We start from the raw sequence: 917,107 nt of genomic DNA, 5'->3' as shown, positions 1-917,107 counted from the left end.
CAAGACGGCCCTCAGTGCGTACCGGTTGCGCCTCGGCCTCGCGGTCGGCGGGCTCGTCGCGTTCGCGGCGATCGCTCTCTGGGTCCTGCTGACCCCGGGCATGACCTGGGCTGCATCGGTCCTCGGCGTGATCGCGGGTGCCATCGCCCTGCTCGCAGCGGTCGATGTCGTCATGATCCTCCGCGGCATGCGCCACGACCGCCCCGTACGCCCCCGCCACCGCAGCTGATTTCGCCCCCCGACACGCCGTGTCGCCGCCTCAAAACAGCCTCTGACCTGCGGCGGAAGAAATGTCAGTCCAAGTCGTGATGATGAGTTGCATGGGCTGGTGCTGCGGCGTACGGTTGCCACTACATCTAGTACTTACACGGATGTAGTTATCCACATCTAGTCCACACGGGACGTGGCGCAACCCACAGGAAACACCGGGTTCTCCACACGGCTTCCACAGCGAGACGCACAGGAGGAACGGATGCACTGCCCGTACTGCCGGCACACCGACACCCGAGTCCTCGACAGTCGCGTCGCCGACGACGGGGGAGCGATCCGCCGCCGTCGCAGTTGCACCGAGTGCAACAAGCGCTTCACGACGGTCGAGCAGATTCAGCTCACGGTCTGCAAGCGCTCCGGTGCCACGGAGCCGTTCTCGCGGGACAAGGCGGTCAGCGGAGTCCGCAAGGCGTGCAAGGGGCGCCCGGTGGACGAAGACGATCTCGCGCGTCTCGGCCAGCAGGTCGAGCACGCGCTGCGGGCGGCCGGGGGAGCAGAGGTGAGCTCGCACGAGGTGGGGCTCGCCGTGCTCGAGCCGCTGAAGGCGCTGGACCAGGTCGCATACCTGCGGTTTGCCAGCGTCTACAAGAACTTCACCGACGTGGCGGACTTCGCCGACGAGATCGCAGTGCTGATGGCGGCCGACGCCGACTGCGAGCTGGTCAAGGAGATCGACCGGTCGGACAGCAAGTAACACTGCACCACTCACATCACGGGGACACGGGGAGAAGGGGCACATCAGATGACGGAAACGGTCAGCGGACCGAGCGGGGCTGCGCGGGGGCGCAAGACGACGAAGCGCGCCGGCAAGGGCCTGACGATCGAGCGGGTCTACACCACCGAGGGTGTTCACCCGTACGACGACGTGACGTGGGAGCGTCGCGACGTCGTGCAGACGAACTGGAAGACCGGAGCGACGGTCTTCGAGCAGCGCGGGGTCGAGTTCCCCGACTTCTGGAGCGTCAACGCGTCGACCATCGTGACCACGAAATACTTCCGTGGCGCGGTCGGCACCGACCAGCGTGAGCAGTCGCTCAAGCAGCTCCTCGACCGTGTCGTCCTGACGTACGTGAAGGCCGGCAAGGACAACGGCTACTTCGCGACGGACGCCGATGCCGAGCTCTTCGAGCACGAGCTCACCTACATGCTTCTCCACCAGGTCTTCAGCTTCAACAGCCCGGTCTGGTTCAACGTCGGCACGTCGAGCCCGCAGCAGGTCTCGGCCTGTTTCATCCTCGCCGTCGACGACTCGATGGACTCGATCCTCAACTGGTACAAGGAAGAGGGTCTGATCTTCAAGGGCGGTTCCGGTGCCGGCCTCAACCTGTCGCGGATCCGCTCGAGCAAGGAGCTCCTGCACTCCTCGGGTGGTACGGCCTCGGGTCCCGTGTCGTTCATGCGCGGCGCCGACGCGTCCGCGGGGACGATCAAGTCGGGCGGCGCGACGCGTCGTGCGGCCAAGATGGTCGTGCTCGACGTCGACCACCCCGACATCGAGGAGTTCGTGCAGACGAAGGCGCGCGAGGAGGACAAGATCCGCGTCCTCCGTGACGCCGGATTCGACATGGACCTTGGCGGGCACGACATCTCGTCTGTCCAGTACCAGAACGCCAACAACTCGGTCCGCGTGAACGACGAGTTCATGCGTGCGGTCGAGGAGGGCGGCGAGTTCGGGCTGCGTGCTCGTACGACGGGCGAGGTCATCGAGACCATCGACGCCAAGAAGCTCTTCAAGGACATCGCGCAGGCTGCGTGGGAGTGTGCAGACCCGGGCATCCAGTACGACTCGACGATCAACGACTGGCACACCACGCCGGAGACCGGTCGCATCACGGCGTCCAACCCGTGCTCCGAATACATGCACCTCGACAACTCGTCGTGCAACCTGGCCAGCCTCAACCTGCTGAAGTTCCTGCAGGACGACGGCTCGTTCGACGTCGAGCGCTTCGTGAAGTCCGTCGAGCTGATCATCACCGCGATGGACATCTCGATCACCTTCGCCGACTTCCCGACCGAGGCGATCGGCGACACGACGCGCAAGTTCCGTCAGCTCGGCATCGGCTACGCCAACCTTGGCGCGCTCCTCATGGCGTCGGGCCTCGCGTACGACTCCGACGGCGGCCGCGCCTTCGCGTCGGCGATCACGTCGCTGATGACCGGCACGTCCTACCGTCGTTCGGCGGAGCTCGCCGGTGTCGTCGGCCCGTACGAGGGCTACGCCCAGAACGCCGAGCCGCACGCTCGCGTGATGCGCAAGCACCAGGCCGCCAACGACGCGGTCCGCACGATGCACGCGATGGACATCGCCGTGCACCGCGAGGCCACGAAGCAGTGGGCCAAGGGCATCGAGATCGGTACGAAGCAGGGCTGGCGCAACGCTCAGGCGTCGGTGCTGGCACCGACCGGCACGATCGGCTTCATGATGGACTGCGACACGACCGGCATCGAGCCGGACTTCTCGCTGGTCAAGTTCAAGAAGCTCGTCGGTGGCGGCTCGATGCAGATCGTCAACCAGACGATCCCGGTCGCCCTCAAGAAGCTCGGCTACACCAACGAGACAACCGAGGCGATCGTCGAATACATCGCCGAGCACGGTCACGTCATCGACGCACCGGGTCTGAAGACCGAGCACTACGAGGTCTTCGACTGCGCGATGGGGGAGCGGTCCATCAAGCCGATGGGTCACGTCCGGATGATGGCAGCGGCGCAGCCGTTCCTGTCGGGCGCGATCTCCAAGACGGTCAACATGCCGGAGGCGGCCACCGTCGAGGAGATCCAGGACATCTACTTCCAGGGCTGGAAGCTGGGCCTGAAGGCGCTTGCGGTCTACCGCGACAACTGCAAGGTCGGTCAGCCGCTCTCGTCCGGCAAGGGCGAGAACAAGGGTGTCGACTCGAACGCGAAGGCCGAGGTCGTCGAGACCGTCAAGACCGTCGTCGTCGAGAAGCCGATCCGCAAGCGTCTCCCCAAGACGCGCCCGTCGCTGACGACGTCGTTCACGGTCGGCGGTGCCGAGGGCTACATGACCTCGGGCTCCTACCCGGACGACGGACTCGGCGAGGTGTTCCTCAAGCTCGGCAAGCAGGGCTCGACCCTGGCCGGCGTGATGGACGCCTTCTCGATCGCGGTGTCGATCGGCCTCCAGTACGGCGTGCCGCTCGAGACCTACGTCCAGAAGTTCACGAACCTCAAGTTCGAGCCGGCCGGTCTGACCGACGACCCGGACGTGCGGATGGCGCAGTCGATCATGGACTACATCTTCCGCAGGCTCGCGTTGGACTACCTGCCGTTCGAGGTGCGGTCGCAGATGGGTATCCACTCGGCCGACGAGCGCCAGCGTCAGCTGGACACCGGTTCGTATGCGCCGGTCGAGGAGGAAGTCTCGGAGTCGGAGAGCCTCAAGAACACTCCGCCGGTCGAGGCGACGAAGTCGATCGAGACCCAGTCGGCCGAGACCACCGCCGAGCTTGAGCGTGAGTCCCAGGTCGACGCCGCTGATGCGGAGATCGTCGCCGGGGCCGCACGCCCGGCGCCGAAGCAGGCGCACACCAGCGCCGAGCTGCTCCAGGTGATCTCCGGGACTGAGGTCGACGCACCGCTGTGCTTCACCTGCGGGACGAAGATGCGGCCAGCGGGCTCCTGCCACGTGTGCGAGGGCTGCGGAGCGACGAGCGGCTGTAGCTGAGCGATGTGATGGTGATGTGGGGCCCGGTGTTGGACTATTATCGTGCCCCACATCGTCAATTTCGCTGGGGTGCTGATGGCGTCATATCAGGGGCGGAACGCCGAGATTCGGAGCATGGCATCGGAAGGCATCACGCAACGCGAGATTGGACGACGATTCGGGATCAGTGGTCCGCGAGTCAATCAGATACTTCGTCAGGAAGCTTCGTCATCCGGCCAGGTAGCCGTCGGGACCGCCAAGTACGAGAATCTGAGCATTGACGAGTTCCTTGCGCGGCATGGGAACACCATTTCGCTTCTCGGTCGCAACGGACACAAGGCGAGCGACATTAAGACTCGGTTCCGGCTACTTCTTCCTGAGATTGACCCTGCTGTCATTAACGAAGGTATTGAACGCAGCGACGAGCTCATCGACTCCTGGGAGAGCGCCCCTCACTTCTCTGAGGCCCTTGTACGAGCCGGGATCTGGCTCGTAGTTGCGCGTGTGAATGCCGTCAAAAGCGAGACTGGCATTGCGCTTACTACGCTCGATATCGACACGATTGAAAGCGTGCACAGAGTGATGACTGCCGACATGGGCGTTCCTAACGAGCGTGCCATTATGGCGCTGGACTCGATCGCGTCGGCGATTATCGCTTCTAGCCAAACACAGCTGTCGATATCCCTCGCTCGTTACGACGCTGAACGGCGTGTCGTCCTGGCTGAGTTTGGCTTGCCATCCGGACGGGGGCGGTTCGTTTGGCCGCCAACGTCCCAAACGGTACGGCGAAGGCTCGGTGATGGGCACTGGTCTGACGCGATTTCACGCCTCGGAATGACAGTATCCCCAGGCGGTAGGGAGCGGGGTGGCGTTCTCTTCGATGCGAGTGACTACGCAGAGGCTGTCGCGGACTTCTTAGTTGTGTGTGCTGCGAGCGGTTCCATCGACTCTCTTGACAACTTTTCCCGCTGGGTTGTCGCGGAGCTTCGGGCTGGACGTCGACGTCCTTCCGCGCCAGCCGTGCAGCGGCACTTTCGGTCATGGACTGAAGCGCGCCGGCACGCGGTATTGAACGGCGCAACCAGGCGCGGATTCGGGATCTCGCCGTCGGTTGCGGCACGGGCCCTGCACTCTGCTGTTGAGGAAAGGACCCATGCGATCGAGGTCATCCGTATCGCGTCGGCGCGTGCCTCCTCGCGTGAGGTCTCGGGCTATGTTCGGAGAGCAACGGAAGAGTTTGAAATTCAACGGAGGGAATGGATCTGGCGGGTTGCAGGTAGGGACTTCGAAGCAGCCCGTTCAAGGCAGCTCGCACGAAATGATCTTCCTCGACGGGAACGTGCGGTATGGGGGGCCGCGACGTCGGTACGCGAGGCGCTAACGGATCGCTACCTGGACAGGCTGCTAGTCACCGACCGGCCACTCAGCAACACAGATGGCTGGCTTACGGGCGAAGCGCAGGAGCAGATGAGTTCGATTAGTGAGCAGGATCATGCCGCCTTTGCTGTGCTACGTGCGGGTCGGAATGTCTTCACGCACCACTCCCGGGAGTCGATGGGTCGCTTCCGCCCAGCGGTGGACAAGCTCGCCGATCTGAATTCCGAATTCACGTTCGCCCGTCCAGTAAGCGAAATCACAATTGTGCAATGGTTGCTTGCCGACTCCGCTCTGCGCCTTGTCGGTATGTCAAACTCAATAATCGCGGCATGGCGCGCGATGCTAGCGGCAGAAGCGGTTTTGGATTCAGAAGTATTAACCTGAGGTCAGGCGCCATTCTGAATTCCGAGCGTTGAAGCGGGACGTTTAACCGGGCATAGCCGTGAGCGCATCCTCGGCAGAACGCCCGGATCCGCTGGAACGTCGGCCGTCAGCTAGAGATCAGCTCAGAAGTCGCTCACGTTCCGAAGCGACGATCTCCCGGGCGACCTTAGCGTCGGAGATGTCGAAGGCTTCAGGAGCACTGTCCGCCGTCTCCGAGACGCGCGCGAACTCGGCGAAGAGGCCGCTCTTGCGCGCCAAGATCTCCGTGATCCGCCGGTCGACACCGTCCTCCGACAGGAGCCGGTGCACCTGGACGGAATCGAGCTGGCCCATGCGCCGTGACCGTGCGATTGCTTGCCACTCTGTAGTCGGCTTGAGTTGGGGCTCACAGATGACGACGACAGAGGCGGCCTGGATGTTGAGACCGACACCGCCTGCGACGATCTGCGCGACCAGCACGGCGCCATGCGGTGCGCGGGAGAACTCATCGACCATCGCCTGACGCTTCGCGGCAGGGACTGATCCGGTCAGCGGCCCGAAGACCTTTCCGGGCAGAATCGAAGCGACGTCATCGAGTACGTCGCGGAAGTGGGAGAAGACGAGAACCCGCCGTTCGTTCTCCTCGGCCTCCTCGACGATGTCGAGGAGGCGTTGCATCTTCTCGGACCTGGCGCCTGAGCGCAGTGCCGCCTGGCGCATGGCCATGAAGTTTCCCTCCATCACAGCAGCCCGGTAGTGCTTCTCGTCCGAGGCGGACAGCGGCATCCACTCGTCAACCTCGACGAGTGCCGGAAGTTCCGTGAGGACGTCCTCCTGGTTCCGTCGCAGGTAGGCAGGTGCGACCTGCTTGCGGAACTGTCGTGGCGAGAACTCGGTCGCGCTGACAGTGAGGTCAGGGCGCAGGTAGCCGATGAGGTTTCGGAATTCCTCGATCCTGTTCTCGAGAGGCGTGCCGGTCAACAAGACAGCTCGGTCGCTGCGGCGGATCAGGCCGAGGGATCGCCGCGTGCGCTGGGCATCGGGGTTCTTGATGTAGTGCGCCTCATCGAGGATGAGGCACGCGGGTTTCGCCTTGTCGGGGACCTGGCCCTCCAGCCAGCCGAGGCTGTCGTACGTCGTGACCGCGACGCCGCCGTTGCGGATCCAGGAGGTGAGAGAACTGTCGCGCCGCGGCCCGTGGAGGCGGTGAGCGCGCAGGTCAGACTTGGTGCCCACCTCGCGCACCCAGTTGGTCACGACAGCCGCTGGGCAAACGACGAGGAAATGATGCGAGCCCTTGGTACGCAGGTGAGTGAGCACGGCAAGCGACTCAACAGTCTTCCCGAGTCCCATCTCGTCGCCGAGGATCACCTTGCGCTGGACGATTGCAAACCGCGCGCCGAACGACTGGTAGCCGCGCAGCGAAGCCTTGAGGTGCGCCGTCTCCAACTTGAGAGCGCGAACGGCTTCCACGATCTCGGCGGAGAGATCGCCACGGCTCTTATCCTCGTCGTCGGACAGGAAGCCAAGCTCGGAGAGCATCGCGTAGTAGTCAGCCGGCCGGGAAAGGAAGTCATCCCAAGGGTCGCCGTTCCCCAGATCGCCGCCGCCCCCGGAAAGGAGAGACGTGCCGCGGTCGAGGCCGGAGATGGCAGCGTAGAGATCTTCGACCGACCGAGTCCCAGGGATGACAACGACGTGGGACGTCTCGCGGTCCAATGAAGTCAACACGGGACGAAGTGACTCGGCTGCAGCGAGCACTGAAGTTCCACTCTTGATCGATCGGGCGGAGTCCCACGCACGTAGCGCTCTGAGTAGGTCAGTCGTAGCCGCCGAGCGATTCTTGATATCGATGCGGACGGGCATCTCGTCGATGGTCGTCTGCCAGATCGAGCGTGCCGCGCCGAGCATGCGGGTGCCGGTCGTCTCGCCGACGCCCGGCAGGGCCAGGATCCGTGCGCCCTGGTCAAGGACCTGCTGCACGTTCGAGAGGCCAGCGCTCGTGAGAGCGTTGATTCGCAGTTGCCCGTTGGTGGCTTCCCTGAGACGTTCAACGGGCATATCAGCGATGAGCTTGTGCGCTTCACCCTGCCGGACCGCCTTGGCCGCCAAGGTGACGGACGCCGGAAGTCGGTTTCACGTTGAAGAGCACGATCGATCGCCGTGATGCAGGCGATGGCGGAATCCAGGCTATCGCGTGCGATGATCTCGGCCTTGCCGCCGAGCTGAGCGCTGAACCCGACGTAGTCCTCTAGCACCGACGACACACCGATTAGAGCGAACCTCCCCTCATGCGACTTCTCGAGGTGCTGCAAATCAGCGAGGAATCTCGAGGTGCTGATCCGCGCATGAACGCGAGTCAGGAACTCGGCGGCATCGGCCGCGGCGCCTTTGCGGGCCTTACCTGCGAACACGCGTCGGGTGCCGAACAATGCCCTCGTGGCATGCAAGGCTCCCGTGATCGCCTCACCTGTCAGTTCGTCGATCGTTCGTTGGACATCGACGGTGGGCTTGGGGAGGGATCGGGCGCGGGCCATCGCGGTAACTGGGTCCCCGTCGGACGGGCTTAAGTTGAGTGTCCGCCACAGGACCTTGCCGTTCAGCCCAATCGGTGTGACGCGGCGAGTGAGTCCCGCAGATGCGTTCACGGCGTCGCCCGTGATGTGCTGGCGATCGCTGACCACTCGCGCGGCACGCTTTGCCCAGCCGTTGACATCGTCGGCTACACCCTTGAGGTGCTGACGCTCTGCTCGGTCCATGTCTCCCTGCTGAATCGGTTGGGTTGCTGAGAAGATTAATAGTCGGCCCCGACGAGTTCCGCGAGATGGGCAAACTTGTCCGGGCAGCGAAGTACGGTCGTGGGGCTGTCAACCAGGAGGTTCATTCGTGCGGCTTGAAGAGCTGAAGCCCGGTCTGCGGATCGACGGTCTCATCCCCGCCGAGGTAATCACCGTCATCGCCGCGCAGTGGCACGGCACGGATGCACTCGAACTGACCTACAAGAACGCCACCGGCGGGCTCGGTCAGCAGGTCGTGTTTCGCAAGGACCAGGACAACCTCACGATCGCCCGGAGCGGCAGCCGTGCCTTCGCCGCCGCCGCAAGTGACTTCAAACTCGTTGCCGAGGCCCAGCGCATCTCGCTCGCTGGTCTCTTCGACCCGATGTTGGCAGTGGCTACAAGTGATGTTCAGCCGCTCCCGCACCAGATCCGCGCGGTGTACGGCGAACTGCTGCCGCGCACTCCGCTCCGGTTCCTCCTCGCCGACGACCCAGGTGCCGGCAAGACGATCATGGCCGGCCTCTACGTCAAGGAGCTTCTTCTCCGCGATGACGTCAAGCAGTGCCTGATCATCGCCCCGGGAGGTTTGGTCGAGCAGTGGCAGGACGAGCTCTTCTTCAAGTTCGGGCTCCGCTTCGACCTGCTCACGAACCAGCTCATCGACGCCCAGGCGAACTTCAACGTCTTCGAGACCAACCCACTGCTCATCGCCCGCATGGACCAGCTCTCCCGCAACGAGCAACTGCAGGCGCAGCTCAAGGAGACCGAATGGGACCTGATCATCGTCGACGAGGCGCACCGCATGGGGGCGCACTACTTCGGCGGCGAGCTCCGCAAGACCAAGCGGTTCCTTCTCGGTGAGATCCTCGGCCAGATCACCCGCCACCTGCTCCTGATGACCGCGACTCCGCACTCGGGCAAGGAGGAGGACTTCCAGCTCTTCCTCACCCTGCTCGACCGCGACCGGTTCGAGGGCAGGCACAAGAAGAGCGCCGATGTCAGCGGCATCATGCGCCGCATGGTCAAGGAGGACCTCCTGACCTTCGAGGGCAAGAAGCTCTTCCCCGAGCGCATTGCCGAGACCGTCCCGTACGAGTTGACCGCGCTGGAATACGACCTCTACGAGGACGTCACCCACTACGTCCGCGAGGGGATGAACCGCGCCGAACGGATCGGCGGCAAGCGCAAGAACACCGTTGGGTTTGCGCTCACCGTCCTCCAGCGCCGGCTCGCGTCCAGCCCCGAGGCGATCTACAAGAGCCTCGTACGACGCTCCGAACGGTTGGAGCGAAAGAAGCTTGAGATCCAGAACGGCACCTACCGCGACGCTGAGCCGGGCATCGATCTGAGCGAGATCGATGAAGATGAGTTCAATGCCGAGGAGATCGAGTCGGCCGAGGAAGAGCTTCTTGACGCCGCCACCGCAGCGCAGACGGTCGAGGAACTCAACGCCGAACTCCTTGAGCTCGCGGACCTCATCGAGACCGCGCGACTCGTCCGCGAAGCCGGCACCGACCGCAAGTGGACTGAGCTGTCCAACATCCTTCAAGACAACGCGCTCGTCACCGACCAGAACGGCTGGCCGCGGAAGTTCATCATCTTCACCGAGCACCGCGACACCCTCGACTACCTCCAGGGCAAGATCGGCTCACTCATCGGCAAGCCCGACGCCGTCCGTGCGATCCACGGAGGCGTGCGGCGCACTGAGCGTCGCCAGATCACTGAGGAGTTCACCAAGAACCGCGACTGCCAGATCCTGCTGGCCACGGACGCTGCCGGTGAAGGGCTCAACCTCCAGGCCGCGCACCTGATGGTGAACTACGACCTTCCATGGAATCCCAACCGCATCGAGCAGCGATTCGGTCGCGTCCACCGCATCGGCCAGGAGGAGGTCTGCCGTCTCTGGAACCTCGTGGCATCCAACACTCGCGAGGGTGAGGTCTTCACCCGACTGCTGGAGAAACTCGACCAGATGCGCGAGACCTACGGCGGCAAGGTCTTCGACGTCCTAGGCGAAGCCTTCACCGACATTCCGCTGCGCAACCTGTTGTTGGAGGCGATCCAGTACGGCGAGCGCGAGGACGTGAAGGCGAAGATGCACGAGGTCATCGACGCCTCCGTCGGGGACGGACTCAAGGACCTCCTTGACGAGCGTGCCCTCGCCTCCGAGCACCTCGCAGATGCGGACCTCCACGCACTGCGTGCCGCCATGGACGAGGCACGAGCCCGCCGGCTCCAGCCGCACTACATCGAGCTCGCGTTCAAGGCCGCGTTCACCAAGCTGGGCGGTCGCATCGTCAAGCGAGAGCAGGGACGTTACGAGATCCCTAATGTTCCGCAGCACGTTCGCTCCGCCGGGAAGGGACCGATCGCCACCAAGTACGACCGGGTCACCTTTGATCTGGCCCACGTCCAGCCGGGCGATCTGAGTCGCGCGGACCTCCTCGCACCGGGCCATCCTCTCCACGACGCGGTCATGGGAGAGGCGATCCGCAACTTCGGCGGCGCACTCAACCAGGGCACCATCCTCGTCTCGTCGACAATTGAGGAGCCCCAGTTGCTGGTCGGAGTCGTCGAGGAGGTCGCCGACGCCACCGGCGATTCGGTCGCGCGACGCTTTGGCTACGCCTACGTCGACCACTTCGGCACCGTCAGCTCGGCTGGCCCGGCACCGTACCTCGACTGCGTAGCCGCACCCGCCGGTCCGGCAGTCGACGCTGCCCGCGGCCTGGCCTGGCTCGGCGACGCCGAGGACAAGGCGATGAGCTGGATCATCGCCAACCAGCTCCCTGAGTACCTCGCCGAGGTCCAGCCCCGGCGGCTCGCGGAACTCGAGAAGGCACGCGACCTCGTGACGAAGCGCCTCAGCTCCGAGAGTGAGCGGCTCCTGCTGGACGCAGCGGTGGCATCGGAGAAGGAGCAGAAGGGCGAGAAGCCCAAGGAGTCCTCCGACAGCCTCAACCGCAAGGCGGTCGAGCTCGACGTCCGTCTCCGCAAGCGCCTCGCGCTGCTGGACCAGCAGCAGCTCATGTCGACCAAGCCGCCGCACATCGTGACCGCGGCATTGGTGCTGCCGATCGGGATGCTCGAAGGCGAGATCCCGGCCACCGCACCTATCCACGCCAAGGAGACCAAAGAGGTCGAGCGCCGCGGCGTCGACCTTGTGCTGGCACGGGAGCGCGAGCTCGGTCGGAAGCCTGTCGAGCAGGCGTTCAACAACAAGGGATTCGACATCCTCTCGACCGACGCTAACGGCGACACGTACCGTATCGAGGTAAAGGCCCGTATCGAGGGCGCCAAGGACTTCTTCGTCACCCACAACGAGGTCATGACCGGCAAGAACGCCGTCCCGCGCTACCGCCTCGCGCTGGTCAGGGTCGATCAGCGCGGAGCGCATTACGACGAGGTCCGCTACCTAGACGACCCGTTCGCCACCACCGACCTCGGCGACTTCGAGGCCACCGGCATCCGCGGGGACTGGGCCAAGACGTGGGTGAAGGGCACGGCGCCGTTCTGATGCTCTCTGGGCCCCACCAATCACTCGCGTTCCATGCCGAACTGTCGGGCCCACCGGTAAGTTCATGCACACATCACGCGTCGCATCGGCGGCGAGGTTCGCCCGTCAACTCGGGCACGGAGGGGTCGGGGAACTAGTGCACAAGCGCAAGCTGATCGAGGTGGCTCTGCCGCTGGAGGCGATCAACCGAGAGTCTGCTCGGGAGAAGTCGATCCGGCACGGGCATCCGTCGACCCTGCACCTTTGGTGGGCGCGGCGCCCACTTGCGGCGGCTCGCGCAGTGCTGTTCGCGCAATTGGTCGATGACCCCTCCTCCCTCCCTGATGAGTTCCCCACCGAGGAACTGCAGCGCAACGAGCGCGAGCGACTGCATGCTCTGATCGAGCGATTGGTTGCGTGGGAAAACGTTCGGGACGTCAAGTTGCTCGCAGAAGCCCGCAAGGAAATCCTTAAGTCGACGGGCGGTGCGCCTCCCGCGATCCTTGACCCATTCGCTGGCGGCGGAACGATCCCACTCGAGGCTCAGCGCCTCGGTCTTGAGACGTTGGCGTCGGACCTCAACCCCGTTGCTGCGCTTATCAACAAAGCACTGATTGAGATCCCACCCAAGTTCCGCGACCAGCCACCAACCTTCCCGGGTCTAGCGGAAACGCAGATCACGGAGTGGGCAGGTGCCGCCGGCCTCGCCGCGGACATCCGCGCGTACGGCGCGTGGATGTGCGACGCGGCGCAGGATCGGCTCGGCGCCATGTACCCCAAGGCTCCCCTTCCCAGTGGAGGGACGGCAACGGTGATCGCCTGGGTATGGGCACGGACGGTCGCCTGCCCCAACCCCGCTTGCGGAATCGACATGCCGCTCGCGAGGTCCTGGTGGCTGAGCAAGAAGAAGGGCAAAGAGGCCTTCATCATCCCGACAGTGGTGGGTGACCCGACTCGTCCGTCCGGAATCCGGGTCAAGTTTGACGTTGGCCACGCCCTGACGCAGGCGCCCACGGATGAAGCGGATGGCACGGTGGGCCGAACGGGCGGGCGCTGCGTGGCATGCGAGACGGCAGTCCCGCTGAATTACATCCGCGCCGAGGGGCGTGCGCGTCGGATGGGTGCCGAGCTGATGGCGATCGTCGCTGAGGGGAATCGCCAACGCCTCTACTTGGGGCCTACTGAAGATCACATCGTTGCAGCCTCCGTCGAGCGGCCCGACGACGTTCCCGCTGGGGACCTTCCCAACAATCCCCGAGACTTCAAGACCCCGAACTACGGAATGACCAGTTGGGCCGATCTATTCACCAACCGTCAGCTGGTCGGATTGACGACGTTCAGTGATCTCGTCGCCGAGACCCGCAAGAAAGTCATGAGCGACGGCGGTTCGTCCGAATACGCGGACGCGGTGGCGACATACCTGGGGCTGGCCATCAGCCGGAATACCGACTACTCATCGGCCATCTGCAGTTGGCACTCCGGAAGGGACACGGCCCGCAACGTTTTCGCTCGGCAGGCCATCCCGATGGTGTGGGATTACGTCGAGTCGAACCTAGTGTCGGGGTTGTCAGGCAGTGTCGCGAGTCAATTGTCCTGGGTAGCCGGCGTGGTCGCCGCACTGGTGCCGGCAGCGCCCGGCACTGTTGAGCAGGCCGACGCATCGACTCGTTCTTACGACAACTTCGTGGTCTCAACCGATCCGCCGTACTACGACAACATCGGCTACTCCGATCTTTCGGACTATTTCTATGTGTGGCTGCGCCGGACGCTGCGTGATGTTCACCCGGACTTGCTCGCCACGCTGCTCGTCCCCAAGGCCGAGGAACTGGTCGCGAATCCTTACAGGCATGATGGGAAGGGCGGCGCGAAGTCATTCTTCGAGGATGGCTTCCGGAAGGTCTTCGCACGTGCTCGCGAAGCCGCCAGCGACGAGTACCCCATCACAGTCTGGTACGCGTTCAAGCAGAGCGACGCGGATGAGGGCGGTGAAGCGTCCACAGGCTGGGAGACCCTGCTTGAGGGGATGATCGGCGCCGGTTGGGAGATCACCTCCACGTGGCCTAATCGATCCGAGATGAGCAACCGGATGATCGCTAGCGGAAACAACGCGTTGGCCTCCTCCATCGTTCTCTCCCTTCGGCCCAGGCGGGAGAGCTCACCAACGACCGATCGCCGCGGCTTCATAGCCGCACTCGAAGCGGAGTTGCCCGACGCGCTTCGTCGCCTGCAGCAGGGCCGAATCGCGCCGGTTGATCTGCCGCAGGCGGCAATCGGCCCGGGGATGGCGGTCTTCAGTCGCTACTCGGCCGTACTGGAACCGGACGGTCGCAAGATGACCGTCCGATCGGCCCTCTCCCGGATCAACGAGATCCTCGATCGAGTGTTGAACGAGCAGGAGGGAGACTTCGATGCCGCGAGCCGCTTCGCCATCGCTTGGTACCGGCAGCACGGCTACGGGACGGGGAAGTTCGGCGACGCAGACAATCTGGCTCGCGCGCGCAACACGAGTGTCGACCTGATGGATCGAGACGGCATCCTGACGTCAAGAGCGGGGACCGTGCAACTGATCAAACCTGCGTCGCTCAGTTGGGATTACGACGTCGTCGCTGACGCCCATACGAGCAACTGGGAGGCGCTCCATCACTTGATCAAGGTTATGGAGCGCGATGGCATCCGTCCTGCGGGCGACTTTCTTCGCGCTGCGTTGAGCAGGCGAGATGGCGCGGTGGACCCTGACCTTGTCAAGGAACTCGCCCACCTTCTGTTCCGAATTGCGGAGAGCAACGGGTGGACGAAAGACGCCCTGAGCTTCAACAGCCTGGTCACCTCTTGGCCCGAGATTCTGGACGTGGCCAGAACCGTCACGAATGCCCCCGGAAGTTCGCAGGGCTCTTTCGAGTTCGATGAGGACGAGTGACCATGGTGCTCGGACCGATTCCGGCTTCTGACTCGCGATTCATGCGGCGAGTCCGGCTTCACCAAGCGTGGTACCGCACCGAGGTGCTAGGCGTCTCCGCCTACGGAACTCTCGCCGTGTCGGGTCAGCCTTGCGCTTCCGTGTTGCCAGACGCGGCGGCAGAACGGCACTTGAACTTCGTCGGGCAAGAAGCTATCGACCGGTATCTGGAACGCCGTCAGCAGGGGTGGGGCGTAGACCCGATCCGTTGCACGAAATACCTCACGTCCAGTCAGACCCTTACCTTCAACATGCTCGCTCAGGCGGTTGCGCGCTCGGAGGCGTGCGCGAAGCTGTTCAATCGGTTGCTGAACCGAAGTGACTTGGAGCTGTTGGAGTCTTCTGTTTTTGAGTTCGCTGCTCAAGGCACTCGCTATGGGCTCGGCGACAAGACACTCCTCGACATGCTTCTGCGATTTCGCACGCGCGACGGGTCCTTGCAGGTCGTCGCCTTGGAAACCAAGCTTGCCGACCGATTCTCGACTCGTAGAACAGCAGCAATAGGTGGGGCCAAGTACGTGGCGCTTGCTGGCAGGAGCGCCCTGTGGACTGATTTCGAGGCAGCCGTGAGGGACAATCGCACCAGGCAGTTGACGCGTTGCCACGCGCTGGCGCAGTCAGTTCAGGAACACGACGAGCCGTCAGACAGGCACGCGGTCCTTCTGGTTCTGATGCATCCCGAGGATCACGCCGGTGGCCGGTCCGTTTCTGACTACGCCGGGCACCTAGCCGCCGAAGCACTCGTTGTTCGCACCTGGGACGAGTACTTGTCGGCTGCTCGATCTGCGCAAGCCCTCGAAGGCCCACTGAGCGAGGAGCTCAACCGACGCTATGTCGATCTGACGTGGAGTGACCTTGCGTGGCGGGCCTTCGAAGAATCAAGTCTGAGCCCCTCCCGAAGGAGTGCCTGAAATGGCGTTGAGTAATCGCGACCGCATCGACCGGATGTTTCAGGTCCTGGCCCCGGCACTCGATGATTTCATCGCGACCGTCGTTGGCCAGAGAGATCCCTCGCTCGGTGCCGTCTGGACGAAGCTCGTCCAGGCCAAGGACAGCAAGAACGGGGCACCGTCGACGAAGTCGTACGACGCCCTCGACCCGCAGGTGCAGTTTCGGATTCTGACCGAAGGCAACATCACCGCCGGGTTCAAGCCGGGCTGGTACCCCTTCAACCAGGCAATCGGGCGCGCGGGGGAGACGTTTGCCAGCGAGCTTCGCGAGGTGCGCAATGAGTGGGCGCACAACAAGACCTTCACCGACGACGACGCCTACCGCGCCCTCGACACCGGTGAACGACTTCTCAAGCTGGTTGGCGCCGCCAAGGAAGCAGATGAGGTCCGAGGCATTCGGCTGAATCTCCGCCGCGTGACCGCCGACAAGGACGACAAGAAGGTTCTCAAGGCAGCCGTAGACAATCCCGAGGCAGCTGGCCTGCGCCCGTGGCGCGAGGTTCTCCAGCCCCATGACGATGTCGCCACCGGCAACTTCCACGCCTCAGAGTTCGCGGCAGACCTATACAAGGTGGCGACGGGCGGCGAGGTAGACGCTGATTACGCCGACCCGGTCGAGTTCTTCCGCCGTACCTACCTGACCGAGGGCCTGCGCGACCTCATCGGCCGAGCTGTCCGCCGCCTGGCGGGTGATGACAACGCCTCGCCGGTCATCAACCTGCAGACCAACTTCGGTGGCGGAAAGACCCACTCGATGCTCTCGCTGTGGCATGTCGCCGCCGGCCTTCCTGTCGGCAACTTCCCCCAGGAGACCCAGGAACTCCTGACGGCCAACGGCTACTCGGCCAGCAAGGTCAACCGGGTCGCCATCGTCGGCAACCACTTCAGTCCGTCCGGCGTGACCAAGGACGACGGCACCCAGGTCAACACCATCTGGGGCGAGCTCGCATGGCAGCTCGGTGGTCCCGAGGCCTACGCGGTCGTGGCGAAGTCCGATCGAGACCGGACGCACCCGGGCGACGCTCTCCACGAGCTGCTCGCGAAGTACGCGCCCGCCGTCATCCTCATCGACGAGTGGGTCGCCTACGCCCGTTCGCTCGTTGGTCGTGACGATCTGGCGGGAGGCACGTTCGACGACCAGTTCACCTTCGCCCAGTCGCTCACCGAGGCTGCCAAGGGCACCAAAGGTGTCCTGCTCGCGATCTCGATCCCGGCATCGGAGACTGGAGACGCGAACGACAAGATCGCCGTCGGCAACGCTGAGGAGGTCGGCGGCCAGAACGGTCTCGAAGCGCTCAAGCGCCTTCAGAACGTCGTCCGACGCGTCGCTGACCAGTGGCGTCCCGCGTCGTCTGACGAGGCGTATCACATCGTGAAGCAGCGGCTCTTCAAGCAGCCCGACGCGGCCGCTCTCGCCGCCATCGGCGCGACCGCCCGGGCGTACGTCGAGATGTATCGGAAGTTCTCCGACGACTTCCCTCGCGAAGCCCGAGACGGCGCGTACGAGGATCGGATCAAGAGGACGTACCCGATCCACCCGGAGCTCTTCGACACCCTTTACGAGGAGTGGTCGTCGCTCGAGCGCTTCCAACGGACCCGCGGCGTCCTACGCCTGATGAGCACCGTCATCCACGCGCTCTGGACCGGCGAGGACCAGTCGCCGATGATCATGCCCGGGTCAATTCCGCTCGCGACATCGAACGTCAACTCCGAGCTCACGCAGTACCTCCAGGACTCGTGGAAGGCGATCATCGACGCCGATGTCGACGGCTCGAACTCCGAGCCGGCGCGCATCGACAAGGAGAAGCCGCTCTTCGGCCAGCGGGCACTGACCAAACGCCTCGCACGCACTGTGTTCTTCGGTGCTGCGCCAACGATCGCGCCGGGATCGGTGCACAAGGGCATCGGCACCCAGCGGGTGTTCCTCGGAACCGCCATCCCCGGTGACGTCCCGGGCAACTTCCATTCCGCGCTGATGCAGCTCGGCGACCGTGCGACGTACTTCTACTCGGGCTCGGGCAAGTACTGGTATGACGTCCAGCCCAACATCACTCGCACCGCCAAGGACCAGGCCGAGCGCCTCCACAAGGAGGACGTCTGGGCCGAGATCGTCCGACGGCTGCAGGATCAGGGCCGCAAACGGGGCGACTTCGCCGGTGTCCACGTCTGCCCAGAGTCGAACGCGGACATCCCAGACACCGACGAGGCCCGCCTCGTTATCCTCCACCCGAAGGTTGCGCACAAGCGTGGAGCGGATTCGGCGGCCAAGGAGTTTGCACAGAAGGCGACTGAGCATCGCGGCAGCTCGAACCGAACTCACCGCAACGCGCTTGTCTACCTCGCAGCGGACGAGGCGCGACTCGAGGAGCTCAATAGCGCGACCCGGGACTACCTCGGTTGGACGCACGTTCTCGCCAATGAGGCCGACCTAGACCTGACTCAGAACCAGAGGAACCAGGCGTCCCAGCGGAAGGCTCAGGCTGACCAGACGGTCACTGCGCGTCTGCTCCAGAGCTTCACGTGGGCCTTGGTTCCTGCACAGCCTGACCCGGGCGCTCCATTCCTCATCAAGGAGACCAAGGTCGAGGGGCAGTCCGACGCCTTGGCCGACCGCGTCTCGCGGCGTCTCGGAAACGACGGGGACCTTTCGACGCGGCAGGCCGCGGCGACGATTCGTCTTGCGATCGGCAAGGTCCCGCAGATCTGGAAGGACGGCCACGTCTCACTCGGGTCGCTGTGGGGCCTGTACTCGCAATACCCGTACATGCCGCGCCTGCGCGACCGCTCCGTTCTCAACACGGGCATCCTCGATCTGCCGATGATCTGGCAGACGGACGCCTTCGCGCTCGCGGCTGGCTACGACGAGGCGGCCGGGCGCTACATCGGCCTGTGGACTCCGGAGGACAAGGAGAGCGCCCCGGTCCCAGCCGACTCGCTCCTTCTCGTCCGTCCCGACGTCGCGCAGAAGCAGCGGTCGGACGAGCCTGGCCCTGCACCGGCTCCCGGGCCCGAGGCCGGTTCGGGACCGTCGCCCACACCACAACTTAGCAGTGGCCCGTCGCCAAGGCCGAAGGTCGACATTGTCTGGCCGACCCGCTTTTACGGGGTCAAGACGCTCAATTCGGACAAGATCGCACTCGAGTTCAAGAACGTCGCCGACGAGGTGCTCGCGCACCTGCGCTCCGGCGAGAACACGAGCGTCACGGTTCGGATCGAGATCGAGGCCACCGACACCGAGGGTTTCAACGAGAGCCGTGTCCGCACGGTCTCCGAGAACGCCCGCACGCTCAAGTTCGACCAGTCAGGCTTCGAGGAAAGCTGATCGACGAATGGCGCGATTCGGAAGGGAGCCGGGAGACCGCGGAGCTCTGGATGTGCGCACGACTGGGCGAGGGGCGATTCAGGGGTTCTTCGTCCCCAAGGACACTCCGGGCCCTGGGACCGACGCAGCCGATCGGCTTGCCGCCGGCGTCAAGTTGTTCGAGGCGAATCCGGCCACGGGTCAGCTGACTATCTATCCCACTGACACGCGGTCGTGGAGTGACAACTTCCTCGCTCCGAAGTACGCCAAGATCACCACGATCATCATTCCTGCCGATGTCGACCCGGATTGGGACGTAGCCGACGGTCTTGAGGAGTTGCCGTCCGGGTTTACCAAGGACTACGAATACGGACTCGGTCTCGCGCAGGAGTGCGAGGTCATCATCGGCCTGATCGAAGAGAGCACCGACTGTGTGGCGATCGAGTTCGTCTCGTCGGGCGATACCGCAGTCGTCGGCGCGACCTTCCGCATCAGCTTCGCCCGATTCGATTCCTTGCGAGCGGACTTGGCGCGCATCAAGGATCGAGGCGACCTCGGAATTCGTCGCGTGAAGGAAACGCACGTCCACAACGAGCTTGCTGAGGTCCTCGGCTTGGAGCGACGGGCGCTCTCTCTCGGGCGCCTGCGTACCTCGAAGTGGATGACGAGAGTCGCCTCAGGCGAAGTGCCTCTCAACGAGGAGGAGCAGGACACCCTCATCGAGGCCACCACCGCGAGCGCTGCACAGATCGCGTCGAAGCTGCCAGCGAAGATGGCTCGTCTCCAACGCGACATCGAGGTCGTCAATCTCGAGCAGCTCATTGCCTCGTACGCGAAAGCGCTCGACGACGGCCACAACGAGGACTGGTGGCAAGAGTTCTTCGAGGAGAACGTCTTTGCTCTTCAGTTGCTGTTCGGTGGCCCGACGGTTTTCGTCGACGCCCAAGTGCCGATCGGCGTGGGCGACAACTCGATCAAAGGCAAGAAGATCGCCGACTACCTGCTCAGGAACGCGATGACGAACAATGCCTCGCTGGTGGAGATCAAGAGGCCCAGCACCAAGCTGATGAAGAAGCGGGCCTACCGCGAGGGCGTCTACGGCGTCCAGTCCGAGATCGGCGAGGCCGTGACCCAGGTTCTCGATCAGGCTCTTCAACTGACGCGCCACGAAGCAGACACGAAGGCGAGGATTGGCGATTCATCTTGGGTGAGCAACGCTCCCCGCTGCTTCGTCGTTGCAGGACGCCTCAGCGAACTTGACACCGACGACAAGAAGAAGTCTTTCGACCTTTACCGCGAGCACGTGTCGGGAGTCCGCCTCGTCACCTACGACGAAATCCTGGAACAGTTGAAGACGCTCCGTGACTTCCTCGTGGCCGAGGCTTCCACGTGATTGGGGGGACGTTGTGCCGACCATGACGTTCGCTGATCTGCCGGAACCGAACGAGGTCACTTACGCCGAGGGCCGACTCACGACACGGACATACGCGAGCCGCAGCTTCACCCTGGAGTTCGGACGGGACCGTGGTCAACCGGCGAGGTATGTCCATCGGGTCTTCGATGAGGTCGTGACCGAAGACGACGAGTGGGAATGGACTAACGACGTGGTGTACACAACTCCGGGTGGGCGCAAACAGCTTCAGTTGCAAGTGGCGCGCGAAGCGGGCGCTGTCAGGAAGCTCCGCATCCAGAAGGTTCCGACCTCGGGCGACCTCACTCGTCTGGAGACAGCACTGGAACTCAATCGGGAGCAGGCCGCCAGCCTGATCGACATGCTGCGGGCCATCGATGCAATCCCGATCGAGGGCGAGACCACGGTCCGGGTTGACGACCAACTGCTCCGCGACGTGTTCGCCGATCCCACGGCGATGGCGAACGTCTACGCCAACGACCCCGAGCCGTTCCGCGCTCTGATCGAGAGCGACGCCAATGCCAGCGACGTAATCGCGCTCCAGCACCGCCGCGAGGTCGCTGCGACCATGCGTCAGTGGCTGGATGACGACGACGCGTTCGCAGAGGCGAACGCCGCGGCCGGCGGCCCGGAGAGGGCCTGGCAGCAATTGCTTGAAGCCAACCCGTGGGTGCTCGGGATTGGCCTTGGTGGTCAGCTCTTGACCTCATGGGAGGAGGGAAAGCTGGAGCAGACTGTCGTTGGCCGAAGCATCAAGGGCGTCGGCAAGCGCGCTGACGCACTGCTCCGCACCGCGGGGATCGTTCGGTCTCTGGCCTTCGCGGAGATCAAGCACCACCAGTCCCCGCTGCTCGGACAGCTGTACCGATCGGGCGCATGGAGTCCGTCGAAGGAACTCGCTGGCGCGGTCGTCCAAGCCCAGCAGACCGTGCACCTCGCTAGCCTCGAACTCGGTGACTACATCCTTGACCAAGCTGAAGACGGGGAGCTGTTGGGCAGCGGAACGTTCATCCTCAAGCCTAGGTCGTACGTGATCGTCGGCTCCCTGAACGAGCTGACCGGCGACAGCGGTGGTCCCGTTCCGGACAAGTTCAGGAGTTTCGAGTTGTTCCGCAGGAACCTGCACGAACCTGAGGTCATAACATTTGACGAGTTGGTCGTGCGGGCCGAATGGCACATCGAGGCCTCCGCAGTGGACGCGGCCTCTGATGGTTACGAAGGGCAGGGGCCCGAGGGACTCCGGGGCGGGTGTGAACCCGTGGGACTCTGACGAGCCGCCGTTCTAGGCAGACGAGCCCCGACACGCCTCTGAAGTGAAACAGTGCCAATCGTGCGCATGCCTAAAGCGATCTGATACCTTGGGTGCAGTCTCCTGAAGAAAGGATGTGTTCCCGTGGACGAAGGTCGCCGCTGGGCTATCGAGACATTTGGTTCGCAGGGTGTCCACATCCGTGGGCGGGTTGCTGAGCTCGTCCGAGAGGAACACACCGCCTCCGCTGACGCGCAAGAGGCGTCTGGCCACCGGAGTCGCGGAGTGTACGGCGAGTTCTGGCGCGGCGTCTTGGAGCGCTTCGAAGAGTTCGGCAGTCTCCCGCACGCGACCCTCCTTCCGCCCGGACGCGCGCCCTACAAGATCCCGGTGGTCAACGGTGTCGCGCTGTTTCCGTGGCGGTACGGGCGCGACCGGGATGAAGACCTCGCGTCGACTCCGTTCGTCACTTCCGACGCCCGGGTGGCGGTGTTCGAGCTAGGTGGCTCTGTGGCTCAGGGGGAGCTCGACCTGGGCGTCCCTGGTCCTGGCCTCACTGTCGAAGAGCAGGAACTTGCGACAGCGGTGGAGGCCGCCATCAGCGATTGCGCGGTCACGGCCAACAGGGTCGTCGTGGTGGCCATTTCAAGTTCCCCGATGGGACTACACGCGATGAGCTGGGGTGGCGTTACCGTCACCAGCGACGGTTGCTTGGTATGGGGCTTCATCGAAAGCTTGATGGACGTCACGGTGTCCGGCCCGGCGTGGGGCGTGGACGGTGAGAAGACATTTACCGCGGGCGAGCCCCCGGCGAAGGTGATCCGTCTCCAATCCGAGCCTGGCGACGAGTCCGACGTTCCCGCATCTGACGATGAGTGACAAGACTCAAGGCGAACTGCAACTCTTCGGAGACCGTGGGAGCAGCCTCCGTGAGGTTGCACGCGCCTTCGACTCTGCCCGTCTCACCCAAGCCCGGGTACTCGCGGAGCTGACGAAGGGTGAGTTGGCCGACGAGCTCGATGTTTCGGCCGCGGCGGTTGGTCAGTACGAAGCAGGGGCCACCAAGCCGCGGCCCGAACTACTCCCAGAGTTGTCGCGCATCTTGAAGGTTCCGATTGAGTTCTTTGCAGCTGGCCGGCCGATCGGTCGACTCGATGCCGCCAACGCACACTTCCGCAGCCTTCGGTCAACGCGGGCAAAGGATCGGGCCAAGGCCGCCACGCATGCAGAACAACTGTGGGAACTGACGTACGCGCTCGAGAAGCGCATACGCCTACCCGAGGTGGACTTGCCCGTGGTGGGAGAGGGCACAACGCCTGCTCAGGCGGCGCGCCTGGTTCGTCAGGAATGGGGGATCGGGCGGGGTCCGCTGCCGCACCTGGTTGCGACGATGGAGTCGCGCGGCGTTGTGGTCAGTCTGATTCCAATGACCAATGAATCCGTGACCCGTGTCAGCGCGTATTCGACCGACGCGCTGGGCCGCCCACTGGTGATCATCACGCCCGAGCGGGCTCGTTCGATCTACCGGTACCGGTTTACCTGTGCACACGAGCTCGGGCACCTGCTCCTTCACACCAACCCACTGCCCGGCGATCGGCAACAGGAAAGGGAGGCAGACGAGTTCGCCGCCGAGCTCCTGACGCCGAAAGCAGAGATCGAGCCGCTGCTCCCGCGCGCCATGCGAATCGCGACACTCGAGAAGTTGAGTGGCGAGTGGGGTGTGTCGGTGGAGTCCCTGGTTCGCCGTATGGGTGAGCTTCGCGTTGTCTCCGACTTGTCGGTGCGTCGCGCCTATCAGCGACTCAGTGCGGCCGCGGAGTTCCGACGTGATGAGCCGATCTCGACCTACAAGGGTGAGGTGCCATCCCTCCTGCGAGAGGCGCTGGAGCTCGCCGAACGACATGGGCTCACCAGACGAGAATTGGCGATCGAACTTTGCTGGACCGCTTCTCATCTGAGTGAGGTGCTCGGCGAGGACGATCCCCGCCCGGTTCTCAGCGTCGTGCGATGACGGGCGGACGCTAGGCCCTGTCGGATTCGACCCACTACCGTGCGATGGCGGAGGCGCGGACGTACAGGTCGGCGGGCATGGGGCAGCGGAGGCGCCAGGTGATCGCCATCGGCCGTTCACCGGTGTGCTCTACGTAGTCGACCTGGCCGAGGCACGTGTACGGGGCGCCGGTGCCGAAGTCGTCCTCTTGAACGTCGCGTACGAACAGCACGACGTGACTCCCGCGCTCAGCGTGCTCGCGGTAGCGACGGCCGGTCGGCGGCAGTCGAGTTCTGCGACATCCAGCGAACTGGTCAGCGGACAGCGCGAAGTCTCGGTACATCGTGTTCGGCGAGAAGTGCACCTCCGTCTTGTGGAGCATCACGAAGAGCAGGTCCGCACGCGTCGCCTCGGCCCATGCGACACCGGTCATGTGCGAGCCAGGCCCGCGCTCAAGGGTCGCGTAGTCGAACCCTGCGAGGATCTCCTCCCGCCGATACCGCGCGTAGATCTCGAAGGTGAGCATCCAGTCTGCGCCGTAGGGGTCGACGGTGTAGGTGACGTCCCTCGTGATGCTGCCCGACCGGGGGAGCGTAAAGTTCGCGAGCGAGACTGACGAGAAGAGCGCGTACGCCGCGCGGACATCGGCACGCTCGTCGCGCGACAGGGGCTCGGTGTGCGAGCGGGCGAGAAGCGTGCTCGTGGCGTGCTTCAGCTCGTCGGACGAACTCTCGTCAGCAAAGGCCGGTGTGCTTCCCATCCCAGCGACGAGGGCGACGATGAGGCCGAGTGCCGCGATGACACTGATGACCCGAGGTCGGATCGATGGCGCGTTCCTGATGTGCTCCCGAGAGAGGTGCTTGATTGGTCGGAGGCATACTGCGCCGATCCCACTGACACTTCCGGGAATGTTGTGTCCTCCTGCTTGCTCGGTACGGCCGCGCACGCCAAGCTGCCACGGGTAGACTGAATTGTCTACACGACGGTACGGTTGAGCGCATGAGCGACACCACCACCATTCGGATCAGTCGCACCACACATGACGAGTTGCGACGTCAGGCGGAGCGCCGCCACCAGACGGTCGGCGAAACGGTCGCGAGGGCAGTGGGGCTTCTCCAGCAGGAATCCATCGGCCGAGATCTCGCCGGGCCGCTGAGCGACGACGAGTCCCAATGGCTCGATGCTGACGCCGGGTGACGTCGTCGACCTCGAGCTCGGCGCTCCTGCAGGCTCAGAAGCAGGGTTGCGACGGCCAGCGATCGTCGTTACCGCCGATCGGATTCTCCGGGGCGGGCCCAACGTCGTACAGGTCGTTCCCATCACGCGCACGATTCGGGACAGTGGCGCCGAGGTCGTGATCGAGCCCGATCAGCACAACGGACTCGCTGCGGCCTCGTCTGCTCAGTGCCAACACGTGCGATCCGTTGCGGTGGGCCGAGTTGAGTCCCGACGTGGCAATGTCGGCCCGATCGTGCTGAATCAGATCCGCGGCGTCCTTGGGGTCATCCTCGACATCTAACTGCCCTTGTGCGTCAGGCGGGGTGGGACCCCACTTCTGAGTTCCTTCAATCTGCGCGGGCGGAGAAGCGAGACATCCGCCCGTGCTCAACCCCGGGGAACGGCCGGAGAAGGTCTCGAGTCAGTGAGAATAGAGGATCTCGTGGCGCTGGATATCTCTTACGCTCTTCGGATCGGCGGCTACTGCGACGTTCGATCCCGAGCACAGCGATGTCGACTTCCTCGCTGAGTTCGACGACGACGCGGGGATGGACGACTACTTCTCACTCAGGCCGGAGTTGGAGGCACTGATGGGTCGTCCCGTGGATCTCGTGTCACCGAAAGTACCCTGTGAGGCCGCGCTCACCCCGCCGCGCCGAACCCTGCGAACCGTCGCGCGAGCCGGTCCCGATCCGGCTTCTCCGTACGCCGCTCAGGCAGCTGCAGCGGCGTACGATCCATCTCCTGCAAACCGTGCTTCAGCATCGGCCCGTCGCGCTCCTCGAGCAGGTCGCGGTCGATGTGGACGACGTAGTCGGGAGAGATGCCGAGCAGGTTGGCGTCGTACGCGGCGTGGTGGATCTTGCAGAGGCTCAGCCCGTTCGTGACGATCGGCAGTCCGGCGTCGTCACCGTCCTCGGTGATGTGGGCGGCGTCGAGGAGGCGGCCGTGCCTGAGGCGGCACACGGCGCACTGGGTTGCGTACGCCCGCACGATCCGGCCGCGGAACTCCGGCTGGTGAAGGCGCTGCTTGACGACGCGCTCGGCGTATCGCCGCTCGTCGGGTGACAGGTGCAGTGGGTCCTTGAGGAACCGCAGACTCTCATCGAGCGCGAGGACGAACTGCTTGCTGGCCTGGTCATCGGCGACGACGTACACCGGGAACACCGGTACGAACTGACCGGCCGCAATCTTCCGCAGCAAGATGATCGGCAGCTGGAGTTCGTGCGCCCGACGCAGCTTCGTGTTGTCGCCCTGGATGGACCCTGCGCGGTAGTCGTAACGGAACAGCGAGTCGCCGACGTGCTGGTCGTCGTACGGGCCGTCGGGGGAGGAGACCACCGACAGGGTGGCAGCCATGTCTCGCGGGTTCCAGATCCCGCGCGACTGGTCGATGAGCCGACGCGGTCTCCCGCCGACCTCGAGCGCAGACAGCTGTGCACGCGTGACGAAGCCGTTCTCCGCGGTCGCCTCCGCGAGTGCGTGCATGATCAGCTGCCGCAGCTGTTCCTCACCGACGCTGTCCACGGGAGAAGCTTGCCAGAGCGCGTGGCCCGCCGTTGAAGGGATCTGTTTCTGTGACACCGGATTTCCGACCAGTCGGCGAGAAGGTCGTCGGCAACATCCCACTCGATGGCATCACCGCCGACCAGCGCGGGCGGGCCTGAGCACCCACCCGCGCCGATGCGCAGTCACCGCCGGCGCTTGAACACCGACTTCGGGATGTAGCCCGTCACGACCTGCGTACGGTCGACGACCTCAGCGTTGTGGTAGTTCACGGCGATCGAGGCGAACGAGTATGCCTTCGGCGCCGTGAGCCCCTGCGTGGTGACGAGGAAGTCCACTGTCTTCTCGACGGCGATGCGCATCGCGCGATCAAGGTCCCAGTGGATGCCCATCATGATCCAGTGGTCGTCGTCCTCGGCCCAGGGAAGCTCGGTCTCGACCTTCTTGTGCAGCTTGATCCGGAACGTTCCCGCGAGCGAGTGCTCGACTGCCGTTCCGCTCACCTCGCCGTCTCCCTGGCAGCTGTGGGGGTCGCCGACGAAGATCTGCGCGCCCGGCTGGAAGACCGGGAGATACAGGGTCGTTCCGACGATCAGGTCACGGACGTCCATGTTGCCGCCGAACTTGCCCGGTGGCGTCGAGCTCTGGACTCCGGTCGCCGGTGGCGGGGCGTCCTCCGTGTTGCCGATGAACTCTCCCGTCGGGGGAGCGACCGCGATGATCCCCATGAACTTGTGCGTCGGGATGATGATGTCGTCGGAGAAGAACACGACTTCCTCGCCGCGATGCATCCCGGTCCGGTAGAGGTGCGTTCGGACGTCGGGCCAGACGCCGGCAGGGAGGCCAGGCGGGATCTCGGCCGGGATGTCGAGTCCCTGGTCACCTTCGCGCCAGCCCGGATAGAACGTGGCCATCACACCGCCAGTCGCCGCGGTGTTGTTGAACCCGAAGGGGACTCGAGTGTCGATGTCGAGGATGTCGATGGCAATCGTGTCACCCGGCTCTGCCCCCTCGACGTACATCGGCCCGGTGAGCACGTGCCCGCCGTAGCGACGTCCGGTCGCATCGCGCTCCGGAAGCGTCTCCCAGAACGCGACACCGTCATCGAGCACCTCCTTCGCCTTCACGCCGAACGCACCGAAGTAGTCGTGCGGATGGATGGAGGCGTTGGTGAAGCCCTGATGGGACACTGCATCGACGCGGACGGTCTGGCCGGAACGCATCGTAAGGCCCGGCTCCCAGTCGATCGGGAAGCCGCCGAGGTGGAGATTGTCGGGCGTGGATTTGAGGTGGTGGTCCCACTTCGCACGGCCGGGGCGGCCAGGCCGCCCCTTCTGGCCGGCCGAGACGGGGGAGGCGGCGGCGACGCTGGCGGTGAGGCCTGCAGCGACGCTCCCGGCGATCAGACTCCGTCGGCTGACGGAGCTCCAGTGCGTGTTCGACATGGCAGTCCTTCCGTTCAAGGGTGGATCCGTGGAGGAGTCGGGTGCGCGGTCGTGGCGCGCCGCTACCCCAACGTGAACTCCACGGTCGTCTCGTTGCCGAACACGTCGTAGACCTTGAGCGTGTTCTTCCCCGCCTTCGCGCCGAACACCCCCGGCTTGATGCCGTTCAGGTCGGACCACGTGTTGTCGATGAGGTCCTTCTCGACGTCGTTGATCGTGGCTCGCGCGATCTTGCCCGCGTCGAAGAGCTTGTACGACACCGTCGAATAGATGCCGTCCGCGCCTACCGAGCCCGGCTTTACGGTCACCGTCGGCGCGGTCGTGTCCGGGGGCGTTGTGGAGAGGTCGTTGACGGTACGACCGCCGTACGCCTTCGCGAAGTCGTACGCGTACCCGAGGAGCTCGGCCTCGCTCCACTTCTCGTCGATGAAGATGAGGTTGAACGGCTTGCCGCTGTCGTACGTGCCGTTCGGCACGACGACGCCGGGCAGCTGAGCGATGTTGATCTCGGAGACGGTGCTGGCCGAGACGCTTCCGCCGAACACCGGGCCGACCTCGCGGACCTGCTGCGGGAACATCAGCGCGTCGAGGTCGTTGTCCTCGAGCACCTTGTCGAAGATCTCGAGGTACGCGTCGCGGTTCTTGAGGAACGGCGTGAGGTCCGGCTCTTCGGTGGCCCCGTCCAGCATCGCGCCGATGTGCGGGTCGTCCTCGAACCCGTTGGCGTCGCCCCACGCCTTGAGCTCGGCGGCGGAGCTGACGGCCGCGCTCGTGCCGAGGCGCTTCAGGTACTGGTCGACGGCCCAGTTGTTGCCGCCGCCGGTCGCACCTCCGCCGGTCCGCAGCGCGGCGAAGCCGGATCCCGCGAACGGGTCCTCGACCACAGTCGCGCCCTGCTTCTCGAGCTTGCGTACGGCGTCGGCGTACAACTCGGCGGTCTCGGGGGACAGCTCGCTGTTGGAGCCGGTACGCCAGCCCGGGCCGTACAGGCCGATCCGCTTGCCCTTCAGCGCCTTCGTGGAGAGCTTCGAGGTGAAGCCTCCCTTCGGGATGACGGCGTCCTCGGTCTTCGGGTCGTCGGATGAGGAGCCGGAGAGGACATCCATCATGATCGCGGCGTCCTCGGGCGTCTTGGCGAGAGGGCCGAGGACGTCCCGCGTGACGCCCTGGAGGGGGAAGTTGCCGGTGTTGGGGATCAGGCCGAACGTCGGCTTGACCGCGTACAGGCTCTGAGCCGAGGCGGGGTTCTGGATCGAGCCACCGGTCTCCTCCGCCATGCCGGCGACGGCGAAGCCACCTGCGACCGAGGTCGCCGAGCCGGTCGAGGAACCGCCGGGCGCCCAGGCCTGGTTGAGCGCGTTGTACGTGGGGCCGTACGAGCTGGTGTTGGCGTTCGAGCCGCTCTTCGCCAGCGTCGGCAGGTTCGTCTTGCCGATGATGATGGCGCCAGCTTCGCGGAGGCGTTCGACCGCCGGAGCGTCGGTCTCCGGGACCAGCGAGATGCCGCCCGAGATGGGGGAGGTGAGAGACCACCCGGAGGTGGTGGGCATGCCTTTCACATCCATCGAGTCCTTGATGACGATCGGCACGCCCTCGAGCGCACGGACGCGAGGCTTCTTGCCCTTGCCCTTCGTACGGCGGGCGTCGGATGCGGCGGCGTCCGAGAGCGCGTCGGGGTTCATCTGCGTGAACGCGTTGTAGTACGGCTCGTAGGCCTCGATGCGGTCGAGGAATGCTTCGACGAGCTCGACCGAGCTGTACTTGCCGGTCTCGAGTCCCTTCAGGGTCTCCGCGATGGTGAGCGTCGACAGGTCGACGCGATCGAGGTGCTTGCTCTTGCCCTGTGAAGGGCGACGATCCGAGGCGTCCGGCGCAGCGGAGGCGGTCGGGGTGACCAGTGCCGTCGCGGTGACGAGGGTGACTGCGGCGCCGGCGAGGCTCAGCAGGCGGGTCCGTGGCGTGTTCTTCATGTACCGATCTCCGAACGTTTCCGTGGTTCAGCGGTCGGTGAAAAACTAGGGACGTGGTGTTTCCTCAGCGTTGCTGAGCAGTCAACTGTTGGAGTCGCTGCGATGAGTCACCCAAGCACCCCCGTGGGTCGGTATCGCTGGGCAACCACCCCCGACGGGAACTCGTGGCGATCCACGAGGTCGAGCTGGATGCGCTCGCGCAGACCGGCGAGCAGTGTCGGTCCGTGTCCGGCAAGAACCGGTTGTACGAGGAACTCGTACTCGTCGATCAGTCCCAGATCGGCCAACGCCAGGGGGAGCGTCACGCCACCCACCCACAGGCCCTCGCCTGGCTCCTGCTTGAGCTGCTGGACCGCCTGCCCGATGTCGCCTCGCAGCAGCTCAGCGTTCCAGTCGACCTCGCTCAGCGTGCTCGACACGACATACTTCCGCGTGCCGTCGATGGCCTCGGCGAACGGGATCTCCCATTCACGCATCCAGTCGGGCCACGTGCCGCTGGCCGGCCGCCGCCATGCCGCCTCCATCATCTCGTAGGTCACCCGGCCGAACAGCAGGGCATCGGCGCGTTCCATCTCAGCGGTCCAATAGCGCATCGACTCCTCGTCAGGCGCGAGCCCCGCCTCGTGATGGCAGCAGCCGTCCAGCGTGACGTTGATCGAGTAGCGAAGTGGTCTCATCTCGTTGCTCCCTTGATGCGCGCAGCGTGTCAGAAGTCGGCGATCACGAGCTTCTTCATCCCCAACATGTGCTCGAACGCGTTCGGGCGTTCCATCAGCTTGCCCAGCCCCACCGGAGTGATCTGCCAGCTCACGCCGTACCGGTCCTTGAGCCAGCCGCACTGCTCGGCTTCGGGCGCGTCAGAGAGGGCGTCCCACAGGCGGTCGATCTCGGCCTGGTCCTCGCACTGCACCTCGAGCGACACGCCCTCGGAGAAGCCGAAGTAGTGGTCGGCGCCGAAGTCCGATGCCATGAGCCACTGGTCACCGATCCGGAACTCACCGAAGGCGAGCCCCTCGGCGCTCGCCGGACCGGTCGGGGTGCCGTACGGGAAGCGGTTGCCGACCTCCGCCCCGCCGGGAGTGCTCTCGAACAGGGAGACGTAGAAGTCGGCGGCTTCGGCGGCCTTGTCCTGCGCCGCCCCACCGAACATGAGCGCCGGGATGACGAACGGACGCGGATCGCCGGACGGGTCGGTGAGCATCAGCTGCCAGTTCACGCCGTACCGGTCCTCGACCCAGCCGTAGCGCTTCGCGAACGGATACTCGCCGATCTCCATCCGCACGGTGCCACCGTCGGCCAGCGCCGTCCACGTCGCGTCGAGCGCGTCGCGGGCCGCCTGCTCGCCCTCGGGGGTGGCCCCGCCGAACCGCAGCGGGTCGAAGTTCAGCGTGAACGAGAGTGCGGGCGTCGGACGGAACTCGTCGCCGGCGTTGACCAGCGTGATCCGCGTGCCCGCGATCTCGACGGTGACGGTGAGCGGCTCGCCCGCGAACGCTTGCTGGAAGTCGAGCAAGCCCTCCGTGGGATATCGGGCCTCGACCTCGGTGCGGGTGTCGGGCAGCGCCTCCGCATAGAAGCGGCCGGCCTCCTCGGCGTTGCGGTTGCACCAGACGTTCGGAACGATCCTCTGCGGCAGGTCGGACATGTGCTCATGCTCCCCTCGTACGGATTGTGCGGCAGACGGGCTGCCACCTGCACGTACGACCTGGGCCGACGTACGAACTCATCGGGCGTGAGTCGCGCCATGAGGGGCTAGAGCGTGTGCCTCAGCTGCTCGCTCACGCCGGCGTACCGGAGACCGCCGTACGCGCGCAGTGCAGCGTCGAGGTCGCGGACGATCGGGATGTTCTCACCTGTCGTGAAGGTGGGAGCGACGACGCGGATGCGCGCAGGCGAGCGGCCGACCGTAGCCGTCGGCTGGAGCACGATCTCGATCGTCGCGCGCGTACGGAGAATCTTCGGTTCGAGCGTCGTGACGAACGCCTCGCGGCGCAGCGCGACGTCGATGGAGACGCGGTAGAGGTCGCCCCACACCCACGAGTCGGGCGAGAGTCGGTTGCTCGTGATCCCGTGAGGGCCGATCGCGATCTCCGCGCGGCCACCACGCAGGGTGCCCGCGATGGCCGCCAGCCCGAGCCCGCCGAGGAACACCACCAACACCACGAGCACGACGACGGCGAACCATTCCTCCACCAGCCTGTCGCGCTGGATGACCGCCATGGCCACGAGCACTACGGCCACGGTGAGCATCCCGCCGCCGACGGCCACTGCCGTACGAGGGCGGGGGGAGAGGTAGCGGTGCAGCGGACCGTGGGCCGGATTCCACGACCCCACCGGCGCGTCGTCGTGCATCCCCGATCAGCCCTCGTGAACGGCGACGAGCCGCTCGGTCGTGGCGCGCATCAGCTCCTGGAACGACTCTTCGGACGGCCCGCCGAGGCCTTCGGCGCTGACAGAGACCACGTCGTTGCCGATCCGCGCGAAGCCGAACGTGATCTCGACCGGAAGGCCAGACGGCGGCTGCGTACCGGTGAGGCGGACGTTGATCTGGGCGTCGACGTCGTTCGAGGCAGGCGTCGTGTCGGAGTCGAGCCGACCCGTGATGCCGGATCCGTTGTCGGCCTTCACCTCGAAGTCCGAGCACGACGCGAGCGCTTGGCTGGCCTCGTCGAAGTCCGCCGCGACGTCGTCGCTCGGGTACGACGTTGCCGTGCTGGTGATCGTGAGAACGTTGGCCCGGTTGAAGCTGGTCTCGGCCTTCGGCGCATCATCAGCATTCGTGAGGTCGAGCCCAGCGAGGCACGTCGCGTCGTTGAGGCTGGCGCGGGCGTCGCTCGCTGCGCCGGCGCCACTGCCCGAGATCGGCTCGAAACCGGCGGGCAGGTCGTCCAGTGTCACCAGCACCGACTCGAGCTCGGACTCCGTCAGCGTCGACGTCGCCTCCGACGTGCCTCCGCCACAGCCGGCGAGGAGGGCCGGCAGAACCATGAGAGGGACAAGAACGCGGGCCGTACCGCTGCGTCGCCAGTTCACCACGCGGCGAGACTAGCCGACCCTGCTCAGACCTCACGCCAGCGCCCGCCGCGCCTTCAGGAAACCGTCCACGATCTCCCACACGGTCACCAGGACGACGCCCGCGATGGTCCATTGCAGCACTGTGTCGACCGTTGAGGCGTTCCACTCGAGGTGCTCGACAAGGGCCGGGTTGAGGAAGTCGCCGTCGCTCAGCGCCGGTAGCGTGACCGCCGCGAAGGCGAGCGCGATCACCGCATTGATAGCCGCAGCCGCCCACGTCCATCCCTTCAGGTGCACCCAGACGGTGAAGCCGATCTCGAGCGCCAGCAGGACCAGCACGACCGGGATCCACCACGACCACAATGCAGGGTCCAGGACTGGGATGCTGTCGCCGTCGGCGTGGAACGGCGATCCCGTCTGCTGCCAGATAAGCAGGCCTGCCGTCACGGCGAGGAACACGACGCTCGCGATCGTGTCGGCGTACGACTGGCCCGGCTTGCTGGGGGAGGGCAGCTTGTCCACTGTCCAGGACTCGACGTCCTCGCCCTCGAGCGCACCCGTCCAGTCGAGAACGGCGAAGACCACGGTGACCCAGAACGCCACCTGGATCGCCGCTCCGAACGCCACCCCGAGCGACCCGATGAGGGTCGAGGCGATCGCGTCGCCGGAGGTGAGACCGCCGATGACGTGACCGGCGGCGGCGATGGGCGGGACGATCGCGAGCAGCAGCACGAGCAGGCGAAGCCACGGCATGAAGAGTCTCGGCCCGATCAGCCGCGGCTCGCGACCCGTGTAGTCGACCGCGACGAGCAAAGGATCGCCCATCTCCTCGAGAACCTGACGCTCGGCGTCGGCGGAGCTGCCGCGCGCGGCGAGCGTGTCCTCGATGCGCTCGCGCAGCTCGGCCTCGACCTCGCTCCGCGATCCGCCTGGCAGCCAGCGGGTGGCGGCGTGGACGTAGCGGTCGGTGAGCGTGGTGGTCATCGGGTCCCTCCGGAGGTGAATCGCGCGAGCGCGGTGTCGATGTCGTGCCATTCGGCGACGAGGGCCTCGGCGAGTCGACCGCCGTCGGCGCTGGTGCGGTAGAACTTGCGCGGCCGGGCCTCGTCGGTGTTCCACTCGCTGCTGAGCAGGCCCTGCTTCTCGAGGCGGCGCAGCAGGGGATAGAGCGTGTTCGCGTCCACCGCGATGCCAGACTCGTCGAGCGACTCGAGCAAGCCGTAGCCGTATCCGGGCTCACGGAGCGACAGGAGGCATGCGAGCACCACCGTGCCGCGGCGTAGCTCCTGCACGTGCTGTCTGACCAGGTCGTCGCTCATGTCCGACACGATACTGTGCAGCACACACTATAGGCAAGTCGCACATTAAAGGCTGCGAGGGTGGGCGGCCCCCACAGAGCGCTGTGCGGGCGCCGGTCTCCTCGCTCGACAATCGCGTGCGATCGGCGTCGCGACCTGTCATCGAGGGGTAGCGGCGTACGCCACGCTGCGATACAATCGAACACATGTTCGACCTCGACACCATGGACGCGCTGGAGGCGGCGCTGGACGCGTTCGCCGCCCAGGTGGTGCCGTTGGCCACGGACGCGCAGACGTGCGAGGTCCTGCGCCGCCTGCAGCTGGTCGCCGATCGCATCGGTGGCCTGCAGGCGACTTGGCTGGAGCAGATGCAGGACCAGTCCTCCTACGAGGCCGAGGGGGCGTCGTCGGTGGCGGCGTGGGCGCGTCGCGAGCTGCGGTGGGACGTCAAGCAGACCCGCCGGGCGCTGGCGGCGGGCCGGACGGCGCGGGTGCTGCCCGAGGTCGGTGCTGCGCACAGGCGTGGCGAGATCACCCAGGCCCACGTGGACGCGTTCACCCTCGCCCTGAAGAAGGCCGACCGGGTCGTGATCACCGACGCCGAGGAGGTGATGCTCGACGTCGCCCTGGTGTGTGAGCCGGCCGAGCTGTCCAAGCAGCTGAGGATGCTGACCCAGGCGGCGCATCCCGAGGGGTTGGAGGATGCCTGGCTCGCGGGGATGGACAAGCACGACCTGTCGGTGGCCGCCTGCGGGGACGGCTACCACGTCAGGGGGTTCCTCGACGCGGTCGCCGGGGCACGGTTCGAGACCTGGCTCAAGGCGGCCTGCGCGCCCCGCGGAGCCGACGACACCCGCAGTCCGGCGCAGCGGCGGGTCGACGCGGTCGGTGACTTCGCCGCCGCCGCGCTCGCGCACGGGATGCCGTCCGAGCGGGGGATGCGGCCCCAGGTCAACGTGATGGTCGACGCCGACTGGCTGGCAGGCCAGCCCGGGGCGCAACCGCCGGTGCTGGCCGGGTGGGGGCCGATCGGGGCCAAGCTGTTCGACTACCTGAGCTGCGACGCCGACCGCACCGACCTGCTCGTCGACGGTGCCACGACCGGACGCACTCCCCAGGCCGACATCCTCAACGTGGGCCGCACCCGACGCCTGGCCAACCGTGAGCAGCGTCGCGCGGTCCGGGCGCGCCAAGGCGGTGTCTGCGCGAATCCAGGCTGCGGCGGCACGGTTCTCGAGCTCCACCATGCCGCCTGGTGGCTGCGCGACGGCGGCCGCACCGACCTCGACGAGCTCGTCGGCCTGTGCCCTCGCTGCCACCAGCTGATCCACGCCGGCCGGCTGTGGGTCGAACCCGACGGCCAGGGCGGGTTCGTCTTCAGCCGCCGCGCCGGCACGCGGATCCTCGAGATCGAAGACGCCCAGCGCCGCCAACGCCACAACCTCTCCCAGTGGCTGCGCACCTTGCGCACCCTGCGCGACATCCCCGCGGTCGCCGAAGCACTCACCGCCGCGACCGCCGACGGTCCGGTGGGGAGCAGCATGGACCCCACGGCTGACGCGCCTCTCGGCAGCGACCTGGCCGAGATCCTTCTCGGCGACCCGCCGCCGTCAGGTGCCGTGCGCGTACGCAGCTACCGCTACGGCGACCTGGTCGACTCCCACCGACAGCTACGCGACACCCTCGCCAGTCCCCACCACGAACGACTCATCAGACTCCGCACATAGTCCTCTGCAAGGACGCGGCTGGCCGCGATCATCCCCCGCTGAACCCGCCGCCACACCGCGCCGGGTGCATCGGCAAGCCCAGCTGGCGTCTGATGGGACCAGGTTTTCCACAGCCGGCGTCGAGGTCTCCGCGGGGAGGTGCTCCGAAACCCCATGCTGTTCGTCATGCCTCAGTCACGCCGTCGCCGCAAGGCCTCCCGCCGCCCCGACCGTCATCGTCTACGCCGACGCGCGCGACATCAGAACCGTGTCACGACCCCGATCGCGTGTCCGTGTGGCTGCGGCACGCTGGAGCTGCGAGGGCCCGACGTCCTTGCTCAACTGGAGGCGATGCGGACGCCGGAGGATGACGCGGCGCTGCTCGAGTCGTACGAGGCAGAGCTTCGCGGCGACGCGGCCGCCGCGCTCGACGCGATGAGACGCACGTTCTACGTCGTCGGGAGCAGGCGGCCGGCGACGCTCGAATACCTCGCGCGGCTCGGCGACTCGGCGCCTGAGTGGCTGATTGCGCGGTGGCTCCGCGACCAGGCGTACGGCTGGATGATGTACGAGGGAGACCTACGTGTCGGGGTCGCCGCGAAGTACGCGACCCTCACCCACGGGGTCCCAGACCTGGCTGACGAACCGCTCGCCGCCTGGTTCGACGCGTACGCCCCGCGTGTTGCCGCTTCCGACACGTTGTGTCAGGCGTTCGCTCTGTACGACGGCGGTGGGTTGGCATCGTTCCTCGATCAGCGTGCGTCGCCGGCGCTGATCGATCGGGCCGGACGAGTTCGAGAGTGGTCCGACGCGCCGCTGCAGGTGTACGAGCTGAGTGGCACGGAGGGCGAGGTGCTCATCGTCCGCGACCACGCGAGCGGACGGGAGCACCGCACACTCCACGTCGGTGCCGCCGTCGGCAATGCCCCCGGCGACCTCGTCCTCGGGCGGTTGGTTCCGATCGAGACCGCACCGGGATTGATGTTCGAGCGCCGACCCATGTTGCTCGATCGGGTCACCGCCGACAGCTTGGTGGAGGTGCTCGATGAGGACGACCCGGTTCCCCTGTGCGCCGAGCTCCTCCGCGCTGCTGATGAGGGGCGCCTCCCGTACCGACCCGGGACGCGCGTTTCCACGATGCTGTGGTCGGACCTCCTCGACGATCCTTCGCGCGGTGCACACCAATCGCATGCCTCGTACGAGGATCCATACGACGACGACCCGCTGGGCGAGGTCGACGACTTCGAAGACGGCCCGATCCCGGGGCGGGTGCGGGACTACATGGATGCAGGGCTTCAACGCGACATCGCCGAGGCGCTCTGCACGTGTGAGATGGCCCTCGATATGCCGAAGGTGGTCCCGGGATCCATCGGCGTCCTCGCTCAGCACGCCATCTACAACCTTGCCAATCCGCTGGTGTACGAGGCCGCGCGCAGGCATCTCGTGCGGCCAGGCGACGCGGATGGCTGGGAGGCCATCGCACGGTGCGTCCCCGAACCATCCCGCAGCCAGTGCCTGGAGCTCGCCGAGCTCGCACGCGCGGCATGACGCGCGCGTCCGAGTGTCCCGCGACCGTCGCCCGAACCAATGTTCACCCAGCCTGGCCTGAAGGAGGCGATACGATATACGATCCTTCAATGGCTTACAGCACCATCACCAACCTCGACACCGCCGCTGCTCAGAAGCACAGCCACGAGCTGCGAGCGCGTTTGCTCTCGAGCTCGTCCGACCGCTACGTGACTGGCCCCTCAGGCGCCGGCAACGGCGAGCGAGTGCTGGTGCTCGGCGGCACCGGCTACATCGGTCGGGCGCTCGTTCCGGAGCTCGCCCGCCGCGGCTACCGACCCGCCGTCCTCGCCCGGGACGCCTCGGTCAAGGATGAAGTCGAGTTCGCCGACGCCGAGGTCGTCGCCGGTGACCCGACGCGAACGAAGGACGTCGAGCACTCGGTAGCGATGGCACCCACTGCCGTGGTCATCTCACTGCTCAGTGGTCGTCGTCCGAACGACGCCGAGGAGTGCCGGTCGGTCGACTACGACGCCGTGGTGAACGGCATCAAGGCCTCGGTCGCGAACGACGTGCAGCAGTTCATCCAGATCAGCGACTTCGGCGCCTACCGGCCCGAGCTGATCCCGCAGGTCTACAAGCTCCAGGTCGAGGGCGAGCTCATGGGCCAGCACCACGGCGCGCTCCCGTGGACGATCGTGCGGCCGACCGCGTACTACCCCTACCTGTCGATGACCTTCGGCGACGTCAAGAACGGCCTGCCGTACCGGATCTTCGACCACGGCGAGTACAACGTCGTCAACCCGATCGCGCGCGAGGACCTCGCCGAGTTCATCACCAACCAGGTGCTGGCGCCCGATGCGTACGGTCGCGTCCTGCCTGTCGGGGGGCCGTGGGCCGCCGACAACGTCGTCACCCTGAAGGACGCCGGACAGATGATGTTCGACATCACCGGACGTGAGGCTGAGTGGGACGTCGTCCCGATGTCCACCTGGGACAAGAAGATCGCGCGCCTCACCCGCATCGGCAAGATCAGCAAGAAGGTCGCGCCGGTCGCGTACTACCTCGAGGCGGCGAAGTACTGGTCCGTCGTCGACCACGTCGCGCCGGCGTACGGGACACGCACGCTGCGCGAGTTCATGGAGAAGCTCAAGGACCGTGAGTTCCCGACCGGCAGCTTCCGTGAGCGGATGAAGAACGGCACCGCCGTGATGCCGACCGACATCTGAGTCGGTCGGCGCCGCCCGGCACCAATACGACCGTGCCCCCGAGGATTCGCTCCACGGGGGCACGGTTTCCCATTCAGATCACGACACCCAAACCGCGCTCTTCGCGCTCAGCCGCAGCTTGCTGCCCGGCGCCTTGTCGAACGCGATGGCGACCGCGGAGTACTTGCTGCAGGTCTTGTACGAGCGAATCTCCGAGACGTAGCCACCCGACGAAGCGTGCGCATCGCGCTTGCCGCCAGTTCCGAAGATCTTCTTGACGCGCTTCTTCGTCATGCCCTTCTTCGCCTTCTTGTACTCCGCCTTCGTGACGCAGCCCGGCGTGCCATTGGCGGCAGATGCTGCCGGTGCGACGGCGAGCGTGCCGCCGAACAAGGCAACGGTGACGGCGCCGGCGGCGAGGATCTTCTTCACGTGGTTCTCCTGCGGTTGCGTGACTCGGATGTGAATGAGACGGACGGGTTGACGATTCATGACGCGGGTCACGCGATGCGCGTCACCTCCAACCACCCTTTCGCTCACCGTGATCACGACCCTCGCCCGCGCGCAGCGCCGTCGTTAGCCTCGAACGGCTTGCGACCATCACCGCTGCCCACGCGCGAAAGGCACTTCGTACCCTCATGCCCACGATCGAGGCACCAGAGCACGTCACCGAACCGTCCCGCCGCTCCGTTCTCCGCGGCATCGCCGCATCCGCCCTCACGCTCACGGTCGCGCCCAGCGCCATCGCCCGGGCCGATGCAACCGGCCGGCGCCGCCCCAACATCATCGTGGTCTCGATCGACGACCTCGGGTGGGACGAGCTCGGCTGCTACGGCAACACCTTCAACGAGACGCCGCACATCGACCGGCTTGCGAGCGAGGGCTTGCAGTTCGACACCGCGTACGCCGCTGCGCCGCTGTGCTCGCCGACCCGCGCCGCCCTCATCTCCGGGCTCTTTCCGGCGCGCACGGGCATCACCGACTTCCTCCGCGGCGAGCCCGCCCCGAGCGACAAGCGCCTCTCGACCGACATCCGCACCGTCCCCGACGTCCTCGGACCGTACGGCTACACCACGGGGTTGATCGGCAAGTGGCACCTGACCGAGCGCTACTCCGGCGACTACCGCAGCCGTCCCGGCAACCCGTACGCGCACGGGTTCGACGAGGTCATCGCGTCGGAGGAGAAGTACATCGGCGACGGTGACTACTTCCACCCGTACTTCTTCATGCCGGACCTCCCGGCGCGCGAGCCGGGGGAGTACCTCACCGACCGCCTCGCGCAGGAGACCGTCGACTTCCTCGGCCGCCACCGCGACGAGCCCTTCTTCCTCCACGTGTCGAACTACGCCGTCCACACGAAGCTTGACGCGAAGCCCGACCTCGTGGCCAAGTACTCCGCGAAACCGGGTGCGAAGGACTCGCCGAACCGCCCGCTGCTCGCCGCCATGCTCGAGAGCATCGACGACCAGGTCGGCCGGATCGCCGCGACCCTCGTCGAGTTCGGCATCGCCCGCGACACGTTGCTGTTCGTGACGTCGGACAACGGTGGCCCGTACAGGGATGCGAACGCACCGCTGCGCGGAGGCAAGGGCGAGCTGTACGAGGGCGGGATCCGCGTGCCGCTGATCGCGTCGTGGCCCGGCACGATCCAGCCCGGCCGCCACGACGCAACACCGACGAGCACGATCGACGTCCTCCCGACCGCGCTCGACCTCGCGGGTGGACGGCCGGGCCGCGAGTTCGACGGTGAGAGCATCGCGCCGATCCTCACCGGCCGGGGCCGCGTCCGACGCGACACGCTCTTCTGGGTCTACCCGCACTTCATCGGCAGCACCCACCCGCACGCCGCCGTACGCCGCGGCCGCTACAAGCTCGTCCAGTACCTCCGCGACGGACGTACCGAGCTGTACGATCTCGCTCGCGACCCGGGCGAGACGACCGACATCTCCGCGGACGAGGTCGTCACCGAGCGCATCCTGCGAGCACTGCTGCGTGCGCACCTCGCCGACGTCGACGTGCTTCCGCCGCCGCCGTCCCGCGGGGCGTACCCGCTCCGCGAGCTCGAGGAGACCTTCGACGGCGACCTCTCGCGCTGGGAGACGCTGCCGGTCGGAGCCGCGTTCGGCGAGGTCGCCGTACGGGACGGGCAGCTCGCCGTCACCGCCTCACGGATGTCGCACCTCGTCTTCCGTTCCGACGTGGCCCCGAGTTCCGACGAGGTCGCGATCGTCCTCGACACGGGCACGTTCGCCGAGTCCGGCACCCAGGACACGGTGTTCGTGGGCCTGGCGAAGGACGCCGACAACTACCTGCTGTTCCGCTATCACAACGGACTGCACCGGGTCGGCTGGGACCTGCGCATCGACGGCGCGCTGATCACCGCGGGTGGCGAGCCGCTCGGCAACCTCGACGGTTCCGTCGACCTCGCCGGACCCGCTGCCCGGTACGCGTTCGTGCTCCGCGGCACGACGGCGACCGCGTACGCGGACCAGGGGAGCGGCTGGCAGTTCCTCTACTCCGTCGACGTCGGTGGCGCGATCGACCTCGCCGACCCGGCCGTACGCGCGTCGTACCGGTACGCGGCGAGCGTCCGGCTCGACGACGGCACGATCACGCTCGACGGGATCACTGCCCACCGTGCAGCGCGTCGGCACCGCGGTCACCACTGATCAAGGGGTCAAAAGGAGATGCTTGCACCACATTAGAGAGATAAAGTGGTGTAACATCCCTTTATGAACCACGGAGACAGCGGTTTCGCCGTCGGGTGGGAGTCCCGTCCGTGGGGCCGCGAGCCTGATCGCGCCGCTTCTCGACGGCAGCGACTGTCCGCACGCGGCCCGTACGAGGCAGCAGTCCCGGCGCGGATAGCCGAGGTCTCCGTGCAGATCGGCGCCGATCTCCAGGCAGAGGCTGAGGACGCCATCCGCGAGATCACGCGCTTCGATGCGGAGGTCGGCGGCCTTGCCGGCCGACGCGCTGACGCCGCGGAGTCCGCTGCCGAGCTGGCGCCGCTGGCCTCCGTGCTGCTGCGGACCGAGTCCGCCTCGTCGTCGGAGATCGAGGGTGTCACGGCGGGAGCCCGCGCGTTGGCACTGGCCGCGATCGCTGCGAGGTCCGGCCCGAACGCCCAGCTCGTCACGGCGAACGTCGCCGCGATGCAGCGTGCGGTCGAGCTGGCCGACGACATCAGCGTCCGCTCGATCCTGGCGGCCCACGAGGCACTGCTGACCGGCCACGAGTACGCCGCTCCCGGCAGGCTCCGCGATCAGCAGGTGTGGATCGGCAGCAACGCCTTGAGCCCGCACACCGCGTCGTTCGTCCCGCCCCATCACTCGCGGGTGGCGGCAGACCTCGACGACCTGATCGCCTTCGTCAACCGGGCCGACCTGCCTGTCCTCGTGCAGGTCGCGATCGCCCATGCTCAGTTCGAGACGATCCACCCCTTCAACGACGGCAACGGCCGTGTCGGACGCACCCTCGTCCACGCGATGCTGCGCCACTCCGACGTCACGCGACGCCTGACGGTGCCCGTCTCCGCCGGCCTGCTCACCGACACGACCGCCTACTTCCGCGCGCTGACGGACTACCGTGCCGGCGACGTCGAGCCGATCATCCGGCAGTTCGCCAACGCGTCGTTCCGTGCGGTCAGCAACGGGAGGCAGCTGGTCGAGGACCTCGACCAGATCTACGACGGGTGGCTCGAGCGCCTGACGTCACGTCGAGGCTCGGCTGCCCGAAGGCTGCTGCCGTGCCTGCTCAATCAGCCGGCCGTCGACGTCGCCTACGTCGAGAGCACCCTGGGGATCGCGCTCTCTGCTGCCCAGCGCGCCGTCGAGCAGCTGGACGATGCCGGAGTCCTGTCGCGCTCGGGAGACAGCCGACGCAACAGGGTATGGCTGGCGACGGAGGTCATCGACGCCCTGGACCGGTTCGCCGAGCGCGTGGGGCGCCGCGCCTGGTGAGTGCCGCCGACCTGACAGCCGTCGGTCAGCCCTCCGCGAACCCGGGAACCCGGTCCTCCACCGTGAACCGCGCCCCGGTGTAGACGGGAGAGTCGGGCACGCTCACCTTGTCCACCACCCGCACCTCGAACTCCGCGCGTTCGGCGGTGACGTCGCAGATGTCGTACCCGCAGTGCAGGTCGGCCCAGCGCAGCGTCGGGTTCATGCGTCGGCGGACCTGGCGGGCCTCGTTCGCGACCGGGTTGAAGTCCTGCGCGCTGGTGATCGAGGGGCTGGTGATGTCGACACCGATCAGTGGTGAGCCCGGGTCGAGGCTGTCCGAGATCAGGTTGGAGACGTACGAGGTGTGGACGTCGCCGCCCAGCGAGCAGAAGTTGCGTACGCGACCGGAGTCGAGGCCGTCGGAGACGACGTCGAACATCCGCTGCTGGGACGCCTGGTAGCCGTCCCAGGTCCCCGCGCTGAACGTGGTTGGCGCACCTTCGGCCGCTGCGGTGTTGAGGCGTGCCATCAGGAGCTGTTGACCGACGAAGTTCCAGCGCACTGGGGTCATGCCGAAGCTGCCGGCGAACCAGCGCTCCTGCTCGCGCCCGAGCACCGTGCGTGTGGGGTTGCGTCGTTCGCCCACGTCCGGTGTCGTCGAGCCCCCTGCCATCGGGTCGCGGTACTGCCGCGTGTCGAGGATGTCGAACTGTGCCATCGAACCCCACGCGAGGCGACGATAGAGACGGGCGTCGGAGCCGCGTGGCCGGTGCGGTCGCCTGAGGGGCATGTTCTCCCAGTACGCCCGGTACGCCGCCGCTCGCCGCAGCAGGTCGTCGGGGGCGTCGGTCTCGTAGTCGTTGCTGACCTCGTGGTCGTCCCACGTGACGATCCACGGTGCCGCGTGGTGGGCGGCCTGCAGATCAGGGTCGAGCTTGTAGAGCGCGTATCGGAGCCGGTACTGGTCGAGCGTCGTCGTCATCGGCAGGACCTCGGCCGGCAGCGACGGGATCGTACGGCCGACCGGGAGCTGTTGGACCGGGTACTCGTAGAGGTAGTCGCCGAGGAACAGGATCAGATCCAGGTCGCGCTCGGCCATGTCGCGCATCGTCTGGAAATAGCCCGCCCGGTAGTTCATGCACGACGCGAAGGCGAACCGCAGATGTGGCGCCGCACGCGGACTCGGTGTCGTCTGCGTACGGCCGACGGTGCTGACGTGGCGGCCGGAGCGGAACCGGTACCAGTACGGCCGGCCGGGCTGCAGCCCACGGACGTCCACGTGCACCGAGAAGTTCTCCTCAGCCGTCGCCATCGCGACTCCGCGCGCGACCGTACGCCGGAACCGCTCGTCGGTCGCGACCTCCCACATCACCGGGTAGCGCCGGCGCGGATCCAGACCGGATCCGATGGCCACCGGCTCTGGGGCGAGCCGCGTCCACAGAAGGACGGAGGTGGGCGTCGGGTCGCCGGAAGCCACCCCGAGCGTGAACGGGTCACGCTCGACGCTGCCTTCTCCGGCGTGGGCAACGCCGGCGCTGCTGAGTGCGAAGGCGAGACCGGCAGCACTGCCACCAGCGACAGCGAGAGCGCGGCGCCGTGTGAGCGAGTCGGCCGTGGCGAACGACGGGAGCGAGGACTTGGACGAAGCTCGAGGAGGAGTCGAGGAGATCACTCGACCACTGTTGTGCCAGGTCTTGACTCTGTTCGACGCCGGCGAGGCGAACACCCGGTGAAATGTCGTCGGGGGCGAGCCGTCCGCGGCCCGCCCCCGACTCGTACGCCCGTGGCTCAGCTCGCGCTGTGCGCCACCGCGGTGCGCGACTTCTCGACGAGGGCCGACACCTCGGGCAGCACCGCCGTACGGACGTCGACCGCCTTCGGCAGGAGACCGTTCGCGAACAGCAGGTCCGCGGCGCGCTGCTGCTCGTCGAGGAACGTGTCGTCGACCGGCTTGATGCCGAACGGGCGGTGCGCGAGCGCGTACTCCCACGACTCGACGCTGGCGGGCTGCCCGTGCGCCTGCGCGTCGGCGACGAAGAACTCCGCCGCCTCACGCGGGTCGGCGACGATCCGCGCGTCGGACTCCTGCAGCGCGTCGATCACGGCGGCCAGCTCGTCGGTGCGCTCGACCGCGAAGTCGCGGCGCGTGAACCACAGCGACGGGTGGCTGAACAGACCCTCGGTCTCGATCAGCGTCGTCACCTCGGTCTCCTGCTCGACGCGCGAGAGCTCCGGGTACGCACCGGTCCAGGCGTCGATGGAACCGGCGAGGAAGAGGTCCGCGGCGTCAGCGCCCACGTCCACCGGCTCGACGTCGTCCCAGCCCAGACCGACCTGCTCGAGCGCGAACAGGAGCAGGGTCGTCTGCCACGAGCCGTGCCCGATGCCGACCTTCTTGCCGCGCAGGTCGGCGACGGTCGAGATGCCCGAGCTGGCCTTCGCCACCAGCCGGCCGTTCTCGACGCGTGGCTCCGAGATGCCGATGTAGACGAGGTCGTGGCCCTGGCCGAGGCCGGTGATCGGGGGAGTGAACCCCGTACCGATCACGTCGTAGCCCTCCTTGCTGAACAGGTGGTCGGCGTGCGCGGTCGGGAGCCCGTCGCGGACGCCGGGCTTCGGCCCCGACGGCAGCTCGCGCAGGTCGACCCAGGTCACGTCGTCGAGCGCCTGCTCGAGGAGGCCGCGGTGGCGCAGGACGAACAGCGAGTTGTTGTGCGGGAAGAATCCGACGCGGGTGGTCATGAGGCACTCCTGAGGGTTGAGGTGAGCGAGTTGGTGCGGTCGAAGGTGACGCGGGGGAGGACTTCGCTGCCGATCCGGTACGCCTCTTCGAGGTGCGGGACCGCGGCGAGGATGAAGGCGTCCGTGCCGAGCTCGACGAGCTCGTCGAGACGCTGGGCGACCTGGTCGTAGCTGCCCACGAGCCCGAAGACCGGCCCGCCGCGGAGCAGGTGGAACCCTGCCCACACGTTCGGCTCGACCTCCAGGTCGCGTGGCCCGGTGACCGGCTGCTTGATGAAGCCGCGTGCGCGGGCAGCGCCGACGGAGTCACCCGTCGCGTCGAACGACAGCTTCGCCTTGTCGATGGCCGGCCATGCGCGGTCGATCTCGGCCCACGCCTCCTCCTCGGTGGGGCGGGCGAGGATCTCGACGCGCAGCGCGAACCGCGGCGTACGACCGAAGGCGGCGCTCTCCTCGCGCACCTGGCGGAACTTGTCCGGCAGCGCGCTGAACGGCTCGAGCCAGGACAGGTAGTAGTCGGCGTGCTTGCCGGCCGTCTCGATCGCCGCCGGCGACGAGCCCGAGAAGTAGACCTCGGGCACGGGCTGCGCGGCCAGCTCCGGTGGGAGGTGCGCTCCCTGGACGTCGAAGAACCGCCCATCGAGGTCGTACGGCTCGGTGCCCCACGCGCCCTTGAGCGCGTCGAGGAACTCGGCCGTCCGGGCGTACCGGTCGTCGTGCGCCACCGTGTCTCCCCACCAGGTCTGCTGCGGGCCACCGCCGCCGGTGATCACGTTGTACGTGAGGCGTCCGCCGGTGGCGCGCTGCAGGCTCGCGGAGAGCCGCGCCGCGTGGACGGGATCGAGGAACCCCGGCTGGTACGCGACCATGAACCGGAACGTGCGGGTCTCCCGCGCGAGCAGGGCGGCGGTCGTGAACGGATCGTCGGTGAACGGGAAGCTCGGCAGCAGCCCGCCGACGAACCCTGCGGACTCGGCGGCCTTCGCGACGTCGGCCATGTGGTCGACGTACGTGTAGCCGTCGTCGCTCCCGCCGCGCCGACCAGGGGTGATGCTCCCCGGCTCGCTAGGGGCCCAGTCGCCGCGCGTCTGCGCGTGAGGCCTGCGGACCGAGGGCTGGTCGCCATGCGTGCCGATCCGCCAGTAGACGTCGACCATCAGCGGACTCCTGTCGTCTCGAGGTCGGATGTGGTGCTGCCTGCGGCAGGTCGTACGAGGGGAAGGAGGTGTTCACCGATCCGGTACGTCTCCTCCACGCGGGGACGGACGTCGAGGATGACCGTGTTGACGCCCTCGCTCGCGAGGCGCGCGAGCTCGTCGGCCACCTGCGCGTACGAACCGACGAGGCCGCCCGGCGAGGCGTGCCCGCGGGTCGCGAACCCGTCCCACCACGACGCACCGGAGGGGAGCGGTACGAGGTCGGGGCTCGCGCCGGACTCCGCGGACAGCTCGTACCGTGCTTCGTCGTCGGTCTCGCGCACCAGCACCGACAGCCGGACGCCGAGCTCGACCTCACGGCCGAGTGCGCGCGCCTGCTCCTGCAGCAGCGGGCCACGCTCGGCGACCTCGTGCGCGGTGGTGAAGACGTGGACGTCTCCGTGCTTGGCCGACAGCCACAGCGCGTCGTCGTCGCTGCCGGTGAGGTGGACGCGCGGGAACGGCAGGCCGGCGAGCGCCTCGCGGAAGCCGCCGCCCTTCACCTGGTAGTAGGTCCCCTCGAGATCGAACGTCGCGTTGTTCCACACACCGCGGGCGACGTTGAGGAACTCGTCAGCCCGCGCGTACCAGCTCGCAGCGTCCGTGCTCGACGGGCGCCGCTGCGACGGGGTCGCCGCCGTCACGAGCGGCGCCCAGTCGAGGCGGCCGGCGGTGAAGCGCTGGTACGAGGCAGCGATCTTCGCCGCGTACACCGGGTTGAACGCCGCGACGTGGAACTCGTGCAGCGCGTGCACCCAGCGGGTGTGACGCAGCGCGTCGCCGACGAGGACCGTCGACTCCTCGCCGCCGAGGTCGTACGGGGCGACGACGCCGTCGAGGCCGGCGATCTCCGCCGCCCGTACGGCGTGAGCGCGCTCCTCCGACGGCGGGAGATGTCCCCAGTCGCGTTCGTCGCGCGTCGCGAGCGTCGTCCAGACTCGGAGGCTCATCGGACCGACGCTCCGTCCTGCTGCTCGCCGACCAGGCGTGCCGCCTCGGCGAGGGGCTCGTACGCGGCCCACGACGCGACGTCGACGCGCGAGGCGAGGAACCCGTGGTCGTGGAGGAAGCGCTGCTGCTGGTCGAGTAGCGCGAGGCGCTCGCCGTCGAGGGTCGGCGTGAGCGAGAGGTGGACGTCCTCGCCGTACGCCGCGATGACGCCCTCAGCTCCGGACCCGACCTCGCGACCGAGGATGGCACGCAGCTCGTCGACGTGCGTCGCGGCCCAGGTCGACGCGCGGAGCGTCTCGACGAGGAACTGGACGACGATCTCGGGGCGCTCCGCGAGAAGCGCCTCGTGGACCGTGATCGGGCGGGGCGTGCCGTTGTTGACACGCGACGAGCGCTCCGTAGTGGCGTCGAGGTCGATCGCGACGACCGCCCCGAACTCGCGTGCCTGCTCCGCCGAACGAGCCCCCTTCACATAGACGGCGTCAACGAGGCCGTCGGCGAGATGCGTCAGCCCCGGCCACGGTGCCGCCGCCGACGGGTCGTTGCCCGGGGCGCGATCGACACGCGACTCGACCTCAACGCTGTGCCCGACTTCAACGACGTCGACGTCGTCCAGCGTGAGGTCGGCCAGCTTGAGCGCGTTGACGAATCCGTGCAGGGCCATCGCCCGCGGGAAGCTCGTCCCTCGTGAGCCGGCCCAGCCCGGGATCGCGACCCGGCGGCCGCGCAGGTCCGCGGGGCCAGAGATCCCGGAGTCCGGTCGCGTCAGGATCGACTGCCACTCGTCGATCCAGGTGAGACCGATGAGCCGAGTGGGAGCGCCTTCGGACCGGGCGACGAGCGCCGGGACGTTGCCGCCCTCGCGGAAGAGACCGACGAGCTGGTGGTCGAAGTGGTGCCGCGCGATCTCGGGCGGGGCGTCCTGCAGGACCCCGACGGAGAGGCCGGCGGGGCTGAACGCCTCGTCGAGCCAGCCCAGGTTGTAGGCGAGGCCGCTGGCGGTCGGGACGGGGCACCGCGTGTACCAGAGCTGGTTCACGTCGGTCCGTTCGGAGACGCTGGTCATGGGTTCTCCTTCGTGGGAGTCGATGAGGCAGAGGTTGGGGTGATCCCGAGCTCGCCGAGAAGGCGCTCGCGGAGGTCCACGACGCGCGGGTCGGTGATCGCGCGGGGGTGCTCGACGTCGATCCGGACGTCGATGGCTACCGATCCGGAGCGCAGCATCACGATCCGGTCGGCGAGCCGGATGGCTTCGTCGATGTCGTGGGTGACGAGCAGGATCGCCGGGCGGTGGCGCTCGCGGAGCCGGTCGAGGAGGTCGTGCATCCGGAGCCGTGTCAGGGCATCGAGCGCCGCGAACGGCTCGTCGAGGAGCAGCAGCTGCGGATCGCGTACGAGCGCCCGGGCCAGCGCCACCCGCTGGGCCTCGCCTCCGGAGAGCGTCGCCGGCCACGAGCCGGCGTGCCGTTCGAGACCGACCTCGGACAGCGCGGAGAGCGCCGCGCTCTTGTTCGCCTTCGTACGGCGCTGGCCGAGGAGGACGTTGCGCAGCACGCGGTGCGCCGGGACGAGTCGTGGCTCCTGGTAGACCGTGGTGACTCGTGGCGGGACCAGGATCTTGCCCGCGTCTGGCTTCTCGAAGCCGTTGAGCAGACGCAGCAGCGTCGTCTTGCCCGTGCCGCTGGGTCCGAGGACGGCCACGAACTCGCCGGGCGCGATCGTGAGATCGATGCCGTCGAGGACACGGTTGTCCCCGTACGCCTTGCTGACGGTGGTCAGTCGTGCGGCGGCTGGTGCGGTGGTGACGGACGACTTCGTACGGGTGGTGGTGGCCGTGCTCATCGTGCGGCCACCCCCGATCGCCACGGCATCGCGAACCGCTCGACGACGCGGATCCCGAGGTCGATGAGGACACCGATCACCGCATACAGGACGATGCAGAGCACCATGTAGTCGTTGCGGAAGTACTGCTGGGACAGCGACACCAGGTAACCGATGCCGGTCGTGGTGCCGATCTGCTCGGCGGCGATCAGGCCGGTGAGGCTGACCGAGAGGCAGATCCGCAACGCCATGAGGATGTTCGGGAGTGCCGAGGGCAGGATCACCTGCACGACCAGGCGTGCGCCCGACAAGCCGTAGCCGCGCGCGGCCTCCAGGACCTTGCGGTCGACCCCTCGGACACCGAGGTAGGTGTAGGCGTACATCGGAGCCACGGCGGACACCGCGATGAGGACGATCTTGAAGCCCTCGCCGACGCCGAACCACGAGAGCAGCAGAGGCACGAGCGCGAGGAACGGGACCGCGCGGTACATCTGCATCGTCGGGTCGATGAGGTCCTCACCGAGAGCGGAGATCCCGGACAGGACGCCGAGGATCAGACCGACCGTCACTCCGAGCGTCACGCCGATCGCGGCACGACGCCCCGATGCGGCGAGGAAGTCGGTGAGCTGGCCGCTCTCCCACAGCTCCTCGGCCGCCTGGACGACCGACCCGGGCGACGAGAGGATCTCGGGGTCGAGCCAGCCGGTGCTGCTCGCGATCTGCCAGAGGGCGAGGAGCCCGATCGGCACGGCGAAGCGGAGCGACACCGACAACGTCCGGCTGCGCTTGCGGCTGCCGAGGAACCGTGGGCGGGCGAGCGTCACGGCGCTGTCCGAGTCGGCCGGTGCGCCCGCAGCGGCCCGGTCGGCCCGAGGCGTCGCGTCGAGGGCCGCCGTCATGATCCGAGCTGCACTGCCGCGTCGGAGGACTTCACGGCCTTGCTGATGAACTGGTGCGCGAGGAAGTAGTCCGCGACGAGCTGGATCTTCTGCAGGTCCGCTTCCTCGACCGGGCGGAACGGCAGGCTGTAGCGCTCGACCTCGACGTCACGCTGGAGCGCGTCCCCGGAGGTGGCGGTCGGCCCGGAGTCGGTGAAGACGTTCTGGAACTTCTCCGGATCGGCGGTCGCCTCCTTCTGGAGCTCGGCGAGCGTGTCCGTGACGATCTTCAGCGCCTCCGGGTTCTCCTCGACCAGCTCCTGACGCGCCGCGAGGATCGTGAGGTCGTTGTCCTCAACGTCGTTGTTGGTCACGATCGTCTTGGCGCCCGCCGCGACAGCGGTGGGGTAGCCGCGCACGATCGCCCACCAGGCGTCGACCTTGCCGGACTGGAACGCACCCGCGGCCTGGACCGGGTTGAGGTAGACCTTCTCGACCTCGTCGTGACCGATGCCGGCCTTGTCGAGGGCGAGCCCGAGCAGGTACTCGCCGCGGCCGCCCTTGTTGACGGCGACCTTCTTCCCGACGAGCTGCTCGATCGAGGTGACCGAGCTGTCCTTGGGGACGACCAGGCCGTCGCCGACGGGGGCCTTCGGGTCCGTCGTACGGTCGGCGACCGCGAAGATCTTGAGGTCGTTGCTGGTCGAGAGGTAGCCGATGGCGGGGGAGATGGCGCCCTCGAGGAGGGTCACGTCGCCCGAGCGGACGGCGTCGATCGTTGCGGTGAACGAGCCGTACGAACCACCCCACTCGACACGAGCGTTCGCGGCTTCCAGGTTCTCGTCGAGGACGCCGGTCTTCTTGGCGTACGCGAGCAGACCGGCGTTGCCCGGGTCGACGAGCTTGATCACCGTCTCGTCCTCCGACCCGGCGTTCGCGTCGCCGCCGCAGGCCGTCATCGTCGCGGCGGTGGTGGCGAGAGCGACGGCGGCGGCGAGGCGTCGGAGGCGGAGGCGTGGCGGACGGAATGACATGGCTGCTCCTGGGTGGCTTTCGGTGGAGCCGGGTTTGACCCGGCAGAGATGAGTATGTCCATCAACTAGGTAGTCATTTACTCATGATCAATTACTGAGACGGGATGGCGAGGGTTCAGGTCCTGGTGAGTGGAAGGAGGGGGCGCGCGACGCGCGTCAGCTACGAGGGGTCGATGACCGGATGGCGCGCACCGGTGTTGGCGTCGAGTTGGAGCAGGAGGCGGCGCAGCGTACGAAGATCGTCGGCTCCGATGCCGTCCGCCAGGCGCTCCTCGACGGCGTTGACGGCGGCGTCCGCGGCGTCTCGTCGGTCGAGTCCCGCGTCCGTGATCGAGATCAGGCGGCGTCGCCCGTCGTCGGGGTCGCGAGTGCGTTCGACGAGACCGAGCGACTCGAGCTTCTTGACGACGAGCACGAGGTAGTTCGGGTCCATGTCGAGCAGCTCGCCCAGGCGTTGCTGGGCCAGCTCGCCGTGCTGACGCAGCACGAGGAGAGCGGCAGCCTCGCGGGGGAGCAGCTCGAGCGGCTCGAGTGCCTCGGTGATCCAGGTCTGGGCGACCCGGCCGATGTGCGAGAGCAGGAAGCCGGGACTGCTGAAGCGCGCCTCGGACGTCATGGTCGGACGGCGGTCGGTCCTGCTGACGGGCATGGTCACCTCGGGGACGGGATCGTCGGCGCGACAGGCGCCGGGATCGTCATGGTCCCATGACCATGTGCAACGGCCATACCGACGAAGGTTCGCTTCATCGGTATGGCCGGCTTCGTACTCATATTGCGGCTCAGCAGGATGACCGCCGGTGCTCGCATGACGCCAGTCGCGGTCCTCCAGCCGTTAGGGGCGCGTCGTCACCGAACGACCTCGCAGTCCTTGATCTCGACGCCGAGGTCACCGCCGTCGTCGAACTCACCGAGGACGGTGATCGTGCTGCCAGCCTCCACCTTCGCTGCCGCCTTGGCGGAGACATCGTTGCAGTTGACTGTCCAGATCGCCCACTCGTCACCGTCGGACAACTTGATCGTGTACTCGTCCTGGTCCCAGAACTCGGTGTCGACCTTGTCGACAACCCCGGTCACGGCGACTCGCTTGCCTTTGTACTTCTGGTCGGCGGCGGCTTCGTTCTGCTCGAACTCGGCCAGCATCTTTCCCGCCTTGACCTTGACTGCCTTTGGCGTCGGTGCCGGCTTCGGCTTCGGTGCAGGTGCCTTCGTGGTTTCAGCTACCGGCTCGGGGGCCTCGGTGGGCTCGGGAGTCGGGTCGGCCTTGGCCTTCTTGTCTTCCTTCGGGGCGGAGGTCGTCGGCTCGCTCGCCGCCTTGCTGTCAGGTGATGTATCTGCGGTCGCGCCGATCGCACCGAGTACGCCGATCACCAGGATGCCTCCACCGATGAGCGCCAGAGTGAGGCCCGTGTGGTTCTTTTTGGGGGCCTTGGGCGGCTGCGGGGCGGGCTGGTAGGGCTGCTGGTAGCTCATAAAGTCTCTCTCTGTGGCGCGCGACCGGGGGGCTGCGCGGACTGAAGCTCTTGGTGGACGTGCGACACAGCCGGCAACCTCGGAAGGAGTTATGCCTTGGTGCTGGACCAGCACTTCGCCAGACCAGGAGCACTCGGGACGATCGGCATCGGCCGGGTGACGCAAGACGAGCGATCGCGGCGCCAGCCCTCGTCGGACATCTTGACCGCGCCGGAGGGCGATATCAGCAGATTGACAATCTTTCGCGCCGCTGGGCTCAGCTGCGGACGCGGACCTTGACCGCCTTCGAGAGGGACGCGGTCTGCGTGCTCGAGGCGGGTGTGTACAGGCGGAAGGTCAGCGTGCCCTTCTCCTTCGCGCGGTAGCGGAACGACGCACGCCCGGCGTGGTCGGTGTACTGCGACGCCTTCACATTGCGCCACTTCCCGTGGACCTTCTGCTGCAGGCGTACGGGCGCGTACTCGAGCGCGTAGAAGCCGCGAGGACGCTCGACCTTGCTCGTCCCCTTTAGTCGTACGACGCGTCCGGTCCGAGTCTTCTTCGGGGTCGCGCGGACGGCCGATCGTGTCTGAGGCTGGCGCATCCGGAAGGTGCTCGTCGGGATCGCGCGCTTCGTCGCGTTGTAGTCCTCGTCGTACGAGGTGACGGTCCCGCGGATCTGGTAGGTGCCGGGGCGGTCCGAGCCGCCGCAGAAGAAGAACGACGAGGAGCCCGATGCCGGGTCGCCTCCCTTCCACAGCCAGTTGCTGTCGGCGGTGCGGCCGTCGGGACCGACGAGGGTGACGTCCAGCTCCCAGTCGTCGGCGCTGGCCGCAGCACTCCCCACCGTGTACGAGAAGCGGTGGTCGAAGCAGTCGTCCCAGAGCACACCCGAAGAGGCGCGGGCGCTCGCGGCCGTTGCGGCTTCTGCGGATGGCACCCCAACCAGGGCGGGGACGGCGAGTGCGACAGCGGTGACGGCGACGAAGCGCTTCATCAGGTTTCTCCTTGTGGGTTCGTGAAGGAGACGGCCGGAAGCTGCTTTCGTGACGCTCGCTGTGCGGGTGCGCCAGGTCACACGACCCTGAAAGTCCCTATCGCTCTTGCGCGGTCAGGCGACGTCCGCGATAGTTCTTGTCATGGCTGTGACCGACGCCACAGTGGCATCCGCTCCCGAGAGCGTGCTGACCCAGATGCGCCTGCTCCTTCCGGACCTGCCGTCGTCGATGCGTCTCACCGCTCAGCGGATCCTCGACGACCCGCGCTCCGCCGTCGCCGGCACGATCAACGACCTCGCCGTCAGTGCGGGCACCTCGACCGGCGCTGTGTCTCGCCTCTGCCGCACTCTCGGGCTCGACGGCTACCCGAGCCTGCGGGTGAGCGTCATCACCGAGGCAGCAGCGACAGCGTACGGGAGCTGGAACGTCGACATCAGCCGCGAGATCGGCCCGAGCCACTCGCTCGCCGACGTCGCGCGCACGCTCGAAGCCGTCCAAGCGCGTGCCGTCCACACCACGCTAGCCGGGCTCGACCTCGACGCCGTCGCGGCCGCCGCCGCGGCGATCAGTGGTGCGACACGCGTCCACATGTACGCCGTCAGCGGGAGTGGCGTGATGGCGCGCGAGCTCGAGCTCCGGCTGAGCCGCATCGGTGTCGCGTGCTGGACGTACGCCGACGTCCACGACGGTCTCGTCGCGGCGGCCCAGCTCGGCGACGGCGATGTCGCCATCGCGATCTCGCACTCCGGCGAGACCGACGAGACCCTCGACATGCTCGCCACCGCACGCGACCACGGCGCCCTCGCCGTCGCGATCACGGCCGGCCCACGCTCGCGGCTGGCCGCCTTGGCCGACCACGTCCTCGTCACCGTCGCCGAGGAGACCACCTTCCAGGACGGCCCGCTCGCCTCGCGCCACTCCGAGCTCGCCGTCGTCGAGATGCTCTACCTCGCCGTCGGTCAGCACGACTACGACCGCACGGTCCAGCTGCTCTCCGAGACCGAACGCGCCGTCAGGCCACGCCGGCCCGAACGACGCCGCAGCCACACCCGCCCCGATCCACGCTGACCCAGGAGGCTCCATGACCCCGAACGACGACCAGCCCAGCAACGGCATCAGCCGCAAGTCCTTCCTCCAGCTCGGCGGCGCCCTCGTCGCTGCAGGCGTGGCGTCACCGTTCGGAGCGGGGGCAGCCAGCGCGGCCACGGCCTCGACATCGAGCGCCGCGGCCACCGCAGCCGCTGCTGCGGCCGCCGTCGCCGCCGCCACCCCGACTGGCGGACCGATCATGAACGACGGACGCTTCCCGGTCGGTCTGTTCTGGCCGCCGCCGCCGACCGAGACCACGGTCGAGCGCTACCGCGAGATCGCCGAGGCCGGGTTCACGTACGTCCACGGCGGCAACTACTCGAACTCCGACGTCCAGATCACCACGCACATGCTGCGCGTCGCCGACGAGGCCGGCGTGCAGGTGCTCGTCGAGGACCCCGACATCAAGTGGATCCTCCGCAACATGAACGTCGGCGATCCCGCCCAGCCGAACACCATCAGCGAGGCCGAGCTGCGCCAGCGGATCACCGCGGCGGTCAACCGGTACGCGCCGTCGTGGCGAGCCGTCGGCGGCCGCCTTCACATCTCGAGCGGCAGCGGCGACGGGTCGATCGGCTGGGTCGCGGACGGCACGGCGTGGACCGACTACACGTTCGCCTTCGACACCCAGCCGCTGCGCACCGGCGCGGGCGGCTACGCGCAGGCCGGGTGGGCGTTCCGGATCAAGGATGAGCGCAACGCGTACGTCTGGCTGCTCTCGACGCAGGGCGCCGGCAACAAGGCGGTGCTCAAGAAGGCCGTGTTCGTCAACGGCGCTCCGACGGTCACGCAGGTCGCGCTGCCGTACCAGCTCGAGGAGGGCCGGAGCTACCACGTCGAGACGAAACTGAGCGGATCGACGATCACCACGAGCATCGACGGAGTCGTGGTCGACACGACGACCGACACGACGTACGCCGCGGGCTCGGCCGGGTTCCGCGAGGCGGGGTCTGAGTCGGCGTACTTCGACAACGTCGTCGTGACCGGCGCAGGGGGAGCGGAGCTGTTCCGCGACGGCTTCGACGAGGGGCTCGCGGCGTGGCGGCTCCCGGCGGGGTCGGGATACAGCTCGTTCGCCGGCATGCACCTCTACGACGAGCCGAGCGTCGGCCAGCTCCCGCTGATGGCGAAGGCCGTCACGATGGCCAATGACGCCTACCCGGACGCGCTGTCGTACGTGAACCTCCTGCCGGGCTTCGGCGCCGGCTACGAGCAGGCGGCCCGCGACCTGGACTCGGCCGTGCTGTCCTTCGACCGCTATCCGATCCTGGCCAACGGGGAGGACCTCGGCTACTTCGAGAACTGGGCGCAGGTCCGAGCCGCTGCTCTCAAGCACGGCCGCGACTCGTGGGTCTACATCCAGAGCGTCGGCTACGCGAACCACGCGATCCCGACGAAGGCAGACCTGCTGTGGCAGATCTCCATCAGCCTCGCGTACGGGTGCAAGGGCATCCAGTACTTCACCTACTGGACTCCCGACCCGGCTCGCGGCGAGGCGTTCACGACTGGCCTGATCACGGTCGAGGGCAAGCGGACGAGGCTCTACCGCTACACGAAGGAGGTCAACGCCGACTACCTCGCACCGCTCGGCAAGCAGATGCTCGACCTCACGTCGACAGCCGTGCAGGCCGCAGGCGTGGCGAGCGCTCCAGCGGGTCTCGAGCCCTTTGCGGGGGATGCCCTCGTCTCCGAGGTCAGTGGCGACCCGGTCGTCGTCGGCCGCTTCGTCGACGCGGACGACCGCCTGCACACGCTCGTCGCGAACTACTCCCGCCACGACCGCGCTCGCGTACGGCTGACGCTGCCCTCCGGCGCGGAGGCGTACGACCCGCGCCGTGATCGCTGGGAGCGCGAGGGCACCGGCACGCTGGCGCTGGCGGCAGGGGAGGCGCGCCTGCTGAGGGCTCGGTAGCAACTGGGTCGCGATCTGGTCGCGTGGCTACGAAACCTGTAGTCGCGCGACCAGGCGGCCGTCAGCTCTTGGGTGGCATCGTCATGGCGACGGCGACGCTGTTCACGACGGTCGCTGCGACCGTGCGGGCGACTGCTTCAGCGGCCGCTCCCGCTCCCCAGCTCCCGTTCTCGAGCTCCTTGGCGCGGGCGATGACGGGCGAGGTCCACGGGATCTCCCGGTCGAACTGCGGAAGCGTTCCGCTCGCGGAGATCAGCGCTGTGATCGCCGCGATCCGCGCGGACGGCACGTCGCCATCGACGAGAGCCTGTCGGACCGCCGCGAGCAGCTCCGCGCGGCGTCCTGTCCCACCGTCCTCGAGGACTGTGGTGGTGAAGAGACGGAGCCTCTTGCGGGGGCGGCGCTCGATCTCACCGCGGGCCAGGAGTCGGTCGAGGACCGGCTGGCGCAGGCTCGGACCGATCGCCGCGAGCGTTGTCTGGACCCCGCGGGGCTTGTCGGCGAGGTAGTCCCAGGTCGAGCGGAGTATGTCGTCCTCGGGCGGAGCATCACCCACCGCCTCGAGCCGGAGACCCCCGAGCTTCCCAGGCTCGGCGGACACGTGACCCCCGAGCGAGAGCTCGGCGAGGACTGCCCCGGCAAGCGGATAGAAGAGGGTGCCTTCACCGGCGATCGTGCCGGAGCCGGGTTGGAAAAGCAGCAGGAGGAGGTCTTCGGCCATGGTCGGAGGAGTGCGCTGTTTGTCGAGGCTCACCTCGCCAGTCTGCCCCGGGACGCTCGGCTCACAAGGCTCGCGACGGCGAGGCTGCGACCCGGCGCGCCTGCCTCCGCGGCGCTAGTGTCCCGTCATGAGCGCCGCAGCGAAGCAGCCCAAGCTCACCACCACGCTGTACGAGGCCGAGCTCACGCGTCTGCAGGTCGAGCTGGTGAAGCTCCAGGAGTGGGTGCGGCACAGCGGTGCCCGCATCGTGGTCCTGTTCGAGGGCCGCGACGCCGCTGGCAAGGGCGGCACGATCAAGCGTCTGACCGAGTCGCTCAACCCGCGCATCGCCCGCATCGCCGCGCTCCCCGCACCGACCGAGCGCGACAAGACACAGTGGTACTTCCAGCGCTACGTCACCCATCTCCCCGCCGCCGGGGAGATCGTGCTGTTCGACCGCTCCTGGTACAACCGCGCGGGTGTCGAGCACGTGATGGGCTACTGCACCAACGAGCAGTACGCGCTGTTCATGCGGCAGGCGCCCGCGTTCGAGCAGATGCTGATCGAGGACGGGATCCTGCTGCGCAAGTACTGGTTCTCCGTGTCGGACGAGGAGCAGCTGAAGCGGTTCCAGTCGCGGGCCGAGGACCCGATCCGGCGCTGGAAGCTGAGTCCGACCGATGTCGAGTCGGTGAACCGGTGGGAGGACTACTCACGGGCGAAGGACGAGATGATGGCCTACACGGACACGGTGACGAGCCCGTGGTTCGTGGTCGAGTCGGACAGCAAGAAGCGCGCGCGGCTCAACATGATTGCGCACCTCCTGTCGACCGTCCCGTACACCGACATCGAGCCTCCCCGCATCGAGATCCCGGATCGTCCGCCCGCGTCGGGATCGTACGAACGCCCGCCGCGAGACCGCGCGACGTACGTCCCGGACCACGTGGCCGACCTGCTCCGTCAGGCCCCGCCGTCCAGGCCGTCGGCGCGATAGACCGTGGTGAAGGCGGGAGTGCCGTCGGGCGCGGAGCCGGAGTGCTTCAGGATCCTGACCCTTCCCGTCCCTGCCCGGTAGAGCAGCAGGTGGTCGAGCTTGCCGGTGCTGGCACCGTCGAAGGCGACGATGTGATCGTCTGGCGAGGTCAGCTCGTAGCCGCCGATGCCTGATCCACCGACGGTCTGTTCGTAGACCGTCTTGAAGAGAATGTTCCCGTCGGCGTCCCAGCCGTCGTTCTCGACGATGAAGATGGCGCCCTTGTAAGCGGCGCTGGTGCCGGGCCGGTACAGGACCAGGTGGTCGGGATGGCCGGAGCCGTCGAGGTCGTACGCGATCACGCGATCCTGCGTCTCCGTCAGATCGAAGCCCCCGATCCCGGTGTTCTTGGAATAGATGGGAGTGAACTTCAGAGACCCTCCGTCGTCACCGTCGTACCTCAGGACGAAGGCGATCCCCTTCCCTGGTCGGTAGAGCAGCAGGTGATCGAGGTTGCCGGTCTTCTCGGCGTCGAAGGCGATGATGCGATCCTGGGGTTCGGTGAGATCGAAGCCGCCGATGCCAGAGCCACCCTGGGGTTGCTGGTAGACGGCCGTGAACGTGAACGGCTGCCCGCCTCCCTGGCTGTCACGTCTGACGATGTAGACGGCGCCCTTGCCGGGCCTGTACAGCACCAGGTGGTCGAGCTTGCCCGTCCCTTCGAGGTCGTACGCGATCACGCGATCCGACGTCGAAGTGAGATCGAAGCCGGCGATCCCGTTGGTCCCCGAGTAGACGGTGGAGTAGATGGGAGTGCCGTCGGGCTGGTCGCCGTCATGCTTCAGGATCTGTGCGATGCCGGTTCCCGGCCGATAGGCCAGCAGGTGGTCGAGCTTGCCGGTGCTGGCGCCGTCGAACGCGATCACGTGATCGTTCGACGAGATCAGGTCGAAGCCCGCGATGCCCGAGCCGCCCTGGGGTTGGTGGTAGGGCGCCGTGAACCGAGCATTCTTGTCCGGTCCTACGCCGTCACGCTTCGCGATGTAGAGGGCGCCCTTGCCAGGCCTGTACATCACCAGATGGTCGGCATTGCCGGTGCTGGCACCGTCGTAGGCGAACACGCGATCCGACGTCGAGGTGAGATCGAAGCCCGCCGCCCCGGTGAGGGCGAGCCGGACGTTCATCGTGTTCAGCACGCTCTGGATCGGATTGAGGGTCCCCCGGCCGCTGTCGCCGGCGAAGAGCAGCCCGATGACGCGTCCGAGCTCGTCGACGACCGTCGAGCCGGAGTCGCCCGGCCCCGCGAACGTGGGCGTGGTGTCGACCCCGGCAACGCTGATCTGGTCGGTGAACGTCACCGGTCCCACACCGTGGTCGTAGTTGATCGTGGTCGTCTTGTGGAGGCCGTCGACGATCCCGTAGGTCAAGGTCGTGGTGCGGCCCCTCTTGCGAACCTTCATCCCCTTCTTGGCCTCAGCGGTCCCGGTGAGGACGCCGACGTCCGTCACCTCGCCCACGTAGCCCGTGAAGAAGCCGCCGAGTTGGGCGACGGCCGCGTCGACGTTATGGCCGAGCGTGCCTCGCGAGATGTTGGCGATGAAGCGGGACGCGAACGGGTTGTCGATGAGACTCGGCTGGACGATCTGCCGGAACCGACCTGGCTCGTGCCATCCCTCGTTCACACAGAAGACGTGGTAGTTGCTCAGCGCCATCGCGGCCCCGGTGTCGTTGTCGATGACGATCGCGCCGAGAGTGCCCGCCCAGAAACCGTCGACGACCCGGTACGGCCCGACACTGATGCCGCCCTTCAGCGGGTTGTAGCTGCCCGCGTCGGCCAGTGGCTTGTCCTCGCCCTCGATGACGTCGGTGGGGATTCCCTCGATCGTGGGCGGGATCTGATCGTCTTCCGACACGTCCTTCTTCTCGGCGACGTAGACCCGGATCACGATCTCGTCGGTCCGCTCGCCGTCGACGTACTTGTAGCCGATGTCGACGCCGGTCACGCCTGGCCTGCTCAGGAGCTCGTCTTCGACGGCGCGCTTGACAGGCAGGATCTCTTGAACTCGGTCCATCACGGTGACTCCCATGGGTTCTGTACCGCTGGTTGTCCGAGATGTCCACATCGTGACAGAGGTGACGACGACCGGCACTTTGTGCCATGCAACGTTGGACGGTCGTTGTCAGCGCTTCGCCCTAGGCTCGATGTCCATGAGCATCGTGGTTCATCCGGCGACGTCGTACGACGACGTGGCGACCATGGTCGGACCGAAGCGCCCGGACGCCAACGTGTGCTGGTGCCTCAGCTATCGCCTGGCGACGTCCAAGGAGAACCGCGAGCTCGTCGGCACCGATCGCGGCAAGCGCGTGCGCAAGCTCGTACGCCAGGATCCGCCGCCCGGCGTCCTCGCGTACGCCGGCGACGAGGTCGTCGGCTGGGCGGCGGTGCACCCGCGGTCCGACACGAGCTTCGCGACCAACCGCAAGATCCCGCACGTCGACGACCTCGACGTGTGGTCGCTGTGGTGCGTGCGGGTGCGGCCGGGCCACCGCGGGCAGGGCATCGTCAACGCCCTCATCGAAGGCGCCGTCGAGTTCGCGCGAGAGCATGGTGCGCCCGCGATCGAGGCGTACCCGGTCGACAACCGTGGCGCGAAGGTCGACCTGACCATGGCGTACGTCGGCACGCTGGCGATGTTCGAGCGCGCCGGGTTCGTGAAGGCGGCGGACACCGACTCGGTCCTGAACCGCTTCCCGCGCGTCCTCGTACGCCGCGACCTGCGCAACTGAAAGGCTCCACCGATGACACGCATCGTCGCCGACATCTCGGTCTCCCTCGACGGGTTCGTCACCGGACCTGACCCGGGCCCAGACAACGGGCTGGGCACCGGAGGCGAGGCCCTGCACACCTGGGCGTTCTCGGACGACCCCGACGATCAACGGCTTCTGCGTGACGGAACGGCTCAAACGGGGGCCGTCGTACTCGGCCGCCGGCTCTTCGACATCGTCGACGGGCCGCACGGGTGGACCGACGAGACCGGCTATGGCGCCGGCGAGGTCGGCAAGCCCTCGTTCGTCGTCGTCACGAGCACTCAGCCGGACTCGGTGAGGCTCACCGATCTCGACTGGACGTTCGTCACCACGGGGCTGTCCGACGCCGTGAGCACCGCACGTGGGCGCGCAGAGTCGGCCTCGACCGACCGTGGCGAGGAGCTCGACGTCGTCCTCATGGGCGGCGGGGCCACCATCGGCTCGGCGCTCGCCGCCGGGCTGGTCGACACCCTGACGCTGCACCTCGCACCCGTCGTGCTGGGTGCCGGGACGCCGCTGTTCACGGGCGCGGCACCGCGCACGCTGGTGCAGCGGAGCGTGACGCCGACGTCGACGGTGACCCATCTGACGTACGACGTCGTCTGACCGCTCGCGGCGCCTCAGCGCCGCCGCCACGCGGCGACCGTCGTCGTCAGCCCGGCGAGGCCGGTGAGCACGAGGCTCGTCATCCCGAGCCAGAGCGGGACGATCGTGTCGTACGCCTCGCCGCCGAGCGTCGCCAACGACAGGTACGTGCCCGTGCCGAGCACGAAGAGCGTCGTCACGACCGGCCGTACGGCGCGGCCGCGTGCCGCCGCCCATGCGGCGACGAGCCAACCGACCGTGCCGAGCACGCCGACGCCGACGAGCGTCCAGATGATCGCGTTGCGGTCCGCGGCGACGTCCGACGTCGGCCAGTCCGGGTAGGCCGCGCGCACATGGTTCTCGACGGTGCCGAAGAACGCGAGGTCGAGCAGGGGCAGCGCCGTGACGACGAGCTGCAGGACGAGCCCGGCGTACGCGGCGGCGCGTGCCCGGGAGTTGCGAGTCGTCGACGCGCGGACGGTGTCGCGGGTAGACGTGGTCATGAGGTTCCCTCCTGATTCATACGGCGTAAGATTGTGTCACCCTAGTCATACACCGTAAGAACTTCAAGGAGGATCCAGTGGGCGCTCGGCGACGACAGGGAGAGCGGGCAGGCATCACCGCCGAGCGCGTGCTCGACGCGGCGGTGTCCCTCGCGGACCGCGACGGTGTCGAGAGGCTGTCGATGCGGCGTCTCGCCGCTGAGGTGGGCGTCGAGGCGATGACGATCTACCACTACGTGCCCAGCAAGCAGGCGCTGCTCGACGGGATCGTGGAGCGCGTCGTCCTCGAGGCAGTACGCGTGCCGCCGGACGCTGACACCTGGCAGACGACGCTGCGGACGTACGCGTACGACCTGCGGGCGTCGCTCCTCGCGCACCCGTCTGTGATTCCGCTCCTCGCCACCCGCCCCGCGGTGACGGTCGGCACCGCGACGGTGGTCGAAGGCATCCTCCAGTCGCTCGTCCGGGCCGGCCTCGACGCGGTGGACGGACTGCGTCTCGTGCACGCGACGACCGCCCTCGTGCTCGGGCAGCTGGCCACGCAGGCGGACGGCCCGAGATCCTCCACCGACCTCGCCGTCGACGCGGAGCAGTTCCCGTTGCTGAGCGAGGCGGTGGCCGGTGGTGCGGTCGATCCTGAGGCGCGGTTCGCGTTCGCCCTCGACGCGCTGATCGCCGGGGCAGATCCGACGTCGAGCATGTGAGGTCCCGAGCGGTTGCCCGAGCGTTCACCTGACCGCCGCCGAGTCGACACCGCACCTCCACCCACCACCGAGAGCCTCCTCGAGGGCCCGCGTCCGCGGGCCTCACAACTCGAGAGAGGTGTCCTTCGTGAGACACGACCGCACACTCGCGGTGCTGGTGGTCGCCGGAGCAGCGACAGCCGTGATCGCCGGCCTGACGCCCGCAGCGGCCGCCGTCAGCAGCAGCCCGACGCCGGCGCCGTACCCGACGGCTGAGCCCGCGATCGCGCCGGCCGCCGAGCCGGGTGATCCCAACACGTCGCCCATCCTCATCTCCGAGGTCACCAACGGCGGTGCTGGCCTGGACACCAACGCCGACCGGGTGAGCACGGACGACTTCATCGAGATCGGCAACTTCGGCACCGAGCCGGTCGACGTCTCCGACTGGCGCATCCTGCGCTGCGGTCAGACCGGCGACGGCTACGGTCCGCAGAAGGTCATCCCCAAGGGCACGGTGCTGCAGCCCGGTGACAAGTACACCGTCGGGAGTGCGAACAGCACCCACAAGGACGTCGTCAAGCGTGATGCCGACTACGACGCGACCGGGTCGACGCTGCACAGCTTCGGGTTCGGCGCCTACCTCGAGGACCCGGCGTACCACGTGATCGACCGTGTCGCGTTCTACGCCGACAGAGTCGACAGCGACTGCAACAACCCGACGGCCCTCCAGCGGCCGCTCGACCACCGGCTGAGCCAGAGCCACCAGCGCATCGCCAACACCGGCGACGTCGAGCAGGACTGGGCCGTCGCGACCCGCACGCCGGACGACGCGAACGCCACCGCGCCTCAGCCGACGCCGACCGCCGACACCCAGGTCCGCATCAGCGAGCTCGCCAACGGCGACGCGGTGAGCGACGCCAACCAGTACGTCGAGCTCACCAACTACGGCGACACCGACGTCGACGTGTCCGGCTGGAAGCTCTACCGCTGCGGCGAGAACAGCACCTCGTACGTCCAGCACCGTGGCCTGCCTGCCGGTACGACGATCCCGGCCGGTGCGAGCTTCCTCTTCGCGCACTCATCGGCGGCGCTCGGCGGCGTCACGCCGAACGCGACGTACACGACCGGCATGCACTGGCGAGACTTCGGCGCGATGGTCGTGCAGCCTGACGAGGCGATCGTCGACCGCGTCGGCGTGTACGCCGACCGCAACAGCATCTGCAACGCCGGCACGGGCATCAAGGTCAAGCCCAACAACCTGCAGAACCAGAGCCTCCACCGGGTCTCCGACACCGGAGACAACGCCGCGGACTTCTTCCTTGCCGCCGAGCGCACGCCCGGCAAGGCGTCCGCGCGGGCCGAGCTGAGCACCACGCCGGCGTTCGAGCGCACCGACCTCCGCTTCAGCGAGATCGTCGGCGCCGGGCCGGGCGGGAGCAGCGACGAGTTCGTCGAGCTCGCCAACTACGGCACGACCGACCGCGACCTCGCCGGCTACTCCCTGGTCCGTTGCGAGGGCACCGGCAAGGGCAACGCGGGGACGCAGGTCGCCGACCTCGGTGACGTCACGCTGAAGCCGGGCCAGACGTACGTCGCCGCCGCGGCGGCCGCACCCGCCGAGCTGCGCGCGAAGGCGAACGCCACGTACGCGACGGGACTCAACGAGACCGACGGCTACGGCATGTGGCTGCGCGCGCCGGACGGCACGATGGTCGACGCGGTCGGTGTCTACCACACCGTCACCTACAGCCCGTGCGTGATCGGCTCCGAGATCCGCAACGAGACGAAGAACGACAAGGGCGAGTCGTACCAGCGCGCCCGCACCACCGGCGACAACGAGGAGGACTTCGCCAAGACGGCCGACCGTACGCCCGGCGTCCTCGCCGACGTCGAGTGGGTCGACCCGGCGAAGCCGCTCCCCGGAGAGACCGATCCGGTGACGATCGAGACTCCGCACGCCCCGGGTACGCCGAAGGCCGAGGGAACGAAGAACCGCACCGGCTACCGCGCCACCGTCACCACCGAGGACGCCGACGGCGGCAAGCAGACCATCGATGTCCGGACGGCCACCACGCTCGAGACCGAGGGCACGCGCATCTTCGCCGGCTCCACGCAGCGCAAGCTCCCCAAGTCGCTCACGATCACCGGTGAGCGCCGCGTGGAGACGGCACCGGCGCTGGAGACCACGGCCACCCGCGACACGTACCCGTTCCAGCGGTACGCCGTCCCGGTCACCGAGGTGCCCGCCGGGGGAGTGGAGTTCACGTGGAGCGGTGCGACGCGTGACCGCAACGAGATCCAGATGTACGCGTGGAACGGCCAGGAGTGGACGCTGGTCGCAGCCGACAGCCCGTCCGCCGACGGTGACCTGACGCTGGTCGGCACGATCGCCGCGGACCGGGTGCTCGACGGCACCGCGAACGTGCTCGTCATCGACGGCCCGCGCACCGAGGGCGGCGCCGTCGACGCGATCGGCGTCACCGACCAGAAGTTCCTCGATCCCGAGGACTACGACCTCGCGTTCAACCACATGACGGACACGCAGTTCCTGTCCGAGGGGTTCCGCGGCGTCTTCCGGCGGATGGCGACCTGGGTGATCCAGAACGCGCAGGCGCGCAAGATCGGGTACTCGACCAACGGCGGCGACATCATCGAGAACTGGATCGGTGGCAACGCGGACCCGGTGCGCGCCGACAAGGAGTTCGCGTTCGCGAAGCAGGTGCACCAGCTGCTGAACGACGCCGACATCCCCAACGGTGTCCTGCCCGGCAACCACGACAACCTGTGGGGCCGCAACAACGACCGGTTCAACGAGTTCCTCGGCAGCGACATGTACGAGGACGAGAGCTGGTTCGGTGCGTCCTGGAAGAAGGGCGACAACAGCGCGCACTACGACTTCTTCGAGGCCAACGGCATCGACTTCGTCGCCCTGTCGCTGCCGTACCGGCCGAGCCAGGAGCAGATCGACTGGGCGCGCGAGGTCGCGGCGGCGTACCCGAGCCGCAACGTCGTGCTGATCACGCACAGCTACCTCGACACCGAGAAGAACATCGAGAACCGCGACGACCGCTACACCGCGCGCGGCGAGGACATCTGGCGCGACCTGGTGGCGCCGAGCGACAACGTCTTCCTCGTGCTCGGCGGTCACTACCACGGTGTGGCGACGAAGTACGGCGACCCGGTGACGGGGGAGCAGGTCGACGCCATCGACCTCGCCGCCGACACCGTGGCCGTGCGCAACGTCGGCGAGACCGGCCGTACGGTCGTGCAGATGCTCGCGGACTACCAGGGCTATCGCTCCACGCAGCCCGCCGGCCGCGCCGACACGCTCGACCGCGACACCGGCTTCCAGCGGCTGCTGCAGTTCGACGTCGACGCCGAGCTGATGGCCGTCAACGCGTACTCGCCGACGCTCGAGTCGTTCGAGGCCTACAAGTACGACGAGCCAGGCATGCGCGGCACACCGGAGAACGACTACCAGGACGGCCGCTACAAGGCGGTCGACGACGAGTTCGTCGCGAAGGTGGACCTGCTCGTCCGCAAGAAGCTCGACACTGCGCAGTGGGGTGTGACGACCGCGTCCGTCTCGGCCGGTACGGCGGAGGTCGCCGCGGGCGAGAAGGCGACGTTCGCGCTCGGCATGCCGCAGGCCGGCACGTTCTGGTACGCGACGGTCGCGGACAGCTCCGAGCGGACGGTCACGTCGACGCCGCTCGAGGTGGACTCCGCTGCTGAGCCGGGTGCGGCGCCCACCGTCGCGACGGTGAAGGCGTCGTCGACACGGCAGGTGTACGGCGCGGCGCCGGCGAAGCTCGGGGTCCTCACGGCGACCGTGCGGGACGAGGAGACGACGGACCCGGTCGCGGGTCGGGTCGTGTTCCGCAGCGGGTCGCGCGAGGTCGGACGTGCCGCACTGGCCGCCACCGGCCAAGCGACGCTCCGGCTCCCGGCGAACCTCGCGGTCGGGGTCCACGCGCTGACGGCGACGTACCTTCCGGCGGACGCGACGGCGTACGCGGGGTCGATGTCGACGCCGGTGCGCGTGACCGTCGTGAAGGCGACCGCCACGGCGCGGGCGCGGCTCGTCAAGTCGACCGTGACGCGGAAGCAGCGGGCGAAGGTCGCTGTCACGGTGCGGACCAACGGTCCGGTGGCATCGGGTCCGGTGCGCGTGACCGTACGACGTGCCGGGTGGACGAGGGTCGTCGACGCGACGGTCCGCAACGGTGCGGTGACGGTGCGTCTGCCGAAGCTGTCGAAGGGCCGCTACAAGGTCGCGGTCACCTACCGTGGCGCGGCTGGCATCGCGGCCGACGCGGCGCCGACCCGGACGCTGCGCGTGAGGTGATCGACTCGAGGTGATCACGAGCGCGGCCCGTCCTGGAGTGTTCCGGGGCGGGCTGCGGCGTATATGGTCGGTCTGACGAGAAATGCGAGGAGGTTCGATGGCCGACTACCCGCCCGTCTACGTCACCGTCGACGTCGTCGTGCTCACGATCCGCGACGACACGCTCCAGGCGCTCGCGATCCGACGCGGCGGGCCGCCGTACAAGGGCCGGTGGGCACTGCCCGGTGGGTTCGTCCAGCAGCGCGAGGACCTGCCCGATGCCGCGCGGCGGGAGCTCGCCGAGGAGACGGGCATCGAGGTCGAGCCAGCACACCTCGAGCAGCTCGGCTCGTACGGCGCACCGCGCCGCGATCCGCGCCCGGACCGCATCATCAGCGTCGCGTACCTCGCGGTGCTCCCGGACCTTCCCGACCCCGTCGGCGGCACCGACGCGGCCTCGGCGCACTGGGTCCCGATCGACGAGCTGACCGCACGGCCGCTGGCGTTCGACCACGCAGAGATCCTTGCCGACGGACTCGAGCGGGCGCGGGCGAAGCTCGAGTACTCGCCGCTCGCCACGGCGTTCTGCGGCGACCGGTTCACGATCGGTCAGCTCAGGCGCGTGTACGAGGTGGTGTGGTCGGCACGGCTCGACCCGTCGAACTTCCACCGCAAGGTCACCGGTGCGGAGGGGTTCGTCGTGCCGACGGGGGAGCGGGCGACCGGGGGACGGGGACGGCCGGCCGAGCTCTATCAGCGTGGCTCGGCAACCGTCCTGCACCCCGCGATCCTGCGCTGACGGCCAGTACGGACCGCGGGGCCAGGGCTTGTCTCAGCCGCGCTTGTACACCTTCGACACGCGCGGCTTGCCCTTCGACCACGCGAGCTTGCCGACGTACAAGTACTTCGGCCCCTCGCCGCGCACGCTCTTGGGCCGGTGCCCGTTCCAGAAGAAGTTCCAGGTGCCCTTCTTCAGGCCGACCACCGCCTGCGCGTTGCCGCGCCCCCAGGTCTGGGTGCCCTTCGGGAAGCCGAGGGTGCGCGTGGCCTTCGGCCAGCCCTTCCACAGCTGCTTGTTCTGCCGGTACCGCGTCCAGTACTGGTCACGCGTCCCGTACCAGCCCCACGACGTGAACAGGGTGAACCTGCCCGCTCGGTAGACGAGCGACGGGTTCTCCTCGATGTACTTGTGACGCACGCTCGTGAGCTGGACGCTGCCGCCGTTCTTGCGGACGGGGTTGGCGACGACCTTCGTCGGGTCGTTCGGGTTCAGGCGAAGCATGCGGATCGTCGTGTGCCACATCGTCCGGCCGCTCTGCTTGTAGGCGTGAGACGTCTTGTAGGTCAGCACCGTCTGGCCCTTGACGACGGCCGGGGTCGCGTCGATCAGGCTGGTGCTGCGCTCGTTCTTGATCGCGTCCTGGGGCTTGGTGCCGCTGCCCTTGTAGCAGGCGATCGGCCGCGCGTTCGGCACGAACGGGCCGAGGGGACTCTTGGACGTGCCGGTACCGATGCACCGGGAGGCGCTGGAGCTGCCGCGGACGAGGGCGGCGTAGTAGACGACCCACGTGCCGTTGCGGCCTCGGATCAGCGACGGCGCCCAGACGCTCCGGCTCTGCTTCGCGCCGGCCGGGGCCTTCGCCCACCGGGGCGCCTTCGTGAGCAGGGACCGGTCCTTGGCGATCTTCCAGGGCCCGTTGGGCTTCGACGCCGAAGCAGCAGCGCCCTTCGCGCTCCAGTCGGTGGTGTGCAGCATGACGTAGCCGCTGCCGGCCTTCGCGACACCAGGGTTCGCCCACTTCTTGAGGATCGGCGGATCCGGCGGCGCTGCGCTCGCAGCGGCGGGTACGACGAGGGTGGCGGCGGCAGCGAGGGCGACGGTCAACGCGCCCACCGATGTGATCCGAGCTCTGGTCCGTGACATCGCTGTCCCTTCGAGAGGCCTGAGTGCTGGCTTCGAGCAGCGTACGGGCGCGAAGGTTCAGCTGCCGATGGCCACTTCACGCGTCTTCGAACACGAACGGGTTCAGGATCTGCCGCTCCCACATGTACGCGCGCTCCTGCGCCGTGAGCGTCGCCGAGTCCGCAGCGTCGGACCAGTGCGAGCGGATCCCCTCGACCTGGGCGTCGATGATCTCGTCGGCCGCGCGACCGCTGAGCATGAAGATGTCGGCGGCGTTGCGGCACACCTGGAGCTTGCTCTCGCGCGAGCCGTCGCGGCCGATCGCCATCGCTTGCTGCGCGGTCCTCCCCGAGCGTGGTTGCGGGCACACGTCGTAAGCCGGGGTGAGCGACAGCGTGGAGCCGTCCCAGAAGGCGGCGTGATTGCGTGCATGGTCGTCGATGTTGCCGACGCACACGTTGAACACGATCCGTGAGAACAGCTCGTGCAGCGTGGGCACCGGGTTGTCGAACCGTGCGCGGACCACATCGGCAAGGTCGGCGTACGACGCGTACCTGGCAGTCATCTCCGTGAGCCCGAGGATGGTCAGAGCAGAGACGAGGGCGCGGCGTTCGCCGCGGATTGCTGTCCGGTCGAAACGTTCGACGAGAAGCACGTCGCGTCCGAGGGAGGTGACGACCTCCGATCCGGCGACGTCGAGCCCGACCCGCCGGGCGAGCTCCATCGCGACCGCCTCTGCCTTGACGACGGGATAGACGTCGGTGGTCGACGAGAACTTGGCGATGAGCCGGCGTTCGCCGTCCTCGATGAGCGCCTTCGGGCGCGCGCCCCCGACCGAGGTCCCGCGAAGCATCGCTACGTCCAGGGCAGCGGGCGGGGGTTCGCCGGACTCCACCAGCGCCGCCGCGCTCATGAGCTCCTCGAGACTGGCGGTAGCCGTGCCCCGGGGCTCGTACGAGGACGCGCTCGTCTGGAAGTCGAGCGCCCCGATGCGGTCGGAGTCGGAATCGAGCAGGTAGGTCAGCAGCCCGAGCTCTGCGGTGTCGCTGGTGGGGCCTCGGTGCCCATGGCGGGCAAGGATGACGCGCTGGCCCCAGGAGTCGGGGCCGGCGTCGCTGATGCATCCAGCGACGTCGAGAGCGCCGAGTGGTCTGATCGATCCTGGACGGAGTGGGAGCTCGGGCAGGTACAGGGCGACGGCATCGTCGCGCTCGAGGTACGAGCGTCCGTACGTGAACACGACAACATCGCCCGCCGCGTCCAGCCGGCCGGCCACCACCGGTTCCGTCGCGCCGGGGAGCCAGGTCCACACGAACGCCGTCTGCGCCTCAGAAGTCGTCATCGACGTCCACCGTCGTCTCCCGGACGCGCGCCGGGAGCAGCGCCAACCGGTCGCGGCCCAGCGCGACCAGAGCCGGGAGCTCGCTGGGCTCCGCGTCGTACAGACGCACACCGAGCAGCGTCGCCAGCTCGAACACGATCCCGATCGCGACCGTGGGCGTCCCCTGCTCGACCGCACGCAACGTGCTCACCGAGATCCCGACGCGGTCGGCGAGCTCCTGGAGGGTCCACCGTCGGCGTCTGCGAGCGCGCGCGATCTCGAGCCCGAGCACGCGGGTGGCGTCTCGGGTAGCAGCGGAGTACGTGTGTGTGCGGCGCAGCGCGACCACCTCATGCGTAGTTAAAAAGCATTTAAGCGTGTAAAAGAGCCTACAGCATCAGGAACGGCCGTCACGCGCGTCTTCCCGCGCAGAACGAGTCCACCCACTGGACGCTCCCTTGAACGAGCCGACATCGCGACGAACGGTGGGACGCACCTGTTCACGACGAAAGGAGAGCCCATGCTCACCCTGACCGAGAACGCCACCGATGTCGTCACGGCCCTGGTCGCCGACCGCATCGACACCGAAGACGCCGGACTGCGGATCAGCGGTCCGACCGACGGCAACTTCGCCGTCGCCGCCGTCCCCGTCGGAGAACCGGGGGACCAGCTCGTGGAGAGCGGCGACGCCAAGGTCTACATCGAGGGCGCCACGTCCGAGCTCTTGGACGACAAGGTGCTCGACGCCCAGGTGACCCCCGAGGGCGGGGTCCAGTTCGCGCTCGCCCAGCAGCCGGGCTAGCGGTCTCCGCCCAGTCCCGACGTCGTACGAGGCAGCGCCGCAGCCCGGCGCTGCCTCGTACGCGTCCGTGGCCGTAACCGGTCACCCCTGTTGTCCACGTCACATGCGGTGTGGTTACGTTCCCCTCGTTGAATCGTTCCAATTCGAGGAGAACCGTGACGCCTCCGTCGTCCGACCACCGCCCACGTGACCGTCGCCGCATCGTCGCGGCGCTCGGCGTGGTGCTAGCCCTGCTGTTCCCGGCGCTGAGCGCGGCCCCCGCGATCGGCACCACCTCCGCCTCACCGTCCAGCGGCGTGAAGCTCGCCGGCCTGGAGGTCGAGAAGAAGAGCGCCCCGATCGGCATCGACATCGCCGCGCCGCGGTTCAGCTGGGAGATCCGGACCGACCGTCGCGACGTCACGCAGACGTCGTACCGGCTCCGGCTCGCCACCTCGGAGAAGGCCCTCACCAACTCCAAGGCCTTCTGGGACAGCGGTGTCGTTCGCTCCGCCGAGTCGGCCAACGTCGCGTACGACGGACCGCCGCTCGACGCCGCGACGCAGTACCACTGGCGCGTCGACGTCGTCACGAGCGCGGGTCGGGCGAACGCGTCCAGCGAGTTCCGTACCGGTCTGCTCGACGAGGACGACTGGGCCGGAAGCGCCTGGATCGGCAACGCGCGCACGGACGACTCCAACACCCTCGACCTCTCCGGCGCGAGCTGGATCTGGACGTCTGACGCGAGTACGGGAGGCGCACCGGGGGAGCCGCGCGCGTTCCGCCAGACGTGGGAGGCACCCGCGGGCAGGAGCGCCGTGTCCGCCGAGATCCTGATCACCGCCGACGACTCGTTCCGGCTCTGGCTGAACGGCGACCTCCTCGGCGAGACCCAGGGCGCGGAGAACGAGTGGCAGCAGTCGCACCTCTACGACGCGGCGTTGGAGCCCGATCGCAACGTCGTCGCCGTCCGCACCACGAACGGCGCCGGCTCGCCTGGCGGGCTCCTCGCCAAGATCCGCACCACCTGGTCCGACGGCTCCACGACCGTCGCGACGACTGACAAGACCTGGAAGGTGAGCAAGCAGATCCCGGCTGGTTTCGAAGCCCCGGCGTTCGACGACACCTCGTGGGAGAGCGCCAAGGAGCTGGCGCCGTACGGCCAGGGCCAGTGGGGCAGCGGTGTCCGCCCGCCGAAGAGCGAGACGGCTCCCGCGCCGCTGCTCCGCAAGGAGTTCTCGGTCGGCAAGGACCTCGACGCGGCGACCCTGTACGTCGCGGCCGGCGGGTACGCCGACGTCAGCCTCAACGGCGCCCCCATCAGCAAGGACGTGCTGTCGCCCGGGTTCACCGACTACGACGACCGCGCCCAGTACGTCGGCACCGACCTCACCGATCAGCTCAAGGCCGGCAAGAACACGCTCGGCATGGAGCTCGGCCGCGGCTTCTACGGCATGACCGGCGGCAACGTCTGGCGCTGGGAGTCCCCGCCGTGGCACGACGAGCCCGTCGCCCGCGCCGTGCTGCACCTCGAGTACGCCGACGGCACCACCGAGGACGTCGTCACCGACGACTCGTGGACTCTCCACGACGGCCCGACCGTCTTCGACGACCTGTACGCCGGTGAGACGTACGACGCACGACTCGTGCAGGACGGCTTCGACGAGGTCGGGTTCGACGACACCACGTGGACGCCGGCCAGCGAGGTCGCGGGCCCGAAGGGTGAGCTGGTCAACCAGCGCCAGCAGCCGATCCGTGTCACGGAGTCGCTGCCGGCCGAGGAGATCACCGAGCCCGCCGACGGCGTGTACGTCGTGAAGTTCCCACGCGTCCTCGCAGGCTGGGTCGAGCTCACCGCGAAGGGTCCGGCAGGCACCACCATCAAGGCTCAGTACGGCGAGAAGCTGAAGGCCGACGGCCGACCGAACTTCTCCAACAACGGCGGCTTCGCGTCCGGCTTCCAGACCGACCGGTTCATCCTGGCCGGCACGGGGGAGAAGGAGTCGTGGGAGTCGAGGTTCTCGTACAAGGGCTTCCAGTACGTCGAGGTCACCGGCTGGCCCGGCGACGAGGCGCCACCGCTGAGCGCGTTCACGGCGAAGGCGGTTCACACCGACGCCGCCGAGACGGGCACCTTCGAGAGCTCCGAGCCGGTGATGAACGACGTCCACCGCGCCGTCGTCGACACGCTCAAGAACAACATCCACGGCATCCCGACCGACACCCCGATGTTCGAGAAGAACGGCTGGACCGGTGACGCGGCCGTCGGCGCCGAGATGTTCATGATGAACCTCGACGTCCACGAGCTGTTCGCCAAGTGGGTCACGGACATGAACGACACCCGTGACGCGGAGGGTGCGCCGCTCGTGATCGCACCGAGCTCCGGCAACTGGGGATCGTGGGGCGTCGCTCCGCCGTGGCACTCCGCGTACGTGATGATCCCGTGGTGGCTCTACCAGTACGGCGGCGACTCGCGCGCCCTGAGCCAGACGTACGACGGCATGAAGAAGTACATCGATCTCGAGTTCGGGCGCTCCGACAAGGGGCTCGTCACCAACCCGCGACTCGGCGACTGGGTGAGCCCCGAGGCGAGCCCGGCCGGCGGCAACGCTCCCGAGGACGTGCGCGTCTCCGGCACGGCGTACCTGTACGCGATGCTCACCTCGATGCAGCAGTCCGCCGAGTTCCTCGGCAAGGACGCCGACGCCGAGTCGTTCGCGCAGAACGCCGCCGTCGTCAAGAAGACGTTCAACGAGCGCTTCCTCGACGCCGGTGCCGGCTACTACCGGGGCAGCGGCGACCGCGGCTACCGCCAGACGCACAACGTGCTGGCGCTCGCGTTCGGGCTCACCCCGGACGAGAAGACCGCGGACGCGGTCGCGGCGAGCATCGTCGCCGACGTGAAGGCCAAGGGCATGCACCTCAACACCGGCGTGCTCGGCACCAAGTACCTGCTGCCGGTGCTCACCGACCACGGCTACGCCGACGTCGCGTTCCAGCTCGCCACCCAGACGTCGTACCCCAGCTGGGGCTACATGACGGAGAACGGCGGCACGAGCATGTGGGAGCACTGGGCCTTGGAGGCGCGCTCGCGCGGCCACTACTTCCTCGGCACGGTCGACGACTGGTTCTACCACGACGTCGCGGGCATCAGTCTGTCGCAGAAGACCGGCTACCGCAACGTCAGCATCGCCCCCGAGGTCACCGACAAGATGGAGTGGGCGAAGGCGTCGACGAAGACGCCGTACGGCCAGGTCTCCAGCAGCTGGCGCCGCAGCGGTGACCGGCTGACGCTGGACATCGACGTCCCGGTCGGGTCCACCGCGACCGTCCGCGTCCCCGCGGCGAACGTCTCTGCGGTCACGGAGAGCGGCCGACCGGTCGCAAGTGCCGACGGCGTGCACGAGGTCTCGTACGACGCGGGTGACGTGGTCGTCGAGGTCGGCTCCGGTGCGTACCGCTTCGTATCCGACCGCCAGGCTGGACTCGTGGGCACGGCGACCGAGCGCATCGACGCTCTCCGTGCAGCGATCGGCGACGTCGACGGCGGTCGTACCGCGGTCAAGGCGTTGATCCGGGTGGCCGCGGCGGGCGCCGACGTGGCGGCCGACCGTGCTCTCGACCACGCGCAGCAGGACCGCGACGCGAGGGCGACCGACGCGCTGGTGGCGGCGCAGCACGCGTTGCAGCCGATCGACGGGCTCGTCGCCGTCGCCGGACTGTCGGATGCCGACGAGGCGAAGGTCCTCGACGCGGCTGCGGCCGCCCGAGGTGCGGTCTCCGTCGCTGTCGCGGACCTTCTGGGGTTGTCGTTCACCGCAGACGCTCCGGCCGACGCCGTACGCCCAGGGGACGAGGTGCCCGTCGTCGTGACGGCGAAGAACGCCGGTGACCGGCAGGTCCGCGACGTCACCGCGGTCGCTGTCGAGCTGCCCGACGGCTGGACCGCCGGGCCGGCGACCTCCGTGGCGAAGACGCTCGACGCCGACCAGGAGAAGTCGAGCCGGATCACCGCCACCGTCGGCGACGATCAGCGACCCGGCTCGGTCACGGCGAAGGCGCAGGTGGCGTTCGTGCTCGCGGGGGCTCACTTCCAGGTGCAGCGGTCGTTCGACCTCGATGTCGCGTCGCCGGTGGCGATGGACCAGGTCGCGATCGCTCCGAGCGAGGTACGCCCGGGGGCGGAGGTCACCCTGTCTGCGCGCGTCCGCAACCTCGGTTCGACCGACGTCGAGGGCACGGTGCAGGTGGCCGTGCCGGAGGGGTGGACTGCGCCGGAGGACGTTCAGGTCGCTCTTGCCGGCGGCGCTGAGCGCGAGGTCGCGGTCACCGTCGCAGTTCCGCGCAGCACCGATCGCGCACGGGCCGTGCGGACGCTGCAGGCGCGGTTCGTCCGAGGCGAGGACACGCTGGCTCAGGCAGCCGGCGACGTCACCGTGGTGATCGATCCCTCGGTCGCCGACGCGCTCGACCACGTCGACCTCGGCGAGGCGACGTCGGAGCAGGCGCACAAGCTCACGGCCTCGAGCTCGTCCGGGACGAGCCGTGAGGCAGGGGTCACCCGTCGGTACGCCGGACACCTCACGCCGTTCTCGTACTTCGAGTTCGACCTCGCGGTGACGCCCGGTGAGGCCTTCGTGATCCGTGCCGTCGAGACGTACGACAAGGCGCAGACCAAGCGCTACAAGGTCTACGTCGACGGCAAGGAGGTGCTGCTCCGTACGCACGTGCGTACCGCCGGGGCGGGCACCGAGACGTACGAGCTCGTCGTGCCGGCCGAGCTGGCCGCTGCCGACGGCACCGTACGGGTGAAGTTCGAGAACCAGAACGACTCGGCGTACTACGACCCCTCGATCGCCGACGTCTGGACCCGCCCGCTCGGGTAGGGGTCTCGGGGCGGTTGCCCCAGCACGGTGTGCGCCGGTCGTCGGGCGATCCTCGACGGCCGGCGCACTCACGTGCCGCGGGCGATAGGTTCCGGCCATGGAGAGCGCCGGGCGTGTGGTCGCCGTCAACCACGTGGGTGTCAGCGTTGCCGACCTCGAGCGCGCACGGCGGTTCTGGGTCGACGGGCTGTCGGCCCTCGAGCACGGCGCCTTCGCGTGGCCGATCGGTACGGCACCGGCGGACGAGTCGCTGGCGACCGAGGGGACCGCGGCGGAGGTGATCCTGCTCCGTACGGATGCCGCGTTCATGGAGCTGTTCGCGTTCTCGTCGCCGGCACCGGAGCGACGGTCGGCCGGGGCTCCTGGCGTGACCCGGCTCGTGTGGGCCGCCGCCGACGCTGACGCGACGCACGACCGGGCGATCGAGGCCGGCGGCACGTCGCTGGGCGGGCACCAGGTGCGCTGTCCCGACGGCACGTCGGTCACCCTCGTCCCGGCGGACGGCGTATCAGGGCTGGTCGGAGTGGTCGTGCAGGTCCCTGATCGGGAGTCCCAAGCGCTGCCGCCGGTCCCTGGCCCCGTCGCCGTCGAGGTCGTGGGCGGCGCAGACACCCCGGCCGCGCGTCCCGTCGATCTCGGGGTGAACCACCTCTGCCTGGACGCCATCGGCATCGACGGCGTACGACGCAGCCTCGACGCGGTGTGGCACCACGACGTGACCGAGTCGAGCGGGGGCGTCGCCGCCGTCTGCTACGGGACGACGTACGACGGGGTGCTCGTCGAGCTCCTCGAGTCGCGCAGCCCCGACGCATTCCTGTCTCGTACGCGCCTCGCGCACCCCTGATCCTGTCAGGCCCTGGTGGCCGCGTCCGGTGCTGAGTCCTTCGTCTCGGCGGCCTTGTCGGCAGCGCCACCGAGGCGCGTGAGGATGCCGAGCAGCCACGGCTCCGAGAAGCCGCCGACGAACGCATACACGATGCGGCTCGTCGCCTGGCGCATCGCCTCGGGGGAGTCCGAGCCAGGCAGGACGATGACGGCCGACGCCAGCAGCGCGTAGACGAAGAGACCGACCGCGAACCCGACCGCGGGCTGCACCCACCACCACGTCTGGAAGAAGAGCGCGTCGCGGAGCTTGCGAGAGTCGCGGATGCTTCGTGCGCCTGCCAGCGTGCCGCCGATCGCGCCGGCGAGGCCGCACAGCATGACGACTCCGTCGTCGTCCCCGACGATCATGGCGACGACCGTGCCGACGACCACGAGGGTCGTGAGGGCGAAGCCGGCGTTGCGGAGGTACCGCGCGCGCAGCGAGTGCCGGGCGCGTGCGCGTCCTCGGCCGCGTTGGTGCTCGACGTGAGAGCCGAGGAGCCAGTCCCGCTTCGCGGTCTCCGCGAGCTGCTTCGGTGCTGGCGGCCCAGTCACCCGGCTGACCGCGTCGGCGATCGCGGCGGTGCTCGCCGTACAGATCCAGAGGGTCTGCAGCTCGTCGACGAGCGCCCACGACTGCTCCTCGGAGGGCCGGTCCTTCGGCGTCGCGGTGGACAGCCAGCCGTGCTCACGCCGGATCGCACCGATCCGTGCGTCGCGCGTGGCGGTGTCCGACCCGTCTCCCGAGATGCTCGACAGCGCGGTCATCCGATCGAGCGCGCGCTCCAAGACCTTGCGCACCTCCGGGTGCACACGTGACGTCCGCGCCCCAGGCTTGCGCTCGAGCAGTCCGATCACGGACCGCATCATGACCTCAAGGTCGCCGGCGGCCGGCGGCGCGCTCGGAAATGGCTGCTCGGTCACGTTCGGCCACCTCCTGCGCGGGGCTGGTCGCCCTGCGGACGACCAGCACACTCATGCTCCCGCAGGGACGGCCCACAGCCGGTGTCCTTGCAACGACGCGCCTACGCCTGCGCCTGCCAGCACCGTGCTGCGACGAGCTCCATCACGAGCGCCTCGCTGAGCAGCCGTACGTCGTCGTCCGTGTCGCCGCGGTAGCGCACGGTCGCCGCCGCGGTCGGCAGGTCCTCGCCGACGGACACGATCGTCGTATCCCGTGGGTCGGTCCACTCGCGGACGCCGTCGAGCCAGCGTGAACCGCCGAAGAGCACGAGGCGGTAGTCGGTGTTCTTCGTCAGGTACACGTCGACGTGCGCCCAGTCGCCGGTCTCGCACCCGACGGCGGCCAGACGCGGGCCTTCACGCAGCATCAGCGCCGACTGCTGGGCCGAGCTGAACCGTCTCGCCGGCGCGGCGAGATGTGTCCCGTCCGGTCCCAGCGCCGCCTCCGACACCGCAGGCAGCCAGTCGGGCTCGCGGTCGAGAAGGTCCGCCGACGCGTCGGCAGCGGCCCGGACCAGTGGCGCCGGCGACGGTGATCCGTCGAGCCGCGCCTCGAGCGCGAGGAGCATCGCGAGCGTGTGCTGGAACGACCGGCACGCGACCCCGCCGCGCTCCGGCCCGGCCAGCATCGGTACGACGACGTCCGCCCGCTCCGCCAGCGCCGAGCCGTCGACGTTCGTGAGCCCGACGACCGTGGCGCCGGTGTCACCGATCCGCTCCAGCGCGTCGAGGGTCTCGCGCGACCCACCCGACGCCGACACGGCGACGACCGTCGTCCCCGGACCCGTACGGGGCAGCAGGTCGCTGCTCGCGAGCTCGGCGACCGCGCGTACGCCACGTGATCGGAGCCGTGCAGCAGCGACGCTCGACGCGTAGTGCGACGACCCCATCCCGAGGAGGACGAGGTCCGCCGACTCGGCGCTCACGCCGAGCGGCGACCAGGGATCCTCGTGCTGCAGCACCGCGGCGAGCTCGGCGAGGCGCGACGGCTTCTCCTCGAGGTCAGCGGCGAACGCATCGGGGTTCATCACTCGGCACCTTCGTGGTCGGGGACGGGGAAGCGGTCTCGGACGGCGCGATCCGGGACGTAGCGCCAGTGCGGCAGGTGCCGACCGGCGTACACGTACTCGCGGCACACCTGCCGCAGCCGCAACGGTGGGACCAGCCGCTCGTCGAGCAGCGCCGTGCGGTCTGCGGCGGCGAGCCTGGCGCGGTACGCCGACAGGAACGCGTCGCCCACCGCCGTACGCCAGCGCTGCACCGCCTCGGCGTCGACGCCCGACGTGCGGTGCAGCACCACGTACGCCACGTGGTCGAGGCTCTGCGCCATGCCGGCGACGTCGACCGCGACCGGCTGCGGGGCGGTCCGCTCGTGGTGGGTGGCGACGGGGTTGCCATCGAAGTCGGTGATCCGGTACGACCCGTCCGACCCGCGGAGCACCTGGCCGACGTGGAGGTCGCCATGGACCGGGACGAGGGGAGTGCCGGTGGCGTCGGCCAGCGCGTTCAGCTCGTCGCGGATGGCTTCCGCGTGTCGCCCGAGCCGGACGAGCTCGGGGCCGTCCATGAGCGCGAGCGCGTCGTCGAGCCCGGCGATCGCCTCGTCACGCCACGCGGCCGCGCGGGCGACGTCAGCCACGGTCGGTGTCGCGTCGGCGAGCCCCAGATGCAGCTCGGCGACGATCCGCCCGAGGGTCGTGCCGGGTTCGACCGCGGTGACCTCCAGCGAGGCGCCACCGGCGGCGTACGCCCTCGCGTCCTCCACCGCCCACTCCCAGCCGTCGCGCGCTCCGGGCACCAGCTCGGTCACCATCGCGACCAGCGCGAACGGACCGCCCGGTTCGACCCGCCACTGAACCATGCCCCACGGTCTCGGCATCGCCTCGAACCCGGACTCGACGAGACGTGCGACCCGGATCGGCGCCGGATCGTCGCCGGCGCTGACCCGTACGACCCACTTGACCACGGCACCCACCGTGCCGTCGGCGTTCTCGACGATGACCGACTCGTTCGACTGGTCGACGTCGATCGCGCGCTCGGCGATGACGTCGGCGTGGTGCCAGGGGGTGAGGGAGAAGGGGGTGCGCGAAGGCTCGAGCTCGACCAGCGAGGGGTCGCGCAGCGCTGCGACGAGAGCGAGCGCGGCGCCGTCACCCGGCACCGCCCGTCGCACGCCCGTGCCGTCGCGCAGCAGCGGCGCGGCGTACCGGTCCCCGTCGGCGTCCTCGACCACCGCGAGCGTGATGTCGGGCGACAGCGCGGTCGCGGCCACGAGTCCGAGCGGACCGCGGACCCTGCCCGCCTCCGCGGCGTGGCGCGCGGGGAGGACGTCGGCGGGATCCGCGGCGCGGACGGCGTCGGCGAGTGCTTCGACGTCGGACGGCGGTGCGATGTCAGGCCTCCACGGCGGACGACTCGAGAGCGTCCGCGAGCGCGGGATCGTCGGCGCCGGCCGCGCGTGCGACGTGCTCCAGCCCGACCTTCTCGATCAGGTCGGCGCCTCGACGCAGACCGTCGCGCTCCCGCACCGCCTGCCCGACGGCGTCGACGCGCGCCCGGAGCTCCGCGTCGTCGAGCAGCGCCTCCACCGCTTCGACGAGCTCGGCGTCCGCGAACCCGTACGTGTCGAGCCGGATACCGAGCCCGAGCTCGTGCACGCGCTGCGCGTTGTCGTACTGGTCCCAGAACAGCGGCAGCACGATCATCGGCTTGCCGAAGTGCAGGGACTCGGTCGTGGTGTTGTTGCCGCCGTGGGTGATGACGAGGTCGACCTGGGGGATGACCTTGGTCTGGGGCACCATCTGCGCGCCGACCATCGTGTCGGGCAGCGTCAGCTCGTCGGCGCGCGGGCCCTTGCTCACGATGAACCGGTGGCGGGTCTTGCCGAGGACGTCGACCAGGCGCTGCATGAGGTCGAGGTCGGCACCGCCCAGCGAGCCCAGCGACAGGTAGATCAGTGCAGAGTCCTCGGGGCGCTCGGCCACCTCCGCCGGGACCACGTAGTCCTCGTCGGTCTCGCGGACGCTGGAGTCGATGCGCTCCCACGTCTCGTCGAGCGGCCGCACGTCGTGGTAGTCGGCCTCCTTCGGGAACACGTACAGGTTGAGCGTGTCCGAGGTGTGGATGAACTCCATCTCCGGCAGGGGAGGAGCGCCCTGCTCCTGGACCCAGCTGTTGAAGGCGTCCCACATCTCGCGGTGGGTCTCCTCGAAGCGCTCTCCGTACGCGTCCCAGCCGTCGCGGTCCGCGATGGGGTAGCCCGCGAACAGCGGCGGCAGGGCGTCGCTGCCGCGGACCTCGAGCGGGTTGCACGAGACGATGCGGACGAACGGGGCGTCCGGGGTCATCAGCGCGGGGAACGTGATGACGTTGTCCTCCACGATGACGTCGGGTCGGTGCTCGGCGATGATCTCGCGCAGTCGCGGCTCGCAGTAGACCGCGCCGTCGATCAGTGCCTGGTAGGTCGGCGCGACGAACGACTCGAGCTGGTCGATCGTCGGCTTGCGGAACTCCGGCGCGGTCTCGGCGATGAAGTCGGTCCAGAACTTGCCGGCATCCTCATCAGAGGCGTCCTCGGCCGGCTCGGCGAGGTCGACGAGCGCCTCGACGAACCCGAGCGGCTCAAGCTTGCCCTTCCACGACGACTCGGCCGCGAACACCACGGTGTGGCCGCGCTTGAGCAGGATGTCGCCCAGTCCGACGCACTGGTTGGTGGGTCCGTACGCCGACTCGGGCATGAAGAGGATCGTCAGGGGTCGGTCAGTCATCGGTCGGGTGTCCCTTCGTCGAGTGCGGCCTTGGTGATGAGCGGGTGGCCGGTGGCGAGCCGGGCGTAGTCGAGCAGCAGCTCGCACGCGACCTCGTGGTTGATCGTCGGGTGGCCGGCCATCATGCGATAGCCGTACGCGTCCTCGAGCGCGACGAGGTTGCGTCCGATGGTCAGCGACTCCTGGCGGAGGTCGAACGTGCCGCGAGCGGCGCCGGTCTCGAGGATCACCTGGTACATCGCGACCTGGCGGTCGTACAGCGAGGTGAGCAGCGTCCCGTAGATCGGGTGACGTCGCGCCGCGCCGCCCAGCTCGCAGAACAGGCGCACCGCGTCGTCGTCGGCGTCGGTCGGCAGGCCGGACCGGATCGTGCTGACGAGCTTCTCGGCGGGGTCCTCGATCTTCGCGATCATCTGCATGCGCTCGTCGTAGAAGCGCTCGGTGCCGGCCCGGTTCGCCTCGAGGATCAGCGACTGGACGTCGGGGTAGTGGTAGAGCACCGCGCCCGACGTGAGACCCGCCTGCTTGGCGATCTCGGTCAGCTTGACGTCGGCACCGTGTGCGATGACCGCCTTCTGCGTCGCACTGATCAGCGCAGCACGACGGTCCTTCTGACCCTGGGTCTTCGCCATCGGACCTCTTCTCTCGAACCGTTGGTCGTCATGGTGCCAGTGGTGATTGTCCGACAGCCTCCCACTGATCGCCCGAAATTTGAAGACTTCTTCAGTGACGAACGCATTTCGTTGATTTAACTTGTGTTTCAGGCCTTGTCAGATCCTCAACAAGGATGCAAATGTGGGTCCACCCGCACCAGGCGGGACTACCTCGCACACCTGGAGCCACCCATGAAGGCACTCGCGTTCCACGGCCGCCGCCCGCTGGTCGCAGCGGCGTCGCTCGTCCTCGCCGCCGCACTCGCCGCGTGCGGCGGGTCGGACGGTGACGACGCCGCGGCCGACCTCGATCCCGACGCGGACCTCAGCAAGCAGTCGATCGTCGTGTCCAACTGGGCCGACTACATGCCCGAGGACATCGCCGAGAAGTTCAAGGAGGCGACGGGTGCCTCGATGGAGGTCACCAACCACGCCACCAACGAAGAGATCATGGCCAAGCTGACGGCCGGGTCCGACTCGGGCATCGACGTCGCGTTCGTCTCCGGACAGTTCGCGCAGGCGCTGGCCGAGCAGGGCCTGGCCGAGCCGATCGACGCCGACCTGATCCCCAACCTCAAGAACCTCGCCGAGCCGGCGACCCAGCTCTCCTACGACGAGGGCAACAAGAACTCCGTCCCGTACACGTGGGGGACCACGGGCATCTGCTACCGCTCCGACCTCGTCGATGCTCCGACCAGCTGGAACGACATCCTGGAGCCGGCCGACGAGAACAAGGGCAAGGTCACGATGATGGCCACCGACCGCTGGCTGATGCTGCCGGCGCAGAAGGCCCTCGGTTTCTCGGCGAACACCACCGACGAGGACGAGATGGCGCAGGTCAAGGACAAGCTGGTCGCCGCCAAGAAGACGCTCCTCGCCTACGACGACACCACGTTCTACGAGCGGCTCATCTCCGGCGAGGCCGTGATGACGGAGGCCTGGGACGGGTGGTGCAACTACGGCACCGCCGAGAACAAGGACATCAAGTTCGTGGTCCCCGAGGAGGGCAGCGACCTTTGGGTCGACACGATGGTCGTCCTCAAGACCTCCAAGAACAAGGAGGCCGCGCACGCGTTCATCAACTACCTCCTCGAGCCGGAGAACGGTGCGTGGGCAGCGGAGAACATCCTCTACAACGTCCCGAACCAGGCGGCGATGGACATGCTCCCGGCCGAGCTCAAGGAGCAGTACCCGCCGCTGCAGGTCACTGCTGACGAGCTTCTCGAGGGCGAGTCGCTGACCGACCTCGGTGAGGCGGCCACGATGTACACGCAGCTCGTCACCGAGATCACCTCCAGCTAGTGACCGACCTGATCAGCAGCACGCCGACCGGGAGGGGCGCCACCGAGCGCTCCTCCCGGCGGGAGCGTGTCGCGCTCCTCGTCCCCGGGCTCGGATACGTCACGGCCTTCATGGCGGTGCCGGTCCTGCTGGTGCTCAGCTACGTGTTCTTCCAGCGCGGCCGCTTCGGCGGTGTCGTCTACGAGTTCACGTGGGACAACTTCTCGCGCGCGTTCACCCCGACGTACCGCGCCGTGCTCGTCGACTCGCTGGTCATCGCCGGCGCGGCGACGCTGCTGGCGCTCCTGATCGGCTACCCGGTCGCGTACGCGATCGCGATGCTGCCCGACCGCCTCCGCAACATCGCGCTCGTGCTCGTCGTGATCCCGTTCTGGACCAACTTCCTCGTACGCACCTACGCCTGGATCGTCCTGCTCAGCAACGAGGGCGTCGTCAACCGGTCGCTGGAGCGGTTCGGCGTCATCGAGGACCCGATCACGCTGCTCTACACCCGAGGCGCGGTCATCGTCGGCCTCGTCTACGCGTACCTGCCGCTGATGATCCTGCCGCTGTACGCGTCGATCTCGAGGCTCGACCCCGAGCTGCGGGAGGCGGCGACGAACCTCGGCGCGAGCCGGTTCACCGTGTTCCGCACGATCACCTGGAAGCTCTCGCTCCCGGGCGTGCTGACCGGCTGCATCTTCGTCTTCGTGCCGAGCCTCGGCAACTTCATCATCCCCGAGCTGCTCGGCGGCGGGAAGTTCGTGATGGTCGGCAACGTCGTACGCGACCAGTTCCTCAAGGCTCGCGACTGGCCGTTCGGCGCGACCCTCGCGCTGGTCCTCATCGTCGTGCTGGCGGTGCTGTTCTTCGTCCAGTCCCGGGTGAGCCGGCGGCTCTCGACAGGAGGGCCGTCATGAAGTCCCTCGGATGGCTGCGCCTGCCCCTCGCGCTGTGCATGCTCTTCCTCTACCTCCCGATCGCGGTCCTCGTCGTCATGTCGTTCAACGGCGGTCGCTCGGCGTTCACGATGGACGGCCTGAGCTTCCGCTGGTACGCCAAGCTCGCCGGCAACGGAGATCTGCTGACCGCGCTGGGCAACAGCCTCCTGGTCGCCACCGGGGCGACCGTGATCGCTGTGGTCCTCGGGACGACGCTCGCCGTAGGGCTCGCCCGCTACACGCGCTCGTCCACCCTCGACGCGTACGCGATGGCGCCGGCGATCATGCCCGACCTCGTCCTGGCGATCGGGCTGCTCGCGTTCTACTCGTTGATCTCGATGACGCTCGGACTGTTCTCCGTGATGCTGGCGCACGCCGTGTTCGGGATGGCGTTCGTCGTCGCGGTGGTCCGTGCCCGGCTCGTCCAGGCGGACCCCGCCCTCGAGGAGGCGTCGCGCGACCTCGGCGCTCCGGCGTTCACCACGTTCCGCCGGGTGACGCTGCCGACAATCGCTCCCGCCGTGATCGCCGGTGCGCTGCTGACCTTCACGCTGTCGCTCGACGAGTTCGTGATCGCGTTCTTCACGAACGGCCCGACGACACCCACCCTGCCGATCTCGATCTACTCGATGGTCCGCTTCGGCGTGACGCCCGAGATCAACGCTCTCGCCACCGTGCTGCTGCTCGTCAGCTTCACGGTCGTGATCGCGTCCGCCCGACTGAGCCGACGTACGGAGGCCCTCGATGAGTGACACCCACGTGACGACCCCTGACGTCGAGCAGACGACCCCGATCAGCAAGCCGCTCGTGGAGATCCGCCACGTGTCGCGCCGCTTCGGCAGCGTCACGGCCCTGGACGACGTCAGTCTCACCATCGCCGAGAACGAGTTCTTCGCACTGCTCGGCCCGTCGGGCTGCGGCAAGACCACGCTGCTGCGGGCGATCGCGGGGTTCGAGCGTCCCGACGAGGGCGCGCTGGTGCTCGGCGGTCAGGACCTGGTGTCGCTCCCGCCGCACAAGCGACCGCTCAACCTGATGTTCCAGTCGTACGCCCTGTTCCCGCACATGACGGTCGAGGGCAACGTCGCGTACGGCCTGGAGCAGGAGAAGCTGCCGAAGAACGAGATCCGGCGGCGCGTGGGCGAGGTGCTCGAGACGGTCGGCCTGACAGCGATGGCCAGGCGCCGCCCTCACCAGCTGTCGGGAGGTCAGCGCCAGCGCGTCGCGCTCGCCCGTGCCGTCGTGAAGCGGCCCAAGCTGCTGCTGCTGGACGAGCCGCTCTCGGCGCTCGACCGCAAGGTCCGTTCGCAGATGCAGCTGGAGCTGAAGCGCCTGCAGCAGGAGGTCGGCATCACGTTCGTCGTCGTCACCCACGACCAGGAGGAGGCGATGTCGATGGCCGACCGCCTCGCCGTCCTCGCGAACGGACGCGTGCAGCAGGTCGCGACGCCCGTCGAGACGTACCGACGCCCCGCCAACCTCTTCGTGGCCGACTTCATCGGCGACAGCAACCGGTTCGCGGGTCGTGTCGTCGACGGTGGTCTGCACGTCGAGGGCGTCGGCCTCCTGCCGGGCCACCCGGTCGGTGACGTCTCGGGTGACGCGCACCTCGTCGTCCGCCCCGAGGAGACCCGCCTCGGGCCGCCGGAGGCCGGGCGGATGGAGGGGCAGGTCGCGGAGATCCAGTTCTTCGGAGGCGTCTCCACCGTCGCCGTCGACGTGCCCGGCCACGCCGACCCGGTGCTGTGCGCGATCAGCGGGGTCTCGACCGTCGAGCGCGGCGCCACGGTGTCCCTCGACTGGACCGCTGATGCTGCGGTCGTCGTCGGGGGCGCCCTGTGAGCCGTGCCCGCGTGCGTCCCGGGCGCGGCACCTCGCCGTCCGACGCCAGCATCGACAAGCTCCTCGCCGACGCCAGACCGGTCCCGTACTGGTTCGACCGCACTCCACCCGCGGCCGACGGCGAGCCCCTCCAGCGCCCGGCACGGGCTGACCTCACCATCGTCGGCGGCGGCTTCACGGGCCTGTGGACGGCGATCCTGGCGAAGGAGGAGGACCCCTCGCGCGACGTGGTCGTCCTCGAGGGCGGCGAGGTGGGGTGCGGTGCGTCCGGCCGCAACGGCGGGTTCGTGTCGGACTCGCTGACCCACGGCCTCGCCCACGGCACGGCGATGTGGCCCGACGAGCTCGGTGACCTGGTCCGGCTCGGTCGCGAGAACGTCTCGGCGATCGCCGCGTTCCTCGAGGGCGAGGCGATCGACGCCGACCTGCGCCTGTGCGGCAAGACGGTCGTCGCGACACGGCCGCACGAGGTCGAGGCGCTCGCGGGGTCGTACGAGGTGCACCGCGAGCACGGTGAGGACGTGACGCTGCTGTCGGCGGACGACGTCCGCCGCGACGTCGACTCGCCGACCTACCTTGCTGGACTGCGTGTCCGCAGCGGAGGAGGCCTCGTCGACCCGGGCCGGCTGGTGAGCGGGCTCCTCGGTGCTGCCCGGCGCCGCGGCGTGCGCGTGCACGAGCGCACGCCCGTGCGCGGGGTCGAGCGCCGCGGTGACGCGATAGCGGTGGTGACCGAGCACGGCGATGTCGTCAGCCGCCAGGTGGTGATCGCGACGAACGCGTTCCCACCGCTGCTCAAGCGCATCCGCGCCTACACGATCCCGGTCTGGGACCACGTCATCGTCACCGAGCCGCTCTCGCCGGCGCAGCTGTCGGCGATCGGCTGGGCCGACAACCAGGGCCTCACCGACAGCGGCAACCAGTTCCACTACTACCGACGGACCCCCGACGACCGGATCCTGTTCGGCGGGTACGACGCGATCTACTACTACGGCGCCAGGACCGACGCGGCGCTGGAGCAGCGCGACTCGTCGCACCGGCTGCTGGTGAAGCACCTGTCCGCGACGTTCCCCGGCCTCGACGGCATCGGGATCAGCCACCGCTGGGCGGGGGTCATCGACACGTCGACGCGGTTCACGCCGGTGTTCGGGACGGCGTACGGCGGCCGGCTCGCGTACGCGGTCGGCTACACCGGCCTGGGTGTCGCATCGTCCCGCTTCGGAGCGCAGGTCGCGCTCGACCTGCTCGGCCGCCGTCGTACGAAGCGGACCCGGCTGGCGGCGATCACCGCGCGCCCGGTGCCCTTCCCGCCCGAGCCGCTGCGCTACCCGGTCGTCCAGATGACCAGGCGCCAGCTCGCCCGCGAGGACGCGACAGGTCGGCGTCCCGCGATGCTGCGGGCGCTCGACCGGTTCGGTGTGGGGTTCAACAGCTGATGGAGGAGACCATGGACCACGGAACGTTCATCGACGGCGCGCCCCGTGAAGGCACCGGCGACGAGATCACGCTGACCGATCCCGCGACGGGGGAAGCGACCGTACGCTTCCGGCAGGCGTCGGCAGCCGACGTCGACGAGGCCGTCGCGGCCGCGAGGGCTGCGTTCGGGAGCTGGTCACGCCGTACGGCGGGGGAGCGCGCGCGCATCCTGCTTCGCCTGGCCGACCTGCTGGATGACAACGCTGCTGCGCTGACCGAGCTCGAGGTCGCCGACTCCGGCAAGCCGACCGCGGTCTTCGCCGACGGAGAGCTGCCGTTCGCGACCGACAACCTGCGCTTCTTCGCGGGGTCGGCACGCTCGCTCGAGGGCAGCGGTGCAGGCGTGCTCAGCGACGGCTACACGTCGATGCTCATCCGGCGCCCGGTCGGCGTCGTCGGTGCCGTCGCACCGTGGAACTTCCCGCTCGTGATGGCGATCTGGAAGCTCGGTCCAGCCCTCGCCGCAGGCAACACGATGGTCCTCAAGCCGGCGCCGTCGACCCCGCGGAGCACGTTGCTCCTCGCACGTCTCGCCCTCGAGGCAGGACTCCCCGCCGGTGTGCTGAACGTCGTCACCGGCGGCGCGGAGGTCGGCGAGGCGATCGTCGACCATCCGGACGTCGCCATGGTGTCGATCACCGGCTCGAGCCGGGCGGGGCGGGCCGTGATGGGTGCCGCGGCGTCGCAGACCAAGCGCGTCCACCTCGAGCTCGGCGGCAAGGCGCCTGCTCTGGTGTTCGCCGACGCCGACGTGGCTGCCGTGGCGCAGGGACTCGCGATGGCGTCCACGTACAACTCCGGCCAGGACTGCACCGCCGCCACGCGCATGTACGTAGAGCGGTCGGCGTACGACGAGGTCGTCGCGGCGGTCGCGGACCGGATGCGAGCGATCCGGGTCGGTGACCCGAGGGCCGCCGACACCGACATCGGCCCGCTCGTCTCGCACGCGCACCGTGCCCGGGTGCACGGGTTCGTCGAACGTGCCGTCGAGGCGGGTGCCGAGGTCGTGTGCGGGGGAGTGCTCCCGGACGGCGCGGGCGCGCTCTACCCACCGACGCTCGTCACGGGCGCCGACCAGAAGTCCGAGATCGTCCAGGACGAGGTGTTCGGGCCGGTGCTCGTCGCGCTCCCGTTCGACACCGAGGAGGAGGCCGTCGCGCTGGCGAACGACAGCGCGTACGGGCTCGCGTCGTCGGTGTGGACCTCCGACGTGTCCCGCGCGCTCCGCGTCACGCACTCGCTCGAGGCCGGCGTCACCTGGGTCAACGACCACCTCCCGATCGCGTCCGAGGCACCTCACGGTGGGGTCAAGGGCAGCGGCTTCGGCAAGGACATGAGCCACGAGGCCGTGCTCGAGTACACGGTCACGCAGCACGTGATGGTCAAGCACGCGGTGGTCGAGGCGCACGACTCGTTCCGTCCGGCGTAGCGAGTCGGCCGAAAACCGTTCGACCCGCGCCTCGGACCGTGTGACGGTGGGTCTGAACCGACGACCAGAGAGAGGCACCACGAGCATGCGAGCAGCTACCACGCCCCGGACCGTCTTCCGTCCTGCCGTGGAGCTGACCCTTGAACTCGTCCTCACTCACCCTCGGAGTCGTCGCGCACGTTGATGCGGGCAAGACCAGCCTGACCGAACGACTCCTCTACGACGCCGGTGCCGTCGCCGCCCTCGGCAGCGTCGACGCCGGTACGACCCGCACGGACGCCTCGGATCTCGAGCGCCGTCGCGGCATCACGATCCGTGCGTCCGTCGCGACGCTCGCGCTCGGTGACCTCGCGGTCACGATCGTCGACACCCCCGGCCACCCCGACTTCGTGGCCGAGGTCGAGCGCTCGCTCTCCGTGCTCGACGCTGCGGTGCTCGTCATCTCCGCGGTCGAGGGCGTGCAGCCTCAGACCGTCGTGCTGTGGCGCGCGCTTCGTCGCCTCGGCGTCCCGACGCTGATGTTCGTCAACAAGGTCGATCGTTCCGGTGCCGACCTCGACCGTGCGGTGGCGCAGGTACGGCGTCGGCTGACGCCGGAGGTCACGGTGCTGTCGCAGGTGCATACGGGCGGCCGTCGCTCCGCCCAGGTTGTTCCGGTGTCGCTCGACGATCCGTCCGTCGTCGAGTCGCTCGCAGCCGTCGACGACGGACTGCTCGCGCGGTGGGCCGACAACGCGCCGATCGGTCGCGGCGAGCTGGGCGACGTCCTTCGGAGCAACCTCCGTCGAGGCGCGGTGTCACCCGTGCTTGCCGGCTCCGCGATCACCGGTGCCGGCATCTCACCGCTGCGCGACGCGATCAGCGCGCTGCTGGTCCCGTCGACGCCGTCGGAGAGGGATCCTTCGGGCACCGTCTTCGCGATCGACCGCGACGCTCGCGGACGACGTGCGTGGGTGCGGTGGTGGTCAGGCGCGGTGCGGGTCCGAGAGAAGGTCGCTCCGCCGGGGCGCCGCGCGACGCGCGTCACCGAGATCGCGGTGAGCCGACCGGGAGGCCTCCAGACCGCTCACGAGCTGCGGGCGGGCGAGATCGCTGCGGTCCGCGGTCTCGACGTGCGGATCGGCGACGTGATCGGACACGCGGCCGACCGACCGCCGTACCGGTTCCCACCGCCGACGCTGCAGGCGGTCGTCGAGCCGGACGACCCGACTCAGCGCACCGCGATGTACGCCGGGCTCACCGAGCTCGCCGACGAGGACCCGCTCATCGGCCTGCATCTGGACGCGGGGCAGGGCGAGGCCGTCGTCCGGCTCCATGGCGAGGTCCAGAAGGAGGTCGTTGCCGCACTCCTGGACGAGCGGTACGGCGTACGGGTCCGCTTCTCCGAGACCTCGACGGTCTGCCTCGAGCGCGTCATCGGGTCAGGAACGGCGTACGACGAGGTCGGGGCGGGAGAGAACCCGTACCTCGCGACGATCGGGCTCCGCGTCGATCCTGCGCCGCTCGGTCAGGGAGTCGCCTTCGACCCGGGCGTGGAGCGTGGCAACCTCCCGCCGGCGTTTCTCGCAGCGACGGAGGAGGGCGTACGCGCGGCGTTGAAGCAAGGACTCGCGGGGTGGGAGGTCGTCGACTGCACTGTCACGATGACCGCCTCCGGCTACTACCCACGGCAGAGCCACGCCCACCAGAGCTTCAACAAGGCGATGTCGAGCGTGGGTGCCGACTTCAGGGGTCTGGCGCCGGTCGTGCTCATGGCGGCGCTCGAGCGCGCCAGGACGCAGGTGTGCCGTCCGATCGACCGGTACGCGCTCGACCTCCCGGACGAGACCGTCAGTGCGGTCCTGTCGCTGCTCGGTCGTCTGGGTGGGCAGACGCTGACCTCGACGTCGGAGAACGGCTACACGCAGCTCGTCGGACACCTCGCCACCAGCGCGATGCCGGAGCTGGCGCGTCGGCTTCCCGACATCACGGGCGGCGAGGGCGTGCTGAGCAGCGGGCTCGACCACCACGCGCCGACCGGCGCGCCGGGACGTGTGCCGACGCGTCGGCGTACGGGGCCCGACCCGCGCGACCGGGAGGCGTGGTTCCGCGAAGTACGGCGGTGAGGGGGAGTTCGGTACGCAGCTTCGGCTTGCCGACCTCCCCGTCCCTCGGGATGATCACGAGCGACGCACGACTCCCCACCCCAGGAGGCCGACCGTGTTCCGATCACTGCGCCACATCGTGACGGCGTTCGCCGTACTTCTCTCGACGACCGTGCTCGGGGTGGTGGGGACAGCAGGCCCCGCCTCTGCCGACGCCTGCTTCACGTGGTCACGCAGCCTGTCGCAAGGAGCGACCGGTGCGGACGTCCGTCAGCTCCAGATCCGGGTGTCCGGCTACCCCGGGTACGGCGCCGTGCTGGCCCTCGACAGCAGCTACGGTCCGGCGACGAAGGCGGCGGTCACCCGGTTCCAGCAGGCGTACGGCCTGACTGCCGACGGAGTCGCCGGCCCGCAGACGTACGCGAAGCTCTATGCGCTCCAGGACGACGACTGCACGCCGGTCAACTTCACCTACGCCGAGCTCAACCGCTGCAACAGCACGTGGGCCGGCGGCGCCGTGTCCGCCGCGACGGCGAAGGCGAACGCGCTTGTCACGATGTGGAAGCTTCAGGCGCTCCGGCACGCGTTGGGAGACCGTCCGCTGGTCGTCAACAGCGGCTTCCGGAGCACCTCGTGCAACAGTGCTGTCGGCGGAGCGTCGAACAGCAGACACCTGTACGGAGACGCTGCCGACCTCGGTGCGGGGTCGCAGGGCTTCTGCACGATCGCGAAGCAGTCGCGCAGCCACGGCTTCAACCAGATCCTCGGCCCGGGCTATCCCGACCACAACGACCACATCCACGTCGCCGCTCCGGCGTCGCGGTTCTGGTCCGCTCCGAGCTGCGGCATCTGAGCTGATCGGCGGCGGTGAGAAGGCTCCGATCCCTTACGCCGCAGGGGATGCGCGGAAAGGGGGACCCCCCTGTTCAGGGCCGCGCAGGGGCGTGTAGTGTTCTTCTTGTTGCCGGGGACGGCGGCGGGCAAGGCCGAGAGGCCGGGCACGCGGCCCTGGCGATAACCACCCCCCAGATCGCCTGACGGGGTTCCACCTGTGTGGAGCCGGTCGCGGTCGCTGCGGGGTGCACACGGTGCCCGTTTGGGTGACGGTGGTGCGCCTGGTAGGTTGGGGGGTCGCGCCTTGGTCTGGGGTCTCCTTGTGTGGGGGGTTCTGGGTTTTGTGTGTCTGATGTTTGAGAACTCAACAGTGTGTTAAAAGTCGACGAGATAATCAGTATGACCTGTTTGGTCATTTTTCCGTGACAAATTATTTGTCAGCAAATAGTTAGTCCGGGTTTGAAGTTTTTGTTGTGCCCAGCTTTTGGTTGGGTTTCGACGGAGAGTTTGATCCTGGCTCAGGACGAACGCTGGCGGCGTGCTTAACACATGCAAGTCGAGCGGTAAGGCCTTTCGGGGTACACGAGCGGCGAACGGGTGAGTAACACGTGAGTAATCTGCCCTTCACTCTGGGATAACCTCTGGAAACGGTGGCTAATACCGGATATGACCTCGCACTGCATGGTGTGGGGTGGAAAGTTTTTTCGGTGGGGGATGAGCTCGCGGCCTATCAGCTTGTTGGTGGGGTGATGGCCTACCAAGGCGACGACGGGTAGCCGGCCTGAGAGGGTGACCGGCCACACTGGGACTGAGACACGGCCCAGACTCCTACGGGAGGCAGCAGTGGGGAATATTGGACAATGGGCGAAAGCCTGATCCAGCAACGCCGCGTGAGGGATGACGGCCTTCGGGTTGTAAACCTCTTTCAGTAGGGACGAAGCGCAAGTGACGGTACCTACAGAAGAAGGACCGGCCAACTACGTGCCAGCAGCCGCGGTAATACGTAGGGTCCGAGCGTTGTCCGGAATTATTGGGCGTAAAGGGCTCGTAGGCGGTTTGTCGCGTCGGGAGTGAAAACTTGGGGCTTAACCCCATTCGTGCTTCCGATACGGGCAGACTAGAGGCAGGCAGGGGAGAACGGAATTCCTGGTGTAGCGGTGGAATGCGCAGATATCAGGAGGAACACCGGTGGCGAAGGCGGTTCTCTGGGCCTGTTCTGACGCTGAGGAGCGAAAGCATGGGGAGCGAACAGGATTAGATACCCTGGTAGTCCATGCCGTAAACGTTGGGCGCTAGGTGTGGGATCCATTCCACGGGTTCCGTGCCGCAGCTAACGCATTAAGCGCCCCGCCTGGGGAGTACGGCCGCAAGGCTAAAACTCAAAGGAATTGACGGGGGCCCGCACAAGCGGCGGAGCATGCTGATTAATTCGATGCAACGCGAAGAACCTTACCTGGGTTTGACATACGCCAGAAGCCTGCAGAGATGTGGGTCTCTTTGGACACTGGTGTACAGGTGGTGCATGGCTGTCGTCAGCTCGTGTCGTGAGATGTTGGGTTAAGTCCCGCAACGAGCGCAACCCTTGTTCTATGTTGCCAGCACGTGATGGTGGGGACTCATAGGAGACTGCCGGGGTCAACTCGGAGGAAGGTGGGGATGACGTCAAGTCATCATGCCCCTTATGTCCAGGGCTTCAAGCATGCTACAATGGCCGGTACAAAGGGCTGCGAAACTGTAAGGTGGAGCGAATCCCAAAAGCCGGTCTCAGTTCGGATTGGGGTCTGCAACTCGACCCCATGAAGTCGGAGTCGCTAGTAATCGCAGATCAGCAACGCTGCGGTGAATACGTTCCCGGGCCTTGTACACACCGCCCGTCACGTCATGAAAGTCGGCAACACCCGAAGCCGGTGGCCTAACCCCTTGTGGGAGGGAGCTGTCGAAGGTGGGGCTGGCGATTGGGACGAAGTCGTAACAAGGTAGCCGTACCGGAAGGTGCGGCTGGATCACCTCCTTTCTAAGGAGCATTGCTCATCTGCTCGCATCCTGGTGGTGTGGGTGGGTGTGTTCTCGGCTTGATCACGCGGATGTCGTGGTGGTCGGGTGCTCAGATGGTGGAACGTCGATTATTCAGCCGGTCTTGTCCGGTCTGGGTCTAGTACTGCTTGCTCCTTTTTGGGGGGTGGGTGTGGAACGGTCTGGGCGGGGTGGGGTGTGGTTGGGCACACTGTTGGGTCCTGAGGCATCAGGCGCCTCCTGTGTCTCTTCTCTTGCCTTCGGGTGGGGGTTGGGGTGTGGGGGGTGTTGGTGTTTCTGTTCCGGTCATGTCGGCTGCAGGTTTTCTGTGGTGCGGGGTGGTTGCGGGTTGTGGTTTGAGAACTTCACAGTGGACGCGAGTGTCTTTGTAGTGTGTGTATTTTGCAAGCTACTAAGGGCACATGGTGGATGCCTTGGCATCGAGAGCCGATGAAGGACGTAGGAGTCTGCGATAAGCCCCGGGGAGTTGACAACCGAGCTGTGATCCGGGGGTGTCCGAATGGGGAAACCCGGCCAGAGTTATGTCTGGTCACCGGCGCCTGAACACATAGGGCGTGCGGAGGGAACGTGGGGAAGTGAAACATCTCAGTACCCACAGGAAGAGAAAACAACCGTGATTCCGTGAGTAGTGGCGAGCGAAAGCGGATGAGGCTAAACCGTGCAGATGTGAGAGACGGCAGTTGTTGTCTGTGCGGGGTCGTGGGAGCGCACTTGCTGGTTCTGCCGAGCTGGCGGGAAGTGATAAAGCATGAGTGAAGTCGAAGGGCCTGGAATGGTCTGGCGTAGAGGGTGAGACCCCTGTAGACGTAAGCTTGTGCCTTCCTTGTGTGTTTCCCGAGTAACGCGTGACTCCTGGAATTGCGCGTGAATTTGGCGGGACCACCCGTTAAGCCTAAATACTCCTCGATGACCGATAGCGGACTAGTACCGTGAGGGAAAGGTGAAAAGTACCCCGGGAGGGGAGTGAAATAGTACCTGAAACCATGTGCCTACAATCCGTCGGAGCCTTGATCCTTTGGGGTTGGGGTGACGGCGTGCCTTTTGAAGAATGAGCCTGCGAGTTAGTGGTACGTGGCGAGGTTAACCCGTTGGGGGGTAGCCGTAGCGAAAGCGAGTCCGAACAGGGCGTATGAGTCGCGTGCTCTAGACCCGAAGCGGAGTGATCTATCCATGGGCAGGTTGAAGCGCGGGTAAGACCGCGTGGAGGACCGAACCCACTTAGGTTAAAAACTGAGGGGATGACCTGTGGATAGGGGTGAAAGGCCAATCAAACTCCGTGATAGCTGGTTCTCCCCGAAATGCATTTAGGTGCAGCGTCGTTTGTTTCTTGCCGGAGGTAGAGCACTGGATGGTCTAGGGGGCCTACAAGCTTACCGAAATCAGCCAAACTCCGAATGCCGGCAAGTGAGAGAGCGGCAGTGAGACTGCGGGGGATAAGCTCCGTAGTCGAGAGGGAAACAGCCCAGACCATCAGCTAAGGCCCCTAAGCGGTTGCTAAGTGGAAAAGGATGTGGAGTCGCACAGACAACCAGGAGGTTGGCTTAGAAGCAGCCACCCTTGAAAGAGTGCGTAATAGCTCACTGGTCAAGTGATTCTGCGCCGACAATTTAGCGGGGCTCAAGCAATCCGCCGAAGCTATGGCATTCATACGTGTACTCGGCCCGCATCCAGGTGGTGTGGGTCCAGGTGTGTGGATGGGTAGGGGAGCGTCGTGTGGCGTGTGAAGCGGCGGGGTGACCCAGCCGTGGATGCCACACGAGTGAGAATGCAGGCATGAGTAGCGAATGAAGAGTGAGAAACTCTTCCGCCGAATGACCAAGGGTTCCAGGGTCAAGCTAATCTGCCCTGGGTAAGTCGGGACCTAAGGCGAGGCCGACAGGCGTAGTCGATGGACAACGGGTTGATATTCCCGTACCGGCGTTGGTGCGCCCATGCTGAATCAGTGATGCTAAGCACCCGAGCCGAGCTAGACCGCCCTTCGGGGTGGCGTGTCTTGGTGAGCGTGTGACCCGAGCTGGTAGTAGGCAAGTGATGGGGTGACGCAGGAAGGTAGCTCATCGCGGCGATGGTTGTCCGCGTGTAAGGACGTAGGGCGGCAGATAGGTAAATCCGTCTGCCATGTGCCTGAGATCTGATGCCGAGCCTTATTGGCGAAGTGAGTGATCCTATGCTGTCGAGAAAAGCCTCTAGCGAGTACCAGAGCCGCCCGTACCCCAAACCGACACAGGTGGTCAGGTAGAGAATACCAAGGCGATCGAGTGAATCGTGGTTAAGGAACTCGGCAAAATGCCCCCGTAACTTCGGGAGAAGGGGGGCCTGATTCGTGAACCCACTTGCTGGGGGAGCGTTGAGGGCCGCAGAGACCAGGCCCAAGCGACTGTTTACTAAAAACACAGGTCCGTGCGAAGAAGTAATTCGATGTATACGGACTGACTCCTGCCCGGTGCTGGAAGGTTAAGGGGACGTGTTAGCTGTAAGGCGAAGCACTGAACTTAAGCCCCAGTAAACGGCGGTGGTAACTATAACCATCCTAAGGTAGCGAAATTCCTTGTCGGGTAAGTTCCGACCTGCACGAATGGAGTAACGACTTGGGCGCTGTCTCAACCACGAGCTCGGCGAAATTGCACTACGAGTAAAGATGCTCGTTACGCGCGGCAGGACGGAAAGACCCCGGGACCTTCACTACAGCTTGGTATTGGTGTTTGGTTCGACTTGTGTAGGATAGGTGGGAGACTGTGAAGCGGCCACGCCAGTGGTTGTGGAGTCGCTGTTGAAATACCACTCTGGTCGTACTAGATATCTAACTTAGGTCCGTGATCCGGATCAGGGACAGTGCCTGGTGGGTAGTTTAACTGGGGCGGTTGCCTCCTAAAATGTAACGGAGGCGCCCAAAGGTTCCCTCAGCCTGGTTGGCAATCAGGTGTTGAGTGTAAGTGCACAAGGGAGCTTGACTGTGACACCGACGGGTGGAGCAGGGACGAAAGTCGGGACTAGTGACCCGGCGCTGGCATGTGGAAGCGGCGTCGCTCAACGGATAAAAGGTACCCCGGGGATAACAGGCTGATCTTCCCCAAGAGTCCATATCGACGGGATGGTTTGGCACCTCGATGTCGGCTCGTCGCATCCTGGGGCTGGAGCAGGTCCCAAGGGTTGGGCTGTTCGCCCATTAAAGCGGCACGCGAGCTGGGTTTAGAACGTCGTGAGACAGTTCGGTCCCTATCCGCCGCGCGCGTAGGAAACTTGAGAAAGGCTGTCCCTAGTACGAGAGGACCGGGATGGACGAACCTCTGGTGTGTCAGTTGTTCTGCCAAGAGCACTGCTGATTAGCTACGTTCGGGAGTGATAACCGCTGAAAGCATCTAAGCGGGAAGCACGTTTCAAGATGAGGTTTCCCACCCCATGTGGGTTAAGGCCCCCAGTAGACCACTGGGTTGATAGGCCGGAAGTAGAAGCGCAGCAATGCGTGTAGCTGACCGGTACTAATAGGCCGAGGGCTTGTCTACACACACTTCAACGACACTCAAATGCGTCCACTGTGAGGTTCTGGGACCACAACCCAGAACCAAAACAAAATAGCAACACCATGTTTTGGTCCAGTTGTAACCCCACAGGGTTACGGCGGCCATGGCGAAGGGGAAACACCCGGCAACATTCCGAACCCGGAAGTTAAGCCCTTCAGCGCCGATGGTACTGCACGGGAGACTGTGTGGGAGAGTAGGACGCCGCCGGACAACACTTCAGCTGAAGGCCGTCACCACCAGGTGACGGCCTTCAGCCATTTCTGCATTGCGGCGCTCCTGAGCGCAGAACATTCGCGTCACGAGCCTGTAGCGGCCGTGACCCGGATCACACTAGGGTGGCCGCCAACGGCGACGACGACGTCGCCTGAGGAGGCCCCGATGTCGAGCCGTGTCGTCCGTCGCGCAGCCGCAGCTGCCACCGCCCTGTCCGTCGCCGCCCTGGCTCTCGTCGCTGCGGAGTCGGCCAGCGCCGACGACCGTGGTCGCCACCACGGCAATCGGATCGAGATCTCCGTGCTGTCCGGTGAGCCGGACCAGGCGTCCGGCGGAGACGCTCTCGTCGAGATCTCGCTCCCGAAGAAGATCCGGCCCGGTGACGTGCGCGTGAAGGTCGACGGTGAGGACGTCACTGATGTCTTCGCGCCGTCGACCGGACGGACGCTCGTGGGCCTTGTCGAAGGGCTTGACGAGGGCAAGAACCGTCTCGTGGTCTCGGCCGGCGGCAAGGGCGGCCGGCACGCAGGACGGGGTACCACCGCGAAGCTGACGCTCGTGAACCACCCCTCCAGCGGGCCCATCTTCTCCGGCCCTCAACAGCAGCCGTTCGTCTGCACGACCGCACGGGCCCGGTTCGACGGGCAGCCGCTACTCGGGCAGCCGATCGTGGACAACCAGGACAGCTTCGGCATCCCGGTGGCGGCAGAGGGCTCCGACGGCTCGTACCCGCAGGACGACCGTGGTTACCCGACGGCGGACGCCGACATCGTCGGGTGGAGCGGAGACTGCGCGGCAGAGACCCGGTACGGCTACGTCTACCGCTCGACGACCGACAACCGCTTCCACTGGCTCGTGGACCCCGCGAACCCGCCGGCCGACACGGCGACGACCACCACGATGGACGGCGAGACTGTGCCGTTCATCGTCCGGTGGGAGCGCGGGACGATCAACCGGTTCATCTACAGCATCGCGATGCTCGCGCCTGTCGGTGAAGCTGATCCCACCGAGCCCGACGACTCCCTGTGGAACCGCCGCCTCGTGTTCAGCTTCCAGGGCGGCGTCGCGATCGGGCACACGCAGGGCACCACGAGCGACAGTGCGATGCTGCCGGCCGACCTGCTCAAGCTCGGCTACGGCGTGATGTGGTCCAGCGGGACGCGCACCAGCACGCACTACAACCTCCAGGTCGGCGGCGAGACCGCGCTGATGCTCAAGGAGCACGCGGTCGAGACGCACGGCGTGCCCGACTACACGGTCGCGGTCGGTGGCTCCGGAGGCGCGATCCAGCAGTACGTGTACGCGCAGAACCACCCGGGGCTCATCGACGCAGCGATCGCGCAGTACTCGTATCCGGACATGGTCACGCAGGTCATCCACGTCGGAGACTGCGAGCTGCTCGAGCACTACTTCGACGCGACGGACCGTGCGAACCCGAAGTGGAAGGACCCGGAGGTCCGCCAGGCGATCATCGGGCTCAACGGAACCAACTTCCCGAAGAACCTCTCGGCTGGGGACACCGCCCAGTGGAACCAGCTGTACGCCGCCTACGCCGCGCTCGGCTACCAGGTGATGGACCGCGACCCCGCCTCCCCGGCTCCGGCGCTGATGGAGTGCAAGCCCGGCTGGTTCGGCCTGACCCCGCTCGCGATGAACCCGACCTTCACCGACGTCGACGACCTCGACAAGCTCGCGCAGGGCGTCGAGGGCGTCGAGTGGACCCACTGGGGCGACACGGTGAACATCTACGGGGTCGACGACGACGGCTACGCCCGCGTCCCGTGGGACAACGTCGGGGTGCAGTACGGCCTCAAGGCCCTCACCGACGGGGTCATCACACCCCCCGAGTTCCTCGACCTGAACGCCCGGGTCGGCGGCTGGAAGGACTCGAAGGACATGGTCGAGGAGGGCTTCCCGTTCTCCGGGTCCTTCTCTCCGCAGAACTTCGACCCGTGGAGCTCGCGCAACATGAAGCTGAGCCCGGACGGCGGAGTCACTCCAGCGCCCCGGCGTGAGGGCGACCTCGACGCGATGCGAGCCGCGTACACGTCCGGCATGGAGTTCCAGGGCGACGTCGACATCCCGATCATCGACTGGCGGCACTACCTCGAGGACGACCTCGATATGCACAACACCCAGCAGTCGTTCGCCTCGCGCCAGCGGATGCTCAACGTCGACGGTGACGCGTCGAACCAGGTCATCTGGTTCACCGATGCGCGGCCGAGCGAGCAGTTCGACCAGACTCCGATGGCGTTCGCGGTGATGGACGAGTGGATGCGCAACATCGCGGACAACCCCAAGGGCGGCGTCGCGGACAACAAGCCGTCGCAGGCCGTCGACTCGTGCTTCGCGACGGACGGCTCGCTGATCGCTGCCGGCCGACGCGTCTGGGACGGCGTCCTGACGTCCCGGCCGGCAGGCGAGTGCACGCAGAAGTTCCCGATCTATTCGTCGTCGCGACGGGTTGCGGGCGGCCCGTACGAGGGCGGTGTCTGGAAGTGCGCGCTGCAGCCGGTCGACCGTGCGATCCGCAAGGGCGTGTACGGCGCGTGGCGGCCGACGGCTGCCGAGTCTCGGCGCCTGGCGGCGGTCTTCCCAGACGGCGTGTGTGACTTCAGCAAGCCGGACGTGGGCAAGCCGCGGCGGCGCTGACCGGACCGATCGGCCTCGACGGCACCACGGGGGCGTGCCGCCGAGGCTGATCCATGTCCCGGTCTGGTGCCGGGACAACCCGTGGGCGGTCGTCAGCCGACCGAGACCTCCCACGCCTCACGGCCGACTCCGAGGAACAGCAGTGACGTGGAGACGCGTGCGCCGGTCGCGGCGACGAGGCAGGCTTCGTACGCCGCCACCTGCGGCTGGTAGAACACGGTGCGAGCACGAAGCGCCTCACGCGGGACGTCGTCGGTCTTGTAGTCGATGATGCAGAGGGAGCCGTCGTCCTCGCGATAGATCAGGTCGACGAATCCCTCGATCACGGTGCCGTCCTCGGCGACCGTGCCGACGTACGACTCTCGCCAGTGCTCGCGTTCGGCGGCGCGCTTGACGAGCGGGGCTTCGAGAGCCGAGAGAGCAAGGGCGCGCACCTCCTCGTCGAACTCCATCACGCCCTCCGCCTGGCACTGGGCGGCCACCGCGTCGTCGAGGCCGCTGCCGGTCGCGAGGTCCACCCCTTGCAGGACACCGTGGACCGCGCGGCCGACGGCTGACCCGTACCTGCCTTTTCGCCAGGGTGGGAGCTCCACGTCGCGCCCGCCCTTGGCCTGACCGGCCGTCGTGGAGGGATCCTCGACCAGGACGACGTCAGGCTCCGTGCCCTCGAGTCCCGACGCACTCTGGACGGGCTTCAGCGCGGTCGCCGCACGGATGTCGGCCATGAACGCCTGCCACGTGTCGAGGTCGGGCGGCGGAGCTGTGACGGCGGGAGTCGTCGAGCGGTCTCGGTCCGATGCGGTCGCTCCGCCGGCTGGGGAAGCGCTCGACCAGCGGGGATCGCCTGCGGCGGCGCCTGCGAGGACCCGGGCATTCGTGTCGGGGCTTCCGCCAGGCGCGCGGTGCAACGAGACGACGAGGTGGTCTCGCGCTCGTGTGGCGGCGACGTACAGCAGCCGTCGCCGCTCCTGCGTGTCCATCTGCTCGTCGACCGGGGCGGCCTGCTCGAAGTCGTTGGTCTGGACCTGGCCGACGAGCTTCACCTCGTAGCCGCCGTCCGTCCACAAGAGCTGGACACCCCGCCGCCGCTGCGGCGCCGTGCTCATGCCCGACAGCACCACCATCGGGAACTCGAGCCCCTTGGCACCGTGGACCGTCATGATGCGCACAGCGTCGACGTCGGTCTCCGGCAGCACGGCCTCCGCCACGCGTGCGGTCTCGTCGGCCTGGCGGCCAGCCCACCCGAGGTATGCGCGGAGACCGCCGTGCTCGACCTCCGACCACGCGCGTGCCTGGTCGACGACGAACCGGAGGCGACGCCAGCGGTCGCGCGACCTCGGAGACGCGGCCGCGACCTCGGACATCACACGCTCGGTGACGATCGTCGCGAGCACCTCGCTCGGTGTCATCCAGCGGGCACGCCAGAGAAGGTCGCGCAACGCGTCGAGGGCAGCGGCGACAGGATGGGCCTCCGTGCCGAGCCGCTGGAGCGTCTCGGTCGTGGGAGCGAGGACGTGGAAGGACCCGCCGGCCTGCTTCCAGGTCCAGAGGTCGTCGTCGCCACACCCGAAGAGGGGAGAACGCAGCGCCAGGACGACGGCGAACTGGTCGCTCGGGTCGGCGATGGCCTGGGCCGTCGTCATCAGGTCGCGGATCTCTGCGGCTTGGTACACGAGCGAGCTGGACTCGGCGCGGTAGGCGATGCCCTCGCGATCGAGCGCGGTCTCCAGCGCGCCCAGGGAGAGGCGAGACGGGATGAGGATCGCGACATCGGCGAGCGCGATCGGCCGCCACTGGTGAGCGCCGTCGTCCCACACCGTCCAGGACTCGTCGACGGCACGCCGGATCGTCGCCGCCACGTCGTCGGCCTCGAGCGCCCGAAGCGGGTCTGCTCGGAGCTTGTCGGTGTGCTCGTCGCGGCCCAGCACGCTGACCGCGGGTCCGACGGGCGGGGCGTCGGTCCGGTGACTGTCGAGCGGGACGTACGACGGCTGTGTGCCCGGCTCGGCCTGGATCACCTCACCGAAGACCCCGTTGACCCACTGCAGAACCGGGTCGACCGTCCGGAAGTTGCTGGTGAGAGTGACGTGGTCGTCGGCACCGAACCAGTCCTGGGTGTCGAGATAGAGCGCGATGCTCGCTCGGCGGAAACGATAGATCGACTGCTTGGGGTCGCCCACGACGAAGAGCGACCCGGGCGGCACATGGACGTCGTGCCAGTCGTGCTCGCTCGCGCTGGACCCGCCGGCGATCCGGACAGCCAGCTCGATCTGGATCGGATCGGTGTCCTGGAACTCGTCGAGGAGAAGGCGCGGGTACTGCGCTTGGAGGGCGGCGCGAACCCCGGCATCACGCCGCAGCACCTCGCGCGCCACGACGAGCAGGTCGTGGAACTCGAGGCGTCCTTCGGCCGTCCGGCGTTGCGCGTCGGTGCGCACCATGCGGGCGATCCACGATGCGAGCGGTCGGATCGTCGCCTCGGTGACCTCTGCGGCAGCCGCCTTCGCACGACGCTGGAGCTCCTTGCACGCGTCCTTCACGCCTTCGAGGTCCGGCCAGTTCTGCTTGCGTCCGTACGAGACCTTGAGCTCCGCAGCGGCGAGCAGCGCGCCGTAACGCGCACGGTCGTCGACCGCGGTCCGCAAGGCCTCGCCCCATGCGCCGAAGCCGGCGAGGCGCTCGAGGAACTTGTCGGCATCGTCCGTGCACTCGGCCGCCCGCGCGGCCAGCAGGCTCGCATCCTCGACGAGTGCGCTGACGTCCGCGAGCACGACCGCGGGGACGGCTTCGGGCAGGTGGTCCGAGATGAGGTCCCAGTCGGCACTGAACGCGCGTGTCAGCGACCGGAGGTGGTCGAGCTTGACGCCGGCGGACAGGGCGAGGAGCACGGCGTCTCCGAGCGCGTCGTCGTCGAGCAGCCGCCGCTGCATCGCCGCCCAACGCTCCTCGAACGCCACCGACGAGGCGACCTCGTCGAGGACCTCGATGAGCGGAGGCAGACCCGCCTCGATCGGGTGCCGCGCCAGGATGCGTTGCGCGAACGCGTGCAGCGTGCCGATCGCCGCGGAGTCGAGGTCCTCGAGGGCCTCGGTCGCACGGGCTGCGCGACCCGGCGTCGTGGCGTCGCGCCGCGCCTTCTCGAAGTTCGCGCGGAGCCGGTCGCGCAGCTCCGCGCCGGCCTTCTCGGTGAACGTCACGGCCGCGATGTGGCGCAACGGGACGGGGTCGGCGCCGTCCAGCACGAGCGACGTGACACGGTCGACCAGCGCTCGGGTCTTGCCGGACCCGGCGCCCGCCTCCACGAAGAGGTTGCGGTGCGTCTCGGTCGTGATGCGGTGCCGTGCCTCGGCATCGGGCAGCGTCGTCTCGGTGGTCATGCGAGCGCCTCCGGGTCAACCAGTCGCACGAGCCGTTCGAGCGCGGCGTCGCCGCGCTTGTCCTCGTAGCGCTGACGCGCCTCCTTGTGGCCGAGCCCGCCCGGCGTGCAGAACTCGCACTCGACGAACCCGTACGCCGGCTGGGAGCTGGGGCGTCCGACGAACACCCCGGAGGCGATGCCGTCGACGAGCGTCTGGAGCGTCTGCGCGTACTGGATCTCGAGAGCCTCGTCCAGCGTGACCGGGATGCGCTCGCCGGCGTTGCGGCGGACGAACCAGTACATCGCTTCGACGCCGGTGCTGGGCTTGTCGACGACGCGGTCCCGGGCGGCGTACGCGTAGACGGGCAGCTGCAGCTTCGTGCCCGCGGCGACGGGGTCGTCGTTGAGCACGCGGAACGCGTCAGCCCTGCCGGTCTTCACGTCGGTGACCAGCAGGCGGCCGTCGCGGGTGCGGTCGACCTTGTCGGCGCTGCCGCGCATCAGCACGCGACCGTCGGGCAACGGGACCTCGACCGGGGGAGCGTCGCCCATGCCGAACTCGAGCTCGCTGCGCACCACCTCGGCGTCGCGCTCGGCACGGAACGAGTCGTCGTCGGCGAGCATCCGTGCGACCACGATGCGGAGCGCGTCGAGCTCCGCTTCCCAGAGCCGGCGGTGCCCGGTGAGGCCACGCTCCACCAGGTTCGTCGCGCGGACGGTGACCAGCTCCTGCATCCTCCGATGGTGCGCGGCGCTCCACGGCTCGGCGTACGACGGCAGGGTGCCGGCGTCGGCGGCCTCGGTGACGAGCTGGTCGAGGGCCCCGTGCACGAGCGTGCCGATCTCGGCCGCCGAGATCTGGATGATCTCCTCGGGCTGCTCGAGAGGGGTGACGCCGAGCAGTCGCTCGACGAAGTACGCGAACGGGCACCGCGCGTACGACTCGAGTGCGGTGGGGGACACGACCCGGTCGCCGTGCGCATAGTCCGGCAGCCCGCCGGCGCCGTCGAGGTTGCCGTCGTAACGAGTGAACTCCGCGCTCGCTCGCGCGTCGACGAGTGCCCTGGCCGCGGCCAGCAGGGCGGCCGGCTCGGGAGCCAGCGGCGTCTCTGTGGCCGCGGCCCGGATCTGCCACTCCTGCTCGCTCGCCGGGACCTCGCCGGTGAGCACGCCGTCGGCGTACGAACGGCTCCCGACGATCACCCCGTCGGTCGGAGCACGGTACTTGTCGGGCTGGTTCCACTCGGTCGCGGCGAGCGCCTTGTTGTCGGTCAGCGCGCGCAGGCTCGGCAGCAGGAACTGGCTGGGGAGCCGCTCGGTGCTCCGGCGCAGGTCTCCACGCGGGAACGACGCCGTCGCACGCGGGGCGGAGGCGAGCGCCGCGAGCAGGTGGCGCTGCAGGTCGTCGAGGCTCGCGCGCAGTGGGTCGAGCTCACCGGTCGCCGTCCGCAGCGTGTCGCTGAGCAGCGCGTCCTCGTGGAGCCGGCCGGGGAACGCGTCCTCGGCGAGGCCGAGCACGAAGACCTCGTCGAGGTCCAAGCCGATCGCCGCCGACACCGGCCCGACGAAGACGCCCTCGCCGTAGCGGCCGACACGGGGGAGGGACGACTCGAGCTCGAGGCTCAGGACCTCCGCGAGCGTCTCGACGTCCGCCGCGAGGTCGAACGCGTCCAAGGTTGCGAGGCTGTGCAGCGCGGACTCGAGGACCACGGCGGCGTACTGCTCCTCGGCAGGCAGCCGCGTCCACGTGTCGGACCTGCCGTACAGGTCGTGCAGGAGGTCGAGCGCCCAGGAGCGCATGGCGTCCCAGCGCGTGATGCGTGCGGCGTCGGAGAACCGTTGCTGGAGCCGCTCGACGAACCTGAGCAGCGCGGTCGCTGCGTCGATCTCGCGGTCGGATGCGGCGACGCGGGCGTCGCGCGGACTCTCTTGAGCCAGCTCCTCGTCCTTCGTGCGGATCTGGTCGGCGATGAACGTGGTGAGGCGGGCCGCCCAGTCACCCTGGCCGACGATGCCGGCTCGCCGGGAGACGCGCTCCCATCGCGCCACCGGGACCCGCTCGTCGGAGAACGCCAGCACCGGCGCCTCGGCGAGCGCGACGAACGTCTCGGCGCGGGGCAGGTCCGCGCGGCCGACCTCGAGCAGGGCGAGGAAGGCCCGCGCGATCGCGCGCTCCTGCACGGAGCGCGTCGCGGGGCCGTTCACGGTGAGGCCGCTGGCGGCGAGGTGCTCGTGCAGCTGGCGTGCGTACGGGACGCGAGACCCGTAGAGGACGGCGACCCGGTGGGCGGGAGTGGTCTCGAGCGCTGACACGACCTCCCGCACCACGCAACGCACCTCGTCGTCGGCGTCGGAGGCGTGCAGGACGCGACTGGCGACGGGGCGCGGGCCGGCGGGCTCGTCGTCGGGGATCGCGACACCCATCCGGTCCAGGCTCCGGCGGACGGCGGAGTCGGCTCGCCGCACCCCGGTCATGCCGGTGACGACGACGCAGTCGGCGCCCTGCGCGAGCGCGCGAGCGAAACCCGACTCGGCGTGGCTGAGGCGCTGGGGAAGGTAGACGACGACGGTGCCGTACGACGCTGACCCGTCGGGGTCCTCGTCCACGCGTCGCGTCGCCTCGAGCAGCAGGTCGGTCGGGTCGTAGTAGTCCGTGGCGGTGCGGGCGACGACGCGCTCGTGCAGGCGGAGCAGGTCGGCCGACAGGCCGGTGGAGTCATGAGCGCGCGCGCGACCGTCGATGGAGAGGTCGCGCAGCTCGCGGTGAGCGGAGGCCAACGCGCGGATGGTCGCGGGATGGTCCTTCACCGTCTCGAAGATGCCGGGGTCCTGGTCGAGCGCCTGTCGCCAGGCCGCTGCCACGACGGGCTGGGTCGCCGGGCGGCGCGGGTGCATCGTGGCGGCCGCGATCTGCTCGGCGAGCCGGGTGAGCGTGGTGACGGTGACCGCGGCGACTCCGGGCCCGCGTACGTCGAGGCCGCGCGCCAGGTGGCGGCGGGCGGCGATGCCCGCGACGTTGGTCGGCACCAGCACGGTGACCGGTGCCATGCGGTCGGCGGCCTTCGCCTCGGCGACGACGTCACGCAGCGTGTCGAGCGCAGCACGCCCGTACGGCGTGGTCAGGACCCGAGTCGACATCCGTCCCCCTCTCGTGGTGCTACCGACCGTATCGGGGGGCGCGGACGTTCGGCGACGTCAGCCGCAGGAGTCGCACACGCCGGTCGCCGGCAGCTGCATGAAGCAGCGCGGGCACACGACCACGGGGCGCTCCACCTTCCGTGCCGCCGGCTCCCGCCGCGCCGGCGGGACACGGCGCGCCTCGACCGTCCTCCGCGACGGCGAGGGCCGCCCTCCGTCGGCGGGGAGCGGTGCGCCGAACCGTTGGTAGCAGGCGAACCGCTGCTCGGCCGCGTGCCGTTCGGTGTCGGTGACGGGTGCGCCGGTCAGCCGGGAGAGAGCCGCCCCGTAGCCCTCCTCGACCGTCCCGTCCGGCCGCACGCACAGCGACGTGATGGCGGGCTCTCCGCGTCCGTGAGCGTCCGCCGCAACCTCCTCGAGCACGTCGGCCATCCACGTCGAGACGGCTGCGGTCGTCTTCACGCTCGTACGCCGCTGAACGGCGTCGGCGAGCTGGGCCGCGGTGATGTCGCCCCCGTACGTGCCCGCCGTCTCGCCCAGGACGTCGCGGGCGCTCTTGGCCCAGAGGTGCTTCGCGGTCTCGTACGCGACCGGCTGTCCATCGCCGATCCGGAAGGTGCTGACAGTCACGGAGCGATCGTACGTGGCGCGGGTGGACGCACCCGTCACGCGGCCGGGCTCGGGTCGACCACCGCCTGGCGTGCGCGTCGTGCGGCGGCCGCCGCGAGGGCTTCCAGCGGCCCGCGCCCGACGTAGCGGCGCCAGGGGATCGCTGTGGCCGCGGCGATGGCGACATGGATGAGCAGCGCGTCGTCGGTCTCCGGCGGGAGCAGCGTCGCGACCAGGACGACGTGCAGGGTGTAGAGCGTGAAGGTCATGCTCCCGATCGCTGCGACGGGCCACAGTGCCCGCCCGGTCACCCGCTCGAGCAGGAGCATCACTCCGAGCACCGCGAGCGCGCTGCCGAGGGTCTGCAGCAGGTCGGGAGGCGCGCCGGAGTGCGGCGATGCGATCCCGAGCCAGGACCACGTCGTGGTCGGTGTGGTGCCGTAGAAGGCGACGTGCAGGACGTCGGCGTCGATCGGCCCCGTCGTGAGGTGACCACCGGTGCCGGCCGCCTCCAGCTCGGCGAGCCCCCCACCGGTCAGCCATCGCGAGGACCCTGCGTACGCCGCCACGGCGAGCACGGTGCCACCGGCGGCGATCGCGGCCGCGACCGCCGTACGCCCGAGGGGCAGCCTCCCGATGCCCATCCCGACGAGCAGGTATGCGGTCCACGTCAGCACCGGGTAGTAGCCGGTGAGCACCACGCTCGATGCTGTTCCCACTGGGTCCGTCAGCAGCGTGACGAGATTCGGCACCGCGACGTCGAGCGACATCGGGTCGTCGTGGCGCAGCCACTGGCTCAGGACGGGCCCGAGAACCGTCCATGCCGCTCCGATCCCGAGGAGCCAGCCCGCCCGCAGCGGCAGCACCGGCAACGCGACCAGGAACAGCACCCCGTAGTAGCACAGGATCACGGCCAGCCCGGAGTCGAAGGCCGCGAGGAACAACCCGACCGCGAAGATCACGCCGGCGCGCGCCGCGGTCGCTGCTGCGGATCCGGCCCACCCGCGACCACGCGGCGGTGTCGTGCCTCCGCTGGCGAGCGCGATCCCGACACCAGCGAGCAGCGCGAAGAGCGCCGAGGCCCGCCCCGCGGCGAGCAGGTGAGCCGTGGACACCTCGCCGTCGCCGCCGATCTTCGGCTCGAGGTGCGTGGCCATCATCCCGATCAGCGCGATCGCGCGGGCCGCGTCCACCCCGAGAAGTCGTCGCGTCGAGGTGATCGTGGAGCGGCCTGTGCCGCGCGTGCCGGTCGCGGACGACACCGCCAGTCCTCGTCAGGCCGAGCCCGCGCGCGGGTGGTGCGTCATGCGCTCAGCGTACGGCGTGCGCGGCCGCCCGGCTGCCGGCGAAGCGAACCCGCCCGCTCAGGGCCAGGCCGCGAGGGACGTCGAAGACCACGCGTACGGGGTGGGTCGTGTACGGCTCGAGGACGACCGCCGCACTCACCGCGTCGAGCGGCAGTGCCGAGTGCTCGCTCCCGTCCGAGGCGACGAATACGGCCGGCAGCGAGCCGATCGTCACGTCATGGCCGCGGCTGCTGACAGCGACGTCGGCGACGACGAGGACGTGGCCGGGGCTCGGCTGACGGTCTCCTGCCGAACGACGGACGACGACGGCGGTGACCGTACGGTCGATGGTGCTCATGGTCGTCCCCCTCGTCGGTCGGGTGGGGGAACTCGATCGAGGCTACGTGGCACGAGGGTCACCGCTCTCGGATCTGTCATGTGGACAACGGGCGGGGACGCTGACCCTTCGCGGGCGGACAGTGGAAGGACGCTCAACGAGAGGGGTCGCCATGTTGACCCGAACGTCCATCGCCGTCGTGACCGTGTCCTGTGCCGCCGCACTGGCTCTGAGCTCGGCGCCGGCCTCCGCCGAGGAACGGTCGCGGACCGACCGTGCCGGAGACGCCCCGGCGCGGATCGACCTCACGCACGTGTCGTACCGGCACACCGAGGCGCGGGTGTCCGCCCGGATCCGGGTGCCGGACCTCGGAAGGCGGGGCCGCGCGTCGCTCGCCGTCAGCAGGTTCGGCATCTTCGAGGCCGGGTACGTCGCGGTGGTCCGCAAGAAGCCGGGCCGGCCTGCGACCACGCGGCTGCTGTTCTTCGACCACTTCGACACCACTCCTCGGCAGTGCGACGGGCTTCGCGGCTCGTGGAAGCGGGCGACCGGCACCGTCAGTATCTCGGTCCCACGCGCGTGCCTCGACGGCCACCGGACGCGGAAGGTCTACGTCGCGGCTCGGACGATGCGCGGGTCGTCGTTCGACGACGCGCGGCCCGTGCGACGGCTGGCCCGCGGCTGAACCGCCGCTACGAGGCGAGGTGGAGACGCTGCGGAGCCGGCTTCTCGTTGCGGGGGAAGCGGACGGCCCCGCTCGGAGCGAGCATCGCCGGCACCTCGAACAGGACGCGGACGTGGTGCCGCACGTGGGGGAGCAGGCGCATGCCGCGTGCCAGCCACTCCTCCGGAGCGACCGGCGGATGCTCGGTGCCGTCGGCGGCGACGAAGACCGCGGGGACCGCGGAGATGGTCACCGCCTCTTCGTCGAGGTTGGTCAGCTCGACGTCGGCCACGACGAACACCTGGCCGCGGTCGGCACGGCGTCCGTCGACCGTGCGGCGGACCGTCACCGCGGCGACCACGTAGTCGATGCCGAACATGCGTACTCCTCGTTCTCAGCCTCACAGCGACGTCCCGAGATGTCCGGTTCGTCGTCTCTGTCCAGTATGGAAGAGACGTGGTAATGCGCCCGGTATGACGGTCAGCAGTCTGTGAGGCTCGCCACTCCCGAGGCGCACCGCCACCTGGCCCGCGGGTCGCGGACCAGGTGGCGGCGGTCGAGTCGGGCCGCAGCGTTACCGCACCGTCGTCGACGAGCTCGCCGTGCCGGCGGTCCCACCATCGGGGTCGAACCCGAGGAGGACCGACGTCGGCGCTCCCGTCAGCGGGATGCGGACCTGCTGCCGCCCTGGCCGCAGCGACACCTCTGCCGACCCGACCTCCTGCACGTCGGCACCGGTCACCGCGAACAGGTGCGCGGTGCCACGCCTGTAGACGTCGACCGTCACCACGGCCGTGCTGCCGCGCACCGTCGCCCGCACCACGCGTGCGGTCGACCTCGGCGCGAGGGTGGGGAGTCCCGAAAGGCCGACGCCGGAGCGTACGGCCTGCTCGATCGACTGCGGCGACTCGAGGCTGTCGAGCGCCGGGAAGTCGAGCTTCGGCGGCGTGCTCTCCACCTCCGGAGGTGCGTCGCCGCCGAGCTCGACACGACCCCACCGGTACGGGTCGCCCTGGACGCCGCCCCAGGTGGACCAGCCGATGCGGGTCTGGCCGGCCTTGTCCTGCGTGTCGGAGTCGTAGACGAACATGTTGAACCCCATGCGCTCGGGATCGACCGTCGCCGGCAGCGCTGCCAGCGGGATCTTCATCTCGACGACGTAGCCGGTGTACGGCGTGGTGACCGAGGAGGCCATCGCGAACCCGGGCGCCACGTTGCCCGGGTCGAGCGTGGTCTCGTCCGAGCCACCCTCGCCCGTCATCGGGAACGCCCCGATCGGTCCCTGGGTGTGGTCGGCGTCGCGTGCGGCGCACGACTGACCCTCCGCCGTGAACGGGAGCGCTCCGATCTTGAAGGTCGTCGACGTGTTCTCCGACGTCCCGGCCGGGTCGATGGCGACCTCCACCGAGTCGACGCGCCAGTGACGCTTGCAGTCCGACGCCGCGAGCACAGCGCTCTGTACGTCGTCGGTCACCTCGGCGGCGACGTACAGGTCGTCACCGGACCGCGTGACGTGGCCCGTCGCGCTGCAGTCGGCCGGCGACGTGCACGCCTCGCCCTCCCACCGCCGCGACAGGTCGATCGTCGACGCGTACTCACCGTCGCCGACGGTGCCGTCCAGCGTCGGCGCAGCGGTCTCGCCGACCTGTGTCGTCGGCACCAGCTCGAGCGCAGCCGTCGCGGTGGACGACCCGGACGCGCTGGTCGTCGTGATCGTGTAGGCGTAGTCACCGCCGGCGCCGCCCTCGTTGGACGTGGGCAGGGTGTCGTCGGTGTTCGTCACCTCCAGGTCCAGGCGTCGCGTCTCGCCCGGCGCGAGGGCCTCGTACGCGACGGAGTCGTCCGCCGCCGTGAAGCCCTCGGGCAGGTCCACGGTGACCGTCCCGGACTGGGCGGTGTCGCTGTGGTTCGTGACATCGACACCGACCGTGCGGGTGCCACCGCTGGGCAGCGTCAGCACCGGCGCGACGAGGCCGCGCAGCTGCGGCAGGCCGACCGTCGGCGCCCACTCCTCGAACTCCGCGACCTGCGGCAGGAGCTGCTGGGTGCCGGAGACGTCCGGAGTCACCGACAGCTTCTGGTTGGTGTAGCCCGCGCGGGAGCCGGAACGTACGTCGAGGCCGACCAGCACGCGAGCGTTCGGTGTCGCGTCGCTCGGTGCTGTGACGCGGATGCTTCGCGTGACGGTCTTGCCGCGGCGGACGGTGCCGAACGCCACGGACCGTGTCCCTCGCCAGCCGTCCGGCAGCGTGACCGTGCCTGTCGCACGCACGAGGCGGGAGCGCTTCGGTGCAGTGAGCCGCGCCTTGAGTGTCACGGACTCTCCGGGAACGACGTCGACGGTCTCAGCAGTCAGCTCGAGGCCCGTGCCGAGCGGGAGCCCGTCGCGAGCCTGGAGCACGGCACCCTGGAGCATCGTCCCCGGAGACGCCGCGGCGGCGGACTGGTCCCCACGGGCGAACGGGACCCGCGACGCGACCTGCGTGAAGTAGTCGCAGGCGATCGCCTCGGGATCGGAGCTCGGGTCCGGGAATCCGGCCCAGCCCTGCGAGGCGTACTTGCGCTGCGCCTCACGCTCGACGAGCGCCCAGGTCTTGCCGCTGGCCGCCGAGCGCGCCCCGGCCCAGACGCCGTACACGTCGTCGGTGGGATCGGTCGGTGTGAAGGAACGGGGGCACGACGAGCCGGGCTGACCGCTGCCTCGGGCGGAGTTCAGGAACAGCTTCGCGGGGGCGTACGGCCGCAGGCCCTCCTTGGTGATCTGCGACCGGAAGCGGGACGGATCGCCGGCGACGGCGTACGCCTCCGCCGCCAGGCGGGCTGCCTCCTGGTGACCGCCGTGGTTGCCAGGAGTCGGGGCCGGGGTCATGGTGACGACGACGTCGGGCCGGGTCTCGCGCACGATCCGGACGAGCCGTTCGAGGGTGTCCTCCGCGTCCCACGCCTGCTGGTGCAGGGGTGCGCTCACGGAGTAGTAGAAGTCGACCTTGTCGAGGTTGAAGACGTCCCGTACGTCGGCGGTCCCGACCGCGGCGCGCTCCTCGCGCTCGCGGATCAGGCCCAGTGCGGGGCCCTCCTCGGGGCCGACGGCGTTCCCGCCGCCCTCGCCCCGGGTGATGGTGACGACACCGACGCGGCTGCCGTACTGCTCTCCCCACTGACCGAACGTGGAGAGCCGGCCCGACTCGTCGTCGGGGTGTGCCCCGACGAACAGGACGTCGAGGTCGGTCACCTCCGCCTTCTTGGACGCCGCGCGGGCGTCGTTGCCGCCCGACGACGGTGCGGCCGCTGCCGGGCCGGTGACGAGACCTGCGCCGACGAGAGCCGCTGCGGCCGAGGCCGTGGCGAGCGTGCGCCATCGTCGTGGCGGAGCGGCCCCGGTGGATTTCGTCGTGTGCTTCGTACGCTGGATCATGAGTCCCCCTTCTTTCACCAGTGGGTTGCGTCCGCGTCGGACGCGCATCACCCCTTCACTGCCCCCTCGGTCATGCCGCGGATGAAGTGACGTTGGGCGATCAGGTAGATGACGAGCATCGGGAGCGCGACGATCAGCGCGGCGGCCGCGAGCAGCGACGGCGACCCGGTGTACTGGCCGCTGAAGAAGGTGAGCCCGAGCGGCGCCGTACGCAGGTCCTCGTTGCTGGGGATCATCACCAGCGGCAGCAGGAACTCGTTCCAGGTCCACATCGAGAACAGCACGACCATCGTGATGATGGCCGGCCTGCCCATCGGGAGCAGGACCGACCAGAGCACGCGGAAGTGCCCCGCGCCGTCGAGGCGCGCGGCCTCCACGAGCTCGCGCGAGGTCCCCCGGAAGTAGGCCCGCATCCAGAACGTGCCGAAGGCCAGCGACTGGGCGACCTGCGGGAAGATCAGCGCCTGGTAGGTGTTGGTCTGGCCGAGCTCCTGGAGCTGGTAGTACAGCGGGACGACGATCGCCTCGTTGGGCACCATCAGCCCGAGCAGCAGGACGTAGAACAGCACCGACGAGCCGCGGAACCGCATCGTGCCGAACGCGTAGCCGAGCAGGCACGAGAGCGCCGTGGCCAGGATGACCACCGACACCGTGACGATCACGCTGGACCGCATGTAGGTCGAGAAGTGGCCCTGGTCCCACGCCGTCGCGAAGTTGGTCCAGACGATGCCGGACTCGTTGGGGTTGTCGGAGAGGAACGCCGACGCGATGATCATCGCGATCGGGAACAGCGCGGCCACCGTCCCCAGCGCCAGGACGACGATCGTGACGCTGCGCTCGATCCGGGACTCGTTCATCGCTCCTCACGCTCCGGGATCCGGTTCACCAGCACGGTGAGCAGCATGATGAACGCGGCCAGGATCAGGGCGATGGTGACGCCGGTGCCGACCTCGCCCTGACGCATCGACTTCATGTAGACCTCGTACGCCGGGACGGCCGTCGCCCCGCCGGGTCCGCCCGAGGTCATCAGGTAGACGAGGTCGAACGTCCGCAGCGCGGCGACCATCGTCAGCGTCAGGGCGACGGCGAGCTCGTTGCGCAGCGAGGGCAGGCTGATCACGAAGGTCTCGCGGAAGAACCCGACGCCGTCGAGACGAGCGGCGTCGTAGACGGAGCGCGGCATGCGGGAGAGCCCGGCGAGGAAGAGCACCGTGCAGAGCCCTGCGCCGAGCCAGGTGCCGACGATGCCGATCGCGACCAGAGCCGTGTCGGGATCACCGAGCCACCCTCGTGCGAGACCGTCGAGCCCGATCGCGCGCAGGACGTCGTTGAGCGGGCCGTCCGGGGCGAGGATCCGCTTCCAGGCCACCGCCACGACGGTGAGGGCGATCACCTGCGGGACGAACACGACCGCCTGGAAGATGCCGCGGCCGCGGACGGTGGACCGCATCAGCAGCGAGGCCGCGAGGAGTCCGAGGACGACGGGGATCAGCGAGAAGAACACGACCAGCACGAGGGCGTGCAGGAACGGCGCGCGCAGCGTCGGGTCGGTCAGGACGTCGACGTAGTTCTGCAGGCCCACCCACGTACCGGGGGAGAGGCCGTCCCACTCGAAGAGCGACAGCCACACCGCGTACGCCAGCGGCGCCAGCAGGAACAGCGTGAGGACGACGAACCCCGGCAGGATGTAGAGGTACGCGATCGCCCGCGGCTCGCCCGGCGGCCCGTGACGCCGCCGGGCGCCCGGCCGGGGTTGCGCCTCCTTCGGTGCACCCCCGGCCGCGACGCTCGCCGTGCTGTCGCTCGTCACTCGTTCTGGTCCGTGAATTCCGAGTAGTTCGTCTCCAGCGCGTCCAGGAACGTTGCCGTGTCGATCGAGCCGTCGCTCAGCTTCTGCAGCTCCTGGCCCATCAGGTCGCTCATGTCGGGCGTCGCCCAGTCGAGGTACGGGACGAGGGAGTCCTCCTCGCCGACCGTGTTCCACGCCGTGACGACCTCCTTGCCCACGCCCGCCGCGGTGGCAGCGTCTCCGTCCACGACGGGCAGGCCGCCGTTCTCCTGGATCACCTTCATCGCGTCCGCGTTGGTGAGGAAGTCGACGTACGCCGCGGCGGCGTCGGCATGCTCGCTCGCATCGGCGATGGCGAACGGGAGGCCCGTGCCGCCGGTGACGGCGGGCTCACCGACGGGGCCGACGGGCGGAAGGGCGAAGCCGAGGTTGTCGCCCATCGCCGCCTCGAGATCCGCCTGGTACCAGGTCCCGCCGATCATGAACACGCCCTGGCCCTTCGCGAAGTTGCGCCAGGACGTGTCGTTGGGAACGGCGTTGAACTCGGGCGTGAAGTAGCCGGCGTCCACCCAGGCCTTGAACAGGTCTGCGCCCTCGACGTTCTCGTCCGACGTCCATGACGCGCCCTCGCGGCCGTAGCCGAGTGCACGGGTGTCGTCACGCGGCACGAACTGGTTCATCGCGACGGCGTAGTCGTGGATCGCCGGCCAGGCCTCGGCGTTGCCGAGCTGCACCGGGAGCTCGCCCGCGGCCTTGGCCGCCTTCATCGCGCTCTCGAAGTCGTCGAGGGTCTTCGGCGGCTCGATGCCCAGATCGGTGAGCTTCGACTTGTTGTACCAGAGGCCGACCATCTCGCCGACCTGCGGCATCCCGAACAGGCTGCCCTCGCCGAACGTCTTGCCGTCCTTGCTGTACGACGCCGTGCTCCGCACCGACTCGGGGTAGCGCTCGTCCCAGCCGTACACCTCGGCGTACCCGTCGAGCGACTGGATCAGACCGGCCGACACGAACTGGCCCATGTCGGCGCGACCGTTGTTGACCTGCAGGACGTCCGGCGGGTCGTCGTTCGTGATCGCCAGGCGGACCGTCTTCTGAAGGTCGTCGAACGACTTCGACGTCCGCTTGATCGTGATGTTCGGGTACTTCTCCTGGAACGCGGCGTTGAGCGCCTCGATCTGCTTCGCCTGACCGCCGCGGACCTCCTGGTCCCAGACGTTGAGCGTGACGTCGCCCATCGCGGCGACGTCGGTCTGGATGTCGTCGGGCTTGGCGTCCTTGCTCTCCTGGTCACCCCCGTCCCCGCCGGGCGTGCAGGCGGACAACGCGAGCACGGCGCTCGTCGCGGCGACGGCGAGCACCGCCTTCCATGCGGGACGTTGGGTCATGGCGACTCCTGAGGTCATTCGCCGCGGCGGGCGATCCGGAAATCTCGGGTATGGGGTCGTGCGGGGTCGTGACGTGCATGGTCGTGGTGGCTCCCCACGAATCCGATCGTCGCGACCGCCCGGCCGTACGTCCGGTGCTCGACCGTGGGGAGGATGTCCTCGAGGAACGCGTAGTCGCGGGCCAGCCAGGACCCGGGCTCGACGGCTTCCCACCAGTCGCAGATCGCGGCCCAGCCCGGTGCGGCGAGTGCACCGCCGAAGTCGCGGACGGACAGGGCGGCGCACAGGTTGGCGAACCGGAGGCGCTGCAGGATCGGCCACTCGCGCAGGGTGCCCGCCAGGAGCGCCGCGAGGAAGACGTCGCCGGCGCCGGTCGGGTCGAGCGCGGGCACGGTCAGCGCGGGAGCCCACGCGGTTTCGCCGGTGGCGGCGTCAGCGGCGTACGAGCCGGAGCTGCCCGCCGTCACGACGGCGAGCGGGACCCAGTCGCGGATCCGCTCGAGCGCGGCGCCGGGGGAGTCCGTACCGGTGTAGGCCATCGCCTCGACGGCGTTGGGCACGAACGCGTGGCAGCCTTCGAGCCGGCTGCTCAGTGCGCCGGCGTCCCACGAGCCCGTGGGGTCCCATCCGACGTCGGCGAACACGAGGGTGCCGTTGGCGAGGGCGTCCTCGATCCAGTCGGGCCGGTCGTGCGCCAGGTCGGCGAACGCGGCTCGGGCCCGCGGGCGGGAAGGGTTCGGGCGCCCGGCGTCGATCTGCGGCGGGTTGTGGGCGTGGGTGATCATCGCGCGGTCCTGGTCGTACGCCAACGAGACCGTCACGGGGGAGTGCCAGCCGCTGCACCGGCGGGAGGTGGTGAGGTCGATCGACTCGTCGTCGGCGAGCGTGGACCACAGGTAGTCGCCGTACATGTCGTCGCCGAACGCCGCGCCGAGGGAGGTGCGAAGTCCCAGCCGGGAGGCGGCGACCGCGAGGGTGGCGACGCCTCCGGGACTCGATCCCATGCCGGACGTCATGACCTCGCGCCCGCCGACGGGCGCCTCCTGGAGGCCGGTGAAGATGATGTCGAGGAACACCGGGCCGGTCACGAAGAGATCGAACGCCTCGTCGTTGTCCTGCTCCGCGGAGTCGTCAGCCATCTCGTGAGTGTCGCTCAAATGCGCACAACCGCGCAAGTGGTGAGCGAGAATGACTGCACATGCGCAAAGTTGGCTGTTATGGTCGCCGTGTGCGCGCCAACCTTCGTCATGAACGGCTGCTCGACCTCCTCGAGACGAGCGGACCCGTCGATGTCGCCACGCTGGCCCGCGTCCTCGACGTGAGCGACGCGACCATCCGGCGCGACCTCTCGGCGCTGGAGCGCACCGGTCAGCTGCGGCGGCTCCACGGTGGCGCCGCTCCCGCGCTCGAGCGGGAGGCGCCCTTCGAGCGGGTCGCCACCCAGAACCCGCTCGAGAAGCGTGCGATCGCCGAGCACGCCGCGACACTCGTCCCCGATGGTGCCGTGGTCCTGCTCGACATCGGCACGACGACGAGCCTGGTCGCCCGCCTGCTCCGCGGGCGCAGCGTCACGGTCATCACGTCGAGCCTCGCCGTCTACGACGAGCTGCGCGACGACCCGGTCGTCGACCTGATGCTCCTCGGCGGACTGGTCCGGACCAACTACCACTCGATGGTCGGCTTCCTCACCGAGCAGGCGATCGCGCAGGTGCAGGCGGACATCCTGTTCCTCGGCACCAGCGGTGTCCGTCAGGACGGCTCGGTCTACGACACCACGGCCGTCGAGGTCCCCGTCAAGAAGGCCATGCTCCAGGTGGCCGACCGCGTCGTGCTCCTCGCCGACCACACGAAGCTCCCGGGCGGCGGATACGCGCGGGTGTGCGGCCCCGATCAGTACGACGTACTGGTCACCGACCGCGAGGTGGACGAGGAGTCCGCGCGCGTCCTCGGTGGTGCGGGCGTCGAGCTCCACGTCGCCGGCCCGCTCGCGGCGGGCGGCACCACGTCCGATGCTCCCGTCGCCGTCCAGGAGGTCCCGTGAGACTTACGATCGTCGGTGGCGGAGGCTTCCGCGTCCCGCTGGTCTACCGTGCCCTGGCCTCGGACGATCGAGCGGTCCGCGTCGACGAGCTCGTCCTGCACGACACGAGCGAGGCTCGGCTGCGCCGGGTCGCCGCCGTGCTCGCCGACCTCGCACCCTCGTACGCGCACGCACCGCGTGTCCGGCTCACGACCGACCTGACGGATGCCGTGTCGGGCGCCGACTTCGTCTTCTCCGCGATGCGCGTCGGCGGCCTCGCCGGTCGGGTGTGCGACGAGCGGTCCGCGCTCGACCTCGGCGTGCTCGGCCAGGAGACGACCGGCGCCGGCGGCGTCTGCTACGGCCTGCGGACGATCCCGGTCGCGCTCGAGCTCGCCGAGGCCGTACGCCGCACCGCGCCCGAGGCGTACGTCATCAACTTCACCAACCCGGCAGGCATGGTCACCGAGGCGATGTCGGCCGTCCTCGGCAGGCAGGTCATCGGGATCTGCGACTCTCCGGTAGGTCTGTTCAAACGCGTCGCGCGCGTGCTCGGCATCCCGCGCGACGAGATCACGTTCGACTACGCGGGCCTCAACCACCTCGGGTGGTTGCACCGCGCGCTCGTCGACGGAGAGGACCTGTTGCCGCGCGTGCTCGCCGACCCCGAGCGGTTGATGGAGATCGAGGAGGGGCGCCTCTTCGGGCCGCAGTGGTTGGCGTCGCTGGGGACGATGCCGAACGAGTACCTCTGGTACTGGTACTACACCGCCGACGCCGTCGCCTCGATCGCGAAGGCCGGCCAGACCCGTGGCGAGTACCTCCTCGACCAGCAGGAGCGCTTCTACGCCGGTGAGGGCGAGGCGTTCGCGGGGTGGGAGCGCACGCGGCTCGACCGCGAGGAGACGTACATGGCCGAGGGACGAGCCAGCACGGACGCGGGGGAGCGCGACCACGAGGACCTCGACGGCGGCGGGTACGACCGGGTGGCGCTGGCGCTGATGAGTGCGATCTCGGCGGACGAGGGCGCCGGACTGGTGCTCAACGTGCCCAACGACGGCACGCTCGACGCGCTCGACCGTGACGCGATCATCGAGGTCCCGTGCACGGTGGACGCCGGCGGCCCGAAGCCGGTCGCCGTCTCGCAGCTGCTCCCTCACGAGCGGGGACTCGTCAGCACCGTGAAGGACGTCGAGCGCGCCACGATCGAGGCGGCGACGTCCGGCTCACGCTCGGCGGCCCTCAAGGCGCTGGCGTTGCACCCGCTCGTCGACTCCGTGACCCACGCTCGGCAGATCCTTGACCGCGAGATCGAGTCCCTGCCCGATCTGCGGAGAGTGCTGACGCAGCCCTGAGGGCCGCCCAGATCCTTCCGCAACGGCGGTTGACCTCGTACGACCGCGCGCGTTCAGTGGAGAAGGGGCGGCAGCCTCGCCGCCTGCTCGGGCCCCACGACGAAGGGGCAGCTCATGGTCAGCAAAGCCGGTCCCGTCGCGGCCGCGGCGGTGATCTTCGTCTCCGGCGCTGCCGGGGTGACGATGGTGAAGGGGGACGCGGGTGCGTCCGGCAAGCGGACGGCGCTCACCGGGTACGAGGAGGTGCCCGCGCTGTCGACCGCCGCGGGCGGGACGTTCCGCTCCACGATCGCGCGTGATCGCAGCACGATCCGCTACCGCCTGACGTACGGCGGTCTCGAGACCTCGGTCACGCAGGCGCACATCCACTTCGGGCAGAAGGGCGTGAACGGCGGCGTCTCGGTGTTCCTCTGCACGAACCTCGGCAACGGGCCCGCGGGTACGCAGGCCTGTCCGCAGGCGGGCTCGGTGAGAGGGGTGATCGACGCAGCCGACGTCGTCGGACCCGCCGGTCAAGGCATCGCGGCGGGCGAGTTCGACGAGCTGATCCGGGCGATCAGGGCAGGTACGGCGTACGTGAACGTGCACTCACAGGCCTACCCGGGTGGCGAGATCCGGGCACAGCTCCCGGGGAAGAAGCACAAGCACGGGCACCATCACTAAGCCGGGCAGGTCGCTCGGCGCGAAGCGCTAACGCACCACCACCGGCACCCGCTGGACGTGGGTGTTGGCCATGCCCTGCCGGTTCCACCGCTGCTCGAGGGGCTGGGTGCGTCCCTCGGCGTCGGTCGCGCGTACGCACAGCTCGGTCGGCCCAGGCATGGCGTGCCAGGTGGATCGCCAGGCCTGCCACGCGTACGGAGCACTGCACGGCTCGATCTCGGCGTCCGACCACGTGGCCGCGCCGTCGCTGCTCACCTCGACGCGCTCGACGGGAGCGAACCCGGACCACGCGCGGCCCGTCAGGACGTGCCGACCTGCGTCGACGATCCGCCCACGGGTCTGGAAGTCCGGGAACCCGGGCGGGCGGATCAGCGCCCGCGGCTCGATCCGGGTGACCGGCTCACCGGGATCACCGGGATCGCGCTTGATGCGGTACGCCGTGGCGTTCTGGAAGCCGTCGAACGGACGGTCGAGGATCGTGATCCGGATCAGCCACTTCACGTGCGCCATGCCGTACCAGCCCGGTACGACGAGACGGACGGGGGCGCCGTGCTGCGGCGGGAGCGGTGCCCCGTTCATCGCGGTCGCGAGGAACACCTCGCCCCTCTCGACCTCGTCGATCGAGAGCGCGCGCTGGTAGTCCTGCTCGATCCCGCGCTCGATGCCGTGGTCCGCTCCGGTGAAGACGACCGACTCCGCCCCCGCCCGGACGCCGGCTCGTTCGAGCAGCGGCGCGAGAAGGACGCCGGACCAGTCGGCCGTGCCGACGGCCTCGTCGAGCCACGGCTGGCTGATCGGCCGTGGCGATGTCCGGGCGCGCCCGTTGCCCGCGCACTCGAGCGTCAGCCGCCGGGTGGTCGGATCGAGGTCGGCGAGGTCACCGAGGCCGAGCGTGAGCGGACGGTCGACGTGGCCGTCCACCACGAGCCGCCACGCCTCCCGGTCGAGGAGCGGGATGTCGTAGTGCACCAGCACGTAGTGCAGCCCCGGCGGCGTGACCTCCAGGTCGAGCATCTCCAGTGGCATCCCGTGGTTGCGGGTCGCCAGGCGCAGCTCGTCCAGCGAGAAGTCGCCGGTCTCCGCCAACCGCGCCGGCGGGCTGATCCAGTCGTCGATGGTCATGATGGCCCCCTGCCGTCGTACCACCGAGCAGACGCCTACGTCCACGGCCCCGCATCCGGAAATCGGTCGATCCACGGCACGGGTTCGGCTAGCGTCCGCCGCATGGTGCATGTCCGAGTGCTCGAGCCGGCCGACCTCGACGCCGTCGTCGGGTTGTCACTACGAGCCTGGGCACCGGTGTTCGCGTCGATGGGTTCGGTGCTGGGGCCGCGACTCGACGCGATGGTGAACCCGCAGTGGGAATCCGCCCAGGCGGCCGCCGTACGCGCAGTCTGCGAGGAGCGCTCGCCACACGTGTACGTCGCAGAGCTCGACGGCACGGCCGCCGGGTTCGCGGCGGTCGCGCTGCACGACGACGACGCGCCGGAGCCTGGCAGCGGCGAGATCGAGATGATCGCGGTCGACCCGGCTTACCAGCGTCGCGGAGTCGCGCGCGCCCTCATCGCCGCGTGCACCGAGGCGATGGAACGAGCCGGCTGCCGGTTCGCGGTGGTCGCGACTGGCGGAGATCCTGGACACGCACCAGCGCGCGCCGCGTACGACGCGGCAGGCTTCACCGGACTGCCGCTGGTGCGTAACTACCGGGCGCTCGGCCCGGATCCCGCCGGCTGAGCAGGCGCGCCGCCCAGCCGGCGAGGGGGGTCACATGTCGCGGTAGCGCTTCGCCTCGCCGATCTTCTCGCGGAGCTCGTCGGCGTTGAACGGCGCCACGTACGCCGCGGTGTCGCGCTGGACGCGCCAGCCTTCGGACAGCGGTCCGAGGTCGACGACGTCGAAGCCTGCGGCGTCGATGAACGACGCGACGGTCGCCTTCGCCTCGGCGTCGTCACCGGCGATCGCGAGCGCGCGGCGGTCGTCGGCGCCCGCCGGCTTGGCGTGCTCCGTGATGTGCATGAAGGCGATGTGGTTGAAAGCCTTGACGACCTTCGACGTCGGCAGCTGGCGCTGGAGCAGCTCGGAGACCGTCGTGGACTCGTTGTCGAGCTCGGCGATCTGCCCGTCGCGCTGGGGGTAGTAGTTGTTGGTGTCGATCACGATCTTGCCGGCGAGCGCGTCGACGGGGAGGGTCGGGATCGCGGCGAGCGGGGTGGTGACGACGGCGAGGTCCGCGGCCTCGGCTGCCTCCTGGGCGGTGCCGGCGCGTGCCTTCGAGCCGAGCTCGGCGACGAGGTCGGCGAGCGTCTCGGGGCCGCGCGAGTTGCTCAGTACGACGTCGTAGCCCTGGGCGATGGCGACACGGGCGAGCTGGGCGCCGATGTGGCCGGAACCGATGAGTCCGATGGTGGTCATGGTGGCGGCCAACTCGCCGGGGGCGGAGAGTATTCCGGCGGGAGCCGGAAGCCCGCGCAAGCGCCAGCCTCCCCGAACGACGAAGCCACCCCTGCTGGTACGAAGCAGCGCTTTCCGGCATGGCTTCGTACCAGCAGAGGTGGCTTCGTCGCGCCGTCCTACTTCGAGGCGACCTCGTACGAGTAGTAGGCGGTCCCGAGCTTCGGGCCCCACTCCACGGTCAGCGGCGCAGACGGTGGAGACGCGGCGTCACGCAGGGGGAAGCCACCATTGAGGACCGGGCCCCACTCGACGGTCAGGAACGGCTCGCTCATGACCAGGCCTCCTCACCGATCAGCGGGTCGTTCGACAGCTCCGGGGGCACGGACTCGACCTCGGGAGCGCCGCGGCGGGCCACCGGCGGCGTGACGACCGGGTCTGTCGGCGCCTTGCCGTGGTAGTCCGGGTGCGCGGCCTGGAAGTCGAGCGCCGCCTGGATGATCTCGGGCTCGCTGAACCGCGGTCCCCAGAACGCCGCGTTGATGGGCAGGCCGACCGTGCTGTCGTACCCGATCGGGAACGTGACCATCGGCCACGTCAGCGCGTTCGGCAGCTGGTAGAAGGTGCGGTAGTTGGTCAGCTGCTGACCGCCGAAACGCGGGCCGATCTGCGCGCCGATCGGCAGGACGAGCATGAAGTCGATCCCCGCGTCGTCGAGCGCCTTCTGGTAGTTGCCCTGCAGCGCGCGGCGCCGGCGCTCGCCCTCGTCGCGCACCGAGGCCGGGATCTTGCCCGCGTTCGCGGTGGCGGCGTCGAAGTCGCCGAACTGGCGGCGCAGCGCCGCGTCGTTTTCCGGGTACGCCGCGGCGAACTTCTTGACCGCCTCCCAGTAGCGGATCTCGTAGCGGTTCGGGCTCAGCACTGCCGTCGCCGGACTCACGACGGTGCCGTCGGGAAGCGGGAGCCGCTCGGAGGTCCGGAAGTAGGGGTCGTTCTCCGGCACCGTGACGTCGAGCCCGGCGAACTCGACGACCTTCGCGCCGAGCGAGCGGAGCTGGCTCTTGAAGCGCTCGAAGGCCGCCAGGTAGTCGGCGTCGTACGTCGTGGCCGGCGAGGTGCCCGTGCCGCCGCGCGACATCCAGTCGGTCTGCGGGACACCGATCGTGGTGCCCGCGAGCGGCTTGCGACCGCGGCGTGCCGAGATCGGGATGTCGGGGAACGGGATCGGTGCGGACAGGGTGAGCGGATCGTTCTCACCGTCCGGCCCCGCCATGACGGAGAAGATGAGCGCGGCGTCGCGGACGCTGCGGGCGATCGGCCCGAGCACGTCGTACCCCGGGGAGAGCGGCATGACGCCCGCGGTCGACGAGGCGCCGAGGGACGGCTTGATGCCGCTCGCGCCGTTGGCTGCCGACGGCATGATGATCGAGCCGCCGGTCTCCTCGCCGATCGCGGCGGCCGAGAGCCGGGCGACCGGAGCCACGCCGGAGCCCTGGCTGGAGCCTCCCGGGATGTAGTCCTTGTTCCACGCGTTGCCGGCGAACGTCCCGGAGATCGATCCCGAGAACGCCGAGGCGACGGTGTGGCCGAGGATCACCGCACCGGCCTCGCGCAGTCGGGCGACCACGGTGGAGTCCTTGCGTGCCACGTTGCCCGAGTAGGCGTGGGTGCCGTTCTTGGCCTCGAGCCCCTGAACGCCGACGGAGTCCTTGATGCCGAAGGGGATGCCCAGGAGCAGCGGAAGGTCGCGCGAGCGGGGCGTCGAGCGGAGCCTCTTGTCCGCTGCAGCGGCCTGAGCGAGGGCGCCGTCGCGGTCGACACGGACGAAGGCGTTGTAGCCGCCGTTGTCGCCGTACGTCTCGAACGGGCCGTTGAGGGCGTCGATGCGCGCGAGGTAGGCCTTGGTGATCTCCGTCGACGTGAGACGCCGTGCCCGCAGGAGGACGATCATCTCAGCGATCTCGTAGTCCACGACGCGCGAGCGCCTCGGGATGTCCGAGAGATGCGGGAGTCCGTCGTTGATGCGGTCGAGCACCGAGCTCGGGGGAGACGCCTCGGCAGCGGCGGTGCCGGCGACGGTGGCGACGGCGACGCCGCCCGCGACCACGGCGGAACGGCCGAGGAGCGAGCGGCGGCTGAAGCCGGCGACCTGCGGTGCCGACGAGGGTGATGCGGTGGGTGACAAGCGAGTGCTCCGATCCGAGAGACAGCGTGACGTCGTCACGCTGGCACCCGTCCGGAGCGCCTCGCTAGATCGTTGAACCCGAAATAATGGTGCGGCAACAAGAATTCATCGGGTGGTAACGAGCGTCCCCTGGCGGTCTTTCACCAGCACCCGGCTCACCACCGGCAGGTGGTCCGACGCCTCGGTCACCTCTGTGAGCACCCGCGTCCGCAGCGGCTTGGCCGAGCGGGTCGTGTACACGTAGTCGATCCGGCTCTTCGGCACGTCCGTCGGGTACGTCAGGCCCTCGCCACGACCGGAGACGGTCCACGCGTCGGTGAGCACGTCGTTGAGGGTCGCGATCTCCGGAGCGTCGGGGAGGGCGTTGAGATCACCGAAGAGCACGGTCGGCTGGCGTGGATCCACCGCCGCAGCGATCTGGGCGGTCTGGGCAAGCCTGTCGGGCTGCGAGCTCGCCGCGAGGTGGGTGTTCAGAACCGTCAGTCGCGTCCCGCGGACGTCGATCTCCGCCGTCAGGAGGCCCCGCTGCTCCTGGTTGCCGGTGCGCGCCAGCCAGGTGTTGGACCAGCCGACGATGGGGTGCTTCGACAGGATCGCCGTGCCGTACTGGATCCGCGGCTGGCCGGGCGCCGGCGGGTCCCGATCGATGTTCGCGCCGAACGCCACCTCGTACCCGAGCAGGTCGGCGAGCTCGGTCGCCTGGTCCGCCCAGCCGCTACGGGCCGAGAAGTGTCGGTCCACCTCCTGGAGGCCGACGACGTCGGCGCCGCTGTCGCGGATCACGTCGGCGATCCGCTCGAGGCTCACCAGATCGTCGGCACCGGCGCCGTGGTGGATGTTGAACGTCATGACGTCCACGACGCGTGCCGCGTTGCCGGTGCGGCCGTCGTCGCGAGCGGAGGACGTCGCTTCGGCGGCGCCGGTCATCTGGAGCACGGCCGCGAGCAGCAGCGCCGCCACAGCCACGACGCGGGTGAGCCAGCTTTCGAGAGGCACTGAGGTCTTCATGACGACGACCCTGCTGGACCCGGGCGACATCGGGGCGAGATAGGGGTGAACGACGGATGACGAACAAAACGACGTCCCTCCACCCCTGACGTGACGCAGTCTGGGGTCAGGCGCTGCGGGGGCGGCGCGAGACGAGGTGAGCGTCATGAACGAGGTCGAGCCCGAGATCGTGCCCGAGGGAGAGCTGGAGGAGACCGGCAACTACCCCGATCCGGAGGACGGCCCGCAGGACGACGTCGACCAGGCGAGCCTGCCGCAGTACGACGACGACCTGATCGGCGGAGCGACCCTCGAGGACGACCAGGTCGACCTCGACGAGGACTCCGACGTGGATGTCACGGACGAGGAGGAGTGATGGCCGCCGCGACCGCCAAGCAGCTTCTCGCCTGGGCCGCGGACCAGGTCCGCACCATGGAACGTCCGAAGGGGTCCAACAACAACAAGTACGCCCGCATGGCAGGCCACGCGAACGGTCAACCGTGGTGCGCGACGTTCATCGTGGCCGGCCTGAAGGAGAACGACGTCCCGCTCGTCGAGGGCACGAACAGCGCGTTCACCCCGACGATGCAGGGGGCCTTCAAGCGGGCGGGCCGGCTCCACGACCGGCCCCGTCCTGGAGACGCCGGTTTCGTGTTCTACCCGGATCTCGGCCGGATCGGCCACGTCTTCTTCGTCGAACGGGTGGACGGTGACTTCGTCCGGACGATCGAGGGCAACACCAATCTCGACGGCAGCAGGACGGGCATCGGTGTCTTCCGGCACCGACGCCGCTGGCGCGGGTCGAGCGCGATCCGCGGGTTCGGACGACCTCGGTACGCCGTCGGCGGGGGCGGCGACGCCGGCCGCGCGGGCACGTCGGGCGTGCCTGTCGTGCACGTGTCGGCGATGGAGTTCGCCGCCGCGCACAACGCTCCCGGCCCTGAGGGCTCGACCTCTCGGCCGAAGCAGGTCCGGATCGTCGAGGCCGGCCTGCTCGCAGAGGGTCTTCTCTCGGCCCGCTACGCGAAGGACGGCTCGTTCGGCACGACGACGATCGTCGCCTACCGACAGTGGCAGAAGCGGCTGGGATTCACGGGTGACGACGCCAACGGCATCCCAGGCATCGAGACGTTGCGCGAGCTGGGCCGTCGCCACGGGTTCAAGGCGCGTCCGTGATGGACGGGGACAGTCTCGACTGAGAGGTAGCCGCGGCGCCGGGGAGGCTGCCACGGCCGAGTGGCTCGCGGGCATAGCGTGGCGTCGTGGACCTCGTCAGCTACGCCGCGGTGCTCGCGCTGCTCACTGCCGTGACGGTGGCGGTGATGACGTGGGCAGGGGTTCGGCTCCGGCTCGACGCCGTGATCGCGACCATCCGCGCCGTCGTGCAGCTCAGCCTGATCTCGCTCGTGATCGCCTGGGCGTTCCGGCATCCGGCCGCGGCGGCGGCGCTGCTCGTCGTCATGCTTGCCGCGGCGGCGCTGACCTCGACGCGACGGATCGGGCTCGGCCGCGGCGTCTACCCGCTCGCGTTCGTCGCGATCCTCGCTGGCGCGTCGGTGACGGTCGGCCTGGTGATGGGGTTCGACGTCCTTCCCGGTGGCGCCGAGATGGTCGTCCCCTTCGCCGCCCAGGTGATCGGCGGCGCGATGGTGGCGGTGTCGCTGGCGGGGCAACGACTGCGCGACGACGTGACCGACCGCTGGGGCGAGGTCGAGGCAGGCCTCGCGATCGGCCTGACCCCGCGCCAGTCGGTCGCGGAGTTCGGCCCTCGCGCGGTCGCCCGCTCCCTGACTCCGGGTCTCGACCAGACCCGGGCTGCTGGGCTCGTCACGCTCCCGGGTGCCTACGTCGGACTCCTGCTCGGCGGAGCGTCCCCGTACGAGGCAGCGCTCGTGCAGACCCTCGTGCTCGTCGGTCTGCTCGCCGCCCAGAGCATCGCGGCGACCGCCGCGGTCGTCGGGCTGTCCCGGACGCTGGGGGAGCGACGACCCGAGCGCGTCGCCGCCTGAACGTCACGACGGGCGGAAGCACCGTTCGTACAGGGTCTCCATCTCACCGGCGAGCTCAGCGACCGGTCCTTCCACCGGGAGGAACGGGGCGACGGTCGTGATCGGGAGCGCGGCGACCGGAGACGGCCCGACACCCCACTGCTCGAGGAGCTCGGCGAGACGTGTGGAGGCGACGATAAAGACAATGCGACCGAGGCCCACCCACGCGTGCGCGGCCGAGCACATCGGACAGTGCTCGCCGGACGTGTAGACGGTGGCCTCCGCGCGCTGATCCGGCGTGAGGTTCGTCACCGCCCACATCGCGATCGCGAGCTCGGGATGGCGGGTGTGGTCGCCGTCCTTCTCGCGGTTGTGGTCCTCGAGGAGGACGGTGCCGTCGGCACTCACGAGGACGGATCCGAAGGGTTCATTGCCATCGGAGAGGCCCGTCGCAGCGAGCTCGACGCAGCGGCGGAGGTGGCGGAGGTCTTCGTCGGCGAAGGTCACTGGTCCAGTCTGACCTCTCGGATGGCGACGTGCCGAGATCGTCGACTGGAGAATTCCTGGCACGCTCGGCACACTGGACGCATGAAGACTTGGACGCTTGCCCAACTTGGTGCGGCGGTGGCTGCGGGCGGCGTGGCCGTCGCAGCACTCGCGGTCTCTCCGGCATCGGCTGCCACGGGCGTCAACCCGGTGCGGATCGACGACGCCGACCCGGCGAACAGCAGCTTCCTCGTCTTCGTCGAGCACGACGTCGTCCTCGCGGGCGGCGAGTCCGAGGGCACCGTCGCTCTCGGCGGCGACCTCGCGTACGGCAACGGCTACAACGTCATGCTCAAGCCGGGCAGTGGCGGCTTCCGCACGCCGACCGCGCCCGGCGACGCCAACCCCACCACGTTGTACGTCGGTGGCGAGGTCGACTGGTCCGCATCCGGCGACAGCGTGCTCCGCACCCTCGACGGCGGTTTCACGAAGATCGGTGGGTCGGGCTTCGCCGCGCTCGACACCGACCACAACGGTGCCTCGGTGAACACCCGGATCGTCCGCAAGGACGCCACGTACGAGTCGACTCCGCGGATCGAGGGCACCGCCCGCCAGGTGCCGGCGTCCGTCGGCACGCCCATGGGCGGTCTGATCGACGTCGCCGGTGCGTTCCCGAAGTACCGCGACCTCTCGACCGTCATGGGGCTGTGCGAGCCGTCGCTCCAGCCGACCGACGCGAACGGCCGCCTTCTGCCGACACCGATCCCGTCCGGCGCCCAGGCGTACCTGACGCTGGCCGAAGGACGGACGAACGTCCTCGACATCAGTGCCGACGAGCTCGCCGGACTGGGGGCGTTCACCATCCGCGGCGCGGCGCCCAGCAACGCGACGACGCTGCTGGTGAACGTCACGGGCGAGAGCTACACCGGCCCGATGCCGAACCAGGCGGGAGTCAGCGGCGCGAACGCGCCGTGGATCCTGTGGAACTTCCCGGAGGCGACCGAGGTCACCTTCTCCGGAGGCGACTCGGTCGAGGGCACGCTGTACGCGCCCCGGGCGGACCTCCGCTGGCGCGGCTCGCAGAACATCGAGGGCAACGTCATCGCGAAGCGCTTCGAGCACGGCTCCACGACGACGCGATCGGGTGGCGAGATCCACGACTTCCCGTTCCGCGGAACGATCGACTGCATCGATCAGCCGGTGCCGCCCACGACGCCGACCGAGCCGACCGAGCCCACGACGCCGACTGAGCCCACGACGCCGACTGAGCCCACGACGCCGACCGTGCCGACCGAGCCCACGACGCCGACTGAGCCCACGACGCCGACTGAGCCCACGACGCCGACTGAGCCCACGACGCCGACCGTGCCGACCGAGCCCACGACGCCGACCGCGAGCCCGTCCCTAGGCATCGGGGGCGACACGGAAGACCTCGGCGGACCGGGTGCGGGCACCGACGCGGCGCTCCCTGAGGCCGGCGGTGCGCAGGGCTGGTTGATGCTCGGCGGGGCCCTCGCCCTCGCGGCAGGCGCAGCCATCGTGGGTGCCGCAGCGCTCCGGCGACGTACCGACAACTGACTCGGAGCGGAGGGTCGGAGGGGCGTTCCGCGAGGTAATTGCCCGGAAACACTTCGACGCGATGGCGGAAACACGACGTACCTAGGTTCGGCGCATCACTTCAACAGAAGGAGCGTGCCTTGCCACAGACACGACGCGACTTCCTCAAGCAGGTCGGCATCGCCGGCGGCGCGGGAGTCATGCTGCACTCGATGGGGGCGCTCGGGCTGAGCCCGGCCGCTGCCGCTGAGACACCGCCGTTCACCCCACCGAAACCGTCCGACCTCGGCGGAAGGGGACGCAAGAGCGTCGTCATCCTCGGCGGAGGCATCGCTGGACTCACGACTGCGTACGAGCTCGGCAAGGCGGGCTACCGGTGCACGATCCTGGAGGCGCGCGAGCGCCCAGGCGGCCGCAACTGGACGGTACGCGGTGGCACCACCGAGACGGACCTCGCGGGCAACACCCAGCGTGCCGGCTTCTCCAACGGCCAGTACATGAACGCCGGACCGGGTCGGCTTCCGCAGCACCACGTCACGGTGGACTACTGCCGCGAGCTCGGTGTGGAGCTGGAGACGTTCGTCAACCAGAACGCCGACAGCTATCTCTACCGCGTCGGCAACCACAACCTGTCGGGTCAGCCCATCCGCCACCGCGCGGCCAAGGCCGACGTCTACGGCTACGTGTCCGAGCTGCTCGCGAAGGCCACGGACCAGGGTGCGCTCGACACGTACCTGACGCAGGCGGACAAGGACGCCCTCATCTCGTTCCTCCGGAGCTTCGGCTCCATCGGTGCGAAGGTGAACGGCGACCCTGCGGCGAGCTACAAGTACACCGGCGGCGGCCGGCGCGGCTATGCGATCGAGCCGGGCGTGACCGCGGGCGAGCCGCTGCCGCCGTACGCACTGTCTGACGTCCTCGCCTCCGGCATCGGCAACTACTTCTCGTTCGAGTTCGGCTTCGACCAGGCGATGCAGATGCTGCAGCCGGTCGGCGGCATGGACCGCATCCCGTACGCGTTCGAGAAGGCCATCGGGCGCGACAAGATCGAGTACGGCGCGGAGGTGCTGTCGTTCGGCAACACCGCGCGCGGTGTCGAGGTGGAGTACACGGCCGGGCGTCGCACGAAGAAGGTCTCGGCCGACTTCCTCGTCTGCACGATCCCGCCGCACATCGCCGCGAAGATGTCCAGCAACCTCCCCGCCGACGTCGTGGCCGCGCTTGCGTACGCCCGTCCCACGAACGCCGGAAAGATCGGGATCGAGTACGACCGCCGCTGGTGGGAGCTCGACCACAGGATCTACGGCGGCATCACCAACGCCAACAACGAGCTCGGCAACATGTGGTACCCGTCGTCGGGTTTCCACGGGAAGCGCGGAACGATGGTCGGCTACTACAACACCGGCGGGAGCGCGACGACGTACGGAGCGCTGTCGCCGAAGGACCGGCTCGCCAAGGCCCTGTCGCAGGGTGCCGAGATCCACGGCGACGTCTACAAGAAGGACGTGCGCTCGGCGTTCTCCGTCGACTGGGCGACCGCGAAGTACAACGAGGGCGCGTGGGTCGGGTGGCCGTCTCGGACCGACGGCAGCTACGACAAGCTCCTTGAGCCGACCGGCAACATCTACTTCGCCGGCGACCACATGTCGTACACGATCGCGTGGCAGCACGGCGCGATGGTCTCGGCCCGGTCCACGGTCGAGGCGCTTCACAACCGGGTGGTGGCGGCATGAGCGCCCGTCGTACGGCCATCGCCGTCGCGGCGACCGCCCTCGTCTGCATCCCGGCCTCGGCGATCGCGCACGGCTCGTTCGCGAAGCCTCCGCGACCGGGCACCGCCGTTTCGGTGCTGCCCGACGGACAGGACAACCCGATGATCTCCGAGGGGGTCGCGATCGGGGCGAACACGCCGGTCTACAAGTCGAGCGGTCTGGGTCCGTCCGGCCTGAACACGGCCGCGCCGGGTGGCACCGAGCAGCGCTACATCGACACGGCAGTGTTCCCCGGTGGTGCGCTGCCGGCCGGCGTCACGATCACGGAGGCGCAGGGCATCAACGTGCTGCGCCGGATCGGTGAGAACCTCGCCAAGCAGGGCCTCTCGTACGACGACGTGATCACGATGCGCGTGTTCCTGCAGAACCCTTCGGGGGCCGCGACCGCTGACTTCGCGGGCTGGAACCGTGCGTACCGCCAGTACTTCGCGAACACCAGTCTGTCGACCGGCAAGCCCGTCGCGGTCCCTTTGGGATCGGCCGCTCCGACGACGCCGATCGTCGTGAACCCGGCACGTCCGTCGCGGTTCGCCCTCGAGATCGAGAACCTCCCGGTCGGCGGTTGGCTCGTCGAGGTGGAGGTCGACGCGGTGTACCCGTCGAAGGGCGGCAAGCACTGACGGAGCGGTTTCGTACGGCGTCGGCGCCGCAGCACCCGTCCGGGAGCTGCGGCGTCGGCGCGTTCAGGCGACCGCCGCCATCAGGGCTGTGCTCACGACGAAGACGAGAACGGCAGCACCGGCGGCGAGGATCGGCACCGTCCAGGTCTGCAGCCCGCCGCGTGCTCGGACGACGATGCGCCACAGCGCGCCTCCCCACACGAGCGCGAACGCGCCGACCATCGTCCACGCGAGGAAGCGGGGACCGACCGGGGCCTCGGCGCAACGCCCGGACCGGTCGCCGAGGCACGGCGTCGTGCCGAGCCCGATCCACGCGGCGACTCCGCCGAGCATCACGACCAGCAGCGACAGCCCGACGAAGAGCACCGCCGTCGCTGTGAGGTCGGCCGCGCGGACCGCGGTGGAGGGCGAGGGCATGCGTCCACTCTGTCATGGCGCCCGCCCACGCCCGTTCCTCGCGTGGCCGGAACCGGTCACCGGCTGGCCCAGGATGTGCCGTACGTCATACGCTGCCCTGACCCGAAGGTGAAACGTTTCATTCCGAGTCCAGGAGCAGCCTCGTGACCGATCGACCCCGCCAGCCCTCCCTGAGTCGCCGCTCGTTCATCGCGGCATCGGCCGTCGCCGGCGCGGGTCTCGCGATGGGCCCCGGCGCGCTCTCACCCGCCGCTGCGACACAGGCAGCGCTCGGCGGACGCGGCGTCGAGCGGACCTTCGCGGACCCCGACAGCCGGTACGGCGCACGCTTCCGCTGGTGGTGGCCGCACGGCCTGGTCGACCCCCAGCAGATCCGGGCCGAGGTCCGCGACATCGCCCGGGCCGGATTCGGCGGCATGGAGGTCGCCGACGTCCACCACAGCGTGAGGCTGAAGGACGAGCTCGATCCCGAGGGCCACGGCTGGGGGACGCCCGCATGGGTCGCCGCGGTCAAGGCGGCGCTCGCGCAGGCCGACCGCGACGGCGTGACCATCGACCTCACCGCCGGGCCGTCCTGGCCCGCAGCGGTCCCCGGGCTGGTCCCCGACGACCACGCGGCCATCAAGGAGCTCGTCCACGGCCTCGCGACGGTGAACGCCGGCGGGACGTACGACGACGTCCTCCCCGCCCCGGTCGTCGCAGCCGAGGAGCACGTCGAGAAGACCACCCTGATCGCCGTCCACGCGGTCCGTCTCGTCACGCCGTCGACGCGGGAGAGCGTCCTCGAGCAGGCGTCGCTGGTGGATCTCACGTCGCAGGTCACGGACGGGCGCATCACCTGGACGGCGCCCGCCGAAGGCACGTGGCTGCTCTTCGCCTACTGGGAGCGCGGCTCCGGCCAGCTCCCCGAGGCCGGCCCGCACAGCTCGCCCGAGGCCTTCGTCGTCGACCACTTCAGCGCTGCCGGGACCAAGGCCGTCACGGACTTCTGGGAGGACCACATCCTGGACCGCGAGATGCGGCGTCTCATCAAGCGTGCCGGCAACACGTTCTTCGAGGACTCGCTCGAGATCGAGACCGACGCGACCATCTGGACGCCGGGCATGCTCGACGCGTTCCGGAAGCGCAACGGGTACGACCTCGCGCCGTTCCTGCCGGTCGTGCTCGAGGTCAAGGAGAAGTACCTCTGGACCTACGACGCGGACCTGACGACGCGTGTGCGCGACGACCTCGCGATGACGTTCAGCGACCTCTACCGCGACAACCACCTGATCCCGTTGCGCGACTGGTCGCACGACCTCGGACTCGAGCTGCGCATCCAGGCGTACGGGCTCGAGACCGACACGCTCGCCCACTCAGGCATCCTCGACCAGCCCGAGAGCGAGTCCCTGGGGTTCAAGAACCTCGACGACTACCGGGTGATGGCGGGCGGCCGCGACATCGCCGGCCGGACGATCCTGTCGTGCGAGGCGGCCGCGTACAACGGCGCCGCGTACAACGTCACCTGGGACCGCGTGCTCACCACGCTCAACAGCTTCTACGCCGCCGGCGTCAACCAGGCCGTCCTGCACGGCTATCCGTACGCGGAGGCGCCCGGCGCTGCGTGGCCGGGCTTCGCCGCCTTCTCGCCGTACAACGGCGCGACCGGCTACTCGGAGGCGTGGGGCCCGCGGCAGCCGTCGTGGCGTCACGTCCCGCGGATCGCGGACTACCTGCGCCGTACGCAGTGGGTGCTGCAGCAGGGACGGAACCGCAGCGACCTCGTCTTCTTCCGCCAGAAGGGATGGACGGCGACCGGGATCGGGGCGCAGTGGGCGACCAACGACGGGATCCCGCTCGGGTGGAGCCACCAGTTCGTCTCGTCCGCCGCGTTCGTCGACCGTGGGGTCACGCTGCGCGACGGTCGGCTCGTGCCCGAGGGGCCTGCCTACAAGGCGATGATCGTCGAGGGCGACGCCTTCCGCGGTCGTCGTACGACGCTCACCGTCGAGTCGGCGCGCAAGATCGCCGAGCTCGCGGAGCGCGGGTTCCCGTTCGTGTTCCTCGGTGACTGGAGCAAGCCGACGGCCGAGGGCAAGGCCGGCGCGACCGCCGACGTCGCGGTCGCCGAGGCGGTCCGGACGGCCCTCGCGCAGCCGAGCGTCCGGAACGTGTCCGTGGCGGCAGAGGTCCCGACTGCCCTGGCCGCCCTCGGGGTCGAGCCGCAGGTGCGGCACGAGCGCTCGACCGTGGTCCACCAGCACCGCCGGACCGGCGACGCGGACCTGTTCATGCTCGCGAACGGCCGCCACGCCGAGAACCGTCCGCTGGCCCTCGTCGAGCAGGAGGTCTCGCTGACCGCGACGCGCGGTGGCGACCTCGTGCCGTACGTGCTCGATGCGTGGACCGGCGAGGTACGGCGTGCGGCGGTCTACCGCCAGGACGGTCGCACATTCACGCTCCCGGTCCGCCTCACGCCCGGCTCGTCCACGGTCGTGGCGCTCGCCGCTCGCGGCTGGGCCGACAAGGGTGCTGCCCGTTCGGAGAACGTGGTCGACACCGATGCCGCCGACGCGCGCATCGACGGCAGGTCGCTGGTCGTACGCGCCTCGGCCGCCGGTTCGTACGCCGTGGCCGTCAGTGACGGCAAGACCCGTACCGTGGTGGTCGAGACGGTGCCCGAGGTGGTCGCCTTGAGCTCGTGGACGCTGGTCGTCGAGGACTGGCAGCCGGGACGCACTCCCACGTCGACCAGCACCGTGCGGTCGGTGCACCGTCTCGAGGCGTTGGCGCCGTGGAACGAGATCGCCGGCCTCGAGGACGCCTCGGGGGTCGGCCGCTACACGACGACGATCACGCTCCCGAAGGCGTGGGACCGGTCGGTCGGCGCCTACCTCGACCTCGGCTCGGTGCTCGGGTCGTACGCCGTCAAGGTCAACAACCGGACGGTCGAGCACGCATCGCCGACGGACACACGGCTCGACGTCGGCCATCTGCTCCGCGCCGGCGTGAACCACGTCGAGATCGAGGTCGCCACGACGCTGTTCAACCGGATGCGTACGGCGCAGCCTGACGTCTTCGGTGCGGCGAAGCGGGTGCGGAGCGGTCTCGTGGGGCCGGTTCGGCTCCTTCCGTACGGCGAGGCCGTGCTGAAGGCGTAGTCCTCGCCGCCCCGATTTGACGGGTTTCCCACCGCACTCCTCCCCGTGCAGGTGGGAAACCCGTCACATCGTTGGGCTCAGCCGCGCGCCCTGTACGCGCGTGGCAGGCGCATGCCGCGGTCGGCCATCAGCGCGCGGACGCGGTCGGGGTAGTCGGTGATGATCCCGTCCACGCCCATGTCCATCAGCGCGGCGACCGTCGGCATGTCGTCGCACGTCCACGGCACGACCTCGAGCCCGCGCCGGTGCGCTGAACGCACCATCTGCGGCGTGACGTAGAACCGGAAGCCGGGCTGGTCGATCGTCCCGCTCTGCGGCATCCCGTACACCGGCGAGAGCGTCGTGACGCCGTCGATCGAGGCGGCCGCCTTCACGAAGTCGCCGCCGAACTCGTCCGCGTCGATGCCGCCCAGCCAGGGGGAGGCGCCGGGCTGGCCGACCTGCAGGAAGTCGTGGTTCGTGAGCGCGACGAGGGGGAGACGCGGCGAGATCCGGTGCATCAGCATCAGCGCGCCCCAGTCGAACGACTGGACGGTGACCTGACGGCTGAGTCCCGAGCGTCGGATCTCCTCAGCGACCCGGCGGACGAAGAGCTCGCGCGGCGCGGTCTCGTGCGGCGCACCGGCCTCGACCTTCGTCTCGACGTTCAGCGTGACGCCCCAGGCACGCCGCTTCTTCACGAGCGCGAAGACGTCCTTCAGCTCGGCCATCGCGGCGCCGTGGACGACCTCTTGCTGCGGGAACCCCGGCCGTTGCTGGTAGCCGCAGTCCATCGTCTTGAGCTGAACGAGGGTCAGGTCCTTGACGTACTTCCCGACGTACGGGAACTGGGCGTCGTCCGGCACCACCGGCGAGGTGTCCTTGCAGATCGTGGCCGACACCTTGCGGTCGTGCGTGACGACGACCTTCGCGTCCTTCGTGACCTGGGTGTCCAGTTCGAGCGTCGTGACTCCGAGCGCAAGCGCCTTGGAGAAGCCGGCGATCGTGCTCTCGGTGGTCATGCCGACCCCGCCGCGGTGCGCCTGGAGGTCGAAGGCGTCGCGATGGTTGCCCTTCGTGTGGTCCGGGCGTGCGTGGCGGTCGGTGGCTTCGGCCGTCGCGGGCGCGGCGAGGACCAGGAGCGTGGTCGAAGCGAGGGTGAGGCAGGTCGTGACCAGTCTGCGCATGAGGCTTCCTTCGTGTCGTCGGCACTGGCGTGACGACGCTACGAAGGTGAGACCACCGAAGGGGTGACGCGACGGTGGCCGCTGCGCGAACAGTCCGCTTCGTCAGCCCTCGAGGCGGGAGACGAGATCGGCCTTCGACATGCTCGAGTAGCCCTTGACGCCCTTGGTGCGAGCAGCCTTGCGAAGCTCGACCACGGTCATCGAGGCGTACGACCCGCCGGGCGCGGCGGACGACGTGGAGGCCGATGCCTTCTTGGCGGAAGGCGCCGTCTTCCTTGCTGTCGACTTCTTTGCCGTGGCCTTCTTGGCGGTGGTCTTCTTCGTGGTGGTCTTCTTCGCCGGCTTCGGCTTCGGGACGTCGCGGGCCGCGACCTTCTTGAGCGTCGGGTTCGGCGTGGCGCCCGCCGTGGCCGCGGACGGGGGAGCGGAGACCGAGGGCTCGCTGTCGCCGCCCGCTGAGCCTGTGGCCGCGCCCGGACGCACGCGCCTGAGCTCGTCGCGCGCCGCGTCGACCGTCTCGGCGATCTTGCGCTGAGCCGACTTCGAGGCCTTGCGGATCGCCTTCTCGGCATCGACGCGAGACTTGTCCGCATCCTTGCGTGCCCGCTTCAGGCGACTGGTCACGTCGTCGAGCGCCTTCTCCAGCTCGGCGACACGCTTACGCAGCTCGATCTCGACCTTGCTGCTCTTCGTCTTCTTGGCCACGGATCCTCCTCGAGTCGTGCTCCCGGTGAACGTCAGGCACGGTCAGCGTAGGCGCGATCGACCGGCGACGCTTCCCACGGGCTCGGCGGTCACGCCGCCGAGCTGGCGGTCACGTCCTCGTCCGCCCGGATGGCGTGCGCGGCGAACTGGGTCCGGTAGAGGTCCTCGTACGTCCCGCCGGCGGCCAAGAGCTCGCTGTGGGTCCCGCTCTCGACGACCCGTCCCCCGGACAGGACGAGGATGAGGTCGGCGTTGCGGATCGTCGACAGCCGGTGCGCGATCACCAGCGACGTGCAGGTCGAGAGTGCCTCGTCGAGCGCCGCCTGGACGGCGGCTTCGGACTCGGAGTCGAGGTGCGCGGTCGCCTCGTCGAGCACCACGAACGCCGGCTGCTTGAGCAGCATCCTGGCGATCGCGAGCCGTTGGCGCTCCCCGCCGGACAAGCGGTAGCCGCGGTCGCCGACCACGGTGTCGATGCCGCTGGGAAGCGAGGCGACGAGGTCCCACACGTGCGCCCGACGGAGCGACGTCTCTAGCTCGGCGTCGGTGGCGTCGGGCTTGGCGTACCGGAGGTTCGCAGCGATGGTGTCGTGGAAGACGTGCGCCTCCTGCGTGACCACGCCGACCGCGTCGTGCAGCGACTGCTGGGTCACGTCGCGCAGGTCGGCGCCGGCGATCCGGACCGCGCCCGCGGTCGGGTCGTACATCCGGGTCGCCAGCTGGGAGATCGTCGTCTTGCCGGCGCCGGAGTGGCCGACCAGCGCGACGGTCGCGCCCGCGGGGACGGAGAAGCTCACGTCGCGGAGCGTGTCGGTGACGGGGTCGTTGCCGAGCGTGGCGACGTCCTCGAGCGAGGCGAGCGACACCTCAGAGGCGGACGGGTACCGGAACGCGACCCGGTCGAGCTCGAGCGTCGCGCCGTTGCGTCGCAGGTCGTCGGCGAGGTCGTGAGCGTCGGGTGCGTCGGCGACCATCGGTTCGAGGTCGAGCACCTCGAGGACCCGCTCGAAGCTGACGAGTGCCGTCATCACGTCCACCTGGACGTTCGACATGGCAGTGATCGGTCCGTAGAGGCGGCCGAGGTAGGCGGTGAGCGCCACCACCATGCCGACGGTGAGCGAGCCGCCGATCGCCATCAGGCCGCCGGCGCCGTAGACGATGGCGGTGCCGACCGCGGCGACCGTCGTGAGACCGGCTCGGAAGTAGGTCCCGAGGACCGCAGCCTGAACACCGGTGTCGCGGACTCGGCCGGCCTTCTGGGCGAAGCCGTCGGACTCGAGGGTCGGGCTGCCGTACACCTTCACGAGGTGCGCCCCGGCGACGTTGAACCGCTCGTTCATCATCTGCGCGACGTCGGCGTTGAGCCCGTAGCGCTCACGGGTCAGCGCGGCGAGCTTGCCTCCCACCCAACGAGCGGGCAGCACGAACGCGGGGAGCAGGACGAGCGAGACGAGGGTGAGCTGCCACGACATCGCGAGCATGGCGGCGAGCGTGAACACGATCGTGAGGGAGTTGCTGACGACGTTGGACAGCGTCGACGTGAACGCCTGCTGCGCGCCGAGGACGTCGCCGTTCAGTCGCTGCACCAGCGCCCCGGTGCGGGCGCGCGAGAAAAAGGCCAGCGGCATCCGTTGGACGTGGTCGAAGACGGCGGTCCGCAGGTCGAAGATCAACCGCTCGCCGATGCGGGAGGAGACCCACGTCTGCGCCACGGTGAGCGCGGCACCCACGATGGCGAGACCGGCGATGACGAAGGCGAGCTCGACGACACGACTGCGGTCGCCGGCAGCGATCCCGTGGTCGATGAGGTCGCGGATCACCAGCGGGGTGAGCGCGCCGGCGGCTGCGGCGATCGCGATGATGACGAGGAAGACCGCGAGCTGCCCGCGGTACGGCTTGGCGAACGCGAGGATGCGTCGCATCGTGTCGCGGTGGAGCGTGTGCTTCGCGACCGCGGAGTCCTGGGTGAAGGAGCGGCGGCCACCGCCGCGGGCTCCGGTGGGAGAGCTGAAAGCCATGTGAGACCTCCTGTTCCGTGCGGGTCTCTGAACCAGAGGTGAGTCTAGCTCACTATCTGCTACGTACAAAATCATTAATGCTCACGGTAGGGTGTGGGTCATGGCAACAGAAGGCCCGACCGGGGCGGAGTTCCTCACCGTCCTGCACGCGGCGATGCGTGCGGTGCGCTGCGAGGCTGACGTCCAGATGGGTGCCGAGGCGGTGGCGCCCGGTCAGATGCGGATGCTCCGGGCGCTCTCACGTGCAGGAGGGTCGGCGCGGCCGGGCGAGCTCGCGGAGCTGCTCGGCGTGAGCCCGCGCTCGGTCACGTCCAAGGTCGACGCCGCCGAGCGGGTGGGAGACGTCGTGCGCCGTCCCGACCCGAGCGACCGCCGTGCGACGCTGGTCGAGCTGACGGAGCGAGGGCGCGCCACCCTCGAGCGGCTCGGACGGCTGCGGGCCAGTGGTGCGGGCGGGTTGCTCGAGCACCTGTCGATCGACGAGCAGCGACAGCTCGTCGACCTGCTCCAGAAGGTCGTGGGAGACGACCGCCGCTGCTAAAGCGGTTGGCGGAGGACGACGACCGTTGTTAACCTCCCGGAGGCCGTACGAGATTCGAGGAGGTGGTCTGCGTGAACGTATCCACGTGGGTGCTCCTCGCTGGGGTCACGGTCGGGCGATAGGTCGTCCGGGGAGCGCCGCTCAACGAGCACTCCCGAAAGGCACGACCATGCACTTCATCTCCGAACGGCGCCTGGACGACGGCAGCCTCGAACGCGACTTCACCCTCGGCGAGATCCCCGGCACCCTGTGGACGCCTGCTTCGTCACCGTCGCCGCTGATCCTGCTCGGACATCCCGGCGGTCTGCGCGCGATGCATCCCCGGCTGGCGGGGCGAGCCCGGCAGGCCATGGCGAACGGATTCGCCGCCGCCACCATCGAGCTGCCCGGGGGCGGTGAACGTCGCCGATCGGCCGGCGCCGAGCAGGCGCGCGCCGATCTGCGCCAAGCGCTGGCCACCGGTGACCCCGTCGACGAGATCGTCGACCGTCTGGTCCTGCCGCTTGTCGAGAAGGCGGTCCCGGAGTGGCAGACCACCCTCGATGCGCTCCTCTCGCTGCCCGAGCTTCGCGGCCCGGTGGGCTTCTCGGGCGGGGTGATCGCCATCGGCATCCGGCTGGCCGTGGTCGAGCCACGCATCGCTGCCGCCGGACTCTTCGCCGGGAGCTTCGTGCCCCGCGCCATGTTCGACGAGGCGCGGCAGGTCGCGATCCCGCTGCACGTCCTCCTGCAGTGGGACGACGAGGGGAACGACCGGCAGCTGGCGCTGGACCTCTTCGACGCCTTCGGCTCCCGGGAGAAGACGCTGCACGCCAACATGGGCGGGCACACCGGCGTCCCGCAGTTCGCGGGGGAGGACGCGGCCAGGTTCTTCGTCCGGCACCTCACGTGAGGCGCCCGGGCGACCTGGGTCAGCTAGTCCAACCCGCGCTCGGCCGCAGCGACCTCCGCGCGGGCATCCGCGACGGCGTCCTGTGCCTGGCGTGCGACACGCTCGGCCGCCGCGACCGGATCGGTGCGTGAAGGCTCGAGCGACTCGGTCCCGCCGGCCGGCGGGGACGCCTCTACTGCGTCCTGTGCATTCGACGTCCCCTCTGCCTTCGACGTCCCCTCTGGCTGCGCGGTTCCTCCGAACGCCTCGGACACGGCCCGCACCGCCTGGGTCAGCTCGCCGGGGATGACCCAGAACGTGCTGTGCTCACCGCCGGCGAGGTGGGGGAGCATCTCGAGGTACTTGTACGCGAGGACCTTCGGGTCTGCGTCGTTGCGGTGCACCGCCTGGAACACGCGCTCCAGCGCGGTCGCCTCGCCGTCGGCGCGGAGGATCGCCGCCTGCCGGTCGCCCTGCGCGACAAGGATCTCCTGCTGGCGGGTGCCCTCGGCGGTGAGGATCTTGGCCTGCCGTTCACCCTCGGCATGGAGGATGAGCGCCCGCTTGTCCCGCTCCGCGCGCATCTGCTTCTCCATCGCCTCCTTGATCGTCGACGGCGGGTCGATCGCCTTGATCTCGACGCGGTTCACCCGGATGCCCCACTTGCCGGTGGCGTCGTCCAGGACGTTGCGCAGTCGGGCGTTGATCTCCTCGCGCGAGGTGAGGGTCTGCTCGAGGTCCATCGAGCCGATGACGTTGCGGAGCGTGGTGACGGTCAGCTGGTCGATGGCCTGCAGGTAGTGGGCGACCTCGTACGCTGCCGCGCGCGGGTCGGTGATCTGGTAGTAGAGCACCGTGTCGATGTTCACGACCAGGTTGTCCTCGGTGATCACCGGCTGCGGTCGCGACGACACGACCTGCTCACGGACGTCGAGCTTGGTGTTGATGCGGTCGACGAGCGGGATGATGAAGTTCAGCCCGGGCTGGAGGGTCGTGCGATAGCGACCGAACCGCTCCACGTTGTAGCGACGGGCCTGCGGCACCACCCGGACGGTGGAGAGCACGAGGAACGCAACCACCACCGCGAGCACGACGATCGGGACGATGAGCTCCATCAGACCCCCCAGAAGTGGACGACGGCGGTCGCACCGTCGATCTCGATCACGTCGACCCGCGTCCCCGCGGGGATGACCTCGCTCTCGTCGAACGCCCGGGCCGACCACTCCTCCCCGGACACCCGGACCAACCCGTGCAGGGCAGTGACCTCTTCGGTGACGACGGCGACGCGGCCGACGAGGGCGTCGCTGCCGTCGCGTACGACAGGAGGCTGCAGCAGGTGACGGCGAGCCACGGGTCGGACGACGAGGATCGTGGCGGCGCCGGTGACGGCGAACGCGAGCAGCTGGACCAGCAGCGACCCGCCCATGCCCGCCACGACGGCGGCGACCAGCGCGGCGACGGCGAGCAGGCCCAGGGCGAACGTCAGCGTGAGGGCCTCCGCCACGCCGAGCAGGACGGCGAGCACCAACCACACGATCCACGGCATCGCGCACCCCTCAGGTCGACCGGGGGGACGCGTCGATTCTACCCCCAGTCGCCGGCGCCGAAACGTCGTTCGGGTCGCGGTGAGCCGACCCCGGAAAGCGGTCGGGCCGCTCTCGCCGGGGGAGACGTGAGCGGCCCTTCCTGAGGTCACGGGATCGGGCAGGGGGTGTAGATCCCGACCCCGTGACATAGATGAAACGGACGACCATGTCCGAAATGACGCATGTTCTCGGGTGATCTAGGTCACCCGTCCAAGAAACGCGTCGGCAGGTCAGTCGGCGTACAGGTCGAGCACCTCGCCGAGGTGGTCGCGCTGGGCGCTGCGACGCCCGGAACCCTTCGCGCTCGCCGCGGTGAGCGAGGCGATGAGGCCGATCACGAGGCTCATGCTCGAGGGGGACTCGTCGAAGGACATTCCGGCCGGGGGGACGAGCACGACGTCGGCGCCCTCCATCGTCGCCAGCGGCGCATCGGGGGAGTCGGTGATCACGAGCAGGCGGCCACCGGCGTCCCGGAACGTGGTGGCGATGTCGATCGTGTACTTCCGGTAGCGGTGCAGCGAGAACGCGACCAGCACGTCCGAGCTCCGGACGTCGCTGAGGACGTCGATCGGGCGGATGATCGTGCCGTCCACGAGGTGCACGTTGGCGAGGCTTGCGCTGAGATCGAGCGCGAGAAGGGACGCGTACGCGAACGACTGGGTGGCGCCGATGATGAACCGCCGACGGGCCCCGACGATCTGGGCCGCCATCTCCTCGAGCGTCGTGTCCGTCAGGGCCCAGTCGAGCATGGCGTCGAGCTGTTTGCGCTGCTCGTCGACGAGGCGGCGCTTCAGCAGGGCCGCCGACCGCCGTTGCGGGCGTGCTGGTGTGTCGTCTGTCATCGCTGCTCCCGTGGGCGTGCGAGGGTGAGAGCGGGAGCCGACGCATCCAGGTCGGCCACGATGCCGAGCGGGATGCTCGGAGCTGCGGGTCCGTGTCCGAAGCCGAGCTCCCAGGCGACGGGGACGCCGAGCGGGCCGAGGCGATCGCTGCACACCTCGCGGACGGCGTCGAGGTCGCCGCACCCGTCCCAGCTGCCGAGGACGACGCCGGAGACGCCGTCGAACCAGCCCGACCGCAGCAGCGACGTCAGGAAGCCGTCGATGCGGTACGGCTCCTCGTTGACGTCCTCGATCAGGGCGAGGTGGGGTCCTGGCCGGCGCGGCGGACGGCTGTGCGCGCCGATGGTCATCGCGAGGACGGCAAGGTTCCCGCCGACGAGCGTCCCTGAGGCCCGCCCTGGAGTGATCGTCGCGGCACCGCTTCTCGCGTAGGTTCGCCCCTCCCAGGGTTCGAGCACCGCGCGGCGCAGCTCGGCCGTCGCGGCGTCGTCGTCGAGAAGGGCGAGGGTGGCGACCATCGGGGTGAACCAGGTCGGGACAGCGAGCATCTCGTGCCAGTACTCGTGGATCGCCGTGACGTCCGAGCTGCCGTAGAGCGGCTTCGGGGGCGCGGCCCGCAGCCCGTCGTCGTCGAGGTGGTCGAGCACGCGAGCGGAGCCGTAGCCGCCGCGGACGCAGAAGACGGCGTCGATCGACGGATCGCACCATGCGTCCGAGAGGTCGGCGGCGCGGTCGGCGTCCTCGCCGGCGAGGTAGTCGACCCGCGGGTGGCGGTCACGGACGTGCTTTCCCTCGACCGGCTCGAGGTCCCAGGACCCGAGCAGCGCGGCCGCGCGGTCGAGCTGTTCGGTCGGAACAGGCCCGGCGGGCGCGACCAGTGCAACACGGTCACCTGGCCGCAAGGGACCGAGAGGTGAGCGGGAAAGGGGCATGTAGGGCGCTCCATCGTTGGGTGATCTGGTCCGTATCCTTGCCGCCGATCGCCCGAGAGACAAGTTGCGCAAGACCTGGAGCCGACAGATACGGCGCATATCTGTGTGAACAGGCGAGCCAAGACCAGGCCTTGTGGAAACCACGTGCCTGCAGCCGGCATCTGTGGACGCGCGCCGCGCGAGGCCCGCCCGTCCTTCTACGGTCGTGGTTCGTTGACCCAGAGGAGGACCTGTGAAGACCGTACTCGTTCTGCACCGCCGCCGTGCTCGCCGCGCGGATGTCGCCGACGGCCGAGACTCCGAGCCGCAGGTGCGCGACCGCGCCTACTGGAGTCTGTGGCGGCACCGCCACTTCCCGTGGGCGCTCCTCGACGAGGGGGCGCCGGTCGTGCTCCTCGAGTCGTGGTCGAGCGGAGGACGACTGACCTGGCTCGTCGAGGCTCGCGACGTGGTCCGCTCGACGGTCGCGTCGCGCGACGAGGCGGTCGAACGGATCGCGCGCTGGTCCGGCGACCGGGTGGACGAGATAGAGGCGTCGGACTACCTGTCCGACCCGCGCCGCTTCGCTGACGAGGGTGCTGCCGCCGCCGAGCTCCTGCTGCTCGGCTTCAAGGCTCGGCCGACGAGGTGGCTCGGACTCGAGCGCCCGGCCGCCCTCCGCATCGACCGCAACGGCTGGGCGCTCGCGCGCGTGGACGACCTCGAGGCCTGGGGTGTCGACCTGGACGGTGCGGCGTGACGATGCGGTAGAAACGTCGCATGTCCTCCGCCACCTCGGCTCCGCTCGCACCCGCCGTCCGGCGCGGCTACGCCCTCGGCTCCGTCGCGACCGGCACCTTCGGCACCGTCCCCGGCCTGCTGCTGCTGCCCTATCTGACCGACACCCTCGGCATCGCGGCGGGACTCGCCGGCGCGATGGTGTTCCTGCCGAAGGCGTGGGACGTCGTCCTGAACCCCGTCGCCGGACGCATCAGCGACCGGTCGACACACCCGTTGGGCCGGAGGCGTCCGTTCCTGCTGCGAGCGGGGGTGCTGCTCGCGATCGCGTTCGCGCTGATCTTCGCCGGTCCCGAGGACCCGACATGGCTGGCCGGCTCCTGGGTCGTCGTCATGTTCGTGGCCTGCGCGAGTGCGTACGCGTTCTTCCAGGTCCCTTACGTCGCCATGCCGGCGGAGATGACTCTGGACTACGACGAGCGCACCCGCTTGATGACCTGGCGTGTGGTCGTCCTCGCTCTTGCGATCCTGCTCTCCGGCGCCACGGCGCCGCTCGTCGTCGACCTGGTCGGGGACGCCACCTCGGAGGCCACCGGCTACCGCGTGATGGGCGTCTACATCGGTGTGGTCCTGCTCCTCGGTGTCCTCGGCGCCTACGTCGGGACGAGGCGAGCCCCCGACTACGGCGTGGCGACGGCCGGGGGCACGATGCGCGACCAGCTGCGGCTGGTGGCCCAGGCCCCGGACTTTCGCAACCTGCTGATCACCTTCGTCTTCCAGGCGCTCGGCGTCGGCGCGATGCTGGCCGGCGTCGCCTACGCGTCGGACAACCTGCTCGACGGCGGCGGGGCCGCGACCTTCCTGTTCGTCGCCTTCGTCGGGCCGGCCCTGGTCGTGACGCCGCTGTGGGAGCGGCTCGCGGCTCGACGCGGCAAGCGCTACGGCTACGTGGTGGCGAGCGGGTTCCTGGTGCTCGGCATGCTCGGCCTCCTGGTGACGTTGTCCGCGACGCCGTCCTTGGCGTATGCGGCGGCTGCGGTCGTCGGCATCGGCTACGCCGGCGCGCAGGTCTTCCCGATGGCGATGATCCCGGACGTGGCCGCGGAGCACGCCGCGCGCACGGGCGAGAACCGGATCGGGGTCTTCACCGGCGTGTGGACGGCGGGGGAGACGTTGGGTCTGGCGATCGGGCCCGGACTCTATGCGCTCGTGCTCGCGCTCGGCGGCTACGTGTCGTCGCGTGGCGAGACGGACGTCGCCCAGCCCGACTCCGCGGTGACCGCGATCGCCCTCGGCATCTCGGTGGTGCCTGCGATCATCGTGGCACTCAGCCTGCTGTGGCTGCGCCGCTACACGCTCGACGACCGCCGGGCTGCGCTCGGCGAGCCCACCCCGACCACCCAGGAGCCGACACCATGACCGTCCCCCACGAGGATCCCGACGCCATCCGCGCACGGCTCGCCGCGCTGCGTGACGGCGATCTGCCGACCCACGGGGGCCGCACGCTCGCCTACGTGTACGACTCCGGCATCGCCGAGGCCGATGCGCTGGGCCGGGAGGCTCTGGCGTCCTACGGCGCGACCAACGGTCTCGATCCGACGGCGTTCCCGAGCCTGCTCGCCATGGAGCGCGATCTCGTGGCGTTCGCGAAGCCGTTGTTCCACGCGCCCGGCGGCGCGGTCGGCACGGTCACCTCTGGTGGGACGGAGTCGGTGCTCCTCGCCGTCCAGACCGCTCGTGACGCGCACCCCGAGATCGAGCGGCCGGCCATGGTCGTGCCGAGCTCGATCCACGCCGCGTTCCACAAGGCTGCCCACTACTTCGGCGTCGAACGCATCACCGTGCCCGTGGATGCGGGCACCTTGCGTGCCGACGCGGCTGCGATCGGAGACGCGCTCGCCGCTCACGCCGGTCGCGTGGTGCTCGTCGCGGCGAGCGCGCCGTCGTACGCGCACGGCGTCGTCGACCCGATCCCCGAGATCGCGGAGCTCGCGTCGCAGCACGGCGTCCGGTTCCACGTCGACGCGTGCATCGGCGGGTGGGTGCTCCCGTGGCTCGAGCGTGACGGGCTGGTCCAGCACCCGTGGGACTTCTCGGTCGAGGGCGTCACGAGCATCTCGGCCGACCTCCACAAGTACGCCTACACACCGAAGGGCGTCTCGCTCCTCCTGCACGGGAGCCCGGACCTGCGTCGTCCCCAGTTCTTCGCCAGCGCCGACTGGCCCGGCTACACGATGCTCAACGCCACGCTGCAGTCGACCAAGTCGGGCGGCCCGCTCGCCGCCGCGTGGGCGGTCGTCTCCTACTTCGGCGATGCCGGCTACCACGCACTCGCTCGCACCGCGTACGACGGCTCCCGGGCGCTGGTCGAAGGCATCGACCGCATCGAGCACCTCGCGCTCGCATCGCAGCCCGACACGACGCTCGTGGCGATCGCCACCGACGACACCTGCGACGTGTTCACGATCAGCGACGCCATGCTGGCGCGCGGGTGGTTCGTGCAACCCCAGATGGCGTACGCCGGAATCCCGGCGACCTTGCACCTGACCGTGTCCGCCGCGACGGCCCCCATCGTCGGAGACTTCCTTCGCGCACTGCAGGAGTCGGTCGACGAGGCCGTCGCTGCCGGTCCGATCGAGGTCGACCCGCAGCTGCGCGCGGCCGCTGCTGCCATCGATCCCGCGACGCTGGACGACGCGGCGTTCGACGGGCTGCTCTCCCTTGCCGGACTGGCCGGTGGGGACGCCGGTGCCGCGTCGTCCGTGACGCTCCCCGAGCAGATGGCGCCCGTCAACGCACTCCTCGACGCGGCGCCCTCCGGTCTGCGCGAGGCGATGCTCGTGGCGTTCCTCGATCGCCTCACGCGGTCGCAGTGAGCCGGCGCGGTCAGCGGCCAGTGGCTCAGTAGGCGCGGTGCCGCCCGGCGGAGGCCGCCGAGGACGTGTCCTGCGCAGCGGCCGCGAGCTCCTCGCGTGTCCGCACCACCAGGGGAGCGGACGAGCCGGGCAGCAGCTGCGCCGGGTCGTCGGGCAGCGCGGCATCCGCGCGGACGTGCTCACTGATCCGGTACGGCATCGCGCTCAGGACGCCGCCGAGCGTGCGTCTCAGTCGCGACATCTCTGCTCGGACCGTGACGGTCCGAGCGGCATCCGCGAACAGGTCGTCGGCCAGCTCGGAGGCGGAGCGACCCTTCGGGTGCAGAGCGAGCGAGAGCATGATCTCGGAGTGCCGTGGTGACAGCGTGTGGGACCACGACCCGCTCTGGCCCGTGATCGCGACGACCGCCGGCGACACCGTCAGGTCGAGCCGGACGACGGTCATCGGCTCCTCTTCGGAGCCGTCGTCCGCGAGCCTCAGCAGCCACCCGTCCGGGACGGGCTCGGCGATGACGGTGCCGATGCCCGGCAACCAGACGACGCCCGGCTTGATGTCCGACGGAAGGGTGAGCCGCGACGGCGCGTCGGTGCCGACGGCCGCGGCGCAGATGCCGTCTCGGGTGACGGCGATCGCTGGTCCGCCGAGCCGCGCGAGCATCGGGGCTGCGTGGGTCCGCAGGCGGTCGGCACTCTCGTGGTATCGCTGTCGCAGCTGCGCCTCGGCGAGCTGGGCCGCCATCACGACGTGGGGGAGCGCGAGCGGGTTGACGGTGGCTGTCCGGTAGCTGAGGTCGACCGCGCCGACCTGCTCGCCGGTGAGCGGATCGCGGATCGGCGCCGCGGCGCAGGACCACGGCAGGTGACCCTCGGCGAAGTGCTCGGCCTGGTGGATCCCGATCGGCTTGCCCTCGACGAGCGCCGTCCCGATCCCGTTCGTCCCGACGTTGCCCTCTGCCCAGGTCGCGCCGGGCACCATCCCGAGCTCGTCGGCGTACTTGCGCATCGGCGCCGGCCCGGCACGCCACAGGATCCGGGCGTCGGCCGAGGTGACTGCGAGGAGCATGCCCGCGGAGTCGACGGCACTGTGGAGGAGGGTGGCCAGCTGGTCGATCATCGGGCGCAAGGCGCTGGCAGCGCGCTCGGCCTCGACCTCGGAAGGTGTGACCGGCGGGGTCGGGGGGACGCCGTCCGGAGTGAGGCCGAGGGTGCGCGAGCGGTCCCAGGACGCGCGCACGATGGGACGCGGCTGCTGCTCGGGCGAGCGGCCGGCGAGGACATCGGAGCGGATTCGGTAGAGCGCACGCAGATCGGTCGGCGCGTCAGTCGTCGCCGACGTCCGTGGCAGCGCCATGCCGTACCCCCGTCGCCTCCGGCGGAATGTCCGTTGTAGGCCCTCACCGTAGAGCGTCGATGCCCGGCGCGACAGTAGTTGACACGTTTTTCCTGTGGTTGAAATCCCAACGGTTATAGTTGAGATGCGAACGAGCTTTGACTTTGACATTCCCGCTGCAATGGACCTGCAGCAACGCGAATTCAGTGCTGCAACCCCGCTGCAACCCTTGCGAGGGTGCCCGCGCGGGCGGTCAGATGGTGGCACGCCATCGCGAGACCTGGTCTCTGGTGGTTCTGGTCCGGAGGACTCCGGGCTTCTCGTCCACGTCTTGCGCGCTCCGCTGCGGGGGTACGGAGTACGCAAGACGTGGACGGACCGGATCGCTTCTGACGTCGATCCGCGACCCCGCCCTCGCGGCGGCTCAGGTCTCATCACCTCACGCGCTCGGGAGCTCCCGTCGTCGGCAACGCCGAGCACGATCTCTTGCACGGACGAACGAGGGCCCCGACACCGTTTCCGGTGTCGGGGCCCTCGTCAGAAGTCTCGGTAGGAGACGACTTCTCAGATGGCGCGAACGTTCTCCGCCTGGGGGCCCTTCTGGCCCTGGGTGACATCGAACTCCACGCGCTGGTTCTCGGCCAGCGTGCGGAAGCCGTTGCCGGAGATCGCGGTGTAGTGGACGAACACGTCGTCACCGCCACCGTCCTGCGCGATGAAGCCGAAGCCCTTCTCGTCGTTGAACCACTTCACGGTGCCTTGCGACATTTCTTGCTCTTTCGTCGAACTGTGGAGCCGGCCGTTGCCGACCCCCGTGCACATTGCTCCACCACCGCGAAAGGTCGCGATGGTGCGCCCGGCCCAGATAAGACAAACGCGCCAACGGTCGAACCGTTGGCGCGGACATCCACCTGCGCTGAACCGAACAACTACTTCCTGAACCCTAGCAGGTACTCGGTTGCTTCCGGCGGTCAGCGACACGCGGTTTCGGGTGGCGTCGGCGTCCCGTCGCGGGATGATCGGGGTGCGAAGGGGGGACCCATGACGATCAAACCACCAGAGCGACGGGACTCACGGCCGCGGCGTCGAGCGCCTCGGCAACGGCTGACCTCGTGGTCCGACGACGCACTCCGCGGACGGCTGACCCGACCACTCGGCGCAGGCCAGGAGCGGCCGATCGACAAGGTCGTGTTCGGCATCACGGCGGCGATCTCCATCGCCTTCGTGGCGTGGGGAGCGATCGGGACCGAGTCGTTGAGCAAGGCGGCCAGCGAGTCGCAGTCGTGGGTGATCACCAACGCAGGCTGGTTCTACGTCCTCGTGGCCAGCTACTTCGTGGTCTACGTGATCTGGATCGCGGCATCCCGGTACGGCAACATCCCGCTCGGGGCGGACGATGCCGTACCGGAGTTCAAGACCGTCTCCTGGATCGCGATGATGTTCAGCGCCGGCATGGGGATCGGTCTCATGTTCTTCGGCGTGGCCGAACCGTTGTCGCACTACGTCTCCCCGCCGCCCGGCACGGCGGAGCCGGAGACGGCCGAGGCGATGCGTGTGGCCATGGCGACGACGATGTTCCACTGGGGCCTGCACCCCTGGGCCATCTACGCGGTGGTCGGGCTGGCCATCGCGTACAGCACGTTCCGCCGGGGGCGGTCCCAGCTGGTGTCGTCGGTGTTCCGCCCGTTGCTCGGCCCCCGGACGGACGGGCCGGCGGGCAAGATCATCGACATCCTCGCGATCTTCGCGACGTTGTTCGGGTCGGCGGTGTCGCTCGGGCTCGGCGCGCTGCAGATCGGAGCCGGACTCGAGTTCCTCGACTGGACCGGACCGGTCGGCGAGCCGGCACTGGTGGCGATCATCACCATCCTCACCGCCGCGTTCATCGTGTCGGCCGTCTCCGGCATCGCGCGAGGGATCCAGTGGCTCGCGAACACCAACATGGTCCTCGCCGTCGCGCTCGCGGGCTTCGTGTTCGTCGTCGGCCCGACCCTCCTCATCCTCAACGTCATCCCGGAGACGATCGGCGCCTACCTGGGCGAGATGCCCGAGATGGCGTCGCGCACCGACGCCACGGGCGGGCCGGAGATGCAGGAGTGGCTCTCGCTCTGGACCGTCTTCTACTGGGCGTGGTGGATCTCGTGGACGCCGTTCGTCGGGATGTTCATCGCACGCATCAGCCGGGGGCGTACGATCCGGCAGTTCGTGACGGGCGTCCTTCTGGTGCCGACTCTGGTGAGCCTCGTCTGGTTCTCGATCTTCGGGACCTCCGCGATCCACGAGCAGGACGTCACGGGTGCGTTGACCGACGCCGAGGGAGCCGTCAACAGCGACTTCGCGCTGTTCCAGCTGCTCGAGCAGTATCCGATGGCGACCGTCACGTCGGTCCTGGTGATGGTCCTGGTCGCGATCTTCTTCGTCTCCGGTGCGGACGCGGCGTCGATCGTGATGGGCAGCCTCTCGCAGCACGGCGCGGTCGAGCCGAGCAAGGGCGTCGTCGTCTTCTGGGGTGCCGCGACCGGTGCCGTGGCGGCGATCATGCTGGTCCTCGGTGGTGACGACGCGCTCGCGGGCCTGCAGAGCATCACCGTCGTGACCTCGTTGCCGTTCGCGGTCATCATGGTCGGCATCACGTACGTGCTGTGGCTCGACCTGCGCACCGACGCCTTGATGGTACGCCGTGCGGTGGCGGTCGAGCTCGTCCGCGAGGCGGTCGAGGCCGGCATCGAGGAGCACGGCGAGGGGTTCTCGATCTCGACGGAACCCGTCGAGCGTGAGGAGGCGCTGCCGGTGGACGACGTCACCGCCGCCGCCGACGACGGGAGCGAGCCCCCGCGGGACGGCGCCTGAGGGCCGCCGCGCGGGAATGCTGCCGCGCCGGGCGACGTTCGTACGGGTATGACTGATCCCCTGAAGGTCGACGTGTGGTCCGACATCGCCTGCCCGTGGTGCTTCATCGGGAAGCGGCGGTTCGAAGCCGGCGTCGACGAGTACAGGGCAGCCGGGGGCGACCGCGAGATCGAGGTCGAGTACCACTCGTTCGAGCTGGCTCCCGACACGCCCGTCGACTTCGAGGGGTCGGAGGTGGAGTTCCTCGCCGGCCACAAGGGCCTCGACGAGGCACGCGTGCACCAGATGCTGACGCAAGTCACGGACATCGCGGCGAGCGTCGGTCTCGCGTACGACTTCGAGGCGCTCAAGCACACCAAGACGCTGAAGGCGCACCAGGTGCTGCACCTCGCCAAGGCGCGGGGCATCCAGCTCGATGTCGTCGAGCGGCTCTTCACGGCCTACTTCGAGGAGGGGCGCCACGTCGGGCACGACGACGAGCTCGCCGACCTCGCCGCAGAGGCCGGTCTCGATCGGGACGAGGTGCTCCAGGTCCTGGCGGACGAGTCGTACGCCGACGACGTCCGGGCCGACATCGCCCAGGCCCAGGCCTACGGCATCAACGGCGTGCCGTTCTTCGTGGTCGAGGGACGGTACGGAGTGTCGGGGGCCCAAGAGCCGCAGGCGTTCGCCCAGGTCCTCTCGACGGTCGCCGCCGAGGCGGTGGCCCGGTGACGGACCCGACGCCGTTCCAGATGGTCGGGGGAGATGCGCCGATGTGCGTGGACGGGGTGTGCGAACTGCCCGCCGCGGACGTCGAGAACTCCGTACGACCGGAGGAACCGGAGTCGGACCAGTCCGACCGCGTCACCACGAGCTGACCAGAGGTGGGCGGACCTCAGTCCTTGCCGCGGCTCCGGACGGTGACCGCCCGCGAGCTCGAGCGTGAGTGGTAGCGCGTACGGGTCGTCGTGACCCGGACCTTTCTGGGTGACTTCGCCCGCCAGCGGACCCGGAAGGTCGCGACGCCGTTCGCGTTGGTGTAGCGAACAGGGCCGATCCGCCGCCAGGCGCCCTGCCGGCGCACCGACGCGACGACGCGCACGCCGGCCTTCGGGAACCGACCGTACGGACGGGCGACCGTCACCGTCGCCCGCAGGCGGAGCTTGGCGCCGACGCGGGGCCGCCGCGGGCGGACGGAGATCTTGGTGGCGCTGGTCGGGCGGCGCAGGCTGAGCCTGCTGCTCGCGAGCGGGAGCGCGCTGCGCCCCGCCTCCGCCGGCCACGTCACGCGGGAGCGGACCGTGAACACACCCGGGCGGACCGAGCCGGCACAGACGCGGAACGCGCCCCGTCCGGAGGTGCCCTCGCCCGGGGTGACGACCGAACGGTCGACCACGCGACCGCTCGATGCGACGAGCTCGACCGTGAGACGCCAGCCCTCGCCCACGTCGGAGAGCGCGTACGAGAAGGGGTGCCCGAAGCAGTCCTCGTACAGCGTCGCGCTGCGGCTCACGACCTTGCCGGACCCGGCCGCGGCGGCGGGGCCGGGGACCAGACCGGCCGTGATCACGGTCGTCACCACCGTGGCGACGACGACCCGGAGAATGAGACCGACGTTCACCCGGCCGAGCCTAGACGACAGTCGGTCCGGGGCGCGCGACGATCCACGGCGGAGGACCCCCCGACGACGCTAGAGTTTGCGCATGCTGTCGCACGGTCAGGGCTTCGACCGATCCTCCCAGCCGTTGCGCGCCCACAACGCCATCCCCCGCGACCGCGTGCTCGACGCCGCCCGCGACCTCGTGGTCGAGGTGGGCCTGCGCGGTCTCACCATGGCCGATCTGGCGCGACGTGCCGACGTCTCGCGGGCGACGCTCTACCGGACCTGGCCGAACGTCAACGGCGTGGTCGCCGACCTGTTCACGCGCGAGTTCCACCGGATGCTGGAGGCGGTGATCCGGGGCATCTCCGGTGGCGACGCACGCACGATGCTCGTGGTGATCACCGTCGGCATGGTCCGCGAGACGCGCAGGCTCCCGCTGCTGCGACGCATCGTCGAGCTCGATCCCGGCTTCCTCGCGCCCTACATCCTGCATCGACGAGGACGCAGCACCCAGGAGCAGGCACGCCTCCTGGAGGACCTCATCCGCGACGGGCAGGCCGACGGGTCGATCCGGGACGGCGACACGTCGGTGCTGGCGTCGGCGGTCCTCCTGGACGCCTGGGCCTTCGTCCTCACGGCGCCCGTGTTCGTCGATGAAGGCGACCTCGACGCTCTCGACCAAGAGCTCACGACCATGCTCGACCGGTTCCTCCGCCCCTGAGCCGGCCGCCTGCTAGACGTGCTGGTCGATCTCGGACCAGAACGCCTCGCGCAGCTGCCAGCGCGTCTCGGTCTGGAGGATCCGGTACCGGTCGTCGCTGCGGGCGACGAGATCGGTGAGCAACGTCGAGTCGACGTCCCCGGGTATCGTCGGGCGGGTCGAGATCAGGGCACGGACGTCGGCCTGGGTGGCAGAGTCGAGCCAGTTGCGGACGACGGCCCTCACCACCTCCGGGATCTGCTCCCGCAGGTCGGCGTCAGGGTCGCCGCCGCGTCGACCGCCCTGTCCGGTGCTGCTGCTCCAGGCGAGGGCGACGGTGGGCTCGACCTGCTCGGCCGGTGGCGCGGGGGCCGGGTGCAGCCGGGCGACGTCCGACGGTGTGGGGATCCGAAGCGCCGGAGCCGCCTCGGGCTCGCGGACGGCCACGCCGGCAACCGCTGCGGCCTCGGCGACCGGGGCGAGCGGCTTCTCGAGCGGCCGGGGGGACGGCGTGATCACCGTGCGCAGGAGATCGATCGGGATCCGCAGGCGTTCGTCGACGACCCTCGCGAGGTTCATCGCCGTCGCGTGGACGCCGATCCGCGAAGTGTCGTTCGGGACGTTGAACAGCGTCACGCGGACCCCGTAGTCCTGTGCCATGTCCACGGCCTCGGTCAGGTCGTCGTCGCCCGACACGAGATAGATCTCGGCGACGGCACCCTGGAGGGCGAGGTTGACCAGGTCGAGGGCGATGCGGGTGTCCACGCCCTTCTGGGCGCCTTCGTTGTTGACGCGACCGAGGCGGAGCTTCACGTCCGGCAGCAGCGAGACGAGGTTGTGCTCCTCCGACAGCTGTCGCGTCGCCTGCGCGTTCGCGGCGTCGTACCAGAACACGCGCAGCAGATCGGTGTCCGTCGTCTCGGCGACGGACGTCTTGATGCCGGTGACGAGGCGTTCCCAGCTGACGGCGATCGCGCGGCGCAACGAGGTGCCGACGAGGACCTGCGCCGACGAGGCGAGCAGATAGCCCGCGTCGACGAGGATGGCGTGCCGATCAGATCGAGCGAGCCGAGTCATCTGGTCAGGCTAGTACGGCTACCAAGGTGCCGCCGGAGGCGAGATCAGCTGAGGTAGCCCTCGACCTCGTCGGCCGGCCGGACCTTCGCTGTCGCGGGGTCCTCGCCGAACTCCTCCTTCGCCCGCCGCTGGCGGAGCAGGTCCCAGCACTGGTCGAGCTGGGTCTCCACCTCGGCGAGCCGTGCCAGCTCGGTGTCCGCGTCGGTCTCACCGCGTTCGCGGCGGCTCCGCAGGTCCTTCTCCTCGGCCACGAGCGAGGAGATCGTGCCCAGGATGTCGTGCTCGGTCGTCATACGCGCCTCCTGACGTGTTGCCACCACCGTAGGCCGCCGGGCGGTCGACCGGCGACCGCTAGGGTGTGGGAAGCCATCACGAAGGAGCAGCTGTGACCGAAACCCCTCCCTCCGGACAGCCGGACCCCACGACGCCGGACGCCGGCGGGCCGGGCAGCAGCCAGCCCGATCCAGCACAGGCGCCGGACGGCGGATGGGGCTGGGCGCCGGACCCCGCCGGCGGTGGAGCGACCGGCCAGGAGGCGCCGTACGGTCAGCAGCCCGGCTACGATCCGCAGCAGCCCGGCTACGGCTACGGTCAGCAGCCGCCGTACGGTCAGCAGCCCTACGGCTACGGTCAGCAACCGCCGTACGGTCAGCAGCCCTACGGCTACGGTCAGCAGCCGCCGTACGGTGCTCCGTACGGCTACGTCGACCCCTACGCGAAGAGCAAGCTCGTGGCCGGGCTGCTCGGCATCTTCCTGGGCGGGTTCGGCATCCACCGGTTCTATCTCGGCTTCACCGGGATCGGCGTCGCCCAGATCATCGTCACGATCCTGACGTGCGGCATCGGCGCGATCTGGGGATTCATCGAAGGCATCCTCTATCTCGTCGGTGCCAACGGACTGACGACGGACGCCACCGGTCGTCCGCTCAAGGAATGACGGTGCGAGGGCTGAAGGCGCGAGGAGGTTCGCCGGTGGTGGGACGTCGGGTGGCGGTCGCGCTCGCCGGAGCGCTCGCGTGCGCTGCGCTGAGTGCCTGCGGTGGCGGGGGTGACGACGACTCGAGCGGGTGCCTCGGCACCGCCGACGGCGGCACCGTCCTCGTCCAGGGCACCAACACGCCGTTGATCGAGGGCGTGGGTGCAGGCGTCGGGTCGATCGACGTCGACCCGGAGAAGGCGACCGCCATCCTCACGCTGAGCACCGGAGACGACCCGGCCAACGTCCGATCGGTCCCCGTGACCGTCGGCACCGAGTTCGATGCAGCGGGCCAGAAGCTCGCGGTGGTCCAGATCTGCCGCGGCTCGGTGACGGTCGACGCCGTCGGCTGAGCCATCGTCGGCCACCTGCCGGCGGCCAACGACAACGCCCCGCCTTCGACCGAAGGCGGGGCGTTAGTCGTACGACGTGGTGCAGGCTGTCAGGCCTTGTCGCCGAACATGATCTCGTCCCACGACGGGACCCGGCGGCGCTCGCGACGCCGAGGGGCCCGCTTGCGCGGCTGCTCGTCGGCACCGTCCGGGGTGTCGTCCGCCGCGTCGTCGGACGACGGGACGTCCGCAGACTCTTCCGGCCCTCGCGCGGCGGGTACGTCGAACGGCGCGTCCGAGTGTGGCTCGTCGTTGGGCGCGGGAGGTGCCGTGGGCGCGGCGGCACGCGGTTCGTCGAGCTCGAGCGTCGGCTCGACGTCCTCGACGACACCAGGGATGTCGTGCAGGCTGAGCTGTTCGTCGGCGCGGTCGTTCGCGGCGGCGGCACGCCGTGCACGCGCCTGACGCAGCGACGTGACGCGGGGGTCGGACCCGAGCTCGACGACGTCCACCGGCCGCGAGACGGCGTCGGCGATCGCCATCTCGGCCGAGTCAGACGCCTCGGGGACGTCGCCCACGAGCTCGCGCGCGCCGTCGTCGTCGGCGAACGTGTAACGACCGGCGGGGTCGAACACGTACTCGGCCGACACCGCCCCGGCGCGCACGGTGACCGTCCACCGGGCGTCGTCACGGCGGTAGGAGTCCCATCCGGCGGAGGAGGGATCGATGCCGCGGCTGCGCAGCGTCGTGTCGACCGACTCGCCGAGGGTCAGCGCGTTCGACTGCGCGTGCTTGCGGCGCACGGTCGCGCCGCGCGCCCGCTCAGCCATGTGCTCGCGCTCGGCGAGGACGGGGTGGGCGTAACCCAAGATCCGTTCCACCGGGAGCTCCGCAGCGGCTGCCACCTCCTCCGGCGACTCTCCACGGCGGATCCGAGCCTGGATGTCTCGCGGACGCAGTGCACTGTCCATCGCTATCTCCAACTGGCCGAGTCGTGCCCGGTCGTTCCTGAGGGTGGCGCGCATCCGGTCGTCGACAGCGACGCGGAACAGCTCACCGACCGGGCCGCGCAGGACCAGGAACTGCTGGTCCTCGCTCAGCCCCACCACGGTGAGGTCTCGCATCTGTGCCTCCGCCCTCTACGCCTCGTACCAGCCCCAGTGTCGACTGCTTGCCGGGTCAATCCAAGCAAGCGCGCCGGACGACCGGTCGCCGGGTCCTCCCGTTCGTGCCCGCGACACCGTCCTCCAGCCGGGGCTGGGCCCGTCGGGTCACGCTACCGTCGTTCCGTGTCCACCGCGCTCGTCGTCCTCGACCTGGTCGGTATCGCCGCCTTCGCGTTGTCGGGAGCACTCGTCGCGGTGCGCAAGCCGCTCGACGTCTTCGGCGTGCTCGTCCTCGCGGGAGCGACGGGTCTCGGTGGCGGCTTCCTCCGCGACCTCCTCATCGGGGCGACACCGCCGGCAGCGCTGATGGACTGGCGCTACCTCCTGGTGCCGTTCGTCGCCGGGCTCGTCGCGTTCCGGTTCCATCCCGTGCTCGGGCGGCTCGAGCGCGAGATCTCGGTCTTCGACGCGGCGGGGATGGGCCTGTTCAGCGTGACCGGAGCGGTCAAGGCGCTCGAGTACGGCCTCGAGCCGCCGGCGGCAGCGCTGCTCGGCATGGTCACCGCGATCGGCGGCGGCGTGATCCGCGACCTGCTGGCAGGCCGGGTCCCGGTCGTCCTGCGCGAGGAGCTGTACGCGTTCCCCGCCCTGGTCGGCGCCTCGATCGCGGTCGCGGCCGTGGAGCTCGGCCTGCACGGTGTGTGGGTCCTCGTGCCGGGAGCCGTCATCGCGTTCGGCTACCGGATGATCGCCCTCCGTCGGGGGTGGCACGCGCCGCTCCCACCGGGGATGGACGGCTACTGACCGCTGCTGGTGGCGTGCGCGGGCTCGTCCCAGTCGGCGGGCTCGGTGCGCGGGACGCGGACCACCCAAGCCCCGGCCGCGGCGAGAACCCCGGCCACGAGGCACACCAGGTAGCCCCACGACGGAGCGGCGTTGTCGACGACCCAGCCCGACACGGCGGCGCCAGGGGCGACCCCGGTGGCCAGGCCGGTCGTGAACCACGAGATCCCTTCGGTGAGGCGCGCCTTCGGCACCCCGCGCTCGATCAGCTGCGTGGACGCGACCATGCTGGGGGCGATCGCGAACCCGGACACGAAGAGCGCGACAGCGACCAGCGGCAGCGCCGACGTGACCAGGAGCGGGACGATGCTCATGGTGAGGACTGCGGTCGTGATCCGCAGCTGGGTGAGAGGAGAGATCGGCAACGGGCGCGCGCCGACGAGGAAGCCGGCGATCAGGCTGCCCGCCGCCCAGATCGCGAGGAGCACGCCGGACAGCTCCTTGTGACCGGCGTGGTCGGCAACGGCCACCGTCACGACCTCGGCCGCACCGAAGAGCACACCGAACCCGACCCCCGCGCCGACGAGCGGGACCAGGAGCCCGTAGGGCAGACGCCCGCGGCTGCCTGACGCTGCATCGCTCGCCCGCCCCGACGGCGGCTCCGTACGCCGCTGGACCGCGAGCGCCACGGATCCGCTGACACCCGCGACCCCGGCGACGATCAGCCCCACGTACGGGCTGACGAGGGTCGCGAGGAACGTGACGACCACCGGGCCGACGATGAACACGACCTCGTCGAGGACCGCCTCGAGCGCGTAGGCGGTGGGGATCATCGACGGCGGGGCGTTGTGGGTCCACCGGGCACGCACCATCGAGCCCGCCTGCGGGAGCGCGAACCCGATGACCGCTGCGAGCAGGTGCGGCACGGGCGCTGGGACGTCCTCGTAGATCGCGAGCAGACCGAGCGCGAGGGAGAACCCGAACAGCGCGGCGGTCGCGGGAAGGACGCGGTGCTGCCCGAACCGGTCGGTGAGGCGCCCCTGGACGGGCGCGCCGACGGCGTTCGCGATCACCGCGGCAGCGGAGATCGTGCCCGCCTTCGCGTACGAGCCGGTCTGCTCCGAGACGAGGAGCACGAGTCCGAGCCCCAGCATGGAGATCGGCAGGCGGGCCACCAGCGCCGCGGCGCTGAAGGCCGGCGCACCGGGCACCGCGAGGATCCGGCGGTACGAGTCGAGCACGGCGTTCCTTCGAGACAAGCCGTCGCACGGACGGATGTGGCGGAGGAGACACCCTCCGGGCGGCCCGTCGGGGCTGCATCTGCAGGGTAGCCCGTGGGTTGACAGGATTGCCGCATGGATCCCGTGGCCCCCGACACCAGCCCGTACGACGCGTTCCTCCTGGTCTCGTTCGGTGGCCCGGAGCAACCCGACGACGTCGTCCCGTTCCTCGAGAACGTCACGCGCGGTCGCGGCATCCCGAAGGAGCGGCTCGTCGAGGTGGGGGAGCACTACTTCTCGTTCGGCGGGCGCTCGCCGATCAACGACCAGAACCGCGACCTCATCGCGGTGCTGCGCCTCGAGCTGGCGTCGCACGGCATCGATCTCCCGATCTACTGGGGCAACCGCAACTGGGACCCCTACCTCACGGACACCCTCGCCCAGATGCGTGAGGACGGAGTGGAGCGGGCGGTCTCCCTCTTCACCAGCGCCTACACCTCGTACTCCGGCTGTCGCCAGTACCGCGAGAACCTGTACGACGCCTCGACGGCGATCGGCGAGGGAGCTCCACGGCTGGACCGGGTGCGCCACTACTTCAACCACCCCGGCTTCGTCGCGCCGTTCGTGGACGGGGCAGTCGCGGCGCTCGAACAGCTCGGGCGCGACGGCCACGACAGCGACGCCGCCCGGCTCGTCTTCGTCACCCACTCCATCCCGGACGCGATGAACGCCGCGAGCGGCCGCCATGTCGTCGAGGGGGCCGAGGTCGGGGGAGAGGCGTACGTCCGGGAGCACCGCGACGTAGCCGACGTCATCGCCTCCCAGGTCGCGGAACGGACCGGCGTCGAACGGCCGTACGAGCTCGTCTACTGCTCCCGGTCCGGGCCCCCACAGGTCCCGTGGCTCGAGCCGGACGTCAACGACCACCTGGAGTCGGTCGCCGCCAGCGGCGTCGGGGCGGTCGTCCTGCTGCCGATCGGCTTCGTCTCGGACCACATGGAGGTCATCTACGACCTCGACACCGAGGCCAAGGCCACCGCGGAGCGCCTCGGGCTCGGGTTCGCGCGGGTTCCGACGCCGGGCGTCGACGCACGGTTCGTGGCGGCGATCCGCGAGCTGGTCGTGGAGCGTGCCGCTCTCGCGCGGGACGAGGCTCCGGACCAGCCCGCGGTCGGCGCGCTGCCGCCGGGCTGGAACGTCTGCCCGGTCGGGTGCTGCGCCAACCTGCGCGAGCCGGGACGCCCCGCGCTGCTGGGGTCGGACCGGTGAGCGGGCGGCCGAGCGGCGACGCGCTGCTGGACCTCGCACTGAGGACTGCGCGCGAGGCCGCCGCGTACGCACGGGACGTGCGACCGTCCGGCCGGGTCGAGGTCGCCGCCACGAAGTCGAGCGACACCGACCCCGTCACCGCGATCGACCGGGCCACTGAGCAGCTGGTCCGCGAGCGCATCACCGCGGAGCGACCCGGGGACGCCATCCTGGGGGAGGAAGGCGGAGAGAGCGGCCGGGCAGAGGCGACGAGCCAGGTCCGGTGGGTCGTCGACCCGATCGACGGCACGGTGAACTTCATCTACGGACTGGCGCACTCCGCCGTGGCGATCGCTGCCGAGGTCGACGGCGAGGTCGAGGTGGGCTGCGTCGTCGACATCACGACCGGCCACGAGTACACCGCGATCCGCGGCCAGGGCTCGTACCGGCGCGAGGGGCCGGCGGAACGCGCCGTCCGGCTGCGGTCGGTGGCACCTCCCGAGGCGGCGCACGCGCTCGTCGCGACCGGGTTCAACTACGTCCCGGACGTCCGGGCGCGTCAGGCGGTCGCGGTCGCCCGGCTCCTGCTCCATGTACGTGACATCCGTCGCACCGGATCGGCGGCACTCGACTTCTGCATGCTCGCCGCCGGCAGCTTCGACGCGTACGTCGAGCAAGGTCTCGCGCCGTGGGACATCGCCGCAGGTGGCCTCATCGCCCGCGAGGCCGGGGTTGTCGTCCAAGGACTGGACGGAATCCCCGACGAGCGTCTCGTCGTGGCGGCCCCAGAAGCGTTCGCGCAGGAATTTTTACGACTCGTTCGCGCTTGTGGCTTCTGAAGTTGGGTGAAGCGGATCTGTGTGGCACAATCTGCGCGCCTGAAGGTTACGAAATTAGGATGATCCCGGCCCGTCGAGGTCGGGCGATATACGCAGAGGAGGGTTCATGGCGACTGATTACGACGCTCCTCGGAAGACCGAAGAAGAGCAGTCGGAAGACAGCATCGAGGAGCTCAAGGCACGCCGTCACGAGAAGAACTCGGGCAAGGTGGACGAGGACGAGGTCGAGGCCGCGGAGTCGTTCGAGCTTCCTGGTGCCGATCTGTCGCACGAAGAGCTCTCGGTCCAGGTGCTTCCGAGACAGTCGGACGAGTTCACGTGCACCTCGTGCTTCCTGGTGCACCACCGCAGTCAGCTGGCCCGGGAGAAGGGCAACCAGCTGATCTGCGTCGACTGCGCCTGAGTCCAGGCCGCGTCGCGTCCGAGAGGCACGCACAACGCCCCCGCACCGCATCGGCGGTCGGGGGCGTCGTCGTGTCCGTGTGCGTCGTACTCGGGACGGCTCAGGACTCGGGGAGCTTGACCGTCGGCGGGAACTTGGTGGGCAGCAGTCCCGGCGGGAGCTCGCCGGTCGAACGCACCCAGTAGTTCACCAGCTGCCGGTTGAGGACGACCTTGATGACGCCCGCGCTGGCGCCGGCCAGCACCGCCCAGGTGACGGCCTCCCGGGTCGCGAGGTCGGGGTTGCGCGAGTCGGCGTCCGTCGGCGGCTTGCGTCCGGTCGCCGCGCGCCACACGAGCGACGCGCCCTGGGCCGCGAGGACGCCGGACGCGATCGTCGCGGTGCGGTCCATCAGCTTCCAGGTGGCCTTGCTCGGGGCCTTCCGCTTGCCGCCGTCGGCGTCGGACGCCTTCTTCTTGCTGCGCGCCACGCTCATCCTTCCCTTCGTCGTGGTCCGGTCGGACCCTCTCCGCGGAACGTTAGTCGCTCCGAGGCCGCCGCGGGCAGTGGCGGAGGGAAGCGGTCAGGCGCGCGCGTGGCCGTCGCTGATGGCGTCCGCGAGCTCGTACGGGCGCCGGGTGCCGATCAGCCAGTACGGCGTGGGGTCGCGCGGGTCGGCGACGTCGACCCGCACGGCGGTGGCGATGTAGGGCCGGACGAGGAAGAACGCGCGGGCGTCGGCCTGGGGGCCGTGCAGGGCGCGGGTCTGTGCGGCGTCGAGGACGGTCACGTCGCCGCAGTGCACCAGGGGGAGCCGGGCGGCCCCCGCCCGCAGATGGACGTTCGAGACCACGATCGCCGTGCTGCCGTACTGGGCGAGCCCGGCTCCGACGGCCACGGCAGCGACCACCGCGGCGCCGGCGGCGACCCACATCGGCGTCGCCAGCACGAAGATCCACCAGACGATCACGGTGAGCCCGGCGCACGCCAGCCACCACGAGACCGGGACGCTGAGGTTCTCGCGGTACGACGGCGCGTCAGCGTCTCGGGTCATGGGACAAGGTTCCCATGACGGTGAGGGTCGCCTGACCGGTAGGGTCGTCCACCATGGTCGAGGTGATGGTGACGCTGCTGGACCCGTCGATCCCGCTGCCGTCGTACGCCCACCCGGGCGATGCGGGCGCGGATCTGTGCACGACGGTGGACGTGACCCTGCAACCCGGCGAGCGGGCCGTGGTCCCCACCGGCATCGCGATCGCCCTGCCCGTCGGCTACGTCGCGCTGGTCCATCCGCGCAGCGGCCTGGCCGCGCGCGCGGGACTGTCGATCGTGAACGCGCCGGGGACCGTCGATGCCGGGTACCGTGGAGAGATCAAGGTGTGCCTCGTCAACCTCGACCCGCGCGAGCCGATCGTCCTCGCGCGAGGGGACCGGATCGCTCAGCTGGTCCTCCAGCGGGTCGAGCAGGCGTCCTTCACCGTCGTCGACGCCCTGCCGGAGTCCTCGCGAGGGGCCGGGGGGTACGGTTCGACGGGTGGGTTCGCCGTGACATCGGCCACCTGATGCACGAGCCCGGCCGCCCCGTGCCGGCCGCTGACAGCACGAGAGGAGCGCGGTGATGTTCGGTCGTCGCAAGAAGGACCAGGCCGACGCCGAGATCGAGGGAGCCGACGTCGTCGACGGTGCGGATACCTCCGACGAGGGAGCGGCCTCTGCCGACGAAGGCACCGGCTTCGATCGTTCCTCCGGACCCTGGGACGCCTCCGAGCGGGACGTGCCCGAGGACGACCCGACGTACGTCGATGCGGGCGCCATGATCGTCCGCGGCCGTGCGGGTCTCGACCTCCAGATCCCCACCGACCCTCAGACCGGAGTCGCGACCTCCGTGGTCGCCCTGGCCGAGGAGAGCGCCGTCGAGCTGCGCGCCTTCGCCGCGCCCCGCCACTCCGGGCTCTGGGACGACATCCGGCCGGAGATCATCGCCGAGGTGAAGCGGGTGGGGGGCACCGTCGAGGAGGTCGAGTCGTCGTTCGGGCTCGAGCTGCGCGTCGAGGTGCCCGTCCAGGCGCCCGACGGCCGCCAGGGCGTGCAGGCGAGCCGGATCATCGGCGTCGACGGCCCGCGCTGGCTGCTCCGCGCGACCTTCATGGGCAAGCTCGGCGCCTCCGCCGACCCCGACAGCGTCCTCGAGCAGGCCGTCCGCGACGTGGTCGTGGTCCGGGGCGATGCGCCGATGCCGCCACGCGAGCAGATCCCGATCGTCGTCCCGGCCGGCGCCGTCCGCGCCGACGCCGAGACGAAAGAGGCGTGAACGGGCGCCACGTCGGCCGTCCGCGACCTAGGCTGGAAGCATGAGCCCCACGAGCGGCACCACGAGCCTGTGGTCGCGCACGCGCGAACGCATGAGCGACCTCGCCGATCGGGAGGACGACGCCCAGCTCCGCGAGGAAGCGGTCGAGGCCGGTTGTCGTCCCGTGTGCGACCAGCGCATCGGTGAGGTCGTGACGGTCCACGGCGAGATCCGGGCGGTGACCTACCGGCCGCGCTCGGGCGCCCGTGCGCTCGAGGCGCTGCTGTACGACGGGTCCGGGGCGCTGACGCTGGTGTGGATCGGACGCACCCGCATCGCGGGCATCGAGGCCGGGCGCTCCCTCACGGCGACGGGCAGGCTCGGTGTGCGTGACGGCGGTCGTGTGCTCTACAACCCCCGTTACGAGCTGTGCCGATGACCTCCGCCCCCGACGGCGCCGCCGAGCCGAGCAGCACCGGGCCGACCGACGCCGCCGAACCGGCCGCGAAGGCGACGCCGACCACGGTCGAGCAGGTCGTCCGTGCCCAGCTGTCGAAGGCCCTCGGTGGTGCACGGGGCATGCTCGAGGCCGCGGTCCCGACGATCGGTTTCACCCTCACGTGGCTCACGACCCGCGAGCTCAAGCTCGCGCTCGGCGTCAGCCTCGGGCTGGCGGTGGTCCTCCTCCTTCTGCGGATCTTCCAGCGGAGCACCGTGCAGTTCGTCCTCAACTCGATGGTCGGGATCGGCATCGCCGCCGTTTTCGCCCTGCGGTCCGGGGAGGCACGCGACGCCTTCCTGCCGGGTCTCATCTACAACGGTGTGTACGCCGTCGGTCTGGTGTTCACCGTTCTCATCGGGTGGCCCCTGGTCGGATTCATCGTCGGCAGCGTGACCGGCGACGCGACCGCCTGGCACCGCGACCGCGCGCTCGTCCGCCTGTGCTCGGTCCTCACGCTGCTGCTGGCGCTCCCGTGCGCACTACGGGTCGCGGTCCAGTACCCGTTGTGGGCGGGCGACCACGTCGGCCTGCTCGCGACGGCGAAGATCGCGATGGGGTGGCCGCTCCAGCTGGCGACGCTCGCCGGGATGGTCTATCTGCTCGGCCGCAACCACACGCCGATCGAGGATCCGGAGAAGGCGGGCAAGCTGCTGTCGCAAGAGGCGCTCGAGATCCAGCCCAAGCTCCAACCCCGCGACTGACCCAGGCGTCAGTCGTCGGCGACGACGGACCGGCGCTCGGGCTTGCCCGAACCCTTGTGCTCGGTCGGAGCCAAGAGGTGCTCGAGCTCGGCCTCGGAGTCGGTCGGAGCGACGAAGAGGAGCTCGTCACCCGCCTCGAGGGAGCGGTCGCGCTCAGGTGCCTGGATGCCCTTGCTGCGCAGGATCGCGACGAGCACCACGTCCCGCGGCCACCGGATGTCGCCGACCCGCACCCCGACGTACGGCGAGTCGGCGGGCAGCGTCAGCTCGACCAGGTTGGAGTTCGAGCCGCGCAGGGTGAACAGCCGCACGAGGTCGCCGACCGTGACGGCCTCCTCGACGAGCGCCGACATGAGCCGAGGGGTCGAGACCGCGACGTCGACGCCCCAGGCGCCGCTGAACAGCCATTCGTTGTCGGGGTGGTTGACGCGCGCGACGGTGCGTGCCACCGCGAACTCGGTCTTGGCCAGCAGGGACACGACGAGGTTGGCCTTGTCGTCGCCGGTCGCGGCGATGACGACGTCGCACTGCTCGAGGTGCGCCGTCTCCAGAGCGGACAGCTCGCACGCGTCGGCGAGCAGCCACTCGGCCTCCGGGATGGAGTCGGAGCGGATCGCGCGTGGCTGCCGGTCGATGAGCAGCACCTCGTGGCCGTTCTCCAGCAGCTCGGCGGCGACCGAACGGCCGACCGCGCCGGCTCCGGCGATGGCGACCTTCATACGTCCTCCTCGCGGGGTCCGCGCTCCAGCGTCTCGAAGACGTCGGCGGAGTCGGCGATGGCGGTGAAGAGGTGGAGCACGTCGCCGTCCTGGATGAGCGTCTCGCGGTCGGGGAGCATCGCCTTGCCGAAGCGCGTGACGCACGCGACGCGGCCGCCGACCTCGCGCTCCAGCAGCTGGATCTCACGACCGACCCACGAGGTCTTGACCTTCACGAGGTCGGCGCGCACCTCGCCGCTCGGGTCGCGGTAGACGGGGTCGTGCCCGGACGGGAGGAGCTTGCGCAGCACGTGGTCGGCTGCCCACGTCACCGTGGGAACCGTGGGGACGCCGAGACGGTCGAACACCTCGGCTCGGCCGGGGTCGTAGATGCGTGCCACGACGTTGTCGACGCCGAACAGCTCGCGCGCGACACGTGCGGCGATGATGTTGGAGTTGTCTCCGGAGGAGACCGCCGCGAAGGCGTCGGCGCGCTCGATGCCGGCACGCCGCTGCACGTCGCGGTCGAAGCCGAGACCGGTGACGGTCAGGCCGGTGAACGTGGGGCCGAGGCGGCGGAACGCATCGGCGTCGCTGTCGATGACGGCGAGCGAATGACCGCGTCCCTCGAGCCGGCGCGCCAGGGTCGAGCCGACGCGGCCGCACCCCATGATCACGATGTGCACGCGACGACGCTACACCGCGAACGGCACGCGCGGCTGTGCGGACGGCCGGACGGGTCTACGATCCTCGCGTGGGAATGGCCGAGCTGGGCAAGCGCGTGTTCGTCGGACGGAAGCTGCGCAGCACGCAGCTCGAGGAGACACTCCTGCCCAAGAGGATCGCGTTGCCCGTGTTTGCGAGCGACGCGCTCTCGTCGGTGGCGTACGCGCCCGACGAGATCTTCCTCGTGCTCTCGATGGGCGGTTTGTCGGCCTACTCGTTCAACTGGAAGATCGGCATCGCCGTCGCGGTGGTGATGCTGGTGGTGGTCACGTCGTACCGGCAGAACGTGCGCGCCTACCCCAGCGGTGGCGGCGACTACGAGGTCGCGACCGTCAACCTCGGCCCCCGCGCCGGAGTCACGGTGGCGTCGGCGCTGATGGTCGACTACGTGCTCACCGTCGCAGTGTCGATCTCGTCGGGCGTGCAGAACGCGACGGCGGCGCTCCCGTTCCTCAAGGGCCACGAGGCCGTGGCCGCGTCGGTTCTCGTGCTGCTGCTCGTCGCCATCAACCTGCGCGGGCTGCGGGAGTCCGGGGTGGCGTTCGCCGTCCCCTCGTACCTCTTCATGATCGCGATCCTCGGCATGGCGGCGTGGGGGTTCGCGCGCTACGCGTTCGGTGACCTGCCGAAGGTCGCCAGCGCCGACCTCGAGATCGTCGCGGAGGAGCCGTACGTCGGGGCGGTGTCGACGATCGCGATGACGTTCCTGCTCGCGCGGGCGTTCTCGTCGGGGTGCGCGGCCCTGACCGGCGTCGAGGCGATCAGCAACGGTGTGCCGGCGTTCCGGCGCCCCAAGAGCAAGAACGCGGCCACGACGCTGGCGCTGCTCGGCGTCATCGCGGTCACGATGCTGCTCAGCATCATCTTCCTGGCCGACCTCATGCACCTGCGCTTCGCCGAGGACCCGGCGACACAGCTGATGCGCGACGGCGTCCCGGTGGGCGACTCGTACTCCCAGGACACCGTGATCGGCCAGCTCGCCGCGGCCGTGTACGACAACGCGATGCCGATGTTCTACTTCACGGTCGCCGTCACCGGCGTGATCCTGATCCTGGCCGCGAACACGGCGTTCAACGGGTTCCCGGTCCTCGGCTCGGTCCTCGCTCGTGACGGTCTGCTCCCGCGCCAGCTCGACACCCGTGGCGACCGGCTCGCGTTCAGCAACGGCATCGTCCTGCTCGGCCTCGCGGCCGTCGTGCTGATCCTCGCGTTCGACGCGGAGGTGACGCGCCTCATCCAGCTCTACATCGTCGGCGTGTTCGTGTCGTTCACGCTCAGCCAGCTCGGCATGCTCCGGCACTGGAACCGGCTACTCCCGAACGTCGTCGATCCGGTGGACCGTCGCCGGATGATGCGGTCACGGGCGGTGAACATGGTCGGTCTCGCCATGACCGGGACGGTCCTCGTGATCGTCCTGCTGACGAAGTTCCTCGCCGGTGCCTGGATCGCGATCACGGCCATGGTCGTGCTCTACGCCGTCATGCGGCGGATCCGGCGGCACTACGACGCGGTGGCCGAGGAGCTGGAGATCGAGGACTCCGACGTCACGTTGCCGTCGCGCGTCCACGCGATCGTGCTCGTCGGCCGCCTCCACAAGCCCGTCATGCGGGCGCTCGCGTACGCGCGGGTGTCCCGGCCCGACACCCTCGAGGCGCTCACGGTGGACCTCGACACCGAGTCGACGGCCCGGCTCACCGAGCGGTGGGACGAGCTCGACATCCCGGTGCCTCTGGTGGTGGTCGGGTCGCCGTACCGCGAGCTCGTGCGTCCGGTGATCAAGTACGTCAAGGAGGTCCGCCGGGCGAGCCCGCGGGACATCGTGATGGTGTACGTGCCGGAGTACGTCGTCGGACGCTGGTACGAGCAGCTGCTGCACAACCAGACCGCGCTGCGCCTGAAGGGACGCCTGCTGTTCACGCCGGGCGTCCTGGTCACCAGCGTCCCGTACCAGCTGCGGTCCGCGAAGCAGCGCGGGCCGGAGCGCGTACGCCCGGTGCCGGGCGAGGTCCGCCAGGGCCGGTCGTTCAACGAGCGCCGCCAGCTCTGACATTGCGGCCATGCGTCACTCTTGAGGGGTGAGCACACCCGTCGAAGACACCCAGGACCTGACCGGCACGCGCGTCGAGCTCGAGATCGGGCCCGTCGCGCACGGTGGGCACTGCGTCGCCCGGTGGGACGGGCGCGTCGTCTTCGTCCGGCACACCCTGCCTGGAGAGCGGGTCGTCGCCGAGATCACCGAGGGGGGTCCGGGCGACCGCTTCCTGCGCGCCGACGCGGTGGAGGTCCTCGACGCGGCGCCAGGTCGGGTGCCGTCGCGCTGTCCGGTCTCCGGCCCCGGCGGCTGTGGAGGCTGCGACTTCCAGCACGTCGACCTCGCCGTCCAGCGCGACCTGCTCGGGGCCGTCGTCGAGGAGCAGCTGTCCCGTCTTGCGCGCATCGACCGCACGGTCGTCGTACGCCCGCCGCTCGGTGCCGAGGACGGCGACGGGCTCGGCTGGCGTACGCGGGTGACCTTCGCCACCGGTGCCGACGGGTCGCTCGGGCTCCGCAAGCACCGCTCGCACGACGTCGTCCCGCTGGACGCCTGCCCGATCGCGTCGCCGGGGCTCCCCGACGTCCTGCCCCTGCCGTGGCCGGCCTCGCGCGTGATGGCGGTCGCGGGGTCGGACGGCGACCGGTTCGTCGGCGCGTACGACGTCACCGGCGACCTGCCTCCGGTCGAGGCCGACGGCGTGATGGCAGACGGACGGCGGGTCGACGGCCGCGGCTGGGTGCGCGAGCGCGTCCGAGATCGAGAGTTCCGGGTCGGTGGCACCGGGTTCTGGCAGGTGCACCCGAGATCAGCGGAGACGCTGGTCGATGCCGTGCTGCGTGCGGCGGACGTGCGCCCGGGCGAGCGTGTCGCAGACCTGTACGCCGGGGTGGGGCTCTTCACGGCCTTCCTCGCGCAGGCGGTCGGACCCGACGGCACCGTGATCAGCGTCGAGGGTGATTCCCGCGGATCGCGAGACGCGCGCCGCAACCTGCACGACCTCCCGCAGGCCTCGATCGTCCACGGCGACGTCGAGCAGATGCTGCGCCGCGGGGACGTCGGAGAGCGGTGCGACGTCGTGGTCCTCGACCCGCCGCGGACCGGCGCACGGGCCAAGGTGGTGCGTGCGATCACGGCGCTGCAGCCGCGCCGAGTCGTGTACGTGGCCTGCGACCCTGCCGCGCTCGCCCGCGATGTCGCGACCTTCGCGTCCGAGGGTTACGCGCTGGGCGAGGTGGAGGCGTACGCGCTCTTCCCGATGACGCACCACGTGGAGTGCGTCGCGGTGCTCGACCGGCAGCAGTGATCCGAGCGGCACGCGACGGACCGCCACGCCGGGTGCTCGTGCGCCGGTCGTGAGCCCTTCACGCGAGACACTTCGGGCGTGACCTACGCCGATCCTTCGCGCTGCCCCAGCTGCGGCACCCTGGCGACCGGCAGTGCCCGCTGCCCCCGCTGCGGCATCGAGCTGCGGGGAGCCCGTTCGCTGGAGCTGCTTCGGCTCCTGGGTGAGGCGGACTCCGTACTGGCCGACCTGCGGGCCGAGGCGTCCGTGTGGAGGACCCAGGCCCACGCTGTGGGAGCGGCTGCGTCGGTGGCGCCCGGTGCTCCTCCGGCTCCGCCATCCGGACCCGGACAGGCTCCGATCTGGCAGCCGGCCGCGCCGGTGTGGCAGCCAGCGGGTGGGAACGGCACGGCCTATCCGCGTCCCGGCGTCGACGCACCGGCGGCGTCCGGGCGCTGGACCGTCGGTGGCACCCTGCTCACGCTCGGCGCCTTGTGCCTGATCGTCGCCGCTTTCGTCTTCGTCGCCGTCACCTGGAGCCGGATCGGTCTGACGGGGAGGTCGCTGATCCTTCTCGCGGTGACGTCGGCGGCGTGCGCCGCCGCGGCGTGGCTGACGACGCGCCGGCTGCGCGCCTCCGCCGAGTCGATGTGGACCGTCACCGGCTTCCTCGCCGCACTCGACGCCGGCGCCGCGACCTCGGCCGGGCTGCTCGGCCTCGACGACGTGGACGGCGAGGTCGTCGTCCTCGTCTTCTCGACGGCACTGGCACTGGCCGGCTGGACGGTGGCCCTGTGGTCGCGCCGGTGGATGCCCACGCTCGTCTCCGCCCAGCTCGGTGTCGCGATCGGTGTCACCGGCGCCGCCATCGGTCTCGTTCTCGTGGTTCCGATCGACCTGCGGTGGACCCTGACGCCCGTCGCGGCGGTGGTCGTCGTGCTGGCCCTCGCGTGCTGGCGCGGTGCGCTGCTCGTGGCCGCATGGGCGACGGGGCTCGCGGGAGCGTCCATGCTCGGGCTCGCCGCCGTGTGGATCGTCACCGCCGCAGCGATCGCACCGTCGTTCGAGTCGCGCTGGTCGGGCGGAGAGGCTCCGGCGGCGCTCCTGCACGGCGTGCTCGTCGTGGTCATCGCCGCCGTCGCCGACCGGATGCTGGCCGGGCACGTGTCGCGCAGAGCCGTCGAGCTGATCCGCGGGGTCGCGGCGTTCGACCTGTCGATCTGCGTCGGCGTCGTCTTCCTCCTCCTCGGAGCACAGACGCCGGTCGAGCTGGCGGCGACGACGTGGGTCGCCGTACCCCTGGCTGCGGCGACCCTTGCCGTGGTGCGAGCACGTCCGGCCCACGGTTGGGTGACCGGGCTGCGCACCTCGGTCGCCGTCCTCGCGCTCCCGATGGTCGGCGGGATCGCCGTCGCGGGGGTGGTCTCCGTCGGCGGCGTCCTCACGACGTGGGCGCCCAGCTGGCAGCCGGAGATCGACCGACGGATCGCCACGGACGGTCCGATGCCGGCCGCGGTCGCCTTCGCGCTCGTCGTCGGCGGGGCTGCACTGCTCGCCGTCGTGTCGGCCTGGCCGGTCCCGTCGCGCACGCCGTCCCTGAGGCGGGCCCTCGTCGCAGCGTCCGCCGCGCTCGGCGCCGGCGCGGTCGGTGTGCTGCTGGTCTTCCTCGAGCTTCCCGTCCTCGTGCTTGCGCTCGGTCTCCTCGTCGCCGTGGCGACGGCCGCGGTGGTCTGGCTCGTCACAGGGGTCGGCACGCCGGCCTCGAACGCCGCGGCGTGTGTCGCCGTCGTGGGAGTCGTCCTGGCGGCTCTCGCCCCGATCGGGTCCGCTCCCGCCGCCGCGGCCACATGGTCGGTCGGAGCGCTCGTCGCTGGGCTCGTCGCAGCGACGGCACTGGTTCTCGTACGCACGGACGGTCCCGAGCGCCTCGGTGGCGCGGCGGTGGCCAGCGTGGCCACGACCGCCCTCGCCGTCGCCGCCGTCCTGGCGTGGAGCGACGTCGCCGGCGCAAGCACCCGCACCCTGTCGCTGATCGCCGCCGGCCTCGCCGTCGCGCTGCTCGCCGCCGTGTCGTGGCCGCAGTACCCGTCCGAGCTGCGTCAGGCGATCGAGGTGGTCGTCGGTGCGACCGCCGCCGTCAGCGTCGGCTTCGCGGCGGTGGTCGGGGTCGGAGCGACCAGCATGGTGCTGACGGTGCTGGGCGCGGGCGCCGTGATGGTCGGGCTGCTCCGGGCCGACCGGCGTCCCTACGCCGCCGTGGGTTCGGTCATGCTCGGACTGGCCTATGTGCTTCGGCTGATCGCGTCCGACGTGGACGTCGTCGAGGCGTACACGCTGCCGTTCGGTGTGCTCCTGCTGCTCGCGGGTCTCGTGGTGATGCGGCGCGAGCCCGAGAGGTCGAGCGACGTCCTCCTTCCCGGGCTCGCGCTGGCGCTCCTGCCCAGCGTCCCGCAGACCCTCGCCGAGCCGACCTCGCTGCGCGGGCTGCTCGTGGCGCTCGCGGCGGTGGTCGTCCTCGGCGTCGGCGTGGTGCTCCGCTGGCGCGTGCCGTTCCTGCTCGGCGCGGCGCTGACGACCCTGCTGGTGGTGCGGTGGGCGGGGCCGGTCGTCGGTGAGCTGCCACGGTGGATCCCGCTCGGGTGCGCTGGCATCCTGCTCGTCGTCGCGGGTGCGACCTGGGAGGCGCGCGTGCGCGACGCGCGCGCCGCCGTCGCGTACGTGCAGGGCCTGCGCTGAGGTTTGGTGCGGCTGTGACCGGGTACTGGTGCGGCGTCACCCCGACGCAGCCCGAGGTGGGTTGTCTCGGCTGCGTTGCTTGTGACCCTCGTCACGTGCTTGGATGACGGCTGTCTGGGTGAGTGGGGGAGTGAGCGAGGAGTGGCTATGGAGATCGTCGAGCTCACCCGTGAGCACGCCGATGACATCGTGACCTGGAGCTATCCCGAGCCGAACGGATGCTACGACCTCACAGGAATGGACCCCCGCCACTTCACCGATCTCTCGCGCGGCTTCTGGGCGCTCGTGGAGGACGGTCGCCTCATCGGCTACCGCTGCTACGGGAGGCAGGCGCGGGTGCCCGGCTTCGACTACGACGACTCGGCGCTCGACACGGGCGGCGGTCTGCGCCCCGAGCTCACCGGTCAGGGTCTCGGTCAGGATGCGATCACGACCGGGCTCGACTTCGCCCGCGAGCGGTTCGCACCATCCCGTTTTCGGGTGACCGTCGCCGAGTTCAACGTCCGAGCGCTCAAGGTGGTCGACGCGCTGGGGTTCGTGGCGATCGAGAAGTTCGAGTCGCCGAGCGACCTGACCACCTACGCCGTCCTGGTCCGCGACGCCTGAGGGGACGAGCCTCCCGACTGAGGCACGCCTTTCTCGCGGTCTCCGGCGAATGTTTGATAACGTGTATCTTGACATCGAGATAAATGCCGAGCGGCCCCCACTTAGGTGGACCTGACCGCGCACGTCGCACGCGACAGCGCGACGATAGAAGGCGGATGCCGCTCGAGGGCCCGGACTGCGATCGCGGGCACCGGCTGACGAACAAGGAGAGGCGATGGCCAGCGTCAACAGCTTCAACGCGAAGGAAACCCTGAACGTCGGGGACACCGCGTACGAGATCTTTCGGCTGGGGGCGGTGACGGGCGAGGGTCTGGACGTCGACTCGCTGCCGTTCAGCCTCAAGGTTCTCCTGGAGAACCTGCTCCGCACCGAGGACGGCGCGGACATCACGGCAGACGACATCAAGGCACTCGCGGGCTGGGACGCGTCGGCGCACCCCAGCAACGAGATCCAGTTCACGCCCGCCCGCGTGATCATGCAGGACTTCACCGGCGTCCCGTGCGTCGTCGACCTCGCCACCATGCGAGAGGCGATGGCCGACCTCGGCGGCGACCCGAGCAAGATCAACCCGCTCGCGCCCGCCGAGATGGTCATCGACCACTCGGTCATCGCCGACGTCTTCGGCACGCCGGACGCGTTCGAGCGCAACGTCGAGATCGAGTACGAGCGCAACCGTGAGCGCTACCAGTTCCTCCGCTGGGGCCAGACCGCGTTCGACGACTTCAAGGTCGTCCCGCCGGGCACCGGCATCGTGCACCAGGTCAACATCGAGCACCTTGCCCGCACGGTCTTCACGCGCGAGGTCGACGCCCCCGACGGTGGGAAGAGCCTCCAGGCGTACCCCGACACCTGCGTCGGCACCGACTCGCACACCACCATGGTCAACGGCCTCGGCGTGGTCGGCTGGGGCGTGGGCGGCATCGAGGCCGAGGCAGCGATGCTCGGCCAGCCCGTCTCGATGCTCATCCCGCGCGTCGTCGGCTTCAAGCTGTCCGGCGAGCTGCCCGAGGGCTCGACGGCGACCGACCTCGTCCTCACGATCACCGAGATGCTGCGCCAGCACGGCGTCGTCGGCAAGTTCGTCGAGTTCTACGGCTCCGGCGTCGGCGCCGTCCCGCTCGCGAACCGCGCCACGATCGGCAACATGAGCCCCGAGTACGGCTCGACGATCGCGGTCTTCCCGATCGACGACGAGACCACCAAGTACCTGCGTCTCACCGGCCGCTCCGAGGAGCAGATCGCGCTCGTCGAGGCGTACGCGAAGGCTCAGGGCCTGTGGCACGACGCCGACCGCGAGCCGCGCTACTCCGAGTACCTCGAGCTCGACCTGTCGACCATCGTGCCGTCGATCGCCGGCCCGAAGCGTCCGCAGGACCGCATCGTCGTCACCGAGGCCCAGGCGGCGTTCCGCTCCGTCCTCGCGAACTACGTCGAGGACGATCAGACCGGCGGTGACGACCGCAAGCCGGGCGTCCCGCAGCAGGAGCGCCCGTACGGCGTGACCCTGGGCGCCGACGAGGCGTCGGCGGAGTCGTTCCCCGCGAGCGACGCGCCTGCGACGAACGGGAGCGGCAACGGTCACGACACCGCGGCCGCGCCGGTCGACTGGCACTCCGCCGCACCCAAGGACGGTGGCCGGCCGAGCAACCCGCAGCGGGTGACGGCCGAGGACGGCACCGTCTACGAGGTCGACCACGGTGCGGTCACCATCGCAGCCATCACGTCGTGCACCAACACGTCCAACCCGTCGGTGATGATCGGCGCCGCCCTGCTCGCGCGGAACGCGGTCGAGAAGGGCCTCACCCGCAAGCCGTGGGTCAAGACCACACTCGCGCCCGGTTCGAAGGTCGTCTCCGACTACTACGACCGTTCGGGACTTACCCCGTACCTCGACAAGCTCGGCTTCAACCTCGTCGGCTATGGCTGCACCACCTGCATCGGCAACTCGGGACCGCTGATCCCCGAGGTGTCGCAGGCGGTCAACGACGGCGACCTCGCCGTCACCTCGGTGCTGTCGGGCAACCGCAACTTCGAGGGACGCATCAACCCCGACGTGAAGATGAACTACCTGGCGTCCCCGCCCCTGGTCGTCGCGTACGCGCTGGCCGGCACGATGGACACCGACCTGTTCAACGATCCGCTCGGCAAGGACAACGACGGCAACGACGTCTTCCTGAAGGACATCTGGCCCTCGCCGTCGGAGGTCGAGGAGGTCGTCGCCGGTGCCATGTCGGCCGAGACCTTCAAGAGCGAGTACGCCGACGTCTTCGCCGGTGACGAGCGCTGGCAGTCGCTGCCGACGCCCGAGGGCGACGTCTTCGAGTGGGACGAGGACTCGACGTACGTCCGCAAGGCGCCGTACTTCGACGGCATGCAGCACGAGCCGTCGCCGGTCACCGACATCGAGGGCGCGCGCGTGCTCCTCAAGCTCGGCGACTCGGTCACGACCGACCACATCTCGCCTGCCGGTGCGATCAAGAAGGACAGCCCGGCCGGCAAGTACCTCGCCGAGCACGGTGTGCAGCCGCGCGACTTCAACTCGTACGGCTCCCGCCGTGGCAACCACGAGGTGATGATCCGGGGCACGTTCGCGAACATCCGCCTCCGCAACCAGCTCGCACCGGGCACCGAGGGCGGCTTCACCCGTCAGCTCAACGAGGGTGGCGACGTCACCACGGTCTTCGAGGCGTCGGAGAAGTACGTCGCCGAGGGCATCCCGCTGGTCGTCCTGGCCGGCAAGGAGTACGGCTCGGGCAGCTCGCGCGACTGGGCCGCCAAGGGCACGGCGCTGCTGGGCGTCAAGGCCGTCATCGCCGAGTCGTACGAGCGCATCCACCGCTCGAACCTCATCGGCATGGGCGTCCTCCCGCTGCAGTACCCCGAGGGCCAGACCGCCGAGTCGCTGGGCCTCACCGGCGAGGAGACGTTCTCCTTCACCGGCGTGACGGACCTCAACGAGGGCCGTACGCCGGAGACCGTCAAGGTCACGGCTGCCGGCGCGGACGGGCAGAGCGTCGAGTTCGACGCGGTCGTCCGCATCGACACGCCGGGTGAGGCGAACTACTACCGCAACGGCGGCATCATGCCGTACGTGCTCAGGTCTCTCATCGGCTGAGTGCTCATCGCCTGAGTCCTGATCGTCTGAGTCGGCGCGTCAGCACGCCCGGGTCCCGATTTTGTTGCTTCAGTGACAAAATTGGGTCCGGGCGTGCTATTTTCGCCTCGCCCCGAGATCTCAGCGAGGAGGGCGCGTGCCACTTCAGCAGCAGCGACCGACCGGCAAGGGTGCCAACCAGGAGGCGGTCCGCCGTCACAACCTCGGCACCCTGCTCGGACACGTGCACCGTGACGGCGACGTGTCCCGTGCTGCGCTGACGACGCGCATGGACCTCAACCGCTCCACCATCGCCGCACTCGTCGCGGAGCTCGAGCGCCTCGGTGTCGTCGCGCAGGCGACGCCGCGCGGTGACCGGCAGGGGGCCGGACGCCCCTCGCTGCACGTCCGTCCGGGCGAGCGTGAGGTCTGCGTGATCGCCGTCGAGCTGCGGGTGGAGAGCATCGAGCTCGCGCGCATCGGCCTTGGCGGGGCCGTGCTCGGTCGCCGGTCCGCGCCGATCGGGCCGGGAGCCGACCCGGACGCCGCCGCGGACGAGGTCGTACGGACTGCGGCGGACCTCCTCACCGACGTCGCCGACGACGCCCTGCTGGTCGGCATCGGTGTCGGGATGCCGGGCATCGTCTCCACGGAGGACGGTCGCATCCACTACGCGCCGAACCTGGAGTGGTCCGACGTCGCGTTCAGCGACCTGCTCGAGCAACGGGTCGGGGGCGAGATCCCGGTCGTCATCGGCAACGACGCCAACCTGGGCGTCCTCGCCGAGCACGCGCGCGGCGTCGCCCGCGGCATGACCGACGTCGTCTATCTCTCCGGCGACGTGGGAGTCGGTGGCGGACTGATCACCCGCGGGCGCCACCTCCTCGGGACGGTCGGGTACGCCGGCGAGGTCGGCCACATGCGCATCTCCACCGACGGCCGCCGCTGCCGCTGCGGCAACCGTGGCTGCTGGGAGGCCGAGATCGGCGCCCTGGCGGTGGCGGACGCGCTCGAGAGCGCCTCCCACGAGACCGCGCACCTCGTCGACCTGCTCGAGCGCGTCGACGCGCCGTCGTCCTCGTTGCGCGAGGTCGGCTTCAAGCTCGGGGTCGGCATCACGAACCTCGTCAACATCTTCGACCCGCAGGCCGTCATCCTCGGCGGGCTGCTCAGTGCGCTCTATCCCGCCGTGCAGGACGACGTCGACGCCGAGATCCGGCGCGGCACGCTCGACTCGGAGGACCGCAGGACCGAGGTGCTGCTGCCGGGGCTCGGCCGGGACTCCGTGCTGGTCGGCGCCGGTGAGCTGGCGTTCGGGGCGATGATGGCCGACCCGCTCCTCGTCAGCGGTGCGGCCGAGGGCGCCGTCGCCCAGGTCCGGGCGTCCGTCTCCGTGTGACCCACCCGTGAGCCGCGTCCGTCACGCGCGCAGCTCGCGCTCCAGGGGTGTCGGGAAGCTGGCCACCACCGTCGCGCCGCCGAGCCGGCCCTGAAGCTGCGAGGCACGTTCCTCGACCGCCGCGCGTGCGTCGGCGCCGACGTCCTCGAGGAATCGGTGGACGACCTCGCCGTCGGGCCGCACCGCCCAGCCACCCACGACGCGTCCGTCCCACCACACGGTCGGCCCGATGTTGCCCATCCGGTCGAACAGGCGCTCACGGTGGGCGCCGAGGTACCAGGAGCGGTGCTTCCAGCCCATCGGCGTCGGGTCGAGGGCGGGGAGCAGCGCGGCGCCGGGCTCCGGCGGGTCGACGGGCTCCGTGCCGGGCAGCGCGATGCCGGGACCTGTCTCGAGGTCGACGTCGACGAGGTCGATGCCGGCGAGCGCCGCGCGCGTGTCGGTCTTGTTCCAGCCGGTCCACCACTGGACGTCGTCGACGGTGGCCGGTCCGAAGACCTCGAGCCAGCGCCGGGCGAGAAGGGTGCGCGCCGTCTTCTCGTCCAGCTCGGGGAGGCCACCCTCGAACCACGCCTCGATCGGTGCCCACGAGTGGTGACGCGACGTCCAGGAGCCACGTGGCTCCGTACGGACGATCCGGCCTTCGGCGGAGAGCAGCGCGAGGGTGGGGGAGGTGACCGTACGGCGGACGTCCCACGCCTTGTCGGTGGTGGGCAGGATCGCGGTGCGGAGACCGGGAACGGCGGTGCTCAGCTGGGCACCGGTCGCCGTCCCCGCGGCCCGCAGCGCAGCCTCGACCTCGGCCTCGACCTCGGCGAGCCACGCCTCCGGATCGGGGAGCGGCGGATCGGTCGGGACGGTGCGGAGCTCCTTGAGAAGTCGCGTGCGCAGCCGGCGCGCAACGCCGAGGCTGGCCCCGGAATGGATGATCGGGACGTCGTCGAGACCGGCCACGAAGAGGGTCCGGCGCATCGCGAGGATGCGGACGATCGAGCGGCGCCCGTACATCGTCTCGCGGACGTCGTCGAGCTTGAGCGCCTCCGAGCGGGCGAGCACCGACAGGTAGACCGTGGCCGGGTCGGTGGCGTGGAGCGCGAGGACACCGTCCACGATCTCCTCCACGGACGGAGGGGTCGCAGGCGGCGGAGCGCCGACCCGGTGATGGACGACCAGGCGGTGGCGGCGTTGCTCGTCGGTGAAGCGCACGTTCCCATCCTGGCGCACGGCACCGACGTTCTCGTACACGCCGACGGCAGCCCGGCTCGTACGCTGACGGGGTGACCATCCACTCCGAGCACCCGTTCCTCCCGCCCGAGGGCGAGCGCGACCCCCTGCGGCGGCTGCGCGGTCGGCTGGCGCAGGCCGTCACGCTCTGCACGGCGGGCGCCGGCGCGGCCCGCGTCGGACTGACGGTCTCGTCGCTCGTCGTGGCCGACGGTGATCCGGCCCACGTGCTGCTGCTCGTGGACGAGGACAGCGACCTCGCCGACGTCCTCGAGCCGGGGGAGACGTTCGTCGTCAACCTGCTCGGAGCGCGGGACCGGGCGCTGGCCGACCCCTTCGCAGGCACCGCGCCGGCCCCCGGCGGCCCTTTCACGCTCGGCACCTGGGACGAGACGCCGTACGGGCCAGTGCTGGCGTCGGCGACCGCCTGGCTGGGTGCGCGGGTGACGGAGGAGCCGCGCCAGATCGGGTGGCCGCTGCTCGTCGACGGCGTCGTCGAGCACGTCGAGATCGGGACGGACGCACCGGCCCTCGCCCATCTCCGCGGGCGCTACGTCGATCTGGGCTGACGCCCGCGCCCCACGATTTGACGCCTTCCCCACCTGATTGCGCGTCGAATCGGTGGGAAAGGCGTCAAATCGTGGGGCGCCGGGCGCCGAGGGCGGTGCGGATCCGGTCAGCGAACTCATCGGCCTCGCCCTCGGCGTACTTCGTCCGGGGCCAGAAGAACCCGCGCAGCCCGTCACCCTTCGTCCTCGGGACGACGTGGAAGTGGAGGTGCGGGACCGACTGCGACACGACGTTGTTCTCCGCGACGAACGTGCCCTGCGCCCCGAGCGCGTCGGGCAGCAGCCGCGCGACGTGCTGGACGACGGCGAAGTACGGCGCGAGGCGTTCCGCCGGCAGGTCGGGCAGTGTCACGACGTGCTTCCGCGGGACGATCAGGACGTGGCCCTTGAACACGGGACGATGGTCCAGGAAACCGATCGTGTCGGTGTCCTCGTACACGATGGGGGCGTCGAGCTCACCCGTCACGACGCGGCAGAACGTGCACGTGGCGTCGTACGACCCTGACATGGAGGCATCGAACCATGAGTGGACGCGTCGCACCGGACGACCTGGCGCTACGGACCCTCGCGCGGCAGTTCCCCGAGCCGTCCGGCACGAGCGTCTCCGACCTGGTCGCCCTGTACGACGCGCTCGGTCCGGTCCAGACGCAGGTGCCGAGGGCGGCGTTCCTGTTCGCGTCGTCACGTCTTCCCGGCATCACGCACCAGACGGTGGTGGACGCGTTCGAGTCGTACGCGCTGGTGAAGGGCACCACGCTGCGCGGCACCGTCCACAGCTCGACGGCGCGCCACCACGCGTGGTCGGCCGCGGTCGCCGGCCCGCGCCTGGACGTCGGCCTGCCCAAGGCGCTGCAGCTCGACCGGCTGACGGCGACCGACGTGCGCGCGGAGAGCTCCTCGTACGCCCGCGGCGACTGGCGCGATCGTGACGCGCTCGTCGCCCACGTGGCCGACTGGGTGGCCCAGCAGGAGTCCGACGGCCACGGCACGGTGCAGGACTCCCACGCCCGGAACCTCGTCTGGGGTTCGCCGCAGCTCGTCCGTCGCCCTCCTGATCGCCGCTGGCACACCCGTACGGACACGCTCCACCGGCTGGCGACCCAGGTGTACGACGTGGCGGCGGACGACCACGATCCCGACGTGGCTCGCCGCGAGCTGGTGCGTGTGCACCTGGGTGCGTACGGCCCCGCGACCCGTCGCGACGTCGCCTGGTGGCTCGGCGACAACCTCCGGCCGGTCGACGCCGCGATCGCTGCTCTGGGTGATGAGGTCGTTCAGCTGACCGGACCAGACGGGACGACCTACCTCGATCTCGCAGAGGCGCCCGACGGCAGCACGTACGACGGCGGCATGCGGCTGCTCCCGGAGTTCGACGGGCTGTTCTTCGGCTACGAGGGCACCGGTCCCGAGCGCGGCCGGTTCACCGCGATCGAGAACCTGTCCCGGATCTTCAACCGGATCAACGGCACGACCACCCCCGTCGTGCTCGACGGCACGCGGCTCGTCGCGCAGTGGCGGATCGTGCCGCGGGGGAGCAGGGTCGACATCGAGGTCCTTCCGCTGCCTGGCGAGCGCGCCCCCGACGAGTCCGCGGTGGGCGCTGCGCTCCCGGCGGTCGAAGCCGTGCTCGACACCGAGGTCGCCGACCTCAGAACCATCGTCGCCTGACGGCCCGCAGCGAAGGGTTGGACCGCCGGTCGCCAGGAGTTCACCGCCGGTTCGGGAGGCGTTGCCTGGCGCACGAGATCGTCGGGACGATATCCCCCCGAATGAGGAGCCCTCCTTGTCACGCACGCTCCGCCACGCCGCCGGAGGTCTGACCGCGGCTGCGCTGATCGCCGCCGTCGTCCCGGCCGCCGTCGCGTCGTCCACGCCGTCCGCCGCTGGTGCGCCAGCGGCCCAGACGACCGCGTTCCACCGCACGGCGACGTTCCCGGTCTACCGCAACCTGCCGGCCGACGTCCCGACCGGATCCGAGACCGTCGCCGAGATCTCCGACGTGTCGGCCGATGGCAAGACCCTCGTCTACACCGACGCGCTGGGCAAGCGCATCGGGTTCGTCGACATCAGCGACCCGTCCGACCCGCGGCCCGACGGCACGCTCTCGCTCGCCCAGCTCGGCGGCGTCGACGACCAGCCCACCTCTGTCGCGGTCGTGGGGCCGTACGTCCTCGTCGTCGTCGACACGAGCGCCTCGTTCACCGACCCGTCCGGCCGTCTCGACGTCGTGCGCCTCTCCAGCGGCAAGCGCATCCGCAGCATCGACCTGGAGGGCCAGCCCGACTCCATCGCGGTCAACGCCGACGAGAGCGTCGCCGCCGTTGCGATCGAGAACCAGCGCGACGAGGAGGCGACGCCACCGGGTGGCGACGAGGGTGACCTCCCGCAGCTTCCCGCGGGCTTCGTCCAGGTGCTCGACCTCGACGGAGCACCGGGCGACTGGACGACGGACCGCGTCGACCTGGTCAACCCGGACGGCAGCGCGCTGCCCGAGATGGTGGCAGCCGGCGTCACCGAGCCGACCGATCCCGAGCCCGAGTACGTGTCCATCAACCGTCGCGACGAGCTCGCCGTCACGCTCCAGGAGAACAACGCCGTTGCGCTGATCGACCTGGACAGCCGCGCACTCACCTCCGTGTTCTCCGCCGGCTCGGTGACGGTCGAGGGGGTCGACGCCACGAAGGACGGTGCGATCCGTCCGAGCGACACCATCACCGACGTGCCCCGCGAGCCCGACGCGATCGGCTGGATCGACGACGAGCACCTGGCGACCGCGAACGAAGGCGACTGGCTCGGCGGGTCCCGCGGCTGGACGATCTTCAGCACCGACGGCGACGTCGTCTGGGACGCCGGCAACACCTTCGAGCGCACCGCGATCCGCCACGGCCTCGCCAACGAGGACCGTGCCGCCAAGAAGGGCGCCGAGCCCGAAGGCCTCTCGGTCGCGACGTTCGACGGCACCCCGTACGCCTTCGTCGGGTCCGAGCGCAGCAACTTCGTCGCCGTGTACGACGTGTCCGACCCGGCGAAGCCGGTGCAGAGGCAGGTCCTCCCGACCACCAACGGTCCCGAGGGGCTGCTCCCGATCCCAGGCCGCGACCTGCTGGTGGTCTCCAGCGAGACCGATGCCTCGGCGGCGGGCGTCCGTGCTTCGGTGAGCCTGTTCGAGCTCGGCAAGGGCGCGGCGCGCTTCCCGTCGATCGTCTCCACCGACACGGCGGGCGCTCCCATCGGCTGGACCGCCCTCGGCGCGCTCTCCGCGGATCCGACGAACGCCGACCGGCTCTGGACGGCGTCCGACGCCGCCCTGAAGACCGCCTCGCTCTACGCGGTCGACGTGTCGGCGAGCCCCGCTCGGATCACCCGCGCGGTTCCGGTCACGGACGCCGGCGCTCCGGCGGCTCTCGACGTCGAAGGCCTCTTCGCCCGACCGCAGGGCGGGTTCTGGCTCGCGTCCGAGGGCGCGACCGGCCCGCAGAACGCGCTCGTCCGTACCGATTCCGCGGGCGCGGTGCAGGAGCGCGTGGCCCTGCCCGCCGACGTGTCCGCCCATGTCGGCAAGTGGGGCCTCGAGGGTGTCACCGCGACCAACGACAAGGCAGGAGAGCACGTGTGGGTCGCGCTCCAGCGGCCTCTGTGGACCGATCCGAGCAGCACCGAGTCGACCGTCGACGGTGACGACGTGGCCCGGATCGGACGCTACGACCTGGCCGACGCGTCCTGGCACTGGTACGCGTACCCGCTCGCGACGCCCCGTCGCGGCGGAGTCGACTGGATCGGTCTCTCGGAGATCACCGCGGTCGACGGCGACACCCTCGCCGTGATCGAGCGCGACAAGCTGAACGGTCCGGATGCGCGGGTCAAGCGTGTCTACACCGTCGACGTGCCTGCGAAGGCAGCCGCCGGCGGGCTCACCACGCTCGACAAGCGGCTCGCGTACGACGTCCTGCCCGACCTGCGCGCGACGAACGGGTGGACCCAGGAGAAGCTCGAGGGCCTCACGATCGGACGCGACGGCCAGGTCTACGCGGTCACCGACAACGACGGGCTCAAGGACGCCACCGGCGAGACCGTGTTCCTCAGGCTGGGGGCCGCGAACCAGGTGTTCGCACGCGAGCTCGCCACCCGTACGCGGCTCGCCAGCACGTCTCGCGCGTCGTACGGTTCCGTGGTGCGCGCGACGGTCACGGTCACCGGCGGCAGCGGCATCGCGCTCGACGGCCGGGTCACGCTCCGCGACGGCAACCGCGTCGTCGGCAGTGCCGCCCTCGCGTCCGGGACGGCGCGCATCGACGTGCGCGGGCTCCGGCCCGGCAGCCACCGCCTCGTCGCGACATACGGCGGCGGGACGCTCAGCGCGCCCAGCACGAGCGGCGTGGTCCCCGTCGTGGTCGCGAGGGCAGCGGCGAGGGCGACGCTCGCTGTCGGTCGCACCCAGCTCAAGCCCGGCAAGCGGGTGGCGGTGACCGTCAGGCTCGACCGTGCCGGTCAGGGTGCCGCCACGGTACGGATCCTCGACGGGCGACGCACGATCAAGACCGTCACCCTGCGAGGGTCGACCGCGCGGACGACGCTCCACCTCAAGGGGAGGGGCCAGCACCGACTGAAGGTCGTGTTCGCCGGATCGTCCTTCGACGCCCCGGCAACGTCCAGGACGGTGACCGTGCGCGTGCGTCGCTGAAGCGCCGCACGAACGACGACGGGCGGTGCGGCGGACGGCCGCACCGCCCGTCGTCGCGCCTACGGGCGGACGACGTCGTCCCACCAGGTGACGAGGTCGCTCGGCGCCATCGTCGAGGCGGAGGCGAACCCCAGCACCCCGTCGTCGTCGTCGGTCCAGACGACGTTCGCGCCGTCCTCGGTCGACACGCACATCAGGAGACCTTGCTCCAGGCCGTCCGTCCCCGTCCACGGCACCGAGCCGTCGATGCCGTTGCCGCAGTCGTTGTCGTACGACCCCGTGCCATAGCTCTGGAACTCCTCGTGCAGCTCCTCGGTCGACGAGAAGCCGACGTAGGTCAGGACCGGCTCCTCGCCCGACGTGCACTGGAACGACGCGACGGCACTGACGGCGTAGTCGGCCGGGTCCGTGCCCGAGCACCCAGCCTGCAGGGTCGCCGGCACGTACGCGAGCAGCGCGTCGGCAGGTGTGAACGTCGGTGTGGTCGGTGGAAGGGTCGTCACCGGCGGTGTCGTGGGCACCGCCTGCGGAGTCGTACCTTCGTCCAGCGTGTCCGCCAGCGCCACCGCCCCGACCAGCCCCGCGACCACGAGGCCCGCCGAGAGGGTGAACGCGACCGGGACGAGCCCGACGTGGTCCCTGCGCCGACTGTGGCGCGCGACCACCTGGTCGAGGTCGCTCGTGTGAGCGGCGAGCCCGTGGCGGAACTGTGCGTACGCACCCACCTGGTAGGCCTCCGCGAACCCGAGCAGCTCGAGGTAGCGGTTGGGCACGTGCGGAGCGCTGCGGAGCAGCTGGGCGAGCCGGAGGATCGGGTTGCGGCGTACGGAGATCGCCTGTCCCACCAGGCCTGTGGCGTGCAGGTCGGAGGCCACCGAGGATCCGACCAGCGACTGGTACGCGGCCTTGAGGCTCACGTCGAGGTCTCCCGTGCAGGCGTAGGCGAGGCGGTCCCCGGTGTAGACGGTCGCGCGGAGCCACGGAGTCACCAGCGGTGCGACGAGGACCGTGAGCTTGAGCGAGTGGAGGACCTCGAGGACGGCGCTCCACTGGCTGTGGCGGGCCTTGAGCGCCCCGATGATCGTCGCCATCAGAAAGGTGCAGCGTTGGCGGTCCTCGAGGTTGCGCAGGTCGCCGACGAGTCCTGCCTCGACGAGGACGACACGGACCCCGAAGTACGTCGTGGTCATGGTGGTGCGCGTCTCGCCCCGCACCACGCGGCCGATCTTGTCGACGACGAAGATGTCCACGCGGCGGTCGAAGCCCAGCCGTCCGCGTACGTCCTGGACGATCCGGTCGAGGTCCGGCAGTGTCGCCTCGTCGACCCTGATCGCATCCGCCAGGAGCCGTACCCGCCAGATCTGGAGGGTGATCCAGAACACGACGAGCAGGGCGACCAGCCCGACCACGTACGCCGCCTGCTCCGCGATGCTGAGTGCCCCGAGCACGACGACCAGCACGAGCGCCGTCCCGGTGGCCGTGGCGACCAGGGCGAGGGCGAAGCGCGAGGACTCGGTCGGGTGTCGCAGCACCCGGACGTCGAGCGGGCCGGCCGGCGGCGCCGACGGCCCCGGCGGCTGGTGGAAGGTCTGGCTCATGGCGCACCCCGCTGTCTGACCAGGGGGACATGCTCACGCTAGGGGTGCTGGGGCTCGCGGTACCGGGGTATTGCGCGTTGCGGCACACCGCCGTTCTGCGCCCGGTGGCGCTCCCGCACGTTCCGTGGCCGGGTGGGAGCGATGGCCTAAGATCGAATGACGCCCACCCACATCCGCGGAGGACCATGACCACGCTCGACCAGATCAGCCAGCCGAGTGATCTGCGGGACCTCACCGACGCCGAGCTCGATGCTCTCGCTGAGGAGATCCGCGAGCGCCTGATCGTCGCCGTCGCGACGCACGGCGGCCACCTCGGCCCGAACCTCGGGGTCGTCGAGCTGACCATGGCCATCCACCGTGTCTTCGACTCGCCGCGGGACCGGGTGGTCTTCGACACCGGCCACCAGGCGTACGTCCACAAGATGCTCACGGGCCGCGCGGCCGCGTTCGAGCAGCTGCGGACCGAGGGCGGACTGTCCGGCTACCCGAGCCAGGCCGAGTCGCCTCACGACGTCGTCGAGAACTCGCACGCGTCGACGAGCCTGTCGTACGCCGACGGGCTCGCCAAGGCCAACACAGTCCAGGGCCGTCCCGACCACGTCGTCGCGGTCATCGGCGACGGTGCGCTCACCGGGGGCATGGCCTGGGAGGCGCTCAACAACATCGCTGCCGGCGACGACAACCGGCTCGTCGTCGTGGTCAACGACAACGGACGCTCCTACCGGCCCACCGTCGGCGGCCTCGCCAACCACCTCGCCAAGCTCCGTACGAACCCGCGTTACGAGCCGACCCTCAGGGCCGTGCGTGACCGGCTCTCCAACACCAACGCGGTCGGCAACGCTGCCTACGAGGCGCTGCACGCGATCAAGAAGGGCCTCAAGGACGCGCTCTACCCGCAGGGCATGTTCGAGGACCTCGGCCTGAAGTACGTCGGCCCGATCGACGGGCACGACCGACCCGCCGTCGAGAAGGCACTCACCCAGGCGCGGACGTTCGGCGGATCGGTGATCGTGCACGTGATCACCACCAAGGGGCAGGGCTACGAGATCGCGGTCGCCAACGAAGAGGACCAGATGCACCAGGCGAAGGCGTTCGACCGCCTGACCGGTGAGTCCCTCGCCGTGGAGCCGACGTCGTGGACCTCGGTCTTCCGGGACGAGGTCGTACGCATCGGCGACGAGCGGTCCGACGTGGTCGCGATCACGGCGGCGATGCTGTCGCCGACCGGGCTCGACGCCTTCGCCGACAAGTTCCCGGACCGCACCTACGACGTCGGCATCGCCGAGCAGCATGCCGTGACGAGCGCTGCGGGGCTCGCGATGGGCGGGCTGCACCCGATCGTGGCGGTCTACGCGACGTTCCTGAACCGTGCGTTCGACCAGGTCCTGCTCGACGTCGCGCTCCACCGGTGCGGGGTGACGTTCGTGCTCGACCGCGCCGGTGTCACCGGTGACGACGGCCCGAGCCACAACGGCATGTGGGACATGTCGATCCTCCAGGTCGTGCCGACCCTCCAGCTGGCGGCCCCGCGCGACGGGTCCCGGCTGCGCGAGCTGCTGCGCGAGGCCGTCTCGGTCGACGACGCCCCCACGGTCGTCCGGTTCCCCAAGGGTGGAGTCTCCGCCGACATCGAGGCGGTCGACACGGTCGGACGCTGCGACGTCCTCCTGCGCGACGGCGCCGAGGACGTGCTGATCGTTGCTGCGGGCCCGATGACCCGCCAGGCGCTCGACGCCGCCGCGCTGCTCGCCGCCGGTGGCGTGGGCGTCACCGTCGTCGACCCCCGCTGGATCAAGCCGCTCGACCCGGCTCTCGTCGACCTCGCCGCCCGGCACCGCCTCCTCGTCACGATCGAGGACAGTGGCCGCGTCGGCGGCATGGGGTCGGTGCTCACCCAGATGCTTGCCGACGCCGACGTCCGTACCCCAGTCCGCGTCCACGGCGTCACTCAGGAGTTCTTCGACCACGCGAAGCGCGACGTCCTGCTTGCGCGGATGGGACTGACCGCGGACGCGATCGCGGCCGACACGCTCGCGCGGCTCTGACCTGCCGGAGCCGTCCTCAGTCGATCTGCCGCCTCCGGTGTCACGCGGCATAGTGGCCCCGAGAAGGGGGTCAGGATGGCCAAGAGCGAGCTCTTCCGCACCAAGTCCGTCGAGCAGTCGATCAAGGACACCGACGACCCGGAGACCCGGCTGAACCGCAACCTCGGTGCGATCGACCTGATCGTCTTCGGGGTCGGCGTGATCATCGGGGCCGGGATCTTCGTCCTCACCGGTCAGGCGGCCGCGACCACCGCCGGCCCGGCGATCGCCGTCTCGTTCCTCGTCGCGGCGCTGGCCTGCGGGCTCGCAGCGCTCTGCTACGCCGAGTTCGCCTCGACCGTCCCGGTCGCCGGCAGTGCGTACACGTTCTCGTACGCGACGTTCGGCGAGCTGATCGCCTGGACGATCGGCTGGGACCTGGTGCTCGAGTTCACGGTCGGTTCGGCGGCCCTCGCGTCCGGGTTCTCGTCGTACTGGAACAACCTGGTCGAAGGCACCTTCCTCGAGCTGCCCGAGCAGCTGCGCTCCGCGGCCGGGACCGGTGTGGTCGACATCCCGGCCATCGTGATCTCGCTGCTGGTCATGTGGGTGCTGATCATGGGCATCAAGTTCTCCAGCCGGATCAACCAGGTCGTCGTCGCCATCAAGCTCGCCGTGGTGATGCTCGTGATCATCGCCGGCATCAAGTACATCGACGCTCAGAACTGGTCGCCCTTCGTGCCGCCGGCGGAGCCTCCTGCGGCAGGCGAGGGGGGCTGGCTGAAGGTCCCGCTGATCCAGACCCTGCTCGGGCTCGAGCCGGCCGTCTACGGGGTTGCCGGCATCTTCGCGGGCGCCGCGATCGTCTTCTTCGCGTTCATCGGCTTCGACGTGGTCGCCACCACCGCCGAGGAGACGCACGACCCGCAGCGCAACGTCCCGATCGGGATCTTCGGGTCGCTCGCGATCGTCACGGTGCTCTACATGGCCGTCAGCCTCGTGATCACCGGCATGCAGAACTTCCGCGACATCGATCCCAACGACGGTGCGCCGCTCGCGACCGCCTTCGACTCAGTCGGGGTGACCTGGATGGGCGACGTCATCTCCGTCGGCGCCTGCATCGGCCTCGTCGTGGTCGTGATGATCCTCATGCTGGGGCAGACCCGCGTCGCCTTCGCGATGGCCCGCGACGGCCTGCTCCCGCGCTGGCTGGCCCGGACGCACCCGACCCACCGCACGCCGTACCGGATCACCGTCCTCACCGGCCTCGCCGTGGCCGCGATCTCCGGGTTCGTCGACCTGTCGACGCTGGCCGACCTCGTCAACATCGGCACCCTGTTCGCGTTCGTGCTGGTCAGCGTCGGAGTCGTGATCCTGCGCCGGACCCGTCCCGACCTGCCGCGCGGGTTCCGGGTCCCGGCGGCCACCCTGGTCGCGGTGCTCGCCGTGATCGCCTGCGTCTACCTGATGCTCAACCTGGTCGGTGAGACCTGGGTCCGGTTCCTGGTCTGGATGGCGCTCGGCTTCGTCGTCTACTTCCTCTATGGGCGACGTCACAGCCGTCTCAGGCGGGTCGGCGAGCCGACGGCCGCCGAAGGGGCGTCGACACCTCCGACGTAGGCTGGAGGGAGTGCCACCGGCCCCCCTTCACGGGCGCGCCCGGTCCCCGACAGGGGGAATACGGCACGTCCGGTCGACGTTGGGAGGTCTCGTGATGCGCAGGTTCTTTGCCCGGCTGAGGCCGGAGCGCAGCGAGTCCGGAGTGTTCGACGAGCTTCCTGAGGGCGTTCGCCCGTCGCTGCTCTTCGCGTTCGACGGGTTCCTCAACGCCGGGTCCGCCCCGCGGCTCGCGGTCGAGCACCTGCAGTCGCGCGACGAGGGCGAGGTCGTCCACGAGTTCGACCTCGACGACTACTACGACTACCGCGGCCGTCGTCCCCCGATGGTCTTCGACCGCGACCGCTACGCCGAGTACGACCGTCCTTCGCTGGAGCTGCGCGTCCACCACGACGACCACGGCGCCCCCTACCTCGTGCTGAGCGGCCCCGAGCCGGACTTCCGGTGGGAGCAGTTCGCCGAGGAGGTCCACGAGATCGTCGAGGAGTACGGCGTCGAGCTCGTGATCGGCCTGGGCGCGGTCCCGATGGGCGTCCCGCACACCCGGCCCTCGGTGATCACCAACCACGCGAGCCGTCGCGAGCTGCTCGACCGGAAGAACCTGTTCCGGGCTCAGGTCGTCATCCCGGCGAGCATCCACTCGGTCCTCGAGATCCGGCTGGGGGAGTGGGGCCACGACTCCGTCGGCTACGTCGCCCACGTCCCGCAGTACGTCGCCCAGGTCGAGTACCCGAGCGCCTCCGTCGCGCTGCTGGAGGCGGTCGCGGGCCGTACGGGTCTGCACTTCGACCTCGAGGAGCTGCGGCTCCAGCAGGCGGAGACCGTCGCCGACATCCACAAGCAGGTCGAGGAGCAGGACGGCGGAGACGTCCTCGCGAACCTCGAGCGTCAGTACGACCAGATGACCCGCTCCGCGGTCGAGCCGCCGCTGGTCGCGGACGAGTCGGACCTGCCGACGGGTGACGAGATCGGATCCCAGTTCGAGGAGTTCCTCGCGCAGCTCGACCGACGCGAGCCGGGCACGGGCGAGTAGCCCCGGTCACACTGCCGAGCGCTCGCGTGGTGTGCACGTGCGCGGCGTCCGGTGCGTGAGACGATGGCGACCGTGCCGGCAACGATCGAACAACTCGTAGACCTTCTCGACCTCGAGCAGCTCGAGGAGGACCTCTACCGCGGTACGCATCCCGAGGGCAGCACGCTGACGCGCGTGTTCGGGGGGCAGGTCGCCGCGCAGGCGCTGATGGCGGCCTCGCGGAGCGTCCCGGAGGAGCGGCCGGTCCACTCGCTGCACGTCTACTTCCTGCTGGGCGGCGACCCGAGCGTGCCGATCGTCTACGACGTCGAACGGATCCGTGACGGTCGGTCGTTCTCGACGCGGCGCGTCTCGGCCCGCCAGCACGGCAAGGTCATCTTCTACATGACGGCGTCGTTCCACCGGACCGAGGACGGCTACGAGCACCAGAACGCCATGCCCGACGTGCCACCGGTCGATGCGTCGCCAGCCCTGTCGGAGGTCCTCGGCTACGTGGACGAGCGCGCCGCTGCGCACTGGCGCAGCGAGTGGGCCGCGCTGGACGTCCGCTACGTCGGCGACAACAGGGAGGCGGACGATCCCGCGCGGACCCTCGTGCCGGCGATCCAGCGGCTGTGGCTTCGAGCGGGTGGCGAGCTCCCCGACGATCCGGTGCTCAACGCGTGCGTCCTCACCTACATCAGCGACCTGACCCTGCTCGGCAGCTCGCTCGTCCCGCACGGGCTCACGATCGGGTCCCCGCGGATCCAGCCGGCGTCGTTGGACCACGCGATGTGGTTCCACCGACCGGTCCGGGCCGACCACTGGATGCTGTACGACCAGACGTCGCCGTCGGCGATCGGCGCTCGCGGCTTCACCACGGCCAACATCTTCGCCGAGGACGGCGCGCTGGTCGCGTCGGTCGCCCAGGAGGGCCTGATCCGCCCGGTGAAGCCGCGCCCGCAGGCATAGGTGCCGCGACCGACGGGAGTCCTCGTGCAGCGATCGCAGACCGCGGTGGAGCCGTCCGAGGGCATCAGCGCCATCAGTTCCATAATGTGGGTCACCGAGACGTCCTCGGCCAGGACGCGGATAGTAGCCGCGCTTGTGCTCACAACTCCCAGGGCGCCTCGTCGACGGCGAGACGATCATGCAGGATCGGTGCTCAGATGCAGCACCGATCCTGCATGGTCAGGCGGAGGCCTGGGCAGGTTGCGCCCTGGTCTGTGCAGCCTGACGTCTCAGAGGGGTACGACGCGCCCGACGAGGTGCGTCGGCGCTGGTTGGTCGTCGCGGGCGCGCCCCGTCACGCCGAACAGGATTCGGTCGCCGTCGGCGTCCTGTCCGAAGCCGACCGTGGCGGGGAGCAGGATCGGGCGACGGAACTCGGCGTCGACCGTGTAGGCCGCGGGGAGTCGGTTCTCGATCGCCGCGAGGGCACGCGCCTTCGTCCACATGCCGTGCGCGATCTGGCGGGGGAACCCGAAGGCCTTCGCGGTCACCCGGGAGAGATGGATCGGGTTGCGATCGCCCGACACCGCGCCGTACCGACGTCCGAGTCCGGCGTCGAGCCTCCACGTGGCGGTCCGCGCGGGTGCCTCGACGCCGTCCAGCGGCGCGCGGCGCTCCTCGGCGCTCCCGCCACCGCCGCGCCGGAGCAGCGTCATCGTCTCCTCCCAGACCACCTCGTCGCCGACGCGTGCGGTGCTGACCAGGTCGATCAACCGGCCCTTCGGGTGGTCGCGCAGCCGGGTGGCGTAGACCGACACCGCGTACGACTCGGTGACCGCGATCGGTCGGTGCTGGGTGATGCTGTTGCGCAGGTGGACCAGACCCATCGGCGCGAACGGGAACGCCGTGTCGGTCATCAGGGTCATCTGGAGGCCGAACGCCGCCATGTGCGGGTACGTCACCGGGAGCGTGCCGCGCATGCCGAATCCGCACACCGACGCGTACGCTGCCAGGTCGTCGAGGTCGGTGGTGACCCTGGTGCGCTCGAGCGTCACGTCGGGCACCGCGCCGGCCACGTGGCGTACGCCGGGAAGCCTGCCGACCCCCGGGAGCGCGGGCAGGGCCGCGCGCAGGTAGAGCGGGAGGGTCGCCGGAGCGTGCTCGAACTGGCGGACCGTCACGTCAGGCTCCCAGCAGGCTCTGGCCGCACACGCGCACCACGTTGCCAGAGACGGCGGCCGAGCCCGGGTTCGCGTACCAGGCGACCGTCTCCGCGACGTCGATCGGCAGTCCGCCCTGCGAGAGCGAGTTCATCCGGCGTCCGGCCTCGCGGATGGTGAGCGGGATCGTCTTGACCATGTCGGTCTCGATGAAGCCCGGTGCGACGGCGTTGATCGTGATGCCGGCCGGTGCGAGGCGTGGAGCGAGCTCCTGGACCCAGCCGATCACGCCGGCCTTGGAGGCGGCGTAGTTGGTCTGTCCGTTGTTGCCGGCGATGCCGGCGATGGATGAGACGCCCAGGATCGTGCCGCCGGTGCGGACCAGCTTCTGGTCGAGCAGCTCTGCGGTGATCCGCTGGGGTGCGTCGACGTTGATCTCGACGACCTTGTGCCAGTTCTCGGTCTTCATGTTGCGCAGCCGCTTGTCGCGCGTGATGCCCGCGTTGTGGACGACGACGTCGACGCCGCCGTGGTGCTCGGACAGGTAGGCGGCGATCCGCTGCGGCGCGTCGGGCGCGGTGATGTCGAGGACGATGGTCTCGCCGCCGAGGGACGCCATCTCCCGCTGCAGGTCCTCGGCGAGCGGCGCGACGTCCAGCCCGACGACGGTGGCTCCGTCGCGGTGCAGCGTCTGGGCCATCGCCAGGCCGAGACCGCGCGACGCGCCGGTGACGAGGGCGACCTTGCCCGTCAGCGGTGCTGCGACCTCGAAGGTGGGGGCGTCGGTGATGCCGGCCGTGCCGATCCGGACGACCTGACCGCTGACGTACGCCGACTTGGGGGACAGGAGGAAGCCGAGGGTGGACGCGATCGCGTCCTCGGCGCCTCCGGAGACGTACACCGTCTGAGCGGTCGAGCCGTTGCCGAGCTCCTTGCCGAGCGACCGGGAGACGCCCTCGAGCGCCCGCTGGGCGATCGCGCGACCGGCGCTGCCGGCCTGCTCGGGCGGCGTCCCGACGAGGACGACCCGCGCACAGCGGGTGAGGCCGCGCAGGACGGGCGTGAGGAACTCCTGGACCCGGTCCAGTCCGGCGGCGGTGTCGAGTCCGGTCGCGTCGAAGACGATGCCCTTGACCTTCTCGCCGTCGGCGAGGCGAGCGGTCGTCGGGACGGAGAGGGCCGACAGCGCATCACCGAGCGCCGTGCCGAGGGTGCTCGCGGGTGCGGCGCCGACGAGAACCGTGCCGGACACCAGCGGGTCTCCGGCGTTGAAACGCTCGAGCCGCGGCGGGTTGGGCAGACCCAGGTTCTTCACCAAGAACTTCCCGACCGACGTGTGGACGAGGTCTTGGTAGCGGTCGCTCATCTCGTGTGTCCTGCCTCTCGAATACCCTTGGTATCTGGAATTGCGCTCTTACCGTAACCTAGAGTTACATCGTCGGACCAGGGGACGCGCCGTCCCTCTCCGAAGTGTGGCTCACGCAACGACGTCCTCCCGAGGAGACCCCATGGCACCCACCTCCAGCAAGCGCTCGGCATCGACGTCCGCGGCACGCGAGACCGCCCCGCGCCGGGTCGCGGTGATCGGCGGCAACCGCATCCCGTTCGCGCGGTCCAACACCGTCTACTCCCACGCCTCCAACCAGGACATGCTGACCGCTGCGCTCGACGGCCTGGTCGAGCGCTACGACCTGGTCGGAGAGCGGGTGGGGGAGTTCGCCGCCGGGGCGGTGCTCAAGCACAGCCGTGACTTCAACCTGGCACGCGAGACGGTGCTGGGGTCCAAGCTCGACCCGGCCACCCCCGCGTACGACGTCCAGCAGGCCTGCGACACCGGCATCCAGGCTGCGGTGCTCGTCGCCAACAAGATCGCGCTCGGCAAGATCGACGTCGGCATCGCCGGCGGGTCCGACACCACCTCCGACGCTCCGATCGCCGTCGGAGAGGGCCTGCGCAAGGCGCTCCTCGAGGCCAACCGCGCCAAGTCGCTGAAGGCGCGCGTCGCGGCGCTGGCCAAGATCCGCCCGTCCGACCTCGCGCCGTCGATCCCGCAGAACTCCGAGCCCCGCACCGGCCTCTCGATGGGGGAGAGCCAGGCGCTCACGACGGTCGAGTGGGGCATCACCCGCGAAGACCAGGACCAGCTCGCGGTGGAGTCGCACCACAAGCTCGCCGCCGCGTACGAGCGAGGGTTCCTCGACGACATGCTCACGCCGTTCCTCGGGCTGGAGCGTGACCAGAACCTGCGCGCCGACTCGTCGGTCGAGAAGCTCGCCACGCTCAAGCCGGTCTTCGGCAGGGGAGAGGGCGCCACGATGACCGCCGCCAACTCCACGCCGCTGACCGACGGCGCGTCGACCGTCCTCCTGGCGTCGGAGACGTACGCGAAGAAGAAGGGGTGGGAGCCCCTCGCGTACCTCACCGAGTACGAGACAGCCGCAGTCGACTACGTGAGCGGCCACGAAGGGCTGCTGATGGCGCCGGCGTACGCGATGCCACGGATGCTCGAACGCGCCGGGCTGACGCTCCAGGACTTCGACTTCTACGAGATCCACGAGGCGTTCGCCTCGCAGGTCCTGAGCACGCTCAAGGCGTGGGAGGACCCGATCTTCTGCAAGGAGCGCCTGGGCCTCGACGCGCCGCTCGGCTCGATCGACCGCAGCAAGCTCAACGTCGTCGGGTCCTCGCTCGCGGCCGGGCACCCGTTCGCCGCCACCGGCGGACGCATCGTCGCGACGCTCGCCAAGCTGCTGGCCGAGAAGGGATCGGGCCGCGGGGTCATCTCGATCTGTGCGGCGGGCGGTCAAGGCGTGACCGCGATCCTCGAGCGCTGACGACCGGCGGGGCGGTCGCGGGCGTCAGTCAGCGACCGCCATCGCGTGCGCCGCGCGGATCGTGTGGCGCTTGACGGCCTCCCACGGCACGCGCCGTACGGCGGGGACGCCGGGCGCCCCCTCGCTGACCAGCAGCTGGTTGCGTGCGAACTGGAGCGCGCCGAGCGACTGCGTGTAGAGCATGTTGGCGAGCATGAACGGGTCCTCGACGTGGAAGTCGCCCGACTTGTTGCCGGCCTCCAGCACGTGGGCGAGCGCGCCCAGCGGGCCGAGCATGCCGCGGCCCAACCGGATCATCGCCCCCTCGGACACGCTCTCGAACAGCTCCTCGGCCGACTTGCTCAGCAGGTCGAGGGCGCAGTCGACGAACGCTGGATACTCGTGGCCGCGGTCGAGAAAGGCCTCGGCGACGTTCTCGAGCCGCTCCGTCGGGGTGGCGTTCTCGTCGTCGGCCGCCCGCATGACCTCGGCGAGCTCGTCGAGGTATCCGATCAGCGTGACCGCGAACAACTCCTCCTTGCCGGAGAAGTGGCGGTAGATGATCGCGCGGTTGATGCCGACCGCCTGGGCGATGTCCTCGATCTGCGCATCCCGCAGGCCGACCGTGTCGAACAGCGTGCGCGTCGCGCGGATGATCTCGTCCTCGCGGGCGCGACGGCGGGCGGCGGTGGCCCTTGCTCCGCGGAGCGTCCGTGGTTCGGCTGCTTCGGCGTTCTCTTCTCCCACATCCGAAGTCTAGGGCTTCGGTGCGTTTTCCTGGGGAGCGACACCACCTCGGAGGCGACTTGGGGCGAGTACCGTAGGCACGCACGGCGGATTTCGTCGTCATCCAGCGACGGGAGGCCCGGATGCGCAGGTCGGCGATGATGGCCGCAGTGGCGGTCGCGGTGGGCGTGACCGCCGTTCCGGCCAGCGCGACGAGCTGCGCGCAGATCGATCCCGTGGCGCAGCTGGAGCGTGTCGACGCGGTCTTCGTCGGGACCCCGACCACCAGCGCGGCCGACGACGACACGGTCGTCGTCGCGGTCACCGACGTCTACAAGGGCGAGGTGCCGAGCACGACGCCCGTGGTCATGGAGCCGGACATGGGCGACGACCCGCCTGAGCTCGCGACGGACCAGCAGTACGTGTTCTTCGTCCAGGACGTCGACGGGGCGCTCGTGTCGGGCGTCTGCAGCGGCACGGCACCCGTCGATGACGCCGTGCTCGACGCGCTGGAGGCGGCCTCGAGCGACCGTTCGGCCTACCGTCCGGCGTCGCCGACCCCGACCGGGGCGTTCCCGACGCCGGTGGAGGAGTCGGAGGCCGCCGCCGACCCGGACGCCGCCGACGGTGCCGTGGTTGTCGACGGCGCGAGCGATGACGTGAACGCGATCTCCCCGGTCCTCGTCGGTGTCGTCATCGTCGCCCTCGTCGGCCTGGTCGTGCTCGCGCCGGGATACCTGCGCCGACGTGCACGCAAGGACTCTGTCGGACCCACGCCGTAGTCTCGGAGACATGCGTTCCGTCAAGGATCTCCAGCGTCAGGTCGCGCCGATGCACGTGGTCTCCGACTTCGAGCCGAGCGGCGACCAGCCGCAGGCCATCAAGGAGCTCACCGAGCGGGTGCAGCGCGGAGAGACCGACACGGTCCTGCTGGGTGCGACCGGCACGGGCAAGACGGCGACGGTGGCCTGGCTGGCCGAGCAGGTGCAGCGTCCGATCCTCGTGATGCAGCCCAACAAGACCCTCGCCGCGCAGTTCGCCAACGAGCTGCGGCACCTGTTCCCCGACAACGCCATCGAATACTTCGTCTCGTACTACGACTACTACCAGCCCGAGGCGTACGTCCCCCAGACCGACACCTACATCGAGAAGGACTCCTCCATCAACGAGGAGGTCGAGCGGCTGCGGCACTCCGCCACCTGGAACCTCCTCACCCGCCGCGACGTGATCGTGGTGGCGACCGTCTCGTGCATCTACGGCCTCGGTTCCGCCGAGGAGTACATGAACCGCATGATCCACCTCAGGGTCGGCTCCGAGATGGACCGCGACAAGCTGTTGCGCACCCTGGTCACGGCCCAGTACGCCCGCAACGACCTGGCCGCGACGCGCGGCACGTTCCGGGTCCGCGGCGACACGCTCGAGATCTTCCCCGTCTACCAGGAGCTCGCGGTGCGGGTGGAGTTCTTCGGCGACGAGATCGAGCGCCTGATGACGCTGCATCCGCTCACCGGCGAGGTGCTCAGCGACGAGCAGGAGCTGTACGTCGGCGCGGCCACGCACTACACCGTCGGTCCGGAGCGGCTCGAGACCGCCGTGCAGAGCATCGAGCGGGAGCTCGAGGAGCGGCTCGCCGAGCTGGAGCGCCAGGGCAAGCTCCTGGAGGCTCAGCGGCTGCGGATGCGCACCACGTACGACGTCGAGATGATCCGCCAGGTCGGCACCTGCTCCGGCATCGAGAACTACTCCCTCCACATGGACGGACGCCCGCCCGGCTCCGCTCCCAACTGCCTTCTCGACTACTTCCCCGAGGACTTCCTCCTCGTGGTCGACGAGTCGCACGTGACGATCCCGCAGATCGGCGGCATGTACGAGGGCGACATGTCCCGCAAGCGGACCCTCGTCGAGCACGGCTTCCGCCTCCCGAGCGCGATGGACAACCGCCCGTTGAAGTGGGAGGAGTTCCTCCAGCGCATCGGCCAGACCGTCTACCTCTCGGCGACGCCCGGCCCGTACGAGATGTCCAAGGTCGAGGACCCGAGCGACATCGTCGAGCAGATCATCCGCCCCACTGGGCTGGTCGACCCCGAGGTCATCGTGAAGCCGACGAAGGGCCAGATCGACGACCTGATCGACCTGATCCGTGGCCGGGTCGAGCGCAACGAGCGCGTCTTGGTCACCACGCTCACCAAGAAGATGGCCGAGGATCTCACCGACTACCTGCTGGAGGCGGGCCTCCGCACCCGATACCTCCACAGCGAGGTCGACACGCTGCGGCGGGTCGAGCTCCTCAGCGAGCTGCGGATGGGCGAGTACGACGTCCTCGTCGGCATCAACCTGCTCCGCGAGGGCCTCGACCTCCCCGAGGTGAGCCTGGTCGCGATCCTCGACGCCGACAAGGAGGGCTTCCTCCGGTCCGGCCGCTCGCTGATCCAGACCATCGGCCGCGCGGCGCGCAACGTGTCGGGCCAGGTCGTGATGTACGCGGACTCGGTGACCCCGTCGATGGAGCAGGCGATCGACGAGACCAACCGACGGCGTGCGATCCAAGTGGCATACAACACCGAGCACGGCATCAACCCGACGCCGCTGCGCAAGAAGATCGCCGACATCACCGACATGCTGGCCCGCGAGGACGCCGACCTGGAGCAGCTCGTGGGCTCCGGACGGGCGCAGTCGCGTGGCAAGTCCCCGGTGCCGCTGGTGGGCGCGTCGGGCGACGGCACCCACGTCGACACGTCGACGATGGCGGCCTCCGAGCTCGCTGCGCTGATCCAGGAGCTCAACACACAGATGCACGCCGCCGCCGAGGAGCTCCAGTTCGAGGTGGCCGCGCGGCTGCGCGACGAGATCGGTGAGCTCAAGAAGGAGCTGCGCCAGATGCAGGCGGCCGGGGCGGGATAGGCCGAGCGCCCGACTGCTCGGCCGGTGGAGGCGCGACCGGACCCGGCCAGGCGTCGGCGTCGACCGCGTACACCCAGCGCATCCACGGCCACTCCGTCACGCTCCAGAGCTGGCGTCGCTGCGGCCAGGCGGCGATGTCCTCGCACCCCGTGGGCAGGACGCGCTTGTGCCGCCGGAACGCCCCCGGCTCGCCGACCAGCAGATCGCCGGCGTTGCCGCGCCCTTGGCTCGTCGTCACGTACCAGGTGCCGTCGAGGACCGTCGCTCCCTGCATCCGCGGTGACTGGTCAGGATGCAGCTCGTCCGGAGTGGCGTGCCCGTCGGCGCCCCGCCGGGGGAGGTGCGTCTCGGGGTCCAACGCGTACCGCCACAGCCGTTGCGTCTTGCCGACACCGCCGTACTCGCCGGCGACCAGCGCGGGCGGCGAGTCGGTGTCGGGGAGCCCGTGCGCGAGCGAGAGGAACGAGTAGCGGACGCGGCTGCCGGCGTCGCGCCCACGCGACGTGAGGCGGTGGTGCACGGGTAGCACCATGTCGTACCCGAGCCGCCCAGCGACACCCTTACGGCGGCGCGGGGGCAGCTCGAGCAGGTCCTCCACGCGGAACACGTACACGCCTGCCCTCGTGGCCGCGACGTACAGGTACGGCCCGTACCAGGCGATGCCGCCGGCGTGGATCGGCACCGGCAGGATGCAGACCCCCCACGGCGTACGCCGTGCGCGGACGAGCAGGACGTGCCGGTAGTGGAGGGTGTCGAGATCGACGAACGTGAGGCGTGCGCCGTTGCGGAGCGCGCCCTCATGGGCGTACCAGCTGACGACCACGACGTTGCGGCCGCTCGTGCCTGCGGCCCCGCTGCCTGTGGCGTCCGCGGAAGTCGTGACGCCCTGCGGGTACCAGAGCTCGGTGCCCGAGTCGTGAGGCTCCCACGTGAATCCCGAGACGGCGGCGCGTCCGGGCACGTCGGTCTCCTGGGCGCGGAGCACCGCGTCGTCGAGCAGGGTCGCGACGTCGATGCGCTTGCCGCGTCTCAGCAGGGCGTCGCGCGCTGTCGCGCTTGCCGGCCTGTCGACCAGCCGGAGGTGCTTCACAACCACCCCGAGAGCATCTCGCGTGCCGGTGCCATGTGCACGCTCTGGCAGAATGGCGCGCGGAGGGGAGTATTCCTTTCGTCGACCTGTCGTCATCACGGCTGCCGCTGCGGCCCGGCGCGTCGAGTCGTGCCAGGTGCTGCATGCCTGCTCGGCGGAAGAGACCTCCGGCTCAGACACCCGATCCGACCGGAGGAACTACACCGTATGAACGTCACACCCCTCGAGTGGTGGATCACGATCGGCGTCACCGTCGCCGTGCTCCTCTTCGATGTCGTCGTGATCGCCCGCAGACCGCACGAGCCCTCCATGAAGGAGGCCGGCCTCGCCCTCTCGGTGTACGTCGGGCTGGCCATCGCCTTCGGTGTGTGGGTCTCGAGCTTCCACGGCGGCCAGTACGGTCTCGAGTTCTTCACCGGCTGGCTCACCGAGTACAGCCTCTCGGTGGACAACCTGTTCATCTTCATCATCATCATGGCGAGCTTCAAGGTGCCGAGGGTCTACCAGCAGGAAGCCCTGATGATCGGCATCATCCTCGCGCTGATCTTCCGTGCGATCTTCATCGGGCTCGGCGCTGCCGCGATCAACAACTTCAGCTGGGTCTTCTACATCTTCGGCCTGTTCCTCGTCTACACCGCGTACGGCCTGGTCAAGAGCTACCGCAACCACGACGACGAGGAAGCCGGCGACAACGCGGTCGTCCGGTTCGCCGAACGCCACTTCAGCGTCACCGACGAGTTCCACGGTATGAAGATGGCCATCCGCATCGACGGCAAGCGGTTCCTGACGCCGATGTTCCTGGTGATCCTGGCGCTCGGCAGCACGGACCTGCTGTTCGCGCTCGACTCGATCCCGGCGATCTACGGCATCACCAAGGAGCCGTACCTGGTCCTGACGGCGAACATCTTCGCCCTCATGGGTCTGCGTCAGCTCTACTTCCTGCTCGGCGGACTGCTGCAGCGCCTGGTCTACCTCTCGCTCGGCCTGTCCGTGATCCTCGCGTTCATCGGCATCAAGCTGACCCTGCACGCGCTCCACACCAACGAGCTGCCGTTCATCAACGGTGGCGAGCACGTGGACGTGCCGGAGATCCCGACGCTGATGAGCCTCGCGGTGATCATCGTGGTCCTCGGGTTCACGGCGGCCGCGAGCCTGTGGAAGACGCGCAACCAGCCGCCGCCGCAGCGCCCGGACGAGCGTGAGGACATCCCGCAGACCTGACGCGGGCTGCAGTCACGAGCGCTTGCACGATGCGGCGGTGAGCTGGGTCCCACCCGAAGTGGTTTCGGTGGGACCTGGCTCACCGCCGCCGTGCGTGCGCGCCCGGGACGGGAGCGATCAGGTCACGCCACCGCTGGCCGAACGACGGTGCTGGGCCGTCGTAGCCGCACGCGACCAGCTTCTGGTGCACGAGGATCACAAGAGCGCGCGGGTTCGCGAACCGGCCGTTGGTGACCTGGACGTACGTGACGCGGCGGTCGCGGAACCCTTCGTACCGACTGATGTCCACGTTGAACTGGTGGTCGTCCTCCGCGTGCTGTCGGCCCTCGTACTCGATGACGAGCATCCAGCGGCGGTAGAGGAGATCGACGCAACCGAGCATCCTGCCGTCGACCTCGAGCTCGACGTTCACCTCCGGCACGGGCAGTCCCGCGGCGACCAGGTAGGCGCGCAGCTTGGACTCCCGAGGTGACCGGGCGCGGGGATTCAGCTGAGGGGCGACCTCGAGGGCTCGTGCGGCGCCGGGCCGCCAGTCGTCGCGTGCCGCGAGCTCGACGATCGCGGCGATCGAGGTATGGCCGTGCCGGACGAGCCAGTCACCGGCGGCGATCAGGTCGATCAACCGCTCCTCGGCGCAGCACCCGATGAACGCGGCGGCGGGCGTCGCTCCGACGTCGTCGAGCGGCGGCATGGTCTTGGTCCGGTGGACGAGGACTCCGTCCAGCGCCACATGGTGGTCGTCCGGGACCACGAAGCAGATCGGACGCAGCGGAAGATCGTCGTAGCCGAGGGCTCGGAGCCGCGCGGCATCGGTGAGCTTCGCGTACGACGGTGCGGCGAGCGCCGCAGCGGTGATGAGGTCGAGGTCCGACATCGGGTGGTCGACGTGGACCCACACCCGCGGATGGACGCGCGTGAACCGCTTGCCGAGGAGGGCCTTCGACGGAAGGCCGGTGCGCTTCGCCTCTGCGCGGGTGAACGGGCCGTGGAGGAGCGAGTCGGGAATCGGCGTCGGCGCGGGCACCCCGCCATCACACGCGAGACGTCACGGAAGCCGCCGTGTCTCGTACTCCTGCTGTGGACGCCTACCTCGGCCGCGCGGGTGTGGACGAGCAGCTGGCGTGCGGGTGGCCTGCGGGCCTTGAGGTCCGGAGAGCGGTGAGCGTGGTCCCACCGCGGCACGTGCCGGTGGGACCAGGCTCACCGCGAGGCGTCGCCGGTGGGACCAGGCTCACCGCGAGGCGTCGCCGGTGGGACCAGGCTCACCGCGCCGGGAGCGAGCGCGGTCGAGGGGGCGCTATTTCACCCCAAGCGGCTTCTATCCCTTGATGTCTTGTTTGGGTGGGTTAGTCTGACTGGGATCTTGCTCGACGCCGAGTCCCGCCCACGAGCGAGATCTACCCCGGAAGGCCGGTCACGGGGCCGGCGAACCACGAGCATCGAACGGGCGGGAGTGGGGAACCCATATCCGGAGCCACGGCTCCTTGGGGTGAAGCCTCGTCGCGCACCACGCGGCAAGGCCGGGCACCTTCGGCCCGAACCCGACAGCTAACCCCTCAGGCGTTGTGAAGGAACATTCATGAACAACGTCTTGCGCGCCGCCAAGCGCGGCGTCGCCATCTCGCTCGCGCTCGCGGGGCTCGTCGCCGGTCTGCTGGTCTTCACCAGCTCACCGGCCAGCGCAGCCAAGGACAGGACCTGGGAGCGTCTCGCCAAGTGCGAGGCGGGCGGTCGGTGGCACATCAACACGGGCAACGGCTACCACGGCGGCCTCCAGTTCAATCCCGGCACGTGGCGCGCCTACGGGGGCAAGAAGTACGCGTCGGTGGCGTACAAGGCCAAGCGCCGCGAGCAGATCGCGGTCGCGGAGAAGGTCCTCAAGGGGCAGGGCTGGGGCGCATGGCCCGGCTGTACCCGCAAGCTCGGGCTCACGAGCAAGCACAAGCGCGAGAAGTGGCAGGGATTCGCCAGGAGCGAGCGCGTGGCCAAGGCGGGAGCGATCGGCTTCTTCCCGCGCTGGTGGCGCAAGCGCTTCTGGTGATCCGTCGCTGACGCAGCACCGGACGGACCCCGTCGACCTCACTCGAGGTCGGCGGGGTCCTTCACGTAGGTGCGCTCGCCGAAGAAGGCGCGGTTGATGACCCACGTGATCGCCCACAGGACGACGCCGATGCCCAGCATCAGCCCCGCGACCTCGTACTGCTCGGCATCGCGGCCGGACAGCGGCGTCACCAGGTAGAGCGAGGTGATGCCGGCGATCACCGGGATGATCGTCGGCGCGACGAAGTGGTTCGTGTCGACACGGTCGCGGCGCAGCACGAGCACCGCGATGTTGACGATCGTGAACACGCCGAGCAGCAGCAGCGCGGTCGTCCCCCCGAGCGCGGTGACGGCGTCGTCGCTGGCGTTGAACACGTACGTGATCAGGCCGAGCGCGAGCAGCGTGGTGAAGAGGATGGCGACCCAGGGGGTCTGGCTCCGGCGCCCGACGTGCGCGAGCGGCGCGGGGAGGACGTGCTGCTTCGCCATGCCGTACAGCAGGCGGCTCGCCATCAGCATGTTGATCAGCGCGGTGTTCGCGACCGCGAACATCGTGATGAACGGATAGATCTCGTCGATCGGCAGGTCGGGGGCGCCGATCTCCACGACGGTGAGCAACGGCGTCTCGCTCGCGGCGAGCTGGCCGACGGGTACCAGCGCGACCGCCGTGATGGAGACGAGCACGTAGATCAGGCCGGTGATCGACAGGCCGGTCAGCATGATGCGGGGGAACGTCGAGACCGGGTCCTTGGTCTCCTCCGCCATGTTGACGGAGTCCTCGAACCCCACCATCGCGAAGAACGCGAGCGAGGTCGCCGTCGTCACGGCGAGGAAGACGTTCTTGTCCTCCGGCGTGTCGAATGCGACCACGCGGGAGAAGTCGGCGTCGCCCTGCGACATCGCCCACAGGCCGACGAACAGGACGAGCAGGAGGCCGGTGAGCTCGACGAGGGTCAGGACGACGTTCGTCATGATGCCGTGCGCGACGCCCCGTAGGTTGACCGCCGCGAGCAGCAGCATGAAGAGCAGTGCCACGAGCAGGATGCCGTTCTCGCCCAGCCCCAGGTCGAACCCCTGGTCGAGGCTGCGTGAGAAGACGCGGGACGCTGTCGACGCCGACGTGATGCCTGAGGACAGAACCGCGAACGCGACGAGGAAAGTGAGGAAGTGGATCCCGAAAGCCTTGTGCGTGTAGAGCGCCGCGCCGGCCGCCTGCGGGTACTTCGTGACGAGCTCGAGGTAGGAGAAGGCGGTGAGCGTGGCGATGGCGAACGCCAGGAGGAACGGGAGCCACGCGGCGCCCCCGACCTCTGCGGCAACCTGACCCGTCAGGGCGTAGACGCCCGTGCCGAGGATGTCGCCGACGATGAACAGCAGGAGCAGCTTCGGCGTGAGGAAGCGCCGCAGCTCCGGCGGGCCGTCGGGGTCCGTTCTCGCGGTGTCGCTGCCGCTCTCGCTCATGGTGACCCTCTCGTCGGCGTTCACGTCCACTCTGGTGCCGTGCGATGCGCCCTGCAAGAGGAACCATGGCGTTGGTCGAACATGTGTTCGACTCGGGCGTATCCTTGCCCGCGTGGGCACGAACAGACGCTACGGCAACGACGAGCGCTCCGTCGCTCCGACAGGCGGGGGCAGTGGCGTCCGGCACGTGTGGGTCCAGCTGAGCCGGTACGAGACCGACGCCTATCCGGGACTCGTCATCGAGTGGCGGCGTGAGTCGCAGGGTTGGGTCGCGCGGGTCGCGTTCGTGCCCGGGACGGCGGGGGAGGGGACGCTGGTCGAGCAGTGGGTGTCTGCCGCGAAGCTGCGTCCGGCGAACCCCGACCGTCCGCTCTTCCGTCCAGGTCGGGCCACAGGGTCGGCCGGCGGCCACAGTGCGTCGAAGTAGAGGCGTACGCCGCGCTCAGAGCAGGTCGACCTGCGTGGCCGCGGCGAGGAGCGCGTCGAGGACCGTCGAGACCGCGGGTCCGGGCTCGCGGCGGCTCTGCCGGTGCCGCGCGACCACACGGCGCGACCCCAGGCCGGGGAGCGGCACGACTTCGACGCCCGACGGTACGCCTCGCTGCAGCGCCAGGGCCGGCACGAGCGCCACGCCCTCGCCGGCGGCCACGAGGGCGTACGCCGCCTCGAAGCTCATGACCTGGTGGACGGTGCGCAGTCTGCCCCCGAGCGTGGCCGCGAGGCGCTCCAGCGCACGCGCGGCCGCGGTGTGGCGCTCGGCTCCGAGCCAGGATGCCTCGGCGAGGTCGGCGGCCTGGGTCGGGGTCGGGAACGCAGTGGGGATGACGACGCGCCACGGCTCGTCGAGCAGGATGACGTCGTGAGTCCCGCGGGGCGTCGTGCCGGGGGCGTCCTCGTCCTGCTCGAGCAGGACGAGGTCGAGGTCACCGGCCCGCAGCAGGCGCAGCGCGTCGTCGGGCTCGTGCTCGGTGACGGCGACCTCGATCCCGGGGAAGTCCTCGCGCACCGAGCCGAGAGCCGGCCCGACGATCGCCTGGATCGACGTCTGGAACGCTCCGAGCGCGACCCGCCCGGACACGTCGTCACCCATCGTCGCGAGCGTCTTCCGGGCCTCGACGAGCTCGGCCTCGATCCGCTCCGCCGCCTCCGCCAGCACGCGTCCCTCCGGGGTGAGGGTGACCCCGCGTGGCCCGCGCACCAGGACGTCGAGGCCCTCCTCCGACTCGAGGCGGGCGATCTGCTGCGACACGGCAGACGGTGTGACCTTCAACTCATCCGCAGCGGCCAGGATGCCGCCCGTGCGGTAGACGGCGAGGAGGAACGCGAGCCTGCGGGGATCGATGGCAGCCATTCAGCAATGCTAAATGGCTGATCAAGAAAGGCTCGATTGTGCTTAAGGTGTTCGCCGCGCACACTGGGACATGTCGCCGCCGCTGGCCAGGCCCGGACGGAGACACCTTCCCCTCATCCACGTACGACCCCTTCGGAGCCGCACATGTTCTCGGTCGCCGACTTCGTCACCGCCCTCGGGTGGTTCGGCGCTGTCGCGGGCGCAGCCGCGTACCTTCTCGTCAGCCGCGGACGCTGGAACGCAGCCTCGGCGCGCTACCAGTCCGCCAACTTCCTCGGCGCCGGCTTGATGGGTGGCGTGGCGGCCTTCAACGGGATCTGGCCGTCGGCAGCGGCGAACCTCATCTGGGTGGTGATCGGCGGGCAGACCCTGTGGGTCATCCACGCCAAGAAGCGCGCCGACCGCGAGGCGGCCGCTGAGTCCGTCGCTGATCTCGAGCCATGCGAGGCGCTTGTCGTCTCGGCGCCGGCACCCGCTGCCCCGGCGTTCGAGGAGCACGTCCTCGACGAGGTGTGGGAGGAGCGCGACCCGACCCTGCGGATGACCACGGCCGAGCTGGCCGCTCTCTCCGACCGCGGCGTCGCTGTCGCAGCCTGAGCCTCGACGTCAGGCGTGCGGCCGGCCGCTCAGTAGTAGGGGTTGTACCAGACGCGGACGTAGCAGAGCGGCGCCGGATCGTTCTTGCCCTTCCGTGCGCAGACCTTGATGCGCAGGGCCTCGAACTTCATCGTCTTGCCCGTCTGCGTCATGCGGCGCTTGCTGATCTTGACCTTGCCGTTGCCGCACCCGTTGGTGTCGCTGCCCTGGCCGAACCAGCCGCCGACGACCTTCCAGCCGTTCTTCTTGGTCTTGACGAGGGCGTCCGGGTTTTCCATGTACACACCCCGGCCGTCTCCGCGGCCCTTGGAGTCGCAGACGTCCTTGACCCAGCCGCGCAGGGTCCACTCGAAGCCGGGCTTGAAGTCGACCGTGAGGCTCGCGCGCAGGCCGGACCCCGAGTAGGTCTGCGTCCTCTTGCCGGCGGCGTCGGCCGGAGCGGACAGGAGCGTCGGTGTCGCCAGCACGACAGCGAGCGCGGTGATGAGTGCGAGCACGGTGCGTCGAAGCACGGGCGGGTCTCCTTGACGTCGTCGGGGTTGCGGACCGCAACCAACCCTCGCCACGGTCAGTGGGCCTGTCAAGCGACGGGGCGCCTACCAGCCGCGCTCCCGCCACTCCGCAAGGTGCGGGCGCTCCGCCCCGAGCGTGGAGTCGTCGCCGTGACCCGGGTAGAACCACGTCTCGTCGGGCAGCCGGTCGAACACCTTGCGCTCCACGTCGTCGATGAGGCTGACGAAGTCGTCGTGCGACCACGTCTTGCCCACACCGCCTGGGAAGAGCGAGTCGCCCGTGAAGAGGTGCGGCATGCCGTCGGGGTCGTCGTACAGGAGAGCGATCGACCCTGGCGTGTGCCCGACGAGGTGGATGACCTCGAGCCGTGACCGTCCGACGGCGACCTCGTCGCCCGCCGTCAGCACCGCGTCGACGGGGGCGCCGATCGCCTCGGCGTCGTCGGCGCCGGCGAGGCTGCGGGCGCCCGTCGCCTCGACGACCGCCGCCAGGGCCTGCCAGTGGTCGCCGTGGCCGTGCGTGGTGACGACGGCGGCGAGCCCCGCGTCGCCGATCACGTCGATCAGCGTGCCCGCGTCGTTGGCGGCGTCGACCAGCACCTGCTCGTCGGTGTGACGGCAGCGCAGGACGTACGCGTTGTTGCTCATCGGTCCGACGGCGACCTTGGTGATGATGAGGTCGGCGAGCTCATGGACGTCCGGTGTCCCGCCGACGTTGACCTTGCCGGTGTACGACATCGTTCTTCCTCCTGTGGGTACGACGCTGGCTCAGCGCCACGGTCCGAGCTCGGGCAGGTCGCCCGCGGTGGTGAGGCTGGGGCCCACCCGGCCTCGGGTGACCCAGGCGAGCAGGTCCGCCTGTGTGCCCGAGACGGTACGCCCTCCGCCGTCGCCGACGCCGAACCCGGAGTCGATCGCCCGCAGTGCCAGCGGCTCGCCGGCCCGGTCGGTCAGCTCACGGGCAGCGTCGTGCAGGGCGAGGGAGACCCAGCCGCCCGGCCACTGGTCCGGCTCGTACCCGAGGTCGAGGTCGTAGTGGTGGAGGATGACCTCCCCGGCGCGCAGCATCGGGATCCACGACCCCGGGATCTCCCGGCCGGGCCGGTGGAGGACGACGCGGTCCCAGGCGAGCTCCGGGAGTCGGCGTGCGGTGACGATCCAACGCAAGGACGCTGCCGTGAGGTCGTCGAGCAGCGCGTCGGCGCTGCGGTGCGCACCTGCCTCGATGTCGGCGTCGCGCGCCTCGCGGGAGACGTACGCCGGCGTCTCCTCCCCGGTCTCGGCCCACCGGAACAGGTTGTCGAGCGCGTCGGCGTTGCGGGCGAGGTGCGTGACCACGTGGCCGCGCGTCCAACCGGGCAGCAGGCTCGGGGCGCGCATGTCCGCGTCTGCCAGGGAGTCGAGCACCAGCAGCAGCTCGCTCGTACGGGAGTCCACAAGGTCGATCACGTCGTTCGGCGTCGCCATGGGGCCACCCTGTCAGATTCGCCGGATCGGACTTGTCGGACCCCGACAGTACGATTGAGGAGGTGGGTCGAGTCCTGCCCTGGCCGCGAGCAGCGGCCCCCTCCTTCGACCGGCGAGACCCCCAGGAAGGCTGATCACGTGGCAGATCGACTGCTCATCCGCGGCGCCCGCGAGCACAATCTCAAGGACGTCTCCCTCGAGCTTCCGCGTGACGCGATGATCGTCTTCACGGGCCTCTCGGGCTCCGGCAAGTCGTCGCTGGCGTTCGACACCATCTTCGCCGAGGGCCAGCGCCGCTACGTCGAGAGCCTCTCGGCGTACGCCCGCCAGTTCCTCGGGCAGATGGACAAGCCCGACGTCGACTTCATCGAGGGCCTGTCGCCGGCGGTCTCGATCGACCAGAAGTCGACCTCGCGCAACCCGCGCTCGACGGTCGGCACCATCACCGAGGTCTACGACTACCTCCGTCTGCTCTACGCCCGCATCGGCCACCCGCACTGCCCGACCTGCGGCGAGCCGATCACCAAGCAGACGCCGCAGCAGATCGTCGACCGGATCATGGAGATGGAGGAGGGCACCCGCTTCCAGGTGCTCGCGCCGGTGATCCGCGGCCGCAAGGGCGAGTACCTCGATCTCTTCCGTCAGCTGCAGTCCCAGGGATACAGCCGCGCACGGGTCGACGGCGCCGTGCACAACCTCGCCGACGAGCCGCCCACCCTGGCTAAGCAGAAGAAGCACCACATCGAGGTCGTCGTCGACCGTCTGGCGGTCAAGCCCACCTCGCAGCAACGGATCACCGACTCCGTGGAGACCGCGCTCAACCTCGCCGACGGGCTCGTGCTCCTCGACTTCGTCGACCTTCCCGAGGACGATCCGGGTCGGGTGCGCCGGTTCTCCGAGAAGCTGGCCTGCCCCAACGAGCACCCGCTGGCCGTCGACGAGCTCGAGCCCCGGTCGTTCTCGTTCAACGCGCCGTTCGGTGCGTGCCCGGAGTGCAGCGGGCTCGGCACCCGGATGGAGGTCGACCCCGAGCTCGTCGTCCCCGACCCGTCGCTCTCCCTCGACGACGGGGCGATCGCGCCCTGGTCGGCGGCCCACGTCGCCGACTACTTCGGACGCCTGATCGACGCGCTGGCCGAGGAGCTCGGCTTCTCGACGTCGACCCCGTACGAAGACCTCCCGACGGCCGCACGCAAGGCCCTGCTGGAGGGTCACCCGACGCAGGTGCACGTCCACTACCGCAACCGCTACGGGCGCGAGCGCTCCTACTGGAGCTCCTTCGAGGGCGTCATCCCGTACGTCGTGCGTCGCCACGCCGAGGCGGAGTCCGACATGAGCCGGGAGCGGCTCGAGGGATACATGCGCGAGGTGCCGTGCCCCACCTGTGGCGGCACCCGCCTCAAGCCCGTGATCCTCGGCGTCACCACGCGCTCCGCCAGCCTCGGCGAGAAGAACATCGCCGAGGTCGCCGCGCTGTCGATCGACGAGGCCGCGCGCTACCTCTCCGACCTCGAGCTGTCCGAGCGCGAGCGCCACATCGGCGAGCGGGTGCTCAAGGAGATCCACGAGCGGCTCCGCTTCCTCCTCGACGTGGGCCTCGACTACCTGTCGCTCGAGCGCACCGCGGGTTCGCTGTCCGGCGGCGAGGCGCAGCGCATCCGTCTCGCCACCCAGATCGGTGCGGGCCTCGTGGGCGTGCTCTACGTGCTCGACGAGCCGTCGATCGGTCTGCACCAGCGCGACAACCACCGCCTGATCGAGACGCTGATCCGCCTCCGCGACCTCGGCAACACACTCATCGTGGTCGAGCACGACGAAGACACGATCCGCGCGTCGGACTGGGTCGTCGACATCGGTCCGGGAGCCGGCGAGCACGGTGGCCAGGTGCTCGTCTCGGGGCCGATCGACGAGCTCTACGCGTCCGAGGACTCGCTCACGGGCGCCTACCTCTCCGGCCGCAAGGAGATCGCCGTCCCCGCTGAGCGTCGTCCGCGGCGAGAGGGTCACGAGCTCGTGGTCCGCGGGGCCCGCGAGCACAACCTCAGGGGCATCGACGTCGCGTTCCCGCTCGGCCAGCTGGTCGCGGTGACCGGTGTGTCGGGGTCGGGCAAGTCGACCCTCGTCAACGACATCCTCTACACGTCGCTCGCCCGCACCCTCTACAACGCCCGTACGATCCCCGGCCGGCACAAGGACATCACCGGCGTCGAGCTGGTCGACAAGGTCATCCACGTCGACCAGTCGCCGATCGGCCGTACGCCCCGTTCGAACCCGGCAACCTACACCGGCGTCTGGGACCACGTCCGCAAGCTGTTCGCGGCGACGCCCGAGGCGAAGGTCCGCGGCTACCAGCAGGGCCGGTTCTCGTTCAACGTCAAGGGCGGCCGGTGCGAGGCGTGCTCCGGCGACGGCACCATCAAGATCGAGATGAACTTCCTGCCCGACGTCTACGTCCCGTGCGAGGTGTGCCACGGTGCGCGCTACAACCGCGAGACGCTCGAGGTCCACTACAAGGGCAAGACCGTCGCCGAGGTCCTCGACATGCCGATCGAGGAGGCGCTGAGCTTCTTCGAGGCGATCCCCGCGATCTCCCGCCATCTCAAGACGCTCGCCGAGGTCGGTCTCGGCTACGTCCGTCTGGGTCAGCCCGCACCGACGCTCTCAGGAGGCGAGGCCCAGCGCGTCAAGCTGGCCGCCGAGCTCCAGAAGCGCCAGACGGGCCGGACGCTCTACGTGCTCGACGAGCCGACCACCGGCCTGCACTTCGAGGACATCCGCAAGCTCCTCGGCGTCCTCGGGCAGCTCGTCGACCAGGGCAACTCGGTGATCGTCATCGAGCACAACCTCGACGTCATCAAGACCGCGGACTGGCTGGTCGACATGGGTCCCGAGGGCGGTTCCCGTGGTGGCACGCTGATCGCCGAGGGCACGCCCGAGGCGGTCGCCGCCAACCCGGACAGCTTCACGGGCCAGTTCCTCAAGCCGCTGCTCGACGGGCGCGGGGCCAAGCAGCCCGTCACGCAGCCGGCCCTCGACCTCGCTCCTGTCGGACGTACCCGCAAGGGGTCCGGTCGTACGGCGTCGGCGAAGGCCGCCCGTGCGTCGGCGCGCGAGGCCGCGAAGGCTGTCCCCGCGGCGAAGGCCGCGCCCGCCAAGAAGGCCGTCGCCGCGAAGAAGGCGTCGCCGGCGAAGAAGACCGTGGCGAAGAAGACCGTGGCGAAGCGAACAGCCAAGAAGTCGTCCTGAGCCCGCGCCCGTGAAGTTGCGGGCACCTCTCGGCTGTGGGGATCGTTGAACGTTCCACCGACTGCACCACCAACGAGAGGCGAGGCATGACCGACATCCGAAGCACCGTCAGCCCGATGAAGCGTCGCACCCTCATCCAGGGAGCCGGCGCCGTCGGCGGGACGGTCGTCGCCGGCGGCCTCCTCGCAGCCTGCGGGTCCGACGACGAGCCGTCGAGCAGCGACACGAGCGCGCCGCCCGCGAGCGAGACGACGGCCCCCGAGGGCGACCCCACGACCGAGGGTGGCGCAGCCCCGACCGGCACGGAGCTCGGACCGACGAGCGACGTCCCCGTCGGCAGCGGTCACTACTTCGAGTCCGAGAAGGTCATCGTGACGCAGCCGACCGAGGGCACGTTCGAGGGCTTCTCGTCGGTGTGCACCCACCAGGGCTGCGCGGTGAGCATGATCGAGGACGACGTGATGATCTGCCCGTGCCACGGGAGCGAGTTCTCGGCCAAGGACGGCTCGGTCGTCCAGGGTCCCGCCGAGCAGTCGCTGAAGGCGCGCGAGGTGCGTGTCGACGGCGACACGATCTTCCTGGTCTGACACGCTCCGCCGCCTGTCGGGGTGCCCTCGTAGGGTGGGCGTGTGGCAGATCCAGCGACGTACCGGCCCGCCCCGGGGTCCATCCCAGACGCGCCCGGTGTCTACCGCTTCCGTGACGAGCACCGCCAGGTGATCTACGTCGGCAAGGCCAAGTCGCTGCGCCCGCGCCTGTCCTCCTACTTCCAGGACATCGCAGGTCTCCACCCCCGCACCCAGCAGATGGTGACGACGGCCGCCAGCGTCGAGTGGACGGTGGTGTCCAACGAGGTCGAGGCCCTCCAGCTCGAGTACACGTGGATCAAGGAGTACGACCCGCGCTTCAACGTCAAGTACCGCGACGACAAGTCCTACCCGTGGCTGGCGGTGACGCTCAACGAGGAGTTCCCGCGGGTCACGGTCGGGCGCGGCGCGAAGCGCAAGGGCGTCCGCTACTTCGGTCCCTACAGCCACGCGTGGGCGATCCGCGAGACCGTCGACCTCCTGCTCCGGGTGTTCCCGATGCGCTCGTGCACCAACGGCGTCTTCAAGCGCTCCGCGCAGATCGGTCGGCCGTGCCTCCTCGGCTACATCGGCAAGTGCGCGGCCCCGTGCGTCGGACGCGTCACCCCGGAGGAGCACCGCGAGATCGTCGACGACTTCTGCTCGTTCCTGGCCGGCAACACCACCACCTACATCAAGCGGCTGGAGCGCGACATGAAGGCCGCGGCGGGGGAGCAGGAGTACGAGCGGGCGGCACGCCTGCGCGACGACATCGACGCGCTGCGCAAGGCCCTCGACAAGAACGCCGTGGTCCTCGGCGACGCCACCGACGCCGACGTCATCGGGCTGGCCGACGATCCGCTGGAGGTCGGCATCCAGATCTTCTCCGTCCGCGGCGGCCGGATCCGCGGCCAGCGGGGCTGGGTCGCCGACAAGACCGACGACGCCGGGCCGGGCGAGATGGTCGAGCGGGCCATGATGAAGCTGTACGACGGTGAGCACGCCGATGCGATTCCGCGGGAGGTGCTCGTCCCCGCCCTCCCCGACGACGTCGAGGCCGTCGCCGCATGGCTCAGCCAGCAGCGGGGGAGCCGCGTCGCGGTCCGGGTCCCGCAGCGGGGCGACAAGCGCGCGCTGATGGAGACGGTCGAGCGCAACGCCACCCAGTCGCTCGTGCTGCACAAGACGAAGCGCGCCAGCGACCTGACCACCCGCACTCGCGCCCTCGAGGAGCTCCAGGCGGCGCTCGAGCTGCCGGCCGCGCCGCTGCGGATCGAGTGCTACGACGTCTCCAACCTCCAGGGCACCGAGGTCGTCGCGTCGATGGTGGTGTTCGAGGACGGCCTGCCGCGCAAGTCCGAGTACCGACGCTTCGTCGTCCGCGGCGTCGAGGGCCAGAACGACGTCGCCTCCATGCACGAGGTGATCACGCGGCGCTTCCGGCGATACCTCGACGAGCGCGCGGCGCTGGCCGCGCCCGAGCTCGGTGCGGACGACGACGAGAGCGGTGCCGCGGGGCGTCCGAGCGACGGCCCGCAGCTCGTGGACCCCGACACCGGCAAGCCCCGCAAGTTCGCGTACGCCCCCGGCCTGGTCGTCGTGGACGGAGGCCCGCCGCAGGTCGCCGCCGCGCACGCCGCGATGCGCGAGCTGGGCGTCGACGACATCCCGCTGTGCGGCCTCGCCAAGCGGCTCGAAGAGGTGTGGCTGCCCGGCGAGGAGGACCCGGTGATCCTCCCGCGGAGCAGCGAGGGCCTCTACCTCCTCCAGCGGGTGCGTGACGAGGCCCACCGTTTCGCCATCACCCACCACCGCGGGCGCCGTTCGCGGACGATGGTGGAGAGCGCCCTCGACGACGTTCCAGGTCTCGGCGAGGTGCGTCGCAGGGCGCTCCTGCGCCGATTCGGCTCGCTCAAGAAGCTGCGGGCGGCCAGCGTCGACGAGATCGCGGAGGTGCCGGGCTTCGGCCCCCGCACCGCCGCCGCCGTCGTCGAGGCGCTCACCGCCGAGCGGGCCGCGCCGGCCGCGCCCGCGATCAACATGACGACCGGCGAGATCATCGAGGAGGGGCCGTGACAGTCTCGGGAGCCAGCACGTCCGGCGTGGACGAGATCGTCCTCGTCACCGGCATGACAGGGGCCGGCAAGAGCACGGTGGCGAAGGTCCTCGAGGACCTCGGCTACTTCGTGGTCGACAACCTGCCGCCACAGCTGCTCGGCGACACCATCGCGCTGTTCGGCCAGAACCACGTCGCCACCCGCATCGGCGTGGTCGTCGACGCCCGGTCGCGCCAGTTCTTCCCCGCGCTGGCCGGCGCGTTGGAGGACCTGCGCAGCCAGGGTCTGCGCACCACCGTGATCTACGTGGAGGCGGCCGACGAGGTCCTCGTACGCCGTCAGGAGGCAGCGCGCCGCCCGCACCCGCTCCGGACGGAGGGGCGGCTCGTGGACGGCTTCCGTGTGGAGCGCGAGCTGCTGCGCGACCTGCGGTCACGGGCGGACCTCGTGATCGACACCACCCGCCTCAACGTCCATCAGCTGTCGGCGCGCGTGTCGTCGGCGTTCGAGGACCCCGAGCAGCACCCGCTGCGGGCCACGATCGTGTCGTTCGGCTTCAAGTACGGCATCCCCGTGGACGCCGACATGGTGGCCGACATGCGGTTCCTCCCGAACCCCTTCTGGGTCGACGCCCTGCGACCGTTGAGCGGGCTCGACGCCCCGGTCAGCAAGTACGTCCTGGGCCAGCCCGACGCGATCCCGTTCCTCGACCAGTACGAGTCGCTCCTCGCCACCCTCACCGACGGGTTCGTCCGCGAGAACAAGCGTTTCCTGTCGCTCGCGATCGGCTGCACCGGTGGCCGTCACCGCAGCGTCGCGATGGCGGAGGCCCTCGCCGAGCGGCTGCGGGCGCACGACGTCCGGACCCTCGTCGTCCACCGAGACCTGGGGCGGGAGTGAGCACCCCCGGGCGCCGCGTGGTGCCGGCCGTCTCCGCGACCGCGCAGCGCAAGGTGGTCGCGATGGGCGGCGGCCACGGGCTCGCCGCGAGCCTGTCCGCACTCCGCTACCTCCCCGGCGAGATCACCGCCATCGTGACGGTCGCCGACAACGGGGGCAGCTCCGGCCGGCTCCGTGACGAGCTCGGGGTCCTCCCGCCCGGTGACCTCAGACAGGCGCTCGCGGCGCTCTGCGGCGACGACGAGTGGGGTCGCACCTGGGCGCAGGTGCTCCAGCACCGTTTCGACAGCACCGGAGAGCTCGGCGGGCACGCGGTCGGCAACCTGCTCATCGTCAGCCTGTGGGAGCTGCTGGGAGACCACGTCGACGGGCTCGACTGGATCGGCCGGCTCCTCGGCGCGCGCGGGCGTGTGCTCCCGATGAGCTCGATCCCGCTGGACATCGAGGCCACGGTGCGTCAGACCGACGGCAGCGTCGACGTGGTCCGCGGACAGGCCGAGGTCGCGACCACGGCGGGCGACGTGATGAGCGTCCGGCTCGACCCGACCGATCCGCCGGCCTCGCTCCCGGCGCTGCAAGCCGTCCGCGACGCCGACTGGGTCGTCGTCGGACCAGGGTCCTGGTTCACCAGCGTCATCCCGAACCTGCTCGTCCCTGACCTGTCGCGCGCGCTGCACGAGACCAGCGCGCGCCGGATGCTGGTCCTCAACCTCGAGGCGCAGACCGGCGAGACAGAAGGCTTCTCTCCCGAGCGCCACCTCGAGGTCATCGGCGCGCACGCGCCCGACCTGCACGTCGACGTCGTCCTGGCCGACCGTGACGCGGTCGACGACGCCACGAAGCTGAGTGCCGCCGCGAAGGACCTCGGCGCCGAGCTCGTGCTCGACGAGGTCGCACGCGGTGGGGGCTCCGCGCAGCACGATCCGCTGCGCCTCGCCGCCGCGTACGAACGCATCATGCGGCCGCCGGCCTGACCTGGCCGGAGCCGGCCGCACGCACCACGAGATCGTCGTGCAAGAGCACCTCCAGGGGGCCACGCCCGGACCACCTCCCGCGTACAGTTGCGCAGGAGGATCCACGTCAGGGGCCGACGAGGACAATCAGAGGAGTACGCGTATGGCGATGACCGCACAGGTGAAGTCCGAGCTGTCCAGCACGTCGGTCACGAAGGCGTGCTGCCGCAAGGCGGAGGTCTCGTCGTTGCTGAGGTTCGGCGGCGGACTGCACCTCGTCAGCGGTGCGATCGTCGTCGAGGCGGAGGTCGACACGGGTGCCGCCGCCCGCCGGCTGCGCAACGACATCGCCGACGTCTACGGGCACGCGAGCGAGGTCCAGGTCCTCCAGGGCACCGGGATCCGCAAGGGCACCCGGTGGGTCGTCCGGGTCGCCCGTGACGGCGCCGCACTCGCCCGCCAGACGGGCCTCGTCGACGGGGCGAACCGTCCGATCCGCGGTCTGCCGCCCCAGGTGGTGTCCGGGGCCACCTGTGACGCCGTGGCTGCGTGGCGCGGCGCGTTCCTCGCCCGCGGCTCGTTGACCGAGCCCGGTCGTTCGTCCGCGCTCGAGGTGACCTGCCCCGGCCCAGAGGCCGCGCTCGCGCTGGTCGGTGCCGCCCGCCGCCTCGGGATCCAGGGCAAGGCGCGCGAGGTCCGCGGGGTCGACCGTGTCGTGATCCGCGACGGCGAGGCCATCGGGGCGCTGCTGACGCGTCTCGGCGCTCACGAGTCGCTGCTGGCGTGGGAGGAGCGGCGGATGCGCCGCGAGGTGCGGGCGACCGCCAACCGCCTCGCCAACTTCGACGACGCCAACCTGCGCCGGTCCGCCCGTGCGGCGGTCGCCGCCGGAGCGCGTGTGCAGCGGGCGCTCGAGATCCTCGCGGACGACATCCCCGACCACCTGAAGACGGCAGGTCGGTTGCGCGTCGAGCACAAGCAGGCGAGCCTGGAGGAGCTGGGTCAGCTCCACGACCCCGCGCTCACGAAGGATGCGATCGCAGGTCGGATCCGGCGGCTGCTGGCCATGGCCGACAAGCGTGCTGCCGAGCTCGGGATCCCCGACACCGAGGCCAGCCTCACCGACGAGATGCTGGCCGACGAGGCCTGATCTCAGGCGCTGACGCCCTGTGCGTGGTCGTCTGACGACCGCGATAGGGTCGTATCGATCGTGAAAGTCGATCAAACAACCCTGATGAGTGATCCTCGAAGGAGAGCGTCGTGACCGTGCGCGTAGGAATCAACGGATTCGGCCGGATCGGCCGCAACTACTTCCGGGCCGCGCTGGCCTCGGGTGCGGACTTCGAGGTCGTCGCCGTCAACGACCTGACCGACAACAAGACCCTCGCGACCCTCCTGAAGTACGACTCGATCCTGGGCCGTCTCGCCGACGACGTCTCCTACGACGAGACCTCGATCACGGTCGGCGGCCGCAGCATCAAGGCGTTCGAGGAGCGCGACCCGTCGGCGCTGCCGTGGGGCGACCTCGGTGTCGACATCGTCATCGAGTCGACCGGCTTCTTCACCGACGCCACCAAGGCCAAGGCGCACATCGACGCCGGTGCCAAGAAGGTGCTGATCTCCGCGCCCGCCAAGAACGAGGACCTCACGGTCGTCATGGGCGTCAACGAGAACCTCTACGACCCGGCGTCGCACCACATCGTCTCCAACGCGTCGTGCACCACCAACTGCCTCGCTCCGATGGCGAAGGCGCTCAACGACGGTCTCGGCATCGAGCGTGGCCTGATGACCACGATCCACGCCTACACGCAGGACCAGAACCTCCAGGACGGCCCGCACTCCGACCTCCGTCGTGCCCGTGCCGCCGCGCTCAACATCGTCCCGACCTCGACGGGTGCCGCGAAGGCCGTGAGCCTCGTGCTCCCCGAGCTCAAGGGCAAGCTCGACGGCTACGCCCTCCGCGTGCCGGTGCCGACCGGCTCCGCCACCGACCTGACGTTCACCGCCCCGCGCGAGACGTCGGTCGAGGAGGTCAACGCGATCGTCAAGGCCGCCGCGGAGGGCCCGCTCAAGGGCTACCTCGTCTACACCGAGGACCCGATCGTCTCGACCGACATCGTCACCGACCCGGCGTCCTGCATCTTCGACTCCGGTCTGACGAAGGTCATCGGTGACCAGGTCAAGGTCGTCGGCTGGTACGACAACGAGTGGGGCTACTCCAACCGCCTGGTCGATCTGACCTCGTACGTCGGCTCGTCGCTCTGAGCGGCGCGTCGGCCAGGTTCGTCCGTCCGATCTCCTGGGGAGCCCTGTGAAGACCATCGACGACCTCGGTGACCTGCGCGGCAAGCGCGTTCTGGTCCGCAGCGACCTCAACGTCCCGCTCGACGGCGCCACCATCACCGACGACGGCCGCGTGCGCGCGAGCGTCCCGACGATCCGCCGCCTCGCCGACGCGGGTGCCAAGGTCGTCGTGATCGCCCACCTCGGTCGACCCAAGGGCGCGCCGGACCCGGCCTACTCGTTGGAGCCGGTGGCGGTCCGTCTCGCCGAGGTGCTCGAGCTCGACGTGGCCTTCGCGAGCGACACCGTGGGCGCGTCTGCTCACGAGGTCGTCGCCGGGCTCGCCGACGGTGAGATCGCCGTCCTCGAGAACGTCCGCTTCAACGCCGGTGAGACGAGCAAGGACGACGCCGTGCGCGGCGCGTTCGCCGACCAGCTCGCCGAGCTCGGTGACGCGTTCGTGTCCGACGGCTTCGGCGTGGTGCACCGCAAGCAGGCCAGCGTGTACGACATCGCCGAGCGGCTCCCCGCGGCCGCCGGCGGACTCGTCCTGGCCGAGGTCGACGTCCTGAAGCGGCTGACGGAGGACCCGGAGCGGCCCTACACGGTCGTGCTGGGTGGCTCGAAGGTCTCGGACAAGCTCGGGGTCATCGACAACCTGATCGACAAGGCCGACGCGCTGGCGATCGGCGGGGGCATGGTGTTCACCTTCCTCGCCGCCCAGGGCCACGGTGTCGGCACCTCGCTGCTCGAGTCGGACCAGGTCGAGACGGTCAAGGGCTACCTCGCCCGTGCCGCGGAGAAGGGCGTCGAGATCGTCCTCCCCACGGACATCGTCGTCGCGCCGGCGTTCGACGCCGACGCGCCTCCGACCACCGTCGCGGCCGATGCGATCCCGTCCGACCAGATGGGCCTCGACATCGGGCCCGACTCCGGTGAGGCGTTCGCGCGTCTCGTCGCGGGGTCGCGGACGGTCTTCTGGAACGGACCGATGGGCGTCTTCGAGTTTCCCGCGTTCGCCGCCGGCACGAAAGCGGTCGCCCAGGCGCTCACCGAGGTCGACGGTCTGTCGGTCGTCGGTGGCGGCGACTCGGCAGCCGCGGTGCGTCGGCTCGGGTTCGACGACGGCCAGTTCGGCCACATCTCGACCGGCGGCGGTGCCTCTCTCGAGTTCCTCGAGGGACGCGAGCTGCCCGGCCTGCAGATCCTGGAGGGATGACGACCATGGCGCAGCAGCGCGTCCCGCTCATCGCGGGCAACTGGAAGATGAACCAGAACCACCAGGAGGCGGTGGTCCTGGTCCAGAAGCTCTCCTGGGTCCTCCAGGACAAGAAGCACGACTACGAGCGGGTCGAGGTCACGGTCCTCCCGCCGTTCACCGACCTGCGCAGCGTGCAGACGATCGTCGACGGCGACCGGATGCGGCTCAGCTACGGCGCCCAGGACGTCTCCGTCCACGACTCCGGCGCCTACACGGGTGAGATCTCGGCGTCGATGCTCGCCAAGCTCGGGTGCACCTACGTCGTCGTCGGCCACTCCGAGCGTCGCGAGTACCACCACGAGGACGATGCGCTCGTCGCAGCGAAGGCGCTCAAGACCATCGACGCCGGCATGACCCCGATCGTGTGCGTCGGTGAGGGCCTCGAGGTCCGCAACGAGGCCGCCCACGTCGCGCACTGCACGCAGCAGGTGGAGGGTTCGCTGGCCGGGTTCAGCCCCGACCAGGTCGCCGAGGCGGTCATCGCGTACGAGCCGGTGTGGGCCATCGGGACCGGCGAGGTGGCGACCCCTGACGATGCTCAGGAGGTCTGTGAGGCCATCCGCACGCAGGTCGCCAAGACGTGGTCTTCGCAGGCGGCGGAGCGGGTGCGTATCCTGTACGGAGGATCGGTGAAGGCAGCGAACGCCGCCGCGATCATGGCCCAGCCCGACGTGGACGGCGCCCTGGTCGGAGGCGCGAGCCTCCAGGCGGAGGAGTTCGCCGCCATCTGCCGGTTCTACGACCTTCCTGATCTGTCGGGCGTGGCGTGAGCCACGCCTGACCGTACGACGCGACCAAAGGACGATCCCTCGTGATCCTCACCTTCTCGATCCTGCTCATCCTGTCGAGCCTCCTGCTCATCGTCCTCGTGCTGATGCACAAGGGCCGGGGCGGCGGTCTCTCCGACATGTTCGGCGGCGGGGTCTCGAGCAGCCTCGGAGGCTCCTCGGTCGCCGAGCGCAACCTCGACCGCATCACGGTCGGGACGGCCGTGATCTGGGCGATCAGCGTGGTCGCGCTCGGCCTTCTCTTCAAGTTCAACTGACACACATTTCTTCGTCGCGGCACCTCGACCCGAGGTGCCGCGTCGTTTTACACTTCTGATCGACCCGGCGCGCGCCGGTGGCGATGACTGTGACGAGGACGAGGAGTCCATAGGTGTCAGGCGGTGCCATTCGAGGAAGTCGGGTCGGTTCGGGCCCGATGGGGGAGGCCGAGCGCGGAGATGCCGCGCCGCGTCAGGCGATCTCCTTCTTCTGTTCCAACACGCACACCACGGTGCTGAGCTTCGCGATCGAGGCCGACGTGCCCGAGTCGTGGGACTGTCCCCGGTGCGGTCTTCCGGCGAGCCAGGATCACGAGAACCCGCCGACCGCACCCAAGATCGAGCCGTACAAGACGCACCTCGCTTACGTGAAGGAGCGTCGCAGCGACGTCGAGGCCGAGCAGATCCTCACGGAGGCGCTCGAGACGCTTCGGGCGCGACGTGCGCGCGGTGAGGTCATCTACTGATGTGAGCTGAGGCGTCGCGTCTCGACCATGGCGTCCCCGACGTCGGTCGAGACGCGACGCCTCATCGCATGTCTGGGGGCAGGCGCGACGCCGCGCCCTCGTCGAGCATCCACAACGTCTGCTCGGTGCCGCGTACGCCGGCTGCAGGTGTCGCCGTGACGTCACCGGTGCCGATGGCGCTGGCGACGGCGTCGGCCTTGCCCTCGCCGGAGACGAGGAGCCAGACCTCGCGCCCGCGGTTGAGCGCCGCGAACGTCAGGCTGATGCGTGACGGCGGCGGCTTGGGGGAGTCGGCCTCGGCGATCGTGTCGTGGTCGACCACGGTCAGCGACGGCTTCCCGGGGAACAGCGATGCGACATGTCCGTCCGGGCCGACGCCGAGCATGACGATGTCGAACCCCCGGTCGCGGACCTCGTCGGCGTACGCCGCAGCCGCCGTCTCGAGGGAGACGGTGCCGTCGTCCGCAGGCATCGGATGGACGCGCGAGGCATCCACGCCCACGTGGTCGAGCAGCGCCTCTCGCGCCTGGCGTTCGTTGCGCTCACCGCTGTCGGCAGGGACGAAGCGCTCGTCTCCCCAGAAGAGCTCGACCCGGGTCCAGTCGACACGATCGTCCGACCGCGCCGCGACCATCCGGTGCACCGACCCGGCGATCGTGCCGCCGGTGAGCACGATGCTCGGAACATGCCCCTGCGCCTGGAGGGCCGCGATCGACGAGACGAGCTGATCGGCCACCGCTGCAGCCAGGCTGTCGGCGTCGCGCTCGACGAGCAGCTCGATGTCGTCGTTCACCGTGCACCACCTCCGCCCTTCGCGCCGCCCTTCGACCCGGACCTGGCGGCAGCGGTCCTGGTCCCGGACTTGGCGGCGGCGGTCTTGGCGGCGGTCTTGGACGCTCCACCCTTCGCCGGTGCTGTCGTCTTCTTCGCCGCAACCTTCTTGGCCGGTCGCCCGTTGCTGGAGTCGCGCCGCAGCAGCCGCTCGATCGTCTCGCGATACACGTCGTCCTCGTCGAGCCGGCGGAGGTCCTCCGCAAGCAGCTCGGCCGTCGGGCGGCGCCGGAGCGCGACCGTGCGGTCGGCCTCGCCGGGCACGACGAACCGTCCGTTGCGACCGTCGTGGCGCACGACCGCGACATCACCGATGGTCGAGTGCAGCCTCACCTCGGTGATCCCTGGGCCGCGCGAGGAGTGCTGCTCCACGGGCACCTTGAGCCGCGCCTCGAGCCAGGCGGCGAGAAGGTCTGCGCTCGGGTTGCCTCGCTCGGCGACGACCGAGCCGCTCGTGACCTTGAGCTCGACCTGGTCGAGTGCGGCGGCGAGGAGCGCACGCCACGGGGTCAGCCGCGTCCAGGCGAGGTCGGTGTCACCCGGTTGGTACGCCCGGGCGACCCGGATCATCGCGGCGTGCCGGGTGCGAGACGAGGCGGCGGCATCGGTGATCCGGCGTGTAGCCAAGGACCCCAGCGGGTCCTGTGCGGGCGCCTTCGGGGCAGACCCCGGCCACCACGCGACGACGGGGGAGTCGGGGAGAAGGAGGGGAAGCACGACACCCTCAGCGTGCTGCGTGAGCTCGCCGCTCATCCGCAGGATCACCGACTCGCCGGCGCTGTCGTTGCCGATGCGCACCTGGGCGTCGAGGCTCGCCGGCCCGCGCTTCTCCCGCAGGATGACACCGAGAACCCGTGCGGGGTGCTCGCGCGAGATGACACGGGACGCCCGCATCGCGTCGTAGTAGCGGGCCTCGTCGGTGACGACGATGAGCGTGAGCACCATGCCCATCGCAGGGCTCCCAGCGGCGATGCGCGCCCTCACGAGGGCGGCTGCGACGGCGCTGGCGCTCGTGTCGTTCAGGTCGACCTTCATCGCTCTCCTCGGTCCTCGCTGCTGCTCACCGGCTGCGGCGGCGTACGCGGCGTCATGGTCGCCGCCACGCCCGCCCGTCGCGCTCCAGCATGGCGTCCGCGGCTGCCGGACCCCATCCGCCGGACGGGTACGGGTCCGGCAGGTCCTCGCCCTTCTCGGTCTGCTTCGCCCAGTACTCGATGATCGGGTCCAGGATCTTCCACGAGAGCTCGACCTCCTCCTGCTGCGGGAACAGGGGCGGATCTCCGAGGAGGACGTCGAGGATCAAGCGCTCGTACGCCTCCGGGCTCGACTCCACGAACGTGCCGCCGTAGGCGAAGTCCATGTTGACGTCGCGCAGCTCCATCGCGGTGCCCGGCACCTTCGAGCCGAACCGCACCGTGACGCCCTCGTCGGGCTGGATGCGCATGACGATCGCGTTCTGGGTCAGCTCGCTCGTGTCGTACTTGGCGAACGGCTGGTGCGGCGCACGCTTGAACACGACGGCGATCTCGGTGACGCGTCGGGCGAGCCGCTTGCCGGTGCGCAGGTAGAACGGCACCCCGGCCCACCGTCGTGTCTCGATGTCGAGCCGGATGGCGGCGTAGGTCTCCGTGCCGGAGGTCGCGGGGATGTCCTCCTCGTCGAGGTATCCGCGGACCTTGAGCCCGCCGGCCCAACCGGCGGTGTACTGGCCGCGTGCGGTGTGCAGGTCCATCCGCTCCGGCGGTCGGGCCTGGGCGAGGACCTTCTGCTTCTCGAGCCGCAGGCTGCGGGCGCTGAACGACACCGGGGGCTCCATCGCCACCAGCGCCATCAGCTGCAGGAGGTGGTTCTGGATGACGTCGCGTGCTGCGCCGATGCCGTCGTAGTAGCCAGCGCGGCCGCCGATGCCGACGTCCTCGGCCATCGTGATCTGGACGTGGTCGACGTAGTGCGCGTTCCAGACCGGTTCGAACAGCTCGTTGGCGAACCGGAAGGCGAGGATGTTCTGGACCGTCTCCTTGCCGAGGTAGTGGTCGATCCGGAAGACCGCCTCGGGCGGGAACACGTCCGACACGACGTCGTCGAGCTCGATCGCGCTCTCGAGGTCGTGCCCGAAGGGCTTCTCGATGACCACGCGGCGCCACGAGCCGGCGCGGGGCTCTGCAAGACCGTGCTTCTTGACCTGGTCGATGACCGTGGCGAAGAACCCGGGCGGGATCGAGAGGTAGAACGCGTAGTTGCCGCCCGTGCCGCGCTCGCGGTCGAGCTCGTCGACCGTCTGGACGAGGTGCTCGAAGGCCTCGTCGTCGTCGAACGAGCCGGAGACGAAGCGGAAGCCCTCGGCGAGCTGTCGCCAGACCTCCTCACGGAACTCCGTCCGCGCGTAGCGCTTGACCGACTCGTAGACGACCTCGGCGAAGTCCTGGTCCTCCCACTCGCGCCGGGCGAACCCCACGAGCGAGAAGCCCGGAGGCAGCAGACCGCGGTTGGCGAGGTCGTACACCGCCGGCATGAGCTTCTTGCGGGAGAGGTCGCCGGTCACGCCGAAGATCACCAAGCAGCTGGGTCCCGCGATCCGCGGGAGCCGCCGGTCCTCCGGCTGTCGGAGCGGGTTGGCGTACGGCGTGGGACCACCTCGTCCGGCCCGGCTCACGCCAACGCCTCCCGGAGCGTCTCGCGCGCCGCGTCCGTGCCGTCGAGGTGGAGCCGGAGCACGGGGCGGCCGTGGTCGGTGAGCACACCAGCGTCACCGACGGCCTGGGCCAGCAGGAACTCGCCGAACGTGAAGGGTCGCCCCGGGACTTCGAGGTCCCGGTCGGGGTCGCCGGTGATCTGGAGGTAGACGCCGGTCGCCGGGCCACCCTTGTGGTACTGGCCGGTCGAGTGCAGGAAGCGCGGGCCCCAGCCGAACGTGGTCGGTCGGCCGGTCCGTGTGGCGAGCGTGTCGCGGGAGTCGGCCAGCTCCTTCTGGCGGAACCGGTCGAGGTAGGCCTGGACGGCGATGTAGCCGTGCTCGGGATCCAGCTCGTCGAGGAGCGACGCGACAGCGGTGCGCACCGTGAGGGCGTCCTCGGGGAGCCAGCCGGTGTAGTCGTACACCGTGACCCCGCCGTCGGTGAACACCGCGACAGGTGCCTCGGACGAGCCTTCGAGCATCGCGCGTGCGGCCTGCTTCGCGCTCTCGACGTCGGGCTGGTCGAACGGGTTGATCCCGATCAGCCGGCCCGCGACCGCGGTCGCGTACTCCCAGAGGACGAACAGCGCTCCGAGCGGGGCGTCCACAGCGAACCCGTAGCCCGAGGCCGCCACCGGGTGGTCCTCCGACATCGGTCCTATCATGCCGACGACCTCGTCTGCGGTGCTCGCGTCGGCGTTCGGGGCGTCCGGTCCGTCGACCACGACGGGGAGGATGCCTCGCCCCTGCTTGCCCGTGGACTCGGCGACGAGCTGTTCGGCCCAGTCGCCGAAGCCGACGTTGGCGGACCCTGCGTCCGCGAGCACCAGCTTGTCGACGCCCTCCTTGTTCGCGAGGCCCAGCAGCGCCCCGAGCACCAGCGCGGGGTTGGTCTCGTCGTCGGCGGCGACGTCCTCGGCGATGTCGTCCGCCTGCTGGAGGAGGCCACCGACGTCTGCGCCCGCGAGCCCGCTCGGCACCAGCCCGAAGGCCGTGAGTGCGGAGTAGCGGCCGCCGATCTGCGGGTCGGCGTGGAAGACGCGGTAGCCCTTGCCGGTCGCCTCCTCGTCCAGCGGGGAACCCGGGTCGGTGACGACGACGATGCGAGAGGCCGGGTCGATGCCCGCCACCTCGAACGCGTGCTCGTACGCGCGTCGCTGGCTGTCCGTCTCCACGGTGCCGCCGGACTTGCTCGAGACCACGACGACGGTCCGCTCGAGACCCTCGGCGATCGCCTCGCGAACCATGTCCGGATCGGACGAGTCGAGCACGGTCAACGGCACGCCCGCCGTCGCGCAGATCACCTCCGGCGCGAGCGATGAGCCGCCCATCCCGCACAGGACGACACGGTCGAGACCCGCACCGCGGAGCTCGTCGCGCAGCGCCTCGACCTGGGCGACCAGCGGCACCGACGTGACATGGAGGTCGGTCCACCCGAGGCGCTTGCCCGCCTCCTCCTCGGCGTCGGGGCCCCAGAGGGTGGCGTCGTGCTCCGAGATCCGGCTGGCGACCCGGTCCTCGACCAGCTGGGCGACCACCGCGTCGAGCGCGTCCTCGTCCGGATAGGCGAGGCCGAGCTCGAAGCCGGCCGGGACGGATGTGTCGTCGGTCTCCACCGATTCCCCCTCGTCGTCAGCCGCGGCGTCCGCGCGCGGCCGTCAGCTGATCTTGAACCGTGCGGACCAGGTCGGCCCACGACGACTCGAACTTCTCGACGCCCTCGGACTCCAAGGTGTTCATGACGTCGTCGTAGTCGACGCCCACCTCGGTGAGCGAACGGATGGTCTGCTCGGCCTCGGCGGCGTTGCCCGAGAGCTTGTCGCCCTCGACCTCGCCGTGGTCGGCGAACGCCCGCATCGTCGCGCCCGGCATCGTGTTCACGGTGTTCGGGCCGACGAGCTCTGTGACGTAGAGCGTGTCGGGGTAGTCGGGGTTCTTCACACCCGTCGACGCCCACAGCGGCCGCTGCCGGCTCGCCCCTTGCGCCTCGAGCGCCTTCCAGCGGTCGGAGGCCGAGAACTCCTCGTACACGCCGTAGGCGAGGCGAGAGTTTGCGACGCCGGCCTTGCCCTTGAGCGCGAGCGCCTCCTCCGTGCCGATCGCGTCGAGGCGCTTGTCGACCTCGCTGTCGATACGGCTGACGAAGATCGACGCGACGGACTGCACGTCCGAGATGTCGACGCCTTCGGCGATCGCGTGCTCCAGCCCGGTCGCGTACGCGTCGAGCACACCGCGGTAGCGGTCCAGCGAGAACAGCAGCGTCACGTTGACGCTGATGCCGGCGCCGATGGTCGCGGCGATGGCCGGGAGACCCTCCTGGGTGGCCGGGATCTTGATGAAGACGTTGGGCTCACCCACCTTGTCCCACAGCTTGCGGGCGGAGGCGATGGTCTCGTCGGTGTCGTAGGCCAGGGTCGGGTCGACCTCGAGCGACACGCGTCCGTCCACGCCGTCGGTCGCGTCGTAGACCGGACGCAGGATGTGCGCGGCCTGGCGGACGTCGGTCGTCGTCAGCTCGAAGATCGCGTCGGCGACAGAGGTGTGCGGGTCCGCCGCCAGTCCCTCGTCGATCTGGGGCTCGTAGCGCTCGCCCTCCTTCATCGCCGAGGCGAAGATCGTCGGGTTGCTCGTGACCCCGACGACGTGGTCCTCGTCGACGAGCCGCTGCAGCTCGCCGGTCTCGGTCAGCTCACGCGACAGGTCGTCGAGCCAGATCGACACCCCTGCGTCGCTGAGGGCCTTCAGTCGGTCGCTCATGCTCTCCTCCGTCCGTGCGGGACGCCGTGCTGTGCGCCGGCGTCGGTCAGTGGTGGGTCTGCGGGAGAATCGTGCCCATCGGCCTGGCGAACACGCCTACGCCGCCGGTGTGGCCGGACGCCGCGATGCTCTCCTTGGCCGCGGTCACGACCGCCTCGGCGGTGATCCCGAACTCCTCGTACAAGGTCTCGTACGCCGCCGAGGCGCCGTAGTGCTCGATGCCGACGATGCGCCCGGCGTCGCCGACGACCTCGCGCCACCCCTGGGCGATGCCCGCCTCGACGCTCACCCGGGCGCGGACGTGCGGCGGGATGACGGAGTCGCGGTACGCCTCGGTCTGGCCGTCGAACCACTCGCGGCACGGCATCGACACGACCCGGGCGGAGATGCCCTCCGCGGCCAGCTGCTCGCGCGCCGCGACCGCCAGCTGGACCTCGGAGCCGGTGCCGATGAGCACCACGTCCGGGTCACCGTCGGTGTCGAGCAGGACGTAACCGCCCTTGGTCGTCTCCGAGGCCTCGGCGTACCCGTCGGTCCCGCGCGGGAAGACGGGCAGGTTCTGCCGGCTGAGCGCCAGGCCCGCGGGGTGCGTGGGCGACTCCATGACCTTCTTCCAGGCGACGATCGTCTCGTTGGCGTCAGCGGGCCGGATCACGTCCAGACCGGGGATCGCGCGGAGCGCGGCCAGGTGCTCGATCGGCTGGTGCGTGGGTCCGTCCTCGCCGAGGCCGATGGAGTCGTGGGTCCACACGTACGTCACGGGCAGCTGCATCAGCGACGCGAGTCGCACCGACGGGCGCATGTAGTCGGAGAAGACGAGGAACGTGCCGCCGTACGGACGCGTGGGGGAGTGCAGTGCGATGCCGTTGAGGACCGCCCCCATGCCGTGCTCGCGGATGCCGAAGTGCAGCACCCGGCCGTACCAGTCACCCGAGAACATCTTGGTGGCGTGCTCGGGCGGGAGGAACGACGGCTGACCCTTGGGAGTGGTGTTGTTGGAGCCGGCGAGGTCGGCGGAGCCGCCCCACAGCTCGGGGAGCGTCGGCGCTGCGGCGGTGAGGAACGCGCCCGAGGCGACGCGGGTGGCGACGCCCTTCGGGTCGGCGTCGTACGTCGGCAGGTCGGCGTCCCAGCCCTCGGGCAGCTCGCGGGCCTCGAGGCGGTCGTACAGCGCGGCGGTCTCAGGGTTGGCCTCCCGCCACGCGGCGTAGCGCTCGTCCCACGCGGCCTGGTGCTCCTCGCCGCGGGTGACGGCCGCGCGCGTGTGCTCGATGACCTCCGGCGCGACGTCGAACGTCTTGGCCGGGTCGAAGCCGAGGATCTCCTTGGTCTTCGCGACCTCCTCGTCACCGAGCGCGGATCCGTGCGAGGCGCCGGTGCCCTGCTTGTCGGGGGCCGGCCAGGCTATGATCGTCTTCAGCGCGATGAAGCTGGGCCGGTCGGTGACCGAGCGCGCCGTCTGGAGCGCCTCCCACAGCGCCTCGACGTTCTCCTCGTAGCCGGCGCCGTCGTTGGTCCAGTCGACGAGCTGCACGTGCCAGCCGTACGCCTCGTACCGCTTCACGACGTCCTCGTTGAACGCCACGGCGGTGTCGTCCTCGATGGAGATCCGGTTGTCGTCCCAGATGAGCGTCAGGTTGCCGAGCTGCTGGGTGCCGGCGAGGGAGCTGGCCTCGGAGGAGACGCCCTCCTGCATGTCGCCGTCGGAGGCGATCGCGTAGACGTGGTGGTCGAACACGCCCTCGCCCAGCGGCGCGTCGGGCTCGAGCAGGCCGTGGCGTCGACGCGAGGCCATCGCCATGCCGACCGCGTTGCCGACGCCCTGGCCGAGCGGGCCGGTCGTCACCTCGATGCCCGGCGTGTGGCGGAACTCGGGGTGGCCCGGCGTACGGCTGCCCCACGTGCGCAGCGCCTCCAGGTCGGTGAGCTCGAGGCCGTAGCCGGTGAGGTAGAGCTGGATGTACTGGGTGAGGCTCGAGTGGCCCGCCGACAGCACGAAACGGTCACGCGCAGCCCAGTGCGGGTCTGCCGGGTTGTGCCGCATCAGCTTGTTGAAGAGCAGGTACGCCGCCGGCGCGAGGCTCATCGCGGTCCCGGGGTGGCCGTTGCCCACCTTCTGGACGGCATCCATGGCGAGGACCCGGACGGTGTCGACCGCCTTGCGATCCAGGTCGGTCCACTCCAGCTTCGTACTCACGTCGGCGTGCTCCTCAGACGGTGGTGCAGGGGCTCCGGCGCGCGCAACGCACCTCGTGGGGGCGCGCGGCCGGATCACGGACAGGTCTCGTTGTCGAGCCTACTCGCGCGCCCAGGTTCGCGCGGATCGGCTCCCCACCATGGGACGGCGGGCTCTCGACGGTGTCGCAGGCCGGGGCCGAGCGTGGTCGCGGTCACGGTGGCGCCACCCTCCTCGCACCCGGACGTGCACCGCTCGAACCGGCCGATAGACTCGCGGACGTGACCGCAATCGACCCGGAGCTGAGTGCTGCGCACCAGCACCCATCGCACCCGTCGAGTGGTCGTCCCCGGGCTCTCGACGTCGTCAACGCGTACGTCGGGCTGATGAAGCCTCGCATCATCGAGCTGCTCCTGCTGACGACCGTGCCGGTGATGTTCCTCGCTGCCGAGGGCGTCCCGCCACTCTGGCCGGTGCTCGCCACGCTCGTCGGCGGCACCCTGTCGGCCGGCTCGGCGAACGCGCTCAACTGCGTCTTCGACGCCGACATCGACCAGCAGATGCGCCGGACGCGCCGCCGCCCGCTGCCGCGTCACGCGGTCACGACGAGGTCCGCGCTCGTGTTCGGGCTCGTGCTCGGCGTCGTCTCCACGCTCTGGCTCGGCTTCCTGGTCAACTGGCTGTCCGCCGGGCTCGCGCTCGCCGCGAACGTGTTCTACGTCGTCGGCTACACGATGCTCCTCAAGCGGCGCACCTCCCAGAACATCGTCTGGGGTGGCGCAGCCGGCTGCTTCCCGGCCCTCATCGGCTGGACCGCGGTCACCGACGAGCTCGCATGGCCACCGGTCGTGCTGTTCCTGGTCGTCTTCTTCTGGACCCCGCCGCACTTCTGGGCGCTGGCGATCCGCTACCGCGAGGACTACGCCGCGGCCGACGTGCCGATGCTTCCGTCGATCGCGCCGGCGACCGTCGTGGCGCGCAAGATCGTCGCCTACTCGTACGCGATGGTGGCGACGTCGCTCATCCTGTGGCCGATCACGCCCACCGGCTGGTTCTACCCGGTCGCGGCGGTCGTCCTCGGCGCGGCGTTCATCGTCGAGGCCCACCGCCTCCAGGCTCGTGCCCGGATCAGCTCGGAGCTGTCGGTGCTCAAGCCGATGCGCCTGTTCCACTGGTCCAACGCGTACCTCGCGCTCCTCTTCGTCGCCGCGGCGATCGATCCCTTCCTGCGCTGACGCCCTGACGAGCGCTTAGGCGTTCCGTATCCACGTTGTGTCGACACGGTGGTCGCGATGTCGATACACAACGTCTCAGTCTCCCCAGGGACGCGATCTGCGGCGTGAAGGTCCGGACGCCGGACCCAACTTGTGGAGCATGACCATCACACTCGGCTCCGAGCAGCGGGCCCTTCTCGAGGCCCAGCACCACGTCCTCACCTCCGCACAGGCACGCGCGGTCTTCGGCGACGCCTACGTCCGTTCCCAGGTCTACGGTGTGACGTCGCGCTCGTCGAGGTACGCGCTCCAATGAGGTGTGATGCCCTCCATCGACGGACGTCGAGCGCCGATCGGCAGGGCCAATCCTGCACGGTTCCCATCGCGGACACGACCGGCTCGGAGCGCGGTCGACTTCGCGAGCTGGTCGGACAACGAGCGTGACGCACGAGCGATCATCCTGGCCGCCGCGCAGCAGCGCCTCGTCGCGCCGGTGACACCGTCGGCCGGCAGGTGCGGGAGCTGCTGCTGCAGGCCGGGAGGCGTCCCGACTCGACCTGATGCGTTGCGTATCGACCTTGCGACGACGTGGTGGACACGATGTCGATACGCAAGGCCTAAGCGCTGGTCCGGCCGCGTGCCTCGATCGCCGCCCAGGTCGCGGCGGCGGCGAGGATGCCCGCACCGAGGAGGTGGAGCGCGACCAGCACCTCAGGCAGGTCGGTGAAGTACTGGACGAATCCGACGAGCCCCTGCCCCAGCTCGACGCCGACGAGCACGACCGCAGCGCGCACCGCGGACGCCGGGGCGCCGACTGCCCTGTACGCGAGGGCGAGCCCGATCGAGAGACCCAGCAGCAGGAAAACCGCGTCCGCGTGCAGCTGCGTCACCGACTCGGGGTCGAACCCGTTGCGTGCCGTGTCGGGGTCGCCGGCGTGGGGGCCCGCACCGGTCACCACGGTGCCGATCATCACCGTCACCCACATCACGGCGTACGTGGTCCAGCCGAGCACCCGCACAGGTGACGGCACCACGTCGGCTGGCTCGCCCGGGGGGAGGAACGTCTCGCGCACCAGCACGGTGGACAGGCTCACGAGCGCGACCGAGATCGCGAGGTGGATCGCGACCGACCACGAGTTCAGGTCCAGCCGTACGACGACACCGCCCACCACGGCCTGCAACGGGATGCCGAGGGCCATGAATGTCGCGACACGCACGGCGAACGGGCGTCGCGGCCTCCAGGCGCGGACCACGAACCACGTCACGATCGCGATCGCGACCAGGACGAACGTCAGCATCCGGTTGCCGAACTCGATGGCGCCGTGGAGCCCGAGCTCACCGTGCGGCACGTACGACGCGTCGGTGCAGCGGGGCCAGGTCGGGCATCCGAGCCCGGAGTCGGTCAGACGCACCGCGGCGCCGGTGACGATGATGCCGATGTTGGCGACCAGCGACGCCCACGCCCACGCACGGACGAATCCGACGGTCGGGCTGCGGAACCTGTCGATCACGCGATCACTCCCACTTGAACGTCCGGGCTGTCAGTGCTGCGGCGACGCCGGCCCAGACCAGGAGCACGACGATGCTCTCCGTCGGCGGCGCGGAGCCGTCGAACACCGTGCGGATCGCCTCCGACAGGGCACCCGAGGGCAGCAGGGAAAGGAAGGTCTGGGCAGCGTCCGGGTAGCGGCTGAGCGGCACCAGCACCGCACCGCCGACCACGAGCAGGACGTAGACGAGGTTCGCGACGGCGAGGGTCGCCTCGGCCCGGAGCGTGCCGGCGAGCAGCAGGGCGAGCGCGGCGAACGCAGCGGTGCCGAGCAGCGCGAGGACCACCAGCCAGCCGTACGACGCGGCACCGCCGTGAGGCTCCCAGCCCAGCCACAGCGCCACCAGCACCAGGATGACGAGCTGCGCCACCTGGACGACGAGGACCGAGCCGATCTTGCCGACGAGCAGGCCCCACCGGGGGAGCGGCGTGCTGCCGAGCCGCTTGATCACCCCGTAGCGGCGCTCGAACCCGGTGGCGATCGCCAGCGAGGTGAACGCGGACGAGACGATCGCGAGCGACAGAACGCCGGGCGTGATGATGTCGATCGGGCGCCCGGGGCCGAGGTCGACGACGCGGGTCGCCGACGTCCCGGCGACCAGCAGCAGGAGAGGGATGACCAGGGCGAGCCCGAGCTGCTCGCCGTTGCGCATCAGCAGGCGCGTCTCCATCACGGTCTGCGCGAGCACCATGCGGCGTACGGGGGCGGCTCCGGGCCGGGGTGCGAAGTCGAGGCTCACGAGCGCAGCTCCCGTCCTGTGAGGTCGAGGAAGACGTCCTCGAGCGTGCGTCGGCGTACGCCGATGCCGTCCAGGAGCACGCCCTCCGCGGCGAACCACCCGGTCACCGCGTGCAGCAGCGCCGCGTCGATCGCGCCCGAGACGAGGTACTGGCCGGGTGTCTGCTCCACGACCTGCGTCCCGGCGGGCAGCGCTGCGATCAGACCGGAGACGTCGATACCCGCCGGTCCGTCGACCCGGAGCGTGTTCTCGGCGCCGTCGCTGGTCAGTGACTTCGGGCTCCCGGACGCGATCAGGCGACCGTGGTCGAGCACGTGGACCCAGTCGGCGAGCCGCTCGACCTCGTCCATGAAGTGGGTGGTGAGCACGACCGTGACGCCGCTCGCGCGCAGCTCCTCGACGAGCTCCCAGGTGGCGCGTCGTGCCTGCGGGTCCAGCCCGGCGGTGGGCTCGTCGAGGAACACCAGCTCGGGTCGTCCCACGAGCGCCGTGGCGAGGGCGAGGCGCTGCTGCTGGCCACCGGACAGGCGACGGTACGGGGTGCGGCCGATCCCGCCGAGGCCGAGTCGGTCGATCAGGGCGTCGACGTCGAGCGGGTCGGCGTACAGGCGAGCGACGTAGCGCAGCATCTCGTGCGGGTACGACGCCGACCACGCCCCGCCGCTCTGGAGCATGACGCCCACCCGAGGACGGAGCTGCACCGCGTCGCGGACCGGATCGAGCCCGAGGACGCGCACCGTGCCGGTCTGCGGGCGGCGGTATCCCTCGCAGGTCTCGATCGTCGTGGTCTTGCCGGCGCCGTTGGGACCGAGGACAGCCGTCACGGTGCCCGGCTCCACCGCGAGGCTGAGACCGTCGACAGCGGTCGCCTCGCCGTAGCGCATGACGAGGCCGGCGACCTCCACGGCGAGGGAATTCACTGGCTCAGTCTAGAGATCTCGTGTTCGATAGGGTCTGCTGGGGCCACCGCTGGGGTGGCCCGGGGAGGGGTCAGGTGTTCGGCTCGTTGGGACGGTATGTCGTCCGTCATCCGTGGCAGGTCATTCTCGCGTGGATCGTGCTCGCGGTAGCAGTGGTCGCTCTGGCCCCACCGTTGCAGTCGACGTCGGACGAGGCCGACTTCCTGCCGCGCGACTACGAGTCGATCAAGGCGCTGGAGGCCCAGGCCGACGCGTTCCCTGAGCTGGCCGACACCGAGCCTGCAGCGATCGTGGTCATCGACCGTGAGGACGGCGAGCCGCTCACCGACGAGGACTCCGCTGCTGTCGAGGCGCTCGCCGAGGACCTGAGCGCCGCAGACATCGAGCACCTCGCCGACATCACGGCGAACCCGCCGTCGGAGAACGGTGTCGTCCAGACCATCACGGCTGGGCTCACGGAAGGCACGGACCCGTTCGACACGACCCTGACCGACAGCGCCAAGGAGCTGCGCGAGCAGGCCAAGGACGCAGTCGAGGGCACTGACCTGCGTGTCGGCGTGACAGGGTCGATCGCTCAGAACCTCGACGCCGAGGAGGCCGCGAGCGGCGCCGAGGCAGCCGTCGGCGTCGCGACGATCGGTCTGATCGTCGTCCTGCTCCTCATCATCTTCCGGAGCCCGATCGTCGCGCTGCTGCCGATCGTGGTGATCACGATCATCTCCCAGGTCGCGACCGGCCTGATCTCCATCGCCAACGAGGCCTTCGGGCTCCAGGCCGACTCTTCGATCACGGTGATCCTGATCGTCGTGCTGTTCGGCATCGGCACCGACTACATCCTGTTCCTGATGTTCCGCTACCGAGAGCGGCTGCGCGAGGGCGAGGAGCCCAAGGCAGCGATGGTGCACGCGATCGAGCGGGCGGGTGAGGCGATCGCCTCCGCCGGCGGTGCCGTGATCGTCGCGTTCCTGGCCCTGGTGCTGTCGTCGCTGAGCATCTTCCGGTCGATCGGGCCCGCGCTCGCGATCGCCGTCGCGGTGACGGTCGTCGCGGCGCTCACGCTGATCCCGGCTGTCGTCTCGCTGCTCGGCACGAAGGTCTTCTGGCCGTCGAAGGCGTGGAAGAAGGAGCCGAAGGGCGCACGCTTCGCGGCGGTGGGCGACTCGCTCGGACGCCACCCGGGTCGCTTCGCGCTCGCGTCGGGTCTCCTCCTCGCCGTGCTCGCGATCTTCGCCTTCGGCTTCAAGCCGTCGTTCGACTTCTCGCAGATGAGCCTTCCCGACGACGCGGAGTCGATGGTCGCGAGCGAGCGCATGCTCGAGGGCTACCCGGCCGGTGCGACCGCGCCGCAGACCGTCCTCCTGCGCAGCACCGACGGCGAGCCGATCGCCCAGGACGAGCTCGCCCCGTTCGGGTCTGCGCTCGGCGAGGCCGAGGGAGTGGCTCAGGTCGCCGACCCGATCCCCAGCGCCGACGGCACCGCCGCGCTGTTCATCGTGACGCTCGACGACGACCCGATGTCGGATGCGGCGATGGAGAACGTCGAGGGCCCGATCCGTACGACGGCGCACGACGGCGCTCCGGATGGCGCCGAGGCGTTGGTCGGTGGGACGACGTCGATCTTCGTCGATCTGCAAGACGCGATGGTCCGCGACTACTCCGTGGTGTTCCCGGTCGCCGCCCTGCTGATCATGGTGATCCTCGCCGTCCTGCTCCGCAGCCTGGTCGCGCCTCTCTACCTGATGGCGTCGGTCGGCCTCGGCTTCGGCGCGACCCTGGGTGCCACGGTGCTGGTGTTCCAGGTGTTCAAGGGCGAAGACGGCCTCATCTTCATGTTGCCGATCTACATCTACCTCTTCGTGGTCGCGCTCGGCACCGACTACAACATCTTGATGATCGCTCGCCTGAGAGAAGAGTCGCGGCAGGGCAAGAGTCCGCACGACGCCGCAGCCTGGGCCGTACGCCACGCGGGCCCGACCATCGCTGCTGCGGGCCTGATCCTGGCCGGATCGTTCGCTGCACTCATGCTGGGCGGCAACCCGCTGCTGGTGTCGATGGGCTTCGCGATCTCGTTCGGCATCCTCGTCGCCGCGTTCGTGATGTCGATGTTCTTCACCCCGTCGCTGACTGCGCTGCTCGGCCACACGGCCTGGTGGCCGGGACACGGTGACCAGGCGCGCCCGGATGAGACCGACGATCCGGTCGACCTCGCCCCCGAGGAACTGACCCAGAAGGAGTGACGCATGGAGCTCCCGGTGATGCCGCCGGTACGCCCGATGCTGGCCAAGTCGGTCAAGGGCGTGCCGGACCCGGCGAAGGTCGACGGCGGCCTGTCGTACGAACCCAAGTGGGACGGCTTCCGCTGCATCGTCTTCCGGGACGGCGACACCGTCGAGATGACGAGTCGCAACACCCGTGACCTGACGCGTTACTTCCCCGAGCTGGTCGCAGCGTTCCTGGAGAACCTCCCGGAACGCTGCGTCCTCGACGGGGAGATCATCGTGGCGATCGACGGGCGGCTCGAGTTCGAGGTGCTCCAGGAGCGGATCCACCCGGCCGCCTCACGGATCACGCGCCTCGCCGAGGAGACTCCTGCCTCGTACGTCGCCTTCGACCTGCTCGCGCTCGGCGACGACGACCTCAGGGAGGAGCCGTTCGAGCTGCGCCGCGCGCGCCTGGTGGAGGCGCTCGAGGACGCTCGCGACCCCGTCCACACCACCCGTACGACCCTGGACCCGGCGATCGCGGAGGACTGGTTCGGCCAGTTCGAGGGCGCCGGGCTCGACGGGGTCGTCGCGAAGCCGCTACGAGCGCCGTACGCCGAGAACGGCCGCACGATGCTCAAGGTGAAGCACGAGCGGACGGCCGACGTCGTGGTCGCCGGCTACCGCTTCCACAAGACGTCGACGCCGGAGGAGCCGCTCCTGGGCTCGATGCTGCTCGGGCTCTACAACGAGGCGGGCGACCTGCAGCACGTCGGGGTGTGCGCGGCGTTCACCGCGGCGCGGCGCGGTGAGCTCGTCGCCGAGCTCGACCGGCTGAAGGTGGACTTCGCCGACCATCCGTGGGGGCGCTGGGCCGAGGCCGAGGCGCACCAGTCCGACCGGCTGCCCGGCGCACAGAGCCGGTGGAGCGCCGGCAAGGACCTGTCCTTCGTGCCGATCCGGCCGGTGCTCGTGGCCGAGGTCGCCTACGAGCACATGGAAGGGACGCGGTTCCGTCACACCGCCCGCTTCCGCAGGTGGAGGACGGACCGCGACCCCGAGTCGTGCACGTACGAGCAGCTCGAGGAGGTTGCCTCGTACGACCTCGCCGCCATCCTGGCCTGACGGCCCGCTGGCCGGCTCAGCCGCAGGCCGCGCGGGAGCCGGTCTTCAGCGGGATCTCTCGGACGGTGCGGGCGACGAGATAGCCCAGTGCCGCGAGCACGGCCGCCGACACGAGCACCGCCACGAGGACGGGCAGCTGGTCGTCGCCGAAGATCCGACCCAGCGTCCCGCTCGTCAACCCTCCGCCGAGCGCCAGCTCACCAGCGACGACCAGTGCGATGGCTGCCGCCATCTGGAGTGTTCCGAGGATGCTGCCCCACCGGTAGTAGCCGAGCGAGATGGCCGCACCGGCGAGGGTGTACGCGATGCAGCTCAGCGTCCACGACAGCCAGATCAGGAGGAAGTCGCCGGACGAGTCGTACAAGCCCGGGGCGTCGACGGCGGTCGACCAGTCGAGCGCACTGAACACAAGACTCTCGACGAGCATCCCGACGGCTCCGGCGAACCCGAACGTCACCCCGAGCCCGATGGCTGCGGTGACGACTCCGCGGCCGAACGACCGCCTGGTGACTCCGCCGGCAAGGTGCAGCGGCAGGAGACCCAGCGGGACGATCACGCCCATGACGCTGAGGAAGATCGGCGCGGATCCGAGGATGCCGTCGGCGACGCTGCCGTCGATCTCGTCCCACGTGTTCAGCACGACGGTGAGGACCGCGCTGATCATGACGACGGCGATCCAGAAGTAGATGCTGATCTGCCAGGTCCCGACGAACATCGCGTACCCGCTGGTCCGGGTGCCGCGCTGGTCCTGGTCGCGTGCGGTGACGGGGGAGAGGGTCGCGGTCATCGCCGGTCCTCCTTCATGGGGTGGGTCTCCTGGGTGAGGTGGATGAACAGGTCCTGGATGGACACGCGGGCGATCTCGACGCCGAGGTCGCGCGCGCGGGCGACCTCGGCAGGGTCGAGGGCGCCCTGGACGGTGATCTGGGTGGAGCCGCCGAGGGTCCGCGTGGAGAGCGTGTGGCGCCCGTCGGCGAGCTTGGTCACCGCCGACGTCGGACCGACGACGCTGACGGCGCGGTCGCGCAGGACGTCGGCGGTCTCGGCGACGACGGCGCGGCCCTCGTGGAGCACGACGACGTCCTCGAACAGGCGCTCCACCTCCTCGATGAGGTGGCTCGAGACGATGATCGTGCGCGGGTGCTCGGTGTAGTCGTCGAGCAGCGCGTCGTAGAAGGCGTAGCGGCTCGGCGCGTCCATGCCGAGGTACGACTCGTCGAAGATCGTCAGCGGCGCGCGGGCGGCGAGCCCGATCGTGCAGCCGAGCGCGGACTGCTTGCCGCGAGACAGCTTGTTCGGGTCCTTGGAGGGGTCGATCCCGAACAGGTCGAGCAGTGCCGCGGCATAGTCGGCGTCCCAGTGCGGGCGCACCTCCGAGTAGTAGCCCAGAGTGTCGTTGATCGGCGAGTCGCGGACGACGTCGCCGGACTCGCGGACGAGCTGGACCCCAGCCATGACCACGGCGTTCTCGAACGGGTCCACGCCGTCGACGAGCACCGCGCCCGAGGTGGGTCGCCGCAACGACGCGAGCAGGGCAAGCGCCGTCGACTTGCCGGCGCCGTTGCGTCCGAGCAATCCGGTGACCGTACCGGGGCGGATCGTGAAGGACGCCTGGTCGAGGGCGGGCTCGCGCTTGCCGTACCTCAGAGTGACGTCGCGGAGCTCTGCTCCGTACGGGGTGGTCATCGCGTCTCGCTTTCTGCGATCGGAGCGGGGGATGCGGTCTGCGGGCCCTCGAGATAGGCGACGAGGCGCTCCCGAGGGATGCCGAGCAGGTCGGCCTGCTCGACGGCGGGGCGGAACACGCGCTCGAGGTACGCCGCGCGGTGCTCGTCGAGCAGTCGCTCGTGCGCGCCGGCGGCGACGAACATGCCGAGCCCGCGGCGCTTCTCGATCAGACCCTCGTCGACGAGGATGCCGAACGCCTTCGCGGCGGTAGCCGGGTTGATGCGGAACGTGGTCGCGTACTGCGTCGTGGACATCACCTGTGCCTCCTCGGGCAGGTCGCCGCTCAAGATCTGCGCGCGGATCTGGTCGGCGATCTGGATGTAGATCGGCTCTGGTCCGTCGAACACGACCCGCTCACCTCCTGTGGTTCATTACTGGACTAATGAACCACAGAACATGCCGGGATGCAAGGTCTCGATCGCTCCGCACCCCGCTGGTCGAGGCGCGGAGCGACATCCCGCTGGTCGAGGCGCGGAGCGACATCCCGCTGGTCGAGGCGCGGAGCGACATCCCGCTGGTCGAGGCGCGGAGCGACATCCCGCTGGTCGAGGCGCGGAGCGATCGAGACCTACTCCGGCGCCGCCATCTCGGCGGCAACCCCGACCAGGCGCACGGCGCGCGTGCGGTCGGTCCGTTCCAGCAGCGCTGCGGCGGCGTCGGCGATCGTGACCGCGTCGGAGGTCGGCTGGGGGAGCGTCATGCTGCGGGTGCGGGTCTCGAAAGGCACGTAACGGATCTTGAGCCGCACCCGGACGGCCGGGCGGCCGTCCTCGACGACGTCGTACGCCGCCTGCTCGGCGAGTCGGCGCACCTCCGCCTCCACTTCAGCGGGATCGGTGAGGTCGACCTGGAACGTGACCTCGTGACCGTGGGAGCGCGGCACCCACGGCGTCGGATCGACCGGCGAGGTGTCGACGCCGCGGGCGAGCCGCCTGTACCACGGGCCCATCGTCGGGCCGATCTCCTTCGCCAGCACCTCGTCGTCGGCCGCCCCGAGCTCGCGCACGGTCGTGATGCCCAGGCGTGCGAACCGTGCGGCCATCTTGCCGCCGATGCCCCACACGCCGTCGACCGGCCGATCGCCGACCACCGACCACCAGTTGTCACGGGTGAGCACGAAGGTGCCGCGAGGTTTGCCGAGGTCGGTGGCGTTCTTGGCTCGGATCTTGTTGTCGCCGATGCCGACGGAGCAGTGCAGCATGGTGCGCTCGAGCACTCGCGCCTGGATCGCCTTGGCGAAGGCGACCGCACCGTCTGCGTCGGCCACCTCGTCGGGCACCGCGACGAACGCCTCGTCCCAGCCGAGGATCTCGACGGCGGTCTCGAGGCTGCGCAACGCGTCCATCACGCCCTCGGAAGCAGCGTCGTACGTGGGCTTGTCGACCGGGAGGAACACCGCGTCGGGGCACTTCTTGGCCGCGGTGCGCAGCGGCATCCCCGACCGGACCCCGAACTCGCGCGCCTCGTACGAGGCGGTCGAGACCACCCCACGCTCGGTCGGGTCACCGCGGCCCCCGACGACGACGGGGAGGCCGGCCAGCTCAGGGCGGCGCAGCACCTCGACCGCGGCGATGAACTGGTCCAGGTCGACGTGAAGCACCCACATCGCAACAGCTCCACTCAGGTCGCGACGCGGTTGCCGTCGTCGTCCCAGTGCTCCGCGACCTTCTTGCTGGGCTGCACCCGCGGTGGCTCGCCCGGTTGCTTCGGGTAGTCGGGCGGCCAGTTCAGCTCTCCCCCCGGCAGCGATTCCCACAGGCTGAGCAGAGGGTCGAGCGAGTACGCAGTGGAGTCGATGTCCGCCCAGGGGTCGCCGTCGGCGAGATAGTCCGGGACAGTCGTCAGATTGAAGTCTCGTGGGTCCTTGACCGCAGAGAGCGCCGCCCACGACATGGGGGTGCTGACAGGCGCTCCGGGGCGTGCGCGCAGACTCCACGCGCTCGCGATCGTCCGGTCGCGCAGGTTCTGGTTGTAGTCCAGGAAGAGCCGAGAGCCTCGCTCCTCCTTCCACCACGCGGTGGTGACGCCACCGTCGCGACGCTCCAGCTCGCGCCCCAGGCCGATGGCCGCGTGACGCACGTCGTCGAAGGTCCACGTCGGCTGGATGCGTACGTAGATGTGGATGCCCCGGTTGCCGCTGGTCTTCGGATAGCCGCGCAGCCCGAGCTCCTCGAGCAGCTCTCTGGCAACCTCCGCGACGCGCTGCGCGTCGGCGAACGAGGTCCCTTCCTGCGGATCGAGGTCGATCCTCAGCTCGTCGGGATGATCGACGTCGGGTCGCCGAACCGGCCACGGATGGAAGGTGAGAGCGCCCATCTGGGCGGCCCACACCAGCGACGCCGCTTCGGTGGGACAGAGCTCGTCCGCTGTCCGTCCGCTAGGGAACGTGATCTTGACCGTCTCGACGAAGTCGGGCGCTCCCTTGGGCAGCCGCTTCTGATAGAAGCCGTCGGCACCGCGGTCCTGCGGACCGGTCGCCAGCCGCATCCCCTCACGCCAGCCGTCCGGCCATCGCTCCATCGCCGTCGGGCGTTCTGCGACCGAGGAGAGCAGCACCTCGCCGACGGTCGCGAAGTACTCGCAGACCTGGAGCTTGGTGATCGCCGGAGTCCGCTCGGTCGCCTCGTACACGATCCGGTCAGGGCTGGAGACGCGCACGGCACGGCCGCCGGCCTCCACCTCGGTCGCTGCTGCAGGCATGGGACCAACGTAGGGCCTGTCGGGGACACGACGCGCGCCCGTTCCCGGCGACCCGTAGTCTCGCGCCGTGGAACGTCAGGTCGATCTCGTCCCCGAGCCCGGACGCGCCGACGCCTTCACGCTCCGCGTCGGTGGGGCGGAGCAGTCCCACGTGGACCTCGCAGACCCCGCGCGCCTGGTGTTCGAGTACGTCCAGCGCATCGGCGACACGCTGGACCTCCTCCGCCCTCCGCCCGACCGGCTCTCCGTCGTGCACGTCGGAGGAGCCGGCCTGACGGTCGCGCGGTACGTCGCCGCGACCCGACCACGATCGGCGCAGGTCGTCCTCGAGCCCGACGCCGAGCTCACCGCGTACGTCCGTGAGCATCTTCCGTTGCCGGCCCGCAGCGGGATCAAGGTGAGGGCCGCGGACGGCCGCAGCGGCCTGGCTGCGATGCGCGACGACTACGCCGACGCCGTGGTCCTCGACGCGTTCGACGGCCCGATCGTCCCAGCGGACCTGACGACCGCCGAGGCGTTCGCGGACGTCGCGCGCGTCCTGCGTCCCGACGGCGTCCTGCTCGCGAACCTCGCCGACCAGGCCCCGTTCCCGTACCTGCGCCGAGCAGTCGCTGCAGCCCGTACGGCGTTCGCCGAGGTCGTCGTCAGCGCCGAGCCCGCCACGCTGCGGGGGCGGCGGCACGGCAACGTGCTGCTCGTCGCGAGCCGCACACCCTTGCCTGTCGAGGATCTGCGGCGCCGTGCAGCCTCGTCAGCCTTCCCGTACCGCGTCGTCGGCGGTGCCGACCTGCTGAGCGTCGTGGGAGGGGGCGCCCCGTTCACCGACGAGGACTCTGCGCCGTCTCCGGCACCGCCCGGCGGCGCGACGTACTTCGGATGACGGCCCCGCTGGTCGAGGCGCGAAGCGATCGAGACCAAGGCGTCCGGCAGGGGTGACCCGCGCCACTAAGGACAACCTTCGTTGAACGGGCCCGACCAATAAAGGCACACTGATGTTGTGAAAAACAATCGGGTCCTTCCTGACGAGTCGTCGACTCGTCAGCGCGTGGTGCGCAGCATCATGCTCGAGGGCCCGTCCACGGCGGCCCAGCTCGCGGAACGCCTCGACCTGACTCCGGCCGCCGTACGCCGCCATCTCGATGCTCTCTCCGAGGAGGGCCTCGTCGAGGTGGCTACCGAGCGGACCCGCGGGCAGCGCCGCGGCAGGGGGCGCCCCGCCAAGGCGTTCGCCCTCGCCGATGCTGGCCGCGAGGCGTTCGAGCAGGACTACGACGACCTGGCGGTGGGCGCGATGCGCTTCCTGTCGGAGACCGTCGGCGAGGAGGCCGTGATGGCCTTCGCGCGGCGCCGTGCCGCCGAGCTGGAGCGCCGATACCTGCCCGTCATCGAGGTCCCGTCCGAGCAGCGCGCCGACGCCCTCGCCGACGCCCTCGCCGAGGACGGGTTCGCCGCGAGCACGCGTCAGGCGCCGGGCGGCACCCAGCTGTGCCAGCACCACTGCCCGGTCGCGCACGTCGCGGCCGAGTTCCCCGAGCTCTGCGAAGCAGAAACAGAAGCGTTCGCCCGGATGTTGGGACATCACGTGCAGCGCCTCGCCACCATCGCCCACGGCGACGGCGTGTGCACCACGTACGTGCCCGACACCCCGGCACCCCTCACGACCGACGAGAGGACCACCCGATGACCACCACTCCGGACACCGGCACTGCACCGAATGCGGCTGGCAGCGCTGTCCCGAACGCCATCGAGCAGGCAAACCCGGAGCTCGAGGGCCTCGGCCGCTACGACTTCGGCTGGGCCGACCCGGACATCGCCGGAGCGAGCGCCAAGCGCGGTCTCAACGAGGACGTCGTCCGCGACATCTCGGGTCGCAAGAGCGAGCCCGACTGGATGCTCGACCTGCGCATGAAGGGTCTCAAGCTCTTCGGTCGCAAGCCGATGCCGTCGTGGGGCGCCGACCTCTCGGGCATCGACTTCGACAACATCAAGTACTTCGTCCGCTCCACCGAGAAGCAGGCGACCTCCTGGGAGGAGCTCCCGGAGGACATCAAGAACACGTACGACCGGCTCGGCATCCCGGAGGCTGAGAAGCAGCGCCTCGTCGCCGGTGTCGCCGCCCAGTACGAGTCCGAGGTCGTCTACCACCAGATCCGTGAGGACCTGGAGGAGCAGGGCGTCATCTTCCTCGACACCGACACGGCGCTCAAGGAGCACCCGGAGCTGTTCAAGGAGTACTTCGCGACCGTCATCCCGGTCGGCGACAACAAGTTCTCCGCGCTCAACTCGGCCGTCTGGTCGGGCGGGTCGTTCATCTACGTGCCCAAGGGCGTCCACGTGGACATCCCGCTGCAGGCCTACTTCCGGATCAACACCGAGAACATGGGCCAGTTCGAGCGGACGCTGATCATCGTCGACGAGGACGCGTACGTCCACTACGTCGAGGGCTGCACCGCGCCGATCTACAAGACCGACTCGCTGCACTCCGCGGTCGTCGAGATCGTCGTGAAGAAGGGCGGCCGCTGCCGCTACACGACCATCCAGAACTGGTCCAACAACGTCTACAACCTGGTCACCAAGCGCGCCACCTGCGAGGAGGGCGCGCAGATGGAGTGGGTCGACGGCAACATCGGCTCCAAGGTGACCATGAAGTACCCGGCGATCTACCTGCTCGGCGAGCACGCCCGCGGCGAGACCTTGTCGCTCGCGTTCGCCGGCGGGGGCCAGCACCAGGACTCCGGCGCCAAGATGGTCCACGCCGCGCCGCACACCTCGAGCTCGATCATCTCCAAGTCGGTCGCGCGCGGCGGTGGTCGTGCCTCGTACCGTGGCCTGCTCCAGGTCCAGGAGGGTGCTGAGCACTCCGCCAGCACGGTCAAGTGCGACGCGCTGCTCGTCGACGACATCAGCCGCTCCGACACGTACCCGTACGTCGACGTCCGCGAGGACGACGTGTCGCTCGGCCACGAGGCGACCGTCTCGAAGGTCAGCGACGACCAGCTCTTCTACCTGATGAGCCGCGGGATGGAGGAGGACGAGGCGATGGCGATGATCGTCCGTGGCTTCGTCGAGCCCATCGCGCGCGAGCTGCCGATGGAGTACGCGCTCGAGCTCAACCGCCTGATCGAACTGCAGATGGAAGGTGCCGTCGGGTGACTGCCCCCACCACTACCAACACCCCCTCTTCCGGTCCGCTCGCCGGCCCGGTCGAGACCCGTGTCGTCAGCCACCTCCACCCGGAGGGGTCGTTCGACCCGGCAGACCACGAGGTGCCGAAGGGCCTCGAGGAGATCTGGCGCTTCACCCCGCTGAAGCGTCTGCGTGACCTGCACAAGGACGCGCCGCTGGACGGTCACGACTACGAGGTCGACCTCGACGTCGCGCCCGAGGTCCAGGCCGGCTCGGTCGACATCGACGACCCGGCCCGCGGCACGTCGACGTACGTGCCGGTCGACCGCATCTCGGCCCGCGCCTGGGAGGCGTCGGACCGGCTCTTCAAGATCACCGTGCCCGCCGAGGCCGTCGCCTCGCAGCCCACCTGGGTGCGCTTCCGCGGCAACGGGGTCGAGAAGGCCGGTGCCGGTCACGTCGTGATCACGGCCGAGCCGTTCTCCAAGGCCACGGTCGTCATCGACTACGTCGGGTCCGCGACCTGGGCCGAGAACGTCGAGATCGTCCTCGGCGACGGCGCGCAGCTCACCGTGGTCGCCGTCCAGGACTGGGACGATGACACCGTCCACGTCTCGCACCACCACGCGCACGTCGGTCGCGACGCGAGCCTCAAGCACGTGCTCGTGAGCTTCGGTGGCGACGTCGTCCGCATCAACGCCTCGGTCGAGTACGCCGGCACCGGCGGCGACGTCGAGATGCTCGGTCTCTACTTCGCGGACGCCGGGCAGCACCTCGAGCACCGCCTGTTCGTCGACCACAACAACCCCAAGGGGCGCAGCAAGGTCGAGTACAAGGGCGCGCTGCAGGGCAAGGACGCCCACACCGTGTGGATCGGCGACGTGCTGATCCGCAAGGAGGGCGTCGGCATCGACACGTACGAGAGCAACGACAACCTCGTCCTCACCGACGGGGCACGTGCCGACTCGGTGCCCAACCTGGAGATCGAGACCGGCGAGATCGAGGGCGCGGGCCACGCGTCGACGACCGGCCGGTTCGACGACCAGCACCTGTTCTACCTGCAGAGCCGGGGCATCCCGGAGATCGAGGCACGCCGCCTCGTCGTCCACGGGTTCTTCAACGACGTCATCCGCCGCACCGGGGTCCCCGAGATCCAGGCGCGTCTGCTGGAGACCGTCGAGGCCGAGCTGGCCAAGCACGTCGGCGTCGCTGACGTGGTGGCGGAGGCCTGAGCCGATGAGCGGATTCGCGTACGCGGCGGACTTCGCCGACGTCCCGGACGGGGGAGTGCTCGCTGTCGAGGTCGAAGGCCTCGAGGTCGCCCTGGTCCGTTCCGGTGACGAGGTGTTCGCCGTACGCGACGAGTGCTCGCACGCGGCGGTCCCGCTGTCCGAGGGCGAGGTCGAGGACTGCACCCTCGAGTGCTGGCTCCACGGCTCGCGCTTCGACGCCCGGACCGGCGAGGTGCTCAACCTCCCCGCGACCGAACCCGTCCCTGTCTATCCCTGCAAGGTCACGGAGGACGCGACCGTCCTCGTCGACGTGACAAGCCCCAGCATCTGACCTCCAGAAGTCGTACCTTCTAAGTAGCAACGGAGTTACCACATGTCCACTCTCGAGATTCGCGACCTCCACGTCTCGGTCGCCACCGAGGACGGCCCGAAGGAGATCCTCAAGGGCGTCGACCTCACGGTGAAGTCGGGCGAGACGCACGCCATCATGGGCCCGAACGGCTCCGGCAAGTCGACCCTCGCGTACTCGATCGCCGGCCACCCGAAGTACGCCGTCACCTCCGGCACGGTCACCCTCGACGGCATCGACGTTCTCGAGATGTCGGTCGACGAGCGTGCTCGCGCGGGGATGTTCCTCGCCATGCAGTACCCGGTCGAGATCCCGGGCGTGTCGGTCGCCAACTTCCTGCGTGCCGCCAAGACGGCCATCGACGGGGAGGCGCCGCCCCTGCGCACCTGGGTCAAGGACGTCAACGGCGCGCTCGACCGCCTGACGCTCGACAAGACGTTCGCCCAGCGCTCGGTCAACGAGGGCTTCTCCGGTGGCGAGAAGAAGCGCCACGAGATCGCCCAGCTCGAGCTGCTCAACCCGAAGTTCGCGGTGCTCGACGAGACCGACTCCGGTCTCGACATCGACGCGCTGCGGATCGTCTCCGAGGGCGTCAACCGCTTCTCGGACCAGGGTGACCGAGGCGTCCTGCTGATCACGCACTACACGCGCATCCTCCGCTACATCAAGCCGGACTTCGTGCACGTGTTCGTCAACGGCCGTGTTGCCGAGGTCGGCGGCGCGGAGCTCGCCGAGGAGCTCGAGGCCAACGGCTACGACAAGTACACCAAGGCCGCCGTCTGATGAGCACCGCCGGCGGGTACGACGTCGAGAAGGTTCGGGAGGACTTCCCGATCCTCGGTCGCACCATGGCCGGGGGACGTCCGCTCGTCTATCTCGACAGCGCCAACACGTCGCAGAAGCCGACCGCGGTCGTCGACGCGATGGCTGAGCACTACCTGCAGCACAACGCCAACGTCGCACGTGCCATGCACCAGCTCGGCGCCGAGGCGACGGCGGCGTTCGAGGGGGCGCGCGACACGATCGCGACCTTCGTGAACGCGCCGTCGCGCGACGAGATCGTGTTCACCAAGAATGCGTCCGAGGCGCTGAACCTGGTCGCCAACACCTTCCGCAACGCCGAGGGCGACCTGGCGATCCGCCCCGGCGACGAGATCGTGACGACCGAGCTCGAGCACCACTCCAACATCGTCCCGTGGCAGCTGCTGGCGCAGCGCACGGGCGCGACGCTGCGGTGGTTCGGCCTGACCGACGAGGGCCGCCTCGACCTGTCGGCGATCGACGAGCTCATCAACGAGCGGACCCGGATCGTCACCGTCGCGTGGGTCTCCAACATGCTCGGCACGATCAACCCGCTCGACGTGATCATCGCCCGGGCCCACGCCGTCGGCGCGATCGTCGTCGTCGACGCCTCGCAGGCCGTCCCGCAGCTGCCGGTCGACCTGACCGCCCTCGGCGGCGATGTCGTGGTTTTCACCGGTCACAAGATGGTCGGTCCCACCGGCATCGGCGTGCTCTGGGGACGCCGGTCGCTGCTCGAGGAGCTGCCCCCGTTCCTCGGTGGCGGCGAGATGATCGAGACCGTCACGATGGAGCGCTCGACGTACGCACCGCCGCCGGCGAAGTTCGAGGCCGGCACGCCGCCGATCGTTCAGGCCATCGGCCTGGGCGCCGCCGCCGACTACCTCACCGCGCTCGGCATGGACGACGTCGCCGCGCACGAGCAGGAGATCACGGCGTACGCCTTGAAGCGGATGGGTGAGGTCGACGGACTCACGATCGTCGGCCCGTCGGAGATGATCGACCGCGGGGGAGCGGTGAGCTTCACCCTCGACGGGGTGCACCCGCACGACATCTCGCAGCTGCTCGACTCGTACGGCATCGCCGTCCGCGCCGGTCACCACTGCGCGCGTCCGGCGCACCAGCGGTTCGGGGTGCAGGCGACGACGCGGGCGTCGTTCTACCTCTACACGACGCACGCCGAGATCGATGCGCTCGTCGAGGGAATCGTGAACACCCAGAAGTACTTCAAGGTGGTGTGACGAGCATGAACGTGGACGCGCTTTACCAGGAGATCATCCTGGACCACTACAAGCACCCGCACGGCAGCGGGCTCCGCGACCCGTACGAGGCCGAGGTCCACCACGTGAACCCGACCTGCGGTGACGAGATCACCCTCCGGGTCCACGTGGACGGTGAGACCGTCTCGGACGTCTCGTACGACGCCGAGGGCTGCTCGATCAGCCAGGCCGCGGCGTCGGTCCTCAACGATCTCGTCGTGGGCAAGACCGTCGTCGAGGGCTTCGTGCTCCTCGACGAGTTCCAGGCCCTGATGCAGGGTCGTGGGCAGGTCGAGCCCGACGAGGACGTGCTCGAGGACGCGATCGCGTTCGCCGGAGTGGCACAGTTCCCCGCCCGCGTGAAGTGCGCGCTGCTGCCCTGGATGGCATGGAAGGACGCCACGGCCCAGGCCGTGGCGCACGAGACCGAGGAGGGTCGATGAGCGACACGCAGAGCCAGACCACGCAGAGCCAGACCGCTGGTGACGATCTGCCCGAGGTCGACCTGACCCCGGTCGGGAAGAGCGTCACCACTCCTGAGGACGTGAACGAGGCGATGAAGGACGTCGTCGATCCCGAGCTCGGCATCAACGTCGTCGATCTCGGCCTCGTGTACGACGTGGCGGTCGACCCGGCCAACAACGCCACGATCGACATGACTCTGACGTCGGCGGCGTGCCCGCTGACCGACGTGATCGAGGACCAGACGCGCCAGGCGCTCGAGGGCATCGTCAACGACTTCCGCATCAACTGGGTCTGGATGCCGCCGTGGGGTCCGGACAAGATCACCGAGGACGGTCGCGAGATGCTGCGCGCCCTCGGCTTCAACGTCTGACCCCCGTTGACGGAGCACCGTTCCGTCCTCGTGCCGTACGACCGGCTTCCCGGCTGGGTGGAGCGTTTCTCCGCCCGGCACGGGGAGCCGGTCGTCGTGCGTGACGGGTCGCGCCTCACCTTGACGTCGCCCGACGGCGCCGAAGCGTCGTACGCCGAGGCGCCACCGCCGAGCGACTTCGGGGTCGTGCTGGTGCGCCGGGGCGGCTACGCGGTCGGGTTCGTGACGGACGGCGCGCTGGTCGCTCACAAGGCCGGGACCCGCTACGTGCAGGGGCAGACCAAGGCCGGCGGCTGGAGCCAGCAGCGGTACGCCCGGCGGCGAGCCAACCAGGCGGACGCTCTCGTCGGTGCGTGCGCCGACGTCGTACGCCGGCTCGTCCCCGAGGGGGCCCTCGTCTTCGGCGGGGGAGACCGGCCGCTGTTCACCGCGGTCCTGGAGCACTCCCGTACGCCGCTGCTGCCGGCGCAGCGCTGGCTCGACGTCGGCGACCCCAAGCACGTCGCGCTCCAGAAGGCGGTCGTCGACGCCCGGGCGTACGAGGTCACCCTGAACGCTCTCGCCTGACGTCGTCACCCTCGCCCGGGCCTGTGGACGACCGGCTCGGCGGTGGCCGGAATCCCGTTAGCGTGACGGGCGTCGGACGAACGGCCGTAGGACGGCCAGGACGGAGCGAGCATGAGCACGACGATCAATCTCGACGAGGTCGGGCGGCTGACCCGGTCGGGGCGCGGATACCAGGCCACGGCGGAGGACAACGTCGCCACGGCACGCGACAACCTCGGCCGGATGGAAGGCGCTGAGACGGGCTTCAAGGGGGCCGCAGGGTCGGCCTTTCAGTCGGTGGCGCGGACGACTGCCGGCAACCACGGGCAGATCGCGCGTCAGATCGCCGAGCAGGCACGCCGGGCCGTGGAGGCTGAGCGGCTCGCTATCGGCGGCGACGACCAGGCCACCGAGGCGCAGGGTGCGTCCCGCTCGGCGGCAGAGGCGTTGACGTCCGTCGTGTCGCGACCGGTGAACGGCTGAGGGGCGGCCATGACGTACCAGCTGCGCGCCGACCTCGGTGTGATCGACCAGGCCGGGGCCGATCTCACACGGTACGCCGGGTCGCTCGAGGACTATCGCGAGTCACTGCGGGCGGAGGCGCAGAAGGCGCTGGCCACCTTCGGCGGTGGCGTCGGCAGCGAGGAGCACGCGTCGGCCATGCGGGTCGTCGACAGGCTGGTCGACGAGCACGTCGCGGTCGTGACCCGGCAGGCGTCGGGTGCCGCCGACGCGGGAGAGACGTTCCGGGCTGCCGGGTCGAGGATGCGCCGGGTCCTCGGCTCCGGCGGCTGACGGGGGACGACGGTGGTGTCAACGGCCACCTGGGAGATGCGCCCGGACGACCTGGCGGACGACGGACTCCACGTCGTGCGGACGGCGCCGGAGGCGGCTTCGGCTGGCGACCGGTTCTTGGCTGCGGTCACCGACGGAGGCGATGCGGTCCATCACCGGGTGCTGGCGGCCGCACTCGACCGCTATCACGGCACGCTCGTCCCGCTCACCGCGGCGCTCTCGGACTCCGCGACGGCGGGCGGCACGCGGCTGACCGCTGCCGCGGGGACAGGCACGGACGCCGATCGTGAGGCGCTGCGCGAGCTCGGTCCTACGGCCTCAGCAGCAGACCATGTCCGAGACAGGCTTCGCCGCGCCATCAACGTGCCGCGGCGCTGAGGCGGCTCAGCCCTGCGTCGCGTCCGGCGAGCACACGGTGACGAAGGAGCTGCCGTTCTCGGCGTCGACGTCGGCGCGATCCTTCCAGCCGAGATCGTCGAAGAGGAAGGTCGATCCAGGGTGCTCCGGCGAGCCGGCGACCACGTCGTCGACATCGACGACCGATCCCCAGGCGGGCTCCGCGGCGTCGATGACGAGGTTGACGGTGTCTGCGTCGCGCCAGTCGTACCCGGCCGGTAGTGCTTCCACCACCGTGAGCGCGGGGTCCGGGGCTGCGAGGTCGAGGTGCTCGACGGTGACGCCCGGCGCTGCGGCAGTGAGCACGAGCCGGGCGCGGTCGTTGCCGGGGCCTGCGAAGGTGAGTGCTACGCGGGTCACGCCCTGGCACGGCGTGCCGGTCCAGATCCGGAGCGCTCCGCCGTCATCGCGGTAGCCCGCTCCCGAGGGCAGCGGCGGGGCGAACTGTGCGTCGCCGTCGTCACAGCCGGACAGCAGGAGGAGCGCCGCAACGGCGGCCGTACACGCCGCGGAGGCGCGACGAATCACCGGTAGCCGCCGTCCTTGAGCCCGGCGTCCTCCTCCGTGTGATTGCCGCCGGTGGCCTGCTCCCACAGGTACGAGCTGAGGAAGCCTGCATAGCCCTCGTCGGCCCACTGCTGCGAGTGACGTTCCTCGTGGTGCAGCAGGCGGTCCATGTCGAGCTGCCCCTGGTAGACGTTGCCGTCGTCGTCGACGTAGGTCGCGCGACCAGACTCGACCGCGTCGCGGAGGACCTGTGCGGGGTCGTCGACGTCGTCGATGTTGAGCATGAAGATGTCGCCCCAGGTCGTCCCGCCCTTCTGGCTGTAGATGTCCTGGAGCCAGTTGCCGCCGAGCCCCATCACCATGCCGTTGGGCGTCGTGACCACGCGACCGTCGTTGCTGTGCACGAAGTCGATGTCCTGGTCGTAGCTCCAGTCGTTGTCGCCCTGGCGGTCGATGATGCGCTGGATCTCGTCGGCGGAGTAGGGCGTCTCCGGGAAGTCGTTGTCAGGGCTTGCGGACCCGTAGTCGGTCCCGGCGTTGAGGATGTAGGTCATCAGGGTGGCGAGGCGGGCGTCGTCGCTGCTGATGTCCTCCGGCAGGAGGAAGAACGACTTCTCGTCCGGATCCTTGATGCGCTCGAGGTCGTCGAGGACCTCGAAGTCGTCGGGTCGGATCTCGTGCTTGTCGGCGATCTCGACGATCGTCTCGACATCGACACCACGGCGGGCCGCGTTCTCGAGCCACTCGCGGTAGTAGCCGTCCGGCGAGGGACCGGTGAGCAGGCCCTCGTCACGCAGCGTGAGCTCCATGATCGAGACCGCGACCACAGGGTTGTCCTTGAGGTACTGGCGACGCTGGTCCGCGGTCATGGCCGCGAGGTCGTACGGCATGACGCGGAGCGGGACGCGGGTCAGGTCGACGAGGTTGGAGTACATCCCGGCAGCGATCGAGGGGAGTGCGCCCGCGGCGTACAGGGCCTTGATGTGATCAGGGTCGAGCGGGTCGGACAGCTGCTGCTTCGCCGTACGTGCTGCGCTCTCGAGCGCCTGGACTGCGTAGGCGTGCTGGTAGGCGAGCGCCGACTTCTTGGCCTGCTGGTCCTCCTTGGTCGGCTCGGCCCGGATCTGGCCGTTCAGGCTGTCGATCGTCTCGTTGAACGTCTGGACGGCGGTCGCGAAGAGCCGGATGGCACCCGCCGCGACGACGATGCCCTGCACGAGCGCGCGAGCCTTGTTCTTGGTGGCGGTGTCCGCTCCGCTCATGGCGTCGGCGAGCACCCCGGCCACGCCGTCCTTGGCCGTGTTGTGCTGGCTGGTGAGGTCGGCGTTGAAGTTCTCGACGTCACCGGCGGGTGCGAGGACCGCATCGGCCTGGTCGTTCAACGTGCTCGGCGCGACGTCGTGCCGAAGGAATCCGTCGATCAGCAGCGACGAGCCGCCTCCGTCGTCTGGACGCATCCCGATCCAGCCTTTCCTGTTGTCCGGTGGGACCGACCCTAGCGGGCGAAGGGGCTCACTGGTGGGCCTCGTCGTACGCCTCGACGTTGGTCTGGACATCCTGGACGAGGGTGACCGCGGTGTCGGTGAGATCACCCCGCTGCGCCGGGTCGGCGGCGCCGCCTTCGGGCAGGTAGTCGAGGTTGATCAGGCGTGCGCCGCCGTCGGGCCAGGCGAGGACCGTGAGCCGGTCGTCGGTCCAGCAGACGCTGCCGTTCCAGCTCTCCAGCGCCGCTGGCCGCTCACAGTCGGTGGAAGGCTCCGTCGAACGGTCTCGAGGCTGCGTCGTCGGATCATCGGTGACCTCGACGCGGACGACGGTCGCGTCGCTGCGGTCGTCGACGACGTCGCACTCCTGAGCACGCTGAGCGCGCTCGTCAGCCGGGCCGATGCCGTCGCCGAGGGTGTCGAGTTCGTCGTGCCCGACGACGGACTCGATCACGTCAGGCGTGAAGAATCCGCAGACCTTGCCGTCGACCAGGTCGGGCGTCGCCTGGGCGTCCGGATCGTCCTCGGTGTTGCAGCCCGTGAGGGCCACGGCGCCGACGACGGTCAGTGCAAGGCCGCCGACCAGGCGCCCGAGCGCACCGCGGTCGTGAAGCGTACGCATCATCCGCCCTTGTTCATCTCGGTGTCGAACGCCGATGTCAAGGTCTGCGTGAGGTCGGACAGGATCGCCTCCGGTTCGGAGTCCTGCCAGTCGTTCCATGCAGTGCGCTGCTCCTGGGTCCAGTCTTCGTCCGGCGCACGGTTGAAGAACAGGTCGGGGTCGAACACGCGACGCTGACCGTCGGTCCCGGGAACCACCTGAGTGATCTCGTCCGAAACTCCGGCGTAGGTCTCGTCTGGGCGCTCAGGGTTGCTCTGCTCGCCGAGCAGACCCTGCTGGAGCATCTCGTTGGCGAGGGCGTACCGGAGGGAGTCGTTGAGGTTCGTCCGGGAGTCCTGGACGTAGGCGTCGGCATTCGACGGCGGTGCTTCGGAGATCGCCGTCTGCATCCGACTGATGGCCTCGCCCTTGGCGAAGTCGAACGTCGTCTTGAGCGCCTCGTTGGCGGTCTCGCCGAGCACTCCGCCGGCTCCGGGGAGGAAGCTGGTGCCGAACTCGAACGCCTTGGAGACGTAGGCGCGGCGCACCTCGTCGGTCATCTCCTCGTCCCGCTGCACCGTGACCGACGCGTCGACGAGCTCGCCGAGCACGCCGCCCACATCGGGGAGGTCCAGCGTGGGGGCGCCGGGGTCCCGGTCGAGGTCGAAGAGGGACGGGTCGACCTTGCCGTCCTTCCATCCGTTGACGAGATCGCCGACCTCGTGGTTGATGCCCGCGTTGGCCACGCCGGCCAGCAGTGTCTCCACGCCGGTCTTGTCGGTGGTGTGACCGACCTCGCCGACGACGAGCTTCCACTGCTCCTCGGTGAGGTTCAGGCGGGTCGCTCCGTCCTCCTCGACACGGTCGGAGACGGTGAAGTAGATGTCGTCGGCGTAGCCGGCCCCGATCGCGCCGAGGCTGTCGGTCATGCCGGTCCAGACGTGCCAGCTCCCGTCGGCGTCACCGTCGGGCTTGCCGCCGGCCTTGTCGGTGCCCAGGTTGTCCATGTCCTCGGTGCCGCTGTTCTTGGCGATGAGGGTGAACAGGTCCTCCGCGAGCGCATCGGCCTTGTCGGAGCTCCAGGTGCCGTTCTTGCCGTCCTCGCCGCCGATCGTGGCCGCCTGGAGCGCCTCGCCGAGGCCGTCTCCCTCGTCGCTCTCCACACTGTCGGAGAAGGTGCGCTTCAGCATGAGGTAGTCGAGGCGATCGGCCTCCTCCTGGCTGTCGCCCTCCGTGAAGAACTGCTGGGCGCCCTCGGGGGAGCTGCCCATCGCACCCAGGAGGTTCGCGAGGCCGTCAGTGGCGAGACCGCCCTTGAAGGAGTACTGGGTCTCGTCCTCGTAGCCGTTGTTGACGGTCCACTCGTCGATCGTGACGCGGTCAGGATCGCGGATCCACTGCCCGTTGGCCTGGGCGAGCGGCCCCCACACGGATCCGTCCTGGTTGCGCTCCCAGTCGAGCACCTGGTTGGTCAGACCGGAGATGAAGTCGGGGTCGTACTCGCCGCCCGCCTCGCCGCCCTCACGCAGCAGGAGGGTGAGTGCCGCAGCGTTCGTGGGGTGCTCGTCGTCGGTGATCGCGCGGAACCAGTCGTCGGCGAGCTCGGCCGGGTCGGGCGCCGTCTTGCTGTAGGTCGCGAGCGTGACGCCGGCGGCGTTCATGAAGTCGTCGTAGAGCTTCAGCGCATCTTTTGCGCTGCCGGGGAAGACGTCGCCGTCGCGGTCGTCGCCGACCCCGAAGAGGTCCCAGTTGATGTGCGCGATCGCGTCGGACATCTCGTCGGGCGTGACGGTCGTGTAGAGCCGCTCGGCGAAATCGGGGTCGTTCTTGAGGTACGAGAGGGCATCGACGGTCGCGCGGTCGATCTCCTTGTCCTTGATGGCCTGAGCCACGTCCTCCGCGACCAAGGCCTTCACCGCGGGGCTGAAGAGCGCGATCAGGGCGACGTCGAGAGTGGCCGCGTTCAGCTTGATGTAGTCGGCCTGCTCGCGGTCCGTCATGTTGGCGAGGTCGACCGGGAGCGCCGTGAGCGGGACCGCCGTCAGGTCGGTGACGTTGCTGAACATCGCGGGAGCGAAGGAGGGAAGGGCGCCGGCGGCGTACAGGGCCTTGACGTGCTCCGGGTCGAGCGGATCGGAAAGCTGGCCCTTGGCGGTGCGTGCGGCGGACTGGAGGGTGTCGACGGCGCCGGCGTGCTGCCCCGACAGCGCTGACCTCTTCTCGATCTGCTCCTCGCGGGTCGGCTCGGACCGGATCTGGCTGTTGAGCCCGTCGATCGTGCTGTTGAACGTCTCCACCGCGGTGCCGAAGTGTCGGATCGCACCCGCGCCGACCGTGATGCCCTGGACCAGGGAGCGGGCCTGGTTCTTGGTCGGTGTGTCGGCGCCCTCCATCGCAGCGGAGATCACGCCGGCGACACCGTCGCGGGCCGTGTTGTGCCGAGTCGTGAGATCGGCGTTGAAGTTCTCGACGTCACCAGCCGGAGCCCCGACCGCATCGGCCTGGGCCGAGATCGTGCCTGGCGAGACGTCATGCCTCAAGAAGCCGTCGATCAGCAGGCTGGACCCGCCGCCACCATCCGGTCGCACCATCCCGAGCTGTCCTCACGTGTGGGAACCAAGGTCGGTGCCGACTGTACCGAGAGGTGGGGCCAGTGTGAATCCGGGTGACCAATAATGGGTACAAAGCAGACACGAATCGCCGAGGTCCTTGCGCCGATGGACCTTGTACCGCGTATCGTCGTCCTTGACTCGTCGTCTGAGGAGAGGTTTGTGCACCATGGGTGCTAGCTACTGGGGTAACGAAGAGCTCGGCTCGTTGACCAAGGCCGCCAAGAGCGGTCACGGCGCCGCAAGCGAGGACGCATCCTCGTCTGCGACCCGTCACCTGAGCCGTACGCAGGCCACCGAGGGACTCAACGTGGGCCCGACCGGCAACGCGCAGCGCACGGCGCACACGTCGCTCGCCGCCGCGAAGCAGCTCAACGCGAACAACGTCGCGACCGTCGGCACCAATGTGAACCGCGGTGAGCAGTCACAGGCGCAGACGACCGAGGAGTCGAGCTCGCTTCAGAAGGTGTCCGCTACCGACGGCGAGTCGACGGCTACGTCGCTGCGCCGCGACATCCAGGCCTGACGGCCGACTTCGTACGAAAGAGGAGCACGACGTGAAGATTCGCTACGACAAGTCCGCCAGCGAGGACATCAACGCCTCCGGCAAGGAGTTCGCGGGCGGTGCGCAGTCCGACCAGGACACCGTCGAGACGGCGGCGCGCCAGATCTCCGCGAACCTGTCCGGCGCCGGTGCCGACGAGGCCCACGCGGTTCACCGCACCGCCTACGAGCGTGCCGACGAGCTGCACCAGGCCTCGCTCAAGTCGAACCAGACCGATCAGAAGACGCAGGACATCAACGACTCCGCCATCCCGCGGATGCAGTCCTTCTTCGGCAACCGCGCCTGACGCAGCCGAGGAGAGACGATGGCTCCGTTCTACGAGATCGATGACACGACCGCGACCCACACGTCGGGTCGCCAGATCTCTGCCCTCTCGGGTGACGTCCAGACTGCCAAGAGCACGCTGGTGACGGCGCTCGAGGCCGTCACGCCCGGCTCCCGCCACGGCGTCGGTGACGTGACGACGGGCGTCGACAGCTTTCAGACCTGGGCTGTCGAGACCGCCAACGCGGTCGCCAACGGCGTCAGCAACCTGGGCACCAACACGTCCAACGGCGCGAGCACGGTGGTTCACACAACCAACGACACGACTGCTCTGCAGAACCAGCAGTCGGTCCTGAGCCGCGACGTCAACGCGGTGTCGGGGCGTGCGATCGCCGTCTGAGGCGCGCGACAGCAGACACGACGCCCCCTCCCGCCGCGGCGGGAGGGGGCGTCGTACGTCGTCGGCTGGGCCGCGCTGTCAGCCCGCGTCGTCCGGCACGAGGCCGGTCTGGACCTGGCCGACCAGTCCGTTGCGATTCACGTACAGCGCCCGCCCGGTGGGGAGCCGCGTGGGCGCCACCCCGCCGACGAGGCGGCCCTCCAGCCGGTCTCCGGAGAACATCAGCCCGGCCGTCGAGACGTCCGTGAGGCGCTGCAGCATCGGTTCGAACTGAGCCCGGGCGAGACCGTTCACGCGACGTGAGACCACCAGGTGGAACCCGAGGTCGTTGCCCTGCGGGAGGTACTCGACCAGCGGGTCGAGCGGGTTGCCCGAGGACGTGGCGACGAGGTCGTAGTCGTCGACCACGACGAGCAGCTCGAGCCCGTTCCACCACGAGCGCTCGCGCAGCTGCTCCGAGGTGACGTCCGGTCCGGGGAGCCGCTGATGCAGCGACCCGGCCAGCTCGCCGGCAACCTGGGCGGTCTGGTCGCGGTTCGTGCAGTAGGCGACGAGGTACTCGTCGGGGACGACGTCGAGGAGCGACCGACGGAAGTCCACGAGGACGATCCCGAGCTTCTCCGCCGGCATCAGCTGCGTGTAGCCGCGCAGCAGCATCTTGAGGAAGTTGGTCTTGCCGGTCTCCGGGTCGCCGTAGACGAGCAGGTGCGGGTTGGAACCGATGAGGTTCACCGAGACCGCGCGCAGGTTCCGGTCGAGGACACCCACTGGGACGCCCGGGTACGCCGGATCGACCGGCGGCAGCTCCTCGAGGTGCACCACGGGAGCGAGCGTCTGGACCTGCTCGACGGCGATGCCCTGCCAGCGCTCCGCGACGGCGGCGAAGAGCTCGCGCTGGGCCTCGAAGACGTCCTCGACCTCGCGCACGCCGTCGATGCGCGGCACCGCGGCCTGGAAGATCCGCTCACCCTCCATCGCGCCGCGCCCGGAGACGTCCTTCGGGATCTGCTCCATGACCTTGCGACCGAACTGCGAGTCGTACACGTCGTTGAGGCGCAGCTCCAGACGTCCGCCGAACGACGGCTGCATCCGCATCCGGATCTGCATGCTCTGCGTGACCGTGAGGACGACGTGCACGCCGTACGCACCACCGCGCGCCGCGATCTCGTCGACCGCGTAGTCGAGCGCGTCGTACTCCTCGCGGAACGTCGCCCACCCGTCGATGACGAGGAAGACGTCGCCAGGCGCCTCACGGGGGATCCGACCCTCCTCCCGGGCGCGTCGGTAGTCGTGCATGCTCTCGAGCCCGTAGCGGCGGAACAGCTCCTCGCGCTCGTCGAGGACGCCCATGACCTCCTGGACCGTGCGGTTGATGCGCTCGGGGTCGTTGCGCGTCGCGACAGCGGCCACGTGGGGCAGCGCCCGCAGCGCCTGCAGGGTGCCGCCGCCGTAGTCGATGCAGTAGAACGCCACCGTCCCCGGCGCGTAGCGCAGGGCGAGCGACGACACCATCGTGCGGAGCGTCGTGCTCTTGCCGGTCTGCGGCGCACCGGCGAGGACGAGGTTGCTGCCGGCGCCGGTGAAGTCCCACTCCAGCGCGTACTGAGCCTGCTTGGCGGGCTCGTCCACGAGACCCAGCACTGCCTTGACCGACGCCGGCGCGCCCGGTTCGTCGATCTGCTGGACCGCGTCGAGGGTGAGGACCGGAGGCAGCGGGTCGAGCCAGACAGGGCGTACGGCGGGTGCGCCGGCCGCGGTCATCTGCTCGCAGAGGACGTCGAGGACGGTCGGACCTCCCTTGCGCGCGGCCGCATCGGCGGCGGCGTCGTCCAGCGAGGCCTCGCGTTCGGCGGCGGCGCGATCCGCGATCCAGGCGCCGACACCGTTGACGGCCACGTACGGGACGACGGGAACGGAGGTCTTGGGGCCCTCGCTCGGCGGGACGTACGGGCTGGACACGAGCGCGGCCTTGAAGCGCTCGAACACGGTGGTGTCGACCTTGAGGTATCCCGAGCCGGGCTCCGGAGGGAGGTGGTACGCGTCGGGCACCCCGATCGCGTCGCGGCTCTCCGACTCCGAGAAGGTGCGCAGGCTGATCCGGTACGACAGGTGCGACTCGAGACCGCGGATCTTGCCCATCTCGAGCTTCTGCGTGGCCAGCAGCAGATGGACGCCGATGGAGCGGCCGATGCGCCCGATCGCGACGAACAGCTCCGCGAAGTCCGGCTTGGCGGTCAGGAGCTCGGAGAACTCGTCCACGATGACCAGGAGGTGGGGGAGCGGCTCCAGCCGCTCGCCGGCGTCGATCTTCTCCTGGTACGCGGTGACGTTGGGCAGGTTGCCCGCGGCCTTGAGGACCTCCTGGCGGCGCTGCATCTCGCCGTACAGGGCGTCCCGCATGCGGTCGACCAGCGTCAGGTCGTCCTGGAGGTTCGTGATCATCCCGGCGAGGTGGGGGATGTGCTCCATCGCGGCGAACGTCGCGCCGCCCTTGAAGTCGACGAGCATCAGGGCGAGCCGGTCAGGACCGTGTCCGACGAGGAGCGAGCTGACGAGCGTACGGAGCATCTCCGACTTGCCCGAGCCGGTGGCGCCGACGACGAGCCCGTGCGGACCCATCCCGCCGTGGGCGGACTCCTTGAGGTCCAGCAGCACCGGCGCGCCCTGCTCGGAGAGGCCGATCGGCACCCGAAGCAGGTCGCGCTGGGCCCGCGGCTGCCACGTACGACGGGTGTCGAGGCGGGCGGGGTCGCGGACGCCGAGGATCTCGGCGAGGCCCACCGACGCCTCCAGACCGCCCTCGCCGGAGTCCTCTGCGCTGAGCCGCAGGCCGGACAGCGTCCGGGCGAGAGTGTGTTCGACGCCCTCGGGGAGGAGGTCGGCACGGAACGGGTCCTGGTGGACCGAGGTCCGCAGCGACCCGTCGAGGCCGATCTCGACCCGTACGTCGAGCGGGCGGGGCTCCTGGCGGGCGGAGGGGAGGAGGGTGACCACGTGGACCCCGAGGGTCTGGAGCGGGATCGAAGGGTCCGGTGACTCGAGATGGGCGCCCGGTGACCCGTCGTGGTCGACGATCACCACCAGGTGCGGTCCGACGGCACCAGCCGTGCCCCGGCTGCGCTGGTAGCGGTCGAGCCGGTCGTCCAGCTCGGTGGTGAGCAGCTCGGTGAGGGCAGGGACGGAGGTGGCGACCCGCCGCGCCGGCACCTCGCCGTCGAGCGTGCGGCTGCTCTGCGTGTGCGGGAGCCACTTCACCCAGTCCCACGCTGCGCCGGCGCCCTCAGGGCGTACGACGGCGACCTCGAGGTCTCCGGGGCCGTGCAGCGTGACGAGCTGGGCGAGCATGGTGCGCGCGACGGCGCGGGCGGCGTCCGGGTGCCCGACCACGACGAGGTGGCCGAGCGCCCGCAGTGGAACGGTGATCGGCTGCTCCGACAGCGTCGCGTAGCGCTGCTGGAGCTCTTCGGCGGCGTTGAGGCACAACGGGTCGAACTCGTTGAGCGGACCGGTGTCGGCGTCGAGGCGCAGTCCGCTGACGAGCGGGACGGTGCCGGTGCCGAGGCGGACGGCGAGGAAGTCGCTGTGCGACGGTCGGCGCTCCCAGCGACGCGTGTCCTCGGTCGCGATCGGGACCAGCTGGTCCGGGCGCGGGAACCGCCACGCCTGCTCGCTGCGCTGCGTCGCGACGCGCTCGCGGACCGCCAGACGCATCTCCTCGAGGTAGTCGAGGTAGCGCTCGCGCGACTCCCGCATCTGCCGGCGAGCGCCGCCTCGCTGGCTCACGATCATGACGACGCCGATCGCGATCGACCCGATCAGGACGAGGAAGCCCGCCACGACGAGGATCGGCCGGTCCTTCTGCGTCAGTGCCATCGTCAGCGAGCCGGTGCCGCTCATGATCGGCATCATGAGCATCGTCATGCCGGCAGCGGGCGTCGGTGCCTGAGTGCGGTGCGGAGGCTCGTGGATGCTCAGCGGCGCGTCGTCGACCCGCGGCGGGGCCGTCCGCGGGGGCCGCTTCACCAAAGTGGTGCTCATCGCCGTCCTCATCCTCGGGGCTGCACAGTGTCGTGGCAGGCGTTGTCCCGGCAAACGATATGCTCCACGGCGTCCGGTCTGCGCGGTGGTCGGGCTACGGTTGCCGCGCAACGAGCCTCGCACGCACGGAGAGGGGTGCAGGTGCTCACCGCCTACAGCAGGGTCACAGTGGTGACCGACGAGCGACGCGTCGATCTCGCGCTCCCGAGCGCGCTGCCGCTCGCCGACGTCGTCGCCCAGGTGGTCCGCTACTGCGGACCCGGCGACGTGTCCCAGAACGGCGTCCAGCTCGCGCGGGTCGGCGGAGCCCCCCTCGGGCTCGGCCAGACGCTGGAGGAGGCCGGCGTGCTCGACGGCGACGTCCTCGAGCTCCGGCCGCGTTCGAGCAGCATCGAGCCGGCGTCGGTCGAGGACGTGCGCGATGCGGTCGAGGACGCCACCGAGTCCGCCGGCGGCGCATGGACTCCCACGACGACCCTCACCTTCTGGATCGTCACGACCGCCGTCGCGCTGGGCCTGCTGGCGCTGTGGTGCGCGGGCCTCCTGGAGTCGTTCGCGCCGGGCTGGGAGGTCCCTCCGGCGGGCACCCGGGCGGTCGCCGGCATCGCGACGGCTGCGGCCCTCGCCGGGCTGGCGCCCTGGGCGGCGCGCGCTGCCGCGTCCTGGTCGGTCCGGCCGGTGCTCGTGGTCGCGCTGGCATGGGCGTGGATCGGTGGCACCGCCCTCGGAGCGTGGGCGGAGTGGTCCTCGCAGGCGACCTCGGTCGCGGCGTTCACGCTGGTCGCCGCGACCGCCCTCGGCACGCGTGCGCTGACGCCTCGCGCCACCCCGTACGCCGCGTTCGGGGTCGTGCTGCTCGCGGTGGCCGGTGCCTTCGCGATCACGGCCGCACTCGACGTCGACGCCCTGCAGACGTTGCGCGTCGTCGTGGTCGTCGTCCTCCTCGTGGTCGGTGTCGCTCCTCGCGTCTCGCTGTCGGTCGGCGGCCTCGCCGGGGCCGACTACCGCGTCCGTCACGTCGGCACGATGTCGCGCGACGCGATCGCAGCCCGCTACCGCGAGAGCAACGGTCTCCTCGTCGGGTCGCTTGCGGCGATCGCGCTGGTCGTCGGCGTCGGAGGCGTCGTCCTCACGTTCACCGACAACCGCTGGGACCGCTGGCTCGCCCTCGTCGTGGGTCTTCTCGCGCTGTCGCGCTCGCGGGTGTTCTCGCGCGTCGCCCACATGGTCGGGCTCCGGTTCGCCGGCACGGTCGTCCTCGGCGCCCAGCTCGTGCGCGAGGTCGCCGACCTCGAGGCGACGGCGTGGCTGATCCTGATCGTCCTCGGCCTCGGCGCGCTCGCCGTGGCGCTGGCGTCCATGCCGGTCTCGTCGATCACACGCGCCCGCAACAAGCGTCTCCTGAACCTGGCCGAGCTCATCCTCGTCATCCAGGCGATCGTCCTCGCCTGCGGTGCTGTCGGCCTCTTCGACCGCCTGTCCGACATGGTGTGAGGAAGGACGTCCGATGACCGACGACCGCCGCCCACCGGGTGACGACAACCCGAACCGCCGCGACCCCGGGCGCCGCTCCGACGCCCAGGGGGCCGCGGCCGACCTCGCCAGGATGGGCATCGACCCACGCAGCCTGGGCCTCGACAGCCCGCCGGAGCCGGGGGCTGGCCGCCGTTGGGCCGCCGATCCCGAGGACGCACCGTGGGGGGCGGCGGACTCCGATCCCGGGACCGACGCGTCCCGCGGCGACAACGTCGTGGCGCTGCGGCCGGAATGGGCGGCGGCCCCCAGTCCCGCGCCCTCGCCCGCACGGCCGACCCCGCCCGCGTCGGCCACGCTCCCGGGCACCGTCCAGCGTCCGCCGTCGCTCGCTGAGCACGTCGTCGCCGGCACGGTCTCACCTGCGCCCGCCGGTCGTACGAGCGGCTCGTGGGTCCGCGGCGCCGCGCGCGGGATGGTGACGCTCGACAGTGCGTCGGCGGCCGACGCCGAGCGGACCTTGATCGGTGCCGTACGCCGCCGCCATGCCGGTCACCGGACGGTGGCGTTCCTCTCCGCCCAGGGCGGCGTCGGGACGACGACGGTCGCCAGCGGCGTCGGTGCGGTGCTCGCCGCGCTCCGCGACGACCGTACGGTGCTGGTCGACGTCCAGGCAGGGACGCCCGCGCTGAGCGCACTGCTCGGCGTCCAGGACCCGCACTCCGTACGCCGGTTGCTGGCCTCGTCGGACGCGGCGACGCCGCCGCTGACGCCCGGCGGCCTGGCGGTCGTCGACGGACCGTCGTGGGACGAGCCGCTCGGCCGCGCCGACCTCGGTGGGGTCGTCGACCGCCTGGCCGCCCAGCACGCCTTCCTGCTCCTCGACGCCGGCGACGACCCGACGGACGGCGCCTACACGACCGTGGCACGCGCGGACCGTGCGGTCGTGGTCACAGGCCCCGGTGAGATCGGCCTGCGCGGCCTCGAGGTGGCGCTGCGTCGCCTCGACCGCGTGAATCCTGCCGCGGCGCGCTCCGCCACGGTGGTCGTGGTCTGCCGGGACGACGCCGAGTCCGCCGACCAGGCGCGCCGATCGGTGGCTGCCGCGGGCGTCGCCGACGGCCAGGTGGTCGTGCTCGGCGCCGATCCGGCGCTGCGTGGCGGCCGCCCGTTCCGCGCCGACCAGGTCGGCGCACAGACGCGGCTGGCCCTGCTCCAGGTCGCCGCTCGCCTCGCCGAGACCCGATGAGCGCGGGGCACGCGAGATGGGCACGGACAGCCGATGAGTGACGTCGACCCCGGTCGTGGCGACGACCGAGGAGGGCAGCAGCGCGCGGTGCCGGCTCCGCCAGGGGCGCTCGCCAGGACGCCCAACGCCGAGAAGTACGTCCTCGAGGCCGACGCGCTGCGCCGCCGGCAGCTGCGTTCGGCGCTGCTGCACGGAACCCGCCGCACCTGGCGGGAGCACCGTTCCACCTGGCCGGCAGTGCTAGCCGGAGTGATCGTCGTCGCCGTTATCGTGGCAGGGATGGCGGTGACGAGCGCCTACCAGCGTCAGCAGGACATCCAGGACCGCCAGGAGCGCGAGCGCGAGCGCGCCATGACGCCGTCAGCGACGACGCCGTCGCCGAGCCCCGCCGCCTCACCGTCCCGTACGCCGAAGAACCCCGAGAAGTCAGGGGATTGACGGTGGTTAACCATATGACCTGTAGGTTGTCGCAGTGATGCTGACGCTCGGGCATTAGCTGGAGGATCCCACCATGTCAAAGTTGCCGACCACCGCAGAGACGCGCGCGTCTGTGCGCCTGCCGTCCACCCGCGAACGCCGTCCGGCGCTCGCGGCGCTGGCGGTGATCCTGATCGTCGGCGGTGCGCTGCTGTCGGGGTGGATCGCCATGAGCTCGGGTGACCGGGCCGACTTCCTCCAGGTCGAGGGCGAGGTCGCCCAGGGGCAGCGTCTGACCGACGGAGACCTCACGACCGTGTCGCTCCCCGAGGGGTTCGACGGCGGGGTCCCGGCCGACGACAAGGACGCCGTGGTCGGCCAGTACGCGACGGCGCGCCTGCTCGCCGGGACGGTCCTGTCGACCGAGATGGTGGCGGAGTCGACCGGCGTCGGCGAGGGCCAGGCCCAGTTCCCGATCCAGACCCCGGCGACCCGGTCGCTGAGCGAGCTGCGGGGCGGTGCGCCGGTCGGTCTGTACTTCTCGGGCGGTGACGGGCCCGAGCAGGGCATCGCCGCCACCGTCGTCCAGGTCGGCGAGGTCGACGACAGCGCCCTCGCGTCGAGCCAGGAGATCACGGTGCTCGTCAGTGTCGACGCCGGCTGCGGGCCCCGGTTGGCCAGCGCGCTCGCCGACGACTCGGTCTACCTCGCGACGGTCGGCGAGGGTGCTGACCTCGACGAGACCTGCGGCGGCTGACCATGGCGCTGATCGCCCTCGCGTCCGCCAAAGGAGCGCCAGGCGTCACCACGACCGCGCTGGTGCTCGGCGCGCTGTGGCCGCGTCCGGTCCTGGTCGCCGAGTGCGACCCGTCCGGCGCCGACATCGCCACCCGGATGCCGCGTGACGACGGCGGCTCGCTCGACCCTCAGACCGGCCTGCTGAGCCTTGCGGCAGCGGGGCGCCGGTCGCTGCACGCCGGGCTCGTCGACATGCACACCCAACGGGTCCTCGGCGGTCTCGAGGTGCTCGCGGGTCCGCAGTTCCCCGAGCAGGCAGGCGGTCTCGCGACGGCGTGGTCGCAGCTCGGCCCCGTGCTCTCGCGGATGCCGCAGCACGACGTCGTGGCCGACCTCGGGCGCATCGGGGCCCTCACCCCGCAGAACGCGCTCCTCGCGAGCGCCGACGCGGTCCTCCTGGTCGTCGACACGGCACCCAGCAGCGTCGTCCACGTACGCCACCGCCTCCGCCCGGTGACGGACACGGTCGGGGGAGCGTACGGCGCCCCCGTGCACGTCGCGGTCGTCGCTCCACCGAAGCGCACCCAGGTCGTCCGCGAGATCCGTGACGCGCTCGAGGCCACCGACGTGGAGCTCGCGGGCGTGCACCACGTCGCCTACGACGAGCGCGGTGCCCACCTGTTCCAGGGGCAGACGCACGCGCGTCCCGACAAGCTCGCGCTGATCCGCTCGGCCGGCCCGCTCGTCTCCGAGCTCGCTGCCGCGGTCGCCCACGTGTCGCCGGTGCCCGAGGGCTCGCCCTCTCCTGAGCACGGCCCTGCAGCGTCCCACGCCTCACAGCAGTCCGGTCCGGGCCTGTGGACGGAGGTTCAGCGATGATCGACCACGGACTCGTCCGTACGCTCCGCGGCCAGGTCGCCGACCGGCTCAACGAGCAGCGTCGCCGCGACCAGCTCGCGGGTCTCGCGGCGATGTCGACCGACGACGAGCGCGAGTACGCACGGTCGCTGATCGTGCAGGTCCTCGAGGACCACGCCCGCTACGAGATGGCCGAGGGCAGGACTCCGCTCCAGCCGGACGTCGAGGCCGAGCTCGCCGGTGCGATCCACTCGGCGCTGTTCGGCGTCGGCCGGCTCCAGCCCCTGCTCGACGACCCCGAGGTCGAGAACATCGACATCAACGGCTGCGACCAGGTCTTCGTGCAGTACGGCGACGGCAGCGAGGAGCGCCATCCTCCCGTCGCCGAGAACGACGAGGAGCTCGTCGAGCTCATCCAGGTCCTCGGCGCCCACTCGGGCCTGTCGAGCCGCCCGTTCGACTCTGCCAACCCGCAGCTCGACCTGCGGCTGCCCGACGGCTCGCGCCTGTCGGCCGTGATGAACGTGTGCGCGCGGCCGTCGGTCTCGATCCGCAAGGCCCGCATGCAGAAGGTCTTCCTCGACGACCTCGTCGGCAACGAGACGATGACGCCCGACGTCGCCGAGTTCCTGAAGGCCGCGGTGGCCGCCCGCAAGAACATCATGATCGCCGGCGCCACGAACTCCGGCAAGACGACGATGCTGCGGGCGCTCGCCAACGAGATCCCGCCGCACGAGCGCATCATCACCGTCGAGCGGGCCCTCGAGCTCGGCCTCGGCGAGACCGCCGACCTGCACCCGAACGTCGTCGGCTTCGAGGAACGTCTCCCGAACTCGGAGGGCCTCGGCGGCGTCACCATGGCCGAGCTCGTCCGCCGGTCGCTGCGCATGAACCCGTCGCGCGTGATCGTCGGCGAGGTCCTCGGCGACGAGATCGTCACGATGCTCAACGCGATGAGCCAGGGCAACGACGGGTCGCTGTCGACGATCCACGCGAACTCGTCCGTCGAGGTGTTCAACCGCATCGCCACGTACGCCCTCCAGGCCCGTGAGCGGCTCCCCGTCGAGGCGACCCACCTGCTCGTCGCGGGCGCTCTCGACTTCGTCGTGTTCATGCGCAAGCACAACGACGCCCACCTCGGTGGCACCCAGGCCCGTGTCGTGGAGAGCATCCGCGAGGTCGTCGGCTTCGACGCGCAGGTGCTGTCGTCCGAGGTGTTCGCTCCTGACGGCCAGGGGCGGGCGGTCGCCCACGCGCCGATCTCGTGCGCCGACGAGCTGGCCCAGCACGGCTACGACCCGGCCGTGCACGGAGGCGGCTGGTGATGGAAGAGCTGCGTGTGCCGCTGGCACTGACCGCGGGCGCCCTGGTGGGCGTCGGCGGTCTGATGCTGGTGCTCGCGCTGCGTCGTCGCCCTCCGCAGCCGACGATGCTGCGGCGCAAGTCGAGCGCGAAACGCTCCGAGCGCCAGAAGACCCTGACCATCGCCGGTGTCGTGGCGTTCGCCGTCACCCTCGTCGTCACGCGCTGGATCGTCCTCGCCGTGGTCGTGGGAGCGGTCGTCGTCCTCTGGGACCGGCTGCTCGGTGGTGGTCGGGCCGAACGTGAGGCGATCACCCGCGCTGAGGGCCTCGCCAACTGGATCGAGTCGTTGCGCGACACGATCGCCGGTGCGGTGGGCCTCGAGCAGGCGATCCCGGCGACGGCGAAGAACGCTGCGCCGTCCATCCGGCCCGCGCTCAACCTTCTCGTCGACCGACTGCGGGTGCGCGAGCCGCTGCCTGACGCGCTGATGCGCTTCGCGGACGACCTCGACGACCCGTCCGCCGACGTCGCAGTCGCGGCGCTCGTGCTCAACGCGCGCCTGCGCGGCCCCGGCCTCCGTGAGGTGCTGTCGGCGCTCGCCGAGTCCGCCCGCGCCGAGCTGGACGTACGCCGGCGCGTGGAGTCGAGCCGCCGCAGCACGCGCCGCAGCGTCCAGATCGTGGTCGGCGTGATCGTCGTCGTCGCCGGCGCTCTTGTCCTGTTCAACCCCGAGTACGTCGAGCCGTACGGCAGTTTCGTCGGTCAGCTGGTCCTCGCGGCGGTGCTGGCGATGTTCGGCGCGGCCGTGATGTGGATGCGCCGACTGTCCGGTGTCGATCAGCCCGAGCGGTTCCTCATCGCCGCTCAGCCGACCCGGGCGCGCGACGCCCGCCAGGCGGTGGGCGCATGACGCTCGCACTGCTCGCCGGCGCCGCCATCGGAGCGGGGATCCTGATCCTCGTCCGGATGAACGTCCGACCTGTCCCAGGGGTCGCGGCGACGCTCGCCCGTGTCGACGGCGCCAAGAGACGCGCACGGCCTCGGCCGTCCGACGGGTCCGGCAAGTCGGACCTGATCGACCGGTGGCGCGGAGCGGTGGGGGAGCGGTTCGAGGACGAGGTCGACGCTCGAGGCTGGTCGTTCACGCGAACCCGCGCCGACCTGGCCGTGGTCGACCGACCCTTCGCGCAGCACCTCGGCACCAAGCTGCTGCTCGCCCTCGCAGCGCTGGTGTGGTTCCCGATGGTGTTCACGCTGCTCGGCTACGACCCGCTCGGCATCCCTGCCGTCGTGTCGCTGCTGCTCGCCGCCGGTGCCTTCTTCCTCCCCGACCTCCAGCTCCATAGCGAGGCCGAGAAGCGCCGCCGCGACTTCCGTCACGTCACCGGCTCGTTCCTCGACCTGGTTGCGATGAACCTCGCCGGTGGCCGCGGTCTCCCCGAGGCCCTGATGGCCGCGTCGACCGTGGGTGACCACTGGGCGATGGTCCGGATCCGGGAGGCCATCACCAACGCGCGCCTGTCAGGACGCACCCCGTGGGAGGGCATCGCCGCGCTCGGGCAGCAGCTCGGCGTCGACGAGCTGCGCGACCTTGCGTCGACGTTGGGGCTGGCCGGTGACGAAGGCGCCCGCATCCGTGAGAGTCTTCTCGCGCGGGCTAACAGCATGCGGCGCCGCGAGCTGGCCGACATCGAGGGCGCTGCCGGTGAGAGCTCGCAGTCGATGCTGGTGGCGCAGCTGTTGATGTGCGTCGCATTCTTGGTATTCCTGGCCTATCCCGCGGTGTCGAAGCTCGGGTGACGTCGTGCAGCAAGGAGAGGAAACACATGTATTCACAGGTTCTGGCCGCCCAGATGCTGATCGGGCAGGTTCGCGCCGCGGCCGCTCGCGCACGTCGCGAGGGGCGCTCGGAGGCAGGGGCGTCGGCCGTCGAGTGGGCGATCATCTCGGCCATCGTGGTGGCGGCCGCACTCCTGATCGGAGCGGCGATCACCAACGTCGTGCAGGACAACATCAACGAGATCAACCAGGGCTGAGGGCGCTCCGCCGGCGGCGAGGCGAGCGGGGGGCGAGCGCGGTCGAGTTCGCGATCATCGCGCCAGTCCTCCTCCTGCTCGTCTTCGCGACGATCCAGGTCGGGCTCTACATGTACGCCCGCAACGTCGCCCAGACGGCCGCACGCGAGGGCGTCTCGTACCTCCGCCTGGCCGGCGACAACCCCAACGCCGACTCGTACCTCGGGCGTGCCGAGGAGCTCAGCGTCGGGTACGCCGCGAAGCTCGGGCGCCTCGACGGTGTGAACGCCGACGGCACGATCGACGAGACGACCGGCAGGGTGACGATGGTCGTGCAAGGTGAGGCGGTCCTGCCGCTCGGCGGGCGTGTCACCGTCGTGCAGTCCGCCGACGCGACGCTGGAGCAGTTCCGCGTCGATCCGCGGGGTGCACCTTGAGAGCGCGGCTGGGGGAGCGACGTGGTGAGGCGGGAGCGTCGAGCCTCGAGCTGGTGATCCTTGCGCCGTTCGTGATGATGCTGATGATGCTCATCGTCGCGTTCGCCCGGTACGCCCAGGCGGAGAACCTGGTCGACCAGGCCGCACGGGACGCGGCCCGTGCCGCGACGGCGCAGAACGACCGCACCGCCGTCGGCCAGATCGCGACGCAGACGGTCGCCTCGACGATGGACGATGCGCCCGAGAGCTGCCGAGACACCGCGAGCGCCGGCACGCCGATCCTCAACGGCAAGGCGTTCGTCGTGCCGGACCCCGACGACATCGACGAGGTCGCGTCGGTCACGGTGACCGTGTCCTGCACGCTGAGCACCGGCGACCTGAGCTTCTTCCCGTTCTGGGACATCGACGTGGAGCGTTCGTTCACGAGCCCGCTCGACCGCTACAGGGGGTACCGATGAGCCTCCGTACGCGTTGGCGCGCCCGACTCACCGCGGCGCGCGACGAGGCCGGGTCGGTGGCCCCTTTCGTCGTCATCGTCAGCGTGGGGCTGCTCCTGCTCGCCGGTCTCGTGATCGATGGTGGGCGCCAGCTCAACGCCAAGGGCATCGCGATCGCGTACGCCCAGGAGGCCGCCCGCGCCGGTGCCCAGGCCGTGAACGTCGCAGACCCGTCGCTCGACCTCGTCACCTCCGCGGCGCTCTCAGCCGCCCAGCAGTACTGCGAGCAGGCGCGGGCCAGCGACGCGACCTTGGTGCGCTGCAGCCCTGCCATCCGCGACGTCGTCATCAACGGCACGTCGCTGTATGCCGTCGAGGTCGAGACCGAGGTCTCTCGCTCGGCCATCGTCATCGGCATGATCGGCCGAGACTCCCTGACGGCGACAGGGGTCGCGCAGGCGCGCCCGGTGTCCGGCATCGACGCCCCCGACGACTCGAAGCTGAGCACCCTCGAGCCGCCGTCGGTCGCTCCGCCGGGGGGTGGCGAGGATGACGGAGGTGGGCTGCCGATCACCAAGTTCGACCCGCCTTCTCCGTCGCCGATCGAAGAGTGCGTGGAGGCCGACGAGGACGACGACAAGCCGGGCAAGCCGGACGATCCGAAGAATCCGGACGATCCGAAGAATCCGGAGGATCCGAAGAACCCCGACGATCCGAAGAACCCCGACGATCCGAAGAACCCCGACGATCCGAAGACTCCCGAGAACACTCTGCCTACCTGCCCGCCGGCCCAGGACGAGCAGCCATGAGACCTTCCAATATGCACAGGCCCAATCGATGGGGGTTTCACGGTGAGCCCAATAGCCGATATCGTGCGGATCGGTCACGCTTTTTCCAGAACGTACGCAGAAAGGTCTCGGGAGTGCAGCTGCGTTGGATCCTGACCGCGGCGGCGGCGACGCTTGCCCTCGCGGGCTGCAGCGACGGCAAGGACACGGCGAAGGCTGATCCGACGCCGTCCCCGACCACCGTGGCCACGAGCGAGACACCGTCGCCGACGCCCTCGCCGACCCCAACGACCACGGCTCCCGCCAACCCGTTCCCGGGCATCGCGATGACCTTCACCGGTGGCAACGCGAGCGACCCCCGTGTCGCTGCCATCAAAACCTTCGTCGCCGGAAGCGCTTACGCGTGGACTGCGCGCCAGACACCGGCCGAGCTGCGAGTGGCCCTCAATAAGGACCTGCAGCGCGTGATCGCCAGCGGCATCGCTAAGGCTAAGGCCAACAACTGGACCGTTTCGCCGCGACCGATCGTGCACCTCGAGTCGCTCGAAGGCTCGGGCAAGAAGGCGACCGCCCACCTTTGCCGGTGGAACCCGTCGGTGGACTGGCGACGCAAGTCCGACAATGTGAATGTCCAGAACACCGGTCGGCGCTGGCAGGATCTCAAGCTCACCCTGGTCAGCACAGGCCAAGGGTGGCAGGTTGCCTCGGCAGCGGATGACGGTACCTGCGCACGGAAGGCGCCGTGATGGCCACTCTGCGAATCCGCGCGCTGGTCGCGACGGCCCTCCTAGCCTCCCTGATGACAGCATCCGTGCCTGCGGCTGCCGACGAGTTCGGTGGAGGGGGAGGAGCTCCTGCCCCTAGTGGCACGACCGCGCCACCGTCGTCACCTCCGCAGCAGGCCCAGATCAGGGACTGCACCGTCTACGCGAGCGGCACCGGCATGGGGTCGTACTGCGCGAGTGGCGGCGGAAGCAACGAGACCCTCCGGGTGAGATTCGGCGGCGAAGAGTTCGTGCCGTGCCGGTACGAGAACCCCCCAGCATGGATCGAGGTCCCTCGGAACCCGAACCCTGACGAGGGACGGTTCCTGCAGAAGCGGTGCATCGAGAACGTCAACTGGGACACCTACGCCGGCGGCCGCCAGATGCATCTGACGATCTCGCTCGAGTGGGTCCCGAACGATGCGGACATCACACCGCCTGACAACCCGCTCATGACGTTCTTGTGGAACCGGGTGACCGGTGATGACACAGCGCTGCCCGTGCCGGTCATGCGCCCGAAGCCGTCGACCGTTCCTGTCGTGGGCTACCCGACGTTCTTCACGTTCGCCTGGGTCGATCCAGAGTCCGGCGACCCCGTGGCCGAGGGTGCCGGTGCCCCGCTCGGCGACCCGTACCGCGAGGTGACGCTGCCGGGACGCGGGCTCCGCATGGTCGCTGAGGCGACCGAGGTCGTCATCGATCCGCACCAGACCGACATGGAGCCGATCACCTGCACGCCCGACCAGCTCGTCTACGAGCCCGGCAAGTCCGTGGCCGACCAGCCGTCGGACTGCAAGATCACCTTCACCCGCTCGTCGGCGACGGCGGCCGCGTTCGCCGACGCGGATGCCCCCGCGATGCCGCAGGTCTACGTCTCCGCCTACCCCGTCACCGTCACCGTGCACTGGCGGATCACCTACGGGTTCGGCGACGCGATGCAGGAGCTCGGCAACGGCTTCGAGATGAGCGCGACGCAGCCGCTGCCGGTCCAAGAGGTCCAGGCCCCCAACGAGCCACCGATCGTGCTCTTCTGACCCCCACCCGATCCGTACGACACCCCGAAGGAGCGACGCGATGACCGCCACCCAGCGCAGCAGCCGCCTCCCTGTCACGCCCCAGGACGGCGGCCGCGGTGGTGACGTCGCCCGCGGGCTGATCGCTCTCGTCGCGACGCTCGCGCTGGTGGTCGGCGTCCCCGTCGCCCTCGCCTCGGCGTTCGGCGCGCCCTGGCCCTCGCAGGTTCCCGACGTCGGCTGGCTGACCCAGCCGTTGACGACCGACGTCCTCCTCCACGTGCTCGCAGCCGTCGTGTGGCTGGCGTGGCTCCACTTCGTGGTGTGCCTGCTCGCCGAGGCCGTCTCCGAGGTGGGCGCCCGCGGCCTCGCGCCGAGGATCCCCGGTGGAGGCATCGGCACCCAGGCCCTCGCACGCAAGCTGGTGACGACGATCGTGCTGCTGGTGGGCACCGCGTCGATCGCCGCTCCCGCCGCGAGCGCAGCCGTGCCGGCACCCGAGCACCGTCCCGTCGGGATCGAGCAGGTCGTCGGCAGCGAGCGCGCAGCCGGCTCTCAGAGCGCGGAGACGAAGCAGCGCGTCGCGAAGGCCGCCGACGCCGAGAGGCCCGCCACGAGCGAGCTGTCGCGTGCGACGAAGGCCGAGCAGCGCGGTGGCGAGCTGACGACGTACTACGACGTCAAGCCGCCGAACAACCGCAACTACGACACGCTGTGGGACATCGCCGAGCGGTACCTGGGAGACGGGTTCCGCTACAAGGAGATCTACGCGATGAACCGCAACGTCGTCCAGCCGGACGGTCGTACGCTCAGCAACCCCGACCTGATCCACCCGGGCTGGGTCATGAAGATGCCGAACGACGCCCGCGGTCCCGGCCTGAAGGTCGTCGAGGCGGCGCGCGACGACGTCGCCGCTCCCAGCTCTGCCCCGGGCTCGAGCACCGACGGCGCAGGCAAGGCGGGCGCTGCCGCGACCGACGCCGCGGCGACCGACGGAGCCGGTGGCGCGGTGGGCGGCGTGGTGGAGGCCAACAGCACCGCGACGGCGTCGCTCGGCAGCTGGGCCCCGATCTTCGGTGTCGCCGGTGGTCTGGCTCTGGCGGGCGCCCTTCTCGGCCTGCGTCGCCGCCGCGCGTCGAACCCCGGCGGCGGAGGCGACCGCCCACGCGGCTCGTCCGCCACCAGCTCGACGCAGGTCGACATCGCAGCCCGCGTCGAGGCAGGGCTGCGGAACGAGGCCGCGCCTGCGGACGCCCAGTGGGTCGCCGGCGCCGTACGCAGCCTGCACGCGAGTGCGCTGCCACCGCTGGCGCGAGCGGCGCTGTCGTCCGATGGTCTGGTCGTGTCGTTCCGCTCGGAGCCGGAGCAGGCGCTGCCGTCCGGCTGGACGAGCTCAGGCGACGCACGGACGTGGGTGCTCCCGCGAGAGACCGCTACGACCTCGCACGCACCCTCGCCCCTGCCGGCGCTCGTCTGTGCAGGCACCCGCGACGACGGGGCTGTCCTGCTGCTCGACCTGGAGTCGTACGACGGCGTCGTCTCGATCGGCGGAGATCCGGTCGTCGCGCGCGGCGTCGCGATGAGCCTCGCGGTCGAGACCGCGACCCACCCGTGGGCGGACACCCCCGTCGTCACCCTCGTGGGCTTCGCCGACGACGTCTCCGCGCTCGGCAACATCGATGCCGTCAGCGACATCGGCCGTGCGCTCGACGCGCTCGACAACGTGGCGCACGACCAGCGCGCCACCTGCCGGACGTACGGCGTGGAGTCCATCCAGGCAGCGCGCCGCATGAGCGACGAGCCCGGCCGTACGCGTCTCCAGCTCGTCGTCTGCTCCGGCGTCCCCGACCCGGCGGCTCTCGCCCGTCTGCACGCGTGGGCGGCCGACCCGATGGTCGCCGTCGCGGTCGTCGTGGTGGGCGACTGCCCGGACGGCGCTGCCCGCCTGACCGCGACGGACGACGGGCGCCTCGTCTGCGGCCCGCAGGCGATCGACGTCGTCGCGCAGGAGCTGTCCACGGAGACCTGCCGTGGCCTCGCGGCACTGTTCACGCTTCCCGCTGAGCCGGCAGCAGTCCCGATCGAGGAACTGGCCGAGGCGCTCGTCGTCGAGGAAGCCGTCCTCGCGACTGGTGACGACGAGCCCGTGGTGGTCTCCGTCGATCTCCTCGGCCCCGTGGTCGTGCGCGCACCCGGTCCGATCGACGAGGCGCGGCGTGAGCTGTTCACCGAGATCGCGGCCTACCTCGCGGTCCACCCGGACGGTGTCCACGTCAACGTCCTCACCGCCGCGATCTGGCCACGTGGGGTCGACGCCGAGACCCGTGACGCCACCCTGTCGGCGGTCGCGGAGTGGATCGGTACGTCCGCGGCCGGCGAGCCGGTGCTCAACACCGAGGCCGGGGTCTGGTCGCTGCGTCGGTCCGCCGTCGCCTGTGACTGGGACCGGTTCCGCGCCGCCCTCAACCGCGCGGTCAACAGCCGCGCGCGGGTGCCTGCGCTCCGTACGGCCATGTCGTTGGTCCGCGGCCCGGCGTTCACCGACGTCCCGCAGGGCCGTTACGCCTGGCTCGCCCACCTCGGCCTCGAGGAGGACATCGCACTCGCCGTCGAGATGACGTCGTCTGCCCTGGCGAGCGAGTGCACCGCGGTCGACGACGCCACCGGCGCCCGTGACGCACTCCTGGCGGGCCTGGCAGCGCTCCCGGCGAGCGAGACGCTGTGGTGCGCCGCGATGCGGCTCGCCGTCCGCTTCAGCGGGCGCGCCGACGCGACTGTCGTCGCCGACCAGATGTTCGCAGCCATCGCTGCATACGGGTCGCCCCTGGGCGCGACGTCCCGCACTCACGCTCTCGTCGAGGAGCTGCTCCCCGGCTACCGTCGCGGCGTCGCCTGACGGTTGCTCGAACCGTCCCGCTACGGTTCCGTCCGTCGGATCCACTGAAAGGAACTCCTGTGCGCCTGCGCATGCTCGCCCCTGTCGTCGCTCTCCTGTTCGTCGTGACCGCGTGCGGAGACGGCGGGTCTGACGGCGGGTCCGACGGCGGCTCTGACGGCGCTGCCGACGTCACCGCGCAGCAGGCGACGCTCAAGACGAGCATGGGCGACATCACGGTGGACCTCTACGCCGACGAGGCGCCGGAGACGGTCGCGAACTTCGTCGGTCTCGCGACCGGCGACAAGGAGTGGACCGACCCCGAGTCGGGAGAGAAGTCGTCGGACCCGTTGTACGACGGGACGGTCTTCCACCGGGTGATTCCCGACTTCATGATCCAGGGCGGAGACCCGCTCGGGACAGGGATGGGCGGCCCCGGCTACGAGTTCGGCGACGAGATCGATCCCGCGCTCACGTTCGACGAGCCGTACCAGCTCGCGATGGCCAACTCCGGCCCCGACACCAACGGCTCGCAGTTCTTCATCACATCCGTCCCGACGCCGCACCTGAACGGGGCCCACACGATCTTCGGCACCGTCGCCGACGACGCGAGCAAGGCAGTGGTCGACGAGATCTCGGCGGTGCCCACGGACGCGACCGACAAGCCCGTCGAGCCGGTCACCATCGAGTCCGTCGTCGTCAGCGACTGACACCCCTCCGTACACTGGACGAGGCGGCCGGGTCCCGGCCGTCCTCGGACGTCGTCACGTCCTCATCCCTCCACCCAGACCCGGGAGCCACTGCGTCATGATCAGCGTCAGCGACGTCGAGCTGCGCGTCGGCGCACGCGTCCTCATGTCGGGAGCGACCTTCCAGGTCGTCGACGGCGACAAGGTGGGGCTCGTCGGACGCAACGGTGCCGGCAAGACGACGCTGACCAAGATCCTCGCGGGCGAGGGCGAAGAGCCCGCAGGCGGGCAGATCCTGCGTCGCGGCACGATCGGCTACCTCCCGCAGGACCCGCGCAGCGGCGACCCGGAGATGCTGGCGCGCGACCGGATCCTCTCGGCCCGTGGGCTCGATGAGGTCTACCGCGCGCTCCGCCGCTCGGAGATCGAGATGGGCTCCGACGACGACGAGATCCGTGACCGCGCGATGAAGCGATACTCCCGCGCCGATGCCGAGCTCCACGCCGGAGGCGGGTACGCCGCCGCGTCCGAGGCGGCCACGATCGCCGCGAGCCTCGGGTTGCCGGACCGCGTCCTCGAGCAGCCGCTGAAGACGCTGTCGGGTGGCCAGCGCCGCCGGATCGAGCTCGCCCGGATCCTCTTCCTCGGCGCCGACACGCTGCTGCTCGACGAGCCGACCAACCACCTCGACCACGACTCGATCGTGTGGTTGCGCAACTTCCTGATGAGCTACCGCGGCGGCGTGATCGTGATCAGCCACGACGTGGCCCTGCTCGAGGACGTCGTCAACAAGGTCCTGCACCTCGACGCCAACCGCGCTGAGATCGACGTCTACAACATGGGCTGGCGCAAGTACCTGCAGCAGCGCGAGACCGACGAGCGACGTCGCAAGCGCGAGCGGGTCAACGCGGAGCGCAAGGCTTCCACGCTGATGGCCCAGGCGGACAAGATGCGCGCGAAGGCGACGAAGGCGACGGCCGCCCAGAACATGGCCCGTCGTGCCGAGAAGATGCTCGCCGGTCTCGAGGGCGAGCGCGCCTCCGACCGGGTCGCGAAGATCGACTTCCCGACCCCGGCGCCAGTGGGCAAGACGCCGCTGATGGCCGAGGGCCTCTCCAAGTCGTACGGCTCGCTGGAGATCTTCACCGACGTCGACCTCGCCATCGACCGGGGGAGCCGAGTCGTGATCCTCGGGCTCAACGGTGCCGGCAAGACGACGCTGCTGCGGATGCTCGCCGGCCTGGACCAGGCCGACACCGGCAAGATCCTCCCCGGCCACGGCCTCAAGCTGGGCTACTACGCCCAGGAGCACGAGACCCTCGACCTCGAACGCACCGTGCTGGAGAACATGCAGTCGGCGGCGCCGTCGCTCACCGACACCCAGGCGCGCAGCGTGCTCGGGGCGTTCCTCTTCAGCGGAGACGACGCTCACAAGCCGTCGCGGGTGCTCTCGGGCGGTGAGAAGACCCGGCTGGCTCTGGCGACGCTGATCGTCTCGGCGGCCAACGTGCTGCTGCTCGACGAGCCGACGAACAACCTGGACCCGGCCTCACGCGAGGAGGTGCTCGGTGCCATCCGTGCGTACGAGGGCGCGATCATCCTCGTCACCCACGACGAGGGCGCGGTGGAGGCGCTCCAGCCCGACCGCGTGCTGATCCTGCCCGACGGCATCGAGGATCTGTGGACCAAGGAGTACGAGGAGCTCATCAGCCTCGCGTGAGCGGTGGGCAGCGTGCCCGATAGCCTCGGGACATGAGCTATCCCTCCCCTGACGCGCTGGAAGCCGCCGGACTCGAGATCGCCGTCGACGGCGCGGTCCTGACCGTCACCCTGAACCGCCCGGACGTGCGCAACGCGCAGACGCCGGCGATGTGGCGAGGACTCGCGGCGATCGGCGCCGCAGTCGAGCCGGACGTACGCGTGGTCGTCCTCCGAGGGTGGGGCGCGTCCTTCTCGGCCGGACTCGACCGCGCGATGCTCTCCCCGGGCGGCATCGAGGGCGAGGCGTCGTTCCCGCAGATGGCGACGGCGCCGGAGGCGGACTTCGACGCGACGGTCGCCTCCTACCAGGAGGGGTTCACCTGGCTGCGCAACCCGCAGTTCGTCTCGATCGCCGTCGTCCAGGGCCATGCGGTCGGCGCTGGCTTCCAGCTCGCGCTCGCCTGCGACCTACGTGTCCTCGCGGACGACGCTCAGCTGTGCATGAAGGAGCCGGCGCTCGGCCTCGTCCCCGACCTCACTGGCACGAAGCCGCTGGTGGACGCCGTCGGCTACGCGCGAGCGCTGGAGATCTGCGCGACCGCGCGATGGGTGCCGGCCGAGGAGGCGTACGCCCTCGGCCTCGGCCAGGCGCTCATCGCCCACGACCAGCTCGACGTCCACGTCGCGGGTCTGGTCGCAGCGCTCACGGCCGCACCGCACGGCGCGGTCAGCGGCACGAAGGCGCTGCTCCAGTCGGCCGGCGACCTCGACCTCGCCGAGCAGGCGGCGGCGGAGCGTGTCGCGCAACGTGCTCGGTTCGTGGACCTGCTGGGGGCGCCGTGAGCACGCCGTACGACCTCGGTGGACGGACGTACGTCCTCACCGGGGCGAGCAGAGGGCTCGGTCTCGCCACCGCCGAGGCGCTCGTCGGTCTCGGAGCGAACGTCGTCGTGACGGGCCGCGACCGAGGCGCTCTGGACGCGGCCGTGGAGCGGCTCGGAGCCGCCCAGGCGGTCGGCGTGGAGGCGGACAACGCCGACCCGGGGGCGCCGCAGGAGATGGTCGCCGCTGCCCGCGGCCGCTTCGGGCGCATCGACGGGCTCTTGGTGAGCGTCGGCGGGCCCCCGGGAGGGCGCGTCGCCGACATCACGGACGAGCAGTGGCGGTCGGCCTTCGACGCGGTGTTCCTCGGGGCCGTCCGCATCGTGCGTGAGATCGCCCCTGAGCTGAGCGACGGCGGATCGATCGCTCTCGTGCTGTCCTCCTCGGTGCGCGCGCCGATCGGCGGACTCGCCATCAGCAACGGTCTGCGACCGGGCCTCGCCATGCTGGTGAAGGACCTCGCCGACGACCTCGGGCCGCGGGGAGTCCGGGTCAACGCCCTGCTGCCGGCGCGGATCGACACCGAGCGGGTGCGCTACCTCGACGGGCTGTCCGGCGACGCGGACCGCCAGCGTGCGGCGAACGAGAAGTCGATCCCGCTGGGGCGCTACGGACGTCCGGAGGAGTTCGGTGCAGCGGCGGCTTTCCTGCTGTCACCCGCCGCGTCGTACATCACCGGGACGATGCTCCCGGTCGACGGAGGAGCGATCCGCAGTCTGTGACGCCACGCGCTCGGCGGCAGCCCGCGCAGCCGGGACCGACCGCTGGCCAGGACGGGCATGGCCTGCCTTGCGTGGTCCGCGGGGGTGCGCCTCCGTCCAGGCGAACCACCCGAAGCCGACGAGCGCCAGCGCAGCGAAGAACCACCACTGGAGCCCGTAGAAGAAGTGTGGCCCCTGACCGAGCTCGGGGCCGTCCGGGATCACGAGGCCCGATGCGGCGGGCTGCTGCTCCTCGAGAGCGAGGTAGCCGCCCTCGTACAGCGGGTAGTCCAGCGTCGGCGCCATGCCCAGTGTCGAGATCGCGCGGACCTGGCCGTCGTCCGGCTGCGTCGCGTGCAGGGGCACGTGGTCGTTCGCCCGCCACGACCCGATGACCGTCACCTCGCCCGTCGGCGGCGCCGGGATGTCGAGGGTGGCGTCGGTCGTGTTGGCGGACGGCATCCAGCCGCGGTCCACGAGGACGGCCGTACCGTCTGCGGTGCGCAGTGGCGTGACGACCTCGACACCGGGGCCGGCCTCGCGGGTCTGGTACTTCACGACGACCTGACCCTCGGTGTCGTACGTCCCGGTGACCTCGACCTGGGTCCACTCGTTGCGCTCGGACTCGTCGCTGTCACGCGTGGCGACCTCGCTGACCGAGACCGGCGCCGAGGAGAGGTTCGCGCGGGCCACGTCGTTGCGTTCGAGCCGCTGGTCGAGGCGCCCGAACTGCCAGAAACCCAGCCAGATGCAGACGCCGGCCAGCAGCACGACGAACAACGCGAACGCGACCCAACGACGCGTCAGCAGGAACCGGTACACGACTCGACGGTAGCGAACCCCTCCACAGCCCTCGACCAGCAGGGCGCGCCACCTAGACTGGCGATATGACCGCCGACACCGTCGCGCCACTCGCGTCCGAGCACGGCTCGCGGCTCGTCGACCGCCACGGGCGGGCGGCGACCGACCTCCGTGTGTCGTTGACCGACCGCTGCAACCTGCGCTGCCAGTACTGCATGCCGGCCGAGGGGCTCGACTGGATGCCGACGGAGCAGACGCTGACCGACGACGAGGTCGTACGCCTCGTCACGATCGGCGTCGAGCGGCTCGGGATCACCGATGTGCGCTTCACCGGCGGCGAGCCGCTCCTGCGGCGCGGACTGGCGGGGATCGTCTCGGCCACCAAGGCTCTCAAGCCGTCGCCGACCGTCTCGCTCACCTCCAACGGCCTCGGCCTGAAGCACACCGCGCAGGCGCTTGCTGACGCAGGACTCGACCGCGTCAACATCAGCCTGGACACGATCCGGCCCGACACCTTCGAGCAGATCACCCGTCGTGACCGGCACGCGGACGTCGTCTCCGGGCTCGAAGCGGCCCAGGCGGCCGGCATCGCTCCGGTCAAGGTCAACGCCGTGCTGCTTCGCGGCATCAACGACGACCAGGCCCCCGAGCTGCTCGCCTGGTGCATCGAGCGGGGTTACCGGCTCCGGTTCATCGAGCAGATGCCGCTCGACGCCCAGCACGGGTGGGACCGCAGCTCGATGGTCACCGCCGACGAGATCTTCGAGAAGCTCGCCCCGCACGTCACGCTGACCCCGGCCGACCGTGCCCGGGGGTCGGCGCCGGCCGAGGAGTTCCTCGTCGACGGCGGCCCGGCCACCGTCGGCATCATCGCGTCGGTGACCCGCCCGTTCTGCGGCGACTGCGACCGGGTGCGGCTGACCGCCGACGGGCAGGTCCGCAACTGCCTGTTCGCCCGCGAGGAGTCCGATCTCCGGGCGGCACTGCGCGGGGGAGCGTCCGACGACGAGATCGCCGACCGCTGGCGTGCCGCGATGTGGACGAAGCTGCCCGGCCACGGCATCGACGACGTCGGCTTCCTTCAGCCCAGCCGGCCGATGTCAGCCATCGGCGGGTAGCGGCTGGGTCTCCTTCCAGAACCCGCGCGCCGACAAGAACTGGCGCAGGGTCGGCTCGTGCTCGTCGCACGCCAGCCAGGTCTTGCGACGGTCGGGCGTGTGGATCTTCGGGTTGTTCCACAGGAGGGCGTGCTGCGCGGGCGCGTCGCACCCCTTCGAGGAGCAGATCAGAGGGGCCTGGTCCGCGGGGTCACTCAGGGTCATCGGTTCCTGCCGGTGAGGGTTTCGGGGGGTCGGGCTGGACCGTCGGCCCTGGGCCGAGCTGGCCGATCGGCTCGGGGTGGACGACGTCGGCCTGGTTGGTGGGCTTGCGGCGCGCCGTGTTGGCGAAGACCACGGCGACGTACGGCAGGAAGATGGCTCCCGCGATGAAGACCCACCGCGCCGGGCCGGTCACGACGACCGCCAGGATGAAGCACACCGTACGGATCAGCATCGAGACCAGATATCGGTTCTGGCGATGCCGCAGCTCCTCGCTGCGACCGACCTGTGCGGTCGTGATCGCGACCGGGTCGTCGTGACGATCGTCCATCCCCCCACGGTACGCCTGCCGATCCAGCGGCATGATGGGCGCATGACGAACCGTACCTACCGCATCACCGAGATCGTCGGCACGTCCAGCGAGGGCGTCACGGACGCGATCACCAACGGCATCAGCCGGGCGTCGCAGACGCTGCGGCACCTCGACTGGTTCGAGGTCGAAGGCATCCGCGGTCACATCGAGGGCGACAGCGTGGAGCACTACCAGGTGACCCTCAAGATCGGGTTCCGGCTCGAGGACGACTAACCGGTGAAACAGCTCGTCGTCGTCCGGCACGCCAAGGCGGAGGCGTCCGCCCCGTCGGACTCCGCGCGCGCTCTGACGGCGCGTGGGCGGGACGACGCGCGTCGACGGGGCGAGCAGCTCGCCGTCTACGTGACGGGGACCGCCCAGGCGTTGGTGTCACCCGCCGTACGCACGCGCGAGACGTTCGACGAGCTCAACAGTGCGCTGGGGCTCGCGCCGAGCGTGGTCGCGTACCCCGGCCCGTTGTACGGCGCGACCGCGCACGGCGTCCTCCAGGAGGTCCGGACGGTCGAGGGCGAGCCCAGCACGGTGGTCGTCGTCGGCCACAACCCTGCGGTGGGCGACCTGGTCTGGATGCTGCACGACGGGACGCACAACGGCGCCTGGAAGGCGTACGGCGACCGCGGGTTCCCGACGTCGGCGGCGGCGGTGCTGACGTACGACGGCGACTGGTTCGACATCGATCCGAGGGCGATGCGCCTCGAGGACTTCCTGGCGCCGCCGCCACGCCACTCGTGACCGAGACGTCAGTCGGGAAGCGCGTCGGCCGCCTCGACCTCTTCGCGGGTGATCCCGAGGAGGAACACGATCGCATCGAGGTACGGAACGGACAGTGACGTGTCGGCCGCGTCCCGGACGGCCGGCTTGGCGTTGAACGCGACACCGAGCCCTGCGGCGTCCAGCATGTCGAGATCGTTGGCTCCGTCGCCGATGGCCACCGTGTTCGCCAGCGAGATGCCGGCCTCCGCGGCGAACCGCCGCAGTGCCGCAGCCTTGCCGGCACGGTCGACGACGGGGCCGGTGACGCGGCCGGTGAGATGGCCGTCGACCACCTCGAGGGTGTTGGCCGCCCAGTAGTCGATGCCCAGTTCACCCGCGAGCTTGTCGATGATCTGGGTGAAGCCGCCGGACACCAGCGCGAAGCGGTAGCCGAGCCGCTTCAGGGTCCGGATCATCGTCCGCGCACCGGGCGCGAGCTGGATGGACGCGTGCACGTCGTCGAGTGCCGACTCCGGAACGCCGGCGAGCAGCGCCACGCGCTCCTGCAGCGACTCGGCGAAGTCGAGCTCGCCGCGCATCGCTGCCCCCGTGACCTCGGCGACCTCCTTCTCGTACCCGGCGTGGGCAGCGATCATCTCGATCACCTCGCCCTGGATCAGCGTCGAGTCGACGTCCATCACGACCAGGCGCTGCGCGTGCTGGTGGATGCCGAGCGGCTGGACAGCCACGTCGACGCCCTGGTGGGCTGCCTCGAGCGCGAGCGTCCGGCGCAGGACGTCGGGGTCGGCGCCGGAGACGTCGAGGTCGATGGCGGTCACCGGGTAGCGCGCCATCCTGACGATCCGGTCGATGTTGCCGCCGGCCTCGGCGACCTTCGTGGCGACGGCCGCGAACTGCCGGGGGAGGAGCGGCGCCCCCAGGACGGTGACGTGGCTGCGTCCACGACGACGGCCGCGGTTGTCGCCGCTGCCGTACGCGACCTCCTGCTCCATGCCGAGCTCCTCGGCGACCGCGGCCACCGCCTTCTCGAACGCCGTACGGTCGCTCGGCGCCGTCAGCAGCACGGCCAGCACGAGGCGGCCCCGGAGCACGATCTGCTCGACGTCGATCACCTCGACGGCGTACGGCGTGAAGACCTCGAAGAGGCGCGCGGTGACGCCGGCGTGGTCGCGTCCGAGCAGCGTCACCGAGACGGTGGGTGCGTCGAGCGGAGCGGTCGGCGTCGGGACGGGCTCGTTCACGGTCCGAGATTAGGCCATGACCGCGCGACTCATCCCGGTCGACCCGCGCCCGCGGCGACCACCAGCGCGTGCCGTGCTGCGCGGGCGAGGGTACGCAGGTGAGCGGACCGCGTGTCGGACTCCCACGCCGTCACCGCGCCGGAGCCGGTGTCGTCGGCGAGCTCGGCGATCGCCAGGCATCGCAGCGCTGTGGCGGCGAGCTGCTCGGCGCGGGGGTCGTACCCCGGGGCGAGCAGTGGTTCGGTGGCGTCGCGGATCCCGGAGAGCACCTCACGAACCTCCGGCTGCCAGCGAGCGACATCGAGCGCCAGCAGGGCATCCGTGGTCGTCGCGAGCTCGGTGCGCAGCTCACGCGACGCCTCCGCGACGCCGATGGTGGGTGCAACGGGGCGTGCCTCGTACCGGTGCCAGAAGACGCCGCTCCCGATCACCTCCGGGACGAGTCCGATGCCGGCTCCCTCGACCACGACGGCCTCGCCCACGTCGGTCGCGGCGGCGGTGAACGCCGGCGGGCCTGCGAGCCCGTACGGATCACCCGGCTCGGGCAGAGCGAGGGTCGCGCCCGTCGCCCCGCCACGGCGCAGCGCACCCCACGAGAGGATCAACGACTCCGCGGAGCGGTCGCCGTCGAGCGAGACCAGGACGTGGTGCGCGGCGTCGTCACCGCGTACGACGTCGGTGGCGGTCTCGAGCGGCGCGGTGTCGGCGAGCCAGGCGTTGAACCACGCCACCCACCGCGCGGAGCGGGTCAGGGTGGGCACGACGACGAGCCTAGGACGTCTGTGCAGCGGCGTCAGGGGAGACCCGCATCAGGCGAGGGCACACACGGTGCCGTAGGTTTGTGACGCCCACCCCGAAAGCGCAGGAGTAGTGCATGGCGCCCGTGCTCGAGCTCGCCGACGTCACCGTACGACGAGGCAAGGCCACCTTGCTCGACGAGGTCAGCGTGACCGTGAACGAGGGGGAGCGCTGGGTGGTCCTCGGACCCAACGGCGCAGGCAAGACCACCATGCTCCAGATCGCCGCGACCCAGATGCATCCGACGTCGGGGGTGGCGACCGTGCTGGAGGAGATCCTCGGCGCGGTCGACGTGTTCGAGCTGCGGCACCGTATCGGCTACACGAGCGCGGCCGTCGCCGACCGCATCCCGCGCCGTGAGCGCGTCCTCGACGTGGTGCTGACCGCGTCGTACGGCGTCACCGGCCGCTGGCGCGAGGAGTACGAGGAGTTCGACGAGGCGCAGGCGCACCTGCTGCTGCGGCTGATGGGCGTCGACGACCTCACCGACCGCACCTTCGGCACCCTCAGCGAGGGGGAGCGCAAGCGGGTCCTCATCGCGCGTGCGCTGATGACCGACCCGGAGCTGCTGCTGCTCGACGAGCCCGCCGCCGGTCTCGACCTCGGTGGCCGCGAGGAGCTCGTCTCCAACCTCGGCAAGCTGGCGCGCGACCCCGACGCACCCGTCCTGATCCTCGTCTCGCACCACGTCGAGGAGATCCCGCCCGGCTTCACGCACGTCCTGATGCTCCGTGACGGTCGGATCACCGCGGCCGGGCCGATCGAGGACACGCTCACTGCCCAGAACCTCGCGATCACCTTCCACATGCCGCTGATCCTCGAGGTGCGTGACGGCCGGTACGCCGCCCGCCGGGCGCCACGCTGACGCCGTGACCCGGCAGACGGCCCGGCGGGTCTGCGGACGTACGGCGCCGTCTGGCCGTCCGGTCCCCTAGAGTCGCCGCTATGGGGTGGCTTTCGGACAACGCGTGGGCCGGATGGGTCGCTGCCGGTCTGCTGCTGGCGACCGCCGAGCTGGTGAGCCTCGACCTGGTGCTCCTGATGCTGGCCGTCGGCGCGTTCGCCGGTGCGGGCGCGTCAGCGGTCGGTGCGTCGTTCGCGGTCTCCGCGCTCGTGGCGAGCGTGGTCTCGCTCCTGATGCTGTTCCTGGCGCGGCCGTCGATGGTCAAGCGCCTGCACCGAGGCCCCGACCTCGTCTCGGGCACCACGGCGCTGATCGGCAGCTCGGCGGTCGCGCTCACCGCCGTCGACGCGAACGCCGGGCAGGTCAAGCTGGCCGGCGAGACCTGGTCGGCGCGCTCGTACGACCCCTCGATCACCATCGAGGCGGGCACCAAGGTCGCGGTGTTCGAGATCGACGGTGCGACCGCCGTCGTCTACCCGGAAGAGGGCTAGCCCGGCGAGGTCCAGGCGCGCATCCGGGGAGACTTGCGTGTGCGCTAGTCTCCGAGGCATCGCACCCGAGGATCGAGGTTCTCCATGGCAGCACTCATCATCCTGGCTCTGCTCGCGCTCGCCGTCGTCGTGGTCCTGGCGAAGTCGGTCCAGATCGTGCCGCAGGCTCGTGCCGGGATCGTCGAGCGCTTCGGCAAGTACCGCACGACGCTGTCCGCCGGGCTCAACATCATCACGCCGTTCGTCGACAAGGTCTCCTTCAAGATCGACCTTCGCGAGCAGGTCGTGTCGTTCCCGCCGCAGCCGGTCATCACCGAGGACAACCTGGTCGTCTCGATCGACACGGTCATCTACTTCCAGGTGACCAACCCGGTCGCCGCGACGTACGAGATCTCCAACTACATCCAGGCGATCGAGCAGCTCACGATGACGACGCTGCGCAACATCATCGGCGGGATGACCCTCGAGCAGACCCTGACCAGCCGCGACGAGATCAACTCGAAGCTGCGTGGCGTGCTCGACGAGGCGACCGGCAAGTGGGGCATCCGCGTGAACCGCGTCGAGCTCAAGGGCGTCGACCCGCCGCCGTCGATCAAGGACTCGATGGAGAAGCAGATGCGCGCCGACCGCGACAAGCGCGCCGCGATCCTGCAGGCCGAGGGCTCGCGCCAGGCCGCCATCCTCACCGCCGAGGGCGAGAAGCAGTCGCAGATCCTTCGTGCCGAGGGTGACCGCGAGGCGCAGATCCTCAGCGCGCAGGCCAAGCGTGAGTCGCAGATCCTCACCGCGCAGGGCGAGGCCCAGGCGATCGCGACGGTGTTCCAGGCGATCCACGACGGCCAGCCCGACCAGTCGCTGCTGGCCTACCAGTACCTCCAGATGCTGCCCGAGATCGCTCAGGGTGACGCCAACAAGCTCTGGATCATCCCGAGCGAGGTCGGCGACGCGCTCAAGGGTCTGGGCGCCGCCATCGGTCAGATCCCGGCCGCGGTCGACGGTCCGCGCGAGCGGATCTCCTACGACGCTCCTCCGATCGGCGGCGACGTCGCCGAGCCCGATCTCGCGGCGGCCCACCGGGCGGTCGACGAGGCGCTCGAGGCCGCCAAGGCGGCAGCCCGGCCCGACGCGGGGCGCGCAGCGTCGGCAGCAGCAGCCGGCATCCCTCCGGAGCTCGCAGGCCCGGCGGGTCCCGCCGGCGAGGGTTCCGACGACGGCCCCGTGGAGCGCTGGGAGGACGACACCACCCGACTCTGGACCGAGGGCCAGCCGCCGACATCTTGATCGGGCTCCACCAGTAGCGCCGACGCCGGATCCGTCGCACACTGAGAGGAAGGTCATAGCCCGACCCTCCCCAGGAGGCCGCCATGAGGTCCAGCAGCGTCCCCGAGCTCGTCCCGGTGCTCTCGCCCGGGAAGCATCGCAACCCCCGCAAGGGTGCGTGCTTCATGGAGTTCGCGTCGTATCTCGCCGGTGAGCGATGGAGCGACCAGCCCGCGTGCACGCATCCGCTCCTGGCGGGGCTCGCACGGTTGGTCAACGACAACGTCAGCGACGTGACGCGCCGGTCGATGGTCGAGCTGGTCCCGCGGGTCGTCGGTCTCAACAGTCCCGACCCGCGCATCCACGCCGCCATCTGCATCCGTGCAGCGACGATCGCGCTGCCCCTGTCGCCGCGGGCGCACCAGCGTGCCCTCGCCGTGGGGCTCCTTGCCGTCGAGCGCTACCTCGAGGACTACGAGACGTCGCTCCCGGAGGAGTTCGAGCCGCTGATCGGCGACGCCTTCGCGCAGGCGCCGGCCGCCGAGCAGTGGGCGCGTGGCTTCCGCCGCGGGCTCACGACGCACCCGAAGCACTTCGCGCGCCGAGCAGCGCCGCGGATCGTGCTCAACAGCGTCGACGGCGTCGTACGCTCCGTGTGCACCGACTCCGACACGGTGCTGCACCAGATGCTGGCCGACGCCATCGACGACTGCGAGCTGCTGATCAGTGCTGGTACGTCCCGAGAAGTGTCGCCCGCGCCAGCGTCTTGAACGCGAGGTTGAACGACACGACCGCCGGGCTCACGTCCGCGTCGACGCCGAGCGACTCCTCGCCGACGGCGTGCACCACGAAGTAGTAGCGGTGCGCCCTGTCGCCCTCCGGCGGGGCCGCCCCGCCGAAGTCGGGGGTGCCGAAGTCGCTGCGGACGTGGAACGCCTTGCCCGGCAGGTCTCGTCCTGATCCGACGCCAGTGTCGAGCGACGTCACGTCACCCGGCACGTCGACGAGGACCCAGTGCCAGAAGCCGGACGGGGTGGGGGCGTCGGGGTCGAAGCAGGTCACCACGAAGCTCTTCGTCTCGGGCGGGAAGCCCTCCCACGACAGCTGGGGCGAGGTGTTGCCCTTCGCCTGCACCTGGGCGTCGCCCAGCGGGTCGCCGTCGTTGACGTCGGTGCTCGTGACGGTGAACGCGGGGACGGGCGGCAGGTAGTCGTACGGGTTGGGGGCGATCGGTCGGTCGAGGGTCATCGAGGCTCCTTCGCGGGTGGACCGGCTGGGGACCGACGCTACCGCGCGGCGACGCTAGCATCGAGTCGTGAACCACGGACCCGGACTGTCGCACCCGCCGTACCCGTCCGGCCTCATCCTCGCCGGCCGACGTGTCGTGATCGTCGGTGGCGGCCGGGTCGCCGCACGGCGGCTGCAGGCCTTCCTGGACGCCGGAGCGGCGGTCACCGTGGTGTCGCCCGACGTCGACCCGGTCGTCCGCGAGGCAGCGAAGGCCGGCACCATCACGCTGATCGAGCGCGAGTACGCGCCGGGCGACCTGTCCGCCGCCTGGTACGCGATGGCGTCGACCGACCGCCCCGCGGTCAACGCGGCCGTACTCGAAGAAGCCACAGCGGCACGCATCTTCTGCGTCCGCGCCGACGACGCGCCGCTCGGCACGGCGTGGACCCCGGCGGTCGGTCACCACGAGGAGACGACGGTCGCCGTGCTCGCGAACCGTGATCCCGAGCGGTCCCGACGTACGCGCGACCGGCTGCTCGACGCGCTCCGGACCCCGCTCGATGGCTGAGATCGTCCCGATCGACGACGCATCCGACCCGCGCCTGCGCGACTACGTCGATCTGCGCGACGTCCAGCTCCGCAAGCTCCTCGAGGCGGAACGCGGCGTGTTCATCGCCGAGGGCGAGAAGGTCGTCCGCAGGGCGCTCGAGTCGGGCCACGAGGCGCGGTCCTTCCTGATGGCGCCGCGCTGGCTCGAGACGCTCGCCGACGTGCTGGCCGGGACTGACGCACCGGTCTTCGTGATGTCGGAGGCGGAGATCGAACGCGTCACCGGCTTCCACGTCCACCGCGGCGCCCTCGCGAGCCTCTACCGGGCACCGGTGCCGACGGTCGTCGAGGTGCTCGACCGCTCTCGTCGGATCGTCGTCGCCGAGGACCTCATGGACCACACCAACGTCGGAGCGGTCTTCCGGAGCGTCGCAGCCCTGGGATTCGACGCCGTCATCCTCTCGCCGCGCTGCGCCGACCCGCTCTACCGGCGGGCGATCAAGGTCTCGATGGGATCGGTGTTCTGGCTGCCGTACGCACGGGTCGACGACTGGTACGCGTTCCCTGAGCTGCTTCGCGGGCACGGGTGGACCAGCCTGGCGATGACGCTGTCGGACGACGCCCGCGACCTGCGCGAGCTGGCGAAGGGGTCCGAGATGGGGGAGAAGGTCGCCCTGATGGTCGGCGCCGAGGGGCACGGGTTGTCACCGCACTGGAGCCGCAGCGCCGACGTACGCGTCACGATCCCGATGGCGGCCGACATCGACTCCCTCAACGTGGCGGCGGCGACGGCCGTGGCGTGCTGGGCCCTCGACGCGGGCTGAGGGAGTCTGTCTCCGCTGGTGAGGTCTCGATCGCTTCGCGCCTCGACCAGCGAAGCAAGTCTGCTCGACCAGCGAAACAAGTCTGCTCGACCAGCGAAACAAGTCTGCTCGACCGGCGAACCGAGAGACGGGTCAGAGGTCGTGCGCGGAGGTGATGCGCGCGACGGCGGGCCAGTCGCCGGGGTAGTCGTCGGCGATCGCCTCGGCCTGCTTGTAGAGCTTCTTGCGAGCCCGCGCGGGGACACGGTCACCGAAGACCGTGCCCATCAGGTGGTCGGTCTCGTGCTGCAGGCAGCGTGCGAGCGTGCCGCCCTCGCCGATGTAGGTGACAGGTGCGCCGGTGTGGTCGGTGCCGTCGACGCGTGCCCAGTCGGGGCGCGCGCACCACGTGTAGGCGCCCGGCAGTGACAGGCAGCCCTCCTCGCTGTCGTCGAGGTTGCGGTCGCCGGTCGACGGGAGCGTCAGCTCGGGGTTGCAGACGACTCCGGCGACCCGCTTGTTGTCGCCGTCGGTGCAGTCGAACACGAACACCTGGAGGTCGACGCCGATCTGGTTGGCGGCGAGACCGGCTCCGTCGGCGGCGTACATGGTCGCGAACATGTCGGCGACCAGCGTCTCGAGGTCCGCGTCGTACTCCGTCACGGGGCGAAGCTTGCGATGCATGACCGGCTCACCCCAACGGGTGATCGGGCGTGCGGTTCCTCCGGAGGGCATGGAGACGGACAACAGGGGCTCCTTCGCGCGGTTTGTCGGCCGACGGTTCGCTGATCCGAAGGGTATCCGACACCGTTTTGGCGAGCCGGGTGCACAAGAGTGCAACTCCCAGTTACAGTAGGTGGAGGAAATGCCTCCACGACACGAGGAGACGCTGTGACAGCGCACTCTGCGCGGCGGGACCCGATGAGCAAGGGTCTCGCCGTCCTCAACCGGATCGCTTCGATGCCGGTTCTCGACCGACTCAACCTGCGGGGGCCTTCGGAGAGCGTGGCCTACCACGGCGCGCGGGTCGGCTTCCGTACGGCCGCCGCGGTGAGCCGGGGGTTCAAACGGATGCCGGGCCGCGGCACCGCCGTACGCCCGTCTCCCGTGTCGGCGACCGGGGTCTTCGACCTCACGCCGACCGAGGACCAGCAGATGATGGTCGACGTCGTGTCCGACTTCGCGGCGGACGTCATCCGTCCCGCCGTCGAGAAGGCGGAGGCCGTGCTGGAGACGCCCACGGAGCTGTTCGTCCAGGCGTACGAGCTCGGGCTGACGCTCACGGGCCTCCCCGAGGAGCTCGGTGGGTTGGCCGCGGAGCGTTCGGCGACGACGGGCGTCCTGGTGGCCGAGGCGCTCGGCCGCGGCGACATGGGGATCGCCGCGTCGCTGCTCGCCCCCGGGTCCGTGGCCACCGCGATCGCGCTGTGGGGCGACAGCGCCCAGCAGCAGACGTACGTCCCCGCCTTCACCGGCACCGACGTGCCGGCCGCTGCGCTCGCCGTCGCGGAGCCGCACGCGCTGTTCGACCCGTTCGCGCTGCGGACGACCGCGCGCAAGGTCCCCGGCGGCTACGTGCTCGACGGTGTGAAGTCCGGGGTCATCCGGGGCACGTCGGCCGAGCTCTTCGTCGTGGCCGCGCGCCTCGACGACGGCCGCCCCGGCCTCTTCGTCCTCGAGTCCAACACCGCCGGGATCGCGATCGAGGTCGACGCCTCGATGGGCCTCCGCTCGGCGGCGCTGTCGCGGCTCGTCCTCGAGGGCGTGACGGTGTCGCGGGAGGCTCTGCTCCCCGACAGCGTCGACGGCTACGCCGACAGCGTCCGCCTGGCGCGGATCGCCTGGAGCAGCCTCTCGCTGGGCGCGATGCGGGCGGTGCTCGACTACGTCACCCCGTACGTGAAGGAGCGCCGGGCGTTCGGAGAGCCGGTCGCCCATCGTCAGAGCGTCGCGTTCATGGTCGCCGACATGGCGATCGAGCTCGAGGGCGCACGCCTCGCGACCCTGCGCGCGTCCTCGCGTGCCGACCTCGGCAAGCCGTTCGCCCGCGAGTCCGCCCTGGCGCGCCGCCTGTGCTCGGAGTACGGCATGAAGGCCGGCACCGACGGGGTCCAGCTGCTCGGCGGGCACGGCTTCACCAAGGAGCACCCGGCCGAGCGGTGGTACCGAGACCTGCGTGCCGTCGGCGTCATGGAGGGCGGCCTCCTCGTCTGAGGAGCCGCCAGAGGAGAGGACCACAGATGATCAATCTCGAGACGCCGAAGAAGTTCAGGGCGTTCGTCGACCAGGCGAACCGCGTCGCGACCGAGTTCCTGCGCGCCAACTCCCGCAAGTACGACCTCGCCGAGCACGCGTACCCGAAGGAGCTCGACATGCTCGCCGCCGTCGTCGACGGCATGAGCGACTCCGGTGCCGGGCAGGGCGCCGGCGCCACGGGCGTACGCCGCTCGTCCGATGACGGTGACGGCGTGCGCAACGGCTCCAACATGTCGTCGGTGCTGTCGGTGATCGAGACCTGCTGGGGCGACGTGGGGCTCACCCTCTCGATGCCACGCCAGGGGCTCGGCAACTCCGCGATCGCGTCGGTCGCCACCGACGAGCAGCTGCAGCGATTCAAGGGCATGTGGGCCTCGATGGCGATCACCGAGCCCGACTGCGGGTCGGACTCCGCGGCGATCACGACCACCGCGGTCAAGGACGGTGACGAGTACGTCCTCAACGGCGAGAAGATCTTCGTCACGTCGGGCGACCGCAGCGACGCGGTCGTGGTGTGGGCGACGCTCGACAAGACGCTCGGACGCGCTGCGATCAAGTCGTTCGTCGTCCCGAAGTCGCTGCCGGGCATCCGTGTGGAGCGCCTGGAGCACAAGCTCGGCATCAAGGCGTCGGACACGGCGACGATCGTGCTCGACAGCTGCCGCGTGCCCGCCGAGAACCTCCTCGGCGACCCGGAGGTCCACGCCGACAAGGGTTTCGCCGGTGTGATGCAGACGTTCGACAACACGCGTCCGCTCGTCGCGGCCATGGCCGTCGGGTGTGCGCGCGCGGCTCTCGACCGGACCCGCGAGATCCTCGAGGACGCCGGCGTCGAGATCGACTACGACCGGCCGATCCTCTCGCAGTCGGCGGCTGCGGCCGCGTTCCTCCAGATGGAGGCCGACTGGGAGTCGGCGCAGCTGCTGACCCTCGAGGCGGCGTGGATGGCGGACAACCGCATGCCCAACTCGCTCGAGGCGTCGATGGCGAAGGCGAAGGCAGGCCGCGTCGGCAACCAGATCACGCTGCGGTGCGTCGAGCTCGCCGGCACCCTCGGGTACGGCGAGGACGAGCTCCTCGAGAAGTGGGCGCGAGACTCCAAGATCCTCGACATCTTCGAGGGTACCCAGCAGATCCAGCAGCTCATCGTGGCGCGCCGGGTGCTCGGCCTGACTTCCGCGGAGCTGCGCTGACGGCCCACGGACGCCACGCTCGCGTGGCACCGAACAGCCCCGGCCACCCCCGTCGGGGCTGTTCGCTGCACGGCGGGCGCGCCGCAGCGCCTCCCGTGGCTAGTCTTGGCATGACACGTACGACGCCCCGTCTTCCGACGAGGCGCCGACCGCAGCGAACCGGAGCTGGCCTGATGACGACGACTCCCAAGCAGCCGTCCCTCGACGTCGACCAGGACGTCGAGTACGAGATCACGCGGCTGCTGCGCCGTTCTCGCCTTCGAGGTCTCGGGACGATCTCCCACATCCACCCCGACCTCGACTTCGCCTCGTACCTCCTGCTCATCGCGATCGTCGACGCGCGACCTGCTCTCGGCGGCGGCATCCGCGGATCCGACCTCGCCGAGACCATCAGCGTCCACAAGTCGACCGTCAGCCGTGGAGTGGCGCAGCTCGAGCGGCTCGGCCTGGTGGAGCGCGATCCCGATCCGACCGACGGTCGAGCACGCTTGATCTCGCTGACGGAGACCGCGCGCGAGCGGCTGACCGAGGTCCGTACGATGCGGCGGGCCAAGCTCGCCCAGGCCGTCGAGGACTGGAACGAGGAAGACCTCGACACGCTCGCATCACTGCTGGGACGCCTCAACGCCGGGCTGGAGCGCCCGAGCATCGAGACGCGCACAGGCAAGGATCTGGGATGGTAGGAGCATGAGCAATCTCGAGAAGCCAGTCATCGAGTTCCCCGAGGGCGACGAGCCCGCGGACCTCGACATCCTCGACATCGTGGTGGGCACCGGCGAAGAGGCGAAGCCGGGCGACTACGTGACCGTCCACTACGTCGGCGTGAAGTTCCGCGACGGCGCCGAGTTCGACGCCTCCTGGAACCGCGGCGAGTCGATCCGCTTCCCCCTGCAGGGCCTGATCCAGGGCTGGCAGGAGGGCATCCCCGGCATGAAGGTCGGCGGCCGGCGCCAGCTCAGCATCGCCCCGCACAAGGCGTACGGCCCGGCCGGTGGCGGGCACCCGCTGTCGGGCGAGCCGTTGATCTTCGTCATCGACCTGCTGGGCGTCGGCTGACCGTCGTCCTCGGTGCTGGCCGGGTGCCTGCGCGGCGCCCGGTCAGGACCAGGGCGTGACGGGCCGCTCGACCCGCACGCCGTCGACGACGCGGTCGACGCGCTCGTCGAAGAACGCGACCAGGTCGCGCACCGGCAGGGCGTCGTGGCGGGGCTCGGCGTACGACCACGCGAGGTCCGCGTGCGTCTCACCGCCGACTCTCGCCGACCAGTAGGCAGCCGAGCCTTTATAGGCGCAGACCGACCGGCTGTCGGTCGGCGTCAGCAGGTCCCGCCGGACGTCCGCCCACGGCAGGTAGTACCTGACGGGCAGCCACGTCTCCAGCAGCATCACCGGCCGCCTGCTGTCGGCCAGCACGTGCCCGTCGATCTCGATCACGAGGTGCCGGGAGCTGCGCAGGCAGTCGATCCGCTTGAACGGGTCGCGCGGGTGCCCGACCATCTCCTCGTCCTCCTCGAACCACGCGTCGAACGCCGCCCAGTCGAGCACGACGTAGTCCTGCAGCGCGGGGTCCTCGGCGGCGAAGGCAGCACCCCGGAGGTCCCCGGCAGAGGTTCGGACGTCGAGGGCGACACCCGGCGTGCTGTGGGCACCGAAGCCCGTCCGCGGGTCGAGGACGAGCGGGTGGCCGGCGTCGATACGGACCTCGTGCTCCTGCGCGGGCTCGGCGGTCGACCGCACCAGGTCCGCTGCGACGTCGTGGACCGGTGCGGCGTACGAGGGGACGACGCGACGCGGCTCCCAGACGAGGATCGCCGACGTGGTGTCGACCACCGTCGCACCGCTGTGCGCCGCCCGGACCCGCTGCGGGACGGGATGGACCCGCAGGTCCGCCATGGTGGCTGCCTCGGCCTCGCGTATCCAGGTGGCCATGGGTTCCAGTATGCGTTCCGCGCAGCGGTGTCACGTGAGCCTTGCGGATCCCGCGGGTACGGTGGAGGTGATGAGCATCTTCTCGGGACGTTCTCCTCTCCGTGCTGCCCAGGCCGTGGGCGGTGCGGCGGTCGTGCTGCTCGCACTGACCGCCTGCTCGGACGACGGAGACGCGCCTGCGTCCGGGTCGGACGCACCGGCGGCGCCGTCCTTGAGCAGCCTCGGTGAGCTGTCGGGCCTGACGATGATCGACACGTCCTGGGAGGCGTTCCGTACGGCGAAGGTCACCGCGGTCACGGGTCGGCCCGACGCGCGCGCCGTGGACGTCGCGTACGAGGCGAGCGACGCCGAGTGCGAAGCCCTCGCCGGCTTCGCGACCCAGCGCGAGGACGACCAGGTGCGTGTGACGCTCGTGATCGGTCAGGACGAGACGTGCGAGCCGGGTTCGATCGTGCCTGCCACGACGTCCGTGCCGCTCGTCCGACCCCTGGGAACCGCCGAGCCGGTCGCCTCCACCTACTCGACCGGCTCGATCGAGATCGGCTGACGCGAGACGGGCGGGCGTCAGCTGATCGCGTCGATCAGCTTCGTCACGCGCTTGGGTGAGACGGGCACGGCCGTACGCAGCCGTTGCGCGAAGGTGCCGACGCGGAGCTCCTCGAGCGCCCAGCGCGCCGCGTCGACGGCGTCCGAGCGACGCTCGATGTCGGGGAGGGCCTCGACCGCCTCGTAGAACCTGGCTTCCAGGTCCTGGACGGTGTGGCGCTGCTCCGCCTCCGCCCGGTCGTCGCCGTGCTGGAGACGGTGCGCGGCAGCGCGGACGTACCGGGGGAGGTGCTTCAGCTGGTCGAGGCCCGTCTCGGAGACGAATCCGTCGTAGACGAGCCACGACATCTGCACCTCGATGTCGCGCACGATCTCCGGCTTGCTCCCGCGATAGCGGTCGAGGTCGCCGCGGAGGCTGCCGACGTCGGCGATCACGCGCTCGACCTCGCGGGCGACGGCGAGTGTCTGCGCGTACAGCTCGGCGCGGACCTTCTCGCGCAACTGCACGAACGTGTCCTCGTCGCGGACGACGGCGCGGCCGGTCACCGCGTCGATGCCGGCGAGGACGCTGTCCAGCATGAGCAGCGAGGTGCTCGCGTACGGCGCACCGGCGAGGACCAGCAGAGCGCGGGTGCCGAGGTCGCGCGACACCTGTGCGGCGGGTGAGGCGACGTTGAGCGCCAGCAGGCGGCGTACGCCCTCGCGCGAGGCGATCTCGGCGTGCAGGGGAGAAGCGAAGACGCGGAGATCGACGTGGGTGACACGGTCGACGAGCGCCGGGTACGCCGTGACCTCGTGGCCGCGGCTCATCGACGTGACCTGCGTCGGGATCGTGCCGAGGTCCCAGGTCATGATCCCGTCGCGCTCGATGCTGCTCGACGCGGCCGCGATCGTCTGCCGGAGGCGGGGGCGCAGCTCGGCGCGGAGACGGTCGAGGTCCTTGCCGCGGGACACCTCGGTGTCGCCGTCGAGCACGCGGAACGTCACGCGCAGATGCTTGGGCACGGTGCTGAGGTCGAAGGTCTCGGGCTTCACGACGTCACCGGTCAGTGTCCGAAGACCATCAGACATGGCCTCGGTGACCGGTTTGGCGGTGTTCAAGGGCAGGGCCATCAGACGACGCGCGACGTCGGGTGCGGGTACGAACTGGCGCCGTACCTGCTTGGGCAGGCCGCGCAGAAGCGCGGTCACCAGCTCCTGCCGGTAGCCCGGGACACCCCACAGGAAGGCAGTCTCGTCGAGGTCCGCGAGCCGTTCCAGAGGCACGTCGACCGTGACGCCGTCGACGTCGCTGTCGGGCTCGAACGCGTACGAGAGCGGGAGGTCGAGACCGGCGGACTCCCAGGTCGTCGGGTAGGCCTCCAGAGCGACGTCGCCTGCATCGTCGCGGACCAGATCCTCCGGCGTGAGGTCGAGCAGGTCGGGCTTGCGGTGGCGCGCCTTCTTCCACCAGGAGTCGAAGTGGCGCACGGAGACCACGTCGGGTCCGACGCGCTCGTCGTAGAACGCGAAGAGCACCTCGTCGTCCACGCGGATGTCGCGGCGCCTGACCTTGTCCTCGAGCCCTTCGATCTCGGCGATGACCTCGGCGTTGCGTCGCCAGAACGGGTGGTGGGTGCTCCACTCGCCCTGCACGAGCGCATGGCGGATGAAGAGCTCACGCGCCACCTCGACGTCGACCTTGCCGTAGGAGACGAGGCGGTCGGCGACGACGGGTACGCCGTACAGCGTGACGCGCTCGTGCGCCATCACCGCGCCACGGCGACGTGACCAGTGCGGCTCAGAGTAGGAGCGCTTGAGCAGGTGGGCCGCCTCCTGCTCGATCCACGCCGGCTCGACCTTCGCCGCGGTGCGCGCCCACAGACGCGAGGTCTCTACCAGCTCGGCGGCGACGACCCACTGCGGCGGTTTCTTGGCGAGGCCCGAGCCTGGAAAGATCGCGAACCGGGCGCCGCGCGCACCGAGGTAGTCACGCGTCTCGCCCTCGCGCAGTCCGATGTGGGACAGGAGCCCGGTCAGGGCGGCCGAGTGGATACGGTCGGGATCGGCGGGCGTGCTGTTGAGGTCCAGCTTCATGCCCTTGCACTGGTCGCGCAGCATCGCGTGGACGTCCTGCCACTCGCGGATCCGCAAGAAGTGCAGGTAGTCCTCGCGGACCGTCCTGCGAAAAGCGTTGCCGGACAGCTCACGGCGCTGCTCGCGGAGGTAGTTCCACAGGTTGAGATACGCGAGGAAGTCCGAGGTCGGGTCCGTGAAGCGGGCGTGCTTCGCGTCGGCCTGCTGCTGCGCCTCGAGCGGGCGCTCGCGGGGGTCCTGGATCGACAACGCCGAGACGATCACCAGCATCTCGCGCAGGACGCCGTAGGTGGACGCGGCGACGAGCATCCGGGCGAGGCGCGGGTCGAGGGGGAAGGCCGCCACCTGCCGCCCGACCTCGGTGAGCGAGCTCCGCATCCCCTTCGCGCCGGCGGTGAGCGCGCCGAGCTCCTCGAGAAGACCGACCCCGTCACGGACGGCCCGCTGGTCCGGTGGGTCGAGGAACGGGAAGTCTTCGACCGGGCCCAGGTCCAGAGACGCCATCTGGAGCATGACCGACGCGAGGTTCGTCCGCAGGATCTCCGGGTCGGTGAACTCCGGGCGGCCCTCGTAGTCGTCCTCGGCGTAGAGGCGGATGCAGATGCCGTCCGACGTACGACCCGACCGCCCGGCACGCTGGTTCGCACTCGCCTGCGAGATCGGCTCGATGGGGAGGCGCTGCACCTTCAGCCGCTGGCTGTAGCGCGAGATGCGTGCCGTGCCGGGGTCCACGACGTAACGGATGCCCGGCACGGTCAACGACGTCTCGGCGACGTTGGTGGCGAGGACGATCCGGCGACCGGTGTGCGCCTCGAAGACCTTGTGCTGCTCAGCCGCGGACAGCCGGCCGTACAGGGGGAGGATCTCGGTCCGGCGCATCTTGCGGTCGCGCAGCATGTCGGCGGTGTCGCGGATCTCGCGCTCGCCGGAGAGGAAGACCAGGACGTCCCCGTCCGACTCGCGGCCCAGCTCGTCCACGGCGTCGCCGATCGCGGCGAGGACGTCGCCGTCCTCGCGCTCCGCGAGGGGGCGGTAGCGGATCTCCACCGGGTACGTCCGCCCGCTGACCTCGATGATCGGGGCGGGGTTGCCGGCCGCGTCGGCGAAATGGGCGGCGAAGCGCTGCGGGTCGATGGTCGCCGACGTGATGACGACCTTCAGGTCGGGACGACGGGGGAGGAGCCGGCGGAGGTAGCCGAGCAGGAAGTCGATCGTCAGGGAGCGCTCGTGGGCCTCGTCGACGATCACGGTGTCGTAGCGCAGCAGCAGCGGGTCGTCGTGGATCTCGGCGAGCAGCACGCCGTCGGTCATCACGCGGACGAGCGTGTCCGGACCAGAGCGGTCGTCGAAGCGCACGGCGTAGCCGACCGTCTCGCCGAGCGTCGTCTTGGTCTCCTCGGCCACGCGGGCGGCGACGCTGCGGGCGGCGATGCGACGCGGCTGCGTGTGGGCGATCGTGCCGCGGACGCCGCGACCGAGGCCGAGCGCGATCTTCGGCAGCTGCGTCGTCTTGCCGGAGCCGGTCTCGCCGGCGACCACGATCACCTGGTGCTCGTCGAGCGCTGCAGCGATGTCGTCGCGTCGGTCCGAGACGGGCAGCTCCGGCGGGTACTCGAGCGCCGGCACCGCCGCCGTACGGGACGCGACCCGGCGCTCGGCGGCCGCGACCTGCTTCTCGACGTCGGCCAGCTGGTGGCTGCGGCGATCTGCGTCGCGCTGCGACGCCGCGCGGTCGAGGCTGCGGCGCAGGCGGCGCTCGTCGCGCAGCGTCACCTCGCGCAAGCGCGTACGCAGCTCACCGACCGTCATCCGAGAATCCCTAGGGCTGTGTGTGTCAAGGAAGGTTGAGGGCGTCCTTCAGGAGGGCGTACCCGACGAACGCGACGATGTCGAGGATCGCGTGGGCGATCACCAGCGGGACGATGCGCCCTGTCCGCTGATAGAAGTACCCGAACACGATACCCATCACCGCGTTGCCGATCGCCGGGCCGACCCCCTGGTAGAGGTGGTACGACCCGCGCAGCGCCGCGCTCGTCGCCAGAACCTGCCACCGGCCCCACCCGAGCTGCGTCAGCCGCCACATGAGGTAGCCGACGACGATGACCTCCTCGAGGACCGAGTTCATCAGCGCCGACGAGATCAGGACGGGGACACGCCACCAGTGGTCGTCGAGCGCGCTCGGCACGATCGTCGCCGTGATGCCGACCGCGCGCCCGATGAAGTAGAACGCCAGTCCGGGGAGCCCGATGAGGGCCGCGAGGCCGATGCCCCAGCCGGCGTCCCCGGCAGGAGACCCACGCCCGATGCCCATCACGCGGCGCGGTGCGTCGCCCGAGCGGACAAGGAGGTAGAGCACGAGAACCACCGGCATCAGCGCGAACCCGATGCCGAGGAGCTGGTAGGTGAGGTCCAGCCACGACCGGTCGCTGCGCGAGGCGTTGAGCGTCGCAGTCTGGTCCGACAAGGGGCCGCGCGTGAGCTTCGCGACCAGTGAGACCGTCGCGTAGATCGCCGACTGGAGCAGCGACAGCAGCAGGACGATCCACACCTCGACGCCGAGCAGGCGGCGCTGCGGGGCCGTGACCCGGTCCGGTGCGGGGACCAGCGGACCGGGGAACGTCACGGTCACGGTGTCAGAGCTGCCGGGCGGAAAGCGTGTCGCACGAGTTGAGGTTGCCCGACTCGTAGCCGGTCATGAACCAGCGCTGACGCTGCTCCGCCGAACCGTGAGTCCAGCTCTCCGGGTTCACGCGTCCGGTCGCCGACTCCTGGATGCGGTCGTCGCCGACGGCGGCCGCGGCCGACAGTGCGGACTCGATGTCGGACTCGGTGAGCGGCTGGATGAGTGTGGTGCCGTCAGCGTCCTCGGTGGTCGACGCGTGGTGCGCCCAGACGCCGGCGAGGCAGTCCGCCATCAGCTCGACCCGGACGGCGCCCGAGGTGGGGCCCTCACGGTCCTGCTGGGCGTACTGGAGGACGCCGAGGATGTTCTGGACGTGGTGCCCGTACTCGTGGGCGACGACGTACATCTGCGCCAGCGCGCCGCCGTCCGCGCCGTACCGGCTGGTCAGCTCGTCGAAGAACGAGGCGTCGATGTACACCTGCTCGTCGGTCGGGCAGTAGAAGGGGCCGACGGCGTTGCTCGCGGTGCCGCACGCCGACTGGGTCTGGCCGGAGTAGATGACCGTGTACGCGTCGCGGTACTGGCGGTTCGCGTCGGCCGGGAGCGCCTCGCGCCAGTAGTCCTGGACGCTGTTCACGGTGCCGATGACGCGGCACACGTCGTCGCGGTTGGCGTCGGCTCCGGTCTGGCACTGCGAGAAGTCCATCTCGGTCGAGCCGGCCTGCTGGACCTGCGAGGTGTCGAACGCGCCCGCGGATCCACCCTGCTCGAACGGGTTGACCCCCAGGAGGAGGCCGATGATCAGGAGGATGATGCCTCCTGCGCCGCCGCCGATGGCGACACCCGTCCGGCTCGAACCACCGCTGCGGACCTGGCTGGTGTCGAGGTCCGCACCCTCGTTGAAGGTCATGCTGGGAGTCTAGGGCGATCGGCCCGCCGCATCCCGTCGGTGGACTCCACGATCCCCGCTGGTCGAGCTCCCCGCCCCCGCTGGTCGACCCCCCGCCCCCGCTGGTCGAGGTGCGGGGTCCGACTGTCGGCGAACGGACCTGCCCGACCGGTCCGGCTAGGCTTCCCGCGTGAGTGAGTTGCGGACCATCGGCTTCACTGTTCCGGAGTCCCTGGGTGGTTCGGACGCCGAACGACGACGCGGGCTTCGGCAGATGCGCACCCTCGCGTCGGGCCTGCTGGTCCTCGCCGCGATCGTGTACGCGCTCACCTACGGCGAGGCGGGAGGCCTCGGCTACGTCAACGCGGGTGCGGAAGCCGCGATGGTGGGCGCCTTGGCTGACTGGTTCGCCGTGACCGCGATCTTCAAGCACCCGCTGGGCCTCCCGATCCCGCACACGGCGCTGATCCCGAAGCGCAAGGACGCGCTCGGTGTGAGCCTGCAGGAGTTCGTCACCGACAACTTCCTCAACGAGGCCGTCGTCCGGGAGCGGGTCGAGTCGGCCCGCATCAGCCTGCGGATCGGCAGCTGGATCGCCGATCCCACCCATGCGCGGAGGTTGGTCGACATCGGTTCCCGCATCCTGCGCGACGGTCTGTCGCGGATCAGCGACGACGACGTGGCGGCGATCGTCCGTGAGGTGATCGTTCCCCGCCTCAAGTCCGAGGAGCTCAGCCCGGCTGCCGGACAGGCGCTCGGGGAGATCGTGCGTGACGGCGCGCACCACGGCCTCGTCGACATCGGCGTCGAGGAGCTGCACCGCTGGCTCCTCGAGAACCAGGAGACGGTGGAGGGAATGGTCGCCGACCGCGCGCCCTGGTGGACTCCGCACTGGGTCGACGACAAGATCTCCACACGGCTCTACCGGGAGACGCTGTCGTGGGTCGACGACGTGCGCGCCGACCCGGAGCACCGCGTCCGGCAGTCCCTCGACGAGTTCCTGGTGCAGCTCTCCGACGACCTCCAGCACGACCCGGCGACCCAGGCGCGCGCCGAGGCGCTCAAGGAGCGGATCCTCTCGCAGCCCCAGGTCGTCGACGTCGCGGTCGCGCTGTGGAGCGGGTTGCGCCACGCCCTCCTCGACTCGCTCGACGAGTCCGCAGGCATGCTTCGCACGCGGCTCGTGGCGATCCTCTGCGAGACCGGCGAACGCATCGTGTCCGAGCCGGAGCTCCAGGCGCGTCTCGACCGGATGGCCAGCGACACCGCGGCCTTCGTGGTCACGAACTACGGCAGCGAGATCGCGACCGTGATCTCGGAGACGGTCAACCGGTGGGACGGCAAGGAGGCGTCGCGGCGCATCGAGCTGCACGTCGGACGCGACCTCCAGTTCATCCGGATCAACGGCACCGTGGTCGGCGCGCTCGCCGGGGTGACCATCCACGCGTTCTCGCACCTGCTCTGAGGCGGGCACGACGGCGGGCGGTGCCCGCGTAGGCTGACCGCGTGAGCGAACGCTTCTCCTCCGTCGAGGACGTCACCGAGCAGCTGGCCGTCTACGGCTACCTGGCCTCGCCGTCCGTCGCGACCACCGTCTTCCTCGCCGACAGGCTCGACAAGCCGCTGCTGGTCGAGGGCCCGGCCGGCGTCGGCAAGACCGAGCTCGCCCGCGCCGTGGCCCAGGCGACGGGCGCGGGCCTGGTCCGGCTGCAGTGCTACGAGGGTGTCGACGAGGCGCGGGCGCTGTACGAGTGGAACCACGCCAAGCAGCTCCTCCGCATCACCTCCGGCCGCGGGGAGACGTGGGACGCGACGCGCGACGACATCTTCACGGACGAGTTCCTCCTCGCGCGTCCGTTGCTCCAGGCGATCCGGTCCGAGCGGCCGAGCACCCTCCTCATCGACGAGGTCGACAAGGCCGACCTCGAGATCGAAGGGCTCCTGCTCGAGGTCCTGAGCGACTACGCCATCACGGTTCCCGAGCTCGGCACGATCACCGCCCGGCACGCACCGTTCACGGTGCTCACCTCGAACGCCACGCGCGAGCTGAGCGAGGCGCTCCGGCGGCGGTGCCTGTTCCTGCACATCGACTTCCCCGACGCGGAGCTCGAGGAGCGGATCGTACGCTCGCGCGTGCCGGGTGTGGACGACACTCTCGCGACGTCGTTGGTCAGGGTCGTCAACGCCCTGCGGCGGATCGACCTGCGCAAGGCGCCGTCGGTGTCGGAGAGCATCGACTGGGCGCGTACGCTCCTCGCGCTCGGAGCGGAGTCGCTCGACGAGTCGGTCGTCGACGAGACGTTGGGTGTGCTCCTCAAGCACACCGACGACGTCGCCCGCGCCCGCAAGCACCTGCAGCTCGACGACACCCCACGATTTGACGGGTTGTCCACCGAACGGCGGGGCTGACGGGTGGATAACGCGTCAAATCGTGGGGTGCCCGGTCGCCTGGTCGCGATGGTCGAGTCGCTGCGCGGTCACGGGCTGATCGTCGGCACGAGCGAGACCGTGGACGCGGCCCGGGTGATGGGCGTCCTGTCGCTCGCTGACCGCGACCTTCTCCGCGAGGGTCTCGCCGCCGCCCTGATCCGGCGTACGGGGCAGCGCCGCGTGTTCGACGCGGTGTTCGACGTCTACTTCCCGGCCGCGGTCGGGGCACGGGAGACCATCCGCGAGAAGGAGCCGGAGTCGACCGAGCAGCCGAGCACCGTCGCCGACCTCCGCGACGACCTCGTCGCGGCACTCGCCGACGGCGGCCGGGAGGCGCTCGAAGACGTCGCCGCAGCGGCGGTCGACGCGCTGGGTGCGGTTCAGGCCGGTTCAGGACCCGGGACGGCCGGCGCCGGATGGTCGGCCCGTCAGACGCTGGAGCAGCTGCGCCCACAGACCGCGATCGTGCGCGCCCTCGCACAGCGGGGGAGCACGACGGGCTTCGTCGAGCGACTCGACCGCGACGAGGTCCGCCGCGACGTCGAGCGCTTCCGCGAGCTCGTCCAGACCGAGGCGAGCCGTCGTTCGGCCGAGGTGCGCGGGCGCGACCGGGTCGCGAAGTACGCCGTCCGCCCGGACGCCAGCCAGGTCGAGTTCCTCGCCGCCAGCCGTGAGCAGGTGCTCGAGCTGCGGCGTACGGTCCAGCCGCTCGCACGACGGCTCGCCACCCGGCTGTCGGCCCGACGCCGTCGGCGAAACCGCGGTCAGGTCGACATCCGGCGGACCCTCCGCCGGTCGATGTCGTACGGCGGCGTGCCCTTGAACCCGGTGTTCGAGCACCGGCGCAAGGCGCGGCCCGAGCTGGTGCTGCTGTGCGACGTGTCGGGGTCGGTCGCCGGGTTCGCGGGATTCACGATGCTGCTCGTCCAGGCGTTGCACGAACAGTTCAGCAGGGTGCGGGTGTTCGCGTTCGTCAACCACACCGACGAGGTCACCGAGCTCGTCACCGGCGGCGAGGCGGATCCGGGCGCGCTCGCCGAGCGCATCGCGGCGAACGCGAACGTCGCCCCCTGGCACGCCTCGAGCGACTACGGCCGCGCGCTGCGGTCGTTCGTCAGTCGCTACGGCGCCGTGATCGGCCCTCGGACGAGCGTCCTGATCCTCGGCGACGCGCGCGCCAACCACCTCGACCCCGACCTCGACGCGCTGCGTGACATCGTCGGGCGAGCGAGGCGGACGTTCTGGCTGAACCCCGAGCACGAGGGTCGCTGGGGCTTGGGCGACTCGGTCGCTCCGGCGTACGCGCAGGTCGTCGACATGCACGAGTGCCGCACGGTCGACCAGCTCTCCCGTGTCGTCGGGCGCCTGCTGCCGGTCTAGGTCCCGGCGATGCCCGGGTCGATCGGCTGCGGGTCGTGGGGGTGCTCGGGATCGGCGGCGAACGCCCGCTCGTAGATCTCGTAGATCAGCGCCGACTTCGCTGCGTTGTAGGCCATGACGGTCCCGACCTCTCGGGTGGCGATCTCCTCCTTGAGACGCGCATACGCCGCCCGGTCCGCACCGTCGGTCAGCAGACGGTCCCGGAAGATGCGGTGGCGGTGCGGCTCCGCGGCGTCCGGACCGAAGACGTGGAGGTTCACCATCGGCTCGTCGAGGCGCAGCATCCGGTGCTCCTCCCACCACGGCTCGCGGATCCTGAGGACGAATCCGAGCCGCTCGAGCGCCGGGAGGTACGAAGCCTCGTCGGCGGGGGAGGCGACGACCAGGTCGATGTCGAGGACCGGCTTCGCCGACAGGCCGGGCACGGAGGTGGAACCGACGTGCTGGACGGCGACGACCAGATCGCCGAGTGCGCCGCTGATGCGATCGGCAACCTGCGCGTACGTGGCAGGCCAGGCGGAGTCGTACGGGACGACGTCGACGTGGCCGCCGGCCAGGCGGGGCTCGGTGCCGGTGACGAACGCGCGGTCGGTCTGCTCCTGGGTGGGCGTCTCGTACGGACGCCAGAGGGGATGGACGCTCACGCAGAGATCGTACGGAGTGCGTCGACCAGCAGGAGCGCCGCCAGGACGGCGTAGACGCAGGCGGCGACGACCGTGAGGGCGGTGCCGGCGCGACCGCCCGTGTCCAGCGAGCGCCCGAGCCGTCCGGCCGCGACGCCGATCGCGGCGTCGCACGCGAGGCCGATGAGCAGGAACGTGGACCCGAGGGTCAGCATCTGCAGTGCCGGTGGCCCGTGGCCTGCGACGACGAAGCCCGGGAGGAACGCGGCGAAGAAGAGGATGACCTTGGGATTGGTGAGGTTGGTGATCACCGCGCGCACGAGGACGTCGCGCGACCGAGGGCTGAGCGTCTGGGCGGCAGATCGACCGAGCTCGCGCACGGTGACGACGGCGAGCCATCCGAGGTAGCCCGCACCGGCGATCTGCACGGCGACGATGAGCGCAGGGTCGACGGCGAGCAGCGCGGCGAGCCCTGCGGTCGCCGCGAGCACGTGGACGACCATGCCGAGCGCCATCCCGAGAGCGGAGATCACGCCGGCGCGCGGCCCGTCACGCAGCGCGACGGCCGCGATGTAGGTGTTGTCAGGCCCAGGGGCGAGCGTCACCGCGAGCACTGCGGCGACGAACGCGGGAATGACCGACGGATCGACCATCGGTCCATCATAACGCCATACTGCGATGTTTACCGTTACACTGATGGCGTGCTGGTACTGGAGCCCGACGCCGTCGTGACCCTCGTGAACGAGTGGGGCACGGCGCCACGCGTCGAGGCAGGCGAGTCCGACAGCGCGTTTCCGCCGACGGAGCAAGTGGCGCCGGACGTTGCGTTCAGCGACCCCGACCTCGTGCGGGTCGCCGACCTGCTCCACCCGCTGTTCGCGGCGGAGTCGCCGGTCGAGCGCATCCGCATCGTCGACGAGCTGCTCGCCGGCGCAGGGACGACGGTCCGCGTCGCCCTGGTCGACGGCCATGTCCGGGACGGCTGGGTGCCGGCGAGCCCGCGCGACGCTCTCCTCGTCGCAGCGCTGCGCACGGTCCATGACATGCTCGTGGAACGCGGAGCCGACGCGATCGGCACCTGCGAGGGTGCGGCGTGCGTGGACGTGTGGATCGACCGACCGCGAGGCCGCCCGCGGCGCTACTGCTCCGACACGTGTGCGGGTCGCGCGCGCGTGACCGCTTTTCGCCGACGCCGACGAGAGGAAGACGTGTGAGTGCTCTCCCCGATCCTGTATGGCCCGTGGTCGTGCTGGCTGTGATCCAGCTCGCCGACGCCATCTTCTGTCTCAAGCCCCTCCCGTTCGTCCGCGACTGCCTTACCGACGTCCGGTTCCCGCGGCGGTGGTGGCCAGTCCTGACACCGCTCAAGCTCGCCGCCGCAGCAGGTCTCGTCGCCGGGATCTGGATCCCGTACCTCGGGCTGGTCACGACGCTCGCGCTCGTCGCCTACTTCCTCGCCGCGATCACCGCGCACGTGCGGGCACGCGACCTGGGACGCAACCTGTTCGTCAACGCGATCGGCATGCTGGTGATCTGCGTGGGCGTCGCCTGGTGGTCGTTCGCATGAGGTACGAGGTCGGGGTTGACGTCGACGCCCCGGTCGAGGTGGCGTGGACCGTCCTTGCCGATCCGGCAGAGTGGCCGTTGCTCACCGACAGCTTCATCAAGGTGCGGCCCAAGGACGGGAGCGGTCTCGTCGTCGGGCAGCGCTACGTCGTCCGTCAGCCGTCGATGCGGGCACTGACGTGGCTCGTGACCGACGTCGAACCCGGTGCGGGCTTCACGTGGCGTTCGTCGGTCCTCGGTGTCCGGACAGAGGCGTCGCACCGGTTCGTCCCCCGCGGGTCCGGCTCCCGGCTGGAGCTGCGCCTCGTGCAGAGCGGCCCGCTCGCGCGCATCACCGGCGCGATCGGGGGTACGCACTACCGCGCACTCGTCGACCGCGAGGCCGCCACCTTCGCCGGGGCAGCCGAGCACCGCGCCCGCTGACCACGGTGGTGGCGGGAGCGATCGGCTGGCGCGAACGCACCCGACTAGCGTGGACGGCATGCTGATGCGCTCGACGACGAGCAGCGACCCGCTCCTCGGGTCGCGGCTCCACATCGCCATCAAGGCAGCCGTCGCTGCCGCGCTTGCCTGGCAGCTCGGCAACCTGCTCCCGAGCCCGGTCGGGGACTACGCGTACTACGCGCCGATGGGTGCCGTCCTCGCCGTGCACCCCAGCGTTGCGGGTTCGGTGAGGGAGTCGGCGCAGATCTTCGGCGCTCTCGTGATCGGCGCGGCGGTCGGCGCGGTCTTCCACGTGCTGCCGCTGCCCGGATGGGCCGGCGTCGGCCTCCTGGTGCTCGTCGCGGTCGTGCTCGCTGGATGGGACCTGCTCGGCGACGGTCGGACCTGGGTGATCACGGCGGCGCTGTTCACCTACATCCTCGGCAACATCGACACCTCGGGCTTCGTCTCCGGCCTGGTCGGCCAGGTCGCGCTCGGTGCGGCGGTCGGGGTCGCGCTCACGCTGGCGCTCCCGCCGGTGCCCGCGCGGGTGGCGCGCCGACGGCTGGACGCCCTCGCTGCGGAGGTGGCCGACCAGCTCGACGAGATGGCCGAGGTGCTGCGTGGCGACAGCGACGACCCGAAGGCGACCTGGCAGGGCGTGACGCGTGAGGTCTTTCCCGACGCCCTGCGGCTCCGAGAGAGCTTCTCGACGCTCGACGAGTCGCTCCGCGGGAACATCCGAGCCGCCAGGTGGCGTGACCTGGTCCAGCGCCGGCGGGACGAGGCGGACGTCCTCGAGCGTGTCGCCGCGCTGGTGGAGAACCTCGCGTACATGCTCGGCGAGGTCCAGGGGTCAGAGCGCCCGTGGTTGCGCGCCGGGGGAGAGGGTGCGCCCGCCGTCGCCGACGTGCTCGAAGAGCTCGCCAACGTCGTACGCCGCCTGGTCGGCGACGATCCGCTGGGACCCGAGGACACGCGTCCGCTGGTCGACGGCGTGCAGCGCCTGGCGGACCTCGTCGTGGCCACGAGCGGACAGGGCGAGAGCCTGTTCCCCGGAGGTGCCGTCGTGGTGAGCCTCCGCCGCATCCTGGGGGTGCTGCCCGTACCGGCGCAGGACGAGGCAGCACCACCGCCGATCGCCCCGCTCGGTGGAGCTGCGTGGCCGCCGCGTCGTAGCCGTGGCCGGCGTCGGCGGAGGTAGAGCCCGGCGCGCGCCTCAGCGCTCGACGGCCGGTGGGCGTCGCCGCTTCGCCTGCTTGGCGAACTCGTCCATGAACACACGTCGGATGGTCGCGCTGTCCAGGGCACCGCCCACCGTCTGGAGGTCTCCCTGCGCGAGGCGCTCGCAGACGCGTGTCCAGGCGTGACCGACGGCGTACGTCAGGGTGCCGGCGACGGCGGCGTTGACGGTCCCGCCGACGACGGTGCCGGCCCCGGGGATGAGCTTGAGCAGGCTCGTCACGGCGGTCCGACCGGCGACGGTGGCGGCTGCCGTCGCTGCGAGGGACGCCGCGGTCGACCGCTCGAGACTCAACCCGTACGTGCTGGCGATCGAGGCCATCAACGTGATCTGGATCGGCACGAGCACGGCGGCGTCGGAGAAGGGGATGGGGCTTGCTCCGGCCGTCCCCGCGGCACTCGTCGCCAGCTTGATCGCGTCGCCCGCCCGCTTGCGCTTGCGCGCCAGGTCGATGCGCTGGGCAGCCGTGATCGCGTTGGCTACCCCTTCCGGGGCGCTGCGAAAGGTGGCATCGAGGACGTCCATCAGGCCGTGCGCCTCGAGACGGGCGAACGGGTCGGCGAGGGCCATCGTGAGGTACACGTGGTTGCGGTGGATCGGGAGCTCGCGCCGCTCGATCTCGGCAGCCAGTGCGAGGGCGTCGGGATGCACCTGTCCCTCGATGCGCGGCACCTGGGTCATCACGAGCAGCACAGGCACGCCCAGACGCGCGAGCTCCCGGACGAACTCGGCCTCCGTCTCCTCGAACCGGCGGTCACCGGCGCGGACGCAGAACCAGGCGACGTGCAGGTGCTCCTCCAGAGGGCGGTGCCGCATCCGGGCGACGTGCTCGCCGACCTCCGCGATGATCGCGGCGTTGTCGACGCCGACCTCGAGGCCGCGCGTGTCGAGGACGCCGAGCGTGCCGCTCTTGTGGAGATAGAGGTGCTCTTCGCGGGTGACCGGCTCGCCGATCCCGGTCGCTGCGATCTCGTCACCGAAGATCGCGTTCACCAGCGTGCTCTTACCGACGCCGGTCTTGCCGAAGATCGCGAGGTTGAAGCGTCCCAGTCGCCGCTGCTCGGTCTCCCACGCGTTGCGGAACGCGTCGCTGAACCAGCTCTCGGTCGGTGAGTCGGGCACGTGGCTAGGGTGCCAGAGAGGCGGTGACCATGCCGACGGCGGAGCGCCGACGTGTCGCGCGTCGGGCGAGTCCGAGGGCCAGACCCGCACCGACGACGGCGATGCCGATCCACACGTACGGCGAAGGCACGTCTCCGGTGACCACGATGCCGGCTCCGGCCGCCGCGACGGGTGCCACGCCGGTCAGGAGACCCGCGGAGGCGGCACCGACGCGAGCCACCGTGGCGTACCAGAGCACGAACGCGACAGCGGTCACCAGGGCGGCCAGGTAGGCGATGGCCACCCACTGGTCGGGTTGGATCCGCGTGACCGCCGTCGGGCCCTCTCCGACGAGGGCGAGGACGCCGAACATGAGCGTGCCGACCACCACCGAGTGGACCGAGACGCCCCACGCCCCGAGGCGCGGCAGGAGCGGAACTGCGAGGAGGGTGAACGCCGCCTCGCACGCGAGCGCGACGGCGGCCCAGAACACCCCGTACGCGTCGGTGCGCCCGAATCCCTGGACGAGCACGCTCCCGGCGGTGACCAGCGCCGCCGCGGCCAGCAGTCGCCGGGTCGGTGATCCGCCCTCGAGGAGCGGCCCGATCAGCCCCAGCACGATGGGGACGGACGCGACCGCCACGGCGATCACCGCAGGTTCTGCGTGCTCGGCACCACGGACGAGGGCGATGTTGAAGAGCACCAGACCGGATCCGGCCAGGAGCACCAGGAGGGCCCACTCGGAGCCTCGTGGCATCGGCACGGGACGCCCGAGGACGCGCGCACAGAGCACGAGCAGCACGGCTGCTGCGGCGTACCGGATGGTCTGCGCCGTCATCAGCGGGGCGTCCACGAGCACGTGGGACACCGCGACGCTGCCGCCGACGAGAGCCATGCCGATGGCGCCGGGCAGGTAGCCGGCGATGGAGGACTGTTGAGGTTCATGGTGCATGTCCTTCACGATGTCGGCAGAATGGCCCGGTGCACAGTGCCAATCAACACCCGATGGACGGGTCCAAACGTCGCGATGGCAGCGGGTCCGACTTCCTGGTTCTCCGACTGGGGGAGGTGCCGCAGGGCGAGCGCACGGCGTGGCTCACCGGCCGGATCCGCGAGTCCATCGGCGACGGGGTCCTGGGCACGGGCGACCGCCTGCCCGCCAGTCGGACCCTGGCCGCTGAGCTCGGCGTGTCGCGCGGCGTGGTCACCGAGGCCTACCAGCGACTCGTCGACGAGGGCCACGTGGTCGGTCGTGGGCGCGGCGGGACCGTCGTGGTCTCCCGTCCGGTGTCCGCGCCTGCGAGCGGACCCGTGCCGACACCTGACAGCGCGGCGGGCATCTTCGACGACCTCGGCGCCGACGACGTCGTCGACCGCCTCCGTGCCGTCCCGGCCCGCATCGACCTCTCGCCAGGTGTCCCGGACCTGACGGCCTTCCCTCGGGCGGCGTGGCTGCGGGCCGAGCGGGAGGTCCTCGGTGCGCGGTCCGCCTCCGACCTCGGCTACGGCGACCCGCGGGGTGCTCCCGCGCTGCGCCGCGCCGTCTCGCGGTGGGTCGCACGCAACCGCGGGATCAGCGTCGACCCTGACGACATTCTCGTCGTCGCAGGCGCCGCGCAGGCGTTCTTCCTGCTCGCCCACGTGCTCCGTGAGGGTGGGACGACGCGGGTCGGCATGGAGGAGCCGGGTTCCTTCGGTGCCCGACAGCAGCTCCGGCGGCTCGGGCTCGACCCGGTCCCCGTGCCGGTCGACGCGGACGGGCTGCGCGTCGACGATCTCCGGACCAGCGGCGTGCGCGCGGTGATGACCACACCGGCGCACCAGTTCCCGACCGGCGTCGTGCTCGGAGGGGCGCGCCGGCGCGAGCTCACCGCGTGGGTCGAGGAAGGCGGACTGGTGCTGGAGGACGACTACGACGCCGAGCACCGGTACGACCGCGCGCCGGTGCCTGCCCTCCGCGCCACGTTGGGGGACGGGGTCGCGTACGTCGGGAGCGTCTCCAAGCTGCTCGCTCCGGCGCTGCGGACCGGCTGGCTGGTCGCGCCCCGGAGCCTGCGGTCGTCGTTGGTCCGGCTCAAGCGTGACGTGGACCTCGGCAACCCGGTTCTCGCCCAGCTGGTCCTGGCACACCTCATGGAGTCGGGAGCGCTGGAACGTCAGCTGCGCGCGCTCCGGACCCGTCACCGCAACCGCCGGGATGCGATGGTCGCCGCACTCGGGGAGCGACTCCCGGACGCGACCGTGCGTGGCGCGGCCGCTGGGCTGCACCTCGTCGTCACGCTGCCGGACGGCATCGACGACACCCTGGTCGCACGTGCGGCGCTCGAACGCGGCGTCAAGCTGCACCCGCTGTCGCTGCACCGCCAGCTCCCGGGAGCGCCGGGACTCGTGATGGGCTACGCGGCCCACCCGCCGGGTGTCGTCACCGAGGGCATCGGCCTCGTGGCCGACTCCATCGAGGGGGTACTGGACAAAACATGAGGGGAACCTCGGATACTGGTGGGGTGCAGCCACCGGAGCAGACCACGATCGCCTTCCCGTCCGTCGACGGCCGCCGACCCTCGACGCCGACCGTGCAGGGCATCCTCGTCGACGCCGCCCGAGACGTCGACCCCGACCTCGCGGTGGACATCGAGGCCGCCGCCCAGTGGCGATCCGACTACGTGGCGCTCGTCGGACGGGTGACGGCCGCGTCCGCGGAGTCCCCGAAGGCTGCGCTCGGCCTCGCTGAGGGCGGTGTGACATCGATGCGTGCGCGCATGGTCGCTGCGACGCCGACCGAAGACGTCCCGCTGGACCGGTGGGTGCCGGAGGAGGGCGCCGACGGGTTCGGGACGGAGGTCGTGCAGGGCACGTCCGTCCCGGAACGTGAGCTCACCGTCCCGTACGGCGGCTCCACCCTTCGCGGCGAAGCCCTGCGTGACCAGCTGCACCGGTGGCAGGTGGAGGGGATCGTCGAGCAGTCGTTCGTCACCGCCGTCGAGGCCGTGATCGAGCATCCGGAGTGGCTCGCGGTGCCCGGTCGCACGGTCGTGCTGCTCGGCGCGGCCGCGGAGATGAGCCCGTTCGGCTCCCTCGCCTCGTGGGGTGCCGACGTCCTCGCCGTCGACGTGCCGTCGCCGCGGGTCTGGGACCGCATCCGCACCCTCGCCGAGAGCGGAGCCGGCACCACGACGTACCCGGTGTCACCGGACGGCACGCCCGGCGCCGACCTCGTCACCCGCACGGGCGACGTCATCCGCTGGGTCGGCGACGCTGCCGCGCACCAGGACCTCGTCGTCGGGATGTACGCGTACGCCGACGGCGGTGCCCACGTCCTGGTCACGGCCGCAGCGGACGTCATCGCCGATCGCCTCGCCTCGAGCGGCCGCGACACGGCGATCGCCTACCTCGCCACCCCGACCGACGCGTTCGTCGTGCCCGGGGACGTCGTGGAGGCGAGCCAGCGTGCGTACGGCGAGCGCGGCGCGGTCCGCCTCGTCCAGGCACCGCTGCGTGCCGTGAGTCGCGGCCGGCTGTTCGTCCCCAACTACGCGACCGTGCTGCCCGACGGGACCGGCGTCGCCGACATCCTCGTCCCGCAGCAGGGGCCCAACTACGCGATGGCCAAGCGGCTCCAGCGGTGGCGCGGCATCCTCGCCGAGGACCAGGGCCAACGGGTCTCGTTCAACGTGGCACCGGCGACATGGACCCACTCGGTGACCAAGAACCGGGTGCTCGCGGCCGCGTACGGCGGTGCGAAGTACTTCGGCATCGAGATCTTCGAGCCGGCGACCACGCGTGCGCTGATGGCCGCGCTCCTCGTGCACGACCTGCACCGTACGCCGCCGGTCCGCGACAACCCGGAGGAGCTGTTCGCCGAGGGCGCGGCGCACGGGGGCCTCTGGCGCGTCGGCTACGAGCCCCGCTCGGCGCTGGGCGTCGCTGCCGTCGGTGGCCTGCCGGCCCTCATGCGTTCGCGCTGACGCCACACCGCGTGTGACGTCCGTCGTGGCTGCGCGACACGTGCGCCTCCGGTCGCGTACCGTACGCCTGTGAGCGATCAGACGCCCGATCAGCCGTCCAACGACGATCCGCAGGACCCGCAGCCGCGCGAGGGCCAGCCGCCGCAGCAGCCTCAGCAGCCGCCGTACGCCCAGCAGCCGCCGCCGCAGCAGCCCTACGGCCAGCAGCCGCCGTATGCCCAGCAGCCGCCGCAGCAGGGTCAGCAGCCCCCGTACGGCCAGCAGCCGCCGCAGCAGGGCTATGGCCAGCAGCCGCCGTACGGCCAGCAGCCGCCGCAGCAGGGCTACGCCCAGCAGCCGCCGTACGGCCAGCAGCCGCCGCAGCAGGGCTACGCCCAGCAGCCGCCGTACGGCCAGCAGTACGGGCAGCAGCCGCAGTACCTGCCGCCGAACGCACCCGACGGCGGCAAGAAGGGTGGCGCGGGCAAGCTGATCGCGATCATCGGTGCAGCGCTCGTCGCACTCGTGGCCATCGTGCTCGCTGCCGTCTTCCTGTTCAACGGCAGCGGTGGCGGCGCCTCGTCGCCCGAGGACGCGACCCAGCAGTTCATCGACGCGATCCAGGACGGCGACTGCGACGCGCTCGTCGAGGTGACGACCGACGACTTCCGCAACGGCGAGGGTGCCGACAAGTGCAAGGAGTCGCTCGAGGGCGACGACGGCGACGCGGGCATGCTCAAGTCGCTGCGCGACGCGAAGTTCACCGTCAAGGACACCAAGGAGGACGGCGACGAGGCGACGGTCACCGTCTCGCTCGAGCTGATGGGCACCTCGGTCGACCAGGAGGTCGAGCTGGAGAAGCAGGGTGGTGGCTGGAAGGTCGACGACTTCGGTTCCGTCGACACACCCGACATCCCGGACCTCGACGACCTGCCGTCACCGACTCCCTGACCGGGGACCCCGGACGACACGGAGGCCCTGCGACCACATCGGTCGCAGGGCCTCCGTCGTGAAAGGGGTCTGCGAGCCGTCCGCGGTGCCGCCACACTGTGGGCATGACGAAGGCGAGGGCGGCCGGCGCCAGCGGGGTCGTCCTCCTGACGCTCGCCTCGGGCCAGTTCCTGATGACGCTCGACAGCTCCGTGATGAACGTGTCGATCGCACAGGTCGCCGCCGACCTCGGCACGACCGTCACCGGGATCCAGACCGCCATCACGCTCTACACGCTGGTGATGGCGGCGACGATGGTCACCGGCGGCAAGATCGGCAGCATGATCGGGCGCCGCCGTGCGTTCGCCATCGGGTGCGTGATCTACGGGGCCGGTTCGCTCACGACGGCCCTCGCCCCCAACCTCACCGTGCTCCTCATCGGCTGGTCGCTCCTCGAAGGGCTGGGCGCTGCGTTGATCATGCCGGCGATCGTGGCGTTGGTGGCGACCAACTTCGTGCCGGACCAGCGGCCGCGCGCCTACGGGCTGGTCGCCTCGGCCGGCGCGATCGCCGTCGCCGCCGGTCCGCTGATCGGCGGGGCAGTCACCACCTATCTCACCTGGCGCCTCGTCTTCGCCGGCGAGGTCGTCGTCGTGGTCGGGATCCTTCTGCTCGCTCGTCGGATGCACGACGAACGCCCCACGGGCACGACGTCGCTCGACGGGATCGGTGCCGTGCTGTCGGCGACCGGGCTCGCGCTGGTCGTGTTCGGCGTGCTCCGGTCGGGGGAGTGGGGCTGGGTCCGGCCCTCCGACGGCGGCCCATCGATCCTCGGCACGTCGCCCACGGTCTGGTGCATCCTCGGCGGCCTGGTGGTCCTCCGCGTGTTCGTGTCGTGGGAGGAGCACGTGACCGCTGCGGGGCGGGAGCCGCTGGTCGACATGACGATGCTGCGCAATAAGCGTCTCGTCGGCGGCCTCACGATGTTCTTCTTCCAGTTCCTGGTGCAGGCGGGGCTGTTCTTCACCATCCCGCTGTACCTGTCGGTGGCGCTCGGGCTGAGCGCCGTGGAGACGGGCGTCCGGCTCCTTCCGCTGTCCGTCACGCTGCTCGCGGCCGCCGTCGGCGTGCCTCGGCTGTGGCCGGACGCATCCCCGCGCAGGGTGGTCGCCTATGGACTCGGTGCCCTCCTCGCCGGCATCGTGTCGCTCGTCCTCGCGCTGGAGGCCGGCGCCGGACCGGAGGTCGTCACCGTGCCTCTGCTGCTCGCAGGCCTGGGTGTGGGCGCGTTGGCATCGCAGCTCGGCGCCGTCACGGTCTCGGCCCTGCCCGACGAGAAGAGCGCGGAGGTCGGCGGCCTCCAGAACACCGCGACCAACCTCGGTGCCTCCCTCGGCACGGCGCTCGCGGGCTCCGTGCTCATCGGAGCGCTGACGGTGTCCTTCCTCGCCGGCATCGAGGACAACCCGGCGGTCCCAGACGAGGTCGCGTCCACCGCCGGTGTGGAGCTCGCGGGCGGGATCCCGTTCGTGTCCGACGTCGATCTCGAGGACGCGCTCGCCGAGGCGGGCGTGCCGGAGGCGCAGGCGCAGGCCGCGATCGACGAGAACACCGAGGCGAGGGTCGCCGGTCTGCGTCTCAGTCTCCTCGTCCTGGCCCTCTTCGTCGTCCTCGCGCTGTACTTCACCCGACTGCTGCCCACACGCCCCGTCGCTGCAGCCGACCCCGCGCGCGCACCGCCCGGCGCGGTCTAGGCGACGGGCCGCTCGCGCGCCCTCGACGCCGCGACGTCGGCACCTTCTCGCCACACCCCACCGTGCCCGGGCAGCACCGTCCGAGCGCCGGTCGCCGCGATCGCGTCGAGGGATCGCACCGCACCGCCCGCGTCGTGCGTGCCTGCGCGGGCGACGATGCGAGGCCCGGTCCGCCCGGTGTACGGGTCAAGAGTCACGAGCGCGTCACCGGTCGCCACCGCGTCGCGGTCGGGAAGCAGGATGGCGACGTGGCCGTCCGTGTGGCCGGGGGTGGGGACGACCTTCACGAGATCGCCGAACGGGAGCTCCTCGTCGTACGTCCGAGGCGCCGACACACCCCGCACCCACAACGCGCCGGCGCCCACCATCGAGGCGAGGTGCGGCAACGAACGGGGATGACGGAAGGGGTACACGAGGCGTGGACGGCCGGGCTCGTACCGGTACGGGTGCTCCGCGATGTGTCGGTCGCCGCGGTGGACCCACACCTGTGCACCGGACTCCTCCAGCCGTCGTGCCAGCCCGAGATGGTCGAAGTGGCCGTGCGTCAGGAGGACGTGCCGCACGTCATCGGTCGTACGCCCGATGATGCGGAGGACGCGATCGAGGTCGGACGCGAAGGCGGGCAGACCGGCATCGACGAGGAGCAGGTGGTCGTCGGTCTCGACGAGGTAGCAGGCGGTGGAGGCGTGCGCGAGGCGGTGCACGCCGGGCGCGACGTCGAGGGTGTGCATCGCGGCGGCCTCTCCGAGAACGACGTTCGTTCCCTCGCACCCGGAGTACCCAGAAGTCCGTCCGTCCCTACGTGCTGCCGGTGACCGGTCGACGGTCGTACGCTGCCCAGATGATGGGCCGACGCCACCATCTCGTCGTCGATGCCCCGGACCCGCACGCGTGTGCGGAGTTCTGGTCGGCGTTGCTCGGCGAGCCGATCACCTACGACGACGGTGACTTCGTCGTCGTCTCCGCCGACCAGGAGACCTCGGGGATGGCGTTTCAGCGGGCGCCAGGGCTGTCACCGTCGACCTGGCCCGCGCCGCAGGTCCCGCAGCAGATGCACGTCGACGTGATGGTCGACGACGTGGCCGCCGTCGGGGCGGAGGTCGTACGGCTCGGTGCTGCTCCTCTGGGCGGAGACGTGTACGCGGATCCCGCCGGTCACCCGTTCTGCCTGATCCCGAGGCCGTCGTGGGCGCCGCCGCTCGGGGACGGCTGAGGCCGCCGGGTCACGGCGCGGTCGGGATGTGCGGGCTTCCGCGGAGGATGTCGAGGTACTGCTGGCCGCGGACCGGGTCCGTGAGCAGCCAGTCGCCGGTCGCGCTGGCAGGTCGGCTGTCGAAGTAGGACATGGCGATGCCGCCGTTCATGCTCAGGCCGTGGTACGTGTCGAGCAGCCAGTGCGGATCCTCGACGGCGGTCTGGTGGGTGTAGCCGGTCTCGGCGACGCCCCATGCGATCTTGCGAGCCTTCATCCAGCCACCGAGGGGCTTGAAGTACTGGGTGGTCAGGTCGGCGGGTGACGTGGTGCTGGATCCAGGGACGCCGTAGCGGTTGTAGACGTCGAAGCCGGCGACGTCGACGGTCGTCCTCGGCCAGATCTTGTCCAGGCCGTACGTCTCGGTCTCGCCGAAGACCTGGTGGAACCCGGTGAGGATCACGGAGTACCCGATGTTGGGTCCGGCGGCGCGCACGATCGGGCCGAAACGTTCCTGGATTGCGGTCCACTGGCGGATGTCGCCGTCTTTCTCCGGTTCGTGGTGGAAAGCCACCCAGACCGGTCCCTGCAGCCGCGCCAGCCGGGTCGCGAGGTCGCGTGCCCAGGCGTCACCTGCGCCGGCGGCCATCTCGGGCCAGGTGTGGGGCAGCTTGAAGCTGAGCCAAGGGATGCTGCGGTCGGCGACGTCCCTCGTCGCCATCGCGACCGCTCCGTCGACCTGGCTGCCCTGCCAGAACGTCCGGTGCACGCCGAGGGGTTGACCGGCCGACTCCTCGAAGTCTGTCGGCAGGTCGTTCGAGCCCACCGCCAGGCCGACGTAGGTGCCGCACGCCGGGATGCCGCGGGAGGAGTACGCGCACCCGTTCGTGAGCGTCTTCGTGGGTACGTCCGTGGTCGGGCTCGCTGTCGGGGTCGGGCGGACCGTCGGCGAGGGGACCGGAGGCTTGGTCGTGGGCGGGGGAGTGACCGCCCGCGGCAGGTGTCGGCGCAGGGAGACCTGGTCGACGGACAACGTGCGCCCCTTCTTCATCCGCCGGGCGACGACTCGCACGTCGAGCGCGGTGCCGGCTCTCACAGAGAAGTCGACCGCGACGCGTGACCAGCCGCGTCTGACGGCGACGGCCCGTCGAGTGGTGCGCGTGGTGACCTGCCGCCCTGTCGTGATCCGGTGCTGGACCACGAGTGTTCCCTTGACCCTCCGGGAGCCCTTCAGCAGGACCGACGCGCGGTAGGTCCCTGCCTGCGCGCGGCCGACGGTGGTCCCGACGTCGTCCAGGGTCACTCGTCCGCTCCGCTTCCCGACGAGCACGGCCGCCCTCTTGCTTCGAACGGTGGGGTTGGCCAGCTTGAGCCGCGCCCGACGGTCGGGCTTGACGCGCCATCCTCGGCGTCCGTCCTCGAACGACCCGTTGGTGACGAGCTCGCGGCCGAGCCTCGTCGAGGTCTGTCCGGAAGCAGCGTTCTCCGGGACCAGCGCGAAGGACGCGACGAGGGCGAGTATCCCGCTCACCATGCCGAGGAGTGTCGTCGGTGGTGCACCGCCGAACCGGTTGCGGGCTGTGCCCGTGGTCTCGAGTGTCATCGGATCGTCCTGCCGTCGTCCGGTCACGGCGACGCCCGCTCGTCCCGTGACCCGTCGTCTCACGCTAGGTGTCCACTCGGGATCGCACACCTGGAAGCCGCCAGCCCCGATTCCGAGCCGACACCGTTGCGAGAACGGACCTCGTCCACTGCAGGAAACGGCTCGCGTCGCATAGGCTCAGCGCTGGCTGCGCGTCCCGGGCGGCTGCGTGCTCGTCGTGGAGGAGCTGAGAAGATGTCGAAGGGCGTCCGTATCGGTGCCACCGAGCTCAGCCCGCTCGCACCGGGAGGCGACGAGCTGCTGTTCACCGTCGGCGGGATCGTCCTGGTCATCGCCGCCATAGCCGCCGTCGCTGCGTTCGTCGTCATGAGAGGCCGGCGGAGGGCATAGCGGCGCGGCAGCCTGGCGCTACGGGGTGCCCTGCCGCACCCGGAGCCAGCGGTGCGCGTAGCCGTCGAGCGCGAGCTCGACCGTTCCGTCCGTCCCGACCTCGAGCGCCTCATGGGCGATCAGGTCCTCGAGCCAGACCGGCTCGTCGGCGGCGAGGTCTCCCGGATCCATCGCCAGCTGGGTGCTCGCCGGCTGCGCCGACAGGTTGTGCACGGCGACGACTGAGCTGCCCTCCCAGTGGCACCGGTGGGCCAGCACCTCCCTGTGCGGCTGCGCGAGCACCGTGAACTCGCCCCAGCCGAGCTCGGGGCACTCGCGATAGGTCTGGACGAGCGTACGCATGAAGTTCCACAGCGAGTCGGGATCGCGCTTCTGGTCCGCCACGTTCACGTGCTCGGGCCCGTAGCCGTCGGGCACCATCCGCTGGATCAGCCGACGCGGCGGCGCCGTCGAGAACCCTCCGTTGCGGGTCGGCTCCCACTGCATCGGGGTTCGCACCGCCATCCGACCCTCGGCCTCGAGGTCCTCGCCCATCCCGATCTCCTCGCCGTAGTACAGCGTCGGGGTCCCGGGAAGGCTGAACAGCAGGCTGTAGATCATCCGCACCCGTCGAGGGTCGCCCCCCATCATGGGCGGGACCCGGCGCTTGAGGCCGCGACCGTACAGCTGCATCGAGGGCTCGGGACCGAACGCCGCGAAGACCTCCTGCCGCTCGGACTCCGAGAGCTTGTCGAGAGTGAGTTCGTCGTGGTTGCGCACGAACGTCGCCCACTGGCAGTCCGGATGGATCTTCGGTCGCGCCTTGAGCGCCTTCGCCAGCGGCCGGGCGTCCTCGCGAGCCAGCGACAGGTAGAGCGCCTCCATACCGATGAAGTCGAACATCATCGTGAGCTCGTCGCCGTCCGAGCCGCCGAAGTAGGCGCGCTGCTCCTTGTGCGGCAGGTTGACCTCACCGAGCAGGATCGCGTCGCCGCGACGCCGGCCGAGGAACGACCGCAGCGCCTTCAGGTACGCGTGGGGGTCACCGGGTACGTCGTCAGCAGCGGTGTCGACGTCGGCGATGAGGAACGGTACGGCGTCCACGCGGAAGCCGGCCAGCCCGAGCTGCAGCCAGAACCCGAGCGACTTCGCGATGTGCTCGCGTACGGCGGGGTTGGCGAAGTTCAGGTCCGGCTGGTGGGAGAAGAAGTGGTGCAGGTACCACTCGCCGGTGCGTTCGTCGTACGACCAGATGCCGTCCTCCTTGTCGGGGAAGACGACCTTGTCGGAGGTGTCCGGCGGGGGATCGGAGCGCCACACGTAGTAGTCGCGGTACGGGTTGTCCTTGCTGCGTCGTGCCGCCTTGAACCACGGGTGCTGCGCCGAGGTGTGGTTGACGACGAGGTCGGCGATCACCCGGATTCCCCGGTCGTCCGCCGCCCGGACGAGCTCGACGAGGTCGCCGTGGGTGCCCAGCCGGCTGTCGACTCCAAAGAGGTCGGTGACGTCGTAGCCGTCGTCGCGGTCAGGAGTCGGGTAGAACGGCATGAGCCACAGGCAGGTCACGCCGAGCTCGGCGAGGTAGTCGATGCGCTTGGTCAGCCCGACCAGGTCGCCGACCCCGTCCCCGTCGGAGTCGAAGTAGGTCTCGACGTCGACGCAGTAGATGACGGCGTTCTTCCACCAGAGGTCACCGGTGCTCACGCTCCGTGCCATGGTCAGGCTCCCTTCAGCTGGGGGATCACGTGCTCGCCGAACGCGTCGATGAAGCGCTCCTGCGACTGGCCCACGTGGTGCAGGTAGATCTCGTCGAAGCCCAGGTCGGCGTACGCGGCGAGCCGCTCGCGATGCCACCCGAGGTCCGCGGAGACGTCGACCACCGAGCGGACCTTCTCCACCGTCACGTCCGCCGACACGGTGTCGAAGGCCTCCGCAGTCTCGAGGTCCCACGACACGGGCGCACCGAAAACGTTGCTCCGCCACTGTTCGTGCGCGACCTGCTCCGCCTCGGACTCGGTCGGCGCCCACGACAGGTGCACCTGCAGGGCGAGCGGTCCCTTGCCCCCCGCCTCGCGGTGGGCCGCCACCATGCGTCGGAGCTGGTCGGTCGGCTGGTTCACGGTGACCATGCCCTCGCTCCACGCGGCGACCCGCGAGGCGCTGCCGAGCGAGACAGCGGGTCCGACCAGGCGGGGGCGCGGCTCCGGAACCTCCCAGAGCCGGGCGCGGTCCACGGTGACCAGCCCGTCATGACTGACCTCCTCGCCGTCGAGCAGCCGCCGGATGACGTCCACGCACTCCTCCAGGCGGCGGGTACGCACCTCCTTGCGCGGCCATCCGTCTCCGGTGATGTGCTCGTTGCTGGCCTCACCGCTGCCGAGCGCCACCCAGAAGCGGCCGGGGAACATCGAGCCGAGGGTGGCGACCGCCTGGGCGACCACGGCGGGGTGGTAGCGCTGGCCCGGCGCGTTGACGGCGCCGAACGTCAGGTCCGTGGTGGCGAGCGCGGCACCGAGCCACGACCAGGCGAAGGCCGAGTGCCCCTGCCGGCGGCTCCAGGGAGAGAAGTGGTCCGAGCACATCGCCATCTCGAAGCCCGCCTGCTCGGCGTGCTGGACGTCGGTGAGCAGCTGGCGCGGAGCGATCTGCTCGTGGCTGGCGTGGAAGCCGTATCGCGTCATGCGTCCCACACAACCGGATCACGCGCGCCCGCGCAGACCGCCGGTCGCGCCCGCGGTGCTGCCGGTATCCTCTGCGAGGATCTGATCGCCGAAGGCTGGAGAGAGTCTGATGTTCACGCGCACGTCTGTTGCCGCCACGGTCGGCGGCTTCGTCGCGGCGATCCTGCTGTCCGGCTGCGGCTCGGCCACGGACGCGACGACGCAGCCAGACGAGCGTCCAGACGATCCGTCAGCGTCGGCAACCGCTGAGAAGGTCGAAGGCGACGACTCGAGCGACGGCCTGTCCCGGTCGGAGGTCGACGCCTTCGCCGCGGCAGCACAGCGCCAGATCGATTCCCAGTTCGGCAGCTTCAACGGGATGTACTCCGAGATCCGCATCGAGCCGATCTACCCGAACGGTATCGAGTACGTCTACGTCTACTCGAAGCTTCTCGACGCGGACCGGGTCGAAGAGCAGCTCGACACGTCGGTGGCGGTCCTGCAGGCGTCGTTCGACACCCAGGTCGCTCCCGAGATGAAGCGTGCCGGGTTCACGAGTCCGACGGCGACGTGGACCTATCTCAACTCGGACGAATCGGTGATCTGGACCCGCACGTTCAGCGAGTCGTAGACGGCGGCGCCGGCCCTCAGGAGACACTGCCGGCTCAGCTGGGTCCCGCCCTCGGGACTCTGCTCGAGACCTCTTGGGTGCGCCAAGTCGCGCCGACCGGTCTATAACTGAGATGGATGGCGTTCCATACGATCGGTCCTCGGGAGGACAGACGCCGATGAGGAGACCAACGCCTGCGGTGCTGGGCTCGGCAGTCGCCTCGCTGGTCGTCGCCCTGCTGGTCGTCCTGACGCCGGCGCCCGCGTCAGGGGCGATCGAGTCCGACGGTCCCCTGACCGAGATCATCACCACCAGCGACCTCAACTGCAACGTCCAGCGCGACGGCTCCCGCCAGTGGTTCGCCGGCTACTCGTGCGGCACCTTCGCCGCACTGAACGGCACGCTGTTCGGCCCGGAGGACTTCGTCGGCGGCGGGGTCCCGATGACGAAGACTGGGTGGACGCCGGTCAGCCAGAGCGCCCCGCTCGGCAGCGGGACCGCGGCCGATCCGTACGTGGTCGTGACGGTGGTGAGGAACGGGGCAGGGGTCACCGTGACCCAGCGCGACTCGTACGTGGAGGGGCGCGAGGAGTATGAGACGACCGTGCGGATCACCAACGGGAGCGCCGGCGTCCAGCGGGGCCACGTCTACACCGCGGGCGACTGCCAGCTGGAGGGCTCGGCGCTGGGCTACGGCCGGGTCACCGGCGCCGCGGTCGCGTGCTCGACCTCGACGCTTCCCGGTGCGGGCGTCGAGCAGGTGACCCCGCGCACGGGCGGCAGCCAGTATCTCGAGGGGACGTACCAGGAGGTCTGGAACGCCGTCGACAGCCAGGACGCCCTGCCGAACAGGTGCCGGTGCAGCGAGTACGTCGACAACGCCATCGCGGTCAGCTGGCCGGTGAACCTCGGTGCCGGCGAGTCCGCGACCTACGCCTGGTCCACCCTCTTCTCGCCCTCCGGCGCGGCCCCGGTGAACATCACCGCCAGGGCGCACGATCCGGTCAGCGAGGCCGGCGCGGCGAACGGCTACACGCTCACCGCGTTCAACCCCACGTCCGAGCCGGTCACGCTGGACGCGATCACGGCGACCCTGCCGACCGGGTTCTCCTACCGTCCCGGGTCGACGACCGGCGCTACCACGGCCGACCCGACGCTCGCGGGCTCGGTGCTCACCTTCGCGGGCGCCATCGTGGTTCCGGCCGGGGGGCAGGTGTCCCTCAGCTACGGGGTCGACGTGCCCGAGACGAGCGGGCGCTTCACGATCGACGTTGGCGGGTCGGCGCCGCCGGGCACGTCCGTCGTCGGCCAGACGGGCACGGCGCCCATCTCCGTGCTCGTGGTCGCCGACCTCGTGATCGAGAAGTCCGCAGCGGCGGAGACGGTGCTGGCCGGGGGCGCGCCCATCGCCCTCACGGTCCGCGTCGGCAACCTCGGTCCCGACCGCGTGGCCGCGGCCGAGGTCACCGACACCGTCCCCGCCGGCCTGGAGTTCTCCGAGGACGAGTCCACTCCCGGGTGCACGGTCGCGGGCGCCACCGTGACCTGCTCCGTCCTCGGGCTCGAGTCGGGGGACGTGCGCGAGCTTTCCCTGGTCTACCGCGCGCTGCCCAACGCCACCGAAGGCAGCCGTACCAGCACCGCCGTCGTCACCGCGGGCATCGACGATCCCGTGCCGGGGAACAACCTGGCGAGCGTCGAGTTCAGTGTCGTGCGCCAGTCCGACGTGTCGGTGACCAAGTCGGCGGAGGTCTCCACCGTCCACGCGGGCGAGGAGTTCAAGTCCACACTGGTGGTCCGGAACTCCGGCCCCTCGGCCGCCGACGTGACGCTCACCGACGTGCTGCCCAGCGGAGTGCAGGCGGTCCGGACGGACGTCCCGTGCACCTTGGTGCCCTTGAGGTGTCAGCTCGTGGTGGGCGCCGGACAGTCCGTCACCGTCACGGTGACCGCCGCCGTGGACGCGTCGGTCGCGGCCGGGACGACCCTCACGAACCGCGCCACGGTCACCACGACGGGCGGGGAGGACACGAGCGGGGGCAACGACACCGCGTCGGTGGACGTCGACGTGACCCGGTCGGCCGACCTGGACCTGCTGAAGACCGTGGAGATCGAGCCCATCGCCGGACTGTACGTGAAGTACCTCCTGACCGTGACGAACGACGGGCCGTCGAACGCGTCAGGCGTCACGGTTACCGACGAGGTGCCGGCGGGCACGACCTTCAACCCGGACGAGTCGTCGCCCGAGTGTGCCGAGGCGGACGGGATCGTCACGTGCACGGCGGACGGCGAGCTTTCCGGCGAGCTGGGGCGGGCCAGCTTCCTCGCCGTCTTCGACGTCCCGGAGTCCCTCACCTCGATCACCAATCGGGCCCGGGTCTCGGGCAACGAGCCCGATCCGGACGAGTCCGACAACGCCTCCGAGAACAGCCGGGCGGTCTGGCGGTACGTGGACCTCGAGGTGAGCAAGGACGCCGGGGACGAGCCCGTGGTCGCCGGGGAGGACGTCACCTGGACCATCGACGTCTACAACTACGGCTTCACCAGGGCCCGGGACGTCGTGGTGACCGACCCCGCCGTGGACGGCGTCACGTGGACCTCGGCCGCCGTTACCGAGGGGCCCGAGGGCACCTGCGCGATCCTCGAGGGCGACATGGAGTGCGCGATCGACTCGCTGCCCGGCGATGAGACGTCCACGATCACGCTGACGGGTCGCGTCGACCCGGGGACGGCGCCCGGCACCGTGATCGAGAACCTGGTCAGCGCCGAGTCGGGCGATCCCGACGACTACGACGAGGACAACACCTACACCGACACCGTGGAGGTCGCTGCTACCACCGGCCTCCAGCTGACGAAGGACGACGCCGGGGTCACCGCGCCGGCCGGGGGGCGGCTGACCTACACGCTCGACGCGGTCAACCTCGGCCCCTCGACCGCCACGGGCGTGACCTTGACCGACACGCTGCCGGCGGGACTCAGCGACCCGGTCGTCGACGCTCCGGACGGCGTGACCTGCGAGGTCGCCGACGGCAGGGTGACGTGCCAGCTCGGCACGCTGCCTCCCGACCCCGACGCGTCCGACCAGGTGACCATCACGCTGACGGCCACGGTCGACCCGGCCGCCGCGCCCGGCGACGAGATCGTCAACACCGCGGTTCTGTCCGACGCCTCCGGCTCCTCCGTGGAGGCGCCCGAGACGACGCCGGTCAACCGCGCGTCCACGCTCACCGTGGAGAAGGAGCCCACGACCGACACGGTGACCGCCGGCGCCGACGCCTCGTGGGACGTCACCGTCACCAACGAAGGACCTTCGGGCGTCGAGGGCGTGGTGGTCCACGAGGAGCCCGCGTCCGGCTTCACCGTCACCTCCCTGTCCGCCCCGGGTGCCACGTGCGAGCTGGAGACCCTGAGCTGCACGCTCGGGTCGATCGACTCGGGAGACGACGTCGTGGTCCGAGTGACCGGGCGCGTCGCAGCGGGGCAGCCCGCCGGACCGCTCGTGAACGACGTGACCGTCGAGAACCCGCAGGGCGACCGCGTCAACGGCTCGGGCACCGTCGACGTCCGGCAGGTCAACGGTCTGAGCCTCGCCAAGGAGTCGGTCCCCGACGCCGTCGTCGCGGGCGACGCCTTCAGCTACGAGCTCCTGGCCGGGAATGACGGACCCTCGACCGCCACGGACGTCACCCTCGTCGACACGCTCCCGGCCGGGATCACGTTCGACGCGGACGGGAGCACCGACGGCTGCGCGGCTGCGGCGCAGGTGGTGACGTGCGACCTCGGCACGATGGAAGCCGGCGACGAGCGTCCGGTGACCATCGCCGTGACGTCGTCCGTGGACCTGGACGGCACGGTCGAGAACTCGGCCGTGCTCACCTCCGGGGTGGCAGGCGCGCGGGCGACCGCGAGCGCCGAGACCGTGATCTCGGCCGAGACCGACCTCGCCGTCACCAAGACCGCGTCGCCGACGGCTGCGGGCTCGCCGGTGTCGTGGACCATCACCGTCACGAACGAGGGACGGTCCGTGGCGAGGGCAGCGACGGTGGTGGACGAGGTGGTGGCGCCCCTGACGCTGCGATCGGCCACCCCGTCCGTCGGGAGCTGCGAGACCACGGCAACCACGGCCGACTGCGATCTCGGCGACATCGCGGCGGGCGACTCGGTGACGGTCACCGTCGTGACGCCGTCACCGGCGGACGCGGTGCCGGTCGGCGAACTCGGCGTGACGGTCTCGAACGTGGCCACGGTCGACTCCGCGACGGCGGACTCGGACACCTCGGACGACACCGTGCTCGGCCGGACGCTGCTCACCCCGTCGGCGAACCTCACCGTCACGAAGACCGGACCCGCCACCGTCGTCGCCGGTGAGTCGATGACCTACACGATCACGCTGGTCAACGAGGGGCCGTCGGTGGCCACGGGCGTGACCGCGCGCGACGTCCTGCCTCCGCTGACGTCGTTCGTGCCGGAGGACTCGGATGATCGATGCGCCCCGAGCGAGTCCGACCCGGCTGCGGTTGCGTGTGTCGTCGAGGGAGCCCTGGCGCCCGGCGACGGCACGTCCTTCGAGGTCAGCGCGCTCGTGCATCCGGGACTCGGTGACGGCTCCCAGGTGCACAACGTCGCCGGGGCCGAGTCGCAGCAGCCGGACCCCGAGCCCCAGGACCCCGAGTCCGTCACCACCGACGTGGAGGCGTCCGCCGACCTCTCGATCACCAAGACGCCGTCCGCGACGCGTGTCGTGGCCGGCTCGCAGCTGACCTACACCATGGTCCTGCGCAATGACGGGCCCTCGGCGGCCCACGACATCCTGATCGAGGACGAGGGGCCCGCCGTCGGCCTGACCGGTGGACTGGTGCGCGGGGGGCGGGGAACGCCCGACTGCGCCACCGGGGGCGTGAGGTTCCGCTGCCAGATCCCCCAGCTGATGCCGGGCAGCTCGCTGACCCTGGTGGTGCCGGTCGACAGCGACCCGGGCATCGCCGACGGCACCGTCGTCGAGAACACGATGCGGGTGACCTCGTCCACCGGCGACCCGGTGGCCGGGAACGACGCGGACACGGCTCGCGTGGTCTTCGTCAGGGAGGGGCAGCTCTCGATCGACAAGCGTGCGTCCGCTTCGCGGGTGGGCGTCGGGGACGACGTGAGGTGGACGCTCGACGTGCGCAACGCCGGACCGTCCGCGCTCGAGGACGTCGTCGTCTCGGACAGGCTGCCGCGTGGCCTCGAGCTCAGGGAGGCCGACGACCGGTGCGCCACGTCGGCAGGCGGCGACGGCACGACCGTCCGGTGTGTCATCGATACGCTGGCACCGTCGGCGCAGGACACCATCGTCGTCACCACACGGGTGACCGACGATGCCGGCGAGGAAGTGCGCAACGTCGCGTCCGCGGTCGCCGACGGAGCTGCTCTCGCCAGCGGTGACGACACGATTCAGGTGACGGCGCCGGAGCTGGACGACGCCGACGACGCCGACGACGCGGACGACGTCGGCGGTGGCGGCGATGGCAATGGCGGCGATGGCGACGGCTGGCTCCCATCGACCGGCGCTCCCGCGATCGCGTGGCTCGTCCTGCTCGCCCTCTCGGCGCTCGCGTGCGGCACCGCACTCCTGCGCCGGTCTCGGCGTGACCGTGTCACGGACTGAGTCTTCCCCCATCGAGCTCGAGAATCATGACCCCACAAGCAGCACTCGCTGCCTGACCGATCTGTCACCCGCTCGTGCAGCAGTCTGACCCTCATGAGCGTGTCATCGGTGCGCCCCGTAGGCCGCATGTGCTCCCTGGCCGCAAATGCAAAGTGGCCCCGACTGCGTTTCCGCAGATCAGAGGCCACTTCTCAGGTGTGTCCGAGGGGGGACTTGAACCCCCATGCCCTAATACGGGCACTAGCACCTCAAGCTAGCGCGTCTACCTATTCCGCCACCCGGACTGGGTGTCGGTGCCCGCCGCCGTCGTACGACCGCGTCGTTCACCGTGCGTCAGAACTTTAGCAAACCCCTGGTGGTGAACTCCAAACGGGGGTGCGCCTGTTCGCGACAACGCAGTCAGGGCGGGCAGGATGGGGGGATGACCGCCGCCGCCCAACCTCAGACCCTGCCCGTCGACCCTGCCGCAGAGGTCGTGGAGATCTGCCGGAACCTCATCCGGATCGACACGACGAACACCGGCGACGACCGTGGCCCGGGGGAGCGGAAGGCGGCCGAGTACGTCGCCGAGCTGCTGTCCGAGGTCGGGATCGCCTCGGAGGTCGTCGAGGTGACGCCCGGACGGACCAACGTGATCGCGCGCTGGGAGGGCACCGACCCCGCGCTGCCACCGCTGCTGGTCCACGGTCACCTCGACGTCGTCCCGGCGCAGGCCGCCGACTGGTCGTACGACCCCTTCGCCGGCGAGATCGTCGACGGCTACCTGTACGGCCGTGGTGCCGTCGACATGAAGGACTTCGACGCGATGGTCCTCTCGGTCGTGCGGGCTCGCCAGCGGGCTGCCATGCCCCCGCGGCGCACGATCGTGCTCGCCTTCACCGCCGACGAGGAGGCCGGCTCGGTCCACGGCGCGCACAAGATCGTCGACCACCACGCCGATCTCGTCGCCGACTGCACCGAGGCCGTCGGTGAGGTCGGCGGATTCTCCACGCATGTCGGCGGCCGCCGCCTGTACCTCCTCGAGTCCGGCGAGAAAGGGCTCGCCTGGATGCGGCTGTCCGCCCAGGGCACGGCGGGGCACGGGTCGATGGTGCGCGAAAACAACGCCGTCACCGCCATCGCGAAGGCCGTCGCGGCGATCGGCGAGCACGACTGGCCGTACGCGCCGGGGCCGTCGATGCAGAGCCTGCTCGCGAAGGTGCGCGACCTGACCGGCGCAACGGACGCGTCGGTCGAGGAGCTGCTCGCCGAGTTCGGACCGGCCGCGCGGATGATCAGCGCCGGCATGCGCAACATCAGCAACCCGACGATGCTCGACGCCGGCTACAAGGTCAACGTCATCCCGGGGGAGGCGACCGCGCACGTCGACGGCCGGTTCCTCCCGGGGCAGCAGGACACGTTCCTCGCCGAGGTGCGCGCGCTCGCCGGGGACGCGGTCAGGATCGACCCCATGACGCTCCAGCCGGCGCTGGAGTACCCGTTCAGCGGCGACCTGGTCGACGCGATGACGGTCGCCCTGCACGCCGAGGACCCCGAGGCGCACGTCGCGCCGTTCCTCATGTCGGGGGGCACCGACGCCAAGGCGTGGGACCGCCTCGGCATCCGGTCGTACGGGTTCACGCCGCTGCGGCTGCCTGCCGACCTCGACTTCACGGCGCTGTTCCACGGGGTGGACGAGCGTGTCCCGACGGATGCGCTGGAGTTCGGGGCACGCGTCTTCCACCGGCTGCTCGACCTGGCCTAGCCTGGCCGGCACTTTCCGTTGGGCCCCACGGAGAGTGCTACAGCGTGCTGCGGACGCGGATCACGCGGCGCCGCAGTGTCACCCGGCGGCGCCCGTCCGGGAACAGCCGGAGACGGTCGAGCTCCCAGCCGTGGTGCTCGGCGGCGTCGGTCAGCAGCCTGCGTACGGTCTGGCGCGACTCCGTGCGGGGCAACCAGAACCGCTGGAACTCGTACTCAGCCAACACAGCCTCCCGTCAGATCCACTCGACCGACACGTCGTCGAGCGCCTCGACGATCTCCACCGGCAACGTGACTTCCTCGACTGCCAGGGCCGCCTTCAATTGTGCCGCCGTACGGGGCCCGATGAGGGCGCTTGCGACACCAGGTCGGTCACGGACCCACGCGAGCGCGACCTCGAGCGGCGTGAGCTGCAACCCGTCCGCGGCGCGGCAGACCGCCTCGACGACCTGGCGAGCGGGTTCGTCGAGGTACGGCTCGACGAACCCGGCGAGGTGGTCGGACGCGGCGCGGGAGTCGGCAGGCATGCCGTACCGGTACTTGCCGGTGAGCACACCCCGGCCGAGCGCGGACCACGCCAGCACCCCGAACCCGAGGTCGGCAGCGGCGGGAAGCACCTCGCGCTCGGGCTGGCGGGCGAGCAGGGAGTACTCGACCTCGGCGGCGACGACCGGCGCCCCGAGGTCACGCATCGCCTGGCGCGTGTGGGCGTACGCGGTCTGCCAACCCGTGTAGTTCGACACACCGACATAGCGGGTACGTCCCGTGGTGACCGCGTGCTCCAGCGCGCCCAGGGTCTCGTCGACCGGGACACGTGGATCCCAGCCCTGGACGAGCCACACGTCGAGGTGGTCGGTCCCGAGCCGGGCGAGCGAGGCGTCGAGGGAGTCCAGCATCGCGGCTCGGGACGTCCCCGGCCGTCGTGCGCCGGCACCGGAGCCGGCCTTGGAGACCAGCACGACGTCGTCGCGTCGGACGTCGGCGACCAGCGAGCCGAGCAGGGACTCGCTGTCCCCGGCGGAGTACGACGCGGCGGTGTCGAGGAGGGTGCCGCCCGCGTCGACGAACAGCCGGAAGAGCTCGGCGGCCTCGTGCTGGTCGGTGTCGCGGCCCCACGACGCGGTGCCGAGCCCGATCCTCGACACAGCCAGCCCGCTGCGCCCGACGAAGCGTTCGTGCATCTCTCTCCTCTGGAGACAGCTCTCCTCGCGTGGCGGCCCGTCCGATGGCCCTGTCGGAAGGCTAGTCGAGGTCTGCACATGCGTGCCGCTAGGCTCGCCATGCCATCGAGAGGGGAGCGGGTCATGAAGCTGGGTATCAACGTCGGGTACGTCGCCGGACCGGACGTCGCGGAGCGGGTCGAGACCGCGGTCTACGCGGAGTCGTTGGGCTTCTCGTCGGCCTGGGCGGCGGAGGCGTACGGCTCTGACGTGCCGACCCTGCTGTCGTGGATCGGTGCGCGCACCACGACCCTCGAGCTCGGCACCGCGATCCTGCAGATCCCCGGCCGCACGCCCGCGATGACCGCGATGACGGCCGCCACGCTCGACCGCCTGTCGGAGGGCCGCGTACGCCTCGGGCTCGGCGTCTCCGGCCCGCAGGTCTCGGAGGGCTGGCACGGCGTCAAGTTCGACAAGCCGCTCGCCCGCACCCGGGAGTACGTCGAGATCGTGCGCACGATCCTCGCCCGCGAGGAGCCGCTCAACTACGCCGGTGAGCACTTCACGCTCCCGCTGCCCGACGGCCCGGGCAAGCCGCTCAAGATCATGCTCCACCCCTACCGCTCCGACATCCCGATCTATCTCGCGGCGGTCGGTCCGAAGAACCTCGAGCTGGCCGGCGAGGTCGCCGACGGCTGGCTCGCGATTTTCTTCAACCCCGAGCAGGCGGCGGTCTCCACCGACCACATCCGCGTCGGTCGCGAGAAGGCCGGCAAGTCGATGGACGGGTTCGACATCGTCCCCACGGTCCCGGTCGTCGTCGGAGACGACCTCGAGGAGTGCGCACAGGTGATCCGTGCGTACACCGCGCTGTACGTCGGTGGCATGGGCAGCCGCAAGCAGAACTTCTACAACGCGCTGGCTCGCCGGATGGGCTTCGAGGACGCCGCGCAGAAGATCCAAGACCTCTACCTCGACAAGAAGCAGGCTGAGGCTGCGGCAGCGGTCCCGTTCGAGCTGATCGACCAGACTGCGCTGATCGGCCCCAAGGAGCGCATCGCCGAGCGCCTGCAGGCGTACGCCGAGGTCGGCGTGACGACGCTCGCGGTGTCGACGTTCGGCGCGACCCACGACGAGCGCGCGCACGTCCTCCGCACGGTCGTCGACGCCTTCGACGCCTCGGGTGCCGGCGAGTGACCGACCTCCTCCAAGCGCTCGTCCTCGGTCTCATCCAGGGGCTCACCGAGTTCCTCCCGATCTCGTCGTCCGCCCACCTGGCGATCTTCCCGAAGTTCTTCGGGTGGGAGGACCCCGGCGCCGCGTTCACCGCGGTCATCCAGATCGGGACCGAGCTGGCTGTCGTCATCTACTTCTGGCGCGACATCTGGAACATCGCCGGAGGCTGGCTGCGCGGCCTGGTGAAGCCCGCAGCCCGCACGACGCTCGAGTGGCGCATGGGCTGGTTCGTGATCATCGGCTCGCTCCCGATCGTGGTCCTCGGCATCGCGCTCAAGGACGCCATCGAGAGCGACTTCCGCAACCTGTGGGTGATCGCGACGATGCTCATCGTGATGGGCGTGGTCCTCGGCATCTGCGACCGGCTGGGACGCCTCGACCGCAAGATCGAGGACCTCACCGTCAGGCACGCCGTACTGTTCGGTCTCGCGCAGGCGATGGCGCTGATCCCCGGGGTCTCGCGGTCCGGTGCCACGATCAGCATGGGACGCGCGCTCGGGTACGACCGCGCTGCGGCCACGCGCTATGCGTTCCTGCTGGCGATCCCGGCGGTCGTCGGGGCCGGCCTGTTCCAGCTGCCCGAGATCCCCGGGGGTGACAACGCGTACGGAGTCGGCGCGACGATCCTCGCGACCGTGGTGTCGTTCGTCGTCGGCATCTCGGTGATCCACTGGCTCCTGCAGTACGTCAGCAAGCACTCGTACACGCCGTTCGTGATCTACCGGATCGGCCTGGGGACGCTCGTCCTCGCGCTCCTCGCGACCGGCACGATCGCTGCCGGCACGACGGTCGGCTAGCTGCTGGTCACCCGACGTCGGCGCCGAGGCTCTGGGTGCCGACGACCTTGACGAGCTGCAGGAGCTCCGCGTCGCGCGATCCGGGCTCGGCGGAGTAGACGATCACGGTCTGGTCGGTCTCGGCGACCTCGAGCGCGTCGCAGTCGAGCGTGAGCGTGCCGACCGTGGGGTGCTCGATGGTCTTGCGATGGCTCCGCCAGACCTGCGACGGCGCCTCGACCCACAGCCGCTCGAACTCCGGGTTCCGCGCGCGGAGCTCGTCGACCAGGCGTCGCAGGTCCGGGTCGGCGGGATACTTCGCGGCCGCCGCGCGGAGCGAGGTGACGGACTGCGCTGCGGTGACGGCTGCCTCCTCCGCCGACACCGAGACACGGCTCGGCGCACCCAGGAAGCGCTGGCGCACGATGTTGCGCTGGGGCGGGGCGACCGCCGAGAAGTCGCCCAGGAGCGCTGCCGCGAGCGGGTTCCACGCGAGCACGTCACCCTTCGCGCTGAGCACGACGACCGGCTGGTCCTCCAGCCGGTCGAGGAGCCGAAGGATGCTGGCTCGGACCAGCATCGGGACGTGCCCGTCGCGCGGCGAGGCCGCGTCTGCGAGGTCGAACATCTCGCGGCGCTCGTCGTCCGTCATCCGCAGTGCACGCGCGAGCGCCGCGAGCACCGAGGGTGAGGGATGCGCACCGCGTCCCTGCTCGATGCGGGTGACGTAGTCGACGCTGATGCCCGCCAGCACGGCGAGCTCCTCTCGGCGCAGACCCTGCACCCGCCGACGCGGCCCCTCGGGGAGCCCGACCTCGGCCGGGGTGACCCGGCTGCGCGCACGGACGACCAGTCGGCCAAGCTCGCGGCGATCCACACCGCCACGATGGCACGTCGGCGCGGCGCCCACCACGCCGCAGCGTGGTACAGGCCGTACCAGGACGAACCGGTCCTGGAACGGCACGACGCCGGGGGCGACGCTCGATGCATGACGACAACGACGGCCCTGGTCACCGGGGCGAACAAGGGAATCGGCCTCGAGACGGTCCGCCGCCTCGCCGAACTCGGATGGACGGTCTGGCTCGGGTCACGCGACCCCGAGCTCGGGAAGAAGGCGGCCGAGACGGTTCAACAGGACGGTCTCGACGTCCGGCAGGTCACGATCGACGTGACGGACGACGCGTCGGTGGCGGCTGCGGTCGCGACCGTCGGGGAGGGCGGGACCGGGCTCGATGTCCTGGTCAACAACGCCGGGATCACCGGGCGGCGGGTGGAGCCCGAGGACACCGTGCCGGCGGACTTCATCCCGGTCTTCGGGGTGAACGTCCTCGGACCGGTCCGCGTCACGAACGCCTTCCTGTCGATGCTCCGTGCATCGGCGCATCCGCGGATCGTGAACGTCTCCAGCGGCATGGGCTCGTTCGGGGTGACGACCGACCCGAGCCGCCTCGAGTCCACTCTGGTGAGCCTCGTCTATCCGTCGTCGAAGTCGGCGCTCAACATGATGACGACGATGTACGCGAAGGCCCTGCCGGAGCTCCGCGTCAACGCCGTCGACCCCGGGTACACGGCGACCGACCTCAACGACCACCGTGGCACCCAGACCGTCGCCGAGGGGGCGGAGGCGAGCGTACGAGCGGCGACCGTCGCACCGGACGGGCCGACCGGAGCGTTCTACGGACGTGACGGCATCGTGCCGTGGTGAGACCTCGTCGGCCCCGACGCGCGGATGGGTCAGAGCCAGCCGGAGCGCTTGAACGCCCGCCACAGCACGAGGACGATCACGACCATCAGCAGGACCGCCAGCGGGTAGCCGAAGGTCCACCGCAGCTCGGGCATCTCGTCGAAGTTCATCCCGTAGACGCCGGCGACGAGCGTCGGACCCGCGATCATGGCGGCGTACGCGGCGAGCTTGCGCATGTCGTCGTTCTGCTGGACCGAGATCTGCGTCGCGCGGGCCTCCATCACGTTGTCCAGCAGGTGGTCGAGCGAGTCGATCGTGCCGCGGGCGTGTTCGAGGTGGTCGGCGATGTCCCGGAAGTACGGGCGCAACCCCTCCCTGACGGGCCACTTCGAGCGGTGGGAGAGCAGACCCGTGATCGGAGTGTGGATGGGAACGACGGCCTTGCGGAACGCGACCAGCTCACGCTTGAGCAGATAGACGCGCGCGGTGGAGTCGGGCGACGCCTGCGCGAACACGGCGTCCTCGACCTCCTCCACGTCCTCGGTCAACGCATCCGCGATCGCGAGGTAGGCGTCGACCACGGAGTCGACGACGTGGTACGCGGCGGCGACCGAGCCGAACTCGAGGAGGGCCGGCTGGGCTGCCGCGCGCTCGCGGATGTCGTCGAGGCGCGGCCAGGTGCCGTGGCGGACGGTGATCGCGTAGTGAGGGCCGACGAACATCGACACCTCGCCCACGCTGACCGTGCTGGTGTCGTCGTCGTACTCGAGAGTGCGCATCACGACGAACGCGGAGTCCTCGTAGACGTCGATCTTCGGACGCTGCTGCGCCGTGACCGCGTCCTCGACCGCGAGAGGATGGAGACCGAACGCGCTCTGGAGTGCAGTGAACTCGTCGTAGTCGGGATCCTGGAGCAGGACCCACACGAAGTCGTCCGGCCCGGTCTGCGCGTTCGCGAGCTCGCTCAGGTCGTGCATCGTCGCGTCGGTCTTGACGATGGTCCGGTCTCGGTAGGCCGCGCACTCGACGATCACGTTGCCATTCTGGACCGTGGCAGGCGCCTGGGCCGACTACGCTCGACGCGTGCCGACCCTGATCCTCGTGCGCCACGGGCGTACAGCAGCCAACGCCGACGGCATCCTCGCCGGGCGCACCCGCGGCATCGGCCTCGACCCGCTCGGTCAGGAGCAGGCCAAGAACGTCGGCCAGCGGCTCGCGGCGGTCCCGCTCGCGCTCGTCGTGAGCAGCCCGCTGCTGCGGACCACGCAGACCGCGCGCGAGGTCGTCGCCGCCCAGCGCAGTGACGTCGCCCTGCGCCGGGACTCGGGTTTCGTCGAGTGCGGCTACGGCCGCTGGACCGGTCGCAAGCTGAGCGAGCTCGCGAAGGAGCCGCTGTGGTCGATCGTCCAGCGACAGCCGACAGCCGCCATCTTTCCCGGGGGAGAGGGGTTGGCGGAGATGTCGGCGCGCGCGACCGACGCCGTACGCCGGTTCGACCGACAGGTCGCCCGCGCCCACGGGGCTCGCTCGGTCTGGGCTGCGGTGAGCCACGGTGATGTGATCAAGGCGATCATCGCCGACGCCCTCGGCCTTCATCTCGACCTGTTCCAGCGCATCTCGGTCGCGCCCGGGTCGGTGAGCATCGTGACGTACGGCATGCACCGGCCGACGGTGCACCACGTCAACGACCTGGGTTCGGACCTCTCGGGCTTCGTGCCTCAGGCCGACGCTGCGCCCGCCGACGGCGTCCCCAGCGGTGACGCTCCGGTGGGCGGGGGTGCGTGAGGTGCTGCGAGGACGGGGCAGGAGTCGCCGCGGGGTGTCGGCCTGTCTAGGCTCGGACCCATGCTGATCCACCGGTACGAGCGCCCGCGACGGTTCGTGGCAGGAACCGTCGGCGTGCCCGGTGAACGGACCTTCTTCCTGCAGGCCAGCGACGGCGCTCGGGTCACCTCCGTCGCGCTGGAGAAGGCGCAGGTGCAAGTGCTCGCCGAGCGGCTCGAGGCGCTCCTGGTCGAGGTCGGCAGCGACGCCGGCACGGGCCCGGCGCCCGGTCGGACGGTCGACCTGGAACCCCTCGACCAGCCGATCGAGGAGGAGTTCCGCGTCGGCGCCATGACGCTGGCGTGGGAGCCCGACGACGGCGAGGTCGTCGTCGAGGCCTTCGCGGTGACCGACGACGAGGACACCGAGGCCAGCGACGTGCTCGTCGTCACGTTGCGGCCGGAGGTCGCCCTCGAGTTCGCCGAACGTGCTCGCAGCGTCGTGGCTGCCGGGCGGCCGACGTGTCCGTTCTGCGGGGGCGTCGTCGAGCCGGAGGGGCACCTGTGCCCGCGCGCGAACGGTTTCCGCCGGGTTCCGCGTGACTGACCCGGGGCCCGAGCACACCTCGATGCTCGACCTGCTGACCGACGGCGACCTGGAGGTGACGGGGCGGCTCGTCCGAGCCTCGAACGGGACGTTCTTCGGCACCGTGAGCGCCGCGGGCGACGCCGTCGAGTGCGTCTACAAGCCCGTACGCGGTGAGCGCCCGCTGTGGGACTTCCCGGACGGGACGCTCGCGGCGCGCGAACGCGCGGCGTACCTCGTCTCCGAGGCCGCCGACTGGCACGTCGTACCGCCCACGGTGCTGCGTGACGGGCCGTTCGGGTTCGGGATGGTGCAGCGCTGGGTGGACGTCGACGTGAGCAAGCCGCAGGTGGACGTCGCGCCGGCAGCGGAGTCGTCACGGGCGGGGTGGTTCGCGGTGCTCGACGCATACGACGCCGAGGACCGGCCCGTGCAGCTGCTGCACCGCGCGTCGGCCTCGCTGCGGGCCATGGCGCTGTTCGACGCGGTGGTCAACAACGCCGACCGCAAGGGCAGCCACATCCTGCCGGAGAAGGGTCAGCCCGCAGACGGCCCCGTGGTGGGGTGCGACCACGGTCTGACGTTCCACTCCGAGCTCAAGCTCCGCACCGTCCTGTGGGGATGGTCCGGCGAGTCGCTCGAGAGCGACGAGCGAGCGCGGCTGACGACGCTGCTGGACGACATCGTCCGCGGACCGTTGCGCTCCGCGCTCGACCCGCTGCTGACGCCCACGGAGATCCTCGCGCTCGCGGAGCGGATCGACGACCTGCTGGCCGAGGGAGTCATGCCGGAGCCCGGCGACCGGTGGCCCACGATCCCGTGGCCGCCGCTGTAGGCGGCGCCTTATACCCTCGTGGCATGCGCGCCTGGACGTCTCCCGAAGTCCCCGACCTCACCGACCTGGGTCTCGGTCGGGGCTCCGCCGTCCGGGTGTTCGACACCTCCAGCGGTGCAGTGACGGAGGTCGACCCGCAGGACCACGCTCGCCTGTACGTCTGCGGGATCACCCCGTACGACGCCACCCACCTCGGCCACGCCGCCACCTATCTGACGTTCGACCTCGTGCAACGGGTCTGGCGCGATCGTGGCCTGGAGGTGACCTACACCCAGAACATCACCGACGTCGACGACCCGCTCCTCGAGCGCGCGAACGAGACCGGCATCGCGTGGACCGACCTGGCCGAGCGCGAGATCGAGCTGTTCCGCGAGGACATGGCGGCGCTGCGGATCCTGGCACCGGACCACTACGTGGGCGCTGTCGAGTCGATCCCGGTGGCGCTCGCGCTGATCGAGCGTCTCCGTGACGCCGGAGCGACGTACGAGATCGACGACGACGTCTACTTCTCTGTGCACGCCGACCGTGACTTCGGCGCGGTCTCCGGCTACGACGCCGACACGATGCTCCGCCTGTTCGCCGAGCGCGGCGGAGACCCCGACCGCGCCGGCAAGCGCGACCCGCTCGACTGTCTCCTGTGGCAGGCCGAGCGTCCGGGAGAGCCGTCCTGGGACAGCCCGTTCGGGCGCGGACGGCCCGGCTGGCACGTCGAGTGCGCGGCGATCGCGCTGGAGACGCTCGGGCACGACTTCGACGTCCAGGGCGGCGGCTCCGACCTGATCTTCCCGCACCACGAGATGTCGGCCTCCGAGGCGCAGGTCGCGACCGAGACACGCTTCGCGAAGGCGTACGTCCACCAGGCGATGGTGGCCTACGACGGCGAGAAGATGTCGAAGTCCCTCGGCAACCTGGTGCTCGTCTCCCGGTTGCGTGCGGACGGCCACGACCCGATGGCGATCCGGCTCGCGCTGCTGGCCCACCACTACCGCACGCCGTGGGAGTGGGCCGACTCCGACATCGTCGACGCCCACAAGCGGCTCGATCGCTGGCGTGAGGCGTTCGCGAGCGGTGGTCCCGCCGCCGCCGACGTCGTCTCCGAGCTGCGTCGAGCACTGACGAACGACCTCGACACGCCCGGCGCGATCACCGCCGTGGACGCCTGGGTCGACGCCGCCCTGGCAGGTTCCGGGGCGGCCGACGGTGGGCCGACGAGCGGCCAGGTCGTCCGCTCCGCGGTCGACGCCCTGCTCGGTGTGGTCTGACGCGTCATAGAGTGAAGGCGTGAGCGAGCAGAACGAGTTCCCCGCAGTCGTCGACCCGTGGCTGGTCGTCGCCTTCGAGGGCTGGAACGACGCAGCCGAAGCGGCCACGGACGTCGTCGACCACCTGATCGACTGGTGGGACGCGGAGCTTGTCGCCGAGCTCGATCCCGACGACTACTACGACTTCCAGGTCAACCGGCCCTACATCGGCCGCGACGACGAGACCGGCGAGCGCACGATCACCTGGCCCACCACGCGGGTGTTCGTCGCACGGCCCGTCGGCTCCGACCGTGACGTGCTCCTCGTCCGCGGCATCGAGCCCAACATGCGCTGGCTCGCGTACTGCGACGAGCTCCTCGCCCTCGCCGACCGCTTCGCCGTACGCGGCATCGTCACACTCGGCGCGCTCCTGGCGGACACACCCCACACGCGTCCGATCCCGGTCACCGGCACGACGAGCGACCCGGCCATGGCGGAGCGGCTGCACGTCGAGGAGTCCCAGTACGAGGGACCGACCGGCATCAACGGCGTGTTCGCCGTCGCGAGCGCGGACTCGGGCGTGCCCACGGTCTCACTCTGGGCGGCAGTGCCGCACTACGTGGCGCAGTCGCCGAGCCCCAAGGCCACCCTGGCGCTGCTCGGCTACCTCGAGGACGTCCTCGAGATCAGCCTCCCGCTCGGAGACCTGCGTGAGCTCTCGCGTGCGTGGGAGCGCGGCGTGGAGGAGCTCGCGAGCTCCGACGAGGAGATCGCCGCCTACGTCGAGTCCCTCGAGGAGGCCCGCGACACCTCGGACCTTCCCGAGGCGTCCGGTGACGCCATTGCCCGGGAGTTCGAGCGCTATCTGAAGCGCCGGTCCAACGACACCGACACCTAGACTCGTCCTGACCCAGGACCGGGTCTCACCCTCCCTCACCTACGAGCCGAGCAAGGACCATGAGCCTCGACACCCGTGTGCGTTCGACCCTGCCTGATGCTGTCCTCTGGGACCTCGACGGGACCATCGTCGACACGGAGCCCGTGTGGCTCGCAGCGGAGCTCGCCCTCGCGCGCCGCTTCGGCGGCGTGTGGACGGAAGAGGACGGCCTCGACCTCATCGGCAGCGACCTGCTCGAGGCCGCCGCCATCATGCGCGAGCGGATGGGCATCACACCGACGCCCGAGGAGATCGTGGTGGCGATGGTGAGCGCGGTCGCCGACCACATGCGTCACGCCGAGCTCGTCTGGCGGCCGGGGGCGGTCGAGATGATCGCACGCCTTGCCGACGCCGGCGTGCCTCAGGCTCTGGTCACGATGTCGTACGCCGAGATCGCCGAGGCGATGATCACCCGGATGCCGTCGAACCCGTTCGGGGCGGTCGTGACCGGCGACAGCGTCACGCGGGGCAAGCCCCACCCCGAGCCGTACCTCACCGCGGCGGAGGCGCTCGGCGTCGACCCGGCGCGGTGCGTCGCCATCGAGGACTCCGGCACCGGCACGCGCTCGGCCGCGGCTGCCGGGTGCCAGGTCCTCGTGGTGCCCAACCTCGTGCCGGTGGAGTCGGGGGAGCGGCGCACGTTCGCAGACTCTCTCGCCGACCTCGGCCCGGACGACCTCGGCGCCCTCGTCGGGCGACCTGACGCCACGTGATGACGGCCGCTACGGTCCTCACGCTGGTCGGTGCCGTCGGCACCGGCGTGATGGCGGGCGTCTACGTCGCGTTCTCGGTGATGGTGATGCCGGCGCTCGACCGGCGCCGGCCCGGTGAGTCGGTCGGCTTCATGCAGGAGACCAACCGCAACGCCGTGCGCCCGGCGTTCCAGCTGGCGTTCTCCGGGACGGCGATCGCCGCCGTGGCACTGCTGGTCGTCGCCTTCGCCGTCGAGGACGCCGAGGGCACGTGGTTGGTCGCCGGATCGGTCGCGTACCTGCTCACGATCGTGCTGACCGCGGCGTTCCACATCCCGCGCAACAACGCGATCGATGCGGTCGATGCCGAGGACGCCGCCGCGTCAGGGGTCGCGTGGACCGCGTACTCACGCCCTTGGACCCTCGGCAACCACGTCCGCGCGCTGCTCTGCGTGGTCGCTCTCCTCTCGTACGCCGCCGCTCTCCTCGCGACCTGAGCGGGCGTCCATCTCCTTCCACTCCGGCCGCAGACCGGTCAGCGTGGTCGTGAGGAAGTAGGCCACGCCGCAGACGAGGAGCACGGGGGAGAGACCCGCCGCAGTGACGGCCACCCCGGCGAGGAGGCCGCCCAGCGGCATCCCGGCCCATGCCACGGCATCGCCCAGCGCACCGACCCTGCCGTACAGGCGCCGCGGCACGCGCTCGAACAGGATCGCTCCGAGGATCGGGTTGAGGAACCCGGAGCCGAGACCAGCGACGGCGAAGACCGCGATGACCACCGGCGTGGGCACATCGACGAGCAGGACGAGGAACCGTGGGGCGCCCGCGACGAGGAATCCGAGGAAGAACACCGGCCGGCGGCGCATCCGAGGCGCGAGCGCCGCAGCGAGCAGGCTCCCGACGACGGCCGTGGCGCTCATCACCGTGAGGACGAGGCCCATGGCCGCTGCCCCGCTGCCGGAGTCGTGCGCCCAGACCGGGAGGAGCACCGCGGCATAGGCGACGTCGAGCAGGTTCGTGATCCCCACCATGACCACGATGGCGACGAGGAGCGCGTCCCGACGCAGGAAGGTGACACCCTCCGCGAGCCGGTGCAGATAGCCGTCGGTGCCGTCGACATCTGGGTCAGCGGCAGCGTCGTCGGCGCCGGGTTCGGTGGACGTGTGCGGTCCGCCCATGCCGCGCGGGAGCGCGAACGCGACGATGACCGACCCCAGCACGAAGCAGACCGCATTGACCGCGACGCCGGCGATCGGACCCACGACAGCGATGAGGACACCGCCCGCGGCCGGACCGACGGTCGAGGCGAGCCGCTCGACCGTGCCTGACAGGCCCGTCGCCCGCACGAGCGGGACACGTGCCCGGTCGGCGGCCTCCGGGACCATGACCTCCTTCGCGAGGTCGCCCGGCCCCCGAGCAGCGCCGACGATCGCCACGAGGGCGAGGAAGGCGACCAACGACAGGTTGTCGAGGAAGTACAGGAGCGGGATCGTGGCCGCGGCTGCTGCGCTCACGAGGTCGGTGCTCCACGACACGACCCGCCCACCGACCCGGTCGATCCACGGGCCGCTCAAGGCCTTCACGACGACGTACGGCGTGAGCTCGCAGAACGCGACCAGGCCCGTCTTGGTCGCGCTGCCCGTGGTGGCGAGAACGAACCAGGGGAAGGCGATGGCGGAGACCCGGGTGCCCGAGTGCGACACCGCCATCGCGACGAGCAGCCCGACCAACGGCCGAAGGGGGGCCCTCGTGGTCGCCTGCGCCCTCACGAGGGATCGTCCTCGGTCACGCCGTCCTCGAGCGCTCCCTGCGGCTGGGGAAGGATCTGGAGAACCACGGTCACGCGCTCGGCGTCCTCGGGCGCGCGGTTCTCCGGCACGTCGTACCGGAACTCGCGTACGACGGCGTGCAGGCGCACGGCCAGAGTCTTCGCCTCGTCGGGCGTGAGACGCAGCAGGTAGTCGCTGATGTCCATCGCGTCGCGCCAGTCAGGCGGCATGGTCGCGCGCTCGTTCACCGTCTGCTGCAGGACCAGGGTGTAGCTGGCGGCGACCGAGCGGAGGTACTCGTCGATGGCATCGGCATCGGCCGGGTCCATGTCCTCGCCACGCAGCTCCGTGACTCGGTGCGCCGCACGCCACCACCGGTCGCGGGCGTTGCCGCGGCTCACGTCGTCGGTGACGAGCCCGGCCTTCTCGAGCTGGCGCAGATGGTACGAAGCCGAGCCGGAGCTGATGCCGAGCCGCTGACCGAGCTGCGTCGCGGTCGCGGGGCCGAACCGGCGGAGTGCGCCGAGGAGCGAGACACGCAGCGGGTGGGCGAGCGCCTTGAGCGAGGACCCGTCGAGGACGACGGCGTTCGGTTCAGTGGTCACGTGTCCCAGCGTAGAACTGCAAAGACTTCTTTGCAAAGAATCCTTTGCAATTGCCGAAGAGGTTCTGACGCGCTCAGTCCACGGCGGCGGGGCTCTCCGACGGCGACTGGACCGCCGGCTCGATCGGCAGCGACTCCCGCTCGGGAAGGGGAGGCAGCGTGCCGCCCCACTCGGGGCAGAGCGCCTTGTGGTCGCACCAGCCGCAGAGGACCGACTTGTGGGGTCGCCACTCGCCGGTGGTCGAAGCGCGCTCGATCGCCGTCCACAGGGCGCGGAGCTTGCGCTCGGTGGCCAGCAGGTCCTGCTCGTCGGGGGAGTAGCGGAGGATCTCCTCGTTGCCGAGGTACATCAGCTGCAGGAGCGTAGGGACCGTGCCGGTGGTGCGCCACATCACCAGCGCGTAGAACTTCATCTGGAAGAGCGCCTTGGCCTCGAAGACCTCCCGAGGCGCCTTGCCCGTCTTGTAGTCGACGACGCGCACCTCGCCGGTCGGAGCGACGTCGACGCGATCGACATACCCACGCAGCAACAGCCCGCCGTCGAGCACCGTCTCGACGTACTTCTCGCGTTCGGCGGGCTCGAGTCGACGCGGGTCCTCGAGCGCGAAGTAGGAGGCGAGCAGTGCGCCGGCGCTCTCGAGCCACGCGGCGAGGTCGGCACCGTCCTCGAACAGCTCCGCGACCTGGGGCTCGCGCTCCGTCAACCGGGCCCACGCCGGCGCGACCATCGAGCGGGCGTGCTCGAGCGTGCGCGCGGCGGCCGGCGCGTCGAAGAGGTCCTCGAGCACCGCGTGGACCAGCGTGCCGCGGACGGCGTCGGCCGACGGCGCCTCGGGAAGCCGGTCGACCACGCGGAAGCGGTAGAGCAGGGGGCAGGTCATGAAGTCGCCCGCGCGGCTCGGGGACAACGACCCGATCACCGTGACGCCGTCCACCACCGTGTGCTCGACCGTCTGCGTCCTCATGCCTGTCAGCCTAGGCGAGCGGACCGACAGTCCGGGCGTGCCACGACCCGATACGGTGGATGGTGTGAACGGCTCGTCCACACCCCCCTCCCGACCCCGCCCGCCGGGGACCCTCCGCATCGGCGAGATCGGGGGCGTCGACGTGCTCGTCCGGTCGTCCTGGCTCGTGGTCGCCGTGCTCATCGCCGTCGTCCTCGCGCCGACCATCGAGGTGATCGCTCCCGGTCTCGGGGCGCTCACGTACGTCGCGGGCCTCGCCTTCGCCGTCCTGCTCTACCTCTCGGTGCTGCTGCACGAGGTCTCCCACGCCCTCGTCGCGAAGGCCTTCGGCTACGAGGTCCGTTCCGTCACCTTGAACTTCCTCGGTGGCGTCACCGAGATCGAGGGCGAGCCCGACACACCGGGCCGCGAGTTCTGGATCGCGGTCGTCGGCCCGCTGACGTCGCTGGCGGTGGCCGGTGTCGCCTGGGTCGCCGCGCTCCTCGGCCCCGACACGGGCCTGCTGCTCTTCGCGTTCCGTGCTCTCGCGCTCGCGAACCTCGTCGTGGGTGTGCTCAACCTGCTCCCGGGACTGCCGCTGGACGGCGGTCGCGTGTTCCGAGCGGCGGTGTGGAAGGTGTCCGGCAACCCCTACGCCGGCTCCGTGGCTGCCGCGTACGGCGGTCGGGCCGTCGCCGTGCTGGCGCTCGCGTTCCCGTTCGTCGGCCGTGAGCTGATCGGGCTGGACATCACGATCCTGGACTACCTCATCGCCTTCGTCGTCGCGATGTTCCTGTGGACCGGCGCGACCCAGGCGCTCGTCTCGGCGCGGATCCGGCGCGGACTGCCCGCCCTCACGGCGCGAGGGCTGGCCCGTCGCGCCGTCGACGTCGCGCGCTCCACGCCGGTGGGGCAGGCCGTCGACCAGGCGCGCGAGTCGGGGGCCGGAGCCATCGTGGTGCACGGCCCGACGGGTGCGATCGACGGCATCGTCGACGAGCGCGCCGTGCTGGCGACGCCGGAGACCCGACGCCCGTGGATCGAGGCCGGCACCCTGGCGCGTACGCTCTCCCCGGGGCTCACGCTGTCCGTCGATCTCGCCGGTGAGGCGCTGATCCGGGCGTTGCAGCGGACCCCGTCCAGCGAGTACCTCGTCATCGACGGCGACCGCCTGTACGGCGTCCTGGTGATGGCTGACGTCGACAAGGCGTTCGCCGAGCGCGTCAGGACCACCAAGCAGAGCCGGACCCGGAAGCAGAGCAGTGCAGGAAGGCAGACCCATGGATGAGCGTCTCTCAGGAGTGCACCGCGGACCGATGGCGGTCGGTCAGTGGGTCCGCCTGACGGACGCCAAGGGGCGACGCCACAACATCCAGCTCGAGGCCGGCAAGAAGTTCTTCACGAAGTTCGGCGAGATCCCGCACGACGCGCTGATCGACCAGCCCGAGGGCGTCGTGGTCGAGTCGTCGCTCGGCGGCCAGTACCTCGTGTTCCGTCCGCTCATGCACGAGTACACGACGTCGATGCCGCGGGGTGCCGCCGTCATCTACCCGAAGGACGCGACCCAGATCGTCACCTTCGCCGACATCTTCCCCGGCGCGCGCGTCCTCGAGGCGGGAGCAGGCTCGGGCGCACTGACGACGTTCCTGCTGCGGGCCGTCGGCGAGGGCGGCCTCGTGTCCTCGTACGAGCAGCGCGAGGACTTCGCCGAGATCGCGACCCGCAACGTCGAGCAGTTCTTCGGCGGACCGCACCCGGCGTGGCGCCTGACCGTCGGCGAGCTCGGGGAGAGTGTCGTCGACACCGAGGTCGACCGGATGATCCTCGACATGGTCGACCCCTGGGAGTACGTCGAGCTGGCGGGCCGTGTGCTCGCTCCCGGCGGCATCCTCTGCTGCTACGTCGCCACCACGACGCAGATGTCCCGGATCGTCGAGACGCTGCGCGCGCACGGCGAGTTCGCGGAGCCGGACGCCTGGGAGACGATGCAGCGCGGCTGGCACCTCGAAGGCCTCGCCGTCCGCCCTCAGCACGCGATGAACGGCCACACCGCCTTCCTCGTGACGGCGCGCCGGATGGCGCACGGGCAGCGCGCGCTGGCCAAGAAGCGGCGCCCCGCCCCGGGTGCGTACGGGCCGGACTACTCCGGACCCCGCCCGGCTGACCTTCCCGACTGACGCCCGCGAGACGCGCATCTCATTCTGATAACCGCGCGCGGACGTGAGCAGTTCGTCACCACGGGCGTATAGGGTCGTTGTACGAGGAGCCACAACGCCGCGCACACGGGTCGATCCCGGGCGTGTCCGGGGCTGACGGTGTCGCGGCCTTCGCGGGAGGTACGACATGAGCGAGTCCGACCACACCGACCGGCGTCCGCCTGCGACCGAGCAGACCGTGCTCCAGCAGCAGGCCGAGATCGACTACCTGCGCGCGGAGGTCGAGCACCTCCGTCGGCGCCTCGCGACCGGCCGTCCCGACAACGCCGTCGACGCCAGGCTCGCCGAGACCGAGGCCCGGCTCGCCGCCGTCACCGCCCAGAACGCGCGGCTCGGCGACACGCTGCGCGAGGCTCGTGACCAGATCCTCACCCTGAAGGAGGAGGTCGACCGGCTCGCACAGCCGCCGACCGGGTTCGGCACCTTCATCCAGCAGAACGACGACGACACCGTCGACGTGTTCACGGGGGGCCGCAAGCTGCGGGTCAACGTGAGCCCGACCGTCGAGACCGACCAGCTCCGGCGAGGCCAGGAGGTCATCCTCAACGAGGCCCTCAACGTGGTCGCCGCGCTCGACTTCGAGACCGTGGGCGAGGTCGTCATGCTCAAGGAGCTGATGGCCGACGGCGAGCGCGCCCTGGTCCTCGGCAACGCCGACGAGGAGCGGGTCGCCCGGATCGCCGACTCTCTCAAGGACACCAAGCTGCGCGCGGGCGACTCGCTGCTGCTCGACTCCCGTGCCGGTTACGTCTACGAGCGGGTTCCCAAGTCCGAGGTCGAGGAGCTCGTGCTGGAGGAGGTTCCCGACATCGACTACACGAGCATCGGCGGGCTCCAGAACCAGATCGAGTCGATCCGCGACGCCGTCGAGCTCCCGTACCTCTACCCCGAGATCTTCATCGAGCACGAGCTCAAGCCACCGAAGGGCGTCCTCCTCTACGGCCCGCCGGGCTGTGGCAAGACGCTGATCGCGAAGGCGGTCGCCAGCTCGCTCGCCAAGAAGGTCTCGGCCAAGACGGGGGAGGAGGGACGCTCCTACTTCCTCAACATCAAGGGTCCCGAGCTCCTCAACAAGTACGTCGGCGAGACCGAGCGACACATCCGCCTGGTGTTCCAGCGTGCTCGCGAGAAGGCCAGCGAGGGCACCCCGGTCATCGTGTTCTTCGACGAGATGGACTCGCTGTTCCGCACGCGCGGTTCAGGAGTCTCGTCCGACGTCGAGAACACGATCGTCCCGCAGCTGTTGAGCGAGATCGACGGCGTGGAGGGCCTCGAGAACGTCCTCGTGATCGGTGCGTCCAACCGCGAGGACATGATCGACCCGGCGATCCTGCGTCCCGGTCGCCTCGACGTGAAGATCAAGATCGAGCGGCCCGACGCCGAGTCGGCGCGTGACATCTTCTCCAAGTACCTCACCGCGCGACTCCCGCTGCACGACGACGACCTGGCGGAGTTCAGCGGTGATCGTGGAGCGTGCGTCAACGGCATGATCCAGCGCACCGTCGAGCGCATGTACGCCGAGACCGAGGAGAACCGCTTCCTCGAGGTCACGTACGCCAACGGCGACAAGGAGGTCCTCTACTTCAAGGACTTCAACTCGGGCGCGATGATCCAGAACATCGTCGACCGTGCCAAGAAGATGGCCATCAAGGACTTCCTCGAGCTCCAGCAGCGTGGACTGCGGGTCCAGCACCTCCTGCAGGCGTGCCTCGACGAGTTCAAGGAGAACGAGGACCTGCCCAACACCACCAACCCCGACGACTGGGCGCGGATCTCGGGCAAGAAGGGCGAGCGCATCGTGTTCATCCGTACCCTCATCTCCGGCAAGCAGGGCAGCGAGCCGGGTCGGTCGATCGACACGGTCGCCAACACCGGTCAGTACCTGTAGGGCCTCGTGCAAGCCGTACGCCGCGGTCACGGACAATGGAGCCGTGACCGCGCGTACGACGCTCCCGCTCGACATCCGCACCGTCGGCTACGACCATGCCGACGCCGCACGCCTCGTGGCCGAGGTCCAGGCCGAGTACGTCCGCCGCTACGGATCGCCCGACGAGGGCCCGACGGACGTCGACGAGTTCCACGGCTCGGGAGGACGGTTCGCGGTGGGGTACGACGCGGCTGGTGCCCCGGTCGCGACCGGCGGCTGGCGGCTGCACGACGACGGGCGCGTCGAGATCAAGCGCATGTACGTCCGCGACGCCGCTCGTGGACGTGGCTACGCCCGTCGCATGCTGGCGTGGCTGGAGCAGTCGGCGCGGGAGGCGGGGGCCGTGACAATCATCCTCGAGACCGGTCGGCTGCAGCCGGAGGCCATCGCGTTGTACCGGTCCTCGGGCTACACCGACGTCGAGCCTTTCGGCTACTACGCGGAGGACCCGCTGTCGGTCTACCTGGGCAAGACCCTGCACTGAGATCCGGGACCATTTTTCACATCGTGGACGTACCGTCCGGCACCCGGACGTGGACTACTCTCGTAGAAGGCGTGCGCCGCTCGTTGCGCACCAGACCCTCTCGCCCCGGAAGATTGGCGTTGACGCAGTGCAGGCTGTCCCGAACCTCCGCCCGGACGCAACCGACGAGCTGACCGAAGCCCTTCGGTCGCGCATCCTCGTGCTCGACGGCGCGATGGGCACCGCTATCCAGCGCGACCGTCCGGACGAGGCCGGCTATCGCGGTGAGCGGTTCCAGGACTGGCCCTCGGACGTCCAGGGCAACAACGACCTGCTGACGATCACCCAGCCGCAGATCATCGCCGACATCCACCGCGAGTACCTCGACGCGGGCGCCGACGTGATCGAGACCAACACCTTCAACGCCAATGCCGTCTCGCTGAGCGACTACGGCATGGAGGAGCTGTCGTACGAGCTCAACTACGAGTCGGCGCGGCTGGCCCGCGAGGTCGCCGACGAGGTGACCGCGCAGAGCGGACGCCCCCGCTACGTCGCCGGGGCGCTCGGCCCGACGACCCGTACGGCCTCGATCTCGCCCGACGTCAATGATCCCGGCGCGCGCAACGTCACGTACGACCAGCTGGTCGAGGCCTACACGACAGCCACCCGCGGCCTGCTCGACGGCGGCGCCGACATCGTCGTCATCGAGACGATCTTCGACACGCTGAACGCGAAGGCGGCGATCTTCGCCGTCGAGTCGGTGTTCGCCGACCACGGTCGGCGGTGGCCGGTCATCATCTCCGGCACCATCACCGACGCCTCGGGCCGCACGCTGTCGGGCCAGGTGACCGAGGCCTTCTGGCACTCCGTCCGCCACGCCCAGCCGCTGCTCGTGGGCCTCAACTGCGCGCTGGGGGCCAAGGAGATGCGGCCCTACATCGCCGAGATCGCGCGGATCGCCGACACGTTCGTCAGCTGCTACCCGAACGCCGGCCTTCCGAACGCCTTCGGCGAGTACGACGAGGCACCCGACGAGACCGCGGCGATCGTCGCAGAGTTCGCCGAGGCGGGCTTCGTCAACCTCGTGGGCGGCTGCTGCGGGACGACGCCGGCCCACATCGCGGCGATCGCCCGCGACGTCGCCGAAAAGGCGCCCCGTGTCCCGCCGGTGACCACGCCGGCGCTGCGGCTGGCCGGCCTCGAGCCGGTCACCGTCGTCGAGGACACCCTGTTCGTCAACGTCGGCGAGCGGACCAACATCACCGGTTCGGCGCGCTTCCGCAACCTCATCAAGGCCGGCGACTACGGGACGGCCCTCAACGTCGCACGCCAGCAGGTCGAGAACGGCGCCCAGGTGATCGACGTCAACATGGACGAGGGCATGATCGACGGCGTCGAGGCGATGGTGAGGTTCCTCAACCTCATCGCCTCCGAGCCCGACATCTGCCGCGTGCCTGTGATGGTCGACTCCTCCAAGTGGGAGGTCATCGAGGCCGGGCTCAAGTGCGTCCAGGGCAAGCCGATCGTCAACTCGATCTCCATGAAGGAGGGCGAGGAGGCGTTCGTCGAGCACGCGCGGCTGTGCCGACGCTACGGCGCCGCGATCGTCGTCATGGCGTTCGACGAGGACGGCCAGGCCGACAACCTCCAGCGCCGCAAGGAGATCTGCGAGCGCGCGTACCGACTCCTGGTCGACGAGGTGGGGTTCCCCGCCGAGGACATCATCTTCGACCCCAACGTCTTCGCTGTCGCGACGGGCATCGAGGAGCACGCCGAGTACGGCGTCGACTTCATCGAGGCCACCCGCTGGATCAAGCAGAACCTCCCGTACGCCCTGGTGTCCGGCGGCGTCTCCAACGTGTCCTTCTCGTTCCGCGGCAACAACCCCGTGCGCGAGGCCATCCATGCCGTGTTCCTGTACCACGCGATCTCCGCGGGCATGGACATGGGCATCGTCAACGCCGGGGCGCTCGAGGTCTACGCGGAGGTTCCCGAGCTGTTGCGCGAGCGCATCGAGGACGTCGTCCTCAACCGCCGTGCCGACGCGACCGAGCGGTTGCTCGAGATCGCGGCCGACTTCGCCGGCGACGGCGTGGCCAAGGAGGTCGCCACCGAGGAGTGGCGGTCGCTCCCCGTCGGAGAGCGGATCACCCACGCCCTCGTGAAGGGCATCGACGACTACGCCGAGTCCGACACCGAAGAGCTTCGCCAGGAGATCGCCGCGCGCGGAGGACGGCCGATCGAGGTGATCGAGGGCCCGCTCATGGCCGGCATGAACGTGGTCGGCGACCTGTTCGGCGAGGGCAAGATGTTCCTGCCGCAGGTGGTGAAGTCGGCACGCGTCATGAAGAAGGCCGTCGCCTACCTGATCCCGTTCATCGAGGCCGAGAAGCAGCCCGGCGACGCCGCGACCGCCAAGGGCAAGGTCGTGATGGCGACGGTCAAGGGCGATGTCCACGACATCGGCAAGAACATCGTCGGGGTGGTCCTCCAGTGCAACAACTACGACGTGGTCGACCTCGGGGTCATGGTGCCCGCCCAGAAGATCCTCGACGCCGCCCGCGCCGAGAACGCGGACGCCATCGGGCTCTCCGGGCTCATCACGCCGTCGCTCGACGAGATGGTCAACCTGGCCGGCGAGATGGAGCGTCAGGGGTTCGAGATCCCGTTGCTCATCGGCGGCGCGACGACGTCGCGGGCCCACACCGCGGTGAAGGTCGACCAGAAGTACCACGGGCCGGTGATCTGGGTGAAGGACGCGTCGCGCTCCGTCCCGGTCGTCGCCGCGCTGCTCTCGGACGAGCAGCGGCCCGCGCTGCTGGCCGACACCGACACCGAGTACGCGTCGCTGCGTGAACGCCACGCCGCCCGCCAGAGCAGCCGCGCCCTGCTCAAGCTCCAGGACGCGCGTGCCCAGGCGACGCCGATCGACTGGAGCGACTACCGCCCGCCGCGACCGCACATGCTGCTCCAGCAGGCCCGCGACGTGTGCTCGGGCCCCGGCTGCGACCACCCGCACGAGGGGCACATCCAGTTCGTCCGTACGCTGACCGACTACTCGCTCGAGGAGCTGCGCCGCTACATCGACTGGCAGCCGTTCTTCAACGCGTGGGAGATGCGCGGCCGGTTCCCCGACATCCTCCACAACCCGTCGACCGGTGAGGCCGCGCGCAAGCTGTACGACGACGCCCAGGTGATGCTCGACCAGATCATCGCGGGCAGGTGGCTGCGGGCCAACGGTGTGTTCGGCCTGTTCCCGGCCAGCCAGGTGCCCGGCGACGACATCGAGGTCTACACCGACGAGACGCGCACCGAGGTCCTGACGACGCTGCACCAGCTGCGCCAGCAGGGCGAGGGCCGCGAGGGCTCCGCGCGCAAGTCGCTGGCCGACTTCGTCGCGCCGAAGGACACCGGGCTGCGCGACTACGTCGGCGCCTTCGCGGTGACGGCGGGACTCGGCGGGGCCGACAAGATCGAGGAGTTCAAGAAGGATCTCGACGACTACAGCGCGATCCTCCTGGAGTCCCTCGCCGACCGGCTCGCCGAGGCGTTCGCCGAACGCCTCCACGAGCGCGTCCGCAAGGAGTTCTGGGGCTACGCACCCGACGAGTCCCTCACGAACGAGGCGCTGATCAAGGAGAGCTACAGCGGCATCCGGCCTGCCCCCGGCTACCCGGCCTGCCCGGAGCACACCGAGAAGCAGACGATCTGGCAGCTTCTCGACGTCGAGAAGAACACCGGGATCGAGCTGACCGACAGCATGGCGATGTGGCCGGGCGCGGCCGTCAGCGGCCTCTACTTCTCGCACCCGGACTCCCAGTACTTCCTCCTCGGCAGGATCGGGCGCGACCAGGTCGAGGACTACGCCGCGCGCAAGGGCTGGACGGTGGCCGAGGCAGAGCGGTGGCTGTCGCCCAACCTGGGCTACCGCACCGAGGACGACTGACGTCCACAGACTGTCACCGTCCCTTTACTCCCCGTTTGAGGTGCTCACACCTCAAGTTCTCTGGTGCACCTCATTTTTGAGGTGCATCAGAGGCGTTTCCGGTGTGAGCACCTCAAATGCGGGAGGGTGACGGGAGAGGCGAGGGGGCGCGCCGCCGCTCGGCCGCGGGCGTAGCGACGACCTACTCGACGACCTCGTGCGCCGCACGGGCGCGGAGCCACGGACCGGCGAGGGCCCGGGAGTCGGGCACCAGCGGCCAGTCCGGGTCGTTCAGGCGTACGACCAGGTCGGCGAGGTCGACCCAGTCACCCCACGCGACCTCCTCGGGCTGCCACCGGATCGGCCCGGTCCACGCTTCGACGACGTAGCCGAACGCGGTGTACGAGGTGTGTGCGTCGGCGTACCGTCCGGTGAAGATCGGCCCCAGCTCGACACCGGTGACACCGAGCTCCTCGGCCACCTCGCGGACCGCGCCGTCGTACGGGTCCTCGCCGGCCAGGAGGACGCCGCCTGCGCACACGTCGTAGATGCCGGGAAAGACGTCCTTCGTGTCCGTGCGACGGTGGACGTAGACCCGGTCGGCGGGATCGAGGACGACGACGGCAGTCGCCGCGTGGTGCAGGTTCTGCGCGCGGACCCGCGATCGGGGTGCCTCACCCACTGGCTGGCCGTCGTCCCCGTACAACGCCACGATCTCGTCCATGCGAGTCATCATCCCAGTGGCGTGGGCTGCAGTGACTAGGCTGAGTCCATGACGGTACGACGGGTGATGGGGTCCGAGGTCGAGTACGGCATCTCCGTCAAGGGGCAGCCGACGGCGAACCAGATGGTGGCCTCGACGCAGGTCGTGAACGCGTACGCGAGCGCTCACGGGCTGACGCGCCGCGCCCGTTGGGACTTCGAGGAGGAGAACCCGCTCCGCGACGCGCGCGGGTTCGACCTGAGCCGCGACCGTGCCGACCCGACGCAGCTCACCGACGAGGACCTCGGTCTCGCCAACGTCATCCTGACCAACGGTGCGCGTCTCTACGTCGACCACGCTCACCCCGAGTACTCCTCCCCGGAGTGCACGACCCCGCGCGACGTCGTCCTGTGGGAGAAGGCCGGCGAGCTCGTCATGCAGCGGGGCGCGGAGCTCGCGTCCCACCTGCCGGGTTCGCCGGGGCTCCTCGTCTACAAGAACAACGTCGACAACAAGGGCGCCTCGTACGGAGCCCACGAGAACTACCTCATGCGCCGTGACGTGCCGTTCGGGGCCATCGTGGAGCATCTGACGCCGTTCTTCGTGTCGCGCCAGGTCGTGTGCGGCGCAGGTCGTGTGGGGCGCCAGCAGGACGGCTCCGAGAGCGGCTTCCAGATCAGCCAGCGCGCCGACTACTTCGAGGTCGGGGTGGGTCTCGAGACGACCCTCAAGCGGCCGATCATCAACACGCGCGACGAGCCCCACGCCGACCCGTCGAAGTACCGGCGCCTGCACGTCATCATCGGTGACGCCAACCTCTCCGAGATCGCGGCCTACCTCAAGATGGGCACGACCTCGCTCGTCCTGGCGATGATCGAGGCAGGGTTCCTCAGCGGCGGTCTGGAGCTCGCGCAGCCGATCAAGGCACTGCACGCGATCTCGCACGACGCGTCCCTCCAGACGGCCGTGGACCTCGACGACGGCCGTACGATCACGGCCCTCGACCTCCAGTGGGCCTACCTCGAGAAGGCCGCCGCCTTCGTCCAGCAGGGCCACGACGGCGAGGACCCCGCCGCCGGTCAGACCAAGGACGTCCTCGACCGGTGGGAGTCCGTCCTCACGCGGCTCGGCGACGACCCGATGCAGCTGCGCGACGAGCTCGACTGGGTCGCCAAGCTGTCGCTGCTCGAGTCGTACCGTGAGCGCGACGGCCTCGACTGGGACCACGCCAAGCTGCACCTCGTCGACCTCCAGTACGCCGACATGCGTCCCGAGAAGGGCCTCTACCAACGCCTCGTACGCGCGGGCCGGATGAAGCGCCTGCTGTCGGACACCGAGATCGAGCGGGCCGTCACGGAGCCGCCGGAGGACACCCGCGCCTACTTCCGCGGCCAGTGCCTCACGCACTACCCGGAGGCCGTCGCCGCCGCCTCGTGGGACTCGGTGATCTTCGACCTTCCCGGACGCGACACGCTGCAGCGGATCCCGACGATGGAGCCCCTCCGGGGGACCCGCGAGCACGTCGGCGCGCTGTTCGACGCCCACGACACCGCTCAGGGCCTGTTCGACGCCATCACGCGACGCTGAGCGGTCTCCTTCGCCCGCCCGGAAGTCGCACCCGCTCGGTCACCCCTCCGGTATAGGGTCGAGTCCACGGCACAGACAGCCGACTCGAGGAGGTTGTGATGGCACGCGACGGTGGGCAGCAGCACAAGACCACACGCAAGAGCACCGACGAGCAGGACGACGTCCAGGTCGAGCCTTCGGAGGACGTCGCCGAGCGCAAGGAGAAGCTCGACGACGACATCGACTCCATCCTCGACGAGATCGACGACGTGCTCGAGGAGAACGCCGAGGAGTTCGTCCGCAGCTTCGTGCAGAAGGGCGGGCAGTGATGCTGCCAGAGGCGTTCCTGACAGCTGGTTCGTCCTCCTTCACCGAGTTCCTCGCACGACACCAGCCTGAGCTCCTCCCGGGCGCTCGGGTCACCGACGCGTCGGTCGCGCACCAGGTGGCGCACGCGACGACGATCGTCGCCGCCACGTTCCCCGGCGGGGTCGTGATGGCCGGCGACCGCCGCGCGACCATGGGCAACGTCATCGCCCAGCGAGACATCCAGAAGGTCTTCCCGGCCGACGAGTTCTCCGCGGTCGGCATCGCCGGCACCGCCGGGCTCGCGGTCGAGATGACGCGCCTGTTCCAGCTGGAGCTCGAGCACTACGAGAAGATCGAGGGCACCCCGCTGTCCACGGACGGCAAGGCCAACCGCCTCTCGACCCTCATCCGCAACAACCTCGGCATGGCCATGCAGGGGCTGGCCGTGGTGCCGTTGTTCGCGGCGTTCGACCTCGACGCGGGAGTCGGTCGCATCTTCGTCTTCGACGTCACCGGCAACCGCAACGAGGAGCGCTCGTTCCACTCCGTCGGGTCCGGCTCGATGTTCGCCCGCGGCGCCCTCAAGAAGCTCTACCGCCCCGACCTCGAGGAGTCCGAGGCGGTGACCGCCTGCATCCAGGCGCTGTACGACGCTGCAGACGACGACTCGGCCACCGGAGGCCCCGACCTCACCCGGCGCATCTTCCCGATGGTCGCGGTGATCACCGCCGACGGGTTCCGCGCGTACGGCGACGACGCCACCGCGGCGATCGCCGACCGCGTGATCGGCGGCCGGATGTCTCGTCCTGACGGCCCGTCCGCTCCGCTGGAGTGACGCCGCCCGCACCCGCCGTACCCGCTGACCAGAGAGGACGCACGTGAGCGCAGGGTTCTACGTCTCGCCCGAGCAGCTGATGAAGGACCGCGCGGACTTCGCGCGGAAGGGGATCGCGCGCGGCCGCAGCGTCGTGGTCGTCCAGTACGCCGACGGCGTGCTGTTCGTCGCCGAGAACCAGTCCAACGCCCTGCACAAGATCAGTGAGATCTACGACCGCATCGGGTTCGCCGCGGTGGGGCGCTACAACGAGTTCGAGAACCTCCGCATCGCCGGGGTCCGCCTCGCCGACCTGCGTGGCTACTCGTACGACCGCAGCGACGTCACCGGCCGTGGCCTCGCCAACGCGTACGCGCAGACGCTCGGCACGATCTTCTCGTCGGGCGGCGAGAAGCCGTACGAGGTGGAGCTGTTCGTGGCGGAGGTCGGTACGACACCCGACCTCGACCAGATCTATCGCCTCACGTACGACGGCTCGGTCGCCGACATCTCCGGTCACGCCGTGATGGGCGGGCAGGCGGAGGCCGTCGAGGGCTACCTCAAGGACCACTACAGCGCCGGGCTGGCGCTCGATGCCGCGATCGCCCTCGCCGCGAAGGCGCTCGGTCATGACGACACGGCGCCGCGCACGCTCACGGCCGACAACCTCGAGGTGGCGGTGCTCGACCGCACCAGGAGCCAGCCGCGCAAGTTCAAACGGCTGTCGAACACCCAGGTCGACGCCGCGCTTGCCTCGGCGCCCGACGAGAGCACCGACTGACGCAAGCGTCGCCGCCCGGACCCCCGACCGGGCGGCGACGAGTCAGCGCCTGCGGCTGTAGGCCCGCATGGTGAGCGGAGCGAAGATCGCCATGATGACGACCGACGCCACGAACGTCCACATGATCTCGTCGCCGACGGAGTCACCCGACATCAGGCCGCGGACGGCGTAGACGGCGTGCGAGATCGGATTGATCTCGACGAATGTCTGGAGCCAGTCCGGCATCGTCGACGGGTCGACGAAGACCGGGCTCAGGAACGCCAGCGGGAACAGCACCATCATGCTGATGCCCATCACGGACTGCGGGCTGCGTGCGAGCAGGCCCACCCAGGTCCAGATCCAGCTGAAGGCGAAGCTGAACGCCATCAGCACGGCGACTCCGGCAACGACGCCGACGAAGCCGCCGTCGGGCCGGTAGCCCAGGACGAGTCCGAGGGTGACGACGAAGACGGAGGCGAGCGTGTAGCGGACCGCGTCGCCGAGGAGCGCTCCGACGAGAGCCGACGGCCGCCAGATCGGCAGCGTGCGGATGCGGTCGAACACGCCCTTCTCGATGTCGGTGTTGAGAGCGACGCCCGTGTACATCGTGATCATGACCACGGTCTGCACGAGGATGCCCGGCAGGACGAACTGCAGGTACTCGCTGGTCGACCCGGCGATGGCGCCGCCGAACAGGTAGGTGAACAGCAGGACGGAGATCACCGGGAACAGCGTCACGTCGAAGAGCTGCTCGGGGACGTGCCTGATGCGCAGGAGCGCCCGCCAGCCGAACGCCAGCGACGTGGTGACAGCGCTCGCACGGGGCGGGCGTGGTCCTGTCGCGAGGACGGCGTCGAGCTTCTCGGCGGCTACGGGGGCTTCGGTGGTGGTCATGCCACGGCTCCTTCCGGATCGTTCTGCGCAGAGTCGCCGGCGGCGTCGGACTCCTCGGCGGTGTGGCCGGTCAGCGCGAGGAAGACCTCGTCCAGCGTCGGCTGGCCGTAGCTGAAGCCGGCGAGCTCGACACCGTCAGCCGCGAGGGTCGCCAGCGCCGCCGGCACCTTGGCGCGGTCGTCGACGCGGCCGGTGACGTCGGCGGGGTCGGAGCCCGGGAAGACCTCGTCACCGAAGGCACGCGAGAGGATGTCGATCGCACGGGGCCGGTCGCCCGGGTCGATGAGATGGACGTGCAGGGCGCCCGACCCGACCGAGGACTTGAGCTGGCTGCTCGTGCCCTCCGCGATGATGCGCCCGGTGTCGATGACGGCGATCCGCTCGGCCAGCTGGTCGGCCTCGTCGAGGTACTGGGTGGTCAGCAGGACCGTCGTGCCGCGGGCGGTGAGCGCCCGCACGATGTCCCAGACCTGGTTGCGGCTGCGCGGGTCGAGCCCGGTCGTCGGCTCGTCGAGGAACAGGAGGCGCGGTGTCACGACGATGCTCGCGGCGATGTCGAGTCGCCGTCGCATGCCGCCGGAGTAGCGCTTGACCTGCTTGCTCGCAGCATCGCTGAGTCCGAAGGCGTCGAGGAGGTCGTCGCAGCGCGTGCGGGCCTCGGCGCGGGAGTAGCCGAGCACGCGACCGAGTAGCTGGAGGTTCTCGCGGCCGGTCAGGTCCTCGTCGACCGAGGAGTACTGGCCGGTGAGGCTGACCATGCTCCGGACCTCGTCGGCCTCGCGGGCGACGTCGTGACCGAAGACGCTCGCCGAGCCGCCGTCGGGCTTCATGAGGGTGGCCAGGATCTGGATGGTCGTCGTCTTGCCCGCGCCGTTGGGGCCCAGGAACCCGTAGACCCCGCCCTCCGGCACCACCAGATCGACCGCGTCGACCGCCCGTTTGTCGCCGAACTTCTTGATGAGTCCGTGCGTCTCGATCGCGATCCCTGTCATGGTCGCCATCACTCCTTCGTCGCCGTTCGTTGCCGCGTATTCCTCTTAGGAAGAACAGAGGAACATCTTCTCACGCAGGTAGGACAGGATTCGACTCCTTAACTTGTCGGTCGGTGACCCGCGAGTCCGACGTGGCGCTTCGCTTTCAGGCATAGGGTGGAGCTGTGGAACGACGGATCTTCGGCATCGAGAACGAGTACGGCGTCACGTGCACGTTCCGGGGACAGCGGCGCCTGTCGCCGGACGAGGTGGCGCGCTACCTCTTCCGCCGCGTCGTCTCGTGGGGGCGCAGCAGCAACGTCTTCCTGCGCAACGGAGCACGGCTCTACCTGGACGTCGGGAGCCACCCCGAGTACGCGACGCCCGAGTGCGACGACGTGGTCGAGCTCGTCACGCACGACAAGGCGGGGGAGCGGGTGCTCGAAGGCCTCCTCCTCGACGCCCAGACGCGCCTGCGCGAGGACGGCATCCTCGGCGACATCTACCTCTTCAAGAACAACACCGACTCGGCAGGCAACTCGTACGGGTGCCACGAGAACTACCTGGTGTCCCGAGACGGCGAGTTCAGCCGCATCGCGGACATCCTGATCCCGTTCCTCGTCTCCCGCCAGATCATCTGCGGCGCCGGCAAGGTCCAGCAGACGCCCCGGGGAGCGATGTTCTCCGTCAGCCAGCGGGCCGAGCACATCTGGGAGGGCGTCTCGTCCGCCACGACGCGGTCGCGCCCGATCATCAACACCCGCGACGAGCCTCACGCGGATGCCGAGCGCTACCGCCGCCTGCACGTCATCGTCGGCGACTCCAACATGAGCGAGACGACGACGCTGCTGAAGGTCGCGACCACCCACCTCGTGCTCCAGATGATCGAGGCCGGGATCCCGATGCGTGACCTGACCCTCGACAACCCGATCCGCGCCATCCGCGAGATCTCGCACGACATGACCGGCCGCCGCAAGGTGGCGCTCGCCAACGGTCGTGAGCTGTCGGCCCTGGAGATCCAGGCCGAGTACCTCGGCAAGGCACGCGCCTTCGTCGACCGCCACAACCCCGACGACCCGGTCGCCGTACGCGCCCTGGAGCTGTGGGAGCGCACCCTCAAGGCCGTCGAGTCCGAGGACCTGTCCCTCGTCGAGCGCGAGATCGACTGGGTCATCAAGTACCGCCTCCTCGACCGCTACCGCGAGAAGAACAACCTCACGTGGAGCCACCCGCGGATCGCGCAGATGGACCTCGCGTACCACGACATCCTGCGGGACCGGGGCCTCTACTACCTGCTGGAGAGCAAGGGAGCGGTGGCTCGCGTCACCGACGACCTGTCGATCTTCGAGGCGAAGTCCAAGCCGCCGCAGACCACCCGGGCGAGGCTCCGGGGCGAGTTCATCAAGCGCGCCCAGGAGCGTCGACGGGACTTCACGGTCGACTGGGTCCACCTGAAGCTCAACGACCAGGCCCAGCGCACGGTGCTGTGCAAGGACCCGTTCCGGGCCCAGGACGAGCGCGTCCAGAAGCTCATCGACGGCATGTGACACCCGGCGTCACACCGTCCTCATAGAATTCTGAGGTTCGTCGGCTACGGTTGCAGTCGTTGCCCTGACCCCCAGTGATTGGTCCTCCCAACGTGCGTCGCCTCGCCGCTCTCGTGATCGTCCCGCTCCTCGTGCTCACCGCCGCCTGTGGCGAGGGAGGTGACGACGACTCCGACGCCGGCTCCTTCGACTCCGTCAAGGTCACCGGCAAGGTCGGTGAGAACCCGAAGGTCGACGGTGCGAAGGGCGTGTCGGTCGACGAGACCACGTCCCGCGTCGTGGTCGAGGGTGACGGCGCCAAGATCGCCGACGGCGACGACGTCGTCATGAAGTACGTGATCATCGCCGGCAAGGACGGCTCCGAGCTGGGCAACACCTTCGAGTCCGACGCCGGCGGCGCCACCACGATGAGCTCCGAGCAGGACAAGATCATCGCTCCCGCCGTGATCGGCGAGTCGTACGGCACCCGCGTCCTGATCGGTGCGACCGGCAAGGACCTCGGCGCCCAGGAGGGCACCGAGCAGGCCGACGAGACGATGCTCGTCGTGGCCGACGTGCTCTCCAAGTGGGAGGCTCCCAAGCCGACCGGCACCATCGACGACGTCTCCGTCAAGGGCGCCTGGGGCAAGCTCCCGACGGTGACCCTCGGCACGAAGCCCTTGGTGGTCGCGAAGACCGAGTCCAAGGTCGTCATCCCGGCCAAGGGCAAGAAGGCCGTGACGGTCAAGGAGAACGACTCCGTCACCGTCCGCTACGTCGGTGTCAACGGCCGCGACGGCAAGACCTTCGACAGCTCCTACAAGAGCGGTGACACGGTCGACTTCCAGCTCCAGCAGGGCGCGATGATCCCGGGCTTCATCACGGGTCTCGTCGGCCAGAAGATCGGCAGCCGCGTCCTCGTCACGATCCCCTACGCCGACGGCTACGGCACCGCCGGCAACCCGCAGGCAGGGATCAACGGCGGCGACTCGCTGGTGTTCGTCGTGGACCTCGTGAAGAAGGCCGATCCCGCGCCTGCGGCCACGCCGACCCCGTAGTCGATATCCGGCGCTCCGCGTCGGGTCCGACCCTGTACGTTGTTGGCTGACCTGCAGGTCTGACCCGACGAGGAGCGAGTGGTGGCACCCCGGACGACCGAGCGGCTGATGAACCTCCTCATCGCCCTCCTGGTGACTCCCACCTACCTGCCCAAGTCCCGGATCCGCGAGATCATCGAGCCGTACCGCGGCCAGAAGGACGCCGCGTTCGACCGGATGTTCGAGCGCGACAAGGAAGCCCTCCGGACCATCGGCATCACGATCGAGGTCCGTGACACGGAGTCGTACCACGGCAACGAGAGCGGCTACCGCATCCGTCGTGAGGAGTTCGAGCTCGCACCGATCGACCTCGAGCCCTCCGAGGCAGCCGTGATCGGTGTCGCGGCCCGCGTCTGGCAGAGCGCACGGCTGGGCGAGGCGACCGCCGTCGCGCTGCGCAAGCTCGTCGCAGCCGGCGTCCCGATCGATCCCGACGCCCTGTCCGGTGTCGAGCCTCGACTGGCGGCGAGCGAGCCCGCGTTCGAGCCGATCTGGGAGGCCGTCGTCACCCGCACGCCGGTCACCTTCCAGTACGAGCGCGCCGACGGCGCCCGCGCCCAACGTGTGGTCGAGCCGTGGCGGCTCGTGTCGTGGCACGGCCGCTGGTACCTCGTCGGCTACGACCGCGACCGCGCCGACCAGCGGCTCTTCCGGCTGAGCCGGGTCGTGGGCGACGTCGAGCCGGCGGGCGGACCCCACGAGTTCGACGTCCCCGACGACGCCGACGTCCGGGCGATGGCCGAGGCGTTGTTCCCTGCGCCGCCCACCGCGGACGCCGTGGTCCGAGTACGCCGTGGGCGTGGCCTGGGTTTGCGACGCCGGGCGACCTCCGAGCACCCCGACGACGACGGCTGGGACCTCATCGAGGTCCCGTACGGCTCCGCCAGCGAGCTGGCCTCCGAGATCGCCTCGTACGGCAGGGACGCGGTCGCGATCGCGCCCGGCGACCTCCGCGACGAGGTGCGCGCCCGGTTGGCGCGGGTCCTGGAGGCCGCCGGATGAGCACGTCCGCGAAGCAGATCGAGCGCATGCTCGCCCTCGTCCCGTACCTCCGCTCCAACGATGGTGTCCCCGTCGGAGAGGTCGCCGACCTCTTCGGCGTGACGAAGCGCCAGATCGTCCAGGACCTCAACGTGCTGTGGTTCTGCGGGCTGCCCGAGGCCGTCACGGGCGAGATGATCGACGTCGACATGGACGCCCTCACCAGCGACGGCGTGGTCTACATCGAGAACGCCGACTTCCTGACGCGTCCGCTGCGGCTCAACGGCTACGAGGCCGCGTCCCTCATCACAGCGTTGCGTGCGCTCCGTGAGACCGCCGGCGGTCACGACCAGCCCGCGATCGACTCGGCGCTCGCCAAGCTGCTCGCGGCGACGGGCGGTGCCCAGGGCGGCGTCGACGCGGCCGAGATACTCGTCGACGACGCCGAGTCGGCCGTGCACGAGCGACTCGCCGACGCCCTGTCGGCGGGCAGGCGTGTCCACCTGACCTATCTGGTCGAGTCCCGCGACGAGCTCACCGAGCGCGACGTCGACCCGCTGCGCCTCATCACGGCCGAGGGTCGCCTGTACGTCGAGGGCTGGTGCTACCGGGCCAAGGACGTCCGGCTCTTCCGGCTCGACCGCGTCGAGTCCGTCGAGATCCTCGAGACGCCCGTCGCCGAGCACGAGGGGGTCGAGCGGCGCGACTACGCGACGCGTCTCTTCGAGCCGCAGGCCGGCTCGTCCGAGGCCGTGATCGCGCTGCACCCGAACGCACTGTGGGTCCGCGAGTACGTCGACCACACCGAGCTCGGCACCGACGACGAGGGCTGGCTCCGGATCAAGGTCGTCACCGGCGACGAGGCGTGGCTGAAGCGTTTCGTGCTCAGGGCAGCCGGCAACATCCGCGTGGTCGAGCCCCCGAGGCTCGCCGAGCAGGTCGTCAGCGAGTCGCGGGCGGCGCTGGCGGCGTACGACTCCGTCTGAGGCCGTCGGGCTCGACCGTGGGTTTCCGCCCGGTGAACGCGGGATGTCGATCCTGGCCAGGATCGGCGGATGCGCGCGGGGTAGGAGACCTTTGGGTGGTCGGCAGCGTACGATGCGAGTGAAGGCGCAACGGAGCGTGTCCTGCGCAACGACGCACGGAGATCGTGAGGTCCCTATGTTCAAGCAGATCGGCCCGATGGAGATCGTTCTCATCCTGGCTGTCCTGGTCCTTCTGTTCGGCGCGAAGAAGCTCCCCGAGCTCGCCCGAGGATCCGGCCGAGCACTCCGGATCTTCAAGTCCGAGACCAAGGGACTGATGGACGACGACGACGAGAAGGTCGAGACCAAGCCGGTCGTCGACAGGCCTGCGGCGCTGCCGTCCGACGTCGTCCAGCCGGCCCGGCAGACCTCGTACGACAAGCACACCGACACGCCCTGATCTGATCAGTGGCTCTCATCTCGAGGGGGAAGCGGCCCAGACCGGCCGCAGCCCCTGATGGCTCGATGCCTCTTGCGGAGCACCTCCGCGAGCTCCGCGACCGTCTGCTTAAGGCGGTCCTCGCGATCGTCGTCGGCACGGTCGCGGCCGCGTTCTTCTACGACCAGCTGCTGGACTTCCTCACCGTCCCGTACTTCCAGGCGGTCGAGACGCTGGAGGAGAACGGCCAGGACATCAACGAGGCGCTCACCTTCTCGGGGATCGCCGACCCCTTCACGTTCGCGCTCAAGATCTCTCTGGTCGCGGGCCTCGTGGTGTCCAGCCCGTTCTGGCTCTACCAGATCTGGGCGTACATCGTCCCCGCGCTCCACCGCAACGAACGCCGCTGGACGATCCTCTTCTGTGCGATCGCAGGCCCGTTGTTCATCATCGGGTTCATCACCGGATACCTCGTGCTCCCGAAGGGCATCGAGCTCCTGATGGGGTTCACCCCCGACTTCGCGTCGAACTTCAACGCGCTGCCCGACTACCTCGCGTTCGTCCTACGCATCCTGCTGGTGTTCTCGGTCGCCTTCGAGATCCCGCTCTTCGTGGTGCTGCTGAACGCGATGGGCGCCGTCTCGGGGCGCCAGCTCGCGTCGTCACGCGCCTGGATCATCCTCGCGACATTCATCTTCGCCGCGATCGCGACGCCGTCGACCGATCCGCTCACGATGATCGTGCTCGCGCTGCCGATGACGCTGCTGTTCCTGATCGCCGAGGCCATCGCGCACCTGGTGGACCGACGGCGGGCGAAGCGAGAGGCCGCGGAGGGCCTCGCCGTCGCCGACGACGAGATGTCCGAGATCACGGTCGAGCACGACCTTGCCGACGACAGGCCGAGCGACCTGGACGAGCCCGACGATCCGAGGCCCGCCCCGTAGTCTGGAGGCATGACCTCTCCGGCGGAGCGCTACGCCCAGTTCCGGGCCGCGCAGGCCAAGCCCCTTCTCGCCGAGTTCGCCGATCTCTACGAGTTCGGGCTGGACCCGTTCCAGATCGAGTCGTGCGAGGCCCTGGAGAACGGGCACGGGGTGCTTGTCGCGGCCCCGACGGGGTCGGGCAAGACGCTCGTCGGTGAGTTCGCCGTCCACGTCGCGCTGAAGACCGGGCGCAAGTGCTTCTACACGACGCCGATCAAGGCGCTCTCGAACCAGAAGTTCCACGACCTCGTGCAGCGGTACGGCGCCGAGAACGTCGGGCTGCTCACCGGCGACAACACGATCAACGGCGAGGCTCCGATCGTCATCATGACGACCGAGGTGCTCCGCAACATGCTCTACGCCGGCTCACGGACCCTCGAGGGCCTGGCGTTCGTGGTGATGGACGAGGTGCACTACCTCGCCGACCGGTTCCGTGGTGCGGTCTGGGAGGAGGTCATCATCCACCTGCCCGAGTCCGTGCAGGTCGTGTCCCTCTCGGCGACGGTCTCCAACGCGGAGGAGTTCGGCGACTGGCTGTCGGAGGTCCGCGGCGACACGGTGACCGTCGTGTCGGAGCAGCGGCCGGTGCCGCTCTACCAGCACGTCCTGGTCGGGCGGCGCCTGTTCGACCTGTTCGAGGGCGACCCCACCGAGGGCGTCCGGGTCAACGAGGAGCTCGAGCGCATCGCCCGCGACGAGTGGCGGATGCGCCAGGTTGGCCGTGCCGGTGGAGGCCCGGGCCGACGCGGCAAGCGCGGCCAGTCGTACGGCGCCCACCGGCACCGTTCGCGCAACTACACCCCGAACCGTGTCGACGTCCTCGACCGGCTGGACGCGGCCGGCCTGCTGCCTGCGATCACCTTCATCTTCAGCCGGGTCGGCTGCCAGGCTGCTGTCGAGCAGTGCCTCGCGTCGCACCTGCGTCTCACGTCCCCGGCGGAGGAGCGTGAGATCCGCGCGTACGTCGAGGAGGCGACCTCGTCGCTGCCCGACGCCGACCTGGGTGTGCTCGGCTACGCCGACTTCGTCGAGGGCCTGGCGCGCGGCGTGGCGGCGCACCACGCGGGCATGCTGCCGACCTTCAAGGAGGTCGTCGAGCACCTCTTCAGCGTCGGGCTCGTCAAAGCGGTCTTCGCGACCGAGACCCTCGCGCTCGGCATCAACATGCCGGCGCGGTCGGTCGTCATCGAGAAGCTGACGAAGTGGAACGGTGAGACGCACGCCGAGATCACGCCGGGGGAGTACACGCAGCTCACCGGTCGTGCCGGACGGCGCGGCATCGACGTCGAGGGCCACGGTGTGGTGCTGTGGCAGCCCGGGCTCGACCCCAAGCACGTCGCCGGCCTCGCCTCGACCCGCACGTACCCGCTGCGGTCGTCGTTCCACCCCTCGTACAACATGGCCGTCAACCTCGTCCACCAGGTCGGGCGCTCGACCGCGCGGCAGATGCTCGAGCAGTCGTTCGCGCAGTTCCAGGCCGACCGCCAGGTCGTCGGGCTCGCGCGGCAGGTGCACAAGGCCGACGAGGCGCTGGCGGGCTACGCGGAGGCCGCCACGTGCTCGCGCGGTGACTTCATGGAGTACGCCGCGCTGCGACGGCGTATCAAGGACCTCGAGCAGGGAGCGTCGCGCAAGCGCAAGTCCGCGTACGCCGACGACGTGGCCGCGTCGCTGTCCAAGCTGCGACCCGGCGACGTCATCTCGGTTCCCGCGGGAAAGTGGGCCGGCTGGGCGGTCGTCCTCGACCCCGGCACGTCCCAGGACCGCAGCGCCCCGCGTCCGTACGTCCTCACGACGGACCGGCACGCACGCCGGCTCGGCCTGATCGACTTCCCGACGCCGATCGAGGCGTCGACCCGGATCCGGGTCCCCAGGACGTTCAACGCGCGCAACCCGCAGCAGCGCCGTGACCTCGCGTCGACGCTGCGCTACAAGACCCGCGACCTCGAGGTTCCGCGCACGCGCCGCACCAAGGGCGAGCCGATCCACGATCCGGAGATCGACGAGCTGCGCACGCAGATGAAGCAGCACCCGTGCCACCAGTGCCCGGACCGCGAGGAGCACGCGCGGTGGGCGGAGCGCTGGTCGCGGCTCGAGCGCGACACCGGCAACCAGCGACGCCGGATCGAGCAGCGCACCAACACCGTGGCACGACAGTTCGACCGGGTGTGCGAGGTGCTCGACGAGCTCGGCTACCTCGACGGCGACACCGTGACCCCGGACGGTCAGCGCCTCCAGCGGCTCTACTCCGAGCTCGACCTGCTCGCGGGGGAGTGCCTGCGTCGAGGGACCTGGGAGGGGCTCGACCCGGCCGAGTTCGCGTGCGTGATCAGCGGCCTGACCTACGTGTCGCGCAACCCCGAAGGCGACGGCCCGCCGCGGTTCCCCCGCGGCACCTCGGCCGTCGTCGCCGACGAGATGGGGCGGATCTGGGCCGAGCTCGAGCAGGTCGAGCGTACGCACCGGCTGTCGTTCCTGCGTCGCCCCGACTTCGGGTTCGGCTGGACCGCATGGCAGTGGGCGTCCGGCTACGACCTCGACGTCGTGCTGGAGGCCAACGGCATCGCCGCCGGCGACTTCGTCCGTGCGGTGAAGCAGCTTCTCGACGTGATCGAGCAGGTGGCGGCAGCCGCGACCGACAAGGGCCTGCGCAGCACGGCACGAGCGGCGGCCGACCAGCTGCGGCGCGGCGTGGTGTCGTACACCTCCGTCAGCGAGTAGCCGGCGGCTCACGCCGTACGGACCGAGAGGTCACTCGCCGAGCAGGTCGTCGATGCGCCGTACCTTCTCGGAGAGCTGCCCTGTACGCCCCGGGCGGACGTCGGCCTTGAGCACCAGCGAGACGCGCGGCGACACCGCGGCGACGGCTTCGACGGCGCGCTTGACGACGCCCATGACCTCGTCCCAGTCGCCCTCGACGTTCGTGAACATCGCGTTGGTCTCGTACGGCAGCCCGCTCGCGCGTACCACCGCGATCGCGCGCGCAACCGCTTCGGCTACGCCGCCGGTGTCGTCCGAGGTGCCGGGGCTGATGCTGAAGGCTGCGATCATCGCCTCAGCGTACGCGGTGACTCGCGGTCCGTACGCGATGACTGACGTGACGAGTACGGTGCGGGGTATGCCTGCGCAGAAGCTGCTCCTGCTCGACTCGGCCTCGCTCTACTTCCGTGCGTTCTTCGGCATGCCCGACAGCCTCCGGGCGCCCGACGGGACGCCGGTCAACGCGGTCCGCGGCATGCTCGACTTCGTGGCCACGCTGGTCGACACCTTGAAGCCGGACGCGATGGCGGCCTGCTGGGACAACGACTGGCGTCCCGCCTGGAGGGTCGACCTCATCCCCTCGTACAAGGGCCACCGGGTCGAGGTTCCGCGCGAGACCGGACCGGACGTCGAGGAGACTCCCGACCTGCTCGACGTCCAGGTGCCGGTGATCGCGCAGGCCCTCGAGATCCTCGGCGTCCCCGTGGTCGGAGCCGACGGCTACGAGGCGGACGACGTCATCGGGACGCTCGCGACGACGTGGGACGGGCCTGTCGACGTCGTGACCGGCGACCGTGACCTCTTCCAGCTGGTCGACGACGTCCGCGGCGTCCGGGTGCTCTACCCGGCGAAGGGCATGCGCAACCTCGAGTCGGTGGACGCCGCCTGGATCCGCCAGCGCTACGCGATCGAGCCGACGCAGTACGCCGACTTCGCCGTGCTCCGAGGTGACCCGTCCGACGGCCTGCCCGGTGTGGCGGGGATCGGTGAGAAGACGGCAGCCTCGATGCTCGCCGCGCACGGGGACCTCGCCGGGATCGTCGCCGCCGCCGGCGACCGTCACGTCAAGATGGCCCCGCGGGCACGCGCCAACCTCCTGGCGGCCTCCGACTACCTCGCGGTCGCGCCACGCGTGGTGGAGGTCGTCCGTGACCTCCCGCTCGACGTCGACCTGACCCTGCGTCCGCTGACGCCGCAGCAGGTCACCGCGATGGCCGAGCTGGCGCAGACCTGGGGGCTCGGGCGTACGGCCGAGCGCGCAGTGGCGGCCCTGTCAGCACCCTGAGGCCCCGTCCTTCGCCACGGGTAGTGTCGGTGGCATGACCGACATCTCCCTCCGGCTCGACGCCGCCCGCAAGGCCGCGGGTGCCGCCGACGTCGACGCGCTCCTGGTGACGCCGGGCGCAGACCTCCGCTACCTCACCGGCTTCGCGGCGATGCCGCTCGAGCGGCTGACGTGCCTCGTGCTGCCCACCGACGGCGAGGCCGTCCTGGTGCTCCCGCGGCTCGAGCTGCAGATGGCGGTGGAGGCCGGCGTGGAGGAGCACGGCATCCGGCTGGTCGGCTGGGACGAGACTGACGACCCGTACGCCGCGGCGACCGAGGTCGTCCTGGGGGCACGCCGCGTGGCGGTCGACGACCACATGTGGGCCGAGCGGGTGTTCGCGTTCGGTGCGGCGCTGATGGACGCCGACCAGGTGCTCGCCGGTCCGGTGCTTCGTGAGCTGCGGATGCGCAAGACCCCCGAGGAGGTCGCGGCCCTCCGGGACGCGGGTGCTGCCATCGACCGCGTGCACGACCGCATGGCCGAGTGGCTGCGACCCGGCCGGTCCGAGCGCGAGGTCGCGCGCGACATCGCCGAGGCGATCCTCGCCGAGGGTCACGAGACGGTCGAGTTCGTGATCGTCGGCTCGGGCCCCAACGGGGCCTCGCCGCACGCGGAGGTCAGCGACCGCGTCATCGGCGTCGGTGAGCCCGTCGTCGTCGACATCGGCGGCACTATGCCCTCCGGATACTGCTCCGACTCGACCCGCACGTACGTCGCCGGGGGCGAGGCTCCCGCCGACTTCGCCGCGTACTACGAGGTTCTGCTGGCCGCGCAGAAGGCGCAGTGCGAGTACGCACGGCCGGGCGTCACCGCCGAGTCCGTCGACGCGGTCGGTCGCGACGTCATCACCGCTGCCGGCTTCGGCGCAGAGTTCCTGCACCGCACGGGACACGGCATCGGCCTGGAGACCCACGAGGAGCCCTACATCGTGTCGGGCAACGGCCTCGTGCTCGAACCAGGCATGGCGTTCTCGGTCGAGCCGGGCATCTACCTCGAGGGCAGGCACGGAGCACGGATCGAGGACATCGTCGTCACCACCGACGACGGCCTCGAGCGGCTCAACCGCACGTCGCGCGACCTGGTCGTCCTCGGCTGAGCGCCGACGCGCTGTCTCGCTGTGCGCCTATTCGACCGCCAGATCGGGATCGATCGATATCCTGTCCAGCGTGGAGGAAACCGACGCGCAGATCATCCGGCTCCTGTCCGCTGATGGCCGGATGTCTTTCACCGACCTCGGCCGGGCCACCGGACTGTCCACGAGTGCCGTTCACCAGCGTGTCAGGCGGTTGGAGGCACGGGGTGTCGTCCGCGGCTACCAGGCGCAGCTCGACCACCAGGCGGTCGGCCTCGGGCTCACGGCGTTCATCTCGATCCGGGCGATCGACCCGAGCCAGCCGGACGACTCACCAGAGCGCCTGCGTCACCTGGACGCGATCGAGTCCTGCTACTCGGTCGCCGGTGAGGAGAGCTACCTGCTGAAGGTGCGGGTGCCGACCACCAGCGCCTTGGAGAGTCTGCTCGCCGAGATCCGGGCGGCGGCGAACGTCTCGACGCGGAGCACCATCGTCTTGTCCACCTATTACGAGAACCGCCCGATCGGAGGCTGACCCCGTATGGCCGAACAGGCCACCTTCACCGTCCGTCGCGTCACGGAGCCCGAGCCTGCACTGCTCGACTCCTTGCACGCCGTGATCACCCATCTGGTGGAGGAAGGGGCGGCGCTCGGCTGGGTGGAACCCCCGAGCCGTTCGGAGATCGGTGACCTCCTCGGTGATCTCGTGCACGAGAGCGACCTCGACGACGCCTGCCTCGCCGTCGCCGAGAGCTCAGCCGGCGCCGTCGTGGGCTTTGCCTACTGGTCGCGCCGCATCGGCGAGACCGAGCAGCCGCACGCCGACATCGGCCGCGTCGCGGTCTCGTCCTCGGCCCGGGGCGGAGGCCTCGGCCAGCGGCTGGTGACAGAGCTGATCGACTACGCCCGCCTCGCCGGCATCGAGATCCTCACGCTCGACGTGCGCGGCAACAACCACGCGGCGATGGCGTTGTACGAGCGTCTGGGTTTCCGCGAGTACGGCCGCATCCCCGACTTCGTCGCGATCGGCGACCAGCGCTGGGACAACGTCTACTTCTGGCTCGACCTGCGTCCCGACGAGCACGACCTCAGGCTGCACGGCGACGCCCCGACCGGCCCCGGGGCCTCCGAGGTGCGCTGATGGGGGAGGCGCCCGAGCGCGTGCTCTATCGCGGTGTGCGGTTCGTCGACCGCGACGGCGTCGGCGCTCTCGCCGTCGAGGGTGACCGCATCGCATGGGTCGGCGCCGACACCGACGCCGATCGGTGGGCAGATGGAGCTGCACACGTCCACGCGCTCCCCGGAGTACTGCTGACGCCAGGTTTCGTCGACGCCCACGTCCACCTCGGGATGACGGGTCAGGCCCTGCGGGGCCTCGACCTGTCGGGCGCACGCTCGCGCGTCGAGGCGCTGGAGCGTCTCGACAGCCATGTGGCGGCATCGGCGGACGCCGTGGTGCACGGGCAGGGCTGGGACGACACCGACTGGGCGGACGGATCGCTCACCGGGACCGACGTCGATCGCGCGGTCGGTGGACGCGCTGTGTACCTCGCGCGGGTCGACGGGCACTCGGGCGTCGTGTCAGCGACGCTGGTCGACCAGGTCGCGGGTCTGCGCGACGCCGACGGCTGGCTCGGTGACGGTCGTGTCGAGCGCCAGGCGCACCACCTCGTACGCCGTCACCTGGCGACGACGACAGGATCGGCGCACCGCGAGGTGACGATCGGCACCGCCCTGCGCTCCGCGGCGGCGGCCGGCATCGTCTCCGTCCACGAGAACGCCGCCCCCGACATCTCCCCTCTCGACGACGTCGAGATCGTGCGCGGGCTTCGCGAGGCCGAGGTGCTTCCGGAGGTCGTCACGTACTGGGGTGCTCGTGACGCCTACGACGAGGCACGAGCGTACGGCGTCGCCGGGCTCGCCGGCGACCTCAACATCGACGGCTCGCTCGGCTCGCGCACAGCGGCCCTGCACGCGCCGTACGACGACCGCACGTCGTCGACCGGTCACCTCTACCTCGACGCGGACGACGTCGCGGCCCACGTCGTCGGATGCACGCGTGCGGGCCTGCAGGCCGGCTTCCACGTGATCGGTGACAGGGCGAGCACCGTGTTCGTCGAGGGACTCCGCAGCGCTCGCGACGTCCTCGGCACGGACACGATCCGCGCCGCGCGTCACCGTGTCGAGCATCTCGAGATGCCGTCGGGAGCCGATCTGGAGCTGCTCGCCCAGCTCGGCGTCACGGCGAGCGTGCAGCCGGCCTTCGACGCGGCATGGGGTGGCCGAGAGGGCATGTACGCCACGCGAGTCGGCCGCGCGCGAGCACGGGGCATGAACCCGTTCGCCGCGATGAACACGATCGGGGTCCCGCTGGCGTTCGGGTCGGACGCACCCGTGACGGCGTTCTCGCCGTGGGGAGCGATCGAGGCGGCGATGCGTCCGCGCAGCGGCGGGACCGGGCTGTCGCTCGTGCAGGCGCTGCACGCGCACACGGTCGGTGGTTGGCGCGCGGCGCGGGTCGACGACGCTGGCATGCTCGAGCCTGGCGCGGCCGCCCACCTGGCGTTCTGGGACGTGCCCGAGGGGGGCGACGGCATCGGTGCGGCGGTCGGCGGACACGCGCGGTGCGTCCGTACGGTCGTCGGCGGCCGCACGGCCTTCGACACGACCTCGACCGATGCCTGACAGTTGACAGGAAGGGCTTGTATTCGGCACTGTCGTACGTGATCGCCTCTCGGATGCTGGCGAGTGTCACGGGGAGAGGCCCAACGCCAGAAGTTCCGACGCCCACTAGACAACAGCGCGAGCTGGTCCGAAGGGTGTCGGACTTCTGGCGGATCTCTGTCCGGGCCATCGCTGCGGGGGCGCACTTCTCCGCCGGGTAGCGTTGTCCCGTGCCACGCCCCTTCTCCTTCGCCGACCGGACCTGGTTCCGGCGGACCGCCGCCGCCGCGATCGCCGGACTCCTCGTCGCGGGCGGCTTCGCTCCGTTCTCTCAGCCGTGGCTCGTCTGGCCTGGTCTCGTCCTTCTCGTCGTGGCCCTTCGTGGTGCCAGCGTGCGGGTCGGTGCGTGGCTCGGCTGGCTGTTCGGCACGACGTTCCTCCTCGTCCTCCTCCGATGGGTGCTGGTGTTCGACGTGCCGGCTGCCTACGTCGCTCTGGCGGCGTTCGAGGGGTTGTTCTACGGCGCGTTCGGAGCGGTCTTCTCGATCATCGCCCGGCGTCGCGCCTGGCCACTGCTGGGAGCACTCGCATGGATGGCGATGGAGCTGGCCCGCAGCCTGTTTCCGTTCGGAGGGTTCGTGTGGGGAAGGATCGCGTTCGCGGCTGTCGACTCGCCGCTGGCGCCCATCGCGCGCTGGCTCGGTGTCGGTGCGCTGTCCGGCACGGTGTTCCTGACGGCGGCCCTGGTCGTCTGGGCGTTCGTCGGATGGCGTCAGGGTCGGGGTCGTGCCCGCCGGCTGGTCGTCGGCGCCACCGCGGTCCTCGCCGTGGTCGCGCTGGGGGCAGTCCTGCCGGTCGGCATCGCCGGCGCGGGACGCACGATGCAGGTGGCGGTCGTCCAGGGTGATGTCCCGGGCACGGGAGCCCAGTGGTTCGGCGAGCAGCGCGAGGTGCTGGAGAACCACATCCGCGAGACCGGCGCGTACGCCATGCGGGTGCGAGCGGGCGAGGTACCCCAACCTGACATCGTCCTGTGGCCGGAGAACGCCTCCGACATCGACCCGACCACCGACGCCGAGGCCGGTGAGGCGATCACCCGAGCCGCCGAGGACGTCGGCGCCCCGATCCTGGTCGGCGCGATCCTCGACGGGCCCACCGACGGCACCGCGTACAACGCCGGCCTCGTCTGGGACCCGGTCACCGGGCCCGGCGACGAGTACATCAAGCAGCACCTGGTCCCGTGGGGCGAGTACGTCCCGATGCGGGACTTCTCGGAGCGTCTCGTGCCGCTGCTGGCGGAAGAGGTCCCGCGCGACATGCTGGCCGGCGACCAGTCGGGGGCTCTGGAGATCGGCGACACCACCGTCGGCACGATGATGTGCTTCGACGTGCTGTTCGACGGGCTCGCGCGAAGCGCCGTGATGGACGGGGCGGAGCTGCTGGTCGTCCAGACGAACAACGCGACCTTCACCGGGACGGCACAGCGCGAGCAGCAGTGGCAGATCGCGCGGCTGCGTGCGATCGAGTCGGGTCGCTACGTCGCGGTGCCGTCGACGAACGGCATCTCAGGGATGATCGGGCCCGACGGTACGGAGCTCGAGCGTGCTCCCGAGGAGCAGCCGGCGTCCTTCGGGCACGAGGTCACCGCGGCGACCGAGACCACGTGGGGCACCCGCCTCGGTGTGTGGGTCGAGGGCGCTGCGATGCTGGTCGTCGCGTTCGTACTGCTGAGCAGCGTCCGGAGGAAGGTGCGTCGACGGTGAAGACCCTTGTGGTGATCCCGACCTACAACGAGGTCGAGAACATCGCCTCGATCGTCGGGCGCGTTCGCTCGGCCGAGCCGGAGGTCGACGTGCTCGTCGTCGACGACGGGTCGCCGGACGGCACGGGCGCGATCGCCGACCGCCTCGCCGCTGCCGACGACGCGGTCCACGTGATGCACCGTACGGCGAAGAACGGCCTCGGCGCCGCCTATCTCGCCGGCTTCGCCTGGGGCCTCGACCGCTCGTACGACGTGCTGGTCGAGATGGACGCCGACGGTTCGCACCAGCCCGAGCAGCTGCACCGGCTCCTGGCCGCGATCGACGCCGGGGCCGACCTGGTGCTCGGTGCCCGGTGGGTCGACGGCGGAGAGGTCGTCAACTGGCCGAAGCGGCGTGAGGTGCTCTCGCGCGGCGGCAACACCTACGCCCGGCTCGCCCTCGGCCTCTCGCTGCGGGACGCGACCGGCGGCTATCGCGCGTTCCGTGCCACGGTGCTGCGCGACATCCTCGACGCCGAGGTCGCGTCGCACGGCTACTGCTTCCAGGTCGACCTCGCGCGCCGCGCCGTGCGCGCCGGCTACGACGTCCGCGAGGTCCCGATCACCTTCGTCGAACGCGTCGCGGGGGAGTCCAAGATGGACGGCGCCATCGTGCGCGAGGCCCTCGTACGCGTCACCGGCTGGGCCGTGCAGGACCGGACGCGTTGGCTGCGCGGCGTATTCTCGGGGCAGGGGAGCTGACAGCCCCCCGCGACACCGGACACCCCAAGGAGAGGCCGATGCGTCGAGGATTCATGGCCGCCCTGCTGCTGCTCCCCGTGGTCGAGATCGCGATCGCTGTCGGCGTCGCCGGCCTGATCGGCGTGGGCCAGACCTTGCTGGCGCTGGTCGCGCTCTCCGTGATCGGGGTGCTCATCCTGCGCAGTGCCGGGCGTCGCAAGCTCCAGGTGCTGCGTGCCGCGGCCGCCGACGGCATCGTCCCGCCTGCGGACAGCGGTGGTCCGAGCGCCGTCGCGGGCGTCCTGCTCGCGGTCCCCGGCTTCCTGACGGCGCTCGTCGGGCTCGTCCTGATGATCCCGCCGGTCCGACGGATCGCCGCTCGGCGTACGCGGCGTTGGGCAGAGAGCAAGGGTTCGTGGATCGTCACGGACCGGTTCGGTCGGCCGGCAGCCCGCCCCGACGTCGCGAGCGGCCAGTCGACTTCCGGGGCGCCCGCCGGGCCCGCAGCGCGGACCGTCGTGCAGGGCGAGGTCGTCGACGAGCCCTGACCGGCTGAGGACCATCTTCGGGACGCCGGCCGCAGGCAGACAAAAGCCTGGGCCGCGCCACGGGGGAGGGCGCGACCCAGGTGTCTTGTTGGGGGAGGGCTCTACAGCGCCCGCGGACGTGGTCCGCGGGCGACGGTCCTGCTCAGCGCTTGCGCGCCTTGGCCTTGACCTTGGCCGGCCGGTGCAGGTGGGCCGGGCCGATCTCACCGGCACGCAGCAGCTCGAGACGCTCGGTCAGGATCTCCTCGAGCTCCGGGATCGAACGCCGCTCCAGGAGCATGTCCCAGTGCGTACGCGGGGCCTTGACTTCCTTCTGCTCGGGCGCCTCGCCGTCGACGCGGCGGCCGACCTTGCCGGTGCGCGGGTCCTCCCACTCGGCGGGAACCTCGGCGTCGTCGGCCATCGTGACGGTGAAGGACTTGCCGTCGGGGAGGACGTACTCGACCTCCTGACGCGGCGCCATCTCGACACCCCGCTCGTCCTCGAAGCTCTGGGTCCCGAGCCGTGCTCCTCGAAGTGAACGCTCAGCCATCACTGCCCTCCCGACATTGGTTCCACACGATCTGAACTGGACGAAACGTGTCCGTTTCCATCCACACTGTCCAACGTATCGGGGGCTTGTGAGATTCCCCTGAGAGCGAAGAGTGTCCTACGCCACCCCTCAGACCCTTGCGGGGACCGGGTTTCCGGCCTCGTGAATCGCACGTCGTGGGTCGAGCCGTACCAGGAGGACGAATCCGACCATGAAGAAGACGATCAAGGCGAAGATCGCCGGCCGGTAGGACCCGGTCACCTGGTGGACGAGACCGAACACCAGCGTACCGAGCCAGCTCGTGCCACGCTCGGCGGCCTGGTAGAGGCTGAAGTACTCGGCTTCGCGCCCCGGCGGGATCATCTGCGAGTACAACGAGCGCGACAACGCCTGGGTTCCGCCCATCACGATCCCGATCCCTGCTGCGAGCGCCAGGAAGGGCAACACCTCACCGGCAGGCATGACGTAGCCGCAGGAGACGATGACCATCCAGACGACCAGCCCGCCCATGATCGTGCGGCGGGCACCGATGCGTCCGGCGATCCGGCCGAAGGAGAGCGCTCCTGCGATCGCCACGAACTGGACCAGCAGGATCGTTGCGATCAGCACCTCCTGCGAGAAGCCCAGCTCCTTCTGGCCGTAGACCGACGACGAGTAGATGACCGTCTGGATGCCGTCGTTGTAGAACAGGTACGCGATCAGGAACAGCAGGGTCTGCGGATAGTTCCTGAGGTGGCGCAGGGTCGCCCAGAGCTGGCCGAAGCTGCGTCTGATCAGTCCGGACTCGAGCCGGGAGTCGTCCGGCGGGATGTCTGCTGGCGGGTGGTCGCGCAGTCCGCGGTAGGCCAGGACGGTGAACCCGCCCCACCACAGGCCCGCGGAGAGCAGGCTGATCCGGACCGCGGTGTCCGTGCCGACGAGCTCCCCGGCGCCGAGCACCATGCCGAGGTTGACCAGCAGCAGCACGCCGCCGCCGAGGTAGCCGAACGCCCATCCGCGCGAGGAGACCCGGTCGCGCTCCTCGGGCGCGGCGACGTCGATGAGGATCGCGTCGTAGACCGTGAGCGAGGCCCCCATGCAGAGATTGGCGAACACCAGGAGGACTGCGCCGAGCTGCCAGTTGCTGCCGGCGACGAGGAACATGCAGCACGCGGCGGCAGCGCCCGTCCAGGCGAGCCGGGCGAGCAGGGTCCGCTTGGACTGCACCCGGTCCGCGATGGCGCCCACGATCGGCAGGACCAGCGCCGAGAGAAGGGTGGCGAACGTGACGACGTAGAACACCAGGGAGCCGGCCGAGAGCCCGAGGCCGAGCAGGTCGACGTTGCCGTCGCAGGGGTTCGCCGCCGTGCCAACGCGCCCGCACGCGTCGCGCTCGGCGACCGACGTCAGGTATGGGCCGATGAGGACCGTGCCGACACTCGTGATGTAGGCGGAGTTGGCCCAGTCGTACCAGTACCAGGCGCGTTGCTCGCGACGGCGTGAGCCAGCCGTCGCTGTGGGGTCGGTGGTCGTCATCGGGGGTCCCCTCCGGTCCAGAGCCCGCGGGCAGTGAGGACGTCTCGAAGGACGTCGATGCGGTCGGTCATCAGTCCGTCGACACCGAGGTCGAGGAGTCGAGCCATCTCGGACGGATCGTCGATGGTCCACACGTGGACCTCCAGACCGAGGGTGTGCGCGGCGCGGACGAACTTCGGCGTCACGATCGACAACCACCCCCGCCGCGTCGGCACCTGGACGCACGACACCCCCGTCCTGCGCAGTGCGGGCAGGACCCGCCACGGGTGTGCCATCACCCGGGCGATCTCCGGTGGGGAGGCCGACGTCGTGACATGCGGCGCCAACGCCCTGACCTGCCCGAGCCGTCGGTGGGAGAACGACGCGATGCAGACCCGGTCCGTTGCGCCGGCCTCCTCGATCACCCGCAGCGTCGGCGCGACGGTCGCCGCGTCCTTCACGTCGATGTTGAAGCGTGCGTCCGGGAAGGCGTCGAGCAGCTCGCGCAGGAGCGGGATCGGCTCGCGCCCGCCGATGCGCGCCCGGTGCACCTCGGTCGCGTCCAGGCGAGCGAGCGTTCCGCGCCGGTCGGTCGTCCGGTCGAGGGTGGCGTCGTGGAAGGCGAACACCGTGCCGTCGGCCGACACCCGGGCGTCCGTCTCCAGGTAGCGGTAGCCCAGGCGTACGGCGTTGTCGAAGGCAGCGAGGGAGTTCTCGATGTCGCGGTTCGGCGCGTACGCGGCGCCACCGCGGTGCGCGAACGCCAACGGCTTCGGTGAGGCGAGGAAGGGCGGCGCCGGGGCTGTCACGGGCCTAGTATGCCGCCCCCGGGTTCACGATCCACCGTGTTCGCGAAGGTGCGTCAGACGAGGCGCCGGGCGCGCAGCACCGCGTCCCGCAGATCGACCTCGTGACCGTGCGGGTCGTGTGCCGTACGAGGCTGATCTGCGGCGATCTGCACCTCCCACTGATCCCGGTCGAGAACCGCGGCGGCCTGCGCGATGTCAACACCGTGGCCGGCGTGGTGAGTGGTGTCGTGCCCGACGACGAGCAGCGTCCCGCCCGGCGCGACCGCCCGCGCGAGCCGCTCGACCACGTCCTCGTACGGCGCTTCGACGTGCACGTAGTGGGACGTGACGAGGTCGAAGTGCTCGGACCCCGGCGTCCACACCGTCAGGTCGGCCACGCGCCAGTCGATGCGTGCGGAGACGTCGCCCCCGGCCTCTGCCGCACGCTCGCGCGCTCGGCGGACCGCCGAGGGCGCGACGTCGAGCGCGGTCACGGTCCAGCCCTGGGACGCGAGCCAGATCGCGTCGTTGCCGACGCCGCAGCCGGCGTCCAGCGCCGTACCCGGGGAGAGGTCGGTCGCCGCGTCGACCAGCGGCTGGTTCGCCGCGTTCGCGCTCGACGGCGTGTGGGCGCGATATCGCGCCTCCCAGAACTGTGGGTCGTACGTCTCGGGCATCTAGGAGGCCTCCCTCGTGGTGCTGCGGAAGGCGGCGACCGCCTGGCGGGTCTCCTCCTCGATCAGGTCCGCGTTGACGTGTGCCCCTGCGAGCGCGCCGGCAGCGGCTGCGGCGCCGACCTGAGCGCTCAGGTCGGTCGCGTTCCCCGCAACCCAGACGCCAGGCACCTCCGTACGTCCCGTGCCGTCGGCGACCAGGTGCTCTCCGGCTCCGCTGACGTGCTCCTGGGTCCGCAGGCCGAGGCCGGCCAGGAAGTCGGCGCGGGCGGTCATCCGCGCTCCGACAGCGAGAGCTTGACGGGCGACCACCCTGCCGTCGTCCATCCGTACGCCGGTCAACCGGTCGCCGGTGGACTCCAGGCCGCTGACGGTTCCGGTGACGACGTCGATGCCACGCGCGGCGAGCTGCTCGGCCTGCTCGACGCTCGGCGGGGCGGCCGTGTGGGTGAAGAGGACGACGTCGTCGCTCCACTGGCGGAACATGAGCGCCTGGTGCACGGCGAGGGGACCGGTCGCGAGGACGCCGATCGCCTGGCCGCGGATCTCCCAGCCGTGGCAGTACGGGCAGTGCACGACATCGCGGCCCCACCGCTCGCGCAGGCCGTCGACGTCGGGCAGCTCGTCCACGAGGCCGGTCGCGACCAGGATCCTGCGCGCGGCGAGCGTACGTCCGTCTCCGAGCTCCACCGTGAACCGGTCGACGTCGCGGCTGACGGCGGCGACGGTGCCGGGGACGACGTGACCGCCGTACTGGCGCACCTCGTCACGCCCTCGGGCAAGCAGCTCGGCCGGGGAGATCCCTTCCCGTCCGAGCAGACCGTGGACCGCGTGCGCAGGCGCGTTCCGGGGGGACCCCGCGTCGATGACGACGACCGACCGGCGGGCGCGGGCAAGCATCAGCGCGCCGTTGAGCCCGGCGGCGCCACCTCCAACCACCACGACGTCATAGCTGTGTTCGAGTTCTTCTCGCATCGTTTCTCCTCTCTCCCTCGAGGGTGGGGGAGAGGCGACGAGATGGCAAACATTGTTGCTGTAGTGGCAAACTGCTTAGCATGGACACCCTCGATGCGGTCGGACCGCGGCTCCGCAGCCTCCGCAAGCAGAACCAGACGACCCTCGCCGACCTGTCGAGCACGACGGGCATCTCCGTCAGCACCCTGTCGCGGCTCGAGTCGGGGAGCCGCAGACCCACCCTCGAGCTCCTGCTGCCGCTCGCCCGTGCGTACGGCGTCACGCTCGACGACCTCGTCGGCGCACCGCCGACCGGAGATCCGCGGATCCACATGCGGCCCGTCACCCGCAACGGCATGACGATGGTGCCGCTGACCCGACGCGCCGGAGGCATCCAGGCCTACAAGCTCGTCATCGCGCCCGAGAGCCGGACGACCCCGGACCTCAAGACGCACGACGGGTACGAGTGGGTGTACGTCCTCAACGGCCGGCTCCGCGTCCTTCTCGGCGACCAGGACTTCGTCCTCAGTCCCGGTGAGGCGGCCGAGTTCGACACGCGGGTGCCGCACTGGTTCGGCGCCATCGGCGACGAACCCGTCGAGTTCCTCAGCCTCTTCGGCCGCCAGGGGGAGCGGGCACACCTCCGCGCCCGCACGAAGGCGACCGACGGATGAGGAGAGGGCGACATCCTGCTGGGCTCGACTCCGCGGGATGCTCGTACCTCGCGTCCCACTCCACCTCACTCCTCAGATGTCGCTCTCTTCTTTCCGCGACATCCTGCGGGGCTCGACTCCGGCGGCGGGCTCGTTCCTCGCCCGACACCTCCGTCTCACTCCTCAGATGTCGCGGAACGTCTCGATGTCGGCCCCCAGCGCATTCAACCGGGTCGCCAGATCCTCGTAGCCGCGGTTGATGACGTACACGCTCCGGAGCACCGACGTGCCCTTCGCGGCAAGCATCGCGATGAGGATGACGACGGCCGGTCGCAGCGCCGGCGGGCACACCAGCTCGGTCGCACGCCAGCGCGTCGGGCCCTCGATCAGGACACGGTGCGGGTCGAGCAGCTTCACGTTCGCGCCGAGCTTGTTGAGCTCGGTGAGGTAGATCGCGCGGTTCTCGTACACCCAGTCGTGCAGGAGCGTGGTCCCCGACGCGTTGGCGGCGATGACGGCGAAGAACGGCAGGTTGTCGATGTTGAGACCGGGGAACGGCATCGGGTGGATCTTGTCGATCGGAGCGTGCAGGACCGACGGGTAGGTCGTGATGTCGACCAGCCGGGTCTCGCCGTTCTCGGCGAGGTACTCGTCGCTTCGGTCGTACGTGAAGCCCATCTCCTCGAGCAGTGCCAGCTCGATCTCCATGAACTCGATCGGCACCCGGCGCACGGTGATGTTGGACTCCGTGACGATCGCCGCGGTGATCAGGCTCATCGCCTCGATCGGGTCCTCGCTGGGGGCGTACTCGACGTCGACGTCGATGCGCGAACGCCCGGTCACCCGCAGCGTTGTCGTGCCGATGCCCTCGATCTGGACGCCGAGCTTCTCCAGGAAGAAGCACAGGTCCTGGACCATGTAGTTGGGGCTGGCGTTGCGGATGACCGTCGTGCCCTCGTGCCGCGCGGCGGCGAGGAGCGCGTTCTCGGTGACCGTGTCGCCGCGCTCGGTCAGGACGATCGGGCGGGTCGGCGCGACGGAGGGGTCGACGATCGCGTGGTAGCTGCCCTCGGTGGCCTTCACCTCGAGGCCGAACGGGCGCAGCGCGGTCATGTGCGGCTCGACGGTGCGCGTGCCGAGGTCGCAGCCGCCGGCGTACGGCAGGTCGAACGACTGCTCGCGGTGCATCAGCGGGCCGAGGAACATGATGATGCTGCGGGTCCGGCGGGCGGCCTCCTCGTCGATGCCGCTGAGGTCGAGCGTCGCCGGGGGCACGAGCTCGAGGTCGCCCTCGTCGCCGATCCAGGTGGTTTTGAAGCCGATCGACTCCAGCACCTCGAGGAGCCGGTTGACCTCCTCGATGCGGGCGACCTTGCGCAGGGTGGTGCGCCCCTCGTTGAGCAGAGCGGCGCACAGCAGCGCGACACCGGCGTTCTTCGAGGACTTCACGTCGATCGCGCCCGACAGCTTCGTCTCTCCGACGACCCGGAGGTGGCTCGGGCCGGAGGTGCCGAGCGCGACGAACTCCGAATCCAGCGCCGCACCCACGCGAGCGAGCATCTCGAGGGAGAGGTTCTGCTGCCCCTGCTCGATGCGGTTCACGGCGCTCTGGCTGGTCTTCAGGAGCTGAGCAAGCTCTGCTTGGGTCAGGCCACGGTGCTTGCGGGCATCGCGGATGAGGTTCCCGATCCGAGTCAGGTAGTCGTCAGTCATAGGCTCCACCGTATCTCACATATGAGATAAATCGTCGCGGTCAAGGTGTTCGGCGTGTCACGTGACGCCGCCGTGCCCCCGACCCGAGCAAGGGACCCTCACCACCGTACGGGGTGGTTCAATGGCGCGATGAGCAACCCCACCGTCGTGTCGCCGATGAACCGCGACCGCCCCGTGGACGTCTTCGTGCACGACCTTCCGAAGGCCGAGCTCCACGTCCACCTCCTGGGCGCGGCCTCGCCGGAGACCGTTCTCGGGCTCGCACGTCGGCACCCCGAGATCGGCGTGCCGACGGAGCTCGACGGACTCCGGGAGTTCTTCCGGTTCAGCGACTTCGCGCACTTCATCGAGGTCTACATCCAGACCAACCAGCTCGTCACGACGCCCGAGGACGTCGCCGATCTCGTCGCCGGGGTCGGGGCCGACCTCGCGGCCACCAACGTGCGCTACGCCGAGCTGACGGTGACGCCTGACAGCCAGCTGCTCATGGGGATCGCTCCCGACGAGCTGGCCGAGGCGCTCCTGACGGGCCGCGCCCGAGCCCGTGAGGTGGGGATCGAGCTGGCGTGGGTGTTCGACATCCCCGGCGAGCTCGGGCTGCCGTCGGGGGAGCGGACGATCGACTGGGTCGAGCGGTACGCCCCTGACGGATCCGTGGGTTTCGGGCTCGGCGGGCCCGAGGTCGGCGTGGAACGTCCGCAGTTCGCCGACGTCTTCGCGCGGGCACGAGCGCTCGGGCTCGCGAGCGTGCCGCACGCCGGGGAGACGACCGGTCCGCAGACGGTCCGCGACGCGATCGACGTCCTCGGTGCCGTCCGGATCGGCCACGGGATCCGTGCGGCCGACGACCCCGACCTCGTCGCCGAGCTGGCCGACCGCCGCATCCCGCTCGAGATCTCGCCGACCTCGAACCTGTGCACGGGGGCGGTCGCGTCCATCGACGAGCACCCGTTCAACGCGCTTCGGGAGGCAGGCGTGGTCGTGACGCTCAACAGCGACGATCCGGGGATGTTCGACACGACCCTCGAGCACGAGTACCAGCTCGCGCACGACGCCTTCGGCCTCACCTACGTCGATCTCGCCGACCTCGCCCGTACGGCGGTCGACGTCTCCTTCGCCCCCGACGGGCTCAAGCTCGACATCCGGGCAGAGATCGACGCCGTCGTCGCCGAGGGCCTGCTCGAGTCCTGATGGTCAGACCGACTGACGTCAGAGCGTGACGGAGCCGTCCTGGCCGAGCAGCAGTGCCTCGTCCGCGCCGCCGAGCTCGCTCACCCGTCCCCAGTAGATCGGGTAGCCCAGGTCGGAGATCGTGCGGTCGTGGATCGGCAGGACGACCCGCGGCGCCACGGCCCGGACGAAGTCGACGGTCTCGCTCACCTTCGCCCACGGAGCGCTCAGCGGCACCGCCAGGACGTCGACACCGTCCGGCACCGTCTCGTACGAGTCGCCGGGGTGGAACAGCCTCAGGCCACCGGCGTCGACGAGCACACCGACGTTGTCGATGCGCGGCATGTCCGGGTGGATGACAGCGTGGCGGGACCCGACACCCGTGAGGGAGATCGAGCCCAGCTCGACGGCGACGTCGGCGGCGGTCTTGGTCCAGTCCCCGACCTCGAGGGCGGCGGCGGTCTGCGGGTCGGCGAGGAGCCTGGCAGCGGGGTTGCCGTCGAGGAGCCCGCCGACGCGGTCGCGGTCGACGTGGTCCGCGTGCTGGTGGGTCACGACGATGGCGTCGAGACCCGTGAGGGAGAACGTCTCGTCACGGCTGAAGCCGCCCGGGTCGATGAGGACCCTCTGGTCGCCGTGCTCGACGAGAAGGGCGGCGTGACCGAATCGCGTGATCTGCATGCTGCCATTCAACTCCCGTCCCGCGCCGGTGCACAGGGAGGCCACGGTCGACGGCCGCGGCTACGCTCTGCCTATGGCGGAGCGGGAGATCCTCACCTGGGAGCTGTACGGGACGGCGAGCCGCGAGCTCGCCCAGGCGGTGGCCGACAGTGGTTACGAGCCGACCATCGTGCTCGGGATCGCGCGCGGCGGGCTGATCCCCGCGGGTTCCCTGGCGTACGCGCTGGACTGCAAGAACCTCTTCACGATGAGCGTCGAGTTCTACACCGGCGTCGACACCCGGCTCGACGTGCCGGTGATGCTGCCACCGTTCCTCGACCGAGCCGACCTGACCGGGGCCGACGTCCTGATCGTGGACGACGTCGCGGACACCGGCAAGACGCTCGAGCTGGTCCACGACTTCTGCGCCGACCACGTCCGTACGGCGCGTACGGCGGTCATCTACGAGAAGCCGCACTCGACCATGAAGCCCGACTTCGCGTGGCGGACGACGGATGCGTGGATCAACTTCCCGTGGTCGACGATGCCCCCGGTCGTCCGGCGCACGGGGGTGCTGGACGCCTGAGCCGGAGGCCGCCCTTCATGGTCGGCGTGCGACGACCTCGAGAACCCCCGTGGCCACGGCGCGTTCGCTGAGGCGCGTCCACCCTCGCAGCAGGAACACGTCGGCGGCGGGGATCCGTGCCGCGATGCAGCCGCCCGGACGCAGCGCGTCGGTGATCCGCGCCCACAGCTGCGGGGCACCAGCGGCGACGGTCGTCAGCCGGTCGAGCGCCCTCAGGTCGGCGGTGGCGCGGACGGCCTCGTGCGCGGCGGGGTTCTCGTCGACGTGCGCCGTCGGCCGACGGAGGCTCTGTCGTGTCGCACCCGCCGATGCTGGCACGCCCGCCGCACCCTGTCCCCGACCGCGGCGCTCCGAGAGCGCCAACCGTGTCCGAGTTGGAACAATGTCCAGATCCGTCACGTCCCGCGAGGAGCACCGATGTCCGTGATGCGCTCGATCGTCCTGTTCGCGGTGGCCGCGCTGTTCGAGATCGGTGGCGCCTGGCTCGTCTGGCAGGGCGTTCGCGAGCATCGTGGCTGGGCCTGGATCGGCGCTGGAGTGCTCGCCCTCGGCGCGTACGGGTTCGTGGCGACGATGCAGCCGGACGCCCACTTCGGACGGATCCTCGCTGCGTACGGCGGTGTCTTCGTCGCAGGCTCCTTGCTGTGGGGCATGGCGATGGACGGGTTCAGACCCGACCGGTGGGACGTTACCGGCGCTCTGATCTGTCTGGTCGGTGTTGCCCTGATCATGTACGCCCCGCGGGAGGCCTGACGTGCGGTGGCCTTGTACCCTTCGCTGGTGAAGAGCCCTCGTACGATGCCGGCGGAGACTGTCCGCCTGTTCGTGCTCGCCACCTGCTCGACCCTGGCGGTCGGGCTGCTCCAGGAGGAGCACAAGGCCTGCGCCCCGTTCCTGCTGCTGCTCGCGCTCGCGGCGCTCGGCGTGCGGTGGGCGCGCGTGATGTTCGCGATCTCCGCGGGGTTCTGGACCCTGATGGCAGGCATCGGATGGGTGTACCTGCTCTACCACGGCGGTGACGTCAGTGCCGCCGATGCTCGCGGCCTCGCGTGGATGACCATGTGCGCTGTCGCGCTGGTCTGCATCACCTCGCCTGCGGTGAAGAGCTGGGCCAGCGCTCAGACGTCACCAGCGGAGTCGTGCTCGATCTCGCAGTCCGCCCCCGGATAGACGAGGGCCTCGTGCCCGTCGTCGAACCGGACGACGTACGGCGGTTGGCCGTCCTCACCCTTCACCGTCACGATCTCACCGCTGTGGTCCGCCGAACCGACCGTACGGCCGTGGAAGCGGATGCGTTCTCCGACTGTCGCGTGCATGTCCACACCCCCTCCCGCCAGGCTACGGCGGGAGAGGGTGCGGCGTAAGGCCTGCGGGACTCTCAGGTCTGCGGCACGCGGTCCAGGAAGCCGACGACGTGGCTCATCCGGCCCTCGGCGGCGAGGACGGCGACGTCGGCGCCGACGATCAGGTCCTCGGCGCCCTCCGGGCCCAGGTTCCAGCCGAAGCGCAGCACGTCGTGGTGCCCGTCCACCAGCTCCGCGGGCGTGAACCGCATGCCCGGAAGCTGCTGGTGGACGGCGCCGACGAGGTCCGACAGGGCCGCGCGTCCCGACACCTCCGCCTGCGGGTCCACGTACGAGACGTCCGGTGTGAACGTGCGGTCGGCGATGGTCGCGCGCACCGCGGCGTCCGGCTCGTTCCAGAACGCCAGGTAGTCCGCGAGCAGGGTCTCGTACGCCGTCGTGGTCAGCTCGGTCATCGGTCGATCCTTCCGTCGGGAGCCGCTCCTGCGGCTCGGTCGTGGCTCCACCGTGACTGGGCAGAGGGAAGCGTGTCGATTACCTCGGAGGTCATGGCTGGACGTCGGCTGATGCGCCAGAGTGAGCACGTGACGACGACACAGACCGATGACACCTCGGTGGGCGACCTGCTGCGGGAGTGGCGGACGAGACGGCGCTACAGCCAGCTCGCGCTGTCCAGCGAGACGGGGATCTCGACCCGGCACATCAGCTTCGTGGAGACCGGCCGGGCTCGGCCGAGCAGCGAGATGATCCAGCGGTTCTCTGATGCGCTGTCGATCCCGCTGCGCGAGCAGAACCGGCTCCTGCTCCGTGGCGGCTTCGCGCCGGCGTACCCGGAGCGTCCGCTGGAGCACGACGAGCTCGCGTCCGCACGCCGGGCGGTGCGCGAAGTCCTCGTCGCTCACGAGCCCAACCCGGCGCTCGCAGTGGATCGTCTGTGGAACGTGGTCGACTCGAACGCGGGCGTCGCGCTCCTGACCTCCCTGGTCGCTCCCGAGCTGCTCGAGGGCACCATCAACGCGCTGCGCCTCACGCTGCATCCTGACGGTCTCGCGCCGCACCTCGACAATCTCGTCGAGTGGCGCGCCGCTGTGCTGTCCGCTCTCCTGCGCGGGGCGGAGGCTCGCGGCGACGACGAGATGTTCGCGCTGCACGACGAGCTCGCCGCCTACCCTGTCGCCCGGGCGAAGATCGGGCACGAGGACCCACGCCCGCGCGTCTACGTGCCGATGGTGCTTCGCGTCGACGATGCCGTGCTGTCGTTCTTGTCGGTGATCTCGACGTTCGGCACACCGCTCGACGTGACCGTGTCCGAGCTGGCGATCGAGACGTTCGTCCCTGCCGACGCGGCCACGGGGGAGTGGCTGCGTCGGCACGTCGGACGCGAGTGACAAGTCCCCTCGCATCTCGTCGCAACTGGCGCGACAGTGGGATGACACACGAGACGACGGAGGATCCGATGACAACCCGACTCAATCCGTACCTGTCATTCAAGAACGAGGCGCGGCAGGCGATGGAGTTCTACGCGTCCGTGCTCGGCGGTGACCTGAGGGTCAGCACGTTCGGCGAGTACGACGCGACGTCCGATCCCGATCGCAGCGACGGTGTCATGCACGCTCAGCTCGAGACGGCGAACGGGCTCGTCCTGATGGGTGCGGACACGCCGCCCGAGATGGGGGAGCCGTCCTCCAACGGGACCGTGTCGCTCAGCGGCGAGGACGAGTCGGAGCTGCGCGGCTACTGGGACGGGCTCGCTGACGGCGCGCAGATCAGTGTTCCCCTGGAGAAGGCCCCGTGGGGTGACTCCTTCGGCATGCTCGTCGACAAGTTCGGCGTCGCGTGGATGGTGAACATCTCCGGGCAGGGCTGACCGGACGCGTTCAGGCGGTGACGAGGACGACGTCGTCGTCCTGACCGGGCCACCGCCCGCGCAGGGCCGGCCGCTCGGACTCGGCATCGATGCCGTCCGTCAGCACGCGGCGGACGTCGATCGTGGTCCGTGCGACGTCGACGTCAGCGCCGGACCCGTGCGCGAACGTCGTCAGCTCGCGCGTGACCAGCCGTCCGTCGTCGGCTTCGACGACCTCGTCCGCCTGGTGGCCGCCCCTGACGATCGCAGCGACGACGGCCTGCACGTACACCGGGTCCGCCGTGCCGTCGTACGCCCACCTCTCGCCCAGCACGGAGTGGTGCATCGTGCCGACCAGCGCATCGTCGGCACCTTCGAGCGGTGCCGCACGGTAGGTCAACGGCACCTGCAGGACCGGGCCGCCGGGGTAGCGGACAAGGAGGGTCTCGATGCCCACCTCGCCGGCCGGGTCGTCGAAGCGGTAGGCACCTACCCGCTCCAGCTCGCCGTCAGCACCGCCAGGGAACCAGGCCTGCGAAGGCAGCCAGGTGCTGAGGATGTCAAGCTTGCCCGGTACGAGCTCTGCTCGGTGGATGAGCGCCATGGGCGCCATCACACCACGCGGGTCGTCGCGGACGCGACTCTCAGGACGGACGTGTCGCCAGGTGGGGGAGCAGCAGCGACTCCCACAGGTCGGCGCGCTCCTTGCGGAAGAACCCGTGATGACCGATCGAGGACAGGCCGTGGTCGCCCGGATCGACGCGGACGACCTCGACGACAGCGTTTGGGAGGCGCTCGGCGAGGTCGCGGAAGCTGCGCTCACCGAGCAGCTCGTCGTCGGTGAACGACAACGACACGGTCGGTGTGGAGACCTCCTCGTACGCCGTCGTCAGCTCGGGGAACTCCGTCCAGAGGTAGTCGCGGTTCATGCACCAGCGGCCCCACTGCCGCATCACCTGGGGAGGAAGGTCGCCGAGGACGCCGATCCGCTTGCCAGGGAAGTAACCGGCCACGGCGATGGCTGCAGGGGCGAGCGCCTTCCACAGGAACGGCGCCTGCCAGCGGACTCGGGGTGCGTTGAAGCGCCACGTGCCGGTGCCCGACGAGACGAGGACTGCGCCGGAGAACCGCTCGTGCGGGACGAGCCCGAGAGCCTGACCACCGAGGCTGTGGCCCACCCAGGTCGTCGGCAGTCCGTCGGCGCGCTCCAGCGCGTACGACGCGGCGTCGCGCGCATCGAGCATCCAGCGCATGGCGTCCGCGTCGACGTCGGAGAGCGAACCGGACGACGACCAGCCGTAGCCGGTGTAGTCGAACAGCAGCACCGCGATGCCTCGATCGCGTAGCCAGGCTGCCAGGTGGCGGTAGTAGGTCGCCTCGGTCGCCATCGCCGGGGCGAGGACGACGACGCCACGAGGCCGCCCCTCGGGTTCGAACCAGCACCCACCGAGCGTGCGTCCGTCCGACGTCGGGATCTCGAGCTCGTCTAGAACGATCGTCATAATCAGGGAGTCTGTTCTATGACAGTCGTTCTAGTCAAGGGGTAGGATCCGTCGCATGGGTGATGCACGTTCGACCATGGTCGCCGGCGCAGCGTCGATGATCGGCCAGCGCGGCGTCGGCGCGACGAGCGTCCGCGAGCTCGCCAAGCACACCGGAGCGCCGCTCGGGTCCACGTACCACTACTTTCCCGGCGGCAAGGAGCAGCTCGTCACGGAGGCGGTCGAGTGGACCTCCGGCCGGATCGAGACGCTGCTCACCCGAAGCACGAGTGCTCTCGATGCGTTCGACGCGTTCGTCGAGAGCTGGCGACGACTCCTGAAGTCGACGGACTTCCATGCGAGCTGCCCGGTTCTGGCCGTCGCGACCGAGGCGCCGGAGCTGGGGGAGTCGGGCGAGTCGGTGGCCAGTCAGGCGTTCGCGCGCTGGCACGGCCTGATCGCCGGCCGGCTCGAGGGAGACGGCGTCGACGCGGAGGAGTCGAGGGCGCTCGCCTGGACGATCATCGCGGGCGCCGAGGGGGCCGTCGTGGTCGCGCGGAGCCAGCGCTCGACCGAGCCGCTGGACGCGGTGGCCGAGCGGCTTCGGTCGGTGGTGGCAGACGCGGTCGACGGAGCGCAGTGATGCGACGGCGACCGCTCGACGTGAGCTGCTGGGCCGACCGCGACCTCTCGTACGCCGAGATCGGCGCGACGGCCGACGCCAGCCCCACCGCCAGGCTGACGCCGGGCTACCACCGGGTGGACGAGACGCGAGTGGTCGGCGTCGGGGCGACGCTGTTCGACGCGGCCGCCGGCCGGCTGATGGATCTCGCGATGCATCGGGGGACCGGCAACGAGGTCGTCGCGTCCGCCGTCCCGGTCGAGCTCGGGACGGTGATCGTCCAGCGTCTGCGGCTCGGCCCGTTGCGGTTCGTCGCGCCGTGCCGGGTCGTCGACCTGGTCGACGAACCCTCGCGGCGCGGCTTCGCCTACGGCACGCTCGAAGGCCATCCCGAGTCCGGTGAGGAGCGGTTCGAGGTGGCGATCGATGCGAACGGGCGCGTGACCCTGCGGATCGCCGCGTTCTCCAGGCAGGGCCGCTGGTTCACCAGGCTGGCCCCCGGGCTGGCGCGCGTGGTCCAGGGCTGGATGACCGACCGCTACTTCCGAGCGATGCAGGAGCTGTGACGCCGGACCGTCAGACGGCGGCGGCCGCATCCTCGGTGGGCTCGTCGGCCGGCGTCTCGGCGGCCTCGCGAAGCTCCTCGTCGCGCTCCTTGCGGTACTGGCCGACCGAGTAGGCGACCGCGGCGATCCAGAGCGCGGCGAGTGCGACGTACACGAGGGACCGCACGTCTCCGGAGGCACCGAGCCAGTCGCTCTTGAGCAGGGTGCGGACGTTCGTGATGATGATGAGACCACCGACGAGCGATCCGAGAACCCGCGGTGGGATGTGCCGGACGAGCCAGGCCGCGATCGGCGCAGCGATCATCCCGCCGATCAGGAGCGCGAGCGCCCAGGTGTAGTTCACGCCCTGCGAGCCGATGCCGACGAGGAAGCCGAGACTGGCGGCGACCGCGACCAGGAACTCGCTGGTGTCGATCGAGCCGATCGTCTTGCGAGGCTCGAGGCGGCCGCTCGCGAGGATGGCGGGTGTGCCGACCGGCCCCCACCCGCCGCCGCCGGTGGAGTCGACGAAGCCCGCGACCAGCCCGAGCGGCGCGAGGAACCTCTTGCGGAGCGGCTTGCCGAGGTTGCCCTTGGGCAGGCCGGAAGCGGTGAAGCGCACCAGGATGTAGATGCCGAGAGCCAGCAGGATCATCGACATCAGCGGTGCGGCGGCCTCGGTGGAGAGGCTGGAGAGGAACGTCGCACCCGCGAACGCGCCGATCGCTCCCGGGATGCCGATCTTCGCGACGACCTTCCAGTCGACGTTGCCGAACTTCCAGTGCGCGGCGCCGGAGACGAGCGTCGTCCCGATCTCGGCGAGGTGGACGGTCGCCGAGGCGGCCGCCGGGTTCGTGCCGATGGCGAGGAGGAGCGTCGTCGACGTGACGCCGTACGCCATGCCGAGGCTGCCGTCCACGAGCTGGGCGCCGAGTCCGACGATCGAGAGAAGTACCAGGCTTCGCATTGCGTCTCCACCAGATTACGTAAGTCAATAGGTTCGGTACACAATAACCAGGCTTTCGGTCACGGTGCAAGAAATTCACGAAGTCGGTCCGGATACCGTGTCCCGATGGATCGCGAGCAGCTGGTCGAGTACGTCCGCGCACGGCGCGACGGCGTCGTCACGAGCGTCGGCCCTGACGGTGCGCCGCAGGCGGCGTACGTCGAGCTCACGGCGACCGGCCGAGGGGAGATCGTCTTCGACGCTCGCGCCGCCTCGCGGAAGATCGCGAACCTCCGCGAGGACGCCCGCGTGGCGATCGTCATCGGCGGCTCCGACGGCACGACGCTGCAGTGCGAAGGCGAGGCCGACATCCCGGACGGACGCGACCGCGAGCGGTGCGCAGCGGCCTACGTCGCCGACCTGCCTCAGTACGAGGCGTCGTTGACCGAGCCCGGGATCGTCCTCGTCCGCGTCCGCCTGAGCTGGGTCCGGCTCGCCGACCACCGCTCGGAGGTCGCCGTCATCGACGAGCTCACGTTCGGCTCGCCCGAGATCGACCTCAGTGGCGCCAACGCGACACGCGGGTGACCCAGTACGGGGTGTCCGGCGTCGGGGGCGTCGTGAACCGGGCGTTCGGCAGGTAGAGCCAACGCCCGAACGACGCGACGGTCGTCGGCACGTCGAATCCCGGATCGGTGATGACGCCCACCAGGCGACCGGCACGGCCCTGCCGGTCGAGCTTCACGACGGCGATCTGGTTCAGGCGGTTCTGCACGACGTACAGAGTGCGCCCCTCGAGCAGCATCCCGTCACCGTTGGCGAGGGACGCGCCACCGAGGTCGACCGTACGCGCGACCCCGGTCCGAGGATCGACACGGTAGAGCTCTCCGAGCGTCGAGTGGACGACGAGCAGCGCCTTCCCGTCAGGCGTCTCGGTCAGGCCGTTCGCTCCGAACCCCGAGCCCTGGACCCAGTCGCCCGACAGCGGCAGGGTCGTCACCTGTGACGGGTCCGGGAGGCCGCCGTGGCGGCCGAGCGGCACGGCGTACAGCTGCGGCCGCGAGGAGTCGGTGAACCAGGCCGCGCGCTTGGTCAGGACGACGTCGTTGACGAAGGACGGCGCCGTCGTGAACGTGTACGAAGCCAGCACCTCACCCGTACGCGTGCTCACGACCCGACCGTCACCCGCTGGACCTCCGGCCACGAAGAGGCGACCTCGCCGGTCGGACTTCATGCCCACCGACGGCGTCCCGGGGCCCTGACTGATCACCTCGCCACGGCCCGTACGCAGGTCGACCTCGTAGATGTCGCCGTCGGCGCGGGACCCGAACCAGGCGGTGGGGCCGGGACCCAGCGCGATGCCCTCGGGCAGGAATCCGTCCGGCAGCTCCAGCCGGTCTGGGAACGCCTGCGCGGTGGCGGGCGGGGGCGCCAGCACAGCGGCGGCCAGCACCGTCGCGATGGCGACAACGAGCTTGCGTGGCTTCATCGGTGGTCACTCCTCGTCGGTCGGGAGGGGACGACCCGTCCACCGTAAGCACGGTCGTACGACCGTGCCAAGGTCTTGGCATCGAGGTCCGTGGCACGGACACGGTAGAACGGAGGGGTGACACCGTGGGACCTCGAGACGACCGGGGTCGTCGAGCTGCCGTCAGGCCGACGCGTCCGCGGTCGCAGCGCGCGGGCTCCACGCCGACCAGGGGAGGAGCCGACCCTCGCCGTGCACCTCGCCGGCAGACGCCCGCCTTCGGAGCCGTGGGACGTTCGCTGGATCCGGTGGCGCGACTTCTGGGTCCCGAGTCGACCGGACGAAGCGACGGCCACCCTCCGGGAGGCGTACGACCGGGCGACGTACGAGCGGGTCGAGGTCAGGTGCGGTGGCGGGATCGGGCGTACGGGCACCGCGCTGGCCGTGCTGTGCGTGCTCGACGGGGTCGAGCCGCACGACGCCGTCGCATGGGTGCGGACGCACTACCACCACCGGGCCGTCGAGACGCCGATGCAGCAGGGGTACGTGCGCAGGGTCAGACCAGGCTCGCGGTGAGTCCGCCGTCGAGCACGTAGCTGCTTCCGGTCACCCACGACGCACGGTCCGACGCGAGGAAGCACACCACCTCGGCGATGTCCTCAGGGGTGCCCAGACGCCCCTGCTTCGCGGCGACGAGATCACCGAAGGGCACCTGCGTGGCGGCCTCGAAGTCGGGCCGGAGACGGTCGACCATGCCGGTGTCGGCGAAGCCGGGACAGACCGCGTTCACACGGACGCCGGAGGTGCGCAGCTCGACCGCCGCGACGCGCGTCATCTGGATCAGCGCCGCCTTGGTCGCGCAGTACGACCCGAGCAGCGGGCTGCCCCCGAGCCCGGCGACCGACGAGATGTTGACGATGTTGCCGCCGGACTGGACGAGGTGGGGGACGGCCGCCTTGGTCGCCACGAAGGGTCCGCGGACGTTGACGGCGAAGATCTTGTCGAAGCTCTCCGTCGACTGCGTCACGAGAGGGCTGGAGATCTCGATGCCGGCGTTGTTGACGAGTACGTCGAGCCCTCCGAGGATGCCGACCGCCTCCTCGATCGCGGACTCGACCGCCGCCTCGTCGGTGACGTCGCAGCTCGCGGTGCCCGCGGCACCGATCTCGACACGGGTCGTCTCGGCCGCTTCGGCGTCCACGTCGCTGATGACCACCTGAGCACCTCGCTCGATCGCGAGGGCGGCGATGGCACGACCGATGCCCCTGGCCGATCCGGTGATGAAGATGCGCTTGCCGTCGAGCTCTGACATCAGGGCCTCCTGGAGGGGTCGGTGTGAGGAGGCTAGCCGAGGTGCATGGTCTCCTCCCGCGAGGATGCATCGACGTCCACGACGACCGGCGTCAGATGACCTCGTCCAGCTCAGAGCGGAGGTGGGTCGCCTCGACGTCGCGAGCGACCGCCTGGGCGAGGAGCATCCGCAGCACGTACACGAGGAGCGCCACGCCCCCGACCATGAGCCCGAACCCGCCGATGAGAAGGACGATGCCCGGGGCGACGCGCTCTCCGGGAGCCAGGGCCACGCCGAGCGCGAAGACCAGGAGCGATGCCAGCGCGACCGCACCGATGACGACGTCGACGTAGCGGAAGGCCGCGTGGGAGAACACGGTGCCCTGTCTCATCATCGTGAGGAGGCGCCACACGCACACCATCACGACCTGCGCGGCGACGATGCCGAGGAGCACGATGACGACGATCGGAGCCCGGACCGCGGCCGGGGCCTCCTTGAGGTCGATCGCCAGCAGCGGCACCATCACCGCCTGCACGAAGACGGAGCCGGCGATGCCGAGCACGAGCACGATCCTCAGCGCGAGAAGCACGAGCTGACCCATAGCAACCTCCCTGTCGACCCACGCTATAGAGATCAGTCCGCCGATGCACCGATCGCCTGCTCGAGGATGCCGATCGCCTTGGGACCGACGCCGTGGAGCTCACCGAGCCGGCGGATGCCGTAAGCCCGGACGTCGGCCAACGACGTCAACCCCGCCCCGGCGAGCGCCCGCGTCGCGGGACTGCCGATCGCCTTCGGGAGGTCTCCCACCTCGCCGACGCGCGCGGTCGCCGATGCGCGAGCATCCGCGGCCACGTCCTCGGGCGCGGCCGCGAGCCAGCCTCGCCGCACCCAGTGGTTCAGCTGCTGGCCGTTGAGGTCGGCGAGGGGGACGCGTACGCCGGGGAGGCGAGGGCCGGCGGCAACCCGCTCGGCTGTCGGATGCTCGGCGAGCACCGTGTCGACGTCGGCCTTCGGAAGGCGAAGCTGGACGACGCGGTCCTTCGAGACGTCGGCGAAGCCGTTGCCTGCGACGGTGAAGCGGATGAGTGCGCCCTGGGAGTCCTCCTCGACGCCCGGCATCGACAGGGCCGCCTTGCGCAGATGAGCGAGAGTCGTCATGCGCCCATCATGCCGAGCGCAGGGACGGTCCCACGTGGAAGTCCTTCACCGGACATGGCAGCATCGGTCACGTGACGAGCCGGGCCGACGACGAGCATCGCTTGCGTGATCTCGCGCGCCTGCGCAGGGTCAAGGACCGGATCGACCGCGAGTACGCCCGGCCGCTCGACGTCGAGGCGCTCGCTCGCGGCGCGAACATGTCGGCGGGCCACCTCAGCCGGCAGTTCAAGCAGGCCTACGGCGAGTCCCCCTACTCGTACCTCATGACGCGGCGCATCGAGCGCGCGATGGCGATGCTGCGGCGCGGCGACCTCAGCGTCACCGAGGTGTGCTTCGAGGTCGGGTGCTCGTCGCTCGGCACCTTCAGCACGCGGTTCACCGAGCTGGTCGGGGTGCCGCCGAGCGTCTACCGCGAGCGGAGCCGGCCGGAAGCCCCGGAGATACCGTCCTGCATGGCGAAGCAGGTGACCCGTCCGGTCAGGAATCGAGAAGCACGGGTCCCCGACGTGCCACTAGCGTGATGCGCATGGACATCAGCATTCACTACGCGTTCCTGCCGCAGACCGACCCCGAGGCGGCGCTCGGCTTCTATCGCGACTCGCTCGGGTTCGAGGTCCGCAACGACGTCGGCTACGAAGGCATGCGGTGGATCACGGTCGGTCCGCCGAACCAGCCGGAGACCTCGATCGTGCTGTACCCGCCTGCCGCCGAGCCCGGCATCACCGACGACGAGCGGCGTACGATCCTCGAGCTGATCGCGAAGGGCTCGTACGGCGCGGTGACCCTGGCGACAGACGACCTCGACAGCCTCTTCGCCACCCTGGTGGACAGCGGCGCCGAGGTCGTGGCAGAGCCGGCCGACCAGCCGTACGGCGTGCGGGACTGCGCCTTCCGCGACCCGACGGGCAACCTCCTCCGCATCAACCAGCGCTGACCCGGCACGAGCACAGCCGCTCCGAGCCGAGACGTACGACCGAGCACCGCGACGATGGAGAGACGATGAGCAAGGCCACCCCGGCGAGCACGAGGTCCGATCTGCCCGCTGCCGACACCCACGACCTGATCCGTGTCCAGGGGGCGCGCGAGAACAACCTCAAAGACGTGAGCATCGAGATCCCGAAGCGACGGCTCACGGTCTTCACGGGTGTGTCGGGGTCGGGCAAGAGCTCCTTGGTGTTCGGGACGATCGCCGCAGAGTCCCGTCGCCTGATCGACGAGACGTACTCCACCTTCGTCCAGGGATTCATGCCCAACCTTCCTCGCCCGGAGGTCGACGTCCTCGAGGGCCTCACGACCGCCATCCTGGTCGACCAGGAGCGGATGGGCGCGAACCCGCGCTCGACGCTCGGCACGGTCACGGACGCCAACGCGATGCTGCGGAGTCTCTTCAGCAGACTCGGCAAGCCTTACATCGGTGGGCCGACGGCCTTCTCCTTCAATATCCCCACCACCAAGGCGAGCGGGGTCATGACCGGGCCGAAGGGCGAGAAGAAGATCGTCAAGGACGCCGTCTACCTCGGCGGCATGTGCTCCGAGTGCGAAGGCCGCGGGACCATCTCCGACCTCGATCTGTCGGTCATCATCGACGAGTCCAAGTCGCTCCACGACGGCGCGATCCTCGTCCCGGGCTACACGGCCGACGGCTGGATGGTGGCGACCTACACCGAGTCGGGATTCGTCGATCCGGACAAGCCGATCAAGGACTACACGGAGAAGGAACGCCACGACCTGCTCTACAAGCAGACGACCAAGGTCAAGGCCAAGGGCATCAACGTCACCTATGACGGGTTGATCCCGAAGATCCGCAAGTCGATGTTCAGCAAGGACGTCGACGCGCTGCAGCCGCACATCCGGGCGTTCGTCGAACGGGCAGCGGTCTTCAAGACGTGCCCGGTGTGCGACGGCACCCGTCTCAACGAGTCTGCGCGGTCGTCGAAGATCCAGGGGATCGACATCGGCGAGGCATGCGCGATGCAGATCAGCGACCTGGCGGACTGGCTGCGCGGAGTCGACGATCCCAGTGTTGCCCCACTGGTCGGCGCTCTGCTGCGCCTGTGCGACTCGATGACCGAGATCGGCCTCGGCTACCTCTCGCTCGACCGTCCCTCCGGCACGCTCAGCGGGGGAGAGGCGCAGCGCACCAAGATGGTGCGACACCTCGGTTCGGCGCTGACCGACGTCACCTACGTGTTCGACGAGCCGACGATCGGACTGCACCCGCACGACATCGCGCGCATGAACAACCTCCTGGTCGAGCTGCGCGACAAGGGCAACACCGTGCTCGTGGTCGAGCACAAGCCCGAGACGATCGTGATCGCCGACCACGTCGTCGACATGGGGCCCGCCGCCGGTACGAGCGGCGGCGAGGTCGTGTTCGAGGGCACGGTCGACGGACTACGCGCGAGTGGCACCCGCACGGGCGAGCACCTCTCGTACCGCGCCTCCGTTAAGGACTCCGTGCGCGAGCGCAGCGGCGTGTTCGAGATCCGCGGTGCGAACACGCACAACCTCCAGGACGTCGACGTCGACATCCCTGCCGGCGTGCTGACAGTGGTGACGGGCGTTGCCGGCTCCGGCAAGAGCTCCCTGATCCACGGCTCCCTCGCGGATCGCGACGGCGTCGTGACGGTCGACCAGGGCGCGATCAAGGGTTCGCGGCGCAGCAACCCCGCGACGTACACCGGTCTGCTCGAGCCGATCCGGAAGGCATTCGCGAAGGCGAACGGCGTCAAGCCCGCGTTGTTCAGCGCCAACTCCGAGGGCGCGTGCCCGTCGTGCAAGGGCGCGGGGGTGATCATCACCGAGCTCGGATTCATGGAGACGGTGTCGACCCCCTGCGAAGACTGCGGTGGCAAGCGGTTCCAGGCTGCGGTGCTGGAGCTGACGTTGGGCGGCCTGAACATCGCCGAGGTCCTCGACCTCCCCGTCGCCGAGGCGCACGCCTTCTTCACCGAGGGCGAGGCCAAGACGCCGGCGGCGGCATCGGTCCTGTCGCGCCTCGAAGACGTCGGGCTCGGCTACCTGCGGCTCGGGCAGCCGCTCAACACGCTCTCGGGCGGCGAACGGCAGCGCGTCAAGCTGGCGATGCACATGAAGGAGAAGGGCGGCGTCTACGTCCTGGACGAGCCGACGACCGGTCTCCACCTCGCCGACGTCGAAAACCTGCTCCGCCTGCTCGACCGCCTCGTCGACTCGGGGAAGTCCGTCATCGTGATCGAGCACCACCAGGCCGTGATGGCGCACGCCGACTGGATCATCGACCTCGGGCCCGGAGCCGGCCACGACGGCGGCAAGATCGTGTTCGAGGGCACGCCGGCCGCCCTCGTGGCCGACCGGTCGACGCTCACCGGGCAGCACCTCGCGGAGTACGTCGGCGGCTGACCGCGGCGTCCTGCTGTCGGCCCCCATCCGGTCAGGAATCGAGAAGCACCGCAGGGCTCCCCAGCCCTAGCGTTGGACCCATGAGATCCATCGATTCCCTCACTCTGGAGGTGGCCGACACCGCGGCCGCCGAGCACTTCTACAAGGCCGCCTTCGGTCTGGACGGCCCACTGAGGTTCCGGGCGTCCGAGGAGCCGACCAGCGGCTTCCGCGGCTACTCGATGTCGGTCATCGTCGACCGGCCCGCGACGGCGAAAGCGTTCCTCGACGCCGCGCTCGCGGCCGGCGCGACCTCGATCAAGCCGGCCGCCAAGTCGCTCTGGGGGTACGGCGGAGTCGTGCAGGCGCCGGACGGCGCGATCTGGAAGGTCGTCACGCCCCACAAGAAGGAGGACGGCCCCGACACCGGCACGATCGACCAGCTCGTCCTCCTCCTCGGTGTCGCCGACGTCAAGGCCACCAAGCAGTTCTACGTCGACCGCGGATTCGAGGTCGAGCGGAGCTTCGGCCGCAAGTACGCCGAGTTCAAGGCGGGGCCGGACTCCATCACGCTCGGGCTCTACGGCAGGCGGGCGCTGGCCAAGGACGCCGGCGTCGACGGGGCGGGCACCGGTTCGCACCGGCTCGTGATCAACAGCGACGCCGGCTCGTTCACGGACCTCGACGGATTCAGCGGGGAGAGCTAGGGACTCACGGGGGAGGGGGAGCGCGAGCCCGAAGAGCTCGCGGCTCGCGCTCCTCGACGAGTCGACAGTCGACCTGAGGCACGCAGGCGGCCGTGTCGTGGCTAGCATCGACGGATGTCGCTCGCCCTCGTCACCGGTGCCGCCCGTGCCAACAGCATCGCCGCGGGGATCGCGCCCCGACTCGCTGCCGACGGCTGGGTCGTCGTCACGAGCGACCTCGAGAGCGGGGACTACCCGTGCGACCTCTCGACTCCGACGGCACCCACGTCACTGGTCGAGACCGTGAGCCGGGAGCACGGGCCGATCGGTGCGCTCGTCCTGAGCCATGCTCACGACGTCGAGTCCGGGAGCCTCGACACCACGGCGGAGAGCTTCGACGCGCACGTCGCGGTCAATGCCCGAGCGTCGTTGCTGCTGATCGCCGCCTTCGCCCGGCAGGTCCCCGCCGATGGTGGAGCGGTCGTCGCGATGACGAGCGACCACACCACCGGGAACCTTCCGTACGGCGCCTCGAAGGGTGCGCTCGACCGCATCGTCATCTCCGCCGCGCGTGAGCTGGGTCCGCGAGGCATCTCGGCCAACGTCGTCAACCCTGGACCGATCGACACGGGATGGATGGACGACGGACTTCGTGACTCGCTCGCCCAGCACCACCCCCTCGGTCGTCTCGGCACGCCGAAGGACATCGCCGCCTTCGTCTCGTTCCTCGTGTCGCCGGACGGCCGGTGGGTGTCGGGTCAGCTGCTGCACGCCGACGGGGCGTTCTCAGCGCAGTTCTGAGCCGATCCGGGCCGCTTGGCGAGTGAGGTGGTGGCGTTCGGCGAGGTTCGGGGCCACGCGGGCGGCCTCGGCGTACAGCCGCGCCGCGGTCGGGAGATCGCCCGCCTTCTCGTGGAGGTACGCGGAGGCGGCGGTGTGCCGAGGCGTGCCGGGATCCACGGTGGCCAGTGCCGCCAGCCCGGCCGCAGCGCCGTCAGCCTCGCCCACGGCAACGGCCCGGTTGAGCCGTACGACCGGGCTTTCGGTGAACCGGAGCAGCTCGTCGTACCAGCCCACGATCTGCACCCAGTCGGTCTCGTCGGCGCGCGCCGCGTCGGCGTGCAGCGCGGCGACCGCGGCCTGCGCCTGGAACTCGCCCAGGCGGTCGCGCCCCAGCGCCGCCTGAAGGACGACGACGCCCTCAGCGATGAGGGTGGTGTCCCAGAGCGAGCGGTCCTGCTCCGCCAGGGGGACCAGGGTGCCGTCGGCCCGGGTCCGCGCCGGGCGGCGCGCATGGTGCAGCAGCATCAGCGCCAGCAGCCCTGCCGTCTCGGTGTCGTCGGTCATCGACACCAGCTGCCGGGTCAGCCGGATCGCTTCGGCGGCCAGGTCGACCTCGCCGGTGTAGCCCTCGTTGAAGACGAGATAGAGCACCCGCTGCACCGTCGCCAGGTCGCCCGGCGCGCCGAGCTTCACGTCGCAGATCGTCCGTTTCGCCCGGCTGATCCGCTGCGCCATCGTCGGCTCCGGGACGAGGTACGCCTGGGCGATCTGCCGGGTGGTCAAGCCACCGACGGCGCGAAGCGTGAGCGCCACGGCCGAGGTCGGGGAGAGTGACGGATGGGCACACAGGAAGTAGAGCTGCAACGTGTCGTCCGCGGCCTCGGCCTCGCCGGGTGGCGGCTCGACTCCCACGCGCTGCTCTCGGTCGCGGCGCGAGGCCTCGGACCTGTAGCCGTCGAGGAACTTTCGCCAGGCGACCGTGACCAGCCAACCCTTCGGGTCGGCGGGTGGCTGGTCCGGCCAGGTCAGCGTGGCCTGGACGAGCGCCTCCTGCACGGCGTCCTCGGCTGTCGCGAAGTCGACTCCGCGGTGCAGGAGGACGCCGATCACCGACGGCGTCAGCTCCCTCAGCATCACGTCGTCCATCGGCTCAGCGTCCATCGGCTCAGCGTCCATCGGCTCAGCGTCCATCGGCTCAGCGTCCATCGGCTCAGCGTCCATTGCCTGCCCCGACCTGGCCGCTCCGGTCACTCCGAGACCGTCGGAAGCTCCGTCAGGAGCGGGCGCACCTCGAGCCACTCGTGGACCGGCTTGCCGCCCGCACCCGGTGCTGCCGAAAGCTCGCCGGCGAGCTCGACCGCACGGTCGTACGAGTCGACGTCGATGACCATCCAGCCGGCGATGAGGTCCTTCGTCTCGGCGAACGGCCCGTCGGTGACCGGCGGTCGGCCCTCTCCGTCGTAGCGGACGAACGTGCCCTCGGGCGAGAGGGCCTGGCCGTCCACGTACTCGCCCGTGCCCTCGAGCCGGGCAGCGAAGTGCGCCATGTACTGCATGTGGTCGTCGACCTCCTTCGGGGTCCACTGGTCCATGGGGACCGAGTTGACGGCCTCGGGAGCGCCTCGGTAGTGCTTGAGAAGCAGGTACTTCGCCATGGTGGTCTCCTTGCTGCGGTGCGGCCACGGTGGCCGCGTCTGCCCCTGGGACGGAGCCCGTGGGCCGTTCTCGACATCATTGCCGGACTCTCTCCGAGAATCTTCTCGGGCTGTGGTCACGGCAGCGTCAGGCGGACTCCCGCCTCCTCCGCGGTGTGGGCGTCGCGCAGGGCGTTCGTCCGTACGAGGTCGGCCTCCGCGCGCTCGCGGTCGGTGAAGTCGACGCGCGCCGTCCAACGACGGGCGAAGGCGAGCGCGGCCAGCAGACCGGGGTAGTTCTCGTTGTGGGTCGCACCGCGAAGGGCAGACAGGTAGTTCAGCCGGTAGACGGTCGGCACGACGATGCGGACCTCGCCCGCGCTCGCGAGCTCGGCGTTCATCATGATGCGGGCGATGCGGCCGTTGCCGTCGGCGAAGGGGTGGACCTCACTGACCACGAACATCATGTAGACCGCTCGTGCGAAGGGGCTGATCAGGCCGGCACCGATGTCGAACGCCTGCTTCAGGGTGCCTTCGACGAGCTCGGGAGCGACGAAGTAGGTCTCGCCGGCGCGGTTCGCCTGAGTCTTGAACGTGCCCGGCGACATCGCCGGCCGGCCGGCCATCAGGATCGCGTGCCGCCGGCGCAGGACCTCGACGAGCTCGTCGGCGCTCGTCGGCCGATCCCGCATGACCTCGTCCGACGACGTGAGCTCGTACGTCCCCAGGACGTCGTGGGCATCCTCGGGGCGCTGCGCCGGAACGACGTCGTCGAAGACGATCGCTGCCGCCTCCTCGAGGGTGAACTCGGTGCCCTCGATGTAGTTGGAGAAGTAGGCCTCGTAGAAGGGAAGCAGGGTGCGCCTCGGAGCGTCGACCGGGAGCGCGGGCACGCTGTCAGGCGCCCGCCCGTCGAGGTAGTCGGCGAGCCGGGCGAACGCGTCGGTCCGGCGCCGGTCGTACGGCCGACCCTGGGAGTGCGCGATGAGCTGCGGAGTCTGGAGGATGCCGGTCGGGTGGGTGTTCATCGATGCGCCGACGAGCTTGTCGAGGAGGTCGAGCTCCTGCTGACGTCCGAGGAACGGTGCCAGACCGCGGGCGTGGTCGCGGATCGCGTTGAGCGCGTCCTCGCCGCGACCGGAGAGGATCTCGTCGATCCAGAGCTCGACCTCGGTCCGCGTGAGGGTGCGCGCCGGACGGCCGCTCGCCGGCCTGGTCGGGACGAGGTTGTCGAGAAGGCCGCGAGCCGGACCGGCGAGCCACAGGCCGCCAGGCAGGGAGAAGTCTCCGGGCATCGCCGACGGACCCTGCCGGGGGACCACGGTGACGCCCGCCAACCTCAGGTCCGTACGGCGCGGGTGGATGACGAACAGGAACCCCTCGGAGGGCAACCCGTTCGTACGGGCGGACCTGTCGCCGATCACCGCACCGGGGAAGCGCCTTGCGACGATCGTCCACAGGTGCTCGCGGACGATCTGCTCGGGGGAGCGGTGAACGTCGGGGGAGTAGACCCCGGTGCCCAGCTGGGTCAGGCGCCCTGCCTTGTGGGCGCGCGAGATCCGGTCCTTGTCACCGTCGGCCGTGAAGACGACCGGGGGAAACTCGGCTGTCACGTTCGCGCCTGCTCTCCGCTGGAATGCCGCTTTGTTCGCACTCTAGCGCAGATTCGCGAGAAAAAATGTATTCCAGGGGCGAGAGTCGATCGCGAAAACCCTCGGCCGCGAAATTTCCTGGGTTTCAAGAATGGTCGCCGCCCGTGCGAGCGAGTGCGTGCATCAGCGGCTGGGGGGCACGTTCTGGCCCCAACGCGTCGACGAGGAGCGCAGCGTACCGTGCCTTGCGGCCGGCCTTGGAGCCCAGGAAGCGACGAAGGACCGCGACGCGCGGCCAGCCACGCTGTGCGGGCATCCCGGCCAGGAGACGCAAGGAGCGTGCTTCGCCTTCCGCGGCGATGACCGACTCGACGCCTTCGACGCCGAGCGCCCGGATCAGCTCGTCCTCGAGGTCCATCGAGCACGCGAAGAAGCCCAGGCCGTGCAGTCCGTCCCGCTCCGCGGACGCGTCGAGACCGGCAGCCACGAGTCCGCGCCGGAGCTTGGGTTCGTCGGCCGCGTCGTACAGCCCCGTCAGCGGAAGGCCGAGGCCGCGCGGACCGAAGTGGGACGCGAACGCGCGCGTGTTGGTGATCCCGCCCATCGACACGACTTCGACGCGCTCGGTGGCGAGGTCACGGCCGAGCCGGCCCGCCAGCGTGTGGAGAGCCGCCCGGTCGCTGTTGCCCTCGACCAGGACGATGGCGCGCGGTGTGCTCACGTCGCCATTGAAGGCTCAGGGACCGTGCTGGTCAACGGTTTAACGCGACGGGCGGGAGGTGTCGGCGTCGAGCGCGTCGAGGTCGCGCACCGCGTAGCGGTGGTGCTCGGCCTCTTCCTCCAGCACCACCTTGAGGCAGTGGCGCACGACGTAGTCCCGAGCAGGATAGAACTCCGCCGGCTTGCGGCGGCACACCCGATCGAGGTCGGCCTCGGTGAGCCCGTCGACGACCTGCCGCATCGTGGCCATGCGGGCGCGTCGCGGCGCGAGGACCTCGTCGAGCGTCGGGCTGGCTTCCAGGGTGAGGCCGAGCTTCGTGCTCTCGTCGGGCGGCGTTCCGCCGGCGGGGACACCCAACGGGTGGTACGCCGCTGCTTCCTCGAGGACGGCGTTGCTGAGCCAGGCATCGCTGGCGAAGAGCAGGTGCCGTTGGGTCTCGACGAACGACCACTCGCCGTCGACCCGTTCCTGGAGCGTGGCCTCGGGCAACCGCCGGGCGCGGACGAGCGTCGCGTCCCACAGCGTCTCCACGGCATCCCAAGCCGCCCGGTAGTCGTCCGGCGACGCAGCATCACGCGCCAGGACGCGTGCCGGATGCTGCCGGTCCAGCTCTGCCTGCACGTACGCGGTCACGTCGACGTCGTTGACGACGACACGCCCGAACTCGCCTCCGAGGTAGACGTCGCTCCCGTAGCAGTCGACGATCTTCAGGCCGCTGACCTCGCAGTCACGAACCTCGAGCCCAGCGAGCTCGCAGAGGTGGATGCGGGCACCACGGAACTGATCTGTCTGGGCGTACTCGGCAGCCATCGACGCAGTCTCGCGCACGGTCCCCGGATATGCCACCCGTCACCGCAGGTGTTCCTTGAACCAGCTCTCGATGTCCTCGAGGGCTGCCAGCGCCATCGGCGTCGGGTGCCCGGTGAAGCCGTGAGGCGCGTCAGGGTAGACGCGGAGGTCGACGTCGACGCCCGCCGCTGACAGACATGCAGTCATGGCGAGATTGTCCTGCAGCAAGATGTCGGCCTCCCCGACCATCATCAGGACCGGCGGCAGACCTTCGAGATCCGCATAGATCGGTGAGAGATCGGGGTGGCTCCGATCGGCAGCGTCCCCGGCGTAGGCCTCGAGGAAGTACTCGTCGCCGATCAGGCGTCCTGCTGGTGTCTGGGCGCTCAAGTCGTACGTTCCGAACTGCAGCACGGCGGTGTCGATGGCGCGAATCCCGCGATCCCGCAGCCGGAGAAGCGTGCCCATGGCCAACGTGGCGCCGGCGGAGAAGCCCATGATGCCGAGCTTGGTCGTGCCGAAACGATCAGCGACATGCTCGACAAGCCACAGTGCTGCCGTTTCACAGTCATCGGGTGCTGCTGGCCACGGCTGCTCAGGAGCGAGGCGGTAGTCAACGCTGACGATCGCGACACCTTGAGCGTCCGCAAGCTGCCGATTGCGGATGTCGCTGCGTGCGGCCGAGCCCATGTAGAAGCCACCACCGTGGATCTCCAGGACGACGCCCGTTGCCTGCTCACGCAGTGGCATGTGGATCCTCAGGGGGACGCTGCGGCCATGAACCTCGACGACTTCTTGGACTGCCGCTGGTTTTGAGGGTGCGGGCGCTGGCAAGCGGGCTCGGGCGGCGTGGAGCTCTTCCAGATCTCGCGGGCCCCTGCCTGCCGCACGGTTCTCGTAGAAGGTCTGCGACGGCTCGACGAGCGGAAGAAGGCGTGGATCGATCAACTCGGCGAGGCTCAACTTCACCGCCGCAACGATAGCGACACCCAAGGCAGTCGTGGCCGCCGTTTCGACGGAGGGTGGGGCGTCTCGCCGATGGTGACCTACGTTTCCGGTGCCCAGAGATGGCCGTACGTCGCTCCTGACTGGGCGCGAGAACAACGCGAAGTCATCATCGGCCGACTCATCGATGACGGAGAGCCGTTCCATGCGCCGATAAGCGACATTATGTCATTCTGAGCCCGTCACGCTCTAGTAGTGGCTGCGCTGGACCACGATGAGCTTCTCTCCCCCTGGCTGGTGGTCGGCCATCGCGGCACTGTGGATCGCCGGGTCGTCGTACGTGTTCCAGTAGTAGGTCGTCGTCGCTGAGGAGAAGAGACCGGTGTAGATGGTCTTCTCGAACTCGCCCGAGTCCATGGCAGCGCAGCCGTCCACCATCGCGACCTGCTGCAGGGTGTGGAACGCGCGGCTGACGTTCTCCTCCTCGCTCCTCTTGTCCGGATAGTGCGCGTTGACGTAGGCCGCGCGCACGAACCGGGACGGCGAGTAGTAGTCACCGGGGACCCCGCGCATGTGTGACCCCGAGCCGAACGGGACGAGATGCGCCCGCCTGAGGGTCGTCTCCCTGGGAAAGTCGGGCGACACGTTGAGGTAGTTGCGCAGATTCTCGTGGTGCCATGCGAATCCGGGCTGGTTCGTCAGGACGTCGACGTCGTCGTCGAAGACCTGCAGGCCGTCGCTCGTGCTCTCCACCACGATCGCGCGCGAGGCGTCACCGATGATCCAGTGCAGCATCGAGCTTGGATACTTCTCGTTGATCGGCTTGTCGACGATGACGACGTCACCGAGTGCGACCTCGACCTCGTCGACGGTGGCGAACTGGGAAGCCACCCAGAGGGGGAACTCGAACGCGGCGACGTTCGTCGCGCCCTCGGCTGGGCCGTCTGCATAGCTCGCGTATCCCGGAAAGTTGAGGCCCGCAACAGCCAGGCCTGCGTCGTTGCCGCAGTCGAAGTAGAGCGGCGTGTCGTCCTCCACGATGCCCATGCCGATGACGGCGTGCCGGATGCTCGGCACCGCACCGAACGGCGAACGCGTGGCGTACCCGGTGGGCGTCAGCACCACCCGCTCCCCGTAACCGCTCGTCCAGTCGAGATTGCGTGCGAGATAGAGACTGCTGCCGCCGTCCGAGAACCTGATGCCTGTGCACACGTCGATACCCCCTGCTGTGGACGGAAGAGATCCGCTCTCCGATCATCGCCCGAGGCGCCGTCATCGGCGCGCCACGCGCGCAGCGCGGAAGGGCGCGACGCCTTGCTGGTGGCCAGGCTTGGAGCCACTCCCCCATGAACCCCTTGACAGCTGGGCGTGAGTCCCGTTTCATTTAACACGTTGGTTAAATGACAGGGAGATCTCGTATGGCAGGCACCGATCAGCTGAGCGTCGTCTTCTCAGCGCTCGCAGACCCGACCCGTCGGGCGATCCTCGTCGAGCTGGCCGAGCACGACGCCACCGTCACCGACCTCACCGCTCCCCTCTCCATCTCGATGCCGGCGGTGTCGCGACACCTCAAGGTGCTCGAGCACGCCGCACTCATCTCGCGGACACGCTCGGGCAAGTGGCGCGGGAGCCGCCTCGAGGCAGCCCCGCTGCGTGAAGCGGCCGACTGGATCGATCGCTACCGACGCTTCTGGGACTCCTCGCTCACCCGCCTCGATGCCCACCTTGCCGCGGTTCAGGCCAACGACCCCGACGTCCCCGACAACCAGGAGCTCTGATGGAGACCGAAACTCGACACCTTGCGATCTCGCGCACGTTCGACGCACCCCGTCAGCTCGTCTACCGAGCCTTCACCGATCCAGATCACCTGGCGCAGTGGTGGGGCCCGACGGGCAACTCGCTGCCGAGCGAGGAGATCGACTTCGACGTGCGTCCGGGCGGACACCAGCGGTGGACGGAGATCTCTGCCGACGCGCCAGACCTTCGCGTGCATATCGACGTCGACCTCACAGCCGTCACAGACGGCGAGCTGCTCGAGGGCGTCATGCACGTATCCGGCCGGCTGCAGGAGGGCATCGAGCCGTTCGCCACAAGATTCCGGTTCGAGTTCCACGACGAGGGCGAGGGACGCACGCGACTCGAGATCCGCCAGTGGCTCGCGCCGCAGCTGGCGGACCCCACCGAGCAGGGCTGGCTCGAGGCGTTCACCAAGCTCGACGCCGCGCTGGCCAGCGCCCAGATCACGGCCGACCGGGACGGTGTCGTGGCATGACCAAGCTGATCTACGCGACCAACATGAGTGCGGACGGCTACATCGAGGACGAGCACGGCGACTTCGACTTCGGCCCGAGGGACGCCGAGCTGTTCGAGGCCCACACAGAGCTCCTGCAGTCCGCGGGCACGTTCCTCTACGGGCGACGCCTCTACGAGAGCATGGCCGTGTGGGAGGCCGACGCCACCCTCGCGGCGCAGTCCGACCTCCTGGCCGACTTCGCGACCGCGTGGCAGGCAGCGAGCAAGGTCGTCTACTCCACGACGCTGACCGCTGCGTCGACCGCCAACACCCGGATCCAACGCCATTTCGACCCCGACGCCGTGCGCGAGCTCCAGGCCGCCGCCAGCAGCGACATCACCGTAGGCGGCGCGAACCTCGCGGCTCAGGCATTGAAGGCCGGACTGGTCGACGAGTGCCAGCTGTACGTCTGGCCGACTGTCGTCGGTCGGGGAAAGCCGGCCTTGCCGATCGACGCGCGCGTCGACCTCGAGCTCATCGATGAACGCCGGTTCGCCAACGGTGTCGTACGCCTCTCGTACCGCCCTCAGGGACGGTGACCTGCTGTCACACAGAGGCAGAACGGGTGGCCAGCAGGATCCGCAAGCGCGTAGCCCACATCCGGCTCACCGTGCGGCCCTATGAACGCGGCACCGAGAGCAACGGCGCGGTCCTTCTGACGCTCGAGCTCCTCGACCGAGCCGACCGCGAAGTCGATGTGCATCTGCATCGGGACCTCGTGACTCGGCCAGGTCGTCCGAGGAAGCTCCGAGTCGACGCGCTGCACAGCGATCCTGCGGGTGCCGTCGGCGTCGACGAGCACGAGCCAGCCGTCGTCGTCCTCGGACTCGTCGGTCGGCGGCTCGTCACCCGGTCGATAGCTCAGGCCGAGCAGCGCCCGGTAGAACTCGGCGAGCCCGCGCGCGTCGTTCGCGTCGATCGCCGTGTGCATCAGCTGGGGGAACTCCGGCATCCGATCGTTCTACCACGGTTGCCAGGCGTCAGACCCGCACCTCGAACCCGAGGTCCACGTCGCAGGCTGCCTGCCCTCCTCGGATCCCCCAGTTCTCTGCGGCGGTCTCCCTCAGCAGGATCGTCACATGGTCACGAGGGATCCCCAGCGCCTCCAACCGTTCGACGATCTCGGTGTAGAGCCTCCTCTTCGCGTCCAGCGACCTGCCCGCGAAGCAGTCGATCGACACGAGCGTGGAGAGCTCGGGACTCGTACGAGCCGGCGAGCTTGCGAAGCGGTGGGGCGCATGGACGGTCAGGCGTACCGACCGGTCTTGCGGCGGGATGAGGAAAGCGGTCTCGAGCGCGCGCTGGACGGCGTCGATGATCGCCGTCTCCTCGGCCGCGGTGTACTCGCGTCGAACCTCGATGTGAGTGGCTGGCATGTGCCGCATTGCACCACGCCGCACCGCGCCTGGACGACCGATTATCTCGTGAACCGACCCGCCCAGGCCGGGCTGAGCCGTGCTCAGCCGTTGAAGGTCGCCGGGTTCGGCCCCGTACGGCCCCCGCGCTCCAGGCCGTCGATGCGCGCGACCTCGTCCGGTGTGAGCGAGAAGTCGGTGATCGCGAGGTTCTCGGAGATCCGCGACGGTGTGACCGACTTGGGGATCACCACGCGGCCCTGCTCGAGGTGCCACCGCAGGACGACCTGTGCCGGGGTCCGTCCGTGGGCCTCGGCGATCTCCGTGACGACCGGGTCGCCGAGGACGCCTGCCTGTGCCAGCGGGCTCCATGCCTCCGTCACGATCCCGTGCAACTGGTCGGCAGCCTGGATGTCGCGCTGCTGCAGCTCAGGGTGAACCTCGATCTGGTTGACGACCGGCACGGAGCCACCGAGCGCGATGATCTCCTCCAAGTGCTCGGGCAGGAAGTTCGAGACCCCGATCGAGCGCGTCAGTCCCGACGCGCGCAGCTCCTCGAAGGCCGTCCAGGTCTCGGCGAAGAGCCCGCGGCCGGGTGCAGGCCAGTGGATCAGGTAGAGGTCGACGTGGTCGAGCCCGAGCCTCGCCAGGCTCGCCACGAGCGCGGGACGAGCGCTGGCGCTCCCCTGGTCCGTGTTCCACAGCTTCGTCGTGACGAAGAGCTCGTCACGTGGGATGCCGGACTGTGCGAGCGCCCTGCCGACGCCTCGCTCGTTGCGGTAGACGGCCGCCGTGTCGATGCTGCGGTAGCCGGCTTCGAGCGCCGCAGTGACCGCTGCGGTGGTCTCGTCCTCGGGCACCTGGAAGACACCGAACCCGATCTGAGGCATGGTGACGCCGTCGTTCAGCGTGACGGTGGGGTACGACATGTGGTTCCTTCCGTTGTTCTCGATGGTGCGAGCGTTCGTACGAGCTGGCCTCAGGCGCCGAGCAGGGCGGGTTCTGCCTCGGCCTGGGCACTCCGCCGTGCAGAGCGCGCGGCGGCGACCATCACGACCAGTGCGAGCGAGGTGATCGCCGCGCCGGCCCAGATCGGAGACGTGTAGCCGAGCCCGGCGGTGATCGTGACGCCGCCGATCCAGGCGCCGAGCGCGTTGCCGAGGTTGAAGGCGGCGATGTTGGCTCCCGACGCGAGCGACGGCGCCTGCGATGCGTACCGCATGATCCTGGTCTGCAGACCGGGGACCGTGGCGAACCCGAAGCCGCCCATCAGGAACACGCTGAGCGCCGTCGCCGGACGGTTGCCGGCACTGAGGGCGAAGGCGAGCAGGACCACCACGAGTCCCGCCAGGATGACGAGCAGGGTCGTGTCGAGAGCGCGGTCGGCGAACCGCCCACCGACGTAGTTCCCGACGAGAAGTCCGAGTCCGAAGAGCACCAGCAACCACGGTACTGCGGTGGAGTCGAAGCCGGAGACCTCGGTGAGCGTGTACGCGATGTAGGTGAAGGCGCCGAACATCCCGCCGAACCCGAGCACCGTGACGACCAGGGAGAGCCAGACCTGGGAGCTCTGGAATGCGTGCACCTCGTCCCGGAGTCGTGACGGCACGTGCACTCGCCTGTCGTCGGGCACCAGCGTCAGCACGCCGGCGAACGCGATCACGCCGATCACCGTGATCGCCCAGAACGTCGATCGCCAACCGAGCTGCTGGCCCAGGAACGTCCCGAACGGGACACCGAAGACGTTCGCTGCCGTGAGACCCGTGAACATGATCGCGACCGCCCCCGCCTTCTTCGCCTCGGGCACGAAGCTCGCCGCGACGACAGCACCGATGCCGAAGAACGCCCCGTGGCACAGCGCCGCGACGATGCGGCCCGCCAGCAGCACCTCGTACGACGGAGCAACCGCCGAGATCAGGTTGCCGACGACGAACAGGACGAGAAGACCGAGGAGCACGCGCTTGCGCGGCAGCCTGGTCGTCGCGGCAGTGAGCACCAGGGCACCGACGACGACGCCCAGTGCGTAGCCCGTGATCAGCCACCCTGCGGCCGCCTCGCTGACCCCGTACTCCCCCGCCACCTCGGGCAACAGTCCCATGATGACGAATTCGGTGAGCCCGATGCCGAAGCCGCCCAGGGCGAGCGCGATGAGTCCTGCTGGCATGAAGATGGATCCTCGCTGGTCGGTGGTGCTGGTCGAGAGCCGGTTGACCGCGTACGCTGTCAGTTGCACACGCGCTCTATTGAGACTTGCACGCAGCAATACCCCGCGCAAGCAACTATCTCGGTGAGGTGGACCACATGGGGATCTCCGACGACGCCGTCGAAGTCCGCGCACAAGGATGGCGGACGCTGGCGTCGCTGCACGGCGTGATCGAGTCGGAGCTCGAGCGTCAGCTCAGCTCACGCGTCGGAGTCTCCGTCGTCGAGTACACGGTGATGGACGCACTCGGCCGCCAGGACGGCTGGCACATGCGCATGCAGCAGCTGGCTCGCGCGGCCGCCCTCTCCCCCTCTGCCACCACGCGCCTGGTCAACCGGCTCGAGGACCGCGGCATCCTGACGCGCATCCTGTGCGCCGACGACCGGCGCGGCATCTACACCGAGCTCACACCGCAGGGTCGTGCCCTGCTCGACGATGCTCGCCCGGTCCATGACGACGTCCTCGAACGCACGCTCGAGGAGGCGCGTTCCGTGCCCGAGCTGAAGACCCTCGTCGACGTCGTGAGCGGGCTCGTCTCCCCCGCCCACTGACCGGCCTCACCCGTCGATCTGCGTCCGGCGGGCCTCGACGATCCGTACGGCGAGATCGCTCGGGAGCGGCGCCTCCGGCTGGAACCGGATCGTGCCCTTCGCGGTGTCGAACCCGTCCAGCTCGGCCGTGAACTGCTCGACGATGTCGCCGCTGAACGGGAACAGCGACAGGTGCCTCTTCGTCGCCATCACGCTCACCAGCGGCTTGCCGCGGTAGACCAGCGCAGGCATGCCGTACCCCTTGCCCTGCTCGGCCTCCGGGACCGCTTCGGTCACCGCGGCGTACAACCTGCCCACGACCGACCGGCGCGGCTCGTCGAGCCCTGACACGTACTCGTCAACGGTCCCCATCGGGCCAGGGTAGGCGCCCAGACTGCTACTCGCCGGGTACGCGGGAGGCCGCCACCGGCCCGGCCCAGCCGTACACGTGCGAGAAGCGCACGGTGACGAGCAACCGCCGCTCGGCGACCATCGCCGTACGGAACTCGTCCCAGTCAGGGTGCTCGCCGCGCACGGCACGGTAGTGCGCCACGAGACCCTCGACCGCCGCATCACCGGGGTCGGCCGCGACCGCGCTGAGCTCCGCGTCCCCCTCCCCCACGGCGTACGCGGCGAGCGCGTCCGTCGTCGCGTAGAAGCTGGCCCGCGGGTCGCGCCGGAGGTTGCGGACCTTCGCCCGGTCCGCTGTCGTCGAGATCAAGACGGCGTCCGCCTCCGGGTCGTACAGGTGGCCGACGTTCGACATCTGCGGCCGGCCGTCGCGCTTCAGCGTCACCAGCACTCCGCGCCACGAACCGGCAAAGATCTCCCTCAGCTCTGTCACGCCGCGATCCTTCCACAGGCTCGGCGCGAGACCGAACGAATACCCGGTTGCGTGAGATGCGCCCGTACGGCGACGATACGGACGACATGCCCGACTCCCACAACGCCCCTCATCCGTCCGAGCACGACCGAGCCTCCGCGTTCGGCACCCAGCTCGTCGCCGTGCACGACGAGCTTCGCGACCATCTGGCCAGGCTCCTCGCCGCCTTCGACGCGCACGAGTCGGGCGACGAGCTGACCGCGTCGCTGCGCACGCACTGTCTGGCCTTCTGCACCGTCCTGACCCGCCACCACGCCAGCGAGGACGACGTGGCATTCCCCGCGCTGGCCTCGCAGGTGCCAGCACTCGCCCCGGTCCTCGACGAGCTCGCGCACGACCACGGGCTCATCGCCCATCTGGTCGGCGGGATCGAGCATCGGGTGGCGACCGCTGCGACGGAGGACGAGCCGGACGCCCGAGCGAGACTCCGCTCCGAGGTCGACGGCCTTGCGTCGGTGCTCGAGTCGCATCTGCACTGGGAGGAGCGGCGCATCGTCGAAGCGCTCGACGCGCTCGACACAGGCGTGTCGGTCGCGGCGATGTTCGGTTGGGAGCCGCGGGACTAGCGACTCCGCAGGGCTACGCTGGCGACGTGCCCGATCTCGTGACGCCAGCGCTGCCGCCGGGCACGCTCAGCAACAGACCGCAGCCCACCTTCACCGCCGACGGGCTCACCGTGCGACCGTGGCGCGCGTCCGACGTCGACGCGCTGGTCCGCGCGTACGAGGATCCAGAGATCCAGCGCTGGCATGTCCGCTCCATGACGTCGGCGGAGGCAGCAGCCTGGATCACGTCGGCCGAGGCGCGATGGTCTGTCGAGAGCGGGGCGCAGTGGGCGGTCGTCGACCGCGACGACGCTCTCCTCGGACGGGTCGGGATCAGGGATGTCGACCTCGCCGACGGTCTCACCGAGCTCGGCTACTGGACGGTCCCGGCCGCGCGCGGGCAGGGGGTCGCTCCCCGCGCCCTCACGACGGTGGTCCGCTGGATGCTCGACGACATCGGGTTCCACCGCATCGAGATCGAGCACTCGACGGAGAACCCCGCGTCCTGCCGCGTCGCCGAGAGGGTGGGCTTCGCGCTCGAGGCGACGCGGCGATCCTGCGCGCTGCACGCCGACGGTTGGCACGACATGCACGTGCACGCACGTGTCAGCGGGCGGGACCGCCGAAGAACACCTGCACCTCGGTGAGACGCCCGTCGACGACGGTGGTGAGCTCGGCGTTCCGGTACGACCCGCCGTCGCGGAGGTCGTACTCGTACACGATGAGCACGTCGTCGGACCCCACCTCGGCGACGTGGACCAGCTCCTGCCGGGTGAAGCGGTCCGCCGTCGGGAAGCAGCGCTCGAGATAGGCCGCACGGTCGATGTGGTCGTCCTGCGGGCTCGTGAAGACGAACCGTTCGGCGATCAGCTCCTCGGCCGTGGCGCGGTCCTGCCCTCGGTACGCGTCGAACATGCGGCGGACAGTCTCCGCTCGTGTCGCCATGGTTCCCTCCGTCGGGTCGAGACTCGGTCACTCCTCCTGACACCCTGCCCCGCAGGAAGTCATCGGTGCCCTTGCGGAGCGGCCGTCCGGCGGAGATCCTGAGCGCCAGGACCGCACGCCGCCGCCTCGCGATCGGAGACCCCGTGGTCAGCACCTCGACACCTCGTACGCTCGCCCGGTACGGCGTGGTCGCCCGTGTGCTCCACTGGCTGACCGTCCTCGCACTCCTCGCCCAGCTGCTCGTCGGCTACACGATGACCGGAGCGAGCAGCCCCCTCGAGGGCTGGGTCGAGTCGGCGTACGACGGTGACGAGGACCTTCTGCTGCCGGTCCACATCGCCTTGGGACTCGCCATCCTCGCCCTGGCCGTCGTGCGTCTCGCGTGGCGACTGGCGAGCACGCTGCCTCCGTGGCCGCCGACGGTCACGAAGGGCGAGCAGCGGTTCGCCCAGGTGGTGGAGCGCACGCTCTACGGGCTCCTGTTCGTCGTGCCGCTCACCGGGCTCGCGCTGGTCCTGGGCGCCGGCGAGGACTTCGAGACCAGCGACCGCGGCGAGTGGCAGGCGCCGTGGTCCTTCGCCGACGACGATCTGCTGGTCGCCCTGCACGTCGCGAGCCACCTGACCCTCTACGTCGTGGTGGCGCTCCACGTGGGGTTCGTGCTCAAGCACCAGCTCGTCGACCGGGACCGGTTCCTGCGGCGGATGCTCTGAGACGGCGGGTTCGATGCCGGCTCAGTCCGCGGTGCCGCCGTCACGGGCGCGCTGGCCGAACGTCCCCGTCGTGACTCGCGCGTACGACGCCGCGACGATCTTCTCCAGCACCGCGAGGTCGACGTCCTCCAGGTCCTTCACGTACAGGCACCCCACCCCGGTGGTGTGCGGACCGAGCCGAGCGAGCTCAGCCTCGTACGTCCCGATGCCGTCGGGCAGGTAGATCGTCGTCGCGGCCTTCCGAGGGGCGAACCCGGCGGCGGGCGCATCGCCCTCGCGGCCGCTCTCGTAGCGGTAGTGGTACGAGCCGAAGCCGACGATGGTGTGCCACATCGTGGGGTCCTCCCCCGTGATCCGCGACATCATCGCCAGCATCGTCGCCGCGTCGCGCTGGCGCTTCGCCGGCGTGACCGTGGCGAGGTGCTCCTCGACCGTGCGGTCCGTCATGCCCCGTCCACCGTCCTGCCGAGCTGCGCGGCGTACACGTCGGTGTCGACGTTGCCGCCGGTCACGACGACGCCGACGGTGCGGTCGGCATTGCGGGCTCGCTCCTGCACGGCAGCGGCGGTCGACGCGGCCGCAGCGCCCTCCGCGACGTTGTGGGTGCTCCGGAACAGCAGCCGCATCGCGGCCGACACCTCGTCGTCGGTGACGGTGACCAGCCGGGAGACGCCGTCGCGGATCAGGGCGAGCGCGTCGGCTCGCGGGGTCCGGCACGCCATCCCGTCGGCCAGTGTCGTGGTGACCGGGGTCGACACCAGCTCGCCGGCAGCGATCGAGTCCGCGTACGCCGTCGCGCCGGCGGACACGACCCCGACGACCTCGACGGGATGGGCGAGGGCCGCCTTGGCCGCGAGCATCCCACACACCCCGGAGCCCAGGCCGATCGGGACGTAGACGACCTCGAGGTCGGGCACCGCGGACAGGAGCTCCAGCGCGTACGTGCCGGCTCCCGCGATGATCCACGGGTGGAAGTTCGGCGCGAGCATGATGCCGCGCTCGTCGGCAAGACGGACGGCATGGTCCAACGACTCCTGGAAGTCGTCGCCGTGCTCGATCAGCTCCGCTCCCAGGGCTCGCATCGCGTCGTTCTTCTCACGACTGTTGCCGTGCGGGACGACGACGGTGGCCGGGATCCGGTGCCGGCCGGCCGCGTACGCCAGCGCCTGTCCGTGGTTGCCGCGGGTCGCCGACACGACACCTCGCGGCAGCGGACCGCTGCGCGCGAGACGGTCGAAGAACACCACGGCGCTGCGCGCCTTGAAGGCACCGAGCGGGGTGTGGTTCTCGTGCTTCACCCAGACCGTCGCGCCCAGGTCCTGGCCGAGCAGCGGCCACACCTGCTGCGGCGTGGCGGGGAACACCTCACGCACCGCGCGCGTGGCGTCCAGGAGGTCGGCGTGGTCGGGAAGCCCTGTCGCGGTCGGGACGGCGTACGTGTCGGTCATCTCCCGAGTGTGCCACCGCGCACCGATGAGTTCGCCCTTCCTGCGCCGTCCTCCCATGACGACACCAACCCGAGGAGGCCCCGTGCGTTCTGTGTACGCATTCCTGCTGACGTCCGTCGACGGCTACCACGCCGACGCGGACGGAAGCACCGAGTGGTTCACCGTCGACGAGGAGTTCGAGGAGTACTCGCGCTCGCAAGGAGACCACATCGACACGATCGTGATGGGACGCGTCACCTTCGAGCTGATGGCGTCCTACTGGCCGACCCCGGAGGCGTACGAGGCGGACCCGGTGGTGGCCGGGTTCATGAACGACCTCCCCAAGGTGGTGGCGTCCCGGACGATGACAGAGCACCCGTGGGGTCCGACGACGTTCGTGGCCGACGGTCTCGCCGACCACGTCCGCGAGCTCAAGACGGCCCCCGGCAAGGACATCGCGGTCTTCGGCAGCTCGTCGCTGGTCGCCGAGCTCCTCCCGACCGGCGTGATCGACGAGCTGCGGGTCATCGTCGACCCGGTCGCGCTCGGCAGCGGGACGCCCGTGCTGGCGGGGCTCGCCGGTCCGCTGCCGCTCCGGCGTACGGACGTCCGCAGCTTCGCGAACGGACATGTCCTGCTGACCTACGCGCCCACGCTCCCCTGACGCCTCAGAGCGAGATGCTCACCGGGAACGTCGCGATCCACGCGATCGAACCGAGCAGCACGACATAGCCGGCCATGATCATCACGGTCTGGAGCCGACGGTTGCCGATCTTGGTGCTCATCCCGGCGAAGAAGAGCGCGACCGCGTACAGGACGACCGTGAGCACGTAGTTGCCCGCCCGCTGGATGTCCTCCCGCACCTTCGCTGCCGACGCCTCCGCCTCGCGGTCCAGCTCGTCGGCCTTCGCGCTGGCAGCGAGGTCGTACTCCGGCATCGCGAACGGCGTCGGTGGCGCGGTCGCGTCGGTGAACGGGTTCGTCGCCTTCCATGCCTCGAACGCCGGCGTGAACTCACGCCGGAACCGCGCCTCGAAGAAGCCGGCGAGCTGCGGCTCTCCGCTGCGGTCGGCGTCCACCCACGCGATGAAGGTCGCGACGTCGATCTCCATCTGAGCCTCGGCCAGGCCCTGCTCCCGTGCGGCCTCGACCCGGATCGCGCTGGTGCGGCTCGCAGCCTCGGCCTGCTCGCCGTGCCAGCGCGTGGCCTGGTAGCTGCTCCACGACGTGGCGACGGCCGCCACGACCAGCAGCACCGTGACCGCCAGCTCGTGGAGCACACCCTCCTTCTCGGCGGGCGACTCAGCGCGCTCGGCCATCGCCGTCGCAGGGGATGGGCGGGTCGATGCCGGCGACTTCGATCGCGGAGTCCATCAGTCTCAGCGACCGCTCCATGGCGATCGGCTCCAGCCTCCCGAGGCCGTCACCGTGCGGGTTGTCGAAGAAGACGAGAAGCAGCAGGAGCAGCGTGATCACACACGTGACGCTGCCCATCAGCATCGCCTGGGTCCTCGCCCGCTCGGCGCGGTCGGCGAAGAACAGCATGTAGCCGAAGATCACTGCCGCGATCACGAACAGCCCTATCCAGATCGGCAGCGGCACGACGCCTTCGACGCCGTGGACCCGGTCGATCCGCGCCTGCTCCCGTGCACCGGTCTGGTCCATCCAGCGGTCGTACGCCGACTCCTCGGCTGCCGTGGCCGGCTGGTACGCCCGCATCGTCCGGAACATCTCGGCGCCCCAGGGGTTGAAGGCATCCCCGAGCGTCCCCTCGTCCATCGCCGGCCACTCCCTCCCGACGACCGACCGGGCGTAGCAGACCAGCATCCCGGTCAGCTCCTCCCCCGTCTCCGGCGGCAGGAACTGCGCCGTCTCCACCTGCTGGACCACCGCCAGCGCCTCAGCCTCCGCGCCGACGCGCGAGGCGTCGTACGACTCGAACGCGAGGAAGATGATGAAGCCGAGGATGACTGCGAACCCGGTCGCCAGCACCCCGAACACGCCCGACGCCCGGTCGCCGTCGGAGAAGTAGCTGCCCTCGGGGGCGCGGCGTCGGACCAGGAGCATCGCCGTCACCGTCGCGGCGGTGACGACCACGACGACGAGCACGCCGATGACCATGTTCACGCAGGACGTCCCTTCGTCGGAGTCCTCACATCCTGCGGTGTCGGCACGGACTCGGCATCACCCCCGCGGGATGAGTCGCGGGCTAGCCTGGAGGAGGAGGTGGTTCCATGACCGACCGTGACCGTGGCCCCGCCCGCCGCACCGAGCGGGACGTCTCGCCACCGCGCAGCCTGCACGCGTACGTCGACCCGGAGACGCTCGCCGTCCAGAAGGCGTCGTTCGTCGACCAGCAGATCAGGGCGGCGATGGCACGAGGCGAGTTCGACGACCTGCCACTCCACGGCAAGCCGATCCCGGGACTGGGCGACACGCACGACCCGGACTGGTGGGTGAAGCGCCTGATCGAGCGTGAGCAGATCAGCGGTGTCCTTCCCGAGGCGCTCCAGCTCCGCAAGGACGACGCCGGCCTCGATGCCGCGCTCGAGCGGCTCTCGTCCGAGAGCTCGGTCCGGTCCGCGCTGGAGGCCTTCAACGCCCGCATCGTCGAGGCGCGTCGTCAGCTGCGCGGTGGTCCCCCGGTGATCACGCCGACCCGTGACGTCGACCAGGAGGTCCGGCGTTGGGCGGAGCGCCGGCGGACGCGCGGGAGCGCCTGAGCGTTCGCTCAGGGAGGCTCGCTAGGCTGCACGCGTGAGTGACATCGGAGGGATCGCGGGCTTCGCAGCCGACCTGATGGACTGGCTCGGTGCCCCCGGGGCCGGCCTCGCCGTGGCCCTCGAGAACATCTTTCCTCCGATCCCCAGCGAGGTGATCCTCCCGCTCGCCGGCTTCACCGCCAGCGTCGGCGACATGAACCTCGCCGCCGCGCTGATCTGCACGACGATCGGATCGATCGTCGGCGCGCTCGCGCTGTACCTGATCGGCCAGTGGTTCGGGCGCGACCGTCTGTACGCCGTCGTGGCCAAGCTGCCCCTGGTGAAGGTCACCGACGTCGAGAAGACCGAGGAGTGGTTCGCCAAGCACGGGACGAAGGCCGTCTTCTTCGGGCGGTTCATCCCGATCTTCCGCAGTCTCATCTCGATCCCGGCCGGTCTCGAGCGCATGCCGCTGCGAGTGTTCCTGACGCTGACCGCGCTCGGCAGCGCGATCTGGAACACGTTGTTCATCATGCTCGGCTACGCGCTCGGCAACCGCTGGGAGACGGTCAGCGACGTCGTCGGGACGTACTCGAAGGTCGTCCTCGTCGTCGCCCTGGTCGCCGTCGCCGCGTTCCTGGCGCTCCGCATCGTCCAGGTGCGTCGTCGCCGCCAGGCGGGTCTGCCCGAAGAGCCCTGACCGGCGGCGGTGCGGTCAGCCGATGGACGCGATGTGCTCGATGAGCGCGGTGGTGGACACCGACGGCGTACGCGGGAAGTAGACGACCTCGCACAGCGACGAGAACTCGTCGAAGCGCCCCTTCCAGTCGTCTCCCATCGTGAGCACGGCGGCGTCGAACTTGCGGATGTAGTCGCCCTTGAGCTCGAGGCTCTCCTCGACGAAGACCTCGTCGACACAGCGCAGCGCCGACACGATCTCGATCCGCTCCTCCTGCGAGAAGACGGGCGCACGGCCCTTCTTGCGGACGTTGAGGGCGTCTGCGGAGACACCGACCACGAGCCGGTCGCCGAGCGACGCGGCGCGCTCGAGGATGCGGACGTGTCCGACGTGGAAGACGTCGAACGTGCCGAAGGTGATCACCGTGCGTTCACTCACGCGACGAGACTACCCGTCGGTCACGTGCTGGGTGAGCGCCGGTTGCGGGACCGCGTGCGCAGCACCCACCACATCCCGACGATCGGGAGGACGAGCGGCACGTAGCCGTACCCGGCGCCGAACTCGGACCACACCGTCGCGTCGGGGAAGAGCTCGGGATCGAGGACGGTGAGGGTGCCGATGACGAGGACACCGACGAGCTCGACGCCGATCGCGACCGTCGCCACCTTCGAGGAGGTCTCTCCACGCCGGGCGAGGGCGACGGTCGCCACGACGTAGACGGCTGCGGCGAACGCCGACAGGAGGTACGCGAGCGGGGCCTCGTCGAACTGAAGCACGAGCTGCACCAACGAGCGGGCGGTCGCGGAGATCGCGAACACGGCGTAGACGGCGACGAGCACGCGCCCGAATCCCGAGCCGGTCTGCGCGTCGTCGCGGGAGCGCTCGGTGGGGTGCTCAGGCATGTCCGCCCCAGATCTGGACCAGTCGGGCGACGAGCACGGCGACGGTCAGCATGCCCACGACGACCACGCCCGTCCCCCAGCGGGACTTCTCGGCGACGCCCCACACGACCGCGGCCGGCGGGATCACGGCGCACGTGAGCAGGTAGCCGACGAACGTGACGCCCTGGACGTCGCGCGACGTCGCGGCGAGAGCGACGCACCCGGCGACGAGCTGCGCGACCACGAGGACCTCGAGCGCGGACGCGAGGTAGAACAACGGGTTGTCGACCGGCCGGTCACGGACGAGGAGGTACGCGGCGTACGCGGCCACACCGACCGCACAGAGCGCGACGAACCAGGCGAACCACAAGGACACGGGTGGACCTCAGCCCTGCGGCGGACGGTAGGCGGGGATCCCGGTCAGGGCCTGGCCGATGATCAGGGTGTGCATCTCGGACGTCCCCTCGTACGTGAGGACGGACTCGAGGTTGTTCATGTGCCGGATCACCGGGTACTCCAGCGAGATGCCGTTGGCTCCCAGGACCGTCCGCGCCGTCCGGCAGATCTCGAGCGCCTCACGGACGTTGTTGAGCTTGCCGTAGCTGACCTGCTCCGGCCGCAGACCGACCCTGTCCTTGCGACGACCCAGGTGGAGCGCGAGCAGGATGCCCTTGTTCAGCTCCAGCGACATCGTCGCGAGCTTCTCCTGGGTCAGCTGAAAGGCGGCGATCGGCGCCCCGAACTGGGTACGGGTGGCCGCATAGTCACGCGCCGCCTCGTACGACGCCCGGGCGGCGCCCATCGCACCCCACACGATGCCGTAGCGCGCCTCGCTCAAGCACGACAGCGGTCCGCGCAGACCGCTCACCTCAGGAAGGACGGCGTCCGAAGGCAGGCGTACGCCGTCCAGCACGAGCTCGGACGTGACAGACGCCCGCAGCGACATCTTGTGCTTGATGGTGGTGGCGGTGAAGCCCGGTGTGTCGGTCGGGACGACGAACCCGCGGACCTGTGAGCCGCCGTCGGAACCTTCCGTCTGCGCCCACACCACGGCGACGTCGGCGAGCGAGCCGTTCGTGATCCACATCTTCGAGCCGTTGAGGAGCCAGTCGCCACCGCTGTCCTGACGCGCGTGCGTACGCATGCTCGCCGGGTCGGAACCCGCGTCGGGCTCGGTCAGTCCGAAGCACCCGACGGCCTCTCCGGTGGCCATCCGCGGCAGCCAGGTCTGCTTGTGGTCCTCGCTCCCGTACGCCCAGATCGCGTACATGGCGAGCGACCCCTGCACGGACACCATCGATCGGACGCCGGAGTCCGACGCCTCCAGCTCCAGGCAGGCGACACCGTAGGCGGTCGCGCTGGTGCCGGCGCACCCGTAGCCGTCGAGGTGCATGCCGAGCAGGCCGAGCTTGCCGAACGCCCGCATCAGGTCACGGGCCGGCAGGTCGCCCGACTCGAACCACTCGGCGACGTACGGCTCGACCTCGGCGTCGAGCATCGTGCGGACGCTCTGCCTGATCGCCACCTCCTCGGGATCCAGGAGGTCGTCGATCCCGAGCGGATCGGCCGGGTCGAGAGCGGGCGGCCGGTGCATCGTCATGATTCGATGCTAGACCTGGTGCCCCACCGGTCCGGACATAGGCTGGGAGCATGACCGCACCCACGTCGCGGCGCCGCGTCGTCGAATGGGTCGGCGGCGTCCCGCGAGCGCACGAGGACCGGCTGATCGCCGAGGAACCGCTGGAGATCCGCATCGCCGCGCCGGGATCGCCCGACCGCCGCCTCGGCGTGACGATGCGCACGCCGGGGAACGACTTCGACCTCGCGGCCGGTCTCGTCCTCGCTGAGGGCGTGATCGGGGGCCGCGACGACCTGGCGGGCATCGCGTACTGCACGGATGCCACGCTCACCGACGAGCAGCGGTTCAACGTGGTGACGGTGGCCCTCGCTCGTCCGGCGGCGCGCGGCTGGAAGGAGCGGTCCCTGCGTGCGACGTCGGCCTGCGGGGTCTGCGGCACGGACTCGTTGGACGAGGTCGAGGACCTCGTCCAACGGCTGCCGGAGCGCGGTGAGGAGACGCCTTCCTGGTCACCGGCTGATCTTGCCGCCTTGCCGGACGCCTTGCGACGCGATCAACGGCACTTCGCCCGGACCGGAGGCGCCCACGCCGCAGGGCTGTTCGCCTCCGACGGGGCCACGGTGGTGGTGCGCGAGGACGTGGGGCGCCACAACGCCGTCGACAAGGTGAACGGCCACGTGCTTCTCGAAGGGATCGCGACCGCCGGTCTCGCCCTGTGCACCAGCGGTCGGATCGGCTTCGAGATCGTCCAGAAGGCGGTCGTCGCCGGGGTCGGCGCGGTGGTCGGTGTCGGAGCACCGACGACGCTCGCGGCCAGGCTCTGCGACCGCACGGGGACGACGCTCGCCGGGTTCGCCCGCGACGGCCGCGTCGTCGTCTACGCGGACCGTGCCGGCGAGGTCGGCCGATGACGGCCGGGACGTTCCGCATCGGCGGCGATCTCGAGGTGGGGAGGCTGGGCTTCGGCGCCATGCGGCTGCCGACCGCACCGGCCGAGGCGCGAGCCGCCTCGGTCGCCGTGGCGCAGCGGGCGGTCGAGCTCGGCATCACCCTGATCGACACCGCCCACATGTACGGGTGGGGCGCGAACGAGGAGCTGCTCGCCGAGGCGCTCCACCCGTATCCCGACGATCTGCTCGTCGCCACGAAGGTCGGCATCGTCCGCTCCACCGAGACGACTGGTTGGACCCACGATGCCCGCCCCGAGGCGCTGCGAGATCACATGGCAGCGGCGCTCCGGCGGCTGCGCCTCGACCGGATCGAGCTGCTCCAGCTCCATCGCCTCGATCCCGCGACACCGTTGGCCGACCAGCTCGGCGCGCTGCGCTCGAGGCGTGCGAGGCGGCCGGGATCGCCTTCCTGCCCTGGCGTCCCGTTGCCGGAGCAACGACGGAGTCGGGGGTCGCCGTCGCCGCCGTGGCGGACGAGCTCGGCGCGACGCCCGCTCAGGTCGCCGTCGCGTGGCTGCTCGCCCGCTCTCCCGTCGTCCTTCCGATCCCGGGTACGACGCGGGTGGAGCACCTCGAGGAGAACGTCGCGGCAGCCGGCCTGGCGCTGGAACCCGACCACCTCCGTCGGCTCGACGCCCTCGCAGAGCCGTCTGACGCCACCGCGTCCTAGACTCCTCCTTCGTGCACACTGACCCGTCTTGCCCCCACGTCGTCATCGCGCCCGCGATGGGGGTCCACTCGGCCTACTACCGCGAGCTGGCCGCGGCGATCGAGGCGATCGGCTGGAGCTCCTGCACCCTCGCCGCCCGCGGCATCGACCGTGACACCGAGGCACCGACGCGGCACAACGACTGGGGCTACGCCCAGCTCGTGGCCGCCCTCGGCGAGCACATCGCACGGTTCCGCGCACAGCACCCCGACATCCCGGTCGTGGTGCTCGGCCACAGCCTGGGCGGGCAGGTGGCCCTCGGCTACGCACTCGACGGGGGCAGGGTCGACGGGCTCGTCCTCGCTGGCGCCTCCGAGCCGTACTACCGCCGCTACGGCAAGCGCTTCTGGGGCATCTGGGCGCTCGCCGCAGCCGTGCCGCCCGTGACGGCGCTGTACGGCTACTGGCCCGCGTGGGGGTTCGGCGGGCCGCAGCCGCGAACCCTCATGCGGCAGTGGTCGCGCCTGGTCCGCCGCAGGCGCTTCCCGTACCCCGAGGGGCGGCTCCCCCGCGAGGTCCTGGACACGCCCACCTTCGTCCTCCAGGTCGAGGGCGATGTCCTGTCCGTCCCACGAGCGGCACGCGCGCTCGTGCGGCCCGTGCAGGACGAGTCCGTCACCTGGTGGGACTACCGCCGCGACGCCGCGCCGGCCGGTGCTCGGATCGACCACCTCTCGTGGGCGAAGTCGCCGGGGCCGGCGGTCGACGCCGTCCAGCAGTGGTGGTCGCGTCGACGGTCGGACGCCACCACCGCCCTCTGACGCTCAGAGCGCTCGGGTCCCGAGCGAGCGAGCGGTCTCGGCGAAGGCGCGGATCTCGGGCGTCTCCCGATCGGCGAGCCAGATCAGGGCCCACTCGGTGTCCGGCACGTCCGTGATGGGCACGTACGTCACCCCCGGCATGGTGTAGTAGCGGCACACGTGCGCGTTCACCGGTGTCACGCCGTCGCCCGCGGCGACGCACGTCAGGACCTCGTGGAACGTGCGCACTCCACGGCCCCGGATGACCGGCCGACCGGCGGGTGTCCGGCGCGGCAGCATCGCCTGCTCCCAGTAGCCGGGTGCCTCCGCTCCGATGTCGAACACCGTCTCGTCGCCGAGTACCTCGATCGAGACCTCACCCTTCGTGGCGAGGGGATGGCTGCTCGCCACCGCGAGGACGCGGCCTTCGGTCAGCACGCGCGGTCCGACCCGCACGTCAGGCTCCGACACCGGCAGCCAGGTCACCTGGACGTCCACCTCACCGCGCCGCAGCCTGCCGAACGGGTCGCTGAAGTGGAACTCGCGAGGCTCGACGGAGCAGGTCGGATGTCGCGCGACGAACGCCTCGACCACGGGGCGCATGTCGTTGCCGACGGCTCCCATCGTGGCCAGCCTGAGCACCCCCTCAGGCGTACGGGCGGACCGGCTCGCGAGCGCCAGGCCCGACTGGATGAGCTCGTACCCCTGACGCAGGTCGTCACGCAACCGTGCCCCGACCGGCGTGAGGCTCACCTGCCGGCTCGTCCGCTCGAACAGCACGGTGCCCATCCGGCGCTCCTGCTTGGCGATCGCCTGGCTGACCCGTGCCTGGGACACGTTGAGGCGCTCGGCCGTACGCCCGAAATGGAGCTCGTCGGCCAGGGTCAGGAAGATCTCGATGTCCCGCAGCTCCACCGCCGTACGACCTCCGCTCCGATCACCAGTGCGTTATCGATCCTCCCAAAGAGCGGTGTTGGTCCCGACGCCGGCCCCGACGAGCCTGGAGACATGAGACGCCTCACCTACCTGGTCGCCCTCTCCATCGACGGCTTCATCGCCGGCCCTGACGACGAGGTCGACTTCTTTCCCTCGTCCGACGCGTACGCCGCCTGGATGCTCGAGGAGTACCCCGATGTCCTTCCGTCCCTGGGCAGGACCCAGCTCGGCCTGACCGACGCCCCCAATCGCCACTTCGACACGGTCGTGATGGGTCGGCGGACCTACGAACCCGGGCTCGCCCTCGGCATGACCAGCCCGTACCCGCACCTGCGCCAGTACGTCGTCTCCACGACGCAGGAGGAGCTCTCCGCCGACGTGACGATCGTGCGCGACGACCCGGTCGCCCTCGTACGCGGTCTCAAGGCCGAGGACTCGCTCCTCGACGTCTACCTCGCCGGCGGTGGCAGGCTGGCCACGGCGGTGCTTCCGGAGATCGACCGGATCATCGTCAAGCGCTACCCGGTGGTCGCCGGCGCGGGGATCTCCGCCTTCGGCGGCGCGCCGTTCGCGCCGGTCTCCTTCGACCTGACCGACCTCATGACATTCCCCGGGGGCAACGCCGTGCTCGTCTACGACAGGATCTGAGCTGTGTGTCGTGAAGCCCCAGCCGATCGGTCGACCGACCTCCACCCGGTCGGTGGATGCGGCAACCGCCGCGTTCGCGATGGGATGGGTGTATGACGACGACATCAGCGCCCGCCATCGAGGTCCGCGGGCTGCGCAAGACGTACGGACCCGTGGTGGCCGTGGACCACGTCGACCTGTCCGTCTCCGAGGGGGAGATCTTCGGCGTCCTCGGCCCGAACGGGTCCGGAAAGAGCACGACCGTCGAGTGCATCGCCGGGCTGCGACGCCCCGACGCGGGCACGGTTCGCATCCTGGGCCTCGACCCGGCCAAGGACCGCGACGCCGTCGAGCGCTCGGTCGGCGTCCAGCTCCAGCAGGCGGGGCTCCAGCCGAAGCTGCGGGTCCGCGAGGCGCTCGACCTGTTCGCGTCCTTCTACGACGACCCGCGTGACCCCGTCGAGCTGGCGGACAGGCTGGGTCTCGCCGAACGGATGGATCATCCGTGGCGCAAGCTCTCGGGAGGCCAGCAGCAGCGGCTCGCGATCGCCCTCGCACTCGTCGGCCGACCGAAGGTCGCTCTCCTCGACGAGCTGAGCACCGGTCTCGACCCCCACTCCCGTCGTGAGGTGTGGGAGCTCGTCGAGGAGATCCGCGCCGAGGGAACCACCGTCCTCCTCGTCACCCACCTGATGGAGGAGGCGCAGCACCTGTGCGACCGGATCGCCGTGGTCGAGCGCGGACGCGTCCTCGTGGTCGACACCCCGGAAGGGCTGATCGGTCGAACCGCGGCGCCGCTGGTCGTCTCCTTCGTCTCCGCCGGGCTGCCTGATCTCGACGACCTGCGGATCGTCACGGGCGTCTCCGACGTGATGGAGCGGTCGGGGCGTGTCCAGGTCGCGTGCGACGAGCCGGCTGTCCTGCTCGTCCTCGACTGGCTGCGCGACCGTGCGGTGCGTCCCGACCGCCTGCGCATCACCGAGTCCACCCTCGACGAGGCGTACCTCGACCTGGTCAGCGAACAGCCGACCGGCGCCGGCGACAAGGAGATCGTCCGATGACCACCACCGCCACGCGCTCCCCCGGCACGAGCATGCTGCGGACGGAGGCACGCCTCATGCTGCGCGAGCCTGCGGCGATGTTCTGGATCGTGCTCTTCCCGACCATCCTGCTCTGCATCCTGGGCGCGATCCCGTCGTTCCGCGAACCCAGCGACGATCTGGGCGGGCTGCCGGTGATCGCCCTCTACGTCCCGATCACCGTCCTGCTGTCGGCGATCATGGCATCGCTGCAGTCGATGCCTGCCGTGATCGCGGCCTACCGTGAGAACGACGTGCTGCGGCGGTACTCGACGACACCCGCCAAGCCGTCCCAGATCTTGATGGCCCAATGGGTGATCCACGGAGTCGGCATCCTCGCCGGGGCGCTCCTCGCGATCCTCGTCGGGCTGGTCGTCTTCGGCGTCGACCTTCCGAAGTCACCGCTCGTGTACACCGCGGTGTTCCTGCTCGCCGTGCTCGCGAACCTGGCCACCGGTGGGCTCATCTCGGGGCTGGCCCCATCGGCCAAGGCGTCCGCCGCGATCGGTACGGTGGTCTTCTTCCCGTCGATGTTCACCGCGGGCGTGTGGGTGCCCATCAGTGTCCTCCCCGACCTGCTCCAAGACATCGTGGCGCTGACGCCCAACGGTGCTGCCGTGCTGGCGCTCGACGCCGCCGCCGCTGGAGACGCGCCCGGTCTGGTGCACATCCTGGTGCTGCTGGCGTGGACGATCGGACTCGGCGGGGCCGCGGCGCGCTACTTCCGGTGGGAGTGACAGCCGACCGAGAGAGGACGGAGCAGGGACGATGAGCGAGCTGTCGGTGCGGGTCGAGCAGCGCTGGGCGGCGCTCCAGCGCTGGAGCCCGTACGGACTGCTGGCACTCGCCTGCCTCCTCGCCGTCGCCACCGCGCCGGCGATCGGCCGAGCCGCCGCGACGCCGTACGTGCTCGCACTCGCTGCGGTCGCAGGCCTGGGTCACTGGTGGTGCGTCGATCGGCGGTGGGGCGGCCGTCTCGACGACGGTCTGGGCCACGCGTACCTCGCAGGGCGCACGCTCATCGCCTTCGTCATGTCGTGGCTCAACCCGTTCTGCGCGGTGTTCGCGTTCGTGGCGTACTTCGACGCGGCGACCTACGTCCGCCGTCGCTGGGTGCCGGTCGTGCTCACCGTCACCGCGGTGACCATGGCCGGCTCGCAGTCGGGCGGCTTCCCACCGACCGACGTGCTCCAGGCGTTCATCTTCCTCGGACTCCTGGCCCTCAACCTCGTGCTCGTCCTGGTCTTCACCGCACTGGGCAGGCAGGAGGAGGCCCTCGCAGAGGAGCGCGTCGGCACGATCGCCGAGCTCGAGCAGACCAACGCCAGGCTCGAGGAGGCGCTGCGGGAGAACGCCGAGCTGCAGGACGCGCTGGTGGCACGTGCTCGCGAGGCGGGGATGCACGAGGAGCGCGAGCGGCTCGCGGCGGAGATCCACGACACCATCGCGCAGGGCCTTGCCGGCATCGTGACGCAGCTGCAGGCGGCAGACGACGCGTACGACCCCGCCGCCGCGGACGGCCACCGCAAGCGCGCTGCGGAGCTGGCCCGAGCCTCGCTCGACGAGGCACGCCGGTCCGTCGAGGCGCTCGGACCTGCCGCGCTCGACCATCTCGACCTGGTCGAGGCGGTACGGGCGCGCGCGGACACCTGGTCCGCAGAGCACGCGATCGCCGCCCAGGTCGTGGTGACCGGCGAACCCGAGCCGCTCTCCCCCGAGTTCGAGGCCGTCGTCCTGCGCGTCATGGAGGAGTCGCTCACCAACGCAGCGCGCCACTCTGCAGCGTCGCGTGTCGGTGTGACGCTGTCCTTCACCGACGACGAGGTCGTGCTCGACGTGCGTGACGACGGTCGGGGCTTCGACCCCTCGTCCTCGATCCGCAGCGACCGCAGCGGGTTCGGCATCGAGGGCATGCGCCGGCGGGCGGAGCGCGCGGGCGGCGAGCTCGTCGTCGAGTCGGAGCCCGGCGGCGGCACTGCTGTGTCGCTCCGCGTACCGTCGGTGTGCGATGACTGAGGCCCCGCTCCGCCTGCTCCTGGTCGACGACCATCCGGTGGTCCGCGACGGCCTCCGAGGCATGCTCGACTCCTCCCCGGAGTTCGAGGTCGTCGGCGAGGCCGCCGACGGACCGACGGCCGTCCGGCTGGCGCAGTCGCTGCAACCGGACGTCGTCCTCATGGACCTGCGGATGCCGGGTGGTGGCGGCGTCGAAGCCCTCGCCGAGCTGCGCCTGCGCGAGGTGTCCAGCCGTGTTCTGGTGCTGACCACCTACGACAACGACCGCGACATCATGGCCGCGCTCGACGCCGGCGCGACCGGCTACCTCCTCAAGGACGCCCGCCGCGACGATCTCTTCGCCGCCATCCGCGCGGCGGCCCGCGGAGAGTCCGTCCTCTCTCCGACGGTGGCCACCCGGGTGGTTTCGCGAGTGCGGTCACGCTCGCAGGAGCTCAGTGCACGGGAGACCGAGGTCCTCACCCTGGTCGCGCGGGGGCGGCCGAACCGTGAGATCGCGAGGACGCTCTTCGTCAGCGAGGCGACCGTCAAGACCCACCTCGGACACGTCTACGAGAAGCTCGGCGTCAAGGACCGCGCAGCCGCGGTCGCCGTCGCCTACGAGCGCGGACTCCTCGGCGGCTGACCTACCCCGAGCTCGCCTGCGCTCGGCCGAGTCAGGACGTCCGCGACCCGCGCCGCCATCGGGGGCTCCGACTCGTCGTCGCCCGTCGGCGTGGTCGAGAGGACGAGCCGCCGCCGTCCGTCCCGGGTGGAGAACGCCGCCGACTGGTACCCGTACGTCTCCCCCGTCTTGCCCCAGAACGTCACGTCGTTCACGGTGACGGTCTGGAGGCCGTTGCTGTAGCGCGCCGGTCCTCCGTCGGCGCCGCCGGGAGCCCACATCCGCACCGAGGCCGGCGGCAGCCGGAACAGCTCGGACTGGACCTCCCGCGGCAGGAGCCGACCTGCGAAGAGCGCCGCGAGGAAGTGATCGAGGTCGGCGCTGGTGGTGACGAGCTCGCCCTCGCCGTACGAGAAGGACTGGTCGAAGACCGTGACGTCGACCAGACGTCCTCCCGCCCGGAGGTAGCCATGGACGTGGCGCCCGTGGAGGCGCGGGTCGTGCCCCGGGATCACCGTGCTGTGCAGGCCGAGCGGCCGCAGGATCCGGTCGCCGACGGCCACACCGTAGGGCTGACCCGTCACCTGCTCGATCAGGATCGCCAGGAGGACGTAGTTCACCCCCCGGTACTCCTGTCGCGTCCCCGGCTCGAACGTCATCGGTCCGCGGGTCTGGGTGGCGACGAGCCGCCGGGGCGTCCACCGGTCGAACCGGGTCGCCAGGACCGCCTCCGGCGTGTCGAGCGCTGGGACACCAGGCCCGCTCATCGGCGGGAGCCCGCTGGTGTGGTTGAGCAGGTTGGCGACGGTGATCGGCGCGTACTGGTCCGGGATCAGGCCCGGAAGGAGGTCCTGGACGGGGGTGTCGAGCCGCAGCCGGTGCTCGGCGACCAGCTGGAGCACGACGGTGGCGACGAACATCTTCGTGATGCTGCCCGCGCGGAACCGGTCCCCAGGTCCGACCGCGCGTCGGCTCCGCCGGTCGGCGACCCCCGCGGAGCCGTACCAGCGGCCGGCCGTCCCGGACACCTTCAGCTGCGCGGACGTGCTCTCCGGCCGTATGAGATCGCCGATCGTCGCCTGCAGCGTTGCCGGGTCGAGCTGCGGCAACGGTGCGTCGACGCGCTGGTCGACCACTCCGTCGGCGGCCCCGTCCGTGGGCTGTGCTGACGCGGGCAACGGCACGAAGAAGAGCGACGTGGCGACGGCTGCTCCCAGGAGCGCTCGGGCGAGGCGATCAGTCATGCCTCCACCGTCGCCTCCTCACCGTCCCCGCAGATCGGTGATCACCCCGGTGGCTCCCCCGGTCGCTCCCCGAGAACGGTCAGCCGCGCTCGTCGCCGGCGCCGGGGATCGGCACCGTGGGGTCGTACGGGGTGCGGGTGTAGCAGAACGTCGCTGCGTCGAGGTGGCTGACCGACCCGTCGTCGCGGCGCACGACCCGCATCGTCTCCCCCAGCTGGTAGCCGGAGAGCCCCGTCCACGTGTCGCGCCCGGACGGCGCGAAGGCGAACGCCCGCCCACCGTCGGAGGCCAGCAGCAGCCGCTGTCCGTCGTACGACATCGTGTACGGCTGGTGCCCCCAGTGCCAGGTGCCGAGGAGCTCTCGGACGGCGTCGGGCACCTCGCGCGTCGGCGTCCACTCTGCCGCCACCACAGGCTCGTGGGCGAGGACCACCTCGATGAGCGTGCGCGGGAGGGTGCTGACGTCGAGTCCGTACGCGGTGTTCGCCAGGACGACCGCCCCGACGCCGCTCTCGCGGTCGACGTACGCCCCGGCGAGGAAGCCGGGCATCGAGCCGCCGTGCCCGACGAGCACGCGTTCGCCCGCGACGGCGAGCCGCAGGCCGAGCCCGTACGCGCCGGCGCCCTTCTCGTCAGGGTCCCCCGACTGCGGCGTCGTCATCGCCACCATCGCGTCGGCGCTGACGAGCGTCGGTCGCGCCAGCTCGGCCAGCCAGGCGCACAGGTCGGCCGGGGTGCTCCAGAGCTGGCCGGCCGGCGCCATCGCGCCCGTGTCCTGGTGCGGCTCGGCGACGAGCATCCCGGTCAGGGCTTCGACAGACCACCCGTCGGCGTGCGGCGGTGTCGCCTCGAACGTGGTGCGGTTCATGCCGAGCGGCAGGAGAACCCGGTCGTTCAGGACATCGCGCCACGGCGCTCCGCGGAGGACCTCGACGACGCGGCCGAGGATCGCGAACGACAGGTTGGAGTAGTGGTAGCGCTCGCCGGGGGCGAGGACCGGCGCAGCGTCGGCGTTCGCGCGGGCGAGGGCCTCGTACGAGGTGCCTCGACTGCGTTCCCACCACGGTCCGACAGGCTCGGCCGGGACACCGGCTGCGTGCGACAGCAGACCGCGGATCGTCGCTGCCGCGAACGGACCCTCGGGCACGAACGTGCCCGCGGTGTCGCCCAGGTCGAGGACGCCTTCGTCGACGAGCTGCATCACGAGCGCTGCGGTGAAGGTCTTGGTGATCGACCCGATGCGGTACTGCGTGTCTGCCGTCGGCCGTTCGGCCTCGCCGCCGCGCACGGCCGTGCCGCGGACTCCCTGCCACGCGACGGCCCCGTCGCGCACTACGGCGGCGCTCAACGACGGGACGCGGCAGGTCGCCTGGGCCGAGGCGACCGCCGCCTGAAGGTGGGCGGCGGTCGCGTCGAGGACGTACGGAGAGGGCTGCGAGGTCACTCCGCGAATGCTTCCGGAGGCGGGCACGCGCACGCAAGGTTGCGGTCGCCGTAGGCCTGGTCGATGCGTGCGACCGCGGGCCAGTACTTGTCGACGTGGCTACCCGTCGGGAAGGCGCCGGCGTCGCGGTCGTACGGCCGGTCCCAGTCCCCTGCGAGGGCCTTCAGCGTGTGCGGGGCACGACGCAACGCGCTCTCCTCGACCGCGACCTCACCCCGCTCGACCGCCTCGATCTCCGCGCGGATGGCGATCATCGCGTCGCAGAACCGGTCGATCTCGGTCAGCGACTCCGACTCCGTGGGCTCGACCATGAGGGTGCCGGCAACCGGGAAGCTCATCGTGGGTGCGTGGAACCCGTAGTCGATGAGGCGCTTGGCGACGTCGTCGACGCTGACGCCGCTCGCCTTCGTGAGCGGACGCACGTCGAGGATGCACTCGTGCGCCACCAGCCCGTGGTCGCCGGCGTAGAGCACCGGGAAGTGGCCACGGAGCCGCTGCGCGACGTAGTTGGCGTTGAGGACCGCCACGGACGTCGCGTCGGTCAGACCCTGCGCGCCCATGAGCGCGACGTACGCCCACGAGATCTGCAGGATGCCCGCGGACCCGTACGGGGCGGCGCTGATGGCACCGATGCCCTCCCGGTCGGCGGCCAGCGGCGCCATCGGGTGGCTCGGCAGGAACGGCACGAGGTGCTCGGCGACCGCCACCGGCCCGACGCCCGGTCCTCCCCCGCCGTGGGGGATGCAGAACGTCTTGTGCAGGTTGAGGTGGCTGACGTCACCACCGAACTCGCCCGGCTTCGCGTGGCCGAGCAGCGCGTTGAGGTTCGCCCCGTCGACGTAGACCTGACCACCGGCTGCGTGGATGACCTCGCACAGCTCGGTGATCCCGTGCTCGTAGACACCGTGAGTCGACGGGTAGGTGACCATGATCGCCGCGAGGTCGTCGGCGTGCGCGGCGCACTGCGCGCGAAGGTCGTCGAGGTCCACCTCGCCGTCGTCGGCCGCCTTCACGACCACCACCCGCATGCCTGCCATCACCGCGGACGCGGCGTTGGTGCCGTGCGCAGACGACGGGATCAGGCAGACGTCGCGGTGGACGTCGCCGCGGCTGCGGTGGTAGCCGCGGATCGCCAGCAGGCCGGCGAGCTCACCCTGGGAACCGGCGTTGGGCTGGATCGACACCGCGGCGTAGCCGGTCACCTCGGCGAGCCACGACTCCAGCTGCTTGACGAGCCGGAGCGTGCCCTGGGCGTCCTCCCCAGGGACGAAGGGGTGGAGGTCGGCGAACTCCGGCCAGCTCACCGGCTCCATCTCGGTGGTGGCGTTGAGCTTCATCGTGCACGAGCCGAGCGGGATCATGCCGCGGTCGAGGGCGTAGTCGCGGTCGCCGAGCTTCGTGACGTAGCGCAGCATCTCGGTCTCGGAGTGGTGGGTGTTGAAGACGTCGTGGGCGAGGTAGGGATCGGTGCGCTGCGGAGCGCCCCCGATCGGAACGCCCGCCGCATCGTCGATGGCCGGGAGATCCGCGCCGGTGATGCCGAAGGCCTCCCACACCGTCTCGACGTGGGCCGGGGTCGTGACCTCGGACGTGCTGATGCCGACGTGGTCGGCGTCGACGCGGCGCAGGTGGATCCCGTGCGAACGTGCGGCGAAGACGACCTCGTCGGCACGGCCGGGGACCGCGGCGAGGACGGTGTCGAAGAACGTGTCGTGCACGACCTCCACGCCGTGCGTCCGCAGGCCCTCGGCCAGCACCGCCGCCGAGCGGTGCACCCGGTACGCGATCTGCCGCAGGCCCTCCGGCCCGTGGTAGACCGCGTACATCGAGGCGACGACGGCCAGCAGCACCTGCGCCGTGCAGATGTTGGAGGTCGCGCGGTCCCGGCGGATGTGCTGCTCGCGGGTCTGCAGAGCGAGCCGGTACGCCGGGCGCCCCTCGGCGTCGACGCTCACGCCGACGAGCCGGCCCGGAAGGTGGCGCTCGAGGCCGTCCTTGACGGCGATGAAGCCGGCGTGAGGGCCGCCGTAGAACATCGGCACCCCGAACCGCTGGCTCGAGCCGACGACGACGTCCGCCCCGAGCGAGCCCGGCGAGGCCAGCAGGGTCAGCGCGAGCGGGTCCGACGTGACGACGGCAAGTCCGCCGCGCTCGTGGACGGCGGAGATCACGTCGGTGGGGTCGACGATCGCGCCGTCCTCACGCGGGTAGGCGATCAGGGCGCCGCACAGATCGCCGTCGGGAAGTCCCTGGGAGAGGTCGGCCTCGACGAGCGGGATGCCCATCGCCTCGGCGCGGGTCCGGACCACGGCGAGAGTCTGCGGGAGGCAGCCGGTGTCGACGACGAACGGCTTGTCGGCGTTGGCGCGGACGGCACGACGCGTCAGGGTCATCGCCTCGGCTGCCGCCGTACCCTCGTCCAGCAACGACGCGTTGGCCGTGGGGAGCCCGGCGAGGTCCGCGACCATCGTCTGGAAGTTGATCAGGGCCTCGAGCCGGCCTTGCGAGATCTCGGGCTGGTAGGGCGTGTACGCGGTGTACCAGCGGGGATCCTCGAGCACGTTCCTGCGGATCACCGGTGGCGTCACGGTGGGGTGGTAGCCGAGGCCGATCATGGCGACACCCGGGTTGTTCTGGGCGGCGAGCCCGCGGAGCGCTGCCGTGACCTGTGGCTCGGACAGCGCCGGGAGCAGCGACAGCGTCTCACCGAGACGGATGCCCTTGGGAACGGCCGCGGCCATCAGTTCGTCGAGGGTGTCGTACCCCAGGACGCCGAGCATCGTCGCCTGCTCGGCGGCGTCGGGGCCGATGTGGCGCGACGCGAACGGGGCGGCTCCGGCAAGCACGCTGAGTGGAAGGATCGGTTCGCTCGAACCGGAGTGGGTCACCGTGGTGGACTGGTCGCTCATCGCGAGGCTCCCGCAGGATCGGGTGGGTCGGTCGTCAACCCTCCCCCTCTGTCACGCGACGGTGCGCTCCAGAGTGCCTAGGTCACGCGGTCCTGGTGCCTGAGAGGTTCCGGGGAGGAATTGCCCCTTCGGCGCCGCGACGCTGCGCGGGCTCTCCCGCGTGACATGCTCGGCCCTTCGCGCTCAGGCTACCAGCCGGCCGAACGCCACAGCTCAGCTGACGCGGCGTGCCTTGCGTCGCGCAGCGAGCTCGTCGGACGGATCGTCGGACGCCGCGGCGCGCTCGCTCGGAAGGTCTGACAGCGTGCCCTCGATCTCACGCCACACGCCGCCGATCGCGATCCCGAAGACGCCCTGTCCGCCCTGGAGCAGGTCGATGACCTCGTCGGCCGACCTGCACTCGTAGACCGACACGCCGTCGCTCATCAGCGTGACCGTCGTGAGGTCGTCGGTGCCGCGCTCGCGCAGGTGCTGGATCGCCGTCCTGATCTGCTGGAGCGAGATCCCGGCATCGAGCAGGCGCTTGATGATCTTGAGCAGGAGCACGTCGCGGAACGAGTAGAGGCGTTGGGTGCCGGAGCCGCTGGCGTCGCGGATCGACGGCTCCACCAGCTCCGTACGGGCCCAGTAGTCGAGCTGGCGGTACGTGATGCCGGCGGCCTTGCACGCCGTCGGGCCACGGAAGCCCGAGTCTTCGGGGAGGGCCGCGACGTCGTCGTCGAACAGGAGGCCCTGGTCGCCTGCGATCTCGTGCGCGGCAGCGCCGGCACTGTCGTGCCGGTCCGTCGAGTGCTGCTTGCTGCCCACCGAAGCCTCCGTCTCACACCGTCTGTCTGCCCGTTCAAGGTAGGTCCGCTCCCCCAGGTGGTCAACGACATCCGGCGCGACTCGCCGGAACGACCCTCAACCTCAAGTCCAGGATGAACGTTGCGTCAGGACCCTCCCTGCTCGAAGTCCTCAGGAGTGATCTCGTCGAGGAACTCGCGGAACTTCTCGACCTCTTCCTCCTCCTCGTCGGGAACCCCCACCGACGACTCGGTGAGGACGTCCTCGGCACAGTAGATCGGGGTGCCGGTGCGCAGGGCGAGCGCGATCGAGTCGGACGGCCGCGCCTCGACCTCGGCACCGGAGGCGAACACCAGGACCGCGTAGAAGACGTGGTCCTTCACCTCGGTGATCCGCACCTCGGTGAGCTCGTCCCCGAGCGCCTCGATGACGTCCTTGAGGAGGTCGTGCGTCAGTGGGCGTGGCGGCACCACACCCTGCTGGGCGAAGGCGATCGCGGTGGCCTCGACCGCACCGATCCAGATCGGCAGGTAGCGCGGCCCCGCGACCTCGCGGAGCAGCACCAGAGGGTTGTTGGTGGGCATCTCCACCCGGACTCCCACCACATCGAGCTCGCGCACGAGTTCAGCCTACCCCCGGCGGTGGAGTCCGTTCTTGACGAGCATGGTGTGGAGCAGCACCGAGAGCGACGCCACGTGGTAGGCGGTCTCGTCCGCGCGGGCGGCCGAACCGGGATCACGGCGGCGCCTCAGGGGCTCGACGATCTGCTCGATCATCCCGACCTCGCGATCGGCAGCGGTGCGCATGCCGCGGAGGTGGCGGGGGCCCAGCCCGAACGACGCGAGCTCGGCCAGCGTCTTCGCGATCACCACGTCGGCCTCGGTGTAGGCGCCGGACACCGCAGCGACGAGCCCGAACTCCTCGGCCTCGTCGAGCAGGTCCTCGTCGATGCCCGAGGTCTGCACGAGCTCGCTCCGGCGGAACCGGATGTCCTTCGGCCGGCTCGCGAACGCCTCAGGACCGGGCAGACCGTCCGACGACAGGATCACGCGAGGCACCTGGAGGACTCCTTCGTCGTCCGGAGCGACCACACCGCGATCCAGGTCGTCCAGCTTCTGGCGGATGACCTTGAGCGGCCAGTAGGTGTCGCGCTGCACGCGCAGGACGAGGTGCAGGCGCTCCACGTCGGCACGCGAGAACTTGCGGTAGCCGGCGGGCGTGCGCTCCGGCTCGACCAGACCCTCGGTCTCCAGGAAGCGGATCTTGGAGATCGACACGTCCGGGAAGTCCGCACGCAGCTCGTCGAGCACCTCTCCGATGCTCAACCGAGCGACGTGCGACGCGGCCTGGGTCACGCTATGCCGTCTCAATCACGACGTGGCGCTCCTCGCGGAGCTCGGGTAGTAGACCAGACGGAACTTGCCGATCTGCACCTCGTCGCGACTGCTCAGGAGCACGTCGTCGATCCGGTCGCGGTTGACGTACGTGCCGTTGAGGCTGCCGACGTCGCTCACGGTGAACCCGGCGTCCGTCCGCCGGAAGACGGCGTGACGGCGCGAGACCGTCACGTCGTCCAGGAAGATGTCGCTGTCGGGGTGGCGGCCCGCCGAGACCTCGTCGGTGTCGAGGAGGAAGCGCGAACCCGCGCTCGGACCACGCTGGACGACCAGCAGGGCGGAACCCGGCGGCAGTGCGTCGAGCGCAGCGGCGTCGTCGGCGCTGAGCCCGCCTCCCGAACCGGGATCTGCGTCCGAGGTCGGCGGCAGAGAGATGGTCGACGTCGTCTCAGAAGGGCTCTCGGGGACGTCCGGCGTCGGATCGTCCTCGTTCGTGCGCGACATTGGCGGGGATCCCCTTCGATACTCTCAACCCGGGCTCGAGCTTGACGGCTGTTGGTGTGAAACCTACGTGCCTGCCGGGGGGTGGTCAACCGACACACGGGACCGGCAGCGCACGGGTTCAGGAGTCGATCGACGCCTGGTAGGCGGCGGCGCTCATGAGATCGTCCGCACCACCCGGATCGGGCACTCGGACAGTGATGAGCCACCCCTGACCGTACGGGTCGGAGTTGACGGTCTCGGGGTTCGACTCGAGCCCGTCGTTGACCGTCACGACCTCGCCGGTGACGGGTGCGAAGAGGTCGCTGACCGACTTCGTGGACTCGAGCTCACCGATCACGGCACCGGCTTCGACCGACTCGCCGACGGCCGGCAGCGAGAGGTAGACGATGTCGCCGAGCTGGTCCTGCGCGTAGTCGGTGATGCCGATCGTGGCGATGTCGCCGTCGAACCGGATCCACTCGTGGTCGGCGGTGTACTGGAGGTCTTCGGGGATCACGGTCACTCCTCGTCGTCAACGTGCGGGCCGAGCGTACTCGGCCTCGCGCTCCTCAGCCAGTGCGGTCACCTCGAGCGAGTCCACCTGCTCGACGTCGACCTCTCCTCCGAGCGCCGCCACCTGGTCGGCGAGCCCTCCTCGGAACATCACGGCCTGGTCCAGCGTATGGGAGTCGCCGATCGCCTCGATCACGTAGGGGCGCTTGATCTCGCGACCGTCGATGCGCACCGCACCGTTGGCGTCGTCGGTCACGTACGACTGGGCGACCACGCGGACGACTCCGTTGACCTGGATCGCCTCGGCCCCGGCGTCACGCAGCTCCTCGATCGCGTTGAGCATCGGCCCGGCGAGGACCGTGCCGTCAGGGTCCTCGATCGTGATGACGACACCCTGGCCCACGGCAGGCGCCGTGCCGGCGAGGATCGCCAGCGTGTCGGCGGCACGGCGGGTCTCCTCGATCGCGGCCTGGTTGCGCTCGGAGCTCTGCTGGAGGCGGCGCTGCGTCTCGGCGAGCTCGGCGCGCTGCTGCGTCAGCCGCTCGTCGGCGCTGTCCAGGGTCTCCAGCAGCGTCACCAACTCGTCGCGACGCATCCCCGCGAAGTCGTCGTCGTTCGTCGCCCGCACCTGCGTCACCGCGGCGAACCCGAGCACGAGGAAGAGCGCCGCCACGACCCACTGACCGCGCGACGGGCGGCCCGTCAGCGCGTGCCGGACCCGCGCCCACGCCTTCTTGGTGTCGGGTGCCTGTCCCTCAGCCATGACTCACCCTAGGCATGGAAGAGGTGCCTCCGGATCGCGGCGGCGTTGGAGAAGATGCGGATCCCGAGGACGACGATCACGCCGGTCGAGAGCTGCGCGCCGACCCCCAGCTGGTCTCCGACGAAGACGATGAGCGCGGCGATGAGGACGTTGGAGATGAACGACACCACGAAGACCTTGTCGTCGAACCGTCCGTCCAGGTAGGCACGGATCGCTCCGAACACGGCGTCGAGGGCGGCGACCACCGCGATGGGGAGGTAGGGCTGGAGGCCTGCGGGCACGCTCGGCTCGAAGATGAGGCCGAGCGCGACGCCGACGACGAGGCCGATGACGGCGATCACTGGTCGCTCACCTCCATCACCTGCGCGTGGCGGATCGTGGACGCGCGTCGGGGCGCAGCGGGCAGGTCAGCCGCGTTGCGTTCAGTGACGTCGAACCGCATGCCGAAATTCTCCTTCAGGCTGCTCCAGGTCTGAGCGGCGGCCGTCTCGACGAAGTTCCCGGGAAGCGTACGCGGATTCCCGATCGCCGTCACCACGTACGGGGTGGTCAACGAGCGATAGTTCACGGTGATGCCTTCGCCTGCGGCCCGGATCGACGACATCGACGTCAGGCGGTTGCCGTTGATCCCGATCGCCTCGGCGCCGGCGGCCCACAGGCCGTTCACGAGCACCTGGAGGTCCTTGTCGCGCACACGACCCGCCGGGTTGTCGTCGGCGTCGTCGGCGTTGTCGACGGTGACGCGCACCGCTGGACCGCTGACGGCGATCGTGCCGACGACGGCACGCTGCTCCTGCGCACGGGCCAGCGCCTCGGCGCCCGCCTGGACGCGCTGCAGCCGGGTGACCGAGCGACCGAGGTCGGCGACCTCCTGCCGACGGGCGTCGACGGAGGTCATCCGCTTCTCGAGCTGGGTGATGAGCACGGCGCGCTCGGTCTCCTCCTCCGGCTTGGCCGCCTGGGTCTGCAGCACCGCCAGGGTGATCATGAGGGCGAAGAAGGCGATGACGACGACAGCCGCCGTACGGCCTCGCCGCGACCGCTCGTGCGGCGCGTGCGTGTAGTAGTCGTCGTCGAGCGGGTGGTCGATGATGTTCTGCAGGAGCGTCATCGAGTTGCCGGTCACGTCTGCTGAGAACACGTCCCCCGATGCGGGCTCCGTGCTCGACCCCGTACGCCGCTCCGCCACGTCGCGCCCTACTGCGCCTTCAGCGGCGGAACGGTGGCCATGAGACGCCGCACCTGCCACACGTAGAGGATGCCCGCCCACCAGTAGAGGCCGACGCCCCAGATCGCGAACGCCCAGCCGAAGACGTTCGCGAGGCCCGCGACGGTGCCGGTGTCGTCGCCGAGGAGCAGCAGCGGGAACGCGTACAGGAGGCCGGCCGTCGCCGCCTTCCCGAGGAAGTGGACCGGCAGCGAGCTGTAGCCGCGAGTGCGCAGGAACGGCACCAGACCGAAGAGCATCACGTCACGGAGCGGCAGGATGATCGCCAGCCACCACGGGATGATGTCGCGCATGGCGAGGCCGAAGACGACCGCCAGGATGTACATCCGGTCGGCCACCGGGTCGAGGATCGCGCCGAGCTTGGAGGTCTGCCCGAGACGGCGCGCGAGGTAGCCGTCGAGGTAGTCGGTGAAGCCGGAGACCACGAGCACGACGAGGGCCAGGACGTCGGCCTCCGGCCCGAGGACGAGCCAGAGGAACAACGGCACTCCGAGGAGCCGCATGAAGCTCAGGAGGTTCGGAACCGTGAGGACTCGCTCGGCACTCGAGGCGTTCGGGGCGGCGGTCACGGGCATCCTTGTCTACGGTACGGCTTCACTCGGGCGCGTCGAGGACGCGGGTGTCACGGGCGTCCACAAGACTAACCGCTGCCACCAGCCACCTTGCGGATCACCTGGCGAACCCGGCGGTTGCAGTCGCGCCACGGCTGAGAGACTGTGAGGACAACTCAAGAGAATCGATGGAGGACACGTGGCTGACTACACCCTGCCCGATCTGCCGTACGACTACGGAGCTCTCGAGCCCCACATCTCCGGCAAGATCATGGAGCTTCACCACGACAAGCACCACCAGACGTACGTCAACGGCGCCAACCAGGCGCTGGAGCAGATGGCCGAGGCCCGCGACAAGGACGCGCTGTCGACGGTCAACCTCTTGGAGAAGAACCTCGCGTTCAACCTCGCGGGGCACGTGAACCACTCGGTGTTCTGGCCGAACATGTCGCCCGACGGCGGCGACAAGCCGGACGGCGAGCTCGGCGCGGCCCTCGACAACTTCTTCGGGTCGTTCGACAAGTTCCGCGCCCACTTCGAGGCCACCGCCCTCGGCATCCAGGGCTCGGGCTGGTCGATCCTCGCGTGGGAGACGCTCGCGCAGCGCCCGATCATCTGCCAGCTGTACGACCACCAGGGCAACCTGCCGGTCGGGCTGGTCCCGCTCCTCATGCTCGACATGTGGGAGCACGCGTTCTACCTGCAGTACCAGAACGTCAAGGCCGACTACGTCAAGGCCTGGTGGAACGTCGTCAACTGGGCCGACGTGCAGGCGCGCTTCGAGGCCGCCCGTACGAACACCACGACGCTCTACACCCCGTAGCCCGTCAGCTGTCGGAAGCCCGGTCGGTCCTCGTGGCCGACCGGGCTTCTGTCTGCCCGGGCTTCGACTCCGGTCGCCCGGCGAGCTGGGCGAGGTAGGCGTTGTAGGCGGCGAGGTCGGCGTCGTCGTTGCGCCCGGCCGCTCGGTCGTGCCGTTCGGCCTCTCGGGAGTCCGATCGGAACCACTGGACGAACAGGGCCGCCATCACGATCACGAGCGGGACCTCGCCCATCGCCCAGGCGATGCCACCGCCGAGGTACTGGTCGGCGAGGAGGTCCGTGGCGTACGGCCGGTCGAGCGAGGTGTAGAAGTCCTCGGCGACCACGGTCGTCATGGACATCATCGCGATCGAGAAGAACGCGTGGAACGGGATCGTCACCATCAGGATCACGAACCGCCAGAGCGGTGCGATCGTGCGTGGGGACGGATCGACCCCGACGATCACGTAGTAGAACAGCGAGCCTGCGGCGAGGAAGTGCAGCTCCATCAGTCCGTGACCGATGTGGCTCTCCATGGCGGTCTCGAACAGCGGCGTGAAGTAGAGCCCGTACAGGCTCCCGATGAAGACCAGCGCGACGACCAGCGGGAACGTGACGACCTTCGTGAACCGCGAGTGCAGGAACGACACCAGCATCTGCCGGGGCGACACGTCGCCCTTGCTGCGCGGCCCGGGCAGCGTCCGCAGTGCCAGCGTCACCGGGGCGCCAAGCACCAGGAAGATCGGCGCGACCATGCTGAGCATCATGTGCGAGACCATGTGCGCGCTGAAGAGCACGTGGGAGTAGACCCCGAGGCCACCGAACGTCGCCCAGCCGATGACGACGAGTCCCGTCATCCACGAGATCGTGCGGCCGACCGGCCAGGAGTCACCACGGCGCCGCATGACGCGGAGCCCGGCGACGTAGAACGCGAGCCCGAGCCCGACGACGGCGAGGCCGACGCCGTTGGGAGTGAAGCCCCACAGCAGACGCCAGAGCGTCGGCTCAGGCGGGAGCGCGCCGCCGAGGATCGCCTCGGCGGGCGACTGGTAGAGGTCGCTGGGCTTCGGGGTCGGCGTCCGCGACAGCGCGACGGCGACCGCGACCGTCATGCCCATCACGATCAGCTCGACCGCAGCGACCCGGAGGAAGAGCAGCCGGGCACGTCCGCGTGCCGGCCCGTCGTCGAGCCCGTCCGTCTGCTCGAGCTCGGCCACCGTTCGGCGACGGTGCACGAGCCCGAAGCTCGCGAGGACGACGAACGCGGCGACCTTCGCCCAGACGAGCATCGCGTACTGGGAGTCGAGGTCGCCGAGCCCCTGGATGCGGGTGGCCGCGTTGACCACGCCCGAGACACCGATGATGGCGACGCACCACAGCGCCAGCGTCGAGAACCGGGCCACGCCGGCCGGGAGCCGACGACTCCCCCGCAGCGCGATCCACGCGAGGCCGGCGAGGCCACCCACCCACAGCGCCGCCCCCACGAGGTGGAGCAGCAGGCTGACGACGGCGAGGTCGTGCGAACCGGATCCGGCGGAGTGGCCGGACAGCGCCTGCGGGACGAAGCCGCCGAGCGTGAGGCCGAGGAGGAGCGCGGCCGCACGCACGCTGAACGTCAGCCGGGTGAGCACGGCCACCAGCAGGGCGATCACCGCCTGCGCGACCAGCGCCCACCCCAGCTCGGTGCCGTCGAAGAACTGCGTGAGCACGCTCCACGACAGCTGGTCGACGGGGATGAGGAGGAGATCGGCCGCGTTCAGCGCGAAGAGGACAAGCGTGACGCCGGCCCACGCGAACGCCGCCGTCGACGCGCGGCGCATCGCTCGGGCCGAGAGGCCCTGGACGTCAGGACCGCTCGACGGCAGCAGGAACGCCGCGGTCACGAGGAACCCGGCAGTCACCAGGCCGGCGAGGTCGGCGACGACCTTCACCACCGGGATCGCCCAGCCCACGAACGAGCCGGGGTCGGAGATCCCCGCGGCCGGCTCCTCCGGCGCAGCGCCTCCGACCACCAGGGCCACGTACAGCGTCGCGAACGTCGCAAGGAACGCCCCGAGAGCCCAGCGTGCGGGCGCGGCCATCACTCCTCCTCCTTGTCCTCCCGGCGACGCGGCCACAGCAGGAGCGCCGCCGCAGCGACGACTCCGGCCGCGCCCCACAGGAAGTGCGCGCGGTGCTCGTGGACGAAGCTCGCGTCGTCGGCTCCCTGGTCGTCCCGGGTCTTCTCGACGGTACGCCCCTGGCTGACGGTGAAGTACACCGAGCCGGTGATCGGGTGCCCGTCGGCGGAGACCACCCGGTAGGAGGCTCGGTACTCCCCCGCGATGCCGGCGTCGTCGAGCGGCGCCCGGACCGCGGTGCCGTCGGTCCGAGCCTCACCGGAGGTGACCTTCGTGCCGTCCGGCGCCTCGACCACGACGTACGCCGGGGTGGTGACGTTCTCGTTGAACGTCATCACGACCTCGGCGGGAAGGGTCGCCACGGTGGAGCCGTCCGCGGGTGACGTCGAGACGAGGACGGCATGGCCGGTCGCCGTCGGGCTGCTGACCAGCAGCAGCCCGACGGCGACGATGCAGACGAGCGCGACGGAGCGCAGCCTGCGAACGGCGGTGCTCATCGGTTCCGAGGCCTCCGGCGGATCAGGCTCGCCCCGAGCGCGCCCAGTGCGAGGGCGAGAACCGCGACGCCGGCGACGAGCCAGCCGTCGACACCACCGGACGACGAATCTGCGTCGGCGGCCTCGGAGGACGTGTCGTCGGAGTCCGCGCCGTGCGCCCCGTGCCCGTCCTCGGACGCCTCTCCGAGCGTCACAACGGGTGCGGGCCGCTCGGGCTCCTCACCGCTCTCGGGCGTCGGCTGGTCCCACGCGACCGTGGTCCCGTCGGAGTACGTCTGGGTCGCGGGGAACTCCAGGGTGTCGGCGTCGGTCGGGAGCGGGCCGACGCGAAGGTCGAACACGTCGAACTCCCCCGGAGCGATCGCGTACCCCTTCTCGGCCGTCCAGGTGACGGACTCGCCGTCGGCCTTCGTCACGGTCCAGCCGGGCTTGGTGCGGGTGGCGACGTACTCGAAGTCGACGCCCTCGGGGAAGGCGACGGTGAGCTCGGTGGTGCTGGCGGTGTCGGACTCGGTCGGGACGCGGAAGGACAACGTGGACCAGCCGCCCTTGGTGGCGTCGGGCGCATCGACGCCGACGTGGGCGGAGGCGGGAGCGGACGGGAGGATCGCGAGTGCGACCGCTGCGCCGGAGAGCAGGGCGGAGCGCAGGACGAACGTCTTCATGACAGGTGCTTTCTGATCAGAGGATGAGCGTGACGGGGAGTCAGGCGCACACCGGCGGGCCGCGACGGGTCAACGTCGTGGCGAGCACGATCAGCAGGTGGGGACGCACCGGTCGGGTGCGTGCCGGGAGGTGGGAGTGCGTGGCGGGCGCCGCGACGCACGGACGGGACGCGTACGACAGCCGCCGGCTCGGACCGACCACGACCGCGTCCCCCAGCGCGAGCAGCGCGTGTTCACCGCGTCGGAGGAGTGCGACGGTCGCGACCGTCGCGAGGGCGTGCCCGAGCAGCATCGCGGCGTCGGGAGACGCGGCGGTCGGCTCGGCGACAGGACTCAGGGTGAGCGAGCACCAGAGGTGGACGGCGCCCTGGACTCCGAGCACGAGTCCGCCCAACGTGCGCACCGACCAGCGCCGATCCGACAACCGGTAGGCGAGCGCCGTCGCGAGCGCGCCCGCGACGAGGACGGCCGGCGTCCCCGGGACGGCACCGCCGCCGGCGAGGTGACCGGCCATCGCGACACCGAGCGCCATGGACGCCGCGGCACCGGCGCGCGCGGCACGCCAGCGGCGTACGCGTGCTGCGGGATCGGTCGCCGGGCTCACGAGCGCCAGCCTAGTTGACCGCGGCCACGGTCAGGCGGATGGTCCGAACGCCCCTGCCCGCGGCATGACCCGGCCCACAGGGCGCCCGACGTCACTCCTCGCGCGGAGCGCGTCCCGTCACGGCGCCGTCCGAGGCGACCAGCGTGACGACGTCGTCCGATCCCCGCTGAGAACCGCCCGAGATGTCGGCACCGGCGTCGGCCACCACCCCGACGAGACGGACTCCGGGACCGACACGGACGTCTTCGAGCAGCACGCTGTCGATGACCTCCGCACCCTCGGCGATCTCGCACCCGGCGCACACGACGCTGTGGCGGACGGTGCCGGCCACGCGGCTGCCCGGGGCGAGCAGAGCCTCGTGCACCTTCGCCGACGGCGCGAGGCGGGCCGGTAGCCGGACAGGTGCCGCGGTGCGGATGGGCCAACGCGCGTCCTCGAGGTCGACCCCAGTCCGGTCGAGCACGTCCATGTGGGCCCGCCAGTAGCCGTTCACGGTGCCGAGGTCACGCCAGTAGCCGTCGAGCCGGTGCTCGACCACACGACGGGTGCGTACGAGGTGCGGCACGAGCTCGTCGCCGTAGTCGTCCAGCCGGTCGTGGGTCTCGAGCAGCTCGCCGATCGCGTCGAGCAGCGCCGTCGTCCGGTACGCGAACACCTCGGTCGCGACGATCTCCGTGGCGGGGTCGTCGGGTTTGTAGGCGAACCCCGTGACGACGCCGTCGTCCCCGGTCTCCACGACGCCGTGCCGCGACGGGTCGGGCACGCCGGTCGTGGTGACGACGGTGAGGTCGGCGTCGGCGCCGACGTGGGTCGCCAGGACGTCGCGCAGGTCCAGCGTGCACAGGTGGTCGGCGCTCAGGACGAGGACGACGTCGGGAGCACGGTCGCGCAGCGCCTCGACCTGGCGGGCGAGCGCGTCGGCGTTGCCCTGCGCGAAACCGCTCCCCTCGGTCCCCTCGAAAGGCGGCAGCACCCGCAACCCGCCCCACGACCGGTCCAGGTCCCACGGCCGCCCGTGCGCGAGGTGGTCGTTGAGCGAGCCCGGCAGGTACTGCTCGACCATCCAGACATCGCTGATCTGGCTGTGGACGAGGTTGGACAGCGCCAGGTCGATCAGTCGGTAGGTGCCGGCAACCGGCAGGGCGGGTTTCGCGCGGCGTTCGGTCAGCTCACCCAGCCGACCGCCCTGCCCGCCGGCGAGGATGACGGCGACGACGTCGAGGCGATCCATCCAGGAACTCTAGGCGGGCGTCACGTCGTACGCCGGTCGCCGATCACCGGAGCCGGCGACGAGTGGACATGAGACCCCTCTCACCGAGGGCTCACACGCGTCTCACCACCGCCGATCAGGGTCAGGGGTGTCAGCAACCGATCTCGCCGGCCACGCCGGACGACGACAAGGAGAACACCATGAGCAGCACTCTGATCCGCACGGGCGTCGCCGCCCTCGGCCTCTCGTTCGCCCTCGGAGGCGTCGTCTGGGGTGCCTCGTCGGTGGCCAGCGCCAGCCCGGACGGCGGCACCGAGCCCGCCGTGACCAAGCGGGTCGACAACGACGACGCGGTGGTCGCGGTCGACGACGACGATGACGACGACCGCCCGGACGACCTGACGGCCGTCGGTGCACAGGCCACCCGCACGGCCGCAACGGGCGCCACGGCAGCGACCCGGGCGACGCTGACGCGCGCCACCGGCGCCACGCAGGCCACCGCAGTCACCCAGGCCACCGCAGTCACCCAGGACGACCCCCGTACCCGAGCCACGCAGAACACGCGGGCCACCCGCACCTCCGGCGACTGACGGCGTCGTCAGGAGAGCTCGCGCGCCAGGGCGACGGCGTCGTACGGGGCACGGCCGTCGGCGTCGTTGTCGAAGAAGACCCAGGTGGGCGCGTCCCATGAGCGGATGCGCTCCGCCCAGGTGCGCAGGCGCTGTGCCGAGTAGCCGCCGTGGTAGAGCCTGGAGTGCCCGTGGAGCCGGACGTACGCGAACGACGCGGTCCGGCGGTCGACCATCGGCCACGTCCCGGCACCGTCGGAGACCACGAGGGCCACGCGGTGGCGACGAAGGATCTCGACGACCTCGTCGAGCCGCTCGGCCGTACGCACCTCGACCGCGTGCGCGATACGGCGCCCCGACCCGCGGTCGGTGTCGGGGAGCCAGACGCGGTCACCGCTGATCCGCGTGCCGTGCTCGCTGGCCAACGCCGCAGCCTGCCCGTAGGTGCGCGGCAGCATGGCGCAGAACGCGTCGAGAGCCTCCGGCGTCGGCGCTCCCCGGGCTGGGAGCTGCCAGAGCATCGGTCCGAGCTTCTCGCGCAGCGCGAGGACGCCGGAGGCGAGGAACGTGGCCAGCGGGTCGGCGGGATCGCGCAGCCGGAGCAGGTGCGTGAGCAGGCGGCTCCCCTTCACCGTGAAGCGGAAGCCGCGCGGCGTCGTGTCGTACCAGCGTGCGTACGTCGTGGGTCGCTGCAGCCGGTAGAAGCTGGCGTTGACCTCCACCGCCGGCATCCGCGCAGCGACGTACGCCAGCTCGTCGGCCCGGCGCACGCCCCGAGGATAGAAGTCGCCCCGCCACGACGCATAGCTCCAGCCGGAGATCCCGACCCGCACCTGTGGCCCTGCCATCGCTCCACGCTAGCCGCGCGCCGGACCGGCAGCCGGACGCCGGAGCTGCCCACGCCGAGATGGGCGGCCCATCACGCGAATCGATGACATGCGCACGGGTCAACCGTGACCTGCATGCGCCCAGACTCGGTCGGGTCCAAGAACCTTCGACCGAGGAGACCGGGTACTCCGATGCAGAACCACACACCAGCGCGAGCGACGCCGGATCGCGGTGACCACGTGCCAACGGTCCGAGCCACCGGGTGGCGATCCCTCGCGAGCCACTGGCCGGTCCTTCTGGGGCTGGTCGCCGCGGGATTCCAGATCGTGACAGGGGTGGCCACCGACGCGGTCGCCACCACCGTCGCCGCGGCGGCCAGCTGCTACCTCGCCGCCGCTGCCTTCAGCCGCCCTTGGGTCGCGTGGGCGGGCATCCTGTCGGCGTCCGTCGTGGTCACCGTCAGCGAGATCGCCGGTGTGGCGTGGTGGGCCGGCCTGTCCGCGTACGCCGCCGCGCTCGTGCTGGCCGGCATCTGTCGCGGTGCTCCCGCTCGGGCTCTCGCCGAGCAGGCTGCTGCCATGCTCGTGTTCGGCGGCCTGGCAGTGGTCGCCGTCACCATCTCCCCGAGGCTCGGCCTGGCCCTTGCCGGCCTCGCACTGGCGAGTCATGCGCTGTGGGACTACCGGCACCTGCGACGCGCTGACGTGGTGCCGAGCTCGCTCGCGACGTTCTGCATCCTGCTGGACGTCCCGTTCGGGCTCGCGGCCCTCACGTTGGCCGCTCTCGGCTAGATCCAGCCGTGGTCCCGTGCTGTCCGGTAGGCCTCGGCGCGTGAGCCGGCTTCCAGCTTCTGGGTGATGGCCGCCAGGTAGTTGCGGACCGTCCCTGGTGACAGGAAGAGAGCGCGGGCCACGTCGCGGATCGGCTGATCCTCGCGTGCGGCCGTCAGCACCTCTCGCTCGCGCGGCGTCAACGGGGACGGCGGCTCGGTGAGCGCGTCTGCGGCCAGCACGGGGTCCACGTACCGCTGACCCGCGTTCACCCGGCGGACGACGTCGGCGAGAGCCGTTCCGGGCGCACCCTTGGCCAGGAAGCCGCGCGCACCCGACGCGAGCGCCGTGCGCAGGACATGAGGACGTCCGTGGCCGGTCAGGATCACCCCCGCGCACGCGGGCAGCAGCCTGGCCAGCTCGGTGACGACGCCGATCCCGTCCGGGGCCGGCATCTGGAGGTCGACGACCACGACGTCGGGTCGGTGGGCGAGCGCACGGTCGAGCGCCTGTCGGCCGTCCGCCGCGGTCGCTACGACCTCGATGTCGGGCTCGCGGTCCAGCAACCCGACCAGTGCGGTCCGGATCAGCTCCTCGTCCTCGGCGAGGAGGACACGGATCGTGCCCGTCACGGCGCGCTGGTGCCGTCTGGACGCAGCTCGACTCGCAGCTCGAAACCGCCCTCGGGCGTGGGGCCGGAGCGCAGCCGGGCGCGCGATGCCGCGCACCGTGCAGCGAGAGACGCGAGTCCGGTGCCCGAGGACGCGGCCGCGCCGTTGCCGCCGGGCCGTGGAGGTCCGCCGCCGTCGTTCACGATCACCAGTGTGGGGCACGATCCCGCCGGGTGGAACGCGAAGCTCACGGTGCGGGCGTCGCTGTGGCGAAGGATGTTCGTCACCGCCTCGCGGACCACCGAGGCAAGCAACCGCGACTGAGCCGCGGGGACCTGTGCGGTGTCGACGTCGACCGAGGTCTCGATCCCGGCGGAGGCGAGGACCAGCGTGGCGGACTCCAGCTGGGCCGGCAGGTCGGCGACGGTCTCGCCGTGAACCGCCCTCCGGGCCTCGACGAGGGTCGCCGCCGCGATCGCACGGATCTCCGAGCTCTCTGCCGCGGCCCGTTGCGGGTCGGTCGCTGCAAGGTCCGCCGCCAGCTCGGCCTTGAGCGCGATGATCCCCAGCCGGTGGCCGAGGACGTCGTGCAGCTCCCTGCTCAGGCGGAGTCGCTCCTGCGCAAGGACCAGGCCGGCCTCCGCGTCTCGGCCGGCTTCGGCCGCCCACAGCAGGTCGAGCAGCCACACCAGCACCACACCCATCAGCCACAACGCGGCAGCGCAGCCGATCGTGACTGCCACGTACTCCACCACCGAGCCGCCGAAGACACCCGCGCCGATCGCAGACGCTGCCACCAGCGCGACCCCGGACGTCAGGCCGGCCCGAACGTCGGCCAGGACGCTCGCCCCGATCGCGAAGCCCGCGATCCAGACCCAGGCCGCCTGCCCCGGCTCGGCCCAGGCGAAGCCAGGTGGCCACAGGCCGAGGGTCACCACGGCGAGAGTCCCGACGAGGAGCGCCCGGGTGGCGCGCGACTGGTAGGGGCTGACCGAGGCGCGGAGCACCATGGCCAGCGCCACCGCGTAGCAGGCCAGCCCGATGACGTACACGACCGCGAGAACGGTCGACGGCGGATCGCTCAGACGCAGCGGAAACACCAGCGCCCACGCGTACGCCATCACCAGCACGCCCAGCACCACCAGCCGAGGGCTGATCGCGAGGCGACGATGTCGGAGCGGAGTGCGCGGGCTCATCGGGTCTGAGTTTCCCACAGGCGCGTGCACGGTCGAGTCGTGACAATCGCACCTGTCGACCGATCGCGCGGGCTCCTAGCGTCGAAGCATGACCAGCACGACGGACTCGTCACTCGGTGCCGGCTCAGCTGACGCTGGACGGCGCCGGCACACCGCGTGGCGTCGGCTTCGTCCGTGGCGGGGCCGCGCCACCCGTGTCGACCACGCATTGATCGGCGCCATCCTCGCGGCGATCGCCCTCGGACTGATCGTGCGGCCCATGACGCCCTTCCTGCTCGCCTCGCACCCGGTGCTGCTCGAGCTGCTCACCGGCGACCTCACCGCGGTCGGTGCCGCCGCGGCGTTCGCGCGGACCGGCGACGCGTCGCTGTGGCCGGTCGTGCTGGCCGGCGCGGTCGGGATGGCCAAGCTCGACTGGCTGACGTGGTTGACCGGACGACGGTGGGGACTCGGGATCATCCGGATGTTCACCACCAGCGAGCGCGCCCTTCGGATCGCATCCCGGGCGAGCGACGTGAACCCGTGGATCCTGCGGCTCGCCGTCACCATCGCGGTGCTCCCTGGCATCCCCACCGCCGTGGTCTACGCGATGGCGGGCTGGGCCGGGATGCGTCTGACCACGTTCCTCGCCCTCGACCTGCTGGGAACGCTGGGACTGACAGGTCTCGTTGCAGGCCTCGGCTACGCCCTCGGCCCGGACGCGGTCATGGTCGTCCTGCTGGTCGACAGGTACGCCGCGGTGGTGAGCCTGACCATGGTCGCGACGGTCGCGGTCCTCCCGCTGCTCAGACGGCGGACACCTCCCGCCCGCGAGCGAGCCTCGGACTTCCTGGTCCGCACGTGGAGGCGCTGACGTAGCATCGTCTGGCTCCGGGCGTCGCCTCGAGCTCATCCCCAGGAGGACCCGGTGCGCACCCCCAAGGCCGTCGGCGGCATCGTCGGAGCGCTGTTCTTCGTCGAGCTCGTCAGCGGCATGCTCCAGGGCTACTACACGCCGCTGATGACCGACATCGCGCGGAACCTCGACATCCACGACGCCGACGTGAACTGGTTCGAGGCCGCACAGCTGCTGGTGTCCGCGATGCTCGTCCCGGTGCTGTCCAAGCTCGGCGACCTGTTCGGCCACCGCCGGCTGCTGGTCATCGCCGCGGTCGTCACCGCCGTCGCGACCTGGGGCGTCGCGTTCGCTCCCGGGTTCACCAGCTACCTCGTGTTCTGGGCCGCGCAGGGCATCTTCACGGTGTGGCTCCCGCTCGAGGTCGCCCTGATCCACATCCGCTCGGCGCGGGAGGCCGACCCGGCGGCGACGACCCGGCGTGCGACCGGCATCATCGTCGCGGCGCTCCAGGCAGGTGCGATCCTCGGAGCGCTCAGCGCCGGGCTCTTCTCGTCGGTGTTCGACGGCAACCTCGTCCTGGTGCTCTCCGTTCCCGCCGTCGCGACGACCGCGGTCGTCGTCGTGATCCTGCGCTGGGTGCCCGACGTGCACGAGCGACGCAGCCACGGCTCGGTCGACCTCGCGGGCGCCGCCCTGCTGAGCACGAGCCTGCTCCTCGTGGTCGGCGGCCTCATGCTGATCCGCGTCGACGGCCTCGCGTCGCCGTGGCCGTGGCTGAGCTTCCTCGTCGGACTGACGCTGCTCGTGCCGTTCGCGCGCCAGGAGCGCCGTCACGCCGACCCGCTCATCGACCTCGCCGTGATGCGACAGGCCTCGATGTGGCCGGTGCAGCTGACCGCCCTGCTGTTCGGCGTGAGCATCCTCGGGGCCCAGATCCCGCTCTCGACCTACGCCCGCACCGACCCCGACGAGTACGGCTACGGTCTCGGCCTGTCGGCGGGCGGCGTCGCGCCGGTGATCGGGTTGTACGTGCTGTCGCTGCTGGTCGGCGCCGCCCTCTTCGCGCGCGTGTCGACGGCCCTCACGCCGCGCCGTACGCTGATCGGCGCCGCGGCACTCGTCGGGATCGGCTACCTCGGGCTCCTGCTGCTGCACGACTCCCTGCCGGAGGTCGTCGTCTGCATGGCGACGGCGGGCCTGGGCTCCGGTGCCCTGGTCGCCGCCATTCCCGCGGCGGCCGCGTCCGCCGCACCGCCGGGCGGGACCGCCGTCGCGACGGGGCTCACGAACACCACCAAGACGCTCGGCGGGGCCTTCGCGTCCAGCATCTTCGCCCTCGCGCTCGCGTCCGGTGTGGCGGCCGACTCGAGCGACACGGCGGCACCCCTGCGCGGCTACCTGACCGTGTGGGCCATCTGTGGAGGCACCGCGCTGGTCGCGGCGCTCTGCCTCGTCTTCGTCCCGCGGGGAGCCTTCTCCCACCCCGTCGAACCCGCCGTCGTCACGCCCGAGGAGCACGTGTGAGCACCGCCGCCGACAACCTGTCCGCCCTCATCACCTGCCGGACCGTCTCCTCGAGGGACTCCGACACGATCGACCACGCGGAGTTCGAGCGGTTCCGTACGCTCTTCGCGCAGCGCTACCCGCGTCTGCACGCGCAGACCATGCTGACCCGCTTCGGCGGAGGGCTGCTGTTCCGCTGGCGCGGCGCCACGGCGGACCGGCCCGTCGTGCTGATGGCGCACTACGACGTCGTCCCGGTCGTCGCCGAGGACTGGGACCGCGACCCGTTCAGCGGAGAGATCGTCGACGGCGCCGTGCACGGGCGAGGAGCGCTCGACGACAAGGGCCATCTCGTCGCGGTCGCCGAAGCGGTCGAGTCCCTGCTCGGTGACGGCTTCGTCCCCGCGCACGACGTGTACCTCTGCTTCGGCGACACCGAGGAGATCTCGGGCGAGACCGCCGAGGACATCGCGAACCACCTCGCCGAGCAGGGCGTCGTCCCGTGGCTCGTCAGCGACGAGGGCGGCGCCGTCGTCCAGGGTGCGTTCCCCGGGGTGAAGGTCCCGACCGCCATGGTCGGTGTCAGCGAGAAGGGCATCGTCGACGTCCTGCTCGAGACGACCGCACCCGGCGGGCACGCGTCGACGCCCGCACGCCGCGGCGCGACCGCGCGCCTCGCCCGCGCGATCGTGCGGATCGACGACCACCCGTTCCCGGCGCGCCTGTCGGCCCCGGTCGTGCAGATGCTCGAGGCGATCGCCCCGCACACGCCCCCGCCGCTGCGTCAGGTCCTCGCCAACGCCGAGCGTCTCAACAGGCCCGTCGCCCAGATCCTCGCGAAGGTCGGCGTCGAGACGGCCGCCGTCGTACGGACCACGACGACCACCACCCAGCTGTCAGGCAGCCCTGGTGCGAACGTCATCGCGTCGCGCGCCTGGGCCAACGTGAACATCCGCATCGCGGTCGGCGAGACCGTGACGTCGGTGCTGGAGCGCATCCGAACCCTCGTCGCCGACCCGTCCGTGTCCATCACCGCCCGCGAGGGCATGGACCCGTCTCCGGTCTCGCGGATCGACAACGACGCCTTCGCCCTGCTCAGCGCGACGATCACGGCGACGTACCCGGACGCGGCCGTCGTGCCGTACGTGCAGAACGGCGCGACCGACAGCCGACACTTCGCGGTCCACTCCGACGCGGTCTACCGCTTCTCCCCGTTCATGATGTCGCGGGAGCAGCGTGACAGCATCCACACCGCGAACGAGTACCTGCTCATCGAGGACCTCGAGCGCGGTGTGGCGTTCTTCCGAACACTGCTGCGCAACCACGTCTGAGCGGACGGCTCAGGCCTCCTTCGCGAACCGCAGGAGCTGCGGCACGTCGAACGACCCGTCGTCGCGCGCCATCGGGGCCATCGGCTTCCAGTTGGGCTCGACCGAGAGGTACGACAGCGGGTCGGCGGCAAGGATCCCCAGGAGGACCTCCGCCACGATCCGGCCTCCGACCGGTCCGAGCGTCTTGCCGTCGGCGACGACCTCGGCCTCCTTGAGGATGTAGAACCACAGCGGCGGGTGCAGCCGGACGTCCTCGCTGAGGTCGCCGATGCCGAGCTGGTCGTCGGTGAGCGGCTCGACGCCCATCGCCCGGGCGACGGTGTTGCCCGCCGGCAGGCCCAGGGCGACTCCCCGCTGCAGGTTGCGCTCGGCGAGCGCGTGCGGCGGGTGCGCCGCGACCGACAGCGGCAGGTCCGCGAGCGGGCGGGCCAGCTGGGTGTCGATCGGCAGCGACGCCTGGGGCGTCGTGTCAGCACCGGGCATGTCGAACAGGAACTTCCACTCGACGGCCCACTGGGGAGGCAGCCGGCGGAAGCCGTTGAGGTTCGACAGCTCGTCCGGCGGCAGCTCGGCGCCGAAGATCGGGATCGGTCCCTGGTCTCCGCGCGCACCCTTGACGAAGTCGTTGATGTGGTAGCGCCCGCGGATCATCGAGTGCCCGAACCGGTACGCCGCCACAGCGAACTCCACCGGGATGTAGGCGTCGTTGGCCGGCTTGTAGAACTGGAACGTCGGCCGCACCAGCGCGATCGTGGAGCCCTGCGCGTCGGACACGTACGTCTCCGTACGAAGGATGTCGTCGACCACGGCCCCGCCGACGATCCGCCGCAGGAAGTCGTTCACCACGACCCACTGGTAGTGCCACCGCACGATGCGCTGCGTCTCCTTGAACGCGTCGTCGCCGGTCAGCGGTGTCGTCGCCCCGACCACGTCGGCGACGCGGTTGTGGAACTGGAGCATGGTGAGGTGCAGCTGCGAGACCAGGAGGTTCTCGTCGTTGCGTGGGTCACCGATCAGGGCACGACCGAAGAAGATCTCCTCGCCGTCGCGCTGACGGGGCTCGTTGCGGGGAAGGTCGGGCCCGGCACCACTGGTCTGCCCGGGTACGACGCCGACGTCCTCGCCGAGGCGGAGCTTCGTCACCGGTCCGGAGTCGTCGTACATGTACGGCTGGTCGGCCGGGCCGCGTCCGTACAACGAGTCGAGGTCGAAGCGCGGTGTCCGGAAGTTGTGCAGGGCATCGGGATCGTTCTGACGCCGCAGGCTCGAGACCGGGTCGAACGTGACGTCGTGGTCGACGAACTGACCGAAGTAGGTGTAGCCCGAAGGGATGTCCGGGTTCTCGGCCGGCGGGCCGGCGGGATCGAGCATCCTCGCGGCGAGCGCGGCCATGTCCTCGGCCGAGTGCTCGAACACCGGCAGGTGTCGGAACATGCGCCCGAACCGGCCGGTCTTGAAGGACGACGACGGGATCACGTCGACTCCGCGCTGCGGCGTCCCGTGATGGACGGGTTTGGTGGGTGTGGTGGGTTCAGGAGCGGGTGTGGGTGGCGGTTCCTCCGCGGCGGAGGTCTCGTGCCCGACGGTCGTAGCCATGGTTGTCTCCTCGCACGACAGATCTGTCCCGAGATCCGACGCGATCGCGCCGGTGCGGCGGCGGTCTGCGCCTGCCACCCGTCGAGCGTCTCTCCGGGTCGGGGTCATGCCCAGGGGTATTGCAAACGGACTAAACGGACCAATAGGTCGTACGGATGTCAACGATCGCCGTCAGGCCGGCCGCCGCGACTCGCCCACGAGGTCCTCGGCGAGCCACCGGGTGAGCGTCGCGTAGGTCAGGTCGCAGCCGAGCAGGAAGTGCATCTTCGTGTACGCCGCCTCGACCGTGATCGCCCCACAGCTCACGGCGCCGCCGTCGACCAGCGTCCGTCCGGCCCCGTAACGGCCGAGATCGACGAACGCCGCAGGGGTCTGGCTGACTGCGAGCACCGGGACCTGTGCCTCACGCAGCGCACGCAGTCGCGCGGCGGCACGGCGGTCGTACGGCACGGTGCCGCCGCCGAAGACGCGGAGGACGACTCCCGCCGGGTCGCGTGACCAGGTGAGCTGGTCGTGCCAGTGCTCGAGCGTGACGGTCGCCAGTGCGACGAACCGGTCGGGGTCGTACCCGTGGAACTGTCCGGCCGGGACGTTGCGGGAGCGCCGCGCGCTGACGCCCTCCTCCCCCGCGAACCCGTCGAGATCGGTGGTCGAACGCTTCCACGCCGTGGCCGCAGCGAGCACCCGCCCCGCAAACGCGACGCACACCCCGGCGCGTCCGGAGACCGCCGTGTCCAGAGCGTGCCGCAGATTGCCCAGGGCATCGCTGCCCCGCTCGTAGGGCCCGCGTTGCGCTCCGGTCACGACGATCGGGCATGGAGCGTCAGCGAGCGCGAAGGCGAGCGCGCCCGCGGTGTAGGCGAGGCTGTCGGTGCCGTGGACCAGCACCACGCCTGCCACCGACGGCAGCGCAGCGCGGATCCGACGCTGCCAACGGGTCCAGTCCGCCGGCCCCATCTCCGCGCTGTCACGCATCGGCAGGTCGAGGACGAAGTCAGCGGGAACGCGTCGCGCCGCCGCCCAGGCGTCCACGGTGCTGCGCAGTGCGTCGACGCCCGCGGTGCTGACCTCCAGACCGGACGGACCCTCGGCCATCGTCGCCGTGCCGCCCGTCACGATCACGAGGACGCCGCGGACTCCCCCGAGCCCCGGCGCGGGCGTCTCGTGACGCGACTGACGTGGGCCCGGCGCGTCGCTCATGGGGCCGAGGCTACGTCGCCGTCCGCTCGGGCACCGCCGTGGAGGACCCCGGTGCGCACGTCGAGGACGGGTCGGTAGCGGTCGTACAGGGTCACGATGAGCACCAGCAGGAAGACGAAGAAGAACCCGGCCGACAGGAAGAACTGCGTCTCGTTCGGCGCGATCGTGCTGACCAGGAGAACGAGGCCGACGTTGACCAGCGAGAGGACCACGAACGTGGCGAAGACGGAGTCCCAACCACCCCCTCGTCGTGCGCTCCACAGCCCCACGAACGAGTTCACGACGATGAGGACTGCACAGCTCACGGCGATGCCGAGCGGGGACGAGTCCACGCTCGGCACGATGTTCGCGATGATCATGCTAAGGAGGGCGACGAGCGCGATCTTCTCGAGCAACCAGCTGTCGAAGACCTTGCCGCGGGCCACCCGGTCGGCGGCACGCTCGCGTGCCTCGTCCATGGAGGCGGGAACGGGGGGCGCGAGGATCTGCCAGGCGTGGTCCGGCGGGTCGAGGCGCGGGCGGACCGCGAACCAGAAGACGAGCAGGAGCGCGACGACCGCGGCGACCAGGGCGGGCGTGAACCACGGCACGTCGCGCATCGTGTCAGTGAGGTCGAGCTTGAACACGTGGATCCAGGCCTCTTGCGGAAGCTTGATGAAGATCCAGATGATCGCGGCCGCGACGATCCACCAGCGCATCGAGAACCGCTTCGGGTCCCACCGCAGCCGCACGATCTCGTAGAAGATGAAGAAGTACTCGAACGTGTTCGGGAAGATCAGCAGCAGCCACCGTTCCGTCCCGCCGGAGAGCTCGAAGATCGCCGTGCCGATCAGGCGGTAGAAGAGCAGGAACCGCGCCACCTCGAACGCCGGGCGGCTCGTCCAGTTGCGCATCGTCGACACGTAGGCGAGCGACAGGTAGTAGACGTCCAGCGCCTTGTCGTAGCTCTGGTAGTACGTCAGGTCGAGGTCGGTGAACGTCTGGAAGATCGTCTGGTCGACACCGTCGAGCAGCATGCACGCGATGATCGCGGGCAGCGGGAACCGGAAGATGAGCAGCGGCAGCAGCAGGCGCGCCGACACCACGGCCCAGAAGACGATCATGTCCGTCGTGTCGCCCACGGGTGCTCCCCTAGCCGCGCCGGTGCACCTGCTCCGGCGGGATCCGTTGTGATGATGCGGTCGAGAGCCTAGTGGTCCACAGGCACTTCGAGCACCCGACACACGGCATCGGTCAGGCTCTTCGCCCGCTCGGAGTCCAGGAAGGCGAGCCGAGCGGTCTTGTCCGGCATCGTGATCTCGGGTCCGAGCTCGAACCCGAGCCCCTCGAGCATCGCGGCGGCGCGCTCGTTGCCCACGTCCGGCTCCACGACGATCCGCCGTGCGGCCGGAGCACCGAGGACGAAGGCGACGAGCGTGCGCACCAGGACCGCCCACTGCACCTCCCTCGTGCCGACCCGCTCGCCGAGGAAGAAGTGGAGCCCGACGTCGCCGGGTCGGGGGTCGTAGCACTCCCCCACCGGGTCGTGCTCCGGCGCGTAGGTCTGCAGCAGCGCGAACGGGACGTCGTCGCGGCACACGAGGAACGCATGGTGGGTCTCCAGGCCGTCGACGTACGCATAGAGGTCCCGCAGCTCGCCGGCTGGCAGCTGCGCGAGGCCCCAGAACCGCGCCCGCGGTTGCGACACCCATCGGTGGACCGTCTCCAGGTCACCGTCCGGGTCGAGGACCCGGACCGTGACGGTCCCGAACCCGGGGATCTCCTCGTGCTGGAGCACCGTCCCCGGTGGTCCGGTGCGCAGGCGGTCCTGAAGGCTCGCGGTCATGGCAGCGTGTCCTCGGTGAGGTCGTCCCAGGCGGTGACGACGGGTACGGTCGCGGCCTGCAACCAGGCCGCGTGCTGGTCGGTCGCGTGCGGGCTGGCGGGATCGCCCGCGGCACCGAAGGGGACGCCCCAGCGGCTCCGGTCGCGCTCCGACAGGTCCCAGATCCAGCGCGCGACGGAGCCTCGCCAGCAGAGGTCGGTCACGCCGGGCGTGGTGGCGGTCGACCGCACGGTGTCGCTGTCTCCGGAGAGGCCAGCACGTGGGAGGGCGGCGAAGGCGGCACCGGGGACGCCGGCCAGCACCCGTACCGGGTCCAGCGTGTGGCGCTCCCCCCACCGCGGCGCGCGCTCCGTACCTACGCCCTCCGTCGCCGCCACCTCCTCGAGCGCGTCCAGGGCCACGGACCGCACGTCGATCCCCAGCCCGCGGGCCGGGCCGTCGGTGGCGAGCAGGGTGAGGATGCCGTCGCCGACCCGCGCGCGGACGTCGCACCACGGTTCGTACACCGCACCCATCCCGTGCGGCGCGTGAAGCGGCGCGAGGGACGGGTGGGCGGCGAGCCGGTCGACCATCGCGGCACGCCACGCGGCGAAGAGCGCGGCCTCGGTGCTGTCGGCGTCCATGCGTCGGTTCCACGCCCGTAGGCGTGCCGCGAACGCGTGCGCCGCGTCCGTGGGGCGCTCTTCCGCGGGGCCGGGAAGGTGCTGCAGCAGCGCGTCAGCACCCAGTGACAGCGTGTCGCCGTGGACGCCCGCCATGTCGGCGACGTCGAGGGTGCTCCGCTCGTCGAGCAGCTCGCCGAGCAGGGTCCGGATGCGCGAGGCTCGGTACGGCGCAGCGTAGGCGTCGCCGAAGGCGACGGCCGCCTCCCCCGGTCGCTCGTTCGCGTCGACGCGGCGATCTCGGACGTCACGCGCGGGCGGCATCGACTGCCAGGCGGAAGTCTCGGGCTCCGCCGTCCAGGCGTCGCGAGGGAGCCGGCGTGCAGCCCCGCCGCTCGCGGGCACCCGGCCGACGGTCCGGCTCAGCACGACCCCGTCGCGGTCCGCCACGAGCAGCCGGTTGACCGGGTCGACCCATCCGTCGAAAGCCGCGATCACGTCCTCGGCGGCCCGCACACGGAGCAGCGAGCGCAGCGACGCGATGCCGACGTCGGAGCAGACCCGTGCGGGCAACCGCGCCGCGTACGCGATCGTCTCGGTGCCGGGTGCCGGCAGGTCCTCGAGTCCCGCGACGACGACACCTCGTACGGTCTCCACCCAGGCGGTGCCGACGGCGGTTCCGCCGCGGACCAGGATCTGCTCGCGGCCGGCCGTCGCCACCTCCCAGCCGGACGGGCCGTACGCCTCGACCTCGCCGTCGTCCGTCCCGCGCAGGCGCTCGCGGAACACGTCGACGTGGTGCGCCATCGCATTCGTGATCCCCCAGGCGACGGAGCCGGCGTGACCGAAGTGCGCGATGCCCGGCACGCCGGGGAACGCCAGCCCGAGGACGTCGCCGTCCGGTCCGGCGAGCCGTACCTGCTGGTAGACGCCGGGGATCTCGATGACGCGGTGCGGATCACCGGCGAGCAACGGACTGCCGGTGCGGGTGCGGCTTCCGTGCAGCGCCCACGCGTTGCTCCCGGATCCGCCGGAGTCGTGGTGGAAGAGGTCGATGGCCGCGTCGCCGAGCACCGGACCGAGCGTCCGGTGGACGTGCTCGCGCCACAGCAGCGTCGGCAGGTCGGAGAACAGGACGTGTGCGACGTGCAGGATGCCGAGCGGCGCCCAGTCCGGCCAGTCGACTCTGGGCAGGACCGCGTTCACTCCGGCGACGTACGCGCCGACCCACTGCCGGTCGTCGTCGCCGAGCGCGTCGAACGCCTGCCGTGCGGTGTCGGCGAGCCTGGCGGCGCGGGCGAACCGGTCCCACGGGACCCCGTCCGAGCCGATGTGCTCGGCCAACCGACCCTCGGTCCTCCAGTGCTCGACCTGGATCTGGCTCCCGCGATCGAGCGCTGTCACCCTGCCCTGCGCCTCCGCGACCTCAAGCCAGGTGTCGGCACGCACGTGGGGCACGCCGTACGCGTCGCGGAAGAGGTGTGCCGTCATGGTCGCACCGGGGACGCGGCGGGTTGGAACGTGCTTGGCCCGATCACGCCGGGTTCGGTCATGGTGGGCGCGATCGCGGTGCGCGCGATCGCGGTGCGCGCGATCGGGTTGGCGAGCGTCCCGGCGTAGATGAGGGAGCTCGACTGGCTCGAGAGATCGACCATCTGGAGAGTGTTGCGCAGCTGGAGCCGGTTGAGGCACGAGTGGGCGAAGCGGTCTGCCCGCAGGTCGACCTGCGGGTCGAGGTCGGGATGGTCCGCGGCGTGGCGGTCGACGCACGCGGCGACCGCGGTCCAGAACTCCCCCTCACCCAGCACGCCGTCGACGTGCAGGATCCCGGCGAGGTGCCGCAGGACCCCGTCGAACACGTCGGTGAACACGGCGAGCGCCTTCTCGGTGTCGTCGACCGGCTGGACGATCCGCCCGACGCCGTCGGGCAGCGTCCTGTCGCGCAGCAGGACGACCTCCTCCCCGATGTCCTTCATGACCGCCCGGCGCGGCACGTGGTCCCCGAGGACGAGGATGACGTTCTCGCCGTGCGGCATGAACGCCAGGTCGTGAGCGAGGAGGCAGTGCACGACGGGCCGCAGGTAGGCGTCGAGGTAGGCGGCGAGCCACTCCTGCGGGGACAGTCCCGAGGCTCGGACGAGAGCGCTCGCGTACGCCCGCCCCTCGGCGTCGCGGTGCAGCAGGGACGCCATCGTGGCGAGCCGCTCCCCTGGGCCGACACGTCCCACGGGGCTCTCGCGCCAGAGCGCGGCGACCATCTTGCGGTGCGCCGACGCTGTCGGGGTCCGGTGGTAGACGTCGCCGGTGTACCCGATGGAGGCGCGCTCCCTCAGCACCGAGAAGCGGCACTCGGTCAGAGTCGGATCCAGACCGACGAGGTCCGCGACCCAGTCGTTGATCGCCGGCGTGGCACGCATGTAGGCGGGCGACAGGCCGCGCAGGAAGCCCATGTTCTGGATCGCGAGAGCGGTCTTCACGTAGTGGCGGTCCGGTCGCGACCGGTTGAACATCGTCCGGATGGACTGCTGCGCCTGGTACGCGTCGGCACCGGGCCCGAGCGGCACGAGGTCGCGCCGTGCGACGTCCGGGGCGAACGTGACGGAGATCCGGGTGTCCCACTGCCACGGGTGGACGGGCAGCAGGCGGTACGCCGCGGGGTCGAGGCCGAGGTCGAGCAGCCGGTCGGTGAAGCGGACGCGTTCGCTCGCGTCGAGCTCTCCCTCGTACAGGCTGTCCTCGTCGAGGCCGTCGCCGAGCGACAGGTGCGCGACCTCCTTGCGCGCTGCCAGCCAGAGGAGCGAGAACGGCCTTCCGGCCTCGGGGGCGTACCGGCGATAGGCGTCGAGGCCGAATCCGATCCGCCCGTTGTTGGCGACGAACCCGGGGTGCCCCTCGGTCATGGCCGCTTCGACGGTCTGGAACCCGGCCCCCAGGAGCGTGGACGCGCTGGGCCCACGCTGGTGCTGCTTGTAGGCGCCGGCGGCGAGCGTCGCGGCGATCTCCTCGAGGTAGGTGGCCAGGAGGTCGTCCGCGATGTCGAGCAACGGCTGGAGCTCGAGGATCAGCTCGGCGGCGTCGAGCATCCTGGGCTCGTCGTCGACCGTCCGGGCGAGCGTGGCTTCGTCGATCACCCAGTGCTCCAGCGCGAGGCGTTCGGCTCGGAACCGGTAGACGACCCCGCCGTCCGCGAGGCGGACCTCGTACCCGTCGCCCGCAGCGACAGGAGCGAGCAGGCGCTCGTGGGCGAACTCGGCGAGGGCCTTCGCGACGAGGTGGCGCTGGGCCCTCTCCATCGCGCGAGGGTTGAGGTGCGGGGCGTCCTGGTTCATCGTCGTCCTCCGAGCGTGCTGCGGGCGAAGTCGGCAGGGGTGCAGACCGAGAGGCGTGCCACCTTGTCGCCCAGCCGGACGTCGCGGAGGACCCGGAACCCGGCGTCGGCGTTCTTGCGCGCGATCGGGGCGTTGCGGACGTCGGGCTCGACGATCACCCGGGCGGCTCCGAGCTGCTCGAAGCAGAGCCGCATCACCGACGCCATCACCGCGCCTGTCAGACCGCGGCGAGGACGCCCGACCGGCGACGACACGAGCAGGTGCATCCCGAGGTCACCGGGGAGGGCGTCGTGGACGTCGGTCAGGAGGACGTGCGCCGGGTCGTACGTCTCGACCAGGAAGGTCGGTCGACCGTCGACGCTCCCCAACCAGGCGTCCTGGTGCGGGTCGGCGGTGACCCCGTCCAAGTACTCCTCCACCGCACTGACGTCGAGGTCGCCCAGCTGCCAGAACGCGGCATGCGGGTCGCTGAACCAGCGGTGGACCACCGCCGTGTCGCGCGATGCCTCCACCGGCTCGATCACGATGTGGACGGCGTCCGTGAACGCCGCGTGACGTGCGGTCGTACGCCCGCTCATCGCAGACCCACCCCTTCTCGCGAGCGTGCGGGGAGCGTCGAGGCGCCGGCCGGAACACCGAACTCCTGGAACGCGATCCGGCGCTCGACCGGGTAGACCTCGCGGCCGGTGACCGCTGCCAGGATCGTCGAGCTGCGCCACGCCCCGAACCCGAGGTCGGGCGCCGTCAGGCCGTGCGTGTGCTCCTCGCCGTTCTGGACGAAGACCCGCCTCCGGTCACCGTCGACGGCGTAGTCCCGTCCCACCGCGAACCGCCCCAGCTCGTCGAACGCGAGCAGGTGCCGGACCGGATCGAGGCACTGCGGCACAGCGGCGGCGTACCCGGTAGCCAGGACCAGCCGCTCCGTCCGCCGCTCGTACTCCTCGCCGAGCTGGTCGTGGCGCAGCCGCAGCACGAACTCGCTGCCGTCCCAGCGTGCGTCGACGAGCGCGGTGTCGGTCAGCAGCGTCGTCGGGACCGGAGCGGTCGCGCTCTTGCGGTAGAGCGTGTCGTAGATGTCGTCGACCAGGTCGCCGCTGATCCCCTTGTAGAGGCCCCGCTGCTCGCGGCCGAGCAGCTGGCGCAGCTCGAGCGGCAGGGCGTGGAAGTGGTCGGTGTACTCCGGCGACGTCATCTCGAGCGTCAGCTTCGTGTACTCCATGGGGAAGAACCGCGGCGACCGCGTGACCCAGTCGAGCCGGTACGCGTGGTCGTGGACGCCCTCGAGCAGGTCCCGGTAGATCTCCGCGGCGGACTGCCCGCTGCCGACGATCGTGACCGACTCCGCGCGGCACAGAGCGTCGCGGTGCGTGAGGTAGTCGGCGCTGTGCAGCCACGGTCCGTCGAGACCGCGCGCCGCGTCCGGGAGGGTCGGCCGTGTGCCGGTGCCGAGGACGACGTGCCTCGTACGGTACGTCTCGATGGACCCGTCATCGGTGCGCGCACGCACGACGTACGAGTCGTCGGCCTCGTGGTGCTCGACCGCGACGACACGCCGGCCCCAGCGCAACGATCCGAGCTGGTCGGCCGCCCAGCGGCAGTAGGCGTCGTACTCCGCGCGCAGCGGGTAGAAGCTCTCCCGGATGTAGAACGGGTAGAGCCGGCCCGTCTGCTTCAGGAAGCTGAGGAACGAGAACCGTGACGTCGGGTCCGCCAGCGTGACGAGGTCGGCGAGGAACGGCACCTGGATCGTCGCGCCCTCGAGCATCATCCCGGGATGCCACCGGAACTCGGGCGACTCGTCGAGGAAGAGCGCGTCCACGTCGTCGAGCGGATCCGCAAGGCAGGCGAGGCCGAGGTTGAACGGACCGATGCCGATCCCGATGAGGTCGTACGTCACCGCGTCACCACCGTCGTCGCGAGGGCGTGCCCCGGTCGTGCGTGCGTCGCTCCTGTGGTCTTCGCGATCGCGAGGACGCCGCGCACGTCGTGGACGGTGGTGTCCGGGTTCAGGAGGGTCAGCTTGAGGCACGGCCGACCGCGGACGACCGTCTTGGCGAGCAGGGCGCGGCCCGACGCGAGCATGGCGGCACGGATGACAGGCACCAGCCGATCCGCCTCCGCGTCGGCCATGTCGTCGGGCTGGTAGCGGAAGAGGACGGTGCTGAGGTCCGTCCTGGCAAGCAGGTGCAGGTCAGGATCCTCCTCGACGATCCGGTGGACGGCGGCGGTGAGATCGAGGACGCGGTCGAACATCGCTCCGACCCGGTCGGCTCCGAGCGCCCGCAGCGTCGTCCAGAGCTTGAGCGCGTCGAACCGACGGGTGGTCTGCAGCGACGTGTCGACCTGGTTCGGCTCGTCCGCGTCGTCGGGGTTGAGGTAGTCGGCGTGCCAGCCCGTACGCGCGAGGTCGGCGGGGTTGCGGACGATGATCGCGCTGGACGAGACGGGCTGGAAGAAGCTCTTGTGGAAGTCGATCGTGACGGAGGCCGCGCGCTCGATGCCGTCCAGGAGGTGGCGGCGGGTCGGTGAGACGAGCAGTCCTCCCCCGTACGCGGCGTCGACGTGCAGCCACGTCACCGATCGCTCGCAGGCGTCGGCAACCGCTCCGAGTGGGTCGATGCACCCCCGGTCCGTCGTGCCCGCGGTGGCGACGACGGCCATCGGGATCCGGCCGGTCCGCTCGATCACGTCCAGCGTCAGCCGAAGACCGCTCGGGTCCATCCGCCCGTCGCTGTCGGTGGGCACGCAGATGACAGCGTCCTCACCGAGCCCGAGCAGGAGCGCCGACTTCTGGACGCTGAAGTGGCTGTGCTCCGTCGCGAGGACGAGCATCCGTTCCTGGAGCGAGCTGCGCTCGGCGCCGGCGAGGATCCCGGATCCGTGCACGGCGAGCGCGTGCTCGCGGGCGAGGAAGAGCGCATGGAGGTTGGACTGCGTCCCCCCGGACGTGAACACGCCCGCTCCCCCGTCGAACCCGATCCGGCCGGCAGTCCACCTGATGAGGTGGCGCTCCATGTAGGTGCCGACCGTCGACTGGTCGTACGTGTCGACGGAGGTGTTCACCGCGGCCAGCACGGCCTCCGCCGCGACAGCCGGGATGGCGACCGGGCAGTTGAGGTGCGCGGCGTACGCCGGGTGGTGGAACCAGACGGCGTCCTCGACGAACATCGTGTCGATCTCCACGAGCGCAGCGTCGGTGCCGAGTGGTGCACCGTCGAGGTCGACCGACGCCACCCGCCGCTCGAGCAGGTCCCGCGACTCCCCCGAGAACGGTGCCGCACACGAACGGACCTGGGCGGCGAGCCGGTCCACCACGGCGTGGACGGTTCGCGCGTAGTCGTCCGCGGTGCTGTTGGTCAGCAGGGGCGATAGGTTCATGCGGGCTCCTGGAGCAGGTTCGTACGACGACGGTTTGCCGCGCGAGTTGGCATTTACTTAGGCTTGGCTTGCCTAAGTTAACGTACCTGCCGCCGGCGTCAACCGTGTCGCGCATCACATCGCTACGGTGATGGTGTGAGCCATCCAGAGACGCCGCGCGGCGTGCAGGACAACACCCGGGCGGTCGAAGACGGCGTCGTCACCGACTTCCACGACCGGATGAGCTACGGCGGATACCTCGATCTGGACACCCTGCTCTCGGCGCAGCGGCCGATCAGCCGCCCCGAGCATCACGACGAGCTGCTGTTCATCGTCCAGCACCAGACGACGGAGCTGTGGCTCAAGCTCGTCCTGCACGAGCTCGAGAGCGCGTGCCGGCACCTACGCGCCGACGAGCTCGGCCCCGCTCTCAAGCGCATCGCGCGGGTCAAGCACGTGCAGCGGACCCTGGCCGAGCAGTGGTCGGTCCTCGCCACGCTGACGCCGACCGAGTACGCACAGTTCCGCGGCGTGCTCGGCAGCGCGAGCGGCTTCCAGTCGTACCAGTACCGTGCGGTCGAGTTCGTCCTCGGCAACAAGAACGCCGCGATCCTCAAGGTCTTCGACGCCGAGCCTGCACACCGCGAGATCCTGCGCGAGGTCCTCGAGGCGCCGAGCCTGTACGACGAGTTCCTCCGCTACCTCGCACGCGCCGGCTACCCCGTACCCCCCGACGTCGTCGAACGCGACGTCACCCGGGCCTGGACCTTCCGCGAGGACCTCGTGCCGGTCCTCACCGCCATCTACGCCGACGCCGAGGCGAACTGGGAGGCGTACGAGACGTGCGAGGAGCTCGTCGACCTGGAGGACAACTTCCAGCTCTGGCGTTTCCGACACCTCAAGACGGTCTCGCGCATCATCGGCACCAAGCGAGGCACCGGCGGGTCGAGCGGTGTGCCGTTCCTCCAGCGGGCCCTCGACCTGACGTTCTTCCCCGAGCTCTTCGCCGTCCGGACCGAGATCGGCGCGTAGCGTGCCGACCTGGCTGCCTCCGTTCGTCGACCACCACGTCCATCTCCAGCTCATCGACGAGGCGCGCCTCCGCGGCGGCGGGCTGGCGGGGGTCGTCGACCTGGGTGGCAATCCGACGAGCATCGCGAGGGCGGCGCGCGGGGCCGACCGAGACGCCCCGTACGTCCGGTTCGCGGGAGCGTTCCTCGCGGCACCTGACGGGTACCCGCTCGGGCGCGCGTGGTGCCCCGAGGGTGCGGTGCGCGAGCTTCGATCCCCCGCCGACGCGGGCGAGGCGGTGGCCGAGCAGGTCGCGATCGGCGCATCCGCCATCAAGGTGACGCTCAACTCAGACGCCGGACCAGTACCCGACAGAGCGGCGCTCGCCGCCGTCGTGGACGCCGCACGCGAGCACGACGTTCCCGTCGTCGCGCACGTCGAAGGCACCGGCGCTGCTGCCGTCGCGACCGACGCCGGAGTCGACGTCCTCGCCCACACGCCGTGGACCGAACGGCTCGACGACGCCCTCGTCCACGAGGCGGCCGCGCTCGGTCAGCGCTGGATCACCACCCTGGACATCCACCGGCACGAAGCCTCCCAAGAGGTCGCCATCGACAACCTGGCTCGCTACCACGCAGCCGGCGGCCGCGCGCTGTACGGCACCGACCTCGGCAACGGCGATCTCCCGCTCGGCGTCAACTCTCGAGAGATCGCCGCGATGGTGCGCGCCGGTCTCGATCGGGACGCCATCGTCTCCGCGCTCGCGGATCCCTGGCCCGCCACCCTGCACCCGGACGGGATCGCCACCCGGCTCACCGCTCCGCCGCCGGAGACTGAGGAGGGCCTCCCCGCCTGGCTCGCGGCGGCCGAGGTCGGGCGCAGGCGCTGACGTGCGGGCTCAGCGCCGATCGGCGACCGCGAGGGCTGCGTCGACGGCGGTCAGTCCGACCGGGAGGCGCGGGCTGTGGCGTAGGCCGGCTCCCGGAGGCGACGGACCCACGCGTAGTTCTCGAGGCCGGGCAGGGGGTGAAGGACCGGGTCGAACGTCATGGCCGGGTCAGGCCCCTCCGTCGAGGAGAGCTCGAGCACCGCGAACGGCTGCCAGGGACCGAGGCGGGTCGCCCACGACAACCGGAGTCGCGTACCTCGATCCATGGTCTCGGCACCGATCAGCAGAGGACCGCTGCTGCTCCGGTACGGCAGCAAGGTCGTCATGGGTCGACTCGTCGACCTGCGGCTCGCGGTCAGGACGAACCTGCTGAGACCTCGCCATCCGGTCGAGGCGAGCAGGACGTCGGCGTACGCGTCCCCGTCCATCGGCACACGCAGGGCGAGCCCATGGACGTCCGGCCACGCCGAAGGGAGTCCGACCGCACGAGACATGCGGACGAGCACCTGGTCGCGTCCGGGCTCGTCGATCCACTCGACCCCGCTGCTGGGGTGACCGCTCTGCACCCCGTGGCGTGTCAGCGTCGCTTCGACGACGACTCCTCGCGGGTGCAGGGGCTTGGTGCCGAACCGGCGGAGCGCGGCTGCCAGACCGAACGCGGCACCGGCGAGCCCAGCGCCCGCCACGCTCGCGGGGACCGAGAGGGCGGAGGGGAACGTCTTCACTCCCCGTGGGTACCCCACGCCAGCGGAGTGACACGGCGGGTACGCCTCGGAGCGGCCACCGCGCATCTGTAAGACTCGGCGAGTCCCACCCACATTGCCGAGGAGAGCCGATGAGCATCACCGTCCCCGCCCTGGTCACCGCATCCGCAGGCGCCGCCTTCGAGCGCGCGACGATCGAGCGCCGTGACCTCGGAGCCCACGACGTCCTGATCGACATCGCCTTCGCCGGGATCTGCCACTCGGACATCCACCAGGCGCGCGAGGAGTGGGGCACCGCGATCTTCCCGATGGTGCCGGGGCACGAGATCGCCGGCGTGGTCAGCGCGGTCGGCGGCGACGTCAGCCGGTACGCGGTCGGAGACCGGGTCGGAGTCGGGTGCTTCGTCGACTCGTGCCGCGAGTGCGCGAACTGCCGGGCCGGCGAGGAGCAGTTCTGCGAGCGCGGCAACGTGGCGACGTACAACGGCCGGTACGCCGACGACACTCCGACGTACGGCGGATACTCGACCCAGATCGTCGTCGACGAGAACTACGTCCTCGGCATCCCCGAAGGCATCCCGCTCGACATCGCTGCGCCGCTGCTGTGCGCCGGCATCACGACCTACTCGCCGCTCAAGCACTGGGGAGCGGGCCCCGGCAAGAAGGTGGCCGTCGTGGGCATGGGCGGCCTCGGCCACCTGGGCGTGAAGATCGCAAACGCTCTCGGCGCCGAGGTGACGGTCATCAGCCACACGCTCTCGAAGAAGGACGACGGGCTCCGCTTCGGTGCCGCCCACTACGAGACCGGTGACCGCGACACCCTGCGCCGCCTGCGCGGATCGTTCGACCTCATCATCAACACCGTCTCCGCCGACCTGCCGGTCGATGCGTACCTCCGCACCCTGAAGCTCGACGGCACGATGGTCTTCGTCGGAGCCCCAGAGAACAAGCAGTCGTTCGCCGTCTTCTCGCTGATCGGTGGCCGTCGCAGCCTCGCCGGTTCGAACATCGGCGGCATCCGCGAGACCCAGGAGATGCTCGACTTCTGCGCCGCGCACGGGATCGGTGCCGAGATCGAGACGATCACCGCCGACGACGTCGACAAGGCGTACGAGCGGGTCGTCGCGTCGGACGTCCGCTACCGGTTCGTCATCGACACGGCAACGATTCCGGGCTGAGGCCGTCTCGACCCACGGCTGAGGCCGTCGCGATCCCCGCCTGAGCCACCGCGACCCGGCCGGAGTCCTGCCGGAGGAGGATCATGCAGACATGACCGTCCTCGCTGTCGTCTTCGCGGCGCTCGCCTCCGCCCTGCACGTGTGGATCTTCGTGATGGAGTCGATCCGGTGGGAGCAGCCGAGCACCCGCCGTACGTTCCAGATGAGCGCCGAGGAGGCTGCTGCGACCCGGGAGATGGCGTACAACCAGGGCTTCTACAACCTGTTCCTGGCGATCGTCACCGTCATCGGGCTCGTGCTCATCGGGGCCGACCAGACAGCAGCCGGAAGGGCGCTCGTGTTCGCCGGGTGCGGATCGATGCTTGCGGCCGCAGTCGTCCTGGTCGTGCGTTCACCGGGACGGCTGCGTGCGGGGATCGCTCAGGGCACGGCGCCCCTGCTGGCCGTGGTGTTCCTGGCACTCTCGATCCCCTCGTGAGCCTGGAGGCCCGTCGGGCGAGTCACGTCCGGGGCGAGGTCGTGTGCCGGTCGCGGTGGCGTTCGAGCGTGCCCGTCGGCGCACCGTAACCCACCGAGTGCGGGCCGACGACCATCGCAGCTGCGGGTCGCTCCACGACACCGACACGCACGGCACCGTCGCGCGCCGCGCTCAGGCCTCGCAGGTAGTCGCGGAGACGCCGACGCTGACGCCGCTCGCGGTCCTCGATCACGCGCCGCGACGACCCCAGCGTCCGACGGAACACGAAGCCGCCGCGTCCATCGGGCTCGACGTGCAGCCGACCCGCGTGAACGGCCATGTGGCACGCCCGGCAGAGGCCGGCGAGGTTGTCGAGATCGGTGCGTCCGCCGTCCCGCTTCCACCACGCGACGTGGTGCAGCTCGACGTGCGTGTTGCGGCATCCGGGATTGGCGCAGAACCCGCCTTGCCGCACCCGAACGGCGGTCCGTTGCGTGCGGGTGGCCAGCCGCCGTGTCCGTCCGACGCTGAGCACTGCGGCATACGGCGTCGGTCCGTCGGTGGTGCCCCCGGTGAGGATGGCGGTGTGGTCACCGCCGCAGGCGAGGAACGCGTACAGATCGGGTCCGATCGGTCCGAAGCCCGAGAGCGTCGGCGGCGCTGCGCCGGGCTGTCGTGCGAGCCACTCGGCGTCGACCGTCACGTGCAGCTGCGGACGAAAACCCTTGTCGCCGCGGAGCCCGTCGGCGATGACAGCGTCCATGAGGTCGTGGAGCGCATCGGTGCGGCGCTGCGACGGGGAGCGCTCGTCCCTTCGTGCGGCACCGTGACGATCGCCGTCTCCGCCACCCGCCCCGACGTCAGGGCCGTCGCCCTCACCCTCGCACCCGGACGGCCCGCGAGGCGCGGAGGCTGCCACCAAGAACGCCTTCAGCTTCGCACCGAGCACGACGTCGACGAATCCAGCCAGGTGGTAGCCGTCGCCGGCGCGGCTGACCTGGACGTCGCGCTTGTCCATGCCTCGCTTCCACGCCTCGTCGAGCTTCTCGGGGTGCGTCACCTCGTCGAGGCGATCGATCGCCTGGGCGAGATCGCTCGGTGCGGCCTGCTTCGCCAGTGGCAGCAGGATGTGCTCGGTCGCGTCGGCGAAGACGGCCGGGTCGATGCGTCGCAAGCCGCTGGTCAGGTGGGCGACGTGCTCCAACCGGATCTCCCCGGCGAGCATGGCGTCGCCGACTCCCGGCAGCGTGCGCATCGTGTGCCCGGCCGCACGAAGCCGCTTGGTGGTCGCGTCGCTCAGCCGCAGCTCGCGCCGAGCCCACGAGAGCGTCGACGACGCACCCTCGTCCGCGAAGGCGCCGCTCGCGTCCATGTGGTCCAGGAGGCTCGCGCGGAGGCCCTCGACCCGGTCGGAGATCGACTGCAGGTCGCGCAGCGCAGCGCGCGTCTGCGCGCTGTCAGCGAGCCCCACGGGCATCGCCGCTACGGCGTCGAACGCCTCGCCCAGCGCGGCGTACCGGCCTGAATCGAACATGTGTCCATGGTCTCGTGGGCGACGGACAGCGCGGAGAAGACGTGCCACGGCCCTGTGGACGTCGCCTGGAACCACAGTCTGTGGACGAACTCCGTCAGGAGTCGGCGCCGACCGCCATCCGCTCGACGATCTCCGACAGGATCGCCCTCGACGTCGCCACCGTGAGCCGCACGTGACCCGCTCCCCCGGCGCCGAACGGAAGCCCCGAACCGACGGCCACCCTGCCGCGCTCCAGGAACGGCCGCGCCGGATCGTCACCGAGATCCAGCCCCCGACAGTCGAGCCACGCGAGATAGGTCGCCTCGGGGCGCTGCAGGCGTACGGCCGGGAGGCGGCGATCGAGCTCCGCCGCGAGGTGGTCGCGGTTCGCAGCAAGCCCTGCAAGGACGGCGTCGAGCCACTCGTCGCCCTCCCGCAGGGCAGCGCTGTGGCCGACGACGCCGAGCTGGCTCACGCCGTGGAGCACGGTCTGCGGCATCCGAGCCAGGTCCTTCGCCGCGTCCCGGCCCGCGAGCACCACGGCGGCCTTCATGCCGGCAAGGTTCCACGCCTTCGAGGCCGACATCACCGCGAACGCGTCTGCGCTCCCGCTCACGGACAGGTACGGGGTGAACGTCGCCCCGTCGAGCACGACGGGCGCGTGGATCTCGTCGACGACCACTCGGACACCGTGCTCGGTCGCCAGGCGTGCGACCGACGCGAGCTCGTCCGCCGTGTGGGCGACTCCCGTGGGGTTCTGCGGGTTGCAGAGCAGGAGAGCCACCGGCTTGCCCGTCGCAGCCGCGCGCTCGAACGCCGCGCCGAGCTGCTCCGTGTCGAGCCGCCCGTCGTCCCCCAGCGGTGCCTCGACGACCTGCCTGCCGGTCTTGCGGACGAACGCGTAGAACGGCGGGTAGACGGGAGGGTTCACGACGACCACCGAACCCGGCTCGGTCACCAGCGTGATCACCTCGGACAGGCCGGTCATCACGTCGGCAGCCATCGTCGACCGGCCGACGTCGACACCGTCCCAGCCCCACCTCCGAGAGGCGAAGCCGGCCAGCGCCTCGGCGTACGCCGTGCCGCTCGGATAGCCGGTGTCTCCGCGCCGGACCGCGTCGGTGAGCGCGCGGACGACCGGTTCCGCGAGCGCGACGTCCATCTCGGCGACGAAGGTGGGGAGGACGTCGGGCGGGTACGCGCGCCACTTCTCGCTGCTGCGGGTGCGCAGCTCGTCGAGGGTCAGCTGCTCGAGGGGATTCTTGATGCTCATCGCCGACCATCTTCGTACGGACGCCCGACGACGCGCTCGACGACCAGCCGCGGCGTCGGCGGCACTGCCCCGTCCTGCTCCGCCGGGCTCGCCCGGCCCGGGAAGTCGAAGACGCCCAGGATCAGCTGCATCGGGTAGTCAGGCGCCTGCGACACCTGCCGGACCACCGCCCCGTCCAGGAGGAAGTCGACCGCTCCGGGCCGCCAGTCGACCCCGTACGTGTGGTCCACCGTGACGTCGAGCGTCACCGGATCCGTCCCGAACTCCTCCACCAGACCGGGATCCCGGAACGCGTGGATCCCTGACCCGTACGCGACCACCGGACGCCCGTCCGCAGCCTCGGTCACCACGTCGCCGAAGACCTCGACGAGGCAGATCTCGCCGCAGCGCTCGGGCTCGTGCTCGATCCCCACCAGCCACGCCGAGAACATCGACCGGGTGCCGATCTCTGCCCGGCAGGTGACCTCGGCGCGGCCGTACGTCGGAGTGAACCCCGCGAGCACCGGCTGCTCCTCCCGCACGACGAGCCCCTCTCGGAACGGCTGCTGTCCCCGCGTGCTCCCGACCGGTCCCGACCAGCTGCCCGACTGCACCGCCGACACGCGGAGCGGCTCGTCGTGCAGGTCAGGGCACCACAGCGGATGCTGCGGCGGGATCTCGAGCGTCAGGGCGCCGTCGGCCACCTCGTACGTCGCCGCCGACGCCGCCCGCGAGCTCCACGCCGGCAGGTAGCTGGCGACCCAGACCGCCGGGTCGAGGTCGGTCCCACCGAAGTCCTCGAGGAAGTCGCGTCGATGCCCGCGTCCTGCGTCGTGCCCCATGGCGTTCAGCATCGACCGATTCCGCACACGGCGCAGAGCACGTGAGGGTGAGCGCCTCCCCTCTGCCACCGCGCGCGCTCGCCATCGGCGCGCGCGGTGCTGCTCTGAGAAGGTCGGAAAATGTCGTCCCCTGACCTCACTTCGACCGAGACCCGACTCGATCGCCGGATCACCGGACCCCTTCTCTTCGCCTTCATCCTCGGTGACGTCCTCGGCGCCGGGATCTACGCGCTGATCGGCGAGCTCGCCGCCGACGTCGGCGGCGTCGTGTGGCTGCCCCTGCTCGTCGCGCTCCTGCTCGCGCTGCTGACGGCCGGTTCGTACGCCGAGCTCGTCACCAAGTACCCCCGCGCCGGCGGTGCCGCGATCTACGCGGAGCGCGCGTTCGGGTCGCCGCTGCTCGCCTTCCTCGTCGGATTCTGCATGCTGGCCGCGGGCGTGACGAGCGCAGCCGGGCTCGCGCTCGCGTTCTCCGGCGACTACCTCGGGACCTTCGTCGACGTCCCGACCACCGTCGCCGCCATCGTCTTCCTCGCCGCGGTGGGCGCCCTGAACGCGCGCGGGATCCGCGAGTCCATGGGCACCAACCTCGTGATGACCGTGATCGAGGTGAGCGGCCTCGTGCTGGTGGTGGTCGCCGTCGCGATCATGGTCGGCGACGGACGCGGTGACGTCGGGCGGGTGACCGAGTTCCCGGACGGCGCGACCCCGGCAACGGCAACCCTGAGTGCCGCGATTATCGCCTACTACTCGTTCGTCGGGTTCGAGACCTCGGCGAACATCGCCGAGGAGATCCGTGACCCGTCACGGGTCTATCCCCGCGCGCTCTTCGGTGCCCTGGTGGTGGCGGGCCTCGTCTACGTCGCCGTCGGGCTGGCGAGCGCGATCGCCCTCCCGCCTTCGGAGCTGGTGGCGTCGACCGGGCCCTTGACCGCTGTCGTCGACGCGACCGACCTCGGCATCCCCGACGAGCTCTTCAGCGCGATCGCGCTGGTGGCCGTCGCCAACGGGGCGCTGCTGACGATGATCATGGCCAGCCGTCTGACGTACGGCATGGCGGAGCGCGGCCTGCTGCCGTCGCCGCTCGGGGCGGTCCTCCCGAACCGACGCACCCCGTGGGCGGCGATCCTGGCCACCACGCTCGTCGCGATGGCGCTCACCCTGGTCGGCGACCTCGGCACGCTCGCCGAGACCGTCGTCCTGCTCCTCCTGCTCGTCTTCATCAGCACCAACGTCGCCGTGCTCGTCCTGCGTCGCGACGCCGTGGAGCACGACCACTTCCGGGTGTGGACGTTCGTCCCGGTCCTGGGTGTCCTGTCCTGCGTCCTCCTGCTCTCGCAGCAGTCGTGGCAGGTGTGGTTGTACGGCGCTGGACTGCTCATCGTCGGCGTCGGCCTGCACCTGGTGGCGCGGTCGACGGGCGCGTCGCCCTCGGAGGACGACCGCTGACGGGCCTACCGCGCGACGGACAACCTCAGGATGCGACGGGGGTTGAACGCCGACCGGTACGACCCGCGTGCGGGCCGAACCTCGACGTGCAGGTGCGGCCCGTCCGGTGCTCCGCGCGCGCCGCTGCGTCCGACCAGGTCGCCCCTGCGGACCCGCTGGCCGTGCTTGACCGCTCGTGAACGCAGGTGTCCGAGCAGGATGTCGCGGCCACGCGAACGGATGATCACCGCACGGCTGCCGTAGGCCGTCCCGATCCTGCGCGTCACGATGCGGCCGGCCACACCGGCGTACACGGGTGTCCCCTTCGCCATGTCGAGGTCGAGGCCGTGGTGGAACCCCCGCCCCCCGGTGCAGCGGGACGACGGCGCGTACCAAGGCGCGCGGGTACAGCCGTACGGGATCATCCGCCGGTGCGCGCCCGCGAACCACCGCGACGTGTAGCAGCGCTTGTCCTTCGTCCAGAAGCGCTTGACGCCGGACGCGGTCCGACGCGGCCCCACCTCGCAGGCCGGCGCGGCACGCCCTGCTCGGCCCGCCTGCCACGGGCCGACGCGGACCGTCGTCCCGTTGCCGATGTCGAGCGACTCGGCCGTGCGGACCACCACCGGCCGCTGGCCGCGTGCCAGCTGGAGCGCGAGCGCGGTGATGCGCTCGGTCTCCGCCCCGGCCAGCTGACCGGCCCACTCCACGTTCGCGTACGCCTCCGCCGCGGGCCGCAGGGTGACGACGGCGGCTGCGGCGTCCTCCCCCGTCCGCTGACGTTGCTCGGCCGCGAGGTCGAGCGGGTCGCCGCTCTGACCCTGGCCGCCGAAGCCGGGGTATCCGTCGAGGGTGCAGGCGGCCTGAGACACGTTGCGCACCGATGCGCGCGAGTAGCGGTGACCGAGGGCAGGCTCGATCGGGGTGAGCGCGACCGTGACGTCCTGCGGACCGCACGAACGGTCGGTCGCGCGCTCGGTCGCCCGGAGAGCGAGCACGCCGGCGCCGACCGCGGTCGGCGCGGCCTCGACAGTCGGCGTCGCGCTGGTCCGAGCGGGCACCGGAGGCGATGGGGACCCGCTCGTGGGCCGCGAGTCCGAGGGCGGCGCGCCGTCGTCCTGCGCGGGAGCCGCGCAGGCTGAGAGCACCAGGATCGCGCTCGCGAGGAGCGGCACGGACGCACGTCGCATCCCAGCAACCTACGCCACGGCGGCGTCACGGCCACCGGACGACCGGCCACCCGCAGACGGACCGCCTCAGACCCGCGGCGTCCCGACGTGCACGACCTTCGTGGTCGTCATCTCGTCGAGGAGCTCGGGCCCGTACCCGAAGCCCGACCCGCTCGCGCCCCTCGGCTGTGCAGCCCCGCCCGGCGCGCCCCCGAAGGCGGCGTTGATCTTCACCGTCCCCACCGGGAGCTCGCGCCAGGCGCGCTGGGCGTGTGCCATGTCGGCGGTGAGCACGACCGCGGCCAGCCCGTACGGACCCGCCGCCGCGGCCGTCAGAGCCGTGGCGAAGTCCGGGACGACGCGTACCGGCGCCACCGGCCCGAAGGTCTCCTCACGCATCACGGTCATCGCATCCGTGCAGTCGGTCAGCACGGTCGCCGGGTAGAACGTCCCCGGGCCCTCGGGCACCGCACCGCCGGCGAGCAGGCGTGCCCCGTCGGCCACGGCGCCCTCGACCTGCTCGTGCACGGTCCGCCGCATGCGCTCGTCCACCAGCGGCCCGAGGTCGGTGCTCGGCTCCGTCCCTGGACCGACGGTGAGCCCCTCGGCCCGCTCGACGAGCGCGTCGAGGAAAGCGTCGGCGACCGCCTCGACCACGTACACCCGCTCGACCGACGTGCAGATCTGCCCAGCGTTCGCGAACGCACCGAGGGCCGCCTGCTCCGCGGCCCACACCGGATCGACTCCGGCGTCGACGATCAGGGGGTCGTTGCCGCCGTTCTCGAGGATCACCTTCGCCCCGGTCCGTGCTGCCGCCTCCGCGATCGCCCGACCGGTCGCGGTCGACCCGACGTGCGCGACGAGGTCCACCTGCGGAGACGCGGCGAGCGCGGCCCCGGTACGACCGTCGCCGACGAGCACCTGCAGCACGCCCGCGGGCAGGACCTCCGCCATCAGCCTCGCCAGCTCGACCCCGGTGTGCGGCGTCCGCTCGGACGGCTTGAAGACCACGGTGCTGCCCGTGACGAGCGCTGCTCCGAGCAGCCCGCACGGCACGGCCACCGGATCGTTCCACGGCGTGATCGCCGCGACGACGCCGCGGGGCTGCGGAACCATCAGGTCGGTCGCGTCCCACCCGCCCTGCAGGGACCTGCCACGGTGCAGCGGCCCGAGCTCGGCGTACTGGCGCAGGGTCCCGACGCCCGCGTCGACCCCGCCGCGGGCGTCGTCCAGCGGCTTGCCCATCTCCCGCGTCGTGAGAAGGGCCAGGTCCGCTGCGGCGACCTCGATCCGGGCCGCCGCGTCGGCGACGCGCGCGGCACGCTCGCCCGGCGCCGTACGCGCCCAGTCGACGGCGGCCTTCGCGGCCGTCTCCACGGCCGTCTCGACCTCCGCGGTGGAAGCGCAGTCAAGCCGCCCCACGACCGACCCGTCAGCCGGGTCGAGGACGGTCAGGACGTCGGGGTCGTACGCGTCGGGCTCGGGCACAGCGGCCTCCGGCGGTCGAGGACAGGTCGTGAGACCCGTACCCGGTCCGACGGCTCGGCAATCGTCAGGCCGGGGTCTGGGCGACCCTCACCACGACCTTGCCGCGAGTGTGCCCGGTCTCGACCGCACGGTGGGCGTCCGCGGCGTGCTCGAGGTCGAACACCTCGGCGACCTCCACCGAGATCACACCCTGGTCGATCAGCCGCGCGAGCTCTGCGAGGTCGTCGGAGTCCGGACGTACCCAGACGTACTGGCCACCGAGCTCGTCACGGGCGCGCGCGTCGGTGATCGACGCGACGCTCCCTCCGTCCTTCAGGAGCGCGGGTGCGGTGTCCAGCGCCTCGCCCCCGACGTAGTCGAGGATCACGTCGAATCCGTCCGGCGCCAGCCCGCGCGCACGGTCGACAAGTCCGTCGCCGTACGCCACGGGCTCGGCGCCGAGCGAGCGCACGTAGTCGTGGTTGCGCTCCGACGCGGTGCCGATGACGCGGGCGCCGGCATGCACGGCGAGCTGCACGGCGAAGGAGCCGACACCACCGGCTGCGGCGTGCACCAGGACCGTCTGTCCTGCCGAGACACCGGCGCGGCGCACGGTCTGGAGTGCGGTCAGACCCGCCAGCGGGACACCGGCAGCCGCCTCGAACCCGAGCGACGCCGGCTTCTTCGCGAGGGTCCGGACGGGCACCGCGACGTACTCGGCGAGCGTGCCGCCGGACACGACGTCCTTGCGGGCGTACGCGTACACCTCGTCGCCGACCTCCACCTCCGGCGTGTCGAGCCCGACCTTCTCGACGATGCCGGCGACGTCCCAGCCCGGCACCGCGGGGAGGTCGACGTCGATCAGGCCCTGGAGGTATCCCTCGCGGATCTTGAAGTCGACCGGGTTCACGCCTGCGGCGACCACCTTCACGAGGACGGTGTCGGGCCCGATGTGGGGGTCCGGTAGCTCGCGGAGGGACAGGACGTCGGCACTTCCGAACTCTTCGTACGCAATGGCTCTCATACCCGGACGAACCGGTCGGTTCCCTGGGTCATTCCTTGGTGTGGGCGGCGCCACTCCCCGCGTACGCCCTGGGTCAGCGATCCCTGCCGGCCGGGCGCTCGCCGTACGTCGCCGCCAGCTCCGCACCGATACGTGCGAGCTCGGCACGCACCGCATCGCCCTCGACCACCTTCAGCCGCGCACCCCACCCCGCGAGCTGCTCGGCGACCGAGACCGCCGTGTGCGCCGCCACCCGCACCCGGACCCGGCCGTCGGCGTCGGGCGGCTCGGGCGTGCAGTGCCTCCCGAAGTGGTTGCGCAGGACGGGGACGTCGCGCTCGGCGGCGACGACGACCGCTGAGACGAGTGAGCGTCGGTGCTCCATCGTGGTGACGACCTCGGCCCACGCCTCCTCGAGGGCGAGGTCATCGGGGCGTTCGGCCGGGTCCTCGGTGACCTCGGCCGTACGGATGCGGTCGACGCGGAAGGTCCGTCGTCCGTGGTCCGTGCCAGCGATCAGGTACCAGCGGTCGTCCTTGTCGACGAGCCCCCACGGGTCGACGAGGCGCTCGGACACGCCGCCCCTCCCCTCGTACGCGAGTCGGACCCGCCGCCGGCGCACGACGGCCTCCTGCAGCTGGTCGACGAGTGGTGGCCGAGTTCGATCGGCGCCGCCCCACGGCGTCGCGTCGACGAGGACGGCCTCGGCCGCGGCCTCGGCGTCGGCGCGGAAGGTCTGAGGCAGCGCTCGCACCAGCTTGCGGAGCGCCGACCGCACCTCGGGCGTGCCTGAGGCGGCAGGCCCTGCCATCAGGAACAGCGCCCGGGCCTCCGACGACGTCAACCCGGTCAGGTCGGTCCTGGAGCCGCCGACGAGCGACCAGCCGCCGTTGCGCCCGGGCTGCGGGTAGACCGGGACGCCCGCGGACGAGAGCGCCTCGAGGTCACGGCGCGCCGTCGCGACAGAGACCTCGAGCTCCTCGGCCAGCTGTGCCGCGGTCACGCGACCCCGTGACTGCAGGAGCAGGAGGGTGGCGACGAGGCGGTCTGCACGCATGGGTCGATCCTCGCAGGAAACGTGCTCAGAAGGTGATCACTTTAGGTGGCAGGATCGTACTCACACCACGAGAGAGGACCACCCCATGCTTCGCGGAATCGCCACCATCTCCTTCTACGCCGACGACCTTCTCGCCGCGCGCGACTGGTATGCCGAGGTCCTCGGCATCGACGCCTACTACGCCTACCCCGCCGAGGGCACCCCCGGCTACGTCGAGTTCCGCATCGGCGACTACGAGCACGAGCTCGGCATCATCGACGCCCGGTACGCCCCGGCCGACCGTCCCACGGAGCCGTCCGGCGCCGTCGTGTACTGGCACGTCGACGACCTCCAGGGCTCCCTCGACCGCCTTCTCGCCCTCGGCGCCACGCCGCACCTCCCCATCACCGAGCAGGGAGACGGCAGCGGCTTCATCACCGCGTCGGTCGTCGACCCGTTCGGCAACGTCCTCGGCATCATGACCAACCCTCACTACCTCACGATGCTCGAGGCAACGCCGAAGGCGACGGCCGCCGACCCGGCCTAGATTGCGAGGCATGTCCTTCGACGTCGCCTCCGCCTCGTACCAGCGCTTCATGGGTCGGTTCTCTGAGCCGCTCGCCGACGCGTTCGCCCGGCTCGCCGATCTCGAGCGGGGACGACGGGCCCTCGACGTCGGGTGCGGGCCGGGGGCGCTCACGGCGCGACTCGCGACGATCGTCGGGGAGGACGCGGTCGCCGCCGTCGACCCGTCGGAGTCGTTCGTCCGCGCTCTGCGCGCACGGCTCCCCCGGGTCGACGTGCAGCGGGCCGCGGCGGAGGACCTGCCGTTCACCGACGACTCCTTCGACGCGGTGCTCGCCCAGCTCGTCGTCCACTTCATGGCCGACCCGGTCGCCGGGCTGCGCGAGATGCGGCGCGTCGCTGCCCCGGGCGGCCTGGTGGCCGCGTGCGTCTGGGACCACGAAGGCGGCACCGGTCCGCTCGAGGCCTTCTGGCGCGCCGTCCACGACGTCGACCCGCGCGCACCGGACGAGTCCGGGCTCGCAGGAACGCGCGAGGGCCACCTGGCGGAGCTCTTCGTGCAGGCCGGACTTCCCGCGGTCGAGTCCTCCGCACTGACCGTCACGGTGGCGTTCGCGACCTTCGACGACTGGTGGGAGCCGTTCACGCTCGGCGTGGGACCCGCAGGATCGTACGTCGCAGGCCTTGGGTCCGGCGCGGTCGCCGCGGTCCGCGAGTCGTGCCGCACGCGGCTCCCTGCCGCGCCGTTCTCCCTCGACGCGACCGCATGGTGCGCCGTCGCCCGGGCGTGATCGCGCCGCGACCGAGCGCGGGATTCGCCAGCGGTCCCCCGGGTACCTCCCACCTATGACGAACTCATCGAACGAACCCTCCGACCGCGGCGACGACCAGGGTGCGAAGGACCGGAACGCCGACGACGCGGCCCCCGAGGTCGACCAAGCGCGGTCCTCGGCCCAGCAGGACCTGCGCGGCACCGGTGACACCTCGGACCGCGGCGCGGTCGTGGACCACGAGGACCAGGACTCCGAGCCGTCCGGCAACGCGCCCGCGGGCCAGGCCCCGAACGATCCATCGGGATCGTGACCGCCGACGCCGCTCAGCGCAACGGCCGGTAGAACTCCCGCACGTCCTGCACCAGCAGGTCCGGCACCTCCATCGCGGGGAAGTGCCCACCACGGTCGAACGTGGACCAGTGCCCGATCTGCCCCTGCGGATCGGCGATCGAGCGGATCGTCGTGTCGGCCGCGAACACCGCGTACCCGGTCGGCGGACCGGCGGGCGCCTCGTCGTCACTGTCGCCCCAGGAGTGGTCGCCCGAGTCCTGCGCGGCGAGCATCTGCTTCCACGCCTGCATCCCCTCGTACGTCGCGTGCGCCGACGACGACCCCGCCTGCCTGAACCACGCGAGGCTCACGTTCGTCAGGAGCTGGTCGCGGTCGACGGCGTCCTCGGGGAGCTCGGCGCTCGGGTCGGTCCACTCCTTGAACTTCTCGACGATCCACGCGAGCTGCGCCACCGGTGAGTCGGTCAGCGCGTAGGACAGTGTCTGCGGCCGCGTCGCCTGCAGGTGGAGGTAGCCGATGCCCTCCTGCTGGTACGCGTTGTAGCGCTCCGCGCGTTCGCGGTCGTCACCCTCGAGCGAGTCCACGTCCACCGGCGGGCCGAACGGCATCCCCGCCGTGGTCCCTGTGAGGTGGACGCCGACGACCCGCGTCGGGTCGATCATCGCCAGCATCCCTGCGACACCCGCGCCGGCGTCCGTCGCCTGCACGGCGTACCGCTCGTAGCCGAGCCGCGTCACGAGCTCCGACCAGGCCTGCGCAACCCGGAACAGGTTGCCCCAGCCCGGCTCGCCCACCGGCGCCGAGAGACCGTACCCCGGCAGCGACGGAAGGACGAGCTCGAACGCGTCGGCGGGGTCGCCGCCGTGCGCCGACGGGTCGGTCAGCGGCCCGATCACCTCGAGGAACTCCAGCGAGGAGCTCGGCCACCCGTGCGTCATCACCAGCGGCATCGCACCAGGCTCGGGCGAGCGTACGTGAAAGAAGTGGACGTCCTGCCCGTCGATCGTCGTGGTGAACTGCGGGATCTCGTTCAGCCGCGCCTCCTGCGCACGCCAGTCGAAGCCGTTCGCCCAGTAGTCCGCGAGGCCGCGGAGGTAGCCGGCAGGGACTCCCCGGCTCCAGTCGGAGCCTGCCGGGTAGTCGGGCCACCGCGTACGGCCGAGCCGCTCGTGGAGGTCGTCGATGTCGCTCTGTGGGATGTCGATCCGGTACGACCGGAGTGCTGCGTTCTCGTTCATCCCCTCACGCTACGAACGCTTGCGGAAGACTCTCTTCCGCGATCGGAGGCACGATGGGAGCGTGATCTCGACGTCGGCCCGACTTCTGCGGCTGCTCTCGATGCTCCAGTCGCAGCGCGACTGGAGCGGTGCGCACCTCGCCGAACGGCTCGGGGTGAGCACGCGCACGGTCCGCACCGACATCGAGCGCCTGCGCGGCCTCGGCTATCCCGTCGAGGCGACGTCCGGCGTCGGCGGAGGCTACCGGCTCGGCTCCGCGGCGGACGTCCCGCCGCTGCTGCTCGACGACGAGGAGGCCCTCGCGGTCGCGATCGGCCTGCGGACCGCCGCGGGTGGTGTCACCGGCTTCGAGGAGACGGCCCTGCGCGCGCTCGCCAAGCTGGAGCAGACGCTGCCTCGCCGACTCCAGCACCGCCTCGACGACCTCCTCGACGTCACTGTGACGGTGCCCGGACCCACGACCACCGTTCCGGTCGACGTCCTCACCACCATCGCCGACGCCGTACGCCGGCGCGAGGGCCTGCGGTTCGACTACACGGGCTCGGACGGGGCAGAGGGACGCCGGACCGCCGAGCCGTACCGCCTGGTCCACGCCCGCGAACGCTGGTACCTCGCGGCGTGGGACGTCGACCGGCGGGACTGGCGGACGTTCCGCGTCGATCGGATGCGGCTGCGGGTGCCGAACGCGCGCCGCTTCCAGCCCCGCGAGGAGCCCGACGGCGACCTGGTCGGGTTCGTCGAACGCTCGATCGGGTCGGCGACCTGGCGCGTCCGTGCACGCGCACACGTCAAGGCGCCCGCGGCAGCGATCATCGCGCGCGTCCCGCCGGCGGTCATCGTCGAGGAGGTCGACGCCGAGACGTGCATCGCGCACGTCGGGTCGGACTCGTCGGCCCAGCTCGCTCTGTGGCTCGGGCTCCTGGACGCCGACTTCACCGTCGACGGTCCGGACGACCTCGCACCGGCGCTTCAGCGCGTCAGCGACCGGTACGCCCGTGCGGCCGGGGCTGCTGGCACGCTGGAGACATGAGGGACGACAGCTGGTTCGAGTGGCGCGGGCGTCAGATCGCGTGGAGCAGGCGCGGGTCGGGCCCCGCGGTGGTCCTGTGCCACGGGACCCCATGGTCGTCGGCGCTCTGGCGGCCGTACGCCGAGGCCCTCGCGGACGACTTCACCGTCTACCTGTGGGACATGCCGGGATACGGCAGGTCCTCCCAGGACCCGGGCCACGACGTCGACCTGGGCGTCCAGAGCGAGGCATTCGTCGCGCTCCTGGAGCACTGGGGTGAGGAGCGGCCGCACGTGGTCGCGCACGACTACGGCGGCGCGGTCTCGCTGCGGGCGCACCTCCTGCACCACGTCCCGTACGCCTCGCTCTGCCTCGTCGACGTCGTCGCCCTGCGCCCGTGGGGGTCGCCGTTCTTCCGGCTCGTGAAGGAGAACGCCGACGTCTTCGCCCAGCTGCCCCCGGAGATCCATCGGGGCCTGGTCGAGGCGTACGTCGGGACGGCGAGCCATCGAGGGTTGTCCGCGACGGACCTCGCGATGCTCGTCGACCCCTGGCTCGGGGTCGACGGACAGGCGGCGTTCTACCGTCAGATCGCGCAGGCCGACGAGCGGTTCACCGCCGAGATCGAGGACCTGCTCGGCTCCGTCGACACGCCCACGCACGTCGTGTGGGGTGCTGACGACACCTGGATCCCGGTCGACCGCGCGGCGCGGATCCACGCCGCCGTCCCGGGGAGCACGCTCACCCTCGTCCCTCGCGCCGGGCACCTCGTCCCGCTCGACGCCCCCGTCGCCCTGGCCGCCGAGCTTCGTCGTTGGCTCGGCGTCGTGGCGTCGTGAAACCGGCGACGGGCTCCGACATACTCCGGGGATGAACGAGAGCGATTCCTCGCGCCAAGGCACCGACTGGCGCGAGCTGGTCACCGTCATCCTGCTCTCCGTGACGGCCATCCTGACGGCGTGGACCGGCTTCCAGGCGAGCAAGTGGAGCGGTGCGATGTCGATCTCCTTCAGCCAGGCGTCGACCGCCCGGATCGAGGGCGCTCGCCTGGATGCGGACGCCAACCGACGTCTGACCGTGCAGGTCGGGCTCTTCAGCCAGTGGCTCGCCGCCTACCAGGACGACGACACGCAGCTCGCCGCCTTCCTCGAGGACCGCTTCCCCGAGCCGCTCGCGACGGCCTTCCCCGTCTGGATCGCCAGCCGCCCTCTGCAGAATCCGGCCGCGGCCGACTCGCCCTTCGACCTTCCCGAGTACGTCGTGCCCGAGCTCGTCGAGGCCGAGGCAGCAGATGCCCGCGCCGATGCGAAGTTCGCGGAGGCCCTGCGCAACAACCAGCGCAGCGACAACTACACCGTCCTGACGATCGCGTTCGCGGCCGTCCTCTTCTTCGGCGCCCTCGCCGGGCGCATGAGCGACCGCCGCAGCCAGTGGGCGCTGCTGGCGCTCGGCATCGGCGGGTGCATCGTGCTCGCGGGCATCCTGCTGGCGTTCCCGAAGCTGGTCTGACCGCGGGCTTTCCGCAGCGGCCGATCGTATATTCTCGCGTGCATGGGACGCACGCTGAGCGAGAAGCTCTGGGACGAGCACGTCGTACGCCGGGCCGACGGCGAGCCCGACCTCCTCTACGTCGACCTCCACCTCCTGCACGAGGTCACGAGCCCGCAGGCGTTCGACGGCCTCCGGATCACCGGCCGTCCAGTACGCCGGCCGGACCTCACGCTCGCCACGGAGGACCACAACGTTCCGACCACCGACCTGGACAAGCCCATCGCCGACCTGCTGTCGAGGACGCAGGTGGACGCGCTCCGCCGCAACTGCGCGGAGTTCGGTGTGCGCCTGCACTCGCTCGGCGACGTCGAGCAGGGCATCGTGCACGTCGTCGGACCGCAGCTCGGGCTCACCCAGCCCGGGATGACCGTGGTCTGCGGCGACTCCCACACCTCCACGCACGGAGCGTTCGGGGCGCTCGCCTTCGGCATCGGGTCGAGCGAGGTCGAGCACGTGCTCGCGACGCAGACGGTCTGGCAGGCGCGGCCTCGCACGATGGCCGTGACCGTGAACGGATCGTTCCCCGACGGCGTCACTGCAAAGGACCTGGCGCTCTCGCTCATCGCCCGGACCGGCACCGGCGGCGGTCAGGGCTACGTCGTCGAGTACCGCGGCGAGGCCGTCCGTGCGCTCTCGATGGAAGCACGCATGACGTTGTGCAACATGACGATCGAGTGGGGCGCGAAGGCCGGGATGGTCGCGCCCGACGACACGACGTTCGACTACCTCCGTGGACGCCCTGAGGCGCCGACGGGGTCGGACTGGGACGCGGCCGTCGCGCACTGGGGCACCCTCGTCACCGACGAGGACGCCACGTTCGACGAGGAGATCGTTGTCGACGCCGCAGGTCTCTCACCCTTCGTCACCTGGGGCACCAACCCGGCGCACGGCGTGCCCCTCGACGCCGTCGTCCCCTCCCCCGACGACTTCGGCGACGACCGCGAGCGTACGGCGGCCGCGCGGGCGCTCGACTACATGGCGCTGGAGCCCGGCACCCCCATGCGGGACATCGCGATCGACACCGTCTTCCTCGGTTCCTGCACCAACGGTCGCATCGAGGACCTGCGCGCAGCGGCCGCCGTCCTCGAGGGCCGCACGGTCGCGGCGAGCACACGGCTCCTGGTCGTCCCGGGGTCGGTCCGCGTACGCCTCCAGGCGGAGGCAGAAGGCCTCGACGCGGTCTTCACGAAGGCCGGCGCAGAGTGGCGCGGCGCCGGCTGCTCGATGTGCCAGGGGATGAACGCCGACCGTCTCAGTCCCGGCGAACGCAGCGCGTCGACGTCGAACCGCAACTTCGAGGGCCGTCAGGGAGTCGGGGGCCGCACACACCTCGTGTCACCGATCGTGGCGGCAGCCACCGCCGTCACCGGTCGTCTCAGCTCCCCGGCGGACCTGCCCGCGGACTGACTCACCCGAGCGGCAGCCGTACGCGCGCCACGGTCTCCTCACCTTCACGGGCGAGGGCGATCGCGCCGCGGTGGCGCTCCGCCACGACCCGGCGCGCGATGTCGAGACCGAGCCCGGTGCCCTTGCCGACGTCCTTGGTCGTGTAGAACGCGTCGAACGCGCGGGCGAGCACCGCGTCCGCGACCGCGGGGCCGGAGTCGGCGAACGTCACTTCGATGCCGTCCTCGACCTCGCGGGTGCTGATCCGCAGGGTGCCACGCCCGTCCATCGCGTCGACGGCGTTGTCGACGAGGTTGGTCCACACCTGGTTGAGCTCGCCGGCGTTCGCGTCGATGGACGGAAGGCCGTCGGCGAAGTCCCGCGTCACGACGATCCCGCCGCGAAGCTTGTGCCCGAGCACCAGGAGGCTGCTCTCGATGCCCTCGGTGACGTCGACCTGCTGGTGCTCGCCGCGGTTCACCTGAGAGTACGACCGGACCGCCGTGACGAGCGCGGACACGCGGTTCGTGGCGACCTTCACCTCGTCGAGCAGCTGCGCGGTCTCCGCGGTCGACGCCATCCAGGCGATGCCAGGGCCGAGGGACGCAGGCGCGACCGCGTCGGCGACCTCGTCGCACCACGAGACGTCGGCGCCGGCGGCGGCGAGCGTGGCCGCAAGACGCCACGCGCGTTCGATCCGATGGTCCTCCAACCAGTCCGTCAGGCGTTCCTCCAGGTCGGCCCGGTCCAGCGGGTCGACCCCCACGGCGCTCGGCTCCAGCTCCCGCCAGTGCCGGTCGAACGTGGCGACGTCCTCCGCGGACACCTGTGCCGCGGCAAGCCCCTGAACCGCGGTGAGCACGTTCGCCGCGGCCGTGTCCAAGGACTCCACGGCGCGGACCGCCGCGGCTGCCGGGTTGTTGATCTCGTGCGCGAGGCCCGCCGCGAGCGTCCCCAGGGTGACCAGCGACTCCCGGTGTCGGGCGGTGGACTCGATGCTGCGGGCCGTGCTGTAGAGGCCCTCGATGAGGTGGACCGCGAACGGGAACCAGGTGAGCGACAGCTCGCGCAGCGCCGGTGCCTGCACCTGGAGCATCCGGCCGGGTCGGGCACCACGACCGGTCGCGAGGTAGCGGCCGCCGTCGTCCCACGCGCGGAACCCGCCGGCCCACTGCCCCGGCAGATCCATCCGGCGTACGACGGTGTCCTCCCCGCCGACGTTGCGGACGAGGTCGACCGCACCATCGAGCAGGAGCCACCAGGCGTCGGCGTCGCCGCCCTCGTGGAAGAGCTCCGCCCCAGGCTCGATCGCGATCTCCGTGCCGTGCGCGACGAGCTCCGCGAGCTGGTCGTCCCCGACCCCGTCGAAGAGCGACAGCGGACGGAGCTCGTCGACCGTGATCACGTCGCCGCCAGGTAGCGGTGGACGAGTGCGACGGCCATCGCTCCCTCTCCTACGGCCGACGCGACGCGCTTCATCGACTCGTTGCGCAGGTCGCCCGCCGCGAAGACGCCGGGGATGCTCGTCTCGAGTGCGAACGGCGTCCGCGCGAGAGGCCACGAGCTGGCCCCGTCGGAGTGCCGGAGCGACCGCCCGGTGACGACGTACCCGTCGTCGTCGCGCACGACGTCGTCCCCCAGCCACGCGGTGTGCGGTGTCGCTCCGATGAACACGAAGAGCCAGTCGGTCGCGACCGTCTCCTGCCTCCCGGTGCCGCGCTCGGTGAGCACGACCGACTCGACGTGGCCGTCCCCCGAAACCGCGGCGACCTCGGTCGCGTAACGGACCTCGATGTTCTCCGCCGCCTCGATCCTCTCGACGAGGTAGCGCGACATCGAGTCGTCGAGAGACGTCCCGCGGGCCAGCACGACGACCCGCTTCGCATACTGGGCGAGGTTCAGCACGGCCTGCCCCGCGGAGTTGGCCGCACCGACGACGTGGACGACGTCGCCCTCGCACTGCGAGGCCTCTCCAGCGCCGACGCCGTAGTAGAGGCCGCGGCCGGTCATCTCCTCGACACCAGCCGCGGGCAGCAGCCGGTACGACATCCCGGTCGCGACCACCACGGCGCGCGCCTCGATGCACGTACCTCCCTCGAGCGACAGCATGCGCACGGGTCCGCGGCTCTCGAGCCCGACGACGTCGCGGGCCAGGACCATCTCCGCTCCGAACCGCTGCGCCTGGGCGAGAGCCCGCTGAGCGAGGTCGGCGCCCGTGAGCCCACGAGGAAATCCGAGGTAGTTCTCGATCGCCGCACTCTGGCCGGCCTGTCCCCCGGGCGCCTCGCGCTCGACGACGACGGTGCTCAACCCTTCCGACGCCGCGTAGACCGCTGCGGCCAGGCCGGCGGGTCCGGCGCCGACGATCGCGAGGTCGTAGAGCGGCTGCTCCGCCTGCGTCCGCAGCCCGAGGGCGGTGGCGACGTCGAGCGTGGTCGGCGCGCGCAACGTGTCGCCGGACGGCGTGAGCACGACCGGCGTGTCGTCGGCCGTGGCGCCCGCGAGACCGAGCAGCCGCTCGGCGTCGGCGTCCAGCTCGACGTCGTACCACTGGTACGCGATGTGGTTGCGCGCCAGGAAGGTCTTGAGGTCGTGCGTCCGGTCGGACCAGCGGTGGCCGATCACACGGACGTCGCTGTGGTCGGGGTTCGCGCGCGACCAGTCGTCGAGCAGGTCGTCGACCGCGGGATAGAGCCGGTCCGCCGGCGGATCCCACGGCTTCATCAGGAACTGGTCGAGCCCGATCTCGTTGATCCCGGCGATCGCGACCTCCATGTCCGCGTACGCCGTCAGGAGCAGCAGCTTGGCGGTGGGCGCGAGGTCGCGGACCTGCGCGAGCATCTGGGTTCCCGTCATGCCCGGCATGCGCTCGTCGGCTGCCACGAGCGCGACCGGCTGACCGCGCAGCGCGAGACGGCGGAGCACCTCGAGGCCGTCGGCCCCGGAGGTTGCTCTGACCACCCGGTAGTCGTCGCCGTAGCGGTCGCGCAGGTCGCGGGCGATCGCGTGCGACACGCTCTCGTCGTCGTCGACGGTCACGATCGTGGGCTTGGCCATCGACACCTCATCACGAGCAGGCGGCCCCGCGACGATGCGCGGGCTCTCCCGCATCGTAGAGGCGGTGGCCGGTGCCACGGGGGCGAATTCATCAGCTGGAGCGGCGCCCCTGCCGCGGTCGGTCCGCGCCCTGGCCGACGACAACACCGGACCGCTCCGTTAGCGTGTGCGCATGACAGACGTCGCCGAGGTCCGGCACCCCGTCCCTGTGCTCGTGCGGCGTCTCGACATCGCAGCCAAGGTTCTGCTCGTCCTGATGCTCGGCACCGCGCTGGCCTTCCCGGAGCTCGGCAACCTCGAGGAGAAGGGCGCCGTCGCGCGCGCGATCGCGTACCCGGCTCTCGCGTTCACCGTCCCGGTCGTCTGGCACGTGTGGTGGCGCGAGCGGGCGTCGTTCCCCTGGCTGGCCGACCTCCTCATCACCATCACGTGCTTCACGGACATCCTCGGCAACAGGATCGACCTGTACGACCAGGTCGTCTGGTTCGACGACTGGATGCACTTCATGAACACCGGCATGCTCGCGGCGGCGGCGATCCTGCTGACGCTCCCGCGCAGCGCAAGCTTCGGCGCGACCATCGAGCGGGCGCTGGCGTTCGGTGCGACTGCCGCGATCGGCTGGGAGCTCGCCGAGTACTTCGCCTTCATCAGCAGGTCCGCGGAGCGCCACAGCGCGTACACGGACACGCTCGGCGACCTCACGCTCGGACTGCTCGGCTGCGTCGTCGCGGCGGTTGCCATCCACGCCGCGTGGCGTCGCGGAAGGCTGCGCACCGCTGCGCCGCAGCTCGAGACCTCGCCGGTCGAGCAGCCGATCCCCCTGGTCGAGTAGGGCGGCGCGCCACTAGCGTGGCGGGGTACGCCTCCGACCTCGAAGGAGACCTCGTGTCGAGACCGCCGCTGCCCGACGATGCCGTCGCCCTGCTCCGTCGACCGAACCCTGCTGTCATCGCCACCGTGCGGCAGGACGGGTCACCGGTGACGACGGCCACCTGGTACCTGTGGGAGGACGGCCGCGTCCTCGTCAACATGGACGAGGGCCGTGCCCGTCTGAAGCACCTCCGCCGCGATCCTCGGGTCAGCCTCACCGTCCTGGCCGAGGACGGCTGGATCACCCACGTCACCCTCATGGGCCGGGTCGTCGAGATGTACGACGACGAGGGACTGACCGACATCGACCGGCTGTCGACCCACTACGGCGGTCAGGCCTACCCCGTACGCGACCGAGCGCGGGTCAGCGCCTGGATCGAGGTCGACCGCTGGCACGGTTGGGGTGCGATGAAGGACTCCGACCAGGCTGGAGGCTGACCCCGGCGGCTTCGCGGATCGCCCCCGCGACGGCCGCCACCGCTGGCGTACGGCTCTGTCGGGTGAGCATGAACACCGTCCTTCCGACGGTTCCTTCGGCAGGCAGGCGAACGGCGACCCCAGGCGCGCCTCGACTCAGCACGAGGTCAGGCAGGAGTGCCGCTGCACCCACCGTCTGGACGAGCTCCAGCAGGATCAGGAAGTCGTCCGAGCTGTAGCGCACGTCGGGCTCGAACCCGCCGAGGTCCCGGCAGACCCGCACCTGCATCTCGCGGTGCCCGGTGCCGGGCTGGCAGGCCGCCCATGCGATGTCGGCCAGCTGCGCGACCGGCACCTTCTCGAGGTGCGCCGCAGGATGGCTCTCTGGCAGGACCAGGCGGATGTGCTCCCGCAGGAGGTCCTCGCGCTGCAGATCGGCATGGACGGCTCGTGGCTGTCCCTCGTACTCGTCCCCCACCACGACGTCGAGCTGGTGAAGCCGTAGCGCAGGCGCCGCTTGCTCGACCTCGGCCTCGACGGCCTCGACGCGCACGTCGGGGTGAGTGTCTGCGAGCGTACGCACAGCTGGCGCGACGATGCTCAAGAACGCGGACTGGAACGACGCGACACGGACCACACCGGCCGCGCGACCCGCAGCGACCGTCGCCACCTCCGCCTCGGCCGCCTCCATGCCGTCGAGTAGACGGGTCGCGTGCGTCACGAGCACCTGGCCCGCCTCGGTCAGCCGCACGTTGCGGCCGATCCGCTCGAGCAGCGGCGTGCCCGCCTCCCGCTCGAGGACGGCGAGCTGCTGCGAGACGGCGCTCGGCGTGTATCCGAGGGCCTCTGCGGCGGCGTGCACGGTGCGGCGGCTGTGCACCTCGCGCAGGAGTCGCAGGCGATGGAGATCGAGCATCCGTTCAGCATAGCTTCACGGTTCTGTGCAGGAAGCCGTGATAGACGTGAATGGTTCGCGGCGCGACGATGGAGACGTGGGACGCCTCTACTGCATGACCTCCGCCGCCGCCTTCGGGGCGATGGCCGTCTTCGGAAAGCTCGCGTACGAGTCGGGCGTCGGTGTCGACGCCGTTCTCCTCGTGCGCTTCGGGCTCGCCGGCGCCGTCCTGGTTCTCCTCGCCCTCGCGCGTGGGGCGTTCCGGGGGCTCTCGGCGCGAGCGGTGCTGATTGGTCTGGGCATGGGCGTCTTCGGGTACGCGCTCCAGTCGAGCCTGTACTTCTCCGCGCTCACCCGCATCGACGCGGCGCTCGTCGCGCTGCTTCTCTACATCTATCCCGTGCTCGTGATGGTGGTGGCCGTGGCGCTGGGCCGTGAGCGGGCCCCCGGACGGCGGATCGGTGCGCTGGTCGTCGCCCTGGTCGGCATCGGCCTCGTGCTCGGCGGTGCGGCGTCCGGCCGGCTCGATGCGGTCGGCGTGCTGCTGGGCCTGGGCGCCGGGGTCACGTACACCGCATACATCCTCGTCGGGGACCGCGTCACCGGAGACGTCCCGCCACTCGCCCTGGCGGCGCTGGTGTGCACCGGCGCGACGGCGACGTTCGTGCTCCTGGGGGCCGTACGGGGCGGCACGGACCTGACGTTCGAGCCGTCCGGCTGGCTGTGGTTGGCGGCGATCGCCCTGATCAGCACCGTCGGCGGGATCCTGCTCTTCTTCGCCGGCATGGCGCGGGTCGGCCCGTCGATGGCGGCGATCCTGTCCATCCTCGAGCCGGTGGTGACCGTCGTGGCAGCCGCCCTGGTCTTCGGCGAGATGCTCAGCGCAGTCCAGTGGTTCGGCGGCCTGCTGGTGCTCGCGGCTGTCGTCGCGGTCCAGTGGCCGCCGCGGACGACGCCGGCACCCCCGCCGGTCGATTCTCCTGCCGACGACGTCGCACTCAGTCCGACACCTTCACGAGCCTGCGCCGCTTGACCGTGTAGCCCGGCGGCAGCGTGCCGTCCTTCATCATGCGGATCGGGCACCGCTTGCAGCGGGAGTCGGAGACGCAGCACTTCGCCTTCGGCCTCTTGGCCTTCTTGGCCGGCTTCCCGCGTTTGCGGTCGCCCTTCCTCTTGGACACCACCGCCGCCCTTCGTCCCCCGGAGTCGTGTCATCGAGGGTAGTGCTCGATCGCAATCTCACCCTCGAAGGATGACCCACCGCCGGGGAGATCCTCCCTAACGTGAAAACACGTTCGCTGCGTTGCCAAGGGGTGATGAGAGTGCCTATGTCTCGAATCCAGCACACCGACATCGGCTGGTCGACATGAGCGCCGCGGACGCGACCGCGGGAGCAGCCGCACGGGCCAAGGTACCGGCCACCGCGTGGATCTCCTGGGTGGCCCTGGCGATGATGACCACCAGCTCGGTCGCCAGCCTGCGCGCGGCGCCGACGATGGCGGTCTACGGCCTGGCTTGCGTCTTCTTGTACCTCCTCCCTGCCGTCGTGTTCCTCCTGCCGACCTCCCTGGTCTCCGCCGAGCTGGCGTCGGGGTGGGAGGGCGGCATCTACAAGTGGGTATCGGAGGGCATCTCGAAGCCGATGGGCTTCCTGGCCGTGTGGTGCCAGTTCGCGATGACGATCTTCTACTATCCGAGTCTTCTCGGGTTCGTGGCGAGCACCCTCGCGTACGTGTTCAATCCGGAGCTGGCCAGCAGCGGAGTCTGGACCGCGGCGGTCATCATCGTCGTGTACTGGTCCGGTGTCTGGATCTCCTCGCGTGGCACGAAGGGCGTGGCCGGACTGGCCAGCGGTGGCCTGATCATCGGAACCCTGATCCCCGGCGTCGTCCTGGTGCTTCTCGGCATGGTCTTCCTCGGGCAGGGCAACCCGTCCGCGGCGCCGATGACCGCCGAGAACATCTTCCCGGTGTGGGCCGGACTCTCGAGCCTCGTGCTCATCGTCAACAACTTTCTCTCCTACTCCGGCATGGAGATGAACGCAGTGCACGTCTCCTCACTGAAGAACCCGGGCAAGGAGTTTCCGAAGTCGATGTTCCTGGCGATGGGACTGGTCCTGGCGATCTTCATCCTGCCTGCGCTGGCGATCAGCTGGATCGTGCCCGCAGAGGAGCTGTCGCTCACTGCCGGCGTCATGCAGGCCTTCGACGCGGTCTTTGCGAACTTCGGCTGGCAGTGGTTGACGCCGATCGTCGGCATCATGCTGGTCACCGCCTCGCTGGGCGGAATGCTGACGTGGCTGGCCGGGCCCTCGAAGGGCCTGCTGCTGATCTCGCGACAGGAAGGCTATCTGCCTCCCTTCCTGCAGCGCCTCAACAAGAACGGCGTCCAGCAGAACATCCTGGTCGTCCAGGGCCTGGTAACCACAGTGATCGGGCTGGCCTACGCGCTGATCCCGGACGTCTCCAGTGCGTACTGGATCTTCTCGGTGATCACGACCCAGGTCTACCTGATCATGTACCTCTTGATGTTCGTGGCCGCGATCCAGCTGCGCCGCAAGCATCCCGACCACCCGCGCGGCTACCGCGCACCCATGCTGGTCGGCATGTGCGGCGTCGGCTTCGCAGCCTCGCTGGCCGCGCTGCTCGTCGGGTTCATCCCGCCGTCGCAGTTCGCGAGCGGCAACTCAGGCGTCTACTTCCTGATCGTCGGCGGCGGCGCGCTCGGTCTCGGGCTCCTCGTGCCGTTCCTGTTCTACAGGTTCCGCAAACCCTCATGGCGTCAACCCGAGCCTCAGGAGGTGACCTCGTCATGAGCACCCACGTCGAGACACAGAGCAAGCGTGAACGCACCTGGATCTATCTCGCGGTGTGCGTCGTCCTCGGCGCCATCGTCATCGCAGGGTTGGTCGCCTTCAGCTCCGCACGGGAGTCCCGCGAGGCGGAGGAGAAGGCCGACCAGCTGATCGCGGCGATCGAGGACGCCGGAGCGACGGCCCCCTCGCAAGACCAGGTCGTGCGCGTCCTCGGCGACGACGGTGGGGCCACCTGCGAGAACCCGAACGACGCGCTGAGTCGGGCCGCCCTGCTCGCGCAGCTTGCGAACGGGGCGAGCGGCCCCGGCGCAAGGCCGGTCATCGCCGACAGCCGCGTCTTCAAGGGCCAGCTGCTGATCATCGAGATCTACTGTCCCGACGAGCTGGACGACTTCAACGAGTTCGTCGAAGACCTCAAGACCGACGACGTGGCGGGGTGATCGACTCATGGATCTGAGGGCCCGTATCGCCGGCCTGATGCCGCAGGCGCGCGAAGAGCTGGCGGACCTCGTGGCCATCAGGTCGGTCGCCGATCCGCGTCAGTTCCCGCCCGAGGAGTGCCAGCGCGCCGCACAGTGGGTGCTCGACCGCTTCGCGGCGCTCGGGTTCACCGATGCCCGGCTGGCGAAGACGGCGGACGGCAGCAACGCTGTCCTCGGCTCCCGTCCGTGCGCCCAGGCCGATGCACCCACGGTGCTGCTCTACGCCCACTACGACGTGCAACCGCCCCTTGACGACGCTGCGTGGGAGACGCCGCCGTTCGAGCTGACCGAGAAGGACGGCCGCTGGTACGGGCGCGGAACAGCCGACTGCAAGGGCAACATCCTCATGCACCTGACCGCACTTCGTGCGCTGGGTGAGGACGTGCCAGTTCACCTGAAGCTGGTGGTGGAGGGTTCCGAGGAGCAAGGCACCGGGGGCCTCGAGGCCTTCGTGGTCGACAACGCCGACCTGCTCCGCGCGGACACGATCCTGGTCTGCGACACCGGGAACGCAGCCGTCGGCCAACCCGCCGCTACCGTCAGCCTGCGGGGCATGGTGAACGTAGTCGTCACGATCGAGGCGTTGGCCTCGGAACTGCACTCCGGCATGTTCGGCGGTGCAGCCCCGGATGCCCTCGCAGCCCTGGTCGCGGTGCTGGCGAGCCTGCGAGACACCGCCGGCAACACCACCATCGAGGGGCTCGACAACACGCGGCACTGGGACGGCCAGCCGTACCCTCCCGAGCAGTTCCGAGGAGACGCCGGGCTGCTGGACGGGGTGCAGCTGCTCGGAGACGGCACGGTGTCGGACATGCTGTGGGCGCGGCCGTCGATCACCGTGCTCGGCATCGACTGCCCACCCGTGATCGGCTCGTCGGCGTCGATCGTTCCCAAGGCCGCAGCGCGGCTCAACCTTCGCATCCCTCCCGGGCTCGCACCTGCTGCGGCCGAGGACGCGCTCGTCGCGCACCTCAAGGACCACGCACCGTGGGGTGTCCACGTCACCGTCGACGTGGAAGCCACCGGGTCACCGTTCCAGGCGACGATCGACGGGCCGGCGTACCAGGCGATGGGCGCGGCGATGCGGGAGGCCTACGGCAAGTCGATGGCGACGTTGGGGCAGGGTGGCTCGATCCCGCTGTGCAACGTGTTCGCCGACACCTATCCCGACGCCGAGATCATCTTGATGGGCGTCGAGGAACCCTTGGCCTTGATCCATGCTCCGAACGAGAGTGTGGACCCCCGCGAGATCTCCGCGATGGCACTGACCGAGGCGTTGTTCCTGCAGCGCTACGCCGCTGTGGCGACCTGAGCGAGCTCGGTTCGACGGATGTCAGCCCCTGACCCGCGCGACATCTACAGCACCCTCGACCTCGCACTCCGGATCGGCGATCTCATGCTCTCTTCCGGGGCGGGAGCCGCAGATGTCGCGGCCACCATGCTCGCGGTGACTCACGCCTGCGGACTGCAACGGATCGACGCCGACGTCACCTTCACCGAGCTCTCCCTCCAGCACCAGCCGAACCTCGAGGAGCCGGCCTCGATCCTGATTCGGCGGGTCCGACGCCGGCCTGCGGACTACGCAGAGCTGATCGAGGTGAACCGGCTCGTGCAGGACCTGATCGACGGAATGGCCACTCGGGACGGGGCGCGGGAGCGGATCGCGGCCATCGACTCCGCCGATCACCCCCGCGCTCGATGGCTCATCACAGTCGGCTGGGGTGCCGTGGGAGGATCTCTCGCGGTCACGCTCGGAGGCGGGCTGGTGGTGAGCGGCCTCGCATTCGTGGCGGCGTGCGGCATCGACCTTGTCGGACGCGCCACTCGGAGTCGGGTTCCGCTGTTCTACCAGCAGACCGCGGGCGGGTTGCTGGCCACGCTCGTCGCGGTCGGTGCCGCTGCAACGCAGATCGACGCGGACCCCTCTCTGATCGTCACCGCGAGCATCATCATCCTGCTCGCCGGCATCGGACTCATGGGCGCCATGGCCGACGCCCTGACCGGGTATCCCCTCACGGCGAATGCCCGCCTGCTCGACGCCCTGCTCGCCACCGTGGGCGTGATCGCCGGCGTGGCCGCCGGTCTGACCGTCGCCGAGCTCGCAGGGGCCGACATGGGCCACGTCGAGCCCGGAGCCACGGGTCTGGCCCAAGGATCGGTCATGACCATCGGTGCCGGGCTGGCCGCCGCCGCGTACGGCCTGGCATGCTATGCGCCGTTACGCGCGTCGACCGCGGCCGCTTGCGTGGCCGTCTGCGGCCAGGCGATCTTCTTGGCGGTCGACGGGTTCTCGCTCGGGCAGACCTGGGCGGCAGCCACCGCCGCCATAGTGATCGGCACGATCAGCCACGGAATCGCCGGCCGAGTACGCGTGCCGCCCCTCGTCCTGATCGTGCCCGCCATCGTGCCACTGCTGCCGGGGGTCTCCATCTACCGAGGGCTGGCCCTGCTCGCCGAGGGTGAGGACGGTGTGCTGGATCTGGCTGCCGCCGGTGCTACGGCGATCGCGCTGGCCGCCGGAGTCATACTCGGACAGTATCTGGCTCAGCCCATCAGGCGGGAGGGCTCGCGACTGGAGAGCCGCCTGGCTGGTCCCCGACTCGCCGGGCCGCTGCTCAAGCGGGTCGGCCGTCGAGGCAGGCCGCCGATCGGCCCGAATGACGCCTAGCCGCTCGACAGACGTCACAACCAGAACCGGCCCTGGCTCAGCGCTTCCGCTGGCCAGAGCCGGTTGTCTGGTCGGGCTGACAGGATTTGAACCTGCGACCCCTTGACCCCCAGTCAAGTGCGCTACCAAGCTGCGCCACAGCCCGATCAGGCCGGAACGTGGTCCCGGACCCGAGAAGCAACAGTAGCAGCCGCGGTCCAGCATCCCGACACCGCCGTCGGCGGTGCGATGTGGTCGGATGAACGGGTGAACGACGCAGTCCTCCGACGGACGCTCGGCGTCCGGGACGCGGTCGGCATCGGCCTCGCCTCGATGGTCGGGGCAGGCATCTTCGCCTCGCTCGCGCCCGCAGCCGAGGCGGCCGGATCGGCTCTCCTCGTCTCCCTCGTCCTGGCTGCAGCGGTGGCCTACGCGAACGCGACGTCGTCCGCGCGGCTGGCGATGCGGTACCCCGAGTCGGGAGGCACCTACGTCTACGGACGGGAGCGGTTGGGACCGTTCTGGGGCTATCTCGCCGGCTGGGGTTCGTCGTCGGCAAGACCGCGTCCTGCGCGGCGATGGCGCTCACCGTCGGCGTCTACGCCTGGCCGGAGCACGCACGCGAGATCGCCGTCGTCGCGGTCGTCCTCGTCACCGCGCTGGACTACCTCGGTGTCCAGCGGTCCTCCGCCGTCGCTCAGTCGGTCGTCGCGGCAGTCCTCGCCGTCCTCGTGATCGTGGTCGTCGTCTGCCTGCACGGGGCCGGGTCGACAGCTCCGGTGCTGGGCACGGGCGAGGGACCCGACGGTGTGCTGCGCGGGGCAGGGCTGCTGTTCTTCGCCTTCGCGGGCTACGCGCGCATCGCAACGCTCGGCGAGGAGGTCCGCGACCCGGTCCGGACCCTGTCCCGTGCGGTGCCTCTCGCGCTCGGGATCGCGGTGGTGGTCTACGGCGCCGTGGCGTACGCCGTGCTCTCCGTGCTCGGGCCGACGGGCGTCGCCGCAGCGTCCGACCCGCTCGCTGTCGCCGTCGACGCCGCGGGCGCACCCGCGCTCGTGCCGGTGGTACGCATCACGGCCGCCGTCGCCGCGGGCGGCGCCCTGCTTGCCCTCGTCCTCGGCATCTCGCGCACCGTTCTCGCGATGTCCCGCGATCGCCATCTCCCTCGCGCGCTGGCCGCGGTCGAGCCAGGGTCGGGCGTCCCGCGTGCCGCCACCCTTGCCGTGGGCGCCGTCGTCGCGGCCCTCGCCGCGACGACGGACCTGCGCGGGGCGATCGGATTCTCGTCGTTCGGCGTCCTCGTGTACTACGCGATCGCCAACGCCTCGGCGCTGACGCTGTCGCGCGCCGAACGCCGGCCACCGCGCCCGCTCGCGGCCTTCGGCCTGGTCGGCTGTCTCGTTCTTGCCTGCACCCTGCCCGTGCCGTCGGTCGTCGCCGGCGTTGTCGTGCTGGCGGTCGGCGCGCTCGTCTTCCTCCTACGGCGCCGCTGACGAGCCGCGATGATCCGCCACGAGCGGAACCGCGACGCCGACGGTTCCACTCTCGAACGCGCCGACGTACGGTCGGGCCATGCCCGTCCCCGTGGTCCTGCTCCCGGCGCTCGGCGAGACGCGTGCGAGCTGGGACGGCGTCACGCCGGTTCTCGCCCGCGATCGTGCAGTCCACGCGGTCGATCTGCGTGGACATGGCGAGGCATCCTGGGAACCGCCGTACACCATCGCGGGGATGCGTGACGACGTCGTCGCACTCCTGGACCAGCGTGGCCTGGACGTCGTCGACCTCGTCGGACACTCGCTCGGCGGTGCGGTCGCGTGCCGCGTCGCCGCCTCGCACCCCGATCGCGTACGCCGCCTCGTGCTCGAGGACGTCGGCGCTCTCCGGCCTCGTACGCCGAGCGTCCCGGACCGCCCTGACGGACCGTTGTTCTTCGACTGGGACATGGTCTTGTCCGTGCGACGCCAGATCGACTCGCCCGACCCGGCCTGGCGCGACGAGCTCGCCCGCATCGCAGCACCCACGCTCGTCCTCGCAGGCGGTCCGACGAGTCATGTCCCGGACGAGACCATCGACGAGCTCGTGAGCCGTGTCCAGGACGCCAGGCGCGTCACGATCCCTGTCGGCCACCTCATCCATGACGCCGCACCCCGCGCGTGGCTCGGCGCGGTCCTCCCGTTCCTCGACGCCTAGCCGCCCTTGCCGGCGCGGCAGGCTGGACGGCTCCGTGAGGTGGCCGCATCCGGACATATCTCTTCCAGGTGATGCAGGTCACTTGTACGGTGAGGCGCGAATGAAACGTTTCATCCGGACGAAGTCGCCCATCCCACGACCGGAAGGCACCATGCATCCGACATCCCAGTCCCCTCGCTCGCGTCCTCGCACCCGTACGAAGCTGGCAGCGGCAGCGCTGACGGTCTCAGCGCTCGGGCTGTGTCTGAGCTCGCCCGCGATCTCCGCACCCGACCACGACGGCGACCGGCCGACGGCAGCCGACCCGTGGGAGAAGTACATCCTCGCCCCGGAGTCGCGCACGGTCCGAGCAGACGGCGTGTACGCGTCGACCGGCGCGGTCGCGAACCCTGAGGGTGCGTTCGGCGACGGAGCCGTGACGCTCGGCCAGGGAGGACAGGTCACGCTCGACTTCGGCGTCAACATCGCCGGTCTCCTCAACCTCGAGTTCGGCGACGTCACCGGCTCGCCCGCCCGCGTCGGCATCGCGTTCTCCGAGACCACCAAGTACGTCGGTCGCGAGTCCGAGGCCTCCACCGGTGGTCCGCGCGGTCGTGACGGCACTGTCTGGGTCGAGGCCGAGGCCGACGGCTCGTGGTCGGCGCCCAAGGAGCTGCTCCGTGGTGCCTTCCGCTACGTCACGCTGTTCGTCGACGACGCGGCATCGGTCCAGATCGACGACGTCGTCGTCGACTACACGGCAGCGCCGCTGATGGAGGACCTGCGCGCCTACCAGAACCACTTCTACTCGTCGTCAGACCTGCTCAACCGACTCTGGTACGCCGGCGCGTACACGACCCAGATCAACACCATCGACCCGACCACCGGTCGCAGCTGGCCTGCGCCGTCCGCGCTGTGGGACAACAGCGCGACCACCGGGGTCGGATCGTCGATCCTGGTCGACGGCGCCAAGCGCGACCGTACGGTGTGGCCCGGTGACCTCGGGATCTCACAGGGCACCGCCTTCGTGTCGACCGGCGACACGACGTCGGTCCGCAACTCCATCATGACGGCGTACGAGAACCAGAAGGCCACCGGAGAGCTCCCGTACGCGGGCCCCGAGCTGAGCTTCTACCGCTCGGACACGTACCACATGTGGACCCTGCTGGCGACGGCGGAGAACTACGAGAACACCGCCGACGTCGCCTGGGTGCGGAGCGTGTGGCCGGAGTACACCGCCGGCCTCGACTACATCCGGGCCAAGAAGAGCGACCGCGGCCTGCTGCTCATCGACGAGACCAACGACACCACGCACGAGTCCCGCATCCCCGACGGCGAGGAGTCGATGGCCAACGTCATGTACTGGCGACTGCTCGGGACCGGCGCCACGCTCGCCGAGCGCGTCGGTGACGACGCGCTCGCGGCAGAGCTCCGCGCGGAGGCCAAGACGGTCGCCGCGGCGATCGACACCTACCTGTGGGACGAGGAGGCCGGGGCGCTCTCCTGGTATCCGGACCGCCGCGACGTCCACCCGCAGAGCGCGAACTCCCTCGCCGTCTGGTGGGGCCTGCTCGACGAGGCGCGCGCCGACCGCGCGATGGAGCACCTGCGTACCACCAACTGGGTCGAGCGCGGTGCCCGGACGCCCGAGCGCGACGACGACCTGCAGCTCCTCTTCGGCTCGTTCGAGCTGCAGGCGCAGCTCGCGGCGGGCGACCCGGAGGCGCAGGAGGCCGCCGTCGATCTCATGGAGCGGCAGTGGGGCTGGATGCTCGACAGCCCGCAGGGACCGCAGAGCACCTTCTGGGAGTCGCTGCGCGAGTCCGGTGAGGTCGTGAGCTCGTACCAGTCGTACGCCCACGGCTGGTCGACAGGACCGACCCGCGCCCTCACGGAGCAGGTCCTCGGCATCCAGGCCGAGGAAGGCGGGTCGCGGTGGGAGGTCGACCCGCACACGGCGGGCCTGCGTCACGCCGAGGGGCGCCTCGTCACCGCGCAGGGACCGATCGACGCGTCGTGGACCGATGAGGGCAAAGACCTCACGATCGACTTCACGACACCGCGCGGCACCGAGGGCTCGATCGGCGTCCCCGTCGACGGCGAGCACGTCCTCGTGAAGCTCGACGGACGCGTGGTCTGGAACAGCAGCAACGGCAAGGCGTACGGCCACCCCGTGCGCCACACCGGCGAGCGGGTCTACATCGACGGGATCGACGGCGGGCACCACACGGTGGTCGTCCGCACCACCCGCTGACCCACCACCCGACGAGAGGACCCGACGTTCCTGCCCGGATCCGGGCAGGAACGTCGGGTCCTGATGGCGGGTCCGCGGTCAGCGGCGCTTGCGCTTCTCCCGCACGCGCTGGGTCAGGTGGATCGGCGAGCCCTCGAAGCCGAACTCCTCGCGCAGCCGGCGCTCGACGAACCGCAGGTACTGGTCCTCGAGCTTGCCCGACGTGAACAGAACGAAGGTCGGCGGAGCGACGCTCGCCTGCGTCCCGAACATGATCTTCGGCTGCTTGCCGCTGCGGACCGGGTGCGGGTGCTCCGCGACGAGACGGCCGAGGAACGAGTTGAGGAGACCGGTCGGCACCCGGGTGTACCACCCGTCGAGCGCGGTGTTGAGCGCCCGGACGATCCGGTCGACGTGCCAGCCGGTGAGCGCGGTGATGTTGACCCGCGGCGCCCACTGCACCTGGACCAGCTCGCGGGTGATCTCCCGGTCGAGGTAGTAGCGACGCTCGTCGTCGACGAGGTCCCACTTGTTGAACGCGACGACCAGCGCACGTCCGGCCTCCTCGACCTGGCGGATGATGCGCAGGTCCTGCTCGGAGATCGGCTCGCTGGAGTCGAGGACGACGACGGCGACCTCGGCCCGCTCGATCGCGGAGGCCGTACGCAGGCTCGCGTAGTACTCGTGACCCGACGCCTCCTTCACCCGGCGGCGGATGCCGGCGGTGTCGATGAGCCGCCAGACGTCTCCCCCGAGCTCGACGAGCTCGTCGACCGGATCCACGGTCGTGCCCGCGACGCTGTCGACGACGACGCGCTCGGAGCCGGCCAGCTTGTTGAGCAGGCTCGACTTGCCGGCGTTGGGCTTGCCGACCAGGGCGATGCGGTGCGGGCCCTCGTCCTCGTCGTCGGTCTGCTGGGGAGCCTCCGGCAGGACGTCGAGGATGATGTCGAGCAGGTCGCCGGCACCACGGCCGTGCAACGCGGACACCGGGAACGGCTCGCCGAGCCCGAGGTTCCACAACGAGGCTGCCTCGAGCTCACCCCGCTCGTCGTCCACCTTGTTCGCGACCAGGATGACCGGGTTGCCTGAGCGCCGCAGGACCTTCACGACCTCCTCGTCGGCGTCGGTGATGCCCACCGTCGCGTCGACCACGAACAGCACCGCGTCGGCGGCGGCGACGGCGACCTCCGCCTGGGCGGCGATCCGCTCGGCCAGCCCCTTGGCGTCGGGGTCCCAGCCGCCGGTGTCGACCACGGTGAACTCGCGGCCGTTCCACTCCGCCTCGTACGAGACACGGTCACGTGTCACCCCGGGGACGTCCTGCACGACAGCCTCGCGGCGTCCGAGGATGCGGTTGACGAGCGTCGACTTGCCGACGTTGGGGCGTCCGACGACGGCGAGGACCGGGAGGCGTACGCTCCCCGGCTCGGTGACGGGTTCGGTCATGATGCGGGTCCTCCGAGATCGGGTACGGCCTTGACGGCGAGGCGTACGACCTCGTCGACCACCTCGTCGAGCGTGAGGTGGGTGGTGTCGAGCTCGATCGCGTCGTCTGCCTTGGCCAGCGGGGACGTCGTACGAGTGGAGTCGATGGCGTCGCGGCGCTGGAGCGAGGCGGCGGTCGCCTCGACGTGGGCGGCGACCTCCGCCTGCCCCTCCTCCGCGGCGCGACGTGCTGCCCGGGCAGCCGTGTCGGCGACCAGGTAGAGCTTGAGCGGTGCGTCCGGCGCGACGACGGTGCCGATGTCACGGCCCTCCAGCACGATGCCGTCCGAGGAGGCGATCGTCTGGCGCTGGAGCGCGACCAGGCGCTCGCGCACGGCGGGGACCCGACTGACCTGGCTGACGGCGTCGGTCACCGCCTGCTCGCGGATCGGGCCGGCGACGTCGACGCCGTCGGCGATGATGGTCGGCGCCTGCGGATCGGTGCCTGACTCGATCACGATCTCCGCAGCGGCCTCGGCCACGGCCTCCGCGTCCTCGACGTCGACATCGCGCTCCAGCACCGCCCAGGTCATGGCGCGGTACATCGCCCCGGTGTCGAGGTAGGCCAGTCCGAGGCGGGTCGCCACCTTGCGGGCCGTGCTCGACTTGCCGGACCCGGACGGTCCGTCGAGAGCGATGACGACAGGGGGCACGGAGCCAACCTTTCTCACGGAGTTCGAAACCTTCTTCACTGGTACGGCGTTGTCATGGTGCAGCGTCATTCGTCGGGCGGCGTCACAGGTACGCGGTCCAGCCGCGGTCGGTCAGCGCAGAGGTCAGGTCCTCCGCGCGCTCGGAGCGCACCGCGATCTCGGCGATGCCCACAGGGCGGCCGAGGTCGTGGTCGATACGCAGATCCTCGATGTTCACACCCGATTCTCCCGTATCGCGAAAAAGACGGCCCAGCTCGCCCGGCTGGTCGGGCACCTGGACGAACACGGTGGCCAGCAGAGGCGCGGCCTCCTCTCCGTGCTTGCCCGGGATCAGCCGTGTCCCGGAGACACCACGACCGAGGACGTCCTCGATGACCTGGCTGCGCTCCATGCCGTCGAGGAGCTCGTCGAGATCGTCCCGGACGCCCCTCAGGAGCTCGACGAGCGGGAGACGGTTCGCGTGCAGGATCTGACGCCACAGGCCGGGGTCGCTCGCCGCGATGCGTGTCACGTCCCGCAGTCCCTGGCCGGCGAGCGCGAGGTGGTCGGAAGGACCGCCGTGCAGCCGTGCCGCGGTCAGCACCGACATCACCTGGGGCAGGTGCGACACGCGTGCGACGGCGAAGTCGTGCTCGTCGGTCGGCATCTCGACGACGGTCGCCCCCGTCGTACGACCGAGCTCACGGACGAGCTCCACCGCGTCCGGAGCCGCCGCGGCGTGCGGAGTGACCGCCCACGCGCGACCCTCGAACAGCGTCTCGGACGCAGCCGTCGGGCCCGAGCGCTCGCTGCCGGCCATCGGGTGGCTGCCGACGTACCGTTCGAGCCCAGGCGTGTCGGCGTCGGCCAACGACTGCAACGGTGGGTGCTTCACGCTGGCGACGTCGGTCACGACGGCATCGGCCCACTCGCCGAGGGCGTCCGCGACGACCTCGGCGACGTAGTCAGGCGGAACCGCCACGACGACCAGCGCCACTGTCTCCGGCTCCGCCAGGGTGCCGGCGCCGAGCATCTCGGCGGTCCGTGCGTTCTGCGGCAGGACGTCGCGGAGGTGGACGGCCACCCCCGCCCGGGTGAGGGCGAGGGCGATCGAGGTGCCGACGAGCCCGCAGCCGATGACGAGGACGGGGCCGGGAATCTCAGCGGCTCGGGGGGCGGAGCTCACAGCTCCACGCTATCCAACAGCGCCCCGAGCTCGTCGGGCGTGAGGTCGCGCAGGTCACCGGGCTTCATGCCGCCGAGGTGCACCACGCCGAACGCGGTCCGGGTGAGGCGTACGACCGGGTGGCCGACGGCGTCGAGCATCCGGCGCACGATCCGGTTGCGACCGACGTGGATGTCGAGCTCGACGATGCTCCGGTCCGCCGCGGTCTGCTTGACCGCGAAGCGGTCGACGCGCACCGCTCCGTCGTCGAGCTCGATCCCCTCGCGCAGCTGGCGTCCGAGGCCACGGGCGACCTGACCCTCCACCTCGGCGACGTAGGTCTTGATGATCTCGAACGACGGGTGGGCCATCCGGTTGGCGAACTCCCCGTCGTTGGTGAGCAGCAGCAGCCCGCTGGTGTCGGTGTCGAGGCGTCCGACGTGGAAGAGGCGCTCGGGTCGGTCCGCGACGTAGGCCGAGAGGTCGGTGCGGCCGCGCTCGTCGCTCATCGACGACACGACTCCGCGCGGCTTGTTGAGGACGAGGTACGCATGGTCCGACGCGGGCGGGATGCGCTTACCGTCGACGTGGATGACGGCCGTCTCCGGGTGGACGCGCAACCCCATCTGCGTGACGACCTCGCCGTCGACGGTGACGCGACCGCGCTCCATCAGCTCCTCGCAGGCGCGGCGGGAGCCCAGACCGGCCTGCGCGAGCACCTTCTGCAGTCGGATGCCGTCCGGGTGCTCGCTCATGGTCGTTCCTCGTCCTCTGCTGCTGCGGGTGGCGCGGATTCGCCCGGCTCGTCGTCGACGCCGGCGCCGTCGGTCGGTTGCGGCACAGTGGGCTCTGGGCCGGCCACCACCTCAGGATCCTCCACGTCGTCCATGTCGGGCAGGAAGGGTGCCAGGTCGGGAAGCTCGTCGAGGCTCGACAGCCCCATCCGCTCGAGGAAGTAGGGCGTGGTCGCGTACAGGAGGGCACCCGTCTCGACGTCGGTCCCTGCCTCGGCGACGAGGCCGCGGGTCACGAGGGTGCGCATCACGCCGTCGACGTTCACGCCCCGGATCGCCGAGACCCGCGCCCGCGAGATCGGCTGCCGGTAGGCGACGACCGCCATCGTCTCCAACGCCGCTTGCGTCAACCTGGCCTGCTGACCCTCGAGCACGAACCGCTCGACTGCGCCTGCGTACTCGGCGCGTGTGTAGAAGCGCCACCCGCCGGCGACCTGCCGCAGCTCGAAGCCGCGGTCCTCGTCGTCGTACGAGCGTGCGAGCTCGACCAGCGCGACCTCGACCTCTGCCGGCGGATGTCCCACGGCGGTGGCGAGCAGCAGGTGGTCCAACGGCTGGTCGGCGACCATGAGGATGGCCTCGAGCGCCGGGCGGAGCGGGTACGAGGCGAGGCTCTCCGCGTCGGTCGGCGACGACTCCGCAACCGCCTCGGGCACGTCATTGCTGTCCATCTGCATCCTCGTCCTCGTCGTCGCTGGGCTGATCCTCGTAGCCGAGCTGACCCTCATCACCCAGTTGATCCTCGTCGCCGAGCTGATCCTCGTCGCCGACCTGATCCTCATCGCCGAGCTGATCCTCATCGAACTCGGCGCTGACCTCGACGTCCTCGTCCTCGCCGCCCGTCCACCGGATCGTCAGCTCGGCCAACGGGGCGGCCTGGTCGAACGCGACCACGCTCTCGCGGAACAGCTCGAGCAGCGCGAGGAACCGCGCGACCTTCGTCAACGTGTCCGGCGCGTCCGCGACCAGCGCGCGGAACGTCATCGACGATCCGCGGCGCAGTCGCTCGACCACCACGACGGCCTGCTCGCGCACGCTCACCTGAGGTGCGTGGAGATGTGTCAACGAGAGGATCTGGGGCATCTTCGGCTCCATCGCCTTCGCGGCGAGCAGGGCCAGCTCCTCGGGCCCGACGGCGATCAGCACCTCCGGCAGCAACGTCGCGAAGCGCTGCTCGAGCGCGACCGCCCGCGGGAACCGGTTCGCCTCGTCGGCGAGCCGCTCCTTCATCCGGCCAGCGACCAGCTTGAACGCGCGGTACTGGAGGAGCCGCGCGAACAGAAGGTCGCGCGCCTCGAGCAGCGCCAGGTCGTCCTCGTCCTCGACGTCGGCTTGCGGGAGCAGCCGCGCTGCCTTGAGGTCGAGCAGCGTCGACGCGACCAGGAGGAACTCCGTGGTCTGCTCGAGGTCGCCCTCGGGCCCCATCGCCTTGAGGTGCGCGATGAACTCGTCGGTGACCTTCGACAGCGCGATCTCGGTGATGTCCAGCTTGTGCTTGGCGATCAGCTGGAGGAGCAGGTCGAAGGGCCCCTCGTACGCGTCGAGGTGCACGACGAAGCCCGTCGACGCCCCGGGCGCGTCGGTGTCCGGCTCGGTCACGATGCTCCGAGCCGCCGCGCGAGCTCGCCGTCGGCGCCGTTCTCGGCGTACTCCGCCAGCGCCATCGCGACGGCCTCACGGATCAGTCGCCCACGGTCGAGGCTCTGCCCCAGGTCGCGCCGCAGCTCCAGCCTCGCGTGCTCGAGGTCGAGCAGCTCGTCGGAGGTCATGTAGACCGTGACCTTGCTGTCGTGCTTGACGCGACCGCTGGGCTTGGCGTCGACCGCGTCCTCGCTCTCCGACGCCGCAGGCGCGTTGCCGGGAGCGTCGGGGATGGTGGTCGGTCGGAACAGCTCGTCAGCGCCAGGCAGTCTCACACGCCGGGGCACCGGACGAGCACCTCCCGGGCGAGCTGGCGATAGGCGTCGGCACCCTTGGAGTCCGGGGCGAAGTCGGTGATCGGCTCTCCCGCCACCGTCGCGTCGGAGAACTTGACCGTACGCCGGATCACGGTGTGGAAGACCTTCGGTCCCCAGCCGTCGACGAGGGTCTGGAGCACCTCGCGGCTGTGCAGCGTCCGGCTGTCGTACATCGTCCCGAGCAGGCCGATGATCTCCAGGTCGAAGTTGGTCCGCTGACGGACCTTCTCGATGGTCTCCTTGAGGAGGGCGACTCCGCGCAGGGCGAAGTACTCGCACTCCAGCGGGATCAGCACGCCGTCGCACGCCGTCAGCGCGTTGACCGCCAGCAGGCCGAGGGACGGCTGGCAGTCGATGAGGATGACGTCGTAGTCGTTGAGCACGGGACGTAGCATCCGGGCGAGCGTCTGCTCGCGGCCGACCTCGTGGACGAGGTGCATCTCTGCACCCGACAGGTCGATGCTCGCGGGGAGCAGGTGCAGGTTCGCGGTGCGCGTCTTGAGGAGGACGTCGGAGACCTCGACGTCGTCGTGCATCAGCAGGTGGTAGACCGTGGCGTCGAGGTCGTGCGCGGGGAACCCGAGACCGACCGTCATCGACGCCTGCGGATCGAAGTCGACGAGCAGCACACGTCGCCCCAGCTCTGCGAGCGCGGCACCGAGGTTGATCGTGGTCGTCGTCTTGCCGACGCCGCCCTTCTGGTTGCACAGGGCGATGACGTACGCGGGGCCTCCGCTGGGAGGTCGCGGCGGCGGAAACTCCGGCATGGGGCGGCCGGTCGGGCCGATCTCGGCGCCGGCCGACGGTCCGAGCTCGCCGAGCAGATCGCTGTGGTGGTTCATGCGCTCTCGATCCCGTGGCTGTTCTTTCCCGTGCTGGGGCTGCTTGGACTGTACCAAGTCGACAAGTCTCCACCTCGACGCCGCGCGGCATGTCGCCGGGGCTGCCCAACGTCCCGTCGCGCCCCACGATTTGACGGGTTCTCCACCTTCTTGACCCGAGCTTCGGTGGACAAGCGGTCAAATCGTGGGGCGCGGCGCGCGCTACGCCAGGGCGCGGGGGTGGGCGGTCGCGTACACCTCGCGGAGCTTGTCGATCGTCACCAGCGTGTAGACCTGGGTCGTGGTCACCGACGCGTGCCCGAGAAGCTCCTGCACCACGCGGACGTCGGCGCCACCGTCGAGCAGGTGGGTCGCGTACGAGTGCCTCAGGGTGTGCGGGGACACGTCGACCGTAATTCCGGCGCGCCGAGCCGCCTTCGCGAGCACCGCCCACGCGCTCTGCCGTGACAGCCGGCCGCCGCGGGAGTTCAGGAACACCGCTCCCCCGGTCGTACGGACGCTGGTCAGCGCCGGGCGTACGGACTCCAGGTACGTTCGCAGCGCGTCCTGGGCGTACCGTCCGACCGGCACGACCCGCTGCTTGCCGCCCTTGCCCCGCAGCAGGACCTCGCCGATCTCGAGGTCGAGGTCGTCGACGTCCAGACCGACCGTCTCGGAGATGCGCGCGCCCGTCCCGTAGAGCACCTCGAGCAGTGCACGGTCCCGGACCGCCAGCGGCGTCCCGGCCGAGCCCGCGGCGTCGAGCAGAGCCTCGACCTGGTCGACCGCGAGCGCCTTCGGCAGCCGCCGTGGCGGCGTCGGGGGCTTCACCTCCGCGGCGACGTCGTGGTCGACGACGCCCTCGCGCAGCGCGAACCGGTGCAGCCCGCGAGCCGAGACGATCGTCCGCGCGGCGCTGGGTGCCGACAGCGGCGGATGGTCGGCGTCCCCCTCGCGCAGCGCCGCGAGGAAGTCGGCGACGTCCGCCTCCGTGACGTCCCCGAGCGTCTCGATCCCCCGCTGGTGGAGGTAGGCCGCGTAGCGGCGCAGGTCCCGGCGGTACGAGGTCAGCGTGTTCGCCGCGAGACCCCGCTCGACGCCGAGGTGGCTGAGGTAGTCGTCGACGAGCCGGCCGACCGCGCCGCGGCCCGCCCCGCTCACGTCAGCCCCACGACCTCGCCCGGTGAGACGTACGACATCGCGTGCGCCTCGGCGACGCCCTCGTTGGTGACGGCGCCGTCGTGCACGTTGAGACCGGCACGCAGCGCCGGGTCGAGCCGCAGCGCCTCCACCCAGCCGTGCTCGGCCAGCGCGAGGACGTACGGCAAGGTGACGTTGGTCAACGCGTACGTCGAGGTGTGCGGGACCGCGCCAGGCATGTTGGCGACGCAGTAGAAGACCGACTGCTCGACGACGAACGTCGGGTCGTCGTGGGTGGTGGGCCGCGAGTCCTCGAAGCAGCCGCCCTGGTCGATCGCGATGTCGACCAGCACGCTCCCGGGGCGCATCGATGCGACCATCTCGTGGCTGACCAGGTGAGGCGCCTTGGCACCGGGGACCAGGACGGCGCCGATCACGAGATCGGCCTGGGCGACCGCGCCCTCGATCTGGTAGCGGTTCGACGCGACCGTCTGCAGCCGACCGCCGAACTCCGCGTCGAGCTGGCGCAGCCGTCCGACGTTGATGTCGAGGAGCGACACGCGGGCGCCCATGCCGAGGGCGATCACCGCTGCGTTGCGGCCCGACACTCCGCCGCCGAGCACGACGACGTGGGCTCCGTGGACACCCGGGACGCCGCCCATCAGGACGCCTCGACCCTCGGGCGCGAGCAGGTGGTAGGCGCCGACCTGCGAGGCGAGGCGTCCGGCGACCTCGCTCATCGGCGCGAGCAGCGGCAGGGCGTGGTCGGCGGTCTGCACGGTCTCGTAGGCGATCGCGGTGGTCCCCGACCCGACCAGCGCGTCCGTGCACTCGCGTGACGCGGCAAGGTGCAGGTACGTGAAGAGGACCTGGCCGCGGCGCAGGCGCGCGTACTCCTCCGGGATCGGCTCCTTGACCTTCAGCAGGAGGTCGGCGCTCGCCCAGACCTGGTCAGCGCCAGGAAGGATGTCAGCGCCCGCCCGGACGAACTCGTCGTCGGAGATCGAGGAGCCCGCGCCCGCGCCGGTCTCGACGACCACCTCGTGGCCGGCGTCGCGGAGCTCCCGCACGCCTGCCGGGGTGATCGCCACGCGGTACTCATGGACCTTGATCTCGCGCGGGATGCCGACCAACACGTGTCGATCCTAGGCCGAGGACCCCTGGTTCGCGCGGATATGACACGCAAGGAGCCCGGCGACAGCGAGCGAGTTGGTGATCCGCCCGTCCAGGACGGCGGCTACGGCGTCCTCCAGCGGGACCCAGACCGCGGCCATGTCAGCCTCCTCGTCGACACGATCGGTCCGTGCGTCGTCGGCGACGGCGCTCAGGCCCCGCGCGAGGAACACCTCGACGCGCTCGTCGGTGAATCCCGGCGAGGACCGCAGCGTCACCAGCGGCTCCCACCGGGAGGCGACGAGGTCGGCCTCCTCGGCCAGCTCGCGGGCAGCGGCGTCCTGCGCCGGCTCTCCGTCGATGTCGAGGAGACCGGCGGGGAGCTCGACCAGCCGCGCACCGACCGGGTGGCGGTACTGCTCGAGCAGCAGGACACGGCCGTCGTCGTCGAGCACCACCACGCCGACCGCGGCGTCGTGCCGCACCGTCGTCCGGTGCATCGCGCCACCTTGCGGCGTCTCGACCTCGTCCAGCACGACGTCGATGAAGGGCGACGCGTACGCCGTGGTGCTGCTGCGGACGTGCCACACCTCCGGCCGGTCCGTCACCCGTGCACCGTCGGCGACGACCATCCCCGGCAGCGTCGGATGCGGCACGCGTTCGGGGAGGCGGTGCTCCGCGCTGCTCACGCGGTCGTGTCGACCGTGTGACGCCGCAGACCGGACTCGTCCACGGGCAGCCGCATCTCGCGCTGACGCGCGAGCGCGGCGCTGACCAGGCCGGCGAACAGCGGGTGCGGACGTGTCGGACGCGAGCGCAGCTCCGGGTGCGCCTGTGTGCCGACGTAGTAGGGGTGGACCTCGCGCGGGAGCTCGACGAACTCGACCAGGTGGTTGTCCGGCGAGACGCCGGAGAACACCATGCCGGCCTTCTCGAGCGCGTCACGGTAGCCGTTGTTCACCTCGTAGCGGTGGCGGTGGCGTTCCTCGACCTCGGTCGCGCCGTACGCCTCCGCGGCGATGGAGCCCGCCGTCAACCGTGCCGTGTAGAGACCGAGGCGCATCGTGCCACCGAGGTCTCCGGCACCCTCGACGTACGCCTCCTGCTCCGCCATGGTCGCGATCACGGGGTGCTCGGTCGCGGGGTCGAACTCCGTCGAGCTCGCGTCGGGGATGTCGCCGAGCACGCGTGCGTACTCGATGACCATGCACTGCAGCCCCAGGCACAGGCCGAGCGTCGGCACCTGGTGCTCACGCGTCCAGGTCAGCGCACCGAGCTTGCCCTCGATGCCGCGGATGCCGAACCCACCCGGGACGCAGACCGCGTCGACGTCGCCGAGCCACTGCTGAGCGCCTGCAGGGGTGCTGCACTCGTCGGACGGGACCCACTTCACGTGCACCTTTGAGTCGTTGGCGAAGCCGCCGGCGCGCAGCGCCTCCACGACCGACAGGTACGCGTCGGGGAGGTCGACGTACTTGCCGACGAGTGCGACCGTGACCTCCTCCTCCGGCTCGTGGGCGCGTCGCAGGAGCTGGTCCCACTGCTTCCAGTCGACGTCACGGAACGGCAGGTCGAGACGACGGACGACGTACGCGTCGAGGCCCTCCGAGTGCAGGACCTTGGGGATGTCGTAGATCGAGGGCGCGTCGGCCGCCGTGACCACGGCCTCGGCATCGACGTCGCACATGAGCGAGATCTTGCGCTTGACGCCGGCCGGGATCTCGCGGTCAGAGCGGCACACGATCGCGTCCGGCTGGATGCCGATCGAGCGCAACGCGGCCACCGAGTGCTGGGTCGGCTTGGTCTTGAGCTCACCCGACGGCCCGATGTACGGGACGAGCGAGACGTGGAGGAAGAAGCAGTTGCCGCGTCCGATCTCGTGGCGGACCTGTCGCGCGGACTCGAGGAACGGCTGCGACTCGATGTCGCCGACGGTGCCGCCGATCTCATGGATCACGACGTCGATGTTCGGACCGCCCATGGAGAGCATCCGGTCCTTGATCTCGTTGGTGATGTGCGGGATGACCTGCACGGTGTCACCGAGGTAGTCGCCGCGTCGCTCACGCGCGATCACGTCGGAGTAGACCTGGCCGGTCGTGACGTTGGCGCGCCCGACGAGGTCCTCGTCCAGGAAGCGCTCGTAGTGGCCGATGTCGAGGTCGGTCTCCGCGCCGTCGTTGGTGACGAACACCTCGCCGTGCTGGAACGGGTTCATGGTGCCCGGGTCGACGTTGAGGTAGGGGTCCAGCTTCTGCATCGTGACCCGCAGACCGCGGGACTTCAGGAGACGGCCCAGGCTCGACGCCGTGAGCCCCTTGCCGAGGGAGGAAGCCACCCCACCGGTGACGAAGACGTGCTTGGTGGGCACCGAGTTTGCCAAGAGAACTCCCGTGATCGTGTCGGTCGGCGTGCCGTCGGGCTCGATCGGTGCGCCGGTGGAACACAGGCGGGAGAGCCGCACATGTTCACGGGATTTCACCCTATCAAGGCCTGGCAACTGCGCGACCCGCCACGCGGGCGAAACCGGTGCGACCTGTGCCACCACCTACCGGCGTTCGAGAGGCCGGCCGCCCTATTCGGCCGAGGGCCAGGCGCCGTCGGCAGCCCCCGCCGTACCGAAGTGACCTGCCGTGCCGGCGCGTTCCTTCTGGAGCGCCGACAGGAGGACGAGGTCACCGAACGGGACGCCGACGACGTCGACGGTGGAGACCGTCTTCGCCGCGTCCGAGGCGCGGACGGCCTCCACCGCGCCGTCCGTGGTCCCTGAACCCACCGGCCCAGCGACGATCGTGCCGACACCCGCCGCGTCGATGCCTGCGGCCAGGGTCGCGACGAGCTCGCCCCGTCCTCCGGAGTAGTCCTTCTCCGCGCCGGTCACCAGCACGGTGAGCTGCGCACGCGACGTCGGTGACGCGTCGGTGGTGGCGAGCTTCGCCTCGGTGAGCGCCGAGACGATGGTCTGACCGGCGGCGTCCGTCGGGACCGTCGTCTTGGCGGCGATCGCGCGGCCCAGCGCCGCGCCGACGACCTCGTAGTTAGAGAGGTCGTCGGTCGGCGTGTCCTTGACCTCCTCGAGCGTCTGCTCGGCGACGCCGACGACGAACTGGCGGTCGGCAGGGTCGACCATCCGCTCGGTGAGGGCGACCGTGCCGACGACGGTGGCACCCGAGGCTCTCAGTGTCGCGGTGACGCTGTCGATGATCGTCGCGTCCGCGCCGGGCAGCGTCACCACAGCGACCGACGCGCCGTCGAGCCTGCCGGCGAGAGGTGCCTCGCCCAGGTCCGCGCGGTACGCGTCGGCGACCGCGCGCGCCGCCGAGTCCTCGGGCGTCTCCTCGGGTACGACCCGCGCGGCCGAGGCGGGCTCGGGCTCCGCGCCGTCGAGGACCCCGGCCCCGAGGGCGATCCCACCGGCGAGAGTCACCACCAGCGCACCTGCGACGACGAAGGCGGAACGTGCGGGCATCAACCTCGGATCCCCCGGATCGTCGTGGAGACCCAGTCACCCGCGGCCTCGAACCAGTCGGACCCGACCGGCGTCGCGGCGACGGCGGCTCCGACGGCGACGAGGGCCAGCAGGAGGACGAACAGCACCTGGAGCCAGGTGAACCGCGGCCGGTGCAGCCCCGTCATCGCCTTGGCGTCGACCAGCTTCGCGCCGAGGCGGAGCCGTGTCAGGTAGCGCGTCGCACCGCCGGAGCGGGCCGAGTCGAGGAACTCCTCGAGCGTGCCGAAACCTCCGACCGTGACGACGACCCGAGCACCGCGCGCGTCGGCGAGCAGGAGGGCAGCCTCTTCGGCGCCGGCGGCGCCGGGGAACTCGACCGACGTCCGCTGCAGGCGCTCGAGGCGTTCCTCGGACTCGACGTGCCGTCGCGAGCTCGTGACGACGATCTCGTCGACCGCGCGGAGGGTCCGGTCGCTCATCTGCCCGATGTCGCCCACCACGATCGTCGGCTCGTACCCCTCGACCATCAGGGCGTCTGCGCCGGCATCGACACCGATCAGCACCGGCTTGCGCTCCTTGAGGTAGCGCCTCATCCCCTTCAGCTCGCTGCGAGCGTCCGCACCGGGGAGGACGACGACGACCTCGCGGCCCTCGAGCCTCGTGGCGATCTCGGGGATGCCCACGCCCTCGAGGAGGAGCGCGTGCTCGCGCCGCAGGTACTCGCCGCTGTTGGCGGTCAGCGTCTCGAGCTGCACGGACATGCCGGTGCGGCCGCGGAGGAGCATCTCCTCGACACGGTTCTCGTCGATCACGACGCCTTCGGCGAGCGTCGTCTCGCCACGGACGAGCGCCGTACCGTCCAGCCCGACCTTGTCGCCGTCCTTCAGCGTGGCGAGAACGTCGGTGCCGACCCCGTCGAGCAGGGGGATGCCGGCCCGGACCAGCACCTGCGGGCCCAGGTTGGGATAACGCCCGGTGCTCGACGCCGCAACATTGACGACGGCGACGACACGTCGTTCGCAGATCTGCTCGGCGGTCGCTCGGTCGAGGTCCGGGAGATCCACGACGGCGACGTCGCCGGCCCGGACTCGTCTCACGTCGTGCGGGTTGCGGACGACGCGTGCAGGCCCCGCGACATCGAGGTCGGTGTCGCGCGGGGTACGGCGCAGGTTCAGCAGGCTCACCGTCGTCATGCTGCCACCCGTCCCGGGGCGATCCGCGCACCCGCGACACCCCGGCGTGTCAGCGCAGCGCCCGGTCCTCCGCGGCCAGTGCGACCAGCTCGCGCGCGTGGGCCTCCGCCGTCGCGGAGCCTTCCAGCCCGGCGAGCATCCGAGAGAGCTCGGCCACCCGGGCGTCGTCGTCGAGCAGCGCGACGCCGCTCGTCGTCACCGTGCCGTCGTCGGACTTCAGCACGTGGTAGTGGCGGTCGCCGAACGCCGCCACCTGCGGCAGGTGCGTCACCACGAGCACCTGAGCACCCGACGCGAGCCGGGCGAGACGACGGCCCACCTCGATCGCGGCCCGGCCACCGATGCCTGCGTCGACCTCGTCGAACACGAACGTCGGGACGCTCGCCTTGTCGGCGAGGACGACCTCGAGCGCCAGCATCACCCGCGAGAGCTCACCGCCGCTCGCACCCTTGGCGAGCGGGCGCGGTGCCGCGCCGGCGTTGGCTGCCAGCAGGAGCTCGACCACGTCGGTGCCGTCCGGGCCGAGGTCGGAGGGCTCGGGCGTCTCGGGAGCGCGGACGGCCACCTCGATGCGCGCGTGCGGCATCGCCAACGCCTCCAGCTCCGCGCCGACCTCGGCGGCGAGGCGTACGGCCGACTCCTGGCGGAGCGCGGTGATCTCCGCTGCCTGGGCGAGCAGATCGCGCTCGAGCTGCGCGATCTCCTCGGTCAGCTCGGCGATCCGGCCGTCGTCGCCTTGAAGTGCCGCCGCCCGTGCCCGTGCGTCGTCGGACCAGGCCAGGACGTCGGACAGCGCCGGCCCGTACTTGCGGGTCAGTCCGGCCAGCGCCGCACGGCGTTCGGACACCGCAGCCAGCCGAGCAGGGTCGACCTCGACGCCGTCGGCGTACGACGCGAGCTCACCGGCCACGTCGCTGACGGTGAACCGGACCTCGTCAAGGCGCCGTGCCTGCGCGTCGAGCGCCGGATCGTGCTCGCGGACACCGTCGAGGAGGCTGCTCGCCCGGCCGAGGAGGTCGAGCACGTCCGCCGCGTCGTCGGTGTCGGAGAGCAGGCCGTGCGCCTCGGCCGCCGCGAGGACCAGCGACTCGGCATGGGCGAGGCGGCTCTCCTCGATCCGGAGCGCGTCGTCCTCACCCTCCTCAGGGGCCACCTGGGCGATCTCGTCGAGGCCGAACACGAGGACGTCCAGCTCACGGGCCCGCTCCTGGCTCGCCGACGTGAGCTCCTCGAGCTCGCGCCGGCTCTCGACCAGGCGCGTGTACGCCGGCCGGTACGAGGCAAGCGCCTTGCCCACGTCACCGAAGCGGTCGAGCGCGTCTCGCTGGGCTCCCGCCTGGAGGAGCCGGTGCTGGTCGGACTGCCCGTGGACCGCCACCAGCTGCTCGCTGAGCCGTGCAAGCATGCCGGCCGGGACCGACGCGCCGCCGAGGTACGCGCGGGAGCGACCGTCCTTGCCGATCGTGCGGGCGAGCACCAGGTCGTCGCCGTCGGTCTCTGCCGGCGTCTCGTCGAGGAGGTCCCTGACGGCAGGGAGGCCCCCGACGTCCACGGTGGCCTCGACCCGGAGACGGTCGGCACCGTGGCGTACCAGCCCCGCGTCGGCACGTGCTCCGCGGAGCAGCCCCAGGGCCGTCACGACCATCGTCTTGCCGGCGCCGGTCTCGCCGGTGAGGACGGTCAGGCCCGCGCCGAGCTCGAGCTCGGCGTCCGCGATCACGCCCAGCGACGACAGCCGGATCTCGTGCCACACGTCGATCAGCCCTCCTCGGGGTCGGGACGTCGCTCGAGGGCATCCCGCTCGCTCCTGCGCTGCGCCGCCGCTCCGCGCCACCCGGTGACCGGCAGGTCGAACTTGCGGACCAGACGGTCGGTGAACGGCGCCTGGTGGAGGCGGGCGAGGCGGATGTGCTTCTCGCCCTGCCTCACCTCGACGCGCGCGCCCGGCGGGAGGTCGTACGTCCGGCGACCGTCGCACCACAGCACCCCGGAGGCAGGAGCCTCGGGGATGACCTGGATCGCGAGCAGCGACGTCGGCGAGACGACCATCGGCCGCGCGAACAGGGCGTGCGCGCTGATCGGCACCATGAGCAGCGCCTGCACCTCGGGCCACACCACCGGTCCGCCGGCGCTGAAGTTGTAGGCGGTGGACCCGGTCGGGGTCGCGCAGACGATGCCGTCGCAGCCCCAGCGCGAGACCGGCCGGTCGTCGATCGCCACGACGACCTCGAGCATCCGCTCGCGCGACGCCTTCTCGACCGCGGCCTCGTTGAGAGCCCAGCTGCGCGCGACCTCCTGGTCGTCGACGAAGACCCGCGCATCGACGGTCATCCGCTCCTCGACCGTGTACTCGCGGTCGACGACCCGGCGGACCGTGTGGTCGAGGTCGTCGACGTCGGCCTCGGCGAGGAAGCCGACGTGCCCGAGGTTCACGCCGACGAGCGGCGTGCCGCACTCACGGACCAGCTCGGCCGCCCGCAGCAAGGTGCCGTCGCCACCGAACACCACCGCCAGCTCGCAGCCGGCACCGGCCTCGGGATCGACGGGGACGACCTCCGCCTCCGGCAGGCCCCAGCGTTCGAGGGCCGGCGCGTCCTCGACGACGACACGCACGATGATGCCCTCGGCCACGATCGCCCGCGCGAACTCGGCCGCGATCTTGCTGGCCTCGTCGCGTCCGGTGTGGGCGAGGATCAGCACGCGTCGTTCGGTGCTCACTGGTGCTCCCGTCCGTTCGGTGATCCCAACGGCCCCTGGGCCACCGCCGCGCGGACCGCGTCCTCGGCGACCGGCGGGGCGTCCTGCCGGAACCACCCAAAGTACTCGACGTTGCCGGTGGGTCCGGGCAACGGGCTCGCGGCGACCGCACGAGTGCCCCAACCCGCCTGCTCGGCGGCGTGGCAGACGCCGAGGACGGCCTCCACGTGAAGCTCCGGGTCGCGTACGACACCCTTCCTGCCGACCCGGTCCTTGCCGACCTCGAACTGCGGCTTGACCATCAGGACCATGTCGCCGTCGGCGGCGCAGACCCGGGCGAGCGCCGGCATCACGAGGGTGAGCGAGATGAACGACAGGTCCGACACCACGAGGTCGACCGGCCCGCCGATGGTGTCGGGGTCGAGCTCGCGCACGTTCGTACGGTCGTGGACGGCCACTCGGGGATCCTGCTGCAGCGCCCAGACCAGCTGGCCGTACCCGACGTCGACGGCGACCACCTCACGCACGCCGCGTCGCAGCAGCACATCGGTGAACCCACCGGTCGACGCACCGGCGTCGAGGCAGCGCCGCCCCTCGACGGCCAGTCCCTGCGGCTCGAACGCCTCGAGCGCTCCGAGCAGCTTGTAGGCGCCACGCGATGCATAGCCCGGATCGTTCTCCGCGTCCCGTACGACGACCGCCTGGTCGGTCGTGATCTGCGTCGCCGCCTTGGCAGCCGTGGCGCCGTCGACGGTGACACGGCCTGCAGCGATCAGGTCGCTGGCCTGCTCGCGCGACCGCGCGAGCCCACGGCGTACGAGCTCGGCGTCCAGGCGGATCCGACGGCTCACGAGGCGCTCGGGCGGTCCTGGCCGGCCGACTGCAGCACGTCGCGGAGCTTCGCGTGAACCTGCTCGTACACGGCGAGGTGCTCCGACACGGGAAGCTCGGCGAGCTTCTCGAGGTCGGCCAGCACGGCTTCGACCCTCGGGTCGGCGGCGGGAGGCTCGCCCGCTCCGGCGTCAGGCGCTGCGGGCGCGGGAGGGGCCGTCGGGGGCCGCGGGCGAGGCGGGCCGGGGACGGGAGGCCTCGGTGCGGCCGGGTTCTCGGGTCCGTCGTCGGTCATCTCGCGCTCCTTCGTTCCACCGGCTCGATCATCGCACTCCCCAGGGCTCCAGCGCGGAGCGGATCGCGGCGAGGTCGAGGCGTCGCGACGACTCCCCCGCGATCTCGTCGCGCCGGTGCCAGGCCAGCGCCACGGCGGCGCGCAGCAGCTCGACTGCTGCTTCGTGGTCGTCGGCGGCCAGCCCTGCCCCGTCCACTAGCAGCGCCCCGTCGGCGACGAGGACGGCATGGCTGCCGCACCGTGCTGCCTCTGCCTCGACGTCGACCGGCGGGTGCGGGAGCGCGAGCGCCCGCAGGTCGGGGGCCACGTAGGTCGGGCGTGACGGCGGCGGAGCCGTCATCAGCGCGTCGAGGTCCGTGACACCTGTGAGGACGAGCAGGCTGTCGGCGCCCACGTTGTTGGCACCCTCGATGTCGGTGTCCAGCCGGTCGCCGACCACCAGCGGACGCGACCCGCCGACGCGGAGGACGGTCTCGTCGAAGAGCGGAGCGTACGGCTTGCCGGCGACCTGCGGGACACCGCCCGTGGCCGTCGCGATCGCGGCGACCAGGGTGCCGTTGCCCGGAGCGAGACCACGCGCGGTCGGGATGGAGCCGTCCGTGTTGCTGGCGACCCACGGGATGCCCCGTGCCACCGCGTACGCGCCCTCCGCCAGCTGCGCCCAGCGGAGGTCTGGCGAGAAGCCCTGCACCACCGCGTCGGGACCGTCGTCGGCGGACGCGACCGGGACGAGACCGTGCTCCTCGACCGCCTTCTGGAGCCCTTCGCCACCGACGACCAGCACGCGGGAACGGGGTTCGACGAGCCCGGCAACCAGGCGACCAGCGGCCTGCGCCGAGGTGACGACCGCGTCGTCCTCCGTCGGCATCCCGAGTCCGCGCAGCTTCGCGACGACCGCGTCGGGCGTGCGAGCGGCGTTGTTGGTGACGTACGCGAGCCGGACACCCGCCGCCCGGGCGGCCTCGAGGCTCTCCGACACGTGATCGATCGCGTCGTCCCCGCGGTAGACCACACCGTCGAGATCGAGCATGGCCACGTCGTATCCGTCACGGAGCGGGCCGCTGCGGTCGTGCAGGCGCTCGACCGCCCGACGGCGGTCGTCGGGCGACGAGGGGGCGTGATCATGGGGTCGAGTCGCGTTGTCGGGCATCGCGACCAGCGTAGGGGCAGGAGACCTGGCCTACGATGCACCGGTGGACAACGGCGCGATCGTGCCCTTCCGGGCTGTGGGTTTCGACGGTGGTGCGCCGGCGGTCTCCGCCCGCACGTACGTCCCGTCGGTCGGCTGGGCCGACCTTCCGTCGACCCTTCCCGAGCACCACGTCCTGCGCCTGCTCGAGCCCGCCTTTCGCGACGACGCGCCGGCGCGCGCGGCCGAGACCGCTCGCACCTGGTTCACCGACGGTGTCCTCACCACCGACGAAGAGCCTGCGTTCTACGCGTACCGGCTCACCCACGACGGCCATCAGGCACTCGGTGTCGTCGTCCTCGTCGACCTGGACGCCGGACGCCTCCGCCCGCACGAGGACGTGATCGCCGCGTACGCGATCCGGCAGGCCCGCCTGGCGGAGGCGACGCAGGCGCAGTGGGAGCCGATCACCGCCTACACGACGGGTGAGCCGGTCGCGCCGCTCCTCGAGGGCGTGCTCGACCGGCCCCCGGACCGCATCGCCGAGGACGGAGGACGAACGGACGAGGTGTGGGCCATCACCGAGTCGCAGGCGATCGAGCGCATCGCGGCACGCCTCGACAGCCAGCCGCTCGTCATCGCCGACGGACACCACCGGTACGCCGCCTGGCGCACGGCCTACGAGCGGGCGGGACGGCTCGCACTGACCCTGGTCGTCGATCCCCCGGCCCTCACAGTGGGTCCGATACACCGCGTGGTGTCGTCCATCGACCTCGACGAAGCCGTGAAGGGCCTTCCGCTCCCAGTCGTCGACCTCGCCGGTGAGCCCGATGCCACGCGCTTCGTCGCCGAGGGCGAGTCGCGTTGCGTCCTCACGGACGGCCGCCGGTTCCTCGGCGTCGACCCGTACGAGTGCTCCCCGTGCTGGGTTGAGGACGTCTTCACCCCCCATCACGGCCTCGAGTCGGAGGCGGTGGCGTACGAGCCGGACCTCGAGACGGCTGCACGGGCCGTCGCATCGGGAGGCGGCGTGGCCCTGCTTCTCTCGACCCCGACCCTCGCGACCGTCACCCGCGCGGCGACGACGGGTCGACTGCTGCCGCACAAGTCGTCGTGGTTCAGGCCGAAGCCGAGGGTCGGCATGGTCATGCGGTCCTGGGCATGAATGAATGCAGAAATGGCTGAAGGCCGTCACCTGGTGGTGACGGCCTTCAGCTGAAGTGTTGTCCGGCGGCGTCCTACTCTCCCACACAGTCTCCCGTGCAGTACCATCGGCGCTGAAGGGCTTAACTTCCGGGTTCGGAATGTTGCCGGGTGTTTCCCCTTCGCCATGGCCGCCGTAACCCTGTGGGGTTACAACTGGACCAAAACATGGTGTTGCTATTTTGTTTTGGTTCTGGGTTGTGGTCCCAGAACCTCACAGTGGACGCATTTGAGTGTCGTTGAAGTGTGTGTAGACAAGCCCTCGGCCTATTAGTACCGGTCAGCTACACGCATTGCTGCGCTTCTACTTCCGGCCTATCAACCCAGTGGTCTACTGGGGGCCTTAACCCACATGGGGTGGGAAACCTCATCTTGAAACGTGCTTCCCGCTTAGATGCTTTCAGCGGTTATCACTCCCGAACGTAGCTAATCAGCAGTGCTCTTGGCAGAACAACTGACACACCAGAGGTTCGTCCATCCCGGTCCTCTCGTACTAGGGACAGCCTTTCTCAAGTTTCCTACGCGCGCGGCGGATAGGGACCGAACTGTCTCACGACGTTCTAAACCCAGCTCGCGTGCCGCTTTAATGGGCGAACAGCCCAACCCTTGGGACCTGCTCCAGCCCCAGGATGCGACGAGCCGACATCGAGGTGCCAAACCATCCCGTCGATATGGACTCTTGGGGAAGATCAGCCTGTTATCCCCGGGGTACCTTTTATCCGTTGAGCGACGCCGCTTCCACATGCCAGCGCCGGGTCACTAGTCCCGACTTTCGTCCCTGCTCCACCCGTCGGTGTCACAGTCAAGCTCCCTTGTGCACTTACACTCAACACCTGATTGCCAACCAGGCTGAGGGAACCTTTGGGCGCCTCCGTTACATTTTAGGAGGCAACCGCCCCAGTTAAACTACCCACCAGGCACTGTCCCTGATCCGGATCACGGACCTAAGTTAGATATCTAGTACGACCAGAGTGGTATTTCAACAGCGACTCCACAACCACTGGCGTGGCCGCTTCACAGTCTCCCACCTATCCTACACAAGTCGAACCAAACACCAATACCAAGCTGTAGTGAAGGTCCCGGGGTCTTTCCGTCCTGCCGCGCGTAACGAGCATCTTTACTCGTAGTGCAATTTCGCCGAGCTCGTGGTTGAGACAGCGCCCAAGTCGTTACTCCATTCGTGCAGGTCGGAACTTACCCGACAAGGAATTTCGCTACCTTAGGATGGTTATAGTTACCACCGCCGTTTACTGGGGCTTAAGTTCAGTGCTTCGCCTTACAGCTAACACGTCCCCTTAACCTTCCAGCACCGGGCAGGAGTCAGTCCGTATACATCGAATTACTTCTTCGCACGGACCTGTGTTTTTAGTAAACAGTCGCTTGGGCCTGGTCTCTGCGGCCCTCAACGCTCCCCCAGCAAGTGGGTTCACGAATCAGGCCCCCCTTCTCCCGAAGTTACGGGGGCATTTTGCCGAGTTCCTTAACCACGATTCACTCGATCGCCTTGGTATTCTCTACCTGACCACCTGTGTCGGTTTGGGGTACGGGCGGCTCTGGTACTCGCTAGAGGCTTTTCTCGACAGCATAGGATCACTCACTTCGCCAATAAGGCTCGGCATCAGATCTCAGGCACATGGCAGACGGATTTACCTATCTGCCGCCCTACGTCCTTACACGCGGACAACCATCGCCGCGATGAGCTACCTTCCTGCGTCACCCCATCACTTGCCTACTACCAGCTCGGGTCACACGCTCACCAAGACACGCCACCCCGAAGGGCGGTCTAGCTCGGCTCGGGTGCTTAGCATCACTGATTCAGCATGGGCGCACCAACGCCGGTACGGGAATATCAACCCGTTGTCCATCGACTACGCCTGTCGGCCTCGCCTTAGGTCCCGACTTACCCAGGGCAGATTAGCTTGACCCTGGAACCCTTGGTCATTCGGCGGAAGAGTTTCTCACTCTTCATTCGCTACTCATGCCTGCATTCTCACTCGTGTGGCATCCACGGCTGGGTCACCCCGCCGCTTCACACGCCACACGACGCTCCCCTACCCATCCACACACCTGGACCCACACCACTTGGATGCGGGCCGAGTACACGTATGAATGCCATAGCTTCGGCGGATTGCTTGAGCCCCGCTAAATTGTCGGCGCAGAATCACTTGACCAGTGAGCTATTACGCACTCTTTCAAGGGTGGCTGCTTCTAAGCCAACCTCCTGGTTGTCTGTGCGACTCCACATCCTTTTCCACTTAGCAACCGCTTAGGGGCCTTAGCTGATGGTCTGGGCTGTTTCCCTCTCGACTACGGAGCTTATCCCCCGCAGTCTCACTGCCGCTCTCTCACTTGCCGGCATTCGGAGTTTGGCTGATTTCGGTAAGCTTGTAGGCCCCCTAGACCATCCAGTGCTCTACCTCCGGCAAGAAACAAACGACGCTGCACCTAAATGCATTTCGGGGAGAACCAGCTATCACGGAGTTTGATTGGCCTTTCACCCCTATCCACAGGTCATCCCCTCAGTTTTTAACCTAAGTGGGTTCGGTCCTCCACGCGGTCTTACCCGCGCTTCAACCTGCCCATGGATAGATCACTCCGCTTCGGGTCTAGAGCACGCGACTCATACGCCCTGTTCGGACTCGCTTTCGCTACGGCTACCCCCCAACGGGTTAACCTCGCCACGTACCACTAACTCGCAGGCTCATTCTTCAAAAGGCACGCCGTCACCCCAACCCCAAAGGATCAAGGCTCCGACGGATTGTAGGCACATGGTTTCAGGTACTATTTCACTCCCCTCCCGGGGTACTTTTCACCTTTCCCTCACGGTACTAGTCCGCTATCGGTCATCGAGGAGTATTTAGGCTTAACGGGTGGTCCCGCCAAATTCACGCGCAATTCCAGGAGTCACGCGTTACTCGGGAAACACACAAGGAAGGCACAAGCTTACGTCTACAGGGGTCTCACCCTCTACGCCAGACCATTCCAGGCCCTTCGACTTCACTCATGCTTTATCACTTCCCGCCAGCTCGGCAGAACCAGCAAGTGCGCTCCCACGACCCCGCACAGACAACAACTGCCGTCTCTCACATCTGCACGGTTTAGCCTCATCCGCTTTCGCTCGCCACTACTCACGGAATCACGGTTGTTTTCTCTTCCTGTGGGTACTGAGATGTTTCACTTCCCCACGTTCCCTCCGCACGCCCTATGTGTTCAGGCGCCGGTGACCAGACATAACTCTGGCCGGGTTTCCCCATTCGGACACCCCCGGATCACAGCTCGGTTGTCAACTCCCCGGGGCTTATCGCAGACTCCTACGTCCTTCATCGGCTCTCGATGCCAAGGCATCCACCATGTGCCCTTAGTAGCTTGCAAAATACACACACTACAAAGACACTCGCGTCCACTGTGAAGTTCTCAAACCACAACCCGCAACCACCCCGCACCACAGAAAACCTGCAGCCGACATGACCGGAACAGAAACACCAACACCCCCACACCCCAACCCCCACCCGAAGGCAAGAGAAGAGACACAGGAGGCGCCTGATGCCTCAGGACCCAACAGTGTGCCCAACCACACCCCACCCCGCCCAGACCGTTCCACACCCACCCCCCAAAAAGGAGCAAGCAGTACTAGACCCAGACCGGACAAGACCGGCTGAATAATCGACGTTCCACCATCTGAGCACCCGACCACCACGACATCCGCGTGATCAAGCCGAGAACACACCCACCCACACCACCAGGATGCGAGCAGATGAGCAATGCTCCTTAGAAAGGAGGTGATCCAGCCGCACCTTCCGGTACGGCTACCTTGTTACGACTTCGTCCCAATCGCCAGCCCCACCTTCGACAGCTCCCTCCCACAAGGGGTTAGGCCACCGGCTTCGGGTGTTGCCGACTTTCATGACGTGACGGGCGGTGTGTACAAGGCCCGGGAACGTATTCACCGCAGCGTTGCTGATCTGCGATTACTAGCGACTCCGACTTCATGGGGTCGAGTTGCAGACCCCAATCCGAACTGAGACCGGCTTTTTGGGATTCGCTCCACCTTACAGTTTCGCAGCCCTTTGTACCGGCCATTGTAGCATGCTTGAAGCCCTGGACATAAGGGGCATGATGACTTGACGTCATCCCCACCTTCCTCCGAGTTGACCCCGGCAGTCTCCTATGAGTCCCCACCATCACGTGCTGGCAACATAGAACAAGGGTTGCGCTCGTTGCGGGACTTAACCCAACATCTCACGACACGAGCTGACGACAGCCATGCACCACCTGTACACCAGTGTCCAAAGAGACCCACATCTCTGCAGGCTTCTGGCGTATGTCAAACCCAGGTAAGGTTCTTCGCGTTGCATCGAATTAATCAGCATGCTCCGCCGCTTGTGCGGGCCCCCGTCAATTCCTTTGAGTTTTAGCCTTGCGGCCGTACTCCCCAGGCGGGGCGCTTAATGCGTTAGCTGCGGCACGGAACCCGTGGAATGGATCCCACACCTAGCGCCCAACGTTTACGGCATGGACTACCAGGGTATCTAATCCTGTTCGCTCCCCATGCTTTCGCTCCTCAGCGTCAGAACAGGCCCAGAGAACCGCCTTCGCCACCGGTGTTCCTCCTGATATCTGCGCATTCCACCGCTACACCAGGAATTCCGTTCTCCCCTGCCTGCCTCTAGTCTGCCCGTATCGGAAGCACGAATGGGGTTAAGCCCCAAGTTTTCACTCCCGACGCGACAAACCGCCTACGAGCCCTTTACGCCCAATAATTCCGGACAACGCTCGGACCCTACGTATTACCGCGGCTGCTGGCACGTAGTTGGCCGGTCCTTCTTCTGTAGGTACCGTCACTTGCGCTTCGTCCCTACTGAAAGAGGTTTACAACCCGAAGGCCGTCATCCCTCACGCGGCGTTGCTGGATCAGGCTTTCGCCCATTGTCCAATATTCCCCACTGCTGCCTCCCGTAGGAGTCTGGGCCGTGTCTCAGTCCCAGTGTGGCCGGTCACCCTCTCAGGCCGGCTACCCGTCGTCGCCTTGGTAGGCCATCACCCCACCAACAAGCTGATAGGCCGCGAGCTCATCCCCCACCGAAAAAACTTTCCACCCCACACCATGCAGTGCGAGGTCATATCCGGTATTAGCCACCGTTTCCAGAGGTTATCCCAGAGTGAAGGGCAGATTACTCACGTGTTACTCACCCGTTCGCCGCTCGTGTACCCCGAAAGGCCTTACCGCTCGACTTGCATGTGTTAAGCACGCCGCCAGCGTTCGTCCTGAGCCAGGATCAAACTCTCCGTCGAAACCCAACCAAAAGCTGGGCACAACAAAAACTTCAAACCCGGACTAACTATTTGCTGACAAATAATTTGTCACGGAAAAATGACCAAACAGGTCATACTGATTATCTCGTCGACTTTTAACACACTGTTGAGTTCTCAAACATCAGACACACAAAACCCAGAACCCCCCACACAAGGAGACCCCAGACCAAGGCGCGACCCCCCAACCTACCAGAACAACCACAACACCCCAAACAGGGCGGTGACTCCGAAAGAGAAGGAAGATAAGTCAACCAGGACCGCGAACCCGACCCACAAGGCCTTGCCCACCGCCGTCCCCGGCAACAAGAAGAACACTACGCGGAGGTAAACAGGCGGTCAAATCGAGGCGATGTGCCCTGGGTCACAAGTGCCGTTTCTGCAGGTCAGATGGCGTTTTGGGGCCGAAGACGTGGGACCCGCCGGCGCAACGCGACGACGGGCCCCACGGACGTCTCGGACATGTCTGGACAGACCGGTCACGCGCTCGCCAGCTCGGCCCCCGCGACGGACTTCTTGCCCTTGCGGAGGACCACCAGCCCGCCCTGGAGGGCGTGCTGCCCGTCGAGCGTCGTGTCCGGGTCCTCGACACGGACGTTGTTGACGTAGGCACCGCCCTCGTTGACCGCGCGGCGCGCGGCGGACTTGCTGTCGACGAGGCCCGCGGCCACGAAGGCGTCCACCAGGGGCGTACCGCTCTCGACCGTCACCAAGCCGGCCTCCGTGAGGGCGGCCCGCAGGGTCGACTCCGGCAGATCGACGAGCTCCGCCCTGCCGAACAGCGCTGCGGACGCCTGCTCGGCAGCGGTCACCTCGTCCTGCCCGTGCACCAGCGCAGTCACCTCCGCCGCGAGTCGGCGCTGGGCGATGCGGAGCCCGGGGCGCTCGGCGGACTCGGCGGCGATCTCCTCGATCTCGTCGAGACCGAGGAAGGTGAACTGGCGTAGGTACTCGACGACCTTCGAGTCCTCGGCCTGGATCCAGGTCTGGTAGAAGGCGTACGGCGACAGCATCTCCGGGTCGAGCCACAGCGCTCCCCCCGTCGACTTCCCGAACTTGGTCCCGTCCGCCTTCGTGATCAGCGGCGTGGACAGCGCGTGGACCTTGGCACCCTCGGCGCGCCGGATCAGCTCGACGCCTGCGGTGATGTTGCCCCACTGGTCGCTGCCTCCGGTCTGCAACGAGGTGCCGTACCGGCGGTAGAGCTCCAGGTAGTCCATCGACTGGAGCAGGACGTAGCTGAACTCGGTGTAGCTGATGCCCGTCTCGAGGCGGCTCGCGACCACCTGGCGGTCGAGCATCCGGTTGACCGGGAAGTGCTTCCCGACGTCACGGAGGAAGTCGATGACGTTGACGTCCTTCGTCCAGTCGAGGTTGTTGACGACCCGCGCGGCGTTGTCGCCCTCGAACGACACGTACTGCTCGACCTGCGACCGGATCCGGTCGACCCAGTCGGCGACGGTCTCGCGGCTGTTCATCGTCCGCTCCCCCACGTCCCGCGGGTCGCCGATCAGGCCGGTGGACCCACCGACGAGAATCAGCGGCCGGTGACCCGCGAGCTGCAGCCGCCGGGCGGTGAGCAGCTGGAGAAGGTTGCCCATGTGGAGGCTGGGGGCCGTCGGGTCGAAGCCCACGTAGAACGTGACCGGCCCCGCGGACAGATCGGCGCGCAGGGCGTCACGGTCTGTCGAGTGCGCGACGAGTCCGCGCGCCTCGAGGTCGTCCAGGACGTGGGTGGTCACGGTGGTCTCCTCACAGCTGAGTGCCCGGTCGGTGATCGACCGGGTCCAGCTGCAAGTCTGCCGCACCCCTGCGCGTCCCTGGCACGGGACGGGGCCGTCGGTCTTCCCCCGGTTGGCCGACGACCCCGCGCCGCGGTCTCAGGAGAGGCCGACGGCTGCGCGGTACACGCCCGTCGGGTCGTGCTCCGCAATCACGTCGGCGAGCCGCTCGCGGTCGGCGTACGAGGTGCTGCGGTCGAGCGTGTCCCACGCGGACACCAAGGTCGATCCGACGGCGCCGGCGCTCCAGGGCCGCAGTGCCGCGGCGACCTCCGCGAAGGCGTCGCGGACCATCGGCTCGAGTCCCGGGTCGGGCAGCAGCGAGAGCGCGACGGCAATGTACTCGGACGGAACCTCGGTCATGAGGCCCGAGCGACGTGCGGTTCGCGACGGCCCCAGGTGACGTACCTGCACCTGGAGGATCGCGCCGGGCCTGCCGGCCACCGCCAGCAGCGCATCGATCGCGGTCGGCGTCAGCTCACCGAGCGCCATCCCGTGGTGGGCCACAGGCATGGGGTCGATGGGCTCCTCGCAGATGTCGCCGACCTCCGACGCGGTCCGCTCGCGCACCGTGTCGTACACGAGCACGCCGGCGGCACGGATCGGCGCGAGCGCCCGCTCGAGCCCGGTGAGTCCCTCCGCCGTGCAGGACTCCACCACGACGAACGACTGGCCGCGCACCTCTTCCGGCATGAAGTCGAGGTTCGGGACGTGGACGATCGAGGCCCACAGCGAGATCGCGTCACCAGCGGCGGCAGTCGCCTGCGCGAACGCGTTCAGGACGCTGCGCGCGTCGGCGATCGGGAACAGCATGCGACCGCCGGCGATGGCCGGGGCCAGGTGGAGGTCGATCTCCACCGACGCCACGTAGGCGACGTTGCCGCCACCACCGCGAAGTGCCCACATGAGCCCGGGGTCGGTGTCGTCGTCGACGTGTCGTACGACGCCGTCCGCATCGACGATCTCGGCCGAGCGCAGGGAGTCCGCACCCATCCCGAAGGGGCGGGTGAACCACGAGTAGCCGCCCTGCAGGGTGTATCCGACCACCGAGACGTCGGGGTTCGAGCCGATCATGCCGGTCAGCCCGGTGCCGTCGAGCGCTGCCTGAAGCGCCCCCCAGCGCACGCCGGCGCCAACTCGCGCGGTGCGTGCGATCACGTCGACGTCGATCACGTCGAGGCCGGTCCCGCGGACCACGATGCTGCCGGCGAGCCTGGCAGAGGCCCCGTGACCGCTGGCCTGCGGCGCGACGGCGATGTCGAACGCACGGCCGAACCGTACGGCGGCTGCCACGTCGTCGGCGCTCTCGGCCAGGACGACCGCGCAGGGCGACTGGTCGACGGCGAGGTTCCAGGCGAGGCTGACCTCGTTCCACCCGGGGTCACCGGGGCGGACGAGACGGGTGCCGATCTGCGCCCGAAGAGCGTCGAAGTCGACGTCGGCGGGCTCGTCATGACGACTCGGTCGGGTCGCGATCGTGTCGGTCAGTGTGGTCATGGTGCTTCCTTGCTTCCGTGGCCGACCTCTCTGTCGGCGCGTCGATGAACGAGAACCACCGTGCGCCTGCCCACTTGGGGAGTCCTTGGGATCGGCTTGGGGACGGCATGGGCATGGCTCGCGAGCACGGAGGGACCGCCTCTCGGCGCGGTGAAAAGCAACGTCCGGAACCTCCGTCCGACCTATGCTCTGAGCCATGTGGCTCGCAGTCCTCGGCCCGGTCGAGGCGTACCGCGAGCAGGCATCGCCGCCGGTCGCGCTCGGGACGCGCAAGCACCGCGTCCTGCTCGCTGCGCTCGCTCTCGGGGTCGGCAACGTCCAGAGCGTCGACACGTTGATCGACTACCTGTGGGGTGACACCCCACCCGACGGCGCCCTCGGCACCCTCCAGTCGTACGTCTCGGGCCTGCGTCGAGCGCTCGGCACCGCGCTCGGGCCGGGCGAGGCGCTGCCACTGAGGACGACCGGGGGCGGGTACGTCCTCGACGCGAGCAGCGTGACGGTCGACGCGGCCGCGACGATCGCGCTCCTTCAGTCCGCACACCGAGCGCTCGGTCCGCTCGCGCGGGACGCGATCCCTGGGGCGGGCGTGCTCGACGACGAGGTGCTCGAGCAGATCAGGCACGACCTCGAGACGGCGACCGCGACCTGGCGCGGGCGCGCGTACGACGAGCTGGCCGACCATCCTCAGGCGATGGCCGAGCGTGGCCGGCTCGACGAGCTGCGGCTCGTCGGGCTGGAGGACCTCGCGGTCGTCCGGCTCGCCCAGGGTGAGCACGCGACGGTCGCGGCAGAGCTGGAGTCGCTCTCGTCCCAGCACCCGCTCCGCGAACGCCTGTGGACGCTGCGCGCGGTCGCGCTCGCCCGAACCGGCCGACAGGCCGACGCGTTGGACGTCGTCCGGCGACTGACCGAGACGCTCGACGAGGAGCTGGGCCTCCAGCCGACAGCGCTGGTGCGTGACACGCAGACCGCGATCCTGCGCCAGGATCCGCTGGTCGCCTGGGCGGAACAGCGTGTCACCGCCACGGTGGCCGCGGCGGCGCCCCCGTCGGCGACGCCAACCGCGCCCGAGCCCGCCGATCCACCGCTCCCCCGGTCGGAGCACCGGCTTCCGACGCTCCCTCCTTGGCCGATGGTGGGCCGCGACGACGAGCTCGACGAGCTGCTCGACAGGCTGGACGTGGCCGACGCCGGCGAGCCGCAGTTCGCGTCCGTCGTGGGCGAGCCCGGGATCGGCAAGTCGCGGCTCGTCGCCGAGCTGATGGCCCGGGCTCGGGCGCGCGGGGCGCACGTTCTCGTCGGCCGGTGCTCCTCCGACCGCGGCGCGCCGCCGCTGTGGCCGTGGGAGTCGGTGCTGACCGGCATCGGCAGCGTCGTGAGGGAAGCCGGCCCGGACGCCGCGGATCCCGACGGAGGCCGTTTCGCGGCCTGGGACCACATCTGCCGGCAGCTGCTCTCGGCCGCCGCCGACCAGACGGTCGTGGTCGCGCTGGACGACCTCCAGTGGGCCGACCCGTCATCGCTGCGCGTCCTCCGGCACCTGTGCACGATCGCCGACCGGGCGCGGCTCCTCGTCCTCGTCACCATGCGAGCGCACCCCGAGCCGACCGGCCAGCTCGCGGAGACCATGGAGACCCTCGCGCGACGCCACGCGGCGACCGTACGGCTCCAGGGCCTGACCGTCGCCGACACCGCGCGGGTGCTGGAAGCGATGGCGGACCACCCGGTCGCGGAAGCCACGGCCGCCACCATGCGTGACCGCACCGAGGGCAACCCGTTCTTCGTGGTCGAGTACGCGCGACTGCTCGGAGACGAGGGCAGCCTCGACGCCGAGCCGCCGACCGCCGTGACCGACGTCGTACGCCGCCGGCTCAGCGCCGTTCCCGAGCCGACCCTCGACGTCCTCCGGCACGCCGCCGTCGTCGGTCGCCGCTTCGACCTGGCGACCGTGATGGCGAGCACCGGACTGACCGATCTCGACGTCCTCGACCACCTCGAGCCGGCCACCGCGGCGGGGATGCTGCGCGACGAGGGCGACGACCGCTTCCGGTTCTCCCACGCGCTCGTGCGCGACGCCGTCTACGCGTCCTTGTCGCCGTCGCGTCGCCAGCGCGTGCATGCGCGGATCGCCGGGACGCTCGCGGACGGTCGCCACGCGTCCGCGCGGGTGGCCGAGATCGCACGGCACTGGGCCGAGGCGGGCGCCGACCACGCGGCACAGGCCTGGACCTCGGCGTACCGGGCGGCGCTCGCGGCGCAGCAGCGGCACGGCTACGACGAGGCGGCGGACCTGCTCCATCTCGCGCTGACCCGGATCGACATGGATCCCGACGCGTCCCCGGGCGACCGGTACGAGCTGCTCCTCGCACTCGCCGACGCCGCACGGTGGGCGGCCCGGTGGGACGAGCTCACCGACGCCGTCGAGGAGGCGATCGGGGTCGCCGACGCGCTGGGCGACACCGCCCTGCTCGCCCGGGCGGCGGTCGCGACGACGCGGGGTGCGCTGTGGCAGACACGGTCGTTCGGCGAGACCAGCGACACGATCGTCGGCGCCCAGCGCCGCGCGCTCGAGGCGCTCCCGGTCGAGGACTCACCGGTCCGGTGCACGCTGCTGATCAGCCTCGCGAACGAGCTGTACTACACGGCCAGCGAGGAGGAGTGCCAGCAGCTGGTCACGGACGGGCTCGACATGGCGCGGCGCCTGGGTGACGACGCCCTCCTGATGGACATGTGCACGGCGGCGTTCATCGCGATCTGGCACCCGTGGACGGCACGCCAGCGGCTGACGCTCGCCGACGAGGCACTCTCGCTCGCCGGACGGGTCGGAGACCGCCGGGTCGAGGCGATCGCCCTCGCCCAGCGGGCCACCGCTCGCAGCGACCTCGGTCTCGTCGCCGAGATGGAGCAGGACCTCGAGCGAGGACGCCGGATCGCGCGCGAGCTCCAACTGCCGTACACGCTGTGGTTCCTCGACTGCATGCGCATCCCGTGGCTCGCGATGCGCGGCGACCTCGACGCCGCCCGTGACTCCCTCGACGAGCTGCTGCGGGTGGTCGACACGATCGCCGTCCCGCACAAGTACGACGCGCTCAGCGGTCTCATGCTCGTGCTGGCGATCTGGCGCGGCGCGGACCAGGACGACGACGGCGACCGCGCCGACAGCGCGCTCGACGCGCTCGTGCGGACGGCCGTCGTCCCGATCCACATGGCGGCGACCGGGTTCCTCGTCCGCCGCGGCAGGATCGACGAGGCGCGCGCGCTGTACCAGCGGACCTCGCCGACGATCGACGACGACAGCTGGATCGCGCCCATGATCTGGGGTTTCGGCGCCGAGGTCGCGCTCGCGCTCGACCTGCCCGACGTCGCCGCGACGTCCTACACCCGGCTCGCGCCGCTGGCCGGGGGCGTGCTCAGTGCGGGATCGACGATGGCGCTCGGACCCGTGGACGCCTATCTGGCCCTCGCCTCCGCTGCGACGGGAGACCTCGAGCGCGCCGCGCACCACGCCGACGACGCTCTCGCCCTGATCGAGGCATGGAACATCCCGCTGGTGGAGGGATGGTTCCTCCACCAGCGGGACGCGTACGGGTTCTGACGCAGGTCAGCCGCGTACGGGCTGGCCCTCGCCGAGCTCGTCGACCTCGCTCGCCTCGTCCGGCTCGTCCTGCTGATCGGCCTGGCCGGACGACGGCTCGGCGACCGGCACGTCGGCCGGCTCCATCCGGACGTGCGGCAGCATGCGGTCCAACCACGCCGGCAGCCACCAGTTCCAGCGGCCCAGCATCGTCATCGTCGCCGGCACGAGGACGAGGCGCACGAGCGTGGCGTCGAGCGCGACGGCGGCCGCCATCGCGACACCCAGCATCTTCACGGTCACCGCCGACTCGGTCGCGAACCCGATGAACACCGCGACCATGATCGCCGCAGCGCTCGAGATGACGCGCGCGCTGCTCGCGAGACCCGCCACGACGGATCCTCGGGCGTCACCGGTACGCAGCCAGCTCTCGCGGATCCGCGACAGGAGGAACACCTCGTAGTCCATCGAGAGCCCGAACAGGATCGCGAACGTGAGGATCGGCACCCAGCTCGACACGGGCACGGTGTGGTCCATCCCGAGCAGGGACAGCCCCCAGCCGTGCTGGAAGACGAGCGTCACCACGCCGTACGCGGCGCCGATCGACAGCAGGTTCATCGCGGCGGCCTTCAGCGGGACGACGACCGACCGGAACATCACCGCGAGCAGGATCATCGAAAGCAGCACCACGAACCCGACCACGACCCAGATCCGCTCGGAGAGCATCACCGAGATGTCCGTGAGGATCGCCGTCGTCCCCGTCAGTGCCACACCGGCGGGCAGGACGTCCGCACGCATCGACGTGATGAGGTCGGTCGTGCGCTCGTCCTGGGGACCGAACGCCGGCTGTGCGTCGAACACCGCGATCGCTCCGTCCGCGGAGGTCACCGGCTCCCCCACCGCGACGATCCGTGGGTCGTCGGCGAGCGTCGCCCGCAGCTGGTCGAGGTCTCTGTCGTCCACGGTGTCCAGATCGGCGACGAAGGTCAACGGGCCGTTCGCCCCCGGACCGAACTCGTCAGCCACCACGTCGTACGACTGACGCGTCGTGAAGCTCGTCGGCTCGGCGCTGGCGTCCTGCGGGAACGTCCGCATCCCGAGCGCGGGAGCAGCGAGCGCGACCATGACCACGAGCGCCGCCAGCGCCCACGGCAGGGGCCGGGCGCCGACACGTGCGGCCCACCGGGCGGTCAAGGTCGTACGGTCCGGGTCGCTGACCGCGCCCCGGCGGGCCTTGCGCGACACCAGGCGGTGGCCCGCGAGCCCGCACAGCGCCGGCACGAGCGTGAGGGCAGCCGCCATCACCGCAAGAACCGTGATGCCGGTCGCCATGCCGAACGCCGAGTACGTCGGCAGTCCGGCAAGTCCGAGCCCCATCAGCGAGACGAGGACCGTCAGCCCCGCGAAGAGCACGGCTCGGCCCGCCGTCGCGGTGGCATGCCCGGCGGCAGCGGCCCGGCCGTGCCCCGCCCGCAGGAACTCCACGAACCGGGTCACGAGCAGGAGCGCGTAGTCGATGCCGACACCGAGGCCGACCATCGTGGCGACGGTCGGAGCGTCGTTGCTGACGTTCGTGGTCGCGGCGAGCAGGGTGACGCCGGCCGACCCGAGCGCCAGACCGAAGAGCGCGACGGCGATCGGGAGCCCCGCGGCCACCACCGAGCCGAAGGTCAGCACCAGCAGCACGAGAGCGACGCCGACCCCGATCAGCTCACCGCGCCCGTTCATCTCCATCGCCGTCCCGGGGACCTCTCCCCCGAAGTCGACCTTCACGTCCCCCAGCGCCGCCTCGTCGACGGCGTCCTCGAGCGGCGCCAGCTCTCCCATCACGTCGGCGTGGGTGACAGGAACGTCGTACCGGACCGACATCAAGGCGGTGTCGCCGTCCTCAGACAGCCGCGGTGCGGAGACGCCGATCACGTGCGGGACGTCGCCGACCCGCTCGGCGAGGCGATCCAGGTCGCTGGCGGGGATCCGGTCGCCCTCGGCGTCGTGGACGCTGATCAGTGCGTTCGCACCACCGGCGTCGGGCATGTGGGCGCGCAGCTGGTCGAGGCCGGTCTGGCCCTCGGCTCCGGGTACGTCCCAGTCGTCCTGGAAGGTGCCGCCGACGCTCGCGGCGAGGGCGAGGACACCGACGAGGACGACGACCCAGGCGCAGATCGTGCGCCACGGGTGAGCCGCGGTCGTGTGGCCGAGGCGGTAAAGCAGGCTGGACATCTGTGCTCCTCAATCGTCTGTCTGACGGAGAGGAGCCTCGCGGTGACCACTTGGGGAACGCTTGGGAACGGCTTGGGGCGCCTCCGGACGAGGTCCGGAGGCGCCCCGAGCGCTGTGCTGCTGGTCGTGCGCCGTACGGCAGCTAGGCGGTGCCGCTGCTCCGCCGCGCCCGGCGCGACAGCGAGTCGATCGTCACGGCGAGCAGCAGGACCGCACCGGTGACGATGTAGCGGACCTCGGCCTCGACACCGATCAGGTTCAGGCCGCTCGTGATCGACTGGAGCACGAGCATGCCGAACAGCGCCGCGTACGCCGAGCCGCGCCCACCGAACAGGCTCGTCCCGCCGATGACCGCGGCCGCGATCGCCATCAGGTTGGTGTCGGTGCCGCCGCTGGACTGCGCGACCGACTGCAGACGGCCGGCGGCGAGGATGCCGCCGAGCACCGCGAAGGTCGAGCATGCCGCGAACACGGTGATGTAGACCTTGTTCACCGCGACGCCTGCGCGACGCGAGGCCTCCTCGTTGCCGCCGACCGCGAAGACCGAGCGTCCGAAGCGCGTCTTGCGCAGGATCAGGTCGACCGCCACGATCATCGCCACCCAGAACAGCGGCATGTAGCCGACGCCACGGTCCTGGTTGAGGTACCACGCGCCGAACAGCAGCGCGGCGACCATGAGCGCCGTACGGATCAAGGCGCCCTGGAAGGACGGCGCCGACAGGTTCGCCGCACGACGTCGCTGGATCGTGCGCAGCCGCGTCACGAGGTAGACGGCACCGATCGCGACCGCCAGCACGTACGACGCCAGCGGAGACAGGAACTTGAAGTTCGCGAACTCGATGAGCCACGAGTCGACCGGCAGGTTCACCGTGCCGCGGCTGCCGAGCACCCACAGCTGGACGCCGAGGAACGCGAGCAGGCCGGCCAGGGTGATGACGAAGCTGGGCACCCCGAACTGCGTGAACAGCAGCCCGTAGAACAAGCCGATCGCCACGCCGACCGCCAGCGCCATCAGGATGGCCGCGAGCAGCGGCCACCCTTGGTAGACCAGCAGGACGGCCATGACGGAGCCGCCCACACCGCTCACCGAGCCGACGGACAGGTCGATCTCGCCGAGGAGCAGCACGAGGACGATGCCGAGCGAGATCATCCCGATGGTCGCCGAGTCGAGGCTCAGGTTGACGAGGTTGCGCGACGACAGGAAGCGGTCGTTCTGGAAGAAGAAGACCAGCCAGATCGCGACGAGGCCGATGATGACCGGGGCCATGCCGAGGTCGCCGGACCGGATCCGTCGTCCGAACGCGCCCAGCGCGGCGCGTGGCGTCCCCGCCTCGACGAGACGCTCGTCGCTCTGGTCGTACGCGGTGCTCATGCGTTGCGCTCCTCGTCCGAGTCGGGAGTCGTGCCGGTGCCGGGAGCGTGGTGGCCGTCCGGCAGCACGGCGTCGGGATCGATGTCTTCGGGAGCGATCGACGCTCCCGACTGGTCGCGCGCCGCACGCTCGGCGACCACGTTGTCGGACGCCCCCGTGATCGCGGCCACGAGCTGAACCGTGGTGACCTCGCCGATCGCGAACTCCGCGCCGTTGCGCCCGAGGCGCAGCACGTAGATCCGGTCGGCGACGGCCTGCACGTCGGCCATGTTGTGGCTGATGAGCACGACGCCGAGACCGCGGCTGCGGAGCCGCTCGACGAGGTTCAGGACCTCGGCGGTCTGCGCGACACCGAGGGCCGCGGTCGGCTCGTCGAGCATGACCACCTTGGGCTCGCCGACGAGGCTGCGGGCGATCGCGACGGTCTGCCGCTGTCCGCCGGACAGCGAGGCGATCGGGATGCGGACGGACGGGATCTTGGCGGAGAGCTGACGGAGCAGCTCCCACGAGTGGCGCTCCATCTCGACCTCGTCGAGGACACCCGCGGAGGTGCGCTCGTGACCGAGGAACAGGTTGGCGACCACGTCCAGGTTGTCGCACAGGGCGAGGTCCTGGAAGACCGTCGCGATGCCGAGCTCCTGCGAAGCCTTGGGACCGGGGATCGAGACCTTCTTGCCGTCGAAGACGATGTCGCCGCCGTCGGGCTGGTAGACGCCGGACATGATCTTGACGAGGGTCGACTTGCCGGCGCCGTTGTCGCCGACGAGGGCGACCACTTCACCGGGGTGCACGTCGATGGAGACGTCACTGAGGGCTTGCACGGCGCCGAAGCGCTTGTCGATGCCGCGCAGCGAGAGGATCGGCTGGCTGCCGTCGTTCATGGTGTCCTTCGCTGGTCGTGGGGACGGGAACGGTCCGGGCGGTCACGACGACGCGTGACCACCCGGACCCGGGGACTGCGGATCAGCTGAGGCCTGCGGCTGCACAGGCGTCCGCGTACTCCGGCGTGCAGATGTCCTCCACCGAGTAGAACCCATCAGCCACGACGGAGTCCTTGATGTTGTCTGTCGTGACGACGACCGGGTCGAAGATGAACGACTTGACGCCCTGGAAGTCGGTCGTGTCGCCCACGTCGTCGCCGTTGACGATGGCGACCGCGACCTCGGCGGCCTTCTCGGCCTCGGTCTTGATCGACTTGTAGATCGTCATGAACTGGTCGCCGGTGACGATCCGCTGGATCGCAGCGAGCTCGGCGTCCTGACCGGTGACCGGCGGGAACTTCGTCATGCCGTCGGCACGGAGGGCGGCGATCACGCCGCCTGCCTGGCCGTCGTTGGCGGCGTAGACGCCGGCGAGCGAGGCGCCGTCGACGTTGTTGAGCTGCGACGTGACGAACTTCTGCGCGTTGTCGGGGCTCCAGTCCGGGTTGTCGAACTCGGCCACGACGTTGAGGCCGCTGGCGTCGATCGCCTTGTGCGCACCCGCCTTGAACTGGGCCGCGTTCGGATCGGTCGGCGCGCCGTTGAGCATGAGGATGTCGCCGGTGCCGCCGGTGGCGTCCACCAGGGCCTGGCCCTGGAGCTCGCCGACACGCTCGTTGTCGAACGACATGTAGTAGTCGGCGCCCTCGATGAAGCGGTCGTAGGCGATGACCGGGACCTCGGAGGACTGGGCCGACTTCACGATGCCGACAGCGGCCTCGCTGTCGACCGGGTCGAGCACCAGGACAGCCGCACCGTCGGTGATCGCCGACTCTGCCTGCTGCTGCTGCTTGGAGGCGTCCTGGTCGGCGTTGAGGTACTTGACCTCGCAGTCGTCACAGAGCTCCTGGACCTTCGCCTCGAAGAGCGGCTTGTCGAACGCCTCGTAGCGGGTGGTCTTGGTCTCGGGGAGCAGCAGCGCGATCGTCTTGCTGTCGCTGCCACCGTCGCCTCCGTCGTCGTCGCCTCCACAGGCGCCCAGTGCGGCCGCGAGCACCACGACCGACGCCGCCCCTACAGCGGTGCGGGCAAACTTCTTCACGTTTCCTCCCCAGGAAGATGTGACGCAGGAAACTCCGCGTCTGTCGCCCACAGTCTTGGCATCTTCGGAGAAATCGTCAAGTTGTGAACATAAGAGCGTTGCAAAACCGAAACATTCGCGTGAAACCTTCACCCCTTGACGATTTGTCGAATCCGACTAGGTTGAGGCAATGCGACCCACCGGATCGACGTCAGCGCTGCGCTCAGCGAACCTGGCGCGCGTCGTGTCGGTGCTGCGCACGGACAGCGAGCTGAGCCAGGCGGAGATCGCCCGACGGACCGAGCTCGCGCCCGCCACGGTGTCCAACATCGTCCGGCAGCTCGTCGCCACAGGCCTGGTCGAGACGGCCGGCAGCGGCGGGCGCGCGGGCCTCACGGTGAGCATCGCGCGCGGTGCCGGGCTGGTCGCCGGCATCGACTTCGGCCACTCCCACCTCGAGGTCGCGCTCGGAGACCTCGCCGCCCGTCCCCTGATCACGACGCGACGCCAGCTCGACAACGACCACGCGTACGGCGACGGGCTCGCGCTCGCCGACGAGCTCCTCGACTCGCTGCTCGCCGAGCTCGGTGAGCACCGCTCGAACGTCCACGCCGCCGGGCTCGGCCTGCCGGCTCCCATCACCAAGGACGGCCGGATCACCGCCGGCTCGATCCTCCCGGGCTGGGTCGGAGTCGCCGCGCCGGACGTCGCGTCGAAGGCGCTCGACCTGCCCACGCTGGTGGACAACGACGCCAACCTGGGGGCGCTCGCCGAGCACAGCGACCACCCGGAGGTCAGCACCCTCGCCTACCTCAAGGTGTCGTCGGGCATCGGCTGCGGTCTCGTGCTCGACGGCAACCTCTACCGGGGCGGCCTCGGCACCGCCGGCGAGCTCGGCCACATCACGCTCGACGAGACCGGCCCCCTCTGTCGGTGCGGGAGTCGCGGTTGCCTCGAGGCGTACGCCGGTGGCACGGGCCTCGTCGACCAGCTCCACAGCCGCATCCCCGGCCTGGCCGTGCACGACCTCGTCGACCTCGCCGACTCCGGGGACGCCGGAGCCCGGCGCCTGCTGGAGGATGCCGGCCGCGCCCTCGGCCAGGGCTCGGCGATCCTCGCCAACCTCCTCAGCCCCGAGCTGATCGTCGTCGGGGGTGATCTCGCGTGCAGCATCGTCGTCGACGGGATCCGCGACGGCCTCCGTCGCCATGCCGTGGACGGGCTCGGCGGCGAGATCTCGGTTCGGGTGTCCGAACGCGGTGACCAGGCGTCGGTCGTCGGTGCGCTCGTGACGGCGCTCGACGCCGTGGCGCTCCCGCTCTGACCTCTCAGACGGTCGCCGCGCCGAACATCGCCCTCAGCTCAGCCGTGGTCGGGATCTGATCGAGCGGGCGCCCGTCGACGACCACCGCCGGCGTACCCGAGATCTCCTCGACACCGCGCTCGGTCAGCACACGCACGAGCTCCTGATGCTCCTCGTCGCGGATGCACCGCTCGCTCCGGGCGCCGGCGATGTCGGCGGCGAGCGCGACGAGGTCGTCGTCCGAGAGCCCGTCCGGCTGCTGGTTCTCGAGCAGGGCGCCGACGAACGCCTCGTACGCGACCGGGCCTCCCGCGGCCGACACGCACAGCGCTGCGTTGACGCTGCGGGCCGAGGCGCGGTCGGTGCTGCCGGTGTCGAGGAACGAGACCAGCCGGTACTCGAGGGTGATCGCCCCCGAGGCGAGCCGGTCTGCGAGCAGGCGCCCCTGGTCCGCGGCGAACGCGCCGCAGTGGGGGCACAGCGGCTCGACGTACACCGCCACCGCGACCGGGTCGTCCGGGTAGCTGCCGGTCGGATCGAGGTCGTGCGCCGTGACGACGACGCCGCCGTCGTCGGTCAGGGGCAGGCCTGCTGCCTCCGGCCCCCAGGTCTCGCCGCCCGACTCCCCCGCGATCTGTGCGGCGCTGCCGCACGAGACGAGCAGCAGGGACGCGAGCGCGGCGGCGATCCCGCGCAGGGGCCGGGTGCGAGTCATGCGCTCATCCTCACAGAGCGCCTGCGGCACCGGCGCGGGGACTGCGGCGGTAGGCGGAGACGGTGGGGTCTCCGGTCAACCAGAACCGCCAGGGGACGTCCGCCGCCTGCGAGACGCCGACCCGCGGACCGCTGCTGACCTCGGCCGCCGGGACGGCGGCGCGCCGCAGCACGACCTCCGGCCCGCCGAGCGCGACGCCGTTGTGCGACAGCGTGAGGCCGAGGGCCTGGGTCAGGTTCGCCGGTCCACGAGCCAGCCGGACGTCGGTCACGCCCGGCCCACGGCGTACGCGTGCCGTCTCGACGCCGCGGACGACCTCCCCGGCGCGGAGGAGCACGGCCGAGGCGTCGCCGTCGCTCCCGACGACCACGTTGGCGCAGTGGTGCATCCCGTACGACAGGTAGACGTACAGCACGTCCGGCGGCCCGAACATGATCGCGCTGCGCGGTGTCGGCCCCCGGAAGGCGTGCGACGCCGGGTCGGCGGTGCCGCCGTACGCCTCGACCTCCGTGATCCGGACGGTCACGCCGGCATGGCTCAGCGTCGCGTCCAGCAGCGCCCGTGCCTCGGTCTCCAGATCGCTCGTCACACCGCCGAGTCTGCACGCCCGTCGTGCTTGACGGCGAGGACGGGTACCGGGGAGTCGAGCAGAAGGCGTTGGGCGACGCTCCCGGTGATCGCCTTGCCGACCGGCGAGCGGTGGCGGATCCCGATGACGAGCTCGTCGGCGCCGACCTCCGCGACGACCGCGAGCACGGCGCCCGCGATGTCGGGGTCGATCGGCTGCCGGACGTCGGCGTCGACGCCGAGCCTCGCCAGCTCGTCGCGGAGGTGGTCGGCGGCGCTTCCCGCGGCGAAACGCCGGTCGACGTACGCGTCGCCGCGGGTCGCGTTGACCACGACCAGGTCGCTGCCCCGCAGCGTCGCCTCCGCCACTCCGTAGGAGAGCGCGGCGCGCCCCTGGTCGTCCTCGCTGTACGCCACTACGACGGTCACGGGCGGACCTCCTTCTCCAGGTCGTCGAGCTCCTTGTCCAACCGGTCGTTCCCACCACCGCGCAGCCGGGCGAGCAGCGGGACGACGAGGATGAGCGCGACCACGACGTACGCGACGACCGCGACGGGCTCGGAGAGCAGGGTCGTCCAGTCGCCCTCCGACAGCTGCAGGGCCTGACCGAGCTGGTACTCCAGCTGGGGGCCGAGGATGACGCCGATGATGAGCGGCAGCACCGGCAGCGCGAACCGTCGCATCGCGAGTCCGAGCATCCCGAACGCCAGCAGCACGAGCAGGTCGAACCACTGGAAGTTCACGCTGTACGCACCGAGCGACGCGAAGAACAGGATCCCTGCGTACAGGTACGGCCGCGGTGTGCGCAGCAGCTTGGCCCACACCGGCGCGAGCGGCAGGTTGAGGACCAGCAGCAGCGTGTTGGCGACGAAGAGGCTCGCGAGGAGGCCCCAGACGAGCTCGGGCTCGTTGTCGAACAGGCCGGGGCCCGGCTGGATCCCGTAGCTCTGCATCGAGGCCAGGATGACGGCCGCGGTCGCCGTCGTCGGCAGCCCCAGCGCCAGCAGCGGCACCATCGTCCCCGCGGCCGAGGCGTTGTTGGCCGCCTCGGGACCCGCTACGCCTTCGATCGCGCCGTGGCCGAACTCCTCCGGGTGCTTCGCGAGCCGGCGCTCGGTGATGTACGAGAGGAACGTCGGCATCTCCGCACCGCCGGCCGGCAGCGCCCCGAAGGGGAACCCGTACGCGGTCCCGCGCAGCCACGGCTTCCACGAGCGCGCCCAGTCGCTGCGTCCCATCCAGGGGCGGCCGACCGGGATGATCTCGAGCGGCCTGCGCCGCAGGTGCGCCGCCACCCACAGCGCCTCGCCGATCGCGAAGATCGCGACCGCGACGACCACGATGTCGATCCCGTCGGCGAGCAGCGGGTTGCCGAAGGTCAGCCGCGGCTGACCCGTCGACGTCCCGACGAGGCCGATCGCCAGACCGAGCGCGAGGGAGATGAAGCCCCGGAGCCTGGAGTCGCCCAGCACCGCGGTGACGGCCACGAGGGCGAGCACCATGATGGCGAAGTACGACGGTGCGCCCAGGTTGACGACCCAACCGGCAACGCTCGGCGCGAGCGCGACCAGGAGGATCGTGCCGATCGTCCCGGCGACGAACGATCCGATCGCGGCGGTCGCCAGCGCCTGCGCAGCACGGCCGGCCTTGGCCATCTTGTTGCCCTCGATCGCGGTGACCACCGAGGAGGACTCACCCGGGGTGTTCAGCAGGATCGAGGTCGTGGACCCGCCGTACATGCCGCCGTAGTAGATGCCGGCGAACATGATGAGGGCGCCGTCGGGGGCGACGTTGTAGGTCACGGGGAGCAGGAGGGCGACGGTCATCGCCGGACCGATACCGGGAAGGACGCCCACCGAGGTCCCGAGCAGCACTCCGATGCAGGCATACAGCAGGTTGACGGGGGTCAGCGCGGTCGCGAACCCGTCGAGGAGCATCTCCATCAGAGCACCCCGTCCAGGATGCCGGCCGGGATGGGGATGCCCAGGCCGACGTAGAAGCCGTACCAGGTGCCGACCGAGAGCACCGCGCCGATCGCGAGGTCGCGCACGTGCGTACGGCTGCCGAGGACCCAGGTGCAGCCGGCGAACAGCAGTGCACCGGTGATCGCCCAGCTCAGCAGGTCGATGAGGGCGATGCTCACGACGAACACCGCCACGAGCTTCGCGACGGTGGCCCAGTCGGCGCCGCCGGTCAGGTCGACGTCCTCACCGGCCTCCGCCTGCGGGCGGTCACCACGTGCGGTGACGACCGCGAGCAGCACCGCGAGGACGATCAGCGCCGACCCGATCACGTACGGGAACACCGCGGGCGACAGCGCCTGGTCGGAGAAGCCCGCGCTGAGGGTCGCGGCGTCGTACAGCACGTAGGCGCCCACCACGACGAGGAACGCCGCGAGGCCGTACTGCGCCCGGTCGACCGCTGCTCCCCCGGACTTCAGCTCCTGTGTCTCGCTCATACCAGCCCCAGCTCCTTCAACGTGTCCTCGACCCGCTCGTCCTGCGAGACGAGGAAGTCCTCGAACTCGGTCCCGGTCTGGAACGCGTCGATCCACCCGTTGCGCTCCAGCTCGTCGCGCCAGGCCTTCGTGTCGTGCATCTCCTCGAGGAGGCGGACGAGGGCGTCGCGCTCCTCGTCGCTGATCCCGGGCGGGGCGAGGATCCCGCGCCAGTTGCTGAACGAGAAGTCGATGCCCGACTCCTTCAGCGTGGGCGCGTCCACGTTCTCCAGCGGCTCCTCGCCCGACACCGCGAGCACCCGTAGGGTGCCCTCCTCGAGCTGGCCCTCGAACTCGCCGAGCCCCGAGGTGCCGACGTCGATCTTGGAGCCGAGCAAGGCGGTCGTCAGCGGGCCACCACCGTCGTACGGCACGTAGTTGACGTCGCGCGCGTCGACCCCGACGGCCTGGGCGAGCTGCATCGGGAAGAGGTGGTCAGGACCGCCCGGTGACGATCCGCCGCCGATCGAGACGCTGCCCGGGTCGGCCTTCCACGCCTCCACGAAGTCGTCGACCGTCTTGAACGGCGAGTCTGCCGGAACCAGCAGGCCCTCGGACTCCTCGACCAGGCGCGCGAGCGGCGTGGCGTTGTCGACGGTCGCGTCGGACCGGTTGGTGTAGACCGCCCCGACCACGCCGAGGCCCATCGTGAGCATCAGGTCGTCGGCCCCCCGCTCGTTGAGCAGCCGCTGCATCGCGACCGTGCCGCTGGCGCCGATCACGTTGGTGATCTCGAAACGGCCGGTGAGGCCCTCCTCCTCCATCACGCGCGCCGCCGCGCGCCCGGTGAGGTCGTACCCGCCGCCCGGGCTGTTCGGGATCATCATGCGGAGCCGGCGGTTGTCCGCGTCGTCGGCGCCACGAGTGACGCCGCAGGCCGAGACGAGCGCGGTCAGCGCCGTCGCGAGCACCACGGCCACCACGGCGCGCACACGGTGCGCGCGGCGTTCTCTCGCGTTGGTGGCCATCGCTCTCTCTCCCTCGGTGCGCGCAGGTCCGCATGCGCGTCACCTGCGAGGATGGTCGGTGGACGTGGTCCACGTCACCCTTGCGGAACCAAAGGAGGTTGTGGTCGTTGTGGTCGTTGCGCCGCCCCCGGGCCACCCTCGCCGGACAGTTCCTGGTGCTGCAGCTCTGTGTCGTGGCGGTCGTGCTCGCGGTCGTCGCGATCATCTCCGTACGCCAGTCGACGACCGACTTCCGCGAGCTGAGGGGCAGCCGGCTGCAGGCGGCCGCGGAGTACGTCGCCAACCCCCCCGTCGTCCGGTCCGAGGCGAGCACGCCCGGGGCACCGCGACGGCTCGCCCCGGCGATCCAGCAGGCCGCCAACCTGTCCGGCTCGGACACGGTCAGCCTCGTCGCTCCTGACGGCGACGTCCTGGCGTCGACCGACCCGCGTCTCGTCGGCACGACCGAGTCGGCCGCCACCCCCGCTTTCGACGGGCGCGCGTGGACCGGCGACGTCGACGACCCCGACGGGACGCGGATCGTCGGTCAGGCTCCGGTCATCTCCGACGACGGTCGCCTCGTCGCCGTCGTGACCGCGGAGGACACGTACCCGTCGGTGTGGCGGCGGCTCTCGTCGGCCGCTCCCGACCTGGTGCTCTACCTCGGGGTCGGCGCGCTCCTCGGCATCGCCGGGTCCTGGCTGCTCTCGCGACTGATCCGGCGCCGGACCCACGGGCTGGAGCCGGCCGAGATCGCGACCCTCGCCGACCATCGTGAGGCGCTGCTGCACAGCATCCGCGACGGCGTGGTCGCGGTCGGCACTGACGGCAGGATCACCGTGCTGAACGACAGCGCGTGCGCGCTGCTCGGGCTCGAACCACGCGACGTCGGCCGCCCCGTCGACGACGTCGGTCTCCCGCCCGACGTCGCCCGGGTCCTCGCTGGGGCAGCGGTCGACCGCACGGACACCGCGCTCGTCCTCGGCGACCGGGTCCTCGTGGTCAACCAGCGCCACGCGGCGAGCGGCGGTGAGGGCATCGGGACCGTCAGCACCCTGCGCGACCGTACCGACGTCGTCGCCCTGCAGAGCCAGCTCGGCACCGCGCTCTCGTTGACCGACACGCTGCGGGCCCAGACCCACGAGTTCTCCAACCAGCTCCACACGATCTCGGGTCTCGTCCAGCTCGGCGAGTACGCCGAGGTCGACCGGTTCATCGGCACGGTCTCCGAACGCCGCACGGAGGTGGCCGACACCGTGACCGCGCACGTCGACGACCCCGCCGTCGCCGCGCTCCTCATCGGCAAGACGAGCCGGGCCGCGGAGGTCGGCGTGACGCTCCGCATCGTGCCCGGGTCGGTGCTCCCCGTCCTGGAGCCCCGGTCGTCGGCCGACCTCGTCACGATCCTCGGCAACCTCGTCGACAACGCCACGGATGCGGCCCGCGGGACACCGGCGGCCACGGTCGCGGTCACGCTCACCACGACGGGTGACCGCCTGCACGTCGAGGTGCGGGACAACGGCCCCGGGGTCCCGGACGCCCTCCACGACGCGATCTTCGTGCGCGGCTTCTCGACGAAGCCGGCCGAGCTCGGCGGGCGAGGCATCGGTCTGCCGCTCGTGCGCCTGATCTGCTCCGAGCGGGGTGGCGAGGTGCGGGTGGAGGACCAGGACGGTGCCGTGTTCGTCGTCGACCTGCCGGTGCGGGAGGCTGTCGGCCATGGTGCTTGACGTGCTCGTGGTCGACGACGACTTCATGGTCGCGCGGATCCACGCCGCCTTCGTGGAGCGGACGGAGGGCTTCGCCGTCGCCGGCACCGCGCACTCCGCGAAGGACGCGCTCGAGGCGGTCGAGCGCCTCGACCCCGACGTGGTGCTCCTCGACGTCCACCTCCCCGACGGCGACGGGCTCAGCCTCCTGCGCGAGATCCGCGCCGGCGGCCACGACCCGGCCGTCCTCGTCATCACGGCGGAGCGCAGCGCGGAGGCGGTGAAGGCGGCGCTGCACGGCGGCGCCATGCACTACCTCGTGAAGCCCTTCGCGTACGAGGACCTGCGAGCGCGGCTCGAGCACGTCCGTCAGGCCGCCGAGGCGCTCGCCGAGGGTCCCCGTCCCCCGGACCAGGCAGAGATCGATCTCGCGTTCGGAACGGGAGCGTCGCCCGCCGCGCCGAGCCGCCCCCCGCTGCCGAAGGGGCTCAGCCGCGAGACGGCCGCGCTCGTCGCGAACGCGCTCAGCGAGCACGACGAGCTGTCCGCGACCGAGTGCGGCGCGGCCGTGGGGATCTCGCGCGTGAGCGCCCGGCGCTACCTCGAGCACTTCGTCGACGCGGGAACGGCCGAGGTGCGGCTCCGGTACGGCGACGCCGGCCGACCCGAGCGCCGCTACCGCGCCCGCTGACTCGCCGTACGGCTGCGTTGGCTCGCGGTCAGGTGAGGCGGGCGCGGAGCTCGGTGAGCTGCTCGGCGACGCGAGCCGGCGCCGTACCCCCTCGGGAGTCCCGCGACCCGATCGATCCCTCGACGCTCAGCACGTCGCGTACGGCCGGGGTGAGGTGAGGCGACACCTCGGCGAGCTCCGCGTCGGTGAGGTCCCACAGCTCCTTGTCCTGCGCCTCGGCGACCCGGACGCACGCCCCGGACAGCTCGTGCGCGACGCGGAACGGCACACCCTCGCGCACCAGCCACTCGGCGATGTCGGTCGCCAGCGCGAAACCCTGCGGCGCCAACGACTCGAGCCGCTCGGTGTGGAACGTGAGCGTGGCGACCATGCCCGTGAACGCCGGCAGCAGGACCTCGAGCGTGTCGACCGAGTCGAAGACCGGCTCCTTGTCCTCCTGCAGGTCGCGGTTGTACGCGAGCGGAAGGCCCTTGAGCGTCGCCATCAGCCCGGTCAGGTTGCCGATCACGCGCCCTGCCTTGCCGCGCGCCAGCTCGGCGATGTCGGGGTTCTTCTTCTGCGGCATGATGCTCGAGCCGGTGGAGTAGCCGTCGTGCAGCGTGACGAAACCGAACTCCTTCGTGTTCCAGACGATGATCTCCTCCGCGAGGCGCGAGACGTCGACGCCGATCATCGCCGTCACGAACGCGAACTCCGCCACGGAGTCGCGCGCTGCCGTCCCGTCGATGGAGTTCGGGGCCGAGCCTGTGAAACCCAGGTCGGCCGCGACCTGCTCCGGGTCGAGCCCGAGCGACGAGCCGGCGAGGGCACCGGACCCGTACGGCGAGCCGGCCGCGACGCGCGCGTCCCAGTCCGCGAGGCGGTCGAGGTCGCGCACCAGCGGCCACGCGTGCGCGAGCAGGTGGTGGCTCAGCAGGACGGGCTGGGCGTGCTGGAGGTGGGTCCGCCCCGGCATCGCCACGCCGAGGTGCTTCTCGGCCTGGTCCGCGAGCGCCGCGACGAGCTCGCGCACGAGCCGGCTGATCTCACGGCCGTGGTCGCGCAGGTACAGCAGGCCGAGCGTGGCGATCTGGTCGTTGCGCGACCGACCGGCGCGCAGCCGCCCACCGAGCTCGGCTCCGAGCCTGTCGACCAGTCCGCGCTCGAGCGCGGTGTGCACGTCCTCGTCCCCCGGGTCGGCCGTGAAGGCGCCGGAGGCCACGTCGTCCTCCAGCGCGTCGATGCCGGCGAGCAGCGCCGTGAGGTCGTCGTCGGTGAGCAGGCCCGCCCGCTGGAGGACCCGCGCGTGCGCACGCGACCCCGCCAGGTCGTACGGAGCCAACCGCCAGTCGAAGTGCGTGGAGCGCGAGAGCGCCTCCAGCTCCGGCGACGGTCCTGACGCGAAACGCCCGCCCCACAGCGCGGACCGCTCCCCTGGGACCTCCTCGGGCTGCCCGCCGGTCACGGTCACTCCCCCACCAGCGCCTGGTCGCGCTTGTTCGCCAACGTGCTCGACATGCCGAAGATCTCGATGAAGCCCTTCGCCATGCTCTGGTCGAACGTGTCGCCCTCGTCGTACGTCGCGAGGTTGAAGTCGTACAGGCTGGTGGCCGAGCGACGTCCGGTCACGGTGGCCTTGCCGGCGTGCAGCGTCATCCGGACCTCGCCGGTGACGGCCTCCTGCGACTTGTTCACGAACGCGTCCAGGGTCTGCTTGAGCGGCGAGAACCACAGGCCGTCGTAGGCCAGCTCGCCCCAGCGCTGGTCGACGCCGCGCTTGAAGCGGGCCAGCTCGCGCTCGACGGTGACGTTCTCGAGCTCCATGTGCGCGGCGATCAGCGCCATCGCACCGGGCGCCTCGTAGATCTCGCGGCTCTTGATGCCGACGAGGCGGTCCTCGACCATGTCGATGCGGCCGATGCCCTGGGCGCCGGCGCGCTCGTTGAGCTGCTGGATCGCCTGGAGCATCGTCACCGGCTTGCCGTCGATCGCGACGGGGGCGCCCGACTCGAACCCGATGACTACCTCGTCGGCGTCGCGCTGCTGCGCCGGGTCGGAGGTGTAGGAGTACAGGTCCTCGATCGGGCCGTTCCAGATGTCCTCGAGGAAACCCGTCTCGACGGCGCGGCCCCACACGTTCTGGTCGATCGAGTACGGCGACTTCTTGGTGACGTCGATCGGCAGGTCGTGCTCCTCGGCGTACGCGATCGCCTTCTCGCGGGTCCATGCGTAGTCCCGCACCGGCGCGATCACCGTGAGGTGCGGCGCGAGCGACTTCGTCCCGACCTCGAAGCGGACCTGATCGTTGCCCTTGCCGGTGCAGCCGTGGGACACGACGTTGGCGCCGTGGTACGTCGCCGCCTCGACGAGGTGCTTGACGATCAGCGGGCGCGAGAGCGCGGAGACCAGCGGGTAGCGGTCCTGGTAGAGCGCGTTCGCCCGGACCGCCGGCAGGCAGTAGTCCTCCGCGAACTCGTCCTTGGCGTCGACGACGATCGACTCGACCGCACCGCAGGCGAGCGCCCGCTCACGGACCACGTCCATGTCCTCGCCGCCCTGGCCGACGTCGACCGCGACCGCGATGACCTCGGCGCCGGTCTCCTGGCCGAGCCAGCCGATGGCCACCGAGGTGTCCAGGCCGCCCGAGTACGCGAGTACGACCCGATCACTCATGATGTCTCCTTGTTGTCCTTGCCCAGGCGCGTGCTCGGGCCTGGGATGGTGCTGTCGGTGTTCGTGACCACCGGGACGGGGCTCGCCATCGCACGGAACTCGTCCGCGACCGACGGCCCCCCGACGGGGTCCTTGCAGATGACGAGCACGGTGTCGTCGCCCGCGATGGTGCCGAGAAGGTTGCCCGGTGCTGCGTGGTCGATCGCCGCGGCGAAGAACTGTGCTGCACCGGGCGGTGTTCGCAGGACGACCAGGTTCGCGGACCCCTCGGCCGAGACCAGCAGCTCGTTGCACAGCCGTGCGAGCCTCGCCTGGGCCGAGACCGACTCGACCGCGGGGCGAGGAGTCCGGTCACCGCCCTCGGCGGGCACGGCGTAGACGAGGCCTCCGCTGGAGTGACGAACGCGTACGGCGTCGAGCTCGACCAGGTCGCGCGACAGCGTCGAGGGTGTGACGTTCAGGCCGTCGGCGGAGAGCAGGTCGGCGAGGTCGTTCTGCGACCGCACGACGTGGGTGCGCAGGAGGTCGACGATGCGCTGCTGACGGGCGGCCTTGGTGCCTGGGATGGTGCTCACGGCGTGCGTCCCGACCGCTCGAGCAGCCACACCAGGAGGGCCTTCTGGGCGTGGAGGCGGTTCTCGGCCTCGTCCCAGACGACGCTCAGCGGACCGTCCATGACGTCACCGGCGATCTCGAGCCCGCGGTACGCCGGCAGGCAGTGCAGGACGATCGCGTCGTCGGCGGCAGCGGCGAGCAGGGCGCTCGAGATGCCGTACGCCCCGAAGGTCGCGATGCGCTCCGCCTTCTCGTCCTCCTGGCCCATGGAGACCCAGGTGTCGGTGGCGAGCACGTCCGCACCTGCTGCCGCGTCGAGCGCCTCGGTCGTCACGGCCACCGACCCGCCGGTCTTCGCGGCGATCTTCTCGGCGTCGGCGACCACGTCGGCACGTGGTGCGTACGCCGCGGGCGCCCCGATCCGGACATGCATGCCGGCGGTCGCTCCCGCGAGGAGGTAGGAGTGCGCCATGTTGTTGGCGCCGTCACCGACGTAGGTCAGCGTGAGACCGGCCAGCGTGCCCTTGTGCTCGCGCACGGTCTGCAGGTCGGCGAGCAGCTGGCACGGGTGGAAGTCGTCGCTCAGCGCGTTGACGACCGGGACGCGGCTGACCGACGCCATCTCCTCGAGGCCGGACTGGGCGAAAGTCCGCCAGACGATCGCCGCGACCATCCGCTCGAGGACCCGCGTCGTGTCGGCGACCGACTCGCCGCGTCCCATCTGGCTGCTGCCGGCGTCGATCACGAGCGGGTTGCCGCCGAGGTCGGCGACGCCGACCGCGAAGGAGATCCGGGTGCGCGTGGACGCCTTGTCGAAGATGACGGCGACCGTCTGCGGGCCCGCGAGCGGACGAGCGGCGTACCGGTCGGCCTTGAGCCTGTCGGCGAGGTCCAGCACCTCGGCCTGCTCGGCCGGTGTCAGGTCGTCGTCACGGAGGAAGTGCCTCATGCGGGAGGCTCCTCGGTCGTGACGGGCGTCGACGCCAGGGCGTGGGTGTCGAGCACGGCGCGGATCACCGCGACTGCCTCGTCGGCCTGCTCGGCGGTCAGGACGAGCGGCGGGACCAGCCGGAGCCGGTCGGGCGCCGCGGCGTTGATGACGACGCCACGCGCGAGGACCTCGGCCTGCACCTGCGCGGCGACCGGCTGCCGAAGGCCGATGCCCACCAGCAGGCCCGCGCCGGAGGTGTCGGCGACCATCGGGTGGTCGCCCAGCCCGCCGCGCAACCGTTCCCCTGTGACGGTCGCGTGCTCGAGCAGGTCGTCGGACTCGATGGTGTCGAGAACGGCGTGGGCGGCAGCCGCGGCGACGGGGTTGCCGCCGAACGTCGTGCCGTGGTTGCCGGGCTGGAGCAGATCGGCGGCCGCTCCGACCGCGATGCAGGCGCCGATCGGGATCCCTCCGCCGAGGCCCTTGGCGACCGTCACCACGTCGGGCACGATCCCCTCGGCCGTGTGCGCGAACCAGGCACCGGTACGACCGATGCCGGTCTGGATCTCGTCGATCCACAGCAGCGTGCCGTGCGCTGCCGTGATCTCCCGGGCAGCCGCGAGGTATCCCGCTCCCGGATCGATCGCACCGGCCTCGCCCTGCAGCGGCTCCAGCACGACGGCCGCCACGGTCTCGTCCACCGCGTCGCGCAGCGCGTCGAGGTCGCCGTACGGGACGAACGTGACGTCTCCCGGGAGCGGCTCGAACGGAGCCCGGTAGGCCTCCTTGCTGGTGAGCGCGAGCGCTCCCATCGTGCGGCCGTGGAAGCTGCCGGTCGCCGACACGAGACGGGTCCGTCCGGTCCGGCGGGAGAGCTTGAAGGCCGCCTCGTTCGCCTCGGTCCCCGAGTTGGCGAAGAAGACCTTGCCGTCCGTGCCCAACAGCGCCAGCAGGCGCTCGGCGAGCGTGACCTGCGGCTCGGAGGCGAAGAAGTTGGAGATGTGGCCGAGCGTGCCGACCTGCTCGGAGACGGCCTTGACGACGGCCGGGTGCGCATGACCGAGCACGTTCACGGCGATGCCGGCCAGGAGGTCGAGGTAGCGGTTGCCGTCGGCGTCCCACACGTACGAGCCCTCGCCGCGCACGAGGACGCGCTGCGGCGGACCGAACGTGTTCATCATCGACTCGGAGTAGCGCTCCAGCCACTCCTGCTGCGTCGTCGGGTTGCTCACGCCTGCCTCCTCAGCGCCGTACGGATCAAGGTCTCGGCCTCGGGAAGGACCTGGGTCCCGACGCCCTCGTCGGTGAAGATCTCCAGCAGCACGGCGTGCGGCTCGCGCCCGTCGACGACCGTCGCGCGAGACACGCCCTCGCGGACCGCCTTGAGGCAGGCCCCCATCTTGGGGACCATGCCCGACGCGAGGCTCGGCATGAGCTGCTCGAGCGCGTCGACGCCGATCTCGCCGATGACGTCGTCGCTCTCCGGCCAGTCCCGGTAGAGGCCCTCCACGTCGGTGAGGACGAGGAGCTTCTCCGCTCCGAGCGCGACGGCGAGCGCCGCAGCGGCGGTGTCGGCGTTGACGTTGTGGACCTGCCCGGAGACGTCCGGCGCGACCGAGGACACCACGGGCACGCGACCGGCCTCGATGAGGTCGAGCACCGCCTCGGGGCGTACCTCGCTGACCTCGCCCACCAGGCCCAGGTCGACCTCCTCACCGTCGACGACGACTCCGGTCGGCACCGCCGTGAACAGGCCGCCGTCCTCGCCGGACAGTCCGACCGCGACCGGGCCGTGCGCGTTGAGGAGGCCGACGAGCTCGCGACCGACCTGGCCCACCAGCACCATGCGGACGACGTCCATCGCCTCCGGCGTGGTGACGCGAAGGCCTCCGCGGAACTCCGAGGCGATGCCGAGCCGGTCGAGCATCGACGAGATCTGGGGGCCGCCGCCGTGCACGACGACGGGCTTGAAGCCCGCGTACCGCAGGAACATGATGTCCTCGGCGAAGGCCCGCTTGAGCTCGTCGTCGACCATCGCGTTGCCGCCGTACTTCACGACGATGACCTTGCCGTGGTACTTCATCAGCCACGGGAGCGCGTCGGCGAGGATCGCGGCCTTCTCGGTCTTGCGCTTCCAGTGGGCGGGGATCCCCGCACCGGCGTCGACGCCCGTCATGACGAGTACGCCGAGTTCTCGTGGACGTACGCCTGCGTGAGGTCGTTCGTCCAGATCGTCGCCTTCTCCGGGCCCGCCTTCAGGTCGATCTGGACGGTGACCGCCCGCGGCTCGAGGTCGACCAGGTCCCGTGACTCACCGGGGCCGCTGTTGCGGCAGACCCAGACGCCGTTGATCGCGACGTCGAGGTCGGCGGGGTCGAACGCGGCCGCAGTGGTGCCCACCGAGGCGAGGATCCGGCCCCAGTTGGCGTCGCGCCCGAAGATCGCGGTCTTGAACAGGGCGCTGCGGGAGACCGCCCGTCCGACCTCGAGGGCGTCGGCCTCCGTCGCCGCGTTCACGACCTCGATCGCGATGTCGTGGTCGGCGCCTTCGGCGTCGGACAGCAGCTGCAGCGCGAGGTCGCGGCACAGGTCGGCGAGCTCGACGGCGAGGTCGTCGACGGACGGCTCGACGCCGGACGCGCCGCTCGCCATCAGGAGGACCGTGTCGTTGGTGGACTGGCAGCCGTCGGAGTCGAGCCGGTCGAAGCTGAGCGCCGTCGCGTGGCGGAGCACCTTGTCGCACTCCGCGGGAGTCAGCACCGCGTCGGTGGTGAGGACCACGAGCATCGTCGCCAACGACGGTGCGAGCATGCCCGCCCCCTTGGCCATCCCGCCGATCGTGTAGCCGGCGCCCTCGTGCACGACCTGCTTCGGCCGGGTGTCGGTGGTCATGATCGCCTGGGCGGCGTCCGGCCCGCCGTCGGCACCGAGGGAGCCCACCGCCGTACGGACCCCGGCCAGCAGCGCGTCCCGGTCGTTGAGGAGCCCGATCAGGCCCGTCGAGGCGACCTGGACGTCGACCGGCGCGATGCCGAGCAGCTCGGCGGCGACCTCGGCCGTACGGTGCGTGGTCGCGAAGCCTTCGGGGCCGGTGTAGCAGTTGGCGCCACCGGAGTTCAGGACGATCGCCCGAGCGCTCCCGGTGCGGATCGCCTGCTCGCTCCAGAGCACGGGGTTGGCCTTGCAGCGGTTGGAGGTGAAGACGGCGGCTGCGCTCGACGTCGGTCCGTCGTTGACGACGACCGCGACGTCGGGAGCGCCCGTCGACTTCAGGCCGGCGGCCACGCCGGCGGCACGGAAGCCCTGGGGTGCGGTGACGCTCACGGGGCCACCCCCACCAGCGGGAGGCCGAGTGTCTCGGGGAGCCCGAGCGCGAGGTTCATCGACTGGATCGCCGTGCCCGCGGTGCCCTTGGTGAGGTTGTCGATCGCACCGACGGCGACGACGCGCCCGACCCGGGTGTCGACGGCGACCTGGACGTGGACGCAGTTCGAGCCGAGCACCGCCTTGGTCTGCGGCCACTGGCCCTCGGGCAGCAGGTGGACGAACGGCTCGTCGGCGTAGGCCTTCTCGTACGCCGCGCGCACGGCGTCGACGTCCGCTCCCGCGGCGAGCGGGGCGCTGACGGTGGCGAGGATCCCCCGCGACATCGGCGCGAGGACGGGCGTGAACGACACCCGAGCCTTCTGGGCACCGGCGAGACGGAGGTTCTGCTCGATCTCGGGGGTGTGACGGTGGACGCCTCCCACGCCGTACACCGACGCCTGCCCCATCACCTCGGACCCGAGCAGGTGCGGCTTGAGCGACCTGCCGGCGCCTGAGGTGCCCGTGGCGGCGACCACGACGACGTCGGGCTCCACCAGCCCCTCGGCGACGGCCGGCAGGATGCTCAGCGTCGAAACCGTGGGGAAGCAGCCGGGCGCTGCGATCCGCCGGGCCCCCACCAGGCGGTCACGCTGGCCGGGGAGCTCCGGCAGTCCGTACGGCCAGGTGCCCGCGTGCTCGCCGCCGTAGAACGCGGTCCAGTCGGCGGGGTCGCTCAGCCTGAAGTCGGCGCCGCAGTCGACGACGAGGACGTCGTCGCCGAGGTCGGCTGCGACCGCGGCCGAGGCGCCGTGCGGAAGCCCGAGGAACACCACGTCGTGGCAGGCGAGGACCTCGCGCGTGGTGTCGGACAGGGTCCGGCCGGCGAGCGGCGTCAGATGGGGGTGGTGCGCACCGAGGGCGGAGCCTGCGTTCGAACCGGCCGTGAGGGCACCGATCTCCACCTCCGGGTGCGCGAGCAGCAGCCGGAGGACCTCGCCACCGGCGTAACCGCTCGCGCCTGCGACGGCGATCGTGAGGGAAGCCATGTGCACATACTTGCAGACCCCTGCAAGAACGTGCAATCCGGGGTGCCCACCACGAGTCCCCTCCGAAGTCAGGCGCGCTGCACGGCTCCCGTGGCCTCGGCGGCACGAGCGACCGCGGCCTCGCGTACGGCGGTGGCCTCCGCCTCGGTCAGCGTCCGGTCGTCAGCACGCATCCGCAGTGCGAACGCGAGCGACTTGTGGCCCGCAGGCACCTGCTCGCCGGTGTAGACGTCGAAGAGACGGACCGACTCGAGCAGCTCGCCACCGCCCTCGACCAGCGCGTTGAGGACGTCCTGGCTCGCCACGTCGTCGGCGACGACGAGCGACACGTCCTCCTTCGCGACCGGGTACGCCGAGAACGACGGACGCCTGCCCAGGTCCGGGGCCGCCGAGAGGATGGCGTCCAGGTCGATCTCTGCGGCGACGGTGCGCGCCGGCACGCCGTAGTCCCGGCACACGCGCGGGTGGAGCTCGCCGGCGAACCCGATGGTGCGTCCTGCGACGACCAGCTCTGCCGTACGGCCCGGGTGCCACGGTGCGGGGATGGAACCGGCCCGCACCTCGACCGGGACGTGCACGGAGTCAGCGACCCGACGGACCGCCTCGACGGCGTCGCCCCACTGGACGCGCCGACCCTTGCCCCACCAGCCGGCCGGCTCACGGTGACCCGTGGCAGCCAGCACCAGGTGCAGCGGCTGCTCAGGCAGGGCCTCGTCGAAGGCCGCGTACTCGTCGTCGCTCGGAGCCCGGTCGACCCCGTAGATCGGCGCCTCGGCCGACTCGTCCTTGGGCAGGAACACGCGACCGGTCTCGAAGATCGCGACGTCGTCGTGCCCACGACCCACGTTGAGCGACAGCGCCTTCAGGGCGCCCGTCATCAAGGTCGTCGTGAGACCCGGCTCCTCCGCGGAGAGCGGGTTCTCGAGGAGCACCTGGTCACGCCGCACGTCGTCCGCCGGGAGGTGCAGACGGTCGAAGTCGGCCGGTCCCGCGAACGGGAACGTCTTGACCTCCACGTAGCCGGCACCGGCCATCACCAGCCCGATGCGACGACGCAGACGCTGGGGCTTGGTCAGCCCACGACCGGCCGGCGCGTGCGGCAGCACGGACGGCACCTGGTCGTACCCGACGTGACGCAGCACCTCTTCGACCATGTCGTACGGGTCGGTAAGGTCAGGGCGCCAGGACGGCGGGACGACGGCGAGCGTGCCGCCGTCGTGCTCGACGGCGCACCCGTTGGCGACCAGTGCGGCCACGGCCGTCTCGGGCGTGACTGCCACACCTGAGATCCGGGCGGGCAGGTCGTCGGCGAGCGAGACCTGCGGCCGTGCGGGCGGACGCCCGACGAGCGTGACGCCCGGCTCGATGGTGCCCCCGCCGAGCTCGACGAGGAGGTCGGCGACGCGCTGTGCCGCGTACGGCGGCAGCTCGGGGTCGACACCGCGCTCGAAGCGACGGGACGCCTCCGTCGACAGCTTCTGCAGACGTGAGGTGTGGGCGATCGTCGTCGGGTCCCAGTAGGCCGCCTCGATGACGATGTCGGTAGTCGTCGCCGCCAGCTCGGTCGACGCCCCGCCCATCACGCCGGCGAGGCCGATCGGGCCGGAGTCGTCAGCGATCACGAGGTCGTCCGGGGTCACGTCACGCACGACGTCGTCGAGCGTGACGACCTTCTCCCCCGCCCGCGCACGTCGTACGACGATCGGGCCCCGCAGGGCCGCGCGGTCGTAGCCGTGGATCGGCTGACCGAGCTCAAGCATCACGTAGTTGGTCACGTCGACGCCGAGCGAGATCGAGCGCACGCCCATCAGCTCGAGGCGGCGCGACATCCACCGCGGCGTCGGGGCAGACGGGTCGAACCCGGTGACCGTGCGCGCCGCGAAGACGGGACACCCGATCGAGTCCTCGACGACGACCTCGTACGCCTCGGTCCCGTCGTCGCCGGTCAGCGGGATCGCCGCGGGGTCGCGGAAGGCGACGTCGTAACCGATGGCGGCGTCACGGGCGACACCTCGCATCGAGAGGGCGTACGCCCGGTCAGGGTTGACCTCGAGATCGAGGACGTCGTCGCGCAGGCCGAGCAGCGCGACCGCGTCGTCACCCACCTCGGCGGACCCCTCCGGAAGGACGATGATGCCGTCGGGGTCGCCGCTCGTGCCGAGCTCGGCCCCCGAGCAGATCATGCCGTCGGAGACGTGGCCGTACGTCTTGCGGGAGCTGATCGCGACGGGACCGGGGAGCACCGAGCCCGGCAGCGCGACGACGACCAGGTCGCCGGGCCCGAAGTTGTGGGCGCCGCAGACGATGCCGCGCGGCTCGTTGCCCTCGGCGTTGTGCTCGGGCCCGACGTCGACCGAGCACCAGTTGATCGTCTTGCCGTTCTTCTGCGGCTCGGGCTCGACCGACAGCACGCGGCCGACGACGATCGGGCCACGGAGTTCGGACCCGACGGCGTCGATCTCCTCGAGCTTGAGGTCGAGCATGGTCAGACGGTCGGCGAGTGCGCCCGTCGTGAGGTCGGAAGGCAGGTCGACGTAGTCGCGCAGCCACGAGACGGGGACGCGCATCAGATCTCAACTCCGAACGGCTCGGTGAAACGGATGTCTCCGTCGAAGAGGTCGCGCAGGTCGGCGATGTCGTACCGGCCGGTGATCGTCCGGTCGAGGCCGATGCCGAAGGCGAAGCCCGAGTAGCGCTCGGGGTCGACACCGTTCGCGACCAGGACGCGCGGGTTGACGACACCGCAGCCGCCCCACTCGACCCAGCCCTCGCCACGGCACGTCCGGCAGTCGGCGACCGACGCGGGATCGTTGTGGCACACGTAGCAGAGCAGGTCCATCTCGGCGCTGGGCTCGGTGAACGGGAAGTAGGACGGGCGGAACCGCGTGGTCATGCCCTCGCCGTAGATCGCCTGCGCGAAGTGGTCCAGGGTGCCCTTGAGGTGGGCCATCGAGAGGCCCTCGTCGATCGCCAGGCCCTCGACCTGGTGGAAGACCGGCGAGTGGGTGGCGTCGAGCTCGTCGGTCCGGAAGACCCGGCCGGGCGCGATCACGTAGATCGGCGGCTTGCGGGTGAGCATCGTGCGCGACTGCACCGGCGACGTGTGCGTGCGCAGGACCATCGCGGCCTTCTCGGGGCTGACCCAGAAGGTGTCCTGCATGGTGCGCGCCGGGTGGTCCGGACCCAGGTTCAGCGCGTCGAAGTTGAGCCACTCGGCCTCGACCTCAGGCCCCTCGGCGACCTCCCAGCCCATCGCGACGAAGATGTCGGCGACGCGCTCCTGGATGGTCGTGAGGGGGTGGCGGGCCCCGACCGGGGTGCGGTCGGTCGGCAGCGTCACGTCGACGGTCTCGTCGGCGAGCATCCGCGCCTCGGCCTCGACCTCGAGCACGGCGGTGCGATCGGCGATCGCCTCGGAGACGGCGCGGCGTGCCTGTCCGACCCGCATCCCTGCGTCCTTGCGGGCCTGCGGAGGAAGTGCGCCGATCTCGCGGTTGGCGAGCCCCAGCGGCGACCGGTCGCCGGCGTGGTCGATGCGTACCTGCTTCAGCGCCGCGAGCGAGTCGGCGGCCGCGACTGCGGCGAGCGCGGCGTCGCGCATGGACGCGACCTCTTCCGCGTGCAGCGGCGACACCTCGACAGGGTCGTAGTCGCTGTTGGGTCCGGACATGGTCACCCTTCTTCATCATGCACAGTCTTCGGCACCGGGCATCGACGTCGTGTGCTCGTCGCCGCGGATGTCGGCGGACCCGGGCGTCGTCCCGTCTGATCCAGTCTAGGGAGGTCGTCGAACGAGTTACGGGCGTGGGCTCTCGCGGAGGACCTCGGGGACGTTCTCGGGGAACCACACGCCGACGCAGGCTCCCCCGCGATCGCCGTCGCAGACCTCGATCTCGCCGCCGTGCGCGTCGACCACGCCCTTGACGATGTAGAGGCCGAGGCCGGTCCCTCCACGGTCGCCGGACCTCCAGAACCGCGTGAAGACCCGCGTGCGGATCTCCTCGGGGATGCCGGGGCCGAAGTCGAACACCTCCAGCGCCACCCCGTCGGGGAAGCGCGAGGGGCGTCGCACGACGACCTCCCGCACCCCGAGTCCGTGGCGCTGCGCGTTCTCGAGGAGGTTGGTGAGGACCTGGGAGTAGCGGTCGGGGTCCACCCACACGCGGGGAAGGTCTGGCTCCGCGGTCACCTCGAGCTTGAGGCCGCTGCCGGCGGCGACGTTGGCGAGGATGCGTCGCGTCGCCTCGACGAGGTCGACCGGCTCGGGTCGCAGCACGAGCCGGCCCGAGTCGATCCGCGCCGCGTCGAGCAGGTCGGTGATCAGCCGCGACAGCCGGTCGGCGTCGGAGTCGACCGTCTCCAGCATCAGCTGACGCTGCTGGTCGGAGAAGCGGTCCCAGTTGTTGAGCAGCGTGGCCGTGAAGCCCTTGACCCCGGTGAGCGGCGACCGGAGCTCGTGCGCGACCGTCGCGACGAGGTCCGAGCGGGCCCGGTCGCGCCGGGCGCGGGACTTCGCGGTGCGCATCGACACGACGAGCTGGCGTACGGGGCCTCGGCGCTCGTCGCGCACCAGGTTCGCCGTGACCAGCAGCTCGACGCCCTCGTGCGTGTGCCAGCTCGACTCCGACAGCCGGGTCCGTGTCGACAGGCCGGAGTAGGGGCGCATGCAGGCGAACCACGTGTTGCCGGCGAGGTCGTCGAGCGGGAGGGCGTCGGAGATGTGCATCCCCACGAGCTCGTCGGCGGCACGGTCCAGCATCCGCGCGGCCGCGGCGTTGACCCGGACCACGACGCCGTCGGCATCGGCGAGCACCACGCCGTCGGGCAGCAGGTCGACGTCGATCACGGCGGCCTCCGTCAGTCCCTCGCCGGGTGTGCTGTACGCGCGGAAGCGTACAGGCACACGGCCGCGGCGGTTGCGAGGTTCAGGCTCTCTGCCCGTCCGAAGATCGGCACGGAGACCACGGTGTCGGCCAGGGCACGGGTCGTCTCGGGGAGACCCCACGCCTCGTTGCCGAACAGCCACGCGGTCGGCCCGTCGAGGAGCCCGCCACGCTCGGCGGCGAACAGGTCGACGTCGGCGACGCCGTCGGCCGCCAGCACGCGGAGGCCGGCGGCGCGCACGGCCTCGATGGCCGCTGCCGTGTCGCGCTCCACGACGACGTCGAGGTGGAAAATGCTCCCGACGCTCGCACGGACGGCCTTCGGGTTGTAGGGGTCGACCGAGTCGCCCAGCAGCAGCACGGCATCTGCGCCGGCGGCGTCGGCGCAGCGGATGACGGCGCCGGCGTTGCCGGGGTCGCGCACCTCGGCGCAGACGGCGAGGAGGCGAGGGGCTCTGTCGAGGACGTCGGCCAGAGGCCGGTCGAGGTAGTCGCAGACGGCGACGACGCCCTGCGGCGTCACGGTCTCGCTGACCGCGGCCACGACCTCGTCGTCGACGACGTGCCACCGGTCGCCCGCGACCGCGGCGAGATCGGGGTAGCGCTGGGTGACGGCGGCGGTGGCGTACACGTCGTGCACCAGACCGGGCCGACGCGACGCGAGGTCGAGCGCCTCACGGACGGCCTGCGGGCCCTCCGCCAGGAAAGCGCGGTCCTTCTCCCGGAAACGCCGCGTGGCGAGCCGCCGAGCAGCCTTCACCCGCCCGGTACGGGGGGTGAGGACGTGCTCAGGACTCGCCACGTGCGTCGTGTGCGGAAGCAGCCGGGTCAGGCGGCGTCCGCGGCCTTCGGCTTGTTGACGTCGGCCGGGAGGCTCGCCTTCGCGGTCTCCACCAGCGCAGCGAAGGTGTTCGGGTCGTTGACGGCGAGATCGGCGAGGATCTTGCGGTCGACCTCGACACCGGCCAGGCGCAGGCCCTGGATGAAGCGGTTGTAGGTCATCCCGTGCGCGCGGACACCGGCGTTGATGCGGGTGATCCAGAGGCGACGGAAGTCGCCCTTCTTGGCGCGGCGGTCACGGTAGCTGTAGACCAGCGAGTGGGTGACCTGCTCCTTGGCCTTGCGGTAGAGGCGTGAGCGCTGTCCGCGGTAGCCGGATGCGCGCTCGAGCGTCTCGCGACGCTTCTTCGCTGCGTTGACGGAACGCTTGACGCGTGCCATGGGTTACTCCTCGTTCGGTATGTCTCGGGTACGGCCGACTGCTCGACGGCCCAGTGCTTGACGGCTCAGAGCTGGACGGCTCAGAGACCGAGCATCCGCTTGACGCGGGGGACGTCAGCCTTCGCGATCGGCTGGTCGCCGTTCTCGAGGCGGGTGCGCGCCGTGTTCGACTTCTGCATCATGTGGGTACGGCGACGGCCGTGCTTGTGCACGAGCTTGCCGGTGCCGGTCACCTTGACGCGCTTCTTCATGCCCGAGTTGCGCTTCATCTTCGGCATCTCATGCCTCCATGTCTGGGTCGATGTTCTCCGAGCGCTTGCGGGGCTTCTTGGCAGAAACCGGCTGCTCGCTCGCCTCGCGCTGCGCCTTGTCGTACGCAGCGTCGGCGTCACGCTCGGCAGCCCGCTCGGCCATTTGGCGATCCTTCGCCTCCTTGGCCTCCACACGGGCTTCGGACTTCTTCTTGTGGGGTGCGACCACCATCGTCATGTTGCGGCCGTCCTGGCGCGGCGAGGCCTCGATGAAGCCGAGCTCCTCGATGTCAGCGGCGAGGCGCTGGAGGAGCCGGAAACCGAGCTCGGGGCGGCTCTGCTCACGACCGCGGAACATGATCGTGATCTTGACCTTGTCGCCCTGCTTGAGGAACCGCTCGACGTGACCCTTCTTGGTGTCGTAGTCGTGCTGGTCGATCTTGGGGCGGAGCTTCATCTCTTTGATGATGGTGTGGGTCTGGTTGCGCCGGGACTCGCGTGCCTTCTGGGCGGCCTCGTACTTGAACTTGCCGTAGTCCATCAGGCGGCACACCGGCGGACGGGCCGTCGGGGCGACCTCGACGAGGTCGAGGTCGGACTCCTGGGCCAGGCGAAGCGCATCGTCGAGTCGGACGATGCCGACCTGCTCGCCGTTGGGACCGACGAGGCGTACCTCGTTGGCGCGAATGCGGTCGTTGACGCGCAGCTCTGTGGTGATGGGTCCTCCTGGGTTCGTACCGGTCAGTCGTCGTGCGACGACCACCAGAGACGAAAAATGGCCTTCGCTTCGAAGCGAAGGCCACTGGAACCGCGCACGAGGTGCACGCTGCTTCGTCGACCTCCCCGGGCGGGGCGCGTCTTCAAAGCAGGAACCCGACGACCGATGATCGCCCAGGTGGGAGTGGACTCCACTTCGACGGCCAACGGTAGCAGACGCCCCGGCAGGACCGAAATCCGGCGGCAACCCAGGCGATCCCGCGCGTTAACGGACGCGCGTGAGCATGAGTCCATGCTCTATCGCGTGCGTACGACCATCAAGGACAGGCCCGGCGTCCTCGCGTCCCTGGCGCGGTCGTGCGGCGACGCCGGCATCAACATCCTCAGCCTCCAGCTGTTCCCCACCCACGACGGGGTCACCGACGAGCTCGTCGTGAGCGTCGGCCCGACCTGGTCGGAGGTGCGGGTCCACAATCTCGTCGTGGCCGCCGGCGGTGAGCAGGTGAGCGTGACGCGGTGCACGGCGCGCTCGCTGCACGATGCTCCGACCAGCTACCTCCAGGCGGCCACCCGCGTCGCGACCGGTCGGACCCGGCTGGCCGACGAGCTCACGCGCCTGCTCGAGACCGATCCGCCCGACGTCGCCGACTACGCCGGGCACGACGTGATCGCGCTGGCGGGCGACCGCGCCATCGCACGAGCCGTGCCGTTCACGCCGGCCGAGCGTGCCCGGGCCGAGGCGCTCGGCGACCTCGTCGGCGTCGTCGCGGCGGCGGCGACCCGCAGGCGGACGCCGGTCACGGCCGTCGGGACGCCGAACCGGCCTGCGCGGACCGGATCCGGCTCGGACGCGGCACTGCCCGCGTACGAGGATCCGCACGTCCGCGTCGCGGTGCCGGAGGACACGCCCGCACTGGTGGAGCTCCACTCTCGGTGCAGCGAGGAGACGCTCTACCGGCGCTACCAGGCGCCGATGACCGGAGTGATCCACCGCCGGATGGCCCGGCGGCTGGCCACCCCGGTCGACGGCGCGGCCCTCGTCGCCGAGGTCGGTGCCGAGCTGGTCGCGCACGCGGTCGCCGCACCGCTCGACGAGGAGACGCCCCGCACCTGGGAGGTGGGCGTGATCGTCGAGGACGCCTGGCAGCGGCGCGGGATCGGCACCGCGCTCGTCCGGGGCGCTGCGCGGCTCGCACGCGAGGGCGGAGCGGACGAGATCGTCGTGGTCAGCCAGCCCGGCAACGACGCGATCCTCCGGACGATCGGCCGGGCGGGCTTCGTCGCGCGCATCGCACGCGCGGACAACACGGTGCGGATCACCGTCGACGTACGCCTTTGCTAGGCTGCCGCGGGTCCCGCCCCCCACGGGTCGCAGACCGAGGAGCAGCTGTGAGGATCCCCGTTCGTGCCCTGGCCGTGTGCTGTGCCGCGGTGCCCCTGCTCGCCGCGTGCGGAAGCGACCCGATCGACTCCGCCCGCCTCGAGCAGCGCATCAAGGTCGGCTACGAGCGTCAGGTCGACGGCACGCGGGTCGAGTCCGTCACGTGCCCGACCTCGATCGAGCGCGAGCCGGGCGTGACCGCCACGTGCCGGTTGACGCTCTCGACAGGCGTGTCGGGCACGATCGAGATCACGGTGCGCGACGACAAGAAGATCGAGTGGGAGGTCTCCGGCGGGGTCGGCTGAGGTTGCGCCGACCGACGTCACGGCCGCTTCGACCACGCCCACGAAGACCCGACCCCGACGAGGTCGTCGCCATCGGCCAGGTGCTGGAGGTCATCGGTCTCGACCACGGCGCGGACCGGGCCGACGAGGTCGACCAGCATCGCCGTCGCCCCCTCGGCGAGCGCCGCACGGGCGGCCTCGCGGGCCCAGACCGGCACCGGCCGCGCGTCGGCGCGCCATGCTCCGAGGGTGTCGAGCGAGCTGAAGGCCAGCAGGGCCTGGCGACCGTCGGCTCCGGTGAGCATCACAGTCGCCATGTCGGCCTCCTTGTCGCTGCCCGGCTCGGCGTTCTCGCCGAGCACGGCGACCACGGGGACGAGCACGCGTGCCGCGCTGAGAGCGGCCAGGACTGGGCCGAGGTCGCCGTCGCTGTCGTACGCCGTGAGCGCCGTCGCGAGGGTCGGGTCGGCTGATCCGTCGTCACCCGGGAACGCGGGCTCTGCCAGTGATGCCACGCCTCCACGCTAGCCGGTGGCTCGACCGCTCCCTGGTTCGAGGTCCGTGAGGCAGACTGGAGGCATGAACGACCTCGTCCTTCTGCCCTGGGCCGCCCTCCTGTCCGCGCTGGCGCTGTTCTTCGCGTGGCGCGCGAACCGCGCGGGTGACCGGGCGGCAGTCGTGCGCCGGCTCGGCTGGGCGCTCGTCCCGTGGGCGCTGTGGCTGATCGGCGCACTGCGTCTGGTGATCAGGATCGCCGACGCGGTGGCCGACTGGGCCGCCGGCTTCGTGTTCCGCCCGAGCGTGTGGCTCGGGCTGGTGGTCGCCGTGGTCGCCGTCGTGATGATCGTCGCCGGCACCCGGGCCAAGGGCCGGTCCAAGTCCCGCAGCGCGACGACCGACGTCTCCGGGGCGGGTGGGCAGGCCGTGACGAGCAAGCGCCGCACTCAGCGCAGCGCCGAGGCGCCGAAGAGGTCTGCGGCGAAGGGCGACGACGACATGGCGGAGATCGAGGACATCCTGCGCCGGCACGGCATCCAGTAGCGCGACCGGACTCCGCCCGGCTGCGCGATGCGGCTCAGGCGCCCGACTCGAGGATCCGCTCGCGCAGGTACCAGACGGCGTCGCGCACGCGGGGGCCGTCCGAGGCAGGGATGCCGACCATCATGATCCGACGGTCGTCACGGGTCTCCAGCGTGGGCCACGGCGCACCGTCGGTGTAGGCGACGTCCAGGACGTCCGTCCACGCCACGTGGTGGGTGCGGTAGCCGTTGCGCACGTGGATCCCGGCGTCGTCGGCGACGACCCGGCTACGGACGATGCCCCACAGCACCACGTCGACGAACACCAGGAACAGCACCAGGGTGCCGGTCTGGAGCACCGTGAACTGCGTGCGCACCTCCTCCGGGAGCGTCAGGGCGATCGCGAAGAACAGGACCCACAGGCAGGCGCCGGCCACGACGGACACCACCGCCGGGCCGACCGGCCGGAAGACGCGGCGACCGTCCGGCCGCGGATCGGCGCCGGAGCTCGAGCTCACAGCCGGCACGCCAGGATGTCGGTGACGAGCGTGCCGCGAGCGCCGAGCGACCACAGCTGGTCCATGACCTTCTGGGCGGCGTCGCGCGGCACCATCGACCGGACCGCGACCCACCCTTCGCGATGCAGCGGCGAGACCGTCGGCGACTCGATGCCCGGCGTGAGGGCGACCGCCGCCTCGACCTGCTCGACCCGGATGTCGTAGTCCATCATCACGTAGGTCCGCGCCACGAGGACGCTCTGGAGCCGTCGCTCGAAAACTGCGAAGCCGTCCGGCGCGGGACGGTCCTTCGGACGGATCACGACCGCCTCCGACGCGAGGATCGGCTCACCGACGATCTCGAGCCCGGCCTGGCGCAGCGTCGAGCCGGTCTCCACGACGTCGGCGATCAGGTCGGCGACACCCAGGCGTACGGAGGACTCCACGGCGCCGTCCAGACGGACGACCTTCGCGTCGATCCCCCGCTCGGCCAGCCAGGCTCGCACCACGCCGGGGTACGACGTCGCGATCGTGCGGCCCTCGAGCTCGGAGAGCTTCGCGAGCGACCCGACCGGCGCGGCGAAGTGGAAGCTGGAGGCGCCGAAGCCGAGCGAGAGGATCTCGTCGGCGGCGGCACCGGAGTCGAGCAGGAGGTCGCGGCCCGTGATCCCGAGGTCGAGGGTGCCGTCCCCGACGTAGATCGCGATGTCTCGCGGCCTCAGGTAGAAGAACTCGACGTCGTTGTCGGCGTCGAGCGTGACGAGGTCACGGCTGCTGCGACGCTGGCGGTAGCCCGCGTCGACGAGCATCTGTGCAGCGGACTCGGACAGCGAGCCCTTGTTGGGTACGGCGACTTTCAGCATGGCGGTCTTCCCGGTTCGGATCTGGTGCTCGCCGGGCAACCGTGCCCGGCGGACGTGCTGTGCGGCGGAGGCACGGGCAAGCAGGACAGGGCGGCTTGCCCGTCACAGATGCGCGTAGACGTCGTCCAGCGTGAGTCCCTTGGCCAGCATCATCACCTGCACGTGGTAGAGCAGCTGGCTGAGCTCCTCGGCCGCCCGCTCGGGCGACTCGTGCTCAGCCGCCATCCAGGACTCGGCAGCCTCCTCGACCAGCTTCTTGCCGATCGTGTGGACGCCGCCGTCGAGCTCTGCGACGGTGCGCGAGCCCTCGGGGCGGTGGGCCGCCTTGTCGCTGAGCTCGGAAAAGAGCGCGTCGAAGGTCTTCATCGAGGCCTAGCGTACCGATCGGAGTACGCGGGCCGTCGCCACGGCTGCCTGGGCGGCCTCGCGACCCTTGTCCTCCTTGCTGTCCTCCAGCCCCGCACGGTCGAGCGCCTGGCTCTCGTCGTCGCACGTGAGCAGGCCGAACCCGATCGGCACGCCGGTGTCGAGCGCGACCTGCGCGAGGCCGTCCGTGGCCGCCGCGCACACGTACTCGAAGTGCGGCGTGCCGCCGCGGATCACGACGCCGAGCGCGACGACCGCGTCGTACCCGGCACGCGCGTACGCCTGCACGACCGGCGGCAGCTCGAACGACCCCGGCACGCGTACGAGCGTCGGAGGCGGGCAGCCCATCTCACCGAGGGCGGTCGTCGCCCCGGCGACCAGCCCGTCCATGACGACGGTGTGCCACGACGAGGCGACGATCGCCACGCGCAGCCCGCTCCCGTCGGTGCTCGCCAGGTCGGGGGAACCGTGTCCGCTCATCGTGTGCTCTCCTTCGTGTCGACCGTCGTCTCCTCGATCTCGACCAGGTCGGGCAGGTGGTGTCCCATCCGCTCGGCCTTGGTCTGCAGGTACCGCAGGTTGTCGTCGGTGGGGCTGATCGCCAGGGGCACGCGCTCGGTGACGGTCAGGCCGTATCGCTCGAGCGCCTCCACCTTGTCCGGGTTGTTGGTGAGCAGCCGGACCGACGAGACGCCGAGGTCCCGCAGGATCTGCGCGCCGTCGGCGTAGTGGCGCGCGTCGATCGGCAGTCCGAGGGCGAGGTTGGCGTCGACGGTGTCCTGCCCGGTGTCCTGCAGCGCGTACGCCTGGAGCTTGGCGAGCAGCCCGATCCCCCGCCCCTCGTGGCCGCGGAGATAGACGATCACCCCCGACCCGTGCTCGATCACGGCGGCCATCGACGCCTGCAGCTGCGGGCCGCAGTCGCACCGCTGCGAGCCGAGGACGTCTCCGGTGAGGCACTCGGAGTGGACCCGCACCAGCACGTCCGCGCCGTCGCCGAGGTCGCCGTACACGAGACCCACCTGCTCGTTGCCATCGACGGAGTTGCGGTAGCCGTACGCGGTGAACGTGCCGAACTCCGTCGGCAGCCGCGTCTCGACCGCGCGCTCCATCTGAGACTCGTGGCGGCGCCGGTAGGTGATCAGATCCTCGATGGAGATCATCGCGAGGCCGTGCTCGTCGGCGAACTCGCGCAGCCGCGGTGCGCGCATGAGGCTGCCGTCGTCGTTGATCAGCTCGCCGATGACGCCGGCAGGGGTGAGCCCGGCGAGGCGCGCGAGGTCCACCGCCGCTTCCGTGTGCCCCGGCCGGGCCAGGACGCCGCCGGGCTTGGCGCGCAGCGGGAGGATGTGCCCGGGCTGGATCAGCTCGAACGGTTCCGTCGCGGAGTCCGCGAGCACGCGGACGGTGTGTGCCCGGTCGGCCGCCGAGATCCCCGTGGTGACGCCGTCACGGGCGTCGACGGAGATCGTGTACGCCGTCTTGAGGCGGTCACGGTTGTGCGGCGTCATCAAGGCGATGCCGAGACGGTCCAGGATCTCGCCGGTCACCGGGGCGCAGACGTACCCGCTGGAGTAGCGGACCATCAACCCCATCAGCGCCGGCGTCGCCTTGCTCGCCGCGAAGATCAGGTCGCCCTCGTTCTCGCGACCGGGGTCGTCGACGACCACGACGGCGCGACCCGCTGCCATGTCGGCGATCGCCCGCTCGACGGTGTCGAGCTGCACTGCGTCGAGGCCCTCGCGCTCCTCGTACGGGTCGATGCTCTGCTGTGCGCTCATGTGCCCACCACCTCCGTTGATCGGTCGTGCTTCGGCGCTTCGGCGCGCGCCACGCGCAGCCACACCACGAAGCCCCAGACGACGAAGCCTGCGTAGACCGCGTACAGCACCGCCGAGGGGTAGTAGTGGAAGTACAGGAGCTCGGGGACGCCGACCAGGTCGACGGCGAGCCAGACGAGCCAGAAGTCGACCCACCCGCGCGCCATGGCGAACGTGGCAAGGATCGAGCCGACGAAGATCCAGGCGTCGGCGACGTAGTACCAGTCGGGTGCCGGCCAGCCCGCGCCGATCTGCGTGAACAGCCACGCGCAGAAGACCACGCCGACAGCGGCTGCCAGCAGGTACGCGACGCGCTCGCGCGGCGTCGCCCAGCGGGGCACGACGGCCGGCGCGTCAGGGGCTCGCCGGGTGCTGCGCCAGCGCTGCCAGCCGTAGATGGACACCGCCACGAAGAACACCTGCCGCGCGGCCTGCCCGTACAACGGCGCACCGTGACCGCCGAGCGCGGTGCCGAGGAAGACCGTGAACAGCAAGACGTTGCCGACGATGCCGACCGGCCAGGCCCACACCCTGCGACGCATGCCGCCGATCGCGGAGGCGAGACCGAACGCGTTGCCGACGATCTCGCGCCACGCGATCGCGTGCCCGCCGATCGTCAGGTGCGCGTCGTAGAGGTCGGTGAGGAGGCTCATCGGCGCATCACACCTCTCCACCCGACGCGAGCATCCGCTGGACGTACTTCGCCAGCACGTCCACCTCCAGGTTCACCGGCGCGCCCGGCTGCTTGGTGCCCAGCGTGGTCGCGTCGAGCGTCGTCGGGATCAACGACACGGTGAACGAGTCGGGGCCGACGTCGACGACCGTCAGCGAGGTGCCGTCGACGGTGATCGATCCCTTGGGGACGAGGTAGCGGCCGAGATCGGCCGGGAAGGCGATCTCGACGACCTCCCAGTGCTCGCTCGGTGTCCTCGCACGCACTTCGCCGGTGCCGTCGACATGACCCTGCACGATGTGACCGCCGAACCGGCCGTCGGCGCGCATGGCCCGCTCCAGGTTCACCGGGTCGCCGACCGCCAGCGCACCCAGCGACGTCTTGTCGAGCGACTCCTTCATCACGTCGACGGTGAACGACTCCGTGTCGTGGTCGGTCACCGTGAGGCAGCACCCGTTCACGGCGATCGAGTCACCGTGGGCAGCGTCGGACACGACCAGCGGACCGCGGACCGTCAGACGGATCGCATCGTCCTGCTCCTCGATCCCGGCGACGCTGCCGAGCTCTTCGACGATTCCGGTGAACATCAGGATCGGTCCTCATCTGTGAGTGCCGCCGTACGCGGGCGGGCGGTGAGCCGCAGGTCGGGTCCGACCCGGGCGACGTCGGTCACGTCGAGACGGACCTGGTCGGCGATGGTGTCGATGCCGGTGCCGCTCAAAGCTGTCGCACCGGCGCCCAGCAGCGCAGGCGCCAGGTAGGCGACGACCTCGTCCACGGCGCCGGCCGCGATGAACGCTCCGGCGAGGCGTGGCCCGCCCTCGAGCCACACGTGACGGATCTCCTGCGCAGCCAGCGCCGCGAGCGCCGTGCCGACGTCGCGGGTCTCGAGGTGCAGGAACGGTGCCTCGTCGTCGCGGACCCGCGCCTCGGCCGGGACGACGCTCTCCCCCATCACGACCCGGGTCGGCTGGACGGCGTACGGAAGAGGTGCGTCCTCGTCGTCGCGCAGCGTCAGGCGCGGGTCGTCGACGCGCACCGTGCCCGTGCCGACAAGGATGGCGTCGCACGCGGCACGCAGGCGCTGGACGTCGAGACGGGCATCGGGTCCGGAGATCCATCTGCTCGTCCCGTCGGCGGCTGCGCTGCGCCCGTCGAGGGTCGCCGCGAACTTCCAGGTCACGAACGGCCGCCCGGTGCGTACGGCGTGGGTCCAGGCGACGTTGAGCCGCTCCGCCTCGGCGGCGAGCAGGCCGCCCTCGACCTCGACCCCGGCCCCGCGGAGGCGGTCGGCACCCCCCGCCGCGACGGGGTTCGGGTCTTCTGCGCCGTACACGACGCGCGTGACGCCGGCGGCGATCAAGGCCTCCGAGCACGGGCCCGTGCGTCCCGTGTGGTTGCAGGGCTCCAGCGTGACGACGGCGGTGGTGCCGCGCGCGCGATCGCCGGCCCGAGCGAGGGCGTCGGCCTCGGCGTGGGACGTACCGGCTCCGCGGTGAGCGCCCACCGCCACGACCTGCCCGTGGGCGTCGAGGAGGACGCAGCCGACACGGGGGTTCGGGAGCGCCTTCTCGACGGCTTCGCGGGCAGCCTCGAGTGCGCGGCGCATCGCCGCCTGCTCGTGGTGATCGGCCACCGGAGCGCCCTTCCGTCGTCGTGACGCGGGCTCCGGGGATGACGAGACTGACCGCCCCGCCCCGACAGGTCGACTGATCAACACCAACCGATCAACGACCTGGCAGCACGAGGTGTTTGCGCGTTCCTCCCATCCGGACTTTCACCGTCGGTCCTGGAGTTGCACCAGGTCAACCAGTCACCCGAAGGCTCGTGGCTCGCGGACTGTCACCGCCGGCTCGGAATTGCACCGACCCCGGAGCACGCAATGCTCTTGGACCCAGTGTACGAGGGGGCGGGACCACGCACGCACCGGTCCGGCCGTTGAGACTCAGGCGTGGCGGTGCGTCGCCTCGGCCGCGGCGTCGCGCAGCTGGTCGACCATCGTCGCGGGGTCGTCGGCCCCGAACACCGCGGAGCCGGCGACGAACGTGTCCGCGCCCGCCTCGGCGCAGCGCTCGATCGTGCTCGCGGAGACCCCACCGTCGACCTGGAGCCAGATGTCGCCGCCGTGCTTGTCGAGGAGCGCCCGCGTCCGGCGGATCTTCGGAAGCATGATGTCGAGGAACGCCTGTCCGCCGAAGCCGGGCTCGACCGTCATCAGCAGCACCATGTCGAGCTCTGGGAGCAGGTCTTCGTACGGCTCGATCGGTGTCGCGGGCTTGAGACCCATCGAGGCCCGCGCTCCCTGCGCGCGCAGCTCCCGAGCGAGGCGTACGGGGGCCGCCGCGGCCTCGACGTGGAAGGTCACGCTCTGCGCGCCCGCCTCGGCGTACGCGGGTGCCCAGCGGTCCGGGTCGGCGATCATCAGGTGCGCGTCGACCGGGACGGCGGTCACCTTGCTGATCGCCTCGAGCACCGGGAGGCCCAGCGTCAGGTTGGGGACGAAGTGGTTGTCCATGACGTCGACGTGGACCCAGTCCGCGTTGGCGATCCGGGTGACGTCGCGCTCGAGGTTGGCGAAGTCGGCGGAGAGGATGCTCGGCGAGATGCGCAGGCCCATGGGCGACAGGCTAGCCGGGACCGCCGATACGCTGCGCAGGTGACTACCGCGGGTGTCGTCGTCGTGACAGGGGCCTCGCGTGGCCTGGGTGCGTTCATCGCGCGACGGCTGGCGGCCGACGGCTGGTCGGTGGCGGTCAACTACCGTCGCGGCCGCGAGGCCGCGGACGGTGTCGTCGAGGACATCCGCGCCGCTGGAGGTGTGGCAGAGGCGTTCGCTGCCGACGTCGTCGACGAGGGCGAGGTTGCGCGCCTGTTCGGCGAGGTCGCCGACCGGCTCGGGCCCGTGACCGCCGTCGTCGCCAACGCGACCGGCCCGCAGCCGTCCGCCGGGGTGGAGGAGCTCACCTGGCGCTCCCACCTGGACCAGCTCGAGTTCTTCGTGAAGAGCCCGACGCTGCTCGTCCAGGCGGCGCTCCCGTCGATGCGGGAGGCAGGCGGAGGCCGGGTCGTGATGATCGGGTCCGACATGACGACGCGTGCGCTGCCGCGCGCCTCGGCGTACGTCGCGGCGAAGACCGCGCAGATCGGTCTGACGAAGGTCTGGGCCAAGGAGCTCGGCCCGGCAGGCATCACGGTGAACCTCGTGGAGCCCGGCTGGATCCCGGTCGAGCGCCACTCCGGCGCAGACACCACCGCGTACGCGGCCGAGGTGCCGATGGGCAGGATGGGCACACCCGACGACGTCGCCGCCATGGTGGCCCACCTCGTCTCCGACGCCGGCGGTTTCGTCACCGGGCAGCAGATCACCGTCAACGGCGGCCACGTCCTCTGACGTTCGCGAGCGAACACACCGAGAGTGGCTCGCGAAGCTAGTCGATGCGCCGCAGGACGGCGACGAACATCGCATCCGTCCCGTGCAGGTGTGGCCACAGCTGGACGTACGGGGCGCTGCGGTCGAGGTGCGGCACGTCCGGGAGCACGGTGGCAGCGTCGACGAGCTCGACGTCGTCGCGCGCGGCCAGGGTCGCCTCGACGATGCCACGCGTCTCGCGCAGGTGTGGCGAGCAGGTCGCGTACGTCACCAGGCCCCCGACGCGCGTCAGGTCGATCGCGTGGTCGAGCAGGTCACGCTGCAGCGCGGTCAGCGACTCGAGGTCCGACGGCTGTCGGCGCCACCGTGCCTCGGGACGCCGGCGTAGCGCTCCGAGGCCCGTGCACGGCGCATCGACGACGACCCGGTCGAACGGCGCAGCAGCCTCCAGCGTCCTGCCGTCGTCGACCGACACGTCCGTGTTGTCGAGCAGGCGCACGGCCGACCGGACGAGCTCCGCGCGGTGCGGCGTGATCTCGTTCGCGACCAGGCTGCCTCCGCGTCCGGCAGCGATCGCGCCGAGCAGCGCCGCCTTGCCGCCGGGCCCCGCACAGAGGTCGAGCCAGCGGTCGTCCGCGCCGTCGACCGGCGCAGACGCGCCGACGATCGCCACCAGCTGCGAGCCTTCGTCCTGGACGCCGATCCGGCCGTCGCGCACGCCGGGAATGCTGCCGGGGTCTCCGCCGGCGATCCGGAACGCGTACGGCGACCACTCCCCCGGCTCACCGTCGAGACCGGCGATGTCGTCCGGTTCCGCGAGGCCAGGGCGCACCACGAGCGTGACCTGCGGAGCCGCGTTGTCCGCCGCGAGCAGCGCCGGCAGCTCGTCGGCCGCCTCGCCCAGCGCGTCGCGGAACGCCTCGACCACCCAGCGCGGGTGCGCATGGACCACCGCGAGGTGGCCGACCGGGTCCTCGCCGTACGGCGGTGCGACCCGCTCCAGCCAGGTCTCCAGGTCGGCTGCCGCCACCCGCCGCAGGACCGCGTTCACGAAGGAGGCGGGCCGATGACCGATCACCGCGCGCGTGAGGTCCACGCTCGTCGAGACGGCGGCATGGCTGGGTACGCGCATCGCGAGCAGCTGGTGGGTGCCGAGCCGGAGCACGTCACGCACGGGTGCGTCGATCCCCTTCGGCGCAAGCGTGTCGAGCACGGCGTCGTACGTCCTCGAGCGGCGGATGGTGCCATGGGTCAGCTCGGTGGTGAACGCGGCGTCGCGGCCGGTGATGCCGTGATCGCGCAGCAGACCGGGAAGCAGGAGGTTGACGTACGCGTCCTGCTCCTCGACCGCGCGCAGCACCTCCCACGCCACCTTGCGGGTGGGATCGACGCGCTGACGCGTCTGGGGGCGGTCACGACGCTCAGCCAAGGCGGGCTCCCGGGTCAGGGCGTACGCCGCGCGCCCAGTCGGCGGCGGCCATCGGCTTCTTGCCGTGCGGCTGGACCTCTCCGAGGCGCACGTCGGTGGTCCCGGTCCCGACCCGCACCTCCGACTTCGAGACGCCGACCTCACCGGGCGACAGGTCGGCCTCGTCGAGCACGGTGACAGGGCCGACCTTCAGCCGCTCCCCCGCGTACGTCGTCCATGCTCCCGGAGCGGGCGTGCAGCCGCGGATCCGCCGGTCGACGCCGAGCGCGGGGACCGCCCAGTCGATCGCCGCGTCCTCGGTGGTCAGCTTCGGTGCGTACGAGAGGCCGTCCTCGGGCTGCGTGCGCGCCTCGATGTCGCCCGCCTCGAGATGGTCGATGACGTCCACGAGCAGGCCTGAGCCCACGTCCGCAAGGCGTGCGAGCAGCGTGCCTGCGGTGTCCTCGGGTCGGATGCGCTCCGTCAGGAGCCCGAACACCGGCCCCGCGTCGAGCTCAGGCACCAACGAGAACACCGACGCCCCCGTCACCTCGTCGCCCGCGATGAGTGCGTGCTGGACCGGGGCGGCACCGCGCCACGCCGGAAGCACCGAGAAGTGCAGGTTGACCCAGCCGAGCTTCGGGATCGTGAGCACGTCGGCGGGGATCAGCCCGCCGTAGGCGACGACGGGCGCGCAGTCGGGCGCGATCTCGCGCAGACGCGCCACGAAGTCGGGGTCGCTCGGACGCGGTGGCCGGAGCACCTCGATGCCGAGGTCCAGCGCCCGCTCGGCCACGGGCGACGGGCGGAGCGTACGACCGCGGCCGGCGCGCGCGTCGGGACGGGTGACGACCGCCACGACCTCGTGGGCGCTGGCGACGAGGGCATCCAGGGCAGGCAGCGCGACCGCGGGGGTCCCGGCGAAGACGAGTCTCACGCCCACAGCCTAGGGGGCGGCCCGCGGCGAAACCCGGTCGCTCCCGGACCGCTGCGGTGGTGGAGTAGCGGTATGGACGCGCCGATGCACCCGCTCATCCGTCCCCCGAAGGCCCGCCCGGGTGACCGCGTCGCCGTGCTCTCTCCGTCGTGGGCGGCGCCGGCGCACTTCCCCGCCGTGCACGAGCAGGCCGTGCGCCGGTTGCGTGAGCTCACCGGTCTGGAGCCGGTCGAGTACCCGACCACCCGCGCCGACTCCTCGCCCGAGGCGCGGGCGCACGACGTCAACGCCGCCTTTGCCGACCCCGAGATCCGCGCCGTCGTCGCCACGATCGGCGGTGACGACCAGATCACCGTCGTACGGCACCTGGATCCGGCACTCGTCCGGGCCGACCCGAAGCCGTTCCTGGGCTACAGCGACAACACGAACCTGCTCAACTGGCTGTGGGTGAACGGCGTGGCCGGCTTCTACGGCGGGTCGACGCAGGTCCACCTCGGTCCTGGTCCGGGCGTCGACGCGGTGCACGCCGCGTCGCTGCGGGCAGCCCTCTTCTCGGGCGGCACGCTCGAGCTGACCGACCCGGGCGAGTCCGAGGACCTCGGACGGCCGTGGACGGATCCGGCCTCGCTGACCTCGTACGGCGAACGCGAGGCCACCGAGCCGTGGACCTGGCACGGCCCCGAGCGGGTCGTCACCGGTCGCACGTGGGGAGGCTGCCTCGAGATCCTCGAGTGGATCCTCACGGCGGACCGCTTCCCGTTGCCGGCCACGGTGCTCGACGGCGGCGTCCTGCTCGTCGAGACGTCGGAGGAGCTCCCGACCGCTCAGGTCGTCGGCCGGATCCTCCGGTCGATCGGAGAGCGCGGGATCCTGTCGGCCGTGGACGCCGTCCTCGTCGGCAGGCCGCCGACCTCGGACCTCGAGCACCGCCCGCCTGCCGAGGAGCGTCGCCGCCTCCGCGACGCCCAGCGCGACGTGGCGGTCGCGACGGTCGCTGCGTACAACCCGGACGCTGTGGTCGTCGTCGGCATCCCGTTCGGCCACACCCGCCCGCAGTGGATCCTCCCGTACGGGGGCACGGTCACCGTCGACGGCGTACGACGGCGCGTCGTGGCCGACTACGGCTGAGCCCGCTGCAAGTGCGGCGCCGCCGGACGCTCAACCGAGGGACTGCGGGTCGATGGTGATCCGGTACGGCCTGAGCTTGCGGACGGAGCGCTCGGCCTGCGCGACCTGGAGGCGCCGCGCGAGGCCTGCGCCCTCCGCCCGCGGGACGGCCACGATGAGCCGGCCCCAGGGGTGCTCCTCCTCGGGGTCGGGCGCTCGCAGCTCGACCGGTCCGAGGACCTGGGCCGGCTGCGGCCACGGACCGTGGACCAGGTCGCGCAGCGCGGGCAGCTCGCCCTCGACCGCGGCGAGGCGTACGGCCGGAGGAAGCCGGGCCTCGAGGCGCGCGGCGAGCTCGCGCTCGGCGTGGCCGACCGGGTCGGCGCGGACGAGCGCCTGAAGCACCGGCAGCGACGGCTCTCCGACCGCCACGACCTGCCCGCCGGCGCTCGAGGGACGGACCAGGGCCGCGGCGTTCAGCCACCTGCGCAGCGACTCCTCGTGCGTGCGCAGGTCGGGTCGTGCCAGCGCGGCGCCGGTGTCGAGGAGGAGCGCTGCGGCGTACCCGCCGTCGGCGTGCGGCTCGGCCCCGGGAGTGGCCACCACGATCGCGGACTCCGCCGGGACCTCCGACAGGACCGCGTCTCCGACCGAGCTGCGCACCCGGACTCCGGGGAAGGCACGACCGAGCTCTTCGGCGGTGCGACGCTCCCCCGTCACCGGAGCCCGCAATCGGCGTCCGCCGCAAGCCGCGCACGACCAGTCGACGGCTGCGGTCCCGCACCAGCGGCACCGCGGCACGTCGCCGGCACCCGTCTGCGCGAGCGGACCGGTGCAGTGCGCGCACCGGGCCGGTGTGCGGCAGTCCTGGCACGCGAGCGCCGCACGGTACCCGGCACGAGGCACCTGGACGAGGACGGGCCCCGACGCCAGGCCCGAACGCACGGCGGCGAACGCAGCGCCGGGGACGCGGGCCGCCTGCAGGGCCCCGGCGCCCGCGTCGACGGAGATCCGCGGCCAGCTGGTCCGTCGCTGGGCCATCGGCGCAGTGAGCGAACGGCACCAGCCGGAGGCGACCAGCTGCTGCGCCTCGGCCGTCCGCGCGTAGCCGCCGACCAGCACGGCGCAACCCGAGTCCCAGGCTCGGGTCAGGAGGACCTCCCGGGCGTGCGGGTACGGGGCGCGGGGCTCGGCGAGCAGGTCGTCGCCGTCGTCCCAGACCGCGACGAGACCCAGGTCGTGGACCGGCGCGAACGCGGCCGCCCGGGTCCCGACGACCGCGCGCACCTGCCCCCGCGCGAGGGCCAGGAACGCGGCGTACCGCGCCGACGGGCCGAGGTCGGCGGTCAGCACCACGTGCCGCCCCGGGCCGAGGACCTCCCGGAACACCGCGTCGGCGCGCGCGACGTCGGCCACGTCGGGGACGCACACCACCACGCCGCGGCCGGAACGCAGCGTCGCGTCGACCGCCTGCGCGAGAGCCCGCTCCGGCGGTTCCGGGGGCAGCGCACTCCAGACTGCGCGCGGCGACTCGCCGGCAGCCAGCGCGTCGACGAAGCCGTGGCCACCCTCGTACGACGCCCACGCGTCGGCGGTGGGAGCTCCGAGCGGGTCGGGCGCGACGTCAGGCCCGGGCTTCTTCTCGGCCCGCGCATGCCGCGGGGGAACGGCGAGACGCACCACGTCGGCGAACACCCCGGCGTACCGGTCGGCGACCTCCCGGCACAGGCGTACGACGTCGGGCCGCAGCACGACCTCGCTCGACAGCACCCGCGAGATGCGTCCGAGCCTGCCCGTGTGCTCGGTCGACGCGGCGCGTTCGAGGACGAAACCCCCCACCTGCTTGCCGGCGAACCGCACGACCACCCGGCAGCCCGGAACAGCGGCCTCGTCCAGATCAGCGGGCACGAGGTAGTCGAACGGCCGGTCGAGGTGCGCCAGGCTCACGTCGGCCACGACCCGCGCGATGGGCAGCTCTGCGGCTGCGCCCGCGAAACGCGGATCCGATGCAGACGGCGCCGGCGCAGGAGCGACCTCCTGCACCAGCGCCGGCTGTGCGTCCTGCTTCTCTGTCACCAGGGGGTCGGATCAGGCCCCTGCAGCCGCACGAAGCACGTCGGCGCGGTCGGTGGCCTCCCAGGTGAACTCCGGGAGCTCGCGACCGAAGTGACCGTACGCGGCAGTCTTCGCGTAGATCGGGCGCTTGAGATCGAGGTCTCGCACGATCGCGGCGGGGCGGAGGTCGAAGACCTCGAGCACGGCCTTGCGGATCTGCTCGACGGGAACCGTCTCGGTGCCGAAGGTGTCGAGGTAGAACCCGACCGGGTGGGCCTTGCCGATCGCGTAGGCGACCTGGACCTCGACCTTGCGGGCGAGGCCTGCGGCGACGATGTTCTTGGCGACCCACCGCATCGCGTACGCGGCGGAGCGGTCGACCTTGCTCGGGTCCTTGCCGGAGAACGCGCCGCCGCCGTGGCGGGCGTAGCCGCCGTAGGTGTCGACGATGATCTTGCGACCGGTCAGGCCGGCGTCGCCCATCGGGCCGCCGATCTCGAACTTGCCGGTCGGGTTGACCAGCAGCCGGTAGTCGGAGTGGTCGATCGCGAAGCCGTCGAGGACCGTGTCGACGACGTGCTTCTTGATGTCGGGAGCGAGCATCGCCTCGAGGTCGATGTCGGCGGCGTGCTGGGTGGACACCACGACGGTGTCGATGCGGACCGGCACGTCGTTGTCGTCGTACTCGATGGTGACCTGGGTCTTGCCGTCGGGGCGCAGGTAGGGGACGGTGCCGTCCTTGCGCACCGCCGTGAGGCGCTCGGCGAGGCGGTGCGCGACCGTGATCGGCAGCGGCATCAGCTCGGGCGTCTCGTCGCACGCGAAGCCGAACATCAGGCCCTGGTCGCCGGCACCCTGGCCGTCGAGCGGGTCACCGGAACCCTCGGCACGCTCCTCGTAGGCGGCGTCCACGCCCTGCGCGATGTCGGGCGACTGCTGACCGATGGTCACCTGCACGCCGCACGACTCGCCGTCGAACCCCTTGGTCGACGAGTCGTAGCCGATCTCGAGGATCCGGTCACGGGCGATGCGTGCGATGGGAGCGTAGGTCTTCGTGGTCACCTCGCCGCCGACGAGAACGAGTCCCGTCGTCACGAAGGTCTCGCAGGCCACGCGGGACTGCGGGTCCTCGGCGAGGAGCGCGTCGAGCACGCTGTCGCTGATCTGGTCGGCGATCTTGTCCGGGTGACCTTCGGTCACGGACTCGGAGGTGAACAGGCGGCTCACTGGGTGTCCTTTCAGCTGCCGAAAGAGTTGACGCCCCAGGCTATACCCGAGGGGCTACGGATCAGGCCTTGTCCACACGCTGAGCGATCGAATCCCAGATCGCGTGCGCGATGGTGAGCTTGGCGCCGAGCGGGACGTGGGTCGCCGTCCCGTCGTCACCAAGGACGACGACCTCGTTCTCGGGCCGGTCGAACGCCTTGCCGCCGCTGACGTCGTTGACCACGAGGAGGTCGCAGCCCTTGCGCGCGAGCTTGGCTCGCGCGTGGTCCAGGACGCTCGCGGTGTCGTCGCCGGTCTCGGCCGCGAACCCGACGATCAGCGGCGAACGGCGGTCCTGACGTTCGTCGACCAGCGCCCGGAGGATGTCCGGGTTCTGGACGAGCGTGATGTCCGGAACGGTCCCGGCGTCGTCCTTCTTGATCTTCGCGGTCGCCACCGTCGCCGGCCGGAAGTCGGCGGGAGCGGCGGCCATGACCACGGCGTCGGAGGCACCGCTGCGCTCGAGCATGGCGTCGTACAGCTCGGCGGTGGTCTCCACACGCACGACGTCCACTCCTGCAGGGACGGGTACGGCGATGTTGGCGGCGACGAGCGTCACCTTGGCGCCACGGGACGCGGCGGCCTGCGCGATCGCGACACCCTGGCGTCCGGACGAGCGGTTGCCGAGGTAGCGGACCGGGTCGAGGTACTCACGGGTGCCGCCTGCGCTGACGAGGACCCGCAGGCCCGATAGATCGGCGGTGCGGGCCTCACCGCGCTCGAGGACGGTGAGCGCGGCCTCGACGATGTCGGCCGGCTCAGGGAGGCGTCCCTTGCCCGTGTCCTTGCCGGTCAGCCGGCCGACAGCCGGCTCGAGTACGACGACACCCCGCGACCGCAACGTCGCGACGTTGGCCTGGGTCGCAGGGTGCTCCCACATCTCGGTGTGCATCGCCGGTGCCATCACGACGGGACAGCGAGCGGTGAGCAGCGTGTTGGTGAGCAGGTCGTCGGCGAGGCCGTGAGCCGCCTTCGCCAGGAGGTCGGCGGTGGCCGGGGCGACGACGACGAGGTCGGCGCTCTGCCCGATCGCGACGTGCGGCACCTCCGGCACCGCTGTGAACACGTCCGTGCTGACCGGCTGGCCGGACAGCGCCTCCCACGTCGGCGCGCCGACGAACTTGAGCGCCGCCGCGGTCGGGACCACGCGCACGCGGTGGCCGGACTCGCTGAAGCGGCGCAGGACCTCCGCGGCCTTGTAGGCGGCGATGCCTCCGCCTACGCCCAGGACGACCGTGCTCATCGGCTGCAGACTGTCGTCAGGTCAGGCCTGCTCGGTGTCCTGGCCCTCGGTGGCGGGCTCGGCCTCGGTCTGGAGCAGACCGCCGTCGATCTCGCGGAGAGCGATCGAGAGGGGCTTCTCCTGGACGTGGGTGTCGAGGAGAGGACCGACGTACTCGAGCAGGCCCTCGCCGAGCTGGGCGTAGTACGCGTTGATCTGGCGGGCGCGCTTGGCGCTCACCAGGACGAGCTCGTACTTCGAGCCGACCTTGCTGAGCAGGTCGTCGATGGGCGGGTAGGTGATGCCTTCAGGGGCAGCCTGGGTGCCGGACACGTGGTGGCCTCACAAGAGAGTGGTGGGTGTGCCCCGGACGACGTCCGGGGGATTCTCGATCAATGCTACCAACTCGTGACACGCCTGACGGACCTCGGCGTTCACGATGGTGACGTCGAACTCGTCCTCGGCCGCCAGCTCGACCTCCGCGGTGGCGAGCCGGCGGGCACGCTCGGCCTCGTCCTCCGTCCCGCGACCGACCAGCCGGCTGACGAGCTCGTCCCACGACGGCGGCTTCAGGAAGACGAACAGGGCCTCGGGCATCGCCTCCCGCACCTGGCGGGCGCCCTGGAGGTCGATCTCCAGGAGGGCGGGGATGCCGGCGTTCAGGTGGTCGACGACGGGCTGCCGCGGCGTCCCGTAGCGGTTGCTGCCGTGCACGACCGCCCACTCGAGCATCTGCCCCTCGGCGACCAGCCGGTCGAACTCCTCCGGCGACACGAAGTGGTAGTGGACGCCGTCCACCTCTCCCGGACGCGGCGGGCGTGTCGTCGCCGACACCGAGATCCAGATGTCGGGGTGCTCGGCCCGCACTCCTGCGGCGACCGTGCCCTTGCCGACCGCGGTCGGGCCGGCGAGGACGACGAGCCGGCGTGGCGCCGGACCGTCCGCGGGTGTCATGGCGTCAGCCACGGTTGGCGAACTCGTGCTCCAACGCCGCGATCTGCTTGACCCCGAGGCCGCGGACGCGCCGCGACTCGGCGATGCCGATGCGCTCCATCAGCTGGCGGGCGCGGATCTTGCCGAGCCCCGGCATCGCCTGGAGGAGGTCGTAGACCTTCATCTTGCCGACGACGTCATTGGTCTGGCCCTCCTCGAGAACCTCCGACAGGGAAGCACCGGAGCGCTTCAGGCGGTTCTTGATCTCAGCGCGCTCCCGGCGCGCGGCCGCAGCCTTCTCCAGCGCGGCCTGGCGCTGTTCAGGGGTGAGCGGAGGAAGAGCCAACGTGGGTCACCTCGTACGGGTCGGTTCGATGCAGTGAACTTAGCGAGGGCGTCCGCACGGCGGCAACCAGAGGTCGCCGCGGCGTTCGCGAGCCGCCGACAGCCTAGTCGGCGAGCGCGGGATCAGCGCGCAGAGGGTCGGAGGACCGACGCCGACCGACGGTCTTCCCGGGAGACCCGGGAGGACCGCCGGCCGCGGTCTCGGTCGAGCGTGGCTCAGTTGAGCTCTTCGAGGTCGATGTCGCAGGTGTCCTTGACCTGCTTGACGATCTGGTCGCTGGCCTCGCGGATCTTGTCCTGGTCGAGGTCCTCGGCGGCGCTCGTGTCGCCGCCCTGGAGGGTCTCGATCGAGCTGACCAGGGTGTCCCAGTTCTCCTTGGTCTCGCCCGACGCCTCGTCGCGAACCTTCTTGAGGCTGTCGATGGCATCGCCGAGGTCGTCGGCGGCGGCGACGTCGTTCAGCTTCTTGCCGGCTGCGTCGACGGCGTCGCAGTAGGCCTCGTCGCTGTCGCCGCCTCCGCAGGCGGCGAGCGTGGCGACGGCGAGCGTGGCGCTCGCCAGGGCGAACGTGAATCGGCGCATGGGTGGTGCTCCTTGGTGTGCGGCCGCGGGGCGGCCAGGTGTGGTCGTCGGAGTCCGCGTCCGCGGAGACCAGCACAGCGACCGGGTCAAGGGACGTCGCCGCACGGCGGTTGCCACCCTAGCGGGGTGCCGGCTCAACGAGCCACGGGTGTCCGTCAGCCGAGCTCGTCGCGCACCGCGCGGACGGCCTTGCGCAGCGCTGAGACGTCCGGCCCAGCGGACAGGATGCCCCGGGAGCTGGCCGGCAGGACGTGGTCCCAGACCGGTCCGAAGAGACGGCGCAGGTCGGCGACCGTACCGCCCTGGGCGCCGAGTCCCGGGATCAGCAACGGCCCGTTGATCGCGACGTCCTCGGTCAGCTCCCCCACCGTGGCCCCGACGACGGCGCCGTACGACCCCTGCGGCGTCGCGCCCGCGTTCCGCTCGCGCAGGTGGTCGAGCATGGCGCCCGCGACCGTCCGCTCGCCGATCCGGGCGTGCTGGACCTCCGGGCCCTCGGGGTTGGAGGTGAGGGCGAGGACGAAGACCCCTCCCCCGTTGCGCTCGGCCGCGGTCAGGAACGGGTCGAGGGAGCCGAAGCCGAGGTAGGGGCTGACGGTCACCGCGTCGACCTGCATCGGCGAGGCCGCGTCGAGGTAGGCGTCGGCGTACGCGGCCGCGGTCGAGCCGATGTCGCCGCGCTTGACGTCGAGCAGCACCAGCAGCCCCGCGGCGCGCGCGTCCTGGATCGTGCGCTCGAGGACCGCGACGCCGGCGGCGCCGTGGCGCTCGAAGAACGCCGACTGCGGCTTGACCACGGCGACCTCACCGGCGAGCGCCTCGATGACGGTCGACGCGAAGGTCGCGAGACCCGCGGCGTCGTCGGTCAGGCCCCAGTCCGCCAGCAGCGAGGCGTGCGGGTCGATGCCGGCGCACAGCGGGCCGTAGGTGCTGACCGCCGCGCTGAGGCGTTCTCCGAATGGTGCCACGTGTGCTCCTTCAGCCATGTGCTGCGTTCCTGACGGCGTCGAGCGACCGGATGCCGCGTACGGCGAGCTCGTCGCAGAGCTCGCGAACGACGCGCATCGGCGCGCCCGGGTCGTTGAAGATGACGGTCCCGACCTGCACGGCGTCCGCGCCGGCCAGGATGAACTCGAGCGCGTCGAAGCCCGTCCGGATGCCGCCGACGCCGAGGATCGGCAGGTCCGGCATCGCCTTGCGGATCTGCCAGACCGCGCGGACGGCGACCGGCCGCACCGCCGGGCCGCTGAGGCCACCGGTGACGCCGCCGAGACGGGGGCGCAGGGTGTCGGGGTCCATGGCGAGCCCGAGGAGCGTGTTGATGACGGTCACGCCATCGGCGCCGGCGTCGGAGACCGCACCGGCGATCGCGGCGATGTCGGTGACGTCGGGCGTCAGCTTCGCGAAGACCGGGATGCCGTCGGGGATGTGCGGGCGGCACTCCTCGATCACGCGGTACGACGACTCGGGGTCGCAGGCGAACACCAGGCCGCGGTTCTCGACGTTCGGGCACGAGATGTTGACCTCGATCGCCGCGACCCCGGGCGCTTGACCGACGCGGCGGGCCAGCTCGACGTAGTCGGCCGGCTTGTCCCCCGCGATGGAGACGACCGCACGGGCACCGCGCTGCACGAGCCACGGGAGGTCCCGCGCGAGGAACGCGTCGATGCCGGGCCCCTGGAGGCCGATCGAGTTGAGCATCCCGGAGGGGGTCTCCGCCATGCGCGGGGTCGGCCGCCCCGAGCGGGGGTTGAGCATGATCGATTTCGTGACGATCGCGCCGAGCTCGGCGACGTCGAAGAACTGGTCGAGCTCGCGCCCGGCGGCCGCGCACCCCGACGCTGTCATCACCGGGTTGGGGAGGGTGACGCCGCACAGGTCGACGGACAGGTCGACCTCGGCAGGTGAGATCGGGCCTCCGAAGTCGGCGGCTGCAGTGCTCATCGCGGGCCTCCCAGCGTGCCGGGCGGGATGGTGCCGACGGCGTCCCACCGCACGCGGTCACCGCGGAACACCGGGCCGTCGACACAGCTGCGCACCATCCGGACGATCCCGTCCTCTCCTTCGACCGGCAGGACGCAGGTCATGCAGACCCCGATCCCGCAGGCCATCGACTCCTCGACCGCGCACTGGCTCCAGGCGCCGTTGTCCTCGGCGACGTCGGCCACGGCGCGCAGCATGCCCATCGGGCCGCAGGCGTAGACGACCGCGGCGTCGGTGGTGTCGACGAGGTCGCCGAGCACGTCGGTGACGCGACCTCGCGTGCCCGTCGATCCGTCCTCGGTGGTCACGTGGACGCTGGACCCGACCTTGTTCGCGTCGAGCAGCCCGAACAGCCGCGGTGTGGTGGCGGCCCCCAGCACGAGGTGGGCGGCGCACCCGCGGTCACGCAGGGCGGTCGCCAGCGAGAACATCGGGGCCGAGCCGTAGCCACCGCCGACGAGCACGCAGGAGACGGGTTCCTTCGGCAGCGCGAACGGACGTCCGACAGGACCGACCACGTCGATCGGGTCGCCCGGCGCGAGGTCGGCCATCCAGCGGGTGCCCTTGCCGTGCGCGGCGAACACGATCTCGACCGTCTCGCCGTGCCGCCCGGTGGTGGACGTGCGGTAGATGGAGAACGCCCGGCGCAGCAGCATGCCGCTGTCCACGCCGCCGATCGCCAGCGCCACGAAGTGGCCGGGTCGCGTGTGGGTGGCGATGCCCTCGGCGGCGATCACCAGGTGGTGGTAGTCGCCGACCGGCGTACGCGAGACGACCGTCCCGGGTGCCTGCGTCGCGCTCACGCGCCGCCTCCCATCCGTACGTCGGCGGCCCACTCCTGGAGCGAGCGGACGCCAACGCCGCCCTCGCGGGCCGCCTCGATCCCTTGAACCGCTGCGGCGAGGCCTTGCACGGTGGTGATGCACGGGACCCCGGCGCTGATCGCGGCCGTACGGATCTCGTACCCGTCGACGCGCGGGCTGCCGCCGGAGGTGGATCCGTGCGGCGTGTTGACGACCAGCCGCACCTCGCCGGTCGAGATCATCTCGATCAGCTCGCGACCGCCGGCCGCCGACTCGCTGAGCTTGCGCACCACCGTCGCCGTCACGCCGTTGCGGCGCAGCACCTCGGCGGTGCCGGACGTCGCGACGATCTCGAACCCGAGGTCGGCCAGACGCTTGATCGGGAAGATCATGTGGCGCTTGTCCCGGTTGGCGACCGACACGAACACCTTGCCCGACGTCGGCAGGCCCTCCTGGGCGCCGGCCTGCGCCTTCGCGAACGCGGTGCCGAACAGGGCGTCGATGCCCATGACCTCACCGGTCGAGCGCATCTCGGGGCCGAGCAGCGTGTCGACCGTCTTGCCCTCGAGGGTCCGGAACCGGTTGAACGGCATCACGGCCTCCTTGACGGCGCTCGGCGCGTCCGGGCCCAGGTCGGCCCCGTCACCCTCCGCGGGGAGGACGCCGGCGGCGCGCAGCTCGGCGATCGACTCGCCGAGCATCAGGCGTGCGGCGGCCTTGGCGAGCGGGACACCCGTCGCCTTGGACACGAACGGGACCGTCCGCGACGCACGCGGGTTGGCCTCGAGGACGTAGAGCACGTCCGAGCTCAGCGCGAACTGGATGTTGATCAGCCCGCGGACCCCGACCCCCTCGGCGATGGCCCGCGTCGAGACGCGGATCTTCGCGAGGTCCTCGGCGCCGAGCGTGATCGGCGGAAGCGCGCACGAGGAGTCGCCGGAGTGGATCCCCGCCTCCTCGATGTGCTCCATGACGCCACCGAGATAGAGGTCGGTGCCGTCGAACAGCGCGTCGACGTCGATCTCCACCGCGTCGTCGAGGAACCGGTCGACCAGCACCGGGTGCTCGGGCGAGATCTCGGTCGCCCGCTCGATGTAGTCGGCCAAGGCTCCCTCGTCGTACACGATCTCCATGCCGCGCCCGCCCAGGACGTACGAGGGACGCACCAGGACGGGGTAGCCGATCTCGTCGGCGACCTTCTTGGCGCCCGGGAACGACGTGGCCGTGCCGTGCTTGGGCGCGGGGAGGTTCGCGTCGGCGAGCACCCGTCCGAAGGCGCCCCGGTGCTCGGCGAGGTCGATCGCGGCGGGCGACGTGCCGACGATGGGCACGCCTTCGCGCTCCAGCGCCGCGGCGAGGCCGAGCGGCGTCTGGCCGCCGAGCTGGACGACGACCCCCACCACGGGGCCGGCCTGCCGTTCGGCGTGGATGACCTCGAGCACGTCCTCGAGCGTCAGCGGCTCGAAGTAGAGGCGGTCGGAGGTGTCGTAGTCGGTCGAGACGGTCTCGGGGTTGCAGTTGACCATCACGGTCTCGTAGCCGGCCTCGGACAGTGCGAGCGAGGCGTGCACGCACGAGTAGTCGAACTCGATGCCCTGTCCGATCCGGTTCGGACCGGAGCCGAGGATCAGCACCGCCGGGCGCTCGCGCGGCTCGACCTCGGTCTCCTCGTCGTACGAGGAGTAGTGGTACGGGGTGCGCGCCGCGAACTCCGCCGCGCAGGTGTCGACCGTCTTGTAGACGGGGCGGATGCCGAGGGCGTGGCGGACGCCGCGGACGACGTCGGCGCTCATCCCCCGGATCTTGCCGAGCTGCTCGTCCGAGAAGCCGTGACGCTTCGCCTTGCGCAGCAGCCCCGGCGTGAGCTCGTCGGCGGCGGTGACCTCGGCGGCGATCTCGTTGATCAGCGCGAGCTGGTCGAGGAACCACGGGTCGATCTTGGTCGCGTCGAACAGCTCCTCGAGGCTCGCCCCGGCGCGCATCGCGTCCATGACCTTCTTGAGGCGTCCGTCGTGCGGGACGGCGATCTCGGCCAGGAGGGCGTCCTTGTCGAGGTCGACCCACTCGCGGTGCCAGTCGAAGGCGGCGTTGGGTCGCTCGAGCGAGCGCAGCGCCTTCTGGAGGGCCTCGGTGAAGTTGCGGCCGATCGCCATCGCCTCGCCGACCGACTTCATGTGCGTGGTCAGGCGCTGGTCGGCGGACGGGAACTTCTCGAACGCGAAGCGCGGGACCTTCACCACGACGTAGTCGAGCGTCGGCTCGAAGCTCGCCGGCGTCTCCCGGGTGATGTCGTTGGGGATCTCGTCGAGCGTGTAGCCGATCGCGAGCTTCGCGGCGATCTTGGCGATCGGGAAGCCCGTCGCCTTCGAGGCGAGGGCGCTCGAGCGCGACACCCGCGGGTTCATCTCGATCACGATGATGCGGCCGTCGGTCGGATCGACCGCGAACTGGATGTTGCACCCGCCGGTGTCGACGCCGACCTCACGGATCACGCCGATCGCGATGTCGCGCAGGCGCTGGTACTCGCGGTCGGTGAGGGTCATCGCCGGTGCGACCGTGATCGAGTCGCCGGTGTGGACGCCCATGGGGTCGAGGTTCTCGATCGAGCAGACGATGACGACGTTGTCGGCCTTGTCGCGCATCACCTCCAGCTCGTACTCCTTCCAGCCGAGGATCGACTCCTCCAGGAGCACCTCGGTGGTCGGGCTGGCGGCGAGGCCGGCGCCGGCGATGCGGTGGAGCTCGGTCTCGTCGCGGGCGATGCCGGAGCCGACGCCGCCCATCGTGTACGAGGGACGAACCACGACCGGGTAGCCGAGGTCGCCGACGGCCTCGAGGCAGTCGCGCATCGAGTGGCAGATGGCCGAGCGCGCGACCTCCGCGCCCCACTCCTCGGGGAGCTTCTCGACGATCGCCTTGAACGACTCGCGGTTCTCGCCCTTCTCGATCGCCTCGACCGACGCGCCGATCAGCTCGACGCCGTACTTCTCGAGCACGCCCGCGGCGTCGAGCGCCATCGCGGTGTTCAGGGCGGTCTGGCCGCCGAGCGTGGCGAGCAGCGCGTCGGGCCGCTCCCGCGCGATCACGCGCTCGACGAACTCGGGCGTGATCGGCTCGACGTACGTGGCGTCGGCGAACTCCGGGTCGGTCATGATCGTGGCCGGGTTGGAGTTCACCAGCACCACCCGCAGGCCCTCGTCGCGCAGGACGCGGCACGCCTGGGTGCCCGAGTAGTCGAACTCGCAGGCCTGGCCGATCACGATCGGGCCGGACCCGATGACCAGCACGGAGGAGATGTCGTCGCGGCGGGCCATCAGAGCGCCGTCCCTTCTGCGTCGGAGCCAGGGTTCCGTCTCGCGTGCATGAGATCGGCGAAGCGGTCGAAGAGGTACTCGGCGTCGTGCGGGCCGGCGGCCGCCTCGGGGTGGTACTGGACGCTGAACGCGAGCAGCTCGCCGTCGGCGTCACGCACCTCGAGCCCCTCGACCACGTCGTCGTTGAGGCAGACGTGGCTGACCGAGGCCTTCCCGTACGGCGTGGCGACCGAGGTGTCGAGGTCCGTGGGCCACTCGACGGCGAAACCGTGGTTGTGCGCGGTGACCTCGACCTTGCCGGTCGTGCGGTCCATCACGGGCTGGTTGATGCCCCGGTGGCCGTACTTGAGCTTGAAGGTCTGCAGCCCGAGCGCTCGCCCGAGCATCTGGTTGCCGAAGCAGATCCCGAAGAACGGCGTACGGTCGCGCAGCACCTCCTGCAGCAGTCCCACCGCGTCGGTGGTCGCCGCCGGGTCGCCCGGTCCGTTGGAGAAGAACACGCCGTCGGCACCGGTCGCGTGGACCTGCTCGAGCGTGGCGTCGGCCGGGAGCACGTGCACCTCGATGCCCCGCTCGGCCATCCGCTGCGGGGTCATCGACTTGATGCCGAGGTCGACCGCGGCGACCGTCAGCTGCTTGTCGCCGATCGCCGGCACGACGTACGGCTCGGCCGTGGTGACCTCGCCCGCGAGGTCGGCACCGCTCATCTGCGGAGCCGCCTGGACGGTGGCGAGCAGGGTCTCGGCGTCCTCGGACACCGAGCTGATGCCGACGCGCATCGCTCCCCGCTCACGCAGGTGGCGGGTCAGCGCCCGGGTGTCGATGCCACTGATGCCGACGACGCCCTGCTCGGAGAGCTCCTCCTCGAGGGTGCGGGTGGCCCGCCAGCTGCTCGCGACCCGGGCCGGGTCACGGACGACGTAGCCGGCGACCCAGATCCGGCCGGACTCGGGGTCCTCGGTGTTCACGCCGGTGTTGCCGACGTGCGGCGCGGTCATCACGACGACCTGGCGACGGTACGAGGGGTCGGTCAGCGTCTCCTGGTAGCCGGTCATGCCGGTGGAGAACACCGCCTCGCCGACGGTCTCGCCGAGGGCGCCGTACGACTCCCCGCGGAACGTGCGCCCGTCCTCGAGGACGAGGATCGCGGGCGTGCGGGACGGGCGGGTGCTCGGGACCGCGCTCATGCGGCCACCTCCTCGACGACGGTGCCGTCCAGGACGGTCGCGCGACCCCGCAGGAAGGTCGCGACGACGCGGCCGGGCAGCTCGATCCCCCGGTACGGGGTGTTGCGGGAGCGCGACACGGCGTCCTCGGGACGGATGACGCGGCGTGCGGCGGGGTCGTACAGGACGAGGTTCGCCGGCTCGCCGATCGCGAGCGGGCGCCCGTGCGCGGCGACCCGCCCGATAGCGGCGGGGCGTGCCGACATCCGGTCGGCCACGCCGGCCCAGTCCAGCAGGCCGGTATCGACCATCGTGTGCTGGACGACCGAGAGCGCCGTCTCGAGGCCGATCATGCCGAAAGCGGCCGCGGCCCACTCGCAGTCCTTGTCCTCGCTGGGGTGCGGGGCGTGGTCGGTCGCGACGATGTCGATGACGCCCTCGGCGAGCGCCTCGCGCAGCGCGGCGACGTCGTCGGCCGTCCGCAGCGGCGGGTTGACCTTGTAGATCGGGTCGTACGTCGTGGCGAGCTCGTCGGTCAGCAGCAGGTGGTGCGGAGTGACCTCGGCGGTGACGTCGATGCCGCGGGACTTCGCCCACCGCACGATCTCGACGGAACCACGCGTCGACAGGTGGCAGACGTGCAGCCGCGAGCCGACGTGCTCGGCGAGCAGGACGTCGCGGGCGATGATCGCCTCCTCGGCGACGGCAGGCCAGCCGGTCAGGCCGAGGACGCCGGAGAGCTCGCCCTCGTTCATCTGGGCGCCCTCGGTGAGGCGCGGCTCCTGGGCGTGCTGGGCGATCACGCCGTCGAACGCCTTCACGTACTCGAGGGCGCGCCTCATCAGCACCGCGTCCGAGACGCACTTGCCGTCGTCGGAGAACACCCGGACGCGGGCGGCGGAGTCGGCCATCGCACCGAGCTCGGCCAGCTTGTCGCCGGACAGGCCGACGGTCACCGCGCCGACGGGGGCCACGTCGCAGAAGCCGTGCTCGCGGCCGAGCCGCCAGACCTGCTCGACGACCCCGGCGGTGTCCGCGACCGGATCGGTGTTGGCCATGGCGTGGACCAGGGTGAAGCCGCCGGCGGCCGCCGACCGGGTGCCGGACTCGACCGTCTCGGCGTCCTCGCGGCCGGGCTCACGCAGGTGGGTGTGGAGGTCGACGAGGCCGGGCAGGGCGATCAGGCCGTCGGCGTCGATCACGTCGGCGTCGGACACGTCAAGGTCGGCGCCGATCTCGGCGATCACTCCGTCGACGATGCGCACGTCCGCGACGTCGGCTCCCAGGAGAGAGGCGTTGCGGATCACTGTGGCGGTCATGCCAGTCCTTCTGTCAGGTCGTGGGTAGCGGCTGTCTCGGGGGTGCGGGCGCCGCTCAGCAGCAGGTAGAGCGCGGCCATGCGTACGGCGACGCCGTTCGTGACCTGCTCGACGATCACCGAGCGCACCGAGTCGGCGACGTCGGCGGTGATCTCCATGCCGCGGTTCATCGGGCCCGGGTGCATGACGATCGCGTGGTCCGGGAGCTTCGCCATGCGCTTGGTGTCGAGACCGTAGCGGCGGCTGTACTCACGGGCACTGGGGAAGAACGCGGCGTTCATCCGCTCGGTCTGGACGCGCAGCATCATGACGGCGTCGGACTTCGCGAGGACGGAGTCGAGGTCGTACGAGGTCTCGACCGGCCACGACCCCACGCCGTACGGCATCAGGGTCGGCGGGGCGACGAGGGTGACCTCGGCGCCTAGGGTCGCCAGCAGCAGTGCGTTGGAGCGCGCGACGCGGCTGTGCAGGACGTCGCCGACGATCGCGACGCGGCGGCCCTCGAGGCTCCGGTCGCCGCTGGGAGCGAGGTGGCGACGCATCGTGAACGCGTCGAGGAGCGCCTGGGTGGGGTGCTCGTGCGAGCCGTCACCGGCGTTGAGGATGGCCGAGTCGATCCAGCCGGCGCGCGCGAGACGGGCCGGTGCACCGGAGGCGCCGTGGCGGATGACTACGGCGTCGGCGCCCATCGCCTGCAGCGTGAGCGCGGTGTCCTTGAGGCTCTCGCCCTTGGACACGCTGGAGCCCTTCGCGGCGAAGTTGATCACGTCGGCGCTCAACCGCTTGGCGGCTGCCTCGAACGAGATGCGGGTGCGGGTCGAGTCCTCGAAGAAGAGGTTGACGACCGTCTGCCCGCGCAGCGTCGGGAGCTTCTTGATCGGGCGCTGCGCGACGCTGAGCATCTCCTCGGCGGTGTCGAGGAGGAGGACGGCGTCGTCGCGGCTCAGGTCACCGGTGGAGAGGAGGTGTCGCATCAGGCGATCTCCCCTGGTCCGACCTTCGGGGCCGACACGATCCGGACCTCGTCGCGCTCGTCGTGACCGCTGACGGTGACCTTCACCTGCTCGGCGAGGGACGTCGGGAGGTTCTTGCCGACGAAGTCCGCCCGGATCGGCAGCTGGCGGTGCCCTCGGTCCACCAGGACGGCGAGCTGGACGGCGCGAGGCCGCCCGAGGTCGTTGAGCGCGTCCAGCGCGGCACGGATCGTCCGTCCGGAGAAGAGCACGTCGTCGACGAGGACGACGATGCGGTCGTCGAGGTCGACGGGGATGTCCGTCCGCTCGAGGGCGCGGGCCGGCTTGAGCCGCAGGTCGTCGCGGTACATCGTGATGTCGAGGGACCCGTACGGCACGGGGTGGCCGTCGACCTCGCTCATGCGCTCGGCGACCCGGCGGCCCAGCTCGACGCCGCGGGTGGGGATGCCGAGGACCACGACCTGCGAGGCACCGCGGTTCTTCTCGATGATCTCGTGGGTGATCCGCGTCAGCGCGCGGGAGATGTCGGCTGCGTCGAGCACGACGGTCGAAGCTGTGCCGGTCGATCCGGGGCCCGACGGGCCGGAACCGGACAAGGGCAGGGAATCAGAGGCGTTCGAAGACACCGACTGACCTCCTTCTCCGCCTCACGGGACGGTGGTTAAAGGATGCCTGTACGAGTCCGACCCTACACGTGTGATCCAGGTCTCCGCGGGTCCGGGGGCGCGGGTCGTCAGTCGACGAGACCCTGCTCGCGCAGCCAGTCGCGAGCGACGAGTGCGGGCTCTCCCCCGTCGACGTCGACCTTCGCGTTCAGCTCGAGCAGCACCTCGTTGGTGAGGAGGGGCTGGAGCTGCGCGAACACGTCGGCGACCTCGGGATGGTCCTCGACGAGGTCGGTCTGGATCACCGGTGCCAGGTTGTAGAGGGGGAAGAAGCCCTTGTCGTCCTCGAGGACGGTGAGGTCGAGGGCGAGGATGCGGCCGTCGGTCGTGAAGACCTCGCCGAAGTTGCACTCGCCGCGCGCCGTCGCGTCGTACACGACGCCGGTGTCCATCCGCAGCACGTTGCCGGCGGGCACGTCCTTGCCGTACTCGAGGCCGTACGTCGTCAGCATCGGCTGGAAGCCGTCCTCGCGGCTGAAGAACTCGTCCTCGACACAGAAGGTGCGCTCCGCGACCGGCAGGTCCTTGATCTCCGAGAGGCTCGTGATGCCGAGCCTCTCGGACGCATCAGGCCCCATCGCGAACGCGTACGTGTTGTTGACCGGGCTGAACGGCAGCCAGGTCAGCCCGTTGGCCAGGTCCTCGTCGTGGACCGCCTGCCACTGCTCCTGCTCGCCCTTGATCGGCTTGTCGTGACCGAGATAGCTGATCCACCCCGTGCCGGTGTACTCGGGCGACACGTCGACCGAGCCGTTGAGCAGGGCGTTGCGGACGCCGACGCTTCCCGCGATGTTGCTGCGGTTGGTGACCGTGGCGCCTGCCGTCTGCAGGATCGTCGCGTACATGTTGCCGAGGACCAGCTGCTCGGTGAAGTCCTTCGACCCGACGGTGATCTCGACGCCCTCGAGCGAGTCCTGGTGCTCGATGGCGGCGGGCTCGGCGGGAGCGATGTAGCCGTTGGCGTTCTCGAGACCGCAGCCGGCGACCAGGGCCGTGACGGTGAGTGCGGCGATGCCGACGAGGGTACGGCGCAGCGGCGGGCGGCGAGGAACGGTGTGGCGGGTGGTGCGGGTGTTGCGGGTGCGCATCAGCGTCAGAGTCCCTTCGGCGTCGCCGCCTGCTCGATCACGCGGGCGAGCCAGTCGATGAACAGGGCGAGGGCCGCGATGGCCAGGGCGCCCACGATCAGAACGTTGTCGAGGCCGAGCTTGATGCCGGTGTTGACCAGCGTCCCGAGCCCGCCGGCGTTGACGAACCCCCCGAGGGCGGCCGTGCCGGTCATGAGGACGAGGGCGGTGCGGACACCCGTCATGATCACCGGGATCGCGAGCGGCAGCTCGACCCGGACGAGGGTGCTGAACGCCGACATGCCCATCCCTCGGGCGGCTTCGACGAGTCGCGGGTCGACGCCGTCGATGCCGGTGACGACGTTGGCGAGGACCGGCAGGATCCCGTACACCGCGAGGGCGCAGATGAAGGGGAACCTCCCCGTGCCGAAGTAGAGGGCGGCGATCACGATCAGGCCGATCGCCGGCGCGGCCTGGCCGAAGCCGGCCACGGCGGTGATCGGCGTCGAGAACCGCCGCATCGGGCCGCGGGTCAGCAGGATGCCCAGCGGGATCGCCAGCACGATGACGAGGACCGCGGCGGCCATGGCCAGCAGGAAGTGCTGCCAGGAGAGGGTCAGCAGCCGCTCGGTGCTCAGGTTGCGCGCCTCGACCGACGACAGGTCGGCGACCGAGACGTACACGAGCAGCGCCGCGAACACCGCCACGCACGCGACGAGCTGGCCGACCGCACGACCCCGCCGCATCGTCCCGGCTCCGTCGGTCGCCGTGGTCGTGATCGCCCCTGCGACCGCCTCCTCGGTGGCCGGCTCGGTGACGGTGCTCACCGGGTGACCTTCCCGGCCTCGTGGGCCGAGGACTGGAGACCTTGCATGGCCTCCATGACGGTCTCGATCCGGACGACTCCCTCGTACCGGCCCCGGCGCCCGGTCACCACGACGACACCGTGCGACGACGTCAGCATCTCGTCCAGCGCGTCGTTGAGGGTCGAGGCGAGGCTCACGGACTCGAGGTTCTCGTCGCGGGCGACCGTGCTGAGCGCGTTCGGGCGGCGAAGGTCGCGCAGCGACAGCCAGCGCAGCGGGCGTCCGGCTGCGTCGAGGACGATCACGTGCTCACGACCCAGCTGCTCGGCGGCACCGATGGCGGCGGACGGGTCCTCCCCGACGCGGGCGACGGCCGCCTCGTGCAGGTCCACGTCGCGGACCCGCGTGAGGGTCAGCTGCTTGAGCGCCGCCCCGTGGCCGATGAAGCCCTCGACGAACTCGTTGGCCGGGTTGGCGAGGATCGCGTCCGGGGTGTCGTACTGAGCGATCTCGGACCCGACCTGGAGGATCGCGATCCGGTCGCCGAGCTTGACCGCCTCGTCGAAGTCGTGCGTGACGAACACGATCGTCTTGCGCAGCTCCTCCTGCAGGCGCAGCAGCTCGTCCTGGAGCCGCTGCCGCGTGATCGGGTCGACCGCGCCGAACGGCTCGTCCATGAGCAGCACCGGCGGGTCGGCGGCGAGTGCGCGTGCGACACCCACCCGCTGCTGCTGACCTCCGGAGAGCTCGCGCGGGTAGCGCCCGGCGTACTGCTCGGGGTCGAGGTTGACCAGCTCGAGCATCTCGGTGACGCGCGCGTCGGTGCGGGACCTGTCCCACCCGAGCAGCTTCGGGACCAGCGCGATGTTCTTGGCGACGGTGAGGTGCGGGAAGAGGCCGGCGCCCTGGATCACGTAGCCGACGTGGCGGCGGAGCTCGTCCGGGTCCTTGCGCGTGACGTCCTCGTCGCCGATGAGGATGCGTCCCTCCGACGGCTCGATCAGCCGGTTGATCATCTTCAACGTCGTCGTCTTGCCGCACCCGGACGGCCCGACGAGCATGACGATCTCGCCGGCCGGGATCTCGAGCGTGATGTCGTCGACGGCGGGGGCCTTCTGACCCGGGTAGCGCTTCGTCACCCCGTCGAGAAGGATCCGCTGGCCGTGGACCTGCGTCTCCTGGCCGTCGGCGGACGGCATGTCGGCGGTGTTCACGTCGGTCTCAGACACGGATACCCCTCGAGGTGGTCAGGCGTCCCAGCACGTTGAGGACGAGGTCGAGCAGGACCGCCAGGACCACGATGGCCAGCGTCCCCGCCCAGGCGGAGTTGGTCGCGTTGGCGCCGCCGATGCGCGACAGCCCGGAGAAGATGAACGAGCCCAGGCCCGGCCCCGACGCGTACGCGGCGATGGCGGCGATGCCCATGAGCATCTGGGCCGAGATCCGGATGCCGGTGACGATCACCGGCCAGGCCAGCGGGATCTCGAGCCGCAGCAGCGTCGCCGTACGGCTCATGCCCATGCCTCGCGCCGACTCGACGAGGCCCGGGTCCACCCGGGCGAGGCCGACGACCGCGTTGCGCAGGATCGGGAGCGTCCCGTAGAACGCCAGCGCGACGACCGACACGGTGACGCCGTTCGGGATGAACGCGATCAGCAGGCCGAAGAGGGCGAAGGACGGGAAGGTCAGCCCGACCGAGCTGGCGGAGAGCGCCACGGAGGTGACGCGGGAAGAGCGGTACGCCACGCAGGCCAGCACCAGCGCGAGGAGCGTGGCGACGACCAGCGACTGGATGACGAGGCTCACGTGCTGGTAGCCCTGGAACCACAGAAGCGACCAGCGGTCCTGAACGAACTGCCACAGACTCACTGACGCTCCTTGCGCTATCACCCAGTACCGGAACCCATCACCCTGTCGGTGACTCCGGGAACGCCGGAGTCACCGGCTGTGACGTTAACGCATCACTCGATGACTTGCATTTCGGCCTTGCCTTATATAAGCACTTGCTACAGGATGGCCGGGTGGGAGCATTCGACGTCCTCGGGGACCCCGTCCGACGACGCATCATCGAGCACCTCGCCGCAGGCGAACGCTCTGCCGGCGAGGTGGCGGCGCTGGTCGCCGACGAGTTCTCGATCAGCCAGCCGGCGGTCTCCCAGCACCTCCGGGTGCTCCGCGAGAACGGCTTCGCGACCGTACGCGTCGACGGCGCGCGCCGCATGTACGCGCTCGACCCGCGGCCGCTCGGCGACGTCGAGGACTGGGCCACGCGCCTGCGGCTGCTCTGGGAGCAACCGCTCGACGCCCTGGCCACCGAGCTCGCCCGCGGCGCGCGCGAGCGACGTCGCGCACGGGCCGCCGAGGCCGAAGGCGCCGACACCGACACCGAGACGAGGAGAACGCCATGAAGGACCTGATCGCGGAGCTGGAAGCCGTACGCCGCAGCGTCGGTGACGCGACGCTGCCTGCGGGAGACGCGAAGGTCGTCGCGCTGTCGCGGACCTACCCCGCGCCGATCGACGACGTGTGGGACGCAGTGACCAACCCCGAGCGCATCCCCCGTTGGTTCTTGCCGATCACCGGAGACCTCCGGCTCGGCGGGACCTACCAGCTCGAGGGCAATGCCGGCGGTGAGATCAGGGTCTGCGAGGCGCCGAAGCGGCTGCTGGTCACGTGGGTGATGGGCGACGCCGGCCCCGAGGACTCGTCACTCGTCGAGGTGCGCCTGGAACCGGAGGGAGACGAGGTCACCCGGCTCGTGCTCGAGCACACCGCCGTCATGCCCCCCGAGATGTGGGACCAGTTCGGACCTGGCGCGACCGGCGTCGGCTGGGACCTCGGCCTCGTCGGTCTGTGGGCCCACCTCACCGGGGTCGAGACGGGCTCGCCGGAGGAGATGGACCGGGACCCCGCCGTACGGGCAGCGATGAGCCACAGCAGCGACGAGTGGGGCGCTGCGCTGGCCGTGGCGGGAGGCGATCCGGACGACGTCGCCGCCAAGGTCGCGGCCACCACGGCGTTCTACGTACCGCCGCTCGAGACCCTGTAGCCGGCCGGCGGCTCGCCGCCGGCCGCACCGCTCGGGACGGTCAGGCCGACAGCGTCGGCTTGACCTCCACGATGCGGCTCAGCAGACCGCTGACGAAGCCCGGCGAGTCGTCGGTCGACAGCTCCGAGGCCAGGTTGACGGCCTCGGTCACGGCGACGGCGTCCGGCACGTCGTCACGGAACAGCACCTCGTACACGCCGATGCGCAGAAGGTTGCGGTCGACGGCCGGCATCCGCTCGAGCGACCAGCCCTGCGCGTACTCCGTCAGGAGCTCGTCGATGCGGGCGCCGTGCTCACGGACACCCTCGACGAGCTCGATCGTGTAGGGGTTGACCGGAGGATCGCCGGCGGCGACGCGACCGTCGAGGGTCGCGCCGACCGCGCGGCTCTGCATCTCGCTCTCGAAGAGGACGTCGAGCGCTCGCTTGCGGGCCTTCGTGCGTGAACCGGCCATCAGGAGCTGACGCGACCCAGGTAGGAGCCGTCGCGGGTGTCGACCTTGACCTTCTCGCCGGTCGTGATGAACAGCGGGACCTGGATCTCACGACCCGTCTCGAGCTTGGCCGGCTTCGTGCCGCCCGACGAGCGGTCGCCCTGCAGGCCCGGCTCGGTGTACTCGATGGTCAGCTCGACGGAGGCCGGCAGCTCGATGTAGAGCGGGTTGCCGTCGTTCATCGCGACGACGGCGTCCTGGTTCTCGAGCATGAAGCCGGTGGCGTCACCGACCGTCGCCTCCGAGAGCTCGTACTGGTCGAACGTCGCCGAGTCCATGAAGACGTACGAGGTGCCGTCGTGGTACAGGTACTGCATGTTGCGCTTGTCGACGTTGGCCACGTCGACCTTGACGTCGGCGTTGAAGGTGCGGTCGACGACCTTGCCCGACAGGACGCTCTTGAGCTTGGTGCGGACCACGGCACCGCCCTTGCCGGGCTTGTGGTGCTGGAACCACACGACGGACCACAGCTGCCCGTCGAGGTTGAGCACCATGCCGTTCTTCAGGTCGTTCGTCGTTGCCATCAGGCGAGCTCCAGGAGATCTTTGGTCGCGACCGTGAGCAGCTCGGCTGCACCGTCGGTCACGACGAGGGTGTCTTCGATGCGCACGCCCCCGCGGCCCGGCACGTAGACACCGGGCTCCACGGTCAGGGGGGTGCGGCGTTCCAGTCTAGCGGGCACCGTCGGGCGCAGGAACGGGTCCTCGTGGATCTGCAGTCCGACGCCGTGACCCAGCCCGGTCGTGAAGTGCTCGAGCCAGCCGGCGTCGTCGAGGACCTGACGCACCCGTGCGTCGACGTCGGACCCGAGCACACCCTCGCGTACGGCGTCCACGCCGGCCTGCTGCGCGGCCTGCACCACCGCGTACGCCTCGCGCTGCCAGGCGTCGGCGTGGCCGACCACGACCGTACGGGTGCAGTCGGCGTGGTAGCCGTCGACGCGGGCGCCGAAGTCGATCTTGAGGAAGTCGTCGCGGGCGACACGACGGTCGGTCGGGTCGTGGTGCGGGATCGCGCTGTGCTCCCCTGCCGCCACGATCGTCTCGAACCCGATCGCCTCCGCGCCCCGCGCGTACATCGCCCACTCGAGGTCGCGTGCGATCTCGCGCTCGGTACGGCCGACCAGCGGACCCGCCAGGACCTCGTCGAGGGCCTGGACCGAGATGTCGCACGCCCGGCGCAGGGCGCCGAGCTCGGCCTCGTCCTTGACGACCCGGAGCGCCTCCACGGCGCGGTCCAGGGAGACGAGCTCCACCGCGCCGAAGGCTTCACGCGCGCGGACATGGTCGTCGACCGTCAGGTCGTGCGTCTCGATCCCCACCCGGGCCGCATCGACGGTGCCGGTCGCGAGGGCACCGACGAGGTCGCGGTCCACGGTCACGGCGACGTCGGGCGCCTCCTCGGCCGCCTGGTCGCGGTAGCGTCCATCGGTCACGAGCTCCGCCGATCCGTCCTCGGCGACGCGGACGGCACCGTTCGAACCGGTGAATCCGGTCAGGTAGCGGACGTTGACGAGGTTGGTCACGATCGCCGCGGCGAGGCCGCGCTCGCGAAGGATCGAGGCCAGGCGCTCACGGCGGGCACGGTGCTCAGCGGGCATGCCGTCAGACTACGGGGCGAGCCGTCAGCCGGAGATCTCCGCGTACGCCGCCGTCAGCAGCCCCTCGTCCGGGCCCGGGAAGATCACCGGCTGCGCCACGCCGTCGAGCACGACGAACCGCAGCTGCGCACCTCGCGACTTCTTGTCCAGCCGCATCCCCGCGAGCAGCTCGTCCCACACGCCGGGGCGGTAGCCGGTGGGCAGGCCGAGGGACGCCAGCACAGCGCGGTGCCGGTGGACGAGGTCGGCGTCGATCCGGCCGGCGAGGCGGGCCAGCTCTGCCGCGTACACCATGCCGATCGAGATCGCGGCGCCGTGGCGGAAGGAGTAGGCCTCGTACCGCTCGATCGCGTGGCCGAGGGTGTGGCCGTAGTTGAGGGCCTCGCGCCCGATGGTGCCGTCGGCGCCGGTCTCCTCGAGGTCCCCCGCGACGACGCGCGCCTTGACCTGGATGCCGCGCTCCACGATCTCGCGGAGCACGTCGCTGTGGACGTCCAGGACGGCGTTGGGGTCTGCCTCGACACGGTCGAGGATCACCGGGTCGGCGATGAAGCCGCACTTGACGACCTCGGCGAGCCCGGAACGCACCTCGTTGAGCGGCAGCGTCCCGAGCAGCGACAGGTCGCAGATGACGCCGATCGGCTCGTGGAACGCGCCGACGAGGTTCTTGCCCTCCGCCGTGTCGATCGCCGTCTTGCCGCCGACCGCCGCGTCGACCATGCCGAGGACGGTGGTCGGGATCAGCACGTGGGAGACGCCGCGCAGCCAGGTCGCCGCGATGAACCCGGCGAGGTCGGTCGCCGCTCCCCCGCCGACGCCGATCACCACGTCGGAGCGGGTGAAACCGGTGCGGCCGAGGACCGACCAGCAGAACGCCGCCACCTCCGACGTCTTGGCGGCCTCGCCGTCGGGGATCTCGATCGCGTGCGCCTCGCGCCCCTCCGAACCGAGACGGGCACGGATCGCCTCACCGAGCCCGCGCATCGACGCCGGGTGGATCACCGCGACGCGCGTCGCGGACTCCGGGACCAGGGCGGGCAGCTCGGCGCTCAGTCCGGATCCGACCACCACGTCGTACGGAGCATCGGTGGCGACGTTGATGCGGGTCGGTTCTGACACGACGGGCTCCTCGGTGAGCGGGCCGACGCGAGTCGGCGGGCGTACGGGTGGGGGGTCACCCCAGCAGGGTCAGGCCAGCAGGATCAGGACAGCCTCGGCGACCTCGCTCGGCGTACGACCGTCGGTGGAGACCACGTGCGTCGCCACCGCCTCGTACGTCGGGCGTCGGGAGTCGAGCAGGCCCTTCATCTGCGAGCGTACGTTGCCCAGCAGCAGCGGGCGTGAGCTCGAGAGGCCGACCCGGGACGCAGCCTCCGCGAGACCGACGTCGAGGAACACGACCGTGTGGCCGCGGAGCGCCTCCTGGGTGGCGGGCCTCATGACCGCGCCACCGCCGAGGGCGAGCACGCCGCGGTGCTCGGCGAGCGCCGTGGCGACGGCCTCGGCCTCAAGGGCGCGGAAGCGGTCCTCGCCATAGGTGACGAACAGGTCGGCGATCGCCGTGCCCGTCGCGGCCTCGACGTCGGAGTCGGTGTCGCGCACCTCGAGTCCGAGCGCCTCACCGAGGAGAGCGGCGACGGTCGACTTGCCTGCGCCGGGCGGCCCCACCAGGACCACCACGGGCCGAGCGCCGGCGGTCACGCCGGAGTCATCGCGGCGCGGTACGACGCGACGTTGCGGGCCGTCTCGGTGACGGAGTCGCCACCGAACTTCTCGAGCATCACGTCGGCGAGCGTCAACGCCACCATCGCCTCGGCGACGATGCCCGCGGCGGGCACCGCAGCGACGTCCGAACGCTGGTGGTGCGCCTGCGCCGGGGCGCCGGTGGTGACGTCCACGGTCCTGAGTGCGCGGGGAACGGTGGCGATCGGCTTCATCGCGGCCCGGACGCGCAGGACCTCGCCCGTCGACATCCCGCCCTCGGTGCCGCCCGAGCGGCCGGACGTGCGGCGGATCCCGTCCTCGGTGCCGACGATCTCGTCGTGCGCCAGAGACCCTCGCGTCCTGGCGAGCTCGAATCCGTCGCCGAGCTCCACGCCCTTGATCGCCTGGATCCCCATCAGGGCCGAGGCGAGGCGAGCGTCGAGGCGCCGGTCCCAGTGGACGTGGCTGCCGAGACCCGGCGGCAGGCCGTGGACGACGACCTCGACGATGCCGCCGAGCGTGTCGCCGTCCTTGCGCGCGGCATCGACCTCCGCGACCATCGCTGCCGACGTGTCGGGGTCGAGCGTGCGCACCGGGTCCGCGTCGAGCCGCTCCACGTCGTCGATGGTCGGGACGAGACCCGCCGGTGCCTTGACGGAGCCGAACTCGACGACGTGGCTGACGACCGTGGCCCCGCACGCCTGGCGCAGGAACGCCGTCGCCACCGAGCCGAGCGCGACCCGTGCTGCCGTCTCGCGGGCGCTCGCGCGCTCGAGGATCGGCCGCGCCTCGTCGAAGCCGTACTTCTGCATGCCGACCAGGTCGGCGTGGCCCGGCCGTGGACGGGTCAGGGGTGCGTTGCGGGCGATGCCCTGGAGCTCCTCAGGATCGACGGGGTCGGCCGACATGACCTTGTCCCACTTGGGCCACTCGCTGTTGCCGATGCGCAGCGCGATCGGGCTGCCGAGCGTGAGTCCGTGCCGGATGCCACCGATGATCTCGAGCTCGTCGGCCTCGAAGTTCATCCGCGCGCCGCGACCGTAACCGAGCCTGCGACGCGCCAAGGCGTCGGAGATCGTCTCGCTCGTGACGGAGACGCCCGCGGGCATCCCTTCGACGACAGCGACCAGTGCGGGACCGTGGGACTCCCCGGCCGTGATCCAACGAAGCATGGGGCAAGTCTGTCATGCACGAGGAGAACGTCTCCCCCGGTCTCGCGCCACGGATCACCCCCAGCCGCCGAGCAGCGCACTCCCCCAGATCGCGCCGACCCATGCGCCGAGCACCATGAACGGGCCGAACGGGAAGGATCTGCGCTCGGCGAGGCGCATCGCGACGAGGACGATGCCCCCGACAGCGCCGAGGACGAACCCGCCGTAGGTGCCGACGAGCAGCTCGGCCCACCCCAGCGTCGCGAGGGCGATCGCGACGATCCCCGAGAATCGGACGTCGCCGTAGCCGATGCCGCGTGGCGACACGATCCAGAGCAGCGCGTACACGCCCGATACCGCGGCCCAGCCGATCGCCACGCGCACGAGCACGTCGTTGCCGTCGCCGAGCGCCGCGGCGAGGCCTGCGAGCGCCAGGAGTGCAGGGTAGGCCGGCAGGACGACGCGTTTCGGGAGCAGCCGGGTGTGCCAGTCGACGAAGGAGAGGACGACACCGAGGACGGCGAACGCGACCCAGAGCGGGAGGGCGGGGTCGAGCCCGAGGCGCCACCCGACCGAGCCGGCGAAGAGCGCGGCGGCAAGTGCCAGGACTGCGGAGAGGTGCGGTCGCGCCGCCAGGTCGGCGTACGGGATCTTGGGCGGCGCCGGCACGGTGGTGTCGATCGTGTCGCGCTCCCCCGCCTCGTGTGCGGGAGCATCGGCGGGGAGCTCGTCGGGCGGCGCCGGCTCGGGATCGGGCTCCGGGAGCCACCCGATCAGACGTGGTGACAGCAGCCCGCCGAGCGCCGCGACGGCGGCCGCGAGCGTCGCGGCGATCAGGGACTCGGGCACGGACGGAACGATAGCCGGGTGGCCAGCTGCGCAGGATGCGTTCGTCCCCAGGGGCGGTTGCATCCGGCGGGGTGTGGACGAACGTCACGTCTCGGCGACGGTGTCACCGACGGGCACTAAAGTCGAACACATGTTCGATGCTTCGGTCGCTCCTCAGCCACCACCGCCAGACACGGTCTCACCGTCCACTCCGCCGACTCCGCCGACTCCGACTCCTCCGTATGATCTCGCTTCTCTCGACCGCCTCGCGCGAGCACTGCTCGCTCGTGTCGAGGCAGCGGTCGAGGTGGCGCGCTCCAGCATGGCAGCGTCGCCTCCCGGCGGGCTGGAGCTCGGGGCCGGCGAGATCGACCTGGTCACCGCGTGCGAGGAGGTCGTCCGGATCGCCCAGGGCATCCAGCTCGACGCCGTCCAGCTGCTCGACGCGCACCGCCGCGCGACCCCAGACCTCGTCCGCGACGAGTCGACCTTCACGCGGTCGATGTTCGTCGAGATCGCTCTCGCAAGGCGTGTGTCGAGCCCGGCCGGCGAGACGACGTACGCCTTGGCGCGGGCGCTGGAGGTGCTCCCCCGGACGCACGACCTCCTGCGGGAGGGTTCCATCTCGGCGGGCGTCGCGGCCGCTGTCGCTCGCGAGACCACCTTCCTCGACATCGACGACCGCCGTCGCGTCGACACCGAGATCGCCCCAGCTCTCGCTGAGCTGTCACCGCGCCGCGCCGCAGCCGAGGCTCGACGGCTCGTCCTCGCTGTCGATCCGCATGCCGCCTACGCCCGCACGGTCCGGGCGCGCGAGGAGCGAGCCGTCACCTTCAAGGGCGAGCTCGACGCGATGGCGTCGCTGACGGTCTATGCGCCGGCCGACCAGCTCGTCGCGGCGTTCGAGCACCTCGACCGTCAGGCGTCGGCACGCCGGAGCGACGGTGACCGCCGGTCGATCCGCCAGCTCACCGCGGATCTGGCGGTCGAGGCGATGACGGGCGCACGTGTCGCGGCCGACGGCACGCACACGATCGGCGTCGAAGTGGGCGTCGTCATGAGCCCCGAGACGTTGTTCGGCGAGGATCCACTGCCGGCGACGCTCGCCGGCTACGGGCCGATCCCGGCCGAGCTGGCCCGGCGCCTCGCCACCTCCGAGCACGGCTGGGTCCGTCGGTTCTTCACCGGCCCGGACGGGAAGAGCATCACGGACGCGGATCCACGCGCCCGCCGGTTCAGCCGAGCGGTCCGTCGCATCGTGCGCGTCGTCGACGTGCAGTGCCGCAGGCCGTGGTGCGACTGCCGCATCCGGGACATCGACCACGTCACGGCCTACGCACGGGGTGGGCTCAGTGTCCTCGGCAACGCACAAGGAGGCTGCCGCACCGACAACCTCGCGAAGGAGGCGCCCGGGTGGAAGGTCACCGCAGTGCAGCCACCCACCGCTGGCCTCCCCGACGAAGTCCATTGGCACACGCCGACCGGCCACGTCCACGTGTCCCGCAGAACGACTTCCGGAGATCCGACTGCCTCAGCCGTTCGTTCGACATCCGCCGCGCCGACCGCCTCGGACGTTCTGTCGACATCCGCCGAGCTTTTGAGATCCGCCGCGTCCGAGTCCCTTCTCGAGGAGGCGCTCGCGAGCCTGATCGCCGCCTGACCCCTGACGTGATGCGGGCGATCAACCGCAGGGGCAGCCGTCCGCCCGCGGTCAGTGCGCCTGGAGCGCCCCGATCGCTGCATCGCGCAGCACCCCGGCCGCCACCTCGCGCCCGGTCATCAGGCGGACCTGTTCGACAGCCTGGTGCGCGAGGAGGTCGAGCCCGGAGACGACCGGGACGGACTCGGCGTGCGCTGCTCGCGCCAACGGCGTCGGCCACGGGTCGTAGATCACGTCGAACACCGCGTCGCACCGCGTCACGAGCATCTGCGCGAACGGAGCGACCGCCTCCGACGGGACGGTCGACACGACGATCTGCGCCGAGCGGGCCAGATCCGGTCCGAAGCCGGTGACGTCCACCGCGAGGTTGTCCTCGCCGCCGGCCGCCTCGACGATCCGCTTCGCCAAGTGCTCACCCTTGTCCAGGGAGCGGACCGCGATCGTCACACGCCGCAGCCCGAGCCGCCGCAGCGACGCGACCATCGACTCCGAGGTTGCACCGGCGCCGATCACGAGGGCGTCCTCGACCTCGTCGATCCCCCGCTCCTGCAGCGCCGCGACGCCTCCTGGGACGTCCGTGTTGAACCCGTGCCGGCCCTCGACGTCGACGATCACCGTGTTTGCTCCGCCGACCTCGCGAACCGCTTCGTCGACCGAGTCCAGGTACGGCAGGACAGCACGCTTCAGCGGCATCGTCAACGACAGACCCCGCCACCGGTCGTCGAGGTTGGCGAGGAACGGTCCGATGCCGTCCTCGTCGACCTCGTACCGGTCGTACGACCAGTCCTCCAGGCCCAGCTCGGCGTAAGCGGCCCTGTGGATCACCGGCGACATCGAGTGCTCGATCGGGCTCCCGAGCACCGCACAGCGGGGCATCAGCAACCGCCCTGGTCACGGCAGTTCTGGCGCAGCTCCTCCACGTTCTGCTGGTGCTCGGAGTAGCTCTCGGCGAACTTCGTCTCACCGGTCTCCGCATCCACCAGTGTGAAGTACAGCCAGTCACCGTCCGCCGGGTTGAGCGCGGCCTTCAGAGCCTTCTCGCCCGGGTTGCCGATGGGGCTCGGCGGCAGCCCGGTGTACATGTAGGTGTTGTACGGCGAGTCGATGTCGCGCGCCTCGGCGCTGGTCCAGATGCTGCCGTCCTTGCCGCTGACGTAGTGGATGGTCGAGTCCATCTGGAGCGCCATCCCCTCGTCGAGACGGTTGTAGATGACGCGGGCGACCTTGGCGTAGTCCGCCGTGCCGGCCTCGGCCTGGACGATGCTGGCAACCACCCGAGCATCGTGCGGCGAGATGCCGAGCGTGTCCGCGTTCCCGACGAGGTCGAGATCCTGGTCGAGCTGGACCGACTTCTTGACCATCTCCTGGAACAGCGAGAGCGGCGTCGTGTCAGGGCCCACGGTGTACGTCGCCGGATACAGGTAACCCTCCGGGTTGCCCTCCGCCGCGGGCGGAAGCCCGAGCTCCGGACTCTCGAGCGCGGCGTTGACCTGCTTCTTGGAGAACTCGGTGTTCTTGACGATCGACTCGACGACCTGGTCGACGCGCGCTCCCTCGGGCACCCCGACCGTCGAGTCCACGCGGCTGCTCGGGTCGATGAGCGTCCTGACGGCGTCGTCCGCAGCCATCTTGGTCTTCAGCTGGTAGAAGCCCGGCTGCACCTGGTTGATCTCAGGGGCGCCCGAGGCGGCGGACAGGAACGCGTCGACGCTCGCGACCACATCCTGCGCCTTCAGCTCGCGGCCGATCCCGGCGACGGTGTCGCCCTTGCTGACCTCGATGACGACGCTGCCCGTGCCTGGTCCGGGATAGTCCTCCGGTCCGCCGAAGAAGTCGTTGGCGACACCGACGACCTTCGAGAGGCCGAGATAGCCGGCCACGCAGACCGCGGCGACGATCAGCAGGATGAAGAAGCAACCCGGTCCGCGGCGCTTCTTCTCGCGGCGAGCCGCCCGGTGCCCGGAGGGACGCCGCTCGCGCTCCGGCATCAGGCCGAGGTCGCTCATGCGACCACCTCGACCAGCTCGCCGGGGACTCGACCACTCGTACGCTCGGTGTCGAGGGCGGTCTGGAGGATCACGACGGCGGCCGCCTGGTCCACGACGGAACGCTGCTGCTTCGCCTTGCGCCCAGCCTGACGAAGGCTCTGCTGTGCGGTCACGGTCGACATCCTCTCGTCCACGAGTCTGACGGGGGTGGGAGCGGACCTTGCCGCCAGCTCTTCGGCGTACGCACGCACCTTGCGCGCCGCCGGCCCCATGTCCCCCGAGAGCGACCGTGGCAAGCCAACCACAATTTCGATCGCTTGACGATCATTCGCGATGTCCAGGATGTCTCGGATCGACGTGTCACCGGCAGCGACGGTCTCGACCGGTGTCGCGAGGATGCCCGAAGGATCGCTCGCGCTCACACCGATGCGGACATCACCGACGTCGACGCCGATCCGGGTGCCCTGACGCACGTCAGACCGCGTCCTGGATGGCACGACGGACGGCGTCGATCGCCCCCGGAGCAGCCGCGACGTCGGTGCCGCCACCTTGCGCGACGTCGGCCTTGCCGCCTCCGCGACCGCCGAGGACTGCCATGGCCGGCTTGATGAGGTCACCCGCACCGAGCCCGGTCGCGCGTCCGGCCTCGTTGACCGCCACGACGCAGGCGGCCTTGCCGTCCGCCGTCCCGATCATCGTCACGACCGACGGCCGCGAGGGATCGAGGCGTCCGCGCACGTCGAGCACCAGCGTGCGGACGTCCTTCGCGGCGAGCCCGTCGGCGACGTGCCCGACGTAGGCGACACCGTCGACGTCCTCCGCCGCCCCGGCGAGGTCGGCGACAGACGACAGCAGCTGCGCCGAACGAAGCTTCTCGACCTCCTTCTCGACCGCCCGCAGGCGACCGACGAGGTCGGCGACACGGCCGGGGACGTCGGCATGCTGCACCTTGAGCAGGTCACCGACCTGGGCGACGAGGTCGCGCTCGCGCGCCAGGTACGAGAAGCCCTCGAGGCCGACGACCGCCTCGACACGACGGTTGCCGGCGCCCACGGAGGAGTCCGACGTGACGACGACGGTGCCGATCTGCGACGACCGCGCCACGTGCGTACCGCCACAGAGCTCACGCGACCAGGGGCCGCCGATCTCGACCACCCGCACGTCCTCGCCGTAGGTCTCGCCGAAGAGCGCCAGCGCGCCGACCTCCTTGGCCTTCTCGAGCGACATGATGGCTGCGCTGACCGGCAGGTCCTCGCGGAGCGCGACGTTCGCCGCCTGCTCGACGTCGTGCAGCTGCTGCGGCGACAGCGGGCTCGACCACCCGAAGTCCAGCCGCAGGTAGCCCGGGCGGTTGTAGGAGCCGCTCTGAAGCGCGGTGGGGCCGAGCACCTCACGCAGCGCCGCGTGGACGACGTGCGTGCCGGAGTGCGCCTGGCAGGCGCCGACGCGCCACTGCGCGTCGACCTCGGCCTGCAGCGACGTGCCCTCGGTCAGCTCGCCCTCGAGCACCCGCACCTGGTGCACGACCAGACCGCGCACCGGGCGCTGGACGTCGAGCACCTCCGCACGACCGCCGTCCCAGACGAGGATGCCTGCGTCGGCGTTCTGGCCGCCCGACTCCGCGTAGAACGGGGTGCGGTCCAGGACGACCTCGCCGATCTGCGACTCCCCCATCGTCCGCGTGCGTCCGGTCTCCTGGATCAGCGACCGCACCGACGACTCCGTGGTCAACGTCTCGTACGCGAGCCACTCGGTCGGCCCGTTGGAGTCGAGCGCCTCGCGGTAGATCGTGGTGTCGGCGTGCTGGCCCTTCTTGGACTTCGCGTCCGCCTTCGCCCGCGCACGCTGCTCCGACATCAGCGCACGGAAGCCCGACTCGTCGACGCTCAGGCCCTGCTCGGACGCCATCTCCAACGTGAGGTCGATCGGGAAGCCGTACGTGTCGTGGAGCTGGAACGCCTTGTCGCCGGTGAGGACACTGGCCCCCTCGGCCTTCGCGCTGTCCGCCGCGAGGTCGAAGATCTGGGTCCCCTTGGCGAGGGTCTGGCGGAACGTCTCCTCCTCGGCGTACGCGACCTGCGCGATGCGCGCGAAGTCGGTGCCCAGCTCGGGGTAGGAACGCACCATCTCGTCTCGGCTGACCGGGAGCAGCTGTGGGAGCGCCGGGTCGTCGTAGCCGAGAAGGCGCATCGAGCGCACGGCGCGGCGCAGCAGGCGACGGAGCACGTAGCCGCGTCCCTCGTTGCCCGGCGTGACACCGTCGCCGATCAGCATCAGGCCGCTGCGGACGTGGTCCGCGATCACGCGGAAACGGACGTCGTCGACCTGGTCGGCGCCGTAGCGGCGACCTGACAGCGCCGACGCCCGCTCGATCACCGGGAAGACCTGATCGATCTCGTACATGTTCTGCTTGCCCTGCAGGAGGTACGCGACCCGCTCGAGGCCCATGCCTGTGTCGATGTTCTTGGCGGGGAGCGGGCCGAGCACGTCGAAGTCCGCCTTGCTGCGGACCGCGCTCAGCTCCTCCTGCATGAACACGAGGTTCCAGATCTCCAGGAAGCGGTCCTCGTCGACGACCGGGCCACCGTCCGGGCCGTACTCGGGGCCGCGGTCGATGTAGATCTCGGAGCACGGGCCGCCGGGACCGGGCACACCCATGTTCCAGTAGTTGTCCTCCAGGCCGCGGTCCTGGATGCGCTCGTCGGGAAGGCCCGCGATCCGCTTCCAGGCCTCGCGCGCCTCGGTGTCGCTCGGCAGGACGGTGACCCAGACCTTGTCCGGGTCGAAGCCCAGCCCGCCGTCGGCGACCGCACCGGTGATCAGCGACCAGGCGAGCTCGATCGCGCCTTCCTTGAAGTAGTCGCCGAACGAGAAGTTGCCGTTCATCTGGAAGAACGTGCCGTGGCGGGTGGTCTTGCCGACCTCCTCGATGTCCTGGGTGCGGACGCACTTCTGGACGCTCGTGGCGCGATCGTACGGCGGCGTCTCCTGGCCGAGGAAGTACGGCTTGAACGGCACCATGCCCGCGTTGACGAACAGCAGGTTCGGGTCGTCGAGGATCAGCGATGCCGAAGGCACCACCGTGTGCCCGTTCCTCTCGAAGTGATCGAGGAACCGGCGGCGGATCTCGGCTGTGTCCATGAAGAGTTGCTGTCCTTACTCGTCGTACGGAGTGCGCGTGCGGGTGCTGAGCGGAAGGGAGGCGTGCGGGGCTGCGGAGTGCGGGACCGTCCGCAAGGCGTCGAGGCTACGCGGGCCGGCGTCCACACCGGAGGGCAGCCCGAGCTGCTCGGCGATCTCGGCCTCGCGCTCGGCCATCCCGGCACGGACCTCCTCGGCGAAGGTGCGTGCTCCGACCTGCCAGGCGGCGACCTGGTCGGCGAGGCCGCTCGGCGTCAACCGGTACGCGAGGCGGCGGGCGCGAAAGGTCCCGTACACGCCGGCAGTGGTGCCCGCGACGAACCACAGAACGCGGCCCTTCATCGTGTGCCCTCCTGCTCGGTCGTCGGGGTGCTGTCCGCCAGCCACGACGCAGCGTCGTCGCGACCGACCGGGGCCGAACGCGCAGCCGCCCGTGCGGCACGCCGCCGGATCTTGCGGCGGCGGCGGAACTCGCGTCGGACAATCCCTCGGATCCGGTCTCGGCTCTCGGGCCGCAGCGCATGCATCAGCCCGTGGCTCAGCACGGCGCCGCGGACCAGCGGACGTCCCATGGTAGCCGCCACCACCTGCTGCTCCGACGGAAGCACGATGACGGTGCCCTCCTGGGTCACGACCGCCCGTTCGGTCGGCAGGACCTGCCGCGGCCTCCCGTCGGCGCTCTCCAGAGGAGTCGGAGCGTAGACGACCTCCACCTCGTTGCCGGCCGAGGCGAGTCCGCTGCCGGGCGAGGACGCCCGCAGGGGCAGCCCGCTCTCATCCGAGCCTTCGCTCGGCGAGTGCGTCGCGAGACCGCCGGCCAGCCCGCGGACCTCGGCGCGCAGGCTCCGCAGCGCACGCACCGCCAGCAGCGCCGCGACCAGCGCGAGGATCGCGACACCGCAGGCGAGGACGGTGATCCAGGACTCCAACGGCATGACGTCGACCCTACCGAGCAACCGCGATCTCAGTCACCGGACCGTGCCGAGGGATCCCGCAGGATCTCTCGCAGGCGGGCGACGCGCTCGGCGTAGGCAGCCTCCTGCCCGCGGCCGAGGGGCTGGTAGTAGTTGGCACCGTCGATCTCGTCCGGCGCGTACTGCTGGGCCGACACCCCACGGGGATCGTCGTGGGCGTACTTGTAGTCGTGGCCGTGCCCGAGCTTCTTCGCACCGGCGTAGTGGGCGTCGCGCAGCGCCGGAGGGACGGCGCCCGCCTTGCCTGCGCGTACGTCTGCGGTGGCGGCGGCGATCGCCTTGTACGCGGCGTTCGACTTCGGGGCCAGAGCCAAGGTGATCACGACCTGGGACAACGTCAGGGCAGCCTCCGGGAACCCGATCATCTGGACCGCCTGGGCGCCGGCGACGGCCGTCTGCAGCGCGGTCGGGTCGGCGAGGCCGATGTCTTCGCTCGCCAGGATCATCAGCCGGCGCGCAAGGAACCGCGGGTCCTCCCCCGCCTCGACCATGCGGGCGAGGTAGTGCAGCGACGCGTCGACGTCGGACCCTCGGATCGATTTGATCAGGGCGCTCGTCACGTCGTAGTGCTGGTCTCCCTGCCGGTCGTAGCGCACCGCCGCACGGTCCACGGCCGACGCGGCGTCCTCGACGCTGATCCGGTCGCGGTCCTGGGCGACCGCCGCCCCCGCGGCCGCCTCCAGGTACGTGAGCGCCCGCCGAGCGTCGCCACCGGCGAGGCGTACGAGGTGGTCGCGCGCCGCCTCCTCGAGCACGACGTCGCCGCCGAGGCCGCGTTCGTCGACGACCGCGCGGTCGACCAGCGTGGCGACGTCCTCGTCGGTCAGCGGCTCGAGGGTCAGCAGGAGCGAGCGTGACAGCAGCGGCGAGATGACGGAGAAGTGCGGGTTCTCGGTCGTCGCGGCGATCAGCGAGACCCACCGGTTCTCGACGCCCGGCAGGAGTGCATCCTGCTGGGCCTTGGAGAACCGGTGCACCTCGTCGACGAACAGGACCGTCTCCCGACCGCCCTGCGCGAGCATCCGCCGAGCCGAGCCCAGGGTCTCGCGGACCTCCTTGACCCCCGCGGACACGGCGGACACCTCGACGAACCGTCGGTTGGTCTGCTGGCTGACGAGCGACGCGAGCGTGGTCTTGCCCGTGCCGGGAGGCCCCCACAGGATCAGCGACATCGACTGGTCGCCGTGGATCATGCGCCGCAGCGGCGAGCCAGGGCCGAGCAGCGACTCCTGCCCCACCAGCTCGTCGAGCGTGCGCGGGCGCATCCGGACCGCGAGGGGGGCAGCGCGGTGGGCCGCGTCGCTCAGGCTGCCGCCGCCCGACGGCGCAGGGGCGACCTCGGGAACGTCGAAGAGCCCGTCAGAGGAAGGGCCGTCGGAGTCCACCGGGTCAGCCTACGCGGGCCGTCAGGTGCCCTGGTCGACGAACATGTCGGCGAACAGCGGCATGCCCTGCATCTCGTTGACCCCCATGCCTCCGACGCGGCTGCCGTGGGCCAGCACGACACCTTGGTGCCCGAGCACGACCGCCGGGTAGTACTCGGTGCCGATCCGCCGGTCGAGCGCGCCCCACGCCTTTGCGGCGGCCTTGCCCGACAGGGTGTCGAGGATGCGGTCGATCTCGTCCTGGACGTCCGGCGCGGCCAGCATGGACGGGTTGGGACGGCCCGGATCGTCGACGTGGTCCGCCGACCACTGGGCCGGGAACCACGACGAGCCGGTCGGCCAGTCCGAGCACCAGCCGGAGTCGACGACGTCGTGCGGGCCGTCGGGGTCGAACTGCATGCGCCGGATCTGTTTCGCCGTCGTCGCGATCGGCATCGGGTCGAACCCCGCCCGGGTCAGCGCAGCGACGACGGCGTCCTTGACCGCGACCTTCTCGGGGATGTCGCTGGCGTAGTACCACTGCACCGGGAACCCGAGGGCGTCCGCCTTGGTGAGGAGCTTGCGCGCACGCACGGCGTCCGTCCGGCGGCCGCCGTTGCCCAGCGGGTCGTACGCCACCTGCCCGGTCACTCCCGGCGGCATGAGTGTCGTCCCCGGGACGCGCGTGGTGCCGACGATCTCGCGACCCGCCTGCCACGCGGCCTCGTACGGGTACGCCCAACCGAGGGCGTGGCGCACCCGCCGGTCACTGATCTTGCGGGTGTCGAGGTACCACAGGTAGGTGCACGGGGTGCCGGCGGTGACCACCCGTGACGGCGCCTCGTCGAGGAGCCGCGTGGCGGTGTCCGGGCTGAGCGAGTCGTAGCTGAGCGCGTACTGCGCCTCGCCCGCGTCGTCGAGGAGCAACCCCTCGATCTGGTCGGTGTCCTGTCCCCACAGGAACGTCCAGCCGTCGGCGTACTGGTGGCGGCCGGGATCGGTCGCCGGGTCCCAGCTGTCGTTGCGCCGAAGGACCAGGGTCGTCTGGTCGCGGAAGACGTCGACCGCGTACGGACCGGTGGCGACCGGGTGCCTGCCGTACGCCGCCGGGTCGCTGTCGGCCGCCCGCGGTACGGGCGAGAACTGCGGGAACGACGCGAGGTAGGGCATGTCGGCGAACGGGCGGCTCAGACGGAACGTGATCGTGCGGCCGGACACCTCGATCCCGCGGAAGGAGTCGCCGGCGTACCAGCCGCGCCGGTAGCCGGGACGCGCGCGGACCTCGGCGGCGGTGGCGTACGGACCTTGGTAGAGCTGGCCGTCGAGGAAGAAGGTCCTCAGGTAGGCCGGAGCCCCGGGCAGGACGTCGTCGGCGAACGCGCGCTTGACGCCGTACGCGACGTCCTCGGCGGTGACCGGGGTGCCGTCCTCGAAGTCGACGCCGGACCGCAGGGTGAAGCTCCACGAGGTGCCGGCCGCATCGACCCGTCCGAGATCGGTCGCCAAGTCGGGGACGAGCTCCATCTCACCGGTGACCGGGTCGCGCCGGAACTGCGTGAGGGAACGCGTCACCAGGCTCGACAGGACGCTGCGGGTGTCGACGAAGGAGGCCTGCGCCGGGTCGAGCGAGTCGGGGACGGAGGCGCTGAGCACCCGGAGCTGGCCGCCGCGCGTGGCACCCGGCACCTCGGCCGCCGGTGCCTGCGCGTCGGGGTCCTTGGCACTCCCCGCACGGCCGGCCGCGCGGTGGTCGGGAGTCGCGCCGCTCGTCGAGGCGTCGTCAGGCGCATCGGCCGACGTGCACGCGGCGATCAGCACGAGGCTGCTGCAGAGGAGGGCGAGCACACGCCCGAGACGGCGACCCACCCGTCCTCCTTTGCTCCGCCCCGCGCTTCGGGACATGCCCTCAGGAGACTAGGCGAGGGCACCGACACTGCGCGACCACGCCCAGGTAACGATCTCCGGACTCCTGAGATCGTCATCATTCGAGTGACGACCGCGGCTACGCTCCGGTACCCGGAGGCGGCGCGTCGATGCCCGCCTCCTTGCGCTGCTGCGGGGTGATCGGAGCCGGGGCGCCGGTCAGCGGGTCGGCGCCCGACGCGGTCTTCGGGAACGCGATGACGTCACGGATGGTGTCGGCCCCGGTGAGCAGGGACACGACCCGGTCGATGCCCAGGGCGATGCCGCCGTGCGGCGGCGGACCGTACTGGAACGCCTCGAGCAGGAAACCGAACTGGCCCTGCGCCTGCTCCTCGGTGAGGCCCAGGACGTCGAAGACCCGCTTCTGCATCTCCGAGCGGTGGATACGGATCGACCCCCCGCCGAGCTCGTTGCCGTTGAGCGTGATGTCGTACGCCTGGCTCAGCGCAGCGCCCGGATCGTTCTGGAACGTGTCGGCGAACTCGGGCGCGGGAGCCGTGAAGGGGTGGTGGATCGACGTCCACGCGTCCTTGCCGTCCGTCCCGACGTACTCGAACATCGGGGCGTCGTTGACCCAGACGAACTCCCAGCGGTCGTGGTCGATCAGGCCGCAGCGCTCGCCGATCTCGACGCGGACCGCTGCCAGGAGCGCCTTGGCGTCGGCGTACTGGTCGGCGGCGAAGAAGATGCAGTCGCCCGGCTTCGCACCGGCGTGCTCGACGAGCCCGTCGCGCTCCGCGTCCGAGAGGTTCTTGGCGACCGGCCCGCCGAGCGTGCCGTCCTCCTGGACCAGCACGTACGCGAGACCCTTGGCGCCTCGCGCCTTGGCGAACTCCTGCCAGGCGTCGAGCGTCCGGCGCGGCTGGTCGGCCCCGCCGGGCATGACGGCGGCGCCGACGTGCCAGTGCCGGCCCTTCGGGGCGAACACACGGAACGGGGTCTCGGCGAAGTAGTCGGTGAAGTCGACCAGCTCGCAGCCGAACCGCAGGTCGGGGCGGTCGATGCCGTAGCGGGTGACGGCCTCGGCGAACGACATCCGCGGGATCGGCGTGCTGATCTCGTAGCCGACGACCTCGCTCCAGATGCGGACGAGGATCTCCTCGGTCAGCGCGTAGACGTCCTCCTCGTCGAGGAAGCTCATCTCGATGTCGAGCTGGGTGAACTCCGGCTGGCGGTCGGCGCGGCTGTCCTCGTCGCGGAAGCAGCGCGCGATCTGGTAGTAGCGCTCCATGCCGGCCACCATGAGCAGCTGCTTGAACAGCTGCGGCGACTGGGGCAGCGCGTACCAGGTGCCGGGACGGGTCCGGGCCGGTACGAGGAAGTCGCGGGCGCCCTCGGGCGTGGACGCGGTGAGGTTCGGGGTCTCGAACTCCATGAAGCCCCGCTCGGCCATCACGTCACGGATGATCCGGGTGACGGTGGCGCGCGTACGGAGGTTCTTGGCCATCTCGGCACGACGCAGGTCGAGGTAGCGGTACTTGAGGCGCACCTCCTCGCTGACCGAGCTCGCATGGAACTCCTCGACGGGGAAGGGCAGCGGGGCCGACTCGCTCAGCACCTCGACCTCGTCGGCGATGATCTCGATCTCGCCGGACGGGATGTTGGGGTTCGCGTTGCCCTCGGGGCGGACCGACACCTCGCCGACGATCTTCAGGCAGAACTCGCTGCGCAGCGGGCGCGCGACCTCCTCCTCGCGGATCACGACCTGGGCGACACCGGACCCGTCGCGCAGGTCGATGAACGCCACGCCACCGTGGTCTCGACGCCGTGCCACCCAACCGGCCAGGGTGACGCGGGTGCCGGCGTCGGTGGCGCGGAGGCTTCCGGCCTCGTGGGTGCGGATCACGATGTTGCTCCTGAGGTGTCGAGGGTGGTGACGGCGGGGCGGAGGTCGGCCTCCGGAGGATTCCAGAGGTCGGCGTCGGCGTCGGACTGCTCGCCGGTGCGGATGTCCTTCACCTGGTCGGCGCCGGCCTGGTCGTCGCCGGCCTGGTCGTCGCCGGCCGCAGAGGCGCGGTCCGCAGGGAACCAGACGTACGGGATGCCGCGCCGCTCGGCGTACCGGATCTGCTTGCCGAACTTCTGCGGCGCTGCGGCGACCTCCGTGGGGATGCCCCGGGCGCGGAGCCGACCGGCGATGGCGTTGCTGGCGGGTCGCGACTCCTCGTCGACCAGGGCGACAAGGACCGCGGACGGCACCGAGCGCGAGGCCGTGAGGTGCCCTCGCGAGATCAGCGGGACCAGCAGGCGGGTGACGCCGAGAGAGATGCCGACACCCGGGTAGACGTTGCGGCCGTCGTCGGCCAGCTTCTCGTACCGTCCGCCCGAGCAGATCGACCCGAGGCTCTCGAAACCCTCGAGCTCCGTCTCGAAGACGGTGCCCGTGTAGTAGTCGAGCCCGCGAGCGATCCGCAGGTCGGCTGTCACAGTGACGCCATCGAGCTGGACCGCGCCCAGCGCGGTCACGAGCTGGGCGAGCTCGTCGATGCCCTCGTCCAGCAGCGGGTCGGACACGCCGAGCTGACGGACCTGCTCCGCGAACGAGGCGTCGGGGCTCCGGATCGCGGCGAGCGCGAGGCACTTGTCGGCCTGCGCTGCGTCGAGGTCCTCCTTGGCGAGCAGCTCGCGGATCGCCTCGGCGGAGAGCTTGTCGATCTTGTCCATCACGCGCATGATCACGGCCGGGTCGGATGCGCCGAGCCCGCGGTAGAAGCCCTCGAGCAGCTTGCGGTTGTTGACCTGGATCCGAAGTGGCGGCACGGGGAGACCCGACAGCGCCTCGGCCATGACGGTCGCGATCTCCACGTCGAAGTGGAACGGCAGCTCGTCCTTGGCGACCACGTCGATGTCCGCCTGCACGAACTCGCGGAAGCGGCCCTCCTGGGGCCGCTCGCCTCGCCAGACCTTCTGGATCTGGTAGCGGCGGAACGGGAACTCGAGCTTGCCGGCGTGCTCGAGGACGTACCGGGCGAACGGCACCGTCAGGTCGAAGTGCAGACCGATCCCGGCGTCGCCCTCGCCCTCGGCCGCCTGGAGGCGACGCAGGACGTAGACCTCCTTGTCGATCTCACCCTTGCGCAGCAGCTGGTCCATCGGCTCGACCGCACGCGTCTCGACCGAGGCGAAACCGTGCAGCTCGAACGTACGGCGGAGGTGGTCCAGGACGTGCTGCTCCGCGAAACGGTCGGCAGGCAGCAGCTCGGGGAACCCCGACAGCGGGGTGGGTCGTGCCATCGTCAGGCGTCCTCTCCGGCGGCCGCGAACTGCGCCACGAACGGGTTCGTCGCACGCTCGCGGGCGATCGACGTCTGCCCGCCGTGTCCGGGGAGCACGGCCACGTCGTCGGGAAGCCGCATGAAGCGACGCACGCTGTCGGCCATCTCGTCCATGTCGCCTCCGACGAGGTCGGTCCGACCGATGGAGCCGGCGAAGAGGAAGTCACCGGTGAACGCGACCTGCGAGATGGGCTCGTCCCCGGTGTGCTCGACGCGGTAGACGACCGTGCCCGGCGTGTGCCCGGGGACGTGGTCGACGCTGAAGCGCAGCCCCGCCGCCTCGATGACGGCGCCGTCGGAAGCGTCGCGTACGTCGGCGGGCTCGCGGAACTCCGGGACGTCCTCCAGGCCGAACTGTGTCCGGAGCATCGCCGCGGACTCCCCCGAGATCGCCGCCATCGGGTCGGCGAGGAGGTGCCGGTCGGCCGGGTGGATGTAGACGGGGATGCCGTACTCGTCGGCGACGTCGGCCGCCTGCCACATGTGGTCGAAGTGGCCGTGGGTGACGAGCACCGCGGCCGGGACGAGGTTCTGCTCGGAGACGATCGTGCGGATGCCGGTGAGCGAGTCCATGCCCGGGTCGACGATCACGCACTCGGTGCCGGGTCCACGACCCACGAAGTAGCAGTTGGCGGCCAGCGGACCGGCAGGAAAGGCGGCAATCAGCACACGGAACAGGGTACGCGAGCGCCGCAGAGCGCGGCGACTCGCCGCCGGGTGCCGCGACGGCCACGCCCAACGACCGGACTGCCCCACCAAGTAGCCCTCGTCCTTCTAGACTGTGCCCGACACAAGCGACAAGGTGGATACGTGAGCGAGAATCTCTCGAACCCCGAGGCCTGGGGCCGGATCGACGATCAGGGGACGGTCTACGTCCGCACGCGCGAAGGCGAACGCGTCGTGGGGCAGTGGCCGGACGGTGATCCGGCCGAGGCGATGGCCCTGTTCACCCGCCGCTACGAAGGGCTGGCCGTCGAGGTCGAGCTCCTCGAGAAGCGGATCGCGTCGGACAGCCTCTCCCCCGAGGACGCCAAGCGAGCGGTCGACCAGGTCCGCGAGGCCGTCGACGGTGCCGCCGCGGTCGGCGACCTCGACACGCTGAAGGACCGCCTCGAGGCGCTCGGCCCCAAGATCGACACCCAGCGCGAGCGCCGCAAGGCCGCACGCGCCGAGCGTGCCGCCGAGGCGCACGAGCGCAAGGTCGAGATCGCCACCACCGCCGAGCAGATCGCGGCGAGCGACGACTGGCGCCGCGGCGCCGACCGCCTCCGCGAGATGCTGGAGCAGTGGAAGTCGCTGCCGCGTCTCGACAAGAACGTCGACGACGAGCTGTGGCACCGCTTCTCCACCGCGCGCACCGCGTACACGCGCCGCCGCAAGGCTCACTTCGCCGAGCAGAACGAGCGCCGCGGTCAGGCGCAGCAGATCAAGGAACGCCTGGTCGGCGAGGCCGAGGCCCTCTCCAGCTCGACCGAGTGGGGCCCGACCGCCGGCCAGTTCCGCGACCTGATGGCGCAGTGGAAGGCCGCCGGGCCCGCGCCGCGCGGCATCGACGACCGGCTCTGGAAGCGGTTCCGCGCCGCCCAGGACACGTTCTTCGGCGCACGCGACGAGGCCAACGCCCAGCTCGACGCCGAGTACGCCGCCAACGCCGAGGTCAAGCTCCAGATCCTCACCGAGGCCGAGGCCCTGCTCCCGATCGAGGACCTCGACGCGGCGCGTGCCGCGTGGCGCGACATCGCCGACCGTTGGGAGGCGGCCGGCAAGGTTCCCCGTGGCCAGATCAAGGAGCTCGAAGGCCGGCTGCGCGCCGTCGAGAAGGCGATCTCGACGGCAGCCGACGACGAGTGGCGCCGCAGCAACCCGGAGACCCGGGCCCGCGTCGACGACACCGTGAGCAAGCTCGAGAAGGCGGTCTCCGACCTCGAGGCACAGCTGGAGGCCGCCAAGGCGTCCGGCAACGAGCGCAAGACGCGCGAGCTCCAGGAGTCGCTCGAGGCCCGTCAGGCGTGGCTCGACCAGGCGCGCAAGTCGGCCGAGGACCTCACCTAGCACCTAGCCCTCAAGGCGTTCGCGAGCCACTTCCCGTCGTCGTACGCGAGGTGGCTCGCGAGGCTACTGGTTGACGCGGTAGACGTCGAAGACGCCTTCGACGGTGCGTACGGCCTTGAGGACGTGGCCGAGGTGCGTCGGGTCGCCCATCTCGAACGTGAACGTCGACTTCGCGACCCGGTCGCGACCCGTCGACACGGCCGCCGACAGGATGTTGACGTGCTGGTCCGAGAGCACCCGCGTCAGGTCCGACAGGAGCCGGGAACGGTCCAAGGCCTCGACCTGGATGGCGACGAGGAACATGCTCGACGCGCTCGGCGCCCACTCGACGTCGACGAGCCGCTCCTCCTCCTTGAGGAGGTTCTCGGCGTTGGTGCAGGCACGACGGTGGACGGAGACGCCCTGCGTGCGGGTGACGAATCCGATGATGTCGTCGCCAGGAACCGGCGTGCAGCAGCGCGCGAGCTTGATGGCGAGGGAGCCCTCGGTGCCCTTGACCACGACACCGGAGTCGCCCCGGCGGAGACGGCGCCTGCGCGTCGACTGGTCGGGGACGAGGACCGCCTCGGCAAGGTCCTCGCTCGCCCCCTCCTCACCGCCGAGCAGCGCCAGCACCCGCTCGACGACGTTCTGCGGGCTGACGCGCCCCTCGCCGACGGCCGCGTACAGCGACGAGACGTCCGAGAGGTGGAGGTCTTTGGCGACGGTCGCGAGCGTGTCGTGCTTCAGGAGGCGCTGCAGCGGCAGGCCCTCCTTGCGCATCTGACGTGTGAGGGCGTCCTTGCCCTGCTCGATCGCCTCGTCGCGGCGCTCCTTGGTGAACCACTGCTTGATCTTGTTGCGTGCTCGCGGGCTCTTGACGAAGTCGAGCCAGTCCCGGCTCGGGCCCGCGCCGGGCGCCTTCGAGGTGAAGACCTCGACGACGTCGCCGTTCTCCAGCCGGGACTCGAGCGACACCAGCCGACCGTTGACCCGAGCGCCGATCGTCGCGTGGCCGACCTCCGTGTGGACCGAGTACGCGAAGTCGATCGGGGTGGAGCCGGCCGGCAGCCCGATGACGTCACCCCGCGGCGTGTAGACGTAGACCTGGTCGGACAGGTCGAAGCGGAGGCTCTCGAGGAAGTCCTGGGACTCCTCGTTCTCCTGCTGCCACTCGAGCAGCTGGCCGATCCAGGCCAGGTCGTCGCTGCCCCCGGCGCCGCTCGGACCGGCGGTGCCCTTGGAGCCGTCCTCCTTGTACTTCCAGTGCGCGGCGACGCCGTACTCGGCGCGACGGTGCATCTGCTTGGTCCGGATCTGGAGCTCGACCGCCTTGCCCTCCGGCCCGATCACCGTGGTGTGCAGCGACTGGTACATGTTGAACTTCGGCATCGCGATGTAGTCCTTGAACCGCCCCGGCACCGGGTTCCACCGGGCGTGGACGACCCCGAGGACGGCGTAGCAGTCGGTCAACGAGTCGACGAGCACCCGGATGCCCACCAGGTCGTAGATGTCGGCGAAGTCGCGGCCGCGGACGATCATCTTCTGGTAGATCGAGTAGTAGTGCTTGGGGCGGCCGGTCACCTTGGCCTTGATCTTGGAGCTCTTGAGGTCCTCGTTGACCTGGGTGATGACCTGGGACATGAAGTCCTCGCGCGAGGGCGCACGATCGGCGACCAGGCGCACGATCTCGTCGTACACCTTGGGGTGCAGCGTCGCGAACGACAGGTCCTCGAGCTCCCACTTGATCGTGTTCATGCCGAGGCGGTGCGCCAGCGGTGCGTAGATCTCGATCGTCTCGCGTGCCTTGCGCTCCTGCTTGTCCTGCCGCAGGTAGCGCAGCGTCCGCATGTTGTGGAGCCGGTCGGCGAGCTTGATGATGAGGACCCGGATGTCGCGGCTCATCGCGACGATCATCTTGCGGATGGTCTCGGCCTCGGCGTTCTCGCCGTAGCGGACCTTGTCGAGCTTGGTGACCCCGTCGACCAGCCGGGCGACCTCGTCGCCGAAGTCGCGCGTGAGCTGGTCGAGCGTGTAGGGGGTGTCCTCGACCGTGTCGTGCAGCAGCGCCGCGACGATGGTCGGCGGCGTCATGCCGAGCTCGGCGAGGATCGTCGAGACCGCGAGCGGGTGCGTGATGTAGTCGTCGCCGCTCTTGCGCTTCTGGCCGCGGTGCATCTTGGCGGCGATCTTGTAGGCGCGCACGATGACCGTCGTGTCGGCCTTGGGGTGGTTGGTGCGGACGATGCGGACCAACGGGTCGAGCACGACCGGGCTGTCCGACGACGAACGCCCGCCGCCGAGGCGCGCAAGTCGTGAACGCACGCGCGCAGGCGTCGGAACGGACTCCTTGCGCGAGTCGGACTCGGTTCGTGCGCGATCAGCCACAGGCACCTCCCCCATCATCGTAGGCCGCCATCCTAGGGGGCGAAGACCAAGGCGGGTGGGCGTTCAGGCTGCAGCCTGGGGATCATCCGAGGATGACGCTGAACAGCGTCGCTCCTAGGGCCAGGACGAGCGCGATGACGATGACGACGGCGACCAGGCGAGTGCTCTCGGGGCTCACGTCACGAATGGTAGCGGGGGCCGGTCGGGCCGGGCTCAGTCAGGCTGTGAGGACTCAGTACGTGCGCAAGGTCCCGAACCGGTCGGGGTCCAGCCGCGCTCGCCCGCCGAGCGCACCGATCTCGAGCACGACGACGTTGGCCGCGGACTTGGCGCCGGCGCGTTCGATCAGCTCGTCGACGGCAGCGAGGGTGCCGCCGGTCGCCAGCACGTCGTCGACGACGAGCACGCGGTCACCCGGCTCGATCGCATCCCGGTGGATCTCGATCGTCGCGGAGCCGTACTCGAGGTCGTAGTCGACGCCGAATGTCTCCGCCGGCAGCTTGCCCGCCTTGCGCGCGGGGACGAAGCCCGCTCCGAGCGCGACGGCGACAGGGGTCCCGAAGATGAATCCTCGCGCCTCGATGCCCACGACCTTGTCGATGTCGCTGCCGGCGATCTCGCGCCCGAGCGACGCGAGCCCCTCGACGGTGAGCCGCAGACCCTCAGGATCGGCCAGCAACGGCGTCACGTCACGGAAGGTGACCCCGGGCGACGGCCAGTCGGGGATGCTCCGGACCAGCGACTCGAGCGCCTCGTCGAGGTCGCGTGGCATCAGGCCTTGCCGTCCTCGTCCAGCGGACGCTGGTCGGCCTCGCGGACCGGGGCGTCGTCCACCGGGGCGTCGTCGGTGATCGCGGCAGGCTCGACGATCTTGGCGACCACGTTGCGGTGGGCCTCGATCTCGACGCCGGGCGCGATCTCGAGGGTCAGCGTCTCGTCGTTGAGGGCGTTCACCGTGCCGAAGATGCCGCTGGTGAGCATGACGCGCGAACCGACCGTCGTCTTGCCCTGCATGTCGAGGAACTCGCGGCGACGCTTGCCCTGCGGCCGGATGATGAAGAGGTAGAACACGAGGACGAGCAGGATGATCGGCAGCAGCTGAGCGATGTTCACGGTGGCTCCAGGCAGTCGAGGTTCGGGGGCTTCGGCGTGCGCGCCCGAGTCTATCGGTGCCGCGGTTGGTCTCGGGACTGCCGGTGCAGGGACTTCCGCGCAGGATCGGGCAGGGCTACTCCAGCGGCAGAGCGGGGTCGCCCTGCGGAGCGGGCGGCCGCAGCCCGAGGTGCTCCCACGCCTTCGCCGTCGCGACGCGCCCGCGCGGTGTGCGGGCGAGGAACCCCTGGCGTACGAGGAAGGGCTCGGCGACCTCCTCGACGGTCTCGCGCTCCTCACCGACGGCGACGGCGAGCGTGGAGACGCCGACGGGGCCGCCCCCGAAGCTCTTGCAGAGCGCCTCGAGCACTCCCCTGTCGAGCCGGTCCAGCCCGATGCGGTCCACTTCGTACAGGTCGAGCGCCCGGTGCGCGACCTCGACGTCGACGACTCCGTTGCCCCGGACCTCGGCGTAGTCACGGACACGACGCAGCAGCCGGTTCGCGATGCGGGGTGTCCCCCGCGACCGTGAGGCGATCTCGAGACCGCCGTTGGGCGTCGTCTCGACCCCGAGCAGGGCGGCAGAGCGCTCGACGATGCGGTGGAGCTCGGTCGCCTCGTAGTACTCCAGCTGGGCGGTGAACCCGAACCGGTCGCGCAACGGGCCTGGCAGGAGCCCCGCCCGGGTCGTCGCCCCGACCAGGGTGAACTGCGGGATCTGGAGCGGGATCGCCGTCGCGCCAGGGCCCTTGCCGATGACGACGTCGACGCGGAAGTCCTCCATCGCCATGTAGAGGAGCTCCTCGGCCGGACGCGCCATCCGGTGGATCTCGTCGACGAACAGGACGTCGCCCTCGTTGATGCCGGACAGGATGGCGGCCAGGTCACCCGCGTGCTGGATCGCCGGCCCGCTGGTGAGCCGCAGCGACGTCCCCAGCTCGGCGGCGATGATCATGGCGAGCGTGGTCTTGCCGAGGCCGGGAGGTCCGGACAGGAGGACGTGGTCGGGGGTGCGACCTCGGGCGCGCGCCGCGGTCAGCACCAAAGCGAGCTGCTCACGGACCCGTTCCTGACCGATCAGCTCGTCGAGCGAGCGGGGGCGCAATGCGGCCTCGTACGCCTGTTCGTCGGACGTGATGTCGGGTTGGACCAGCCGCGATTCGAGCTCGGCCTGCTCGGCGGCGTCGAGGTGGCTGGTGCGGTGGTCGTGGTTGCTCATGACGGGCCTCCCCTACGCCTTGGAGAGCGACCGCAGCGCGGCGCGCAGCAGGTCGCCCACGTCGACGCCGTCGGCGGACCCGGCCTGCTCGGCGGCGAGCGGAGCCACGGCGTCGACCGCCGTCTCCGCCTCGCGAGCGCTCCAGCCCAGCCCGACGAGCGCTTCGTGCACCGCAGGACGCCAGTCGTCCGCGGCCGGAGACGCCGTGGAGGCGGTGGCGGTCGGCCGCGTCGCGAGACCCGCTGCGCCGATCCGGTCCTTGAGCTCGAGCACGATCCGCTGGGCACCCTTGCGACCGATGCCGGGGACCTTCGTGAGCGCTGCGAGGTCCTCGTTGGCGACGGCGCGCCGCAGACCCTCGGCACCGAGCACGGCGATGATCGCCTGCGCGACCTTCGGGCCCACGCCGCTCGCCGTCTGCGCCAGCTCGAACGTGTCGCGGTCGTCGTCGTCGGCGAACCCGTACAGCGTCATCGAGTCCTCGCGGACGACCAGGCTCGTGGCGACCTGGGCCTGCTCGCCGTGGCGCAGCTCGGCGAGGGTGCCGGGGGTGCACTGGACGAGCATGCCGACGCCTCCCACGTCGAGGACCGCCGAGTCGAGGGCGGTGGACGCGACTGTGCCGCGGACGAACGCGATCATCGTGGCTTCCCTTCAGGGTTGGGGCGGGCCGGCCTCGGGCGCGCCGAGGGAGGTCGTGCGGGGCTCGACCCGGGCGGGAGGTGCGCCGGAGCGCTGGGGATGCGGGACCTGATCGGCTCGGCCGCCGTCCGGACGGGTGCGGACCCACGGCGAGCCGCCGCGACAGCGGCGTCGAGGCGACTGACGGACGTGCCGCGCCAGACGTGGCAGATGGCGAGGGCGAGGGCGTCAGCCGCGTCGGCGGGCTTCGGAGCCTCGTCGAGGCCGAGCAGTCTCGTGACCATCGCCGTCACCTGCGCCTTGTCGGCGCGACCGTTGCCCGTGACTGCTGCCTTCACCTCGCTCGGCGTGTGGAGGACGACCGGGATGCCGTGACGAGCAGCGACGACCATCGCCACGCCACTGGCCTGGGCCGTCCCCATCACGGTCGAGACGTTGTTCTGGGAGAACACACGCTCCACGGCGACCACGTCCGGCTGGTGCGAGGCGATCGCGTCGGCCAGCGCACGCTCGATCGCGAGGAGCCGATGGGCCACGTCGTCGGTCGCCGGTGTCCGGATGACGTCGACCGAGACAGCGCGGAGGGTCCGGCCGACCCGGCCGTCGACGACGCCGACGCCGCAGCGGGTCAGGCCCGGGTCCACGCCCAGGACGCGGAGGGTGCCGGTGCTCACAGCAGCTCGTACAGCGGCGGGGACGAACACATGTTCGACACCCTAGCGGGGCGGGACCGGTTTCGGCGGAGCGACGCGCCGACGGTGAAGGGCCCCTCCGCGGCGTACGCGAAGGGGCCCTGCACGTGCGAGGGACGCCTACTTCTTGAAGGCGTCCTTCACGTTCTCGCCGGCCTTCTTGACGTCGGCCTTGCTCTGATCCGCCTTGCCCTCGGCCTCCTGGCTCTCATCGCCACGGGCCTTGCCCGAGGCCTCCTTGGCCTTGCCTTGGAGGTCCTCAGTCGCGTTCTTGATCTTGTCGTCGAGACCCATGCGTGTCATCTCCTCGAGATCGGGTTCACCCTCTGACCGTACGACGGGTACCCGCCGGTGTCAGATCGATGCGCATCGCCGACCGTGGAGCTAGAGCGCGAAGAACCACGCGTCGACCGAGCCGGCCTGGCCGGGGGTGCGCCAGCCAGCGGCACCACCCTGGCCCGGTCGGTACGGCGCGTGCGGCGGGTCGTCGACGGTGCTCGCGGCCCACGGGAGGGCGTACAGGGCGGCGGCGATCTCCTTGATGCGGCGGTCGGTCTCACGGCGTCGCGGCGCCGGCTCGACGTGCATGACGATGCCGTCGCACGTCACGACGATCGGGCGCATGCCGAGGTCGGAGTCCGAGGGCGGCACGGCCGAGGCCCCGGCGAACTCGGGCATCCACGGGACCGGCTCGCCGAAGTCGGCGTGCTGCCGACGAGCGATGCGCCAGAGAGTTCCACCCGGTCGCAGGATGTCCACGAGGTCATCGTCGCACCGGAGGCGCTCAGTTGGAATGGCTCTTGTGCCTCGCGTCAGGAGGCGGACAACCCGTTGTCGGTCCAGCCGCCACCCTGACCCGGCACGCCCCAGCCACCCGTGGTGCCCGGCCCTGGACCCGGTCGGTACGGCTCGTGCGACGGGTGATTCTTAGTCGGGAGGGCGTACAGCGCGGCGGCGATCTCCTGGATGCGGCGGTCCGTCCCACGACGACCTGGCGCCGGCTCGACGTGGACGACGACGCCGTCGCACGTCACGACGATCGGCCGCCGACCGAGATCGGACCGTGCCGGCGGGCCGGTTGCCGCTCCGGCGAGCTCCGCCATCCAAGGGAGGGGTTCACCGAAGTCGGAGCGCCGACGCGGTGCGATCCGCCAGAAGGTCCCGCCCGGGCGAAGGATGTCCATGAGCGGCATCGTCGCACCGGACGGGAGTCAGGCGGAAGGGCTCCCGGGCTGCTGCTGCCAGTCGCTGCCGAGCTGGTACGGGTCGCCGGTGGTGTCCACGAGCGTCGTTGCGGGTCGGGTCCGGATCTCTTCGCCGATGGCGCGGATCCTGGCACCCGACGCACGCCAGCCCTTCACCCGTTCCGTCCCGACCACGGTGCCACCACGGCGTACGACGAGGGTCCAGCCGACGAAGAGCGCGCGTGCGAGCACGACCACCGGCAGCAGCATGAGCAGGATCGCCAGCTCCAGCCCGACCAGGACGAAGAGGATCGCGCCGGCGACGACCACGGGCAGGACGAAGAGGAGCCAGATCGTCAGCAGGATCGGGTCGTCGGGGACGAACCCGCCCGAGCCTCCACCGCCGGGGAGGTAGTCGAGCAGGTTCTTGGAGCGCATGCGCCACGGCAACCACCGTCGGCGTACGCGCCAGATCACGCCGTCGGCATCACGGACCTTCATGGGGGATCTCCGTACGTCGTCGTTCAGCCGGGTGCTGGGGGTCAGCCGAGCTGCGCCATGACCTCGTCGGACGCGTCGAAGTTCGCGAAGACGTTCTGGACGTCGTCGCTGTCCTCGAGCGCGTCGATGAGGCGCAGCACCTTGCCGGCCGCGTCGGCGTCGACCTCGACCGTCATCGACGGCACGAACGACGACTCGGCCGAGTCGTAGTCGATGCCGGCGTCCTGCAGCGCCGTACGGACGGCGACCACGTCACCGGACTCGCTGATGACCTCGAACGACCCGTCGAGATCGTTCACGTCCTCGGCGCCGGCGTCGAGGACCACCTCGAGGAGGTCGTCCTCGGTGATCGTCCGCTCGCCCTGCTCGGCGGGGACGAGGACGACACCCTTGCGGGAGAACATGTAGGCGACCGAGCCCGGGTCGGCCATGTTGCCGCCGTTGCGGGTCATCGCCGTGCGGACCTCCATGGCAGCACGGTTCTTGTTGTCGGTGAGGCACTCGACGAGGAGCGCCACGCCACCGGGAGCGTACCCCTCGTACATGATCGTCGTGTAGTCGACACCGGCACCGTCGAGCCCACCGCCACGCTTGACGGCGCGGTCGATGTTGTCGTTCGGGACGGACGACTTCTTGGCCTTCTGAATCGCGTCGTAGAGCGTGGGGTTGCCCGTGGGATCGGGGCCGCCGGTGCGAGCGGCGACCTCGATGTTCTTGATCAGCTTGGCGAACATCTTGCCGCGCTTGGCGTCGATGACCGCCTTCTTGTGCTTGGTGGTCGCCCACTTGGAGTGGCCGGACACGGCACTCACCTTCCCTCGCTGTACGACTGCGCTGTGCTTGCTGCCTGTGGGCCGCGGCTCGCGACCGTCATCGATCCTAGCGGCTGCCCGGCCTGCGCCGGTCGGGCCTGAGCCATGTCCGTCCGGACGCGGGGATCAGGCCCGCGCTCGCACGTCGTCGACGAACATCTGGTGCAGCCGGTGGTCGGTGCCCAGCTCGGGGTGGAACGAGGCTGCGAGCAGCGGGCCGTGACGCACCACGACCGGATGCACTCCCGCCTCGCCGCGGTCGACCGTCGCGAGGACCTCGACGCCGGCCCCGCAGCTCTCGACCCAGGGGCCGCGGATGAACACGGCGTGCAGCGGCTCGTCGAGGCCGTCGACCTCGAGGTCGGTCTCGAACGAGTCGATCTGACGCCCGAACGCGTTGCGACGGACCGTCATGTCGATCCCGCCGAACGTCTGTTGTCCGGCGATACCGCCGACGATGCGGTCGGCCAGCATGATCATGCCGGCGCAGGTGCCCAGGACCGGCATGCCCTCGGTGATGCGCTGGCGGATCGGGTCGCGCAGGTCGAACGCGCGCGAGAGCTTGTCGATCGTGGTCGACTCGCCGCCCGGCACGACCAGCGCGTCGACGGACTCGAGCTCACCGACGCGGCGCACGGTGATGGCCGTGGCGCCGCTCTCCTCGAGCATGCGCAGGTGCTCGCGGACATCGCCCTGGAGCGAGAGGACGCCGACCCGCACAGCGCTCACGCGCCGCCCGCCTCGACACCGGAGACGGGCTCCGGGTCGGTGAGGCGCCGGTGCCAGAACGCCCGCACCTCGATGCGCCCCTCGTCGAAGTGCGCAGCGAGGCCATGGGTGTCGAGCGCAGCCAGCACCTCGGTGCACAGGGGGTCGCCGTCAGCGACGTTGGCGGAGTCGGGGTGCCAGGTGTTCAGCTCGAGCATGCCGTGGTCGACCGCGTGCCAGACGTCGGCCGGGGTGAACCAGACGACGCCTCGCAGGCTGCCCGGCTCGGCCGCCCGCAGCACCGCCGTCGCACCCCAGTGGTCGTCGACTCCCTGCAGCACCGCCAACCCGGCGTCGCGAAGCACCGCCAGGGCGTCCTGGAGCGCGTCGTAGTCGGTGCGAGCCGGCCACCGCGCTTGATCGGCCCACAGGGCCTCGCGCTCACGGCGGACGAGCCGGCGGGCCTCCTCCTCGGCGTCGGGCAGCCCCGCGTCCTCACGCGCGGCCACCGCCACCTCCGCCACGCACGCCGCGTCGTCGGTCAGCCCGGAGCGTACGAGCACGCGGGCGTAGCCGCGCAGCGCCTCGGCGTCGGTCAGCTTCGGTGCCGAGAAGAACGGCACCGGGTCACCAGCCTCGCTCGGCCAGCCGGTGGGGCTCGGGGACGTCCGCGACGTTGATGCCGACCATCGCCTCGCCGAGACCACGGGAGACCTTGGCGATCACGTCCGGGTCGTCGAAGAAGGTGGTCGCCTTCACGATGGCCCGCGCACGCTCGGCGGGGTTGCCCGACTTGAAGATGCCGGAGCCGACGAACACGCCCTCGGCGCCCAGCTGCATCATCATCGCGGCGTCCGACGGCGTCGCGATGCCACCGGCGGTGAACAGGACGACCGGGAGCTTGCCCTTCTCGGCGACCTCGCGGACCAGGTCGTACGGCGCCTGGAGCTCCTTGGCGGCGACGTACAGCTCGTCGGTCGGCAGGGTCTGGAGACGGCGGATCTCGTCGCGCAGCGCCCTCATGTGGGTGGTCGCGTTGGAGACGTCGCCCGTGCCGGCCTCGCCCTTGGAGCGGATCATCGCCGCGCCCTCAGTGATGCGGCGCAGCGCCTCGCCGAGGTTCGTCGCACCGCACACGAACGGCACGGTGAAGGCCCACTTGTCGATGTGGTGCGCGTAGTCGGCGGGGGTGAGCACCTCCGACTCGTCGATGTAGTCGACACCGAGGGACTGGAGCACCTGCGCCTCGACGAAGTGGCCGATGCGGGCCTTGGCCATCACCGGGATCGAGACGGCCTCGACGATGCCGTCGATCAGGTCGGGGTCGCTCATGCGGGCGACGCCACCCTGGGCGCGGATGTCGGCGGGGACGCGCTCGAGCGCCATCACGGCGACCGCGCCTGCGTCCTCGGCGATCTTGGCCTGCTCGGCGTTGACGACGTCCATGATGACGCCGCCCTTGAGCATCTCCGCCATGCCGCGCTTGACCCGCGCGGTGCCCGTCCCCTGCTCTCGAGGGGCGTCGGGGTGGACGGGCGCGGTCTGGTTGTCGGACATAGTCACCTCTGGTGTAGGGCGCGGGGCGTCCCGTGAACGGATGGCCACATCGTACGACCGGCCTCCGAAGATGCTGCCCTCCCCTGGTCGATCGGGCGGCGACGGCTCCGTGCGGTCAGGCCGCGCGCTCCACCCCGGGACCGATCGGCGGGCGGTCCCGGGCGACGAGGTGCGGCGGCGGGACGTCGTCGAACTCGATCCGGTGTGGCCAAGGCGCGTGCCCGGCCAGACGCGCCCAGCGCACGACGGACTTGCGCCGCATCCGCTCCGTCCGCGCGACGAGGTCGTCGTGGAAGCGGTGCGCCAGCTGAACCCGCTCGCAGGCGTCGCCCAGGTCCGCGATGAGGCCGGCCCGCGTCTCGTCGGCGTTCGCCCACAGTGCGTCGACGTCGTCGGCCGTCCCGAAGACCGTCCGCATCACCTCGCTCAGCTCTGTCTCGCGCTCGGCCTGCTCCGCCTTCCCGATGGCGGCCCGTGCCGCGTCGGCGGCGTCGACCGCCGCCAGGGCGCTCGCCGGGTCGAGCACTCCCCCGGTCGCGACGTTGCGCAGACAGGTCGAGCGGTCCAGGAGCTGCCGGTCGAGCGAGGCCTGAGCTGTGGCGAGCCGGATGTGCAGACGGTCGAGTCGACCCGCCGTGGTGGACAGCGCAACCGTGATCGCCGCAAGGACCGCGCCGACCACCAGGACCCATTCGAGCGTGCTCATGTGCCGCTGCCACCTCCGAGCACCGTCTCGTACACGCGAACCACCTGGGGTGCTACCACACTCCAGTCGTACCTCGTGACCTCGCGACGCGCCAGGGCTGCGCGCGACTCGCGGCCGGGATCGGCGAGGACGGAGACCAGCGTGTCGGCCAGCGATCCGGCGTCCTCGTTGGCGAAGAGGGCACCCAGGCGTCCGTCGTCGAGGACGTCGGCGAACGCCCGGATGTCGCTCGCCACCACCGGGGCGCCGGCGGCCATCGCCTCGATGAGCACGATGCCGAAGCTCTCTCCTCCGGTGTTGGGGGCGATGTAGACGTCCGCCCTCGACAGCAGCCGAGCCCGCTCGGAGTCGGACACGCGCCCGAGGACCTCGACGTGTCCGCGCAGCGCCGACGGGACCATCGCCTCGCCGGCCCTCGGGTCACCGGCTCCGGCGACGACGAGCCGGGTGTCCGGGAATCGCTCCACCACGCGCGGCAGTGCGTCCAGCAGCACGGGAAGCCCCTTGCGTGGCTCCTCGAAGCGCCCGAGGAAGAGCAGCTCACGGTGTTCTCCGTCCTCGGCCTGGCGCTCGACGCCCGTGAAGTCGTCGACGTACAGGCCGTTGGGGATGATCACCGAGTCGCCGCCCTGGTACTGCGCGACGACGCGCTGCGCCTCGCGCGACACCGTGATCCGGGCACTCAGCTTCTCCATCGCCGGGCGCAGCAGCGGCTCCGTGGCTGCGAGCGCGCGCGACCGGCCGATCGACGTGTGGATCGTCGCGACCGACACGCCGGACGCGAGGCTCAGCGCCATCAGCGACACGCTGGGCGTCGCCGGATCGTGCACGTGGAGGACGTCGAAGGCACCGTCGCGCAGCCACCGGCGGGTCCTCGCCATCGCCACCGGCCCGAACGACACCCGCGCGACCGCCCCGTTGTAGCGGAGCGGGAGCGCCCTGCCCGCCGGGTGGACGTACGCCGGAAGGTCCTCGTCGTCTGCGGCAGGAGCGAGCACGGAGACGTCCACGCCCATCTCCATCAGCGTGCGGCTGAGGTCGAGGACGTGGTTCTGGACGCCGCCCGGCACGTCGAACGAGTACGGGCACACCATGCCGACCCTCACGGCCCGCCTCCGTCCGGCCGGCGGTCCACCTCGAAGACGCGCTGCAGCATGTGCCAGTCGGCGGGGCTGCGCCGGATCTCCGCCGTGAAGACGTCGGCGAGGTCCTGCGTCATCGCCGTCAGGCCGTCCTCGCCTGCTCGGGTCTCGACCGGCTCGTGGACCGTCATCCGCAGCCGGTCTCCGTCGTAGCGCGACGTCGCCGGGAACAGGATCGCGCCCGTCTGCTGCGCCAGCAGCGCCGGTCCGACCGGCATCCGCGCCGCCTCCCCGAGCAGCTCGACACCGATGCCGCTGCGCGACATGTCGCGATCGGCGAGCAGGCACACGAACCCGCCCGCCCGCAGGTGCTCCGCGAGCCGGGGCATCGTCGGCTCCCCACCCCGCAGCGGGAGCACCGTCATCCCGATGTGCTCGCGGAACGCGACGAACTCGTCGTACAGGCGCTCGGGCTTCAGCCGTTCCATCACGGTCATCAGCGGCAGCCCGTTGCTGCACGCCCAGGCGCCCATGAGATCCCAGTTGCCCATGTGAGGGAGCGCCGCGATCATCCCGCGACCCGACGCGTACATGTCGAAAGCACGCTCGGGGTGGTCGACGACGATCACCTCGTCCACGGCAGCGGCGTCCCCGGTGTAGCGGGGAAGGCGGAACACCTCGCCCCAGTAGCGCAGGTACGACCGCATCGCGTCCCGTGTCACCGCGTCGAGCGCAGCGTCGTCCGCCTCGGGGACGGCACGCGCCAGGTTGGAGCGCAGCCTCGCGATGCCCACGCCACCTCGCCCGTACAGCTGGTCCGCCGTCGTCCGCAGCACGGAGTCGACGACCCTCTGCGGGACATGGACGGCAAGGCTCCAACCGGCGCGGTACGCCGCAGCCTCGACCTGGGCACGGGCCGCGGCCAGCGCCCCTCGATCGGGACGCCTCATGCTCCGGCCAACGATTGCCTCCGCACCATCAGGATCCGCTGCACGACCGTGATCGCGCTCGCCACGGCAAGCACCCACAAGACGATCGTCATCAGGATCGGCAGGTCGAACAACCCCGAGAGACCCGTCATCACGAGCACCGCCACGAGGCGGTCGGAGCGCTCCGCGATGCCGCCCTTCGCCTCCATGCCGAGTGCCTCCGCACGGGCACGGGCGTACGACGTCAGCTGGCCGCCGACGAGGCAGCACAGGGCCACCACCATGAGGACCGGGTCGTCGCCTTCGCCGCCGTACCAGAGGACGATGCCGCCGAAGACCGCCGCGTCGCCGATCCGGTCGAGCGTCGAGTCCAGGAACGCGCCCCACGCGCTCGAGCGGCCGGACTTGCGGGCCATGATGCCGTCGACCATGTCGGAGAACACGAACAGCGTGACCACCAGGACGCCGACGAAGAACTCGCCTCGCGGGAAGAACCACAGCGCGCCAGCCGACACGCCGATCGTGCCGACGAACGTCACCGCGTCCGGGCTGACGCCCAGCCTCAGCAGCAGGTCTGCGATCGGGGTCATGATCTTCGCCCACGTCTCGCGGAACCGTTCCAGCATCAGGACTCCTCCACCGGCCGGGCCGACTGCGGCCCGACATCGCTCCAGGCCTTCGCGAGCAGGTCGCGCGTCTCGGCGAGCAGCTGCGGGACCACCTTCGTACTGCCCGTCACGGTGATGTAGTTCGAGTCGCCCAGCCAGCGGGGTACGAGGTGCTGGTGCAGGTGGTCCGACAGCGAGCCTCCGGCCACCGCACCGAGGTTGAGCCCGACGTTGAACGCCGCCGGCCCGCTGACGTGCTTGAGCACGCGCACGGCCTGCTGCGTCATCGCGGTCAGCTCGTGGGCCTCGTCGTCGGTCAGGTCCTCGAACGCACCGACGTGGCGGTTGGTGACCACCATGAGGTGCCCCGGGTTGTACGGGTGGAGGTTGAGGACGGCGTACACGTGCTCGCCGCGTGCGACGATCAGCGTGTCCTCGTCGGACCGTCCCTGCATCACGCAGAAGGGGCAGCCTTCGTCCCGGGGACCCGCATCCGTGATGTACGCCATGCGGTGCGGGGTCCAGAGTCGGTCGAAGGTCTCGAAGCCCGTCTCACGACGCCCCCAGGGTCCGCCCGATCCTGCCGGGACGTCCGGACCGCCCTCGGCTGGGGTCATACCTGGACCCGGTCCGCGACGGCCGCGATGATCCGCTCGACCGCGTCGTCGACGGCGACGCCGTTGTCCTGCTTGCCGCTGCGGTAGCGGAACGACACCGCGCCGGCCTCGACGTCGTCGTCGCCCGCGATCAGCATGAACGGGATCTTCTGGGTCTGCGCGTTGCGGATCTTCTTCTGCATCCGGTCGTCGGCCTCGTCGACCTCGACGCGGATCCCGTGCGTCCTGAGCTTCGCTGCCACCTCGTACAGGTAGTCCACGTGACGCTCGGCGACCGGGATCGCGACGACCTGCACGGGTGCGAGCCAGGGGGGAAACGCGCCTGCGTAGTGCTCGACGAGCAGGCCCATGAACCGCTCGATCGACCCGAACTTCGCGGAGTGGATCATCACCGGCTGCTTGCGCGACCCGTCGGCGGCGGCGTACTGCAGCTCGAAGCCCGCCGGCTGGTTGAAGTCGTACTGGATCGTTCCCAGCTGCCAGGTCCGGCCGATCGCGTCCTTGGCCTGGATCGAGATCTTCGGACCGTAGAAGGCGGCGCCGCCCGGGTCGGGGACCAGCTCGAGCCCGCTCTCGGTCGCGGCGGCGCGCAGGACCTCGGTCGCGGTCTCCCACTCCTCGTCGGACCCGATGAACTTGTCCGACTGCGGGTCACGGGTCGACAGCTCGAGATAGAAGTCGTCGAGGCCGAAGTCGCGGAGCAGGCCGAGGATGAACGAGAGGAGGTGCTGGACCTCCGCCGGCGCCTGCTCCTCGGTGACGTACGAGTGGGAGTCGTCCTGGGTGAGGCCGCGGACACGCGTCAGTCCGTGCACGACACCCGACTTCTCGTAGCGGTAGACCGTCCCGAACTCGAAGAACCGCAGCGGCAGCTCACGGTAGGACCGCCCGCGCGACCTGAAGATCAGGTTGTGCATCGGGCAGTTCATCGCCTTGAGGTAGTACTGGGAGTTCTCCAGGTCCATCGGCGGGAACATCGTGTCGGCGTAGTACGGGAGGTGACCGGACAGCTCGAAGACGTGGGCCTTCGTGATGTGGGGGGTGCCGACGTAGTCGAAGCCCTCCTCGATGTGCCGCCGACGGACGTAGTCCTCCATCTCGCGCTTGATCACGCCACCCTTGGGGTGGAACACGGGGAGGCCGGAGCCGATCTCGTCCGGGAAGCTGTAGAGGTCGAGCTCGTTGCCGAGCCGCCGGTGGTCGCGCCGCTGCGCCTCCTCGAGGCGGTGGAGGTACTCGTCGAGGGCCTCCTTGGTCTCCCAGGCGGTGCCGTAGAGACGCTGGAGCTGCTTGTTCTTCTCGTTGCCGCGCCAGTACGCGGCGGCGCTGCGCATGAGCTTGAACGCCGGGATGCGCTTGGTGGTCGGCAGGTGCGGACCACGGCACAGGTCGGTCCAGGCGGTCTCGCCCTTGCGGTTGATGTTGTCGTACATGGTGAGCCCGCCGGAGCCGACCTCGACGCTCGCACCCTCCGCAGCGCCCTCGAGGTCGCCCGCGGAGGACTTGAGGCCGATCAGCTCGAGCTTGTACGGCTCGTCCGCGAGCTCGACGCGCGCCTCGTCGTCGTCGATCGGACGACGGGCGAACCGCTGGTTCTCCTTGACGATCTTGCGCATCCGGGACTCGATCTTGTCGAGGTCCTCGGGAGTGAACGGGACCTCGACGTCGAAGTCGTAGTAGAAGCCGTCGGTGACCGGCGGACCGATGCCGAGCTTGGCGTCCGGGAACAGGTCCTGGACGGCCTGCGCCATCACGTGCGCGGTCGAGTGCCGCAGGATGTCACGCCCGTCCGCAGAGGCGATCGCGACCGGCTCGATGCGGTCGCCGCCGACCAGCTCGTACGACAGGTCCTTGAGGTCACCGTTGACGCGGGCTGCGATCACGTCGGCGTCGTCGCTGAAGAGCTCCCATGCCTTCGTGCCAGGCGTCACCGTGCGTTCGGCCTGGGAGTCAGGGCCTACGACGACGACTTCGAGCTCGGACACAGGTGCTCCTCGGGATGGTGCGGACAGTCGCCTCGATGCTATCCGCATCGACCTGCGCGTCGCGCACCCGTTTGGCCCGAGGCCGACCACGGCGGCGCGGGCGTTCCGCATGCGGGGCGGGCGACGGGGTACCCCGAGGGCACACCACGACGAAGGGAGAGCCATGACGGACGAGCAGCAGAAGCTCCTCGACCTGATCGACGACCTCAAGATCGCCATGTTCACCACGGTGGACATCGACGGGACCCTGACCAGCAGGCCGATGGCCCGCCAGGAGATCGAGCCGAGCGCCGAGCTGTGGTTCATCACCGCCCGCGACTCGCGCCAGGTCGCCCACATCGCAGCGCGCCCGCACGTCGGCATCACGTTCTCCTCCGCCGACACCTGGGTCTCCCTCAACGGGACCGCGCGCGTCGTCGACGACCCCGCCAAGCTCGACGAGCTCTGGAACACGTTCGCCGAGGCGTGGATGCCGGAGGGTCCGGACGACCCGAACGTCGTCCTGATCCACGTCGACCTCGAGGGGGGCGAGTACTGGGACACGCCAGGAGGACGCGTCGCGTCGCTGCTCAGCTTCGCGAAGGCGAAGGTCACCGGCAAGCCGTACGAAGGTGCGGAGAACGAGCGCGTCGACCTCTAGCGACGAAGGTCGCTGAACGACGAGGGTCGGTGCCATCGACGGCACCGGCCCTCGTCGCCTGTGTCAGCCCCGCACCGGGGTGCGTTCCCTCGCGTCGGCCCGAGTCGGCGGCGCGGTCCTTCGCATCCGGCGTACGACGTGGCGAGCGTCGCGGTCGAGACCTTGGATCGTGCCCGACGCGACCGCGAACTGGAACTCCAGCCCGAGGAAGTACAGGCCTTCCACCGGCGACACCCCGCGCACGTGGACGGGTTCACCGTCGGAGCCGAACGCCTCCGGCAGGTCGAGGAACGCGTGGTCCGGACGTGAGCCTGTGCACCACACGACCGTGGAGACCTCGGGTGCCACGCCGTCGGTCGACATCGGACGACCGTCTTGCACCGCCTCGATCCTCCCGATGCGGACGACACCCGCTCGGTCGAGGTCGGCAAGCCGGTTGCGTACGAGCATCACGCCGTGGCCGTCAGAGCTCGCGATGAATCGCCGTCCCATGGGCGTCCGGCGCGTGAGCACGTGACGGAAGGCGAACATCACGACCGGGATCACCGCGCGGCTCGACGGGGCGTCGAGATCGAACGGCACCTGCCCCGGGTGTCGGCCGGCGAGCCACGTCGGATGCCCTGCCGCGACCGCATCGAGAGCGACGTCCGTGCCGGAGTTCGCTGCGCCCACCACCAGGACTCCCCCGTCGGCGAGCTGTTCGGGTCCCCGGTAGTCCAGCGAGTGGATCTGGCGGATCCCTGGATCGAGGTCGGCCGCCAGCTCTGGGACGACCGGACGGACGTGTGCGCCCGTGGTCACCACGACGCGACCCGCGAAGTACGTGCCCGCACCGGTCTCGACCACGAACCCGTCGCTGACGCGAGCGATGCGATGGACCGCCGTACCCGTGCGGACAGGGAGGGCGAATCGGCTCGCGTACGCCTCGAGGTAGTCGGCCATCTCGTCGCGGGTCGGGAATCCCCGCACCGGGATCGGCCACCCGGGGAGGCTCGCATACCTGGGCGGGCTGAACAGACGCAGCGAGTCGTAGCGACGGCGCCAGGAGTCACCGACCCGCGGCGCAGCCTCGAGGATCACGAAGTCCTCGCCGGCCCGCTGGAGATGATGCCCCATCACCAACCCTGCCTGACCTGCACCGATCACGGCCGTACCGACCTGCTGTGGAATCTCGTCCTGTGCGCTCATGGCTCCCCCTCGTCGTCCTCTCGACGCTAGGGGTGCGACTCACGACGCCGCTTCGGGCAGACGACCCAGAGGATGCTGCGCCGATGGGTATTTCTGCGCACTCGACGCATCGCGCGTCAGACGAGGTGGTGCTCGAAGGCGTACGCCGTGGCGGCGGCGCGGTTGGGCAGCGAGAGCTTGCCGAAGATGTTGCTGACGTGACGCGCGACGGTCTTCTCGGAGAGGAAGAGCTGCGCCGCGATCCCCCGGTTCGTCGCGCCCGTCGCGATCAGCCTCAGAACCTCCAGCTCGCGCGGCGAGAGCGGTCCGTCCTGCGCGGCGTCCCGCGCCAGCCCGACGGGATCGGTCACGGCGCCGAGCTGATCGAGCGCCGCGCGGGCTGCGTCGGACTCCATGACGGCTGCGTCGTTGTCTCCGAGAGCCTCACAGGCGCGGGCCACGAGGACGCGGGCCCGCGCCGCCTCGTACGGAGCGCCCACGTCCCGCCACAACGACCACGCCCGTCTCAGCCGCGGAAGCGCCGCCCGCGGGTCACCGCGCGCAAGGAGGACCGCTCCGGCGCAGTGCTCGCCGATCGCCTGCAAGAACGGCGGCGCATCGTCGGCACCGAGGGACTCCAGCTCGGCCGCGGTCTCCTCCGCGGCCGCGACCTCCCCGGTCGCGAGGCAGATCTCCACCCGCGCCGCGAGCTGGAGCGGGCGTGCCCTCGGATCACCGCTCGGCTCCCCGAGCCCGCGGTCCAGACCCGCGAGCGCAGCGCCCGGCCTGCCCTGCGCCAGCCTGAGCAGCGCGAGCCCCGGCTGGACCTCGAGCCCCAGGACGGAAGCGCGCTGGTACGACTCCTCCGCCTCCTCGAGCCGGCCACGAAGGCGCGCGAGCTCGCCCAACCGGTAGTGCGCGGCAGCGACGGCAGGTTCGGGACGTGCGTCGAGCACCACGCACGCCTGGCCCGCCTGCTCGGCGGCCTCCACCCAGGCTCCTCGCAGCTGGAGGATCTCCGCGCGGTGGACCAGGCATGTGCCGCGGTACGCGACGGCACCGCGCTGCTCCTCCAGCCAGGTCGTCAGCGCCTTCGTCCACTCCTGAGCCCGCGCGAGGTCGAAGCAGCCCATGCACATGTCGATGACCGCGCAGTACAGGAGGCCGGCAACCTGGGGCTGGACGCGACCTGCGGAGACGTAGGTCATGGCCTCGTCCATCACGAGGGCGCACTCGTCGTCGTGGCCGAGCATCTGCAGGCATCGCGCACGCCCGAGCAGCGCGAGGACGAGCAGGTCGGTGTCGGCGTCCGCCGCGGCGATCTCGACCGCGCGCTCGAACCCGGGAAGGGCCTCGCCGGCTTCACCCGCCCACATCCGTGCGACCGCTGCCTGCTGCGCCAGCATGCCTCGCAGCCGCAGGTCGTCGTCGTCCGCCAGCCGCCGCAGCCGTGCCGCCCACCCCTGAGCCTGCGATGCCTCGCCGAGCATCATCAGGTGCCAACCGATCCAGAAGCCGCACTGGACGGCGTCCGCACGGCGGCCGGTCGCCACGTAGTCGTGGACGGCTCGCTCACGCAGAGGCACCACCTCGTCGTCGCGCCCGAGCATGAACGCGGCGACGGCCAGACGCTCGAGGTCCTCGGCCGGCAGGTCGTGCCCCCGGTCGGCGTCGCGCAACGTCTCGTACTCAGCGGGCCAGTCCGGCACACCGACAGCCTACGACCGCCGGCGGTCACGGTAGTGACGGTTTCGGCTTGCGTCCCCACCCGATGTTGACCGGAGCGGTCAGAACGGCACTCTCGGCCGCGCCTGCACGGTCGCGAACCATCCCGTCGAGAACGGCGCGCATGGTGGCCTGATCCGCCTCCGCCACGTCGGCCAGGATCGCGCCCACGATCGGGTTGCCATTGGTGACCCAGTTCCAGCACTCTTCACCGGACCGGAGGTCGACTCGTTCCTCGTGCGCGGTGTCCACGCGCACCTCGCGCAGCCCGGCCTTCGTGAGCCTGTCGCGCAGGACGTCCGGGTCAGAGACCTGGAACTCCAGCGGCGGAGGATCGGGCAGACCGTCGAAGTCGGGGTCGACGGACCGGAGCGCGGCGATGAAGAACTGCAGTGCCTCGTACTCGGCGGGCGATCCGTAGGCGACCACGAGCACCCGTCCGCCAGGTCTCGTCACCCGGACCATCTCGCTCAGCGCCTGCGGCTGATCCGGGACGAGCATCACCCCGAACTGCGAGCCGACCACGTCGAACCGGTCGTCGTCGAGATCCAGCGCGTGCGCGTCCATGACCCGGGTCACCACGTCGGTCAGGCCCTCGGCGTGGATCCGCGCCTCGAGATGTGCAAGCATCGCCGGCGCCCAGTCGGTCGCCACGACCCTCGCGCCCAGCTTGGCCGCTGCCGGGGTGAGCCCGCCCGGACCGGCGGCGACGTCGAGGAACAGCTCGCCGGGCGCAAGCTCGACCAGGGAGAGCGCGGCGGTCGACAGCGGCTCCTCCCCCGGCGCGACGAAGGTGGCGTACCCGGCTGCGATCGCGTCCCACGCCTCCGGCGGTGCGATCTCGTCGTGGGGCGGATCGGACACCCCTTGCTGGTGAGCCATGGCTGGTCTCCTTCGTTGAGTGGTCTGCCCAGCCAAGCGCGGCCAGGGCGGGCGTCGCATCAGGAGAACAGCCCGATTGACCGACCCATGTATCAGGAGAACTACCGAGTGCGCCTACAGCAGGTGGTGCTGATGGGCGTACGCCGTCGCCGCGGCACGCGACTCGAGGCCGAGCTTCCGCAAGATGTTGCTGACGTGCGATGCGGCGGTCTTCTCACTGATGAACAGGGCGGATGCGACTGCCCGGTTCGTCTTCCCCGTCGCCAGCTCGCGCAGCACCTCATGCTCACGCGGTGTCAGGCCGTCAAGGCGCGGACCGTCACGCCGTCGCTCGACGTCGCTCAGGGCGCCGAGACCGGCCAGCTCCGTCCGAGCGGCGCTCAGCTCCCGTCCGGCGCTGTCCTGGTCGCCCAGCAGCCCGCACGCCCGCGCGACCAGGATGCGTGTGCGAGCGGCTTCGTACGGCGCCTCCAGCTCGACCCAGCCTGCCCGAGCACCGCGTAGCAGCGGGAGCGCCTCGCCTGCCTCTCCTTCGGCGAGAAGCACCGACCCGCGTGCGTACGCCGAGGTGGCGTCGAGGTACGGGCTGTGCGAGGCCGAGGCGATGCCGGCCAGCTCCTCCGCGCTCTCGCGCGCCGACGCGACGTCACCCGTGGCGAGGGCCACCTCGACGTAGGGACCCAGCAGTCGCGCTCTCGTCAGAGGGTCGGAACGCGCCTCCTCGAGTCCTCGGACGAGCGCCGACGCCGCCTCCGCGGTGCGCCCCTGGGCGAGCCGCAGGAGCGCGAGACCGGGCTGCGGCTCGCGGCCCGCCGCGTGCGCCCGCCGGTACCCCGACTCCGCCTCGGTCTGCTCCCCGCGCATCCGATGGAGCTCTGCCCGGACGTAGTACGCGGCACCGAGGGCGGGCTGGCTCCGCGGACGCGCGAGCCGTTCGCACGCCCGCTCCGCCTCGACGCGGGCCTGCGGCCACAGCCCACCCAGCAGCATGAGCTCGGCACGGTGGACCAGGCACTGACCTCGGTACAGGACCAGGTCGGGCTGCGCGTCGCACCAGCGGCTCAACGCCGCCGTCCACTCCTGGGCGCGTCGGACGTCGAACACCTCCCGGCACCCGTCGATGACCGTGCAGTAGAGGTCTCCCACCGCGACCGGGGAGACCGCGCCCAGGAGAACGGTCGACATCGCCTCGTCGAGGAGCGCCATTCCGGCGGCGACCTCGCCCGTACGGATCAGGCAGCGACCGCGGCCCACCTGTGCCAGCGCCACCAGCTCGTCGTTCCCGAACCTCTCCCCGGCCGCAGCAGCAGCACCGAAGTCTGGCGCCGCTCCTGCCGGGTCTCCGTCGAAGACGCAGCGCAGGGCCGCGCAGTACGCGACGTACCCACGCTCGACGCAGTCGACCGGGTTCCTGTCCAGCAACCGTTGCGCCCGGTGGACCCAGGCGGCGCCACGGGCGAGCTCGCCGTCGTTGAGGAGCACGAACGCCAGCCAGAAGGCGGCCCGGGTCGCCGGCGTCACGTCGGGCTCGTCGCGGCAGACCTGATACACCCGTTCCCAGCAGGCGACGCCGTCGTCGAACCGGCCGACCAGATACGCGGCCATGGCCAGCAGCTCGAGGTCGTCCGGTGCGAGAGGTGCCTCGCGGTCAGCCATCGACAGTGCGGCGAACGCCCCGGCCCACGCGCGCCGGTCGAACATCACACGGCCGTCGATGACGTGATCCGTCATGACGACATTGTCGCCCCACGGCGGGACAACGGCGAAGGCCGATGCCCATGGGGCACCGGCCTTCGTAGCGGTGGGCGATACTGGGTTCGAACCAGTGACCTCTTCGGTGTGAACGAAGCGCGCTACCACTGCGCCAATCGCCCGCTCGGTCGTCCCGCTAGCAGGACGACACAGAGACTAGCGTACGCGGCAGCCTCCGCCGAAACCCGGGTCTGGCGCTCCGGCGTCGTCCTCGGTCACGGGTCGACCTGCTCCGCAGCCCGTCGCGCGAAGATCTTCGCCGCCAGCTCCGTGACCGGTCCCGGGGCAGGCAGATCGCGGTCGTCGACGCGGTGGATCCCCTGCACGTCACGCGTCGTGCCGGCGAGGAACGCCTCGCTGGCGTCCTGCAGCACCTCGATCGGAGCATCGCGCTCGACGACGTCGATCTCGTCGCGGCACCACTCGAGCACGAGAGCGCGCGTGACGCCCGCGAGGCAGCCCGACTCGAGCGTCGGTGTCACGAGCTGACCGTCCAGCACGTAGAAGATGCAGGACCCCGTCCCCTCGCAGAGGAGGCCCGCGGTGTTCGCCATCACGGCCTCGGACGCACCGTGGCGGATCGCGTGCTCGACCATGAGCGCATTCTCCGCGTACGAGGTCGTCTTGAGGCCGCTCAGCGCTCCGCGCTCGTTGCGAGCCCAGGGCACGGTCGCGATCGCGGTCGTCGGGTCCGGGCGTACGGCGGGCTCCGTGACGACCACAAGTGTCTGGCCCTGGTGTCCGCGGGGAGACCCGAGCGGACCGCGCCCGGAGGTCACCGTGATGCGGATCCGGCCGAAGGGAAGGTCCTGGCCGTCGATCGTCGCCGCCACCCCCGCACGTACGAGATCGAGGTCCGGCTCACCGATCCCGAGGCCTGACGCGGAGCGTGCGAGGCGCTCCAGATGACGAGTGAGAGCGAACGGGACACCGTCGGTGATCTTCACCGTCTCGAAGACGCCGTCGCCCACCACGAGGCCGTGATCGAGGACGCCGAGGGCGGGTTCGTCCGGGGAATCGAGGGTTCTGCCGTTGATCCATGCGCGCATACCGTCACGTTAACGCGCCGGAGGACCCCCAGTTTGGACCCCTCCGACCCATCCGCTAATGTTTCTCTCGCAGCCGGGGAAGCCCGGCAGCGCGCGGACGTGGCTCAGTGGTAGAGCATCACCTTGCCAAGGTGAGGGTCGCGGGTTCGAATCCCGTCGTCCGCTCGGAGTGGGTCTCCGGGCCCCTTCTCAGACATCGTGAGATGTCCGGTGGAGTGGCCGAGAGGCGAGGCAACGGACTGCAAATCCGTGTACACGGGTTCAAATCCCGTCTCCACCTCGATGGGGGCCCACGGCTCCAGGTCCGCAAGGACCACGGGCGATTGGCGCAGCGGTAGCGCGCTTCCCTGACACGGAAGAGGTCACTGGTTCAAACCCAGTATCGCCCACCAGCACGACAGCAGGCTCCCGGCATCGCGCCGGGAGCCTTCTTCGTTGAGGTGACAGTGTGAGCCCTCAGCCGATCGCTCCGACCTTCGTGGCCGTCAACGCCGCCATCTTGACCCGCGCCGGGTTCCACACGCGACTGCAACGGAGCACGAGCGGGCCACCTGCGTGCTCGACGGTCGAGTCCAGCGACAGCGACTCGGGCTCGCTGACGTAGGTGCCGTTCGGCGACAGGTAGAACGATGACGTCTCGTAGCCGGGGATGGCGCACGAGACGACGGAGATCCCGCCCATGTAGCCGGTCGGAACCCCGAAGTTCTCGATGTCCACGCTCGCCGAGACGACGTACGAGCCCGCCGGGAGCGTGAGGCTGCTGATGGCGACGTCGTAGCCGTCCACCGGCACGTACGAGGCGGGCGGTGCCGACCAGGCACGTACCGAGGCTGCGGTGCCCGCCGGACCGCGTACGCCCGGGGCGCCGCGCAAGCCGGCCGGACCGCGTACGGCGATCGCCCGCTTCTTGGTCGCCTTCGGGCACTTCCCCCTCGCGTCCGCCGCGCGGACGACGCCGGACTTCGTGACACAGACCTTGACGGCCTTGGCGGAGGACACGGCGACCGCGGTGGCGGTTCCGCCGGCAACGAGACCGAGCACGACGCCTCCGGCGACGAGCGCGGCAGTGCGGGTGAGCTTCATGCGGTCAGCCTGCGCCTGCCCCGGGGTCACCCGGACCGGGGTTGCGGGATGACGTCGACCTCAAACCTTACGAGTTGCACACACGCGTTCCAGTCTTGTAATGTGGCCGCGTGCTCGCCACCGTTCGCCCTGTCTCATCGCGCTCCGCCGTGTTGAGCCTCCTCCTGGGCTCGCACCCCCCAGCACTCCCGGTGCGGGACCTCGTCTCGGCGATGGAGTCGCTGGGGATCTCCGAGGCCACCACGCGCGTGGCGGTCTCCCGCATGGTCACCGCGGGCGACCTCGTACGGACCGGCCGCACGTACGCGCTGCCCGAGCGGTTGCTGGAGCGTCAGCGCAGGCAGGACTCCGCCGTGGAGCCGGTCACGGTCGACTGGGACGGTTCCTGGGAGCTGGCCGTCGTGACGGCGGTCCGTCGGCAGCCCGCCGATCGCGCAGCGCTCAGGACCGAGCTGACCACCCTCCGACTGGCCGAGCTGCGCGAGGGCCTGTGGATGCGCCCCGCCAACCTGGACCGCCCCTGGCCGTCGCATCTCGCCGCAACCACCCGACGGTTCCTCGCCCGACCGGACGACGATCCGTCTGAGCTCGCCGGTGACCTGTGGGACCTCTCGGCCTGGTCGGAGCAGGGAAAGGATCTGCTCACTCTGATCGCGAGCGCCGTGGAGCCTGCCGTCCGCTTCGCGACGATGGCCGCCGTCGTGCGTCATCTGCTCTCCGATCCCGTCCTGCCCCCAGCGCTGCAACCCGCCGACTGGCCGGGCGACGCGCTGCGCAGGACCTACTCCGACTATCGCGCGGAGCTGTCCGCGCTCATCCCGACCGCCGCCCGTACGACCCTTGAGGAGCCGTCATGACCGCTACGCACGAGGTGACCAACCAGGTCCCGCCGCTCATCGACACCGACCTGGCGGCGTACCCGCCGCTGCTCGAGGGCCTGGAGCGCGAAGGTGCAGCATGGGCGGAGCCGGAGCTGCGCGAGGTCGGACGGCTGGCCGGCAGCGCGCAGGTCCAGGACTGGGGCCGGCTCGTCGAGGAGCACCCGCCGGTGCTGAGGACCCATGACCGTTACGGCCACCGGATCGACGAGGTCGAGTTCCTCCCGCAGTACCACGACCTCATGCGCACGGCCGTCGAGCACGGCCTCCACGCTGCGCCGTGGGCAGATCCCGCCGAGGGCGCCCACGTCGCCCGTGCGGCCAAGTTCTTCACGTGGAGCCTCACGGATCCCGGCCACACCTGCCCCGTCTCGATGACGTACGCCGTCGTCCCCGCGCTGCGCGCGAACGCCGAGCTGGCCGCAACCTACGAGCCGCTGCTCACCTCGCGCGACTACGACTTCGGCCTGCGTGAGCCGAGCACCAAGCGCGGTCTCGTCGCCGGCATGTCGATGACGGAGAAGCAGGGCGGCTCCGACGTTCGCGCCAACGCGACTACGGCCACGGCGCTCGCCGACGGCAGCTACGAGATCGTCGGGCACAAGTGGTTCACCTCCGCCCCGATGTCGGACCTCTTCCTCGTGCTCGCCCAAGCTCCGGGTGGTCTGTCGTGCTTCTTCGTCCCGCGCGTGCTCCCCGACGGTTCCCGCAACCCCCTGCGGCTGCAGCGGCTGAAGTCCAAGCTCGGCAACCGCTCGAACGCCTCGGCTGAGGTGGAGTACGACCACGCCCGCGGCTGGCTCGTCGGAGAGGAGGGCCGTGGCGTCCCGACGATCATCGAGATGGTCAACATGACTCGGCTCGACTGCACGATCGGCTCGGCTGCGCTGATGCGGCACGCGACGCTTCAGGCCGTCCACCACGCGCGCCACCGTCGCGCCTTCGGTGCCCTGCTCGTCGACCAGCCGGCGATGGCCAACGTCCTCTCCGACCTCGCTGTCGAGACCGAGGCCGCCACTGCCGTCAGCATGCGGCTCGCGGGTGCGACGGACCGTGCCGTGCGCGGCGACTCGGCCGAGGCCGGGTTCCGACGCATCGCGCTCGCCGTGTCGAAGTACTGGACCTGCAAGCGCGCCCCCGTCCTCGCGGCGGAGGCACTGGAGTGCCTCGGCGGCAACGGGTACGTCGAGGAGTCCGGGATGCCGCGGATCTACCGCGAGGCGCCGCTCTCCTCGATCTGGGAGGGCTCCGGCAACGTCGCCGCCCTCGACACGCTGCGGGCAATGGCACGCCAGCCGGAGTCCGTGGAGGCGTTCTTCGCCGAGGTCGGGCTCGCCGCGGGAGCGGACGCCCGCCTCGATGATGCCGTCGCCCGGGTCCAGAAGGAGCTCGCCGACCTCGACGCCATCGAGTACCGCGCGCGCCACGTCGTCGAGCAGCTCGCCCTCGTGCTCCAGGGTTCGCTCCTCGTGCGGCACGCCCCGACCGCCGTCGCAGACGCGTTCTGCGCCTCTCGCCTCGGCGGCGACTGGGGCGTCGCCTTCGGGACGCTCCCGGTCGGCGTGGACACGGCCACGCTCATCGACCGCGCGGGCGCTTCCTGAACCTGCACGACCACCTCCCTGGCCCTGAACGAAAGAAGCACCACGGATGAAGAAGCTCCTCACCAGCAGCATCGCGATCGTCGCCGTCCTCGCTCCGGCGGCAGCAGCGGCTCCCGTCCAGGCGGCGGGCGACGCGCCCGCTGCGCCGTCGGCATCGGCGAGCAAGTCAGTCCTCGACGTCTTGCGCGAGGCGTTCTACCACCCCCCGAAGCAGCTGGTGCCTGGCCCGCACGGCAGCGTGATCTGGGCACGGCCGCTGTCGGGCGACGCCGCCTTCCAGGGCGCCCGCAACTCGCTCGTCGTCTACCGCTCGCGAACGCCTGAGGGCAAGCAGGTGGCCGTGTCCGGGACCGTATCGGTCCCGCGAGGCAGCGCTCCGAAGGGCGGATGGCCGGTCATCTCGTGGTTGCACGGCACGACCGGCACGGCCGACGTGTGCGCGCCTTCGCGCGACTCAGCCACAAATCCCGCCCACGACTACCTCCAGGTCATGCACACGAACCTGCAGCGGTGGATCGACCGGGGCTACGCCGTGGTGGCGACGGACTACCAGGGGTTGGGGACCGACGGCGTCCACAGCTATCTGATCGGCGAGGCCGAGGGCCGTGCGAGCGTCGACATGGTCCGGGCAGCCCGCCGGCTGTCGCCGGCGCTGGGCCGGAAGTGGCTGGCGTACGGACACTCCCAGGGTGGCCACGCCGCCCTCTTCGCTACCGACGTCGCCGACCGTTGGGCGCCCGAGCTCGACCTCGTCGGCGCGGTGGGCCTCGCACCCGGCTCGCAGCTGAGCACCTTCGTGCCCCAGATCCGCAACCTGCCGGTCGAGAACATCGCATCGTTCCTGCCGCTCATCATCCGCGGCGTGGAGACGGCGGGCGTCTCGACCGACGGCCTCCTGACACCGCGCGCTCAGGCGCTCATGGCCGACGCCGACGACCGCTGCATCGCGCAGCTTCGCGACGCCGCCTCGTGGGGCACGCTCAAGACCAATGAGGTCTTCCAGCCCGGAGCCGACTTCTCCGCGTTCGACACGGTGATGGCCGCCAACGAGCCGGGCACGCTCTCCCCCTCGGTCCCGGTCTTCCTCGCGCAGGGCGACAGCGACACGACCGTCCTCCCGGGATGGACGAAGACGCTCGCGTCCCAGCTCAGCAGCAAGGGCGTCTCGCTCACGTCGACGACCTACGCCGGCGTCGACCACCGCGGTGTCATCGACGCCTCGTACGCGGACGTGGTCCCGTGGGTGGACGCACTGTTCGGCCGGGTCTGACGCCCGACGTCCAGTCACTCCCCTGCCAGCACCTGCGCCAGGCCGTGCACGCCGACGGCGTGCAGGTGAGGCACGTCGTCGGAGGTCGTCGTGAGCAGCACCGAGAAGACCACGGCCCAAGCGTGGGCACGGTCCCACATCGCGCCGTCGGCGACGCCGGCCCGCGAGACGAGCTCACGGAACTCGCCACGCCCCTCGGCGTCGAAGGTCAACCACGCCGTCGCGAGGTCGCTCGCCGGGTCGCCCGAGGTGATGTCGCCGAAGTCGATGACGGCCGACAGGCCGAGGCGGCCGGCGTTCTCGGGCGCAGCCAGCAGGTTGGCGGGGTGCAGGTCGCCGTGCACCCAGAGCGCGGGACCGTCCCACACCGGCGTCGAGATCAGCCGCTCCCAGAGGTCGAGGAGTGCGTCCTGCTCCGGCAACGGGTGCGCCGCCAGCCTCTCGCGGAAATCCGCGTCGCGCGCCGCCAGCGGCACCCCGCGGTAAGGATTCACGGGCGCGTCAGGCGGCGCCGTACGGTGCAGAGCGGTCACGAACTGTGCGAGCGGACGCGCCAGCGTACGGCGTTCGGCGACGGGGGTCCGAGCGACCATCTGGCCGTCGAACCACGGCACGATGCTCCACCACCAGGGGTACGCCGGCCCGCGCGTGCCGTCGCTCGGCGAACCCACGCGCACCGGGACAGGTGTCCGCACCGGAAGCTGCGGCGCCAGCGCCGGAAGCCACTCCTGCTCGTGGCGCACCAGCCGCGCGCCGAGCTCGCGCCTCGGCATCCGAAGGGCCAGGTCGTCTCCCAGCCGGAGCACCTCGTTGTCCCAACCGTGGGCGACGACCTCGAGAGGCAGCTCCGCCAGGTCAGGGTGCTGGGACGCCAGCAGGCCGCGTACGAGGTCGGCCGTGACGTCGATCTCGGCAGGAGGGATCGGGCTCACCGGTCGATGCTAGGGCGTTGCAAGATCCGGCAGGTCGGGGGCGGCCCTCTGTCACGATGACCGGGTGGACCGGTCACCACCGTCCCTCAACGCCGCCGCGATCGTCGGTCGTGAACGCGAGCGCGGACTCCTCGAGGCGCTCCTCGAGGCTGCGGGATCGGGCCGGGCGAGCACGGTGATCGTGCACGGCGCAGCCGGCATCGGCAAGACAGCCCTCGCTCGCGCCGCCACGGCGGGCCGCTCCGACGGAGTCACGCTGTACGGAGCCGCTCTCCCCCTGTCGAGCATGACGGTGCCGCTGCTCGCGATCAGGTCCCTCGTCCGGGCGCGCCCGTCGGGTGTTCCCCCACTCGATCTCCCGACCGGTCATGACGCCACCGATGCGCCGGTCGTCTTCGACACCTGGCTGGACGCGGTGACGGAGGCCGGCCCGGTCGCGCTCGTCCTGGACGACCTCCAGTGGGCGGACCAGACCTCCCTGGACATCCTCCAGTACGTCGTCGCAGGCCCGGAGGACCGCCGACTGACCATCGTCGCGACGGTGCGCTCCACAGAAGTCGGCGACGGTCACCCGCTCACACGCTGGCTCGCCGACGTACGGCGCCTGCCGCGCGTGCAGGAGATCACGCTCGGGCCGCTCGACAGGGAGGCGACCTACGACCAGCTCGCGAACCTCCTCGGGACGACGCCGCACCTGTCGCTCGTCGAGGACGTGTACGCACGGACAGGGGGCAACCCCTACTTCACCCGACTCGTCGTCGAGGGTGTGCCCGGCGACGCCCGCAAGGTGCCCACGACGATGCCGGGCTCGCTCCGAAACGCGCTCCTCCGCACCTGGTCCACGCTGTCGGAGCCGACGCGGCGCGGGACCCAGGTGCTCGCCGTCGGCGGTCACCCGGCGACGTACGACGAGCTCGATGAGGTCGCTCCGGACCACGAGTGGACGACCCTCCTCCCCGAGGCCGTCGCCGCAGGTGTCGTCGACGTCCTGCCTGGCGGCGTGTTCTGGTTCCACCACCCTTTGATCGGCGAGATCCTCGAGGCCGCGACGCCGGCACGCGAGCGTCGTGCGCGACACCACGGATTTGCGCAGTGGTGGGAGACGCGGCGGCCCTCGGCGGAGGCAGCCGCCGAAGCGGCACGGGCGGCTCGGGTGGCAGACCACTACTTCCATGCCGAGCACGCCGAAGCGCGACCGTCGGCGGTACGCGCAGCCGATGCGGCCGCACAAGCCGGCTCGTGGGCAGAGGCGCTACGACTCCTCAGGCGCGAGCTCGCACGCGAGCCGACGCCGACGCCGACGCCCGATCCTGAGCGGGTGGACCTTCTCCATCGCGCGCGACGCGCCGCCGAGATGTCGGGCGACATCGAGGCCGAGCTCGAGCTCGTCGAGGAGCTGCTGACGCGGGCCGATCCCGACGAGGATCCGCTGGCGGTGGCGGATCTCCTCGTCCGACGCGCGTACGTCCGCTACCTGACCGGCCGCGAGTTCGACGGCGCCGACGGTCTCGATCAGGCCGAGGCGCTCGCTCGCACCCGACCGCCGTCGGCGACCCTCGTGCGGACGTTGGCGTGGAGCGCGATGAACGGACGCTCGGACACGGAGAAGAGCATCAAGCTGTGCGAGGAGGCGCTCGTGATCGCGCGCGACATCGACGACGCGTTGGGCATCGCGCTCACGGCGAAGTCGGTGGTCGCGTTCGTCGACGACGATGCTGCGGCCTCCATCGACTGCGCTGCCGAGGCGCTGGCCGCGAGCGTTCGTGAGGGCGACTGGCAGTCCGCGGCGAGGAGCGCCGAGTACCGGACCTGTGCCGGCGACAGCGCGTGGTCCCCGTGGTTCGCCGCGCAGATCGCGCGCGACCGTGACCGCCTCGTGGCGGCCGGGGCACCTCAGCACGAGATCGCGTTCTTCGACATCCTCGAGGCCGACGCCCGCCTCTTCATGGGCGAGTGGGAGAGGTGCGAGGCGATTCTCCGGTCGTGCATGACGACCCGGCTGCAACCGATGTGGGACGCCGGTGCACGGCTCACGCTCGCGCACCTCGCCGTCATGCAGGGTCGCCTGGAAGAGGCAGCCGCTCACCTCGACCGAGCCGAGGAGGTCGTCATCGACTCGTCGAACTTCGCGGAGTTCGAGTTCGACGCCATCCACGCGCTCGTCTCCCTCTTGGCCGGAGATCCCGAGGCTGCGTACTCGCACGCCGTCAACGGGATGACCTGGGACACCATCCCTCCGACGATGGTGGACTACCTGCTCCCGCTCGCGGTCCGCGCTCTCGCCGACCAGATCGAGCAGCGCCGGGCGGCCGGGCTCGACACCGGCGAGCTGCTGCGGAAGGTCGCCGAGCTCGTCACGACCCATCGGCACATCCTTCTCGACATCGGAGAGATGCAGCCGTGGATGGTGGCCGAGATCGAGTCGATCCAGGTCCTCTACCGCGCGGAGCTGGCCCGAGCGACGTCCAGCCCTGAGGCACCCCTGCTCTGGCGCGTCGCGACGATCCGCGCACGTCGCGCCTGCCTGGCGTGGGACGAGGCCTACGCGGGCTGGCGGTGGGCCGAGGCTCTGCTGCGCTCCGGTGAGAACGGACGTGAGGTCGCCACCGCGCTGCGCGACACCTACCGACTGGCGCAGCGCCTCGCTGCCGATCCCGTGATCGACGCCGTCGAGCGGCTCGCGGCGAGCGCGCACATCTCCCTCGCCGAGGTCGCGAGCGGACCTGAAGGCGCGCCCGACGACGAGGTGCTCCCGGGGTTGACCCCTCGTGAGAACGAGATCGTGGCTCATCTCGTCGCGGGCCGCACGTACGCTGAGATCGCGGAGGCGCTCGTCGTCAGCGAGAAGACGGTCAGCTCGCACGTCTCCAACGTCCTCCGCAAGACCGGGACGAAGAACCGCGTCGAGCTGGCGATCATGGCCCAGCACCGGGCGAGCGTGTGACCTCAGGGACGGGCGCCCTGCTGCGGGACCCAGCGGGGCGCGGCCGTGGCACCGGTCGGGTGGTCGCAACGCACGAGGCGGTTGCCGACGCGCTCGATCTTGCAGAGCGTGTCGTTCAGGGACGGTGAGGCGGTGTGCGCCGGCGTGCCGGCAAAAGGACCGTCGTCCGGTGTCGGCCTCGCCTGCGCGGTCGGCGCACCGGCGAAGGTGATGACGAGGACGGCCGTGGCGGCGACGATGCTGCGGCGGTGAGTGTTCACGATTTCCCCCTGTTGGTTCATGGATCCACCGTCGAACCCGGCGCCGTGCGCCGGCATCGGGCACGACCCCTCAGATGTGCCGTGCCGACCCCTCAGATCCGCGTGAGCGGCCAGCCGTGGAACATCGCTGGACCCGCGAACCTCCGGCACGCCATCCTTGACCCCATGAGCACCGACCCCGCGAGCGCGACCACGGGCGGGGTCACGTACGGCAAGCGCGCGGCGCACCTCCCTCCGCGCCCCGCGGGTCCCGCCTGGCCGTACCCGACCTGCGTACGCTTCTGCGCCATGCCGCACGAGACCGGCGCGCCGTGCCGCTCGTTCGGCGAGGAGGCGTTCCTCAGCCTCCGGCGCGTCGATCCCGACACCGGCGAGCCCACGTTCGCGCTGATCTTCCCCGCCGAGCCGGACTCCCCCGCCGTCACGCTGACCGCCTACCAGGCGTCCGTGCTCGCGGCCGAGCTCTCCCCCGAGAACCTCCGCTAGCCCGACGGCTCAGTGGATGTGGTCGTGCTCGACGGGCACGCCCGGCGACGAGGACCCGCCGACGCCGTACGAGAGGGCGAACGAGAGGAGTCCCAGGCCGACCACGACGAGCGCGCCCTCCACCCGCGGGACGGTCCCGCCGCGTCGTCGCTCGACCACCCCGAGCACCGTCGCGGCGGCCATGGCGATGAGTCCGTGCCCGATCATCACCGCGGTCATCACGACCCAGCAGGTCGCGACACACCGCCTCGCAGTCGCCACGCCGTAGAGGACGCAGTCGCGATCGGCCTTCCAGCCGCGGGGTGCGAGCGGCACCGTCATCGCGCACTGGCGGACCAGACGCCGACGCGCCGGCAACAGGTACGCGGACACCGCGACGGCGAAGCCGGCCACGATCGCCGGCCGCCAGCCGATCGCCGAGACGAGCAGACCGCCGAGGACGATCGAGGCGGTCGCGACGAGCGTCCAGACCACGAGGTAGCCGACGAGGTAGCCGAGCGCCGCCCTGTAGCGCCGCGACCAGAAGCTGGACTGCGCCACGTGGGCCACCTGCGGCAGGACGAACGGCACCATCATCGCCGCAGCCATCACTGCCGCGTGCGCCCCGGCGTGCAGGGGTGGGTGGACCTCGGCCGAGCCGAGCAGCCGCCCCGGCTCCCCCGCTGCAACCACGAGCAGCCCTGCCCATGCCGCCGCGGAGATCACGACGGCGCACCACTCGGGGTGGTACCAGTGGGTTCGTACGACGAAGGTCGCGGTGCTCATGCGTAGAAGAGGCTGATCCGCCCCACCGCGACGTCACCCTCGGGCACCTTCCCGGTGGCGTCGGGGATCGGGGTGAAGGCGACGTTCAGCTTCTTGGGGTCCCACTGGCCCGAGGCGGACAGCGCCTTGACCATCGCGGTGATGTCGAAGGTGGCGTTGACGCCGCTGCCGCTGTGCGTGTCGGACTTCCGCGACGCCTCGAGCACGCCGAACATCGGAAGCACGCCCGCCTGTCGTGCCGGGAAGTCCGCCGGCCTTGCCCCCGCGGGCACGTTCACGTGGACCAGGACCGACCCGGCGCCGAGCCGCGTCGCCTTGATGTTCTCCAGCCGGAGGAAGACGCGAGAGCCCGGCGGGACCGTGCCCGACTCGTTGATCAGACGCGCGACCGGGCCGACGGGCGCGCTGATCGGCACCGGCGACGACGTCGGCCGCGAGCCGAGCGGGACTGGTCCGCTCGACGCACCGACGAGCTCGGGCGGCCGCTCCTCCTGCTCGAGCTCCGGTTCGAGCTGCTCGTCGAACCGTTCCGCGAACGCCTCTGGAGTCGGCGTCGGTGGCATGTCGGAGTACCGGTATCCCAGCGGCGGCCGCCTGGGGTCGACGACCTGTCCCGTGGTCAGCACGGTCGTCGTCGCGCCGGAGCCGAACGTCCAGCGGGCGTCGCGCCAGTCCGCCCTGTCAGGGTTGTTGTGGTTGCGCCCCCGCAGCCACGCCTCCCACAGGCGGTCGATGTTGGCGTGGTGCAGCCAGAAGATCGGGTCGCGCCCCGCCGTGTCGAAGCCGGTCATGAGCCCGTCCGGGTTCGTCCCCCCGACCTGGACGTGGACGTTGCCGTGCGGAGTGAGCTCCAGCGCACCCCGGTCGGTGCCGTTGTGCGTGCCTGGACTGGCTGCCCGTCCGCCGAACGCACCGGAGAACGGGCCCGTGAACCGGGCCTCGGCCATCGTGCTCGTCACCGCGACCGCCGGCGCGGGCATCGCCGTCCCGGTGTTGATCCCCGGGGCGCGCTGGGACACGAACAGCGGGTTCGGCTGGTTGTCGGGCATGCGCTGGTCCCGGAAGGCCGGAGGGATGCTGCGCACCTCGGGGCGACTGGTGTCGCTGTAGTTCCAGAACGGGAGTGCCCAGTCGTTCGGCCCACCGAGCCGGACGACCTCGTCACGCACGATCCGTTCGAAGTGGTGGAGGTAGACGCGGTGCCACGGCAGGAAGTGCCAGCTCCCGTGCTCGCAGGTGTCCCACCGCGCACCGGCCGGCCACTGAGCCCGCGGGAGGGATGCCCCGTGGGTCTCGGCGAGGTGGCGCCAGCTCCGCGGGTCGGCGAAGCTCGCCCCGTCCCTGGCCTGGAGAGCCGTGATCGCGCGGGCGTACCAGAGGATCGTCGGGTGCCACCGGTTCGCGGTGCTGAGGGTCCAGACGTCCTCGCGGACGCGTACGGCCGGTGCGGGGGTCGGCGTCGGAGTGGGGGTCGGTGTCGGAGTCGGCGTGGGGGTGGGGGTCGGCGTCGGTCCGGGGAGCGGCGTCACCGCGAGCTTCTCCAGCTCCGGCCACGTCTTCGGTCCGATCACACCGTCGCGGACCAGCCCGCGGCACGCCTGGAACATCTTCGTCGCCAGCTCCGTCCCCTGGCCGAACCGGCAGTCGACGACGAGCGGGTCCTGCCCGATCGCCCTGAGCTGCGGCTGGAGCGCGGAGATGTACTGCCGCGTCGCCTGGCTGGTGTCCGAGCACGCCGACGTGCCGGAGCGCCACGAGGCGAGGAACCGGTTGAGAAGGTGCTGGGCGTAGCCCACCGCAGGGTTGCGCGCCTTCGACGCCGACGTGCTGCGGTGGATCAGCGGCCGCGGTCCGACCGGGGCTGTCGGTGGACCTTCACCGGGCGCGCACTGGTGCGGCCCCCACGTCTCCCCCTCGGTGGCCGGGACGGTCTCCGTCCAGGCCCCCTCGGTCTCCGTCCAGGCCCCCTCGGTCTCCGTCCAGGCCCCCTCGGTCTCCGTCCACTCGGTCTCGGGGGCGGGTTGCGTCTCGGTCCGGAACGGGCTCTCGTCGAACCACTCCCGCGTGCCGGGATCCACTTCGGTCGTCTGCCACGGTGCCTCGTCCTCGAGCATGGTCCACCTCCGTCATCGCTTGGTCAGCGGGCGCGGAGCCGGGACGACCTGGATCGGCGTCGGCCGCTCCTTGAGGTTGCGTCCGGACGCCGCGGCCCACTCGGTGATCACGCGTCGCACCTCGGTGCCGAGCGGCGCCGTGCCGGGCGGAAGCGGGGGGAGGGCCGGCGGCACGGTGCTCTGGTAGAGCAGCCACGCGCTCCCGCTGTCGGTGACCCACCCCGCCTCGAGGGCACGCAGGACCAGGGACAGCTCCTGCGCCATGGCGAAGAAGGAGTTCGCCCTCGAGTGCGGCGGCAGGCCGACCCGCTCGCCGATCACCCGGAGCCGGTCCGCCGCGCTCGTCGCCTGCGCCCGCAGGTCCACCACGACCGGCGTGTTCGAGCCCAGCGTCAGCTCCACCCAGCCCATCGCCGTCGTCGCCGCGAGCTCCTCACGGCTCAGCAGCGCGTTCTGCCGCCGCGAGCGCAGCATGAAGCCGATCTGCTCGGCGAGCCGATAGATCCGATCGTCGTCGGTGGTGTTGCCGGCGACGAGGTTGCGTACGTTCTCGATCGCGCGCCACAGCTCGTACAGGAGCTCCTCGAGCAGCGCGACGAACGTCCGGTTGGAGGCCTCGGCCTTCTCGTACGGGTAGGGCCCGTTCGTGTCCGTGCCGTGCGCAAGGTCCATCCCGAACATCCGGTAGTACGCGTTGCGGCGTACGGCCTCGGCGTCGGGACGCACCGCGCTGGTCGACAGCCACGCGGACACCGGGTTCTGCGCGCCGAAGAGCAGCGTCTCCGTCGCGTCGAGCCACCGCTGCGTCGCGACCGACGGGATGCCGAGCCCTTCACCGCCGCGGAAGGCGCGGACGACGCGTGCGAGGATCTGCGCCGCGCGGGTGTTCTCGATCGCGTACGCGTAGACGAGGTGGTCCCACGCGGGCTGCGACGGCATCGGGACGGCGCTGAACGCCCCGGCGTTGAACAGCGCCACCCGCGCCGGACCGGCCGGTGGCGGGTTCGGCGCCCACGGGTTGGCCGCGTCGAGCACCTGCTCCATCCGCCAGACCAGGTCCAGAGGGTCGGCCGTGATGACCTGTGCCTCGGCGACCGGGCCGCCGCCGAGCTGTTGGACGAGCTGCGTGATCATGCCACCTGCTCCTCGTAGTACGGGCCGGCGACGACCGGCCGAGCCTGGCCGATGAAGGAGACCGGCTGCTCGTAGTCCGTCGCCAGCTGCTGGAAGTTGGAGTCACGGTCGCCACCCAGCGCGTCCCTGATCAGGGCGAGCGCCTCCGGGACGCCCGGGTCGAGCTCGAGCGCGGTGGACGGGGGGACGATGCTGCGCAGCGGCCCCATCACCTCCGCGATCTCCGCGAGCCCGATCGCGAGCCCGTCCAGCCCGGCGATGCCGCCGAGCGTCGTCCACACCTTCGCGAACTCCTCGGACGAGCTCTGCTGCATCGCCTCGACGGCACCCAGGAGGTCTTCCGTACGATCCTCGATCGTCGCCATCGACGATGCCAGCGACCTGGTCGTCGGGTTCCCGCTCGTCGTCTTCTTCGCCACGTCTGCCACCTCCACTAGCCGCCGCTCATGCGGCGATGCTCCGTTGACCGGTCATCCACGTCCTGGCCCGCGAGATCCACTCGCCGGCCCGCTCGGGGTTCTCCGCCTCTCGCAGCCCGGCGAGCGCGATGAGGCGGATCCCTTCCGTCTGGCGCCAGTGCGGCGACGTCCACAGCGCTGGTCCTGCCGCCCGTTCCAGCTCGGCGAGAGCCGCCGGAGAGACCTTCCGCGGGTCGGCCAGCGCACCGATCGGCCGTCCGCGGAACCCAGGGACCTTCGTGTCGAGGCAGGTCGCGGCGATCGCGTCGAGCCGTCGGTGCGACCGCAGGAGGAGGGGAACGGTCGCCGCCTCCGCACGGCTCGGCGGGTACGCCGTCATGACCGCCCGCTCCAGCCGGTCCCACGGCCCGGCGCCGTAGACGTGCCGGCACATCGCACAGCCCAGCAGCGTGCGGAGCCATCCGATCGGGTGCGGGTCGCCGAGCGGCCACCGGAAGAGGGTGCGCTCGTCGCCGACCACGTCGTGGAGAGCGGCGACCGACGCGAAGCCGGTGAGAACGAAGGCGTACACGTCGGCGGCGATCTCGCTGCTCCACGGCTGCCACATCGCCCGCAGCGCCGGGTCGTCGGCGAGGGTCTCCCCGAGGGCGTCGGAGAGGGTGTCGTTCCAGCCGGCGAGGTGCGCGACCTGGTGGCCGGACTCGTGGAAGAGGGAGGTGGGTCGGTACAGGTTGTGACGCACGATCTTGATCGCGGCGACAGGGTTCACGGAGCCGGGAGCCCACAGCCGGATCCCGACCCGGAGGATGCTGGCGCCCAGCCCCTCCCCCAGGTAGGTCAGCACGGGAGGGACGGGGAGGCCCAACGGCCGCAGCACCTGCTCGATGCTCTGGTAGGCGACGGAGTCGAGGAACTGCAGCGCCGTACGGAGGTGGAGGCTGGTGCGGGTGTTGACGGCCTGTCCGAAGAAGTCCAGCGTCGTCTCGACCTGGACGTAACGGCGCCGGAACTGCTGCACTGCCGCGTGCGCCGACTCGACGGCATCGGGGTCGAGGCGGCTCGCGCGTACGGCGGCGGCGGTCGTACGCCCGTTCTCGAGGAGCTGGTCGACGGTCCGCGCGAGCTGGGTGCGCACAGGCACGCCGATCGAGCGTTCGAGCGACTCCCACGCGCTCCGCGACGCGAACTCCTCTGCGTCGACGAAGCACTGCGCGGCACCGACCCAGTGCCCGAGCTGGCGCTCGAGCTCGTCGGCGATCAGGCGGTGCTCGTTCACGGCTTGGCCCTCCCCGCGACGACGGTGACCGTCGCCGGTGCTGCTGGTGGGGTGGGCACGACCGCCGGCAGCGGCGTGGTGGGTACGGCGGTGGTGGCCGCCGGCGCGCCTGAGGGCCCGGCCACCGAGGCGGTCGCCGGTGCGGTCGTGGTGGCTGTCGCCGGCGCTCCAGCGGCCGCGGCGTCGGCCGCGTCGTCGGCCGCCTCGGCAGCGGGTCCGGCAACACCGCGGAGGTGCACCTGAACCGTGACGCCGTTGGCCGGGTCCTGAGCTGCGCGGACGAACTCGTGACCGCGCGTACGGACGAACTCCGCCAGTGCCTTCGCGAGGCCGGAGCGGATCCGCCGCTGTCCGCGTGACGGCCCGCGGCCCCGTCCCCGTGCACCGGCGCGACCACGACCGCGGCCGGCGGGCGCTCGGCGGCGTGCCGGGCGGGGTCCTTGTGTCGCGGCGAACGCGGCACGCAGCAGGGCGCGCAGCAGGGTCGTGCCGCCACGCCCCGACGACACGGCCGCCGCAAGCCGTTGCGCGTCGGCCTCGGAGAAGTAGAGCGACAGGCGCAGGACGCCCCGCGCCTCGTCTGTGCGGACTCTGCCGTCGCTCGGTCGGGCGGCTTCCCCTGCCGCAGCGCCGACGGTCGCGGCGGGGGTCTCCACCTGGCCGATCGGCTCGAGGCGGAAGAAGCGCTGACCCACCGAGATGCGGTGACGTGAGGCGAGGAACCGGCCGGGCACGTCGACGCCGAGCCGCGGTTCGCGCAGCAGCAGTCCGGCGGTGGAGGCGGTCAGCGGGTGCAGCTGGCTGTGCGCGCCGCGCGGGAACGCGGCACCACCGGTCCGCTCCAGCCGGGCGAGCCGGACGAGGGTCGTCCCCGGGCACGACTCGTACACGTGGACCCGGAACCGTCCCGGCAGGGTGATCCCGGCGGCGCGCAACGCAGCGTCAAGAGTGGCGCCGCCGAACGTCCGCACCGTGGTGGCCACGGCTGCGGTCACCTCGATCTCGGGCACTCGGGAGAACTTCTTGTACGCGTAGGCGGTGCGGGCGTGGCGCACGACGAACGATCCTCCGAGCGACGGGGCGATCTGCAGGTCGGGCCGGACGAGCTGGGTCGGGAAGTTCGCGGCGACGGCTTCCTCGAACGCCTCCGCGAGCGCGACCTGGAGCAGGTCCTCGTCCTCGAAGAACTCCGCGGGCTGCTCCGAGAGGCGGCGTACGGTGTCCTCCACGGTCGCGGCGAGCGCGGCAGGCGCGGCCTCCTGCTCGAGCTGGCCGGGGCGGCCCTGCTCGAGGCCGATGACCCGCAGGCCCACGTCGACGATGGCCGACGACAGGGGCCCCGAGAGCTTGGGCCCGACCCACTGACCGATGAGCTTGGAGAGGAAGCCGGACAGGAAGCCGACGACCTTGGGGCGCCCGACCAGGCGAACGCCGAGCCGGAGCGCGGGCAGGATGGCGGGGACGAACTGGTCGATCGCCGGGGTCAGGTCTTCACCCTCCTGTGCGGACGACACCCGGTCGATGAACGCGCTGCGCGCCTCTGCCAGGGCCTCGAGCTCGTCGGTCGCGACAGGCGCGGCGCCTCGTTCCTGGTCGTGCCCGAAGCTCTCCCCCTGCTCGAGCGCCTCGCCACCGAGGACGGACTCGGCCAGTGCGGCGTCGAACGCCTCGGCGAGCGACTCGGGATCGCCCGCGGCCACGGGTGTCGGAGCGAACGACGCGACCATGAACTCCTCCTCCGCCTCGGCCTCGAGGAGGTCCTCCGCCTCCTTCTGACCGAGGCCGAACCGCTTCGCGAGGGCGCGCGCCGGCTCGTGCAGGGCCGCGGGGAGCTTGTTGATCGCGATCGCCAGGACGCGCTGCAGCAGCGGGCGTACGAGCGCCTTCAGCTTGTTGAGGATCGGACCGAGGATCGGGAGCGCCGCCTTGGCGATCTTGCCGGCGGTCTTGACCACCGTCTTCACGACGCTCTTGGCCTTCTTGATCAGGCCACCGATGAACTCCTCCCCCGCAGGAGAGACACCGAGCCCACCGACCTCGAAGCGGTCGAGGAGCTCGTCGAGCTGGTCCGGTGCCATCCCCTCGAGATCCAGGTTCTGGACGTGGTCGGCGAAGCGCTGGACGCAACGCTCGGCCTCGGAGCCGATCGGCGACAGGTGAGCGTCGGCCACCTGGCGCCGCAGCTCGGTGAGCTGCTGGGGCTGCTCTCCGGCGAGGCCGGTCTCGGCGGCCTCGGCCGTCTCGGCGATCAGCTCCGCGAGCGCTTCGTCGAACTGCTCGTCGCGGATGCTCTCGAACGCCTCCGCGATGATCTCCCCGACTTCGCCGTCGCCTTCCAGCTCGCCGGTGAACATCTCGGCGAACGGGGTCGTCACCTCGGTCCACGGCAGGAAGCCCAGCGTCGAGGGCGGTGTCTCCGTGCTGACGGCGTGCTCGGAGAAGGGGGTCTCGACCTCGAACGGGCCCCCAGCGGTTTCGTCGATCACGGTCATCGTGCCCTCCCGGCGCTCGTCGTCACACGACGCACACCAGCCTGCGGGCCCCCCGTGCACCCGCCGGTCCCGTCGACGCCCCCGTGGCGGCACCGCCGCGTACCGAGGCCCGACCGCCCTTCGTCCGCGTCGCGTCCCACTGGCGTACCCGCTGTCGTCCGACCGTGGCCGACCACGCGACAACGCCGGGGGGCGCGACCTCGGAGGCGCCTATGCTCGTGAGGTCGAAGACATGTCGCGCACACCCGTCTGCGCTCGTCTCAATCGTCGCGTGTCCCCCTGACGCCTCGTCCGGACGTGCCGCGGACCCCAGGAGCACACGGTGGCCAGCTCGTACGGATCGCGTCGCGTCGGCGTCCTCGGTGGGCTCGGGACACGGCCCAACGAGCGGTTGTCGGGCGCAGGGCGACGCCTGCTCGCGTACCTCGCGGTGAAGGGGCCCCGGGCGAACCGGCTCCTCACAGGCACCGACCTGTGGCCGGAGGTCTCGGAGACACGGGCCCGAGCCAACCTCCGCCGCGCACTCTGGCAGCTTCCCCACCGCTGGGTGCGACCCGACGGCCCAGAGCTGCAGCTCGACGCATCGGTGGACCTCGTCGACGCTCGGCGCGTGGCGGACCGGGCGCTCGCCGACACGCTGGTGGGTGCGGAGGCGGTGGAGATGCTGAAGCACGACCTCCTGCCCGGCTGGTACGAGCCGTGGGTCCTGGACGAGCAGGACCAGTTCCACCTGCACCGGATCCAGGCTCTGGAGGCGGTGTGCCGGACCGCCTCGCACGCGGGGGCGTACCCGCTCGCCACCGGAGCAGGGCTCGCTGCCGTGTGCGCGGAGCCTCTCCGCGAGTCGGCGGTGACGGTGCTGGTCGACGCGCTCGTCCGCGAGGGCAACCGGGTGGAGGCTGCGCGGCGATACCGCGCGTACGCGCAGCGGCTCCGGCGCGAGATCGGCGCCGCGCCCGGCGACGACCTCGTCGCGCTCGTACGGCCATACCTGCGCCGCCGGTCCTGACGGCTCGACGGATCCGCCCGCCGGGGTGAGACTGAGGCGATGAGGCACACCGTCGTCGCCACCGCCCTCCTCGCCAGCGCCGCACTGTTCCTGCCCGAGGCGGGAGCGGGTGCGGCGACCGACACCGCTTCGCCCAGGGCCAGCGCCGTTGCTGCCTCCGCAGCCCCCGCGGCGTTGCGCGTCGCTCCAGTGCGCTCCGCCACCGTCCTCACCGGCCTGGACCACCCGTGGGACATCGCGTTCATCTCGTCGTCCCAGTTCCTCTTCACCCAGCGCGACCGCCGTACGATCTCGCTCGGGACCGTCAACGGCGGCAAGCGCGTCGTCGGCAGGTCGGGCACCATCTGGGCCAGCGGTGAGACCGGTCTCATGGCGCTCGAGCTCGCCCCTGACTTCGCCCGTACGCGAGCGTTCTACACGTGCCACGGCTACTCGTCCGGCTCGACCAGGGACGTCCGCGTCGTCCGCTGGCGCCTCAACAAGGCGCGTACGAGTGCGCGCATCGTCAAGACGATCGTGCGGGGTCTGCCGGCGACGAGCGGGCGGCACGGAGGGTGTGCGCTCGCATTCAGCCGTGGTGGAGCGCTCCTCATCGGGACCGGAGACGCCGCCGTCGGCCGCAACCCGCAGCGCCTGCGCTCCGGTGGCGGGAAGGTGCTCCGTGTGGACGCGCGCACCGGCCGCGGTGTGAAGACCAACCCGTACGCGCGGTCCCGCTACGCGATGAAGCGGCGGGTCTACACGTACGGCCACCGCAACGTGCAGGATCTCGCCCGTCGCGGGCGACAGGTGTGGTCGGTCGAGCAGGGCTCGTACCGCGACGACGAGGTGAACCGTCTGCGCCGCAAGGGCAACTACGGCTGGAACCCGGTGCCCGGCTACAACGAGTCGGTGCCGATGACCGACCACGGCCTGCCCGGCAAGCAGCGCGCGGCCCGCTGGCGCTCGGGCGGGTCCACCCTGGCGACGACCGCCGCGGCGTGGCTCCGCGGGTCGGTCTGGGGCAACCGCTCCGGCAAGGTGCTCGCCGTGACGGCGCTGAAGGGAGAGCAGGTCCGCCTGCTGCGCTTCAGCAGGAAGGGACGGCTGACCGGACAGTCGGTGGCGCTCCAGGGCCAGTACGGCCGGCTGCGCGCGGTCACGGTCGCACCCGGAGGGGCCCTGTACGTGTCGACGTCCAACGGTGGCGGCACGGACCGCATCATCCGGGTGCTGCCGGGCTAGCAGCTAGCCCTCGGAGACGTCGACCGCTCGCCGGAGGTCGGGCTCCAGGTAGATCACCCGCGCGATCGGGACGGCAGCCCGGATCCGGGCCTCCGCTCCGTCGATCGCCGCGGCGATCTCGGCTGCGCTCTCCGTCGCGTCCACTTCGATCTTCGCGGCAACCAGCAGCTCCTCGGGGCCGAGGTGCAGCGTGCGGAGGTGGATGACGGAGGGCACGCCGTCCCCGATGACGGCTGCCCTGATGGCGTCGACGTCGGCACGGGTCGCCGACTCCCCGAGCAGCAGGGACTTCGTCTCGACCGCCAGGACGACGGCGATCGAGACCAGGAGCAGCCCGATGCCGGCCGTTCCCGCGGCGTCCCACCGGCCGTCGTCGGTCGCGAGGGTCATGCTCACCCCGAACAGCGCCAGCACCAGGCCGATGAGAGCGCCGAAGTCCTCGAGCAGGACCACGGGCAGCTCCGGCGACTTCGCGTTCCGGACGAACGACACCCACGACTGCGTCCCTCGCAGCCGGTTGGACTCGACGATCGCGGTCCGGAACGAGTAGCCCTCCATCGCCATGGCGACCAGCAGCACCGCGATCGGCACCCACTGCCAGGCGTCGATCGGCTCCGGGTGCTCCCACTTGTGCCATGCCTCGTACAGGGCGAACAGCCCACCCACGCTGAAGAGCACGATCGAGACGATGAACGCGTAGATGTAGCGCTCACGCCCGTACCCGAACGGGTGCCTCTCGTCGGCCTCCCGCTTGGCGCGCTTCCCCCCGAGCAGCAGCAGCGCCTGGTTGCCGGAGTCGGCGACCGAGTGCACCGCCTCTGCGAGCATCGAGGAGGCACCGGTGAGCAGGAACGCGAGGAACTTGGTGACCGCGATGCCGAGGTTCGCCGAGAGTGCGGCGATGATCGCACGGTTGCCGCCGTGTGCGGACACGATCTGCCTCCTCCCGTCGCGCATCGTCACGTCGCACGTACCCGGATCGACCGGCGCAACTCGCTGTTACGCTCCGGGATGACCCCGGACTCACGCACGCCCAGGAGCAACCGTGTCGCACTCTGCCCGCGTCCACGCCTTCCGTGACGACATTCTCGGTGACCTCGACGCTACCGGCATCGCGGAGCTGGTCGCCGCTGGTCAGGTCAAGCCCCGCGAGGTGACCGAGGCGGCGCTCGCACGCGTGGAGGACGTCGCGTCGCTCGACGCCGTCGAGCACCTGGACCCTGGCCGCGCCCTCGACGCCGCAGACCGTGACGCGACGGGTGTCTTCGCCGGCGTGCCGACGTTCGTCAAGGACAACGTGGACGTCGCCGGCTGGCCGACCGGCAACGGGTCCGAGGCGTACGCCGCGCCGCTGGCCCGCACCGACAGCGACTTCGTCCGTGCGTGGGCCGAGCAGGGACTGACGTTCCTCGGCAAGTCGCGGCTCCCGGAGTTCGGGTTCAGCGCCACCACCGAGTTCATGACCCGCCCACCGGTCCGCAACCCGTGGAACCCCGCCTACTCGTCGGGCGCGTCCTCCGGCGGCTCGGCGGCCCTCGTCGCCGCCGGTGCGGTGCCCCTCGCCCACGCCAACGACGGTGGCGGCTCGATCCGCATCCCGGCCGCAGCCTGCGGCCTCGTGGGGCTCAAGCCGACCCGCGGCCGCATCACGCCCGACAGGCTCGACCTCACGATGCCGGTGAAGATCGTCGCGCAGGGCGTCGTCACCCGGTCCGTGCGCGACACCGCCCGGTTCTTCGCCGCCGCCGAGAGGACGTACCGCAACCCCAAGCTCCCGCCGGTCCGGCTGGTTGAGCGTGCGGGGTCGACGCGGCTGCGCGTCGGCGTCCTGTACGACTCCGTCATCGCCGAGTCCGACCGCGACACGCGCCTCGCCACGACAGCGACGGCCGAGCTGCTGGCCGACCTCGGCCACCACGTCGAAGAGATCCCGCTGCCGATCACGCAGCAGTTCGCCGACGACTTCTCCCTCTACTGGGGCTTCCTCGCGTGGTACCTCTCGACCACCGGCAGGCGCACTCTCGCTCCCGACTTCGACGCGACGCGCACCGACAACCTCACGCGCGGGCTCGCCGACGCGTTCCGCCGTGGCATGCGGCGGTTCCCCGCGGCGATCTACCGCCTGCGGCGCACGGAGCGCACCTACCGAGCGATGTTCACCACGTACGACGTCGTGCTCTCCCCCGTGCTCACGCACACCACCCCGAAGCTCGGATACCTCTCACCCACCCTCGACTACGACCGGCTGTTCGCTCGTCTGCAGGCGTACGTCGGGTTCACCCCGCTCAACAACGTGACCGGCGGACCGGCGATCTCGCTGCCGCTCGGGCAGACGCGGGCGGGGCTGCCGCTCGCGTCCCACTTCTCCGCCGACCACGGCGACGAACGCACCCTGCTCGAGCTCGCGTACGAGCTGGAGGAGGCCCGTCCGTTCGCGCGGATCCAGGACGCGTGAGTCGCTGCCGCGACGCCGGGGCCGACTGGGCCTAGGTTGGGAGGGTGACCCCTGGCCGCGTGCTCCTCACCCTCCTCGGGACCCTCTTGGTCGGCACCCTGATGGCGCCGACTGCTGCCTCCGCAGCTCCGCCCGATCTCACGGTGAACGCTCCGGCCCGTGTGTACGCCGGCACGGTCGCGATCGTCACCGGCACCACGTCCGCACCCACCGACGCGGTCTCGCTCGACTACCGTGGCCGCGGCGGCGTCTGGTCCGTCGTCACGACGGCGCTGCCCGCGGCCGACGGGTCGTACGCCCTGCGCATCGGGCTGGATCCGGGCACGCACCGTCTCCGGGTCGTCCAGGCGACCGGTGGCGGCACCGCGGTGCGGGAGCTCACGATCGTCGCCGGGGCCGCGCCCTCCCGTGCCTCGCTCTCGGGCGCCACCAGGGTCGCCGACGGCAAGACGGCGACGTTGCAGGTCCGCTGGGTCACCACCGACGGCCGCCCGGTGACGGGATCCGCCCAGCTGTGGGGTCGCCGGCGGAGCTCGACCACGTGGGAGCGGCGCGGGACCTTCGCCGTCCGCTCCGGCGTCGCCGCCGTCCGGGTCCGCCCACGGGTCGACGTGTCGTACCAGGTGCGCACCCCCTCCACGCCGTACGTCCGTGCGACCGCGTCAGGCCTCTGGACGGTGGACAACGTCCCGCCGGGCTACGTGTTCCGTCGCCCGTCCGGTGCCCCCGCCCCCCGCATCAAGCTGCCCGCCCAGCCACGCGCCAAGAAAGCCGGTGCTGACGTGACGATCAACAAGATCTCGGCACGGGTCTGGCGCTCCATGAAGCGACGTAGCTGGCACCGCGGCTGCCCGGTCGGCAGGTCTTCGCTGCGTCTCGTCCGGACGAACTACTTCGCGTACGACGGCTACCGCCGCCGCGGCGAGATCGTGGTGAACAAGAGCGTCGCCAAGGCCACCCGGCGGGTCTTCCGCGACCTGTACGCCGCGAAGGCGCCGATCCGGTCGTTGTACCGCGTCGACCGCTTCGGATGGTCGCGTCGGCTCCGCGGCGGCGACGACATGAAGTCCATGGCCGCCGGCAACTCGTCCGGCTTCAACTGCCGGGGCGTCGTGGGACGCCCGCGCACCCGGAGCCCGCACAGCACCGGCCGGAGCATCGACATCAACACCTGGGAGAACCCGTACCGGTCGGGCTGGGGCATCGTCCCCAACCGGGAGTGGGACAGGAGGCGAAGCCCGGCCCGGGTCGTCTACCGCAGCAGCAGCCACCTCGTGGTGCGCATCATGGCGCGGCACGGGTTCTGGTGGATGGGCAGCTCCGACTGGCAGCACTTCCAGTACCGAGGCCGCGGCGCGCGGACGCTGCCGCCGCCGGCGACCTTCCTCGACTGATCGAGGTCAGTGGCCGCGTGCGCGGCGGAAGCGTCGCTGCTCCCGCGTCGTACGCCGGACCTGCCGGTTCTGCTCGGCAGCGAGCCGGGAGTCGGTGCGTCGCTCCAACCACAGCGCCTCGCGCTGCAGCGTCCGCCAGCTCTCGTACCGGCGCAGCGTGAGGGACCCGGAGTCGAGCGCCGCACGGACCGCGCAGCCGGGCTCGACCTCGTGCGTGCAGTCGGCGAACCGGCACGACCGCGCGAGCGACTCGACGTCGGCGAAGGCCGAGGCCAGCCCGTCGGAGGCGGTGACCCCGACGCCGCGCAGGCCCGGCGTGTCGATGATCCATCCCCCGCCAGGCAGTGCGACGAGCTCCCGACGGACTGTCGTGTGGCGACCACGCCCGTCCGAGCGGATCGCCGAGGTCGCCACGACCTCGTCCCCGACGATGGCGTTCATCAGCGACGACTTGCCGGCGCCCGACGATCCGACGAGCGCCAGGGTCGCGCCATCGGCAGCAAGCGCCGCGACCTCCGGGATCCCCTCCCCCGTCGTCGCACTGCACACGATCACCGCCGCACCCAGCTGCCCCGTGATGTCGTCGGCCACGTCGGCGGCGTCCGACGCGAGATCCGCCTTGGTGAGCACGACGTGCACCGCCGCTCCACTGGACCATGCAACGACGAGGAGACGCTCGACCTTCTCGAGCGACGGCATCTGGTCGAGCCCCACGACGACGGCGACCACGTCGACGTTCGCAGCGAGCGGCTGGTGGCGCGACGACCCGCCGGGCTCGGCGCGCTCCAGGAGCGTACGACGCGGCAGCACCGCGACGACCGCCACGTCGTCCCCGGTCTGCACCACCGACACCCAGTCACCGACGCAGGGCGCGTCCAGCGGGTCGGACACCGCCACGGCGACCCGGGCGGTCGTCACACCCCCGTCGCCATCGACGACCCGGACGCTCCCCCGGTCACCGCGCACGACACGCCCCGTCCAGGCGGTCGTCGTCTCGCTGCTCGTGCTCACGCGCCGACCGTACGTACGCAGGTCCGTCGGGCGCGACCGAATTTGGCCACGGACCGTGTCCTGGCTCACTGAGCGACCGCTTAACCTGAGGGCATGGACCCGTTGCAGCGCTCTCCCCACAACCAGCCAGCACCGCTGGTCGGCTACGACGCCGTGGAGTCCGACGCCGCGCTCGTCGATGCCGTCCGCGCTCTCGCCGGCGACGACGCCGACGACGTCCTGAAGTCCCTCACGCCCGTCGGGCGGCTCGCCGGCTCCGCCGAGGCGCGCGAGCACGGGATGCTGGCCAACCAGAACGAGCCCGTCCTGCGTCCGGTCGACCGGTACGGCAACCGGGTCGACGAGATCGAGTTCCACCCGTCGTGGCACTGGATGATGGAGAAGGGCACGCAGTTCGGCCTGCACGCGACGCCCTGGATCAGCGAGGAGCCGAAGCCGCACCTGCGCCGCGCCGCCGCGTACATCGCCTGGACCCACAACGAGCCCGGGCACGGGTGCCCGTTGACGATGACGTACGCGGCGGTGCCGGCGCTGCGTGCCGACGACGCCCAGTCGAAGCAGTGGACCCCGCTGCTGGCCTCGACCGAGTACGACTTCGGCCTGCGCAACCCCGCCGAGAAGCGCGGCATCCTCGCCGGCATGGGCATGACGGAGAAGCAGGGCGGCTCCGACGTCCGTACCAACGTGACCACGGCCACGCCGACCGACGTCGACGGCGAGTACGTCCTGCACGGCCACAAGTGGTTCACCAGCGCCCCGATGAACGACCTGTTCCTGGTGCTCGCGCAGGCCCCCGGCGGTGTGACCTGCTTCGTGGTGCCGCGGGTGCTCCCCGACGGCACTCGCAACCCGCTGCAGGTGGTCCGCCTCAAGGAGAAGCTCGGCAACCGCTCCAACGCGTCCAGCGAGCTGGAGTTCGCAGGGACCTGGGCCGTACGCCTCGGTGACGAGGGCCGCGGTGTCCGCACCATCATCGAGATGGTCGCCTCGACGCGGCTCGACTGCGTCCTCGGCTCGTCCGCCCTGATGCGGCGCTCGGTGGCCGAGGCGACCTGGCACGCCTCCCAGCGCAGCGCGTTCGGCGGGCTGCTGTCGGAGAAGCCGGCGATGCAGAACGTCCTCGCTGACCTCGCGGTGGAGTCCGACGCCGCCACCCTGCTCGCGCTGCGGATGGCCTCCAGCGTGGAGCGGCCCGACGACGAGCACGAGAAGGCGCTGCGCCGGATCGCGCTGCCCATCGCGAAGTTCTGGGTCTGCAAGCGCACCCCCTTCCACGTCGCGGAGGCGCTGGAGGTGCTCGGCGGCAACGGCTACGTCGAGGAGTCCGGCATGCCGCTGCTGTTCCGCGAGTCGCCGCTCAACTCGATCTGGGAGGGCAGCGGCAACGTCAACGCGCTCGACGTCCTCCGCGCCCTTCAGCGGGAGCCGGAGGCGCTCGAGGCCTGGCTCAACGAGGTCGGCACGGTCCGCGGGCGGTACGCGAGCCTCGACGCCGCGGTCAACGACGTCCTCAACGAGCTCAGCGACCTCACCGAGCTCGAGTTCCGCGCTCGTCGCATCGCGGGCCGGATGGCCGCCATCCTGCAGGCGTCGCTGCTGATCCGCTACGGAGACGACGCCGTCGCGGACGCGTTCGTGGCCTCGCGCATCGCGGGAGACTGGGCGGGCACGTTCGGGACGCTGCCCCGCGGTGTCGACGCTGCACGGATCGCGGAGCGCGCGACACCGGTCATCGCCTGACGTCGGCGGGCGCAGTCGCGGCCCTCAGAGGTCGGCGAGCGTCGCCTGCATCTGCCGGACCGTCTTGTCCGCGAGCCGCTCCAGCGGGATGCGCAGCACGGCGTCGGGGATCTTGCCGACGAGTCCGTGGAAGCCGAAGTCGGCGGTGTAGCTGACTTGCGTCCCCGCGCCGACCGCCGCGAACGTCATGTGGTCCCTCGTGGTCACGGTGTCGTTCTTGCCGACGACCTCGAAGACCGCGTCGGGCTCGAGCCGGGTGGTCTCGTACGTCAGCTCCACCGACTTCCCGAGGAACCGCGAGACGTTGCGGTAGCGCGTACCGACTCCTCCGTCGCCCGAGACGCGGGTGGTCTCCACCGTCCCTGGGTCCCACTGCTCGGTGCTCGTGAAGTCGCTGAGGTAGGAGAAGACATCGCTCAGGGGCGTGTCGACGGTGAACGTGCGCGAGACTGCGACCATGCGCAAACGCTAGGCCGACCGGACGAACGCGTCCGATCGACGTCCGGACGGGTTTCATTCACCGGTGCTGATTGCGTACCGGGCTTTGTGGCTGCGGTCACACCGACCCCCCCAGATCCCCGGAACGGCGGGATCTGCGAAACGAGCCGTCTCACGATGTGGCGTGATGTCTCACATCGCAAGACTTGCCATTGCCCTCGAGCGCCTGTGCGGCACAGACTTACGACCATGCTCACAGCGCAGACCACACACCTGGCGGCCCGTCGCCACGTGGACTTCGGTCGTATGCGCAGCATGATGTGTCGTTGCGCCTGATCTTGCCTCCCGGCCTCTGAGTGCCGGCACGACCGTCAGCTTCCCTCTTCTCGAGCATTCTTCGACAGGACGCCCCATGACTGCGACCACCGACGCCCCCGTACGCGCTGCGCGCCCCCGACGTAAGAAGGGCGAGGGCCAGTGGGCCCTCGGGTACCGCGAGCCCCTCAACGCCAACGAGCAGTCCAAGAAGGACGACAACCCGCTCAACGTGCGTGCACGGATCGAGAACATCTACGCTCACGGCGGCTTCGACTCGATCGACAAGGCCGACCTCCGGGGCCGCTTCCGCTGGTGGGGTCTCTACACCCAGCGCAAGCCCGGCATCGACGGCGGCAAGACCGCGACGCTGGAGCCGGAGGAGCTCGAGGACTCCTACTTCATGCTTCGTGTCCGCATCGACGGCGGCCAGCTCGACCTCGAGCAGCTGCGGACGGTCGCCGGCATCTCGACGGAGTTCGGACGCGACACGGCCGACCTCACCGACCGCCAGAACGTCCAGTACCACTGGATCCGCGTCGAGGACATGCCGGAGATCTGGGACCGGCTGGAGTCGGTCGGCCTCTCGACGCAGGAGGCCTGCGGCGACTGCCCGCGCGTCATCCTCGGCTCCCCCGTCGCCGGCATCGCCGCCGACGAGATCATCGACGGCACCTGGGCGGTCGACGAGATCGAGCGCCGCTACATCGGTGACCCGGAGCTCTCCAACCTGCCGCGCAAGTTCAAGACGGCCATCAGCGGCCATCCGAGCCACGACACCGTGCCGCAGATCAACGACGTCGCGTTCACGGGCGTCGTCCACCCCGACCACGGACCCGGCTTCGACCTCCTCGTCGGCGGCGGCCTGTCGACCAACCCGATGCTCGCGCAGCGTCTCGGCGCGTGGGTCCCGCTCGAGGAGATCCCCGAGGTCTGGCACGGCATCGTCTCGGTCTTCCGTGACTACGGCTACCGCCGTCTCCGCACCCGCGCACGCATCAAGTTCCTGATCGCCGACTGGGGTCCGGAGAAGTTCCGGGACGTCCTCGAGAACGAGTACCTCAAGCGCAAGCTGGTCGACGGTCCCGAGGCTCCCGCACCGCAGACGCCCGGCGACCACGTCGGCGTCCACCAGCAGAAGGACGGCAACTTCTACGTCGGCGTCGCCCCGAAGGTCGGACGCGTCACCGGCACCGTCCTCTCCCAGCTCGCCGACGTCGTCGAGGCGCACGGCAGCAACCGGGTCCGTACGACCGCGCAGCAGAAGCTCCTCGTCCTCGACGTCGCCCCGGACAAGGTCGACTCGCTGGTCGCGGCGCTCGACGCGATCGGCCTCGAGGCCAACCCGTCGCCGTGGCGCCGCAACACGATGGCCTGCACCGGCATCGAGTTCTGCAAGCTCGCGATCGTCGACACCAAGCAGCGCGCCGACCTGCTGATCGAGGAGATGCAGCAGCGGATCCCCGAGCTCGACGAGCCGATCACGATCAACGTCAACGGCTGCCCCAACTCGTGCGCCCGGATCCAGACCGCCGACATCGGCCTCAAGGGCCAGCTCGTCCTCGACGAGGGACAGCAGGTCGAGGGATTCCAGGTCCACCTCGGTGGCGCGCTCGGCCTCACCCCCGGGTTCGGCCGCAAGCTACGTGCTCACAAGGTCACGGCGGCCGGGCTCCCCGACTACGTCGAGAGCGTCGTCCGCGGCTACCTCGACCAGCGCGCGGACGGCGAGTCGTTCGCGCAGTGGGTCGCCCGTGCCGAGGAAGACGCCCTGCGATGAGCAACCGCGCGGCTCCGTTCCACTGCCCGTACTGCGGCGACGAGGACCTCCGTCCTCACGGCACGCAGCACGGCGCGTGGGAGTGCCGCGCCTGCCTCCGTGCCTTCTCCCTCTCGTTCATCGGACTGATCAAACCTGGAGGTGACAACGCATGACCACGACAGCAGTACGCGACGGCATCCCCGCCCGCTCCGCCGAGGAGCTGGAGGAGCTCGCCAGCATCGCGGGCCCCGAGCTCGAGCTCGCACCGGCCGAGCTCATCGTGGAGTGGGCGGTCCAGCAGTTCGGTGAGCGGTTCTGTGTGACGTCCTCGATGGGCGACGCCGTGCTGGCCGACATCGCCGGCAAGGTCGCGCCCGGGATCGACGTGGTGTTCCTGGACACCGGCTACCACTTCCCGGAGACGATCGGCACGCGCGACGCGGTCGAGGCGACGCTGCCCGTCAACCTCCTCACGATCACCCCCGTCCAGAGCGTCGCCGAGCAGGATGCCACGCACGGCAAGGACCTGTTCCGTACGAACCCCGACCTCTGCTGCGCGCTCCGCAAGGTGAAGCCGCTGCAGGACGCCCTCGCCGGCTACGACGCGTGGGCGACCGGGCTCCGCCGCGACGAGACGCACAGCCGCGTCATCGCGCCCGTGGTGGGCTGGGACGACAGCAAGCGCAAGGTCAAGGTCTCGCCGCTGGCCCGCTGGACCGCTGACGACGTCGACCGCTACATCGCCGAGAACGGCGTCCTGGTCAACCCCCTCCAGTACGACGGATACCCGTCGATCGGCTGCTGGCCCTGCACGCAGCGCGTCGCACCGGGCGAGGACGCCCGCAGCGGCCGCTGGGCCGGCACCGCCAAGAACGAGTGCGGCATCCACCTCTAGACAACCCCACCGCTGGTCGAGGCGCGAAGCGATCGAGACCACCCGACACCCTCCCGGAAGGAGGAATGCACCATGACCGCCCCGGCACTCATCACGCTCGCTCACGGAAGCCGTGATCCTCGCTCGGCCGCAACCATCGCATCACTGACGGAGTTGGTCCGGTGCATGCGTCCGGACCTGCGCGTCGAGGAGTCCTTCCTCGAGCTCGCCGACCCGTCGCCGCTGACGGTCGCAGACCGGCTCGTGGCCGAGGGCTTCGACGAGATCGTCGTCGTGCCGCTGCTGCTCACGCAGGCGTACCACGCGAACGTCGACGTGCCGCAGGTCCTCGAGGCGATCCGCCAGCGCCACCCGCACGTCCGCGTCATCGCGACCGACGTGCTCGGCGTCCACAAGAGCTTCCTCGGCGTGCTCGACCTGCGCCTGCGGGCCGCGCTGCGCGAAGCGCGCGCCACCGAGCTCGACGCGCTCGTCCTGGCGTCCGCCGGGTCGTCCGACACGCTGGCGAACGCCCATGTCGCGCGTGTCGCCCGCGCGTGGGGCGCGCGCCACAAGCTGCCGGTGCTCGCCGCGTTCGCGTCGGCGGCTCCGCCGGCGACCGGCGAGGCGGTGCGGCAGCTGCGCAACGACGGCAAGCGTCACATCGCCGTCGGGTCGCTGTTCCTCGCACCGGGATTCCTCCCTGACCGGGCTGGCGAGCTCGCGCTCGAGGCCGGAGCCGTCGCGGTCTCCGACCCGCTCGGCGCATCACCCGAGCTGGCTCACGTGATCCTCGCCCGCTACGCGGTCGGTGCGGTCGACCTGGTTCCCATCCCGGCCTGACCTGATCCGGCCTGAGGTGATCCGCAGTCTGGCCTGAGCGTCAGTGGCCGACGTCCGCCGTGGCGTCGAGCCGCTGGCGCTCGACCTCGACGTCGAAGTCCGCCTTCGGCCACTCCGGCGCGACGTCGCCGAGGTGCTCGGCGAGCAGCTGCGCGACGGCCCAGTTGCGGTACCACTTGCGTCCGCTCGGGACGACGTACCAGGGTGCGGCGTCGGTGGCGCACAGCTCGAGGACCGTCTCGTACGCCTCCTGGTAGCGGGGCCACAGCAGCCTCTCGTCGACGTCGGCGGCGTTGTACTTCCAGTGCTTCGTCGGGTCGTCGAGCCGGGCGCGCAGCCGTTCGAGCTGGTCGTCCGGCGAGATGTGGAGGAAGCACTTGATGATCGTGCAGCCGGAGTCCACCAGGCTCTGCTCGAACGCGTTGATCGCGTCGTAGCGCCGCTCGATCTCGGCGGGATCGGCCAGCTCCCGCACGCGACCGATGAGGACGTCCTCGTAGTGCGAGCGGTCGAAGATCCCGACCTCGCCCGCCTGGGGCAGCGCGCGCTCGACCCGCCAGAGGAAGTCGTGCGCGAGCTCGTCGGCCGTCGGCGCCTTGAAGGACGTGACGGTGACGCCTTGCGGGTCCAGCAGGCCGACAGCGTTCCGGACGGTGCCGCCCTTGCCGGACGTGTCCATCCCCTGCAGCACCACGAGGACCCGGCGGTCGGACGTCCCGGCGACCGCGCCGGCGTACAGCCGTTCCTGGTTGTCGGACAGCGGGCCGGCCAGCGACTCGAGGGCCTTCGGCTGGTCGCGCTTCGTCCCCCCGAAGCCGGGAGTCGAGCGCGAGTCGTACGCGGAGAGGTCCACCTTCCCGCGGCCGATCCGGAGCGCGTCGGTCAACCTCGTCGTCGTCATGCGACGCAGTATGCCGCGTGCTCCGACGGGGGGCAGCGGGCGGTAGTCTGAGGCCAGAGGACGCGAGTCGGCGACCTCGTCACGAAAGGCAGCAGCGATGACTGAGCCCACCCCCGACACGCGCACCCCGTACGACGTGGCTGTGCTGTTCGAGCAGGAGCTCTCCGCGCTCGATGCGCAACAGCTCGTCGCCCTGCACGACGGCCTCGACGATCCGGTCGTCTACCACCTCCTGCTCCCCGTCGAGGACGCGGCGGCAACGATGGCGACGTCCCTCGGCGTGCTCGGTGGCGCCGACCTCGCGATGCCGGACGCGCGCTCGATCAGCGAGATCGACCAGGCCGTCACCGAGGAGGGCGACGCGAGCCTCCGCCGCTCGGTGGAGCTCGTGGTCGCCGCCGGCAGGGCCGACACGACCGCCCGCGGCACGATCACCCGCGACGATCCGGTGAACGCCCTGGCCGAGCTCGTCACGTCGGTCGGCGCCGAGGAGGCGATCATCCTCACGACGTCGCACGTGTTCTCGTCGTTCTTCCACGTCGACTGGGCCTCGCGGGCGGAGCGCAAGCTCGACGTGCCGACGTTGCACCTCATCGAGCACGAGTCGTTCGACGCGCAGTCCTCCGGCGCCGGCGAGGGCGCGTCCCTCATCTGACCGCGAGTCACCGCGTGTGTCTGTCCGTACGATGGAGACATGGCGTACGACGTGCAGAAGACCGATGACGAGTGGCGTGTCGAGCTCACGCCCCAGGAGTTCCACGTGCTTCGCGAGGCGGGCACCGAGCGCGCTTTCAGCAGCCCTTACGAGACCGACGAGACACCCGGCGTGTACGAGTGCCGGGCCTGCGGTGCCGAGCTGTTCCGCAGCGACACCAAGTTCGACGCGCACTGCGGCTGGCCGGCATTCTTCTCGCCGCTGGCAGGCGACCGCGTCGAGCTGATCGAGGACAACACGCTGGGGATGCGGCGCGTCGAGGTGCGCTGCGCCCGTTGCGGGTCCCACCTCGGGCACGTCTTCGAGGGCGAGGGCTTCCCGACCCCGACGGACCAGCGCTACTGCATCAACGGAGTGAGTCTGCGCCTCGTCCCCGACGCCTCCTGACTCGCGAACCGCCGGCGGTGACTCGCGAACGGGGTCAGGGCAGGGTGTCGACGATCTCTGCGACGGTACGCAGGCGCCCGGTGTAGAACGGGATCTCCTCGCGCACGTGCAGGCGAGCCTTCGACGCCCGCAGGTCGCGCATGAGGTCGACGATGCGGTGCAGCTCGTCGGCCTCGAAGGCGAGCAGCCACTCGTAGTCGCCGAGCGCGAACGCCGACACCGTGTTGGCGCGCACGTCCTCGTACCCAGCGGCGAGCATCCCGTGCTCGCGCAGCATCTCGCGGCGGTCCGCGTCCGGCAGCACGTACCAGTCGTACGAGCGGACGAACGGGTAGACGCACAGGTACGCCTTGCCGCCCGGCTCGGAGAGGAACGCCGGGGTGTGCGACCGGTTGAACTCCGCCGGGCGGTGCAGCCCCATCTGGGACCAGACCGGCGCGAGCCGCTCGCCCAGCGCCGTACGACGGAAGGCGTGGTAGGCGTCCTGCAGCGCATCAGCGGTCGCGGCGTGCCACCAGATCATGATGTCGGCGTCCGCGCGCAGCGCCGACACGTCGTACAGACCCCGCACGACCAGGTCCGAGTCCGCCAGCTCGGCGAACAGCTCCTCGACCTCGGCGATGACCTTCGTCCGGTCCGCCACGTCGCCGAAGGCGGTCTCGAGCCGGAACACCGACCAGGCCGTGTAGCGGATCGTGGCGTTCAGGGCCTCGTGGTCAACCTCGTGCGTGGTCATGTGCTCATTCTGCCTCTCGCTGATCGGCGCTCTCGAGGTGGTCCGCGATGGTCTGGGCCGCAGCCCGACCCGATGCGATGACCGCAGGGATACCCACTCCGCCGTACGCGGCGCCGCAGACGGCGAGCCCGGGCGCACCCGCCATGGCCTCGCCGATCTGCTCGACGCGACGGAGATGACCGACCGTGTACTGCGGCAACCCCCCACCCCAGCGCTGGACGTGCGCGTCGGCGAGCGGTCCGTGCAGGCCGATCGCGTCGCGCAGGTCGGCGACCGCGGTGGCGACGAGCTCGGCGTCGTCGCGCTGGAGGACGTGCTCCTCCCCCGCGCGACCCAGTGACGCCCGCATGATCACGAGGTCGCCGGCGCGCTCGCCGAGCCATCCCCACTTCGTCGACGAGAACGTGGCGGCCTTGATCGCACGGCCTTCGACCGGGGGGACGAGGAACCCGGATCCGCCGGTCCCCGACGCGACCTGGTCGCGTCGGACCGCCAGGGTGACGATCGCCATCGACGCGTAGTCGATCTCCCTCAGGAGCCGCGCTGCGACCGGGACGGCTGGCGCCAGAAGTCGCGCGGTGGGTGCAGCCGGGGTGGCGAGGACGACCGCGTCCGCCTCGAGCCGCTCAGCGGCGTTCGCGGGCCCGACGACGAGGCTCCACCGACCCTCGGGCAGCGGGGCGATCTCGCGGACCGTCGACAACGTCCGGACGACGATGCTCGGGTGGTCGACGACCGCGCGCGGCAGCTGCCACAGTCCGCCGTCGAGCCCCGCGAACACAGGCGGAAGGTCGCGTGGCGCTGAGGCCGACTGCTCTGCAGCGGCGTGGGCGATCCTGCTCCCGCGCCGGTGAAGTGCCCAGATCGCAGGAGCAGCGGCCTGCACCGAGAGCTCTGCGGCGTGCCCCGCGTAGACCCCGCCGAGGAGCGGCTCGACCAGGACGTCCACGACCTCGCGTCCGAGGCGCCGCCCCACGTACGAGGCGACCGACACGTCGTCGGAGGGCGTCGGCACCGGCAGGTCGGTCCGCGCCCGCACGAAGCCCGTACGACTCAGCACACGGCTCTCGGCGAGCGCCGACATGCTGCTGGGCACACCCATCACCGACGGTGGCAGCGACCGGAGGGCGCCGCGCGTCCAGAGTGCAGCGGTGACCGGCTCCGGATGGACGAGGCGCTCCCCCAGCCCGACGTCGGTCGCGAGCGCGACCGCCTCGGGCCTTCGGTTGAGCATCGACTCGGCGCCGACGTCGACCACGACGCCGCCGACCTCGGTGCCGGCGAGCTTGCCGCCCACGTGGTCGGTGGACTCGTACACGGTCACGACCGCATCGGGCAGCCGGGCGACCAGCTCTCGTGCTGCGGTGGCACCGGCCAGACCTCCGCCGACGACCGCGACGTGTACGGAAGAGCTCATCCGACGTCCCTCATCCGGTGTCCTCAGCGAACCTCGTACGCGTGGACGTGGTCGACCAGGCGCTTCAGCGCGTCGGGGTCGGTCGCGGGGAGGACTCCGTGACCGAGGTTGAAGACATGGCCCCGTGCCTTGCGTCCCGCCTTCATCACGGCGTCGGCCTTCGCCTTCATGATGTCGTCCGGCGCGAAGAGAGCCGTCGGGTCGAGGTTGCCCTGGACGGCCCGCTTGGCGCCGACCCGCTTGATCCCGTCCGCGAGATCGACGCGCCAGTCGACGCCGACCACGTCGGCCCCGGCGTCGGCCATCTCCCCGAGCAGCTCGCCCGTACCGACACCGAAGTGGATCCGAGGCACGTCTAGGTCGGCGACGGCGTCGAGCACCGTCTTGGCGTAGGGCTTGACGTAGCGGACGTAGTCGTCGCGCGACAGCGAGCCGGCCCACGAGTCGAACAGCTGGACCGCCTGGGCGCCGGCCTCGACCTGCACCCGGAGGAAGGCGGCAGCGATCTTCGCGAGCCTGCCCAGGAGCGCGTCCCACGTGTCGGGGTCGCGGTACATCAGCTCCTTGGTGAGCCGGTGGTCGCGTGAGGGGCCGCCCTCGATGAGGTAGGACGCGAGCGTGAACGGTGCACCGGAGAAGCCGATGAGCGGGGTGTCGCCGAGCTCGCCGACCAGTCCTCGCACGGCCTCGGAGACGTACGAGACGTCGCCTGGCTCGAGGTCACGGAGCTGCTTCTCCACGTCCTTGACCGAGCGGATCGGGTGCTCGACGACAGGCCCCGTGCCGGGAACGATGTCGAGGTCGACCCCGATCGCCTTCAGCGGGACCACGATGTCGGAGTAGAAGATCGCCGCATCGACGCCGTACCGGCGGACCGGCTGCATCGTGATCTCCACGACCATCTCGGGGCGTGTGCACGACTCGAGCATCGGGACGCCCTCGCGGACCTTCCGGTACTCCGGGAGCGAACGCCCCGCCTGGCGCATGAACCAGACTGGGACGTGGCTCGGCTTCTCGCCGCGGCAGGCCGCGAGGAAAGCACTGGTGGACTTGGCCTCGGGCGCTGCCGCTGCGCCGGACTTCGGCTTCTTCGCCTCACCGGCCTTCGGCTTCTTCGCCTCACCGGCCTTCGGCTTCTCGACCGAGGCGGCCTTCGCGGGTGTCGGCTCAGCGGACCTGTCGTCCTTCTGCGGGGCAGTCACACGACGATCCTCGCAGGTCGCACGGCGCGTCGCTGCCCCAGGTCTGAGGCGGCGCGATCTAGGGTGGGGGTATGGCAGCACGGAGCGAGCTCGACGGTCAGCCGTCCGAGTTCATCGATGCTGTCGCCGCACTGCGCGACGCCGAGCTACGACCAGAGGTGGTGTGCGAGGAGCTTCCGGCTCCCCGACGGATCGCCCCGTACTCGTACGCGCAGAGCGGCGACGTCCACGCTGGCGGCGACGAGATCGGCACCGGTCGCCTCGTCCTGCTCCACGACCCGGGCGGCAACGACGCCTGGCAGGGGACGTTCCGCCTGGTGACGTTCACCCGGGCGGACGTCGACGCCGACATGGCCGCCGACCCCGTCCTTCCCGAGGTCGGGTGGAGCTGGCTGGTCGAGGCGCTCTACGCCAAGAACGCCGCGTACGTCGCCCCCAGCGGCAGCGTGACGACGGTCCGCACCGAGGGGTTCGGCGGCATGGAGGAGGACGGCTCCCGTGCGCAGCTGGAGATCCGCGCCTCGTGGACCCCGTTGTTCGGCTCGGGCGACGACCTCGCGCGCCACGCCTCCGCCTGGAGCGAGCTGCTGTGCAACGTCGCCGGGCTGCCTCCGCTCGCTCCCGGCGTCCTGACCCTCCCCCGACGTGGCCGTGAGGGGCGGCCGCGGCGGTGACGGACACCATCGAGCCGCCGGCCGAAGATCCGGCGGAGGAGCCGTCCGAGGTTCCCGAGCCGGTCGTGCTGCCGCCGCTCGAGCTGCGCGATCCGCTTCCGAGTGTCGTCGACGACCCTGCCACGCTCGCCGCGGTCCTCGAGTCGCTCCAGGCAGGCACGGGCCCGGTCGCCATCGACGCCGAGCGAGCGTCCGGATACCGCTACTCACAGCGTGCCTACCTCATCCAGCTGCGCCGCGAAGGGGCCGGCACCGCGCTGATCGACCCCGTCGCGTTCGACGACCTGGGTGCACTCAACGAAGTCCTCGCGTCGACCGAGTGGATCCTCCACGCGGCCACGCAGGACCTGCCGTCCCTCGCCGAGGTGGGGCTGCGCCCGCGCACGCTCTTCGACACCGAGCTGGCAGGACGCCTCCTCAACCTCCCCCGAGTCGGCCTCGCCGCGCTCGTCCAGGAGGTCTTCGGCATGAGCCTCGCCAAGGAGCACTCGGCCGCCGACTGGTCCACCAGGCCGCTGCCGGAGCCGTGGCTGCTGTACGCCGCGCTGGACGTGGAGCCCCTCGTCGGGCTCCGCGACGAGCTGGAGCGTCGCCTCGACGCGGCCGGCAAGCTCGAGTGGGCGCAGGAGGAGTTCTCCGCACTGCTCTCGTTCACCGGCCCCGCCGCACGATCCGAGCCTTGGCGGCGTACGTCCGGCATCCACAAGGTCCGCGGCGCACGCCGCCTTGCCACCGTGCGCTCGCTGTGGGAGGCCCGCGACGTGATCGCCCGCGAGCGGGACGTCACCCCCGGCAGGGTGCTCAACGACGCGGTGATCGTCGCGATCGCCCGGGCGAACCCCGCCAGCCGCCAGGAGCTGCGCGACCTCGACGTGATGCGCAGCCGCGGTGCCCGCCGCTACCTCGACACCTGGGACGCCGCGGTGAGCCAAGCCCGTGAGGTCGCGGAGCGCGATCTGCCGTCCGCCGCCGCGAGCGACGCCGACGGGCCACCGCCACCTCGTTCGTGGCCCGACCGCAATCCCGAGGCCGCAGCGCGCCTCACGGCGTACCGGACGGCGCTCACCGCGATCGCGGAGCGCCACGACCTCCCGTCCGAGAACCTCCTCACGCCGGAGACGGTGCGACGGCTGGCGTGGGACGACCCTGCCGGCGGCGACCAGGACGCGGTCGCGGAGTTCCTCACGGCTCGCGGCGCACGGCCGTGGCAGGTCGCGCTGACGGCGAGCGCTCTCGCCACCGCGCGCAGGAGCCTCTGAGTCGCGCTACAGCGCGATCATCCGCCAGCAGCCGTCCCTCGCCGCGGCGAGATCGTCATCGGTGAGGACGAGGTATCCCTGGCGCTCGGCCTTGAACAGGTTGACGAAGGCGCCCCAGATCATCGCCATGACGACCTCGTGGCGGAGGTCGTCACGCAGCGAACCGGACCGCTGAAGCCGCGAGACACCCGCCCCCATCGGCTCGAGGAGCTCCCGCTCGACCCGCCGGCTCTCATCGTCGAGGTACGAGAGGTGGTCCTGCAGCTCCAGGAACCGATAGGCCGCAGGGTCTTCGCGGACGAAGGCGACGAGCGCCGCCCAGAACTGCGCGAACTGCTGCTGCGGCGGGTCGCTCGGCCGTCGGAACGCCGCGTCCAGTCGCGCGCCGAGTGCCCTCTTGTGCTCGCGGAACAGCTCGTTGACCAGCACGTCCTTGCTCGCGAAGTAACGGTAGATCGTCCCCGTCCCGACCGACGCACGCGCCGCGATCTCGGGTACGGCGACGCCGCGGACGCCGCGCTCCGCGAACACCTCGAGCGCGGCGGCGAGGATGGCGTCTCGCTTCGGGGACGGGGCGCGATCAGGCACGGAACGACTGGTGGGGTTGGAAGATGCAGATGTTGGTGTCGCCCATCGCGTTGCTGTCGGTGATCTCGGTGAAGTACACGTACGGAGTATCCCGCGTCAGCGGGTTGGTGACGGTGACATGGTCTCGGTTGCGTCCTGCCGTCGGGTCGGTCCGCCGCTCGAGGAAGATGTTGTCCCACCAGTGCAGGTTCTGCGTGTCGAACTCGAGACCGTTGGTGCCCTCGCTCAACCGGAGGATGTAGTAGGCATCCCGGCCGACGAGCTCCTCCAGCGAGGTCCACCTGATGGTGACGGACTCTCGCGACGCGTCGGCGGGGAGCACGTCGCCCTGACCGGGGGTGAACGAGTCGTAGATCGCTCGACGGCTCGCCGTGTACGCGTCGACGAGCGCCTCGGTCGGCCCGTCCTTCTGGACTCGCGACATCGTGGACGTCGAACCGTCGTGCCCCACGACCTCGACCGTGTACTCGCCGGGCTCCATGAAGCCCGTGGCCAGGTTGAGCATGTACCAGTGGGCACCGGTGGTGCGGTCGTAGATGTGGCCGTTCTTGTTCGCCGCCGTGAACGGCTGGTTCGCGATCTCGACCTCGTAGCCACCGGGACCGCGTGCGGTGATCGACTTGATCAGCTCAGGCGCGGGGGCGCCACCGGTCGGGTAGAGCGCGACCAAGAACTTGTGCTGCTGCTTGTCCGTGCCGGGCGTCCCGAAGTCCCAGTACACGTTGCACGCCATGAGGTCGAAGATCTGGAGGTTGTCGGCCACGGTTCGCTCCTGCGTCGTCCGGAATGAATGTTCATTCCGGACCTTAGCCAGTGTCCTGCGCCACAGGCAAGAGGTGCGCGTACCCACCGCACTAGGCTGAGCCGGTGGCCGAGTTCAAGAAGCCGCTCGTCGCGGGTCCAGATCTGTTCGCGTCGCGTCCTGGCGACGACGACCCGCTCTCGCGCGCCGAGGCAGGGGCAAGGGTCGCGCACCTGCTGGTACGCGGAGCCCGAGACGCCTCCGACCAGGAGACCACCGAACGCGTGCTGGCCCTTGCCGACGAGCACGGGCTCGACCTCCTCGCCGAGCTGTGGGCGGCGGCTCCTGCCGACTCTCTCGCGGGTGCACTCTGGCGCCTCTACGTGCTGCGGACCTGGGTGCGACGCGACCCGTCACGGGCGGCACGCGAGTTCGACGCCGGCAAGCGACACGCCCCGGTCGACGAGGTCGTCGCCGGCGTCGTCGACCCGCCTGGTCCGCAGGAGGTCGTCGCACTCGTCGACGCGGTCGTCCGGGGCGTCGTCACCAACGATCTCGCGGACACGCTGGACCGCGCCGCGGCCTTCGCACGAATCGTCGGGATCGGGCGCGCTTCGCTGGGCGACGACGACCACGACGACGCCCTCAGCGCGCTCCGGCTCGTGGAGACCGCCGCCGCCCTGCAGCGAGCCGCTGCCCATGAACGGCGTGGAGAGCTGGGTTAGGCTGGGAACCGCGCCGGGCTGCGGTAGCCCCGGGTCCCACATTTAGCCGCTGCGAGCGGCCATGCGCCGTGAGGCGCTTCCCAGCCCGGCGCCTCACCTCACGTCTCGCACCGCCGCGCCTCGCCCCTCTTCTGCGCGAAGCCGACACGTAGGACATGCTCGCGTCATGGATCATGCACAGCCCGAGACTGTCGACGTCGTCGTGATCGGAACGGGTCCCGGTGGAGAGGCCGCCGCCGGTGAGCTGGCCCGCGCCGGACTCTCCGTGGTGGCGATCGAGGCCGCCCTGGTCGGTGGCGAGTGCCCGTACTACGGGTGCATCCCGTCGAAGACGCTCATCCGGTCGGCCGACCTCCTCGCCGATGCCCGATCAGCCGACGGCGTCGCCGGAGACGTCACGGTGACGCCCGACTTCAGCGATGCGTACGCGCGGGTGGCGGCTGTCACGGCCGACTGGGACGACACCGCCGCCGTGGAGCGCCTCGAGAACGCCGGTGCGCGGCTCGTCCGGGGGACGGCGACCATCACCGGCCCGGGCACCGTCAGCGTCGGCGACCGCTCGTGGACGGCCCAGCACGGCATCCTCCTCGACGTGGGTACGCGCCCCACCGTCCCGCCGATCGACGGACTGGCCGACACGCCGTACTGGACGAACCGGGACCTGCTCCGCAGCGCCGAGGCTCCGACGTCCCTGCTGGTGCTCGGCGGTGGCGCGATCGGGCTCGAGCTGGCTCAGGCGTACGCGCGGTACGGCGTGGCGGTGACCGTCGTCGAGGCAGCTCCGCGGCTCCTCGCGCACGAGGAGCCCGAGTCCAGCGAGCTCGTCACCCGAGCGCTCGAGGCCGACGACGTCGACATCCGGACGTCCAGCAAGGTCGTCGAGGTGGCCCACGACGGTGAGCGCTTCAGCGTCGCCCTCGCGGACGGGACGACCCTGGGGGCCCAGCGTCTCCTGGTGTCCTCAGGGCGCACGCCCAACACCGATCGGCTCGGTCTCGAGTCGGTCGGGGTCAAGACCAGCCACGGCTACATCGCCACCGACGCACACCAGCGCGTGCTGGTCGACGCCGAGCGAGGCGACGAGCAGGTCGTCGACGGCCTGTGGGCCATCGGCGACGTCACCGGTCAGGGCGGGTTCACCCACGTCTCGATGTACCAGTCGGACATCGCCGTGGCCACGATCCTCGAGCGCGGTGGTGCCGGCGCGTCCTACCGTGCCCTCCCCCGCGTCACCTTCACCGATCCCGAGATCGGCGCTGTCGGTCTCACGGAGGCCCAGGCCCGGGACAAGGGTCTCTCCGTGCTCACGGGCACCACCGACCTCGCCGCGTCCTCACGTGGCGCCACGTACGGTCCGGGCGCTGCCGGGGTCGTGAAGGTGGTTGCCGACGCCGACCGGCAGGTTCTCGTCGGTGCGACGTCCGCCGGCCCCGCTGGCGGCGAGATCCTGGGCGCGCTGACGGTGGCCATCCAGGCGGAGGTGCCGATCGAGGAGCTGCGCCGGACGATCTGGGCGTACCCGACGTTCCACCGGGCCATCGGTTCCGCCATCGCGGACCTTTCAGCCCCGGAGTGACCGAGATCACCGCGGCCTCCGGGCCCCCATCAGCGTCCGGCTAGACTGCTGCGGTGTTCAGGAACGTGTCCCGTCTGGCTGCCGCGATGCTCGCGGCTGCCCTCTCGGCACTCCTGTTCACCGTCGGCGGCGCCGCCGCCTCCGCCTCGGTGATCGAGCACGCTCCTCGCGGCGCCGAGACGCACCCGGCGCACGACCGCATCGGCCCCCAGACCAAGGGCACGCTGCACAAGGTCGACGTCGGTGCTCGCACGCAGGCCGAGCAGCACGCGCTCGGACCCGACCTCGGCACGGTGCCGCCCCGCGCCGACACGCGCGGGCTGATGCTGGTCACGGACGCCGTGTCGGCCGACCACGCGCCTGCTGGCGGGCGGGCCCCGCCGGCGGACCGCACCCGGGCCCCGCCTCGCTGACGGGTCCACCTCGTCAGCCCTCCGCACACCGTGCGGTCACCCATCGTCAGAAGCCCGGAGCCTTCCGTGTCAGGTCCCAAGTCCCGCGCGCCATTGTGGCGCGCCGTGGCGGCACTCGCCGTCCTCGTACTCTCGGCGATCATCGCCCTGAACTTCTCTCCTCGTCTCGGCCTCGATCTCAAGGGCGGGACGCAGATCGTCCTCGAGACGAAGTCCACCGACCGCGTCACCGCCGACAGCGAGTCGACCGACCGTGCGCTCGAGGTGATCCGAGGCCGCGTCGACTCCCTCGGTGTCTCGGAGCCGACGCTCGCACGCGCCGGTGACACCCGCATCATCGTCGAGCTCCCCGGCGTCCAGGACCCCCGCGAAGCGGCGAAGGTCATCGGCCAGACGGCTCAGCTGTCGTTCCACAACGTGGTGGGCCCTGCCGATGAGACCACCAAGCCCGCCGAGGGCCAGCAGATCGTCGAGGACGAGGACGGCAACCCGATCGTCGTCGGCCCCGTCGCGTTGGACGGCAACGGCGTCAGCAGCGCCGACGCCGAGCAGGAGTCGCAGTCGCTCCAGTGGGTCGTGAACGTCAAGTTCAACGGTGAGGGCGCCCCCGGGTGGCAGTCGCTCGTCGCAGAGGCCTGCGAGAACACCGCCGGCGGTCAGCGGATCGCGATCATGCTCGACGACCGCGTGATCTCCTCTCCGCAGGTGCAGCCCAGCCTCTGCACCGGCGCCGGGTCGACGACCAGCATCACCGGCAACTTCACTGCCGACTCCTCCAAGGACCTCGCCGTCCTGATCGAGGGCGGCGCACTGCCCCTCCCCGTCGAGGTCATCGAGCAGCGCACGGTCGGCGCCACCCTGGGCGATGCCGCGATCGAGGCTTCCGTCGAGGCCGCTCTGTTCGGCGTCGCGCTCACCGCCGTCTTCATCATCATCGTCTACCGCCTGATGGGCTTCCTCGCCAGCATCGCGCTCGGCACGTACGCCCTGCTCTCGTACGCGATGCTCGTCTGGCTCGGCGCGACCCTGACGTTGCCCGGCCTCGCCGGCTTCGTGCTCGCCATCGGCCTGGCGATCGATGCCAACGTGCTCGTCTTCGAACGAGCGCGAGAGGAATACCTGAGGCGGACCGGTGAAGGGCTCTCACGCGCTCTGGACACCGGATACAGCAAGGCGTGGACGGCGATCCTGGACTCCAACGTCACGACGATCATCGCCGCCGGTCTGCTGTTCATCTTCGCGAGCGGGCCCGTCAAGGGCTTCGGTGTCACGCTGACCATCGGAACGATCGCCTCGATGGTCTCCGCGCTGGTCATCGCGCGCGTGCTCACGGACTGGGCGGTCCGCCGCTCCTTCGTCAAGAAGCGTCCGGCGATCACTGGCCTCACCGGGACGGGGAAGTTCCGCGACTGGCTGGTCACGAAGGGCCCCTTCGTGATGGGGCGTGCCGGCACCCTCATCATCGGCACGGTCGTCGCGATCGTGATCGCGATCACCGGGGTCGTGACGCAGGGCCTCAACCTCGGTGTCGAGTTCACCGGTGGCCGCGTCCTCGACTACAAGGTCGGTCAGACGATCTCGGCCGACGAGGCGCGCGAGGTGGTCGCTGACGCCGGCTTCCCGAACGCGGTCGTTCAGGAGTCCAGCGGTGAGTCCGGCGACCAGAACAACATCACGGTCCGCACCGACCAGATCAGCGACGACGAGGCCGCCACCATCGAGCAGGCGCTCGACGAGGCTGCGGGCCCGGTGACGAAGGAGCGCGACGAGCTGATCGGCCCGAGCCTCGGCGACGAGCTGCGCAACAAGGCGATCATCGCGTTCATCATCGCGCTCGGTGCACAGATGATCTATCTGGCGATCCGGTTCCGGTGGACATTCGCCGGAGCCGCCGTCCTTGCGCTCGCCGTGACCGTCACTCTGGTCGTCGGCATCTTCGCGTGGCTCGGCGAACCCGTGGACGGGGTCTTCCTGGCCGCAGTCCTGTCGATCATCGGCCTCGACGTCAACGACACCGTCGTCGTGTTCGACCGCATCCGAGAGAACCTGCGAGAACGCAGGGAGGGCAAGAGTCTGCGACGGGTCTTCAACGACGCGATCATGCAGACGATCCCCCGTACGATCAACACCGGCCTGGGTGCGATCTTCATCCTCGCCGCGCTGGCGATCTTCGGTGGCTCGTCGCTGCAGCCGTTCGCGATCGCTCTGCTGCTCGGTCTGGTCCTCGGCACCCTCGGCACGGTGATCGTGGCGTCGCCGATCGCGTTGCTGCTCGAGGAGAAGTTCCCGAAGCAGACGAAGGAGGACCGCGTCGCGGCGGCCGACCCGTACGCGACGGTTCCGGCGAGCGGTCGCGAGGCCGGCACGCTCTGACAGGTACGCGACAGACGTCACCCGGCCGAGGTCTCACCGACCTCGACCGGGTGACGTCGTCTCAGGCCCCGTCTGGCGCCTTCGGCGCTCAGAACGTGCCGGTGCGTTCGCGTGACAGCGTGAATCCACGGCCCGTGTCGGTGTCGACGCAGGTCACGCCGGTGCGCTGGCTCGTGCATCCGTAGGCTCCGATGACCGTCGAGCGGCCGTACGCGAGCTCCGGCGAGTTGCCGCTCATCGCGGGCACCGCGCAGGCGAAGTAGCCGCCGAACTCATCGAGGACCAGCGCGCCTCCCCAGCCGCCCTCGCACCCCTCGGGCCGCTGCGGAGGTTTGTAGGCGTAGTCCTTGATCTGGCAGCGCGCCCCGTCGGTGTCGAGGCGGCAGACGATGTTGCCCGTCGGACTGCGGAACGCGGGCATCTCGTCGCCCGCCTTGGGGAGGTCCGTGTCGACGTCGTCCAGGGGCAGCGTCGCCGTCCGCGAGGGAGTGGTCGGGGTGGGCGCGTCCGTGGAGCCGGCGTCCGCACTGGCGAGGTCGGATGCGGAGCCGCATCCGGCGAGCGTCAGAGCGATCAGCGCGACTCCGGCGAGAGTCGAGCGTGAGTGTCTGCGGTGCACGGTGGTCCTTCCGTCGTGGAGCGGCCTCGCTGGCCCACTCTAGGTCGACCGTCCGGCTAGGAGGACGTGAGGTGGTCGGTCAGGCCGGCCTGGCCTCGTCGCATCATGGCGCGATGGTTGAGCCGGAACACCGGGGCGAGCAGGTGCCCGGCGGCGTTCATCCAGGGCTCGGTGGTGACGACCTCCTGGGAGTAGCGGAGCGTCGTGGTGCCGTCGGCCGCTGCCGTCAGGCGCCAGCTCGCCCAGCCCTCGAGGTCGCCCGCGATCTCGGCGAGCAGGTGCCCGGCATCGCCATCGACGCGGGTCCGGTGGAGGGTGAGGTGCAGGGTGTAGGGCAGTGTCGAGCGGATCGCCACCCGCGCGGTGTCGTCGTCGATGCCGACCACGTGTCGGACGTCGGGCCACCAGGTGGCGTAGCGCTCGAGGTCGGCGACCGTCTCGAAGGCCCGCGCGACGGGCGCGGCCACGTGCCAGATGCTCGCGAACGAGTAGTGCCGGGGAGTCACGCGGTCACGAGCCGGGCCGTGCGGGCGCTGCCGACGCTGTCGAAGCGGGACGGCTGGCAGGTGAGAAGAACGACCTGCGCCGACCGGCCCACGTCGTTGAGGACGACGGCGAGCTGTTGGAGTCGCTCCGGGTCGGCGAAGCCCATCGTGTCGTCGAGGATCACTGGGGCGCCCCCGTCTCCAGCGACGAGCTGGGCACAGGCCAGGCGTCCGAGGACGCCGAGCTGTTCGCGAGCGCCGCCGGACAGCGAGCCGAACGGCACCGTGCGGCCTGCCAGGGTGCGGGACTCGATCGAGAGGTCGGTGCCGATCGAGACCTGGAAGTCGGGTCCGAACACCACCTGACCCATGCGATCGATGCGCTCCCTGAAGGGGGCGACGTACTGACGCTGCGCCTCGTCGCGGTGACGCCTCAGCGTCGACCGCAGGAGGTGCACCGCCTGCGCGGAGCGGTGCACGCGCAGGTGGGTCGACCGCGCTCGGTCGAGGGCCGCCTCGACGTCGGCCAACCGGTCGTGGATGCCCTCTGCGGCTCGGTCGTCCAGCAGGGTCTTGAGCTCGACGCGGCGGGAGGCTGCGCGATCCAGCTCAGCATCGACGCGCACGACGAGGTCGCGGACGTTGTCGAGCTCCATCGCGAGAGTCGCCGGGGACGCCGCCTCGAACGCTGCCCGCGCGGCGTCGCGCGCCGCCGTCACGGTCGCCCGTGCGCCGTCGGCCTCGGCCACTGCTCGCTCGAGGCCCGCGTCGGGCCGGCCGTCGCGGGCGGCCGCAAGGCGGGTCGTCGCGCGGTCGAGCTCGTCGTGTGCGCTCTCGAGCTCCTGTCGCGCACGGACCGCGGCCTCACCGGTCGCCGCCAGCAGGTCGCGTGCGGTGTCGTGAGCGACGCGGGCCGCCTCCGCAGCGGCTTCGGCCTCGTCGGCGGCCTCGCGGGCGGCGTCGTAGGCGCTCTCGAGGGCGTCTCGCGACGAGCCCTCGCTGTCGCTCAGCTCGTCGCCGCTCGACGCGGTGCCGTCGGACTCGGCGGCGGCGAGCCGCTGCTCGAGCGTGGCGAGACGCACCTCCAGCTCGTCGAGCGTGGTGCTGTCGAGGGCTTCGGTGAGCGTGGTCTGCGCCGCGTCGTGCCGCGCCTGCGCCGCCCGCCGCCTCTCATGGGAGGCTCGCGCCGTCGCGAGGGAGTCGACGCCCGCATCGCGCAGCGCCGCCTCGAAGGCCTCGCGGGCCTCGGCGACGCGTCCGTCGAGGTCGGCCGGTGGGGTGCCCGGGCTGATCACGACGTCGACCACGCCGTCGATCGTGACCCGGACCTCGTCGAGGACCGTCGCCTCGTACGGGTCGTCGCCGACGAGATCGTCGCCGACGCTGACGGGGTGCGCACCGTGTGCGCGGATGCGCAGACGCGTGGCGGCGGCGTCGCGTGCACCCTCGGCGACCTGACAGGTGGTCGCCAGGTCGGTCAGCTCCGCCAGCACGAGGTCGTCGACCAGGATCGACGCGCTCTCCGCGCGGGCAGCCGTCTGGGCGGCGCTCGCGTCGCGTGCACGGCGGACCCGCTGGGCGAGGACGCGTCGCTCGGCGCCGTCACGGTGTCGTGAGAGAGCGTCGGCCACGGCGTCCTTCGTCCGGCGAGCCGACGTCGACCGCTCTGTCGCCGCCGCGGCGAGCACCCGTGCGTCGTCGGCGGCCGCGCCGGACTCGGCCAGAGCCCTCACGGCGGTGTCGACGCGCATCTGGACGTCCTCCACCGCGTCAGCGCGCGTCCTGAGGTCGTCGACCAGCGAACGACGCGCAGCCAGGTCGCGCACAGCCTGGGCGTGGCCGCTCTCGGCGACGCGAACGGCGTCCTCGGCGCGGGTGAGCTCCTCGCGGAGCGTGTGCAGGGCACGCACGGACTTCTCCGCCTGGGCGAGCCGCGCCTGCGTCTCGACCTCGAGCGTCGAGAGCCGGGCGAACTCACGCTCGTTGACGTTGTGCTCGGCGACGTAGCGGTCCATCTCGGCGCTCCGCGCGTGCAGCGCGGCAGCCTGCTCCTCGAGGGCGGCGATCTTCGTCGCGGACTCCGCGTAGTCGCCGCGCTGCTTGCCGCCAGGGGTGAAGTAGCGCGCGTACTCGTCGTCGACCGCGGTCATGAGCGCATCGTGGTCGCCGGTCGCTCCGGCGGAGTCGTCGAGCGCTTGCTGGAGTGCGGAGATGTGGGCGAGCGACGGCTGGTCGAGCGCCTGGCCCTGGATGACCTCGAGCGCGTTCCAGAGGTCGACGTCGACGGTCTCGGCGAGGATCGCGTCGAACCGCTGGTGTGCCTCGTCGCCGCTGAGCTGCACCGGGACGGGCGCGCGGACCTCGAGCTCCGTCATCGGCCGGCTCAACCACCGCTTGCGATAGACGAGCGCGTACGGACCGGTCTCGAGCTCGATCTCTGCCTCGGGGCCGACGTCGCGTCCGACCGGCTGGAGGTTGCGGACGGCCTGGCTCTTGGCACTGGACTTGGTCGTCCGCAGCAGCCGGATCGCCTCCGCGATGGACGACTTGCCCGACTCGTTGGGGCCGACGACCACCGTGACGCCCGGGGCGAACGTCACCGTGCCTTCCTCGACGCCGCGGAAGTTGCGCAGCGTCACCCGAACGAGCCTCACCGGCCTGCACCCGCGAGCCGATAGAGGAGGCCGAGCGCATCCTGCGCGACAGTGTCGGCGGAGCTGTGCGCCGACTCGGGCCGTGAGAGCTCGGCCAGCTCGTCGAGCGCGTCCTGCGCGAACCCGCTCAGCCCGAGATCGGCGAAGTCGTGGTCATCGGGCAGCACCGCCAGGTCGGTGTGTCGAGCCCAGACGTCGAGATGGGCGAAGAGGTCGCCGGCCTCGTCCAGGACGGCGTCGAGCCTGGCCTTCGACGACGTGGAAAGGGTGCCGGCCAGGGCGAGCCAGACCGCTCGACACTCCTTGTCGGGGATCGCGCTCAGCAGATCGGCGAGCCGCTCGACGTCCTCGAGGGACTCGAGCCGCTCCTCGAGCACGTCGAAGCTCCATCGCCCGACCCGCCGAGGAGCCACGGTCACCTCGTGCGTGCCGGGATCGACGTCGATCACCAGCACGTTGCCCGGATCGTCCTCGACCCTCGCCGTCACCTCCGGAGCCCCGGCGTACCAGATGCGGGGCTCCACCTCGGTGGTCGAGTGGCGGTCGCCCAGCACGGCGACGTGGGCGCAGCCGCCGTCGAGGACCTTGGTCAGCGTCGGGACGTCGATCGCCGCGAGCGCGTCGCGGTCGGGGTTGAGCGTGCTCGTGACACCGTGGCCGGCGACCACCCGCACCAGGCCTTCAGCCATCGGCTGGAGCCCTGAGCACGCGTCGGCGACCAGGTCGCGGGTCGGATGCTTGCCGAACCAGGGTGCCCCCACGATCTCGACCCCGTCGACGACGGTGAACGGAGCGGCGTCACGGAGCACGTGGACGTGGTCGGGGCGTCGATCGCGGAAGACCGGCGCGTCGTAGATCGAGGCGGCGTCGAGCGGATCGTGGTTGCCCGGGAGCAGCACGACCGGCACGGAGAACGCGCGCAACGCCTCGAACGTCTTGGCCACGATCGCGCGGTCGAGCTGGTTGGACTCGAAGACGTCACCGCAGACCACGACGAACGACGCCTCGGTCTCCGTCGCGAGCTCACCGATCCGACGGACCGCGTCGAGCCGCGCCTGGTGGAACCGCGTGCGCGCCTGGTCGCTGAGGAACCGGGCGGTCATGCCGAGCTGCCAGTCAGCGGTCGCGATGAAGCGCATGCCACACCTCCGGGGTCGAGCGAGCCTCCGAGCAGGCTCGTTCCGACCCTAATGAGCGCGAGGGACACAATGCGGGACCCGCGCCGAGGCTGGGGACGACCAATGGCTGGGGACGGCCTCCCGCGGCCGCACACCCTGTCAGCCCGTCGGTTGCGCACCCGTCCACTGCGTCGCAGCGGCTCCGGCGTCGACCGCCGCAGCGAGCGCGGCTCCCCGGTCGAGCCCCCGTGCGAGCCCGGCAGCGAGCGCGCCGGCGAAGGCGTCACCCGCACCCGTGGTGTCGAGCGGCTCGACCCGTCGAGGCTCGGCCGAATCCTCGCCCCAGCGCGCTCCGCGCCCACCGAGCGTGACGCAGACGGACGCCGCCTCACCGGAGAGCTCCTCGTACGCCTTCGCCTCGTGCTCGTTGACCAGCAGCGGGTCGGCGAGGTCGACCAGCCACGCAGGGAGCGGCCGTACGGGTGAGGCGTTGAGCACCAGACGCGTGCCCGCCGAGCGGGCGATCGCCGCCGCAGCCTCCACGGCGTCCTCCCCGACCTCCAGCTGGACCAGCAGCACGTCCGCCGCTTCGATCACGGCGGCCGCAGCACGGATGTCGGCCGCCTCGAGCCGGGAGTTGGCTCCCACCGCGACCACGATCGTGTTCTCGCCGTCGGCGTCGACGACGATGAGCGCCGTCCCCGTCGGCGCGCCGGGCGTCGTCAACAGGTGGGAGACGTCGATCCCGGCCGCGGAGAGGTGGTCCCGGTACGCCCGCCCGTCCTCGTCGTCTCCGACCCTGCCCACCATCGTGACGTCCGCGCCGCACCGTGCGGCGGACATCGCCTGGTTGGCACCCTTGCCGCCGCGGAGCCGTACGAGATCGTCCCCGAGCACCGTCTCCCCCGGCGCAGGGTGCCGGTGGACCCCGGTGACGAGGTCGACGTTCAGGGAACCGACGACCGCCACGCGCCCGGTGCCGTCGCCACGTGGCGCTGTCACCGCTGGACCGCGCGCGCCGTGTCGTCGGTGTGGGACGCCTGCGGCCGCGCGCCGATCGTCGTGAGGAACAGGTCGCGGGTCGCCTCGACGTCGACGTCGAGAGCCACGTCGACCAGGTGCCCCAACGAGTCGACGCCATGGACGCTGTCCTCGCCGAGGACGTACCGGCGGTCCACGACCGTCTGCCCCCGCGTCAGTCCCGGCGCGAGCGAGACGTGGACCGGCCACCGGTGCGTCGTCAGGAGCTCGGGTCGCGCGACGGCGCACACCGCGCCCGCGTCCCCGATCAGCCCGCCGTGGCCGACGCGAGGGTCGGAGCGGATGACGGCGTGCGAGTGGGCGAGCAGCCTGCCCGCCAGCGCGACCGCGGGGTCCGGGTCGTCGCTCAGTGCCTCGTACGTGTCGGGCTCGACCACCACCCGAGAGAAGACGTCGAGCCCGTACATCGTGACCGGCACCCCGGCCCCGAGGACGATCGCAGCGGCCTCCGGGTCGTGCCACACGTTGAACTCCGCCACGGCCGTCGCGTTTCCACCTGCCACCGCGCCGCCCATCGCGACGATCCCGGCGAGGTTCTCCTTGACCTCCGGGTAGGCCCGCAGCAGCAGCGCGATGTTCGTCATCGGGGCGAGCGGCACCAGCGTGACCGGTTCGGGCGAGTCCAGGATCGCCAGCCGCATCAGCTCGAGAGCGCCACCGCCGTACGGGGTACGCGACGACGCCGGCAGGTCCTGGTTGCCGAGTCCGTCCGACCCGTGGACGTGGCGTGCGTCGCGTGCCAGCTCGAGGAGGGGATGCTCGGATCCGCGGCCGACGGGGATGTCCGGGGCATCGAGGACGTCGAGGACCGCCAGCGTGTTGGCGACCACCTGGTCCACGTCGGCGTTGCCGGCGACGCAGCTGATCCCCCGGACGTCGAGCGCCGGGTGCCGGACCGCGAACATCACGGCCAGCGCGTCGTCGACACCGGTGTCGACGTCGAGCACGACCGGGTGCGGTTGCGTGGTGGCTGGTTCGAGCGGAGCGTTGCTCATGGGGTCACCGTAGTCGGGCAAGGCGTGTGCCCGACCTCACTTGGGCCGCGCGGCCGACTTGGCTACCGTCGAAGGTTGGCGTGATCCACCCGGAGCACGCCGTCCGACTCCTCGGCGACGAGGCCTGCACGACGCGAGCAACCGCGGGAAGGGACGCATGGCGGCCAACCAGACCGACTCCGACGACGACACCGGTGTCCTCTCGGGCATCTCGACGAGCCAGGTCGCGGGCAGTGCTCTCGCCGCCGTGACGGCTGCTGTCGCGGGCTCGTGGCTCGGCGTCGCCGGGACGCTCATCGGTGCCGCCGTCGGTTCCGTCGTCGCCACGCTCGCCGGCACCATCTACACGAACTCGATCCGCAAGAGCCACCGCATCGCGGAGGCCGCCCGCCTCGCGAGCCTCGCCACCCTCGCGAAGCGCGCCCCGACCGGTCCCGGGGGCACCGGCGTCCTTCCCGTCCCCGAGGCGCTCGACGCCACCGGCCAGCCGGGCGACGGCGGCGTCGAGGACGTCGTCGACGCCGAGACGACCGCCGACGAGATCGCGGCGGAGGCCGTCGAGGCGGCTGAGGACGAGTCGAGCACCCTGGTCACGTGGCGCGGCGTCCTCGCGGCAGCCGTGGTCAGCCTCGTCCTCGCGCTCGGCGGGATCTGGGCGTACGAGACGATCGTCGGCCATCCCCTCGGGGAGAGCGGCGGGTCCGGCACGACCTTCAGCAACGTCGGCAGCACCACCGACAACGACGACGACCGCCGGGACCGGCGCAACGACGAGAGCCCCGAGGACCCCGCGCCCACCGGCGTACCCGACGGAGTCGACCCGACCGAGCCGCCGAGCAGCGATGCCACGGAGGAGACCGAGGCACCTCCGACCACACCGGAGTCGTCCACCCCGACGACGCCGACGCCCACGCCGACAACACCGTCACAGACGCCGGACACCTCCGGCGGCGACGAGGGCGACCCCTCGCTCGGCCAGCCCACGCCGCTCCCTGAGGACGGGGCGGCAACGCCGTCGTCGGTCGACGGCTGACGCGCTGGTTTGATGGACCGGTGACGTTCTCCTTCTCCGTCGGCGACCGCCTCGCCGACTCCGTCGACGGCGCCCAGGGGCGTACCGGCGTGATCTCGACCCCGCACGGCGACATCGCGACGCCCGCCTTCGTGCCCGTGGGCACGAAGGCGACGGTCAAGGCCGTGCTGCCCGAGACGATGAGCGACCTCGGGTCGCAGGCGCTGCTCGCGAACGCCTACCACCTCTACCTGCAGCCCGGATCCGACATCGTCGACGAAGCGGGTGGTCTCGGGGCGTTCATGAACTGGCCGGGGCCGACCTTCACCGACTCGGGCGGATTCCAGGTGCTGTCGCTCGGCGCCGGGTTCCGCAAGGTGCTGGCGATGGACACCACCGGACGCAAGTCCGACGACGTCATCGCCGAGGGCAAGGAGCGCCTCGCGCACATCGACGACGAGGGCGTGACGTTCAAGAGCCACCTCGACGGCTCCAAGCACCGCTTCACGCCCGAGGTGTCGATGCGGATCCAGCACCAGCTCGGCGCGGACATCATCTTCGCGTTCGACGAGTGCACGACGTTGATGAACACCCGCGACTACCAGGAGCGGTCGGTCGACCGCACCCAGGCGTGGGCCGCACGCTGCGTCGCCGAGCACGAGCTGCTCACCGCCGCGCGGGCGGACAAGCCGTACCAGGCGCTGTTCGGCGTCGTCCAGGGCGCGCAGTACGAGGACCTAAGGCGGCAGTCGGCGCGCGGGCTCGTGGAGCTGGGGTTCGACGGGTTCGGCATCGGCGGGGCGCTCGACAAGGAGCTGCTCGGCACGATCGTCGGCTGGGTGTGCGAGGAGCTCCCCGAGGACAAGCCGCGCCACCTGCTCGGCATCGGCGAGCCGGACGACCTGTTCGCCGGGGTGGAGAGCGGCGCCGACACGTTCGACTGCGTGAGCCCGTCCCGGGTGGCGCGGTCGTCGCGCGTCTACACCTACGACGGGCAGCGCAACCTGGCGGTGGCGGCGTCCCGTCGCAGCTTCGCGCCGATCGACGAGGAGTGCGACTGCTACACGTGCACGCACTACACCGAGGCGTACCTGCACCACCTGTTCAAGGCCAAGGAGTACAACGCGGGCACCCTGGTGACGATCCACAACGAGCGGTTCATCGTGCGGCTCGTGGACCGGATCCGCGCCTCGATCTCCGACGGGACCTACGCGGAGCTCAAGGCAGAGTTCCTCGGGCGCTACTACGCGTCGCGGGCGTGACGACCGCCCTTCTCACTCCTCAGGCCGTGTCTCCTCAGTACGTGGGTTCGCGGGACTTCAGCCAGCGGATCACGAGCATCGTCAACGGCATCACCACGAGCTCGACGCCGACCTTGTAGACGAAGCCGACGATCGCGTAGTTCCAGAACTGCCCCATCGTCGTGATCCCGATGACGGAGGCGGCGATCGCGCAGAAGATGAGCGTGTCCGCGAGCTCCCCGACGCCGGTCGACGTGATGAGCCGCGCGAAGAGGCCGCGCTCGGCCGTACGCGCCTTCATCCGCACCAGCACGACACTGTTGAGCAGCTGTCCGACGACGTAGCCGGCGAGGCTCGCCAGCACGATCTGCGGCACGAAGCCCAGCACCGCCTCGTACGCCGCCTGGTTCTCGTAGAACGACGCCCCGGGCGCCTGCTGGACGACCCAGAACGTCACCGCCGCGAGCAACGCCATCGCGAAGCCGGTCACGATCGCACGGCGCGCGGCCCGGAAGCCGTACACCTCGGAGATCACGTCGCCCAGGATGTAGGCCAGCGGAAACAGGAGCGCACCGCCGTCGGTGATGACCGGCCACACCTGCAGGCTGCCGATCGACCAGCTGCCCGACCCGAGCTCGATGCCCTTCGTGGCGACGATGTTGGAGACGACCAGCACGACGCAGAAGGCCGCGAGGATGACGTCGAAGTGCGTCGATCCGCGGGAGGCGTAGCGGACCTTCGTCTCCGTCACGACCTCTCCGGTCGCGCCGCTCATGCGAACGGCCTGCGCTGGTCGAGTCGCAGCGACATCCGGCCGGCCCAGCGCCACAGACGGGCGACAGCGTCACGGTCCTCGTCGGTCACCAGGTTGCCCATCAGGCGCAGTGCGACCGTCATGAGCGCGTACGAGCGCATGCCGACGGGTCCGCCGTACGTCACGACGCCCGGCACGGTCAGCAGCCCGGCGAGCCGGCGCGCGATGGAGAACGCCTCGCCGTAGTGCTCGCGGAGGACCGCGGGCCAGGCGGTGCCGAGAACGGCACCGGAGGCGAGCTCCTCGGCGACGAGCCGGCCGGTCTCGAGACCGTAGTCGATGCCCTCGCCGTTCAGCGGGTTCACGCAGCCTGCCGCGTCGCCGATCAGCGCCCAGTTGGGGCCGGCGACGCCCGACACTGCCCCACCCATCGGCAGCAGCGCCGACGTGGGGGCGCGCAGCTCGTCGGCGAGCTCCCACTCCGTACGGCGCAGGCTGGCGTAGTGCTCCATCAACGGGCGCAGCTGCACGTTCGCGGGGCGCTTCGAGGTGGCGAGCGTGCCCACGCCGAGGTTCACCTCGCCGTCGGCCAGCGGAAAGATCCAGCCGTACCCGCTCAGCAGGGCGTCCTGCTCGTCGCGCAGCTCGAGGTGGCTGGAGATCCAGGGGTCGTCGCTGCGGGCGGACTTGACGTACGACCGGCCCGCCACGCCGTAGGCCGTGTCCCGGTGCCACTCGCGACCGAGCACGCGCCCCAGGGGTGAACGCACGCCGTCGGCGACGACGAGGCGGTCGCATGCCACGTGGTGCAGGCCCTGAGCGGTCTTGAACACGACCTCGGTCACCCGCTCGCCGTCCCGGACGACGTCGACGGCTCGCGCCGCGTCGAGAGGCGTCGCGCCGGCGTCGAGGGAGGCCGTACGGATGTGGGCGTCGAGCTCCGTGCGTGGCACCGCAGAACCGTGGTCGGGCAGCGAGCCACCGGGCCACGGGAGGAGGAGGGTCTGGCCGAACCCTGCCGCGCGCAGACCGCGGTTGGTGCCGTGACGACGCACCCACGGGCCGAGACCGAGCCGGTCGAGCTCGGTGATCGCGCGGGGCGTCAGGCCGTCGCCGCACGTCTTGTCGCGGGGAAACCGGGCCGCGTCGGCGATGACGACGTCGAGCCCGTGGCGGGCGGCCCACGCAGCGGCGGCGGAGCCCGCAGGACCGGCACCGACGACGAGGACGTCGGTGCGGGTGGGCAGGCTCGTCGTGGGGTCGGGGCTCACGTGCTCGATTCTGTCATCCCGGGGAAGCGCGATCGTCCCCCGACCGGCGCGTCGGCGGTGAGTGTGGTCCCACGACGAGCGCCGCCCGTGGGACCAGGCTCACCGCTTCTCGCGTGGGTCGCCGGCCGCTGCCCGCACGCGCCGCGGCGTCGGCCTGCCCGTGTCAGTGCGGCGCAGCAGAATGGGTTCCGTGCTCCTCGCCGACGTCGTCGCCACCTCGCGGACCGTTGCCGGCACGCGATCGCGCCTGGCCAAACGATCCGCGATCGCAGGCCTGCTGCGCCGTACGGACCTGGGCGACCTGGAGGTCGTGATCACCTATCTCGCCGGCGAGCTTCGCCAGCGCCGTACGGGCCTGGGGTGGGCGTCGTTGCGCGACATGCCGTCACCAGGTTCTGAGCCGAGCCTGACCGTGGGCGAGGTCGATGCCACCTTCGCGTCGATGGCGGCGATGTCGGGCCCCGGGTCTCAGGGCGAGCGGGCGGCCGCGGCGACCGCGTTGTTCGGCGCGGCGACGGCCGACGAGCAGCGGTTCCTCGCCGGCCTGGTCTCCGGCGACGTGCGCCAGGGTGCCCTCGACTCGATCGTCCTCGACGCGCTCGCCGAAGCCTCCGACGTCCCCGCGGCCGAGGTGCGTCGCGCGGCGATGCTCCAGGGTGCGACTCCCCCGGTGGCGCTCGCCGCGATGACGGGCGGTCGCGACGCCGTCGCTGTGATCGCGGTGCTCTCCCCAGGACGCGCCGTACGCCCGATGCTGGCGTCGTCGGCGCCCGACCTCGCCGCGGCGCTCGACAAGATCGGCCCCGGCACGACCGCGTCGGTCGACACCAAGCTCGACGGCATCCGCATCCAGGTCCACCGCGTCGGTGACGACGTCCGGGTCTTCACCCGCAGCCTCGACGACATCACCGAACGCGTCCCCCAGATCGTCGCGACCGTCCGAGAGCTCGCTGTCGACCCGGTCGTCCTCGACGGCGAGGCGCTGGTGATCGAGCGCGACGGGCGTCCGGCTCCGTTCCAGGACATCGCCTCGCTCGGTGCGACCCACCCGCGCGACACGGCGCCCGACCTGCGGTCGGGGGACGACGTACGAGTCCTGTCGCCGGTGTTCTTCGACGTCCTCCACGCGGACGGCGACGACCTCCTCGACCGCCCGCTGCGTGAGCGCCTCGAGGTCCTCGGCCGCATCGCGCCGAGCCTCGGCGTCCCTCGCCTGCGGACCGCCGATCCCGAGGAGGCACAGCGGTTCTTCGCCGACGCCGTCTCGTCCGGATACGAGGGCGTGGTCGTGAAGTCCCTCGACGCCCCGTACGACGCGGGCCGGCGCGGAGCGGCCTGGGTGAAGGTCAAGCCCCGGCACACCCTCGACCTGGTGGTGCTTGCCGTGGAGTGGGGGTCGGGGCGCCGCAAGGGGTGGCTGAGCAACATCCACCTGGGTGCACGTGACCCCGAGGGTGGGTTCGTGATGCTCGGCAAGACGTTCAAGGGCATGACCGACGAGATGCTCGCGTGGCAGACGGAGCGGTTCCGCGAGCTCGCCAGCGGACCGGCAGACGGTCACGTCGTCCCCCTTCGACCCGAGCAGGTCGTCGAGATCGCGTTCGACGGGGTGCAGCGGTCGCCGCGCTACCCGGGCGGTGTGGCCCTGCGGTTCGCGCGCGTGCTGCGCTACCGCGACGACAAGACGCCGGCCGAGGCCGACACGATCGACGCGGTCCGCGCACTTCGCTAGCCGCGGGTGAGCGCGCAGACACGATCCGGCAACAAGGTGCCCTATATCGTGTACGCAGCCGCGTCCCGGCGCCTACAGTGCATCCGTCCCGTCCCCGCCCTCGGAGTGAGCCATGGTCATGCAGCCCCACAACTGGGCACTGCTCGCCTACACGTTGGCGTCGGTGGCGATCGCCGTCGTGCTCGTCGTGGTGATCCGGCGAGGCCGCTCGGTCGGCGTCCTGGTCGGCGTGCTGCCGCTTCTCGTCACGGTCGGGCTGACCTACGACAACCTCATGCTGACGTTCGGCAGCTCGTGGGGCGAGAGTCGCAGCCTCGAGCTCGCCTCCTACCCCCGGTACCTTCTCCACGCACTCTTCACCCCGCTGCTTGTGGTGTTCGCGGCGCGCGTCGCCCACCGGTGGGACGTCCCCGGCTTCCGTGGACGAGCCAGTCTGTGGTTCTGGTCGGTGGTCACCGTCGCGATCATCGCCCTGGCGCTGTCCGGCGAGGTCGCGATGCACCTGACGCCTGTGACGAAGGACGGTGTCCTCAGCTACAAGCACCTGGACGGGGCGCCGCCGTTCCCCGAGATCGCCACGATCGTCGCGCTCCTCGTCATCGGCGTCCTGATGGCCCGGCACGCCCGGTGGCCGTGGGTGCTCGCCGGTGCTGCGCAGATGTTCGTCGTCGCGGCCGCCGCCGCCTCGAACGCGATCATCACGAACCTCGGCGAGGTCCTGCTGCTCGCGACCATGGCGGCCACCGCGTACGAGGCGGTCCGCCGCGCGAAACTTGCCGAAGTGACTCGCCTGTCCGACGACACCGCGTCGACCGACGCCGTACGCTCCGCGGGCTGAGGAACCGGCGAACAGGCGCGAGGAGGCCCAGATGGCACGGTCGCGGAAGGCACGCGAGTCCGACATCGACGAGATCGCGCTCGCCCTGCCTCGTACGGTCAAGGTCCCCGGCTGGGGCGGCCTGCCGTCGTACCAGGTGAGCAAGAAGTTCTTCGTCGGCTACCGCTCCCCACGCCCCGACGCGGTCGATGCCGAGACCGGCCAGCGGCTCACCGACGTCCTCGTCTTCCGGGTGCCCGACGAAGGCGACAAGCTCGCCCTCGTCCAGGGTGACGGCCCGTGGTTCACGACCCCGCACTTCGACGGCTACAACGCGGTCCTGCTGCGCCTCGCCCACCTCGGCACCCTGACCCGCGGGGAGCTCGCCGAGGTGATCGAGGACGCCTGGCGATCGCAGGCTCCGAAGACGGTCGTCAAGAAGTGGGAGGCCGAGCGTGGAGGCCACTGACGCTGCGATCCGCGGCGCGCTTCGGACCCGTCTGGCAGGCATCGCCACGGCTGTCCTGGTGTCCGCGGGTGCCGCAGCTGTCGCCGCCGCCGTGTCCATGGTCAACCCATATGGTGGCGCGCACACCCTCGCGCGCGCCAGCGACGTCGTGAGCTCGCAGCCCCACGTCGAAGCAGTGGTCGTCGACCCCGAGGAACTACCGGAGTCGATCGACGTCTGGGGCGATGTCGTGGCCCAACTGCCCGACGGGTCGTACGCCCGGGTGTGGAGACTCGACGCGGGATTCCTCTCGATCTTCTTCGGAGGCCCGGACGCGGGAGAGCGCCTCGAAGTCGCGGTCGACCCGGACGAGCCGACGTGGGCGGCCAGCGTCGACGACGCCCAGGCTTCGCTTCTCGATCGCGCTCGCTATGTCTTGTTCGAGCTCGGTCCGCTCGCAGTCCTCCCCATTCTCCTTCTGCGTATCCTCCTCGGGCTGGGCGCCCCGATCCCCCTGCGCGCCTACCGCACCCTGCGTCGCCCTCGCGACCGTGCCGAGGCCGAAGTGGTGACGCTCATGCGCAGCCGCAAGGGCAGCGACCAGCGCGTCACCCTCCGCATCCGAGTGGGCGACAGCGAGTACAGCTGGGATGCCACCCTTCCGAACGACTGCGTCCCGTACGTCGGCGGCACGCTCGACCTGCGCGGGGAGATCCGAGACGGTGGCTGGGTTATGGCGGTCGACCCTCAGCACGGGACGGCGTATCCCCGCGCGCGTCTCCGGAAGTGGGGATCCGAGCCGCCCGTGACGACGTGGCACCCCTCGCCCGGATCGAACGCCCTGACCAGCTAAGCGCCGCTCACCGAACGCGCCTTCACTGCCGCCTCCGTACGGCTCGCCACTCCGAGCTTCCGCAGGATCGCCGACACGTGCACGGATGCGGTCTTGGGGCTGATGAAGAGTCGCTCGGCGATCTGCCCGTTGGTGAGGCCGTCCGCCACCAGCTCGAGGACCTGGCGCTCGCGGTCGGTGAGCTCGTCGCCGTCGCCCCGTCGCGGTGCCCGAAGGCCGACCGACGACAGCGTCGCCTCGGCCTGGTCGGCGACGAGCCCGCAGCCGATGGCGCGTGCCGCCTCGACCGCTTCCGCGAGCCGATCGCGCGCCGCCGCACGGTCACCGTCAGCGAGGAGCGCCTCTCCGTCGCGCAGCAACGCGTAAGGGCGGACGTGCGCCGGGCCCCCGTCGAGATCGACGACCACCGACCAGGGTGCCTCGCCCAGTTCCGCGGCGAACACTGCCGCCCAGAGCTCGAACCTGCTCGTGTGCGTGCACTTGGCGAGGAGGGCACGGTACGGGGAGATGTCCGGCCCCTCCGCTCCCGGGGAACGGCGGAGCATCGCCACAGCCCGCGCCGCGACCGCGAGCATCGACGGGTCGTACGCGGAGTCGCGCGGGCGATCGGGTGCGAGGACCACGTCGGTGATGAGCTGCAGTGCTAGCTCCGGGTCGTCGCGCAGCAGCGCGAGATGGGCCATCGTCTCTGCGACGCGGGTCCGGACCTGCGCCTCGAGCCGACCGACGCGAGCCCACTCGGCCTCGCTCGACCGCACGAGCGTCTCGGCCGCGTCGACGTCGCCGCGCCACATCAGCAGCCACGCCCACCGCTCCCGCAGGTAGACGGCGAAGGCACTCGACGACACGAGCGGGACGGACTGCTCGTACCAGGCCTGCGCCCGGTCCCACTGGCCGAGCGCGATCATGCACTCCGCCATGTTGCCCTCGAGCATCGCGGCGCTGCTCCACCCGGCGCCGAGCGCGTGCGACCGGCGCGCGCCCTCCTCGGCCAGCGCGAACGCGCGCGCGTACTGGCCCCGGACCAGGTAGGCGTGAGAGGTGTTGGTGAAGTAGCGCCCGAGCGGCATCCAGACGTCTCCGGCAAGCTGGCGAGCGAGCTCGAGGTCGTCGAAGCCGCCTTCGTCGCCCTTGTCCACGACCCGGCTCACCCCACGCATGTTGAGAGCGAGCGACGCCTGGGGCATCGCGCCGACGGCGATCGCCGTGTCATAGCACTCGGTGGCGTATGCGACGGACTCGGAGGCACGTCCGTCGAGCATCGCGTCGCGCGCCTTGGAGACCAGGAGCGCCACCCGTACGTCGTCACGCGTGCCTGGTGGCACGAGCGCCAGCCCTCGCTCGAGCAGGACGCGCCCCTCCTCGCTGCCGGACTGCGCCATGATCACCGCCGCGTCGTCGAGCGCGAGGGCGAGGCCGTACCGGTCGTCTTCAGGCCACTCGTCGAGCGCCTGCCGGCTGAGCGCCACCGCACGGTCGAGCCGGGTGGTCGCCGCCACCGCGTCGGCGACGCGGATCAGCAGACCGTGGTGAGAGAGCCCTGCGACGTCCGAGGCGTCGGGCACCATCTCCCAGAGCTCCAGGGCGCGCTCGCCCAAGGAAGCCGCCGTCGTCCGTGATCCGGCGGCGTCCGCCGCTCCGAACGCCGTGACGGCGGTCGCCAGCGCCCGGTCGAGCACCCGGGCCTTCCACCAGTGGTCGGCGATCTCCGACAGCCGCGACACCGTCGACGGCAAGGTCGCGAGCGCCGCCGCGTAGTCGGAGTGCAGCCGCCGCCGCTCCCCGGGCAGCAGCTCGGTGTAGACCGCCTCCTGGACCAGCGCGTGCCTGAACGCGTACGCGTCGCCGTCACCGACGAGCACCGCCGCCTCCACGGCCTCGCGGGCAGCGGCTTCGGTGTCGGTGAGGGTGTCGGCGCCGAGGGCGTCGGCCAGCAGGTCGTACGGCGCGCGCAGCCCTGCGGCGGCCACCCACCGGCAGAACTCCTGCGCGGTCGGCGACAGACGCCGGTAGCGGAGCAGCAACAGGTCGCGCAGCGACTCGGGCAGCGACGAGCCCAAGGACCCCAGCAGCTCCTCGACGTAGAAGGGAACCCCGTCGCTGCGCTCGATCAGGTCGGCGAGGCCCGGCCCCAGCTCGTCGGTGTCGAGCAGCGCGGAGGCGAGCTGCGCCACCTCGGCGCGGTCGAGCCGTCGGAGGTCGATCCGGGTGACCACCCTCGACCGCTCCAGCTCGGCGATCACGCCCCGCAACGGGTGGCCACGGCCGACGTCGTCGCTGCGGTAGGTGACGACGAGGAGCATCGACGTGTCGCCGGCGACACGGGCAAGTCGGTCGACCGTGGCCCGGGTGGTGTCGTCCGACCAGTGCAGGTCCTCGACGACCACGACGAGCGGGCGGCTCCGCGCGACCTCGACGAGGAGCCCGGCGACGACCTCCGGCAGGCGCCCGGGCATGACGTCCGGGCGCACGTCGATGAGGCGTGGCGCGATCAGCCCGAGCGCGTCGGCTCCCGGCCCGGCGGCAGCGAGCGTCTCGTCGACCCCCAGGGCACCCACGACGTCGCGGAGCACGCCCTCGAGCGCCGCGTACGGGATCGGACCCGAGCTGGAGCCCGCGCACGTGCCCCTGACCACGAGGGTGGCGCCGTCGTCGCGAACCGACAGCGTGAGCTCGTCGACGAGGCGGCTCTTGCCGATGCCCGCCTCGCCGGCCACGACGAACGTCCGCGACGCACCCGCGCGCACCTCGGCGAGCGCCGCCTCGAGCGCCCCGAGCTCGGCTGCGCGGCCTACGAGGGGTGCTCGGACTCGAGACATGGCTCCATCGTGCCCCACCGCTCAGACAGACTCCACGCCGGTCGCGACCGGCCGATCGGGGTCGCTCACCCACTCGCTCCACGAGCCGGCGTACAGCGCCGCGTCCACACCGGCGCGGCGCAGTGCCAGCACCTCGTGGGCCGCCGTCACCCCGGAGCCGCAGTACGCGGCCACCTCGACACCGGCGACGGCGCCGAGCCCGGCGAAGCGGTCGGCGAGCTCGCCGCCCGCCCGCCAGCGGCCGTCGGCGTCGACGTTGGCGAAGGTCGGCGCGCTCACCGCACCCGGGACGTGCCCGGCGACCGGGTCGATCGGCTCCACCTCCCCGCGATAGCGCTCGGCGACCCGCGCGTCGAGCAGCACGCCCTCCCGTGCCACCCGTGCCGCACCCGCAGCATCGACCAGCGGCAGGTGCCCGGGCTCCGCGACGAAGTCCCCCGGCTCGGGGGACGGCGGGTCGGACGACGTCGGCTCCCCCGCGGCGACCCAGGCCGCGTACCCACCGTCGAGCAGCCGTACGTCGGGGTGGCCGTGGTACGTCAGCAGCCACCACGCCCGGGCGGCCGACGTCCCGTCCGCGGCGTCGTACACGACCACTGGAGTCCCACCCCGTACGCCGTGGACTCGCATCGCCGCCGCGAACCGCGCCGGATCGGGCAGCGGGTGCCGACCCCGGGTGCCGTCGCCAGGCGGGTCAGCCAGCTCGGTGTCCATGTCCACGTACGCCGCTCCCGGCACGTGGCCGGCGTCGTACTCCTCGCGTCCGGGCGCGCCACCCAGGGCGTACCGGACGTCGAGGACGACCACGTCCTGCGCCGCGAGCATGAGCGCCAAGTCTCCGACCGTCACCACGGGATCCGCCGCCATGCCGACACGGTAGCCTCATGCCTCGTGGCGAGCCTGCTCTTCTTCACCGGGACCATGGACAGCGGCAAGTCGACGCTGGCCCTCCAGACGAACCACAACCACGCCGCGCGCGGGCGTGTCGGGCGAATCTTCACGAGCCGCGACCGGGCCGGCGACGGACGCCTCTCCAGCCGTCTCGGCCTCTCCACCGAGGCGATCGAGGTCGACCCGGCGTTCGACTTCTGGGAGTACGTCGTCAGCTCGCTCACCGCCGGCGGGCGGATCGACTACGTGATCGCCGACGAGGCCCAGTTCTACACCAAGGAACAGGTCGAGGCGCTGGCCCGGATCGCCGACGAGCTGCAGATCGACGTCTTCGCGTTCGGGATCCTCACCGACTTCCGCACGCGGTTGTTCGAGGGGTCTGCCCGCCTCGTCGAGCTCGCCGACCGCATCCAGCCGCTCCAGGTCGAGGCGCTGTGCTGGTGCGGCAAGCGCGCGACCCACAACGCCCGCACCGAGAACGGCGTCATGGTCACGGAGGGCGACCAGATCGTCGTCGGAGACGTGGACGAGCCCGGGTTCCCGACGCCGAACGTCGGGTACGAGGTGCTCTGCCGCCAGCACCACCGCCGCCGGATGACGACAGCCCGCGCCCGTGCAGTGACGACCCTGAACGACCCGCTGCCCTTCGGCGGCTAGCGCGGCGCGGCGTCGAGGCCGACGATCCGGAACACCTCGACGGGCTGCGCCTTGCCCTTCAGCTCGAGGAACCCGAGCGGCTCCGACTGCGCGTCCGGCAGCAGCGCCAAGGTCGCCGCACTGACGGCGACCCCGCCCGCCGGCGCCTTTCCCTCGATCCGGCTGGCGGTGTTGACGGTGTCGCCGATGACCGTGTGGGTCCGCCCGCCCGCGGTGCCGAGCACGCTCACCGACACCGGACCGGAGCTGATCCCGACCCTGAACCGGGGCCAGTCCGGGTGCTCCTCGAGCACGGACGCGGTCGCCTCCTGGAGCGCGAGACCGGCGAGGGCCGCCCGACGCGCGTGGTCCGGCTGGTCACCTCGGCGGTTGAAGGTGACCATGAGCGCGTCGCCGATGATCCGGTCCACGTCGCCGCCGTACCGTCCCGCCACCGCCGGCACGGCGACCTCGAAGAACACGTTGAGCATCTGCGTGACCTCGCGCGGCTCGTGCGCCTCCGAGAACGTGGTGAAGCCCTGGAGGTCCGCGAACAGGATGCTCATGTCGCGCTCCCCCTCCGTCGTGTCGTCCAGGTAGAGGCCCGCGAAGCGTTCCTCGTGCCACTGCGCGCGGGCGGTGACGGCGACGAGCACGACGGCGGCCAGCATCAGGAGGTGCCACTCCCACCACGACAGGTGCCAGCTGCGCGAGAAGGCGACCGCGACCGAGGCCTCGGCGAGCAGCACGAACGCCGACGCGACAGCGAGCGGCAGCGCAGAGCGGCGCTCTCGCCAGATGCCGAGGTAGCGCCAAGCTGCTACCGCGTACCCGACGATCGCCGCACCGGCGAACGCCGTCAGCAGGCCGTCGACCTGCTCGGGCACCGCACCGGTGTCGAACGGCCAGATCTGGGCGAGCGACAGGACGGCCCACCCGAGCGCCAGGGCCACGATCACGCCGCGCAGCAGCGGCGCACGGCGTACGACCGCGACGTCGCGCTCCCCGCTCAGGTTGCTCCCGGACCACACCGCGAAGACCGCGCCCAGAGCCAGGCCGGCCGGCGTCGCGAGGACGAAACCGGCGTTGGGTGTGTCCAGCAGCACCTTCGGCGTCGCCAGCGCGTGCAGCCCGAGGAACGCAGCGGTCACGAGGAACGCGTACGCGGCGAGCAGGACGCGAGCGTCGCCGCGACGCTGGGCCGCCGTCCCCATCACGGATGCGAGGACGGCGCTGGTCGCGGCCGCGGCGAGGACGATCCAGAAATGAGCGGGATGGTCCTCCCAGACGATGTCGATCTCCGGGCGCCACAGCAGCAGGCCGAGCCCGAGCAGCGGCAGCGCGAGACACACCGTGACCGCGGCGAGGCCGGCACGCTGGGACGACGGCGTGCCGCCGTGGACCGCCCGGCGCTCAGACATCGCCCTCGGCCAGGCACTCGTGGACCTGCGAGACGACGACCGACCCCTCGCCGACCGCCGAGGCGACGCGCTTGACCGAGCCAGCCCGCAGGTCACCGACCGCGAACACGCCCGGCAGGGTCGTCTCGTACGGCCGCGGCGGACGCGCGCGCGACCAGGTGCCGACGATCGCGGCATCGGCCCCGGCGAGCACGAAGCCCCGCGGGTCCCGCACCACCGCGTCCGGGAGCCAGTCGGTCCTCGGCTGGGCGCCGATCATCGCGAAGAGCCCGTCGGCCCGCTCGACGTCCTCGAGACCGGTGGTCCGGTCCCGGACGACGACGTTCTCGAGCCAGCCCTCACCACCGCCGCCGACCACCTCGGTCCCGGTCCGCACGGTGATGTTGTCGGTCGCGGCGATGGCGTCGACGAGGTACTTCGACATGCCGGCCTCGATCGTTTCCGAGCGGATCGACAGCGTGACGTGGGCGCAGTAGCGAGCCAGGTGGAGGACTGCCTGGCCCGCGGAGTTGCCGCCTCCGACGACGACAGCGCGTCGCCCGGTCATCGCGTGCGCCTCCGAGACGCTGGCACCGTAGAACACACCCGACCCGCTGAAGGCCTCCAGGGCGGGGACGCCCATCCTGCGGTACGAGACGCCGGACGCGAGGACGACGGCACGGGCCGTCACGGTGCCCACGCCGCTGACCTCGACCTCGAAGCCGCCCGTGTCCCGGCGTCGCAGGGCGACGACCTCCCGCATGAACAGCACGTGGGCCCCGAACACCCACGCCTGCTGGTAGGCGCGCTGAGCGAGCTCCGCCCCGCTGATGCCTCGCGAGAAGCCCAGGTAGTTGCGGATCAGCGAGCTGGACCCCGCCTGGCCGCCGATCGCCTCCCGCTCGACGACGAGGGTGCGCAGTCCTTCGGACGACCCGTACACCGCTGCCGCCAGGCCCCCCGGACCGGCGCCGACGACCACGAGGTCGAAGTCCCGGTCACCCTCGAGCGTCGTCCGTACGCCCCACGCCTCGGCGATCTCCACGTCGCTCGGGTCCAGGAGGACCGTGCCCCCGATCGCGGGCATCCACACGAGGACGTCGACGCCGTCCAGATCGTGGCCGCCGTCGCGGACGACTCCCTCGACGCCGTCGGCCAGCGCGGTGCCGCGTTCGCGGAACGCGTGGGGCACGCCGTTGCGCAGCAGCATGCTGCGCACCTGGGCGGCTCGCGCCGAGCTGCGGCCCGCCACCACGACGACCTCGCGCATCGTGCTCGCGTCGTTTCGCGACCACTCCTGCACGAACTCGGCGACCGTACGGTGGAACAGCTCGTCGCGGCTCGTCCACGGCTTCAGCACGTAGTAGCTGACGTCACCGACAGCGACCGCCGACAGGATGCTCCGAGCCACCGAGCGGCTCGCCCAGGAACCCCACTCGACGAGCATCGCGCGGCGAGCGTCCGGGTGGAGGGTGCGCGCGGTCGAGAGGACGTCGACGCGGTCCTCGGGGTCGAGGCCGTGGTCGACGAGCACCACGGCGACCGGGGCCGAACGGTCGTGCGCCTGCTCCAGGACGCGTACGGCGTCGGCCGAGGTCAGCTCGCCACGGACCCGGTAGTCCGAGCCGAAGGCACGACCCAGCTCCTCCTCGATGCGCTCGAGGGAGTCGGGATCCCGGTCGACCGCGAGGAGCAGAGGTCGGGCAGTGTCGCCATGACGCGCCATATCGGCACGCTAGACGAGCCCGCGGCTCCGGTGCGCCTACATTGTCCGCCGCGTCACAGGTCGACGAGGAGCGGCACCCGCATCTCGGCCGGGGTGACCGAACCGTGGAACCCTGCCATCTGGAGCTCGATCGCGAAGTGCCGCGACGAGAAGACCCCGAAGTCACCGAGCGCGGCCACGACGACGTCGCCGATCCGAGGGCGTACGCGGTCGTCGATCGGACCGAACCAGCCAGCCGCCTCCGCCTCGTCGCGTGTCAGCACCAGGGCCTGGTCGGCAACCCTGTCGCGCCAGCGCGCGGCGACCTCCTCCTCCGCACCCGAGCGGGTGTAGAGGTGACGGAACCGCGCCTCGCCTGCGAAGACGGTGACGTCGGTGAGCAGGCCGGGCTCGGCCTCCACGTCGAAGCGACCCGCCCGCGGCAGGTCGAGCATGCCGTGGTCTGCGGTGACGACAAGAGCCGTCCCCGGACCGAGCGCGTCGCGCAGGTCGGCCAGGTCGTGGTCGATGCCACGCAGGCGGTCACGCCACTCGGGCGAGGTGGAGCCCTTCTCGTGACCGGTGTGGTCCAGCGTCGACTCGTACGTGTAGACGAGCGACCGGGGCGTCGCCTCGGACGCCTCGACGACCACGTCGAGGCGCTCGTAGACGGAGACGAACGGGTGGAACGGCACGCCGCTCTGGCTGCAGACGGTCAGGCCCGTCCCCTCGAACTCCGCCTTGTTGACCGTGGACGTGGGGATGCCGGCGGCGTCGATCCGCTCGAACATCGTCGGGTGAGGCTGCCACTGGGCGGGGTCGACCTCGGGATCCCAGCGGAGCGAGTTCATGACCCGGTCGGTGCCCGGGATCCGGCTCGTGTAGCCGACGATGCCGTGGCGACCGGGAGGCAGACCGGTGCCGAGGGAGGTGAGGCTCGTGGCCGTGGTCGACGGCAGCCCGGAGCGCAGCGGCTCGCGGTGCAGCAGCGAGGCGAGGTAGGGCGCGGCGTCGGCGTGCTCGGCGAGCAGGTCGTGCCCGAGACCGTCGACGAGCACCACGACGTAGCGGTCGGCAGGCGGCAGACCCAGCACGTCGGTCCAGCTCGGCACGCCCATGGCCGCGGCGATGCTCGGGAGCAGAGACGTGAGGCTGCGTCCGTGGTAGTCGACCGTCGACTGCGCGATGTCGGCCGCGGTCACCGCGGACGGCTCGTCACAGCAGAGAGCTCACGGGCGAACCCCAGCAGCCGCTGCACCGCACCGCCGCCGTCGGCGGCGGCGCTGACCCGCAGCGAGAAGTCGTCGGCGGTCGCCGAGCCGGTGTATCCGTGGTCGGCCTCGCAGTTCGGGTCGGAGCACGCCGCGGGCTCCAGGTCGAGCCTGCGCACTGCGCCCCAGCCGATCGTCAGCAGCGCCTCGGCGGCGTCCTCCGAGGTCACCTCACCGACCGCGGTCGCCGCAGGGACCGTGCGCGTGACGACGACCGAGTCGACGGTCCGCAGCGGAACAGCCTCGGTCGTCGTGGACGTGTACGGCTCGGGCAGCACGTCGTCGGCCGGGTGCTCGTCGGTGTGCGCGAGGACGAGGCGCGTCGGCGTGAGGGTCAGCACCGTCATGTGGCGGCGCACCTCGTCACGGTCGAACGTCGGCTCGTGGTGGAGGACGTAGGCGAGAACCGGCTCGTCGGCCAGTGCGTCGGCGAGCCCCGCCGCGACGACCTGCGGGTAGTAGCCCGTGGTCTCGATGTCGGCGCTGAGCTCCGACGTACGGTCGCGCGCCTGGTCGGGGGTCTCCGCGCGCTGGGGCGACGGGTGTCGGTTGGCCATGCCTCCCAGTCTCCCACTCCCCGCATAGTCCTGGGCGGTCGTCCCCAGGTGCGGTCCCTTCGACCGAGAAGAGGGCCACCTCATGCGTCGGCCATCGTGTCGCCGAGACCGACCGGCGAGCTCAACCGGCGCACGTACCAGTCCCGACGGTTGTCGATCGGCTGGGCGACGCGTGCGCGGGCCTTGAGGACGCGGTGTCCGTCGTGCCCGGCGAGCACCGGCTCGAGGTTGAGCTCCGAGACCTCGGGCAGGTCGTCCTTCAGCGCCGCCACCCGCTGGAGCAGGTCTTCGACGGCTGCGAGATCGGCGCGCGGGCCGCCCCGGTATCCGAACAGCAGCGGCGCCGACTTCAGCTCGCGGACCATCGCCGCGGCGTCGACGTCCGTGACGGGAGGGATCCGGTACGCGCGGTCCTCCAGGAGATCGCTCGCGGCACCCGACAGCGCGAACGACAGGAGCGGGCCGAACAACGGGTCCTCGACGGTGCGGATGGAGATCGGAACCCCGGGTGGGGCCATCTTCTGGACCACGAACATCGCGCGCTCCGCGGGGCCGATGTAGTCGGTCATCGCCGCCCACGCCTCTGCCATGTCGTCCGCGTCGGAGATGTTGCGCCAGACGTGGGTCAGGTCGGGGCGTGCGCGAACGGTGTCGGCGGTCGCCTTGAGGACGACGTTCCAGCCGAACCGCTCACCGGCGGCGACCGCCGCCTCGAGGCTCGGAGCCGGCTCCCAGTCCCACAGGTCGATGCCGTAGAGCCGCAGCAGCTCGTGCACCTCGGCATCGGTCAGCCAGCTGCCGTCAGGGGTCCGCGACAGCGCGGTGCGCACCAGGCTGCTCGCCGCCTCGCGGTCGATGTCGTCGAAGTGCGCGATCTCGCCCTGCTCGCTGCCGGCCCACTCGGCGTAGCTGACGACGCGCGCCAGAGCGCGTACGGCCGACTCCGGCGCCGAGTACGAGGGGACCGAGCCGCGACCGGCGGCGCCCTCCACGTCCGGCACCCTCAGCAGCTCGGGGACGCCCTCGGACCCGAGGAACGTCGACACGATCGGCTTGTCGGACTGCTCCCCCACCGCCGCGAGCACGTTGGCGACGTCGGCGCCCTTGGTGTTCACCGGCGGGATGAAGACGGCCACGATCGCGTCCACGTCGGGATTGTCGATCGCCGCGTCGAGGGCCTTCTCGAAGTCGTCCGCGCTCGCGTTCGCGCCCAACGCGATCGGGTCGGCGACCTTGAGACCCGAGGCGGTCGCGGCGTCGGCGACCAGCAGCGCCAGCGCGTCGGAGTTGCCGACGACCGCGACCCGCGGACCGCGCGGCAGCGGCTGGTGGGCGAGCAGCTGCGCGACGTCGAACATCTCATCGAGCGTGTCGACCTGGATCACGCCGGCCTGGTGGAACATCGCGTCGACCGCCGACTGCGGGGCGGTGGTCTTGCGGACGGCGTGACCGACCGGCACGCCCTGGGTGGACCGGCCGGACTTCACCGCGACAACAGGCTTCTTGCGCCCGACCCGGCGGGCGATCCGCGAGAACTTGCGCGGGTTGCCGATGGACTCGAGGTAGAGGAGCACGACCTCGGTCGCGTCGTCCTCCTCCCAGTACTGGAGGAGGTCGTTGCCGGACACGTCGGCACGGTTGCCGGCCGAGACGAAGGTCGACAGGCCGAGGCCGCGCCTGTCCACGTTCTCCAGGATCGCGAGCCCGAGCGCACCGGACTGGCAGAAGAACCCGACGCGGCCGCGCGGCGGGATCAGCGGGGACAGCGACGCGTTGAGACGCACCTGCGACGACGTGTTGATGACGCCGAGGCAGTTCGGGCCGACCAGGCGCAGCCCGTACGACCGGGCGAGCCCGACCAGGCGACGCTGACGGCGACGCCCCTCGTCGCCGATCTCGGCGAAGCCCGAGGAGATGACGATCAGGCCGTGGACGCCCTTGGCGGCGCAGTCGAGCACGACCTCGGGGACCGACTCGGCCGGCACGGCGATCACCGCGAGGTCGACGTCGCCGGGGATGTCCTGGACCGTCTTGTACGCCGGGAGCCCGGAGACCGCCTCCGCCTGCGGGTTCACCGCGTACACCGCGCCGGCGAAGTCACCCAGCACCAGGTTGCGGATCATGCCCTGGCCGATGGTGTCCTGACGGCGGCTGGCGCCGACCACGGCGACGCTGCGGGCGTTGAAGAAGCGCTCGATCGAGGCTGCCTCGGCTCGGTGCTCGCGGGACTGCATGACCCCGATCGCGGTCTCGGTCGGGTCGATCGGGAAGACGAGACGCATCACGCCGTCCTCGACGCTGCGCTCGACCTGGTAGCCCTGGTCACGGAAGACCTGGATCATCCGCACGTTCTCGGGGAGCACGTCGGCGACGAAGCGGTGGATGCCCATCTCGCGACCGGCCTGCGCCAGGTGCTCGAGGAGCAGCTGGGCGAGCCCCCGGCCCTGCTGGTCGTCCTCCACGAGGAACGCGACCTCCGCCTCGCCGGGCGCGACCGCGTCGTAGCGTCCGACGGCCAGGATGCTCGAGCCGATCGTCACCACGAAGGCGACCCTGCGCTGGTAGTCCACCTCCGTGAAGCGCTTGACGTCACGGCTGGACAGCGTCGGGTACGGCGCGAAGAACCGGTAGTACTTCGACTGCTCCGAGACGCGGGAGTAGAAGGCCACGAGCTCTTCGGCGTCGTCGGGGATGATCGGGCGCAGGTGCGCGGCTCCGCCGTCGCGGAGAACCACGTCCGCCTCCCAGTGCTCGGGATAGCGCTCGTCGGGCTGGTGCTCGGTGGATGGGCGCTCATCGGTCTGGTGATCATCGGTCTGGGCGGGTTCGTCGGCCACACCCAGAATCTACCGTCTGCCACCACCCGTCGTGGCGTCGCAGCCGAAGGGCGTCGGTGTGATGGCCTAATGTTCTGAACGACCCGATCCTGCCCCGAAAGCCTCAGTCCCTGAAAGCCTCAGTCCCCGAAAGGACGTGCATGGCCCGCCGTACGCCGAGCGCCCCGCCGCCAGACGACATCGAGGAGCACATCCTCGACGTGGACGTGCGTGAGGAGATGCGGTCGAGCTTCCTGGAGTACGCCTACTCGGTCATCTACTCGCGGGCCCTGCCCGATGCTCGCGACGGACTGAAGCCGGTCCAGCGACGCATCCTCTACACGATGGACGAGATGAACCTGCGTCCCGACCGCGGTCACGTCAAGAGCGCCCGCGTCGTGGGCGAGGTGATGGGTCGTCTCCACCCGCACGGCGACGGCGCGATCTACGACGCGCTGGTCCGCATGGTCCAGTCGTGGTCGCTGCGGCTCCCGTTCATCGACGGTCACGGCAACTTCGGCTCGCCCGACGACGGCCCGGCGGCCATGCGCTACACCGAGTGCCGCATGGACCACTCCGCGCTCGCGATGACGCAGTCGATCGACGAGAACACCGTCGACTTCCGTCCCAACTACGACGGACGCGAGCAGGAGCCGGTCGTGCTCCCCGCGGCGATCCCCAACCTCCTCGTCAACGGCGCCTCGGGCATCGCCGTCGGCATGGCCACCAACATGGCGCCGCACAACCTCGTCGAGGTCGTCCAGGCGCTGAAGCACCTCATCAAGCGGCCGGACGCCTCCCTCGAAGACCTGATGCGCTTCATCCCGGGTCCCGACCTGCCCACCGGCGGCAAGATCGTCGGGCTCGACGGCATCCGCGAGGCGTACGCGACGGGTCGCGGCAAGTTCATGATGCGTGCCGCAGCCCGTGTCCAGGACATCACGACCCGACGCAAGGGCATCGTGATCACCGAGCTGCCCTACAACGTGGGTCCCGAGAAGGTCATCGAGCGCATCAAGACGCTGGTGCAGTCCAAGAAGCTCACGGGCATCTCGGACCTCAAGAACCTCTCCGAGGCCGACATCAACCTCGTCATCGAGGTCAAGAACGGCTTCAACCCCGACGCGGTGCTCGCCCAGCTCTACAAGATGACGCCGCTGGAGGAGTCCTTCGGCATCAACAACGTGGCCCTCGTGGACGGCCAGCCCCGCACCCTCGGCCTCAAGGAGCTTCTCGAGGTCTTCCTCGGCCATCGCATCGACGTCGTCCGGCGCCGCACCCAGTTCCGGCGCGACAAGGCGATGGACCGCCTCCACATCGTCGAGGGGCGCCTGGTCGCGATCCTCGACATCGACGAGGTCATCCAGCTCATCCGTGCCAGCGAGAACCGCTCCGAGGCTCACGACCGCCTGATCGAGGTGTTCGACCTCTCCGAGGTGCAGGCCGAGGACATCCTCCGCATCCCGCTCGGCAGCCTCACCCGCATGTCACGCATCGAGCTCGAGCGCGAGGCCGACGAGCTCCGCGCGACGATCGAGCAGCTCGAGGCGATCCTCGGCGACGAGCTCCTGCTGCGCGGGCTGGTCTCCGACGAGCTGGGCGAGGTCGCCAAGCAGTTCGGCACCCCCCGCCGTACGGTGCTGCTCGAGAGCGCCGGCCAGACGGTCGCGACCGCCGCCGTGCCGCTCGAGGTGGCCGACGATCCCTGCTACGTCCTGCTGTCCGCCACCGGCCTCCTGGCGCGGACCGCCGACGACACGGTTCCCGAGATCGAGTCCGGACGACACCCGCACGACGTGGTGGCCTCTGCCGTGCGGGCGACCGCGCGCGGCGAGGTCGGCCTCCTCACGTCGGCCGGTCGCGTCGTCAAGCTCGACGTGCTCGACCTCCCCGGCCTGCCGCCGACGGCGGCCTCCCCGTCGCTCCAGGGTGGCGTGCCGTTGGTGGAGGTGGTGAGCCTCGAGGTCGGCGAGCACCCGCTCGCGCTCACGACCTTCGACCCCGACTCCCCCGGTCTCGCACTCGGCACCCGTCAGGGCGTCGTCAAGCGGGTGAAGCCCGAATACCTCCCGAGCAAGGACGCCTGGGACGTCGTGGCGCTGGCCGACGGCGACGAGGTCGTGGGCATCCGCGAGCTCAGGACCGGTGACGAGGAGCTCTGCTTCATCACCACCGACGCCCAGCTCCTGCGCTTCTCGGCGAGCGGCGTGCGACCCCAGGGTCGTACGGGCGGCGGCATGGCCGGCATCAAGCTCGCTGCTGGTGCGTCGGTCCGGTTCTTCGGCGCGTTCGAGGCCGCGGACGATGCCGAGGTCGTGACGGTCGCCGGGTCCGCGGGCGCGCTGCCTGGCAACGAGGCGGGCACGGCCAAGGTCACGCCGTTCTCCGCCTATCCGGCGAAGGGACGAGCAACAGGCGGCGTCCGGTGCCACCGGCTGCTCAAGGGCGAGGACGGTCTCCTGCTCGCGTGGGCGGGCCGTGGTCCCGCGATGGCGTCCGGCTCGGGAGGGGTCGCCGCACCACTGCCCGAGATCGACGAGCGTCGAGACGGCTCCGGCACGCCGGCCCCGCAGCCGCTGCTGTCGGTGGGCAGCCCGGTCGCGACGCAGATCGGCTGACGGTCAGGTCAGCCTTCAGCGCTCCGGTGGTGTGCTTCCTGGACCGCCCAGGAGTTCCCGTCCGGGTCGTCGAAGAAGACGTACGACCAGAAGTCCCGGTGCTGCGGATCCGCACCCGGCACCATCTGGCCGTCCGCGAAGTGGACGATCCCGTCGTTCGGGACTCCGGCTGCCTCGAGGTGCGCGTGGGCGGCCTCGATGTCGTCGACGACGAGGTGCAGTCCCTTCGTCGCTCCGGGCTCCGCGCCGTTCACGCCGATGCCGAACGTGATGGAGCAGCCAGATCCAGGAGGCGTCAGCTGCACGACGCGGAACGTGTCGCTCGGCTGGTGGTCGACGTCGAGATGGAACCCCAGGCCTTCGTAGAACTGCTTGGCGCGATCGATGTCGGTGACGCCGAGGACGACGTTCTCAAGCTTCCAGTCCATCGGATCAGTCCTTTCGTCAGGGGGCACCGGGCGTGCCCCCTATGCTGACGCCATGTCGAAGCGTGCCACCCTTGCGGTCCTTCTGCCCACCCTTGCGCTCTCCGTCATGGGGTGCTCGGGAGAGGACGGCGGCAAGGACGACGGTGGCGGTGCGGACCCCGCCGAGCGGCTGAGCGCAGCCCGCACGGTGCTCGACGACGCGGCGAGCATCGAGCTCGACCTCGCGACGAAGGCGCTGCCGAGCGGCATCACCGGCCTCCTCGACGCCAAGGGCACCGGCACCCACGCTCCAGCCTTCGACGGCGCGGTCACCGTCTCGCTCAAGGGTGTCCCGGTGAAGGCCGACGTCATCTCGGTCGACGGCACCGTCTACGCGAAGACCGGTTTCGCACCCGACTTCCTCCCGCTCGACCCCGCCTCGATCGGCGCCCCCGACCCGGCGGCACTGATGACGGCCGACGGCGGCATCTCCGCGCTGCTCGAGGAGACCGACGATCTCAAGGACGACGGCGAGAGCCGGGACGGTCGCGACGTCCTCACGACCATCACCGGCACGATCTCGGGCGAGGACGTCCGTGCTCTGATCCCGACGGCCCAGGCCGATGCGACCTTCGACGCGACGTACCGTCTCACCGACGACGACGTGCTGCGCGACGTGACGCTCGACGGGCTGTTCTACGACTCCGACGAGGCCGTCGTCTACACGATCGCCGTGACCGCGTCGGACGACGACGTGGAGATCACCGCACCGTGACGCAGGCTTCTCCCTCCCCCGGTTCGACGTCGGTGGACCGGTCCGCGCGCGTCCTCCTCACCCTTGCCGCCGTGGCTGTGGCGTTCGCGGCAGCGGACACGTACGTCGTCGTGCTCGCGCTGCCCGACATGATGACGGCCGCGGGGCTCGGGCTCGACGAGCTCCAGCGGGCGGCGCCGATCGTCTCCGGGTTCCTCCTGGGCTACGTGGCGGTGCTGCCGCTGGTCGGTCGGATCGCCGACCTGCGGGGACGCCGGCCGGTCCTGGTCGGCTCGCTGGTCCTCTTCGCGGTCGGGTCGGTGGTCACGGCTGCGGCCGACGGCCTCGCGCCCATGGTCGTCGGACGCTTCCTGCAAGGCGTGGGAGGCGGCGGGCTCGTTCCCGCCACTCTCGCCCTGGTCGCCGACCTCTGGCCGCCACGTCGCCGAGGAGTGCCGCTCGGCGTCGTCGGGGCGGTTCAGGAGCTGGGCAGCGTCGTCGGCCCCCTGTACGGCGCAGTAGTGCTCGCGGTCGCCGACTGGCGGGCGATCTTCTGGCTCAACTGCGCGGCCGGCCTGGTCCTCGCTGCCGCCATCGCCGTATCCGGCCGCCGCTCCCGCTCGTCGACGCCGCCGCCTTCCCGCTCGTCGGCGCCATCCCTTCCCGACCTCCTCGGCGCCCTCCTGGCAGTGCTCGCCGTCTCAGCGCTCGCGCTGGCGATCGCGCAACCCGCGGCCCTGCGGGACGACGTCGAGATCGGCACGCTCTTCCTCCCGACGCTCGGCGAGTCGCGGTGGACGACCCCGATCGCGCTGATCACCTACGCGCTGATCGCGGCCTTCGTCGTCCGCGAGGCCACCGCTCGGCGTCCCCTGGTCGCCGTACGTACCTGGCCGGCGACGGCCAGGGCGGTCGACCTGCTCGGCGCACTGCTGCTCGCGGTGGTGCTCGGCTGCGTGATCGTCGCGTTCGCGTCGGCCGATCCGGAGCGCAGCGTGGTGTCGCCTGCTGCGCCGTGGCTGCTGGTGATCGCAGCGGGTTCCGCCGTGGCCTTCGTCGTCCGCCAACGCACGGCCAAGGCTCCACTCATCCCGAGCGGCACGTTGCGCGCGCGGCCGGCGTGGGGTGCCCTCGTCGTGTCGCTGTTCGTCGGCGCGGCGTTGATCGCCGCACTCGTCGACGTGCCGTTCTTCGCGCGGCTCACCGAGCACCGCGACTCGCAGCTCGCGGCGGCGCTGGTCCTGGTGGAGTTCCTGATCGCGATCCCGATCGGCGCCGTCATCGGTGGCTACGCGACTCGGCGCGTCCAGCCGGGCTGGATCGCGGCGAGCGGCATGGCGCTCGCCTGCGGCTGCTTCGTCGTGATGGCTGGATGGGAGCGCGACGCTCTCACCCATCCCTCGTCGGTCGTGGTGCTTGCGCTCGCCGGCTTGGGCTTCGGCCTCGCGGTCGCACCGGTCAACGCCGCCCTCCTGGATGCCACGCCGGCACCGACCCACGGGATCGCGTCGGCGCTGGTGGTCGTCGCCCGCATGGTCGGGATGCTCGTCGGCATCTCGGCACTGACCTCGTGGGGACTCAGCGCGTACCACTCGGCTGTCGAGGACATCCCGTCGTTGTCCGAGCTCTGCCCAGGGTCCGACACGACCTGCAAGGCCTACAACGGAGCCTTGATCGATGCCGGGATCGTCCAGCTCAGCACCGTGTTCACCGGCGCGGCGATCTGCGCCGGGATCGCCGCCGTCGCCTCCCTCGTGCTCCTCTCGGGAGGTCGCGCCGACCGCCGAGGCGAGGCGTCGTAGGCTCCCCTCATGACTCCAGGCCCTGACACGCCAGGCTCCGCTACGCACGGCTCGGACAAGGACGGGTTCGCGGATCTGCTCGCCGCGAACCGTGCCTACTCCGACAGCTTCGACCTCGCCGGTTTCGACGGCGTCGCGCGTGCCGGTGTCGCGATCGTGACCTGCATGGACTCCCGGATCGACCCTCTCCGGATGGTGGGTCTCGAACCCGGTGACGCCAAGATCCTGCGCAACCCCGGCGGGCGGGTGACGGAGCAGGTGCTCGTCGCGCTCGTCCTGGGCGCCAACCTGCTGAAGGTCGACCGCGTGATGGTCGTCGAGCACACGCGTTGCGCGATGGCCAGCGCGTCGGAGTCGGCGCTGCAGGCCCGGATCGGCGAGGCGACGGGCACCGACGCGACGTGGATGTTCCTGGGCGCGATCAACGACCAGCGCGCCGAGCTCGCCGAGTCGGTGCACAAGATCAACTCGCACCCGTTGATCCCGCCGCACGTCAAGGCGGGCGGGTTCCTCTACGACGTCGACTCGGGGCTGCTCGAGCACGTCGTGTGAGGGCTGACGCCCAGCGACGTACGCGTCGCAGGACGACTACGCGTCGATGCGGTCGGCATCCAGCTCGTACGCGCCCTGGACGATGAACTCCTTGCGCGGCGCGACCTCGTTGCCCATCAAGAGCTCGAAGACCTCGCTCGCCTCCTCCGCGTCATCGACGGTGAGCCGGCGCAACGTCCGATGCCGAGGATCCATCGTGGTCTCCTTGAGCTGGCTCGCGTCCATCTCGCCGAGGCCCTTGTAGCGCTGGATCGGGTCCTTCCAGCGCATGCCCTTCTTCGTCAGCTCGGCGAGCTTCCGCTGGAGCTCGGGGTCGGAGTACGTGTAGACGTACTTGTCCATCCCCTTCTTCGGGTTCGTCAGCTCGATGCGGTGCAGCGGGGGCACCGCGGAGAAGACACGGCCCGCCTCGACGAACGGCCGCATGTAGCGGAAGAACAGCGTCGCCAGCAGGCAGCGGATGTGGGCGCCGTCGGCATCGGCGTCGGCCATGAAGATGATGCGCCCGTACCGAGCCTGCTCGACGTCGAACGTCCGCCCGGACCCCGCGCCGACGACCTGGATGATCGACGAGCACTCGGTGTTCTTGAGCATGTCGGCGACCGACGACTTCTGGACGTTGAGGATCTTGCCGCGGATGGGGAGCAGCGCCTGGTACTCGGCAGACCGCGCCGCCTTCGCCGTACCGAGCGCAGAGTCACCCTCCACGATGAACAGCTCGCTGCGCTCGTTGTCGTTGCTCCGGCAGTCGGCCAGCTTGGCGGGCAGCGTGCTCGACTCGAGCGCGTTCTTGCGTCGCTGCGTCTCCCGCTGCTGCCGAGCCATCTCGCGGGTCCGGGCCGCCGCGACGACCTTCTCCATGACAGCCCGGGCCTTCGCCTTGTGGGCGGTCTTGTTCGAGGTGAGGAACTCCTTGAGCTGGTCGGACACGACCTTCGTGACGATGCGCGTGACCGGTGGGGTGCCGAGCACCTCCTTGGTCTGCCCCTCGAACTGAGGCTCCGCCAGCCGGACGGTCACGACGGCGGTCAGGCCCTCGAGGATGTCGTCCTTGATGACGTCCTTGTCACCCGCCTTGAGCTGCCGGTTGGCGCGCAGCACGTCGTTGAACGTCTTGGTGAGGGCGCGGTCGAAGCCCGTGATGTGGGTGCCGCCCTTCGGCGTCGCGATGATGTTGACGTACGACCGGGTCACGGTCTCGTAGCCGGTCCCCCACCGCAGTGCCACGTCGACCCCGAGGTCGCGCTCGACGTCCTGCGGCGTCATGTGGCCATGGTCGTCGAGCAGCGGCACGGTCTCGGTGAAGTGGCCGTTGCCCGAGAGGCGCAGGACGTCGGAGACCGCAGGGTCGGGAGCGAGGAACTCGCAGAACTCGGTGATGCCGCCCTCGTGCTTGAACGACTCCTTCTGGGGGACGTCGCCTCGCTCGTCGCTGAGGACGATCTCGAGACCGGGCACCAGGAACGACGTCTGGCGGGCGCGCGCGACGAGGTCGTCGTACGAGAACTCGGCGCCCTTGATGAAGATCTGGTGGTCGGCCCAGTAGCGGACCCGCGTGCCGGTGGTCGTCTTCTTGATCCGACCGAGCTTGCGCAGGCCGCTCTCGGGCGTGAACGTCGCGTCGGGGCCGTCGCCGGCGAACGAGCCGGGAGCGCCACGACGGAACGACATCTCCCAGCGCCCGCCATCCTTGGCGACCTCGACGTCGAGCCGCTCGGACAACGCGTTGACCACCGAGGCGCCGACGCCGTGCAGGCCACCGGTCGCGACGTACGATCCACCGCCGAACTTGCCACCCGCGTGCAGCTTGGTGAAGACGACCTCGACGCCACTCAGGCCCGTCTTGGTCTCGGTGTCGACCGGGATGCCGCGCCCGTTGTCCTGGACCTCGACCGAACCGTCCGGGTGCAGGACGACCTCGATCCGGTCGCAGAAGCCGCCCAGGGCCTCGTCGACCGCGTTGTCGATGATCTCCCACAGGCAGTGCATGAGACCACGGGTGTCGGTGGAGCCGATGTACATGCCGGGCCGCTTGCGGACGGCCTCCAGGCCTTCGAGGACGAGCAGGTTGCGGGCGTTGTACTCGGTGTCGATGACTGTCTCCTTGTCCACGTGCCCCGGGACCGTCCGGCGCGACGGTGCCAATCTACCGACGCCGTCCGACGGACCTGCCTCACGCCGCCCCGGACGGCTTCGGCGTGTCGTGCGCCACACCGCTCTCGGTGACGTGGATGGGTTGCGGACTCCGGGTACGTTCGAGGTGTCGGCACAGCTGCATCGAAGCCGATGTCGGAACGACTCGCCCGACTCACCGGCGGGGGAACACCGACTCGTGGTTGGATGTTGCACCAGGTGGAGGCGAGAGCCCCCACCCAAGCTGGAACCGTTGCTCAAGAACTCGATTGCTCAAGAGAAGAGGTCAGACGTGACAACTACTGTCGCCCCCACCGCTGCCCTCAGCGCCGCTGATCGTTGCGACCGTTGTGGAGCCCAGGCCTACGTACGAGCCGAGCTCGCCAGCGGCTTCGAGCTCTTGTTCTGCGCCCACCACGCCCGTGCGCACGACGAGAAGCTTCGTGAGGTCGCCGCGACCATCCACGACGAGAGCGACCGCCTCACGACCACCACCCCGGCGACGGCGCCGGCCGAGGAGCACTGACCTCGAGCACGACCTGACCCAGCATGACCTCGTACGAGGGCCCCGCACCGATGGTGCGGGGCCCTCGTCGTTCGTGGTTCAAGGACATCCCGTACGGCCGAAGCTCACCGTGGACCCGTCGGCGTCCGGCGTGAAGCGGTAGCAGACGTACTCGGTCTCGGGAGGCTCGAACACCTTCTCGACCCTGCGCTCGTAGCGCACCACGACCTCGATCTCGTCGCCGTCGCGCGAGCCGGCGGTGCCGACGACCTCCCCCTCGCGGACCCAGGTGCTGAGCCTCTCCCCCGTCTCAGCCCCGCGGAGCCACAGCCGGCGAGGGCGAGGAGAAGGGCGGTCACGAGGGCCAGGACGACGCGTCGGATCACCGATTCAGCATGAACCTCCGACGAGACCCCCGGCCAGTGCGGGACTACTCAACTCGGAGGTGCGTCCTCAGGGCGAGCCGCGCCAGGCTAGCTACCCTGACTCCGAGCTCACCGCCACGCCTGGCACGCCTGAGAACGACGCGGATGTCGGAACCACCTTCGACACCTCCGAGAGAGGCGACCGAGCGAGGAGCCATGCGGATGGCCGAGCCACCGAAGTACCGCTTGCCGCGCACCCGCTTCATCGCGCCCGTCCGCCTCAGCGCGCGATCGTCGTACGGTCGTCGTCCTCGCTCGACGAGGCAGGCGCGCCTCCACCGATGCTGATCGTCAGCGCCGCTGCGATCGCCGCCACGGCTGCACTGCGGACAGGTCTTTCCACGCGACTCCTTCAGTGACGACGCGCAGGAGCGCGACATCCGAACTGCTTTGTACCGGACGACGTATCCCATCGGAAGTCCCTCCCAGGTCTCGATCTGGCACCCTTCCCCCATGGGAACCCTCGGCACCGTCCTCGTCGGCCTCGCGATCGTCGTGGGGCTGGCGGGCATCATCGTGCCGATCCTGCCCGGCTCACTGCTCATCTTGGTCGCGATCGGAGTGTGGGCGATCGGTGTCGGCGAGCCGACCGGCTGGGTCGTGCTCGGGCTGGCAACGCTCGTGTACGCCGTCGCGCTGGTCGTGCAGTACGCGATCCCCGGCAAGCGCCTGAACCGTGCCGGTGTGCCGGGTCTCGCCATGCTCGTCGGCGGACTCTGCGGCATCGTCGGCTTCTTCGTGATCCCGTTCGTGGGGCTGTTCGTGGGCTTCGTCCTGGGCGTGTATCTCTTCGAGGTCGGCCGCAACCGCACCCACACCGCCGCATGGGAGTCGACGAAGCACGCGATGAAGGCCGCTGGTCTCTCGATCCTCATCGAGCTCGCGGGGGGGCTCGTGTCTGCGACCCTCTGGGTCGTCGGCGTCGTCCTGGTCTGAGCTGGCCGACCCGTACGCCGCCGCGTCTGCCGGCGTGATGTGCACGGGGTTCGCGGGGTGTCAGCGGCCGCCTCTACTGTCGAACGCATGATCGAACAGGGCGTGTCATCGGCGCGGCCGGAGGGTGATCCCCCACCCGACGGCGGCTTCGCCGACGCGGTCCTCGACGCACTGCTCGAGCGCGTGGGCGAGGTCGTCGCCCACGCGCTCGCTGTCGTCGCCGACGCCCACGAGTCGCACCTCGCGGCAGGCGCCGCCGAGGTCGAGGTCATCGCGGCGTGCGAGTCCGTGGTCCGGATCGCCCAGGGCATCCAGCACGATGCCGTGTCGGCGCTCGAGCACCGGCGTGCAAGCACCGAGGCCGAGCCGGGCCCGGTGAGCGACCGCAACCGTGCTCGCTCGCTTCGCGCCGAGGTCGGCATGGCCCGCGGTGTCGGCAACGGTGCCGGACAGCACGCCCTCGATGTCGCGGTCGCGCTCCGCGAGCATCCGATGACCCACGCTCTCCTCCGCGACGGAGCGATCAGCGCCGCCGTTGCCGCTGCTGTCTGCGCGGAGACGGCGTCCCTCGATCGCCGCCTGCGTCGACGCGTCGACGAGCTCCTCGCGGCGAGCCTCGTCGGCATGTCCGTGCGCGAAGCCTCAGCAGCCGCGCGGCGCCACGTGCTCGCCCTGGACGCGGAGGGCGGTGCCGCTAGGGCTCAGGCCGCTCGGGCGACCCGGCACGTCCGTCTGCGCCGACTTCCCGACGCGATGGCGGAGCTGACGGTCAGGGCGCCTGCTGAGCACGCGATCAGCGCGTGGCGCCGCCTCCACCGCGACGCCGTCAGCAGCCCTGGGTCCCGGCTCGACCGGACGACGCGTCAGATCGCCGCCGACCTCGCGGTCGAGGCGCTCATCGGCGTCTCAGTGGGTGATCCCGACGGCTCCTCGCCCGTGCTCCCGGCCGAGGTCGGGCTCCTGATGCGGCCCGAGACGCTGTTCGGCAGCGAGGACACACCTGGCGTGCTGGACGGCTACGGGCCGATCCCCGCTGCCCTGTGTCGTCGCCTCGCCGGCAGGGAGGCGAGCTGGGTGCGCCGTCTGTTCACCGACGACCACGGTGATCCGCGCGATGCCGACGACCGTCGACGCCGCTTTCCCGCGCGCCTCGCGCGCCTTATCAGGACGACGGACGGCCAGTGCCTCCGCCCGTACTGCGACTGCGACATCACCGACATCGATCACGTCCACCGACACAGCAGCGGCGGACCGACAGCCGTCGTCAACGGCCAAGGTGCCTGCAGCCACGACAACCTGGTGAAGGAGACGCGCGGGTGGGCGGTGCGCACCTCCGCGAGCGGCCGCGACGACGCTGGCGACGGCGATCGCGCCGCTGCCGGCGCTGGGCTGCCCGACACGGTGACCTGGACGACGCCTACCGGCCACCACTACACGGCGCGGCGCCCCCACCGCGCCGGCCACGGTCCGACGCTGGTCGCCTATCGCGACCTCCACGACCGCAGCCCGATGGAGAGCCACCTTCACGACCTCGTCCGCGCCTACCGCCCCGAGCGGCAGTGAGCACCGTCCGATCCTTCCGCCCGAACGGCAGTGAGCACCAGGAGCGTGCCGGATCAGCGACGAGCGCAGCTGATCAGTACGCCGACGTCCTGCGCTGCGCTCGTCGTTCACGATTGTCGCGACGTCCGAGCCACCACGCCATCAAGACGCCGGCCACGGCGCCCATCAGATGTCCCTCCCACGAGATGCCGGCTTGCCCGGGGAGGACGCCTCCGACGATCCCGCCGTACATCACCGCCACGACGACCGCCACGAGGACAGAGATGATCCGACGCGTGACTATCCCCCAGAAGACGAGGAAGGCCGCGTAGCCGTAGACAAGGCCGCTCGCTCCGATGTGGATCGTGTACGGCGCCCCGATCAGCCAGGTGCCGAGCCCGCCGATGAGGACGATGCCGAGCGTGGCGGGCCAGAACCGTGACGGCGCGGTGTACGACAGAAGGATCCCGAGAACAAGGAACGCCGTGGTGTTGGCGATCAGGTGGTCGAACCCGCCGTGCAGGAACGGCGCGGCCGCGATCCCGTACAAGCCGTCAGCGTCTCGCGGTCGGATGCCGTGCTGGTCGAGCACCACCCCCGGGAGCGCGTCGACGATCTCGAGCAGCCACATGGCACCGAGCATGACGAGCACGGGAATCGTGGGCCCCAGGTACGACCGACGTGCGGGCGTGCTCGTCGTGGACATGCCCACAGCGTATCGGCGTCCCGCAACCACCGGCGCTCACGAACCACCCCCACCCGCGACGCCGCTACGCTGCGACCCTCACGGCACCTCACCTCCGACACGTCACGTGGACGCCGCCCGCCGTCCATGACGAGGACACCGTCAGGTCGCCCTGCCGCACGACTGTGGTTCCGCTCATGCACCCGAACCCAGGAGCTCTCGTGGCCCGTCCGCTACCTCGCAACCGACCGCTGCCTCAGAACCATCCGTTCCCCCACGCCCGTCCTCGCGCAGCGGTCCTGGCCACTGCCGCCGTCGTCGGTGCACTCGGCCTGGCAGCCACGCTCCCTGCCGCGGCGACCACCGACCGCTCGCCAAAGTCGCGGCCGGTGACCGCGACCGTCGAGACACGATCAGTCTTCGACGACGACGCAGGCGGCAACGCCGACGCCGACGACCCGGCCATCTGGGTTGCACCTCGTGACCGTTCCAAGAGCCTCGTTCTCGGCACCCTCAAGAACGGCGGCCTCGACGCCTACGACCTGCGCGGCCGACTCGTCGAGCACGTCGACGCACCGGTCGCGCCTGGCGACGATCTGGAGTCCAGCCGGTTCAACAACGTCGACATCGCGACCGGCGTCCGCATCAGCGGGGAGCGGAAGGACATCGCTGTCGTCACGGACCGCGGCCGCGACCGCCTGCGCTTCTACACCATCGACGGATCGGGCATCCGCCGGGGCGACGTCCTCCGAGACATCACCGCCTCCGGGGCACCCCGCCTGTTCTCACCCGACGAGGCCTCCGTCGAGGAGCAGGCCACCGGGTACGGGCTCACCGTGCGCCCGGATCCACGCGGCGGCCTCCCGTACGTGGTCGTCAGCCAGCGCCATCGCACCACCGTGGGTCTGTTCCGCGTAGTCGTGACGTCGAGCGGCACGATCACGTACCGGGCCGTCGACGACGTCGTGCTCCCCACGACGTTCCCGCTTGCGGGGGGTGGGTCGTGGACCCCGTGCGGTGAGCCCGGCGAAGCACCGCAGGTCGAAGGCATGGTCGTGGATATCAAGTCCGACGTTCTGTACGCCGCTCAGGAGGACGTCGGCGTCTGGCGCGTCCCGATGGGCCGTGACGGACTGGGCAAGCCCGACCTCGTCGAGCGGGTCCGGGAGTTCGGTGCACCAGCGGCGTACGACCCCGAGACCGAGGAGTGCACGACCACCGGCACGTCGCCGGCCAGCGGCGAGCACCTGACCGCCGACGCCGAGGGCCTCACCATCGCGTACGGCCGCAACGGTGAGCGGACGTTGATCGCCTCGAGCCAGGGCGACAGCACGTTCTCGCGCTTCCGGATCGAGCGAGGCTGGCGCTACGTCGACACCTTCGCGGTCGTCGACTCCGCAGCATCCGACGGGGTCCAGCACAGTGATGGTGCTGCCGTCGTCACGACGCCGCTCGGCCGCGAGTATCCCCGAGGCCTACTGGTCACCCACGACGGCGAGAACGCGCCCGACATCACTGGCACCGACGGCGAGGTGCGAGTGAGCACGAACTTCAAGCTCGTCGACCTCGGCAAGGTCGGCCGGTTCTGACGGACGTCACGCACGAGCGCCGCGTACGGAGTCCCGTACGCGGCGCTCGTCGCGTTCGTGGCGCAGGCTCAGTCGAGGTAGTCGCGCAGGCTCAGTCGAGGTAGTCGCGCAGGACCTGCGAGCGCGACGGGTGACGCAGCTTGCTCATCGTCTTCGACTCGATCTGGCGGATCCGCTCACGGGTCACGCCGTAGACCTTGCCGATCTCGTCGAGCGTCTTGGGCTGGCCGTCGGTCAGACCGAAGCGCATCGACACCACGCCCGCCTCGCGCTCGGAGAGCGTGTCGAGGACCGCGTGGAGCTGCTCCTGCAGGAGCGTGAAGGAGACGGCGTCAGCCGGGACGATCGCTTCGGAGTCCTCGATGAGGTCGCCGAACTCGGAGTCGCCGTCCTCGCCGAGCGGCGTGTGGAGGCTGATCGGCTCGCGACCGTACTTCTGGACCTCGACGACCTTCTCCGGGGTCATGTCGAGCTCCTCCGGAGTGGGCTCGCGACCCAGGTCCTGCAGCATCTGACGCTGGACCCGAGCGAGCTTGTTGATGACCTCGACCATGTGGACCGGGATGCGGATGGTGCGGGCCTGGTCGGCCATGGCGCGGGTGATCGCCTGACGGATCCACCACGTCGCGTAGGTCGAGAACTTGAAGCCCTTGGTGTAGTCGAACTTCTCGACCGCACGGATCAGACCGAGGTTGCCTTCCTGGATGAGGTCCAGGAACAGCATCCCGCGGCCGGTGTAGCGCTTGGCCAGCGACACGACGAGTCGCAGGTTGGCCTCGAGCAGGTGGTTCTTGGCGCGGCGGCCGTCCTCGACGATCCACTCGAGCTCTTCGCGCATCGACTCCGAGAGCCGCTTGGCGGTGGCGAGCTGCTCCTCGGCGAAGAGACCGGCTTCGATCCGCTTCGCGAGCTCGACCTCCTGGCCGGCGTTGAGCAGCGAGACCTTGCCGATCTGCTTGAGGTAGTCCTTGACCGGGTCGGCGGTCGCACCGGCGACGGTGACCTGCTGCGCCGGCTCGTCGGTCTCGTCGGCCGCGGAGATCGTGAAGCCGGTGGCCTCGTCCTCCTTGAGCGTCGGATCAGTCTTGAGATCCTTCTCGAAGACCTCGTCGGAGATGTCCGGAAGAACCTTCTTGCCGTTCTCGTCGACGATGATCGCGCCGGCGGTGACGTCGACCTCGGCGGTCGTGCCAGCGGCCTTCTTGGCGGCCGTCTTCTTGGCCGCGGCCTTCTTGGCGGGCGCGGCCGCCTTCTTCGCAGGTGCCGCTGCCTTCTTGGCAGGAGCGGCCTTGGCGGTGGCCTTCTTCGCCGCGCCCTGGGCGGTCGAGGCCTTCACCGTGGTTCGGGGGGCTGCTGCCTCCGCGAGGACCGTCTTACGTGCTCCACTGTCGGGCGCTGAAACCACGAGGTGACTCCCTTGGGGTGCTTGGACCAGAAGGTCGCTGCAGGCGTTCGAGGGCGCGATCAACCGGCCTCCCGTCAACCGCGGCACCGTCCAGTGTGCCACGCGCTCGGGACGAACCACGAACCACCCGGCCATCGAATTCGGACCGTGACCGAAACGCGACCTTTGTCCTTCGTCAGCCCAACGTTACGCCCCTGCGAGGTCGTCAGCTCGTCGCCTTGACCGCGAGCACCGGGCACGTCGCGTCCAGCAGGACCCGCTGCGCGTTGCTGCCCAGGATGAGCTTGCCGACGGGCGACCTGCGACGGAGACCGATCACGATGAACTCGGCCCCCACCTCGTCGGCGACCTTGATCAGGTCGTCAGCGGGATCCATGCCTCGCACGAGCTGGCGTACCTCGGACTCGACACCCGAGTCCGCGAGCCGGCCGCGGACCTCAGCGAGCTGCTCCTCGGTCTTGACGGCATCCTCGTCGTCGAAGTCGCGTCCACCGCGGTGGGAGTTCACCACGACGAGCTGTGCTCCCCTGAGCTTCGCCTCCTCCACGGCACGCGCCAGCGCAGCGTGACCCTCGGGCTTGGGGACGTAACCCACGACGATCGTGCCCATCCTCGACCTCCAGCTTCTCGATGATCTCGACGGATCCGACAGTATCCCTGTTCGAGCGTCCTCGATACCCGGCACCCACACCGGTCCGACATCGCGGTGTGCGCTGTGGAAGCCACAGCGGTGGACGGTCTCCGGGGACCACTGTGGAGTCATGACGCGACGAGACAACTCTCTGCCGCCACGGCTGACCCTGGAACCCTCTGTTCGGCCTCCCTCTGCGAGCGTGCGTGCGCTCGCCGATGCGCTGGTCGAACGCTGGATCGCCCGCGGCGCCGGTCCGGGCGTCGACCCGTGGCTGTCGCTCTGGTCGTACGACTTCGCGTCTGCACGGCTGCTGGGCGACTGGTCAGGTCCCGCTCGCTCGGCACACCGTCTCGACGCCTGGGCCCGCACGGAGGTGCTGCGACGCCTCGCCCGCACCTCGGGCCCCCTCTCTGCGCCCGGTGGAGCGATCGGAACAGTGCTCGCGTGGGGCCGGACCGGCCGCCCGGAGATCAGGTCGGACGACCTCGCCTGGTTCGCCGCAGTGCGCGCGACGGCGACCGGTCAGGACGCGGAGCACGCGGAGCACGCGGAGCAGACAGAGCACGCGGAGCACGCGGAGCAGGCAGACGACGTCCGGCGCGAGTCACCGACCGTGCTGGTCGTGTCCCGTGGCGGCTGGGTCAGCGTCCCGGACGGCATCGTCGGGCGTTCACGCAGCACCCGAGCGAGCACGCGAGCGGGTTCGCGCAGAAACTGACCCCTCGCGAACACCTGACCGCCGCTCGCGACGATCAGTCCCAGGTGTGGACCGGCTCGTTGCTGTGCATGCGCTCGCGGTAGTCGAGCGTCATCGCACGCAGGGCCTCGGCGCGGTCGGTGCCGGCATGCTCGTACAGCGCTCGGAACCGGTCGATCTGCCACGTCGCACCGTTGCGGCCGGTCAGGCAACGCTGCTCGATGATCCCGAGGTACTTGTCGCGGTCGGTGCTGTCGACACCGAGCGAGTGGAGCCCGTCGGCCGCCATCGGCAGGAGCTTGCGGAGCACGAGCTCGGAGACACCGACCGTGCCGATCCCCGGCCAGTAGATCGAGGCTCCGATGCCGTCCTTGGCAGCCGCCGTGAAGTTCTCCTCGGCAGCGCTGAAGGACATCTGCGTCCACAACGGGCGGTCGGCGTCCACCAGCGCCTTGACCAGGCCGAAGTAGTACGCGGCGTTGGCGACCGTGTCGATCACCGTGGGGCCGGCCGGGAGGACCCGGTTCTCGACGCGGACGTGCGGCCGATCACCGACGACGTCGTAGATCGGCCGGTTCCACCGGTAGATCGTGCCGTTGTGCAGCCGCAGCTCGGCCAACGACGGCGTGTCACCGGCTGCGAGCACCACCTCGGGGTCCTCGTCCTCGAGCACCGGGAGCAGCGCCGGGAAGTAGCGGACGTTCTCCTCGAAGAGGTCGAAGATCGACGTGATCCATCGCTCGCCGAACCACACTCGCGGACGCACACCCTGCGCCTTCAGCTCGTCGGACCGGGTGTCGGTCGCCTGCTCGAACAACGGGATGCGGGTCTCGTGCCACAGCTGCTTGCCCATGAGGAACGGCGAGTTGGCGCCGATCGCCAGCTGGGTCGACGCGATGGTCTGGGATGCGTTCCAGTAGGCGGCGAACTCCGAAGGACTAACCTGCAGGTGGAGCTGCACGCTCGTGCAGGCAGCCTCGGGCATGATCGACTCGGACGTCGTCGACAGGCGCTCGGCACCGGAGATGTTGATCGCGATGTCCTCGCCGCGTGCGGCCAGCACCTGCTCCGACAGCAACGCGTAGCGGGGGTTCGCCGAGATCGTCGATGCCGTCATGTGCCCCGCCTTCAGGGTCGGCAGGATCCCGATCATCAGGAGGTTCACGCCGACGGAGCGCGCGCTCGCGTCCGCGTGGTTGAGGTCGTCGCGGATCGTCTTCTCGTACCGGCTCAGCCCCTCGCCGTCGAGGGCTCGTGGATCGATGTTGATCTCGATGTTGAACTGCCCGAGCTCGGTCTGGAAGTCGTCGTCGGCGATCGCCTCGAGGACCACCTCGTTGCGGAGCGCGGGCATGCCCTCGTCGTCGATCAGGTTGAGCTCGATCTCGACCCCGGTCATCGGCCGCGCAGCGTCGAACGTGGCGTCGCGAAGCATCCGGGAGAAGACGTCGAGGCTCTGGCGTATCTTCGCCCGGAACGCCGTGCGGTCCTCGCGGGTGAATACCTGCGGATCGACCTCTTGCCCCATCGTGTGCCCCTCTCGCCTGCGCCGCTCCGGCCCGGGCGACTCCAGACTAGGAGAGTCCGGGCACTGTCCGCAGGACGTCGTCCTCGCCGATCCCCTGCCACGCTCGCGGATCGAGGCAACCCGTCAGTGTCGTCTGGACCAGGCCGGCCATCGAATAGCCGGGTGCCACCTCCGCGACCCGGTCGAGCGCGCACTGTGCCTGTGCCCCGTCCCCCGACAACCATGCAGAGAACGCCGCCAGCGTCAGCGGGGCGGCCTGGAACGGTGCGACGGCGCTCACGCCCACCTCCCGCCAGGTCGCGAGGCTCACTGCAGCGTTGCTGTGCGTGATGCGCGACCAGAGCACGTCGCGGACCACGATCAGCGACGTCCACACCGCCAGGGCGGCCTTGTCGGGGATCGACAGCACCACCCCGTCGGCGACCGCGAGTCCGTCGAGCCGCTCGACGATCGGACGCACGCGATCGAGGCCCCGCCGCAGGAGGTCGGGGTCGCGCTGAGCCGGCAGGCAGGAGCGCCTGCGGCCGAGCGCTGCGGCCTCGCGCGCCGTCGCCCGCTCGGCCTCACGACGCGCCGGGCCGGTGACGGCGGCGTACCGGCGGACGAGGTCGTCCCGGCTCGGGAGCACCTCGAGCCCGCGGTAGACGGCCTCGGCGAGCATCGGCGACGACGCCACGTCGCACGGGACACCTTCAGGTGCACAGCACTCCGGGTCGGTGCACGAGTAGGAGAAGTAGTGCGTGCCGTCGTAGCGGACGGCCTCGACCACCCGCACACCCTCAGCGGTGAGCCCTTCGGTCATGGCGTCGACGACGGCACGGGCCTCGTGGTCTCGACCCTCCTCGGCGAAGGCGATCAGGACGACCGCCTCGGGCTCCTGGGCGACGAGGTAGCCCACGAGCGAGCGGGCAGCCGCCTCGGCCTCGACGACGGGCGGCAGGTCGGTGCGGAGCCGAAACCCGGCACGCCCGGACGGTCCGTCGAGGCAGAGTGCGACCAGCGAGTCGTGGGGATGGAACCCGAAGAGGGCGGGGACCACCCCGATCAGGTCGGACAGTGTGCGTGCGCGCAGGAGATCGGTCATGAGGACAAGGTGGGTCCTGGCCGTGGGCCGTGACGGTCGCCGAGACGTCCCTGGGGACGAGCAGGTCTGTGGACGAAGTCAGAATGGACTCATGCGCCGCCAGGCCACCGTCCTCCATCTCGACCTCGACGCGTTCTTCGCCGCCGTCGAGCAGCGCGACAAGCCGTCGCTGCGGGGCAAGCCGGTGGTCGTCGGCGGGCTCGGCGCCCGCGGTGTCGTGTCGACCGCCTCGTACGAAGCACGGGAGTACGGCGTCCGTTCCGCCATGCGTACGGCCGAGGCGCGGGCACGCTGCCCCCACGCGGCGTACCTGTCCGGGCGCTTCGACGCCTACCGTGCAGCAAGCCGCGTCGTCATGGGCCGACTGCGTGAGATCTCCCCGCTGGTCGAACCGCTGTCGTTGGACGAGGCGTTCGTCGACCTCGCAGCCGGCGAGACCACCCGCGACCTCGACCTGGAACGCATCCGCCTGCTGGCGGAGCAGGTCCGCGGCGACGTCGCCGAGCGCACCGGCGGGTTGACCGCATCCGTCGGCATCGCGTCGTCGAAGTTCCTCGCCAAGATCGCGAGCGAGCTCGCCAAGCCGGACGGCGTGCACGTCGTGACCCCTGGCACCGAGCTGGAGGTCCTCGCACCGCTCTCGGTGCGCGCGATCCCCGGTGTCGGACCCGTCACCGCGGAGCGGCTCCGTCGCCTGGGGGTCCACACCGTGGCTGATCTCCGCGGACTCGACCTGCCCGACCTGACCTCTCTGCTCGGGTCCGCGTACGGCACCTCGCTGCACGCGCTCGCCCGAGGCGAGGACCACCGGGCGGTCGTCGCCGAGCGCGAGACGAAGTCCCTCAGCGTCGAGGACACCTTCGAGACCGACATCACCGACCGCCGGATCCTCGCCGACGTCGCCACGATGATGAGCCGCCGCGTCTCCGAGCGACTCCGAGGCAACGGCATGTCCGGGCGTACGGTCACCCTCAAGATCCGGCACCACGACTTCGAGACCCACACACGGTCCGCGACCCTGGCCGGACCCACCGACGACGCACGAGTCATCGCGCGCACCGCGACCGGGCTCCTCGCCGAGATCGACACGTCGTCGGGCATCCGGCTGCTGGGCGTCGGCATGTCGGGCATGGCCGACTGGGTGCAGGACGACCTGTTCGCCCCGGACGACGACGACCCGGCCGACGATGCCCCGGCCGACGACCACGCCGACCCGCGCGAGGCTGCCGGCGCGGACGACCGCCCCCCGAGCGGCGCCACGACGGCTGCGGGGGTCGACGCCGCCGCAGGCACGGGCGGGTCGACCCCTCGTACCCTCCGGGCCCGCCCGCGCTGGTCGCCGGGTGCCGACGTCGTCCACGCCGAGCACGGCCCCGGCTGGGTGTGGGGATCCGGCATCGGGCGCGTCACCGTGCGCTTCGAGACCCGCCACACCGGACCCGGACCGGTACGCACCTTCGACGCGGACGACCCGTCGTTGCGACCCGGTACGGTCGAGCCATGAGCACGTCTTCCGCTTCGCGGCCACCGGTCGCGCCGCGCCATCCGCAGGTCCGGACCCACCACGGTGACGATTTCGTCGACGACTACGAGTGGCTGCGGGACAAGGAGTCACCGGAGACCGTCGCCTATCTCGAGGCCGAGAACGCGTACGCCGCCGAGCGCACCGACCACCTCGCCTCGCTCCGCGACCGCCTCTTCGACGAGATCAAGTCGCGTGTGCTCGAGACGGACCTTTCCGTCCCCGTCCGCCGCGGTTCCTGGTGGTACTACGCGCGGACGTTCGAGGGCCGCGAGTACGCCGTCCACTGCCGGTGCCCGATCGCCGGCCCTGACGACTGGACGCCTCCTGAGCTCGACTCGGCCGTCGCGGTCGCCGGTGAGGAGGTCCTCCTCGACGGCAACGTGGAGGCCGACGGTCACGACTACTTCTCGCTGGGTGCCCTGAGCGTGAGCCGCGACGGGGCGCTCCTCGCCTACTCGGTCGACACCGCCGGTGACGAGCGCTTCACCCTGCGCGTCAAGGACCTCACGACCGGCGAGCTGCTCGACGACGAGGTCACCGACGTCTCGTACGGCGCCACCTGGTCGTTCGACGCCGGGCACCTCTACTACTCGACGGTCGACGACGCGTGGCGCCCCGACAAGGTCTGGCGCCACACGATCGGCACGCCGGCCGCGGACGACGAGCTCGTCTTCCACGAGACCGACGAGCGCTACTTCACCGGCATCGGCGCCACCCGCAGCGACCGCTACCTCGTGATCGCGTCCGGCTCGAAGATCACCACCGAGATCCGGGTGCTGGACGCGACCGATCCGACCGGCGAGTTCCGGGTGGTCGCGCCGCGCCGCGAAGGCATCGAGTACTCGGTGGACCACGTCGTGGTCGGCGGCGAGGACCGCTTCCTGATCCTCCACAACGACGGCGCCGTCAACTTCGAGCTGGCCAGCGCGCCCGTCGCCACGCCCGGGCCCGAGCACTGGCGTCCCGAGATCGCCCACCGTCCCGACACGCGTCTGGAGGATGTCGACGCGTTCGCCGGCTTCGTCGCCGTGAGCCTCCGTCGCGACGCCCTCAGCCAGGTCGCCGTCGTGCGCCTCGACCCCGCCGCGTCGCCTGGTGACCCGCTGGGCCGTCCCGAGCCCGTCGCCTTCGACGAGCCGCTCTACACCAGCGGCGTCGGCGCCAACCCGGAGTGGGAGCAACCTCTCGTTCGCCTCGGCTACACGTCGTTCGTGACGCCGGAGACGGTCTACGACTACGTCGTGGCGACGGGCGAGCTGCTGATGCGCAAGCAGCAGCCGGTCCTCGGAGGCTACGACCCGTCGGCGTACGAGCAGCACCGCCTGTGGGCGACCGCTCGTGACGGGGTCCGCGTGCCGGTCTCCGTCGTCGCACGCAAGGGCGTCTCCCTCGACGGCACCTCCCCTGCGCTGCTCTACGGCTACGGCGCGTACGAGGCGAGCATGGACCCGAGCTTCCGGGTGACGCGACTGCCGCTGCTCGACCGAGGCATCGTCTTCGCCGTCGCGCACGTCCGCGGCGGGGGCGAGATGGGGAGGGGCTGGTACGAGGACGGCCGCATGCTCCACAAGAAGAACACGTTCACCGACTTCGTCGACTGCGGCCGCCACCTGGTCGCCGAGGGCTGGACGTCCCACGACCGTCTCGTCGCCGAGGGCGGCTCGGCTGGGGGCCTGCTGATGGGTGCCGTCGCCAACGACGCTCCTCAGGACTACACCGGCGTCCTGGCGGTCGTCCCGTTCGTCGACGCGCTGACCTCGATCCTCGACCCGTCGTTGCCGCTGACCGTGATCGAGTGGGACGAGTGGGGTGACCCTCTGCACGACCCCGAGGTCTACGCCTACATGAAGTCCTACTCGCCGTACGAGAACGTCTCCGCCCAGGCCTACCCCAAGATCCTGGCGATCACGAGCATCAACGACACCCGCGTCCTCTACGTCGAGCCCGCCAAGTGGGTGGCGCGTCTGCGGGCGGTGGCCGACGCCGACGTGGTGCTCAAGACCGAGATGAGCGCCGGGCACGGTGGCGTCAGCGGACGGTACGAGGCCTGGAAGGAGCGCGCGTACGAGCTCGCGTGGGTCATCGACACGTCCGGCGCTCCTCACGACCTCGTCGGCGACTGAGACCGCGACTGTCAGTCTCCTGCGCGACGATGGCGACATGACACGCACGATCTACTACACGGCATCCAGTCTCGACGGATTCCTCGCCACCGAGGACCACTCGCTCGCGTGGTTGCTCTCGCAACCGGTGTCCGACGACCTGCAGGGCGAGATGGAGGAGCTGGGGACCCGCTTCGGAGCCCAGCTGATGGGATCGAGCACCTATCAGTGGCTGCTCGACCACGAAGCCCTGCTGGACCATCCTGAGAAGTGGGCCTACCCGGCCCCGACCTGGGTGATGACGCACCGTGAGCTGCCGGCGGTTCCCGGAGCCGACATCCGGTTCGCTCAAGGTCCCGTCAAGGACGTCCACACCGAGATGGTCGCCGCTGCTGGCGACAAGGACGTGTGGGTCGTCGGCGGCGGCGACCTGGCGGGTCAGCTCGCCGACGAGGGCCTCCTCGACGTCGTCGAGCTGTCGTACGCACCCGTGACGTTGGGCTCAGGAGCGCCCCTGCTACCCCGTCGTCTCGATCTCGACCTGCGTGAGGTGCGTCACGACGATCCGTTCGTGACAGCCCGATTCGAGGTCCGGAAGCCGTGATTTCCCGGGATTCGTGTGATCTGAGTTAAGAAAAACCTGAGACCGGCACCTTTAGCACGCTCCGTTCGTCTTTTCCAGTGCAGGACGGAATCGACCGGCGGCTGACCTTGTTGTACAGGTCGAGCCGAACACGAAGTAAGGAGCTGGTCTGCGTGACGACAGCAACCCAGGTGCGAGAGCGCGTCGATGGCCGAGACAGCGTCGGGATGTACCTCGACGAGATCTCGCGCACTCCGCTGCTCGACGCCGCCCGCGAGGTCGAGCTGAGCAAGACCATCGAAGCCGGTCTTCTCGCGAAGAACCTCCTCGCGGAGGGCCGCGTGGGTCGCAAGAAGGGCGGCGCCCCCAAGTCCGCCACCCAGGAGGAGCTCGAGTGGATGGCGGCCGAGGCCGACCGTGCCATCGACGAGTTCATCACCGCGAACCTCCGCCTGGTCGTCTCGATCGCCCGCAAGTACGGGCGCTCGCAGATGCCGCTGCTCGACCTCGTGCAGGAGGGCAACACCGGCCTCATCCGCGCGGTCGAGAAGTTCGACTACCTCAAGGGCTTCAAGTTCTCGACGTACGCCACGTGGTGGGTCCGCCAGGCCATCACCCGCGGCATCGCGCAGCAGGGTCGCGTCGTACGCCTTCCCGTCCACGTCGTCGAGGAGCTCAACCAGGTCGGTGCCGCACGGCGCAACCTGGAGCGCAAGCTCGGCTACGAGCCCGATCCCGCCGAGATCGCCGAGGAGCTCGGCATGGAGGTCGACCGTGTGCTCGACCTGATCTCGTGGGGCCGCGACCACGTCAGCCTCGACTCCCCCGTGGACGAGGACGGCGACACGTCGCTCGGTGACCTGGTCGCCCGCGAGACCCAGCCGGGCCCGGACCACGCGGTGCTCGACACCGAGTCGCGCGACCGCCTCTCGGGCCTCGTGGAGCACCTCGGCGAGCGCGAGGCCGACATCATCCGATGCCGGTACGGCCTCCTCGACGGCCGACAGCACAAGCTCGCCGACATCGGCAAGCGCCACGGCATCTCTGCGGAGCGGGTCCGTCAGCTCGAGCGGGAGTCGATCCAGCGCCTCCGCAAGATCGCTGACCCGGATCTGGCTGCCTGACGGAGCAGGTCCCGCACGACGAAGCACGTCCAGCAAGACCGACGGGCCGGTGCCCTTCGACCGACGAGGTCGAGGGCGCCGGCCCGTCGTCGTCCCTGGCGCAGCAGGGCTACGGCGGCGCGCGGTCTACCAGGGCGGGTCGTCGCCCATTTTCTCGTAGTAGCGCGCGACATGCGCCTTCACCCGATCGACCTCGTCTGAGGGGATGTCGACACCACTACGGGCGCCTTCCAGCACGCCCGCAGCGGCCATGAGGCCTCGGGGCACGGCGCGCATGTGCCCGTCCACCACGTCGGCGACCAGCATCTTGTAGGACGTGAAATTGTCCGGCGAGTCCCCGTCGTACCAGAGATGAGCGTCGCGGTACTTGTCGTTGGGCCCGTCCTCGGCGTCGGCCCAGGCGCGGACCCTCTTCTCGGCTGCTGCTCCGTCCCACTCGCGGTCACGGTCGGCCAGCGGCAGGTCCTGGAATCGTGTGACGGTCATTCCTCCACGCAACTACGGTCCGCCCCGACACGCCACCCGAGCCGGGCGCCGTCCCCCGCCGGCCCGCTCAGGTCGGCTGCGGGGCGAGCGCCGGGCGGAGCTCGTCGTACGCCCACGCCGCGAGCGTCGTGGGAGTCGTCGTCAGCGCGTCCCGCGTCTGTTCGGGCACGTAACCGTCGCGGAGTCCCGCAGACATTCCCACCACACCGCGCGCGGCACCCTCGGGGATCCCCACCGAGGTGAGCGCAGCCGCCAGCTCGTCGTCGCCGATCTGCTGGGCCGCCACCGGGTGCCCCGTGACCTCGGTGACCGTCCGGGCGACGTCGGCGAAGGAGAGGTCCTGAGGCCCGTGGACCCCCTGGACGCGCAGCCCCAACCAGGCTCCGCTGAGGAGATTTGCCGCCACCACGTCACCGACGTCGTGCGGGGCCACCCACGGGAGCGGCCGGTCCGGCGTCATCGCTGTTGTCAGGACACCCGCGCGCAGCGAGTCGAGGTCGTCGAGGAGGTTGGTGAAGAAGTATCCGCACCGCAGAGCGAGCAGGTCAGCGTCGGTCGCCCCGAGGATCTCCTCCGCCGCACCGAGTCCGTCGATCAGGCCGGCGCCCCGGCGGAGCTCCGCGCCGGCGCTGCTCTGGAGCACGACCCGCGAGATCGCGTGCCGGCTCACCGCAGCAGCGGCGTTCTCGGCGAGGGCGCGCGTCGAGGCGTTGGGGTCGTCGACGCTCAGGTCGGTGGGATCGACCCAGAACAGTGCGTCAACGCCTTCGGTCGCAGCAACGACGTAGTCCGGATCGTGGAGGTCACCCTCGCGAGGATCCACGTGCGGCAGCAGATCGGGGTCGAGGCGACCGGCGTCGCGGAGGAGGACGATCGGGCGTACGCCGGCCTGGACGAGGAGGCGCACCACCCGCGAACCCACGTGCCCGGTGGGTGTCGTGACAGCGATGGTGGTCATCCGGCAACGCTAACGCCGGCGGCTGACATCCTCGCCGCTCGACAACGAGGACCACAGGCTGTCGACAGCGTGCTCGAGGTCGTCGAGCGAGCCTGTGTTGTCGATCACCACGTCTGCGGCCTCCAGGCGCTGGTCGCGGGAAGCCTGCGCCGCGATCCTGCCCTCGGCCTCATCCCGAGACATGCCGCGCTTTGTGACCAGACGGTCGATCTGGGTCTCGACCGGCGCATCGACGACGACCACCACGTCGTACGCCGCGGCCTGGCCGGTCTCGACGAGCAGCGGGACGTCATGGACGACGACCGCGCCGTCGCCGGCTGCGGCCTCGAGCTCGGCTGCCCGAACCCGCACCTGTGGGTGGATGATCGCCTCGAGATCGCGCCGGGCCGAGGCGTCGGCGAAGACCAGCGCGCCGAGAGCGGGCCGGTCGAGCCGACCCTCCGCGTCGAGGACCTCGGCTCCGAACCGGTCGACGACCGCAGCCAGACCAGGCGTGCCCGGCTCGACGACCTCGCGTGCCAGCACGTCCGCATCGACCACGACGGCTCCGCGGGCTCGAAGCAGCGACGTCACCGCGCTCTTGCCGGCACCGATACCGCCGGTCAGTCCGACTCGTGTCATGCGGGCCGTCGGACCTCGCCCTCACGACCCACACGGTGGTCGGCCTGAAGACTCTCCGCTCGACCCCTCGTCGCGTCGTCGAGCGTGTCGATCTCGACGTCGGTCATCCGGGCGTAGTGCCGCATCAGGGTGCTGGCGACGTCGTCGACCTGGACGCCCGGGACCTCCTCAGCGACCGAGCCGACGGACTGCCGCCGGAACGGCAGCTCGAGCCGGTTGTGAATCACGGGAAGCGCCGACCGGAGCGTGGGCCCGTCACCGACGACGACGACGGCGCTGAAGAGCCAGGCTCCTCGCACGACCCGCTGCGCGGTCCCGACCAGCTTGGTGAGCCCGCCCGCGTTGATGCTGTATTCACCCGGGCAGTACTCACCGGGAACGGCGCCCACGCGTGCGTCCACTCCGAGCTCGGCGAGAACCGCCGTGATCAGCGCACCGTAGTCGCGAAAGCGGTCGCGCATGCCCGTGCCGGGGTCTGAGTCGGGGCTGACATGGTCGATGACGAGTGTCTTCTCGGTGTAGGCGGCGACACGACCACCGGCACCACGGACGATCGGCGCGAAGGCGAGAGCACGACATGCCTCCGCCGCCGAGGCGAACCCCGGGCGGCGGACGTCGGAGCGCCCGAAGGCCGCTGTCGGCGAACCGGGGACACTGATGCGCACCGTCGGACCGATCTTGCCCTCGCCCGCCTGGCGTAGCAGCGCATGCGCGATGGCCACGTCGGTGACCGGCTCGGAGTCCACCGGTTTGGGGTCGAGGATGAAGCGCACGAGGCAAGGCTACCGACCGTCCGCGACAGACGACGAGGCCCCCGCCCGAGTGGGCAGGGGCCTCGTGCAGCGCGTCAGCGGGAGCGGGTGATCACTCGCCGCCGGTGAGCTTGTCGCGCAGCGCCTGAAGCGCCTCGTCCGACGCGAGCGCGCCACCCGTGGAGCGGGTTGCGTCCTGCGACGTGGTCGACGACGACGTGGTCGTCGCGGCGCCGCCGCCGGACGAGTACGACCCGCCGGTGGCCTCGCCGGCCTCGCGTGCCGAGACCTCGGCGTCGGCGATCTGCTTCTTGTGGGCCTCCCAGCGGGCGTGGGCCTCGGCGTACTGCCGCTCCCAGGTCTCCCGCTGCTCGTCGAACCCCTCGCGCCACTCGCCGGTCTCCGGGTCGAAGCCCTCGGGGTAGATGTAGTTCCCCTGGGCGTCGTACGACGAAGCCATGCCGTAGAGCGTCGGATCGAAGTCGTCGGCGTCCTGCGCGACCTCGGTCTCGTTGGCCTGCTTCAGCGACAGCGAGATGCGGCGACGCTCGAGGTCGATGTCGATGATCTTGACCATCACCGCATCGCCGACCTGCTCGGGGATCTCGACGTGACGCTCGGCGAGCTCCGAGATGTGCACCAGGCCCTCGATGCCCTCCTCGACGCGAACGAACGCACCGAACGGGACGAGCTTGGTGACCTTGCCCGGGACGATCTGGCCGATCTGGTGGGTCCGGGCGAAGTGCTGCCACGGATCCTCCTGGGTCGCCTTCAGCGACAGCGACACACGCTCGCGGTCCATGTCGACGTCGAGCACCTCGACGGTGACCTCGTCGCCGACCGCGACGACCTCGCTCGGGTGGTCGATGTGCTTCCAGGACAGCTCCGAGACGTGCACGAGGCCGTCCACGCCGCCGAGATCGACGAATGCGCCGAAGTTGACGATCGAGGACACGACACCCTTGCGGATCTGGCCCTTCTGCAGCTGCGTGAGGAAGTTCTGGCGGACCTCGGACTGGGTCTGCTCGAGCCACGCGCGGCGCGACAGGACCACGTTGTTGCGGTTCTTGTCGAGCTCGATGATCTTCGCCTCGAGCTTCTGGCCGACGTACGGGGCCAGGTCACGGACGCGACGCATCTCGACGAGCGAGGCGGGCAGGAAGCCGCGGAGGCCGATGTCGAGGATCAGGCCGCCCTTGACGACCTCGATGACGGTGCCCTCGACGACGCCGTCCTCTTCCTTGATCTTCTCGATGTCGCCCCAGGCGCGCTCGTACTGCGCCCGCTTCTTCGAGAGGATCAGACGCCCCTCCTTGTCCTCCTTCTGGAGGACGAGGGCCTCGACGGCGTCGCCGACGGAGACGACCTCGTGGGGGTCCACGTCGTGCTTGATGGACAGCTCCCGCGAGGGGATGACACCTTCGGTCTTGTAGCCGATGTCGAGGAGAACCTCGTCACGATCGACCTTCACGATGATGCCGTCGACGATGTCACCGTCGTTGAAGTACTTGATGGTCTTGTCGACCGCTGCGAGGAAGTCCTCCTCGCTGCCGATGTCGTTGATCGCGACCTGCGGCGCGGGTGCTGCCTGGATGCTGCTCGTCATATGGGATTGAGTCCTGGGTGGATAGAAGTCGTGCCGAGACGTCGTGAACTCTGGTCGCGTGCATGCCACGAGCACGAACCCGCTCGGTCTGGGGCCGTACGAGTCCACAGCGCACGTCTAGGGTACGGGGTCGCTCACAGCACGGTCAACGCGGGATACCACACCCTGCGGACCCGCTCATCCGACGGGGGCGAGGAACGCGGTCAGCGCGTCGGCGTACATGCCGGGGTCGGCTGCACCCATGAGCTCGCGCGCGGAGTGCATCGCCAGCTGCGGTGCGCCGACGTCCACCGTCGTGATGCCCGTCCTGGCGGCCGTCATCGGGCCGACCGTCGACCCGCACGGCAGGTCGGCGCGGTGCTCGTAGCGCTGCAGCGGGACACCGGCCTGCTCGCACGCGAGCGCCATCTCGGCCGTGCCGGCGGCGTCGGTGGCGTAACGCAGGTTGGGGTGGACCTTGAGCACCGGGCCGCCGTTCGGGGTGATGCGGTGATAGGGCTCGTGCCGCTCGGCGTAGTTCGGGTGGGTCGCGTGCGCCATGTCGCCCGACGCGACCACCGAGGCGGCGACCGCGCGGTGGTAGTCGTCGCGGGTCCCGCCCGCTGCCAGGACGATCCGCTCGAGCACGGTGATCAGCAGCTCGGACTCCGCGCCCCGGTCCGACGTCGAACCGACCTCCTCGTGGTCGAACAGCACGAGCAGCGGGATCACGGCGTCTGCGGGCTCCTCGACGGCCGCCAGCAGGGCCGTCGTCCCCGCCCAGCAGGTGGTCTGGTTGTCGAGGCGAGGCGCAGCGAGGAGGTCGTCCTGCCGCCCGAAGACCCGGCTGGGGGCCAGGTCGTGGGTCATCAGCTCCCACCCGAGAAGGGCGTCCGGCTCCACCTCGAGCCGGGCCGCGACGTCCGCGAGCAGATCGGCCCCCTCCCCCACGCCGTAGACCCCGTCGAGGTGGCGCTGCGGGTCGAGCGCGACGCCCTTGCGGTCCTCGGAGAGATGGATCGCCAGCTGCGCGACGGTGAGCACGGGTTCATCGATCCGCAGGAGCATCGGAACCGCGCGACCGTCGCGTCGGACGGTGACCCGGCCCGAGAGTCCGAGCTCACGGTTGAGCCACGAGTTCAGGAGGGGCCCGCCGTACGGCTGGAGCGCGACCGTCTCCCAGCCCGCGCTCGTACGGTCGGGGTGCTGCTTGACGCGGAGGTTCGGGGAGTCCGTGTGCCCGCCGACGACGCGGAAGGCCGTGTGCGGGCCGGTGGCCGCCTCCGTGCTCCAGGCGACGACGGATCCGCCGCGTACGACGAAGTAGCGACCCGGCTCGGACGGCCACGGATCGACCTCGGCCACGGGGACGAAGCCGGCCGCGCCGAGGCGTCGGGCGACCTCCTCGCACAGGTGGAAGGGACTCGGCGAGACGTCGACGAGCGCGCACAGATCCTGTGCGCGCTCGTCACGTGGGCTGGTGGTCGTGCTCTGCTTCGACATCGACGCCATCGTAGTCAGCCCGACCGACGACGGCGCCCGGCGATCATGCCTTGATGTGGGCCGCCTTCGCGGGCGAACCCTCGCCCGAGGGCTCGGTCTGCGCCTCGTCGCCACCCGCGCCACCCTTGCGGGAGCGGAGCAGCAGGACGGCGCCACCGAGGACCAGCAGCCCACCGAGGATGCCGCCGACGAGCGGGACCGTCGTGCGGACCAGACCCAGCGCCGTCGCCTTGCCCTTGTACTCGTCGACGGTCGCCTTCACCGTCTCGTCGTCGTAGCCGAGCGTGGCCTCCGTGATCGTCGCCTTGGGCTCGCCCTCGACGTCGAGCGTCGCCAGCTGCTCCTCCTGGCCCTTGATGATCACGCCGGTCTCCGGCTCGACCCACAGGGTGCGGGTGTTGGCGTACATGCGGTCAGCGACGACCGTGGACTCTTCGGGCATGCCGACGAGCGTGCCCGGCACGGGCTGCTCGGCGATCTTGGTCGGCTCGATCGTCTGGACGAACTTGTAGACCTCGAGGCCCTCGATCTCCTCGGTGCTCTCGTACTCGGCGGGCATCGCCTTCTTGAGAGAACCGTCCCAGAAGTCCACGGAGTCCTTCTGGGTGTTGAACGGGAACTTGAAGTAGTTGCCGTAGAAGCTGAACGGCGAGATGACGATCTCGTTGCTCTCGGTCTCGGCGCCCTGCCAGCGGACCGTCTCGCCCGTGGTGCGCTCGAACGGGACCACGTCACGCGTGCCGCTGAGCGCCTCCTCGGCGGGTGTCCCCGGCGGTGCGGTGTAGGAGAAGGTCTCCCAGACGGCGAGGTTCTCGTCGAGCTCGTCGCTGGCGTCCTTGCTCGCCTCGACCTGGCCGACGACCTTGCGTCGCGACTCGAGGGGGCCGGTCTCGATCGCGGGACCACCGGCCGCCGCGACGTTGAGATAGGTGGCGTCTTCACCCGGCATGGTCTTCGAGACCGTCGTCGTGTCCTGATCGAGCGGAACGACGGCCAGCTCGTCGTACGCGTACGTCTTGGCCAGGACGGCCAGCACCAAGAGGAACGCGCCGATGATGACGGCGGCGAACCCTGTCTTCTTGCCCACGTGAACTCCCTCACAGTCGTTTGAGACGCGGGAGAGACTACCAGTGAGTAGCCCTGAGACGGCATCTCCCTCTACAACGATTCGGCATAGGTCGCCACTCGGGTCCGCGGAGGGGGTTGGTGCGCCTAGGGTTCCGGCATGAAGCCCGCTCTTCCGGTCGCCCTCGTGGTCGCCGTTCTGCTGGTCGCCGGCCTCGTCGTCGCCCAGCCCGCCACGCGCGCCGATGCTGCCGCGGCACCGACCCACACGCTCACGGTGGCGGGCCCTGGAGCGGCGATGTACCCGCGCTTCGACCCGGCCATCGAGCGGTACGCGATCACCTCACCGAGCGGAGCGCCGACGGTGACCGTCAAGGCAGCGAGCAGCGAGCCGGGCAGCGTCGTCCGCATCAACGGCGCGCCCGCCCCAGGAGGGACGCGTACGCTGACCGGCCTCGAGCCCGGTGACGAGATCTCGGTCCTCATCACCGACAGCACCGGCACGGCCGTGCACTCCCTCTTCGTCACGCCGGCGGGGTTCCCGACGCTGGAGCGGCAGGACGACGGCAGCGCCACCACGGCGGTCCCCCCAGGGCACATCCTGCTCACGCTGAGCACCTGGACGGGCGGCGCACCGTTCTACGAGACCGCGGTCGACGCCAACGGGGTCCCGGTGCTCGCGCGCCGAACCAGCAGCTCCATGGACTTCAAGCGGCAACCCGACGGCACGCTGACGGTGTCGCGGGGTACGACGACGCCGGGGCGCACCGGCAGCGACCTCGCCCTCCTCGACGAGCGGCTCGCGGAGGTGGGTCGACGGGAGACGGCCGGCCTCGTCGACACCGACGGGCACGACTCGATCCTCCTGGACGACGGCAGCGTCTATCTCCTCGCGTACGAGCCGAACCCAGCCACCGGGCTGACGGACTCGGTGATCCAGCACCTGTCCGCGACCGGTGACCTGCTCTGGGAGTGGAGCACGGCCGACCACGTCGATCCGTCGACGGAGACCGTGATCGACATCGCGAGCAACCCGGACTACGCCCACATCAACTCGATCGAGATCATGCCCGACGGCGATGTGCTGGCGTCGTTCCGGCACTTCAGCTCGGTCTTCAAGATCGCGCGGCACTCGCACGACGGCCACGCGCGGGGAGATGTCGTCTGGAGGCTCGGCGGACGCCACAGCGACTTCACGTTCGTGGACGAGAACGGCGAACCCGTCCCCGGCGACGGCGGCCCGTGTGCGCAGCACACCGCGTCGGTCGTCTCCGGAGGCCGCATCCTGCTGTTCGACAACGGCTCGTGGGACTACAACGACAGTGAGCTGTGCGTCGACCCCGCCGACCCGTCCGGTCCGCTCCTGGCGAGGCCGCAGACGCGGGTCACCGAGTACGCGCTCGACGTGGACGCGGGCACGGCGACCACCGCGTGGAGCTACGAGGAGCCGGGGCGCTTCGCCCTGTTCGCGGGGTCGTCCGAGCGCCTGAGCAACGGCAACACCCTCATCGGATGGGCCTCGTCACGGCTTGCCGTCGCGACCGAGGTGGATGCGACGGGTACGAAGGTCTGGGAGCTGATCGACGCCACCACCGCCGACCCGAACGCCCGGCAGTTCACCTACCGTGCAGCGCGCGCGACCGTGGACGACGCCCTCCGCCCGGAGATCGCGGTGAGCGGGTTCACGAGCGGTGCCTCGTACGCCGAGGGAGCCCGGCTCACGCCGACCTACTCGTGCACGGACCGTGGAGGATCGAGCCTGCGTTCCTGCACGGTCGCCGGACTCGACGGCACGCGGCTGGACACGCGGACGCCCGGCACGCGCCAGGTCCGCGTCACCGCGACCGACGGTGCCGGGAACTCGACGACGGTCGCGCGCTCGTACGTCGTCCGGCCGACCGCCGCCGCGGTCCCCCAGGTCCGCCGACCCGACGTCGCCGTGCGGGCGGCCGGAACCGCGACCTACCGCGGGGTCGGCACGATCGGTTCCGCACGGGCCCAGACCGTGGCGGGGACGATCCGGCGCCGCGGAGCCAGCCGCACGTTCGTCGTGCGGATCACCAACCGGGGCAACCGAGCGGAGCGGTTCACGGTCGAGGGGACGAAGGGGACGAAGCGCTTCCCGGCGAAGTACCGCGTCGCCGGCGCCAACCGCACCACGAAGATCGTCCGTGGTGCGTACCGCACCCCGGTCCTGCTCCCGGGCCGGTCGATCACGCTCAAGATCGTCGTCCGCCGCAGCGCCTCCACACCGGCGGGAGCACGGCGTACGTTCAAGATCCGCGCCACGTCGACCGCGCAGGCGTCTGCGCGGGACACGGTGGCGGCGGTCGTCCGGGCGAAGGCCCGGCGGGCGCCGAACCCCGCCCGGCTAGAATCCGCCGGGTGAACACCCTTGCCGCGGACACGACGCGGGCGGTCCGTGGCTGGGTCCCCGCCGACATGACGCGTGCCCAGATGGTCACCGCAGCGGCGCTCTCCCTGATCGCCGCACAGCTGGCGCTGCGCGCATGGGTGACCCAGGGCAGCTGGTTCTTCGAGGACGACTTCCAGTTCCTGTCCGACATCGCACTGGGGCGCGACGACCTCGACTGGTACCTCCGGCCGCACAACGTCCACTTCATGCCGCTGAGCTTCGTCCTGGTCAAGATCGTCACCCTGGGCGGCCCGTTCGCGTGGTGGCTCGCCGTGGTCGAGACGCTGCTGCTGCAGCTGGCGGCGAGCGTCTCGTGCTGGTGGATGCTCCGCAAGCTCTTCGGCGACCGGCCGGCGATCCTGGCCCCGCTCACCGTGTACCTGTTCTCGATCTTCAGTGTGCCGACGCTCACCTGGTACGCGGCGATGATCAACCAGCTTCCGCTGCACACCTGCATCTTCCTCGGCGTGCTGGCCCACGTGACCTACCTGCGGACCCGGCACTACCGCTGGGCGCTGGTCGCCGCCCTGGTCACGGCGGTCGGGCTGCTCTTCTACGTCAAGGCGATCGCGCTGCTGATGGTGTTCGGCCTCCTCGCGCTGCTCTACTTCGGCCGCGGTCCGTTCGTCCGGCGCTTCCTGGGGGTCGTACGCCGCTACCTGTGGGGCTGGTTGACGTACGCCGCTCTCGGTGCCGCGTACCTCGTCATGTACTGGATCCACATGCCGCGCGAGCCCGCCGAGGGCGGCACCGACTACCTCGGGCTCGCCCGGTCGATGCTCTTCGACACGCTGGGCACGGGCCTCACGGGCCTCTCGTGGAGCTGGGACCTCCTGAACGGCGGTCCCCGCTCGGTCACCGATCCGTCGACGTTCCTGGTCGCCGTCTCATGGGTGGTCGTGACGGCGGTGTGGTTCTACCTGTACGCGACACGCGTGCGCGTCCTGCGGTCCCTCGTCCTCCTGGTCCCCTACCTCCTCCTCGGCTACGGGATCATCGCCGTGGGACGCTCCAGCTCCTTCGGCGCGGTGAGCGGCAACGAGGCCCGTTACCTCTCCGACACCTCCGCGATCCTCGCGCTCGTCCTCGCGCTGGCGACGATGCACCTCAAGGGTGCGTGGGAGTCCTCCGCGCGACGCCCTGAGCCGCTCCTGACCGTCCGGCTGTCGCACCGGTCGATCGTCGCCGGGCTGGTCGTCTACGTCGCAGCATCGACGTTCTCGACCGTCATGTACGCCCGGCCTTGGCACGACGGCAACGTGACCAAGGACTACGGCCTCCGTGCGATCGAGTCGATCGAGGACGCCGAACGCCCCGAGCTCGCTGACGTCCCAGTGCCCGACGACGTGATGTGGAACGCCAACGCCCCGTACAACCTCACCTCGGTCTTCTTCGCGCCGCTCGGCGACCGGTTCACGACGCCCGCCGTGTCCAACGACCTCCAGGTGCTCGATGACGACGGCGACGTCACGCAGGCGGTCGTGGTCCCCGGGATGACGAGCGTCCCGGGCACGGTCGCCGGTTGCGGCCACCTGGTCCAAGAGCTGCCGGAGACTGTCGCCCTGCAGGCGGAGACCTTCGACTTCCCGTTCTGGATGACGATCGGCTATCTCGCCGGCAGCGACGGCGAGATGGCGGTGTCTGCCGGAGACGTGTCCGAGACGGTCCCTGTGAGGGCGGGGCTCCACACCTTGTTCCTCCGCACCGAGGGCGCCTTCGACACCGTGCGTCTGCGCGCCACCGACGGCGCGACCATCTGCGTCGACCAGATCACGGTCGGGACGCTGGAGGCGACAGGGTGAAGGACAGACCCGATGAGCGGGAGCACCGGCGCATCTACCCGGGGCTCGACACGATGCGCGCGATCGCCTCGATCGCGGTCGTGGCGACCCACGTGGCGTTCTGGGCAGGCACGTACTCCGACGGGATCCCCGGTGCGCTGCTGGCCCGGATGGACTTCGGCGTCGCCATCTTCTTCGTGCTGTCGGGCTTCCTCCTCAGCCAGCCGTACCTGGGCGCGATGGCCGGTCGTCGCGACACGCCTCGCGCCGGCCGCTACTTCTGGCACCGTGCTCTCCGGATCCTGCCGGTCTACTGGGTGACCGTCGTCGCGGCGATGACGCTCCTCCCGGAGAACGAGTCGGCAGGCCCACGCATCTGGCTCGAGAACCTCCTGCTGGTGCGTCTGTACAACGACCCGGAGCTGACCCCCGGCCTGACCCAGATGTGGAGCCTCTCGACCGAGGTCGCGTTCTACGTGTCGCTCCCCGTACTGATGTGGCTCCTCGCCCGTACGGTGTGCCGTGCGCGGTGGCGCCCCGTCGCCTTGCTCGTCTTCCTGGGCGTCGCGTCGGTCGCGAGCTGGGTGTGGGTCGGGCTCGCCGCCAGCCCGGTGCTCGGCGACCTCCCCTCGCCCGGCCAGTGGCTCCCCGCCTACCTCAGCTGGTTCGCCGTGGGGATCGCGTTCGCCATCGCCGAGCGGGAACGGACGCCGGCGCTGCGCCGGCTCGCCGAGGCGCCCTGGACGGCATGGCTCGCCGGCGGAGCACTGCTCCTGGTCGTCGCCACGCCACTCGGAGGCCCCCTCATGCTCGAGGCCTCGACGCCGGCCGAGGCAGTCACGAAGAACGTCGTGTACGCCGCGGCGGCCGCGCTCCTGGTGCTGCCGGCGATCTTCAGCGACCCGGCGACCGTGTTCCAGCGGGCGCTCTCGGTGCCGTTCTTCCGGCATCTCGGCCATATCTCGTACGGACTGTTCTGCTGCCACCTGGTGGTGCTCCACCTGGTGTTCGAGTGGCGTGGCTACACGCTGTTCGACGCGCCCTTCTTCCTGCTGCTGGCCCTGACGCTCGGCGCCAGCCTCCTCGTCTCCGAGGTCCTCTACCGCGTGGTGGAGCTGCCCTCGATGCGCCTGCGCAACCTCGGCCGGAGACGAACCCCGCCGACCACCGACGCGGCGAGCATCCCGAGCGAGAGCGCCAGCACCAGCTGAGCCCACGCGAGGTCACCCGCCCAGCCGTCGTCTGAGCCCCACGGCAGGACCGCGTACGCACCAGCGGCGACCACCACCGGGACGGCGGTGAGCCAGGCGGCGGCCTCGGCCGAGAACCGTCGTACGACGAGGCCGGTCACCCATCCGAGGGCCGCGATGCCCAGACCGACGGTGCCTGCCAGGAGGCCCGACACCGCGAAGGTGAGTCCCAGCACCAGCAACGACCCACGGAACTCGCGCTCGCGCTCGGCCGGCTGGCGGACGCGGCGCCGCAGCAAGGTCATCCCGAGAAGCGCGACGAACGCGAGCGCACCGACCAGCAGTGCCCAGCGATAACGTGCGGCCGGTGCGAACTCCAGCCTCAGCTCGTCCGCCGCAGCAGGCACGACGTAGCCCTGCTGCCAGCCGTTGACCTGCACCGACGTGCTGCCCGCCACGTCACGCCAACCCGCGTTGCCGTTCTCGGCAACGGTGACGAGCCGGTCCCCCGACTGCGCGCCGTCGAGATCGACCGTCCGCTCCGTCTTGCCCCACCGGGGAGTCGTCGCCACTGTGGGCGCGTCCACCGCCTCGGGCTCCGGTGCACCGAGCACGAAGGACACCGGTCGGTACACGTCGTTGCCGACGACCTGGATCCTGTGGGTCCCCTCGTCGAGCGTCACCTCGGGGAGACCGCAGATCTGGGCCTGGACCTGCTCGGCCGCGAGCAGGCTCTGCTCCGACGCGGTCACCCGCGTCCGGTAGCGGCGCCCGTCGATCTCCACCGCCGGTCCGTCCCCGCACCGGCCCCGGACGGCCGCGTCGCTCGGAGGCTGCGGGAACAGACGCCGGGGACCTCGCACGTCGATCTCGCTGACCCCCACGGGCAGAGGCGAGGTGGTCCCGAACGCGTCGATCCCCGAGCGGGTCTCGTCGGAGTCGAGGTGGACCTCGACGGAGGAGGCTCGCACTGGCGCGAAGCGGGCGACACCGTCCTCGAGCTCGACCTCACGCACTGTGCCGTCGTCGAACCGCAGGGTCGCCGACGTCGGGGGCGAGGCGCCCAGGTCCTCGTCGGTCTCGACGCTCAGGGACCGGATCTGACGATCACCGAGCCACGCCAGCGTGAGCGTGGGGTCGGCGTCGTCGTCGGCGGCGATCCAGCCGGTCGACGGGTCGCCGTCGATCGCGCGTACCGCGCTGTCACGCGGGTCCTCCACCAGGTACGAGCTCGCGGCGACGGCGGCCAGTCGGCCGACCTGGACCGCCGCGTCCAGCGCGGCGCCGCCGATCGGAGCGACCGCGAGCGACGGGGTGTAGGTCGCAGAGGACGACATCGTCAGCTCGCGGTCGATCGTGCGGCCGTCCTCGCCCCACTGCTCCTGCCCTGCGACGCACCGGAGGGTGCCCGCTACGTCGAGGCAGCCCGACCGGTAGCCCTGGTCGACGGTCATGACGATGTCGTCGGGGGCACCCCAGGACGACGGCAGCTGCGGCATCACCAGCGGCCGCGACAGGTCAAGGCCGGGGACGACGACGTCGGTGATGGTGATCGGGTCGAACGCCGAGGCCGCGGCGCTGATCCGGATGCTGTCCGTGGCGCCGGGCGGGAGGTCGACCGTGGTCGGGAGCCCGGGCTGCGCGACCGCCTCGACGCTGCCTGCGTCGGTCGTCACCGTGAGCGTCCGGGTGCGCTCCATCGTCGGCGCGAGGGTGATCGTGATCTCGTCCACCTCGGTCGGGCCGCCGAGCCGCAGCTCGATCCAGGAGGTGTCCACGTCGGCGCCGCCGGCCTTCCACTGCGTCCGCGGATCTCCGTCGAAGGCAGACCAGGGCTGCGCACCGGGCACGGCAGGTCCTGGCGAACCAGCGTCCGACTGCGAGGACGAGGCCTCGATCCCGGCAGCGCCCACCATCTGCGGCGAGGACTGGAAGTCTGAGGTCGGGCTCACCCGGTAGTCGTGGACCGGTCGATCGAGGGAGTACGGCTCGTCGTCGGCCAAGGAACCCGACCGGTTCTGCTCGGCTCGGCCGAACGCCGCTTCCCTCCGCCGGTCGCCGTCGGTGAGCACGACCCGTCCGGGACGCTCGTCGCGGTCGACGACGTCGTCGGCGAGGATCGCCGCACCCGGTGCCACGCCGAGCTCGTCCAGGGCCAGCAAGGAGTCCGGTCCGCCCGCCACGACCGGCGTCTCGTCGAGGTCTTGGACGCTCACCGGGCCTCGCCCCGACGAGCCGACCGCGAAGACCTCGACAGCCGGGCGGATCGCCTGCCATCCACCCTTGACGAGCACGCGCTCGCCGTCCTCGTCGGTGAGGACAGGATCGCTGCCGAGACCGGGACCGAACTGCGCGACCGACGTGACGCCCGGCGTCTCGGCGAGAGTCGCGTACACGCGTTCAGGATCGGTGTGCTCGCTGGTGGCGGCGAGGTCGTTGCGGACGACCAGGTAGCGGACGCCGGAGCCCTCGAGGTAGTCGGCGAACCCTGCCGATCCATGGCCGGAGGCGAGACGGCGCTCGATCACGTCGAGGGTCAGGATGTTGCCGCCCGGTGCCAGCGGGATGGCGTTGCGGGTGGCCCACGGGGAGTCGGCGAGCGGCTGGATCACGTCGTCGCCCGTCCGTCCCCACAGGTAGTCGCCGAACGACGCCGCTGGGACGAGGAGCGCGCGTTGGCCGGAATCGTGCTGCGCCAGCCAGTCTGCCGTCTCCTGCCAGTAGCCGGGGACGCTCTCGAACGCACCGCGGCTGGCGAGAGCGCCCGTCCATGCTGGGACGGTCGCTCCCAGGAGCGCACTCACGCCGAGCACAGCGACTCCCCTGCGCAGGAGTCGTTCGGAGTCGGTCTCCCGCACCGCGGACCCGAGTCGCGAGATGGTGTGCGCGAACCCGAGGACGAGCGGGATGCGGATCACGAGGTCGAACTTGTGCGTGTTGCGCAGCGGTGCCAGGACGCCGTCGAGCGCCTGCTGGACGGACTCCGCGCCCCAGCCGTGCACGGTGCCGGTGTGACCGAGGGTGACCAGCAGGAGGCCCATCAGCAAGCCGCCGAGCAGGAAACGCCGCTGTGGTGTGCCGCGGCGAGCGATGCCGACGATGCCGAGGGCGACGACGACGGCGCCGTTGACGATCAGTCCGATCGAGCGAAGCAGGTCGTTGCCGGCGACGGAGTTGGCGTCGACGTACGGGACCCAGTTCGTCGTCCCGCGCAGCGCGTCGAACAGCGTCGCGGCGAACGTGGTGGTGGAAGCGCTCTCGATGTAGTCGAGGAACGGTGGACTGTACGCGCCCAGCATGAGGAGCGGGACCAGCCACCAGAGGGTGCCGAGCAGGACGAAGAGCGGCCACCAGACCATCAGCGAGCGCCGCCTGGGCGACGCGGGCTGAAGGAGCAGCCAGAGTCCGCCGAGCGGGATGACCGCGAACGTGGCGACCGCGTTGACGCCCCCTACGCATGCGACGGCGAGCGCGCTGAGCGCCGCCATCCACCGCGGGTCGTGACGTCGCATGCCGATCACGAGCGGCACCAGGACCCACGGGGCGAGCGCCATCGGCCAGACCTCGATCGAGCTCGGCCCGATCACGGTGAGCATGCGGGGCGAGAGGGCGTACGCGAGGCCGGCGACGATCCGCGCCCAGGGGGCACCGATGCCCATCGCGCCCGACAGCTTGACGATGCCCAGGAACGCCGTCACCAGCAGCAAGGACCACCACAGCCGTTGGATCACCCACGGCTCGATCGCCGCGAGCTTGCCCAGGAGGAAGAACGGGCCCATCGGGAAGAGGTAGCCGTACGCCTGGTTCTGGACCTGCCCGAAGGCGCCGACCGGGTCCCACATGGTGAGGGCACGTCCGAGGAACCCGCCCGGGTCGATCACGAGGTCGAGCTTGGTGTCGGCGACGATCCTCCCGGGCGCCTGGACGAACGCGACGGCGACGAGGGCCAGGCTGACGGCGGCGAGCCGGAAGCGCCAGGTCAGCGAGCTCAGCGTTTGCGAAGGACGATCGCGAGGTTCCACGTCGTCACCTCCCGCAGCACCGGCACGCGCAGCGTCCACCACGCCCAGCGTGGGTGGTAGCGGGGCATCGTCTCGAGCACGTCCGCTCCGGTCTGCGAGCTCGCCCACCGCAGGCCGGCACCGGCCGTGACCGCGAAGAGCGAGCTGCCGAAGTCGTTCTTGGGACGCTTGCCGTGAGTGCGGGCGTAGCGATCGGCAGCGCGGTGTCCGCCGAGGTAGTGCCACGGGGCGGTCTCGTGGCCACCCCACGGCCCCCACCACAACGTGTACGACAGGAACACCAGGCCGCCCGGACGGGTGACCCGGATCATCTCGTCCGCCATCGTCCACGGCTCGGGCACGTGCTCGAGGACGTTGGACGAGTAGGTGACATCGAAGGCGTCGTCGCGGAACGGCAGTGACATGCCGCTGCCGATCACGGTGCCCTTCTCGGGATCGCCCAGGCCGGACAGCTCACCGAGGTCGGAGTCGAGCGGCGTGTACGAGGCGCCCGCCGCGCGGAAGGCGTTGGCGAAGTAGCCGGGACCTCCACCGACGTCGAGCACCCGGGAGCCCCGCAGGTCCGCGTACTGCGACAGCTGACCGACCGAGTCGGCGGCGAGCATGCCGTAGAAGAGGTCCGGATCCGTCTGCTCCACGCGGTGCGCCCGGAAGAGCCGGAAGGAACGACCGAGCGTCGGACGTGAGGTAGGCGTGGCGTAGGACGGATCGGTCACGCGCCCGACGATATCCGACCGTACCGAGCCGTTCGTGACGTGCCTAACTCGCTGGTAACCTAGCGAACTTGGGAGGGAGACCAACTTTTATGTCGCTGCGTTCGACTAGCCCGCGCCATGTGCTGATCTGCAACTGGCGCGACACCCGCAATCCTGAGGGGGGCGGCTCCGAGAAGTTCGTCGAGGAGGTCGCGCTCGGTCTCGTCGAACGCGGATACCGGGTGACGGCGTTCTGCGCGGCCCACGACCACGCACCCCGCAACGAGGTGCGTGACGGCATCCGCTTCGTGCGCCGCGGCGACAAGATGGCGGTCTACGCGTTCGCGTTCCTCGGTCTGCTGCTCCGCCGGTTCGGCCGGGTCGACGTGGTGGTCGACGTCCAGAACGGCCTCCCGTTCTTCACTCGGCTCGCGACCCGCAAGCCGGTCGTCGTCCTCGTCCACCACGTGCACCGCGAGCAGTGGCCGGTCGTCTATCCCGGGCTCGTCGGGCGCATCGGGTGGTGGGTCGAGTCCTGGCTCGCCCCACGGCTCTACCGTCGGTCCCGCTACGTCGCTGTGTCGACCGCGACCCGCGACGAGCTCGTCGCGCTGGGCGTGGAGGCCGACCGGATCTCGATCGTCCACAACGGCACCGAGCCGAGTCCGGTCACGCACGTGACACGGACCCCGCACCCCTCGGTGTGCGTCGTCGGCCGCCTGGTCCCCCACAAGCAGGTCGAGCACGCGATCGACGCCGTCGCAGAGCTGCCTGAGTTCCCCGAGCTGACCCTCACCGTCGTCGGCGACGGCTGGTGGGAGGACGAGCTCCGTGCGTACGCCGCACGGCTCGGGGTCGCCGACCGGGTCGACTTCACCGGGTTCGTGGACGAGCGCACCAAGCACGACATCTACGCGAGCAGCTGGGTGATGGCGCTCCCCTCGCTCAAGGAGGGCTGGGGTCTGGTCGTCGGCGAGGCCGGCTCGCACGGCACGCCGACGATCGCCTACCGCTCGGCCGGCGGCACCCGCGAGTCGATCGACGACGGTGCATCTGGCGTGCTGGTCGACGAGCACGCCGAGTTCGTGGCCGCGATCCGTTCCGTGCTCACCGACGACGAGGACCGTCGCCGCCTCGGCAAGGGCGCCTTCGAGAAGTCTCAGATGTTCACCTGGGCACAGACACGAGAGGGCTTCGCCAGTGTCCTGGCGAAGCCCTCTCGGTAAGTCTGCCCTGCGTCAGAGCGTGCCGTGATCGCTCAGTTGGAGCCGTAGTCGACGACCTGCGACGTCGGCTGCGTCGGGCTGTTGTCAGCGGCCTGCGTCTGGACGACGCCGACCACCGTGGCAGCGCCAAGGCCCGCACCAACAACGATGGCGGCAATGCCGCCAAGGAAACCACCCACGAGATTCTTCCCTCCTGAAGTCCGAGCCGCCAGGTTACCAGCCGGTTAGGCCGAATGACCAACATCCCGAGGCCGAAGACCGTACCGATATCATCACGAGGCACTTCGAGGCCCCCATCACCTAGGCTTGGCGGACGATGAGATCCCTGACACGCCGGTCCCCGGTCACGAGCCTCGTCGTCTCGATGCGGCCACGCCAGTGGCTGAAGAACCTCATCGTGGCGACCGCTCCCCTCGCCGCCGGTGTCCTGACCGATCCACCGGTCCTCTTCCGGGTTCTCGTGGCGATCGCGACGTTCATCCTGGTCTCAGCTGCGGTCTACCTCGTCAACGACGTCTGCGACGCCGAGGAGGACCGACGGCACCCGCTCAAGTCCTTGCGTCCCATCGCCGCGGGAGATGTCGCACCGTCCACGGCGCTGCTCACAGCAGCGCTCCTCGCGGCGGTCGGGATCGCAGCGGGTTCGGTCCTCGACTGGCAGCTCGGCGTCACGCTCGCCGTCTACGCCGGCCTCCAGGTCTCGTACGCCCTGTGGCTGAAGCACCTGGCCGTCATCGACCTCGCGGTCGTCGCCTCCGGCTTCGTCCTTCGTGCAGTCGGGGGCGGTGTCGCGGCCGGGGTGGTCCTGTCGCAGTGGTTCCTTCTCGTGGCTGCGTTCGGATCTCTGTTCATGGTGGCCGGCAAGCGGTACTCCGAGTTCAAGGCGCTCGGCAGCGCAGCGGGCACGCGCCGCTCGCTCGAGCTGTACTCGGAGTCCTATCTCCGCTTCGTCTGGGGACTCGCCGCCGGCGTCACGATCACGGCCTACAGCCTGTGGGCGTTCGAGATCTCCCCCGATTCCGGCACGCCGTGGCAGGCGATCTCGATCGCGCCGTTCGTGCTCGGAGTCCTGCGCTACTCGGTCGACGTCGACCGCGGGCTCGCCGGTGAGCCGGAGGACATCGTGCTGCGCGACCGGGTGCTCCAGACGATCGCCGTCGCCTGGCTGGTCACGTTCGCGCTCGGCGTGTGGGCCTGAGCGCGGCGCCCAGCACCGCCCGAGGCTCGAGCCGTCAGTCGGGCACCGCGTAGACGGCCAGGTCGTCACCGGTGTACACCGGGTCCAGGTCCTCCAGGAGCTCGCCGAGGTCGTCGGCTCCGGGCGCGTCGAGCTCCACGACGACGAGGCCGATGCCCTCGTCCCGCAGGCCACTCGCGGGATCGCTGGACCCGAGCGCCTCCCCGACCGCCTCGGCGCGCTCGTCCTCGCCCGCGATCGCCTCGCCCGACACGACGAGGTCGTCGTTGACGACGGTCTCGCGCGAGAAGTAGCGGCCGGCCGGGTCGAGCACCACGCGACCGTGGTTCCACCCGGGCGCCCTGAACGCGCTGAAGGGCAGGGCGACGATGTCGCCGTCGACGTCGGACTCGGCGATCGCGGTCCGCGCCTGGGCCCACTCGTCGGGGTACGAGACCGGTTGGAGCCGGCCGGCCGCACCCCACGCCAGGTCCGGCATGGCGAGGACCGGGAGCAGGATCGCCACCGCGAGGAGGCTCCACCGCGCGGACCGCTGACGGACACGTTCGGCGAGGGCGCCGACACCGGCGGCCACCAGGACCGCCTGGAGCGGCGCGACCAGAGCGAGGTACCGGGCGCCGTCGCGCAGCAGGCCGCCACCGGGCAGGGTGCCGACGATCCACTCGAGGAGATCGGGCACGAACGCTCCAAGCAGTGCGATCGTGAGGCCCACCCCCGCAGCGGGCGCGAGCGCGAGCAGCAGCGTACGGCGACGCGGGCGCCGCCACGCGGCCACCGCGCCGAGCCCCATCACCGCCCACAGGATCAGGCAGAACACGGTCGCCGTCACGAGGTCGCGGGAGGCTGGCACCACCTCGACGTTCCAGATGCCGCCCAGGCTGAGCGCCGCCCCGAGCCGCCCGAGACCCGCCTCCGGCTGCAGTGCGAACGCCCCCACACCGGCAGGGTCGCTCCGCCCGACAGCCGGGTGTGCGAACCCCGCCACGATCCAGGGCAGGTTGAGAACGAGCCCGACGAACAGGACGCGGCCGCAGCGGCGCCACCCGCACACGGAGAGCGCGAGCACCACGCCGATCACGCCTGAGGCGGGCGTCAGCGCCGTGGCGGCCAGCGGCAGCACCCACCGCCACCAACGGACCGGCTCCCCTCCCCTGACCCGCAGGCACGCGACCACCACCCACGGCATCGCGGCGTACGCCACCAGCAGCGGCCAGTGGCCGATCACGAGACGCTCGGCGACGTACGGGTTCCAGACGAACCAGGTCGTCCCGGCGAGCTGCGCGCCGGGGCCGAAGCGTTCGAGCATCCGCATCGCGCCAGCACCGGCCACCACGAAGACGCCGACCAGCACGAGCTTCTGCAGCAGCCAGCCCGGGACGACCAGGTTGAGGACAGCCACCACGGCATCTGACGGGACCGCCCGCGGCATGGCCGATCCGAGCCCCCAGACGTCCGGACGCGTGACATCCAGGCGCGGGACGAAGACCATGTCGTACGAGAGGACGTAGCCCCACGCGAGCATCGGGGCGCACACCAGCAACGCCATGACCCACGGCCAGGCGCGCCCCAAGCGACGTATGTCCATCACGCATGGTTATATCGGGTCCGTGCCGACGCCCCCCGCCGAACCGACGCGCGCACCCGCCGCTGTGAGTGCCGGGGGCCGCATCGCGGTGGCCATGACGCTCCAGAACGTCGGTGCCTACGCCTTCACGCTGCTCGCCGCACGCCTGCTGATCCCGGCGTCTTTCGGCGCGCTGACCGCGCTGCTGGGAGTGCTCCTCGTCGCCAACGTCGCCTCGCTGGCCGTGCAGACGACGACGGCCCGCCGCATCGCTGTCGCGCCCGAGCATGCCGACCGCATCGCCGCGACGGCGACCGCCGTGTCGGTCTCGCTCGGCACGGTGGTCGGTCTCGCCCTCGTCGTGCTCAGCCCCGTGCTCGCGCCGCTCCTCCAGCTCGACTCGGTCTGGCCGCTCGTGCTGTGCGGAGCCACCGTGGTGCCGCTCACGCTGATGGGTGCGCTCGCCGGCATCACTCAGGGCCAGCACCGGTGGACCGTCCTCTCGGTGCTCTACGTCGCCAACGGAGTCGGCCGTGTCGTGTTCGGCACGGCTGCCATGCTCGTGAGCGCCACGCCGACCGCGGCGATCGCCGGTGTGATGGTCGGGGCATGGCTCCCCGTCCTGCTCGGGCTCCGCTACCTGCGCCCCGGTGGTCTCGGCGGCTCGCGGGCGTACGTCTGGGAGCTGCTCGCCGGTTCGCACGCCATGCTCGCCTACCTCGTGCTGAGCAACCTCGACGCTCTGCTGGCGCGCGTCGCGCTCACGCCCCACGACAGCGGCCTCTACGCGGCCGGTCTCATCCTCACGAAGTCAGCGTTGTTCCTCCCCCAGTTCGTCAGCATCGTCGCGTTCCCGCGTCTCGCCCGGGCCCGTGCCGAACGCGCCCGTCGCCTCGCGGTCGGCACGGTGGCGCTCGTCGGCCTGGCCGCCACGGTGGCGACCGCTCTGCTGCCGGGGATCGCGCTGATCCTCGTCGGCGGCGACCAGTACGCCGAGGTGAAGCCGCTGCTCTGGCTGTTCACGCTCGAGGGCGCGATGCTCGCCGTCGTCCAGCTGCTCGTCTTCGACGCGCTCGCCCGGCGTTCGCACGGCATCGTGCCGCTGCTGTGGGGCGCCGCCGCCGTCGCCGGCGGCATCATCCTGATCGCACCGCTGCACGTCGCGGGCGTCGTCATCACGATGACGGTGACCGCGTCGGTGGTCGCCGCGACGGCCTGGTGGCTGTCCAGCCGGACACCGGAGACCACGGCCTACTGACGCGCCATCGCGACCCGCAGACGCTCCTCGGGATCGATGTAGTGGTCGTGGTCGTCGCTCCCCGCGTCGAGCTGGACCCAGTGGATCGTCCCCGTGAAGCGGCTCTGACGTGACGTGTAGTCGGAAGTCACGGTCGTCCCCGACTCGTAACCGACGTCGGTGGTCTCGTCGGCGGAGAAGACCATCGGCTGCGTCGCTTCGACCCGCCCGGCGCCGACGACCGTGCCGTCGTAGTACAACGTGACGTCGCCGCCCTTCGCGAGCCCGCCACCGTCGTACGCGAACTCCATCCTGATCTGGTGGCGCCCCGCCGGGATCGGGGTGTCCGCCACAGCAGCGAACTGCTGGATGCCGAGGACGTTGTAGGCGAACTTCGCGCGCCCGTCCTTCGCGTAGACGGCCCAGCCGCCGAAGCGACCGCCCTGGGCGATGATCACGCCCTCCGCGCCGTTCTCGGGAACGTCCACCTCCGCGGTGACGGCGTACGACCTGTTCTTGATGCTCACGACGCTGTTCTCTGACAGGCGCCCCATCCCCGGGAACAACAGCTGCGAGTCGCCGCGGATCAGCGTCGGCCGGCCGGCCATCGTCGGCTCGAGGCGCTCCGACGTCCGGTCGTCGAGCGGGATCACGTCGTACTTCGTGGCCTCGATCAACCACAGACGCTGCAACGTGGCGAGCTTCTCCGGATTCTCCGCCGCCAGGTCGTGTGCCTGGCTGAAGTCGGTACGGCCGTCGTACAGCTCCCACACGTCGTCGTCGAACGCAGGGAGGTCTCCGCCGACCATGACCCATGGGGTCCGGTGCTTCGTGACCGCGCTCCACCCCCGGTGGTAGATGCCGCGGTTCGCGAACATCTCGAAGTACTGGAGGTCGTGACGCTCGTCGGCGTCGGCGTCGGTGAACGTGTACGCCATGCTGGTCCCCTCCATCGGGGACTGCATCACGCCGTTGACCATGGTCGGCTCGGGCAGCCCTGCCGCCTCGAGGATGGTCGGCGCCACGTCGATGACGTGCGTGAACTGGGACCGCAGGCCGCCGTGGTCCGTGATGCCCTCGGGCCAGTGGACGATCGTCCCGTTGCGGGTCCCGCCCCAGTGGGAGGCGATCTGCTTCGTCCACTGGAACGGCGTGTTCATCGCCCAGGCCCAGCCGACGGAGTAGTGGTTGTACGAGTCGGGTGTGCCGAGGTCGTCCATCTTGCTGACCATGAACTCCGGCGTCTCGATCGCCGCCATCCCGTTGAAGTTGGCCATCTCGTTGAAGGCACCGTTCATCGTGCCCTCGGCCGACGCTCCGTTGTCGCCGATGATGTAGTAGACGAGCGTGTCGCCGAGGATGTCGAGCTCCTCGAGGGTGTCGATCAGCCGGCCGACCTGGTGGTCCGTGTGCTCGAGGAAGCCGGCGTACACCTCCATCTGACGCGCCAGCACGGGCTTGAGCTCGTCCGGCATGTCGTCCCAGGCGGTGATCTCGTCGTGGCGCGCCGTCAGGTCGGCGTCGGCGGGGACGACGCCGAGCTCCTGCTGACGGGCGTACGTGCGTTCGCGCTGGACGTCCCAGCCGTCGTCGAACTTCCCCGCGTACTTGTCGGCCCACTCCTTCGGCACGTGGTGCGGGGCGTGGGTCGCCCCGGGCGCGAAGTAGACGAAGAACGGCTTGTCCGGCATCAGGGCCTTCTGCTGGCGGATCCAGCTGGTCGCATGGTCGGCCAGGTCCTCGGTGAGGTGGTAGCCCTCCTCGGCGGTCTTCGGTGGTTCGATCGCGGTCGTCCCGTCGTACAGGGCAGGGTCCCACTGGTTGTTCTCACCGCCGATGAAGCCGTAGAACGTCTCAAACCCGCCGCCCCCCGAGGGCCAGGCGTCGAACGGGCCCATCGGCGACGCCTGCCACACCGGGACCTCGTGGCACTTGCCGAACTGCGCCGTCGAGTAGCCGTTGAGCTTGAGCGTCGTCGCCAGCGGAGCCTTGGTGTTCGGTCGCAGCGAGCTGTTGCCCGGTGCGGACGTCGCCGTCTCGGTGATGCTGCCCATGCCGACCGAGTGGTGGTTGCGTCCGGTGAGCAGCGCCTGGCGCGTCGGGGCGCAGAGCGCGGTGGTGTGGAACCGGTTGTAGCGCAACCCGCCGGTGGCCAGCCGTTCGGCGGTCGGCGTCTCGCACGGGCCGCCGAACACGCTCGCGGCGCCGAACCCGACGTCGTCGAGCAGCACGACGAGGACGTTCGGCGCTCCGTCCGGCGGAAGGAGGGGCTCGATCGGCGGGTACGCCGTGTCGGGGTCCTTCGCGTCGTACGTCGTCAGCCCGGGCGCCCGCCGGTCCGGGATCGGGAGCATCGTGCGGGCATGGCGGTCAGGGCTCATCGTCGCTTCCGTTCGTCGCCGATGCTCCACCTTGCGCACGAACGACTCCGACCGCCGTCACCCCTTGGGGGTGAGACCCGGCAAGAGGCTAGTGGCCGGCCTCGTGCCAGGAACGACCGATGCCGACCGAGACGTCGAGCGGCACGGCGAGCGACGCGGCGGATGCCATCTCGGCGCGGACCAGCGCCTCGACGGCATCGCGCTCGCCCGATGCGACCTCGAGGACGAGCTCGTCGTGCACCTGGAGCAGCAGCCGTGACGTCAGGCCGGACTCGCGCAGCGCACGACGCACCCCGAGCATCGCCACCTTGATGATGTCGGCCGCCGAGCCCTGGATCGGCGCGTTCAGAGCCATCCGCTCGGCCATCTCGCGACGCTGCCGGTTGTCGCTGGTGAGGTCTGGGAGGTAGCGCCGCCGGCCCATGATCGTCTCGGTGAACCCGGTGCGGCGGGCTTCGTCGACCACCCCCCGCAGGTAGTCGCGGACGCCCCCGAACTGCGCGAAGTACTCGTCCATCAGACCTTGCGCCTCGCGGGTCTCGATGCCGAGCTGCTGGCTCAGGCCGTACGAGGAGAGGCCGTACGCGAGCCCGTAGTTCATCGCCTTGATCCGGGACCGCATGCCGACGTCGATCGACTCCGGCTCGACCTGGAAGACCCTCGACGCCGTGATCGTGTGGAAGTCCGCACCGGAGTTGAAGGCGTCGATGATGCCCCGGTCCTCGGAGAGGTCGGCCATGATGCGCATCTCGATCTGGCTGTAGTCGGCCGTGAGCAGCGTCTCGAAGCCCTCACCGACCACGAAGGCCTCTCGGATCCGGCGGCCGGCCGCGGTGCGGATCGGGATGTTCTGGAGGTTGGGGTCGGCCGAGCTGAGGCGGCCCGTCGCGGCGATCGTCTGGTTGTAGGTCGTGTGGATGCGGCCGTCCGGGGCGACCGTCTTGCGGAGCCCCTCGACCGTCACGCGCAGCCGGGTGGCGTCGCGGTGCTCGAGCATGTGCAGCAGGAACGGGTGCTCGGTCTTGACGTAGAGCTGCTGCAGCGCGTCGGCGTCCGTCGTGTAGCCGGTCTTGGTGCGCTTGGTCTTGGGCATGCCGAGCTCGTCGAACAGCACCACCTGGAGCTGCTTGGGCGAGCCGAGGTTGATCTCCTTGCCGATCACCGCGTACGCCTCGTCGGCCGCCGTGCGGACACGCGTCGCGAACTCGTCCTCCAGCCGCTCGAGCGCGTCGCCGTCGACGGCGATGCCGATCTCCTCCATGTCGGCGAGAACCTGCACCAGGGGCAGCTCCACGGTGTCGAGGAGGGCGCGGCCGCCGAGCTGGTCGAGCTCGGCGTCGAGCGCCGACCCGAGCTCGACCACCGCTGCTGCGGCGAGCATGGCGTCCTGGGCCACGGCGTCGTCGGCGACGTCGAGGGTCAGCTGGTCGCCGTGGTCCTCGACGCGCAGCTCGCGCTTGAGGTAGCGCAGCGCGAGGTCCTCGAGGTCGTACGAGCGCTGGTCGGGGCGGGCGAGGTAGGCGGCGAGCGCCGTGTCGCTGGCGAGCCCGTCGACCGACCACCCCTGGGCGCGGAGCGCCAGGACCGGCCCCTTCGCGTCGTGCAGGACCTTGGGCCGTCCGGGATCGGCGAGCCAGGCGGCGACAGCGGCCTCGTCGTCGGCCGCGAGCGTCGCGACGTCCCACCACGCGGCGGCCTCGCCGTCGGCGGTGGCCACGGCGATCGCGTCGACGCGGCCCGTGCCCCGCCCCCACGACCCCACGACCTGCACGCCGACGCGCACCCCGGCCGGAGCGTGGGCGGCGAGCCAGGGCGCCACCTCGCCCTCACCGAGAACCGCACCGTCGACCTCGAAGCCCTCCTCGGCCTCCGGCTCCTCGGTCGATAGCGTCTCGAACAGCCGGTCGCGCAGGACCCGGAACTCCAGCCCGTCGAAGACCTGGTGCACCGCGTCGCGGTCCCACGGCTGCATGGCGAGATCGGCCGTCGTCACCGGCAGGTCGAGGTCACGGACGAGCGCGTTGATGCGGCGGTTGCGCACGACGTCGCCGAGGTGGTCGCGGAAGGACTGCCCCGCCTTGCCGGGGACCTTGTCGGCATCGCGGACGAGCGCCTCGAGCCCGTCGAACTGGGCGAGCCACTTCGCTGCGGTCTTGGGGCCGACGCCCGGGACACCCGGGAGGTTGTCGCTCGTCTCGCCGACCAGCGCCGCGACGTCGGGGTATCTCTCCGGGGCGACGCCGTACTTCTCCTCGACCGCCTGCGGCGTCATGCGTGCGAGGTCGGAGACGCCCTTGCGCGGGTAGAGCACCGTGGTGCGGTCGGTCACGAGCTGGAGCGCGTCGCGGTCGCCCGTGCAGATGAGGACGTCGAAGCCGTCCTGCTCGGCGCGGGTCGCAAGGGTGCCGATGATGTCGTCGGCCTCGAAGCCCTCCAGCTCCAGGTAGGTCACGTGGAGCGCGTCGAGGACCTCCTTGACCAGCGCCACCTGCCCGGAGAACTCCTCGGGCGACTTGGACCGGTTGGCCTTGTACTCGGCGTACTCGGCGCTGCGGAACGTCTGGCGCGACACGTCGAACGCCACCGCGAGGTGCGTCGGCTTCTCGTCCCGCAGGACGTTGATCAGCATCGAGGTGAAGCCGTAGACCGCGTTCGTGTGCTGACCGGTCGTCGTGGAGAAGTTCTCGACGGGCAGCGCGAAGAAGGCGCGGTAGGCGACGGAGTGGCCGTCGATGAGGAGGAGCCGACCGGAGTCGGCGGGAGCGGTGTCAGCGAGGCTGGGCGAGTCCACGAACCGACTCTAACGGGCGCAGCCGACACCCTTGCGAGGGCTGACCTCGCTCAGTCGGTGGCACCCGCCGCGGCCGCCTCCTCGTGCGTACGACGCAGGGAGCGACGGACGGCGATCAGCCGCCCGGTGCCGCGACCCGAGGCGGTGCGACCCGCCAGCCGCGCCTGCAGCACCCGCACCCTCGCCGCGCGGACGGTGGCGAAGTGGCCGAAGCCGATCCGGGTGAGGAACCGGTGCGCGTCGCGCGAGGGCGCCGGCGCCCAGGCGTACACGACCGACGACCCGACCTGGTCGGCCCACTCGGCAGCGATGCTCATCAGCGACCAGGCGACTCCGCGGCGCCGGTGGCGGGGATGGACGTGGAGCTCGCTCACGACGACGACCGAGCGGAGGTGAAGCGGGGTGGCCGCCGACAGGTCGGCCTTCATCACGCCGACGATCTGCGGACCGCTCAGCGCCACGCAGAGTCGCTGGGACGGCGCGCGAGAGATCTCGGCGAGGGCGTGCCGGGACTCCTCCTCGGTGGGGACGTCCCAGCCGACGCTGAGAGGATCGGTCTCGTCGTTCAACCCCTCGGCGACGCACAGCGACCAGAGAGCGATCAGCTCACCGGCGTCGTCAGGACGGGCATCGCGGATCTCCAGCGGCAGACGTGCCACCACCCCTCCTCCCAGAGCCGCGCGACCGGGCGCTCGGCTCGGGGTGAAACACTACGCCGTGGCAGCCTCGGCTGTCAGCGGCTCGGGCACTCGGATTCGGGCTCGGTCAGGATCAGGGCGGGACGAAGGTCCCGGTCGGAGGAGGCGCATGTTCGTCGGAGCTGGGACGGTCGTGAACGTCGCCGCGGTCGTCGCGGGGTCGGGCATCGGCCTGCTCGTCGGCAACCGCCTCCCCGCGCGCACCCGGGCGGTCGTGACGGACGGGCTCGGCCTCGTCACGCTCCTCATCGCCGGCCTCTCGGTCGTCGCCGTCACCGACCGCGTCCTCTCCGACGCCGTCGGGGCGAGCGCGCCGGTGCTGATCGTGCTGGGAGCGGTCGTCGTCGGCGGGGTGATCGGCTCGCTGCTGCGGATCGAGCACCGGCTCGAGCACTCAGGGGCCTGGCTCCAGTCGCACCTGGGCGGCAGCGGCGACGCAGGAGCGCGCGCCCAGTTCGTCGAAGGCTTCGTGACGGCATCGCTCGTCTTCTGCGTCGGCCCCCTCGCCATCCTCGGCTCGATCACCGACGGGCTCGGCGGAGGCGCCGAGCAGCTCCTCCTCAAGTCGGCGCTGGACGGGTTCGCCGCGATCGCCTTCGCCGCGTCGCTCGGGGTGGGCGTGATGGCCTCGGCGATCGCGGTCGCCGTCATCCAGGGCAGCCTGACCGTGCTCGGGGCCGTCATGGGGTCGTTCGTCCCCGAACCTCACGTCGTCGCGCTCACGGCGACGGGCGGTGTCCTCCTGATCGGTGTCGCGCTGAGGCTGCTCAACATCCGGCCCGTCGCCGTCGGCGACATGCTCCCGGCGCTGCTGATCGCACCGGTCCTCGTCCAGACGGTGGTGTGGCTGCGCTGAGCGCAGCCTCGGCTCAGCTGCCGGGCTCGGCGTCGGACTGGCCCGCGCCACCCAGTGCCGGACCGTGCTCCACGACGCCCTCGGCCACCGCGCGCATCGAGAGCCGCAGGTCCATCGCCGTCTTCTGGATCCACCGGAACGCCTGCGGCTCGGTGATGCCGAGCGCCTCCTGGAGGAGTCCCTTGGCCCGCTCGACGGCACGCCGAGTCTCCAGCCGGTCCTCGAGGGTGGCGACCTCCGCCTCGAGCGTCGCGATCTCGGCGAACCGGCTCACCGCCATCTCGATCGCCGGCACCAGGTCGGCCTTGCTGAACGGCTTCACGAGGTACGCCATCGCGCCGGCGTCCCGCGCACGCTCGACCAGCTCCCGCTGGCTGAACGCGGTGAGCATGACGACGGGGGCGATGCGCTGCGACGCGATCCGCTCCGCGGCCGAGATGCCGTCGAGCTTCGGCATCTTCACGTCCATCACGACGAGGTCCGGCCGCAGCTCCTCGGCGAGCGCCACGGCCTGCTCGCCGTCGGCTGCCTGACCGACGACCTCGACGCCCTCCTCGGCGAGCATCTCGGCGAGGTCGAGGCGGATCAGTGCCTCGTCCTCCGCGATGACGACACGACGGACGGGCGGCAGCGTACCGGGGGTGCTCTCAGGAGAAGTCACGTGAGAAGGTTATCCCGCGCCCGCCGGCGACCGACGGGCCAGCCGGGTTGGCGGAATGGTAGACGCGGTGGTCTCAAACACCACTGTCCGAAAGGATGTGCGGGTTCGAGTCCCGCACCCGGCACATCTCACCTGATCGACGGCAGGTCAGGAAATCTTCGCGGAACATCTGTCGCCTACGATGACGGGCGCACAGAGGCCTCTCAGGCGGCTTTCGGAGGGTTGACCGGATTTCACCATTTCATAACGGCTTGGATTCATCGACGTTCGAGCCGCTCTCCCTGTGTTAGAACGTTGCAGTTACTTGCATGGGACGCAATGTCCGCCCCGCCCCGCTCGGGGGCCGGCCCCAACGAATCGGAGGACACCACCGTGTCTCGTTCCACGAAGGCACTCGCGACCGCCGCAGTGCTGGCGCTCACGCTTGCGGCGTGTGCCAACACCGACGACGGCGACAGCGGAGACGAGGACAGCTCGTCACCCGAGCTCACCGTCCAGACTGCGATCGACGCACCCGACGACGCCGTCAGCCCCGCGGGCGACGGCAAGGCGGAATGCCCCGCGACCACCACCCTTGCTTACATCGGCGCCGAGACCGGCCCCAACGCCCAGCTCGGCATCAACATCGTCAACGGTGTGCAGCTGGCCATCGACGAGCACAACGAGAACAACCCCGACTGCCAGGTGAAGCTGACCAACTTCGACACGGAGGGCGACCCCAACAAGTCGACCGGCCCCGTGACCCAGGCGACCAACGACACCAACATCATCGGTGTCGTCGGCCTTCCGTTCTCGGGTGAGTCGAAGGCGACCGGCGCGATCTTCGAGCAGGCCGGCCTCGTCCACATCACGCCGTCGGCCACCGGCCCGGCGCTGACGCAGAACGGCTGGACGACCTTCTTCCGCGCGCTCGGCAACGACAACGTGCAGGGCCCGGCCGTGCCGAAGCTCACCGAGAAGCTCGGTGCCGAGACGGTCTACGTCGTGCAGGACGACTCCGAGTACGGCGTCGGCCTCGCCGGCACCGCCACCGAGGCGCTCGGCGACAACGTCGTCGGCTCCGACAAGGTGACGACCGGCCAGAAGGACTTCTCGGCCACGATCTCCAAGATCCTCGCCGAGAAGCCGGACGCCGTCTTCTACTCGGGCTACTACGCCGAGGGCGCGCCGCTGAACCAGCAGCTCGTCGCGAAGGGCTTCGACGGCATCTTCATCGGGCCGGACGGCGTGAAGGACCAGGAGTTCATCAACCAGGCCGGTGACGCCTCGAGCAACGCCTACTTCACCTGCCCGTGCATCCCGGGCGAGCTGATCACCAGCTTCAGCGACGCCTACAAGAAGGTCTCCGGCGGCGACGCTCCGGGCACCTACTCGGTCGAGGGCTACGACGCGGCGACCGTCCTGCTCGCAGGCATCGACGCCGGCAACCAGGACCGCGCGAAGCTGAAGGAATGGGTCACGAGCTACGACGCCCAGGGTCTCAGCAAGAAGTTCCAGTGGGACGAGACCGGTGAGCTCACCGAGCTCGCTGTCTACGGCTACAAGGTGCAGGATGGCCAGATCGTCTCGGTCGGCGTCCTCTAAGAGAGACACCTCTCAGTAGCAACAGCTCGTCAACGGAGGGGGTCCGTCTGATCCAGACGGACCCCCTCCTCTGCACATCCCACTCCTCAAGGAGCCCAAGTGGACCAGTGGATCAGTCTCGACTGGGATGCGCTGGGCGCGAACTTCTGGAGCGCCACCGTCGATGGACTCACGTTCGGCGGCATCTACGCGCTCGTCGCGCTCGGCTACACCCTCGTGTACGGCGTCCTCAACCTCATCAACTTCGCGCACTCCGAGGTCTTCATCGTCGGCGCCTACGCCGTCGTCTTCACCTTGAGCTCGCTCGGCTTCGGGCCGTCCGTCCCGAACCTCGCCTGGTACGCGATCGCGGCCAACCTCTTGTTGGCGCTGGTGTTCGGCATGCTCGCCGCAGCGATAACGGCGTTCATCGTCGAACGCGTGGCCTACAAACCGCTGAGAGCGAAGGGGGCGCCACGCCTCGTCTTCCTGATCTCGGCGATCGGCATGTCGTTCGTCATCCAGTACCTGATCTTCCTGTGGCGCGGGCCCAACCCGGAGCCGACGGTCATCATGTTCGAGAACAAGGCGATCTTCGACGTCGGCGGGACGCTCATCTACTTCGACTCGATCCTGATCGTGTCGGCCGCGGTCATCATGATGATCGTCGTCGACCAGTTCATCCGGCGGTCGAAGCTCGGCCGCGGCATCCGCGCCGTCGCCCAGGACCCGGACACGGCGACCCTGATGGGCGTCAACCGTGAGCGCATCATCGTCAGCACGTTCATCATCGGCGGTCTGCTCGCGGGCGTCGCGGCGCTGTTCTACGTGATGAAGGTGCCGTCCGGAGTCTTGTACCTCGGCGGCTTCCTGCTCGGCGTCAAGGCATTCACCGCCGCGGTGCTCGGCGGCATCGGCAACGTCCGCGGCGCTCTGGTCGGCGGGCTCCTGCTGGGCCTGATCGGCAACTACGGCCAGATCCTCCTCGGCAGTGCACAGTGGAACGACGTCGTCTGCTTCGTCGTCCTGATCGCCGTGCTCATGGTCCGTCCGGAGGGCATCCTCGGCAGCAACCTCGGGAAGGTGAGGGCATGAGTACCGGAACCCCGATGGGCGGGGCTGGAGAGTCCCAGGCCCGCGCCGACGAGCTGCTCGAAGAGGTCACCAAGCCGTCGCGCCTCCACGGCCTGTCGGAGTGGTGGAACCACTTCCCGCGGCTCGGTCAGTGGGCCTTCCTGCTGATCGCCGTCGCGGCAGCGTTCGCGCTCCCGCTGGTCAACATCCCGCTCCTGACGACCGAGCCGGGCAACGACTGGCCGCTCGCCTGCGCCGAGATGGCTCGCTACGCGCTGGTCGCGGTCGGCCTGAACGTCGTGGTCGGTCAGGCGGGCCTGCTCGACCTGGGCTACGTCGGCTTCTTCGCCGTCGGCGCATACGTGGCAGCGCTGTGGACGTCGCCGGACTCGAACCTCGTCCACATCCCGTACCTCCTGACGCTGCCGCTGGCCGCGATGGTCACGGTCGTGTTCGGTGTCCTGCTCGGCATCCCGACGTTGCGGCTACGAGGCGACTACCTCGCGATCGTGACGCTCGGGTTCGGTGAGATCATCCGCCTGCTCGCGACGATCATCCCCGCGCTGCGCGGCCAGCAGGGCTTCCAGGAGGTCGGACACCCGCCGGGCACGAACGCCGAGGGCAACCCGATCTTCTCCAACAGCGCCGGCGCTCCGTGGTACTGGCTGACGATCACGGTGATCATCCTCGTGATGATCGCGCTCGGCAACCTCGAGCGCAGCCGGGTCGGCCGCAACTGGATCGCACTGCGCGAGGACGAGGACGCCGCCGAGATCATGGGCGTGCCGACGTTCCGCTTCAAGCTGTGGGCGTTCGGCATCGGCGCCGCGCTCGGCGGCTCCGCCGGCGCGATCGCCGCCGGTCAGATCGGGTTCGTCAACAACCAACGGTTCGACGTGCAGATGTCCGTGCTGTTCCTGGTGGCCGTCGTCCTCGGCGGTCAGGGCAACAAGTTCGGAGCCATCCTGGGCGGCGCGATCGTCGCCTACATCCCGCTGCGGTTCACCGCGATCGCCGAGTACAAGTACCTCATCTTCGGTGCTGTCCTCGTGATCCTGATGATCTTCCGACCGCAGGGTCTGTTCGGCAAGCGTCCGCACCTGCTGACGTTCGAGCGGCGAGCGCACAAACGCATCGCCAACCTCGCCGACGCGCCCTCCCCCGCTGCGAAGGAGACCGGACAGTGACCGATCACTCCACTCCCCTGCCGGCGACCCCGAAGCCCGACGCACCGCCGCCGCTCGACTCCGAGGTCGCGCAGCTGGCGGCCGCCGAGCGCGAGATCGCGGTCGAGGTCGGTGACAAGCTCGTCGAGATCAGCAACCTCACCATGCGGTTCGGAGGCCTGACGGCGCTCGACGACGTCAGCTTCGACATCAAGCGCGGCGAGATCCTCGGGCTCATCGGCCCGAACGGTGCCGGCAAGACCACCTGCTTCAACGCGATGACCGGTGTCTACCGGCCGACCGAGGGACAGGTCCTGCTCGAGGGCGAGGCGATCGGGCGGCGCAAGCAGCACAAGATCACCCGTCTCGGCATCGCCCGGACGTTCCAGAACGTCCGGCTCTTCGGCGAGATGACCGCGCTGGAGAACGTCGTGGTCGGACTGGACGCCCGGCACAAGACCGGCGTCTGGGGATCGCTCTTCCGGACCCCGCGGCTCTATCGCGAGGAGAAGGAGGCCATCGAGCGCGGCATGGCTCTGCTGGAGTTCGTGGGCATCGCCGACAAGGCGATGGCTCAGGCCAGCGCGCTGCCGTACGGCTACCAGCGCCGGCTCGAGATCGCCCGCGCCCTCGCCACGGACCCCAAGCTTCTCTGCCTGGACGAGCCGGCTGCCGGCTTCAACCCGGCGGAGAAGGAAGAGCTGATGGCTCTCATCCGGACCATCCGCGACGACGGCTACACCGTGCTGCTCATCGAGCACGACATGCGGCTCGTGATGGGCGTGACCGACCGGATCGTCGTGCTGGAGTTCGGCAAGAAGATCGCCGACGGTCTTCCCGCCGAGATCCGCAACAACCCGACGGTCATCGCCGCCTACCTCGGAGAGGAGGACTGACGTGGCGCTCCTCGAGATCAACGACATCTCGGTCCACTACGGGCGCATCCAGGCGCTCCACAACATCTCGATCTCCGTCGAGGAGGGCGAGATCGTCACGCTGATCGGCGCGAACGGCGCCGGCAAGACGACCACGATGCGTGCGCTCGCCGGCCTGCTCAGCCTGTCGTCGGGCAGCGTCACGTTCGAGGGCGAGGACATCTCGAAGCTCGCAGGCCACAAGCGGGTCGTCCGCGGCATCTCGCTCACGCCGGAGGGCCGCGGCATCTTCTCGGCCATGACGGTGCGCGAGAACCTCGAGATGGGCACGTACGCCCTCAAGGACCGGGCGACGGTCGACGAGAGCTTCGACCGCGTCTTCGACCTGTTCCCGAGGCTCAAGGAGCGGGAGGCGCAGGCGGGCGGCACGCTCTCCGGTGGTGAGCAGCAGATGCTCGCCATCGGGCGTGCCCTCATGGGTCGACCCAAGGTCCTGCTGCTGGACGAGCCGTCCATGGGGCTCGCACCCCAGTTCATCAAGCAGATCTTCTCGATCATCTCGCAGGTGAACGAGCAGGGGATGACGGTTCTCCTCGTCGAGCAGAACGCCAACCAGGCGCTCAGCCGAGCCGACCGGGCGTACGTGCTGGAGACCGGCCGCATCACGCGGACCGGCACCGGCCCGGAGCTCCTGGCCGATCCGGCCGTCAAGGAGGCCTACCTCGGCGTCGCCTGACGGGTGTCGTACGACGAAGCCGGCCTGTCCCGCGAGGGACAGGCCGGCTTTTGTCGTGCAGCAGGGCTGCAGGGCTACTCGCGGACGAGCGGCGTCGTGTAGGCCGGCGAGATCCCCTTGATCGCGTCACCCATGCGGTGGATGCGCAGCGCGTTGGTCGACCCGGCGATGCCCGGCGGGCTCCCGGCCACGATCACGACCTCGTCGCCCTCGGAGCACTGGCCGATCTCGAGCAGCGCACGGTCGACCTGCAGCACCATCATGTCGGTGTGCTCGACCTCGGGGACGAGGAAGGTCTGGACGCCCCACGACAGCGCGAGCTGGTTGCGGACGACCGGGTCCGGCGTGAAGGCCAGCACCGGCACGGTCGACCGGTATCGCGTCATGCGGCGGGCGCTGTCGCCGGAGGTCGTGAACGCGCACAGGTACTTCGCGCCGACGCTCTGCGCCACACCGGCCGCGGCACGCCCGATGACGCCGCTGCGGGTCTTCGGGTCCCAGTGGTAGGCCGCCATCCGCGGGAGCCCGTGCTCCTCCGTGCTCTCGACGATGCGGGCCATCGTGCGGACCGTCTCCATGGGGAACTCCCCCACGCTGGTCTCGCCCGACAGCATCACGGCGTCCGCGCCGTCCAGCACGGCGTTGGCGACGTCGGAGGCCTCGGCGCGCGTGGGGCGGGGCGCGGAGATCATCGACTCGAGCATCTGTGTCGCGACGATGACCGGCTTCGCGTTGCGGCGGGCCTTCTCGACGATCAGCTTCTGGACGACGGGGACGTCCTCCAGCGGCAGCTCCACGCCGAGGTCGCCTCGCGCCACCATGACGCCGTCGAAGGCGTCCATGATGTCGTCGAGGTTCTCGACCGCCTGCGGCTTCTCGATCTTGGCGATCACCGGTCGGCGTACGCCTTCCTCGTCCATGATCCCGCGCACGTCGTCGGCGTCCTCGCCACGCTGCACGAACGAGAGCGCGATGAGGTCCACGCCGGCGCGGAGGGCCCAGCGGAGGTCCTCACGATCCTTCTCGGACAGCGCAGGGACGCTCACGACCACGCCGGGAAGGTTGATGCCCTTGTTGTTGCTCAGGGCGCCGGGGACCTCGCACACCGTGGTGACCTCGGTGTCGGTGACCTCGGTGGCACGCAGCCGCACCTTGCCGTCGTCGATGAGGATGGTGTCGCCGACGGTGACGTCGCCGGGGAGTCCGGCGTACGTCGTCGAGCACCGCTTGTCGTCACCGAGGACGTCGTCGGTGGTGATGGTGAAGGTGTCCCCCACGGCGAGGGGCACAGGGCCCGCTGCGAATCTGCCGAGACGGATCTTGGGGCCTTGGAGGTCTGCCAGGATCGCGATCGGCTGCCCCGTGACCTCGGCCGCGTTGCGGGTCCACGCGAAGGACTTCTCGTGGGTCGCGTGGTCTCCGTGGCTGAGGTTGAGGCGGGCGACGTTCATGCCTGCTCTGGCCAGCTCGAGGATCTTCTCCTCGGACCAGACGGCGGGACCGATGGTGCAGACGATCTTTGCTCTACGCACTCCTCAACCCTAGTTCCGTGGTCGGGGGCTGCGCGACCCGACCCCCGATATTTGTTGTTTCGCAGGCAAAATCTCTCGAAGGGTGAGACGCCGAAGGGCCAGACTTCGCGGCGAGCGCGATGTCTGGCCCAACGTCGGGGACCGGTGCCGGTCAGACGACCAGTGGACGCTCCGTCGGCAGGATGGGCGACGGGAGCGTCGTGGAGCCGTTGAGGTAGGCGTCGACGCCGGCGGCGCACGAACGTCCCTCGGCCAGCGCCCACACGATCAGCGACTGCCCACGGCCGGCGTCACCGGCCACGAAGACACCCGGGACGTCGGTCATGTACGCGTTGTCGCGCGCCACGTTGCCCCGATCGTCGAGCGCCACACCGAGCTGCGAGACGACGCCGTCGGTCTCCGGACCGGTGAAGCCCATCGCGAGCAGCACCAGCTGCGTCGGGATCTCGCGCGCCGAGCCCTCGACCTCCTGGAAGCGGCCGTCGACCATCTCGACCTCGACCAGGCGCAGCGCACGGACGTTGCCGTCCTCGTCGCCGAGGAACTCCTGGGTCGAGACCGCGTAGACGCGGTCGCCACCCTCCTCGTGCGCGGAGGCCACCCGGTAGAGCATCGGGTACGTCGGCCACGGCTGGTGACCCGGCCGCTCCTCGCTCGGGCGCGGCATGATCTCGAGCTGGGTGATGGAGCGCGCCTCCTGACGGATCGCCGTGCCGAGACAGTCGGCACCGGTGTCACCGCCGCCGATGATGACGACGTCCTTGGCGGTGGCCAGGATCTGGCCCTCGACCGTCTCGCCGCGCGCCACGCGGTTCGCCTGCGGGAGGAAGTCCATCGCCTGGTGGATCCCGCCGAGCTCGCGTCCGGTGGTCGGCAGGTCGCGGCGCACGGTGGCGCCGGTCGCGAGCACGACGGCGTCGTAGCGGTCGCGCAGGTCGTCGCCGGTCAGGTCGGTGCCGATCGCAACGCCGTTGCGGAAGACCGTGCCCTCGGCCCTCATCTGCTCGATGCGGCGGTCGAGGACTGACTTCTCCATCTTGAACTCGGGGATGCCGTACCGGAGCAGGCCGCCCGGGCGGTCGTCACGCTCGTAGACGGCGACGGTGTGGCCGGCACGCGTCAGCTGCTGCGCGACGGCGAGCCCCGCCGGGCCGGAGCCGATCACGGCGACGGTCTTGCCCGTGAGCCACTCCGGAGGCTCCGGGACGACGCGCCCGTCGTCCCAGGCACGGTCGATGATCGAGACCTCGACGTTCTTGATGGTCACCGCGTCGCGGTTGATGCCGACGACGCAGGCCGTCTCGCACGGCGCGGGACAGAGGCGACCGGTGAACTCCGGGAAGTTGTTCGTCGCGTGCAGACGCGCCATCGCCTCCTCCCAGTCGTCACGCCAGACCAGGTCGTTCCACTCCGGGATGAGGTTGCCCAAGGGGCAGCCCGAGTGGCAGAACGGGATGCCGCAGTCCATGCACCGACCAGCCTGCTCGGTGATGATCGGCAGGAGCGCACGACCGGGCGTACCGGGGTACACCTCGTTCCAGTCGTGGATGCGCTCGCCCACGGGGCGGCGCTGCGCCACCTGGCGCGGCGTCTTCATGAAACCCTTCGGATCAGCCACGGATCGCTGCCTCCATCATCGCTGCGGTGGTCTCGTCCTCGCCGAGACCGGCCTCCTCGGCTGCGGCACGTGCCTTCAGGACCCTGCGGTAGTCGACCGGCATGATCTCGGAGAACCGCGTCACCGACGTCTCCCAGTCGGCCAGGAGCTTCGCGGCGACCTCCGAGCCCGTCTCCTCGGCGTGGCGGGTGACGAGGTCCTTGAGCTCGTCCGCCGCACCGATCTCGTGCACCTCGACCATCTCGCGGTTGACGAGGTCGGTGTCGAGGTCGAGCACGTACGCGACCCCGCCGCTCATGCCCGCCGCGACGTTGCGGCCGGTGGAGCCGAGGATCACGACGCGGCCTCCGGTCATGTACTCGAGGGCGTGGTCGCCGACGCCCTCGACGACCGCGGTGGCGCCCGAGTTGCGGACGCAGAAGCGCTCGCCGGCGCGTCCCCGGACGAAGATCTCGCCGCTGGTCGCGCCGTACCCGATGACGTTGCCGGCGATGATCTGGTCCTCGGCGACGAACGACGCGTCGCGCGGCGGTCGGATCACGAGCCGCCCACCGGACAGCCCCTTGCCGACGTAGTCGTTGCCGTCACCCTCCAGCCGCAGCGTGATGCCGCGCGGGACGAAGGCGCCGAACGACTGACCCGCCGACCCGGTGAAGGTGATGTCGATCGTGTCGTCGGGCAGCCCCGCACCGCGGTAGCGCTTGGTCACCTCGTGACCGAGCATCGTGCCGACGGTCCGGTTGACGTTGCGGATCTCCAGCTGCGCGCGCACCGGCTCGCCGCGGTCCAGCGCATCGGACGACAACGCGATCAGCTCGTTGTCGAGCGCGCGGTCGAGACCGTGGTTCTGCGTCGTGGTGTTGCGCAGCGCCGCACCCTCGGGAAGCTCGGGCACGTGCAGGATCGGCGTCAGGTCGAGCCCGCTCGCCTTCCAGTGCGCGATCGCCTCACGGGAGTCGAGGACCTCGGCGTGCCCCACGGCCTCGTCGATCGAGCGGAACCCGAGCGCGGCGAGGTACTCGCGGACCTCCTCGGCGACGTACTCGAAGAAGTTCACGACGTACTCGGCCTTGCCCGAGAACTTCTTGCGCAGCTCGCGGTTCTGCGTCGCCACACCCACCGGGCAGGTGTCGAGGTGGCACACGCGCATCATGATGCAGCCGGACACGACCAGCGGGGCCGTCGCGAAACCGAACTCCTCGGCGCCGAGCAGCGCCGCGACGACCACGTCGCGCCCCGTCTTCAGCTGGCCGTCGGCCTGCACGACGATGCGGTCGCGCAGCCCGTTGAGGAGGAGCGTCTGCTGGGTCTCGGCGAGACCCAGCTCCCAGGGGCCGCCCGCGTGCTTGAGCGACGTCAGCGGCGACGCGCCGGTGCCGCCGTCGTTCCCGGAGATCAGCACGACGTCGGCGTGCGCCTTGGAGACGCCCGCGGCGACCGTCCCGACACCGACCTCGGCGACCAGCTTCACGTGAACCCGTGCGGACGGGTTCGCGTTCTTCAGGTCGTGGATCAGCTGCTTGAGGTCTTCGATCGAGTAGATGTCGTGGTGCGGCGGCGGCGAGATCAGGCCGACACCCGGCGTCGAGTGCCGCGTGCGCGCCACCCACGGGTAGACCTTCGGCCCCGGCAGCTGTCCGCCCTCGCCGGGCTTCGCACCCTGCGCCATCTTGATCTGGATGTCGTCGGAGTTCGTGAGGTACTCCGAGGTGACCCCGAACCGACCCGACGCGACCTGCTTGATCGCGCTGCGGCGCTCGGGGTCGTACAGACGCTCGGGGTCCTCACCGCCCTCGCCGGTGTTGGACTTGCCACCGAGGCGGTTCATCGCGATGGCGAGGGTCTCGTGCGCCTCCTGGCTGATCGAGCCGTACGACATGGCACCGGTCGAGAAGCGCTTGACGATCGCCGAGACGGGCTCGACCTCCTCGATCGGGACGGCCGGACGCACGCCCTCCTTGAGCTTGAGGAGGCCGCGCAACGTCATCAGGCGCTCGGACTGGTCGTCGACGCGCTGGGTGTACTGCTTGAAGACGTCGTAGCGCCCGGCCCGTGTCGAGTGCTGGAGCCGGAAGACGGTCTCGGGGTCGAACAGGTGCTCGGCACCGTCACGCCGCCACTGGTACTCGCCGCCCGAGTCGAGCTGGCGGCGCGAGGCAGAGATGCCGGCGGTCGGGTACGCCTTGGCGTGCCGGATCCGGACCTCCTCGGCGACGACGTCGAGGTCGATCCCGCCGAGGCGCGAGGTCGTGCCGGTGAAGTAGCGCGAGACGAGCTCCGGCGCCAGGCCGACGGCCTCGAAGATCTGCGCGCCCGTGTACGAGGCGACGGTGGAGACGCCCATCTTGGACATCACCTTGAGGACGCCCTTGCCGAGGGCGTAGCGCAGGTTGGCGACGGCCTTCTCGGGTGCGACGCCGTCCACGTAGACGGCTTCACGGGCGAGGTCCTCGGCGGTCTCCAGCGCGAGGTACGGGTTGACGGCGGACGCACCGTAGCCGAGCAGCAGCGCGACGTGGTGAACCTCGCGGACGTCACCCGTCTCGACGAGCAGCCCCACACGGGTGCGGGTCTTCTCGCGCACCAGGTGGTGGTGCAGGGCGCCCGTCATCAGCAGGGACGGGATCGGAGCCAGCTCGTGGTTGGAGTGGCGGTCCGAGAGCACGATGATGCGGGCACCGTCGGCGATCGCCGCCGAGACCTCGGTGCACATCTCGTCGAGGCGCTTGCGCAGGGCCTCGGCGCCGCCGGCCACGTCGTACAGACCACGGACGACGTACGTCGAGAGTCCCGGCATGTTGCCGTGGCGGTTGACGTGCCGGATCTTGGCCAGCTCGTCGTTCGTGATGACGGGGAACGACATCTGCAGCTGACGGCACGACGCGGGCGTCGCCTCGAGGAGGTTGCCCTCCGCGCCGACCGTGCTGAGCAGCGACGTGACGAGCTCCTCGCGGATGGCGTCCAGCGGCGGGTTGGTGACCTGCGCGAACAGCTGGTTGAAGTAGTCGAACAGCAGCCGCGACCGGTTCGACAGCACCGCGATCGGCGTGTCGGTGCCCATGGAGCCGATCGGCTCGGCCCCCGTGCGTGCCATCGGCGCGACGAGGATGCGGAGCTCCTCCTCGGTGTAGCCGAAGACCTGCTGCCGACGGGTCACGGAGGCGTGCGTGTGCACGACGTGCTCGATCTCGGGAAGGTCGGAGAAGCGCACGAGACCGGAGTAGAGCCACTCCTCGTACGGGTGGGCGCCGGCGAGCTCGGACTTGATCTCCTCGTTGGGGATCACCCGGTGCTCGTCGAGGTCGAGCAGGAACATCTGTCCCGGCTCGAGACGGCCCTTGCGCACGATCGTCGCCGGGTCGAGGTCGAGGACGCCCGCCTCGGAGGCGAGCACGACGAGGCCGTCCTCGGTCTGCCAGAAGCGCCCGGGACGCAGGCCGTTGCGGTCGAGCACGGCGCCGACCTGCGTGCCGTCGGTGAAGACGACGCAGGCCGGGCCGTCCCAGGGCTCCATCATCGTGGAGTGGAACTCGTAGAAGGCCCGCAGCTTCGGGTCCATCACGGGGTTGTTCTCCCACGCCTCGGGGATCATCATCATCACGGCGTGCGGGAGGCTGCGGCCGCCGAGGTGCAGCAGCTCGAGCGCCTCGTCGAAGGACGCGGAGTCGGAGTCCTCCGGGTCGACGATCGGGAAGAGACGGCTCAGGTCGCCCGGGATCTGGTCGGACTCGAGCAGGGCCTCGCGGGCCCGCATCCAGTTGCGGTTGCCGCGCGCCGTGTTGATCTCACCGTTGTGCGCGATGAAGCGGAACGGGTGCGCGAGCGGCCAGCTCGGGAACGTGTTGGTGGAGAACCGGCTGTGGACGACGGCCATCGCCGAGGCGATCCGGGCGTCGGTCAGGTCCGGGTAGAAGTGGTCGAGCTGGTCGGTCGTCAGCATGCCCTTGTAGCCGAGGGTGCGAGCCGACAGCGACGGGAAGTACACGTCCAGCTCGTGCTCGGCGCGCTTGCGCAGCGCGAACGTCACGCGGTCGAGGTCGATGCCGGAGCGGCTGCCCTCGCAGTCGGCGACGAACAGCTGCACGAACGACGGCATCGCGCCGCGGGCCATCGAGCCCAGCACGCCGGGGTTGGTGGGGACGTCACGCCAGCCCAGGACCGCGAGGCCCTCCTGGGCCGCGAGCTCCTCGATCGCCGTACGAGCCGTTGCGGCGGCCGCGTGGTCCACGGGCAAGAAGGCCGTGCCGACGGCGTACCGGCCTTGCTCAGGAAGATCGAAGTCGACCACGTCGCGCAGGAACGCGTCCGGCACCTGGATGAGGATGCCGGCGCCGTCGCCGGAGTCGGCCTCGGCACCGACGGCACCGCGGTGGTCGAGGTTGCGCAGGGCGGTCAGGCCCTGCGCGACGATCTCGTGGCTGGCCTGGCCCGTGAGCGTCGCGACGAACGCGACGCCGCAGGCGTCGTGCTCGTGCTCACCGGAGTACAGGCCTTGAGCTGGGGGAAACCCGCGCATGCCGCTCTTCTCCCGTCGTCTTCGCTATGGCGCTGCGAACAGGGGGAACTCGCTCAGAGACGAGGTGCCGGTCCGTCAGCGGGGTACAACCACACCGAAGGGACGACCTTGGCCCTCACATGGCTTCCTCAGGTTACACGATTGTTGCGGGCACCGACCCCGCGGTACGCCTGCAGATGCGGGGTCAGCCCGTGACCCCGCCGACGAGTCCACCGATCCCGAAGGTGAGCGCCGCGGCGGCGCCACCGAGGACCAGCTGGCGCAGACCGCCGAACCACCACGGACGGTCGGTGATCGCCGTGACGAGGGCTCCGGTCGCGAAGAGCGCGACGAGCGACGCCCCCACGGTCGGGGCCAACGAGGTGAACCCGATCATCAGCGGGAGGAGCGGGATCAGCGCTCCGATCGCGAACGACAGGAAGGACGAGACCGCGGCGAGCATCGGCGACGGGAGGTCGGTGATGTCGACGCCGAACTCCTCGCGCGCATGGACGCGTACGGCGTTGTCGGGGTCGGAGTGGATCTGCTCGGCGACCTCGCGTGCGACGTCCTCCTCGACGCCCTTCGCGACGAACAACGACGCCAGCTCGGCCTGCTCCTGCCGGTCGTCGCGCAGGATCTGGCGTCGCTCCCGCTTGACCTCGGCCCGAGCGAGCTCCGACTGGCTGGCGACCGACGTGTACTCGCCGACGGCCATCGAGAACGCCCCGGCGGCGAGACCGGCGACGCCGGCGACGATCACCGGGGTCGGGTCGCTCGTCCCTCCGGCCATCCCCATGATCAGCGCGAAGTTGGAGACCAGACCGTCGGAGGCGCCGAACACCGCGGGGCGGAGCCACCCGCCGGTGACGTCCTGGTGCTCGTCGCCGATCGTCGCCGGGTCAGGCAGCGGGTACGGCGCAGCACCGGCTGCGTCCTCTGGGGTGGATGGCTCGGTCACCCCTCGAATCTACGACCGTGGCGCGTCGCCGTCACCCGAGGAGGTCGTGTCGTCCGCGACGGTCTCGTCGGCTGCCGTGGCCTCCGTGACGTCGCGGTCGACCGCAGGCTCCGTCGCGTCGCCCGCTGCCGGGTCCGGCTCGACCGCGCCCGCGGCGGGCTCGGCTTCGGCGTCGGAGTCGTCCTTGTCGACCTGGACGACGTCCTCGCGCTCGCCTCGGCCCGTCCTGGTGAGCCAGACGAACAGGCCGATCGCGGCGACGAACAGGACGATGGAGGTCCACTGGTTCAGTCGGAGGCCGAGGAGCTCGTGGGCCGTGTCGATGCGGAGGCCCTCGATCCAGAACCGCCCGAGCGTGTAGATCGCCACGTACAGCGCGACGACCCGGCCACCGCCGAGCCGGAACCGGCGGTCGAGCCAGATCAGGAGGAAGAAGCCGGCGAGGTTCCAGAGCGACTCGTAGAGGAAGGTCGCGTGGAACGTCTCGTACTGCTCGTAGCCGGCGGGACGGTGCGCGGCGTCGATCTCCAGTCCCCACGGAAGATCGGTCGGGCTGCCGAAGAGCTCCTGGTTGAACCAGTTGCCGAACCGCCCGATCGCCTGCGCGAGCAGGATGCCGGGTGCGAGAGCGTCCGCCAGCGGCGCGAAGCGGATGCCGTACCGACGGCAGGCGATGTACGCACCGAGGGCACCGAGCGAGATGGCGCCCCAGATGCCGAGTCCGCCCTCCCAGATGTAGAGGGCGCGGACCGGGTCACGGCCCTCGGCGAAGTAGAGCTCGGGGTTCGTGACCACGTGGTAGAGGCGGGCACCGACGAGCCCGAACGGGATTGCCCAGATCGCGACGTCCGCCACGGCGCCGGGCTTGCCGCCGCGGGCCTGGAAGCGCTTGTCGCCGACCCAGATCGCCGCGACGACACCGGCGATGATGCAGAGGGCGTACGCCCGGATCGGGAAGGGACCGAGGTTCCAGACGGACTCCGACGGGCTCGGGATCGAGGCCAGGATCACGCGAGGGCTCCCTTGTCTGCGGTGGTCGGTACGGAGGGTGCCGTGCGGGCTCGCTCGACACCTGCGCGAAGGTCCTCGGCGAGGGCGCGGACGGCGGCGATGCCCGTCGCGGTGTCCGAGCCCGCATCGAGCAGCCGTGCCACGAGTGCCGAACCGACGATCACGGCATCGGCGAACGCGCCGACCTCGGCCGCCTGATCACCGTTGCTCACACCCAGGCCGACGCCGACCGGGATGTCGCTCACCTTCTTGACACGCTCGACGAGGGTCGGGGCCGCCGTGCTCGTCGCGGTCCGCGTGCCTGTCACCCCCATGACCGAGGTGGCGTACAGGAACCCGCTCGACGCCTGCGCCGTCATCGCGAGCCGGGCGTCGGTCGACGACGGTGCCACCAGGAAGACCCGGTCGAGGCCGTGCGTGGTGGAGGACTCGATCCACTCCGCCGCCTCGTCGGGGATCAGGTCAGGGGTGATGAGGCCCGCTCCCCCGGCCGCCGCCAGCCGCGACGCGAACGCCTCGACGCCGACGCGCTCGACCGGGTTCCAGTAGGTCATCACCAGAGTCGGCGCGCCGGTGGCCGCCACAGCCTCGACCGTGTCGAACACGTCGGCCACCCGCATCCCCGCCCTCAGCGCTGCCTCGGCGGCACGCTGGATCGTGGGTCCGTCCATCACGGGGTCGGAGTAGGGGAGGCCGATCTCGACGATGTCGACGCCGCCCTCGACCATCGCGACCATCGCATCGATCGCGGTCTGCTTGTCGGGGAAGCCCGCCGGCAGGTATCCGACCAGCGCCGGACGTCCCTCGGCGCGGATCCGTGCCAGGGTGTCGGCCAGCGCGCTCATGCGTCCTCCTCGGAGAGCAGCCCGAAGTACTCGGCCGCCGTGTGAGCGTCCTTGTCGCCGCGTCCGGAGAGGTTCACCAGGATCGTCGGCGTGCGACCGAGCTCGCTCGTCAGCTGAGGGACGATCCGCAGAGCCCCTGCGACGGCGTGGGCGGACTCGATCGCGGGGATGATGCCCTCGGTCTTGCAGAGCAGGTCGAAGGCCGCCATCGCCTCGTCGTCGGTGACCGGCTCGTACGTGACGCGCCCGGTCTCGGCGAGGTAGGCGTGCTCGGGGCCGACGCCCGGGTAGTCGAGGCCGGCCGAGATGGAGTGCGACTCGATCGTCTGGCCGTCCTCGTCCTGGAGGAGGAACGAGCGCGTGCCATGGAGCACGCCGACGTCGCCCGCGGTGATCGTCGCCGCGTGGCGACCGGTCTCGAAACCGTCGCCGCCGGCCTCGAAACCGTACAGGCGTACGTCGGAGTCGGCGAGGAACCCGGCGAACAGGCCGATCGCGTTGGAGCCGCCGCCGACGCAGGCCGCGGCCGCGTCGGGCAGGCTGCCGATCCGCTCGAGCACCTGGGCGCGGGACTCGTCGCCGATGCCACGGGTGAGGTCTCGCACGATCTCGGGGAACGGGTGCGCGCCGGCCGCCGTACCGAGCAGGTAGTGCGTGTCGTCGACGGTGCTGACCCAGTCGCGCAGCGCCTCGTTGATGGCGTCCTTGAGGGTGCGGCTGCCGGTGGTCACCGGGACCACCGTGGCGCCGAGCATGTTCATGCGGGCGACGTTCAGTGCCTGACGCTCGGTGTCGACCTCGCCCATGTAGACGACGCACTCGAGGTCGAGGTACGCGCAGGCGGTGGCCGTGGCGACGCCGTGCTGGCCCGCCCCCGTCTCGGCGATCACGCGCCGCTTGCCCATCCGGCGGGTGAGCAGGGCCTGACCCAGCACGTTGCGGATCTTGTGCGCGCCCGTGTGGTTCAGGTCCTCGCGCTTGAGGAGGATCCGAGCCCCCGCGCGCTCGGACAGGCGCGACGCCTCGTACAGCGGGCTGGGAAGGTTCGCGTACTCGCGGAACATGCGGTCCAGCTCGTCGACGAACGTCGGGTCTTGCTTGGCCTCGCGCCACGCGCGTTCGAGCTCGTCGAGAGGAGCGATCAGCGCCTCGGGCATGAACCGGCCGCCGAAACGGCCGAAGTGGCCGTGCTCGTCGGGCAGCGTCGTGGGTTGCGGGTCGGCCGAGGAGGCAGAGCTGAACATGGATCGATCCTTGCAGGTGGCGTCAACACGGAGTGCGACGGGAGATGGCGGCCGGAGCGGGTCCGGTCACCATCGGTGCTGCAGAGCGGGGTGCGACCCGGCGGCGACAAGGTCAGCGACGGTCGAGCGCGGGTTGCCGCCCGTCACGAGCGTCTCCCCCACCAGGACGACCTGGGCGCCGGAGCGGGCGTACTCGATGACGTCCTTGGTGTCGCGCACACCGGACTCGGCGACCTTGACGACCGTGTCGGGGATGAGCGGGGCCAGCCTGGCGAAGGTCGTACGGTCGATCTCGAGGGTCTTGAGGTTGCGCGCGTTGACACCGACGAGCCGTGCGTCGGCGGCGATCGCTCGCTCGACCTCCTCCTCGTCGTGCACCTCGACCAGCGGGGTCAGCCCGATGGAGCGTGCGCGCTCGATCAGCGACTCGAGGGCCGACTGGTCGAGAGCCGCGACGATGAGGAGCGCCATGTCGGCACCGGCGGCGCGGGCCTCCCACAGCTGGTAGGAGGTCGTGATGAAGTCCTTGCGGAGGACCGGGCAGGCGACCTGGGCGCGGACGGCGCGGAGGTCGTCGAGGCTGCCGGAGAAGCGCCGCTGCTCGGTGAGCACGGAGATCGCCGCAGCACCACCGGCCGCATAGTCGACGGCCAGCGCCGCAGGGTCCTTGATCGCCGCGAGCGAACCCTTGGAGGGACTCGCACGCTTCACCTCGGCGATGACCGAGACGCCGTCGGCTCGGAACGTCGGCATGGGGTCGAGCGCGGGATCCTGTCGGCCTGCGCGCTCCTTGAGATCGGCCAAGGGCACAGTCGCCATGCGAGTCTCGAGGTCCTCGAGGACTCCCGCGATGATGTCGTCGAGAACGGACATCGCCGGACCTACCTTCCCACCCGTGGTCGCCGGAGCATGCTCCCCGAGGTAACCGACCCTTTCACAACAGAGTAGCCAGCCCGCTGTGCGCCAGGTCACCGCCCCCTGGAGGGCGCGCGCAGGCGCTGGACCATCTGACTTCGTCGGCACCTTCGTACGGCAGAATGCGAACCTCCCCAGCCCCTTGATGAAGGAGCACCATGAGCTATCCCCCACCCGGTGGCCCCACACCACCGGGCAACGAGCCGCCCAGCTACAACCCGCCTCCTGGCGGATACGGAGGTCCGCCGCCGGGCGGATACGGAGGTCCGCCGCCCGGCGGTGATCCGTACGGCGAGCCGCCGAAGAACTCGACCAAGGCCACGTGGGCCCTGGTGACCGGCATCCTCGGCCTGTGCTGCGGACCGCTCGGCGTCGTCGGCATCGTTCTCGGCCGCCAGGCCAAGGACGAGATCGCCGCATCGAACGGCCGGCTCACCGGCGCCGGTCTGGCCCAGGCCGGATTCATCATCGGCATCATCGCCGTGGTGCTCTGGGCGCTCGGCCTCGTCGCCCGGCTGTCCGGCGCCGTCTGACCTACGGCACGAAGGGCCTCTCACCGCGTGCGGTGAGAGGCCCTTCGGCGTCGGGGAGGTCACGGAGCGAGCCACGACCCCCACGGGGTGTTGCGCACGACGGTGAAGACGAAGCCGATCGCGATCAGCACGACGCCGGTACGCGACGAGATCGCGATCATCGACGAACGAGGATCGGCGAGCCGACGCGGGATCCAGGCGATGAACGCGACAGCGAGCGCCACCACCAGTGCGACGGCGAGAACGTTGCTCGACAGGGCCACACCCACCTGGAGGTCGGTGAGTGCGTGCACCGCCCGCAGCCCGCCGCAGCCCGGGCAGTCCCAGCCGGTCAGCACCTCGAACGGGCAGAACCCATAGCTGCCGGCGGTGTTCGGGTCGCGGAAGTGAAGGATCGCCGCGAGGCCAGCCCCCGCCGCACCCACCGCGAGCGGTGCGCGAAGAGCGCGCCACGTCGAGGTGGCGGGGCGGGGACCGGCCTCGGTGGTCACGCCTTCACGACCACCGAGGAGACGATCATGTCGTGCCACGTCTGGTGCTTCTTGTCCCAGAGCGGCCACAGGAGGTCGAGGAAGCAGAGGCTCGCCAGGACGTAGTAGAGCAGCCAGCGGAGCGCACCCTTGCCGGCCCCCTGGGGCTGGCCGGTGCTCATCTCGATGACGGTGATCCCGAGGAACTGCTTGCCGAGGCTCTGACCACCCTTGCCCTGCCGGATGCCCTGGTTCCAGATCTGGAACAGGAAGGCGACCAGGAAGCCGACGATCAGCAGGATGATGCCGAGCGCGAACAGCCCCTCGTTCGTCACCTCGCTCTCGGAGGTGTTGCCGTACGGGTCCGACTGGACCTCGACGGAGGTGGAGAGCAGCACCGCCCCGATGATGATCGGGATCGCTGAGGCGAGCGTGCCGATCAGACCGTCGATGATCAGCGCGGCGACGCGCGACCACCAGCCCGCGTACGGCGACGGCGGCTGGTAGTCGGCGAGCGGCGAGTAGCCGCCTCCGCCGTACTGGCCGTACTGCGGGGGCTGCTGACCGTACGGCGAGGGTTGCTGGCCGTAGCCGGGCGGGGGCTGCTGCCCGTAACCGGGAGGCGGTTGCTGTCCGTATCCCGGCGGAGGCTGCTGGCCGTACGGCGGCTGCTGCGGCTCCTGCGGCGGGTACGGCGGCTGGTCGGACATCGTGGGCTCCCTTCGTCACCGACGCCGGAGCGCGGTGCGTTCAACGCGTACGAGCGCAGTCTCGCGGATTCAGTGCGCCTTGGCGCCGAGACCCGCCGCGCCCATGACCTTGGCGACGATCGCCGAGCCGAGGACGAGCGCGACACCGATCCAGAACATCACCCAGGCAGGGCCCATCAGCAGCGCGACACCGCCGACGGTGAAACCGATCAGGCAGATGACGACTGCCGTCCAAGCGGCCGGGGAGGAACCATGCATCGTGCAAACCTCTCTAGACGTGACGTGCTCGCGGACGAGCGGAAGGGGTGGGCCCAGCCTAGACGGTCGGGTCCTCGCCGCGGTCGAGCGCCTTCCACGGATCGTCGTCGTTGCGGGCGGCCTTCTGCTGGCCGACCGAGTCGTAGCGCCGGCCCATCGAGGGCCACGTACGTCCCCAGCGGACGACCGCCAGCCCCGCGAGCGCCGGGAGGACGAGCGCGACCAGCGCGACCCATCGCCACGCCGTCGCAGCAGCCTCGTCCGCGAGAGACTCCTGGAGCGCCGCGTTGCCGGCCATCGCCGGTGAGTCCGCCAGCGACAGCGCGAGGGCGTCGTGCAGGGCGCCGCCCCCTGTGACGACGGCGACCATCGCGCCGATCGAGGCGAGCGTCACGACCGCACCGACCGCGACACGGATCCGGCCCGCGGTCGCGAGGACCGCGACGCACCCGGCGAGCGCGACCAGCGCGAGGCCGCCGACCACCGGGATGGCGTCGTTGCCGCTGATCGACACGGCGTCGCGCGCGAGGCCTTCGGTCTCGACCGTGATGCGTGCCCACGGCCGCGAGGCGGCGAAGAAGGCCACAGCCGCTCCGACCACGCCGAGCAGGACTGTCGTGCCGTAACCGCGGGAGCTCACTGGTCAGGCTCGAGGAGGACGTCGGCGTCGAAGCACGTACGCGCCCCGGTGTGGCAGGCCGGACCGGTCTGCGAGACCTTGACTAGAAGGGTGTCGCCGTCGCAGTCGAGGCGGACCTCGCGGACGTGCTGGACGTTGCCGGAGGTCATCCCCTTGACCCAGTACTCGTGGCGGCTCCGGCTCCAGAACGTCGAGCGCCCGGTGGTCAGCGTGCGACGCAGCGCCTCGTCGTCCATCCAGCCGACCATCAGCACCTCGTGCGTGTCGACCTCCTGGACGACGGCAGGCACGAGGCCGTCCGCGTCTCGCTTGAGCCGAGCCGCGATCGCGGGATCCAGTCGCACGGAGTCAGTCACGTCGTTCATTCTCCCAGGCCGCGCCAGCCGCGTCGTCGATGCCGTCGACCGCCAAGGAGGGATCGATCCCGAGGTGGGCCTGCGCGATCCAGGAGGCGTGCAGGCGTGCGTACGTGCCCCCGCGCGCCACGAGCTCGTCGTGGGGCCCGTCCTCGACGAGCCTGCCCACGTCGAAGACGAGGACGCGGTCGGCCGCCTCCGCCGTGGAGAGCCGGTGCGCGATGACGACGGAGGTACGTCCGGCGAGGAGGTGCTCGAGCGCCCGGGACGCCCGCATCTCCGTCTGCGGGTCGACGGCACTCGTCGCCTCGTCGAGCACCAGCAGGTCCGGGTCGGCGAGGTAGGCGCGGACCAGCGAGACGAGCTGTCGCTCCCCCGCCGACAGCGACTCGCCCCGCTGTCCGACCTCGGTGTCGAGGCCGTCGGGAAGGGTCGCGTACCAGTCGTCGATGCCGAGCGCGGTGAACGCCTCCCGCATCTGCTCGCGCGAGGCGTGGAGGTCGCCGTAGCGGAGGTTCTCCGCCAGCGACGCGTCGAAGAGGAAGCCCTCCTGCGGCACCATCACGACGCGTGAGCGGAGGTCGGCGAACCCGATCTCGCGCAGGTCGACCCCGTCGAGGCACACGGTGCCCGCGCTCGGGTCGGACAGTCGAGTGAGGAGCTTGGCGAAGGTGCTCTTGCCCGATCCCGTCTCACCCACGACCGCCACCCGCTGGCGGGCCGGGACGACGACGTCGACGTCGTGCAGCACGTCGGGGCCCTCGGGATAGGCGAACCGGACGTGCTCGAAGGCGACCTCCAGCGCGCCCTTCGGCAACGGGACCGCACGGTCACCGGGGTCGCGGACGTCGGCCGGCGTGTCGAGGATCTCGATCACGCGCCGCCACGACGAGATCGCGTTCTGGGCATCGGTGAGGACCTGCGTCGCCGACTGCACCGGACCCACGAACAACGACACGAGGAAGGCGAACGCGACGACCCCGCCGAGGGTGAGGTCGCCGGCGACCCCGAGCATCACGCCCACGACGATCACCGCGGCGTTGGCGAGGCCGCTGGCGATGCCCGCCGAGGCGAACGTGCCGGCGACGATGCGCTGGGCCCGCACGTTGGCACGGAGGTTGACGTCGATCGCCTCGTCGATGCGACGCTGCGTGCGCTGCTCCACCGCGTACGACCGCACCACCGAGGCGCCGACCACGGGCTCGGCGATCACGCCGAGCATGCCTCCGACCGTCGCCCGCACCTTGTCGTACGCGCGCGACATGTGACCCTGCAGGACGATCAGCGTGACCACGAGCGGCAGGAAGCACACCCACACGACGGCCGTGAGCTGCCAGCTGTAGAACAGCATGACGACGGTCGCGACCAGCACCTGACCGATGCTGGTGACGAACGTGATCCCGTTGAACTGCAGGAACAACGACACCTGGTCGATGTCGGACGTCACGCGCGAGACGAGCGCGCCGCGGCGCTCACGGTTCTGGGTGAGCACGGAGAGGTCGTGCACGTGCCGGAAGGCCTTCACCCGCAGCTCGGCGAGCCCCCGCTCGCTGGCGGTGAACAGCCGGACCTTCATGACGGAGGCACAGAAGCCCGTGATCACGACGATCGCGGCGGCGAGGGCACTCCACCGCAGCACGACGCCCTCGTCCGGGCCGCCCTCGGCGCTGAGCCCCTGGTCGATCGCGACCTGGACGACGATCGGCACCACGGCACCACCGACCGTGCTGAGGGCTGCCAGCAGGAGCGTCAACGGCAGGCCGCGCGACAGCGCCGGCGACAGCGCGAAGCCACGCCGCAGCACGGCCAGCCCACCCTCCCGCGGTGTCTCCAGACCGGGGACGGGAAGCGGCACGGGGCCTGATCGCGACCCGATGCTCATGACGCCTCCCTCGTCCGGTCGTAGGCCTGCACGATGTCGGCGTACTCGGGCGACCGCTCGACGAGCTCGGCGTGCGTCCCGCGGTCGACGATGCAACCGTGGCGCAGGAACAGCACCTCGTCGGCGAGCGCGATGGTGGCCTTGCGGTAGGCGACGACGAACACCGTCGGCCCGTCGCCAGAGGCGGTCGAGCTTGCCAGCGCGGTGAGGATGCGGCGTTCGACGTCGGGGTCCAGGGCGCTCGTGGCGTCGTCGAGGATCAGCAGCCGCGGGTCGCGCACCAGCGCGCGGGCCAGCGCGAGACGCTGCCGCTGGCCCCCGGAGAGCGTGGTGCCCCGCTCTCCCAGCTGCGTGGCTGTGCCGTCGGGGAGCGCATCGACGAACTCGCTCGCCTGGGTCAGGTCGAGCACCGCACGGAGGCGGTCGTCGTCGACGTCCGCGCCGAGGGTGATGTTGTCGCGCACGGTGTCGTCGAAGATGAAGGTGTGCTGCGGCACGAGGGCGACCGCGTCGGCGAGCGCCTCGTGGGTGAGGGAGGCGATGTCGACGCCGTCGAGGCAGATCGTGCCGGTGTCGGGGTCGACGAGCCGGTCCAGCAGCGAGGCGAGCGTGCTCTTGCCGGACCCGGTGAGCCCGACCACCGCAGTCACCGTGCCAGGACGGAGCGTCACGTCGACACCGTCGAGGACCGGCCTTCCTGGGACGTACGCGTATGCGACCCCGTCGAGGTCGACGCGGACGGCGCCCGTGCCGGGCAGGCGGTCGCGTCCGTACGGCATGTCGCCGGTCGCAGTCAGCACGGCCTGGATACGGTCCCAGCCGACGACCGTGCGCGGCAGCTCGCCCAGGACCCAGCCGAAGGCGCGGACGGGGAAGCCCACCACCGTGAAGAGGTAGGCGACCTGGACGACTGCACCGGCGTCGATGTCACCCGCGAGGGCTCGCTCGACTCCCAGCACGACCACCACCAGCACGCCGAGGTTGGGGAGCATCTCGATCACGGGGTCGAACACGGACCTCACACGGCCCGCGGCGACGTTGGCGTCGCGCAGCTCCTCGGCCATCGCGGTGAAGCGCGTCGTCTCCTCCGCCTCGCGCCCGAGCGTCTTGACGACCAGCGCGCCGTCGAAGGACTCGTGCGCGACCGCGCTGACGCGTCCGCGCAGCTCCTGGGCGTGGGTCACCCGGGGCGAGAGGATCCGCTGGTAGCCGACGTTGATGGCGAACAGCAGCGGGAAGACCACGAGGCCGACCACGGTGAGGACGACGTCCGCGGTGAGCATCGCGATCACCGCGGTGACCAGCATCGCGAGGACGCCGACGGCCATCGGCAGGGGCATCATCACCGACCAGGTGGCCTCGACGTCGGCGTTCGCGTTGGACAGCAGCTGCCCCGTCGGGTGCGTGGAGTGCCACCGCATCGGCAGGGCGAGGTAGCGGCGCGTGACCTGGCGCCGGTACGACGCCACGAGCCGGTAGTAGACGATGCCACCGACCAGGCGCCGTACGATCACGCCCCAGGCACGCAGCAGCGCGACCGACATGAAGAGCAGGAAGGCGACGACCGCGGCGCCGGTGGCGATCTCGCCGTCCCGGAACGACGGGATGACGACGTGGTCGGTGGCCCAGCCGAGGACCCATGCGTCGGCCACGGTCATCGCGCCGTAGACGATCGAGCCCACGACGGCGATCGAGAAGCGGCGCTTCTCCTGTGCGACACCGGTCCCGATGATGCCGAAGCCACGGCGGGTGATGCTGCGGGTCGGACGGACCGCGCTCACCGCGCGCTGCTAGTTCTCACGACGTGCCCTGCCGCGCGCAGCGCGTCCTTGACCTCACCGACCGTGAGGACGCCGAAGTGGAAGACGCTGGCAGCGAGGAGTGCGTCGGCGCCGGCGTCGACGGCTTCGCAGAAGTGCTGCGGCGTGCCCGCTCCGCCGCTCGCGATCAGCGGGACGTGGGTGACGGCACGGGCCGCCCGGATCATCGCGAGGTCGAAGCCGTCTCGGGTGCCGTCGGCGTCCATCGAGTTGAGCAGCACCTCGCCGATGCCGAGCTCCGTCGCCGTGCGGACCCAGGCGATCGCGTCGCGGCCTGCTGACCGGCGGCCGCCGTGCGTCGTGACCTCGAATCCGGACGGCTGGTCGTCGGCGCGGCGCGCGTCGACGCTCAGCACGAGGACCTGGTTGCCGAAGCGCTCGGCGATCTCGGCGATCAGCTCGGGTCGCTGGAGGGCGGCCGTGTTGACGCCCACCTTGTCGGCACCCGCACGCAGCAGGCGGTCGACGTCCTCCACAGCGCGGACGCCGCCGCCGACGGTCAACGGGATGAAGACCTGCTCGGCGGTCGTCGACACGACCTCGTACGTGGTGGCGCGGGCGTCGGATGATGCGGTGATGTCGAGGAACGTCAGCTCGTCGGCGCCCTCGGCGTCGTAGACACGGGCCATCTCGACCGGGTCTCCGGCGTCGCGGAGGTCGACGAAGTTGACGCCCTTGACGACCCGACCGGCGTCGACGTCGAGGCACGGGATGACCCGGACTGCCAGGGTCACGAGGCGTTGCCCCGCGGCACCTCGGCGACGGCTGCGAGGGCCTCCGGCAGCGTGAAGTTGCCGGCGTACAGCGCGGTGCCGATGATCGCACCCTCGACGCCGAGGTCGACGAGCCCGGCGATGGCCCGAAGGTCGTCGAGGGTCGTCACTCCACCGGAGGCCACGACAGGCCGGTCGGTCGCGGCGCACACCTCGCGCAACAGGTCGAGGTTGGGACCTTGGAGCATGCCGTCCTTGTTGACGTCGGTGACGACGTAGCGCGCACAGCCCTCGGCGTCGAGGCGCGCCAGCACCTCGTACAGGTCGCCTCCCTCGCGGGTCCAGCCGCGCGCAGCGAGGGTTCGGCCGCGGACGTCGAGGCCGACTGCGACCCGGTCGCCGTACGTGGCGATGGCCTTCGCGCACCACTCGGGGTTCTCGAGGGCGGCCGTGCCGATGTTGACGCGACGGCAGCCGGTCGCCATCGCGCGGTCGAGCGTCTCGTCGTCGCGGATGCCGCCCGACATCTCGACCGACATGTCCACGGACGCCACGATCTGCGCGAGCAGCTCCGCGTTGGAACCCCGCCCGAACGCGGCGTCGAGGTCGACGAGATGCAGCCACTCGGAGCCGCCCTCCTGCCAGCGGAGCGCCGCCTCGAGCGGGTCGCCGAACGTCTTCTCGGAGCCGGCCACCCCCTGCACGAGCTGGACGGCCCGTCCCTCGATGACGTCGACAGCGGGAAGGAGCTCGAGCGTGGTGGTCACGTCCTCGATCGTACTGACCCCCACTGACGGCGTTCGTCGGGACCAGCCTTCGGGATGCTGCGGCTCAGGCCACGGCGACCGGGTGCCGGACGACCGCGGAGAAGAAGTAGCCGCCGTCGTTGAAGGGCACACGGTCCGGCTGCGTGCGACCCGCGGCGTCGGTCGCACGGGCGAGGAGGACGTGCTCGCCGGTGCTCCGCGGCCGCCACGGAAGCGACCACTGCGTCCACCCGCTGCCGTGCGTGCGCCGGGTCCGGGCGCGGCTCCACGACTCGCCGCCGTCGGTGCTGACGTCGACGCGTACGACCGGTGCGGCACCGGACCACGAGCGCCCGGTGAGGACCGTACGGCGCCGCGCGCGCAGCTCGGCGCCCGGTGCGAGCTCGAAGGCGGACTTCACCGGGGTCACCGTCAGCGGCGGCGAGTCCACCGGGTAGTCGGGGCCGGTCATCCGGTACCACTTCGTGTTCCACGGCGAGGACAACGGCTCCCGGGACACCTCGAGCTCGCCGAGCCACTTGACGTTCGCGATCCCGACCCAACCCGGCAGGAGCAGGCGTACGGGGAAGCCGTGGTCGGGCGGGAGCGGTCGTCCGTTCAGCGCGTACACGAGCAGCGCGTCGTCCAACGCCTTCGCGAGCGGGAACGGACGGCGTACGCGTCCGTAGTCGACTCCCCCGGTCACGTACGGCGCATCCAGCCCGACGGCCTGCACGTCGACCGCGTCGCTGCGCAGCTCGAGCCGGCGCAGCACCAGCGACAGCGGCACGCCGGTCCAGCGCGACGTGCCGACCGCGCCCAGCTGCCAGGGGGTGCCGCTGGCGGGCGTACCCTGCTGGGTCGCGAAGAGGCTCCGCCCGTTGCCGGTGCACTCGAGCACCGTGGTGACGGTGCGGGCGGGCAACCGGAGAAGGTCTCGGTACGTCAGCACGTGCGCGCGGTCGTGGGTCCGAGGGTCGGCGAGTCCGTCGCCGTGAACCCGCAGCTCCCACGTCCGCGGGTCGATCGCCGGCGTGCTCGTGTGGTTGCGGACGAAGAGACGGTCCGCGGAGGTCAGGTAGCGGCGAGGGTCGACGGAGTCCCAGCGCATCTCCGCGTTGGTGCCGTACGGGACGAACCACTCGGGCGGCAGCGGCTTGACGATCGGGCCGGCCGAGGCAGGGGCGATGGACGGCGCCGCGGCGGGTACGGCGCCGGCGGGTGCGTGGCCCAGAGCCCGGGCGGCGACCACCGCGGCGGCCGCCCCTGCTCCGAGCCGCAGCACGTCTCGGCGGGCGAAAGGCGTCTGGCTCGGATCCGGCGACATGCCCGCGACGATAGGGACGCGTCGTGCGACCGACCAGGGTTTCGCGCGCCCCGATCACATCGCGAGAGACTCGCGGTCAGGAGAGGGAGCCCACCCAGTTGCGCAGCAGCGCGGCACCGGCGTCGCCGGACTTCTCGGGGTGGAACTGCGTCGCCGACAGCGGGCCGTTCTCGACCGCAGCCACGAAGCGGTCACCGCCGTACGAAGCCCACGTGACCCGAGCCGGCATCGCCGGGTGGGCCTCCTCGAGCTCCCAGCGGCGTACGCCGTACGAGTGGACGAAGTAGAACCGCTCGTCCGCGATCCCGTCGAACAGCACCGAACCGTCCGGCACCTCGACGGTGTTCCAGCCCATGTGCGGCACGATGTCGGCCTCGATCCGCTCGACCGTCCCCGGCCACTCGCCGCAGCCCGCAGTGGTGACCCCGTGCTCGATGCCGGTCTCGAAGAGGATCTGCATCCCGACGCAGATCCCGAGGACGGGACGCCCACCGGCGAGCCGACGTCCGATCACCTGCTCACCGCGGACAGAGCGCAGGCCGGTCATGCACGCCGCATAGGCGCCGACCCCGGGCACGACGAGCCCGTCGGCCTCCAGGGCGGTGTCGAAGTCCGACGTCAGTGTCACGTCGGCGCCGGCTCGCTCGAGCGCACGCACGGCCGAGCGGAGGTTGCCGGACCCGTAGTCGAGGACTGCGACTCCCGCCGCCACCTAGAGCGCTCCCTTGGTGCTCGGCACGCCCGTCTCCCGCGGGTCGATCGCGACCGCCTGGCGCAGGGCGCGGGCGACCGCCTTGTACTGGGCCTCCGCGATGTGGTGCGGATCGCGTCCCGACAGCAGCGTGACGTGCATGGTGAGCCCCGCGTGGTGCGCCAGGGACTCGAGCACGTGCTGGGTGAGCGAGCCGCTGTACTGGCCGCCGATGACGACCGTCACCTGCGAGTCGGGCTCGCCGGTGTGGACGAAGTACGGGCGGCCGGAGACATCGACGACCGCTTGGGCGAGGGCCTCGTCGAGCGGAACCAGCGCGTCGCCGTACCGACGGATGCCTGCCTTGTCGCCGAGCGCCGTCCGGATCGCCTCGCCGATGCAGATCGCGGTGTCCTCGACCGTGTGGTGCGCATCGATGTGCAGGTCGCCCTCGGCCCGGACGGTGAGGTCGATCAGCGAGTGCCGCGACAGCGCCGTCAGCATGTGGTCGTAGAAGCCGACTCCGGTGGAGATGTCGTGCGCTCCCGTGCCGTCGAGATCGACCTCCACGCGCACGTGCGACTCCGACGTCTTCCGCTCGACGCGCGCGCGACGCGGGCCGGTGCTCTCGATCGTCGTCATGCCTGCTCCTCCTCGTCGCGCAGGGCCGCTCCCTGCTCGCGCACCGCGAGGAACGCCTCGCGGAACGCCGTCATCTCCTCGGGCGTGCCCACGCTCACGCGCAGCCAGCCGTCGGGCCCCGTCTCCCGGATCAGGACACCGTGGTCGAGCAGGTCCTGCCACACCGCGTGGCGGTCGGCGAACGTGCCGAACAGGACGAAGTTCGCGTCGGAGTCCACCACCGCGAGTCCCTGCTCGCGCAGCCACTGCGCGGTCTCGTCGCGGGTCTCGCGCAGATCGGCGACCCGCGCCAGCATCTCGTCGGCGTGGCGCAGCGCGGCGAGCGCGACGGTCTGCGTGACGGTCGAGACGTGGTACGGGAGGCGCACGATCCGCAGCGCGTCCACGATCGCCGGGTCGGCCGCAAGGTAGCCGAGGCGCCCGCCCGCGAAGGCGAACGCCTTGCTCATCGTCCGCGTCACGATCAGCCGCGGGTAGTCCGCCAGCACCGACAGCGCGGTCGGGGTGCCGGGACGACGGAACTCCGCGTACGCCTCGTCCAGTACGACGATGCCCGGGGCGGCGTCGCAGACGGCACGGACCGCGTCGAGCGACAGCGACTCACCCGTCGGGTTGTTCGGCGACGCCAGCAGCACCACGTCGGGCTGCTCGCGAGCGATCAGCTCGAGCGCCGCGTCGGCGTCGAACGTGAAGTCGCCGGCACGCCGGCCGGTGATCCAGCGGCTGTGGGTGTTGCGGGCGTACTCGGGGTACATCGAGTACGTCGGCGTGAACGACGCCGCCGTCCGTCCGGGACCGCCGAAGGCCTGCAGGATCTGCTGCATGACCTCGTTGGAGCCGTTCGCCACCCACACCGCGTCGGGGCCGAGACCGTGGCCCAGGTAGGTGGCCAGCGCCGTCCGCAGCGCCCACGCCTCCCGGTCGGGGTAACGGTTGAGGTCGGTCGCCGCGACCCGGAGTGACTCGGCGATGTCGTCCGCGGTGGCCTTCGACGGGCCGTACGGGTTCTCGTTGACGTTCAGCTGCACCGGCACGTCGAGCTGCGGCGCGCCGTACGGCTCGTAGGGGCGCAGGTCGTCGCGGATCGGCACCCACTCAGGCAGGGTCACGAGAGGCTCCCCTCGGGCGTCTCCAGGCGCACCGAGACAGCCGTGCCGTGCGACGGGAGGTCCTCGGCCTCGGCGAGCACCACGACCTTAGGGCCCGCCTCACGCAGCGCCGCCTCGTCGTACGAGACCACCTGCATGCTCTTGCAGAACGAGCGCACCGACAGTCCCGACGAGTGGCAGGCGCATCCTGCGGTCGGGAGGACGTGGTTGGACCCCGCCGTGTAGTCGCCCAGCGAGACCGGCGCCCAGCTGCCGACGAACACGGCACCCGCGTTCTCGACCCGGGCGGCCACGGCGGGAGCGTCCGCGGTCTGGATCTCGAGGTGCTCCGCGGCGTAGGCGTTGACGACGTCCAGCCCTTGGTCGACGTCGCGGACGAGCACCGTCGACGACTGCTGGGAGGTCAGGGCGATGCCGATCCGTTCGTTGTGCTTGGCGGCGGGCACCTGACGGGCCAGCTCGGCGTCGACCGCGTCGGCGAGCGCCGGGCTGGGCGTGACGAGCACGGCGGCGGCGAGCGGGTCGTGCTCGGCCTGGCTGATCAGGTCGGCGGCGACGAAGCCTGCGTCAGCCGTGTCGTCGGCGAGGATCGCGATCTCGGTGGGACCGGCCTCGGAGTCGATGCCGGTCACGCTCTGGACGAGGCGCTTCGCCGCGACCACGTAGATGTTGCCCGGACCGGTCACGAGGTCGACCGGCTCACACGGTCCGGCGCCGTAGGCGAACATCGCGATCGCCTGAGCGCCGCCCACGGCGTACACCTCCTCGACGCCGAGCAGCGCGCACGCCGCGAGCACGGTCGGGTGGGGTGCGCCGCCGAACTCGCGCTGCGGCGGTGTCGCCAGGGCCAGCGAGCGAACCCCGGCGACCTGGGCCGGGACCGTGTTCATGACGACGCTCGACACCAGCGGCGCGAGACCTCCGGGGACGTACAGGCCGACCCGGCCGACCGGGACGATCCGCCGCTCGACACGGGCCCCGGGCGCGACCTCGGTCACGATGTCGCGCTCCAGCTCCGCCTCGCAGGTCGTACGCAGCCGCGCGATCGACTCCTCCAGCGCCTCGCGCACGTCGGGCGCGAGCGACTCGAGGGCGGCATCGATCTCCTCGGCCGGCACCGCGATGGTCTCGCGGCGCACGTGGTCGAGGCGCTCGGTCGCGTCCAGCACCGCATCCGCGCCACGGTGTCGTACGTCCTCGACGATCGGACGGACGACCGCGACGGCCGCCTCGACGTCGAACGGTGCGCGCGGGAGCAGCGCACGGTACTGGGCACGACTGGTCCCCGCGGGGGTGTCCCGCAGGTCGGTGCGACGGATCATGGGGCCAAGTCTACGGAGAGCAGCGATCCGACACGCACCCGATGGTCGGCGACCGCCGCGGGTCGAGACGACCCGCGGCTAGGCTGGCGCCGTGGCACGCGAGATTCCGTTGTTCCCGCTCGGAAGCGTCGTCCTCCCGGGACAGACGGTGTCGTTGCACGTGTTCGAGGACCGCTACCGCGAGCTCGTCTCCTACCTCCTCGGCCTGCCGGAGACCGAGCGCCGGTTCGGCATCGTCTCGATCCGCGAGGGGTACGAGGTGGGGGACAGCGGCGTCCAGTCGATCCACCGGGTCGGGGTGGAGGTCGCCCTGACCGACGTGACCGACTACGAGGACGGTCAGTACGACGTCACGGTCGACGCGATCGGCCGGATCCGGCTCGACGCAAGTGTCACCGGTGACAGCTTCATGTGGGGCCACGTCGAGGATCTCGACGAGCCGGTCGGCGACGGTGCGGCGGTCGCTGCGGACAAGGCGCACGCGGTGTTCGACGTCTACCGGACCGAGCTCAACCGCTTCCGGCTGGACGCGAGCGTCGACGACCTCCCGGGCGACCCTGTCGACCTCTCCTACCTGCTCGCCTCCAGCGCCGTCCTCACGCTCCCCGACCGCCAGGACCTCCTCGAGGCGGACGACGCAGCCGAGCGTCTGCGCCGCTACCACCACCTGATGATCGAGGAGATCGCGGCGATGCGAGCCGTTCCGAGCCTCCCCGCGGTGGACGTCGCACGCACGTCGTGGTCGCCCAACTGACATGGGCAAGAAGCAGTCCGCCGGCACGCCCGCGACCCAGGCGCTCGACAGGGCTGGGGTCGCGTGGTCCGCGCACCCGTACGACCACGACCCCCGTGCGGCCTCGTACGGCCTGGAGGCTGCAGCAGCCCTGGGCGTCGACCCGGAGCAGGTCTTCAAGACGCTGCTCGCCGACTGCGACGGCACACTGACCGTCGGCGTCGTTCCCGTCGACGCCCAGCTCGACCTGAAGGCGCTCGCGAAGGCCGTCGGCGCCAAGAAGGCGACGATGGCCGATCCCGCGCAGGCCGAGCGGGTCACCGGGTACGTCGTCGGCGGCATCTCGCCGCTGGGTCAGAAGCGCGCGCTCCCGACCGTCGTCGACGAGAGCGTGCACGCCTGGGACACCGTGTACGTCTCGGGTGGCCGCCGCGGCTTCGACGTGGGCCTGTCTCCCGCGGACCTCGTGGCGCTGGCACGCGCGACCGCCGCCGCGATCGCCCGGCGCTAGGTCACCCGTAGGCCGGGTCGGCGACCGGTGGACTCTCGCCCGATCACGCCGCGTCGCTGATAGAGTCCGCGCCGTGTCGGACGCGGCGGAGGCGGGGATCGCGATCCATCGGCCGCGCCGATGGGTCCTGAGGCATGTCGAGCGGGTCGGATGGTTCACGACCCAGCTGCGGTGGGACCTCCAGGACGGCACGTCCGCCCGCTGGGACTCGCGTACGGCCCGCCGCCGCGGTCTGCTGCACCTCCACGACGCGGAGGGGACACCGGTGGGTTCGATCGAGGCCGAGCCCGAGGTCGCGCGCCGGCTCACCCACCTGAATCTCACCGCCGCGACCTCCTTCGTCCTCGGCGGATCTCTGTTCGCCCTGGGTGCCTATCTCGCGCAGGTCGGCATCGGCACGATCCGAGCGATCGACGTCGTCTACCTCGTCGGAGGGTTCTTCTTCAGCCTCGGCGGGTACGTCTCGGTGCTGCAGGCGAACAACGCCCCCACCGAGATCGACTCGCACGGATCGCTCGGCTCCCCGGGCTGGACGTGGTGGCGGCTCCGTGGCCGTGACATCGGGTGGACGAGCGCCGCGGTGCTGTTCGTCGGCACCCTGCTGTTCGGCGTCTCGCTGATCGCTGCCTTCGCCGAGGGACTGACGCCGCGCCAGTCCGACACCTGGATCTGGCTCCCCGACATCCTCGGGTGCGTCTGCTTCCTCGTCTCCGGACACCTCGCGATGCTGGAGATCGGCCACGGCAGCGTCCGTCTGCGCCCCCGCGAGCTGGGCTGGTGGATCGTCGCCGTGAACCAGGCCGGATCGGTTCTCTTCTTCCTCGCGGGCCTCGCCGCGTTCGTCCGCCCAGCGACGTCGACCGAGATCAACGCCGGACTGGTCAACTGGGGCACCTGTGCCGGCGCGGTCGGCTTCGTCATCGGCGGTGTGCTGCAGATGTTCGAGAGGCCGGCCGCGCCGTCGAAAGGCTGAGGCGAGTGCCTGTCAGCCGGGCTCGACGAGGCCTGACGGCTTCGCCGGGTCCCAGCGCAGCAGCGCTCCGATCCCGTCGGTCAGCTCGGCCGCGTCGCCGTACACGATCGTGATGCCGGCATCCTGCTGAGCGGCCGCCGTACCGAGTGCGAGGTCTCCGCGTCGTGCGCGGGCGTCACCCGACGACAGCTGACGGATCTCGTCCCGGTGCATCGACAGCTCCAGCGGCTTGTCACCCACCCACACCTTGGTCTCCGCGAGCGAGCTCACCGGACCCGCGACGGCGTCGCTGATCAGCAGCTCCTCGACCTGCGACATGCGGAGAGCCTCGAGGACGCGGTTCAGCCCCGTGACGGCCATCCCTCCGCGGCCGTGCTCCTGCTGGAAGCGTTCGATCGCGACAGAGCGGCGCTTCACCCTGAACGCCTCGACGGCGTCGTCGACCCTGGCGTCGAAGGATCCGTTGACTCCGTTGTTGCGCGCCCCGCCGGAGACGTGCTCGGTGATCTCCTTGGCGGGCACTCCGAGCGCACCCTGGACCAGAGCCACGGCCCGCAGGTCGCCCGTGATGACCACGAGGTCCGGTCGGCGCTCGCCCACGATCCGGTCGAGCTCGCCCGCGACCGTCTCCGCGTTGCGCTCCCACGAGTCCTCGACGCGGCTCTCGATGCGCTTGTGGGACAGACCGCCGCCGCGGATCTTGTTGAGGACGTCGTGGTCGCCCTCGACGCTCTCGCGGTGGGGCTGACCGCCGACCGCGCCGGACGTGGAGTCGTACAGCGTGATGTCGCAACCTGTACGGTCGACGACGGCCAGCAGGTAGCGGACCGTGTCGTCGGCCTCCCGCGCCAGCGCGAACACGTCCGGCCCCACCGACAGGACGGCCTCGTCCTTGCGCGGCGGGAAGAGCAGCAGACGGTCCATCAGGATGCCCTGGGACCCTGCGACGATCAGACGGCCGTGCGGGCCAGAACCGCGCGTCGGCTGCAGCGCCTGTTCCTCGAGGACCGCGGCCATGTCACGTGTGATGCCCTGACGGTCGAGCGATCGTCGCAGCTCGGACCATCGGGCCCCGACGGCGCGGTCGCCGGCCTCCGTGTCGCGACTCGCGTCCATCACGACGGTCGCCAGCATCTCGTCAGCCGGAAGCTGCGCGGTCAACCACTGGAAGTGCATCCGTACCCCTCTCGACGGTGGGTTTCCGGGCTCCCTGGGACGAGCGTCGACCGCTGTACGTCCACGCGGGAGGTCCCCGGCATGCCTCCACCCTGCCCCAGCCGGACCAACCCGACAACCGCGATGCAGTCCGGCGCCCGTCAAGGGCGCTGCGGAGCCTTCAGGCGTCGGGCGCGTCGCCTGTAGCGGTGTCGTCGGCGGCGACGAGATCGTCGCCGGACTCGCGGGGCAGGACGACCCAGCAGACCAGCAGAAGACCGATCAAGGCGGCCACGGGCCAGACGAAGAGCACTCCGTAGGCGTCGATCCCGAGCTGCGCCTGCACCGTCGCTCCGGCTGCCCGGTCGCCGACAACAGGCTCCGGAGGGCCTGCGACGACTCCGACACCCCACGAGACGAAGGCGCCCAGGACAGCGCCGACCGTCGTCAGCGCGATCGCGGCGGTGCCGCCGTCGCGTCCCCAGCGCCAGGTCGCGAACGCTCCCCACAGGGCAGCGAAGGCCGCCCCGATCCACGTGTAGGTGACGAGCACCCCGAACTGGGCGGTGGAAGCCGCCTCGCCGGCACTCAGCCCTGACTGGTCGCCGACCCGGATGACCGTGTACTGGATGGGATCGGCGAGCCACGCCCAGGTGAGTCCCGCGAGCACGCCGGCGACGAGGAAGCCGACGATGACAGCGAGCCGGCCCCGGCGGGGGCCGGTGGCGTCGCCCGGTGCGGGCACGGCACGTGATGGGGGCAAGCGTTCCTCCTGCGGACCTGCCGCCCCGACGGACGGCGGCGCTCCATCCTCCCCCACCGTCTCTGGCGCGGGCTCAGCGGTCACGACGCGAGGCACCCAGGGCCCAGCAAGGCCTTGAGGTCGGCGATCAGCGACGACGACGGACTGACCCTCAGTCGCGGGTCCAGCCGCATCAGCTTGGTGCTCTGACTGCCCACGAGCCGCAGGTGCACCTCGGTGGCGCCGGGGTGGCTCGACAGGACGTCACGGAGCTGGTCGAGCGTCGGCGGGGTGCACCGCGCGGTCGGGATCGAGATCACCACAGGACCGTCGTCCCCCACCGACAGGTCGGCGGCAGTGAGCTCCATCGCCGAGATCTCGGGGGTGTCCTCCTTGCGCTTGAGGCGTCCCTTGACCACCACGACCGCATCCTCGACGAGCAGGTGCCCTGACAGCGTGTAGACCGAGGGGAACAGCATCACGTTGACCGCACCCTCGAGGTCCTCGACGGTGACGATCGCCCAGGGGTCACCCTTCTTGGTCAGCTTGCGTTGGATCGACGTCACCAGGCCGGCCACCGTGATCGGCGACCCGTCCGGCCGCTCCTCGTCGGCGATCACGTCGCCGATCGTGCAGTCGCTGGCGGCGCGGAGGACGTGCTCGAGGCCGAAGAGCGGGTGGTCGGAGACGTAGAGACCGAGCATCTCCCGCTCGTGGGCGAGCAGCGTCGTCTTGTCCCACTCGTCGAGGTCCGGGACGACGACGGCCGTGCCGGCGAAGCCCGCCTCACCGTCGTCGAGCCCGGCGAAGAGGGAGTCCTGGCCGATGGCCTCGTTGCGCTTGAGATCGACGTACTGGTCGACCGCGTCCTCGTGGACGGTGACCAGCGCACGCCGGTGGTGCTTGAGCGAGTCGAACGCCCCCGACTTGATGAGGGACTCGATCACGCGCTTGTTGCAGACGACTGGTGGGACCTTCTCCATGAAGTCGGCGAAGTCGGTGAAGGGCTCCTTCTGCGTGCGGGCCTCGACGATCGCGTCGACCACGTTGTGTCCGACGTTGCGCACGGCCGAGAGACCGAAGCGGATGTCGGGACCGACCGCCGTGAAGTTGGCCTCGGAGTCGTTGACGTCCGGCGGCAGGACCTTGATGCCCATGCGCCGGCACTCGTTGAGGTAGATCGCCGACTTGTCCTTGTCGCCCCGGACGCTGGTCAGCAGGGCTGCCATGTACTCGGCGGGATAGTGAGCCTTCAGGTAGGCGGTCCAGTAGGACACCACGCCGTACGCCGCGGAGTGCGCCTTGTTGAACGCGTAGTCGGAGAACGGCAGAAGGATGTCCCACAACGTCTTGACCGCCGCCGCGGAGAATCCCCGCTCCCGCATGCCGGCCGAGAAGTTCTCGAACTGCTTGTCCAGCTCGGACTTCTTCTTCTTGCCCATCGCGCGACGGAGCAGGTCGGCCTGTCCGAGCGTGTAGCCGGCGAGCTGCTGGGCGATCGCCATGACCTGCTCTTGATAGACGATCAGGCCGTACGTCTCGCCGAGGATGTCCTCGAGTGCGTCGGCGAGGTCGGGGTGGATCGCCTCGACCTTCTCGCGGCCGTTCTTGCGGCGGGCGTACTTGTTGTGGGAGTCGGCGCCCATCGGGCCCGGACGGTAGAGCGCGCCGACGGCCGAGATGTCCTCGAAGCTGTCGGGTCGCATGCTGCGGAGCAGAGCCCGCATCGGGCCGCCGTCGAGCTGGAAGACGCCCAGCGTGTCGCCGCGCGACAGCAGCGCGAACGTCTCGTCGTCGTACAGCTCGAGGTCCTCGAGGACGACCGTCTCGTCGCGGTTGTTCTTGATGTTGTCGAGGGCGTCGTCGAGGACCGTGAGGTTGCGGAGCCCCAGGAAGTCCATCTTGATCAGCCCGAGCGACTCGCACGTCGGGTAGTCGAACTGCGTGATGATCGCGCCGTCCTGCTCGCGCTTCATCACGGGGATGATGTCGAGCAGCGGCTCGCTCGACATGATGACGCCGGCGGCGTGGACGCCCCACTGCCGCTTCAGGCCCTCCAGCCCGACCGCCGTATCGACGACCTTCTTGGCGTCGGGGTCGGTGTCGTAGAGGGAGCGGAACTCGCCGCCCTCGTTGTAACGGGAGTGCTCGGCGTTGAAGATCTCCTTGAGCGGGACGTCCTTGCCCATCACCAGCGGCGGCATGGCCTTGGTGATCCGCTCCCCCATCGAGAACGGGTAGCCGAGGACGCGGGAGGCGTCCTTGACCGCCTGCTTGGACTTGATCGTGCCGTAGGTGACGATCTGCGAGACCCGGTCGTCGCCGTACTTGTCGGTGACGTAGCGGATGACCTCGCCACGCCGGCGCTCGTCGAAGTCGACGTCGAAGTCGGGCATCGACACTCGGTCGGGGTTGAGGAACCGCTCGAAGATCAGTCCGTGCACGATCGGGTCGAGATCGGTGATCCGCATCGCGTACGCCACCATCGAGCCGGCGCCGGAGCCACGGCCGGGGCCGACGCGGATGCCGTTCTCCTTGGCCCAGTTGATGAAGTCGGCGACGACCAGGAAGTAGCCGGCGAACCCCATCTTGAGGATCACGTCGACCTCGAAGTCGGCCCGCTTGCGGACGTCCTCGGTGATGCCGTCCGGGTAGCGCTCGGCGAGGCCGCGGTCGACCTCCTTGAGCAGCCAGGTCTCCTCGGACTCGCCGTCGGGGACCGGGAACCGAGGCATGAACGTGCCGTTGCCCTCGGTGAACTCGACCTCGCAGCGCTCGGCGATCAGCAGCGTGGTGTCGCAGGCCTCGGCGAGCCCGGCGTCCTGCTCCCAGATCTTGCGCATCTCCGCCGGCGACTTGATGTAGTAGCCGTTGCCGTCGAACTTGAAGCGCGTCGGGTCGGCCAGCGTCTTGCCGGACTGGACGCACAGCAGCGCCTCGTGGGCAGTGCTGTCGTCGGGGTGCGTGTAGTGGGAGTCGTTGGTCGCGACGAGTCGGAGGTCGAGGTCCTTGGCGAGCCGCAGGAGGTCGTCGCGGACCCGGGTCTCGATCGACAGCCCGTGGTCCATCAGCTCCACGAAGAAGTTGTCGCGGCCGAAGATGTCCATGAACTCCGCGGCCGACTGCCGCGCCTTGGCGTAGTCGCCGATCCGCAACCAGGTCTGGACCTCCCCGGAGGGGCAGCCGGTCGTCGCGATCATGCCCTGCGCGTACTCGGAGAGGAGCTCGCGGTCGGCGCGCGGCTTGTAGAAGAAGCCTTCGAGCGACGACCGTGACGACAACCGGAACAGGTTGTGCATGCCGGCCGTGCTCTCGGCCAGCAGAGTCATGTGGGTGAACGCGCCACCACCCGAGACGTCGTCGCCGCCGCCCTTGTTCCACTGGACGCGCTTGCGCTCGGTGCGGTGGGTGTCGGGGGTGAGGTAGGCCTCCATGCCGATGATCGGCTTGACGCCCGCGGCCTTCGCCTTGCGGTAGAAGTCGTACGCGCCGAACACGTTGCCGTGGTCGGTCATGGCGATGGCGTCCATCCCCAGCTCCGCCGTACGGGCGAACATCTCCGTCAGTCTCGCCGCGCCGTCGAGCATGGAGTACTCGGTGTGGACGTGGAGGTGCACGAACGAGTCGGCGCTCGACATCGGGGTGGGGTCTCCTAGGGCGCGGATGGAGGGAAGAACTCACACATTAGACGACCGCCCGGACACGTCGCGGCAGGCACGCTGACGGTCTCAGTCCGCGGCCCGAATGACGTCCAGCGCGTGCTGGAGATCATCGGGGTACGCGGACTCGAAGGTCACCCAGTCGCGCGAGCGAGGGTGCTCGAAACCGAGCCGGTGGGCGTGGAGCCACTGCCGCTCGAGGCCGATGCGCTTGGTCAGCGTGGGGTCTGAGCCGTACAGCGGGTCACCGACGCACGGGTGCTTGAGCGCGGCCATGTGCACCCGGATCTGATGGGTTCGCCCCGTCTCCAGCTTGATCTCGAGGAGGCTGGCGAACCGGTGCGCCTCGAGCGTCTCGTAGTGGGTCACGCTCGCGCGGCCGTCCGCCATCACGGCGAACTTCCAGTCGTGCTTGGGGTGACGCCCGATCGGGGCGTCCACCGTGCCCTCCAGCGGGTCAGGGTGGCCCTGCACGAGTGCGTGGTAGGTCTTGTCCACCTCACGGTTGCGGAACGCCCGCTTGAGGACGGTGTAGGCGTGCTCCGACTTCGCGACCACCATCAGACCGCTGGTGCCCACGTCGAGCCGCTGGACGATGCCCTGACGCTCGGGTGCACCCGACGTGCTGATCCGGAAGCCCGCGCCTGCGAGGTGGCCCACCACGGTCGGGCCCGTCCAGCCCACGCTCGGGTGCGCTGCGACGCCCGCAGGCTTGTCGACCACGACGATCTCGTCGTCGTCGTGCACGATGCGCAGGTCCTCGATGATCTCGGGCACGACCACGGCCGCGTCACGCTGCCGCGGGATCGTCACCTCGAGGAACGCGCCGGCCTCGACACGGTCCGACTTCGCGGCCGGACGGTGGTCGACGGTGACGTGGCCCTCGGCGACGAGGTCGGCCACGCGGCTGCGGGACAGCCCGAGCAACCTCGCCAGGGCGGCATCGACGCGCTCACCCGCCAGTCCGTCGGGCACGAAGTAGGTCCGGTGCTCCGCGTCCGCGGGGGTGGCGGTCATGCCGTGTCCGGGTCGGGGTCCGACTTCTTGTCGGCCTTCGTCCCGTCGAGTCCGACGCCGCGGACCGTCTGGACCACGATGATGACGGCGGCGACGTTGATCATGATGTCGGCGACGTTGAAGACCGGCCAGTTCGGCGGCCAGTCCGGGAACTGGAGGAAGTCGACGACGTGCCCCTGCAGCACCGACGGCTCCCGGAAGATCCGGTCGGTCAGGTTGCCGAGCGCTCCCGCCAGCAGCATGCCGAGCCCGACGGCCCACACGGGGTCACGGAGCTGGCGTGCCATCCGGATGACGACGACGCAGACCGTGACCGCGACCACGGTCAGCACGATCGTGAAGCCCGTCGCCATCCCGAACGCGGCACCGGCGTTGCGGACGAACGTCAGGTGGAGCACGTGCGGGATGACGACGACCGGATCGGCGTCCTCGAGACGCGCCACGGCCAGGATCTTGGTGATGAGGTCGGTGAGATAACCGACAACGGCCACAGCGGCGAACAGCACGATCCGTCGGGATCGTGCCGTAGGCGGGTTGGTGTCGTCGTCGGGGGTCAGCGACGTTCCTCGCGTTGCTTGCATGTCATGCACAGTGTCGCACGCGGGAACGCCATCAGCCGCATCTTCCCGATCGGCTCACCGCAGTTCTCGCAGTTGCCGTAGGTGCCCGCGTCGATCCGGGAGAGCGCCTTCTCGACCTGGAGAAGAAGGTCGCGGTGGTTGGCGACCAGCGACATCTCGGCGTCGCGCTCGAGCGAGTTGGACCCCACGTCGGCCTGGTCGTTGCCGGCACCGTCGACACCGCCGCTGAGCAGGTCGGCGAGGCCACGCTCGGCGATCCCGATCTCGTCGAGCAGCCGGGTGCGGTCGGCCGTGAGCTCTGCACGGACCTCGTCGATCTCCGCGGTGGTCCAGGCGTCCTCGTCGGGCTTGACGGCCAGCGTGTCGACCGTCGTCGTGGGATTTGTCACAGTTCTCTTCGCTCCTGTCGTCCGGGACTTCTTCGCCGCCGTCTTCTTGGCGGGCGGGCTCTTCTTCGCCGCTGTCTTCTTGACTGCGGTCTTCTTGGCCGGCGCTGCTGTCTTCTTCGCCGCGGTCTTCTTCGCGGGCGTCGCCTTCTTCGCCACGGTCTTCTTCGCGGGCGTCGCCTTCTTCGCGGCCGTCTTCTTGGCCGGCGTCGCCTTCTTGGCCGGCGAGGCCTTCTTCGCCACGGTCTTCTTCGCCGCGGTCTTCTTCGCCGCGGTCTTCTTCGCGGCCGTCTTCTTAGCCGGCGAGGCCTTCTTCGCCGCGGTCTTCTTCGCGGGCGTCGCCTTCTTCGGGGGCGTCGCCCGCTTCGCGGCCGTCTTCTTCGCCGGCGTCGCCTTCTTCGCGGCCGCCTTCTTGGCCGGCGTCGCCTTCTTGGCCGTGCTGCCGACCTTGCGGGCCGCGACCTTGATGGCCGCAGCGCCACGCGTGACAGCGCTCGCCTTGCGTGTCTTCGTCGTGCCCGCCATCTCTGAGCCCCCTCGATGTGCGCGAGATGCCACGGGACGAGGCGATCACCCTGGATCGCCCCGTTGTGGCATCGTGCCCGAACTGTAGGCGCGCTCCGAGACCTTCACAAGCCGATTTGTTGCGTGTCGCGACACAGCGAGGTTCCTGCTGGCTCGGAGCCGTCGCGTCAGCCGCGTCATGCCGCCTGCACTAGACTTCAGTGAGCCGCAGGCGTCGATGGGGACGCGCGGCGTTGCGACATCCTGTGCGTGAGCGATCCGGGGACGGTGTGAGCCCGGAGCACGGCGCGGCGCCGTATCACCCCGGAGCTGCCGGAAGAACGTCGCTCACCAGCGACCACTAGACCCGCGCGCGGCGGACAAGAGTGGGTGGACGATGCGTCCGCCAAGAAGGGTGGTACCGCGGGGCACGACGCCTCGTCCCTTCGTCAAGCCGAGCTTCGTGACTTGTCGGAGGATGACCGTGACCGCCTCGTACCACCCCGTTCCTGCCCACGTGGACCTGCCCGCGACGGAACGTGACGTGATCGCGCTCTGGGAGAGCCAGGGCACGTTCGACAAGTCCCTCGAGCAGCGCGAAGGCGCTCCACGCTGGACCTTCTACGAGGGCCCGCCGACCGCGAACGGCACCCCCGGCGTGCACCACGTCGAAGCCCGCGTCTTCAAGGACGTCTTCCCGCGCTTCCGCACGATGCAGGGCTACCTCGTCGAGCGCAAGGGCGGGTGGGACTGCCACGGGCTCCCGGTCGAGATCGCCGTCGAGAAGGAGCTCGGCTTCAACGGCAAGCCCGACATCGAGGCGTACGGCATCGCCGAGTTCAACGCGAAGTGCCGTGAGGCGGTGCTGCGCAACGTCGGTCTCTTCGAGGAGATGACCGAGCGGATGGGCTACTGGGTCGACACCGACGACCCGTACCGCACGATGGACACCTCGTACGTCGAGAGCGTGTGGTGGGCGCTCCAGCAGATCTTCGAGAAGGGTCTGCTCAGCGAGGACTACCGCGTCGCCCCGTACTGTCCGCGGTGCGGCACCGGGCTCTCCGACCACGAGGTCGCCCAGGGCTACGAGACCGTCGTCGACCCGTCGGTCTTCGTCCGGTTCCCGCTGACGTCCGGTCCGCTGGCCGGTGAGGCCTCCCTGCTCGTGTGGACGACGACGCCGTGGACGCTGGTCTCCAACGCCCTCGTCGCCGCCAAGGCGGACGTCACGTACGTCGCCGCGAGCAACGGCACGGAGACCCTGGTCGTCGCCGAGCCGCTGGTCGACAAGGCGCTCGGCGAGGGGTGGACGATCGACGCCAGGTTCGAGGGCTCCGCCCTCGCGGGCTGGACGTACGAGCGTCCTTTCGGGCTGGTGACCTGGCCCGACGAGAACGCGCACTACGTCGTCACCGAGGACTACGTCACCACCGACGACGGCTCGGGCCTCGTCCACCAGGCGCCCGCCTTCGGTGCCGACGACTTCCTGTCCGGTCGCCGCAACGGCGTGGCGATGGTCAACCCGATCGACACCACCGGCCACTTCGAGGGCGATCTCGATCTCGTGGGCGGCGCGTTCTTCAAGAAGGCCGACGCCACCCTCGTCGCCGACCTCGACGAGCGTGGGCTGCTCTTCCGCCACGTGCCGTACGAGCACGCCTACCCGCACTGCTGGCGGTGCCACACGGCGCTGATGTACTACGCCTCCCCCGCCTGGTACGTCCGGACGACGGCCGCGAAGGACGCACTCCTGCGCGAGAACGAGCAGACCGGCTGGTACCCCGAGACGATCCAGTGGGGCCGCTACGGCGACTGGCTGCGCAACAACGTCGACTGGGCGCTGTCGCGCAACCGCTTCTGGGGCACTCCCCTGCCGATCTGGCGCAACGACGCCGACCCGAGCAAGGTCGTGTGCATCGGCTCGCTGGCGGAGCTGTCCGAGCTGGTCGGCCATGACCTGTCCGGCCTCGATCCGCACCGCCCGTACATCGACGACGTCACCTTCACGCGCGACGGTGAGGACGGCACCTACCGGCGCGTCCCCGAGGTCATCGACGCCTGGTTCGACTCGGGCTCGATGCCGTTCGCGCAGTGGGGCTACCCGCACGTGGAGGGCTCAGCGGAGAAGTTCGAGCGGGCGTTCCCGGCGCAGTACATCTGCGAGGCGATCGACCAGACCCGCGGATGGTTCTACTCGCTAATGGCGGTCTCGACGCTGGTCTTCGACAAGAGCTCGTACGAGAACGTCGTCTGCCTCGGCCACATCCTCGCCGAGGACGGACGCAAGATGTCCAAGCACCTCGGCAACATCCTGCTGCCGGTGCCCCTGATGGACGAGCACGGCGCCGATGCCGTGCGCTGGTTCATGGCGTGCTCGGGCTCACCGTGGCAGGCACGGCGCGTCGGTCACCAGGCCCTCCAGGAGATCGTCCGGAAGGTGCTGCTCACGTACTGGAACACGGTGGCCTTCCACGTCCTGTACGCCCGTACCGCGGGCTGGTCGCCCGCTGACGGTGCGCCGCCGGTGGCCGAACGCCCGGTGCTGGACCGCTGGCTCGCGTCCCGGACGCAGGAGCTCGTGGCGGACGTGACGGCCTGCCTCGAGAAGTTCGACACGCAGCGCGCCGGTGCCCTGCTCGCGCAGTTCGTCGACGACCTCTCCAACTGGTACGTCCGCCGCTCGCGGCGTCGGTTCTGGAACGGCGATCCCGCTGCGCTCGCGACCCTGCACGACACGTTGGACGCAGTCACCCGCCTGATGGCCCCGCTGACCCCGTTCATCACCGAGCGGGTCTGGCAGGACGTGGTCCGACCGACTGTTCCCGACGCCGCCGAGTCCGTGCACCTGGCCTCGTGGCCCGTCGCCGACGAGACCCTGGTCGTCGAGGGTCTCGACGACCAGGTCGCGCTCGCGCGGCGGATCACCGAGCTGGGCCGAGCCGCACGTGCCGAGGCGAAGGTCCGTACGCGCCAGCCGCTGCGTCGCGCCCTCGTGCCCTCCCGCGCCTGGGAGCGGCTGGGCGACGAGCTCCGCGCCGAGGTCGCCGACGAGCTGAACGTGGGCACGCTCGAGTCTCTCGCCGGCGCGTCCGGCGACCTCGTCGAGCACTCCGCGAAGGGCAACTTCCGCAGTCTCGGCAAGCGGTTCGGCAAGCAGACCCCGAAGGTCGCTGCCGCCGTCGCGGAGGCCGACGCCGCAGCGCTGGCCGCGGCTGTCGCCGACGGCGGCTCGTACGCCGTGACCGTCGAGGGCGAGACCGTCGAGGTGGGTGCGGACGACGTCATCGTGTCCGAGCGACCGCGCGAAGGCTGGGCCGTCGTCAACGACCAGGGCGAGACGGTTGCCCTCGACCTCGACCTGGACGAGGCGCTGGTCCAGGCCGGCATCGCCCGCGAGGTCGTCCGCATGCTCCAGGAGGCCCGGAAGAACGCCGGACTGCAGGTGACCGACCGGATCCGCGTGACCTGGTCGGCCGCGGGGCAGGCCGCCGACGCCGTCCGCGCCCACGCGTCGACGATCGCCGACGAGGTGCTCGCGGTAGAGATCGGCGAGGCCCCGGCGCTGCCGGACGCCCACCAGGCCAGCGACGACGACCTGGGCGTCGCCGTCTCGCTCGTGAAGGCCTGAGGCGGCAGTGGAGATCCGTCCTGAGGCGGACCACGACACCGGTCCCGTGGCCGAGGTGGTCCTGGCCGCCTTCGGCGCCGACGAGAAGGTCGTCGTCGACCTCGTCGAGGCGCTGCGGGCGTCGTCGGCCTACCGGGGTGACCTCGCGCTCGTCGCCGTCGACCGCGGCGAGGTGGTCGGGCACGTCATGGTGACCCGCGGCTGGATCGACGCCCCGGACCGGCTCGTCGAGGTGGGGGTGCTGTCCCCGCTCTCGGTCCGACCGGACCACCAGGGTGCGGGCCTCGGCACGGCGCTCCTGGAGCGGGCGGTCACCGAGGCGCGCCGGGTGCGCTGGCCGCTGGTCGTGGTGGAGGGCTCACCGCGCTACTACGGGGCGCGCGGGTTCGAGCGTGCCGACCTGCTCGGCCTTCAGCGGCCCTCGGCGCGGATCCCCGCACCGGCCTTCCAGGTCGCCCGGCTACCCGCCTACGACGAGTCGATCTCCGGCACCGTCGTCTACCCGGACCCCTTCTGGGCACTCGACTGCGTCGGGCTGCGCGATCCTGAGCTGGTCGCTCGCATCGAGGCCGACGGCTGAGCTGCGCGCTGTCTCACCGCCGCTGGAAATGGCCGAAGGCCCCTTCTCCGACCATGGTCGGAAGGGGCCTTCGAACGAGGGGGCGACCCGGTGGATCAGGAGCGCACGTCGTCGTCGCCGAACAGCGACTTGAGGCGGCGCGGGGCGTGCTCGGGAGCCGAGGTGTGCACCGCAGCGGGAGCCGGCGACGAGGTCGGCAGCGTGGCCGCGACCGACTGCTCGCCCTCGAGGTGCGAGAGCTGCGCCTGGAAGTAGTTCTTGAGGCGGCTTCGGTACTCGCGCTCGAAGGTGCGCAGACGCTCGACCTCGCGGTTGAGGTCGTCGCGCTCCTTCTCGATCGTGCCGAAGGCCTGCTGGCGGCGCTCGGCGGTCTCGGCATCGAGCTTCTGGGCGCGCATCCGCGCCTCGCTCTCGAGGCGCTCGGCCTTGCCGCGCGCCTCGTTCTCGACACGGTCGGCCTTCGTACGGGCCTCACCGAGGATGCGGTCGGCCTCGTTCTTCGCCGCGTCGACGAGCTCGTCGGCGTTGTGCGTCGCGATCTCGAGCAGTCGCGCAGCGGCGCTCGAGGCGTCGCCCACGGACGACGTCACGGGAGCCGGGGCGGCCGGCACGGGAGGCGCCGGGGGCGCCTGCTGCTGCACGATCGGCGGGGGCGCCGGAGCGCGGAACGTGTCGAACGACGAGGTCGACGAGCCGGACGACGACGCTGCGGAAAGCTTGCTGCGCAGGTCCTCGTTCTCCAGGGTCAGACGCTCGAGCTCGGCTTCGACCTCGTCGAGGAACTGGTCGACCTCACCCATGTCGTAGCCCTCGCGAAGGCGGACCGGGGTAAATCGCTTGTTCCGCACGTCCTCTGGCGTCAACGGCATGCTCTCACCTCGGGGTCATGTTTCTCGGACATTCCTGACAACGGTACTCGGTCGGAGAAACCCCGCACGAGGCACCCCGCCACTGCTCACCCTAGTGGGCGTCACGAGCAGGCTGAAGAGTTACAACGATCTGAAAAAGATCTGCTGGTTCACGATCTGAAGGAGGTAGAGACCGATCAGCAGAACCATCGGAGACAGGTCGAGCGCCATCCCCCCGAAGCGCACCGGCGGGATGACCCGGCGCACCGCCCGGAGCGGCGGGTCGGTCACCGAGTAGATGGCCTCGCAGATCACGAGGATGAACCCCTTCGGCTGCCACGAGCGCGACAGCACCTGGACCCAGTCGATGACGAACCGCGCGATCAGAAGCAGGATGCACACCCACAGGACGAAACTGATGATTTCACCGGCGAGGACCATGAACGTCAGTGTGTCCTAGTCAGCTCTGGTTGAAGAACCCGCCCTGGGCAAGACGCTGACGGTCCTCCGCAGTGACGGTGACGTTCGGAGGCGACAGCAGGAACACCTTGTTGGTGATCCTCTCGATCGACCCGTACACGGCGAAGATGAGCCCGGCGGCGAAGTCGACGAGACGCTTCGCGTCGTTGTCGTCCATCTCGGTGAGGTTCATGATGACCGGCGTGCCCTCGCGGAAGTGCTCGCCGATCGTGCGGGCCTCGTTGTAGGTCCGTGGATGGAGCGTCGTGATCCGGGTGAGCTCGGTCGCCGGCACCGCGGCGACGGTCGGCGTCGTCGACGGACGACGTCGGTCGTCGATGCGCGCGACGGGGCGCGGCTCGGCCTCACGCACGGCGGGTCTTGCGGGGCGACGGGCAGCCTCCGGCTCGGACTCGTAGTCGTCGTAGTCGTCGAACTCACCCGACTGCTCGACGAGGCCGAGGTACTCACCCATCTTGCGCATCGCGCCAGCCATCGCCTGACCTCCCTGAACCACGGTGCATCTTCGAACGGTGGACGGCGGGCTCGCCGTCGCACTCAACCTACCCGAGCGGAGGGCGCTCTCCGAGCACCGAACGCCCAATCCGTACGTGTGTCGCGCCGTGCTTGACGGCTGCTTCCAGGTCGCCGCTCATCCCAGCCGAGATCGCCGTGGCGCCGGGGTGGGCGGCGGCGACGCTGGCCGCGATCTCGGCGAGCCGGGCGAAGGCGTCGTCGGGGTCCACCGCCAGTGGCGCGACGGCCATGACTCCCCTCAGCGTCAGCGCGCCCGTGGCAGCGATGCGGTCGGCGAGCGCGAGCACGTCGGCCGGCGACGCGCCGGCCCTCCCGCCGGGATCGTCGTCGTGCCCCTCGAGGTTGACCTGGACGAGCACCTCGAGCCGGCGCCCCGCCGCTTGCGCACCGCGGTCGAGGGCGTCGACCAGGCGCGGCCGGTCGACCGAGTGGACGACGTCCGCGTAGCGAGCGACGGCCGCCGCCTTGTTGGTCTGGAGCCCGCCGACGAAGTGCCACGTGAGAACGGCCGCAGGGGCACCGGCCTCTTCGCGCTTGCGCGCCGCCTCGGGGTGCCGGTTCTCGCCGACGTCGGTGACTCCGAGCTCGGCCAGCGCCACGACGTCCGACGCCGGGTACGTCTTGGTGACGACGACGAGGCGGACGTCCTCCGGAGCGCGGTCGGCGGCGCCGGCGGCGTCCGCGATGCGGCGGCGGACCTCGGCGAGGTTGTGCGCGAGCTCGTCGTGTCGCGCGCTGGTGGTCTCCACGGGCTCAGCCTCGCACGTGCACGAGGGCCCCGAGACGACCGGACCGCTCCCCTTGACGCCGATAGGAGAAGTAGTCGTCCTCGCCCTCGATCGTGCAGACGTGCAGGTCGTCCGCGAGATCGTGGACCAGCACGCCCGAGGCCTCGAGCTGGCTGGCGACGCCGGCCGCGAGGTCGAGCGCTGGCGTGTCCCAGGAGGTGGTCGACCAGGTGGGCGGCACCTCCTGCGCCACCGCGGCGCGCATGTCCTCGGGCACCTCGTAGCAGCGTTCGCACGCCCGGGGCCCGATCCAGCCTCGGACGTCGCCGGCACCGAGGGACCGCATCGCGTCGACGGCGGCCGTGGCGACGTCGGCGACGACGCCCAGGCGGCCCGCGTGGACGACGCCGACGACGCCGGCCCGGTCGTCGGCGAGCACGATCGGGACGCAGTCGGCGACCCGGACGACCAGGACCGCTCCTGGCTCCGCCGTCACCATCGCGTCCGCCTCGGGCGGCGGGACCGCAGGAGCGGCGTCGCCGTTCACCACGTGGACGTCGCGACCGTGGACCTGGCGGGCGAGATGCGTACGCCGGGGGTCACCGCCGAGCGCCTGCACGGCGAGGTGCAGGTTGCGCTCGACGGTGTCCGGGTCGTCGCCGTTGCCGGCGGCGAGGTTGAGCGCGGACCACGGTCCGGTGCTCTCCCCGCCGTGGCGGTCGGTGAAGGCGAGGTCGACGCGTGCCAGCGACTCGTGGAACGCGAACACCTACTTGAGGAAGTCCGGGATGTCGAGGTCGTCCTCGAAGGGGTCGGGCTGACGCTTCGGGACCGACGGGCGGCCGCCGTTCCCGCTGCCGTTGCCGCTCCCGTTCGTCGGACCGGAGCCGTTCGAGGTCGCACCGGCGCCGCCGTCGCGGCCGGCGTCGGAGGCGCTCGTACGGGCGCCGACCGGGACGCGTCCCTCGGACTCCGTCCCGCGTGCGGCCGGGGTCTCCGGCGCGTCCTTGGTGACCGGGCGAGCCGGGACGGTGTCACGCCGCAGCGCCGGACGCGACGAGTCGCGGCGCTTGGGCGTCCCTCCGTCGAAGCCGGCCGCGATCACCGTCACCCGTACCTCGTCGCCGAGGGCGTCGTCGATCACGGCGCCGAAGATGATGTTGGCCTCGGCGTGCGCCGCCTCGCTGACCAGCGCTGCGGCCTCGTTGATCTCGAACAGTCCGAGGTCGGAGCCGCCCGCGATGGACAGCAGCACGCCGTGCGCTCCGTCGATCGAGGCCTCGAGCAGCGGGCTCGAGACCGCCATCTCGGCGGCCGCGACCGCTCGGTCGTCGCCACGTGCCGAACCGATGCCCATGAGCGCGGAGCCGGCGTCGGACATGACCGACTTCACGTCGGCGAAGTCGAGGTTGATCAGACCCGGCGTGGTGATCAGGTCGGTGATGCCCGAGACGCCCTGGAGGAGCACCTGGTCGGCCTGCTTGAAGGCGTCGATCATCGTGACGTTGCGGTCGCTGATCGACAGCAGCCGGTCGTTGGGGATGACGATCAGCGTGTCGACCTCCTCCCGCAGTCCTTCGATGCCGTCGTCGGCCTGGTTCGCGCGGCGGCGTCCCTCGAAGGAGAAGGGGCGCGTCACGACGCCGATCGTCAACGCACCCAGCGAGCGGGCGATGCGTGCGACGACAGGCGCACCGCCGGTGCCCGTGCCGCCGCCCTCACCTGCCGTGACGAACACCATGTCGGCGCCCTTGAGCACCTCTTCGATGTCGTCGGCGTGGTCGTCGGCCGCCTGACGCCCGGTGTCGGGGTTGGCGCCGGCCCCGAGGCCGCGGGTGAGCTCCCGGCCGATGTCGAGCTTGACGTCGGCGTCGCTCATCAGCAGCGCCTGCGCATCGGTGTTGATCGCGATGAACTCGACTCCCTTGAGGCCGGCCTCGATCATCCGGTTGACGGCGTTGACGCCGCCTCCTCCGATGCCGACCACCTTGATCACGGCCAGGTAGTTCTGAGCTGCCACGGTGGTGCCCCTCACGTGCTTGGTGTGTTCTCCGGGTTGTCCCCCGGCGCCGAAGTCGGGCTGCCGGCGCCTCAGGGTCCAGGCGGTGGCCCGAACCCTAACCCTCAAGTTCAGGGTTATAGTTATGTCAACCTCGTGCTTGGAGACGAACTTACGTGGTGCACCTCGGCGCACGGCGCCGACACGCCGCCGAGCCATCGACGCTGTGGGCTCGGTCAGCCGGCGACAGGCGGCCGCGTCGCCGGAGTGGTCCGGAGCACCCACCCCAGCACGAGGTTCCCGGCTCCGAGGACGACGGAGACCGCCACCACCCCGGGCATCCGCTCGTCGGCGACCAGGTCGAGGAACGACGTGACCGTGACCCACGCGAGCGGCAGCGCCGGCAACCACGCGAGGCCGAGGACGGTGAATCCCGCGGCTCTCCCCCGCCACAGCATGAGGGTGGCGACGCAGGCGAGGACGAGGACCGCCATCCCTCCGACGAGCGACCAGAACACCATCCCGACGCCGGTCAGCGGCTCGGTCGAGGTGACGAGCGCCTCGCTGACCTCCAGGAACGACCAGGTCACCACGGCGAGCGAGCCGAGCACCAGCACGAGGCACTGAGCGATGCCGACCGCTGCAGCACCGCCGGTGGTCCGAGCCCGGGCCTTCGTGCTCATGGACGGGACGCTACTGCCGGACCCGCCGGCCCGCGACTCGTACGGGAGGGGCTCGCGTCGCCGCCTCAGGGACGGATGGTGGGCCGCTCGGGGACGCTGACGTCGTACGCGCTCGCCTTGCGCTGCAGCAGGGCGGCCAGGACCTCGGCCTTCAGCTCCGCCTGCTCCGCACTCCCCCACGCGACGTCGGCGCCGTCGCGCAGCTCGAGCGTGATCCCGTCGCGGCTCGTCACCTTGACCACGCGTACGCGCCGGGCGAGGTCGGCGTCCATCGCACCGACCGCGTCGGCGACCTCTCCGAGCGCGGCCGCGCGTGGCCCGGAGCCGGACGCGAGGACCACCTCCGGCAGTCGACGCGGCGGCTTACCGGCCGGCGGGTAGACGACGCCCTCGGCGTCGATCAGCCGGACCTCGTCGGACCCTCCGAGCCGGGCGACCGGGGTCCGCTCCACCACCTCGACGACGACCGTGCGCGGCCACTGCCGGCGTACGTCGACCGACTCGACCTGAGCGATCGTCGCGACCTGCTCCTCGATCGCGTCGAGATCGAGCCGTGCCAGCGGCGTGCCCTCCACGACGCCGGCCTCCGCCCGCACGACGGCAGGGGCGACGGTGCTGACGCCGCGGACGTCGACCGTGCGGGCGCCCAGCGCCGACGTCTCGAGGACGACCCACGTACCCACCGCGACGAGCAGGACCGCCGCGGCTCCCAGCAGGTACGGACGCAGCCGCTGCAGCCGCGCGTGCCAGCGCCGCCGTACGAACCGGTCCGTGGCTGTCACGATCCTGGTGCCCGCTTCTCGAGCCGTGCGACGAGGCGTGGCCCGACGGTGGTGATGTCACCGGCGCCGAGCAGGAGCACGAGATCGCCGGGGCGTGCCAGGTCGGCGAGCTGCTCGTCGAGGACGGCGAGCGGAGCGCCCGCGTGGACGGCCTCGGGCGGCAGGCGTACGGCGTCCAGCACCCGGGCCGCCGTGACGTCCGGGTCGGCGTCCTCGCGGGCGAGGTAGATGTCGGTCACCACGACGGCGTCAGCCGCACCGAGCGCCTCGCCCATCGCCGCGCCGAAGATGCGGGTCCGGCTGACCAGGTGGGGCTGGAACGCGACGACGACCCGCCCCTGGCCGGCGAGCGCACGGGCGGCCTGGAGGTCACCGGCGATCTCGACGGGGTGGTGCGCGTACGAGTCGTAGACGCGAACACGGTGCGCCTCGCCGATCCGCTCCATCCGGCGGCTCGCACCGCCGTACGCGGCGAGCCCGGACGCGGCGTCGGCGAAGGACGTGCCGCACTCGAGGGCGGCGGCCAGTGCTCCGAGAGCGTCGATCACGTAGTGGTCCCCGGGGACCTGGAGGCTCACGCGACCGAGGGTCTCGCCGTCGCGCACCACGGTGAAGGACGTGCCGCCGCCCTCGGTGGTCAGCTCGGTGCCCCGGAGGTCGGCCTGCGGCCCGAGTCCTGCGCGGACCACCCGGATACCGCGGGCGGCCGCCGGCTCGGCGAGCGCTGCGGCACCGGCGTCGTCGACGCAGAGCACGAGGAACCCGCGCGGGTCCACGCGGTCGACGAAGCGCACGAACGCCTGCTCGTACGCCTCCGGCGTACCCCACACGTCGAGGTGGTCGGCGTCGACGTTGGTGACCACGGCCCCGTACGGCTCGTAGACCAGGAAGGCACCGTCGCTCTCGTCGGCCTCCGCGACGAACCACCGACCTGATCCCGCGTGGGCGTTGGTCCCGAGCGACGCCACGGGCGCACCGATCGCGTACGACGGGTCGACGCCCGCGTGCACGAGCGCGGTCGTGAGCATCGACGTCGTGGTGGTCTTGCCGTGCGTGCCGGCCACCGCGACGACGTCGCGTCCGATCATCACCGACTGGAGCCCGGCCGAGCGCGGGTACAGGCGGAGCCCGCGCTCCTGCGCCGCGAGGATCTCCGGGTTGTCCTCGCGGACCGCGGTGGTCGCGACGACGGTGTCGGCGTCACCGAGGTTCTCGGCGGCCTGCCCGATCGTGACCTGGGCGCCGTCGGCCTCGAGCGCTCGCAGGAGGGCGGAGTCGGCGGCGTCGCTGCCCTGGACGGGGATGCCACGCTCCAGCATGATGCGGGCGATCGCCGACAGACCGGCTCCGCCGATGCCGACAAGGTGGACTCGGCCGAGATCCTCTGCCGCCTCGATCCGGTCAGGGACGTCGATCCTCATGCGCCGTCCGCCCCGGCCCCAGCCGCGTCGAGGACGATCTGCGCCAGGACGTCGTCGGCGTCACGCGGCATGAGGTCCGACGCCGCCGCAGACATCCGCGTCAGGCGGTCCTCGTCGCGCAGCAGCGAGACCACCGCAGTCGCCACCCACTCGGGGGTGAGCGCGGCGTCCTCCACGAGGATCCCGCCGCCCGCTCCGACCACCGGGTGCGCGTTGAGCGCCTGCTCGCCGTTGCCGATCGGCAGCGGGACGAACACCGCCGGCAGCCCGACGGCCGCGACCTCGGCGACGGTGTTGGCGCCCGATCGGCAGACGATCGCGTCCGCGGCGGCGTACGCGAGGTCGATGCGGTCGATGAAGGGCAGCGTCACGTACGGCGCCTGCCCCGGCGAGCGCTCCACCTCGGCCTCCTCGACGCGTCCGGCCGCGTGGAGCACCTGGACACCGGCCGCGGCGAGCGCCTCGGCAGCGCCCGACACCGCCTGGTTGATCCGGCGTGCCCCTTGGGAGCCTCCCGTGACGAGCAGGGTCGGCAGGTCCGGGTCGAGCCCGAACGTCTCACGGGCCTCCGCCCGCATGCCGGCGCGGTCGAGACGGGCGATCTGCTCACGCATCGGCAGCCCGATGTAGCGGGCGTGCGGCAGCGGCGTCTCGGGGAAGCTGGTGAAGACGTGCGTCGTGAAGCGGGCGCCGAGCTTGTTGGCGATGCCAGGCAGCGCGTTCTGCTCGTGCACGACGATCGGGATCTTGCGCTTGCGCGCGACCAGGTAGGCCGGCACGGACACGTATCCGCCGAACCCGACGACCACGTCCGGCTGCACGCGGTCGAAGACCTCACCCGTCGCCCTGACGGTGCCCGCCAGCCGCCCGGGGACGCGCAGCAGCTCGGTGCTCACGCTGCGCGGCAGCGGCACGGCCGGCACGAGCTCGAGCGGGTACCCCGCCTGCGGGACCAGCGTCACCTCCAACCCCTTCGGAGTGCCGAGCGCCGTGATCTCGGCCTCGGGCTCGATCCTGCGGACCGCTGCCGCGGTCGCCAGCAGGGGTGAGGTATGGCCGGCGGTGCCTCCGCCGGCCAGCAGGACGCGTGGCGTCACCGATCATCCTTCCTCGCGGACAGGACGTCCGACGGGTCGTGGAGCAGAGCGGGTGGTGGAGTCGTTGCGCCGCGACGTCGTGGTCGGCGGCACCGTACCCTGCGGCACCGTACCGCCCGCCGTCCGGCGGCGTGCCCGGCGGGACCGGTGCGCGCGCAGCGCGGCCTGTGCCCCCGGCTCAGTGCGAGCGAAGTTCGCGAGGAGACCGAGCGCGACGACGGTCGGGACGAGCGCGGAGCCGCCGTAGGAGATCAACGGCAGCGGGATGCCGATCACCGGCAGCATGCCGAGGACCATGCCGATGTTCACCAGCGTCTGGACCATCAGCCAGACCGTGATCCCGGCCGCGGCGAACCGGGCGAACGGGTCCCGCGCGCGCCGGGCGATCCGGAAGCCGACGTACGCGAGCAGGCCGAAGAGCACGAGGACGCTCAGCGTGCCGATCAGCCCGAGCTCCTCGCCGATCACCGCGAAGACGAAGTCGGTGTGGGCGCCTGGGAGCGTCCCCCACTTCTGGACGCCCGCGCCCAGGCCGCTGCCCGACAGCTCGCCGGTCGAGAGTCCCATCAGGCCGTGCGCCGCCTGGTAGCCGGAGTTGCTGACGTCGGCGAACGGGTCGGTGTACGAGAGGATGCGGCCGACCCGCTCACCGCTGGCGCTCGCGGCGCTGGCGGCGACCGCGGCGACGGCGAAGAAGATGACGAGGAAGGTTCTGGCCGAGAGGCCCGCCACGAACAGCATCCCGAGGATGATCGCGAACAGCACCAGAGCCGTACCGAGGTCGTGCTGGAGCACCACGAGCGCCGCGACGGCACCCGTCACCGGAAGCATCGGGATCACGATGTGACGGTCCAGGTGGAGCAGCCGCCGCTTGCGGGCGTACAGGTCCGCGGCCCAGAGGATGATCGTGAGCTTCGCGATCTCCGAGGGCTGGATCAGGATCGGGAGACCGACGTCGAGCCAGTTCCGGTTGCCGTTCACTTCCTGTCCGAGCGGGGTGAAGGTCAGCCCGAGCAGCGTCACCGCCACCAGCAGCAGCGGATAGACGAGCACGCGCAGCGCGTTCAGCGGCATCCGCCACGCGAACAGCCCGACCACGAGCGCGACGAGCAGGAAGCCGGCCTGGCGCAGCGCGATCGTGTAGGGGCTGCCCAGCTCCTCGTACGACGTCACCGAGCTGGCACTGAGCACCATCACCATGCCGAAGCCGATGAGCAGACCGGACACGGCGAGGACGAGGTAGTACGAGGTCAGCGGCTTCGCGAGGGTCTCGCGGACCGACGCCGTCCACGCCTGCCTCCCGGTCCGTGCCACCGTGCGCCTCCCCGCTCGTCCTTCACCGGGCGGCGAGGGGGTCACCCTCGCGACGCGGCGTGCCTGGCCACTGCTGCGGCGAAGGAGTCGCCCCGCTCGGCGTAGCTCGTGAACTGGTCCAAGGACGCGCACCCCGGGGCGAGCAGCACGGTGTCGCCCGCTCGGGCGAACCCTGCTGCCGCGTCCACGACGCGGTCCATGAGCACATCCTTGCCCGCATCGACCTCGACGACGGGCACCTCGGGCGCGTGTCGCCGCAACGCATCGCGGATCACAGCGCGGTCGGCACCGATCAGGACGACCGCACGGAGCCGGTCACGGGTGCGCTCGACGAGGTCGTCGAAGGTGGTCCCCTTCGCGAGCCCGCCGGCGACCCAGACGACCGACGGGTACGCCTGGAGCGAGCCCGTCGCCGCGTGGGGGTTGGTCGCCTTGGAGTCGTCGACGTACGTCACTCCGTCGACCTCGTCCAGCTGCTGGATCCGGTGAGCGCCCGGCTGGTGGGAGCGCAACCCGTCGCGGACGGCCACGGGGGCGACGCCGTGGGCACGGGCGAGCGCGGCGGCGGCGAGCGCGTTGGCGACCACATGCGGCGCCGGCGGCTCGCCCGACGGCCCCGCGAGGTCGCCGAGCGTCGCCAGCTCGGCCGCGCTCGTCGCCCGCTCGGGTACGAAGGCGCGGTCCGCGAGGACGTCGTCGACCACGCCGACCATGCCGACCGACGGGACGCCGAGCGTGAACCCGATTGCCCGAGCGCCCTCGGCCACGTCGGCCTCGCGCACGAGTCTCTCGGTCTCCGGGTCGGAGACGTTGTAGACGCAGGCCCGCTCGACGTGCTCGTAGATGCGTCCCTTGTCCGCGGCGTAGCCCGCTGAACCGCCGTGCCAGTCGAGATGGTCCGCGGCGACGTTCAGGACGGCCGACGCCTCGCAGGCGATGCGGTCGGCGAAGTGCAGCTGGAAGCTCGACAGCTCGACGGCGAGGACGTCGTAGCCCGTCGGGTCCATGACGGCCTCGGTGACCGGGACCCCGATGTTGCCGACAGCCGGTGCGCGCAGCCCCGCCGCGCGCAGGATGGACGCCAGCATCTCGACGGTCGTCGTCTTGCCGTTGGTGCCGGTCACGCCGACCCACGGGGCCGCACCGGGCCCTCTTAGCCGCCACGCGAGCTCGGGCTCGGACCACACGGCCACGTCGCGCGCCAGCGCCTGGGCCACGATCGGGGTGGCCGGCGGAAGACCGGGGAACGGGACGAGAAGTGTCGCGTCGTCGGGAAGCGCGGCGGTCGACCCCGGCCCCGTCCGCACGTCGGCACCGAGCACCTCGAGGATCTCGGCCCGCTCACGGAGCCGGTCACCGTCACCGTCGTCGAGGATCGTCAGTCGTGCGCCGACCTGCATCAGCGCGTCGGCGGCGGCGTAGCCGCTCCCGCCGAGCCCTGCGACGACGGCGTGCACGCCCTCCCACGAGTCGGCCCGCCCGAGGCCGTCGAGATCGGGCCCGCTCACAGGCCGCTGACCCACTCGGAGTAGAAGATGCCCAGACCGAGGGCGACGAACAGACCGCTGATGATCCAGAAGCGGACCACGATCGTGATCTCGGCCCATCCCATCAGCTCGAAGTGGTGCTGCAGTGGCGCCATCCGGAACAGACGTTTGCCGCCCGACATCTTGAACCAGCCGACCTGGAGGATGACCGACAGCGTGATGATGACGAAGAGCCCGCCGAGGACCAGGAGCAGCACCTCGGTGCGGGTCATGATCGCGAAGCCGGCCATCGCCCCGCCGAGCGAGAGCGAGCCGGTGTCACCCATGAAGATCTTCGCCGGGGACGCGTTCCACCAGAGGAACCCGAAGCAGGCACCGGTCAGGGCGGCCGCGACGACGGCGAGGTCGAGCGGGTCGCGCACGTCGTAGCACTTCGCCCCGGGGTTGATCGCGCACGACTGGTTGTTCTGCCACAGGTTGATGAGCATGTAGGCGCCGAACACCATCACCGAGGCGCCGGTCGCGAGACCGTCGAGCCCGTCGGTGAGGTTGACGGCGTTGCTCGTGCCCCAGATCATCACGAGCACCCACACGACGATCACCGCCGCCGGGAGCGTCCACCCGGGGATGTCACGGATGAACGAGATGCCTTCGGAGATCGGCGTACGGCCGTCGCCGTCGGGGAACCGCAGCGCCAGCAGCGCGAAGCTGAGGGCCACGAGCGCCTGCCCGGCGAGCTTGGCCTTCGAGCGCAGCCCGAGGCTCCGCTGCTTGATCACCTTGATGTAGTCGTCGAGGAAGCCGACGAGGCCGAGGCCGACGAAGAGGTAGAGCAGCAGCAGCGCCGACGCCGACGGAGCGCTCCCGGTGATGAGCTTGGCGAGGGCGTACGCGACCACGACCGAGACGATGATCACGAGGCCGCCCATCGTGGGCGTCCCGCGCTTCGTGTGGTGCGAGGTCGGGCCGTCGTCGCGGATCAGCTGCCCGTAGCCCTTGCGGACGAGCAGGCGGATCGCCAGCGGCGTACCGAGCAGCGTGCCGATCAGACCGAAACCACCGGCGATCAGAATGGCCCTCATCGACCGTCGTTCCCTTCGTCGTCGCGTCCGTCGCCGCCCTCGGTCAGCAGCGCAGCCGCCACTCGCTCCAGGCCGCTCGCTCGAGATGCCTTCACCAGCACGATGTCACCCTCGCGCACGTACCGCTGCAGCCACGCCACGGCAGCCGCTACGTCGTCGACGTGGACGGAAGCCGTGCCTGCGGCGGTTGCGGCGTCGTGGACCGGACGCGAGCCCGACCCGACGGCCACCACCTGAGTGACACCGAGGTCCGCGGCGAGAGTACCAACGTCGGCGTGCGCGCGTCGCGCCGCACCGCCGAGCTCGAGCATCTCTCCGAGGACCGCGACGACGCGTCCGTCCTCTCGCATCGCGGTCACCGCACGGAGCGCGGCTCCGACCGACTCGGGATTGGCGTTGTAGGCGTCGTTGACCACGACCAGACCGTCGGCGCGGACGTGGCGCTCCATCCGCCACGCCGAGCGCGTGACGACCGACCCGAGCGCGTCGGCGATCGTCTCGACCTCCAACCCGACCGCGAGGGCGATCGCGGCGGCCGCGGCGGCGTTGGAGGCCTGGTGCGCCCCCAGCAGCGGCACGTGGACCTCTGCGGAGTCGCTCCCGGCCACCAGCGTGAACGTCGGCTCACCGTCGCGCCCGACCACGAGGTCACGGATCTGGACGTCGGCGTCCTCCGCCGCGCCGTACGTGGTCACGCGCGCCGTGGTGCGGCTGCGCATGGCCGCGGTGCGCGGGTCGTCGGCGTTGAGAACGGCGACGCCGTCGGGTCCGAGGGCCTCGACCAGCTCGCCCTTCGTACGCTCGATCGTCTCGACGGAGCCGAACTCGCCCAGGTGTGCCGTGCCGACGTTGAGCACCGCACCGACGTGCGGTCCGGCGATGGCGCAGAGCTCGGCGATGTTGCCCAGGGCACGTGCACCCATCTCGACGACGAGGAAACGTGTGTCGGCGTCGGCGCGCAGGACCGTCAGCGGGACGCCGAGCTCGTTGTTGTAGTTGCCCGCGGTCGCGACCGTCGCGCCACCGCGGAGCAGGACCTGGGCAGCCAGGTCCTTGACGCTCGTCTTGCCCTGGGAGCCGGTGATGCCGACGACCGTGCAGCCGGTGAGCCGTGAGCGTACGTCGGTGGCCAGGCGCGCGAGTGCCAGCGCGACGTCGTCGACGACCACGCACGGCGCATCCACCCGGCGTTCGGCGAGCACGGCGACGGCGCCGCCGCGGACCGCCCCGTCGACGTAGTCGTGCCCGTCGACGTGCTCACCGCGGACGGCCACGAACAGGCCGCCGGACGAGACCGCACGCGAGTCGAGCGTCGCAGGGCCCGTGACGACCACGTCCGCCGCGTCGTAGGCGGTGCCTCCGACGATCTCGGCGACCCGGGTCAGGGGCGTCGCGATCACGACCCGGCCCCCCGGGCGGCGGTCACCAGCTCGACCAGCACCTCGCGGTCGTCGAACGGGTGCACGACGTCGCCCACGACCTGGCCCCGCTCGTGCCCCTTGCCGGCGACGACCACGACGTCGCCGTGGCCCGCTGTGCCGATCGCGTGCGCGATGGCTGCGCGGCGGTCGCCGATCTCGACGAGCTCCGCGGTGGCGCCGCCGGCCATCGCGGACTGCGCGCCGGCGAGGATCTCGGCGCGAACCAGGGCCGGGTCCTCCGTGCGCGGGTTGTCGTCGGTGACGACGACCACGTCGGCGAGCTCGGCTGCCGCCGCGCCCATCAGCGGGCGTTTGCCGGGGTCCCGGTCTCCGCCGGCGCCGATGACGACCACGAGACGCCCGGACGAGAGGCCCCGCAGCGACGCCAGAACGGCCCGGAGCGCATCCGGCTTGTGGGCGTAGTCGACGATCGCCGTGAAGTCCTGCCCGGCGTCGACCTGCTCCATCCGGCCCGGCACCGACGTGCAGGCGGCGATGCCCGCGAGGGCGTCCTCGGCCGCGCGGCCCGTCGCGGTCACGGCCGCGAGGACGGCGAGCGCGTTGGCCACGTTGAAACGCCCCGGCAGCCCGACGACCAGGGTGTGCTCCGTATCGTCCGGGCCGACCACGCGCGCGGTCGAGCCCGACGCGGTCGAGTCGACGGCGACGACGCGCCAGTCGGCCTCCTCGCGTCCCTCGAGCGAGACGGTCGTCACCGGGATCGTCACCGACGACGCGAGCCGACGGCCGTACGGGTCGTCGATGTCGACCACGGCCCGGGTCGACCGCTCAGGGGTGAACAGCGACGCCTTCGCGGCGAAGTAGTCCTCGACGTCGGCGTGGAAGTCGAGGTGGTCACGGCCGAGGTTGAGGAACACCGCCACGTCGTACACAACACCGTCGACCCGGTGCAGCGTGAGGGCGTGGCTGGAGACCTCCATCACGACGGCGTCGGCGCGGTGGTCGCGCATCACGCCGAACAGCGCGTGCAGCGCCGGTGCCTCCGGCGTCGTCAGCGCCGAGGTGAGCGGCTGCCCGTCGAGGAACGCCCCGGTCGTGCCGATCGCCCCCACCCGGTCGCCGCAGGCGCGCAGCGCCGCCGCCGCGAGGTAGGAGCTGGTCGTCTTGCCCTGGGTGCCGGTGATGCCGATCGTCGTGAGCCCGGCCGCGGGCGCGGCGTACACCTGGGAGGCCAGCTGACCGAGGACGGCACGGGGATCGGCGACGACCAGCACGGGAAGGTGCGTCCGTGCTGCGGCGGCGAGGTCGGCGCCGGCTGCGTCCGTGAGGACCGCGACCGCGCCCCGTTGCGCGGCGTCGGCCACGAAGCGTGCGCCGTGGGTGCGCGTCCCCGGCAGCGCCGCGTACAGGTCGCCGGCGCGTACGTCGGACGACGAGAGCGTGACCCCGGTCACCGCCGCCGGCTCGTCAGGACCGACGACGGCGGCGTCGACAGCAGAGGCGAGCGCGGCGAGGTCGACGGGGACGACCGACGAGGGCCGGGTGTCGAGGGGGTGGAGCGGGTCAGCAGACATCGCAGCCGAGCGTATCGACACTCACCACTCGAGCGGGGTCCTGGGCGCACGCGACCCGCTCGGCGCGATGCCGTAGCGCTGCAGCGACTGCTGCATGATGTCGCGGAACACCGGCCCCGCCGTCCCGCTGCCCGAGCCGCCGCCACGGGGGTTGTCCAGCACCACGTACGTCAGGAACCGCGGCTTGTCGGCAGGGGCGAACCCGATGAACGAGACGGTGTTCTCGCCGCGCACGTAGCGTCCGGTGTCGGGGTTGACCCGCCAGGCGGTCCCCGTCTTGCCGGCGATGCGGTAGCCGGGGATCTCGACCGCTGCCGCCGACCCTTCGCCGCTCGTCACCGCCTCCATCGTCGTGGTGACCATGCTCGCCGCTTCGCGGGAGACGACCTCACGGGACGCGGCCGGCTCGATCTGCTTCGTGGTGCCGTCGGCCTCACGCACCTCCGTGACCAGGCGCGGAGCCTCGTAGCGGCCACCGTTCGCGATCGCGGCGACGGCGGCGACCTCCTGCATCGCGGTGACCGAGATGCCCTGCCCGAAGGAGATCGTCGCCTTCTGAGCGGCCGACCAGCGGTCCGCCGGGCTGAGGATGCCTCGCGACTCCGACGACAGGCCGACCCCGGTCTGCTGACCGAACCCGAACTTCGACAGGTAGTCGTGGAAGGTGTCGTCGTCCATCTGCTGGGCCAGAGCGATCGTGCCGAGGTTCGACGACTTGGCGATGACGCCGGCGGCCGTCAGCCGGAGCCGGCCGTGGTCCCACCAGTCGCTGATCGTGAAGCCGTCGAGCGTCAGCTCCTTCGGCACCTTCACCCGGGTGCTCGGCGTCGCCAGACCCGCGTCGGCGAGCGCCGCCATCGTCACGACCTTCTGGACCGACCCCGGCTCGTACACGTTCTGCACGGCACGGTTGTTCATGGCGGCCGCGGTGACCGTCGAGCGGTCCTCGGCGTCGAAGGTCGGCAGCTGCGACAGCTGGAGGACCTGCATCGTCTGGAGGTCGACCGTCACCGCGATCCCCCAGTCGGACCGGCTCTTGCGGACCGCTGCGGCCAGCCGCTTGTCGGCGTACCACTGGAGGTCCCGGTCGATCGTCGTGACGACGTCGGCGCCGGGGACGGGCTCCTTGGTCGTCTGGCGCGCGAGCGGGATCCGTACCCCCTTGCTCGTCGCCCCGTAGGACGCCTCGCCGTCGACGCCGGTGAGCTCGTCGTCGAACGCGCCCTCGAGCCCGCTGGTGCCCTTGCCGGTCTCGCCCGAGACAAGACCGATCAGCGTCGCGCCGAGCGTGCCGCCCGGGTAGGTGCGGACGACGTCGCGCTCGGTGGACACGCCGGTGCTGATGCCGGCGTCGGAGAGCTTCGCCAGCACCCGGTCGGCCTGGTACGACGGCACCTGCCGCGCGACGTAGACGAACTGCGTGTCCTCGCGGCGCAGCTTCTCGACCGCGTCGAAGTAGTCGACGTCGAGGTCGGCGGCGAGGACCCGGGCGATGGCCGGGGCGTCGTCCGCCGTCTGCACGGGGTTGGCGATGATCGCGCGGGCGTCCATGGACGTGGCCAACGGCTCACCGTCGCGGTCGAGGATCTGGCCGCGGTCGGCGTGCAGCACCGCCATCTCGGTCGACGCCGCGCGCGCCTTCGCCGCGTACGCGTTGGGGTCGACACCCTGGATCTGGATCAGCCGGCCGGCGAAGACCAGCAGGAGCGTCGCGACCACGACGAAGCAGAACCTCGCCCGGTTGCGGTGCGCGCTCACTGGCGGTCTCCCACGGTGACCGGCGACGGTCCGTCGACTCCCGACACCGCCTCGCTGGCGCGGCTGGCGGGCTCGGGGTCGCCGACGATCTTGCCGTCGGGCAGCTGCAGGAACGCCGGGTTCGTGTTCGGCACCATCCCGAGAGCGGCTGCCTTCTCGGCGACCGACTCAGGAGTGGAACGCTGCTCGACCTCGAGCGTGAGCTCGGCGTGACGGCTCTGGAGCTCCTCGGCCCTCTTCTCCAGCTCGGCGAGCTGGAACGCGCCGTTCTGCATCGAGGTGTTGAGGAGGAGGAGGCCGATGAGGCCGCTGGCCAGGAGGGCGACGACGAGCAGGACGAAGGGCGCCCGCGGCGTCTGCGGACGGCGTGCGGGAACGGCCCGCAGCGGGCTTCGCGTCGACGGCTGCGGCCGTCCGGGCGCTCGACGTGGTGTGCCGTGGGCGACGCTCATCGTGCCTCCTTCACACGCTCGACGACGCGGAGCCGGACCGGCTTCGCTCGGGGGTTCTCCTCGATCTCCTGCTCCGACGCGGTCTCCGCTCCGCGGGTCACCAGCCGGAACCGGGGCTGCATCGACTCGGGGACGACGGGCAGACCGGGCGGGACGTCGACGGTCGTGACACCGGCGAACGCCTGCTTGACGATGCGGTCCTCCAGCGAGTGGTAGGCCATCGAGACGACGCGACCGCCGACCCGGACCGCATCGAGCGCCGCGGGGATCGCGCGGCGGAGCACGCCGAGCTCGTCGTTCACCTCGATCCGCAGTGCCTGGAACGTCCGCTTCGCGGGGTTGCCGCCGGTCCTCATCGCCGCTGCCGGAAGCGCCTCGCGGACGAGGGCGACGAGCTCGTCGCTGGTCCGCAGCGGCGCCTCGGCCCGCCGCCGTACGACCGCGTCGGCGATGCGGCCCGCGTGCTTCTCCTCCCCGTACGTCCGGAGGATGCGCACGAGGTCGTCGCGTTCGTACGTCGCGAGGATCTCCGCCGCCGTCGGGCCTTCGCGGCCCATCCGCATGTCGAGCGGGGCGGGCCGTGCGTAGGAGAACCCGCGCTCGTCGACGTCGAGCTGCATGGACGAGACCCCGAGGTCGAACAGCACGCCGTCGACGTGGGACCGCCCGGCCGAGGCGATCGCCTCGGGAAGCTCGTCGTACACGCCCTCGAAGAACGTGACACGTCCCTCGTACGCCGCGAGACGCTCGCGAGACCGGCGCAGCGCCTCCGGATCACGGTCGATCCCGATGACATGGACCCCCTCGAAGCGGCTCAGTACCGCCTCCGAGTGCCCGCCCAGGCCGAGCGTCGCGTCGACCAGGACCGCGTCGCTGTCGGCCAGGGCGGGCGCGAGGAGCTCGACCGTCCGCTCCAGGAGCACCGGTACGTGCTTCGACTCACCCATGCGTCCCGGCCCCGGGACGTCCGACCACCATCTCGACCCCTCGTTCTGTGTGGTTCAGCGTGTGTTGCGCCTCGTCCCGCTACCCGTGCGGGGCCGATCGCCTGGTTCGTCCGGCCAGGTCCCTGGCCGCTTGCCCTGGGAAGTCACCTTCTGGCACCGGGGAAGTGGAGCCAGGAGGTGGAGCAAGCGGCCCAGAGGCCTCGACGGACGAGCCTCAGAGCAGTCCTTCGATCACCTCTTCCGACAAGGTGGCGAAGCTCTCCTCCTGCTGGTCGGAGTACTCCGACCAGCGGGTCGCGTCCCAGATCTCGACCCGCTCCATGGCCCCGACGACGACGCAGTCGCGGTCCAGCCGTGCGTACTCGCGCAGCGGCCCGGGGACGGTGATGCGTCCCTGCTTGTCGGGCACCTCGTCCGAGGCCCCCGAGAAGAGGACACGGACGAAGTCGCGGGTTGCCTTGTTGGTGAAGGGCGTCTTGCTGATCCGGTCGCTGAACTCCTCGAAGCTCGCCTGCGGCCAGACGTAGATGCAGCGGTCCTGCCCCTTCGTCAGCACGAGGCCCTCCGTGAGTCGGTCGCGGAACTTGGCGGGGAGGAAGAGCCGACCCTTGTCGTCGAGGCGAGGGGTGTACGTGCCGAAGAACATTGCACGTCAACCTCCCCCGTCTCACGCCGCCGGCCCCCGATGCCGACGTTCTCCGTGGGTTGCTCCACTTTGCGCCACTGTACTCCACTCGCCCCCACCGTCAAGCCGAATCGCCCCACCGCGCGCCACCCAGCGCCCCACCTGGGCGATGTGCGCTCCACCGCCCGACCGGCCGCGGTCCCCGTGTTCTCAGGCATTCGTCTCGCCCGAGGGGCTCCGATGGTGAAGAGTGGAGCGTGGGTGGGGCGCTGGTGCATCCCTCCCCCGGATCCGGGGCACCCGTTGGGAGTGCTGGGTAGTCTCGGCATCCACGGGGCGTTCGAGGCCCGCGCCCATCGATGTGCTGGACCTGCAGGAGGTATCCGTGACGACGACACCTCGCCGGGAGCCCGCGGCGCCGCCCGGCCCCGACCAGAGCGACGAGCTGGTCGTCGCGGCCGAGCGCCTGGTGGACAACATCGGCACGGTGATCGTCGGCAAGGCCGACGTCGTCCGCACGGCCGTGATCGTGCTCCTCGCCGGGGGCCACCTGCTGCTCGAGGACGTCCCGGGTGTCGGCAAGACCATGCTGAGCAAGGCGCTGGCCCGGTCGATCGACGGATCGATGCGCAGGATCCAGTTCACCCCCGACCTGCTCCCGAGCGACGTCACCGGCACGTCGGTGTGGGACCCCGCCACCCGGACGTTCGAGTTCCGCGAGGGCGCGGTCTTCGGCAACGTCGTCGTCGGGGACGAGATCAACCGTGCGTCGCCCAAGACGCAGTCGGCGCTGCTCGAGTGCATGGAAGAGCGCCAGGTGACCGTGGACGGCACCTCCTACCCGCTCCAGGACCCGTTCATGGTGGTCGCCACGCAGAACCCGCTCGAGATGGAGGGCACCTACCCGCTGCCCGAGGCGCAGCGCGACCGCTTCATGGCCCGGGTCGCGATGGGATACCCGTCGGCCGAGGCCGAGGCCGCGATGCTGCGCGAGCACGGCGGCACCGATCCCCTTGCCGACCTCCTCCCCGTCACCGATGTGAAGCAGGTGGCCGACCTCGTCGCCACCGTCCGCACGATCTACGTCGCTCCCGCCGTCGAGGAGTACGCCGTCGCGATCGCCACCGCGACCCGCACGTCCTCCCGCGTACGCCTCGGCGCCTCGCCCCGCGCGACCCTCCACCTGGTCCGGGCGGCCCGGGCGCGCGCCGCGCTCGAACGCCGGCCCTACGTGCTGCCCGACGACGTCGCCGCGCTCGCGGCCTCCGTCCTCACCCACCGTCTGCTGCTGTCGCCCGACGCCGTCGTCGCCGGCTGGCAGGCCGCCGACGTCGTACGCGAGATCCTCGCCGAGGTCCGCGTGCCCGAGCCCGGACGATGACGTGCGCGGCACCCTGGGCTCCCTGACCACGCGAGGACGGGGATTCCTCGCCGGTGGGGCCACGGTGGGTCTCGGCGGCGTGTTCCTCGGGCTCGACATCCTCGTCCGGCTGGGGGCCCTCGCGCTGGCGCTCCCCCTCCTGTCCGTGCTCGTGGTCGCGCACGGTCGCAGCCAGGTCGGCACCACCCGCACCGTCTCGCCGACGCGGACGTCAGCCGGCGGCGAGGTCGAGGTGTCGCTCGAGGTCACCGGCGGCGGTCGCGGCAGCGGCGGCACGCTCCTGCTGGAGGACCAGCTCCCGGACGCTCTCGGCGGCGGGCGCCGCTTCGCCGTCGAGGCCAGCGGACGACGCTGGCGCAGTGCGGCCCGCTACCGCCTGACCGCACGACGTCGCGGGATCTACGCGCTGGGCCCGCTCGCGGTCCGGATCGGCGACCCCTTCGGGTTCCTCTCGGTCCGCAAGACGTTCCACACGACGACTCCGCTCGTCGTCACGCCCACCGTCCACCGGCTCGGCCGCCTCTGGGCCGGCGGCGTCGGGAGCGCGGCGGGCGAGCACCGGGTCCGTCTGGGGTCCACCGGACGCGCCGACGACACGTCGGTGCGCGAGTACCGCGTGGGTGACGACCTCCGCCGCATCCACTGGCGCACCACCGCCCGCACCGGCGAGCTCATGGTCCGCCGCGAGGAGGAGGGCCGCCACGCCGACGTGACGATCTACCTCGACACGCGCCGCGACGTCCACCGCCGCGGCGCCGACGGCACCTTCGAGTGGGCCGTGTCGGCCGCTGCCTCGGTCGCGGCGCACTTCGCCGGCAACGGTCTCGACGTCCGCCTCGTCACCGACGTGACCGACTCGCACGACTCGGCCCCGGACTCGCTCGGCCTGATCCTCGACGAGCTCGCCGCCGTCGGCCCCTCGATCCGCCGGACCAGCGGACACGTACCCGCCGACGTCCTCACCTCCCGCGGGATCGTCGTCGCGCTGGTGAGCGGTTCCGACCCGGAGAGCCTCGACCAGGTCGACCTGTGCTCGACGACCGCCGGGCGGCGGCTGGCGGTCGTGCTCGACAGCGACCACTGGTTGCACGGTGAGCACGGCGGCTCCGGTGGTGCCCTGGACCTGGCCACGTCCGCCCGGGCACGCGGCTGGGGGGCCGTCGCCGTCGGTGGTGGCGACACGATCAGCGAGGCGTGGCAGGCGCTCGCCCTGCAGTCGACGAAGGATGCGGTCGGATGAACGCCCGCATGCTGCACCCGTTCTGGGTGGCGACCTGGGTCTGGCTGCTGGCGGTCGCCGTCGGGGCCACCTACGCCCCGCTGGCCCTCGAACCCGACTTCCTGCGCGAAGGCGCCCTGGGCGCCGCGGTCGTCCTCGTCACCGGGGCGGTGGCGCGCGCCGCCCAGGCCACGCGCACGATCGTGATGACCCTCGAAGGCGTCGTGGCGGTCGGCTGGCTGACGGCCTCGTACGGCGGTGCGACGGGCATCTTCGGCGTGGTTCCGACTCCCGCGACCCTGGAGCGGGCGCAGGCGGTCGCCGCGGCGACGTACGACCACGCGCAGCGCTATGCGGCGCCGGTGCCCGACCTGGGTGCCCTCACGGCCACGCTCGCCACGCTCGTGGTCGTGCTGGCCCTGGCGATCGACGTCCTCGCCACCGAGCTCCGCTGGACGCCGGCCCTCGGACTGGTCCTGCTCGCCGTCATGATGATCCCGGCCACCCTCCTGGCCGGCGACGTCTCGCCGGGCGTCTTCGTGATCGGGGCCGCTGCGTACGCCGGTCTGCTGGCGGTGACCCGCGGGGACGAGGCACGGTCCTGGGGTCCCCGGGTGCCCGGCGTCGGGGTGGGGCGCGCCGACCCGATCGACACCGCGGCAGCGCACCTCCGCGGCGCCGTCCCGGCCGTCGGCATCGCCGGTGGCGCGATCGCCGTCGCCCTCGTCGTCCCGCTGCTCGCGCCGGCAGCCTCGCAGGACCTGTTCTCCGGTGGCGGTGACGGGAGCGGCACCGGCAACGGCAACGGCCTCGCGAACCCGATCCTCGACATGCGGCGCAACCTCCGCGGTCAGAGCAACGACGTGATGCTCACGGTTCAGGCCGAGCCCGGGTCGCCACGGCCGCGCTACCTTCGCATGGCGTCCCTGCAGACGGTGGGCCAGCGCGGCTGGTCGCTCGGCGACCGCGTCGGGGCCGGTCAGCAGCTCACCGACGAGCTCCCCGCGATCCCCGGCCTGAACCCGGGCGTGCAGACCAGCACGCTCCGGTACGCGGCGGCGGTGGCGCCCGGCTTCGACACCCTGTGGCTCCCCCACATCTACGCCCCGACAGCGGTCCGTCTCGAGGACCCCGAGGGCGTGGAGGTCAACCGGAGCATGCTCGACATCACCCGGTCCGAGAGCATCGGCTCGTTCGCCGGGGAGACCTACGGGTTCGACTCGCTGCTCGCGAGGCCCACCGAGAGCGAGCTGCGCATCGCCCCGGCGTCGACGCTCACGATGTCGTCGTTCGTCGAACTTCCGCCGGAGACCCCCGACGTCGTCCAGGAGCGCGCCGAGGAGGTCACTGCCGGGACGAGCAACGACTTCGACCGGGCCGAGGCGCTCCAGCGGTGGTTCCGCCGTGACGGCGGGTTCGAGTACTCCCTCGAGGCGGGCTCCGGCTCCGGCATGGAGACCATCGAGCGTTTCCTGACCGACGAGCGCATCGGCTACTGCGAGCAGTTCGCGACCGCGATGGCGATGATGGCGCGCTCGCTCGGCATCCCGTCCCGGGTGTCGATCGGCTTCCTGTCCGGCGAGCCGGGGCGCGCCCCGAGGTCGTGGCAGTTCAGAGGGACTGACATGCACGCCTGGCCGGAGCTCTACTTCGCTGGCATCGGGTGGGTGGGCTTCGAGCCGACCCCGGGCGGACGGGGGTACACACCACCGCAGTTCGCCGAGGGCTCGGTCGAGGAGCAGGCCGTCCCCCTCCCCTCGGCGGTCCCCACCACCCGCGCGACTGAGTCCCCGTCGGGCGCCGCGGCGCGTGACGATGCGACCGGCTCGGCCGACGAGACGGGGAGCACGACGTCGTGGCGGCCCATCGCTCTCGTCCTCGCGGGACTGGTCCTCATCGGGCTCGTCGTCCCGAGCGCGATCCGAGGAGTACGCCGTCGCCGCCGCAGCGCACCGCACGACGAACCCGCCGATGCCGTCGAGGACGCGTGGGCCGAGGTTCGCGACACCGCCGCGGACTTCGGGATCGGCTGGACGGAGGGCGCGTCGCCACGGTCGGCGACGGCGCCGCTGCGAGCGCGCCTCGGCGACGACACCACAGCGCTCGACGCCCTCGACACCCTGGTCGGCGCGGTCGAGCTCTCGCGCTACGCCCCGGCCTTCGAGCCGGAGGACCTGTCGAGCGCGGTCGACACGCTGAGCGCGGCGATGTCCGCCAGCGTCTCGCGCCGTGGTCGGATCGTGGCGCGGGTAATGCCGCGGTCGGTGCTGGTGCCGGTCGAGCGCCGGACCGCGGCGCACGACGACGAGGTGCTCACACTGCAGGAGTAGCAGCCGCCGCCGAGGCCGGTGGGCGGGGTGCTCAGGAGCTGGGGCGGCGGGTGCTCAGGAGCCGGAGTCGCGGCGACGCTTCCAGCGCTCTTCCATGCGGTGCATGAAGGAGTCGGAGGACGCGGTGCGGCTCGACGGGCTCGGGCCCGCTGTCGACGGCCGCTGGGGCTGTTCGGCGGGGCCTTCGGCGTCCCGCGAGCGCCACGTCGTGAGGAAGAAGTAGGAGCCGGCGACCATCAGGGCGAACCCGACGACGCCCACTGGGGTGGAGGCCGTGATGACTCCGGTCATCAGCAGCGCGAGGCCCGCTGCGAAGCCGACGCACGCCAGCACGATGATGCGGCGAGCGCGCGCCCGAAGCTTGGAGCCTCGCAGAGTCGACGCCAGACGCGGGTCTTCGGCAGCAAGGGCCTGCTCGAGCTGCTCGAGCAACCTCTGCTCTTCCTCTGAGAGCGGCACGACGGGCCTCCCTGAACTCGACCGACGGTGTGTCGGACCTTGGGTACCCAGTCTAGGCAGGCGCACTCGCGTACGCCACAGCACGGGCTATTGTTTGTCCGCACGGGGCGTCGAGCCCTCGATTCCTTACTCGGGAAGGACCCGGATGCTTCGCTCCACCGCCCTCCTCTGCTCTGCGGGGCTCGTCCTCGCAGGCGTCGTCGCGATGGGTGGGACGGCCTCCGCCGCACCTGCAGCCACCGACGTCGCCGCATCGCCGACGAGTGCCACGGCGCGCACCGCCGAGGCTCGCAAGACCACGACGCGCCTCTACCGCGCGACGACGCGTCCCGGTGATCGCGACAGCTCGGTCCACTCGATCAAGCACGTGCGCGAGCTCCAGTACCGCCTCCGCTGGGCGGGAGTGTTCAAGGGCTCGGTGAACGGGACCTACGGGCCGCAGACCAAGAAGGCCGTCAAGAAGTTCCAGAAGCGCCATGGCCTCAAGCGCTCCGGCGTCGCGACCACGGCGACCTGGCGGGTCCTTCTCGCGAAGACGGTCCGCGGCAAGGCCAAGATGCCGAAGCGCTGCAAGTCCTCCGGCTGGAACGCCTGCTACGACCGTTCACGCCACCAGGTGGTCCTCTACAAGAGCGGCAAGCTGTGGAACACCTGGCTCGTCCGGGGTGGAGCCTCGTACGCGAAGACGCGCACCGGCAAGTTCTCGGTGTTCTGGCGCAGCAAGGACCACGTCAGCTCGATCTACGAGGCCCGGATGCCGTACGCGCAGTTCTTCTCCGGCGGCCAGGCTCTCCACGCGTCGTACCTGATGATGGACCCGTTCGTCGGCCACAGCCACGGCTGCGTCAACTTCTACATCCCCGACGCCAAGCAGCTGTGGGCCCTCACGGCCAAGAAGCCGCTCAAGGTGACCGTCTACGGCGCCTGGGACTGATCACCCTGGAGCGGGCCGTCCACGACGCGGGCTGACCTCCGGCCGGAGTACGGTCAGCGCGTGGACACCAGCCATCCCCAGATCCAGAAGGTCGTCGCGGCGCTCGCCGAGCACGGGGTCGTCGACGAGGTCGTCCGTGTCCTTCCGGACTCGGCGCGGACGGCGCGCGAGGCCGCCGACGCCCTCGGCGTGGAGGTCGGCGCGATCGCCAACAGCCTCGTGTTCGACGCCGACGGCGAGGTGGTTCTCGTCCTCACCAGCGGCGCGCACCGCGTCGACACCGTCGCGCTCGCCGCAGCACACGGTCTGCCCGCTCTCGAGCGTGCGCGTCCCGAGCTGGTGCGCGCGGCGACCGGTCAGGCGATCGGCGGGGTCGCACCGGTCGGGCACCCGGCGCGGCTGCGGACCTTCGTCGACGTCGAGCTCGCGGAGCACCCGGTGGTGTGGGCGGCGGCCGGGCACCCGCACGCCGTCTTCGCGACGTCGTTCGACCAGCTCGTCGACCTCACTGGAGGCACTGCGACGAAGGTCGCCTGACGACAGCACGCTGCCCGGCCGGCTCGACCCCCGACGCGAGCCGGACGGGCAGCGTCATCTCCAGTGTGGACGGCGGCGTGGCCGCACACCATGAGTCCTTCTACTCAGATCTCGCTGAGTACTGGCCCGAGGCGACTCGCTAGCCTGGCTGCGTGACCGATGTGGTGGTGGTGGGCGGCGGGTTCGCAGGCATCTCGGCCGCTGTCCGCATCGCGAAGATGCGTCACCGCGTCGTCCTGCTCGAGGCTGACGACCGGCTCGGCGGCCAGCTCAGGCCGTACGAGGTGGACGGATGGTCGTTCGACCGCGGGTGGTCCGAGCTCACGCTGCCTGCGACGCTGCGCGACCTGTTCAAGAAGTCGGGACGCCCGATCGACCGCGTGCTCGAGCTGACCTCCTTGCCCGTTGCCCGACGTCACGTCTTCGACCGCGGCATGGTGCTCGACCTGCCGGCAGGCAGCCGCGGCGCCCAGACCGAGGCGGTCGACGAGGTCCTCGGCAGCGGGGCGGGGTCGCGATGGACCCGGTGGGTCGACGAGTTCGACCCGGTCTGGGAGGTGCTGCGCCGGGCGGCGCTCGGCGGGCCGCTGGTGGGGCGTGCGTCGTTCGACCGGGAGCAGTGGCGCACCCTGCGCCCGCGCGCGTCGCTGGACCGCGCCGTCCGGCGCGGCCTGCGCAACCACCACCTGCGCGCGCTGGTGCTGGACCGGCACCGTCTCGACGGCCAGCACCCGCGCTCCATGCCCGCGTTCCTCGGCGCGTACGAGCTGGTCGAGCGGTCGTTCGGGCGGTGGCGGATCGAGGGCGGCACGACTGCCCTGCTCGAGGCTCTCGAGCGGCGGCTCCAGGAACGTCGCGTCGACGTCCGCCTCGGCGTGCGCGCACACGACGTGGTCGCCGGTGACGTCGTCACGGGGGTGGTGACCGACAACGGGACGGTCCCCGCCGACGTCGTGGTCTGGGCGGCACCCGCCGGCCCCGGAGGCCGTGAGGAGACCGACGCGCTCCCCCGTGTCCCGTCGGCACGCACCTACCTCGGGCTCGGCCCGTACGCTCCGGTGCTCGCGCAGCAGACCGTCGTCCACGGCACCCCCGTACGCATCATGCCGAGCGCGACGCACACCGGCCGCGGCCAGTCGTGGACCGTCGAGCACTCCGGTGCCGAGGATCCCGTCGTGACGTTGCACCGGGTCGGCATCGACGTCGGCGACCACGTCGAGCGTCGCGAGGACGTCGGGCCGGGTGACGCCGTCCGTCGCCACGGAGCACGTGACGGGTGGCAGTGGTCCGGCTGGCGTACGGCACTCACGGTGCCCGGCGTCGGCACTCAGCCGACCGGACTTCTGCGTGTCGGGGTCAACGCCCACCCGGGACCGTCGACGGAGCTCGTCGCGCTGGGCACCGCGGCGGCGTCGGAGACGCTACGGCCGTGACGCAGGACGGTCGTGCGGCTGCGCGTGGGACCACTCCTGCCGGAGACCGCGCAGGATCGAGAGAAGGTAGCGGGGACGCTCGATGCCGTCGTCCTCGACCGTGCAGGCGGCGACGGCGAACGCCGCTGCGACCAGGCCGCTGAGCCACCAGACCACCGCGAGGGTGTCGCCACGGACGCCCTCGGTGAGGTACAGGTAGGCACAGCCGACGAACACGGCGGCCCCGATCATTCCGCCGAGCACCAGCATCCCCCGCTTGCGGTGCTGCTCCCGAGTCACGTCTTCAGGATCGCACCGCCCAGGGTCATGCGCCGGACGTTGTCGGATCCGGGCGTGTCGTACGTCACACCGTGGCGACGGCGAGGCTCTCGAAGATGCGGCGCGTCGCGGACGAGCGGTTCAGCGTGTAGAAGTGCAGCCCCGGCGCGCCGCCCTCGAGCAGCGCGTCGCACAGCTCGGTCGCGATCAGCGTGCCTTCCGCGCGCAAGCCGTCGGGGTCGTCGGCCCACGGCTGGAGGCGGGCGACCACCGACGCGGGCACCGGGTGGCCCGACAGCTCGGCCATCCGGGTGATCTGCCCGAGGTTGGTGATCGGCATGATGCCGGGGACCACCGGGATGTCGCAGCCGCGGGCACGCACCCGCTCGACGAGCCCGAAGTAGTCCTCGGCCAGGAAGAAGAAGTCGGTGACGACGAACTCCGCGCCGGCGCGCGCCTTGGCCACCACGACGTCGGCGTCCGCATCGAGGTCCGCCGCCTCGCGATGACCCAGCGGATAGGCGGCGGCGCCGATGCAGAAGCTGCCGAGGCCGGCGACGAGGGCGACGAGCTCGTCACCGTGGTCGAGGCCCCCCGGGTGGGACGACCACGGTGATCCCGGACCGCCGACGGGATCGCCGCGCAGCGCGAGGATGTTGCGGACACCGGCCGCGGCGTACTGGCCGAGCACCGTCCGGAGCTCGTCGCGGCTCTGCCCGACGCAGGTCAGGTGACCCATCGGACGCAACGTCGTCTCGGTCGCGATGCGCTCGGTGATGCGTACGGTGCGGTCGCGGGTCGAGCCACCGGCCCCGTACGTCACGGAGACGAACGTCGGACGCAGGGGCTCGAGCTGTCGGATCGCGGTCCACAGCGCGCGCTCGCCGACGTCGTTCTTCGGGGGGAAGAACTCGAACGAGAAGCTCGGCGCGGACGCGGCGATGTCCTCGCTGAGACGGCGTGGGGTCGACATGCGGCCCACTCTAGCGAGGCCGGATGCACTCTCCGAGGTGCCGACCGCGTGCCGGGACGTCGGTAGGGTGACGACGTGACTGCCTCTCCCGACTTCGCGACCCGCGTCGGCGCCGACCTCGAGGCCTTCATGGCCGTGCAGCGCGAGCGTCTCGCCCCCCTCGGTCCTCGGCTCGTCCCGTTCCTGGACTCCGCTGCCGAGGCCACCACGGGCGGCAAGCGGCTGCGCGCAGCGTTCTGCCATGCCGGCTGGACGGTCGGTGGCGGCAAGGGAGACGACGCGGCGGTGGTCCGAGCCTCGGCCGCGCTGGAGCTGCTGCAGGCGAGCGCGCTGGTCCACGACGACGTGGTCGACGCCTCGATGACCCGTCGCGGCAAGCCTGCCGCGCACGCAGCCTTCGCGATCGCGCACCGCGGGTCGGGCTGGTCCGGAGACCCCGACGCGTACGGCGTGGGTGCGGCCATCCTGCTCGGCGACCTGCTGCTGTCGTGGTCCGACGAGATGTTCAGGACGTCGGGCTTCTCGCCGGAGGTCGTGGCTCGCGCCACCCCGTACCTCGACGCCTGCAAGACCGAGGTCGTCTCGGGCCAGTTCCTCGACCTCGTCGGCCAGGCGATCGGCGCGAGCTCCGTCGAGGAGGCCATGCGGATCGTGCGCTACAAGGCCGCGAAGTACACGGTCGAGCGTCCGCTCCACCTCGGTGCCGCGCTCGCCGGTGCGGGCCCGGAGACGATCGATGCCCTCAGCGCGTACGCGATCCCGGTCGGCGAGGCGTTCCAGCTGCGCGACGACGTGCTGGGCGTCTTCGGCGACCCTGCCGTCACCGGCAAGCCGGCCGGCGACGACCTGCGGGAGGGCAAGCGCACGGTGCTGGTCGCGCACGCCTACGACCGCGCGACGGTCGAGCAGCGTGCCGCGCTCGACCTCGGACTCGGCGATCCCGACCTCACGCCGGCGGCGGTCGACCGGCTCCGCGACGTCATCCACGACACCGGTGCGCTGGCGCTCCTCGAGGACGACATCGCCGCGCTGGAGGACCAGGCCGCGAGCGCGCTCGCCCTGGCGCCGCTGGCCCCGTGGGTCGACGTGCTGTCCGACCTCGCCAACCGCGCCGTACGCCGCAACGCCTGAGCGGCGCCCCGGCGGACGCTCAGAACGTCAGCGACTGCGCGCGGCGGCGCACCTCGCGCCCGCGTCCCTCGCGGAGCGCGTCGATCGGGCGGCCGGGAAGCGTGTCGTCCGCGGTGAAGAGCCAGACGGCCGCCTCGTCGTCGGTGTAGCGCGCATCACCCAGCAGGACGAGCGTCCCGCGCAGACCGTCGACGGGCAGACCGTCGACGAACAGCAGAGCAGGCACCCGGGGCTGCGAGGACGCCGCGCTCTTGACGGCGAGCAGGTCCCGCTCGCGCACCTTCTGGCGCACCCGGCTCACGGTCGTGCCGAGCAGCTCAGCCGCCTCGTCGAGCGACAGCCACTCCTCCACGAGCTCGTCGAGCTGCGCTCGCGTCGTCGATGCCGGTGCCGTGTCGTCAGCCATGGGACAAGACTCCCACGACCGCGCGGTCCCGCCTCCCTCGGTCGGCACGGACGCTCACCTACACTGATGCGGGGCCGTTCCGCCCGTGCTGGCCTGCCTGCACGGTCGCCGACCCCGACGACGTACGAGGAGGTGACCGTGACGACGCGCGACGACGATCTGGTGGGGCGGGTCCTCGACGGTCGCTACTACCTCCGCAAGATCCTCGCCCGGGGCGGCATGGGCACGGTGTTCCTGGCCACCGACACCCGCCTCGACCGGACGGTCGCCGTCAAGGTGATGCAGGGCGGCGACGCCGACATCGACTTCAACGAGCGCCTCAGCGCGGAGGCCCGCGCCGCGGCGCGGCTCAGCCACCCGAACGTGGTCGCGGTCTTCGACCAGGGCGACGACGCCGGGGTGCTCTACCTCGTGATGGAGTACGTCCCCGGCCACACGCTGCGCGACGTCATCAGCCGCGAGGCCCCGCTCCCGCCGCGCCGCGTGCTGTCGCTGATCGACCCGCTTCTCGTCGCGCTCTCCGCCGCCCACGACGCGCGCATCATCCACCGCGACGTCAAGCCGGAGAACGTCCTCATCACGCCGAGCGGTCAGCTCAAGGTGGCCGACTTCGGGCTCGCCCGCGCGATCACGTCGACGTCGCAGGCGACCACCGGTGTCCTCATCGGGTCCGTCTCCTACCTCGCGCCCGAGCTCGTCCTCAACGAGGGCGCCGACGCACGCTGCGACGTGTACGCCGTGGGCGCCGTGATGTTCGAGCTGCTGACCGGCCAGAAGCCGCACACCGGCGAGACGCCGATCCAGGTCGCCTACCAGCACGTCCACGCCGACGTGCCCGCGCCGTCGACCCTCGTCGCCGGCATCCCGCCGTACGTCGACGCCCTCGTCGCGCGCGCCACGGCCCGCGACCGCGACCAGCGCTCGGCGGACGCCCGGGTGCTCCTGCACCAGCTGCGACGCGTGCGGTCCGCACTCGAGGCAGAGCTGGTCGACGACGTCGAGCTCACCCAGGACCTCCAGCTCCACCGCGTCGCCGCGGCGATGGCAGGCTCCGACGGCTGGCCCGGTCCCGACACGGCACCCGGTGCCGACGACTGGTCGACGGGCGTCGGAGAGTGGTCCGGCGGCGACGGCGGTCCGGCCGCCGCGACGGCGGTCGCAGCGGCGTCGGCCTCATCGGTATATGGCGACACGGCGACCCCCGAGGACTCGACCGCGCTCTACCGACCGGGCCCGCCCGAGGCGTACGACTCCGGCTACGAAGCGACGCGTGCCGTGACTCGCGACGCCGCCGGCATCCCGGCTCCCCCTCTCGCGCACACGCGCGCCGCCACCCGCTACGACGACAAGCACCGGCGGGGCCGCCGCATGCTCGTCACCGTGCTGGTCCTGGCGCTGCTGGCCGCCGGCCTCGGCTGGTGGTTCGGCGTCGCACGGTACGACTCCGCCCCCGACCTCCTCGGCATGCCGGTCGCGCAGGCGCGTGCCGAGGGTCAGCGCGCGGGCTACACCGTCGACGACGGGGACGAGGCCTTCAGCGAGACCGTCCCGCGCGGCTCGGTGGTCTCGACCGACCCGGGGCCCGGCGACCGGATCCTCCCCGAGGGCACGATGACGCTGACGGTCTCGAAGGGTCGGGAGCGCTATGCGGCGCCCGACGTCGAGGGCATGTCCGAGGAGGAGGCAGAGGCTGCTCTCGCCGAGGTGAAGGCGGTCGTGGGAGAGGTCGAGCGCAAGTACAGCGACACCGTCGACTCGGGGGACGTGATCTCGACGTCGTTGCCGGTCGGGCGGATGATCCGGCCCGACACCGAGGTCGACCTCGTCGTCAGCAAGGGTCGCAAGCCCGTGACGGTGAAGGACTACACCGGCAAGCCGGTCGACGGCGCCCAGGCGAAGCTCGAGAAGGCGGGCTTCGAGGTGGACGTCGAGCGGGTCTACGACGACAAGGTCCCGAGGGACCAGATCATGGCGCAGGACCCGGCGAGCGGCACCGCCTACAAGGGCGACACCGTGACGCTGACGGTGTCCGACGGCCGGGAGCCGATCGAGGTGCCTGGCGTGATCGGCAAGAACGTCGACGATGCCCGCGCGATCCTGGAGGCGGCCGGCTTCAAGGTCGAGGTCGAGAAGGAACGCATCCACTTCGGCAGCAACCTGGTGTCGCGTCAGTCGCCCGGTGGCGGCGACGAGGCGCCCCCCGGGTCGACGATCCTGCTTCGGATCGTCTGACTCCTACCGTCTGGACGGTAGGTAGGATGCTCCGGTGCCCTCCTCCCCCGCGTCCGGCCCCGTGACGCACGCCCGCAACCCCATCGGGTCCCACGTCCCGGTCGGCCCGGGACTCGCACGCGGTGCGTTCCCCGCGATGCGGCACATCGGCGCCGACACGCTGCAGGTCTTCGTCGGCAACCCCCGCGGCTGGGCGGCGTCCCCGGGCGATCCCGCGCAGGACGCGCAGTTCCGCGCGCTGTGCTCCGCCGACGCCGTGCCGGCCTTCGTCCACACCCCGTACCTCGTGAACCTCGGCAGTCCCAACCCGGCGACGTACGAGAAGTCGGTGGCGACCGTCGCCCACAACCTCGCCCGCGCGGCGGCGATCGGCGCGCGCGGGGTCGTCGTGCACACCGGGTCCTGCGTCGACGACGGCGCGTACGACACCGCCCTCGCGCAGGTGCGTCAGGGGCTGCTCCCGCTGCTCGACGTGCTTCCGGAGGACGGGCCCAGCCTCCTCCTCGAACCGACCGCCGGGCAGGGCCGCTCCCTGTGCGCGCGGATCGACGACCTCGAGCCGTACCTCGAAGCGCTGGACCACCACCCTCGGATCGGCATCTGCCTCGACACCTGCCACGCGTTCGCCGCCGGTGAGCCGCTCGATCAGCCCGACGGCGTCGCGGCCACCCTCGACCGGCTCGTGGAGATCGGTGGCGAGGGACGCCTCCAGCTCGTCCACGCCAACGACTCCGAGGACCTGCGCGGCAGCTTCAAGGACCGCCACGAACGGATCGGCAAGGGCCACATCGGTGTGGAGGCGTTCGCGGCGATGTTCGCGCACCCGGCCACCGCGGGCGTGCCGTTCGTCCTCGAGACGCCCGGCAGCAGCCAGGCCTGGGCGGAGGACGTCGCGCTGCTGGCCGGCCTGCGCGACCGCGGAGCGACGTCGTGAGCGGGGACGCACCGGTGCAGACCCGCCCGTACGGCCTGCTGGCCGCGGCAGCGCTGCTGAGCGTCACCGCCGCGTGGGGATCGACGTTCTTCCTGATCAAGGACCTCGTCGAGGTCGTCCCGCCGCTCGACTTCCTCGCCGTCCGGTTCGCGATCGCCGCGGCGGCGCTGTTCCTCATCCGCCCGCGCGCCGTGCTCGCCCTCTCCCGCGAGAGCCTCGTACGCGGCGTGGTGCTCGGTGTCGTCTACGGCGGCGCACAGATCCTCCAGACCGTCGGCCTCGAGCACACCGACGCGAGCGTGTCGGGGTTCGTCACCGGGATGTACGTGGTCTTCACGCCGATCCTCGCCGCGCTCGTCCTCCGGCAGCGCGTCGGCGGTCCCGTCTGGATCGCGGTGGTCGTCGCGACAGTGGGGCTCGCGTTCCTGTCGCTCGACGGCTTCTCCGTCGGGTTCGGAGAGGGCATCACGCTGCTGTCGGCTGTGCTCTACGCCCTGCACATCGTCATGCTCAGCGCGTGGACGTCGGCGCGCGAGGCGTACGCGCTCGCCGTCGTCCAGATGGCCGTCATCTCGCTGATGTGCCTCGTGCTGACCGCCCCGAACGGCGTCGTGCTCCCGCAGACCGGTGGGCAGTGGACGAGCATGGTCTACATGGCGCTCGTCGCCGGGGCGTTCGCGATGCTCGCGCAGACCTGGGCGCAGGCTCACCTGCCGGCGACGCGGGCGGCGATCATCATGTCGATGGAGCCGGTGTTCGCGGCGGCGTTCGCGATCGGCTTCACGGACGAGACACTGACGACGAGGACGCTGGTCGGCGGCGCGATGGTGCTGGCGGCGATGCTGCTCGCCGAGGCGGCGCCACGCAGGCACATCGAGGCCGAGGTCCCTCACCTCTCCCAGTAGGCCCGCGAACGGTCAGCGGAGGCGGTCGACGACGAACTCGAGCGGCGGGTCTGCGATGACGTCCTGAGCCGCGACGACCTCCATCTCGCCGGCACCCGTACGGCGGGTGTGGTCCAGGATGCCGAAGATCGACGACGCCACCTTCGCCAGCGCGTCGGGGACGTCCATCCCGGACTGCAGCAGCCGTCCGAGGAACATCGACGTCGTCGCGTCGCCGGAGCCCGCGACCACGTTCATCTCGAGCTTCGGCGTCGTGACGACGTACGCGCCCGTATCGTCGACCGCGACCATGGAGATCGTCTGCTCGCTCGGGTCGAGCACCTCGACCGACGTGACCAGGACGATTCGTGGGCCCCGCGCCCGCAGCGCGTCGACGGCCGCGAGCAGAGCCTCGAGCGTGCCGACCTCGGCGCCGGTGAGCAGCTCGAGCTCGAACTGGTTCGGGGTGGTGATGTCGGCGGACGGGATGATCCGGTCGCGCATCAGCTCGGCGATGCCCGGCCTGACGTAGACGCCGCGACCGCGGTCGCCGATCACCGGGTCGGCGCAGTACAGCGCCTGCGGGTTCGCGGCCTTCACCTTCGCGACCGCGTCGAGGATCACCTCGGCGATCTCGGGCGCGCCCTGATAGCCGGAGAGCACCGCGTCGAGGTAGGGGAAGACGCCACGCTCCCCGACGCCCGTGATGACGTCGGCGACCTGCTGCGCCTCGAAGACGGTGCCGCGCCACACCCCGTAGCCGGAGTGGTTCGAGAACGCGACCGTGTTGACGGGCCACGTGTCGACGCCGAGCCGCTGGAGCGGGAAGACGGCCGAGCTGTTGCCGGCATGGCCGTACGCGACGGAGGACTGGATCGAGAGCACCTGCACGCTGCTCAGCGTACGGCCTGGCGTAGGTTCGCAGCGTGCCGACCGACACCGACAGCCACTTCTACGAGCCGCGCGACGGGCACGGCCTCCCCCACGACCCGTTCAACGCGATCGTCGCCCCCCGCCCGATCGGCTGGGTCTCGACCCGCGGAGAGGACGGCGTCGTCAACCTGGCGCCGTACAGCTTCTTCAACGCCTTCGCCTACTCGCCGCCGATCATCGGCTTCGCGAGCACCAGCCGCAAGGACAGCGTCACGAACGCCGAGGCGACGGGAGCGTTCTGCTGGAACCTCGTCACCGAGGATCTGGCCGAGGCCATGAACTCCACCTCGGCGATGGTGCCGCCCGACGTCGACGAGATCGTCCTTGCGGGCCTCACTTCGACGCCGGGGCGCGTCGTGGACGTTCCGTACGTCGCCGAGAGCCCGGTCGCGTTCGAGTGCCGGACCTCGCAGGTGATCCGGCTGACCGCTGCGGACGGCGCACCCGCACAGAGCTGGCTCACGCTCGGCGAGGTCGTCGGGGTGCACATCGCCCGCGACCTGCTGGTCGACGGCGTGTACGACACCGCCGCCGCGCGTCCGTTGCTGCGCGGGGGCGGACCGACGGCCTACTTCGGGATCCGGCCGGAGCAACGGCTGGACATGCGCCGCCCGGGCTGACGGACGCTCAGCGCTGGCGCAGCATCTCCGCGACGAGGAAGGCGAGCTCCAGCGACTGCGCGCGGTTGAGGCGGGGGTCGCACAGCGTCTCGTAGCGGTGAGCGAGGTCGGCCGCCACCAGCTTGCTGCCGCCGCCGACGCACTCGGTCACGTCGTCGCCTGTCAACTCGACGTGCACCCCACCGGGCCACGTGCCGAGGGAGCGGTGCACCTCGAAGAAGCCTCGGACCTCGTCGATCACGTCGTCGAACTCACGGGTCTTGTAGCCGTTGTCGGTCGCGAAGGTGTTGCCGTGCATCGGGTCGGTGATCCAGGCGACCTGCACGCCGGCAGCGTGGACCTTCTCGACGAGCTCGGGCAGCAGGTCGCGGATCTTGCCGGCGCCGAAGCGCGTCACGAACGTGAGCTTGCCGGGCACGTTGTCCGGGTTGAGCTTGCGGGCGTACGCCAGGGCGTCGTCCGGAGTCGTCGTGGGGCCGAGCTTGATGCCGACGGGGTTGGCGATGCGGCTCAGCAGCTCGACGTGGGCGCCGTCGATCTGGCGGGTGCGCTCGCCGATCCACAGGAAGTGACCGGACACGTCGTAGAGGCTGCCCGTGCGCGAGTCGACGCGGGTCAGGGCCTGCTCGTACTCCAGCAGCAGCGCCTCGTGGGACGAGTAGAAGTCGACCGTGTGGAACTCGTCGGGGTCGATGCCGATCGCGTCCATGAACGCGAGCGCCTTGTCGATCTCGGCGCCGACCGACTCGTACTTCGCTCCGACCGGGCTGTTGCGGACGAAGTCGGAGTTCCAGGCGTGCATCTTGCGGAGGTCGGCGTAGCCGCCCTGCGTGAACGCGCGAGCGAGGTTCAGCGTCGCCGCGGACGCGTGGTAGACCTCGAGCAGCCGCTGCGGGTCGTGCGCGCGGGACTCGGGGGTGAAGTCGAAACCGTTGACGGCGTCGCCGCGGTAGGCCGGCAGCGTCACGCCGTCGCGGGTCTCGGAGTCGCTCGAGCGCGGCTTGGCGTACTGGCCGGCGATGCGTCCGATCTTGACCACCGGCACGCTCGCCGCGTACGTCAGGACGACCGCCATCGACAGCAGCACACGGAGCTTGTTGCGGATGTTGTCGGCGTTGACGCCGTCGAACGTCTCCGCGCAGTCTCCGCCCTGGAGGACGAACGCCTCACCACGGGCCACCGCACCGAGCTTCTCGCGCAGCTGGTCGGCCTCGCCGGCGAACACGAGCGGCGGCATCTGGCGCAGACGGGCCACGGCAGCGTCACGGGCGGCGGGGTCGGTGTACGTCGGCTGCTGCGCGGCGCCGAGCGCGCGCAGCTCCTCGAGGGTCGGGATGCTCACCGTCCCAGCGTACGCCGCGGGGCCGCCGCGCCCGTGCGCTGCCCGTTCGGCGGACAACGGCTCAGCCGAGCAGCGCCTGGACCTCGGCGTACTGCTCGGGCGGCACTGTCTTGAGCCTGCCGACACCGTCGGCGAGCGGCACACGGGCGATCTCGTCGCCCCGCAGCGCCACCATCGACCCCCACGCTCCGGCGCGCACGGCGTCGACGGCATGCAGGCCGAAGCGCGTCCCGAGGACCCGGTCGTACGCCGTCGGCGTGCCGCCGCGCTGCAGGTGACCGAGCACGACGGCGCGGGTCGAGACGCCGGTCGCCTGGCCGATCTCGGCGGCCACGTGGTCGCCGACCCCGCCGAGCTGGACGTGCCCGAAGGCGTCGGTGCCGGCCCGGGTCAGAACCTCCTCGCCGCCCTGCGGCACGGCCCCCTCGGCGACCACCACGATCGGCGCACGGCCCTGTGCGGTGACGCGGGCGCAGCGCGCCACGACCTCCTCGACGTCGAAGGCCTGCTCGGGGATCAGGATGGCGTCGGCGCCGCCAGCCAGCCCCGCTCGGAGCGCGATCCAACCCGCGTGGCGCCCCATCACCTCCACGACGATGGCCCGGTGGTGCGACTCTGCCGTCGAGCGGACCCGGTCGACTGCCTCGGTAGCGATCGCCACGGCGGTGTCGTGCCCGATCGTCACGTCGGTGGCCGAGAGGTCGTTGTCGATGGTCTTGGGGATCCCGACGACGGCGACCCCCTCCGCGGCGAGCGCGTGGGCGACGCCGAGCGTGTCCTCGCCGCCGATCGCGATCAGCGCGTCGCACCCCGCGGACACCAGGCCTGCCTTGACGCGGTCGATGCCGTCGTCCATGCCCACCGGGTTCGTGCGCGACGACCCGAGGAGAGTGCCGCCGCGGTCGAGCACGTCCAGCACGTCGTCCGGACCGAGCGGTCGGGCGTCGGAGTCGAGGGGGCCTCGCCACCCGTCGCGGAAGCCGAGGACCTCCATCGGAGTGTCGTGCTGGGCGGCGCGGACGATGGCCCGCAGTGCCGCGTTGAGTCCGGGGCAGTCTCCGCCGCCGGTCAGGACGCCGACTCGCATTCGTTCCTCCGTCTCGCGGGCGCCAGGGGGCGCGGGCGTGGTCGCGTGATGAGTCCTGGCCGGCACCGGGTCGTGGCTAGTCGTCGAGCCCGCGCTCGATGGCGTAGCGGACCAGCTCGACCCGGTTGTGCAGCTGCAGCTTGCGCAACGTGTTCTGGACGTGGTTCTGGACGGTGCGGTGGCTCAGCACCAGGCGCTCCGCGATCTGCTTGTAGGTGAGGCCCTTGGCGACCAGGCGCAGCACCTCCGTCTCGCGGTCGGTCAGCCGCGGCGCGTCGGGCTCGTCGGTCGGTGGCGCCTCCGACAGGCGGCGGTACTCGCCGAGGACGAGCCCGGCGAGGCCCGGCGTGAAGACGGACTCGCCGCGCGCCACAGCCTGCACGGCGTCGAGAAGCGCCTCGCGCGACGCGCTCTTGACGAGGTAGCCGCTCGCGCCCGCCTTCACGGCGTCGAGGACGTCCTGCTGCTCGCCGGAGGCGCTGAGGACCAGCACCTTCGTGTCGAGCCCGCGCTGCGTGAGGGTGGCCGTCACCTCGACGCCGTCGGGCGCGGGGATGTTGAGGTCGAGGAGAAGGACCTCGGGGCGGGTGGCGAGGACGCGGTTGATGGCCTCCGTGCCGTTGGCTGCGGTCGCCACGACCTCGAGACCGGCCTCGGTCAAGTCACGTGCGACGCCTTCGCGCCACAACGGGTGGTCGTCGACGACCATCACGCGCACCATGCGCGAAGACTATCGCTTCGCGGTGGCAGGAGGCACCTGCGCGAGCGGGACGCAGAGCTCCCACTCGCACCCCTGCCCGGCCGTGTCGATCAGCTCGGCGGTGCCACCGAGGTCGCGCAGGCGCCCCTTGATCGAGTTGGCGACACCGAGCCGGCCCTCGGACTCGGCCTGCTCGAGGCGGCCCGGCGGGATGCCCGGGCCGTCGTCGCGCACGCTGACGACCAGCCGGCCGTCGCCCGTCTCGAGCAGGATCCATGCCGAGGTCTCGGCTCCTCCGTGGACGAGCGAGTTCGAGAGGCAGGCCCGTACAGCGTCCACGATCTCGCCGGCGACGTCGGGCGGCAGCAGCAGCGGCCGACTCGGCGTGGCGACGCTGACCTGCGGCCCCGCCAGCTGGTCGAGTGCCCGGCCGAGATCGGCGAGCTCGCCGTCGGTCGAGACCTCCTCGCGGGCCCGGGACTGGATGAGGTTGCGCAGCGCGAGCTCCTGCTCCCCGGCGAGCCGACCCAGCTCGGCGGCGTCTCCCCCGATCTCGGCGCCGCGACGCTGGACCAGCGCCAGCACCTGCAGGACCCCGTCGTGGACGGCGCGCGCGAGGCGCTCACGCTCGGCCGCGGTCGCGGCGATGCGCTCCGCCTCGACCCTCTGCACGGCGGCGACGCGCAGCGCGTGCGCGCAGTAGCCGACCAGCATCGCGGCGAGCACCATCAGGAAGATGTTGCCGACGGTCGACGAGTTCACCGAGGGACGCATCGTGACGTCGACGCTCTGCACGATCGCGGTGGCGAGGAGTCCACCCGTGACGCCCCAGCGCACGGCCCAGCAGAGCACGACGGTGGTCACCCAGTACGTCGTCAGCGTGAACGTGTGCGCGGCGAGCATCTCGTCGGTGTGCGTGTACTCGGTCGCCCGCAGCAGCGTCAGCGTGATCACCATGTCGACGATGAACACCCACGTCGCACGGTGGCGCGGCTCGTACAGCCAGGTGACGATGCCGGACCACACCACCATGACGCCGATCAGCACCCAGGCTGCGCCGGGATGCTCGAAGTCGCGCCAGCGCGCGGCGTTGACGCCGACGGCGTAGACCAGCGTGACCGCTCGGAGGACCGTCAGCACCCGGAAGAACTGGTCGTCGACCTGCTGCGCGGCGCGCGTGATGCGGTCCATCTCGCCGTCCCTACGACGCCTTGGGAAGCTCGCGGACCTCGGGGTCGGCCGGGTTCTCGGGCTCGGGCTTGCGCGAGCGGGACGCGTACGTGTCGACGTACTCCTGTCCTGACAGGCGCATGATCTCGTACATGATCTCGTCGGTGATCGCCCGCAGGACGTAACGGTCGTCGGCCATGCCCTCGTACCGGCTGAAGTCGAGCGGCGTGCCGAAGCGGACCGACGGGCGGGTGTAGCGGCCGAAGATCTTGCCGGGCGGCGCCACCACGTTGGTGCCGGTCACCGCGACCGGGATGACCTGCACCCCGGACTCGAGCGCCAGTCGGGCGACGCCCGTGCGGCCTCGGTAGAGACGGCCGTCCGGCGACCGGGTGCCCTCGGGGTAGATGCCGCACACCTCGCCCTTGTTGAGGAGGCGGAGCTGGGTGAGGATCGCTCCCTCGGAGGCACGCCCACCCGTACGGTCGATCGGCACCTGCCCGGTCCCGGAGAAGAAGTTCTTCTGGAACCATCCCTTGATGCCGGGCGTGGTGAAGTACTCGGCCTTCGCGACGAAGGTGACACGCCTCGGGACGACGAGCGGCATGAAGAGCCAGTCGCTGTACGAGAGGTGGTTGCTCGCGAGGATCACCGGCCCCGTGGTCGGGACGTTCTCGTTCCCCGTGGCCTCGGGGCGGAAGATCAACCGCAGCACCGGGCCGAGGATCACGAACTTGAGCAGCCAGTAGAGCAAGAGATCTCCTCCTCGATCAGCGAAAGCGTACAGCGCCTGGCGCCCGGCGCTGTACGGACGGCCGGGGCCTGGGCGAAGATGGGGCCATGCCCGACTCCTCCCCGATCCATCCGCTCGCGCACCCGATGTCCGCCGACGGCGGCCGTACGGGGGTGCTCCTCGTCCACGGCTTCACCGGCTCACCTGCCTCGATGTCGCCGTGGGGGCACGCGCTCGCCGAGCAGGGCATGACCGTACGGGTGCCCCGGCTCCCCGGTCACGGCACCACCTGGCGCGAGATGAACACCACACGCTGGGAGGACTGGTACGCCGAGGCCGACCGCGCGCTGACCGAGCTCCGGGCGCGCTGCGACCACGTGGCGGTCGCCGGGCTCTCGATGGGTGGAGCGCTGTCGCTGCGGCTGGCGGAGCAGCGCCCGTCCGACGTCGACGCCCTGGTCCTGGTCAACCCTGCGGTCAACCTGGTCGACCGTCGCCTCGCCGCGCTCCCGGTGCTCCGGCACGTCGTGGCGTCGCTGCCGGGCATCGGCAACGACATCAAGAGGACCGGCGTCGAGGAGTCCGGCTACGACCGGACGCCGCTGCATGCGCTCTGGTCGCAGACCCGGCTGTGGGCCGACGTCCGCGCCAATCTGCACCGGGTCTCGCAGCCGTTGCTCCTGTTCCGGTCGACGGAGGACCACGTGGTCGACCCGTCGTCGGCGCGGATCATCCTGGCGGGCGTCTCGTCGGCGGTCGCGATCGAGACGATCCTCCACGACAGCTACCACGTGGCCACGATCGACAACGACGCCGAGCGGATCTGGACCGAGTCGGCGGAGTTCATCGCCCGGCACACCGCCGGCTCCACCCGAGAAGGCGACCCGGCCCGATGAGCGGCACACCGACGTCGGACGACGAGGAGTTCGAGCGCATCGTCGCCGGGCTCGAGCTGTCCGTCCCCGAGCCCCTTCCGGACCGCGACACCCCTGCCGACCCGCCGGGCGCGCCGGACCCTCACGACCTGCTCGCTCAGCACGGCACGTTCCAGCCCCGCTGGTCCGACCCGGTCCCCGACGACGGCGATGACGAGTGGGGCGAGGGCGACTTCGTCCCGCCTGACCCCGGCCCGCTCCCGCACGGCGACCGGTGGAGCCGCCTCGCCTGGGGCGGCCTCCTCGGCGTCCCCGCGCTGCTGTTCGTCCTCGCCATCAGCGGTGCTCCCGTGCCAGGGGTCGTGCCGGCGCTCGCGGTCGTCGGATTCGTGGTGGCGCTGGTCGTGCTGCTGGTGCGTCGCGGCGACCACGACCGCGGCGACGACCCCGACCACGGCGCGGTCATCTGACGCGGACGCGACCACCTGGAGCGCGTCAGAGCGTGAACGCCTCGCGGAACCGCATCAGCGCGACGTCGGAGTCGCCCGACGCCCACGCCTCCATCGCCACCACACCCTCGTAGCCGGCATCGGCGAGCGCGCGGGCGACGTACGACCAGCGCACCTCGCCGGTGCCCGGCTCGCAGCGGCCGGGGACGTCGGCGACCTGGACCTCCCCGAGGTACGGCGCAGCCTCGCGTACCAGCTCGACGAGGTTCCCCTCGCCGATCTGCGCGTGGTAGAGGTCGAGGTTCATCCGCAGGCTCGGGCTGCCGACAGCCCGGACGAGGGCGAGCGTGTCTGCGGCCCGGGCGAACGGGGTGCCGGGGTGGTCGACGGCGGTGTTGAGGTTCTCGAGGACGTACGTCACGCCCTCCTGCTCGGCCAGCGCGGCGAGGCGCTCCAGGGTCCGCAGCGCCGCCAGCCACATGTCGCCCGTCACGACCTCCACGGGCCGCACGGGGATGCCGCCCTCGCCGAGACCCGTGCCGTGGACGTTGAGGGTCGGGCACGCGATCCGGTCGGCGAAGGCGATCGACTCGGCTGCCGTCCGGAGCAGGTCGTCGGCCCCCGCCTCGGTCACGAGGTCACCGGTGACGTAGCCCGTCATCGACGTGAAGCGTGCCTCGGTCGCGACGAGGGCGTCGGCGTCCTTGGTCGTCCAGTCCCAGATCTCCACCGCGAAGCCCGCCTCGTGGAGGCGACGGACGCGCTCGAGGTGAGGCAGGTCGAGGTGGACCATCTCGGAGCACACCGCGAGCGTGAAGGTCACGCGGCGACCCCCACGTCGACCCCCACGCGGGAGCCGGTCTGCATCGACGCGATGCAGGCCTCGGCCACCGCGAACGCCGCGCGCGCGTCGTCACCGGTGACGGACGGTGCGCGCCCCTCCCCCACCGCGTCGACGAACTCGTCGAACTCCGCGGCGTACGCGTCACCGAGCAGGGCGACGTCGCTGTGGGTCGTGCGCGCCAGGCGCCCCGCGGAGGCGTGCAGCCGCATCGACGAGCTCGCGCCGTCGCCCGCGGTGACCATGCCGTGCGAGCCGAGCACCTCGGCGCGGACGTCGTACCCGTACGCGGCGGCGAAGCACGCCTCCGCGGTCGCGATCGCCCCGTTGTCGTAGCGGATCACGACGACCGCCGAGTCCAGCAGCCCCGACGGCCGGAACTCCGGCGCGACCAGGGCGTCGGCGGTCGCGAGCACGTCGACTGCTCGTGCACCGGGGTTCAGCCACGCCAGCGTGTCGAAGTCGTGGATCAGGGTCTGCGTGAAGATCGTCCACGGCGGCACCGCACCGGGATCGGGCGGGCCGTCGCCGGGGTCGCGCGTGAGCGAGCGGAGCATGCGTACCGAGCCGACCGCTCCGTCGGCAATCGCGTCGCGCGCCTCGCGGAAGTCGCGGGCGAACCGTCGGTTGAACCCCACCTGGAACGCCACGCCCGCCGAGGCCGTCGCGGCCCGGGCGGCGTCGATCTCCGCCAACGACATGCCGGCCGGCTTCTCGCAGAACACGTGCTTGCCCGCCTCAGCGGCGGCGACCACCAGCGCGGAGTGCGATGTCGACGAGGCAGCGACGACGACCGCGTCGACGTCGTCCGCCCCGAAGATCGCGTCGGGCGTCGTCACGCCGCGCGCCCCCAGCGGCCCGGCCAGCGCCTCGGCGGCACCCGGGCGGGGGTCGGCGACGGCGACCAGGTCAGCGCCGTGGACGCGTTCGGCGAGCGTGCGCGCGTGCGCCGCACCGATGCGTCCGGCACCCACCAGCCCGATCCTCACCCTGCTCATCGGACGCCCTCGTCGTAGAGGGACGGCCGGTCGACCGGCGAGACCGCGTGGCGTTCGCCGCTGTGGAGCGCCGCGACGCCCGCCTCGGCCACCACGTTGGCGAGATAGCCGTCCCAGGCGCTGGGGCCCTCGGCTCCACCGGCGAGCGCCGCGCGCGACCATGCGAGGAGCTCGACCCGGTACGCGTCGGCGAAGTGGGCGACGAAGTCGGAGCTGACCTCCACCCCGTCCGTGCCGGCCGACCGGAGGCTGACCGGCACCGCGGGTGCGAGCGAGGCGGTCCCCGCCGTGCCGACGACCTCGCACCGTACGTCGTACCCGTAGGCGGCGTTCACGAACACCTCCACCGTGGCGAGGATCCCGGAGGCCATCTCGATCACGGCCAGCTGCGGGTCCGGCAGCCCGTCGGCTACCGGTGACGTCACACGGATGCCGACGATGCGGTCGTCGAGGAGCCACGGGACCGTGTCGAGCTCGTGGATCATCGAGCCGGTCACGATCGAGGCGCCGGTGGAGCCGGGGCCGGACGCAGCGTTGCGGTGGACGTTGTGCACCATGCGAGGCTCGCCGAGCAGCCCCGCGCGGAGGGTCCGCTTGAGCCGGGCGTAACCCGGGTCGTACCGGCGCATGAACCCGACCTGGACGAGCCTGCGGCCACCGGCGACCTCGGCCTCGACGACACGCAGCGCGTCGTCCGCCGTCACCGCGAGCGGCTTCTCGCACAGCACCGGCTTGCCCGCCGCGAGGCAGGCGAGGACGAGCGCCGCATGGGTGGAGTCCGGGGAGGCCACGACGACGGCGTCGACGTCGGCCGAGTGCACGAGCCCCTCGGCCGACTCGGCCACGCGCCCTCCGGCGAGCTCGGCGACCTGCTTGGCGCGGTCGGTGTCCCGGTCGAAGACCTCGGTCACCCGGGTCGACGGGACGGCCTCCGACAGCGTGCGGACGTGGTCCGCACCCATCGCGCCGACCCCGACGACCCCGACCCTCAGTTCGGCGCTCACAGGCTCACCCACCGGCGCTCGGCGACCGACGTCCCGAGCGCCTCAACGGTCTCCGCGGCGACGACCGCGTCGTGCAGCGTCGCGCCGTACGGCTTGCCGTCGGCGATCGACCGGACGAGCCGCTCGGCCTCGATCACCTTGAGGTCGTCGTAGCCCATCGCGATGCCCGTCCCCGGCTGGAAGGCTCCGAGCTCGCCGTCGCGCGGCGTCGAGAACCACGTCGCGTACGAGGCGTCCTGGTAGTCCTGGTCGAGGCACACCCGCAGCTCCCCCATCCGTCGGAAGTCCCAGGCCAGCGCCCCGCTGGTGCCGTGCACCTCGATGCCGTACGTGCACTGCTCCCCCACCGACGCGCGGCTGGAGACGAGCGTGCCGCGCGCCCCGCCCGCGAAGCGCAGCAGCGCCCCGACGTAGTCCTCGTTCTCCACGTCGAGCAGCGGGCCCTCGCCGCCGCGAGAGAAGTGCGAGGCGGCGCCGACCGCCGGCGGTCGCTGTGCCACGAACCGTGCGTCGTCGGCCACCAGCTCGGCGATCTCGCCGACGACGTACCGGGCGAGGTCCGCCGCGTGGCTGACGAGGTCGCCCAGCACCCCGGATCCGGCGTACGCGTTCTGGAACCGCCACGAGAGCGCACCCTGCGGGTGGGCCGCGTAGTCGGAGCAGAACCGGACGTCGACGTGGGTCACCGTGCCGAGACGGCCGCTCCCGACGAGCTCGCGCGCGCGCTCGACGGCCGGCGCGTTGCGGTAGTTGAAGCCGACCGCCGACTGCACTCCAGCGGCCTGCACCGCGGCGGCGACGGCGCGCGTCTCCGCCGCGCTGCGCCCCACCGGCTTCTCGATCCACAGGTGCTTGCCCGCCTCGGCGACGGCGACGCCGATCTCGGCGTGGACGTAGTTCGGGCCGGTCACGGACACGACGTCCACGTCGTCACGGTCCAGCAGGTCGTGCCAGTCGGTGTAGGTGTGGGCGAACCCGTACGCGGTCGCCCCGCGGGCGATCCGGTCGTCGTCGGCGGGATCCGCGACGGCGACGAGACGTGGCCGCAGCGGCGCGGCCGGGTAGTGGTGGAGGAGGCGAGCGTACGCCCGGGTGTGGGCCTCGCCCATCCACCCGAGGCCGACGACCCCGACGCCGAGGTCCCCCGTCATCCCCGGGTTCCTCCGTCCGGCTGCGAGCCGGCGTCCATCGCCGCCTCGACGCCCGCCGCGTCCGCCTCCATCTCCTGGGCGATCGTCGAGTCGGCGCCGAGGTCGCGGCTGAGCTCGTGGCTCAGCGCCTCCAGCTCGGCCCCGCCGGCCATCATCGCGGTGAGCTCGTCGAGCGTCATCTCCGCCTTCGGGAAGTCGCCCATGCTGCGACCGCGACGCAGCAGCACGAAGCGGTCGCCGACCGGGTACGCGTGGTGCGGGTTGTGCGTGATGAAGACGACGCCCAGGCCACGCTCGCGGGCCTTCGCGATGTACTTCAGGACCACTCCCGACTGCTTGACGCCGAGAGCAGCGGTGGGCTCGTCGAGGATCAGCACGCGCGCGCCGAAGTAGACCGCTCGGGCGATCGCGACGCACTGGCGCTCACCGCCCGACAGCGTCCCGATCGGCTGGTCGACGTCGCGCAGGTCGATGCCCATGCCGGCGAGCTCGCTCTTGGTGATGCGCTTCATGGCGTCGATGTCGAGGCGCCGCAGCGGGCCGGCCCCCTTCGTCGGCTCCGACCCGAGGAAGAAGTTGCGCCACACCGGCATCAGCGGCACGACCGCCAGGTCCTGGTAGACCGTGGCGATGCCGAGGCTGAGCGCGGCCCTCGGGCTCGAGAACTGGCGCGCGATGCCGTCGATGAGCAGCGTCCCCTCGCTGTGCTCGTGAGCACCGGCGAGGATCTTGATGAACGTCGACTTGCCGGCACCGTTGTCGCCGAGGATGCACGTCACCTCGCCGGCCTTCACCGTCGTCGTGACGTCGCTGAGCGCGATGACGTTGCCGTAGCGCTTGCCGATGTCCTTGACCTCGATGATCGGGGTCCCTGGGGGCGGCGGCGCGCTCGTGCTGACGTCGTCCGCCTTCTGGTCCTTGCTCGCAGCGCTCATCGTGCGTTCTCCGCCCTCTTGCGAACCCAGTTGTTGATCAGGCAGGCCCCGAGGAGCATCACGCCGAGGACCGCCTTCAGCCAGTTGCTGTCCCACCCGGAGTACGGGATGCCCTGGTTGACCATCCCGTAGATCAGGGCGCCGAGCGCGGCGCCGATCGCCGAGCCGTACCCGCCCGTGAGCAGGCAGCCGCCGACGACGGCGCAGATGATGTAGATGAACTCCTGGCCGATGCCCGTGTTGCTCTGCACGGTGGACGTACGGAACAGCACGAGCATGCCCACGATCCAGCCGGCGAAGGCCGTGGTCATGAAGAGGCCGATCTTCGTCCGGAACACCGGGACGCCGACCTGGCGTGAGGCCGCCTGCGCGCCGCCGACCGCGAAGATCCAGTTGCCCGCCCGGGTCCGCAGCAGCACCCACGACGCGATGATCGTGACGGCGATCCACCAGATCACCGAGACGTGGATGGTGGCGCCCCCGACCGAGAAGGTCGATCCGAAGATCTTCTGCGGCTGGTCGTAGTAGGGGACGTTCGACATCCCCTGGATCGCGACCTGGCCGATGATCAGCTTGACCAGCGCGAGGTCGATGCCCTGGAGGACGAAGAACGTGCCGAGCGTGACGATGAAGCTCGGCAGACCCGTCTTCATGACCATGAAGCCGTTGAGGGCACCGACCGCGAGCGCGAGCACCAGCGCCAGCAGGATCGCGACCCAGATGTTCACGCCCCAGTGCGTCGTCATCACCCCGACCGTCAGCCCCGTGAACCCGGTCATGACACCGGCGGAGAGGTCGAACTCGCCGCCGATCATGAGGAGCGAGACGGCGACCGCCATGATCCCGATCGTCGACGACGTCTGGAGCCACGTGCTCGCGCCGGCCGGCGTGGCGAACGTCTCCGTGGTCAGCGCGAAGAAGAGGAAGACCACCAGCGCCGCGATCAGGGCGCCGATCTCGGGGCGCTTCAGGAGCCGCGCGAGCGGCCCCGTCGTCGCGACGCGTTCGTCTGGGGGTGCCGTTGCTGTTGCCATCGTCGGTCTCCTGTCACGGCGGGGTCTGAAGGGGCGGCGGGGTCGGAGGGGGTGGTGGGGGCCGCGCGCCGGCGTGGCCCCCACCCGGTACGTCAGCGCGTGCCGTTCTTCGCGAACTCGAGGACGGCGTCGGCGTTGTCCTGCGTGACGAACGCGGGACCCGAGTTGACCGGCTGGCCGCCGCCGACGTCGTTGCCGTTGATGTCCTTCAGGTAGAGCGTCGTCACGCCCAGGTAGCCCTGCACGTACGGCTGCTGGTCGACGGCGAAGAGGATCTTGCCGTCCTGGATGTTCGTGATGACGTCCTCGGAGAGGTCGAACGTCGCGATCTTGGCTCCGCTGCCGGCCTGCTCGACCGCACCGACGGCGTCGATCGCGTACTGGCCGCCGAGGGTGAGGACGCCGTCGATCGACGTGTCCGCCTGGAGCTTGGAGGTGATGCTCGCCTGGACGGCGGCGTCGTCGGTGCCGTCGACCTGGAGGTTCTCGACGGAGCCACCGAGGGTGTCGCCGACGGCCTTGCAGCGCTCCTCCAGCCCGACGTTGCCGGCCTCCTGGATGACGCAGATGACGTTGGTCAGGCCCTCCGCCTTCATGCGCTCACCGACGGCGGCGCCGGCGATCGCCTCGCTCTGGCCGACGTGGGTGATCGCACCGAACTCCTTGAAGCGGTCCACGCCGGAGTTGATGGTCACGACGGGGATGCCGGCGGCGACGGCGGCCTTGATGCTCGTCTCCAGACCGTCGGGATTGGCCATCGAGACGACGATGCCGTCGACCTTGTCGGCGACCGCGCCGTCGATCTTCTGGGACTGACCCGCGGGGTCGGGGTCGCTGTCGTACTGGACCGTCACGCCGTAGTCGTCGGCAGCCTGCTCGGCACCGGACTTCACGCGGTCCCAGAACGCGTCGCCCGCGCTGGAGTGCGTGATCACGGCATAGGTGTAGTCCTCCTTGTTGCCTGACGCGCCGTCGTCGTCCTGGCCCGTCCCGCTGCACGCGGACAGGGCCAGTGCCGAGGCCGCGACGACCCCGACGAGTCTGAGAGTTTTCATGGCAACCGATCTCCTTGTGTTCTGACGTTGTCGAGATGATGACGCTGGTTCTTCTTGTGGCCCTCGTAGGTCGCGCGCGCCTCGCGCGTCGATCCGAGCTCCGAGACCTCGGCCACGGGGACGTCCCACCAGGCCGGGCTCTCGGGAGCCGGCACGAGCGGGTCCGTCTCCACGTGGATGACGGTCGTACGGTCGGACTCCTTCGCGCTGCGCAGCGCGGTCCGGAGGTCGTCGATCCCCCGGGCCGAGATGACGTCGGCTCCGAGCGAGGCGGCGTTGGCGGCCAGGTCCACGGGCAGCCGGTCACCGTCGAGCCCGGTGGCGGTGCGGTAACGGTAGCGGGTCCCGAAGCGCTGCGAGCCGAGCGACTCGGACAGTGCTCCGATCGACGCGAAACCGTGGTTCTGGACCAGCACGACGATGATCTTCACGTGCTCGGCGACCGCGGTCACGAGCTCGGTCCCCATCATCAGGTACGACCCGTCGCCCACCATGACGACGACGTCGCGGTCGTCGTCGGTGTCGAGGGCAGCCAGCTTCACGCCGAGCCCGCCCGCGATCTCGTAGCCCATGCAGGAGAAGCCGTACTCGACGTGGTATCCCTTGCGGTCCCGCGTGCGCCACAGCTTGTGCAGGTCGCCGGGCATCGAGCCGGCCGCGCAGACGACCACGTCACGGGGGTCGGTGCCCTCGTTGACGACGCCGATCACGGCGGACTGGGCCATCAGCGGCGTGTGCTCGACTCCGTACGCGGAGGCGACGACGGCGTCCCACTCCCGCGCCCGCTCGGTGGCGTCCGCGGTGTGCTCGGCGGGTGCCTTCCAGCCGTCGAGGGCGTCGGTGAGCGCCTCGAGCCCGGTGCGGGCGTCGGCGAGGAGCGCGAGACCCGACTGCTTGTGGACGTCGACCGTGGCGACGTTGAGGTTGACGAAGCGGACGTCCGGATCGGCGAAGACGGTCCGCGAGGCCGTCGTGAAGTCGCTCCAACGGGTGCCCACACCGATCACGAGATCGGACTGGTCGGCGAGCGCGTCCGCGGCTGCCGTCCCGGTGGCGCCGATGGCCCCGACGGCCTGGGGGTGGTCGTACGGGAGCGAGCCCTTGCCGGCCTGGGTCTCGGCGACCGGGATGCCGGTCACCTCGGCGAACCGGCGCAGCGCCGTGTCGGCGCCGGAGTAGATGACGCCACCGCCCGCGACGATCAACGGACGCCGAGCCGCACGGATCAGCGTGGCGGCCTGCTCGACCAGCGCCGGCTCCGGCACCGGCCGGGCGACGTGCCAGACCCGCCGCGCGAACAGGGCGTCGGGCCAGTCGTACGCCTCCGCCTGCACGTCCTGCGGAAGGCACAGCGTCACCGCGCCGGTGTCGGCCGGGTCGGTCAGCACGCGCATCGCGGCGAGCATTGCGGACGGCAGCTGCTCGGGCCGCTCGACGCGGTCCCAGTAGCGCGACACGGGACGGAACGCGTCGTTGACCGACGCGTTCATGCTCGTCGGGTCCTCGAGCTCCTGCAGCACGGGGTTCGCGACGCGGGTCGCGAAGACGTCGCCGGGCAGGAGCAGCACGGGCAGGCGGTTGATCGTCGCGAGCGCAGCGCCGGTGATCATGTTGGTCGACCCGGGGCCGATCGAGGCCGTGACCGCGAACGCCGCGAGGCGGTCGCGCTGGCGGGCGTACGCGACCGCCGCGTGGACCATGGCCTGTTCGTTGCGGCCCTGGAGGTAGCGCAGGTGCGACGGGTCGCCCGACTGCTCGCGCTCGAGCAGCGCCTGCCCCACCCCGGCGACGTTCCCGTGCCCGAAGATCCCCCAGCACCCCGCGAAGAAGGCTGACTCGACGCCGTCACGCTCGACGTGCTGCGCCTCCAGGAACCGGACGACCGCCTGGGCGACGGTGAGACGTGTCGTGCTCATCGGGGTCCTCCCATCGGCAGCCGGGGGTCGATCTCCTGCGAGGCCCACGTGTCGCGGACCCACGCGTGCTGCGGGTCGTCGCTGATCAGCCACGCCCGCTCCGTCCCCGGGCCGGCCATCACGTTGAGGTAGTAGAGGTCGTAGCCGGGTGCCGCCATCGACGGACCGTGCCAGCCGTGCGGGATGAGGACGACGTCGCCCGTACGGACCTCGGCGAGCTCGTCGATCTCCGCGTCCGCGTGGCCGTAGACCCGCTGGTAGCCGATGCCCGGGCCGTGCGGCCCCTCGGCGACCTCGAAGTAGTAGATCTCCTCCAGCGCCGACTCGCCCTCGCGCTGCTCGTCGTGCTTGTGCGGCGGGTACGACGACCAGTTGCCGGACGGCGTGAGGACCTCGCAGACGAGGAGCCGGTCGGCCTCGAAGGTGTCGGGCAGGCACAGGTTGTGCACCTGCCGGCTCGCGTTCCCCGCACCGCGCAGCTCGACCGGCACCTCGGCGGCCGGCTGATGCCGGAACGGCAGGACGCGGTCGCAGCGTGCGGAAGCCAGGGCGAACCGGCCGCCGTCGTCGCTGGTCACCTCGAAGTCCTGGTCACGTGGGACGTACACGAAGTCGCTCGGACCGGCGAAGACGTCGGGTCGACCCGCGACCACCAGCGCGTCCGTGCCGCAACGGACGCGGCAGGACCCCGACAGCGCGACCACCAGCACCTCGGTGTCCGCGGTCGCGGCGGCGTACGACTCCCCCGCCGTCAGGCGCAGGACCCGCAGACCGCTGAAGCCCCAACCGGCGCTCTGCGGGGTCACGTCCACGGCGACCTGGCCGTCAGGGGCGCTCCTCAGCACGTGGCGGCTCATCGCGCGACCATCTCCACCGTCGCGTCGACCGCGGACTCGACGTCGCCGTCCGGCGGATAGAGCAGCGAGCGACCGACGACCATCCCTCGGACGTTCGGACTGGCCAGCGCGTGCGACCACTGCGCGAACTGCGCCTGCTGGTCGGACGACACCTCTCCGCCGAGCAGCAGGACCGGCAGCGTGGTCGCCGCCAGCACCGTCTCCATGTCGTCGACGACCGGCAGCTTCAACCAGGTCCGCGACGACGTCCCCCCGAGACCGGCGGCCACCGTCGCCGAGCGCACGACGGCCTCGGTCGTCAGGTCGTTGCGGACGCGCCCGTGCTCGTCGCGGTGCGAGATGAACGGCTCGACCATCGCGGCGAGTCCGCGCGAGGCGAGGTCGTCGACCGCTCGCGCGCACGCCTCCATCGTCCGGACCGTCGCCGGGTCCGACGGATCGATGCGCAGGAGCATCTTGCCGCCCTGCAACCCGGCACGGTCGATCGCCGCGGCGCCGTACCCGGTGAACCGGTCGTCGATCTCGAAGCTCGTGCCCGCCAGCCCGCCCCGGTTCATCGACCCGAACACGACCTTGTCCTCCAGCGCGCCCAGGAGGAGCAGGTCGTCGACGAGGTCGGCCGTCCCGAGGAACCCGTCGACCCCCGGACGCGCCAGCGCGCGGACCACACGGTCCAGCAGGCCGGCGCGGTCTCCCATCGCGAGCGGCGAGTCGCCGGCCCGGAGCGCACCCCGCGCCGGGTGGTCGGCGGCGACCAGCAGGAGGCGGCCGGTCGCGCCGGTGAGGCCGGCCGGTCGGCTGCGCTCGGCCGCGAGCCGTCCGATGCGCTCGGGGTCGTCGACCCGGATGCGCAGGAGGTCGGCCACCGCGGCGCCGCTGAGGCCGGTGCTCATGCGCCACCTCCGAGCATCTCGGTCACCTGGTGGACGTCCGGCATCGCGTCCGCGCAGGCCAGCTGGCCGGCGACGTACGCCCCGGCCGCGTTGGCGAACGTCAGGGTGCGGCGAAGGTCCCAGCCTTCCAGCAGTCCGTGGCACAGCGCACCGCCGAACGCGTCTCCGGCGCCCAGGCCGTTCACGACGGTGACCGGCACCGGTGGGACGGTGACGTCGCCGCTCGCACCCGACCCCAGGACACCGGCCGGGCCCTGCTTGACGATCGCCAGGTCGACGCCCGCGTCGCGCAGCGCCTTCGCCGCGCTCTGCGGGTCGTGCTCGCCCACGGCGACCTCGCACTCCTCGCGGTTGCCGACTGCCACGGTCGCGTACGGGAGGGCGCGCGCCACCTGTGCGGTCGCCTCCTCCGCCGAGCTCCAGAACATCGGACGGTAGTCCAGGTCGAGGACGGTCGTCCCACGTCCACCGCGTGCCTCGAGCGCGGTGAGCGTCGCCTCCCGGCTCGGCTCCTCCGACAGCCCCGTCACCGTCACCCAGAACACCGCCGCGTCGCGGACGGCGTCGAGGTCGAGCTCGTCGGCGCGGATCTGCAGGTCGGGCGCGGTGGGGAGCCGGTAGAAGTAGAGCGGGAAGTCGTCCGGCGGGAAGATCTCGCAGAACGTCACCGGCGTGGGCAGGTCGGGCACGGCGCTCACGAAGCGGTCGTCGACGCCGAACTCCTGCAGAGCCCGGTGGACGAAGCGGCCGAACGGGTCGTCGCCGGTCCGGGTGATGACCGCACTGCGGTGGCCGAGGCGCGCCGCGGCCACCGCGACGTTGGTCGGGCTGCCCCCGAGAAACTTCCCGAACGACGTGACCTCGTCGAGCGCGACCCCCACCTGCTCGGGATACACGTCGACGCCGACACGGCCCATGGTCAGCACGTCGAAGCCCGTCACGAGGCGATCCCCTCCAGGTAGGCCAGGCTGGCGCGCACGTCGGTGATCGGCCCCGGACCGGCGGGATCACCGTCCAGCATCACGTCCTGCTCGAGCACGTACCAGCCGTCGTAGCCGTGCCCCTCCAGGAGCGTCACCATGCCGGCGACGTCCACGTCGCCCTGTCCGAGCGGTCGGAACAGCCCGGCGCGTACGGCGTCGCTGAAGGTCACGCGCCCCTCCTGGACCTCGGTGGCGAGCGCCGCGTCCACGTCCTTGAGGTGGACGTGCGCGACACGCTCGACGTGGTCCTTGGTGAGCAGCACCGGATCCACCCCCGCGGCCATCAGGTGACCGGTGTCGATGCAGAGAGCCACGCGCGACCGGGTCAGCACGATGTCCACGTCGTCGGCGTTCTCGACCAGCGTGCCGACGTGCGGATGCAGGGCGGCACGCAGCCCGCGCTCCTTCGCGCGCTGGTCGAGCGCGTCGAGGTTCGCGCACAACGTCGTCCACTCGGCGTCGCTCAGCACCGGTCGAGCGTCGTAGCCGTTGACGCCGGTGGCTGCGGCGAGCACGACGACCTCGGCGCCCGCGGCGACGCACGCATCGGCGAAGGCGTCGAACTCGTGCGTGGGGTCGAGGCCAGGGTCGTGCAGCACGACCGGCAGGAAACCCCCGACCGCCTGCAGCCCGTGGGCGCGCAGCTCCCGCGCCCGAGCCTGCGGGTCCTCGGGGAGCCAGCCCTCGGGACCGAACTCCGTAGCCGTGAGCCCGAGGTCACGCATCTCGTCGAGCACCCGGCCCCTCGCCATCTGGAAACCCCAGCCTGCGACCTCGCACACACCCCACGAGATCGGAGCACCAGCGATCCGGCTCCGCACCATGTCACCCTGCCTTCGTCGCTGCTCGTCCTGGTCCGACCCGGCCAGTGTGGCCGTCCTCACATTCGCATGTCAACCATATGTCAGGACATATAGACGTAATGAGGTGCGACGGCTATCGTCCGGGACATGGAAGCAGGTGCGCGGATCACCCTCGACCGGTCGGGTCCCGTGCCGCTCTACTTCCAGATCGCCCAGCAGCTCGAGGCCGCGATCGTCGACGGCACGCTCGCGCCCGGCGACAAGATCGACAACGAGATCGCCCTCGCCGATCAGCTCGGCCTCTCGCGACCCACCGTCCGCCAGGCGATCCAGGTCCTGGTCGACAAGGGCATGCTCGTCCGCAAGCGCGGCGTCGGCACCCAGGTGGTGCACGGCAAGGTCCGACGCTCGGTCGAGCTCACCAGCCTGTACGACGACCTCGCCGCAGCCGGCCAGGACCCGCGCACCGTGGTCCTGTCCCTCGAGCGCCTCGACGCCGGCGAGGACGAGGCGCGCGAGCTGCAGCTCGACCCGGGAGCCCCCGTCTGGTCGCTGGAGCGCGTCCGCTTCATCGGCGACGAGCCGCTCGCTCTCATGCACAACGTGATCCCGGCCTCGCTCATCGACCTCGGCTCGATCGACCTCGAGGAGGTCGGTCTGTACGCCGCGATGCGGCGCGCCGGCATCTGGGTGCGGGTGGCGAAGCAACGCATCGGGGCGTCGCGCGTCGGGGCCCGCGAGTCCCGGCTGCTCGGCGAACGCCGTGGTGCTCCCCTGCTGACGATGCAGAGGACCGCGTACGACGACGCCGGGCGAGCGGTCGAGTACGGCGTCCACGCGTACCGGCCGGACCGCTACGCGTTCGAGCTCACGCTCGTCGACCGCTGAGGCGCGCCAGCGAGCCCTCACCACGCGGCAGGCGGGTCCGGCTGCGCCCGCGGCCACGGCGCGACCTCCGCCGGAGGGTGCGGGCCATGTCGGCGGCGCCGATCATACCGGCGTCGTTGCCGAGGTGGGCCCGGACGATGAGCGCCTCCGGCCGGAAGCCCCGGCCCGTCAACGTGTGACGAAACGCGTCGCGAGCCGGCTCGAGCAGGAGCTCGTCGGCATCGGAGACTCCTCCGCCGATCACGAACAACCCGGGATCGAAGGCCGCGGCGAGGTTCGCGATGCCGACACCCAACCACGAGCCGACGTCGCGCAACGAGGCGAGCGCGTCCTCGTCACCCTCGCGCGCCAGCTCGGACACCACGATGCCGTTGACCTGATCGACGTCGCCGTCGACCCGGTTGAGGAGGCGCTTGCCGTACTCGTCACCCCGGTCGACGGCACCCCGAGCGTCCCGGATGAGCGCGTTGCCGCTGGCGTACTGCTCGAGGCACCCCTTGTTGCCGCACTCGCACGCCCGGCCGTCGGGGACCACGATCATGTGCCCGAACTCGCCCGCGATCCCGAACCGGCCGCGGTGCGGGCGTCCGTCGATCACGAGGGCGCCGCCGATGCCGGTGCCGAGCGTGAGGCAGATCAGGTCCTCCTCGTTCTGCGCGGCACCGAAGCGCCACTCCGCCCACGCCGCGGCGTTCGCGTCGTTGTCGACGAGGACGGAAAGTCCCGTCCGACGGCGCACCGCATCGCGCAGCGGCTCGTGGCGCCACGCGAGGTGGGGAGAGAAGACGACCGTCGACTGGGTCGCGTCGACGAAGCCCGCCGCACCGATGCCCACCGACGTCACGAGGTGGTGCCGACGCAGCGTCGCGACGATGTCGGCGATGGCGTCGAGCACTGCGGCGGGGCTCGTCGTCGGCGTGTCTCGGCTCAGCCGCTCCAGGACGTGGCCGTCGAGGTCGACGACGCCCGCCTTGACGCGCGTGCCGCCGATGTCGATGCCGATCGAAAGACGTTCAGCCATCGATCCCCCTACGTCAGCGCGTCCGCGCGAGGTCGGCGGCGCCGATCACGCCGGCGTCGTTGCCGAGGCTGGCCTCGCGCAGCATCGCCTGGGGACGATAGACCGGGGCCGAGAGCGAGCGGAGGAACGCAGCCTTCGCCGGCGCCATGAGCAGGTCTCCGGCCTTCGCCACCCCGCCGCCGATCGCGACCACGCTCGGGTCGATCACCGCAGCCAGCGTCGCGATCCCCTCGCCGAGCCACCGCCCGACGTCGGCGATCAGCTCGATCGCCAAGGGGTCGCCCTTCTGGGCCTGCTCGGTGACCATCTGGCCGGTGATCTGCGATACGTCACCGTCGACGAGGGCCGCGAGCGGCTGCGCCTGCTCGATATGGGCGTCGATGCGGTCACGGGTCTCGCGGACCAGCGCACGCCCCGAGGCGTACTGCTCCCAGCAGCCGTACTGACCGCACCCGCAACGGATCCCCGCGGGAACCATCCGCAGGTGCCCGATCTCCCCGGCGACGCCGTACGCGCCGCGGTCGAGCCGACCGCCCTGGATGATGCCACCGCCGATCCCCGTGCCGACGGTGACGAGCAGCATGTCGTCGACATCGGCACCCGCCCCGAACCGGAACTCGCCCCACGCGGCCGCGTTGGCGTCGTTCTCGATCACGACCGGCAGGTCGACGAGCGCCTCGATGCGGTCGGCGAGGGGCTCGTCCACCCACTTGATGTTGGGTGCGAAGAGGACCGTGCGTCGCCCGGCGTCGACGAAGCCGGCCGCGCCGACGCCGACGGCCTCCACGTCGTGGTCCTTCTTGAGCGCGTTGACCGACTGGGCGACAGCCTCACCGATCTGCGTGGCGTCCGTCGCCGGCGTCTTCACCCGATCCTGAGCGATGATCGTGCCGACCTCGTCGACGACAGCGACGGCGATCTTCGTCCCGCCGATGTCGACCCCGACCGTCACTCCCATGGTCCATCCTTCACGTCGTTGTTCTGCAGTCCGTCGTCACGCGGTCCGGGGTCGTCCGGTGGTGGCTCCTGGCGTCCCCACGACTCCACCACACCACGCGCTGCGAGCGTCAGCGACGCCAGCGCCGCCGTCAGGTGCTCGGCAACCTCCGGCCGTGCGCTCCGCACCACCGTGATCAGCTGGCACAGCGGGCAGAAGTCGCACGACTCCGGGCGCGGCACGTGGTCGTGGTCGGCGCGACCGCCGGCCTGACGCGCGCCGTCCTCGGCCTGGTCGGCGAGCACGCGTGCGAGCTTGAGCGCCTCCTGCACCAGGGAACCGACATGATCACCGCTCGATGCTGCCGTCATGCCTCTCCTCGTGCCGGAAACGTCGGTGCCGCGCACGCGCGTCGTCCGATCCTAGCGAGAGCGGCAGCACCAGGCTGCGGGCCGGGCCTCCGGTGGACGACGCGCGCGGGCGTACGACGTCGGCCCGTCACGTGGTCGGCGACTCGACGCGCTTCTTCAGGCCTTTGAGGGCGGTCTCGATGATGACCTTCTCGGCCTTGCGGCGCAGCATGCCCAGGAGCGGGATGGAGACGTCGACGGCGAGGCGGTACGTGACGCGGGTACGACCGTCGCCGAGGGGGTCGAGCACGTAAGCCCCGTCGATGCCCTTGACCATCGCACCGGGCTGCGTGACGTTCCAGTCGACGGCCCGGTCGTCCTCCCACCGGTAGCCGAGCGTGTAGGTGTCACGGATCGGGGACGCGTCGAGGACGAACTGGACCTCGACGGCACGGGCGCCGAACTCGTCGAGCTCGACGACCTTCGCCTCCTTCACGCCGGTGGCCCACGACGGGTACGAGGCGAAGTCGGCGATGACAGCCATGATCACGCCCGGCTCGGCGTCGATCACGATGTCGCTCGTCGTCTGGTCGGTCATCGAGTGCCCTCCTGACTCTGCGCGCTGGCGCCCGCTCCGCCGACCCTATCGCGCACGGTTCGGCGCGTCGCCGACGGCGCGGCCGACGTCCAGCGAGTCACGCACGTGGGTGACCCACCGCTTGAGGCGCTCGTGGTACGTCCGGTCGATCCGCCGCCCCGCACGGGTCGAGGTCGTCGCGTCCGCCGGGTCGGCCTGAAGGAAGACGTGCACGACGGTGCCCTCGGGCATCGCCTCCAGCCACACCTCGGCCGTCCCGTCGAGCTCGCCGCTCACCCGCCACCGGCGGCCGAGGTCGCCGCGGTCGTCGAAACACCGCAGCTCGATCTTCGGCAGTACGGTGGACCAGGCGGACTCGGAGCACATCGCATCGACGAGCAGACGCGGAGGAACCGCGACGTACGTCTGGTCGATCACATCGACGACCGGCATCGTGGTCTCCGTTCCAGGTGTCTCGACCGATGAATGTAGCCTGCCCCAGGGGGTTTTCGTCGATGTCGGCGAAACCAGATCGCTCGATCGGAGGCAGAGTGCGAACCTACGCGACGCCAGCCAGGTACCAGGTCCCGGACACCGGCAGCATCACGGACGACGTCGTCGTCCGGGTGGAGGCCGACCCGAACCGGATCGGCTTCCAGCGCAAGGTGGACGGTGCGTGGGTCGACGTGACCATCGCGCAGTTCCGCGACGAGGTCGTCGCCCTGGCCAAGGGCTTCGTCGCCGCCGGGATCGCGCCCGGCGACCGGGTGGGCATCCTGTCCCGCACCCGGTACGAGTGGACTCAGATCGACTACGCGCTCTGGTGGGTCGGCGCCGTGTCCGTCCCCATCTACGAGTCGTCGTCGGCCGAGCAGGTCAGCTGGATCCTGTCGGACTCCGGCGCGGTGGGCTGCGTGGTCGAGAGCACCAGCCACGCCGAGCGCGTCGACGGCTGCCGTCCTGACCTCGGCGACCTCAAGGACGTCTGGTGCATCGACGCCGGGCTCGACCCGCTGGTCGAGGCCGGTGCCGTCGTCAGCGACGAGGACGTCGCTGCTCGCCGGTCGGCCGTCGCCCCCGGTGACCTCGCCACGATCATCTACACCTCTGGCACGACCGGCCGCCCCAAGGGTGCCGAGCTGACCCACTCCAACTTCATGTTCGAGCTCGGAGACGCGATCGACCTCCTGCCAGAGCTGTTCGACCGCGACGACGCCGTGACGCTCCTCTTCCTGCCGCTCGCCCACGTCTTCGCGCGGATCATCGAGGTCGGCTCGATCCGTGCCGGCGTCACGCTCGCGCACACGCCTGACGTCAAGAACCTGCTGCCCGAGCTCGCCGAGGTCCAGCCGACGTTCATTCTGGCCGTGCCGCGCGTGTTCGAGAAGGTCTACAACGGCGCCAGCCAGAACGCGCACGCCGCGGGCAAGGGCAGGATCTTCGACGTCGCGACCTCGACGGCGATCACGTACAGCCGGGCCCGCGAGGCGGGCAAGCGCGTCGGCCCGGTCCTCAAGGCCAAGCACACGCTGTTCGACAGGCTCGTCTACGCCAAGCTGCGCGCGGCGATGGGCGGCCGGGTCGAGCACGCCATCTCGGGCGGCGCACCCCTCGGCGAGCGCCTCGCGCACTTCTTCTCCGGGATCGGCATCCCGGTGATCGAGGGGTACGGCCTCACCGAGACCACGGCCGCACTCGCCGCGAACACCGCGGCGGACTCCAAGATCGGCACGGTCGGACGTCCGTTCGCCGGCACCGAGGTCCGGGTGGCCGACGACGGCGAGCTCCTCTTCCGCGGCGGTCAGGTGTTCCGCGGCTACTGGAACGCCCCCGAGGCCACGGCGGCGGCGATCGACGCCGACGGCTGGTTCCACACCGGTGACGTCGGCGAGATCGACTCCGAGGGCTTCATCACCATCACCGGGCGCAAGAAGGAGATCATCGTCACCGCCGGCGGCAAGAACGTGGTCCCGGCGGCGCTCGAGGATCGCATCCGCGCGCACGTCCTCGTGAGCCAGGCGGTCGTCGTCGGCGAGGGCAAGCCGTTCGTGGGGGCGCTCATCACGCTCGACCAGGAGGCCGTCGGGCCGTGGCTCGAGCAGCGCGGCAAGTCCGCCGACACCCCGATCGCCGAGCTGGCCGACGACGACGAGGTCGTCGCAGCTGTCCAGGCTGCGGTGGACGAGGCCAACTCGCACGTGTCCCGGGCCGAGTCCATCCGCAAGTTCCGGATCCTCTCGATCGACTGGACCGAGGAGGGCGGCCAGGTGACCCCGACTCTCAAGCTCAAGCGCAACGTGGTCATGCGTGAGCACCGCGACGACGTGGAGGCGCTCTACCTCTGAGTGGGCGCGCGCACGCTCGTACGCGTGAGCGCCTCTATCGGCACGAAGAAGAGCCACGGCCCACCGAGGTGGGCCGTGGCTCTTCTTCGTGTGGAGCAGCCGCGAGCACCCGGAGGTGCAAGCGGCGCGGGTCACCCGACGCGGCGAACTCCGGACACCGGCATCACGTTGACCGAGACGATCTCGACGCTGCGACCGGGTCGCGGCGCGTGGACGAGCTTGCCGTCGCCGATGTAGATGCCGACGTGGCTCACCGGGCTGTAGTAGAACACCAGGTCGCCAGGGCTCATCGACGACTGCGACACCGACGACCCCATGCCGGACTGGGCCGACGAGGAGTGCGGCAGGGAGACCCCAGCGGCGCCGAACGCCGCCATGGTCAGGCCGGAGCAGTCCCAGCTGCCGGGGCCGGCTGCGCCGTACGAGTAGGGCTCGCCGAGCTGGGCGAGGGCGAAGTCGATCGCCGCCTTGGCGCGGCCCGACGCGTTGACCTTCGGCGCGCTCGTCGACGGGCGGTCGTCGCCACGCGTGGTGTCGTCGTCGTACACCTGGGCGCGCTCGACGGGCGTCAGGCTGTCGACGAGTGCCTCGGCCTTGCTGACCTTCTCGTCGAGCTTGGCCTTCTCCTTCTTCATCGACTTCTCGGCGTCCGAGATGAGGTCGAGCTTCGCGGAGAGCTGCTTGCGGCGCACCTTCAGCTCGGCGGCCTCGCGCTCGTACGCGGACAACCGGTCGGCCTGCGTCGTGTTGTAGGACTGCATGGCGGTGAGGCCGTCGAGGAACTCGTCGATGTCGTCGCTCGCGAGGAGCTGCGTCGTCGGTCCCATCGGCGAGCTCGCCAGGCGGTCGGTGACGGTCTTGGCGAAGGCGCTCCGCACCTCTTCGACCTCGGACTGCTGCGCCTTGACGTCGGCGCGAAGCTTCTTGACCTGCTTGGTGGCGCCGTCGACCTCGTGCTGGAGGTCGAGGTAGCGCTCGTTGGCCTGCTCGGCCTCGTGGCCCAGCTTCTCGACCTGACGCTTGGCTTCGGACAGGCTCGGTGTCTCGGGATCCGCTGCACTCGGTGACGCGGTGAGCGTGGCAGCGAGGACCAACCCGGATCCGGCGGCGACGGCTGCCCTCATCGACAGCTTTCGGCCATTCCGCACAGGGACGGACTCCTCACGTTCTCGACGCCTGCCGGGTGAGCTGACGGGTTCGGGCCAAGAACGTGCCCTACCGTCCGATGGACGGATTCACCCCAGGAACTTGGGTCCCCGACTCCGACGTCGATCCGGGGGATCTCGGCCGAACTAGGCGGCGCGCCTGCGCTCTCCGGGGTAGAGAACTCCTCAGGCACGCGAGCCTCACCCTATGCGCCAACCCGGTGCGGAATCAACGCGGCCGACAAGATTGTGGGGCCGCTCGCACAAATTGAGCGCTCAGGCGTCCTCGACGACCTCGCCGTCGACCGGATTCACCAGGCGCAGCGGTGGAACCAGCCCGGCAGCGCTCAGCGCCTCGAGGGCCGCGCCCTCGTCGGCGTCGAGGCTGACGCCCTCGTCCGGAGCGCCGAGGAGCGCGGTGACGACGCAGTCGCCGCAGGCAGCCGGGCGCGCGAGGCACCGGCCGCAGTCGATGGTCAAGAGCTCGCCGTGGCCCGTCGCCGGTCCCGGCTGCTGCTGGAGCACGCGAGATTCGTCCATGTCAAGGACGCTACGCAGCCGCTCTGACAGATTGTCCGTACGGCGACACGCCGGGGTCCGATCGCACCGGACGTGTCACTGCCCGCGCCTAACGTCAGGGTCATGGTCCCTGCCCCCGCCGCCGCCTCGGCTCTGCCCTCACCAGCGCCGTCACCGGCACCGATCAGGGGCGTCCAGGGCACGCTGGACGAGCTGGGGCGCGACCTGTCGGACGTCACGTTCTGCGTGGTCGACCTGGAGACGACAGGTGGTTCCGCGGCCGCGGGTTCGATGATCACCGAGATCGGCGCCGTCAAGGTCCGTGGCGGCGAGATCCTCGGTGAGTTCCAGACCCTCGTCGATCCCGAGGGGCCGATCCCGACCTTCATCACCGTCCTCACCGGCATCAGCGACGCGATGGTGGTCGCCGCACCGCGCATCGGCGAGGCGCTCCCGTCGTTCCTCGAGTTCGCCCGCGGAACCGTTCTCGTCGCCCACAACGCACCGTTCGACCTCGGGTTCCTCAAGCACTTCACCCAGCGCCTCGAACTGACGTGGCCGGGGTTCGAGAGCCTCGACACGGCGCGCATCGCCCGGCGTGTCCTCCTCCGCGACGAGGTCGCCAACTGCAAGCTCGGCACGCTCGCGCGCCACTTCCGCTCGAGCACGACCCCGAACCACCGCGCGCTCGCCGACGCCCGCGCGACGGTCGACGTCCTTCACGCGCTGCTCGAGCGGCTCGGCACGATGGGCGTCACCACGATGGAGGAGCTCGCGACCTTCAGCTCACGGGTCAGCGCGGCCCAGCGCAAGAAGAGCCGGCTGGCTGAGCACCTGCCGCACTCGCCCGGCGTCTACCTCTTCCGTGACCGCAACGACCACGTCCTCTACGTCGGCACCTCCAAGGACCTCCGCGCCAGGGTCCGCTCCTACTTCACCTCGAGCGAGACCCGCACCCGGATGGGCGAGATGGTGGCGCTCGCGACCCGCGTCGAGGGCATCACCTGCGCGACGGCCCTCGAGGCCCAGGTGCGTGAGCTCCGTCTCATCGCCCACCACAAGCCGCCCTACAACCGCCGGTCGCGGCACCCCGAGCGCGCCACCTGGATCAAGCTCACGCGCGAGCCGTGGCCCCGCCTGTCGTTCGTCCGCAGCACCGACGAGGACGCCGACTACCTCGGCCCGTTCACCCGCCGCTCGACCGCTGAGACGGCCGCCGCAGCGCTCTACGAGGCGTTCCGGATCCGGCAGTGCTCCGGCAGGCTCCCGCGTCGTCCTTCGCGCAGCGCGTGCGCACTCGCCGAGATGGGGAGCTGCCTGTCCCCGTGCGACGGCACCGCGAGCCCCGAGTCGTACGCCGCCGAGGTCGACCGTGTGCGCGAGGCGCTGGTCCGCGACCCGGTCGACGTCGTGGACGCGTCGACCGACCGCATGCGCACGCTGTCCGACCAGGGCCGCTTCGAGGACGCCGCCCGCGAGCGCGACAGGCTCGTGACGCTCCTGCGTGCCACCCACCGCAGCCAGCGGCTCTCGACGCTCTTGTCGTGCGCGGAGGTGGTCGCTGCCCTCCCCCGCGACATCCAGTGGCGCGAGTGGGAGGTGCACGTCATCCGCTACGGACGCCTCGTGGCGTCGGGCGTCATGCCGTCGTCGGCCGCGTCGGCACCCTGGGTCGAGGCGCTGCGCACGACGGCGGAGACCGTGGTCCCCGACACGGCACCGGCTGCGACCGCCGCCGAGTCCGAGCTCGTCCTGCGGTGGCTGGAGACCGACGGCATCCGCCTCGTCGACCTCGACGGCGTGTGGGCGAGCCCCACGCGGGGAGCCCGACGACACCTCCCGCTCATCGAGGCCGCGGAGCGTTCCCGGGCGGTCGCCGTGCCCTTCGACGAGGCCCGCGGAGAGGGCTGGCGCACCGAGCACCGGCCCCGCCGATGACGAGTAGGCTGCAGCCCGTACGCCGACGCAGCCGCCAGGAGGCCCCGTGATCACCGCGATCGTGTTCATCAACGCCGAGGTCGACCGAATCCCCGAGGTCGCCGAGGAGGTCGCCGCCCTCGACGGTGTGAGCGAGGTCTACTCGGTGACCGGACACATCGACCTGATCGCCCTCGTACGCGTCCGCCGCACCGAGGAGATCGCCGACGTGGTCGCCGACCGCGTCAACAAGGTGCCCGGCGTCCGCTCGACCGAGACGCACATCGCGTTCCGCACGTACTCGCAGCACGATCTCGAGGCCGCCTTCAGCATCGGCGGCGACTTCGAGTAGCCGCGGCGCTGCTCAGACCTCGCGGCGCGAGGCCTCGGCCCAGTCGGCGAGCGCCTGGCGCGCCGCGCCGGAGTCGAGCGCGTGGCGAGCCTCGCCGATGTTGCGCTCCATGCGGGTCAGGAGGTCGTCCTCGCCTCCCTCGTAGGCGGACAGCCCCGCGGCGGCGTTGAGGACCACAGCGTCGCGGACCGGCCCCTGCTCCCCCTCCAGGATCCGCAGGAAGACGTCGGCGTTGAAGGCCGGGTCGCCACCGCGCAGCCCCTCGGCAGGCGAGAAGGCGATGCCGACCTCACGCGGGTCAAACGACTGCTCGGTGACGGTCTTCTCGCCGTCCGGACCTGCCACGACCCACACGGTCGACGTGGTCGTCGTGGTGATCTCGTCGAGGCCGTCGTCCCCGCGGAACACGAGGGCGTCGAGCCCACGGCGCGCGAAGACACCGGCGACGACGCCGGCCATCCTGGGGTCGGCGACGCCGACCGCCATCGCCGCCGGCTTCGACGGGTTGGTCAGCGGGCCCAGGAAGTTGAACGCGGTCGGGATGCCCAGCTCCCGCCGGGGGGCCGCCGTGAACCGGAACGACGCATGGAACACCGGGGCGAAGCAGAACGTGATGCCGACCTCCGTCGCCAGCGCAGCCACGCGCTCCGGAGTGAGGTCGAGGCGCACGCCCAGCTGCTCGAGGACGTCGGCGGCGCCGCTCGCGCTCGACGCCGCGCGGTTGCCGTGCTTGACGACCAGCGCGCCCGCGCCCCGCATCGTGACCGCGGACATCGTGGAGATGTTCACCGTCTTGGCCCGGTCGCCGCCGGTGCCGACGATGTCGACCGTACGTCCGGGCACCTCGATCAACGACGCGTGCTCGAGCATCGTCGCCGCGAGCCCCTCGACCTCGGCGACGGTCTCCCGCTTGGCACGCAGCGCGACCGCGAAGCCCGCGATCTGCGCCGGCGTGGCGTTGCCGGAGAGGATCTCCTCCATCGCCCACGAGGTCTGCTCGCCGGTCAGGTCCTCGTGCGCGATCAGCTGGCCGAGGATCTCCGGCCAGCGGGGGCCTTCGGTCATGCCGGCGCCGCGGCGGAGGGCGTCAGGAGGCCCAGGACGGCGTTGGCCAGCTTCATCGGGTCGATCGGGTGGGGTGACACCCCGTCGGCCCGGGACCAGGTCGCGAGCCACGCGTCCTGCTCGCGCGCCGTCAGCACCAGCAGCGGCGGGCACCGGAAGATCTCGTCCTTCAGCTGGCGCGCGACGCCCATGCCCCCGGCCGGGGTCGCCTCGCCGTCGAGGACGGCCAGCGCGATCCCGCCGGCGTCCATCTGCTGCAGCACCACGGGCAGGGTCGCGCACTCGACGTACTCCACGGGCGGCAGGTCGGGATGGATCCTGCGTCCGAGGGCGGTGGTCACCTGCATGCGCGTGTCGGCGTCGTCGGAGTAGACGAGGACGCGCAGGGGCGAGCGGTCATGGGGCGCGACGGCGGTGCTGGGATCGGTCACAGCGTGATCGTAGCGACTCGTCAGCGCCAGAGGCAGGGGCCGGGGATGCCCCGGCTTCAACAGGGGTTAATAATGACACCCGTGGCGACGACATCTGTGATCCCAGCATCCCGCCTGCACGGGCAGCCGAACCGACCCTCCCAGGTCACGGTCGGCACCGTTGTCTGGCTGTCGAGCGAGCTGATGTTCTTCGCGGCCCTCTTCGCCGCGTACTTCACGATCCGCGCGGTCAGTCCTGAGCTGTGGGCGCTGGAGACCGCGAAGCTGAACGTCCCGTTCGCCACGGTCAACACGACCATCCTGGTCCTGTCGTCCGTGACCTGCCAGTGGGGCGTGTTCGCGGCCGAGAAGGGCAAGGTCGGCCGCAGCGGCAAGATCTGGCAGTTCCGCGAGTGGGGCCTGCGCGAGTGGTTCGCCCTGACCTACATCATGGGCGCCGTCTTCGTCGCCGGTCAGGCCCTCGAGTACGTCGAGCTGGTCCACGAGGGCCTGACCCTCGACTCCTCCGGCTACGGATCGACGTTCTACCTCGCCACCGGCTTCCACGGCATCCACGTCATCGGCGGCCTGATCGCCTTCCTCCTGGTGATCGGACGCACCTTCATGGCGCGTCGTTTCACCCACGAGCAGGCGATCTCGGCGATCGTGGTGTCGTACTACTGGCACTTCGTCGACATCGTGTGGGTCGGCCTGTTCCTGACCATCTACGCCCTGCAGTAAGGCTCGTCCGCCGCCCATCCACGACGGCCGCGGCGACGAACCTCCTAACAGAAGATGTATTTCCAGGCTTTAATCGAGAGATGACGCCCCTCCCGGGGGCGTCGCTGGCAAGGGGAACGAGGTTCACTCCGTGCGGTTCTTGTCCACCCACCGAAGGCACCCTCTCGCGGGTTACGCGGTGCTGCTCTTCGGCCTGCTCCTCGCGGGCGCGCTGTACGCCGCCTTCGCTCCGGGGAAGGCCGACGCCGACACGGCGAACGACCCTGCCGCCATCGAGGAAGGGCGTGAGCTGTTCCTCGTCGGCTGTGCGAGCTGCCACGGCATGAACGCCGAGGGCGTCATGACGGTTTCGGGCGGCAACTACGGCCCGTCGCTGGTCGGGGTGGGCGCAGCCGCCGTCGACTTCCAGGTCGCTACCGGCCGCATGCCGATGGCGCAGTCCGCACCCCAGGCGCCCCGCAAGAAGCCGGTCTACACGCAGGACGAGACCGACGCGCTCGCCGCCTACATCGCGAGCCTCGGCCCCGGACCGGCCGTTCCCGACGAGGAGTACACCGACGTCTCGGAGATCTCCCAGGAGGAGCTGACCCGCGGCGGTGAGTTCTTCCGTACGAACTGCACCGCGTGCCACAACTCGGTCGGTGCCGGTGGAGCACTCCCCAGCGGCCGGTTCGCACCGTCGCTGCAGGGCGTGAGCGGCCGTCACATCTACGAGGCCATGCAGACCGGACCTCAGCAGATGCCCGTCTTCAGCGACAAGGTCATCACGCCTGAGGACAAGCGGGCCATCATCGCGTACATCAAGAACGTCCAGGCGCAGCCGCAGGCCGGCTTCGGAGGCGGCGGCCTCGGCCCCGTCGTCGACGGCATGTTCGCCTGGATCATCGGTATCGGCGGTCTCGTCGCTGTCGCCGTCTGGCTGGCAGCGCACGGCGCCCGGGTGAAGAAGAAGAGGTCATGAGCTCCGAATTCCACGACGAGCAGCCGACGGGCGACCACGCCCATCCGACGCACGACGAGATCGTTGCGCGGACGGGCCACGACGTCGAGCCCGCGGAGCCGATCGACAACCCGGGGCTGCCCGAGCACCTCCCGCGCCCGACCGACGTGGACCCCAAGCTCGAGAAGCGCGCCGAGCGGCAGGTCGCCGGCATGTTCACCGCCGCGATCGTGCTGGCGGTCGGTTTCTGCGTGGCCTACTTCACCGTTCCCAAGGACGCCGAGATCTTCGGCTGGTTCTCCCTGAACCTGGCCCTCGGGATGACGCTCGGCGGAGCGCTCTTCCTCATCGGCATCGGAGCCATCCAGTGGGCCAAGAAGCTCATGGCCGACCACGAGGTCATCGAGATGCGCCACCCGGCGCGCTCGTCCGACGAGGACCGGGTAGCTGCCCTCGAGGCGATGGACGCGGGCGTCGACGAGTCCGGCTTCGGACGCCGTCCTCTGATCCGCAACTCGCTCATCGGCGCCGTCGCCTTCCTCGGGCTGCCGGCGATCGTGATGCTGCGCGACCTCGGTCCCCTTCCCGGGGACAAGCCGTTCAACACGGTGTGGCGCAAGGGGATGCGCGTGGTCAACGACGTCTCCGGCACCCCGCTCCGCCCCGGGGAGATCGAGGTCGGACAGCTGGTCAACGCACAGCCGTCGGTGTTCTTCGAGACCGACAGCCACGGCCATGCGGTGTTCCACGGCACGGAGCTTCTCCAGGCCAAGGCGAAGGCCTCGGTCATCGTGGTCCGCATCCGTCCCGACGACATCACGCCCCGCAAGGGCCAGTCCAACTGGGATGTCGACGGGATCATGGTCTACTCCAAGATCTGCACGCACGTGGGCTGCCCGATCAGCCTCTGGGAGCAGCAGACCCATCATCTGCTCTGCCCGTGCCACCAGACCACGTACGACCTCGCCGACGGCGGCAAGGTCATCTTCGGCCCCGGCCACCGTCCGCTGCCGCAGCTCCCGCTCGCACTGGACGAGGACGGCTACCTGATCGCCACCAGTGACTTCCGTGAGCCGGTCGGCCCGAGCTTCCCTGAGGTGCACCAGAACCGTGACTGACACCATGAGCACCACCTCAACGCCGCTCAAGGACACCGGCGTCGGCCAGAAGGCCGCCGGTCCCGTCGGGTGGCTCGACGACCGCATCGGCCTCGCCGGCCTGGTGCGCAAGAACATCCGCAAGGTGTTCCCCGACCACTGGTCCTTCCTCCTCGGCGAGATCGCGCTGTGGAGCTTCGTCGTGCTCCTGCTCACCGGGACGTTCCTGACGTTCTGGTTCCAGCCGAGCATGGCCGAGGTGCCCTACACCGGTTCGTACGACCCGATGCGCGGGCTCGAGATGTCGCAGGCCTACGCCTCGACGCTCAACATCTCGTTCGACATCCGGGGCGGTCTGCTCGTCCGCCAGATCCACCACTGGGCCGCGGCGCTCTTCATGGCGGCGATCATCGCCCACATGCTCCGCGTCTTCTTCACCGGCGCGTACCGCAAGCCCCGCGAGCTCAACTGGCTCATCGGCATCGGTCTGTTCGCGATCGGCCTGATCGAGGGCTTCGCCGGCTACTCGCTGCCGGACGACCTCCTGTCCGGCACGGGTCTCCGCTTCGTCGACGGCCTGATCCGGTCGATCCCGGTGGTCGGCACCTACATCGAGTTCTTCGTCTTCGGCGGCGAGTTCCCGGGTGAGCTGATCATCGCCCGCCTCTACATGGCGCACATCTTCCTGCTACCAGGCCTGCTGCTGGGTCTGATCGCGGCCCACATGGTGCTGCTCGTCTACCACAAGCACACGCAGTGGCCTGGGCCCGGACGCACCGAGAAGAACGTCGTCGGCTACCCGATGCTCCCCGTCTACGCGGCGAAGGCCGGCGGCTTCTTCTTCGTCGTCTTCGGCTTCACCACGGTGATGGCGGCGACGCTCCAGATCAACCCGATCTGGACGTACGGCCCCTACAACCCGTCCGAGGTCACCGCGGGCTCTCAGCCCGACTGGTACATGGGCTGGATCGAGGGCGCGGTCCGCATCATGCCGAACTGGGAGTTCACGGTAGGCCCCCAGACCTTCTCCCTGAACGTCTTCATCCCGGCCGTGCTCCTCATGGGCATCCTGTTCACGGTGCTGGCGATCTGGCCGTTCTTCGAGTCGTGGGTGTCGGGCGACAAGGAAGAGCACCACCTCCTCCAGCGTCCGCGCAACGCCCCGACCCGTACGGCGTTCGGCGTCGCCGGCATGACGTTCTACGGCGTCTGCTGGATCGCGGGCGGCAACGACATCATCGCGTTGAAGTTCAACCTGGACATCTTCACGATCACCTGGATGGCGCGGGTGCTGGTGTTCGTCGGGCCCGTGATCGCCTTCATCGTCACGCGCCGCATCTGCATCAGCCTGCAGCGCAAGGACAACGACGCGGTGCTCCACGGCTACGAGACCGGCATCATCGTCCGCTCGGCGGACGGCTCGTACGCGGAGGCGCACGCGCCGCTGCCGCAGTCGGCCGCGTACACGTTGACGGCACATGCCCGGGTGCCCGAGCTCACAGCTCCGGTGGCCGAGGACGAGAACGGCGTCGCCAACCCGGAGGGCCGCAAGGCACGTCTGCGGGCCTGGGCGCGGCGGTTCTTCTACGCCCACGACGTCGACAAGCCGACGCGCACCGAGGTGGACGACGCCGCTCACCACTTCCACGACGACGTCTACCCGCCGCACGACTTCCCGGACGACTTCTCCGGCGTCAGCGAGACGGGCGTCCCGAAGCAGCACTGAGAGCTCCGGCACGCGTTGGCCCCGCTCCCCCGTTCGTTGGGGGTGCGGGGCCTTCCGTTTCCCTTGGCGAGTCACCCCCGCCGCCCCACGAGTCACCTGCGCCGTTTCGCGGATCACCTGTGGATGTGGTCGGGCGGCCCCGTGCTTGCGCGTCACGTCTCCCCTGGCGTGCGTACGCCTTGGCAGCGATCGACGGTCTGATCCCGGGCCAGGGTCGTCCGTCACGACGACCCGCCACACAGTTCCACGTGGTCGACGAGCTGGCCGAGATCGCTACCTCGACATGGGACACCGCCGGCTGCTGATCGCCAGCGGGGACGACGCGTTCGAGCGCCGGGCTCGGGCCGTCCTGGGGATGACCCCTCTTCCGCGCCGGTGGTGACTCGCGGTCAGGAGAGGGCGGAGCCTTGCGCGAACTTGGCGTAGGAGACGTTCCAGTCGGTCCAGCCGTTCTGGGGCTCGAGCACCTTGCGCTGCGAGTTCACGAACTTCACCGGGTCACCGATGTGGGAGACGCTGTAGAGCCACTCGGCGTTGCTGGTGCTCAGGCCCGTGCAGCCGTGGCTGACGTTGGCAGCACCCTGGGAACCGACCGACCACGGAGCGGCGTGGATGAACTCGCCGGAGTTGGTCACCCGCATCGCGTAGCGAACGTTCTCGATGTTGTAGTACTCGGAGTCGCCCTCGGAGATGCCGGTCGTCGCCGCATCCATCCGCTTGGACGGGTATTTCTCCATGATGACCTTGGTGCCGTTGCGGGTCTGGAAGCCCGCCTTGCCGGTCGTGGCCGGCAGGACCTTGGCGACCTTGCCGTTGATCCGGACGGTCGCCTTGTGCCGCGAGACGTCGACCACGGTCGTCACGGCCCGGTCGGTGATCGAGAAGGACGTGTCACGGTCCTCCTGACCCCAGGTGCCCTTGGCCGTACGGACGCCGTTGATGCCGGCGTGGACCTTCACCTTGGTGCCGGCGGGCCAGTACTTCTTGGGTCGGTAGTGGACCTCGGAGTCGCTGATCCAGCTCCACGTGCCCTCGACCTTGGGCGTCGAGGTCACCGCGAGGCGCTTCTCGACCTCCGCACGCCGGCTGACCGGGATGTCGAACCGGACGATGATCGGCATGGCGACCCCGACCGTCGCGCCGTCCATCGGCGCGATCGAGGCGTACGCCTGCTGGTCGAGGCCCAGCTCCTGCGTCCGGAAGGTGCGGGTCGCGGTCTCGACGTTGCCGTCGTCGTCACGTGTGCTCACGGCCACCGTGTAGCGCTTGCCAGGCTCGAGGAGTCCCTGGGCTACCCACGCGCTCCCGTCGGGCGTCAGATCGCCCTCGACGGTGTTCTTGGGAGAGGCCTTCTTGCCGTAGTGGGCGGTCACCGCGGTGATGCTGCCACCGGACGCGCCCACGTTGATCGCCGTGTCCACCGGGACGTCGGAAGCACCGTCGTCCACGTTGACCGTGACCACGGTCTCGGGTTTCGGGGCCTCGGTGGTCGCCGACGCGCCAGCTGGCTCGTCGGCGCCCTGGGAGCCCTCGTCACCGCCACCTGCCCCGGCGGCGCTGCAGCCGCTGACGAGCAGCCCACAGAGCAGGACGCCGACCGCGCGGCGTCCTGTGAGTCCAGCGAAGGGGCGACCCAGAGCTCTCATGGGTTCCCAGACTAGCAACGGCCGCCCAAGATTCATCTCGGGCGGCCGTTTGCCGTCGGTCGTGTCAGTGGGCGTAGAGCCCTCGGTAGTACTCGAAGACCCACCCGCACAGCGCGATGGCACCGAACGGGGCTGCGATGGCGAAGAGCCACCAGCCGAAGATCGCGCCGATGATCATCGCCGCCATCGCCAGCGCCGCCCACAGCGGCCACCAGCTCCAGGGCGGGTAGAAGCCGTACTCGCCGGCGCCCTCGGCGATCTCGGCGTCGTCACGGTCCTCGAGACGCGCCGGGATCTGCTTGGCGACGACCGCGAGGAAGAAGGTCAGCAGCAGACCCAGCAGAGCCGCCATCACCAGAGCGGTGGTGCCCGTCGGATCTCCGGACGCGATCCAGTAGATCGGCGTCACGATCACGAGGAAGACCGATACGGACGCGATGATCCACGCCTCTGTCTTCACGGGGTCTCACCTTCCTTGTCCTTGGAGATCTGCTCGCTCAACGCCTCTTCGTGGCCCGACAGGTTCGGGGCGTCGGCGAACTTGCCGTCGTCACCGAGGCCCTCGTTGTCGACGTGCTCGAGCAGCGAGAGCTCGGGGTGGTGAAGGTCGAAGGCAGGGCTCTCGGAACGGATCCGCGGGAGCGACGTGAAGTTGTGCCGCGGCGGCGGGCTGGACGTGGCCCACTCGAGCGAACGGCCCCAGCCCCACGGATCGTCGACGCCGACCTGCGGGTTGTTGCGCGAGGTCCACACGTTGTAGAAGAACGGCAGCGTCGAGACGGCCAGCACGATCGCGCCGATCGTCGACACCTGGTTGAGCACGGTGAAGCCGTCGGCCGGCGAGTAGTCGGCGTAACGACGCGGCATGCCCTCGACGCCCAGCCAGTGCTGGACGAGGAACGTGAGGTGGAAGCCGATGAACAGCAGCCAGAAGTGGATCTTGCCGAGACGCTCGTTGAGCATGTGCCCGGTCCACTTCGGCCACCAGAAGTAGAACCCGGCGAACATCGCGAACACGACCGTGCCGAAGACCACGTAGTGGAAGTGGGCGACGACGAAGTAGGAGTCGGACAGCTGGAAGTCCAGCGCCGGCGACGCCAGGATGACGCCGGTCAGACCACCGAAGAGGAACGTCGTGAGGAAGCCGAGCGAGAACACCAGCGGAGTGTCGAAGCTGATCGAGCCGCCCCACAGGGTGCCGATCCAGTTGAAGAACTTCACGCCCGTCGGGACGGCGATCAGGAACGTCATGAACGAGAAGAACGCGAGGTCGACCGCCCCCGTGACGAACATGTGGTGGGCCCACACCGCGACCGACAGCGCCGCGATCGTCAGCGTCGCCGCCACCAGGCCGATGTAGCCGAAGATCGGCTTGCGGCTGAAGACCGGCAGGATCTCGCTGACGATGCCGAAGAAGGGTAGGGCGATGATATAGACCTCGGGATGCCCGAAGAACCAGAACAGGTGCTGCCAGAGCACCGGTCCGCCTGTCGCCGCATCGAAGACGTGGGCGCCGAGCTGCCGATCGGCGAAGAGCGCGAGGAGCGCCGCCGCGAGGATCGGGAACGCGATCAGCACCAGGAGGCTGGTGACCAGGATGTTCCAGGTGAAGATCGGCATCCGGAACATGGTCATGCCGGGCGCGCGCATCGTGAAGATGGTCGTCACGAAGTTGACGGCACCGAGGATCGTGCCCAGACCTGACATGTACAGGCCGAGCACCCACATGTCTCCGCCGACTCCCGGCGAGTTCACGGCGTCGGAGAGCGGGGCGTAGGCGAACCAGCCGAAGCTCGCCGCTCCGCCGGGGACGAAGAATCCGGCGACCGCGATCGAGCTGCCGAACAGGAACAGCCAGAAGCTGAACATGTTGAGGCGCGGGAACGCGACGTCGGGCGACCCGATCTGCAGCGGCATGATCCAGTTGGCGAACCCGACGAACAGCGGGGTCGCGAACATCAGCAGCATGATCGTGCCGTGCATCGTGAAGAGCTGGTTGTAAGTCTCTTCGTCGACGATCTGAGTGCCCGGCGCGGCGAGCTCGCCGCGGATCAGCAGGGCCAGGATGCCGCCGATCAGGAAGAACACGAACGACGACACGAGGTACATCGTGCCGATCTGCTTGTGATCGGTCGTCGTCAGCAGCCCGACGACACGCTTGCCCAGCGGCCGGCGCTGCATGCTCGCGCTCAGTGGTTCTGACGCCGCGGTCACTCCTGCTCTCCGTTCTCTTCGTTCGCTGCCTGCTCCGCCTCGGCGAGACCGGCGATCCGGCTCGCCGCCTCGGCGCCCTCGGGCGTACCGATCTGCCCGGCGGCCTGCAGCTTCTGGAGGTGAGCGTCGTACTCGTCGCGCGAGACGACGTGCACCTTGAAGATCATGCGCGTGTGGTAGAGCCCGCACAGCTCGGCGCAACGTCCCGTGAACACGCCCTCACGCGTCGGAGTGACGTCGAAGGAGTTCGTCTTGCCCGGGATGATGTCCTGCTTGAAGTAGAACTCCGGGATCCAGAACGAGTGGATGACGTCGGGCGAGACGAGGTCGAACCTCACCGACTCGTCGACCGGGAGCCAGAGCTCGGTCGGGTCAGAGGTGTCGCCGAAGTCGAAGACGTCCTCGCCGCCGGTGGCTTCCTCGTCCAGGTAGTTGAACGTGAACTGCCACTTGCTGCCGACGACCGTGACCGTGTGGTCGGGGTCGTCGACCTTCTCGAGCATGTCGTTCTGGGCGATCACCGTCTGCGCGAAGAAGATCGCGACGATGATGACGGGAGCGACCGTGTAGAGCACCTCGAGCGGCAGGTGGTAGCGCAGCTGCGTCGGGACCTCGTTGCCCGGGCGCCGGCGATAGCGCACCATCGCCCAGAACATCAGCCCCAGGACCAGCACGAGGACGACGGCGCACGCGATCCAGGCCGCGACCCAGAGCACGAACATCGACTCGGTGCGGTCGGTCGAGCCGACGGGCAGCGCCAGGCGCTGCCACTGGCTGTCGGCGTCCTCGGAGCAACCACTCAGCAGCACGATCGCAGCGACGGCGGATCCGAGCGCGAGAGCCTTCGACCGGACAGGTCGACGACGCTCGTCTTGTGCTCGCTCACCGCGCGCGAAGAGTTCCAGACCCACCAGGCGCCTTTCTGGCTCGAATCGACTCAGATTCGCAGTGCGCCAGCGTCGCCGTTCGCGACGGCAGGCGTCCTCACTGCGAACAGCAGCACCCTACTCCAGAGTGTCTGCTCGGACCGGCGGAGGTCCCCTTTCAGAAGGTCGGCAGGCGGTCGTCTACGATGCGCGCCGCCGCGTCGCCGTACTGGGCTCGGAGGCGCGCGAGCAGGCCGTCGCGGCCGAGGCGGTACTCCTGGGTCCCGGTGGTCTCCACGACGCTCGCGGCGAGCGTGCACCCGAGCTGGGCGCACTGCTCGTGCGGGAGCTCGACGCCGAGACCGGCGAGGAACCCGGCGCGGAAGGCGTCGCCCACGCCGGTCGGGTCGATGGCGGTGATCCCCGCGATCGCGGGGACGTCGGTCTGGGTCCCGTCCGCCTCGTAGATCGTGACGCCGTCGGCGCCGCGCGTGACGACGCGGGTGCCGACTCTCTCCTGGATCTCGGCGGCGCTCCAGCCGGTCTTCTTCTCGGTCAGCGCCGCCTCGTACTCGTTGCTGAACAGGTACGCGGCGCCGTCGATGAGGCTCCGGATGAGCGTGCCGTCGGCGAACGCGAGCTGCTGCGAGGGATCGGCGGCGAAGCGGTAGCCGCGGGCCCGGCTCTCCTCGGTGTGCCGGACCATGCCCTCGGGGTCGTCCGGGCCGATGAGCACGATGTCCCAGCCGCCGACGCGGTCGAAGATGGGCTTGAGCTCGATCTCGCGCGCCTCGGCCATCGCGCCGGCGTAGAAGGTCGCGATCTGGGCCTGCGAGGCGTCGGTGGTGCACACGAAGCGTGCCGTGTGCCTGCTCTCGGAGACGCGGACGCCGGAGCAGTCGACCCCGTGACGCTCCAGCCAGGAGCGGTAGTCGTCGAAGTCCTCACCGACGGCGCCGATCAGGATCGGCTCCTCCCCCAGCGCTGCGAGGCCGAAGGCGATGTTCGCACCGCACCCCCCACGGCGTACCTCGAGGTCGTCGACGAGGAAGGAGAGCGAGATCTTGTCGAGCTGGTCCACGACGAGCGAGTCGGAGAACCGCCCCGCAAAGGTCATCAGGTGATCGTTCGCGATGGAACCGGAAACGGCGATCTTCAACGGAGCTCCTCGAGTGGGGACACGTGCGCGCCCACCATAGTCGTGCGCGTCGACGTGGAGCGAGAGCCGGTCACCTCGGGCGGACGGCGCGATGTGTGACGGGGGAGCCGGTGAGGTAGTCGTTGCGCGGCGTGATCCGAACCTGAGCCCGCGCCGTCCGCCGGGAGACGGCGAGTGTCGCAGCTCCACCCGAACGAGCGGTGTGCCGCCACGCGTTCCATGGCCTGCCGTGCCTGCGAGTGCGGTACGCAACCGTATACGTGTCCGACGTAGCAGCCTGCTGCCACCGCACGCGGAGCCTCCGAGCGCGCCAGGTCGCCGTCGTCCGGCTCACCACAGGGACGCGGCCGGAGGCGCGTACGCGCACCGGGCGGGACCACGCACCGGTCATCGTGCCGCGCCTGGGTTGCACCTGGAGCTCGTAGGTGCCGCCGGCCCGGAGCCCGGGGATCGCGCGCTGCGAGCCCGTACTCCACCCCGTCGTCGTCGCGGCGCCGCGCACAGGAGCGACCAGGTGATGGCGCACGCGACTGGTCCAGGCGTCGATCCCGGTCGCGTCCCACGTCAGATCGATCCGGCGATCGAGAGCACGGCCACCCACGACGTACGTCGCCGGCCACGCGACAGCCTTGTCGATCAGCGGCCTCGCGGAGACCGCATCGATGCGGACGAGGGAGTCCGCAACCCGCTGCGCGAGGCGAGTCTGGCCGGTAGGAGTGGGATGGATGCCGTCCCAGGTGTGCGCAGCCGGGTCCCAGCCGTCGGCAATCAACGCGAGATCGACCCTCGACTCAGGCGTATCGAGCACCGCAGCGAGACCGTGGAGAAGCACATTGAGGGTGTGGGTCTCGGCCTGCAGCATCGCGCCGCCGCTGGCGGACCAGCCCGTCGTCACCTGCCCGACGACCAGGTCCACCGCTGGGTCGACGGCTCGCACGCGCTCGACGTACGTCCGGATGTTCGCCGCTGTTGCCTCGGGAGTGCGGACGCGGAGGTCGTTGAATCCGATCATGATCACCACGACTGCGGGACGATGGGTTGCGACCTCCTCGGTGATCCGGTCGAGGTGGTACGCCGTCGTCGAACCCGCCATCGCGGCATGATCGCGGTCGAAAGCAGGATCGAGGTAGCTCGTCTTCGCGTACGCCAGGTCCTGTCGCGGTCCTACGAAATCGACGTCGGCACCCACCGAACGCACGCCGCGCCAGAGCCAGTAACGGTAGGTGTAGTCGCCGGCTCTGCCGTGCGTGATGGAGTCACCCGCGAGCATGATCCGCGTTGGACCCGGTTGGCGTGCCTGCGCAGGCGCCAGGCCCGCGGCATGCACGGGGACGCCCAGTCCAACGACAGAGAGCCCGAGCGCAGCCGTCAGGAGCGGCAGCCCACGAGCCCGAGATCGGCGGAGTTGCACCCAGAAAGCGTACGCTCCCGGACAGACGTCGACGGCCGCCCGGGGCTCCCGGACGGCCGTCGTCGTGTCAGCGGCGCTGCCGCGTCCTCGGACTCAGTGGAACGAGTCGCCGCAGGCGCAGGAGCCGGTCGCGTTGGGGTTGTCGATCGTGAAGCCCTGCTTCTCGATCGAGTCCATGAAGTCGATGGTCGCGCCGTGGAGGTAGGGGACGCTCATGCGGTCGACGACGAGCGAGACTCCGTCGAACTCGCGGGTCTCGTCACCGTCGAGGGTGCGCTCGTCGAAGAAGAGCTGGTAGCGCAGACCGGAGCATCCACCGGGCTGCACCGCGATGCGGAGCGCAAGATCGTCGCGGCCCTCCTGGTCGAGGAGGCTCTTCACCTTGGCCGCAGCGCCGTCGGTCAGGTTGACGCCGGTGAGGGTCTCGTTGGCGTCGGTGCTCTGCACGGTCATCTGTTCTCCCGAAGTGTGTGGTGCGGGGCCGCCCGGTTGGCAGGTGCTGACAACACGAACGCGGGGATCCGCGATCTCATTCCACCGTACGGCACCACGATACGCCGAGCGTGGCGCACTGCCGCAAGTAGTGGACAGCGTACGTCGCGCTCAGCGGTCGGACCAGGTACGAGCGACGCGCTCGGCCAGCCGTCGCAGCGACTCCTCGGGCTCGGCCAGCGACGTCTCCTCACCGACCGTGTCGACCATCGCGTACGCGGCCTCGACCCCCATCGCCCTCCGCTCGCGGGATCCCACGAGCACCTTGCCGGCCAGCACCACGCAGGGCCGGAGGGCTTCACCGGCGATCTCCGCGACGCCGTACACGACCTTGCCGTCGCGGGAGGTGACGTCGTACGCCCCCTCCCCCGTCAGGACCAGGTCGCAGCCGCGTGCGTGGTCGGCGAGGCCGACCGCGTCGGCGACCATCGTGACGCCGGGCTCGACCGTCGCCCCGAGCACCTGGAGCGCGAAGCCGAGCCCGCCGGCGGCACCGGCGCCGGGCAGGTCGGCGACCTTGCGCTGCGCCGGCTCGCTGCCGCACACGGCGACGACGAAGGCGTCCAGGATCGCGTCGACGCGGACGATCGCCGCGTCGTCGAGGCCCTTCTGCGGCCCGAACGTGCGGGCGGCACCGAAGAGACCCAGCAGCGGGCTGCGGACGTCCGTCGCGGCGACGAGGGTCACCCGTGCGAGCCGCTCCCGCACCGCGGACAGGTCGACCGAGGTCACGCCGGCGAGCCCGGCGGGCCCCGCATCGAGCGGGACGTCGGCCCGAGCGCCCAACGCCGCCAGGAGTCCGGCCCCGCCGTCGGTGGTGGTGCTGCCGCCGAGGCCGACGACGACGGACGTGGCGCCGGCGTCCACCGCGGCCGCGACCAGCTGCCCGACGCCGTACGTCGATGCGTCCTCGGGACTGCGGCGCTGCTCGAGGTGGAGCCCGCACGCCGTGGCCGACTCGACGTAGGCCGTACGGCTCCCGCTGCGGCCGTCGACCAGCAGGAGGGGCGCATCGACCGGGACGCCGAGAGGGCCGCGGACACCGGTGACGGTCTGCAGCTCACCACCGAGGCTGGCGTGGAGCCCCACGACGAACCCGGGACCGCCGTCGGACATCGGGACGAGCACCGTGGTGTCGCCCGGAGCGGCGCGCGACCAGCCCTCGGCAATCGCGCGCGCCGCCTGGGGTGCGCTCAACGTGCCCGCGAACTTGTCGGGGGCGATGAGGACGCGCATGGTCAGGCCAGGGACTTCTCGGCCGCCGCGAGCAGGACGCAGGTCGCCAGCGCGTCCATCGCCGCACGCAGGTCGTCCAGCGACGGGAACGACGGCGCGATCCGGATGTTGCGGTCACGCGGGTCCGCGCCGTACGGGAAGGAGGCGCCGGCAGGAGTCAGGGCGACCCCGACCGCCTTGGCGAGCTCGACCACGCGTGCGGCCGTGCCGTCGACGACGTCGAGGTTGACGAAGTATCCGCCCAGCGGCCGCGTCCACGTGGCCACGTCGTAGGCCGCGAGGCGCGACGTGAGCACCTCGTCGACGATCGTGAACTTCGGGGCGAGCAGGTCGCGGTGCCGGCGCATCAGCGCGCGGACGCCCTCGGCGTCGCCGAACAGCCGTACGTGACGCAGCTGGTTGACCTTGTCGGGGCCGATCGACGCGAACTTCAGATGACTCTTGAACCATGCGATGTTGGCCGGTGAGCTGCCGAAGAGGGCCACGCCTGCACCCGCGAACGTGATCTTCGACGTCGAGGCGAACACGACCACACGGTCGGGGTGGCCGCCGGCGGACGCGAGCGACAGCACGTCGGTGCTCTTGGTCTCGTCGGTGGTGAGGTGGTGCACCGCGTAGGCGTTGTCCCAGAACAGCCGGAAGTCCGGCGCCGCCGCCGGCATCGCCATCAGCCGCGCCGCAACCTCGGGCGAGGTCACGCCGCCGGTCGGGTTGGCATAGGCCGGGACGAGCCACATGCCCTTGATCGTCGGGTCGTCCGCGACCAGGGCTGCGACCGCCTCGGCATCCGGGCCGTCCTCGTTCATCGCGACGGGAACCATCTCGATCCCGAGCGACTCCAGCAGCGCGAAGTGGCGGTCGTACCCCGGCACGGGGCAGACGAAGCGCACCTTCTCCTCCGCGGCCCACGGGCGCGGGGACGAGGCGAAGCCGTGCAGCATCGCCCACACCAGCGTGTCGTGCATGAGGGTGAGGCTCGAGCTGCCCTGGGCGAGCAGCTGGGGCACCGGGATGCCGAGCAGGTCGGAGAAGATCTCTCGGAGCTCGACGAGCCCCTCCAGACCGCCGTAGTTGCGGGTGTCGGTGCCATCGGCGGCACGGAAGTCGCCCTCGCCGGGGAGGGCGAGGAGAGCCTGCGACAGGTCGAGCTGCTCCGGCGACGGCTTGCCCCGCGTCAGATCCAGGGTCAGACCGCGCGCACGCAGGTCCTCGTACGCGGTGCGCTGCTCCGACAGCAGCGAACCGAGGGCGTCACGATCCAGGGTGGAGATGCTCATGGGGATCCTTGGGATGCGGGTTCTGACGGCGCGCCCTGACGGTCTCGGGCGTCGGGGCCGAATCTACCGAGTGCCGCGGTCGAGCCCCGGGGCGCCCCAGATGGCGAGCCAGCGCGACAGGTCCTTCTCGAGGGGGAGGTCGTCGGCGACGATGCCGCGCACCTGAAGCTCGAGACCGTTGTCGCGCCGCGGCTCGCCGTCGGGCGCGAACGGGTAGAAGGTGCCCCGCTTGTAGAGGTAGACGAGCCCGAGCGGTCGGCCGTCCGTGGTGGCGAAGTCGACCACCGAGCACAGCAGGTGCGGCCCGAAGCCGTTGTCGACGAGCGTGCTGTTGACGGCGTGCAGATCGGTGACCAGCCCGGCGACGTCCTCGGGATCGTGCTGGACGACCAGCCACGTGAAGCCGTACGGGTCGACCGTGCGCTCGACCTTCGGTCCGCCGTCGGCGTCGAGGAGCTCGGTGACGTCGGACTGCATCGTGCTGAACGCGGCGCCCTCGCTCTGCCGGTAGCAGACGGCGCCGATGCCGGTGGGCCGTATGGACGCTGCTGCCTCCAGCGTGAGCGCGGCGGACGGCAGTGCGAACAGTGCGTCGAGGTCGGCCTGCGGCGGCTTCGACCTGCCCATCAGGGCGTCCCAGAATCCCATCGCCGGCTCAGAGGGGACGGCCGAGATCGGCGGAGATCCGAGCGAGCTGGTCGATCCGCTTCTCCACCGGCGGGTGGGAGTTCATCAGCCCGGCCAGCGAGTCGCGCGAGAATGCCGGCGCGGCGAAGAAGAACGCGCTCATGTTCTCGACCTCGCGCAGGTCCTTGCTCGGGATCCGGCCCATCTCGCCCGTGATCTTGAGCAGCGCCGAGGACAGCGCCGAGGGCTTGCCGGTGAGGTAGGCGCCGGCGCGGTCGGCGCTCAGCTCGCGGTAGCGCGACAGTGCGCGGGTCAGGAGGAAGCTGATGAAGTAGGCGACCATGCTGGCGATCCACACGACGAGGAACATCAGCGCCCCGTTGTTGTTGCGGTCGCGGTTGTTGCCGAGGAACGGCGCCCAGCGGACCAGGAAGCCTGCCAGCAGGCCGAGCGACGACGCCACGGTCATGACGGAGACGTCACGGTGGGCGACGTGGGCGAGCTCGTGGCTCAGGACACCCTCGAGCTCCTCGGCGTCGAGCCGCCTCAGGATGCCGGTCGTGACGCAGACGGCCGAGTGGCTCGGCGAGCGTCCGGTCGCGAAGGCGTTGGGCAGGTCGGTGTCGGCGATCGCCACCGCCGGCTTCGGCATGTCGGCGAGCGCGCAGAGGCGGTCGATCATGGCGTGCAGCTCGGGCGCCTGCTCGGGCGTGACGATCCGCGCCCGCATGGACGCCAGGGCGAGCTTGTCGGAGAAGTACCACTGGCCCCACGCCAACGCCACGACGATGACGGCGGCCATCGCGGCACTCGGCATGACCGTGATGAGCACGGCGCCGAACGCGAGGTAGAGCGCCACGAGGCCGAGGCTGACCACGCCGATCCGGCGGGTCAGGCCCGCGTCGCTGCGGAATCGGGTCTTGGACATGCTTCCTCTTTCAGGCCGCGAGCGAAGGTGGACGGCCGCCTACGAGTTCAACGCCCGGGAGGGTTCGCGCGTTCCCGCCGCCGGGACGACCGGCGGCGGGAACGTACGGCGTACGACGGGTGGAGGGTGAGCCGGGGTGCGGGTCAGCCGGGGATGAAGCCGTCGGCCCCGAGCAGGTCCTCGACCTCCGCGAGCGAGGCATCAGACGGCGGCAGCACGAGGTCGGACTCGACGAGCTCCTCGTCGGGCACCTCCTTGCCGATCTGGCGTACGGCCTCGAGCAGGCTGCTCAGCGCATCGCCGAACGCCTCCTCGTCGTGACTCGCGACGGCACTCTCGACGGCGTCATCGAGGCTGTTGAGCTGGTCGAGCGCGTCGTCGGCGACCTCGAACTGCCCCTCGGCCATGATGCGTACGATCACGCCTGCCCCTCCCGCTTCTCCTCGGCCACCGCGTCGGGCGCGACGTCGCCCGCGCCCAGCGCCGGCTTGTCGGCACCCGTGCCGAGCTGGCGCTTCATGGCCTCGAGCTCCGAGTCGACCGTCGAGGCGGACGCCAGGGCGTCGAGCTCACGGCTGATGTCGTCGTTCGGGCCGGCAGTGACGTCCTCGAGGGCGCCGGACGCGAGAAGCTCGTCGACCGCACCGGCGCGAGCCTGCATCTGTGCCGTCTTGTCCTCGGCACGCTGCACGGCGAGGCCGACGTCGCCCATCTCCTCCGAGATGCCCGAGAACGCCTCGGTGATGCGGGTCTGGGCCTCGGCGGCCGTGTACGTCGCCTTGATCGTCTCCTTGCGGGTGCGGAAGGACTCGACCTTGGCCTGCAGGCGCTTCGAGGCGAGGGTGAGCTTCTCCTCCTCGGCCTGGAGCGACGCGTGCTGCGTCTGGAGGTCCGCGATCTGCTGGTCGAGGCCGGACCGACGCGTCAGCGCCTCCCGGGCAAGATCCTCGCGGTTGGCGGCGAGTGCCTTCTTGGCCTGGTCCTGGAGCTTGGCCGACTGCTGCTGCAGCTGGTTGACCTGCAGCTCGACCCGCTTGCGGCTGGTCGCGACGTCGGCCACCCCACGACGGACCTTCTGAAGCAGCTCGAGCTGCTTCTGGTAGCTGTAGTCGAGCGTCTCGCGCGGGTCCTCCGCCTTGTCGAGCGCTGCGTTGGCCTTGCTGCGGAAGACCATGCCCATCCGCTTCATGATGCCCATCGTGGAGTCTGTCCCCTTCACCAAGATCGCTGTTCCCCCCACCTTACGGGCAGCGCGTTCTTCTCGACAGCACGTCTTCTGGCGCCGACGGCGGCCAGGTAGGCTCGACGTACTCGTGACCGCACCGGTGTGCCCGCGCGTCTCGCGCCCGTGGCACGCACCCTGACGACCTGAGGCATCAGTGTTCACACGCAAGAACCAGACCGAGACCGCCGCGACAGCGGCCGCGCAGCCTGCGCCCGAGGCCAAGCCCGACGGCAAGGGTCGTCCGACCCCCACCCGCAAGGAGGCGGAGGCCGCGCGCAAGGCGGCGCTCAAGACTCCGGCCACCCGCAAGGACATGGCCCGTGCGGAGCGCGACCGGCGCACGAAGGAGCGCGGCAAGGTCCGCCAGGCGATGAGCACCGGTGACGACCGCTACCTCCCCCCGCGTGACAAGGGGCCCGTGAAGGGCCTTGCGCGCAACGTCGTCGACTCGCGGCGCAACGTCGGCGAGTACCTGATGCCGGTGCTCGTCATCATCCTGCTGGTGAGCCTGATCCGCGCGCCCTGGGCGGTCAGCGCGATCTACCTGCTCTGGGTGATCACCATCGTCGGCACGATCGTCGACTCGTTCTTCCTGGTGCGCCGGGTCAAGCGCGAGGTCGCCGCGCGGTTCCCCGATGCGAGCACGAAGGGCCTCACGACGTACACGATCATGCGCAGCACGCAGATCCGGCGCCTGCGCCTGCCGAAGCCGCAGGTCAGCCGCGGCGACTCCTACTGACGTCTGCCGGCCGACGTCACGCGTGCAGCGACATCGGGCCGAAGACGACCTGACCGTCCTCCATCAGCGTGACCTGGTCGACCCCTTGGTCGGCCAGGTCGCCGTAGAACTCCCCCACCCACGACTCCGCGTCACCGCGGCTCGCGAACGAGCCTCCGTCGTCCTGCGGGGAGACCGCTGCACCGTCGGCCTTCTCGAACCGCCATGTCCACACCATGGGGGCAGCCTAGCCAGCCGGGTCCGCGGCTACCGGGTCGACGACTCGACGAACGGCGGGGCAGTGACGCGGAACGGCTCCGCACGTCCTCTGACGTCCACGGTGACCTCGTCGCCGACCGACACCGTGCGGTCGAGCAGAGCGAGCGCGACTCCTCGGCGCAGCGTCGGCGAGAACGTGCCGGAGGTGACCTCGCCGACCTCCGCCCCACCTGCCGCGACCGCCATGTGGGGCCGGGCGATCCCGCGACCCACGGCGACGAGCCCGCGCAAGAGCGGCACCTCACCGGCCTGACGCTGGGCGAGGAGCGCGTCCCGTCCCCAGAACTCCGGCTTGTCCCATCCGACGGCCCAGCCGAGGCGCGCCATCACCGGCGAGATCTCGAGCGACAGGTCCTGCCCGTGCAGCGGGTATCCCATCTCCGTCCGCAGCGTGTCGCGCGCGCCGAGGCCGCACGCGCGGATCGCGTGCTCCTCCCCACCCGCCATGATCGCGTCCCAGACCGCCACCGCGGAGTCGGCCGGCACCACCAGCTCGTACCCGCGCTCCCCGGTGTAGCCGGTGCGGCAGACGGTGAGCGTGGCGCCGTCGAGCTGGGCCTCGGCGTACGACATGTAGTCGTGCGAGACCGGGAGCCCGAGCTGGGCGAGCGTCTCCTCGCTGCGCGGCCCCTGCACGGCGAGGACCGCGAAGTCGTGGTGACGGTCCGTGATGGTGAGGTCGCCCGGCGCGCGCTCGACCAGCCGGCGTACGACCTCGGCGGTGTTGGCGGCGTTCGGGACGAGAAGCACGTCGTCGTCGCTGCGCAGGTAGACGATCAGGTCGTCGACCACGCCGCCGTCGTCGTCGCAGCAGAGCGTGTACTGCGCCTGACCGGGGGCGATGCGGTCGACGGCGTTGGTCAGGCAGCGGTCGAGGTACGCCGCCGCTCCCGGCCCCTGCACCGTGGCCTTGCCGAGGTGGCTGACGTCGAAGATGCCGACGCCCTCGCGCACGGCCTTGTGCTCGGCGAGGACCCCGCCGCCGGCGTACTCGAGGGGCATCTCCCACCCGCCGAACTCGGCCAGCTTCGCTCCCAGCTCGAGGTGGCGTGCGTGCAGCGGTGAGTGCGCGAGCGTCATGACCAGAAACTTATCCCGCCGTCCGTCGCTAGGCTGACACGCATGGCCCAGAAGAGCGCAGAGCCCACGTTCACCCTCAGTTCCGCCGCACCGACGACCACGCGAGCCGACGTCGTCGTGATCGGTGTCGGGCCCGACCTCAAGGCGATCGAGCCTGCCGACGGTGTGAGCAAGGCCTTCGGTCGCTCCTTCGGGCCGACGCTGACAGCGCTCGGGTTCCGCGGCAAGAAGGGTGACGTCGCCGTCCTGCCGACCGGTGGCGCGATCAAGGCGGCCGTGGTCGTCGCGGTGGGTCTGGACGCCGCGCCGTCGACGAGCGACCTCCGCAAGGCGGCGGCGAAGGCGATCAAGGCGGTCCACAACGCGACGACGGTGGCGTACGCCCTGCCGACGCCCGATGCCGACGCCGTGCGCGCGGTGACCGAGGGCGTGAAGCTCGGCGGCTACCGCTTCGACCGCTACCGCACGACGGACGACGCGAAGAAGGCCGCCGAGGACCGTCCCAACGGGATCGTCCTCCTCACCCGCCTGTCCCGCGACGCCGGCGCACTGGCGGCGCTCGAGGCCGGCCAGACGACGGCCACCGCGGTCAACCGCGCCCGTGACTGGGTCAACACCGGTCCCGGCGACCTGACGCCCGCGGCGTTCGCCGACAGCGTCAGCGACACGGCCAGGGCCGACGGGACCACGGGCGTGAAGGTCGCCGTGTGGGACGAGACCCGGCTCGCGAAGGAGCAGTGCGGCGGCATCCTCGGGGTCGGCCAAGGGTCGACCAACCCGCCCCGCATGGTGCACGTGACCTACAAGCCGAAGAAGCCGGTCGCCCACCTCGCCCTCGTCGGCAAGGGCATCACCTTCGACTCGGGCGGTCTCAGCCTGAAGCCGGGCGCGAGCATGATGACGATGAAGTGCGACATGGCCGGCGCGGCGTCCGTGGTCGCCGCGACGTTGGCGATCGCCGCGCTCGAGCTCCCCGTCGCGGTCACCTGCATCGCTTCGATGGCCGAGAACATGCCGAGCGGTTCGGCGATGCGTCCGGGCGACGTCATCGCGATCCGCGGCGGCACGACCGTCGAGGTGCACAACACCGACGCGGAGGGACGTCTGGTCCTCGCCGACGGTCTGGTCGTCGCCGTCGAGGCCAAGCCCGACCTCGTCATCGACGTCGCGACGCTGACAGGAGCCGCGATGGTCGCGCTGGGTGACCGCACCGCCGCCGTGCTCGGCAACGACGAGGCACTCCGCCAGCAGGTCCTGGACGCCGCCGAGGTCGCGGGCGAGGCGTTCTGGCCCCTCCCGATCACCGACGAGGTCACGGCCCGTGTCACGAGCTCGGACATCGCGGACGTGCGTCAGCACAACCCGAAGCCGGCCGGCGGCGCGCTGTTCGCGGCCGCGTTCCTCCAGAAGTTCGTGGGCGACGCGACGTGGGCCCATCTCGACATCGCCGGTCCTGCCTTCAACGACGCGGGGGCGTACGACGAGGTCCCCAAGGGCGGCACCGGCATGAGCGTACGCACGCTCGTCGCCCTCGCCGAGCAGCTGGCGCACACCGTCGACTGAGGCCCGGCGCGGGCCGGCGCTCAGTCGCCGGTCTGCGCCTCGCGGTCGCGCCTCTTGCGCTCTGCCGCGACCCGGCGGTTGTACTCGCGCATCCGCTGCGGGTAGCCGACGACACCGGCGTCGTAGGTCGGCACGCGGTGCTTGTTGCCGAAGTCGTGTGCCCAGGCGGCCGACGGCACACGGCGACGGGTCCACTCGCCGTCCTTGGCGACCAGGAGGAGGGTCACCTGGGACACCGCGGTCGGCGGCTCGACGAACCCCTCGACTCCGACGCGGGACTCGACGAACTTCTCCAGGTGCGCGCGGTCTGCGGTGTCCGAAGCGCGGTCGGAGACCATGGCGCCACCGCGTGTGCGGTTTTGCTTCTTGCGTCGGAAGAGGCCCATCGGGTGTGCTCCTGCGGCTGTCGAGCGAGGCTGTGGCTGAGGCGTTCTTCCACCAGTCTGCCGTACCCACGGGTAGCGCCCCACTGTGTGCGCCGCCTGATGCGCAGTGACAAGATGAGGGCGGCAGCAGGCAGCGAAGATCTCGCCGCCCTCACCACCTGGAGGCTTCCCGTGACCCAGTCCGCCCCCCGCGACCACGACGTCGTGGTGCTCGGTGGAGGGAGCGGGGGTTATGCGACCGCGCTCCGTGCACGACAGCTCGGCCTGAGCGTCGCTCTGGTCGAGGCCGACAAGCTCGGCGGGACGTGCCTGCACCAGGGCTGCATCCCGACCAAGGCCATGCTGCACGCCGCCGAGGTCGCCGACGCAGCCCGTGACGCCTCGGCGTTCGGGGTGCGCGCGACGTACGCAGGCGTCGACCTCGCCGCGGTGGCTCGCTACCGCGAGGGTGTCGTGGACCGCCTCTACCGCGGCCTCCAAGGTCTCGTGCGCGGCGCAGGCATCGACGTCGTCGACGGCACCGGGCACCTCGTCGGGCCGCGCTCGGTCGCAGTCGCGGACACCGTCGTCACCGGACGCAACCTCGTGGTGGCCACCGGCTCGTACGCGCGCACCGTCCCCGGGGTCGAGATCGGCGGCCGGGTCGTGACGTCGGACGGCGCGCTTGCCCTGGAGGAGCTCCCCCAGCGGGTCGTCGTCGTGGGCGGGAGCGTGATCGGCGTCGAGCTGGCGTCGGTGTGGCGCTCCTTCGGCTGCGACGTGACGATCGTCGAGGCCCTCCCGCACCTCGTGCCGCTCGAGGACGAGGTCCTCTCCGTCCAGCTCGAGCGGGCCTTCCGCAAGCGCAAGATCGCCTTCCGCACCGCCACGGCCATCACGGGCGTGAAGCAGGACGAGGCGTGCGCCTACGTCTCGCTCGAGGGCGGCGAGACGCTCGAGGCCGACCTCGTGCTCATCGCAGTCGGTCGCGGACCCCGCACCGACGGCCTCGGTCTCTCCGACCACGGCATCTCCGTGGACCGCGGGTTCGTCGTCACCGACGACCGGCTGCGCACGTCGGTCGAGGGCGTGTACGCCGTCGGCGACGTCGTCCGGGGGCTCCAGCTCGCGCACCGTGGGTTCGCCCACGGCATCTTCGTCGCCGAGGAGATCGCCGGGCGCTCGCCGCAGCCGGTGGTCGACAGCGGCATCCCACGCGTGACTTACTGCGAGCCCGAGCTCGCGTCGGTCGGACTGACCGAGGCACAGGCCAGGACGGCGTACGGCGACGGTGCCGTGGCCACGTACGAGTACAACCTCGCCGGCAACGGCAAGACGCAGATCCTCCGGTCGGCCGGTCTCGTCAAGGTCGTCCGCGAGATCGACGGTCCTGTCCTCGGGGTCCACATGATCGGGTCACGGATGGGCGAGCAGGTCGGCGAGGCATCCTTGTGGGTGAACTGGGACGCCTTCCCCGAAGACGTCGCCGCATTCGTCCACGCCCACCCCACCCAGAACGAAGCACTCGGTGAGGCCGCACTGGCTCTTGCCGGATCACCACTCCACGCACACGCCTGAGATCAGACAGGGGTCAACCCATGGCAACGCCCGTCACGCTTCCAGAGCTCGGAGAGAGCGTCACCGAAGGCACCGTCACGCGGTGGCTGAAGCAGATCGGCGACACGGTTGCCGTCGACGAGCCCCTCCTCGAGGTGTCCACCGACAAGGTCGACACCGAGATCCCGTCGCCGGTCGCCGGCGTCCTGCTGGAGATCTCCGCGGCCGAGGACGAGACGGTCGAGGTCGGCGCAGTTCTCGCCTCGATCGGCGAGGAGGGCGAGTCCACCGGCGACGACGCCCCGTCCGGCGAGGAGGCGCCCGCCGAGGAGGCTGCGCCTGAGGAGGCGCCCGCCGACGAGGCCGCCACGGACGAGGGGGAAGCACCCGAGGAGCCGGCAGGCGAGTCCAGCACGCCGGACGACGAGGAGACGACTCCCGCGGTCGCCGCCGAGCAGGCGTCCTCCGAGGAGCCGAAGGACTCGGGCGACCAGCCGACCGACGACGGTGGTCAGTCGGCTCCCTCCGGAGACGCGACACCCGTGACCCTCCCCGAGCTCGGCGAGAGCGTCACCGAGGGCACCGTCACCCGGTGGCTCAAGCAGGTCGGTGACGAGGTCGCCGTCGACGAGCCGCTCCTCGAGGTCTCGACCGACAAGGTCGACACCGAGATCCCGTCCCCGGTCGCCGGCACGCTGGTCGAGATCACGGCAGCGGAGGACGAGACCGTCCAGGTCGGCGGTCAGCTCGCGCTGATCGGGGCAGAGGGAGCGTCCGCCCCGTCCGACGCTCCCGCGCCGTCCGCGGAGCCCGAGGCAGAGCCGGAGCCGGAGCCGGAGCCGAAGGCCGAGCCCGAGGCAAAGGCCGAGCCTGAGTCCAAGCCCGAGCCCGAGGCAAAGGCCGAGCCCGAGTCCAAGCCCGAGTCCAAGCCCGAGCCGGAGCCCAAGCCGGAAGCCGAGCCCGAGGCCAAGCCGAGCGCGGTCAAGTCCGACGGCCGCCAGTACGTGACCCCGATCGTCCGCAAGCTGGCCGAGCGCGAGGGTGTCGCCCTCGACGACGTCGCGGGCACCGGTGTCGGCGGCCGCATCCGCAAGCAGGACATCCTCGACGCCGCCGAGAAGGCACGCGCCGCCGCCGCAGCGCCCGTCGCTGCTGCCCCGGCGGCGAGCGGGGCTGACGTCTCCGGACTCGCAGGAACGGTCAAGAAGGCGACCCGGATCCGCCAGCTGACGGCGATCAAGACCAAGGAGTCGCTGCAGGAGGCCGCCCAGCTCACGCAGGTGCACGAGGTCGACCTCACCCGCATCGCCGCGCTCCGTGCGAAGCACAAGGCGTCGTTCCTCGACCGCGAGGGCGTCAAGCTGACCTACCTGCCGTTCATCGCCAAGGCGACGGTCGAGGCACTGAAGGCGCACCCGAACGTCAACGCGTCGTACGACGAGGAGACGAAGGAGATCACCTACCACGCGGCGATCAACCTGGGCATCGCCGTCGACACCGAGCGGGGCCTGCTCTCGATCGTCGTCCACGATGCCGGCGACCTCAGCCTGGCGGGTCTCGCCCAGCGCATCGACGACCTCGCGAAGCGTGCGCGCACGGGCGACATCAAGCCCCACGAGCTGTCCGGCGGCACCTTCACGATCACCAACATCGGCAGCTTCGGCGGTCTGTTCGACACGCCGATCCTGGTCCAGCCGCAGGCCGCGATGCTTGCCACCGGTGCGGTCGTGAAGAAGCCGGTCGTGGTCACCGACGCCGACGGCAACGACTCGATCTCGATCCGGTCGATGGCGTACCTGCCGATGACCTACGACCACCGCCTCGTCGACGGCGCCGACACGGGCCGCTTCCTGACGACGGTCAAGAAGCGCCTCGAGGAGGGGGCCTTCGAGGCCGAGCTCGGCTGACGCGGCGGCCTCGGCCGTCTCCTGACAGAACCTCGTGCGCGCGTGAGGATGGGCGCATGAGGTTCTGTCTTTCCGGGGCGTCGGGCTTCCTCGGCACCGCCCTCGCAGCCCATCTGCGGGAGCGCGGTCACGAGGTCGTCCGACTCGTCCGCGGATCCGAGAAGGGCCCGTTCGAGTCGTCCTGGGACCCCGAGGCGGGTCGCATCGACCAGCAGGTCGTGGACGCGACCGACGTCGTCGTCCACCTGTCGGGTGCCCCGATCGCCCACTGGCCCTGGACACCGGCGTACCGCCGTGAGCTCACCGAGTCGCGGGTGACGACGACGACCACGATCGCGGAGGCGGTCGCTCGCGCTCCCCGCCCGCCGGTGCTGCTCAGCGGGAGCGGCATCAACGCCTACGGCGACGACCAGGGCAGCACGCTCCTCGACGAGACCAGCCCTCGCGCTCCGGGCTTCCTGGGCGACGTCGTCGAGCGCTGGGAGGCCGCCGCTTCTCCTGCGGCCGACGCGGGCGCAAGGGTTTGCTTCATCCGTACGGCGCCCGTCCTCGACTCGTCCGGCGGACTGCTGCGCGTGATCGCCCTGCCGTTCCGGTTGGGCGCCGGCGGGCGCCTGGGCTCCGGCGAGCAGTACTTTCCCGTGGTCAGCCTGCGCGACTGGCTCGGCGCCGTCGCCCACCTCGCCGAGACCGACGACGCCGCCGGCCCGTACAACGTCGTCGCGCCCGAGCCCTCGACGAACGCCGAGTTCACCCGGGCCCTTGCACGAACCTTGCACCGCCCGTCGATCGTCCCCGTGCCCGCGTTCGCGCTCCGCACGGCCATGGGCGGCCTCGCCACCCTCGCCCTGGGCTCGTTGAGGGCCGTCCCGATGCGCCTCGAGGAGGCAGGCTACGTGTTCGCCGACCGCACGGTCGACGAGGTCGTCGCAACGGCACTGGGGTCGCGCTGACTCCGCCAGTCACCGACGTCATCCCGCGAGCCGCTCGACCGTGGAGATCCGCCAGCCCGCGGCCGTACGGACGACGGTGATCATCCGATCGGTCGGACCGTCGCTCGGGAGTGCCCGCCAGGCACCGCCGGCGGACCGTACGCGGACCGGTTCGAGACGGTCCACGACCCGCAGCACCGCGACGCGGTCGCTCTCGCGCACGACGTGGAACCGCAGGACCTCGAACCGGACGTCCTCGACCTCGAGCCCGCGCGCGGCATAGCGACGGATCGCCGCCGTGTCGCTCTCCAGCAGCCGCCCACCGGAGGCGTACACGTCACCGAGAAGGCTCGGGTCGGCACGGACGAACGCCGCTGACCGGCTGTCGTCGAGGACGGCGAGCCGGTCGAGCCAGTCCGCGCTCCGGGTGACCGTGCCGGCAACCAGCGCCGCGGCGCTCGCCAGGCTCACAGGATCCATCGCGCCAGCATGCCCGTCCGCCACCGTCGCCCGCGGCCGTCGTCCACAGGCGCCGTACTAGGCTGGCGGACGTGAGCGCACTGGAGATCCGCCGCATCGGGCTCGGGTCCGAGGGCACCGACTACGAGGAGATGTGGGCGCTGCAGCGGGAGCTGCACGCGGACCGCGCAGCCGGTGTCGTCGACGACACCGTGCTGTTCCTCGAGCATGCGCCGGTGTTCACCGCCGGCACCCGAACGGAGGGGTGGGAGCGCCCGACCGACGGCAGCCGTGTCGTCGACATCGACCGAGGCGGCAACATCACCTTTCACGGGCCCGGCCAGCTGGTGGGCTACCCGATCGTCGCGCTGCCGGAGCACGTCCTCGTCGTGGACTACGTACGCCGCGTCGAGGAGGCCATGATCCGCACCGTCCGCGACCTCGGCGTCATGTGCGGTCGCGTCTCCGGCCGCTCGGGTGTCTGGATCGCCGGCGACGACCGCGGCCCGGAGCGCAAGCTCGGCCAGCTCGGCATCCGGGTGGCCCGCGGCGTCACGATGCACGGGCTCGCGCTCAACTGCGACGTCGACATGACCTGGTTCGCCAAGATCGTGCCCTGCGGCATCGCCGATGCGGGCGTCACCTCGCTGTCGCTCGAGCTCGACCGGCGTGTGAGCACGGTCGAGGTCGCCGACGCGCTCGAACCCCATCTGCAAGACCTCCTCGCCTGGCACCCGTTCGTCGTCAGCCCCGACCTCGATCAGGCGATTGCGGCCAGCGGCGTGACGTACGGGCTCGCACCGCACCTCGGCTGACCCGCGCCGCCGCAGGTCATGCGACCGTGACGAGCAGGCTGACCACGACTGCTCCCACCAGGTGGTATCCGCCGGTCACCGCGCCGTACACGTACGGCCGGGGCATCGCCGGGTTCATCGCGTTCGTCACGGAGACCGGCACGGCGATGCCTGCGCCGACGACGAGGCCGAGCAGGAGCGCACCACCCAGGCCGGCGACGTCGATGAGCTCGTGCAGGAGCGCGACGCCGACCGACACCGCGCCGCACGCCACGAGCGGGACGACGTAGTACGCGGCACCGAAGGCCTCGCCGTCGGTGCGCCGGTGTCCCGTGGCGCTGTCCCAGGCGCGACCGAACAGCGGGGTGAACCACAGCGCGCCGAGCGCGTAGTACGCGAACGTCGCGAGCGCCGGCCCGACGAGCAGCCCGCCGAAGGAGGTGTCCATGGCGGCATCGTCGCCCCCGGCGCCGGCCTCGCGCTTGGAGAAATGCGACAGCCCGGTCGACGCCGCCATGATGAGGTCGTGGACGGACGAGGCCCGCGGCGACGCCCGATCGCGCCTCACGAGCGCTCCGGCGTGCTCCACCCGCAGAACCTCGTACGGTTCCACGCACAGTGGATCGACCCGTCACCGTCCTGCTCCGAGGTCGTCGACGCGTACTGGTCGGTCCGGTGGAACCTCCGACCGCACGAGTCCGTCGACCAGCGCATCGTCGACCTGCCGGCCGTGACGCTGAGCGTCGAGCGCGGGGCCGTCCCGGCACCGCTGGTGGTCACGGGAGTCCACAGCCGTGCGTGGACGCGGACGATCGCCGGGTCGGGCTCGGTGTTCGGGATCCGGCTGCGCCCCGCCGGGCTCGCGCTCGTGAGCCGCCTCGGGCCCGCCGACGTCGCCGACACCGCCCTCCCGGTCGACCGCGACCTCGACGCGCAGGTGCACGACCTGCTGTCGACCGTCGCGACCGAGGACGATCCCCTGGAGATGGCGGCTCGGGCCGACGCGGTGATCGGGGACCTCGTCGGCGGCTCGGCCCCGGACGCGTCGCTCCTTCTTGCCAACGCGGTCGTCGACCACCTCCGGAGCCGCCTGGACGACCGCGCCGGACCGTTGCTGGCGTCTCGGTTCGGAGTGAGTCAGCGGACGGTCCAGCGGGCGCTCTCGCGGACGCTCGGGCACGGCCCCAAGTGGGTCGCCCGACGCATCCGCCTGCAGCACGTCGCGCAGGCGCTCGCCACCGTCGACGACCGCGGGCTCGCGCGCCTGGCCACCGACCTCGGGTACGTCGACCAGGCCCACCTCGCGCACGACTTCCGCGCGGTCACCGGGCTGACGCCTGGGGCGTACGCACGGTCTCTTCGAGGTCTCGTCGACGACCACGTAGGGTGAAGAACGTGACGCTTGCACCTGAAGGCCGCAAACTGCTCCGTTTGGAGGCTCGCAACGCCGAGACCCCGATCGAGAAGAAGCCCGAGTGGATCAAGACGCGTGCGCGTACGGGTCCCGAGTACACGGAGCTCAAACAGCTCGTGAAGTCGGAGGGCCTGCACACCGTCTGTCAGGAAGCCGGCTGTCCCAACATCTACGAGTGCTGGGAAGACCGTGAGGCGACCTTCCTGATCGGCGGCGAGCAGTGCACCCGGCGCTGCGACTTCTGCCAGATCGCCACCGGCAAGCCCACCGCCCTCGACCGTGACGAGCCTCGTCGCGTCGCCGAGAGCGTCCGCACCATGGGCCTGCGCTACGCCACCATCACCGGTGTCGCCCGCGACGACCTGCCGGACGGCGGCGCGTGGCTGTACGCCGAGACGGTCCGCAAGATCCACGAGCTCAACCCCGACACGGGCGTCGAGAACCTCATCCCCGACTTCAACGGCATCCCGGAGCTGCTCGAGGAGGTCTTCTCCTCGCGGCCCGAGGTCCTTGCGCACAACGTCGAGACCGTCCCCCGCATCTTCAAGCGCATCCGGCCGGCGTTCCGCTACGAGCGCTCGCTGGACGTGCTCACCGAGGCACGGGCGTACGGGCTGGTGACGAAGTCCAACCTGATCCTCGGCATGGGCGAGACCCGTGAGGAGATCAGCCAGGCGATGCAGGACCTGTACGACGCCGGCTGCGAGCTGCTCACGATCACCCAGTACCTGCGCCCCTCTCCCCTGCACCATCCCGTCGAGCGCTGGGTCAAGCCCGAGGAGTTCGTGGAGATGGGTCAGGAGGCGGAGGAGATCGGCTTCGCCGGTGTCCTCTCCGGACCGCTGGTGCGGTCGTCCTACCGCGCCGGACGCCTCTACAAGCAGGCGATCGAGGCACGCACCACCGCCAGAACCTGACGATCGACCCCGCCCGCCGACGGCGTACCCTGGGTGCCATGTCCACTCCTGACTCGCCGCCGCAGGGTCGCATCGCGCAGATCCGGTCCGCCTACAAGATCACCAAGCGCTCCGATCGTACGATCGGCCTGCGCCTGCTCGCGTGGTTCCTCGTCACGGGTGGCGTGGTGTTCGCCCTCGGGTGGTTCCTCGGTGGCAGCGGCAGCCTGATCGGCATCGTCTTCACGTCGATCCTGTCCGTCCTCACGGGCGTGCTCGCGACGCTGATCGTGTTCGGTCGGCGCGCCGAGAAGTCGGCCTATGCACAGGTCGAGGGTCAGGTCGGCGCCGGAGCCGGTGCGCTCGGGATGCTCAAGCGCGGCTGGAAGGTCGACCAGGCCGTCGCCTTCACCAAGAGCCAGGACGTCGTGCACCGTGTCGTCGGTCCCCCGGGGATCGTGCTCGTCGGCGAGGGCAACTCCAACCGGGTCCGCAACCTGCTGACGGTCGAGCGCAAGAAGACCGCGCGCATCG

General features: G+C 70.4%; 857 protein-coding genes, 7 tRNA genes, 6 rRNA genes, 3 pseudogenes and 4 riboswitches (2 of these 877 only partly in view). Of the genes and pseudogenes, 380 read left to right on the top strand and 493 right to left on the bottom strand.

Annotation, left to right across the window (positions count from 1 at the left end):
- The 4 genes from AB3M34_RS13085 to AB3M34_RS13070 all read left to right on the top strand — a co-directional run.
- A protein-coding gene (locus tag AB3M34_RS13085) for a DUF6343 family protein (protein ID WP_370614462.1) crosses the window boundary here: on the top strand, positions 1–229 show its 3' portion. Its footprint begins 56 nt before the window's first position; the window shows 229 of its 285 coding nt (coding positions 57–285); its start codon lies beyond the left edge, outside the window; the stop codon is at positions 227–229.
- A 243-nt stretch (positions 230–472) separates the two neighbouring features.
- Positions 473–964: a transcriptional regulator NrdR gene (gene nrdR / locus AB3M34_RS13080; RefSeq protein WP_370614461.1), complete on the top strand. Its 492-nt coding sequence runs from the start codon at positions 473–475 to the stop codon at positions 962–964.
- Positions 965–1,012: 48 nt separating this feature from the next.
- Positions 1,013–3,955, top strand: a complete 2,943-nt coding sequence (locus tag AB3M34_RS13075) for a vitamin B12-dependent ribonucleotide reductase (RefSeq protein WP_370614459.1) — start codon at positions 1,013–1,015, stop codon at positions 3,953–3,955.
- 42 nt (positions 3,956–3,997) lie between these two features.
- Positions 3,998–5,695: a hypothetical protein gene (locus AB3M34_RS13070; protein ID WP_370614457.1), complete on the top strand. Its 1,698-nt coding sequence runs from the start codon at positions 3,998–4,000 to the stop codon at positions 5,693–5,695.
- A gap of 117 nt (positions 5,696–5,812) precedes the next feature.
- On the opposite strand, the gene AB3M34_RS13065 is transcribed toward AB3M34_RS13070, so the two are convergent.
- Positions 5,813–7,786: a DEAD/DEAH box helicase gene (locus AB3M34_RS13065; RefSeq protein ID WP_370614456.1), complete on the bottom strand. Its 1,974-nt coding sequence runs from the start codon at positions 7,784–7,786 to the stop codon at positions 5,813–5,815.
- Positions 7,787–8,560: 774 nt separating this feature from the next.
- Between AB3M34_RS13065 and AB3M34_RS13060 the strand changes: the two genes are divergently transcribed.
- The 8 genes from AB3M34_RS13060 (at position 8,561) to AB3M34_RS13025 (ending at position 23,828) form a co-directional block, all read left to right on the top strand.
- Entirely contained in the window at positions 8,561–11,971 is a 3,411-nt protein-coding gene (locus tag AB3M34_RS13060) for a helicase-related protein (RefSeq protein WP_370614454.1), read from the top strand.
- Between the two features lie 136 nt (positions 11,972–12,107).
- A complete protein-coding gene (locus tag AB3M34_RS13055) occupies positions 12,108–14,867 on the top strand; it encodes a DUF1156 domain-containing protein (protein WP_370614452.1) in 2,760 nt (919 codons plus the stop codon).
- A gap of 2 nt (positions 14,868–14,869) precedes the next feature.
- Complete coding sequence (locus tag AB3M34_RS13050; protein ID WP_370620013.1) at positions 14,870–15,817, top strand: PGN_0703 family putative restriction endonuclease; 948 nt, start codon at positions 14,870–14,872, stop codon at positions 15,815–15,817.
- A 1-nt stretch (position 15,818) separates the two neighbouring features.
- On the top strand, positions 15,819–19,178 hold the full coding sequence (locus AB3M34_RS13045) for a Swt1 family HEPN domain-containing protein (protein WP_370614450.1): 3,360 nt from the start codon (positions 15,819–15,821) through the stop codon (positions 19,176–19,178).
- A 52-nt stretch (positions 19,179–19,230) separates the two neighbouring features.
- Positions 19,231–20,550 carry a Shedu immune nuclease family protein gene (locus AB3M34_RS13040; RefSeq protein WP_370614449.1) on the top strand — a complete coding sequence of 440 codons (1,320 nt, stop codon included), beginning with the start codon at positions 19,231–19,233 and terminating at the stop codon, positions 20,548–20,550.
- Positions 20,551–20,572: 22 nt separating this feature from the next.
- A complete protein-coding gene (locus AB3M34_RS13035) occupies positions 20,573–21,838 on the top strand; it encodes a Shedu immune nuclease family protein (protein ID WP_370614448.1) in 1,266 nt (421 codons plus the stop codon).
- Positions 21,839–21,961: 123 nt separating this feature from the next.
- A complete protein-coding gene (locus AB3M34_RS13030) occupies positions 21,962–22,696 on the top strand; it encodes a hypothetical protein (protein ID WP_370614446.1) in 735 nt (244 codons plus the stop codon).
- Positions 22,689–23,828, top strand: a complete 1,140-nt coding sequence (locus tag AB3M34_RS13025; protein WP_370614444.1) for an ImmA/IrrE family metallo-endopeptidase — start codon at positions 22,689–22,691, stop codon at positions 23,826–23,828. The genes AB3M34_RS13030 and AB3M34_RS13025 overlap by 8 nt, the downstream gene beginning before the upstream one ends.
- Before the next feature lie 34 nt (positions 23,829–23,862).
- On the opposite strand, the gene AB3M34_RS13020 is transcribed toward AB3M34_RS13025, so the two are convergent.
- Positions 23,863–24,567, bottom strand: coding sequence for a DUF3427 domain-containing protein (locus AB3M34_RS13020; protein ID WP_370614442.1), 705 nt, complete (start codon positions 24,565–24,567; stop codon positions 23,863–23,865).
- Positions 24,568–24,806: 239 nt separating this feature from the next.
- Between AB3M34_RS13020 and AB3M34_RS13015 the strand changes: the two genes are divergently transcribed.
- From AB3M34_RS13015 to AB3M34_RS13005, 3 genes and pseudogenes are all read left to right on the top strand, one after another.
- Positions 24,807–25,004 carry a hypothetical protein gene (locus AB3M34_RS13015; protein ID WP_370614440.1) on the top strand — a complete coding sequence of 66 codons (198 nt, stop codon included), beginning with the start codon at positions 24,807–24,809 and terminating at the stop codon, positions 25,002–25,004.
- On the top strand, positions 24,988–25,326 hold the full coding sequence (locus AB3M34_RS13010) for a type II toxin-antitoxin system PemK/MazF family toxin (protein ID WP_370614438.1): 339 nt from the start codon (positions 24,988–24,990) through the stop codon (positions 25,324–25,326). Before AB3M34_RS13015 ends, AB3M34_RS13010 begins: the two co-directional genes overlap by 17 nt.
- A gap of 136 nt (positions 25,327–25,462) precedes the next feature.
- Positions 25,463–25,645, top strand: a pseudogene (locus tag AB3M34_RS13005) (nucleotidyltransferase family protein); the annotation flags it as partial.
- Positions 25,646–25,667: 22 nt separating this feature from the next.
- Here the strand turns inward: AB3M34_RS13005 and AB3M34_RS13000 are convergent.
- From AB3M34_RS13000 to AB3M34_RS12960, 9 genes are all read right to left on the bottom strand, one after another.
- Positions 25,668–26,552: an HNH endonuclease gene (locus AB3M34_RS13000; protein ID WP_370614436.1), complete on the bottom strand. Its 885-nt coding sequence runs from the start codon at positions 26,550–26,552 to the stop codon at positions 25,668–25,670.
- A 164-nt stretch (positions 26,553–26,716) separates the two neighbouring features.
- Positions 26,717–27,976 carry an acetamidase/formamidase family protein gene (locus AB3M34_RS12995; RefSeq protein WP_370614434.1) on the bottom strand — a complete coding sequence of 420 codons (1,260 nt, stop codon included), beginning with the start codon at positions 27,974–27,976 and terminating at the stop codon, positions 26,717–26,719.
- Positions 27,977–28,038: 62 nt separating this feature from the next.
- Complete coding sequence (locus AB3M34_RS12990) at positions 28,039–29,946, bottom strand: amidase (RefSeq protein WP_370614432.1); 1,908 nt, start codon at positions 29,944–29,946, stop codon at positions 28,039–28,041.
- A 107-nt stretch (positions 29,947–30,053) separates the two neighbouring features.
- Positions 30,054–30,623 (bottom strand): dihydrofolate reductase family protein, encoded by a 570-nt coding sequence (locus AB3M34_RS12985; RefSeq protein ID WP_370614430.1) that lies wholly within the window; start codon positions 30,621–30,623, stop codon positions 30,054–30,056.
- Positions 30,624–30,652: 29 nt separating this feature from the next.
- Positions 30,653–31,591: a VOC family protein gene (locus AB3M34_RS12980; RefSeq protein WP_370614428.1), complete on the bottom strand. Its 939-nt coding sequence runs from the start codon at positions 31,589–31,591 to the stop codon at positions 30,653–30,655.
- A 107-nt stretch (positions 31,592–31,698) separates the two neighbouring features.
- On the bottom strand, positions 31,699–32,298 hold the full coding sequence (locus AB3M34_RS12975) for a hypothetical protein (RefSeq protein ID WP_370614426.1): 600 nt from the start codon (positions 32,296–32,298) through the stop codon (positions 31,699–31,701).
- Between the two features lie 6 nt (positions 32,299–32,304).
- Positions 32,305–32,934: a hypothetical protein gene (locus AB3M34_RS12970; protein ID WP_370614424.1), complete on the bottom strand. Its 630-nt coding sequence runs from the start codon at positions 32,932–32,934 to the stop codon at positions 32,305–32,307.
- A 78-nt stretch (positions 32,935–33,012) separates the two neighbouring features.
- Positions 33,013–33,945, bottom strand: a complete 933-nt coding sequence (locus AB3M34_RS12965) for a hypothetical protein (RefSeq protein WP_370614422.1) — start codon at positions 33,943–33,945, stop codon at positions 33,013–33,015.
- Complete coding sequence (locus AB3M34_RS12960) at positions 33,942–34,280, bottom strand: PadR family transcriptional regulator (RefSeq protein WP_370614420.1); 339 nt, start codon at positions 34,278–34,280, stop codon at positions 33,942–33,944. Before AB3M34_RS12960 ends, AB3M34_RS12965 begins: the two co-directional genes overlap by 4 nt.
- A 185-nt stretch (positions 34,281–34,465) precedes the next feature.
- On the opposite strand from AB3M34_RS12960, the gene AB3M34_RS12955 reads away from it, so the two are divergent.
- The 3 genes from AB3M34_RS12955 (at position 34,466) to AB3M34_RS12945 (ending at position 38,700) form a co-directional block, all read left to right on the top strand.
- On the top strand, positions 34,466–35,986 hold the full coding sequence (locus AB3M34_RS12955; protein ID WP_370614418.1) for an HNH endonuclease signature motif containing protein: 1,521 nt from the start codon (positions 34,466–34,468) through the stop codon (positions 35,984–35,986).
- A 330-nt stretch (positions 35,987–36,316) separates the two neighbouring features.
- Complete coding sequence (locus AB3M34_RS12950) at positions 36,317–37,513, top strand: hypothetical protein (protein WP_370614416.1); 1,197 nt, start codon at positions 36,317–36,319, stop codon at positions 37,511–37,513.
- A gap of 89 nt (positions 37,514–37,602) precedes the next feature.
- The gene (locus tag AB3M34_RS12945) at positions 37,603–38,700 is read left to right on the top strand and encodes an NAD(P)H-binding protein (RefSeq protein WP_370614414.1); all 1,098 of its coding nucleotides are present in this window, start codon (positions 37,603–37,605) and stop codon (positions 38,698–38,700) included.
- Between the two features lie 78 nt (positions 38,701–38,778).
- Here the strand turns inward: AB3M34_RS12945 and AB3M34_RS12940 are convergent, their stop codons facing one another.
- Positions 38,779–39,183 carry a hypothetical protein gene (locus AB3M34_RS12940; protein WP_370614412.1) on the bottom strand — a complete coding sequence of 135 codons (405 nt, stop codon included), beginning with the start codon at positions 39,181–39,183 and terminating at the stop codon, positions 38,779–38,781.
- 134 nt (positions 39,184–39,317) lie between these two features.
- Between AB3M34_RS12940 and AB3M34_RS12935 the strand changes: the two genes are divergently transcribed.
- Positions 39,318–41,348: a sulfatase gene (locus AB3M34_RS12935; RefSeq protein ID WP_370614410.1), complete on the top strand. Its 2,031-nt coding sequence runs from the start codon at positions 39,318–39,320 to the stop codon at positions 41,346–41,348.
- 63 nt (positions 41,349–41,411) lie between these two features.
- Complete coding sequence (locus AB3M34_RS12930; protein WP_370614408.1) at positions 41,412–42,641, top strand: Fic family protein; 1,230 nt, start codon at positions 41,412–41,414, stop codon at positions 42,639–42,641.
- 25 nt (positions 42,642–42,666) lie between these two features.
- On the opposite strand, the gene AB3M34_RS12925 is transcribed toward AB3M34_RS12930, so the two are convergent.
- From AB3M34_RS12925 to AB3M34_RS12875, 11 genes are all read right to left on the bottom strand, one after another.
- Complete coding sequence (locus AB3M34_RS12925; protein ID WP_370614407.1) at positions 42,667–44,295, bottom strand: alkaline phosphatase D family protein; 1,629 nt, start codon at positions 44,293–44,295, stop codon at positions 42,667–42,669.
- 116 nt (positions 44,296–44,411) lie between these two features.
- Entirely contained in the window at positions 44,412–45,365 is a 954-nt protein-coding gene (locus tag AB3M34_RS12920) for an ABC transporter substrate-binding protein (RefSeq protein ID WP_370614405.1), read from the bottom strand.
- The gene (locus AB3M34_RS12915) at positions 45,362–46,522 is read right to left on the bottom strand and encodes an LLM class flavin-dependent oxidoreductase (RefSeq protein ID WP_370614403.1); all 1,161 of its coding nucleotides are present in this window, start codon (positions 46,520–46,522) and stop codon (positions 45,362–45,364) included. Before AB3M34_RS12915 ends, AB3M34_RS12920 begins: the two co-directional genes overlap by 4 nt.
- The gene (locus AB3M34_RS12910) at positions 46,522–47,511 is read right to left on the bottom strand and encodes an LLM class flavin-dependent oxidoreductase (RefSeq protein ID WP_370614401.1); all 990 of its coding nucleotides are present in this window, start codon (positions 47,509–47,511) and stop codon (positions 46,522–46,524) included. Before AB3M34_RS12910 ends, AB3M34_RS12915 begins: the two co-directional genes overlap by 1 nt.
- Complete coding sequence (locus AB3M34_RS12905) at positions 47,508–48,578, bottom strand: ABC transporter substrate-binding protein (RefSeq protein ID WP_370614399.1); 1,071 nt, start codon at positions 48,576–48,578, stop codon at positions 47,508–47,510. Before AB3M34_RS12905 ends, AB3M34_RS12910 begins: the two co-directional genes overlap by 4 nt.
- The gene (locus AB3M34_RS12900; RefSeq protein ID WP_370614397.1) at positions 48,575–49,354 is read right to left on the bottom strand and encodes an ABC transporter ATP-binding protein; all 780 of its coding nucleotides are present in this window, start codon (positions 49,352–49,354) and stop codon (positions 48,575–48,577) included. The genes AB3M34_RS12905 and AB3M34_RS12900 overlap by 4 nt, the downstream gene beginning before the upstream one ends.
- Positions 49,351–50,232, bottom strand: coding sequence for an ABC transporter permease (locus tag AB3M34_RS12895; RefSeq protein WP_370614395.1), 882 nt, complete (start codon positions 50,230–50,232; stop codon positions 49,351–49,353). Before AB3M34_RS12895 ends, AB3M34_RS12900 begins: the two co-directional genes overlap by 4 nt.
- Positions 50,229–51,245, bottom strand: a complete 1,017-nt coding sequence (locus AB3M34_RS12890; protein WP_370614393.1) for an ABC transporter substrate-binding protein — start codon at positions 51,243–51,245, stop codon at positions 50,229–50,231. Before AB3M34_RS12890 ends, AB3M34_RS12895 begins: the two co-directional genes overlap by 4 nt.
- Positions 51,246–51,405: 160 nt before the next feature.
- The gene (locus AB3M34_RS12885; protein ID WP_370614391.1) at positions 51,406–51,894 is read right to left on the bottom strand and encodes a MarR family winged helix-turn-helix transcriptional regulator; all 489 of its coding nucleotides are present in this window, start codon (positions 51,892–51,894) and stop codon (positions 51,406–51,408) included.
- 197 nt (positions 51,895–52,091) lie between these two features.
- Complete coding sequence (locus tag AB3M34_RS12880; RefSeq protein ID WP_370614389.1) at positions 52,092–52,715, bottom strand: OB-fold protein; 624 nt, start codon at positions 52,713–52,715, stop codon at positions 52,092–52,094.
- Positions 52,716–52,971: 256 nt separating this feature from the next.
- The gene (locus AB3M34_RS12875; protein ID WP_370614387.1) at positions 52,972–53,691 is read right to left on the bottom strand and encodes a hypothetical protein; all 720 of its coding nucleotides are present in this window, start codon (positions 53,689–53,691) and stop codon (positions 52,972–52,974) included.
- A 142-nt stretch (positions 53,692–53,833) separates the two neighbouring features.
- Between AB3M34_RS12875 and AB3M34_RS12870 the strand changes: the two genes are divergently transcribed.
- Positions 53,834–54,760 carry a MurR/RpiR family transcriptional regulator gene (locus AB3M34_RS12870; protein ID WP_370614385.1) on the top strand — a complete coding sequence of 309 codons (927 nt, stop codon included), beginning with the start codon at positions 53,834–53,836 and terminating at the stop codon, positions 54,758–54,760.
- Positions 54,761–54,773: 13 nt separating this feature from the next.
- Positions 54,774–56,693 (top strand): hypothetical protein, encoded by a 1,920-nt coding sequence (locus tag AB3M34_RS12865; RefSeq protein WP_370614383.1) that lies wholly within the window; start codon positions 54,774–54,776, stop codon positions 56,691–56,693.
- A gap of 61 nt (positions 56,694–56,754) precedes the next feature.
- Here the strand turns inward: AB3M34_RS12865 and AB3M34_RS12860 are convergent, their stop codons facing one another.
- Positions 56,755–57,447 carry a GOLPH3/VPS74 family protein gene (locus AB3M34_RS12860; protein WP_370614381.1) on the bottom strand — a complete coding sequence of 231 codons (693 nt, stop codon included), beginning with the start codon at positions 57,445–57,447 and terminating at the stop codon, positions 56,755–56,757.
- Positions 57,448–57,541: 94 nt separating this feature from the next.
- Here AB3M34_RS12860 and ppk2 point away from each other — a divergent pair, with 94 nt between their 5' ends.
- Complete coding sequence (ppk2, locus tag AB3M34_RS12855; RefSeq protein ID WP_370614379.1) at positions 57,542–58,387, top strand: polyphosphate kinase 2; 846 nt, start codon at positions 57,542–57,544, stop codon at positions 58,385–58,387.
- Here the strand turns inward: ppk2 and AB3M34_RS12850 are convergent.
- On the bottom strand, positions 58,354–60,438 hold the full coding sequence (locus AB3M34_RS12850; protein ID WP_370614377.1) for a hypothetical protein: 2,085 nt from the start codon (positions 60,436–60,438) through the stop codon (positions 58,354–58,356). The two genes, ppk2 and AB3M34_RS12850, sit on opposite strands and share 34 nt — an antisense overlap.
- Before the next feature lie 136 nt (positions 60,439–60,574).
- Here AB3M34_RS12850 and AB3M34_RS12845 point away from each other — a divergent pair, with 136 nt between their 5' ends.
- Entirely contained in the window at positions 60,575–61,153 is a 579-nt protein-coding gene (locus AB3M34_RS12845) for a GNAT family N-acetyltransferase (RefSeq protein ID WP_370614375.1), read from the top strand.
- A gap of 12 nt (positions 61,154–61,165) precedes the next feature.
- Complete coding sequence (locus AB3M34_RS12840) at positions 61,166–61,780, top strand: dihydrofolate reductase family protein (RefSeq protein ID WP_370614373.1); 615 nt, start codon at positions 61,166–61,168, stop codon at positions 61,778–61,780.
- A 14-nt stretch (positions 61,781–61,794) separates the two neighbouring features.
- Here the strand turns inward: AB3M34_RS12840 and AB3M34_RS12835 are convergent, their stop codons facing one another.
- Positions 61,795–62,262 (bottom strand): hypothetical protein, encoded by a 468-nt coding sequence (locus AB3M34_RS12835; RefSeq protein ID WP_370614371.1) that lies wholly within the window; start codon positions 62,260–62,262, stop codon positions 61,795–61,797.
- Between the two features lie 77 nt (positions 62,263–62,339).
- Between AB3M34_RS12835 and AB3M34_RS12830 the strand changes: the two genes are divergently transcribed.
- From AB3M34_RS12830 to AB3M34_RS12820, 3 genes are all read left to right on the top strand, one after another.
- Positions 62,340–62,966, top strand: coding sequence for a TetR/AcrR family transcriptional regulator C-terminal domain-containing protein (locus AB3M34_RS12830; protein WP_370614369.1), 627 nt, complete (start codon positions 62,340–62,342; stop codon positions 62,964–62,966).
- Positions 62,967–63,093: 127 nt separating this feature from the next.
- The gene (locus tag AB3M34_RS12825) at positions 63,094–67,293 is read left to right on the top strand and encodes a lamin tail domain-containing protein (RefSeq protein ID WP_370614367.1); all 4,200 of its coding nucleotides are present in this window, start codon (positions 63,094–63,096) and stop codon (positions 67,291–67,293) included.
- A 97-nt stretch (positions 67,294–67,390) separates the two neighbouring features.
- The gene (locus AB3M34_RS12820) at positions 67,391–68,071 is read left to right on the top strand and encodes an NUDIX hydrolase (protein ID WP_370614365.1); all 681 of its coding nucleotides are present in this window, start codon (positions 67,391–67,393) and stop codon (positions 68,069–68,071) included.
- Between the two features lie 33 nt (positions 68,072–68,104).
- Here the strand turns inward: AB3M34_RS12820 and AB3M34_RS12815 are convergent, their stop codons facing one another.
- From AB3M34_RS12815 to AB3M34_RS12805, 3 genes are all read right to left on the bottom strand, one after another.
- Positions 68,105–69,166: a hypothetical protein gene (locus AB3M34_RS12815; RefSeq protein ID WP_370614363.1), complete on the bottom strand. Its 1,062-nt coding sequence runs from the start codon at positions 69,164–69,166 to the stop codon at positions 68,105–68,107.
- A gap of 106 nt (positions 69,167–69,272) precedes the next feature.
- The gene (locus tag AB3M34_RS12810) at positions 69,273–70,517 is read right to left on the bottom strand and encodes a type II toxin-antitoxin system HipA family toxin (RefSeq protein WP_370614361.1); all 1,245 of its coding nucleotides are present in this window, start codon (positions 70,515–70,517) and stop codon (positions 69,273–69,275) included.
- Positions 70,504–70,788 (bottom strand): helix-turn-helix domain-containing protein, encoded by a 285-nt coding sequence (locus tag AB3M34_RS12805; protein ID WP_370614359.1) that lies wholly within the window; start codon positions 70,786–70,788, stop codon positions 70,504–70,506. Before AB3M34_RS12805 ends, AB3M34_RS12810 begins: the two co-directional genes overlap by 14 nt.
- 228 nt (positions 70,789–71,016) lie before the next feature.
- Between AB3M34_RS12805 and AB3M34_RS12800 the strand changes: the two genes are divergently transcribed.
- From AB3M34_RS12800 to AB3M34_RS12790, 3 genes are all read left to right on the top strand, one after another.
- Positions 71,017–71,298: a Fe-S cluster assembly protein HesB gene (locus AB3M34_RS12800; RefSeq protein WP_370614357.1), complete on the top strand. Its 282-nt coding sequence runs from the start codon at positions 71,017–71,019 to the stop codon at positions 71,296–71,298.
- A gap of 155 nt (positions 71,299–71,453) precedes the next feature.
- The gene (locus AB3M34_RS12795; protein WP_370614355.1) at positions 71,454–76,163 is read left to right on the top strand and encodes a family 78 glycoside hydrolase catalytic domain; all 4,710 of its coding nucleotides are present in this window, start codon (positions 71,454–71,456) and stop codon (positions 76,161–76,163) included.
- 97 nt (positions 76,164–76,260) lie between these two features.
- Positions 76,261–77,007, top strand: coding sequence for a VOC family protein (locus tag AB3M34_RS12790; protein ID WP_370614354.1), 747 nt, complete (start codon positions 76,261–76,263; stop codon positions 77,005–77,007).
- Between the two features lie 5 nt (positions 77,008–77,012).
- On the opposite strand, the gene AB3M34_RS12785 is transcribed toward AB3M34_RS12790, so the two are convergent.
- The 5 genes from AB3M34_RS12785 to AB3M34_RS12765 form a co-directional block, all read right to left on the bottom strand.
- Positions 77,013–77,951, bottom strand: coding sequence for a hypothetical protein (locus tag AB3M34_RS12785; protein ID WP_370614352.1), 939 nt, complete (start codon positions 77,949–77,951; stop codon positions 77,013–77,015).
- 101 nt (positions 77,952–78,052) lie between these two features.
- Positions 78,053–79,018, bottom strand: coding sequence for an SIS domain-containing protein (locus tag AB3M34_RS12780; RefSeq protein WP_370614350.1), 966 nt, complete (start codon positions 79,016–79,018; stop codon positions 78,053–78,055).
- Positions 79,018–80,262 (bottom strand): hypothetical protein, encoded by a 1,245-nt coding sequence (locus tag AB3M34_RS12775; protein WP_370614349.1) that lies wholly within the window; start codon positions 80,260–80,262, stop codon positions 79,018–79,020. Before AB3M34_RS12775 ends, AB3M34_RS12780 begins: the two co-directional genes overlap by 1 nt.
- 121 nt (positions 80,263–80,383) lie before the next feature.
- Positions 80,384–81,757, bottom strand: coding sequence for a glycosyltransferase (locus tag AB3M34_RS12770; RefSeq protein ID WP_370614347.1), 1,374 nt, complete (start codon positions 81,755–81,757; stop codon positions 80,384–80,386).
- On the bottom strand, positions 81,754–82,389 hold the full coding sequence (locus AB3M34_RS12765) for a TetR/AcrR family transcriptional regulator (RefSeq protein ID WP_370614345.1): 636 nt from the start codon (positions 82,387–82,389) through the stop codon (positions 81,754–81,756). The genes AB3M34_RS12770 and AB3M34_RS12765 overlap by 4 nt, the downstream gene beginning before the upstream one ends.
- A gap of 213 nt (positions 82,390–82,602) precedes the next feature.
- Here AB3M34_RS12765 and AB3M34_RS12760 point away from each other — a divergent pair, with 213 nt between their 5' ends.
- The 12 genes from AB3M34_RS12760 to AB3M34_RS12705 all read left to right on the top strand — a co-directional run bounded on the left by AB3M34_RS12760 (position 82,603) and on the right by AB3M34_RS12705 (position 100,717).
- The gene (locus AB3M34_RS12760) at positions 82,603–83,712 is read left to right on the top strand and encodes a polyamine ABC transporter substrate-binding protein (RefSeq protein ID WP_370614343.1); all 1,110 of its coding nucleotides are present in this window, start codon (positions 82,603–82,605) and stop codon (positions 83,710–83,712) included.
- Positions 83,712–84,611, top strand: a complete 900-nt coding sequence (locus AB3M34_RS12755; RefSeq protein WP_370614341.1) for an ABC transporter permease — start codon at positions 83,712–83,714, stop codon at positions 84,609–84,611. The genes AB3M34_RS12760 and AB3M34_RS12755 overlap by 1 nt, the downstream gene beginning before the upstream one ends.
- Positions 84,608–85,384 carry an ABC transporter permease gene (locus AB3M34_RS12750; protein WP_370614339.1) on the top strand — a complete coding sequence of 259 codons (777 nt, stop codon included), beginning with the start codon at positions 84,608–84,610 and terminating at the stop codon, positions 85,382–85,384. The genes AB3M34_RS12755 and AB3M34_RS12750 overlap by 4 nt, the downstream gene beginning before the upstream one ends.
- On the top strand, positions 85,377–86,474 hold the full coding sequence (locus AB3M34_RS12745; RefSeq protein ID WP_370614337.1) for an ABC transporter ATP-binding protein: 1,098 nt from the start codon (positions 85,377–85,379) through the stop codon (positions 86,472–86,474). The genes AB3M34_RS12750 and AB3M34_RS12745 overlap by 8 nt, the downstream gene beginning before the upstream one ends.
- Positions 86,471–87,910 carry an NAD(P)/FAD-dependent oxidoreductase gene (locus AB3M34_RS12740; RefSeq protein WP_370614336.1) on the top strand — a complete coding sequence of 480 codons (1,440 nt, stop codon included), beginning with the start codon at positions 86,471–86,473 and terminating at the stop codon, positions 87,908–87,910. The genes AB3M34_RS12745 and AB3M34_RS12740 overlap by 4 nt, the downstream gene beginning before the upstream one ends.
- Before the next feature lie 11 nt (positions 87,911–87,921).
- The gene (locus AB3M34_RS12735; protein WP_370614335.1) at positions 87,922–89,379 is read left to right on the top strand and encodes an aminobutyraldehyde dehydrogenase; all 1,458 of its coding nucleotides are present in this window, start codon (positions 87,922–87,924) and stop codon (positions 89,377–89,379) included.
- Positions 89,380–89,519: 140 nt separating this feature from the next.
- On the top strand, positions 89,520–91,484 hold the full coding sequence (locus AB3M34_RS12730; protein ID WP_370614334.1) for a GTP-binding protein: 1,965 nt from the start codon (positions 89,520–89,522) through the stop codon (positions 91,482–91,484).
- A gap of 94 nt (positions 91,485–91,578) precedes the next feature.
- A complete protein-coding gene (locus tag AB3M34_RS12725; RefSeq protein ID WP_370614332.1) occupies positions 91,579–92,316 on the top strand; it encodes a D-Ala-D-Ala carboxypeptidase family metallohydrolase in 738 nt (245 codons plus the stop codon).
- A 476-nt stretch (positions 92,317–92,792) separates the two neighbouring features.
- Positions 92,793–94,311 (top strand): 16S ribosomal RNA (locus AB3M34_RS12720).
- A gap of 401 nt (positions 94,312–94,712) precedes the next feature.
- Positions 94,713–97,834 (top strand): 23S ribosomal RNA (locus AB3M34_RS12715).
- A gap of 111 nt (positions 97,835–97,945) precedes the next feature.
- Positions 97,946–98,062, top strand: a 5S ribosomal RNA gene (gene rrf / locus AB3M34_RS12710).
- 168 nt (positions 98,063–98,230) lie between these two features.
- Positions 98,231–100,717, top strand: a complete 2,487-nt coding sequence (locus tag AB3M34_RS12705; protein WP_370614330.1) for a DUF6351 family protein — start codon at positions 98,231–98,233, stop codon at positions 100,715–100,717.
- A gap of 92 nt (positions 100,718–100,809) precedes the next feature.
- Here the strand turns inward: AB3M34_RS12705 and AB3M34_RS12700 are convergent, their stop codons facing one another.
- From AB3M34_RS12700 to AB3M34_RS12680, 5 genes are read right to left on the bottom strand one after another with little or no spacing between them, the layout of a single operon-like run.
- A complete protein-coding gene (locus AB3M34_RS12700; protein WP_370614328.1) occupies positions 100,810–104,094 on the bottom strand; it encodes a UvrD-helicase domain-containing protein in 3,285 nt (1,094 codons plus the stop codon).
- Positions 104,091–107,213, bottom strand: a complete 3,123-nt coding sequence (locus tag AB3M34_RS12695) for a PD-(D/E)XK nuclease family protein (protein WP_370614327.1) — start codon at positions 107,211–107,213, stop codon at positions 104,091–104,093. Before AB3M34_RS12695 ends, AB3M34_RS12700 begins: the two co-directional genes overlap by 4 nt.
- A 57-nt stretch (positions 107,214–107,270) precedes the next feature.
- On the bottom strand, positions 107,271–107,843 hold the full coding sequence (locus AB3M34_RS12690) for a hypothetical protein (RefSeq protein ID WP_370614325.1): 573 nt from the start codon (positions 107,841–107,843) through the stop codon (positions 107,271–107,273).
- Positions 107,844–107,878: 35 nt separating this feature from the next.
- Positions 107,879–109,084, bottom strand: a complete 1,206-nt coding sequence (locus AB3M34_RS12685; RefSeq protein WP_370614323.1) for a heparan-alpha-glucosaminide N-acetyltransferase domain-containing protein — start codon at positions 109,082–109,084, stop codon at positions 107,879–107,881.
- Positions 109,085–109,133: 49 nt separating this feature from the next.
- Complete coding sequence (locus tag AB3M34_RS12680) at positions 109,134–109,466, bottom strand: hypothetical protein (RefSeq protein ID WP_370614321.1); 333 nt, start codon at positions 109,464–109,466, stop codon at positions 109,134–109,136.
- A gap of 151 nt (positions 109,467–109,617) precedes the next feature.
- On the opposite strand from AB3M34_RS12680, the gene AB3M34_RS12675 reads away from it, so the two are divergent.
- Positions 109,618–110,130, top strand: coding sequence for a hypothetical protein (locus tag AB3M34_RS12675; RefSeq protein WP_370614319.1), 513 nt, complete (start codon positions 109,618–109,620; stop codon positions 110,128–110,130).
- A gap of 7 nt (positions 110,131–110,137) precedes the next feature.
- On the opposite strand, the gene AB3M34_RS12670 is transcribed toward AB3M34_RS12675, so the two are convergent.
- The 6 genes from AB3M34_RS12670 to AB3M34_RS12645 all read right to left on the bottom strand — a co-directional run bounded on the left by AB3M34_RS12670 (position 110,138) and on the right by AB3M34_RS12645 (position 117,837).
- Entirely contained in the window at positions 110,138–110,488 is a 351-nt protein-coding gene (locus AB3M34_RS12670) for a hypothetical protein (RefSeq protein WP_370614317.1), read from the bottom strand.
- 195 nt (positions 110,489–110,683) lie between these two features.
- Positions 110,684–113,524 (bottom strand): sugar-binding protein, encoded by a 2,841-nt coding sequence (locus AB3M34_RS12665; RefSeq protein ID WP_370614316.1) that lies wholly within the window; start codon positions 113,522–113,524, stop codon positions 110,684–110,686.
- 47 nt (positions 113,525–113,571) lie between these two features.
- The gene (locus tag AB3M34_RS12660; protein WP_370614314.1) at positions 113,572–114,381 is read right to left on the bottom strand and encodes a carbohydrate ABC transporter permease; all 810 of its coding nucleotides are present in this window, start codon (positions 114,379–114,381) and stop codon (positions 113,572–113,574) included.
- On the bottom strand, positions 114,378–115,334 hold the full coding sequence (locus AB3M34_RS12655; protein ID WP_370614312.1) for a carbohydrate ABC transporter permease: 957 nt from the start codon (positions 115,332–115,334) through the stop codon (positions 114,378–114,380). Before AB3M34_RS12655 ends, AB3M34_RS12660 begins: the two co-directional genes overlap by 4 nt.
- Positions 115,331–116,698 (bottom strand): ABC transporter substrate-binding protein, encoded by a 1,368-nt coding sequence (locus tag AB3M34_RS12650; protein ID WP_370614310.1) that lies wholly within the window; start codon positions 116,696–116,698, stop codon positions 115,331–115,333. The genes AB3M34_RS12655 and AB3M34_RS12650 overlap by 4 nt, the downstream gene beginning before the upstream one ends.
- Before the next feature lie 14 nt (positions 116,699–116,712).
- Positions 116,713–117,837 (bottom strand): carbohydrate kinase family protein, encoded by a 1,125-nt coding sequence (locus AB3M34_RS12645; RefSeq protein ID WP_370614309.1) that lies wholly within the window; start codon positions 117,835–117,837, stop codon positions 116,713–116,715.
- Between the two features lie 89 nt (positions 117,838–117,926).
- On the opposite strand from AB3M34_RS12645, the gene AB3M34_RS12640 reads away from it, so the two are divergent.
- The 3 genes from AB3M34_RS12640 (at position 117,927) to AB3M34_RS12630 (ending at position 120,736) form a co-directional block, all read left to right on the top strand.
- The gene (locus AB3M34_RS12640; RefSeq protein WP_370614307.1) at positions 117,927–118,739 is read left to right on the top strand and encodes a DeoR/GlpR family DNA-binding transcription regulator; all 813 of its coding nucleotides are present in this window, start codon (positions 117,927–117,929) and stop codon (positions 118,737–118,739) included.
- Positions 118,736–120,073 (top strand): 6-phospho-beta-glucosidase, encoded by a 1,338-nt coding sequence (locus tag AB3M34_RS12635; protein WP_370614306.1) that lies wholly within the window; start codon positions 118,736–118,738, stop codon positions 120,071–120,073. Before AB3M34_RS12640 ends, AB3M34_RS12635 begins: the two co-directional genes overlap by 4 nt.
- 114 nt (positions 120,074–120,187) lie before the next feature.
- Positions 120,188–120,736, top strand: a complete 549-nt coding sequence (locus AB3M34_RS12630) for a CHRD domain-containing protein (RefSeq protein WP_370614305.1) — start codon at positions 120,188–120,190, stop codon at positions 120,734–120,736.
- Between the two features lie 27 nt (positions 120,737–120,763).
- Here the strand turns inward: AB3M34_RS12630 and AB3M34_RS12625 are convergent, their stop codons facing one another.
- A complete protein-coding gene (locus AB3M34_RS12625; protein WP_370614304.1) occupies positions 120,764–121,858 on the bottom strand; it encodes a sulfite oxidase in 1,095 nt (364 codons plus the stop codon).
- Between the two features lie 102 nt (positions 121,859–121,960).
- Between AB3M34_RS12625 and AB3M34_RS12620 the strand changes: the two genes are divergently transcribed.
- The gene (locus AB3M34_RS12620) at positions 121,961–122,470 is read left to right on the top strand and encodes a GNAT family N-acetyltransferase (protein WP_370614302.1); all 510 of its coding nucleotides are present in this window, start codon (positions 121,961–121,963) and stop codon (positions 122,468–122,470) included.
- 30 nt (positions 122,471–122,500) lie between these two features.
- Here the strand turns inward: AB3M34_RS12620 and AB3M34_RS12615 are convergent, their stop codons facing one another.
- The 4 genes from AB3M34_RS12615 to AB3M34_RS12600 all read right to left on the bottom strand — a co-directional run bounded on the left by AB3M34_RS12615 (position 122,501) and on the right by AB3M34_RS12600 (position 126,320).
- Positions 122,501–123,148: an NADPH-dependent F420 reductase gene (locus AB3M34_RS12615; protein WP_370614300.1), complete on the bottom strand. Its 648-nt coding sequence runs from the start codon at positions 123,146–123,148 to the stop codon at positions 122,501–122,503.
- Positions 123,149–123,306: 158 nt separating this feature from the next.
- The gene (locus AB3M34_RS12610) at positions 123,307–123,462 is read right to left on the bottom strand and encodes a hypothetical protein (protein WP_370614299.1); all 156 of its coding nucleotides are present in this window, start codon (positions 123,460–123,462) and stop codon (positions 123,307–123,309) included.
- Positions 123,459–125,312 (bottom strand): amidase, encoded by a 1,854-nt coding sequence (locus tag AB3M34_RS12605; protein ID WP_370614297.1) that lies wholly within the window; start codon positions 125,310–125,312, stop codon positions 123,459–123,461. Before AB3M34_RS12605 ends, AB3M34_RS12610 begins: the two co-directional genes overlap by 4 nt.
- A gap of 105 nt (positions 125,313–125,417) precedes the next feature.
- Entirely contained in the window at positions 125,418–126,320 is a 903-nt protein-coding gene (locus AB3M34_RS12600; protein WP_370614296.1) for an endonuclease/exonuclease/phosphatase family protein, read from the bottom strand.
- A gap of 145 nt (positions 126,321–126,465) precedes the next feature.
- On the opposite strand from AB3M34_RS12600, the gene AB3M34_RS12595 reads away from it, so the two are divergent.
- The 3 genes from AB3M34_RS12595 (at position 126,466) to AB3M34_RS12585 (ending at position 128,308) form a co-directional block, all read left to right on the top strand.
- On the top strand, positions 126,466–126,675 hold the full coding sequence (locus AB3M34_RS12595; RefSeq protein ID WP_370614295.1) for a hypothetical protein: 210 nt from the start codon (positions 126,466–126,468) through the stop codon (positions 126,673–126,675).
- On the top strand, positions 126,675–127,475 hold the full coding sequence (locus tag AB3M34_RS12590) for a CHAP domain-containing protein (RefSeq protein WP_370614294.1): 801 nt from the start codon (positions 126,675–126,677) through the stop codon (positions 127,473–127,475). Before AB3M34_RS12595 ends, AB3M34_RS12590 begins: the two co-directional genes overlap by 1 nt.
- Positions 127,476–127,561: 86 nt before the next feature.
- On the top strand, positions 127,562–128,308 hold the full coding sequence (locus tag AB3M34_RS12585) for an ABC transporter permease (RefSeq protein ID WP_370614293.1): 747 nt from the start codon (positions 127,562–127,564) through the stop codon (positions 128,306–128,308).
- Positions 128,309–128,311: 3 nt separating this feature from the next.
- Here AB3M34_RS12585 and AB3M34_RS12580 read toward each other — a convergent pair whose 3' ends face one another.
- Positions 128,312–128,794 carry a nucleoside deaminase gene (locus AB3M34_RS12580; protein ID WP_370614291.1) on the bottom strand — a complete coding sequence of 161 codons (483 nt, stop codon included), beginning with the start codon at positions 128,792–128,794 and terminating at the stop codon, positions 128,312–128,314.
- Between the two features lie 81 nt (positions 128,795–128,875).
- Here AB3M34_RS12580 and AB3M34_RS12575 point away from each other — a divergent pair, with 81 nt between their 5' ends.
- The 3 genes from AB3M34_RS12575 to AB3M34_RS12565 all read left to right on the top strand — a co-directional run bounded on the left by AB3M34_RS12575 (position 128,876) and on the right by AB3M34_RS12565 (position 132,722).
- Entirely contained in the window at positions 128,876–130,351 is a 1,476-nt protein-coding gene (locus tag AB3M34_RS12575; RefSeq protein ID WP_370614289.1) for a collagen-binding domain-containing protein, read from the top strand.
- A gap of 119 nt (positions 130,352–130,470) precedes the next feature.
- Positions 130,471–132,063 carry a flavin monoamine oxidase family protein gene (locus AB3M34_RS12570; RefSeq protein WP_370614288.1) on the top strand — a complete coding sequence of 531 codons (1,593 nt, stop codon included), beginning with the start codon at positions 130,471–130,473 and terminating at the stop codon, positions 132,061–132,063.
- On the top strand, positions 132,060–132,722 hold the full coding sequence (locus AB3M34_RS12565; protein WP_370614287.1) for a Rid family hydrolase: 663 nt from the start codon (positions 132,060–132,062) through the stop codon (positions 132,720–132,722). The genes AB3M34_RS12570 and AB3M34_RS12565 overlap by 4 nt, the downstream gene beginning before the upstream one ends.
- A gap of 63 nt (positions 132,723–132,785) precedes the next feature.
- On the opposite strand, the gene AB3M34_RS12560 is transcribed toward AB3M34_RS12565, so the two are convergent.
- The gene (locus tag AB3M34_RS12560) at positions 132,786–133,139 is read right to left on the bottom strand and encodes a hypothetical protein (protein WP_370614286.1); all 354 of its coding nucleotides are present in this window, start codon (positions 133,137–133,139) and stop codon (positions 132,786–132,788) included.
- Between the two features lie 143 nt (positions 133,140–133,282).
- On the opposite strand from AB3M34_RS12560, the gene AB3M34_RS12555 reads away from it, so the two are divergent.
- Positions 133,283–136,279: a glycosyl hydrolase gene (locus tag AB3M34_RS12555; RefSeq protein WP_370614285.1), complete on the top strand. Its 2,997-nt coding sequence runs from the start codon at positions 133,283–133,285 to the stop codon at positions 136,277–136,279.
- 77 nt (positions 136,280–136,356) lie between these two features.
- Here the strand turns inward: AB3M34_RS12555 and AB3M34_RS12550 are convergent, their stop codons facing one another.
- The 3 genes from AB3M34_RS12550 to AB3M34_RS12540 all read right to left on the bottom strand — a co-directional run bounded on the left by AB3M34_RS12550 (position 136,357) and on the right by AB3M34_RS12540 (position 140,168).
- Positions 136,357–137,445: a glycerophosphodiester phosphodiesterase family protein gene (locus AB3M34_RS12550; protein ID WP_370614283.1), complete on the bottom strand. Its 1,089-nt coding sequence runs from the start codon at positions 137,443–137,445 to the stop codon at positions 136,357–136,359.
- A 102-nt stretch (positions 137,446–137,547) separates the two neighbouring features.
- Positions 137,548–138,150, bottom strand: coding sequence for a Rho termination factor N-terminal domain-containing protein (locus tag AB3M34_RS12545; RefSeq protein ID WP_370614282.1), 603 nt, complete (start codon positions 138,148–138,150; stop codon positions 137,548–137,550).
- A gap of 89 nt (positions 138,151–138,239) precedes the next feature.
- The gene (locus tag AB3M34_RS12540; RefSeq protein WP_370614281.1) at positions 138,240–140,168 is read right to left on the bottom strand and encodes an ABC transporter ATP-binding protein; all 1,929 of its coding nucleotides are present in this window, start codon (positions 140,166–140,168) and stop codon (positions 138,240–138,242) included.
- Between the two features lie 100 nt (positions 140,169–140,268).
- On the opposite strand from AB3M34_RS12540, the gene AB3M34_RS12535 reads away from it, so the two are divergent.
- Both AB3M34_RS12535 and AB3M34_RS12530 read left to right on the top strand, forming a co-directional pair.
- A complete protein-coding gene (locus tag AB3M34_RS12535; RefSeq protein WP_370614279.1) occupies positions 140,269–140,709 on the top strand; it encodes a MarR family winged helix-turn-helix transcriptional regulator in 441 nt (146 codons plus the stop codon).
- A gap of 169 nt (positions 140,710–140,878) precedes the next feature.
- Positions 140,879–141,601, top strand: coding sequence for a dienelactone hydrolase family protein (locus AB3M34_RS12530; protein WP_370614278.1), 723 nt, complete (start codon positions 140,879–140,881; stop codon positions 141,599–141,601).
- A 23-nt stretch (positions 141,602–141,624) separates the two neighbouring features.
- Here AB3M34_RS12530 and AB3M34_RS12525 read toward each other — a convergent pair whose 3' ends face one another.
- The 4 genes from AB3M34_RS12525 to AB3M34_RS12510 all read right to left on the bottom strand — a co-directional run bounded on the left by AB3M34_RS12525 (position 141,625) and on the right by AB3M34_RS12510 (position 144,940).
- Complete coding sequence (locus tag AB3M34_RS12525; protein ID WP_370614277.1) at positions 141,625–142,695, bottom strand: SPFH domain-containing protein; 1,071 nt, start codon at positions 142,693–142,695, stop codon at positions 141,625–141,627.
- Complete coding sequence (locus AB3M34_RS12520; protein WP_370614276.1) at positions 142,695–143,126, bottom strand: NfeD family protein; 432 nt, start codon at positions 143,124–143,126, stop codon at positions 142,695–142,697. The genes AB3M34_RS12525 and AB3M34_RS12520 overlap by 1 nt, the downstream gene beginning before the upstream one ends.
- A 270-nt stretch (positions 143,127–143,396) precedes the next feature.
- Positions 143,397–144,008, bottom strand: coding sequence for a MurR/RpiR family transcriptional regulator (locus tag AB3M34_RS12515; protein ID WP_370614274.1), 612 nt, complete (start codon positions 144,006–144,008; stop codon positions 143,397–143,399).
- The gene (locus AB3M34_RS12510; RefSeq protein ID WP_370614273.1) at positions 144,005–144,940 is read right to left on the bottom strand and encodes a S66 peptidase family protein; all 936 of its coding nucleotides are present in this window, start codon (positions 144,938–144,940) and stop codon (positions 144,005–144,007) included. The genes AB3M34_RS12515 and AB3M34_RS12510 overlap by 4 nt, the downstream gene beginning before the upstream one ends.
- 232 nt (positions 144,941–145,172) lie before the next feature.
- Here AB3M34_RS12510 and AB3M34_RS12505 point away from each other — a divergent pair, with 232 nt between their 5' ends.
- Genes AB3M34_RS12505 through AB3M34_RS12495 form a run of 3 tightly spaced genes read left to right on the top strand, consistent with a single transcriptional unit; the run spans position 145,173 to position 148,533 of the window.
- The gene (locus tag AB3M34_RS12505; protein ID WP_370614271.1) at positions 145,173–145,679 is read left to right on the top strand and encodes a hypothetical protein; all 507 of its coding nucleotides are present in this window, start codon (positions 145,173–145,175) and stop codon (positions 145,677–145,679) included.
- Between the two features lie 20 nt (positions 145,680–145,699).
- Positions 145,700–147,076: an MFS transporter gene (locus tag AB3M34_RS12500; RefSeq protein ID WP_370614270.1), complete on the top strand. Its 1,377-nt coding sequence runs from the start codon at positions 145,700–145,702 to the stop codon at positions 147,074–147,076.
- A complete protein-coding gene (locus AB3M34_RS12495) occupies positions 147,073–148,533 on the top strand; it encodes a pyridoxal phosphate-dependent decarboxylase family protein (RefSeq protein ID WP_370614268.1) in 1,461 nt (486 codons plus the stop codon). Before AB3M34_RS12500 ends, AB3M34_RS12495 begins: the two co-directional genes overlap by 4 nt.
- Positions 148,534–148,558: 25 nt before the next feature.
- Here the strand turns inward: AB3M34_RS12495 and AB3M34_RS12490 are convergent, their stop codons facing one another.
- Together AB3M34_RS12490 and AB3M34_RS12485 are read right to left on the bottom strand one after the other, a co-directional pair.
- Entirely contained in the window at positions 148,559–149,884 is a 1,326-nt protein-coding gene (locus tag AB3M34_RS12490; protein ID WP_370614267.1) for a hypothetical protein, read from the bottom strand.
- 543 nt (positions 149,885–150,427) lie between these two features.
- Positions 150,428–150,631, bottom strand: a complete 204-nt coding sequence (locus AB3M34_RS12485) for a cold-shock protein (RefSeq protein ID WP_149771291.1) — start codon at positions 150,629–150,631, stop codon at positions 150,428–150,430.
- A 273-nt stretch (positions 150,632–150,904) separates the two neighbouring features.
- Between AB3M34_RS12485 and AB3M34_RS12480 the strand changes: the two genes are divergently transcribed.
- From AB3M34_RS12480 to AB3M34_RS12470, 3 genes are read left to right on the top strand one after another with little or no spacing between them, the layout of a single operon-like run.
- Positions 150,905–152,713 carry a BCCT family transporter gene (locus AB3M34_RS12480; RefSeq protein WP_370614266.1) on the top strand — a complete coding sequence of 603 codons (1,809 nt, stop codon included), beginning with the start codon at positions 150,905–150,907 and terminating at the stop codon, positions 152,711–152,713.
- A 48-nt stretch (positions 152,714–152,761) separates the two neighbouring features.
- Positions 152,762–153,427 (top strand): DsbA family oxidoreductase, encoded by a 666-nt coding sequence (locus AB3M34_RS12475; protein WP_370614265.1) that lies wholly within the window; start codon positions 152,762–152,764, stop codon positions 153,425–153,427.
- Positions 153,424–153,573 carry a hypothetical protein gene (locus tag AB3M34_RS12470; protein ID WP_370614263.1) on the top strand — a complete coding sequence of 50 codons (150 nt, stop codon included), beginning with the start codon at positions 153,424–153,426 and terminating at the stop codon, positions 153,571–153,573. Before AB3M34_RS12475 ends, AB3M34_RS12470 begins: the two co-directional genes overlap by 4 nt.
- Before the next feature lie 17 nt (positions 153,574–153,590).
- Here AB3M34_RS12470 and AB3M34_RS12465 read toward each other — a convergent pair whose 3' ends face one another.
- Positions 153,591–154,316: a hypothetical protein gene (locus tag AB3M34_RS12465; RefSeq protein ID WP_370614262.1), complete on the bottom strand. Its 726-nt coding sequence runs from the start codon at positions 154,314–154,316 to the stop codon at positions 153,591–153,593.
- A gap of 82 nt (positions 154,317–154,398) precedes the next feature.
- Between AB3M34_RS12465 and AB3M34_RS12460 the strand changes: the two genes are divergently transcribed.
- Entirely contained in the window at positions 154,399–155,019 is a 621-nt protein-coding gene (locus tag AB3M34_RS12460) for a TetR/AcrR family transcriptional regulator (RefSeq protein ID WP_370614261.1), read from the top strand.
- A 12-nt stretch (positions 155,020–155,031) separates the two neighbouring features.
- On the opposite strand, the gene AB3M34_RS12455 is transcribed toward AB3M34_RS12460, so the two are convergent.
- Both AB3M34_RS12455 and AB3M34_RS12450 read right to left on the bottom strand, forming a co-directional pair.
- Positions 155,032–156,075 (bottom strand): NYN domain-containing protein, encoded by a 1,044-nt coding sequence (locus AB3M34_RS12455; protein ID WP_370614259.1) that lies wholly within the window; start codon positions 156,073–156,075, stop codon positions 155,032–155,034.
- 44 nt (positions 156,076–156,119) lie between these two features.
- On the bottom strand, positions 156,120–156,368 hold the full coding sequence (locus tag AB3M34_RS12450; protein WP_370614257.1) for a DUF2630 family protein: 249 nt from the start codon (positions 156,366–156,368) through the stop codon (positions 156,120–156,122).
- Positions 156,369–156,460: 92 nt separating this feature from the next.
- On the opposite strand from AB3M34_RS12450, the gene AB3M34_RS12445 reads away from it, so the two are divergent.
- Together AB3M34_RS12445 and AB3M34_RS12440 are read left to right on the top strand one after the other, a co-directional pair.
- Positions 156,461–157,012: a TM2 domain-containing protein gene (locus AB3M34_RS12445; RefSeq protein WP_370614256.1), complete on the top strand. Its 552-nt coding sequence runs from the start codon at positions 156,461–156,463 to the stop codon at positions 157,010–157,012.
- 38 nt (positions 157,013–157,050) lie between these two features.
- Positions 157,051–157,404, top strand: a complete 354-nt coding sequence (locus tag AB3M34_RS12440; protein WP_370614254.1) for a hypothetical protein — start codon at positions 157,051–157,053, stop codon at positions 157,402–157,404.
- An 89-nt stretch (positions 157,405–157,493) separates the two neighbouring features.
- Here AB3M34_RS12440 and sepH read toward each other — a convergent pair whose 3' ends face one another.
- Positions 157,494–158,507, bottom strand: coding sequence for a septation protein SepH (gene sepH / locus AB3M34_RS12435; protein ID WP_370614252.1), 1,014 nt, complete (start codon positions 158,505–158,507; stop codon positions 157,494–157,496).
- 165 nt (positions 158,508–158,672) lie between these two features.
- Between sepH and AB3M34_RS12430 the strand changes: the two genes are divergently transcribed.
- Positions 158,673–159,293, top strand: a complete 621-nt coding sequence (locus AB3M34_RS12430) for a trimeric intracellular cation channel family protein (protein WP_370614250.1) — start codon at positions 158,673–158,675, stop codon at positions 159,291–159,293.
- On the opposite strand, the gene AB3M34_RS12425 is transcribed toward AB3M34_RS12430, so the two are convergent.
- Positions 159,287–160,513 carry an MFS transporter gene (locus AB3M34_RS12425; RefSeq protein WP_370614248.1) on the bottom strand — a complete coding sequence of 409 codons (1,227 nt, stop codon included), beginning with the start codon at positions 160,511–160,513 and terminating at the stop codon, positions 159,287–159,289. The two genes, AB3M34_RS12430 and AB3M34_RS12425, sit on opposite strands and share 7 nt — an antisense overlap.
- 114 nt (positions 160,514–160,627) lie before the next feature.
- Between AB3M34_RS12425 and AB3M34_RS12420 the strand changes: the two genes are divergently transcribed.
- The 3 genes from AB3M34_RS12420 (at position 160,628) to AB3M34_RS12410 (ending at position 162,982) form a co-directional block, all read left to right on the top strand.
- Positions 160,628–161,761 (top strand): ferrochelatase, encoded by a 1,134-nt coding sequence (locus AB3M34_RS12420; RefSeq protein WP_370614247.1) that lies wholly within the window; start codon positions 160,628–160,630, stop codon positions 161,759–161,761.
- A complete protein-coding gene (locus AB3M34_RS12415) occupies positions 161,758–162,579 on the top strand; it encodes an inositol monophosphatase family protein (protein ID WP_370614245.1) in 822 nt (273 codons plus the stop codon). The genes AB3M34_RS12420 and AB3M34_RS12415 overlap by 4 nt, the downstream gene beginning before the upstream one ends.
- Before the next feature lie 106 nt (positions 162,580–162,685).
- Complete coding sequence (locus AB3M34_RS12410; RefSeq protein ID WP_149771276.1) at positions 162,686–162,982, top strand: DUF4193 domain-containing protein; 297 nt, start codon at positions 162,686–162,688, stop codon at positions 162,980–162,982.
- Positions 162,983–163,082: 100 nt separating this feature from the next.
- Here the strand turns inward: AB3M34_RS12410 and AB3M34_RS12405 are convergent, their stop codons facing one another.
- Both AB3M34_RS12405 and AB3M34_RS12400 read right to left on the bottom strand, forming a co-directional pair.
- Positions 163,083–163,451 carry a DUF4235 domain-containing protein gene (locus AB3M34_RS12405; protein WP_370614243.1) on the bottom strand — a complete coding sequence of 123 codons (369 nt, stop codon included), beginning with the start codon at positions 163,449–163,451 and terminating at the stop codon, positions 163,083–163,085.
- Positions 163,452–163,544: 93 nt separating this feature from the next.
- Entirely contained in the window at positions 163,545–164,015 is a 471-nt protein-coding gene (locus tag AB3M34_RS12400) for a DUF3093 domain-containing protein (protein WP_370614241.1), read from the bottom strand.
- Between the two features lie 53 nt (positions 164,016–164,068).
- On the opposite strand from AB3M34_RS12400, the gene dut reads away from it, so the two are divergent.
- From dut to AB3M34_RS12380, 4 genes are read left to right on the top strand one after another with little or no spacing between them, the layout of a single operon-like run.
- Entirely contained in the window at positions 164,069–164,524 is a 456-nt protein-coding gene (dut, locus tag AB3M34_RS12395; protein ID WP_370614239.1) for a dUTP diphosphatase, read from the top strand.
- Positions 164,525–164,579: 55 nt separating this feature from the next.
- Complete coding sequence (locus tag AB3M34_RS12390) at positions 164,580–165,272, top strand: DUF3710 domain-containing protein (RefSeq protein WP_370614237.1); 693 nt, start codon at positions 164,580–164,582, stop codon at positions 165,270–165,272.
- A gap of 40 nt (positions 165,273–165,312) precedes the next feature.
- A complete protein-coding gene (locus AB3M34_RS12385; protein ID WP_370614236.1) occupies positions 165,313–165,690 on the top strand; it encodes an OB-fold nucleic acid binding domain-containing protein in 378 nt (125 codons plus the stop codon).
- On the top strand, positions 165,687–166,454 hold the full coding sequence (locus tag AB3M34_RS12380) for a DUF3159 domain-containing protein (protein ID WP_370614235.1): 768 nt from the start codon (positions 165,687–165,689) through the stop codon (positions 166,452–166,454). The genes AB3M34_RS12385 and AB3M34_RS12380 overlap by 4 nt, the downstream gene beginning before the upstream one ends.
- Positions 166,455–166,462: 8 nt before the next feature.
- On the opposite strand, the gene AB3M34_RS12375 is transcribed toward AB3M34_RS12380, so the two are convergent.
- Both AB3M34_RS12375 and AB3M34_RS12370 read right to left on the bottom strand, forming a co-directional pair.
- On the bottom strand, positions 166,463–167,173 hold the full coding sequence (locus tag AB3M34_RS12375) for a potassium channel family protein (protein WP_370614234.1): 711 nt from the start codon (positions 167,171–167,173) through the stop codon (positions 166,463–166,465).
- The gene (locus tag AB3M34_RS12370) at positions 167,170–167,823 is read right to left on the bottom strand and encodes a potassium channel family protein (RefSeq protein WP_370620011.1); all 654 of its coding nucleotides are present in this window, start codon (positions 167,821–167,823) and stop codon (positions 167,170–167,172) included. Before AB3M34_RS12370 ends, AB3M34_RS12375 begins: the two co-directional genes overlap by 4 nt.
- 83 nt (positions 167,824–167,906) lie before the next feature.
- On the opposite strand from AB3M34_RS12370, the gene AB3M34_RS12365 reads away from it, so the two are divergent.
- The 6 genes from AB3M34_RS12365 to AB3M34_RS12340 all read left to right on the top strand — a co-directional run bounded on the left by AB3M34_RS12365 (position 167,907) and on the right by AB3M34_RS12340 (position 179,030).
- Entirely contained in the window at positions 167,907–169,925 is a 2,019-nt protein-coding gene (locus AB3M34_RS12365; RefSeq protein ID WP_370614233.1) for an APC family permease, read from the top strand.
- 28 nt (positions 169,926–169,953) lie between these two features.
- Positions 169,954–171,216 carry a class I SAM-dependent RNA methyltransferase gene (locus AB3M34_RS12360; RefSeq protein WP_370614231.1) on the top strand — a complete coding sequence of 421 codons (1,263 nt, stop codon included), beginning with the start codon at positions 169,954–169,956 and terminating at the stop codon, positions 171,214–171,216.
- A 78-nt stretch (positions 171,217–171,294) separates the two neighbouring features.
- Positions 171,295–173,931 (top strand): SCO7613 C-terminal domain-containing membrane protein, encoded by a 2,637-nt coding sequence (locus AB3M34_RS12355; RefSeq protein ID WP_370614229.1) that lies wholly within the window; start codon positions 171,295–171,297, stop codon positions 173,929–173,931.
- A 147-nt stretch (positions 173,932–174,078) separates the two neighbouring features.
- Positions 174,079–174,537, top strand: a complete 459-nt coding sequence (locus tag AB3M34_RS12350; RefSeq protein ID WP_370614228.1) for a GNAT family N-acetyltransferase — start codon at positions 174,079–174,081, stop codon at positions 174,535–174,537.
- 214 nt (positions 174,538–174,751) lie between these two features.
- Positions 174,752–177,652: an aconitate hydratase gene (locus AB3M34_RS12345; RefSeq protein WP_370614227.1), complete on the top strand. Its 2,901-nt coding sequence runs from the start codon at positions 174,752–174,754 to the stop codon at positions 177,650–177,652.
- Positions 177,653–177,788: 136 nt separating this feature from the next.
- Entirely contained in the window at positions 177,789–179,030 is a 1,242-nt protein-coding gene (locus AB3M34_RS12340; RefSeq protein ID WP_370614225.1) for an ROK family protein, read from the top strand.
- 21 nt (positions 179,031–179,051) lie between these two features.
- Here AB3M34_RS12340 and AB3M34_RS12335 read toward each other — a convergent pair whose 3' ends face one another.
- Positions 179,052–180,236 carry a winged helix DNA-binding domain-containing protein gene (locus tag AB3M34_RS12335; protein ID WP_370614224.1) on the bottom strand — a complete coding sequence of 395 codons (1,185 nt, stop codon included), beginning with the start codon at positions 180,234–180,236 and terminating at the stop codon, positions 179,052–179,054.
- 71 nt (positions 180,237–180,307) lie between these two features.
- On the opposite strand from AB3M34_RS12335, the gene AB3M34_RS12330 reads away from it, so the two are divergent.
- Positions 180,308–180,823: a flavin reductase family protein gene (locus AB3M34_RS12330; RefSeq protein ID WP_370614222.1), complete on the top strand. Its 516-nt coding sequence runs from the start codon at positions 180,308–180,310 to the stop codon at positions 180,821–180,823.
- 64 nt (positions 180,824–180,887) lie between these two features.
- Here the strand turns inward: AB3M34_RS12330 and AB3M34_RS12325 are convergent, their stop codons facing one another.
- On the bottom strand, positions 180,888–181,331 hold the full coding sequence (locus AB3M34_RS12325; protein ID WP_370614221.1) for an HIT family protein: 444 nt from the start codon (positions 181,329–181,331) through the stop codon (positions 180,888–180,890).
- Between the two features lie 14 nt (positions 181,332–181,345).
- On the opposite strand from AB3M34_RS12325, the gene AB3M34_RS12320 reads away from it, so the two are divergent.
- Together AB3M34_RS12320 and AB3M34_RS12315 are read left to right on the top strand one after the other, a co-directional pair.
- Positions 181,346–182,491 carry a DNA glycosylase AlkZ-like family protein gene (locus AB3M34_RS12320; RefSeq protein WP_370614219.1) on the top strand — a complete coding sequence of 382 codons (1,146 nt, stop codon included), beginning with the start codon at positions 181,346–181,348 and terminating at the stop codon, positions 182,489–182,491.
- Between the two features lie 115 nt (positions 182,492–182,606).
- Complete coding sequence (locus tag AB3M34_RS12315; RefSeq protein WP_370614218.1) at positions 182,607–185,504, top strand: esterase-like activity of phytase family protein; 2,898 nt, start codon at positions 182,607–182,609, stop codon at positions 185,502–185,504.
- 59 nt (positions 185,505–185,563) lie between these two features.
- On the opposite strand, the gene AB3M34_RS12310 is transcribed toward AB3M34_RS12315, so the two are convergent.
- On the bottom strand, positions 185,564–187,102 hold the full coding sequence (locus tag AB3M34_RS12310; RefSeq protein WP_370614217.1) for a hypothetical protein: 1,539 nt from the start codon (positions 187,100–187,102) through the stop codon (positions 185,564–185,566).
- A gap of 185 nt (positions 187,103–187,287) precedes the next feature.
- Between AB3M34_RS12310 and dxs the strand changes: the two genes are divergently transcribed.
- The 4 genes from dxs (at position 187,288) to AB3M34_RS12290 (ending at position 192,727) form a co-directional block, all read left to right on the top strand.
- On the top strand, positions 187,288–189,147 hold the full coding sequence (gene dxs, locus AB3M34_RS12305; RefSeq protein ID WP_370614215.1) for a 1-deoxy-D-xylulose-5-phosphate synthase: 1,860 nt from the start codon (positions 187,288–187,290) through the stop codon (positions 189,145–189,147).
- Positions 189,148–189,222: 75 nt separating this feature from the next.
- Complete coding sequence (locus AB3M34_RS12300) at positions 189,223–190,746, top strand: amino acid permease (protein WP_370614214.1); 1,524 nt, start codon at positions 189,223–189,225, stop codon at positions 190,744–190,746.
- Between the two features lie 94 nt (positions 190,747–190,840).
- Positions 190,841–191,776: a PAC2 family protein gene (locus AB3M34_RS12295; protein ID WP_370614212.1), complete on the top strand. Its 936-nt coding sequence runs from the start codon at positions 190,841–190,843 to the stop codon at positions 191,774–191,776.
- A 72-nt stretch (positions 191,777–191,848) separates the two neighbouring features.
- Positions 191,849–192,727 (top strand): acyl-CoA thioesterase, encoded by an 879-nt coding sequence (locus AB3M34_RS12290; RefSeq protein ID WP_370614210.1) that lies wholly within the window; start codon positions 191,849–191,851, stop codon positions 192,725–192,727.
- Between the two features lie 269 nt (positions 192,728–192,996).
- Here AB3M34_RS12290 and AB3M34_RS12285 read toward each other — a convergent pair whose 3' ends face one another.
- Together AB3M34_RS12285 and AB3M34_RS12280 are read right to left on the bottom strand one after the other, a co-directional pair.
- A complete protein-coding gene (locus tag AB3M34_RS12285) occupies positions 192,997–193,887 on the bottom strand; it encodes a MaoC family dehydratase (protein ID WP_370614209.1) in 891 nt (296 codons plus the stop codon).
- Between the two features lies 1 nt (position 193,888).
- Positions 193,889–195,232: a 3-oxoacyl-ACP reductase gene (locus AB3M34_RS12280; RefSeq protein WP_370614207.1), complete on the bottom strand. Its 1,344-nt coding sequence runs from the start codon at positions 195,230–195,232 to the stop codon at positions 193,889–193,891.
- Between the two features lie 142 nt (positions 195,233–195,374).
- Between AB3M34_RS12280 and AB3M34_RS12275 the strand changes: the two genes are divergently transcribed.
- Complete coding sequence (locus tag AB3M34_RS12275; RefSeq protein ID WP_370614206.1) at positions 195,375–196,700, top strand: acetyl-CoA C-acetyltransferase; 1,326 nt, start codon at positions 195,375–195,377, stop codon at positions 196,698–196,700.
- 24 nt (positions 196,701–196,724) lie between these two features.
- Here AB3M34_RS12275 and AB3M34_RS12270 read toward each other — a convergent pair whose 3' ends face one another.
- A complete protein-coding gene (locus AB3M34_RS12270) occupies positions 196,725–197,426 on the bottom strand; it encodes a TetR/AcrR family transcriptional regulator (RefSeq protein WP_370614204.1) in 702 nt (233 codons plus the stop codon).
- 122 nt (positions 197,427–197,548) lie between these two features.
- On the opposite strand from AB3M34_RS12270, the gene AB3M34_RS12265 reads away from it, so the two are divergent.
- On the top strand, positions 197,549–198,187 hold the full coding sequence (locus AB3M34_RS12265) for a hypothetical protein (RefSeq protein WP_370614202.1): 639 nt from the start codon (positions 197,549–197,551) through the stop codon (positions 198,185–198,187).
- Positions 198,188–198,197: 10 nt separating this feature from the next.
- A complete protein-coding gene (gene uvrB / locus AB3M34_RS12260; protein ID WP_370614200.1) occupies positions 198,198–200,306 on the top strand; it encodes an excinuclease ABC subunit UvrB in 2,109 nt (702 codons plus the stop codon).
- On the opposite strand, the gene AB3M34_RS12255 is transcribed toward uvrB, so the two are convergent.
- Positions 200,263–201,402 carry a hypothetical protein gene (locus AB3M34_RS12255; RefSeq protein ID WP_370614198.1) on the bottom strand — a complete coding sequence of 380 codons (1,140 nt, stop codon included), beginning with the start codon at positions 201,400–201,402 and terminating at the stop codon, positions 200,263–200,265. The two genes, uvrB and AB3M34_RS12255, sit on opposite strands and share 44 nt — an antisense overlap.
- Before the next feature lie 201 nt (positions 201,403–201,603).
- Here AB3M34_RS12255 and AB3M34_RS12250 point away from each other — a divergent pair, with 201 nt between their 5' ends.
- The gene (locus tag AB3M34_RS12250; RefSeq protein WP_370614196.1) at positions 201,604–202,617 is read left to right on the top strand and encodes a TerC family protein; all 1,014 of its coding nucleotides are present in this window, start codon (positions 201,604–201,606) and stop codon (positions 202,615–202,617) included.
- 79 nt (positions 202,618–202,696) lie between these two features.
- On the opposite strand, the gene AB3M34_RS12245 is transcribed toward AB3M34_RS12250, so the two are convergent.
- Positions 202,697–203,641 carry a hypothetical protein gene (locus AB3M34_RS12245; protein WP_370614194.1) on the bottom strand — a complete coding sequence of 315 codons (945 nt, stop codon included), beginning with the start codon at positions 203,639–203,641 and terminating at the stop codon, positions 202,697–202,699.
- Positions 203,642–204,044: 403 nt separating this feature from the next.
- A riboswitch (cyclic di-AMP (ydaO/yuaA leader) is annotated at positions 204,045–204,194 on the top strand.
- 2 nt (positions 204,195–204,196) lie between these two features.
- On the opposite strand from AB3M34_RS12245, the gene AB3M34_RS12240 reads away from it, so the two are divergent.
- The gene (locus AB3M34_RS12240) at positions 204,197–204,658 is read left to right on the top strand and encodes a transglycosylase family protein (RefSeq protein ID WP_370614192.1); all 462 of its coding nucleotides are present in this window, start codon (positions 204,197–204,199) and stop codon (positions 204,656–204,658) included.
- 38 nt (positions 204,659–204,696) lie between these two features.
- Here the strand turns inward: AB3M34_RS12240 and AB3M34_RS12235 are convergent, their stop codons facing one another.
- A complete protein-coding gene (locus AB3M34_RS12235) occupies positions 204,697–206,118 on the bottom strand; it encodes an APC family permease (protein ID WP_370614190.1) in 1,422 nt (473 codons plus the stop codon).
- Between the two features lie 112 nt (positions 206,119–206,230).
- On the opposite strand from AB3M34_RS12235, the gene AB3M34_RS12230 reads away from it, so the two are divergent.
- Positions 206,231–206,545 carry a hypothetical protein gene (locus AB3M34_RS12230; protein WP_370614189.1) on the top strand — a complete coding sequence of 105 codons (315 nt, stop codon included), beginning with the start codon at positions 206,231–206,233 and terminating at the stop codon, positions 206,543–206,545.
- Positions 206,546–206,560: 15 nt separating this feature from the next.
- Here the strand turns inward: AB3M34_RS12230 and AB3M34_RS12225 are convergent, their stop codons facing one another.
- On the bottom strand, positions 206,561–207,469 hold the full coding sequence (locus tag AB3M34_RS12225; protein ID WP_370614188.1) for a LysR family transcriptional regulator: 909 nt from the start codon (positions 207,467–207,469) through the stop codon (positions 206,561–206,563).
- A 144-nt stretch (positions 207,470–207,613) separates the two neighbouring features.
- Between AB3M34_RS12225 and AB3M34_RS12220 the strand changes: the two genes are divergently transcribed.
- Positions 207,614–208,066 (top strand): hypothetical protein, encoded by a 453-nt coding sequence (locus AB3M34_RS12220; RefSeq protein ID WP_370614187.1) that lies wholly within the window; start codon positions 207,614–207,616, stop codon positions 208,064–208,066.
- A 29-nt stretch (positions 208,067–208,095) separates the two neighbouring features.
- Here the strand turns inward: AB3M34_RS12220 and AB3M34_RS12215 are convergent, their stop codons facing one another.
- From AB3M34_RS12215 to AB3M34_RS12205, 3 genes are all read right to left on the bottom strand, one after another.
- Positions 208,096–208,578: a hypothetical protein gene (locus AB3M34_RS12215; protein ID WP_370614186.1), complete on the bottom strand. Its 483-nt coding sequence runs from the start codon at positions 208,576–208,578 to the stop codon at positions 208,096–208,098.
- Between the two features lie 84 nt (positions 208,579–208,662).
- Positions 208,663–209,316: an MBL fold metallo-hydrolase gene (locus AB3M34_RS12210; protein WP_370614185.1), complete on the bottom strand. Its 654-nt coding sequence runs from the start codon at positions 209,314–209,316 to the stop codon at positions 208,663–208,665.
- 30 nt (positions 209,317–209,346) lie between these two features.
- Positions 209,347–210,045, bottom strand: a complete 699-nt coding sequence (locus tag AB3M34_RS12205; protein ID WP_370614183.1) for a maleylpyruvate isomerase family mycothiol-dependent enzyme — start codon at positions 210,043–210,045, stop codon at positions 209,347–209,349.
- Between the two features lie 138 nt (positions 210,046–210,183).
- Between AB3M34_RS12205 and uvrA the strand changes: the two genes are divergently transcribed.
- The 11 genes from uvrA (at position 210,184) to AB3M34_RS12150 (ending at position 222,823) form a co-directional block, all read left to right on the top strand.
- Entirely contained in the window at positions 210,184–213,291 is a 3,108-nt protein-coding gene (gene uvrA, locus AB3M34_RS12200) for an excinuclease ABC subunit UvrA (RefSeq protein WP_370614182.1), read from the top strand.
- A gap of 86 nt (positions 213,292–213,377) precedes the next feature.
- Positions 213,378–213,878, top strand: coding sequence for a Rieske (2Fe-2S) protein (locus AB3M34_RS12195; protein ID WP_370614180.1), 501 nt, complete (start codon positions 213,378–213,380; stop codon positions 213,876–213,878).
- Positions 213,879–213,920: 42 nt separating this feature from the next.
- Positions 213,921–215,933, top strand: coding sequence for an excinuclease ABC subunit UvrC (gene uvrC / locus AB3M34_RS12190; protein WP_370614179.1), 2,013 nt, complete (start codon positions 213,921–213,923; stop codon positions 215,931–215,933).
- Entirely contained in the window at positions 215,930–216,814 is an 885-nt protein-coding gene (gene rapZ, locus AB3M34_RS12185; protein ID WP_370614178.1) for an RNase adapter RapZ, read from the top strand. The genes uvrC and rapZ overlap by 4 nt, the downstream gene beginning before the upstream one ends.
- A 62-nt stretch (positions 216,815–216,876) precedes the next feature.
- Positions 216,877–217,788: a gluconeogenesis factor YvcK family protein gene (locus AB3M34_RS12180; RefSeq protein ID WP_370620009.1), complete on the top strand. Its 912-nt coding sequence runs from the start codon at positions 216,877–216,879 to the stop codon at positions 217,786–217,788.
- Positions 217,789–217,930: 142 nt separating this feature from the next.
- The gene (whiA, locus tag AB3M34_RS12175) at positions 217,931–218,917 is read left to right on the top strand and encodes a DNA-binding protein WhiA (protein WP_370614177.1); all 987 of its coding nucleotides are present in this window, start codon (positions 217,931–217,933) and stop codon (positions 218,915–218,917) included.
- A gap of 110 nt (positions 218,918–219,027) precedes the next feature.
- Positions 219,028–220,032: a type I glyceraldehyde-3-phosphate dehydrogenase gene (gap, locus tag AB3M34_RS12170; protein WP_370614176.1), complete on the top strand. Its 1,005-nt coding sequence runs from the start codon at positions 219,028–219,030 to the stop codon at positions 220,030–220,032.
- 46 nt (positions 220,033–220,078) lie between these two features.
- On the top strand, positions 220,079–221,269 hold the full coding sequence (locus tag AB3M34_RS12165) for a phosphoglycerate kinase (RefSeq protein WP_370614175.1): 1,191 nt from the start codon (positions 220,079–220,081) through the stop codon (positions 221,267–221,269).
- Positions 221,270–221,274: 5 nt separating this feature from the next.
- On the top strand, positions 221,275–222,081 hold the full coding sequence (gene tpiA, locus AB3M34_RS12160) for a triose-phosphate isomerase (protein WP_370620007.1): 807 nt from the start codon (positions 221,275–221,277) through the stop codon (positions 222,079–222,081).
- Positions 222,082–222,122: 41 nt separating this feature from the next.
- A complete protein-coding gene (gene secG / locus AB3M34_RS12155) occupies positions 222,123–222,356 on the top strand; it encodes a preprotein translocase subunit SecG (protein ID WP_370614174.1) in 234 nt (77 codons plus the stop codon).
- Positions 222,357–222,469: 113 nt separating this feature from the next.
- The gene (locus AB3M34_RS12150; protein WP_370614173.1) at positions 222,470–222,823 is read left to right on the top strand and encodes an RNA polymerase-binding protein RbpA; all 354 of its coding nucleotides are present in this window, start codon (positions 222,470–222,472) and stop codon (positions 222,821–222,823) included.
- Positions 222,824–222,884: 61 nt separating this feature from the next.
- Here the strand turns inward: AB3M34_RS12150 and pgl are convergent, their stop codons facing one another.
- The 6 genes from pgl to tkt are packed head-to-tail and all read right to left on the bottom strand — an operon-like array spanning position 222,885 to position 231,282.
- Positions 222,885–223,616 carry a 6-phosphogluconolactonase gene (gene pgl / locus AB3M34_RS12145; protein WP_370614171.1) on the bottom strand — a complete coding sequence of 244 codons (732 nt, stop codon included), beginning with the start codon at positions 223,614–223,616 and terminating at the stop codon, positions 222,885–222,887.
- Positions 223,613–224,689 carry a glucose-6-phosphate dehydrogenase assembly protein OpcA gene (locus tag AB3M34_RS12140; RefSeq protein WP_370614169.1) on the bottom strand — a complete coding sequence of 359 codons (1,077 nt, stop codon included), beginning with the start codon at positions 224,687–224,689 and terminating at the stop codon, positions 223,613–223,615. The genes pgl and AB3M34_RS12140 overlap by 4 nt, the downstream gene beginning before the upstream one ends.
- A 52-nt stretch (positions 224,690–224,741) precedes the next feature.
- Positions 224,742–226,307: a glucose-6-phosphate dehydrogenase gene (gene zwf / locus AB3M34_RS12135; protein ID WP_370614168.1), complete on the bottom strand. Its 1,566-nt coding sequence runs from the start codon at positions 226,305–226,307 to the stop codon at positions 224,742–224,744.
- A complete protein-coding gene (locus AB3M34_RS12130; RefSeq protein WP_370614167.1) occupies positions 226,304–227,944 on the bottom strand; it encodes a glucose-6-phosphate isomerase in 1,641 nt (546 codons plus the stop codon). The genes zwf and AB3M34_RS12130 overlap by 4 nt, the downstream gene beginning before the upstream one ends.
- Before the next feature lie 16 nt (positions 227,945–227,960).
- Positions 227,961–229,085, bottom strand: coding sequence for a transaldolase (gene tal, locus AB3M34_RS12125; RefSeq protein WP_370614165.1), 1,125 nt, complete (start codon positions 229,083–229,085; stop codon positions 227,961–227,963).
- A 46-nt stretch (positions 229,086–229,131) separates the two neighbouring features.
- Complete coding sequence (gene tkt / locus AB3M34_RS12120; RefSeq protein ID WP_370614164.1) at positions 229,132–231,282, bottom strand: transketolase; 2,151 nt, start codon at positions 231,280–231,282, stop codon at positions 229,132–229,134.
- Positions 231,283–231,563: 281 nt separating this feature from the next.
- On the opposite strand from tkt, the gene AB3M34_RS12115 reads away from it, so the two are divergent.
- Together AB3M34_RS12115 and AB3M34_RS12110 are read left to right on the top strand one after the other, a co-directional pair.
- Positions 231,564–232,496, top strand: a complete 933-nt coding sequence (locus tag AB3M34_RS12115; RefSeq protein WP_370620006.1) for a heme o synthase — start codon at positions 231,564–231,566, stop codon at positions 232,494–232,496.
- A gap of 139 nt (positions 232,497–232,635) precedes the next feature.
- The gene (locus tag AB3M34_RS12110) at positions 232,636–232,791 is read left to right on the top strand and encodes a hypothetical protein (RefSeq protein ID WP_370614162.1); all 156 of its coding nucleotides are present in this window, start codon (positions 232,636–232,638) and stop codon (positions 232,789–232,791) included.
- A 301-nt stretch (positions 232,792–233,092) separates the two neighbouring features.
- Here the strand turns inward: AB3M34_RS12110 and AB3M34_RS12105 are convergent, their stop codons facing one another.
- Genes AB3M34_RS12105 through AB3M34_RS12095 form a run of 3 tightly spaced genes read right to left on the bottom strand, consistent with a single transcriptional unit; the run spans position 233,093 to position 235,684 of the window.
- Positions 233,093–233,986 carry a COX15/CtaA family protein gene (locus tag AB3M34_RS12105; RefSeq protein WP_370614160.1) on the bottom strand — a complete coding sequence of 298 codons (894 nt, stop codon included), beginning with the start codon at positions 233,984–233,986 and terminating at the stop codon, positions 233,093–233,095.
- Between the two features lie 4 nt (positions 233,987–233,990).
- Complete coding sequence (locus AB3M34_RS12100; protein ID WP_370614159.1) at positions 233,991–234,764, bottom strand: ABC transporter permease; 774 nt, start codon at positions 234,762–234,764, stop codon at positions 233,991–233,993.
- Positions 234,761–235,684, bottom strand: a complete 924-nt coding sequence (locus tag AB3M34_RS12095) for an ABC transporter ATP-binding protein (protein WP_370614157.1) — start codon at positions 235,682–235,684, stop codon at positions 234,761–234,763. Before AB3M34_RS12095 ends, AB3M34_RS12100 begins: the two co-directional genes overlap by 4 nt.
- A gap of 74 nt (positions 235,685–235,758) precedes the next feature.
- On the opposite strand from AB3M34_RS12095, the gene AB3M34_RS12090 reads away from it, so the two are divergent.
- Both AB3M34_RS12090 and AB3M34_RS12085 read left to right on the top strand, forming a co-directional pair.
- Complete coding sequence (locus AB3M34_RS12090) at positions 235,759–237,921, top strand: MMPL family transporter (protein ID WP_370614156.1); 2,163 nt, start codon at positions 235,759–235,761, stop codon at positions 237,919–237,921.
- 3 nt (positions 237,922–237,924) lie between these two features.
- A complete protein-coding gene (locus AB3M34_RS12085) occupies positions 237,925–239,010 on the top strand; it encodes an ATP-dependent DNA ligase (RefSeq protein ID WP_370614154.1) in 1,086 nt (361 codons plus the stop codon).
- A gap of 16 nt (positions 239,011–239,026) precedes the next feature.
- Here AB3M34_RS12085 and AB3M34_RS12080 read toward each other — a convergent pair whose 3' ends face one another.
- The 5 genes from AB3M34_RS12080 to AB3M34_RS12060 form a co-directional block, all read right to left on the bottom strand.
- Positions 239,027–239,797, bottom strand: coding sequence for a hypothetical protein (locus AB3M34_RS12080; RefSeq protein ID WP_370614152.1), 771 nt, complete (start codon positions 239,795–239,797; stop codon positions 239,027–239,029).
- Positions 239,794–240,696, bottom strand: coding sequence for an ATP-binding cassette domain-containing protein (locus AB3M34_RS12075; protein ID WP_370614151.1), 903 nt, complete (start codon positions 240,694–240,696; stop codon positions 239,794–239,796). Before AB3M34_RS12075 ends, AB3M34_RS12080 begins: the two co-directional genes overlap by 4 nt.
- Complete coding sequence (locus AB3M34_RS12070) at positions 240,693–241,085, bottom strand: GntR family transcriptional regulator (RefSeq protein WP_370614149.1); 393 nt, start codon at positions 241,083–241,085, stop codon at positions 240,693–240,695. The genes AB3M34_RS12075 and AB3M34_RS12070 overlap by 4 nt, the downstream gene beginning before the upstream one ends.
- Positions 241,086–241,306: 221 nt before the next feature.
- Complete coding sequence (locus AB3M34_RS12065) at positions 241,307–242,344, bottom strand: DNA polymerase IV (protein ID WP_370614148.1); 1,038 nt, start codon at positions 242,342–242,344, stop codon at positions 241,307–241,309.
- Positions 242,345–242,358: 14 nt separating this feature from the next.
- Positions 242,359–243,438: a DNA polymerase domain-containing protein gene (locus AB3M34_RS12060; protein ID WP_370614147.1), complete on the bottom strand. Its 1,080-nt coding sequence runs from the start codon at positions 243,436–243,438 to the stop codon at positions 242,359–242,361.
- A gap of 67 nt (positions 243,439–243,505) precedes the next feature.
- Between AB3M34_RS12060 and AB3M34_RS12055 the strand changes: the two genes are divergently transcribed.
- From AB3M34_RS12055 to AB3M34_RS11995, 13 genes are all read left to right on the top strand, one after another.
- Positions 243,506–244,318, top strand: a complete 813-nt coding sequence (locus tag AB3M34_RS12055; protein ID WP_370614146.1) for a spermidine synthase — start codon at positions 243,506–243,508, stop codon at positions 244,316–244,318.
- Between the two features lie 117 nt (positions 244,319–244,435).
- On the top strand, positions 244,436–245,122 hold the full coding sequence (locus tag AB3M34_RS12050) for a helix-turn-helix transcriptional regulator (RefSeq protein WP_370614145.1): 687 nt from the start codon (positions 244,436–244,438) through the stop codon (positions 245,120–245,122).
- Positions 245,119–246,591, top strand: a complete 1,473-nt coding sequence (gene sufB, locus AB3M34_RS12045; RefSeq protein WP_370614143.1) for a Fe-S cluster assembly protein SufB — start codon at positions 245,119–245,121, stop codon at positions 246,589–246,591. The genes AB3M34_RS12050 and sufB overlap by 4 nt, the downstream gene beginning before the upstream one ends.
- Positions 246,588–247,796 carry a Fe-S cluster assembly protein SufD gene (sufD, locus tag AB3M34_RS12040; RefSeq protein WP_370614142.1) on the top strand — a complete coding sequence of 403 codons (1,209 nt, stop codon included), beginning with the start codon at positions 246,588–246,590 and terminating at the stop codon, positions 247,794–247,796. The genes sufB and sufD overlap by 4 nt, the downstream gene beginning before the upstream one ends.
- Before the next feature lie 4 nt (positions 247,797–247,800).
- Positions 247,801–248,127, top strand: a complete 327-nt coding sequence (locus AB3M34_RS12035; RefSeq protein ID WP_370614141.1) for a non-heme iron oxygenase ferredoxin subunit — start codon at positions 247,801–247,803, stop codon at positions 248,125–248,127.
- A gap of 42 nt (positions 248,128–248,169) precedes the next feature.
- Complete coding sequence (gene sufC / locus AB3M34_RS12030; protein WP_370614140.1) at positions 248,170–248,928, top strand: Fe-S cluster assembly ATPase SufC; 759 nt, start codon at positions 248,170–248,172, stop codon at positions 248,926–248,928.
- Positions 248,928–250,187 (top strand): cysteine desulfurase, encoded by a 1,260-nt coding sequence (locus AB3M34_RS12025; RefSeq protein ID WP_370614138.1) that lies wholly within the window; start codon positions 248,928–248,930, stop codon positions 250,185–250,187. The genes sufC and AB3M34_RS12025 overlap by 1 nt, the downstream gene beginning before the upstream one ends.
- 5 nt (positions 250,188–250,192) lie before the next feature.
- The gene (gene sufU / locus AB3M34_RS12020; RefSeq protein ID WP_370620004.1) at positions 250,193–250,648 is read left to right on the top strand and encodes a Fe-S cluster assembly sulfur transfer protein SufU; all 456 of its coding nucleotides are present in this window, start codon (positions 250,193–250,195) and stop codon (positions 250,646–250,648) included.
- 62 nt (positions 250,649–250,710) lie between these two features.
- A complete protein-coding gene (locus tag AB3M34_RS12015) occupies positions 250,711–251,040 on the top strand; it encodes a metal-sulfur cluster assembly factor (protein ID WP_370620003.1) in 330 nt (109 codons plus the stop codon).
- A gap of 6 nt (positions 251,041–251,046) precedes the next feature.
- Positions 251,047–251,607, top strand: coding sequence for an acVLRF1 family peptidyl-tRNA hydrolase (locus tag AB3M34_RS12010; protein WP_370614137.1), 561 nt, complete (start codon positions 251,047–251,049; stop codon positions 251,605–251,607).
- A gap of 111 nt (positions 251,608–251,718) precedes the next feature.
- Positions 251,719–252,069 carry a hypothetical protein gene (locus AB3M34_RS12005; protein WP_370614135.1) on the top strand — a complete coding sequence of 117 codons (351 nt, stop codon included), beginning with the start codon at positions 251,719–251,721 and terminating at the stop codon, positions 252,067–252,069.
- Positions 252,070–252,078: 9 nt separating this feature from the next.
- Positions 252,079–252,381: a hypothetical protein gene (locus AB3M34_RS12000; RefSeq protein ID WP_370614133.1), complete on the top strand. Its 303-nt coding sequence runs from the start codon at positions 252,079–252,081 to the stop codon at positions 252,379–252,381.
- A gap of 15 nt (positions 252,382–252,396) precedes the next feature.
- Positions 252,397–252,759, top strand: a complete 363-nt coding sequence (locus AB3M34_RS11995) for a hypothetical protein (RefSeq protein WP_370614132.1) — start codon at positions 252,397–252,399, stop codon at positions 252,757–252,759.
- 6 nt (positions 252,760–252,765) lie between these two features.
- Here AB3M34_RS11995 and AB3M34_RS11990 read toward each other — a convergent pair whose 3' ends face one another.
- From AB3M34_RS11990 to AB3M34_RS11975, 4 genes are read right to left on the bottom strand one after another with little or no spacing between them, the layout of a single operon-like run.
- The gene (locus tag AB3M34_RS11990) at positions 252,766–253,305 is read right to left on the bottom strand and encodes a hypothetical protein (protein WP_370614130.1); all 540 of its coding nucleotides are present in this window, start codon (positions 253,303–253,305) and stop codon (positions 252,766–252,768) included.
- Positions 253,302–254,741: a hypothetical protein gene (locus tag AB3M34_RS11985; RefSeq protein ID WP_370614129.1), complete on the bottom strand. Its 1,440-nt coding sequence runs from the start codon at positions 254,739–254,741 to the stop codon at positions 253,302–253,304. The genes AB3M34_RS11990 and AB3M34_RS11985 overlap by 4 nt, the downstream gene beginning before the upstream one ends.
- A 55-nt stretch (positions 254,742–254,796) precedes the next feature.
- Positions 254,797–255,393: a hypothetical protein gene (locus tag AB3M34_RS11980; protein WP_370614128.1), complete on the bottom strand. Its 597-nt coding sequence runs from the start codon at positions 255,391–255,393 to the stop codon at positions 254,797–254,799.
- Complete coding sequence (locus AB3M34_RS11975) at positions 255,390–257,960, bottom strand: hypothetical protein (RefSeq protein WP_370614127.1); 2,571 nt, start codon at positions 257,958–257,960, stop codon at positions 255,390–255,392. The genes AB3M34_RS11980 and AB3M34_RS11975 overlap by 4 nt, the downstream gene beginning before the upstream one ends.
- A 187-nt stretch (positions 257,961–258,147) precedes the next feature.
- On the opposite strand from AB3M34_RS11975, the gene AB3M34_RS11970 reads away from it, so the two are divergent.
- Genes AB3M34_RS11970 through AB3M34_RS11960 form a run of 3 tightly spaced genes read left to right on the top strand, consistent with a single transcriptional unit; the run spans position 258,148 to position 259,207 of the window.
- Positions 258,148–258,504, top strand: a complete 357-nt coding sequence (locus AB3M34_RS11970) for a hypothetical protein (protein ID WP_370614126.1) — start codon at positions 258,148–258,150, stop codon at positions 258,502–258,504.
- A 31-nt stretch (positions 258,505–258,535) separates the two neighbouring features.
- On the top strand, positions 258,536–258,829 hold the full coding sequence (locus AB3M34_RS11965; RefSeq protein WP_370614124.1) for a hypothetical protein: 294 nt from the start codon (positions 258,536–258,538) through the stop codon (positions 258,827–258,829).
- Between the two features lie 18 nt (positions 258,830–258,847).
- Positions 258,848–259,207, top strand: coding sequence for a hypothetical protein (locus AB3M34_RS11960; protein WP_370614123.1), 360 nt, complete (start codon positions 258,848–258,850; stop codon positions 259,205–259,207).
- 78 nt (positions 259,208–259,285) lie between these two features.
- Here AB3M34_RS11960 and eccCa read toward each other — a convergent pair whose 3' ends face one another.
- Entirely contained in the window at positions 259,286–263,245 is a 3,960-nt protein-coding gene (gene eccCa, locus AB3M34_RS11955) for a type VII secretion protein EccCa (protein WP_370614122.1), read from the bottom strand.
- On the opposite strand from eccCa, the gene eccD reads away from it, so the two are divergent.
- From eccD to AB3M34_RS11860, 19 genes are all read left to right on the top strand, one after another.
- On the top strand, positions 263,159–264,739 hold the full coding sequence (eccD, locus tag AB3M34_RS11950) for a type VII secretion integral membrane protein EccD (protein WP_370614121.1): 1,581 nt from the start codon (positions 263,159–263,161) through the stop codon (positions 264,737–264,739). The genes eccCa and eccD overlap by 87 nt on opposite strands.
- A gap of 13 nt (positions 264,740–264,752) precedes the next feature.
- Positions 264,753–265,967 (top strand): MinD/ParA family ATP-binding protein, encoded by a 1,215-nt coding sequence (locus tag AB3M34_RS11945; RefSeq protein WP_370614119.1) that lies wholly within the window; start codon positions 264,753–264,755, stop codon positions 265,965–265,967.
- A gap of 33 nt (positions 265,968–266,000) precedes the next feature.
- Positions 266,001–266,405, top strand: coding sequence for a hypothetical protein (locus AB3M34_RS11940; RefSeq protein WP_370614117.1), 405 nt, complete (start codon positions 266,001–266,003; stop codon positions 266,403–266,405).
- A 73-nt stretch (positions 266,406–266,478) separates the two neighbouring features.
- Positions 266,479–267,141: an SAF domain-containing protein gene (locus AB3M34_RS11935; protein ID WP_370614115.1), complete on the top strand. Its 663-nt coding sequence runs from the start codon at positions 266,479–266,481 to the stop codon at positions 267,139–267,141.
- Between the two features lie 2 nt (positions 267,142–267,143).
- The gene (locus AB3M34_RS11930) at positions 267,144–268,001 is read left to right on the top strand and encodes a hypothetical protein (RefSeq protein ID WP_370614114.1); all 858 of its coding nucleotides are present in this window, start codon (positions 267,144–267,146) and stop codon (positions 267,999–268,001) included.
- Entirely contained in the window at positions 267,998–269,305 is a 1,308-nt protein-coding gene (locus tag AB3M34_RS11925; RefSeq protein WP_370614113.1) for a CpaF family protein, read from the top strand. Before AB3M34_RS11930 ends, AB3M34_RS11925 begins: the two co-directional genes overlap by 4 nt.
- Positions 269,305–270,195, top strand: coding sequence for a type II secretion system F family protein (locus AB3M34_RS11920; protein ID WP_370614111.1), 891 nt, complete (start codon positions 269,305–269,307; stop codon positions 270,193–270,195). Before AB3M34_RS11925 ends, AB3M34_RS11920 begins: the two co-directional genes overlap by 1 nt.
- Complete coding sequence (locus AB3M34_RS11915) at positions 270,192–271,085, top strand: type II secretion system F family protein (protein ID WP_370614110.1); 894 nt, start codon at positions 270,192–270,194, stop codon at positions 271,083–271,085. Before AB3M34_RS11920 ends, AB3M34_RS11915 begins: the two co-directional genes overlap by 4 nt.
- Positions 271,086–271,111: 26 nt before the next feature.
- Positions 271,112–271,321: a hypothetical protein gene (locus tag AB3M34_RS11910; protein WP_370614109.1), complete on the top strand. Its 210-nt coding sequence runs from the start codon at positions 271,112–271,114 to the stop codon at positions 271,319–271,321.
- The gene (locus AB3M34_RS11905; protein ID WP_370620001.1) at positions 271,318–271,737 is read left to right on the top strand and encodes a TadE family protein; all 420 of its coding nucleotides are present in this window, start codon (positions 271,318–271,320) and stop codon (positions 271,735–271,737) included. The genes AB3M34_RS11910 and AB3M34_RS11905 overlap by 4 nt, the downstream gene beginning before the upstream one ends.
- A complete protein-coding gene (locus AB3M34_RS11900) occupies positions 271,734–272,195 on the top strand; it encodes a TadE family protein (protein ID WP_370614107.1) in 462 nt (153 codons plus the stop codon). Before AB3M34_RS11905 ends, AB3M34_RS11900 begins: the two co-directional genes overlap by 4 nt.
- A complete protein-coding gene (locus AB3M34_RS11895; protein ID WP_370614106.1) occupies positions 272,192–272,983 on the top strand; it encodes a pilus assembly protein TadG-related protein in 792 nt (263 codons plus the stop codon). Before AB3M34_RS11900 ends, AB3M34_RS11895 begins: the two co-directional genes overlap by 4 nt.
- 113 nt (positions 272,984–273,096) lie before the next feature.
- The gene (locus AB3M34_RS11890; RefSeq protein WP_370614104.1) at positions 273,097–273,708 is read left to right on the top strand and encodes a hypothetical protein; all 612 of its coding nucleotides are present in this window, start codon (positions 273,097–273,099) and stop codon (positions 273,706–273,708) included.
- A 245-nt stretch (positions 273,709–273,953) separates the two neighbouring features.
- Positions 273,954–274,760: a hypothetical protein gene (locus tag AB3M34_RS11885; RefSeq protein WP_370614102.1), complete on the top strand. Its 807-nt coding sequence runs from the start codon at positions 273,954–273,956 to the stop codon at positions 274,758–274,760.
- Positions 274,761–274,800: 40 nt separating this feature from the next.
- Positions 274,801–277,635: a LysM peptidoglycan-binding domain-containing protein gene (locus AB3M34_RS11880; protein ID WP_370614100.1), complete on the top strand. Its 2,835-nt coding sequence runs from the start codon at positions 274,801–274,803 to the stop codon at positions 277,633–277,635.
- A 59-nt stretch (positions 277,636–277,694) separates the two neighbouring features.
- Positions 277,695–278,324: a peptidylprolyl isomerase gene (locus AB3M34_RS11875; RefSeq protein WP_370614098.1), complete on the top strand. Its 630-nt coding sequence runs from the start codon at positions 277,695–277,697 to the stop codon at positions 278,322–278,324.
- Positions 278,325–278,421: 97 nt separating this feature from the next.
- Positions 278,422–280,023 (top strand): ABC-F family ATP-binding cassette domain-containing protein, encoded by a 1,602-nt coding sequence (locus AB3M34_RS11870; protein WP_370614096.1) that lies wholly within the window; start codon positions 278,422–278,424, stop codon positions 280,021–280,023.
- A 32-nt stretch (positions 280,024–280,055) separates the two neighbouring features.
- Positions 280,056–280,847 carry an enoyl-CoA hydratase/isomerase family protein gene (locus tag AB3M34_RS11865; protein ID WP_370614094.1) on the top strand — a complete coding sequence of 264 codons (792 nt, stop codon included), beginning with the start codon at positions 280,056–280,058 and terminating at the stop codon, positions 280,845–280,847.
- Entirely contained in the window at positions 280,844–281,608 is a 765-nt protein-coding gene (locus AB3M34_RS11860) for an SDR family oxidoreductase (protein ID WP_370614092.1), read from the top strand. The genes AB3M34_RS11865 and AB3M34_RS11860 overlap by 4 nt, the downstream gene beginning before the upstream one ends.
- Here AB3M34_RS11860 and AB3M34_RS11855 read toward each other — a convergent pair.
- A complete protein-coding gene (locus AB3M34_RS11855; protein WP_370614090.1) occupies positions 281,540–282,409 on the bottom strand; it encodes an SURF1 family protein in 870 nt (289 codons plus the stop codon). The two genes, AB3M34_RS11860 and AB3M34_RS11855, sit on opposite strands and share 69 nt — an antisense overlap.
- A 65-nt stretch (positions 282,410–282,474) precedes the next feature.
- Between AB3M34_RS11855 and moaA the strand changes: the two genes are divergently transcribed.
- Positions 282,475–283,506, top strand: coding sequence for a GTP 3',8-cyclase MoaA (gene moaA / locus AB3M34_RS11850; protein ID WP_370614089.1), 1,032 nt, complete (start codon positions 282,475–282,477; stop codon positions 283,504–283,506).
- Here the strand turns inward: moaA and AB3M34_RS11845 are convergent.
- Together AB3M34_RS11845 and AB3M34_RS11840 are read right to left on the bottom strand one after the other, a co-directional pair.
- Positions 283,489–283,710 carry an acetone carboxylase gene (locus AB3M34_RS11845; RefSeq protein ID WP_370614087.1) on the bottom strand — a complete coding sequence of 74 codons (222 nt, stop codon included), beginning with the start codon at positions 283,708–283,710 and terminating at the stop codon, positions 283,489–283,491. The genes moaA and AB3M34_RS11845 overlap by 18 nt on opposite strands.
- Complete coding sequence (locus AB3M34_RS11840) at positions 283,697–284,038, bottom strand: DUF3099 domain-containing protein (RefSeq protein ID WP_370614085.1); 342 nt, start codon at positions 284,036–284,038, stop codon at positions 283,697–283,699. Before AB3M34_RS11840 ends, AB3M34_RS11845 begins: the two co-directional genes overlap by 14 nt.
- Positions 284,039–284,080: 42 nt before the next feature.
- Between AB3M34_RS11840 and AB3M34_RS11835 the strand changes: the two genes are divergently transcribed.
- On the top strand, positions 284,081–284,293 hold the full coding sequence (locus AB3M34_RS11835) for a dodecin (protein WP_370614083.1): 213 nt from the start codon (positions 284,081–284,083) through the stop codon (positions 284,291–284,293).
- Positions 284,294–284,296: 3 nt separating this feature from the next.
- Positions 284,297–284,812 carry a SixA phosphatase family protein gene (locus AB3M34_RS11830; protein ID WP_370614082.1) on the top strand — a complete coding sequence of 172 codons (516 nt, stop codon included), beginning with the start codon at positions 284,297–284,299 and terminating at the stop codon, positions 284,810–284,812.
- A gap of 8 nt (positions 284,813–284,820) precedes the next feature.
- Here the strand turns inward: AB3M34_RS11830 and serB are convergent, their stop codons facing one another.
- On the bottom strand, positions 284,821–286,035 hold the full coding sequence (gene serB / locus AB3M34_RS11825; protein ID WP_370614080.1) for a phosphoserine phosphatase SerB: 1,215 nt from the start codon (positions 286,033–286,035) through the stop codon (positions 284,821–284,823).
- Positions 286,036–286,064: 29 nt separating this feature from the next.
- Positions 286,065–286,796 carry a hypothetical protein gene (locus AB3M34_RS11820; RefSeq protein ID WP_370614078.1) on the bottom strand — a complete coding sequence of 244 codons (732 nt, stop codon included), beginning with the start codon at positions 286,794–286,796 and terminating at the stop codon, positions 286,065–286,067.
- 113 nt (positions 286,797–286,909) lie between these two features.
- Here AB3M34_RS11820 and AB3M34_RS11815 point away from each other — a divergent pair, with 113 nt between their 5' ends.
- The 4 genes from AB3M34_RS11815 (at position 286,910) to AB3M34_RS11800 (ending at position 290,258) form a co-directional block, all read left to right on the top strand.
- A complete protein-coding gene (locus AB3M34_RS11815; protein ID WP_370614076.1) occupies positions 286,910–287,698 on the top strand; it encodes an ABC transporter ATP-binding protein in 789 nt (262 codons plus the stop codon).
- Positions 287,699–287,778: 80 nt separating this feature from the next.
- Entirely contained in the window at positions 287,779–288,228 is a 450-nt protein-coding gene (locus tag AB3M34_RS11810) for an NfeD family protein (RefSeq protein WP_370614075.1), read from the top strand.
- An 84-nt stretch (positions 288,229–288,312) separates the two neighbouring features.
- A complete protein-coding gene (locus tag AB3M34_RS11805; protein ID WP_370614074.1) occupies positions 288,313–289,509 on the top strand; it encodes an SPFH domain-containing protein in 1,197 nt (398 codons plus the stop codon).
- An 83-nt stretch (positions 289,510–289,592) separates the two neighbouring features.
- Positions 289,593–290,258: a hypothetical protein gene (locus AB3M34_RS11800; protein WP_370614072.1), complete on the top strand. Its 666-nt coding sequence runs from the start codon at positions 289,593–289,595 to the stop codon at positions 290,256–290,258.
- Here the strand turns inward: AB3M34_RS11800 and AB3M34_RS11795 are convergent.
- Entirely contained in the window at positions 290,212–290,736 is a 525-nt protein-coding gene (locus tag AB3M34_RS11795; RefSeq protein WP_370614070.1) for a YbhB/YbcL family Raf kinase inhibitor-like protein, read from the bottom strand. The two genes, AB3M34_RS11800 and AB3M34_RS11795, sit on opposite strands and share 47 nt — an antisense overlap.
- Before the next feature lie 67 nt (positions 290,737–290,803).
- Here AB3M34_RS11795 and AB3M34_RS11790 point away from each other — a divergent pair, with 67 nt between their 5' ends.
- Both AB3M34_RS11790 and AB3M34_RS11785 read left to right on the top strand, forming a co-directional pair.
- Positions 290,804–291,286, top strand: a complete 483-nt coding sequence (locus tag AB3M34_RS11790; protein ID WP_370614068.1) for a precorrin-2 dehydrogenase/sirohydrochlorin ferrochelatase family protein — start codon at positions 290,804–290,806, stop codon at positions 291,284–291,286.
- On the top strand, positions 291,279–292,091 hold the full coding sequence (locus AB3M34_RS11785; RefSeq protein WP_370614067.1) for a TrmH family RNA methyltransferase: 813 nt from the start codon (positions 291,279–291,281) through the stop codon (positions 292,089–292,091). Before AB3M34_RS11790 ends, AB3M34_RS11785 begins: the two co-directional genes overlap by 8 nt.
- Before the next feature lie 132 nt (positions 292,092–292,223).
- On the opposite strand, the gene def is transcribed toward AB3M34_RS11785, so the two are convergent.
- Entirely contained in the window at positions 292,224–292,805 is a 582-nt protein-coding gene (def, locus tag AB3M34_RS11780) for a peptide deformylase (RefSeq protein ID WP_370619999.1), read from the bottom strand.
- Between the two features lie 156 nt (positions 292,806–292,961).
- Here def and AB3M34_RS11775 point away from each other — a divergent pair, with 156 nt between their 5' ends.
- From AB3M34_RS11775 to AB3M34_RS11760, 4 genes are all read left to right on the top strand, one after another.
- Positions 292,962–294,284, top strand: a complete 1,323-nt coding sequence (locus AB3M34_RS11775) for an acyl-CoA dehydrogenase family protein (protein WP_370614065.1) — start codon at positions 292,962–292,964, stop codon at positions 294,282–294,284.
- Positions 294,285–294,310: 26 nt separating this feature from the next.
- Positions 294,311–295,519 carry an acyl-CoA dehydrogenase family protein gene (locus tag AB3M34_RS11770; protein WP_370614063.1) on the top strand — a complete coding sequence of 403 codons (1,209 nt, stop codon included), beginning with the start codon at positions 294,311–294,313 and terminating at the stop codon, positions 295,517–295,519.
- A gap of 173 nt (positions 295,520–295,692) precedes the next feature.
- Positions 295,693–296,202 (top strand): MarR family winged helix-turn-helix transcriptional regulator, encoded by a 510-nt coding sequence (locus AB3M34_RS11765; RefSeq protein WP_370614061.1) that lies wholly within the window; start codon positions 295,693–295,695, stop codon positions 296,200–296,202.
- Positions 296,203–296,206: 4 nt separating this feature from the next.
- A complete protein-coding gene (locus AB3M34_RS11760; protein ID WP_370614060.1) occupies positions 296,207–296,575 on the top strand; it encodes an FKBP-type peptidyl-prolyl cis-trans isomerase in 369 nt (122 codons plus the stop codon).
- Positions 296,576–296,617: 42 nt separating this feature from the next.
- Here AB3M34_RS11760 and AB3M34_RS11755 read toward each other — a convergent pair whose 3' ends face one another.
- The gene (locus AB3M34_RS11755) at positions 296,618–297,448 is read right to left on the bottom strand and encodes a DUF427 domain-containing protein (protein WP_370614059.1); all 831 of its coding nucleotides are present in this window, start codon (positions 297,446–297,448) and stop codon (positions 296,618–296,620) included.
- A 70-nt stretch (positions 297,449–297,518) separates the two neighbouring features.
- Between AB3M34_RS11755 and AB3M34_RS11750 the strand changes: the two genes are divergently transcribed.
- Positions 297,519–297,995: a hypothetical protein gene (locus AB3M34_RS11750; protein WP_370614058.1), complete on the top strand. Its 477-nt coding sequence runs from the start codon at positions 297,519–297,521 to the stop codon at positions 297,993–297,995.
- 17 nt (positions 297,996–298,012) lie between these two features.
- Here the strand turns inward: AB3M34_RS11750 and hrpA are convergent, their stop codons facing one another.
- Genes hrpA through ypfJ form a run of 3 tightly spaced genes read right to left on the bottom strand, consistent with a single transcriptional unit; the run spans position 298,013 to position 303,603 of the window.
- Positions 298,013–301,879, bottom strand: coding sequence for an ATP-dependent RNA helicase HrpA (gene hrpA, locus AB3M34_RS11745; RefSeq protein WP_370614056.1), 3,867 nt, complete (start codon positions 301,877–301,879; stop codon positions 298,013–298,015).
- A 25-nt stretch (positions 301,880–301,904) separates the two neighbouring features.
- The gene (locus tag AB3M34_RS11740) at positions 301,905–302,693 is read right to left on the bottom strand and encodes a CPBP family intramembrane glutamic endopeptidase (RefSeq protein WP_370614055.1); all 789 of its coding nucleotides are present in this window, start codon (positions 302,691–302,693) and stop codon (positions 301,905–301,907) included.
- Positions 302,694–302,703: 10 nt separating this feature from the next.
- Positions 302,704–303,603 carry a KPN_02809 family neutral zinc metallopeptidase gene (ypfJ, locus tag AB3M34_RS11735; RefSeq protein WP_370614053.1) on the bottom strand — a complete coding sequence of 300 codons (900 nt, stop codon included), beginning with the start codon at positions 303,601–303,603 and terminating at the stop codon, positions 302,704–302,706.
- 169 nt (positions 303,604–303,772) lie between these two features.
- Between ypfJ and AB3M34_RS11730 the strand changes: the two genes are divergently transcribed.
- Genes AB3M34_RS11730 through AB3M34_RS11720 form a run of 3 tightly spaced genes read left to right on the top strand, consistent with a single transcriptional unit; the run spans position 303,773 to position 307,392 of the window.
- Positions 303,773–305,047, top strand: a complete 1,275-nt coding sequence (locus tag AB3M34_RS11730) for a DUF445 domain-containing protein (protein WP_370614051.1) — start codon at positions 303,773–303,775, stop codon at positions 305,045–305,047.
- Positions 305,048–305,088: 41 nt separating this feature from the next.
- Positions 305,089–305,991, top strand: coding sequence for an AAA family ATPase (locus AB3M34_RS11725; RefSeq protein ID WP_370614050.1), 903 nt, complete (start codon positions 305,089–305,091; stop codon positions 305,989–305,991).
- Positions 305,992–306,018: 27 nt separating this feature from the next.
- A complete protein-coding gene (locus AB3M34_RS11720; protein ID WP_370614048.1) occupies positions 306,019–307,392 on the top strand; it encodes a vWA domain-containing protein in 1,374 nt (457 codons plus the stop codon).
- Here AB3M34_RS11720 and AB3M34_RS11715 read toward each other — a convergent pair.
- Both AB3M34_RS11715 and AB3M34_RS11710 read right to left on the bottom strand, forming a co-directional pair.
- Entirely contained in the window at positions 307,389–308,036 is a 648-nt protein-coding gene (locus tag AB3M34_RS11715; protein ID WP_370614046.1) for a GrpB family protein, read from the bottom strand. The genes AB3M34_RS11720 and AB3M34_RS11715 overlap by 4 nt on opposite strands.
- Positions 308,033–308,668, bottom strand: a complete 636-nt coding sequence (locus tag AB3M34_RS11710; protein ID WP_370614044.1) for a LysE family translocator — start codon at positions 308,666–308,668, stop codon at positions 308,033–308,035. Before AB3M34_RS11710 ends, AB3M34_RS11715 begins: the two co-directional genes overlap by 4 nt.
- A 48-nt stretch (positions 308,669–308,716) precedes the next feature.
- Here AB3M34_RS11710 and AB3M34_RS11705 point away from each other — a divergent pair, with 48 nt between their 5' ends.
- Genes AB3M34_RS11705 through AB3M34_RS11690 form a run of 4 tightly spaced genes read left to right on the top strand, consistent with a single transcriptional unit; the run spans position 308,717 to position 311,208 of the window.
- Complete coding sequence (locus AB3M34_RS11705; RefSeq protein ID WP_370614042.1) at positions 308,717–309,229, top strand: CGNR zinc finger domain-containing protein; 513 nt, start codon at positions 308,717–308,719, stop codon at positions 309,227–309,229.
- A gap of 26 nt (positions 309,230–309,255) precedes the next feature.
- Complete coding sequence (locus AB3M34_RS11700; RefSeq protein WP_370614040.1) at positions 309,256–309,582, top strand: DoxX family protein; 327 nt, start codon at positions 309,256–309,258, stop codon at positions 309,580–309,582.
- Positions 309,579–310,004 carry an SRPBCC family protein gene (locus tag AB3M34_RS11695; protein WP_370614038.1) on the top strand — a complete coding sequence of 142 codons (426 nt, stop codon included), beginning with the start codon at positions 309,579–309,581 and terminating at the stop codon, positions 310,002–310,004. Before AB3M34_RS11700 ends, AB3M34_RS11695 begins: the two co-directional genes overlap by 4 nt.
- Before the next feature lie 58 nt (positions 310,005–310,062).
- Complete coding sequence (locus AB3M34_RS11690) at positions 310,063–311,208, top strand: aromatic acid exporter family protein (protein WP_370614037.1); 1,146 nt, start codon at positions 310,063–310,065, stop codon at positions 311,206–311,208.
- A gap of 15 nt (positions 311,209–311,223) precedes the next feature.
- Here the strand turns inward: AB3M34_RS11690 and AB3M34_RS11685 are convergent, their stop codons facing one another.
- Together AB3M34_RS11685 and AB3M34_RS11680 are read right to left on the bottom strand one after the other, a co-directional pair.
- On the bottom strand, positions 311,224–312,369 hold the full coding sequence (locus AB3M34_RS11685; protein ID WP_370614035.1) for a GTPase family protein: 1,146 nt from the start codon (positions 312,367–312,369) through the stop codon (positions 311,224–311,226).
- 4 nt (positions 312,370–312,373) lie between these two features.
- A complete protein-coding gene (locus tag AB3M34_RS11680; RefSeq protein WP_370614033.1) occupies positions 312,374–313,300 on the bottom strand; it encodes a DMT family transporter in 927 nt (308 codons plus the stop codon).
- A gap of 53 nt (positions 313,301–313,353) precedes the next feature.
- Between AB3M34_RS11680 and AB3M34_RS11675 the strand changes: the two genes are divergently transcribed.
- The 4 genes from AB3M34_RS11675 to AB3M34_RS11660 all read left to right on the top strand — a co-directional run bounded on the left by AB3M34_RS11675 (position 313,354) and on the right by AB3M34_RS11660 (position 318,976).
- A complete protein-coding gene (locus tag AB3M34_RS11675) occupies positions 313,354–314,829 on the top strand; it encodes a PLP-dependent aminotransferase family protein (protein ID WP_370614031.1) in 1,476 nt (491 codons plus the stop codon).
- Between the two features lie 23 nt (positions 314,830–314,852).
- Positions 314,853–316,313: a hypothetical protein gene (locus AB3M34_RS11670; protein WP_370614030.1), complete on the top strand. Its 1,461-nt coding sequence runs from the start codon at positions 314,853–314,855 to the stop codon at positions 316,311–316,313.
- Positions 316,314–316,382: 69 nt separating this feature from the next.
- A complete protein-coding gene (locus AB3M34_RS11665) occupies positions 316,383–317,243 on the top strand; it encodes a hypothetical protein (RefSeq protein WP_370614028.1) in 861 nt (286 codons plus the stop codon).
- Between the two features lie 104 nt (positions 317,244–317,347).
- Entirely contained in the window at positions 317,348–318,976 is a 1,629-nt protein-coding gene (locus AB3M34_RS11660; protein WP_370614026.1) for an MFS transporter, read from the top strand.
- Here the strand turns inward: AB3M34_RS11660 and AB3M34_RS11655 are convergent.
- Positions 318,973–319,707 (bottom strand): MBL fold metallo-hydrolase, encoded by a 735-nt coding sequence (locus tag AB3M34_RS11655; protein WP_370614024.1) that lies wholly within the window; start codon positions 319,705–319,707, stop codon positions 318,973–318,975. The two genes, AB3M34_RS11660 and AB3M34_RS11655, sit on opposite strands and share 4 nt — an antisense overlap.
- 110 nt (positions 319,708–319,817) lie before the next feature.
- Here AB3M34_RS11655 and AB3M34_RS11650 point away from each other — a divergent pair, with 110 nt between their 5' ends.
- Positions 319,818–320,189 (top strand): VOC family protein, encoded by a 372-nt coding sequence (locus tag AB3M34_RS11650; protein WP_370614022.1) that lies wholly within the window; start codon positions 319,818–319,820, stop codon positions 320,187–320,189.
- A gap of 10 nt (positions 320,190–320,199) precedes the next feature.
- Here the strand turns inward: AB3M34_RS11650 and AB3M34_RS11645 are convergent, their stop codons facing one another.
- A complete protein-coding gene (locus tag AB3M34_RS11645) occupies positions 320,200–321,771 on the bottom strand; it encodes a hypothetical protein (RefSeq protein ID WP_370614020.1) in 1,572 nt (523 codons plus the stop codon).
- A gap of 234 nt (positions 321,772–322,005) precedes the next feature.
- Between AB3M34_RS11645 and AB3M34_RS11640 the strand changes: the two genes are divergently transcribed.
- Complete coding sequence (locus AB3M34_RS11640; RefSeq protein ID WP_370614019.1) at positions 322,006–322,161, top strand: hypothetical protein; 156 nt, start codon at positions 322,006–322,008, stop codon at positions 322,159–322,161.
- An 18-nt stretch (positions 322,162–322,179) separates the two neighbouring features.
- Here AB3M34_RS11640 and AB3M34_RS11635 read toward each other — a convergent pair whose 3' ends face one another.
- Both AB3M34_RS11635 and AB3M34_RS11630 read right to left on the bottom strand, forming a co-directional pair.
- The gene (locus tag AB3M34_RS11635) at positions 322,180–323,856 is read right to left on the bottom strand and encodes an alpha-amylase family protein (protein WP_370614017.1); all 1,677 of its coding nucleotides are present in this window, start codon (positions 323,854–323,856) and stop codon (positions 322,180–322,182) included.
- 2 nt (positions 323,857–323,858) lie between these two features.
- On the bottom strand, positions 323,859–324,821 hold the full coding sequence (locus AB3M34_RS11630; RefSeq protein ID WP_370614016.1) for a TIGR03885 family FMN-dependent LLM class oxidoreductase: 963 nt from the start codon (positions 324,819–324,821) through the stop codon (positions 323,859–323,861).
- A 109-nt stretch (positions 324,822–324,930) separates the two neighbouring features.
- On the opposite strand from AB3M34_RS11630, the gene AB3M34_RS11625 reads away from it, so the two are divergent.
- Together AB3M34_RS11625 and AB3M34_RS11620 are read left to right on the top strand one after the other, a co-directional pair.
- Positions 324,931–325,431 carry a hypothetical protein gene (locus tag AB3M34_RS11625; protein WP_370614014.1) on the top strand — a complete coding sequence of 167 codons (501 nt, stop codon included), beginning with the start codon at positions 324,931–324,933 and terminating at the stop codon, positions 325,429–325,431.
- Between the two features lie 157 nt (positions 325,432–325,588).
- Positions 325,589–331,057: a hypothetical protein gene (locus tag AB3M34_RS11620; protein WP_370614012.1), complete on the top strand. Its 5,469-nt coding sequence runs from the start codon at positions 325,589–325,591 to the stop codon at positions 331,055–331,057.
- A gap of 198 nt (positions 331,058–331,255) precedes the next feature.
- Here AB3M34_RS11620 and AB3M34_RS11615 read toward each other — a convergent pair.
- A tRNA-Leu gene (locus AB3M34_RS11615) sits at positions 331,256–331,341 on the bottom strand.
- Positions 331,342–331,478: 137 nt separating this feature from the next.
- On the opposite strand from AB3M34_RS11615, the gene AB3M34_RS11610 reads away from it, so the two are divergent.
- Complete coding sequence (locus AB3M34_RS11610) at positions 331,479–332,801, top strand: M20/M25/M40 family metallo-hydrolase (RefSeq protein WP_370614010.1); 1,323 nt, start codon at positions 331,479–331,481, stop codon at positions 332,799–332,801.
- A gap of 37 nt (positions 332,802–332,838) precedes the next feature.
- On the opposite strand, the gene AB3M34_RS11605 is transcribed toward AB3M34_RS11610, so the two are convergent.
- Positions 332,839–333,027, bottom strand: a complete 189-nt coding sequence (locus tag AB3M34_RS11605) for a DUF5703 family protein (protein ID WP_370614009.1) — start codon at positions 333,025–333,027, stop codon at positions 332,839–332,841.
- Positions 333,028–333,036: 9 nt separating this feature from the next.
- Positions 333,037–333,981 carry an aldo/keto reductase gene (locus AB3M34_RS11600; protein WP_370614008.1) on the bottom strand — a complete coding sequence of 315 codons (945 nt, stop codon included), beginning with the start codon at positions 333,979–333,981 and terminating at the stop codon, positions 333,037–333,039.
- A 123-nt stretch (positions 333,982–334,104) separates the two neighbouring features.
- Between AB3M34_RS11600 and AB3M34_RS11595 the strand changes: the two genes are divergently transcribed.
- The gene (locus tag AB3M34_RS11595; protein ID WP_370614007.1) at positions 334,105–335,157 is read left to right on the top strand and encodes an LLM class F420-dependent oxidoreductase; all 1,053 of its coding nucleotides are present in this window, start codon (positions 334,105–334,107) and stop codon (positions 335,155–335,157) included.
- The gene (locus AB3M34_RS11590; protein WP_370614005.1) at positions 335,154–335,993 is read left to right on the top strand and encodes an undecaprenyl-diphosphate phosphatase; all 840 of its coding nucleotides are present in this window, start codon (positions 335,154–335,156) and stop codon (positions 335,991–335,993) included. The genes AB3M34_RS11595 and AB3M34_RS11590 overlap by 4 nt, the downstream gene beginning before the upstream one ends.
- Before the next feature lie 7 nt (positions 335,994–336,000).
- On the opposite strand, the gene AB3M34_RS11585 is transcribed toward AB3M34_RS11590, so the two are convergent.
- Positions 336,001–336,849, bottom strand: coding sequence for a helix-turn-helix domain-containing protein (locus AB3M34_RS11585; RefSeq protein ID WP_370614003.1), 849 nt, complete (start codon positions 336,847–336,849; stop codon positions 336,001–336,003).
- A 111-nt stretch (positions 336,850–336,960) separates the two neighbouring features.
- Here AB3M34_RS11585 and AB3M34_RS11580 point away from each other — a divergent pair, with 111 nt between their 5' ends.
- Positions 336,961–337,677 carry an SDR family NAD(P)-dependent oxidoreductase gene (locus AB3M34_RS11580; protein WP_370614002.1) on the top strand — a complete coding sequence of 239 codons (717 nt, stop codon included), beginning with the start codon at positions 336,961–336,963 and terminating at the stop codon, positions 337,675–337,677.
- 29 nt (positions 337,678–337,706) lie between these two features.
- Here AB3M34_RS11580 and corA read toward each other — a convergent pair whose 3' ends face one another.
- On the bottom strand, positions 337,707–338,690 hold the full coding sequence (gene corA, locus AB3M34_RS11575; protein WP_370614000.1) for a magnesium/cobalt transporter CorA: 984 nt from the start codon (positions 338,688–338,690) through the stop codon (positions 337,707–337,709).
- 49 nt (positions 338,691–338,739) lie between these two features.
- Here corA and AB3M34_RS11570 point away from each other — a divergent pair, with 49 nt between their 5' ends.
- From AB3M34_RS11570 to AB3M34_RS11540, 7 genes are read left to right on the top strand one after another with little or no spacing between them, the layout of a single operon-like run.
- The gene (locus AB3M34_RS11570) at positions 338,740–339,441 is read left to right on the top strand and encodes an MSMEG_4193 family putative phosphomutase (RefSeq protein ID WP_370613998.1); all 702 of its coding nucleotides are present in this window, start codon (positions 338,740–338,742) and stop codon (positions 339,439–339,441) included.
- Positions 339,442–339,501: 60 nt separating this feature from the next.
- Positions 339,502–340,026 carry a DUF3090 domain-containing protein gene (locus AB3M34_RS11565; protein WP_370613997.1) on the top strand — a complete coding sequence of 175 codons (525 nt, stop codon included), beginning with the start codon at positions 339,502–339,504 and terminating at the stop codon, positions 340,024–340,026.
- Positions 340,019–340,840: an SCO1664 family protein gene (locus tag AB3M34_RS11560; RefSeq protein WP_370613995.1), complete on the top strand. Its 822-nt coding sequence runs from the start codon at positions 340,019–340,021 to the stop codon at positions 340,838–340,840. Before AB3M34_RS11565 ends, AB3M34_RS11560 begins: the two co-directional genes overlap by 8 nt.
- Before the next feature lie 23 nt (positions 340,841–340,863).
- A complete protein-coding gene (gene mshC / locus AB3M34_RS11555; RefSeq protein WP_370613993.1) occupies positions 340,864–342,102 on the top strand; it encodes a cysteine--1-D-myo-inosityl 2-amino-2-deoxy-alpha-D-glucopyranoside ligase in 1,239 nt (412 codons plus the stop codon).
- 19 nt (positions 342,103–342,121) lie between these two features.
- Complete coding sequence (locus AB3M34_RS11550) at positions 342,122–342,979, top strand: PAC2 family protein (RefSeq protein WP_370613991.1); 858 nt, start codon at positions 342,122–342,124, stop codon at positions 342,977–342,979.
- Between the two features lie 59 nt (positions 342,980–343,038).
- On the top strand, positions 343,039–343,731 hold the full coding sequence (locus AB3M34_RS11545; RefSeq protein ID WP_370613989.1) for an HAD family hydrolase: 693 nt from the start codon (positions 343,039–343,041) through the stop codon (positions 343,729–343,731).
- Complete coding sequence (locus AB3M34_RS11540) at positions 343,731–344,207, top strand: DUF1772 domain-containing protein (protein ID WP_370613987.1); 477 nt, start codon at positions 343,731–343,733, stop codon at positions 344,205–344,207. Before AB3M34_RS11545 ends, AB3M34_RS11540 begins: the two co-directional genes overlap by 1 nt.
- Here the strand turns inward: AB3M34_RS11540 and AB3M34_RS11535 are convergent.
- The 3 genes from AB3M34_RS11535 to AB3M34_RS11525 all read right to left on the bottom strand — a co-directional run bounded on the left by AB3M34_RS11535 (position 344,118) and on the right by AB3M34_RS11525 (position 347,048).
- The gene (locus tag AB3M34_RS11535; RefSeq protein ID WP_370613986.1) at positions 344,118–345,479 is read right to left on the bottom strand and encodes an MFS transporter; all 1,362 of its coding nucleotides are present in this window, start codon (positions 345,477–345,479) and stop codon (positions 344,118–344,120) included. The two genes, AB3M34_RS11540 and AB3M34_RS11535, sit on opposite strands and share 90 nt — an antisense overlap.
- Positions 345,476–346,084, bottom strand: a complete 609-nt coding sequence (locus AB3M34_RS11530; RefSeq protein WP_370613984.1) for an ArsR/SmtB family transcription factor — start codon at positions 346,082–346,084, stop codon at positions 345,476–345,478. Before AB3M34_RS11530 ends, AB3M34_RS11535 begins: the two co-directional genes overlap by 4 nt.
- Positions 346,085–346,157: 73 nt before the next feature.
- Entirely contained in the window at positions 346,158–347,048 is an 891-nt protein-coding gene (locus AB3M34_RS11525) for a RecB family exonuclease (protein WP_370613982.1), read from the bottom strand.
- Positions 347,049–347,112: 64 nt separating this feature from the next.
- On the opposite strand from AB3M34_RS11525, the gene AB3M34_RS11520 reads away from it, so the two are divergent.
- From AB3M34_RS11520 to metH, 5 genes are all read left to right on the top strand, one after another.
- Positions 347,113–348,315, top strand: coding sequence for a M50 family metallopeptidase (locus tag AB3M34_RS11520; RefSeq protein WP_370613981.1), 1,203 nt, complete (start codon positions 347,113–347,115; stop codon positions 348,313–348,315).
- Positions 348,308–349,204: a tRNA (adenine-N1)-methyltransferase gene (locus AB3M34_RS11515; protein WP_370613980.1), complete on the top strand. Its 897-nt coding sequence runs from the start codon at positions 348,308–348,310 to the stop codon at positions 349,202–349,204. Before AB3M34_RS11520 ends, AB3M34_RS11515 begins: the two co-directional genes overlap by 8 nt.
- A 166-nt stretch (positions 349,205–349,370) precedes the next feature.
- Positions 349,371–351,131, top strand: coding sequence for a proteasome ATPase (gene arc, locus AB3M34_RS11510; protein ID WP_370613979.1), 1,761 nt, complete (start codon positions 349,371–349,373; stop codon positions 351,129–351,131).
- Positions 351,132–351,174: 43 nt separating this feature from the next.
- Positions 351,175–351,654 carry a GNAT family N-acetyltransferase gene (locus AB3M34_RS11505; protein ID WP_370613977.1) on the top strand — a complete coding sequence of 160 codons (480 nt, stop codon included), beginning with the start codon at positions 351,175–351,177 and terminating at the stop codon, positions 351,652–351,654.
- A 127-nt stretch (positions 351,655–351,781) separates the two neighbouring features.
- Positions 351,782–355,579 carry a methionine synthase gene (metH, locus tag AB3M34_RS11500; RefSeq protein WP_407070167.1) on the top strand — a complete coding sequence of 1,266 codons (3,798 nt, stop codon included), beginning with the start codon at positions 351,782–351,784 and terminating at the stop codon, positions 355,577–355,579.
- 181 nt (positions 355,580–355,760) lie between these two features.
- On the opposite strand, the gene AB3M34_RS11495 is transcribed toward metH, so the two are convergent.
- On the bottom strand, positions 355,761–356,282 hold the full coding sequence (locus AB3M34_RS11495; protein ID WP_370613976.1) for an NUDIX domain-containing protein: 522 nt from the start codon (positions 356,280–356,282) through the stop codon (positions 355,761–355,763).
- A gap of 48 nt (positions 356,283–356,330) precedes the next feature.
- Between AB3M34_RS11495 and dop the strand changes: the two genes are divergently transcribed.
- From dop to prcA, 4 genes are all read left to right on the top strand, one after another.
- The gene (gene dop / locus AB3M34_RS11490) at positions 356,331–357,848 is read left to right on the top strand and encodes a depupylase/deamidase Dop (protein WP_370613974.1); all 1,518 of its coding nucleotides are present in this window, start codon (positions 356,331–356,333) and stop codon (positions 357,846–357,848) included.
- Positions 357,849–357,946: 98 nt separating this feature from the next.
- Complete coding sequence (locus tag AB3M34_RS11485; protein WP_149771117.1) at positions 357,947–358,156, top strand: ubiquitin-like protein Pup; 210 nt, start codon at positions 357,947–357,949, stop codon at positions 358,154–358,156.
- On the top strand, positions 358,156–358,971 hold the full coding sequence (prcB, locus tag AB3M34_RS11480; RefSeq protein ID WP_370619995.1) for a proteasome subunit beta: 816 nt from the start codon (positions 358,156–358,158) through the stop codon (positions 358,969–358,971). Before AB3M34_RS11485 ends, prcB begins: the two co-directional genes overlap by 1 nt.
- A gap of 43 nt (positions 358,972–359,014) precedes the next feature.
- A complete protein-coding gene (gene prcA, locus AB3M34_RS11475; RefSeq protein WP_370613972.1) occupies positions 359,015–359,731 on the top strand; it encodes a proteasome subunit alpha in 717 nt (238 codons plus the stop codon).
- A 42-nt stretch (positions 359,732–359,773) separates the two neighbouring features.
- Here the strand turns inward: prcA and AB3M34_RS11470 are convergent, their stop codons facing one another.
- Positions 359,774–360,604, bottom strand: coding sequence for an ABC transporter permease (locus AB3M34_RS11470; protein WP_370613970.1), 831 nt, complete (start codon positions 360,602–360,604; stop codon positions 359,774–359,776).
- Positions 360,601–361,605 carry an ATP-binding cassette domain-containing protein gene (locus AB3M34_RS11465; protein ID WP_370613969.1) on the bottom strand — a complete coding sequence of 335 codons (1,005 nt, stop codon included), beginning with the start codon at positions 361,603–361,605 and terminating at the stop codon, positions 360,601–360,603. The genes AB3M34_RS11470 and AB3M34_RS11465 overlap by 4 nt, the downstream gene beginning before the upstream one ends.
- Positions 361,606–361,760: 155 nt before the next feature.
- Here AB3M34_RS11465 and pafA point away from each other — a divergent pair, with 155 nt between their 5' ends.
- The 7 genes from pafA (at position 361,761) to AB3M34_RS11430 (ending at position 370,287) form a co-directional block, all read left to right on the top strand.
- Positions 361,761–363,122, top strand: a complete 1,362-nt coding sequence (gene pafA, locus AB3M34_RS11460; protein WP_370613967.1) for a Pup--protein ligase — start codon at positions 361,761–361,763, stop codon at positions 363,120–363,122.
- Positions 363,123–363,214: 92 nt separating this feature from the next.
- The gene (locus AB3M34_RS11455; RefSeq protein WP_370613965.1) at positions 363,215–364,159 is read left to right on the top strand and encodes an FKBP-type peptidyl-prolyl cis-trans isomerase; all 945 of its coding nucleotides are present in this window, start codon (positions 363,215–363,217) and stop codon (positions 364,157–364,159) included.
- Between the two features lie 81 nt (positions 364,160–364,240).
- A complete protein-coding gene (locus AB3M34_RS11450) occupies positions 364,241–365,200 on the top strand; it encodes a helix-turn-helix transcriptional regulator (protein WP_370613963.1) in 960 nt (319 codons plus the stop codon).
- Positions 365,197–366,165, top strand: a complete 969-nt coding sequence (locus AB3M34_RS11445; protein ID WP_370613961.1) for a helix-turn-helix transcriptional regulator — start codon at positions 365,197–365,199, stop codon at positions 366,163–366,165. Before AB3M34_RS11450 ends, AB3M34_RS11445 begins: the two co-directional genes overlap by 4 nt.
- A 175-nt stretch (positions 366,166–366,340) precedes the next feature.
- A complete protein-coding gene (gene tatA / locus AB3M34_RS11440; protein WP_370613959.1) occupies positions 366,341–366,604 on the top strand; it encodes a Sec-independent protein translocase subunit TatA in 264 nt (87 codons plus the stop codon).
- 65 nt (positions 366,605–366,669) lie between these two features.
- Entirely contained in the window at positions 366,670–367,527 is an 858-nt protein-coding gene (gene tatC, locus AB3M34_RS11435) for a twin-arginine translocase subunit TatC (RefSeq protein ID WP_370613957.1), read from the top strand.
- Between the two features lie 9 nt (positions 367,528–367,536).
- A complete protein-coding gene (locus tag AB3M34_RS11430; protein ID WP_370613955.1) occupies positions 367,537–370,287 on the top strand; it encodes a DEAD/DEAH box helicase in 2,751 nt (916 codons plus the stop codon).
- Between the two features lie 30 nt (positions 370,288–370,317).
- Here the strand turns inward: AB3M34_RS11430 and AB3M34_RS11425 are convergent, their stop codons facing one another.
- On the bottom strand, positions 370,318–370,617 hold the full coding sequence (locus tag AB3M34_RS11425) for a thiamine-binding protein (RefSeq protein WP_370613954.1): 300 nt from the start codon (positions 370,615–370,617) through the stop codon (positions 370,318–370,320).
- A gap of 67 nt (positions 370,618–370,684) precedes the next feature.
- On the opposite strand from AB3M34_RS11425, the gene AB3M34_RS11420 reads away from it, so the two are divergent.
- The 8 genes from AB3M34_RS11420 (at position 370,685) to AB3M34_RS11385 (ending at position 378,419) form a co-directional block, all read left to right on the top strand.
- Positions 370,685–371,611, top strand: a complete 927-nt coding sequence (locus tag AB3M34_RS11420) for a 5'-3' exonuclease (protein ID WP_370613952.1) — start codon at positions 370,685–370,687, stop codon at positions 371,609–371,611.
- 34 nt (positions 371,612–371,645) lie between these two features.
- Complete coding sequence (locus tag AB3M34_RS11415) at positions 371,646–372,749, top strand: M24 family metallopeptidase (protein ID WP_370613950.1); 1,104 nt, start codon at positions 371,646–371,648, stop codon at positions 372,747–372,749.
- A 70-nt stretch (positions 372,750–372,819) separates the two neighbouring features.
- Positions 372,820–373,260 carry an Lrp/AsnC family transcriptional regulator gene (locus AB3M34_RS11410; protein WP_370613949.1) on the top strand — a complete coding sequence of 147 codons (441 nt, stop codon included), beginning with the start codon at positions 372,820–372,822 and terminating at the stop codon, positions 373,258–373,260.
- A gap of 6 nt (positions 373,261–373,266) precedes the next feature.
- Positions 373,267–373,866, top strand: coding sequence for a GNAT family N-acetyltransferase (locus AB3M34_RS11405; RefSeq protein WP_370613947.1), 600 nt, complete (start codon positions 373,267–373,269; stop codon positions 373,864–373,866).
- On the top strand, positions 373,866–375,410 hold the full coding sequence (locus AB3M34_RS11400; protein ID WP_370613945.1) for an amidohydrolase: 1,545 nt from the start codon (positions 373,866–373,868) through the stop codon (positions 375,408–375,410). Before AB3M34_RS11405 ends, AB3M34_RS11400 begins: the two co-directional genes overlap by 1 nt.
- A gap of 209 nt (positions 375,411–375,619) precedes the next feature.
- On the top strand, positions 375,620–377,152 hold the full coding sequence (gene lnt / locus AB3M34_RS11395) for an apolipoprotein N-acyltransferase (protein ID WP_370613944.1): 1,533 nt from the start codon (positions 375,620–375,622) through the stop codon (positions 377,150–377,152).
- Entirely contained in the window at positions 377,149–377,892 is a 744-nt protein-coding gene (locus tag AB3M34_RS11390) for a polyprenol monophosphomannose synthase (protein ID WP_370613943.1), read from the top strand. Before lnt ends, AB3M34_RS11390 begins: the two co-directional genes overlap by 4 nt.
- A gap of 38 nt (positions 377,893–377,930) precedes the next feature.
- A complete protein-coding gene (locus AB3M34_RS11385) occupies positions 377,931–378,419 on the top strand; it encodes an FxsA family protein (RefSeq protein ID WP_370613942.1) in 489 nt (162 codons plus the stop codon).
- A 142-nt stretch (positions 378,420–378,561) separates the two neighbouring features.
- Here AB3M34_RS11385 and AB3M34_RS11380 read toward each other — a convergent pair whose 3' ends face one another.
- The 5 genes from AB3M34_RS11380 to AB3M34_RS11360 form a co-directional block, all read right to left on the bottom strand.
- Positions 378,562–378,951 carry an RNA polymerase-binding protein RbpA gene (locus tag AB3M34_RS11380; protein ID WP_370613940.1) on the bottom strand — a complete coding sequence of 130 codons (390 nt, stop codon included), beginning with the start codon at positions 378,949–378,951 and terminating at the stop codon, positions 378,562–378,564.
- A 129-nt stretch (positions 378,952–379,080) separates the two neighbouring features.
- Positions 379,081–380,466, bottom strand: a complete 1,386-nt coding sequence (locus AB3M34_RS11375) for an MFS transporter (protein ID WP_370613939.1) — start codon at positions 380,464–380,466, stop codon at positions 379,081–379,083.
- Positions 380,463–381,254 (bottom strand): glycerophosphodiester phosphodiesterase, encoded by a 792-nt coding sequence (locus tag AB3M34_RS11370; RefSeq protein WP_370613937.1) that lies wholly within the window; start codon positions 381,252–381,254, stop codon positions 380,463–380,465. Before AB3M34_RS11370 ends, AB3M34_RS11375 begins: the two co-directional genes overlap by 4 nt.
- 53 nt (positions 381,255–381,307) lie before the next feature.
- Positions 381,308–381,910, bottom strand: coding sequence for a class I SAM-dependent methyltransferase (locus tag AB3M34_RS11365; RefSeq protein ID WP_370613935.1), 603 nt, complete (start codon positions 381,908–381,910; stop codon positions 381,308–381,310).
- Entirely contained in the window at positions 381,911–382,882 is a 972-nt protein-coding gene (locus AB3M34_RS11360; RefSeq protein ID WP_370613933.1) for an NAD(P)/FAD-dependent oxidoreductase, read from the bottom strand.
- A gap of 80 nt (positions 382,883–382,962) precedes the next feature.
- Between AB3M34_RS11360 and AB3M34_RS11355 the strand changes: the two genes are divergently transcribed.
- Positions 382,963–383,535 carry a helix-turn-helix domain-containing protein gene (locus AB3M34_RS11355; RefSeq protein WP_370613932.1) on the top strand — a complete coding sequence of 191 codons (573 nt, stop codon included), beginning with the start codon at positions 382,963–382,965 and terminating at the stop codon, positions 383,533–383,535.
- Between the two features lie 162 nt (positions 383,536–383,697).
- Here the strand turns inward: AB3M34_RS11355 and AB3M34_RS11350 are convergent, their stop codons facing one another.
- A complete protein-coding gene (locus tag AB3M34_RS11350; protein WP_370613930.1) occupies positions 383,698–385,227 on the bottom strand; it encodes a helix-turn-helix domain-containing protein in 1,530 nt (509 codons plus the stop codon).
- A 129-nt stretch (positions 385,228–385,356) separates the two neighbouring features.
- Here AB3M34_RS11350 and add point away from each other — a divergent pair, with 129 nt between their 5' ends.
- The gene (add, locus tag AB3M34_RS11345) at positions 385,357–386,418 is read left to right on the top strand and encodes an adenosine deaminase (RefSeq protein WP_370613928.1); all 1,062 of its coding nucleotides are present in this window, start codon (positions 385,357–385,359) and stop codon (positions 386,416–386,418) included.
- Positions 386,419–386,436: 18 nt separating this feature from the next.
- Here add and AB3M34_RS11340 read toward each other — a convergent pair whose 3' ends face one another.
- Positions 386,437–387,078, bottom strand: a complete 642-nt coding sequence (locus AB3M34_RS11340) for an MBL fold metallo-hydrolase (RefSeq protein ID WP_370613926.1) — start codon at positions 387,076–387,078, stop codon at positions 386,437–386,439.
- Positions 387,079–387,151: 73 nt separating this feature from the next.
- Between AB3M34_RS11340 and AB3M34_RS11335 the strand changes: the two genes are divergently transcribed.
- Positions 387,152–387,643 (top strand): phosphoribosyltransferase, encoded by a 492-nt coding sequence (locus tag AB3M34_RS11335; protein ID WP_370613924.1) that lies wholly within the window; start codon positions 387,152–387,154, stop codon positions 387,641–387,643.
- Between the two features lie 15 nt (positions 387,644–387,658).
- Here the strand turns inward: AB3M34_RS11335 and AB3M34_RS11330 are convergent, their stop codons facing one another.
- Positions 387,659–387,961 (bottom strand): hypothetical protein, encoded by a 303-nt coding sequence (locus AB3M34_RS11330; protein ID WP_370613923.1) that lies wholly within the window; start codon positions 387,959–387,961, stop codon positions 387,659–387,661.
- A gap of 99 nt (positions 387,962–388,060) precedes the next feature.
- Here AB3M34_RS11330 and AB3M34_RS11325 point away from each other — a divergent pair, with 99 nt between their 5' ends.
- Together AB3M34_RS11325 and AB3M34_RS11320 are read left to right on the top strand one after the other, a co-directional pair.
- Positions 388,061–388,396 (top strand): YnfA family protein, encoded by a 336-nt coding sequence (locus AB3M34_RS11325; protein ID WP_370613921.1) that lies wholly within the window; start codon positions 388,061–388,063, stop codon positions 388,394–388,396.
- A 27-nt stretch (positions 388,397–388,423) separates the two neighbouring features.
- Complete coding sequence (locus AB3M34_RS11320) at positions 388,424–388,813, top strand: hypothetical protein (protein WP_370613919.1); 390 nt, start codon at positions 388,424–388,426, stop codon at positions 388,811–388,813.
- On the opposite strand, the gene AB3M34_RS11315 is transcribed toward AB3M34_RS11320, so the two are convergent.
- Both AB3M34_RS11315 and AB3M34_RS11310 read right to left on the bottom strand, forming a co-directional pair.
- Positions 388,762–388,959 (bottom strand): DUF1918 domain-containing protein, encoded by a 198-nt coding sequence (locus AB3M34_RS11315; RefSeq protein ID WP_370613917.1) that lies wholly within the window; start codon positions 388,957–388,959, stop codon positions 388,762–388,764. The genes AB3M34_RS11320 and AB3M34_RS11315 overlap by 52 nt on opposite strands.
- Positions 388,960–389,021: 62 nt before the next feature.
- Positions 389,022–389,402: a nuclear transport factor 2 family protein gene (locus tag AB3M34_RS11310; RefSeq protein WP_370613915.1), complete on the bottom strand. Its 381-nt coding sequence runs from the start codon at positions 389,400–389,402 to the stop codon at positions 389,022–389,024.
- Positions 389,403–389,531: 129 nt separating this feature from the next.
- On the opposite strand from AB3M34_RS11310, the gene AB3M34_RS11305 reads away from it, so the two are divergent.
- Together AB3M34_RS11305 and AB3M34_RS11300 are read left to right on the top strand one after the other, a co-directional pair.
- Positions 389,532–390,335, top strand: coding sequence for a helix-turn-helix domain-containing protein (locus AB3M34_RS11305; RefSeq protein ID WP_370613914.1), 804 nt, complete (start codon positions 389,532–389,534; stop codon positions 390,333–390,335).
- A 68-nt stretch (positions 390,336–390,403) separates the two neighbouring features.
- On the top strand, positions 390,404–390,814 hold the full coding sequence (locus AB3M34_RS11300; protein ID WP_370613912.1) for a VOC family protein: 411 nt from the start codon (positions 390,404–390,406) through the stop codon (positions 390,812–390,814).
- A gap of 10 nt (positions 390,815–390,824) precedes the next feature.
- Here AB3M34_RS11300 and AB3M34_RS11295 read toward each other — a convergent pair whose 3' ends face one another.
- The gene (locus tag AB3M34_RS11295) at positions 390,825–391,397 is read right to left on the bottom strand and encodes a CG0192-related protein (RefSeq protein WP_370613910.1); all 573 of its coding nucleotides are present in this window, start codon (positions 391,395–391,397) and stop codon (positions 390,825–390,827) included.
- Positions 391,398–391,437: 40 nt separating this feature from the next.
- Positions 391,438–392,295 carry an alpha/beta fold hydrolase gene (locus AB3M34_RS11290; protein ID WP_370613908.1) on the bottom strand — a complete coding sequence of 286 codons (858 nt, stop codon included), beginning with the start codon at positions 392,293–392,295 and terminating at the stop codon, positions 391,438–391,440.
- Positions 392,296–392,350: 55 nt separating this feature from the next.
- Between AB3M34_RS11290 and AB3M34_RS11285 the strand changes: the two genes are divergently transcribed.
- Positions 392,351–392,917, top strand: a complete 567-nt coding sequence (locus tag AB3M34_RS11285) for a TetR/AcrR family transcriptional regulator (RefSeq protein WP_370613906.1) — start codon at positions 392,351–392,353, stop codon at positions 392,915–392,917.
- A complete protein-coding gene (locus AB3M34_RS11280) occupies positions 392,917–393,462 on the top strand; it encodes a DUF1990 family protein (RefSeq protein ID WP_370613905.1) in 546 nt (181 codons plus the stop codon). Before AB3M34_RS11285 ends, AB3M34_RS11280 begins: the two co-directional genes overlap by 1 nt.
- A 10-nt stretch (positions 393,463–393,472) precedes the next feature.
- On the opposite strand, the gene AB3M34_RS11275 is transcribed toward AB3M34_RS11280, so the two are convergent.
- The gene (locus tag AB3M34_RS11275; protein ID WP_370613903.1) at positions 393,473–394,408 is read right to left on the bottom strand and encodes a sulfite exporter TauE/SafE family protein; all 936 of its coding nucleotides are present in this window, start codon (positions 394,406–394,408) and stop codon (positions 393,473–393,475) included.
- Between the two features lie 105 nt (positions 394,409–394,513).
- Between AB3M34_RS11275 and AB3M34_RS11270 the strand changes: the two genes are divergently transcribed.
- Complete coding sequence (locus AB3M34_RS11270) at positions 394,514–394,975, top strand: pyridoxamine 5'-phosphate oxidase family protein (protein ID WP_370613902.1); 462 nt, start codon at positions 394,514–394,516, stop codon at positions 394,973–394,975.
- Here AB3M34_RS11270 and AB3M34_RS11265 read toward each other — a convergent pair.
- A complete protein-coding gene (locus AB3M34_RS11265; RefSeq protein WP_370619916.1) occupies positions 394,947–395,876 on the bottom strand; it encodes an SMP-30/gluconolactonase/LRE family protein in 930 nt (309 codons plus the stop codon). The genes AB3M34_RS11270 and AB3M34_RS11265 overlap by 29 nt on opposite strands.
- A 117-nt stretch (positions 395,877–395,993) precedes the next feature.
- Here AB3M34_RS11265 and AB3M34_RS11260 point away from each other — a divergent pair, with 117 nt between their 5' ends.
- A complete protein-coding gene (locus AB3M34_RS11260) occupies positions 395,994–396,431 on the top strand; it encodes a protein-tyrosine phosphatase family protein (RefSeq protein ID WP_370619914.1) in 438 nt (145 codons plus the stop codon).
- Here AB3M34_RS11260 and AB3M34_RS11255 read toward each other — a convergent pair.
- The 3 genes from AB3M34_RS11255 to AB3M34_RS11245 all read right to left on the bottom strand — a co-directional run bounded on the left by AB3M34_RS11255 (position 396,412) and on the right by AB3M34_RS11245 (position 398,307).
- Entirely contained in the window at positions 396,412–397,167 is a 756-nt protein-coding gene (locus AB3M34_RS11255) for an SDR family NAD(P)-dependent oxidoreductase (RefSeq protein WP_370619912.1), read from the bottom strand. The genes AB3M34_RS11260 and AB3M34_RS11255 overlap by 20 nt on opposite strands.
- A gap of 91 nt (positions 397,168–397,258) precedes the next feature.
- Entirely contained in the window at positions 397,259–397,747 is a 489-nt protein-coding gene (locus tag AB3M34_RS11250; protein WP_370619911.1) for a DUF2975 domain-containing protein, read from the bottom strand.
- Positions 397,748–397,779: 32 nt separating this feature from the next.
- Positions 397,780–398,307 carry a hypothetical protein gene (locus AB3M34_RS11245; RefSeq protein WP_370619909.1) on the bottom strand — a complete coding sequence of 176 codons (528 nt, stop codon included), beginning with the start codon at positions 398,305–398,307 and terminating at the stop codon, positions 397,780–397,782.
- A gap of 71 nt (positions 398,308–398,378) precedes the next feature.
- On the opposite strand from AB3M34_RS11245, the gene AB3M34_RS11240 reads away from it, so the two are divergent.
- The 5 genes from AB3M34_RS11240 (at position 398,379) to AB3M34_RS11220 (ending at position 403,154) form a co-directional block, all read left to right on the top strand.
- On the top strand, positions 398,379–398,828 hold the full coding sequence (locus AB3M34_RS11240; protein WP_370619907.1) for a helix-turn-helix transcriptional regulator: 450 nt from the start codon (positions 398,379–398,381) through the stop codon (positions 398,826–398,828).
- Positions 398,829–398,833: 5 nt separating this feature from the next.
- On the top strand, positions 398,834–399,241 hold the full coding sequence (locus AB3M34_RS11235; RefSeq protein ID WP_370619906.1) for a VOC family protein: 408 nt from the start codon (positions 398,834–398,836) through the stop codon (positions 399,239–399,241).
- Between the two features lie 65 nt (positions 399,242–399,306).
- Positions 399,307–401,688 carry an ATP-binding cassette domain-containing protein gene (locus AB3M34_RS11230; protein ID WP_370619905.1) on the top strand — a complete coding sequence of 794 codons (2,382 nt, stop codon included), beginning with the start codon at positions 399,307–399,309 and terminating at the stop codon, positions 401,686–401,688.
- A gap of 80 nt (positions 401,689–401,768) precedes the next feature.
- The gene (locus AB3M34_RS11225; RefSeq protein WP_370619904.1) at positions 401,769–402,374 is read left to right on the top strand and encodes a glyoxalase; all 606 of its coding nucleotides are present in this window, start codon (positions 401,769–401,771) and stop codon (positions 402,372–402,374) included.
- Positions 402,375–402,488: 114 nt separating this feature from the next.
- Positions 402,489–403,154, top strand: coding sequence for an SDR family oxidoreductase (locus AB3M34_RS11220; protein ID WP_370619903.1), 666 nt, complete (start codon positions 402,489–402,491; stop codon positions 403,152–403,154).
- On the opposite strand, the gene AB3M34_RS11215 is transcribed toward AB3M34_RS11220, so the two are convergent.
- The 7 genes from AB3M34_RS11215 to bsh all read right to left on the bottom strand — a co-directional run bounded on the left by AB3M34_RS11215 (position 403,140) and on the right by bsh (position 410,029).
- Entirely contained in the window at positions 403,140–404,282 is a 1,143-nt protein-coding gene (locus AB3M34_RS11215; RefSeq protein WP_370619994.1) for an RNA polymerase sigma factor, read from the bottom strand. The two genes, AB3M34_RS11220 and AB3M34_RS11215, sit on opposite strands and share 15 nt — an antisense overlap.
- A gap of 101 nt (positions 404,283–404,383) precedes the next feature.
- On the bottom strand, positions 404,384–404,791 hold the full coding sequence (locus AB3M34_RS11210; protein ID WP_370619901.1) for a YciI family protein: 408 nt from the start codon (positions 404,789–404,791) through the stop codon (positions 404,384–404,386).
- Between the two features lie 116 nt (positions 404,792–404,907).
- Positions 404,908–406,383 carry a Fic family protein gene (locus AB3M34_RS11205; RefSeq protein WP_370619900.1) on the bottom strand — a complete coding sequence of 492 codons (1,476 nt, stop codon included), beginning with the start codon at positions 406,381–406,383 and terminating at the stop codon, positions 404,908–404,910.
- A 124-nt stretch (positions 406,384–406,507) separates the two neighbouring features.
- The gene (locus AB3M34_RS11200; RefSeq protein ID WP_370619898.1) at positions 406,508–407,083 is read right to left on the bottom strand and encodes a TOPRIM nucleotidyl transferase/hydrolase domain-containing protein; all 576 of its coding nucleotides are present in this window, start codon (positions 407,081–407,083) and stop codon (positions 406,508–406,510) included.
- Between the two features lie 39 nt (positions 407,084–407,122).
- Entirely contained in the window at positions 407,123–407,893 is a 771-nt protein-coding gene (locus tag AB3M34_RS11195) for a DinB family protein (RefSeq protein WP_370619896.1), read from the bottom strand.
- Positions 407,894–407,932: 39 nt separating this feature from the next.
- Positions 407,933–408,841: an alpha/beta hydrolase gene (locus AB3M34_RS11190; protein ID WP_370619894.1), complete on the bottom strand. Its 909-nt coding sequence runs from the start codon at positions 408,839–408,841 to the stop codon at positions 407,933–407,935.
- Between the two features lie 225 nt (positions 408,842–409,066).
- On the bottom strand, positions 409,067–410,029 hold the full coding sequence (gene bsh, locus AB3M34_RS11185) for a choloylglycine hydrolase (RefSeq protein WP_370619892.1): 963 nt from the start codon (positions 410,027–410,029) through the stop codon (positions 409,067–409,069).
- A gap of 206 nt (positions 410,030–410,235) precedes the next feature.
- On the opposite strand from bsh, the gene AB3M34_RS11180 reads away from it, so the two are divergent.
- The 3 genes from AB3M34_RS11180 to AB3M34_RS11170 are packed head-to-tail and all read left to right on the top strand — an operon-like array spanning position 410,236 to position 411,649.
- Positions 410,236–410,595, top strand: a complete 360-nt coding sequence (locus AB3M34_RS11180) for an ArsR/SmtB family transcription factor (RefSeq protein WP_370619890.1) — start codon at positions 410,236–410,238, stop codon at positions 410,593–410,595.
- A complete protein-coding gene (locus AB3M34_RS11175) occupies positions 410,595–411,089 on the top strand; it encodes an SRPBCC family protein (protein WP_370619888.1) in 495 nt (164 codons plus the stop codon). Before AB3M34_RS11180 ends, AB3M34_RS11175 begins: the two co-directional genes overlap by 1 nt.
- Positions 411,086–411,649 carry a dihydrofolate reductase family protein gene (locus AB3M34_RS11170; protein WP_370619886.1) on the top strand — a complete coding sequence of 188 codons (564 nt, stop codon included), beginning with the start codon at positions 411,086–411,088 and terminating at the stop codon, positions 411,647–411,649. Before AB3M34_RS11175 ends, AB3M34_RS11170 begins: the two co-directional genes overlap by 4 nt.
- Here the strand turns inward: AB3M34_RS11170 and AB3M34_RS11165 are convergent.
- The 4 genes from AB3M34_RS11165 to AB3M34_RS11150 form a co-directional block, all read right to left on the bottom strand.
- Positions 411,637–412,062 carry a VOC family protein gene (locus AB3M34_RS11165; protein WP_370619885.1) on the bottom strand — a complete coding sequence of 142 codons (426 nt, stop codon included), beginning with the start codon at positions 412,060–412,062 and terminating at the stop codon, positions 411,637–411,639. The two genes, AB3M34_RS11170 and AB3M34_RS11165, sit on opposite strands and share 13 nt — an antisense overlap.
- Before the next feature lie 28 nt (positions 412,063–412,090).
- Positions 412,091–412,486: a tautomerase family protein gene (locus AB3M34_RS11160; RefSeq protein WP_370619884.1), complete on the bottom strand. Its 396-nt coding sequence runs from the start codon at positions 412,484–412,486 to the stop codon at positions 412,091–412,093.
- 83 nt (positions 412,487–412,569) lie between these two features.
- Entirely contained in the window at positions 412,570–413,394 is an 825-nt protein-coding gene (locus AB3M34_RS11155) for an aldo/keto reductase (protein WP_370619882.1), read from the bottom strand.
- A 50-nt stretch (positions 413,395–413,444) separates the two neighbouring features.
- Positions 413,445–414,629 (bottom strand): MFS transporter, encoded by a 1,185-nt coding sequence (locus AB3M34_RS11150; RefSeq protein ID WP_370619880.1) that lies wholly within the window; start codon positions 414,627–414,629, stop codon positions 413,445–413,447.
- Between the two features lie 137 nt (positions 414,630–414,766).
- On the opposite strand from AB3M34_RS11150, the gene AB3M34_RS11145 reads away from it, so the two are divergent.
- Positions 414,767–415,219, top strand: coding sequence for a MarR family winged helix-turn-helix transcriptional regulator (locus tag AB3M34_RS11145; RefSeq protein WP_370619879.1), 453 nt, complete (start codon positions 414,767–414,769; stop codon positions 415,217–415,219).
- A gap of 6 nt (positions 415,220–415,225) precedes the next feature.
- On the opposite strand, the gene AB3M34_RS11140 is transcribed toward AB3M34_RS11145, so the two are convergent.
- Together AB3M34_RS11140 and AB3M34_RS11135 are read right to left on the bottom strand one after the other, a co-directional pair.
- On the bottom strand, positions 415,226–415,570 hold the full coding sequence (locus AB3M34_RS11140; RefSeq protein WP_370619878.1) for an iron chaperone: 345 nt from the start codon (positions 415,568–415,570) through the stop codon (positions 415,226–415,228).
- A 25-nt stretch (positions 415,571–415,595) separates the two neighbouring features.
- Entirely contained in the window at positions 415,596–416,042 is a 447-nt protein-coding gene (locus AB3M34_RS11135; RefSeq protein ID WP_370619877.1) for a PPOX class F420-dependent oxidoreductase, read from the bottom strand.
- Between the two features lie 86 nt (positions 416,043–416,128).
- On the opposite strand from AB3M34_RS11135, the gene AB3M34_RS11130 reads away from it, so the two are divergent.
- Together AB3M34_RS11130 and AB3M34_RS11125 are read left to right on the top strand one after the other, a co-directional pair.
- The gene (locus AB3M34_RS11130; RefSeq protein WP_370619876.1) at positions 416,129–416,647 is read left to right on the top strand and encodes a hemerythrin domain-containing protein; all 519 of its coding nucleotides are present in this window, start codon (positions 416,129–416,131) and stop codon (positions 416,645–416,647) included.
- A 26-nt stretch (positions 416,648–416,673) separates the two neighbouring features.
- Positions 416,674–417,273 carry a GNAT family N-acetyltransferase gene (locus AB3M34_RS11125; protein WP_370619875.1) on the top strand — a complete coding sequence of 200 codons (600 nt, stop codon included), beginning with the start codon at positions 416,674–416,676 and terminating at the stop codon, positions 417,271–417,273.
- On the opposite strand, the gene AB3M34_RS11120 is transcribed toward AB3M34_RS11125, so the two are convergent.
- On the bottom strand, positions 417,233–417,571 hold the full coding sequence (locus AB3M34_RS11120) for a DUF4440 domain-containing protein (RefSeq protein ID WP_370619874.1): 339 nt from the start codon (positions 417,569–417,571) through the stop codon (positions 417,233–417,235). The two genes, AB3M34_RS11125 and AB3M34_RS11120, sit on opposite strands and share 41 nt — an antisense overlap.
- Positions 417,572–417,636: 65 nt before the next feature.
- On the opposite strand from AB3M34_RS11120, the gene AB3M34_RS11115 reads away from it, so the two are divergent.
- Positions 417,637–418,284 carry a cytochrome b gene (locus AB3M34_RS11115; RefSeq protein WP_370619873.1) on the top strand — a complete coding sequence of 216 codons (648 nt, stop codon included), beginning with the start codon at positions 417,637–417,639 and terminating at the stop codon, positions 418,282–418,284.
- Positions 418,285–418,305: 21 nt separating this feature from the next.
- Here the strand turns inward: AB3M34_RS11115 and AB3M34_RS11110 are convergent, their stop codons facing one another.
- Entirely contained in the window at positions 418,306–418,731 is a 426-nt protein-coding gene (locus AB3M34_RS11110; RefSeq protein WP_370619872.1) for a DUF1801 domain-containing protein, read from the bottom strand.
- Positions 418,728–419,732, bottom strand: coding sequence for a threonine dehydratase (locus AB3M34_RS11105; protein ID WP_370619871.1), 1,005 nt, complete (start codon positions 419,730–419,732; stop codon positions 418,728–418,730). The genes AB3M34_RS11110 and AB3M34_RS11105 overlap by 4 nt, the downstream gene beginning before the upstream one ends.
- An 82-nt stretch (positions 419,733–419,814) precedes the next feature.
- Between AB3M34_RS11105 and AB3M34_RS11100 the strand changes: the two genes are divergently transcribed.
- A complete protein-coding gene (locus tag AB3M34_RS11100; protein WP_370619869.1) occupies positions 419,815–420,375 on the top strand; it encodes a dihydrofolate reductase family protein in 561 nt (186 codons plus the stop codon).
- 4 nt (positions 420,376–420,379) lie between these two features.
- Here AB3M34_RS11100 and AB3M34_RS11095 read toward each other — a convergent pair whose 3' ends face one another.
- Both AB3M34_RS11095 and AB3M34_RS11090 read right to left on the bottom strand, forming a co-directional pair.
- A complete protein-coding gene (locus AB3M34_RS11095) occupies positions 420,380–421,030 on the bottom strand; it encodes a hypothetical protein (RefSeq protein WP_370619867.1) in 651 nt (216 codons plus the stop codon).
- Positions 421,014–421,838, bottom strand: coding sequence for a hypothetical protein (locus AB3M34_RS11090; protein ID WP_370619866.1), 825 nt, complete (start codon positions 421,836–421,838; stop codon positions 421,014–421,016). The genes AB3M34_RS11095 and AB3M34_RS11090 overlap by 17 nt, the downstream gene beginning before the upstream one ends.
- A 107-nt stretch (positions 421,839–421,945) precedes the next feature.
- On the opposite strand from AB3M34_RS11090, the gene AB3M34_RS11085 reads away from it, so the two are divergent.
- Together AB3M34_RS11085 and AB3M34_RS11080 are read left to right on the top strand one after the other, a co-directional pair.
- A complete protein-coding gene (locus AB3M34_RS11085; protein WP_370619864.1) occupies positions 421,946–422,434 on the top strand; it encodes a DUF1992 domain-containing protein in 489 nt (162 codons plus the stop codon).
- Between the two features lie 34 nt (positions 422,435–422,468).
- A complete protein-coding gene (locus tag AB3M34_RS11080) occupies positions 422,469–423,113 on the top strand; it encodes a DedA family protein (RefSeq protein WP_370619862.1) in 645 nt (214 codons plus the stop codon).
- Positions 423,114–423,128: 15 nt separating this feature from the next.
- On the opposite strand, the gene AB3M34_RS11075 is transcribed toward AB3M34_RS11080, so the two are convergent.
- From AB3M34_RS11075 to AB3M34_RS11060, 4 genes are read right to left on the bottom strand one after another with little or no spacing between them, the layout of a single operon-like run.
- Entirely contained in the window at positions 423,129–423,530 is a 402-nt protein-coding gene (locus AB3M34_RS11075) for an adenylyltransferase/cytidyltransferase family protein (RefSeq protein WP_370619861.1), read from the bottom strand.
- 20 nt (positions 423,531–423,550) lie between these two features.
- Positions 423,551–423,994 carry a hypothetical protein gene (locus AB3M34_RS11070; protein WP_370619859.1) on the bottom strand — a complete coding sequence of 148 codons (444 nt, stop codon included), beginning with the start codon at positions 423,992–423,994 and terminating at the stop codon, positions 423,551–423,553.
- Complete coding sequence (locus AB3M34_RS11065; RefSeq protein ID WP_370619857.1) at positions 423,987–424,349, bottom strand: hypothetical protein; 363 nt, start codon at positions 424,347–424,349, stop codon at positions 423,987–423,989. The genes AB3M34_RS11070 and AB3M34_RS11065 overlap by 8 nt, the downstream gene beginning before the upstream one ends.
- Before the next feature lie 9 nt (positions 424,350–424,358).
- Positions 424,359–425,573 carry an acyl-CoA dehydrogenase family protein gene (locus tag AB3M34_RS11060; RefSeq protein WP_370619855.1) on the bottom strand — a complete coding sequence of 405 codons (1,215 nt, stop codon included), beginning with the start codon at positions 425,571–425,573 and terminating at the stop codon, positions 424,359–424,361.
- A 50-nt stretch (positions 425,574–425,623) separates the two neighbouring features.
- On the opposite strand from AB3M34_RS11060, the gene AB3M34_RS11055 reads away from it, so the two are divergent.
- The 4 genes and pseudogenes from AB3M34_RS11055 to AB3M34_RS11040 all read left to right on the top strand — a co-directional run bounded on the left by AB3M34_RS11055 (position 425,624) and on the right by AB3M34_RS11040 (position 427,972).
- The gene (locus AB3M34_RS11055; RefSeq protein WP_370619853.1) at positions 425,624–426,463 is read left to right on the top strand and encodes a formate dehydrogenase accessory sulfurtransferase FdhD; all 840 of its coding nucleotides are present in this window, start codon (positions 425,624–425,626) and stop codon (positions 426,461–426,463) included.
- Positions 426,460–426,819, top strand: a pseudogene (locus AB3M34_RS11050) (aldo/keto reductase); the annotation flags it as partial. The gene AB3M34_RS11055 and the pseudogene AB3M34_RS11050, both read left to right, overlap by 4 nt.
- Positions 426,820–426,968: 149 nt before the next feature.
- Positions 426,969–427,172, top strand: a complete 204-nt coding sequence (locus AB3M34_RS11045; RefSeq protein WP_370619851.1) for an aldo/keto reductase — start codon at positions 426,969–426,971, stop codon at positions 427,170–427,172.
- Positions 427,173–427,183: 11 nt separating this feature from the next.
- Positions 427,184–427,972 carry an alpha/beta fold hydrolase gene (locus AB3M34_RS11040; protein ID WP_370619849.1) on the top strand — a complete coding sequence of 263 codons (789 nt, stop codon included), beginning with the start codon at positions 427,184–427,186 and terminating at the stop codon, positions 427,970–427,972.
- A 3-nt stretch (positions 427,973–427,975) separates the two neighbouring features.
- Here AB3M34_RS11040 and AB3M34_RS11035 read toward each other — a convergent pair whose 3' ends face one another.
- Positions 427,976–428,866 (bottom strand): LysR family transcriptional regulator, encoded by an 891-nt coding sequence (locus tag AB3M34_RS11035; RefSeq protein ID WP_370619847.1) that lies wholly within the window; start codon positions 428,864–428,866, stop codon positions 427,976–427,978.
- 93 nt (positions 428,867–428,959) lie between these two features.
- On the opposite strand from AB3M34_RS11035, the gene AB3M34_RS11030 reads away from it, so the two are divergent.
- The 5 genes from AB3M34_RS11030 to AB3M34_RS11010 all read left to right on the top strand — a co-directional run bounded on the left by AB3M34_RS11030 (position 428,960) and on the right by AB3M34_RS11010 (position 433,234).
- Positions 428,960–429,535: a dihydrofolate reductase family protein gene (locus AB3M34_RS11030; RefSeq protein ID WP_370619846.1), complete on the top strand. Its 576-nt coding sequence runs from the start codon at positions 428,960–428,962 to the stop codon at positions 429,533–429,535.
- A gap of 92 nt (positions 429,536–429,627) precedes the next feature.
- Positions 429,628–430,575 (top strand): ATP-binding cassette domain-containing protein, encoded by a 948-nt coding sequence (locus tag AB3M34_RS11025; RefSeq protein ID WP_370619844.1) that lies wholly within the window; start codon positions 429,628–429,630, stop codon positions 430,573–430,575.
- Positions 430,572–431,330: an ABC transporter permease gene (locus AB3M34_RS11020; protein WP_370619843.1), complete on the top strand. Its 759-nt coding sequence runs from the start codon at positions 430,572–430,574 to the stop codon at positions 431,328–431,330. Before AB3M34_RS11025 ends, AB3M34_RS11020 begins: the two co-directional genes overlap by 4 nt.
- A gap of 31 nt (positions 431,331–431,361) precedes the next feature.
- The gene (locus AB3M34_RS11015; RefSeq protein WP_370619842.1) at positions 431,362–432,609 is read left to right on the top strand and encodes a sensor histidine kinase; all 1,248 of its coding nucleotides are present in this window, start codon (positions 431,362–431,364) and stop codon (positions 432,607–432,609) included.
- On the top strand, positions 432,602–433,234 hold the full coding sequence (locus AB3M34_RS11010) for a response regulator (RefSeq protein WP_370619841.1): 633 nt from the start codon (positions 432,602–432,604) through the stop codon (positions 433,232–433,234). Before AB3M34_RS11015 ends, AB3M34_RS11010 begins: the two co-directional genes overlap by 8 nt.
- Here the strand turns inward: AB3M34_RS11010 and AB3M34_RS11005 are convergent.
- The 12 genes from AB3M34_RS11005 to AB3M34_RS10950 form a co-directional block, all read right to left on the bottom strand.
- Complete coding sequence (locus AB3M34_RS11005) at positions 433,207–434,457, bottom strand: serine hydrolase domain-containing protein (RefSeq protein ID WP_370619840.1); 1,251 nt, start codon at positions 434,455–434,457, stop codon at positions 433,207–433,209. The two genes, AB3M34_RS11010 and AB3M34_RS11005, sit on opposite strands and share 28 nt — an antisense overlap.
- 79 nt (positions 434,458–434,536) lie before the next feature.
- On the bottom strand, positions 434,537–435,901 hold the full coding sequence (locus AB3M34_RS11000; RefSeq protein WP_370619838.1) for a serine hydrolase domain-containing protein: 1,365 nt from the start codon (positions 435,899–435,901) through the stop codon (positions 434,537–434,539).
- Positions 435,898–438,810, bottom strand: coding sequence for an aminomethyl-transferring glycine dehydrogenase (gcvP, locus tag AB3M34_RS10995; protein WP_370619836.1), 2,913 nt, complete (start codon positions 438,808–438,810; stop codon positions 435,898–435,900). The genes AB3M34_RS11000 and gcvP overlap by 4 nt, the downstream gene beginning before the upstream one ends.
- Before the next feature lie 77 nt (positions 438,811–438,887).
- Positions 438,888–438,979, bottom strand: a riboswitch (glycine riboswitch).
- Positions 438,980–439,023: 44 nt separating this feature from the next.
- The gene (locus AB3M34_RS10990; RefSeq protein ID WP_370619834.1) at positions 439,024–439,617 is read right to left on the bottom strand and encodes a MerR family transcriptional regulator; all 594 of its coding nucleotides are present in this window, start codon (positions 439,615–439,617) and stop codon (positions 439,024–439,026) included.
- Between the two features lie 125 nt (positions 439,618–439,742).
- A complete protein-coding gene (locus tag AB3M34_RS10985; RefSeq protein ID WP_370619832.1) occupies positions 439,743–440,216 on the bottom strand; it encodes a bifunctional nuclease family protein in 474 nt (157 codons plus the stop codon).
- Between the two features lie 9 nt (positions 440,217–440,225).
- Positions 440,226–440,951 carry a MerR family transcriptional regulator gene (locus AB3M34_RS10980; protein WP_370619830.1) on the bottom strand — a complete coding sequence of 242 codons (726 nt, stop codon included), beginning with the start codon at positions 440,949–440,951 and terminating at the stop codon, positions 440,226–440,228.
- A 15-nt stretch (positions 440,952–440,966) separates the two neighbouring features.
- On the bottom strand, positions 440,967–441,437 hold the full coding sequence (locus AB3M34_RS10975; RefSeq protein WP_370619828.1) for an FHA domain-containing protein: 471 nt from the start codon (positions 441,435–441,437) through the stop codon (positions 440,967–440,969).
- A gap of 118 nt (positions 441,438–441,555) precedes the next feature.
- Entirely contained in the window at positions 441,556–441,933 is a 378-nt protein-coding gene (gcvH, locus tag AB3M34_RS10970) for a glycine cleavage system protein GcvH (RefSeq protein ID WP_370619826.1), read from the bottom strand.
- 15 nt (positions 441,934–441,948) lie between these two features.
- Complete coding sequence (locus AB3M34_RS10965; RefSeq protein WP_370619824.1) at positions 441,949–442,692, bottom strand: DUF881 domain-containing protein; 744 nt, start codon at positions 442,690–442,692, stop codon at positions 441,949–441,951.
- Positions 442,693–442,700: 8 nt separating this feature from the next.
- Entirely contained in the window at positions 442,701–443,033 is a 333-nt protein-coding gene (locus AB3M34_RS10960) for a small basic family protein (RefSeq protein WP_370619822.1), read from the bottom strand.
- Positions 443,030–443,833: a DUF881 domain-containing protein gene (locus AB3M34_RS10955; RefSeq protein ID WP_370619820.1), complete on the bottom strand. Its 804-nt coding sequence runs from the start codon at positions 443,831–443,833 to the stop codon at positions 443,030–443,032. The genes AB3M34_RS10960 and AB3M34_RS10955 overlap by 4 nt, the downstream gene beginning before the upstream one ends.
- A gap of 56 nt (positions 443,834–443,889) precedes the next feature.
- Complete coding sequence (locus AB3M34_RS10950) at positions 443,890–444,495, bottom strand: CDP-alcohol phosphatidyltransferase family protein (RefSeq protein WP_370619818.1); 606 nt, start codon at positions 444,493–444,495, stop codon at positions 443,890–443,892.
- Positions 444,496–444,670: 175 nt separating this feature from the next.
- Between AB3M34_RS10950 and AB3M34_RS10945 the strand changes: the two genes are divergently transcribed.
- Entirely contained in the window at positions 444,671–445,294 is a 624-nt protein-coding gene (locus AB3M34_RS10945; protein ID WP_370619816.1) for a superoxide dismutase, read from the top strand.
- Positions 445,295–445,298: 4 nt separating this feature from the next.
- Here the strand turns inward: AB3M34_RS10945 and AB3M34_RS10940 are convergent, their stop codons facing one another.
- The 5 genes from AB3M34_RS10940 to AB3M34_RS10920 all read right to left on the bottom strand — a co-directional run bounded on the left by AB3M34_RS10940 (position 445,299) and on the right by AB3M34_RS10920 (position 450,389).
- Positions 445,299–447,353, bottom strand: coding sequence for a cytochrome c oxidase assembly protein (locus AB3M34_RS10940; RefSeq protein ID WP_370619814.1), 2,055 nt, complete (start codon positions 447,351–447,353; stop codon positions 445,299–445,301).
- Positions 447,353–447,889, bottom strand: coding sequence for a copper resistance CopC family protein (locus AB3M34_RS10935; RefSeq protein ID WP_370619813.1), 537 nt, complete (start codon positions 447,887–447,889; stop codon positions 447,353–447,355). Before AB3M34_RS10935 ends, AB3M34_RS10940 begins: the two co-directional genes overlap by 1 nt.
- Positions 447,886–448,554: a YcnI family protein gene (locus tag AB3M34_RS10930; RefSeq protein WP_370619812.1), complete on the bottom strand. Its 669-nt coding sequence runs from the start codon at positions 448,552–448,554 to the stop codon at positions 447,886–447,888. Before AB3M34_RS10930 ends, AB3M34_RS10935 begins: the two co-directional genes overlap by 4 nt.
- A gap of 40 nt (positions 448,555–448,594) precedes the next feature.
- Positions 448,595–449,158, bottom strand: coding sequence for a hypothetical protein (locus AB3M34_RS10925; RefSeq protein WP_370619810.1), 564 nt, complete (start codon positions 449,156–449,158; stop codon positions 448,595–448,597).
- Positions 449,159–449,249: 91 nt separating this feature from the next.
- Positions 449,250–450,389 carry a glucose-1-phosphate adenylyltransferase family protein gene (locus tag AB3M34_RS10920; protein WP_370619808.1) on the bottom strand — a complete coding sequence of 380 codons (1,140 nt, stop codon included), beginning with the start codon at positions 450,387–450,389 and terminating at the stop codon, positions 449,250–449,252.
- A 179-nt stretch (positions 450,390–450,568) separates the two neighbouring features.
- Between AB3M34_RS10920 and AB3M34_RS10915 the strand changes: the two genes are divergently transcribed.
- Complete coding sequence (locus tag AB3M34_RS10915) at positions 450,569–450,958, top strand: hypothetical protein (protein WP_370619806.1); 390 nt, start codon at positions 450,569–450,571, stop codon at positions 450,956–450,958.
- An 8-nt stretch (positions 450,959–450,966) separates the two neighbouring features.
- On the opposite strand, the gene AB3M34_RS10910 is transcribed toward AB3M34_RS10915, so the two are convergent.
- Positions 450,967–451,785 (bottom strand): DUF72 domain-containing protein, encoded by an 819-nt coding sequence (locus tag AB3M34_RS10910; protein WP_370619804.1) that lies wholly within the window; start codon positions 451,783–451,785, stop codon positions 450,967–450,969.
- A gap of 219 nt (positions 451,786–452,004) precedes the next feature.
- On the opposite strand from AB3M34_RS10910, the gene AB3M34_RS10905 reads away from it, so the two are divergent.
- Positions 452,005–452,556, top strand: coding sequence for a hypothetical protein (locus AB3M34_RS10905; protein ID WP_370619803.1), 552 nt, complete (start codon positions 452,005–452,007; stop codon positions 452,554–452,556).
- Here AB3M34_RS10905 and AB3M34_RS10900 read toward each other — a convergent pair.
- Positions 452,553–453,167, bottom strand: coding sequence for a response regulator (locus AB3M34_RS10900; protein ID WP_370619801.1), 615 nt, complete (start codon positions 453,165–453,167; stop codon positions 452,553–452,555). The genes AB3M34_RS10905 and AB3M34_RS10900 overlap by 4 nt on opposite strands.
- The gene (locus AB3M34_RS10895; protein WP_370619800.1) at positions 453,164–454,342 is read right to left on the bottom strand and encodes a sensor histidine kinase; all 1,179 of its coding nucleotides are present in this window, start codon (positions 454,340–454,342) and stop codon (positions 453,164–453,166) included. Before AB3M34_RS10895 ends, AB3M34_RS10900 begins: the two co-directional genes overlap by 4 nt.
- Before the next feature lie 88 nt (positions 454,343–454,430).
- Here AB3M34_RS10895 and AB3M34_RS10890 point away from each other — a divergent pair, with 88 nt between their 5' ends.
- The 3 genes from AB3M34_RS10890 to AB3M34_RS10880 are packed head-to-tail and all read left to right on the top strand — an operon-like array spanning position 454,431 to position 458,014.
- Complete coding sequence (locus tag AB3M34_RS10890) at positions 454,431–455,195, top strand: VTT domain-containing protein (protein WP_370619798.1); 765 nt, start codon at positions 454,431–454,433, stop codon at positions 455,193–455,195.
- A gap of 54 nt (positions 455,196–455,249) precedes the next feature.
- Entirely contained in the window at positions 455,250–456,704 is a 1,455-nt protein-coding gene (locus tag AB3M34_RS10885) for an MFS transporter (RefSeq protein ID WP_370619797.1), read from the top strand.
- The gene (locus AB3M34_RS10880) at positions 456,701–458,014 is read left to right on the top strand and encodes a M20/M25/M40 family metallo-hydrolase (protein WP_370619795.1); all 1,314 of its coding nucleotides are present in this window, start codon (positions 456,701–456,703) and stop codon (positions 458,012–458,014) included. The genes AB3M34_RS10885 and AB3M34_RS10880 overlap by 4 nt, the downstream gene beginning before the upstream one ends.
- A gap of 9 nt (positions 458,015–458,023) precedes the next feature.
- Here the strand turns inward: AB3M34_RS10880 and AB3M34_RS10875 are convergent, their stop codons facing one another.
- The 9 genes from AB3M34_RS10875 to AB3M34_RS10835 all read right to left on the bottom strand — a co-directional run bounded on the left by AB3M34_RS10875 (position 458,024) and on the right by AB3M34_RS10835 (position 469,944).
- Positions 458,024–459,610 carry a peroxidase family protein gene (locus AB3M34_RS10875; protein ID WP_370619793.1) on the bottom strand — a complete coding sequence of 529 codons (1,587 nt, stop codon included), beginning with the start codon at positions 459,608–459,610 and terminating at the stop codon, positions 458,024–458,026.
- A 171-nt stretch (positions 459,611–459,781) separates the two neighbouring features.
- Positions 459,782–460,810 (bottom strand): asparaginase, encoded by a 1,029-nt coding sequence (locus tag AB3M34_RS10870; protein WP_370619791.1) that lies wholly within the window; start codon positions 460,808–460,810, stop codon positions 459,782–459,784.
- Positions 460,807–461,931, bottom strand: a complete 1,125-nt coding sequence (locus AB3M34_RS10865) for a hypothetical protein (protein WP_370619789.1) — start codon at positions 461,929–461,931, stop codon at positions 460,807–460,809. Before AB3M34_RS10865 ends, AB3M34_RS10870 begins: the two co-directional genes overlap by 4 nt.
- 68 nt (positions 461,932–461,999) lie before the next feature.
- Complete coding sequence (locus AB3M34_RS10860) at positions 462,000–462,635, bottom strand: GNAT family N-acetyltransferase (protein ID WP_370619788.1); 636 nt, start codon at positions 462,633–462,635, stop codon at positions 462,000–462,002.
- Positions 462,632–464,728: a penicillin acylase family protein gene (locus AB3M34_RS10855; RefSeq protein ID WP_370619786.1), complete on the bottom strand. Its 2,097-nt coding sequence runs from the start codon at positions 464,726–464,728 to the stop codon at positions 462,632–462,634. Before AB3M34_RS10855 ends, AB3M34_RS10860 begins: the two co-directional genes overlap by 4 nt.
- Complete coding sequence (locus AB3M34_RS10850; RefSeq protein WP_370619784.1) at positions 464,725–466,566, bottom strand: IucA/IucC family protein; 1,842 nt, start codon at positions 466,564–466,566, stop codon at positions 464,725–464,727. Before AB3M34_RS10850 ends, AB3M34_RS10855 begins: the two co-directional genes overlap by 4 nt.
- Entirely contained in the window at positions 466,563–467,144 is a 582-nt protein-coding gene (locus AB3M34_RS10845; protein ID WP_370619782.1) for a GNAT family N-acetyltransferase, read from the bottom strand. Before AB3M34_RS10845 ends, AB3M34_RS10850 begins: the two co-directional genes overlap by 4 nt.
- Entirely contained in the window at positions 467,141–468,463 is a 1,323-nt protein-coding gene (locus AB3M34_RS10840) for a lysine N(6)-hydroxylase/L-ornithine N(5)-oxygenase family protein (RefSeq protein ID WP_370619780.1), read from the bottom strand. Before AB3M34_RS10840 ends, AB3M34_RS10845 begins: the two co-directional genes overlap by 4 nt.
- Positions 468,460–469,944, bottom strand: coding sequence for a pyridoxal phosphate-dependent decarboxylase family protein (locus tag AB3M34_RS10835; RefSeq protein ID WP_370619779.1), 1,485 nt, complete (start codon positions 469,942–469,944; stop codon positions 468,460–468,462). Before AB3M34_RS10835 ends, AB3M34_RS10840 begins: the two co-directional genes overlap by 4 nt.
- Before the next feature lie 135 nt (positions 469,945–470,079).
- Between AB3M34_RS10835 and kynA the strand changes: the two genes are divergently transcribed.
- Entirely contained in the window at positions 470,080–470,955 is an 876-nt protein-coding gene (gene kynA / locus AB3M34_RS10830; protein WP_370619778.1) for a tryptophan 2,3-dioxygenase, read from the top strand.
- Between the two features lies 1 nt (position 470,956).
- Positions 470,957–471,823: an amidohydrolase family protein gene (locus tag AB3M34_RS10825; protein WP_370619776.1), complete on the top strand. Its 867-nt coding sequence runs from the start codon at positions 470,957–470,959 to the stop codon at positions 471,821–471,823.
- Positions 471,824–471,873: 50 nt separating this feature from the next.
- Here the strand turns inward: AB3M34_RS10825 and AB3M34_RS10820 are convergent, their stop codons facing one another.
- Positions 471,874–472,548, bottom strand: a complete 675-nt coding sequence (locus AB3M34_RS10820) for a hypothetical protein (RefSeq protein ID WP_370619774.1) — start codon at positions 472,546–472,548, stop codon at positions 471,874–471,876.
- Between the two features lie 110 nt (positions 472,549–472,658).
- Between AB3M34_RS10820 and AB3M34_RS10815 the strand changes: the two genes are divergently transcribed.
- Complete coding sequence (locus tag AB3M34_RS10815; protein WP_370619772.1) at positions 472,659–473,705, top strand: NAD(P)-dependent alcohol dehydrogenase; 1,047 nt, start codon at positions 472,659–472,661, stop codon at positions 473,703–473,705.
- A gap of 91 nt (positions 473,706–473,796) precedes the next feature.
- Entirely contained in the window at positions 473,797–474,183 is a 387-nt protein-coding gene (locus AB3M34_RS10810; RefSeq protein ID WP_370619771.1) for a DUF1304 domain-containing protein, read from the top strand.
- 22 nt (positions 474,184–474,205) lie between these two features.
- Here AB3M34_RS10810 and AB3M34_RS10805 read toward each other — a convergent pair whose 3' ends face one another.
- From AB3M34_RS10805 to AB3M34_RS10795, 3 genes are all read right to left on the bottom strand, one after another.
- Entirely contained in the window at positions 474,206–475,696 is a 1,491-nt protein-coding gene (locus AB3M34_RS10805) for an HNH endonuclease (protein WP_370619769.1), read from the bottom strand.
- Positions 475,697–475,790: 94 nt separating this feature from the next.
- Positions 475,791–476,948, bottom strand: coding sequence for a MalY/PatB family protein (locus AB3M34_RS10800; RefSeq protein ID WP_370619767.1), 1,158 nt, complete (start codon positions 476,946–476,948; stop codon positions 475,791–475,793).
- The gene (locus AB3M34_RS10795; RefSeq protein WP_370619765.1) at positions 476,945–477,769 is read right to left on the bottom strand and encodes a glycoside hydrolase family 16 protein; all 825 of its coding nucleotides are present in this window, start codon (positions 477,767–477,769) and stop codon (positions 476,945–476,947) included. Before AB3M34_RS10795 ends, AB3M34_RS10800 begins: the two co-directional genes overlap by 4 nt.
- A gap of 120 nt (positions 477,770–477,889) precedes the next feature.
- Here AB3M34_RS10795 and AB3M34_RS10790 point away from each other — a divergent pair, with 120 nt between their 5' ends.
- A complete protein-coding gene (locus AB3M34_RS10790) occupies positions 477,890–479,218 on the top strand; it encodes an APC family permease (protein WP_370619764.1) in 1,329 nt (442 codons plus the stop codon).
- Positions 479,219–479,223: 5 nt separating this feature from the next.
- On the opposite strand, the gene AB3M34_RS10785 is transcribed toward AB3M34_RS10790, so the two are convergent.
- The 4 genes from AB3M34_RS10785 to AB3M34_RS10770 all read right to left on the bottom strand — a co-directional run bounded on the left by AB3M34_RS10785 (position 479,224) and on the right by AB3M34_RS10770 (position 483,893).
- Complete coding sequence (locus AB3M34_RS10785) at positions 479,224–480,387, bottom strand: peptidoglycan DD-metalloendopeptidase family protein (RefSeq protein WP_370619762.1); 1,164 nt, start codon at positions 480,385–480,387, stop codon at positions 479,224–479,226.
- 66 nt (positions 480,388–480,453) lie between these two features.
- The gene (locus AB3M34_RS10780; protein ID WP_370619760.1) at positions 480,454–481,854 is read right to left on the bottom strand and encodes an aldehyde dehydrogenase family protein; all 1,401 of its coding nucleotides are present in this window, start codon (positions 481,852–481,854) and stop codon (positions 480,454–480,456) included.
- 64 nt (positions 481,855–481,918) lie between these two features.
- Positions 481,919–482,857 carry an NADP-dependent oxidoreductase gene (locus AB3M34_RS10775; RefSeq protein WP_370619759.1) on the bottom strand — a complete coding sequence of 313 codons (939 nt, stop codon included), beginning with the start codon at positions 482,855–482,857 and terminating at the stop codon, positions 481,919–481,921.
- Between the two features lie 73 nt (positions 482,858–482,930).
- Complete coding sequence (locus AB3M34_RS10770) at positions 482,931–483,893, bottom strand: helix-turn-helix transcriptional regulator (RefSeq protein WP_370619757.1); 963 nt, start codon at positions 483,891–483,893, stop codon at positions 482,931–482,933.
- An 85-nt stretch (positions 483,894–483,978) separates the two neighbouring features.
- Between AB3M34_RS10770 and AB3M34_RS10765 the strand changes: the two genes are divergently transcribed.
- From AB3M34_RS10765 to AB3M34_RS10755, 3 genes are read left to right on the top strand one after another with little or no spacing between them, the layout of a single operon-like run.
- The gene (locus AB3M34_RS10765; protein ID WP_370619755.1) at positions 483,979–484,419 is read left to right on the top strand and encodes a VOC family protein; all 441 of its coding nucleotides are present in this window, start codon (positions 483,979–483,981) and stop codon (positions 484,417–484,419) included.
- Between the two features lie 10 nt (positions 484,420–484,429).
- Positions 484,430–485,188, top strand: coding sequence for a class I SAM-dependent methyltransferase (locus tag AB3M34_RS10760; protein ID WP_370619753.1), 759 nt, complete (start codon positions 484,430–484,432; stop codon positions 485,186–485,188).
- A gap of 55 nt (positions 485,189–485,243) precedes the next feature.
- On the top strand, positions 485,244–485,480 hold the full coding sequence (locus AB3M34_RS10755) for a hypothetical protein (RefSeq protein WP_370619752.1): 237 nt from the start codon (positions 485,244–485,246) through the stop codon (positions 485,478–485,480).
- 13 nt (positions 485,481–485,493) lie between these two features.
- On the opposite strand, the gene AB3M34_RS10750 is transcribed toward AB3M34_RS10755, so the two are convergent.
- Complete coding sequence (locus AB3M34_RS10750) at positions 485,494–486,699, bottom strand: epoxide hydrolase family protein (RefSeq protein ID WP_370619750.1); 1,206 nt, start codon at positions 486,697–486,699, stop codon at positions 485,494–485,496.
- Between the two features lie 61 nt (positions 486,700–486,760).
- On the opposite strand from AB3M34_RS10750, the gene AB3M34_RS10745 reads away from it, so the two are divergent.
- Genes AB3M34_RS10745 through leuC form a run of 4 tightly spaced genes read left to right on the top strand, consistent with a single transcriptional unit; the run spans position 486,761 to position 490,666 of the window.
- On the top strand, positions 486,761–487,729 hold the full coding sequence (locus AB3M34_RS10745; RefSeq protein ID WP_370619748.1) for a helix-turn-helix transcriptional regulator: 969 nt from the start codon (positions 486,761–486,763) through the stop codon (positions 487,727–487,729).
- On the top strand, positions 487,726–488,547 hold the full coding sequence (locus tag AB3M34_RS10740; protein ID WP_370619746.1) for an alpha/beta fold hydrolase: 822 nt from the start codon (positions 487,726–487,728) through the stop codon (positions 488,545–488,547). Before AB3M34_RS10745 ends, AB3M34_RS10740 begins: the two co-directional genes overlap by 4 nt.
- Positions 488,548–488,578: 31 nt before the next feature.
- Entirely contained in the window at positions 488,579–489,217 is a 639-nt protein-coding gene (locus AB3M34_RS10735) for a hypothetical protein (RefSeq protein WP_370619745.1), read from the top strand.
- Positions 489,218–489,259: 42 nt separating this feature from the next.
- Positions 489,260–490,666: a 3-isopropylmalate dehydratase large subunit gene (gene leuC / locus AB3M34_RS10730; protein WP_370619744.1), complete on the top strand. Its 1,407-nt coding sequence runs from the start codon at positions 489,260–489,262 to the stop codon at positions 490,664–490,666.
- A gap of 1 nt (position 490,667) precedes the next feature.
- On the opposite strand, the gene AB3M34_RS10725 is transcribed toward leuC, so the two are convergent.
- Together AB3M34_RS10725 and AB3M34_RS10720 are read right to left on the bottom strand one after the other, a co-directional pair.
- On the bottom strand, positions 490,668–492,050 hold the full coding sequence (locus AB3M34_RS10725; RefSeq protein WP_370619742.1) for an ATP-binding protein: 1,383 nt from the start codon (positions 492,048–492,050) through the stop codon (positions 490,668–490,670).
- Positions 492,047–493,702 (bottom strand): FAD-dependent oxidoreductase, encoded by a 1,656-nt coding sequence (locus AB3M34_RS10720; protein ID WP_370619740.1) that lies wholly within the window; start codon positions 493,700–493,702, stop codon positions 492,047–492,049. The genes AB3M34_RS10725 and AB3M34_RS10720 overlap by 4 nt, the downstream gene beginning before the upstream one ends.
- Positions 493,703–493,874: 172 nt before the next feature.
- Between AB3M34_RS10720 and AB3M34_RS10715 the strand changes: the two genes are divergently transcribed.
- Positions 493,875–494,534 carry a hypothetical protein gene (locus AB3M34_RS10715; protein ID WP_370619738.1) on the top strand — a complete coding sequence of 220 codons (660 nt, stop codon included), beginning with the start codon at positions 493,875–493,877 and terminating at the stop codon, positions 494,532–494,534.
- A gap of 53 nt (positions 494,535–494,587) precedes the next feature.
- The gene (locus AB3M34_RS10710; protein WP_370619737.1) at positions 494,588–495,010 is read left to right on the top strand and encodes a PPOX class F420-dependent oxidoreductase; all 423 of its coding nucleotides are present in this window, start codon (positions 494,588–494,590) and stop codon (positions 495,008–495,010) included.
- On the opposite strand, the gene AB3M34_RS10705 is transcribed toward AB3M34_RS10710, so the two are convergent.
- Positions 494,937–495,905 carry a LysR family transcriptional regulator gene (locus AB3M34_RS10705; RefSeq protein WP_370619735.1) on the bottom strand — a complete coding sequence of 323 codons (969 nt, stop codon included), beginning with the start codon at positions 495,903–495,905 and terminating at the stop codon, positions 494,937–494,939. The two genes, AB3M34_RS10710 and AB3M34_RS10705, sit on opposite strands and share 74 nt — an antisense overlap.
- 76 nt (positions 495,906–495,981) lie before the next feature.
- Between AB3M34_RS10705 and AB3M34_RS10700 the strand changes: the two genes are divergently transcribed.
- Positions 495,982–496,917, top strand: coding sequence for an EamA family transporter (locus tag AB3M34_RS10700; protein WP_370619733.1), 936 nt, complete (start codon positions 495,982–495,984; stop codon positions 496,915–496,917).
- On the opposite strand, the gene AB3M34_RS10695 is transcribed toward AB3M34_RS10700, so the two are convergent.
- A complete protein-coding gene (locus tag AB3M34_RS10695) occupies positions 496,883–497,065 on the bottom strand; it encodes a hypothetical protein (protein WP_370619731.1) in 183 nt (60 codons plus the stop codon). The two genes, AB3M34_RS10700 and AB3M34_RS10695, sit on opposite strands and share 35 nt — an antisense overlap.
- A 185-nt stretch (positions 497,066–497,250) precedes the next feature.
- On the opposite strand from AB3M34_RS10695, the gene AB3M34_RS10690 reads away from it, so the two are divergent.
- The 4 genes from AB3M34_RS10690 to AB3M34_RS10675 are packed head-to-tail and all read left to right on the top strand — an operon-like array spanning position 497,251 to position 501,849.
- Entirely contained in the window at positions 497,251–498,699 is a 1,449-nt protein-coding gene (locus AB3M34_RS10690; protein ID WP_370619730.1) for an APC family permease, read from the top strand.
- Positions 498,696–499,139 (top strand): hypothetical protein, encoded by a 444-nt coding sequence (locus AB3M34_RS10685; RefSeq protein ID WP_370619728.1) that lies wholly within the window; start codon positions 498,696–498,698, stop codon positions 499,137–499,139. The genes AB3M34_RS10690 and AB3M34_RS10685 overlap by 4 nt, the downstream gene beginning before the upstream one ends.
- Positions 499,140–499,146: 7 nt before the next feature.
- On the top strand, positions 499,147–500,493 hold the full coding sequence (locus AB3M34_RS10680) for a dipeptidase (protein ID WP_370619726.1): 1,347 nt from the start codon (positions 499,147–499,149) through the stop codon (positions 500,491–500,493).
- 18 nt (positions 500,494–500,511) lie between these two features.
- Positions 500,512–501,849: a threonine/serine ThrE exporter family protein gene (locus AB3M34_RS10675; protein ID WP_370619724.1), complete on the top strand. Its 1,338-nt coding sequence runs from the start codon at positions 500,512–500,514 to the stop codon at positions 501,847–501,849.
- A gap of 68 nt (positions 501,850–501,917) precedes the next feature.
- On the opposite strand, the gene AB3M34_RS10670 is transcribed toward AB3M34_RS10675, so the two are convergent.
- Positions 501,918–501,994: transfer RNA gene (locus AB3M34_RS10670), tRNA-Pro, on the bottom strand.
- A 188-nt stretch (positions 501,995–502,182) separates the two neighbouring features.
- Here AB3M34_RS10670 and AB3M34_RS10665 point away from each other — a divergent pair.
- The 3 genes and pseudogenes from AB3M34_RS10665 to AB3M34_RS10655 all read left to right on the top strand — a co-directional run.
- Positions 502,183–503,321: pseudogene (locus tag AB3M34_RS10665) on the top strand (APC family permease); the annotation flags it as partial.
- Positions 503,322–503,400: 79 nt separating this feature from the next.
- Positions 503,401–504,018, top strand: a complete 618-nt coding sequence (locus AB3M34_RS10660) for an alpha/beta fold hydrolase (protein ID WP_370619722.1) — start codon at positions 503,401–503,403, stop codon at positions 504,016–504,018.
- 151 nt (positions 504,019–504,169) lie between these two features.
- Positions 504,170–506,251, top strand: a complete 2,082-nt coding sequence (locus AB3M34_RS10655) for an alpha-L-rhamnosidase C-terminal domain-containing protein (protein WP_370619720.1) — start codon at positions 504,170–504,172, stop codon at positions 506,249–506,251.
- Between the two features lie 78 nt (positions 506,252–506,329).
- Here the strand turns inward: AB3M34_RS10655 and der are convergent, their stop codons facing one another.
- The 19 genes from der to AB3M34_RS10560 all read right to left on the bottom strand — a co-directional run bounded on the left by der (position 506,330) and on the right by AB3M34_RS10560 (position 524,955).
- The gene (gene der, locus AB3M34_RS10650; protein WP_370619718.1) at positions 506,330–507,679 is read right to left on the bottom strand and encodes a ribosome biogenesis GTPase Der; all 1,350 of its coding nucleotides are present in this window, start codon (positions 507,677–507,679) and stop codon (positions 506,330–506,332) included.
- Entirely contained in the window at positions 507,676–508,371 is a 696-nt protein-coding gene (gene cmk / locus AB3M34_RS10645; protein ID WP_370619717.1) for a (d)CMP kinase, read from the bottom strand. The genes der and cmk overlap by 4 nt, the downstream gene beginning before the upstream one ends.
- 82 nt (positions 508,372–508,453) lie before the next feature.
- Positions 508,454–509,536, bottom strand: coding sequence for a prephenate dehydrogenase (locus AB3M34_RS10640; RefSeq protein WP_370619715.1), 1,083 nt, complete (start codon positions 509,534–509,536; stop codon positions 508,454–508,456).
- Positions 509,533–510,270, bottom strand: coding sequence for a pseudouridine synthase (locus AB3M34_RS10635; RefSeq protein ID WP_370619714.1), 738 nt, complete (start codon positions 510,268–510,270; stop codon positions 509,533–509,535). Before AB3M34_RS10635 ends, AB3M34_RS10640 begins: the two co-directional genes overlap by 4 nt.
- Positions 510,267–510,980, bottom strand: a complete 714-nt coding sequence (gene scpB / locus AB3M34_RS10630) for an SMC-Scp complex subunit ScpB (RefSeq protein ID WP_370619713.1) — start codon at positions 510,978–510,980, stop codon at positions 510,267–510,269. The genes AB3M34_RS10635 and scpB overlap by 4 nt, the downstream gene beginning before the upstream one ends.
- Entirely contained in the window at positions 510,967–511,908 is a 942-nt protein-coding gene (locus tag AB3M34_RS10625; RefSeq protein ID WP_370619711.1) for a segregation and condensation protein A, read from the bottom strand. Before AB3M34_RS10625 ends, scpB begins: the two co-directional genes overlap by 14 nt.
- Positions 511,905–512,237 carry a hypothetical protein gene (locus AB3M34_RS10620; RefSeq protein ID WP_370619709.1) on the bottom strand — a complete coding sequence of 111 codons (333 nt, stop codon included), beginning with the start codon at positions 512,235–512,237 and terminating at the stop codon, positions 511,905–511,907. Before AB3M34_RS10620 ends, AB3M34_RS10625 begins: the two co-directional genes overlap by 4 nt.
- On the bottom strand, positions 512,222–513,109 hold the full coding sequence (locus AB3M34_RS10615; protein ID WP_370619707.1) for a ParA family protein: 888 nt from the start codon (positions 513,107–513,109) through the stop codon (positions 512,222–512,224). The genes AB3M34_RS10620 and AB3M34_RS10615 overlap by 16 nt, the downstream gene beginning before the upstream one ends.
- A 201-nt stretch (positions 513,110–513,310) precedes the next feature.
- The gene (gene xerD, locus AB3M34_RS10610; RefSeq protein WP_370619705.1) at positions 513,311–514,249 is read right to left on the bottom strand and encodes a site-specific tyrosine recombinase XerD; all 939 of its coding nucleotides are present in this window, start codon (positions 514,247–514,249) and stop codon (positions 513,311–513,313) included.
- Positions 514,246–515,364, bottom strand: a complete 1,119-nt coding sequence (gene ald / locus AB3M34_RS10605) for an alanine dehydrogenase (RefSeq protein ID WP_370619703.1) — start codon at positions 515,362–515,364, stop codon at positions 514,246–514,248. Before ald ends, xerD begins: the two co-directional genes overlap by 4 nt.
- 9 nt (positions 515,365–515,373) lie before the next feature.
- A complete protein-coding gene (locus AB3M34_RS10600; RefSeq protein ID WP_370619701.1) occupies positions 515,374–516,030 on the bottom strand; it encodes an NUDIX domain-containing protein in 657 nt (218 codons plus the stop codon).
- A complete protein-coding gene (locus tag AB3M34_RS10595) occupies positions 516,027–517,709 on the bottom strand; it encodes a CTP synthase (RefSeq protein ID WP_370619699.1) in 1,683 nt (560 codons plus the stop codon). The genes AB3M34_RS10600 and AB3M34_RS10595 overlap by 4 nt, the downstream gene beginning before the upstream one ends.
- A gap of 204 nt (positions 517,710–517,913) precedes the next feature.
- Positions 517,914–518,807, bottom strand: coding sequence for a copper transporter (locus AB3M34_RS10590; protein WP_370619698.1), 894 nt, complete (start codon positions 518,805–518,807; stop codon positions 517,914–517,916).
- Complete coding sequence (gene steA / locus AB3M34_RS10585) at positions 518,807–519,982, bottom strand: putative cytokinetic ring protein SteA (protein ID WP_370619696.1); 1,176 nt, start codon at positions 519,980–519,982, stop codon at positions 518,807–518,809. Before steA ends, AB3M34_RS10590 begins: the two co-directional genes overlap by 1 nt.
- A gap of 49 nt (positions 519,983–520,031) precedes the next feature.
- Complete coding sequence (gene recN / locus AB3M34_RS10580) at positions 520,032–521,735, bottom strand: DNA repair protein RecN (RefSeq protein ID WP_370619694.1); 1,704 nt, start codon at positions 521,733–521,735, stop codon at positions 520,032–520,034.
- A 5-nt stretch (positions 521,736–521,740) separates the two neighbouring features.
- Positions 521,741–522,700: an NAD kinase gene (locus tag AB3M34_RS10575; protein WP_370619692.1), complete on the bottom strand. Its 960-nt coding sequence runs from the start codon at positions 522,698–522,700 to the stop codon at positions 521,741–521,743.
- Positions 522,697–523,530 carry a TlyA family RNA methyltransferase gene (locus AB3M34_RS10570; RefSeq protein ID WP_370619691.1) on the bottom strand — a complete coding sequence of 278 codons (834 nt, stop codon included), beginning with the start codon at positions 523,528–523,530 and terminating at the stop codon, positions 522,697–522,699. Before AB3M34_RS10570 ends, AB3M34_RS10575 begins: the two co-directional genes overlap by 4 nt.
- Entirely contained in the window at positions 523,527–523,805 is a 279-nt protein-coding gene (locus AB3M34_RS10565; RefSeq protein WP_370619690.1) for a hypothetical protein, read from the bottom strand. Before AB3M34_RS10565 ends, AB3M34_RS10570 begins: the two co-directional genes overlap by 4 nt.
- A 28-nt stretch (positions 523,806–523,833) precedes the next feature.
- Positions 523,834–524,955 carry an HAD-IIA family hydrolase gene (locus AB3M34_RS10560; RefSeq protein ID WP_370619688.1) on the bottom strand — a complete coding sequence of 374 codons (1,122 nt, stop codon included), beginning with the start codon at positions 524,953–524,955 and terminating at the stop codon, positions 523,834–523,836.
- Positions 524,956–524,998: 43 nt separating this feature from the next.
- Here AB3M34_RS10560 and AB3M34_RS10555 point away from each other — a divergent pair, with 43 nt between their 5' ends.
- Positions 524,999–526,099 carry a DUF1015 family protein gene (locus AB3M34_RS10555; RefSeq protein ID WP_370619687.1) on the top strand — a complete coding sequence of 367 codons (1,101 nt, stop codon included), beginning with the start codon at positions 524,999–525,001 and terminating at the stop codon, positions 526,097–526,099.
- A 60-nt stretch (positions 526,100–526,159) separates the two neighbouring features.
- On the opposite strand, the gene rrf (AB3M34_RS10550) is transcribed toward AB3M34_RS10555, so the two are convergent.
- The 5 genes from rrf (AB3M34_RS10550) to AB3M34_RS10530 all read right to left on the bottom strand — a co-directional run bounded on the left by rrf (AB3M34_RS10550) (position 526,160) and on the right by AB3M34_RS10530 (position 534,725).
- Positions 526,160–526,276: ribosomal RNA gene (rrf, locus tag AB3M34_RS10550) — 5S ribosomal RNA — on the bottom strand.
- A gap of 111 nt (positions 526,277–526,387) precedes the next feature.
- A 23S ribosomal RNA gene (locus tag AB3M34_RS10545) occupies positions 526,388–529,509 on the bottom strand.
- 400 nt (positions 529,510–529,909) lie between these two features.
- Positions 529,910–531,429 (bottom strand): 16S ribosomal RNA (locus AB3M34_RS10540).
- Positions 531,430–531,926: 497 nt separating this feature from the next.
- Positions 531,927–533,189: a tyrosine--tRNA ligase gene (gene tyrS, locus AB3M34_RS10535; protein ID WP_370619685.1), complete on the bottom strand. Its 1,263-nt coding sequence runs from the start codon at positions 533,187–533,189 to the stop codon at positions 531,927–531,929.
- 138 nt (positions 533,190–533,327) lie between these two features.
- Positions 533,328–534,725, bottom strand: coding sequence for an FAD-binding oxidoreductase (locus tag AB3M34_RS10530; RefSeq protein WP_370619684.1), 1,398 nt, complete (start codon positions 534,723–534,725; stop codon positions 533,328–533,330).
- Between the two features lie 196 nt (positions 534,726–534,921).
- On the opposite strand from AB3M34_RS10530, the gene AB3M34_RS10525 reads away from it, so the two are divergent.
- Positions 534,922–538,323: a BTAD domain-containing putative transcriptional regulator gene (locus tag AB3M34_RS10525; RefSeq protein ID WP_370619682.1), complete on the top strand. Its 3,402-nt coding sequence runs from the start codon at positions 534,922–534,924 to the stop codon at positions 538,321–538,323.
- A 6-nt stretch (positions 538,324–538,329) separates the two neighbouring features.
- On the opposite strand, the gene AB3M34_RS10520 is transcribed toward AB3M34_RS10525, so the two are convergent.
- The 4 genes from AB3M34_RS10520 to AB3M34_RS10505 form a co-directional block, all read right to left on the bottom strand.
- On the bottom strand, positions 538,330–540,522 hold the full coding sequence (locus AB3M34_RS10520) for an MMPL family transporter (RefSeq protein ID WP_370619680.1): 2,193 nt from the start codon (positions 540,520–540,522) through the stop codon (positions 538,330–538,332).
- Between the two features lie 142 nt (positions 540,523–540,664).
- The gene (locus AB3M34_RS10515; RefSeq protein ID WP_370619678.1) at positions 540,665–541,894 is read right to left on the bottom strand and encodes a sugar ABC transporter permease; all 1,230 of its coding nucleotides are present in this window, start codon (positions 541,892–541,894) and stop codon (positions 540,665–540,667) included.
- Entirely contained in the window at positions 541,891–542,775 is an 885-nt protein-coding gene (locus AB3M34_RS10510) for an ATP-binding cassette domain-containing protein (RefSeq protein ID WP_370619677.1), read from the bottom strand. The genes AB3M34_RS10515 and AB3M34_RS10510 overlap by 4 nt, the downstream gene beginning before the upstream one ends.
- Before the next feature lie 82 nt (positions 542,776–542,857).
- Positions 542,858–543,916 carry a substrate-binding domain-containing protein gene (locus tag AB3M34_RS10505; RefSeq protein WP_370619675.1) on the bottom strand — a complete coding sequence of 353 codons (1,059 nt, stop codon included), beginning with the start codon at positions 543,914–543,916 and terminating at the stop codon, positions 542,858–542,860.
- Positions 543,917–544,085: 169 nt separating this feature from the next.
- On the opposite strand from AB3M34_RS10505, the gene AB3M34_RS10500 reads away from it, so the two are divergent.
- Positions 544,086–545,219, top strand: coding sequence for an ROK family protein (locus tag AB3M34_RS10500; RefSeq protein WP_370619673.1), 1,134 nt, complete (start codon positions 544,086–544,088; stop codon positions 545,217–545,219).
- A gap of 4 nt (positions 545,220–545,223) precedes the next feature.
- Here the strand turns inward: AB3M34_RS10500 and AB3M34_RS10495 are convergent, their stop codons facing one another.
- Genes AB3M34_RS10495 through AB3M34_RS10470 form a run of 6 tightly spaced genes read right to left on the bottom strand, consistent with a single transcriptional unit; the run spans position 545,224 to position 549,945 of the window.
- Positions 545,224–545,913 carry a DsbA family protein gene (locus AB3M34_RS10495; RefSeq protein WP_370619672.1) on the bottom strand — a complete coding sequence of 230 codons (690 nt, stop codon included), beginning with the start codon at positions 545,911–545,913 and terminating at the stop codon, positions 545,224–545,226.
- Between the two features lie 10 nt (positions 545,914–545,923).
- Positions 545,924–546,502 carry a DNA-3-methyladenine glycosylase gene (locus AB3M34_RS10490; RefSeq protein WP_370619670.1) on the bottom strand — a complete coding sequence of 193 codons (579 nt, stop codon included), beginning with the start codon at positions 546,500–546,502 and terminating at the stop codon, positions 545,924–545,926.
- Entirely contained in the window at positions 546,499–546,909 is a 411-nt protein-coding gene (locus AB3M34_RS10485; protein ID WP_370619668.1) for a universal stress protein, read from the bottom strand. The genes AB3M34_RS10490 and AB3M34_RS10485 overlap by 4 nt, the downstream gene beginning before the upstream one ends.
- Positions 546,906–548,423, bottom strand: coding sequence for a tripartite tricarboxylate transporter permease (locus tag AB3M34_RS10480; protein WP_370619667.1), 1,518 nt, complete (start codon positions 548,421–548,423; stop codon positions 546,906–546,908). Before AB3M34_RS10480 ends, AB3M34_RS10485 begins: the two co-directional genes overlap by 4 nt.
- Entirely contained in the window at positions 548,423–548,938 is a 516-nt protein-coding gene (locus AB3M34_RS10475; RefSeq protein WP_370619665.1) for a tripartite tricarboxylate transporter TctB family protein, read from the bottom strand. The genes AB3M34_RS10480 and AB3M34_RS10475 overlap by 1 nt, the downstream gene beginning before the upstream one ends.
- The gene (locus AB3M34_RS10470) at positions 548,935–549,945 is read right to left on the bottom strand and encodes a Bug family tripartite tricarboxylate transporter substrate binding protein (protein WP_370619663.1); all 1,011 of its coding nucleotides are present in this window, start codon (positions 549,943–549,945) and stop codon (positions 548,935–548,937) included. Before AB3M34_RS10470 ends, AB3M34_RS10475 begins: the two co-directional genes overlap by 4 nt.
- A gap of 107 nt (positions 549,946–550,052) precedes the next feature.
- On the opposite strand from AB3M34_RS10470, the gene AB3M34_RS10465 reads away from it, so the two are divergent.
- Together AB3M34_RS10465 and AB3M34_RS10460 are read left to right on the top strand one after the other, a co-directional pair.
- A complete protein-coding gene (locus AB3M34_RS10465) occupies positions 550,053–551,654 on the top strand; it encodes a sensor histidine kinase (RefSeq protein WP_370619662.1) in 1,602 nt (533 codons plus the stop codon).
- Positions 551,644–552,324, top strand: a complete 681-nt coding sequence (locus tag AB3M34_RS10460) for a response regulator (protein WP_370619661.1) — start codon at positions 551,644–551,646, stop codon at positions 552,322–552,324. Before AB3M34_RS10465 ends, AB3M34_RS10460 begins: the two co-directional genes overlap by 11 nt.
- A 28-nt stretch (positions 552,325–552,352) precedes the next feature.
- On the opposite strand, the gene argH is transcribed toward AB3M34_RS10460, so the two are convergent.
- The 15 genes from argH to infC form a co-directional block, all read right to left on the bottom strand.
- The gene (argH, locus tag AB3M34_RS10455) at positions 552,353–553,768 is read right to left on the bottom strand and encodes an argininosuccinate lyase (protein ID WP_370619659.1); all 1,416 of its coding nucleotides are present in this window, start codon (positions 553,766–553,768) and stop codon (positions 552,353–552,355) included.
- Between the two features lie 2 nt (positions 553,769–553,770).
- Positions 553,771–554,976: an argininosuccinate synthase gene (locus AB3M34_RS10450; RefSeq protein ID WP_370619657.1), complete on the bottom strand. Its 1,206-nt coding sequence runs from the start codon at positions 554,974–554,976 to the stop codon at positions 553,771–553,773.
- The gene (locus AB3M34_RS10445; protein ID WP_370619655.1) at positions 554,973–555,551 is read right to left on the bottom strand and encodes an arginine repressor; all 579 of its coding nucleotides are present in this window, start codon (positions 555,549–555,551) and stop codon (positions 554,973–554,975) included. The genes AB3M34_RS10450 and AB3M34_RS10445 overlap by 4 nt, the downstream gene beginning before the upstream one ends.
- On the bottom strand, positions 555,548–556,480 hold the full coding sequence (argF, locus tag AB3M34_RS10440; protein WP_370619654.1) for an ornithine carbamoyltransferase: 933 nt from the start codon (positions 556,478–556,480) through the stop codon (positions 555,548–555,550). Before argF ends, AB3M34_RS10445 begins: the two co-directional genes overlap by 4 nt.
- On the bottom strand, positions 556,477–557,694 hold the full coding sequence (locus tag AB3M34_RS10435; RefSeq protein WP_370619652.1) for an acetylornithine transaminase: 1,218 nt from the start codon (positions 557,692–557,694) through the stop codon (positions 556,477–556,479). The genes argF and AB3M34_RS10435 overlap by 4 nt, the downstream gene beginning before the upstream one ends.
- Positions 557,691–558,638, bottom strand: a complete 948-nt coding sequence (gene argB / locus AB3M34_RS10430) for an acetylglutamate kinase (RefSeq protein WP_370619650.1) — start codon at positions 558,636–558,638, stop codon at positions 557,691–557,693. Before argB ends, AB3M34_RS10435 begins: the two co-directional genes overlap by 4 nt.
- A complete protein-coding gene (gene argJ, locus AB3M34_RS10425) occupies positions 558,635–559,786 on the bottom strand; it encodes a bifunctional glutamate N-acetyltransferase/amino-acid acetyltransferase ArgJ (protein ID WP_370619648.1) in 1,152 nt (383 codons plus the stop codon). The genes argB and argJ overlap by 4 nt, the downstream gene beginning before the upstream one ends.
- The gene (argC, locus tag AB3M34_RS10420) at positions 559,783–560,814 is read right to left on the bottom strand and encodes an N-acetyl-gamma-glutamyl-phosphate reductase (RefSeq protein ID WP_370619646.1); all 1,032 of its coding nucleotides are present in this window, start codon (positions 560,812–560,814) and stop codon (positions 559,783–559,785) included. Before argC ends, argJ begins: the two co-directional genes overlap by 4 nt.
- A gap of 68 nt (positions 560,815–560,882) precedes the next feature.
- Positions 560,883–563,381: a phenylalanine--tRNA ligase subunit beta gene (gene pheT, locus AB3M34_RS10415; protein WP_370619644.1), complete on the bottom strand. Its 2,499-nt coding sequence runs from the start codon at positions 563,379–563,381 to the stop codon at positions 560,883–560,885.
- Positions 563,381–564,484 (bottom strand): phenylalanine--tRNA ligase subunit alpha, encoded by a 1,104-nt coding sequence (gene pheS / locus AB3M34_RS10410; RefSeq protein WP_370619642.1) that lies wholly within the window; start codon positions 564,482–564,484, stop codon positions 563,381–563,383. Before pheS ends, pheT begins: the two co-directional genes overlap by 1 nt.
- 126 nt (positions 564,485–564,610) lie before the next feature.
- On the bottom strand, positions 564,611–565,660 hold the full coding sequence (locus AB3M34_RS10405) for a sensor histidine kinase (protein ID WP_370619641.1): 1,050 nt from the start codon (positions 565,658–565,660) through the stop codon (positions 564,611–564,613).
- Between the two features lie 11 nt (positions 565,661–565,671).
- Complete coding sequence (locus tag AB3M34_RS10400; protein ID WP_370619639.1) at positions 565,672–566,499, bottom strand: TrmH family RNA methyltransferase; 828 nt, start codon at positions 566,497–566,499, stop codon at positions 565,672–565,674.
- Between the two features lie 26 nt (positions 566,500–566,525).
- Entirely contained in the window at positions 566,526–566,918 is a 393-nt protein-coding gene (gene rplT / locus AB3M34_RS10395; protein ID WP_370619637.1) for a 50S ribosomal protein L20, read from the bottom strand.
- A gap of 80 nt (positions 566,919–566,998) precedes the next feature.
- Positions 566,999–567,196 carry a large ribosomal subunit protein bL35 gene (locus AB3M34_RS10390; RefSeq protein ID WP_149768748.1) on the bottom strand — a complete coding sequence of 66 codons (198 nt, stop codon included), beginning with the start codon at positions 567,194–567,196 and terminating at the stop codon, positions 566,999–567,001.
- A 1-nt stretch (position 567,197) separates the two neighbouring features.
- Complete coding sequence (gene infC / locus AB3M34_RS10385; RefSeq protein ID WP_370619634.1) at positions 567,198–567,932, bottom strand: translation initiation factor IF-3; 735 nt, start codon at positions 567,930–567,932, stop codon at positions 567,198–567,200.
- Positions 567,933–568,178: 246 nt separating this feature from the next.
- Between infC and AB3M34_RS10380 the strand changes: the two genes are divergently transcribed.
- Both AB3M34_RS10380 and AB3M34_RS10375 read left to right on the top strand, forming a co-directional pair.
- On the top strand, positions 568,179–569,228 hold the full coding sequence (locus tag AB3M34_RS10380) for a GNAT family N-acetyltransferase (protein WP_370619632.1): 1,050 nt from the start codon (positions 568,179–568,181) through the stop codon (positions 569,226–569,228).
- Between the two features lie 47 nt (positions 569,229–569,275).
- Positions 569,276–569,572 (top strand): DUF4333 domain-containing protein, encoded by a 297-nt coding sequence (locus AB3M34_RS10375; RefSeq protein ID WP_370619630.1) that lies wholly within the window; start codon positions 569,276–569,278, stop codon positions 569,570–569,572.
- 17 nt (positions 569,573–569,589) lie between these two features.
- Here AB3M34_RS10375 and AB3M34_RS10370 read toward each other — a convergent pair whose 3' ends face one another.
- On the bottom strand, positions 569,590–570,066 hold the full coding sequence (locus tag AB3M34_RS10370; RefSeq protein ID WP_370619628.1) for an SseB family protein: 477 nt from the start codon (positions 570,064–570,066) through the stop codon (positions 569,590–569,592).
- 64 nt (positions 570,067–570,130) lie between these two features.
- On the opposite strand from AB3M34_RS10370, the gene AB3M34_RS10365 reads away from it, so the two are divergent.
- Positions 570,131–570,592, top strand: coding sequence for a hypothetical protein (locus AB3M34_RS10365; protein WP_370619626.1), 462 nt, complete (start codon positions 570,131–570,133; stop codon positions 570,590–570,592).
- Positions 570,593–570,626: 34 nt separating this feature from the next.
- Here AB3M34_RS10365 and AB3M34_RS10360 read toward each other — a convergent pair whose 3' ends face one another.
- The 9 genes from AB3M34_RS10360 to rpe form a co-directional block, all read right to left on the bottom strand.
- A complete protein-coding gene (locus tag AB3M34_RS10360) occupies positions 570,627–571,088 on the bottom strand; it encodes a PH domain-containing protein (RefSeq protein ID WP_370619624.1) in 462 nt (153 codons plus the stop codon).
- Complete coding sequence (gene hisG / locus AB3M34_RS10355; protein WP_370619622.1) at positions 571,085–571,930, bottom strand: ATP phosphoribosyltransferase; 846 nt, start codon at positions 571,928–571,930, stop codon at positions 571,085–571,087. The genes AB3M34_RS10360 and hisG overlap by 4 nt, the downstream gene beginning before the upstream one ends.
- A 102-nt stretch (positions 571,931–572,032) precedes the next feature.
- Positions 572,033–572,296 (bottom strand): phosphoribosyl-ATP diphosphatase, encoded by a 264-nt coding sequence (locus tag AB3M34_RS10350; RefSeq protein ID WP_370619620.1) that lies wholly within the window; start codon positions 572,294–572,296, stop codon positions 572,033–572,035.
- A gap of 6 nt (positions 572,297–572,302) precedes the next feature.
- Entirely contained in the window at positions 572,303–572,776 is a 474-nt protein-coding gene (gene ribH / locus AB3M34_RS10345; RefSeq protein WP_370619618.1) for a 6,7-dimethyl-8-ribityllumazine synthase, read from the bottom strand.
- Positions 572,773–574,077, bottom strand: a complete 1,305-nt coding sequence (locus AB3M34_RS10340; RefSeq protein WP_370619616.1) for a bifunctional 3,4-dihydroxy-2-butanone-4-phosphate synthase/GTP cyclohydrolase II — start codon at positions 574,075–574,077, stop codon at positions 572,773–572,775. The genes ribH and AB3M34_RS10340 overlap by 4 nt, the downstream gene beginning before the upstream one ends.
- On the bottom strand, positions 574,074–574,769 hold the full coding sequence (pnuC, locus tag AB3M34_RS10335; protein WP_370619614.1) for a nicotinamide riboside transporter PnuC: 696 nt from the start codon (positions 574,767–574,769) through the stop codon (positions 574,074–574,076). Before pnuC ends, AB3M34_RS10340 begins: the two co-directional genes overlap by 4 nt.
- Before the next feature lie 7 nt (positions 574,770–574,776).
- A complete protein-coding gene (locus tag AB3M34_RS10330) occupies positions 574,777–575,376 on the bottom strand; it encodes a riboflavin synthase (protein ID WP_370619612.1) in 600 nt (199 codons plus the stop codon).
- Entirely contained in the window at positions 575,376–576,425 is a 1,050-nt protein-coding gene (ribD, locus tag AB3M34_RS10325) for a bifunctional diaminohydroxyphosphoribosylaminopyrimidine deaminase/5-amino-6-(5-phosphoribosylamino)uracil reductase RibD (RefSeq protein WP_370619610.1), read from the bottom strand. The genes AB3M34_RS10330 and ribD overlap by 1 nt, the downstream gene beginning before the upstream one ends.
- Positions 576,426–576,542: 117 nt before the next feature.
- Positions 576,543–576,671, bottom strand: a riboswitch (FMN riboswitch).
- 63 nt (positions 576,672–576,734) lie between these two features.
- Complete coding sequence (rpe, locus tag AB3M34_RS10320; RefSeq protein ID WP_370619608.1) at positions 576,735–577,406, bottom strand: ribulose-phosphate 3-epimerase; 672 nt, start codon at positions 577,404–577,406, stop codon at positions 576,735–576,737.
- 39 nt (positions 577,407–577,445) lie between these two features.
- Here rpe and AB3M34_RS10315 point away from each other — a divergent pair, with 39 nt between their 5' ends.
- A complete protein-coding gene (locus tag AB3M34_RS10315; protein WP_370619606.1) occupies positions 577,446–578,180 on the top strand; it encodes an SDR family oxidoreductase in 735 nt (244 codons plus the stop codon).
- Between the two features lie 37 nt (positions 578,181–578,217).
- On the opposite strand, the gene AB3M34_RS10310 is transcribed toward AB3M34_RS10315, so the two are convergent.
- Together AB3M34_RS10310 and fmt are read right to left on the bottom strand one after the other, a co-directional pair.
- Positions 578,218–579,588, bottom strand: coding sequence for an RsmB/NOP family class I SAM-dependent RNA methyltransferase (locus AB3M34_RS10310; RefSeq protein ID WP_370619604.1), 1,371 nt, complete (start codon positions 579,586–579,588; stop codon positions 578,218–578,220).
- Positions 579,581–580,504, bottom strand: coding sequence for a methionyl-tRNA formyltransferase (gene fmt, locus AB3M34_RS10305; RefSeq protein ID WP_370619602.1), 924 nt, complete (start codon positions 580,502–580,504; stop codon positions 579,581–579,583). The genes AB3M34_RS10310 and fmt overlap by 8 nt, the downstream gene beginning before the upstream one ends.
- Positions 580,505–580,576: 72 nt before the next feature.
- Between fmt and AB3M34_RS10300 the strand changes: the two genes are divergently transcribed.
- Positions 580,577–581,632, top strand: coding sequence for a S66 family peptidase (locus AB3M34_RS10300; protein WP_370619600.1), 1,056 nt, complete (start codon positions 580,577–580,579; stop codon positions 581,630–581,632).
- A gap of 30 nt (positions 581,633–581,662) precedes the next feature.
- On the opposite strand, the gene AB3M34_RS10295 is transcribed toward AB3M34_RS10300, so the two are convergent.
- The 19 genes from AB3M34_RS10295 to AB3M34_RS10205 all read right to left on the bottom strand — a co-directional run bounded on the left by AB3M34_RS10295 (position 581,663) and on the right by AB3M34_RS10205 (position 601,980).
- Complete coding sequence (locus tag AB3M34_RS10295; protein ID WP_370619598.1) at positions 581,663–583,687, bottom strand: primosomal protein N'; 2,025 nt, start codon at positions 583,685–583,687, stop codon at positions 581,663–581,665.
- A gap of 12 nt (positions 583,688–583,699) precedes the next feature.
- Positions 583,700–584,893: a methionine adenosyltransferase gene (gene metK, locus AB3M34_RS10290; RefSeq protein WP_370619596.1), complete on the bottom strand. Its 1,194-nt coding sequence runs from the start codon at positions 584,891–584,893 to the stop codon at positions 583,700–583,702.
- Positions 584,894–584,954: 61 nt separating this feature from the next.
- Positions 584,955–586,175, bottom strand: coding sequence for a bifunctional phosphopantothenoylcysteine decarboxylase/phosphopantothenate--cysteine ligase CoaBC (gene coaBC, locus AB3M34_RS10285; RefSeq protein WP_370619594.1), 1,221 nt, complete (start codon positions 586,173–586,175; stop codon positions 584,955–584,957).
- Between the two features lie 21 nt (positions 586,176–586,196).
- Positions 586,197–586,487 (bottom strand): DNA-directed RNA polymerase subunit omega, encoded by a 291-nt coding sequence (gene rpoZ, locus AB3M34_RS10280; RefSeq protein ID WP_370619593.1) that lies wholly within the window; start codon positions 586,485–586,487, stop codon positions 586,197–586,199.
- Between the two features lie 9 nt (positions 586,488–586,496).
- On the bottom strand, positions 586,497–587,108 hold the full coding sequence (gmk, locus tag AB3M34_RS10275) for a guanylate kinase (RefSeq protein ID WP_370619591.1): 612 nt from the start codon (positions 587,106–587,108) through the stop codon (positions 586,497–586,499).
- Positions 587,109–587,112: 4 nt separating this feature from the next.
- Complete coding sequence (mihF, locus tag AB3M34_RS10270; protein WP_370619590.1) at positions 587,113–587,433, bottom strand: integration host factor, actinobacterial type; 321 nt, start codon at positions 587,431–587,433, stop codon at positions 587,113–587,115.
- Between the two features lie 215 nt (positions 587,434–587,648).
- Positions 587,649–588,014: a hypothetical protein gene (locus AB3M34_RS10265; protein ID WP_370619588.1), complete on the bottom strand. Its 366-nt coding sequence runs from the start codon at positions 588,012–588,014 to the stop codon at positions 587,649–587,651.
- Positions 588,015–588,169: 155 nt separating this feature from the next.
- A complete protein-coding gene (gene pyrF, locus AB3M34_RS10260) occupies positions 588,170–588,982 on the bottom strand; it encodes an orotidine-5'-phosphate decarboxylase (protein WP_370619586.1) in 813 nt (270 codons plus the stop codon).
- A gap of 10 nt (positions 588,983–588,992) precedes the next feature.
- The gene (locus AB3M34_RS10255) at positions 588,993–589,958 is read right to left on the bottom strand and encodes a dihydroorotate dehydrogenase (RefSeq protein WP_370619585.1); all 966 of its coding nucleotides are present in this window, start codon (positions 589,956–589,958) and stop codon (positions 588,993–588,995) included.
- Positions 589,955–590,800: a dihydroorotate dehydrogenase electron transfer subunit gene (locus tag AB3M34_RS10250; RefSeq protein WP_370619584.1), complete on the bottom strand. Its 846-nt coding sequence runs from the start codon at positions 590,798–590,800 to the stop codon at positions 589,955–589,957. The genes AB3M34_RS10255 and AB3M34_RS10250 overlap by 4 nt, the downstream gene beginning before the upstream one ends.
- Entirely contained in the window at positions 590,797–594,114 is a 3,318-nt protein-coding gene (gene carB / locus AB3M34_RS10245) for a carbamoyl-phosphate synthase large subunit (RefSeq protein ID WP_370619582.1), read from the bottom strand. Before carB ends, AB3M34_RS10250 begins: the two co-directional genes overlap by 4 nt.
- The gene (gene carA / locus AB3M34_RS10240) at positions 594,114–595,301 is read right to left on the bottom strand and encodes a glutamine-hydrolyzing carbamoyl-phosphate synthase small subunit (RefSeq protein WP_370619580.1); all 1,188 of its coding nucleotides are present in this window, start codon (positions 595,299–595,301) and stop codon (positions 594,114–594,116) included. The genes carB and carA overlap by 1 nt, the downstream gene beginning before the upstream one ends.
- Positions 595,298–596,599 carry a dihydroorotase gene (locus tag AB3M34_RS10235; RefSeq protein ID WP_370619578.1) on the bottom strand — a complete coding sequence of 434 codons (1,302 nt, stop codon included), beginning with the start codon at positions 596,597–596,599 and terminating at the stop codon, positions 595,298–595,300. The genes carA and AB3M34_RS10235 overlap by 4 nt, the downstream gene beginning before the upstream one ends.
- On the bottom strand, positions 596,596–597,573 hold the full coding sequence (locus AB3M34_RS10230) for an aspartate carbamoyltransferase catalytic subunit (RefSeq protein ID WP_370619576.1): 978 nt from the start codon (positions 597,571–597,573) through the stop codon (positions 596,596–596,598). The genes AB3M34_RS10235 and AB3M34_RS10230 overlap by 4 nt, the downstream gene beginning before the upstream one ends.
- Positions 597,573–598,175, bottom strand: coding sequence for a bifunctional pyr operon transcriptional regulator/uracil phosphoribosyltransferase PyrR (gene pyrR / locus AB3M34_RS10225; protein ID WP_370619992.1), 603 nt, complete (start codon positions 598,173–598,175; stop codon positions 597,573–597,575). The genes AB3M34_RS10230 and pyrR overlap by 1 nt, the downstream gene beginning before the upstream one ends.
- Positions 598,176–598,306: 131 nt before the next feature.
- Complete coding sequence (locus tag AB3M34_RS10220; RefSeq protein WP_370619575.1) at positions 598,307–599,326, bottom strand: glycine betaine ABC transporter substrate-binding protein; 1,020 nt, start codon at positions 599,324–599,326, stop codon at positions 598,307–598,309.
- A gap of 5 nt (positions 599,327–599,331) precedes the next feature.
- Positions 599,332–600,132 (bottom strand): ABC transporter permease, encoded by an 801-nt coding sequence (locus tag AB3M34_RS10215; RefSeq protein ID WP_370619574.1) that lies wholly within the window; start codon positions 600,130–600,132, stop codon positions 599,332–599,334.
- Complete coding sequence (locus AB3M34_RS10210) at positions 600,129–601,340, bottom strand: betaine/proline/choline family ABC transporter ATP-binding protein (RefSeq protein WP_370619572.1); 1,212 nt, start codon at positions 601,338–601,340, stop codon at positions 600,129–600,131. Before AB3M34_RS10210 ends, AB3M34_RS10215 begins: the two co-directional genes overlap by 4 nt.
- Positions 601,333–601,980: an ABC transporter permease gene (locus AB3M34_RS10205; protein WP_370619570.1), complete on the bottom strand. Its 648-nt coding sequence runs from the start codon at positions 601,978–601,980 to the stop codon at positions 601,333–601,335. The genes AB3M34_RS10210 and AB3M34_RS10205 overlap by 8 nt, the downstream gene beginning before the upstream one ends.
- Before the next feature lie 152 nt (positions 601,981–602,132).
- Between AB3M34_RS10205 and AB3M34_RS10200 the strand changes: the two genes are divergently transcribed.
- Positions 602,133–602,519 carry an ArsR/SmtB family transcription factor gene (locus tag AB3M34_RS10200; RefSeq protein ID WP_370619569.1) on the top strand — a complete coding sequence of 129 codons (387 nt, stop codon included), beginning with the start codon at positions 602,133–602,135 and terminating at the stop codon, positions 602,517–602,519.
- Positions 602,516–603,160: an SRPBCC family protein gene (locus AB3M34_RS10195; RefSeq protein WP_370619568.1), complete on the top strand. Its 645-nt coding sequence runs from the start codon at positions 602,516–602,518 to the stop codon at positions 603,158–603,160. Before AB3M34_RS10200 ends, AB3M34_RS10195 begins: the two co-directional genes overlap by 4 nt.
- 40 nt (positions 603,161–603,200) lie before the next feature.
- Here AB3M34_RS10195 and nusB read toward each other — a convergent pair whose 3' ends face one another.
- From nusB to AB3M34_RS10160, 7 genes are all read right to left on the bottom strand, one after another.
- Entirely contained in the window at positions 603,201–603,614 is a 414-nt protein-coding gene (gene nusB, locus AB3M34_RS10190) for a transcription antitermination factor NusB (protein WP_370619567.1), read from the bottom strand.
- Complete coding sequence (gene efp, locus AB3M34_RS10185) at positions 603,614–604,180, bottom strand: elongation factor P (RefSeq protein WP_370619990.1); 567 nt, start codon at positions 604,178–604,180, stop codon at positions 603,614–603,616. The genes nusB and efp overlap by 1 nt, the downstream gene beginning before the upstream one ends.
- The gene (locus AB3M34_RS10180; protein WP_370619565.1) at positions 604,177–605,253 is read right to left on the bottom strand and encodes a M24 family metallopeptidase; all 1,077 of its coding nucleotides are present in this window, start codon (positions 605,251–605,253) and stop codon (positions 604,177–604,179) included. The genes efp and AB3M34_RS10180 overlap by 4 nt, the downstream gene beginning before the upstream one ends.
- A 24-nt stretch (positions 605,254–605,277) precedes the next feature.
- A complete protein-coding gene (aroB, locus tag AB3M34_RS10175) occupies positions 605,278–606,372 on the bottom strand; it encodes a 3-dehydroquinate synthase (protein ID WP_370619564.1) in 1,095 nt (364 codons plus the stop codon).
- Between the two features lie 69 nt (positions 606,373–606,441).
- The gene (locus AB3M34_RS10170; protein ID WP_370619563.1) at positions 606,442–606,954 is read right to left on the bottom strand and encodes a shikimate kinase; all 513 of its coding nucleotides are present in this window, start codon (positions 606,952–606,954) and stop codon (positions 606,442–606,444) included.
- Entirely contained in the window at positions 606,951–608,129 is a 1,179-nt protein-coding gene (gene aroC / locus AB3M34_RS10165) for a chorismate synthase (protein ID WP_370619561.1), read from the bottom strand. Before aroC ends, AB3M34_RS10170 begins: the two co-directional genes overlap by 4 nt.
- A 54-nt stretch (positions 608,130–608,183) precedes the next feature.
- Positions 608,184–608,957: a prepilin peptidase gene (locus tag AB3M34_RS10160; RefSeq protein ID WP_370619559.1), complete on the bottom strand. Its 774-nt coding sequence runs from the start codon at positions 608,955–608,957 to the stop codon at positions 608,184–608,186.
- 301 nt (positions 608,958–609,258) lie between these two features.
- On the opposite strand from AB3M34_RS10160, the gene AB3M34_RS10155 reads away from it, so the two are divergent.
- Complete coding sequence (locus tag AB3M34_RS10155; RefSeq protein ID WP_370619557.1) at positions 609,259–610,596, top strand: hypothetical protein; 1,338 nt, start codon at positions 609,259–609,261, stop codon at positions 610,594–610,596.
- Between the two features lie 51 nt (positions 610,597–610,647).
- Here AB3M34_RS10155 and AB3M34_RS10150 read toward each other — a convergent pair whose 3' ends face one another.
- The 11 genes from AB3M34_RS10150 to AB3M34_RS10100 all read right to left on the bottom strand — a co-directional run bounded on the left by AB3M34_RS10150 (position 610,648) and on the right by AB3M34_RS10100 (position 623,930).
- The gene (locus tag AB3M34_RS10150; protein ID WP_370619555.1) at positions 610,648–611,472 is read right to left on the bottom strand and encodes a shikimate dehydrogenase; all 825 of its coding nucleotides are present in this window, start codon (positions 611,470–611,472) and stop codon (positions 610,648–610,650) included.
- Entirely contained in the window at positions 611,472–612,602 is a 1,131-nt protein-coding gene (gene mltG, locus AB3M34_RS10145; RefSeq protein ID WP_370619553.1) for an endolytic transglycosylase MltG, read from the bottom strand. Before mltG ends, AB3M34_RS10150 begins: the two co-directional genes overlap by 1 nt.
- Positions 612,599–613,057 carry a Holliday junction resolvase RuvX gene (gene ruvX, locus AB3M34_RS10140; RefSeq protein WP_370619551.1) on the bottom strand — a complete coding sequence of 153 codons (459 nt, stop codon included), beginning with the start codon at positions 613,055–613,057 and terminating at the stop codon, positions 612,599–612,601. The genes mltG and ruvX overlap by 4 nt, the downstream gene beginning before the upstream one ends.
- A gap of 1 nt (position 613,058) precedes the next feature.
- A complete protein-coding gene (gene alaS / locus AB3M34_RS10135) occupies positions 613,059–615,725 on the bottom strand; it encodes an alanine--tRNA ligase (protein WP_370619549.1) in 2,667 nt (888 codons plus the stop codon).
- A 15-nt stretch (positions 615,726–615,740) separates the two neighbouring features.
- The gene (locus AB3M34_RS10130; RefSeq protein WP_370619547.1) at positions 615,741–616,067 is read right to left on the bottom strand and encodes a DUF6167 family protein; all 327 of its coding nucleotides are present in this window, start codon (positions 616,065–616,067) and stop codon (positions 615,741–615,743) included.
- Positions 616,064–616,660, bottom strand: coding sequence for a hypothetical protein (locus tag AB3M34_RS10125; protein WP_370619545.1), 597 nt, complete (start codon positions 616,658–616,660; stop codon positions 616,064–616,066). Before AB3M34_RS10125 ends, AB3M34_RS10130 begins: the two co-directional genes overlap by 4 nt.
- Before the next feature lie 29 nt (positions 616,661–616,689).
- Positions 616,690–618,084, bottom strand: coding sequence for a replication-associated recombination protein A (locus AB3M34_RS10120; RefSeq protein WP_370619543.1), 1,395 nt, complete (start codon positions 618,082–618,084; stop codon positions 616,690–616,692).
- A 21-nt stretch (positions 618,085–618,105) separates the two neighbouring features.
- Positions 618,106–619,929 carry an ABC transporter substrate-binding protein gene (locus tag AB3M34_RS10115; RefSeq protein ID WP_370619541.1) on the bottom strand — a complete coding sequence of 608 codons (1,824 nt, stop codon included), beginning with the start codon at positions 619,927–619,929 and terminating at the stop codon, positions 618,106–618,108.
- A gap of 136 nt (positions 619,930–620,065) precedes the next feature.
- A complete protein-coding gene (aspS, locus tag AB3M34_RS10110; protein WP_370619539.1) occupies positions 620,066–621,832 on the bottom strand; it encodes an aspartate--tRNA ligase in 1,767 nt (588 codons plus the stop codon).
- Positions 621,829–623,220 carry a histidine--tRNA ligase gene (gene hisS / locus AB3M34_RS10105; protein ID WP_370619537.1) on the bottom strand — a complete coding sequence of 464 codons (1,392 nt, stop codon included), beginning with the start codon at positions 623,218–623,220 and terminating at the stop codon, positions 621,829–621,831. The genes aspS and hisS overlap by 4 nt, the downstream gene beginning before the upstream one ends.
- Positions 623,221–623,222: 2 nt before the next feature.
- Positions 623,223–623,930 carry an MBL fold metallo-hydrolase gene (locus AB3M34_RS10100; RefSeq protein WP_370619535.1) on the bottom strand — a complete coding sequence of 236 codons (708 nt, stop codon included), beginning with the start codon at positions 623,928–623,930 and terminating at the stop codon, positions 623,223–623,225.
- A 141-nt stretch (positions 623,931–624,071) separates the two neighbouring features.
- On the opposite strand from AB3M34_RS10100, the gene AB3M34_RS10095 reads away from it, so the two are divergent.
- The gene (locus AB3M34_RS10095; protein ID WP_370619533.1) at positions 624,072–625,313 is read left to right on the top strand and encodes a DUF349 domain-containing protein; all 1,242 of its coding nucleotides are present in this window, start codon (positions 624,072–624,074) and stop codon (positions 625,311–625,313) included.
- Between the two features lie 63 nt (positions 625,314–625,376).
- Here the strand turns inward: AB3M34_RS10095 and AB3M34_RS10090 are convergent, their stop codons facing one another.
- The 20 genes from AB3M34_RS10090 to thrS all read right to left on the bottom strand — a co-directional run bounded on the left by AB3M34_RS10090 (position 625,377) and on the right by thrS (position 642,014).
- On the bottom strand, positions 625,377–627,617 hold the full coding sequence (locus AB3M34_RS10090; RefSeq protein ID WP_370619531.1) for a RelA/SpoT family protein: 2,241 nt from the start codon (positions 627,615–627,617) through the stop codon (positions 625,377–625,379).
- Positions 627,618–627,912: 295 nt separating this feature from the next.
- Complete coding sequence (locus tag AB3M34_RS10085; protein WP_370619529.1) at positions 627,913–628,452, bottom strand: adenine phosphoribosyltransferase; 540 nt, start codon at positions 628,450–628,452, stop codon at positions 627,913–627,915.
- Positions 628,452–628,793, bottom strand: a complete 342-nt coding sequence (yajC, locus tag AB3M34_RS10080) for a preprotein translocase subunit YajC (RefSeq protein ID WP_370619527.1) — start codon at positions 628,791–628,793, stop codon at positions 628,452–628,454. The genes AB3M34_RS10085 and yajC overlap by 1 nt, the downstream gene beginning before the upstream one ends.
- 115 nt (positions 628,794–628,908) lie before the next feature.
- On the bottom strand, positions 628,909–629,991 hold the full coding sequence (gene ruvB / locus AB3M34_RS10075) for a Holliday junction branch migration DNA helicase RuvB (protein WP_370619525.1): 1,083 nt from the start codon (positions 629,989–629,991) through the stop codon (positions 628,909–628,911).
- A gap of 12 nt (positions 629,992–630,003) precedes the next feature.
- On the bottom strand, positions 630,004–630,633 hold the full coding sequence (gene ruvA, locus AB3M34_RS10070) for a Holliday junction branch migration protein RuvA (RefSeq protein WP_370619523.1): 630 nt from the start codon (positions 630,631–630,633) through the stop codon (positions 630,004–630,006).
- The gene (gene ruvC, locus AB3M34_RS10065; RefSeq protein WP_370619988.1) at positions 630,630–631,283 is read right to left on the bottom strand and encodes a crossover junction endodeoxyribonuclease RuvC; all 654 of its coding nucleotides are present in this window, start codon (positions 631,281–631,283) and stop codon (positions 630,630–630,632) included. The genes ruvA and ruvC overlap by 4 nt, the downstream gene beginning before the upstream one ends.
- Before the next feature lie 162 nt (positions 631,284–631,445).
- Positions 631,446–631,619: a CsbD family protein gene (locus tag AB3M34_RS10060; RefSeq protein ID WP_370619522.1), complete on the bottom strand. Its 174-nt coding sequence runs from the start codon at positions 631,617–631,619 to the stop codon at positions 631,446–631,448.
- 90 nt (positions 631,620–631,709) lie between these two features.
- On the bottom strand, positions 631,710–632,084 hold the full coding sequence (locus AB3M34_RS10055) for a hypothetical protein (RefSeq protein ID WP_370619520.1): 375 nt from the start codon (positions 632,082–632,084) through the stop codon (positions 631,710–631,712).
- A gap of 53 nt (positions 632,085–632,137) precedes the next feature.
- Positions 632,138–632,509 carry a hypothetical protein gene (locus AB3M34_RS10050; RefSeq protein WP_370619518.1) on the bottom strand — a complete coding sequence of 124 codons (372 nt, stop codon included), beginning with the start codon at positions 632,507–632,509 and terminating at the stop codon, positions 632,138–632,140.
- A gap of 27 nt (positions 632,510–632,536) precedes the next feature.
- Positions 632,537–633,010, bottom strand: coding sequence for a hypothetical protein (locus AB3M34_RS10045; RefSeq protein ID WP_370619516.1), 474 nt, complete (start codon positions 633,008–633,010; stop codon positions 632,537–632,539).
- Between the two features lie 41 nt (positions 633,011–633,051).
- Positions 633,052–633,813 (bottom strand): YebC/PmpR family DNA-binding transcriptional regulator, encoded by a 762-nt coding sequence (locus AB3M34_RS10040; RefSeq protein WP_370619514.1) that lies wholly within the window; start codon positions 633,811–633,813, stop codon positions 633,052–633,054.
- Positions 633,814–633,948: 135 nt separating this feature from the next.
- Entirely contained in the window at positions 633,949–634,551 is a 603-nt protein-coding gene (gene pdxT, locus AB3M34_RS10035; protein ID WP_370619513.1) for a pyridoxal 5'-phosphate synthase glutaminase subunit PdxT, read from the bottom strand.
- On the bottom strand, positions 634,548–635,153 hold the full coding sequence (locus AB3M34_RS10030; RefSeq protein WP_370619511.1) for a DUF6891 domain-containing protein: 606 nt from the start codon (positions 635,151–635,153) through the stop codon (positions 634,548–634,550). Before AB3M34_RS10030 ends, pdxT begins: the two co-directional genes overlap by 4 nt.
- A gap of 4 nt (positions 635,154–635,157) precedes the next feature.
- Positions 635,158–636,087, bottom strand: a complete 930-nt coding sequence (pdxS, locus tag AB3M34_RS10025; RefSeq protein WP_370619509.1) for a pyridoxal 5'-phosphate synthase lyase subunit PdxS — start codon at positions 636,085–636,087, stop codon at positions 635,158–635,160.
- Between the two features lie 115 nt (positions 636,088–636,202).
- Positions 636,203–636,793 carry a hypothetical protein gene (locus AB3M34_RS10020; RefSeq protein WP_370619507.1) on the bottom strand — a complete coding sequence of 197 codons (591 nt, stop codon included), beginning with the start codon at positions 636,791–636,793 and terminating at the stop codon, positions 636,203–636,205.
- Entirely contained in the window at positions 636,790–637,899 is a 1,110-nt protein-coding gene (locus tag AB3M34_RS10015; RefSeq protein ID WP_370619505.1) for a glycosyltransferase family 4 protein, read from the bottom strand. The genes AB3M34_RS10020 and AB3M34_RS10015 overlap by 4 nt, the downstream gene beginning before the upstream one ends.
- Entirely contained in the window at positions 637,896–638,825 is a 930-nt protein-coding gene (locus tag AB3M34_RS10010) for a phosphatidylinositol mannoside acyltransferase (protein WP_370619503.1), read from the bottom strand. Before AB3M34_RS10010 ends, AB3M34_RS10015 begins: the two co-directional genes overlap by 4 nt.
- Positions 638,822–639,430: a phosphatidylinositol phosphate synthase gene (pgsA, locus tag AB3M34_RS10005; RefSeq protein ID WP_370619501.1), complete on the bottom strand. Its 609-nt coding sequence runs from the start codon at positions 639,428–639,430 to the stop codon at positions 638,822–638,824. Before pgsA ends, AB3M34_RS10010 begins: the two co-directional genes overlap by 4 nt.
- Complete coding sequence (locus tag AB3M34_RS10000; RefSeq protein ID WP_370619499.1) at positions 639,430–640,029, bottom strand: HIT family protein; 600 nt, start codon at positions 640,027–640,029, stop codon at positions 639,430–639,432. The genes pgsA and AB3M34_RS10000 overlap by 1 nt, the downstream gene beginning before the upstream one ends.
- Positions 640,026–642,014, bottom strand: coding sequence for a threonine--tRNA ligase (gene thrS / locus AB3M34_RS09995; protein WP_370619498.1), 1,989 nt, complete (start codon positions 642,012–642,014; stop codon positions 640,026–640,028). The genes AB3M34_RS10000 and thrS overlap by 4 nt, the downstream gene beginning before the upstream one ends.
- 163 nt (positions 642,015–642,177) lie before the next feature.
- Here thrS and AB3M34_RS09990 point away from each other — a divergent pair, with 163 nt between their 5' ends.
- Complete coding sequence (locus tag AB3M34_RS09990; protein ID WP_370619496.1) at positions 642,178–642,654, top strand: pyridoxamine 5'-phosphate oxidase family protein; 477 nt, start codon at positions 642,178–642,180, stop codon at positions 642,652–642,654.
- A 63-nt stretch (positions 642,655–642,717) separates the two neighbouring features.
- Here the strand turns inward: AB3M34_RS09990 and AB3M34_RS09985 are convergent, their stop codons facing one another.
- From AB3M34_RS09985 to AB3M34_RS09960, 6 genes are all read right to left on the bottom strand, one after another.
- Positions 642,718–643,842 (bottom strand): flavin-containing monooxygenase, encoded by a 1,125-nt coding sequence (locus tag AB3M34_RS09985; RefSeq protein WP_370619494.1) that lies wholly within the window; start codon positions 643,840–643,842, stop codon positions 642,718–642,720.
- 116 nt (positions 643,843–643,958) lie between these two features.
- A complete protein-coding gene (locus tag AB3M34_RS09980) occupies positions 643,959–645,530 on the bottom strand; it encodes a LuxR C-terminal-related transcriptional regulator (protein WP_370619493.1) in 1,572 nt (523 codons plus the stop codon).
- A 25-nt stretch (positions 645,531–645,555) separates the two neighbouring features.
- Complete coding sequence (locus tag AB3M34_RS09975; protein WP_370619491.1) at positions 645,556–646,428, bottom strand: class I SAM-dependent methyltransferase; 873 nt, start codon at positions 646,426–646,428, stop codon at positions 645,556–645,558.
- A gap of 114 nt (positions 646,429–646,542) precedes the next feature.
- Entirely contained in the window at positions 646,543–648,159 is a 1,617-nt protein-coding gene (locus AB3M34_RS09970; RefSeq protein ID WP_370619490.1) for a LuxR C-terminal-related transcriptional regulator, read from the bottom strand.
- 71 nt (positions 648,160–648,230) lie between these two features.
- Positions 648,231–648,302 (bottom strand) — tRNA-Val (locus tag AB3M34_RS09965).
- 93 nt (positions 648,303–648,395) lie between these two features.
- Positions 648,396–649,229: an aminotransferase class IV gene (locus AB3M34_RS09960; protein ID WP_370619488.1), complete on the bottom strand. Its 834-nt coding sequence runs from the start codon at positions 649,227–649,229 to the stop codon at positions 648,396–648,398.
- A 93-nt stretch (positions 649,230–649,322) separates the two neighbouring features.
- On the opposite strand from AB3M34_RS09960, the gene AB3M34_RS09955 reads away from it, so the two are divergent.
- From AB3M34_RS09955 to AB3M34_RS09945, 3 genes are all read left to right on the top strand, one after another.
- Positions 649,323–649,394, top strand: a tRNA-Gly gene (locus AB3M34_RS09955).
- A 44-nt stretch (positions 649,395–649,438) separates the two neighbouring features.
- Positions 649,439–649,509: transfer RNA gene (locus tag AB3M34_RS09950), tRNA-Cys, on the top strand.
- A 37-nt stretch (positions 649,510–649,546) separates the two neighbouring features.
- A tRNA-Val gene (locus AB3M34_RS09945) sits at positions 649,547–649,621 on the top strand.
- 64 nt (positions 649,622–649,685) lie between these two features.
- Here the strand turns inward: AB3M34_RS09945 and AB3M34_RS09940 are convergent.
- A complete protein-coding gene (locus tag AB3M34_RS09940) occupies positions 649,686–650,312 on the bottom strand; it encodes a hypothetical protein (RefSeq protein WP_370619487.1) in 627 nt (208 codons plus the stop codon).
- A gap of 110 nt (positions 650,313–650,422) precedes the next feature.
- Between AB3M34_RS09940 and AB3M34_RS09935 the strand changes: the two genes are divergently transcribed.
- From AB3M34_RS09935 to AB3M34_RS09925, 3 genes are read left to right on the top strand one after another with little or no spacing between them, the layout of a single operon-like run.
- Complete coding sequence (locus tag AB3M34_RS09935; RefSeq protein ID WP_370619485.1) at positions 650,423–651,169, top strand: PaaX family transcriptional regulator C-terminal domain-containing protein; 747 nt, start codon at positions 650,423–650,425, stop codon at positions 651,167–651,169.
- On the top strand, positions 651,166–652,794 hold the full coding sequence (locus tag AB3M34_RS09930) for an acyl-CoA dehydrogenase family protein (RefSeq protein WP_370619483.1): 1,629 nt from the start codon (positions 651,166–651,168) through the stop codon (positions 652,792–652,794). The genes AB3M34_RS09935 and AB3M34_RS09930 overlap by 4 nt, the downstream gene beginning before the upstream one ends.
- Positions 652,795–652,840: 46 nt before the next feature.
- Complete coding sequence (locus AB3M34_RS09925; RefSeq protein ID WP_370619482.1) at positions 652,841–654,064, top strand: lipase family protein; 1,224 nt, start codon at positions 652,841–652,843, stop codon at positions 654,062–654,064.
- A 14-nt stretch (positions 654,065–654,078) separates the two neighbouring features.
- Here AB3M34_RS09925 and AB3M34_RS09920 read toward each other — a convergent pair whose 3' ends face one another.
- Positions 654,079–654,996: an aminoglycoside phosphotransferase family protein gene (locus tag AB3M34_RS09920; RefSeq protein WP_370619480.1), complete on the bottom strand. Its 918-nt coding sequence runs from the start codon at positions 654,994–654,996 to the stop codon at positions 654,079–654,081.
- Between the two features lie 64 nt (positions 654,997–655,060).
- Here AB3M34_RS09920 and AB3M34_RS09915 point away from each other — a divergent pair, with 64 nt between their 5' ends.
- Positions 655,061–657,940: a helix-turn-helix transcriptional regulator gene (locus AB3M34_RS09915; RefSeq protein WP_370619479.1), complete on the top strand. Its 2,880-nt coding sequence runs from the start codon at positions 655,061–655,063 to the stop codon at positions 657,938–657,940.
- 2 nt (positions 657,941–657,942) lie between these two features.
- Here the strand turns inward: AB3M34_RS09915 and AB3M34_RS09910 are convergent, their stop codons facing one another.
- Positions 657,943–658,200, bottom strand: a complete 258-nt coding sequence (locus tag AB3M34_RS09910; RefSeq protein WP_370619478.1) for a hypothetical protein — start codon at positions 658,198–658,200, stop codon at positions 657,943–657,945.
- A gap of 165 nt (positions 658,201–658,365) precedes the next feature.
- On the opposite strand from AB3M34_RS09910, the gene AB3M34_RS09905 reads away from it, so the two are divergent.
- Positions 658,366–658,686 carry a hypothetical protein gene (locus tag AB3M34_RS09905; RefSeq protein WP_370619477.1) on the top strand — a complete coding sequence of 107 codons (321 nt, stop codon included), beginning with the start codon at positions 658,366–658,368 and terminating at the stop codon, positions 658,684–658,686.
- A 9-nt stretch (positions 658,687–658,695) separates the two neighbouring features.
- Here the strand turns inward: AB3M34_RS09905 and AB3M34_RS09900 are convergent, their stop codons facing one another.
- Genes AB3M34_RS09900 through AB3M34_RS09875 form a run of 6 tightly spaced genes read right to left on the bottom strand, consistent with a single transcriptional unit; the run spans position 658,696 to position 666,886 of the window.
- A complete protein-coding gene (locus AB3M34_RS09900) occupies positions 658,696–659,451 on the bottom strand; it encodes a DUF2182 domain-containing protein (RefSeq protein WP_370619475.1) in 756 nt (251 codons plus the stop codon).
- Positions 659,448–661,565 (bottom strand): tyrosinase family protein, encoded by a 2,118-nt coding sequence (locus AB3M34_RS09895; RefSeq protein WP_370619473.1) that lies wholly within the window; start codon positions 661,563–661,565, stop codon positions 659,448–659,450. The genes AB3M34_RS09900 and AB3M34_RS09895 overlap by 4 nt, the downstream gene beginning before the upstream one ends.
- Positions 661,566–661,577: 12 nt before the next feature.
- A complete protein-coding gene (locus AB3M34_RS09890; RefSeq protein WP_370619471.1) occupies positions 661,578–662,699 on the bottom strand; it encodes a hypothetical protein in 1,122 nt (373 codons plus the stop codon).
- Positions 662,696–663,118, bottom strand: a complete 423-nt coding sequence (locus AB3M34_RS09885; protein ID WP_370619470.1) for a hypothetical protein — start codon at positions 663,116–663,118, stop codon at positions 662,696–662,698. The genes AB3M34_RS09890 and AB3M34_RS09885 overlap by 4 nt, the downstream gene beginning before the upstream one ends.
- 25 nt (positions 663,119–663,143) lie before the next feature.
- Positions 663,144–664,394: a hypothetical protein gene (locus AB3M34_RS09880; protein WP_370619468.1), complete on the bottom strand. Its 1,251-nt coding sequence runs from the start codon at positions 664,392–664,394 to the stop codon at positions 663,144–663,146.
- On the bottom strand, positions 664,391–666,886 hold the full coding sequence (locus tag AB3M34_RS09875) for a hypothetical protein (RefSeq protein WP_370619466.1): 2,496 nt from the start codon (positions 666,884–666,886) through the stop codon (positions 664,391–664,393). The genes AB3M34_RS09880 and AB3M34_RS09875 overlap by 4 nt, the downstream gene beginning before the upstream one ends.
- A 322-nt stretch (positions 666,887–667,208) precedes the next feature.
- On the opposite strand from AB3M34_RS09875, the gene AB3M34_RS09870 reads away from it, so the two are divergent.
- Together AB3M34_RS09870 and AB3M34_RS09865 are read left to right on the top strand one after the other, a co-directional pair.
- Positions 667,209–667,895 carry an AfsR/SARP family transcriptional regulator gene (locus tag AB3M34_RS09870; protein ID WP_370619464.1) on the top strand — a complete coding sequence of 229 codons (687 nt, stop codon included), beginning with the start codon at positions 667,209–667,211 and terminating at the stop codon, positions 667,893–667,895.
- 39 nt (positions 667,896–667,934) lie between these two features.
- The gene (locus AB3M34_RS09865; RefSeq protein ID WP_370619463.1) at positions 667,935–669,119 is read left to right on the top strand and encodes a PQQ-dependent sugar dehydrogenase; all 1,185 of its coding nucleotides are present in this window, start codon (positions 667,935–667,937) and stop codon (positions 669,117–669,119) included.
- Positions 669,120–669,122: 3 nt separating this feature from the next.
- On the opposite strand, the gene AB3M34_RS09860 is transcribed toward AB3M34_RS09865, so the two are convergent.
- Entirely contained in the window at positions 669,123–670,052 is a 930-nt protein-coding gene (locus AB3M34_RS09860) for a cation diffusion facilitator family transporter (RefSeq protein ID WP_370619462.1), read from the bottom strand.
- Positions 670,053–670,164: 112 nt separating this feature from the next.
- Between AB3M34_RS09860 and AB3M34_RS09855 the strand changes: the two genes are divergently transcribed.
- Both AB3M34_RS09855 and AB3M34_RS09850 read left to right on the top strand, forming a co-directional pair.
- Positions 670,165–671,574, top strand: a complete 1,410-nt coding sequence (locus AB3M34_RS09855; protein WP_370619460.1) for an amidase — start codon at positions 670,165–670,167, stop codon at positions 671,572–671,574.
- A 44-nt stretch (positions 671,575–671,618) separates the two neighbouring features.
- Positions 671,619–672,968: a M15 family metallopeptidase gene (locus tag AB3M34_RS09850; protein ID WP_370619459.1), complete on the top strand. Its 1,350-nt coding sequence runs from the start codon at positions 671,619–671,621 to the stop codon at positions 672,966–672,968.
- Between the two features lie 6 nt (positions 672,969–672,974).
- On the opposite strand, the gene rsgA is transcribed toward AB3M34_RS09850, so the two are convergent.
- Complete coding sequence (rsgA, locus tag AB3M34_RS09845) at positions 672,975–673,979, bottom strand: ribosome small subunit-dependent GTPase A (protein WP_370619458.1); 1,005 nt, start codon at positions 673,977–673,979, stop codon at positions 672,975–672,977.
- A gap of 93 nt (positions 673,980–674,072) precedes the next feature.
- Between rsgA and AB3M34_RS09840 the strand changes: the two genes are divergently transcribed.
- Entirely contained in the window at positions 674,073–675,719 is a 1,647-nt protein-coding gene (locus AB3M34_RS09840; RefSeq protein ID WP_370619457.1) for an acyl-CoA dehydrogenase family protein, read from the top strand.
- A 24-nt stretch (positions 675,720–675,743) separates the two neighbouring features.
- Here AB3M34_RS09840 and AB3M34_RS09835 read toward each other — a convergent pair whose 3' ends face one another.
- Entirely contained in the window at positions 675,744–676,178 is a 435-nt protein-coding gene (locus tag AB3M34_RS09835) for an SRPBCC family protein (protein ID WP_370619455.1), read from the bottom strand.
- A 391-nt stretch (positions 676,179–676,569) separates the two neighbouring features.
- Here AB3M34_RS09835 and AB3M34_RS09830 point away from each other — a divergent pair, with 391 nt between their 5' ends.
- The 4 genes from AB3M34_RS09830 to AB3M34_RS09815 all read left to right on the top strand — a co-directional run bounded on the left by AB3M34_RS09830 (position 676,570) and on the right by AB3M34_RS09815 (position 679,951).
- Positions 676,570–678,252 (top strand): nitrite/sulfite reductase, encoded by a 1,683-nt coding sequence (locus tag AB3M34_RS09830; RefSeq protein ID WP_370619453.1) that lies wholly within the window; start codon positions 676,570–676,572, stop codon positions 678,250–678,252.
- Entirely contained in the window at positions 678,249–678,407 is a 159-nt protein-coding gene (locus AB3M34_RS09825; protein ID WP_370619451.1) for a hypothetical protein, read from the top strand. The genes AB3M34_RS09830 and AB3M34_RS09825 overlap by 4 nt, the downstream gene beginning before the upstream one ends.
- Positions 678,404–679,129, top strand: coding sequence for a phosphoadenylyl-sulfate reductase (locus AB3M34_RS09820; protein ID WP_370619450.1), 726 nt, complete (start codon positions 678,404–678,406; stop codon positions 679,127–679,129). Before AB3M34_RS09825 ends, AB3M34_RS09820 begins: the two co-directional genes overlap by 4 nt.
- 72 nt (positions 679,130–679,201) lie before the next feature.
- Positions 679,202–679,951: a sirohydrochlorin chelatase gene (locus tag AB3M34_RS09815; protein WP_370619449.1), complete on the top strand. Its 750-nt coding sequence runs from the start codon at positions 679,202–679,204 to the stop codon at positions 679,949–679,951.
- 40 nt (positions 679,952–679,991) lie between these two features.
- Here the strand turns inward: AB3M34_RS09815 and AB3M34_RS09810 are convergent, their stop codons facing one another.
- Complete coding sequence (locus AB3M34_RS09810; RefSeq protein WP_370619447.1) at positions 679,992–680,852, bottom strand: PPK2 family polyphosphate kinase; 861 nt, start codon at positions 680,850–680,852, stop codon at positions 679,992–679,994.
- Positions 680,853–680,949: 97 nt separating this feature from the next.
- Between AB3M34_RS09810 and AB3M34_RS09805 the strand changes: the two genes are divergently transcribed.
- Together AB3M34_RS09805 and msrB are read left to right on the top strand one after the other, a co-directional pair.
- Positions 680,950–681,507 (top strand): hypothetical protein, encoded by a 558-nt coding sequence (locus tag AB3M34_RS09805; RefSeq protein WP_370619446.1) that lies wholly within the window; start codon positions 680,950–680,952, stop codon positions 681,505–681,507.
- A gap of 39 nt (positions 681,508–681,546) precedes the next feature.
- Positions 681,547–681,954, top strand: a complete 408-nt coding sequence (gene msrB, locus AB3M34_RS09800; protein WP_370619444.1) for a peptide-methionine (R)-S-oxide reductase MsrB — start codon at positions 681,547–681,549, stop codon at positions 681,952–681,954.
- Between the two features lie 34 nt (positions 681,955–681,988).
- Here the strand turns inward: msrB and hemQ are convergent, their stop codons facing one another.
- From hemQ to hemE, 3 genes are read right to left on the bottom strand one after another with little or no spacing between them, the layout of a single operon-like run.
- Complete coding sequence (gene hemQ, locus AB3M34_RS09795; protein ID WP_370619442.1) at positions 681,989–682,690, bottom strand: hydrogen peroxide-dependent heme synthase; 702 nt, start codon at positions 682,688–682,690, stop codon at positions 681,989–681,991.
- A 4-nt stretch (positions 682,691–682,694) separates the two neighbouring features.
- The gene (gene hemG, locus AB3M34_RS09790; RefSeq protein ID WP_370619440.1) at positions 682,695–684,107 is read right to left on the bottom strand and encodes a protoporphyrinogen oxidase; all 1,413 of its coding nucleotides are present in this window, start codon (positions 684,105–684,107) and stop codon (positions 682,695–682,697) included.
- A 23-nt stretch (positions 684,108–684,130) separates the two neighbouring features.
- Complete coding sequence (hemE, locus tag AB3M34_RS09785; RefSeq protein ID WP_370619438.1) at positions 684,131–685,309, bottom strand: uroporphyrinogen decarboxylase; 1,179 nt, start codon at positions 685,307–685,309, stop codon at positions 684,131–684,133.
- Positions 685,310–685,380: 71 nt separating this feature from the next.
- Between hemE and AB3M34_RS09780 the strand changes: the two genes are divergently transcribed.
- Both AB3M34_RS09780 and AB3M34_RS09775 read left to right on the top strand, forming a co-directional pair.
- Positions 685,381–685,983, top strand: a complete 603-nt coding sequence (locus tag AB3M34_RS09780) for a DUF3000 domain-containing protein (RefSeq protein WP_370619436.1) — start codon at positions 685,381–685,383, stop codon at positions 685,981–685,983.
- A complete protein-coding gene (locus AB3M34_RS09775) occupies positions 685,980–687,242 on the top strand; it encodes a ribonuclease D (protein ID WP_370619434.1) in 1,263 nt (420 codons plus the stop codon). The genes AB3M34_RS09780 and AB3M34_RS09775 overlap by 4 nt, the downstream gene beginning before the upstream one ends.
- A 6-nt stretch (positions 687,243–687,248) precedes the next feature.
- Here the strand turns inward: AB3M34_RS09775 and AB3M34_RS09770 are convergent, their stop codons facing one another.
- Both AB3M34_RS09770 and AB3M34_RS09765 read right to left on the bottom strand, forming a co-directional pair.
- Positions 687,249–687,830: a TetR/AcrR family transcriptional regulator gene (locus tag AB3M34_RS09770; protein ID WP_370619433.1), complete on the bottom strand. Its 582-nt coding sequence runs from the start codon at positions 687,828–687,830 to the stop codon at positions 687,249–687,251.
- Positions 687,823–688,593, bottom strand: a complete 771-nt coding sequence (locus AB3M34_RS09765) for a hypothetical protein (RefSeq protein ID WP_370619431.1) — start codon at positions 688,591–688,593, stop codon at positions 687,823–687,825. Before AB3M34_RS09765 ends, AB3M34_RS09770 begins: the two co-directional genes overlap by 8 nt.
- 104 nt (positions 688,594–688,697) lie before the next feature.
- Here AB3M34_RS09765 and AB3M34_RS09760 point away from each other — a divergent pair, with 104 nt between their 5' ends.
- From AB3M34_RS09760 to secD, 4 genes are all read left to right on the top strand, one after another.
- Complete coding sequence (locus tag AB3M34_RS09760) at positions 688,698–689,297, top strand: hypothetical protein (RefSeq protein ID WP_370619429.1); 600 nt, start codon at positions 688,698–688,700, stop codon at positions 689,295–689,297.
- Positions 689,298–689,463: 166 nt separating this feature from the next.
- Positions 689,464–690,873 (top strand): dihydrolipoyl dehydrogenase family protein, encoded by a 1,410-nt coding sequence (locus AB3M34_RS09755; protein WP_370619428.1) that lies wholly within the window; start codon positions 689,464–689,466, stop codon positions 690,871–690,873.
- Positions 690,874–690,926: 53 nt separating this feature from the next.
- The gene (locus tag AB3M34_RS09750) at positions 690,927–691,286 is read left to right on the top strand and encodes a hypothetical protein (protein ID WP_370619426.1); all 360 of its coding nucleotides are present in this window, start codon (positions 690,927–690,929) and stop codon (positions 691,284–691,286) included.
- Between the two features lie 66 nt (positions 691,287–691,352).
- Entirely contained in the window at positions 691,353–693,659 is a 2,307-nt protein-coding gene (gene secD / locus AB3M34_RS09745) for a protein translocase subunit SecD (protein WP_370619424.1), read from the top strand.
- Positions 693,660–693,747: 88 nt separating this feature from the next.
- Here secD and AB3M34_RS09740 read toward each other — a convergent pair whose 3' ends face one another.
- From AB3M34_RS09740 to AB3M34_RS09715, 6 genes are all read right to left on the bottom strand, one after another.
- Positions 693,748–694,278 carry a DUF6636 domain-containing protein gene (locus AB3M34_RS09740; protein WP_370619422.1) on the bottom strand — a complete coding sequence of 177 codons (531 nt, stop codon included), beginning with the start codon at positions 694,276–694,278 and terminating at the stop codon, positions 693,748–693,750.
- A gap of 56 nt (positions 694,279–694,334) precedes the next feature.
- Positions 694,335–694,745 carry an SRPBCC family protein gene (locus AB3M34_RS09735; protein WP_370619420.1) on the bottom strand — a complete coding sequence of 137 codons (411 nt, stop codon included), beginning with the start codon at positions 694,743–694,745 and terminating at the stop codon, positions 694,335–694,337.
- Positions 694,746–694,780: 35 nt separating this feature from the next.
- On the bottom strand, positions 694,781–697,402 hold the full coding sequence (locus AB3M34_RS09730) for an AAA family ATPase (protein ID WP_370619418.1): 2,622 nt from the start codon (positions 697,400–697,402) through the stop codon (positions 694,781–694,783).
- A gap of 11 nt (positions 697,403–697,413) precedes the next feature.
- Complete coding sequence (locus AB3M34_RS09725; RefSeq protein WP_370619416.1) at positions 697,414–698,556, bottom strand: metallophosphoesterase family protein; 1,143 nt, start codon at positions 698,554–698,556, stop codon at positions 697,414–697,416.
- Between the two features lie 138 nt (positions 698,557–698,694).
- A complete protein-coding gene (locus AB3M34_RS09720; protein WP_370619414.1) occupies positions 698,695–699,537 on the bottom strand; it encodes a ribokinase in 843 nt (280 codons plus the stop codon).
- Positions 699,534–700,571 carry a nucleoside hydrolase gene (locus tag AB3M34_RS09715; protein ID WP_370619412.1) on the bottom strand — a complete coding sequence of 346 codons (1,038 nt, stop codon included), beginning with the start codon at positions 700,569–700,571 and terminating at the stop codon, positions 699,534–699,536. Before AB3M34_RS09715 ends, AB3M34_RS09720 begins: the two co-directional genes overlap by 4 nt.
- Positions 700,572–700,728: 157 nt before the next feature.
- Between AB3M34_RS09715 and AB3M34_RS09710 the strand changes: the two genes are divergently transcribed.
- Complete coding sequence (locus AB3M34_RS09710) at positions 700,729–701,604, top strand: hypothetical protein (RefSeq protein WP_370619410.1); 876 nt, start codon at positions 700,729–700,731, stop codon at positions 701,602–701,604.
- A gap of 20 nt (positions 701,605–701,624) precedes the next feature.
- Positions 701,625–702,845 carry a tRNA guanosine(34) transglycosylase Tgt gene (gene tgt / locus AB3M34_RS09705; RefSeq protein ID WP_370619409.1) on the top strand — a complete coding sequence of 407 codons (1,221 nt, stop codon included), beginning with the start codon at positions 701,625–701,627 and terminating at the stop codon, positions 702,843–702,845.
- 34 nt (positions 702,846–702,879) lie between these two features.
- Here the strand turns inward: tgt and AB3M34_RS09700 are convergent, their stop codons facing one another.
- Positions 702,880–703,599, bottom strand: a complete 720-nt coding sequence (locus AB3M34_RS09700; RefSeq protein WP_370619408.1) for a queuosine precursor transporter — start codon at positions 703,597–703,599, stop codon at positions 702,880–702,882.
- Positions 703,596–704,849, bottom strand: coding sequence for a geranylgeranyl reductase family protein (locus tag AB3M34_RS09695; RefSeq protein ID WP_370619406.1), 1,254 nt, complete (start codon positions 704,847–704,849; stop codon positions 703,596–703,598). The genes AB3M34_RS09700 and AB3M34_RS09695 overlap by 4 nt, the downstream gene beginning before the upstream one ends.
- 181 nt (positions 704,850–705,030) lie before the next feature.
- Here AB3M34_RS09695 and AB3M34_RS09690 point away from each other — a divergent pair, with 181 nt between their 5' ends.
- From AB3M34_RS09690 to AB3M34_RS09675, 4 genes are all read left to right on the top strand, one after another.
- A complete protein-coding gene (locus AB3M34_RS09690) occupies positions 705,031–706,581 on the top strand; it encodes an ATP-dependent DNA ligase (protein ID WP_370619404.1) in 1,551 nt (516 codons plus the stop codon).
- A 112-nt stretch (positions 706,582–706,693) separates the two neighbouring features.
- Positions 706,694–707,419, top strand: coding sequence for a hypothetical protein (locus AB3M34_RS09685; RefSeq protein ID WP_370619402.1), 726 nt, complete (start codon positions 706,694–706,696; stop codon positions 707,417–707,419).
- Between the two features lie 31 nt (positions 707,420–707,450).
- Entirely contained in the window at positions 707,451–707,867 is a 417-nt protein-coding gene (locus AB3M34_RS09680) for an MmcQ/YjbR family DNA-binding protein (protein WP_370619401.1), read from the top strand.
- Positions 707,854–708,699, top strand: coding sequence for a hypothetical protein (locus tag AB3M34_RS09675; RefSeq protein ID WP_370619399.1), 846 nt, complete (start codon positions 707,854–707,856; stop codon positions 708,697–708,699). The genes AB3M34_RS09680 and AB3M34_RS09675 overlap by 14 nt, the downstream gene beginning before the upstream one ends.
- Here AB3M34_RS09675 and AB3M34_RS09670 read toward each other — a convergent pair.
- Positions 708,696–711,518 (bottom strand): helix-turn-helix transcriptional regulator, encoded by a 2,823-nt coding sequence (locus AB3M34_RS09670; protein WP_370619397.1) that lies wholly within the window; start codon positions 711,516–711,518, stop codon positions 708,696–708,698. The genes AB3M34_RS09675 and AB3M34_RS09670 overlap by 4 nt on opposite strands.
- Positions 711,519–711,539: 21 nt before the next feature.
- Positions 711,540–712,385, bottom strand: a complete 846-nt coding sequence (locus AB3M34_RS09665) for a sulfurtransferase (RefSeq protein ID WP_370619395.1) — start codon at positions 712,383–712,385, stop codon at positions 711,540–711,542.
- Between the two features lie 24 nt (positions 712,386–712,409).
- On the opposite strand from AB3M34_RS09665, the gene AB3M34_RS09660 reads away from it, so the two are divergent.
- Positions 712,410–713,066 carry a thymidine kinase gene (locus AB3M34_RS09660; RefSeq protein ID WP_370619394.1) on the top strand — a complete coding sequence of 219 codons (657 nt, stop codon included), beginning with the start codon at positions 712,410–712,412 and terminating at the stop codon, positions 713,064–713,066.
- Here the strand turns inward: AB3M34_RS09660 and AB3M34_RS09655 are convergent.
- The 5 genes from AB3M34_RS09655 to AB3M34_RS09635 all read right to left on the bottom strand — a co-directional run bounded on the left by AB3M34_RS09655 (position 713,063) and on the right by AB3M34_RS09635 (position 720,815).
- The gene (locus AB3M34_RS09655; RefSeq protein WP_370619392.1) at positions 713,063–714,466 is read right to left on the bottom strand and encodes an adenylate/guanylate cyclase domain-containing protein; all 1,404 of its coding nucleotides are present in this window, start codon (positions 714,464–714,466) and stop codon (positions 713,063–713,065) included. The genes AB3M34_RS09660 and AB3M34_RS09655 overlap by 4 nt on opposite strands.
- Positions 714,459–716,171, bottom strand: a complete 1,713-nt coding sequence (locus AB3M34_RS09650) for an FAD-dependent oxidoreductase (protein WP_370619390.1) — start codon at positions 716,169–716,171, stop codon at positions 714,459–714,461. Before AB3M34_RS09650 ends, AB3M34_RS09655 begins: the two co-directional genes overlap by 8 nt.
- 53 nt (positions 716,172–716,224) lie before the next feature.
- Positions 716,225–717,352: an alkaline phosphatase family protein gene (locus AB3M34_RS09645; RefSeq protein ID WP_370619389.1), complete on the bottom strand. Its 1,128-nt coding sequence runs from the start codon at positions 717,350–717,352 to the stop codon at positions 716,225–716,227.
- On the bottom strand, positions 717,349–717,978 hold the full coding sequence (locus AB3M34_RS09640; protein WP_370619388.1) for a DUF5998 family protein: 630 nt from the start codon (positions 717,976–717,978) through the stop codon (positions 717,349–717,351). The genes AB3M34_RS09645 and AB3M34_RS09640 overlap by 4 nt, the downstream gene beginning before the upstream one ends.
- An 80-nt stretch (positions 717,979–718,058) precedes the next feature.
- A complete protein-coding gene (locus AB3M34_RS09635) occupies positions 718,059–720,815 on the bottom strand; it encodes a GNAT family N-acetyltransferase (RefSeq protein ID WP_370619386.1) in 2,757 nt (918 codons plus the stop codon).
- A gap of 140 nt (positions 720,816–720,955) precedes the next feature.
- Here AB3M34_RS09635 and AB3M34_RS09630 point away from each other — a divergent pair, with 140 nt between their 5' ends.
- Positions 720,956–723,412, top strand: a complete 2,457-nt coding sequence (locus AB3M34_RS09630) for a DNA gyrase/topoisomerase IV subunit A (protein ID WP_370619384.1) — start codon at positions 720,956–720,958, stop codon at positions 723,410–723,412.
- Positions 723,413–723,420: 8 nt separating this feature from the next.
- Here AB3M34_RS09630 and AB3M34_RS09625 read toward each other — a convergent pair whose 3' ends face one another.
- Positions 723,421–723,840, bottom strand: coding sequence for a VOC family protein (locus AB3M34_RS09625; RefSeq protein ID WP_370619382.1), 420 nt, complete (start codon positions 723,838–723,840; stop codon positions 723,421–723,423).
- A gap of 52 nt (positions 723,841–723,892) precedes the next feature.
- On the opposite strand from AB3M34_RS09625, the gene AB3M34_RS09620 reads away from it, so the two are divergent.
- The 3 genes from AB3M34_RS09620 (at position 723,893) to AB3M34_RS09610 (ending at position 726,927) form a co-directional block, all read left to right on the top strand.
- Complete coding sequence (locus AB3M34_RS09620) at positions 723,893–724,594, top strand: LppX_LprAFG lipoprotein (protein WP_370619380.1); 702 nt, start codon at positions 723,893–723,895, stop codon at positions 724,592–724,594.
- Between the two features lie 71 nt (positions 724,595–724,665).
- The gene (locus AB3M34_RS09615; RefSeq protein ID WP_370619378.1) at positions 724,666–726,375 is read left to right on the top strand and encodes an MFS transporter; all 1,710 of its coding nucleotides are present in this window, start codon (positions 724,666–724,668) and stop codon (positions 726,373–726,375) included.
- Positions 726,376–726,384: 9 nt separating this feature from the next.
- Entirely contained in the window at positions 726,385–726,927 is a 543-nt protein-coding gene (locus AB3M34_RS09610; protein ID WP_370619377.1) for a beta-class carbonic anhydrase, read from the top strand.
- 36 nt (positions 726,928–726,963) lie between these two features.
- On the opposite strand, the gene AB3M34_RS09605 is transcribed toward AB3M34_RS09610, so the two are convergent.
- On the bottom strand, positions 726,964–729,039 hold the full coding sequence (locus AB3M34_RS09605) for a DNA gyrase/topoisomerase IV subunit B (RefSeq protein WP_370619375.1): 2,076 nt from the start codon (positions 729,037–729,039) through the stop codon (positions 726,964–726,966).
- Between the two features lie 313 nt (positions 729,040–729,352).
- On the opposite strand from AB3M34_RS09605, the gene AB3M34_RS09600 reads away from it, so the two are divergent.
- On the top strand, positions 729,353–729,586 hold the full coding sequence (locus AB3M34_RS09600; RefSeq protein ID WP_370619374.1) for a DUF7455 domain-containing protein: 234 nt from the start codon (positions 729,353–729,355) through the stop codon (positions 729,584–729,586).
- A 78-nt stretch (positions 729,587–729,664) separates the two neighbouring features.
- Here the strand turns inward: AB3M34_RS09600 and AB3M34_RS09595 are convergent, their stop codons facing one another.
- Positions 729,665–729,790, bottom strand: coding sequence for a hypothetical protein (locus AB3M34_RS09595; protein ID WP_370619372.1), 126 nt, complete (start codon positions 729,788–729,790; stop codon positions 729,665–729,667).
- A gap of 420 nt (positions 729,791–730,210) precedes the next feature.
- Positions 730,211–730,333, bottom strand: coding sequence for a hypothetical protein (locus AB3M34_RS09590; protein ID WP_370619370.1), 123 nt, complete (start codon positions 730,331–730,333; stop codon positions 730,211–730,213).
- Between the two features lie 110 nt (positions 730,334–730,443).
- Here AB3M34_RS09590 and AB3M34_RS09585 point away from each other — a divergent pair, with 110 nt between their 5' ends.
- The gene (locus tag AB3M34_RS09585) at positions 730,444–730,926 is read left to right on the top strand and encodes a DUF456 domain-containing protein (RefSeq protein WP_370619368.1); all 483 of its coding nucleotides are present in this window, start codon (positions 730,444–730,446) and stop codon (positions 730,924–730,926) included.
- An 87-nt stretch (positions 730,927–731,013) separates the two neighbouring features.
- On the top strand, positions 731,014–732,489 hold the full coding sequence (locus AB3M34_RS09580) for an HNH endonuclease signature motif containing protein (RefSeq protein ID WP_370619366.1): 1,476 nt from the start codon (positions 731,014–731,016) through the stop codon (positions 732,487–732,489).
- A 73-nt stretch (positions 732,490–732,562) separates the two neighbouring features.
- On the opposite strand, the gene AB3M34_RS09575 is transcribed toward AB3M34_RS09580, so the two are convergent.
- On the bottom strand, positions 732,563–733,174 hold the full coding sequence (locus tag AB3M34_RS09575) for a rhomboid family intramembrane serine protease (protein ID WP_370619364.1): 612 nt from the start codon (positions 733,172–733,174) through the stop codon (positions 732,563–732,565).
- Between the two features lie 200 nt (positions 733,175–733,374).
- Here AB3M34_RS09575 and AB3M34_RS09570 point away from each other — a divergent pair, with 200 nt between their 5' ends.
- Positions 733,375–734,742 carry a phytase gene (locus tag AB3M34_RS09570; RefSeq protein WP_370619362.1) on the top strand — a complete coding sequence of 456 codons (1,368 nt, stop codon included), beginning with the start codon at positions 733,375–733,377 and terminating at the stop codon, positions 734,740–734,742.
- A 91-nt stretch (positions 734,743–734,833) separates the two neighbouring features.
- On the opposite strand, the gene AB3M34_RS09565 is transcribed toward AB3M34_RS09570, so the two are convergent.
- Entirely contained in the window at positions 734,834–736,147 is a 1,314-nt protein-coding gene (locus AB3M34_RS09565; RefSeq protein WP_370619360.1) for an RNA polymerase sigma factor, read from the bottom strand.
- Between the two features lie 205 nt (positions 736,148–736,352).
- Positions 736,353–736,757 carry a universal stress protein gene (locus tag AB3M34_RS09560; RefSeq protein WP_370619358.1) on the bottom strand — a complete coding sequence of 135 codons (405 nt, stop codon included), beginning with the start codon at positions 736,755–736,757 and terminating at the stop codon, positions 736,353–736,355.
- 223 nt (positions 736,758–736,980) lie between these two features.
- Between AB3M34_RS09560 and AB3M34_RS09555 the strand changes: the two genes are divergently transcribed.
- Positions 736,981–737,499, top strand: coding sequence for a hypothetical protein (locus tag AB3M34_RS09555; RefSeq protein ID WP_370619356.1), 519 nt, complete (start codon positions 736,981–736,983; stop codon positions 737,497–737,499).
- Between the two features lie 34 nt (positions 737,500–737,533).
- Here the strand turns inward: AB3M34_RS09555 and AB3M34_RS09550 are convergent, their stop codons facing one another.
- Both AB3M34_RS09550 and AB3M34_RS09545 read right to left on the bottom strand, forming a co-directional pair.
- Entirely contained in the window at positions 737,534–739,006 is a 1,473-nt protein-coding gene (locus AB3M34_RS09550; RefSeq protein ID WP_370619354.1) for a glutamate--cysteine ligase, read from the bottom strand.
- A 46-nt stretch (positions 739,007–739,052) separates the two neighbouring features.
- Complete coding sequence (locus AB3M34_RS09545; protein WP_370619352.1) at positions 739,053–740,090, bottom strand: DUF4192 domain-containing protein; 1,038 nt, start codon at positions 740,088–740,090, stop codon at positions 739,053–739,055.
- A 91-nt stretch (positions 740,091–740,181) separates the two neighbouring features.
- Here AB3M34_RS09545 and AB3M34_RS09540 point away from each other — a divergent pair, with 91 nt between their 5' ends.
- From AB3M34_RS09540 to AB3M34_RS09525, 4 genes are all read left to right on the top strand, one after another.
- Positions 740,182–741,594, top strand: coding sequence for a DNA polymerase IV (locus AB3M34_RS09540; protein WP_370619351.1), 1,413 nt, complete (start codon positions 740,182–740,184; stop codon positions 741,592–741,594).
- Positions 741,591–743,738, top strand: coding sequence for a S9 family peptidase (locus AB3M34_RS09535; RefSeq protein WP_370619349.1), 2,148 nt, complete (start codon positions 741,591–741,593; stop codon positions 743,736–743,738). Before AB3M34_RS09540 ends, AB3M34_RS09535 begins: the two co-directional genes overlap by 4 nt.
- A gap of 37 nt (positions 743,739–743,775) precedes the next feature.
- On the top strand, positions 743,776–744,321 hold the full coding sequence (locus AB3M34_RS09530; RefSeq protein WP_370619348.1) for a dihydrofolate reductase family protein: 546 nt from the start codon (positions 743,776–743,778) through the stop codon (positions 744,319–744,321).
- 152 nt (positions 744,322–744,473) lie between these two features.
- Complete coding sequence (locus AB3M34_RS09525) at positions 744,474–745,424, top strand: sigma-70 family RNA polymerase sigma factor (protein ID WP_370619346.1); 951 nt, start codon at positions 744,474–744,476, stop codon at positions 745,422–745,424.
- A gap of 126 nt (positions 745,425–745,550) precedes the next feature.
- Here AB3M34_RS09525 and AB3M34_RS09520 read toward each other — a convergent pair whose 3' ends face one another.
- The 7 genes from AB3M34_RS09520 to AB3M34_RS09490 all read right to left on the bottom strand — a co-directional run bounded on the left by AB3M34_RS09520 (position 745,551) and on the right by AB3M34_RS09490 (position 752,416).
- On the bottom strand, positions 745,551–745,910 hold the full coding sequence (locus AB3M34_RS09520; protein ID WP_370619344.1) for a hypothetical protein: 360 nt from the start codon (positions 745,908–745,910) through the stop codon (positions 745,551–745,553).
- Between the two features lie 67 nt (positions 745,911–745,977).
- Positions 745,978–746,868, bottom strand: a complete 891-nt coding sequence (locus tag AB3M34_RS09515) for an NAD(P)H-binding protein (protein ID WP_370619342.1) — start codon at positions 746,866–746,868, stop codon at positions 745,978–745,980.
- Positions 746,869–746,877: 9 nt separating this feature from the next.
- Positions 746,878–747,489, bottom strand: a complete 612-nt coding sequence (gene coaE, locus AB3M34_RS09510; RefSeq protein WP_370619341.1) for a dephospho-CoA kinase — start codon at positions 747,487–747,489, stop codon at positions 746,878–746,880.
- Entirely contained in the window at positions 747,486–748,262 is a 777-nt protein-coding gene (locus tag AB3M34_RS09505) for a lipoate--protein ligase family protein (protein ID WP_370619339.1), read from the bottom strand. Before AB3M34_RS09505 ends, coaE begins: the two co-directional genes overlap by 4 nt.
- Positions 748,263–748,353: 91 nt before the next feature.
- Positions 748,354–749,847, bottom strand: a complete 1,494-nt coding sequence (gene rpsA, locus AB3M34_RS09500; RefSeq protein ID WP_370619337.1) for a 30S ribosomal protein S1 — start codon at positions 749,845–749,847, stop codon at positions 748,354–748,356.
- A 177-nt stretch (positions 749,848–750,024) separates the two neighbouring features.
- Positions 750,025–751,329 (bottom strand): M18 family aminopeptidase, encoded by a 1,305-nt coding sequence (locus AB3M34_RS09495; protein ID WP_370619335.1) that lies wholly within the window; start codon positions 751,327–751,329, stop codon positions 750,025–750,027.
- Between the two features lie 43 nt (positions 751,330–751,372).
- Positions 751,373–752,416, bottom strand: coding sequence for a DUF3068 domain-containing protein (locus AB3M34_RS09490; RefSeq protein ID WP_370619334.1), 1,044 nt, complete (start codon positions 752,414–752,416; stop codon positions 751,373–751,375).
- Between the two features lie 138 nt (positions 752,417–752,554).
- Here AB3M34_RS09490 and AB3M34_RS09485 point away from each other — a divergent pair, with 138 nt between their 5' ends.
- From AB3M34_RS09485 to AB3M34_RS09475, 3 genes are read left to right on the top strand one after another with little or no spacing between them, the layout of a single operon-like run.
- Positions 752,555–754,783 (top strand): aryl-sulfate sulfotransferase, encoded by a 2,229-nt coding sequence (locus AB3M34_RS09485; RefSeq protein WP_370619332.1) that lies wholly within the window; start codon positions 752,555–752,557, stop codon positions 754,781–754,783.
- Entirely contained in the window at positions 754,780–756,612 is a 1,833-nt protein-coding gene (locus AB3M34_RS09480; protein ID WP_370619330.1) for an ArnT family glycosyltransferase, read from the top strand. Before AB3M34_RS09485 ends, AB3M34_RS09480 begins: the two co-directional genes overlap by 4 nt.
- Positions 756,609–757,802, top strand: coding sequence for an acyltransferase family protein (locus AB3M34_RS09475; RefSeq protein WP_370619328.1), 1,194 nt, complete (start codon positions 756,609–756,611; stop codon positions 757,800–757,802). The genes AB3M34_RS09480 and AB3M34_RS09475 overlap by 4 nt, the downstream gene beginning before the upstream one ends.
- Here AB3M34_RS09475 and AB3M34_RS09470 read toward each other — a convergent pair.
- Positions 757,691–761,803 (bottom strand): alpha-(1->3)-arabinofuranosyltransferase domain-containing protein, encoded by a 4,113-nt coding sequence (locus AB3M34_RS09470; protein WP_370619326.1) that lies wholly within the window; start codon positions 761,801–761,803, stop codon positions 757,691–757,693. The two genes, AB3M34_RS09475 and AB3M34_RS09470, sit on opposite strands and share 112 nt — an antisense overlap.
- Positions 761,770–762,519 (bottom strand): class I SAM-dependent methyltransferase, encoded by a 750-nt coding sequence (locus AB3M34_RS09465; protein WP_370619324.1) that lies wholly within the window; start codon positions 762,517–762,519, stop codon positions 761,770–761,772. The genes AB3M34_RS09470 and AB3M34_RS09465 overlap by 34 nt, the downstream gene beginning before the upstream one ends.
- 89 nt (positions 762,520–762,608) lie before the next feature.
- Between AB3M34_RS09465 and AB3M34_RS09460 the strand changes: the two genes are divergently transcribed.
- Complete coding sequence (locus AB3M34_RS09460) at positions 762,609–763,724, top strand: glycosyltransferase family 4 protein (RefSeq protein WP_370619322.1); 1,116 nt, start codon at positions 762,609–762,611, stop codon at positions 763,722–763,724.
- A 32-nt stretch (positions 763,725–763,756) separates the two neighbouring features.
- On the opposite strand, the gene AB3M34_RS09455 is transcribed toward AB3M34_RS09460, so the two are convergent.
- Entirely contained in the window at positions 763,757–763,903 is a 147-nt protein-coding gene (locus AB3M34_RS09455; RefSeq protein ID WP_370619320.1) for a DUF2613 family protein, read from the bottom strand.
- A 137-nt stretch (positions 763,904–764,040) separates the two neighbouring features.
- Here AB3M34_RS09455 and AB3M34_RS09450 point away from each other — a divergent pair, with 137 nt between their 5' ends.
- Complete coding sequence (locus AB3M34_RS09450) at positions 764,041–764,922, top strand: decaprenyl-phosphate phosphoribosyltransferase (protein WP_370619318.1); 882 nt, start codon at positions 764,041–764,043, stop codon at positions 764,920–764,922.
- 34 nt (positions 764,923–764,956) lie between these two features.
- Here the strand turns inward: AB3M34_RS09450 and AB3M34_RS09445 are convergent, their stop codons facing one another.
- Positions 764,957–766,507 (bottom strand): hypothetical protein, encoded by a 1,551-nt coding sequence (locus AB3M34_RS09445; protein ID WP_370619317.1) that lies wholly within the window; start codon positions 766,505–766,507, stop codon positions 764,957–764,959.
- Positions 766,508–766,529: 22 nt separating this feature from the next.
- Between AB3M34_RS09445 and AB3M34_RS09440 the strand changes: the two genes are divergently transcribed.
- Entirely contained in the window at positions 766,530–767,744 is a 1,215-nt protein-coding gene (locus tag AB3M34_RS09440; RefSeq protein WP_370619316.1) for a polysaccharide biosynthesis protein, read from the top strand.
- On the opposite strand, the gene AB3M34_RS09435 is transcribed toward AB3M34_RS09440, so the two are convergent.
- The 3 genes from AB3M34_RS09435 to AB3M34_RS09425 form a co-directional block, all read right to left on the bottom strand.
- The gene (locus AB3M34_RS09435; protein WP_370619314.1) at positions 767,738–770,104 is read right to left on the bottom strand and encodes an arylsulfatase; all 2,367 of its coding nucleotides are present in this window, start codon (positions 770,102–770,104) and stop codon (positions 767,738–767,740) included. The two genes, AB3M34_RS09440 and AB3M34_RS09435, sit on opposite strands and share 7 nt — an antisense overlap.
- An 88-nt stretch (positions 770,105–770,192) precedes the next feature.
- Positions 770,193–772,895 carry a DNA polymerase I gene (gene polA / locus AB3M34_RS09430; protein ID WP_370619312.1) on the bottom strand — a complete coding sequence of 901 codons (2,703 nt, stop codon included), beginning with the start codon at positions 772,893–772,895 and terminating at the stop codon, positions 770,193–770,195.
- 50 nt (positions 772,896–772,945) lie between these two features.
- Positions 772,946–773,554: a GNAT family N-acetyltransferase gene (locus AB3M34_RS09425; protein ID WP_370619311.1), complete on the bottom strand. Its 609-nt coding sequence runs from the start codon at positions 773,552–773,554 to the stop codon at positions 772,946–772,948.
- Positions 773,555–773,702: 148 nt separating this feature from the next.
- Here AB3M34_RS09425 and AB3M34_RS09420 point away from each other — a divergent pair, with 148 nt between their 5' ends.
- Positions 773,703–774,449, top strand: a complete 747-nt coding sequence (locus AB3M34_RS09420) for a DUF554 domain-containing protein (RefSeq protein ID WP_370619310.1) — start codon at positions 773,703–773,705, stop codon at positions 774,447–774,449.
- Positions 774,450–774,462: 13 nt separating this feature from the next.
- Here the strand turns inward: AB3M34_RS09420 and AB3M34_RS09415 are convergent, their stop codons facing one another.
- Complete coding sequence (locus tag AB3M34_RS09415) at positions 774,463–775,110, bottom strand: ANTAR domain-containing response regulator (RefSeq protein WP_370619308.1); 648 nt, start codon at positions 775,108–775,110, stop codon at positions 774,463–774,465.
- A gap of 41 nt (positions 775,111–775,151) precedes the next feature.
- Between AB3M34_RS09415 and AB3M34_RS09410 the strand changes: the two genes are divergently transcribed.
- The 6 genes from AB3M34_RS09410 to AB3M34_RS09385 all read left to right on the top strand — a co-directional run bounded on the left by AB3M34_RS09410 (position 775,152) and on the right by AB3M34_RS09385 (position 780,524).
- A tRNA-Leu gene (locus AB3M34_RS09410) sits at positions 775,152–775,234 on the top strand.
- 248 nt (positions 775,235–775,482) lie between these two features.
- The gene (locus AB3M34_RS09405) at positions 775,483–776,694 is read left to right on the top strand and encodes a branched-chain amino acid ABC transporter substrate-binding protein (RefSeq protein ID WP_370619306.1); all 1,212 of its coding nucleotides are present in this window, start codon (positions 775,483–775,485) and stop codon (positions 776,692–776,694) included.
- A 99-nt stretch (positions 776,695–776,793) separates the two neighbouring features.
- Positions 776,794–777,768: a branched-chain amino acid ABC transporter permease gene (locus tag AB3M34_RS09400; protein WP_370619304.1), complete on the top strand. Its 975-nt coding sequence runs from the start codon at positions 776,794–776,796 to the stop codon at positions 777,766–777,768.
- Positions 777,765–778,934, top strand: coding sequence for a branched-chain amino acid ABC transporter permease (locus tag AB3M34_RS09395; protein ID WP_370619302.1), 1,170 nt, complete (start codon positions 777,765–777,767; stop codon positions 778,932–778,934). The genes AB3M34_RS09400 and AB3M34_RS09395 overlap by 4 nt, the downstream gene beginning before the upstream one ends.
- A 143-nt stretch (positions 778,935–779,077) precedes the next feature.
- A complete protein-coding gene (locus AB3M34_RS09390) occupies positions 779,078–779,809 on the top strand; it encodes an ABC transporter ATP-binding protein (protein ID WP_370619987.1) in 732 nt (243 codons plus the stop codon).
- Between the two features lies 1 nt (position 779,810).
- Entirely contained in the window at positions 779,811–780,524 is a 714-nt protein-coding gene (locus AB3M34_RS09385; RefSeq protein ID WP_370619300.1) for an ABC transporter ATP-binding protein, read from the top strand.
- A gap of 74 nt (positions 780,525–780,598) precedes the next feature.
- On the opposite strand, the gene pyk is transcribed toward AB3M34_RS09385, so the two are convergent.
- The 8 genes from pyk to trpC all read right to left on the bottom strand — a co-directional run bounded on the left by pyk (position 780,599) and on the right by trpC (position 793,103).
- The gene (pyk, locus tag AB3M34_RS09380) at positions 780,599–782,056 is read right to left on the bottom strand and encodes a pyruvate kinase (protein WP_370619298.1); all 1,458 of its coding nucleotides are present in this window, start codon (positions 782,054–782,056) and stop codon (positions 780,599–780,601) included.
- A 151-nt stretch (positions 782,057–782,207) separates the two neighbouring features.
- Positions 782,208–783,674 (bottom strand): glutamate synthase subunit beta, encoded by a 1,467-nt coding sequence (locus AB3M34_RS09375; protein ID WP_370619296.1) that lies wholly within the window; start codon positions 783,672–783,674, stop codon positions 782,208–782,210.
- Positions 783,667–788,190, bottom strand: coding sequence for a glutamate synthase large subunit (gltB, locus tag AB3M34_RS09370; RefSeq protein ID WP_370619295.1), 4,524 nt, complete (start codon positions 788,188–788,190; stop codon positions 783,667–783,669). Before gltB ends, AB3M34_RS09375 begins: the two co-directional genes overlap by 8 nt.
- Before the next feature lie 184 nt (positions 788,191–788,374).
- Positions 788,375–789,130 (bottom strand): VIT1/CCC1 transporter family protein, encoded by a 756-nt coding sequence (locus tag AB3M34_RS09365; RefSeq protein WP_370619294.1) that lies wholly within the window; start codon positions 789,128–789,130, stop codon positions 788,375–788,377.
- 9 nt (positions 789,131–789,139) lie between these two features.
- Complete coding sequence (lgt, locus tag AB3M34_RS09360) at positions 789,140–790,141, bottom strand: prolipoprotein diacylglyceryl transferase (RefSeq protein ID WP_370619293.1); 1,002 nt, start codon at positions 790,139–790,141, stop codon at positions 789,140–789,142.
- Entirely contained in the window at positions 790,138–790,986 is an 849-nt protein-coding gene (trpA, locus tag AB3M34_RS09355) for a tryptophan synthase subunit alpha (RefSeq protein ID WP_370619291.1), read from the bottom strand. Before trpA ends, lgt begins: the two co-directional genes overlap by 4 nt.
- Positions 790,983–792,230 carry a tryptophan synthase subunit beta gene (gene trpB, locus AB3M34_RS09350; protein ID WP_370619289.1) on the bottom strand — a complete coding sequence of 416 codons (1,248 nt, stop codon included), beginning with the start codon at positions 792,228–792,230 and terminating at the stop codon, positions 790,983–790,985. Before trpB ends, trpA begins: the two co-directional genes overlap by 4 nt.
- Before the next feature lie 66 nt (positions 792,231–792,296).
- Entirely contained in the window at positions 792,297–793,103 is an 807-nt protein-coding gene (gene trpC / locus AB3M34_RS09345) for an indole-3-glycerol phosphate synthase TrpC (RefSeq protein WP_370619288.1), read from the bottom strand.
- 200 nt (positions 793,104–793,303) lie between these two features.
- Between trpC and AB3M34_RS09340 the strand changes: the two genes are divergently transcribed.
- Positions 793,304–793,678, top strand: coding sequence for a DUF4190 domain-containing protein (locus tag AB3M34_RS09340; protein ID WP_370619286.1), 375 nt, complete (start codon positions 793,304–793,306; stop codon positions 793,676–793,678).
- 59 nt (positions 793,679–793,737) lie between these two features.
- On the opposite strand, the gene AB3M34_RS09335 is transcribed toward AB3M34_RS09340, so the two are convergent.
- From AB3M34_RS09335 to hisD, 14 genes are all read right to left on the bottom strand, one after another.
- Positions 793,738–794,169: a DUF2752 domain-containing protein gene (locus tag AB3M34_RS09335; protein ID WP_370619284.1), complete on the bottom strand. Its 432-nt coding sequence runs from the start codon at positions 794,167–794,169 to the stop codon at positions 793,738–793,740.
- Entirely contained in the window at positions 794,166–794,858 is a 693-nt protein-coding gene (locus AB3M34_RS09330; RefSeq protein ID WP_370619282.1) for an RDD family protein, read from the bottom strand. Before AB3M34_RS09330 ends, AB3M34_RS09335 begins: the two co-directional genes overlap by 4 nt.
- A gap of 69 nt (positions 794,859–794,927) precedes the next feature.
- Positions 794,928–795,116 (bottom strand): HGxxPAAW family protein, encoded by a 189-nt coding sequence (locus AB3M34_RS09325; RefSeq protein ID WP_370619281.1) that lies wholly within the window; start codon positions 795,114–795,116, stop codon positions 794,928–794,930.
- A gap of 58 nt (positions 795,117–795,174) precedes the next feature.
- Positions 795,175–795,756 carry a Trp biosynthesis-associated membrane protein gene (locus AB3M34_RS09320; RefSeq protein ID WP_370619279.1) on the bottom strand — a complete coding sequence of 194 codons (582 nt, stop codon included), beginning with the start codon at positions 795,754–795,756 and terminating at the stop codon, positions 795,175–795,177.
- On the bottom strand, positions 795,753–796,121 hold the full coding sequence (gene hisI, locus AB3M34_RS09315) for a phosphoribosyl-AMP cyclohydrolase (protein ID WP_370619278.1): 369 nt from the start codon (positions 796,119–796,121) through the stop codon (positions 795,753–795,755). The genes AB3M34_RS09320 and hisI overlap by 4 nt, the downstream gene beginning before the upstream one ends.
- Positions 796,105–797,994: an ABC transporter ATP-binding protein gene (locus AB3M34_RS09310; RefSeq protein WP_370619276.1), complete on the bottom strand. Its 1,890-nt coding sequence runs from the start codon at positions 797,992–797,994 to the stop codon at positions 796,105–796,107. The genes hisI and AB3M34_RS09310 overlap by 17 nt, the downstream gene beginning before the upstream one ends.
- The gene (locus AB3M34_RS09305) at positions 797,991–799,775 is read right to left on the bottom strand and encodes an ABC transporter ATP-binding protein (protein WP_370619275.1); all 1,785 of its coding nucleotides are present in this window, start codon (positions 799,773–799,775) and stop codon (positions 797,991–797,993) included. The genes AB3M34_RS09310 and AB3M34_RS09305 overlap by 4 nt, the downstream gene beginning before the upstream one ends.
- Entirely contained in the window at positions 799,772–800,548 is a 777-nt protein-coding gene (gene hisF, locus AB3M34_RS09300; RefSeq protein WP_370619273.1) for an imidazole glycerol phosphate synthase subunit HisF, read from the bottom strand. Before hisF ends, AB3M34_RS09305 begins: the two co-directional genes overlap by 4 nt.
- Positions 800,545–801,294: a bifunctional 1-(5-phosphoribosyl)-5-((5-phosphoribosylamino)methylideneamino)imidazole-4-carboxamide isomerase/phosphoribosylanthranilate isomerase PriA gene (gene priA / locus AB3M34_RS09295; RefSeq protein ID WP_370619271.1), complete on the bottom strand. Its 750-nt coding sequence runs from the start codon at positions 801,292–801,294 to the stop codon at positions 800,545–800,547. Before priA ends, hisF begins: the two co-directional genes overlap by 4 nt.
- Positions 801,295–801,358: 64 nt before the next feature.
- On the bottom strand, positions 801,359–802,600 hold the full coding sequence (locus tag AB3M34_RS09290) for a sulfite oxidase (protein WP_370619269.1): 1,242 nt from the start codon (positions 802,598–802,600) through the stop codon (positions 801,359–801,361).
- A 76-nt stretch (positions 802,601–802,676) separates the two neighbouring features.
- Entirely contained in the window at positions 802,677–803,312 is a 636-nt protein-coding gene (hisH, locus tag AB3M34_RS09285; protein WP_370619267.1) for an imidazole glycerol phosphate synthase subunit HisH, read from the bottom strand.
- Entirely contained in the window at positions 803,313–803,933 is a 621-nt protein-coding gene (gene hisB / locus AB3M34_RS09280; protein WP_370619266.1) for an imidazoleglycerol-phosphate dehydratase HisB, read from the bottom strand.
- Positions 803,930–805,042, bottom strand: a complete 1,113-nt coding sequence (locus AB3M34_RS09275; protein ID WP_370619264.1) for a histidinol-phosphate transaminase — start codon at positions 805,040–805,042, stop codon at positions 803,930–803,932. Before AB3M34_RS09275 ends, hisB begins: the two co-directional genes overlap by 4 nt.
- A complete protein-coding gene (gene hisD, locus AB3M34_RS09270) occupies positions 805,039–806,364 on the bottom strand; it encodes a histidinol dehydrogenase (protein WP_370619262.1) in 1,326 nt (441 codons plus the stop codon). The genes AB3M34_RS09275 and hisD overlap by 4 nt, the downstream gene beginning before the upstream one ends.
- A 91-nt stretch (positions 806,365–806,455) precedes the next feature.
- On the opposite strand from hisD, the gene AB3M34_RS09265 reads away from it, so the two are divergent.
- From AB3M34_RS09265 to AB3M34_RS09255, 3 genes are all read left to right on the top strand, one after another.
- Positions 806,456–807,118 (top strand): LON peptidase substrate-binding domain-containing protein, encoded by a 663-nt coding sequence (locus AB3M34_RS09265; protein WP_370619261.1) that lies wholly within the window; start codon positions 806,456–806,458, stop codon positions 807,116–807,118.
- Position 807,119: 1 nt separating this feature from the next.
- Entirely contained in the window at positions 807,120–807,608 is a 489-nt protein-coding gene (gene ybaK / locus AB3M34_RS09260; RefSeq protein WP_370619259.1) for a Cys-tRNA(Pro) deacylase, read from the top strand.
- Between the two features lie 73 nt (positions 807,609–807,681).
- Positions 807,682–808,581 (top strand): hypothetical protein, encoded by a 900-nt coding sequence (locus tag AB3M34_RS09255; RefSeq protein WP_370619257.1) that lies wholly within the window; start codon positions 807,682–807,684, stop codon positions 808,579–808,581.
- Positions 808,582–808,593: 12 nt separating this feature from the next.
- Here the strand turns inward: AB3M34_RS09255 and AB3M34_RS09250 are convergent, their stop codons facing one another.
- The 6 genes from AB3M34_RS09250 to AB3M34_RS09225 form a co-directional block, all read right to left on the bottom strand.
- Positions 808,594–809,757, bottom strand: a complete 1,164-nt coding sequence (locus tag AB3M34_RS09250; RefSeq protein ID WP_370619255.1) for a Vms1/Ankzf1 family peptidyl-tRNA hydrolase — start codon at positions 809,755–809,757, stop codon at positions 808,594–808,596.
- Positions 809,758–809,917: 160 nt separating this feature from the next.
- A complete protein-coding gene (locus AB3M34_RS09245; protein WP_370619253.1) occupies positions 809,918–810,499 on the bottom strand; it encodes a hypothetical protein in 582 nt (193 codons plus the stop codon).
- Between the two features lie 80 nt (positions 810,500–810,579).
- On the bottom strand, positions 810,580–814,116 hold the full coding sequence (gene dnaE, locus AB3M34_RS09240; RefSeq protein ID WP_370619252.1) for a DNA polymerase III subunit alpha: 3,537 nt from the start codon (positions 814,114–814,116) through the stop codon (positions 810,580–810,582).
- Positions 814,117–814,206: 90 nt separating this feature from the next.
- Positions 814,207–815,154 carry an RluA family pseudouridine synthase gene (locus AB3M34_RS09235; RefSeq protein ID WP_370619250.1) on the bottom strand — a complete coding sequence of 316 codons (948 nt, stop codon included), beginning with the start codon at positions 815,152–815,154 and terminating at the stop codon, positions 814,207–814,209.
- The gene (gene lspA, locus AB3M34_RS09230; protein WP_370619248.1) at positions 815,151–815,735 is read right to left on the bottom strand and encodes a signal peptidase II; all 585 of its coding nucleotides are present in this window, start codon (positions 815,733–815,735) and stop codon (positions 815,151–815,153) included. The genes AB3M34_RS09235 and lspA overlap by 4 nt, the downstream gene beginning before the upstream one ends.
- Positions 815,708–816,646: a TraR/DksA family transcriptional regulator gene (locus AB3M34_RS09225; protein ID WP_370619246.1), complete on the bottom strand. Its 939-nt coding sequence runs from the start codon at positions 816,644–816,646 to the stop codon at positions 815,708–815,710. The genes lspA and AB3M34_RS09225 overlap by 28 nt, the downstream gene beginning before the upstream one ends.
- A 457-nt stretch (positions 816,647–817,103) precedes the next feature.
- On the opposite strand from AB3M34_RS09225, the gene ileS reads away from it, so the two are divergent.
- Together ileS and AB3M34_RS09215 are read left to right on the top strand one after the other, a co-directional pair.
- The gene (ileS, locus tag AB3M34_RS09220) at positions 817,104–820,253 is read left to right on the top strand and encodes an isoleucine--tRNA ligase (RefSeq protein WP_370619244.1); all 3,150 of its coding nucleotides are present in this window, start codon (positions 817,104–817,106) and stop codon (positions 820,251–820,253) included.
- A 7-nt stretch (positions 820,254–820,260) separates the two neighbouring features.
- Positions 820,261–820,833: a GNAT family N-acetyltransferase gene (locus AB3M34_RS09215; RefSeq protein ID WP_370619242.1), complete on the top strand. Its 573-nt coding sequence runs from the start codon at positions 820,261–820,263 to the stop codon at positions 820,831–820,833.
- A 95-nt stretch (positions 820,834–820,928) separates the two neighbouring features.
- Here AB3M34_RS09215 and AB3M34_RS09210 read toward each other — a convergent pair whose 3' ends face one another.
- The 19 genes from AB3M34_RS09210 to mraZ form a co-directional block, all read right to left on the bottom strand.
- On the bottom strand, positions 820,929–821,702 hold the full coding sequence (locus tag AB3M34_RS09210; RefSeq protein WP_370619240.1) for a DivIVA domain-containing protein: 774 nt from the start codon (positions 821,700–821,702) through the stop codon (positions 820,929–820,931).
- Between the two features lie 120 nt (positions 821,703–821,822).
- Positions 821,823–822,122, bottom strand: a complete 300-nt coding sequence (locus AB3M34_RS09205) for a YggT family protein (RefSeq protein WP_370619239.1) — start codon at positions 822,120–822,122, stop codon at positions 821,823–821,825.
- Between the two features lie 19 nt (positions 822,123–822,141).
- Positions 822,142–822,636 carry a cell division protein SepF gene (locus tag AB3M34_RS09200; protein ID WP_370619237.1) on the bottom strand — a complete coding sequence of 165 codons (495 nt, stop codon included), beginning with the start codon at positions 822,634–822,636 and terminating at the stop codon, positions 822,142–822,144.
- Between the two features lie 67 nt (positions 822,637–822,703).
- Positions 822,704–823,426 carry a YggS family pyridoxal phosphate-dependent enzyme gene (locus AB3M34_RS09195; protein ID WP_370619235.1) on the bottom strand — a complete coding sequence of 241 codons (723 nt, stop codon included), beginning with the start codon at positions 823,424–823,426 and terminating at the stop codon, positions 822,704–822,706.
- A 4-nt stretch (positions 823,427–823,430) separates the two neighbouring features.
- A complete protein-coding gene (locus tag AB3M34_RS09190) occupies positions 823,431–824,174 on the bottom strand; it encodes a polyphenol oxidase family protein (RefSeq protein WP_370619234.1) in 744 nt (247 codons plus the stop codon).
- On the bottom strand, positions 824,175–825,440 hold the full coding sequence (gene ftsZ, locus AB3M34_RS09185) for a cell division protein FtsZ (RefSeq protein WP_370619232.1): 1,266 nt from the start codon (positions 825,438–825,440) through the stop codon (positions 824,175–824,177).
- 200 nt (positions 825,441–825,640) lie between these two features.
- The gene (locus AB3M34_RS09180) at positions 825,641–826,087 is read right to left on the bottom strand and encodes a hypothetical protein (protein WP_370619230.1); all 447 of its coding nucleotides are present in this window, start codon (positions 826,085–826,087) and stop codon (positions 825,641–825,643) included.
- A gap of 65 nt (positions 826,088–826,152) precedes the next feature.
- On the bottom strand, positions 826,153–826,869 hold the full coding sequence (locus AB3M34_RS09175) for a cell division protein FtsQ/DivIB (protein WP_370619229.1): 717 nt from the start codon (positions 826,867–826,869) through the stop codon (positions 826,153–826,155).
- Positions 826,866–828,290 (bottom strand): UDP-N-acetylmuramate--L-alanine ligase, encoded by a 1,425-nt coding sequence (murC, locus tag AB3M34_RS09170; protein ID WP_370619227.1) that lies wholly within the window; start codon positions 828,288–828,290, stop codon positions 826,866–826,868. Before murC ends, AB3M34_RS09175 begins: the two co-directional genes overlap by 4 nt.
- Positions 828,287–829,387: an undecaprenyldiphospho-muramoylpentapeptide beta-N-acetylglucosaminyltransferase gene (gene murG, locus AB3M34_RS09165; protein WP_370619225.1), complete on the bottom strand. Its 1,101-nt coding sequence runs from the start codon at positions 829,385–829,387 to the stop codon at positions 828,287–828,289. Before murG ends, murC begins: the two co-directional genes overlap by 4 nt.
- A 3-nt stretch (positions 829,388–829,390) precedes the next feature.
- On the bottom strand, positions 829,391–830,701 hold the full coding sequence (ftsW, locus tag AB3M34_RS09160) for a putative lipid II flippase FtsW (protein ID WP_370619223.1): 1,311 nt from the start codon (positions 830,699–830,701) through the stop codon (positions 829,391–829,393).
- 41 nt (positions 830,702–830,742) lie between these two features.
- Positions 830,743–832,209, bottom strand: coding sequence for a UDP-N-acetylmuramoyl-L-alanine--D-glutamate ligase (murD, locus tag AB3M34_RS09155; RefSeq protein ID WP_370619221.1), 1,467 nt, complete (start codon positions 832,207–832,209; stop codon positions 830,743–830,745).
- Positions 832,206–833,270, bottom strand: a complete 1,065-nt coding sequence (mraY, locus tag AB3M34_RS09150; RefSeq protein WP_370619219.1) for a phospho-N-acetylmuramoyl-pentapeptide-transferase — start codon at positions 833,268–833,270, stop codon at positions 832,206–832,208. Before mraY ends, murD begins: the two co-directional genes overlap by 4 nt.
- Entirely contained in the window at positions 833,267–834,670 is a 1,404-nt protein-coding gene (locus AB3M34_RS09145; RefSeq protein WP_370619217.1) for a UDP-N-acetylmuramoyl-tripeptide--D-alanyl-D-alanine ligase, read from the bottom strand. Before AB3M34_RS09145 ends, mraY begins: the two co-directional genes overlap by 4 nt.
- Positions 834,667–836,226 carry a UDP-N-acetylmuramoyl-L-alanyl-D-glutamate--2,6-diaminopimelate ligase gene (locus AB3M34_RS09140; protein ID WP_370619215.1) on the bottom strand — a complete coding sequence of 520 codons (1,560 nt, stop codon included), beginning with the start codon at positions 836,224–836,226 and terminating at the stop codon, positions 834,667–834,669. Before AB3M34_RS09140 ends, AB3M34_RS09145 begins: the two co-directional genes overlap by 4 nt.
- A gap of 21 nt (positions 836,227–836,247) precedes the next feature.
- A complete protein-coding gene (locus AB3M34_RS09135; protein ID WP_370619213.1) occupies positions 836,248–837,984 on the bottom strand; it encodes a peptidoglycan D,D-transpeptidase FtsI family protein in 1,737 nt (578 codons plus the stop codon).
- Positions 837,981–838,436: a hypothetical protein gene (locus AB3M34_RS09130; protein ID WP_370619211.1), complete on the bottom strand. Its 456-nt coding sequence runs from the start codon at positions 838,434–838,436 to the stop codon at positions 837,981–837,983. The genes AB3M34_RS09135 and AB3M34_RS09130 overlap by 4 nt, the downstream gene beginning before the upstream one ends.
- Entirely contained in the window at positions 838,433–839,383 is a 951-nt protein-coding gene (rsmH, locus tag AB3M34_RS09125; protein WP_370619209.1) for a 16S rRNA (cytosine(1402)-N(4))-methyltransferase RsmH, read from the bottom strand. The genes AB3M34_RS09130 and rsmH overlap by 4 nt, the downstream gene beginning before the upstream one ends.
- Positions 839,384–839,597: 214 nt before the next feature.
- A complete protein-coding gene (mraZ, locus tag AB3M34_RS09120) occupies positions 839,598–840,029 on the bottom strand; it encodes a division/cell wall cluster transcriptional repressor MraZ (protein ID WP_370619207.1) in 432 nt (143 codons plus the stop codon).
- A gap of 364 nt (positions 840,030–840,393) precedes the next feature.
- Here mraZ and AB3M34_RS09115 point away from each other — a divergent pair, with 364 nt between their 5' ends.
- The 3 genes from AB3M34_RS09115 to AB3M34_RS09105 are packed head-to-tail and all read left to right on the top strand — an operon-like array spanning position 840,394 to position 844,938.
- Positions 840,394–841,389 carry an AAA family ATPase gene (locus AB3M34_RS09115; RefSeq protein WP_370619205.1) on the top strand — a complete coding sequence of 332 codons (996 nt, stop codon included), beginning with the start codon at positions 840,394–840,396 and terminating at the stop codon, positions 841,387–841,389.
- A 1-nt stretch (position 841,390) separates the two neighbouring features.
- Entirely contained in the window at positions 841,391–842,629 is a 1,239-nt protein-coding gene (locus AB3M34_RS09110) for a DUF58 domain-containing protein (protein ID WP_370619204.1), read from the top strand.
- On the top strand, positions 842,626–844,938 hold the full coding sequence (locus tag AB3M34_RS09105) for a transglutaminaseTgpA domain-containing protein (protein WP_370619202.1): 2,313 nt from the start codon (positions 842,626–842,628) through the stop codon (positions 844,936–844,938). Before AB3M34_RS09110 ends, AB3M34_RS09105 begins: the two co-directional genes overlap by 4 nt.
- Before the next feature lie 54 nt (positions 844,939–844,992).
- On the opposite strand, the gene AB3M34_RS09100 is transcribed toward AB3M34_RS09105, so the two are convergent.
- On the bottom strand, positions 844,993–845,397 hold the full coding sequence (locus AB3M34_RS09100; RefSeq protein ID WP_370619201.1) for a DUF3040 domain-containing protein: 405 nt from the start codon (positions 845,395–845,397) through the stop codon (positions 844,993–844,995).
- Positions 845,398–845,542: 145 nt separating this feature from the next.
- On the opposite strand from AB3M34_RS09100, the gene AB3M34_RS09095 reads away from it, so the two are divergent.
- The 3 genes from AB3M34_RS09095 (at position 845,543) to AB3M34_RS09085 (ending at position 848,301) form a co-directional block, all read left to right on the top strand.
- Positions 845,543–846,331, top strand: coding sequence for a L,D-transpeptidase family protein (locus tag AB3M34_RS09095; RefSeq protein ID WP_370619200.1), 789 nt, complete (start codon positions 845,543–845,545; stop codon positions 846,329–846,331).
- 60 nt (positions 846,332–846,391) lie between these two features.
- A complete protein-coding gene (locus AB3M34_RS09090; RefSeq protein ID WP_370619198.1) occupies positions 846,392–846,868 on the top strand; it encodes a YbaK/EbsC family protein in 477 nt (158 codons plus the stop codon).
- Positions 846,869–847,020: 152 nt separating this feature from the next.
- Entirely contained in the window at positions 847,021–848,301 is a 1,281-nt protein-coding gene (locus AB3M34_RS09085; protein WP_370619196.1) for a phytoene desaturase family protein, read from the top strand.
- Here the strand turns inward: AB3M34_RS09085 and AB3M34_RS09080 are convergent.
- Positions 848,290–848,580: a hypothetical protein gene (locus AB3M34_RS09080; RefSeq protein WP_370619194.1), complete on the bottom strand. Its 291-nt coding sequence runs from the start codon at positions 848,578–848,580 to the stop codon at positions 848,290–848,292. The genes AB3M34_RS09085 and AB3M34_RS09080 overlap by 12 nt on opposite strands.
- Before the next feature lie 64 nt (positions 848,581–848,644).
- Positions 848,645–849,532: a methylenetetrahydrofolate reductase [NAD(P)H] gene (gene metF / locus AB3M34_RS09075; RefSeq protein WP_370619192.1), complete on the bottom strand. Its 888-nt coding sequence runs from the start codon at positions 849,530–849,532 to the stop codon at positions 848,645–848,647.
- 75 nt (positions 849,533–849,607) lie between these two features.
- Here metF and AB3M34_RS09070 point away from each other — a divergent pair, with 75 nt between their 5' ends.
- The gene (locus tag AB3M34_RS09070; RefSeq protein ID WP_370619190.1) at positions 849,608–850,663 is read left to right on the top strand and encodes a polyprenyl synthetase family protein; all 1,056 of its coding nucleotides are present in this window, start codon (positions 849,608–849,610) and stop codon (positions 850,661–850,663) included.
- 19 nt (positions 850,664–850,682) lie between these two features.
- Here the strand turns inward: AB3M34_RS09070 and AB3M34_RS09065 are convergent, their stop codons facing one another.
- Positions 850,683–851,069 (bottom strand): Rv2175c family DNA-binding protein, encoded by a 387-nt coding sequence (locus AB3M34_RS09065; RefSeq protein WP_370619188.1) that lies wholly within the window; start codon positions 851,067–851,069, stop codon positions 850,683–850,685.
- 138 nt (positions 851,070–851,207) lie between these two features.
- On the opposite strand from AB3M34_RS09065, the gene AB3M34_RS09060 reads away from it, so the two are divergent.
- The 3 genes from AB3M34_RS09060 to AB3M34_RS09050 are packed head-to-tail and all read left to right on the top strand — an operon-like array spanning position 851,208 to position 855,140.
- On the top strand, positions 851,208–853,301 hold the full coding sequence (locus AB3M34_RS09060; protein ID WP_370619186.1) for a Stk1 family PASTA domain-containing Ser/Thr kinase: 2,094 nt from the start codon (positions 851,208–851,210) through the stop codon (positions 853,299–853,301).
- Between the two features lie 34 nt (positions 853,302–853,335).
- Positions 853,336–854,235, top strand: coding sequence for a deoxyribonuclease IV (locus tag AB3M34_RS09055; protein ID WP_370619185.1), 900 nt, complete (start codon positions 853,336–853,338; stop codon positions 854,233–854,235).
- Positions 854,232–855,140: a DMT family transporter gene (locus AB3M34_RS09050; RefSeq protein WP_370619183.1), complete on the top strand. Its 909-nt coding sequence runs from the start codon at positions 854,232–854,234 to the stop codon at positions 855,138–855,140. The genes AB3M34_RS09055 and AB3M34_RS09050 overlap by 4 nt, the downstream gene beginning before the upstream one ends.
- A 12-nt stretch (positions 855,141–855,152) precedes the next feature.
- Here the strand turns inward: AB3M34_RS09050 and pdxY are convergent, their stop codons facing one another.
- A complete protein-coding gene (pdxY, locus tag AB3M34_RS09045) occupies positions 855,153–856,010 on the bottom strand; it encodes a pyridoxal kinase PdxY (RefSeq protein ID WP_370619182.1) in 858 nt (285 codons plus the stop codon).
- 35 nt (positions 856,011–856,045) lie between these two features.
- On the opposite strand from pdxY, the gene AB3M34_RS09040 reads away from it, so the two are divergent.
- Positions 856,046–856,672, top strand: a complete 627-nt coding sequence (locus tag AB3M34_RS09040) for a flavin reductase family protein (protein ID WP_370619180.1) — start codon at positions 856,046–856,048, stop codon at positions 856,670–856,672.
- 7 nt (positions 856,673–856,679) lie between these two features.
- Here the strand turns inward: AB3M34_RS09040 and AB3M34_RS09035 are convergent, their stop codons facing one another.
- From AB3M34_RS09035 to AB3M34_RS09015, 5 genes are all read right to left on the bottom strand, one after another.
- Positions 856,680–858,014 (bottom strand): class II 3-deoxy-7-phosphoheptulonate synthase, encoded by a 1,335-nt coding sequence (locus AB3M34_RS09035; protein WP_370619178.1) that lies wholly within the window; start codon positions 858,012–858,014, stop codon positions 856,680–856,682.
- A gap of 61 nt (positions 858,015–858,075) precedes the next feature.
- The gene (locus AB3M34_RS09030) at positions 858,076–859,101 is read right to left on the bottom strand and encodes an ATP-dependent 6-phosphofructokinase (RefSeq protein ID WP_370619176.1); all 1,026 of its coding nucleotides are present in this window, start codon (positions 859,099–859,101) and stop codon (positions 858,076–858,078) included.
- A 76-nt stretch (positions 859,102–859,177) separates the two neighbouring features.
- Positions 859,178–859,822 carry a response regulator gene (locus tag AB3M34_RS09025; protein ID WP_149769019.1) on the bottom strand — a complete coding sequence of 215 codons (645 nt, stop codon included), beginning with the start codon at positions 859,820–859,822 and terminating at the stop codon, positions 859,178–859,180.
- A gap of 9 nt (positions 859,823–859,831) precedes the next feature.
- Entirely contained in the window at positions 859,832–860,992 is a 1,161-nt protein-coding gene (gene macS / locus AB3M34_RS09020) for a MacS family sensor histidine kinase (RefSeq protein ID WP_370619174.1), read from the bottom strand.
- A gap of 10 nt (positions 860,993–861,002) precedes the next feature.
- Positions 861,003–861,725, bottom strand: a complete 723-nt coding sequence (locus tag AB3M34_RS09015; RefSeq protein ID WP_370619172.1) for a lysophospholipid acyltransferase family protein — start codon at positions 861,723–861,725, stop codon at positions 861,003–861,005.
- Between the two features lie 86 nt (positions 861,726–861,811).
- Between AB3M34_RS09015 and AB3M34_RS09010 the strand changes: the two genes are divergently transcribed.
- Complete coding sequence (locus AB3M34_RS09010) at positions 861,812–862,600, top strand: alpha/beta hydrolase (protein ID WP_370619171.1); 789 nt, start codon at positions 861,812–861,814, stop codon at positions 862,598–862,600.
- Positions 862,597–863,049, top strand: coding sequence for a hypothetical protein (locus AB3M34_RS09005; protein ID WP_370619169.1), 453 nt, complete (start codon positions 862,597–862,599; stop codon positions 863,047–863,049). The genes AB3M34_RS09010 and AB3M34_RS09005 overlap by 4 nt, the downstream gene beginning before the upstream one ends.
- Before the next feature lie 25 nt (positions 863,050–863,074).
- On the opposite strand, the gene AB3M34_RS09000 is transcribed toward AB3M34_RS09005, so the two are convergent.
- From AB3M34_RS09000 to AB3M34_RS08945, 12 genes are all read right to left on the bottom strand, one after another.
- Positions 863,075–863,851 carry a TIM barrel protein gene (locus AB3M34_RS09000; protein WP_370619168.1) on the bottom strand — a complete coding sequence of 259 codons (777 nt, stop codon included), beginning with the start codon at positions 863,849–863,851 and terminating at the stop codon, positions 863,075–863,077.
- Positions 863,848–864,867, bottom strand: a complete 1,020-nt coding sequence (locus tag AB3M34_RS08995; protein ID WP_370619167.1) for a Gfo/Idh/MocA family oxidoreductase — start codon at positions 864,865–864,867, stop codon at positions 863,848–863,850. Before AB3M34_RS08995 ends, AB3M34_RS09000 begins: the two co-directional genes overlap by 4 nt.
- A complete protein-coding gene (locus tag AB3M34_RS08990; protein WP_370619165.1) occupies positions 864,864–865,871 on the bottom strand; it encodes a Gfo/Idh/MocA family oxidoreductase in 1,008 nt (335 codons plus the stop codon). The genes AB3M34_RS08995 and AB3M34_RS08990 overlap by 4 nt, the downstream gene beginning before the upstream one ends.
- The gene (locus AB3M34_RS08985; RefSeq protein WP_370619163.1) at positions 865,868–867,022 is read right to left on the bottom strand and encodes a Gfo/Idh/MocA family protein; all 1,155 of its coding nucleotides are present in this window, start codon (positions 867,020–867,022) and stop codon (positions 865,868–865,870) included. Before AB3M34_RS08985 ends, AB3M34_RS08990 begins: the two co-directional genes overlap by 4 nt.
- Positions 867,019–867,957 carry an ATP-binding cassette domain-containing protein gene (locus AB3M34_RS08980; RefSeq protein WP_370619162.1) on the bottom strand — a complete coding sequence of 313 codons (939 nt, stop codon included), beginning with the start codon at positions 867,955–867,957 and terminating at the stop codon, positions 867,019–867,021. The genes AB3M34_RS08985 and AB3M34_RS08980 overlap by 4 nt, the downstream gene beginning before the upstream one ends.
- Positions 867,954–868,991, bottom strand: coding sequence for an ABC transporter permease (locus AB3M34_RS08975; protein ID WP_370619160.1), 1,038 nt, complete (start codon positions 868,989–868,991; stop codon positions 867,954–867,956). The genes AB3M34_RS08980 and AB3M34_RS08975 overlap by 4 nt, the downstream gene beginning before the upstream one ends.
- Positions 868,992–869,083: 92 nt before the next feature.
- Positions 869,084–870,046, bottom strand: coding sequence for a sugar ABC transporter substrate-binding protein (locus tag AB3M34_RS08970; protein WP_370619159.1), 963 nt, complete (start codon positions 870,044–870,046; stop codon positions 869,084–869,086).
- Positions 870,043–871,962, bottom strand: coding sequence for a 3D-(3,5/4)-trihydroxycyclohexane-1,2-dione acylhydrolase (decyclizing) (gene iolD, locus AB3M34_RS08965; RefSeq protein WP_370619157.1), 1,920 nt, complete (start codon positions 871,960–871,962; stop codon positions 870,043–870,045). The genes AB3M34_RS08970 and iolD overlap by 4 nt, the downstream gene beginning before the upstream one ends.
- Positions 871,959–872,819: a 5-deoxy-glucuronate isomerase gene (gene iolB / locus AB3M34_RS08960; RefSeq protein ID WP_370619155.1), complete on the bottom strand. Its 861-nt coding sequence runs from the start codon at positions 872,817–872,819 to the stop codon at positions 871,959–871,961. Before iolB ends, iolD begins: the two co-directional genes overlap by 4 nt.
- Complete coding sequence (locus AB3M34_RS08955) at positions 872,816–873,712, bottom strand: Cgl0159 family (beta/alpha)8-fold protein (protein WP_370619153.1); 897 nt, start codon at positions 873,710–873,712, stop codon at positions 872,816–872,818. The genes iolB and AB3M34_RS08955 overlap by 4 nt, the downstream gene beginning before the upstream one ends.
- Positions 873,709–874,653 carry a 5-dehydro-2-deoxygluconokinase gene (iolC, locus tag AB3M34_RS08950; protein ID WP_422656405.1) on the bottom strand — a complete coding sequence of 315 codons (945 nt, stop codon included), beginning with the start codon at positions 874,651–874,653 and terminating at the stop codon, positions 873,709–873,711. Before iolC ends, AB3M34_RS08955 begins: the two co-directional genes overlap by 4 nt.
- Positions 874,650–875,579: a TIM barrel protein gene (locus AB3M34_RS08945; RefSeq protein ID WP_370619151.1), complete on the bottom strand. Its 930-nt coding sequence runs from the start codon at positions 875,577–875,579 to the stop codon at positions 874,650–874,652. The genes iolC and AB3M34_RS08945 overlap by 4 nt, the downstream gene beginning before the upstream one ends.
- A 66-nt stretch (positions 875,580–875,645) precedes the next feature.
- Here AB3M34_RS08945 and AB3M34_RS08940 point away from each other — a divergent pair, with 66 nt between their 5' ends.
- Positions 875,646–876,386, top strand: a complete 741-nt coding sequence (locus AB3M34_RS08940; protein WP_370619149.1) for a GntR family transcriptional regulator — start codon at positions 875,646–875,648, stop codon at positions 876,384–876,386.
- On the opposite strand, the gene AB3M34_RS08935 is transcribed toward AB3M34_RS08940, so the two are convergent.
- The 5 genes from AB3M34_RS08935 to AB3M34_RS08915 all read right to left on the bottom strand — a co-directional run bounded on the left by AB3M34_RS08935 (position 876,367) and on the right by AB3M34_RS08915 (position 879,724).
- Positions 876,367–877,407, bottom strand: a complete 1,041-nt coding sequence (locus tag AB3M34_RS08935) for an ROK family glucokinase (RefSeq protein ID WP_370619147.1) — start codon at positions 877,405–877,407, stop codon at positions 876,367–876,369. The genes AB3M34_RS08940 and AB3M34_RS08935 overlap by 20 nt on opposite strands.
- A 13-nt stretch (positions 877,408–877,420) precedes the next feature.
- On the bottom strand, positions 877,421–878,365 hold the full coding sequence (locus AB3M34_RS08930) for an ROK family glucokinase (RefSeq protein WP_370619145.1): 945 nt from the start codon (positions 878,363–878,365) through the stop codon (positions 877,421–877,423).
- A complete protein-coding gene (locus AB3M34_RS08925) occupies positions 878,356–878,715 on the bottom strand; it encodes a hypothetical protein (RefSeq protein ID WP_370619143.1) in 360 nt (119 codons plus the stop codon). Before AB3M34_RS08925 ends, AB3M34_RS08930 begins: the two co-directional genes overlap by 10 nt.
- A 127-nt stretch (positions 878,716–878,842) precedes the next feature.
- The gene (locus AB3M34_RS08920) at positions 878,843–879,292 is read right to left on the bottom strand and encodes an SRPBCC family protein (RefSeq protein ID WP_370619141.1); all 450 of its coding nucleotides are present in this window, start codon (positions 879,290–879,292) and stop codon (positions 878,843–878,845) included.
- Positions 879,293–879,337: 45 nt separating this feature from the next.
- On the bottom strand, positions 879,338–879,724 hold the full coding sequence (locus AB3M34_RS08915; protein WP_370619140.1) for a hypothetical protein: 387 nt from the start codon (positions 879,722–879,724) through the stop codon (positions 879,338–879,340).
- A 98-nt stretch (positions 879,725–879,822) separates the two neighbouring features.
- On the opposite strand from AB3M34_RS08915, the gene AB3M34_RS08910 reads away from it, so the two are divergent.
- Positions 879,823–881,616 (top strand): AMP-dependent synthetase/ligase, encoded by a 1,794-nt coding sequence (locus AB3M34_RS08910; RefSeq protein ID WP_370619138.1) that lies wholly within the window; start codon positions 879,823–879,825, stop codon positions 881,614–881,616.
- 131 nt (positions 881,617–881,747) lie between these two features.
- Here the strand turns inward: AB3M34_RS08910 and AB3M34_RS08905 are convergent, their stop codons facing one another.
- Positions 881,748–882,740, bottom strand: a complete 993-nt coding sequence (locus AB3M34_RS08905) for a C40 family peptidase (protein WP_370619136.1) — start codon at positions 882,738–882,740, stop codon at positions 881,748–881,750.
- Between the two features lie 35 nt (positions 882,741–882,775).
- Positions 882,776–882,915: riboswitch (cyclic di-AMP (ydaO/yuaA leader) on the bottom strand.
- Positions 882,916–883,037: 122 nt separating this feature from the next.
- Positions 883,038–883,301: a hypothetical protein gene (locus AB3M34_RS08900; RefSeq protein ID WP_370619134.1), complete on the bottom strand. Its 264-nt coding sequence runs from the start codon at positions 883,299–883,301 to the stop codon at positions 883,038–883,040.
- 102 nt (positions 883,302–883,403) lie between these two features.
- On the opposite strand from AB3M34_RS08900, the gene AB3M34_RS08895 reads away from it, so the two are divergent.
- Both AB3M34_RS08895 and AB3M34_RS08890 read left to right on the top strand, forming a co-directional pair.
- Complete coding sequence (locus AB3M34_RS08895) at positions 883,404–885,218, top strand: DEDD exonuclease domain-containing protein (RefSeq protein WP_370619132.1); 1,815 nt, start codon at positions 883,404–883,406, stop codon at positions 885,216–885,218.
- Positions 885,219–885,264: 46 nt separating this feature from the next.
- Positions 885,265–885,549 carry an Lrp/AsnC family transcriptional regulator gene (locus AB3M34_RS08890; protein WP_220344344.1) on the top strand — a complete coding sequence of 95 codons (285 nt, stop codon included), beginning with the start codon at positions 885,265–885,267 and terminating at the stop codon, positions 885,547–885,549.
- Positions 885,550–885,561: 12 nt separating this feature from the next.
- On the opposite strand, the gene trpD is transcribed toward AB3M34_RS08890, so the two are convergent.
- On the bottom strand, positions 885,562–886,614 hold the full coding sequence (gene trpD, locus AB3M34_RS08885) for an anthranilate phosphoribosyltransferase (protein ID WP_370619130.1): 1,053 nt from the start codon (positions 886,612–886,614) through the stop codon (positions 885,562–885,564).
- The gene (locus AB3M34_RS08880) at positions 886,611–886,961 is read right to left on the bottom strand and encodes a hypothetical protein (protein WP_370619985.1); all 351 of its coding nucleotides are present in this window, start codon (positions 886,959–886,961) and stop codon (positions 886,611–886,613) included. The genes trpD and AB3M34_RS08880 overlap by 4 nt, the downstream gene beginning before the upstream one ends.
- Positions 886,962–887,117: 156 nt before the next feature.
- On the opposite strand from AB3M34_RS08880, the gene AB3M34_RS08875 reads away from it, so the two are divergent.
- From AB3M34_RS08875 to AB3M34_RS08860, 4 genes are all read left to right on the top strand, one after another.
- The gene (locus AB3M34_RS08875) at positions 887,118–887,765 is read left to right on the top strand and encodes a cytochrome c oxidase subunit 3 (RefSeq protein WP_370619128.1); all 648 of its coding nucleotides are present in this window, start codon (positions 887,118–887,120) and stop codon (positions 887,763–887,765) included.
- A gap of 130 nt (positions 887,766–887,895) precedes the next feature.
- Positions 887,896–888,726 carry a c-type cytochrome gene (locus AB3M34_RS08870; protein ID WP_370619126.1) on the top strand — a complete coding sequence of 277 codons (831 nt, stop codon included), beginning with the start codon at positions 887,896–887,898 and terminating at the stop codon, positions 888,724–888,726.
- Entirely contained in the window at positions 888,723–889,823 is a 1,101-nt protein-coding gene (locus AB3M34_RS08865; RefSeq protein WP_370619124.1) for a ubiquinol-cytochrome c reductase iron-sulfur subunit, read from the top strand. The genes AB3M34_RS08870 and AB3M34_RS08865 overlap by 4 nt, the downstream gene beginning before the upstream one ends.
- Before the next feature lie 4 nt (positions 889,824–889,827).
- A complete protein-coding gene (locus AB3M34_RS08860) occupies positions 889,828–891,528 on the top strand; it encodes a cytochrome b (protein WP_370619122.1) in 1,701 nt (566 codons plus the stop codon).
- Positions 891,529–891,917: 389 nt separating this feature from the next.
- On the opposite strand, the gene AB3M34_RS08855 is transcribed toward AB3M34_RS08860, so the two are convergent.
- From AB3M34_RS08855 to AB3M34_RS08795, 13 genes are all read right to left on the bottom strand, one after another.
- Positions 891,918–893,174 carry a L,D-transpeptidase gene (locus tag AB3M34_RS08855; protein WP_370619120.1) on the bottom strand — a complete coding sequence of 419 codons (1,257 nt, stop codon included), beginning with the start codon at positions 893,172–893,174 and terminating at the stop codon, positions 891,918–891,920.
- Positions 893,175–893,238: 64 nt separating this feature from the next.
- Complete coding sequence (locus AB3M34_RS08850; RefSeq protein ID WP_370619118.1) at positions 893,239–893,634, bottom strand: cytochrome c oxidase subunit 4; 396 nt, start codon at positions 893,632–893,634, stop codon at positions 893,239–893,241.
- Positions 893,631–895,355, bottom strand: coding sequence for a cytochrome c oxidase subunit I (gene ctaD / locus AB3M34_RS08845; RefSeq protein ID WP_370619983.1), 1,725 nt, complete (start codon positions 895,353–895,355; stop codon positions 893,631–893,633). The genes AB3M34_RS08850 and ctaD overlap by 4 nt, the downstream gene beginning before the upstream one ends.
- A gap of 29 nt (positions 895,356–895,384) precedes the next feature.
- Positions 895,385–896,299 (bottom strand): cytochrome c oxidase subunit II, encoded by a 915-nt coding sequence (coxB, locus tag AB3M34_RS08840; RefSeq protein WP_370619116.1) that lies wholly within the window; start codon positions 896,297–896,299, stop codon positions 895,385–895,387.
- 133 nt (positions 896,300–896,432) lie between these two features.
- Positions 896,433–897,371 (bottom strand): carbohydrate kinase family protein, encoded by a 939-nt coding sequence (locus AB3M34_RS08835; protein WP_370619114.1) that lies wholly within the window; start codon positions 897,369–897,371, stop codon positions 896,433–896,435.
- A 112-nt stretch (positions 897,372–897,483) separates the two neighbouring features.
- Positions 897,484–898,824, bottom strand: a complete 1,341-nt coding sequence (locus AB3M34_RS08830; RefSeq protein WP_370619112.1) for an SGNH/GDSL hydrolase family protein — start codon at positions 898,822–898,824, stop codon at positions 897,484–897,486.
- 93 nt (positions 898,825–898,917) lie between these two features.
- The gene (gene erpA / locus AB3M34_RS08825; protein WP_370619110.1) at positions 898,918–899,277 is read right to left on the bottom strand and encodes an iron-sulfur cluster insertion protein ErpA; all 360 of its coding nucleotides are present in this window, start codon (positions 899,275–899,277) and stop codon (positions 898,918–898,920) included.
- A gap of 150 nt (positions 899,278–899,427) precedes the next feature.
- Entirely contained in the window at positions 899,428–900,552 is a 1,125-nt protein-coding gene (locus AB3M34_RS08820; RefSeq protein ID WP_370619108.1) for a glycerate kinase, read from the bottom strand.
- A 2-nt stretch (positions 900,553–900,554) separates the two neighbouring features.
- Complete coding sequence (locus AB3M34_RS08815; protein WP_370619106.1) at positions 900,555–901,829, bottom strand: aminotransferase class I/II-fold pyridoxal phosphate-dependent enzyme; 1,275 nt, start codon at positions 901,827–901,829, stop codon at positions 900,555–900,557.
- A gap of 63 nt (positions 901,830–901,892) precedes the next feature.
- Entirely contained in the window at positions 901,893–902,477 is a 585-nt protein-coding gene (pspAB, locus tag AB3M34_RS08810; RefSeq protein ID WP_370619104.1) for a PspA-associated protein PspAB, read from the bottom strand.
- A 7-nt stretch (positions 902,478–902,484) separates the two neighbouring features.
- The gene (htpX, locus tag AB3M34_RS08805; protein WP_370619102.1) at positions 902,485–903,384 is read right to left on the bottom strand and encodes a zinc metalloprotease HtpX; all 900 of its coding nucleotides are present in this window, start codon (positions 903,382–903,384) and stop codon (positions 902,485–902,487) included.
- A 143-nt stretch (positions 903,385–903,527) separates the two neighbouring features.
- On the bottom strand, positions 903,528–903,806 hold the full coding sequence (pspAA, locus tag AB3M34_RS08800; RefSeq protein ID WP_370619100.1) for a PspA-associated protein PspAA: 279 nt from the start codon (positions 903,804–903,806) through the stop codon (positions 903,528–903,530).
- The gene (locus AB3M34_RS08795; protein ID WP_370619098.1) at positions 903,803–904,582 is read right to left on the bottom strand and encodes a PspA/IM30 family protein; all 780 of its coding nucleotides are present in this window, start codon (positions 904,580–904,582) and stop codon (positions 903,803–903,805) included. The genes pspAA and AB3M34_RS08795 overlap by 4 nt, the downstream gene beginning before the upstream one ends.
- Before the next feature lie 181 nt (positions 904,583–904,763).
- On the opposite strand from AB3M34_RS08795, the gene AB3M34_RS08790 reads away from it, so the two are divergent.
- The gene (locus AB3M34_RS08790) at positions 904,764–905,348 is read left to right on the top strand and encodes a DUF3043 domain-containing protein (protein ID WP_370619096.1); all 585 of its coding nucleotides are present in this window, start codon (positions 904,764–904,766) and stop codon (positions 905,346–905,348) included.
- A 16-nt stretch (positions 905,349–905,364) separates the two neighbouring features.
- On the opposite strand, the gene AB3M34_RS08785 is transcribed toward AB3M34_RS08790, so the two are convergent.
- Positions 905,365–905,565, bottom strand: a complete 201-nt coding sequence (locus AB3M34_RS08785) for a hypothetical protein (protein WP_370619094.1) — start codon at positions 905,563–905,565, stop codon at positions 905,365–905,367.
- A 29-nt stretch (positions 905,566–905,594) separates the two neighbouring features.
- Positions 905,595–906,686 (bottom strand): glycine cleavage system aminomethyltransferase GcvT, encoded by a 1,092-nt coding sequence (gcvT, locus tag AB3M34_RS08780; protein WP_370619092.1) that lies wholly within the window; start codon positions 906,684–906,686, stop codon positions 905,595–905,597.
- Between the two features lie 42 nt (positions 906,687–906,728).
- Between gcvT and AB3M34_RS08775 the strand changes: the two genes are divergently transcribed.
- Positions 906,729–908,249 (top strand): leucyl aminopeptidase, encoded by a 1,521-nt coding sequence (locus tag AB3M34_RS08775; protein WP_370619090.1) that lies wholly within the window; start codon positions 906,729–906,731, stop codon positions 908,247–908,249.
- 20 nt (positions 908,250–908,269) lie between these two features.
- Here the strand turns inward: AB3M34_RS08775 and AB3M34_RS08770 are convergent, their stop codons facing one another.
- Positions 908,270–908,587 carry a hypothetical protein gene (locus AB3M34_RS08770; RefSeq protein ID WP_370619089.1) on the bottom strand — a complete coding sequence of 106 codons (318 nt, stop codon included), beginning with the start codon at positions 908,585–908,587 and terminating at the stop codon, positions 908,270–908,272.
- 219 nt (positions 908,588–908,806) lie between these two features.
- Here AB3M34_RS08770 and lpdA point away from each other — a divergent pair, with 219 nt between their 5' ends.
- Genes lpdA through AB3M34_RS08755 form a run of 3 tightly spaced genes read left to right on the top strand, consistent with a single transcriptional unit; the run spans position 908,807 to position 913,031 of the window.
- The gene (lpdA, locus tag AB3M34_RS08765) at positions 908,807–910,192 is read left to right on the top strand and encodes a dihydrolipoyl dehydrogenase (RefSeq protein WP_370619087.1); all 1,386 of its coding nucleotides are present in this window, start codon (positions 908,807–908,809) and stop codon (positions 910,190–910,192) included.
- A 20-nt stretch (positions 910,193–910,212) separates the two neighbouring features.
- Positions 910,213–912,078: a 2-oxoglutarate dehydrogenase, E2 component, dihydrolipoamide succinyltransferase gene (gene sucB, locus AB3M34_RS08760; RefSeq protein ID WP_370619085.1), complete on the top strand. Its 1,866-nt coding sequence runs from the start codon at positions 910,213–910,215 to the stop codon at positions 912,076–912,078.
- A 56-nt stretch (positions 912,079–912,134) separates the two neighbouring features.
- Positions 912,135–913,031 (top strand): TIGR01777 family oxidoreductase, encoded by an 897-nt coding sequence (locus tag AB3M34_RS08755; RefSeq protein WP_370619083.1) that lies wholly within the window; start codon positions 912,135–912,137, stop codon positions 913,029–913,031.
- 18 nt (positions 913,032–913,049) lie between these two features.
- On the opposite strand, the gene AB3M34_RS08750 is transcribed toward AB3M34_RS08755, so the two are convergent.
- Entirely contained in the window at positions 913,050–913,490 is a 441-nt protein-coding gene (locus tag AB3M34_RS08750) for a hypothetical protein (protein ID WP_370619081.1), read from the bottom strand.
- 71 nt (positions 913,491–913,561) lie between these two features.
- On the opposite strand from AB3M34_RS08750, the gene lipB reads away from it, so the two are divergent.
- Positions 913,562–914,284: a lipoyl(octanoyl) transferase LipB gene (lipB, locus tag AB3M34_RS08745; RefSeq protein WP_370619079.1), complete on the top strand. Its 723-nt coding sequence runs from the start codon at positions 913,562–913,564 to the stop codon at positions 914,282–914,284.
- A gap of 16 nt (positions 914,285–914,300) precedes the next feature.
- Here lipB and AB3M34_RS08740 read toward each other — a convergent pair whose 3' ends face one another.
- Positions 914,301–914,711: a DUF1761 domain-containing protein gene (locus AB3M34_RS08740; protein WP_370619078.1), complete on the bottom strand. Its 411-nt coding sequence runs from the start codon at positions 914,709–914,711 to the stop codon at positions 914,301–914,303.
- A gap of 78 nt (positions 914,712–914,789) precedes the next feature.
- Here AB3M34_RS08740 and AB3M34_RS08735 point away from each other — a divergent pair, with 78 nt between their 5' ends.
- The 3 genes in view from AB3M34_RS08735 to AB3M34_RS08725 are tightly spaced (at most 38 nt apart) and all read left to right on the top strand, a layout consistent with a single transcriptional unit that may run on beyond the window.
- Complete coding sequence (locus AB3M34_RS08735) at positions 914,790–915,653, top strand: AraC family transcriptional regulator (RefSeq protein ID WP_370619076.1); 864 nt, start codon at positions 914,790–914,792, stop codon at positions 915,651–915,653.
- Positions 915,654–915,658: 5 nt separating this feature from the next.
- On the top strand, positions 915,659–916,594 hold the full coding sequence (gene lipA, locus AB3M34_RS08730) for a lipoyl synthase (RefSeq protein WP_370619074.1): 936 nt from the start codon (positions 915,659–915,661) through the stop codon (positions 916,592–916,594).
- Positions 916,595–916,632: 38 nt separating this feature from the next.
- Positions 916,633–917,107, top strand: the 5' portion of a protein-coding gene (locus AB3M34_RS08725; RefSeq protein WP_370619072.1) for a DUF4191 domain-containing protein. The gene runs 242 nt beyond the window's last position; only the first 475 of its 717 coding nucleotides appear in the window; it begins with the start codon at positions 916,633–916,635; its stop codon lies off the right edge, out of view.

The organism is Mumia sp. Pv4-285 (assembly GCF_041320275.1).
Classification (GTDB): domain Bacteria; phylum Actinomycetota; class Actinomycetes; order Propionibacteriales; family Nocardioidaceae; genus Mumia; species Mumia qirimensis.
Note: the sequence above shows the minus strand (reverse complement) of the source record. Positions and strands in the feature narration are given on the sequence as shown.

Coding starts and splice junctions, on each gene's coding strand:
- AB3M34_RS10475 (WP_370619665.1), bottom strand. CDS start 548,938: ATGAGCGAGACACAGGAGCTGAAGTCCGGGGGAGCAGCGGTCGACCGG.
- AB3M34_RS11565 (WP_370613997.1), top strand. CDS start 339,502: ATGCTGATCCACCGGTACGAGCGCCCGCGACGGTTCGTGGCAGGAACC.
- AB3M34_RS08785 (WP_370619094.1), bottom strand. CDS start 905,565: ATGGTGTGGACATGGCGGTTCGAGAAGGCCGACGGTGCAGCGGTCTCC.
- AB3M34_RS10835 (WP_370619779.1), bottom strand. CDS start 469,944: ATGAACCTATCGCCCCTGCTGACCAACAGCACCGCGGACGACTACGCG.
- AB3M34_RS09990 (WP_370619496.1), top strand. CDS start 642,178: ATGACGGACGAGCAGCAGAAGCTCCTCGACCTGATCGACGACCTCAAG.
- AB3M34_RS11070 (WP_370619859.1), bottom strand. CDS start 423,994: ATGCCTGAGCACCCCACCGAGCGCTCCCGCGACGACGCGCAGACCGGC.
- AB3M34_RS12375 (WP_370614234.1), bottom strand. CDS start 167,173: ATGAAGGTCGCCATCGCCGGAGCCGGCGCGGTCGGCCGTTCGGTCGCC.
- hisB (WP_370619266.1), bottom strand. CDS start 803,933: ATGACGACGATCGAGAGCACCGGCCCGCGTCGCGCGCGCGTCGAGCGG.
- AB3M34_RS11365 (WP_370613935.1), bottom strand. CDS start 381,910: ATGCCCGAGACGTACGACCCACAGTTCTGGGAGGCGCGATATCGCGCC.
- rpe (WP_370619608.1), bottom strand. CDS start 577,406: ATGGGCCTGCGCATCTCGCCGAGCATCCTCTCCGCCGACTTCGCCAAC.
- AB3M34_RS11285 (WP_370613906.1), top strand. CDS start 392,351: ATGGGTGATGCACGTTCGACCATGGTCGCCGGCGCAGCGTCGATGATC.
- ruvB (WP_370619525.1), bottom strand. CDS start 629,991: ATGAGCAACCACGACCACCGCACCAGCCACCTCGACGCCGCCGAGCAG.
- AB3M34_RS10350 (WP_370619620.1), bottom strand. CDS start 572,296: ATGAAGACCTTCGACGCGCTCTTTTCCGAGCTCAGCGACAAGGCGGCC.
- AB3M34_RS11405 (WP_370613947.1), top strand. CDS start 373,267: ATGGCCGAACAGGCCACCTTCACCGTCCGTCGCGTCACGGAGCCCGAG.
- AB3M34_RS09810 (WP_370619447.1), bottom strand. CDS start 680,852: ATGACGACGACGAGGTTGACCGACGCGCTCCGGATCGGCCGCGGGAAG.
- AB3M34_RS09395 (WP_370619302.1), top strand. CDS start 777,765: ATGAGTACCGGAACCCCGATGGGCGGGGCTGGAGAGTCCCAGGCCCGC.
- AB3M34_RS09835 (WP_370619455.1), bottom strand. CDS start 676,178: ATGGTCGCAGTCTCGCGCACGTTCACCGTCGACACGCCCCTGAGCGAT.
- AB3M34_RS10675 (WP_370619724.1), top strand. CDS start 500,512: ATGTCAGCCCCTGACCCGCGCGACATCTACAGCACCCTCGACCTCGCA.
- AB3M34_RS09900 (WP_370619475.1), bottom strand. CDS start 659,451: ATGAGCACCGCGACCTTCGTCGTACGAACCCACTGGTACCACCCCGAG.
- AB3M34_RS12390 (WP_370614237.1), top strand. CDS start 164,580: ATGTTCGGTCGTCGCAAGAAGGACCAGGCCGACGCCGAGATCGAGGGA.
- AB3M34_RS11145 (WP_370619879.1), top strand. CDS start 414,767: ATGGGGATCTCCGACGACGCCGTCGAAGTCCGCGCACAAGGATGGCGG.
- AB3M34_RS12520 (WP_370614276.1), bottom strand. CDS start 143,126: ATGCCGTGGATCGTGTGGTTGGTGCTCGCCGTCCTGCTCGGCGTGGCG.
- AB3M34_RS10460 (WP_370619661.1), top strand. CDS start 551,644: ATGGTGCTTGACGTGCTCGTGGTCGACGACGACTTCATGGTCGCGCGG.
- eccCa (WP_370614122.1), bottom strand. CDS start 263,245: ATGAGCACCACTTTGGTGAAGCGGCCCCCGCGGACGGCCCCGCCGCGG.
- AB3M34_RS09250 (WP_370619255.1), bottom strand. CDS start 809,757: ATGCACTTCCAGTGGTTGACCGCGCAGCTTCCGGCTGACGAGATGCTG.
- AB3M34_RS08980 (WP_370619162.1), bottom strand. CDS start 867,957: ATGAGCGCTGCGAGCAAGGACCAGAAGGCGGACGACGTCAGCACGAGC.
- AB3M34_RS09715 (WP_370619412.1), bottom strand. CDS start 700,571: ATGAGCAACGCTCCGCTCGAACCAGCCACCACGCAACCGCACCCGGTC.
- AB3M34_RS11225 (WP_370619904.1), top strand. CDS start 401,769: ATGAGATCCATCGATTCCCTCACTCTGGAGGTGGCCGACACCGCGGCC.
- AB3M34_RS11930 (WP_370614114.1), top strand. CDS start 267,144: ATGGCGCTGATCGCCCTCGCGTCCGCCAAAGGAGCGCCAGGCGTCACC.
- AB3M34_RS10805 (WP_370619769.1), bottom strand. CDS start 475,696: ATGTTCGATTCAGGCCGGTACGCCGCGCTGGGCGAGGCGTTCGACGCC.
- AB3M34_RS12485 (WP_149771291.1), bottom strand. CDS start 150,631: ATGTCGCAAGGCACCGTGAAGTGGTTCAACGACGAGAAGGGCTTCGGC.
- AB3M34_RS10770 (WP_370619757.1), bottom strand. CDS start 483,893: ATGCGTGCAGACCGCCTCGTCGCCACCCTCCTGCTCCTGCAGTCACGG.
- AB3M34_RS08925 (WP_370619143.1), bottom strand. CDS start 878,715: ATGACGGCAGCATCGAGCGGTGATCATGTCGGTTCCCTGGTGCAGGAG.
- AB3M34_RS11580 (WP_370614002.1), top strand. CDS start 336,961: ATGACGACAACGACGGCCCTGGTCACCGGGGCGAACAAGGGAATCGGC.
- AB3M34_RS11385 (WP_370613942.1), top strand. CDS start 377,931: ATGCGTCGAGGATTCATGGCCGCCCTGCTGCTGCTCCCCGTGGTCGAG.
- AB3M34_RS10340 (WP_370619616.1), bottom strand. CDS start 574,077: ATGAGCGCACAGCAGAGCATCGACCCGTACGAGGAGCGCGAGGGCCTC.
- AB3M34_RS11140 (WP_370619878.1), bottom strand. CDS start 415,570: ATGGGGACCGTTGACGAGTACGTGTCAGGGCTCGACGAGCCGCGCCGG.
- AB3M34_RS12060 (WP_370614147.1), bottom strand. CDS start 243,438: ATGCCTGCAGCAGCGACCGAGGTGGAGGCCGGCGGCCGTGCCGTGCGC.
- AB3M34_RS11655 (WP_370614024.1), bottom strand. CDS start 319,707: ATGCACACCCTCGACGTCGCGCCCGGCGTGCACCGCCTCGCGCACGCC.
- prcB (WP_370619995.1), top strand. CDS start 358,156: ATGCTGCCAGAGGCGTTCCTGACAGCTGGTTCGTCCTCCTTCACCGAG.
- AB3M34_RS09875 (WP_370619466.1), bottom strand. CDS start 666,886: ATGACCGTGATCGACGAAACCGCTGGGGGCCCGTTCGAGGTCGAGACC.
- AB3M34_RS10940 (WP_370619814.1), bottom strand. CDS start 447,353: ATGGCCGCGCCCGCACGCTGGGCTCTCGGGGCGTTCCTTGCGACGTTC.
- AB3M34_RS11910 (WP_370614109.1), top strand. CDS start 271,112: ATGTATTCACAGGTTCTGGCCGCCCAGATGCTGATCGGGCAGGTTCGC.
- AB3M34_RS09420 (WP_370619310.1), top strand. CDS start 773,703: ATGTTCGTCGGAGCTGGGACGGTCGTGAACGTCGCCGCGGTCGTCGCG.
- AB3M34_RS12475 (WP_370614265.1), top strand. CDS start 152,762: ATGACTGATCCCCTGAAGGTCGACGTGTGGTCCGACATCGCCTGCCCG.
- AB3M34_RS11360 (WP_370613933.1), bottom strand. CDS start 382,882: ATGCGAGAAGAACTCGAACACAGCTATGACGTCGTGGTGGTTGGAGGT.
- AB3M34_RS11130 (WP_370619876.1), top strand. CDS start 416,129: ATGCCCGACTCCCACAACGCCCCTCATCCGTCCGAGCACGACCGAGCC.
- AB3M34_RS11610 (WP_370614010.1), top strand. CDS start 331,479: ATGACCGCCGCCGCCCAACCTCAGACCCTGCCCGTCGACCCTGCCGCA.
- AB3M34_RS11815 (WP_370614076.1), top strand. CDS start 286,910: ATGGCGCCCGTGCTCGAGCTCGCCGACGTCACCGTACGACGAGGCAAG.
- AB3M34_RS10045 (WP_370619516.1), bottom strand. CDS start 633,010: ATGAAGGTCCGTGATGCCGACGGCGTGATCTGGCGCGTACGCCGACGG.
- AB3M34_RS12935 (WP_370614410.1), top strand. CDS start 39,318: ATGCCCACGATCGAGGCACCAGAGCACGTCACCGAACCGTCCCGCCGC.
- AB3M34_RS08985 (WP_370619163.1), bottom strand. CDS start 867,022: ATGACGGGGGACCTCGGCGTCGGGGTCGTCGGCCTCGGGTGGATGGGC.
- AB3M34_RS09690 (WP_370619404.1), top strand. CDS start 705,031: ATGGGTTCCGTGCTCCTCGCCGACGTCGTCGCCACCTCGCGGACCGTT.
- AB3M34_RS10935 (WP_370619813.1), bottom strand. CDS start 447,889: ATGAGCACCGCCGTTCGCAGGCTGCGCTCCGTCGCGCTCGTCTGCATC.
- dxs (WP_370614215.1), top strand. CDS start 187,288: ATGACCACGCTCGACCAGATCAGCCAGCCGAGTGATCTGCGGGACCTC.
- AB3M34_RS12810 (WP_370614361.1), bottom strand. CDS start 70,517: ATGACGACTTCTGAGGCGCAGACGGCGTTCGTGTGGACCTGGCTCCCC.
- AB3M34_RS12490 (WP_370614267.1), bottom strand. CDS start 149,884: ATGGCGCTGCCACGGACGTCGGCGACGACTGACGCGCCGACCGATCTG.
- AB3M34_RS10235 (WP_370619578.1), bottom strand. CDS start 596,599: ATGACCGCCACAGTGATCCGCAACGCCTCTCTCCTGGGAGCCGACGTC.
- moaA (WP_370614089.1), top strand. CDS start 282,475: ATGACCGCCGACACCGTCGCGCCACTCGCGTCCGAGCACGGCTCGCGG.
- AB3M34_RS12970 (WP_370614424.1), bottom strand. CDS start 32,934: ATGGTTCTGCCGGCCCTCCTCGCCGGCTGTGGCGGAGGCACGTCGGAG.
- AB3M34_RS12005 (WP_370614135.1), top strand. CDS start 251,719: ATGAGCACGACGATCAATCTCGACGAGGTCGGGCGGCTGACCCGGTCG.
- AB3M34_RS12630 (WP_370614305.1), top strand. CDS start 120,188: ATGGTCAGCAAAGCCGGTCCCGTCGCGGCCGCGGCGGTGATCTTCGTC.
- AB3M34_RS10515 (WP_370619678.1), bottom strand. CDS start 541,894: ATGAGCACCGCGTACGACCAGAGCGACGAGCGTCTCGTCGAGGCGGGG.
- AB3M34_RS11680 (WP_370614033.1), bottom strand. CDS start 313,300: ATGCACCATGAACCTCAACAGTCCTCCATCGCCGGCTACCTGCCCGGC.
- AB3M34_RS11525 (WP_370613982.1), bottom strand. CDS start 347,048: ATGAGGACGCAGACGGTCGAGCACACGGTGGTGGACGGCGTCACGGTG.
- AB3M34_RS12650 (WP_370614310.1), bottom strand. CDS start 116,698: ATGACCCAACGTCCCGCATGGAAGGCGGTGCTCGCCGTCGCCGCGACG.
- AB3M34_RS12000 (WP_370614133.1), top strand. CDS start 252,079: ATGACGTACCAGCTGCGCGCCGACCTCGGTGTGATCGACCAGGCCGGG.
- AB3M34_RS08855 (WP_370619120.1), bottom strand. CDS start 893,174: ATGAGAGCTCTGGGTCGCCCCTTCGCTGGACTCACAGGACGCCGCGCG.
- AB3M34_RS13025 (WP_370614444.1), top strand. CDS start 22,689: ATGAGTGACAAGACTCAAGGCGAACTGCAACTCTTCGGAGACCGTGGG.
- AB3M34_RS10380 (WP_370619632.1), top strand. CDS start 568,179: ATGCTCTATCGCGTGCGTACGACCATCAAGGACAGGCCCGGCGTCCTC.
- ppk2 (WP_370614379.1), top strand. CDS start 57,542: ATGAGCGCCGCAGCGAAGCAGCCCAAGCTCACCACCACGCTGTACGAG.
- AB3M34_RS10255 (WP_370619585.1), bottom strand. CDS start 589,958: ATGAGCACTGCAGCCGCCGACTTCGGAGGCCCGATCTCACCTGCCGAG.
- AB3M34_RS10565 (WP_370619690.1), bottom strand. CDS start 523,805: ATGACCGACGACGGACCCGAGAACCCGGCCGCACCGAGGCCTCCCGTC.
- dut (WP_370614239.1), top strand. CDS start 164,069: ATGGTCGAGGTGATGGTGACGCTGCTGGACCCGTCGATCCCGCTGCCG.
- argB (WP_370619650.1), bottom strand. CDS start 558,638: ATGACGGGCGTCGACGCCGGTGCGGGGATCCCCGCCCACTGGAAGCGC.
- AB3M34_RS10800 (WP_370619767.1), bottom strand. CDS start 476,948: ATGAGCATCAAGAATCCCCTCGAGCAGCTGACCCTCGACGAGCTGCGC.
- AB3M34_RS09310 (WP_370619276.1), bottom strand. CDS start 797,994: ATGAGCATCGGGTCGCGATCAGGCCCCGTGCCGCTTCCCGTCCCCGGT.
- AB3M34_RS12295 (WP_370614212.1), top strand. CDS start 190,841: ATGCGCAGGTTCTTTGCCCGGCTGAGGCCGGAGCGCAGCGAGTCCGGA.
- hisI (WP_370619278.1), bottom strand. CDS start 796,121: ATGAACGACGTGACTGACTCCGTGCGACTGGATCCCGCGATCGCGGCT.
- AB3M34_RS11400 (WP_370613945.1), top strand. CDS start 373,866: ATGGGGGAGGCGCCCGAGCGCGTGCTCTATCGCGGTGTGCGGTTCGTC.
- AB3M34_RS10735 (WP_370619745.1), top strand. CDS start 488,579: ATGAACGAGAGCGATTCCTCGCGCCAAGGCACCGACTGGCGCGAGCTG.
- AB3M34_RS10180 (WP_370619565.1), bottom strand. CDS start 605,253: ATGCCCGCTGAGCACCGTGCCCGCCGTGAGCGCCTGGCCTCGATCCTT.
- AB3M34_RS09670 (WP_370619397.1), bottom strand. CDS start 711,518: ATGTCTCGAGTCCGAGCACCCCTCGTAGGCCGCGCAGCCGAGCTCGGG.
- AB3M34_RS11085 (WP_370619864.1), top strand. CDS start 421,946: ATGACCGACCGTGACCGTGGCCCCGCCCGCCGCACCGAGCGGGACGTC.
- AB3M34_RS10520 (WP_370619680.1), bottom strand. CDS start 540,522: ATGTCCAGCCTGCTTTACCGCCTCGGCCACACGACCGCGGCTCACCCG.
- AB3M34_RS11290 (WP_370613908.1), bottom strand. CDS start 392,295: ATGACGATCGTTCTAGACGAGCTCGAGATCCCGACGTCGGACGGACGC.
- ypfJ (WP_370614053.1), bottom strand. CDS start 303,603: ATGACCTTCAACGAGGGTGCGGACCTCGACACCAGCCAGGTCCGCAGC.
- whiA (WP_370614177.1), top strand. CDS start 217,931: ATGGCGATGACCGCACAGGTGAAGTCCGAGCTGTCCAGCACGTCGGTC.
- AB3M34_RS12735 (WP_370614335.1), top strand. CDS start 87,922: ATGGACCACGGAACGTTCATCGACGGCGCGCCCCGTGAAGGCACCGGC.
- hisG (WP_370619622.1), bottom strand. CDS start 571,930: ATGCTGAAAGTCGCCGTACCCAACAAGGGCTCGCTGTCCGAGTCCGCT.
- AB3M34_RS12110 (WP_370614162.1), top strand. CDS start 232,636: ATGACCATCACACTCGGCTCCGAGCAGCGGGCCCTTCTCGAGGCCCAG.
- AB3M34_RS13075 (WP_370614459.1), top strand. CDS start 1,013: ATGACGGAAACGGTCAGCGGACCGAGCGGGGCTGCGCGGGGGCGCAAG.
- AB3M34_RS09865 (WP_370619463.1), top strand. CDS start 667,935: ATGAGGCACACCGTCGTCGCCACCGCCCTCCTCGCCAGCGCCGCACTG.
- AB3M34_RS11770 (WP_370614063.1), top strand. CDS start 294,311: ATGATCAATCTCGAGACGCCGAAGAAGTTCAGGGCGTTCGTCGACCAG.
- tpiA (WP_370620007.1), top strand. CDS start 221,275: ATGGCGCAGCAGCGCGTCCCGCTCATCGCGGGCAACTGGAAGATGAAC.
- AB3M34_RS11795 (WP_370614070.1), bottom strand. CDS start 290,736: ATGACCCTCGACCGACCGATCGCCCCCAACCCGTACGACTACCTGCCG.
- AB3M34_RS11350 (WP_370613930.1), bottom strand. CDS start 385,227: ATGACTGACGACTACCTGACTCGGATCGGGAACCTCATCCGCGATGCC.
- AB3M34_RS11300 (WP_370613912.1), top strand. CDS start 390,404: ATGACAACCCGACTCAATCCGTACCTGTCATTCAAGAACGAGGCGCGG.
- AB3M34_RS09530 (WP_370619348.1), top strand. CDS start 743,776: ATGACACGCACGATCTACTACACGGCATCCAGTCTCGACGGATTCCTC.
- AB3M34_RS09325 (WP_370619281.1), bottom strand. CDS start 795,116: ATGCATGGTTCCTCCCCGGCCGCTTGGACGGCAGTCGTCATCTGCCTG.
- AB3M34_RS10890 (WP_370619798.1), top strand. CDS start 454,431: ATGACCAGCACGACGGACTCGTCACTCGGTGCCGGCTCAGCTGACGCT.
- AB3M34_RS10635 (WP_370619714.1), bottom strand. CDS start 510,270: ATGAGCGAGCACCCGGACGGCATCCGACTGCAGAAGGTGCTCGCGCAG.
- AB3M34_RS09830 (WP_370619453.1), top strand. CDS start 676,570: ATGACTGCGACCACCGACGCCCCCGTACGCGCTGCGCGCCCCCGACGT.
- AB3M34_RS09940 (WP_370619487.1), bottom strand. CDS start 650,312: ATGAAGCTCACCCGCACTGCCGCGCTCGTCGCCGGAGGCGTCGTGCTC.
- AB3M34_RS12085 (WP_370614154.1), top strand. CDS start 237,925: ATGGAGCTCCCGGTGATGCCGCCGGTACGCCCGATGCTGGCCAAGTCG.
- AB3M34_RS11600 (WP_370614008.1), bottom strand. CDS start 333,981: ATGCACGAACGCTTCGTCGGGCGCAGCGGGCTGGCTGTGTCGAGGATC.
- AB3M34_RS09140 (WP_370619215.1), bottom strand. CDS start 836,226: ATGTCTGCTGACCCGCTCCACCCCCTCGACACCCGGCCCTCGTCGGTC.
- AB3M34_RS12610 (WP_370614299.1), bottom strand. CDS start 123,462: ATGAGCGAGCCGTTCCTGACCGTCGAGTGGGGCCCGGTCCTCAATGGT.
- AB3M34_RS09495 (WP_370619335.1), bottom strand. CDS start 751,329: ATGTCGAAGCAGAGCACGACCACCAGCCCACGTGACGAGCGCGCACAG.
- AB3M34_RS09025 (WP_149769019.1), bottom strand. CDS start 859,822: ATGGTGCGCGTGATGGTCGTCGACGACCACCCGTTGTGGCGCGAAGGC.
- mraZ (WP_370619207.1), bottom strand. CDS start 840,029: ATGTTCTTCGGCACGTACACCCCTCGCCTCGACGACAAGGGTCGGCTC.
- AB3M34_RS13035 (WP_370614448.1), top strand. CDS start 20,573: ATGACGTTCGCTGATCTGCCGGAACCGAACGAGGTCACTTACGCCGAG.
- tatA (WP_370613959.1), top strand. CDS start 366,341: ATGTTCAAGCAGATCGGCCCGATGGAGATCGTTCTCATCCTGGCTGTC.
- AB3M34_RS12535 (WP_370614279.1), top strand. CDS start 140,269: ATGGCAACAGAAGGCCCGACCGGGGCGGAGTTCCTCACCGTCCTGCAC.
- AB3M34_RS12930 (WP_370614408.1), top strand. CDS start 41,412: ATGAACCACGGAGACAGCGGTTTCGCCGTCGGGTGGGAGTCCCGTCCG.
- AB3M34_RS12955 (WP_370614418.1), top strand. CDS start 34,466: ATGTTCGACCTCGACACCATGGACGCGCTGGAGGCGGCGCTGGACGCG.
- AB3M34_RS10785 (WP_370619762.1), bottom strand. CDS start 480,387: ATGCGACGTGCGTCCGTGCCGCTCCTCGCGAGCGCGATCCTGGTGCTC.
- AB3M34_RS11060 (WP_370619855.1), bottom strand. CDS start 425,573: ATGACGATGCACCGGCCGCCCGCTCTCGACCCGGCCGATCCGCTCGGG.
- AB3M34_RS11690 (WP_370614037.1), top strand. CDS start 310,063: ATGCTGATGCGCTCGACGACGAGCAGCGACCCGCTCCTCGGGTCGCGG.
- AB3M34_RS11235 (WP_370619906.1), top strand. CDS start 398,834: ATGGACATCAGCATTCACTACGCGTTCCTGCCGCAGACCGACCCCGAG.
- AB3M34_RS09550 (WP_370619354.1), bottom strand. CDS start 739,006: ATGGGGCAAGAGGTCGATCCGCAGGTATTCACCCGCGAGGACCGCACG.
- hemQ (WP_370619442.1), bottom strand. CDS start 682,690: ATGACCACGCACGAGGTTGACCACGAGGCCCTGAACGCCACGATCCGC.
- AB3M34_RS13010 (WP_370614438.1), top strand. CDS start 24,988: ATGCTGACGCCGGGTGACGTCGTCGACCTCGAGCTCGGCGCTCCTGCA.
- AB3M34_RS12990 (WP_370614432.1), bottom strand. CDS start 29,946: ATGAAGAACACGCCACGGACCCGCCTGCTGAGCCTCGCCGGCGCCGCA.
- AB3M34_RS10720 (WP_370619740.1), bottom strand. CDS start 493,702: ATGGCCAAGCCCACGATCGTGACCGTCGACGACGACGAGAGCGTGTCG.
- AB3M34_RS09960 (WP_370619488.1), bottom strand. CDS start 649,229: ATGCGCGCATGGATCAACGGCAGAACCCTCGATTCCCCGGACGAACCC.
- AB3M34_RS12515 (WP_370614274.1), bottom strand. CDS start 144,008: ATGACAGACGACACACCAGCACGCCCGCAACGGCGGTCGGCGGCCCTG.
- ileS (WP_370619244.1), top strand. CDS start 817,104: ATGACCGTGACCGCCTCGTACCACCCCGTTCCTGCCCACGTGGACCTG.
- AB3M34_RS12865 (WP_370614383.1), top strand. CDS start 54,774: ATGACCCCGAACGACGACCAGCCCAGCAACGGCATCAGCCGCAAGTCC.
- AB3M34_RS11835 (WP_370614083.1), top strand. CDS start 284,081: ATGACGAACCGTACCTACCGCATCACCGAGATCGTCGGCACGTCCAGC.
- rpsA (WP_370619337.1), bottom strand. CDS start 749,847: ATGACGAGCAGCATCCAGGCAGCACCCGCGCCGCAGGTCGCGATCAAC.
- AB3M34_RS11545 (WP_370613989.1), top strand. CDS start 343,039: ATGAGCCTCGACACCCGTGTGCGTTCGACCCTGCCTGATGCTGTCCTC.
- pheT (WP_370619644.1), bottom strand. CDS start 563,381: ATGCGCGTCCCCGTCTCGTGGCTGCGCGACTACGTCGACCTGCCTTCC.
- AB3M34_RS10875 (WP_370619793.1), bottom strand. CDS start 459,610: ATGGCTACGACCGTCGGGCACGAGACCTCCGCCGCGGAGGAACCGCCA.
- steA (WP_370619696.1), bottom strand. CDS start 519,982: ATGACGACGGTGAGCCTGCTGAACCTGCGCCGTACCCCGCGCGACACC.
- AB3M34_RS10930 (WP_370619812.1), bottom strand. CDS start 448,554: ATGAAGACGTTCGTCCTGCGCTCCGCCCTGCTCTCCGGCGCAGCGGTC.
- AB3M34_RS11805 (WP_370614074.1), top strand. CDS start 288,313: ATGGCAGCACTCATCATCCTGGCTCTGCTCGCGCTCGCCGTCGTCGTG.
- AB3M34_RS10815 (WP_370619772.1), top strand. CDS start 472,659: ATGAGCATCACCGTCCCCGCCCTGGTCACCGCATCCGCAGGCGCCGCC.
- AB3M34_RS12080 (WP_370614152.1), bottom strand. CDS start 239,797: ATGACCGCGACCCTCTCCCCCGTCACCGCACGCGACCAGGACCAGCGC.
- AB3M34_RS10560 (WP_370619688.1), bottom strand. CDS start 524,955: ATGCCCGACAACGCGACTCGACCCCATGATCACGCCCCCTCGTCGCCC.
- AB3M34_RS10150 (WP_370619555.1), bottom strand. CDS start 611,472: ATGCCCCGCTGTGCGGTGCTCGGGAGCCCGATCGAGCACTCGATGTCG.
- AB3M34_RS09630 (WP_370619384.1), top strand. CDS start 720,956: ATGGCCCGCCGTACGCCGAGCGCCCCGCCGCCAGACGACATCGAGGAG.
- pnuC (WP_370619614.1), bottom strand. CDS start 574,769: ATGAGCCTCCTCACCGACCTCTACGACGCGCACCTGACGATCGGCGGG.
- AB3M34_RS12300 (WP_370614214.1), top strand. CDS start 189,223: ATGGCCAAGAGCGAGCTCTTCCGCACCAAGTCCGTCGAGCAGTCGATC.
- AB3M34_RS09130 (WP_370619211.1), bottom strand. CDS start 838,436: ATGAGCGTCGCCCACGGCACACCACGTCGAGCGCCCGGACGGCCGCAG.
- AB3M34_RS12960 (WP_370614420.1), bottom strand. CDS start 34,280: ATGAGCGACGACCTGGTCAGACAGCACGTGCAGGAGCTACGCCGCGGC.
- AB3M34_RS10690 (WP_370619730.1), top strand. CDS start 497,251: ATGAGCGCCGCGGACGCGACCGCGGGAGCAGCCGCACGGGCCAAGGTA.
- AB3M34_RS11840 (WP_370614085.1), bottom strand. CDS start 284,038: ATGGACGATCGTCACGACGACCCGGTCGCGATCACGACCGCACAGGTC.
- AB3M34_RS09685 (WP_370619402.1), top strand. CDS start 706,694: ATGGTCATGCAGCCCCACAACTGGGCACTGCTCGCCTACACGTTGGCG.
- sucB (WP_370619085.1), top strand. CDS start 910,213: ATGGCAACGCCCGTCACGCTTCCAGAGCTCGGAGAGAGCGTCACCGAA.
- AB3M34_RS10060 (WP_370619522.1), bottom strand. CDS start 631,619: ATGGGTCTCGACGACAAGATCAAGAACGCGACTGAGGACCTCCAAGGC.
- gcvP (WP_370619836.1), bottom strand. CDS start 438,810: ATGAGCGACCAGTCCACCACGGTGACCCACTCCGGTTCGAGCGAACCG.
- AB3M34_RS09485 (WP_370619332.1), top strand. CDS start 752,555: ATGAAGCCCGCTCTTCCGGTCGCCCTCGTGGTCGCCGTTCTGCTGGTC.
- AB3M34_RS09200 (WP_370619237.1), bottom strand. CDS start 822,636: ATGGCTGGCGCGATGCGCAAGATGGGTGAGTACCTCGGCCTCGTCGAG.
- AB3M34_RS12700 (WP_370614328.1), bottom strand. CDS start 104,094: ATGACCACCGAGACGACGCTGCCCGATGCCGAGGCACGGCACCGCATC.
- AB3M34_RS08865 (WP_370619124.1), top strand. CDS start 888,723: ATGAGCTCCGAATTCCACGACGAGCAGCCGACGGGCGACCACGCCCAT.
- AB3M34_RS09755 (WP_370619428.1), top strand. CDS start 689,464: ATGGATCATGCACAGCCCGAGACTGTCGACGTCGTCGTGATCGGAACG.
- trpA (WP_370619291.1), bottom strand. CDS start 790,986: ATGAGCGCGCTGGCCGACACCCTGGCACGGATCCGCGCCGAGGGACGT.
- coaE (WP_370619341.1), bottom strand. CDS start 747,489: ATGACACGAGTCGGACTGACCGGCGGTATCGGTGCCGGCAAGAGCGCG.
- AB3M34_RS11165 (WP_370619885.1), bottom strand. CDS start 412,062: ATGCCGGAGTTCCCCCAGCTGATGCACACGGCGATCGACGCGAACGAC.
- rplT (WP_370619637.1), bottom strand. CDS start 566,918: ATGGCACGCGTCAAGCGTTCCGTCAACGCAGCGAAGAAGCGTCGCGAG.
- AB3M34_RS12460 (WP_370614261.1), top strand. CDS start 154,399: ATGCTGTCGCACGGTCAGGGCTTCGACCGATCCTCCCAGCCGTTGCGC.
- AB3M34_RS09445 (WP_370619317.1), bottom strand. CDS start 766,507: ATGGACATACGTCGCTTGGGGCGCGCCTGGCCGTGGGTCATGGCGTTG.
- AB3M34_RS10950 (WP_370619818.1), bottom strand. CDS start 444,495: ATGCCCGTGACCGCCGCCCCGAACGCCTCGAGTGCCGAGCGAGTCCTC.
- lspA (WP_370619248.1), bottom strand. CDS start 815,735: ATGCAAGCAACGCGAGGAACGTCGCTGACCCCCGACGACGACACCAAC.
- AB3M34_RS12385 (WP_370614236.1), top strand. CDS start 165,313: ATGAGCCCCACGAGCGGCACCACGAGCCTGTGGTCGCGCACGCGCGAA.
- AB3M34_RS08940 (WP_370619149.1), top strand. CDS start 875,646: ATGGAAGCAGGTGCGCGGATCACCCTCGACCGGTCGGGTCCCGTGCCG.
- AB3M34_RS12380 (WP_370614235.1), top strand. CDS start 165,687: ATGACCTCCGCCCCCGACGGCGCCGCCGAGCCGAGCAGCACCGGGCCG.
- AB3M34_RS11340 (WP_370613926.1), bottom strand. CDS start 387,078: ATGCAGATCACGCGATTCGGTCACGCCGCCCTTCTCGTCGAGCACGGC.
- AB3M34_RS10085 (WP_370619529.1), bottom strand. CDS start 628,452: ATGCCACGCGACCTCGACGAGGCGCTCGAGTCGCTGGTCCGGAGCATC.
- AB3M34_RS09540 (WP_370619351.1), top strand. CDS start 740,182: ATGCGCCGCCAGGCCACCGTCCTCCATCTCGACCTCGACGCGTTCTTC.
- AB3M34_RS11015 (WP_370619842.1), top strand. CDS start 431,362: ATGAGCGAGCTGTCGGTGCGGGTCGAGCAGCGCTGGGCGGCGCTCCAG.
- AB3M34_RS12205 (WP_370614183.1), bottom strand. CDS start 210,045: ATGGCGACGCCGAACGACGTGATCGACCTTGTGGACTCCCGTACGAGC.
- dnaE (WP_370619252.1), bottom strand. CDS start 814,116: ATGTCGAGCGCCGACTCGTTCGTGCACCTCCACGTCCACACCGAGTAC.
- AB3M34_RS11295 (WP_370613910.1), bottom strand. CDS start 391,397: ATGGCGCTCATCCACCGAGCAGAGCTCGTACCGGGCAAGCTTGACATC.
- AB3M34_RS09610 (WP_370619377.1), top strand. CDS start 726,385: ATGACTCCAGGCCCTGACACGCCAGGCTCCGCTACGCACGGCTCGGAC.
- AB3M34_RS11810 (WP_370614075.1), top strand. CDS start 287,779: ATGGGGTGGCTTTCGGACAACGCGTGGGCCGGATGGGTCGCTGCCGGT.
- pdxS (WP_370619509.1), bottom strand. CDS start 636,087: ATGTCCGACAACCAGACCGCGCCCGTCCACCCCGACGCCCCTCGAGAG.
- AB3M34_RS12250 (WP_370614196.1), top strand. CDS start 201,604: ATGAACGTCACACCCCTCGAGTGGTGGATCACGATCGGCGTCACCGTC.
- AB3M34_RS11870 (WP_370614096.1), top strand. CDS start 278,422: ATGATCAGCGTCAGCGACGTCGAGCTGCGCGTCGGCGCACGCGTCCTC.
- gmk (WP_370619591.1), bottom strand. CDS start 587,108: ATGACACCCGCGGACGGTCCGGCGCCACGCCGGCTCGTCGTCCTCGCC.
- hemG (WP_370619440.1), bottom strand. CDS start 684,107: ATGAGCTCTTCCGTACACGTCGCGGTCGTCGGCGGAGGTCTGGCCGGT.
- AB3M34_RS11210 (WP_370619901.1), bottom strand. CDS start 404,791: ATGGCGAAGTACCTGCTTCTCAAGCACTACCGAGGCGCTCCCGAGGCC.
- AB3M34_RS12890 (WP_370614393.1), bottom strand. CDS start 51,245: ATGTCATTCCGTCCGCCACGCCTCCGCCTCCGACGCCTCGCCGCCGCC.
- AB3M34_RS10265 (WP_370619588.1), bottom strand. CDS start 588,014: ATGCGCCGATTCACGTTCGCCCTGGCGAGCGCCACGCTCGCCGTCGCC.
- AB3M34_RS09890 (WP_370619471.1), bottom strand. CDS start 662,699: ATGATCACGCAGCTCGTCCAACAGCTCGGCGGCGGCCCGGTCGCCGAG.
- AB3M34_RS11275 (WP_370613903.1), bottom strand. CDS start 394,408: ATGCGAAGCCTGGTACTTCTCTCGATCGTCGGACTCGGCGCCCAGCTC.
- AB3M34_RS10845 (WP_370619782.1), bottom strand. CDS start 467,144: ATGAGCGGGCGTACGACCGCACGTCACGCGGCGTTCACGGACGCCGTC.
- AB3M34_RS12880 (WP_370614389.1), bottom strand. CDS start 52,715: ATGAGCTACCAGCAGCCCTACCAGCCCGCCCCGCAGCCGCCCAAGGCC.
- AB3M34_RS09005 (WP_370619169.1), top strand. CDS start 862,597: ATGAGCGGCACACCGACGTCGGACGACGAGGAGTTCGAGCGCATCGTC.
- AB3M34_RS12645 (WP_370614309.1), bottom strand. CDS start 117,837: ATGGCTGACGACTCCGCGGAGCAGGACAACGACGAGGCGTTCGATCTC.
- AB3M34_RS11010 (WP_370619841.1), top strand. CDS start 432,602: ATGACTGAGGCCCCGCTCCGCCTGCTCCTGGTCGACGACCATCCGGTG.
- AB3M34_RS11960 (WP_370614123.1), top strand. CDS start 258,848: ATGGCTCCGTTCTACGAGATCGATGACACGACCGCGACCCACACGTCG.
- AB3M34_RS12770 (WP_370614347.1), bottom strand. CDS start 81,757: ATGACTGACCGACCCCTGACGATCCTCTTCATGCCCGAGTCGGCGTAC.
- AB3M34_RS08880 (WP_370619985.1), bottom strand. CDS start 886,961: ATGCAGGTGACCACCGCCCTCGGACGCAGGATCCATCCCGACCTGCCG.
- AB3M34_RS11095 (WP_370619867.1), bottom strand. CDS start 421,030: ATGGCCGAGCGCGCTGAGTCGCCCGCCGAGAAGGAGGGTGTGCTCCAC.
- AB3M34_RS09905 (WP_370619477.1), top strand. CDS start 658,366: ATGAGCACCGACCCCGCGAGCGCGACCACGGGCGGGGTCACGTACGGC.
- AB3M34_RS11495 (WP_370613976.1), bottom strand. CDS start 356,282: ATGGACGAGATCGTGGCGTTGTACGGGGACGACGGCCAGCCAGTGGGT.
- AB3M34_RS10300 (WP_370619600.1), top strand. CDS start 580,577: ATGGACGCGCCGATGCACCCGCTCATCCGTCCCCCGAAGGCCCGCCCG.
- AB3M34_RS12780 (WP_370614350.1), bottom strand. CDS start 79,018: ATGAACCCCGATGCGTTCGCCGCTGACCTCGAGGAGAAGCCGTCGCGC.
- AB3M34_RS11765 (WP_370614061.1), top strand. CDS start 295,693: ATGACGACGACTCCCAAGCAGCCGTCCCTCGACGTCGACCAGGACGTC.
- AB3M34_RS09825 (WP_370619451.1), top strand. CDS start 678,249: ATGAGCAACCGCGCGGCTCCGTTCCACTGCCCGTACTGCGGCGACGAG.
- AB3M34_RS09520 (WP_370619344.1), bottom strand. CDS start 745,910: ATGACCGTCACACGATTCCAGGACCTGCCGCTGGCCGACCGTGACCGC.
- uvrB (WP_370614200.1), top strand. CDS start 198,198: ATGCGTTCCGTCAAGGATCTCCAGCGTCAGGTCGCGCCGATGCACGTG.
- AB3M34_RS09820 (WP_370619450.1), top strand. CDS start 678,404: ATGACCACGACAGCAGTACGCGACGGCATCCCCGCCCGCTCCGCCGAG.
- rsmH (WP_370619209.1), bottom strand. CDS start 839,383: ATGGGTGAGTCGAAGCACGTACCGGTGCTCCTGGAGCGGACGGTCGAG.
- AB3M34_RS11980 (WP_370614128.1), bottom strand. CDS start 255,393: ATGATGCGTACGCTTCACGACCGCGGTGCGCTCGGGCGCCTGGTCGGC.
- AB3M34_RS09210 (WP_370619240.1), bottom strand. CDS start 821,702: ATGCCGTTGACGCCAGAGGACGTGCGGAACAAGCGATTTACCCCGGTC.
- murC (WP_370619227.1), bottom strand. CDS start 828,290: ATGAGGATCGACGTCCCTGACCGGATCGAGGCGGCAGAGGATCTCGGC.
- AB3M34_RS12885 (WP_370614391.1), bottom strand. CDS start 51,894: ATGCCCGTCAGCAGGACCGACCGCCGTCCGACCATGACGTCCGAGGCG.
- AB3M34_RS09095 (WP_370619200.1), top strand. CDS start 845,543: ATGCTTCGCTCCACCGCCCTCCTCTGCTCTGCGGGGCTCGTCCTCGCA.
- AB3M34_RS11175 (WP_370619888.1), top strand. CDS start 410,595: ATGGAGACCGAAACTCGACACCTTGCGATCTCGCGCACGTTCGACGCA.
- AB3M34_RS12235 (WP_370614190.1), bottom strand. CDS start 206,118: ATGAGCGAGAGCGGCAGCGACACCGCGAGAACGGACCCCGACGGCCCG.
- AB3M34_RS12065 (WP_370614148.1), bottom strand. CDS start 242,344: ATGTGGGTGCTTCACGTCGACCTGGACCAGTTCATCGCCGCGGTCGAG.
- AB3M34_RS12510 (WP_370614273.1), bottom strand. CDS start 144,940: ATGCCCCTTTCCCGCTCACCTCTCGGTCCCTTGCGGCCAGGTGACCGT.
- AB3M34_RS08815 (WP_370619106.1), bottom strand. CDS start 901,829: ATGAGCATCTCCACCCTGGATCGTGACGCCCTCGGTTCGCTGCTGTCG.
- dop (WP_370613974.1), top strand. CDS start 356,331: ATGACGGTACGACGGGTGATGGGGTCCGAGGTCGAGTACGGCATCTCC.
- trpB (WP_370619289.1), bottom strand. CDS start 792,230: ATGTTCAGCTCTGCCTCCTCGGCCGACCCGCAACCCACGACGCTGCCC.
- AB3M34_RS09925 (WP_370619482.1), top strand. CDS start 652,841: ATGAAGAAGCTCCTCACCAGCAGCATCGCGATCGTCGCCGTCCTCGCT.
- AB3M34_RS11750 (WP_370614058.1), top strand. CDS start 297,519: ATGAGCATCTTCTCGGGACGTTCTCCTCTCCGTGCTGCCCAGGCCGTG.
- AB3M34_RS12875 (WP_370614387.1), bottom strand. CDS start 53,691: ATGAAGCGCTTCGTCGCCGTCACCGCTGTCGCACTCGCCGTCCCCGCC.
- AB3M34_RS10220 (WP_370619575.1), bottom strand. CDS start 599,326: ATGCGCACCCGCAACACCCGCACCACCCGCCACACCGTTCCTCGCCGC.
- AB3M34_RS11630 (WP_370614016.1), bottom strand. CDS start 324,821: ATGACGCGATACGGCTTCCACGCCAGCCACGAGCAGATCGCTCCGCGC.
- AB3M34_RS08770 (WP_370619089.1), bottom strand. CDS start 908,587: ATGGTCTCCGACCGCGCTTCGGACACCGCAGACCGCGCGCACCTGGAG.
- AB3M34_RS09030 (WP_370619176.1), bottom strand. CDS start 859,101: ATGCGAGTCGGCGTCCTGACCGGCGGCGGAGACTGCCCCGGACTCAAC.
- AB3M34_RS08915 (WP_370619140.1), bottom strand. CDS start 879,724: ATGCCGGTCGTCGATGTGATCGACCAGACGTACGTCGCGGTTCCTCCG.
- AB3M34_RS12310 (WP_370614217.1), bottom strand. CDS start 187,102: ATGAGCCAGACCTTCCACCAGCCGCCGGGGCCGTCGGCGCCGCCGGCC.
- hisS (WP_370619537.1), bottom strand. CDS start 623,220: ATGGCACGACCCACCCCGCTGTCGGGGTTCCCCGAGCTGCTGCCTGCC.
- AB3M34_RS10870 (WP_370619791.1), bottom strand. CDS start 460,810: ATGAGCGACGCGCCGGGCCCACGTCAGTCGCGTCACGAGACGCCCGCG.
- AB3M34_RS12670 (WP_370614317.1), bottom strand. CDS start 110,488: ATGTTCGGCATCGACTACGTGGTCGCCGCGGTGACGGTCCGCCGCACG.
- AB3M34_RS09290 (WP_370619269.1), bottom strand. CDS start 802,600: ATGTCGCCGGATCCGAGCCAGACGCCTTTCGCCCGCCGAGACGTGCTG.
- AB3M34_RS12075 (WP_370614151.1), bottom strand. CDS start 240,696: ATGACCACCCCGTACGGAGCAGAGCTCCGCGACGTCACTCTGAGGTAC.
- AB3M34_RS11985 (WP_370614129.1), bottom strand. CDS start 254,741: ATGCGTCCAGACGACGGAGGCGGCTCGTCGCTGCTGATCGACGGATTC.
- AB3M34_RS12965 (WP_370614422.1), bottom strand. CDS start 33,945: ATGACCACCACGCTCACCGACCGCTACGTCCACGCCGCCACCCGCTGG.
- AB3M34_RS12140 (WP_370614169.1), bottom strand. CDS start 224,689: ATGAAGGTCGACCTGAACGACACGAGCGCCAGCGCCGTCGCAGCCGCC.
- AB3M34_RS09450 (WP_370619318.1), top strand. CDS start 764,041: ATGAGATCCCTGACACGCCGGTCCCCGGTCACGAGCCTCGTCGTCTCG.
- AB3M34_RS11485 (WP_149771117.1), top strand. CDS start 357,947: ATGGCACGCGACGGTGGGCAGCAGCACAAGACCACACGCAAGAGCACC.
- AB3M34_RS12695 (WP_370614327.1), bottom strand. CDS start 107,213: ATGTCGACTCGGGTCCTGACCACGCCGTACGGGCGTGCTGCGCTCGAC.
- AB3M34_RS10660 (WP_370619722.1), top strand. CDS start 503,401: ATGCCCGTCCCCGTGGTCCTGCTCCCGGCGCTCGGCGAGACGCGTGCG.
- AB3M34_RS08955 (WP_370619153.1), bottom strand. CDS start 873,712: ATGAGCACCGGCCTCAGCGGCGCCGCGGTGGCCGACCTCCTGCGCATC.
- AB3M34_RS10510 (WP_370619677.1), bottom strand. CDS start 542,775: ATGAACGACGGCAGCCAGCCGATCCTCTCGCTGCGCGGCATCGACAAG.
- AB3M34_RS10050 (WP_370619518.1), bottom strand. CDS start 632,509: ATGGACATCCTTCGCCCGGGCGGGACCTTCTGGCGGATCGCACCGCGT.
- AB3M34_RS09575 (WP_370619364.1), bottom strand. CDS start 733,174: ATGTCCACGACGAGCACGCCCGCACGTCGGTCGTACCTGGGGCCCACG.
- AB3M34_RS11465 (WP_370613969.1), bottom strand. CDS start 361,605: ATGGCGACCATGACAGGGATCGCGATCGAGACGCACGGACTCATCAAG.
- AB3M34_RS12370 (WP_370620011.1), bottom strand. CDS start 167,823: ATGGGGTGCGGCCGCGTCGGCTCGACCCTGGCGCGCCGGCTCGAGGGA.
- ctaD (WP_370619983.1), bottom strand. CDS start 895,355: ATGCAGCGCCGGCCGCTGGGCAAGCGTGTCGTCGGGCTGCTGACGACG.
- AB3M34_RS12420 (WP_370614247.1), top strand. CDS start 160,628: ATGGATCCCGTGGCCCCCGACACCAGCCCGTACGACGCGTTCCTCCTG.
- AB3M34_RS10365 (WP_370619626.1), top strand. CDS start 570,131: ATGAACGACCTCGTCCTTCTGCCCTGGGCCGCCCTCCTGTCCGCGCTG.
- AB3M34_RS12615 (WP_370614300.1), bottom strand. CDS start 123,148: ATGACCACCATCGGACTCATCGGTTCCGGCCACATCGGCGCCCAGCTC.
- nrdR (WP_370614461.1), top strand. CDS start 473: ATGCACTGCCCGTACTGCCGGCACACCGACACCCGAGTCCTCGACAGT.
- AB3M34_RS12995 (WP_370614434.1), bottom strand. CDS start 27,976: ATGTCGAACACGCACTGGAGCTCCGTCAGCCGACGGAGTCTGATCGCC.
- AB3M34_RS08935 (WP_370619147.1), bottom strand. CDS start 877,407: ATGGCTGAACGTCTTTCGATCGGCATCGACATCGGCGGCACGCGCGTC.
- AB3M34_RS10495 (WP_370619672.1), bottom strand. CDS start 545,913: ATGACTCGCACCCGGCCCCTGCGCGGGATCGCCGCCGCGCTCGCGTCC.
- msrB (WP_370619444.1), top strand. CDS start 681,547: ATGGCGTACGACGTGCAGAAGACCGATGACGAGTGGCGTGTCGAGCTC.
- AB3M34_RS10450 (WP_370619657.1), bottom strand. CDS start 554,976: ATGAGTGATCGGGTCGTACTCGCGTACTCGGGCGGCCTGGACACCTCG.
- AB3M34_RS11160 (WP_370619884.1), bottom strand. CDS start 412,486: ATGCCAGCCACTCACATCGAGGTTCGACGCGAGTACACCGCGGCCGAG.
- AB3M34_RS10525 (WP_370619682.1), top strand. CDS start 534,922: ATGTGGCTCGCAGTCCTCGGCCCGGTCGAGGCGTACCGCGAGCAGGCA.
- AB3M34_RS09725 (WP_370619416.1), bottom strand. CDS start 698,556: ATGCGCTTCATCGCGACCGCTGACTGGCAGCTCGGCATGACCGCCCGG.
- AB3M34_RS12195 (WP_370614180.1), top strand. CDS start 213,378: ATGACCGACATCCGAAGCACCGTCAGCCCGATGAAGCGTCGCACCCTC.
- AB3M34_RS11055 (WP_370619853.1), top strand. CDS start 425,624: ATGACCGCACCCACGTCGCGGCGCCGCGTCGTCGAATGGGTCGGCGGC.
- AB3M34_RS09065 (WP_370619188.1), bottom strand. CDS start 851,069: ATGGCTGACGACACGGCACCGGCATCGACGACGCGAGCGCAGCTCGAC.
- AB3M34_RS11880 (WP_370614100.1), top strand. CDS start 274,801: ATGACCGCCACCCAGCGCAGCAGCCGCCTCCCTGTCACGCCCCAGGAC.
- AB3M34_RS10470 (WP_370619663.1), bottom strand. CDS start 549,945: ATGGCCACCAACGCGAGAGAACGCCGCGCGCACCGTGTGCGCGCCGTG.
- AB3M34_RS12620 (WP_370614302.1), top strand. CDS start 121,961: ATGGTGCATGTCCGAGTGCTCGAGCCGGCCGACCTCGACGCCGTCGTC.
- AB3M34_RS12800 (WP_370614357.1), top strand. CDS start 71,017: ATGCTCACCCTGACCGAGAACGCCACCGATGTCGTCACGGCCCTGGTC.
- AB3M34_RS12705 (WP_370614330.1), top strand. CDS start 98,231: ATGTCGAGCCGTGTCGTCCGTCGCGCAGCCGCAGCTGCCACCGCCCTG.
- AB3M34_RS12265 (WP_370614202.1), top strand. CDS start 197,549: ATGCGCAGGTCGGCGATGATGGCCGCAGTGGCGGTCGCGGTGGGCGTG.
- iolD (WP_370619157.1), bottom strand. CDS start 871,962: ATGAGCACGACACGTCTCACCGTCGCCCAGGCGGTCGTCCGGTTCCTG.
- AB3M34_RS12530 (WP_370614278.1), top strand. CDS start 140,879: ATGCACTTCATCTCCGAACGGCGCCTGGACGACGGCAGCCTCGAACGC.
- AB3M34_RS09535 (WP_370619349.1), top strand. CDS start 741,591: ATGAGCACGTCTTCCGCTTCGCGGCCACCGGTCGCGCCGCGCCATCCG.
- AB3M34_RS12450 (WP_370614257.1), bottom strand. CDS start 156,368: ATGACGACCGAGCACGACATCCTGGGCACGATCTCCTCGCTCGTGGCC.
- AB3M34_RS10915 (WP_370619806.1), top strand. CDS start 450,569: ATGAGCAGCACTCTGATCCGCACGGGCGTCGCCGCCCTCGGCCTCTCG.
- AB3M34_RS11430 (WP_370613955.1), top strand. CDS start 367,537: ATGACCTCTCCGGCGGAGCGCTACGCCCAGTTCCGGGCCGCGCAGGCC.
- AB3M34_RS11250 (WP_370619911.1), bottom strand. CDS start 397,747: ATGGGTCAGCTCGTGCTTCTCGCGCTGAGGATCGTGCTCGTGCTCGGC.
- AB3M34_RS11970 (WP_370614126.1), top strand. CDS start 258,148: ATGGGTGCTAGCTACTGGGGTAACGAAGAGCTCGGCTCGTTGACCAAG.
- pgsA (WP_370619501.1), bottom strand. CDS start 639,430: ATGCTGGAACGGTTCCGCGAGACGTGGGCGAAGATCATGACCCCGATC.
- AB3M34_RS10750 (WP_370619750.1), bottom strand. CDS start 486,699: ATGAACGAGAACGCAGCACTCCGGTCGTACCGGATCGACATCCCACAG.
- metF (WP_370619192.1), bottom strand. CDS start 849,532: ATGTCGACCCCACGCCGTCTCAGCGAGGACATCGCCGCGTCCGCGCCG.
- AB3M34_RS10330 (WP_370619612.1), bottom strand. CDS start 575,376: ATGTTCACCGGAATCGTCGAAGAGCTCGGCAGCGTCGCCGGGATCGAG.
- AB3M34_RS11865 (WP_370614094.1), top strand. CDS start 280,056: ATGAGCTATCCCTCCCCTGACGCGCTGGAAGCCGCCGGACTCGAGATC.
- tal (WP_370614165.1), bottom strand. CDS start 229,085: ATGAGCGACCGACTGAAGGCCCTCAGCGACGCAGGGGTGTCGATCTGG.
- AB3M34_RS09225 (WP_370619246.1), bottom strand. CDS start 816,646: ATGGCGGGCACGACGAAGACACGCAAGGCGAGCGCTGTCACGCGTGGC.
- AB3M34_RS11020 (WP_370619843.1), top strand. CDS start 430,572: ATGACCACCACCGCCACGCGCTCCCCCGGCACGAGCATGCTGCGGACG.
- AB3M34_RS11445 (WP_370613961.1), top strand. CDS start 365,197: ATGAGCACGTCCGCGAAGCAGATCGAGCGCATGCTCGCCCTCGTCCCG.
- AB3M34_RS12240 (WP_370614192.1), top strand. CDS start 204,197: ATGAACAACGTCTTGCGCGCCGCCAAGCGCGGCGTCGCCATCTCGCTC.
- AB3M34_RS11270 (WP_370613902.1), top strand. CDS start 394,514: ATGGATCGCGAGCAGCTGGTCGAGTACGTCCGCGCACGGCGCGACGGC.
- AB3M34_RS11195 (WP_370619896.1), bottom strand. CDS start 407,893: ATGGCTGCCGAGTACGCCCAGACAGATCAGTTCCGTGGTGCCCGCATC.
- AB3M34_RS13015 (WP_370614440.1), top strand. CDS start 24,807: ATGAGCGACACCACCACCATTCGGATCAGTCGCACCACACATGACGAG.
- AB3M34_RS10850 (WP_370619784.1), bottom strand. CDS start 466,566: ATGAACCAGGACGCCCCGCACCTCAACCCTCGCGCGATGGAGAGGGCC.
- aroC (WP_370619561.1), bottom strand. CDS start 608,129: ATGCTTCGTTGGATCACGGCCGGGGAGTCCCACGGTCCCGCACTGGTC.
- AB3M34_RS09680 (WP_370619401.1), top strand. CDS start 707,451: ATGGCACGGTCGCGGAAGGCACGCGAGTCCGACATCGACGAGATCGCG.
- AB3M34_RS12835 (WP_370614371.1), bottom strand. CDS start 62,262: ATGACCACGTCTACCCGCGACACCGTCCGCGCGTCGACGACTCGCAAC.
- erpA (WP_370619110.1), bottom strand. CDS start 899,277: ATGACCGTGCAGAGCACCGACGCCAACGAGACCCTCACCGGCGTCAAC.
- AB3M34_RS09010 (WP_370619171.1), top strand. CDS start 861,812: ATGCCCGACTCCTCCCCGATCCATCCGCTCGCGCACCCGATGTCCGCC.
- AB3M34_RS08995 (WP_370619167.1), bottom strand. CDS start 864,867: ATGAGCAGGGTGAGGATCGGGCTGGTGGGTGCCGGACGCATCGGTGCG.
- AB3M34_RS12870 (WP_370614385.1), top strand. CDS start 53,834: ATGGCTGTGACCGACGCCACAGTGGCATCCGCTCCCGAGAGCGTGCTG.
- AB3M34_RS12500 (WP_370614270.1), top strand. CDS start 145,700: ATGTCCTCCGCCACCTCGGCTCCGCTCGCACCCGCCGTCCGGCGCGGC.
- AB3M34_RS10000 (WP_370619499.1), bottom strand. CDS start 640,029: ATGACCCCAGCCGAGGGCGGTCCGGACGTCCCGGCAGGATCGGGCGGA.
- AB3M34_RS10705 (WP_370619735.1), bottom strand. CDS start 495,905: ATGCTCGATCTCCATCGCCTGCGACTCCTGCGCGAGGTGCACAGCCGC.
- AB3M34_RS09840 (WP_370619457.1), top strand. CDS start 674,073: ATGGACCCGTTGCAGCGCTCTCCCCACAACCAGCCAGCACCGCTGGTC.
- AB3M34_RS10975 (WP_370619828.1), bottom strand. CDS start 441,437: ATGTCGCGCACGAACGAGGACGATCCGACGCCGGACGTCCCCGAGAGC.
- AB3M34_RS11940 (WP_370614117.1), top strand. CDS start 266,001: ATGAGTGACGTCGACCCCGGTCGTGGCGACGACCGAGGAGGGCAGCAG.
- AB3M34_RS11420 (WP_370613952.1), top strand. CDS start 370,685: ATGCCTGCGCAGAAGCTGCTCCTGCTCGACTCGGCCTCGCTCTACTTC.
- AB3M34_RS10755 (WP_370619752.1), top strand. CDS start 485,244: ATGACGAACTCATCGAACGAACCCTCCGACCGCGGCGACGACCAGGGT.
- AB3M34_RS10795 (WP_370619765.1), bottom strand. CDS start 477,769: ATGGGGCACGACGCAGGACGCGGGCATCGACGCGACTTCCTCGAGGAC.
- AB3M34_RS12275 (WP_370614206.1), top strand. CDS start 195,375: ATGGCACCCACCTCCAGCAAGCGCTCGGCATCGACGTCCGCGGCACGC.
- AB3M34_RS11595 (WP_370614007.1), top strand. CDS start 334,105: ATGAAGCTGGGTATCAACGTCGGGTACGTCGCCGGACCGGACGTCGCG.
- AB3M34_RS12550 (WP_370614283.1), bottom strand. CDS start 137,445: ATGCGCAGACTGGTCACGACCTGCCTCACCCTCGCTTCGACCACGCTC.
- AB3M34_RS08750 (WP_370619081.1), bottom strand. CDS start 913,490: ATGGATCCTGTGAGCCTGGCGAGCGCCGCGGCGCTGGTTGCCGGCACG.
- AB3M34_RS08820 (WP_370619108.1), bottom strand. CDS start 900,552: ATGCGCGTCCTCATCGCCCCCGACAAGTTCGCGGGCACGTTGAGCGCA.
- AB3M34_RS12985 (WP_370614430.1), bottom strand. CDS start 30,623: ATGAGACCACTTCGCTACTCGATCAACGTCACGCTGGACGGCTGCTGC.
- AB3M34_RS09625 (WP_370619382.1), bottom strand. CDS start 723,840: ATGGACTGGAAGCTTGAGAACGTCGTCCTCGGCGTCACCGACATCGAT.
- AB3M34_RS12455 (WP_370614259.1), bottom strand. CDS start 156,075: ATGACTCGGCTCGCTCGATCTGATCGGCACGCCATCCTCGTCGACGCG.
- AB3M34_RS11915 (WP_370614110.1), top strand. CDS start 270,192: ATGACGCTCGCACTGCTCGCCGGCGCCGCCATCGGAGCGGGGATCCTG.
- AB3M34_RS08755 (WP_370619083.1), top strand. CDS start 912,135: ATGAGGTTCTGTCTTTCCGGGGCGTCGGGCTTCCTCGGCACCGCCCTC.
- AB3M34_RS12760 (WP_370614343.1), top strand. CDS start 82,603: ATGAAGGCACTCGCGTTCCACGGCCGCCGCCCGCTGGTCGCAGCGGCG.
- AB3M34_RS10390 (WP_149768748.1), bottom strand. CDS start 567,196: ATGCCGAAGATGAAGCGCAACTCGGGCATGAAGAAGCGCGTCAAGGTG.
- AB3M34_RS08775 (WP_370619090.1), top strand. CDS start 906,729: ATGGCCCAGAAGAGCGCAGAGCCCACGTTCACCCTCAGTTCCGCCGCA.
- mltG (WP_370619553.1), bottom strand. CDS start 612,602: ATGAGCGACCTCGGCCTGATGCCGGAGCGCGAGCGGCGTCCCTCCGGG.
- AB3M34_RS11355 (WP_370613932.1), top strand. CDS start 382,963: ATGGACACCCTCGATGCGGTCGGACCGCGGCTCCGCAGCCTCCGCAAG.
- AB3M34_RS12410 (WP_149771276.1), top strand. CDS start 162,686: ATGGCGACTGATTACGACGCTCCTCGGAAGACCGAAGAAGAGCAGTCG.
- htpX (WP_370619102.1), bottom strand. CDS start 903,384: ATGTCCAAGACCCGATTCCGCAGCGACGCGGGCCTGACCCGCCGGATC.
- gcvT (WP_370619092.1), bottom strand. CDS start 906,686: ATGACGCTCGCGCACTCACCGCTGCACGCACGCCACCTCGAGCTGGGA.
- AB3M34_RS11640 (WP_370614019.1), top strand. CDS start 322,006: ATGTCGAAGGGCGTCCGTATCGGTGCCACCGAGCTCAGCCCGCTCGCA.
- AB3M34_RS12850 (WP_370614377.1), bottom strand. CDS start 60,438: ATGGACCGAGTTCAAGAGATCCTGCCTGTCAAGCGCGCCGTCGAAGAC.
- AB3M34_RS12745 (WP_370614337.1), top strand. CDS start 85,377: ATGAGTGACACCCACGTGACGACCCCTGACGTCGAGCAGACGACCCCG.
- AB3M34_RS08795 (WP_370619098.1), bottom strand. CDS start 904,582: ATGGGCATCATGAAGCGGATGGGCATGGTCTTCCGCAGCAAGGCCAAC.
- carA (WP_370619580.1), bottom strand. CDS start 595,301: ATGAGCGCGGTCCCGAGCACCCGCCCGTCCCGCACGCCCGCGATCCTC.
- AB3M34_RS10530 (WP_370619684.1), bottom strand. CDS start 534,725: ATGACCACACTGACCGACACGATCGCGACCCGACCGAGTCGTCATGAC.
- AB3M34_RS12845 (WP_370614375.1), top strand. CDS start 60,575: ATGAGCATCGTGGTTCATCCGGCGACGTCGTACGACGACGTGGCGACC.
- leuC (WP_370619744.1), top strand. CDS start 489,260: ATGGGACGCACGCTGAGCGAGAAGCTCTGGGACGAGCACGTCGTACGC.
- AB3M34_RS09805 (WP_370619446.1), top strand. CDS start 680,950: ATGACTGAGCCCACCCCCGACACGCGCACCCCGTACGACGTGGCTGTG.
- AB3M34_RS11170 (WP_370619886.1), top strand. CDS start 411,086: ATGACCAAGCTGATCTACGCGACCAACATGAGTGCGGACGGCTACATC.
- nusB (WP_370619567.1), bottom strand. CDS start 603,614: ATGGCCGGTTCACGCACGAAGGCCCGCAAGCGAGCGCTCGACGTCCTC.
- AB3M34_RS10615 (WP_370619707.1), bottom strand. CDS start 513,109: ATGAACCACCACAGCGATCTGCTCGGCGAGCTCGGACCGTCGGCCGGC.
- AB3M34_RS11540 (WP_370613987.1), top strand. CDS start 343,731: ATGACGGCCGCTACGGTCCTCACGCTGGTCGGTGCCGTCGGCACCGGC.
- AB3M34_RS12915 (WP_370614403.1), bottom strand. CDS start 46,522: ATGGTCGACGTCTACTGGCGGATCGGCACGCATGGCGACCAGCCCTCG.
- AB3M34_RS09650 (WP_370619390.1), bottom strand. CDS start 716,171: ATGGCGCGTCATGGCGACACTGCCCGACCTCTGCTCCTCGCGGTCGAC.
- AB3M34_RS08905 (WP_370619136.1), bottom strand. CDS start 882,740: ATGAGGGCAGCCGTCGCCGCCGGATCCGGGTTGGTCCTCGCTGCCACG.
- carB (WP_370619582.1), bottom strand. CDS start 594,114: ATGGCCCGCCGCGACGACATCTCCTCCGTGCTGGTCATCGGGTCCGGC.
- tatC (WP_370613957.1), top strand. CDS start 366,670: ATGCCTCTTGCGGAGCACCTCCGCGAGCTCCGCGACCGTCTGCTTAAG.
- AB3M34_RS12210 (WP_370614185.1), bottom strand. CDS start 209,316: ATGTCGTACACCGGCAAGGTCAACGTCGGCGGGACACCGGACGTCCAT.
- def (WP_370619999.1), bottom strand. CDS start 292,805: ATGCCCTCCGGAGGAACCGCACGCCCGATCACCCGTTGGGGTGAGCCG.
- AB3M34_RS12225 (WP_370614188.1), bottom strand. CDS start 207,469: ATGGCTGCCATCGATCCCCGCAGGCTCGCGTTCCTCCTCGCCGTCTAC.
- AB3M34_RS11310 (WP_370613915.1), bottom strand. CDS start 389,402: ATGACCGAGCTGACCACGACGGCGTACGAGACCCTGCTCGCGGACTAC.
- AB3M34_RS12350 (WP_370614228.1), top strand. CDS start 174,079: ATGGAGATCGTCGAGCTCACCCGTGAGCACGCCGATGACATCGTGACC.
- AB3M34_RS12180 (WP_370620009.1), top strand. CDS start 216,877: ATGGGCGGCGGCCACGGGCTCGCCGCGAGCCTGTCCGCACTCCGCTAC.
- trpC (WP_370619288.1), bottom strand. CDS start 793,103: ATGTCCGTTCTCGACGACATCATCGCGGGAGTCCTCGAGGACCTCGAG.
- AB3M34_RS12765 (WP_370614345.1), bottom strand. CDS start 82,389: ATGGCGAAGACCCAGGGTCAGAAGGACCGTCGTGCTGCGCTGATCAGT.
- AB3M34_RS12980 (WP_370614428.1), bottom strand. CDS start 31,591: ATGTCCGACCTGCCGCAGAGGATCGTTCCGAACGTCTGGTGCAACCGC.
- AB3M34_RS10910 (WP_370619804.1), bottom strand. CDS start 451,785: ATGGCAGGGCCACAGGTGCGGGTCGGGATCTCCGGCTGGAGCTATGCG.
- AB3M34_RS09655 (WP_370619392.1), bottom strand. CDS start 714,466: ATGTCTGAGCGCCGGGCGGTCCACGGCGGCACGCCGTCGTCCCAGCGT.
- AB3M34_RS12750 (WP_370614339.1), top strand. CDS start 84,608: ATGAAGTCCCTCGGATGGCTGCGCCTGCCCCTCGCGCTGTGCATGCTC.
- arc (WP_370613979.1), top strand. CDS start 349,371: ATGAGCGAGTCCGACCACACCGACCGGCGTCCGCCTGCGACCGAGCAG.
- AB3M34_RS09435 (WP_370619314.1), bottom strand. CDS start 770,104: ATGAGCCCTGACCGCCATGCCCGCACGATGCTCCCGATCCCGGACCGG.
- AB3M34_RS12280 (WP_370614207.1), bottom strand. CDS start 195,232: ATGAGCGACCGCTACCAAGACCTCGTCCACACGTCGGTCGGGAAGTTC.
- AB3M34_RS09515 (WP_370619342.1), bottom strand. CDS start 746,868: ATGACCACCATCGCTGTCACGACACCCACCGGGCACGTGGGTTCGCGG.
- AB3M34_RS12560 (WP_370614286.1), bottom strand. CDS start 133,139: ATGCCCTCGCCCTCCACCGCGGTCCGCGCGGCCGACCTCACAGCGACG.
- AB3M34_RS12035 (WP_370614141.1), top strand. CDS start 247,801: ATGAGCGGATTCGCGTACGCGGCGGACTTCGCCGACGTCCCGGACGGG.
- AB3M34_RS12320 (WP_370614219.1), top strand. CDS start 181,346: ATGAGTGGACGCGTCGCACCGGACGACCTGGCGCTACGGACCCTCGCG.
- AB3M34_RS12575 (WP_370614289.1), top strand. CDS start 128,876: ATGAAGACTTGGACGCTTGCCCAACTTGGTGCGGCGGTGGCTGCGGGC.
- AB3M34_RS09340 (WP_370619286.1), top strand. CDS start 793,304: ATGAGCTATCCCCCACCCGGTGGCCCCACACCACCGGGCAACGAGCCG.
- AB3M34_RS10760 (WP_370619753.1), top strand. CDS start 484,430: ATGTCCTTCGACGTCGCCTCCGCCTCGTACCAGCGCTTCATGGGTCGG.
- AB3M34_RS10590 (WP_370619698.1), bottom strand. CDS start 518,807: ATGCCCGCACGTTCCGCCTTCGTCGTCGCAGGTGCGCTGGTGGTGACT.
- sufB (WP_370614143.1), top strand. CDS start 245,119: ATGACCACCACTCCGGACACCGGCACTGCACCGAATGCGGCTGGCAGC.
- coaBC (WP_370619594.1), bottom strand. CDS start 586,175: ATGAGCACGGTCGTCCTGGGCGTAGGCGGAGGCATCGCCGCCTACAAG.
- AB3M34_RS09930 (WP_370619483.1), top strand. CDS start 651,166: ATGACCGCTACGCACGAGGTGACCAACCAGGTCCCGCCGCTCATCGAC.
- AB3M34_RS10655 (WP_370619720.1), top strand. CDS start 504,170: ATGCATCCGACATCCCAGTCCCCTCGCTCGCGTCCTCGCACCCGTACG.
- AB3M34_RS10130 (WP_370619547.1), bottom strand. CDS start 616,067: ATGAAGGGCCGCGTTCTGTGGTTCGTCGCGGGCACCACTGCCGGCGTG.
- AB3M34_RS10895 (WP_370619800.1), bottom strand. CDS start 454,342: ATGAGCCCGCGCACTCCGCTCCGACATCGTCGCCTCGCGATCAGCCCT.
- AB3M34_RS13045 (WP_370614450.1), top strand. CDS start 15,819: ATGGCGTTGAGTAATCGCGACCGCATCGACCGGATGTTTCAGGTCCTG.
- AB3M34_RS12790 (WP_370614354.1), top strand. CDS start 76,261: ATGGAGAGCGCCGGGCGTGTGGTCGCCGTCAACCACGTGGGTGTCAGC.
- AB3M34_RS12595 (WP_370614295.1), top strand. CDS start 126,466: ATGAACGAGGTCGAGCCCGAGATCGTGCCCGAGGGAGAGCTGGAGGAG.
- hrpA (WP_370614056.1), bottom strand. CDS start 301,879: ATGACGGTCGGTGAGCTGCGTACGCGCTTGCGCGAGGTGACGCTGCGC.
- AB3M34_RS10740 (WP_370619746.1), top strand. CDS start 487,726: ATGAGGGACGACAGCTGGTTCGAGTGGCGCGGGCGTCAGATCGCGTGG.
- AB3M34_RS10765 (WP_370619755.1), top strand. CDS start 483,979: ATGCTTCGCGGAATCGCCACCATCTCCTTCTACGCCGACGACCTTCTC.
- AB3M34_RS11675 (WP_370614031.1), top strand. CDS start 313,354: ATGGACGGGTCCAAACGTCGCGATGGCAGCGGGTCCGACTTCCTGGTT.
- AB3M34_RS12600 (WP_370614296.1), bottom strand. CDS start 126,320: ATGAAGACCTCAGTGCCTCTCGAAAGCTGGCTCACCCGCGTCGTGGCT.
- AB3M34_RS10810 (WP_370619771.1), top strand. CDS start 473,797: ATGACCGTCCTCGCTGTCGTCTTCGCGGCGCTCGCCTCCGCCCTGCAC.
- AB3M34_RS13050 (WP_370620013.1), top strand. CDS start 14,870: ATGGTGCTCGGACCGATTCCGGCTTCTGACTCGCGATTCATGCGGCGA.
- AB3M34_RS09620 (WP_370619380.1), top strand. CDS start 723,893: ATGTCGAAGCGTGCCACCCTTGCGGTCCTTCTGCCCACCCTTGCGCTC.
- AB3M34_RS11425 (WP_370613954.1), bottom strand. CDS start 370,617: ATGATCGCAGCCTTCAGCATCAGCCCCGGCACCTCGGACGACACCGGC.
- AB3M34_RS11025 (WP_370619844.1), top strand. CDS start 429,628: ATGACGACGACATCAGCGCCCGCCATCGAGGTCCGCGGGCTGCGCAAG.
- AB3M34_RS12900 (WP_370614397.1), bottom strand. CDS start 49,354: ATGAGCACGGCCACCACCACCCGTACGAAGTCGTCCGTCACCACCGCA.
- AB3M34_RS11650 (WP_370614022.1), top strand. CDS start 319,818: ATGATGGGCCGACGCCACCATCTCGTCGTCGATGCCCCGGACCCGCAC.
- AB3M34_RS11255 (WP_370619912.1), bottom strand. CDS start 397,167: ATGTCAGAGCTCGACGGCAAGCGCATCTTCATCACCGGATCGGCCAGG.
- AB3M34_RS08875 (WP_370619128.1), top strand. CDS start 887,118: ATGACACCCGTGGCGACGACATCTGTGATCCCAGCATCCCGCCTGCAC.
- AB3M34_RS11380 (WP_370613940.1), bottom strand. CDS start 378,951: ATGGCTGAGCGTTCACTTCGAGGAGCACGGCTCGGGACCCAGAGCTTC.
- AB3M34_RS12025 (WP_370614138.1), top strand. CDS start 248,928: ATGAGCACCGCCGGCGGGTACGACGTCGAGAAGGTTCGGGAGGACTTC.
- argC (WP_370619646.1), bottom strand. CDS start 560,814: ATGGCTTCCCTCACGATCGCCGTCGCAGGCGCGAGCGGTTACGCCGGT.
- AB3M34_RS12480 (WP_370614266.1), top strand. CDS start 150,905: ATGACGATCAAACCACCAGAGCGACGGGACTCACGGCCGCGGCGTCGA.
- AB3M34_RS12345 (WP_370614227.1), top strand. CDS start 174,752: ATGGCCAGCGTCAACAGCTTCAACGCGAAGGAAACCCTGAACGTCGGG.
- AB3M34_RS11120 (WP_370619874.1), bottom strand. CDS start 417,571: ATGGCGACACGAGCGGAGACTGTCCGCCGCATGTTCGACGCGTACCGA.
- AB3M34_RS09390 (WP_370619987.1), top strand. CDS start 779,078: ATGCGGTTCGGAGGCCTGACGGCGCTCGACGACGTCAGCTTCGACATC.
- AB3M34_RS12675 (WP_370614319.1), top strand. CDS start 109,618: ATGTTGACCCGAACGTCCATCGCCGTCGTGACCGTGTCCTGTGCCGCC.
- AB3M34_RS11625 (WP_370614014.1), top strand. CDS start 324,931: ATGTTCACGCGCACGTCTGTTGCCGCCACGGTCGGCGGCTTCGTCGCG.
- AB3M34_RS12905 (WP_370614399.1), bottom strand. CDS start 48,578: ATGACCAGCGTCTCCGAACGGACCGACGTGAACCAGCTCTGGTACACG.
- AB3M34_RS11515 (WP_370613980.1), top strand. CDS start 348,308: ATGGATGAGCGTCTCTCAGGAGTGCACCGCGGACCGATGGCGGTCGGT.
- AB3M34_RS09545 (WP_370619352.1), bottom strand. CDS start 740,090: ATGACCGATCTCCTGCGCGCACGCACACTGTCCGACCTGATCGGGGTG.
- AB3M34_RS11945 (WP_370614119.1), top strand. CDS start 264,753: ATGACCGACGACCGCCGCCCACCGGGTGACGACAACCCGAACCGCCGC.
- AB3M34_RS12565 (WP_370614287.1), top strand. CDS start 132,060: ATGAGCGCCCGTCGTACGGCCATCGCCGTCGCGGCGACCGCCCTCGTC.
- AB3M34_RS10480 (WP_370619667.1), bottom strand. CDS start 548,423: ATGGAGATGCTCCTCGACGGGTTCGCGACCGCGCTGACCCCCGTCAAC.
- AB3M34_RS09640 (WP_370619388.1), bottom strand. CDS start 717,978: ATGGCCAACCGACACCCGTCGCCCCAGCGCGCGGAGACCCCCGACCAG.
- AB3M34_RS09700 (WP_370619408.1), bottom strand. CDS start 703,599: ATGAGCGGCGCGACCGGAGAGGTCGTGACGGAGACGAAGGTCCGCTAC.
- AB3M34_RS11635 (WP_370614017.1), bottom strand. CDS start 323,856: ATGGCACGGAGCGTGAGCACCGGTGACCTCTGGTGGAAGAACGCCGTC.
- AB3M34_RS08835 (WP_370619114.1), bottom strand. CDS start 897,371: ATGACCTTTGCGGGGCGGTTCTCCGACTCGCTCGTCGTGGACCAGCTC.
- AB3M34_RS13020 (WP_370614442.1), bottom strand. CDS start 24,567: ATGGGAAGCACACCGGCCTTTGCTGACGAGAGTTCGTCCGACGAGCTG.
- AB3M34_RS11335 (WP_370613924.1), top strand. CDS start 387,152: ATGGCGGAGCGGGAGATCCTCACCTGGGAGCTGTACGGGACGGCGAGC.
- AB3M34_RS10965 (WP_370619824.1), bottom strand. CDS start 442,692: ATGGCTGAGGGACAGGCACCCGACACCAAGAAGGCGTGGGCGCGGGTC.
- AB3M34_RS11895 (WP_370614106.1), top strand. CDS start 272,192: ATGAGCCTCCGTACGCGTTGGCGCGCCCGACTCACCGCGGCGCGCGAC.
- argF (WP_370619654.1), bottom strand. CDS start 556,480: ATGAGGCACTTCCTCCGTGACGACGACCTGACACCGGCCGAGCAGGCC.
- AB3M34_RS09235 (WP_370619250.1), bottom strand. CDS start 815,154: ATGACCGCCACCCCCGCGGACGCGGAGCACCGGACCTACTTCGTGCCC.
- AB3M34_RS09585 (WP_370619368.1), top strand. CDS start 730,444: ATGGGAACCCTCGGCACCGTCCTCGTCGGCCTCGCGATCGTCGTGGGG.
- sepH (WP_370614252.1), bottom strand. CDS start 158,507: ATGCGAGACCTCACCGTGGTGGGGCTGAGCGAGGACCAGCAGTTCCTG.
- AB3M34_RS08920 (WP_370619141.1), bottom strand. CDS start 879,292: ATGACCGACCAGACGACGAGCGACATCGTGATCGACGCCGAGCCGGGC.
- AB3M34_RS09330 (WP_370619282.1), bottom strand. CDS start 794,858: ATGTCCGACCAGCCGCCGTACCCGCCGCAGGAGCCGCAGCAGCCGCCG.
- AB3M34_RS11315 (WP_370613917.1), bottom strand. CDS start 388,959: ATGCACGCGACAGTCGGAGAACGCATCCGCTTCCACGGCCGTACGGTC.
- AB3M34_RS09180 (WP_370619230.1), bottom strand. CDS start 826,087: ATGAGCACGAAGGCCCGGGCTCGGACCACCGGCGGTGCTGCAGCGGTC.
- AB3M34_RS09105 (WP_370619202.1), top strand. CDS start 842,626: ATGAACGCCCGCATGCTGCACCCGTTCTGGGTGGCGACCTGGGTCTGG.
- der (WP_370619718.1), bottom strand. CDS start 507,679: ATGACCGAACCCGTCACCGAGCCGGGGAGCGTACGCCTCCCGGTCCTC.
- AB3M34_RS10790 (WP_370619764.1), top strand. CDS start 477,890: ATGTCGTCCCCTGACCTCACTTCGACCGAGACCCGACTCGATCGCCGG.
- AB3M34_RS12895 (WP_370614395.1), bottom strand. CDS start 50,232: ATGACGGCGGCCCTCGACGCGACGCCTCGGGCCGACCGGGCCGCTGCG.
- AB3M34_RS09460 (WP_370619322.1), top strand. CDS start 762,609: ATGTCGCTGCGTTCGACTAGCCCGCGCCATGTGCTGATCTGCAACTGG.
- AB3M34_RS12665 (WP_370614316.1), bottom strand. CDS start 113,524: ATGATCCAGCGTACGAAGCACACGACGAAATCCACCGGGGCCGCTCCG.
- ribH (WP_370619618.1), bottom strand. CDS start 572,776: ATGAGCGGACACGGTTCCCCCGACCTGGCGAGCACCGACGGGAGCGGG.
- AB3M34_RS11180 (WP_370619890.1), top strand. CDS start 410,236: ATGGCAGGCACCGATCAGCTGAGCGTCGTCTTCTCAGCGCTCGCAGAC.
- AB3M34_RS11245 (WP_370619909.1), bottom strand. CDS start 398,307: ATGACGACTCTCGCTCATCTGCGCAAGGCGGCCCTGTCGATGCCGGGC.
- AB3M34_RS10715 (WP_370619738.1), top strand. CDS start 493,875: ATGACAGACGTCGCCGAGGTCCGGCACCCCGTCCCTGTGCTCGTGCGG.
- AB3M34_RS08900 (WP_370619134.1), bottom strand. CDS start 883,301: ATGGACGAATCTCGCGTGCTCCAGCAGCAGCCGGGACCGGCGACGGGC.
- AB3M34_RS12920 (WP_370614405.1), bottom strand. CDS start 45,365: ATGACCACCCGCGTCGGATTCTTCCCGCACAACAACTCGCTGTTCGTC.
- AB3M34_RS10775 (WP_370619759.1), bottom strand. CDS start 482,857: ATGAGAGCCATTGCGTACGAAGAGTTCGGAAGTGCCGACGTCCTGTCC.
- AB3M34_RS12820 (WP_370614365.1), top strand. CDS start 67,391: ATGGCCGACTACCCGCCCGTCTACGTCACCGTCGACGTCGTCGTGCTC.
- AB3M34_RS09975 (WP_370619491.1), bottom strand. CDS start 646,428: ATGGCTCACCAGCAAGGGGTGTCCGATCCGCCCCACGACGAGATCGCA.
- ruvA (WP_370619523.1), bottom strand. CDS start 630,633: ATGATCGCGTTCGTCCGCGGCACAGTCGCGTCCACCGCCCTCGACTCG.
- add (WP_370613928.1), top strand. CDS start 385,357: ATGAGCAACCCCACCGTCGTGTCGCCGATGAACCGCGACCGCCCCGTG.
- AB3M34_RS12525 (WP_370614277.1), bottom strand. CDS start 142,695: ATGGAGCTCATCGTCCCGATCGTCGTGCTCGCGGTGGTGGTTGCGTTC.
- AB3M34_RS12540 (WP_370614281.1), bottom strand. CDS start 140,168: ATGGCTTTCAGCTCTCCCACCGGAGCCCGCGGCGGTGGCCGCCGCTCC.
- AB3M34_RS12400 (WP_370614241.1), bottom strand. CDS start 164,015: ATGACCCGAGACGCTGACGCGCCGTCGTACCGCGAGAACCTCAGCGTC.
- AB3M34_RS12680 (WP_370614321.1), bottom strand. CDS start 109,466: ATGAGCACCATCGACCGTACGGTCACCGCCGTCGTCGTCCGTCGTTCG.
- AB3M34_RS11620 (WP_370614012.1), top strand. CDS start 325,589: ATGAGGAGACCAACGCCTGCGGTGCTGGGCTCGGCAGTCGCCTCGCTG.
- AB3M34_RS12495 (WP_370614268.1), top strand. CDS start 147,073: ATGACCGTCCCCCACGAGGATCCCGACGCCATCCGCGCACGGCTCGCC.
- AB3M34_RS10230 (WP_370619576.1), bottom strand. CDS start 597,573: ATGCGACACCTCCTCTCCACCGGTGACCTGAGCCGCGACGACGCCGTC.
- AB3M34_RS10685 (WP_370619728.1), top strand. CDS start 498,696: ATGAGCACCCACGTCGAGACACAGAGCAAGCGTGAACGCACCTGGATC.
- AB3M34_RS11800 (WP_370614072.1), top strand. CDS start 289,593: ATGAGGTCCAGCAGCGTCCCCGAGCTCGTCCCGGTGCTCTCGCCCGGG.
- AB3M34_RS11760 (WP_370614060.1), top strand. CDS start 296,207: ATGAGCAATCTCGAGAAGCCAGTCATCGAGTTCCCCGAGGGCGACGAG.
- AB3M34_RS08895 (WP_370619132.1), top strand. CDS start 883,404: ATGGTCCCTGCCCCCGCCGCCGCCTCGGCTCTGCCCTCACCAGCGCCG.
- AB3M34_RS12325 (WP_370614221.1), bottom strand. CDS start 181,331: ATGTCAGGGTCGTACGACGCCACGTGCACGTTCTGCCGCGTCGTGACG.
- AB3M34_RS10125 (WP_370619545.1), bottom strand. CDS start 616,660: ATGCCGTTGGAGTCCTGGATCACCGTCCTCGCCTGCGGTGTCGCGATC.
- AB3M34_RS08975 (WP_370619160.1), bottom strand. CDS start 868,991: ATGGCAACAGCAACGGCACCCCCAGACGAACGCGTCGCGACGACGGGG.
- AB3M34_RS11785 (WP_370614067.1), top strand. CDS start 291,279: ATGGCTGAGATCGTCCCGATCGACGACGCATCCGACCCGCGCCTGCGC.
- AB3M34_RS10855 (WP_370619786.1), bottom strand. CDS start 464,728: ATGACGGCACACCTCTTCCGCGACGCGTACGGCGTGCCCCACGTGCGT.
- AB3M34_RS11110 (WP_370619872.1), bottom strand. CDS start 418,731: ATGACGGACCGCACGGTCGAGGAGCACCTCGCCACGGTCACGCCGGCG.
- mraY (WP_370619219.1), bottom strand. CDS start 833,270: ATGAGGGCCATTCTGATCGCCGGTGGTTTCGGTCTGATCGGCACGCTG.
- AB3M34_RS08970 (WP_370619159.1), bottom strand. CDS start 870,046: ATGAAAACTCTCAGACTCGTCGGGGTCGTCGCGGCCTCGGCACTGGCC.
- AB3M34_RS11920 (WP_370614111.1), top strand. CDS start 269,305: ATGGAAGAGCTGCGTGTGCCGCTGGCACTGACCGCGGGCGCCCTGGTG.
- AB3M34_RS12625 (WP_370614304.1), bottom strand. CDS start 121,858: ATGACCATCGACGACTGGATCAGCCCGCCGGCGCGGTTGGCGGAGACC.
- AB3M34_RS09780 (WP_370619436.1), top strand. CDS start 685,381: ATGGCAGCACGGAGCGAGCTCGACGGTCAGCCGTCCGAGTTCATCGAT.
- ybaK (WP_370619259.1), top strand. CDS start 807,120: ATGGGCAAGAAGCAGTCCGCCGGCACGCCCGCGACCCAGGCGCTCGAC.
- AB3M34_RS11325 (WP_370613921.1), top strand. CDS start 388,061: ATGTCCGTGATGCGCTCGATCGTCCTGTTCGCGGTGGCCGCGCTGTTC.
- AB3M34_RS12910 (WP_370614401.1), bottom strand. CDS start 47,511: ATGAGCCTCCGAGTCTGGACGACGCTCGCGACGCGCGACGAACGCGAC.
- AB3M34_RS11105 (WP_370619871.1), bottom strand. CDS start 419,732: ATGACCGACACGTACGCCGTCCCGACCGCGACAGGGCTTCCCGACCAC.
- AB3M34_RS11935 (WP_370614115.1), top strand. CDS start 266,479: ATGTCAAAGTTGCCGACCACCGCAGAGACGCGCGCGTCTGTGCGCCTG.
- AB3M34_RS11265 (WP_370619916.1), bottom strand. CDS start 395,876: ATGAAGCCACGCAAGCTCGTTGTCGCCATCGCGACGGTGCTGGCCGCC.
- AB3M34_RS10860 (WP_370619788.1), bottom strand. CDS start 462,635: ATGACCGCGAGCCTTCAGGACCGCCTGCGCACCGGACCACCGGGGACG.
- AB3M34_RS09895 (WP_370619473.1), bottom strand. CDS start 661,565: ATGCTCGAGGACGAGGCACCGTGGCAGACGACCGAAGTGGATCCCGGC.
- AB3M34_RS09560 (WP_370619358.1), bottom strand. CDS start 736,757: ATGGGCACGATCGTCGTGGGTTACGTCCCCAAGCCCGAGGGTCACGCT.
- scpB (WP_370619713.1), bottom strand. CDS start 510,980: ATGGACAGCAATGACGTGCCCGAGGCGGTTGCGGAGTCGTCGCCGACC.
- AB3M34_RS08740 (WP_370619078.1), bottom strand. CDS start 914,711: ATGGACACCTCCTTCGGCGGGCTGCTCGTCGGGCCGGCGCTCGCGACG.
- alaS (WP_370619549.1), bottom strand. CDS start 615,725: ATGGACACAGCCGAGATCCGCCGCCGGTTCCTCGATCACTTCGAGAGG.
- AB3M34_RS11415 (WP_370613950.1), top strand. CDS start 371,646: ATGACCGACATCTCCCTCCGGCTCGACGCCGCCCGCAAGGCCGCGGGT.
- AB3M34_RS12840 (WP_370614373.1), top strand. CDS start 61,166: ATGACACGCATCGTCGCCGACATCTCGGTCTCCCTCGACGGGTTCGTC.
- AB3M34_RS11660 (WP_370614026.1), top strand. CDS start 317,348: ATGACGAAGGCGAGGGCGGCCGGCGCCAGCGGGGTCGTCCTCCTGACG.
- AB3M34_RS10195 (WP_370619568.1), top strand. CDS start 602,516: ATGAAGGACCTGATCGCGGAGCTGGAAGCCGTACGCCGCAGCGTCGGT.
- trpD (WP_370619130.1), bottom strand. CDS start 886,614: ATGACCGAAGGCCCCCGCTGGCCGGAGATCCTCGGCCAGCTGATCGCG.
- AB3M34_RS09970 (WP_370619490.1), bottom strand. CDS start 648,159: ATGACGGATCACGTCATCGACGGCCGTGTGATGTTCGACCGGCGCGCG.
- AB3M34_RS10920 (WP_370619808.1), bottom strand. CDS start 450,389: ATGGATCGCCTCGACGTCGTCGCCGTCATCCTCGCCGGCGGGCAGGGC.
- AB3M34_RS11155 (WP_370619882.1), bottom strand. CDS start 413,394: ATGTCGTACCCCACCGTCACGCTGAACGACGGCGTCACCATGCCTCAG.
- AB3M34_RS12590 (WP_370614294.1), top strand. CDS start 126,675: ATGGCCGCCGCGACCGCCAAGCAGCTTCTCGCCTGGGCCGCGGACCAG.
- AB3M34_RS11470 (WP_370613970.1), bottom strand. CDS start 360,604: ATGACCACCACCGAAGCCCCCGTAGCCGCCGAGAAGCTCGACGCCGTC.
- AB3M34_RS11280 (WP_370613905.1), top strand. CDS start 392,917: ATGCGACGGCGACCGCTCGACGTGAGCTGCTGGGCCGACCGCGACCTC.
- AB3M34_RS09580 (WP_370619366.1), top strand. CDS start 731,014: ATGATCGAACAGGGCGTGTCATCGGCGCGGCCGGAGGGTGATCCCCCA.
- AB3M34_RS12945 (WP_370614414.1), top strand. CDS start 37,603: ATGGCTTACAGCACCATCACCAACCTCGACACCGCCGCTGCTCAGAAG.
- AB3M34_RS12975 (WP_370614426.1), bottom strand. CDS start 32,298: ATGCACGACGACGCGCCGGTGGGGTCGTGGAATCCGGCCCACGGTCCG.
- AB3M34_RS09710 (WP_370619410.1), top strand. CDS start 700,729: ATGGCGGCCAACCAGACCGACTCCGACGACGACACCGGTGTCCTCTCG.
- AB3M34_RS11150 (WP_370619880.1), bottom strand. CDS start 414,629: ATGCCAGCAGGACTCATCGCGCTCGCCCTGGGCGGCTTCGGCATCGGG.
- AB3M34_RS11975 (WP_370614127.1), bottom strand. CDS start 257,960: ATGGTGCGACCGGATGGTGGCGGCGGGTCCAGCCTGCTGATCGACGGC.
- sufU (WP_370620004.1), top strand. CDS start 250,193: ATGAACGTGGACGCGCTTTACCAGGAGATCATCCTGGACCACTACAAG.
- AB3M34_RS10680 (WP_370619726.1), top strand. CDS start 499,147: ATGGATCTGAGGGCCCGTATCGCCGGCCTGATGCCGCAGGCGCGCGAA.
- AB3M34_RS08860 (WP_370619122.1), top strand. CDS start 889,828: ATGAGCACCACCTCAACGCCGCTCAAGGACACCGGCGTCGGCCAGAAG.
- hisD (WP_370619262.1), bottom strand. CDS start 806,364: ATGATCCGTCGCACCGACCTGCGGGACACCCCCGCGGGGACCAGTCGT.
- AB3M34_RS11005 (WP_370619840.1), bottom strand. CDS start 434,457: ATGACTGATCGCCTCGCCCGAGCGCTCCTGGGAGCAGCCGTCGCCACG.
- AB3M34_RS12660 (WP_370614314.1), bottom strand. CDS start 114,381: ATGAACGAGTCCCGGATCGAGCGCAGCGTCACGATCGTCGTCCTGGCG.
- mshC (WP_370613993.1), top strand. CDS start 340,864: ATGCGCGCCTGGACGTCTCCCGAAGTCCCCGACCTCACCGACCTGGGT.
- AB3M34_RS10155 (WP_370619557.1), top strand. CDS start 609,259: ATGGCAGCGTCGCCTCCCGGCGGGCTGGAGCTCGGGGCCGGCGAGATC.
- AB3M34_RS11755 (WP_370614059.1), bottom strand. CDS start 297,448: ATGGCCACCTGGATACGCGAGGCCGAGGCAGCCACCATGGCGGACCTG.
- sufC (WP_370614140.1), top strand. CDS start 248,170: ATGTCCACTCTCGAGATTCGCGACCTCCACGTCTCGGTCGCCACCGAG.
- gltB (WP_370619295.1), bottom strand. CDS start 788,190: ATGCGCGGGTTTCCCCCAGCTCAAGGCCTGTACTCCGGTGAGCACGAG.
- AB3M34_RS10010 (WP_370619503.1), bottom strand. CDS start 638,825: ATGAGGCGTCCCGATCGAGGGGCGCTGGCCGCGGCCCGTGCCCAGGTC.
- AB3M34_RS09665 (WP_370619395.1), bottom strand. CDS start 712,385: ATGGCGGCGGATCCCGTGGTGACGGTCGGAGACTTGGCGCTCATGCTC.
- pspAB (WP_370619104.1), bottom strand. CDS start 902,477: ATGGGATTCTGGGACGCCCTGATGGGCAGGTCGAAGCCGCCGCAGGCC.
- AB3M34_RS10500 (WP_370619673.1), top strand. CDS start 544,086: ATGCGACCCACCGGATCGACGTCAGCGCTGCGCTCAGCGAACCTGGCG.
- iolB (WP_370619155.1), bottom strand. CDS start 872,819: ATGAGCCGCCACGTGCTGAGGAGCGCCCCTGACGGCCAGGTCGCCGTG.
- AB3M34_RS11230 (WP_370619905.1), top strand. CDS start 399,307: ATGAGCAAGGCCACCCCGGCGAGCACGAGGTCCGATCTGCCCGCTGCC.
- AB3M34_RS11645 (WP_370614020.1), bottom strand. CDS start 321,771: ATGACACTCGAGACCACGGGCACAGCCCGCAACCGGTTCGGCGGTGCA.
- AB3M34_RS11695 (WP_370614038.1), top strand. CDS start 309,579: ATGAGGTACGAGGTCGGGGTTGACGTCGACGCCCCGGTCGAGGTGGCG.
- macS (WP_370619174.1), bottom strand. CDS start 860,992: ATGGACCGCATCACGCGCGCCGCGCAGCAGGTCGACGACCAGTTCTTC.
- AB3M34_RS08930 (WP_370619145.1), bottom strand. CDS start 878,365: ATGGGAGTGACGGTCGGGGTCGACATCGGCGGGACGAAGATCGCCGTC.
- AB3M34_RS11030 (WP_370619846.1), top strand. CDS start 428,960: ATGAGACGCCTCACCTACCTGGTCGCCCTCTCCATCGACGGCTTCATC.
- AB3M34_RS11375 (WP_370613939.1), bottom strand. CDS start 380,466: ATGACGACCACCGACCCCACAGCGACGGCTGGCTCACGCCGTCGCGAG.
- AB3M34_RS09985 (WP_370619494.1), bottom strand. CDS start 643,842: ATGAGCGCACAGGACGAGATTCCACAGCAGGTCGGTACGGCCGTGATC.
- AB3M34_RS11215 (WP_370619994.1), bottom strand. CDS start 404,282: ATGGACGACGTGATGCTGAGGGAGCTGACGCCGTCGGTGATCGGCGTC.
- AB3M34_RS11925 (WP_370614113.1), top strand. CDS start 267,998: ATGATCGACCACGGACTCGTCCGTACGCTCCGCGGCCAGGTCGCCGAC.
- AB3M34_RS11845 (WP_370614087.1), bottom strand. CDS start 283,710: ATGACCCTGAGTGACCCCGCGGACCAGGCCCCTCTGATCTGCTCCTCG.
- AB3M34_RS10020 (WP_370619507.1), bottom strand. CDS start 636,793: ATGAGCACGCTCGAATGGGTCCTGGTGGTCGGCGCGGTCCTTGCGGCG.
- AB3M34_RS09815 (WP_370619449.1), top strand. CDS start 679,202: ATGACCGCCCCGGCACTCATCACGCTCGCTCACGGAAGCCGTGATCCT.
- AB3M34_RS09205 (WP_370619239.1), bottom strand. CDS start 822,122: ATGGTCCTCGCCGGTGAAATCATCAGTTTCGTCCTGTGGGTGTGCATC.
- AB3M34_RS12220 (WP_370614187.1), top strand. CDS start 207,614: ATGTTCTCGGTCGCCGACTTCGTCACCGCCCTCGGGTGGTTCGGCGCT.
- AB3M34_RS12950 (WP_370614416.1), top strand. CDS start 36,317: ATGCGGACGCCGGAGGATGACGCGGCGCTGCTCGAGTCGTACGAGGCA.
- pheS (WP_370619642.1), bottom strand. CDS start 564,484: ATGTCCGGACCCAACAGCGACTACGACCCTGTCGAGGTGTCGCCGCTG.
- AB3M34_RS11220 (WP_370619903.1), top strand. CDS start 402,489: ATGTCGCTCGCCCTCGTCACCGGTGCCGCCCGTGCCAACAGCATCGCC.
- AB3M34_RS11710 (WP_370614044.1), bottom strand. CDS start 308,668: ATGGTCGATCCGTCGGTCATTCCCGCGTTCGTCGCCGCAGTGCTCGCG.